The following is a 922746-nucleotide window of genomic DNA, read 5'->3' on the forward strand; positions in this document are numbered from 1 at the left end:
GTAATAAATGCCTGACCAGCAAGTCAGGCATTTAATTAGCAACCTATCATTGTGTTGCCGATTCCTGAACCACACGAATTACGCGCTGTGGAAACGGAATATCAATACCGGCAGTCTTTAAACGATCACGCGACTGTTCGTTAAACATGAACATCACATCCCAATAGTCTGCAGTTTTAACCCAGACTCGCAGGGAAACCGTGATCGAACTGTCACCCAATGTCGAAATGACTGCTTGTGGCGCAGGGTCCTGCAACACGCGCTCATCCTTGGCCAGATCCAGCAGCACTTGACGGGCCTTCTGCAGATCCGCTTCGTAATCCACACCCACGTCGAACACCACTTTGCGGGTTGGCTGACGGTTGGTGTTGGTGATGATGCCGTTCGAAAGATTGCCATTCGGGACGATGATGGTCTTGTTGTCACCGGTACGCAGCACGGTGTGGAAAATCTGGATGCTGTCGACCGTACCCGCCACGCCTTGCGCTTCGATCCAGTCACCGATACGGAATGGACGGAACAGCAAAATCAACACGCCGCCGGCGAAGTTCGCCAGGCTGCCTTGCAACGCCAGACCGATGGCCAGGCCGGCAGCACCGATCGCAGCCACGAACGAGGTGGTTTCCACGCCGATCATCGAGGCGACGCTGACGATCAGCAACACCTTGAGGATGATGTTCGCCAGACTGCTGATGAAGCCTTGCAGCGCCAGGTCGGCATTGCGCAGGGCCAGCAGACCGCCGAGTTTTTGCGTGACCTTGTTGATCAGCCACCAGCCAATGGCCAGGGTAATCACCGCCAGCAGCACGCGACTGCCGTATTCCATGATCATTGGAATCCACGCCTGGGACGCCTTGACCAGGTTGTCTACCTCAGCATTCAAATCCATCTTCCATCTCCTGATGTCCGGCTACCCGGGCTGTAAAAATCAGCGGCAGAAACCCGCCAGGTATACATAAAACAATGTGGGAGCGAGCTTGCTCGCGAAGGCGGTGTGTCAGTCAACTCATGGCTGAATGACATACCGCTTTCGCGAGCAAGCTCGCTCCCACAGATCATCTGACCGGACTTAGTCGCGGAAGTTGTTGAACTGCAGGGGCATGCCGAATTCCTTGGCGCGCAGCGCTGCAATGGCTTCCTGCAGGTCATCGCGCTTCTTGCCGGTCACACGTACCTGCTCGCCCTGAATGGCGGCCTGCACCTTGAGCTTGGCGTCCTTGATGTGCGCGACGATCTTCTTCGCCAGTTCCTTGTCGATGCCTTCCTTGAGAATCGCATCCTGCTTCATCAGTTTGCCCGAAGCGTAAGCGTCTTTGACTTCAAGGCACTGCACATCGATCTTGCGCTTGGTCAGGGCCAGCTTCAGGATCTCGATCATCGCTTCCAGCTGGAACCCGGCTTCAGCGGTCAGGTTGACGGTCAGGTCCTTTTCCTTGAACTCGAAGCTGCCTTTGCCTTTCAGGTCATAGCGACGATCGAGTTCCTTCACGGCGTTCTCGACCGCGTTGGTCAGCTCGTGTTTGTCCAGTTCGGATACCACGTCGAACGACGGCATGTAATCTCTCCAATAAAAAGGCGCGCTCGATGAGGATGGAGCGCGCTTGGCTTGCGGTTAAAATCCGGCTCATTATAACGGGTCTTTTCCCACCGATACGGCGAGCCTTGCATGCCAGTACCTTACCGAGTGAAAAACTGATGTCCACCCCTTGGCACGTTCTCGGCGCCGGCAGCCTCGGCACCCTCTGGGCCACGCGTCTGGCCCGGGCGGGTCTGCCGGTGCGCCTGATCGTGCGGGATGCCGAGCGCTTGCGCAGCTATCAGGCGGCGGGCGGTCTGACGCTGGTCGAACACGGCGCAGCCACTACCTATGCTGTCCCCGCGCAAACGGTGGACGATCCAGAGCCGATCCGCCGCCTGCTGGTCGCCTGCAAGGCCTATGACGCCGAAAGCGCCGTCGCCCGCCTCGCCCCGCGCCTGAGCGCAGATGCCGAGCTGATCCTGCTGCAAAACGGCCTCGGCAGTCAGGATGCGGTCGCAGCGGTGGTTCCGCAGGCACGCTGCATCAGCGCCTCCAGCACCGAAGGCGCGTTCCGCGACGGCGACTGGCGCGTGGTGTTTGCCGGCCACGGTTTCACCTGGCTGGGCGATGCCGGCCATCCGGTAGCGCCGATCTGGCTGGACGACCTGCAAGCGGCGAACATCCCCCACGAATGGAGCACCGACATTCTCACCCGGCTGTGGCGCAAACTGGCGCTCAATTGCGCGATCAATCCACTGACCGTGCTCCACGATTGCCGTAACGGCGGGCTGAAACAGCATCAATGCGAAGTCGCCACGCTGTGCGCAGAGCTGGCCGAATTGCTGGAGCGTTGCGGTCAACCGGCGGCGGCGCTCGATCTGCAACAGGAAGTCGAACGGGTGATCCACGCCACGGCGGCCAATTACTCGTCGATGTATCAGGACGTGGCCAACCAGCGCCGCACCGAAATCAGCTATCTGCTGGGCCACGCCTGCAAAGTCGCCAGCCGTCATCAACTGAATCTGCCGCACCTCAAGCAATTGCAGCAACGGTTGGTCGGCCATCTGCGCAGCCTTGGATTGCCCAGCGACTGAGCAGCGGCTACGCTGCCCACTTGTTCCTTTGCTGCGATAAACCTGATGCCATTGCGCCAGCGCCTTGAAAACCTGCCGGTCGGCCAGAAACTGCTGGCCGCCCTGCTGGTGTTGTTGACCACCGTCCTGCTGGTCGCCAACCTGACCTTTATCAGCGCCGCCTATTACATCTCCCAGGAAAGCATGGCGCCGCAGGCCCTGCAGACCATCGGCCGACTGATCTCCAACCCGAGCCTGGTCGCGCAAGCCCTCGAATCGCCACAGAGCGCCGAACGCCTGCTCAAGGAACTCGACAGCTATTCGCCGTTGCGCGCGGCGGCGCTGTATGACGGCAAGGGTGACCGCATCGCCCAGGTGCAGCGTGGCGACAAGCTCAATCTGCCGGAACGCTATCGGCACGTCGAAGCCTGGCAACTGACCGAGTTTCGCAGCAACCAGTTGATCACCCTGCCCCGCCCCGGCACCGCGCCGGGGCATCTGCTGCTGGTGGCCAGCAGTGAACTGCCGATGGCGTTCTACACCGGCACCCTGACTGCCAGCCTCGGCATCCTGATTTTCAGTGTGCTGCTGTGGCTGGTGATTGCCCGGCAGATCAAACGCCTGATCACCCGCCCGATTCATGAGCTGGAAGAGCTGTCGCGTCAGGTCACCCGCGAAGAGAACTATGCCCTGCGCGCCTCACGCGGCAACCACGATGAAATCGGCAGCCTCGCCGAGGCGTTCAACACCATGCTCTCGCGCATCGAAGCCCGCGAACAGCAGCTCAAGCGCGCCCGCGATGACTCGCAGGCCGCTTACGATCAGGCGCAGGGCCTAGCCGAAGAAACCCGCCACACCAACCGCAAACTGGAACTGGAAGTCCAGGTTCGGAGCAAGATCGAGAAGAAGCTCACCGGATTCCAGAACTACCTCAACAGCATCATCGACTCCATGCCTTCGGCGCTGATCGCCCTCGACGAGCAGCTCTACGTGACCCAGTGGAACCAGGAAGCCAGCGCCCTCTCCGGGACGCGTCTGGATGAAGCGCTGAACCAGCCGATCTTCCTCGCCTTCGAACCGCTCAAGCCGTTTCTGCCGCAACTCAAGCAGACCGTGGAAGAGCACACGGTGGCGAAAATCGAGCGAGTGACCTGGTTCAAGGATGACGAACCCAAGCATTACGCCCTGACCTTTTACCCGCTGATGGGCGGTGCCGGGCGGGGTGTGGTGATCCGCATCGACGACATCACCCAGCGCCTGTCGCTGGAAGAAATGATGGTGCAGTCGGAGAAAATGCTCTCGGTCGGTGGCCTCGCTGCCGGCATGGCCCATGAGATCAACAACCCGCTCGGCGCGATCCTGCACAACGTGCAGAACATTCGTCGGCGGCTGTCGGCGGATCTGCCGAAGAACCTCGAAACCGCCGAGCAGCTCGGCATCGAACTGGACACGGTCAACCGCTACCTGCAAAGCCGTGAAGTGCCGAAACTGCTCGATGGCATCCAGCAGGCCGGCGCGCGCGCGGCAAAAATCGTCACCCACATGCTCAGTTTCAGCCGCCGCAGCACCAGGCAAATGGCCCCGTGCGATCTGCCGGCGTTGATCGATCAGGCGGTGGAAATTGCCGGCAACGACTTTGATCTGGCGATCGGATTCGACTTCAAAGGCCAGGCGATCATCCGCCAGTTCGATCCGGCGCTCGGCCCGGTGCCGGGCACCGCCAACGAACTGGAACAAGTGCTGCTCAACCTGTTGAAAAACGCCGCGCAAGCCATTCACCAGCGCGAGGACGACAGCGAGCCGGGGCGGATCATCCTGCGCACCAAGCTCAATCCGCCATGGGCCGAGATCCAGGTCGAGGACAACGGCATCGGCATGAGCGAGAACGTGCGCAAACGTACTTTCGAGCCGTTCTTCACCACCAAGGAAATCGGTCAGGGCACGGGGCTGGGGCTGTCGGTGTCGTACTTCATCATCACCAACAACCACAAAGGCCAGATGGAAGTGCAGTCGGCGCCCGGTCAGGGCACCTGCTTTACCCTGCGCCTGCCGCTGGCACAACCGGCAGCCATCGCTGCCGAAACCAATCAACTACCGAGGTAACCCATGGGCTTTCGCTTGTCGAAGATTTACACCCGCACCGGCGACACCGGCGAAACCGGCCTGGGCGATGGCCGCCGCGTACCCAAGGATCACCCGCGGATCGAAGCGATTGGCGAAGTCGACACGCTGAACAGTCAGGTCGGTGTGCTGCTGGCCGGATTGATCGCCGAACGTGAGGCATTCCCGGGTTTGAATGAACTGATCGACGTGCTCGCGCCTTGCCAGCATCGCCTGTTTGACCTCGGCGGTGAGCTGGCGATGCCGGCGTATCAGGCGCTAAACGCGGCAGAAATCGAACGCCTGGAAGCGGCGATCGATGTGTGGAACGAGGAATTGGGGCCGCTGGAGAATTTCATTCTGCCCGGCGGTTCGATGCTGATCGCCCAGGCCCATGTGTGCCGCAGTCTGGCGCGCAGTGCCGAGCGGCGTTGTCAGCATTTGAATGCGATCGAGCCATTGGCCGGGGTTGGCCTGGCGTATATCAATCGGCTGTCGGATCTGTTGTTCGTGGCCGCAAGGTTGATTGCGCGGCGGCAGGGGATTGCAGAGATTTTGTGGCAACCTGCTGCAAAACCAATAGAAATGTAGTGTTTTATTGGCCGCCATCGCTGGCAAGCCAGCTCCCACAAGGTTTTGTATCGTTCTCCGCATTTGCGGTGCACCCGACACCTGTGGGAGCTGGCTTGCCAGCGATGAGGCCATCAGCCTCAGCACATAATCAAGCTACTGGCCAGAACGCCCGAATCCCCGCCACACCCTGAGCCCCGACACCCCAAGCCTTCTCGCGCTCCGCCGGGCCAACCCCGCCGAGCAAGAACACCGGTTTGCTGAAGCCCTCGATCAACGCCGCAGCCTGCTCCCAGCCCAACGGTTGCGCGTCCGGGTGGGTCAAGGTTGGTTGTACCGGCGACAGGGTGACGAAATCCACGCCCATCTGCTCGGCCAGCGCCAGTTCTTCGGCGTTGTGGCACGAAGCCGCCAACCAGCGCTCCGCCGGCAACGGTCGCCCCGCTTCGGCGTATTTGCGCAATTGCGCGGCGGTGATGTGCCAGCCGGCCGACGGGAAATCGCCGAGCCATTCGAACGGCCCCTTGATCATCAACTGCGCCTTGCCGGCACACAGACCGGCTGCATCCACCGCCAGATCGCGGTATTTGGGGTCGTAGCCGTTGGGCGCACGCAGCTGGATCAGTTTGATCCCGCCGGCAATCGCCTTCTGAATGCCGCGTAGCAAGGCCGGGGCTTCCAGATCTTCCGGGGTGATCAAGTATTCAGCGGGCAGGCGTGCGGCGGCGACGATTGGCTGGTTGGCGGCCGGAAACTCGTAGCCGGTCAGTTCTTTCGCGCTGACCCAGGCCAGTGGCTGACCTTCGGCACCGTGGGGGTCACCGCTGAAGCTCGAGACTTCCCAGACATCCAGCAACACCTGTTTGTCCGGGTAGTCGTGGCGAACCTTGATCAGTGGACGAGCGGCGCCCACGACAATGCCCAATTCTTCCTGAAGCTCGCGAGCCAGGGCGCTTTCGACCGATTCGTCGGCCTCGACCTTGCCGCCGGGAAACTCCCACAAGCCGCCCTGATGCTGGGTGTCGGCACGGCGGGCGATGAGGATTTTGCCGCTGTCGTCACGAATGACGGCAGCCGCGACGTGTACGCGTTTCACGGATTCAACTCCTCCAGTCCCGCCTTTTGCCACGCCTTGAAGGCGGGCCATTGGTAGACGGTTTCAACATAGGCTTGATCAACCGCCGGCAACTGCACCTGGTAAGTCCGCAGGCGCACGGCAATCGGGGCGAAGAACGCATCAGCCAGACTCACCCGGCCAAACAGATACGGTCCAGGCTCTGTGGCGGCAGCGCGGCATTCGGCCCACAGCGCGAGCATGCGTTCGATATCGACCTTCACTTCCGGCGGCACCGGGTTGAGCGGTGCGTCGTGGCTCAGGTTGAACGGCATGTGATTGCGCATGGCGAAAAAGCCGCTGTGCATCTGCGCGCACGCAGAACGGGCCTGGGCGCGAGCGTAAACATCGCTCGGCCAGAGCTGATCGGACGGGAACTGCTCGGCCAGGTATTCGGCGATCGCCAGAGAGTCGGCGATGGTGCCACGAGAGGTTTGCAGCAACGGCACCTTGGCGGTCGGCGAATGCTTGAGCAGCTTCTCGCGGGTGTCGGGCTTGCCGAGCTTGATCAGTTCTTCGCTGTAGGGTGCGCCGGTCAGCTCGACGGCCAGTGCGGCACGCAGCGACCAGGAAGAAAGCAGTTTGTCGCCGATGATCAGGTGCAGGGACATGGTGTGGCGCCTTTTCGTCAGTGGAAAGCTTCAAGACTTGTAGTGACCGGGCCGACGCTTTCGCGGGCGAGCCCGCTCCCACAGTAGTTTCGGTCGTGCACAAAGGTTGTGTACACCGCAGAACCCTGTGGGAGCGGGCTTGCCCGCGAAGAGGCCGGCTCATTCAACATTGATGTTGCCTGACACAACGCCATCGCGAGCAGGCTCACTCCTACAGTAGATGAGTGAACGACACGGATCCCTGTAGGAGTGAGCCTGCTCGCGATGGCGGCGACTCGGTCTCAGATTAAATCAGGTCCGGTACTCGGCGTTGATCTTCACGTATTCATGCGACAGGTCGGTGGTCCAGATGGTTTCGCTGCAATCGCCACGGCCCAGTTCGATGCGGATGGTGATCTCTTCCTGCTGCATCACCGCCGAGCCCTGCGCTTCAGTGTAGGTCGCCGCGCGAGCGCCACGGCTGGCGATGCACACGTCGCCAAGGAACACGTCGATCTTGCTCACATCCAGATCCGGCACGCCGGCACGGCCGACAGCGGCCAGAATGCGCCCCCAGTTCGGGTCGGAGGCAAACAGCGCGGTCTTGATCAGCGGCGAGTGGGCCACGGTGTAACCGACGTCCAGGCATTCCTGATGATTGCCGCCGCCGTTGACTTCAACGGTGACGAATTTGGTCGCGCCTTCGCCGTCACGCACGATGGCCTGGGCCACGTCCATGCACACTTCGAATACCGCTTGCTTGAGCTTGTCGAACAGCTCGCCTTCGGCGCGGGTGATTTCCGGCAGCGCAGCCTTGCCGGTGGCGATCAACATGCAGCAGTCGTTGGTCGAGGTGTCGCCGTCGATGGTAATGCGGTTGAACGACTTGTTCGCACCGTCGAGCATCAGGTTGTGCAGCACGTCGCGGGCGACTTTGGCGTCGGTAGCGATGTAGCCAAGCATGGTCGCCATGTTCGGGCGAATCATGCCTGCGCCTTTGCTGATGCCGGTGACGGTGATGGTCACGCCGTCATGCTCGAACTGACGGCTGGCCCCCTTGGGCAGGGTGTCGGTGGTCATGATGCCGGTGGCGGCGGCTTCCCAGTTGTTTTCCGACAGGTCGTCCAGCGCCGCTTGCAACGCGCCTTCGATCTTCTCGACCGGCAGTGGCTCGCCGATCACGCCGGTGGAGTACGGCAGGATCTGGCTGGCATCGACACCGGTCAGTTCGGCCAGTCTGGCGGTGGTGCGCTCTGCAGCCGCCAGGCCTGGCTCACCGGTACCGGCGTTGGCGTTGCCGGTGTTGGTCAGCAGGTAACGCACGTCGTTCTGCACACGTTTTTTCGCCAGGATCACCGGCGCGGCGCAAAACGCGTTCAGCGTGAACACGCCGGCCACGGTCGAACCTTCGGCGCAGCGCATCACTACCACATCCTTGCGCCCGGGGCGCTTGATGCCTGCCGAGGCGATACCGAGTTCAAAACCGGCAACCGGGTGCAACGTTGGCAAAGGACCAAGACCAACAGCCATGAATGCGCTCCTTACTCAATGATGTCAGCACCGCTCACAGGGATGGCGGTGGTGTAAATGGCAAAACGCCGCGACGGCAGAAGCCGGTCGCGGCGCGGGTATTTCAGCGATTGAAACGGGAGTTACTGGATCTGCCCGTGGCAATGCTTGAATTTCTTGCCCGAACCGCAGTAGCACAGTTCGTTGCGACCCAGCTTCTGCTCGTTGCGTACCGGCGCGGTGGCGAGGGCTACATCGACCTCTTCACCCAGCACTTCCGGCTGCTCCAGACCAGGGGCCTCGGCGTGTTCGAACTGCATGCGGGCGGCCAGTGCTTCGGCCTCCTGACGCAGGCGTTGCTCTTCGGCTTCCGGATCTTCGCGGCGCACCTGAACGTGCGACAGCACACGGATCGAGTCGCGCTTGATCGAATCCAGCAGCTCGGAGAACAGCGTGAACGACTCGCGCTTGTATTCCTGCTTCGGGTTCTTCTGGGCGTAGCCACGCAGGTGGATGCCGTGACGCAGGTGATCCATGGTCGACAGGTGGTCTTTCCACAGGTCGTCCAGCACGCGCAGAACGATTTGTTTCTCGAACGAGCGCAGTGCTTCGGCACCGGCCTGATCTTCTTTCTCGTTGTACGCCGCCATCAGCTCGACCATCAGCTTCTCGCGCAGCGTCTCTTCGTACAGGTGATCGTCCTCGTCGAGCCATTGCTGGATCGGCAGTTTCACCCCGAAGTCGCTTTCCAGCGAAGCTTCCAGACCGGCCACGTCCCACTGCTCTGGCAGCGATTGCGGCGGAATGTGCGCGCTGACGGTGGCGTTGAGCACGTCCTGACGGAAGTCGGCGATGGTTTCACCGATGTTGTCGGCGGCCAGCAACGTGTTACGCATGTGATAGATCACTTTACGCTGTTCGTTGTTGACGTCGTCGAACTCGAGCAGCTGCTTGCGGATGTCGAAGTTGCGACCTTCGACCTTGCGCTGCGCCTTCTCGATCGCATTGGTCACCATGCGGTGCTCGATCGCTTCGCCAGGCTGCATGCCCAGGGCTTTCATGAAGTTCTTCACCCGGTCAGAGGCGAAGATACGCATCAGGCTGTCTTCCAGCGACAGGTAGAAACGGCTGGAACCGGCATCACCCTGACGACCGGCACGGCCACGCAGCTGGTTGTCGATACGACGGGATTCGTGACGCTCGGAAGCAATCACCTGCAGACCGCCGGACTCCAGCACTTGCTGGTGACGTTTCTGCCAGTCGGCCTTGATCTGGGCGATCTGCTCGGGGCTCGGGTTTTCCAGCGCCGCGACTTCCACTTCCCAGTTACCGCCCAACAGAATGTCGGTACCACGACCGGCCATGTTGGTGGCGATGGTCAGGGCGCCCGGACGACCGGCTTGCGCGATGATCTCGGCTTCTTTTTCGTGGAACTTGGCGTTCAGCACCTTGTGCTCGATGCCTTCCTTGTTGAGCAGGTTGGACACATGCTCGGAAGTTTCGATGGTCGCGGTACCCACCAGGATCGGACGGCCCTGGGCCATGCCTTCCTTGATGTCGTTGATGATCGCCGCGTATTTCTCTTCGGCGGTCAGGAACACCAGGTCGTTGAAATCTTTACGCGCCAACGGCTTGTTCGGCGGAATGACCATGACCTGCAAGCCATAGATCTGGTGGAATTCGAACGCTTCGGTGTCGGCGGTACCGGTCATGCCGGACAGCTTGGTGTACAGACGGAAGTAGTTCTGGAACGTGGTCGATGCCAGGGTCTGGCTCTCGGCCTGAATGTTCAGACCTTCCTTGGCTTCGATGGCCTGGTGCAGGCCTTCGGACAGACGACGACCCGGCATGGTACGACCGGTGTGTTCGTCGACCAGTACGACCTGACCGTCCTGCACGATGTATTCGACGTTGCGGTGGAACAGCTTGTGCGCACGCAGACCCGAATAGACGTGGGTCAGCAGGCCCAGGTTATGCGCCGAGTACAGGCTCTCGCCTTCAGCCAGCAGGCCGACACCGGTGAGCATTTCTTCGATGTACTGGTGACCGGCTTCGTTGAGTTCGACCTGACGGGTCTTCTCGTCGATGGTGTAGTGACCGGCCTTGGTGACCTGGCCTTCGACTTCTTCGACGTGCAATTCCAGCTGCGGGATCAACTTGTTGATCTCCATGTACAGCTTGGAACTGTCCTCGGCCTGACCGGAAATGATCAGCGGGGTACGGGCTTCGTCGATGAGGATGGAGTCGACTTCGTCGATCACGGCAAAATTGAGTTCGCGCTGGAATTTCTCTTCCATGCTGAACGCCATGTTGTCGCGCAGGTAGTCGAACCCGAATTCGTTGTTGGTACCGTAGGTGATGTCGGCAGCGTAGGCGGCGCGCTTCTCTTCTGGCGGCTGGAACGGCGTCACGACGCCGACGGTCAGGCCGAGGAATTCATACAGCGGGCGCATCCAGTTGGCGTCACGGCGGGCCAGGTAGTCGTTCACGGTCACAACGTGCACGCCCTTGCCGGACAGCGCGTTGAGGTAAACGCCCAGGGTCGCGACGAGGGTTTTACCCTCACCGGTACGCATTTCGGCAATCATGCCTTCATGCAAGGTCATGCCGCCGATCAACTGGACGTCGAAGTGGCGCATGCCCATGACGCGCTTGCCGGCTTCACGGGCGACCGCGAAGGCTTCAGGCAACAGCTTGTCGAGGGATTCCCCTTTGGCGATACGGGCCTTGAACTCATTGGTCTTGGCGCGCAACTGATCGTCCGAAAGGGCCACCATTTGCTCTTCGAAGGCATTGACGAGCTGCACCGTCTTGAGCATGCGTTTGACTTCACGCTCGTTCTTGCTTCCAAAAAGTTTCTTTAACAAAGGCGCAAACATATCGGCAGGATCTTCCACACTAAAGGGATGGAGGGCGGCCCCGTGAGTCGCCCGTGCAGCCCTCATGGCCGCATGCGAACGAGCATTCTACCCGGAAACGGTGGTGAGGAAAGTGGCGATATTCCACGATGCTGGCACTGCGCTTTGACGGGGCTCACTTAAAATAAGGGCGTTTTGCTCAACTTCAACCCATCAAGGCAAGAAGTTAGTTGTTGATTTAATGGGTAAAGCAGGGACAAAAGCAATGGGCGAGTGGTTCCGTTGCTTTCTGCTACCATGACGCCTCTGTTACTTCAGGTGTTCGATCATGGCATTTCGCCCCCTTACAGCCAGAGCGCCCGCCGTTCTGCTACGCGAAGCCAAGCCGCTCAAAGCCATCCTCGGCCATGCCCAACGCCTCGCTCATCTGCAACGCCTGCTTGAAAGCCAGCTGCAACCCGCCGCTCGCGCACACTGTCATGTGGCCAAGTGGCGTGAAGGTGAACTGTCGCTGGTGGTCACTGACGGCCATTGGGCTACACGCCTGCGCTACCAGCAAAAACGCCTGCAACGGCAACTGCAGCTGTTCGAAGAGTTCGCCAACCTGACGCGAATCAAATTCAGCGTGCGACCACCGATCGTCCAGCCTGGGGCTGCCGGGCACACGATGGACCTGTCGAGCGATGCGGCGGCGACCATTCAGTCCACGGCCGACGGGATCAGCGATCCTGGCCTGCGCGCGGCGCTTGAGCGTCTGGCGGCGCACGCCAAAGACAAGGCCTGAAGCAAAAGCAAAAGATCGCAGCCTGCGGCAGCTCCTACAGTTGAAATACGTTCCCCTGTAGGAGCTGCCGCAGGCTGCGATCTTTGCTTTTAGCGGCGTTTACTGCCGCCAAGTAACGAGCCCATCAAACCGCGCACCAGTTGCTTGCCCAGATTGTTCGCGGCCTGGCGCATCGCCGATTTCAAGGCCTGCCCCGCCGCCGTGCCCAGAAACTCTCCGGCCCGATCGGCCAGGCTCGGCTCTTCGGCTGCCGGCTTACCCGCTGGCGCATCCGGTGCCAGATCCTTGCGGCCCATCAGGATTTCATACGCCGACTCACGATCGATCGGCTTGTCATAACGGCCTTTGAACGGCGACCCGGCAATCAGCATGGTGCGTTCGGTCTCGCTCAGCGGCCCGATCCGCGACTGCGGTGGCGCCACCAGCACCCGCTGGACCATCTCCGGCGTGCCTTTTTCCTGCAGCGTCCCGACCAGTGCTTCGCCGATACCCAATTCCGTCAGCACCGACAAGGTGTCGAATGCCGGATTCGGCCGGAAGCCATCGGCCACCGCGCGCAGGGACTTCTGCTCCTTGGCGGTGAACGCACGCAAACCGTGCTGGATGCGCAGACCGAGTTGCGCCAGCACGTTATCCGGCAAATCCCCCGGTGACTGGGTGACGAAATACACGCCGACACCTTTCGAGCGAATCAGCCGCACCACCTGCTCCAGACGCTCCTGCAGCGCCTTGGGCGTATCACCGAAGAGCAAATGCGCTTCATCGAAGAACAGCGCCAGCAGCGGTTTGTCGGCGTCGCCGCGCTCCGGCAACTGCTCGAACAGCTCGGCCAGCAGCCACAGCAGGAACGTCGCGTAGACCTTCGGCGCCTCGTGTACCAGACGGCTGGCATCGAGCAAATGAATGCGTCCACGGCCATCGGCGGACGGTTGAAGAATGTCTTCGAGTTGCAGCGCCGGTTCGCCGAACAAGGCTTCAGCGCCCTGCTGTTCCAGGGTCGCCAGCCTGCGCAACAGCGCCTGACTGGAACCGGTGGTCATCAGCGCAGCATCTTCGCCGAGCAGTTGCGGGTTGTCCTTGAGGTGATTGAGCAGCGCCTTGAGGTCTTTCAGATCCAGCAGCAACAGGCCTTCGCGATCCGCCACTTTAAAGGCTGCGTACAGCGCCGACTGCTGGCTGTCGGTCAGTTCCAGCAGGCTGCCGATCAGCAACGGGCCCATTTCACTCAAGGTGGTACGCAACGGATGACCGGATTCACCGTGAATGTCCCACAGCGTCACCGGATAGGCCTGCGGCTTGTGGTCGAGCCAGGGCATCCCGGCGATGCGCTCGGCAACCTTGCCCTGCGGATTGCCGGCGGCACCGAGGCCACACAGGTCGCCCTTGATGTCGGCGGCGAACACCGCGACCCCGGCGTCACTGAATGCTTCGGCAAGGCGTTGCAAAGTCACGGTCTTGCCGGTCCCGGTCGCACCGGCGATCAGCCCGTGACGGTTGGCCAGGCGCATGGCCTGAGCAATCGGTTGCCCCGCCAGATCGGCGCCGATAACGAGTTGCGATGTGTCAGGCATTTTGTCACCTATGGTTAATCTTTAATCCGCTGTGGCCGATAGCTAAGGCGAGAACCGACTGAAAAGTCGGTCGGACATTTCCCTAAGGAGAGTCGGAAATATCAGTTTGTTTCACCCTTGCCCATATTGCGCGTCTTTATAAAAGCACGCCCAGGACATTAAGACCTTAGCGGAACCCCAAGCCATGAACAAAAACCTGCGCTTCAGCCATAAAATTTTGCTTGCCGCCGCCCTCATCGTCATCGCCGCTTTCGCCTCGTTCACGCTGTACAACGACTGGCTGCAACGCAACGCGATCCGCGATGACCTGAACAACTATCTCAACGAGATGGGCGAAGTCACCGCCGACAACATCCAGACCTGGCTCAACGGGCGCATTCTGCTGGTCGAGAACGCCGCGCAGAACATCGCCATCAACCCGGAACCGGCCAACGTCGCCAGCCTGCTGGAACAGAAGTCCCTGACCTCGACGTTCATGGCCACTTACCTGGGCGATGCCACTGGCCACTTCACCATCCGCCCGGACGTGAAGATGCCTGACGGCTTCGATCCACGGGTGCGCCCTTGGTATAAAGGGGCCGAGAGCAGCAGCGCCTCGACCCTGACCGAACCATACATCGACGCCGCCACCGGGCAGTTGATCATCTCCATCGCCACCGCCTCGAAAAAAGCCGGCCAGAGCGTCGGCGTGGTCGGCGGCGACCTGAGCCTGCAAACCCTGGTCGACACCCTCACCGCGCGGGACTTTTCCGGTATGGGCTACGCGTTCCTGGTCAGCGCCGACGGCAAGATCCTCGTGCACCCGGACAAGGCACTGGTGATGAAATCACTGAAAGAAGCCTATCCGCAGGACACTCCGCACATCAGCAGCGACTTCAGTGAAATCACTGTCGATGGCAAGACTCGCATCGTCAGCTTCACCCCGATCAAAGGCCTGCCGTCGGTGAACTGGTACATCGGCCTGTCGGTGGACAAGGACAAAGCCTTCTCGATGCTCAGTGAGTTCCGCACCTCGGCGGTGATTGCCACGGTGATTGCGGTGGTGATCATCATTGCGCTGCTGGGCATGCTGATTCGCCTGCTGATCCAGCCGCTGCACGTCATGACCCGCGCCATGGAAGACATCGCCGATGGCGAAGGCGACCTGACCAAGCGCCTGACCATCGTCAATAACGATGAGTTCGGCGTGCTGGGTACCGCCTTCAACCGTTTCGTCGAGCGTATTCACGGCTCGATCCGTGAAGTGTCGTCGGCCACCGGGCAGGTCAACGAGGTCGCGTTGCGCGTGGTCGCCGCGTCCAACTCGTCGATGTACAACTCCGACCAGCAAGCCTCACGCACCAGCAGCGTCGCCGCCGCGATCAATCAACTGGGCGCCGCCGCCCAGGAAATCGCCCGCAACGCCGCGCAAGCCTCGAACCAGGCCAGCGACGCCCGTGGTCTGGCCGAAGACGGCCAGCAAGTGGTGGATCGCAGCATCAAGGCGATGAATCAACTGTCGAGCATGCTCAGCGCCTCCAGCACCAACATCGAGTCGCTGAACAGCAAAACCGTGAACATCGGGCAGATCCTCGAAGTGATCACCAGCATCTCCCAGCAGACCAACCTGCTGGCACTCAACGCCGCCATCGAAGCGGCGCGTGCCGGTGAAGCCGGACGTGGTTTTGCCGTGGTCGCCGACGAAGTGCGCAACCTGGCGCACCGCACCCAGGAATCGGCGCAGCAGGTGCAGACCATGATCGAGGAGCTGCAAGTCGGCGCCCGAGAGTCGGTGAGCACCATGAGCGACAGCCAGCGCCACAGCCAGGACAGCGTGGAAATCGCCAACCTCGCCGGCGAACGCCTGAACAGCGTGACCCAGCGCATCGGCGAGATCGACGGGATGAACCAGTCGGTGGCAACAGCGACCGAGGAGCAGACCGCGGTGGTGGAGTCCATCAACGTCGACATCACCGAGATCAATACGCTGAACCAGGAAGGTGTCGAGAACCTGCAGGCGACCCTGCGCGCCTGTTCGGATCTGGAGCAGCAGGCTTCGCGCCTGAAGCAGCTGGTCGGCAGTTTCCGCATCTAAGATCAAAAGATCGCAGCCTGCGGCAGCTCCTACAGGGTGAACACACATCCTGTGTAGGAGCTGCCGCAGGCTGCGATCTTTTTGCCCTGGAGACCCACCGCGTATTCCCGACCGAACATCTATTCTGGATAAAGGTCAACCAAGGGAGTGCAACGCAGCGGAGGGTTGATCACTGTGCATATCGCCGACATCACCATGTTCTACGCCCCGGCCAGCGGCGGCGTACGCACCTATCTGGACGCCAAGCATCGTCGGCTGGGCGTCAAACCCGGGATTCGCCACAGCCTGCTGATCCCCGGCGCGCACTTGAGTGAACACGATGGCGTCTACACGGTGCCTGCTCCCGCCCTGCCCTTCGGCAAGGGTTACCGCTTCCCCGTGCGTCTCGCCCCCTGGCGCAACGTCCTGCAGGATTTGCAGCCGGAGCTGATCGAAGTCGGCGATCCGTACCTGACGGCCTGGGCGGCGCTGGATGCACGACGGCAACTGGACGTGCCGGTGATCGGCTTTTATCACTCGGATCTGCCGTTGCTGGTGGGTAACCGCATGGGTCATTGGGTCACGCCGAATGTCGAGGCGTACGTCAGCAAACTGTATGGCAACTTCGACCGGGTGCTGGCGCCGAGTCAGGTGATGGCCGACAAGCTCCGGGGCCTGGGAGTACACAACGTCTTCGTGCAGCCGCTCGGGGTCGATCTGCAGACCTTCCATCCTGACGCCCGCGACAACGGTTTGCGCGCCGAACTGGGGATTGCCGAAGACACCCGCCTGCTGATCTTCGCCGGGCGCGGATCCAAAGAGAAGAACCTGCCGATACTGCTCAAATGCATGCAACGTCTCGGCCCACGCTATCACCTGCTGCTGGTCGGTTCATCGATGCCCGCTGTGGTTCCGGACAATGTCAGCGTGATCGACGGGTTCTGTCCCGCCGCCACCGTCGCAAGGTTGATGGCCAGCGCCGACGCCCTGCTGCATGCCGGCGATCAGGAAACCTTCGGTCTGGTGATCCTCGAAGCCATGGCCTGCGGGATTCCGGTGGTCGCGGTGGCGGCCGGTGCGTTTGAAGAAATCGTTGCCGAAGACTGTGGCTTGCTCTGTGCGCCGAACAACCCGCAAGCCATGGCCAATGCGGTGCGCGAGCTGTTCAGTCGCGGCTGCGTGAAACTCGGCCAACAAGCCCGGCAACACGTCGAACGGCGTTATTCCTGGGACAGCGTGGTTGACAGCCTGCTCGGCCATTACCACGCGGTGCTCGGTCACTCGCTGCCAAGGGTGGCCAATGGCTGATTCCTTGAATGACCGCGCAGTGCTGCTGGTGCTGCACGACGTGGCGCCGTCGACGTGGGCGGATTATCGGCCGTTTGTCGAGGCGGTCGATGCAATGGGTGGCGTGCCGATGACCTGGCTGGTCGTTCCGGATTTCCATGGTCACGACGCACTTGAGGATCATCCCGCGTTTTGCCGAATGCTCGGCGAGCGGCTGGCCCTTGGCGATGAACTGGCTTTGCACGGCTATTACCATGACGACCGCGAACCGACACCGACCACACCGCGCGACTGGTTCATGCGCCGGATCTACACTCACGAAGGCGAGTTTTATCGCCTGTCCCGCGAAGCCGCCCTGGCTCGCCTGCACGACGGCATTGAACTGTTCCGGCACAATGAATGGCCGTTGCACGGCTTCGTCGCCCCGGCATGGCTGATGAGCGAGGGCACGCGCCAGGCGCTTCGTGAAACACCATTGCGCTACAGCAGCGACCCGCAACATCTTTATCAATTGCCGGATTTCACCCCGATCAACGCCCCCGGTCTGGTCTGGAGCGCGCGCAGTGCCTGGCGCCGGGGTCTGTCAAAACTTGTCAGCGAGCAACGCGAACAGCGGTGGCGCGACGCACCGGTGATTCGTCTAGGCTTGCACCCGGTAGACATGCGCCACGCCTTCGCACGTGATTACTGGCTACGAACCCTTGAACGGCTGCTGGCAGAAGGACGCACGCCCATGACCAAAATCGACTGGCTCAGCAAGCAACGCGGGCGAATGGAGCGCGCTGCATGAGTCGCGGCATTGTGCTGTTGATCGGCCTGCTCGCTGCTGTACTGATCCCGGTGTTGCTCGGCGGCGGCGAGATCGGTGCGCGCCTGCAGAACTTTCCGCTGCAATGGCTGCTGATCATGTTCGGCATGATTCTGCTCTGCTGGGGCATCAACACTCTGCGCTTGCGCCTGTTGCTGGGCGATCAACGCGAACGGGTAACACCGCTGAAAAGCCTCGGCGTGGTGATGGCCGCGGAGTTTGCCTACTGCGCCACGCCCGGCGGCAGTGGCGGGCCGCTGACGATCATGGCGTTGCTGGCGCGCAGCGGTGTGCGCCCGGCCCGTGGCAGTGCGGTGTTTGCCATGGATCAGTTGAGCGATCTGCTGTTCTTTCTCTGTGCCTTGAGCGGCATCCTGATTTACGCCTTGTTTCAGCACCTCAGTGACCGCCTCGAATGGTTGCTGATGGTCAGTGCGGTGTCGCTGTTCGGTGGGCTGTTCAGTTGCGTGCTGCTGGCGCGCTACCACCGCCGCCTGATCCTTTTAAGCGGGCGCCTGCTCGCTCGCCTGAACGTGCGGCCCGCCACTCGCCGGCGCTGGGCACGCAAGCTGCTGCATTTTCTCGCCGCGTTCATCGATACGCTCAAGTTGCCGTGGCCGACCCTGATCAAAGTCTTCGCCCTGACCTGCGTGCACTGGCTGCTGCGCTACAGCGTGCTGTACCTGGCCTTGCGCGGGCTGGGTGCAGACCTGCAATGGGCCTGGAGTTTTCTGGTGCAGATGCTGTCGCTGGGGGCTGGTCAAATGAGCCTGCTGCCCGGTGGCGCTGGGGCGGCAGAACTGACCTCGGCGGCGCTGCTGGCGCCGATGGTCGGCAAATCCACCGCAGCGGCAGCGATCCTGATCTGGCGGGTGGTGACGTTCTATTTCTATCTGGTGGTGGGCGGGCCGGTGTTTCTATTGATGCTCGGGCGGCCATTGCTCAAGAAGCTGTTGAAGATCAGGCAGGCTTCTCAGGTTCGTCCGCCTTCTCCTTGAGCTGCTCCCACAACTCGGCAGCCCCGGGAAACTCGGTGCCATCCTCCGGACTGAGGTCATCCGGGTCGTAGCGGCTCAGACAACCTTCGCCCAATGTGGCAGGTGCTTTCGAAGTGGCTTTGTCCAGTGGATCGCTCACGGGCGGTTCCTCAACGGCTGAAACGAAAAAAGGCCTGGGACGATTGAACGCCCAGGCCCTTCTTTATTCAAGTACGCGCAGATTCGATCAGAACACCACGGTCTTGTTGCCGTGCACCAGCACGCGATCTTCGAGGTGATAACGCAGGCCACGGGCCAACACCATCTTCTCGACGTCACGGCCGAAACGCACCATGTCTTCGATGCTGTCGCTGTGGCTGACACGCACCACATCCTGCTCAATGATCGGACCGGCGTCCAGCTCTTCGGTCACGTAGTGGCAGGTTGCGCCGATCAGCTTCACGCCGCGCAGCGACGCCTGATGGTATGGCTTGGCACCAACGAACGACGGCAGGAAGCTGTGGTGAATGTTGATCACCTTGTGCGCGTATTCGCGGCACAGCGCCGGCGGCAGGATCTGCATGTAGCGCGCCAGTACCACCACTTCGGCATCGTGCTGTTTGACCAGACGCGAGACTTCGGCGAAGGCCGGCTCCTTGTCCTGCGGGTTGACCGGGACATGGTAATAAGGAATGCCGTGCCACTCGACCATGCTGCGCAGGTCGTTGTGGTTGGAAATCACGCAGGAAATTTCGCAATCGAGCTCGTCGCTGTGCCAGCGGTGCAGCAAGTCGGCCAGGCAGTGGGATTCGCGGCTGGCCATCAACACCACGCGTTTCTTCTGCTCGGTGTCGGTGATGCGCCAGTCCATCGAAAACTCTTCGGCGATCGGCGCAAACTTCTCGCGCAGCACTTCAATACCGAACGGCAGCGAATCGGCGCGGATCTCGTGACGCATGAAGAACCAGCCATTCTGATTATCCGAATGGTGGCTCGCTTCGGTGATCCAACCGTTGTGGGATGCCAGAAAGTTACTGACTTTGGCAACGATGCCAACGCGGTCAGGGCAGGAAATCACCAACCGAAAGGTGCGCATGGGGGGGAAACTCCAGAACTTCGCAAAGGCGGCCATTCTAGCGACTGTGCGCGGAAACTGCAGTATTGATGACCACATCCCCGCAGGCAGGCCCGATTCGCGGCGTCTGACGCCACGCGCGGCAAAACTATAGTCCTGCAGTGAAGCTGTTCGGCCAGATAATTGTGAATACTCGTGATGACTGCATCACATTATTTAAATGACCATTCAATTCAACGGTTATTCCACGTAACTAATTCAAATAAAAAAACCGGTTAAATGTTTACTTGATGAAACAGCCTGACTATTATTGCGGCACTGTCCCTGCCATTCAACACATCCGCATAAGGTAGTTACCATGTCCTTGATCAACGAATATCGCGCCACCGAAGAAGCAATCAAAGAGCTGCAAGCGCGTTTGAAGAACCTGTCGCAAGACGACAAATTGCAAGCCGAGCTGGAATTCGAAGGCAAACTGCGCACCCTGATGGGCGAATACTCCAAGTCCCTGCGCGACATCATCGCCCTGCTGGATCCGGAATCGAAAACCAAGGGCACCCGTGGCGCCGCAGTCAAAACTACCGGCACCAAGCGCGCGCGCAAAGTTAAACAATACAAAAACCCGCACAACGGCGAAGTCATCGAAACCAAAGGTGGCAACCACAAGACTCTGAAAGAGTGGAAAGCCAAGTGGGGCGGTGACGTGGTTGAAGGCTGGGCTACCCTGCTGGGCTAAGCCGCAACGCCTGTCGCAGACTGATTCTGCGGCCCATGAAAAACGCCAGCATATGCTGGCGTTTTTTTATGCCCGGCATTTCACGGGCACACTATGTTCGATTTCAAAGATTCAAACGTTTGCGCAATGCCTGGACATAATTCTGCCACTCATTGAGCACTTGATTCTGTATCGGCGTAGCACTAAGCACCCATTGCTGCGCGGCCTCGGCAAAAGATTGCAGGGTATTAGGCGCGCCCATTTGCGGCTCGGACAAACGCTGCTGGCAGAATATTCTCCAGCGTTCTTGCTCCTCGGAATTCAACGTATCGGGAAAGTTACGTGCGCGATATCGAAAGAGTAATTCCGGCAGACGTTCATCATCGAACGGCCAGTGTTCTTGCGCTAATTGCGCCGGATCAGCCGTCCTCACTTGCTCGCATAGACGCCGGTCACGATCACCGATGAATCCATCGTACAACTGCTGTTCCGGATCTTCGCTCGGCGTGAAGTCTTCGCTGGCGTAAATCGCCGCGACTTTATCTTTCCAGACTTGTTGTGCGTCACTTAGCCGCAGTGCACGCGCCTGATACAGCGCCATATCCAGACCCAGGCGCTGCTGATCGTCGGCGCGCAACACCGACAACGGCGCCACCACCGGGCAGCGATTGATGTGAATCAGTTTGAGCGGCACCGGCAGTTCACCCTCGGCGAGATCGTCGCGGCGGGTATACAGGCGCTGGCGCAGGGCTTCCGCATCCAGATCCAGCAAGCCTTGCGGATCGAGGTGCAGGTCACAGACGATCAGCGCATTGCGATTGCGCGGATGCCAGGCCAAGGGCAGCACCACACCGACATAGTGCCGCGCCGCCGAAAATCGTCCAGAGATATGCACCAGCGGTTGCAGCAGACGAATCTGATCCATGACCTTCTGCTTGCTGCGCAGTTGAAACAGCCAGTCATACAACTTCGGCTGTTTCTCGCGGATCAACCGCGCCAGCGCGATGGTGGCGCGCACGTCCGAGAGCGCTTCGTGGGCATGCCCATGGTCGATGTTGTTGGCGGCCGTCAGGCGTTCGAGCTTGAGGGTCACCTTGCCTTGGTCATCGGTTGGCCAGACCAGCCCCTCCGGGCGTAGCGCATACGCGGCACGCACCACATCGATCAGGTCCCAGCGACTGTTGCCGCCCTGCCATTCACGGGCGTACGGATCGAAGAAATTGCGATAGAGACTGTAGCGGGTCATCTCGTCGTCGAAACGCAAGGTGTTGTAACCCGCGCCGCAAGTGCCGGGCGCCGCCAGTTGTGCGTGCACGCGGGTCATGAAGTCGGCTTCGCTCAGACCCTGTTCGGCGAGACGACTTGGGGTGATGCCGGTGATCGCGCACGCCGCCGGGTGCGGCAGGATGTCTTCGCTGGGCTGGCAGTAGAGGTTGACCGGTTCGTCGATTTCATTGAGGTCGTGGTCGGTGCGAATCCCGGCGACCTGCAGCGGACGGTCGTTGCGCGGATTGATGCCGGTGGTCTCGTAGTCGTACCAGAAGATTGAAGTCACGGGCGGTTCCTGAACTGAAGATCGGCAAAGTCTAGGCGTTGAACGGCCGTCGCGGCCAGCGCTGTGTCATTCAACCACCGCGCATCACACGATGTGCAATACATAGTTATGTCGTTTTCCCCCAAGAGGCTGCTAGCATCGGACGGACTTCGCATCCCGATCCGGCCCCATCAGGTAGCCCATGCTCGAGAACACAGCACTGCCACGGAAAGCACCGCTGAACCCGCCACTCGATACCCGCTATCAAGTGGAAACGCCGGAGGGCATCGACCTGCCGTTGCGCCCGGCCGGTCTGATGGTGCGCAGCCTCGCCTTCGGCATCGACCTGGGCATTCGCGGGGCCATCCTCGGCGTGCTGTTTCTGCTGCTGGCGTTTCTCGGCAAGCTCGGCATCGGTCTCGGTTCGTTGCTGCTGTTTGCCGTCAGCTGGTGGTACATGGTGCTGTTCGAAGTGCTGCGTCAGGGCCGTTCGCCGGGCAAGCAATGGATGGGCCTGCGGGTGATCCACGATGACGGCACACCGATCGGCTGGTCGGCCTCGCTGCTGCGCAACCTGCTGCGTTTTGTCGATCTCTTGCCGTTCGGTTATGCCTTCGGCGCCATCAGTTGCCTGCAACATCCCACCTTCAAACGCCTCGGCGACATCGCCGCCGGCACCCTGGTGGTCTACAGCGAACGCGCCCTGCTCCGCCCGCAATTACCTGACGCCCAGCCACGCCGTTCACCGGTGCCGCTCAACCTCGGCGAACAACGCGCCCTGCTCGCCTTCGCCGAACGCCAGGCTGAACTGTCGCCGGCGCGGGTCAACGAGCTGGCCGCGCTGCTCGCCCAACCGCTGCACATCACGGCGCCCAAAGCGGTCAGCGAACTCAATGGCATCGCCCGCGGCTTGTTGGGTCCGACATGAAGCAGAGTCTTTTCGAAACTCGCCACAAGGCCGAATGGGAGCGCTTCACCCTGGCCCTCGAACGCCTCGAACACGGCAAGGACACCTCGCAGGTGGCCGCTTTCCCCAAGGCTTATCGACGCCTCTGCCAGCATCTGGCGCTGGCACAGGAGCGTGGTTACAGCAGTTTTCTGATCGACTCGCTGCAACAGTTGGTGTTGCGCGGTCACCAGCAGCTGTATCGGCACCGCAGTCGTTTCGGCGCCAACCTGCTGGGTTTCATCCTCGCTGACTTCCCTCGACTGGTGCGTGCCGAATGGCCGTTCGTGCTGGCCGCCGGTCTGGTGTTTTTCGGCAGCCTGATCGGCTTTGCCTTGCTGGTGTATGCCTTTCCCGAATTGGTCTACAACCTGATCCCCGCCGAACAGGTGCGCGACATGCAGAGCATGTACGACCCGGTGGCCGGGCACCTCGGGCGCTCGGCCGAACGAGCGGCCAGCGAAGACTGGGTGATGTTCGGTTATTACGTGATGCACAACATCGGCATCGCCTTTCAGACCTTCGCCAGCGGTTTGCTGCTGGGCGTGGGCAGCGCGCTCTTCCTGTTCTACAACGGATTGATCATCGGCGCGGTGGCCGGGCACCTGACCGAGATCGGTTTTGGCCAGACGTTCTGGTCATTCGTGATCGGCCACGGCGCCTTCGAACTGAGCGCCATTGCCCTGGCGGGTGCAGCGGGGCTGAAACTCGGCTGGGCAGTGATTGCGCCGGGGCGGCTGATGCGCGGCGAGGCGCTGGTGCAGGCGGCGCGCAAAAGCGTGCAGTTGGTGTGCGGCGTCATGCTGTTCCTGCTGATCGCGGCGTTCATCGAAGCGTATTGGTCGTCGAAGACCGGGGTCACACCGCCGATCAAATATGCGGTCGGTGCCTCGTTGTGGATCGCAGTGGCGGTCTATCTGCTGTTCGCCGGAAGGACACGCCATGCGCCTGAGTGACGCCACGGTGGCGATCCGCCCGCGCACCAGCTGGGAAGCCATGGACCTCGGCGTGCTCATGAGCCAGCAGCATCGACGCTTGCTGATGACCAGTTGGGCCATCGTCACCCTGCCGCTGTTCGCCGTACTGACCTTGTTGCTGTGGGATTCGCCGTCGCTGGCGGTGTTGATTTTCTGGTGGCTGAAACCGGTCTACGAACGCCTGCCGCTGTACATCCTGTCCAAGGCACTGTTCGGCGAGACACCGACACTGAAACAAGCCCTGCGTGAGTTCCCGCGGCTGCTCAAACCACAATGGCTGGCCAGTCTGACCTGGCGCCGCCTGAGCCTGAGTCGCAGTTTCCTGCTGCCGGTGCTGCAACTCGAAGGCCTCGACGGTACCGCCCGTCAGCAACGCCTGCAGGTGTTGCTGCAACGCAATGCCGGCGCCGCGCAATGGCTGACGATCATCGGCATGCATCTGGAAACCGCACTGTGGATCGGCCTGATGGTGCTGTTCTACATGTTGCTGCCACAGCAGATTGAAACCGACTGGGACTGGCAATCGCTGATCCTCGACACCGATCACCACTGGCGTTGGCTGGAACACCTGACCAACGCTTTCTACGCGCTGGTACTGGTGGTCTGGGAACCGATTTATGTCGCCTGCGGTTTCAGCCTGTATTTGAACCGGCGCACCGCACTGGAAGCGTGGGACATCGAGCTGGTATTCCGCCGTTTGCGCCAGCGCCTGAACAGCAGCGCGGTGGGTTTGTTGTTGGCGGTCTGTCTGTTGCTGCCGGCGGTGCCACCCGTATGGGCTGCGGCCGATCCCGCCAGCGCACCGGAGGCACCCCGCCTGCTGCACCAACCGCTGACCAGTCAGGCTGCGCACGACAGCATCAAGGCGCTGCTCGAACAACCGCCGTTCAAGAACAAGGAAAGCGTGACCCGCTATCGCTTTGGCGACGACCCGGCAGCCCCGGCCCAGGGTAAACCCGGTGAGGCGCCGCAATGGCTGAAAACCCTGCTCGGCTGGCTGGACAGTCAACGCTTCAATGCGCTGGCGGGCCTGATTGAAGTGCTGTTGTGGGGGGCGTTGATCGCCGCTGTCGGCTGGTTGATCTGGCGCTATCGCGAGTTCCTGCACACCTTCGTCAGTCGCCGGTCAAAGCTGCCCGCCCGCGTCAGGCCACCTGCACCGCAGCAGGCATTCGGCCTCGATCTGAGCCCGCAAACCCTGCCCGACGACATCGCCGCCAGTGCCGAACAACTCTGGCAGACCCAGCCGCGCGCCGCGCTGGGCCTGCTCTATCGCGGATTACTCAGCCGTCTGCTGCACGACTTTGCCCTGACCTTGAAACCCGCTGACACCGAGCATCAAGTGCTGCTGCGGGTCGAGCAACTGCAGCGCCCTGAACTGCTGGCGTTCAGTCGCAGCCTGACGCAGCACTGGCAGAACATGGCCTACGGGCACCGCGTACCGGCGGCGCATCTGCAACAGGAATTGTGTGACGGCTGGCGCGCCTTGTTCGACCATGGAGCGCGCACTTGAACCGGCGCAGCGCGTGGCTGCTCGGCGGGCTGATCGTCGCCCTGCTCGCGGCGTTGAGCATTTATCTGTACCTCAAGGCCCGGCCCTATCAGGAAGTGATCGATCACGGCCCTTCGCCCCAGGCACAGGCCAATCCTTATCTGGCGGCAGAGATGTTTTTGCGTGAACGCGGGCTCAACGTCGGCCATGCCGAAACGCTGGCGGTGCTGCCGGATATCGATCCGCGTCGGCACACTCTGCTGTTGTTCGGCGAACGTTCGCGCATGACCCCGCGTCAGGTCGATCAAGTGTTGAACTGGGCCCGCGCCGGTGGGCGCCTGGTGTTCGTGGCCGAAGCGTTGTGGGACAAGCAGGCCAGACAAAGCGCTGACCTGTTGCTGGATCGGGTGCAGTTGCACCAGTCCCTGAGCAAGGATCTCAAGGAGCCGCCGGCGGAGCTGGCCGATGATCCGTACCCGAACCTGACCAAGCTCTACCTGGAAGACGAGGACGCGCCGGCCTACGCCGGTTTCGACACCGCGTTCCATCTGGAGGATCCGAACAATCTCGCCCAGGCCTGGGCCAACAGCGCCAAGGCCACGCACATGATGCAACTGCCGTACGGCCTCGGCTCGATCACCGTGGTCACCGATGCCGAACTGTGGAAGACCCCGGCCATCAACAAGCACGACAACGCCTGGCTGCTCTGGTACCTGAGCGCCGACACTGACGTCACGCTGATTTTCAACACGGTGCATGATGGTCTGCTGACCTTGCTCTGGCGTTACTTCCCGCAAGCCATCGTCGCCCTGCTGGCGCTGATCGGCCTCGGCCTGTGGCACGTTGCTGTGCGCCACGGGCCATTGCAGGCGCCCGCCGCGAGTGGCCGCCGGCAGTTGCAGGAGCACCTGCGCGCCAGTGCCGATTTCATCCTGCGCCACAACGGTCAGCACACGCTGTTGCAAGCTTTGCAGCAGGACGTGCTGCGTCGTGCCCGCCGCCGTCATCCCGGCTTCGACCAATTGAACGTGGCCGAGCAATGGCTGGTGCTGTCGCGCCTGACCCGCCAGCCAACCCGCGCCATCAGTCAGGCCCTGAGCCCGGTGCCGAAACAGCGCATGAGCAGCGCTGATTTCAGTCGCCAGGTGGCCCACCTGCAAACCTTGAGGAACACGCTATGAGTGAACAGATCGAGCCCGGCAGCGCCAGCCACGCCGCCCAGCAACGCCAGCGTGCCAGTCAGTTGGCGCAAGCGCTGCGCGGCGAATTGCAGAAGGCCCTGATCGGCCAGAACAGCGTGATCGACGATGTGCTGACCGCGCTGATCGCCGGCGGTCACGTGCTGCTTGAGGGCGTTCCGGGGCTGGGCAAAACGCTGCTGGTACGGGCGCTGGCGCGCTGCTTCGGCGGCGAGTTCGCGCGCATCCAGTTCACCCCGGACCTGATGCCCAGCGACGTCACCGGCCACGCGGTGTACGACCTGCACACCGAGCAATTCAAGCTGCGCAAGGGGCCGTTGTTCACCCACCTGCTGCTGGCCGACGAGATCAACCGCGCCCCGGCAAAAACCCAGGCGGCGTTGCTCGAAGCGATGCAGGAGCGCCAGGTCACCCTCGAAGGCCGGGCGCTGCCGATCGCCCAGCCGTTCATGGTGCTCGCCACCCAGAACCCGATCGAGCAGGAAGGCACTTATCCCTTGCCGGAAGCCGAGCTCGACCGCTTCATGCTCAAGATCCGCATGGATTACCCGGAGGCCGAGCAAGAGCTGAACATGGTGCGTCAGGTCAGCCGCTCGACCCGCGCCGACATGCTCGACGTGCAGCCGCTGCGCACGGTCCTGCAAGCCAAGGACGTGCAAGCCCTGCAACGCATCGCCAGCGACCTGCCGATCGACGATCAAGTGCTCGATTACGCCGTGCGGCTAGCGCGCAGCACCCGTTCCTGGCCCGGCCTGAGCCTCGGCGCCGGGCCGCGTGCCTCGATTGCGCTGGTGCGATGCGCCCGCGCCCGTGCGTTGCTGCGCGGCGGCGAGTTCGTGATTCCCGATGACATCAAGGGTTGCGCGCTCTCGGTGCTGCGCCATCGGGTGCGAGTGGCGCCGGAGCTGGACATCGAAGGTCTGCAGGTCGATCAGGTGCTGCAACAATTGCTCGACCAAGTGCCGGCGCCGCGCTTGTGAAACCGTCACGCCTGCTGCTGATCTGGCTCGCGATTCTGCTGGCCGTCGGCACGCTGCTGGGCACGCTGCAAGCCCTAGACATCGACGTACCCGCCACGCTGTTGTCGATCAACTGGGGCTTGCTCCTGGCCCTGCTGGTGCTGGCGATCATCGATGCGCTGCGCCTGAACAACCTGCCCTCGCCGCGCATCCAGCGGCAGATGCCCGGCAGCCTGGCACTCGGCCGTTGGAGCGAGGTGCGGCTGCAGCTCAGCCATGACTTCATCGAGCCGGTCGCGGTAGAGATTTTCGACCACGTGCCACAGGGCCTGAGCTTCGAAAACCTGCCGCTGGCGATTGAACTGCAACCCGGGCAATTCAGCGCGGTCGGCTACCGTCTGCGCCCGCTCAAGCGCGGGCACTTCAGCTTCGAGCATTGCGAAATCAACCTGCCCAGCCCGTTCGGTCTGTGGACAGGCAAACGCCTGCTCGCCGTGAGCGGCGAGATCCGCGTCTACCCGGACTTCGCAAAGCTCTACGGTGGGCAGTTGTTGGCGGTGGACAACTGGCTCAGCCAGCTCGGTGTGCGCCAGCGCCAGCGTCGCGGGCAGGGTCAGGAATTTCATCAGTTGCGCGAATTTCGCGAGGGCGACAGCCTGCGCCAGATCGACTGGAAAGCCACCGCCCGTCAGCGCACGCCGATTGCCCGCGAGTATGAAGACGAGCGTGATCAACAGATCATGTTCATGCTCGATTGCGGGCGGCAAATGCGCAGCCAGGATGGCGAGCTGTCGCATTTCGACCATGCGTTGAATGCGTGTCTGCTGCTGAGCCATGTCGCGCTGCGTCAGGGCGATGCGGTGGGATTGAGTACATTCGCCGTCGCGCAACCGCGTTTTCTCGCGCCAATCAAGGGTGCCAGTCAGCTCAAGGTCCTGCTCAACGCTGTTTATGATCTGGACAGCAGTCAGCGTCCTGCCGATTATTCGACCGCGACCAGCCAGCTGTTGGCCCGGCAGAAGCGCCGGGCGCTGATCGTGCTGCTGACCAACCTGCGTGACGAGGACAGCGAAGACCTTCTCCCCAGCGTCAAACGTCTGAGCCAGCAGCATCAAGTGCTGGTGGTCAGCCTGCGCGAGGAAGCCCTCGACCGCGTGCGCAATGCCCCGGTACAAACACTGCCAGAAGCACTGGTCTATTGCGGCACGGTGGATTATCTCAATGCCCGGGCCGAACTGCATGAGCAGTTGAATGCTCATGCAGTTCAGGTGCTGGATGTGCGCCCCGAGGAACTGGGCTCAGCAATGGTGACGCGATACTTGAGCTGGAAGAAGGTCGGAGCAATTTAACGACGTGGGAACAGATGAAAGCTCACGCCGCTAACGGCATCCAGTCAGTGCCGCGTTATTTATCTTCTGCATCCTCATTCGCGCTCCGCGCGATGACCCGGAATCGAGCACCATGTGAACCAACTATGCCCGGACTATACAACGACATCGCAAATTGCGTTTGCACGGGAACATCTACCTTCATTTTCCAGAGGACAATGCGTTGGTCGACTCTCCTTAGCACATTGATAGCTGGAGTAAAGATGATGCCTGGATGAGTGCATCCGACAGAGCATTGCCGACCGATCCAATCGACTGGAAAAACTCCCTGAATGCTGACCTCGCTGCCTTGCACTAGAGGACTAATCGTATGAAACGGAATGGTAATGATCAAATTGTCGGCCAACAGTCCAACTTCGTTTATCACACGATTGTCATAGTCGCTCACCCATACATCAACACCATCCGTGACACCGTCTCGCCCGCTCCTCACGGAAGCACTGAGCCTTGCTATTCCGGTGTCGGGGTACTCCGTCGGCAGAACCGAATGCCGAGACCAGCCGCTCGCATCAGTTGTCACCACCACCGATTGATTTGCCGTTAAAGACCAGGTCACCTCTATATTTTCTGCAGGCCTGCCGGTAGTTCGGTTCAGCACTTGTACCTGCACAGACTGCGGTTTGGAAAGTTCCACAGCCGTACTGGCCACCGTCAGATCCTTTAGCTCCAAGTCATGACTAACGAAAAATTCCAGCGATTGTGAATTTTGGAAGCCTACCGTTGCAGTGAGTACGAAAGTCCCCAATTCCCACTGTTCGAAGTCCACCCGCGATTTGCCGTCAACTCCTGTTTTGGTGTCAGGTAAATTCCTTCCTGGAAACGCCCATACGACGTTTATTCCACCAACGGGCTTGCCGCTTGAATGCGATACAACGGTCACTTCCGCAATGATTCGCTGGCCGGGAAGAATGGTTTGCGCGGGGCTGGTCAACGACTCAATCACCGGCACTATGCCGTAATACCCCAGTTGCGCCATATCCCAGCCACCCAGCCCGCCTCGGACAATGGCCGATAAAACTCCCTGCGAGTCAGCCGGATAGGTAAAGGTCAAACGGGCAAGACCCTCCTCATCCGTCACCGATGGCGTCAAGGCAGTCCCGGCAAAATCCCAGTGCACTTGCACACCCGCCAGCGGCACACCGGTATGTGCCGACACCACTTTGGCAATGGCGTGCGCGCGCTCCTCATTGGGTGGCAAGCGTGAATCTTCCGGCTCATACAGTTCGCTGATTACTCGCGGTTCCTCAAGCGTGTACGGCAGATCAACCGACTCCGAACGAACCGCGCCTCCTACACTCGCCGTCACTACCGCCGCGCCCGGCGTCTGCGGTTTGAAGCGCACAGTGGCGACACCATAAAAGTCGGTCAGACTGGTGACCGCCCCCAGATCCTCGTTGCGCCAGGTCACCAATACCCCGGCGATACCTTGACCGGAAATGGATGACACCACTGTCACCTGCTCGACCAGCTCCTGCTCCCATTCCACCACTTGCTGAACGCTACTATGGGTGAGGAGTTTCCACACCTGCGCCCCCTCCCCCAGCGACATCGCATTGGCCGGTGACAGATTGGCCAGGCGCTCCGCTCCCAGGCGCAGCGCGAAGCCACCGTCCTTCAGGTCGGCGCAACGCAGGGAATAGCTCAAACCGCTTGCCGAGGGGCGCGATGCGCCGAGCGCAGGTTCGAAACTCAGACCCAGTTCCGCAGGGCCGGTGCCGGTCAAGCCCAGGGTCAGCTCCTGCTTGAACAACGGGCTGCCTTCCGGAAGCAGTACTTCGATGGCATGTGAGCCATTGCGTCGCGGAAAGTAGGTGTGACTGCCCCATGGATGTTCATCATGCCCGTCGAAACTCACCCGCACATCTTCCCAAGGGTCACGGCCAAGTGCTGTAAAGGACAAGGCGCGCTGCTCTTCATAACCGTCGAACGGGCTGAACACACTGGCCACGACGTTCTGCTCACCGGGACTGCTCGGCACCAGCGCAAACCCGGACCAGCCCAGTGCATCGCTGACGACGGTGTCTGAACTGCCAGCGGATTTCCACTGCACTGCCACCTGTGCCACCGCTTGCCCGGTGAACGCCGAAACCACCCTGACCCAGCTCCACGCCTTATCCTTGCCGATGACGGCGTCAATCGCTGACTCACGCCAGTCTTCGATTCGCAGCTTGTTGTGAGCGAGCTGCATCGGATTGGTGCTCATGGAGCGATCCAGGGAAGACAAGAAAAGCCCGACACTAAAGGCGCCGGAGACCTTGCTCGAGGTGAAATCCAGACTCCAGCCGACACCACCGTCACTGATTTTTTGAGCTTGATCGAGGGGCGGTTCAATACTCGCTTCCAGATCATCAGCCGGCGTGCCTTGCCACACCAGCGTTGCCTGCAAACCCACCAGCGGACTCAAGGCCTTGGGCAGATAGCGCAAGCTGTGTACGGCGCCAATGCACGGGAACAGTGTCTGACTCGCGGCAGTGGCGGTCACCTGATCCAGCATCAGCGTCAATTCATCCATCAGTTGCGTGGAAATCAACCGACCAAACAATTCCCGGGGCGATGCAAGCCCCGGGGTGCTCAAGGCCAGACTGAACAGGCTGCTGGTACTCGACGCGTTCTGCGAACTGAAGTGCCATTCCAGCCCCAATGGCCCAAGCCGCAACGGCTTGTCGATATCCGAGACGATCAAGCCGATCCCCGGCGGCTCGCCACGCCATTTCAGCGTGACCATCTCGCCATTCAGCGAACTGCCGGGCGTGATTTCTATCCGCAAGGTGTGCGGGTCTCCGCGCCAGCACAGCAGGCCCAATTCGGTCAGGTCAACCTCATTGCCGTCAAACAGGATGTTGATTTTGCCTTTCCAAGGGCTGCTCTGCAGTGCCTTGACCGCAAACGGTCGCTCCATCGGCACCGCTTCGTCATGCGCCCGCACGCGGGCATTCACCACCAGCTCACCGGCGCGGCTCGGTTGATACAGCACGCTGGCCCAGCCACCGATCCCCGATCGGGTGGCAATCGTGCCTTCGGGTGTATCCCAGTCCACCTGTGCATTGTTGACCGGATCACCTTCGCCGCTGGCGACCATATGCACCACTTGCACACGCAGCAGCACGCTCTCGCCTTCGTCCACCACGGGAAACTTGTTGGCCTCCTGAACGTCGCCAATGCGCACCAGATTGCGTGCCAGTGACATCGGTTTCCTGTCTGAGCGCAGCAGTAACTTCGAGCACGACAGCTGCAACTGGAAACGCCCGTCGAGCTCGTCCCGGCAGACCAGTTCCCAGTTGAGATCGGCGGTACCGACGGGGACGAATTTTTCCAGCTCGGGACGTACCTGTACGCCTAACTGTGCCGCGGAATCCCCTTCCCAGTGCATTGCCAATTCGGTATCGCGTAACACTTCAGGCACACGCACGCTCAGTTGATAGGTCGAGCCACGATTGGGATAACCGGTCTTTTGCGCCCAGGGCAAGGCGTTGCTTTCTACCACCGCCAGTAGATCCTTCCATGGATCAGTCGCCAGCACCTGAACGTCCAGCGTCGTGGTTTCGACCCCGCTGGCATAGTAGGGGCTTGCCACCGAGGCCTGGATAACAAGCTTGCCAGCGACCGTTGGCAGGTAATCGAAATACGCCCAGCCCTCGGCGTCGGTCGGTGTCGTGCCCAATACCCCCAGCCCCTCACTCGCCCAGGTCACCGTGCGACCGGCCAGATACTGACCGGTGTACCAGGAGGCCACTCGCACCCCCAGACGCACCGATTGCGTCAACTCCAGCACCGGGAAATACGCCGCCTCCAGCACCTCACGGAACACCAGCCGGTGATGCCCCAGCGAGACTTGCATCGAATACGGCTCGGCGGTGTACTGGTTCACCAGTTGCACCGTGAACAGGTAAGGATCCTGATCACCAATCAGCGGGCACTGCAGGATCCACGGTGAATCCAGCGGTTGATCGACGCCCCAGTCAGGCGTCGCAGTAACCGCGCCTTGTGGATTGTCATCGCTCACCAATGCCGCTTTGGTGTGCAGCCAGGGGCTGTCGGGGTCGAGTACGAACGCAAGCTGGTGCTGGAAGCTCCCGTCCACGCCCAGGCAGAGGTAAACCAGCTTGCCGGGTGACAACTGCTCCGCGTCTACCTTCACCGTCTGCATCCGCGCGGGCTCAAGTTCCACGTCCAGGCGAATACGAGTGCTCAAAACCTTCAGGTGATAGTCCTCTGGATCAGCATTACCCGGAGCGACCACTGTGACGCGAATCCTGTCCTGGCGCTGCAACGGCAAATCGAGCACGGCGTTGTACTTGAGCGGTCTGAATTCCAGCGGCAACCCTTGAGTGATCCGTGCCTGGTCCTCTTCATGGTTACGAGGGATGCCGGGCGGCAACGGGATTTCTCTAAGCGTGATCCCACTTTCATCAGTGAATATCATGCGGCCCGCTTCGGTATGCCGCGTTTCATACAGGAAACTCAGCACATACCTGGCTCCGGCGCTCGGCGTTGCAGGTGCGGTCATTTCCTGAAAGGCAGAGCCTAGGTTTCCTACTGAAAGCATCCTGATCTGTGTACCTTCGTACGGCTCGCCCACGACCGTAACCCAGCGGCTGTTAACCGGCCCCTTTTCCCAATGTTTCAAGGCCTCGCTGAAATTACCATTGAGCACCAGACTGTCATTAGCCTTAATGACGGGTTTAACCATGATGGCCTGCTCCTTTGGTATTGCCTGACTGGCGGGACGTCAGCGCCCGGGTGACCAGGTCTTTGACGGCGAGGGTAAACGTCGGCTCACCGGCCTTGGCCGTGTAGCGGACGCGCAGAATGATGTCGGTGAGTGATTCGAGCATCGGCGCTTGCCGCTCGCTCTGCGGCCAGGGAAAGTGCAATTGCCAGCGCGAGATCGCACCGGTGTTCTCGAACGGGTTGAGCAAGCCATCATCCGGTTTACCGGCGTTCATGCCGGTGTCGGCGATCCCCACCGATAAACCGATCTGCTGGCCACTGCGCAGATTGAACAGCACCTCGATCGGCGCCACCTTGCCCGCCGGTTGATGCAGGTACTCGACCGAGCGCGCCGAGGCCTGGGTAGCGGTCATGCTGCCGACCTGCAGCAGCGTCGCCTGCACATCCTGATAAGGTCCGAGCAGTACGGGCAGGTCGACCTCGACCAGACTGAGCAGCCGGCAATACTCGCCCGGGTGATCGCGATCGAAAGACAACTGCGTCAGCTGGAATTCCAGCATGCCCTTGTCGATCAACTCGTCCCGCGCCTGGGTCCAGTCGGAGAATCCCGTCTGCGGATCCACCTTGTCATCGAACAGCCGTCGCAACGAAATGGTCTTGACCCGCTCCAGGCGGCGCTCATGACTTTGCAGGTACAGGCGATCCATACGCAGCAGGTATTCACGCAAGTGTTCACCGGCGGTCAGCCCGTGACGGTTGTCCAGCCAGACCTGCGGCAAGGCCTCAGCGGTTTCGTAATCGCCGGTTTCAGCACTCAACGACGACCGGGCACTCAGGCACAGACTGACCACCGCATCGTAAGCCTGATAGTGCAGGGCCTTGAGCTGGCCCAGCAGCCAGCCGAACAACTCTGCATTGGTCGCGCGTTTCTTCAGGTAGTTGTAGAGCACCAGTGCCTGACCGTTGGCCCGCAGGGTTTGCTCCAGACTCGTCCTGGCCGCCTCGAGGGCGAATGTCTGCGCGGTGATCTGCTCGGCGATCGCACCGACTTCGGCCAGTGCCTGATCCCGTTGCAACTCCCACTCCCTGCGGCGCAGGCGGTAGCTTTCGGTGATGGCTTGTTTATCCGCGTCGATCTGCAACAGCATCGCGCCGATTTCCAGACCGAAAACCACGGCATCAGCAATTTTTTCTGGACGATGGCCACCGTTGGCCATGCCGAAAATGCTCGGCAGCGCCCCCACAACCGCGCCTCCAGTCTTGATCGCGTGCGTCCCGGCATTCATCCATTTGACGGCCTGCAGCTTTTCCATGACCTGGTATTCGGCATCGCTGATGTGTTCGTCGTACCAGGCCTTGTATCGATCGGCCCTCTGCTGGGCCATGGCCTGACTCTGGCCCAAAGCGGTGAGGCTCGCTTCAAGCTGGGCAATGGACTGTTCTTGAGCAGTGCGGGCGTAGTCGCCCAGTTCCTTGAGGTGCTCTTGCTGCAGTTCTTCCTGTTCGGCCCGATCGCGCTGTTCCAGCAGGCGCAATACCTGGCTGCCGTACTCCTGCAGTGTCTGCACGGCGCGCAACGCCGCCTCGTAGCTGACGCGCCAGCGAAAGGCGCCCACCACCAGACGTCCGCCCATCGGTCGCGGCATACCCACCCCGCCAGCGGCCAGATCGCGCAACAACTGGTTGGGATCGGTCGGCGGGCTGAACAGCGGAACGTCCAGTGGCTTGCCGTCCAGGGTCAGGTTGTTGCGCAAGTTGTTCAGGCGCTGTCCCGGCCAGTCGAACAGGTCAAGCAACTGCTCATTGATCGGCAGTTTGAACGGCTCGTTCGCCAGCAGGCCCATCAACGGTGACGCCTCGGCAGCGGGAGGAATGTCAGCCAGGGAAAACCGCAGTTTCTGCTCGAACTGCTCGAGCGCCGGGCGGCTCGCGCTCTGTTTCATCAAGTCATCTACCGTCTGTGCTTGCCAGCGGGTGACTGCCCGGGCAGAAGGCGGCTTGCCCATCAGAAACTGCGCCTGCACATAACACAGTTTCGCCGCCACCAAGGCATCCCGGGTGAGCTGACGGTAGTACCAGTCGCCCCACGCCACCAGGTTCTTCACGTATTCGGTGAACACCAGAATCTGGTAATGCTGGGGTGCGGCATAGGCGATCGCATCCGGGTCGGTCGGCATCAGGGCTTCGTGCCCCACATTCCCGGCGCTCGCCAGAGGGCGGCAGCGCCAATAACGCGGTTTCTTCGGCTCGACCGACGTTTCGATCGCTTGCGGATCGAACACGTAATGCAGCCAGTTCTGCGCTTCCAGGTAGCGATCCTCGGCCCGCAGACGGGCCGCCACCAGATGCGGCAGATGAAAAAACAGCTCCCAGAAATACAGACCGTTGGCCCCGTCGAACGCCCCGTTCGGCTCGGCGATCGCCCCCGCGGCCGCATCCGGTTCCGTGAGGAACTGGGTGTCCCAGTCCAGTACCGCATCCACGGAAATATTGCTCAGCTGCACCAGTTCAGGGCCAAACAGTGAATTCAAGCGCGCGCGCTGCAATATTCCGGGCTGACTGAAACCGATGAACTGCGCTGCATCCAGCGCGTTCTTCTCCAGCGTCGGCGGTGCGAAACGGGTGATATCGTTCAGCGAGACGGTAAAGGTCTTGCTGCCTTGGCCTGTGCCGCTCAAGGTAAATTCGGCCAACCCGGTAAATCCGCCTTTCGTGCGTTGCAGTTTCATCCAGTCAGTAGCCCAACCACCCGCGACGAACTGCGGGCCCTTGGTTTCTTTTGGATCATCTCCGGCCGGATAGTTCAGTTTCAAGGTAAAATCGACCTTCGCGTCCCCAACCGGATTCCTCGCCCGGCACAGCCCCCTGACCCACAGATAATCATCTGTACCCACCTCCGAAAACACCGCCTGCAGCCCGTAATAAGCCGTCAGGTTCCCCGAAGTCTCGCTCTTGATCGCGACCACCGGCTGATTTTTCGGCGTCAGCGGATGCTGCAAGGTCAGGACATCGGTGAAGCGATGAGTGGCCAGGTGATCGAGCCAGCTGCCGTCGTCTTCGGCTAACGGACGAAAGAGCACATCACGGGTTGCGCGCACCCTCAGCGCAGCCGTGCCGGTCTTGTCGTTGGTGAGCAATACACCCAGTCGTCCCTTGGGGTGAATGAGGTCATCGGCCAACGTCGTCGCGAGCAACCGGGCACCCGCGCTGTTGTCGCTGTCCTGGTCAGCGCTATACAAGCTCAGCGGTGCCGACCATTCTGTGTTCTGGCTCATGAACGCCAGATTGATATCCAGCTTGTGGGGCAGGTAGCTCTCGTCATCCTTGGCACGCACCTCTTCACGCCATTCAGCCCACACCAGACACAAGCGTCCGCCCCAGAATAACGGCCGCATATCCAGAACCCGGCCCCCCACCGGAATGTCGACAGGTTGCCACTCACTCCATGCCGCCGGGTTGACCGGATTGCCGGAAGCGGTGAGTTCGATATCAGCCTTGCGCCAGAAATACTGAAATGGCTGCACCCGCTGCCGGCCGACGAAATAGTAAGTTGCACGGCTTTCCGGATTACCATCCAGACAAGCACTGATGACATCCAGGTTGCAGGTCTGCTCGAATACCTTGAGATATCCCTGCAACGCACGCTGCACCGAATCGCCGGTCAGCCGCGTTTGATTCAGGTCATTTTCCAGAGCCTTGAACAAACGGGTCTTGCGCTGCCGCACAAAGGGGTTGATGAAGTTTTCCGGATAGACCGCGATCAACGCCAGCGCCGCCCAGTCGGGGTAATTGCTGTACAGCTCCCAGAGTTTCAGGTCCTGCGCTGGAAAAGTCGTGTTTTTGTAGCCCGGCTCAAGCTTGCGATACGCCGCATGAATGAATTGCTGCGCGCTACTGGTCGCCTCGGCGACCCACGAACTTTGCACCGGGTAGTTGTCCAGCGGGTCCATGCGCAACAACTCGAACAGATCCTGCGGCGTTTTCACGAAGGCGTACTTGTGCCTGGCAACCTGACCGATGCAGTAATCGACCAAGGCTGTGCGGCGTTTTTCCAACAATGGAGCCAGATTGCGTTGAGTCATGATCTTGTCCTGCATCCTGAGGTGAACACTGTCTCAACCAACACCGTCATTGGTGAGTCAGCAATCCGTTAAAGGTGATAGGGTCGTCAAAATCTATTTCGTGGTCATTGGCCTCGCAACGCACGCTGAAATAGAACGTGCCGCCGGACGTGCTCGACACGTACACCCGTGTAACGCCCTCGAAGTCGGCATGATTCTGCTCGGGGCGAATCACCGCCGAGCCGCTGCTGCCGCTGGCAGGTTTGAAGGACCAGCGCACCAGACGGTTGCGCCCGGGGTTTCGATATTTGTCGAGCAGCGTGGCGTACAGCTCGACCTCCTGCCCCGCCGGAACCGGCTCCAGCGGCACCTGGGCCTTCAAGGGGGCGGGGAAGTCCAGCGTCTCGGCGTCATCGGAAATATTGATGGTCGGAGCCTGTTGCGCGTCGATCAGGTCAAGCCAGAACAGTGGCGTTTCCTGCCCCATGACCTTGCCCGGCAGATACTCGACCGTCACCCTTCCATCGACTTCAGTGGCCTTGGCCACAATCGTGCCGAGGCTCACTTGCCAGTACACATTGACGCCACTTAATGGCTGGCTGTCGGCGTCCTTGAGGGTCACGGTCAACAGGACTTTCTCGCCGGGTTTACCCGCCACCACCTCGGTCTTGTCCGGGACACAGGTCATGGTGACCAGTGGTTGCGTCACCTCATCGGCGAAGGTCACGACCGCCTCGCGGGTGTCTGAGAGGCTGAGCAACGCGCGCTCGGCGGCGGTCTGATAAGCGGCCTTGTCTACGTCCTCCGGCAGATTTCCCACGAGAAAAATCGTCAGCGCGTCCATGCCGCTGTGCCGGGCCAATACGCGGATACGCATCAGCAAATCGAGCTGGGGCAAAGTCTTGAGGATCTTCAGCGCAGGGTTGATGCGGCCGACGCACTCGCGCACCTCCTGCACACTCCAGTCGAAAAACGCCGCCAGCCGCAACGCTGCCGCGTCCTGTGCCAGCCGCAACGCATGGCCTGTCAGAGGGTCGGGCAATGCGTTGACCTGACGCAGGTAGTCGAGCAGTTTGCTCGCCGGCTGCTCGCTCAACTCGAAGGCCCGACCCAGCGCGCTCAGGTAATACAGGGTGCGGATCGACAGCAGGTGCCGGTCGTCCTGAGCCATCCAGGCCTTGTGGCCGTATTGCAGAAAGTCTTCGAGCAACACCGCAGACAGTTCCAGCTTGCTCGCCACAGCACTACGGCGGCGCACATCGGCCAGCAGGCTCAGCAGCGGGTCAAGTTGTTCAGAGGCACGTGCGGCGGGTCGGAGTGCCTCGACTGCATCACGCTCGGCACGCTCGCTGACTTGAGACAACAACTGATAAACCGTGGCCTGCGCCCAGGTCAGCACGAGCAATCCGCGTTCGGTATCAAGGCCGGTGTAAACCGCCAGACACTCTCGAGCGACCGAGACCTGCGCCTCCCGCGCCTGCAACAGCACGCCGAGCATGCGCTCGACGAGAATGACCCGCACACTGGCGTCGTTTTCGCCCAGCCCTTCCCTGATTGCCTGGTCGAACGTTTCCCGGGCGTGTTTCAGGTAATCGATCTCGGGTAATTGCAGATCGATGACCAGACCCGCAGGGTCGACCAGTTCAGTCAACAACCGCAGCCAGTCCAGCCCCTGCAGCGTAGGAACGCCAGCCATCGACAGGCCGGCGTTGTTGAACAGCGCGGCAGGCAGCAGGTTGCGGATCTGCTCGAACAACTGCTGCTCAGCCTGCGTGGCAACCGCCAGGGCCTGCAGCGGTGCCACTTGCTGCAGCATCCACAGCACGGGAATCTCGCGATCCTTGCACCAGGACACGCAGGAGTGCAGGGCATAAATCAGATTGAGCACGTCCGGTGTGGTTTCGCTATTGAGCCGTGAGTGCACGCGCGGCAAGCCTGCCAGCCCGTCGACCCAGCTCTCGCCGCCCAGGAGGGTCAGCATCAGCACGCCTTCGACCGGAGTAATACCCAGCAGCCGTGGCAACTTCACCAACCGGTAGAAACTCGAAATGACTGCTGTGGTGCGCTCCAGCGTGCCGTTGAACTCGTGCGCCCGTTCGATCGCTACTGCCAGGTAGACATAAGTCTGCAGATCGATGCCCAATCCGCTGCACAACTGGCTGATCGTCAGCTCCGCGACACCCTGCACCGGCAGTGTCGCAAACGTTGCGCCATCCAGCATCAGGGGCTGGCGATAATTGCCCTGGCCATTGAAGGTGCGATCGAACAGTGACAGCGCATTGGCACGACCGTATATCGAGATTTCATCGATAAATGCCGAGAAATCCTCTGCCGAACAGCCATAGCGTTCACGCAGCGACTGAAACAGGCCCAGCGCATGCACCTGATGGGTGGAAATCCACCACGGATTCGCCAGCTTCGCAGGACGGGCCTCTGCCCTGATTGCCGCCGTCAACAGCGCATCCACCTGCTCGCTGGGCAACTCCAGCCATCGATCCAGGCGCAACTTGCGATTCATTCGTTCGTAGCGGTCAATGATGGCCGGGGCTTGTGTCAAACGATGCAGAAAGGCTTCGCTGTCTTGCCGGTAATCAATGTCGAGCGCCGGAATGGTGGCGGCGTTGAGATAGACCGAGCCGGATCGCTGGCTCTCGCCTGCACCCGGTTGCTCGCTGTCATACACGCTGACGTTGGCCGAACGTGTCGGGGCGAATTCGCGAATCGACAGCAACGCCTCGATATCCCGGGTGTCCAGCCCCGTTCGCTCGCCAAAGAATTTCACCTGATTGAGATTTTGCCAATCGGTCCCAGGCGTTCCAAAGTTGCGTCGGTAATAGTCGTCCCTTGCGTCTGTATCGTCAGGTTCTATCGGAGCCTCCGTCAGCAATTCACGCTGATAAGGCCCCAGCCGCGACGCATGGGTGAAGGCGCGCCCGGCATCGTTGTCCCACGCCTCGGGCTGCAGAAAGTAGGGATAGGCCAGATCCACCATGTGGGCGATATTGCCCACCGACAGGCCATGCTCACGAGCGACAAAATCCAGCGTGACCCAATGCTGGTAGTAAGGCAGGCCGTTGGGGTAACGGGTCTGGATCAGTGCCTCTTCGAGGTCTGTATCGCTATCGTTTTCCTTGATAAACGTTTCGAGCACCGGGACGACGATGTCCAGCGCCGACACCGCCTGATGCACGGCATTGAAGTCAACCAGCAGCTTTTTCAGATCTTGACGGCGCTCATGCAAATCGAGTTTTTCGGCACTGCCAACGGCGTGGATTTTGTCCTCGATCCAGCGCAATAACTCGATCAGGTAAGCCACCGGGGACGCGATTGATTCCAGGGCCTGCGGTGGGCATAACCCATCGAAATTGGTCGAGAACAAACTCTCGTAGCTCGGCCCTGCGACCATCGACAACAGACCGCTGTCGGGGCGCGTGATCGGGGCCTGCGAACCGCGTAACGCGTGTTCGATGAACTGGCGCCGGACAAACACAGCCAGGCTGTTGGCTCTGCGTAAAAAGGCCTGCGCATCGTCAGGGTTCATCCGGTAATGGCTGACCAGCCCCTGAATGCCTTGCTCGACCAACGGAAATATCGAACCGCCGTTTTCAAGGTAATTACAAAAGTCGGTATAGGTTTCGCGCTGTTCATCGCTGAACACTTGCCGCAGCAACTGCTGCACTGGGCGGATCACAGGCTCGGTCATGGTCGGGCTCCCGGTGGAATCGAAGTCACCTCGAAACGTTCGCTTTCGACCCAGTCAGAAACGGTCGAGCCATCCGCAGCGTCGGTGATGGTCTGTTGGAATCGGCACCAGTGGCCGCCTGGACGCAAGGCGTACGATGCCTCGCCGCGCCAGCCTTGATCGGTGACGGCAATGTGTTCGAGCAAGGTTTGATCAGGGTCGTACCAGCTCACCACGCGCCCCACGCCCGTGCGGCCCTTGCCGACGAAGCGCAGCGGATTTTCCACCCAGCGTCCCGGCGCCGGCTCATCAATCCCGGGCATGTAGGTACCCAGTTCCACTGGATGTGCAGCCGAGGCGGCAGACTCGAACCCATCACGCGAGGACACCGCCACCAGCTGCGCAGTCCCGCCGGACTGCCCCGTTTCAAGCGTCAGCGACCAGGTGCGATTCTCGAGCACCGGAGCGCTTGCGCGTACCGAGCCCTTGCTGCCCGTCAGCGTCACCAGCACGGTGTCACCGGGGTAGCCGAAGCCGGACACAACAACCCGACGACCGACATGCACGCCTCGCCCGGGGCTTTCGATAACCGGCGCGGCGGGCACCACTTTGTAAGTGCGCGGGGGGCTTTCCTTCGATTCATGAGTGTCGAAAAATTGCCGGGCCTTCAGGGTGTAGTTACCGACCGGCAGCGTTACTTCGGCAAACCAATCACCCTTGGCGTCTATCGAGACTTTCTCGCGCAGGATTTCGCTCGGATTTTCACGCCAGATCGTTACGTGCCCAAGAGGTTCGCCGGTGCCACGAAGCGTCGAGGTGCGCGCCAGCGATTGATGCTCCTCCGGCACCGTGATGATCGGCGGCACCAGCACGGCAAAAAAACTGCGCACGGCACTGGGCTGAGAGGGTCTGCTGGCGATGGTTTGCACGGCATCGATCTGGTATTTGCGGAACTCGAGTTTTTTCAGTTCGATGAACCAGGCGCCATGGGCCGCCAACTGTTTTGGCGCCCCCAGCGGCCGGTCGAATTGCGCATCCCGCAGCTGCAGCGTGGCACCGCTGTAGCCGTTATCGCCGCGCACGGTCATGTCGTAGTGGGTGTCTGCGTTTTCATCCGGCTCGGTGATGACCGGTTTCTCCGGGCTGACCGAGAACGGTTCCGAGGCCGGCGGTGACGGTTGCCCGGCAACGGTCTGAATGACCGTCACCGTGTGCACTTTGTCTGGAGCAAAACCAGCTTCGCGCTTGAAGGTCCAGGTGCCGCTGGTTCCATCAGGTCTGTGCTCGGTCGCACTGTCGCTGTACTTCAGGCTCAGTGTCGCGCCGGGCCAGCAGGTGCCGGAGATTTTCGGTGAGAGTCCATCGTCTTCGATGGCAGTGATGACGGGGGCCAGCAGCCGCACGGTGATGGTCATTTCCACCGGATCGGAGGCGAGAGCGTCTTGGGACTGCACCACCAATACGATTCTGGTTGTATTCGGCTGCCAGGGTGTCAATGCCACTGCCGTCCAGCCCTGGCCCGTCACGGGCGCGGGTGGTGCAATGGCGGCGCCGGTCTGCTTGTCCGTCACTTGCACTGTGGCGCCGGCTATCCCTCTGCCAGTGATCCGCGGCTTGTAGTCGACAACGGTAAAAGCCAGCTCGGTCGGCGGTGGGAAACGGTCGATGTTGATGATCCGCTCCACCGCATCCGATACCGCGCCACCCAGTTTTTGCACGATTCGCACCGTGCGCGTCGACCCCGGCAGCCAGGCCTGAGAAGCCCGGGTCGACCAGCCTTGCGCCGTGACCGTGGCCACCGGAGCAATCGCGCTGCCGTTCGCTTTGTCCGTGATCTCGACCGATGCGCCGGTAACTCCCTTGCCGGTGAACGTCGGGGTGTAATTGGAGACAGTGTGGGCTACGTCGGTGGGCACCGGCAGTTTCGATGACGTCTTGAACAGATACTCCTGCGAGGGAATCCAGCCGCCGGCGTTATCGGAAACCTTCTGCACGACCTTCAGATCGTAGTCGCCGATGGGCCAGTTCTGCGAGATCGTGGTCCACTGCCCTGCTGCCACACTCACGCTGGGTGGTGGCGTTGCTCCCGCCGGGCCTTTAATGATCTCGATCTCGACGGTGGCGTCGGGATAACCTTCACCTGAGAACCGGGCGCTGGTAAGGGACGGGTAGGTAACGCTGACGGACGTTAAAGCTGAAGGGCGGATTTTGAGCAACAAGGCCTCAGATCGCGACGATGTCTTCCCGAGCAGTGTCTGTGTCGCCGTGATCGAAAAAGGACCGGGCTGCAGATCGAGTTGCATGCGCCAAGCCTTTGGGTCCGGGCCTTGCTCATTACCGATGTAGCCGACTACCGAATATCCCAGGGGGAAATCACCGAAGTCTCGGTAGGTCCGTAACCCAGCGAGGAACTCTCCCTTGCCACTGAGGATGAATTGCTGCTCCACAAACTCGCCCACTGCGGGACTTTCAATGGTCGGTTTCGGCACTCCGACTGGATCGGGCAGTTCGTAAATAAACTCGAACTGCGCGGCAATGCTGTCGATTTTTTTAGATCGATACTGAGCGACAATTGTTTTTTTACCTGATCCGAAAAACGTACAGACGGCACTCCAGAGCAAAGCAATGGGAAACGCTGTTCCGCAGAGCCGCCGCGAGCCGTCGGCCATTATTTCAAAAACATCGATGGTCAAAGACGGCTCCAATGAAAAACCGGATACACCAACCACCACGCCTCTGACTTCCCCTTCGATAGGAGAAACAATGACCGGCCTGTCACCAAAATCGCCCTGCGGCGCCTGCAGTTGGTCCTGTACTCGATCAGTCATGATTTAGCGCTCCACCTTATTGGCTCCCATTGCAGGTTTCTACCAGCGCTCCATGCCCACCCACACCTGTAAAATCTGACAGTCCCGACGAACGGCAACCTTCCAGCAACGTATGTTTCCGGGTGTTTTGCCTGTGTGTCGGGAGGCTACAACGCCTTGCGCCTTTGCCTACAGATCCGCCAGAATCCGCCGGCTTGTGCGCAATGCAGATGCCCCGTAACGTTGTCCGTGCCGCTGCCAATCAGTGGTCGGGTTTAGTCGCCCGGGGGGTATCGCCAATGTGCATAAGCGTCATCAAGTCGGGTATTCCCTATCCCCGCACTCGATGGTGGCTGTTCGCAGGGCGCCTTCGGGCGCGCCGGTTTTTGGTGATGCTTTCCCCCGGTCGACTAACCTGCGTTCAGCCGCCACCCTCTCGTTTAGTCGCGAGATCGTGCTGGCATCACTTAAGGGAAAATCACCATGTTCAAACCAACTCCGAATCCACCCGAAACAAACCCTGCCGATACCTCGCCCTACGAATCTCCCGATTCAAAAAAACTCCACGAAGCCGCCGAGCGCGCTCTCGATCACTACCTCAAACCCGAACCGTCCTCGCGCAATTCCGTGGACCGTGGCATGCAGATGTTCCGGGTCGCGCCCGACATCAATCCCGAAGCGATTGCCATCCAGACCTACGAAACCTTTTCGTCGGTGAGCATTCTGCTGCTGGATCTGGCGGACAGCCTGGAAGACAAACCACGGCATCTGGCGATGGCGATTTATCAGTTGAGCGAGATGGGGTTGTTGCTGGCGGAGAAGACGCTGGACAGTGAGCGGGCGATTGCTGTGGGTTAGCCTGTAGATAGACGTTGTCTGGGCTGACGCCTTCGCGGGCAAGCCCGCTCCCACAGGGATTTGTGGTGTGCACAAATTCCGTGATCAACCCGGACACTGTGGGAGCGGGCTTGCCCGCGATGGCAATTATGCGAGCGCCGCTGAAGTCAGGCCGAAGCCGGCAATGGCTGGAAGCTGAAGTACTGACGCAGCGCCTCGACCAGTTGCCCATATTCCGGGGGTGGACGCTGCAGGCTGAATCCGGCGTCGTAATGCAGGGGGGTAGCATCTTCCTGACACCACAGGCAGCACGCATTGAGGTCGATGACCTGCTGGCAACCATCGCTGGCGGGGATTTTCAGGCGCAGATGGAATTCGGCACCGATCATCATCGGCAACTGGCTGATAAGCATCAGCCCGTCTTCGGACACGTTGCCCAGAAAACCGATGGGTTTGTCGGTGACGCTGTTGTACACCCGGAGGAAGTACGGCAACTGGTGCCGTTCGATTCGACGATCGGTAAACATGCGCAGTACGCCATGCAAGGCTCCATCACAGAGCCGCACCTTTGCTTCGGAACGGGCCTGCCTCGCAGACGCGCTCTCCCCGCTTCCGGTGGGATGGTCGCCAATACGCCATCACCTCAACAACGACCAGTCGCAGGTGTTGCCCCGGTTCAGAGTCAGGCTCTGAACCGGATCACTGGACTATAGCTCAGCTTGTACAGTCAGCCAGCGTTTGTATGACACCCAGCATCAGAAGCGTTGCGGACCCGGCGCTGCCACCGCGCTGCGCGTCGGGTAATGACCCAGGCTCTGCAGGGTTTCCAGACGCGCGCGGGCGCGGAAGGCGTATTCGCTGTTGGGGTACGAGGCGATGATGAACTGATAGGTCTGCGCCGCATCGATGTACATTTTTTGCCGTTCCAGGCACTGGCCGCGCATCATCGACACTTCCGGCCACACATACGGACGAGCCCGGCTGGCGCGCTCGACCTTGGACAGTTCGAGCATCACCTGCTCGCAATTGCCCCGGTCATAGGCGCTGTAGGCGTTGTTCAAATGATGGTTCATCGACCAACGGGTGCAGCCCGTGGCAGCGAGGGCGCTAAGGGCAAGGGCGGCAATGGGCAACAATCGCATGGGGAGGTTCTCCTGTCTTGAGCTCTGTATCGACCTTGCGCGAAAAATCTTCAATGCCGCCCTCGTCAGCGTGTTATCAGTGCGGGGCATCCTCGGGAGGGTTGGCATCGTCCTTCGGTGCAGATGGGGTTGACTCCAGATGGATGGTCACTACCGGTGACCTTGGCGAAACCGTGCCGTCCGGGCTTCTTTCAACGACATAAAAACCGAATTTGCTCAGATCCAGGAACGTATTCCATCGCCGGTTGCTACTGATCAATTGGCCAAACAGCGGATTCAAGGGATCCCTGGTGCTGTAGGCGAACGCGGAATTTCCGGGTGTTCCTGTTCCCTCCACTCGAAAACGGACACCTGGCTTGTCACCATCTTTTGGGGTTTCAATCACTGGCGGTTCCAGCGCCTGGTGTGTTTCTTTTTCAGCTGTCATGTCGTTAGCCTCACAGCCCCGCCACCATTGGCGGGATTCAATCTGTATATCGATCGAAAAACTGCGTGCCACCTGTAAGAAATACCAGTACCGACCAGCGGTAGCGGTTGCCGGTCACAGTCGTTGAAAAAACCACGTTCAATAAAGAAAACAATAAGTAGTGCAAACGAACAATGACTACACCCCAAGAGCATAGTAGCCTCTGCTAGCGCTTGAACTCAGGAGTCTTTGCATGTCCGTCCGTCGTACCAAAATCGTCGCTACCCTTGGCCCGGCCAGTAACTCGCCGGAAGTTCTCGAACAGCTGATTCTGGCTGGTCTGGACGTCGCCCGTCTGAACTTCTCCCACGGCACCCCCGACGAGCACAAGGCTCGCGCGAAGCTGGTGCGTGACCTCGCCGCCAAGCACGGCCGTTTCGTCGCCCTGCTGGGTGACCTGCAAGGCCCGAAAATCCGTATCGCCAAATTCGCCAACAAGCGCATCGAGCTGAAGATCGGTGACAAGTTCACCTTCTCCACCAGCCATCCGCTGACCGAAGGCAACCAGCAAGTGGTCGGCATCGACTACCCGGATCTGGTGAAAGACTGCGGCGTGGGCGACGAGCTGCTGCTCGACGACGGCCGCGTAGTGATGCGCGTCGAAACCGCCACTGCTACCGAGCTGCACTGCGTGGTGACCATCGGCGGCCCGCTGTCCGACCACAAAGGCATCAACCGTCGCGGTGGCGGCCTGACCGCACCAGCCCTGACCGAAAAAGACAAGGCCGACATCAAGCTCGCCGCCGAAATGGAAGTCGACTACCTCGCGGTGTCCTTCCCGCGTGACGCGGCTGACATGAACTACGCCCGTCAACTGCGCGACGAAGCCGGCGGCACTGCCTGGCTGGTGGCGAAGATCGAACGCGCCGAAGCTGTGGCCGATGACGAAACCCTCGACGGCCTGATCAAGGCGTCTGACGCAGTGATGGTTGCCCGTGGCGACCTCGGTGTGGAAATCGGCGACGCCGAGCTGGTAGGCATTCAGAAGAAGATCATTCTGCACGCACGCCGCCACAACAAAGCGGTGATCGTTGCGACCCAGATGATGGAGTCGATGATCCAGAACCCGATGCCGACCCGCGCCGAAGTGTCCGACGTGGCCAACGCTGTGCTCGACTACACCGACGCCGTGATGCTCTCGGCCGAATCCGCTGCCGGCGCTTACCCGCTGGAAGCCGTGCAGGCGATGGCACGCATCTGCGTCGGCGCTGAAAAGCACCCGACCAGCAAGACTTCCAGCCACCGCATCGGCAAGGAATTCGAGCGCTGCGACGAGAGTATTGCGCTGGCGACCATGTACACCGCCAACCACTTCCCGGGTGTCAAGGCGATCATCGCGCTGACCGAAAGCGGTTACACCCCGCTGATCATGTCGCGTATCCGTTCGTCGGTGCCGATCTACTGCTTCACCCCGCACCGCGAAGCCCAGGCCCGCGCGGCGATGTTCCGCGGTGTGTACACCGTGCCGTTCGACCCGGCCTCGCTGGCTCCGAACGAAGTCAGCCAGAAGGCGATCGACGAACTGGTCAAGCGCGGCGTTGTGGAAAAAGGCGACTGGGTCATCCTGACCAAGGGCGACAGCTACCACACCACCGGCGGCACCAACGGCATGAAGATCCTGCACGTTGGCGATCCACAGGTCTGAGTGATCAGCTGAAAACCAAAAGCCCCGGCATGTGAGTGCCGGGGCTTTTTGCATACTGATCCAACAGATTTTGTATCTGCTCTGGCCTCATCGCTGGCAAGCCAGCTCCCACAGGGCTCGGCGGCGATCACAGTTTTTGCATCCATCACAAAAACTGTGGGAGCTGGCTTGCCAGCGATGAGGGCAGCCCGGCCGGCGAAAATCTCAATGCCGTTTGATGAATCCGGTCAATGCCGCCAACGCCTCCGGCGAGCGCAAACGCTGGGTGAACAACGCGCCCTCCTCCTCGATCACCTTACGGATCAATTCGCGATCCGGCGCCCTCATCAATTGCTTGCTGATACGCACCGCTTCGGCCGGTAGCTCATCGAAACGCAACGCCATCTCCCGCGCCTTGCTCAGTGCTGCTTCGCCACTGCCCAACGCCTCGGTGGCAATGCCCCACTGCGCCGCCTGTTCACCGCTGAACCCTTCGCCGAGCAGCAACAGCTCCGCCGCTTTCGCCTGCCCGAGCAGACGCGGCAGGATAAGGCTGGAGCCAAACTCCGGACACAACCCGAGATTGACGAACGGCATGCGCAACCGCGCATCGCGGCTGACGTAGACCAGATCACAATGCAGCAGCAACGTGGTGCCGATGCCCACCGCCGCACCGGCCACGGCGGCGATCACCGGTTTGCGGCATTCGAGCAGGTTGAGCATGAAGTGAAACACCGGGCTGTCGAGGTCGCTCGGCGGTTGCTGGATGAAGTCGGCAATGTCGTTGCCGGCGGTGAAGCACTCAGCGCTGCCGGTGATCAGCACAGCATTGATGTCAGGATCGTTGTCGGCCTGCTTCAGGGCCTCGGCGAGGCGGCTGTACATCGCGCGGGTCAGGGCGTTTTTCTTGTCCGGACGGTTGAGACGCAGGGTGAGCAAACCGCGTTCGCGTTCGAGCAGGATGGCTTCGGTCATCAGCGTTACTCAACATTTAAAAGGCTGACAAAGATTTTTTGTGGTGAGGCTGGATTGCTGTGGCGAGGGGATTTATCCCCGATTGAGTGCGCAGCGCTCACAAAAACTGGGGCCGCTGCGCAGCCCATCGGGGATAAATCCCCTCGCCACAGGAGTTCACCTTCACATCAGATTCAGCGCTCAACCGCGGGTCAGAAACACATCCGCCAGCAGTTGATTGCGCGGCAACCCGGCCAGGTACAGACGCTTGGCAAACGCATCGACGCTGGCAGTCGAGCCGCAGACTAAGGCCAGGGTTTGCCGGGAAACAAGGCGCAGTTGCGCCAAAGCATCGGCTGACTCGGCCGCCGTCCACAGCTCGACGCTGAGGTTTTCGCGTTGTGCGGCAAGCGCCGCCAGGGGTTTGGACAGATAGTGCTCGCGCGCGTCATGGGCCAGGTGAATGACGCGGATGGCGCCTTGGTGATCCTGACGCAAGGCTTCGCGCAGCACGCCGAACAACGGGCCCAGCCCGGTGCCGGCCGCCAGCAGCCACAGCGGGCGCGAGTGCCAGTCCGGGTCGTAATGCAACGCGCCGCCGCGCAGTTCGCCAAGGCGGATCGGGTCACCGATCTGCAGGCGCCGCGCCGCATCGCTGAATTCGCCGGGCTGGCGGCAGTCGAGGTGAAATTCGAGAAAGCGCTCTTCCTGCGGCAGGCTTGCCAGCGAATACGGTCTGGCGATCTGGTTGATCCACAGCACCAGATGCTGCCCGGCGGCGTAGCGTAGCGGTCGTTGCGGGGTCAGGCGCAAACGCAGGACGTTGTCACTGAGCCAGTCCAGCGCCTCGACCACGGCCGGACGACCGTCGGTGACCGGGTCGAAGGTGTGTACCTGCAAATCTTCCGTGACCTGACACTGACAGGCCAGCCGCCAGCCTTGCTGGCGCTGTTCGGCGCTCAAGGCATCCGGGCGACTGTCGGCGGGCAAGCCGTTCACGCACTGCACCAGACAGGCATGGCAACTGCCGGCGCGGCAGCTGTAAGGCACCGCGACGCCGTTCTGGTTGAGGGCGTCGAGCAGGTTGCTGCCCGCCGCCACCGACCATTGCCGGTCACCGACGCGAAGTTCAGGCATCCACATTCTCCCATGCCGCTGCACAGCGATTGCGCCCGTCGCGCTTGGCCCGGTACAGCGCCTGATCTGCACGCTGCAAAGCGTCGTCCAGATCGTCGCCCAGTTCCAGCAGGGTCATGCCCGCCGACAGGCTGAGGTTACGCACGTTCAGGCCCATCAGTTCGACATCGGTGAAAGCAATGCGCAGGCGTTCGCAGCAGGCGGTCAGGCGTTCGGCATCGCAGTCGGGCAACAACACCACGAATTCTTCGCCACCGTAACGCGCCAGCACGTCGCCGTCACGCAGGCAGGCACCCGCCACGCCGGCGAAAGCCTGCAACACCTGATCGCCGGCGGCATGACCGTGCAGATCGTTGATGCGTTTGAAGTGATCGAGGTCGATCAGTGCCAGACCATGCACCACGCCCGGTTCCATCTCCGCCAGTTCCCGTGAGGCCAGACGCAGAAAATGCCGGCGATTGAACAGCCCGGTCAACTCGTCGGTGGCCACCAGATCTTCGAGTTGGCGCATCATCCCGCGCAGGGTGTCCTGATGCGCCTGCAAGGCAAACCGGCGCTGGCGCATGCGCTGGCGTGAAACCTGGACGAAGCGTGCATAAATCACCAGCCACGCCAGCACCATCGCCAGAATACACACCTGCAACACCGCCAATGCCGGATCCGGCAAACGGAAGTGGAAGCCGTCCCAAAGGGTGATCGCACAGAAACTGAAGAACACCAGCAGCGCGCAACGAATGAACGCGCGCCGGGATAAATGGAACAGACCGAACAGCAGGATCAGCACGTAGAACACCAGAAACGCGCCGCGTGCTTCATCCAGATGGGCGATCAGCCAGGTCTGCCAGCCAAGCCCGAGCAGCACTTGCGCCTCGGTCAGGCTGGGGTCGGCGAAGCGCTGATTGCGCCCGGACCAGAACAGCGCAAACAACGTCGCCTGGCAGATCACCACCAGCGCGCTGCCGATGGCCACGCTGTTCAATGATTGCGGGTAATGCCCGGTGAAAAACGCCAGCCACAGCAGCAGCAAAGCCAATCCATAGGTGGCTGCAGCGAGTGCAAAGCGTTTGAGCAAAAGACGTTGAATAGCGTTATGGGTCAATCGTTGACTCACCGTGCGATAGGAGGCTGACCGAGTGTCCTACTCTACAGACCGGATGCCACTTTAGAGGGGCGGTCGATAAATGACCACCGATTTTCGGCGCCAAAAATTGACGTCAAATGCATGACCCGATTGTCGGATTGACGCCGCCTTCTGTGGCGAGGGAGCTTGCTCCCGCTGGCCTGCGCAGCAGGCCCAAATCCAGCCAACTCAATATTTCAGTTCCACCGTGTATACCGATTTACGGCTGCTGCGCAGCCGAGCGGGAGCAAGCTCCCTCGCCACAGGGGCCAGCAGTGTTCGGTATGCGACCAACGAATGACTGCCGGCGCGTGTATGCCCTGCAGAGGCGCGGTATACTGCCGCGCCTTTTTAGCGTCGCGCCAGCAGCCCCGGCGTGCCTTGAAAGGTGCTTGCGACCGACCGATGCACCCAAGCCGCAGGCACCTTATTGAATGTTCCCGTCTTTTAGAGGAGCGCGACTCATGACCGTGATCAAGCAAGACGACCTGATTCAGAGCGTTGCCGACGCCCTGCAGTTCATTTCCTATTACCACCCCGTGGATTTCATCCAGGCGATGCACGAAGCCTACCTGCGCGAAGAATCGCCAGCGGCCCGTGATTCGATCGCGCAGATCCTGATCAACTCGCGCATGTGCGCCACCGGCCACCGGCCGATCTGCCAGGACACCGGCATCGTCACCGTGTTCGTGCGGGTGGGCATGGACGTACGTTGGGATGGCGCGACCATGAGCCTGGACGACATGATCAACGAAGGCGTGCGCCGCGCCTACAACCTGCCGGAAAACGTCCTGCGTGCCTCGATCCTCGCCGACCCGGCGGGCGCTCGTAAAAACACCAAGGACAACACCCCGGCGGTCATCCACTACTCCATCGTCCCGGGCAACACCGTGGAAGTGGACGTGGCGGCCAAGGGCGGCGGTTCCGAGAACAAGTCGAAAATGGCCATGCTCAACCCGTCCGACTCGATCGTTGACTGGGTGCTCAAGACCGTTCCGACCATGGGCGCCGGCTGGTGCCCACCGGGCATGCTCGGCATCGGCATCGGCGGCACCGCCGAGAAAGCCGCGGTCATGGCTAAAGAAGTGTTGATGGAATCCATCGACATTCACGAACTGAAAGCCCGTGGCCCGCAGAACCGCATCGAAGAGATCCGCCTGGAGCTGTTCGAGAAGGTCAACCAGCTGGGCATCGGCGCCCAGGGCCTCGGTGGCCTGACCACCGTGCTCGACGTGAAGATCATGGACTACCCGACCCACGCTGCCTCACTGCCGGTGTGCATGATCCCGAACTGCGCCGCCACCCGTCACGCGCACTTCGTGCTCGACGGTTCTGGCCCGGCATCGCTGGAAGCGCCATCGCTGGACGCCTACCCGGAAATCGTCTGGGAAGCCGGCCCGTCGGCCCGTCGCGTCAACCTCGACACCCTGACCCCGGAAGAAGTGCAGAGCTGGAAGCCGGGCGAAACCGTCCTGCTCAACGGCAAGATGCTTACCGGTCGCGACGCGGCGCACAAGCGCATGGTCGAGATGCTGAACAAGGGCGAAACCCTGCCGGTGGATCTCAAGGGTCGCTTCATCTACTACGTCGGCCCGGTTGATCCGGTCGGCGACGAAGTGGTGGGCCCGGCTGGCCCGACTACCGCGACGCGGATGGACAAGTTCACCCGTCAGATCCTTGAGCAGACCGGCCTGCTGGGCATGATCGGCAAGTCCGAACGCGGCCCGACCGCGATCGAAGCGATCAAGGACAACAAGGCCGTGTACCTGATGGCCGTCGGCGGCGCCGCTTACCTGGTGGCGCAGGCCATCAAGAAGTCCAAGGTGCTGGCGTTCGCCGAGCTGGGCATGGAAGCGATCTACGAGTTCGAGGTCAAGGACATGCCGGTCACCGTCGCGGTGGACAGCAACGGTGAGTCGGTGCACATCACCGGCCCGGCGATCTGGCAACAGAAGATCGCCGAAAGCCTGGCGGTAGAAGTGCAGTAAGCGTTTCGCAGCTGTAAAAAAGGCCGGCCCGTCGTATGACGGGCCGGCCTTTTTTTGCCCTGCACATTGATAGCCATTTGGCACCTGTCAGATCTGACAGGTTACGCATAGCCCACTTGTTGTTAGGGTCTGTCAACGCACGTACTTCGCGTACGCAATGGATCCGACCATGGCTGATCAAGAGCTGAGCATCATCACCCCCTCCATCGCCAGCAGCGCGTCGATCAGCACGATCGGCAAAAGCTGGGGGGCAGTTGGCGCCACTGGCGCGGCTTCCTTTGAACTGCCACTGCCCCTGTCCGCCGGACGTGGCTGGGATCCGCAACTGGCGCTGACTTACAGCAGTCATGCCGGCAACGGGCCGTTCGGCATCGGCTGGAGCCTGGGTATTGGACAGATCAGCCGTCGTACGCAAAAAGGCGTGCCGCGGTATAGCGATCTCGATGAAATCATCGGTGATGACGGTGAAGTGTGGCAGCCCGAACTCGACGACGACGGCAAGCCGAAGTCGCGCCTTGAAAAAACCTTTAACGGAATCGACGTCGGCTATCACAACGTGGTGCGTTACTGGCCTCGGGTAGAAGGTGACTTTGCGCTCCGCGAGCGCTGGCAACGGGCAACCAAAACGGCAGCCGAGCCACCTTTCTGGCTGATCCACGGCGCAGACGGCTCCTTGCAGGTGTACGGCAAGACCAGCGCGTCGCGTCGCGCCGATCCGGACAATCCACTGCGCGTCGGCAGCTGGCTGCTGTGCGAAAGCATGAACCCGCATGGCGAGCACATCTGCTTCGACTACCTGGCCGATGATCAGGACCCCGACCCTGTTCACGACTACCGCGCCCAGCGCTACGTGCGCGCGGTGTTCTATGGCAACGTCACAGCCAGCCAGCATTTGTATAGCTGGACCATCGACGATCCGGCCGAACTGGATTGGCATTTTCATTTGCTGTTCGACTACGGCGAGCGCACCCGTTCACTGACAGAGGCCCCGGTGTACGGTGGCGACAGTCTGGCCGTCTGGGATAAACGCCGGGATCCGTTTTCCATCTTCGGTCAGGGTTTCGAGCTGGGCACGCGGCGGCTGTGCCGGCAGATCCTGATGTTCCATAAATTCTCCCGGCCTGTCGGTGAGGATCCGCTGCTGGTGCGGCGGTTGCTGCTGGAATACCCGTCGCCCTCTGACCCGTGGACTTACAACCGGATCACCGCCGCTCACTATCAAGCCTTCGATGCCAGCGGCGCACTGGAGACGACACCGCCGGTGGAGTTTGATTACTCACCCTTCGAGATCAATCAAACCCCGACCCGGATGTTCGCCGAAGACACCATGCCGGGTATTGAGGATGGGCAGTTTTATCAGTGCGTGGATCTGTACGGCGAAGGTGTACCGGGATTTCTCTGCCGCTACGATCAGTGCTGGTACTACCGCGAACCGCTGCGAGCAACGTCGGGGTCAGACGCCATCACCTACGCGTCCTGGACCGAGCTTGAGCAGATCCCGGTGGCCAGGCACGACGCCGCCCAGCAGTTCTTGCTCGACCTGACCGGCAACGGGCGGCTGGACTGGATCGCTGCCCTGCCGGGCAGCAGCGGGTATCGCACGTTGAATGCTGACCGCTGCTGGGCGCCGTTCATCGCGTTTACCGGCTTGCCGCTGGAGTTTTTCAACACGCTTTCGCAGCTCGGCGACCTGGTCGGTGATGGCCTCAACTCGCTGGCACTGATCGGCCCGCGCGCGGTGCGCTTGTATGCCAACCAACGGGAACAGGGTTTTTCCAGCGCCGAAGACGTGCTTCGCGAAAACGATGAGGACAGTTTGCCGCTGTTCGGCAACGCCCCCACAGAACTGGTGCTTCTGGGCAATATGCTAGGCAGTGACATGAGCGAGCTGTGCCGGATCCGGCACGACGAAATCAAATGCTGGCCCAATCTGGGGCATGGCAAATTCGGCGAAGGCCGGGTGATCAGTGCCCTGCCCTTCCGGTATGACGAATTCAACGTCGAGCAAGTGCGGATCGCCGATATCGACGGCTCTGGTGCGCCGGCCTTGTTTTATCTGAAAACTGCCGGGTTCGAGATCTATCTCAATCGCGGCGGCAATGGGCTGGAACAAACGCCTGTCTTCGTACCGTGGCCGGAAGGTGTGAGCTACGACCGTCTGTGTCAGGTCACTTTCGCCGACCTGCAAGGCCTGGGTTGTGCCAGCCTGATCCTGACGGTGCCGCACTTGACTGCGCAGCACTGGCGTTACGACTTTGTCGCGGCCAAGCCTTACTTGCTGACCGCTAGCAATAACAACATGGGTTGCGCCACGCAGGTGGTCTATCGCAGCTCTGCCCAGGAATGGCTGGACGAAAAGCAGCAATTGCTTACCGATCATCCCGACGAAATACCGGTGTGCCATTTACCGTTCGCGATTCAAGTGGTCAGCCGGCAACGCCAGCTGGATGAAATCACCGGTAACTGCCTGACGCAATCGTGCATCTTTCGCGAAGGTGTCTACGACAGCGTCGAGCGTGAATTCCGCGGTTTCGGTCACCTGCAGCAGACCGACAGTGAAAGTGCCACGGGCGATGACGAGGTCGGTTTCACGGCCCCGGTGCGCGTCTGTACCTGGTACCTGACCGGGCAGGCGATGGATCGGCCAAGACACGGCTACTACGACGGTGACAGTGATACCGTTGACTTGCGACCAACAGTCTTCAGCCGCTATCACCCCGGTGACGAATGCGATGAACCGGTAACGCCAGACGGCGAGGAGGTACGCTATAAAATCGCTCGCGCACTGGTTGGCGCCGTCGCCCGCATCGAAACCTGGACCGGCACTGACGAGCCAGCCACTGCACGGCTTTACGCGGCAGAGGAGTTTCGCTATCTGGTGCGAGATGTCCGGCCCGCCGATCTGCCTGCGTCGGCAGGCGTGCTGCTGGTACAGACCCTGGAAAAGCTCAGCTATCAATACGATGGTTTCATTGACGATCCGCTGTGCCGTCATGAAGTTTTGCTCAACAGCAGCCAGTACGGCCACGCCATTCACAGCCTGACCATCAGTTACGCGCGACGGCGCCTGCCCGGCGATCCGCCGCCGTTCAGCGACCCCGACGAACAACAGTGGTGGCGGGACGCACATGACCCGGCACAGCAATTTTTTTATCTCAACGAAACGCGCGCGCGTGCGATTGATCTGGACGAGAAGCTCTATGAATGGCGACTGGGCCTGCCTTGGCAGCAGCGCAGCAATGCGCTGGTAATGCCCAAAGGTGATCTGCCATCGGGCCTCAGTCCGCAACAAGTGACATGGGATTTACTCAAGGAGCATGTTCACTCGCCCGAGTGGAACGCTCTCCGGGTGCTGACCGGGCAAACCGTACAGCGCTATTACAAAACGATAGATGGCAGCTTGTTGCCCGACGGCTCAGCCGACTTCGAAGCGCTGACCGCGCCGATGGAACTGGCGCAGTTTGACCAGACGGCCCTTGCCGCCTACGACGTTTTACCGCCCCCGTTCGATATCCTGCAGGAGCTGGCGCAAATCGGTTACACACCGATGCCGCTGCTGTTCGAAGACACCGCGGTAAACGCGGACGCAGAAAGCCTCTGGTCTGCGCACTACAACTACGCGAAGTACGCCGCTGCCAAGGATTTCTTCCAGGTACTTGAATACCGCGAAACCTTGAGCCACGGCTGGACCAAGGCGCAGTACGACGAGTATCGCCTGCTGGTCATCAGCGTCGAGCTGCCGGATGGCTGCATCACCCGCTGCGAATACGATTACCACGCCCTGCAGCCGGTGCGCATCATCGATGCCAACGAGAACATTCAGGAAGCGCTTTACGAACCCTCGGGCCAACCGTTGGCGACCAGTTTCCATGGCACCGAAAATGGTATTGCCGCCGGTTTCCGCCCGCTCAGCGAATACCTTCGCCCTGAGAATCCACACCCGGATCAGGCCATTGCCGACCCACAAGCGGCCGTGCAAAAAGCGGCCAGCACCTTGCGCAAGGATTTGTTCAGCTGGATGGGACAACTACCGCCGCAGGTCCACACCACACTGCTTGAGCAATGGCTGGCCAGCGGCTACATGTTGCCGAGCCTGCACACTCGCGCCAGCGCGCGACGGCGGCTGGCGCAATTGACGTCGCCGACACCCGCCGAACAGGCCCTGCGCGAACTCATCAGCACAATTGCACGCACACCGGTGCACAGTGTGACGCTTAGCGCCGACCGCTACCCCGACGACTCCGTGGCGGCCCAAGTGCAGATCATCATCAGCTACGTGGATGGTTTTGGCCGCGCGTTGCAAACCCTGCAACGGGTCGAGCCCGGAAACGCCTATGCGGTGGCCGCCGATGGCGCGCTGATCGTCGATCGCGGGCAGTTGCGCGAGGCGCACGCCGAGTCGCGCTGGCGGGTCAGTGCCCGGGTCGAATACAACAACAAGGGGCTGGCGATTCGGCAGTTCCGGCCGTTTTTTGCCGACACCCATGGCTACGTCAATGATCAATCCCTGCGACGCTACGGCTATTTCGATCAACTGTTCCATGACCCGCTCGGGCGTCCGGTCAAGCTGATCAACGCCAAGGGCTATTTTTCTCTCGAGGGCTACCATCCGTGGTATCAGACCAAACATGATTTCAACGACACCGACGACTCCGCTGAGCCGGAATCGGCGTTGCCGCGGACATTGCACTGATGAGCGCCAACCCCCATCGGCGCACGCCGTCGCTCGTCGTGATCGACGGTCGCGGCTTGCCGTTGCGTCAGGTTGCCTATCTGCGCGCACTGGCCGATGCGACTGCCGAGGCTTTGGTAACGCGCCAACAGCACGACAGTGCCGGGCGTCTGGTGGCACAGTTCGATCCGCGCCTGAGCGCTCCCAGCGTTATCAGCATTCATGACCTCAACGGCCAGCCACTCAAGGTCAGCAGCGTGGATGCCGGCTGGCGCCTGAGCCTGCCCGGGCTGGCCGGACAAGCCTTGCAGCGCTGGGACGCGCGCGGTGTGCACTGGAGCAGCCGCTACGATGAGTTGCTGCGCGTGGTGGCGATCAGCAACAGTGCCGACCCGCTCAGCGACACCTTCACCTATGCCGATGCCAGTGCCGCGGCCGATCACAACCAGCGCGGCCGATTACTGGAACAGTTCGATCCGTCCGGCAGCCTGCACCTGGACAGCTACAGCCTGGCCGGACAGCCACTGCGCGAAAGCCGCACCTTTGCCGACGCCCGGGTGTTTGTCAGCCAGCGCCATTTCAGCCCGCTGGGCGCGATGCTGGAGCAGACCGACGCCGGCGGCCACCGCCAGCAATCGCGCTATGACGTCGCCGGCCAGCTCAAGCAGTTGCAACTGCTGCTGGCCGGCGACCACGACTGGCAGGACGTGTTGCTCGACGCGCACTTCAACGCCGTTGGACAAATCATCGAAAAACAGACCGGCAATGGCATTGCCAGCTACTGGGACTACGAGCCAGCCACTGGGCGTCTGCAGCGGCACTGGGCGCAAATAGGTGCGCAGCCGCCCCTGCAGGACATCAGCTATGAATACGATCCGGTCGGCAACCCGACACGCATCCTCGACAACGCGTTCACGCCCAGCCATTTCGCCAACCAGCGGGTCGACGGCGAACGAGCGTTCCATTACGACTCGCTGTATCGCCTGATCAGCGCCAGCGGTTACGACGATGCGGCCCCCGGCGATCTCCCCGGCCGGCCGCAGCCGAGCGCCCCCAACGACCGGCGCAATTACCTGCAGACCTACCGCTACGATCACGGCGGCAACCTGACACAACTGTGCCATGTGCGCGACGGCGCCTGTCAGACCCGTCAGATGTGTATCGACCCTGCAAGCAATCGCGGTGTGCGCTGGAAAGAAGGTGATCCGGCACCGGATTTCGATCAACTATTCGACCGCCACGGCAACCTGATGGCCCTGCAACCGGGACAGGCGCTGCGCTGGGACGCCCGCGATCAACTGGCCTCGGTGACCCTGGTCCAACGCGAAAACGGCCTGGATGACGCCGAGTTCTATCACTACAGCCAGGGCGCGCGCGTCTACAAACGCCATGACACCTACAGCGGTTCCAACCGGCATTTCCACGAGGTGCGCTACCTGCCCGGACTGGAGATCCGCAGCAAGGACAACGGTGAGGAGCTGCACGTCATCAGCCTCGCCGCCGGCGCAGGCCATGTCAGTTGCCTGCATTGGCTCAGCGGCAAACCGCCGGGCATTGCCGACAACCAGTTGCGCTACACCCTCAATGATCACCTGGGTTCATGCGTGATGGAACTGGATCAGCAGGCACGCCTGATCAGTCACGAAGGCTATTACCCGTTCGGCGCGACCGCGTGGCTGAGCGCCGACTCGGCTGTCGAGGTTGACTACAAGACACTGCGTTATTCAGGCAAGGAAATGGATGTCAGCGGTTTGTATTACTACGGTGCGCGGTATTACGCGACGTGGTTGCAACGCTGGGTCAGTGCGGATCCGGCATGGGATGTGGACGGGCTGAATCTGTTTGAATTCGTTGGCAATAATCCGCTGCGCTATTTCGATGCGCAGGGGCACCAGCGAACCTCATCCGAGCTATTAACAGTCGTGGCGGACTATGAAAATTTGCTCGCCACCGTCACAACCAAACTGGATAAATCGATCTATCAATTCAACCACTTGAACTCCGTCAAGGATATCTACCTCTCCAGTGGCAAGAAGGCTGCCCTGACCCTGCTCAACGTTCTGGCCTCCTCCATCACCGCCGCTACAGCGTTTACCGCCGGTACGGCCGCCGGAACATTTCTGACGTTAAACCCGGTCACAGGCATCGCCATTGGTATAGGCACCGCAGCACTGGCCGCTGACATTACAGGCGCACAGATCGACAAACTCGGCGAGGATAACGCCTTCGGCTATGCGCTTTTGCCCGATAGTGCAGATTACGAAGTGGGTCGTCTGAACGAGGAAGCCAAACCCAAAAGCTGGATGTCGAGAATCAAATCCGTGTTCTCAAAATATGCCCCGGACAGCATCGACGGAAACAAGGAAATATTGATTGCAGGCGGCATCGGAGCCGCTGATGTGTTAACGGGCGGCACTCATCTGGAAAAACTCCTGGCCTTTTTCCGTCTCAGTGTCGAAGTGACCGAAGCACTCAATGACTCGCTGGGGCAACGCGACCTGGATCTGGTTGAACAAGGTATCGAACTGGTCGCCGACTACCTCAATTCCCGCAAGGAACTGTCGGACCAGGCACTGGAAGACCTGGAAGGTCTCGGTCGAGAAAACATAGCCACGGCACAGGGCACCCGCCACCGTCTCGCGCAGAGTGAAACCGCCGTGCTGGGCAAGATGAATCGTGTCCTTGAGTTACTGCCTAGAGTGTCTTCCCACATGCAACAGAAAAGAGCGGCCTGAAATGAATCACTGCACGCAGGTTCAGGCATGAATCCTTCAGTGCATTGGCGTACTCCTGCTTTGTCGGCACACGATCCCAGAGGGCTGGCGGTCAGAGACGTTGCTTACCTGCGAGCGGTGGCGGGCGCCGAAGTCGAATCCCAGATCACCCGCCAACGCTACGACTCCAACGGCCGCCTGATCGAACAATGGGACCCGCGCCTCCCTCTACCCTGCCTGACCACCGCCTACCGTCTGGACGGCGCCCCCCTGAAAATCGTCAGCGTCGACGCCGGCTGGCGCCTGAGCCTGCCAGGATCTGACAGTCAAACCCTGCAGCGCTGGGACGCCCGTGGCAGCCACTGGCGCATGAGCTATGACCCGCAATTGCGCTTGATGACCGTCGAGGAAAACGCGGCCGAAGTCGAGGCACTGACCTACGCCGACGCCACGGCGGATGCCGGGCACAACCTGCGTGGCCAGTTGCTCGAACACAAGGACCACGCCGTCACGCTGCGTACCGACAGCTATGCCCTGTCCGGCCAGTCACAGACTGAAACCCGCACTTTTCACGACGGCGAGACCTTCACCGACCAACGTGTATTCAGTCCGCTGGGGGCAGTACTGGAGCAGATGAATGCCGGTCAGCATCGACAGCAGTCGCAGTACGGTCTGGCCGGACAACTCCAGCAGGTTCGCCTGCAACTCAGGGGTCACACCGAGTGGCAATCGGTATTGATCGAGGCGCAATACAACGCGGCCAGTCAGATCATCGAACAGCTACTCGGCAACCACGTGCGCAGCCTCTGGACGTATGACCCGGCCGACGGTCGGTTATGCACCCATATCTGCCGCAAGGACGCCGGTGCGATGCTGCAAAGCTTCGAATATTTCCACGACCGGGTCGGCAATATCGTACGCATCGACGACCATTGTTTTCAGCCGGTTTACTTCGCCAACCAGTTGATCAACGGCCAGCGCACCTTCGGCTATGACTCGTTATACCGCTTGATCCGCGCGACCGGTCATGACGAAGCGCCCCTCTCCGACACTCCGGGACTGCCACACCCGAGCGACCCGAACAACCGCCTCAACTACACCCAGACCTACGCGTACAACGCTGGCGGCAGCCTGATCAGACTGCAACATGTGCGGGCGGGTGCCAGCCAGACCCGCCAGATGCTGATCGATCTGCAGAGCAACCGTGGCGTGCGCTGGACGCCTGGCGATCCCGATCCGCTATTCGACCAATTGTTCGACCGTCACGGCAACCTGCAAGCATTGCAACCGGGGCAAACCTTGCACTGGAATGCTCGTGACGAGTTGGCCAGCATCATCCTGATCCACCGCGAGGACGGCCGGCACGATGCCGAGCACTACCGGTACAGCCAGGGTGAGCGGGTGTTCAAGCGCCACGAGACCTTCACCTCTCGTGGCGAGCATTTCCGGCAGACCCGCTACTTGCCCGGGCTGGAAATCCGCTCGAAGGACAACGGTGAAGTGTTGCACGTCATTCAACTGGACATTGGTATCGGGCATGTCCGGTGCCTGCATTGGGCACAGCAGAAACCCGATGAAATCCGCTACAGCCTCGACGATCATCTGGGTTCCTGTACGCTGGAACTTGATCAACAGGCGCAAGTGATCAGCCACGAAGGTTACTACCCGTTTGGCGCCACGGCATGGATGGCCACGCGCTCGGAAATTGAAGTGAGTTACCGGTTCATTCGATATTCAGGCAAGGAAATGGATGTCAGCGGCCTGTACTACTACGGTGCCCGATACTACGCCGCATGGCTGCAGCGCTGGATCAGCGCCGATCCGGCAGGGGATGTCGACGGGCTGAACCTGTACGCGATGGTCAGCAACAACCCGTTGCGCTATGCCGATAACGGCGGCACCGAACAGACGCCCAGCGAAGCACAGCAGAAAATCAGTGAGTACTCGAACGTGCTGACTCACATGACCAGTGAATTACAGAAGGTCAACTATCAGCTCTACAACCTCACGCGAACTCGCGACATTTACAAGACCGCCACAAAAAAACTCTTGTTCAGCGTGGCAACGTTTGCCGTGGCGATCAAGGCCGGAGCACTGGGTAGCACCGTTGGCGCCGGCTTCGGTAGCCTGAGCGGTCCCGCCGCGCCAGTTGTGGTGCCCGTGACGTCAGCGGTTGGGGCCATTTTTGCCGCAGAGGCGTCCGTCAAGATCATGGACAAGATCGGTGAAGAAACCACGCTCGGCTATTCGATCATGCCGGATCAGGCCGCGCTCTCGGTGAAAAGCCTGCAAGGAAAAGCCAAGGCTTCACCGAACTCGCTCAGGGGCACCCTCGAAAGTTTCAATCCGCAGACTTCCGGGGGCCTGGTGAAGATCGGCCTGGAAACCACCGCTCGGGTCTTGGGCAAACACCTCAAGATTCCCTACCTGAAACAGTCCCTGAACATCGCCCGCCAGATGGCCCAACTCACAGAAGCGCTCAACGGCTCATGGGGGCAGGGAGATCTGGATCGTCTCAACGCGCGGCTGGATGAGTTGACCGGTTACCTCGACAGCCAGCAGGCCAGCCTCCAGGAACACGTCGACGCGTTGGCCGATGCGGCGCCCGCGCCGGTAAAACTGATCGGCATCGCCCAGATGCCGGAGCGTACCGACAACGATCTGGCCCACCTGCAGCAGCAAGTCACCGTTGCTCGAGCCACCATCAAGCACGCCAGAAATCTGCTGGGTCGGGTATCGGCCTATCTGGTGCAGAAACAGCAAGCGGCATAGTGCCGGACTTCACAGAGCAACCGAGAGTGAACAATGGCAGCGTCGCTGTTTCACCACACCCCACACCTGCGCAGCCATGATCCTCGGCTCTTGCTGGTGCGCCAGGTGGAATACTTGCGCCAGACCGCAGGTGAAGCGGCACAGGCCCTCGTCAGCCGACAGCAGCATGATCCTGCTGGCCGGTTGATGACACAGCGCGACCCGCGTCTGTTCGACAATGCGTCGCTGCCCAACCTGCAAACGATCTATACGCTGGATGCTCGACCGCTACGTGTCGCAAGCGTGGACGCCGGCTGGCGACTGGTTCTGCCCGGTTTCGCAGGTGAGCAACAGCAACGCTGGGACCAACGCGGCAACCACTGGCAGTATGAACACGACCTGCTGCTGCGAATGATCGCCGTCACTGAAAACGCACAAGTCGATGTCGAGCGCTACACCTATGGCGACCACAATGCCGACCCCGGGCATAACCTGCGCGGTGAACTGAGCGAAAGCGCCGACCCGGGCGCTACGGTGGTGATCGACAGCTACAGCCTGCAGGGCAAGGCAGCGAGTGAAACCCGTACGCTGTCGGGCGAGACGGCGGCCTTCATCACTCGTATGGATTTCGACGCGCACGGCAATGTAGTGCAAGTCACCGACGCCGGTGGTCACCGGCAATGCTCGCGCTACGATGTCGCCGGCCAGTTACGTCAGGTATCGCTGTCGATAGCCGGGGCTGACGCGGCACTAGCGGTGGTCGACACTGCCACGTACAACGCTTCCGGCCAACCACTTGAACAACTGGCCGGCAATGGTGTTCGCAGCCGCCGCGTGTACGATCCCGCTGACGGTCGCCTGCTGAATCTGCTGGCCTGCAAGGATCAGGAAAAACCGCTGCAGGACTTGCACTACACCTATGACCCGGTCGGCAATGTCCTGCGTATCGAGGATCGCACTCTGGCCACGGTGTATTTCGCCAATCAACGCGTCGATGGTGATCGTCATTTTGTCTACGACTCGTTGTATCGGCTGAGCGAAAGTCGCGGCTTCGAAGGCCAGATCCCGCAACAGTCGCCAGGTTTGCCGCAACCGATCGAACCCATCGACCCGGGGCGGCGTTTCAACTACAGCGAGCAATATCACTACGACGCCGGAAATAACCTCGTTGAACTGGTGCATGTGCGCAAGGGCCACAACTTCACACAACAGATGAAAATCGCCCCCGACAGCAATCGGGGGTTACGCTACCGACCCGATGACCCAGACCCGGTGTTCGGCGACTACTTTGACCGCCACGGCAACCAGCTGAAACTGCAGCACGGCGGCCTGCCACTGGCGTGGGACAGTTACGATCAACTGGCCCGAGTCACCCTGCTGCAACACAGCAACGGCCTGCCGGACGACGATGAAATCTATCGCTACAGCCAACGTGAGCGCGTCTACAAATGCACGCTGAGGCATACGCCGTCGATCACCGATCGCCGCGAGGTGCGTTACCTGCCAGGTCTGGAAATCCACAGCCGCAGCGACGGCCAGCAACTGCATGTCATCGTGCTGCCGGGCGCGCGTTGCCTGCATTGGCTCAGTGGTCGACCGGCGGATATCGAAACCGATCAACTGCGCTTCAGCCTCGACGATCACCTCGGATCCTGCTCGCTGGAACTGGATCGCCACGCTGGCGTGATCAGTCTGGAGCATTATTACGCCTTCGGCGGCACGGCCTGGTGGGCAGCCCGTTCAGCCGTGGAAGCGGATTACAAAACGATCCGTTACTCGGGCAAGGAAATGGATGCCAGCGGTTTGTACTACTACGGCGCGCGGTATTACGCGCCATGGCTGCAACGCTGGATCAGTGCTGATCCGGCCCGGGACGTGGACGGACTGAACCTGTACGCTTTTGTCGGCAACAACCCGACGATCCATGTCGACCGGACGGGCACCTACAAGGTTATTTTCGATCTGGCCAAACGAGCGGTCGGCCTGCTCGACAAAGCCAAAACAGCGGCCGATCAAATACACAACCTGAGTCGCGAGTTCGACGATTTGATCCCCGAAGGCGCAGACATCGAAGACCTGCGCAAAACCATGACGTTCGGCAAATTTCTCAAGTCCCGGCAGGGCATCAAATCGGCTCTTTACGGTGCGGGGAAAGGGCTCGCCATCGGTGGACTTATAGGCACCGCGGTACCAGGAGTTGGCAATGCCATCGGCAGTGGTGTGGGGACCCTGGCGGGCATGGTCGTTTTCCCGTTGCTGCGCTATTACTTTTTCAAGAAAGGCTTGAAACTCGCGCAAACGCTGCGCACCCAGGAACTCAGGAATGGCCTGCAAACGGTCGTTGATACCGTCACCCGCGTGGTTGATGGCACCACTGATCTGCTCAATGGCGGCACGGCGCTGCTGGAAAGCATCAAAAACATGACCAATACCCTCAACGAATATCCCGAGCGAATTCAGGCGCTGTTCCACGACCAGTTGCAGACCCTTGCCGGTGACAAACAACGCGAGGTCATCAAACTCCTGAGAAGCGGACTCGACCCGTTCGACGCCATCGACAAGGTGCTGGGGACAGCCCAAACGGTCATGGATGACGCCCCCGACATCGCCGCAGACGTGAACAATCGCCTGCAACAACTGCAGAGCAAAGTCACTGAGAATTCAAGGCTTAAACCCATCCCCAAGCCGCGGACGAAATACATCCAGCGGGTCTCTGCCGGCGAAACGTACGTGTGACGTCGAAGGCCGTTCGAACAGTGCGCCGAGCCACTTCGTCGCATGCTATCGTGCCCGCCCGTCCCCTTATCCATTAGCCCAGCATGCTGCCGACTTCCCGTACCCTGCGTTTGTCGTTGTACACCCTGCTGATCATTGCCGGGGCGGCCATCGCCGCGACGCTTGCCATCCGCCACGCCGAACGTCAGGCGCTGGAGGAAGACGCCACCCGCGCCAGCCAGCAATTGGCGCTGTATGCCAACTCGCTGCACACCCTGATCGACCGCTATCGCGCGCTGCCCGCCGTGCTGGCGCTGGACCCGCAATTGCGCAGCGCGCTGGCCGGGCCGGTGGGCGCGGAACAACAGAATGTGCTGAATCTGAAGCTGGAGCAGATCAACGGCGCGGCGCAGTCCTCGACCCTCGAACTGCTCGATCACAGCGGCCTCGCGGTGGCCGCCAGCAACTGGCGCCTGCCGAGCAGTTACGTCGGCCACAACTACGGTTTTCGTCCGTACTTCAGCCAGACCCGCACTCAGGGCAGCGGGCGCTTTTATGCGGTGGGCGTGACCAGCGGCATCCCCGGCTATTTTCTGTCCAGCGCGGTGCTCGGCGACAACGCCGAGTTCCTTGGCGCGATGGTAGTCAAACTGGAGTTCCCCGAGCTTGAGCGCGAATGGAGCCAGGGCAGCGACACGCTGCTGGTCAGCGATGCACGCGGGATCATCTTCATCGCCAACCAGCCCGGCTGGCGCTATCGCTCGTTGCGGCCGCTGGACAGCCGCGACATGGCCGAGATCAAGCGCACGCGCCAGTACGACAAACAATCGCTGATCCCGCTGACGCATTTGTCCCTGCGTCACTTCGACGACAACAGCGACCTGCGTCGAGTCGAAGGCCCGGACGGAACGGCGGATTACTTGTGGGAATCACTGCCGCTGGCCGCCGAAGGCTGGACCCTGCACTTGTTGCGGCGCCCGCAAGTGGCTTTCGAAGATTTGCGCAACGCCGGGCTGGCCGCTGCGGGTGTGTGGCTGGCGCTGGTGTTTTTGCTGCTGTTCCTCAATCAGCGCTGGCGCCTGTCGAAAGTCCGTCAGCGCAACCGCGAAGAACTCGAACAACTGGTCGAAGAACGCACCCGCGATCTGCGCACCGCGCAGGACGGTCTGGTGCAATCGGCCAAGCTCGCGGCGCTGGGGCAAATGTCCGCCGCACTGGCCCACGAGATCAATCAACCGCTGACCGCGCAACGCATGCAGTTGGCGACGCTGCGCCTGCTGCTCGAACATGGCCGCGTCGATGATGCGTACAAGGCGCTCAAACCGGTGGACGACATGCTCACGCGCATGGCCTCGCTCACCGGTCACCTGAAAACCTTCGCCCGCAAAAGCCCCAGCGGCCTGCGCGAACGGCTGGATCTGGCGACCGTGGTCGATCAGTCGCTGCAACTGCTCGATGCGCGCCTACGCGACGAACAGGTCAGTCTGGTGCTGCACCTGACGCGTCCGGCCTGGGTGCGTGGTGATGCAATACGCCTCGAACAGGTGCTGATCAATCTGCTGCGCAATGCCCTCGATGCAATGCAGGGCAAACCATGCAAGCGCCTGGAAATTCGCCTGGAGGTGGACGAACAACTGTGGCGCCTGAGCGTGATCGACAATGGCGGCGGGATTGCCGAACAGCACCTGAATCAGGTGTTCGACCCGTTCTTCACCACCAAACCGGTGGGTGACGGACTCGGCCTCGGGCTGGCGGTATCCTTTGCCATCGTGCATGAATCCGGCGGGCGTCTGAGCGTTGAAAATGGCGAGGCCGGCGCGGTGTTCAGCCTGACCCTGCCGATCGATCTGGAGGCACACATCTGATGCTCAACTCGGTGATGGTGGTCGATGACGAAAGCAGCATTCGCAGCGCTGTGGAGCAATGGCTGAGCCTGTCGGGGTTCGAGGTGCAGCTGTTCAGCCGCGCCGAGGATTGCCTCGCCGCACTGCCCAGCCACTTCCCCGGGGTGATCCTCAGCGATGTGCGCATGCCCGGGCTCAGTGGTCTGCAGTTGCTGGCCGAAGTGCAGCGCCGTGACAGCGATTTGCCGGTGATACTGCTGACCGGTCACGGCGATGTGCCGATGGCGGTCGAAGCCATGCGTGACGGCGCCTACGACTTTCTGGAAAAGCCGTTCAGCCCGGAAACCCTGCTCGGCAGCCTGCGCCGGGCACTCGACAAGCGGCGACTGGTATTGGAAAACCGCGCCCTGCACGAGCAGGCCGACCACCGCGCCAGACTCGATGCGACGCTGCTCGGCGTGTCCCGTGGCATGCAGACTTTGCGCCGGCAAGTGCTGGATCTGGCGGCGCTGCCGGTCAACGTGTTGATCCGTGGTGAGACCGGCAGCGGCAAGGAACTGATCGCCCGTTGCCTGCATGATTTCGGCCCGCGCGCCGACAAGCCTTTCGTGGCACTGAACTGCGCGGCGATCCCCGAGCAGTTGTTCGAAGCCGAGCTGTTCGGTCATGAAAGTGGCGCGTTCACCGGCGCTTCCGGCAAGCGCATCGGCAAGCTGGAATATGCCGACGGTGGCACGCTGTTTCTCGATGAAATCGAAAGCATGCCGCTGGCCCAGCAAGTGAAGCTGCTGCGGGTGTTGCAGGAACAGAAGCTGGAGCGCCTCGGTTCGAACCAGAGCATTCGCGTTGATCTGCGGATTGTTGCCGCGACCAAACCCGACCTGCTGGATGAGGCCCGGGCCGGCCGTTTTCGCGAAGACCTGGCGTACCGCCTGAACGTCGCCGAGCTGCGCCTGCCGCCGCTGCGCGATCGGCGCGAAGACATTCCGCTGCTGTTCGAGTCGTTCGCCTTCAGCGCTGCACAGCGCCTGGGCCGCACGTTCCCGCCGTTGAGCGGGGCGCAATTGAGTCATCTGCTCAGCCACGACTGGCCGGGCAACGTGCGCGAACTGGCGAACGTCGCCGAGCGGCAGGTGCTGGGGCTGGATGAGCCGGTGCACGGCATCGATCCGGGCCAGTCGCTCGCGGCGCAGCAGGAAGCGTTTGAAGCGCAATGCCTGCGCGCGGCGCTGACCCGGCACAAGGGCGATGTGAAAGCGGTGCTGGAGGAGTTGCAGCTACCGCGCCGGACCTTCAATGAAAAGCTGCAGCGGCATGGGTTGAGTCGGGAGATGTTTGTTTCGGGCAGCTGAGTTTTGCAGTGTCTGATCGGGCCTCTTCGCGGGCAAGCCCGCTCCCACAGGGTTTTGTGCTGAACACAGATTTTGTGAACACCACCGACCACTGTGGGAGCGGGCTTGCCCGCGAAGCGGCCCGCACAGGCAACATTTATCCATCAGCCTGAATGAGCGACTTTCCGCTCACCACAATCCAGCCATAAGCGGATTTCCGCTCATAAAGTCCTGCCGCCCCCTCTAAACCGGCCCTCCCCCCGTTGGCACAGCTCCTGCTATAGCCCCTGCAGGCTGCGTTTCTACGCGCTCCACAAAAACAATTAAACGAAGGATCCTTCAATGGATAACTCCAACGCCCTGCCCCTTGGGTCGGCTGCCGCGCCCGCCAAAGAAAGAACCACCGCCAGCCGGATCAAATCGATCTTCAGCGGCTCGGTCGGCAACATGGTCGAGTGGTACGACTGGTACGTCTACGCCGCCTTCTCGCTGTACTTCGCCAAGACTTTCTTCCCCGCCGGTTCCAGCACCGCGCAACTGATGAACACCGCCGCGATCTTCGCCGTGGGCTTCCTGATGCGTCCGATCGGTGGCTGGCTGATGGGCCTCTATGCCGACAAGGTCGGGCGCAAGAAAGCACTGATGGCTTCGGTCTACCTGATGTGCTTCGGCTCGCTGCTGATCGCCCTCAGCCCCAACTATGAAACCATCGGCATCGGCGCGCCGATCCTGCTGGTGTTCGCCCGTTTGCTGCAGGGCCTGTCGGTGGGCGGTGAATACGGCACCTCCGCCACCTATCTGTCGGAGATGGCGACCAAGGAACGTCGCGGCTTCTTCTCCAGCTTCCAGTACGTGACCCTGATCTCTGGTCAGCTCATCGCCCTGGGCGTGCTGATCGTGCTGCAGAACATGCTGACCACCGAACAGCTGTACGCGTGGGGCTGGCGTATTCCGTTTGCCATCGGCGCACTGTGCGCGATCGTCGCGCTGTACCTGCGTCGCGGCATGGAAGAAACCGAGTCGTTCACCAAGAAAGAGAAGTCCAAGGAAAGCGCCATGCGCACCTTGCTGCGCCACCCGAAAGAACTGCTGACCGTGGTCGGCCTGACCATGGGCGGGACGCTGGCGTTCTACACCTACACCACCTACATGCAGAAATACCTGGTGAACACCGTCGGCATGAGCATCTCCGACTCGACCACCATTTCTGCCGCCACGCTGTTCCTGTTCATGTGCCTGCAACCGATCATTGGTGGTCTGTCCGATAAAATCGGTCGTCGTCCGATCCTGATCGCCTTTGGCGTGCTCGGTACGATCTTCACCGTGCCGATCCTGATGACCCTGCACACCATCCAGACCTGGTGGGGCGCGTTCTTCCTGATCATGGCGGCACTGATCATTGTCAGCGGCTACACCTCGATCAACGCCGTGGTGAAGGCCGAGCTGTTCCCGACCGAAATCCGCGCGCTGGGCGTCGGCCTGCCGTACGCGCTGACCGTGTCGATCTTCGGCGGCACCGCCGAATATATCGCGCTGTGGTTCAAGAGCATCGGCATGGAAACCGGTTACTACTGGTACGTGACCGCGTGCATCGCGGTGTCGCTGCTGGTGTACATCACCATGAAAGACACGCAGAAACATTCGCGGATCGTGACTGACTGATCGGGTTTTCACAGCCACTGCAACGGTGGCTGTGGTGGCCTCATCGCTGGCAAGCCAGCTCCCACAGGTTCGGGTGGTGCACACAGATTTGGTGAACATCACCGACCATTGTGGGAGCTGGCTTGCCAGCGATTGGGGCGACTCGGTATCAGGACAATTCAGCAACTAGCGGCGGCTTGCCATAACGCTTCTGCGCATACGACGCGCCGACAATCATCACCAGCAGAATCCCCGCCAGCACCGCCGACGAGCCGATGGTGCCGAAGTCCAGGCCACCCTTTTCATGGGGCTTGGTCATCAGATCGCCCAAGGTCGCACCGAACGGCCGGGTCAGCACGAACGCCACCCAGAACAACAGCACCGACGAAATCTTCGTGAAGTATTTGAGCGCCACGACCACGGCAATGGTCGAGCCGATCAGCAGCGCACCACCGGCAAACCCCAGGCCCGAGTCATCGGCCAGGTAGTCGCCGAGCGCCGTGCCCAAGGTGTTGGAAAACAGAATCGCCATCCAGTAGAACATCTCGCCGCGGAAGGTCTGCACCTTGCTGACGTTCAGCGAATCGCCGCTCAGGCGCCAGGCCGCGAAGATCGCCAGCAGAATCGCAATCAGGATCATCGACCCGGTGGCATAGCCGAGCCCAAGGGTGCGATCCATGAAATCGGACATGGTGGTGCCGGCAGTGCTGGTGGACAGAATCACGATCCAGTACAGCAGCGGCTTGTAGGTCTTGGCCATCAGTTGGCTGATCAGGGTCAGCACGAACACGCTGATCAGGATCAGCGAGCTGAGGGCGTACCCGACGTTGAGGGTCATCGACAGCAAATCCCCTGCGGTTTCCCCCAGGGTCGTCGCGCAGATTTTCATGACCCAGAACGCCAGGGTGATTTGAGGCAGTTTGTTCATCGCAAGCAAAGCTCCAGTGTGAGACGGCCGGTTCTTGGGTTTTCTGGCCGTGGGCAGACTGGCGATGCGTCGGTGAAAAAGCGGTCGGCAACAGATGAAAAATCTGTCATATCGCGAAAACAGCGATTAATCCCCCATTAATGCTGCCCTTGCACCCTACCAATACCTGATCGATGACCTGCGCGGCGTTCGCTCCCGACAGTGGAAGCCCATTCAATGCGCCGCCCTTAACATCAAGTTAATCGATTGTTTTTAGCATTTATTTGCGCTTTTTAATCAATTTAGTTGGCGTAGCATTCAACCCAAGCAAGACACACCGCCAACCCATCCGGAGTCACGAACATGAAAACCAAACTGATCCTCGCCCTGACCCTGTCCGTACTGGCCGCCAACACCTTCGCTGCCGATGGCTCGGACAAAACCAAATCGGCCGAATTCATTTCCGGCGCCAGCGCCGCCATCGAAACCAGCCACTCGGGCACTTACGCCGCTGACGGTTTCGATAAAACCAACCTCGGCAAAACCGTGGCCGCCGATGGCTTCGATAAAACCGGTACTGCCAACGCCATCGCGGCTGACGGCTTCGATAAAACAGGGACCGCTGCAGCCATCAGCTGACTATCAGCGGTCCTTCCACAGCCCGGCCTCGGCCGGGCTTAGTCATTTCTGGGGCAGCACAATTTCTGAAATCCACGCAAAACCCTGTGGGAGCTGGCTTGCCAGCGATGACAATCTTTCATTCAAAGTAATTGTCGACTGACAGACCGCCATCGCTGGCAAGCCAGCTCCCACAGGTTTTCCATTAAATGGAATATCAGTGACCGACTGGAAATTGTCTGACCGTGCTTGCACTATTGTTCACCTGTCCTAGCCCCCTTCCGGAACCCCATCCATGTCCGACGACATCCACTTCTACGAACCCGCCAACGGCCACGGCCTGCCCCACGATCCGTTCAACGCCATCGTCGGCCCGCGCCCTATCGGCTGGATTTCTTCGCAGGATGCCAATGGGCAGTTGAACCTGGCGCCATACAGCTTCTTCAACGCGTTCAACTACATCCCGCCGATCATTGGTTTTTCCAGCGTCGGGCGCAAAGACAGCCTGAACAACATCGAGCAGACCGGCGAGTTCGTCTGGAACCTCGCTACCCGGCCGCTGGCCGAGCAGATGAACCAGAGCTGCGCGATGGTCGCGCCCGAGGTCAACGAGTTTGAACTGGCGGGGCTGACGCCGGCGGCGTCGAAAGTGATTGCGGTGCCACGGGTAGCCGAAAGCCCGGTGTCCTTCGAGTGCAAGGTCACGCAGATCATTCAGTTGCAGCGCGCCGATGGCGAAACGGTGCCGAGCTGGCTGGTGCTCGGCGAAGTGGTCGCCGTGCATATCGCCAAGTGGCTGTTGAAGGACGGAATCTACGACACCGCCGCGGCAGAACCGATTCTGCGCGGCGGCGGGCCGGCGGATTATTTCCAGTTGGGGCCAGAGGCCCTGTTCAAGATGTGGCGCCCGGGGGCGGTCAAATAACTACCAGATCAACTCGGCGTCATCAGTGACACCCTTGAGGCGGTCCAGCTCATTGATGGCAGCCTCATCGGCAGCGATGGCGCCGGGGAACACCTGATCACCCAGCAGCTTGTGGAAGCGTGGCGCACCGCCATCGACCAGGGCCTTGACCGCGATTGCCGCGTGATAACCCTTGTTGCCGCCCAACTCGACGGGGACGACTGCGGAGACTGCTTCGAAGTGTTCGAACTCTTTACGTGCCATGGCACACATCCTGGCTCAGATGAATAAGCCGGACATTAAACCCTCAACCGGCGAGTTTGTGTATCGGTGCCGGGCATTGTCCGAGCGCCTGCGCCGCCGACACCTCTTTGAAGGTGTGGAAATCCAGGCTGTTGACCACCAGGTCTTGAACCAATTCGGCAAAGATTTGCATCGACGGACTGTTGAAATACGCGGTCATCGCCTGTTGATGGCTCCAGAAACCGGAGACCAGCCACAGCTCCGGATCGCATTGCGAATGCTGCAGGGCGAAGTTCAGGCAACCGGGGGCGTTGCGTGAAGGTTCGATCAAGGCGCTGAGGCGTACACCCAGTTCGGCGGAGCGTCCGGCGCGCGCTCGAACGAAGGCCATATGACTGACGGGAATCTGCTTGGACATGTTCAACCCTCCCAGGGAGTCGCGTGGCAGCCGGGGGCAGGCTGCGACAGGATCCAAGGTTAAGGGCCGGGCGCAAGGTGCCGTTAGTCGATTCCTGCCGCTGCGTTGCACAATCCTGCGAGACTGCACAAACGCCCGATGTCGACGGGTAGAAACCTGTCACACCGCTGTCACAACGCTTTTGTGTAGGAGCTGCCGAAGGCTGCGATCTTTTGACTTTTGTTTTTAAAATCAAAAGATCGCAGCCTTCGGCAGCTCCTACAGGGGGATTCGACTGCAGGTCGCTATGCGTCGGGTGCAGGTTGATGGCGGTGGCACAAAACCAGCCAATGCAGAATCAGGCAAGCATTTGACAGGATGTGTCTACCGCTTGCGCTTGCACAAATATAGGCTCTGCCCCATTCCACCGTCTTAGCAGAGGATGCCGCGCATGACGTCATTCGATCGTTTCCAGGCCCCGCTCGATGTCGACATGGAAAAACAGCGTGCGGAGCTCGCGGGGATCATCCGCCGCAACACCACCGACGATGGCAGTTACCAGACCGCCATCGGCTCGCTGTTCATGTCGCGCCACACAAAATCCCACGACTTCGCCCCGGTGCTGGCGCAACCGGCGTTGTGCATCATGGCCCAGGGCCGCAAAGAGGTGCGGCTGGCGGACGAATATTTCAATTACGACCCGCTGAATTACCTGGTGGTCTCGGTCTCGATGCCGTTGAGCGGGCGGGTGGTGAATGTCTCGCCGGAAGATCCGATCCTCGCTGTGCGTCTGGACATCGATCCGGCGGAAATCACCGCACTGATCGCCGACGCCGGGCCGATGGGCGTGCCGACCCGGCCGACCGGGCGTGGCCTGTATGTGGAAAAGATCGACAGCGCGATGCTCGACGCGGTGTTGCGTCTGGCACGCTTGCTGGATGCACCGAAAGACATTGCCATGCTCGCGCCGCTGATTCGCCGGGAGATTCTCTATCGCCTGCTGCGCAGTCCGCAGGGCCATCGCTTGTATGAAATCGCGATTGCCAACAGCCAGAGCCACCGCATCAGCCAGGCGATCAAATGGCTCAACGGCAACTTCGAACAGCCGCTGCGCATCGATGATCTGGCGAAAGAAGTGAACCTCAGCGTCTCGACCCTGCATCACCGCTTCAAGGCGATGACCGCGATGAGTCCGTTGCAATATCAGAAGCAATTGCGCCTGCAAGAGGCGCGGCGCCTGATGCTGGCCGAAGGGCTGGAAGCGTCGGCAGCGGGCTATCGCGTGGGCTATGAAAGCCCGTCGCAGTTCAGCCGCGAGTACAGCCGCTTGTTTGGTGCGCCGCCGTTGCGGGATCTGGCGCGGTTGCGGCAGTCGGTCTGATCAAGGTTTGTGCTGGATCGATTGACGCCATCGCTGGCAAGCCAGCTCCCACAGGTTTTTTTGCTGAACACAGAAGTTGTGCACACCCGAAAAACCTGTGGGAGCTGGCTTGCCAGCGATGGGGCCAGTCAAGACAACCTCAATCCTGAATCAGGCACCGAGTACCCGACACGCCTCGCTCGGCAACGTCACCGACACCGGATGCCCGATCCCCAAACCGATCCCCTGACACGGCGTACTCAACGCGGTGAACGCCACCCCGGAACACTCCACCGTGGTCTCGATGGTCGCGCCGATATCACGCACGAATGTCACCTTGCCGAGCAAGCGGTTGCCCGCCGTGGCTTGTGGCGCGGAAAGTTGCAGGTCTTCCGGGCGAATCAGCATCTTCACCTTCTGCCCCACCTCAATGCTGCTGCAGATCGGCACTTGCAGCGCATCACCGCCCGGCAAACTGACCTTGCCGTCGCCCAGCGCCGTGGCCGGGAAGATGTTGCCCGAGCCGATGAAATCAGCGACGAATTCGTTGGCCGGATGCCGGTAGATTTCGATCGGCGTGCCCACCTGCTGCACCTTGTGTTCGCCCAGCACCACGACGATGTCGGCCATGGTCATGGCTTCGCGCTGGTCGTGGGTGACCATGATCGTGGTGATGTTCAAGCGTTGCTGCAACTGGCGGATTTCCACCTGCATCGACTCGCGCAACTTGGCGTCCAGCGCCGACAGCGGTTCGTCGAGCAGAAGGATTTTCGGCCGCGAGGCGATGGCCCGGGCAATCGCCACCCGCTGCCGTTGCCCGCCGGAGAGTTTCGCCACCGGCCGGTCGATCATGGCTTGCAACTGGATCAGCTCCAGCAGTTCCACCACTCGCGCCTGCTGCTCGGTCTTACTGACGCCGCGCAGTTTCAGCGGGTAGGCGATGTTCTCGCCGACGGTCATGTGCGGGAACAGCGCCAGCGACTGGAACACCATGCCGAAGTTGCGCAGGTGCGCCGGGGTGTGACCGATGTTCTCGCCGTCCAGGCGAATCTCGCCGCCGGTGAGGGTTTCCAGCCCGGCGATCATCCGCAGCAAGGTGGTTTTGCCGCAGCCAGACGGGCCGAGAAAACACACCAGTTTGCCTTCCGGCAAATGCAGGTTGACGTCCTGTACCGCGCAAGCCGAGCCGTAGAATTTCTCGACGTTTTCCAGAATCAGACCAGTCATGTTGCACCTCAAATCAAAAGGAAACGCCGCCCTCGCCCACCAGCTTCTCCAGCGCCCAGATCAGGACGAAGTCGATCAGCACGATCAGCACGGCAAACGAGAACACGGTAGGGTCGAGCGATGACACGGTGCGGCTGTACATCCAGATCGGCACGGTCATGACGTCGATGGTGTAGAGGAAATAGGTCACGGTGAATTCGTTGAACGAGACGATGAACGCCAGCAGCATCCCCGCCAGAATCCCCGACTTCATCAACGGCACTACCACGTCGACAATCGCCCGCAGCGGTGAAGCGCCGAGCATCCGCGCGGCTTCTTCGACTTCGCTGCCGATGGAGAGCATGGCGGCGGTGCAGTTTTTCACCACGAACGGCAGCGCCAGAATCACGTGGGCAATCACCAGCCGCGAGGTGGTCAGATGGAACGGCAGGCTGTCGAACACCAGCAGCAACGCCAGCCCCAACACCACCATCGGAAACACCAGCGGCAGCGACATCAGTTGCAGCGCCACGGCTTTGCCACGGAACTCGCAACGGGTCAGCGCATAGGCGGCGGGCACCGCGATCAGCGTGGCGAAGACCATGGTCAGACACGACACCAGCAGGCTGGTGGCCATGGCCTGACCGAGACTCAGCACATCGCTGGCGTCGGGCGAGACGAAGGTGTGCCAGGCCGCCTTGTACCACTGCAGGCTGTAGCTGCTCGGCGGGAAGTCGAGGTTCGACGCACCGCTGAACGACATCACGATCATGGTCAGGATCGGCAACACCGCCAGCAGCAGAATGGACCCGGAAAGAATCCCGGCGAACTTGCCGGTGTCGCCGGGCAGCAGCGCCATGCGCTTCTTGATCAAAGTACTCATTGCGATGCCTCCAGCAGACGCCGACGACGGCCGGTGATGTATTCGGACAGGGTCATGATCGCCAGCGTGGTGACGATCAGCACCACCCCGGCAGCCGACGCGGCAGGCCAGTTCATCAGCGGCGCGATCTGGTCATGCACCATCACCGCGAGCATCGGTACACGGCGGCCACCGAGCAGCAACGGCACCACAAAGCTGCTGGCGTTGTAGGCGAACACCAGCGTCGCCCCGGTGATGATCCCCGGCAGACTCATCGGCAACACCACCTGACGGAACACCTGAAAACGGCTGGCGCCCAGAGTCGCGGCGGCCTCTTCGTAGGTACGCGCAACACCACGCATGGCGCTGGCAATCGGCAGCACGGCCAAAGGAAACGCGGTCTGCACCAGGCCCATCAGCACGCCGTTCTGGTTGTACAGCAACATGATCGGGCGCTTGATCAGGCCCAGGCCCATCAGCGCCTGGTTGAGCATCCCGCCCGGGCCGAGAATCACCAGCCAGCCGTAGCTTTGCAGCAGCAGGTTGACCAGCAGCGGCAACAGCACCGCGGCGAGAAAAATCCGCCGCACGAACGGCGAGGTCAGACGCGACATGGTGTACGCCACCGGGATCGCCAGCAGCACGGCGATCACCGCGCTGATCAGCGCCAGACGCAGGGTCAGCAGCAGGGATTTCAGGTAATAGGGTTCGAGCAATTGCGCGTAGCTGGCGAGGTTGAACCCGCTCCATTCAGCGCCTTTAGTGCCGACGCTCATGCGCAGCACCAGCAGGCTGGCCGCGATCAGCACACCGAGAAACAGCATCGACGGCGTGAGGAAAAACCACGCCCGGGCGGTCGGCGAAATACCGCGCGCCGGGCGCACGTCAGCGGCGCCGACCGGTTGGGTCAGGGATTGATGTTCCATAGCAATGATCTCGTCAATGGAAAGCCAACAGGATTGAAATCCGGGATAAACCCTGTGGCGAGGGAGCTTGCTCCCGCTGGGTCGCGAAGCGGCCCCATCAATGGCTAGATGCATTCGCCAGGTCGCCATTCAGATTGCGGCTGCTTCGCAGCCGAGCGGGAGCAAGCTCCCTCGCCACAAAAGATTTTCAGTCCTCGGAAATCAGGAAGAAAAAATTTCCGTATAACGACGAATCCATTGGTCATGCACGGTCGCCAGGAAGGCGTTGTCGTGCATGATCGCCTTCTCGGCAATCTGCTCCGGGGTGAGGATGTACGGGCTCTTGCGCGCTTCGGCGGAGATGATCGCCTTGGCGTTGACCGGGCCGTTGAAGATGTCTTCGGCCATCTTGCCCTGCACCAGCGGGTCGAGAGAGTGGTCGATGAAGGCGTAGGCCAGATCGGTGTCGCCCGGACGGTTCTTCGGCATCACCGAGAGCATCAGGTCGGTGTAGAAACCTTCCTTCATGCCGAACGTGGCACCGAGGCCGTAGTTCGGATCGCGGATCTGCTTGGGGAAGAATGCCGGGGCGTACAGGCCGCCCATGTCCAACGACCCGGTGCGGAACAGCTCGGCGATCTGGTTCGGATTCTCGCCGAGGGTGACCACGCGATCCTTCAGCTCGGCGAGTTTCTTGAAGCCCGGTTCGATGTTGTGTTCGTCACCGCCAGCCAGTTTCGCCGCGATGATGATCAGGTCCATGGCCTCGGTCCAGTTCGGCGGCGGCAGGAAAATGTTCGGCGCCAGATCAGCGTCCCACAACGCAGCGTAACTGGTGGGCGCTTCTTTCTGGGTGCGGGTGCTGTAGACCAGACTGTTGCACCACAGCAGGTAACCGATGCCGTGCCCGTTGGCGCCGGTGCGGTATTTTTCCGGTACGTCGATCAGGTTGGGAATGCGGTTGAGGTCGGGCTTTTCCAGCAGCCCGGCAGCGGCCAGACCTTCGGCACCAACCCCGGCCAGGGTGATGATGTCATACTGCGGACGGTCACCGCCGGCCTTGAGTTTGGCGACCATTTCCGAGGTGCTGCCGGTGCGGTCGGCGATGACCTTGGCGCCGGTCTTGGCTTCGAAGGTGGCGGCGATGTTGCGCAGTGCGGCGAGGCCAGTGTCATCCGACCAAGTCAGCAGGCGCAGAGTCTTGCCGGCGAACCGCGTATCGCTGGCGCTGGCCCGGATGAAGGGCATGCTCAGGGCTGCCGCCGCTACCGAGGCGACGCCGACGGTTTTAATGAATTGACGCCTGTTCAGATCGTGCTCGCCCATGACGGACTCCCTTTGTTCTTTTAAGTATGAGGTTGGTCGCAACCGTTGCATCCGCGCGGCCGGATCCGCTGCAGGCCTTGTGCTCAAAGGCCTGCAGCGCTGCCGACGGGTTCATCCTGAGGTCGTGCAATACACCTGACTATCGATAAAAACTCATCGAAGCCATGACACCGACGCATGCCTCGTTGCGAGGCATGCGCTCACCGTTTTCGGGCGTTCAGAGCGCCCGGATCACGTGTTTGATTTCCTGAAAAGCAGCCAGCCCCCACGGCCCCAATTCACGGCCGATGCTGCTCTGCTTGTAGCCGCCCCACGCCGTCTGCGGGAAGATCACTTGCGGCGCGTTGAGCCACACCAGCCCCGCCTGCAGGGCGTTGGCGACGCGGTCGGCAGTCTCGGCGTTACCCGTCACCACACTGGCGACCAGCCCGAACTGGCTGTCGTTGGCCAGCGCAATCGCCTCGGCTTCGCTGCTGAAACGGCGCACGCACAGCACCGGGCCGAAAATCTCTTCGCACCACAGCGCACTGTCGAGGGGCACGTCGGTGAACACCGTCGGCTGCAAAAAATAACCGCGCGGCAGATGCGCCGGGCGATTGCCACCACACACCAGCTTCGCCCCGGCGCTCAGGCCACGGTCGATATGACCGAGCACGCGCTGGTATTGCGCCTGATTGACCAGTGCGCCCATCTCCACGTCCGGGTCGAACGGATCGGCCACGCGAATCGCTTGCGCACGCTTTTGCAGACGCTCAAGAAATTCATCGGCCAGTTCATCGGCAACCAGCACCCGACTGGTGGCCGAGCACATCTGCCCGGCATTGAAGAAACCGCCGCCGCAAGCCAGCTCCACGGCCAGTTCCAGATCGGCATCTTCGAGTACCAGCAACGAAGATTTGCCACCCAGTTCCAGGCTCACGCCCTTCACCGTTTCGGCGGCACGCTGCATCACCTGCACACCGACGGCGTTGCTGCCGGTGAAGGAGATCTTGGCGATGCGCGGATCCGCCGACAGCGGCGCACCGACCGCCAGCCCGGTGCCACAGACCAGGTTGAACACACCGTTGGGCAGACCGGACTCGGCGATAATCGCCGCCAGTTCCAGCTCCGGCAGCGGCGTGACTTCCGACGGTTTGAGCACCACGCAGCAACCGGCGGCCAGTGCCGGCGCGAGTTTCCAGGCGGTGGTGACCATCGGGAAATTCCACGGCACGATCAGCCCGACCACACCGCACGGTTCACGACGCAGACGCGCGCTGAAGTCATCGCTGGGCAGCGCCACGTTGCTGTCGAGTTGTGCGTCGAGGCCTTCGGCCAATTCGGCGTAATACTCGAAAGTGGCGATCACATCATCGACATCGATCGCCGCTTCGAACTGCGGTTTGCCGTTGTTGCTCGACTGCAACTTCATCAAGTGATCACGACCGTTGCGCACGCCGTTGGCGATGTTGCGCAGAATCGCGCCACGTTCGGCGCCAGTGGTTTTCGACCAGCGCTTGAACGCTTCAGTGGCCGCGCTGACGGCGTGGTTGACCGCTTGTTCATCGCCACCGTTGACCGTGGTCAGCAGCGCTTCGGTGGCCGGGTTGATCACCCGCAGGTGTTCACGCCCGGCCGACCATTGGCCGTTGATGTACAGGCCATCGAGGGTGGTTGGGAAACTGCTCATTGGGCCACCGCCTGCATCCATTGGCTCTGGTCGATTTCGATCACGGTCGGGCCTTGGCGGTCAGTCGCCGCACGCAGCGCGCCACGCAATTGCTCAACCGAGCTGATCGCTTCGGCGGCGCAGCCCAGGGCCTTGGCCACGCCAATGAAATCCGGGGTGTAGATATCGACGCCCACCGGTTCGATGGCGCGGTTGACCATGTACTTCTTGATCTCTTCGTAACCCTGGTTATTCCACAGCAACACGATCACCGGGGTGCGCGCTTCGACCGCGCTGGCCAGTTCCGGCAGGGTGAACTGCAAGCCGCCGTCGCCGATCAGGCACACCACCGGCGGACGAGCGCCGCCCTCGACGCTGCCGCCAAGCCACGCGCCAATCGCCGCCGGCAGGGCGTAACCGAGGGTGCCGTAACCGGTGGACGAGTTGAACCAGCGCCGCGGGCGCTCCGGGTTGAAGGTGAGGTTGCCGGTGTACACCGGTTGCGTGGAGTCGCCGACGAACACCGCGTCCGGCAACTCGTGCAGGACGGTTTCCAGAAAACGGGTCTGGGCCAGGGTTGGCGCATCCCAGGTTGCGGCCAGCTCATCGCGCAGGCGCGCCGCCCGCACTTGACCCCAATCGTTGCGCCGCTCGGCCAGCGCCTGCTGCGACAGTGCGTCGAGCAGCGCTTGTGCGGCGTTGCACGAGTCGGCGACCAACGCCACGTGCGGCGGATAATTGCGCACGGTCTGATCGGCGTCGATGTCGATGCGCAGCAACTTGCCGGGAATCTCGAAGCCGCCGGCGAAGGTCACGTCGTAATCGGTTTCGGCCAGTTCGGTGCCGATTGCCAGTACCACATCGGCATCGGCCACCAGTGCGCGAGTGGCGACCAGGCTTTGCGTCGAGCCGATCAACAATGGATGGCTGGACGGCAACATGCCCTTGGCGTTGATGGTCAGCGCCACCGGGGCGTCGAGCAGTTCGGCCAGTTCGGTGAGTTCGGCAGCGGCATCGATGGCACCGCCACCGGCGAGAATCAACGGACGTTTAGCGCCGGCCAGCAACTCGCTCATGCGTCGTACGGCTGCAGATGCAGCCCCGGCGCGGTCGATATGCACCGGGACGCTGGCGAGCAACTCGTCGGCCTCTTCCACCAACACATCCAGCGGAATTTCGATGTGCACCGGACGCGGGCGCCCGGCCTGGAACAGTGCGAAGGCACGGGCCAGCACGGCCGGCAATTCTGCAGCGGACATCAGGGTGTGGGAGAACGCCGCGACGCCGCCGACCAGTGCGCTCTGGTTCGGCAGCTCATGCAGCTTACCGCGACCGCCGCCCAACTGGCTGCGGGTCTGCACGCTGGAGATCACCAGCATCGGGATCGAGTCGGCGTAGGCCTGCCCCATCGCGGTGGTGATGTTGGTCATGCCCGGACCGGTAATGATGAAACACACACCCGGTTTGCCGCTGGTGCGCGCGTAGCCGTCGGCCATGAAACCGGCGCCCTGTTCATGCCGTGGGGTGACATGGTTGATGCTCGAACGGGCCAGCCCGCGATACAGCTCCACGGTGTGCACCCCCGGAATGCCGAACACCTGCTCGACCCCGTAATCCTCGAGTAACTTGACCAGTACTTCGCCACACGTCGCCATGTCGATTGCCCTTCTTGTTCGTTTGAGACACAAGGCCTTTGTGTAGGAGTGAGCCTGCTCGCGATGGCGTCTTCACATTCAACATTACGGTGACTGACACACCGCTATCGCGAGCAGGCTCACTCCTACAAAGGGCCCTTCAATGGGCTCATTGAACGGGCGGCAGGTAGCGGCAACAATCGATTAAAAGTCATACTAGCCATGTCCTCACGTCATACCTTGGATCCACATGAAACGACTGCCTCCCCTGCCCGCCCTGCACACGTTTCTGATCACCGCGCAGTGCTGCAACTTCACCCGGGCCGCCGAGCAGTTGCACATCACCCAGGGCGCGGTGAGCCGGCAGATCGCCGGGCTGGAGGATCATCTGGGGTATGAGTTGTTCATCCGTCTGGCCCGAGGCCTGGAGCTGACCGCCGAAGGACGTGAATGGCTGCCACGGGTGGAGAAGATCTTCGGTTTGATCAGCGAGGCCACCGAGCAGATCGGTCGCAAGCGCCAGACCCTGCAACTCAAGGCGCCAAGCTGCGTGATGCGCTGGCTGGTGCCGCGCCTGCTGCAATGGCAAAAGGAACGCCCGGACGTACCGGTCAAACTGACCACCACCCTGGCCCACGGCGTGGATTTTCAGCGCGAGCAGTTCGATGCGGCGGTGATCTACGGCACGCCGCCGGACAACTCCTCGACTGCCCTGCATCTGTTCGATGAGCAACTGACCCCGGTGTGTTCGCCAGCGTTATTGAAAGGCCCGCCGGCGCTGAGCGAACCGGCCGATCTGCAACAGCATCTGCTGCTGCATCCGACCCGCGATACGCAGGACTGGACGGTGTGGCTGACGGCGGCCGAGTTGCAGTTGAACAACGTCAACACGGGCCAGCATTTCGAGACACTGGATCAGGCGATGTCGATGGCGTCGCATGGGACGGGGGTGGCGATTGGCGACTGGTCGCTGATCGGCGACGACCTGCGCGCCGGGCGGCTGGTGATGCCGTTTGAGCTGAAGGTGAAAACGGGGCTGGGCTACTACGTGGTGATGCCGCAGGGTGGGGAAGCATCGCCGCAGCTGGAGGAACTGATGATCTGGCTGGTGGAACAAGCGCATTTGCGCTGAGGCTTTTCCCCTCACCCTAACCCTCTCCCGGAGGGAGAGGGGACTGATTGGGGATTGCTGAAGAAATCTACCGACCAGAAAGGACTGCACCGGATCCATAATCGACTCGATCACTCAGGTCGACGTATACCGCAAGCCCCCGCGGTCAGCTCCCTCTCCCTCCGGGAGAGGGCTGGGGTGAGGGGCGAGGATTCACTCAATATCCGACCGTAAACCGCTGACGCGAATGCTTCGGCGTTTCCACTTCGTCAATCAGCGCAATCGCATAGTCGGCGAAGGTGATCCAGCTGCGACCTTCAGCACTGAACAGCAAATGATCCTTGCCAACGCGGAAGGTGCCGGTGCGCTCACCTTCGACGAACTCTGCCGATGGCGAGAGGAAGGTCCAGTCCAGATCCTTCTCCTGACGCAAGGCATCAAGAAACGCTGCGCCCGCACTGGCCTCGGTTTTGTACTCAGCGGGGAAACCGGCGCTGTCAATCACTCGGGTGTCGTCCGGCAGCAGCAGCGAACCGGCACCACCGACCACCAGCAGACGATTCACACCCGCCTGCTTCACCGGGCCGACCACGGCACTGGCCGGGACGGTGGCGAAATGCGCGGCGCTGATCACCACGTCGTGACCGGTGACGGCGGCTTGCAGCGCTGCCGAATCCAGCACATCGACATTCTTGCTGACCACACCGGCACGCGCGCCGATCTTCGAGGTATCGCGGGCGATGGCGGTGACGCTATGGCCGCGACGCAGGGCTTCTTCCAGCAGTTGGCTACCGGCACGACCGGTGGCACCAATGATTGCGATCTTGCTCATGACATTCTCCAGTTGGCTTGAGAGTTTCAACGACGGCATAAATCCAGGCTTGAAGCGGTATTCCCTGTGGCGAGGGAGCTTGCTCCCGCTGGAGGGCGAAGCACTCCCCGCCTGTTTCAGGTACAACGCATTGGCAGCTTTACACCTGCTGCGCAGGCGGGCGGGAGCAAGCTCCCTCGCCACAAACGTCCTCTCGATCTCTGATTCAGATCAATCGGCTTACCACTTCATCTCGCCCTTGGCGACTTTGGCGCTCAGCTCCAGCGAGCTTTCTTCGCCGAGTTTCGGGTAGCGTTTCTGCATGGCCTTGATCAGTGCGGCGGAATCCTTGGCCTTGGCAGTTTCTTCGTCGAAAGCCTTAATGTAGTCGGCGGTGAATTTCACGCTCGCCAGCGAGCGGCTGCTCTCGCCCAGGTAGTGACCCGGCACCACGGTTTTCGGTTTCAGGGTTTCGATCGAATGCAGGGTGTCCAGCCAGTCGGCGTGGGATTGCGCAGTCTGGGTATCGGCCATCCACACATGAATGTTCTCGGCCACCACCACGCCACCGACCACCGCCTTGAGCGACGGAATCCACACGAAGCTGCGATCCGGTTGCTTGCCTTCAAGGCCCACCACCTGCAACTTCTGACCTTCGAGCATCAGGCTGTCGCCCTTGATTACGCCCGGCACGATGGTTTTGGCCGGCACGTCGGCGCCCATTTTCGGCCCCCAGAAAGCGAGTTTGCCGTCGATGGTCTGCTTGATGTGATCGACGGTCGGCTGCGAGGCCAGAACCACGGCGTCGGGGAAAGCCTGGGTCAGGGTGTCGAGGCCGAAGTAGTAATCCGGGTCACCGTGGCTGATGTAGATGGTGGTCAGGTGTTTGCCGCTGGCTCGGATCTTTTCCACCACCTGCTCGGCCTGGGCCTTGCCGAATTGCGCGTCGACCAGGATCGCGTCTTTCTCACCGCTGACCAGTACCGAAGTCACCGGGAAAATCGCCTTGGTGCCCGGGTTGTAGACATCCAGGGTCAGGTTGGCGGCAGCGGCGTGGGCCGCAAATCCGAGGGTGGCGGTGGCCAGCAAAACGCGCTTGAGAGTAGTGAAGCCGATCATCTGTTGCTCCGTGATCCGAATGCCGGGTTGGCGATGGGACAGAGCTTAGTTGCCTGACTCGGTACAAAAAATGCGATGCTTGGACATAGTTTGTTTCTGAAAGCGGGCAAATCATGGATCGTCTTCAAGCAATGCGCGTGTTTGTCACGGTGGTGGATCTGGGCAGCCAGTCGGCGGCCGCCGATCATCTGGACCTGTCGCGGCCGGTGGTGTCGCGTTATCTGGCGGAGCTGGAAGACTGGGTCGGCGCGCGCCTGATGCACCGCACCACACGCAAGCTGAGCCTGACTGCCGCCGGCAGCGAAACCCTGCCGCGCTGTCGGCAGATGCTCGAACTCTCGACCGACATGCAGGCGGCGGTCAGCGAACCTCACGATGCGCCGCGCGGTTTGTTGCGCATCAGCGTCAGCACCTCGTTCGGCCAGGCGCAACTGGCCGATGCCATGGCGGCGTACGTCAAGCGCTACCCCGGGGTCAGCATCGACCTGCAGATGCTCGACCGCACGGTGAACCTGGTGGATGAACGCATCGATCTGGCGATCCGCACCAGCAATGACCTCGACCCGAACCTGATCGCCCGACGCCTGACCGTGTGCCGCTCGGTGGTTTGCGCCGCACCGGCTTATCTGCGCGATAACCCGTCACCGCAGCGCGTCGAGGACCTGAGCCGGCACAACTGCCTGACGCACTCGTATTTCGGCAAGAGTCTGTGGCATTTCGAAGAGGACGGCGAGCCAGTTTCAGTGCCGGTGCAGGGCAACATCAGCGCCAACGAGGCCAGCACTCTCTTGCGCGCAACCCTGGCCGGTGCGGGCGTGGCGATGCTGCCGACCTATCAGGCCGGGGTGCATGTGCATGCCGGTGAACTGGTGCGTTTGCTACCGCATGCCGAGCCACGGCAGATGAACATCTACGCGGTGTACGCCTCGCGCAAGCACATGCCGGCGGCGCTGCGCAGCATGCTGGATTTTCTGGTGCAGCGGTTTCCAGAGAATCCAGAGTGGGATGTGGGGTTGTAGAAAAGCAAAAGATCGTCCGAACGCGGCCCGAACCTGAGGCAGCTCCTACACATAACCCTGTAGGAGCTGCCACAGGTTCGGGCCGCGTTCGGACGATCTTTTGATCTTGTTCTATGCTGAAAGTAATACCGCAGGGTATGCGTTCAGAGGTCTACGCCATGAACATCAGAACAAGAAGGTACTTCGCGATTTTCATCACCTGCGCCGCCACGCTGGCGCTGTACGGCACCGCGGCCTGGCGGGTCGAGCAACTGCGACAACTGCCCCGCGAGTACGCGAGCTGCAATTTCGAGCGCTGCATTCCGCACAATGCGACGCTGAACGCATTGCGCTGATCGGGGTTGCTATCAATCCTGTGGGAGCTGGCTTGCCAGCGATGGCGGTGGCCCAGACGCCTTCAGTGCTGACTGACAGGACGCAATCGCTGGCAAGCCAGCTCCCACAGGGATCAGTGGTGGCAACAGATTCACTGCTCGGCCTTCAACCGGTCACGAAACGCCTTTGGCGAAATCCCCACCCTGCGCCGGAACAGGCGCGTGAAGTTGGTCGGGTCGGAAAACCCCAACAACTCCGACATCTCGTAAATGGTCATGCTGGTGTAGGTCAGCAAACGTTTGGCTTCCAGCAACTGGCGTTCGTGCATGATCTGCAGCGCTGGCTGCCCCGCCAGTTCGCGGCAGGTGCCGTTGAGGTGTGATACCGAAATCCCCAAACGATGCGCGAGGTCTTCGACCTTCACATGCTGGCGGTACGTCTCCTCCACCAATTGAATGAACCCGTTGAGGTATTCGCGCTGGCGTTGCGGCCGCTGGCTGGCGTTATGGCGCACGAGCGCCTGACGGCTGACCCAGACCATGATCACGCTGACCAGCGAATGCATGAGCATTTCCCGCGCGGGCTGATGGCCGTTGTACTCGGCCTGCAACGCGGAAAACAGACTGTTCAGGTACTGCGCGTCCTTGCCCGCCGGGTAGTGCTCGGCCTGGGCCAGTGCGTGCACCGAACTGCCCAGTTGCGCCTGCAGGTGATTGATCAGCGGATTGGCGAGGGTGACGACAAAGCCTTCGACGTCCTCGGAAAAACGAAAGCCATGCACCGACAACGGTGGCAGGACTTGAATCGCGGGTTCATCGAGCTGCGTGCGTTGACCTTCGATTTCAAGCTCTGCCTGACCTTTGAAGACGAAGAGCAACTGGCACAAATCGGCGTGGCGGTGGGGTTTGATTTCCCATTGATGTTCGCGGCTGCGTTTGGAAATGGTTTCACAGTGCAGCAAGTCAGGGGTCGGCCAGTCCAGGCTTTCACCGTAGAGCTTGAACACCGGAATCGAAGGCAGGTCAGGCTTGTTCATCACTTCAATCCAGGCCTCGAGGTTGCGGGCGATAATCGCACCGATTGGCAGAATGTACAGGTATCGGCTCAGTTTTCACCTTCAATTGACAGACCCGCAAGGGAAAAATGCAAGCACTCGATCCACAAAAATCATTCACCGGCGCCTGTCGCGTGAAGCTTGCGAGTCATAAAAACAATGAAAACGCTGAAAACCCAAGTCGCCATCATTGGCGCCGGTCCGTCCGGATTGCTCCTCGGTCAGTTGCTGCACAACGCCGGAATCGACACCCTGATTCTCGAACGCCAGACACCCGATTATGTGCTCGGACGAATTCGCGCCGGCGTGCTTGAACAAGGCATGGTAGAGCTGTTGCGTCAGGCCGGGGTGGGTACACGCATGGATGCCGAAGGGTTGGTGCATTCCGGCTTCGATCTGGCGCTGGATGGGCGTCTGGCACACATCGATCTGCAGGGTTTGACCGGCGGAAAAACCGTGATGGTTTACGGCCAGACCGAAGTCACGCGCGACCTGATGGCCGCTCGTCGGGAGGCCGGTGCGCTGTCGTTTTATGAAGTGAGCGATGTCGTTCCTCACGGCATGAAAAGCGACGAGGCCTTTGTCACCTTCGAAAAGAACGGTGAAACCTGGCGCGTCGATTGCGATTACATCGCCGGTTGCGATGGTTTTCACGGCGTGGCCCGGCAGTCAATTCCCGAGGCCTGCCTGAAGATCTTCGAGCGGGTCTATCCGTTCGGCTGGCTGGGAATTCTCGCTGACACCCCGCCGGTGCACGAAGAACTGGTCTATGCGCGCCATGAACGCGGCTTCGCCCTGTGCAGCATGCGTTCGGCCACCCGTACCCGTTATTACCTGCAAGTGCCGGCCGAGGAAAACGTCGCCGACTGGTCCGACGAGCGCTTTTGGGCTGAGCTGAAAACACGTCTGCCCGCCGCGCTTGCCGAGAAACTGGTGACTGGCCCGTCGATTGAAAAAAGCATCGCGCCGCTGCGCAGTTTTGTCGTCGAACCCATGCAGTACGGGCGGATGTTTCTGCTCGGCGATGCAGCGCACATTGTGCCGCCCACCGGTGCCAAGGGTCTGAACCTGGCCGCCAGCGATGTCAGCACGCTGTTCAACATTCTGCTGAAGGTTTATCGCGAAGGGCGCACCGATTTGCTGGAGAAATATTCGGAAATCTGCCTGCGCCGGGTATGGAAAGCTGAACGGTTTTCCTGGTGGATGACCAGCATGCTGCACCGCTTCGACGAGCACGACGATTTTAGCCAGCGGATCAGCGCCTCGGAACTGGACTACTTTGTCAGTTCCGAAGCGGGGCGAAAAACCATTGCAGAAAATTACGTCGGACTTCCGTACGAGGCTATCGAATAGCCTGCTATCGACTTACACTGGCGAGCATCCACCCGCGTGCGATGGCAGCGCGGGTCCATCACTGCCCGCAGGCTTGCCCGTGACCAATCTCAATCACCCTGAAACGCCCAAACCGGCTATTCGCAGCGTGCTGGTCGCGCTGATGCTGGCAATCTTTCTCGGCGCACTGGACCAGACCATCGTCGCCGTCTCGATGCCCGCCATCTCCGCACAGTTCAAGGACGTCAGCCTGCTGGCCTGGGTGATTTCCGGGTACATGGTGGCAATGACTGTGGCCGTGCCGATCTACGGCAAGCTCGGCGATCTGTACGGGCGACGCAAACTGATGCTGTTCGGCATGGGCCTGTTCACCCTCGCCTCGCTGTTTTGCGGCATGGCGCAAAGCATGGAACAACTGGTGCTGGCGCGGATTCTCCAGGGCATCGGCGCCGGCGGGATGATTTCGGTCAGTCAGGCGATTATCGGCGACATCGTCCCGCCGCGCGAACGCGGGCGTTATCAGGGTTATTTCAGCAGCATGTATGCGGTGGCCAGCGTCGCCGGGCCGGTGCTCGGCGGCTACATGACCGAGTACCTGTCGTGGCGCTGGGTTTTTCTGATCAATCTGCCACTGGGGCTGGGCGCCTGGTGGGTTGCCAATCGCAATCTGCGCGGCCTGCCGATTCCACAACGCAAACCGATCATCGACTACCTCGGCACGCTGTTGATGATCATCGGTTTGACCGCCCTGCTGCTGGCCATCACTCAGGTCGGTCAGGGCCATTCGTGGCGCAGCAGCGAAGTGCTCGGCTTGTTCGCCTGTGCGGTGCTGGTGCTGGCGGTGTTCGTCTGGCATGAACGCCGGGCACGCGAACCGCTGCTGCCGATGCACTTGTTCACAAACCGCAACGCGTTGCTGTGCTGGTGCACGATTTTTTTCACCAGTTTCCAGGCGATCTCGCTGATCGTGTTGATGCCGCTGCGCTTTCAGAGCGTCACCGGCGCCGGGGCCGATGCGGCGGCGTTGCACTTGCTGCCGCTGGCGATGGGCCTGCCGATTGGCGCTTATTTCGCCGGGCGTCGCACCTCGATCACCGGTCGCTACAAACCACAGATTCTGACTGGCGCGCTGCTGATGCCGATCTCGATTCTCGGCATGGCGTTCACCCCGCCGGATGCGACGCTGGTCAGCAGCCTGTTCATGCTGCTCAGCGGGATCGCCGGCGGCATGCAGTTCCCGACTTCGCTGGTGGGCACGCAGAATTCAGTGGAACAACGCGACATCGGCGTCGCCACCAGCACCACCAACCTGTTCCGCTCGCTGGGCGGCGCGGTGGGTGTAGCGTTGATGTCGGCGCTGTTGCTGGCGTTGTTGCAGGATTCGAGCTTTGCCCATCTGGCGAGCAACTCGCTGCTCAGCGAGGGGCATTCGGGCAACGTGCTGCTCGACGGTCTGAACGCCGCCCCGGGTGATGCGCAAAACGCCCTGCGTGCCGAGCTTTCGGTGACGTTCCGGCATTTGCTGTGGGTGAGTACGGCGGTGTCGCTGCTGGGGCTGGCGGCGGCGATTGCGATGCCGAACAAGTTGCTGCGGGGGCGCGAGCACGGCGCCAAATAACAGCAAAAGATCGCAGCCTGCGGCAGCTCCTACAGGGATGCATTCCCATGTAGGAGCTGCCGAAGGCTCGGGCCGCGTTCGGACGATCTTTTGATCTTCAAGGGCTGTAGTAACCCACAGCCACCAGAAAATGCCCGACCTTCTTCAGGTAGGCATGCTTGTCTTCGACCTTGCCGGTCACCGGGTTTTTCCAGCGGTATTCGTATTCGCCGTCGTCCTGTTTGGCGATCAGCGCCAGAATCGGCTCGCCCACCGGTTTGCCTTCCGGGTCCTTGATCTTGCTGAAGTCGGTATTGATCAGGCGCAGGTTGGTGCCATGGGCCACGTAGCGCTGGGTGTCAAGATCGACCACGAACACGTACAGGTCATCCTGCAGGTAACCGCCCTTGAGCGAATTGATGGCTGTCAGCGTGCCCTTCTCGTCCTTTCCCAGATCGGTCGCCGCCTTGTCGAGCAGTGCCTTGGCCTGCTCGGCTGACGCACGCGGCAGGTAATAACCGACTGCCAGAATGCGCTGACCGATGCGCTGGTAATACACATGTTTGCGCTCGACCTTGCCGTCCGTCCAGTTCTGCCAGCGGTATTCGGCTTGCTGGATGCCGTTGCCTTCCGGCACCAGCAATGCATCCTTGAAGGCCTTCTGCAGATCCGGCCCGAGCACCTCGCTGACATCGCGGCCGATCAAGGCTGAGGAAGGCCCGCCGCTGGCGAGCATCACGCCTTTGGTGTCGACCACGAACACGTAGCGATCCTTGTCGACGAACTCACCCTGACGGCTGAACGCGGCGAAAGCCTTGTCGCCATTGTCGTGGTAATAGGCCAAAGCCTTTTCCAGCAAAGCGATGGCGGCCTTGCTGTCGTCCTTTTGTGTAGCGGCGTTGACCTGCCCTGCCCCCACAAAAAGCATCACCCCGAGCCACGCCACTTTATGCAAAAAACCCATAACGCATCCCTCGTTCTTGTTGGTGTTTCAAGAGCGTAGACGGCTTGGGATCGGACGGAGGTCGAAGATGAATCCAGAAGTTGCGGTATCCCCTGTGGCGAGGGAGCTTGCTCCCGCTCGGCTGCAAAGCAGTCGCAAAACCTGCAAATGCGCTCTACCTGAACGAAAGCAGGGGAGCGCTTCGCACTCCAGCGGGAGCAAGCTCCCTCGCCACAAGATATCCTGACTCAGGCCTTATGGCCGGGCATTGATCTGCTGCTGCAGATTCTGGATCTGCGCCTGCAGGGTGTTGAGGTTGCGGGTCATCTGGCCACGGAACGCATCGAACTCAGCGGTATTGCCGCCACCCTGTGGCGTTGCCGGGCGGTTGTCCTGTTCACTCTTGAGAACGACGATTTCCTGCTCCAGGCGCTCGATCGCTGCGTTCGAGTTGCCCTGCTTTTTCAGCGCAGCGATATCAGCGCCTAGGCTTTTCAGCTGGGCGTCATAACTCTTGAGCTGGGCGTCGACCTTGCTGGTATCCGCCGGTGCGCTTTTCAGCGTTGCGAGTTCGGCGCTCAAAGCTTTGACCTGGGCCTGCAACTGGGTGTTGGCGTTCTGTTGTTCGGTGGTCTGCGCGGTCATCTGCGCCAGACGCTTGTCCAGATCGCTGGCCTGACCGACCACGCCTTGCTGCTGCTTGCTTTGATCCAGCAACTGGGTTTCCAGCTGTTTGATCTGCAGCTTCAACGCTTCGCTGTCGCTGTTGACGTTGCTCTGGCTGGCGACGACTTTGCCGGAAATGTCCTGCAGGCGCCCCGCCGCTTCCTCGCTGATGCGCGCAAAGCTTTCCTGAGTCGCGACCAACTGCTGCTCCATCAGCGAAATCTGCTGGAAGCTCCACCAGGCCAGACCGATGAAGGCAAAGAACAACGCGCCGACCAGTGCCCACAGCGGCCCGGTACTCGCAGCCTTGACCTTGACCACCGGCGGCGTACGCGAGTGCACGGAGGTGCGGGCGGTGGGCGGAATGTCATCGTCGTCAAAGGTGTCGGCCCGCAGGCTCGGTACATCGTCGAAATCGTCGTTGGCATCGTTACGCATGGACATTGAGGCAACCTTTGTGGAACGCGGTGATGGCTAAATGCTGCGAAGTATAACCGCCGCAGCCGCAGGGATTGACCCTCAAGCGGCAGTGCGGTTCATTGCCGGCCAACCGACTTGTATCAACGGATGTCCTGAGCTTTCCACCAGCCACAGAACTCGTCGAGGGCCGACCACAGGCTGACTTTCGGATCGTAGTCCAGATAATGCCGGGCGCGGCTGATGTCGAGGGTGAAATTTTTCTTCATCACTTGCATGCCCAACCGCGACAGGGTCGGCTCCGGGCGGCCCGGCCAGAGTTTGCACACGCCTTCGTTAAGCGCCGCGACGCTGTAGGCCAGACCGTACGAGCGGTATTTAGTGACCTGCGGCACTTCCATCTTGCGCATCACGTAATTGACCACATCCCACAACGGCACCGGCGCGCCATTGCTGATGTTGTAGGCCTTGCCCAACGCAGAGCCGGCCGCCAGCAGACTGCTGAGCAGCGCTTCGTTGAGGTTCTGCACGCTGGTAAAGTCGACCTTGTTCAGGCCATCGCCGATGATCGCCAGACGTCCCTTGCGCTGCATGTTCAGCAGGCGCGGGAAGATGCTCATGTCGCCGGCGCCAGTGACGAAACGCGGGCGCAGGGCGATGGTTTCCAGACCGAATTCCTGTGCGCCAAAGACCTTTTGTTCGGCCAGGTATTTGGTCGCCGCGTAGTGATGTTTGAAGCGCTTGGGCACTTGCTCTTCGGTCAGGCCAAGGTGGTCGCGGCCATCAAAGTAGATCGACGGCGACGACAGATGCACCAGCCGCCGCACGCGCTGCTTGAGGCAGGCCTCGACGACGTTCTCGGTAACCTGCACGTTGCCCAGATGAAAGTCCTGATAGCGTCCCCACAAGCCGACGGCACCGGCGCAGTGCACCACGGCTTCGACGTCGCTGCAGAGGTCGCGCACCAGATCCGCATCGGTCAGATCGCCCGGAACGAACTCGGCGCCACGGCGCACCAGATGCTCGACGCTTTCGGCCCGGCGACCGTTGACCCGCACGTCCAGGCCCTGCTCCAAAGCGAAACGCGCAAAGCGTCCGCCAATAAAGCCGCTTGCGCCGGTGACCAGAATTTTCATGTAACGCTCCGATGTCTTTCGTTTACCTATACGTCTTTCTTGACGCTGACCATCAGCCCAAGGGCACCAGCCAGCGCGGTGAAGAACGTAGCAATTGCTCGGTCAGCAAGCCCAGCAACTGACCGCCATTGCGCCAATGATGCCAGTACAACGGCACATCGATCGGTTTATCTGGCAACAGTTCGCGCAATACGCCGCGTTGCAACTGATCGCGCACTTGCAGTTCCGGCACCAGTCCCCAGCCGAACCCGGCTTCGGTCAGGCGCACAAAGCCTTCGGAGGACGGGCACAAATGATGCTCGAAACCGCCATCGACACCGAGGGATGCGAGGTAACGATGCTGGAGAAAATCGTCCGGCCCGAACACCAGCGCCGGCGTGCGCGGCAGCTGTTCGGCGCGCACGCCGTCGGGGAAATGCCGCTCGATGAACGCCGGACTGGCCAGCGCCCGGTAACGCATGGCCCCGAGCAACACGCTGCGCGCCCCGGCCACCGGGCGTTCGCTGGCACAGACACACGCCGCCACCTCCCCGGCACGCATGCGCTTGAGGCCGACGGTCTGATCTTCCACCACCAGATCCAGCAACAAATGCTGTTCGGCGCAGAAATCACCCACGGCTTCGGCCCACCAGGTGGCGAGGCTGTCAGCGTTGATGGCGATACGCAATCGCTCCGGCAGCCCCTCTTCGTCGAGCGCCGGCACCAAGGTCTGCAAGTCACGTTCGAGCAGGCGTACCTGCTGCACATGGTTGAGCAGCCGCCGGCCAATTTCCGTCGGTGACGGCGGCGTGCCGCGCACCAGCACCGGTTGGCCGACCCGCGCTTCCAGCAGTTTGATCCGCTGGGAAATCGCCGATTGTGACAAGCCCAGCACCTGCGCGGCGCGTTCGAATCCGGCCTGCTCGACCACGGCGGCCAGCGCGGAAAGCAATTTGTAGTCGAACATCAGTTTTCCTAATGAGCGATCAGCACTATTGGTTTTTCTTATACCGCTTTCGGCCGGAGAATAGCCAGCAAGCACTCTTATCAAGGAACACTGCAATGGCTGGCGAAACCTCACTCACGACCTTGCTGCGCAGCATGAGCCCGCAGCTCAACGCCGGCGAATACGTGTTTTGCACCGTGCCTGACAACTTGTTGCCGAGCGGGCTGGAGATTGTCGGCAGCTTCCGCGAGCAGGAAGGCCTGACCGTGATCCTTGAACGCTCCCAGGCTGAACACGCCGGGTTCGCTTTCGATTATGTCGCAGCGTGGATCACCCTCAACGTGCATTCGGCACTGGAAGCAGTCGGCCTCACCGCTGCGTTCGCCAGCGCATTGGGCAAGGCCGGGATCAGTTGCAACGTGATCGCCGGTTACTACCACGATCATTTGTTTGTCGGTCAGGCCGACGCCGAACGCGCCATGCACGTGCTGCGCGATCTCGCAGCCAACGCGGAGTAACTCTTTATGTGGCAAAGCTATGTGAACGGCCTGCTGGTGGCCTTGGGGCTGATCATGGCGATCGGTACGCAGAACGCTTTTGTGCTGGCGCAGAGTCTGCGCCGTGAACATCACCTGCCGGTGGCGGCGCTGTGTGTCGCCTGCGATGCGCTGCTGGTGGCGGCCGGGGTGTTTGGTCTGGCCACCGTGCTGGCGCAGAACCCGACATTGCTCGCGGTGGCCCGCTGGGGCGGCGCCGTCTTTCTGATCTGGTACGGCAGCCAGGCGCTGCGCCGGGCGTTCTCGAAACAGAGTCTGGATCAGGGCGAAAACCACACCGTACGCTCGTTGCGCGCGGTGATGCTCAGCGCATTGGCAGTGACCCTGCTCAACCCGCACGTCTATCTCGATACGGTGCTGTTGATCGGTTCTCTCGGCGCACAGCAGTCGGTGCCGGGCGCTTATGTCGTGGGCGCGGCGAGTGCCTCGCTGCTGTGGTTTTTCACCCTCGCCCTCGGTGCCGCATGGCTCGCGCCGTGGCTGGCGCGACCGAGTACCTGGCGGATTCTTGATCTTCTGGTGGCAGTGATGATGTTTACAGTCGCAGGGCAATTGATATTGGCGCAGTGATTTATTCCAAACAGCTCTGGAACCTCTATCCCACACAGTTGTTGCGTGGTTAAGCCTTGACCCCGGTGCTATGATCCGAACCCTGCGCCGCAAAGAGTAAAAACTCGTCGGTGCATTTCTGGCCGCCCGTGATCGGCCTTGCGCTCACCGCAACAGACCTGATTAGGAGAATCATCATGGCTTTCGAATTGCCGCCGCTGCCTTACGCACACGATGCCCTGCAGCCGCACATTTCCAAGGAAACCCTGGAATTTCACCACGACAAGCACCACAACACCTATGTCGTGAACCTGAACAACCTGGTGCCAGGCACCGAGTTCGAAGGCAAGACCCTGGAAGAGATCGTCAAGACTTCCTCGGGCGGCATCTTCAACAACGCCGCTCAGGTCTGGAACCACACTTTCTACTGGAACTGCCTGGCGCCAAACGCCGGCGGTCAACCAACCGGTGCACTGGCTGAAGCGATCAACGCAGCCTTCGGTTCGTTCGACAAGTTCAAGGAAGAGTTCAGCAAAACCTCGATCGGCACTTTCGGTTCCGGCTGGGGCTGGCTGGTGAAAAAGGCTGACGGTTCCCTGGCCCTGGCCAGCACCATCGGCGCCGGCAACCCGCTGACCAGCGGCGACACCCCGCTGCTGACCTGCGACGTCTGGGAACACGCTTACTACATCGACTACCGCAACCTGCGTCCGAAGTACGTTGAAGCGTTCTGGAACCTGGTCAACTGGAAGTTCGTTGCCGAGCAGTTCGAAGGCAAAACCTTCACCGCTTAAGCTGCGCGCCAGATAAAAAAACCCGGCTGATGCCGGGTTTTTTTATGCCTTTGATTTCTGTAGGAGCTGCCGCACCGTGCCACAATTTCTGGCGCCTCTGTTTTCCTGTAGGAGCTGCCGCAGGCTGCGATCTTTTGACTTTGATTTTTTAAAGCAAGATCAAAAGATCGCAGCCTGCGGCAGCTCCTACAGGAATAGCGTTTTTCTCACGATGAATGCTGGCTCCGGCCGCTTGCCGGGGCAGCACAGCGGGCTACCATCAAATCAGCGAAAATTTGTTCCACACCGCTCAAGTTGAGGGCCGAAACTACCGACACAGTACAAATAGAGCTGGGACTCCAGACAGCAGTAATTCGGCCAAGGCCACGGGCAAATGTTCCGAGGCTTGATTGTCCCTTTGACTGCCAACACGGGATTGCCAATACTCATGGCAACTTGACGCTACCCGCACGGAACAAGGAATAACCCTTTGAAGCTGGAACTCAAGAACAGCTTGTCGGTGAAGTTGCTCCGGGTCGTGCTCCTTTCGGCATTGATCGTCGGCGTAGTCTTGAGCTGCGCCCAGATTGTTTTCGATGCCTATAAAACCCGCCAGGCGGTGGCCGGCGATGCGCAGCGCATCCTCGACATGTTCCGCGATCCCTCGACTCAGGCGGTCTACAGCCTGGACCGGGAAATGGGCATGCAGGTGATCGAAGGGCTGTTTCAGGACGACGCGGTGCGCCAGGCTTCCATCGGCCATCCCAACGAAGCGATGCTCGCGCAGAAATCCCGTGAGTTGCAGCACTCCAACAGCCGCTGGCTGACTGACCTGATTCTCGGTCAGGAACGCACCTTCACCACCCAACTGGTCGGTCGCGGCCCCTATAGCGAGTATTACGGCGACCTGAGCATCACCCTCGACACCGCGACCTACGGCGAGAGTTTCCTCGTCAGTTCGGTGATCATTTTCATTTCCGGTGTATTGCGCGCCCTGGCCATGGGTCTGGTGCTGTATCTGGTCTATCACTGGCTGCTGACCAAGCCGCTGTCGCGGATCATCGAGCACCTGACCGAAATCAACCCGGATCGCCCCAGCGAGCACAAGATTCCGCAGCTCAAGGGCCACGAAAAAAACGAACTCGGCATCTGGATCAACACCGCCAACCAGTTGCTCGAATCGATAGAACGCAACACCCACCTGCGCCACGAAGCGGAAAACAGCCTGCTGCGCATGGCCCAGTACGACTTCCTCACCGGTCTGCCGAACCGCCAGCAATTGCAGCAGCAACTGGACAAGATTCTGGTCGACGCCGGCAAGCTGCAACGCCGGGTCGCGGTGTTGTGCGTTGGGCTGGATGATTTCAAAGGGATCAACGAGCAGTTCAGCTACCAGACCGGTGACCAGTTGTTACTGGCGTTGGCCGACCGCCTGCGCGCCCACAGCGGTCGCCTCGGCGCCCTCGCCCGGTTGGGTGGCGACCAGTTCGCCCTGGTGCAGGCCGATATCGAGCAACCTTATGAAGCGGCAGAGCTGGCGCAAAGTATCCTCGATGATCTGGAAGCGGCGTTTGCCCTCGACCATCAGGAAATCCGCCTGCGCGCGACCATCGGCATCACCCTGTTCCCCGAAGACGGCGACAGCACCGAGAAGCTGTTGCAGAAGGCCGAGCAGACCATGACGTTGGCCAAGACTCGTTCGCGCAACCGCTATCAGTTCTACATCGCCAGCGTCGACAGCGAGATGCGTCGCCGTCGCGAACTGGAAAAAGACCTGCGCGACGCACTGATTCGCGACCAGTTCTACCTCGTCTATCAGCCACAGATCAGCTACCGCGATCACCGGGTGGTCGGGGTTGAAGCGCTGATTCGCTGGCAGCATCCGGAACACGGTCTGGTGCCGCCGGACCTGTTCATTCCGCTGGCCGAACAGAACGGCACGATCATCGCCATCGGCGAGTGGGTGCTGGATCAGGCCTGCAAGCAATTGCGCGAATGGCACGATCAGGGCTTCGTCGATCTGCGCATGGCGGTCAACCTGTCCACCGTGCAACTGCACCACGCCGAGCTACCGCGGGTGGTCAACAACCTGTTGCAGATTTACCGCCTGCCGCCGCGCAGCCTCGAGCTGGAAGTCACCGAAACCGGCCTGATGGAAGACATCAGCACCGCCGCCCAGCATCTGCTGAGCCTGCGCCGCTCCGGGGCGCTGATCGCCATCGACGACTTCGGCACCGGCTATTCATCGCTGAGTTATCTGAAAAGCCTGCCGCTGGACAAGATCAAGATCGACAAGAGCTTCGTCCAGGATCTGCTGGATGACGACGACGATGCGACCATCGTTCGCGCGATCATCCAGCTGGGCAAGAGCCTGGGCATGCAGGTGATTGCCGAGGGCGTGGAAACCGCCGAGCAGGAGTCCTACATCATCTCCGAAGGCTGTCACGAAGGTCAGGGTTACCACTACAGCAAGCCACTGCCGGCCCGGGAGCTGGGCGCTTATCTCAAGCAGGCCCAGCGCAGCAACGCGGCTATTTTATAAAGTCAAAAGATCGCAGCCTGCGGCAGCTCCTACATTTGGAATGCATTCCCCTGTAGGAGCTGTCGCAGGCTGCGATCTTTTGATCTGCGTAAACAAGAAATATTTCCAGCCACAACCCTTTACACATAATGCGAAAGATTTGCATTATGTCGCAGCTTTGCGCACCCCCGCGCCCTGTCCATTCCATTACCGAAGCAGGATGTTCGCCATGATTCGTATGCCTTTGGCTACCGCCAGTCTGCTGGCCATCGCTATTTCCCTCGCCGGTTGCGGCGAAGGCAAAGACAAGGCTGCCGCCCCGGCCACGCCGACGCCGGCCGCCAGCACCGCTGCCGCACCAGCACCTGCCGCTGCCGGTAAAGTCGATGAAGCCGCTGCCAAGGCTGTGGTCGCGCACTACGCCGACATGGTCTTCGCCGTTTACAGCGATGCCGAATCCACCGCGAAAACCCTGCAAACCGCCGTCGACGCGTTCCTCGCCAAGCCGAACGCCGACACTCTGAAAGCCGCCAAGGCTGCCTGGGTTGCTGCGCGCGTGCCTTACCTGCAGAGCGAAGTGTTCCGCTTCGGCAACACCATCATCGACGACTGGGAAGGTCAGGTGAATGCCTGGCCGCTGGACGAAGGCCTGATCGACTACGTCGACAAATCCTACGAACACGCGCTGGGTAACCCGGGCGCCACCGCCAACATCATCGCCAACACTGAAGTACAGGTCGGCGAAGACAAGGTTGACGTGAAGGACATCACCCCGGAAAAACTCGCCAGCCTCAACGAACTGGGCGGTTCCGAAGCCAACGTCGCCACCGGCTACCACGCGATCGAATTCCTGCTCTGGGGCCAGGACCTGAACGGCACCGGCCCGGGCGCTGGCAACCGTCCGGCTTCGGATTACCTGGAGGGCGCAGGCGCCACCGGCGGTCACAACGATCGCCGCCGTGCGTACCTGAAAGCCGTGACCCAATTGCTGGTCAGCGACCTGGAAGAAATGGTCGGCAACTGGAAGCCGAACGTGGCTGACAACTACCGCGCCACCCTGGAAGCCGAGCCTGCCGAATCCGGCCTGCGCAAAATGCTGTTCGGCATGGGCAGCCTGTCCCTGGGTGAACTGGCGGGCGAGCGCATGAAGGTTTCGCTGGAAGCCAACTCCCCGGAAGACGAACAGGATTGCTTCAGCGACAACACTCACAACTCGCACTTCTACGATGCCAAAGGCATTCGTAACGTGTACCTGGGCGAGTACACCCGCACCGACGGCACCAAGCTGACCGGCGCCAGCCTGTCGTCGCTGGTGGCCAAGGCCGACCCGGCTGCCGACAACGCGCTGAAAGCCGATCTGGCCGCTACCGAAGCCAAGATCCAGGTCATGGTCGATCACGCCAACAAGGGTGAGCACTACGACCAGTTGATCGCTGCGGGCAACACCGCCGGCAACCAGATCGTGCGTGACGCCATCGCCGCCCTGGTCAAGCAGACCGGTTCGATCGAAGCCGCTGCCGGCAAGCTGGGCATCAGCGACCTGAACCCGGACAACGCTGATCACGAGTTCTGATCACGCGCGTTCGACTGAAAAAGGCGACCTCCGGGTCGCCTTTTTCATGCCTGCTTTTGGCGGTGATGCTGATGGCCCCATCGCTGGCAAGCCAGCTCCCACAGTTTTCGCGGCGTTCACACACTCCGGGTACAACACAAATCCTGTGGGAGCTGGCTTGCCAGCGATGGCTGCGCCTTGGTCTCGAGTGAAACCCTGCCGCAAATCAAGCAAACGATAATTCCTCTTATTCAAACTCACTCGCCCTGTTAGACTTTGCGCCTTTGTTTTCGCCCGTCCGCAGGATGTCTGATGCCCTCGCTGCCGCTTCGCTTGTCTGCACTGTTTCTGGCCCTGGGCCTGAGTGCCTGCGATGACGCCCCGCGCTTTACCAAGGCCGAGCCCGGTGAAGCGCGTTCGGGCGGAGCGGCGACCGTGCGCAAGACCGATCAGAATGCGTTCTCGCTGCCTTCGGCCAACCTGCCGCCATCGCGTCGGGTCGATTTCAGTGTCGGCAACAGTTTTTTCCGCAGCCCTTGGGTGATCGCCCCGTCGACCACCACTGCCCGCGATGGCCTCGGCCCGTTGTTCAACACCAACGCCTGCCAGAACTGCCACATCAAGGATGGTCGTGGCCACCCGCCAGCGCCCGATGCGGCGAACGCGGTGTCAATGCTGGTGCGCCTGTCGATTCCCGATTCGCCGGCCTACGCCAACGTCATCGAGCAACTCGGCGTGGTGCCGGAACCGGTCTACGGCGGGCAGTTCCAGGACATGGCCGTGCCCGGGGGCACGCCCGAAGGCAAGGTGCGCGTCGAGTACACGCCGGTGCCGATCCGCTTCAAGGACGGCACCGAAGTGGAGCTGCGCAAACCGGTTCTGCAATTCACTCAGTTGGGCTACGGCCCGATGCACCCGGACACGCGTTTCTCCGCCCGCGTCGCGCCGCCGATGATCGGTCTCGGCCTGCTCGAAGCGATCCCGGAGGAAGCGATCCTCGCCAACGCCGCCGCGCAAGCCAAAGAGAACAACGGTATCAATGGTCGACCGAATCAGGTCTGGGATGACGCGTTGCACAAGACCGTCATGGGTCGATTTGGCTGGAAAGCCGGGCAACCGAATCTCAATCAACAAAATGTTCACGCGTTTTCTGGTGATATGGGCCTCACCACCCGCCTGAGACCCTTCGATGACTGCACCGACGCGCAAACCGCCTGCAAACAGGCGCCGAACGGCAATGGCCTGGACGGCGAGCCGGAAGTCAGCGACAACATCCTGCGTCTGGTGCTGTTCTACACCCGCAACCTCGCAGTGCCGGCACGTCGTGGCGTCAACGACGAACAAGTGCTGGCCGGCAAGAATCTGTTCTTCCAGGCTGGCTGCCAGTCCTGTCACACACCCAAATACACCACCGCCGCCAACGCCGCCGAACCTGAACTGGCCAATCAAGTGATTCGCCCGTACAGCGATCTGCTGCTGCATGACATGGGCGACGGTCTGGCCGACAACCGCACTGAATTCCAGGCCTCCGGCCGCGACTGGCGCACCCCGCCGTTGTGGGGGATCGGCCTGACGCAGGCAGTCAGTGGTCACACCCAGTTTCTGCATGACGGCCGCGCCCGCAACCTGCTCGAAGCCGTGCTCTGGCATGGCGGCGAAGCGCAGCAGGCGCAGCAACAGGTTTTGTCTTTCAACGCCGAGCAGCGTGCCGCGCTGCTGGCGTTCTTGAACTCACTTTAAACACTTAAAAGAATCGGGAGCCCGACATGTTCCGTCCCAAGCTGTTGTTCACCAGCCTTGCCGCACTCGCCCTCGGCGCCTGCTCGCCGCAGGACCCGCAAGCGGTCACGTCGGCGGCCATCGCCAAATCGGTGATCTTGCCGACTTATACCCGTTGGGTCGAAGCCGACAAGCAACTGGCGGTCAGCGCCCTCGCCTACTGCCAAGGCAAGGAAACCCTGGAAACCGCTCGCGCCGACTTCCTGCACGCGCAGAAAGCCTGGGCCGAGCTGCAACCGCTGCTGATCGGCCCATTGGCCGAGGGCAACCGTTCGTGGCAGGTGCAGTTCTGGCCGGACAAGAAAAACCTCGTCGGCCGTCAGGTCGAGCAACTGGTGGTCGCCCAGCCGCAGATCGACGCCGCCGCCCTGGCCAAATCCAGCGTGGTAGTGCAAGGCCTGTCGGCTTACGAATACATCCTGTTCGATGAAAAACCGGACGTCGCCAACGCCGAGCAGAAAGCCAAATACTGCCCACTGCTGATCGCCATCGGCGAGCGTCAGAAGCAACTGGCCGAAGAGATTCTGCAGAGCTGGAACAACACCGACGGCATGCTCGCGCAAATGAGCAAATTCCCTAACCAACGCTACGCCGACTCCCACGAAGCGATCGCCGATCTGCTGCGTGTGCAGGTCACCGCCCTCGACACTCTGAAGAAAAAACTCGGCACGCCAATGGGCCGCCAGAGCAAGGGCGTGCCGCAGCCGTTCCAGGCTGATGCGTGGCGCAGCCAGTCGTCGCTGACTGCGCTGGAAGCCAGCCTCGCTGCAGCCAAAACCGTCTGGGAAGGCGTCGACAACAAAGGCCTGCGTGGTCTGCTGCCGGCCGAGCAGAAGCCACTGGCGGACAAGATCGACGCCGCCTACGCCGCGTCGCTGAAACTGTTCGACAGCAGCCAGCGCTCGCTGACCGAAATGCTCCAGGACGACGCCGGTCGCCAGCAGCTCAACGATCTTTACGACAGCCTCAACGTCGTCCATCGCCTGCACGAAGGCGAACTGGCCAAGGCGCTGGGCATTCAATTGGGCTTCAACGCCAACGACGGTGACTGATGAGGGCAAGTGCCATGCTGCGACGCCAGGCTCTGACTTTAGGTAGTTTGCTGCTGGGAGCAGTGACACTGGGCGGCTGGTCGCTGTTCAAGCGCAAGGATCAGAGCCCGCTGTTGCTCTCGGCGCGCGACGACACCGACGGCAAGCATTACGCCGTCGGTTATCGGCTGGACGGCACTCGGGTGTTCGCCACCGAGGTCGGCCAGCGCTGCCACGACATCATCAATCACCCGACGCTGCCGATTGCGCTGTTCGTCGCCCGCCGCCCGGGCACCGAGAGCTACCTGATCGACCTGCGCGACGGGACGTTGCTGCAAACCGTGACTTCGCAGCCGAACCGGCATTTCTACGGCCACGCCGTGGTGCACAAGGACGGCGAATACCTGTACGCCACCGAGAACGACACCACGGATCCGGGGCGTGGCCTGCTCGGGGTGTACAAGTTCGAAGGCGAGCGGCTGGTGCACAGCGGCGAGATTTCCACCCATGGCCTCGGCCCGCATCAGGTGTCGTGGATGCCCGATGGCGAAACCCTGGTGGTGGCCAACGGCGGGATTCGGACCGAGGCCGAAAGCCGCGTCGACATGAACCTCAACGCCATGGAACCGAGCCTGGTGCTGATGCAGCGCGACGGTACCCTGCTGAGCAAGGAAACTCTTGCCCAGCAGATGAACAGCGTGCGTCACCTGGGCATCGCCAGCGACGGCACGATCGTCGCCGGCCAGCAGTTCATGGGCGCCTCGCATGAGCGTTCCGAGCTGTTGGCGATCAAGCGTCCGGGCCAGCCGTTCGTGGCATTCCCGGTGCCAGAGCATCAGTTGCAGTCGATGGGGCACTACACCGCCAGCGTCGCAGTGCACAGCGAGCTGCGGTTGGTGGCGCTGACTGCGCCGCGTGGCAACCGCTTCTTCATCTGGGACCTGGACAGCGGCGAAGTACGTCTCGACGCGCCGTTGCCCGATTGCGCGGGCGTAGGCGCGGTGAAGGACGGTTTTGTCGTGACCTCCGGTCAGGGCCGCTGCCGCTACTACGATTGCCGCCAGGATGAGCTGCTGGCCAAGCCGCTGGAATTGCCGGCGGGGCTCTGGGATAACCATCTGCATTTGATGGCCTGAATCAACGCTGTAACTGTGGCGAGGGAGCTTGCTCCCGCTGGGGCGCGAAGCGGCCCCGCTTTTTAACTCAAAAGCATGGGACTGCTGCGCAGTCCAGCGGGAGCAAGCTCCCTCGCCACAGGGGTTTTATTCGTCCTCCCTGTAAAAACTGGCAGTTGGAATCCCCACCTGACTCGGAGTAATGTGCCCGCCTGTCTCACCTGATTTATCCAAGGAACTGGAAATATGCTGCGTCGCCGCATGCTGATCATGTTGGGTGTTGTCTTGCTGGTCGTCCTGGTATTGGGCGGGTACAAAGCCTTTTCGATCTACACCATGATCCAGGGCTTCTCCAAACCGAAACCGCCGATCAGCGTCGCCGTGGCCCGCGCCAGCGAACAGCCGTGGCAGATGCGTCTGCCCACCGTCGGCTCGCTCAAGGCCTTGCAAGGCGTCGAGCTGAGCCTGGAAGTCGCCGGCACCGTCACCGAGCTCAAGTTCGAATCCGGGCAGAAGGTCAAGGCCGGGCAGCCACTGCTGCAACTCGACAGCGCGGTCGAGACCGCCCTGCTGGAAACCGCCAAGGCTGACCTGGGGCTGGCGCAACTGGATTTCGGTCGCGGCAGCCAACTGGTCGACAGCCGCGCGATCTCCAAAGGCGAGTACGATCGTCTCTCCGCCGTGTTGCAAAAGAACAAGGCCACGGTCAATCAGCTCAATGCCTCGCTGGCGAAAAAACGCATCCTTGCGCCGTTCAGCGGCACCATCGGCATCCGTCAGGTGGATGTCGGCGACTACCTCGCCAGCGGCACCAAAATCGCCACCCTGCAGGATCTGAGCAGCCTCTACGCCGACTTCTATGTGCCGGAGCAATCGGTGCCGAAACTGGCCATCGGCCAACCGGTACAGATCGGCGTCGCGGCCTATCCCGGGCAGAACTTCCCCGGCGCCATCAGCGCGATCAACCCGATTGTCGAGAGCACCACGCGCAATATTCTGGTGCGCGCGACCCTGGCCAACCCCGACGGCAAGTTGCTGCCGGGCATGTTCGCCAGCCTCAACGTGCTGCTGCCTGACCCGCAGAAACACATCGTGGTGCCGGAAAGCGCGATCACCTACACCCTCTACGGCAACTCGCTGTACGTGGTCGGGCAAAAGAAGGCCGAGGACGGCAGTGTCGTGAAAGACGACAAGGGCCAACCGGTACTGATCGCCGAACGCCGTTTCATCGAGACCGGTGAGCGCCGCGATGGCCTGGTGATGATCAACAAGGGCGTGCAGAGCGGCGAACAAGTGGTGACCGCCGGCCAGATCAAACTGGACAACGGTGCACACATCGCCATCAGCGACGACAAGACCCTCGGCGAGCAGAACAGTCCGCCTCGCGCCGACTGATCAAGGAATCCCCATGGCTTTTACCGATCCGTTCATCCGCCGCCCGGTGCTCGCCACCGTGGTCAGCCTGCTGATTGTGCTGCTGGGTTTCCAGGCCTGGAGCAAACTGCCGCTGCGCCAGTATCCGCAAATGGAAAACGCCCTGATCACGGTAACCACCGCCTACCCCGGGGCCAACGCCGAGACCATTCAGGGCTACATCACCCAACCGATGCAGCAAAGCCTGGCCAGCGCCGAGGGCATCGACTACATGACCTCGGTCAGCCGCCAGAACTTCTCGGTGATCTCGATCTACGCGCGCATCGGTTCCAACACCGACCGCTTGTTCACCGAACTGCTGGCCAAGGCCAACGAGGTGAAGAACAAACTGCCGCAGGACGCCGAAGACCCGGTGCTGAGCAAGGAATCGGCCGACGCCTCGGCGCTGATGTACATCAGCTTCTTCAGCAAGGACTTGAGCAACCCGCAGATCACCGACTACCTGTCGCGGGTGATCCAGCCGAAACTGGCGACCCTGCCGGGCATGGCCGAGGCGGAGATTCTCGGCAATCAGGTATTTGCCATGCGCCTGTGGCTCGACCCGGTGAAGCTCGCCGGTTTCGGCCTCAGCGCCAGCGACGTGACCAACGCCGTGCGCCAGTACAACTTCCTCTCCGCCGCCGGCGAGGTGAAGGGCGAGTACGTGGTCACCAGCATCAACGCCAACACCGAACTGAAGTCCGCCGAAGCCTTCGCGGCGATTCCGCTCAAGGTCAGTGGCGACAGCCGGGTGCTGCTCAGCGATGTGGCGCGGGTCGAGATGGGCGCGGAAAACTACGATTCGATCAGCTCGTTCGGTGGCACGCCGTCGGTTTACATCGGCATCAAGGCCACACCGGGCGCCAACCCGCTGGACGTGATCCGGGAAGTGCGCAAACTGATGCCGGAGCTGGAGGCGCAATTGCCGCCCAACCTCAAGAGCGAAATTGCCTACGACGCCACCCAGTTCATCCAGGCCTCGATCGACGAAGTGGTGAAAACCCTGTTCGAAGCGGTGCTGATCGTGATCGTCGTGGTGTTCCTGTTCCTCGGCGCGTTGCGCTCGGTGGTGATCCCGGTGGTGACCATCCCGCTGTCGATGATCAGCGTGATGTTCTTCATGCAAATGATGGGCTATTCGATCAACCTCCTGACCCTGCTGGCGATGGTGCTGGCCATCGGTCTGGTGGTGGACGACGCGATCGTGGTGGTTGAGAACATCCACCGGCACATCGAGGAAGGCAAGACGCCGCTGGAGGCCGCGCTGGAAGGTGCGCGGGAAATCGCCATGCCGGTGGTGTCGATGACCATCACCCTGGCGGCGGTGTATGCGCCGATCGGCTTCCTCACCGGGCTGACCGGGGCGCTGTTCAAGGAATTCGCCCTGACCCTGGCCGGCGCCGTTGTGATCTCCGGGATCGTCGCCCTGACCCTGTCACCGATGATGTGCGCCCTGCTGTTACGCCACGAAGAAAACCCCAGTGGTCTGGCACACCGCCTCGACCGCATCTTCGACAGCCTGAAACGCCGCTACCAGAGCATGCTCCACGGCACATTGAACACGCGGCCGGTAGTGCTGGTATTCGCAGTGATCGTGCTGTGCCTGATCCCGGTGTTTCTCAAGTTCACCAAGTCGGAACTGGCACCGGATGAGGACCAAGGCATCATCTTCATGATGGCTACCGCCCCACAGCCGACCAACCTTGATTACCTGAGCACGTACACCGACGAATTCATCAAGATCTTCAAGGAGTTTCCGGAGTACTACTCCTCGTTCCAGATCAACGGCTACAACGGCGTGCAGGCAGGCATCGGTGGCTTCCTGCTCAAGCCGTGGAACGAGCGCAGCCGCACACAGATGCAGATCCTGCCCGAGGTGCAAGGCAAACTGGCGAGTATCCCCGGCCTGCAGATTTTCGGTTTCAACCTGCCCTCCTTGCCCGGCACCGGTGAAGGTCTGCCGTTCGAGTTCGTGGTCAATACCGCCAATGACTACGAGTTGCTGCTGCAAGTGGCCGACCGGATCAAGAAACGCGCGATGGAGTCCGGCAAGTTCGCCTTCGTCGACCTCGACCTGGCGTTCGACAAGCCGGAGGTGGTGGTCGATATCGACCGTGCCAAAGCCGCGCAGATGGGCGTGTCGATGCTCGACTTGGGCGGCACCCTGGCGACGCTGCTGGGTGAGGCGGAAATCAACCGTTTCACCATTGAAGGCCGTAGCTACAAGGTGATTGCCCAGGTCGAACGACCGTATCGCGAAAATCCCGGCTGGCTGAACAACTACTACGTGAAGAACACCCAGGGTGAGCTGCTGCCGCTGTCGACCCTGATCAAGGTCAGCGACCGGGCGCGACCGCGCCAGCTCAACCAGTTCCAGCAACTCAACGCGGCGAAGATTTCCGGATTCCCGCTGGTCAGCATGGGCGAGGCCATCGACACCGTGCTGCAGATCGCCCGCGAAGAAGCGCCAGCCGGTTTTGCCTTCGACTATGGCGGCGCCTCGCGCCAGTACGTGCAGGAAGGCAGCGCCCTGTGGGTAACCTTCGCCCTGGCACTGGCGATCATTTTCCTGGTGCTGGCAGCGCAGTTCGAGAGCTTCCGAGATCCACTGGTGATTCTGGTGACGGTGCCGCTGTCGATCTGCGGTGCGTTGATTCCGCTGTTCCTTGGCTGGTCGAGCATGAACATCTACACCCAGGTCGGGCTGGTGACGTTGATCGGGCTGATCAGCAAGCACGGGATCCTGATCGTCGAATTCGCCAACCAGTTGCGCAAGGACAAGGGCCTGACCGCCCGTGAAGCGGTCGAGGAAGCGGCGGCGATTCGTCTGCGCCCGGTGTTGATGACCACGGCGGCGATGGTGTTCGGCATGGTGCCGTTGATTCTGGCGACCGGTGCGGGCGCGGTGAGCCGGTTTGACATCGGCACCGTGATTGCCACGGGGATGTCGATCGGGACGCTGTTCACCCTGTTCGTGTTGCCGTGCATTTACACCCTATTGGCTAAACCTGATCCAAAGCCATGACCCAGGCCCTGTAGGAGCTGCCGAAGGCTGCGATCTTTTGATTTTGTTTTTAAAAGCCAAGATCAAAAGATCGCAGCCTTCGGCAGCTCCTACAGGGGATTTTCATTGATCCATAAAAAAGGCCTCGCAACTGCGAGGCCTTTCATTTTGGCTTCAATCGGTTCAACTCTGTGGCCTCATCCCTTGAGAAAGTCCGAACATGAACAGCAACAAATCATGGTCAGGTTTAGTCGCCACGGAGGCTTTCGCCACCCGTGGTACTGCGCAGTGAGCATCGCCTGTGGTAGCACCGATCACCTGCATGCGGGGCTGCTCCCAGGCCGCCACCGCCAATGAAGCAACTGCCAAGGCTCCAACCAGAAACAAACCTCGTGCAATTTCGAGTTTCATCGCTATAAACCTTTGATAGCGCTGCCAAACGCCGTCTCATAAAAGTAGACGAGTTTTTTCCAGTCCGTGTCGCTGAACGACGAATGGCGACGCAATTGCTTCATGTCATGGGAGGCCGCGCGATAAGCGGTCAGACGCTGACGGCATTTCTCCAGATCGATCAATGCCACTTCGACCTGAGCCGCATCACCTTCGCCGGTCACCCGTACAAAAACGTGTTTGATGTAGATGCAGCTGTGCTGCCAACGGCCCTTGTGCATGCGCGCGAGATTTTCGGCAAGGTCTTTGAGGACGCGCTCGTAAACGGCTTCGCCATATTGGGCACGGCCACCGGCGGCTTCCCACTTCTCCAGTTCGTCGAAACCGTCCAGCGACTTGGTCACCAGCAGCGCACGCCACTTGTGTTGCGGATCGGGCTGCGCACCGCAGAAGACGATTTGCGGGACGCGTACACCGAGGCGGCTGACACCGGTCAGGGCATCCAGCTCACGCAAGACTGTAGGGCGGCCGAAAGGATGCAGCCAACTGCGATAGATATGTCCGGTCTGGCGCTTGGCATACAGTAACTGGCCGTCACGGCCCACGACTCGTTGCACACCACTTTCCCCGCCACGGCGCACATTGGGTTCTTCCACCCACTCACCGCGCTGGTTCCAGTAGTAGTCGAAGCGATCCTGGGGAGCGACTTCCGATTCTGCTGCTATTTGCACCGCCATCCTGTTACCTCTTGCGTAATACGTAAACCCGCCACATGGCATACAGCGGAATAAAATCCAGTTGTTCCTGAATGCGAAAACCTGCTTCTTCGAACTCTTTTTCTACTGTCACAGCCGGTAACACAAACCGGTTTTGGTAACCTTCCTGCCCACGCCGCTGTTCGGCGCGCTTGCGTTTCCAGGCCTTGAAATTACCGTCCACCCACAACGAAATGATCACGCTGTCACGGGTGACACGCTCGAATTCGCGCAAAATCGTCCGCCGATGTTCGGCTTCACCGATGTGATGCAGCAAACGCATGCAGAAAATGCTGTCGACAGCGTTATCCGGCAAGGCAATATCGAACGCTGACGTGTGCAAAGGTTGTACCCGTTTCACCACATCAGCCGGTTGCGCCTGCATCGCGGTCTTGATCATAGACTCGGAATTGTCCGCGCCAATGATCACTCGATTGGGTTTTTCCGCCAGCAACGGCCAGAAGCGTCCTGCACCGCAGGGCAAATCCAGCACCAACCCCGGCTCACCCGCCAGTGTCAGCGCCTTGCGGGCCAGTTGCTCGTCCCGCCAATGTGACAACCGACGACCGAGACCGTCCTGGTGCTTGCGCAAATATTTTTGCGCATGCTGGTCATCATACTTTTCGGAAAAATCGAGCTTGATCGGACTGCTCATTTCAGGACTCCTGAATAACTGATGCCCCTACCATAGGTAGTGGCATGTCAGCGTCAGGTCGTCCCTTTGTGAAAAATACGTAACGTAAACAGGCAAACTATTACAGGGTTTTACAGTGAGAAAGCAATAGCGCAGGGCCATTAGCGACCGTCAGTACGGCCCAGCGTCACCTCAAAGCGGCAGCCATTGGGCTGCATCGTGCTCAGTGTCACCTCCCAGCCCTGGTTCTCGCAGATCCGCTGCACCAGCGACAAGCCCAGGCCGAGGCCTTCGCCGCGCTTCTCATTACCGCGCACGAAGGGCTGGAACATGGCCTCACGTTTTTCCTCGGGAATGCCGACACCCGAGTCCTCTACGACAAATCCATTGTCGTTGAGCGTCAGGCGAATGAAGCCCTGCTCGGTGTAGTGGCAGGCGTTGCGCAGCAAATTGCCCATGACCGCGCTGAGCAGAGTTGCGTTGAAGCGAGTGTCCGGCGGATTGCCCGGCTCGAACATCAGCCGCAGCCCTTTCGATTCGATCGGCTCACGCCAGATACTCAACAAGCCATCGGCCACCTGACTGATGTTCTGCTGCGGCGCCGAACCGGCATCCTCACGCTGGGCGCGGGCGAGCATCAGGAAGGTCTGCACCAGTTCGCGCATTTCTTCGCTGGCGCGGGCGATGCGCTCCACCTGGGCACGCCCGCGTTGGTCCAGTCCCGGGTTCTCCAGCAGCAGTTCGCAGGAACTGGCCAGCACCATCAACGGTGTGCGCAGTTCGTGGCTGACGTCGCTGGTGAACAGCCGCTCGCGGGTCAGCGCCTGACGCAAGCGCCCCAGCGTGGCATCGAACGCCACCGCCAGTTCGCCGACTTCATCAGCCGCATAGTCCGGTGCCAGTGGCGGCGCCAGCCCCAGCAACTGATCACGATGCCGCACTTGCCGTGCCAGGCGCACCACCGGCGCCATGACTTTGCGCGCCAGCACCCAGCCGAGGAATACCGCCAGCGCCAGACTGAGCACAAAGCCCACCAGCACCACGGCGAACAGCACGCGCTCGCGCTCTTCGAAATCGCTTTGATCCTGCAGCAGGACATAGCGACGACCGTCGACGATCTCGACCATTGCGTGATACGACAGCTGCTCGCGGAACACTTCGTGGAAACCGGCATCGAGGTGACGCAGATCCTTGGGCAGCTCGAAATCACCCGGCCCGCCGCTGAAATAGAACAACTGATCCGGCTCCGGGCGATGGCTCCAGTCCGAGACGTTGTCCATCAGCAGCAGACGTTGCAGATCGCCGCCCAGCCCCGCCGAAATCAGTTTCTCCTCCACCAGGTGCACCGTCGCCACAATGCCCATGGCGAAGGCCCCGGCCACCAGCGCACTCATCAGCGCAAAGGCGATGATGATCCGCTGGGAAAGGCTTTGCTTAAACTCCATCACGCCCCTCGGCCAGGCGGTAACCCACTCCGTGCACGGTTTGCAGCAACGGCTTGGCGAAAGGCTTGTCGATCACCTGACGCAATTGGTGGACGTGGCTGCGCAGGCTGTCGCTGTCCGGGCAGTCATCGCCCCACAGCGCTTCTTCGAGAATTTCCCGACGCAGGACGTGCGGACTCTTCTGCATCAAGACTGCCAGCAGCTTGAGGCCGACCGGGTTGAGCTTGAGCAGCTTGCCTTCGCGGGTCACTTCCAGCGTGTCGAGGTCGTAGGTCAGATCGCCGACCTGCAACGCACGGCGACCGCCGCCCTGGGTGCGACGCATCACCGCTTCGATGCGCGCCGCCAGTTCCGACAGCGCAAACGGTTTGACCAGATAATCGTCGGCCCCGGACTTGAAGCCCTGCAGGCGGTCGTCCAGTTGATCGCGGGCGGTGAGCATGATCACCGGCGTATCGCGTCGGGCATCTTCACGCAGGCGCTTGCACAGGGTGTAGCCGTCGATCCCCGGCAGCATGATGTCGAGCACGATCAGGTCGTAATGCTCGGTGGCGGCCAGATGCAGGCCCGACAAGCCGTCCTGGGCGCAATCGACGGTATAGCCTTTGAGCCCCAGGTAATCGGCCAGGTTGGCCAGGATATCGCGGTTGTCTTCGACCAATAGAATTCGCATTGGCATCTCCTCCGTACACAGTAACGGCCGTCATGGCCCGCGCAGCTTAAGGCCAACGCCGGTTCACGGCTAGGGCCGGCAAGCGCGCGAATCCATTTGCCCAGGCAAATTAAATATTTAACAAAGTTTTCACTATCGATTCACAACCTGACTACAGTGGCGCCGCGACACTCGCGCGCCATTGATATAAGGAAAACGAAACAATGGACTCTTTCAAGACAGCGCCTATGCGCTTTCTGCTGCTGATCACTGGCGCCTGGCTGGTCATCTTTCTTCTGACCCGAGCGGTACTGCTGCTGACTCACCTGGATGAGGCCGGCGGCTTTGCCCTTTCGGTGTTCGGCATCGGCGCGCTCTACGACCTGGGGTTCCTGGCCTATGCGGCATTGCCGCTGGGCTTGTACCTGCTGCTCTGCCCGCCGGGCCTGTGGCGGCGTCGTGGACATCGCGGGTTCCTGCGCGCCCTGTTGACCGTCAGTCTGTTCGCCATGCTGTTCGTGGCGGTGGCTGAATGGCTGTTCTGGGACGAGTTCGGCGTGCGCTTCAACTTCATCGCCGTCGATTACCTGGTGTATTCCGACGAAGTGCTGAACAACGTCCTCGAGTCGTACCCGATCGGCAAGCTGCTAAGCCTCCTCGCGGTACTGGCCGTGGTGATCAGTTTTGCTTTGGGCAAGCCGTTCAATGCCGCCATGAATGCCCCGCTGCCAGCGCTGCGCGGGCGTCTGCTCAGTGCCTTGGGCCTGTTGATCGTCGCGGGTCTGAGCCTGCAACTGCTCAGTCAGGACGCCCCGCGTGCCCAGGGCGGCAATGCCTACCAGAACGAACTGGCCAGTAACGGCCCGTATCAGTTCTTCGCCGCATTCCGTAACAATGAACTGGACTACACCCAGTTCTACAAGAGCCTGCCCGCTGAAAAAGTCGCCAGCCAGATCCGCGCCGAACTGAGCGAAAGCGACGCGCGCTTCATCGGCAAGGACCCACAGGACATCCGCCGGGTGATCGACAACCCGGGCACCTCGCGCAAGCCGAACATTGTGCTGGTGACCATCGAAAGCCTGAGTGCCAAGTACCTGGGCAGCAATGGCGACGGTCGCAACCTGACGCCCAACCTCGACGCGTTGCGCAAGCAGAGCTTGTACTTCAATAACTTCTACGCCACCGGCACCCGCACCGACCGCGGGCTGGAAGCGATCACCCTGGCCATCCCGCCGACGCCGGGTCGCTCGATCGTCAAGCGCATCGGCCGTGAAAGCGGTTTCGCCAGCCTTGGCCAGCAACTGAGCGCGGTGGGTTACGACAGCGTGTTCGTCTACGGCGGACGCGGCTACTTCGACAACATGAACGCGTTCTTCAGCGGCAACGGCTATCGCGTCGTCGATCAGAGCAGCGTCGATGAATCCGAGATCCATTTCAAGAACGCCTGGGGCATGGCCGACGAAGACCTGTATCGCCAGACCCTGAAACTGGCGGATGCCGACTACGCCAAGCAGCAACCGTTCCTGCTGCAATTGATGACCACGTCCAACCATCGTCCTTACACCTACCCGGACAACCGGATCGACATCAAGTCCGGCAACGGTCGTGATGGCGCGGTGAAGTACACCGACTACGCGATTGGTCAGTTCCTTGAGCAGGCGCGGCAGAAACCGTGGTTCGACAACACGATCTTCATCTTCGTCGCCGATCACACCGCGGGCAGCGCCGGCAAGGAAGATTTGCCGATCGCCAACTACCAGATCCCGCTGTTCATCTACGCGCCGAAAATGATCGAAGCTCGCGAGAGCGCGCAACTGGCCAGCCAGATCGATCTGGCCCCGACGTTACTGGGCTTGCTCAATCTGGATTACACCTCGACGTTCTTCGGTCGCAACCTGCTGCAGGACAACCCGCTGCCACCGCGCGTGGTAGTCGGCAACTATCAGCATCTGGGCCTGTTCGATGGCAAGGATCTGGCGATCCTCAGCCCGCGCCAGGGCTTGCGCCGGCATGACGATGCGTTGACCGAGAGCCGCGAGTCGCGAGTCAGCAGCGACGATCCGCTGGTCAGCCGGGCCATTGCGTATTACCAGGCGGCCAGTTATGGCTTCAAACAGCAGTTGCTGAGCTGGAAGCCGGCGAAGGAAAACACTCCGCAGGTCAGTGATCGTTAACTGAAGATGGACGTTGTTGCGTCAGTCAGCCTCTTTGTTGACTGACATGACGCCATCGCTGGCAAGCCAGCTCCCACAAGGATTGCGCTAAACCTGTGGGAGCTGGCTTGCCAGCGATGGCCTCACCTCGGTTCAGGGTCAACATGAAATCGAAGGCAATAAAAAACCCCGCCTGCGCATTGCAGGCGGGGTTTTTCGTTACAGGGGTAAGGCTGGCTTACATCATGCCGCCCATGCCACCCATGCCGCCCATGTCTGGCATACCGCCGCCAGCCGAGCCTTCTTTCTTCGGTGCATCGGCAACAGCCGCTTCGGTGGTCAGGATCAGACCGCCGATCGAGGCTGCGGCTTGCAGAGCCGAACGGGTGACCTTGGTTGGGTCCAGGATGCCCATTTCGATCATGTCGCCGTATTCGCCCGAAGCAGCGTTGTAACCGAAGTTACCTTTGCCGTTCTTCACTTCGTTGACGACTACGCTTGGCTCGTCGCCGGAGTTGGCAGCGATCTGACGCAGCGGCGCTTCAACAGCGCGACGCAGCACAGCGATACCGACGTTCTGGTCAGCGTTGTCGCCGGTCAGTTCGGTCAGGGCTTCCAGAGCACGGATCAGCGCAACACCACCGCCAGGAACCACGCCTTCTTCAACGGCTGCACGGGTAGCGTGCAGGGCGTCTTCAACGCGGGCCTTCTTCTCTTTCATTTCAACTTCGGAACCCGCGCCAACCTTGATCACTGCAACGCCGCCGGACAGCTTGGCCAGACGCTCTTGCAGTTTTTCGCGGTCGTAGTCCGAGGAAGTTTCGGCAACCTGGGCACGGATCTGAGCGATACGGGCTTCGATGTCGCCTTGTACGCCAGCACCGTCAACGATGATGGTGTTTTCCTTGGACAGGGTCACGCGCTTGGCGTTACCCAGGTGCTCCAGGGTGGTGCTTTCCAGGCTCAGGCCGATCTCTTCGGAGATCACGGTACCGCCGGTCAGAACGGCGATGTCCTGCAGCATGGCCTTGCGACGGTCGCCGAAGCCTGGAGCCTTGACGGCTGCAACCTTGACGATGCCACGCATGTTGTTCACGACCAGAGTCGCCAGGGCTTCGCCTTCAACGTCTTCGGCAACGATCAGCAGTGGACGGCCGGCTTTGGCAACGGCTTCCAGCACTGGCAACATTTCGCGGATGTTCGAGATCTTTTTGTCGACCAGCAGGATCAGCGGGCCGTCGAGCTCGGCAACCATGGTGTCCGGCTTGTTGACGAAGTACGGGGACAGGTAGCCACGGTCGAACTGCATGCCTTCTACAACCGACAGTTCGTTTTCCAGGCCCGAGCCTTCTTCAACGGTGATCACGCCTTCTTTACCGACTTTTTCCATGGCTTCGGCAATGATGTCGCCGATGGAGTTGTCGGAGTTGGCAGAGATGGTGCCAACCTGAGCGATAGCCTTGGTGTCAGCGCATGGCTTGGACAGGGCTTTCAGCTCTTTGACGATGGCGATGGTCGCCTTGTCGATACCGCGCTTCAGGTCCATCGGGTTCATGCCGGCAGCGACGGCTTTCAGGCCTTCGTTGACGATCGACTGAGCCAGAACGGTCGCAGTGGTAGTACCGTCACCAGCGTCATCGTTGGCACGGGAGGCAACGTCTTTGACCAGCTGCGCGCCCATGTTTTCGAAGCGATCTTCGAGTTCGATTTCTTTGGCGACGGAAACGCCGTCCTTGGTGATGGTCGGAGCGCCGAAGCTCTTCTCGAGGATCACGTTACGGCCTTTCGGGCCCAGGGTCGCTTTTACCGCGTCAGCCAGAACGTTGACGCCTTTGAGCATCTTGGAGCGAGCGGCATCGCCGAACTTAACTTCTTTAGCAGCCATGATCGATATTCCTTAAATACTTTGTAGTAACGGGAAAATGAACGGGGGGGTATCAGCCTTCGATAACAGCGAGGATTTCGTTCTCGCTCATTACCAGCAGGTCTTCGCCGTCGACTTTCACAGTGTTGCTGCCGGAGTAAGGACCGAACACAACCTTGTCGCCTTCCTTCACGGACAGTGCACGCACTTCACCGTTTTCCAGAGCCTTGCCCGGGCCTACAGCGAGAATCACACCGTGGTTGGCTTTTTCAGCAGCCGAACCTGGCAGGACGATACCGCCAGCGGTTTTCTTTTCTTCTTCGCTGCGACGGATGACGACGCGGTCATGCAGAGGACGAAGCTTCATTGTCGATCTCTCCTAATTGTGGTTTTCATCGGCCGGTGTAGTCCCGGCGGGTTTAACAAATCCGGCCTGCGCCGGTTGCGGTTCGTCGAGCGAACCGCGGAAGTCTGTCCGGCTCAACGCCGGAAACCTTTCGGTGACCGATACATAAGGGCGCATAAGCTTATTACAAGGGCGGGGGCAGAAAATTTTTCATCGATTTGCCCCTTGAATGCCGCGCATAAACAAACGGCACCCGAAGGTGCCGTGTCGATGCAGCGGTTATTTGCTGTCGCGATGTTCGAACTCGCCTTCGATCACATCACCCTCGCGGCCCAGAGGCTGGCGCGGTGCAGGACCTCCACGCGGTTGCAGGTCGTCGGCGAAGGCACGCTGACGGATCGCCTGTTCTTCGGCGCGCTGGCGCATTTTATTGGCCAGCAGACGACGGGTGAACGGCAACAGCATCACCAGACCGACCACGTCGCTGACGAAGCCCGGCAGGATCAACAGACCGCCGGCCAGTGCCAGCATCAGGCCTTCGAGCATGGTCTGTGCGGGCAACTCACCACGATTCAGGCTTTCACGGGCACGCAGCGCAGTTGCCAGACCGGCGACGCGCAGTACGAACACACCGAACATCGAGCCGAGAATGATCAGCAGCAGGGCCGGGAAAAACCCGATAGCCCCTGCCACTTTGACGAATACGAACAGCTCCAGCACCGGAAACAGCAGAAAGAGCAACAAAAAAGGGCGCATCAAAGATTCCTCAACGCAAGAAATGCCTTGCAGTAAGCCTTAGATGACGTCGCCCTTTCGTGAATTCAAGCGTCGGCCACCGCATTTTTTGGCCAGACCTCGGCGTGAGCCAGAGAAACCAAGGCTTCGCGCACTTGTATCGGCGTATGACAAGGCGCTGGAAATGGCAGCCAGTACAGCGCCTGGCCGATGCGCAGGTGCATGCCTTCGCTGTCGATCCCGGCCAGTTGTGCCGGTACGGTTTTCGGCAGGCCGCTGAGCTCCACATAGTGTGCGATGGCTTTGGCGTGATCGCTGTTCATGTGCTCGACCATGCTGATTTCCGCCTTGCCGGCAAACGGGTTGGCCAGGGTCAGCTGATCGATCCAGTGAATCGCGCCGAAACCGCCGATGTAGCGATGACGCACCGGGTTGAGCACCCAGAAATCAAAGTCGTGGGCCTTGTGGTAGTTCTGCGAGTCGGGGAAGTACCGGTAGTAGCGCTCGGCGGCGGCTTCGATGGCAGCCGGGTCTTCGAGTTTTTGTGCCTCGGCCAGGTACGTCAGGCGACCAACGGCCTGCACGTCGTCGGCCTCGCGCTCGCCCACCAGCAGCGAGCACTTGGGATCTTTCTGCAGGTTGTGGGTGTGCTGGGCGATGCGGCTGATCAGGATCAGCGGGCGGCCCTGCTCATCCAGGCAGTACGGCACCACTGAGCCGAACGGGAAACCGGGCATCGATTTGGAGTGGGTGGACAATACCCCACGGTATTCCTTGAGAAGCAATTCTCGGGCATTCTTGGCCGCTTCAACGCTCAATTTATGACTCCTTAAATAGAATCCGTCGAAAAAACGGACAGGCGCCTGGGGATAAGTCCCGGTCACGCCATCGGGCAATGCTCATGTGCAATCCGGCCATCACCGGTACGGATCGAGCGTCGCCAATAACAAAAACCACTCAGACCGGCTATCGGGGCATGCGAATGCAACTCAACGACAAAGTAATCATTATCACCGGCGGTTGCCAGGGTTTGGGCCGTTCCATGGCCGAGTATTTCGCCGGCAAAGGCGCGAAACTGGCGCTGGTCGACCTCAATCAGGAAAAACTCGATGACGCGGTCGCCGCCTGCAAGGCCAAAGGCGTCGAGGCGCGCAGCTATCTGTGCAACGTGGCCAACGAAGAACAGGTCGAGCACATGGTTGCCCAGGTCGCCGAAGACTTCGGCGCGATTCATGGCCTTATCAACAACGCCGGGATCCTGCGTGACGGCCTGCTGCTCAAGGTCAAGGATGGCGAAATGACCAAGATGAGCCTGGCCCAGTGGCAGGCGGTCATCGACGTCAACCTGACCGGCGTGTTCCTGTGCACCCGTGAAGTGGCGGCGAAAATGGTCGAGCTGAAAAACAGCGGCGCGATCATCAACATCTCGTCGATCTCCCGCGCCGGTAACGTCGGCCAGACCAACTATTCCGCCGCCAAGGCTGGCGTGGCCGCCGCCACCGTGACCTGGGCCAAGGAACTCGCGCGTTACGGCATTCGCGTGGCGGGCATTGCACCGGGCTTCATCGAAACCGAGATGACCCTGGGCATGAAGCCGGAAGCGCTGGAGAAGATGACCTCGGGTATTCCGCTCAAGCGCATGGGCAAGCCGGAAGAGATCGCCCATTCGGCGGCGTATATCTTCGAGAACGACTACTACACCGGGCGGATTCTGGAGATGGATGGCGGGTTGCGGATCTAAGCGCCACCTCAAAACCAACTGTAGGAGTGAGCCTGCTCGCGATTGCGGTCATTCATTCAACATTTGCGTTGAATGTTAATCCGCTATCGCGAGCAGGCTCACTCCTACAGGTTTTCAGCGTTACCGATTGATCAATCGTCACTGATGCTGATATTCGGCATCGCCGGCGTCGCCGCTTCCTGCAACACAATACGCGCACCGACGTGGCGGGCCAGTTCCTGATAGACCATGGCGATCTGGCTGTCCGGCTCGGCGATCACCGTTGGCTTGCCGCCATCGGCCTGCTCGCGGATCAGCATCGACAGCGGCAGCGAGGCCAGCAGTTCGACGCCATATTGGGTCGCCAGCTTCTCGCCACCGCCCTCACCGAACAGATGCTCGGCATGACCGCAGTTCGAGCAGATGTGCACCGCCATGTTTTCCACCACGCCCAGCACCGGAATGTTGACCTTGCGGAACATTTCCACGCCTTTGCGCGCGTCCAGCAGCGCCAGATCCTGCGGCGTGGTGACGATCACCGCACCGGCCACCGGGACTTTCTGCGCCAGGGTCAGCTGGATGTCGCCGGTGCCTGGCGGCATGTCGATCACCAGATAATCCAGATCGCCCCACGCGGTTTGCGTCACCAGTTGCAGCAGCGCACCGGAGACCATCGGCCCGCGCCAGACCATCGGTGTGTTGTCGTCGGTGAGGAACGCCATCGACATGACTTCGACACCGTGGGCCTTGAGCGGCACGAACCACTTCTGATCCTTGACCTCGGGGCGGGTGCGCTCGGGGATGCCGAACATGATGCCCTGGCTCGGGCCATAGATGTCGGCGTCGAGAATGCCGACCTTGGCGCCTTCACGGGCCAGCGCCAGCGCGAGGTTGGCCGCGGTGGTCGACTTGCCCACACCGCCCTTGCCCGAGGCCACGGCGACCACATTCTTGACGTTGGCCAGACCCGGGATCTGTGCCTGGGCCTTGTGCGCGGCGATCACGCTGTTGACCTCGACCTTGGCCGACACCACGCCATCGAGGTTTTCGATGGCCAGTTGCAGCAATTGCGCCCAGCCGCTCTTGAACAGACCGGCGGCGTAGCCGATTTCCATCTGAACCTTCACGCGGTCGCCATCGATCTCGACGTGCTTCACGCAACCGGCGCTGACCGGGTCCTGGTTCAGGTAGGGGTCGGTGTATTGGCTGAGGACGGCTTCCACCGCTGCGCGAGTGACGGCACTCATGGGCAACTCCGTTAACAAGACTGGGAAAAGATGGCGGGTATCGTACCCCGCAGATTGATTTGTGGTCAGGCGATTTATGCGTCGACTCGACTTTGTGGCGAGGGAGCTTGCTCCCGCTCGACTGCGCAGCAGTCGCGATCCGATTGATCTGGTCTATCTGCCATTGCCGGATGGGGCGGCTTCGCCACCCAGCGGGAGCAAGCTCCCTCGCCACAATGTATTGCAGTCAGTCCATCCGGTTATTGCAGTGGCCGCATCCGGAAACAGGTGCACAGGGTGAAAAATATGCGCCAGCGCTTTATAGTGGCCGACCTCCGTTTCATCAAGTAGCGAAGCCCCACATGTCCGAACCACGCAAGATCCTCGTCACCAGCGCCCTGCCCTACGCCAACGGTTCGATTCACCTTGGCCATATGCTGGAATACATCCAGACCGATATGTGGGTGCGCTTCCAGAAGCATCGCGGCAATCAATGCATTTATGTCTGCGCCGACGACGCCCACGGTTCGGCGATCATGCTGCGCGCGGAAAAGGAAGGCATCACCCCGGAACAACTGATCGCCAACGTGCAGGCTGAACACAGCGCCGACTTTGCCGAGTTCCTGGTCGATTTCGACAATTTCCACTCCACTCACGCCGAAGAAAACCGTGAGCTGTCGAGCCAGATCTACCTGAAACTGCGTGATGCCGGGCACATTGCCCAGCGTTCGATCACTCAGTATTTCGACCCGGAAAAGAAAATGTTCCTGGCCGACCGCTTCATCAAGGGCACCTGCCCGAAATGCGGCACTGAAGACCAGTACGGCGACAACTGCGAAAAATGCGGTGCGACCTACGCCCCGACCGATCTGAAGGATCCGAAGTCGGCGATCTCCGGCGCCACCCCGGTGCTCAAGGATTCCCAGCACTTCTTCTTCAAACTGCCAGATTTCCAGCAGATGCTGCAGACCTGGACCCGCAGCGGCACCCTGCAGGACGCCGTCGCCAACAAGATCGCCGAGTGGCTGGACGCCGGCCTGCAACAGTGGGACATCTCCCGCGATGCGCCGTACTTCGGCTTCGAGATCCCGGACGAGCCGGGCAAGTATTTCTATGTGTGGCTGGATGCGCCGATCGGTTACATGGCCAGCTTCAAGAACCTGTGCAACCGCACGCCGGAGCTGGACTTCGACGCGTTCTGGGGCAAGGACTCCACCGCCGAGCTGTACCATTTCATCGGCAAGGACATCGTCAACTTCCACGCGCTGTTCTGGCCCGCCATGCTTGAAGGCGCCGGTTTCCGCAAGCCGACCGGGATCAACGTGCACGGCTACCTGACCGTCAACGGCCAGAAGATGTCCAAGTCCCGCGGCACTTTCATCAAGGCCCGTACCTACCTGGATCACCTGTCGCCGGAATACCTGCGTTACTACTACGCGGCCAAACTGGGTCGTGGCGTCGATGACCTCGACCTGAACCTCGAAGACTTCGTGCAGAAGGTCAACTCCGACCTGGTCGGCAAAGTGGTCAACATCGCCAGCCGTTGCGCCGGTTTCATCCACAAAGGCAATGGCGGCCTGCTGGTCGACAACAATGCCGCGCCGGAGCTGACCGAAGCGTTCCTCGCCGCGGCGCCGAGCATTGCTGACGCCTATGAAGCGCGCGACTTCGCCCGCGCCATGCGTGAAACCATGGCCCTGGCCGACCGCGCCAACGCCTGGATCGCCGACAAGGCCCCCTGGTCGTTGAACAAGCAGGAAGGCAAGCAGGATGAAGTCCAGGCGATCTGCGCCACAGGCATCAACCTGTTCCGCCAGTTGGTGATCTTCCTCAAACCGGTGCTGCCATTGCTGGCTGCCGACGCCGAGGCGTTCCTCAACGTCGCTCCGCTGGCCTGGAACGACCACACCACGCTGCTGGCCAACCATCAGCTGAACGAATTCAAACCGTTGATGACCCGCATCGACCCGGTAAAAGTGCAAGCCATGACCGACGCCTCGAAAGAAGACCTGACCGCCAGCCAGACCGACACCGGTGCTGCCGCGCCTGCGGGCAACGGCGAACTGGCCAAGGATCCGCTGTCGCCGGAAATCGATTTCGATACCTTTGCCGCCGTCGACCTGCGCGTCGCGCTGATCGTCAAGGCCGAACACGTGGAAGGTGCCGACAAGCTGTTGCGCCTGACCCTGGACATCGGTGACGAGCAGCGCAACGTATTCTCCGGAATCAAGAGCGCTTACCCGGACCCGTCGAAACTCGACGGTCGCCTGACCATGATGATCGCCAACCTCAAGCCGCGGAAAATGAAGTTCGGCATTTCCGAAGGCATGGTGATGGCGGCCGGCCCTGGCGGTGAAGAAATCTACCTGCTGAGCCCGGACAGCGGCGCCAAGCCGGGTCAACGCATCAAGTAAGGCCCAGCCGTAAAACAATCCCACAGGCATGTTCTGCAGGCCTGTGGGATTTTTCATATCTGGCCCACCCTTCGCGGGTGCCGGATAATGCCTAACCTTGAGTGACACCCGCCCGTTGCTGCCGGCAGAACCATGACCGAACTTGCGCTTACGCTGATCAGTGCCGCCCTGCTCAACAACTTCGTGTTGCACTGGCCGCTGGGCGTCGATCCGTTGCTGGCCGGCAGTCGGCGCCAGGTGCATGCGCTAGGGCTGGCGACGGCGTGCCTGATGCTGAGCGTCGGCTTCATCGGTTATGTGCTGTGGCACTGGCTACTGGTGCCGCTGCAACTGCAGGCCCTGCAGCTGTTTGTGTTCCTGCCGCTCAGCGTGCTGCTGATCGCACCGCTGCTGAAGCTGCTGACTCGCGCGCTGCCTGACTGGCCCTTCGCCGGACTATGGCCGTTGTTGTTGGGCAATGCCGGCGTGCTGGGGCTGGCCTTGATCAATGCACACAATGATCGTGGCCTGCTGCAGGCAACGGCGCTGAGCCTGGGGGCCGGGCTGGGTTTCTGGCTGGTGCTGAGCCTGTTCAGCGACTTGCGTGAACGCACGGCGGACAATGACATTCCCCTGCCCTTTCGCGGCTTGCCGATCGACCTGATCGGCGCCGGACTGATCGCAGTGATTTTTCTCGGATTCAGTGGACTGATCAAAACATGAGTCTGATTCAACTCATCGATGCCCTCCTGCCGCAGACCCAATGCGGCAAATGCGGCCACCCCGGGTGCAAGCCCTATGCGCAAGGCATCGTCGATGGCGAACCGATCAACAAGTGCCCGCCCGGCGGTGACGAAACCGTCGCCGCCCTGGCAGAACTGTTGAACGTGCCGGTGCTGGAGCTGGACGTCAGCCGTGGCTCGGCACCGCCACAAGTGGCGTACATTCGCGAGGCTGAGTGTATCGGCTGTACCAAGTGCATCCAGGCCTGCCCGATCGACGCCATCGTCGGCGCGGCGAAACTGATGCACACCGTACTGATCGACGAATGCACCGGTTGCGACCTGTGCGTGGCGCCGTGCCCGGTGGATTGCATCGAGATGCATCCACTGCCGCTCGGCACATTGCCGGTGGTCGGTGGCCTGGCATCCAGCCTTGAAGAACAGCGCGCACGCGCGGCCAAACGCGATCATGCGCGCCAGCGGTTTGAACGCCGCAACGCCCGCTTGCAACGCGAGGAACAGCAGAAACAGGCTGAGCGCGAAGCCCGGGCGCAGCGCTCAGCGCAACCGGCGGTGGCCACTCTCGATCCGGTGCAGGCCGCTCTGGAACGGGTGCGCGCGCAGAAAGCCGCGACCGCCGACGCCGCGCTGAAAAAAGCCAAGATCGATGTCGCCATGAGCCGCGCGCAATTGCACAAATCGCTGAAAGCCTTCGGCCATCCACCGACCTTCGAACAGCAATCGCAGCTGATCGTGTTGCAACAGCAGTTCGAAGCCGCCGAACAGGCGTTGGCGAAACTCGAAAGCAGCGCCGCCACCGCTCCAGCCGCTGCGGCTGCGGCTGCGGCCCCGGCTCCGGCTCCGGCTCCGGCTCCGGCGAAAGACGCCGACCTGAAGCGGGCGAAAATCCAGTTGGCGATGCGCCGCGCCGAACTGAAAAAGGCTCAGACTGCCGAGGCGCCGCCGGAACAGATCGCTACGCTGGAACAGGCCTTGCGTGATGCCGAGCAAGCCCTTCACGCTGCCGAAGCCTCGAGCGAGCAGGCTGTACCGGATCTGATGCGTGTGGAAAAACGTCCGATCGACAGCCAGCTCCGTCAGTTGAAAACCGAACTGGCCTACGCCCGTGCCGACCTGAGCAAACTCGAGCGCCGCGCCGACACGCCGGACGACATCCTCGACAAGGCCCGCGCGCGCCTGCAAGACGCCGAGCGGCAGGTGCAAGATCATGTCGCCCCGTGAAGCACCGGATGATCGGCTGCAACAGGCGATGAAGCAGGTGCTGCTGGCCACGCTGCCGGGGCTGTTGGCGTTGTTCTGGTTTTACGGCTGGGGCGTGTTGATCAACCTGATCCTGGCGGCGAGCACCGCGCTGCTGATCGAGGCTGGCGTCGCCCGCCTGCGCCGACAACCTTTGCAACCAACGCTCAGTGATGGCAGCGCACTGGTCAGCGCGGCACTGCTGGCCGCTGCGCTGCCGCCGTATTGCCCGTGGTGGCTGACCGTTAGTGCGGTGGCTTCGGGGCTGCTGTTCGGCAAGCATTTATACGGTGGCGTCGGCAAGAACCCGTTCAACCCGGCCATGCTCGGTTTCGCCCTGACGATGCTGCTGTTCCCGCAGCCAATGACCCACTGGCCGGCGCATGGCATGAATCTGCAGGCCGCTTTTGCACACGTCTTGAATCTTGGTCAGGTCCCGGACGCCTGGGTTCAGGCCACCGCGCTGGACAGCCTGCGCATCAACAAAAGCCTGACCATCGATGAATTGTTCGCGGCCAATCCGGCGTTCGGGCGTTTCGGTGGTCGCGGTGTGGAGTGGATCAATCTGGCGTTTCTCGCCGGTGGACTGGTTTTATTGCAACGCCGGGTGATTGCCTGGCAGGCGCCGGTCGGCATGCTGGCCAGCCTGTTTGTCGTCAGTCTGCTCTGCTGGAACGGTTCGGGTTCCGATTCCCACGGCTCACCGCTGTTTCATCTGCTGAGCGGCGCAACCATGCTCGGTGCATTTTTCATCATTACCGAACCAGTATCCGGCGCCAAAAGTGCGTTGGCCCGACTGCTGTTCGGCGTGGGTGTCGGCTTGCTGACCTACCTGATCCGCACCTGGGGCGGCTACCCGGACGGTGTCGCGTTTGCCGTGTTGCTGATGAATCTGTGTGTACCGGCTCTGGAACGTTTTGCCGCTGCCCGCCAGACGCAGGTGCAATCATGAACCGCGTGGCTGCAGTCGTGACGCTTGTACTGATGACTGGCGCCGGTCTCGGCCTGACTTATGTGGTGCAGCGCGCCAGTGCGCCGCAGATTGCCAGCGAGCAACGCTTGCTCGACAGCCGCAAGTTGCTGGATGTACTCGCAGCCGATGCCTACGACAACCAGCCACTGGAACAGCCGCTGGCGTTGACTGATATGACGTTGAGCCACAGCACTCTGCTGGCAGGCTACCGCGCTACCAGACTCGGGCAGCCGGTGGCAGTGTTGTTGCGCTCGCAAACCGAGGGCTATGCCGGCGTTATCGAACTGCTGATCGTCATTGATGCCAACGGCAGACTGCTGGGGGTAAAAACCCTGCGGCACAACGAAACGCCGGCGCTCGGCGGACTTATCGGCGACTGGCCGAATCACTGGCTGGCGACATTTACCGGCAAGTCGCGCAACGCACCTGACGATGCAGGCTGGGCACTGAAAAAAGATCAGGGACAGTTCGATCAACTGGCGGGAGCCACCATTACATCCCGGGCCACCGTCAATGCCATCCATGACGCCCTGCGCTACTTTGATGAGCACCGTGCAACCTTGCTCGGGAGCGGATCATGAACCGACCGGTGAACCTGACGAATGCCTTGCTGCTGGTTCTGCTACTTGGCACCAGTACGACACTGGCTGGCGCACTGGGCATGCTGCTGATGTCGGGCGCCGTCGTGGCGGTTCACGGCGTATGTATCGCTCCATTGCGCTCGCGACTGTCTGACAGCAACCTGATACTCGCCAGTCTGCTGCTGGCCGCCACCCTGACCAGTTGCGCCAATATCCTCGCGCAGCGTTGGGCGTTGCAGTGGCAACAGTCACTCGGAATCTATACCGGGCTGATCGCCTTGCAGTGTGTGGTGCTGGAATACAATGGATTCTTTCGTCAGGCGCTGACCGAATGCCTGAAGTTTTTTGGCCTGTCGAGCGCACTGTTACTCGCGCTGGCGGTACTGCGTGAACTGTTCGGTCAGGGCCACATCGGCCGTGGCCTGCCTGAGCACTGGCAAGGCCTGATTCTGTTCAGCGACGGGCTGCACTTGCTCACCCTGGTTCCCGGCGCCTTCATCCTGCTCGGACTACTGCTCGCCGCCCGCCAGGCCTGGACCCGCTCGAACGCTACCTCCAAGGAAACACATCATCCATGAATGCCGCAAAACGTCTGGAAATCTTCCGCAGACTTCATGAGGACAATCCCGAGCCGAAGACCGAACTGGCCTATTCCTCGCCGTTCGAGTTGTTGATTGCGGTCATCCTTTCGGCGCAATCAACCGACGTCGGCGTCAACAAGGCCACGGCCAAACTGTTCCCGGTGGCCAATACCCCGGCAGCGATCCACGCGTTGGGCGTCGAAGGACTGTCCGAATACATCAAGACCATCGGCCTCTATAACAGCAAAGCGAAAAACGTGATCGAGACCTGCCGCATGCTGGTCGAGCTGCACAATGGCGAAGTCCCGCAGACGCGCGAAGAACTGGAAGCGCTGCCCGGCGTCGGCCGCAAGACGGCCAACGTAGTCCTCAATACCGCTTTCCGTCAGTTGACCATGGCGGTCGACACGCACATTTTTCGCGTGAGCAACCGCACCGGCATTGCCCCGGGTAAAAATGTGGTTGAAGTGGAAAACAAGCTGATGAAGTTTGTGCCAAAAGACTACCTGCTGGATTCTCACCACTGGCTGATTCTGCACGGTCGCTATGTGTGTCTGGCGCGCAAGCCCCGCTGTGGCAGCTGCCGGATCGAAGATTTGTGCGAGTACAAACACAAAACTTCGGACGATTGATTGGCTATTGGAATAATTGATTCTTCGATTGAAAAAATCTTTTTTACCCGCAGCAGGAATATCGATATAAGGAGCGCCAAAGGCAGTCTTAGCCTGGAGTTCACCTTATGACTGACAGCAAAGAACAACTGGACGTAGATGACGATTTTACCGCTGTGGAAACCGACGACGCCGAACCGGTGGTCGAGGTTGCCAAGACCAATCTGAGCAAACGTCGCACCATCGATAACCTGCTTGAGGAGCGCCGACTGCAAAAGCAATTGGCTGATTACGATTTTGACCTCTGACACTTGAAAGCCTCCCGAACCGGAGGCTTTTTACTGTCTGGGAAATCCGACACTGCGTGGCCCATGAATCCTCGGCAATCAGGATCATCAGACCAGTCCGTTACGTTGCGCCAACTCAATCAGATCCACCAGCGACCGGGCATTGAGCTTCAATAACAGACGCGTCTTGTACGTGCTGACCGTCTTGTTGCTGAGAAACATGCCGTCGGCAATTTCCTTGTTGGTCTTGCCCCGCGCCAATTGCTGCAGCACCATCATTTCCCGGCCGGAAAGACGGTCCACCATATCGGCTTCACTGGCATTGCCCAGACTGGTCCGCACAGTATGCAGGGCCTGGTTTGGAAAATAGCTGTACCCGGACAGTACGGCTTTGATCGCACTGAGCAATTCAGTCAGATCCTGTTGTTTACAGACATATCCCGCCGCACCCGACTGCATGCAGCGCATCGAAAAATGTCCCGGTGCCTGGGAAGTCAGCACCAGAACTTTCAAGGGCATCGGTGTCGAGTTCAGACGCGCGATAACTTCCAGGCCGTCGAGCTTGGGAATTCCAATATCCAGAATAACGATATCCGGCATCTGTTCACGAGCAAGTTGTAACGCGTCCACGCCATTATCTGTTTCGGCAATAACTTCGTAGCCATGACGTTCCATCAGCATACGCACAGCAAGACGAATGACGGGGTGATCATCCACGATCAGCACTTTATTCATGGGCAAGTCCAGTTTCGCTGTTCGAATTTTTAGAATCCGCACAATAGCCTAGTCACTTCCGACATGGCACAAGAGAGTTCCATCGCACTCCCAGCCAAAGACATTCCCTACAACAAAAAAAGATTATTCCTACAAAAAACCTGACAACGATGATATTGGCGTGCGCCAACTGTTTCTCTGATAGCGACTTCGACGTGAAAAATACTACGCCCTTGAGGCCATGCCTGGCGACGCCTCCGAGTGGCACGCCCAGCAAAAGTTTGAAAAAGCGCTGTCATTGCATGACTGCGCATTACCGACATCCTGAAAAAATAAGATAACCAATCAATTGCCAAGAAGATAGAAAAAACCATCTGCACACTTTAACAAATCAACGTCTGAAACAAGATACTTCTACCCAACGGATTTCTTTTAATATAAAAAAGAGCATCAAACGCAAAACCTCACCCACACAAAAACCATTCAACAAACACAATGGAATACACACTTAATGAGCAAACGCCATGATAAAAATCAAAAAGAGAATAACCAACCCCATGACTGTAATTACGATATTTGCATTTATTTCCGAGTCATCGGCAGCCATCTCCTTACCCTTTCTTGATAGCGACGAAAGAGAAGTTTATGTCTGGTTCCTGATCAGCTTCCCGTTTTACTTGCTGCTGCTATTTTTTTTAACGCTAAATTTCAACTACCGATCATTGTATGCCCCCTCGGACTTCGACAATGACGACAGTTTTCTGCAAGTCTTTGACGAGTTGAAACCGGCCGAACCCACACCGTGTGCGCCTACACCAGGCGCTTGTGCAGCGGCAGACGGGACAGCAACTTCAAACGGTTTGCAATGGACGTTGTCTGCACACAATACTGATCCGGGGCGTCGCTATTCGGACGGCACAGGCAAGTCCTGTACGGAGCGCCTCTGGATTGAGCACAACATTCAACTGCCCAAACCCATGGGCACATTGCGTGCGCTAGATGTACGCCCGATGAGCAGCGCGCAGGCGTTCAACACCCTGGCTGAACACTTCCCGCACCTTGGCGGGCAATCGGCCAAGGTGGTGGTTTTTTTGACCGATTCGGCGTCCGGCGTTTTGCTCAAACAAATCACCCCCAGTCTTATCAAGCAATCGAAAAAAAACGGGGGTGCCAAAATTTTCATTGCCTACAACGTGACCGCGCAAAGTACTACGGTATTAAGAGGCGTATGAAAAACGCAGAGTTGATGCCTGAAGTGGACATTCGAAAAAATACTGAAATTGACCGTACCGACCAACGCTCCAGAGTCGGGCCGGACACACAGGAAAAAAAATGGCGGCTTTGTCACTGTGACAAGCCGCCATTTCTTCACGGGTCCGCAAGGCTTAGAACAGCTTGCGGCCCTTGTTCGCGGCAATGCGCATGCGCAGCGCGTTGAGCTTGATGAAGCCCGCCGCGTCGGCCTGGTTATAAGCGCCGCCGTCTTCTTCAAAGGTCGCGATGTTGGCGTCGAACAGCGAATCGTCGGACTTGCGGCCGGTAACGATCACGTTGCCTTTGTACAGCTTCAGGCGAACCACACCGTTCACGTTGACCTGCGAAGCGTCGATCATCTGTTGCAGCATCAGACGCTCCGGGCTCCACCAGTAGCCGGTGTAGATCAGACTGGCGTATTTCGGCATCAGCTCGTCTTTGAGGTGAGCGACTTCGCGGTCCAGAGTGATCGATTCGATGGCGCGGTGCGCGCGCAACATGATGGTGCCGCCCGGGGTTTCGTAGCAGCCACGGGACTTCATGCCCACGTAACGGTTTTCAACGATGTCGAGACGGCCGATACCGTGCTGCCCACCGATCTTGTTCAGCGTTGCCAGTACGGTGGCCGGGGTCATTTCGACGCCGTCCAGCGCAACGATGTCGCCGTTACGGTAGGTCAGTTCCAGGTATTGCGGGGTGTCGGGAGCCTTCTCCGGGGAGACGGTCCAGCGCCACATATCTTCTTCGTGCTCGGTCCAGGTGTCTTCCAGCACGCCGCCTTCATAGGAGATGTGCAGCAGGTTGGCATCCATGGAGTACGGGGACTTCTTCTTGCCGTGACGCTCGATCGGGATCGCGTGCTTCTCGGCGTAGTCCATCAGCTTCTCGCGCGACAGCAGGTCCCACTCACGCCATGGCGCAATCACTTTCACCCCTGGCTTGAGCGCGTAGGCACCCAGTTCGAAACGCACCTGGTCGTTGCCCTTGCCGGTGGCGCCATGGGAAATGGCGTCAGCGCCGGTTTCGTTGGCGATTTCGATCAGGCGTTTGGCGATCAGCGGACGTGCGATGGAAGTACCCAGCAGGTACTCGCCTTCGTAAACGGTGTTGGCGCGGAACATCGGGAACACGAAATCACGCACGAATTCTTCGCGCAGGTCGTCGATGTAGATTTCTTTGACGCCCATGGCCTGAGCCTTGGCGCGTGCCGGCTCGACCTCTTCGCCCTGACCCAGGTCAGCGGTGAAGGTCACCACTTCACAGTTATAAGTATCCTGCAGCCACTTAAGGATCACCGAAGTGTCCAGGCCGCCGGAATACGCCAGAACGACCTTGTTTACGTCCGCCATGCCATCACTCCACGGGGTTCTACGGAAAGCCGAGGAGTCTACCGCTCAAATCCGAGAATTTACAGAGGCGCGACAGCTTAAGACGACAAAGCGACAGAATCTGTCGAGAGCGCGACGATGACCGGCGGGTCAGGAAGTCGCCGCAGCGTTGGCCGGCGTACTGGCTTGCGGTGCTGGCGCGGTGGTCGGTGCCACGCGCGCAAGCTTCACGCTGACCCGGCGATTCTTCGCCCGGTTGGCCGCATTGTTGTTCGGCACCAGCGGGTATTGCTCGCCGTGGAAACGCACGGTTATCTGCGATTCGGCGATGCCATTGGCCTTGAAGAAGTCGACGACTGCCAGCGCGCGACGGCGCGACAGTTCACGGTTGGTCAGACGGTTGCCGCTGTTGTCGGAATAGCCATCCAGTTCGATGTGATTGACCGTCGGATCGGCCTTCATGAACTCGAGCATCACCTGCAGCTTGGCTTTGGCGGCAGCATCCAGATCGGTGCCTTCGCCGGGGAAGCCGATCTGCGATTGTTTCACCTGATCGAAATTCTGCGGCAGCAACTTCGCCACACACGTCTGGTAATCATTGAACGCTTTGCTGAACTTCACCGGCAGCAGACGCACTTCCGAAACCCGGCCATCGCCGGACGCACGGCGCACCACCGGGCTGCGACCATCGAGCAGACCGCTGATCAGCCCGCCGGCCTGGGATTGTGAGCTGTTGAACAGCACGTTGCCGGTGCCGATCCTGACGCTGCCCAGGTTGATGTCGTTGCGCCCCGGCTGCCATGGCGCTGCCGCCGCGAGCAAGGTCGCCGAACCGCCACCGAGCATGGCGTTGTAGGCATTGAGGCGGAATATCGCCTGCTCGCCGGCCTTGCGCACGAACTGGCCCGAGCCGAAATCGGTGATCGGCTGGGTCAGGCGGCACTCGAACTTGTCGCCCTCGACCGTCCACTCAATGTTCTCCAGACGCGTCTGGTAGGTGAGCGCCATCGCGGGGAGGCTGGCAAACACACTGAGCAAGGCTAAATATCGCTGGCGCACGGGAGGCTCCATTGGCTTCTGTAACACAAAGACCGATTCACACTATGTTTACGGCATACCTACGGGATATCGGAAGGATCCTGCAAAACTTGATAGCGAGTGCCTGCAAGAGTCTTTTCCGGTAGCATTCCCCTCAGTTTGACCCGCCTGGAATCCCCTCATGTCCGACCGCCTGACCCTGCTGCGTCCCGACGACTGGCACATTCATCTTCGCGATGGTGCCGTGTTGACCAATACCGTTGCCGATGTGGCGCGCACCTTTGGCCGCGCCATCATCATGCCCAACCTGGTACCACCGGTGCGCAACGCCGCTGAAGCCGATGGCTATCGCCAGCGGATTCTCGCTGCCCGCCCGGCCGGCAGTCGTTTCGAACCGCTGATGGTGCTGTACCTCACCGACCGCACCCAGCCCGAAGAAATTCGTGAGGCCAAGGCCAGCGGTTTCGTGCACGCCGCCAAGCTGTACCCGGCCGGCGCCACCACCAACTCCGATTCCGGAGTCACCAGCATCGACAAAATCTTCCCGGCGCTGGAGGCCATGGCCGAAGTCGGCATGCCGCTGCTGATCCACGGCGAGGTCACCCGTGGCGATGTCGACGTTTTCGACCGCGAAAAGATTTTCATCGATGAGCACATGCGCCGTGTGGTCGAGCGTTTCCCGACGCTCAAAGTGGTGTTCGAACACATCACCACCGGCGACGCCGTGCAGTTCGTCAACGAAGCTTCGGCCAACGTCGGCGCGACCATCACCGCGCACCACCTGCTGTACAACCGCAACCACATGCTGGTCGGCGGGATTCGGCCGCACTTCTACTGCCTGCCGATCCTCAAGCGCAATACCCATCAGGAAGCCCTGCTTGACGCCGCCACCAGCGGCAGCGCCAAGTTCTTCCTGGGTACCGACTCGGCACCGCACGCCCAGCACGCCAAGGAAGCCGCCTGCGGCTGCGCCGGCTGCTACACCGCGTACGCCGCCATCGAGCTGTATGCCGAAGCCTTTGAACAGCGCAATGCGCTGGACAAGCTCGAAGCGTTCGCCAGCCTCAACGGTCCGCGTTTCTACGGCTTGCCAGCCAACACCGATCGCATCACCCTGGTTCGTGAAGAATGGACCGCCCCGACCAGCCTGCCATTCGGCGAGCTGAACGTTATCCCGCTGCGCGCCGGTGAAAAACTGCGCTGGCGCCTGCTGGAGGAACACGCGTGAGTGAAGACCATTTCGACGACGAACTGGACGGTCAAGGCGGCGGCGGTTCCCGTCACCCGATGGCAGCACGTTTTCGCGGTTACCTGCCGGTTGTCGTCGATGTAGAGACCGGTGGCTTCAACTCGGCCACCGACGCTTTGCTGGAGATTGCCGCGACTACCATCGCCATGGATGAAAAGGGATTCGTCTATCCGGATCACACCTACTTCTTCCGCGTCGAGCCGTTCGAAGGCGCCAACATCGAGGCGGCGGCACTGGAGTTCACCGGGATCAAGCTCGATCATCCGCTGCGCATGGCCGTCAGCGAAGAAACCGCGCTGACCGACATCTTCCGTGGCATCCGCAAGGCGCTGAAGGCCAACGGCTGCAAGCGCGCGATCCTGGTCGGCCACAACAGCAGCTTCGACCTCGGTTTTCTGAATGCCGCGGTTGCGCGTCTGGACATGAAGCGCAACCCGTTCCACCCGTTCTCCAGCTTCGACACCGCGACACTGGCCGGTCTGGCTTACGGTCAAACCGTTCTGGCCAAGGCCTGTCAGGCAGCCGATATCGATTTCGACGGCCGTGAAGCGCATTCGGCGCGTTACGACACCGAGAAGACCGCCGAGCTGTTCTGCGGCATCGTCAACCGCTGGAAACAGATGGGCGGCTGGGAAGACTTCGACGACTGATTCACGTCGACCAAATCCCGCGCATGAAAAAACCGGCCACTTGGGCCGGTTTTTTTGTACCGCGACGTTGCGCCTTACAGGGCAGCAGCGTTCTCGGTCAGGTAAGCCGCAACGCCTTCTGGCGAAGCGTTCATGCCTTTGTCGCCTTTTTTCCAGTTGGCAGGGCAGACTTCGCCGTGCTCTTCGTGGAATTGCAGCGCGTCGACCAGACGGATCAGCTCTTCCATGTTACGGCCCAGCGGCAGGTCGTTGATGATCTGCGAGCGGACAACGCCCTTGTCGTCGATCAGGAATGCGCCACGGAAAGCCACGCCGCCTTCGGACTCAACGTCGTAGGCCTTGGCGATTTCGTGCTTCATGTCGGCAGCCATGGTGTATTTCACCTGGCCGATGCCGCCGTTGTTGACCGGGGTGTTGCGCCAGGCGTTGTGGGTGAAGTGCGAGTCGATCGACACGGCGACCACTTCCACGTTGCGCGCCTTGAAGTCAGCCATGCGGTTGTCCAGAGCGATCAGCTCGGACGGGCAGACGAAGGTGAAGTCCAGTGGATAGAAGAACACCAGGCCGTATTTGCCTTTGATGGCCGAGGACAGGGTGAAGCTGTCAACGATCTCGCCATTGCCGAGTACGGCCGGGACGGTGAAGTCTGGGGCTTGTTTGCCTACGAGTACGCTCATGGATATCTCCTGGTGAATAACTTGAAGTTCAGGGTCCGGGCCAGCCTGCCACCCTGAGGCGACAGCCCTGTGACACGAACCCTCTTCGCAAGGGCCGACCATCATACACTGCGTTTTTCGCCTGTCCTTAACGGTTTTTTACCCAAAGCGGATAACCGGGCAGCATTTTCGGGGCCAGGCAATTCGCCAGTAATCACCGTTCGTCAGTGACCCGCCTTCCGATCGAAAACCATTCAGAAAGCACTTTGACAATCATTCTCGTTAACATTAAGATCCATCGCAATTGAGTCACAACCAGCGACGGTTCTCACTTATGTATGTTTGTCTCTGCACTGGCGTCACCGACGGACAGATCCGCGAAGCGATCTATGAAGGTTGCTGCAGCTACAAAGAAGTCCGCCAGGCCACCGGCGTCGCCAGTCAATGCGGCAAATGTGCCTGCCTTGCCAAGGAAGTGGTGCGCGAAACCCTGACCAAGCTGCAAACCGCTCAGGCCGCAATCCCCTATCCGGTAGAATTTACTGCCGCGTAATTGCCCCCCATTTCGAAGAACCGGACTTATGTCCGGTTTTTTTATGCCCGCAAATCAATCGGTTAGACGCTAGACGCGGAACACAAACATTCTTATTCAGATTTAATTTCATTTATTATTCAATAACTTAGGTTTGACACTTATAAATACCAAGCTCAAACTCCGCCTTATATACAGCTATTACAGGGCAGGACTCCCATCATGAAAGGCGACATTACAGTCATCCAGCATCTCAACAAGATCCTTGCCAATGAACTGGTCGCGATCAATCAGTACTTCCTGCATGCGCGCATGTATGAAGATTGGGGCCTGAACAAGCTGGGCAAGCACGAGTACCACGAATCCATCGACGAGATGAAGCACGCGGACAAGCTGATCAAGCGCATCCTGTTCCTTGAAGGCCTGCCGAACGTGCAGGATCTGGGCAAGCTGCACATTGGCGAGCACACCCGGGAAATGCTCGAGTGCGACCTGCGGATCGAGAAGACCGGCCACGCCGACCTGAAAGCCGCCATCGCCCATTGCGAATCGGTTGGCGACTTTGGCAGCCGTGAACTGCTCGAAGACATTCTCGAATCCGAAGAAGAGCATATCGACTGGCTGGAAACCCAACTGGGCCTGATCGATAAAGTCGGTCTCGAGAACTACCTGCAATCGCAGATGGGCGAAGAGTAGGAGCTGCCGCAGGCTGCGATCTTTTTCGATTGCGCCGGTTACCCGCGTTAACTTTTCCAACGCACTAAAAAGCCCCGCCCTCTTATGAGGTGCGGGGCTTTTTATTGGCTGAAGATCAAAAGATCGCAGCCTCGTTTCACTCGACAGCTCCTACAGCAGAAGCCTGTGCCGAGTGAACGCCGGATCAGGCTTCGGACTTGGCCGCAGCAGCCTTGGCCGATGCTTCCTTGACCAGGGTCTGCAGTTCACCGTTGGCGAACATTTCAGCCATGATGTCGCTGCCGCCGACCAGTTCACCGCCGACCCACAGTTGCGGGAAAGTCGGCCAGTTGGCGTACTTCGGCAGGTTGGCGCGGATTTCCGGGTTCTGCAGGATGTCGACGTAGGCGAACTTCTCGCCACAGCCCATCACAGCCTGCGCAGCTTTCGCGGAGAAGCCACACTGTGGGGCATTCGGCGAGCCTTTCATGTAAAGCAGAATGGTGTTGTTGGCAATCTGCTCTTTAATCGTTTCGATGATATCCATGGAGCACCTCGGCTGAACTTTCCGACTCATGGGTCGGCACGGTGACGCATTGTAACGGAATCCCGAGCGCCATGCTCGGTCTCCCCGACGGTCACGCTCAAGCCGCCGCCACCGTCACCGGCACGCCATTGAGCGCGGCGTTGCCCGACAGTTCATCAAGCTGACACTCATCGGTCAGATCATTAGCACTCGAACCTGGCTGCCCACTGGCGATTGCCATTTGCACACCTGGCCGCGCATGCCCCCAACCGTGCGGCAGGCTAACCACGCCTTTCATCATGTCCAGACTGCCGAGCACCTCGACCTCGATCTGCCCTACCCGCGAGCTGACGCGAACTAACTGACCATCGTTGAGCCCACGGCTGGCGAGGTCATCCGGGTGCATCAGCAATTGATGCCGTGGCTTGCCCTTCACCAGACGATGATAATTGTGCATCCAGGAATTGTTACTGCGCACATGCCGACGACCAATCATCAGCAGTTCATCGGCGGCCGGCGCCTGCAAGGCCGCAAAGCGTGCGAGATCAGCAAGAATTTCCGGCGGCGCAGCCTGCACCCGTTGATCTGGCGTTTTGAGGCGAGCTGCAAGATTCGGTTTCAACGCCCCAAGATCAATCCCGTGCGGATGATCGAACAACGTCGCCAATGACAGCTTTTGCTCGGACGCGTCTCCGTACAGCCCCATGCGCAGGCCCATGTCGATCATCTTCGCCGGCGGCATCGTCGGTTTCAGTTCCTTGCCGGCCTTCTCGGCAAACGCCTTGGCCAGGCCGACAAAGATCTCCCAATCGTGCAATGCGCCCTCGGGTTTGGCGAGAATCGCCCGGTTGAAGCGAGTGACGTTGCGCACCGCGAACAGGTTGAACGTGGTGTCGTAGTGATCGTTCTCCAGCGCCGAGGTCGATGGCAGGATCAAGTCGGCGTAGCGCGTGGTTTCGTTAATGTACAGATCAATGCTGAGCATGAACTCCAGACCGTCCAGCGCCTGCTCCAGTTGCCGGCCGTTCGGCGTCGACAACACCGGATTGCCGGCGACGGTGATCAGCGCGCGAATCTGCCCTTCACCTTCAGTGAGCATCTCTTCAGCCAGCGCCGACACCGGCAGTTCGCCGCCGTACTCGGGCCGCCCGGACACGCGGCTCTGCCATTTGTTGAAATGCCCGCCCGAGGTCGATGCCACCAGATCCACCGCCGGCTCGGTGCACAAGGCACCGCCGACGCGATCAAGATTGCCAGTCACCAGATTGATCAACTGCACGACCCAATGGCACAGCGTGCCGAAGGCCTGAGTGGAAACGCCCATCCGGCCGTAGCAGACCGCACTCGGCGCGGCGGCGAAGTCCCGGGCCAGTTGGCGGATCTGTTCAGCGGGAACGGCGCACAGCGGGCTCATGGCTTCGGCAGTGAACGTGGCGACAGCTGCGCGCACTTCATCGAGACCATCAACCGGCAAGTGACTGTCACGGGTCAGGCCTTCGCTGAACAAAGTGTTGAGCACCCCGAACAACAACGCCGCGTCGCCACCGGGCCGCACGAACAGATGCTGATCGGCGATGGCTGCCGTTTCGCTGCGCCGGGGATCGACCACCACCACTTTGCCGCCGCGCGCCTGAATCGCTTTCAGACGCTTCTCGACATCCGGCACGGTCATGATGCTGCCGTTCGACGCCAGCGGATTACCGCCGAGGATCAGCATGAAATCGGTGTGATCGATGTCCGGAATCGGCAACAGCAAACCGTGGCCGTACATCAGGTAACTGCTCAGGTGATGCGGCAACTGATCGACCGAAGTCGCCGAGAAGCGGTTGCGCGTCTTCAGCAGGCCGAGGAAATAATTGCTGTGGGTCATCAGCCCGTAGTTGTGCACGCTCGGGTTGCCCTGATAGACCGCTACCGCGTTCTGCCCGTGACGCTGCTGAATCGCCGCCAGACGTTCGGCCACCAGCGCAAAAGCCTCATCCCACTCGATCGGCAGCCATTCGCTGCCGACCCGGCGCATCGGCTGGCGCAGGCGGTCGGGATCGTTCTGAATGTCTTGCAGGGCCACGGCCTTGGGGCAGATGTGCCCACGACTGAACGTGTCGAGCGCGTCACCCTTGATCGAGGTGATCGCGACATTGCCATCGGTTTCGGTGGTCTCGATGGTCAGACCGCAAATGGCTTCGCACAGGTGGCAGGCACGGTGATGGAGAGTCTTGGTCATGGCCAGTCTCTGTCTTGTTCTGGGCAGGCAATCAGGCCCGCGGGAACGAAACTATGGCCCCGGCGCAGAACCTGCGCCAGCGACGTTCGTCTTGTGAATCGGCGGCCATCAGGCCGGCCGATAGACGCGTCAGTTCGCCGGAAGCTGGGGCGGCGCGGCCAGCTGGATTTCCTGGATGGTCTCGATCTGCTCGTGGGCGACGTGGACGCCGGTGAGTTCGCCGATCAGTCGCCAGTGCTCGTCGAGCCCGGCGCTGATGGTCGCCATGCGGTCGATCATCTGCCGACTGGCAGCCTTGACCACGTCATCTTCACTGCGCAGCAGTTCGAAGGACATCGAGGTCATCGAGGCGGTGAGGTGGGTCAATGAGCGTGCCGTGTGGCCCAGCAGTTCCATTAACAGTTTTTCTTTCGATTCCATGCGGAGGCTTCCTGCGTCGCTCGTGATTTATTTATAACCCAGCACTTTGCTTTAGCAAATGTTTCAACCTGCGCATCCGACCAAGCGAACCGGTGGATCTCGGGTCACAAACCGACCAGAGCTGTGCCAGCCCCGCCGCGCCTGATTGCCAAGCCCGATGGGGCCAGTGTACAAATGCCTCGCTGGCCTCTCGAAAACTGACCGGAAATCACAGTGTTCGCCCTGTTTTCCCCCGGCGCATTTCTGCAAAAACCGTAGCCTATTGGAAAAACGCGACATTTAGTGTCAATATCGCGCCTCCCCCTATTTCGTCGCCCCGTGCGGCTTACGCCGCAGGTCTCGCCCGTTGTTCCGTTAAACAAGGCTTTGAGCATCTGCGGTCTGTAGCAAAAAGGTAGTCAATGATGAGCGCAAGGCACTTTCTCTCCCTGATGGATTGCACGCCCGAAGAGCTGGTCAGCGTGATCCGTCGAGGCGTTGAGCTCAAGGACCTGCGTAACCGCGGCGTACTGTTCGAGCCGCTGAAAAACCGCGTCCTGGGGATGATCTTCGAGAAATCCTCGACCCGTACCCGGATCTCCTTCGAGGCCGGCATGATCCAGCTCGGTGGCCAGGCGATCTTCCTCTCGCCACGTGACACTCAGCTGGGCCGTGGCGAGCCGATCGGTGACTGCGCCATCGTCATGTCGAGCATGCTCGACGCGGTGATGATCCGTACCTTTGCCCACAGCACCCTGACCGAATTCGCCGCCAACTCGCGCGTGCCGGTGATCAACGGCTTGTCCGATGACCTGCATCCGTGCCAGTTGCTGGCCGACATGCAGACCTTCCTTGAGCACCGTGGCTCGATCCAGGGCAAGACCGTGGCGTGGATCGGCGACGGCAACAACATGTGCAACAGCTATATAGAAGCGGCAATCCAGTTCGACTTCCAGTTGCGCGTTGCCTGCCCGCAAGGCTATGAGCCCAACCCTGAATTCGTCGCACGTGCAGGCGATCGCGTGACCATCGTCCGTGATCCGCAGGATGCCGTGCGCGGTGCGCACTTGGTGAGCACCGATGTCTGGACTTCGATGGGTCAGGAAGAGGAAACTGCCAAGCGCCTGAAGTTGTTCGCACCGTTTCAGGTGAACCGCGCCCTGCTCGATCTGGCGGCTGAAGATGTGCTGTTCATGCATTGCCTGCCGGCGCACCGCGGTGAAGAAATCAGCCTCGACCTGCTCGATGACCCGCGTTCCGTCGCCTGGGATCAGGCAGAAAACCGTCTCCACGCACAGAAGGCCCTGCTCGAGTTCCTCGTCGAACCGGCATATCACCACGCATGAGCCATGAATTACTGCTGAATCTGCGCAACCTCGCTTGCGGCTATCAAGATCAACGCGTGGTGCAGAACCTCAATCTGCACCTCAACGCCGGTGACATCGGCTGCCTGCTCGGCTCGTCCGGCTGCGGCAAGACCACCACCCTGCGCGCCATCGCCGGTTTCGAACCGGTGCACGAAGGCGAAATCACCCTCGGCGGCGAGACCATCTCAAGCGCCGGTTTCACCCTGGCGCCGGAGAAACGCCGGATCGGCATGGTGTTTCAGGACTACGCGCTGTTCCCGCACCTGAGCGTCGCGGACAACATCGCCTTCGGCATCCGCAAGCACCCGAACAAGGAGCGCGTCACCGAAGAGCTGCTGGAACTGGTCAATCTGAAGAATCTCGGCAAACGCTTCCCGCACGAACTCTCCGGCGGCCAGCAACAGCGTGTCGCCCTCGCCCGCGCTCTGGCGCCGGAACCGCAGTTGCTGCTGCTCGACGAACCGTTCTCCAACCTCGATGGCGAACTGCGCCGCAAGCTCAGCCACGAAGTGCGCGACATCCTCAAGGCCCGCGGCACCAGTGCGATTCTGGTGACCCACGATCAGGAAGAAGCCTTCGCCGTCAGCGATCACGTTGGCGTGTTCAAGGAAGGTCGGCTGGAGCAGTGGGATACGCCGTACAACCTCTACCACGAGCCGGCCACGCCGTTTGTTGCCAGCTTCATCGGTCAGGGTTATTTCATTCGCGGCCAGCTCGGCAGCCCGGAATCGGTGCAGACCGAGCTCGGTGAACTGCGCGGCAACCGGGCCTACACCTGGCCGGTGGGTGGTGCGGTGGATGTACTGTTGCGTCCGGATGACATCGTTTATGCGCCGGACAGCGGGTTGAAAGCGCGGATCGTTGGCAAGACGTTCCTTGGCGCCTCGACTCTGTATCGCCTGCAACTGCCGACGGGCGCACAGCTGGAGTCGATTTTTCCGAGCCATGCCGACCATCAGGTGGGCGCGGAGGTAGGCATTCGTGTTGCCGCCGAACATCTGGTTCTGTTCCAGGCCTCCGGCAGCACCGCCGCACAAATCCCGGCGGTGGAAAACGGCGTCCGCCGCTACAGCACCGCAGTTTAAAGATCAAAAGATCGCAGCTTGCGGCAGCTCCTACATCAATCCCTGTAGGAGCTGCCGAAGGCTGCGATCTTTTAGCTTTTAACTGAGGATCAACGTGCCGCTGGCCACCAGCGTCGCATTCCCGCCAATCTTGACCCGCTCCCCCTCCAGCCGACAGAACAACTCCCCGCCCCGCGCCGAGCGCTGGCACGCGGTCAGACTGGATTTGCCCAGACGTTTCGACCAATACGGAATCAAGCTGCAATGCGTCGATCCAGTGACCGGATCTTCATTGATGCCGATCGCCGGGGCGAAGTAGCGCGAGACGAAATCGTGCTGATTGCCGCGCGCGGTCACAATGGCTCCGAGCCATGGCAGTTTCGCCAGTGCAACCATGTCCGGCGTGCAGTCGAGCACTGCCTGCTCCGACTCCAGCACCACAAACAATTCGTTGGAACCGAGCACATCTACAGCCTCGACACCTAGCGCACGCTCGACATCCAGCGTCACGCCAATCTCTGACGGCACAATCGACGGGAAGTCCAGCCACAGACGACCGCCCTCGCGGCTGACACTCAACGGCCCGGACTTGCAGGTGAAGTCCAGCCGCTCGGCATTTTCCTTGTAGACCTCGAACAACACATAAGCGCTGGCCAGCGTCGCATGCCCGCACAACGGCACCTCGGTGGTCGGGGTGAACCAGCGGATGTGCCACGCCGCACCTTCGCGCACCACAAACGCGGTTTCTGCCAGATTGTGTTCGGCGGCGATCTTTTGCATCAGCTCATCCGCAAGCCATGCGTCGAGCCGATACACCATGGCCGGGTTGCCACTGAACGGCCGGTCACTGAACGCGTCCACCTGATAAAACTCGAGCTGCATAACTTTCTCCCTGAGTCAGTCGGCGAAGCATGCCGCCCGGATCGGCTCAGCGCCAGTGACAGAACCGGCCAATTTTCCTCATACAGAAATGAGTGTTACGCGCGACCGATGTCGGCGAATCTGGCCTGAGTGTGTTCGGCCAGCACCGCAGGCGCCAGTTCGACTTCCAGGCCACGTCGGCCGGCACTGACATAAATAGTCGCAAAGCCCTGAGCCGAATTATCGATGAAGGTGCGCAGACGCTTCTTCTGCCCCAGCGGACTGATACCGCCCAACAGATAACCGGTGGAGCGCTGTGCCGCGGCCGGGTCAGCCATTTCGACTTTCTTCACTCCTGCCGCATGGGCCAGGCCCTTGAGATCAAGGCTTCCGACGACCGGCACCACCGCCACCAGCAATTCACCTTTTTCGCTGGCTGCGAGCAGCGTCTTGAACACCTGCGCCGGCTCCAGCGCCAGTTTCTCTGCGGCCTCCAGCCCATAGGACGCGGCCTTGGGGTCATGTTCGTAACTGTGCACGCGATGTTCGGCACGAACTTTTTTCAACAAGTCCAACGCAGGGGTCATGGCAGCTCCAGGCTCGGTATCAACAGAAAAATCCTGCGCTGGATTCTAGGCCATCACATCGCAAAAGGCTCTAGCGCAAGCCCCGTTTTCCGGGCGCTGCAGGCGAATCGCCGGACTATCGTCGCGGCGATTCGCAGGATCATTCAGCAGGCTGATAGTTTAATTGTGACCGATGGTTCACTTTCGACCTTTGACAGGTTTGTTTCTTGTCTATATTTTTTCGAATCTGAATAATGTAAGAATTATCGTCACCGCAGCACCCAGCAGTAAACCGGGAACAGGGTGGGGATCCTGCCCCGGGGAAAATCGCGCCTTGCCCTGACGGCAAATGCGCCAGACAACAACAAAAATCGAGGTTTTCAATGACAACTGCTTTACCGCAACCATCGCTATCGGGCCAATGCCTGGCCGAATTTCTGGGTACTGCACTGCTGATCTTTTTCGGCACCGGGTGTGTCGCCGCGCTCAAGGTCGCGGGCGCCAGCTTCGGCCTGTGGGAAATCAGCATCATCTGGGGCGTCGGCGTGAGCATGGCGATCTACCTCACCGCCGGGGTTTCCGGCGCGCATCTGAACCCCGCTGTCAGCATTGCCCTGAGCATTTTTGCCGACTTCGAAAAGCGCAAACTGCCGTTCTATATCCTGTCGCAGATCGCCGGCGCCTTCTGCGGCGCGCTGTTGGTGTACACGCTGTACAGCAACCTGTTCTTCGATTACGAACAAACTCACCAAATGGTGCGTGGCACCGCCGCCAGCCTTGAGCTGGCCTCGGTATTCTCGACCTTCCCCAATCCGGTGCTCTCCACAGCTCAGGCATTCCTTGTCGAGATGATCATCACCGCGATCCTGATGGGTGTGATCATGGCCCTGACCGACGACAACAACGGTCTGCCGAAAGGCCCGATGGCCCCGCTGCTGATCGGTTTGCTGATTGCCGTGATCGGCAGCTCGATGGGCCCGCTGACCGGTTTTGCGATGAACCCGGCGCGTGACTTCGGTCCGAAACTGATGACTTTCTTCGCCGGCTGGGGTGAAATTTCCTTCACTGGCGGCCGCGATATTCCGTACTTCCTGATTCCGATTTTTGCACCGATTGTCGGTGCCTGCCTCGGCGCTGCCGGGTATCGCGGGCTCATCGCCCGTCACCTGACCGGCGCCACACCTGCTACAAAGGATGCAGAACCGGCCATTGACGGCAAACCAAGAACTTCTTGAAACAGTCGGCGCGGGGTCCTGCCCATTTCGAGCCCGCGCCACGGCCCACTCTCCCTTATTTCGTCCAAGGCAATCGACATGACCGACATTCAGAACAAGAACTACATCATTGCCCTCGATCAGGGTACGACCAGTTCCCGTGCGATCATTTTCGACCGCGACGCGAACGTGGTCTGCACCGCCCAGCGCGAATTCGCCCAGCACTACCCGCAAGCCGGTTGGGTCGAACACGATCCAATGGAAATCTTTGCGACCCAGAGCGCGGTGATGGTCGAAGCACTGGCCCAGGCCGGTCTGCATCACGATCAGGTCGCCGCCATCGGCATCACCAACCAGCGTGAAACCACCGTGGTCTGGGACAAGACCACCGGCCGCCCGGTGTACAACGCCATCGTCTGGCAGTGCCGCCGCAGCACCGAGATCTGCCAGCAGCTCAAACGCGATGGCCACGAAGACTACATCCGTGACAACACCGGCCTGGTCACCGACCCGTACTTCTCCGGCACCAAGCTGAAGTGGATCCTCGACAACGTCGAAGGCAGCCGCGAGCGTGCGCGCAACGGCGAACTGCTGTTCGGCACCGTCGATAGCTGGCTGATCTGGAAATTCACCGGCGGCAAGGTGCACGTCACCGACTACACCAACGCCTCGCGCACCATGCTCTTCAACATCCATTCGCTGGAATGGGATTCGAAGATGCTGGAGATCCTCGACATCCCGCGCGAGATGCTCCCGGAAGTCAAAGCGTCGTCGGAAATCTACGGTCGCACCAAGAGCGGCATCGCCATCGGCGGTATCGCCGGCGACCAGCAGGCGGCGTTGTTCGGCCAGATGTGCGTCGAGCCAGGCCAGGCGAAAAACACCTACGGCACCGGCTGCTTCCTGCTGATGAACACCGGCGACAAAGCGGTGAAATCGCAGCACGGCATGCTCACCACCATCGCTTGCGGCCCGCGTGGCGAAGTGGCTTACGCCCTGGAAGGCGCGGTGTTCAACGGTGGTTCGACCGTGCAGTGGCTGCGCGATGAACTGAAGATCATCAACGACGCTCACGACACCGAATACTTCGCCAATAAAGTGAAGGACAGCAACGGCGTGTACCTGGTGCCGGCGTTCACCGGTCTGGGCGCCCCTTACTGGGACCCGTATGCCCGTGGCGCACTGTTCGGTCTGACCCGCGGCGTGCGCGTGGATCACATCATCCGCGCCGCACTGGAATCGATCGCCTACCAGACCCGCGACGTGCTCGACGCCATGCAACAGGACTCCGGCGAACGCCTCAAGGCGCTGCGCGTGGACGGCGGCGCGGTCGCCAACAACTTCCTGATGCAATTCCAGGCCGACATCCTCGGCACCCAGGTCGAGCGCCCGCAAATGCGCGAAACCACGGCTCTCGGTGCGGCGTATCTGGCCGGTCTGGCCTGCGGCTTCTGGGGCAGCCTGGAAGAACTGCGCGGCAAGGCTGTGATCGAACGCGAATTCGAACCGAGCCTGGAAGAAGTCGAGAAAGAGAAACTGTACAAAGGCTGGAAAAAAGCCGTCAGCCGCACCCGTGACTGGGCGCGTGAAGACGCTGAATAAGCCAACCTTCAGAGACTGATAGGCAACTAACTGGTCGGGAGCGGATTCCTGCGGCATCATGGGCAAATTTTGCACGGCAGCCCAAAGGAAGCCCCATGAATCTGCCTCCCCGTCAGCAGCAAATCCTCGAGCTGGTCCGCGAACGCGGCTATGTGAGCATCGAGGAAATGGCGACGCTGTTCGTTGTTACCCCGCAAACCATCCGCCGCGACATCAATCAGCTCGCGGAAGCCAATCTGTTGCGTCGCTACCATGGCGGCGCGGCCTATGATTCCAGCGTCGAAAACACCGCCTACGCGATGCGCGCCGACCAGATGCGCGACGAAAAACAACGCATCGGCGAAGCCATCGCTGCGCAGATCCCCGATCACGCCTCGCTGTTCATCAACATCGGCACCACCACCGAATCGATTGCCCGCGCCCTGCTCAACCATAGTCACCTGAAAATCATCACCAACAACCTGAACGTCGCCTCGATGCTCAGCGCCAAGGATGATTTCGATGTGCTGCTGACCGGCGGCAATGTGCGTCGTGACGGCGGTGTGGTGGGTCAGGCGAGTGTGGATTTCATCAATCAGTTCAAGGTCGATTTCGCGCTGGTGGGCATCAGTGGCATCGACGAAGACGGCAGCCTGCTGGACTTCGATTATCAGGAAGTGCGGGTTTCCCAGGCGATCATCGCCAATGCGCGACAGGTGATCCTGGCGGCGGACTCGAGCAAGTTCGGGCGTAACGCGATGATTCGCCTCGGTCCGATCAGCCTGATCGATTGCCTGGTGACCGATCAGCAACCCGTGCCGGCGCTGGCGCAGTTGCTGAGCCAGCACAAGATTCGTCTGGAAGTCGTTTAACCCCCACTTGGCGCAGCTCCCCTGTGGCGAGGGAGCTTGCTCCCGCTGGGCTGCGAAGCGGCCCCAAAACCATATAATCCAGTGCCTCCAGCCACTTCCTGCGCATCGGATGTACGACGGCTCCGCCGCCGAGCGGGAGCAAGCTCCCTCGCCACAAAGATCATCTGCGCCTTGATAATGTTCGAAAATTTTCTTTTGGCCGCCCTTCGATGAGTTTTTTCAATCGAAGGCGACTGGCTGCGCGCGGCTTTATGGGCTACCATTTTCGCAAATGAACATTTATGTTCGATTTCCAAGACAGAAAATCAAAAGAGCCCGAGGCCAGCCGATGTCCACCTCTACCTTGCGTACGCCCCCTATCTCCGAGATCTACGATGTTGCCGTGATTGGCGGCGGGATCAATGGCGTGGGGATCGCAGCGGATGCCGCCGGTCGCGGTCTGTCGGTGTTCCTTTGCGAAAAAGATGACCTGGCCAGCCACACCTCGTCGGCCAGCAGCAAACTGATCCACGGTGGCCTGCGCTACCTCGAACATTACGAATTCCGACTGGTGCGTGAAGCACTGGCCGAGCGCGAAGTGCTGCTGGCCAAGGCGCCGCACATCGTCAAGCCGATGCGTTTCGTGCTGCCGCACCGTCCGCACCTGCGTCCGGCGTGGATGATTCGCGCCGGCCTGTTTCTCTATGACAACCTCGGCAAGCGCGAAAAGCTGCCAGGTTCGAAAAGCCTGAAATTCGGCGCCGACAGCGCGCTGAAGAGCGAAATCACCAAAGGCTTCGAATACTCCGATTGCTGGGTCGATGACGCCCGCCTCGTGGTCCTGAATGCCATGGCCGCGCGGGAAAAAGGCGCCCACGTGCACACCCAGACCCGTTGCGTCAGCGCCCGCCGCGCCAAGGGCCTGTGGCACCTGAGCCTGGAGCGCGCCGATGGCAGCCTGTTTTCGATCACCGCCAAGGCGCTGGTGAACGCCGCCGGCCCGTGGGTCGCCAAGTTCATCCGTGACGACCTGAAGATGGAATCGCCGTACGGCATCCGCCTGATTCAGGGCAGCCACATCATCGTGCCGAAACTGTACGAAGGTGATCACGCGCACATCCTGCAAAACGAAGATCAGCGCATCGTCTTCACCATTCCGTACCTGAACCACTTCACCCTGATCGGCACCACCGACCGTGAATACACCGGCGATCCGGCGAAAGTGGCAATCACCGACGGCGAAACCGATTACCTGCTGAAAGTGGTCAACGCCCACTTCAAGAAGCAGATCAGCCGCGATGACATCCAGCACAGCTACTCGGGCGTCCGTCCGCTGTGCAATGACGAATCCGACAACCCGTCCGCTGTGACCCGCGACTACACCCTGGCGCTGTCCGGTGGCGGCGAAGAAGCACCGCTGCTGTCAGTGTTCGGCGGCAAGCTGACCACCTACCGCAAACTCGCCGAGTCGGCGATGGCCCAACTGATGCCGTACTTCACCCAGATGCGCCCGAGCTGGACCGCCACCGCGACCCTGCCCGGCGGCGAAGACATGACCACCCCGCAGGCCTTGAGCGCGCAGATTCGCGACAAGTTCGACTTCGTCCCGACCGAGATCGCCCGCCGCTGGGCCACCACCTACGGCAGCCGCACCTGGCGCATGCTCGAAGGCGTGGAAACCCTGGCCGACATGGGCGAACACCTCGGCGGCGGCCTCTACACCCGTGAAGTCGATTACCTGTGCAGTGAAGAATGGGCCACCACCGCTCACGACATCCTGTGGCGCCGCAGCAAACTGGGCCTGTTCACCACCCCGGCCGAGCAAGAGAAATTGGCGGCGTACCTGGGCAAGGTCGAGCAGAACCGCAAGATTGAAGCGGCATGATTTGAACATCGCTTAAACGAAAGCCCCTGAATTGAGAGATTCAGGGGCTTTTTTGTTTATCCGCGCCGGACATTGAACCTGTGGCGAGGGAGCTTGCTCCCGCTGGGTCGCGTAGCGGCCCTTTCATAAAAGCGGGCCTGCTGCGCAGTCCAGCGGGAGCAAGCTCCCTCGCCACAACAGCGTTCGGTTTTCCGAACGCGACCTCCCGGTCAATTCGGATAACCGGATCAGTTCCAGCCAAAAACACCGACATAAAACTTTAATCACTTTATAAATCAAGCCATTAGCCACTAGCGACTGCTCTGGCACGACTCATGCTCTACACTCTCTCGACGAATGCCTGCCGTGCCAACACTTCAGGAGCCGTCAGGCATTCGAAGCACAAAAGGGCCGACGAACTGGCTCCATAAAAAAAACAATTCGAGGAAAATTTGATGCGCATCGTTCCCCATATCCTGGGCGCAGCCATTGCGGCCGCTCTGATCAGCACGCCAGTTTTCGCCGCCGAACTCACCGGCACCCTGAAGAAAATCAACGATTCCGGCACTATCACCCTCGCTCACCGCGACAGCTCCATCCCGTTTTCCTACATCGCGGATGCTTCCGGCAAGCCAGTGGGCTACTCCCACGACATTCAACTGGCCATCGTTGAAGCCCTGAAAAAAGACCTGAACAAGCCAGACCTGCAGGTCAAATACAACCTGGTGACCTCGCAAACCCGTATCCCGCTGATCCAGAACGGCACCGCGGATATCGAGTGCGGTTCCACCACTAACAACGCCGAGCGCGCCCAGCAAGTCGACTTCACCGTCAACATCTTCGAAATCGGCACCCGTCTGCTGGTCAAGAAAGACAAGGATGGCAACCCGTCCTACAAAGACTTCGCCGACCTCAAAGGCAAAAACGTCGTGACCACTGCCGGTACCACGTCCGAGCGCATCATCAAAGCGATGAACGCCGACAAGCAGATGGGCATGAACATCATCTCCGCCAAGGACCACGGTGAATCCTTCAACATGCTGGAAAGCGGCCGCGCCGTTGCCTTCATGATGGACGACGCCCTGCTGGCCGGCGAAGAAGCCAAGGCCAAGAAGCCGGACGACTGGGTCATCACCGGTACTCCACAATCCTTCGAAGCCTACGCGTGCATGGTTCGCAAGGACGACCCGGCCTTCAAGAAGGCAGTGGATGACGCCATTGTCGGCCTGTACAAATCCGGCAAGATCAACGAGATCTACAAGAAGTGGTTCGAAACCGCGATTCCGCCAAAGGGCCTGAACCTCAACTTCCCGATGAGCGACAAGGTGAAAGAGCTGATCGCCAATCCAAGCGACAAGCCGGCGCCTGACGTAAAAAGCTGATTCCTGACTAACCTTATCCCCTGAGGGAGCCACCCTCCCTCAGGCGTCTGTTACCTGCTGGTTTCACAGTGGAACACTCGACCTGGCGGTTTTCGAGCCGATCGCGTGTGCCCGGCGTTCAACGTCGGACGGGAAAGGATCTTCCCCAAGCGGGTGCTTGTACATCGATCGATTTCGAGGGGAGACCCTAATGAATTACAACTGGGACTGGGGCGTGTTCTTCAAGTCCACCGGCGTGGGCAGCGAGACTTATCTCGACTGGTACATCGCCGGCCTGGGCTGGACCATTGCCATCGCTGTCGTGGCATGGATCATCGCCTTGCTGCTGGGCTCCATTCTGGGGGTCATGCGCACCGTGCCGAACCGCATCGTATCGGGCATCGCGACCTGCTACGTCGAACTGTTTCGCAACGTGCCGCTGCTGGTGCAGCTGTTCATCTGGTACTTCCTGGTGCCCGACCTGCTGCCGCAGAACCTGCAGGACTGGTACAAACAGGATCTGAACCCGACCACCTCGGCCTACCTGAGCGTGGTCGTGTGCCTGGGCCTGTTCACCGCCGCCCGGGTCTGCGAGCAAGTGCGCACCGGTATCCAGGCGCTGCCACGCGGTCAGGAATCCGCCGCCCGCGCCATGGGCTTCAAGTTGCCGCAGATCTACTGGAACGTGCTGCTGCCCCAGGCCTACCGCATCATCATTCCGCCGCTGACCTCGGAATTCCTCAACGTCTTCAAGAACTCCTCCGTGGCGTCCCTGATCGGCCTGATGGAACTGCTGGCGCAAACCAAGCAGACCGCCGAGTTCTCGGCCAACCTGTTTGAAGCGTTCACCCTGGCCACGCTGATCTACTTCACCCTGAACATGAGCCTGATGTTGCTGATGCGCATGGTCGAGAAGAAAGTCGCAGTGCCCGGCCTGATCTCCGTGGGGGGTAAATAATGGACTTCGATTTCAGCGGCATCATCCCCGCGATCCCGGGCCTGTGGAACGGCATGGTCATGACCTTGCAGCTGATGGTCATGGGCGTGATCGGCGGCATCGTGCTGGGGACCATCCTCGCGCTGATGCGCCTGTCGTCGAGCAAACTGCTGTCGCGGGTCGCCGGCGCCTACGTGAACTACTTCCGCTCGATCCCGCTGCTGCTGGTGATCACCTGGTTCTACCTGGCGGTGCCGTTCGTGCTGCGCTGGATCACCGGCGAAGACACCCCGATCGGCGCGTTCACCTCCTGCGTCGTGGCCTTCATGATGTTCGAAGCCGCGTACTTCTGCGAGATCGTCCGGGCCGGCGTGCAGTCGATCCCCAAAGGCCAGATGGCCGCAGCGCAAGCGATGGGCATGACCTATGGCCAGACCATGCGTCTGATCATCCTGCCCCAGGCGTTCCGCAAGATGACCCCGTTGTTGCTGCAACAGTCGATCATCCTGTTCCAGGACACCTCGCTGGTCTACACCGTGGGCCTGGTGGATTTCCTCAACTCCGCCCGCTCCAGCGGCGACATCATCGGTCGTTCCAACGAGTTCCTGATCTTCGCCGGTGTCGTCTACTTCATCATCAGCTTTTCCGCCTCGCTGCTGGTCAAGCGTCTGCAAAAAAGGTTCGCCGTATGATCTCTATCAAAAACATCAACAAGTGGTATGGCGACTTCCAGGTGCTGACTGATTGCAGCACCGAGGTCAAGAAAGGCGAAGTGATCGTGGTCTGCGGCCCGTCGGGTTCGGGCAAGTCGACCCTGATCAAGTGCGTCAACGCGCTGGAGCCGTTCCAGAAAGGCGACATCGTCGTCGACGGCACCTCGATTGCCGACTCCAAGACCAACCTGCCGAAACTGCGTTCGCGCGTCGGCATGGTGTTCCAGCATTTCGAGCTGTTCCCGCACCTGACCATCACCGAGAACCTGACCATCGCGCAGATCAAGGTGCTCGGTCGCAGCAAGGAAGAGGCGACCAAGAAAGGTCTGCAACTGCTCGAGCGCGTCGGCTTGTCGGCGCATGCGCACAAGCACCCGGGGCAACTGTCCGGCGGTCAGCAGCAGCGTGTGGCGATTGCCCGTGCGCTGGCGATGGACCCGATCGTCATGCTGTTCGACGAACCGACCTCGGCGCTCGATCCGGAAATGGTCAACGAAGTGCTCGACGTGATGGTGCAACTGGCCCACGAGGGCATGACCATGATGTGCGTGACCCACGAAATGGGCTTCGCGCGCAAAGTGGCTGACCGGGTGATCTTCATGGACGCCGGCAAGATCATCGAAGACTGCCCGAAAGAGGAATTCTTCGGCGACATCAGCGCCCGCTCCGAACGCGCGCAGCATTTCCTCGAGAAAATCCTGCAGCACTAAAAGCAACACCGATTTGCCCTTGTGGCGAGGGAGCTTGCTCCCGCTGGGTCGCGCAGCGGCCCCAAAACCTGCCAATGCGATCTATCTGAAACACCGCATTGAATGGATTTACGACTGCTTCGCAGCCGAGCGGGAGCAAGCTCCCTCGCCACAGGTTCCAGGCTCGACCAAACCAGTGCGTCGTCCGCGGCAGCGCTGGTTGACCCAAGGCAACTGTGATGAAATGCGACCCCAATCTCTATCGCGCAGCGCCGCCATCACTTGCCGTGAAGCCCCGTCTGATTCGCCATCTGTTCCTGCCGCCGCTGATCATCATCCTGATGATCGGCCTGGGTTACGCCGGCTTCTGGACCAGTGAACATTTCGGCATCCGCAGCCTCAGCGAAAACGGCCAGCGTCAGCTCGAACTGCACGCGCGCACCGTCGAAAGCGAGATCAGCAAATACACCTACCTGCCCAGCCTGCTGGAACTGGAAACCAGTGTCCCGCAACTGCTGGCCGACCCGACTCCGGAGCACCGGCAAACGGTCAATGCTTACCTTGAAGGCCTGAACCGGCGCAGCCGCAGTCGGGCCATCTACGTGATGGACACCACCGGCCGCGTGATGGCCACCAGCAACTGGCGCGACGTCGACAGTTACCTCGGCGAAGACCTGTCCTTTCGCGCCTATTTCCAGAAAGCCGTACGCGGCGAACCGGGGCGGTTCTACGGCATCGGCAGCACCAGCGGCGAGCCCGGTTACTACCTCGCCCATGGTCTGGAAGAACACGGCAAGATCATCGGCGTCGCCGTGGTCAAGGTGCGTCTCGAAGCCCTGGAAGAACGCTGGCAACGCGCCCGCCTGGAGGCCTTCGTCAGCGACGAGAACGGCATCATCATTCTTTCCAGCGATCCGGCGCGACGCCTCAAATCGGTGATACCGCTGAGTGATGAAACCAAAGAGAAACTCGCGCGCAGCCTGCAGTACTACTGGTTCCCGCTCAACGAACTGCAACCGCTGGCCCGCGAAACCCTGGCCGACGGTGTGGAGAAACTGACCTTCCCGGCCAACAGTGAACTGAGCGCCGATGACGACAGCATCAGCTATCTGGCGCAGACCCGGCCGCTGAGCGATACACCATGGAATTTCACCCTGCTCACGCCGTTGCAGGACTTGCGTCGTGAAGCGATCAATCAGGGCATTCTGGTGGCCGTGGCCTTCGCCCTGGTGGCGTTCTTGCTGATCGCCTGGAACGAGCGGCGCAAGGTCATTGCCACCCGCCTCGCCGCCCGCGAAGCCTTGCAGGAAGCCAACAATCAACTGGAGCGTCGGATTACCGAACGCACCGGCGACCTGCGCGCCAGCAACGAACGGCTGAAGAGTCAGATCCGCGAGCGACGCCAGGCCGAAGAGACCCTGCGCCGCGCCCAGGACGAGCTGGTGCAGGCCGGCAAGCTCGCGGCCATCGGCCAGATGTCCACCAGCATCGCCCACGAACTGAATCAGCCGCTGGCGGCGATGCGCACCCTGTCCGGCAACACCATTCGCTTTCTGGAACGCGGCCAGCTCGACGTCGCCAGCACCAACCTCAAGACCATCAACGATCTGATCGACCGCATGGGCCGGATCACCGCCAGCCTGCGTTCGTTCGCCCGGCGCGGCGACGACAAGGGTCAGGCCAGCCTCGGCAAAGCGGTGGATGCTGCGCTGCAATTGCTCGGGGCGCGGGTGGACAGCATGGCGCTGCAACTGCACCGGCAGTTCAGCGATGTTCAGGTGCAGATCGACCAGACCCGCCTCGAACAGATTCTGGTCAACCTGATCGGCAACGCGCTCGACGCCATGCAGGCGCAACCCTTGCCGCAGCTGTGGCTGGAGGGCGAAGCGTTCAACGGCAAATATCGCCTGCGGGTGCGCGATAACGGCCACGGTGTCGATGCCGAGGCGCGCAAGCATCTGTTCGAGCCGTTTTTCACCACCAAACCCGGCGAGCAGGGTCTGGGCCTCGGCCTGACCCTCTCCGCCAGCCTCGCCGCCGCCACCGGCGGGCACCTGGGTGTCGAACACCCGGCCAGCGGTGGCACCACCTTCGTCCTCAGTTTACCGTTGGTAAGCCCTGATTCTGCCGAGCCAATATGAACCACGACCTTAGTGTGCTGATCGTCGAAGACGACCCCCATGTGCTGCTCGGCTGCCAGCAGGCGCTGACCCTGGAAGACATTCCCTGCATCGGCGTCGGCAGCGCCGAAGAAGCGCTGGAGCGGGTCGGCGACAACTTTGCCGGGATCGTCATCAGCGACATTCGCCTGCCCGGTATCGATGGCCTGGAACTGCTGACCCGCCTCAAGCAACGCGACCGCAGCCTGCCGGTGGTGCTGATCACCGGTCATGGCGATATCTCCATGGCCGTCGGCGCGATGCAGAAAGGCGCCTACGATTTCATGGAAAAACCGTTCTCCCCGGAGCGTCTGGTGGATGTCGCCCGCCGTGCACTGGAGCAACGCAGCCTGGCCCGGGAAGTCTCCTCGCTGCGTCGGCAACTGGCCGAACGCGACTCCCTCGAAGGTCGGATCATCGGGCGCTCGCCAGCCATGCAGAACCTGCGCGAGCTGATCGCCAACGTCGCCGACACCTCGGCCAACGTATTGATCGAAGGCGAGACCGGCACCGGCAAGGAACTGGTCGCCCGTTGCCTGCACGACTTCAGTCGCCGCCACAGCAAACAGTTCGTTGCGCTGAACTGCGGCGGCCTGCCGGAAAACCTCTTCGAAAGCGAAATTTTCGGTCACGAGGCCAACGCCTTCACCGGCGCCGGCAAACGGCGCATCGGCAAGATCGAACACGCTGACGGCGGCACGCTGTTCCTCGATGAAGTGGAAAGCATGCCCCTGCCCTTGCAGATCAAACTGCTGCGGGTGTTGCAGGAACGCACCCTCGAGCGCCTCGGTTCGAACCAGAGCGTGGCGGTGGATTGCCGGGTGATTGCCGCGACCAAATCCGACCTCGACGAAGCGAGCAAGGCCGGCGAGTTTCGCAGCGACTTGTACTACCGCCTCAACGTGGTGACGCTGGAATTGCCGCCGCTGCGCGAGCGCCGTGAAGACATCCTGCAACTGTTCGAACACTTCACCCAGCAGTCGGCGCTGCGTTTCGACCGCGCGCTGCCGGAGCTGGACAACCAGACCCTGTCGAACCTGATGAGCCACGACTGGCCGGGCAACGTGCGCGAACTGCGTAACGTCGCCGAGCGCTTTGCCCTCGGCCTGCCGGCGTTCAAGAAATCCGGCGCCGGCAGCGGCAGCCAGGGTCTGGCGTTCGCCGAAGCGGTGGAAGCCTTCGAGCGCAACCTGCTCAACGACGCCTTGCAACGCAGCGGCGGCAACCTGACCCAGGCCAGCCTGGAACTGGGCATGGCCAAGACCACGCTGTTCGACAAAGTGAAAAAGTACGGGTTGAGCCACTGATGGATCTGATTCTCAAAGCCGCCCTAGGCGCAGCAGTGGTGGTGATTCTCGCGGCGCTGTCGAAGACCCGAAACTATTACATCGCCGGACTGGTGCCGCTGTTTCCGACCTTCGCGCTGATCGCCCATTACATCGTTGGCAACAGCCGTTCGATCAATGATCTGAAGGCGACCATCGTGTTTGGCATGTGGTCGATCATTCCGTATTTCATCTATCTGGCGACGCTGTACGTGATGGTTGACCGGATGCGCCTGGAGGCGTCACTGGCGGTGGCGGTTGTCGCGTGGTTGATCGCCTCCAGCGTATTGGTCTCGGTGTGGGTGCGCCTGCACAGCTGATCCCTGTAGGAGCTGCCGCAGGCTGCGATCTTTTGATCCTGCTCTTCAAAGGCAAAAGATCGCAGCCTGCGGCAGCTCCTACAGGGTTGGCATTCAGTTGTTGACGGTGCCGCCCGGGGGTGGGGATTCAGTTGTTGACGGTGCCGCCCCGGGTTTCGCTCATGATCTGCCGGATCGCCCCGACAAAGGTGTCCACCGGTTGCCCGCCCGTCACCGCGTACTGACCGTTGAACACCACGGTCGGCACTGAACTCACGCCGCGCTGCAGCCACAGTTGCTCTTCTTCGCGCACTTCATCGGCAAATTCGTTGCTGGCCAGAATCGCTTCGGCACGTTGCCGGTCCAGACCCACGCTTTCGGCAATCTGCGCCAATTGCGCGTGATCGGACGGATTGCCGCCATCGGTGAAATAGGCCTTGAACAGCGCCTGCTTCAACGGCAACTGCAACCCCTCAAGGCCGGCCCAATGCAACAGACGATGGGCATCGAAGGTGTTGTAGATGCGGCTGTTGCCATCGGTACGAAAGGCGAACCCGACCTCAGCGCCACGGGCACGAATCGCTTCGCGGTTTTTCTGTGACTGCTCCGGGGTCGAGCCGTACTTTTCGCTGATGTGTTCGGTGATGTTCTGCCCGTCCGGGCCCATCTTCGGGTTCAGTTCGAACGGCTGGAAATGAATCTCGGCCTGCACTTCATCGCGCAGAATCTCCAGCGCCTGCAGCAAGCCATTCAGACCGACGATGCACCACGGGCAGGAAACGTCGCTGACAAAATCGATTTTCAAAGCGGAATTCATCACACACCTCGCGGGCAGATCACACATCGCAAAGTCTGAAAGATACACCTGTAGGAGCTGCCGCAGGCTGCGATCTTTTGATCTTCAAAAGCAAAAGATCGCAGCCTTCGGCAGCTCCTACAGGGGGTGCATGCCAGTGCAGGAGTGAGCCTGGGGCCGACCCGGTTACAACAGATTCCCCGCCGCCACCGGCTCGATCTGCGCCCAGTGCGAGGTGTCTTCACGGTGCTCTTGCAAATACGGCAACACCGCCGCCAGCAACGGCGCCTTGAACGCCTCTTGGAAACGATGGGCCAGCCCCGGAATCAGCTTCAGCTGACTGCCACGGATATGCGCCGCCAGATGCACGCCGTGCATCACCGGCAACAACGGATCGGCCGTGCCGTGCACCACCAGGGTCGGCACCCGCAGTTGATTGAGCAAAGTCACCCGGCTCGGCTCGGCGAGGATCGCCATGATCTGGCGCTTCACACCTTCAGGATTGAATGCCCGGTCGTAAGCAATCGCCGCCTGATGCAGCAGTGCTTGCCGGTCATCTGTGACCGCCGGGCTACCGAGCGCCGCCAACAGATCGGCCTGTTGCTCCAATGCCACCTCGCGATTCGGTGCGCCACGCCGCGCCAGCAGTTGCACCAGCGCCGCACTGGGCGCCGGCAACCCTTCGGCGCCGGAACTGGTCATGATCAGCGTCAGACTCTCCACCCGTTGCGGAGCCATCGCCGCCAGATGTTGGGCGATCATCCCGCCCATGCTCGCGCCCAGCACGTGAAACTGGTCGATGTGCAACGCGTCCATCAAACCCAGCGCATCGTCGGCCATGTCGGTCAGCGAATACGGCGCCGACACCGGCAAGCCGAGCTTGTAGCGCAACACCTCGAACGTCAGGTTGGCCTCGGCCGGGGCCTGCCGCCAGGTCGACAGACCAACATCGCGATTGTCATAGCGGATCACCCGAAAACCCTGCTGACACAGCGCAACCACCACTTCGTCGGGCCAGTGAATCAACTGGCCTCCCAGGCCCATGACCAGCAACAGCGCCGGATCCGAAGCACGACCGATGCTCTGGTACGCCAGGCTCACCTGTGCCAGATCGACCCGTTCGGTCGGTACATTGACGTCGCAACGCGAAGCCGCCATCGACGGCAGGCCGAACAACAGCGCGGCCAACAAAAGAAATAAACGCATGAAGAAACACCGAAACGCAGAACCCCAGTAGAGCGCGAGTCTGATGAAGTTTGTTCAAGTGCGCTGCCACAGTTGCGTGACAGTTTGATGAAGATTGCCGAGCGGTCATTCTGCACAGCGTCCCGACGTCCGGCACGCTCTTCTATGCCAAAGCGATGACGGCAACGAATCAGGCCGGAGCGGTCTGTACATCCTCTGAAACAAAAGCACTATCAAGCGATAACCATGTACCGCATGAGCTTGTGACAGCGCGCCTCTAATAGGCATGAAAACCGGAATCACCCGGCCCGCATGCCTTTTGGAGCCTTGTCGCATGTCCCACGCACTGCCACCTGCAACGGCCGACTTCGGCCTTGATCAACGATTACAGCCATACGTCGATCAAACGCTTTACCTGTTGGCGACGGCTCGTTTGAACGAGTGTCACCAGCAATGGCTGGATCTCCTGGCCCACCATTCCCAACAGCCCGAAAGCGCCTGGTGGGGTGCCCGCGCCCCCGGCACGGCGCTGTCGCGGCGCGAGCATGCCCTGAGCCTGTATCACCTGCATTTCGAGGCCGCGCTTCAATGGGCGGGGGCCGAGGGCAAGCTCGACACCTCACAACGACACAGGCTGGCGCAGCTCCTCACCCCATCGAACAAGGTCGCGGCGGACCTGCGGGTCGCGCAACCGGTGCTCAACCGCGTCGATAACAGCCGCCTGCGCGTGTACGGCACGTTGCTGATCCAGCTGGAGGAAACGCTGCTGCTTTATCTGCCCGCGCACCCGCAACCGTTGATGCGTTTTCAACAGCAGACCGCGCTTGAACGCTGGTTGATTGACCAGCACCCGGATCCGCTACGCATCACCTCGCTGGACTTCATCGAGTTCGGTAGCGATCCGCTCACACGCGGATTTGAACCACTGATGTCCTCATCGGCAAGCACTGGTGCCAGTCGGGCCGCGCTCGACAAATTGTTTCCGGTCGCGCCCACCCGGCCAGAGAGTGCCGGGCCAACCGCCAGTGAGGTCGCGCCCTTCGGCCTGCTGGTTGCCGACATTCCCCTGGACCTGCGTCTGCAGACGCTGGCGCTTGAACAGCGTGCGCTTGACCGATTGTTCGGCGACGCCGATCCGGACAGCCCGCAACGTCAACAACAGAGACAACGACTCGACGCCTTGAACGCGGCCCGGCAAGCCAGTCATGACGCGGCATCGGCCCTGCTCGACAGCCATCATCCGTTGACGATGCTCGAATTGCGCCATGCCACAAACGTGCATTACCAGGCCCTGCTGGAGGCCCGCGTCGCGGGGTTGCGCGCCGAAGTCGAAGTGCAACGGGCGCTGGAGCAACTGTCCGTCGAGGAGCATCGGCTTGTCATCGCGATGCTCGACGCGCCCGAGCGCAACCTGCCGACAGCGGACGGGGTCATCGCGCGCGTATCGTTGGCGGCGACAGATGAGGGCGCTACCGCCGTCGAGGAGCTGCATGGTGTGCTGATCATCGCGACAACTGCGGCGCTGGCCCCCGGTTCGACTGACAGCCTGCTGCTTTACTGGCCCGGCCAGTTCGGCGGCCTGCAACGTTTTGCTTCGCGGGCGGCGCTGGAGCAGGACCTGTTCAAACGCTCGCCCGGCGATGGCGGGCTGACCCTGCACCTGACCCCGCTCACGGTTGACCCGCTCGTCTGGTCCCTCGATCAGCAGCTTTATCTGTGCGAACGGCAGGCCGCGCAGATTCTGCGCGATAATCCGCTGCCCGAACGGGCCGACGAGCGTCGGGCCGAAATGGAAAAGCTGCGCGAACAACACCTGCCGCGCCTGACCGTACCGATCGCGCAGGCCCGTGAGCGGGCATTTGCCGAACGTCAGGCGCAAGACCACAGCGCCGCGCTGGCCGGTAGCCTGCCCGGGTGGTTTGACAACCTGGACACTGCGCAACGTGCGCAGATCAAAGCGCTGATCAACCGCTACCTCGGCGCCATGCAACGCGCTCATGCCTTGCTCGAACGGGAATTGCCGCCACGTCAGGCCTTCGCCGAAAAGCGTATCGACGCTCGTTTGCGCGCAGACTTCGCGCTCAAACAACGGGTGAGTGTGAGTCTCGAGCTGCCCGACTCGACTTTCTGGCGTAGAACCGTGATGGAAGCCCCCGGGCCCGGCACGCCGCAACGCAACATCCTGACCGCGAGCGACAAGCGCAGTGTCGTCCCTCTCGAACAACTGGCACAGGACAATGTCGATCAGGACATGTGGTGGCGCCTGTCGTTCATGCAGGCCAGGATCAGCGCCGAGGACCCAAGTGATCGGCAGAGCCTCGAAGCCGGGCTCAACCCGGTCTATTTGCGCAAACTGGTAACGGAACTGGATCTGCCCGGACGTTACGAAGAACTGATTCGCCTGGCGTTTTTCGGCGCGCCGGAAGAACCGGCGTTTCAGCAGGCCTGGCGCCGCGAATGCCTGAGTGAACCATGGCGGCTGATGCTCCGCTTGCAAGGCGAATTCGCTTTGCTGCAACGGCACATCGACAGTGCCGGCCACGCTGTGCTGAAGGTCGCCATCGAGGCGACTACATCTCGGGCGTATGCCGCCGACGGACAACGCATTGCGCTGCTGCCGGCGCACCTGACCGTCGGTGGAGAGGACACCGCGCATCAGGGGACGAGCACGCTCGCGGGGGTCACGTTCATTGTCGAGCAAACCAGTGGCCTGACCCTGCTGTACCTGCCCGACAGCACCGACGCCATCTTCCTGCGTCAGTACGAAACGCTGGAACTGGCGCGGATGGATCTGTTCAGGCGTTGTGTGGACAGCAAAATGGTCAATTACCTGGCCGGACGCGCCGTGAGTGGCGATTTTGCCAGTCATGTCAGCCGGATCAACCAGGCTCAGCTGCGCAATTTCGATGCACTGATCGGCGTCGGGATGGCCTGGCCGGCGACCACCTCGCTGGCCATTCACCTGTTGAACGTGCACATGGGCCGACTACTGGAGGCCCATCGCGGCAGTTCGCGTTCCAACGATGCGTTGTATCTGGAGCGCTGTGCACTGAAATCCGGGGCGTTGTTCAACTACCTGAAAATGGCCATCGGCATGTTGCCGTTCGTGGGCGCGGCCGTGGCCCTGTATGACGCCTGGAACAGCGCCAATCTGGCCGTCGCGGCGTTCTTGCGGGGCGAGCTCGGGCATGGGCTGGCGGAGGTAGAGGCGGTGCTGCTGTCATTGATCGACGCGGCAATGGATGTGCTTCCCGGATCAGTCTCGGTCCCCGCAGCCGCACGCCTGGCCACCCGTCAGCGGCAACGCGCAGCCTTGGGCAGATCCGCCGCGATACCGACATCCTGGCAATGGACCAGGCAGTCACTCGAACGCTTCAAGGGTTACGAGTACGAACACGAGATTTCCCTCGCCGGCCTGCACCCCGGCACCCATGGGATTTATCGCAACGTCTATCGACATGCCGAGGGCGATTTTATCGTCCGTCAGGGCCGCATCTACCGGGTGCAGCTCAGCGATGCGTCGCGTGGCTGGAGGCTCTACGGCACGGCGAGCCGCGGCTACAAACAACCGATCGCCCTCGACGAAAGCGGCCAGTGGAATACCCATTACGCGGTGCACGGCACTGTAATGGACGGTGGCGGTGCCGGCGGTGGCGCCGTGCTCGGGCATCTGGCCGACGGCATGGACCCGCTCTGGCCCGAGTCCATCCGCCAATGGTTGCCGCGCTGGTGGACCGATCGGCAATTGCGCAGGCAATTGACCCTGACCAACACCGCCGACGCCTATACCCGGCGCCTTGATACCCAGACACGCGCTACCAACCAGTTGCTGGAGAACTACCAGTCACTCGACATTGCCCAGCGCAAGCCACTGCAGGCAGCCGTTGACGCCGCCTGCCGCAATGACATCGAGCTCGCGATCGCCCAATACGACAACCTTGCCGAGCTGTTGCCCCTGAGCCACGGCCACAAGAGCCTGCAGATCAAAGAGATCCACAGCCTTTGTGCATGGATCGTGGTCGACCGCTCCGTGCAACGCGTCACCGTGGCCCGTGACCGCTTGCTTGAGCACCTGAACCGGATCGACGCACTGGTCACCGAGTCCGATGCCACGCGTTTTGACAATATCGCTGCCCATATCAAACTCATGGCCCGGCGCAAGCTGGCACGCAAGGATTTTATCAAGGAGCTCGATCACCTGCATGCAGTCACCGAGCAGGCCAACCTGTGGAACAACCGCATCACCCATCAAGCGCATAAATCCAAAATGGCAGCCGACATGTTGGCCATCAACCGTAAACTCGGCGACCACACACACCACTACCTGAGAACTGCGCACCTGCTGGAAATCATCACCCGCTACGACGCGGTGGCCGACCTGTCCTGGGTGTATTTCCATACCCAGCTGAAAAATGCCCGTGCCAAAGTCGGGCGTGCGCTGCTGACTCAACATCATCTGCCGGAGGTCGGCGCCAGCCTGACCCAGCGTAATCGGGTGATCGAGGATTGCCTGCAGATCTATGCCGATTTTCGCCGTCAGCTCCACGCCTGGACGCTCGGTTATGCGCAGCATCTGGATCTGGAACAGGTCGGGCCGTTTCTCGACGGTCTGAGCAAGGTTGAAGAGCACGCGCGGCATGCGATCAAACAGCGTCCGCCAATCAAGCCTAAAGAGCCCGGCGGCAAGCAACTGTTCGAAACCGAGGACAACCAGTTGCTGATCGGTACGGAAAGCATCGACGCCGGCACCCGGGAGAAACGCTTCACTGTCGAAGGCATCGACGGGTTCCGCGAAACCTGGTTGCCGCGCTCTACTGGCAAGTACCACCTGCAAGCTCAGAGCACGCCGGCCGCTGCCCCCCTGACAGGCGACGTTCAGCCATTGCTGACCGAAGCCCGAAAACGTCTTGCGGCAGTTCCCGCCTACAGCGACAAGGTTCAGGCCTACGCCCCCCAGGACATGCTGCCAGTGGATCTGGAACATATGCTCGGCAGCGAAGCGACGGAACTGAGTACCCGCGCGCAGGCCATCGAGCGATTGTCACCGACCGAGCCGATGGTGCGCCAACTGCACGACACGGCCGCAGAATTGCGGCGAACCGGCCGTACTTTGCGCATCGATCAGTCAATGCGCAGCAAGACGCCTACCGAAGGCTATCTGGATTATTTGCTGCAACAACATGTGGTGGAAATCCGCAAGGAAGGCGCGCTGCGGGCACTGGGCAAACGCGCTGACGGGCGCAAGGATTACCTTCAGGAATACGAGGTGCGCGACCTCACCAGCACACCGCCGCGCACGCTGTGGTATGCGCACTTTCACTACACCTCGGACAAGGTGCCATTCACCGACTTCGTCAAAGCGCATCTGAAACTGCCGGAGCAACGTAATCTCGGCCTGCAATGGCAGCAGGCCCGGGCCGCCGGCGGTGCGCAGGTCGAGGCGATCTGGCGCGGCGATATCGGCAAACCGCTGGGCATCCGGCATTTCGCAGATCTCTAGGGCAAAAAGCAGCGGGGCACTGGCTATGCCCCGCTGCTGCTGGAGCGGTCGACAGCGCCGTCAACATGAGACAAACTCACCGCTTTCGTCATGATCACAAATTTTCTTCATGGGGCCAGCAGTGCTTGAAATCCGTCATCTGAAAACAGCCTGGTCGACGCCGCCGACCGTCTGCACCTGACCCAATCGGCGCTGTCGCACCAGTTCAAGGAACTGGAGGAACGCCTGGGCATGCCGTTGTTCGTGCGCAAGACCAAACCGGTGCGTTTCACCAGCGCCGGCCTGCGCCTGCTGCAACTGGCTGACGCGACCCTGCCGCTGCTGCGCGCCGCCGAGCGCGACATCAGTCGTCTGGCCGGCGGCACCGCCGGGCGCCTGCACATGGCAATCGAATGCCACAGCTGTTTCCAGTGGCTGATGCCGACCATCGACCAGTTTCGCGACGCCTGGCCGGAGGTCGAACTCGATCTGGCCTCGGGTTTCGCCTTCGCCCCGTTGCCGGCACTGGCCCGCGGCGATCTGGACCTGGTGGTGACCTCCGATCCGCTGGACATCGCCGGCATCACCTACGTGCCGCTGTTCACCTACGAAGCGATGCTCGCGGTGGCCAACCAGCACCCGCTGGCGAGCAAACCGTACATCGTCCCCGAAGACCTGCTGACTGAAACCCTGATCACCTACCCGGTAGAACGCGATCGGCTGGACATCTTCACCCGCTTCCTCGAACCGGCCGACATCGAACCGGCGCAAGTGCGCACCTCGGAGCTGTCGGTGATGATGATGCAACTGGTCGCCAGCGGTCGTGGCGTCTGCGGCATGCCGCACTGGGCACTGCATGAATACAGCTCGCGCGGCTACGTGAAGGCCAAGCGCCTGGGCGAGAAAGGTCTGTTTGCCACGCTGTACGCGGCGATCCGCGCCGACATGCTCGATGCGCCGTACATGCGCGATTTCCTGCTGACGGCCAAGGACACTTCGTTCTCGACGCTGGATGGTGTCAGTGCGGTGCGCTGACACCAAGGTGCCTCATGACTGACGGTAAACCGAGAACATTTGCGAGACAAAAAGATTCATTGTGGTGAGGGGATTTATCCCCGATGGGCTGCGCAGCAGCCCTGAGACCTGTGCACTCGGTGTTTCAGATAGCCCGCGTTTGTAGGATTTGGGGCTGCTTCGCCGCCCATCGGGGATAAATCCCCTCGCCACAAAAACCTCGCACTTAGGGGGACGATCAGAGTTCACGCCACATGTGGATCTTGTCGAAGTAGTCTTCGCCAACCCGCACCGCCAGCGGCTCCAGACCGAACTGGATGAAGCCGCAGCGCTGGTACAGGTTGAACGCGGCGTCGTTGCCGGCGGTGACGGTCAGCTGGATCAGTTTCAGCGCCGGATGGCTTTGGGCTTCGGCGATGGTCGCCTCGACCAGTTTCTGCCCCAGACCGTGCTGGCGAAAGTCGGCTGAAACGTACATCCCGAACAAGGTCGATTTGTGCCGGGCCTTTTCACGCGGTTCCAAGGCCAGGCCGACGATACCGGCGAGTGCACCGTTCTCGAATGCGCCAAGTACCACGTCGAGCTTGCTGGTCAGCCGCGCTTCCCACCAGCTCAGCGGCATCACCGCGCGCTCACGCACGCTGGAGGTGAAGGCCTGCGGATGGCGATCGTAGGCTTCGAGCATCAGCTCGCGGTAAGCCAGCGCATGACTGGCGTCGAGGCGTTCGATCCACATGCTCAGGCCGTCCTGCGCTGTTCAAGCATCAGCCGTACCGCCAGACCGGCGAGTACAAAGCCCATGAAATAACGCTGCGCCGCCAGCCAGGTCGGGTTGCTGACGAACCACGAGGCAATGCCCGCCGCGAACAGTGCGATCAGCAGATTGACGCTGAAACTGACGCTGATCTGGGTCAGGCCAAGAATGATGCTTTGAGTAAACACCGAACCGTGTTCAGGCGTGATGAACTGCGGAAACACCGAGAGGTAGAACACGGCGATTTTCGGGTTCAGCGCGCTGGTGAGAAAGCCCATGCTGATCAGTTTGCGCGACGAGTCCGGCGGCAGTTGCTGCGCTTCGAACGGTGAGCGCGCACCGGGTTTGACCGCTTGCCAGGCCAACCACAGCAGATACAGTGCACCGGCCCATTTCAGCACTTCATAAGCCATCGGCACCGCCAGAAACACCGCGGTCAAACCGGCAGCCGCGGCAAACATGTGCACGAAGAATCCCGCCACCACACCGAGCAACGAGGTGACCCCGGCCTTGCGTCCCTGACAGATCGAACGCGAGATCAGGTAAATCATGTTCGGCCCTGGCGTCAGGACCATCAACAGCGCGGCGGCGGCGAAGATCAGCAGGTCGTGGAGCGGGATCATGGTGAGCGTCCTGTGCGTGGATGATCAGGCAATCGCCGTCAGCGAGTTGCGATAAAACGGCAGGATCAGGTCGCGTGTCAATGGCGCCAGAACGACAGCGGGATCAGTAGCGGGATCGATCCAGAGCACTTCCTCGATTTCGGCAGCGGGCATCACATCGGCGTCGATGGTCAGCTGAAATATCTGCGCTTGCACCACAAACCCCGGCTCGTTCGCGGCCGGCGCCGAAAACTGGCCGAGAAAAGCGGCCTGCGCCGGATCGATCTGCAAGCCCAGCTCTTCCTCCAGCTCACGGGCCAGCGCGTGCACCGGCAATTCATGCGCTTCGATCTTGCCACCCGGCTGCATGAACGCCGTGGTGCCGCGCTTGCGCACCAGCAGGGTCCGGCCTTCGGGGTTGAGCAACAGTGCGGCGGCAATACGGATGAGACCGGAAGGTGGAGCGGAAAAAGTCGACATGTCAGACAAAGCCTTTGGTGCAAAAACGGCAAGCATCACATGCTTGCCGTTGCGCAGCAAAGCCGCTGCCGAGATCTTACGTGGCTTCCTGGAAATCCATCTCCGGTGGCTGACGACGAAAGCCGCCCGTGAGCACCGCCAGATACACCACGCCAATCGCCAGCCAGCTCAGGCCCAGATACACCGCCAGGTGATCGAGGCTGACCATCAGCCACAAGTCCGCGACCAGCCCGATGAGCGGGAAGATCAGGAACAGCACCAGCTCACGCGGGCCTTTTTTCTCGCCGCCGATCCAGTAGTGAAAAATCACCGACAGGTTGACCAGACTGAACGCCAGGAACGCGCCGAAGTTGATGAACGAAGTGGACGTGGTCACGTCGAGTTTCAGCGCCAGCAACGCCACCGCTGCACACAGCAGAATGCTGTTGACCGGTGTGCCGAAGCGCGCATGCAAGGTGCCGAAAAACGACTTGGGCAACACGCCGTCGCGGCCCATGGCAAACAGCAGGCGCGAACCACTGGCCTGAGCGGACAGCCCCGAGGCGAACTGGCCGACGATCAAGCCAATGAGGAAGATCGAGACGAACAGATCGCCGCCGATGTTGCGCGCAATTTCATAGGCCGCCGAGTCGACGCTGTCGAACTGGATCGACGGGTGGGCGATCTGCACGAAGTACGACACGCCGACGAAGATCAGCCCGCCAATCAGCGTAATCAACATGATCGCCCGTGGAATGGTGCGGCGTGGGTCGCGGGTTTCTTCAGTCAGCGTGCTGACCGCATCGAAACCGAGGAACGAGTAGCAGGCGATGGCCGCGCCGCTCATGATCAGCGGCAGCTGCATGTCGCCGTTGAAGAACGGTTTGATCGACCACAGCGGCGTGCGCGCATCGCCACCAATGTAGTGCACGCACAGCGCGACGAAGGCGATCAGCACCAGAAATTGCACGAGCATCAGCAAGGCGTTGATGCCGTTGGCCAGTTTCAGGCCGATGATGTTGATCGCGCTGGTGATGCCGATGAACGCCAGTACCCAGATCCACTGCGGGATCGACGGGAACGCCGACGCCAGATACGCCGCGCCGATCAGCCAGATGGCCATCGGCAGAAACAGGTAATCGAGCAATACCGCCCAACCGGCGATGAAGCCGAGCTTGGGGCTGATCGCCTTGCGCACATAGCTGTAGGCGGAACCGGCGACCGGGAACGCAGCGGCCATGCGCCCGTAGCTCATGGCGGTGAAGAACATCGCCACCAGTGCCGCCAGATACGCGGCCGGGACCATGCCGGCGGTGGATTGCGCGAGGATGCCAAAGGTGCCGAGGACAATGATCGGCGTCATGTAGGCGATGCCGAACAGCACCACCGAGCCTAATGACAGGGTGCGTTGCAAACGAGCCATGAGCGACTTACTCCGAATTTTATTGGATTTATGGCAGAGCCGAGTTCGGCGAATGTTTCGGGTGTGGCTTTGTTTTTTTTTCGATCAAGCAGGTGTGTTGTCTGGACTGGCCTCTTCGCGAGCAAGCTCGCTCCCACAGTGACCCCCGCTCCCCTGTGGGAGCGAGCTTGCTCGCGAAGGCGTCAGCCCGACCGACACAGAACCGGATCAGCGCGCAGGAATCAGCAACTCACGCAATCCGCACGCGTGCTCCACCACCTCCCCCGGCAGCTTCAACCGCTGATCATCCAAATAGCGATAATCCTTGCGCGCAATCTCCAACCGGTCGAAATCCAGCTCGACGCTGAACTGCCCTTCTTCACGTCCAGCTTCGAACAGCAACGTCCCCAGCGGATCGACCAGCGCACTGCCGCCGGCAAACATCAAGCCGTCATCCCCGGCCTCGACGCGGTTGACCATCAACGCAAACGCCTGATTCTCCTGCGCCCGGGCCATGATCGCGGTGCGGTGGGTCGGGGCGTACGGGTCCATGTTGCCGTTGGTCACGATCAGCAACTCGGCGCCCAGTTGTGCCAGGGCGCGGGCGGATTCGGGGAACTCGATGTCGTAGCAGATCAGCAGGCCGACGCGTACGCCGTTCCATTCACAGGTGGCGTAACGATCGCCGGCCTCGAACACACCGCGATCCGACGCCCAGAGGTGGGTTTTGCGATATTTCAGCGCGATGCCTTCCGGGGTGATCAGCAGCGTGGTGTTGTAGAAGCGCCCGTTATCGTTCTCGGCCATGCCGATCACCACGGCGATGTTGCGCTCGCGGGCCGAAGTCTGCACGGCGCGGACGGTCGGGCCATCCAGCGGCTCGGCGATCTGCGCCACGGTGTCAGCGCTCGGGAAGCCCATCAGGTGGGTTTCCGGGAATACGATCAGTTGTGTGTCGGCGGCGCACGCGGCAATCGCCGTGAGAGCACGTTCGAGGTTGTACGCCGTGTCTTTGTCACGGCCCGCCAGTTGGGCGAGTTCGACTTTCATCGCGAGTCCTTGTGGTCATGGCCGGGCGCTGAAAGATTGCCCGGTGGCTGTCTGTGGGCCAGTATGCGCAGCAAGCAACCGGCCAGGGAATCACGCGGCCGGGGTAACCCGATAGGGGTAGTCCATGTCCGTTTCATTTGATGACATCACCTGGCACCGCGCCGTCGGGCAACTGATCGACGCGCTGGACAAGCCGAATTTCTGGGCGCAACTGGTGCGTCTGCTTGACCAGTACGTGGCATTCGATAGCTGGGTGGCGCTGCTGTTCAGTGCCGATCAGCACCCGCAGGTATTCGCCGAATGCCCCGGCGAAGACGGCAGTCCCGACCCGCTGTTTCAGGATTATCTGCGCGGGTTGTATCTGCTCGACCCGTTCTACATCGCCTGCCGCGAGCAGTCGCGCACCGGTTTATACCGCCTGTCCGAGGTGGCGCCGGAGCATTTCGAGCTGACCGAGTATTACCAGCGATACTTTCGTCTGAATGTGGTCGCCGACGAAATCCAGTTCAATTGCCAGCTCGAAGGTGAGCGCACGTTGTGCCTGTCGCTGGGCAGTGAAAAACGTTTCACTGGCGAACAGATCGCTTTGCTGTCTTTGATCCAGCCGTGGGTGCTGGGCTTGTTGCGTCAGCGCCTGCCGTACGAGATCAACCAGACCGTGGCCCTCGCTACCGCACCTGCACCGGCGGACTGGCGGGTGCAACTGGAAGCGTCGGTGCAACAACTCAAAGGCGCGCAACTGACCGCCCGGGAGCTGGATGTCGGGCGGTTGATGCTCAGCGGTTGCTCCAGTAAAGAAATCGCCCGTAAGCTGGAAATCTCCGTCGAAACCGTGAAAGTCCATAAGAAACACATGTACAGCAAGCTGGGGATCAAATCCCAGTCGGAGCTGTTTTCGATTTTTCTCCAGGCGCAGAACGCCTGAAAAAGCCTTGGTACGCAGGAGATCTCTGAAGCTTGGAATTCCCTGTGGCGAGGGAGCTTGCTCCCGATCGACTACGCAGCAGTCGCAAAACCTGGTCACGCGATGCAGCAGACAGACCGTGATGGCCAGGTTGGGGGCTGCTGCGCAACCCAGCGGGAGCAAGCTCCCTCGCCACAAGAGCAAGCCAGTCTGCGCGCCATGGGTAACCATTGAGTCCGAACCCAAGGAAACCGTATGAGCCTGTCACTCCTGAGCCGCTACGCCTTCTTTGCCGTCTGCGTGATTTTCACCCTCGCCAGCCTGCCCTTTCTCGAACACGACTGGCTGTGGCCGATCACCGCCGTCACCGGCGTGCTGAGCCTGCTCGGTCTGTTCGATCTGCTGCAGAGCCCGCACGCGGTGCGCCGCAACTACCCGATCCTGGGCAACATCCGTTATCTGGTCGAAGGCATACGCCCGGAGATCCGCCAGTACCTGCTGGAATCCGACAGCGACGCCCTGCCCTTCTCCCGTGCCCAGCGCTCGCTGGTGTATTCGCGGGCGAAAAATGAAAGCGCCGACAAGCCGTTCGGTACTTTGATCGATGTGTATCAATCAGGCTTTGAATTCATCGGCCACTCGATGCGCCCGGCGCCGTTGAGCGACCCGAGCAGTTTTCGCGTCACCGTCGGCGGCCCGCAGTGCACGCAGCCGTATTCGGCCTCGGTGTTCAACATTTCCGCGATGAGTTTCGGTTCGCTTAGCGCCAACGCGATCCGTGCGTTGAACCAGGGCGCCAAACTCGGCAACTTCGCCCACGACACCGGCGAAGGCAGCATCAGCCCGTATCACCGCGAACACGGCGGCGACCTGACCTGGGAACTGGGCAGCGGCTACTTTGGTTGCCGCACCAGCGACGGTCGATTCGACCCGGAACGCTTCGCCACCCAGGCGCAGAATCCGCAGGTGCGGATGATCGAAATCAAGATGAGCCAGGGCGCCAAACCCGGCCACGGCGGGATCCTGCCCAAGCACAAGGTCACCCAGGAAATCGCCGACACCCGCGGCATCATGATGGGCGAAGACTGCATCTCGCCGTCACGCCACAGCGCGTTCTCCACGCCGATCGAAATGATGCATTTCATCCAGCAACTGCGTGAACTGTCCGGCGGCAAACCGGTGGGTTTCAAGTTCTGCCTCGGGCATCCGTGGGAGTTCATGGGCATCGCCAAGGCCATGCTGGAAACCGGCATCCTGCCGGACTTCATCGTGGTCGACGGCAAGGAAGGCGGCACCGGCGCCGCGCCGGTCGAATTCACCGACCACATCGGCGTGCCGATGCGCGAGGGCTTGCTGTTTGTGCACAACACCCTGGTCGGCCTGAATCTGCGTGACAAGATCAAACTCGGCGCCAGCGGCAAGATCGTCAGCGCCTTCGACATCGCCAGCGTGCTGGCCATCGGCGCCGACTGGGCCAACTCCGCGCGCGGTTTCATGTTCGCCATCGGCTGCATCCAGTCGCAAAGCTGCCACACCAACAAATGCCCGACCGGCGTCGCCACCCAGGACGCCCTGCGCCAACGCGCCCTCGTCGTCCCGGACAAGGCCCAGCGCGTCTACAACTTCCACCGCAACACGCTCAAGGCACTGGCGGAAATGCTCGCCGCCGCAGGTCTTGAGCATCCGTCGCAACTGTCGGCCAAGCATCTGGTGCGACGCATGTCGGCTACCGAGATCAAATTGTTCTCGCAGCTGCATGTGTTTCTGAAACCGGGGGAATTGCTCACGGGTGAGGTGAATGGCGAGTTCTATTCGCGGATGTGGCAGATGGCGCGGGCGGACAGTTTTGAGCCGCAGGAAATAGCCGCAGCATGATGATCGATGCGCCAGTCTGATCGGCAGGCTGGCGCCTCAGCGTCGTTGCTGGCGAAACAGCACCAAGCGGAAAAAGCCATAACCCAACATCAGGTTCAGCGCGGTAAACACCGTCACCGTCAGCAGGCCATGCCAGCCACGCGCATCGGCAATCGAACCGATGCCGAAACTGGCTCCGCCCATCAGCCCGATAAACAGCAAATAGCCGAATACAGGCGTTTTACTGTCGAAGGTGTAGAGCATATTCACGTAAAACGAGAACGCCGCCGCCACGCAGAACGCGGCGAAGTTACTGGCTGCCTGGGTCAATCCGATGGCGCTGCACAGGACGAAAAAAATCTGCCAGTGGATCAGGGCATCGGCGATTCCAATCACTGTCAGCGCGGGAGATCCTTTCATTACCGTTCCTTGCCGTGGCTTCGTCCGGCCGAGTTTCGAAGCTAGGGCATGGCGCTTGAATGGTCTACTGTCAGAAATTACAGGTACAGGGTGGATTGCGACGGACGGTCGGCCTTACCACTGCAGCTTTCTGCCGTGAGGCGGCTCTTTCATGACGATGAAACCGTAATCGCCAATCAGGTAAATCCGGTAATACAGGCTGTCCACCAGCGCTGGAAAACCCTGATAGCCAACGCGGGTGGCGTTGCGCCGTTCGCGTTCGGCGACCACGTTGGTGATGCCCGCTGACGGCAGGCTTTCCGCGAGGATGAAGTAGTCGACGTTGAGCAAATAGTGCAGCACCGGCAGCCGTTTGAATGAACCGGTCGCACTGGCCAGCCAGCGATCGGAGTAGCTCACCGAGAGGTAAATCCGCTTGGCTTCACGCAGCTCGCGATGGGCGGCGATGTCGTGGCTCAGGCTGTACAGCGCACTGGTGGAGAAGGTTTTCTGCAGGCTCAGCACCCGGCCATAGGCGAAGGACAGCGAGAGTGTCGCCAGCAGCGGGATGATCAGCAGCAACGGCAAGCGACGGTGTCCGGATGCCAGCCCAATGTGCGCCAGATAGAACAATCCCGACAGCAACACGCCGAACCCCATCAGGGTGCGCGCGCCCTCATTGAAATCCCGAAACAGCAGGGTGATCCCCGGCACCAGCAAGGCCAGAACGGGCAGCGTCAGCAAGCACAGCAGCAGGGTTGGCCACCGGTGCTGTCGGTACTGAACCAGTCGCACAATGCCGGCGATCGCACCCAACACCAGTGCCGCGAAAACCCACGAGTAGCCGCCGTGAAACAGCAGTGCGACGTTTTGCAGAACCCGCGTGAAATTGATGCCGATCTGCAACAGCGGGTTGGTGTCCAGATTCAACAGATCCGTTTTTCGCAACGTCTCCATGAACGGGTAAGCCGTGACGCTGTAGATCAGGATCCCAAGGCCTGCCTGTGCGAGCTTCCAGCCCACCATCCGCAGGATCTCCGGCCACGGCATTTGCCGCTGAACAGCCCTGATCAACTCGACACAACACAGACCGAGAAACACATTAAAGCTGATCTGATACAGCCCGATCGCCAATCCCAGCAACGCCGCCGGCACCAGCCAGCGCTGCACCCGCGATGCACCTTCGAACGTGATGGCGCAGATCACCGCGACCATGCTCAGGGCCATGATCGGGCCGTCGTATTGGTAGGACAGGTTCTGCAACAGGAACGGGTTGTACCAGAGCGGCAACGCAACGAGACAAGAGGCCAGCGTCGGTTCAGTGAAGTAGTGAAACGTCAGGCGGGTCAGCGCCAGGCTCATCGCAACCGAGGCGAGCAACAGCGGCAAGGGGAAGATGTTCGGTGCAGCATCGGTAAAGGTCAGCGCCTGAAAAAACCAGTCGGCAAACAACCGCCCCTGCCCGGACCAGGCATTGCCGGCGGCCAGTGAGCGCCAGTTGTCATCGATGTAGGGGAAGTCGGCGAGGATCAGGGGCAGGACGTACAACGAGGTGGCAAGCAGGAAGAACAGCGCGACCTGACGCTGACTGAGTTCTCGATCGAGAAAAGCGCTCGTCCTCATGTTCGCGCCTCGGTTCAATGCTGCGCGGAATGTGAATCTGATAGAAATGTGAGCGTTTTCAGGTGAGTTGGATCGTTCTTTCAGACCAGCGGTAAAACGTCAAAAGATCGCAGCCTGCGGCAGCTCCTGCAGGGTGAATAAATATCCCGTGTAGGAGCTGCCGCAGGCTGCGATCTTTTGCTTTTACTATCGAGCGTTACCGCTTACGAAACCGAACGCACCGCGCCCTGCGTTTCACCGGTCGGCTGCAACTTGAACACGTAGAACAACACCGTCAGCAGCACCAGGAACACCGGCCCCACATACAACGCCACGCGGGTGTCCGGGAAGTACGCCATCAGGCCGACCACCAGCACCAGGAAGGCCAGCGCGCAGTACGAACTGACCGGGTACAGCCACATCTTGTATTTCAGCCCGGCACGTTCGCTGGCGCTCAGGCCTTTGCGGAATTTCAGTTGCGCCAGCAGGATCATCACCCAGGTCCAGATCGCGCCGAAGGTGGCGATCGACGTCACCCAGACGAAGACCTTCTCCGGCACCAGGTAGTTGAGCAGCACGCCGATCAGCAGCGCGAAAATCGACAACAGCAGCGCACGACGTGGCACGCCATTGGAGGTCTTGGCGAAACCGGCCGGGGCCTGGCCGTTCTGCGCCAGGCTGTAGAGCATGCGCCCGGTGCTGAAGATGCCACCGTTGCACGACGACAGCGCTGCAGTGATCACCACGAAGTTGATGATGCCGGCGGCGGTCTTGATGCCCAGACGCTCGAACGTCATCACGAACGGGCTGCCCTGGGTGCCGATTTCGTTCCACGGGTAGATCGACAGGATCACGAACAGCGCGCCGACGTAGAACAGCAGAATCCGCCAGAACACCGAGCCGATCGCATTCGGGATGGTTTTCTGCGGGTTGCGCGCTTCACCGGCGGTCAGGCCGATCATCTCGACACCGAGGTAGGCGAACATGACCATTTGCAGGGACATCAGCACACCGGTCACGCCGTTGGGCATGAAGCCGCCGTGGGCCCACAGGTTGGAAATCCCCAGCGCCACGCCGTCGTTGCCGAAACCGAAGGCAATGATGCCGACGCCGCCGATGACCATGGCGATGATGGTGACGATCTTGATCAGGGCAAACCAGAACTCGAATTCACCGAAGGCTTTTACCGCGATCAGGTTGATCGAGCCCATGCTGACCAACGCCGCGAGGGCCCAGATCCAGCGCGGCACATCGGGGAACCAGATGCCCATGTACACGGCGACGGCGGTGATTTCCGCGACGCAGGTCACCAGCCACAGGAACCAGTAGTTCCAGCCGGTGAGAAAACCCGCCAGCGGACCGAGATAATCCTGGGCATAGCGGCTGAACGAGCCGGCCACCGGATTGTGCACGGCCATTTCACCGAGGGCGCGCATGATCACCAGGATCGCCAGGCCACCGAGAATGTACGACAGCATGATCGCCGGACCGGCCATTTCAATGGCCTTGGCCGAACCCAGGAACAGGCCGACACCGATACAGGCGCCGAGCGCCATCAGGCGGATATGCCGTTCACCGAGTTCGCGTTTGAGCGGGCCGCCGTGAGCGGTCTCGCCATGGGGCAGGTGATTGCCGACTGGCATAGGGATACAACCTCGTCTTGTTATTGGATATGACCACCGAGTGGCGAAGCGTCGACCGATAGGCCCTGGCTTGCCGAAACCGCGCCGGCCTCGTGGGCAAACGCGCCTTGCAGGTCCCGACCTGCAAGATCAGCGGGGCGTGCAGTATAAAAAGCTTGTGACAGGGCTTTTCACTCTATAAACCACAACATTCAGCGGGAACTCTCGGCAGAAAGCCGGTTTACGGAGAGGCATTAACTGCTTTACGTAGGAATAGTCGCCACCAAAAAGGCCGCCGAGTATTGCACAGCATGGGTGCATCGTCATGTACCTGCGTTGGTGGTATCGCGTGGGTGATGGCTCTAGCACAGCGGTTTCGATCAATTTGACTGTCAAATTCCCTGTGGCGAGGGAGCTTGCTCCCGCTGGGTTGCGCAGCAGCCCTGATCCCTGCAATCGCGATCTGCCTGAAACACCGTGTGCACAGGTTTTACGGCTGCTTCGCAGCCGAGCGGGAGCAAGCTCCTTCGCCACAGAGGAGGCGACACCTGGAAATTTTCGGAAATTTCGTACAGTCATCGCAGACCCAATTCTTGAATGCTGCGACTAGCGTGGATAAGGATTGAACTCGCGAAGGACGCAACGGAATGCGTAAACATCTACATTCACACAGGCTACGCCGAGGGCGCTATTCGGAATCGGGACGTGCCTATCTGATAACTGCAGTGGTGTATCAGCGCCGCAGGATATTCAGCGATTGGCAGGTGGGTCGTTTATTGGTAGCGGAACTCCGGCGAGCTCATGACCAGCGATGGGTCGATTCGATAGCCTGGGTGGTGATGCCTGACCACTTCCATTGGTTGGTCCAGCTGGAAGAAATGCATATTGAACGTCTGATGCAAGCGGTGAAATCCCGCAGCACTTTGTCGATTAATCGCGCCCTGAACCGAAAAGGCGCGTTCTGGCAAACCGGCTATCACGACCGCGCCATCCGTGATGGCGAAGACTTGAAACCCTTCGCCCGTTACATCATCGCCAATCCGCTACGGGCAGGATTGGTGAAGCGGATTGGCGACTACCCACTCTGGGATGCCTGCTGGCTCTAAAGCACCTACTCCCCCTGTGGCGAGGGAGCTTGCTCCCGCTCGGCGGCGAAGCCGTCGTTATACTCGCGCACGCGGTGTTTCAGAAAGATCGCGATCAGAGGGATTGGGGCTGCTACGCAACCCAGCGGGAGCAAGCTCCCTCGCCACAGGTGCAGTTTTCTTCAGAAACCAACCCACTCAAACCCCGCACTTTTTTTTCCCCATCACCAACCACCGTCTAAGCTTCAGTCAAGTCCGATCAATCTGCGTGAATGGATCAATCGACTATGGGCGCTTTGTGGCAAACCGATTCGAGTAAAGCCGTGGTTCCGACTGAACGTGTGGATGAAGCGCCTGTCCCCCCCAAAAACGCCGCAACCGGCATGGCTGGAAGGCGTTCTGGTTATTGCTGCTGATTATTGCCATCGTGGTGGGTCTGGCCGCGAGCAAGGAGATGCGCACCTCGCGTTTCCAGTCCCGGGAGTTGAGCCAGTACGCCGCCTCGCTCAAATATCAGTTGGAACCCGGCCCCAGCGAAGCGATCCGCTATCCGGGCAACGGGCCGTTCGATCTGCGTCTGGGCTACAGCTCCCTCGATGAATTCCTGCCACGCCTGCTCAAGCGCGACTACGTGATCACCGAGCAGACGCGTTTTTCCCCGGCGCTGCTCAGCTATACCGACAAAGGCCTGTTCGTGCCTTATTCGGAAAAGATCCAGGCCGGGTTGTCGATCACCGACTGCCGCGCCGCGCCGCTGTATCAGTACAAGTATCCACAACAGCTGTATTCGAGTTTCGCGGCGATTCCGCCGGTAGTGGTCAGCAGTCTGCTGTTCATCGAAAACCGTTTTCTGCTCGACCCCAAACAACCGCTGGCCAACCCGGCGGTGGACTGGCCGCGCTTCGGCATGGCCGCGTGGTCGCAGGTGGCGAAACTGCTGCACCTGCCGGGGCAATCGGCGGGCGGCAGCACCCTGGCAACGCAACTGGAGAAATACCGGCACTCGCCTGATGGCCTGACCGTGTCTGGCGCCGAGAAGATCCGCCAGATGCTGTCCGCCAGCGTGCGCGCCTATCAGCCCGGCCCGCAAACCCTCGGCGCGCGGCAGAACATCATCCGTGACTACCTCAACAGCGTGCCGCTTTCCGCTGTGCCGGGGCACGGTGAAGTGCATGGCATGGCCGAAGGTTTGCGGGTCTGGTACGGCAGCGATTTCAACAAGGCCAACGAACAGCTCAACAGCCCGGCCACCGACCCGAAAACCATGGCCGACAAAGGCCTGGCCCTGCGTGAAATGCTCTCGCTGATGATCGCCCAGCGCCGCCCTTCGCATTACCTGACCAAAGGCCGCGAAGAACTCGCCGACCTCACCGACAGCCACTTGCGCCTGCTCAAACAAAACGGCGTGATCGACAGCGCGCTGGCCGATGCCGCGCTGGCGAGCAAGGTCACCTACCGCGACTGGCAAACCCAGCCGACGATTCAGCCGATCGAAACCAACAAGGGCATCAGCGTCGCCCGCAGCCGTCTGGCGAGTATGCTCAACCGTCCGCTGTACGACCTTGATCGCCTCGACCTCTCAGCCACCAGCACCTTGCAGGGCGACCTGCAAACCCAGGCCACCGAGTACCTGAAAAAACTCGCCGATCCCGCGTTTGCCGGGCAGATCGGCCTGATCGGCGAACGCCTGCTCACCCCTACCAGCACCACCCAGGTGCGCTACAGCTTCACCCTGTTCGAACTGACCCCGGACGGCTCGCGGGTGCGCGTGCAGACCGACAGCACCGACCAGCCGTTCGACATCAACGAGGGCAGCAAGCTGGAGCTCGGCTCGACGGCGAAGATGCGCGTGCTCACCACTTACCTGCAGATCATCTCCGAACTGCACGACAAGTACGGCGCCATGAGCGTGCCGGAATTGAAGAAAGTCGAAGTGCCGGATCAGGACCGCCTCAGCCAGTGGGTGATCGACTACCTGATCCAGAACAAAGACCACGATCTGTCGAAAATGCTCGGCGCCGCGCTCGACCGTAAATATTCGGCCAGCCCCGGCGAGGCGTTTTTCACCGGTGGCGGCCTGCACGTGTTCCACAACTTTCGCAAGGAAGACAACGGCCGCATGCCGACCCTGCGCGATGCCCTGCGCGAGTCGATCAACCTGCCGTTCATTCGCCTGATGCGCGATGTGGTGCGCTACGTCACCTACTCCGGCCCCAACAGCAGCGCCGAGTTGCTCAAGGACGACCGCGACCCTCGGCGTCAGGAATACCTGGCCAGTTTTGCTGACCGCGAAGGCACTTCGTTCCTGCTCAAGTTCTGGAAGAAGTACAAGAGCAAGGACACCCAGGCGCGCCTCGACACTTTCCTCGACAGCATGCGCCCGACCCCGATCCGCATGGCCGCTGTACACCGCTACCTGCTGCCCAATGCCAGTCAGGAAGATTTCAACAGCTTCGTGCGTGCCCACCTCAAAGGCGCCAAGCTCACCGAAAAACTCACCGACGATCGCTTGATCCGGTTGTATGACGCCTACGGCCCGGGCACCTATGACCTGCCGGATCAGGGCTTCATTGCCAAGGTCCACCCGCTGGACCTGTGGTTGATGGGTTACCTGCTGCACAACCCGGACGCCACTTTCAGCCAGGTGGTCAAGGCCAGTCAGTTCGAGCGTCAGGAGGTCTATAGCTGGCTGTTCAAGAGCAAGCACAAGGGCGCTCGTGACAGCCGCATCCGCACCATGCTCGAGATCGAAGCGTTCCTGGAAATCCACCAGCGCTGGCAGAAAGTCGGCTATCCGTTCGACCATCTGGTGCCGTCGCTGGCCACCGCCATCGGCAGTTCCGGCGATCGCCCTGCCGCGCTGGCGGAGCTGATCGGCACCATCCTCAACGACGGCGTGCGCATGCCCACGCTGCGCATCGACAGCCTGCACTTTGCCGCGGGTACACCCTATGAAACGCGCTTGACCAACGACCCACATGTGGGCAAACGGGTGATGCCATCGGAGGTCGCCACGGCGATGCGCGAGGCCCTTTCGCAAGTGGTGGACTCGGGTACGGCGAAACGAGTTTCCGGCAGTTTCAAAACCGCCGACGGTACCCCGCTGGTGATGGGCGGCAAGACCGGCACCGGCGACAACCGCATCGAAGCCATCGGCTCCGGCGGGCGGATCCTCAGTTCGAAGTCAATCAACCGTACCGCGACCTTCGTGTTCTACATCGGCAACAACCACTTCGGCACGCTCACCGCGTTCGTCCCCGGGCGCTCGGCGGAGAACTTCAAGTTCACCTCGGCGCTGCCGGTGCAGGTGCTCAAGGGCATGGCACCGATCCTCTCGCCATACCTGCAACCGGGCACGCATACGATGTGCCAGGCACCGGAGGTCACCGCCGCCCGCTAAGCACGAAAGCCCGGTGACGGGGTGGTAACAGGGTATTTTTCGCTCCGTGTTTTTCGAAGGCTCCGTGCGCAACCCCGGCGTTTTCCACCGGGTATTTGCGCTTTTTTCACCCGCTGCCCTTGCCTAGGCTGATCGCTCCATTTTTGATCAAGGACGATCCAGCAATGCCCACCCTTTCCCCGCAGGGGCAACCGCCGCGCACGGCGCACCTCGTCTCACCGGATGTCAGTGTTCATTATCAGACGATCGAAAAAGCCATCCCGGCCTGGCTGCGCGCAAGCTCAGCAAAGCGGGTCAATGAATTGCAGCTGCACCGACTGAAGCTGCCGGCCTGGTATCAAGAGGTCTCCGACGCCGAACATCTGCGTCTGCAACAGCAGATGCAAAATGCCTGGAAAGCACAAAACGACGTGGACAAGGCCTTGAGCAGCCTGCAAGACGTCTACGCCTTCGCCAAACCGTTATTACAGCAGGCACTGCACCAGCGCTTCGGTGTTGAAGACGACGTCGAGAACACCTGGCTGCGTCTGTACGCCCCCGTCAACAGCGCGTGGTGGGCCCATGACTTTGCCGGTGCAACCACCAGCCGGACCGTCTCGCTGCTCGACGCTGCATTACATAATTTCGCTTGGGATGAGGTGTTCAGTCCGGACTCGGAGTTCATCACCCGCCCCGATGCCAACGGCCACTTCACAGTCAGGCCGCTCAAGCACCAACTGAGTATCGAGCAGTTCAAGTCACTGTGCCGCGAGCTGAATATCGGCGCCCGCTACGAGCAGCATCTGAACGAGTTTCTGCGCTCGGGCAACCGTGTCGCCCGCCAGGTTTTGCAGTACAGGGTCATCTTCAGTCAGAAAAGTACCTTGAGCGTCTGTGCCCGACTGGCCCTGGCGAAAAAGGACATCGACCGCGACGCCTACGAGGTCGTGCAGGGCATGCTCGATGATCGGCGCGACCTGCGCTGGCGCGGGCGTGCCATCAACTATTACAACCTCGCCATGATGGATACGGCGCTGACCGGTATCACCCTCATCGCCCCTGACGTGGACACCGCCAATGCCCCGGTCCCGGTGATTGCCTATGTGCCCCATGACCCGGAGCACCCGCTCAAACAATACCCCTCGGCGCTGGACTTCATGGCGGAACTGACGCGGCAACTGCGCGACCGCGATTCTGCCGGCAGCTATCAGCGGTTTTTCAGCCAGTTCGTCAACCATCAGCAACGCGGGCATTTTTTTGCAGGCCTGAACGCCCGCCTGAGCAGCGTGAAATGGCACGCCGTGCCGCCGGGAACCGACCTGCCCGGTTGGCGCGAAACGCCTGTGGATCACCCCGACCTGCGCTTTCGCCTGACAAAAATCCAGGACGACCGCGACACCCGTTACACCGGCAGTCTCTGGGCTTACTTCTATCAGCAGAAGCTCAACAAGATTTTCAATGACGCCCGGGAGATCGCCATTTCCACCGAGTATGCCGATCGCATGGCCCGCTGGGCCTGGTGGGACAACCTGGGGAAAATCCTCTCGGATATCTTCAATGTGGCGCTGCTGGTAGTAACCCCGCTGGTGCCAGGGCTCGGCGAATTGATGCTGGCCTACACCACGTATCAACTGCTCGACGGCGTCTTTGAAGGCATCGTCGACATGGCCGAGGGGCACCTGGCCGAAGCGGGTGAGCAAGCCATCGGCGTGCTGCAAAGCATCGTCCAGCTCGGTGCCTTCGCCGCTGGCGCCAGCCTTGGACGTGTCGCACGGGTCAAGCTGTCGTCGTTTGTCGAAAGCCTGAAACCGGTGCAGTTGGCCGATGGTCAGACCCGCCTGTGGAACCCGGATCTGGCGCCCTATCGTCTGCCGGAACAGACCCTGCCGAACCCGGCCCGCCCCGATGCGCAAGGCGTTCATACGCTGGGGGACAAACAATTGCTGCGCCTGGATCAACACATCTTCGAGGTGACCAAGGATCCGCTTTCCGGGAAACACCGCCTGCGCCATCCGCGACGTCCCCGGGCCTACGCACCGGCGCTTGCGCACAACGCCGACGGGGCCTGGGTCTGTGAAACGGAAAACCCGCGTCTGTGGGACGGGCCAACACTGATGCGACGCATCGGTCACCGCACCGATGGTTTCAGCGACGCGCAACTGGAACACCTGCGCCTGCTGACCGGTACCGACGAGGACGTGCTGCGCCGCATGCATGTGGATAACACTCCGCCACCGCCGTTGCTCAGCGACACGCTGGAGCGTCTCGGCCCGGCGCGCCCGGTGCAGCCCGCCGCGCCTCTTTCGCCGGCGGTCAGCCAGGTGTTGGTGGATTGTCCACAGTTGACGCCGGTCCTTGCCGAACGGGTGATCTCCCAGGCCAGACCGATGGAACAGCAGCAAGCCACGGCGCAACACCGTCTGCCCTTGGGTTTGCGCACGACCGCCCGCGAGGTGCAGTTTGAATTGCAGTCCGTGCGCGCCGCCCAGGGTTTGCAGCAGCCAGTCCTGAGCAACATCGACAGCGAACGGCTGATCCTCGGGGCGCTGCGGCACTACAGCGATACCTTCGGGGCGCTGCGGATTGAAATCCGAGAAGGCACGTTCGACGGCGAGTTGCGTTGCGAGGCCGGTGCCGCGGTGGCCGAACGGGTCCGGGTGCTGGTGCGGGTCGCTGCCGATCGCTATCAGGTGCGCGACGGCGCGGATCTGCCGATCCACCCTGCCACCGGCCTGTACGAGGCAATCCTGCAAGCGATCAATCATGATGGCCGCAGCGCCCTGGGCTACGGACCCGACGACATCGAACCGTTCAGACAATGGATCATCGCCAGAACCCAGGCCCCCAGCGAACGGCGCACGCTACTCGCCAGCCCGCCGATCCGCCCGGTCGCGCAATACAACACCCTGTTTCTGGTGCGCGGCCCAGGCCTGAGCCGCAGTGCTGCCACGCTGGAGGAGCGCATTCAGGATCTGCATCCGCATTTCAGCCCGAGCGAGGTCGATGCCTTTGCCAGTGCTCTGACCGAACGCGGCGAGCCGCTCAAGGCCATCGAGGCACATGAAAACGACCTCGATGAGCTGCGGGTCATTGTCAATCGCTGGCGCTATCAGCAGCCAGATACCTGGGGGCCGGGCAGCTATTCGTTCCGCGAGGGTGGCGGGCTGCATATTTTCGAAAGGCTGCTGGACTGTTTCGAACGCAAGGACGAGCACCTGGGTAACCGCGCCGATCCGACCGCCTATGCGCTGGACCTGTCGCGGGAACTGCTCTCCACGGATCTGGAGATCTGGTGGGCGAAACGTCCGCCGCTGAAGAAGTTTCTCGACAGGGTCACGGTGCTCAAACTCGACAACACGCGATTCTCCCCCGACACGCTCGGCCTACTCAAAGACTTCCCGAACGTGGTCGAGCTGAGTGCCAAATATTGCGAACTGACGCGCTTGCCGGACCGCATCGGGACCACGATGCGCCGCCTCGAACGCCTGCGTCTGAACAACAACCACATTGAGCTGGATCGCACTGCCGTCGAACGGCTGAGCAACCTGACCTACCTCGAAGTGCTGAGAATGGATGACAACCCGCTGGGGCTGTCACCTGATCTGTCGCGCATGCCGCGCCTGAAGGTGGTGGCGCTGAAGAACACCGGGCTGACCACCTGGCCGGACGGCATTCTGGCCAAGCCACGGCCACGCGGTTTGCTGCTCGACTTGCGCGGCAACCCGCTGACCGTGATCCCCGACGTGCCAAGCGGTTCCGAGGCGCAATGGCTGGTGGCGCGCACGCGCCTGGACGTCGCCGCGCTGTCGGACCTCAACCAGTTGCGCTACCAGGACAGTCGCCGTTCGATGGCACTGCCACCGGAACCGATCATGCCGGCCACCAACCCGGCCACTTCGATCATCTCCAACTTTGGCGCCGACTATTGGGCCGATGTGCCGGGTTGGGGTGTCGACCGCGAAACGCCGTGGACGGAGCTGGTGGAAGATCCCTTGGCCCAACCGTTCATGGCGACGTTACTCAATGTGCGTGAGTTTGCCGATTTCCGTGCTGGCGGAACGGCGCGCGAGCAGTTGATGCAACGCGTCTGGCGCATGCTCGACGCCGTGCACGTCGACAGCCGCTTGCGTGAAAAACTGTTCACCATGGTAGTAGCACCAGTGGATTGCGCGGATGCCGGTGCGCAATTGTTCAATCACATGGGCGTGAATGTGCTCGCCTATGAGGCCCATGCCTATTCGGTCGAACCGAAGGAGCTGGAACGCAAACTGGTGACGCTGGGCAAAGGCGCAGCGCGGCTGGAACAGGTCAACGAAATCGCCCGGGCCGATGTCGCCAGCCGTGGCGGCAACCCCGACGAAGTGGAAGTCTATCTGGCCTACCAGACCGGTCTGGCCAAGCGTCTCGGCTTGCCCTGGCAGTCCGAAGACATGCTCTACCGTCCGGTATCCGGCGTCACCGACGCGATGATCGATCAGGCGTACGACACAGTACTGGCGCTGGGCGAAGGCGATGGTCTGGTCAACCAGATGCTCGAACTCGACTTCTGGAAAGAGTACCTGAGCGAGCGCTATCCCGTGCGCCTGGAAAGCAACAAGCGCCTGTTCCAGCGCCGCTACGAAGCCCTTGAGTCGCTGCGCGAGGTCCAGCGCCAGTGGACGCAATCGGCGGTGGCCGAGGAACGCGCGGCCCTGCGCGAACAGCTCAAGACGTTGATGAACGAGCTGTCGGTGCCAGCGACCGTAGTGTTCAATGACCAGCCGATCAGCGACACGCTGTTCGACCGATTGCTGATCGACCTTGCGGATGACGAAAAGGAACTGGCGCGGCGCCTGACCCGTGAAGCACTGGCTCGCGCCGGGCTTTGACAACGGCGTGACGGCCTGCCCGTTGCACATCGGGCAGGCCGGGCAACTTCAGGGCGCCGCCGCGTTAAAGATCAGGTGCACGTTGCCGTAGTAACTCCCCGGCTTGTAGCCTCCGGCGGGCGTGATCGGCTGGATCTCCAGGACGTAACGCCCACCGGCCCTGGCCTGCTCCGCCGAGACCACCTGACGCGGCGGCGTCTCGTGAGTCAGCACGGTATCGGCGAAGCTGACGCGCAGATAAATGTTCTGCTCGTCGCGGCCATTGGACAGATACGCTTCGCTCTCCAGCCGGGCCTCGATGGCACTGGTGTCGTGCCTGACGTCGAAGTGTTTGCGCAATCCGCCGAGGCGTTTGGTGCTGACATTCCACGGCAGAATCTGCGCACGATGAATCCAGTCCGTCTCGGCCGGTATTACATAAAAACCCAGCGCCGGAATATCCACCGACACCTCGAACCGGTACTCCTCGCGTGCCGCAAACGACGTCGTGCTGAGCAGCGTCAGAATGCCCGCGCACAGGGTCATCAACGATTGCCTGATCATCTCGGTTGATCCCCTGAAGAGAGGCCGACCACGCGCTGGGATTTCTTGCTGTCGCCTTCCACCAGATTGAAGCGGTATTCGCGTCCCGGTTTCTTGTCGAACTCGAAACTGTTGCCCGCGCGGATGTGGTGTTTGGTGGTCGGCTCGCAGGCGGTTTCGTCCTTCAGCGCGCAATTGCGAAACTCGTCGATCATGACCACGGTGTTGCCGTTATTGCGCACCCGATAAATCGTCGCGGTGTCTTCGATCACGCTTTCGAAACGGCTGTCTTTCGGGCGCACAAAGAACACCGTACCGAAACCGGTCATGACGTTGACCCCGGCCGACAAGGTGTTCTGGTATTGCTCACGCTCCTCGGCGGACACGGCGAATTCGTCCTCCTTTTCCGGAACCACCGGGATGAACCGCACGCGGAAGTAACGCTCCCGGTCGCGCTCGCCCATCATCAACAGACGCGTGCCCTGCATGCCGTTGGCCGGCACGATCAGCCGTGCGGGACTGGCCATCAGGCCCTCACGACTGCTCATGTCGGCCTGGCTTTTGACTTCGATTTCCCGCGAGGTACCGTCAGCGTCGTAGAGGATTTCGAGGATATTGACCTTGACGAATGCGGTGCTGTCGCCGCTGTTGAACACTCGTTTCAGGTAGGTGCTCTTGTCACCGTCGAGGTAGTCATAGACCGTGCCGACATTGATCTGCGGGCCGGCCTGCAGGGCAAAGGGCAACCCGCTCAAAAACATTAATAACACCAGACGTTTCATCACCTTGATTCCTTGGTCGTTGAACACAATGCCGATTCGACTTATCGCTATACAGCCCATCAGATATCCGAATCCCAGACCACCACGACAGTGCCGGAATAGCTGTCGCTCACCCCGGGCTGCAGCATGTTTGCCATTGAATGTGGCGGCACCTCGAAATGCAGGGTTCCCGGGGCTCGATCTACATAGAAGCCCGGCTTGAAATACAGGGCATTTGCATTGCCCGATTTCAATCGCGCACGTTTCACGGGCTGACCGGCAAGATCGGTTATGCCGTTGGGCATGCTGACGCTGATGTGCAGCTCGACGCGACGGTTATCTTTACTGTCCCGTAACCCACACTCGCCATTGACTCCGGGGCCGCAGGCGATTATCTGCATCTTGAAACGTGAGGACGCCGAGATGTTGAAGGTCTGATCGCGGAACAGGTTCACCGGCCGCCGTCCGGCCTGCAGCCAGCTCTGCCAGCCACCGGCGGGCACCAGACGGATTTTCTCGCCGCCGGGCGGGATGTCGACTTTCAGGGTGTGCTGTACTTCCAGATTGAAATTCAAGGTCAGCTCAGGATCGTCTGGAATCATGACATCACCAAAGTCAAAGTCCCCCCCAGGGCCAAGTCGATAACTCAAGCTCCCGATGTAATTACCCGAAGACATTTCCAGCGGATTGGGCGTGCGCAGTTCGTAGGCAAAATCAAGGTAGCCATACGTCATGGCGGGAATTGGAAATTTGGCGACTTTTACGCAGGACTGTTGGTTTGGAGTCTTCCAGAAAAAAGCGTAAGTTTTGGACCCATAAAATCCCACCCCGGTGGTGGTACAGGGAGGAGCCGCATAGACCCAGCCAAAACTATTCCATAACTTATCGTGTCCCTCAGCATTGCTGGCCGCGCCGGTCAGATTGGTCACGGTATCGCTCAATACATAGTTGGAACCGACACCGGCAATGCGCACTTCCACGGTTTTGTACTCCCCGGTATCGGCGTTGGTGACGGTAAAAGGTCGCCACTCCCCCGGTACCTTGAACATTGCACTGTCGCGTGCGTCAGCATTGGCTTGAATAGGCTTGTTCGACTCAACTCGAGTCAACAGACGTATGCTGAAAGTGTCACTGTTACGGCAGATAGCGGGGTAGTGCTCGCAGTACCCAGTGGATGGTGTTTGATTGATAAATTCGTTGCGTAGTGGATTGGCCGAATCAGGCACGAACAACGCCCGGATTTCCTGGGTTGCGCCTTCGGCGTTGGATGTTGCCAATAGCGCCAGCAGACATATACTCGGCCCGAAGGCTAACCGATGCAGCACGGTATTTTTGATACTGACCATTCAACCGGCCTCCTGTCGGGTCAATGAAACATTGGCCAACGTGTCCGGCGAGCAGCGCAAATCACCGATCATCAACACGTTGTTTTCACTGCGATGCTTGTCGGTGTCGAGCCGGAACTGGCACAGCAGTTGATCGGCGTAGCGCACTTCGAGGGTCGGTGAACCGGCGTGCATTTCCATCGAGAAAAACCCGTCGACTTCGCTGACCCCGCGGCTGGCGTGATTGATCACGTGATGGCCCTTGAGCGGCCGCCCTTGCGGGTCGAGCAAGCGTCCCAGCACGGTCAGGGTTTTTATCACCCGCACCTTGCGGTACTCCACGCCGCCCTTGTTCAGGTGATAGCGGGCGCGGGACGGTTCGATGCTGGCGGCCGGAACGTGGTTGCCTTCGAAATCGAAGCCCACCGAACTGTTACGGTACGCCGTGAGCGGGATGAAATTGCGCCCCGGCCGCAGCGCTGAGCTGCCGCCGCTGAGGTCGTCGGCGCGCAGGGCGATGTCGGCGATATCCGACTCGACATCGACGATCATCCCGGCACCGCGGCCCTGATGCTGACTGGTCATGAGCAGTTGCTGACCGCCGATGATCACGCTGCTGTCGAGGTTCACGCCACCGGTGAAATTGCCGTTGTAGGACGAGCGTTGCACGAAGCCGTCGCCATTGACCCAGTCGGTACGGAAGTTGGCCAGGCTCGAAAGACCGACGCCGTAGGTGTCGGTCAGCGCCGTGACCGAAATGCTTTGCAGAATGTGCTCCTGCAGATCCTTGCGATAGCCGATCGAGCCATTGTTGTCGCGCCCGCCATCACGGGCGGTGCGGCTGCCGATGCTCCCGGAAATCTGCTGGCCCGGCCCGCCCAGCGCCATGTTGATGCTCAGGTCGATCCCGCGATTACGCGCCTCGCCACTGCTGTAGCTGCCCGGCCGGTCGAACAGCGACAAGCGCCAGTTGGCATCGCTGCCAAACAGCTCGGTGCGCTGCGTCCAGCCCAGGTCCATACCAACGCCGTCGACATTGCCTTCGCTGTGCGAGACCCGTGCGCTCAACGAATTCTTGCGGCTGAGGCGATGGTTGAGCGCCAGTGACGAGTTGCTGGTTTCGCCGGTGAACACATTGCGCTGGCGTACGCGAGTCCCGTCGGGCAGCGTGTCGTAACTGTTGCGGGTGTCGAGCCAGCTGCGGTTGTGGCTGACCACCAGGCTGCCGGCGCCGTAGTTGTACAGGCCCTGCACGTCGACGCCGGTGCCGTGGTCTTCGGTCTGATAGAGGTTGGCGAAGAGGCTGATGCTGTCGGCCAGGCTCCAGTCGATCGAGGTGCCGTACTGCAAGGTGTCACGAACCTGACGCGCCGACAGGCCGAGGATCACCCGTGGATGCAACAGGTAATTGAGCGCGGCGCCGGCGGTGAGATCACCGCTTTGCTGTTCCTCCCAATTGCTCAGCAGTTTGCTTTCCTGCCCGGCGAACACGTTGTAGCGCCAGCGCTCATCGAGGTTTTGCCAGTTCACCGGTTTGTAGACCAGCTCCTGGGTGGTCGAGGTGGTCTGGCCATCCTCGATCAGACGCACTTCGACTTCGTAAATGCCACCGGGCAAGGGCCGGGTGTCCAGCGTCTGTAAACCGGCCGGCACCGCTTGCGTGTTGATCAGCAGGCCATCGCGATAGATCTCCACCGACGCCTGGCGATTGGCCGTGACGAAAATCGGGTAGACGCTGGGCCGCGGGCTGTCGACCGCCAGGCTGTCGGAGCTGCCATACATCACGCCGACCGCCGTGTCGGGGCTGGTGCCGAACGAACGGGGCTGGCGGGTCAGGCCTTCGGAATTGGGGGTGAAATAGCCCAGGCGGAAAAAACTGCCCTGCAGTTCGCGCTGGGTGAAAAGCTCGTGTACGGCGTGATAGGTCTTGGTGTCCGGCCCGCCGAGGCGCGCCAGTTGCATGTTGAAGGACTGGCTCCAGTTGCCGAGACTGGCACTGGCTTCCAGACCAAAACGTCCGCCCAGATCCTGGTTCTGGCCGCCATTGAGGTTCAGCTGATTACGCAGCATCAGACCGCTGCTGCCTCCCTCGGGCTGCTCATGGAAGCGTTGCGTCTGCAGATCGCGCTCGGCGTTTTCGGTGGCGATCGAAAGCAGTGAGTTTTCCAGGTTGTAGTGCACCGCCAGCAGTTGCTCGGGGCATTGCCCGCTGCAGTTGCCAAGCGCTACACCGGATTTGAGGAGGCTGGCCCAGGTTTCACGCTCGGCGGCACTGATGCGGCTGTCGCTGGTGTCGGTGAAGTCGAGCAAGGTAATGCGATCATCGCGCGACAATACAATCATTGCCTCGCCCAGCGGTTGTTGATCAAGTTCGACACGAACCGCCAGAGGCACATCAAAGAAATGCTCTTCAAAGTCTGCCGGAAGACCTTTCGCCTGAGCCAGCAAACTTCGCGGGGTATTATCGACTGGCGGCGGCGCCGCCAATACGCTGCTGCTTAACAGCAACGCAAGCGCAGCCGCGATGGGCGTCATCGGATACATGAATTAATACTCTGATTACCGGAAGTAAAAGCCCGGCCGGGCAACTTAAAAGTTGCCGGCCGGTTACGTTACTGGACAAATAACGTCAGGTATTGCCGTTATGACTCAGACCGAAGGTTCGACGACCAGCATGACCACACCGGTGTAGTCGCCAGCGGCCGGTTTGGCACCGGTGGCGCTGATCTTGAAGGGTGCGCGATAACGCGTGTTGGACTCGGTATCGCCGACCACTTCCTGCGAGGTGGTGGTCAGTGTCTTGCCATTGAGTTCGACTTTCAGGTCGATGGTGTTGTTGCCGCCAATCAGCTTCGGCACGCCTTCCAGACGTGCATGAACCTTGCCGGCAGTGTGCAGCACATCGAAGTGCCCGTTGACTTCGCGCATCGAATTGGTGCCCGGGTTAAAGCTCATGTCCTGATCCTTGTTGACCAGATCGGCGTCCACCGGCACCGCATAGAAGTCGTCAGCCGGTACGTGCGCCACGATACTGATGGAGTGCTTGGCTTCAGTGGCGGCAAACGCCATCGAGGCGCTCATGGCCAGGACAGTCAGAGGGGCGGCAAGGGCGAGTTTCTTGAGCATCATTGAATACCTGTCTTATATAAATTAGTTGAGTCGTCGAGCAGTCAAGGCGAGCTGAACAGTCACGAGCAGTCAGTGCTCACCGTTAACTTTCAACGCCGAAGAATGTTCAACCAATTTATCTTCAAAGTAAGCAGGCAACGTCCTGCGAGCTTGTAGCCTGGACGCCATTAGATGAGAAAGAAAAAACCGTTAAATTCAGGAAAGTTCCTGTGCAACTGTCAGATTCAGGCTACAGGGCGCCAGCCGAGTGACTGTACGCGCCACAACTTCGCCGCAACTTCCGTAAGACATGTACCACACTTTCCCGGAAATAAAGGGCGAAACGGAATATTAGAGAACAAGCACTAATCTGCGCCTTTGCCGGGAGATTTAATACTGCGATTTCTTGATCGTTTTCCGGTTTTTTGTGAGCGCCGATTCGATCGGTCAGGTGTGCACCGTTGGTCAGGACACCTTGCCAGCGCGTAAAGATATATCTTAAGTTGTATCTAAACACGACGAGAGAGCAGGACAATGAGAGACCATCATTCCCCCCATCATCACCGCGAACACGGCGACGGCCGTGACGGCTTCGGAAAACGCCCCGGCCGTGAACGCGGCGGACGCGGCCCACGAGTCTTCGCCCCCGGTGATCTGAAATTGTTGCTGCTGGCGCTGATCGCCGAGCAGCCGTGCCACGGCTATGACCTGATCCGCCAGATCGAAGGCATGTTCGACGGCGCCTACAGCCCAAGTCCCGGGGTGATCTACCCGACCCTGACCTTCCTTGAAGAAAGCGACCTGATCAGCGGCGACGCCGAGGCCGGCAAAAAACGCTACAGCGTGACGGATGCCGGTCGTTTGTCTTTGAGTGAGCAAGCGGTCGCACTGGACGGCGTGCGCATGCGCATTGACGTCAGCAAACGTTCGTTGCGCGGCCATGACCGGCCGCCGGAAATCCACGAGGCGGTGCACAACCTGCGCCACGCTTTGCAAATGCACCACGGGCGCTGGAGCCCGGAAGAGATCCTGCGTGTGCGTGACCTGCTCAACGACACCGCCAAAGCCATCGTCGACGGCCCTGCCGTTCAAACTGCCCAGGAGAAAGCCGAATGACTGCAGTCGATACCCAAACCATTCACCGCGTGATGCACGAAATCAAACGCCGCAAGCTCGAAGTGCTGCGCGTGGTCGACCTGACCCCGCGCATGCGCCGCATCACCCTCGGCGGGCCGCAGCTGGCCGGGTTCATCAGCCAGGGCACCGACGATCACGTGAAACTGCTGTTCCCGCAGAACGCCGAACAGGCTGCAGCGCTGGAAACCCTGGTGCTCGGCGCCGGCAAGGACAACGGCCCACTGCCCGAGATGCGCGACTACACCCCGCGCCGTTATGACCTGGACACACTCGAGCTGGACATCGACTTCGTCCTGCACGGCGACGGCCCTGCCTCGACCTGGGCCGAACAGGCAAAGCCCGGGCAATTTCTGCACATCGGTGGGCCACGCGGTTCGATGATCGTGCCGGATATCTTCGACAGCTACCTGCTGATCGGCGACGAAACCGCCCTGCCCGCCATCGCCCGCCGCCTCGAAGGCCTGACGGCCAATCGCAGAGCACTGGTGGTGATCGAAGTGGAAAACGGTGCCGAACAGCAAGTGCTGGACAGTGCGGCGCAGGTCAACGTGATCTGGGTACTGCGCGAGGGCGGCAAGGACAACCTGCTGACCACCGTCAAACAGTTGCAGGTGCCCAAGGGCAATCTGTATGCATGGGTGGCGACCGAGACCAAGGTCTCGCGGCAGATCCGCCGGGTGCTGATTGATGAGCATGGGCTGGATGAACAGCTCATCAAGGCCGTCGGTTATTGGCGGGCTGAGGGCACATCCGAAGAAGAATGACACCGATCCCCTGTGACTGATGATTACCTGTGGTGCTGATTACATGTGGTTAGTGATTACCTGTGGCTAGTTATTACCTGTGGTGAGGGGATTTATCCCCGATGGGCTGCGAAGCAGCCCCAAAACATTCAATGAGTTGTTTCAGGTAAATAGCGATTGCAGATTTCAGGGCTGCTTCGCAGCCCATCGGGGATAAATCCCCTCGCCACAGGGTTACGCCCTATTTTTCAGCCCCACGCCAACGGTCGATCCCGATCACCAGCAACCCAATCACCACAAACCCCACCAATATCCCCCCGGCATTGATGAACACCTGTGCATAACCGAGCAGCGCCACATCAATGAACGGGTACGCATACGCGCCAAGCAGATGCCCGCGCAGCAAGGCGTAGATGAAGTACACCAGTGGATAAATCAGCCACAGCGGCAAATGCCACAGGCGTAACGTACCTTTAGGCACGCAGCACCACCAATAGCCGAGAAACAGCAGCGGCATCACATCGTGCAGTAACTCATCGGCAATAAACTGCCAGCCTTCGGGGTGCCACAAATGCCGCAGCAGAATGCTGTAGGCCAGCCCCACCACGGCAATACTCACCGCCACCCCGCTGCTGACCCACGGCTGCAGAAACCAGCGTTGCGCAGCGGATTCACGGCGGGTGATCGCGCAGGTCAGCACCGTCGCCACCAGCGTGTTGGTCAACACCGTGAAGTAACTGAAGAAGCTCACCAGCCCGCCCAGCAGGCTGGCGTCGACACTCAGCCGCGCAAGGAAAATCAGGTACAGCTGGATACTCAGCCCGGCCCAGCCGAGGGTGGCGATGAGTGTGAGCAGGCGTCGCCGGGCAACGGCGTTCATCTCAGAGCGGACGCTTGGTGCGCATCAGTTTCACGTACAAACGCTCGACCTTCTCCCGCGCCCACGGGGTTTTGCGCAGGAAGGTCAGGCTCGACTTGATGCTCGGGTCGCTCTTGAAGCAGCGGATATCGATGCGCTCGGCCAACCCTGACCACTCGTAATGCGCCACCAGCGCATTGAGGATCTGTTCGAGGGTTACGCCATGCAGCGGATCGGGAGTGTGGTCGTTCATGCCAGGCCTTTGGACGGAGGGAAAATGCACAAGCCGCGCACCTTAGCCGAGGGGCCGGTCAGGTGGAAGGCCTTGCATCAAATGTAGGCCAACCCGAGAAGATCGCAGCCTGCAGCCATCGCCACAATGCGCCCGTTTGCCGCACTGTTACCGAATCAGAAATGCTGCATGTCTGCAAAAGCCCTTTGTCTTTTTGTTACAGATCATTATCCTGCCGCCCTTCAGCTGAATCGCTTCACTGCCTGCGTCAAATTGAAGCGCTCGGTTTACCCCCGTAAAACACCAAAAAAAGACTGACCCATGCCCGATTTTTCCTTCTCCCGAGACAGCGCTATCTCAGCCCTGCGCCTGATCGGCGGCTGCACCGCGCTCGGCTTCGCCACCTACGCCCAGGCGGCCCCCGCCTTCGACAGCGACTCACCGTGGATGCTCGGTGACTGGAACGGCACGCGTACCGAACTCGCGGAAAAAGGCTACAACTTCAAACTCGATTACACCGGCGAAATGGGCAGCAACCTGCACGGCGGCTATGACCACGATCGCACCGCGCGCTACAGCGATCAGTTCGGTCTGGGCACGCACCTGGACCTGCAAAAAATCCTCGGCTGGGACGATGCCGAATTTCAGCTGACCATCACCAAGCGCAGCGGCAATAACATCAGCAACGACCGGATCAACGATCCGCGCGTGGGCGGCTTCACCTCGGCCCAGGAAGTCTGGGGCCGTGGCCAGACCACGCGCCTGACGCAGATGTGGTACCAGCAGAAATTCTTCGACCAGAAGCTCGACATCAAGGTCGGCCGCTTCGGTGAAGGCGAAGACTTCAACAGCTTCCCCTGCGACTTCCAGAACCTGGCGTTTTGCGGCTCGCAGGTCGGCAACTGGGTCGGCGGCATCTGGTACAACTGGCCGGTCAGCCAGTGGGCACTTCGAGTCAAATATCACCTGACCGCAGAGCTGTACGCGCAGGTCGGTGCCTACGAGCAGAACCCGTCGAACCTCGATCGCGGCAACGGCTTCAAGCTCAGCGGCAGCGGAACCCAGGGTGCGGTGCTGCCGGTGGAGCTGGTGTGGACGCCAAAACTCAACGGCCTGCCGGGCGAGTACCGCGCCGGTTACTACTACAGCAGCGCCAAGGCCTCCGACGTCTATAAAGACCAGAACGGCCAACCGGCAGCCCTCAGCGGCGAAGCCTATCGCAGCGCGTCGAGCAAGCACGGCGTATGGCTCGGAGTGCAACAGCAGATCACCAGCATGGCGAGCGACAACTCCCGTGGTCTGAGCGTGTTCGCCAACGGCACCATGCACGACAAGAAAACCAACGCGGTCGACAACTACGTGCAGGCCGGCATCACCTACAAAGGCCCGTTCGATGCGCGCGCCAAGGATGACATCGGTTTCGCCCTCGCCCGCGTGCACGTCAACCCGGCGTATCGCAAAAACGCCGAAGCGAGCAATCAGGCCCACGCAGTCTATGACTACGACGACCCGTCCTTCCTGCCGCCGCAGGACACCGAATACAGCGCCGAACTGTATTACGGCGTGCACCTGACCAACTGGCTGACCGTGCGCCCGAACCTGCAATACATCCGCCATCCGGGTGGCGTGAACGACGTCGACGACGCACTGATCGCGGGGATCAAGATCCAGTCGTCGTTCTAAAGCACACCGAATAAACCTGTGGGAGCTGGCTTGCCAGCGATGCGATTTCACATTCGACATTATCGTCGGCTGACACTCCGCCATCGCTGGCAAGCCAGCTCCCACAGGGGAACTCATGAAATTCGTTAGCTAGACAAGTTTTTATCTGAACCATACCCGCGCCCAATCGTCATCTAGAGTGACTAAAGCGCGGGACTAAATAAACGTCACGGAGAATCACACTATGAGCACCGAAAGTGCTTCGAGTCGGGGCCGTCTGCTACCGAGCCTGCTCGGCATTCTGCTTCTACTGATGGGCCTGGCCATGTTGGCCGGGGGAGTCAAGCTGAGCATGCTCGGCGGCTCGCTGTACTACCTGCTGGCCGGTATCGGCATTGCGCTGAGCGGCATTCTGTTGCTGCTGCGTCGTCGTGCGGCGCTGGGCCTGTACGCCATCGTGCTGTTCGCCAGCACGGTCTGGGCCCTGTGGGAAGTCGGTCTGGACTGGTGGCAACTGGTGCCGCGACTGGCGCTGTGGTTCGTTCTCGGCATCGTGATGTTGCTGCCGTGGTTCCGTCGTCCGCTGCTGCTCAATGGCCCGGCGCCAATGGGCACTGGCGGTCTGAGTGTGGCCGTGGTCCTGGCCGGCGTCACTGCCCTGGCCAGCCTGTTCACCCACCCGGGCGAAACCTTTGGCGAACTGGGCCGCGACACCGCGGACATGACCAGCACCGCGCCAGCCATGCCTGATGGCGATTGGCAGGCCTATGGCCGCACCGAGTTCGGTGACCGCTACTCGCCGCTGAAGCAGATCACCCCGGCCAACGTCGGCAAGCTGCAAGAAGCCTGGCGCATCCAGACCGGCGACCTGCCGACCGCCGATGACCCGGTAGAGCTGACCAACGAAAACACCCCGCTCAAAGCCAACGGCATGCTCTATGCCTGCACCGCGCACAGCAAAGTGCTGGCGCTGGACCCGGACACCGGCAAGGAAATCTGGCGCTTCGACCCGCAGATCAAGAGCCCGGTGGGCTTCAAGGGCTTCGCCCACATGACCTGCCGTGGCGTGTCGTACTACGACGAAGCCGCTTACGCCAAGTCTGAAAACGCTGCGTCCGCTGTCATCTCCGAAGCAGGCAAAGCCGTTGCCCAGGCTTGCCCGCGTCGACTGTACCTGCCAACCGCTGATGCCCGTCTGATCGCCCTGAACGCCGACACCGGCAAGATCTGCGAAGGCTTCGGCAAAAACGGCGTGGTCGACCTGACCCAAGGCATCGGCCCGTTCACCGCCGGTGGCTACTACTCCACCTCGCCAGCGGCGATTACCCGTGATCTGGTGATCATGGGCGGTCACGTCACCGACAACGAGTCGACCAACGAGCCATCGGGCGTGATCCGCGCCTTCGACGTGCGCGACGGCCATCTCGTATGGAACTGGGACAGCGACAAGCCGGACGCCACCGAGCCATTGGCTCCAGGCGAAACCTACAGCCGCAACTCGGCCAACATGTGGTCGCTGGCCAGCGTCGACGAAAAACTCGGCATGGTTTACCTGCCACTGGGCAACCAGACTCCAGACCAGTGGGGCGCCGACCGCACCCCGGGCGCCGAGAAATTCAGCGCCGGCATCGTCGCCCTCGACCTGGCCACCGGTAAAGTGCGCTGGAACTACCAGTTCACCCACCACGACCTGTGGGACATGGACGTTGGCAGCCAGCCAACCCTGCTCGACATGAAAACCGCCGACGGCGTGAAACCGGCGCTGATCGCTCCGACCAAACAGGGCAGCCTGTACGTCCTCGACCGTCGTGACGGCACGCCGATCATCCCGATCAAGGAAATCCCGGTACCGCAAGGCGCCGTGAAAGGCGACCACACTGCACCGACCCAGGCCCGTTCGGACCTCAACCTGCTGGCCCCGGAACTGACCGAAAAAGCCATGTGGGGCGCGAGCCCGTTCGACCAGATGCTGTGCCGCATCCAGTTCAAGGAACTGCGCTACGAAGGCCAATACACGCCTCCGTCGGAACAGGGCAGCCTGATCTATCCGGGTAACGTCGGCGTGTTCAACTGGGGCGGCGTCTCGGTCGACCCGGTTCGCCAGATGCTGTTCACCAGCCCGAACTACATGGCCTTCGTCTCGAAAATGGTGCCACGCGCAGAAGTCGCCGCCGGCAGCAAACGCGAGAGCGAAACCGCTGGCGTGCAACCGAACACCGGCGCGCCCTACGCAGTGATCATGCACCCGTTCATGTCGCCACTGGGCGTACCGTGCCAGGCCCCGGCCTGGGGCTACGTCGCCGGTATCGACCTGACCACCGGCAAAGTCGTGTGGAAACGCAAAAACGGCACCAGCCGCGACAGCTCGCCGATCCCGATCGGCTTCACCCTGGGCGTGCCAAGCATGGGCGGCTCGATGGTCACTGCCGGCGGCGTCGGCTTCCTCAGCGGCACCCTCGACCAGTACCTGCGCGCCTACGACGTGAACACCGGTAAAGAACTGTGGAAATCGCGTCTGCCTGCCGGCGGTCAAGCGACGCCAATGACCTACACCGGCAAGGACGGCAAGCAATACGTGCTGCTGGTTGTGGGTGGTCACGGCTCGCTGGGCACCAAGATGGGTGACTACGTGATTGCGTACAAACTGCCGGAATAAGCTTTAGCGGCGGTAAAGGAAAGGCGATGTTCCGTGAGGGGCATCGCCTTTTTTGTGCCCACCAATGTGGAATTCACCCCAAACACTGTAGGAGTGAGCCTGCTCGCGATAGCGGTATTTCAGTCAATACTTCCGGTGACTGATTTACCGCTATCGCGAGCAGGCTCACTCCTACAAAGGAAGGTGTTCCTCCTACAGAAGCGCGTTGTGAGCGGGAGATTTCCGACAGGATGCGGCGGTTGTGCCTCGGAAGTCGGGTGGATAGGCTCTGGTGGTCGCTGCAAATTCAGCGGCCGGGCGTCGCGGCCTGATAACTGATGCATAATCGCCAACCTGACAGCACCTCGGATGCCTGTTGGTTGTGTCATGGCGGCTGTGCGCGGGATACCTTCTTTGGAGGTATGCCGATTCCTCAGTTATCGGTCCGCGAACCCGCGTACAGCTGCCACCTCAGATTGCGTCGCGGCAATTGAAGACAGCTCCACTTCACCAACTGAGCATTCACCATGATCAAACCCACACCAAATCCCCCCGAAACCTCCCCCTACGAATCCCTCGATTCAAAAAAACTCCACGACGCCGCCGAGCGTGCGCTGGATCACTACCTGAAACCCTCTGCTGCCGCGGTGAGATTCCACAAACCCAGCAGCATGTTCCAGGTCGCCCCCGACATGGACAACGAAAGCCTGCTGGCTCACGCCTGCGAATCACTGGCCTCGGCGAGCATCATGACCAGCGATATCGCTGCGTATGTGGACAGCCCGCAGCGTCAGACGATACTGGCGATCCAGCAGATCATCATGCTGGCTGAGCTGGCGGTGAATCGGGTGCTCGATAATGTGGAAATCACCCAATCTGCAGCGCACAGCTGACCCTTGCTGGACCGGGTTTGCTCGCGAAGCCAAGCCATTACACGATGTAACTGTGTAGGAGCTGCCGAAGGCTGCGATCTTTTGACGTTGAAGATCAAAAGATCGCAGCCTGCGGCAGCTCCTACAGTGGGAATGGGTGCAGGCAGTTGGAGATCGGTCGGCTGTCAGGCCGCCATCGCTGGCAAGCCAGCTCCCACAAAAAAGCAAAAGCAAAAGTAAGATCAAAAGATCGCAGCCTGCGGCAGCTCCTACAGTGGGAATGGGTGCAGGCAGTTGGAGATCGGTCGGCTGTCAGGCCGCCATCGCTGGCAAGCCAGCTCCCACAAAAAAGCAAAAGCAAAAGTAAGATCAAAAGATCGCAGCCTGCGGCAGCTCCTACAGTGGGATTGGGTGCAGGCAGTTGGAGATCGGTCGGCTGTCAGGCCGCCATCGCTGGCAAGCCAGCTCCCACAAAAGAGCAAAAGCAAAAATAAGATCAAAAGATCGCAGCCTGCGACAGCTCCTACAGTGGGAATGGGTACAGGCAGTTGGAGATCGGTCGGCTGTCAGGCCGCCATCGCTGGCAAGCCAGCGCCCACAAAAAATAAGATCAAAAGATCGCAGCCTGCGGCAGCTCCTACAGGAAGATAAGTACAACCCGCACGCGGCGCATGCCGCCCCACTCCAGGATGAGCGTTAGCTCGGCTGCAGCTCTTGATCTTGCTCTTGATCCACGGGCGACGTCGGAAGGCTGAGCGGAGGGATTGATCCGGGGGTGGGAGCGCAGCGACCGTTTGGCGCAGCCAAACACAGCGAGAGGAGGTGCAGCGAAGCAAACCGGAGGCGCTGCCCCACGGATCAGTCCCGGAGCGAAGGAACCCCGAGCCCCAGCGAGCGGGCCGAACGCAGGAGCAAGCCTTTTTTTGCTTACTTTTTTGAGGCGTTTGTCAAAAAAGTGAGTCGCCGTCAGGGCGAAACCCTAAGCAGCCGTTACCGAAAAAACGGATATGTACACAAAAAAACCAAGAACCTGGTCGGCCCAAAGGCCGCCAAGCCCAAAGCGTGACGCCTGTCAAAACCCTGAACACCCAAGCAGAAACACCGCCCCCCATTGAAACCACCCAAAGCCTGCCCCATCTAAGACCCATACCCCATTGCGCAGGTGCCCCAATGAGCGACCAGCAAGAATTCCCCGACAACCCCGACGACTACACCGAAGCTGACCACATCGAACACCACTCCACCGGCAAAGGCCTCGCCCTGCCCGGCCAGAACCTGCCGGACAAGGTCTACGTCATCCCGATCCACAACCGCCCGTTCTTCCCGGCCCAAGTGCTGCCGGTCATCGTCAACGAAGAACCCTGGGCCGAAACCCTCGATCTGGTCAGCAAATCCGAACACCACTCCTTGGCCCTGTTCTTCATGGACACGCCCCAGGAAGACCCGCGCCACTTCAACACCAAAGCCCTGCCGGAATACGGCACTCTGGTGAAGGTACACCACGCCAGCCGCGAAAACGGCAAACTGCAATTTGTCGCCCAAGGCCTGAGCCGCGTGCGCATCAAGACCTGGCTAAAACACCACCGTCCACCGTACCTGGTGGAAGTCGAATACCCGCATCAGCCGACCGAGCCGACCGACGAGGTCAAGGCCTACGGCATGGCGCTGATCAACGCGATCAAGGAACTGCTGCCGCTCAACCCGCTGTACAGCGAAGAGCTGAAGAACTACCTCAACCGCTTCAGCCCCAACGATCCATCGCCACTGACCGACTTCGCCGCCGCCCTGACCTCCGCCACCGGCCCCGAACTGCAGGAAGTGCTCGACTGCGTGCCGATGCTCAAACGCATGGAAAAAGTCCTGCCGATGCTGCGCAAGGAAGTCGAAGTCGCGCGCCTGCAAAAAGAGATCTCTGCCGAGGTCAACCGCAAGATCGGTGAACACCAGCGCGAGTTCTTCCTCAAGGAACAACTCAAGGTCATCCAGCAGGAACTCGGCCTGACCAAGGACGACCGCAGCGCCGACCTCGAACAGTTCGAACAGCGTCTGGAAGGCAAAGTCCTGCCGGCGCAGGTGCAGAAACGCCTCGAAGAGGAAATGAACAAACTGTCGATCCTCGAGACTGGCTCGCCCGAGTACGCGGTCACCCGCAACTACCTCGACTGGGCGACTTCGGTGCCGTGGGGCGTGTACGGCGAGGACAAACTCGACCTCAAGCACGCGCGCAAAGTGCTCGACAAACACCACGCCGGCCTCGACGACATCAAGGATCGCATCCTCGAATTCCTCGCGGTCGGTGCCTACAAAGGCGAAATCAGCGGTTCGATCGTGCTGCTGGTCGGCCCGCCGGGCGTGGGTAAAACCAGCGTCGGCAAATCCATCGCCGAATCCCTCGGCCGCCCGTTCTACCGCTTCAGCCTCGGTGGCATGCGCGACGAAGCCGAGATCAAGGGCCACCGCCGCACCTACATCGGCGCGCAGCCGGGCAAACTCGTCCAGGCGCTGAAAGACGTCGAAGTGATGAACCCGGTGATCATGCTCGACGAGATCGACAAGATGGGCCAGAGCTACCAGGGCGACCCGGCCTCGGCGCTGCTGGAAACCCTCGACCCGGAACAGAACGTCGAATTCCTCGACCACTATCTCGACCTGCGCATGGACCTGTCGAAAGTCCTGTTCGTGTGCACCGCCAACACCCTGGATTCGATTCCCGGGCCGTTGCTGGACCGGATGGAAGTGATTCGCCTGTCGGGCTATATCACCGAAGAAAAAGTCGCCATCGCCAAGCGTCACCTGTGGCCGAAACTGCTGGAAAAGGCTGGCGTGTCCAAGGGCAGCCTGAGCATCAGCGACAGCGCACTCAAGGCGTTGATCGACGGTTACGCCCGTGAAGCCGGGGTGCGCCAGCTGGAAAAACAGATGGGCAAACTGGTGCGCAAAGCAGTGATGAAACTCATCGAAGACCCGAAAGCAGTGATCAAGCTCGGCCCGAAAGACCTCGAAGCCTCGCTGGGCCATCCGGTGTTCCGCAATGAACAAGTGCTGTCCGGCACCGGCGTGATCACCGGTCTGGCCTGGACCAGCATGGGCGGCGCGACCCTGCCGATCGAAGCCACGCGAATTCACACGCTCAACCGTGGCTTCAAACTCACCGGGCAACTGGGTGATGTGATGAAAGAGTCGGCGGAGATCGCCTACAGCTACGTCAGCTCGCACCTCAAACAGTTCGGTGGCGATGCGAAATTCTTCGACGAGGCCTTCGTCCACCTGCACGTGCCGGAAGGTGCCACACCGAAAGACGGCCCGAGCGCCGGCGTGACCATGGCCAGCGCCCTGCTCTCGCTCGCCCGCAATCAGCCGCCGAAAAAAGGCGTGGCGATGACCGGCGAACTGACCCTGACCGGGCATGTACTGCCGATTGGCGGCGTGCGTGAGAAGGTGATCGCGGCGCGGCGGCAGAAGATCTTTGAGTTGATTCTGCCGGAACCGAACCGGGGTAACTTCGAGGAGCTGCCGGATTACTTGAAGGAAGGGATTACCGTGCACTTTGCCAAGCGCTTTGCGGATGTGGCTAAGGTGCTGTTCTGACAGAGCTTTAGCGCCAGATCTACCGCTATCGCTGGCAAGCCAGCTCCCACAGTGTTCGATGTGTTCACAAATTCTGTGTTCACCACAATCCCTGTGGGAGCTGGCTTGCCAGCGATGGCGTCAGTGCTGACAGCACTGGACCTGCCTGACTGTCACACTTTGTCTCATCTTCAGTTATGCTCGCCGTTCGTCGCCAACGCCGGAGCCACTGAGCCTATGTCCGCCACTCGCCTGTTTGTCCCCCTCGCCCTCTCTTTGCTGGCCGCCTGCGCCACGCAGCCAAAACAGAACGTGACCGTGGAAAACCAGAGCGAATGCCCCGTGCAGTTGACCAACGGACAAAATCTGATCGTGATGCTGCCGAGCAACCCCACCACCGGCTACCGCTGGGCCATTCAGGATTCGGCCGGCGGCGTGCTGCACGCCCTCAGCCCCGAGGTCTACAGCAGCCCGAAAGATTCCGGCATGGTCGGCGCGGGCGGTTTCTCCACCTGGCGCTTTCAGGCTTTCGCCACCGGCACCGGCCGCCTGCGCCTGACCTCGCAGCAGCCGTGGGAACCGGAAGTTGAACCGGCAGAAACCTTCGACTGCGCCATTTCGGTGAACTGATCGTGGGCTGGCTGATTCTGGCGCTGATGGGTGCGGTGACCTTTCTCTACGGTGTGAGCACCCATGCGGCGCTGCTGTGCCTGTTGGTCAAACCGTTGCCGGTGCTGGCACTGCTCGGCTGGCTACACGACGCGCCACCCAGCGACTATCGACGCTGGATCAGCCTGGGGCTGATTTTCTCTGTGCTCGGTGATGTGTTGCTGGCGTGGCCGGGTGATTTGTTTGTGTTTGGCCTCGGTGCGTTTCTGGTCGCGCATCTGGCGTACCTCAAGGCTTACCTCAGCGATTGCAAGCGTTTGGCGCTCTTGCCGCTGGTGCTCGCGCTCGGCGTCGGCGCGGTGCTGCTGGGGATTTTGATTTCCAGTGGCCTCGGGCCGTTGCTTGTGCCAGTGCTCGTCTATGGCACCGCGATCAGCGCGATGCTCTGGCGCGCCCTCGCTCGCCTCGGCACTGACGTGCCAAAGCGCTCGGCGTTGCTGGCGGCGGCGGGGGCGCTGGCGTTCGTGTTCTCCGACAGTGTGATTGGCATCGACCGCTTTGTGTCGCCGTTTCACGCCGCGCCGTACGTGATCATCCTCAGTTACTGGCTCGGACAGTGGGGGATCACGGCCTCCGCGTTCTCCAAAAACCCCCACTAACCCCTGTGGCGAGGGAGCTTGCTCCCGCTGGGTTGCGAAGCGACCCCAAAATCGCCACACGAGATACTTCAGGTATATCCGGTAATCAGGTTTTGCGACTGCTGCGCAGCCGAGCGGGAGCAAGCTCCCTCGCCACAGGTGTGTGCTTAAGGCTTGCTTGCGGCGCTTTATCAGACAACCCAAGCATCCCAGCTCCAGTTTGGCTAAAATGCCGGCCTTTTCCACCGACACCGCCGGAACCGCCGTGAGCAAAGAACCCGATCGCATTTTCGCCCAGCCGATGGCCCAGGTGCCTGACTTCGCCTTCAACGAGGACGTGGTGCGGGTGTTCCCGGACATGATCAAGCGCTCGGTGCCGGGTTATCCGACCATCGTCGAAAACCTCGGCGTGCTGGCGGCGCAGTTCGCACAACCGAACAGCGTGCTGTACGACCTCGGTGCTTCGCTCGGCGCCGTGACTCAGGCCCTGCGCCGTCATGTGCGCACCGACGGTTGCCGGGTGATCGCGGTGGATAACTCGGCGGCGATGGTCGAACGCTGCCGTGAATACCTCAATGGTCAGGATTCGATGTTCCAGGAGTTACTGCCGGTCGAAGTGATCGAAGGCGACATTCTCGCGCTCGAGTTCAAACCGGCCTCGGTGGTGGCGCTGAACTTCACCCTGCAATTCATCGCCCCCGAGCAGCGCACTGCGTTGCTCTCGCGTATCCGCCAGTCGCTGCTGCCCGGCGGCGCGCTGATTCTGTCGGAGAAGCTGCGCTTCAACGATGCCGAAGAACACGCGCTGCTCACTGATCTACACGTCGCGTTCAAACGCGCCAACGGCTACAGCGAACTGGAAATCGCCCAGAAGCGCAGCGCCATCGAAAACGTCATGAAGCCCGACAGCCTCGAAGAACACCGCGAACGCCTGCTGGCCGCCGGGTTCTCGAAAGTCGTGCCGTGGTTCCAGTGTCTTAACTTTGCCTCGTTGATTGCCTTGCCATGATTGATCTGTCCCCCCTCGCCCGCCGTCTGGCCGGTACCCCGCTGGCCGATTGGGCCAACACCCTGCAAGTGCAACTCGACAAGAAAATGGAGAAGGGCCACGGCGATCTGGAGCGTTGGCAAAGTGCACTAGATGCGTTGCCGAAACTTGCGCCGACTGAAGTCGATCTGCTCAACGGCCTGAAACTCGACACCGACTGCGACGACGCAACCCGCGCGCAAATGCGCACCGCGCTGATGGGCCTGTCGCCGTGGCGCAAGGGGCCGTTCGACCTGTTCGGCGTACACGTCGACACCGAATGGCGCTCGGACTGGAAGTGGTCGCGGGTCGCCCCGCATCTGGATCTGAAAGGCAAACGCATCCTCGATGTCGGTTGCGGCAACGGTTACTACATGTGGCGCATGCTCGGCGCCGGTGCCGACAGCGTGATCGGCGTCGATCCGAACTGGCTGTTCTTCTGCCAGTTCCAGGCCGTGCAGCGTTATCTGTCCGAGCCGAATGCCTGGCACCTGCCATTCCCGTTCGAAGACCTGCCGCCGAACCTCGAAGGCTTCGACACAGTGTTTTCGATGGGTGTGTTCTACCACCGGCGTTCGCCGATCGAGCATTTGCTGGCGCTGAAGGATTGCCTGGTCAAGGGCGGCGAACTGGTGCTGGAAACGCTGGTGGTTGAAGGCGACAAGCATCAAGTGCTGGTACCGGAAGATCGCTACGCGCAGATGCGCAACGTGTGGTTCCTGCCATCGGTGCCGGCGCTGGAATTATGGCTGCGCCGCGCAGGCTTCACCGATATTCGTTGCGTGGACGTCAGCACCACCACCGTTGAAGAACAGCGCGGTACCGAGTGGATGAAGTATCAGTCGTTGAGCGACTTCCTTGATCCGGAAGATCACAGCAAGACTATCGAAGGGCTTCCGGCGCCGATGCGCGCGGTCATCGTTGCGAAGAAGTAATCCAACCTTTCAAACACCGCGGTGCCCCCCCCCTCACCCCAGCCCTCTCCCCAGGGAGAGGGAGCCGATCTTGGGGCTCTTCGAAACTTGAGTTCGACTCGATAACTCAGGTCGGCGGATCTCGCCCATCCAACCCGGTCAGTCCCCTCTCCCTCTGGGAGAGGGTTAGGGTGAGGGGCTTTTTGCTCGGCGAGCACGGAAGAATTCGGTCAGCACTGCTCCACATTCTTCGGCCAGTACCCCACCTTCATACAACACCCGGTGATTCAAAAAGCCCTGGGTAAAGAACTGTCCCTGACTCTGCACGATCCCGGCCTTCGGCTCCAGCGCGCCATACACCACACGGGCAATCCGCGAATGCACGATCAGCCCGGCGCACATGCTGCACGGCTCCAGCGTCACGTAGAGGGTGCTGCCCGGCAGGCGATAGTTGCTCACCGCTTGCGCGGCGGCGCGGATCGCGACCATTTCCGCGTGAGCACTCGGGTCACTGGTGGTGATCGGGCAGTTGAAGCCGCGACCAACAATCTCGCCGTCCTGCACCAGCACCGCGCCGACGGGCACTTCGCCCAGCGCCGCGCCCTGCTCGGCAAGGGCCAGGGCTTCGCGCATGAAATCGCGGTCACGGCTGCGGTCGATGATCGCGGCGGGGCGAATCTGGCGCATCACTTCACCTCGATGGCGGCCATCAGGCCGGTTTCCATGTGGTCGATCACGTGGCAATGGAACATCCATACCCCCGGGTTATCCGCCACCAGCGCCACTTGTGCACGCTCGTTCTTGCCCAGCAGATACGTGTCGGTGAAGTACGGCGTGATCTTGTGCCGGTTCGACGCAATCACCTTGAAACTCATGCCGTGCAGGTGGATCGGGTGCTGGTATTGGGTCATGTTCTTCAGTTCGAAGATGTAGCTCTGGCCCAGCTTCAGACTGGCAATCGGCCGATCGGCGCAGGTCTTGTCGGTGATGTCCCAGGCCTTGCCGTTGATCTGCCACAGGCTCGGCGGTTTGCCGTTGTCGACGTTGACCGACACCGAACCGACCCATTCGAAATTGAAGTTGAGTTTCTCGGCATTCGCCAGATCCGGCTCGGCCACCGGGTTGGCGGGCAAGGCTTTCGGCCACTCGGTCGGTGCATCGTTATTGGCCACCGAGCGCAGAGTCCCCAGGCGTACCGGGCCGTTGCGCAGCGACAATTCTTCACCGGCCGGTGGCGCCTTGATCGCCAGGCAGATACGCATGCCCGGCCCCAGCCAGTATTCCTTGCCCAAGGGGCGCGGCTCGACCGGGTTGCCGTCCAGCGCATAGATCTGCGCTTCGACGCCGGGGATGTTGATGCGATACGTCAGGGTGTTGTCGAGGTTGAGCAAACGCACCCGGGTGATCTGCCCCGCCGGCAACTCGATCACCGGCGATGGCACGCCGTTGATGGTCGACAGCCGCCCCGCCGTGCCGCCACGTGCCGCTTCGCGAGGAATGCTGAACTCGACGAAATTGCCCTCGTCGTCGATGTGCCAGTTCTTCAGGCTCAAGGTCTTTTCGTACTTGAAACCAGTGGGTTCGCGCTCTTCGACAATCAACGGCCCGACCAGCCCGCGCCCCAGCTCTTCGCTGCTGCTGACATGCGGGTGATACCAGTAGCTGCCGGCGTCCGGCACGCGGAATTTGTAATCGAAGTATTCACCGGGCAGCACCGGCAATTGCGAGACGTACGGCACGCCGTCCATCTCCAGCGGCAGACGGATGCCGTGCCAGTGAATGGTGGTCGCCACCGGCAGATGGTTGATGAAGCGCACCCGCAGCCATTCGCCCTGACGCACCCGCAACTCCGTGCCCGGCGCCGACGGGCCGAACGCCCAGGCTTCGGTCTTGTGTCCCGGCACCAGCTCGACGTCCAGTGGCGCCGCGATCAGCTCGTAGTCGTGGCCCGCGTCAGCATCGGCCATCTTGCCCAGCCAGTAGCGCGACGCGCCTCCCGCTCCGACTCCAACGACAACAAGACCGGCCAGGCCACCGAGGATTTGGCGACGGGTAAAGGACATGAACTCAACTACCTCACGTATCTGCTTCGGGCACCGGGCCCGCAAAAGGCAAATACGATACACCTGCAATTGCGAAACAGTAAGGGCAGCGCGGCGGATGGACGCAGTTGCGCCTCGCGCGTACACGATTTCGACTGCTCAGGTGACATAACTATGTAGTGCACATACATCGAACAGCCGGGCCATCCTGTGCCACCCGTTTCTCAAGGACAGAGAGCCCGAACATATGCCCAACCCGATGCCCAACGCCGCCGACAAGGCCGCGCTCAAGGCGATTGCCGCCACCGTCATCCAGACCTGCCCGAGCCTGCAGGACGCCGCTCGACAGGTCGCCAGCGACTTGCTGATCAAATACCAGGTCCACGACCTCGACCCGGATCACGTGTATTTCCACCGCTTCGACGCCTCGCAAAGCAGTTCGAAAGCCTTCACCGGCTGGGAGCATGTGCACGCCACGCCCACTTCAAGCATGACCCTGACCCAGTTGGTGATTCACCGCTTCCGCGTCGCCGATCAGGACAACGCCGACCTGCTCGACGTCTATGGCGGTTTCTACACTGCCGGTCCCGATGCCCGCACCTTCGATGAACGCAATGAAGTGCGCCTGCACGGCAACGACGTGCTCAAGGACTTCTGGAGCATCGATTTCAGCGCCCTGTACGACGCTCAACTGAACGCATTCTGGAACACCAGCGGCAGCGACTTTCGTACCCTGGCCAAGTGCAACTTTCTGATCAAAGCACTGCAGGCGCGGGACAAACGCCAATTGAGTGACGAGGACTTCCTGTTCGTCACGCAAGCGGTGATCGGCCCGCTGACCTGGCCAGTCAGCCTGTCAACGCTGCAGGCTCGACATGCTTGCACGAGCAGCGTATGCACGCTGGACCTTGCCGGTTACGCCGCGATCAACGTCCTGCGTTTCGTCGCGCCCAAGGGTCGGCAGATTCTTTACCTGCCTGGTGAAGCCGATGCCTTTCAAGTAGTGGAAACCGTCACTGACCTGCACTTCTGGATCCTGCAGCGGATGAACACACCTGCGGCGCGCGAGACATTCCTTGCGCATTTTTCGCTGGCCGACCGGCAGCAGATCAACGCCAATCTTGGTGACCTGATGAATCGCCTGGTGGCTACGTGGGGCCGATACGACCATTCGCTGATCAATCAGGACAACCGCGCGGTCAGTGGCGACGCCTTCACCTGGCTGAGTGACTCGACCCGCACGGCGATGTTTGCCGAAGCCAGCCTGTCCCTGACCTCCAACGGTGACCTGCGCAAGAAGCTGTGGATCGGCTACCTCAGCGCCGGGGTCAAGGTGTTCGGGCCAATGGCCGTGGTCGGCTGGCCAGTCGCATTGCCGGTGATCGGCGCCAGCATCGCCAGCATGGGGCTGAACATCGATCAGGCGGTCAATGGCAAAACCGCCGCCGAGCGCAAGGCCGGGATTCTCGGCGCAGTGCTCAGCGGCATCGACATGCTGTTCAACCTGTTGGTGCTCAAAGGCCCCGGATCGCTGGAGGAAGTTGGCCCGCAGATTGATGCTGCCGAAGCGACAGAGATGGCTGACCTGATTGAAAGTCAGCCGAAAAATCCGCAGCCGGTGACGCCGCAATCAGTACCCCTGCCCGATTCGCCCGCGACTCCCCACCCGGGCATACCGGAGTCGTTCAGGATCAACCGGGTCCTGGGTGATGACACGCTGATCAACGATCCCGGAAAATTCCGTGGTATCCACAGACTGGCGTCCAATCCGTCGTCCGCGATCGTGCTCGACGACAATGCCTACTACGTACGCTTCGAACAAAACATCAACGGTCGTGGCACGTGGGCAATCATCGATCCGACCCGGCCCGAGGCATTTTCAGGTTCGATTCCCGTCCGGATGAACGCCGAAGGAAACTGGGAAGTTGCGCCCAGACCGGGGCTTCGCGGCGGTAGTGATGCGCCCATGATCGCGGGTGCAGGCGCAGTCAGTGAACCCGCAGTCGAACAGTGGGCGCAGACACCCGGCATCCATGTGCCTGGACTCGATGATCCGGCGATGCGCGCCTGGGCGCTCGGCGGCCCGGATCTGCAAGGCCAGTTCCGTCGGGCCTGGACGCTGGGAGGCATCGACATGCACAGTGTGATCCGACCCGAAACCGAAGCAGGCAATGCACTCATGCCGACTGCACATGAGGTCATCTCGTTAAGCGAGTTCGATCTGGCGCAGGAGCAACCGCGTGCGACGCTGATCAGCGATGCCACTGCCTGGTACGAACTGCATCCGCCTGTTCCACGCCCGCCGCTCACGACGCCGGCTCCCGTCGCCAGCCCGAGCGAGCTGCTCGAGTCCGCGCTGTCGGAAAAACCCGGGCTGGTCATCGGCGAAAGCCGGGGCAGTATCGGCAGCAAGAAACTGCTCATCGAAGACATGCCCAATCTTGCCCGCAACGGTGTGAAGACCCTGTATCTGCAAGAACTGCTGGCCAACGTCAATCAACTGGATCTGGATGCTTTCGCCCGCACCGGGGAAATGTCCGAAGAACTGCAAAACTATCTGAGCCGAATCGACTTCAGGGCCGGCAATGATCCGGATGGCAAATTCAATCTCATGGCCTTGATCAAAGCCGCCAACGCCCAACGTATTCGGATTCAGGCGATCGACCTGTCGAGCACATACAACATCAACAAAGACTCAATGCAGCCCGTGCCCAACAGTCAGATGGCGCGCAGCTTTTTCGCCAGCGAGGTCATCCGCTTTCATCAGGAACTCAATGGTCCGGGCAAATGGGTGGCGCTGGTCAATCAGGAAAACATGAGCGCCTTCCGCGGCTATCAAGGCATCAGCGAGCAGACCGACGCCTTGAGCGTGCGTGTCGATGATGTGGCGCCCGGGCAGGCCCGGAGTATCGGCTCCGACCCTGGCCTGGCGGTGGAGTACGCCGACTACCCCGACTCTCCGGTCGAAGAACTGGCTGGCGGCCTCAGTGACCCCGACAGCATTCAGAACCTGATCAAAGGCGATTGGCGGGTGCAAGTGGAAACGCCTTGGGCGTACCGCCCCCCACAGGACTTGCGAGCACTGCTGCCGGAACCGGGGATGTTCACGTTTCAGCGCTACCGCAGCAGCCTGCTGGTGGTCTACCGAAATGCCGAACGCCACATGGCCGACAGCGTGATCAGAATGACCCCTGCTGGCCGATTCAATCTTGACACCCCGCTTGCCCCGGCCCCGGACTCGCTGACTGTGGACTCCCTGGATGAATTGAAACAGGCGCTGATCGAAAGAGGCCTGAAGCCGATGGGCTGGCCGCAAGTCAGCGTTGCCACGCTGATGGAAGACGCTCCGCGTCCGGTCATTCCGCCAAGCTGGCAGGCCAATGAATTGCTGGACGGGATGACTCCGGTCAGCGAGCCAGGAAAATTCCAGGGTATTTATCTGCTCGATTCGAACCCCTCGACCGCCATCTTGATGGATGACACCGCCTATTACGTACGCTATGAAACCGACATCAATGGCAGCGGACACTGGGCGGTCATCGATCCCGAGCATCCCCACGGTTTTACTCGCTCGATCCCGGTACGCCTGAATCCTCAGGGTGAATGGGAAACCATGCCTCGCGCAGGGCTCAGCGGCGGTGGCAAGCCGTCGGCACTGGCCGGATCGAGCAGCCGCAGCCCGGTGACCGCACTGCCCGCTTCGCAATACGACGTACCTGCACCACTCAAGGCGCACCTGGAAGAAGGCGCAGCGGGACTGAATGACGAAGCCCTGCGTGACGTCTATGACAGCCTGAACGAGTTCGATGCCTATCGCGACTTCAAGGCCATTCGCAAGCGCCTGTATCGCGACGCGCTGGATTTTTACAGCACCTTGCGCCTGCCCGAACGTCCTCCCGTGCCAACCCTGGCGGCAGACGCGACAGCCGAAGAGATCATCGGGAAAATCCTTGAACATGCCCGAGGCCTGGTGCTCGGCGAGAGCCACACTGCCATCGGCAGCAAACAATGGCTGATCGAGAACATGCAATTGCTCGCCAGCAAACAGGTGAAGAGCCTGTACATGGAGCACCTGCTGACCGACTTCCACCAAGCCGCGCTGGACGAGTTCTTCCAAACCGGCAGCATGCCGACAAAACTCGAGGCCTATCTCAAGGCGCTCGACGTCGGCAACATGACCGATCCGCTGGAACGCTATACGTTTCTGGAGTTGGTCAAGGAAGCCGGAAAACAGGGCATTCATGTGCAAGCCATCGATTGCATGGCGAGTTACCGGCTCAACGGCATGTACCTGCCTTTGGGCAACGAAACCGCGCGGCAAAAGATGATGAATTATTTCGCCCGCCTGATGATCCGCGCTGACCAGTCCGCACGCGGCGCGCACAAATGGGTGGCGCTGATGGGCAACTCTCACTCCAACACTTTTGAAGGGGTTGCCGGCGTCAGCGAGCTGGAGGAGGCAATCGGCATTCGCGTCGAGGACGTCCCCGAAGGGGCTTCGCGGGGCATCGAAGTCGATCCGGGGAAAATCCTGCCACTGGGCGGTACGGCGCATGATCGTTCGGCGCTGGTCAGAGGCGACCTGCGCCTGCAAATCGAAACCCCCTGGACCGCACACACCATGACGGAATTCGAGACCCTGTTGCCTCGCTACGGCATGTACTCCCTCAAGCAGCAACCCAACATGACATTCATTGTGCATCGCAGCCGCACGGGAGAGCTGGTGCGAACCGTCATCGGCACCGAAGGCAAACGTTTCTACATCGAACGTCCCGGCTGGCCTTCGGTGAGCGGTAAACGCTACCCGAGCATGAAAGCGCTGCTGCAGGCACTGGATGATTTGGGTATGCAACTGGGCGGCTGGTCACAACCGCTGTAACGCAAAAACAGAAAAGCCGTGTGAAACGGATTTCACACGGCTTTTCGGTTGCAGCGATCAAGCCTTTACGGCTTGCGTGGGATCACTCCCACTCGATCGTCGCCGGCGGCTTGCTCGACACGTCATAGGTGACGCGGGAGATGCCTTCGATTTCATTGATGATGCGACCGGAAACGGTTTCCAGCAGTTCGTAAGGCAGGTGTGCCCAACGTGCGGTCATGAAGTCGATGGTTTCCACGGCACGCAGGGCCACGACCCAGGCGTAACGACGGCCATCGCCGACCACGCCAACCGATTTCACTGGCTGGAACACCACGAAGGCCTGGCTGACTTTGTGGTACCAGTCGGCCTTGCGCAATTCTTCGATGAAGATGTGGTCGGCACGACGCAGCAGGTCGGCGTATTCCTTCTTCACTTCACCGAGGATGCGTACGCCCAGACCCGGGCCCGGGAACGGGTGACGGTAGACCATGTCGTACGGCAGACCCAGTTCCAGACCCAGACGACGGACTTCGTCCTTGAACAGTTCGCGCAGTGGCTCGACCAGTTTCAGGTTCATCTCTTCCGGCAGGCCGCCCACGTTGTGGTGCGACTTGATCACATGGGCTTTGCCGCTTTTCGCGCCAGCCGACTCGATCACGTCCGGGTAGATGGTGCCCTGAGCCAGGTACTTGATGTTGTCCAGCTTGCAGGATTCGGCATCGAACACGTCGATGAAGGTACGGCCGATAATCTTGCGCTTCTTCTCCGGGTCGGCTTCGCCGGCCAGGTTGTTCAGGAACTGGTCTTCGGCGTTGGCGCGGATCACCTTGACGCCCATGTTCTCGGCGAACATGGCCATCACTTGCTCGCCTTCGTGCAGACGCAGCAGGCCGTTGTCGACGAAGACGCAGGTCAGCTGATCGCCGATGGCCTTGTGCAGCAGCGCCGCAACCACCGAGGAGTCAACGCCGCCGGACAGACCCAGCAGCACGTTGTCGGTGCCGACTTGTGCGCGGATGTTGGCGATGGCGTCTTCAGCGATCTTCGACGGAGTCCACAGGGCATCACAGCCGCAGATGTCGAGCACGAAGCGCGAGAGGATGCGGCCGCCCTGCTTGGTGTGGGTCACTTCCGGGTGGAACTGCACGCCGTAGTAAGCGCGTTCGTCGTTGAACATGCCGGCGATCGGGCAGCTCGGGGTGCTGGCCAGGATGTGGAAGTCTTCCGGCATTTTGGTGACCTTGTCACCGTGGCTCATCCATACGTCGAGGCCAAACAGGCCGTCGGCGTCGATGTGGTCTTCGATGCCGTCGAGCAGGCGGCTCTTGCCGACCACGTCAACGCGAGCGTAACCGAACTCACGCAGCTCGGAACCTTCAACCTTGCCGCCCAGTTGCTCGGCCATGGTCTGCATGCCGTAGCAGATACCGAAAACCGGCACGCCCAGATCGAAGACTGCCTGTGGGCAGCGCGGGCTGTTGGCTTCGTGCACGGACTCGGGGCCTCCGGCGAGGATGACGCCTTTAGGGGCGAATTCGCGGATCGCTTCTTCGTCCATGTCGAACGGGTGCAGCTCGCAGTACACACCGATCTCGCGCACGCGGCGGGCAATCAGCTGGGTGTATTGCGAACCGAAGTCGAGGATCAGGATGCGGTGAGCGTGAATGTCGAGGGCCATGATTCAGTCTCGTCTTAAGTAATTCAGAAACAGTCGTGATTCAGAAACAACTCGGGGCTGAATAAAACAGCCCCGGTTGCTTAACGATTTGCTTGAAGCCTCAACCTACGCGGTAGTTTGGCGCTTCTTTGGTGATCTGCACGTCGTGAACGTGGGATTCGGCCATACCGGCACCGGTGATCCGCACGAACTCGGGCTTGGTGCGCATTTCTTCGATGTTGGCGCTGCCGGTGTAACCCATCGAGGAACGCAGACCGCCCATCAACTGGTGGATGATCGCGGTCAGGGTGCCTTTGTACGGCACGCGACCTTCGATACCTTCCGGAACCAGTTTCTCGGCGCCTGCCGAGGAGTCCTGGAAGTAACGGTCGGACGAGCCTTGCGCCTGGGACATGGCGCCCAGCGAACCCATGCCGCGATACGCCTTGTACGAACGGCCCTGGAACAGTTCGATCTCGCCCGGCGCTTCTTCAGTACCGGCGAACATCGAACCCATCATCACGCAAGAGGCACCAGCGACGATGGCCTTGGACAGGTCACCGGAGAAACGGATGCCGCCGTCGGCGATCAACGGCACGCCAGTGCCTTCAAGGGCAGCGGCGACGTTGGCGATGGCACTGATTTGCGGCACGCCGACACCGGCGACGATACGGGTGGTGCAGATCGAGCCAGGGCCGATACCGACCTTGACCGCGTCAGCGCCGGCTTCGGCCAGGGCCTTGGCAGCGGCGCCGGTGGCGATGTTGCCGCCGATCACCTGCACTTCAGGGAAATGCTCTTTGACCCAGCGAACGCGGTCGATCACGCCCTTGGAGTGACCGTGCGCGGTGTCGACCACCACCACGTCCACACCGGCGTTGACCAGCGCGGCAACGCGGTCACCGGTGTCTTTCCCGGTACCGACGGCAGCGCCAACGCGCAGACGACCTTGATCGTCCTTGCTGGCCAGCGGGTAGGCTTTGGCTTTTTCGATGTCTTTAACGGTCATCATGCCTTTGAGGGCAAATTTGTCGTCGACGATCAGGACTTTTTCCAGGCGGTGCTTGTGCAGCAGCTCGCGGACTTCGTTCTTGTCGGCGCCTTCACGCACGGTGACCAGACGCTCTTTAGGCGTCATCACTTCACGTACGGTGGCTTCCAGACGGGTTTCGAAGCGTACGTCACGGGAGGTAACGATGCCGACCAGGTCGCCATCGTGCAGCACCGGAACGCCGGAAATGTTGTGCATGCGGGTCAGTTCGAACAGGTCACGCACCGTGGCGTCAGCCTCGATGGTGATCGGATCCTTGACGACGCCGGCTTCGAACTTCTTGACCTTGCGCACTTCGGCAGCTTGCTGCTCGATGGTCATGTTCTTGTGGATAATGCCGATGCCACCTTCCTGAGCCATGGCGATTGCCAGACGGGCTTCAGTGACGGTGTCCATGGCGGCAGAAACCAGAGGAATGTTCAGCTCGATGCCACGGGTAAGGCGGGTCTTGAGACTGACTTCGTTAGGAAGTACCTCGGAATAACCGGGCACTAGGAGAATGTCGTCGAATGTCAGAGCTTCTTGGCTGATACGCAGCATCGCGGGGGCTCCCGAGCGGGAAAATGGAAGCGCGCCATTATAGTCAGACACCCCCTGCTGTTCAATGTAAAACTCAGCCTAATTGATGTACGGGGCCCACTGCTTTCTGTAGGAGCTGCCGAAGGCTGCGATCTTTTGATCTTGTCTGTAAAAAACAACGGCAAAAGATCGCAGCCTTCGGCAGCTCCTACAGGGCCGAACGCAGGGTCAGAGTTCGACTTTTACCCAGCTGACAGGTTGGTCGAGCCAATCGGCGAACTCATCGATAAAGCTCTGCTTGAACCCGGCTTCCAGCCAGTTGTTGAAGATGAAGCCGAGGTTGGAAAACGCACATTCCTGCAAAAACAGAAAACCGTTGATGTCATCTTCATGCCCGCATTCCGGGCAGGTGAAGTTGTCGGTGCGGCCTGGAAACCAGTCTTCCAGGCTTTCGAACAGCGCTTCGCCGACTTCGCGGCGGCACTCGGCGCACCCGGCTTCTTCGAGAAAGCCCTTGGCCGGCGTGTAGATGCAGCGCTTGACGATGATCTCCAGGCCGTTGATCGGCTCACCGAAGGGCAGCGCCTCGGGGTGCAGCACCACCGCACGCGCGCCGTCGGCAATCGCATGGGCCATGCGATTGCCAGTGCGGCCGCAAGTGGTCAGCTGTTCTTCGATGATGTTCTTGCGCACCAGCCAGCGCACGATCGCCCGCGCCCGGGGTTCGTGGACCGGCAGGGTGGAGATTTTCGGGACGATGATGCTTTGCGAATTCATGGAAAGTCCTGCGGTATGGCTTCTGACGCCTTCGCGGGCAAGCCCGCTCCCACAGGGATATGCATTCCAATGTGGGAGCGGGCTTGCCCGCGAAGGGGCCCTAAAGGCCGGCAGCTTAATCCCTGACAGAATCCGGTCAAGTGCTCAGGCCATACTGATAATGTAGCGCCCGATCAACGCAATCCCGCTCGCCAGCACCAGCCACGTCACCAGCCGCACAAACGCCTCGCGCGACAATCTCATGGTCACCCGCCGCCCGATCCACAGCCCCAGCGCCATGGCCGGCAACAGACACACCGCCAGTATCAACAAGGGTAGCTCGGCATACACCCCCGCGATGGCGAACAGACTCAAGCGCACCACCGTGCTGCAACTGATCAGTGCACTTTGCGTGGCCCGAGCCGCGTCCTTGGGCAAACGGCTGTTGAGATAGATCGCATACAAGAAGCCACCACTGCCAAACAGCGCCCCAAACAGTCCGCCCACCGTACCCATCGGCAGCGCCCATGCGGCCGACAGCTGCGTCGGCCGGGTTTTCACCCACAAGCTATAAACCGCGTAGGCGCTGATGAACAACCCCATCAACAGCAACAACAGGTCGGATTTGAGATTAAGCAGGAAAATCACCCCCAACGTGCACCCCACCGCCATGCACGGCAGCAGCCGCAACAACTCGGGCTTGGCCACGTCCCGGCGCGAAGGCAGCAGATTGCCGAATGCCGCGACGAAATCCAGCAGCACCAGCAGCGGCACGATTTTCGACAACGGCATGAACAGAATCAGAATCGGCCCCGCGACCAGCGCCGTACCGAACCCGGCAATCCCGAAGACGATATAGGCCAGCGCAACACCGAAGCCGATCACCGCCCAGCCGCCCGCGCCCCACGTCCACTCACTCAACAAACCCGCCACACTCATCGATCCGCTTCCTTTATAAGCCTGAGATGACTTTAGCCAGCGCCAAGGGTTGCGACTAATATGATCAAAGTCGCTCACCTATCTTGAAAAGGCATACCTGGTGCTTTCAACCCGTCAACTGCGCTACTTCGTGGAAATCGCCGACAGCGGCAGTTTCAGCGCCGCCGCCGAACGCCTGTTCATCGCGCAATCGGCCCTGAGCCGGCAGATCAAGGACATGGAAGTACGTCTGCAAACCCCGCTGTTCGAACGCACCGCACGCCAGCCCCGGCTGACCGCCGCCGGCGAGGCTTTTTTGCCCCGGGCCAGAAACCTGCTCAATGAACTGAACAAAGCCAGCGCGATGGCGACCGAAGTCGGCAACGGACAATTGGGCACGCTGCGTCTGAGTCACTCCAGCACCGTGTCGATCAGCGGGCATTTATTACGTCGGATCAGCACTTATCTCGATCAGCAGCAGGGCGTGTCGCTGGACATCGGCAAGCTTTCCTCCGAGGCGCAGCTTGAGGAACTCGCGGAAGGACGCCTCGACATTGGCCTGTTGCGCCTGCCGGTGCTGCGTCAGCGCGAAGGCATTCAGCTTGTGCCGCTGTTCACCGAGCGCCTGCTGCTGGCGGTGCCGAACGATCATCGATTAGCCGACTCACCCACTGTCAAACTGGCGCAACTGAGAGACGAAGCATTCATCTCGATCCCGCATCCACAGCGCGGCGGCCTCAGCTATCTGTGTGCCGACCTGTGCATGCGCCAGGGCTTTTTCCCCAAAGCAGCGCGGGTGATGTCGCGCAAAACTACGCAGTTGCAGTTGATCCAGGCTGGATTCGGCATCGCCCTGCTGCCCGAATCAATGCAGGACATCGCCCCCGGCGGCGTACGATTTCTACCGCTGAGCGATCCCGATTGCCAAAGCACCGTCGCCCTCGCCCATCGCCAGAATCCCACGCCACTGGTTCAACACATCATCCAGACCTTCACAAATCCCCTGTAGGAGCTGACGAGTGAAACGAGGCTGCGATCTTTTGATCTTTCTCATACAGATCAAGATCAAAAGATCGCAGCCTTCGGCAGCTCCTACAGGGATTCGTGTATTGCGTCGGAAATTAGCTTTAAACTGCGCCCCATGATTAAAGATCCCTTTGCAAGACTTGGCCTGGACCGTGAAGTCCTGACCGTCAGCCAGCTCAACGGCCGCGCGCGGGTGTTGCTCGAAGACGTGTTCAGCAACATCTGGGTCGAAGGCGAAATCTCCAACCTCGCCCGCCCGGCGTCCGGCCATGTGTATTTCACCCTCAAGGACAGCGGTGCGCAGGTGCGTTGCGCGCTGTTCCGCAATAATGCGGCGCGGGTGCGTCAGGCGTTGAAGGACGGCCTGGCCGTGAAAGTGCGCGGCAAGGTCTCGCTGTTCGAAGGGCGCGGCGACTATCAGCTGATTCTCGATACCGTGGAGCCGGCCGGTGACGGCGCGCTGCGCCTGGCCTTCGACGCACTGAAGGAAAAGCTCAGCGCCGAAGGTCTGTTCAGTGCGGAACGCAAAGTGCCCCTGCCGGCGCATCCGCAACGCATCGGCATCATCAGTTCGCCGACCGGCGCGGTGATTCGCGACATCATCAGCGTGTTCCGCCGCCGGGCGCCGCAGGTGCAACTGACGCTGATCCCGACTGCCGTGCAGGGTCGCGAGGCCACTGCACAAATCGTCCGCGCGCTGAAAATGGCCGACGCCCGTGGTTTCGACGCGCTGATCCTCGCCCGTGGCGGTGGTTCGCTGGAAGACCTCTGGTGCTTCAACGAAGAAGCCGTGGCCCGCGCGGTCGATGCCTGCGTGACGCCGATTGTCAGCGCCGTCGGGCATGAAACCGACGTGTCGATCAGTGACTTCGTGGCTGACGTGCGCGCCCCAACGCCCTCCGCCGCCGCCGAACTGCTGGCCCCGGATTCGAGCCACCTGATCCGTCAGGTCGAAAGCCTGCACCGACGTCTGGTGATGCGCATGCGCGACCGTCTGATGCGCGATCGTCTGCGCCTGGAAGGCATGGCCCGGCGTCTGCGTCACCCCGGCGAACGCCTGCGTCAGCAAGCGCAACGCCTGGATGACCTGGACATGCGCATGCGCCGGGCTTTCGAGCGCCAGCTCAATACCCGCCGCGAACGGCTGATCCGCCTGGAAACCCGCCTCGCCGGGCAACACCCGGGACGCCAATTGGCGATGCTGCGCCAGCGCCTCGACAGCCTCGCCGAACGCCTGCCGCGAGCCATGCGCGAAGGCCTGAAAAGCCGTCGCCTGCAATTGCACAGTCAGATGCAGACGCTGCATGTGGTCAGTCCGCTGGCAACCCTCGGCCGTGGTTACAGCATTCTGCTGGATGAGCGCGGGCACGCCATTCGCAACGCCGCGCAGACCCACACCGGCCAGCGCCTGAAGGCCAAACTGGGCGAAGGCGAACTGCAAGTGCGCGTCGAGGACAATCACCTGACGCCTGTCACCCTCTCTTTACTGGACTGATCCATGCCGCGTTTTATCGCTCCGTTATTGTTGCTGTGCCTGACCACCTTCAACGCCCACGCCGACAGCTACATCACCCGTCTGCTGAACAAACCGGTGCCGGGCGGCGTGGCAGTGGTCGATCTGGGCAGCGCCGCGCAGGCACCAAAAGCCACCTATCAGGGCAAACCGGTGCTGGTGGTGAAAGAACAGAACAACTGGCTGGCGATTGTCGGCGTGCCGCTGACGGTCAAACCCGGCAGTCAGCAGATCAGCAGCGGCGGGCGCAATCTGCCGTTCACGGTCGGCAACAAGAAATACCCGGAGCAGCACATCACCCTGAAGAACACCCAACAGGTCAATCCGAACCCGGCCAACCTCAAGCGCATCGAGGGCGAGCTGGCCGAGCAGATCAAGGCTTACCGCAGCTTCAGCCCGAACACCCCGAGCAACCTGCTGCTGGACAAACCGGTCAACGGGCCGCTGTCGAGCAAGTTCGGTGTGCGCCGCTTCTTCAATGGTGAAGAGCGCAACCCCCATGCTGGCCTCGACTTTGCGGTGCCGGCCGGCACGCCGATCAAGACTCCGGCGGCGGGCAAAGTGATTCTGACCGGCAACTACTTCTTCAACGGCAACACGGTGTTTGTCGATCACGGCCAGGGCTTTATCAGCATGTTCTGCCACATGTCGAAAATCGACGTGAAGGTCGGCGATCAACTGGCCCGTGGCGCGGTGGTTGGCAAAGTCGGCTCGACCGGCCGGGCGACCGGGCCGCACATGCACTGGAACATCAGCTTGAACGATGCGCGGGTGGATCCGGCGATTTTCATTGGGGCGTTCCAGCCCTGAATTTGGTGTTGAGGCCACGGGCCTCTTCGCGGGCAAGCCCGCTCCCACAGGTTTTTCGGGTGTACATAATATTCGTGTGCGACACGGACACTGTGGGAGCGGGCTTGCCCGCGAATGCGGTCTACCCAATCCGAAAATATTGCTGACACCCGACCAACATCAATTGCGCCCCAATCTAACCTCACGCAAACATCAATAAGAACCACCGACTTAAACGCAATAAAATTCTGCAAAATCCGGTATTTCGAGTATTCCTCTCAATTTTTTTCGACTGCTTGCCATCCTCTCCCCTCGCGGTTAGGGTTGAAGGCATGAAAACCTCTCACACCCTTATTCAGCTTCGCCAGCACCGCAGTCTGTGCCTCGTCAGCGCACGACTGCCGGGCTGAATCGCTGCGCCTCGTCCCAAGCTGTTCCCCGAACATTCGTTCCACCGGCAGGCCGCCTCTTTTCGGCCCAGACAATAAGGAATTTCCCGATGAGCATGCTCAAAGACCCGTCTTCGAAATACCGCGCGTTCCCCGTCATCAACTTGCCGGATCGCACCTGGCCGTCGAAAACCATCGACGCCGCGCCGATCTGGTGCAGTTCCGACCTGCGTGACGGCAACCAGTCGCTGATCGAGCCAATGGACGCGGTGAAGAAGCTGCGCTTCTGGAAAACCCTCGTTCAGGTGGGTGTGAAGGAAATCGAAGCCTCATTCCCGGCCGCTTCGCAGACCGACTTCGACTTCGTGCGTACCCTGATCGAAGAAGGCCACATCCCGGACGACACCACCATTCAGGTGCTGACCCAGGGCCGTGAAGACCTGATCGAGCGGACTTTCGAATCCCTGCGCGGGGCGAAGAAAGCCATCGTTCACCTGTACAACGCCACCTCGCCTTCCTTCCGTCGTATCGTCTTCAATCAGGACAAGGACGGCATCAAGGCCATCGCAGTGAACGCCGCCAAGCTGTTCGTCAAATACGCGGCGATGCAGCCGGACACCGAGTGGACGTTCGAATACTCGCCGGAAACCTTCAGCGCCACCGAATTGGAATTTGCCAAGGAAGTCTGTGACGCAGTGATCGAGGTCTGGAACCCGACGCCCGAGCACAAGATGATCCTCAACCTGCCAGCCACCGTTGAATGCGCGACGCCGAACGTCTACGCCGACCAGATTGAATGGTTCGGCCGCAACATCAACCGCCGTGACAGCGTGATCATCAGCCTGCACACCCACAACGACCGTGGCACCGGCGTCGCCGCCACCGAGCTGGGCCTGATGGCCGGCGCGGATCGCGTCGAAGGCTGCCTGTTCGGCAACGGCGAGCGTACCGGTAACGTCGACCTCGTCACCGTCGCCCTGAACATGTACACCCAGGGCGTTGACCCTGAGCTGGACTTCTCCGACATCGACGGCGTGCGCAAAGTCGTCGAAGAGTGCAACCAGATCCAGGTGCACCCGCGTCACCCGTACGTCGGCGACCTGGTTCACACCGCATTCTCCGGCTCGCACCAGGACGCGATCCGCAAGGGCTTCGCCCAGCAGAAACCGGATACCCTGTGGGAAGTGCCGTACCTGCCGATCGACCCGGCCGACATCGGTCGCAGCTACGAGGCGGTGATTCGTGTGAACAGCCAGTCGGGCAAGGGCGGTATCGCTTACCTGCTGGAGCAGGAATACGGCATCAGCCTGCCGCGTCGCATGCAGATCGAGTTCAGCCAGGTGGTACAGCGTGAAACCGATCGCCTCGGTCTGGAGATGACCGCCAAGCAGATTCACTCGCTGTTGATCAGCGAATACCTGCAAGCCAACACCCCGTACGCGCTGGTCAGCCATCGCCTGCAGGAAGAGAATGGCAACAGCGCCGTCGAAGTGGAGGTGGCGAGCAAGGGTCAGGGCGAAACCAACCTGCACTGGCGCGGCAAGGGCAACGGTGCGCTGGAAGCACTGGTGGCCGGTCTGCCGATTCCGGTGGAGATCATGGACTACAACGAACACGCGATCGGCGCGGGCACCAACGCCAAGGCAGCCGCGTACATCGAGCTGCGCGTGAATGGCGAGCGTGCGGTGCACGGCGTGGGTATCGATGAAAACATCACCACCGCCAGCTTCAAGGCGCTGTTCAGTGCGCTGAACCGCTCGTTGAGCCAGCCTGAGGCGAAAGCGGCTTAAGCCTGCCCTGAAATGCAAAAGGCCCCGGAGTTTGAACTCCGGGGCCTTTTTGTTGAGGATCAAAAGATCGCAGCCTTCGGCAGCTCCTACATCGGGACAGCGTACCTCCTGTAGGAGCTGCCGCAGGCTGCGATCTTTGGCTTTTCAGGTGAACTCGAAGGTATCCGCATCCAGATTCGCCGGAAAGCGCTCGCGATACGCCGCCAATGGCGCGGCTTCCAGCACGACCTTGAACACCCCGTCCGCCTCCCCCGCCGCCAGCAACGTTTCGCCCTGAAAATCCAGCACCTGACTGTCACCGGTATAGGCAAAGCCCTTGCCATCGGTGCCGATCCGGTTCACCGCGGCCACGTAGCACAGGTTTTCAATCGCCCGCGCCGGCAACAAGCGGTTCCAGTGCAGACGCCGGGCACCCGGCCAGTTGGCGGTGTACAGCAGCAGATCGGTGTCCTGCGCGTCGCGACTCCACACCGGGAAACGCAGGTCGTAGCAAATCAGCGGCCGAATCCGCCAGCCCTTGAGTTCGAACTGCATCTGACGCTCGCCGGGGGTGTAGTGGTTGTGCTCGCCGGCCATGCGGAACAAGTGACGCTTGTCGTAATGCCAGACTTCGCCGTCCGGCCGCGCCCACAGCAGGCGATTGCGATGGCTGCCGTCCGCTGCCTGAATGATCACGCTGCCGGTGATCACCGCATTGAGCTTCGCGGCCTGCGCCTTCATCCACTTGCTGGTCGGGCCGTGCTCGGCTTCGGCGAGGGTCTCCGATTCCATGGAGAAGCCGGTGGTGAACATCTCCGGCAGGATAATCAGATCCGCGCCTCGGGCCTGCTCCAGCAGCACGTCGAAGTGCTCGAGGTTGGCCTGACGGTCATGCCAAGCCAGGCTGGTCTGGATCAGCGCCAGATTGAGATCGGGCAATGCACTCAGATCACGCATAGTTTTGCCGCCGCTTCACGCAGCGTCTCCTCGCGTTTGGCAAAGCACAGGCGCACCAGACGCTGGCCTTGCGGTGGATTCTGGTAGAACACCGACACCGGGATGCTCGCCACGCCGTGTTCGCGGGTCATCCAGATCGCCATTTCGACGTCATTCAGGTCAGGGCGAATCTGCGAGTAGTCGACCAACTGGAAATACGTGCCGGTGACGCGGGTGAAGGTAAAGCGCGACGGCGCCAGCAGATCGCAGAACAGGTCACGCTTGGCCTGATAGAAACCCGGCAGCTCTTCGACGTGTTCCGGGTGCTCGGCCATGTAATCGGCCAGGGCGTATTGCAGTGGCGTGACCCCACAGAAACTGACGTACTGGTGCACCTTGCGCAGCTCGGCGGTCAGCGCCGGCGGTGCAACCACGTAACCGGTTTTCCAGCCCGTCACGTGGTAAGTCTTGCCGAACGAGCTGACCACAAATGCGCGCTGGTACAGCTCTTCGTGAGCCAACACGCTGACATGCGGCACACCGTCGAACACCAGGTGTTCGTACACCTCGTCGCTGATCAGGTAGATGTCACGACCACGGATCAATTCCGCCAGTTGATCCAGTTCGGCACGGCTGATCAGCGCACCGCTCGGGTTGTGCGGGGTGTTGATGACGATCATTTTCGTGCGCGGGCTCAGGGCCGCGGCGAGCTTGTCGAAATCGATGGAGAAATCGTTCGGGTTCAACTGCACATGCACGCAGCGACCGCCCGCCAACTGCGTCGCCGGGTCATAGCTGTCGTAGCACGGGTCGAACACGATGACTTCATCGCCGCTGTGGATAACCGCCTGAATCGCACAGAAGATCGCCTGGGTCGCGCCCGGCGTCACGGTCACTTCGCTGTCGGCATCGACTTTCACGCCATAGCTGCGGGCGATCTTCGCCGCAATCTGCTCGCGTAGCGCCGGCAGGCCGGTCATCGGTGAATACTGGTTATGACCGCTGGCGATATGCCGACCGACCGCGTCACGCAGGGACTGCGGGCCGTCGAAATCAGGAAAACCCTGGGACAGGTTGATGGCTCCGGTCTGCGCCGCGAGCTGAGACATCTGCGTGAAAATAGTGATGCCGACATTCGGCAGCTTACTGGTGATCATCGAGGGGTTCCCTGCTCTACACCCGGCTCTGACGGCGGCGCGGGAGAGCCCGAGGATAGCCCATCCGGCGCCCATAAAAAAAGGGCGCCCAACTGAGCACCCTTCTTTCATTTATACCGCAGCAACCTTGTGGCGAGGGGATTCATCCCCGATCGGCTGCGAAGCAGTCGTAAACCCTATGACAGGTATTTGGGGCCGCTGCGCTGCCCGTCGGGGATAAATCCCCTCACCACAAAGGCTGCGAAAAATCACTTCTTGTCGCGGCGCTTCTTGCTGGCTTTCTTGTTGTGCGACATCAAGCGACGCTTCTTGTTGACCTGGCGGTCGGTCAGCGTGTTCTTGTTGCCTTCGTACGGGTTCTCGCCACCTTTGAACTCGATGCGGATCGGCGTACCGACCAGCTTCAGCACACGGCGGTAAGTGTTCTCCAGATAGCGCACATACGACTTCGGCACTTTCTCGATCTGGTTACCGTGGATCACGATGATCGGCGGGTTCGCACCACCCAGGTGAGCGTAACGCAGCTTGATCCGGCGGCTGTTGACCATCGGCGGCTGGTGCTCGCTGACCGCGTCTTCGAGAATCTGCGTCAGGCGGCTGGTCGGCCAGCGGGTAACCGCAGACTTGAACGAGTTCTGCACCGAGGCGTAGAGGTTGCCCACGCCAGTACCGTGCAGCGCCGAGATGAAGTGAATGTCGGCGAAGTCGACGAAGAACAGCCGACGTTGCAGCTCGACCTTGACGTAGTCGCGCTCGCTCGGGGTCATACCGTCCCACTTGTTGATCGCGATCACCAGCGCACGACCTGCTTCAAGGGCGAAGCCCAGCAGGTTGAGGTCGTGATCGACCACGCCTTCGCGGGCGTCCATCACGAAAATCACCACGTTGGCGTCTTTGATCGCCTGCAGGGTTTTGACCACGGAGAATTTTTCGACTTCTTCGTGGATCTTGCCGCGCTTGCGCACACCGGCGGTGTCGATCAGCGTGTACTTCTCGTCGTTACGCTCGAACGGGATGTAGATACTGTCGCGGGTGGTGCCGGGCTGGTCATACACGATTACCCGGTCTTCACCGAGCATGCGGTTGACCAGGGTCGACTTGCCGACGTTCGGACGGCCGATGATGGCGATCTTGATCCCGTCTTTTTCGCTCGGGCCAGGAATGCGTTTGGCTTCCTCGCCTTCGGCGACGATCTCTTCCTCTTCGCCTTCCTGCGGCTCGTCTTCGTCACGCGGGAAATCGCTCAGTGCCGCTTCCAGCAGTTGAGTGATACCACGGCCGTGGGCACCGGCGATCGGGATCGCGTGGCCCATGCCCAGCGGGGCGAATTCGGCGCGGGCCATTTCCGGGTCGATGTTGTCGACCTTGTTGGCAACCACGTGGGAACGCTTGTTACGCTTGCGCAAGTGTTCGGCGATCATCTGGTCGGCGGCGGTGAAACCGGCCTTGGCATCTACCAGGAACAGCACAACATCCGCTTCTTCAATGGCCAGCAGCGACTGCTCTGCCATTTTTTCGTCCATACCGTGTTCGTCACCGGAGATACCGCCGGTGTCGATCAGAATGTAGGAACGCCCTTGCCACTTGGCCTCACCGTACTGGCGATCACGGGTCAGACCGGACAAGTCGCCGACGATGGCGTCGCGAGTCCTGGTCAGGCGGTTGAACAAGGTGGATTTGCCGACATTCGGTCGGCCCACCAGGGCGATTACGGGAACCATGCGGCTCTCCACTTCGTTATTTCAGAAAATACAAAAGCCGCTGCGAGGCAGCGGCTGGTGCTCGGGGCAACGCCGGGTAGCGCTGCAAGCCCCAGAAATCCGGGGCCGCTTGGGGGTTAACCCCAAGCATAGTTGTTACTTGATGGTCAGGGCTTCCAGTTTGCCGCTGTTGCCATACACATAGATCGTGTTGCCCACCACCAGCGGACGGGCACGCAGGCCGTCACTGTCGATACGCTCACGACCCACAAAACGACCGTCCACCTGGCTCAACAGGTGCAGGTAACCTTCCAGGTCACCGACGGCTACGTAGCTGGAGAACACTTCCGGCGCCGACAGTTGGCGGCGAGCCAGCGAGTCGTTGCTCCACAGTGCAGTGGTCGAACGCTCGTCCACGCCTTCAACGGTGCCCGAAGACAGGCTCACGTAGACGTTGCCGAAACCCTGGGCAACACCGGCATAGCTCGATGCATCGCGCTGCCAGAGCTGGCGACCGCTTTGCAGATCAAGAGCCGCAACGCGACCCTGATAGCTGGCAACGTACAGGGTTTCACCGGACAGCAGCAGACCGCCGTCGATGTCGACCACGCGCTCCAGTTCCGAACGACCGGTTGGAATCGCAACGCGCTGCTCCCAGACCGGCACGCCGTTGGAAATGTCCAGGGCAACCACTTTACCGGTCGACAGGCCAGCCACCGCGAGGCGGTTGGTCACGACGGGGGCGCTGGTGCCGCGCAGGGTCAGGACCGCAGGGGTGCTGTCGTAGGTCCAGCGACGGTCGCCGGTAGCAGCGTCCAGACCGATCAGACGATCGTCCTGAGTCTGTACCACGACAACGTCACCGTTGTTGGCCGGTGGTGCGAGCACTTCACTGGATACCCGGGCGCGCCACTTCTCTTCGCCGTTGATGGCGTCGAGGGCAACGATTTCACCCTTGAGGGTACCGATCGTGACCAGACCGTAACCCACGCCAACGGCGCCGGAGACAGGCAGTTCAAGATCTTTTTTCCACTTCACGTCGCCATTGCTGCGATCCATGGCCATCAGCACGCCGGTCACGTCGGCGGCGTAGATGGTGTCACCATCGATCGCCGGCACCAGCATGTTGTAGGTTTCGCCCTGACCGTCACCGATCGAACGGCTCCACTGCTTTTGCAGAACCACTTCTTCTTTGAAGTCGGTCAGCTCGGCCGGTGGCAGTTCTTTTTTGCTGTTGCTGCTGCAACCCGCGGCCAGAATGGCCAGAGCCAGCAATGCTGCATGCTTCCAACGGATCACGTCACGCATCCCCTTTGGCCAGGTCGTCGAGCTTGATTTGAAGGCCACCGACTGCCGCTTCATCCGACAGTGCCGCCTTGGCTTTTTGATACGCGGTGTTCGCCTCGTCGGTACGACCCAGCTGCACCAGCAGATCACCCTTGAGTTCTTCGCGAGTGGCCAGGAACGCCTTGTCGGCATCGCCGTCGAGCAGTTTCAGGGCTTCATCGGCCTTGTTCTGCGCACCCAGCACCTGCGCCAGACGCTGACGGGCGATTTCGCCCAGCGCCGGGTTGGCCGGTTTGGCAACGATGGCTTTGAGTTCGGTCGCGGCATCGTCCAGCTTGCCGCTGTCGACCGCTACTTTGGCCACGAACAGGCTGCCGTACTGCGCGTACGCGGTGCCGCCGAATTCGCTGTTGAGCTTGCCGGCCAGATCCGCAACGCGGGCAGCGTCAGGCTTGCCATCCGGGGTCAGCGTGGTTTCCAGCAGTTGCTGATAGAGCACCGAAGCGCCTTGCGACTGGTTGCTCTGATATTTGTGAAAAGCCTGCCAGCCGAACACGATGACCAGCGCCAACAGGCCGCCAGTGACCAGAGGTTTGCCGTTGCGTGTCCACCAGTCCTTCAAATCCGCCAACTGTTCGTCTTCGGTACTCGACACCCCAATACTCCTTAATCGCTAAATCGGCTGTTTAGACAGCTTCAACCCTGCACGACGCAGGTGGCCAGGTGAGCGGCGAGCGCATCCCAGGCAATGCTTTGTTGTTCGCCCTGACCACGCAGGGGTTTGAAACCTACCACTTGCTGGGCCATTTCGTCGTCACCGAGGATCAGTGCGTACAGCGCACCGCTCTTGTCGGCTTTCTTGAACTGGCTTTTGAAGCTGCCGGCGCCGGCATTGACTTGCAGACGCAGGTTTGGAAGCTGGTCACGTACACGCTCGGCCAGGGCCAGACCGGCCAGTTCGGCCTGCTCGCCAAAGGCGCAGAGGTAGACGTCGACCTGACGGGAGATTTCTTCCGGGATCTGCTCCAGGGTTTCGAGCATCAACACCAGACGCTCGATGCCCATGGCGAAACCCACGCCGCTAGTCGGCTTGCCGCCCATCTGCTCGACCAGACCGTCGTAACGACCGCCCGCGCAGACAGTACCCTGGGCGCCGAGTTTGTCGGTGACCCATTCGAATACGGTTTTGCTGTAGTAATCGAGGCCGCGCACCAGTTTCGGGTTGAGCACGTACGGGATGCCAACCGCGTCCAGACGCGCCTTCAGACCTTCGAAGTGCGCACGGGATTCGTCGTCCAGGTAGTCGGCCATCTTCGGCGCATCGACCAGTACCGCCTGAGTGTCGGCATTTTTGGTGTCGAGCACGCGCAGCGGGTTGGTTTTCAGGCGACGCTGGCTGTCTTCGTCGAGTTTGTCGTGGTGCGCCGAGAGGTACTCGACCAGCGCTTCACGATAGCGACCACGGGACTCGCTGGTGCCCAGGCTGTTGAGTTCGAGCTTGACCGCGTCACGGATACCCAGCTCGCCCCACAGGCGCCAGGTCATGATAATCAGCTCGGCGTCGATGTCCGGACCGTCGAGGTTAAACACCTCCAGACCGATCTGGTGGAACTGGCGATAACGGCCTTTCTGCGGACGCTCGTGGCGGAACATCGGGCCGATGTACCAGAGTTTCTGCACCTGGCCACCGCCGGTGATGCCGTGCTCGAGCACCGCACGCACGCACGCCGCAGTGCCTTCCGGACGCAGGGTCAGGGAATCGCCGTTGCGGTCTTCGAAGGTGTACATCTCTTTTTCGACGATGTCGGTCACTTCACCGATCGAGCGCTTGAACAGCTCGGTGAATTCGACGATCGGCATGCGGATCTGCTTGTAACCGTAGTTATCCAGCAGACGCGCGACAGTGCCCTCGAAATAACGCCACAGCGGGGTCTGTTCGGGCAGGATGTCGTTCATGCCACGAATGGCTTGCAGAGACTTGCTCACTTTAAATCCTTAAATTCGTTCGGCTTTCGGTCAGGCTCAGCCGCGCGCGATAACCGCTGCGTCAGCTTCGACCTTCTCGGCCGCTTTCTCGCGGATCAGCTTTTCCAGCTCGTCCACCAGATTGTCATTCGTCAGTTTCTGCGACGGCTTGCCGTCGATGTAAATCAGGTTTGGCGTGCCGCCGGTCAAGCCGATATGGGCTTCCTTGGCTTCGCCGGGGCCGTTGACCACGCAACCGATCACCGCGACATCCAGCGGCACCAGCAGGTCTTCAAGACGCCCTTCCAGCTCGTTCATGGTTTTGACCACATCGAAGTTCTGCCGCGAGCAGCTCGGGCAGGCGATGAAGTTGATGCCACGGGAACGCAGATGCAAAGACTTGAGAATGTCGTAACCGACCTTCACTTCCTCGACCGGATCGGCCGCCAGCGAGATGCGGATAGTATCGCCAATCCCCTCGGCGAGCAGCATACCTAGGCCCACGGCGGATTTCACTGTGCCCGAACGCAAACCACCGGCTTCGGTGATGCCCAGGTGCAGCGGCTGGACGATTTCTTTCGCCAGCAGACGGTAAGCTTCGACGGCCATGAACACGTCGGAAGCTTTCACGCTGACCTTGAAGTCCTGGAAATTCAGGCGTTCGAGGTGCTCGACGTGCCGCAGTGCGGACTCGACCAGGGCCGCCGGAGTCGGTTCGCCGTATTTCTTCTGCAGGTCTTTTTCCAGAGAACCGGCGTTGACGCCGATGCGGATCGGAATCCCGCGATCACGGGCGGCATCGACCACGGCGCGCACCCGGTCTTCACGACCGATGTTGCCCGGGTTGATGCGCAGGCAGTCCACACCCAGTTCGGCGACGCGCAGAGCGATCTTGTAGTCGAAGTGGATGTCGGCAACCAGCGGCACCTTGACCAATTGCTTGATCCTGCCAAACGCCTCGGCGGCGTCCATGTCAGGTACCGAAACACGGACGATGTCGACGCCGGCAGCTTCCAGACGATTGATCTGCGCGACGGTGGCGGCAACATCATTGGTGTCGCTGTTGGTCATGCTCTGCACAGCGATAGGCGCATCGCCGCCAACAGGCACGTTACCGACCCAGATCTTGCGCGAAACGCGACGTTTGATTGGAGATTCGCCGTGCATGACTTATTGACCCAACTTCAGGCGAGCAGTCTCGCCACTGGTGAACGGAGCGATATCGACCGGTTGGCCGTTGTAGCTGACCTGTGCGGCGCGAGCCACACCCAGACGCACCGCCAATGGCGGCTTGCCGGTAACCGAAACGCTGTCGCCTTTATGTTTCAGACCACTGAACAGCACTTTGCCGCGACCATCGGTGACCTGTGCCCAGCAATCAGCGGTGAACTGCAGTTGCACCTGGCCGTCGCCGGCCGCTGGAACAGCTGCTTCGGCGCTTGGCGCAGGGGTGGCCGCGACTACTGGAGCGGTGACGGTCGGCGCCGGAGTAGCCGGAACGTTCGGTGCAGGGGTAGCCGGGTTGGCGACAACCGGGGCCGGCGTGTGAGCCGGGGCGGCTGGCGTAGTCGCAGCGGGGGCGGCTGGAGCGGTTGCCGGAGCGGCAGGCTCGGCACCGGTCGATTCAGCGGTGGTTTCCGATTGTGGCAGCGCCAGAGCAGTCGCGCCCTCGGCCTGACCTTCGGCCACGGCCTGGTCTTCCGGTTCGTCGATCGGGTGAATCTGCGTGGTGCCGTCAGCGCCTTCGACTTCAACGTGCTCCGGGGCCAGGCTGGTCACGTCCTTGCTGCGCTGCGAGGTCTGATCCTGCCACCAGACGAAACCGCCGCCGATGACCGCGATCAGCAAGAGCAGACTGACAATACGCAAAATAGTGTGGGAAACCCGTACCGGCTCTTCGATACGGCCCAGCGCATGCACGTTGCTGCCCTGTGAGTCGGTGCCGGTGGACTGGTCGAATTGCTGAACCAGAACGGTCTGGTCCATGCCGAGCAATTTGGCATAAGCGCGAATGTAACCGCGAGCGAAGGTATGCCCCGGCAGCTTGTCGAAAGCGCCAGCTTCAAGATTGCTCAGGGAAGTCACTGTGAGGTTGAGCTTGAGGGCCACTTCGGCCAGCGACCAGCCATTGCTTTCGCGGGCCTGGCGCAAAGTCTCACCGGGATTAACGCGAGTCGCTGCTACAACTTCGGGATGCGCCGCTTTCATCATTGCTCCGACAGGTATTGCTGATATTCCGGCGTACCGGGATAGAGTCGTTTTAATTGCAGGCCATAACTGGCGGCCTTGTCGCGATCTTCAAACACTTTTGCCAGCCGAACGCCGAGCAATAGACTACGTGCATTTTGCTCGGTTAGCAGGCTGAAACGGTCGTAATAGTCACGCGCGGGCACATAATGCCTGTCTTCGAAGGACAACTCAGCCATTTCCAGCAAAGCACGCGGTTGTTGACGGTTCAGCCGCAGGGCTTTTTCCAGTTGCTGCTGCGCCAGATCCCGCTGCCCGAGCTTCGAAGCGGTCATGCCGAGGTTTTCGAAAACCCGCGAACGCTCAGGATACAGGGTATCGGCGGCTGCCTGCTCAAAACGCTCGTAGGCTTCCTTGTAACGCTGTTCTTCGTAGAGAAAACTGCCGTAGTTATTGAGGATTCGTGCGTCGGTGGGACGCGAGGACAGGGCTTTGCGGAAATGTTCGTCGGCCAGCTTCGGCTCCATTTCGGCCTGGAACACCAGCCCGAGGGCAGCGTTGGCATCAGGATCGGAGCCGTCCAGCTCCAGCGCCTTCTTCAGCGGCACCTTGGCGCGCTCGGTCATCCCTTGCTGCAAGTATCCCAGTCCCAGCTGCACGTAGGCGGCACGCGCTTCGTCGCGGCCCTTGCTGGTCTTCATCGGGTTGTAGTCACCCGACAGGACACAACCAGCACACAGGCTGGCCATCAGCAACAGCAGCGCAAAGCGCAGGGACATAGAGATCCTCTCTTAGTTAGTGTTCGCGGCGTTCTGTGCCAGATCGCTGTCGGCGCTCAACTCGCGCACGGCGATGTAACGTTCGCTGCGACGGGTGCGATCCAGCACCTGCCCTACCAATTGACCGCATGCCGCGTCGATGTCCTCACCACGGGTGGTGCGCACAGTGACGTTGAAACCGGCCTGATGCAACTGATCCTGGAACCGACGAATGGCGTTGTTGCTCGGCCGCTCGTAACCGGAATGCGGGAACGGGTTGAACGGAATCAGGTTGATCTTGCACGGAATGTCTTTGAGCAGCTCGATCATTTCCACCGCATGCTCAAGCTTGTCATTGACGTCCTTGAGCAAGGTGTACTCGATGGTCAGCACACGTTTCTCGCCCAGGGCGGACATGTAGCGCTGGCACGACTCGAGCAGCATCTTAAGCGGATATTTCTTGTTGATCGGCACCAATTGGTTACGCAATGCGTCATTCGGTGCGTGCAGGGACAACGCCAGGGAGACGTCGATGTGCTTGGCCAGCTCATCGATCATCGGCACCACGCCCGAAGTGGACAGGGTCACGCGGCGCTTGGAGATCCCGTAGCCCAGGTCATCCATCATCAGATGCATGGCGGCCACGACGTTGTCGAAGTTCAGCAGCGGTTCGCCCATACCCATCATCACCACGTTGGTGATGGCGCGGTCGATGGTGGCGGGAACACTGCCGAAGGATTTGTTGGCAATCCACACCTGACCGATGACTTCGGCGGCGGTGAGGTTGCTGTTGAAGCCTTGCTTGCCGGTGGAGCAGAAACTGCAGTCCAGGGCACAGCCTGCCTGGGACGAAACGCACAGCGTGCCGCGTTTGCCCTGGGGAATGTACACGGTCTCGACACAGCTGCCGGACGCCACGCGCACCACCCACTTGCGGGTGCCGTCGCTGGAGATGTCCTCGCTGACCACTTCGGGACCACGGACCTCAGCAATAGCCTTGAGCTTGTCGCGCAAGGCCTTGCTGACGTTCGTCATGGCGTCGAAATCATCGACGCCAAAGTGGTGAATCCATTTCATTACCTGACCGGCACGGAAACGCTTCTCCCCGATTGAGTCGAAGAATTTTTCCATTTCCGGCTGGGTCAGACCCAGCAGGTTTGTTTTAACAGTCGATGTAGTCATGGATTCACCTTCACTCTTCAAGCAATGCTTAGCGAGTGGTTACTTCAGTAGCTGCGAAGAAGTACGAGATTTCGCGAGCAGCAGCGGCTTCGGAGTCCGAACCGTGAACGGCGTTGGCGTCGATCGACTCAGCGAAGTCAGCACGGATGGTGCCGGCAGCAGCTTCTTTAGGGTTGGTAGCGCCCATCAGCTCACGGTTGCGAGCGATAGCGTTTTCGCCTTCCAGAACCTGAACAACAACCGGGCCGGAGATCATGAAAGCAACCAGGTCACCGAAGAAACCGCGCTCTTTGTGCTCAGCGTAGAAGCCTTCAGCTTCGGCTTTGGACAGCTGCTTCATTTTCGAAGCAACCACTTTCAGACCAGCCTTTTCGAAACGGGTAACGATTTCGCCGGCAGCGCCGTTAGCAACGGCGTCAGGCTTGATGATGGAGAAAGTACGTTGAACAGCCATGGTGTAACTCCAGAAACGGTAATTTGCGAAAAATTAAACCCGCGAATTATACGCGGGTTCTTGGGTATTGCCTAACCTGCGAGACGATCAGTCCAATTCTTTGGCCCAGAGCTCCTGAACCGCTTCCAGCACCTTCTCGCCGACACGGCCAGAAGTGCTATCAAAGTCAGGCAGATCCAGGATCATCTGCTGCAGACGGACAAAACCCACAGAGTACGGATCGACGCCGGCGTGGGCCTCAGCCAGTTCTTCTGCAATACGTTGAACATCATTCCAACCGTAGCTCATGACAGTCTTACCAGTCAGTGCGGCGCTTCGGCCGCATGGTTAAGCGAATATTTCGGGATCTCGACGGTGATGTCTTCTTCACCAACGATAGCCTGACAGGCCAGACGCGATTGCGCCTCCAGACCCCAGGCGCGATCGAGGAAGTCTTCTTCCAGCTCATCCGCCTCTTCCAGCGAGTCGAAACCCTCGCGGATGATGCAGTGGCAAGTGGTGCAGGCGCAGACGCCACCGCAGGCACTTTCCATCTCGATATGGTGTTCGTGAGCCAGATCGAGAATCGAAGTGCCGGGTTCGGCCTCGACCACCATGCCTTCAGGGCAGAACTTCTCGTGGGGCAGAAAAATGACCTGCGGCATCAGATATCCTCGATTTCATTCAGATTGCGCCCCGACAGAGCGGCTTTCACCGTCAGATCCATGCGGCGGGCAGCAAAAGCATCGGTCACTTGCGACAGACGCTTGGTCTGCTGCTCGATGGCATAACCATCGGTGCCTTTCATCAGTTCGGCCAGTTCCTGCATCTGCAGTTCGATGACCATGCGCTCTTCGGCGTCGAGCAAACGCTCGCCATCGGCCTCCAGAGCACCCTGCACCGCTTCGATCAGGCGCTGGGCATCGACTTGCTGCTCGCGCAGGACACGGGCGACCTTGTCGTCATTGGCGTGCTGGAACGAGTCCTTGAGCATCTTGGCGATTTCGCCGTCGGTCAGGCCGTAGGACGGCTTGACCTGAATGCTCGCCTCAACGCCTGAACCCAGTTCGCGGGCAGACACGCTGAGCAGACCGTCGGCATCGACCTGGAAGGTCACGCGAATCTTCGCCGCACCGGCCACCATCGCCGGAATGCCGCGCAATTCAAAGCGCGCCAGGGAGCGGCAGTCGCTGATCAGCTCGCGCTCGCCCTGCAGCACATGGATCGCCATGGCCGACTGGCCGTCTTTATACGTAGTGAAGTCCTGCGCACGGGCGACCGGGATGGTGGTGTTGCGCGGAATCACCTTCTCCATCAGCCCGCCCATGGTTTCCAGCCCCAGGGACAGCGGAATCACGTCGAGCAGCAGCAGTTCGCCGCCATCACGCTTGTTGCCAGCCAGCGTATCCGCCTGGATCGCGGCCCCGATGGCCACCACTTGATCCGGGTCGATTTCCGTCAATGGCTGACGACCGAAGGCTTCGGCAACGGCTTCGCGTACACGTGGAACGCGGGTCGAACCACCGACCATGACCACGGCATGCACGTCTTCCAGTTCGATACCGGAATCACGCACGGCGCGGCGGCAGGCTTTCAGGCTGCGGGCGACCATCGGTTCGATCAGCGCATCGAAGGCTTCGCGGGTCAGTTGCGCTTTCCAGTCACCGTAGGCGACTTCGACGCTGGCCGCATCGGTCAGGGCTTCTTTGGCCGCGCAGGCGGTTTGCAGCAAATTGCGTTGTGCGCCCGGGTCGAGATCGGCGGACAGACCGGCGCTCTCGATGATCCAGCCGGCAATCGCGTGATCGAAGTCATCGCCGCCCAGCGCGCTGTCGCCGCCGGTGGCCAGCACTTCGAACACACCGCCAGTCAGACGCAGAATCGAAATATCGAAGGTGCCGCCACCCAGATCATAGATCGCCACCAGCCCTTCGGCATGCTGATCCAGACCATAAGCCACAGCGGCAGCGGTCGGCTCGTTGAGCAGACGCAGCACGTTCAGACCGGCGAGTTTCGCCGCGTCTTTGGTGGCCTGGCGCTGAGCATCGTCGAAATACGCCGGAACAGTGATCACCGCACCGACCAGCTCGCCACCCAGGGTCGCTTCAGCACGCTGACGCAGCACCTTGAGGATATCGGCGGAGACTTCGACCGGGCTTTTCGGGCCCTGCACGGTGTCGATGAACGGCATGTGCGATTCGCCGCCGACAAAGCGATACGGCAGTTGCTCGCCCAATTGCTTGACGTCGGACAGACCACGGCCCATCAGGCGCTTGACCGACAGCACGGTGTTCAAGGGATCGGAGGACGCGGCCAGTTTGGCCGACTCGCCGACCTCGACGCGGTCGGCGTGATAACGCACGGCGGACGGCAGGATGACCTGCCCGGCAGCGTCGGCCAGCGGTTCGGAAAGACCACTGCGCAACGCAGCGACCAGCGAATTGGTAGTGCCCAAGTCGATCCCCACAGCCAGACGACGCTGGTGCGGTTGAGGACTTTGGCCGGGTTCGGCGATCTGCAGTAGGGCCATCGTGATCAGGACTTATCTGTATATCAGGCGTGCGACCGGAGCGGCACTGGGTTAATCGTCGAGGCGCTCTTCTAACTGGCGCACTTCGTAGGTGAGCTTGTCGAGGAACTGCATGCGCCGCATCAGGCGTTCGGCCTGTTCGCGTTGCGCCGCATCATCCCAACAGGCTGCGAAGCTTTCGTTCAACTGTTCCTGAGCCACCTTCAGGCGACGCTTGAACACCGCGACACCGTCGAGGTCGGCACTGTCCTGAAGATCTTCGAGCTCTTCGCGCCATTGCATCTGCTGCAGAAGAAACTCGGGATCATGGACCGTGACTTCCATCGGCACTTCATGCCCGCTGATGGTCAGCAGGTAGCGTGCACGCTGGGCAGGGCTCTTGAGCGTCTGGTAGGCATCGTTGAGCCGCGCAGACTGCTCGAGCGCCGAACGCTGCTCGCGCTCGGAAGCGTCGGCAAAGCGGTCAGGATGAACACCGCGCGCCAACTCACGGTAGCGCGTGGCCAACTGCTCGAGATCCAGACGAAAGCTCGGTTGCAGCTCGAATAAAGCGAAATGACAAGGAATACCCACGACAAGCCTCAGATGTTGAAGCTTTCGCCGCAGCCACATTCACCGCGTACGTTGGGGTTGTTGAACTTGAAGCCTTCGTTCAACCCTTCCTTGACGAAATCGAGCTCGGTGCCGTCCAGGTAGGCCAGGCTTTTCGGGTCGATAATCACTTTTTCGCCGTGACTTTCGAACACCTGATCCTCGGCAACCACCTCGTCGACAAACTCCAGCACGTAGGCAAGGCCGGAACAGCCTGTGGTGCGAACACCCAGACGAATCCCTTCACCTTTGCCGCGCCCGTCGAGGGAGCGTCGCACGTGTCGAGCAGCCGCTTCTGTCATGCTGATAGCCATCGTTGACTCCTTACTCGTCGCGCAATGCTTAGATCAAGCCTTTCTTCTGCTTGTAGTCGCGAACGGCCGCTTTGATAGCGTCTTCTGCGAGTACCGAGCAGTGGATTTTCACTGGCGGCAGGGCCAGTTCTTCGGCCAGCTGAGTGTTCTTGATGGTCTCGGCTTCGTCCAGCGTCTTGCCCTTCATCCACTCGGTGGCCAGGGAACTGGAAGCGATTGCCGAACCGCAGCCGTAGGTCTTGAACTTGGCATCTTCGATAACGCCCTGATCGTTGACCTTGATCTGCAGACGCATCACGTCGCCGCACGCCGGAGCGCCGACCATGCCGGTGCCGACATCCGGGTCTTCCGCGTTCATCTTGCCGACGTTGCGCGGGTTTTCGTAGTGGTCGATGACCTTTTCGCTGTAAGCCATGGTGCTTAATCCTCACTCATCAGAGAGTCGCTCTTTGAGCCCCGGAACCTGAGTTGACGGGGCCGGTTCGCGGCGACTTGAAATCAGTGTGCCGCCCACTCGATTTTCGAAATGTCGACACCGTCTTTGTACATGTCCCACAGCGGCGACAAAGCGCGCAGCTTGGTAACGGCCTCGCAGACTTTCTGCGCGGCATAGTCGATTTCTTCTTCGGTGGTGAAACGGCCGAAGGTGAAACGGATCGAGCTGTGTGCCAGTTCGTCGTTGCGGCCCAGGGCGCGCAGTACGTACGAAGGCTCCAGGGACGCCGAGGTGCAGGCCGAACCGGACGATACCGCCAGATCCTTGAGCGCCATGATCAGCGACTCGCCTTCAACGTAGTTGAAGCTCAGGTTCAGGTTGTGCGGAACGCGGGCGGTCAGGCTGCCGTTGACGTACAGCTCTTCCAGATGCTCGACCTGCTTGTAGAAGCGGTCGCTCAGGGCTTTGATCCGCACGTTTTCGGCAGCCATGTCTTCCTTGGCTACACGGAACGCTTCGCCCATGCCGACGATCTGGTGGGTCGCCAGGGTGCCGGAACGCATGCCGCGTTCGTGACCGCCGCCGTGCATGGTCGCTTCGATGCGCACACGCGGCTTGCGGCTGACGTACAGCGCGCCGATGCCTTTAGGGCCGTAGGTTTTGTGGGCGGAGAACGACATCATGTCGACTTTCAGCTTCTGCAGGTCGATGTCGACCTTGCCGGTGGACTGAGCCGCGTCAACATGCAGCAGAACGCCCTTGGAGCGGGTCAGTTCGCCGATGGCAGCGATGTCGTTGATGGTGCCGATTTCGTTGTTCACGTGCATCACCGACACCAGGATGGTGTCTTCGCGCAGTGCCGCTTCGATCATCGCCGGGGTGATGAGACCGTCTTCGGTCGGCTCGAGGTAGGTGACTTCGAAACCTTCACGCTCCAGTTGGCGCATGGTGTCGAGGACAGCCTTGTGCTCGATCTTGCTGGTGATCAGGTGCTTGCCCTTGGAGCCATAGAAATGCGCCGCACCCTTGATTGCCAGGTTGTCGGACTCGGTGGCACCGGAGGTCCAGACGATTTCGCGCGGGTCGGCGTTGACCAGATCGGCCACCTGACGACGGGCGTTTTCGACGGACTCTTCAGCTTTCCAGCCGAACACGTGGGAACGGGAGGCCGGGTTACCGAAGTTTCCGTCGACCAGCAGGCATTCACTCATCTTTTGCGCAACGCGCGGATCGACCGGGGTGGTCGCAGAGTAATCAAGGTAAATCGGCAATTTCATGGACTATCTCCTAAATCAGGGCTGGCGTTCCGCTAGCTCTTCGGCTGTCATTCGACGGCGGACGCTTCAATCTTGTCCAGGCGTGGCGCCTTGCTGTTGCAACGGCGCTGGTCCTGACGCTGGGCTACTTCCTGCACCTCACGGCGAGTTACAAGATCAGCCAAGCTGATACCACTTAGAAATTCGTGAATCTGCAGGCTCAGGTCGCACCACAAATGATGAGTCAGACAGGTATCGCCGGAATGGCAATCGCCCTGGCCCTGGCATTTTGTAGCATCGACCGATTCGTTGACCGCATCGATCACCTGAGCCACCTGGATGCCCTGCATGTCGCGGGACAACTGGTAGCCACCACCTGGACCGCGAACACTGGAAACCAGGTTGCTGCGGCGCAGCTTGGCGAAAAGCTGTTCGAGATAGGACAGGGAGATGCCTTGGCGCTCGGAGATATCGGCCAGGGACACCGGCCCGTGCTGCGCGTGCAACGCCAGGTCAAGCATGGCGGTCACGGCGTATCGGCCTTTTGTAGTCAGTCGCATGGACAGTTACCACGGAGTTCGGAATGGGCGGGAGTATGCAATTCCCGAGCATTTAAGTCAACTATAAGACCTAGTGCTTTAGTCGGGTTTACCCGCAAAAGAGCGCGCGAATGATAGCAGGGTCTGCGGCTTAATGGCACACCACCCTGCCGATGGAGCCTGTAGGAGCTGCCGAAGGCTGCGATCTTTTGCTTTTGCTTTAAATAAGATCAAAAGATCGCAGCCTGCGGCAGCTCCTACAAAGCCTGTCAGCCGGCTTTGGATTCGTCTTTGCCTTTGACGCAGGCAAAATCTTCTTCACGCAGCTCAGGCAGATCTTTCGCACAGTAATTACTGCCCAGATCCTTCAGCGCGCCGCACATCCCCTCCAGCCGCCCGTCCACCGCTTGCAGGTGATCGAGCAACTGACCGATGGCACGGGCCACCGGGTCGGGCATGTCTTCGCTGACGCCATAGGCATCGAAACCGATCTTCTCGGCCATCGCCTTGCGCTTGGCGTCCTGCTCTTCATCGGACTTGACGATGATCCGCCCCGGAATTCCCACCACCGTGGCGCCCGGCGGTACTTCCTTGGTCACGACGGCATTGGAACCGACTTTCGCCCCAGCCCCCACCGTGAACGGCCCAAGCACTTTGGCACCGGCACCCACGACAACGCCGTCACCCAATGTCGGGTGGCGCTTGCCCTTGTTCCAACTGGTGCCACCCAGAGTCACACCCTGATAAATGGTCACGTCATCGCCAATCTCGGCGGTTTCACCAATGACGATGCCCATGCCGTGGTCGATGAAGAAGCGCCGACCAACCTTGGCCCCCGGATGAATCTCGATCCCGGTCAACCAGCGACCGAAGTTGGACACCAGGCGCGCCAGCCATTTCAGCTCGTTGCGCCACAGCATCCCGGCCAGGCAATGAATCCAGATCGCATGCATGCCGGGATAGCAGGTCAGGACTTCAAAAGCGTTACGCGCCGCCGGGTCCCGATGGAATACGCTCTGGATATCTTCACGCAAACGCTCAAACATCATTCAGTCCTTCCGCTTAAGAAGCTCACCACGGGCCGCTTTTTGGGTTTCCGTGAGGATGCCACGCAAAATATTCATTTCCGCCCGGCTGACCGAGCTACGTCCGTACAACCGGCGCAGGCGCGCCATCAAGTGCCGTGGCTTTTCCGGATCAAGAAATTCGATGGCGACCAGCGTCTGCTCCAGATGCTCGTAGAAGCGCTCCAGCTCATCCATGGTCGCGAGCTCGGCGCTTTTCACCGAGGCCACTTCTTCTTTCTCGATCTTGGTCGGCTGCCCTTGTGCGGCCAGCCAGGCCATGCGCACTTCATAGCTCAACACCTGCACCGCCGCCCCGAGGTTCAGCGAGCTGAATTCAGGATCGGAGGGAATGTGCACGTGAAAGTGACATCGCTGCAGCTCCTCGTTGGTCAGGCCGGAGTCTTCACGACCGAATACCAACGCGATTTGCGCGCCCTGCTCCGCTTCCTCGACCACTTTGCTCCCGCATTCGCGCGGATCGAGCAGCGGCCAGGGAATGCGGCGGTCACGGGCGCTGGTGCCGAGCACCAGGTTGCAGCCGACCAAAGCGTCTTCCAGGGTGGCGACGACTTGTGCGTTTTCAAGGATATCCCCGGCGCCGGAAGCTCGCGCATCGGCTTCGTGATGCGGAAACAGGCGCGGCTCGACCAGCACCAGCCGCGACAGACCCATGTTTTTCATGGCGCGCGCGGCCCCGCCGATGTTGCCGGGGTGGCTGGTATTGACCAGGACGACACGAATGTTCTGCAGCAAGGGAGGCGCTCTCGGACACAGGAAAGGGGTGCAAATCTTACAGAACAGCCTACCGTTAAGCTATGAAAGCGAACAGCGACCTTCACCTGAAGAAAAGTTCTGATAGAATGCGCGGCTTTCTTTAACAACCTTAGGTGACACATCCATGCAGCCCATGCTGAATATCGCGCTGCGCGCCGCCCGCAGCGCCAGTGAACTGATCTTCCGCTCCATCGAGCGCCTGGATACCATCAAGGTCGACGAAAAAGACGCCAAGGATTATGTATCCGAGGTCGATCGCGCCGCCGAACAGAAAATCATCGACGCTCTGCGCAAGGCTTATCCGAATCACTCGATCCAGGGTGAAGAGACCGGCATGCACGTCGGTAACGGCATCGAAGGCGAAGAGTACCTGTGGATCATCGATCCACTGGACGGCACCACCAACTTCCTGCGCGGGATTCCTCACTTTGCTGTCAGCATTGCCTGCAAATACCGTGGTCGCCTGGAACACGCAGTGGTTCTGGATCCGGTTCGCCAGGAAGAATTCACCGCCAGCCGTGGTCGCGGCGCGCAACTGAACGGTCGCCGCCTGCGCGTCAGCGGTCGCACCAGCCTCGAAGGCGCTTTGCTGGGCACTGGTTTCCCGTTCCGTGACGACCAGATGGACAACCTCGACAACTACCTGGGCATGTTCCGCGCCCTGGTTGGCCAGACTGCCGGCATCCGCCGCGCCGGCTCCGCCAGCCTGGACCTGGCTTACGTGGCTGCCGGTCGTTTCGACGCGTTCTGGGAATCGGGCCTGTCCGAGTGGGACATGGCTGCAGGCGCCCTGCTGATCCAGGAAGCAGGCGGTCTGGTGAGCGACTTCACCGGCGGTCACGATTTCCTTGAAAAAGGCCACATCGTTGCCGGCAACACCAAATGCTTCAAGGCAGTCCTGACGGCGATCCAGCCGCACCTGCCGGCTTCGCTGAAGCGCTAAGCTTCCCGCGAAACGCAAAAAGCACCCTTCGGGGTGCTTTTTTTATGCTTGGAGAAATACCACCGGCCCAGTGTAGGAGTGAGCCTGCTCGCGATGGCGGTGTATCAGCCGGCATTAATGCTGACTGATGCACCGCCATCGCGAGCAGGCTCACTCCTACAGGGGATTTGTGGTGGGGCTTGAATCGCGGGCACAAAAAAGCACCCCGCAGGGTGCTTCTTGTTAAAACAGTCGGTCCTTACTGACCCGGCTGATTCTGCGACAGAATCAACTTGCCTTCCTTGTCGACCGGAATCTGGTTGCCCGGATCGCGATCCATCCGCACCTTGCCTTCCTTGCCATCGAGCGAGTAACGCACGTCGTAACCGACGACCTTGTCACTGATGTCATTCACGGTGTTACAGCGAGTCTGAGTAGTGGTGTAGGTGTCTCGGTTCTGCATGCCTTCCTGCACCTTGTTACCGGCATAACCGCCACCGACCGCACCAGCGACCGTAGCCAGCTTCTTGCCGTTGCCGCCGCCAATCTGGTTACCCAGCAAACCACCGCCGACAGCACCGATTACCGTGCCGAGGATCTGGTGTTGATCCTGCACCGGTTTTTGCCGGGTTACCGCAACATCCTTGCACACTTCACGTGGAGTCTTGATCTGTGTTTTGACCGGTTCAACGGCCAGCACTTGCGCATACTCAGGGCCGCTTTTAACCAGGCTGTAGGTGGCAACAGCACCCCCGGCAGTCACACCGACAGCACCCAATACCGCACCAACCAGCAACGACTTGTTCACATGAACCTCCTGACCATCACATGCGGGACGCGCCCGCGCTTCTCCCAGCCTTGGAGCATAAAAAAAGGCGCGAGTTCAACTCGCGCCTTTTTCGGGCTGACAGCCGGAGAAACGATGGCCGTTATGGACGGTCGTCGACTTCTTTCTCGGTGTTGGCCGGAGGAATAAGATCCTCGGTGCTCAGGTTCAGCCAGATCAGCACCACGTTGGCGATGTAGATCGACGAGTAGGTACCCGCCAGAACACCGATGAACAGGGCGATGGAGAAGCCGAACAGGTTGTCGCCACCGAAGAACAGCAGCGCAGCGATCGCCAGCAGAGTGGAGATCGACGTCGCCATGGTCCGCAACAAGGTCTGGGTGGTCGAGATGTTGATGTTCTCGATCAGCGAAGCCTTGCGCAGCACACGGAAGTTCTCACGAACCCGGTCGAACACGACGATGGTGTCGTTCAGCGAGTAGCCGATGATCGCCAGTACCGCCGCCAGCACCGTCAGGTCGAAGGTGATCTGGAAGAACGACAGGATACCGACAGTCACGATCACGTCGTGAATCAGCGAAACGATGGCGCCGACCGCGAATTTCCACTGAAAGCGGAAAGCCAGGTAGATCAGGATGCCGCCGAGCGCCAGGAGCATGCCGAGACCGCCCTGGTCGCGCAGTTCTTCACCGACCTGCGGGCCAACGAACTCGACGCGCTTGACGGTCGCCGGGTTATCGCCACCGACTTTCTGCAGCGCGTCTGCTACCTGATGGCCCAACTGCGGGTCTTCACCCGGCATGCGCACCAGCAGGTCGGTGGTTGCACCGAAGTTCTGCACCACGGCCTCGTGGTAACCGGAAGTCACCAGTTGCTCACGCACTTTGGTGACGTCGGCCGGACGCTCGTAGGTCAGCTCGATGAGCGTACCGCCGGTGAAGTCCAGGCCCCAGTTCATGCCCTTGTGGAAAACGCTGAACAAGGCCAGAACGGTGAGAAACACAGTGACGCCGAACGCAAAGTTGCGAACGCCCATGAAGTTGATTGTACGTAACATGGCAGCCCCTTAAATCCACAACTTCTTGAAGTCACGTCCGCCGAAGATCAGGTTGACCATTGCGCGGGTCACCATGATGGCCGTGAACATCGAGGTAAAGATCCCGAGGGACATGGTCACTGCGAAGCCCTTCACCGGGCCGGTGCCCATGGCGAAGAGGATGCCGCCGACCAGCAGAGTGGTCAGGTTGGCGTCGAGAATCGCGGTGAATGCCCGGCCGAAGCCTTCGTTGATTGCCCGCTGCACAGTCATGCCGGCGGCGATCTCTTCACGGATCCGCGAGAAGATCAGCACGTTGGCGTCGACCGCCATACCCATGGTCAAGACGATACCGGCGATACCCGGCAGGGTCAGTGTTGCACCCAGCAGCGACATCAGCGCCAGCAGCAGCACCATGTTCACCGCCAGTGCGACCGTGGCGATCACACCAAAGAAGCGGTAGATGGCGATGATGAACAGCGAGACGAACAGCATGCCCCACAGCGATGCATCGATACCCTTGGTGATGTTGTCAGCACCCAGGCTCGGACCGATTGTGCGCTCTTCAGCGAAGTACATCGGAGCGGCCAGACCACCGGCACGCAGCAGCAGCGCCAGTTCGGACGATTCGCCCTGGCCGTTCAGGCCGGTGATACGGAACTGCGCACCCAGCGGCGACTGAATGGTCGCAAGGCTGATGATCTTCTTCTCTTCCTTGAAGGTCTGCACCGGCACGTCTTTCTCGACGCCGTCGACAACCTGCTTGACGTAGGTGGTCACTGGACGCTGTTCGATGAAGATCACCGCCATGCTGCGACCGACGTTCGAACGGGTTGCGCGGCTCATCAGCTCGCCACCGTGACCATCCAGGCGGATGTTCACTTCAGGCGTACCGTGCTGAGAATCAAAACCGGCCTTGGCGTCAGTCACCTGGTCACCGGTGATGATCAGGCCACGTTCGATCTGTGCAGGAGGACGCTTGCCTTCACGGAACTCGAAAGTTTCGGAAGTGGCTTTCGAAGCGCCCGGCTCTGCAGCCAGACGGAACTCAAGGTTGGCCGTCTTGCCGAGAATACGCTTGGCTTCGGCAGTGTCCTGTACGCCCGGCAGCTCAACCACAATGCGGTTAGCGCCCTGACGCTGAACGATCGGTTCGGCAACACCCAGCTCGTTGACGCGGTTACGTACCGTGGTCAAGTTCTGCTTGATGGAGTATTCACGGATTTCCGCCAGCTTGGCCGGGGTCATCGCCAGACGCAGCACCGGTTGACCATTGAGGTCGGCCGGAACAATGTCGAAATCGTTGAAGTTCTTGCGGATCAGCGTACGGGCCTGTTCACGGGAGTCAGCATCGCTGAAGCCCAGCTGAATGGCGCCATTGAGTTGCGGCAGGCTGCGATAGCGCAGCTTCTCTTTACGCAGCAGGCTCTTGACGTCACCTTCGTAGACTTTCAGGCGGGCGTCGAGGGCTTTGTCCATGTCCACTTCCAGCAGGAAGTGCACACCACCGGACAAGTCCAGACCCAGCTTCATCGGGTGCGCGCCCAGATTACGCAGCCATTGCGGGGTGGTCTGTGCCAGGTTCAGTGCGACGACGTAGTCATCACCCAATGCCTTGCGCACAACGTCCTTGGCCGGCAGCTGGTCTTCAGCCTTGGTCAGACGGATCAGACCGCCCTTGCCGTTGGCGGCCAGCGAGGCTGCCTTGACGTTGATCCCGGACTCACGCAGCGCGGTGCTGACGCGATCCAGATCGGCCTGATTGACCTGCAGTGCCGTGCTGGCGCCGCTGATCTGAATGGCCGGGTCATCGGGGTATAGATTGGGAGCGGAATAAATCAGACCGACCGCCAGCACCGCCAGGATCAGAATGTATTTCCACAGAGGATATTTGTTCAGCATCACGCCGCCCGTTATGAACGCGGGGCGCCTTGCGCGCCCCGTCGATTGAGTAGAAGTTGGAACCTTAGATCGCTTTCAGCGTGCCTTTTGGCAGCGTGGCGGCGATGGCGCCCTTCTGGAACTTCATTTCCACGGTGTCGGAAACTTCCAGAACCACGAAGTCATCGGCCACTTTGGTGATCTTGCCGGCGATGCCACCGGTGGTGACCACTTCGTCACCCTTCGCAAGGCTGCTCAGCAGGTTCTTCTGCTCTTTGGCGCGCTTGGCCTGTGGACGCCAGATCATCAGGTAGAAGATGACCAGGAAGCCGACCAGGAAAATCCACTCGAAGCCGCCGCCCATTGGGCCTGCAGCAGCCGGTGCAGCTGCGTCAGCCATGGCGTTAGAGATAAAAAAGCTCATTTAGCACTCCAGTTGCAAATGTTGAATCTTGGGGTCAGAAAACTCAGTCCAAAGGCGGAACGGGGAGCCCGCGTTTGGCGTAGAAGGCATCGACAAAGGCGGCCAATGTACCCTGTTGAATAGCCTCGCGCAAACCAGCCATCAGCACCTGATAATGGCGCAAGTTATGGATGGTATTGAGCATGCTGCCGAGCATTTCGCCGCACTTGTCCAAGTGATGCAGATAAGCGCGGGAGAAGTTCTGGCAGGTATAGCAATCGCAGGTCGGATCCAGCGGCGAATCATCATGGCGATGGAACGCGTTACGGATCTTCAGCACGCCTGTATCAATGAACAGATGCCCATTGCGGGCATTACGGGTTGGCATCACGCAATCGAACATGTCCACACCGCGGCGCACACCCTCAACCAGATCTTCCGGTTTGCCAACGCCCATAAGGTAACGAGGTTTGTCAGCCGGCATCATGCCCGGCAGATAATCCAGCACCTTGATCATCTCGTGCTTCGGCTCGCCCACCGACAGACCACCGATGGCCAGGCCATCGAAGCCGATCTTGTCGAGGCCTTCCAGCGAGCGCATGCGCAGGTCCTGGTGCATGCCGCCCTGAACGATGCCGAACAACGCCGCCGTGTTGTCGCCGTGGGCGTTTTTCGAGCGCTGGGCCCAACGCAGCGACAGCTCCATGGATACGCGGGCGACGTCTTCGTCAGCCGGGTACGGCGTGCATTCGTCGAAGATCATCACGATGTCAGAACCGAGATCGCGCTGCACCTGCATCGACTCTTCCGGGCCCATGAACACTTTCGAGCCGTCGACCGGGGAGGCGAAGGTCACGCCCTCCTCCTTGATCTTGCGCATCGCACCCAGGCTGAACACCTGGAAACCGCCGGAGTCGGTGAGGATCGGGCCTTTCCACTGCATGAAATCGTGCAGGTCGCCGTGCTCCTTGATCACCTCCGTGCCCGGACGCAGCCACAGGTGAAAGGTGTTGCCCAGAATGATTTCCGCGCCGGTGGCGACGATGTCACGCGGCAACATGCCCTTGACCGTGCCGTAAGTGCCCACCGGCATGAACGCCGGGGTCTCGACGGTGCCACGCGGGAAGGTCAGCCGACCACGACGGGCCTTGCCATCGGTGGCCAGAAGTTCAAAGGACATGCGACATTCGCGACTCATTCTGTTTCCTCTGGGCCTGTGTGTTCAGGGGCAGTCGGGGCGGGATTACGGGTGATGAACATCGCATCACCGTAGCTGAAAAAGCGGTAGCCGTTGTCGACGGCGGCTTTATAAGCGGCCATGGTTTCGGGATAACCGGCGAACGCCGAAACCAGCATCAACAGCGTCGATTCCGGCAAATGGAAGTTGGTGACCAGGGCGTCGACCACATGGAACGGCCGGCCCGGGTAGATAAAGATGTCGGTGTCGCCGCTGAACGGCTTGAGCACGCCATCGCGCGCGGCACTTTCCAGCGAGCGCACGCTGGTGGTGCCCACGGCAATCACTCGTCCGCCACGCTCGCGGCACGCGGCAACGGCGTCGACCACATCCTGGCCGACTTCCAGCCACTCGCTGTGCATGTGGTGATCTTCGATCTTGTCGACGCGCACTGGCTGGAACGTCCCCGCACCGACGTGCAGCGTGACGAACGCGGTCTCGACGCCCTTGGCAGCAATCGCCTCCATCAGCGGCTGATCGAAATGCAACCCCGCCGTCGGCGCCGCCACCGCACCAAGACGCTGGGCGTACACGGTCTGATAACGCTCGCGATCCGAGCCCTCGTCCGGGCGGTCTATATAAGGAGGCAACGGCATGTGCCCGACGCGATCGAGCAGCGGCAGCACTTCTTCAGCAAAGCCCAGCTCGAACAGCGCGTCGTGACGCGCGAGCATCTCGGCTTCGCCACCGCCGTCGATGAGGATCTTCGAACCCGGCTTCGGCGACTTGCTGGAGCGCACATGGGCCAGCACGCGGTGCGAATCGAGCACGCGTTCGATGAGAATTTCCAGCTTGCCGCCCGAGGCTTTCTGCCCGAACAGCCGCGCCGGAATCACCCGGGTATTGTTGAACACCATCAAATCGCCCGGGCGCAAATGCTCAAGCAAATCAGTGAATTGACGGTGTGCCAGGGCGCCGCTCGGCCCATCAAGGGTCAGCAGGCGACTAGCGCGACGCTCGGCCAAAGGGTGGCGGGCGATCAGCGAATCAGGAAGCTCGAAGGTAAAGTCAGCAACGCGCATGATGGGGTTCGTCTAGCAGGGCCGGAAAGTCTAGCGGAAATATCAAAAATTGACCATGAAACGTGATTGACCAACGGTAATCACCTCTCTATACTTCGCCGCCATTGAGCCCTGATGGCGGAATTGGTAGACGCGGCGGATTCAAAATCCGTTTTCGAAAGGAGTGGGAGTTCGAGTCTCCCTCGGGGCACCAAAATTAAGAAAGGTCTTGCTTAGCAAGGCCTTTTTTTTCGTCTATCGGAAAGTGAACGGGTGGAACTGGCCTCGCGCGCGCCGCACATAATGCGGGCTATGCGCTAGAACGCGCTAGCGCCCTGCATCCCCTGAAATCAGGTACGTGAACGCTCACAACCTGCGGGCAATTTCCTTCCAGATATAGCTGTAGTTGTATTTGAGCCAGAGAACCAGCGCTTTATCGAATTGCCTGCGAAACCAACTGCGCTCTCTCTCAGCCAGCCTTTCGTTGATCATGCTATTGAGCGACTCGGGGTCGAAACCTGTCCAGACAGAGGGCACGGCAGCCGCAATATTGGTGAAACACACCGGTGCGACTTCTGAATAAAGGATCTCGTACAGCATACCGGGATCGATGTTCTTTACCTGACTGGCTATGTAGTCGTAATCCACAGGGAAATCGTTGAACGGATCAGAGAGTGCGACCCTTACATTTTTCAGTTCTGGTTCACTCAAAAAATGTCCCAATGCGAAAACTCCTCCAGTTCTTCATCCAGTGAATCAGCGACAACTCCACCTGCCACACCACCGGCAACTGACCCAACCAAAACAACAGCTATTGCACAAATGGGAGCCCCTGGGCCACAGAGTGCGCTAACTCCCATACCCGCAAGAATACCGCCCACGGCACCACTGCTAACGATGATGCCTTGGCGTGCCGCTTCTTTCGGTTTGTTTTCGGCATCGAGGATTTGATAAGTCGCGAGGGCGGCAGTCACCAGGACTCCGAGCTTCCCCATTATCAGCATTTTTTGAGTGCCCCTCGTGAACTTCACATCGTCCCGACCAGCAGCTTCCAAAATGGTGTAGTGAACCTTTGACTGCTCTGCTGCAGTAAGACTGTTATAAGGTTTTTTGAAAAGTCGCTCCGAGTAGCGATCAAAAAGAGACTGCAAAGTCCTGCCATCGGCTTTCTTCTTTTGAACAATCGCCAGACCTTGTGCAGAGGTGAATTTGCGGTGTTCCATCATGATCTTGTTTCTCATCTCATGACTGAACTGCACGCCCTCTTGCGCCGTAATCTTCCCGGCCTTCACGTCATCCAAGGTTTGCTGAGACATACGTTTGATGTTTTTCAGATAACTCGCCCGGACTTTTTCATCCGAAATGGCGTCCAGCGAAAACCTCAGCGCAGCGCCTTCCATCAGCTCTAAAGCGCGATCAAGGGGAGAGTCCTTCAAAGCGTGCTCACGCTGAACAACATAGCTACCGGTAACAATGTACGGTTCGATCATAGGATGTTCCTTATCCCAGAATTTTGCTCAAAAGGCTGTCAGTGACGGAGGGGCTATCTGTAGGCGGCTCGTCTTCGAACTTGAGCATCAAGCACTTTTTACCTGAGGGGTTGGTAAATTTGACTGCATTGTCTTTATCGAATATGCCGGGGAGCGAAGAGCCGTCCTCAAAATGCGCAGTGCACGATAAGCCCTCATAGCTTTCCTCGGCGGGAATCTTGAATCCAATCCATCTGGCTTGGCCGATTATCGGCTCTGGTGGAACAAAGGCGCACGGTGTGTGCGTGTCACCAATGATGACTGTGCCCGATCCGCCGATGACGATGCTGCCGTGGGTACCGCCCGTGTCGATAGTGGCGGCGTTTTTGCCATTGATGAATACGGTAGAGGACAAACCAGAGGACAACGCACTGCCGCAGGTGCAGGTATCGCCTTGGCGTGCAGCGGCCAAGCCGTCGAAAAATACGTCAGGTGAACCTGTGGCTATGGGATTAGTGCCGTGCCCTGGTAACGGACAGCTGGACGGATCGCTCTTGCGTGCAGCTGGTTTAGCCATGATGACCTCCTGTCAAAATTTCTCGCGTACAGCAAAACCTATCATAAAGTCAGCGCGCCTTCCTTGATTGATCATGATCGGTTGTAGACGGTCGAGAGCACGAAGCGGACGATGCAAAATAATGAGATTGCAGAGGCAGACCACATTTAGAAAACGTGATCTGTCCTTTATGGAAGTGGAGAAGCTCGAAGCATCCATTGCAGAGAGTAACCAGACCTTGAAGATCTGCGACACGAGCAGCTACGTGCGGCACGGTTCATCTGGGCCGACCGCCTAGACAAGGCAGCTCAGGACTTCGCCGCCATCGCAGCACACCTGCATGCGACGGAAAAGGCGATGGGGCGTTCGAGCTCTCTAACTGACCTCTACGTACCACTGCATGTACCGTTCGGACCGAGGTCAATCAATGTAGATACGGTCACTGCGAAGGCAGGTGCAATCTCCATTGAGCAACTGATCGCCGCTTGATTCCCCGCGTCGCGACTGTCAGTCGTGGCGCTCCCCCCTGAACCGGAACATCACTCGCGGAACACCAAACTTGTTCCGCGTAACTGGTGTTCCGGTTGATCGCATTTGCTGTTCCACCTCTGAAAGCCTTTAATTACTTGGACTCTAGCGTTTCTGGAACACATGGAACACATGGAACACCGTATTATCGCTACCTATGGATTAGCGTTCCCCTCGCCCCTTTTCACGGCGTGAACCTTCAGCGCGAGCGGACGCGACGGATCGCTCCAGATCCGCCGATCTGCTGTGTCCGACTCCTCCCAGGCGAAGGAGTCGGAGCGTCAGATTTTACGGGTCCTCCCTAAGGGGGGCCCCCTACACGGGTTATCAGACTCGCAGGTTTCCTCTAGCTAATATTTTTGCAGGGATGTCCGCCTTATCAAAGCCTAGGAAGCCGACTCAACTGATGAATCTGAGTAGAGGGACGCGGCACTACACCAGTGTTAAGATCAAATTGTTTTTTAGCGCGTAGGAAACTGGTATCCCCCTGTGAGGTAGCGAATGGATAGGCTAGCACTGCTCCAAAATCAAGCAAAATCAATGTTGCGTTTGCAAGACACAATCAACAGCAAAATAAACAAAGAATGGAGATCAGCAGGAAATCCATGGTATCGCGCTATTTGGACCGAATGTGCAGAATTAATGGACCACGTAGGGTGGAAGTGGTGGAAGTCGCAGGAAGCAGATATTGCTCAGATGAAATTGGAACTGGTCGATATCTGGCATTTCGGTTTGAGCGAGCTTCTTGCATCAGATCATACCGAATCAAAAGTTGAAGCACTGCTGGCATCAGCACTAAGCGAACTAGACAAAGATCAAAAATCCAACGCGTCTGCTCAGAATATCTTAGATGCAATAGAATCCTTTTCACTAGCAACTCTGAAATCAAAAAGCTTCGACCTGCCATCATTCATAACGCTTGCAACAGCAAGCGACTTATCAGCCAGCGAACTCTTTAAGTCATATGTAGGAAAAAACATCCTTAACAAATTTCGCCAAGACAATGGTTACAAGTCAGGCACTTACATCAAGATATGGGAAGGCAAGGAAGACAACGTTTGGCTAAGTGAACTAATAGAAAAACTGTCGATTAACTCAAGCGATTTTTCTGAAGAACTCTACAATCTATTAGCCACCACCTATAAAAACAAAGCGTAACAGGAGGCGCACATGGAAGTTGCACTACCAACAGATAAATGGCGCTACATGGTAACGACAGGGCTGTGGCCCAAAAGAGGAAATTTCGATCCAGTAGGATGGACGTCCAACTTTTCAAAAGAAGAGATGCCATTAGCACTCAGACTTCTCGATGGCTTTACATATTTCTCCGACGAACTTGTAAAGCAAATGTTTAGAAGTGCATTTCTCAACGTATCACAACACATACTCACCGATAAATACTCGTTAAAAAAGTCCCGCACATCTTGGGCTGAATTCATAGATTCTTTGATAGTAGTAAGAGTGACAGGCGAAATCCCCCACGATGCAGATAGCGGGTTTGCTTTCGCAAGATTGGCACGTGACATTCTTATGCTGGATGAGCAAAAAATTGTTTCTCCCGAAGCAGCGCTAGATATTTTTTTGAGAGGCTACACCCCTAACGTTCTATTCGTAGATGATTTCGTAGGTTCAGGTAATCAATTTGGTGATACCTGGGAAAGAGAGTATGAAATTCACAACCAGAAGATTTCATTTGCAGCAGTACAACATCATCTACAAGGAAAAATAAAGTTTTTTTACTGTCCTGTAATTTGCACCGAGCTAGGCCAATCGAACATTTCGAGAAGATGCCCTGAGGTTAAAATCGTTCCAGCTCACTTCTACACCTCACGCCAAAGTGCCCTCAGCAGTGATTCTGCAATATGGCGTAAGGACATGAAGATAGAAGGTCCAGAGTTTGTAAAAACAGTAAGCGCTAGAATTGGGCTTCCGGACACTGATGGTGGAGAGGATTGCTGGCGAGGCTTCCACAAACTAGGGCTAGCACTCGCGTTTAATCACGGTTGCCCTGATGCAACACTTCCAATATTTTACACCCAGCTTAACAACTGGAAGCCGCTCATAAAAAAGGGGTCGCTATAATGACTTTAATTCAGGAAGATGCTACCCGACGATTAAATAAGACTCTCGGCCTATATAAGGCAGAGTGGTTAAACGAAGCGATCTTTAAACTATTTAATGAACCGGCGTATTTCGAAGAACTCCGTACGCACAGGCCATGCGTTCTTATAGGTGGCCGCGGCACCGGAAAAACTACAGTACTTCGCGGCCTTTCCTATCAAGGCCAGCTAGAGCTATCTAGCAATCCTTCCCCGATAACTGAGTGGCCTTTTTATGGGGTCTACTACAGGGTTAATACAAACAGGGTGACTGCATTTCGCGGCGCAGAATTAAGTGAAGAAAAGTGGTGCGCGTACTTTGGACACTACATCAATCTTACTTTCTGCCAATTACTTTTGGATTTTTCGAAATGGTTCGAGGAGAAAACCGAAGTAAAAATAGACATTCCAGCTAAGGTTCTGAAAAAAGTTGCTATAACCCTGGGACTTCAGGATATCCATACAATTGAAGATCTAGCCGAAGAAATAGAATATCTCATTCTGGACTTCGAAGCTCAAATCAACACGATCGCAGACAACCCACCCGAAAGAATTTCATCGCTAGCCGCCCCATTAGATGAACTAGCTAGTGCACTTCTCAAATCCTCAGCACTGAAGGGAAAACAATTTTTCTTTTTGATTGACGAGTTTGAAAACTTTGAAGATTATCAGCAGCGAGTACTGAATACAATTATCAAACACGCTAACAAAAACTACACCTTTAAAATCGGGGTAAGAGAACTAGGCTGGAGACAGCGAGCGACGTTAAACTCTAATGAGCAACTAACATCCCCTGCAGATTACGCCAGAATTAATATTGCCGACAAACTGAACGAGCAACGTTTCCCTGCGTTTGCGGAATCAGTGATCAGACAAAGAATAACAAGCGCCTTTCCTGACGAGGAAAATATAATTACGACGCCGCAGCAGCTTCTACCTCCAGTTAGTGATTTGGAAGAAGCTGAGCTTCTATTGGGTCCTGAAGGAAAAGCCAAGTTACTTGAAAGACTGAGAAACTTAAATATATCAACCAATATTGACGCTGCGATGCGGATTGACATTGGACACCTTTACTTCCTAAGTTACTGGGGTGCTGGTACTGACGAAACCTTTGCTGAAAACGTAAAATCATGGCTTAGCGACAAAAGCTCTTGGAAGCAAAAACTAGACAACCATTTCCACGCATCGTTATACGCAATAAGAAAAGGCAAACGCGGCATCAGCAAATACTACGCGGGCTGGGATGTATATGTCTCACTCGCAAATGGTAATATTCGCTATCTACTTGAACTCGTACATGCCGCTTTTACACGTCACGTCGAAAATGAAGGCACCCCCCAAGAGCCTATTTCGTACAAGTCTCAAACTGAAGCAGCAGAAGATATAGGCAGAAAAAACCTTTCTGAACTGGAGGGATTAAGTGTTGAAGGCGGAAAGCTTACAAAGCTAGTGCTGAGTGTTGGTCGAATATTGCAAGTTATGGCGTCAGACGCGAATGGCCACGCCCCCGAGGTAAACCAGTTCCATATCAAACAAGATTCATCTAAAACAGATGCCAATGAACAGGTTAAAAAAATTCTAGAACAAGCTGTAATGCATCTCGCACTGGTTCGTTCGCCAGGTAACAAGCTAATGTCAGAGAGTGATACCGCTGACTACGACTATCGCTTGCATCCGATATTTTCACCACTTTTTGTCTTTAGCCACAGAAAAAAACGAAAATTCCTGCTCGGAGAGCAACAATTTCTAGGGCTTATTTCTTATCCTAGAGAAACAATCAGAGAAGTTCTAGCACAAAGTAACCGAAGCGATAGCCTACAGCTCCCAGATCAACTTAGCTTATTTGGATCTTATTATGCGGGCAACTAAAGACACTCCAGTACTAACTGACACCTTTGAAAATGCCAGTGATTTTCGCCCGTATGATAATAGCATTTACATTTTCGCCTCAACAGGAGAATTACGTGCCCAGCATATCGAGTCTTGGAGAGCTACTATAGTAGGTGTAAAAATTCATGAAATTACACTTGAATCTCAAAACTCGTTCACAGTGAAAGATATCGAGCTTCCCATTTCGCTTAGATCAGAAGTTGAAATACAATCTTTATGGAGAGGATATGATCCAAAAGTTAAAATTTATTTAGATATAACAGGCCTTACGCATTCCGTATGGGCAGGAATACTAAAGGCTGCTCTATCGGCAAAGTTAGAAGTTCTTGCAGTGTACGTAGAACCCGACATGTACTCTAGGAGTTCGGCGCCAGTAGAGGGACAAATTTATGATTTAAGCAATAGCATCCAAGGAATTTCTCCATTACCCGGATTCGCTACTCTTTCATCTCGCAACAACGACCAGTTTACGTTTGTCCCTTTGCTCGGATTTGAAGGGCCACGTTTGCGCTATATAGTTGAACAGATTCAGCCAGGGTATGAAAATATTAGACCTGTCATAGGATCACCAGGGTTCAAACCTTGGTATGTGTTTGAGACCTATGTGGGGAACAAAGGTGCACTGCAAGAAACTGAAGCATGGCAATCAATCAGATACGCTCCTGCAAACTGTCCTTTCAGCTGTTTTTATTTATTGGAGGAAATTTCAGCTGACACATCTGGCCGTGCCTTGAAAGTAGCACTTATCGGCACTAAACCCCACGCCTTGGGTGCAGTACTTTTTACGCTGTCAAGCCACGTACCTGTGGAACTGGTTCACGATCACCCTATCAGGAAGGCTGGTCGCACTGGCGGAACCGCGCGTCTTCTGGTATATCACGTTTCCGCGCTTTTCGATGAAGCGTCAGCTATTTTCATCAAACGTAGCGCAAATAGACCGCGTAGATCAAACACCTGATGATCGATCTTCATTACACACCCTCCGAACTGGCGCAGACGATGATCGCGTGTGTTCCGGAAAATTTTGTTCCTCAGAGCATCGCTGACTTCTCAGCTGGTGAAGGGAGCTTGCTTAATGAAGCAGAAAAGCATTGGCCATATGCCTCCATATACGCCAACGATTTAAGCCAAAAAAGTGCAAAACTGATAGCTTCATTAAATAAAAAATGGTGCGTCTCATGCTCAGACTTCTTAAAGCTGAGCTCTCATAGAAGTACTAAATTTTCCCAAAAAAAACAATCAATTGATTTAGTATTACTAAATCCTCCGTTTAGCGAAAGAGGCCGAAAAGGTACTATTTGGCCAGACCTTGAAGGCGTCAAGTCTGGCTTGGCGCTAGCCTTTGTTTATTTAAGTCTAAAGTACCTATCAAAAGATGGATATTTATTCGCAATATTGCCAAATGGTTCACTGGCTAGCGAGCGAGACGAGCAGGGTTGGAACCTAATAAATCAAAACTACAATGTAGAGATTGTTTCGGGAAACTGCATGCGTATTTTCAAAAGCGCAGTAGCTCGCACATCAATCGTAAAGATTACGCATAAACAATTACAGTCACCCAGCACCTATAAATCTGAAGTCCAGACTGACAAGCCAAAAGTACTCATTAAACGTGGCCAAGTACAAATGCACGCCATCAAGGCGTGCGATAATGGATTGCCGCTCATACACACTACTCAACTAAGAAACGGAGAGATCCTACTCAACTACACTTACGGAAAAGTATTCTCTCGAGTCTCGGTTAAAGGGCCCGCTTTATTATTTCCACGAGTCGGCATGATTACACCCGGAAAGATATGCATTCTTGAAAAAGATGAGGCGGTAACGCTATCAGATTGCGTTTTAGCTATTGAAACTCATGACATACACAGGACGATATTTATCCGAGACTATGCACTTAAAAATTGGCAACAGTTTCATAAACTTTATGACGGCACCGGAGCCAAGTATATAACATTAAAGAAAGCAAGCTCCTTTTTTGAAAGAGCTATGACTTCAATTTAGTAAGCCAGGAAGCAGAGGCGGTTCGCCTTTGCGTAATGAAGAGTGCTTGAGGGTAGTTCCCTATAATGGTCACGTTCTATTTTTCGATGTTGGTTTTTTCAGAGGTCGAGACTCCGTTCGATGTGATGGCACAGCCTTGGATTCAGATCGTTGATCGTTCGCCTCAATTAAATCAACGCTTTCGATTGAGCAGATCCTCAGCCATCCTTTGCTGAGAGCCTACAGTGAAGCTAGCGGCCCATAGCGAACTGATGGAAGCGATGTGGAAAAGCTTCATCTTGGCACCATTCACGAATGTTCCTCAATTTATAGTGTGAGACTCTTACCATCTGCCACGGAGCACCCTCTCAACACTGCAGAATTTGTATCCCCGCTTGTATCCCTATCTGTATAAATCAGCTTGTATGCCGCAGCCAACCTAGATCTTTCTTGTCTCCCTCGGGGCACCAAAATCAAGAAAGGTCTTGCTTAGCAAGGCCTTTTTTTTCGTCTGTCGGAAAGTGCCCCCCTCTCCACTCAATGGCCACCTGCTCACCAGCGATGAGACCGGTTGCGCAATAAACTTGGCGAAGTATTGATCGCTAAGAGCGAAGAGCTTCAGACGCTTACCACAAGCTCAAAGTCTGCTGGCGATTTCTTGCCACATATGGTCGTAGTTGTATTTCAACCAACGAATCAGCAACTTGTCGAACAGCCTGCGAAACCGATTACGCTGCCGCGCCGCAAGCCTTTCCTCTATCTCGCCCCTGAGCCAATCAGGGTCAAAACCTGTCCAGACACTCGGCAAGGCCGCTGCAATGTTCATAAAGCACACCGGCGCAACTTCTGAATAAAAAATCTCGTAGAGCACCGCTGGATCGACGCCTTTGAGCTGGCATGCGATGTAATCGTAATCAGTGGGAAAATGGTTGAACGGTTCGGACAGTGCGGCTCTAACGTTTGTCAGTTGTGGTTCATTCAGAAAATGCTCCAACGAGAAAACTCCTCCAGTTGCGTTCCACTGGCGCGGCGCAGTTCAAACGACGAGCCGATACAGGAACTCAGATATCTGGATCAGGCGCACGCGGGGCTTGAACAACTCCCCCAAACAAACGCTCAGCTATCTGACGACCTCGTTCCCGGCCCTAGTCCGTCAACCAGATCGATTTGTTCCTGTTTACCGGATTACTGATGAGACCCTGCTCATGCAATCGGTTCATGACTTCGAAATCGAAGCCTTTCCATGCATTGCCGTCGTCGGAACTGAACGCGGCCAACAGGGCAAGCACAGCCTCTTCAATCAACTTTTCATCGTATTCCATGATCGTTGCTCCGCTCATGTGTCTGAATCAATGTCGAGTTTTTGTGGCACCTCATACTCATTGGCCATTCTGAGAAACTCGTTCTGTTGCTTAGGTCATTGAATATCCCGGCGCTGCCCGCGCAACCTGTTTTGCCTCGGGACTGCACGTGATGCGTCCGCTCAGTATAATCACGCCCGCCAGCACGCGGTCTGCCGCCCGTTGCGGTTCTCGCTGGTCGTCAAATTTCAAGACTCATGCTTAAGGACCTCCAAGGCCAACCATGGAAACGTCACTGGAAACCGTCGCCCTGTTCTCCCTAAAACTCGCTTACGAGGAGGAAGGCCTGAGCCCGATTCTGCGGGATGACATGGTCATGGGTGATTACCAGAAAGACGTGTTCGAATTGCTGGTGCGCCGCCGGGATGTCGAGACCATCCAATTCAAGATGAACGAGTGTCTGGGATTGGCAATGGACGCCTTGGGCGGGGTCGAGAAACCGCTGGGGCGAGAGCTGCACAAGCTGTCAGCCGATTTCCGGCAGGCGCAGTCGCTGGAGCAGCTTGATCAGCCGCTCCTCGCGCTCAAGGGTTATTTGAAGGACATTCTGTAATCAGATGCGCAATCTGTAGAAACAGCCCTTTGGATTACTGCCGCACTTTTACTACTCGAATGTCGACGGGAAACCCACCTGGCCCTTCCAGCTTCTTCCATCCCACGTATTGAAAAATTGCGTCCTGATCGATGGTCTCGCCCCTCTCCACCATCTCTCCGCCAAGCACCGCGACCTCTTTATAGACGGCGCAGTTGCCCTCATCGGGATGGGCGGTGTAGATCACATAGGGTTTGACGTATCTCACGGCGCGGAAATGTCGGCCGCAGCCCCAATCGACCGTGATCATCAACGTCTTCAGATACGCTTCGCCATCCGTTTCCGAATCCTCGGCGAGTTCCTTGAGCTTGCCAAGTCCGCCAACGTCGCTAAAGCCCAGATCGAGGGCGCGCTTGTATTCCGGGGACTTCTCGTGCTCGGCCTGTGCCTTGAAGTATTGCTGTTGAAGCTCCGCGACCAGGACCTCCTCTTCCTTGTTCCGGATCACGAACGCTTGAGCAATGACGTTTTCGCAGCGGGCATATTCGGGAGAGGTGAGGCGTTCCTGGGAGAGGTGATCGCGATGCACATGAACAGTGCGATTCAAGCTGTCGACGCGATTCATCGCTTGCCTGGTAGCCATGACCCCGTTTTGAACGTTGCTCACCACTTGCTGAAAACTCCCACAATCGGCGAGGTACTCCTTCCAGGCGACCTCCGGGGTTTCATCCCAGTCGGCAAGCGCCGGGGTCATCACGATGGCGAGAAGGAAAGCGCCAAGCGCGCGCGGTGTAAAAGAAACAATCGGCATGTGTAGTCCGTTACGTGTTTGAAGAAAGTGGCGTGAAGCTACTATTTTGATATCTTGCCGTCCACTTTCGCTGGAGGCCTGTCACTGCCTCTGTTATCGCGCACTCGGGAATAAACCAATGGATGCTTTGTTGTGCTTGTCAGTAATGGCCGGAACCTGGTTGTGGGTGGTCAAGCAACGGGGTGAGTGGAACTTGCTACTTGGCAACCTTGCTGGCGCAGGAAGTAGCGTGGTCACTGGCATTGTGTTCACGCTGATTTACAACGCAGTCATTGGTACATCGATGGCGACACCTAACCTGGATCGCAGTCTGGTGGTGTTCACCACAAGCGCGGGCGTTCTGGCGGGGGTGTGGTTGTGGATTGCCAATCGCCATCAACCCGAACATCCGATTGCACGTCAGTTACTGGGTGGGGTATGTGGCTTTGCTGCCGGCTTGGTGACCTTGCTGGTTCTTGCTGTGAATTATTTCCCCAACGTGTAAACGAACACGTAATTGTTTTGCTATCTTGCCGCCCGCAACGGCGGATCTACTCAGTGAGCTGCCACGAGTTAAAGAAAGGAAATGGATGGGATGGAAACATCGTTGATCGTGATGTTTTTGCTGGTCTGGGCAGGGATGTGGCTCTGGGTCGTCAAGAATCGTGGAACCTGGCCGGTATTCTTCGGCCACTTCGCCGGTGTGATTGCCGGGTTTATCGTGGCAGTCGTAATGTTCGTTATCGTCAACGGACTTCTGCCCGAAAAATCCACGCCCGCGACATCCAGCGGCACTCAGCCGCAAATCGCCAACGAAAGCCAGCTCAGAACCTTTGTCCCACGCACTCCGGCCAGTCGCGCATCCGCTCCGACGTCGCCGTTGCTGCCAACCGACAGCCCGCGCTATCCACGGCTATCTACTCCGCTGCTTTCCGCCAGTCTCGATCCACAGTGGAGAAGCCAATACGCGCAATGGCGAGCCAGCGCAGATATGGTCAACGGGGTCAACGGAAGCATGGCGGGGCTGATTTGTCGGTCAGCGGCAAAGTCCACGCTGCGCATTCCGGACTCTGCCTCCTTCGACGAGACTGAGGACGTTCGATTCGACACTTACAAATCCCAGACCTACCTCGTCACGAGCAGGATTAGTGGCGAAAACATGGAAGGCACGATGGTCAGTCTCGGCTATGACTGCGCCGTGCAGTTCGTGTCCGGCAACGGGATCAAGGATGACCAATGGCGCCTGCTGGAGTTGACCATGCAAGGAAAATCAGGCCCTGCGGGTTCTGCCAACACGTCGTCCGTGGAAGCATTGCCCGAGTATGTCGCCGATGCGCCTGCTGCTACGCCAGAACCGCTCAAGTCCGGCCTGGTGGAAAACTATCTCAATGAAATACCGACAACCCGTTCTGAACTGGCGACGGTTCAAGGGATGAGTGCGCAACAGACTCTGGCTCATGCGCAGTTGCGAAAAGGGCTCGTTGGCAGGCCGGATCCCAACAAAAGACTGATCGCGTTCCAGATGTGCGAGCCGTTTATACGCAGCGTTCTGCGTCAGCCGGAACTGGCCTTGTTCGCCGACGACAAGGCTCTCTCGACCCAGCGTTACAAAGATCAGATCTATACCAGCACAAGTCTGATGAAGATCCACGACGCTGCGCAAAATTATCTGACCTATCGTTTCGAATGCACTCTGCAGGCGTTGCCAACCATGAACGAAGGTTTTGACGACTGGAAGTTGCTGGATTTGCGCTTCGAACTGACCGGTAGCTGATCGGCTAGATGAGCAAGAAGCGCAACGCTTCTATTCTGCTATCTTGCTGCCCATATTTCAGCGGGCTCGAAGCATGCTGGCTTGAACGTTCTTGCAGGTTTAAGGAAAGGATCGAATGGCGTTTCTGAGTTTTCTGGCATTTATCGCCGCCTGGGGTTTGATGTGGCGCTGGGTGGTAAAAAACCGCGGCAGCTGGAATCTGTTTTACGGCAACATCGTTGGCGCGGCGGGCGGTTTTATCGTCGGTTTGGTGGTGCTGTCGATCCTCCTGTCGCTGTTCCCGTCGGCGCATAAAGCCGAAAAGGCGCCAGTCGAAGACGTGATCACACAGAGCGATGTCACCACCAGTCTGTTGCCGGAAGCCGAGTCGGATTCGACGTCCGCGGTGCTGGAAAACGCGCCGGGCTTTGCCGCGATCGAGCCGGACAACCAACCTTCTCCGCCGGATTCCGCACTGCTACCGAATTACGCCAGCCGGGCACCGAAATCGATATCGGAAAAAACCGTCCTCGATCAGAGCGACGCGCAGGGCCGTAAAGCGCTCACCGCGCTGCGCGACAAGCTTGGGCAAAATGCCGACAGCGATAAATCGATGCTCGCGTATGTCATGTGCGGCACGCTGGTCACCAGCACACTGCGCTTCCCGGCGTCGGAGCGCTTCGCCGACAGTTCTGCCATTGTCACCAAGCGCTTCAAGGATCAGGTCTACACCCTCAGCAACAAGGTCACCGCACGCAACATGAACGGCGATGACGTCACTTATCGCTTCGACTGCTCGGTGCAGGAGCAACCCGCGTCCGCCGAATGGCGACTGCTGGCGCTGAAGCTACAGAAGGCTGACTCTTAAGCCTCGTTTAAGGGTTCAAGGCGCCGGCTGCGCTATCATCGCCAGCCTGTGCGTCTTGAGCTTTGCCCCCTGAATGTCCTCGATACCTGCTGACCTGAATCCGCAGCCTCCCGTCCTGGCCGGCCCACTGCTGCGCCGTCTGGAACCGACGCGCGTGGTGCTGTGGCTGGTCGGCACCCGCGAACTGTCGCTGAGCCTGCGCTTGCAGGGTGTAGGAGACATTCCTCTCGATGCCGGGAAATGCACGGTCATTCCTGTAGGCCGTCATGCGTTCGTCCATTTGATTGACGTTGCGCTCGACAGCGCCCTGCCCTGCGACACGCGTATCGACTATGACCTGCTGATCGACGGCCAGACGCCCATCGCCGAATGGGCGCCGCACCTGCTGTACGGCAATGCCCGCTGTCCGAACCTTGTCGTGCGCTCACGGATTGATCAGTTGCTGCACGGCTCCTGCCGCAAGCCCCATCATCCGGCGGCAGACGGTCTGCTCTGCGTCGATCAGTTGCTGGCGACAGAAACCGACCCGCAACAACGCCCGGCCCTGTTGATGATGAGCGGCGACCAAATCTACGCCGACGACGTCGCCGGCCCGATGCTGCGGGCAATACACAGCTTGATCGCGCGCCTCGGCCTGTTCGACGAACACCTCGAAGGTGCCGTGGTCAGCGACAGCGCCAAACTCTACGAACACCCGGCCAGTTACTACCACCGCGCGGATCTGTTACCGGCGCTAGAGAGCAACGAGACCTTGCGCGAGCGATTTTTCGGCGGCGCGCGCAAGCCGATTTTCACCAGCAGCAGTGCTGACAATCATCTGGTGACGTTCGCCGAAGTGATGGCGATGTACTTGCTGGTGTGGTCGCCGGTTGCCTGGACGCTGATCAATCCTGCTGTTCCGTCACTGACGCCTGAACGCTTGAAGCGCTACACCCTGGAGCAAACCCGCATCGATGGCTTCAAGGCCGGTTTGGGCAACGTCGCCCGAGCCTTGGCGCATCTGCCGAGCCTGATGATTTTCGATGATCACGACATCACCGATGACTGGAATCTTTCCGCGCAATGGGAGGAAACCGCCTACGGCCACCCGTTCTCCAAACGCATCATCGGCAACGCGCTGATCGCGTACATGTTGTGCCAGGGCTGGGGCAACAATCCGGACGCGTTCAAGGATCTGCTGGAGAACACTCGACGCCTGAGCGCCAGCGGTGATGATCGTTATCTCGACAGCCCTGTGCAGGATGCGCTGATCGACGACTTGCTGCGCTTTCAGCATTGGCATTTCGTGCTGCCGAGCAGCCCGGCGCTGGTGGTGCTCGATACCCGCACCCGGCGCTGGCGCAGCGAGATGGCGCTTAAGCAACCATCCGGGCTTCTCGATTGGGAAGCGCTGAGCGAACTGCAACAGGACCTGCTCGATCATCCGTCAGCGATCATCGTTTCCCCCGCGCCGATCTTCGGCGTGAAGCTGATTGAAACCGTGCAGAAGGTTTTCAGCTGGTGCGGTTATCCGCTGCTGGTCGACGCGGAAAACTGGATGGCCCATCGCGGCGCCGCGCAGGTGATCCTGAACATTTTCCGACACACCCGCACACCCGGGAACTACGTGGTGCTGTCGGGTGATGTGCATTATTCCTTCGTCTACGAAGTACTTATCCGACACCGCAAGGCCGGGCCACGGATCTGGCAGATCACCAGCAGCGGGATCAAGAACGAGTTTCCGAAAACCCTGCTGGAATGGTTCGACCGCCTCAACCGCTGGCTCTATTCACCGCGCTCGCCGTTGAACTGGTTCACCAAACGCCGACGCATGCGCATCGTGCCCTATACCCCGGAGCATGCCGAAGCGGGTGAACGGCTATGGAATTCGGCGGGGATCGGCCAAGTGTTTTTCAATGCGCACGGACAGCCGAGCGAGATCATTCAGCACAATTCGAACGGGGCGGTGAAGACGCGGATGCTGGCGCCGGAGTTGGGGGATTATCCGGACTAGAGGCTTCCCGTGTGGGAGCGAGCTTGCTCGCGAATGCGGTCGAGCATTCAACATTAATGTCGACTGTGACGACGCCTTCGCGAGCAAGCTCGCTCCCACAGGGTTATCTGATATCCATTAATTCGCGGAAACAATCCGTCCAACTCCTCTGACGATCATCCCCACCTCCCGCTCATCAATCGTCAGCGGTGGCAGCAGCCGTATCGTCTTGCCGCGTGTAACGTTGATCAGCAGCCCATGATCCCGCGCAGCAATCAGCGTCAGATCGCGAATCGGCTGCTTCAATTCGATGCCGATCATCAAGCCCTGCCCGCGAATCGCCAACACATTGGGGTTGTCTGCGAGTTCGGCGCGCAGGCGGGTCAACAGGCGTTCACCCTGCACCCGGACATTTTCCAGCAAGCCTTGTTCTTCGATGATGTCCAGCACCGTGCAGCCGACCCGGCAGGCCAGCGGGTTGCCGCCGAAGGTGCTGCCATGGCTGCCGGGCGTGAACAGGTCCGCCGCCCTGCCCCGCGCCAGACAAGCGCCGATCGGCACGCCGTTGCCGAGGCCTTTGGCCAGGGTCATGACGTCCGGCACGATGCCTTCATGCTGGAACGCGAACCACTGGCCGGTGCGGCCGATGCCGGTCTGGATCTCGTCGAGCATCAACAGCCAGGCGTGCCGATTGCACAGTTCGCGCAGGGCTTTGAGGTAGCCGGGCGGCGCCAGTTGCACACCGCTTTCGCCCTGGATCGGCTCGACCAGAATCGCCACGATGCGCGCGCCATGTTTTTGCTGCAGCTGATCCAGCGCCGTCAGATCACCGAAAGGCACTTTGACGAAATCCCCTGGCAGATCATTGAAGCCCAGCCGCACCGCCGGCCCATCACTGGCCGACAAGGTGCCTAAGGTGCGGCCATGAAATGCGTTGGCCATGACCACCACCAGCGGCTGTTCGATACCTTTGCGCCAGCCGTACAAGCGCGCAAGTTTCAGTGCAGTTTCATTGGCCTCGGCGCCGGAGTTGTTGAAGAACGCCCGCTCCATTCCCGACAGCTGCGTGAGTTTCTGCGCCAGCTGTTGTTGCCAGTCGATGCTGTACAGGTTGGAGGTGTGCAGCAGCATTCCGGCCTGCTCACTGATGGCCGCGACGATCCGTGGATGCGAGTGCCCTACGTTGGTCACCGCAACCCCGGCAACGGCATCCAGGTATTCACGACCGGCCTGATCCCACAGGCGCGTGCCCAGGCCTCTGGTGAAGCTCAGGGCCAACGGTTGGTAGGTGTTCATCAGGGCGGCGGTCATGACTTCAAACTCCAGTGAAGGTCGGTGTGCTGGCAGTATGGTTAGCCACCGAAACTGGATAAACTCGGCAAAACTTCTTTCATTTAAAAGCCGAGCTTGATAATGGACCTGTTGCAGGCGATGAGCGTCTACGTGAAAGTCGTGGAAGCCGGGAGCATGACGGCCGCTGCGTTGCAGTGCGAAATGTCCACGACCATGGTCGGAAATCACCTGCGCGCACTGGAGCAACGGCTCGGCGTGCAATTGTTGCAGCGCACCACCCGCCGGCAGCGGCTGACCGAATTTGGCAGTGTCTACTACCAGCGCTGTCTGGATGTTTTAGGCCTGGTGGCCGACTCCGAACGCCTCGCCGAACAGGCCCTCGACGAGCCGCGCGGCTTGCTGCGTATCACCGCGCCACTGACTTTTGGCGTCGAACGCCTGGCCCCGGCGCTCAGCGAGTTTTCCCTGCAATACCCGCAGGTGAAAATGGATGTGGTGCTGACCAACCGCCGTCCGGATCTGCTGGAAAGCGGTCTCGACGTGGCATTCAGGCTCGGGCATTTCGAGCAGTCGAACCTGATCGCCCGACCGCTGATCGACTACACCCTCACCGTGTGCGCCTCGCCGGCCTACGTCGCCCGGCGCGGCATGCCGATCACTCCGCAAGACCTGCAGCAACACGACTGCCTTTCGTTCGCCTACCCTGCCGGCGACGACTGGCAATCGGTGGAAAAACGCTGGCGCCTCAGCGGCCCGGATGGCGAAATTCTGGTGGATGTCAGCGGCCCGATGCTGATGAACACCTCCGCCGGCCTGCATCAGGCAGCGCGCACCGGGATGGGCATCGTCATGCTGCCGGATGCGCTGGTGGAACAGGACCTGCGCGACGGAAAACTGGTGACGGTGATCCCCGATTACCAGCCACCGAGCCGCCCTTTGCATTTGCTCTACGCCCCGGACCGTTATCGTTTGCCGAAGCTACGCCGGTTTGTCGAATTTGCGATGAAAACCTGGGGCAGATCCTGATTTGGACTGCGATTGACTATGCTCCGGTGATTGCCGACAAGGATGCTGCCACTCGATGAAAACCAACCACACCGTACGCGATCTTTTGCCTGCCGAAGTAGAGCCAGTTCGCCTGTTTCTTGGGCAACATGGCTGGGGACACCGAACAGGCTCCAGCGACTATTTCGCTCAACTGCTCGAAAACTCGCAACGCACTGCGCTCGCGCTGAGCGGCGAGCAGATCATCGGTTTCGCTCGAGGCATCACCGATGGTTTGTCCAACGGCTATCTGTCGATGGTCGTGGTCGATGACCAGCATCGGCGCGCCGGCGTCGGGCGCGCACTGGTCGAGCATGTCATGGGTGACAACCCCGAAATCACTTGGGTCCTGCGCGCCGGGCGTGAAGGGGCGGAGGCATTTTTTGCCAGTTTGGGGTTTGAAACATCGGTGATTGCCATGGAGCGCCCAAGGCTCAAGTAACACGTGAGAATCAACTCCCGCTTTTCACCAACACCGGTTTCTCCTGATAACGCTGCGCGAACAACTGCTTCAACTGCGCCACCTTCGGCATGTCGTTGATCACGATATACGGATAGCTTGGGTGTTCGGTCAGGAAATCCTGGTGATAGTCCTCCGCCGGGTAGAAACCGTTGTAGGTTTCCAGTTTCGTAACGATGGGTTTGTTGTAGGCATGCGCCGCGTCCAGCTGGGCGATGTAGGCCTGGGCCACCCGTTGTTGATCGGCGTTGGTCGGGAACAGTGCTGAACGATATTGCGTGCCGCTGTCCGGCCCTTGGCGGTTGAGTTCGGTCGGGTTGTGGGCCACCGAGAAGTAGATCTGCAGCAGGCCGCCGTAGCTGACTTGCGTCGGATCGAAGGTGACTTGCACTGACTCGGCATGACCGGTATCGCCTTCGCTGACCCGCTCATATTGCGCCGTGTTCGCCGCGCCGCCGGCATAACCGGAGACAGCTTTCTGCACACCTTTGACGTGCTGGAAAACCCCTTGTACGCCCCAGAAACAACCACCGGCGAACACCGCGGTTTCACTGTGGGCCTGAGTGTTTTCGTCGAGAGTTGGTGGCGGGATGACCACTGCGTCTTCGGCACCGAAGGAGAACGCCGAGCACTGACCGATCACGCCGGCCATGGCGACGCCGAGCAATACACGGCGCCAGTTGTTTTGAGTTTTCATGCTATGCACTCCCGATCAGCCGAAGGTAAAGGCGTAGGCCGATACGCCCGGGTCAAGAAATTCGATGGTGAAGGTCCGATCCTTCACCTCGTCCGTTTGCCGCACCAATTGGTACAAGCGCTGCTCGGTCACGCGACCGCTGCCATCCGCGGCAACATCGACACCATGGGCGGCACCCGGCGCCTGACCGTCAATCGACACTTTGAAGCGCACCGGTTTGCCATCCGTACCCGGGCCCAGCACCAGATGCAGATCGCGGGCATGGAAGCGATAAACGATGCGGCTCGATGCTGCACTGGCGGTGGCGCGCTCGGCACCGACGGCCCATTGGCCGCCAAGGCTCCAGTCATTCAGGGTCAGTTTGGCCGGTGGGTTATAGGTCGCAACCTTGTCAGGCACCAGGCTGGTTTCCGGTACGAAATGTTCCGCACGCTGGTAGCCGACATAGGTTTCCGGCGACAGCACCTGATTCATGTCCGGGGCCAGTTGCACGCCTTGGGCATCGGCGTTGATCAGGCCGTCAGCCACGGTTTTCGCCCCGGCTTCACGCAACAACTGCTGTATGACCCGTTCCGATTCGGCGTAGTCCCCTTCGCCAAAATGGTGGTAACGAATCCGCCCCTGCGCGTCGGCAAAATAATGCGCCGGCCAGTATTCGTTGTTGAAAGCACGCCAGATTTTGTAGTCGTTATCGATGGCGACCGGATAGTTGATACCCAGCTCCTTCATGGCTTTAGTGACATTGCCGGCATCGCGCTCGAATGCGAATTCCGGGGCGTGCACGCCAATCACTACCAGGCCTTGATCGCGGTACTTTTCCGCCCAGGCTTTGACGTATGGCAAGGTGCGCAGGCAGTTGATGCAGGAGTAGGTCCAGAAATCCACCAGCACCACTTTGCCCTTGAGTGCTTGGGCGTCCAGCGCTGGCGAATTGAGCCATTGCACGGCGCCAGTGAGCGGCGGCAACTGGCCTTCGACCGGCAGTGTTCCCGGCGCCTTGTCGGCAACTTTCATCGCCCCGCTGGCAGCAGGAATCTGCGCCATCATCGTGCCGTTGCCCGCGGGAGATTTGCCGGAGAGTTGGCCCACCAGTGCCTGTTCAATCCCGCCCGTGGATGCCGTCGACAACCGCGCCAGCAACCCGGTATCGAGGCCCAGGGCAATCGCTGCGACACCGGCGAGCATCGCTGCCCCCAGGCCGCGGCGGATCCACTCACCGGTGCCGATCGAGCGCTTCATCAGCGCAAAGACCTTACCGCCCAGCAGCAGTGCCGCCGCCAGTGAAGTCGCGGCGCCCGCCGCGTAGGCGAGCAACAACAGCGTGGTGGCGATGCTTGCCCCTTGCAGCGCGGCACCGGTCAGAATCAAACCGAGGATGGGCCCGGCGCACGGCGCCCACAGCAGCCCCGTGGCGACGCCGATCAGAAACGAGGCGCCGGGACGCGGACGATTGTCCTGGCCCGCAGCTTCGGACAGCCGACTGCCGGCCGACACCAGCGGCCGCGTCAGGCGCTCGGCGAGGCGCGGCAGCAGCAGCGTCAACCCGAACAGTGCAACGAACAGCAACGCGAGCCAGCGACCGTACTGATTGACTTGCACCACCCAACCGCCGCCCACCGCCGCCAGTGTGGCGACGAGGGCGAAAGTCAGCGCCATCCCGGCCAAGAGCGGCAAGCCACTCTTGATAAACGGCTGCCCGGTGCGAGCGAAGACAAAAGGCAGAACAGGCAGGATGCACGGACTGACGATCGTCAGCACACCGCCCAGATAAGCGAGAACCAAGAGCCACATGGTGTCGTCCTGTAGAAAGTGAAAATCGAATTCGGGCCATGGCTCATGCCGCCACGGGTTTGAACGTCATCGCCAGACCATTCATGCAATAACGCAGGCCGGTGGGTTTCGGGCCGTCGTCGAATACATGCCCCAGATGCCCGCCGCACCTCCGGCAATGGACTTCATTGCGCGACATGCCGAACGATCGGTCCTGACGCGTAGCCACCGCGTGTTCCAGCGGCGCCCAGAAACTCGGCCAGCCCGTGCGGCTGTCGAACTTGGTCGCCGATGAAAACAGCGCCAGATCACAACCCGCGCAGGCGAATGTGCCGTTGCGATGTTCGTTGTTGAGCGGGCTGGTATAGGCCCGTTCGGTGCCTTCATCGCGCAGGATGGCGTACTGCTCGTCCGAGAGCAGCGAGTGCCATTCACTGTCGCTGTGGCTCACCTCGAAAATCTCATCGGCATGGGCCTGATCGATCAGCGCGGTGCCCGGGGACAATTTTGGCAATACACCCGCCACCAAGGCTGCAACCCCCAGCCCGCCGCTCGCTACGAGAATCTGTCGCCGTGAAAACATGGCCGTCTCCTAAAATTCCAGGTGCCTGTCATGGAACACAGCCTAGGCTTGGGTTGATCGCCAAATCCTCACGGGAAGTTAACGAATTCGTGATAACTCGCCCCGAGGAAAACCCGCACAATGCGCTCACTGCGCCGAAGGATTGAGCTTGATGGAATTAACCAGACGCATCCTCGTGGTCGAGGATGACCAACACATTGCTGACCTGATTTGCCTGCACCTGCGCGATGAGCATTACGATGTCGTGCATTGCGCCGACGGCGACGAAGGCATGCGCCTGCTGCAGCAGGGACAGTGGGATGCATTGATCCTCGACCTGATGTTGCCGGGGGTCGACGGCCTGGAAATCTGCCGCCGCGCCCGGGCGATGGCGCGCTATACGCCGATCATCATCACCAGCGCCCGTTCCAGCGAACTGCACCGCATCCTGGGGCTGGAACTGGGGGCCGACGACTACCTCGCCAAACCGTTTTCGATGCTGGAACTGGTGGCCCGGGTCAAAGCCTTGCTGCGCCGGGTCGACGCCATGGCGCGCAATCTGAAAATGGACGCCGGCAGCCTCAGTCTCGATGGCCTGAACATCGACCCGATCACCCGCGACGTCGCCCTCAATGGTGAGCGCCTGGACCTCACTCCACGGGAGTTCGACCTGCTGTATTTCTTCGCCCGCCAACCGGGCAAGGTGTTCTCGCGCATGGACCTGCTCAACGCAGTGTGGGGCTACAGCCACGAGGGTTATGAACACACGGTGAACACGCACATCAATCGCCTGCGGGCGAAGATCGAGACCGACCCGGCGCAACCGACCCGCATCCTCACCGTGTGGGGCCGAGGCTATAAATTCGGTACGGAACAACCATGAAACTGACCCTGTCGCAGCGCCTGTCCGTTGTGTTCGCCGTGTTGCTGCTGGTGTGCTGCGGCACCTCGGCATGGCTGCAGGTGCGCTCCAGCAAGATGCATGAACTGGAAGTGGTGCAAGGCCTGTCGCGGGATCTGGCACAGCACATCGCTCATGACACGGTGCTGATGGACAGCAATGGCCTGATGCCCGGCGCCGTGCGCGAACTGTTCAGCAAACTGATGCTGGTCAACCCGAGTGTCGAGGTGTACCTGCTTGATACCGAGGGGCGGATTGTCGGTAATGCTGCCCCCGAAGGCCACTTGCGGCGGGAGAAGGTCGATCTGGTTCCGGTGCAGCGTCTGCTTGCCGATCAGCCGTTGCCGATCCTCGGCGATGACCCGCGCAGCGTCGACGGGCGCAAGGTGTTCAGCGCCGCGCCATTGAAGGTCAATGGCAAACCGGCCGGCTATCTGTACGTAGTGTTGCTCAGCGAAGAACACGATCGGTTCGCCGAACGTGGCGCGACCAGTGCTGCACTCAATACGGCGTTGCTGTCGATCGGGCTGGTGGCGCTGTTGTGCCTGATCGCCGGTCTCACGGCGTTCAACCTGATTACCCGGCCATTGCGGCGATTGACCGACACCGTCAGCCGTTTCGACATTGATGGCGCGCCGCAACCTCTGCCGGCACCTTCAGTGGCTGTGGATAAAAGCGCTGACCCGGATGAAATCGCCGTACTCGACGGTGCCTTCCGGCAGATGCAAAACCGATTGGGCGAACAGTGGCGCTCGTTGACCCGCCAGGATCAGGAGCGCCGTGAACTGGTGGCGAATATCTCCCACGACCTGCGCACGCCACTGGCCTCGCTGCACGGTTATCTGGAAACCCTGTCACTCAAGGACGCCACACTCACCGCCGAAGAACGCCGGCGTTATCTGGGCATTGCCCTCGATCAAAGCCGCAAGGTCGGCGGGTTGGCGCAATCGCTGCTGGAACTGGTGCGACTGGAGCACGGTTTCGTGCAGCCGGTACTGGAGCGCTTCTCGCTGATCGATCTGCTGCAGGACATCTTCCAGAAATTCGAACTGGCCGCCGAAGCTCGCCACGTTGAACTCAAGGCCAGCTTCGGGCCGAACCTGCCGACGGTCTGCGCCGACCTTGGCTTGATCGAAAGGGTACTGACCAACCTGGTGGACAATGCCTTGCGCCACACGCCTGCGGGCGGTGAAATCGAGCTGGATTTGAAACCCCTGGGCGCCTTGGTCGAAGTCACGGTCAGCGACACCGGCCCCGGCATCGCTCCCGAGTTGCGCGAAGGCCTGTTCCTGCGTCCGTTCAATATTGGTGGGGCGCGACGTGACGGTGGATTGGGGCTGCGCATCGTCCACCGTATTCTGCAACTGCACGGGCGTGAGATTCAGTTGATCGATGTCGCCGGGCGCGGGGCGACTTTCCGCTTCACGCTGCCGACCGATCAGCAAACCGCCGAACAGTGGATGGTGCGCTCGATGAACCTGAACACGCCGGACAAATAATCCGCACCACCGGACTGTTGTTCCGTGACAACGCCGCCCCGCTCCCCTAAATTAACCGGCCTGAAAAAGACCTCGCGCTTTCTCGTTTCCACTCAAGTTAAAAAAGTAGTGAAATTTCAATGTCCGATTTCAACACCGCTGAATCCGTAGTCACCGAATCGTCCAAAGCGGAATACGAAAACTCCATCAATCTTTCACAACACCTTCCACAAGCCAAAATCATCAGCGAGATGGTGCTGGACGCGTTCCAGTCGACCCGCGAAAGCGACCAGATCCGCGAGCTGCGCGCCGCGATCCGCCAAGCGCACGACAGCTTCGATGACGACAAGGCCTACGAGCTGATGGGCCAGCTCAAGGCGCTGAAAGACGCCGAAGCCGCCGACCTCGCCGCCCTTGAAGACCTGAGCAGCAAGTTCTCGATCGGCCGCATCCTGTCCTGCTTCAAGGACGATCCGGCGTTTCAGGAAATCGTCTACGGCCTCGCGCTCAAAGTGCTGAACCAGACCCATCAGGCGATCAGCAACCCGAGCGGCGGCAAGAGCAAGGCCGCCAAGAAGAAAGAACTCGAAATCTTCACCATCAGCAAGGACGGCAGCAGCGTGACCCTGCCGCTGCGCACCCCGCGTTCGCGTATGAACGTTGACCGTGAAGCGCTGGAGTTCCTCGGTTTCACCTTCGTCGGTGAAGGCGAAGAAGCCGAGTTGGAAGGCGAAACCTTCATCGACAACGCCGGCACCGAACACGCGATCAACCGCAAGAACATCATCACCGCCCTGCAACAGCAGACCGCGTTCGATGGTTACAGCATCGCCGCGCAGTAAATCCGGCGCCGACGAAAAAGCCCCGCACTGCGATTCAGGCGGGGCTTTTTGTTGGGCGGCGTGACGATCAGACTTCCGGCTGCACCGCTGCGACCATGTCGACTTCAATCGCGGCGTTCTTCGGCAACTGATAGACACCGACCGTGGTGCGGGTGTGCCGGCCGGCATCGCCGAGCACATGGCTGAACACGTCCGATGCACCGTTGGCCACTTCGCTCAGGTCAACGAAGTCCGGGGTCGACTTCACATACACCGTGACCCGCAACAACGCCCGGATCTTGTCCAGTGAACCGACCGCATCGACGATCAGCGCCAGGCAGCGCATGGCACTGATGCTCGCGGCGGCCTGCGCATCCTTGAGGGTCAACTCCAGCCCCACCCGACCCGGATACTGAATCTTGCCGTGGGTACGCGGCACCATGCCGCTGATGTACAACTCATCGCGATGACGGATCAGCGGCGCGTAATTGCCGCCGGCGGTGTTCTCGCCATAGATGTCGTAGTTCAGCTCTTGTGCCAGGGCAATGAAGCGTTCGTCGCAGGTCATCCTCTCAGTCATTTCGCCCAGCCTCTCGATTGATGCATGAATAACAGTGTCCCTGCGAAGTGGCATGGCGCTATCACCGTTATGGTTGGATCCAAATCTAGGGGGTTTACGCCGATATCGCAACTAAACCCTGTAGGAGCTGCGGCACGCTGCGATCTTTTGATTTTGATTGTATTTTTAAAGATCAGGATCAAAAGATCGCAGCGTGCCGCAGCTCCTACAAATGTATCGCGTCGAAGTGGCCTCTGCTCGCGATTGCCGACGCCTTACCGAAAGCCAGCCAACAAAAAACCCCGCACATCTCTCAATGTGCGGGGTTTTTCGTGAAGCCATCCAGCCTTACGGCGCGTACGTCAGCAGCAGCTCGGCCGGCACCTTGAAGTCCAGGGACATCATGACGCTCAGGGCGGTGATGGTGAAGATCGAGAACACGAACAGCTTGCGTGCCCAGACCGTGTCATCCACCGCCTTGTAGCCGGTCCAGGCCATGTACAACCAGTACATGCCCATGGCCGCGGCGACCGCGAGGTAGCTCATGCCGGCGTAACCGCTGAAGGTCAGCATCAAGGTCGCCACGAGGAACGCCAGGATGTAGAGCAGGATGTGCTTCTTGGCCACTTCGATTCCGCGCTTGACGGGCAGCACCGGAATCGATGCGGCCAGGTAGTCGTTGAAGCGGAAGATCGCGATGGCGTAGGAATGCGGCATCTGCCACAGGCTGAACATCACCAGCAGGGTCAGTGCGGCCATGTCGAAGCTGTTGGTGACGGCAACGTAACCGATCACTGGCGGCATGGCGCCCGACAGACTGCCCACCAGCGTGCCGTGCACCGACTTGCGCTTGAGGTACAGGCTGTAGAAGCCGACGTAGATGATGAAGCCGATTACCGCGAACAGGGCGGCCAACGGGTTGGCCACCTTGTACAACAAGGCAACGCCGAGAACACCCAGGATGGTCGCGTAGACCAGGGCCAGTTTCAGGGAGATCAAGCCCTGCACCAGCACCCGGTTTTTTGTGCGTTCCATCTTCAGGTCGATGTCGCGGTCGATGCAGTTGTTGAACACGCAACCGGAGGCCACGACCAGGGAAGTGCCGATCATGGCGGCCAGGAACACCGCCAGATCTACATGCCCTTTCGAGGCCAGGAAGAACCCGCCTGCCACAGAAAGCACGTTACCGAAAATGATCCCCGGTTTGGTGATTTGGATAAAGTGCTTGAGCGACATCGGGTCTACCTCACTTCGCCATCATGTACGTGTGGATGCTGAACATGATCCACAGCGACAGGCCAACCAGCAGCAGGATCACGATGGCCGTAAAGACAAACGCGATCACGTTGTTACGTTGTGCAATCGAACGGTCCAGGTGCAGGAAGTAGTACAGGTGAACGATCACCTGGATTACCGCGAACAGCAGGACGATTGCCAGCGTGGTCGACTTCGGCAAGGTCGGAAACATCACCAGGCCGAACGGGATGGCAGTCAGGATCACCGACAGGATGAAGCCGATGGCGTACGACTTTACGCTGCCGTGGCCAGCATCATGGCTGTCATGGGAGTGTGCATTAGCCATTACAGAGTCCCCATCAGGTAAACAACGGTGAATACGCAGATCCACACCACGTCCAGGAAGTGCCAGAACAGGCTCAGGCAGCTCAGACGGGTCTTGTTGGTCGCCGTCAGGCCGTGCTTGTTGACCTGGTACATCATGATGCCCATCCAGATCAGACCCGCAGATACGTGCAGACCGTGGGTACCGACCAGGGTGAAGAACGCCGACAGGAAGCCCGAACGGCTAGGACCGAAGCCCTCGGAGATCAGCAGGTGGAACTCGTTGATCTCCATGGCGATGAAGCCTGCGCCGAGCAGGAAGGTCATGAACAACCAGCCCAGAACCTGCTGCTTCTTGCCTTTGTACAACGCCAGCATGGCGAAGCCGTAGGTGATCGAACTGAACAACAGCAGAGCGGTTTCGCCCAGCACGTATGGCAGTTCGAAGATGTCGTGGCCCGACGGGCCACCGGCGACGTTGTTTACCAGTACTGCGTACACCGCGAAGATCGACGCAAACAGAATGCAGTCGGTCATCAGGTAGAGCCAGAAACCGTATACGGTCATCTCGCCCGAGTCGTGGTGATGGTCATCGTGCCCATGGTCACCATGGGCGTGTCCAACATTGGTCACTAAGTTCGACATGGTTTAAGCCTGTTCCAACGAGGTTACACGGGTGGCATTGGCCGGGATTTTCCCTGCCGCGACCAGACGCTTGTGCTGCTCGGCTTCGATGCGCTCGATCGTTTCAACCGGAACCATGTAGCCCTGGTCGTCACGTGCGGCGTGGATCACGAAGTAGATGACAGTGCCGGCCAGGCTGGCGATCGCCAACCACCAGATGTGCCAGATCATCGCGAAACCGAAGACGGTCAGCAGTGCGCCCATCACCACGCCAGTGGCGGTGTTGTTCGGCATGTGGATCGGCTCGTACTTGGCCGGAGCCTGGTACGCAGTACCGTTTTCCTTGGCCTCGGTGAACGGGTCGATGCAGTCAGCCTTCGGCAGCACAGCGAAGTTGTAGAACGGAGGTGGCGACGAGGTCGACCATTCCAGAGTGTGGGCATTCCACGGGTCACCGTGTTCGCACATGTTCTCTGGCTTGTTGCGGTCACGCACACTGACGTACAGCTGGATCAGTTGGCAGGCGATACCGACAGCGATCATCACCGCACCGAACATGGCAACGTACAGGTACGGTACCCACTCAGGGTTGGTGGTGGCGTTCAGACGACGGGTCATGCCCATGAAGCCCAGTGCATAGAGCGGCATGAACGCGACGAAGAAGCCCGAGATCCAGAACCAGAACGCTGCTTTACCCCAGCCTTCGTGCAGCTTGAAGCCGAACGCTTTCGGGAAGTAGAAGCCGAAACCGGCGATGTAGCCGAATACCGCGCCGCCGATGATCACGTTGTGGAAGTGCGCGATCACGAACAGGCTGTTGTGCAGAACGAAGTCAGCACCCGGGATGGCCAGCAGTACGCCGGTCATGCCGCCGATGGCGAAGGTCACCATGAAGCCCAGAGTCCACAGCACCTGGCTGGTGAAGCGCAGACGGCCCTGGTAGATGGTGAACAGCCAGTTGAACAGTTTCACACCCGTCGGGATGGAAATCAGCATCGTCGCCAGACCGAAGAAGGCGTTGACGCTGGCACCCGAACCCATGGTGAAGAAGTGGTGCAGCCAAACCATGAAGCCCAGTACCGAGATCGCGCCCGAAGCGTAGATCATCGAGTGGTGGCCGAACAGTTTCTTGCCGGTGAACGCCGAGATCACTTCCGAGAAGATGCCGAATGCCGGCAGGATCAGGATGTAAACCTCAGGGTGGCCCCAGGCCCAGAACAGGTTGACGTACATCATTGGATTGCCACCAAGTTCATTGGTGAAAATGTGGAAATCCATGTAACGGTCGAGGGTCAGCAGTGCCAGGGTAGCGGTCAGGATCGGGAACGAAGCCACGATCAGGACGTTGGCCCAGGTGCAGGTCCAGGTGAAGATCGGCATGTCCATCAGTTTCATGCCAGGGGTACGCATTTTCAGCACGGTCGCGAGGAAGTTAACCCCGGTTAACGTTGTACCCAGACCCGATAGCTGTAGCGCCCAGATGTAGTAGTCCATCCCCACGCCAGGACTGTATTGCAGACCCGACAGCGGCGGATAGGCAACCCAACCGGTCTTGGCGAATTCGCCGACGCCCAGGGACAGGTTGATCAGCACAACGCCGGACACCAGCAGCCAGAAGCTCAGGGAGTTCAGGAACGGGAAGGCAACGTCACGCGCGCCGATCTGCAGCGGCACTGCAAGGTTCATCAGGCCGGTGAAGAATGGCATCGCCATGAAGATGATCATGATCACACCGTGAGCGGTGAAGATCTGGTCATAGTGTTCAGGCGGCAGGTAGCCAGGCGAACCCTCGGTGGCCATGGCCAACTGGGTACGCATCATGATGGCGTCGGCAAAGCCACGCAGCAGCATGACCATGGCAACGATGATGTACATCACACCGATTTTCTTGTGGTCGACCGACGTCAGCCACTCGGTCCACAAGTAGGTCCACTTCTTGAAGTAGGTGATTGCAGCGAACAACGCCAGACCACCGAGCGCGATCATCGAGATGGTGACCATCACGATCGGCTCGTGGAAAGGGATCGCTTCCCAACTTAATTTACCAAACATCGTTTACTCCTCTGCCCCGGCAGCTGAATGCGAATTCGAGTCCATGTCCGTTGCCGCCACTTCTTTCTCTTTCTTCTCGTGCTTCAGCGGCTTGCCCGGTTTCATGCCTTCGTACTTGTCGACGATGGTCTGGAACAGGTTCGGCGTGACCGAGGAGTAGAGCTCGACTGGATTGTTCTGGCTTGGCTTGGCAAGGGCTGCGTATTCAGCTGGTTCAAGCTGTTTAGGTGCCTTTTTGACTTCACTTACCCAGGCGTCGAAATCTTCCTGAGAAGTTGCGATCGCTTTGAATTTCATACCGGTGAAACCAGCGCCGCTGTAGTTGGCGGAGATACCGTCCATTTCAGCGTTGCGGTCAGCGATCAGGTGCAGCCGGGTAGTCATGCCCGCCATTGCGTAGATCTGGCCGCCCAGGCCCGGGATGAAGAACGAGTTCATCACGGCGTCGGAGGTGATCCGGAAGTTGACCGGGGTGTGCGCCGGGAACACGATCTTGTTGACCGTGGCAATGCCTTGTTCCGGATAGATGAACAGCCACTTCCAGTCCAGCGCCACGACTTCGATGGTCACCGGCTTGACGTCGGATTCAATCGGACGGTACGGGTCCAGTTTGTGGGTCGAAATGTAGGTGATGTAACCCAGGGCGATGATGATCAGAACCGGGATGGTCCAGACCGCCACTTCGATTTTGGTCGAGTGCGACCATTTCGGGGTGTAGACGGCATCCTTGTTGGACGCGCGGTACTTCCAGGCGAACAGGAAGGTCATGACGATAACCGGCACAACGACCAACAGCATCAGCAGCGTGGCGGTGATGATCAGGTTGCGCTGTTCCAGGCCGACCTGGCCCGTTGGATTGAGCAGGGTCATGTTGCAGCCTCCCAGCAACAACGTGCCGAGCAGCGGCACTAGGCCTAGTAATCTGGGGTACCTGTTTTTACTCATCTCACGACCTCTAAAGCAGCTTGCGCAATGCAGTTGGGTTTTGATCGCCAACACTTCACCCTGCCAAGGGTTGGCATTTTCTTTGGATTGAATAAGGGCCGCCCGTCGCGCGTCAGACGCTCGACAAAACCTTGGGACAGCGGTCAGTTCTTATTCGAATTCGTGGTCAAAGGCCTTGTTACAGACCAATTCCATTTGGTGCGGAAAGTTGGAAGGCACCGACACCTGGGTGTCGCAAAAGCCTTTCGGCCCGCTCGACACCCGACTTCCTGTCCAGTTCCTTAATAAAGGCTGAACAGTGCCGGGAATTCAGTGCGGGCGATTGTAGATAGGTAGCGCCCTATACACCATGTCTTATCCCGAAATAATTTTTATCGCTCAGAGCAACAATCCATCACCGTTTTTGCAAAAGTTCCGCATGTTATCGAAATCGATTCTCAACAAAAACACCAAAAAATGTAGGCCTATACACCTCAGTTCAGACAGCTCTGAAGGCTTTTTCCCGCCACCGAATCGGCGCAAAGCCCGATATTCAAAGGCCTCTGGCCATCTGCCAGAGCCTGTTAAAACTGCCTGATCTGGCACCCGCGTGCAAAACCAGAAAAATGCCGAAACAGACCAATCCTTTTTTGTAACATTACGCCAATCCGGGTCGCCGAAAGGCCCTGCGACAGGGCGCGTGTGACAACATGTCGCACACTTGCCGCACTCTTCATTGCCGTTCGTCACGGTGATTTCACAATCACTCTGAAATGCAAAACGCCCCGAGCGGCTGATCCGCAAATCGGGGCGTTTTCTGTATCGGCCGATCAGCCGAAGAGTTGATTCAGCGCAGGGCTTTTCGGTTACGCGAGGTCAGCAGCGGCACCAGAATTACCACCAGCACGAACGCCACCAGCGCCCATTGCGCCAGCGACAGACCGAGGATCGGCGGGTACGGCGTCGAGCAGAAACCATCGACCTGGAAGCCCAGCGGGAAGATCTTCGCCAGCGGCAGGTCGTCGACAATCGGCTGCAACACATCGATGCCGCAGCTCACCGCCGGATAGAACTGGGTGTAAACATGATGCCCGGCGACACCGGCCCCGGCGATCGCGCAGATCACCACCAGCACTTCGAACACGGTGATGCTGCGGCGGGTGCGCATGGCCGCGCCGATAAACGCGAACAGCGCAATCAGCAACAATGCATAACGCTGCAGGATGCACAGCGGGCATGGCGCCTCGCCCAGCACGACCTGCATGTACAGCGCGCCACCAATCAACGCCAGGCAGATGATACCCAGCAGCACTAGAAAGCGCCGTTCACGTCCCAGTCGAATCGTTTCCTCGCTCATCGCGTTTCCCTTGTATGTCCATGGTTCAGCTGATCGGCGGCTGCGCTTGCAGTGGCGCCATCAGGCTGATGTTGTCTTCGATATGCCAATTGACCGCGATGCGACCGTTGTCGATCTGATAGATATCGGTTGCCCGGAAGTCTACACGCTGACCCAGCCCGTTGAGAGCCTTGAACGTACCACGGCGAGGAAAGATGGCGTGCGACCGGGGCGATCCTGATCAGCCAGACGAACGGGCGTCTGTCATCAGCATCGGGAGGAATAAACGATAAGCCGGTTAAGAAACTATTAACCTTGGAACACTTTTCTATAAGTCAGAACTGCATAACGGCCTTCGCGGGCAAGCCCGCTCCCACAGGTTCCGCGTCGTTCACACATTCTGTGCACGCCACAAATCCTGTGGGAGATTCTATGTTGCTCAGCAACCCTAGAATCTCAAACTGATCGGTATTCGCCCTGATTCTTCATCAGGGCGAATGCCACTCGGCAGAGCTTGCGAGCAAGAGCTACCAATGCCTGTGTTTTCGAGAAGCCTCTGGCCAGGTAAGACTCGTAAAAAGGCTTCCACTTGGTTGAGCGACACGCCGCCATTGCGGCGTTGTAGGCTAATCGACGGATCTCCGGATCTCCTTTTTTGCTCAGGAACCTCGGGCCGTTCTTTTTCCCCGAATCGTCCACCGTCAGATCCATACCCAAAAACGCGATGAACGCGTCGCTGTTGGCAAAGTCACCGCGCATATAGGTCGTTGCCAACCCAGTCGCAGTCAACTCTCCCACGCCCTCGATTGCTTTGCAGCGGCCAATATTCTCATCAATACCGGCCTCTTTGCTGACTTTGCGCAGCAGGTTTTGAATGACCTTGTCGGATCGCTCGAATGCCTTTTGCTGAGCCGTACGTTCTTTCTTCAGCAAGGGTTCATCGGCCCAGCTCAACATCAGACCCGTATGGTTCTGAATCAGCGTCGCGCGTCTGTGCAGCAAGCTTTTCAGTACGGTGTAGGCTTTAGGAGGCGGGTTCCAAAGCCGCAGTTTGCTTTGTTCATTCGTCAGATAGCGTGCGAGCACGCGTGCATCGCATGGATCATTTTTGGCTCGCTGACCGACACCGCGACGATAGTGGCTGACTCGATAAGCATCCACCACATAGACCTGATGTCCCATCGCATGAGCCAGATCAACAGTCTCCAAATGGTAGATATTGGTGGCTTCGACAGCGATAGCGCTTTGCGCGGGCAGAGTTTTGAGCCAACGTTTGAGGGCGGCACGATCATTCTTGACCGCTTCAATGGTTTCCAGGTCGGCGCGATAGACAACGATTTCGGCCTTGGCGATATCGATACCAACAACCGTCTGCGAAGTAAGGATTGTCATGACGAATCCTCGGAGCTAGGGTTTAAGAGCTTGTTGGGGTCTACCGTTGCGCTGGCTTGTCTCTGTCGTCGGTTTACCGATGAATTCCTTATTGGCGCTTTGGGTAGAAGGGGCGGGACGAGAAGTCTCCCACGGTCTGTACTGGTCAGAGTCAGAATCGAGTCTGTAGTCCCGCCCACCCCTTCAAGTCTAAACATACAAGCGAGCCTGCTCGCGAATGAAGGCAACCCGGTTCTGGATTATTCCAAAGCCGCCGCCGGCCCGAAAAACTCATAACGGCTCTGCTGCTCCGGCACACCCAGCGCTTTCAGATGCCGCTTGATCGCCCCCATGAACCCTTTCGGCCCAAGGAAATAAGCGTCGACATCCCGTTGCGCCGGCAGCCATTCGCCCAACTGCTCCTGACTGAGGATCCCGATCCTGTCCGCCGCCGGGCTCACGCCGTCATCCTCGGCGTAGCAATAGAAGCGCTTGAGCTGTGGATGACGCGCCGCCAACCCATCGATCCAGTCGCGGAACGCATGCACGCTGCCGTTGCGCGCGCAGTGAATAAAATGCACCGGGCGCTCGGTTTGCAGCGCCGCTTCGAGCATCGCCAGAGTTGGGGTAATGCCAACGCCACCACTGATCAGCACCAACGGCTTGTCGCTGGCAGTCAGGGTGAACTCGCCCGATGGCGGGAACAGCTGAATGCTCGCGCCGACGTGCAGTTGATCATGCAAGTGGTTGGACGCACGACCACCCGGTTCGCGTTTGACGCTGATGCGGTACTGACCTTTATTGGCCAGTGCCGACAGCGAGTAATTGCGACGGACTTCTTCTCCGTCGAGGAACAGCTTCATGCCGATGTACTGACCCGGCTCTGCAGCAAGGATCGGACCTTTGTCCGCAGGCTCGAAGTAGAACGAGATGATTTCCGCGCTCTCCTCGACCTTGTCCACCACGATGAACTCCCGCGCCCCGCGCCAGCCGCCGACCGCTTGTTCTTTCTGGTCGTAAATCGCGGCTTCGGCGCCAATCAGGATCTCGGCGAGTTGCCCGTAAGCGGCACCCCACGCGCTCATCACTTCCGGAGTGGCGATCTCGTCGCCGAGCACTTCGGAAATGGCCCGCAGCAGGCAGGTGCCGACAATCGGGTAGTGCTCCGGGAGAATCTGCAGGGCTACGTGCTTGTTGATGATCTTCGCCACCAGATCGCCCAACTGGTCGAGCTGATCGATGTGTCGGGCGTACATCAACACGCCGTTAGCCAACGCACGCGGCTGATCGCCACTGGCCTGGTGCGCCTGGTTGAACAGCGGGCGAACCTCAGGATATTCAGAGAGCATCATGCGGTAGAAGTGGGTGATCAGCGCTTCACCACCGCTTTCCAGCAGAGGCACTGTGGATTTGACGATGGCACGATCCTGGACGCTAAGCATAAGAGTGACTCCTGAGCTTTTTTGAGAATTACCCTGTAGTTATCAGTTTTCATGCCAGATTTTTTATCTTTATAAATCAATGATTTAATTTATAAGTAGTCATTTAGACTCAAACACACATATAGTCATCGCGACTACATCGAGTCTCTTTGACTACAAGACCATGACCGCCAAATCCCTGCTTACCGCTTTGCTTCCACTGGTCGCCGACCTGTCCCGCGAACTGCCGGAAGGCGAGCGCTATCGACGCCTGCTCGAAGCCATGCGCGCCCTGCTGCCGTGCGATGCCGCCGCGTTGCTGCGCCTGGACGGCGAATGGCTGGTGCCGCTGGCGGTGGACGGTTTGAGCACCGACACCCTCGGCCGGCGCTTCAAGGTCAGCGAACATCCCCGTTTCGAGATCCTGCTGGACGGCGCCGGACCGACCCGGTTCGCCGCCGACAGCGACTTGCCCGACCCGTATGACGGCTTGGTCGATGGACTGGGCGATCATCTGGAAGTGCACGACTGCCTCGGTTGCCCGCTGTTCGTCGATGAAAAACTCTGGGGCCTGATCACCCTCGACGCCCTCGACCCGGAGCGTTTCGAGCCGATCGAACTCGACGCCCTGCAAGCCTTCGCCAGCCTCGCCTCGGCCACGGTCAACGCCGCCGAACGTATCGAACGCCTGGCGCTGCGTGCCGAAGACGAACACCAACGCGCCGAGGTCTACCGGCAGGCCAGCGGTCAGCAGCAGCGCGAAATGATCGGCCAGAGCAGGGCGCACAAACGTCTGGTGGAGGAAATCAATCTGGTCGGCGGCAGCGACCTGACCGTGCTGATCACCGGCGAAACCGGGGTCGGCAAGGAACTGGTGGCGCAGGCGATCCACGCCGCCTCCCCGCGTGCGGACAAACCGATCATCAGTCTCAACTGCGCCGCCCTGCCCGACACCCTGGTCGAGAGCGAACTGTTCGGCCACGTGCGCGGTGCCTTCACCGGCGCCACCAGCGACCGCCGCGGCAAGTTCGAACTGGCCAATGGCGGCACGCTGTTTCTCGATGAAGTCGGCGAACTGTCGCTGACCGTGCAGGCCAAGTTGCTACGGGTGCTGCAAAGTGGTCAGTTGCAGCGGCTCGGCTCGGACAAGGAACATCAGGTCGATGTGCGCCTGATCGCCGCGACCAACCGCGATCTGGCCGAAGAAGTGCGCAGCGGCCGCTACCGCGCCGACTTCTATCACCGCCTGAGCGTGTACCCGCTGCGAGTGCCGGCGTTGCGTGATCGCGGGCGCGACGTATTGTTGCTCAGCGGCTTCTTTCTGGAACAGAACCGCTCGCGCATGGGCCTCAACAGCCTGCGCCTGAGCAGCGACGCTCAGGACGCGCTGCTCGCCTACACTTGGCCGGGCAACGTGCGTGAACTGGAACACTTGATTGGCCGCAGCGCGCTGAAAGCGCTGGGCAACTGCAAGGTACGGCCGAAGATTCTCAGTTTGAGCGCGGCGGATCTGGATCTGCCGCGCGAGGTTGTGGATAACTCGCCCGCGCCGGTTGCCGAGGTGCCCGCGATGCCGTTGATCAGCGGCGATCTGCGCAGCGCCACCGAGCAATATCAGCGGCAGTTGATCAGTGCTGCGCTTGAGCGTCATCAGGATAGCTGGGCGAGTGCGGCGCGGGAGTTGGGGCTGGACCGGGCGAATCTGGGGCGGATGGCTAAACGCCTTGGAATGAGATAGATCTCCATTGTGGCGAGGGAGCTTGCTCCCGCTCGGCTGCGCAGCAGTCGCAATATCAGCGGACATGGCCAAGCTGATACACCGCGGTGGATGGTTATGGGAGCGCTTCGCACTCCAGCGGGAGCAAGCTCCCTCGCCACAGAGCATTCGCCGCCGTTCGGCCGAGATTGGGGATTGAGCCTAAAGCCTGCCCCCGACAAGTCGATAACCCGGCATCAATAGTTTCTGGCGATTTGCACCCTCGCCCATCACCTTTTTCCACAGAAGGTTCATATGTCTTCCACCAAAGCCCGCGCAGATTCACTTTCGCTTCTGCTGTTTACCTTGCGCAGCGGCAAGCTGATGGCGATCAACCTGCTGAAAGTCAGTGAAATCATCCCGTGCCCGCCGCTGACCAAAATGCCCGAGTCGCATCCGCACATCAAAGGCATCGCCACCCTGCGCGGCGCATCGCTGTCGGTGATCGACCTCAGCCGTGCCATCGGCGAGCGACCGCTGGAAGACCCCAACGGCGGCTGCCTGATCGTCACTGACGTTAGCCGCTCCAAGCAGGGTCTGCATGTGCAGGCGGTGAGCAAAATCGTCCATTGCCTGACCACCGACATCAAGCCGCCGCCGTTCGGCTCCGGCGGCTCGCGCGCCTACATCACTGGCGTGACCTCGGTCGACGGCACCCTGGTACAAGTGCTGGACATCGAGAAAGTCATCCACAGCATCGCCCCGGCGCAAATCGAAATGGCCCCGACCGACCTGAGCATGGAAGACGCCGAAGTGCTCGGCAACGCACGGATTCTGGTGGTCGACGACAGCCAGGTGGCGCTGCAGCAATCGGTGCACACCCTGCGCAACCTCGGCCTGCAATGCCACACCGCGCGCAGTGCCAAGGAAGCCATCGACTGCCTGCTGGATCTGCAAGGCACCGCGCAACAGATCAACCTGATCGTCTCCGACATCGAAATGTCCGAGATGGACGGCTACGCCTTCACCCGCACCCTGCGCGAGACGCCGGACTTCGCCCACCTCTACGTGCTGCTGCATACCTCGCTCGACAGCGCGATGAACAGCGAAAAGGCCCGACTGGCCGGGGCCAACGCGGTGCTGACCAAGTTCTCCTCGCCGGAACTGACCCAACGTCTGATCGAAGCGGCCAAACACGTCGCGGCCAACGGTCACTGAGTTGAGCCAGACTTACTGCTTTTTGATGCGGCGCGACCTTCGCCAAGGCGTGCCGGCCATCCACTGGCCGGAAGGTATTGAGCTGAGCACTTATCGTCCGGAACTGGCGGCGACCGTGCATCAGCTGATGCAACTCGGCTACCGCGAAGGCGGTGGTCGCGTGCCGGCGCTGGAGGAGTGGCAACAGCGGTTTGAAAGCGATGCCGAATACGATCCCCAGCTGTGCTGGATTGCCACGGACGCTGGGGGCGTGGTTGGTTTGGCGCAATGCTGGACCAGTTCCTATATCAAAAATCTGGTAGTGCATCCGCGCGCTCATGGTCGTGGACTGGGTCGAGCGCTGCTGCTGAATGCATTCAAGGTGTTTCAGCAACGCCGCGAAGGTTTTGTCGATTTGAAGGTGCTGGAAGACAACCTGCGGGCGCAGCGGTTGTATGAAAGTGCCGGGATGTTTGTGGTTCGCCGGGAAATCGTGCCGGACTGATTCAAAGTCAAAAGATCGCAGCCTGCGGCAGCTCCTACAAAGAACGCGCTTCCCTGTAGGAGCTGCCGCAGGCTGCGATCTTTTAGCGGCGCCTCAGGCAACAAAACGCTTTAGGCATACTCCAACCTCTGGACCCTCAAGACCAAGGATGCCGCCCCATGAAAACCCTCACCCTGAGCCTGCTCTGCCTCACCGGCCTCACCTCCCAGGCCCACGCCTCCAGCCCCGACGCCTGGGCTGCCTATGACAAAACCGTGCTCGCCAGTTGCACCAAGACCAGCGGCCTGAAAGACGCCAGACCCGTCGGCACACCCGCGCAATTCGATGACCGCGTCGGCTACACCGCCGTGCTGCTGCAAGGCCAGTACCCGCAAAAACACATGAAAGGCCAGCAAGGCACTGAGCTGTGCCTGTACAGCAAAAAGTCGAAAACCGCCTTCGTCACCGAATGGGACTCGATCCGTCCGACCGCCAAGCCTTGAGGGCTGGCGCACAACTTGCTTCGATCAGTCTCAGCCTGGCGACTTTACGTCGCCGTTTCACACTCTGATTGAAGATTGATCGTGCAATGAATACGACGTTTTCCTGCGTTGGCTGCGGCAAATGCTGCACCGACCACCATGTGCCCCTGACCCTCGCCGAAGCCCGCATGTGGGCGGCGGATGGCGGTCAGGTGATCGTGCTGGTGGAGGCTTTTCTGGGCAACGGCCTGGGCCTGCCGGCGCAGCAGCGTGAACACGCCGAGCGGCGTTCGCTGGTGGTGCGCAGCGGCACGGCCGAGGCCCACGTGGCCATCACCTTCGCCGCGTACAACGTCGGGCGCTGCCGGAATCTTGACGAAGAAAACCTGTGCCGCATTTACGAACGCCGGCCATTGGTGTGCAGGATTTATCCGGCGGAAATCAACCCGCACATCCCGCTCAATCCAGCCGCCAAGGATTGCCCGCCAGAGTCGTGGCAACAGGGGCCGCTGCTGATTGTCGGAGGGGAGTTGGTCGATCAGGAACTGCTGGAGCTGATCCAGCGCTCGCGCCAGGCTGATCGCGATGACATCCGTATCAAGGATGCGATCTGCGCGGCGCTGGGGATTCGCACCACGGCGCTCAAGGGCGACGGGTTTACCGCGTATTTGCCGCAGATGGACGCGTTCGCGGCCGTGATCGATCAGGTTGCAGCACAGCCACTGAATACAGAATCCAGTGAATGGTTGTTTCATCTGTCCGGTGACGACGTTGCCGGGCAATTGGTGGCGGCCGGCGCACAGGTGGTGACGGAGCCGGCGCAGACGTACGCGTTTATTTCGTTGCGGGCGGCTTGATCCAAAATTCAAGGTGACTGGACTGGCCTCATCGCTGGCAAGCCAGCTCCCACAATGTTCTCGAGTGTTCACATAATTTGTGCACGACGCAGAAACCTGTGGGAGCTGGCTTACCAGCGATGAGGCCAGTGAGAGCAGCATCAATCCCGAACCTGCCGCCGCCCCCAGAACTCCCGCGCCAACAACCGCAAATCCCCCGCCAGCCCCGCCACATCTTCCGAATTGCGCTGACTCTGCCGCCCTTCATCCACCGTCAATTCCGACGCCGTGCGGATGCTGACGATGTTGCGATTAATGTCTTCGCTCACCGCGCTCTGCTGCTCCACCGCTGCGGCAATCTGCAGGCTCATTTCGGTGATCTGCTCGACCCGCTCACTGATCCCGTCCAGCGCCCGCGCCGCGCGCTGGGCCTGTTCGACGCTGTTATCCACATGCTCGCTGCTCTGCTGCATCACCAGCACCGCATCCCGCGCGCCGTTCTGCAGGGTGCTGATCATCCGCTGAATCTCATTGGTCGACTGCTGCGTGCGCTGCGCCAGCCCGCGCACCTCATCGGCTACCACCGCGAAGCCGCGCCCGGCATCCCCGGCCCGTGCGGCCTCGATCGCCGCGTTGAGCGCCAGCAGATTGGTCTGCTCGGCGATGCTGCGGATCACCTCCAGCACCCCGGAAATCTCGCTGCTGTGGCCTTCGAGCTGATGAATCACCTCGGTCGCCCGTCGCAGTTCTTCGGCCAGACGCAGCACCGCGCTGCGACTCTCGCCCACCAGCAAATGCCCTTCTCGGGTTTCCGTCCCGGCCATATCCGCCGCCACCGACGCCTGCTGCGCATGGCTGGCAACCTGCGCGACGCTGGCGGCCATCTGATGAATCGCCGCCGCCACCTGATCGGTTTCGGCCTGTTGCGCCAGCGAACTGCTGTGGCTGCTTTGCAGATGATCGACCAATTGCGCCGCGTGCCCGGCCAACTGCTGCGACGCATCACCGATACGCCCGACCACCGCGCCGACCTGCGCTTCGAGCATCTGCAGGGCGAATTCGATCTGGCCGATTTCATCGCGGCGCCCGGTGTAAATGCTCTGACTCAACGGATTGTCCGCGACCTGCCGCGCCCGTTCGCTCAGCCGCTCCAGCGGCCGCAAGATCCAGCGCACACCCAACGCACAAAGGCTACTGCCGCAGACAAACAGCACCCCGTCGATCCACGCCGACTCCGGGCGCAACCAGGCTTCAATCCCCAGCACCAGCCCCAGCAAAGCACTGGCCGACGCCGTGACCTTGCCGCGCAAACCAAGCCCGGGCAGCGCCCGCCGCCCCTTCGACTCACCGCGCAATTGCGCATACGCCCGCTCAGCCGCCGCCACCTGCCGCGCATCAGGCCGGGTGCGCACCGACTGATACTCCACCGCCACGCCGTTCTGCGTCACCGGCGTGACATACGCGCTGACCCAGTAGTGATCGCCGTTCTTGCAGCGATTCTTCACCAGCCCCATCCACGAGCGCCCGCCCTTGAGTGTCTGCCACATATGCGCAAACGCCTGCGCCGGCATGTCCGGGTGGCGCAGCAGGTTGTGCGGGGTGCCGAGCAATTCGTCGCGGCTGTAACCGCTGATTCTGATGAAGTCTTCGTTGGCGTAGGTGATCGCGCTGGTCAGATCGGTGGTCGAAAGAATGTTCGCATCCAGCGCCACATCGACGTTACGGCCGGTTACCGGGAGATTGATCTTCATGAATGGCGCGCTCGTTTTATTGGAAGAGTCGGCAGGGCTGCTGACTCTAAGCGCACCAATTGGTCAAATATTGATCTGGCTCAGGATCTGAGCACTTAGCCATCACTGCGACCGAAAATCGCAGTCGATGGCCAAAAGGAGGGATGAAACTCAGCGCTTGCCCATCGAGCGACGGGTACCCGGCGGCGCCATGCCCGGGGTCTTGGTGTGACCGTTCTTGGCGCCGTTCTTGTACCACGGCTGATTCGAACCCTTGGCAGCCGCCAGTTCACCTGGTTTGAACGGGAACTTGAAAGCCGGGATCTCGGGTTTGGTTTCGCTGGCGTCAGCCAGTTCAGCCGGGACATCGCTCACGGCGTCGTCAACCGGCGGTTGGGTCGGGGAAGTCATAAAAGCTCCGCAAAGCAAAAAGTCGGGCCCGAACAGTGAGCCGCGAAGGCGCGCAGTATACCTGCGCGCCTTGCGACAGCACCTGAAGATTTGCAGCGTACGCCGAACGGTTTAGAGGTAGGTGCAATGTTTCCCGAATCGGGAATGATCGGTCCCTTTTTGGGACCGGCTAACAACAAGAGCCGGCAGAGATGCGTCGCCCGCACAGACGTCTTCGCGAGCAGGCTCGCTCCCATAGGTGAGTGGGAGTGAGCCTGCTCGCGATGAAGGATGACGCGGTGCCTGGACGGATCAAGTGCGTGGATCAACCCTATCCAGCGCCCGATTCACCGCCAGTTCGGCGAGCATGACGATCTGCTGGATCGCCAACGCCGTGCTGCGTTGCGGACCACCGAGTTCATTGGCGAAATTGCTGGCCATGGCACTGACAGAGGCCAACGATTCGTAGGCGTGGGCGAGCAGGGTTTCGGTGTCGATAGCTGGGTTGACCAGAAACATTGTGCTTGGCTGTCGCGGCTGGGCGGGTTGCGGACAGAGGTAGAAGTCGAGCGCGCGTTTGATGGCTTCGCGGTTTTGGGCGAGGTCTTCTGCGCGGATGGCTTCGGCGAGTGGGGTTTTAGGTTCGGGGGGTGGGTCTGGAATCAGTTTATCCATGGGTAGCTCCTACTTGTATTTGGGAGCCAGCCTTTGTCGTTTCCACACGACAAAAGGTGGCAACTGTGCGCGGGGTGGAAAACCGATAAGTAGGCAACCGGCCAGACCGAAGTCTGCCCACGCACAGCCGCCGCGACGCAGTTTGCAGACGAAAAAAGACGTCGGCAACGATTACGGTGCTGGTGCATTGTTTCTACTTGAATCGGGTTTCCACACCCGATCGCTGAATTTGCAGCGACAACCAAAGCCTAGAGACCCCGCTTCCGACGGACAACCTGAAAACCTTGTGGGAAGGTTCTGGTTGTTTGGCACAAAATTAAACAGATCAATGTAATCGGCTGACTGGACAGACCTCTTCGCGAGCAAGCTCGCTCCCACAGTTGAATCGAGTACACCTGCCAGAGATTGGTCGGCTGTCAGGCCGCCATCGCTGGCAAGCCAGCTCCCACAAAAGAGCAAAAGCAAAAGCAAGATCAAAAGATCGCAGCCTGCGGCAGCTCCTACAGGGAAGATAAGTACAACCCGCACGCGGCGCATGCCGCCCCACTCCAGGATGAGCGCAAGCTCGGCTGTCGCTCTTGATCTTGATCCACGGGCGACGTCGGAAGGCTGAGTGGAGGGATTGATCCGGGCGTGGGAGCGCAGCGACCGTTTGGCGCAGCCAAACACAGCGAGAGGAGGTGCAGCGAAGCAAACCGTAGGCGCTGCGCCCGGATCGATCCCGGAGCGAAGGAACCCCGAGCTTTAGCGAGCGGGCCGAACGCAGGAGCAAGCGTTTTTGGTTACTTTTGAGGCGTTTGTCAAAAGTGACCCGCCGTAAGGGCGGAACCGTAATCAGCCACACCCGCAGAAACGGATATACACCCCGGCGAAACTGACAGCGCTGACAGCCAGCCGTCACCCTCCTGACCCCCAAACAAGTTTATAAATACCCAACCTGCCCAAACTCCAGCCCTTGGCGCCCCATTTCATGCGAATCAAGAAAAACCAAGCCCTACTAGCCCTAGTGATCGCCCTGGCCGCCGCAGGCGCATGGTGGGCAATGAAACCCGCCCCGACCAAACTGGCCACCCCGACCGCCATCCCGGTTCGCGTCGTCACCGTCAGCGAAAAAGACGTCCCCCGCTACACCAGTGGCATCGGCTCCGTACTCTCATTACACAGCGTCGTAGTACGCCCACAAGTCGACGGCATCCTCACCAAAATCCTCGTCAAGGAAGGCCAACTCGTCAAAGCCGGCGACCTGCTCGCCACCATCGACGACCGCTCGATCCGCGCCAGCCTCGACCAGGCCCGAGCGCAACTGGGCGAAAGCCAGGCGCAATTGCAGGTCGCCCTGGTCAACCTCAAGCGCTACAAACTGCTCAGCGTCGACGACGGCGTCTCCAAGCAGACCTACGACCAGCAGCAGGCACTGGTCAACCAACTGAAAGCCACCGCCCAGGGCAACCAGGCCTCGATTGACTCGGCGCAGGTACAACTTTCCTACACGCAGATTCGCTCCCCGGTCACCGGCCGCGTCGGTATTCGTACAGTCAATGAAGGCAACTTCCTGCGCATGACCGACACCGCCGGCCTGTTCACCGTGACCCAGATCGACCCGATCGCCGTCGAGTTCTCGCTGCCCCAGCAAATGCTGCCGACCCTGCAGGGCTTGATCAACGATCCGCAGCGTGCGCAGGTCAAGGCCTACATCGGCGCCGACACCGACGGCGAAACCGGCAACCTGCTCGGCGAAGGTCACCTGACCCTGATCGACAACCAGATCAACGCCAACACCGGCACCATCCGCGCCAAGGCCGAATTCGACAACGCCAGCCAGAAACTCTGGCCGGGCCTATTGGTGACGGTAAAAATTCAGACGGCGCTGGACAAGGATGCGCTGGTGGTGCCGCCCACCGTCGTACAGCGCGGTCTCGATCAACACTTCGTCTATCGCGTGAATGGCGACAAGGTCGAAGCCGTACAAGTGCAGATGGTTTATCAGGGCAGCGGGCAGGACATCATCAAAGGCGTGAAGGCCGGCGATCAGTTGGTCAGTGACGGCCAGTCGCGGCTCAAACCCGGTTCGACCGTGCAGGTCATGACCGAACCGCCGCAGGTGGTGCAAGCGGAGCCGAAACCATGAAGGAGCACAAAGGCGTTTCCACCTGGTGCATCGATCACCCCGTCGCGACGATTCTGCTGACCATCGCATTGGTGCTGGTCGGCGTGATTGCCTTCCCGCGCCTGCCAATTGCCCCACTGCCGGAAGCAGAATTTCCTACAATTCAGGTCTCGGCGCAGTTGCCCGGCGCCAGCCCCGACACCATGGCCTCGTCCGTGGCCACGCCGCTGGAGGTGCAATTCAGCGCCATCCCCGGCATGACCCAGATGACCTCCAGCAGTGCGCTCGGCTCCAGCCTGCTGACCCTGCAATTCACCCTCGACAAGAGCATCGACACCGCCGCCCAGGAAGTCCAGGCGGCGATCAACACCGCCGCCGGTAAACTGCCCAAGGACATGCCGACCCTGCCGACCTGGAAGAAGGTCAACCCGGCCGACAGCCCGGTGCTGATCTTAAGCGTCAGCTCGACGCAAATGCCCGGCACCGAACTCAGCGACTTGGTGGAAACCCTGCTCTCGCGTCAGATCAGTCAGATCGACGGCGTAGGCCAGATCAACATCACCGGTCAGCAACGTCCGGCGATCCGCGTGCAAGCCTCGGCCGACAAACTGGCGGCGATTGGCCTGACCCTGGCCGACATTCGTCTGGCGATCCAGCAGACCAGCCTCAACCTCGCCAAAGGTGCGTTGTACGGCGAATCGAGCATCTCGACGCTGTCGACCAACGACCAGTTGTTCCACCCCGAGGATTACAGCCAACTGATCGTTTCCTACAAGGACGGCGCCCCGGTTCACCTGCGCGATGTCGCCAAAGTCGTCAACGGTTCGGAAGATGCCTACGTGCAGGCCTGGGCTGGTGATCAACCCGGGGTGAACCTGGTCATATCGCGGCAACCGGGGGCGAACATCGTCGAAACCGTCGACCGCATTCAAGCCGCCCTGCCCGGCCTCGAAGCCATGCTCCCGGCCTCGGTGCAGGTGAAAACCCTGATCGACCGCACCCAGACCATCCGCGCTTCGCTGCATGAAGTCGAGATCACCCTGCTGATCGCGATTCTGCTGGTGGTGGCGGTGATGGCGCTGTTCCTGCGCCAGTTGTCGGCGACCATGATCGTCTCGGCCGTGCTCGGCGTGTCGCTGACCGCCAGTTTCGCCCTGATGTACCTGCTGGGGTTCAGCCTGAACAACCTGACGCTGGTGGCGATCGTCGTTGCGGTCGGGTTTGTCGTCGACGATGCGATCGTGGTGGTGGAGAACATCCACCGGCATCTGGAGGCCGGCGACAGCATGCGCGAAGCGGCGGTCAAAGGTGCCGGCGAGATCGGCTTTACCGTGGTGTCGATCAGTTTCTCGCTGGTGGCAGCGTTTATTCCGCTGCTGTTCATGGGCGGCGTGGTCGGGCGGTTGTTCAAGGAATTCGCCCTGACGGCGACCTCGACCATTTTGATTTCGGTGGTGGTGTCGTTGACCCTCGCGCCGACGCTGGCAGCGCTGTTCATGCGCAAACCGGTGCACCACGCCCACGACAAACCGGGCTTCAGCGAACGCTTGCTGGCCTGGTACGAAAAAGGCCTGCGCCGCGCCCTCGCCCATCAGAAGCTGATGATCGGCGTGTTCGGCCTGTCGCTGGCAATGGCGATTGCCGGCTACATCTTTATCCCCAAGGGTTTTTTCCCGGTGCAGGACACCGGGTTTGTCCTCGGCACCACCGAAGCCGCGGCGGATATCTCCTACGGCGACATGGTGAAAAAACACCTGGCGATGGCCGAAATCGTCGCCGCCGACCCGGCCGTGCAGGCGTTCTCGCACTCGGTGGGTGTATCCGGCAGCAACCAGACCATTGCCAACGGGCGCTTCTGGATTGCTTTGAAAAAACGCGGCGACCGCGACGTCTCGGCCAGCCAGTTCATCGACCGCATTCGTCCGCAACTGATGAAAGTCCCGGGCATCGTCCTGTACTTGCGCGCCGGCCAGGACATCAACCTCAGCTCCGGGCCAAGCCGCGCACAATACCAATACGTGCTCAAGAGCAACGACGGCGCGACCCTCGCCACCTGGACCCAGCGCCTGACCGAAAAACTGCGCAGCAACCCGGCGTTCCGCGACATTTCCAACGACCTGCAACTGGGCGGCAGCATCACTCACATCAGCATCGACCGCAGCGCCGCCGCGCGTTTCGGCCTGACCGCCAGTGACGTGGACGAGGCGCTGTACGACGCCTTCGGCCAACGCCAGATCAACGAGTTCCAGACCCAGGTCAACCAGTACAACGTGATTCTGGAACTGGACACCAAACAACGCGGCAAGGCCGAAAGCCTCAACTATTTCTACCTGCGCTCGCCGCTGAGTGGCGAGATGGTGCCGTTGTCGGCGCTGGCCAAATTCGATGCGCCGACCATCGGCCCGCTGTCGATTGCCCATGACGGCATGTTCCCGGCCGCCAACCTGTCGTTCAACCTCGCGCCCGGCGTGGCGTTGGGCGATGCGGTGATCCTGCTCAATCAGGCCAAGGCCGAGATCGGCATGCCGACCGCGATCAGTGGCAACTTCCAGGGCGCGGCGCAGGCGTTCCAGAGTTCGCTGGCCAGTCAGCCGTGGCTGATTCTCGCGGCGCTGGTGGCGGTGTACATCATTCTCGGCGTGCTTTACGAGAGCTTCGTGCATCCGCTGACGATCATTTCGACCCTGCCGGCGGCGGGCCTCGGTGCAGTAATCATGCTGTGGATCTGCGGTCAGGACTTTTCGATCATGGCGCTGATCGGGCTGGTGCTGCTGATCGGTATCGTCAAGAAAAACGGCATTCTGATGATCGACTTTGCGCTGGAAGCCCAGCGCAATCGCGGACTGGCACCGCAGGAGGCGATTTTCGAAGCGTGCCTGACGCGGTTCCGGCCGATCATCATGACCACCCTCGCCGCGTTGCTCGGCGCGCTGCCGCTGATGCTCGGTTACGGCACCGGCGCGGAACTGCGCCAGCCGCTGGGGATCGCGGTGGTGGGCGGCTTGCTGGTCAGCCAGATGCTGACGCTGTTTACCACGCCGGTCATATACTTGTGGCTTGAGCGGCTGTTCCACAGGCCCAAACCGATGCCCACGACGGCACTGGCGACTACAGACTGAGGCGGTCATGCGCGTTCTGATTATCGAAGACGAGGAAAAAACCGCGGACTATCTGCACCGCGGTCTGACGGAACAGGGTTACACCGTGGATCTGGCCCGCGACGGCGTCGAGGGCCTGCATCTGGCGCTGGAAAGCGACTACGCGGTGATCGTCCTCGACGTGATGCTACCGGGCCTGGATGGCTTCGGCGTGCTGCGCGCATTGCGTGCGCGCAAGCAGACCCCGGTGATCATGCTCACCGCCCGCGAGCGCGTTGAAGACCGGATCAAGGGCCTGCGTGACGGCGCCGACGATTACCTCGGCAAGCCGTTTTCCTTTTTGGAACTGGTAGCTCGCCTGCAAGCGCTGACCCGGCGCAGCGGCGGCCATGAACCGGTGCAAGTGAGCATCGCCGACCTGTGGATCGATCTGATCAGCCGCAAGGCCACCCGCGCCGGCACGCGGCTGGATCTGACCGCGAAAGAGTTCTCGCTGCTCAGCGTGCTGGCGCGCCGGCAAGGTGAAATCCTCTCGAAAACCGCGATTGCCGAGATGGTCTGGGACATCAATTTCGACAGCGACGCGAATGTCGTCGAAGTCGCGATCAAGCGCCTGCGGGCCAAACTTGACGGACCGTTCGACGAGAAACTGCTGCACACCATTCGCGGCATGGGTTATGTGCTGGAGAGCCGTGGTGTCCAGTAATTCGATTGCCCTGCGCCTCAGCGGCATGTTCACGCTGGTGGCGCTGCTGGTGTTTCTGTTGATCGGCGGCGCGTTGTATCAGCAGGTCGACAAAGGCCTGGGTCTGCTGCCGGAGGCCGAGCTGGATGCGCGTTACAGCGTGCTCGAATCGGCGCTCAACCGTTATGGCACGCCTGAGCATTGGGTGAAGATCAACGCCAAGCTCAAGCTGCTCGGCGAAGAGGACAAACGCATCCGTTTCTGGGTGGTCAGCGGCGATCCCGGCTACGAATATGGCGAGCCGGATGCCTTGATCCGCGCCTTCGCCCAAGGGCCGCTGGGCATGCATGACCTGCAATTGCCCGAGCATCCTTATCCGCTGAAAGTGCTGCTCACCGAATTGCCCGCCAAGGATCAACGCCCGCCGCTGCGCTTCATGATCGGCATCGATACCGAGACTTTCCACGAGACTCAGCACAACCTGCTGATCGCCCTGATCGGCCTGGCGATTGTCGGCGTGCTGCTGGCGTCGGCGCTGGGTTATTGGGTGGCGCGGATTGGCTTGAAGCCGCTGATCAAACTGTCCCACGAAGCCCAGCGCCTGGCGCCGCCACTGCGCGCCGGGCGCTTGCGCCTGTCACCGTTGCCGCCGGAGCTTGAGCAGTTTGTCGAGTCGTTCAACTCGACACTGGAGCGGGTCGAACAGGCCTATTCGCGGCTGGAATCGTTCAACGCCGACGTCGCCCACGAACTGCGCTCGCCATTGACCAACCTGATCGGCCAGACCCAGGTCGCACTGACGCGCGGGCGCTCCGCCGAGCATTATTTCGAAGTGCTGCAATCCAATCTTGAAGAACTGGAACGCCTGCGTTCGATCATCAACGACATGCTGTTTCTGGCCAGCGCCGATCAGGGCAGCAAGGCGACCAAACTCACTGAAACTTCATTGGCCGATGAGGTCGCGACCACGTTGGAGTACCTGGATTTCATCCTCGAAGACGCGCAAGTGCAGGTGCATGTGAGCGGCGATGCCAAGGTGCGAATCGAGATTGCGCATCTGCGCCGGGCGCTGATCAACCTGCTGAGCAACGCCGTGCAGCACACCGAGCCGGGCAAGGTGATCGAGGTGCGCATCGAGGTTGAAGAGCATCAGGTCAGCATCGGCGTGGCCAACCCGGGATCGCCGATTGCCAACGAGCATTTGCCGCGGTTGTTCGAGCGCTTCTACCGGGTCGATGCCTCGCGCAGCAACAGCGGCAACAACCATGGATTGGGGTTGGCGATCGTCAAGGCGATTGCGTTGATGCACGGTGGGGATGTGTTTGTGCGCAGTGATCGCGGGATGAATACTTTCGGGATTCACCTTCCGGTCTAACTGAAAAGCAAACCACTGTGGCGAGGGAGCTTGCTCCCGCTGGGCTGCGAAGCGGCCCCATACCCGGCAATCACATTCATTCAGACATACTGCGTTTGCAGGATTTACGACTGCTGCGCAGCCGAGCGGGAGCAAGCTCCCTCGCCACAGGGAATGGCGTTCACCCATGGTTGATCTTTGCTTCTGCTGTAACAGTCATTTATGAAAATCACGCTGTTTCCCGGCGCCCGGCGACCTTATCTTTGCCCGCACCAAACAGCACTTGCCAAGCAAGAAGGTTTTCAAGATGTCCAACAGCATGGGTATTGCCAGCGCTTTCGTTTTGTCCTCATTGATCCTGTCGCCAATGGCGATGGCTGAAGAATCGCAGTCGTTCGTCGCGCAGAATGCCGCTCGCGCTCACGCCTTCGAACAGTCTCAGACAGAAGTGATGGCCAAATCGCAGGACGCCTCGCAAGCCCCTCAAGCCGCCACTTCCCAGGCTCAAGCAGCCGAGAAAGACAGCTGAGTCGCGCACCGCGAAACATTTCCCTCGACGCGGTTGTTTGGCTCTTCCCGTTCAACCGTCGTCCTTGCAGGCCGCTGATTTTCAGCGGCCTTTTTTCGTTGTGGTCTGAAAGCCGTTTGGTTCGTCTGTAAAAAACAAGAAACATCCCGCACCTCAAGACATTGAAGTGTCAGTTGACCCAAGGAGCTCCATCGCAAGTGCGTTACCCAGTCCGCTTCTCTCCGTTGTTCATTGCAATTGCCGCAACGATTGCCCCCGCCGCCCATGCCGACGAAGCCGCCAAGGAAGGTTTCGTCGAAGGCTCGAGCCTCAACCTCAACGCCCGCAACTACTACATGAATCGCAACCGTCTGCAACAGACGGACGACAACATCGAGTGGGGTCAGGGCTTTCTCGGGATCTTCCAGTCGGGCTACACCGAAGGCACGGTCGGCTTCGGCATCGACGCCCACGCCATGCTCGGGCTGAAGCTCGACGGCGGCGGCGGTACCGATGGCTCAAGCATCCTGCCGATCAGCGATGGCAGCGGCAAAGCGCCGGGCTCGTTCTCGAGCGCGGGCGGCACGTTGAAGATGCGCGCGTTCGATACCGAGCTGAAGGCCGGTGACCTGTTCCTCACCAACCCGGTGATTGCCGGCGGTGAGTCGCGCATGCTGCCGCAGACCTTCCGTGGCGTCAGTCTGACCAATCACAGTTTCGACGGCTGGATGTTCGAAGGTGGCCAGGCCAGTTTCACCAAGCCGTACAACCAGAGCGGTCGCCAGCGCATCGGCACGTCCTACGGCAAACTCGCCGAGGGCGACGAAAGCCGTCACCTTAACTGGGCCGGCGTGTCCTGGAGCGGCGTCGAAGGCCTGACCAGCAATCTGTACGCCGCCGAGCTGAAGGACATCTGGAACCAGTACTACTACGACCTCGACTACACCTGGCAGCTGAACGATCTGGTCAGCCTCAACCCGGGCCTGCACTTCTATCACACGCAGGACACCGGCGACGCGCTGCTGGGTAACATCGACAACAACACCTACAGCCTGCATTTCACCGTCGGCATCGGCAACCACAGCGTCACCGCTGCGTACCAGCGGGTCAACGGCAACACGCCGTTCGACTACATCAGCCAGGGCGACAGCGTTTACCTCGACAACTCCCAGCAGTACTCGGACTTCAACGGCCCGAACGAGCGCTCGTGGAAGCTCAAGTACGCCTATGACTTCGCCGGTCTCGGTGTGCCGGGCCTGACGTCGGCGGTTTCCTATTCGCGTGGCACCGTGGACCTGACCAAGGTTGATCCGGACAGCAAAGGCTATGCCTCGTGGTACAGCGCTGACGGCCGTAATGCCAAGCACTGGGAGCGTGACCTCGACCTGAAATACGTGGTGCAGAGCGGCCAGGCGAAAGACCTCGCGGTGCGCCTGCAGTGGGCGAGCAACCGGGGTGGGAACGGTTACGGCGCGATTGATACGGATACCGATGAATACCGTGTGATTGTCGACTACCCGATCAACGTCTTCTAAGATCACCTCAAGTCAGTCGCGACTGACACAGAACCTGTGGCGAGGGAGCTTGCTCCCGCTGGACTTGCGCAGCAGGCCCCTCCTCGAAAGCGAGGGGTCGCTGCGCAACCCGGCGGGAGCAAGCTCCCTCGCCACAGATGGTTCCGTGTTTGTGCAACTACTCTTATAAGTCTCACCCCAACCGACAGCCCATCATGATCGCGAGCCGTACCCCACCTCTGGCGGGCAAGACCGGACGCCCCGAATTGCTGCTGATCTGCGGCAGTTCGCTGACCGTGATCGCGATTCTGTGCATCGTCACTTTTCTGCTGATTCGTGAGCACGCCAACGCTCAGGAATCGGCCACCCGCAGCGCCACCACCATCGCCCAGTTGATCGACGCCGACGTCCTGCGCACGGTCGAGTTGTATGACCTGACCTTGCAAGGCCTGATCGCCGCCGCCCAGCGCGACGACTTGCGCGACGTCACCCCGCAGATCCGCCATCTGGCGCTGTTCGACCGCTCCACTACTGCGCGCTTCAAGGGCGACATCCTGCTGCTCGACAAGCACGGCGATGTGGTCGCCGACTCGTCGCGGGTCGAACCCAAGCCGGGCAATTTCGCCGACCGCGATTACTTTCTCGCCCATGCCTTCAACCGCGATATCGGCATGTTTATCAGCCGCCCGTTCAAGACCCGCTGCGATTGCGACGACGCCAATCAATGGCGTATCAGCTTCAGTCGGCGGATCTCCTCCAACACCGGTGAGTTCGCAGGCGTGGCGGTGGCGTCGATGAAGCTCGACTACTTCGATCAACTGTTCAACAGCCTCGACATCGGCAAGGACAGCACGCTGAACATCATCAACAGCGACGGCGTGCTGCTGGCGCAGAAGCCTTATCTGCAAAGCGACTCTATCGGCAAGAGTTTCGGCAACCGGCCCAACGTGGTGCGGATTCTCGGCGACAAGGATGGTAGCGGCAGTTTCACCAGCACCTCGAGCATGGATCATCAGCAACGGCTCTACACCTATTCGCGGGTCGGCAATCTGCCGTTGACAGTGATGGTCGCGCTCTCCAGTGATGAGGTGTTCGGCACCTGGCGCCGCACCGCGCTGTTGATCAGTGGCGCCACCGGCGTGCTGTGTGTCGGGCTGCTATGGCTGACCTGGCTGCTGGCCCGTGAGCTGCGCTTGCGCCAGCGCGCCGAACGCGAACTGGCGCAACTGGCCGCCACCGATGCGCTGACCGGCGTGGCCAACCGGCGGATGCTCGATCAGGCGCTGCGCCACGAATGGTTCCGCGCCCAGCGCTCGGGCAAGCCGCTGTCGGTGATGATGATCGATGCCGATCACTTCAAGGCGTTCAACGACCGTCATGGGCATCAGGCCGGTGATCAGGCGCTGCGCGAACTGGCCAAGGTGATCACGGCGAACGTACGACGACCAGGGGATCTGGTCGCCCGTTACGGCGGTGAAGAGTTTTCGGTGATCCTCGCCGAAACCGACAGCAGCGGCGCCGCACAGATTGCCGAGCATATCCGCCAGGCGGTCGAGCAAATGCCGAGGGTCGAGGGCGCGGACGTGGCGATGACCGTCAGTATCGGCATCAGCACCTGGACGGCAACGGTCGAGATGTCGCTTGAGCAACTGCTGTTTGCGGCGGACAAGGCGTTGTATCAGGCCAAAGAAGGGGGGCGCAATCGGGTGGTGGTGGCGGCCTGAAACCTCGAGGTGCTGGCACTGGCCCAATCGCTGGCAAGCCAGCTCCCACATGGGTATGTGGGGTGCTGCAGATTTGAGATCAACAAAGAACTTGTGGGAGCTGGCTTGCCAGCGATTGGGCCTGCCCAGGCAACACAAAAACCGCAGGCATAAAAAAAGGCCATCCGAGGATGGCCTTCAAAAAACTAGAGAGGTTTTTTACTTACACCGCCGCAACCGGGCGCATGTAAGAGATCGGTGCAGTGCTGGCGTCTTCGAACGTCACGACTTCCCACGCATCTGTCTGCTCAATCAACTTGCGCAGCAGCTGGTTGTTCAGTGCATGACCGGACTTGAAGCCTTTGAACTCACCAATCAGGCTGTTACCCAGCAGGTACAGGTCGCCAATCGCATCGAGGATCTTGTGCTTCACGAATTCGTCTTCGTAGCGAAGGCCGTCTTCGTTCAGTACACCATCGGAATCCACCACGATCGCGTTTTCAACGCTGCCGCCGAGTGCGAGGTTGTGCTTGCGCAGGTACTCGATGTCACTCATGAAACCGAAAGTACGGGCGCGGCTGACTTCTTTTACGAACGAAGTGCTGGAAAAATCCACGCTTGCACTTTGGGTGCGGTCCCGGAAAACCGGGTGATCGAAATCGATCTCGAAGCTCACCTTGAACCCTTCGAAAGGGACGAAAGTGGCGCGCTTGTCGCCGTCTTCCACTGTCACTTCACGCAGGATGCGGATGAATTTCTTGGCGGCGTCCTGCTCTTCCAGGCCAGCCGATTGAATCAGGAATACGAACGGTCCAGCGCTGCCATCCATGATCGGGACTTCGGACGCGGAGAGCTCGACGTAGGCGTTATCGATGCCCAGGCCAGCCATGGCCGAGAGCAAGTGCTCTACCGTGTCCACTTTGACGTCGCCATTGATCAGCGTCGTCGACATAGTGGTTTCACCGACGTTTTCCGCGCGGGCAGGGATCTGCACCACAGGGTCGAGGTCAGCGCGACAAAACACAATGCCAGTGTCGACAGGCGCAGGCTTGAGGGTCAGGTAGACCTTCTCCCCGGAATGCAGGCCTACACCTGTGGCACGGATAATATTTTTCAGTGTGCGTTGTTTAATCATGGCTTGGGCCGCTTCAGCGCAAATTGCGAACTGGTATCAACAAAGGCTGGCGATAATAGCAGACCGAGCCTTTGCTGAACACCAATCACCGTCATAGCCCTGATACATTCCATCAATCGGCCTGACGACGCAGGAATGCCGGGATGTCCAGGTAATCCAGATCGTCCTGCGGGTTCATCTTCGCGGCAGTCGCAGCACCGGCCTGAGCCTGGTTGCGCATGACGGTCGGACGGTCCAGGTCACGGTAGTTCACCGCCGGAGCTTCCTGACGCGCAGGAGCCGGTTGTTGCACCTGAGCGGAAGCCATGGAGGTGTGAACGGTGTTGTCGATGACCTTCACAGGCTTCTCGATTTTCGCGCCCAGACCGGTGGCAACCACGGTGACGTGCAGTTCGTCGCGCATGTCCGGATCGATAACGGTACCGACCTTGACCATTGCGTGCTCGGAAGCGAAGGCTTCGATGATGCTACCCACGTCGGAGTACTCACCCAGGGACAGGTCGGGACCTGCGGTGATGTTCACCAGGATGCCGCGTGCGCCTTGCAGGTTCACGTCTTCCAGCAGCGGGTTGCGGATGGCCGCTTCGGTTGCTTCACGTGCACGGTTCGGACCGCTGGCGCAGCCAGTGCCCATCATCGCCATGCCCATTTCGCTCATCACGGTACGCACGTCGGCGAAGTCGACGTTGATCATGCCCGGACGCTTGATGATGTCGGAGATACCGCGAACGGCACCGGCCAGTACGTCGTCAGCCTTGGCGAAAGCCGACAGCAGGCTGGCGTCTTTACCGAGGATGGTCAGCAGCTTCTCGTTGGGAATGGTGATCAACGAGTCGACGCTTTCGGAGAGCATGCGGATGCCTTCGTCGGCGATCTGCATACGCTTGCGGCCTTCGAACGGGAACGGACGGGTCACGACCGCAACGGTCAGGATGCCCATTTCCTTGGCCACTTCGGCGATGATCGGTGCAGCACCGGTACCGGTACCGCCGCCCATGCCAGTGGTGATGAACACCATGTTGGTGCCCTGCAGGACTTCGGCAATGCGCTCACGGTCTTCGAGAGCGGCCTGACGACCTACTTCAGGGTTGGCGCCGGCGCCGAGACCTTTGGTCACGCCGGTGCCCAGTTGCAGGATGGTGCGCGCGCCGATGTTTTTCAGCGCTTGAGCATCAGTGTTGGCGCAGATGAATTCGACGCCTTCGATGTTGCTCTTGACCATGTGGTTGACAGCGTTGCCGCCGCCACCGCCAACACCGATAACTTTGATTACCGGGCTTGCGGGGATGTTGTCTACGAGTTCGAACATTTTCCCTCTCCTTACATTCTCTAGTTTTTTCGCCTACTGCATTTTTGTTGCGGTGTTGCGGTAAAGCGTTAGAAGTTGCCTTGAACCCACTTCTTCAATCGGTCCAGCAACGGCGCCTGTGGCTCATCGTTGCTGTAGCTGTCGCGGCTGCCGATGCCCGAGAACGAGATCCCGTCGGACTGCTTCTGCAGGCCGTACATCAACAAGCCCACGCCAGTGGAATAAATCGGGTTACGCACCACGTCATCCAGGCCCTTCACGCCATGCGGCACGCCCAGGCGCACCGGCATGTGGAAGATTTCTTCAGCCAGTTCGGTGGCACCTTCCATCTTCGACGTACCGCCGGTCAGGACGATGCCCGCCGGGATCAGGTCTTCGTAGCCGCTGCGACGCAGCTCGGCCTGAATCAGGGTGAACAGCTCGTCGTAACGCGGCTCGACCACTTCGGCCAGGGCCTGACGCGACAGTTCGCGCGGTGGACGGTCGCCAACGCTCGGCACCTTGATGGTTTCGCCGGCACCGGCCAGTTTGGCCAGGGCGCAGGCGTAGCGGATCTTGATCTCTTCGGCGTACTGGGTCGGGGTGCGCAACGCCATGGCGATGTCGTTGGTCACCTGATCACCGGCAATCGGGATCACCGCAGTGTGGCGGATCGCGCCTTCGGTGAAGATCGCAATGTCGGTGGTGCCGCCGCCGATGTCGACCAGGCACACGCCCAGCTCTTTTTCGTCGTCGGTCAGTACCGAGTAGGCCGAGGCCAGTTGCTCGAGAATGATGTCGTCGATTTCCAGACCGCAGCGACGCACGCATTTTTCAATGTTCTGTGCAGCGTTGACGGCGCAGGTGACCACGTGAACCTTGGCTTCCAGACGCACGCCGGACATGCCCAGAGGCTCGCGGACGCCTTCCTGGTTATCGATCACGTAATCCTGCGGCAGGGTGTGCAGCACGCGCTGGTCAGCCGGGATCGCCACGGCCTGGGCGGCGTCAAGTACGCGCTCCAGGTCAGCCGAGCTCACTTCGCGGTCACGAATCGCCACGATGCCGTGGGAGTTCAGGCTGCGGATGTGATTGCCGGCCACGCCGACGAACGCCGAGTGAATGCGGCAGCCCGCCATCAGTTGGGCTTCTTCGATCGCGCGCTGGATCGATTGCACGGTCGACTCGATGTTCACCACCACGCCCTTCTTCAGGCCGCGGGACGGGTGAGTACCGATACCGACGATTTCCAGCGTGCCGTCGTCCGCGACCTCGCCTACCAGCGCCACCACCTTGGAGGTGCCGATATCCAGACCGACGATCATTTTGCCGCTTTGCACGTTTGCCATGGGTCCTGCCTCTTCTTAATTCTTTGCGACAGCGGGTTTGTCTGTCGTCGGCGCTACAGGTTCCCGCCAGCCAACGGCGAGGCCGTTGGCGTAGCGCAGATCGATGCGCGCAATGTTCGTAATCTGGTCTTTAAGCGTCTTGTCATAGATGGCAATGAAGCGGCGCATCTTTTCCACCAGGTTGCCGCGTCCCAGCAGCAACTCGATGCCGGGGCCGGAGCTGCCGGCACCGGTGGTCAGGAACCAGCTGCCACGTTCACGCAGTTCCAGGCGCGCGATCGAGAAGCCCAGCGGCCGGAGCATCTGGCTCAGCACCTGATACTGCTGCATCACTTGCTGCTGGGCCCGTTGTGGGCCGAACAGCTGTGGCAGGTGTTCGTAGTTCGCCAACTCCTTTGGCGTGAAGGCCTGACCCTGGTTGTTGAGCAGCGACTCGTCGCCCCAACGGGCCACGGGCAGTTGCTCTTCGAGGCGGATCACCACCTGATCCGGCCACACCCGGCGTACTTCGGCGTGGGCGATCCAGGGCATCTGCTCAAGTTCGGTACGCATGCTGGCCAGATCAATGGTGAAGAAGCTCGACGCCACGTACGGGGCGATTCGCTGCTGCACCGCTTGCTGACTGATGTAGCTCAGGTCGCCCTGCACGGCGATCTTGGTGATCGGCCGGTCGGCGTACGGCAGCAAACGCTGCGCGCCTTCGTAGGTGCCGAACCCGAGCGCCACCAGCAGCACCGGCCAGAACAGGCTTTTCAGAAAGCCGAAATTGGCTTTCGGCAGGCGCGCGGACATCGGCTCTTTGGCCACCATTCGGCTGGCACCCCGCGGCACCGGCTTGCGGCCGGGTGCGGGTGGCTGATGTCTGAGATGAGCGCCTTGCATGGTCTTAACCTCGCGCCTCTGTATGACCGGAACCTTCAACACTGGCGGCCAGAATGGCCAGAACCAGTTGCTGGAAGTCCAGACCGGCAGCACGGGCCGCCATCGGCACCAGACTGTGATCGGTCATGCCCGGTGCGGTGTTCACTTCGAGGAACCAGAACTGCCCGTCGGCGTCCTGCATCACGTCTGCCCTGCCCCAACCGGCAATCCCCAGCGCCTCACAGGCCTTGGCCGTGAGATCCATGAGTTCCTGCTCCTTGGCGGCGTCCAGCCCGCACGGAATGCGGTACTGGGTATCGTTGGCGATGTACTTGGCGTCGTAGTCGTAGAACGTGTGCGGTGTACCCAGGGCGATAGGAGGCAACACCTGGTCACGCAGGGTGGCGATGGTGAACTCCGGACCTTGAATCCATTGTTCAACCAAGACTTGCGAATCGTAGGTACTGGCCGCTTTCCATGCGTCGATCAACTCGGACGCAGAACTCACTTTGGCCATCCCGATACTTGAACCTTCATGCGCCGGTTTGACGATCAAAGGGAAGCCCAGTTCCGTCGCCGCGGAAATACAATCGGCTTCGCTGCACAGCACGGCGTGACGCGGCGTCGGAATCCCGAGGCTGTGCCAGACCTGCTTGGTGCGCAGTTTGTCCATCGCCAGTGCCGAGGCAAGGATGCCGCTGCCGGTGTACGGAATGCCGGCGCATTCGAGCAGGCCCTGCATCGAGCCGTCTTCACCGCCACGACCGTGGAGAATGATGAACGCGCGGTCGATCTTTTCATTCAGCAGACGCTGCAGAAAATCCTCGCCGACGTCGATCCCGAACGCGTCCACGCCCGCGCTTTGCAGCGCGTCGAGCACGGCGTTACCGGATTTCAGCGAAACCTCACGCTCGGCACTCATGCCACCGAACAGCACGGCGACCCGGCCGAAGTCTTTCGGCGCGATGGTGGAGAACAGGTTGGCGTAGGCAGCAGTCATTTCAACTTCCCCTCGACCGACGCCGCCACGGCGCCAGCGAACAATTCACTTTTCAACAGCTTCGGCGCGAGACCGCCGATATCCCCGGCGCCCTGGCACAACAGGATGTCGCCGGCACGCAGCAGCGGCTTGACCAGCGGTGCGAGGTCGACACCACGCTCGATGTAGATCGGGTCGAGCTGACCGCGCTGACGAATGCTGTTGCACAGCTTGCGGCTGTCCGCGCCCGGGATCGGCTCTTCGCCGGCCGGATAGACTTCCATCAGCAACAGCACGTTGGCGTCGGCCAGTACATTGACGAAATCGTCGTACAGGTCACGGGTGCGGCTGTAACGGTGCGGCTGGTAGACCATCACCAGACGGCGCTCCGGCCAGCCACCGCGCACGGCTTTGATCACGGCGGCGACTTCGGTCGGGTGGTGACCGTAGTCGTCGACCAGCATCACGTTGCCGCCGTCCACCGGCAGCTCGCCGTAGACCTGGAAGCGTCGACCAACACCCTGGAACCCGGACAGGCCCTGAACGATGGCTTCGTCGCTGACGCCTTCGTCGCTGGCGATGCAGATGGTCGCCAGCGAATTGAGCACGTTGTGGTTGCCCGGCATGTTCACCGACACGTCCAGCGGCTCGCGATCCGGGCGCAGCACGGTGAAGAAAGTCTGCATGCCTTGCTGACGCACATTGATCGCGCGCACGTCGGCGTCTTCGCTGAAGCCGTAGGTCACGGTCGGACGTTTGACCAGCGGCAGGATTTCACGCACCACCGGATCGTCCAGGCACATCACCGCCAAACCGTAGAACGGCAGGTTGTGCAGGAACTCGACGAAGGTTTTCTTCAGTTTGTTGAAGTCACCGTCGTAGGTCGCCATGTGGTCGGCGTCGATGTTGGTGACCACGGCCACCAGCGGTTGCAGGTGCAGGAAACTGGCGTCGCTTTCGTCGGCTTCGGCGATCAGGTAGCGGCTGGTGCCGAGCTGGGCATTGGTGCCCGCCGCATTCAGACGACCACCGATGACGAAGGTCGGGTCCAGACCACCGGCGGCGAACACCGAAGCGATCAGGCTGGTGGTGGTGGTTTTGCCGTGGGTACCGGCGACGGCGATGCCGTGGCGATAGCGCATCAGCTCGGCGAGCATTTCGGCACGCGGCACCACCGGGATGCGGCGCTCAAGGGCGGTCGCCACTTCCGGGTTAGAGGTGTTGACGGCACTCGAGACTACCAGCACGTCGGCGGTCGCAGCGTTCTCGGCGCGGTGGCCGATATAGATGTGCGCGCCGAACGATTCCAGACGCTCGGTCACCGGCGAAGCTTTCAGGTCGGAACCGGACACTTCATAGCCCAGGTTCAACAACACTTCGGCAATCCCGCACATGCCCACGCCGCCGATACCGACGAAGTGGATGCGACGGATGCGGCGCATTTCCGGTTGTGGCATGGCTTTCTGATTCTCAACCATGGGCCACCTCCAGGCAGGTATCGACCACGCTACGGGTGGCATCGGGTTTGGCCAGACGGCGGGCCGCTTGGGCCATTTCTTCGAGTCGTTGCGGTTGCATCAAGACCTCTGTCAGGCGCGCGGCAAGGTCCGCGGCACCAGTCGTTCTTTGTGGCATCACGAAGGCTGCGCCTTCACGGGCCAAATAATCGGCGTTGCGGGTCTGGTGATCGTCGATCGCGTGGGGCAAAGGCACCAGCATCGAGGGCAGACCAACGGCAGCCAGCTCACTGATGGTCAGCGCGCCAGCGCGGCACACCACCAGGTCAGCCCAGCCATAGGCCTGGGCCATGTCTTTGATGAACGGCTGCACCTGCGCATCCACGCCGGCAGCGCGATAGCGCTCTGCAGTCACTTCATCGTGGTTTTTGCCGGCCTGATGAAACACTTCCGGACGCAAATCGGCAGGGACTTGCGCCAGGGCTTCAGGCAGCAACTTGTTCAACGGTTCTGCGCCCAGGCTTCCGCCGAGGATCAGCAAACGCGCTTTGCGGCCGGCCAGAGCCGGTCGCGATGTTTCGCGGAACAGCTCGCTGCGCACCGGGTTTCCGGTGGTACGGCGGGTGTCCGACAGAGTAAAGGTGTCGGGGAACGCTTCACACACCCGGGCGGCGAACGGCACCAGCAACCGATTGGCGGTGCCGGCCACGGCGTTCTGCTCGTGAACGATCACCGGCACACCAGCCAGTTTCGCGGCAATCCCGCCAGGCCCGGTCACATAACCACCGAAGCCGACCACGCAGACCGGACGCAGCTTGCGAATCACCGCCCGCGCCTGCCACACCGACTTGAGCAACATGAACGGTGCCTTGAGCAGCGACAGCTTGCCCTTGCCACGCAACCCGGTGGCATTGATGCGGTGCAGTTCAAGACCGGCAGCCGGCACCAGTTCGTTTTCGATCCCGCGTGGCGTGCCGAGCCAGTGCACGGTGTAGCCGCGCGCCTGGAATTCGCGGGCACAGGACAGCGCCGGGAACACGTGGCCGCCGGTGCCGCCGGCCATGATCAATACGTTAGCGCCCATGGTTCGGCTCCTCGGCGAAGTCGCTCTCATGGAACTCCATCTCTTCACTGCCCAGGTGGGTCCGACTCTCCCACTCGATCCTCAGCAACAAGCCGAGGCAGGCGCAGCAGATCACCAGGGAACTGCCGCCATAACTGAGGAACGGCAGGGTCAGGCCCTTGGTCGGCAGCAGGCCGACGTTCACCCCGATGTTGATCAGGAACTGACCGATCCACAGGAACGACAGACCGTAAGCCACATAAGCAGCGAAGAACTGCTTGGCTTTTTCCGCCCACAAACCGATGTACATGCCACGGATACACACGAACACGAACAGCGCGACGGTGCACAGCGAACCGACGGCGCCCAGCTCTTCGGCCAGCACCGAGAACACGAAGTCGGTGTGCGCTTCCGGCAGGTAGAACTGTTTCTGCACGCTGTTGCCGAGGCCAACGCCCAGCCACTCACCGCGACCGAAGGCGATCAATGCCTGCGACAACTGGTAACCGGCGCCGAACTGGTCAGCCCACGGGTCGGCGAAGTTGGTCAGACGCGCCATCCGGTACGGCTGCATCTGAATCAGCAAGACCACGGCCCCGACTGCCAGCACCACCATCAGCGAGAAGCGGAACAACCCGACTCCGCCGAGAAACAGCATCGCCGCCGCAGCCCCCATCATTACCACGGTGGCACCGAAGTCCGGCTCCATCAGCAACAGGCCCGCCATCGGCAGCAGCACGATGAACGGCTTGAAGAAGCCCATCCAGCTCTCGCGCACTTCTTTCTGCCGACGTACCAGATAACCGGCGAGGTAGATCACCACAAACACCTTGGCGATCTCGGACGGCTGCACGTTAAAGAAGCTGAAACCGATCCAGCGCATCGACCCGTTCACTTCACGGCCGATCCCCGGGACGATCACCATCACCAGCAGACCGAATGCGCCGATCAGCATCATCCAGCCCAGACGCTGCCAGGTGGCGATCGGAATCATCATGGTGATGATGCACGCGCCCAAGCCCAGCGCCACGTAGATCAGGTGGCGAATCATGTAGTACAGCGCGCTGCCCGACTGCGCCGCCGCCACTTCGGTGGAGGCCGAGGCGATCATGATCAGGCCCAGGCCCAGCAGTGCCAGGCAACCGGCGAGCATCGGGAAGTCGAGGTCGATGCCACGGCCGGTGATGATCGGCGACGGGTACGGCTTGATGATATTGCGCAGGCTCATGCCAGATCCTCCACGGCGCGGACGAACTGGTGACCACGGTCTTCGTAATTCTTGAACATGTCGAAACTGGCGCAGGCCGGCGACAGCAGCACCACGTCACCCGGTTGGGCGACCGCGCGGCATTGCGCAACGGCGTCGACCAGCGAGGTCGCGCGAATCAGCGGCACGGCGTCACCGATGGCCTCGCCGATCTTGTCGGAGTCGCGGCCCATCAGGATCACGGCGCGGCAGTTGGCCGCCACCGGATCGCGCAAATCGTTGAACTCGGCACCCTTGCCATCGCCGCCGGCAATCAGCACGACTTTGCCGTCGATATCCGCACCCAGGCCTTCGATGGCAGCCAGAGCGGCGCCGACGTTGGTGGCCTTGGAATCGTTGTAGTAACCGACGCCGTCGAGATCACGCAGCCACTGGCAGCGGTGTTCGAGGCCGGTGAAGTTGCGCAGGGCATCAAGCATGGCGTCGAACGGCAGGCCGACCGCATGCCCCAGCGCCAGCGCCGCGAGGGCGTTCGCCTGGTTATGCGCGCCACGCACTTTCAGTTCGCGCACCGGCATCAGGTTCTGGAATTCGAAGGCCAGGTATTTCTCGCCGTCTTCTTCGCGCAGGCCGAAAGCCTTGAAATCCGGTTTGTTCAAGCCGAAGGTCCAGCACGGCTGGCCCTCGCCGATCAGCGGACGGCTGAGTGCGTCCTGACGGTTGACCACGAACTGCTTGGCGCCACGGAAGATCCGGTGCTTGGCCAGGTGATACGCCGGCAGGCCGCTGTAGCGGTCCATGTGGTCTTCGCTGATGTTGAGCACGGTGGCCACTTCAGCGTTGAGCTGGTCGGTGGTTTCCAGCTGGAAGCTCGACAGCTCCATCACGTACAGCTCGACGTCATCGCTGAGCAATTCCAGCGCTGGCGTACCGAGGTTGCCGCCGACCGCGACGCGTTTGCCGGCCGCAGCCGCCATCTCGCCGACCAGAGTGGTGACGGTGCTTTTCGCGTTGGAACCGGTGATGGCCACGATCGGCGCCCGCGCGTTACGCGCGAACAGCTCGATATCGCCGGCCATTTTCACGCCACGGGCGGCAGCGGCTTGCAGGGCCGGGGTCGCCAGCGCCAGGCCGGGGCTCACGTAAAGCTCGTCGGCACGGCACAGGAATTCGACGTCCAGCTCGCCACAACGCACTTCCACGTGCGGATAGTCACGCTTGAGCGTGGCCAGTTCCGGTGGATTGTCCCGCGTATCGGCGACGGCAAACGACACGCCCCGGTTCGCCAGGAAGCGAACCAGGGACATGCCGCTCTTGCCGAGGCCGACAACGATGCGGAAGTGGTCAGAAGCGATCAGAGACACTCGTTCTACCTCAGCTTCAGGGTGGCAAGGCCGATCAGCACGAGAATCACGGTGATGATCCAGAAACGGACGATCACGCGTGGCTCGGGCCAGCCCTTGAGTTCAAAGTGATGATGAATCGGTGCCATGCGGAACACGCGGCGACCGGTCATTTTGAAAGAAGCCACCTGGATGACCACCGACAGGGTTTCCATCACGAACACGCCGCCCATGATGAACAGGACGATTTCCTGACGGACGATCACGGCGATGGTGCCCAGTGCCGCGCCGAGTGCCAGAGCACCGACGTCGCCCATGAACACTTGCGCCGGGTAAGTGTTGAACCAGAGGAATCCGAGGCCGGCACCGATCAGTGCGCCGCAGAATACGATCAGTTCGCCCGCGCCCGGCACGTAAGGAATCAGCAGGTATTCGGCGAATTTCACGTTACCCGACAGGTAGCAGAAAATCCCCAGACCGCCGCCGACCATCACGGTCGGCATGATCGCCAGACCGTCGAGGCCGTCAGTCAGGTTGACCGCGTTGCTCGAGCCGACGATCACGAAGTAGGTCAGCACGATGAAACCGGCGCCCAGCGGAATGCTGTAGTCCTTGAGCATCGGCAGGATCAGGGTGGTTTCCACCGGCGTGGTCGCGGTCATATAAAGGAAGATCGCCGCGCCCAGACCGAACACCGACTGCCAGAAATACTTCCAGCGGCTTGGCAAGCCACGGGAGTTCTTCTCGATCACCTTGCGGTAGTCGTCGACCCAGCCGATGGCGCCGAACAGCAGGGTCACCAGCAGCACGACCCACACGTAGCGGTTGCTGAGGTCAGCCCACAGCAGGGTGCTGACACCGATGGAAGACAGAATCAGTGCGCCACCCATGGTCGGCGTACCCGACTTGGACAGGTGCGATTGCGGGCCGTCGTTACGAACGGACTGGCCGATCTGACGGTTCTGCAGGGTGCGGATCATCCACGGGCCATAGCACAGCGACAAAACCAGCGCGGTCAGCACACCGAGGATCCCGCGCAGGGTCAGGTACTGGAAGACCGCGAAGCCTTTGTAGAACTGTTGCAGATACTCCGCTAGCAGCAGCAGCATTAATGTTTCTCCAGACTGGACCCGCACAGAGCCGCAACGATGTTTTCCATCGCTGCACTGCGCGAACCCTTGATCAAAATGGTGGTGTTTGTGTCCTGCTCGGCGTCGAGGGCCTGGATCAGTTCGGCTTGCGTGCCGAAGTGATGCGCCTCTTTACCGAATGCGTTCACGGCGTGGACCATGTTCGGCCCGACCGCGTAAAGCGCGGAAACCTTGCCCCGGGCGTATTCGCCCACGTCGCGGTGCCCCTGCTCCGCCCAGTCGCCCAACTCGCCGATATCTCCGAGCACCAGGACGGTGCGGCCGGAAAAGCCGGCGAGTATATCAACGGCAGCGCACATGGAGGTGGGGTTTGCGTTGTAAGTGTCATCGATCACGCGCATGCCGTTCTTCGCCAGTTGCGCGACGGTGCGACCCTTGACCGGTTGTACCGCGCCAAGCCCGGTGGCAATGCCGAACAGCGACACGCCCAGGGCGTGAGCGGCAGCGGCAGCGGCCATGGCGTTGGCGACGTTGTGGGTGCCGAGCAGGTTCAGTTGAACGTGCTCCACACCTTCAGGTGTATGCAGGTTGAACGCCGGGCAACCCCGGGCATCGGTGCTCAGATCGCTGGCGTGGAAATCTGCCTGAGGATTGTTCAGGGAGAAGGTCAGCACCTTGCGTGCGCCGGCGCGGAGCTTCCAGATGCCGAAAGCCTTGTCATCGAGGTTGAGCACAGCGACGCCATCCGCTGCCAGCCCGTCGATGATCTCGCCTTTGGCTTCGACGATTTTTTCCGGCCCGCCGAACTCGCCAACGTGGGCGGTACCGGCGTTGTTGAGGATCGCCACGTGCGGCTTGGTCAGCCCGACGGTGTAGGCGATTTCACCCAGACGCGAAGCGCCCAGTTCGATCACGGCGGCGGTGTGTTCCGGGGCCAGTTCGAGCAGGGTCAGCGGTGCGCCGAGATCATTGTTCAGATTGCCGCGCGTCGCCAGCACCGGACCGCGGGTACGCAGGATGCTCGCGAGCATTTCCTTGACCGTGGTCTTGCCGCTGGAGCCGGTGATGGCCGCAACGGGCTGGGTGAACGCGGCACGGTTCAACGCACCCAACTGGCCGAGGGCCTGGCGGGTGTCCTTGACCAGCAGTTGCGGCAGGGTGCTATCGGGCACTTCGCGCTCGACCAGTGCCGCCACCGCACCTTTGCCGGCGACATCGTTCAGATAGTCGTGACCATCGAAGCGCGGGCCAGTCAGGGCAATAAACAATTGGCCAGCGGTGATCGCGCGGCTGTCAATGCTGACGCCATCAAAACTGGCGTCGGTGCTGATCAGACGTGCGTCGAGCACGTTGGTCAGCTCGCTCAATTTCAGCGCCTTAAGCATGGGCCACCTCCCACGCGGTGAGGGCATGATCGGCCTCGACCAGATCGGAAAAAGCGTGCCGCTCGCCGTTGATTTCCTGATAGTCCTCGTGACCTTTACCGGCCAGCACGATCACGTCATCCGCCGAAGCACCGGCGATCAGTTGGGCAATCGCCTGACCGCGACCGGCGACGAAAGTAACTTTATCCACAGCGCTGAAGCCGGCGCGAATGTCGTCGAAAATCTGTGCTGGATCTTCCGTGCGCGGGTTGTCATCGGTGACCAGTACGCGATCAGCCAGACGCTCGACCACTTCGGCCATCAGCGGACGCTTGCCGCGATCACGATCACCGCCACAGCCGAACAGGCACAGCAACTGGCCTTTGACGTGTGGGCGCAATGCAGTCAGAACCTTTTCCAGCGCATCCGGGGTGTGGGCGTAATCGACCACCACCAGCGGCTGAGTGCCGCCACCCAGACGCTGCATGCGTCCGGCCGGGCCTTCGAGTTTCGGCAGCACCTTGAGAATTTCGTCGAGGGCATAGTCCAGACCGAGCAAGGCACCGACCGCGGCCAATACGTTGCTCAGGTTGAAACGGCCCAGCAGCGTGCTGCGCAGGTGATGTTCGCCCTGCGGCGTGACCAGCGTGGCGCGTACACCGTGGTCATCGAACTGCGCTTCACGGCAGAACAGATAAGCACTGCTGTCGAGCAGGCTGTAGGTGATCAGCCGCGACTCGCGTTTTTCAGCGGCCAGTTGCCGACCGAAATCGTCGTCGAGGTTGACCACGCGGCACTTCAGATCATTCCAGGCGAACAGCTTGGCCTTGGCCTCGGCGTACGCCTGCATGGTGCCGTGATAATCCAGATGATCGCGGGACAGATTGGTCATCACCGCGACGTCGAACGCCAATGCAGTGACCCGGCCCTGATCCAGACCGTGTGACGACACTTCCATGGCCACGGCTTTGGCCCCGGCCTTTTTCAGGTCGCCCAGAGTCGCTTGCACGGCGATCGGGTTCGGCGTGGTATGCAGACCGCTTTCCAGCGCGCCATGGAAGCCGGAACCCAGCGTGCCGACAATGCCGCAGTGCTGACCGAGCAGATCGAGTGCCTGCGCGACCAGTTGGGTCACGCTGGTCTTGCCGTTGGTGCCAGTGACGCCAATCAGGTTCAGGTGATGGCTCGGCTCGCCATAAAAGCGCCCGGCAATATCGGACAGCTGCGCCGCCAGGCCTTTGACCGGAATCAACGGCACTTCGGTGATCGGCAGCACGGTGGCGCCTTCCACTTCATAGGCAACCGCCGCCGCGCCGCGCTGCAAGGCATCGGCGATGTGCGCACGGCCATCGAACTTGCCGCCCGGCACGGCGAGGAACAGGTCACCCGCGCGTACGTTGCGGCTGTCCAGCGCCAGTTCACGGATCAGCAGATCGTGGCCGGCGTGGGGGAATATCTTGTTCAGACTAAGAGACATCAGCCGCGCCCTCCATTGGCTTTCAGCGGAACGACCGGGGTGGCGTTGGCCTGTTGGGTGGTCGGCAGGTTGTCCGGGGTCACGTTCATCAGACGCAGGGTGCCGGACATCACACGGCTGAACACCGGCGCCGACACCAGACCACCGAAGTAACCGGCCTTGGACGGTTCATCGATCACCACCACGATGGCGTAACGCGGATCGCTCATCGGGCCGAAACCGGCGAACAGCGAGCGGTACGAGTTTTCGGCGTAGCCCTTGGTGCCCACCGACGTTTTGCGTGCAGTACCCGACTTGCCGGCCACGTGATACGCCGGCACCTGCGCACGGAACACGCCGCGCGGTGCTTCGATCACTTGCTGCAGCATGCCCTGCATGGTTTTCGCGACCGCTTCTGGCAGCACTTGAGTGGTCTGCGGCGGCTTGTCGGTTTTGATCAGGGTCAGCGGCGCGAGACGACCGTTGTTGGCCAGCGCCGAGAATGCGTGAACCAGCTGGATCGCGGTCACGGAAATACCGTAGCCGTAAGACAGCGTCGCGGTTTCAGCCTTGCGCCAGTCGCGGTAGTTCGGCAGGTTGCCGACACGCTCGCCCGGGAAGCCCAGACCGGTATCCTGGCCGAGGCCGACTTTCTGTGCGAGACGGTAAATGGTCTCGCCACCGATATCGAACGCGACCTTGCTCATGCCGACGTTACTGGAATTGATCAGGATGCCGGTCATGTCCAGCACCGGGCCTTCGGTCTTGGAAACGTCCTTGATCGTGTACTTGCCGATCTGCAGGGACCCCGGATACACCTCGACGGTGTCGCTCGGCTTCCAGCGGCCGGACTCGATGGCGGCGCTCATCGAGATCGCTTTCATGGTCGAACCCGGTTCGAACACGTCGATCATCGCGCGGTTACGCATCATCGCCGGTTGCAGGTTGCGACGGTTGTTCGGGTTGTAGGTCGGCTGGTTGACCATGGCGAGAATCTCGCCGGTCTTCACGTCCATGATCACCAGGCTGCCGGCCTTGGCGCCGTTCTCAATGATCGCGTTGCGCAGCTCGCGGTTGGCCAGGTATTGCAGGCGCAGGTCAATCGACAACGCCAAGGGCTTGCCGGCCTTGGCGTTCTTGGTGACCTGGACATCCTTGATCAGCCGACCGCGCCGATCCTTGATGACCTGCCGCTTGCCCGGCACCCCGGCCAGCCACTCGTCGTAGGCCAGCTCGACGCCTTCGCGCCCGTGATCGTCAATGTCGGTAAAGCCGACCATGTGCGCGGTGACTTCACCAGCCGGATAGAAGCGGCGGAATTCTTCGATGCCGTAAACGCCCGGCACTTTCAGGTCGAGCACAGCCTGGCCCTGCTCGGGGGTCAGCCCGCGCACCAGATAAATGAATTCTTTGTTGGCTTGCGCTTCGAGGCGTTCAGTCAGGGCTTTCGGGTCCTGACCCAGCGCGGCGGCCAGTGCTGGCCACTTCTCTTTGGCGGTCTGCATTTCCTTGGCGTTGGCCCACAGGGTGGTCACCGGGGTACTCACGGCCAACGGCTCGCCGTTACGGTCGGTGATCAGACCACGGTGCGCAGGAATCGGAATATGACGCAAGCTGCGCGCGTCGCCCTGCCCCTTGAGGAAGTCACGATCAACCACTTGCAGGTCAATGATGCGCCAGCAGATCGCCGCGACCATCACGCCGAGCAGGGCCACCATCAGGCGGAAGCGCCACGGGAAAAGTGCGCCTTCGAGTTTCATCATGGCGCCACCATCTTCACGTCAGCCGCGCCAGGGATGTGCATTTTCAGTTGTTCGGTGGCCAGCACTTCGATGCGGCTGTGCGCAGTCCAGGTGCTTTGCTCGAGAATCAGGCGCCCCCACTCGGCCTGCGCCTTGTCGCGCACGCTGAGTTCGTTATAAAGATTGTTGAGCAACTGCCGGTTCCAGTGCGCGCTGTAAGACACGCCGATGGCCGACACGAGCACGCCGATAAACAGCAGCAGCATGATAAAGCTGCCGCCTGGCAGGGGCTTGGCGAAAAGCTTGCTCACCGCAACTTCTCCGCGACACGCATGACAGCGCTACGGGAACGTGGGTTGGCTTTGAGTTCGGCGTCGGAGGCCGTCTGCGCTTTGCCGTGAATTTTGATTTTCGGTTCGAACGCCACGTGGCGCACGGGCAGGTTGCGCGGCAGGTTGTCGGCTTCGCCTTTCACCAGCTTGCGCATGAACAGTTTGACGATGCGGTCTTCCAGCGAGTGGAAGCTGATGACCACCAGACGGCCACCGATTTCCAGAGCATCCAGCGCGGCTTCGAGGCCGGCTTCCAGATCGCCCAGTTCGTTGTTGACGTGAATGCGCAACCCCTGGAACGCACGGGTCGCCGGGTTCTTGCCCTTCTCCCACGCCGGGTTGGCGACTTTCAAGACTTCGGCCAGATCAGCGGTGCGCTCGAACGGCTTGATGTCGCGGCGCTCGGCCACGGCACGGGCCATGCGCCCGGAGAAACGTTCTTCGCCGTATTCCTTGAACACCCGGGCGATTTCTTCCACCGGTGCGGTGTTGACGAATTCGGCGGCGCTGATGCCACGAGACGGATCCATGCGCATGTCCAGCGGGCCGTCATTGAGGAAACTGAAGCCGCGCTCGGCGTCATCCAGCTGCGGCGACGACACACCGAGGTCGAGCAGGATACCGCTGACCTTGCCGCTCAGACCCTGCTCGGCAACCACCGAACCCAGCTCGGCAAAGCTGCGCTGCACAACGACAAAGCGGCCGTCTTCGGCCGCTAGCGTTTGCCCGGTGGCAATCGCTTGTGGATCTTTGTCGAACCCGATGAGTCGACCGTCCGTCCCGAGCTGGCTGAGGATCAGCCGACTGTGCCCGCCGCGCCCGAACGTACCGTCCAGATAGCAGCCATCAGGACGTACGGCGAGAGCCTCGACGGCTTCGTCAAGCAGTACGGTGATGTGGTTAAAGCCGCTATCAATAGTCACAGGATCAAATCACGCAGTTCGTCAGGCATGGCGCCCGGTTGTTGAATAGCAGCAAGGTCAGCGGCAGACACCGCGTTCCATGCATCCTCGTCCCACAATTGGAACTTGTTCAGTTGGCCCACCAGCATCGCTTTCTTATCAAGCTTTGCGTATTCGCGCAGACGCGGCGGAACCAGAAAACGACCACTGCCGTCGAGTTCGAGGTCGACGGCATTACCAATCAATAAACGCTGCAGGCGACGGTTCTCTTCGCGAAGCGAAGGGAGTGCGCGCAACTTGGTTTCAATGATTTCCCACTCGTCGAGCGGGTAGACACACAGGCACGGATCAACGGCATCAATGGTCACGATCAATTGGCCGGAACTACGCGAAACGAGCTCGTCACGGTACCGGCTCGGCATGGCGAGACGGCCCTTTGCATCGAGACTGATAGCGTTAGCTCCGCGAAACACGTCAGCGTTTCTCCAATTTTTATCGTTTTGAGCTCAAAAAACCCACTTCATGCCACTTTCCGCCACTTGCGCACACTATAGGAATGCGCCCACCACACCGTCAAGGCGCGGATCAAAGGAAAACCCTTACAGAACGGAGATTTAGGAGCTTAAAAGGAGGGGTAACGACAATTTGGCGGATACTTTCGACCAATAACTTGATGCAACACGGAAAGCTGCGCTCGGAAGTTAAAGTAATTTGTTAAGAGTAAGATTTTTTCGGTATTACAAAAGCGCTTCTGCTGTTGATTGAAGCAAGGTGGGAAATGGCTATTACTGCATGTGCCGCTGCCGGACTTTAGCGCAGGCCTGCCGATAATAACCAGCCCTGATGCCATTGATTCAAGCAGGGAAAGAAAAAGGTGGAGAGTCGATCTGTAAGCCGGGTTCTGTCTTGAACAGTCATTCGTCTACGATGGCCATCACTGGACATCTTTAGCAACCTACCCGGTCCCAGCGCGGGCCACGCCTTGGGACCCTATTTGGTCTTGCTCCAAGTGGGGTTTACCTAGCCACGAACTGTTGCCAGACGTGCGGTGCGCTCTTACCGCACCTTTTCACCCTTACCGGCGCCGAAGCGCTTAGGCGGTTATTTTCTGTGGCACTTTCCGTAGGCTCACGCCTCCCAGGCATTACCTGGCACTTCGCCCTATGGAGCCCGGACTTTCCTCCCCCCCCTAATTTTCATAGAGGGCAGCGACTGTCCGATCGACTCTCCGCCGCGCAGGTTAACGGCAGAGCGCCCGAAGAACAAGCGCTAATAGCCGTGAAACCCGTCTGCGCGACGGGTTACTCGCCCTTCTGCTGATCCAGTGCGACCTGATACAGGACGTTTTTGCGCTCGCCGGTGATTTGCGCGGCCAGGGCGGCAGCACGCTTGAGCGGCATCTCTTCGAGCAACAGATTGAGCACGCGCATCGCTTCGCTGCTGACCGCATCTTCGGACTCCGGTGCAGACCAACCCGCCACCAGCACCACGCACTCGCCGCGCTGCTGATTGCTGTCGGACTCGACAAATGCACGCAGCTCGGCCAGCGGCAGGCCTTTGAGCGTCTCGAAGGTCTTGGTGATTTCCCGGGCCAGCAACGCCTGACGCTCGCCACCGAACACCGCTTCCATATCCTGCAGGCATTCGAGAATGCGATGCGGGGCCTCGTAGAAAATCAGCGTGCGCGGCTCCTCCTTGACTGCTTCCAGACGCGCCTTGCGCCCCACCGACTTGGCCGGCAGGAAGCCTTCGAAGATGAACCGGTCGGAGGGCAGCCCCGCCGCCGACAGCGCCGCGATCAACGCACAGGCACCCGGCACCGGCACCACATTGATCCCTGCCGCCCGCGCCTGACGCACCAGGTGGTAACCCGGATCGGAAATCAGTGGCGTCCCGGCATCGGAAATCAGCGCGACGTTATCGCCCGCCAGCAAACGGGTAATAAAGCGGCTACCTTCATCACGTTCGTTGTGTTCATGGCAGGCTGCCAACGGCGTGGAAATGCCGAAGTGCTGCATCAGTCGCGCCGAGTGCCGCGTGTCTTCAGCGGCGATCAACGCCACTTCGCGGAGGATTTTCAGGGCCCGGGCGCTGATGTCGTCCAGGTTGCCGATGGGCGTCGCCACCACATAAAGCGAGCCAGCAGCGGAATTCAAAGGACCTGGAGCAGTCAAAGCGCACACCTCGTGTTCGGTAAAAGCCGGCATTGTAACGCGTCACGAGGCTTGCGAACCGTATGCGCCGAGCGCGGTTTTGCACGCAGTTGTGCGCCGCCGCAACATTTACTCCAGCTAAATTGATTGATTCACGCCAGTAACATCGCGCCCCGGCCAGTGCTTGGGTACAATTCCACGCTAATTTGATCGAGTATCAGGAACACTTACATGATCGCTTGCCTGCGGCTGTTCACTGCCCTCTGCCTCGCTGCCTTGCTGGCGGCCTGCGCCAGTTCCCCTTCCTCCAGCCTTGGCGAACTCCCACGGACTCCGGATGCCAGCATCGAGCAACTGCTCGAACAGGCTACCCAGGCCAAGACGCCGGAAAAAGCCGCCCTGTTGCGCCTGAGCGCGGCAGACCTGGCTTATCGCCAGGGCAATGCGGGCCAGTCCGCGCAGATCCTGCAACAAGTGCCGATGGAGCAGTTGAAGCCGGGCCAGCAGATCTTCGCCAGCACCCTGTCCGCTGAACTGGCGATGACCCGCAATCAGCCGAAAGCTGCGCTGACCGCCCTGAGCCATCCGAGCCTGCAGCACCTGAGCGAAATGCCGGAAGATCAGCAAGTGCGCACTGGCACCGTGCATGCCCGCGCACTGGAAGCCGACGGCCAGACCCTGGCTGCCGCTCGCGAGCGCATTTTCATCGCGCCAATGCTCAAAGACGAAGCCGCAAGCAAGAACCACGAAGCGATCTGGACCCTGATCGCTTCGCTGCCGACCGATCAGCTGCAACCCAACACCGCCGATGATCTTGGCGGCTGGATGGGCCTGGCCCTGGCCGTGAAAACCGCCGGTACTCTGGAACAGCAGCAAGCGGCGATCGATGCCTGGCGCGCGCAGAATCCAAAACACCCCGCTGCGATCAACCTGCCGTTGCCCCTGACCAAACTCAAGGAACTGGCCAGCCAGCCCCTGAGCAAGATTGCCCTGCTGCTGCCGCAAGACGGCCCGCTGGCCTCGGTCGGCAAGGCCCTGCGTGAAGGCTTCATGGCGGCGCACTATCAAGCGCAACAGGCCGGCCAGAAGCCGCCCGCCATCGAGTTCTACGACAGCTCCAAGCTGACCTCGATGGACGAGTTCTACCGCAAGGCCCAGGCTGATGGCGTGCAACTGGTGGTCGGCCCGCTGGAAAAACCACTGGTCAAACAACTGAGCACCCGTCCGCAACTGCCAATCACCACCCTCGCGCTGAACTACAGCGAAGGTGATCAAGGTCCGGCGCAACTGTTCCAGTTTGGTCTGGCCGCTGAAGACGAAGCCCGCGAAGTCTCGCGCCGTGCCCGCGCCGACGGCCTGCATCGCGCCGCCATCATGGTGCCGAAAGGTGAATGGGGCGATCGCGTACTGCGTGCGTTCAGCCAGGACTGGCAAGCCAATGGCGGCAGCATCGTTGCCACCGAACGTGTCGATCAGCCGGTGCAACTGGCCCAGCAGATCGCCGACATGTTCCAGCTGCGTCAAAGCGAAGCCCGCGCCAAGAGCCTGCAGAACGCTGCCGGCACCAACGTAGCCGCGCAGCCGTCACGCCGTCAGGACATCGAATTCATCTTCCTGGCCGCCACGCCGCAGCAGGCGCAGCAGATCAAGCCGACCCTGAACTTCCAGTACGCCGGTGACGTTCCGGTTTACGCGACTTCCCACGTGTACAGCGCCAGTGGCGATGTGAACCAGTACAACGACATGAACGGTGTGCGTTTCTGCGAAACCCCATGGTTGCTGGAAACCAGCGACCCGCTGCGTCAGCAAGTGGTTGCGCAATGGCCACAGGCCGCCGGCAGCCTCGGTCGTCTGTACGCGATGGGCGTGGATGCCTATCGCCTGGCACCACGCCTGGGTCAACTCAAGGCCCTGCCGGACAGCCGCATCGAGGGTGAGTCCGGCAGCCTCGGCATGACCCAGACCCAGCGCGTTGTACGCCAACTGCCTTGGGCGCAGTTCGTCAGCGGTCAGGTTCAGCGCCTGCCGGACACCCCGCGCTGATGCCCGACGGCTCGCACCTGCAAAGCGGCAAGGATGCCGAGCGCCAGGCGCTCGAGCATCTGCAACACCAGGGTCTGCGCCTGCTGGCGCAGAACTGGTCATGCAAACGGGGCGAGCTTGATCTGGTCATGCTTGATGGCGATACAGTAGTATTCGTCGAAGTCCGCTACAGAAAAAACACTCAATGGGGTGGCGCGCTCGCTAGCATCGATGAGCGCAAACGACAGAAACTGATTTTCGCCGCGCAGTATTTTCTTCAGCGCGAGTCACGCTGGGCCGATTCCCCTTGCCGCTTCGACGTGGTGGCCATCGACAGGCACCCGGATCAGTTGAACTGGTTGCAGAATGCGTTCGATGGTTGATTCCCTGCACACCACCCCGGACACTTTCACCGACAATTTTTGCTCTTTGCTTTGCGGGCTGCACATTCACGTGCCGAACAGCCGCGCTACTTAAGGTCACACAGATGGACATGCAATCCCGAATTCGCCAGCTTTTCCAGGCCAGTATCGACACCAAGCAACAGGCGATGGACGTACTTGCACCGCACATCGAGCAAGCCAGCCAGATCATGGTCAATGCCCTGCTCAACGAAGGCAAAATGCTTTCGTGCGGCAACGGCGGCTCTGCCGGCGACGCCCAGCACTTCTCCTCGGAGCTGCTCAACCGCTTCGAGCGCGAACGCCCGAGCCTACCGGCCATCGCCCTGACCACCGACAGCTCGACGATCACCTCGATCGCCAACGACTACAGCTACAACGAAGTGTTCTCCAAGCAGATCCGCGCACTGGGTCAGCCAGGCGATGTATTGCTGGCGATTTCGACCAGCGGTAACTCGGCAAACATTATTCAGGCGATCCAGGCCGCACATGATCGCGAAATGATTGTCGTAGCATTGACTGGCCGCGATGGCGGCGGCATGGCTTCGCTGCTGCTGCCTGAAGATGTCGAGATTCGCGTACCGGCCCATGTCACTGCACGTATTCAGGAAGTCCATCTGCTGGCGATCCATTGCCTCTGCGATCTGATCGACAGCCAACTGTTCGGGAGTGAAGAATGACCCCTAATCGCCTTGGCCTTCTGGCCTTGACCCTGTGCCTCGGCATCAGCGGCTGCACCTCGGTGGTGAATGCCAGCCGCGAGGCGCCGATTGAAGACGACCGCGGCACCCGAACCTTCGGCAGTAAAATCGACGACTCGCTGATCGAGACCAAAGTCGGCGTCAACGTGGCCAAGGCCGACCCTGGCCTGGACAAGGACTCGCATATCGTCGTCACCAGCTTCAACGGCGTGGTGCTGCTCGCCGGCCAGACGCCGCGCGAAGACCTCAAAGCCAAGGCCGAACAGGCCGCCGCCAACGTCCAGCGCGTGAAGAAGGTGCACAACGAGCTGCAAGTGATTGCGCCATCGAGCTTCCTCGCCCGCCAGAACGACGCCTGGCTGACCACCAAGATCAAGACCCAGATGCTGACCGATGCCAGCATTCCCGGCTCGCGCATCAAAGTCGTGACCGAGAATGGCATCGTCTATCTGCTGGGCCTGCTGACCAAGCAGGAAGCGCAACAGGCGACCAATCTGGTGCAGAGCGTTTCCGGCGTGCAGAAAATCGTGAAGCTGTTCGAATACATCGACTGACGTACACTTCTGTAGGAGCTGTCGAGTGAAACGAGGCTGCGATCTTTTGATCGTCAAAAACAAGATCAAAAGATCGCAGCCTGCGGCAGCTCCTACGTAATAAAAAAGGCGACCCTCTCGGGTCGCCTTTTTTATTACTTCACCACCTTCAAACTTGGCCGGCCGCTTGGGCGCGGCGGCTCGCTGTCCGGTGGCGGCAAGTCGTCATCGGGCTCGATATCGTCTTCGTCATCCATCGGCGACTCGAGATCGAACACCATGCCCTGCCCGTTCTCCCGGGCATAGATACCCAGGATCGCACTGATCGGCACATACAGGCTGTGCGGAACGCCACCGAAGCGACCCTCGAAGGTCACCACGTCGTTGTCCATGTGCAAGTGACGCACGGCGCTGGGCGAAATGTTCAGGACGATCTGCCCGTCACTGGCGAAACCCTGCGGCACCTGCACCGCCGGGTATTCGGAATTGACCAGCATGTGCGGGGTGCAATCGTTATCCACAATCCACTCGTAGAGCGCGCGGACCAGATAAGGTCGACTGGAGTTCATAGCGGCTCCTTAAGCCTTAGCGCATATCGCGTTCGACGCCAGACAGACTCGCCTGGAAAGCCTCACGCGCAAACTGGCGCTCCATATAATCAAGCAGCGGCTTGGCCGGCCGCGGCAGTTCAATACCCAGAATCGGCAAACGCCAGAGTATTGGCAATAGGCAGCAATCCACCAGACTTTGTTCCTCACTGAGGAAAAACGGCTTGTCGGCAAACAGCGGCGACACGCCCGTCAGGCTTTCACGCAATTCCTTGCGCGCCACGACACGCGCGGCCTCCTTGGACTTGGGATCAAGAATCAGATCCACCAGACCACACCAGTCACGCTGAATACGATGAATCAGCAGACGGCTGTTGGCACGCGCCACCGGATAAACCGGCATCAGTGGCGGATGCGGGTAACGCTCATCCAGATATTCCATCACCACGGTCGACTCCCACAACGCCAGGTCGCGATCGACCAGTGTCGGGAGACTGCCGTAAGGGTTCACCTCAATCAGTTTAGGCGGCTGGCGACCAGCTTCCACGTAAATGATTTCGGCGCTGACACCCTTCTCTGCAAGCACGATGCGCACTCGGTGGGAATAGTGGTCGGCGGGGTCGGAGTAACAGGCCAACCGATTGGTCACGCCCATGGCGATCCTCCTCGCTTGTTGAAATGATCGGAACCGGAAAAACGCGCGCGCCCAGAGGGCGCCTCCCGCAATGCCTGGCGAACCAGACCTTGCGTTATCGGAGGCGCCCTTGGGCGCGCGCGATTAACAGCAATGCTTGAAGCGTATCAGTGCACGTCTTTCCAGTATTCACGCTTGAGCAGGTAGGCGAACACAAAGAAGAACGCCAGGTACAGCAAGACGTAAGTACCGATGCGCTGATGTTGCAGCTTAACCGGGTTAGCCGAGTAAGCCAGGAAGGTTACCAGATTCTTGACCTTCTCATCGAACTGCTCTTCGTTCAGAGCACCGGTTTTCGGCACGATGGTCAACTGATCGCACGCTTCATGGGTCAGCGGCGTACCGGTCAGCGGATCGTATTGCTTCTTGCCGTCTTCGACGATCTGCACTTGCTTGCAGCCCACCACCTGACGACCTTGCAGGCCGACCAGCACGTTAGGCATGCCGACGTTCGGGAAGACCTTGTTGTTCACGCCCCATGGGCGCGCCGGATCTTCGTAGAACGAGCGCAGGTAACCGTAGAGCCAGTCAGTACCACGCACGCGAGCCACCAGGGTCAGGTCCGGCGGAGCAGCACCGAACCAGGTCTTGGCGTCCGCTGGCTGCATGCCGATGTTCATGTGGTCGCCGATCTTGGCGCCGGTGAACACCAGCTTCTCGAGCATCATGTCGTGGGGAATGCCGAGGTCATCGGCCACCCGCTCGTAACGCTGGAACTTGGCACTGTGGCAACCCATGCAATAGTTGGCGAAGGTCCGCGCACCATCTTGCAGGGCAGCCTTGTCAGACACGTCGATATCGACTTTTTCCAGCTCCGGGCCACCGTGTTCGGCGGCGAAAGACAGCACTGGCAGAGCAGCAAAAATCAGAGCAAAAAATAACTTTTTCATCAGCCAGTCACCCTTTCCGGAACCGGTTTGGTCTTCTCGAGCCTGGTGTAGAACGGCATCAGAATGAAGTAGGCGAAGTACAGGAAGGTGCAGACCTGCGACACCAGCGTGCGCTCCGGCGTCGGAGCGAGTACGCCCAGAATGCCGAGGATCACGAACGCGATGCAGAACACCACCAGCCAGATCTTGCTCATCCAGCCCTTGTAGCGCATCGATTTGACCGGACTGCGATCCAGCCATGGCAGCACGAAGAGCAAGGCAATCGAGGCGCCCATGGCGATAACGCCCATGAGTTTGTCCGGGATCGCACGCAAGATCGCGTAGAACGGCGTGAAGTACCAGACCGGGGCAATGTGCTCAGGCGTCTTGAACGGGTTGGCTTGCTCGAAGTTTGGTTTTTCGAGGAAGTAGCCGCCCATTTCCGGGAAGAAGAACACGATAAAGCAGAAGATGAACAGGAACACCACTACGCCGACAATGTCTTTCACGGTGTAGTACGGGTGGAAGGCAATGCCGTCCAGCGGCACACCGTTTTCGTCTTTGTGCTTCTTGATGTCGACGCCATCCGGGTTGTTCGAACCGACTTCGTGCAGCGCCAGAATGTGCAGCACCACCAGACCCAGAATCACGATCGGCAGCGCCACGACGTGCAGGGCGAAGAAGCGGTTCAGGGTGATTCCAGAGATCAGGTAGTCACCACGAATCCACTGGGTCAGGTCGTTGCCGATCACCGGAATAGCACCGAACAGCGAGATGATCACCTGGGCACCCCAGTAGGACATCTGGCCCCACGGCAGCAGGTAACCCATGAACGCTTCAGCCATCAGCGCCAGGTAGATCAGCATGCCGAACACCCAGACCAGTTCGCGTGGTTTCTGATACGAACCGTAGAGCAGGCCACGGAACATGTGCAGATAGACCACGATGAAGAACGCCGAGGCGCCAGTTGAGTGCAGCAGACGCAGGATCGAGCCGTACTCGACGTCGCGCATGATGTATTCGACGGAAGCGAATGCCTCTTCTGCCGACGGGGTGTAGCTCATCGTCAGCCAGACACCGGTGACGATCTGGTTGACCAGCACCAGCAGTGCCAGCGAGCCGAAGAAATAGAAGAAGTTGAAGTTTTTTGGCGCGTAATACTTGCTGAGATGGTCTTCCCACATTTTGGTCGCGGGGAAGCGCGCATCAACCCAATCCATGAACTTGCTCATCACGCTTTCTCCGTATCGACGCCAATGACAATCAGGTCATCGGTCTCATAGGAATGCGGGGGAACTGGCAGGTTCAAAGGCGCAGGTTGCGACTTGTAGACGCGGCCAGCCAGATCGTAGTGGGAACCGTGGCAAGGGCAGAAATAGCCGCCGACCCAGTCTTTACCCAGATCCGCAGGCGCCACTTCGGGACGGAAGGTTGGTGAGCAACCCAGGTGAGTGCAGATCCCGATCAGCAGCAGAATTTCCGGCTTGATCGAACGCACTTCAGGGTCGACATAGGTAGGTTGCGTGGAGTTTTTGGAAGTCGGATCGGAGAGCTGGCCCTCGATCTTTTTGAGATTCCCCAGGATTTCCGCAGTACGGCGGACAATGAACACCGGCTGGCCGCGCCACTCGGCAATCATTTGCTGTCCTGGCTCGATCTTGCTGACATTCACTTTCACCGGTGCACCGGCGGCTTTCGCCTTGGCACTGGGAAACCATGACCCCACGAACGGGACCGCAGCCCCCACCGCTCCTGCAGCACCCACCACGGATGTGGCTGCTACCAAGAAGCGACGCCGGCCTGCATTCACGCCGTCATTGCTCATTCAGTCCTCTCCCATCAGCTTTGTGGCCTGTTAAATCAGGCATCTACTAAATAAATCAATGTTACTTATAAAAATTTTGCCGAGATGGTAATGAAAAGCCCCAATTCTGACAAGGGAATTACCCGGAGCTCACACCCTCAAGCCTTGCAGTATAGGGGGTCTACGAATGTGGCAAGTTGTCACAGCGCAATTCTTTTGATAAATCGCAGGCATAAAAAAACGCCCGGTTCCGTGAGGAATCGGGCGTTCTTTTTTGAACGTGGAAGCGGAATTAACGCTTCGAGTACTGCGGACGCTTACGCGCTTTACGCAGACCAACTTTCTTACGTTCAACTTCACGGGCGTCGCGAGTAACGAAGCCAGCTTTGCGCAGAGCGCTACGCAGGGTTTCGTCGTAATCCATCAGAGCGCGAGTGATGCCGTGGCGGATTGCGCCAGCCTGACCACTTACACCACCACCGATGACAGTGACGTAGATGTCGAACTTCTCGACAGTCTCGGTCAGTTCCAGCGGCTGACGAACTACCATGCGGGCAGTTTCGCGGCCGAAGAACGAGTCCAGGGAGCGGTTGTTGATGGAGATGTTACCAGTACCCGGACGCAGGAAAACGCGTGCGGTTGCGGTCTTGCGACGGCCAGTGCCGTAATTTTGAGTCGCCGACATAATGAACTATTCCGTTAAATCTTCAGTTCTTGGGGCTGCTGAGCAGTATGAGGGTGTGCAGCGCCCGCATAGACTTTCAGCTTACGGTACATGTCACGACCCAGCGGGTTCTTAGGCAGCATGCCTTTAACCGCGGTCTCGATCACGCGCTCAGGGGCCTTGGCGATCAGCTTTTCAAAGTTGATCGACTTGATGCCGCCCGGGAAACCGGAGTGGGAGTAGTACATTTTGTCAGTGGTTTTAGCGCCGGTTACACGGATCTGCTCGGCGTTGATTACGACGATGTAGTCGCCGGTGTCAACGTGAGGAGTGTACTCAGGCTTGTGCTTGCCACGCAGACGGCTCGCGATTTCGGTGGCCAGACGACCCAGGGTCTGACCAGCAGCGTCGACGACAAACCAGTCGCGCTTTACTGTTTCCGGTTTAGCAGTAAAAGTTTTCATTCTTTATAGCCTCAGGGGCCGCCTGTAAATAAGACGGCGGATCTTACTGAATAGTGCGTACTTTGACAAGTCAAAGGCAGCCGGATACAGACGCTTTCGGGGGCTCGGGTCGGCGCGTCCGTTCAACGGCAAGATTCTTCGGCGGCGGCGCATCACTTCCACTGCAGAAAGAGGTCGGCAATTATGCAGATTGCGAAAAAATTTTCAACCTGCTTTTATGATTGTTTTGCCCAAGGAGCACCCGATGGACTATCGCCAGCTAGGCCGTACCGACCTGAACGTGAGTGCAATCTGCCTCGGCACCATGACCTGGGGCGAGCAAAACACTGAAGCTGAAGCCTTCGCCCAGATCGAGCGGGCCAAAGAGGCCGGGATCAATTTCATCGACACCGCCGAGATGTACCCGGTGCCGCCGAAAGCCGAAACCTACGCCACCACCGAGCGCTACATCGGCAATTATTTCAAAAGCCGTGGTGATCGTGCCGACTGGATCCTCGCCAGCAAGATCGCCGGCCCCGGCAACACCATCGACTACATCCGCGACAAAAACCTGCGCCATAACCGCCAGCACATCACCGCCGCGGTGGATGCCAGTCTCGAGCGCCTGCAGACCGATTACATCGACCTGTATCAATTGCACTGGCCGGAACGCAGCACCAACTTCTTCGGCCAACTGGGCTACAAACACAAGATCGAAGCCAACCTGACGCCGCTCGAAGACACCCTCGAAGCGCTCGACGAGCAAGTGAAGGCCGGCAAGATACGCCACATCGGTCTGTCCAACGAGACGCCATGGGGCACCATGCGTTTCCTCGCTCTGGCCGAAGCCCGTGGCTGGCCGCGTGCGGTGTCGATCCAGAACCCGTACAACCTGCTCAACCGCAGCTTTGAAATCGGCCTGGCGGAAATCGCCATCCGCGAACAATGCGGCCTGCTCGCCTATTCGCCGCTGGCGTTCGGTTTCCTGTCCGGCAAGTACGAAGGTGGCGCTCGCCCACCGAAAGGTCGCCTGAGCCTCTACAGCCGCTTCAGCCGCTATTTCAACGCGCAATCGGAAGCCGCCTGCAGCCGTTACGTGGCGCTGGCCCGAGAACACGGTCTGGACCCGGCGCAAATGGCTTTGGCGTTCGTCACCCAGCAACCGTTCGTCACCAGCAACATCATTGGTGCGACGACACTTGAGCAACTGGACAGCAACATTGCCAGTTTTGATCTGAAACTTTCCGATGAAGTGCTGGCGGGGATCGAGGCGATTCACAAGGATCATCCGAACCCGGCGCCATAAGTAAAAAGATCGCAGCCTTCGGCAGCTCCTACAGGGTTCACACCGATCCTGGGTTGGAGCTACCGCAGGCTGCGATCTTTTCAGCCTTTCAAAGCGACCGCGCAATGATCTCCTTCATGATTTCATTGGTGCCGGCATAGATCCGCTGCACCCGCGCATCCGCCCACGCCCGGGCCACCGGGTATTCCCACATGAAACCGTAGCCACCATGCAACTGCACGCACTCGTCGAGCACTTTGCATTGCAGGTCAGTGCCCCAGTATTTGGCCATCGCCGCCGTCGGCACATCGAGTTTGCCCTGCAGATGCAGTTCCAGGCACTTGTCGACAAAGACCCGGCCGATCTGAATTTCCGTGGCCATTTCCGCCAGTTTGAAACGGGTGTTCTGGAAGTCGGCAATCGCCTTGCCGAACGCCTTGCGATCACGGGTGTAATCCAGCGTCCACTTCAGCGCAGCTTCGGCTGAGGCCAGACCACCAATCGCCACCGTGAGACGTTCCTGCGGCAATTCCTGCATCAGGTAGGCAAACCCTGCCCCGGCCTGACCCAGCAGGTTTTCCTTGGGAACGCGCACGTCCTGGAAGAATAATTCCGACGTGTCCTGGGCCTTCATTCCGACCTTCTCCAGGCGTTTGCCCTTCTCGAAACCCGGCGTATTCGCTTCCACCACAAACAGGCTGGTGCCCTTGGCGCCGGCCTTCGGGTCGGTCTTGGCGACCACGATCACCAAATCAGCGAGGAAGCCGTTGGTGATGAAAGTCTTGGAGCCGTTGATCACGTACTCGTCGCCGTCCAGCACTGCGGTGGTCTTGACCCCTTGCAGGTCGGAGCCGGCACCCGGCTCGGTCATGGCAATCGCGCTGACCATCTCGCCAGAGACCAGTTTCGGCAGGTATTTGTGCTTCAGCGCCTCGCTGCCGTAATGCAGGATGTACGGCGCGACGATGTCCGAATGCAGCGAGAAACCGATACCGGTCAGCCCCAGGCGACCGACTTCTTCGATCACCACGGCGCTGTACAGAAAGTCCGCGCCCAGGCCGCCGTATTCTTCCGGCAGGTGCGAGCAAAGCATCCCCGCCTCCCCTGCCTTGTTCCACAGCTTGCGGTCGATGTGGCCTTGTTTCTCCCATTGCGCATGGAACGGCACGGCCTCTTTTTCGAGGAAGGTTCGTACGCTGTCGCGGAACAATTCGTGCTCGGAGCTGAACAAGGTTCTGGGGATCATGCGGCACCTTTCATTCTTGTTGGAGGGATATGACCTTCAGAGACTAAGCCTCACCTCCGACACAGGACACTGGACACATCCGACAAAAAATAAGACGATCCAGCCGTCTGGTGACCACTTTCCCTTATAAAAACAAAACAAAAGTTGAATTATGTCCAAGCAAGTCTCCACGCCCTTGCGGCGCGTCAGCATCCTGGCAATCGACCGGGTTTTCGCATCCACTCTCATGCAGGCCAAGGATTTCTTCCATCTGGCCAGCCTGCGTTACGGCAAACAACTGGGCCACGGCCTGACACCGGCGTTTGAAACCCGCCTGGTCAGCCCCGACGGCAAACCGGTGAACAGCTTCAGTGACGTGATGATGCCGGTGGACGGCGGCCTGGAAAACGCCGACGTCATCATCCTCCCGGCCTTCTGGGACGATTTCGAAACCCTGTGCGGCCGTTATCCACAGATCCTGCCGTGGCTGCGCGAGCAGCACGCACGCGGTGCCGTGCTCTGCGGCGAAGCCACCGGGGTGTTCTGGCTGGCCGAGGCCGGACTGCTCAATGGCAAGGAAGCGACCACCTACTGGCGCTTCTTCAATGCCTTCGCCGAGCGCTTCCCCAAGGTGTACCTCAATCAGGACAAGCACCTGACCGACGCCGACAACCTGTATTGCGCCGGCGGCACCACTTCAGCCTGCGACCTCTACATCTACCTGATCGAACGCTTCTGCGGCGCCAACGTGGCGCAAGCCGTGGCCCGCGACATTCTGTATGAAGTGCAGCGCAGTTATTCGCCGGGACGTATCGGGTTCGGTGGGCAGAAGCTGCACCAGGACGTGATCATCCTGCAGATCCAGCACTGGCTCGAAGAGCATTTCGCCGACAAGTTCCGCTTTGAAGACGTGGCCCGCGAGCACGGCATGAGCATCCGCAACTTCATGCGCCGCTTCCAGACCGCGACTGGCGACAAGCCGCTGCACTACCTGCAACGCCTGCGCATCGAGACCGCCAAGGGCTTGCTGTCCGGCAGTCGCAAAAGCATCAAGACCATCAGTTATGAGGTCGGCTACGACGATGCGAGCTTCTTTGCGCGGCTGTTCCGCCAGCACACCGAGCTGTCGCCGAACCAGTATCGGCAGCAGTTTCAGCAGGCTGCGTAGACCTCTGAGCAAATACAAATCCTGTGGGAGCTGGCTTGCTAGCGATGGCGTCGTGTCAGGTGATATCTATTTCTCTGACAAACCGCTATCGCTGGCAAGCCAGCTCCCACAGGGATTGCAGTGCATTAGAGATTTTCTTCCACGCATAAGAAAGGGCCTGCAATCGCAGGCCCTTTTTTGTACGCCGAATCGGTTTAAGGCTTGTGCGCCCGCGACAGGAATTCGTGGGATTGCATCTCCAGCAGACGGCTGAGCGTACGCTGGAATTCGAACGTCAGGCGTCCGCCGGTGTACAGGTCTTTCAGCTCGACTTCGGCAGAAATGATCAGCTTGACGTTACGGTCGTAGAACTCGTCGACCATGTTGATGAAACGCCGGGCGATGTCGTCGGTGGTGACGCTCATCTGCTCGACGCCGCTGAGCAGCACGGCGTGGAAGATCTTGCCCAGCTCGATGTAATCGTTCTGGCTGCGCGGGCCGTCGCACAGTTCGCGGAAGTCGAACCAGGCCACGTCGTCGCAAGTGCGCAGCGCACGGATTTCGCGGTTTTCGATGATCAGCACGTCATTCTCGACCGCTGCGGTGCATTCCGGTGTGAGGGCCTTGAAGCTCTTGCGCAGGCTTTCGTGCGCGGCTTCGTCCAGCGGATAGTGAAACAGTTCCGCTTGTTCGAGGTGGCGCAGACGGTAGTCGACACCGCTGTCGACGTTGACGATTTCGGTGTTCTGCTTGATCAGCGCAATGGCCGGCAGGAAGCGCGCACGTTGCAGGCCGTCCTTGTACAGGCCGTCCGGAACGATGTTCGAGGTCGCGACCAGGGTCACGCCGTTCTTGAACAGCTCTTCCATCAGCGTGCCGAGGATCATCGCGTCGGTGATATCCGAGACGAAGAATTCATCGAAGCAGATCACCCGCGACTCGGCCGCAAAGCGCTTGGCGATGATGGTCAGCGGGTTTTTCTCGCCGCCGAGGGTTTTCATCTCTTCGTGCACACGCTTCATGAAACGGTGGAAGTGAGTGCGGGTCTTTTCCTTGAACGGCAGCGCTTCGAAGAAGGTGTCGACCAGGTAAGTCTTGCCGCGACCCACGCCGCCCCAGAAATACAGGCCCTTGACCGGCGCCTGATCCTTCTTGCCAAACAGCTTGCCCAGCAAACCCGGCTTGTTCTGCTCGGCCGCGATCAGATCGTCGTACAGGCGCTGCAGATGACGCACGGCAGTTTCCTGCGCGGCGTCATGGAAGAAGTCCGGGCGTTTCAGATCAGCTTGGTATCGTTCTAGGGGCGTCATAATTCGTTAGCAAGGCAACAAAAACGGGCCGTCACTGTAGCGACGGCCCGTAGGAATGGCAATCAGCCCTTGGTCGGGCCGCGCCGCGGATTAGTCCTGAACCGGGGTCAGCGCAACGCGCAAAGCCTCGATGGCCGCGTCCCGCGCCGCCGCATCAGCGAACGCCGGGCTGTCGCCAACGCACTCGCCTTCCAGCCACACGCTGAAGCTCAGGTCTTCGTTGCGAATGTCCAGCGCCTGACCGGATTGCAGTTGCTTGGTCACCTGGCCGGCGGTTTTGCCGTCGGCAAAGTTGCGCGACAGCAGCAGTTGCTCGCCATCGGCCGCCAGCAGACGGAAGCGGAAGCTGCCGTCGTCTTCACGGAAGCTGACGAAGCGTGCAGCTTTCGCGGCTTTCTTCTTGGTGGTCGCCGCCACTTGCACCTGATTGACGAACGAACGCAGGCCGACCGCTTCACGCAGTTCATTGAGGAACGGCGTCGCCACCGCACGGGCCTTTTTCGCGCCGTGCTGCAGGATGTCTTCCAGATCCGCCGGGCGCTCGATCAACTGGTGATAACGCTCGCGGGACTCGCCCAGTTCGTTGTCGAGCAACTGGAACAGACGATTCTTCGCCTCGCCCCAGCCCAGACCGCCGAGCAGTTCGCTGCGGAATTCGTCAGCCTGTGCCGGCGTGGCGAACGCCTGGAACAGAGTGAACAGGTGCGAGTTGTCCGGATCTTTCGCCTCACCCGGCGCCTTGGAGTCGGTGACGATCCGCGAGATCGCGTCCTTCATCTCTTTGGCACTGGTGAACAGCGGGATGGTGTTGTCGTAGCTCTTCGACATCTTGCGCCCGTCGAGGCCCGGCAACGTCGCCACGCTTTCCTCGATCAGCGCTTCGGGCATGGTGAAGAACTCTTTGCCCTGGCCGAACAGGTGGTTGAAGCGCTGACCGATGTCGCGGGCCATTTCCACGTGCTGGATCTGGTCGCGGCCGACCGGCACCTTGTGCGCGTTGAACATCAGGATGTCTGCCGCCATCAGCACCGGGTAGCTGTAGAGACCCATGGTGATCCCGGCATCCGGGTCTTCACCGCTCTCGACGTTTTTGTCCACCGAGGCCTTGTAGGCATGCGCACGGTTGAGCAGGCCCTTGGCGGCGACGCAGGTCAGCAGCCAGGTCAGCTCAGGGATTTCCGGGATGTCGGACTGGCGATAGAAGGTCACACGTTCGACATCGAGGCCACCGGCCAGCCAGGTCGCGGCGATTTCCAGACGCGAGCGCTGGATGCGCAGCGGGTCATCGCATTTGATCAGGGCGTGGTAGTCGGCCAGGAAGTAGAACGAATCGGCATTGCTGTCGCGGCTGGCGAGGATCGCCGGGCGAATGGCGCCGGCGTAGTTGCCCAGGTGCGGCGTGCCGGTGGTGGTGATGCCGGTGAGGATACGGGTACGGTTCGTCATGGGTAATCGCTTGTCAGACTGCAATCAATTCGAGAGACGCGGCAGGATCAGATCCTTGAGATCGGTCAGCTTGCCATGAAAAAAGTGTCCGCATTCTGCCACTTTCAGCAGCTCATGGGGGCGCTGGAGTTGTTCCGACCAGTCGTAGACCAACTGCGGATCAATCACTTCGTCGGTTTCCGGCTGGATCACGGTCAGCTCGCCGTGCTGTGGCAGTTGATCCTGGTCACCCAGACGCATCACCGCCGGCGCGACCATGAACAGGTGCTTGAGCTGCACGCCTTCCGCTTCGAGACGACCGCCGAGACTTGCTGCAACAAATCCGCCGAAGGAGAAACCGAACAGGGTCAGCGGCAGGTCCGGGTGTTTTTCCCGCAGCCATGCGGCGGCGGCCTGAGCATCGTCGACTTCACCGCTGCCCATGTCGTGAGAGCCTTCGCTGACACCGACGCCGCGATAGTTGAAGCGCAAGGTAATCAGGCCGGCGTCGCGCGCGGTACGCTGCAGGGTCGAGACGACCTTGTTGAGCATGGTGCCGCCCTGCACCGGGTTCGGATGGCAGATCAGCGCGATGCCGATTGGCTGCTCGTTATCGAGGTACAGCGCCTCGATTTGGCCGACGGGGCCATCAATCACTACAGGGGTTTCACGCATCAGCAAGGAAGGAACTCCGTGACCTCGAATCGGGTCGACTCGTCTAGCAAATTGTCTGTGCCAATCTATTGCGAGTGAATCGCGGTATACAGCGCAGGTTCGAGCCGTTAACGTAAAGCAAAGCCGTTTATAGAGGAAGGACTCGTGGAACACTCGCTCTTAGTTTGGTTGTTACCGACTCTTGCCCTGGTTGTGGGTGTCGCCATTGGATTCCTGATCGCTCGCGTCGCGCCGAACGCTGCGCCGAGCCGCACGCAGCGTCAACTGGATGATATCCAGGAGCGTTTCGACAGCTATCAAAACGAGGTGGTCACCCACTTCAACAGCACCGCGATGCTGGTCAAGAAGCTGACCCAAAGCTATCAGGAAGTGCAGGATCATCTCGCCGAGGGCGCTAACCGCCTGGCCCTGGACGAGCAGACCCGTCAACGCCTGATCGCCGCCTTGCACGCCGATGCCGCGCAGGCACCGCGCGAACGCCTGACGCCGCCGCGTGATCAGGAGCCGCCGCGTGACTACGCGCCGAAAGCCCCGAACTCGCCGGGCATGCTCGATGAGCATTATGGTTTGAAGAAGTAATCAGCTTAGCGCCCAACAAAAAGCCCCCGGACAATTCGCTTGTCCGGGGGCTTTTTTGTGCCTGTCGAGCTTCTGTTGACTGTCCCGATAACCCTGTAGGAGCTGCCGAGTGAAACGAGGCTGCGATCTTTTGATCTTGTTGTTGAAGCTGAAGATCAAAAGATCGCAGCGTGCCACAGCTCCTACAGGGTGACTGCGTTCAGACCATAAAAAATGCCCGTTCACAGGACCGGGCATTTTTCACTCAAACGATCAGTTACGGATACTGCTGAACCGTACCCGGCTGTTGCTGCTGACCACCATACTGCTGGCCCGGAATCGCCTTCAGGTTGACTTCAACACGGCGGTTCTGCGCACGGCCATTGACGTCACCGTTGCTGGCAATCGGGTTATCCGGGCCGGCGCCACGGGCCGACAGGTTGGCACCGCTGACACCTTGCGAGGTCAGGTAGGTGGCCACGCTCTGCGCACGACGCTGGGACAGGTCCATGTTGTGCTGGCGGCTGCCGGTGCTGTCGGTGTAGCCAACGATTTCGATCTGGTTCTGGTTGAACTCTTTCAGCGAGTTCGCCAGGTTGTTCAGCGGCTGATAGAAGCTTGGGGCGATGTTCGCCGAATCTGTTGCGAAGGTGATGTTGCCCGGCATGATCAGCTTGATCTGATCGCCCTGGCGCTGCACTTCAACCCCGGTGTTGGCCATGCTGGCGCGCAGCTTTTTCTCTTGCTGGTCGGCGTAGTAACCGTAACCGGCGGCTGATGCACCGACCACCGCCGCGCCGATCAGGGCGCCCTTGCCACGGTTGTTGTGGTCGATGGCGGCACCCGCCAAAGCACCGGCCAGAGCGCCGAGGCCACCGTACTTGGCGGTCTTGCTCACACCGCCGCCGTCGGCCTGGCCCTGGTTGTCATACGGGTTGGGCGAGGCGCAGCCGGCCAACATGGCTACAGCAGTAGCAACAATAATCAAACGAGGCGTGGTGAACATGAAGAGCTCCTGATTTTCGCATTCTGTGTGGCAGCGGCCCTAGGCAATAGACCTGTGCGGGCGTTGGATCATGACAATGCCGAAAAATTCCGCCGCACACTCGTGACAAAATGTTTAGGCGCGCACGAACGGGTTTTCGCGCATTTCATCCCCAAGACGCGTGTCCGGACCATGCCCGGCAACCACGATTGCGTCTTCGTCGAGCGTGTACAGCCGCTGCTTGATCGATCGCACGATGGTCGCCTGATCGCCGCCCCACAAATCCGTGCGCCCTACGCCGCGACGAAACAACGTGTCGCCGGCAATCAACAGCTTAGCCTCGGAAAACCAAAAGCTCATGGAACCGGGTGTATGTCCCGGCGTATGCAGCGCCACGCCGCAGCCGCAAGCCAGTTCTTCATCGTCGCTCAACCAGCGATCCGGCGACGGTACCGGGGTGTAAGGCACGCCGAACATCTGGCATTGCATCTCGAGGTTGTCCCACAGGAACTGGTCTTCCTTGTGCAGGTGCAGGGTCGCGCCGGTTTTCTCTTTCATCTGCCCGGAGGCGAGGAAGTGATCGAGATGCGCGTGGGTGTGGATGATGCTGACCACTTTCAGGCCGTGAGCATCGAGGCGCGCCATGATCAGGTCAGGATTGCCGCCCGGGTCGACGACGATGGCTTTTTTAGTGAGCGGGTCGCCGATGATCGTGCAGTTGCACTGGAGCGGGCCGACGGGGAAAGTTTCGCGGATGAGCGTAGAGCTGAAAGCAGTCATGAAAAATCCTGGACGAACGGTCGTGAGGCTTATTTCAGAATTCTACTGCACATGCCGATACAGATCGCCCGGTCAGTTATTTGACGCCATCAATCCGAAAAAATGATGGCTCAATGATGTCAAATGTATTGTTTCTGGTGCAAAATCGCATTTTTTTGTAGCGGTCGCATTCAGGAAGGGCCGCAGCGCACTCAGGAAATCCCGCATGCCAACGCCCAGTTCTTTCTCTCCATCCCTCCCGTCTTCACTGACCGGCGTCGCTGTCGTCGACAGTCTCCTGTCCGGCACTTACTGGTTAGGTTCGAACTGGACCCCGGGTGGACCGACCAATCTGAGCTATAGCTTCATGGCGCCGAATACCTCGTACTTCGTCACCAACTACAGCCCTGATAACGAATACAACGCACTGTATGCCCTGACTGTGGGCCAACAAAATGCCGCGATCGCTGCGCTGGGTGCGTGGAGCGCGGTCGCCAACATCAACTTCACGCTGACCAGCGACAACCTCACAAACGTGGGTGACTTGCGCTTCGGCGCCTATCGGTTGATGGATGACAAGACCGCCGCCTGGGCCTATTTCCCTGCCAACAGTCCGGTAGCCGGCGACGTGTGGATCGGTCCGCAGACCAATGATCCCAATCCATCCAAAGGCACTTACGACTACCTGACATTCGTGCATGAAATTGGTCATGCGCTGGGTCTCAAACACCCATTCGATACCAGCAACACAAACAAGACCCTGCTCGACCCGAAACTGGACGATGTCCATCTCACGGTCATGAGCTACAACAGCAACTATTCCTATCAGCCAACGACACCTATGGTGCTCGACATCTTGGCGATCCAGAGCCTTTATGGTGCCAATACTGCCTGGCAGACCGGCGACAACGTCTACAAGTGGGCGCCGGATCAGTCAATTTTCGAAACGATCTGGGATGCCGGCGGAAACGACACGATCGATGCCAGCAACCAGCTCGACTCCGTCAGCATCAATCTCAACGAAGGCGCTTACAGCAGCATCGGCAAAGCCTTCGTCGATTTCACGTCCCAAACCGCGATCAACGATGGGCTGGCCATCGCTTATGGCGCCAAGATAGAAAATGCCATCGGTTCGAACTTCAATGATGTGCTGATCGGCAATGCCCTGAATAACGTACTCAACGGCGCCGGCGGCATTGACACCATGGCCGGTGGTGCAGGCAACGACACGTACATCCTCGACAATGCCGCGGAGCTGGCGTTGATCTACGAGGATACCGATCCGGGTCGCGACCTGCTGACAATTACCTACGCTGCCGGGCCCCTTACCAACGTCGTCGATCTGAACCAGGCAAACCTGGTCAACGTAGAAAGCGTTCGGATCACTGGCGCCGGCGCCTTCGCCCTGCAGGGCAACGCACTGGACAACAAGCTGTTCGGCAATACCGGCAATGACTGGCTTGACGGTGGCGCCGGTGCCGACACTCTTACCGGCGGTGCTGGTGACGACACATACGTGGTCGATAACTATGGCGATGTCGTCGTCGAACTCGCCGGCGAAGGCCGCGACAAGGTCATGACCACGCTCACCTATGGTCTGGGCGCCAATATCGAAGACGGCCAATTGATGGGCAACGCTGCCCTCAACCTGAGCGGCAACGAACTCGACAACGTGCTGATCGGCAACGCCGGCAATAACATCCTCAATGGTGGCGCCGGTGTCGACACCATGATCGGCGGCGCCGGCAATGACACTTACAACCTGGATCAGGCGGCTGAGCTCGCTCTCGTGCAAGAAGGTAATGATCCGGGCCGCGATCTGCTGCTGATCAACTACGCCGCTGGCCCTTCGACCAACGTCGTCGATCTGAATCAGGCAAACCTGATCAACGTGGAAAGCGTGAGGATCAACGGTGAGGGTGCGTTCTCCCTGCTGGGCAACGCTCTCGACAACAAACTGTTCGGCAATGCCGGCAATGACTGGATCGACGGAGGTGGCGGCGTCGACACCCTCACTGGCGGTGCCGGCGATGACACCTATGTGGTGGACAACTACGGCGACATCGTTGTCGAACTTGCTGGTGAAGGTCGCGACAAAGTCATGGCCTCGATCAACTACACTCTGGGCGCCAACATTGAAGACGGGCAACTGCTGGGTGATGCCGCACTCAACCTGACCGGTAATGATCTCGATAACGTGCTGATCGGCAACACCGGCAATAACATTCTCAATGGCGGAGCCGGCGTCGACACCATGATCGGTGGCGCTGGTAACGACACCTACAACCTGGATCAGGCTGCCGAGCTGGCGCTCGTGCAAGAAGACAACGATCCGGGCCGCGATCTGTTGAATATCTACTACGACGCCATGCAAAACAACGTGGTCGATCTGAACCAGAGCAATCTGGTGAATTTTGAAAGCGTTCGCATCAATAGCTCGGGCGCCTTTACCCTGTTGGGCAACGCACTGGACAACAAATTGTTCGGCAATGCCCAGGCCAACTATCTGGATGGCGGTGCCGGGAGCGACACCCTCACTGGTGGCGCAGGCGATGACACTTACGTGGTCGACAACATCGCAGATGTCGTCGTCGAGCTGGCGGGCGAAGGCTATGACAAGGTCAAATCCTCAATCAGCTACACGCTGGGTGCCAACCTCGAGGAAGGTCAACTGCTGGGCAGCGCCGCAATCAACTTGACCGGCAACGAGCTGAACAACGTGCTGACCGGTAACGACGGCAACAACACCCTCATCGGTGGTGCAGGCAATGACACGCTCAATGGCGGAGCCGGCATCGACACCATGATCGGTGGCAGCGGCAATGACACCTATATCCTCGATCAAGCGGAAGAACTGGCACTGATCCAGGAAGCGGACGAGACCGGTCGGGATCTGCTGGACATCCAGTACAACGCGGCCCAGAACGCCGTGGTCAATCTCTCCCAGAGCAACCTGCAATACGTCGAGAGCGTGCGCCTTACCGGTGCGGGCGCGTTTACCGTGACCGGCAATGCCCTGGACAACAAACTGTTCGGCAACGCCGATGCCAACGTTCTGGACGGCGGCGCAGGCGTCGACACCCTGACGGGGGGCGCCGGTGATGACATCTACGTGATCGACAACATCGGTGACACCATCGTCGAGCTGGCGGACGAAGGTCGAGACCAGGTCAAATCATGGATCAGCTACACCTTGGGGGCCAACCTCGAAGACGCGCAACTGCTCGGCAGTGCAGCGCTCAACCTGACGGGCAACGCACTGGATAACGTGCTGATCGGCAACGATGGCGACAACATTCTCAATGGTGGGGCCGGCATCGACACCATGATCGGTGGTGCGGGCAATGACTCCTACTTCCTTGATGATTCCTCGGAGCTGTCGCGAATCCAGGAAAATGTCGATGGCGGGCGAGACCTGCTGACAATCGAATATTCGACTGACAGAAACAGCAGCGTGATCAACCTCAACGTGTCCAATCTGCAAAATGTGGAAAGTGTGCGGGTCTTGGGTGCCGGAGCATTCTGGGTGATGGGTAACGCCCTGGACAACAAACTGTTCGGCAATGCCTACGACAACACCCTGGACGGCGGGGCCGGCAACGATGTGCTGGACGGCGGTGCCGGTGCCGACAGAATGAGCGGTGGCACTGGCGATGACATTTACATTGTCGACAACGTCAACGACACCATTCAGGAAACCCCGTGGGATGGTCACGATCTGATCAAGACCTCCGTGAGTTACACACTGTCCTACAGTGTCGAAGACGGCCTGTTGTTGGGAAGTGAAGCGCTCAATCTGACCGGCAACGATCTGGACAACGTGTTGACCGGCAACAGCGGCAACAACGTGCTGGATGGTGGCACCGGCATCGACACCATGATCGGCGGCGCGGGTAATGACACCTACATTCTGGATCAGGCTGCCGAGCTCGCCTTGATCCAGGAAGGTAATGATCCTGGCCGCGACTTGTTGAGCATTCAGTACAACGCGAAACAGAACAGTGTGGTCGATCTGAACCTGAGCAATCTGCTGAACGTGGAAAGCGTACGGATCAACGGCACTGGCGGTTTCAGTGTGCTCGGCAACGGCCAGGACAACAAATTGTTCGGCAACGCCGATGCCAACTATCTCAGTGGCGGTGCAGGCAATGACCAGCTCGATGGCGGGGCCGGCAATGACATTCTGCTCGGCGGCGGCGGCAAGGACACCCTGATCGGTGGCGCCGGCAGCGATCAGTTTGTCTTCAGCAACTTGAACGAAGTGGGAACCGGAAGCCTGAGTGACGTCATCAATGACTTCAACAGTCTGCAGGGCGACAAGATCGACCTGAGAATGTTTGACGCCAACCTGTTGCAAGACGGCATCAACGCGTTCTCCTTCATCGGTGCAGCCGATTTCACTGGCGCAGGCCAACTGCGCTTCGTCGACCACGTGCTGTCCGGTAACGTCAGCGGCAACGCCGGTGCGGACTTCGAGATCCAGCTGGTGGGTGTGAACAGCTTCAGCGCCAACGATCTGGTGGCCTGATACAACGGCTACCCGACCTGCTCGCAGGTCGGGACACCCACAAAAAAGCCCCGATCATTCGGGGCTTTTTTGTGGGTGCCGATAAGCCGTAGCGTTAGGTCAAAACCCCCAGTTCCTTGGCCCGCGCCACCGCCTGCGTACGCCGCTCAACCCCCAGTTTGCTGTTGATATGGCTGGCATGGGTTTTCACGGTATGCAGCGAAATGAACAGCTGTTCGCTGATTTCCTGATTGGAACAGCCTTGGGCAATCAAACGCAGAACCGCCAGCTCCCGGCTGCTGAGTTGTTCGGCAGCCGCGGACTCAGTGACTGGCCGTGCTGGCACCTGCGGAAAATGCGCCAGCAACTGCTGCCCTGCCAACGCCGGTGAGGCGTGCAATTGGCTGCGCAACCAGTCCGGATATTCTCTGATCAGTGCGTCAAACGGCTGTATCACGCCGCCAGCCGCCGCTTCCAGCGCCTGGCCCAACGCCCTGCGCGCCTCGGGTTCGCGGCCAGCGCCCAGCAACAAGGCGACCTTCTGCGCCAGCGCCATTACACACAGCAACTGTCGACCGGTTTGCTGACCGTTTTCCAGCAGCACATTCAACCGCCCTTCGGCGAGCATCGGCTGTCCCTGAATCACATCGAGCAGCGCTTGCTGCAGTTCGACATGCAATGGCAACTGTGGATGAAACTCCGGCGGCGCCGCTGCTCGCTCGCCGGTATAGGTCTGGCCCAGACGCGCCAGCCAGGCCTCGGCCAGATCGGTTCGGCCCTGCGCCAGCCACAGCTCGCATTTGACCAGGGTGATCATTGCCAGGTAGTAGATCGGCGGCACGTCCCAGATATGCATCAGGCGTTCGGCTTCAGCGAGTTCGGCAAAGGCCTTGGCAAACTCGCCTGAGCTGCCGTCCAGACGGGCGATCACACAGTGGCCGATCAACACACTGATATCGCGACAGGCCCGCGCTTCGGCCACACCGCTCAGCAATCGAGCCCGGGCCTGCTGTGGTTGCAGGCGCATGGACAACAGAAAACCTTCGTACAACGTCAGCCGCGCACGCACCGCGTACAGACGTTGCGCCGACAACCCGCGCAGACGATCAAGGCCCTGATGCACCTCATCCAGTGCCCGCAGAATCTCGCCACGGGCCTGCAACACCCGCGCCCGGTCGTAATGCGCCAAGGCTTCGAACAACGGATTGCCAACCCGCTGCGCCAGCTCGAGGGACTCACGGTTCAAGCCCCGGGCGCGCCACAGGTCGCCATCGGCAATCGCCAGATTGGATAACGTGGACAGGCACATCAGTCGCTGCCCATAACGTTTCACCGGCAGGCTTTCCAGCGCTTCGCTGCAGTAGCGTTGAGTCAATTCACGATGACCACGCCCACGGGCGATGATCCCGCTAAGCGCCAGCCATTGCGCGAGCATCGACTTCTGCGCAGAGGCCGAAGGCGCCGGCAGAAAGCGACTTAAATGACTGGCCAGCTCCTCAGCGGCATCCAGCTGACAGGCCAGCCCCAGCGCCCAGCTATAGAGCACGATCAAGCGCGGCGTACTGATCAGCAGGCTGTCGGGCAGGTCCATCTTCCAACGCAGCAACATGCCGACGTTCTGCTCGGCGAGCAGTTGTTCCTCAGACAGGTTCTGCACCAGATTCGCCGCCACATCCAGATGGCCGGCACGCAGCGCCTGCTCGACCGCTTCATCGAGCAGGCCCTGCGCATTGAACCAGCGGCAGGCACGCAGGTGCAGTGTGGCGGCGGGCACTATCGCCCGAGCGATGGGCCGGCTGCGCAACAGATCGGAAAACAGATGGTGATAGCGATACCAGTGCCCGTGCTCGTCCAGCGGCACCAGGAACACTTGATGCGCCAACAGAAACCGCAGGATTTCGCCGCTGTCGTGGGCTTCACGTACCGCGTCGCACAGCTCGCTGCAAAAGCGCTCCTGAGGGGCGGTGTCGTAGAGAAACGCTTGCACCTCGACAGGCAGGCAATCGATGACTTCTTCGAGCAGGTAGTCGCGAATCAGCCCTTCCCCGCCGTTCAGCGCTTGCGGCAATGCGGCTTCGTTGCCGGCTTCGGATGCCGCCAGCAACCAGAAACGCAGCCCGGCCACCCAACCTTCGCTGCGCTGAATCAGGTTTTCCAGCGCTTCGCCACGCAGCGACGTGCTATGCCGATCAAGCAGGGTCAGGGCTTCGTCATGGGTCAGGCGCAGATCCTGTTCATGCAGTTCGAGCAGTTGCCGCGACAGGCGCAGGCGCGCCAGATGCCAGTCCGGGCGCTGCCGACTGGTGACCATGACCAGCAAGCCATCGGGCAGATGATTGAGGAAAAACTGCAGGCAACGGTCGAGTACCGGGCCTTGGGCGAGATGGTAGTCGTCGAGCACCAGCAACAGCGGCGCCGTCGGTTGCAGCTGCAGGGCCAACTCATCGAGCAAGCCGTCGAGCCATTCTTCGAAGGCAAAGGGCTGATGACGCTGGCGCATTTTCAACAGGCCAAGCGCGCGACTGCCCAGATCCGGAAAGTAGTCCTGCAGCCCTTCCAGCAACCGCTCGAGAAAGCGCCCCGGATCGTTATCACGCGGGCTCAATCCCAGCCACAGGCTTTGCCAGTGCGCCGGCAGGCTCTGACAGAACTCCACCGCCAGCGAACTCTTGCCGAACCCGGCAGGCGCGCAGACCAGCAACAGACGTCCACCGAGCCCGGCACTCAGGCGTTCACACAGACGCGGTCGCAAAACGTAACCGTCGGGCAGTGGCGGGCGAAAAAAACGCCCGTCCAGTGTCGCGACGGCAGCGCTTGCAGGATCCGGAAGCGGGGACAGATCAGTCATGGCCGGCTCTTGTTTGAATGGCTGTTGGCGGCGTAGCAGATGTCCGCAGCCTAGCCTTAAACGTAGCGGTTATGAAGGTTGCTGCTACAAATGGCTACAAAAAGGTCACGAGCCGTTAAGCGCAACCTTGTAGGCGCTGCCGCAGGCTGCGATCTTTCAGGATCAAAAGATCGCAGCCTGCGGCAGCTCCTGCAAAATCAAAGCAAAAAAAAAACGCCCCGAACCAGTCGGGGCGTTTTTTCGAGGATGCGGCCTCGGGTCAAAGCTTAGCGGATACCGTCCTGGCCCAGGTTGCCCGGCTGGAATTCGCTCTTGGTGGCAGAGAAACCGAAGTCATAGGCCTGTTTCTCTTCGTTCTTCATGCCCAGCGCCAGGTAGCGGCCCGATTGCAGGTCGTACAGGGCTTCCAGCGCGTACCACGGTACTTGCTTGTCGTAGTAGTCCTCGGCGTGCGCCTCGGCCACACGCCACAGCTGACCGCGACCATCGTAGTGGTCGATGACCGCTGCCTGCCAGGTGTCTTCGTCGATGTAGAAGTCACGTTTGGCATAGATATGGCGCTGACCCGGTTTCAGGGTGGCGACCACGTGCCAGACACGACGCAGCTCGTAACGGGTCAGGTCCTGGTTGATATGGCCGGCCTTGATGATGTCGGCGTACTTGAGGGTCGGCGAGTCGATCTTGTAGCTGTTGGAGGCAATGTACATCTCCTTCTTGCCTTCGAGCTTCCAGTCGTAGCGATCCGGCGCACCGTTGTACATGTCGAGGTTGTCGGAGGTACGCAGACCGTCCGCCGCAGTGCCCGGACCGTCATACGATACTTGCGGTGCCTGACGCACACGACGCTGACCAGTGGCGTAAACCCAGGCCTTGCGCGGCTCCTTCACCTGGTCGAGGGTTTCGTGCACCAGCAGTACGGTACCGGCCAGACGTGCCGGCGCAGTCACTTTCTGCTTGAAGTAGAACAGGATGTTGCCCGGGTTGGCCGGGTCGTAGTCCTTCATCTTGTCGCGGAACACGAACTGGTCCTGGAAATACACCAGGCTGAACGAGCCGTTGGTTTGCGGCGTCGCCTGGGTCACCAGACGGGTCACGCTGCCACCGCGGTAGCGGGTGATGTGGTTCCAGATCACCTCCAGACCGCTTTTCGGAATCGGGAACGGCACGGCGGTATCGAAGTTTTCCAGACCGTTGCCGCCCGCCACGAGATTGGTGGTGGTGGCGTTTTTCTTGATCGCGGCGAACACGTCATCCGGCACGGTCGAGCCGCGATGGGACGGGTAAACCGGAATCTTGAAGGTGTCCGGGTAGCGCTTGAACATCGCGTACTGGCCCGGTGCAAGCTTGTCCTTGTACTGCTCGACGTTCTGCGCGGTGATGGTGAACAGCGGTTTTTCACTGCCGAACGGATCGGACAGGAAGCCCTTGCTGTCGACCGTGCCGGCATTTTTCGGCAGCGGTTTCCAGGCCGGGATCGAACCGTCGGCGTTGCCGGCCATTTCGGCGCCCATCGGGGTCAGGCTCTTGCCCAGCTTGTCGGCTTCGGCGGCGGGAACGGCCGCCATGACGCTGGTCGCCAGCAGCGACAAGCCCAGAACACCCGCGTGGAACAGACTCTTTGTTATTTTCATATGTGTGTTCGTCCTGAAAAAACTGTGCTTAGAAGTTCACGCCGACGCTCAAGGCCACGAAGTCACGATCGTCCACGGTCGTGTAGTCGCCGCCAAAGAAGTTGGTGTAGGCCAGGCTTGCGGTGTAGGTGTTCTGGTATTCGGCATCGAGACCGAGGCTGATGGCCTTGCGACCTTCCTCGAAGTTGCCGCCAGGACCTGGCGAGTAACCTTTCACGTCATGCGACCAGGCCACGTTCGGCTTGAGGTTCACACCGGCGAACACGTCGCTGTAATCCCAGATGGCCCGAGCGCGATAGCCCCATGAGGTGGCCGTGGTGAAACCGTCGTTGTTGCAGTTGCTGGAAACGTTATCGCGCGAAGCCCCTGGACCGGCACCGTTGACGGTGGAGTTGTTGAGGATCTGCGAGCAGGTATTGAGACCACCCGTGGCAGGCAGCTCACCCGGGCCGAACACCGGGTCGCGGCCGTAACGGGCTTCGGATTTGCTTTCCAGACCACCGACATGGGTCACACCGACTTCACCTACCAGGGTCAGACGGTTGGCGCCCATCACCTGATCGAAGAAGTGCGTCAGGGTGGTTTGCAGTTGGGTGATTTCCTTGCGGTTGTAGCCGTGCAGGTCCTGGCCCGGCACGCCGTTGAGAATCGACGCGTTGGTCAACGCGCCACCCAGCGGACGTACGCCGGCGAACAGAATGTCGGTGGAGTTCAACTGCACCGGCGCATTCGGCCGGTAGCTGACCTCACCGCTCCACGCCGTACCGGTAGGCAGGGTGGTGGAGAAGCTCAGACCGTACAGGCGAATATCTTCAGGGTATTCGATGAAGTAGTTCGAGTTGCCTGCGACGACCAGTGGCCCCAGCGCCTGGAACGGCCCCGGCAATGCCGCCACACCGTTATAGATACGTTGTGGCGCGCCGGTGGCGCTGAAGATCGGCGCACGGCTGTGGTAGTTCATGAAGTAGGCGCCGAATTCGGTGGCCAGCGGGTCGAACATGTACTTGGCGGAAACGCCCCATTGCCCACTGTCGCGCGCATTGCGGTTAGGCGAACGGCGCACCAGCACGCCTTCTTCGTTGACATCCACGCCGGCGGCGGCCAACGGCCCGAGCGCAATGCCCGGAATGGTCGAACGCTTGTTCAGCACCCGCAGGTTGTCGTCGCAACCGGTGGTGACGATGTCCGGCTGCGAGAAGAACGTGCCGCAGTTGTCGGTCACGGTCTTCTGCCAGTCGATCTGGTAGAAACCTTCGGCCGAGAGGTTTTCGGTGATGCTCTGGGACACGTAGAACATGTTGACCGGGATCAGGCCTTCCTTGATCTCGGCACCCGGACGACGGAACGCAGACACGTCGATTGGGTTGATCGAGTTGATGCCGCCGCCGATGAAGGTACTTTCACCCCAGTTCACCACCTGCTTGCCCAGACGCACCGAACCCGGCTCATCGGCGATCGAGTAGTTGTGGTAAACGAAGGCGTCGAGGATCTGCCCGCCGGAGGAGCGCGCTGCGACGTCGCGGTTGTGGTTGCTGACGTCTTTGTATTCCAGGTCCTGATTCTGCAGCGCGAAGTCGTACCAGTATTTGCCCCGGACGAAGACCCCGGTGTCGCCGTATTTCAATTCGAGATCATGGATGCCCTTGAAGATCTTCGAGAACGCTTGCCCGCTCTTGAAGTTCAGGTGGCCGTTATCGGAGGTCTGGGACAGGCCCTTGCCGCCGTTGTTGACACCAATAAGGTCCTTGTTCGGCTGCTGAGTCGAGATACTCATGCCCAGGGAGAGCGAGGAGTCGAACTGACCTTCGATTTCACCGACGTTGAAACTGACGCCGAATGCGGGCCCGGCGAGCGTAGAGGCAAGACTGACGGCCAGAGGCAGTTTAGCCCGGCGCCAGAACTGGTTTACTGATGTCATCGACGCTACTCCATGTGCATTATTGTTATGGCAGTGAGTACTTTTAAAAACGCCTGGAAGACCGGGAGCCAGTAGCCACCCGACGTCACTCCAAAGTTGCATCGCCCCTGTTCGTGCGTGTGCCCCGTTCTTAAAAATCCTTGAGCGGACTATAGCCAGCAGGGGGTACTGCTTGATCCCTCTAAAGTGTGATTTGCAACTGCCGGCCACTCTGGAACAGTCCTTTCGCCAGTCCGACAGATGTCGGCCCGGCAAGGATGGCTGATTTTTTCGATTTCACAAGCCAAGCGCTTGCTTGGTGGGTCTGGCGCGCCGGTTTCGGCGCGCCAGCAGACGCTCAGAGCGTCGAGAGGAAGGTGCTGTTGTTGGCCTGCCATTCGGTGATGTCGAGGCGAATGCGCTTCTTGTCGAGTTTGCCGACACTGGTCTTGGGAATTTCCGTAACAAGGGCAATCTGACTCGGAATCGCCCACTTGCTCAGGTGCCCCAATTCCACGAACGGCTTGAGGTGTTCCTTGAGTTCGCGCGCGCCGATCGCGTGCCCTTCGCGGATCACCAGCAGTGCAAACGGCCGCTCGCCCCACTGCGGATCGGCGATGCCCACCACTGCTACTTCGCGTACCGCCGCGTGGCGGCTGATCAGGTCTTCGAGGTCCAGCGAGGAGATCCACTCACCGCCGGTTTTGATCACATCCTTGATGCGGTCGCGGATGTCGATCACGCCCATGCTGTCGAGCGTTGCCACATCGCCGGTGTGCAGCCAGCCACCGGCCCAGAGCTCGGCGCCCTTCTGCGGCTCGTTGAAATAACCTTCGGTGAGCCATGGCGCGCGCAGCACCAGTTCGCCCTGGGTTTCGCCATCGGCGGGCAGGAAGTTGCCGTCGCCATCGACGATCGCCGCTTCCACCAGCGGCCCCGGCACACCGGCCTTGATCCGGTAAGTGGTGCGCTCATCTTCGGTGCCGGCCATCAGCTCGTCGTTGAGGTGGGCGCAGGAAACCAGTGGCCCGGTTTCCGACATGCCGTACGCCGCCGTCAGCTGAATGCCCCGGGCCTTGGCGGTTTCATACAGCGTGCGGTTCAGCGCGCTGCCACCGATGACGATCTTCCAGCCGCCAAAATCAGTGCCTTGCGCGCCTTTGGCGTTGAGCAGCATCTGCAGGATGGTCGGCACGCAGTGGGAGAACGTGACCTTCTCCTTGCGCCACAGCTCGACGAGGAATTCAGGGTCGTAACGCCCCGGATAAACCTGTTTGAGACCAAGCATGGTCGCCACGTAAGGCAAGCCCCAGGCATGCACGTGGAACATCGGAGTGATCGGCATGTACACGTCGTTGGTGCCGAGCAGGCGTACGCTGTCGATCGCGCCCATGATCGTCGACACGCCCATGGTGTGCAGCACCAGTTGCCGATGGGTGAAGTACACGCCTTTCGGGTTGCCGGTGGTGCCCGTGGTATAGAAGGTGGTAGCAACCGAGTTTTCGTCGAAATCCTGAAAGTCGTACTGCGCACTCGCGGCGGCCAGCAGTTGCTCGTACTCGCCGACCAGGTTCGGCAGCTCGGCGGTTTTCTCCGGCAGATCGGTGAGCAGCAGGGTTTTCTCTACCGTGGTCAGGTGCGGCGCGATGGCCTGATACAGCCCGACGAACTCGCTGTTGACCAGCACGAAGCGGTCCTCGGCATGGTTCATGGTGTAGAGGATCTGCTCCGGCGACAGACGCACGTTGATGGTGTGAATCACCGCGCCGATCATCGGAATGGCAAACATGCATTCGAGGTAGCGATGGCTGTCCCAGTCCATCACCGCCACGGTGTCACCCGCCTTCACCCCGGCTGCCGTCAATACGTTGGCCAGCCGCGCAACCCGCTCGATCAGGGTCGGATAGCTGTAGCGCAACTGGTCTCGGTAGATGATCTCGCGGGTTTTCTCGTAACGGGCGCCGGACATCAGCAGCCGTTTGATCAGCAATGGATACTGGTAGGCCCCATCGGCCGGGGGAATGACGCGAGTCTGCAACATATGAATCCCTTTTCTGGCTGCACGGTGTTGGCGTAGAGAGCGTTACTCTAGAGCCGTTATACCCCAGTCAAATCAGCCGAAGGAATGATTTGCACAGCCGTACAAATGCTAGCTTTGCGCCAGCATTTGCCGGTATTCAGCGCGGATCAGGCGGTTTGCCCTACAGCCGCTTCGGAAGGTGTGCGTGGGAAAACCAGCGCCGCGAGGAAGGTCAACGCGCCAAAACCTGCCAGCACCAGATAAAGCCCAACAAAACCGTGGCGCGGTTCAAGGTAGGCAATCAGCGGAATCGCTGTCGCACTGGCGCCGAACGACAGGCAGTAACGCAGGGCGAAGACCCGCGATTGCCACTGCGGCGCAACGAAATTGGCGACCATCGAGTCATTCACCGTGACCTGGCCGAACACCACGAACATGAACGCCGCACCGAGCACGATCACTGCCCAGCCATCGACATACGCCATGGCGTACAACAGCGGCGCCTGACACAGCGTCAACAGCAGAAACGGCCATTTCAGACTGACCCGGTGCAATACCTGGCCGATGCTCAACTGCGCCACTGCACCGAAGGCATACGCCAGGCTGACCACCACGCCGAGGGTTTGCGGCGAGGCGAACAGGTCATGCAGACGTTCCTGAAACAGCTTCGGATAGGTCATGGTCGTGGCGTTGAACACCACGCCACCGGTGGCCGTCGCCAGCGCCAGCACGCCGAATACCATGAACATTGAGATCCGCTGCCCGGCCGCGCCTTTGAGCGCAGTATGCGGACGCTGCGGAATTGGCTCTTCGCGCACCTGCAAGGCAAAGCCGATGCCCAGCACGATCGCCACCATCCCCGGTAACACGAAAGCCGAACGCCAGCCGAACTGCGCCACCAGCAAACCGGTGATCAGCGCCGAAAACGCCACGCCGAGGTTGCCCCACATGCCATTGATGCCGATCTCCCGCCCGCGATTCTGCGCGTAGGCCACCAGCATCGCGGTGCCCACCGGGTGGTAGATCGCGGCGAAAATTCCGATCAGGGTCAGCCCGATCACCAGCATCGTCGGGCTGCTGCTCAGCCCGGTGAAAATCGCCGAGGCGCCGATACCGAAGAAAAACACCAGCATCATCTGCCGCCGGCTCCAGTGATCGCCCAGCCAGCCGGCCGGTAGCGAACACGCGCCAAAGGCAATGAAGCCGCCCAGCGACAGGCCGATCAGCGCGGCGTAGTCGAGGCCAAAGGCTTGGGTCATGCCGAGCACGGCGGCGGGGAAAATCAGCATGAACATGTGATCGATCACATGGGCAGCGTTGACGTAGCGGATGACGTTTCGGGATTGGTTCATGGCGGCACGCTTGCGTTTGTTATGGGTGGATTGTTGTCAGCGGCTTTATGCTAAGTTGGCGAAAAAGCGCATACCTGCCAACCAGGTCATCGAATCCGACATGTTGATCAGCCACTTCGAACACGGCCCGGTGAGCGCCTATCCCCGGGACTATCTGGACGGCGCGCACCAGCCGCTGCACCTGCACCGCGAGGCGCAGTTGCTGTATGCCGTCAGAGGGATCATGCGGGTGGTCACCGATCTCGGTGCCTGGGTGATTCCGCCGAGCCGCGCGGTATGGATTCCGCCGCAAGTCGCGCACGAGATTTTCATGTCTGGCGATGTGCAGATGCGCTCGCTGTTCATCGCCCCCGAGCTTTCGCCGGCCAGCCTCCAGCAGTGTTGCGTGCTGGCAGTAACGCCGCTGTTGCGCGAGTTGATCCTGCGCGCCGTGCAGGGGCCGCCGCATGCGGACAATCCACTGATCCAGCAGTTGATGCTGGAAGAACTGGCCAGCCTGGAAAACCTGCCGCTGCACATCCCGATGCCGACTGACCGGCGCCTGCAGAACATCTGTCTGGCGTTGCTGCACACACCGGATCACCCCAACACTCTGGAAGACTGGGCGCAGCAGGTCGGCGCCAGCTCACGCACCCTGGCGCGGCTGTTCCAGCGACAACTGAAGATGAGTTTCAACGCTTGGCGCCAGCAACTGCGCCTGATGGAAGCCCTGCCGCGCCTGCTCGCCGGGGACAGCGTGCAAAGCGTGGCGCGGGACCTGGGTTACGGTAGCGCGCGGGCGTTCAGCGCGATGTTTCGCCGTTTGCTCGGGGACAACCCCCGCGACTACCTGAATAATCTGAGCAAACTCAGCCAACTCGTGTAGGAATTCCCCATCTCCCTGTGGGAGCGAGCTTGCTCGCGAAAGCAATCTTCCAGTCACCTGTGATATCGACTGATCCGACGCCTTCGCGAGCAAGCTCGCTCCCACAGTTTTGATCGGGTTTCAGCTCTTAGTGCATCTCGGTAAACGCGATTTTCACGCCGAGAGCGATCAGCACCGCGCCCATGGTGCGGTCGAACCAATGGCCCATGCGGGCAAAACCGGCACGTACACGTTGCTGACTGAACAGCATCGCCACCAGGCAGAACCAGAAAGCGGTCGCAACGGCCAGGTAAACCCCGTAACCCGCCTGCACCGCCAGTGGCGTGTGCGGGTTGATCACCACGGTGAACAGCGACAGGAAGAACAGCGTGGCTTTCGGGTTCAGGCCGTTGGTAACGAAACCAGAAGTGAAGGCGCCGCGCGCGGTGCGCACACCGGCTTCCTTGTGCAGGTCATCGGTAACGGTTTTCGCCGGCTGCGCGCGCAAGGCCTTGAAGCCGATGTACAACAGATACGCGGCGGCAGCCCATTTCAAGGCGTTGAACAGCACGATCGATTGCGAAACGATCAGGCCGATGCCCAGCAGCGAATAACCCACGTGCAGGAAAATCGCCGTGCCCACGCCCAGCGCGGTCCAGGTGCCGGCGCGACGACCATGGGTCACACTCTCGCGCACCACCACGGCAAAGTCCGGGCCGGGGCTGGCCACGGCCAGCAGGTGGATCAGGGCAACGGTCAAGAATTCGGTCCAGTACATGGGGGCTCCTCTTTAATGAGTAAAAACAATTCATCAACTGGCTCAAACCCTGTGGCGAGGGAGCTTGCTCCCGCTCGGCTGCGCAGCAGTCGTAAAACCTGAAACACCGGTGTGCCTGACACAATACGGTGAATGGGTTTGGGTCTGCTTCGCAGCCCAGCGGGAGCAAGCTTCCTCGCCACAGGGTATTGCGGGCGCTGTGAGTAACCAATTGTTTCATCTGGTAGGCTCGGCAGATTACGCCTTCCGTTCCAAGCACAAAAGGTACAGTTGATGACGAACCCGCGCCGCGCCGTATTCCTCGATCACCCGTCACTGGATCTCGGCGATCTCGACCTCAGCCCGTTGCGCGCCTGCTTCAGCGACCTGCAACTGTTCGCCCAGACCGCCCCTGAACAAGTCGCCGAACGCCTGCACGGCGCCAGCGTGGCGATCACCAACAAGATCCGCATCGATGCCGCCGCGATGGCCGCCAACCCGGATCTGCAACTGATCCTGATCACCGCCACCGGCACCAACAACGTCGATCTGGACGCGGCTCGCGCCCACGGCATCACCGTGTGCAACTGTCAGGGTTACGGCACGCCTTCGGTGGCGCAGCACACGATCATGCTGCTGCTCAACCTCGCCACCCGCCTCGCGGATTATCAAAAAGCGGTCGGCGAAGGTCGCTGGCAGCAGGCCAGACAGTTCTGCCTGCTGGACTACCCGATTGTCGAACTGGAGGGCAAAACCCTTGGCCTGCTTGGTCACGGTGAGCTCGGCGGCGCGGTCGCGCGGCTGGCCGAAGCGTTTGGCATGCGTGTGTTGCTCGGGCAGATACCCGGCCGCCCGGCACGCCCGGATCGTCTGCCACTAAACGAACTGTTGCCGCAGATCGACGCCCTGACCCTGCACTGCCCGCTCAATGAACACACCCGACACTTCATCGGTGCCCGCGAACTGGCGGCGATGAAACCCGGCGCCTTCGTGGTCAACACCGCCCGTGGCGGCTTGATCGACGAACAGGCCCTGGCTGATGCCCTGCGCAACGGTCACCTCGGCGGCGCGGCCACCGATGTGCTCAGCGTGGAACCGCCGGTCAATGGCAATCCGTTGCTCGCCGCCGATATTCCCCGGCTGATCGTCACCCCGCACAACGCCTGGGGCAGCCGTGAAGCGCGGCAGCGTATCGTCGGCCAATTGACCGAAAACGCACTGGCGTTCTTCAGCGGTGAAGCGCTGCGGGTCGTCAGTTGATAAACTGCGGCACTTTTTTTTAAGGAGCAGTTATGGATCCGCGCAGTGAAGTACTGCTTCGTCAGGCCGAATTATTTCAGGGTTCGCTGCTGTTGGCCGGTTTGCCTGCCGACGATCTGCTCGGGCGCCTGCCCAATGCATTCGGCTGGTGCTGGCATGCCGGCGATCAGGCCGCCCTCGATGCGCGCTTCGAAGGTCGCAGCCATTTCGGCGTGAACGTGCCGGAGCGCGAGTTCGACAGCGCCGTGGTGTTTTTGCCCAAGTCCAAGGATCTGACCGATTACATCCTCAACGCCGTGGCCGCACGTCTGGCCGGGCGCGAGGTGTTTCTGGTCGGGGAAAAGCGCAGCGGCATCGAGGGTGCATCGAAGCAGCTCAACCCGTTCGGCAAACCACGCAAACTCGACAGCGCCCGCCACTGCCAACTGTGGCAAGTGACTGTGGCCAACGCACCTGAAGCCAAATCACTGGAAAGCCTGGCGCAGACTTATGAGCTGCCGCTGGCCGAAGGCCCGTTGAAAGTCATCAGTCTGCCGGGCGTGTTCAGCCATGGTCGACTGGATCGCGGCAGCGCCCTGCTGCTGGAGCATCTGGACAAACTGCCGAGCGGCCACCTGCTCGACTTCGGCTGTGGCGCCGGTGTTTTGGGCGCGGCGGTCAAACGGCGCTATCCACACAATCAGGTGACCCTGCTCGACGTCGATGCGTTTGCCGCCGCCAGCAGCCGCCTGACGTTGGCGGCCAACGGTCTGGAAGCCGAGGTGCTGACCGGTGACGGCATCGACGCCGCGCCGATGGGGTTGAACGCGATTCTGAGCAATCCGCCGTTCCATGTCGGGGTGCATACCGATTATTTCGCCACCGAGAACTTGCTGCGAAAAGCGGCCAAACATCTGAAAAACGGTGGCGAACTGCGCCTGGTTGCGAACAGTTTCCTGAAGTATCAGCCGCTGATCGAGGAGCATCTGGGCGTGTGTGCGATCAAGGCCGAAGGCAATGGTTTCCGGATTTACCGGGCCAAGCGCGGCTGAAAATTAGCACTTGCCGAATGGGTTCTGCCTAGGCAGAATCCGCTCCGTCCTAGGGGAGTAGTCTCCCACGAGCGCCAAGCTCGTCCGGCATACGTCAACATACTTGATCCTCAGATCATGGCGTATGCGACCCAAGCGTCCGCACCAGACGGATCGCAGGGTTTGACAAGACCTATGACACGCACACCTTACCCGGGGCGGGAAGGCTGTACGTGTCATAGCCGTGTCGACCCGCCCCTTAGGAAAATCCTGATGCTGGACTCGTTACTCGTTCCCACCGCAATCGTTGCCTTGGCCGAAATCGGCGACAAGACGCAACTGCTCGCGCTGATTCTCGCCGCTCGCTTTCGCAAACCCTGGCCGATCATCGCCGGTATCGTCGCCGCGACCCTGGCCAACCACGCGGCAGCCGGTGCGGTAGGCGCCTGGTTCGGCAGCTTCTTCTCCGATTCTGTTCTGCACTGGATTCTCGCCGCAAGCTTCACCGCCACTGCGCTGTGGACACTGGTCCCGGACAAGATGGACGACGATGAAGCCAGCACCGCACGCAAGTTCGGGCCCTTCCTGACCACGCTGATCGCATTCTTCCTGGCGGAAATCGGTGACAAGACACAGATCGCCACGGTGATGCTGGCGGCACAATATCCGGAGCTGTGGCTGGTGATCATCGGGACGACGGCGGGCATGTTGATTGCCAACGTGCCGGTGGTATTGGCCGGTAACTTTGCTGCGGAGAAATTGCCACTGACCTTGATCCGTCGCCTGGCGGCTTCGGCGTTCTTCATTCTAGCGATCGTTGCGGTGTACAAGGCGATGCAGAGCAGTGGCTGGGTTTAAACCCAGCCTGAAGTAACACTGAACTGTGGCGAGGGAGCTTGCTCCCGCTCGGCGGCGCAGCCGTCGCAAACCCTGCTAATACGGGTTAACTGTTAATCCGTGATTGTAGGGTTTGGGGCCGCTTCGCAGCCCAGCGGGAGCAAGCTCCCTCGCCACAAAAGCAGGTTCGCCTTGCCTGGGTTCTGATCAGGACTTCGGCGCTTTCTCGTACAACGGCATCACTTTCGGAATCGCTGCCTGCAACGAGGCGATGCGGCTGGTCGAGGCCGGGTGAGTGCTCATGAACTCCGGCGGTGCACCTTCCGAGGCCTTGCTCATCTTGTTCCACAAGGTGATCGCAGCATTCGGGTTGTAGCCGGCGCGCGCGGCCAGTTCCAGACCGATCAGGTCGGCTTCGTTTTCATTGGCGCGGCTGTTGGGCAGCGTCATGCCGTAGTTGGCCACGGTGTCGGCCAGCGCCAGGCTGTCCTGACCCAGACCGAACAACGCACCGGCGCCCTGCTTGGCCATTTCAATACCATAAGCCTTGGACATCGCTTCACGACCGTGCTCGCGCAGGGCGTGGGCGATTTCATGGCCCATGACCGCCGCGATTTCATCGTCGGTCAGCTTCAGGCTGTCGATCAGCCCGGTGTAGAAAATGATCTTGCCGCCAGGGCCGCAGTTGGCGTTGAGTTCGTCGCTCTTGATCAGGTTGACTTCCCACTGCCATTGCGCCGCATCCGGGCGGAAGGTCGGCGCCTGGGCGATCAGCCGGTTGGCGATTGCCTGAACCCGTTTGGCCTCGGGGCTGGTCTTGTCCAGCACGCCCTTGCTCGACGCCTCGCCAACGGTCTTCTGATAGGACTGGGCATACATCTGGTCGACCTCTTGCGAGGACAGCATGCTGAACATGTACTGCTTGCGCTCCACACCGACGGCTCCGCCGCTGGTGGTGTTGACCGACTGACAACCGGCCAGCAACAGCGCTGCGCTCAGTGCACTTACAACCAATGTCTTGTTCATTCAAAAGCTCCCTGAAAACCTGCCGCGTATCCTAGGGGGTGAATTGTATCGGCGCCAGATACAACAGACGTGTTGCAGGGTCTTTCGGAAGTTTCCCACCGCTGCTGTCGTAAAAAATTCACAGCAACCGGCAGACCCGCTGCCACTGCGTCGCGCACTGATCCATTTGCGACATCGCCCGCCCAATATTCCGCTCGCCACTCATGGCGCAATGCCTGCTGCCGATACAACAGCGCAGACGTCCTCTTGCGTGCGGAGCTCCCATGAAGTTCAAGTCGATCCAGTTTTCCGTCGCCGCCCTGGCCGGCGCCATCGTGCTCAGCGTGGTTGCCGCGCTGGTGCTGTACGCGCTGTTTTCCGGTGCCCGCACCCAGGACATGGTGCAACAGCGCACCCAGGCGCAGTTCGAACAAGTCATCGAACAACGCCTGACCTCGCTGGCGCAGACCCAGGTCAGCCAGATCCAGCGCGAACTCGAAGCACCGCTGCTGATTGCCGGGGGGCTGGTGCGGGTCAATGCGCTGCTCGGCACACCGGGCGCCGACGGCCAGCCAAAACTGAGCGTCAGCCGTGAGCAATTGATCAGCCTGATCAAGGAAAACGTCGAGAAGAACCCGAAGATTCTCGGCACCTACATCGGTTGGGAAAAAAACGCCCTGGACCACAATGACGCCGCCTACATCGGCACCAGCGTAGTCGGCATCGATGCCGCCAACGGGCGCTTCCTGCCCTGGTGGTTCCGCAATGACGACGGCACCCTGGGCCTGGACAAACTGGTGGACGTCGACGACCAGAAAGTCCTGTCCACCGGCGTGCGCGCCAGCGAGTACTACCTGTGCTCGAAAGAGAGCAAGAAATCCTGCGTGATCGATCCGGCGCCGTACAAAGTCGGCGACAAGGTCGTGATGCTCGCCTCGTTCATTGAACCGATCATGCTCAACGGCGCGTTCCAGGGCATCGTCGGCGCCGACCTGTCGGTGAACTTCATCCAGGAAATGCTCCTCGCTGCCAACCAGAAGTTGTACGGCGGTGCCGGGCAAATGGCCCTGATCGGCGGCAACGGCCGGATCGTCGCCTACACCCAGGATCCGAGCAAATTCGGCGAGAAGGTCAGCGACATTCTCGACGCCGAGCAGATTGCCAACATGGCCAATCTCAAACGTGGCGAAGTCACCTACTCCGTCAACATGGACAAGGGCCGCATCGAGCTGTACCTGCCGTTCGGCATCGGCCAGACCGACGCGCGCTGGACCCTGATGCTGCAACTGCCGCTGAACGCAGTGATGGCGGATCTGCAGAAACTGCAGGCCGACCTTGATGCACAACGCAAGTCCGACACCTTCGGCATGGCCATGGTCGGCTTGATCATCGCCGCCATCGGCCTGCTGGTGATTTGGCTGGTAGGCCATGGCATCGCCCGACCACTGAAGCAGATGGTCGCCATGCTCGATGACATTGCCAAAGGTGAAGGCGATCTGACCCGCCGCTTGAGCAGTGATCGCAGCGATGAGCTGGGCTCGATTGCCAAAGGCTTCAACACCTTCCTCGCCAAATTGCAGGCGATGATCACGCAGGTGGTGACGTCGGTGCAGAGCGTCAGCGATTCCTCCGAACACACTGCCGACATCGCGATTCGCACCAACATCGGCATTCAGAAACAGATGGCCGAGATCGATCAGGTCGCTACCGCGGTGCAGGAAATGACCGCCACCGCGCAAGACGTGGCGCGCAACGCCACTCAGGCTGCGCAAGCCGCCAGCCATGCGGATCAGGCCGCCGGTCAGGGCATGCAGATTGTCCGTGACACCTCGAATTCGATTGGTGTGCTGGCGGTGGAAATCGGCAAGGCCGTGGAGGTGGTGCAGACGCTGGCCAAGGACAGTGAAAACATCAATGCGATCCTCACCGCGATTCGCGGGATCGCCGAGCAGACCAACCTGCTGGCGTTGAACGCGGCGATCGAAGCAGCGCGGGCCGGCGAACAGGGGCGCGGCTTTGCCGTGGTGGCGGACGAAGTGCGCAATCTGGCGCAGAAAACCCAGAAGGCCACCGAAGAAATCCAGAGCATGATCCAGCAACTGCAACAGGGCACCCGCGATGTGGTGCGGGTCATGGAAGACAGCCAGAACCGCACCGACGAAAGTGTGCAGCACGCGGCGAAAGCCGCCGAGGCGCTGGAGACGATTACCCAGGCGGTGTCGGTGATCAATGACATGAACACGCAGATCGCCAGTGCGGCGGAGGAGCAGAGCGCGGTGGCGGATGACATCAACCGCAACGTGATCAATATCGGTCAGGTGGCGAATGAAGTGGCGGGCGGTGCGGATGAGTCGAGTTCGGCGAGTGCCGGCCTGACCAAACTGGCGGAGCAGCAGCGGCGGTTGATCAATCAGTTCAAGGTCTGAAAAGCGAAAAGCCCCTCACCCTAACCCTCTCCCAGAGGGAGAGGGGACTGACTGGGGGATATTGACGAAATACTCCGACTTGAACGCTCAGCTTTGAATCCATAATCGACTGGTTATTTCAGGTCGATGTATGACGGGAGACAGCTCGGTCAGTCCCCTCTCCCTCTGGGAGAGGGTTAGGGTGAGGGGCTTTTGACTTAACCCGGGGTCAGACACTCCGGCCCATTGAGCTTCGGATCATTCACCAGATTCGCCAGCACCCGCTCGCGCAACGCGGCCGGCTCACTGGCGAGCAAACCCTGCAGCACATGCAACGGCGTCGCAGGATCGAGCCAGGCCGCCTGCCCCGCCTCATCGAGAATCAACGGTCGGCGCTGACTGGCCGCCGGCTGCGTGATGACGGCGGTGCTCAGCCACACTTGCTCCTGCACCGGATACGCCTCCCAGATCGCCGCGAAAAACAGCGACGAACCCTCCCCCGGCGTCAACCAGTACGGACGCTTGCGCAGGTTGCCGCGCCATTCGTAGAAACCGTTGGCCGGCAGCAGGCAGCGGCGCAGGCGCAGCGCCTCGCGAAACATCGGCTGTTCGGCCACGGTTTCGGCCCGGGCATGCGCCGGGGTTCGCGACAGATCGGTCAGCCAAGGCGGCGTCAGGCCCCAGCGGGCGCGGGCCAGCGTGCGTTGGCCGTCGGCCTCGGCACGCAGCATCAACACCGAATCATTGGGGGAAATGTTCCACTGCGCCTGCTGATCGGCAGGAAATCCGGGCAGGGCCGCAAAATCGCGGTTCCAGCGAAACAGGGCATAACGTCCACACATGGGGCAACACGACTCAAAAGTAAAACGAACGTCAGCCTAACAGACCAGCGTGCCGGGGAAGCTCTCCGGTTCATCGCCGGGCAGCGGCAGGGCGGCATTGTACGCGGTGATCAGCTCGCGGGCGTACTCGGCCTGATCGTTATCGACCGACAGCCCGAGCAGGCCGAAAATCGGCAATTCACCGGTGCCGCCGAGCAGATCGCGGCCCACCAGATGCGCCTCGATGCCCTCGCTGGCGAGCATGCCCTTGAGCATCTCGCCTTCCATCAGGTTTTCCGGCTCGTAGATTCGCTGCATGCGCGCCCCTCACTCGTTTTCGCTGAAGACTTCCAGAAACCAATCCTCGCCATGCACCTGCAAGACAAACGTGATCGGTCGACAACACACCTGACAGTCCTCGATGTAGGTCTGATCGCCTGCGGACAGGTCCACTGTCGTCTCGACCTCTTCACCACAATACGGACATTCATACAGTGCGCTTTCCAGCATCGCGGTCTCCCAGGTGACTTGTGCGTATAATCGCCGGTCTATTTGCAGGGCTATTTTTGTCTGGCTACCTTTTCAGACCGTGCCCCGCGGGTTTTCGATCAAAACCTTTACTTACCCTAGCCGTTTCCAACAAGAGAGCATGATGGGCGAATTCGATGCCATCCGACCTTACGACGACAGCGAAGTACCTGCGGTACTGGCAAGACTGCTCGGCGACAAGGCGTTTCTAGATATCCTCACCCACTTCCGCTTCCCGCGTTTTGCCGGTGCCTTCGGCTGGATGCTCAAACCACTTATAGCCCATCGGCTGCGTCGTGAGTTTGCCGACGTGACCTCCGTGGCCACTTTGCAGGACAAAGTCGAGTTCTACGTCGACCACACCATCGAGCGCGCCACTGATGGCGTGACCTACACCGGTGTCGAGCAATTCAAGTCCGGCAGCGCCTACCTGTTCATCGCCAACCACCGCGACATCGTGATGGACCCGGCCTTCGTCAACTACGCGGTGTACCACGCCGGCCTGCCGACCCCGCGTATCGCGATTGGCGACAACCTGCTGCAAAAGCCGTTTGTCAGCGATCTGATGCGCCTGAACAAGAGCTTTATCGTGCACCGCTCGATCACCGGGCGCCGCGAGAAAATGGCCGCGTATCAGTTGCTGTCGGCGTACATCAACCACTCGATCCGCAACGATTGCGCTTCGATCTGGATCGCTCAGGCCGAGGGCCGGGCCAAGGACGGCGACGACCGTACCGAGTCGGCAATCCTCAAGATGTTTCACATGAGCCGCAAGGACGAGCCGTTTGGCGAAGTCATTCAGTCGCTGAACCTGACGCCGGTGTCGATCAGCTACGAATACGACCCGTGCGACCAGGCCAAGGCCCGCGAGCTGTACATCCGCGCTACCACCGGCACTTACGCCAAGGCGCCGGGCGAGGATGACGTGAGCATCGCCAAGGGCATTACCGGCTACAAGGGCCGGGTGCACGTGAACTTCGCCGCGCCGATCAGCGAGCTGTTCGAAGACACCAAGCAATTGGCGGTCGAGATGGACAAGCAGATTCTCGGCGGATATCGCCTGTTCCCGGTGCATTACCTGGCGTATGCGATGTGGGCCGATGCCGATCCGCAATTGAACGTGCCGAAGGCTGTCGAGCTGTTCCCGGCTGATGAACTGGCCAAGGCACAAGAAGAATGGCAGCGCCGACTGGACGCCTGCCCGCAGGAGCACCGTCCGTATCTGGTGCTGCAATATGCGACGCCGGTGCGCAATCAGTACCGGGTGAAGGCTGGGTTGCCGTTGTAAAACCTTTTGGCAAATCACACTGTGGCGAGGGAGCTTGCTCCCGCTGGGCTGCGCAGCGGCCCCAAGTTTTTGTGAGCGCTACGCACTCAGCGGGAGCAAGCTCCCTCGCCACAAAATTGCGCATCAGATTCAGAAGCGCGTGCTGATCCAGGAAACGATCAGGGCCAGCCCGAGGCAGGCAAAGCCGAAGCGGTAGAAAAAGCGGTTCATGCGCAACGTCGCCCAATCCAGAATCGGTTCGGCGTTGGGCTGGGCCTGGCGTTGAGCGGCGATGCTGGCCATGGCGCGTAGTTCACGACGGCGGGTCGCGTGCAGCAGCCAACTGCCCGGGAAGGCCAGGGCCAGCGCCAGCAGGTTGATCAATTTGGCGGGATGGGCAGTAAACAGCGTCATCAAGTGCAGCGACATCACAGACCTCGGAACTGAATCGGTGTGGCAGACGCCCGATCGACGACTGCGGCGCGGATTCTACCGAAACACGCCTGCACTCCCCTACCCTTTACGACAAATAACCTGACAATCGACCGATGGCTGTCCTGTGTCACGGCTTCGTCATTTACATCGGCCACCATGCGCGCCTCGAAACACACATGGAACGCGACATGCTGCACGCCGAAAACCAGGACCGTCTGTACCTCATCACCCCGACCGACGAACAACAAAGCCTTGTCGGCAGCCTTGCCTTCAATGTGCAGGATCGCCACTGGCTGGTGTATTGCGCCCTCGGCGGGCATCAGCATGCGGATTTGCCGGAAACCGATCTGCTGACGGGCGTAAGCGTGCTCGACTTCTACTCCCAAGCCGCCTGACCCACATCGCCCCCCCCTGTAGGAGCTGCCGAAGGCTGCGATCTTTTGATCTTGTTTTTAAAAATCAAAGTCAAAAGATCGCAGCCTTCGGCAGCTCCTACAGGGGAAACTGCAGACATGAAAAAGCCCGGGCCATCACTGGCACCGGGCTTTTTCACGTCAGCCGCAAAGCTTACTCGGCGAGGATCTGACCCACGGTCGGGTCCTTGAACAGACGGGTCAGGGCATCGCTCAACACGTCGCTGACCAGTTTGGTATTGGTTTCCTGATTCGGCGCCATGCCGAAACGCTGGTCCAGCGAAGCACCGTAGCGGCCGCTGTAGCGACGGTTGCCGCTCTGCACGTCGGAACGGAAGGTCGCGCCGATGGTGGCTTCGGTCACGTACATGCCTTCTTTGGGCGACTGGTACTTCAGCTCGGTCAGGGTCACGGTCAGTTGCGGCGCGTTCATTGCGTTGCTGGTCGGGGTGAAGCCGAGCAGACGCACGGCGGCTTCAGCCTGAGCCTGCAGCTTGGGCAGGATCTGCTCGCGCTGCACGGTGATCGCGCTAGTTTCAGGGTACAGGCCGCCACGGGTGCCGAGGGTTGGCGACGGACGACCGTCCACCACGCGCACCACCACTTGCTGACCATGACCAACCGGCGCCAGCTGCGTGGTCAGCTTTGGTTCCGGGCTCAGTTGTTGCGGGCTGTGGGCGCAGCCAACCAGGGTCAAACTGGTCACAGTGATCAAACCGAACAACAGGCGTTGCAACATGCTCTTTTCTCCAGAATCAGGCACAGACAGGCCGGCAGTATAGCGGTGGGCCACTGCGGGTCACCAGCACTCGACAGTGAATACTCCAATGTCTGACAAACCCGTGGGAACACGGTTCCTGTCACAGATTATTCACCGCCCATACACCTTGGCGTCACGGCCTCTTGCCAAGCTTCAAACCAGCCCTCCAACAAGGTATTCGGCCATGCGATATCTGATCTCGTTGTTCGCTCCACGCCCGCTGCATCGCAGCTTTGCCCTGCTCGATCGCCATGGTCATTGCCAGGCATTCAAGCAGTGCAGCCTGCAACCGATGGGCGACGGCTGGGTGGAAATCGAAGAAATCCGCCTCAACTGGTTGCACCAGCCATTGCCCGCCAGCGCCCGCGTCATACCGTCGCAGCCCCGTGCACGGGTGCAGGCGATGTTGAGCATCTGACCGGATGCCTAATAAAAGTCATTAAACTCGACCAACTGCCCGCATTTCTTCGATACAATCTCCCCCCGATTATAAGGACGTCTCCTGATCGGGCCTCGCAACACCGTCAATGCCCAGGCATTGGCACTCCAAATCGCCCACAGAGAGCCGCCCACACAGATCGAGTGAAGCTGGCGCGCTTGCCTGTTCTTGCGGCAAAAACCCGCTTTTCGCGAATCTGCAGAGCTGTCATGCGCTCGGCCACCGCGTTGTTTTGCCCTTGCGGGCACGGTGCCAGGCCTGGACAGCCCTTTTTGAGGTTCACGTCTTCAAAAGAGCGTGAAAAAAACGGGTTTTCACAACTTCACAAGAGTGTGGCGAGCAAATGAATAGTTTTGCGTCTGAACATGCACCATTAGCGTCTGAAACAGCCCAACGACACAGGACCGGGGATACCTCGAACATCGGAGCCTGAAGCCTGTCCGCTACGGATTTGGTTGCACAAAACGGATGTCTCGACCATAAGTCGAATTGCCAGCCGCGTGCTGAAATGAGTTCATTGAGCTCCTGAAGCCAGGCCGCATGCATCCGTCGAAGTTGCGAAAAATTGCGAAGATTCGGACATGGCGAACCTGACCACGGGTATCCGGGGCGCAACTGACCTGCCCCGTCACTCCCTGGCAGCCATGCCGACAATTTGGTGCTGCAGATTTTGGAGACGCGTTAAATGGCGCATAACGAAGCAGTCGACGTAGTTCTGGTTGGGGCCGGCATCATGAGTGCCACCCTGGCGGTACTGCTCAAAGAGCTCGACCCGGCGATCAAGCTGGAAGTCGTCGAGTTGATGGATTCCGGTGCGGCGGAGAGTTCCAACCCGTGGAACAACGCCGGCACCGGCCACGCCGGCCTGTGCGAGCTGAACTACACCCCGCAGGCGGCCGACGGCAGCGTCGACATCAAGAAAGCCGTGCACATCAACACCCAGTTCGAAGTGTCCAAGCAGTTCTGGTCGTACCTGACCAAGAAAGGCACCTTCGGCTCGTGCAAGTCCTTCATCAGCCCGGTGCCGCACCTGAGTTTCGTGCAGGGTGACAAAGGCGTGTCGTTCCTCAAGGAACGCTTCAACGTGCTGCACAAGCACCACGCCTTCGCCGATATGGAATACACCGAAGACAAGGCCAAAATGGCCGAGTGGATGCCGCTGATGATGCCGGGCCGCTCGCCGGACGAAGTCCTGGCTGCCACCCGCGTGATGAACGGCACCGACGTCAACTTCGGCGCGTTGACCAATCAGTTGCTCAAGCACCTGACCAGCGCTCCGGACACCCAGGTCAAATACTGCAAGCGCGTCACCGGCCTCAAGCGTAACGGCAACGGCTGGACCGTCAGCATCAAGGACGTCAACAGCGGCAACAGCCGCGAAGTCGACGCCAAATTCGTCTTCCTCGGCGCCGGTGGCGCAGCCCTGCCGTTGCTGCAGGCTTCGGGCATCGAAGAAAGCAAAGGTTTCGGCGGCTTCCCGATCAGCGGCCAGTGGTTGCGTTGCGACAACCCCGAAGTGGTCAAGCAGCACCAGGCCAAGGTCTACAGCCAGGCCGCCGTGGGTTCGCCACCGATGTCCGTGCCGCACCTGGACACCCGTGTAGTCGACGGCAAGAAATCCCTGCTGTTCGGGCCATACGCTGGCTTCACCACCAAGTTCCTCAAGCACGGTTCCTTCATGGACCTGCCGATGTCGGTTCGCGCCGGCAACATCGGGCCGATGCTGGCGGTGGCGAAAAACAACATGGACCTGACCAAGTACCTGGTCAGCGAAGTGATGCAATCGATGGAGCAGCGCCTGGATTCCCTGCGCCGCTTCTACCCGCAGGCGAAAGCCGAAGACTGGCGCCTGGAAGTGGCCGGCCAACGGGTACAGATCATCAAGAAAGACCCGAAAAAGGGCGGCATCCTGCAATTCGGTACCGAACTGGTCGCGGCGAAAGACGGTTCCCTCGCCGCCCTGCTCGGCGCTTCGCCAGGTGCTTCGGTGACCGTTTCGATCATGCTCGAGCTGATCGAGAAATGCTTCCCGGCCAAGGCCAAGGGTGAGTGGGCAGCCAAACTGGCGGAGATCTTCCCGGCCCGCGAGAAAGTCCTGGAAACCGATGCTGCGCTGTATCGCAAGATCAACACGCAGAACAACATCGCTCTGGAACTGGTTGAAGAAAGCAGCGAGACCCCAAGCTTCGCTTGACCTTGCAGCATAAAAAAACGCCCCGTACTCAGTGAGTGCGGGGCGTTTTTTTATGGCCGAAATTTGAAACACTGACCTCTGTGGCGAGGGAGCTTGCTCCCGCTTGAGTGCGCAGCGCTCACAAGAGTTTGGGGCCGCTGCGCAGCCCGGCGGGAGCAAGCTCCCTCGCCACAGGGACGGTGTCAGGCGCGGGCCTTGTCGATCAACTCAATGTATTCCGGGGCATTACGCTGATCCTTGATCAGATCAACAAACGTCTGACCGTGCTCATCCTTGCCATCCACGTCATAACCGGCGGCCACGAAGAACGTCAGGAAGCGCTCGAAATCGTCGATGCGCAGGCCACGGTAGGCCTTGACCAGTTTGTGCAGCGACGGCGAAGTGGCGTCGACCGGCTCAAAATCGAGGAACAGCTTGATCTGCTCATCGCCGATCTCGTCACCAATCACCTGTTTCTTATCTTTACGCATTGCCGACTCCAGCTCGCAGACATTACACGGGGCGGGCAGTTTACCCCTGCCCTGCCACCCGGCTCAACGCGAACGAACGGCCCCGGTGTGCAGATCGGCCCAGATGTGGCCGTTGGCATAACTGAGGAACTGTACATACACGGTGTCGTTGCGCAGCAGATCGATCACCACCCGGTACTGGGCCAGCGGGTAGAACAGGGTCAGGGTTTTGCTCTTGTCGTCATAAACCGGTTTTTTCAGGCTTTTGCTTTCGCCATCGAAATTGACCAGCACCTGGGCGATGGTTGCGCCCTTGTTCAGCGACTTGCCCTTGAGGCGGATCATCAGCGGCGATGTGACCGGAATCGGCTGCTGGTTGGACTGGCGTTGCGCACCGACCACCACCGAATAATCGGTGACTTGCAGCAGTTGCTGCTGTTCGGGTTCGGCATCGCGCAGGGTCAGGTCGTCCGGCGGCAGGAATTGGCTGTGCATCGGCGCGGCAAAAAGCGGCAGGCTGAAGGTCAGCAACAACGCGGCGATACTGCGGATCAAGAGGCGCATGACAGGCTCCGGAGGGCGGGGCCGAGCACTTTAGCAGTCTTTTAAAAGCAAAAGATCGCAGCGTTCCGCAGCTCCTACACGGAATTTGTAGGAGCTGCGGAACGCTGCGATCTTTTGATCTTGCTTACATGCCTTTAACGGCAAAGATCCCGTTGGCGTTGCGCCAGTAACCTTTGTAGTCCATGCCGTAACCGAAGATGTAGCGGTCAATGCATGGCAGGCCGACGAAGTCTGCCTTCAGGTCTGGCCGCGCCTTGCGGTCGTGATCCTTGTCGATCAGCACGGCGGTGTGCACTTTGCGCGCGCCGGCGTGTTTGCAGAAGTCGATGATCGCGCCCAGGGTGTGACCTTCGTCGAGGATGTCGTCGATGATCAGCACGTCGCGGTCGATGAACGAGACTTCCGGCTTGGCTTTCCAGAACAGGTCGCCGCCGCTGGTTTCGTTGCGATAACGGGTCGCGTGCAAGTAGGACGCTTCCAGCGGGAATTGCAGGTGAGTCAGCAGTTTTCCGGAGAAGATCAGCCCGCCGTTCATCACGCAGAACACCACCGGGTTGCTGTCGGCCAGTTGTTCGTTGATTTGTGCACCGACGCGGGCGATGGCGGCCTCGACTTCAGATTCGGTGTACAGGCAGTCAGCCTCTCGCATGATTTGACGGATATGCTCGAGATCAGCGGACATGGCGCTCTCCAGGGGGATGTTTTCGGAAAAGCGGGCAAAGGTACGCATCCCGTGAGGCCGAATCAAGCCTTAATGGACTAACGTACTCAATGTCCTATAGGACATCACCCTCGGATAGATTAATCTAGGCCGGTTTTTTTGCCCGCCGCCGGAGTTTTTCCATGCCCATCCTCGAGATCCGCCATCCGCTGATCCGCCATAAACTCGGCCTGATGCGCCGCGCCGATATCAGCACCAAGAATTTCCGTGAGCTTGCTCAGGAAGTCGGCGCCCTGTTGACCTATGAAGCTACAAAAGATTTGCCGCTCGAATCCTACGATATCGCCGGTTGGTGCGGCACTGTGTCGGTGGAGAAAATCGCCGGCAAGAAGATCACCGTCGTGCCGATCCTGCGCGCCGGTATCGGCATGCTCGAAGGCGTGCTGAGCCTGATCCCGGGTGCCAAGGTTTCCGCGGTGGGCGTTGCCCGCAACGAAGAAACCCTGCAAGCCCACACCTATCTGGAGAAACTGGTTCCGGAAATCGACGAACGGTTGGCGATGATCATCGACCCGATGCTCGCCACCGGCAGCTCCATGGTCGCGACCATCGATCTGCTGAAGAAAGCCGGTTGCAAGGACATCCGCGCGATGGTGCTGGTTGCCGCGCCGGAAGGCATTGCTGCCGTAGAACAGGCTCACCCGGACGTGACCATCTACACCGCGTCCATCGATGAGCGCCTGAACGAACACGGCTACATCATTCCTGGGCTTGGCGACGCCGGTGACAAGATCTTCGGTACCAAGCAGAAGGACGCGTGAGCATGCAGCAAGAGTTCAACGATCCGCTCTGGCGCACGGTGCTGTCCGGCGCGCAGATGCTGTTCGTGGCTTTCGGCGCTCTGGTGCTGATGCCGCTGATCACGGGCCTGGACCCGAACGTGGCACTGTTTACCGCGGGTTTAGGGACGATTCTGTTCCAGATCGTCACCGGGCGTCAGGTGCCGGTGTTTCTCGCGTCGAGCTTTGCCTTCATCACCCCGATCATTCTCGCCAAGGGCCAGTTCGGCCTCGCCGCGACCATGGGCGGCGTGATGGCGGCCGGTTTCGTCTACACCTTCCTCGGCCTGGCCGTGAAGATCAAGGGCACCGGTTTCATCGACCGCTTGCTGCCGCCAGTGGTGATTGGCCCGGTGATCATCTCCATCGGCCTGGCCATGGCGCCGATAGCCGCGAACATGGCGATGGGCAAGGCGGGTGACGGTTCCGAGCTGATCCACTACCAGACCGCGATGATGATCTCGATGCCGGCACTGCTGACCACCTTGATCGTGGCGGTGTTCGGTAAAGGCATCTTCCGTCTGGTGCCGATCATTTCCGGCGTGCTGGTTGGTTTTGCCATGTCGTTCTATTTCGGCGTGGTCGATACCGCGAAGATTGCGGCGGCGCCATGGTTCGCCCTGCCGCACTTCACCGCGCCGGAGTTCAACTGGCAGGCGATCCTGTTCATCGTTCCGGTAGCCCTGGCTCCGGCCATCGAGCATATCGGCGGCGTAATTGCCGTGGGCAGCGTGACCGGTCGTGATTACCTGAAGAAACCAGGCCTGCATCGCACCCTGCTCGGTGACGGCATTGCTACCACGGCAGCCGGTCTGTTTGGCGGCCCGCCGAACACCACCTACGCCGAAGTGACCGGCGCGGTGATGCTGACCAAGAACTACAACCCGAAAATCATGACCTGGGCGGCGATCTTCGCCATCACCCTGGCGTTCATCGGCAAGTTCGGCGCGCTGCTGCAAAGCATTCCGGTGCCGGTGATGGGCGGGATTCTGTGTCTGTTGTTCGGTTCGATCGCGGCGGTGGGGATGAACACCCTGATCCGGCACAAGATCGACCTCGGTGAAGCGCGCAACCTGGTGATCGTGTCGGTGACCCTGGTGTTCGGTATCGGCGGCGTGCTGGTCGGCACCGGTACTGGTCCGGACGACTTCGGCCTCAAAGGCATCGCGCTGTGCGCGGTGGTGGCGATTGCGCTGAACCTGATCCTGCCGGGCAATGACAGCTGGAAGCACAAGAAGGCCGATGAGCCGCTAATTTGAAATCTGGCTCATGACCTGTGGCGAGGGAGCTTGCTCCCGCTTGACTGCGAAGCAGTCATAAACTCGGCGGATGCGGTTTCCTGTGAACCGCGTCCGCAGGGCTTGGGGCTGCATTGCAGCCCAGCGGGAGCAAGCTCCCTCGCCACAACAGCTACAGCGCCAACGGCGCTCTCTCGCACAGGGTCGCCAACGCCTTCGCCCATTGCGGGTCGTCATTCAAGCACGGCACCAGCACCAACTCCTCGCCCCCTGCTTCGCGGAACTGTTCCTTGCCGCGATCACCGATCTCTTCCAGCGTCTCAATGCAATCGGCGACAAACGCCGGACACATCACCAGAATCTTTTTCACGCCGTTTTTCGCCAGTTCATCCAGCCGCGCTTCGGTGTACGGCTCGATCCACTTCGCCCGGCCCAGACGCGACTGAAACGACACCGACCATTTGCCATCGGCAATGCCCGCGCGCTTGGCGAACTCGGCGGCGGTGCGTATGCACTGGGCGCGGTAACAGGTGGCCAGCACGGCCGGCGAAGCGTTCTTGCAGCAATCCGCGTTTTTCAAGCAGTGACTGCCGGTCGGATCGAGCTTGGTCAGGTGCCGCTCCGGCAAGCCATGGAAGCTCAACAGCAAGTGATCGTAGTCCTGCTGCACATGCGGGGTAGCGCTGGCGACCAGCGCGTCGATGTACTCAGGCTGATCGTAAAACGGTTGCAGCACCGAGAGTTTTACATCGAGCTTCTTCTCGCGAATCACCCGCTTGGCTTCTTCGATCACTGTGGTCGTGGTGCTGTCGGCGAACTGTGGATAAAGCGGCGCCAGCGTGATGCGCTTGTGCCCCGCTGCGACCAGTTGCAGCAATTTGGTTTCAATCGACGGCTCGCCGTAACGCATGGCCAGTTCCACCGGGCCATGGGTCCACTGGGTGGTCATCTGTTGCTGCAGGCGGCGGCTGAGCACCACCAGCGGCGAGCCCTCCTCCCACCAGATCGAAGCGTAGGCATGGGCCGATTGCTCGGGGCGCTTGATCAGGATCAGCGACACCAACAGCCGCCGCACCGGCCACGGCAGGTCGATCACGTACGGGTCCATCAGAAATTGATTGAGGTAGCTGCGTACATCGGCCACCGAGGTGGAGGCCGGGGAACCCAGGTTGACCAGAAGCAAGGCGTGATCGGTCATGCATCGTCCTATTTCAAAGGCGGCCGGAGAGATCATCCAAAGCCGCGCGCAAATCCGTGAACTGGAAAGTGAAACCCGCTTCCAGCAAGCGTGCCGGCATGGCCCGTTGACCGCCCAGCAACAGCAATGACATTTCGCCAAGACCGACCTTCAGGGCCAGGGCCGGCATCGGCATGAACGCCGGGCGGTGCAATACGCTGCCCAGCGTCTTGGCAAACTCGCGATTGCGCACCGGTTTCGGTGCGCAGGCATTATAAGGACCGCTCGCCTGATCGCGGTGCAGAAGAAAATCAATCAGGGCGATTTGATCATCGATGTGAATCCACGGCATCCACTGCCGGCCATTGCCCAACGGCCCGCCCAGCCCGAGTTTGAACGGCAGCAACAGCCGCGACAAAAAGCCGCCCTCGGCCGACAGCACCAGCCCGGTACGCACCAGCACCACGCGAATGCCCAGGCCTTCGGCACGCTGGGCGGTTTCCTCCCAGGCGATGCACAACTGACTGGCAAAATCGTCGATCACTGGCGGCGACTCTTCGGTCAGCTCGCGTTCACCGCCGTCGCCATACCAGCCGACTGCAGAACCGGAGATCAACAACGCCGGTTTCTGCTGCCGTGTTTCCAGCCAGGCCAGCAGGGTTTCGGTGAGGGTGATGCGGCTGCTCCACAGCAACGCCTTGCGCCGATGGGTCCATGGTCGATCAGCGATCGGCGCACCGGCGAGGTTGACCACCGCGTCCAGCGGCTCGTTGCCGAAGTCTTCGAGGCGCGCAATCGCGCGCACCTGCGCGCCACAGATTTTCGCGACCTTTTCCGGGCGGCGACTCCACACCGTCAATTGATGGCCCTGCCCCGACCAGTGTCGGCAGAGCTGACGGCCTATCAAACCAGTACCGCCGGTCAGCAATATGTGCATGACATCTTCCTCGCGTGGCGTTTTACCCGGATCACTAGTCTATTTTTATAAGCAGGGATCTTTTCTATCGGGCAGGCTCTATTGTTTAACCATAGGCCAAGCTGTCAGAACGAGAACGCTAGAAGTTATACCAAAAAACAAAATTGTACAGGTTTCATTGACGGCGTAGTCTGTACAGAAAGGTAAACGAGGCCCCTATGACTGTACCTATCGCAATCATCGGCACCGGCATCGCCGGACTCTCCGCCGCGCAGGCGCTGACAGAGGCCGGACATACCGTCCAGCTGTTCGACAAAAGCCGCGGCAGTGGCGGGCGCATGTCGAGCAAACGCAGCGACGCCGGCTCTCTGGACATGGGCGCGCAATACTTCACCGCCCGCGACCGGCGTTTCGTCACCGAAGTGCAACGCTGGCAAAGCCTGGGCTGGGTCGCCGAGTGGACGCCGCAGCTCTACACCTTTCAGGGCGGGCAACTGAACCTGTCGCCGGACGAGCAGACGCGCTGGGTCGGCACGCCACGCATGAGCGCCATCACCCGAGGTCTGCTCGACGGTCTGGAAGTGCACTTCGCCTGCCGCATCACAGAGGTGTTTCGCGGTGAAGAACATTGGCACCTGCAGGATGCCGAAGGCTTCACCCACGGTCCCTTCAGCCATGTGGTGATTGCGACGCCAGCGCCGCAAGCCACGGCGTTGCTGGCCGCCGCACCGAAACTGGCCGGAGCGGCCGCCGGGGTGAAAATGGACCCGACCTGGGCCGTCGCCCTCGCCTTCGACACGCCCCTGGATACGCCGATCGAAGGCTGCTTCGTGCAGGACAGTCCCATCGACTGGCTGGCGCGCAACCGCAGCAAGCCGGGACGCGACACCACGTGCGACACCTGGGTGCTGCATGCCAGCAGCGCCTGGAGCCGGCAACACATCGACCTGTCCAAGGAAGCCGTCATCGAGCAACTGCACGGTGCATTCGCCGAACTGCTGCACAGTGCGATGCCCGCTCCGACCTTCAGCCTCGCCCACCGCTGGCTCTACGCCCGCCCTGCGACCGGCCACGAATGGGCCACGCTGGCCGATGCCGATCTGGGCCTTTACGCCTGCGGCGACTGGTGCCTGTCCGGGCGTGTCGAAGGGGCCTGGCTCAGTGGCCAGGAAGCTGCACGCCGTTTGCACGAACACCTGCAATGAATCGCATCAATCCGCAGAAACTGCTGCTGTCGAAGTGGACAGCAGCCCACCCGCAAAACCGCGAAAAACATTTTCTGGTGACCGAGCTGTTCCGTGATGAGGAAGGCACGGTGCTGGAGATCGAGTTGCAGGCGGTGCTGACCAAGCGCGCCGCACGCCTCGATTGGCAGACGCTGAAGAACAACGATCACTGGCTACTGGGCTGGAAATAAACACCCTGTAGGAGTGAGCCTGCTCGCGATGGCGTCGTATCAGTCAACATCAACGCGGCCGACATATCGCAATCGCGAGCAGGCTCACTCCCACAGGGGATTGGGGGAACCCGCAAAAACTTATACAAATGATTTGACTTGTACACGCATGAATCTATGCTGAGGAAAAGTTGTACAGAGATAACTGTCTGTACAGGAATAGATTCGAGGTGCGCATGTCCGACCTTTCTGCTTCCCGGCCCAAAATCGCCATCAGCGCCTGCCTGATGGGCGCTGAAGTGCGCTACAACGGCGGACACAAGGAATCACGGCTGTGCAGCCGCACCCTTGCCGAGCATTTCGAATTCGTCCCGGTATGCCCTGAAGTCGCCATTGGCCTGGGCATCCCCCGTGAACCGATCCGCCTGGTCGGCGACCCCGATGCTCCTGAAGCTGTCGGCACGGTCAACCCGCAAATCAATGTCACCGAACCGCTGGCCGCCTACGGCCAGAGAATGGCCGGCGAGCTCAATGACATCTGCGGCTACATCTTCATGCAGCAGTCGCCTTCGTGCGGTCTGGAGCGGGTCAAGGTCTATCACGCCAACGGCGCGCCGGTGAACGGTGGTGGCCGTGGCATCTATGCCCAGGCGTTCTGCGCGCAGCACCCTGACCTGCCGGTGGAAGAAGCCGGGCGCCTGAACGATCCGGTGCTGCGGGAAAACTTCATCACCCGCGTGCTCGCCTACAGCGCCTGGCAGCAGGTGCTCGAACAAGGCTTGAGCCGCCGCGCACTGACCGAATTCCACTCGCGCTACAAATACCTGCTGATGGCGCACAACCCGGAGCAATACAAAGCCCTGGGCAAACTGCTGGGCAACATGGGCAACACCGATCCGGTCGAACTCGGCCCGCACTATTTCAGCGAGTTGATGAGCGCGTTGAAGAAATGCGCCACCCGCCGCACCCACAGCAATGTCCTGCAGCACATCAGCGGCTACCTGAAACAGGCAATCAGCCCTGAAGACAAACAGGAAATGCAGCATGTGATCGGCCAGTACCGCCACGGCATCGTGCCGCTGGTGGTGCCGTTGACCTTGCTCAAACACCACTTTCGCCAACACCCGGATCCCTACATTGCGCAGCAGGTTTACCTGCAGCCGCATCCGGAAAACCTCAGCCTGCGAAACGCCATTTGATGAACGACAAACTCGACACCAGCGCCCAGGAAGACCTGGGTGCCGACTTCAAGAAAGCCCTCGACGAAGGCTGGCTGCCGATCCGTGAAGTAGCGCGGCAGACCGGGGTCAACGCCATCACCCTGCGCGCCTGGGAGCGCCGGTACGGGTTGATCGTGCCGCAACGTACGCCCAAGGGCCATCGCCTGTATTCCAGCGAACATGTGCAACGAATCCTGACCATTCTGACCTGGCTCAACCGCGGCGTGGCGGTCAGTCAGGTCAAGCCGCTTCTCGACACTCCGCAAGCCTTTACCGAGACGGTGGAAAACGACTGGCAGCGCCAGCGCCAGGTGTTGCTCGACGCCGTCACCCGTCTCAATGAACGCAGTCTCGACGACAGCATCAATCAGGCCATGGCCCTGTATCCGCCGCGCACCCTGTGCGAGCAATTGCTGCTGCCGCTGCTGGCCGAACTCGAGCAGCGCTGGCAAGGCCAGTTCGGTGCGCAGATGGAGCGCGGGTTCTTTTATTCGTGGTTACGCAGCAAATTCGGCGCGCGCATCTACCATAACAATCGACAGTTACACACCGCGCCGCTGCTGTTGATCAATCACTCCGACCTGCCACTGGAACCGCACCTGTGGCTATGCGCGTGGCTGATCAGCAGTGCCGACTGCCCGGTGCAAGTGTTCGACTGGCCGCTACCGGCCGGAGAACTGGCGCTGGCGGTCGATCACCTGCAAGCGCGCGGCGTGCTGCTGTATTCCAGCAAGGCGATGAATCTGGCGCAGCTGCCAAAACTGCTGAATGGCGTCAGTGTTCCCAAACTGCTGGTCGGACCAACGGTATGCATCCACCAGACCGAGTTGTCCGTAAGAACTCATGAGATCGCTGATTTGATCCTGGCCGCAGACCCGCTCTCGGCGCATCAGGAACTGGTTCAGCGTGGGCTGATTTGATGGAAACCGCGATGCAATTGATCTGGCTGCGCAGCGACTTGCGCCAACATGACAACACCGCTCTCGCGGCCGCCGCAGCGCGCGGGCCGACAGTTGCCGTGTTTCTGCTGAGCCCGCAGCAATGGCTGGAACATGACGACGCCGCGTGCAAGGTCGACTTCTGGCTGCGCAACCTGCGTGAATTGAGTGCCAGCCTCGGCGCATTGAACATCCCGTTGTTGCTGCGTACCGCCGACCATTGGGATCAGGCTCCGGCGGTGCTGCTTGAGCTTTGTCGGCAACTGAACATCGAGGCCGTGCACGTCAACGAAGAATACGGCGTTCACGAAAGCCGTCGCGATGCCGCAGTGGCCGTGGCCCTGAAGAGCAAAGGCATCGCTTTCCACAGCTATCTTGATCAACTGCTGTTCAAGCCCGGTACGGTACTGACCAAAACCGAAACCTACTTTCAGGTGTTCAGTCAGTTCCGCAAGGTCTGCTATGAACGCCTGCACCGCTCGATGCCGGCGCTGGTAAAAGCGCCCGGCAAGCAAGCGAAGCTGACTATCGACAGCGATCCGGTGCCGGCATCCGTCGAAGGTTTTGCAACACCTGGCGAGACATTGCGCGCCCTGTGGCCGGCTGGTGAACAGGAAGCGCGGCGCCGTCTCGATACCTTCGCCGACGCGCAGATCGACTACTACCAGAGCGAACGCGACTTCCCGGCCAAACCCGGCACCAGTCAACTATCGGCCTATCTCGCCGCCGGAGTGATCTCGCCACGCCAATGCCTGCAGGCGGCCCTGCAAAGCAATCAGGGCGAGTTCGACAGCGGCAAGGTCGGCGCGGTGACCTGGATCAACGAGCTGCTGTGGCGCGAGTTCTACAAACACATTTTGGTCGGCTACCCACGGGTTTCGCGCCACCGCGCGTTTCGCCCGGAAACCGAAGCCCTGGCCTGGCGGGATGCACCGGACGATCTGGCGGCCTGGCAAGAGGCGCGCACCGGTTTGCCGATCATCGATGCAGCCATGCGCCAACTGCTGGAAACCGGCTGGATGCACAACCGGCTGCGGATGATTGTGGCGATGTTCCTGACCAAAAACCTGCTGATCGACTGGCGTGAAGGCGAACGCTTTTTCATGCGTCACCTGATCGACGGTGATCTGGCGGCGAACAACGGTGGCTGGCAATGGAGCTCCTCGACCGGCACCGATTCGGCGCCGTACTTCCGCATTTTCAATCCGTTGAGCCAATCGGAAAAATTCGACAGCGAAGGCCTGTTCATCAAGCACTGGTTGCCTGAACTGGCCGGCCTGAACAAGAAGGAAGTGCACAACCCGGCCAGTGCCGGCGGGCTGTTCGGCGTGGCGGATTATCCGGCGCCAATCGTCAATCTGGGGGCTTCGCGCGAACGGGCGCTGGCGGCCTTCAAGAACCTGCCGTCGCGCTCGTCTATCGGAGAGGCCCATGAGTGAATTCCTGCGCCGCTTCGCCCAGCAGTTTGCCGGGTTGGATAAAGACAACTTGCAACGTCTGGGCGAGCTGTACAGCGATGACATTCACTTCACCGACCCACTGCATGAAGTGCAGGGGCTGGCGCAACTGCGAGATTACTTCAGCGAGCTGTACGCCAACGTCAGCGAACTGCGCTTCGATTTCCACGGCTTCGACCAGATCGGTGACGGTGAAGGTTACCTGCGCTGGGTCATGAGTTATCGCCACCCGCATCTGGCTGGCGGTCGTTTGATTCGCGTCGCCGGGTGTTCGCACCTGCTCTGGCGCGACAAGGTTTATCGCCACCGGGATTACTTCGATGCCGGGGCCATGCTGTATGAACATTTACCCGTATTGGGCCGGGTGATCGCCTGGCTGAAAAGGAGAATGGGATGAGTCGTACACCTCCACGGCGTTATTGGCTGACCGGTGCCAGCAGTGGCATCGGCGCTGCTCTGGCGGAAAACATTCTGAAAAGCGGCGCGCATCTGGCTGTCAGTTCGCGTCAGGTGGCACCGCTCAAGGTGCTTTCGCAACGTTATCCGGGGCAAGTGCTGGTGGTCGCGGGCGACCTGACCGACAGTCAGACCGTGCGCGAAATCGGCCAGCAGATCGAACAGGCCTGGGGTTCGCTCGACAGCGTGATCCTCAATGCCGGCACCTGCGAGTACGTCGACGCGCGCCAGTTCGATGCCTCGATCATCGAACACGTGGTGCGCACCAACCTGCTCGCCAGCAGCTACTGCATCGAAGCAGCCCTGCCATTGCTGCGCAAAGGTACCGCGCCGCATCTGATCGGCATGGCCAGCTCCGTGACCTACCTGCCGCTGCCCCGGGCCGAGGCCTATGGCGCGTCGAAAGCCGGGCTGCGTTACCTGTTTGAATCGCTGCGCATCGATCTGGCGGACGAGGGCATCGAAGTCACCATCATCAGCCCGGGTTTTGTCGAAACCCCGCTGACCGCGAAAAACGATTTCCCGATGCCGTTAAGCTGGCCTGTGGATAAAGCGGCGCGGCACATCTTCGCCAAGCTCAAGGATCGTCCGCTGGAAATCGCCTTTCCGGCGCTGTTCATGGCGGCGCTGTGGCCACTGTCCAAGCTGCCGGCGCGCCTGCAACTGGCGATCGGCAAGCGCATGGTGCGCAGCAATCCACCGCTGCGAGACCCGATATGAAGATCGCCATTGTCGGCAGCGGGATCGCCGGCCTGACCTGCGCCCACCTGCTCAATCGCCGACACGACATCACGGTGTTCGAGGCCAGCGACTGGGTCGGCGGCCACACGCACACCGTGCAGGTGACCGTCGATGGCCGCGAATACGCGGTCGACACTGGCTTCATCGTCTTTAACGACTGGACCTACCCGAATTTCATTCGCTTGCTCGGCCAGCTCGGCGTGTCGTTCAAACCGACGCAAATGAGCTTCTCGGTCACCGACCCGGACACCGGCCTGGAATACAACGGCAACAACCTCAACAGTCTGTTCGCCCAGCGCAGCAACCTGCTGTCACCGGGATTCTGGGGCATGTTGCGTGACATTCTGCGCTTCAATAAAGAAGCCCAGCGCGACCTCGCCGAACAGCGCATTGCCGCCGATACCACGCTCGACGATTACCTCAAGGCTGGCGGTTATGGCGAACGTTTCATCCTGCATTACATCGTGCCGATGGGCTCGGCGATCTGGTCGATGCCGATGGCCGAAATGCTCAATTTTCCGCTGCAATTCTTTGTCCGCTTCTTCAAGAATCATGGACTGTTGTCAGTCAGTGATCGCCCGCAATGGCAGGTGATCGAGGGCGGTTCAAGTGCCTATGTCGCGCCGCTGACGGCCTCCTTCCAGGACAAGATTCGCCTCAGTTGTCCGGTGACGCGCATCGATCGCGACGAACACGGCGTAGTTATCCACAGCGCCGCCGGCATCGAGCGTTTCGACAAAGTCGTGCTCGCCTGCCACAGCGATCAGGCCCTGCAACTGCTCGGTACGCCAAGCCAGGCGGAACGCTCGATCCTCGGTGCCCTGCCCTATGCCGACAACGAAGTCGTGCTGCATACCGATACCCGCCTGCTGCCGACCCGCAAACTGGCGTGGGCCAGCTGGAACTATCGCTTGAGCGGCGCCGGCCATACCCACGCGGCCGTCACTTACGACATGAACATTCTGCAGGGCATTCAAAGCGATACCACGTTCTGCGTCAGCCTCAATCAGAGCGCCGGGATCAGCCCGTTCAAGGTGCTCGCCAAATACACCTACGCCCACCCGCAATTCAGCCTCGCGGCTGTGGCGGCGCAGAACCGCTGGGCCGAACTCGACGGTCAGCAGCACACCCACTACTGCGGCGCTTATTGGGCCAATGGCTTCCATGAGGACGGTGTGGTCAGTGCCCTGCGCGTGGCCGCCGCCTTTGGCGAAAACTTATGAACAGTGCCCTGTACAGCGGCTGGATCGGCCATCGGCGCTTTTCGCCCAGACGCCACGAATTCCGTTACCGGATCGGGCTGCTGTACCTCGATCTGGCGGAACAGGACGCCGTGTTCGGCCTGTCGCCATTCGCCAGTCGCAGCCGCTTTGCCCCGTTTTCGTTTCGCGAAACCGACTACCTGAAAACCTTCACCGGCAGCGGCATGCGCCTGATCGATGCGGTACGCCAGCAAGTCGGCGTCGCCATCGGCCATCAACCGCAGGGTTCGATCTGCCTGCTGACCCAACCGCGCAGTTGGGGTCTGGCATTCAATCCGGTGAGCTTCTTTTATTGCCACGAGGCCGACGGGCAACTGGCGGCGATTCTCTGCGAAGTCACCAACACGCCGTGGCGCGAGCGTTATCACTACGTGCTGCCGGCCAGCGCACCGACCGACCTGCAAGACTTTCACCAGCACTTTGCCGTGGCCAAGGCCTTTCATGTCTCGCCGTTTTTGCCGCGCGATCTCGAGTACCGCATGAGCTTCAGCCCGGCGGCGCAAAAGCTCGGTGTGCACATGGCCGACTGGCAAGGTGAGCACAAGCTGTTCGACGCCACGCTCAATCTGCAGCGCGAACCCCTCGACCGCCACAGCCTGCACCGCTACTTGCGACGTTTTCCGTGGATGACCGCGAAAACCTGTCTGGCGATTTATTGGCAAGCCGTGCGCCTGTTGCTCAAGCGTGCCCCGATTTTTGCTCATCAGGCTGCCGACGGCAGCTTTCAGATCGCCACTGTGCCTCCCAAGGAGCACCGCCATGAAATCCTCTAGCCTGTCGGTCAGTCGCCTCAGCACCAACGGTTTGACCGGTTCGCTGCTGCGTCGCGGCGTTTTGCGGCAACTCAGTCAGCTCAAACACGGGCAATTGCTGGTGGTCGAGGACGGCGAACGCCTGATGTTCGGCACGCCGGGCAGCCACCTGCTCGGCGAAATCCATGTGCAGGACGCAGCGGTCTGGGGCATGGTTGCCGGCAACGGATCGATTGGCGCCGGCGAAGCGTTTATCCACGGTTACTGGAGTTCGCCGGACCTGACGGCGGTCGTGCGCGTGTTCGTCAGCAACCTCGACGTGCTCGACGCGATGGAGCGCGGCCTGGCTCGCCTCAGCCGGCCGCTGGTGCAAGGCCTGCACTGGCTCAACCGCAACACGCGCAAGGGCTCGCAGAAAAACATCGCGGCGCACTATGACCTCGGCAACGATCTGTTCGAACAGTTTCTCGACCCGACCATGATGTATTCGGCAGCGCAGTTCCTCAGTCCCGACGACAGCCTGGAACAGGCGCAGCTGAACAAGCTGGAACGGATCTGCCAGAAGCTCGCGCTCAAACCCGAGGATCATCTGCTGGAGATCGGCACCGGCTGGGGCAGCATGGCGCTCTACGCCGCGCAGCACTACGGCTGCCGCGTCACCACCACAACACTGTCGAAAGAGCAGTACGCGTTTACCGCCAAGCGCATTGAAGCACTGGGGTTGCAGGATCGGGTGACCCTGCTGCTCAAGGACTACCGCGACCTCACCGGCGAATACGACAAACTGGTGTCGATCGAGATGATCGAAGCGGTCGGCCATCGCTTCCTGCCGACCTACTTCAAACAGTGCGCGCACCTGCTCAAGAGCAACGGCCTGATGCTGTTGCAGGCAATCACTATCCGCGAACAACGTTACGAGCAGGCCAGGCGCGGCGTCGACTTCATCCAGCGCTACATCTTCCCCGGCGGCGCCCTGCCCAGCGTGCAGAAAATGCTCGAAGTGGTCAGCCGCGAGACCGACATGAACCTGCTGCACATGGAAGACTTCGGCCTGCACTACGCCCGCACCCTGCGCCTGTGGAATGAGAACTTTCGTCGCGCCCACGGGCGGTTGAGCGAGCTGGGTTACGACGATTATTTCCTCAGGCTGTGGGAGTTTTACCTGTGCTACTGCGAAGGCGGGTTCCTCGAGCGCACTATCGGCACCGCGCAACTGCTGCTGGCCAAACCGGCCGCGATGCCCGCGCCGTTGCTCGGACGCTTCGATGCTTGAGCGGCTGACCAACGCCGTGTTGTTCCAGGTCGGCTGGCTGGCTTGTGTGCTCGGCGGCAACAGTCTGTGGTTGCTGCTGGCCCTGGTGGTGCTGGTGATCCATCTGGGCTGGATCAGCAGCTGGGCGGCGGAAGGCCGTTTGATCCTCAGCGTGGTGATTGTCGGTACGGCGGTGGACAGCGTGTTGCGCGCAGCGGGAGTTTTCGATTTTCAGGATCCGGCACCGCTGATTCCGCTGTGGCTGATGCTGCTTTGGGCCTTGCTCGCCACCACGTTGCGTCACTGCCTGCAATGGAGCGCCCGACCATGGTGGCTGGCCAGCGTGCTCGGCGCGGTGGGTGGCGCCCTATCCTATTACAGCGGTGGACGCTTGGCCGGAGTGCAATTTCCCTACGGTGAACTGCCGACCCTGATCGGCATCGGCCTGCTCTGGGCGCTGTTGTTTCCGTTACTGCATGCGATGGCTCGGCGGCTGGCGCACTGAGCGTCTGTCAGGCCTTTCACACAGCAACCGGCGGCTGCCTTACACTGCGCCCCATGAAAACCATTCCCCACCAGCAAATCACCGAGCCAGAGGTCACGTGTTCGACCTGCGCAGCGTGCTGTTGCCAGCTCGAAGTGATGCTGATCACCGACACCGGCGTGCCCGAACGCTTTATCGATACCGATGAGTGGGGTGGTGAAGTGATGCTGCGTCTGGACGACGGCTGGTGCGCGGCACTGGATCGCGACAGCATGATGTGCACGATCTACGAGAAACGCCCGCTGATCTGTCGCGAATTCGAGATGGGTGCACCGGAGTGCATTGAAGAGCGCAAAGGGATTGCCACTGCTTACTGCTGATTAGAAGCAAAAAGATCGCAGCCTGCGGCAGCTCCTACAGGGGATTGGGTTTCCTGTAGGAGCTGCCGCAGGCTGCGATCTTTTGATTTTGCTTACAGCGGCATCGTGTAATGCAGCGCGTAGCTTTCTACACCGTCGTTGCTGCTGGCCAGGCCGGCGTTGGAATAGTGCGTTGCACGAATCCCCACTTCATGCCCGCCATTGAAGCGCAGACCAAAACCGATACGGTCTTCGAACTGGAAAGAGCCGCCGATGTTGTTGCTTTCATACTTGGTGTTGGAGAACGCTGCGACACCAATGCCCGCCTCAACATACGGCTTGACCGACTGACCGGCAAACTCATAAACGAATACCGGCGAGAACGACAGGCTGTTGTTGCTGGAAGTCTTGTCACCCTCCCAGTAAGTGTAAGCGCCGCTCCAGTAACCGGTCAGGCGACCGACATCACTTTGCAGCCAGCTCTGGTCCCAATCGAAATTCATGCCCAGGCGATAAGTCATGGTCGAATCGCTGGTCGCACCCACTGCAAACTCAACGCCTGCGGCTTGTGCGGTAATACTTTGCCCCATCAGTGCGGCCGCAATCGCGGCCAAGCAGAATAGTCGCTTCACGTTGAAACTTCCTTTTCCGGAACGATCGTTTGGTTTTCTAGATAACTCATCGCTATAGAAGCTAGCGCGTGATTAGAAGTTCAGCTGTTTTTTTAGTTATTTCACACTTTTTTTACAAGCTGAATTTTTCGACGTCGCCGGCAACTTGGCCCAGCAGGGGCAGGGTCTTGCGGAAGAACGCGGGATCGCCAGTGGTCCAGAATCTGACCGGGCGGTTCGCCCCCTCGGCGAGCAGATCACGTTCGGCCAGCAACCGTTGCAGTTGCCGCGCTACCGCCGCGCCGGTGTCGATCAGGCTGATGCTGTCGGGGATCATCGTCTTGAGCAGCGGCTTGAGAAACGGATAGTGAGTGCAGCCGAGAATGATCGTGTCGCAACCGTTGGCCAGCAGCGGCTCGACGTAATGCTGAAGCAGGTTGCACAACTCGACGCTGTGCAGATCACCGCTTTCAATCAGTTCCACCAGACCGGGGCACGGCTGGGTGATGACGCGAACGTCAGCGGCGAAGCGGTCGAGCAACGCGGCGAACTTGGCACTCTGCAACGTGCCGGTGGTGGCGAGTACGCCGACCACGCCGCTGCGGGTCGCGGCTGCAGCCGGTTTGACCGCTGGCTCCATGCCGACAATCGGCCATTCGGGGAAATCCCGACGCAGGTCGGCAACAGCGGCCACCGTCGCCGTGTTGCAGGCGATCACCAGCGCCTTGGCGCCCTGCTCGCGGAAAAATCCGGCCATCACGTTGCAGCGCTGGCGGATGAACTCCGGGGTTTTCTCGCCGTAGGGAATGTGCCCGCAATCGGCGAAGTACAGCAGCGACTCATGGGGCAGCAAACGCTGGATTTCAGCCAGTACCGACAAACCGCCGACACCGGAATCGAACACCGCGATCGGCGCCTCACGCATGCTGCGAACCACAGACGCTGCAACCCGGATCGCGCTTGACCCGCAGTTCACGGAAGCGTGACCCCAACGCATCGATCAGCAACAAGCGGCCCACCAGCGGTTCGCCAAAGTCCACCAGCACCTTCAACGCTTCAAGCGCCTGCAGACTGCCGACCAGCCCCACCAGCGGCCCGACCACACCGGCCTCGCTGCACGTCAGTTCGGCTTCGCTGCCATGCCCGTACAGGCAGTGGTAGCACGGACTTTCCGGGCGGCGCGGGTCGAATACCGACAACTGCCCTTCCAGACGAATCGCCGCGCCGCTGACCAACGGTTTGCGTGCAGCCACGCACGCGGCGTTAACTGCTTCGCGGGTGGAGAAATTGTCGGAACAGTCGAGCACCAGATCCACTGCAGCCACCGCGGCGGCCAGGGAATCTTCGTCCAGCGCCTGACGATGAGGCACCAGTTGAATCTCGGGATTGATCGCGCCCAGACGCTTGAGCGCCGAGTCGACCTTGCTCATGCCGACGCTGTCGGTGTCATGAATGATCTGGCGTTGCAGGTTGGTCAGGTCGACCGTGTCGAAATCCGCCAGATGCAGCTCACCGACACCGGCCGCCGCCAGATACAGCGCGACCGGCGCACCGAGACCGCCGAGGCCGACGATCAGCACGCGGCTGTTTTTCAGCTTCAGTTGCCCGTCGATGTCGATGTGTTGCAGCAGAATCTGCCGGCTGTAGCGCAGCAACTCCTGATCATTCAGCACGGCAGGCGCCCCAGGCTGATCCGTTGATGGCCGCCCAGATCGGTGCGGCTGTGGACTTGTTCAAAACCACGGGTGAGCAGCAGATCACGCACGGCCTCGGCTTGATCATAGCCGTGTTCGAGCATCAGCCAGCCACCGGCTTCCAGATGATCCGGGGCCTGGGCGACGATCAGGCGCAGATCGTCGAGCCCGTCGACACCGGCCACCAGCGCGCTGGCCGGTTCGAAGCGCACGTCACCCTCGATCAGATGCGGGTCGGCGGCGGCGATGTACGGCGGGTTGCTGATGATCAGATTGAAACGCTGGCCTTCGAGGGCGCTGAACCAGTGGCTGCTCAGCACCGTGGCGTTGTTCAGGTTCAAGCGCTGACGGTTGCGTTCGGCAAGGGCCACGGCTTCCAGCACGCGGTCCACCGCCGTGACTTTCCACGCCGGACGCTCGCTGGCCAGGGCCAGGGCAATCGCGCCGCTACCGGTGCCCAGATCGAGAACTTTCGCTGGCGTTGCCGCCAGCAGCTCCAGCGCGGCCTCGACCAGCAATTCGGTGTCCGGGCGCGGGATCAGCGTGTGCGGCGCGACTTCCAGATCGAGTTTCCAGAAACCCTGCTGACCAAGGATGTAGGCCACCGGCTCGCCACTTCGACGCCGTTGCAGGTACTCGGTAAAAATCAGCACCGCTTCGCTGGGTACGATGCGCTCGGGCCAGGTGTGCAGGAAGCTGCGCGGTTTGCCCAGTGCCGCAGCCAGGAGCAATTCGGCATCCAGACGCGCGGTGGGCGAGTCCGGCAGTTCGGCGGCGCGCAACAGACTGGCAATGATGGTCATTTATTCACCTATCGCTGCAAGCTGGTCGGCCTGGTATTCGGCCAGCAAAGGCTCGATCACCGCTTCAACGCCACCGGCGAGGATTTCATCGAGGGAGTACAGGGTCAGGTTGACGCGATGGTCAGTGACCCGGCCCTGGGCAAAGTTGTACGTGCGAATGCGCTCGGAACGGTCACCGGAACCGACCAGCAATTTACGCTCGCTGGCGATGGCATTCGCTGCCGCTGCGGTTTGCTGATCGTTGAGCTTGGCCGACAGCCAGGCCATCGCCCGGGCACGGTTCTTGTGCTGGGAACGTTCCTCCTGACACTCGACGACGGTGCCGGTCGGTATGTGCGTGATGCGGATCGCCGAGTCGGTGGTGTTGACGTGCTGACCACCGGCCCCGGAGGAACGGTAAGTGTCGACACGCAGATCCGCCGGGTTGATCTCGATGGCTTCGCGCTCGTCCGGCTCGGGCAACACCGCCACGGTGCAGGCCGAGGTGTGGATACGGCCTTGGGATTCGGTGGCCGGTACGCGCTGTACGCGGTGCGCGCCGGACTCGAATTTCAGCTTGCCATAAACGTTGTCGCCTTCAATGCGCGCGATGACTTCTTTATAGCCACCGTGCTCGCCTTCGTTTTCCGAAAGGATCTCCACGCGCCAGCCACGTCGTTCGGCGTAACGCGAGTACATGCGGAACAGATCGCCGGAGAAGATCGCCGCCTCGTCGCCACCGGTACCGGCGCGAATTTCGAGAAAGACGTTACGCCCGTCATTGGGATCCTTGGGCAGCAACATGCGCTGCAAATCATCTTCCAGCTTGATCAGCAACTCCTTGGCTTCGCGGACTTCTTCCACGGCCATTTCACGCATGTCCGGGTCGCTGTCCTTGAGCAGCGCCTGGGCGCCTTCAAGATCACTTTGTACGCCGAGCAGCTTTTTATAGCCTTGTACCACCGGCTCGAGTTCGGCGTATTCCTTGGAATAAGCGCGGAATTTGGCCTGATCGGCAATGACTTCGCCGTCGCCGAGCAGCGCGGTCAGTTCCTCGAAACGGTCCTGGAGGGTGTCCAGCTTATTGAGCAGTGACGCTTTCATTGCGGTTTTTTATCCGAAAAACTATCCGGTGAGCCCTCGAGGGCAAAGAGTTCCTGGGCCATGGCCAGCGCATCGAGGCGGCCTTCGGCAGAAAGCTTTTTCAATTGCACGCTGGGCGCATGCAACAGTTTATTGGTCAGGCCACGGGCCAGCTGCCCGAGCACGTCTTCGGCGTTGCCGCCGTTGGCCAGCAAGCGCAGGGCTTTTTGCAACTCCTCGTCGCGCAGGCGTTCGCTCTGTTGCCGATAGGCCTTGAGCACATCGACCGCCGCCAGCTCACGCAGGCGCACCATGAAATCGTCGGCACCGACCGAGACCATCTCTTCCGCCGCCTGGGCTGCGCCCTGACGACTCTTGAGGTTCTCGGCGACCACTTCGTGCAGATCGTCGACGCTGTACAGATAAACGTCGTCGAGTTCGCCGACTTCCGGTTCGATGTCGCGCGGTACGGCGATGTCGACCATGAAGATCGGCTTGTGCTTGCGCTGCTTCAGCGCGCTTTCCACCGCGCCCTTGCCGAGGATCGGCAACTGGCTGGCGGTCGAACTGATCACGATGTCGCTGCGCACCAGTTCCGCCGGAATGTCCGACAGCAGCACCGCGTGCGCGCCGAACTGCTCAGCCAGCAGACTGGCACGTTCCAGCGTACGGTTGGCAACTACGATGCGCTTGACCCCCAGCTCATGCAAATGACGGGCGACCAGAGTGATGGTCTCGCCGGCACCGATCAGCAGGGCCTGGCTACGTTGCAGGTCGCTGAAAATCTGCTTGGCCAGGCTGACCGCGGCGAACGCCACGGACACCGGGTTTTCACCGATGGCGGTGTCGGTACGCACTTGCTTGGCGGCATTGAATGTCGCTTGAAACAGCCGCCCCAGCAGCGGGCCGATGGTCCCGGCCTCACGCGCCACGGCGTAGGCCGATTTCATCTGGCCGAGAATCTGCGGTTCGCCCAGCACCAGCGAGTCGAGCCCGGAGGCGACGCGCATCATGTGACGAACTGCCGCATCATCTTCATGCACATAAGCACTCGCGCGCAGCTCATCGAGGCTTAAATGGTGATAATCGGCCAGCCAGCGCAGAACCAGATCAGCGGAAACCTGATCCTGTTCTATATAAAGCTCACTGCGATTGCAGGTGGAGAGGATCGCAGCTTCGCGGCTGTCGGTGAGTCGGCAGAGCTGCTGCAAGGCCTCAACCAGCTGCTCAGGGGTAAAGGCCACGCGCTCGCGGACGTCTACTGAAGCAGTCTTGTGGTTAATACCGAGTGCAAGGAAGGCCATTCAAGGTCGCTGATGGTGACGTGAAGCCGGCAATTGTCCTACTTCGTCAGATTCAGAACAACTATTGGATATCTATCGCCCTTATTGTATCCACATCGTGCTGCGATCCATTCTCGTTCATGTACACACAACCCTTGTAGGAGCTGCCGCAGGCTGCGATCTTTTGATTTTGCTTCGGATTCAAAAAAACAGGATCAAAAGATCGCAGCCTGCGGCAGCTCCTACAGGGGAGCAGCGTAAATTGCCTGAGCGGTTATGTTTGACCGAAGGCTTGTGTCATGATGATCCGACCGCAGGTTAGTCGTCCTTCTCTTATATGAATAGATCTTCCGCGTTGCTCCTTGCTTTTGTCTTCCTCAGCGGCTGCCAGGCCATGGCACCCGTTTCGCCGGGCGGTACCCCGCCGGTCGAAGACACCGCGTCCACGCCTGAAAAACCCAAGGTTTACAGCTCGTTCAGCGAGGAAACCGTTTTCAGCCTGCTGAGCGCCGAACTCGCCGGCCAGCGCAATCGTTTCGACATTGCCCTGGATAACTACGTGACCCAGGCGATCAACACCCAGGATCCGGGCGTTTCCGAGCGCGCGTTCCGCATCGCCGAATACCTCGGTGCCGACCAGCCTGCGCTGGACACCGCACTGATCTGGGCAAAAAACGCCCCTGACGACCTCGAAGCGCAACGCGCCGCCGCCGTACAACTGGCCCGCGCCGGGCGTTACGACGACTCCATGGTCTATATGGAGAAAGTCCTGCAAGGCAAGGGTGACACCCATTTCGACTTCCTCGCCCTGTCGGCGGCCGATACCGATCAGGAAACCCGCAACGGCCTGATGAAAAGTTTCGACCGTCTGTTGCAGCGCCACCCGAAGAACAGCCAGCTGATTTTCGGCAAGGCCCTGCTGCTGCAACAGGATGGCGACAATAAGGCCGCCCTGACCCTGCTCGAAGACAACCCGCCGGAAGAAGGCGAGATTGCTCCGATCCTGCTGCGCGCGCGCCTGCTGCAAACCATGAATCGGGGCGACGAAGCCCTGCCGCTGTTGCAGAAAAGCATCAAGAAATACCCGGACGACAAGCGCCTGCGCCTGACTTATGCGCGCACGCTGGTCGAACAGGACCGCATGGATGACGCCAAGGTCGAATTTTCCACCCTGGTTCAGCAATACCCCGAAGACGACGAACTGCGTTATTCGCTGGCATTGGTATGCCTGGAAGCCAAGGCCTGGGACGAGGCCAAGGGTTACCTGGAAGACCTGATCGCCCGTGAAAGCCATGTCGATTCGGCGCACCTCAACCTGGGGCGTATCGCTGAAGAACGCAACGACCCGCAGGGCGCGCTGATCGAATACGCGCAGGTCGGCCCGGGCAATGACTATCTGCCGGCGCAACTGCGTCAGGCGGACATTCTGATGAACAACGGCAAGACCGCCGAAGCCCAGAGCAAACTGGCCGCCGAACGTGATGCCCAGCCGGATTACGCGATCCAGCTGTACCTGATCGAATCCGAAACCCTGTCGGCCAACAAGCAGGACGACAAGGCCTGGAAAACCCTAGATAAAGCCTTGCAGCAATACCCGGACGATCTGAATCTGCTCTACACCCGGGCCATGCTTGCGGAAAAACGCAATGATCTGGCACAGATGGAAAAAGACCTGCGCCTGATCATCAAGCGCGACCCGGACAACGCCATGGCGCTCAATGCGCTGGGCTACACCCTGTCCGATCGCACCACCCGCTACGCTGAAGCCAAGGCGCTGATCGAACAGGCGCACCAGATCAACCCGGAAGACCCGGCGGTACTCGACAGCCTCGGCTGGGTGAATTTCCGCATGGGCAATCTGGACGACGCCGAGAAATACCTGCGTCAGGCGCTCGAGCGTTTCCCTGACCACGAAGTCGCCGCGCACCTGGGCGAAGTGTTGTGGGTCAAGGGCAACCAGCGCGAAGCCAAACAGGTCTGGGGCAAGTACCTCAAAGATCAGCCCGACAGCACCATCCTGCGCAGCACCATCAAGCGCCTGACCGGATCCGAGACTCTTTAACTCATGTTTTTGCGCCACGTTATTGTTTTCAGCTTCATCGCCCTGCTCGCCGGTTGCGCGGGCTTCGGCGCTCGCGAATCGGTCGAGGGCCACGGCAGTCCGGCTCAGTGGGCCGCGAACAAACAACAGCTGACCGGCCTCGACGGCTGGCAGATCGACGGCAAGATCGGCATTCGCGCGCCGAAAGACTCCGGCAGCGGCACGCTGTTCTGGCTGCAACGCCAGGACTACTACGACATTCGCCTGTCCGGCCCGCTGGGTCGTGGCGCGGCACGTCTGACCGGGCGCCCGGGCAAGGTCTCGCTGGAAGTCGCCAATCAGGGTCGCTATGACTCCGAGTCGCCGGAAGCGCTGCTCGAAGAGCAACTCGGCTGGAAATTGCCGGTATCGAATCTGGCCTGGTGGGTCCGTGGCCTGCCGGCACCCAGCAGCAAGAGCCGCCTGACCCTGGATAACGACAGTCGCTTGGCCAATCTGGAACAGGACGGCTGGAAGGTCGAGTACCTCAGCTACGCCGAGCAAAACGGTTACTGGCTGCCCGAGCGGATCAAATTGCACGGCACCGATCTGGACGTGACGCTGGTGATCAAGACCTGGCAACCGCGTAAATTGGGGCAATAAAGCATGACCGCTCCACGTTTGACGCTGCCCTCGCCGGCCAAGCTCAACCTGATGCTGCACATTCTCGGTCGCCGGGCAGACGGCTATCACGAACTGCAGACGATGTTTCAGTTTGTCGATTACGGCGACGAAATCACCTTCGCCGTGCGCGATGACGGCGTGATTCAGTTGCACACCGAATTCGCCGGCGTGCCCCACGACAGCAACCTGATCGTGCGCGCGGCAAAAATGCTGCAGCAACAATCCGGCTGCTCGCTCGGTATCGATATCTGGATTGATAAAGTTCTGCCCATGGGCGGCGGCATCGGTGGCGGCAGCTCGAATGCCGCGACCACCCTGCTCGGCCTGAACCACTTGTGGCAACTGGGCTGGGATGAAGATCGCCTCGCCGCGCTGGGCCTTACGCTCGGCGCCGATGTACCGGTATTCGTCCGTGGCCACGCGGCATTTGCCGAAGGCGTGGGCGAAAAACTGACCCCGGTCGACCCCGAAGAACCGTGGTATCTGGTGCTCGTGCCGCAAGTCTCTGTTAGTACGGCAGAAATTTTTTCCGATCCTTTGTTGACACGTAACACGCCGCCCATTAAAGTGCGCCCCGTTCCCGAGGGAAACAGTCGAAATGACTGCTTGCCGGTGGTTGCAAGGCGTTATCCAGAAGTACGTAACGCATTGGATTTGTTAGGTAAATTTACCGAAGCAAAACTCACCGGAACTGGAAGTTGTGTGTTTGGGGGCTTCCCAAGCAAAGCTGAAGCTGATAAAGTCTCGGCCCTTCTGACAGAGACCCTTACAGGGTTTGTAGCGAAAGGAAGCAACGTTTCGATGTTGCATCGCAAGCTGCAAAGTCTGCTCTAAAAGGAATCAAGTGCCAGGCACTTGAAGCAACAGATACAGGGGCGTCGCCAAGCGGTAAGGCAGCAGGTTTTGATCCTGCCATGCGTTGGTTCGAATCCAGCCGCCCCTGCCATTTTCTATACTCATCCAGGTTACCCTCAGCCTCTAGGTACTGCGCGTGTCCAAGATGATGGTCTTTACGGGGAACGCTAACCCCGATCTGGCTCGGCGTGTTGTACGTCAGCTGCATATCCCTCTCGGTGACATCTCTGTCGGCAAGTTCTCCGACGGCGAAATTACTGCCGAGATCAATGAAAACGTTCGCGGTAAAGACGTTTTCATTATTCAGCCGACTTGCGCTCCGACCAACGATAACCTGATGGAACTGGTAGTGATGGCTGATGCCTTCCGCCGCTCCTCGGCTACTCGTATTACTGCTGTTATTCCTTATTTTGGTTATGCCCGTCAGGATCGCCGTCCGCGTTCCGCACGTGTGGCTATCAGCGCGAAAGTCGTTGCTGACATGCTTACCGTAGTCGGCATCGACCGTGTTCTCACGGTTGATCTGCATGCTGACCAGATTCAGGGCTTCTTCGATATTCCGGTAGATAACATCTACGGCTCCCCGGTTCTGGTGGATGACATTGAAGATCAGCGCTTCGAAAACCTGATGATCGTGTCCCCGGACATCGGTGGCGTCGTGCGTGCACGTGCCGTTGCCAAATCCCTGGGCGTGGATCTCGGGATCATCGACAAACGCCGTGAGAAAGCCAATCACTCTGAAGTGATGCATATCATCGGTGATGTCGAAGGGCGCACCTGCATTCTGGTCGATGACATGGTCGATACCGCCGGCACTCTGTGCCACGCGGCCAAGGCCCTGAAAGAGCATGGCGCAGCCAAGGTCTTTGCCTACTGCACACACCCTGTGCTGTCGGGTCGGGCCATCGAGAATATCGAAAATTCCGTGCTGGACGAGCTGGTGGTGACTAACACCATCCCGCTGTCCGCTGCAGCACAAGCCTGTGCACGTATCCGTCAACTGGATATCGCACCGGTTGTTGCCGAAGCGGTTCGCCGCATCAGCAATGAAGAATCGATCAGCGCGATGTTCCGTTAAGGGCCCTGCCCTTCTCGAAATGTCTCGTTGACGAAAAGCGCCCCGCCCCGGCATACCTGTCGGGGCGGGGCTTTTTTGCCCATACCGTGTTTGGCGCTGGTCGCAAACGCCACCCGGTCATGGCTATTTTGGAGATACAAAATGAACGATTTTACTCTGAATGCTGAAGTGCGTTCCGACCTGGGGAAAGGTGCGAGCCGCCGCCTGCGTCGTCTCGCCGCTCTGGTTCCAGCTGTTGTTTACGGTGGCGACAAAGCCCCTGAATCCATCAGCATGCTGGCCAAAGAAGTTGCCAAACTGCTCGAAAACGAAGCGGCTTACAGCCACATCATCGAGCTGAACGTTGGTGGCAAGAAACAAAACGTCGTCATCAAAGCTCTGCAACGTCACCCGGCCAAAGGCCACGTGATGCACGCTGACTTCGTACGCGTTGTCGCTGGCCAGAAACTGACCGCTATCGTTCCTGTGCACTTCATCAACGAAGCTGCTCCAGTGAAGAAAGGCGGCGAAATCTCGCACGTTGTTGCCGAGATCGAAGTTTCCTGCCTGCCAAAAGACCTGCCTGAGTTCATCGAAGTCGACCTGGCTAACGCTGAAATCGGCACCATCGTTCACCTGTCGGACCTCAAAGCTCCTAAAGGTGTCGAGTTCGTTGCTCTGGCACACGGCGATGACAAGGCAGTAGCCAACGTCCACGCTCCACGTGTTGCTCCAGAAGCTACCGAAGAAGGCGCAGCAGAGTAATTTCACTCTGTTCGTCGGAGTGAGTGAAACATCGCGGACTGGAACGTAGCGAGAAAGCGGGCGAGAACGCGGAGTTTACATTCATGGTAAATGAGCAATTTTCGTCCACTTTCGCCGCCTTCACTGATCGCGGCGATGTTAACCACCACTCCAAGGAAGGGCCCCTATCGTGACTGCCATCAAACTGATCGTTGGCCTGGGTAATCCAGGCGCTGAATACGAACAGACCCGGCATAACGCAGGGGCCCTTTTTGTTGAGCGCATCGCTGCCGCGCAAGGTGTGAACCTTGTGGCCGATCGCAAATATTTCGGCCTGACCGGACGCTACTCGCATCAGGGTCAGGATGTTCGTCTGCTGATTCCCACCACTTACATGAACCGCAGCGGCCAGGCCGTGGCGGCACTCGCCGGTTTCTTCCGCATCAAGCCTGAAGAAATCCTGGTGGCGCACGACGAACTCGACCTGCCTCCGGGCGTCGCCAAGCTCAAGCAGGGCGGCGGCCATGGCGGTCACAACGGGTTGCGCGACATCATCGCGCAACTGGGCAATCAGAATACTTTCTACCGCCTGCGGCTTGGCATCGGCCACCCGGGCGTCGCCAGTATGGTTTCAAATTTCGTCCTGGGTCGTGCGCCACGCGCCGAACAGGAAAAACTCGATGCCAGCATCGACTTTGCCCTCGGCGTGCTGCCGGATATCCTCGCCGGTGAATGGAACCGCGCGATGAAAAACCTGCACAGCCAGAAGGCCTGACTCTAATCCGAGGGGAAACACCATGGGATTCAATTGCGGCATCGTCGGCCTGCCTAACGTCGGCAAGTCCACCCTGTTCAACGCCCTGACCAAATCCGGTATCGCGGCCGAGAACTTCCCCTTCTGCACCATCGAGCCGAACAGCGGCATCGTGCCGATGCCGGATCCACGTCTGGAAGCCCTGGCGGCCATCGTCAATCCGAAGCGCATCCTGCCGACCACCATGGAATTCGTCGACATCGCAGGCCTGGTGGCCGGCGCCTCGAAAGGTGAAGGTCTGGGCAACAAGTTCCTGGCCAACATCCGCGAAACCGACGCCATCGCTCACGTGGTGCGCTGCTTCGAAGACGACAACGTGATCCACGTTTCCAACAGCGTCGACCCCAAGCGCGACATCGAAATCATCGACCTGGAACTGATCTTCGCCGACCTCGACAGCTGCGAAAAGCAACTGCAGAAAGTCGCACGCAACGCCAAGGGCGGTGACAAGGACGCAGTCGTTCAGAAAGCTCTGCTGGAGCAACTGATCGCGCACTTCACCGAAGCCAAGCCTGCGCGCAGCCTGATGAAGAACATGAGCGCTGACGAAAAGTCGGTGATCAAGGGCTTCCACCTGCTGACCACCAAACCGGTCATGTACATCGCCAACGTCGCTGAAGACGGTTTCGAGAACAACCCGCACCTGGACGTGGTCAAGGCCATTGCCGAAGAAGAAGGCGCCATGGTCGTTCCGGTGTGCAACAAGATCGAAGCGGAAATCGCCGAGCTCGACGACGGCGAAGAGAAAGACATGTTCCTCGAGGCCCTGGGCCTGGAAGAGCCTGGCCTGAACCGCGTGATCCGCGCCGGTTACGAAATGCTGCACCTGCAGACCTACTTCACCGCCGGTGTCGAAGAAGTCCGCGCCTGGACCGTCCGCGTCGGTGCCACCGCACCACAAGCCGCCGGCGTGATCCACACCGACTTCGAAAAAGGCTTCATCCGCGCCGAAGTCATCGCCTACAACGACTTCATCCAGTACAAGGGCGAAGCCGGTACCAAGGAAGCCGGTAAATGGCGCCTGGAAGGCAAGGACTACATCGTCAAGGACGGCGACGTGATGCACTTCCGCTTCAACGTCTAAGCGTTACGCCCAAGAAAAAGCCGCGTTTGATACGCGGCTTTTTTGTGCCTGAAATAATCTCCGTTACACCACCCATCCCCTGTAGGAGTGAGCCTGCTCGCGATAGCGGTGTGTCAGATGAAGTTACGTCAACTGACACACCGCTATCGCGAGCAGGCTCACTCCTACAGTTTAAACGGTATGGGTCAGGCCTTTTTGGTGCGCGGCAGGAAGATCGCCAGCACGCCAAACAACGGCAAAAACGAGCACAGGAAATACACATACTCGATACCGTGCACATCCGCCAGATGCCCCAGCAACGCCGCACCAATCCCGCCGAAGCCAAACATCAAGCCGAAGAACACCCCGGCAATCATCCCGACATTGCCCGGCACCAGTTCCTGCGCGTAAACCACAATCGCCGAGAACGCCGAGGCGAGGATGAAGCCGATCACCACGCTGAGGACAGTGGTCCAGAACAGATCGACGTGCGGCATCAGCAAGGTAAACGGTGCCACGCCGAGAATCGAAAACCAGATCACCGCCTTACGCCCGATCTTGTCGCCAATCGGCCCGCCAAAGAACGTCCCCGCTGCCACCGCACCGAGAAACAGGAACAGGTGCAGTTGCGAGCTGGCCACCGACAGGTCGAACTTCTCGATCAGGTAGAACGTGAAATAGCTGGTGAGGCTGGCCATGTAGAAATACTTGGAGAACACCAGCAGGCCGAGTACTACCAGCGCACTGATCACCCTGCCCTTCGACAGTCCGTGAGTCGCCGCCTGACCAGCCTTGAGCTTGAACAGGTTGAGGTGATGAGCGTACCAGCGGCTGATGCGATACAGCACGAACAGCGCAAACACCGCGAACAGACCGAACCACGCCACGTTGCCCTGACCGAACGGAATAATGATCGCCGCTGCCAGTAACGGGCCGAACGCGGAACCGGCGTTACCGCCGACCTGAAAGGTCGATTGGGCCAGACCAAAGCGTCCACCCGAGGCCAGCCGGGCAATCCGTGACGCCTCGGGGTGGAACGTCGAGGAACCGATCCCGATCAGCGCCGCCGCCAGCAGAATCAATGGAAAACTGCCGACCACCGACATCATCACGATGCCAATCAGCGTGCAGATCGAACCTGCCGGCAACAGCCACGGTTTCGGATGGCGGTCAGTGTGATAACCGACCCACGGCTGCAGCAGCGATGCGGTCAGCTGGAAGGTCAAGGTGATCAGCCCGACCTGGGTGAAGCTCAAGCCATAGTTGGCTTTAAGCATCGGGTAGATCGACGGCAGCACCGACTGAATCAGGTCGTTGATCAAATGCGCCAGCGCCACCGCGCCGATGATACGCATCACCAGTGGGCTGCTTTGTGGAGCAGCGGGCGCCGAGGCAGCGGCGGTCTGAGCGTTGCTGATAGCCATGAAAGTTTCCGTACAGCAGATGGGTGCACGCGGGCAGGTGCGCCAATGTGCCATTTTTCGGTGCGCCAACGCCATCCCCTTAGCCAGCTAACTAACCAACCGAATAACAGACCAATCTCTGTAGGAGCTGCCGAAGGCTGCGATCTTTTGATCTTGATCCTAAAAAACAAAGATCAAAAGATCGCAGCCTTCGGCAGCTCCTACATAGGATAGGTGATAGCGCAACGCCATGGTCTGAATCTTGCCTTGCTTCTCCCCTCGAACGCGGCGGCCTTACAAAGGCAGCCGAGAATGGGAAGTTTCGCTACAGAGCCGGCCTACAGAGCGGGCGAGAGTGAACTTTCGAGGCCTTTTAGCAGGGCACGACATCCAGGTCGCACGACCGCGATGCACGCCATTGGTGCGTGGTGTCCAGAGGAGTCATGAGGCATGCAGGCTTTCCTTTCACCGGGGATCAAATTGCTGGGGCGGTTTGGCTTCGCACGTAAATTCCAGCTGTTGTTTCTACTGTTCATTCTGCCGTTGGCCGGCAGCCTGTTGATGATCGGCCAGGACTATCGCGACAGGCTCAATCTGATTTCCGGTGAACGTGCCGGGGTGCGCCAATTGCTCAGCCTTGATGCGCTGGATAACCTGCTCGCCGCCCAGCGTGACCGCGCCGCCCGTTGGCGCGCCACCGAAACCAATCGCCAGCCGACCCCGGCGACCCTCGCCGCCATGGCGGCGTTCGACAAGGTCCAGCCCGCCGTTGTTCAGGCCACCACGGATCTGGGCAACGCGTTGAACAAGGAAGGCGCCGAAGGCGAAACCCTCGCCCGCTATCAAGCCCTGCAAACCGCGCTCGGCGGTCTGGATTCGAAAAGCCTGAGCAGCGTCGGCTGGTGGCCAGACGGTTACGATCGTTTCACCAACGCCCTCAGCGCCCTGCAAGCCTTGCGCGAGCAGATCGTCATGGACAACCGCCTGACCCTCGCGCCGTGGCTGGAAACCTATCTGCTGACGCAGATCTCCACGCAGCACGCGCCGGACCTGATCGAGCGCGTAGGTCGTCTGGCGGCGGTCGGTCAGGCTTCGGTCGTATCGGGACAATTCACTTTGCAGAGTCGCCTGCAGTTGCGCGACCTGCGTGGCCGCATCGGCGATGCCCGCGAGCAACTCGTCAAAACCGCCGGCCTGCTTGAAGCGCGTCTGCCGAGCGATCTGCAAACCTGGGCCGGCCAGTACCACGACAGTCTCAAACGTCTCGATGCAGGGCTGAAGGTGCTGGATGACGGCGTGTTCGGCGGCAGTATTAGCCTCAAGCCTGAAGACTTCGAACGCAGCCTCGATGCACTGTTGGGCGATCTCGCCTCATTGCGCCAGCAATCGCTGCTGTCGCTGGATCAGCGCCTGGACGCCTACCACACTTCGGCGATTCGCCAATTCATCGTGGTCGCGGCGATCTTCGGTTGCCTGCTGCTGGCGGCGCTGTATCTGTTCGTCTGCCTGCAAGCCTCGATCCGCAGCAGCGCCAGCGGCATCACGCTGCTCGCCGAAGCCCTGCGTGACGGCAACCTGAGCTTGCAAGTGCCGGTGGTGGGCCGCGACGAGCTGGCGGCGATCAGCACCGCGCTCAACGTCGCCGTGGTGCAACTGCGCGCCAGCATGCTCGGGGTCGATCACGAAACCTCGCAACTGAGCCACGCGGTGCGCAGCCTCAATGACCACTCCAGCGGCGCGCTGAGCGAAGTCGAAGCGCAGCAGTTGCAAATCAGCCAGATCGCCGCCGCTGCCACGCAACTGGCCGCCACTTCGCAAGGTGTGGCGCAGAGTTGCGAACAGGCTTCCGGCAGCGCCCAGCACACGCGGCGCATCGCCGCCGACAGCAGTCGCGACAGCCAGCGCACCACGGCGAGCATTCAGCAACTCAACCAACGCCTCAACGAAACCGCAGCGGCACTCGGTCGAGTCAGCGAGCAAGGCCAGCAGATTCAACTGGTGGTCGACACCATTCGTGGCGTCGCCGAGCAGACCAACCTGCTCGCGCTCAACGCTGCGATCGAGGCGGCACGCGCCGGCGAACAAGGGCGCGGGTTTGCCGTGGTCGCCGATGAAGTACGCAGCCTGTCGCAGCGCACTCAGTCATCGACTGCGCAGATTGCCGGCACGGTCGATAGCCTGCGCGCCACGGTCAACGAAGCGGTGAGCCTGATGGAAGCCGCCTGCGGCCAGGCGCAATCGGATGCCGCAGCCGTGACCGGTCTCGGTGAACGTCTCGGCGAAATCGCCAGCGCCGTACAAAGTGTCACCGACACCCTGGCGCAGATCGCCACTGCCGTGGAAGAACAGGCGAGCACCGCCGATGAGGTCAGCGGCAATATTCAGCAGGTCGATCAGGCCGCTGTGCGCTTGCTCGAAGGCGCCCGTGCAGTGAACCTGGCGGCGGACACTTTGAGTCAGGGCAGCAAGGCCCTGAGCGACAACACCGCGCGCTTCCGCCTCAGTTGATCACGGCTTCGGGGAAGTCCGCTTCCAGCTCGGTCTTCAGCCACTGAATAAACCACGCCGCATCCGCCGACAGTTCGGCGGACGGCGTGAGCACCCGATAGCTTTCCAGCTTCACCTGCGCGTCCACCGCGCGCACCAGTTTGCCGGACTTGAGTTCCTCGCGAACCAGCACCTCATTGGCCAGCGCAATGCCCTGCCCGCTCTCGGCCACCGACAGTGCGTGATCGTTGTTGACGTAGAGCATGTCGGAATTGAGGTGAATATCCAGCTCGTGGGCGGCGAACCACAGGTTCCACCATTCGCCGTCATCGACGTGGATCAGCTCATGCCGAACCAGATCGGCCGGGCCGGCCACAGGCCCGATGCTGGCGAGGTATTGCGGGGTGCAGATCGGAAACACGCGCGGGCAGATCAGCGCTTCACGGGAGTCGGCGTATTGCCCGTCGAGGCCGTAGACGATGCCCAGATCGGCGCTCTTGCCGTCGACTTCGGTGAAGGTCGAATTCGGCTCGATGGCGAACTTCAAACCCGGGCGCAAATGGCGCATCGCTTCGATGCGCGGCATCAACCAGCGCTTGGCAAACCCCGGCACCACCATGATCCGCAACCAGCGCTCGGCATCCTTTGGCTGCGCCTCTTTGCCGGCCTCGATGATCAACTGCAACGCGGCGCTGATCTTGCGGTGGTACTTCTCCCCTGCCGGCGTCAGGTTGACCCCGCGCGAGGTGCGCTCGAACAACTGAATGCCCAGCCAGTCCTCGAGCAGCTTCACGTGCCGACCAATCGCCGGCTGGGTCACGTGCAGGGCTTTCGAGGCCTCGACGTAGCTGCCCAAACGCGCGGCGGCATCAAACGCACGCACCGCGTTGAGCGGCGGCAAACGGTGGTCGGGCATGATTCCTGGCACCTTTGGCTGTTAAATTAACTAACAGCTGCCATGTTTAAATTGAAGTGTCGCCCCGCGCAACCCCTGGCTGATAATCGAGCCACAGCAGAACAAAAAAACAGCTGGTTTCACCCCGTACGCAATCTCGATCCTGCCCAGAAAAATAATATCCATGGCCCGACGACGTCGCTGATTCGCAGCGCAATCGCAGGCGATGGGGGAATCGGAGGTAACGCATGAATGCCCTGCATTCGCTGCAAACACTGGCGGTGTCGATCCGCTCGGTGCGCAAGGTTTACGGTGATCCGAACACCGGTCCGGTGGCGTTGAAAAACATCGACCTGGACATTCGCGACAACGAATTCTTCACCCTGCTCGGCCCTTCCGGCTGCGGCAAAACCACCCTGCTGCGGATGATCGCCGGCTTCGAATTTCCCACCGAAGGCGAGATCCTGCTGTACGGCGAAAACATCGCTGATCGCCCGCCGTTCCAGCGCCCGGTCAACACAGTGTTTCAGCATTACGCATTGTTCCCGCACATGACCATCGCCGAGAACCTGGCCTTCGGCCTCGAATCCCACCCGATGGGCAAGGTGCTGAACAAAGCGCAAATCGCCGAGCGCGTGCGCGAGATGCTCGCGCTGGTGCAGATGGAGCGCTTCGCTCAGCGCAAACCGGCGCAGCTGTCCGGCGGCCAGCAACAACGTGTGGCGCTGGCCCGTGCGTTGGCACCGCACCCGAAAGTCCTGCTGCTGGATGAGCCACTGTCGGCCCTCGATCTGAAGCTACGCCAGGCCATGCGCGAAGAGCTGAAAACCATTCAGGCCAAGACCGGCATCACCTTCATCTTCGTCACCCACGATCAGGAAGAAGCGCTGACCATGTCCGACCGCATCGCCGTGTTGTCCGAAGGTGAAGTGCAGCAGGTCGGCCGCCCGGAAGATATCTACGAACGCCCGCGCAATCGCTTCGTCGCCGACTTCATCGGCGAGACTAACTTCATCCAGGGCACGGTGACGAAGATCGAGGCCGGCCAAGCCTGGTTCGCCGGGCCGGCCGGGCATCCGCTGCCGGCGCAAGCGTGCAGCGACGTGACGGTCGGCGCCAGCGTGACCTTGTCGGTACGTCCCGAGCGCCTGCATCTGGTACCCGCAGCGACCGAGGCCGCGCTGCCGTGCCGGATCGAAGCGCAGATCTACCTGGGCACCGATCTGCAATATCAGGTCAGCCTCAGCGACGGCTCGCGCCTCACCGTGCGTACGCCGAACTGCGTCGACCAGAGCCTGCGCTTTGCCGTCGGCAGTCAGGCCGGTCTGTTGTTCGACCGGGGAAGCGCCAGCGTCCTGCACGATTGAGCCCGAGGAGTTGCCATGCACGCCTTACCGATTGCCAACACGCTGGAGCGCCGCAAGGCCTTCCAGAGTTTCCTCGGGGTCAGCCCGGCGCTGGTCGCCATTGGCCTGTTTCTGCTGGTGCCGATCCTGATCGTCATCGGCTATTCGCTGATGGAAGCCAACCCCTACGGCGGGGTCAACAAAGTCTTCAGCAGCGATGCGTACACCTCGTTGCTGTTCGAACGCCAGATGGACGACAGCCTCGCGTTCGCCGACTCCTACCTGATCATCGCCCTGCGCTCGATCGGTATCGCCGGCCTGACCACAATCATCACCCTGCTGATCGGGTTTCCGGTGGCGGTGTGGCTGGCCATGCAGCCGGCGCACCGGCGTGGCTTGCTGATCTTTCTGATCACCGTGCCGTTCTGGGCCAACCTGCTGATCCGCACCTACGCGTGGATTCTGCTGCTGCGCAACACCGGGGTGATCAACAACAGCCTGATGGGCATGGGTGTGATCCATGAGCCGTTGCAGTTGTTGTACACCGACGGCGCGGTGCTGCTGGGGCTGGTTTATACCTATGCGCCGTTCGTGGTGTTGCCGATCTACGCGACGCTGGAAAAGATGGATATCCGTCTGCTCGAAGCCGCTCAGGATCTGTATGCCGGCCGCGTGCGCACTTTGCGCAAAGTGGTGTTGCCGATCGCCAGACCGGGAATTCTCGCCGGCGCCATCCTCACGTTCGTACCGTGCCTGGGCGCGATGATCGCCCCGGAACTGCTCGGCGGCGGCACGCGGATGATGCTTGGCAACCTGATCTTCCGGCAGTTCAGCGATGCGCGTAACTGGCCGTTCGGCGCAGCCCTGTCGCTGGTGCTGATGGCCGCGGTGATGCTGGTGCTGACCGTGTATGCCCTGCGCGCCGAGCGCCAGCGCATCGCCAAAGGAGGTGCGTGATGCTCGCGCTATTCAAACGCAAAGGGCTGGGGGTGCAGGACTTTCCCGGTTTCGGCGGTTTCAGTTTGCTGTTCTATCTGTACCTGTACGCGCCGATCGTGGTGCTGGTGGTGTTCTCGTTCAACGCCAACCAGTCGGCGACGGTGTGGACCGGCTTCAGCCTCGATTGGTACCGCGCCGCGTTCGCCAATCAGGCCCTGCGCCAGGCCGCCGGCAACAGCCTGTTGATCGCGGTGTGCGCGAGCATGATCGCCACGGCGATTGCCACCCTCGCCGCCCTCGGCACCTCACGCGGTGCCAAGTTCAAGGGCCTGCAATTGTCGATGGGCGCGATCATGTTGCCGCTGGTGCTGCCGGAAATTGTCGTCGGTGTGGCGACGCTGGCGCTGTTCTCGACCATTGGCCTGTCGCTGGGTTACGGCAACCTGATCATCGCCCATACGGTGTTCTGCATTCCGTTCGCCTACCTGCCGATCCGCGCTCGCTTGAACGACATGGACCTGTCACTGGAACAAGCCTCGGCCGACCTCTACGCCGGCCCATGGCGGACCTTTCGCAAAGTGACCTTGCCGCTGCTGATGCCGGGGATTTTCTCCGGGCTGATGCTGGCCTTCATCGTCTCGCTGGATAACTTCGTGATCTCGATGATGGTCTCCCAGGCCGGCACCACGACCCTGCCGATCTTCATCTTCGGTCTGTTGCGCATGGGCGTGACACCCGACGTCAACGCCGTCTCGACCCTGATCCTGGGCGTCTCGGTGTTATTCGTCAGCCTCTCTTACCTGCTGGGCAAAAAGAACGCCTGAACCTTCCAAGAACCGTGGGGAAATAGCATGAGCAAGTGGATGAAAAGCGTCGGCACTGCGTTGTTCCTGACTGTGCCGCTGGCGATGACCGGCAGCGTTCAGGCTGCGGAGAAACTCAACGTGGTGAGCTGGAGCGGCTACTTCTCGCCGGAGATTCTCGCCAAGTTCCAGAAGCAGACGGGCATCGAAGTCACGGTCGATTCCTACGACTCCAACGAGACCCTGCTGGCGAAACTGAAACAGGGCGGCGCCGGGTATGACGTGGCGATTCCGTCGCACCAGTTCATTCCGATCCTGATCAAGGAAAACCTCCTGGAGCGTTTCGATCCGGTCAAGGAGCCGTACTACGCCAGCGTTGTGGACAACCTGAAAAAACCGAGCTGGGACCCGGAAGGCGCGTACTCGGTGCCGTTCATCTGGGGCACCACCAGCGTGGTCCTCGACAGTGCGCGCTACAAAGGCCCGGCCGACAGCTACAAGGTTTTGTACGAGCCGCCAGCCGAGTTGCAGGGGCGGATCAACATGTTCGATTCGGTCAGCGACATGGTCGACATGGCGAGCTTGTACCTGAACATTCCGCTGTGCAGTGAAGACCCGAAACAGATGCAGCAGATCCTCACGCTGCTCAAGGCGCAGAAGCCGTTCGTGAAGACCTACAGCTCCAAGGCTGGCTCGATCCGCGAGAATCTCGCCTCGGGTGAAATCGACATGTCGATGTTCTGGGGCGGCTCGTCGATGCGTGCCCGCGAGATGAAACCGAGCCTGAAATACCTGTACCCGAAAGAAGGCGTGCTGGCCTGGGTCGACAACATGGTCATCCCCACCGGCAGCAAGAACCCGGCAAATGCCAAGGCGTTCATTGCGTTCCTCAGCCAGCCGGAAAACTCGGCGATGACCCAGAACTTCCTCAAGCACCAGAGCCCGATCAAAGGCGTCGAACCGTTCCTCGATGCGGCGCTCAAGGACGCGCCGGAATTGCACATTCCCGAGGGCACCCACGTGGTGTTCAGCAAGACTTGCGGCGAAGGTGCGATCCGCCTCGCTGACCGTCTCTGGACCAACCTGATGCGTTGACCCCTGCCCGCCCCGGCATGCGGCCGGGGCGTTTCTCCAGCCGTCTGAAAGGCGCCGTTGTCATGAATTCCAATAACATCAGCGAACTGGTCCTGCTGCAGGCCCATGAGCTCGCCGAACGCATCCGCCTGCGCCAGGTGTCCTGCCGCGAAGTGATGCAGACTTATCTTGCCCATATCGAACGTTTCAACCCGCAGGTCAATGCGCTGATCAGCCTGCAGTCACCTGAAACCCTGCTGGCCCAGGCCGATGAGCGCGATGCCGAACTGGCGCGCGGTGAATACCGTGGCTGGATGCACGGCCTGCCCCACGCGATCAAGGATCTGTCGCTGACCCAGGGCATCCGCACCACGCTCGGATCCCCGCTGTTCAAGGACTTTATCCCCGAGCGCGACGGCATCATGGTCGAGCGGATCAAGGCTGCCGGCGCGATCATCATTGGCAAGACCAACACCCCGGAATTCGGCCTCGGTTCGCAGAGTTACAACCCGCTGTTCGGTGCCACCGGCTGCGCCTTCGACCCGAGCAAAACCGCGGGCGGCAGCAGCGGTGGCGCAGCAGCGGCGTTGGCGATGCATCTGGTGCCGGTGGCCGATGGCAGTGACATGATGGGTTCGCTGCGCAACCCGGCGGCGTTCAACAACATCTTCGGGTTTCGACCTTCTCAGGGTCGGGTGCCGTTTGATGACAGTGCCGATCTGTTTTTCGATCAGCTCGGTTATGAAGGGCCGATGGCGCGCAGCGTGAGGGATGCGGCATTGCTGCTGTCGGTGCAGGCCGGGGGCGATGCGCGGGCGCCGTTGTCCATCGCTGAATCCGGCGAAGCCTTTGCGGCGCCGCTGGAGCGTGATTTCAGAGGCACGCGGTTGGGATGGCTGGGGGATTTCAACGGTTATCTGCCGATGGAGAACGGCATCCTCGGACTGTGCGAAAAAACCTTTGCCGACTTCGAAAGCCTCGGCTGCCGGGTCGAGTCGGTTGAACCGGGTTTCGCCCCCGAGCGACTGTGGAGCAGTTGGCGGACGTTGCGGCACTGGATGGTCGCGGGGTCGTTGGGCGCGGCCTACGCCGATCCGCAGAAGCGCGCGCAGCTGAAACCGGAAGCCTGCTGGGAAGTGGAAAACGGTCTGAAGCTCTCGGCCAGCGAAGTGTTCGCTGCCTCGGTGGTGCGCAGCGACTGGTATCGGGCGATCTCGCGCTTGTTCGAACACTACGACTATCTGCTGCTGCCGAGCGCCCAAGTCTTCCCGTTCGATAAAACCCAGCCGTGGCCCAAGGCAATCGAAGGCGTGGCCATGGACACGTATCACCGCTGGATGGAGGTGGTGATCCCCGGCACGTTGTCCGGTTGTCCGGTGGCCAGCGTCCAGGCCGGCTTCAATGCACAGGGGTTGCCGATGGGGCTGCAGATCATCGGCCGGCATCAGGCGGACTTCGCGGTTCTGCAACTGGCGCACGCGTATGAACAGGCAAGCCGCTGGTTCGAACGCTGCCCTTCACCGCTGCTCGGCCCATGATTTTGATAAACGGTTGAAAGCGTAGAAAAAATTTTTAAATTTACGCTTGACGCTTTTCCATTTCAGGGGAATAATGCGCGCCACTTGGCTACATAGCTCAGTTGGTTAGAGCATAGCATTCATAATGCTGGGGTCCGGGGTTCAAGTCCCTGTGTAGCCACCAAGTACTAAAAACGGCTTACCGAAAGGTAGGCCGTTTTTTTATGCCTCGAAAAAACCATCATCTCTGGTGAGGGGATTCATGCCCTTCTTGCCCAGTAAAAAGCGAACAGGACGGCTGCGCAGTCCATCGGGGATAAATCCCCTCGCTACAGGTCTATTCAGAATTCTCTACCGACAGGGCCATCAGCCCCTTCGCCCAGATCTGCCGGGTTCGCAACCCGACCATCGCCCGCCAGTCCGGATCTGCCGGATAGAACTGCTCCAGCAGATTCAACTTGATAGCCTGCCCCGTCGCATCCAGCGGATCACCATGCAGATGCAGCCAATGGTCATCGCGCAAATGCCGATGCACGTCTGGCCCCGGATACGTCCCGCACTCGATCACGAATGGTATCAGCTGCACATCCGGCAACGCATTGAGCAGCGCCTGTGAGGTGTACCCGGTAGCCGTCGCTGCCACACCGGTTTCGCTCAAGGTCTCGGCGCCGGTGTGCAGCGTGTAAAGCCATGGGCCATAAATCGCCTGTGCCTGCGCGAGTGCCGGATAAGGCGCCTGGGTGATGGTGAGCAACATCGGATGCCCGTACTCCCCTGCCCCGGTGTGCAGGTCGAAGCACATGACGGTTTCAGCGCCAGCCACATGTGCGTCGATGATTTGATGCAACGTGCGATTCGACCAGCTCGGCGCGCGGCCGCCATAGAACAGTCCATCGGGATGGCTATGCTGGCCGCCCTCGACAATCGACATCACCGCCGGCCAGCCGTGTTCGGCAATCTGCGCGTCGAGCAAGGCATCGGCGCGCTCACGTTCAGGGCCGTGCAAATCGGTGCAGGCGTAGATCTCGTGCAGTGTGGCGTAGGCGCGGTTGTCCGGCAGCGGCCCGGTGAAATCCAGGTGATTGCGGTTGAGGTCGATGTTGTCTTCGTTGACCCGGCGCAGCCACGCGGTACCCCATGGATTGATCAGGTGAATCATCACTACCGCGACATCCTTGGGCAGCGAACCCGGCACGAAGGTCTTCAGCCAGTCGATCTGGCAGTCCGAACCGTAATAGCCCTCGACCCCATGGGTACCGCTGAGTGCGACCAGCCGGCGTTTGGCTTGCGGATCACCGAGCACCGCGACGTCAGTGCTCAGCGGTTCGCCAAAAGGGCCGCAACGCGGATGGGCGTAGGAGGTGAGCGTGGCTCCGGCAGTTTGGGCGGCGGTCAGAAACTGTTCGCGTTGATCGCGGTAACTGGATTCGGTGGGGAACTCGCTGTGCATGCGTCGCCTCATGTTGGTTTTGTATTTGTGGGAGCGAGCTTGCTCGCGAAGGCGATTGTGCATTCAAATTTTGGTTGCCTGACACGCCGCATTCGCGAGCAAGCTCGCTCCCACAGGGTCTGTATTTCAGTTCGATGAATTTGACATTGACCCTAGCGAATATCCGCCCCGAAAAGAAAGACAAAAATGCCCACCGGTTTGCGTCGCGACCGACCGGTCGATAAAGTCCGTCAGACCTTTCACCCCACGGACGGAGAGCACCACGTGTTTCCAGCCCTGCCCCTGAGCCGCTTTCGCCTGCCAGCCCTGACGCTGATCATCAGCGCGCTGACCCTCACCGCGTGCAACGCCCCGCCCTCCTCGACCTTGCCACTGGCGCCGGAAGCCGCTTCCGGTTACCGCACCGATCTGCAGACTCGCCACGCCAGCAAACACATGGCCGCTGCCGCCAACCCGCTGGCCGCCGAGGCCGGGCGCGAGATGCTGCGCAAGGGTGGTTCGGCGATTGATGCAGCGATTGCGATGCAGGCGGTGCTGACCCTGGTCGAGCCGCAATCCTCCGGGATCGGCGGCGGTGCGATGATCGTGTTGTGGGACGGCAAACAGGTGCGTACCTACGACGGTCGCGAAACTGCCCCGGCGGGTGCCACCGAGAAGCTGTTCCTGCAGGCCGACGGCAAACCGATGCCGTTCCCGCAGGCGCAGATCGGCGGGCGCTCGGTGGGCACGCCGGGCGTGTTGCGTGCGCTGGAAATGGCACACAAACAACACGGTCGACTGCCGTGGGCCACGCTGTTCGACCCGGCGATCAAGCTCGCCGAGCAGGGTTTTGCGATTTCGCCGCGCCTGCATTCGCTGCTGGAATCCGACCCGGTGATCCGTAAATCGCCGGACATGGCCGCGTACTTTCTCAACAGCGACGGCAGCGTCAAAGCCGTCGGCACGCGTCTGCAGAATCCGGCATTGGCCGCCGTGCTCAAGCGCATCGCCAACGAAGGCCCGGACGCGCTGTACACAGGCCCGATCGCCGAAGAGATCGTCGCCAAGGTGCAGGGCCACGCCAACCCCGGCAGCCTGTCGCTGAATGATCTTCAGCGTTATCAGGCCAAGGAACGCGCCCCCCTGTGTACCGACTACAAACGCTGGCAGGTCTGCGGCATGCCGCCGCCGTCGTCGGGCGGGATCGCCGTGGCGCAGATTCTCGGCACCTTGCAAGCGCTGGAAAGCCGCGACCCGCGCCTGTCGCTGACACCGCTCAAACCGCTGAAGACCAACAAACCCGCCGGCATCGAACCGACGCCGCAAGCCGTGCACCTGATCGCCGAAGCCGAACGCCTGGCCTACGCCGACCGCGCGCAATACGTGGCCGACACCGACTTCGTGCCGGTGCCGGTCAAAGGTCTGGTCGACCCGGGTTATCTGGCCAGCCGCGCCAGCCTGATCGGCGAACGCAGCATGGGCAGCGCCCAACCGGGCACACCGCCGGGCGTGCAGGTGGCCTACGCGCCGGATCGCTCGCCGCTGCGCATCTCCACCTCGCAAGTGGTGGCGGTGGATGACCTCGGTGGTGCGGTGTCGATGACCACCACCATCGAAGCGGCGTTCGGTTCGCACCTGATGGTTCAGGGCTTTTTGCTGAATAACCAGATGACCGACTTCTCGTTCATCCCCGAAGAAAACGGGCAAAAAGTCGCCAACCGCGTCGAACCCGGCAAACGCCCCCGCTCGTCGATGGCACCAACCCTGATCTTTGATAGAAACAGCGGCGAATTCCTCGCCAGCGTCGGCTCGCCGGGCGGCTCGCAGATCATCGAATACGTGGCGAAAACCACCGTCGGCCTGCTCGACTGGAACCTCGACCCGCAAAGCGCCATCAGCCTGCCCAACTTCGGCAGCCGCAACGGCCCGACCGAACTGGAACAAGGCCAGTTCAGCCCGGCGCTGATCCAGGCGTTGAAAGATAAAGGGCATGTGGTAAATGAAATCGACATGACCAGCGGCACTCAGGCGATCGTGCGGATCAAGGATGCGCAAGGGAAAGCCTCGCTGGAAGGTGGCGCAGATCCGCGGCGCGAAGGGGAAGCGTTGGGGGATTGAGATTACGCAGGAAAAACAAAAGGCTTACCGCGAGGTAAGCCTTTTTTCATGCAACTGATTTAAATCCAAAGACTATCCGCTCAGCGATTAGCCACCAAATGCGCCCCAAACAGCAAATAACAACCACCGGCCAAACGATCCAGCCATTGCCGTGAACGCTCGTAAACACTGGCGATCCGGCGGCTGGCGAAGAACAGCGCGACGCTGCAATACCAGCTGAACGACAACGTGGCCATCGTCAGCACCGCCAGCGCCAACAACAGTGGCGGGACGTGGGCCGGCATTGCGGTGGCGAAGATGGTGGCGACGAACAGTGCCGATTTGGGGTTGGTCATGTTGCCCAGCAAGCCTCGCCCGTAAGCGCCGAGCAAGGTTTGCTGCGACTCATCCAGCGTGCCGGGGGCAATCGGCGCCTTGCGTTTGAACTGCTTGAGTCCGAGCCAGATCAGGTAGCAGCCACCGGCGATTTTGAAGCTCAGGTACAGCGTTGGTGCCGCGCTGAACAGGGTCTGAATCCCCAAACCGCCGGCCAGGCCCCACAACACGGTCCCGCTGGCGACGCCGAGCGCCGCAACCACCCCGTGACGACGCGAGCGGCTGACCGCCAGTTGGGCGATGTTGAAGAAGTTCGGGCCGGGGGTGACCACCGCGACCGTCCACAACAGCGCCAGCGACAACAACGGGGCGAGATAGCCAGAAAGCGAAAGGTCCATGGGGCGGGCGCCTGATTGGTTCGACAATGCCCCACACCTTGCTACATCCGGCGCAGGTTTTCCATCAGGCAAATATCACAACGGCAGGGTTTTACCGTCCACCGCATCGCCAATCGTCAGGAAATGCCCGCCGGCCACGTGGTGCAGCGTGCGCAAGCCGTCGTGCCCGTCGAAGTGCCAGCGGCCGTCGCTGAACACCCGTTCATCAGCCTGAGCGGCGATGACTTCGGCGAGGAACAGGTCGTATTGCTCGTGGTTGCGCGGTTCGGGCAGCAAGCGGCATTCGAGCCAGGCCACGCAGCCTTCGAGCAACGGCGACTCAACGGTTTCACCGGTGAAGGTTTGCAGGCCGTAAGCCTGAAACTTGTCCTGCCCCTGATTCTGCCGGATCTCCAGCCCCGAGGTATTGCCGACGGTTTGCACAATGTCAGCCTGATTGACGCACGGCACGTTGAGCACAAAGGTGCCGGACGCTTCGAGCAACTGGCGGGTCCAGGTGGACTTGTCGAGGACGACCGCTACTTTCGGCGGTTCGAAATCCAGCGGCATAGCCCAGGCGGCGGCCATGATGTTGCGCTGGCCGTCATGGGCAGCGCTGACCAGCACGGTCGGCCCGTGATTGAGCAGACGGTAGGCTTTGTTCAGGGGAACCGGGCGGCGATGGGAAGCGCTCATGGGGATCTGCTCCGGGGAAAAAGGAACAGATTGTAGCGCCAGACCACAGAAAGAAGGCGGATGAAAAACCTGTGGGAGCGAGCTTGCTCGCGAAGGCGATAGGTCAGTTACATCAATGTTGAATGACACACCGCATTCGCGAGCAAGCTCGCTCCCACATGGGATCAATGGAGGTTAGTTGGAGAGTTGATTGGCAAACTGCCCGACCGCATCCACCACTTTCTGCGCGCCGTCCTGGATCTCGACGATCACCGTGCCCGCCTCCGCCGCCAGCGCCAGGCCCTGCTCGGCCTGCAGCTTGCCATCGGTCATCAGGGCCACGGCGTTGCGCGCCATCTCCTGGTTCTGCCGCACCACGGTGACGATCTCTTCGGTCGCCTGGCTGGTGCGCGAGGCCAGTTGCCGCACTTCGTCGGCCACCACCGCAAAGCCCCGGCCCTGCTCGCCAGCGCGGGCAGCTTCGATGGCGGCGTTGAGCGCCAGCAGGTTGGTTTGTTCGGCAATGCCGCTGATGGTTTTGACGATGGTGCCGATCACCTGCGACTGCTCGTTCAGCGCCTCAATGCCTTCACCGGCCGCCTGCATGTGGCGCGACAGATCACGCATCACATTCACCGCCTCGGTGACCACCGTGGTGCCGCGTTGCGCGGTGCTGTCGGTTTGCTGCGAAGTGCTGTAGGCAATGCTGGCCGCGTCGGCAACCGCTTGTTCGCGGTTGACCTGATCGGTGATCACCGTGGCGAATTTCACCACTTTGTACAGTTTGTTGTTGGCATCGACCACCGGGTTGTAGGACGCCTCCAGCCACACCGTACGACCATGGCTGTCGACCCGTTTGAAGCGGTCGGCGACAAACTCGCCATTGTTCAGACGACGCCAGAAGTTCTGGTACTCGGCGCTGTTGTACTCCTCCGGTGTGCAGAACATCCGGTGATGTTTGCCCTTGATCTGCGCCAGGCTGTAACCCATGCCCTGCAGAAAGCGCTCATTGGCATTGAGCACGTTGCCATTGAGGTCGAACTCGATCACCGCCGTCGAACGCACCAGCGCGCCGATCAGGTTTTCGTGTTCACGCGAGGCTTCAATGGTGCGGGTCAGGTCGCTGGAGAAGATCGAAAAATGCTTGATCCGCCCGTCCGAAGCGCGCACCGGTTGCACGATGGAGCGCAGCCACGCTTCTTCGCCGTTACCGCGCAGCAGGCGCACGGCGCCAGCGAAATGCTCGCCACGGGTCAGGGCAGCCTTGAAACGGTGATGAAAGTCATCGGCCTTCACGTGCGCCGGAACGATGTCTTCAAGCGCGCGACCGACCAGATCCTGGCTCTTGTAGAGCATCTCGGCCAGGAAGTTCTGATTGACCGACTGAATCCGGCCATCGGGTTCCAGGGTCAGCACCAGCATCTCGCTTTCCAGGCTCTCCTTCACTTGCAGCAGGCTGGAAAGTTCTTCACGAAGAGTGGCCAGCTCTTGCTTGAGGCGTTTGTTGAACATGGGGAAGTACCGATAGGCAGGGTAGAAAGCGGGATGCAGCTTAACCATCGGCCTTGGAAAACTTTTCTGAAGAGCGATTGAGACTGGTCAGTCAAAAATAATCTCAATAGGCCATTGGTCTAAACCGTCACCCCGCAACGCGGTTACAAAAGCCGCCGCTCTGGTCCGGCCACTTCAGGTATTCTCAGGGAAAATTGCAACAACATGTTGCAGGTATCCGCCCGATAAGGAGTGCCCTTTTGGATTTATCGACCGCTGCCTGGATGGTGCATGACACCCGCCTGATTCTCTGCTGTCTGGTGGCGATTGCCACCATCATCGTGCTGATCAGCGCGACTAAACTCCCGCCCTTTCTATCGATTCTGATCGGCACCTTCATTGCTGGTATCGGCGCCGGTTTGCCGCCGGAAGATGTCGCCAAGGCCTTCAGCAAAGGCGCCGGGGCGATTCTCGGTGAAGCCGGGATCATCATCGCCTTGGGCTCGATGCTCGGCGCGCTGATGGCCGAGTCCGGCGCGGCCGACCGTATCGCCTCGACCCTGCTGGGTCTGGGCAAAGGCAAGTCCTTGCCGTGGGTCATGGCGCTGGTGGCGATGGTGATCGGCTTGCCGCTGTTCTTCGAAGTGGGGCTGGTGATGATGGTGCCGATCATCTTCGTCATGGCCCGTCGTTCGGGGCAGCCATTGTTGAAAATCGCCATTCCGGCGCTGGCCGGGATGACCACCCTGCATGCCTTGATGCCGCCGCATCCCGGGCCGCTGATCGCGGTCAGTGCGTTGCATGCCGATCTTGGGCTGACCATGTTGCTGGGCTTCAGCATTGCGCTTCCGGCGGTGATTCTGGCGGGGCCGGTCTACGGCAACTGGCTGTCGAAACGCATGCACGTCGATGAGCCGGCAGAGCTCGGCGCACTGTTCAGCGCCCCGCCGAAAGCGCCGCGCCAGCCGAGTTTCGGCCTGTCGTTGCTGATCATTCTGTTGCCAGTGCTGCTGATGCTCGGCAGCACCCTGGCGAAAGTCGCGATGAGCCCGGAAAGCAGCGTCGCCCTGACCCTGAGGTTCCTCGGCGAACCGCTGGTGGCGCTGGGCATCGCGGTGATGGCGGCGGTGATCTGCCTCGGCTGGGCCAACGGCATGCCACGTGAGCAAGTCGGCGGTACGCTGCGCAAAAGCCTGGCGCCGATTGCCGTGTTGTTGCTGACCATCGGTGCTGGCGGCGGCTTGAAGCAGACCTTGCTGGACGCCGGTGTCAGCCAGACCATCAGCAAAGTCGCCGAAGGTGCGCACATGCCGTATCTGCTGCTGGCCTGGCTGATTGCCGTGGCACTGCGTCAGGCCACCGGCTCGGCGACAGTCGCGACCACGACGACGGCGGGGATTCTGGCGCCGATGATGGCGGGGCTCGCCGCGACGCAAAGTTCGTTGGTGGCGCTGGCGATTGGCGCCGGCTCAGTGTTCTTCTGCCACGTAAACGACGCCGGTTTCTGGATGGTTCGCGAGTACTTTGGCTTGCAGCTCAAACAGACGATCTGGGTCTGGTCGATCCTGCAAACTATTGTCTCGGTGGTGGGACTGGTCGGGACGTTGCTCTGGTGGCACTGGCTGACCTGACGGCGGTCAGGAACAGGGCGCCACGGATTGGCGCCCGACACCGGGCATGCGCACACCGAAGTACGCCGCACTGACGATGCCGACCGCACCCATCACCGCACAGAACATCACGCAGATCCACGGGCTCCACGGCATCAGACCGATCAGCAACAGCGGTGTGATGCTGGCCCATGCGGCGTAGGCAATGTTGTAGGTGAAGGAGATGCCGGACACGCGAATCCGCGCCGGAAACAGGCCGACCATCACCGACGGCACCGCGCCGACCACTCCGCACGCCAGACCAGCGATGGCATACGCCAGCCCCACCCAGTCGCCGCCCATGATCAGACAGCTATAAAGCACACCAATGCCCAAGGGCAGCAGCAGGCTATACAGCATGACCGTGCGCCAGGCACCGAGGCGATCGACCAACAGACCTGCAATCACACAGCCAATGTTGAGGAAGACAATGCCCAACGCACTCAGGGCGAAGGTGTGGCTGGCGGTCATGCCGAAGGTTTTCTGCATCATGGTCGGGGTGATGACCACGAACACCACCACCGCCGACGTCAGCACACAGGTCAGCAGCATCGCCGGCAACATCGCCAGACGATGTTCGCGCAGCACCGTGCGCAGCGGCAGTTCGACCCGTGCTTCACGCTGGGCTTCCATGGCCATGAACACCGGGGTTTCGCTCAACCAGCGGCGCAGGTAGACACCGATCACGCCGAACACTCCGCCAAGCAGGAACGGATAACGCCAGGCGTAGTCGAGAATTTCCGCCGGGGTGAACACTTGTGCGAGGAACGTGGCGGTCAGCGCGCCGATCAGGTAACCAAAGGTCAGCCCGGCCTGCAGGAAGCCCAATGCATAACCGCGATGTCCGGCAGGCGCGTGCTCGGCGACGAACACCCAGGCGCTCGGTACCTCGCCACCGACCGCCGCGCCTTGCAGGATGCGTAGCGCCAGCAACAGCAGTGGCGCGAAATAACCGATCTGGGCATAAGTCGGCATGATCCCGATCAGCAGGCACGGCAGCGCCATCATCAGGATGCTCAGGCTGAAGACTTTCTTGCGCCCAAGTCTGTCGGCGAAATGCGCCATCAGGATCCCGCCCAGCGGGCGCGCCAGATAACCGGTGACAAAGATCCCGAAGCTTTGCAGCAGACGCAGCCATTCGGGCATTTCCGGCGGGAAGAACAATTGGCTGAGGGTCAGGGCGAAGAACACGAAAATGATGAAATCGTAGATCTCCAGCGCCCCGCCGAGGGCCGCAAGGCCGAGGGTCTTGTAGTCGGAACGGCTGAACGGCGCCGGTCGGGCTGTGGATTGGGCAGTCATGGCAAAGAACTCTGGCAGGCAAAAAACCAAGGCGCTCATGGTCTACGCAAATGCGCTGATGGACAACCCGTTAGACCATAGTCATGGTTTGGCAAAACCTGCTCACAAAATGGCTTGGCTTGATTTACTGTTGAGGCTTGTCTGGCGGGACACACCTGAATCAGGTTCTGCCTCTGTGGCGAGGGAGCTTGCTCCCGCTGGGTCGCAAAGCGGCCCCCTCTGAACCGTAAAAGAAGGGGACTGCTGCGCAGTCCAGCGGGAGCAAGCTCCCTCGCCACAGGGTTGTCGGGTTTGAATGTCCCAAGGACCACAATAACCATAAAAATCCGAGGTACTCCCTGTGGCCGTTGATATCGAAGATAGCCGCTCCGCGCGCTTTGCCTTGCGCTGTTCAAGCTTTGCCGAACGCTGGTTCCCCGACTCCTGGGTGTTCGCCGCACTGGCGGTGATCATTGTCGCGCTGGCCACACTGGCCATGGGCGCCAAACCCACCGATGCCGCGATGGCGTTCGGCGACGGGTTCTGGAGCCTGATCCCGTTCACCATGCAGATGGCCTTCGTGGTGATTGGCGGGTATGTGGTCGCCAGTTCACCGCCGGCGGTCAAACTGATCGACAAACTGGCGCGCATCCCGAAAAACGGCCGTTCCGCCGTGGCCTGGGTCGCGCTGATCTCGATGGTCGCCTCGCTGTTGAACTGGGGCCTGTCGCTGGTGTTCGGCGGTTTGCTGGTGCGCGCCCTCGCCCGCCGCACCGATCTGAAAATGGACTACCGCGCGGCCGGTGCGGCGGCGTATCTGGGCCTCGGCGCGGTGTGGGCGCTGGGGCTGTCATCGTCGGCGGCGCAATTGCAGGCCAATCCGGCCAGCCTGCCGCCGGCGATTCTGTCGATCACCGGGGTGATTCCGTTCACGCAGACCATCTTCCTCTGGCAGTCCGGCGCGATGCTGCTGGCGCTGATCGTGATTTCGATCATCGTCGCCTATGCCACTGCGCCCGGCCCGAACTCTGCGCGCGACGCCAAGGATTGCGGCATCGACCCGGCGTTCAATCTGCCACCGCTGCAACCGCGCACCCGCCCCGGCGAATGGCTGGAACACAGTCCGCTGCTGATCATCTTGCTGGTGCTGCTGGCCGCCGGCTGGCTGTTCCACGAGTTCTCGAGCAAACCGGCGATCACCGCGATTTCCGGGCTCAACACCTATAACTTCCTGTTCATCATGCTCGGCGCCCTGCTGCACTGGCGCCCGCGCAGCTTCCTCGATGCGGTGGCCCGCGCGGTGCCAACCACCACGGGCGTGCTGATCCAGTTCCCGCTGTACGGCTCGATTGCCGCGCTGCTGACCACGGTCAAAGGTGCCGATGCGCAGACGCTGGCCCATCACATCTCGACCTTCTTCGTCAGCATCGCCTCGCACGACACTTATGCGCTGTTGATGGGCGTGTACTCGGCGATTCTCGGTTTCTTCATCCCGTCCGGCGGCGGCAAGTGGATCATCGAAGCGCCGTACGTGATGCAAGTGGCCAACGATCTGCAATACCACCTCGGCTGGGCGGTGCAGATCTACAACGCCGCCGAAGCGCTGCCGAACCTGATCAACCCGTTCTACATGCTGCCGCTGCTGGGCGTGCTCGGCTTGAAGGCGCGGGACCTGATCGGCTTCTCGTTCGTGCAGTTGCTGGTGCACACGCCGCTGGTGCTGTTTCTGCTGTGGGTGCTGGGGACGACATTGGCGTATACGCCGCCGGTGATGCCGTAGATTGACGAGATTGCACCTGCCTTAGGGCAGGTGCAATCAATGTTGCTCGGAGGGCAGGAATCTCAACAGTTCAGGCAAAGCAACTTGAACCGTTTCCCAGACGACATCCAGATTGATGTCGAAGTAGCCATGAGCGATCCGGTTACGCATCCCGCGCATGCTGCGCCAGGGAGTTTGAGTGTTCTGAGCTGCGAATTCCGGAAACCGATCCATTATTTTGGTCGCCGCCTCGCCAATGATAACCAGGCTCATGATGACCGCTTGTTGCGTCCGTTTGTCGTCGACGAACTCTTCCTTGCTCAGACCTTCGACGAAGACCAGCGCATCGCTCGCAGCTTGACGCATATGCTCAAGGTAATCGCCGAGCCGGTTCTCGATCATACGGGACGGGCCTGTTCAAGAACCTGCTGACGAAATTTCAGCGGAAGGTCTCCCGGCGTCAGCAGGTCGACGGTAACTCCAAGCAAATCTTCAAGCTCGACCTGAAGCCCGCCGAGATCAAACAAGGTGGCACCGGGCAATGGATCGACCAACAGATCAAGGTCACTGCCTTCCATATCAGTACCCAGCACCGTCGAGCCAAACACACGCGGATTGGCCACACGGAATCTGCCGACAACCTCTCGGACGGCAGCTCGTTGCAGATCAAGTGCAATGGAAGGCTTCATGGTTCACTCAGGCCGGTTTCAATATTGCAGCAGTCTAGCAGTGCCGAAGGATCGTAGACACCGCTCCATTTTGTCACCCAACCGTCACATTCCCTTGTTAGCGTCCGCCGAAACATACTGAAACATTTAAGCAAAACGGGCGCGACATGAACGACGAGACGAACGACAAAGAACCCACCTCGCCAGAATCCGACACCCCCACCGACACCAGCCGCCGCCGCTTCCTCGGCGGTGTTGCGGTCCTCGGTGTGGGCGCCACGCTGGCCGGCTGTGGCAGCGCCGTCGATCAACCGGGCAAACCGGCCGAGCGCCCGCTGACGCCAGCCGAGCTGGACAAGGCCCTGCGCGAGCAGGTGAAAAACGTGGTGGTGATTTACGCCGAGAACCGCAGCTTCAATAACCTGTTCGGTGATTTTCCCGGTGTCGAGAAGCCGCTGTCGGCCCTCAAGCCTGCCGATTACCAGCAACGTGACCGCGATGGCAGTGTGTTGCAGACGCTGCCGCCAGTCTGGGGCGGCGTGTTGCAGGTCGGCCCGCAAACCCTCGATGGCGTGACCTACCCCGCCGCCACGCAGTTTCAGGAAAACCTGCCCAACGCTCCGTTCGCCCTTAAAGGCCCGAATGGCGAAGACCTGCCGTTCGGTCTGGTCACCCGCGATTTGTGGCACGTGTTCTATCAGAACCAGATGCAGATCAATGGCGGCAAGAACGACGGCTTCGTCGCCTGGGCCGACTCCGGTGGGTTGACCATGGGCCACTACGCGCAGAGTCGTTATTCGTTGCGGCTGTGGGACGTGGCGCAGGAGTTCGTGCTGTGCGACAACTTCTTCCAGGGTGCCTTCGGCGGCTCGTTCCTCAATCACCAGTACCTGATCAGCGCCACCGCGCCGTTCTATCCGGACGCGGCCAATTCGGTAGCCAAAGCGCAGATCGCCACGCTGCAAAGCGCTGACCCCGCCGATCCACGTCTCAAGCCACTGGAGGCATCGCCGGCCAGCGCCATGACCGGCCCGCCGCAGTTCGGCCCGAGTGCGCTGACCCCGGACGGTTTCGGTGTCAACACTCTCGCCCCGCCGTACTGGCCGACGTGGATTCGCGACCCGGAACGTCCGGCCTATTCCAAGCCGGATCTGCCCAACGTAATGGTGCCGCAGACCCACGAACACATCGGCGACAAACTGTCGAAGAAGAACGTCGACTGGGCCTGGTACGCCGGCGCCTGGCAGGCAACGCTGGATCAGTACAAGGATTCCGGCGGGATTCCGAAGATCCCCAACTTCCAGTATCACCACCAGCCGTTCAACTACTTCAAGCAGCAAGGCCCGGAAAACCCGCAAGAGCGCAACAAACGCCTGCGTGACGCCGGTTTGGGTGACGAGTCGAGTACCAACAAATTCTTCGCCGATGCCGAGGCGGGCAAGCTGCCGGCGGTGAGTTTCTACAAACCCCAGGGCAACCTGAACATGCACGCCGGCTATGCCGACGTCGCCTCCGGTGACCGGCACATCGTCCGCGCCTTGAAAGTGCTGCGTGAAAGTCCGCAGTGGAAAAACATGGTGGTGGTCGTCACCGTCGATGAAAACGGCGGCTGGTGGGACCACGTGGCGCCGCCCAAAGGCGATCGCTGGGGCCCGGGTTCACGGGTGCCGGCGCTGGTGGTGTCGCCGTTCGCCCGCAAAGGCACGGTGGATCACACGGTCTACGACACGGCGTCGATCCTGCGCCTGATCACCCGGGTGTTCCAGCTCGAAACCCTCGATGGCCTCAAGCAGCGCGATGAGGCGATGAGCGCCCGGGGCCAGAAACCGATGGGCGATCTGACCAACGCCCTGCAGTTTCAGGCCTGAAAACCCGGTTCTGCGGGCTGACGCAAAAATCCGTGAATGACGGCTTCTCTGTGCAACACGGCTGATCCAATATGAAGCGCCCCGAAATCCCGGGGAACCCACGCTGAAAAGGATCTGAGCATGTTCAAACTCGCAGGACTGACCTCCGCAGCCTTCACCCTCGCCGCGCTCACCCTGAGCGCGGCGGCCCACGCCGATGTCGATCTGAAGCTGGGCAGCACCGAACGCGTCACCCGCCTCTTCGCCTACCCCAACAACTGCAACGTGATCTGCTATCGCAACTGGTCGCTGGAGCAGACCGTCGCCCATTACCTGAGCCAGAGCGTGCAGCGCGATGGCTACACCGATGCCAAGGTGCTGGTGAAGAACGATAACGGGCAGATTTACGCCGAGATCAGCGGCGTACCGAAGGGCTACGACAAGCCGCTGTCGGCGCTGCTCGATGCCGGCGATCTGGCTTACACCGGCGCCAGCAAGCTCAACGCCGATGGCAAGTGGGCGTACAGCTGGTATCTGTTCCTGCCGCTGGGCATGGCGCTGGAAAACCGCAAGAGCGTCGAGCTGCTGCACTTCCCGCCGGATTACTCGCTGACTCAGGCGCAGGATTATCTGCGCTCCAACACCACCGATCGCTGGGCTGCGCTGCTGACCGATAACGGGATTCCGGCCGACCAGACGCCGGCCTATCAGACCATCATCGACATCGCGCCAATCGCGGCCCCGTCCAATGCCGGCAGTGATCTGGAAGGGGTCTACGACTACTTCAAGGATTACCAGACCACGCTGGTCAAGCAGTTCAGCCAGACCAGCGCCGGTAGCACCCTGCCGATGGTCGCGTTCGGTGCGCCGGTGCGTAACTGGATCAAGCAGCAATACGGCCCGACCGTGGCGGTATTGGGTCTGGCGACTATCAGCCCGAGTGCAGGGGTGAACGTGCCGGTGCTGGGATCGAACCACCCGAGCTACATCTGGTACGCCGCCGATCCGGCGAGCTACGACGGCGATGAAGCGAAAGCCGATGCCGCCGGTTTGAAGGTCATGGGTCAGGACTTGAGCGCCGCTTGCTGGCAGGCCGGAATGGGCAGCAAACCCGGTACCGATGCGAAAACCCTGCTCGACAGCTGCAAGCAGTCTTGGCAAGTGACGCAGAAGGTCAAAACCTGTGAGCTGTTCTACACCTCGATCCGCAACCTGAGCCCGGCGGATGCTGCCGCCAAGTGCTCGACCACGCCGATCAAGACGCAGCTGCAACAGCTTCAGGGCGAATTGCCGGACACCGCCGTTCCCGCACCACACCTCTGATCCGCTGAAAAAGCTTCCCGTGTCAGTCAATGCTGACGCGGGAAGCAGCGGATTACGCCTGTCAGATCTGACAGTAGACGGTATGAGAGATACACCGGAATATTGGATCCAAACATGTTGCAGCGCTGACAGGACGTCAGACCGGGGAAGTCGCAGCATTTGCCGACAGGGATCGTTATGAACAACCAGGCACATCAACACCCCATCCCCCGCGACACACCGGGTATCTACCCATTTGCCGGGTTGCCGGTACGGTTGGGTTTCCCCTCGACTGAGGATTTCCAAATCGTTCAGAACAGCCATGGTCGCGCGGCAGTGGTGGCGCGCCGGGCATTCTTGCGCATCACCCGGATGTGTCGGGTGTCCGGGCAACTGCTGCCCTATCGCTGTCGCCAGACCCGCCAGCTACTGGCCGGCATCCATATCTACGACCCGCGCTTTTGCGGGTTGCTCGAACATGCCTGCGATCCGAATGTATTTCTGGACATGAGTGAACTATGGCTGTGGGCGCTGCGCGACATTCAGCCGGGTGAACGCCTGACCATCGACTTCGCCGCCACCGAGGACCGTTTGTTGCAGCAATTCGCCTGCACCTGTGGCTCGCCGCGCTGTCGGGGGTGGATCACCGGTTACGACGAGCCACCCAGTATCGAGGGCCAGCACTTTTTGCAGCACTGGCGGCACGCGCACTGATCGGGATTACAACGCTCCGACCGGACGCAGGCGGTATTGCGGCGGCAGTTGCTCGAAACCGCTGATGGTGGTGTTCAGGCTTTTCCAGCGACCGTCCTTGATGCCGTAGATGCAGCCATGAATCGACAGGCTCTGCCCGCGATGCCAGGCGTTCTGGATGATGCTGGTGTGGGCAACGTTGGCAACTTGCTGGACGACGTTGAGCTCGCACAGCCGGTCGACCTGCTCTTCCTCGGTGGGCAGCTTGGCCAGTTCTTCTCGTTTTTCGTAATACAGGTCGCGGATCGAACGCAGCCAGCCATCGATCAGACCGAACTGGCGATCCTGCATCGAGGCGCGCACACCGCCGCAACCGTAGTGGCCGGTGACAAGGATGTGTTTGACCTTGAGCACATCGACTGCGTACTGGATCACCGACAGGCAATTGAGGTCAGTGTGCAGCACCACGTTGGCGACGTTGCGGTGTACGAACAGATCGCCCGGCAGCATGCCGACGATCTCGTTGGCCGGCACCCGTGCGTCGGAGCAGCCGATCCACAGATATTCCGGGGTCTGCTGGCGCGCCAGCTTGGCGAAGAAATCCGGGTCTTCCTTGGTGATCGCGTCAGCCCAACGCTCGTTGTTATCAATCAGGTCTTGTAAGTCGTGCATGGTTAAGGCCTCAAGAAAGATGCGCAGGTATGACAGACGACCGCCCGTCGGGGTCACGCGAGAATCGCCGGTGTTTTTCTTTGGAATTCTCGGGTGCCCGGTGAGTCCACTCAGTAAGGCCCACAGTATGAGGATTTGCCATGACTGATTCACGACGTCCGTACGATGCGGTGCAACCGGAACCCATCGATGACAACGAAGACCGCATGGGCTCGGTGCACGAGCTGGATTTCGATGAAGACGAACCCAGCGCCAAGATTGGCGACGAGATTCCGGAACGTGAACGCGAGCAACTGATGCCCAACGAAAGAGTGCGCGAGGCCGGGTTTACCGGTGCATCGACGGCGGATCATGAGCCGACCGACGACGATACGAGCCCGGAAACACTGATTCATGAAGATGGCGCGCGCGATGCCGAAGAGGCTGGCGAAGGCAATCAGGCGGATTGGGATCTGAGCATTGTCGATGAAGACGACATCGGCGGCGGCAATGGTCTGGATGAGGCGGAGCTGGCGCGGCGTGATCCGCTGGATGGCAACCGCTGATCACCTTATGTGACGCGACTCACTGTAGGAGCTGCCGAAGGCTGCGATCTTTTGATCTTGCTTCTAAAAACAACATCAAAAGATCGCAGCCTGCGGCAGCTCCTACAGGTGTTCAGTCGACCAACGTGCAGGCCATGACCACGGCATCTTCACGCCCGCCCACCGCCGGATAATAATCCCGCCGCCGGCCAATCTCATTGAATCCATAGCGCTCATACAGCTTGAACGCCGCCGTATTGCTGTCACGCACTTCCAGAAAACACTCACGCGCCTCAGCCGCATACGCTCGCGACATCAGATGCTCGAGCAACGTCAGCCCCAGCCCACGCCCCTGATTTTCCGGCTTGACCGTGATATTCAGCAGGTGCGCCTCATCCAGAATGATCTGTACCACGCCATGGCCGACCTGCTGCTGGCCTTCGAACATCAGCCAGATCTGATACTTGCCCAGCCCGTCGAGAAAAATCCCGCGGGTCCAAGGATGGCTGTACGCGGCGTATTCGATCTTCAATACCGCGTCCAGATCCGCCTCGGTCATCGGGCGGAACGATACAGCTTCACTCATTCGATGGTTTCCAGCGCGCCATCAGCCGACGCATGGCTTGCCACACAGCGGCTTTGCGCTGCGGCTCTTCCATTAACAATTCCAGACCGGGGATGGCCCAGGCCAGGCCCAGGCCTTCGATCTGCAACTCACAATTGAACGCTGCAGCATCCGCCTCACCGGCAAAGCGCACCGCCGGCAGGCCGATCAGCCACAGGCAGGCGCAAGGCGCCGCTTCCATTTGCACCGAAAGGAAGCCTTGAACGAAGTCGCGCGCCGCCTCCGGGCCTTGATCCATGGTGCCGCGGTTCAGCCACGGCCAGCGCACCGGCTCGCCGACGATTTGTGGCGCATCCGGCAGACCGGCGGCGCGCAGCATGTCCTTAAGCAGCAGATAGGCCGGATCGCGGCTCTGGAACGCTTCGCCTGTGGGTAACTCCACCAGCAGCAGGCAAGCCCCGGCGCGCAACAATTGCAGGGCGAAACGCGGTGGCGGCACCGGTGCAGGTTTGACGACGACCGGCGCCTCCTCGACCTCTGCCACCGGTTTGGCACCGGTGCGGGTGCTGGCGAGCGACGGGCGTGGCACTTCGATCTTCGGCCGTTCGACCGGGCGCGGTGCACTCTGCACCGGGGCTTCGGCCTGAACAACCGGCATCACCGCCACCTCTGGCTCAGGCTCGGGCATGTCCAGCAGCTCGGGCCGCGACGGGGCGGCGAAAGGCAATTCGGTGCGCGGCAGCCAGTTGACCACCTGCATGGCGTTCAAATAGGCGCGGCGGCGGGACTCGATAAGCAAAGGGTTCGGCCACTTGTGGATAACTGAAAGTGGGCTGATTCTACCGCCCTTCGTTCAAGATCGCTTGCTGTTGATCGATAGCCTTTACCTGGGCTCGCTCCCTGAGAAAATGCGACAGCCCGTCCCGAGAGTGAATCGCATCCCTCTCGATGCAGTACAATCGCGGCTTTTAATCGCCAACCAGCCGGCCATTCCGATGATCGAACCCAAGCGCGTCTTGCGCGCCCTCGCTGAACACTGGGCACTTCTGGAGCCACTGTGCGAGCACTTCGACCAGGGCACCCTGAGCCTCAACGAACTGCGCACGCAACTGGCCACCCAACAACTGGACAGCACGCCGCAGGACATCACCAGCCTGCTCGACGTGTGGATTCGCCTGGACATTCTGGTGCCCGTGGCGAAAAGCCCGAACCGTTTCGAGCTCAACGCGCAGATCCACGACTTCCTCGCCTACCTGCGCCGTGAGCACCGTCTGGGCCTGTGCCTGGAAATCGAAGCCTATCTGCGCCACCTCGAACGGCTGGCCGGCTACATTCAGGACGCGTTCGACGTGCGCGACGGCAACGACCTCGCCCGTCAGCTGCGTTTGCTCGACATGCGCGTGCGCGATGTACTGAAGAAACTCGACAACGACGAACAGGCGCTGGTGGCCGTGGCCGAACGGGCCAAGACCAGCGACCGGCAGATTCCGCTGCGTCAGCGTTACGCCGAAGTGCTGGCGACGTGGGACGAATACGTCGAGCCGATGATCGACCTGGTGAACGCCGACGGCGCCTTCGAACAAGGCGTGCGCAAGGTCGAAACCGTGCTGCTGAAGATGCTCAGCGAACAGCAACGCCTCGGCCATCTGGTCGATGACGACATGCTGCTGCGCACCCACGCGCGCATCCTCGAGATGCAGACCAGCGCCCAGCTGACCCTGCGCCACGCCCGCGAACTGCTGCTGCCGCTGCGTGAAGAGGCGCGCCGGCACAACGCCGTGACCCGTGGCGCCGCACTCGCACTGGCGGCGATTCGCCGCAAAGGCATCGATGCCGTGCCGCAAGCGGCGATGCCACTGTTCACCCGGCCGCAAAGCACCTTCCTCGGCAGCGCCAGTCAGGTCGAGGCCTACGTCTACGCCCTGGCGCGTTTCGAGCCGAAACCGGCGCGATTCCCCAAGGCGCACAAGACCCAGAAATCCGGCGATGCGCCGCGTGCACCGCGCACCGTGCGCGAAATGGTCGAGCGTTGCGAAGAGTCCCTGCCGATGCCGGATCTGATGACCTGGTTGCTGGAGCAGGAACCGGACGGCGCCACCGACGAATTGCTGTACTGGTTCTCGCGTCTGTCGCGGGAAAAACGCTTCACCCGCGAGCGTCTGGAACGCCGCGAATACCACACTCACGAGCACCAGGTCAGCCTGCGCTCCTTCGCCCTGCTCTCGGCCCGCGACCCTGCCGCCGCCGAGGATTCTGCGAGCATCCCCAATGCATCTTGATCTATCCGAACTGTCCCAACTGGCGCCGATCTTCCGTGAGCTGTTCAAGGGCTACCACGTCAGCCGCCGCGACCCGGAGCTGTACGCGCAACTGTCGAACTTCCAGGATCAATACCGCACGCTGTTCAAGGCGCTGGGGTTCGAGCTGGTCTGCGACACCCGGGGTTTCTACTACTTCGTGCCGGACATGGCCGCTGCGGCGGTGAACAAGACCGCCCAGCGTCTGGCACTGTTCACCTTCATCCTCGTCGAGCACCTGGCCGATCAGGGCCGCGACCCGATTGCCGTGCTCGACGGCGGCAGCCTCGGCCGCGAAGAATTGCCGTCGCTGCTGGACAAATACCGCGACCTGTTCATCCAGGCCGAAGTGCAGACCGTTGAAGAGCTCGAAGAAAAAATCATGCGTCGCATGACTCAGCTTGGTTTCGCCGGCGAAGAAAACGGCGTGTACCGCTTCCTGCCGCCGATGCACCGTTTCCTCGACGTGTGCCTGTCGGTGCAACAGGACCGCGATCTGGCGGCCAGCGTGCACAGCGTGCTGCCGCTGCCGGCACCGGTGCTGATCGACGAAGAAGCCGAAGCGAAATTCCTCGAGACCGACGATCCGCTTGATCTGTCCGAATTCGAAGAAGAAAGCGAAGAAGACGCACTGGCCCGCGCCATTGCCGAAGAACAGGAGTCCGACGCATGAGCCAGGAACGCTACGGCATCCGCCGCTTTGCTCTTTTGAACACCGCCGGTTACAGCCTCGGCCTGTTCCCGCTGGAAGAACCGCTGTCGGTTTACGGCGCGAATAACCTCGGTAAGTCGGCGTCGATCAACGCCTTGCAGTTCCCGATTCTGGCGCGCATGTCGGACATGAGTTTCGGCAAGTACAGCCTGGAACAATCGCGGCGTTTCTACTTCGCCTCCGACACCAGTTACATCCTCGTCGAAGTCAATCTGCCCCACGGTCCGCACGTGATCGGTGTGGTCGGTCGCGGCCCGGGTGGTGGTTTCGGTCACCAGTTCTTCGCTTATGCCGGCAAGCTGGATCTGGCGCATTACCAGAAGAACGACACCTGCCTGCGGCAGAAAGAGCTGTTCAGCAACCTTGAGAAAGAAGGCCTGAAAGCCTACGAACTCAAACCTGATGAATTGCGTCGTCTGCTGGTGGGCGGGCACACCTCTATCCCGCTGGACCTGACGCTGATCCCGCTGCGCTCCACCAGCGAGCAGAGCCTGAAAACCTTCCGCGCGCTGTTCATCAACCTGCTGCACATGCGTGAAATCACTGCGGCCAAGTTGAAGCAACTGTTCCTCGATGCCTTCGAGCACAGCCTGCGTTCCGGCAGCGTCGATTACATCGCCGCGTGCGAAGAAGCCTTCCGCGACGTGCGCCGCATGGAGCAGGACTACAACTCGCTGGTCGCCGCCGGCCCGCTGGTCGAAGCCTTGGCCAACGGCGTGAAACAGCGCGATGTGCTGCGCGGCAAGCTGCATCGCCTGTCGCCGCTGCTCGACTCGTTGCTCGGCACCTGGTCGGACTACGCCACGGCGCGCAAGGAAGAGCTGACCATTCAGGCCGAACACTACCGTCGCGAGCAGGACGATCTGCAAAACGATCAGCGCGGTGGCACGCAGGAACTGATGCGTCTGGAGCGGGAAATTTCCGGTATCCAACGCTGGCTCGGTGAGTTGTCGGTGCTGAAGAACCGCTTCGCCCTGGTCGATGACGTGAAAGTGCTGGAGCAACAGTTGCTCGCGGCCAAGGATGCCCACGACGAACTGGCCGGTGCGCTGGCACAGTCCCGACAGTTCAGCGCCGAGGATCTGGAAGAGCGTCTGCGCGATCTGGAAAAACGCCTGAAGTCGGTGAAGCAGCAACTCGATCACGCCGACAACAACAGCTATGCGCGCCTGCGTGAGGAGTTCTCACAGCAGGACGTCGAGCGCCTGATGCGCCTGTTCAACAGCGCGCTGTTCAGTCTGCCGCTGGGCGAACATGGCATCACCCTCGACGAGGATGGCGAGTGGGTCAAATCAGTCGAGCTGATCCTCGATGGCTTCAAGGGCGAGCGTTTCGAAGTGCCGGGGCTGTCGATCGACATCTCGCACATCGAGCCGCCAGCTCTGCAAGCGCTGGCCGACCGCGCCGCGCTGCGTGACCAGAAAGAGCGTCTGGAAAAAGAACTCAAGCAACTGAAAACCCAGCAAGCCGTGGCTGCCGACCGCGCCGCGAGCAAGACCCAGACCGAAGCGCTGTATCAGCAAGTGCTGGATGCGCAGAAAGCCCTGGAAGATTTCCGCCGTACCCAGACGCTGAGCGCCGAAGAAGGCGACAAGCTCGAGCAACTGGCGCAGATGGAAGCCGCGCAGGACGAACTCAAGCGCTCCAGCGATGCGTTCACCGAGCGCGTCCAGCAGCTGTCAGCCAAGCTGCAACTGGTCGGTCGGCAGATCGCCGACATGGAAGCCAAGCAGCGCACCCTCGACGACGCCTTGCGTCGCCGTCAACTGCTGCCGGCGGACCTGCCGTTCGGCACGCCGTTCATGGATCCAGTCGACGACTCGATGGACAACCTGCTGCCGCTGCTCAACGACTATCAGGACAGCTGGCAAGGCTTGCTGCGCGCTGACGGGCAGATCGAAGCGCTGTACGCGCAAGTACGCCTCAAAGGCGTGGCCAAGTTCGACAGCGAAGACGACATGGAGCGCCGTCTGTCGCTGCTGATCAACGCTTACGCGCACCGTACCGACGAAGCCCTGACATTGGGCAAGGCACGGCGTGCGGCGGTCACCGACATCGCCCGGACCCTGCGCAACATTCGCAGCGACTACGACAGCCTCGAACACCAACTGGCGCTGTTCAACCGCGAGATCAACAAGCGTCAGGTGTCCAACCTGCAGAGCTTCCGCATCGTCCTGGCGCCGAACAAGGAAGCGCTCAAGCACATCGACCAGATCATCCACAGCGCCGGTCAGTACGAAGAAGGCGAAACCCTGTCGGTGTTCGATCTGAGCCAGAGCGCCGAACAGGACAACAAGAACGAAGAGGCCAAGGAATATCTGGCACGGTTGGTGGCAGCGAACCACAACCAACTAGGCCTCAAGGACTTGTTCGAACTGGCGTTCGAGATCACCAAGGTCAACGGTCAGCCGGTGATTCACACCGACATCGACGGCGCGGCCTCCAACGGCACCACTATGACCATCAAGGCGCTGACCAACATGTACTTGTTGCTGCACTTGATGGATCGCGACCTCGCCGGTCGCGTGCGCTTGCCGTACTACCTCGATGAGGCGGCGGACATCGACGAGAAGAACCAGGCCGCGCTGCTGGAAACCAGCCTGCAACTGGGCTTCGTGCCGATTCTGGCGAGCGTGAAGCCGCAAGTCTGCGCCAGTGTCGCCATCGACCTAGAGGGCGGCAGCGGTCCGGCGGGGATCTACATCGACGAGGCGGACTGGAAGTACATCCGCCGCCATGATGTGGTGAAGGCCACCGTCAATGTGCAAGCCGATGAGCCGGAGCTGGATGAGGTTTGACCGGCGTTAGCTGAAGGCAAAAAAAGGGCCGCGATCTGTTGGGATCGCGGCCCTTTTTTATGGCTTTGGGTTTGTGCTGACTTAGAGGACCTCATCGCTGGCAAGCCAGCTCCCACAGGTTTTTGCGCTAAACACAAATTCTGTATACGACATAAAACCCTGTGGGAGCTGGCTTGCCAGCGAAGGCGTCCTCCCAGACGCCACATCAATTCCGGATTACTTACCGAGCGAAATCTTCGGCGCCCAGGTCAGCCACTCATCCTCGAACTTGTCGAACAGCGGGAACGTCTGCTCAGGTCGTGCCGGGTTGCCCATGCGCTCACCGTCCGGCGTGGCGAAGGCGATGCCACCCTGAATCGCCGTCTCCAGCGACTCCGTGCGCACCGTCAGACCATTGAACAAGCCGATGTCGAAACCGACACCGCTGGTGTTCCAGAATCGGCTGCCGCTGCGCACCAGCGGCGCGTACTTCGGCTCGATCAGAATGTGCACCAAGACGCGATCTGCGGTCTGACCCAGCTCATAGCCCGTGACTTTGCCCACAGTGATTTCTCGGTAGGTCACGGGTACGCCCGGTTTCAGTGAGCCACGGCGCGCAGCGCTCAACACCAGACTCAAACCGGCTTCCTGTTTGGCGACTTCCGGCGGACTGGCCAGCGCAACGAAGTTCTTCTGCGGGCCGAGGTTTTTTGCCGCCGGCTGCACTTCCACATACTGCCCGGTAACCAGGGTTTCCAGGTTCTGCGTCTTGATCAGTCCCAACTCTGGCTTGACCACCCAGAACTGACTGCCGACCCGCGCAATGCGCTCCGGCACTTCGGTGATCCGCGCGGTAATCATCACGGCTTGCAGATCGTCGGTCAGATCGACGTCTTCAATCTTGCCGACATCCAGGCCTTTGAAACGAATCGGCGTGCCCGGACGCAAACCATCGGCGCGGTCGACCTTGATCGTGACTAAAGTGCCTTTCTGGTTGGCCTCGTCATGGTTGGCGAACAGCCGGAAGCGTGGAATACGCTTCTGCAGCGGCGCTTTGGCTTGCGGTGTTTCGAAGGCAATGCCGCCGGCCATCAACGTCTGCAACGACTCGCTCTTGACCTGAATCCCGCCCGTCAGACCACCGGTGAGGGTGATGCCGCTGACGTTCCAGAAGCGTGTCGACGCGTTGACCAGGTTTTCGTATTCCTTCTCGATATGCACGCCAATGACGATTTGTTTTTTGGTCTTGGAGAACTGATAGCTCTGAACCGAACCGACCTTGACCTGCTTGTACAGAATCGGACTGCCGACTTCGATCGAACCGAGAACATCGGTGAACAGCACCAGGTGCAGACCCGGCGAACGCAGATCCAGCGGCGGCGCTTTTGGCCGCGCCTCGAACTCGCGTTTCGGCGCGGCACCTTTGTCGCCCGGACGCACGGCGATGTAGTTACCTTTGACCAACGCTTCGAGCCCGGTGATACCGGCCAGGGAAATCGACGGTTTGACCACCCAGAACTGCGTGCCTTCGACCAGATAGTCTTCCGCCAGAGGATCCAGCGTCAGCTCGGCCGTGGCGCTATTCAGATCCGGATCGATTTTCAACGCTTTCATGTTGCCGACCTGAATGCCCTTGTACATCACCGGCGTACGGCCGGCCTGCAGGCCTTCGAAGTCACTGAGTTTGACCTTGACCCGGATGCCGGCAGCGGCGGCGTCGAAGTCCTCATACAGGCGGAACGGCAGGCTTGGATCAGTGGGTGGACTGTCCTTGCGATTCTCCGGTGTGGCGAAGGCGATACCGCCGGCGACGATGCTCGCCAGAGACTCGCTGCGTACCTTTACCCCGGACAGGTTGGCGTCGATGCTGATGCCGCTGGCATTCCAGAAACGTGTGTGTTTGCGCACCAGTTTGGCGTAGGTCGGCTCGATGAACACTTTGAGCTCAACGGTGCTCTGGTCTTCAGACAGCACGTAGCTTTTGATCTGACCGACCTTGATCTGCTTGTAGAACACCGGACTGCCGCGGTTCAGCGAACCGAGACGATCGGCCTTGATGGTCAGGTGCAGGCCGGGCTTGGAGTCCGACAGCGGCGGCTCTTCGGCGAGTGCCTTGAACTTGCGGGTCGGCTCGCCTTCACCGGGACTGATGGCCACGTAATTACCTGAAACCAGGGTTTCCAGACCGGTAATGCCGGCCAGGGTCACGCTCGGTTTCACCAGCCAGAAACGCGTGCTGGTCTTGAGGTATTGCTCGACGTCCTTGTTCATTTCGACGGTGGCAATTACCCCTTTGGAGTTGCCCTCGTCATCCAGTTTGAGCGTCTTCACCTTACCCACCGGCATGCCCTTGTAGACCACTTCGGTCTTGTTGGCCTGGATGCCTTCACCGCTTTCGAAACGCACCTGAATCTCGATGCCGGTTTCGTTATAGGCACGCCAGCCGAGCCAGCCGCCGATGATCAGGGCAATCAGAGGCAGTACCCAAATGGCAGACCAGTTGGAGGCCGGTCGGGTTTTCGCTACAGGCAAATCAGTCATGGTCGTCGTCCGACTCCGTGTTATCCCAAATCAGTCGGGGATCGAAAGTTACTGCGGCAAGCATCGTCAGAATCACCACACTGGCGAAGGCGATGGCGCCAAGGTTGGCTTCGACACTGGCAAGCCGGCCGAAGTTGACGACCGCCACCAGAATGGCGATCACAAAGATATCGAGCATCGACCAGCGACCGATGAACTCGATGAAGCGGTACATCCAGATCCGCTGCCGTGCAGACAATGGCTGGCGTCGCTGCACCGAAAACAGCAACAACGCGATGCCTACAAGCTTGAAGGTCGGCACCAGAATACTGGCGATGAACACCACGGCGGCAATCGGGATCATGCCGTGCTGCACCAACTGGATCACGCCGGACATGATGGTGCTAGGGTCGCCCTGACCCAGCGAGCTGACCGTCATGATCGGCAACACATTGGCCGGAATATAGATGATCGCAGCAGTGATCAGCAGGGCCCAGGTTCGGACCAGGCTGTTGGGCCGGCGAGCGTGAACCAGCGCGCCGCAGCGCGTGCAGGTCTGCTCGTCGGTGTCCGCATCCTGTCTGTTCAATTCATGGCATTCGGTACAGATCAGAATGCCCGCATCAATCGCCCGCATGGGCATCCTCTCCTGATAATGCCTGCCAGATCTGGTGCGGTGACATCACCACTTCCAGCCAGACCTGGACCAACAACAAACCGATGAAACACGCCAGACCGAGGCCGACGGTGATGGCCGCCATGTCCGCCAGTTTGACGATCGCCACGAGGACGCCCATGAGGTAGACCTCGAGCATGCCCCAGTCTTTGAGGTGGTGATAAATGCGGTAGAGCAGCAAGCCGTAACTGCGGCCGATGTTGAAACGGATCGTCAGCAAAACGAATAACTGGCACAGCAACTTCAGCAACGGAATGGCCATACTGCACAGGAATACGACGATCGAAACGCCCTGCATGTCCGTATTGAACAAGCCGAGCACGCCGCTCCAGACCGTATCCTGCGAAGATTGTCCGAGGATATTGAGTTGCATGATGGGTAAAAAGTTTGCCGGGATATACAGCAATAATGCTGCGATCACCAAGGCAAGGCTGCGCTGCACCACATTATGGCGATGGGCGTACAACTCGTAACCGCAGCGCGGGCAGAGCGCTTTCTCGCCATAGGCAAGCTCGGGCTTGCGCATCAGCAAGTCGCACTCATGACAGGCCACCAAGTCTTCCAGCGGTAAATCTGACAGCCCTTGGGCGTCAACCGGATCTGACATAAAGGCTCTGGCTCCGAAAAAGATGGGGGTTATTCTAGTGTTCTGATTCGAAAATAACTGTGCAAAATTGTTCGCTGGCTAAGCAAAAATACTTTCCTGCGGGCAAAACAAAACCCCAACTGCTTTCGCAATTGGGGTTTCGGAATTTAATCTTGACGATGACCTACTCTCACATGGGGAAACCCCACACTACCATCGGCGATGCATCGTTTCACTTCTGAGTTCGGGATGGGATCAGGTGGTTCCAACGCTCTATGGTCGTCAAGAAATTCGGGTACTGACTCGCGGCCGGTTGGCCTCGCTTCAGCAAATCGGGTATGTGATACAGGTGTTTGTGAGCAGCGCGAACTTTCGGTTCATTGCGTCTTCACACACCGCAATCTGGTCTCTCTCGAGCATGCAGATTGCTTGGGTGTTATATGGTCAAGCCTCACGGGCAATTAGTATTGGTTAGCTCAACGCCTCACAGCGCTTACACACCCAACCTATCAACGTCGTAGTCTTCGACGGCCCTTCAGGGAACTCAAGGTTCCAGTGAGATCTCATCTTGAGGCAAGTTTCCCGCTTAGATGCTTTCAGCGGTTATCTTTCCCGAACATAGCTACCCGGCAATGCCACTGGCGTGACAACCGGAACACCAGAGGTTCGTCCACTCCGGTCCTCTCGTACTAGGAGCAGCCCCTCTCAAATCTCAAACGTCCACGGCAGATAGGGACCGAACTGTCTCACGACGTTCTAAACCCAGCTCGCGTACCACTTTAAATGGCGAACAGCCATACCCTTGGGACCGGCTTCAGCCCCAGGATGTGATGAGCCGACATCGAGGTGCCAAACACCGCCGTCGATATGAACTCTTGGGCGGTATCAGCCTGTTATCCCCGGAGTACCTTTTATCCGTTGAGCGATGGCCCTTCCATACAGAACCACCGGATCACTAAGACCTACTTTCGTACCTGCTCGACGTGTCTGTCTCGCAGTCAAGCGCGCTTTTGCCTTTATACTCTACGACCGATTTCCGACCGGTCTGAGCGCACCTTCGTACTCCTCCGTTACTCTTTAGGAGGAGACCGCCCCAGTCAAACTACCCACCATACACTGTCCTCGATCCGGATAACGGACCTGAGTTAGAACCTCAAAGTTGCCAGGGTGGTATTTCAAGGATGGCTCCACGCGAACTGGCGTCCACGCTTCAAAGCCTCCCACCTATCCTACACAAGCAAATTCAAAGTCCAGTGCAAAGCTATAGTAAAGGTTCACGGGGTCTTTCCGTCTAGCCGCGGATACACTGCATCTTCACAGCGATTTCAATTTCACTGAGTCTCGGGTGGAGACAGCGCCGCCATCGTTACGCCATTCGTGCAGGTCGGAACTTACCCGACAAGGAATTTCGCTACCTTAGGACCGTTATAGTTACGGCCGCCGTTTACCGGGGCTTCGATCAAGAGCTTCGCGTTAGCTAACCCCATCAATTAACCTTCCGGCACCGGGCAGGCGTCACACCCTATACGTCCACTTTCGTGTTTGCAGAGTGCTGTGTTTTTAATAAACAGTCGCAGCGGCCTGGTATCTTCGACCGGCATGAGCTTACGGAGCAAGTCCTTCACCCTCACCGGCGCACCTTCTCCCGAAGTTACGGTGCCATTTTGCCTAGTTCCTTCACCCGAGTTCTCTCAAGCGCCTTGGTATTCTCTACCCAACCACCTGTGTCGGTTTGGGGTACGGTTCCTGGTTATCTGAAGCTTAGAAGCTTTTCTTGGAAGCATGGCATCAACCACTTCGTCACCCAAAGGGTAACTCGTCATCAGCTCTCGGCCTTAAGATCCCGGATTTACCTAAGATCTCAGCCTACCACCTTAAACTTGGACAACCAACGCCAAGCTGGCCTAGCCTTCTCCGTCCCTCCATCGCAATAACCAGAAGTACAGGAATATTAACCTGTTTTCCATCGACTACGCTTTTCAGCCTCGCCTTAGGGACCGACTAACCCTGCGTCGATTAACGTTGCGCAGGAAACCTTGGTCTTTCGGCGTGGGTGTTTTTCACACCCATTGTCGTTACTCATGTCAGCATTCGCACTTCTGATACCTCCAGCAAGCTTCTCAACTCACCTTCACAGGCTTACAGAACGCTCCTCTACCGCATCACTTGCGTGATACCCGTAGCTTCGGTGTATGGTTTGAGCCCCGTTACATCTTCCGCGCAGGCCGACTCGACTAGTGAGCTATTACGCTTTCTTTAAAGGGTGGCTGCTTCTAAGCCAACCTCCTAGCTGTCTAAGCCTTCCCACATCGTTTCCCACTTAACCATAACTTTGGGACCTTAGCTGACGGTCTGGGTTGTTTCCCTTTTCACGACGGACGTTAGCACCCGCCGTGTGTCTCCCATGCTCGGCACTTGTAGGTATTCGGAGTTTGCATCGGTTTGGTAAGTCGGGATGACCCCCTAGCCGAAACAGTGCTCTACCCCCTACAGTGATACATGAGGCGCTACCTAAATAGCTTTCGAGGAGAACCAGCTATCTCCGAGCTTGATTAGCCTTTCACTCCGATCCACAGGTCATCCGCTAACTTTTCAACGGTAGTCGGTTCGGTCCTCCAGTCAGTGTTACCTAACCTTCAACCTGCCCATGGATAGATCGCCCGGTTTCGGGTCTATTCCCAGCGACTAGACGCCCTATTAAGACTCGCTTTCGCTACGCCTCCCCTATTCGGTTAAGCTCGCCACTGAAAATAAGTCGCTGACCCATTATACAAAAGGTACGCAGTCACCCAACAAAGTGGGCTCCCACTGCTTGTACGCATACGGTTTCAGGATCTATTTCACTCCCCTCTCCGGGGTTCTTTTCGCCTTTCCCTCACGGTACTAGTTCACTATCGGTCAGTCAGTAGTATTTAGCCTTGGAGGATGGTCCCCCCATATTCAGACAAAGTTTCTCGTGCTCCGTCCTACTCGATTTCATGACTAAGAGACTTTCGCGTACAGGGCTATCACCCACTATGGCCGCACTTTCCAGAGCGTTCCGCTAATCTCAAAGCCACTTAAGGGCTAGTCCCCGTTCGCTCGCCACTACTAAGGGAATCTCGGTTGATTTCTTTTCCTCAGGGTACTTAGATGTTTCAGTTCCCCTGGTTCGCCTCTTGCACCTATGTATTCAGTACAAGATAACCATCTTGTGATGGCTGGGTTCCCCCATTCAGACATCTCCGGATCAAAGTCTGTTTGCCGACTCCCCGAAGCTTTTCGCAGGCTACCACGTCTTTCATCGCCTCTGACTGCCAAGGCATCCACCGTATGCGCTTCTTCACTTGACCATATAACCCCAAGCAATCTGGTTATACTGTGAAGACGACATTCGCCGAAAATTCGCAAAACTCTTAAGAGTCACTCACAAATTTTACCTTAGCCTGAACAACACCAGTGAAAGTGCTATCCAGTCTATCTTTCTATCACATACCCAAATTTTTAAAGAACGATCTAATCAAAAGACTAGAAATCAATATTCATCAACGAATATTCATTTCCAAGCTCTCGCTTAAATTCCGTCTTCTTCAATGAATCAAGCAATTCGTGTGGGAACTTATGGAGCAGCTGACGTCGTCGATTAAGGAGGTGATCCAGCCGCAGGTTCCCCTACGGCTACCTTGTTACGACTTCACCCCAGTCATGAATCACACCGTGGTAACCGTCCTCCCGAAGGTTAGACTAGCTACTTCTGGTGCAACCCACTCCCATGGTGTGACGGGCGGTGTGTACAAGGCCCGGGAACGTATTCACCGCGACATTCTGATTCGCGATTACTAGCGATTCCGACTTCACGCAGTCGAGTTGCAGACTGCGATCCGGACTACGATCGGTTTTGTGGGATTAGCTCCACCTCGCGGCTTGGCAACCCTCTGTACCGACCATTGTAGCACGTGTGTAGCCCAGGCCGTAAGGGCCATGATGACTTGACGTCATCCCCACCTTCCTCCGGTTTGTCACCGGCAGTCTCCTTAGAGTGCCCACCATTACGTGCTGGTAACTAAGGACAAGGGTTGCGCTCGTTACGGGACTTAACCCAACATCTCACGACACGAGCTGACGACAGCCATGCAGCACCTGTCTCAATGTTCCCGAAGGCACCAATCCATCTCTGGAAAGTTCATTGGATGTCAAGGCCTGGTAAGGTTCTTCGCGTTGCTTCGAATTAAACCACATGCTCCACCGCTTGTGCGGGCCCCCGTCAATTCATTTGAGTTTTAACCTTGCGGCCGTACTCCCCAGGCGGTCAACTTAATGCGTTAGCTGCGCCACTAAGAGCTCAAGGCTCCCAACGGCTAGTTGACATCGTTTACGGCGTGGACTACCAGGGTATCTAATCCTGTTTGCTCCCCACGCTTTCGCACCTCAGTGTCAGTATCAGTCCAGGTGGTCGCCTTCGCCACTGGTGTTCCTTCCTATATCTACGCATTTCACCGCTACACAGGAAATTCCACCACCCTCTACCATACTCTAGCTTGCCAGTTTTGGATGCAGTTCCCAGGTTGAGCCCGGGGATTTCACATCCAACTTAACAAACCACCTACGCGCGCTTTACGCCCAGTAATTCCGATTAACGCTTGCACCCTCTGTATTACCGCGGCTGCTGGCACAGAGTTAGCCGGTGCTTATTCTGTCGGTAACGTCAAAATTGCAGAGTATTAATCTACAACCCTTCCTCCCAACTTAAAGTGCTTTACAATCCGAAGACCTTCTTCACACACGCGGCATGGCTGGATCAGGCTTTCGCCCATTGTCCAATATTCCCCACTGCTGCCTCCCGTAGGAGTCTGGACCGTGTCTCAGTTCCAGTGTGACTGATCATCCTCTCAGACCAGTTACGGATCGTCGCCTTGGTGAGCCATTACCTCACCAACTAGCTAATCCGACCTAGGCTCATCTGATAGCGCAAGGCCCGAAGGTCCCCTGCTTTCTCCCGTAGGACGTATGCGGTATTAGCGTTCCTTTCGAAACGTTGTCCCCCACTACCAGGCAGATTCCTAGGCATTACTCACCCGTCCGCCGCTGAATCCAGGAGCAAGCTCCTTTCATCCGCTCGACTTGCATGTGTTAGGCCTGCCGCCAGCGTTCAATCTGAGCCATGATCAAACTCTTCAGTTCAAACATCTTTGGGTTTTTAAGAAACCCTAAACTTGGCTCAGCAATCGTTGGTTACATCTTTGATTTCTCGCGGAGTAACTTGTGATGCTGATAATCTTGTTGACTATCAGTCTGACTCCACAAGCACCCACACGAATTGCTTGATTCAGTTGTTAAAGAGCGGTTGGTTAAGATCTTTCGTCTCAACCGAGGCGCGCATTCTACAGCAGCCTCATTTGCTGTCAAGTGATTATTTTCAGAAGTTTTCGAAGATTTCTTCAACAACTTCAACCACTTGCGCTTCCGATCTCTCGTTAGCGGGAGGCGAATTCTACAGCGTTACACGCTGCTGTCAACACCTCTTTTTCTCCGCTTTCGACCGAGAAGATCGAACCGTCAAAAGAGCTAAACATCACCGCCCTTTCAACTCCTTCCAGGCCTCGATGAACTGAAGCAAGCCGCTGTCGAAAGCTGCGTAACTCATTGAATCTCAAGGAGTTTTCCGTTTCGACTGCGCCGGAAGTGGGGCGAATTATAGACCTCCTGAATCTGCCGTCAACCGTTAATTTCAGTTTTATTGCAAAACCTGCTTTTTAGTCAGCAAACGCGGGATGCGACGCGCGACGGCAGGCACACGCAGCAGCAACAGCACTGCACCTATAAAGGCGTAGATCGCCCACTCCTTGAGATCCGCACGCACGATCCACAGCATATGCAGCAATCCCAACCCCAGAATCACGTACACCAACCGATGCAGTTTCTTCCAGCGCACACCCAAACGGCGCTGACTGTAGCGATTGGACGTTACTGCCAACGCCAACAGACCGAGAAAGCCCAGCGTACCGACAATAATGTATGGCCGCTTACGCAACTCCACACCCAACTGCGACCAGTCGAAACCAAGGATGAACGCCATATAGCTGAACAGGTGCAGAACCACATAAGCAAAACACCAGAGTCCCAACTGACGGCGCACAGCAATCCACCCCGCCCACCCCGTCAATTTCTGCAACGGCGTCATGCTCAATGTGATCAACAGCAATACCAGCGTCCCCAGCCCCAACCGATCAACCAGCACCTTGCCCGGATCCGGGCCGAGCAAATCGGCAAACGCCTGATAAAACCAAAGCAATGGCCAAATCGCCGCAGCGATAAAAACGCCTACACGCCAGAACGGATATCGCATCAGTAGTTCTTCCGCAGATCGAGCCCTGTATATAAGGAAGCAACTTCATCCGCGTAGCCGTTGAACATCTGCGTATCACGCACATTCGGCTTGAACAGGCTATTCGGCAGACGCCGTTCCCGCGCCTGAGTCCAGCGCGGATGATCGACCGTCGGATTCACATTGGCATAAAACCCGTATTCATCTGCCGCGATGCTCTGCCAGGTGGTCTTGGGCTGCTCACTGACCAGACTGATCCGCACAATGGACTTCACACTTTTGAAGCCATACTTCCACGGCACCACCAGGCGCAGCGGCGCACCGTTCTGATTCGGCAATTCGCGTCCATACATGCCAACCGCCAGAATCGCCAAGGGATTCATCGCCTCGTCCAGACGCAAGCCTTCTACATACGGCCAATCGATCAGGGCAAAACCTGAGCGCTGCCCTGGCATGCTCTTGGGATCCTGCAGGGTTTCGAAGCGAATGTATTTGGCCTTGGAGGTCGGCTCGACCTGCTTGAGCAACGCAGAAATCGGAAAACCGATCCACGGGATGACCATCGACCACGCCTCAACACAGCGAAGGCGATAGATACGCTCCTCCAACTGGTACGGCTTCATGAAGTCTTCCAGCGCGTAACGCCCGGGCTTACCCACCTCCCCATCGACGACAACGCTCCACGGTTCGGTTTTCAGCGAACCGGCATTGGCCGCCGGATCGCCCTTGTCGGTGCCGAACTCATAGAAGTTGTTGTAATGAGTCGCGTCTTTATAAGGCGTGATCGCCTCATCCTTGACGTTGACTGCGCCCCACTTGATAGAAGGGAGTTTCTCGGCAAACCAGGCAGGCGCCTTGCCCGGCTCAACATCGGCATAGCGCACCGCATCTTCTGCAGTAGCCAAACGCGGCAGGCTGCTCACGGCGATACCGGCCGCGGTAGCTCCGAGCAACTGTCGACGGGAAAGATAAATGGATTCAGGCGTGACATCCGACTCATGGCAGTCGGACGCTTTGGGGAATTTGATCAGCATGGCAACTCCGCAGCTTTGGAGGACAGATGCACCCATAGACTGCGGAGTATGCGGGAAATTACATCACTCGACGTTTTTGCGCCGACGAAGATGCAACAGGTATTGCACAGGGCCGGAAGCCGCATAAGCGAGGAACACCAGCAGCAGAATGCGCGGTGGATCACTGAACACTACGGCGAACACCAGAACCACGGCGAGGATCGCCACGAACGGTACGCGCCCCTTCAGATCCAGCTCCTTGAAGCTGTTGTACTTGATGTTGCTGACCATCAGCATGCCGGCAGCCGCCACCATCAGCGCGACCAGGAACGACATCTTCGAACCCTGAATGCCGTAATCGCTGAAGGCCCAGACGATACCCGCGACCACGCCGGCAGCTGCCGGGCTGGCCAGACCGATGAAGTAGCGCTTGTCAGCCGTACCGACCTGAGTATTGAAACGCGCCAGACGCAATGCCGCGCCGGCTACATAGATGAAGGCAACCATCCAGCCGACCTTGCCCATGTCGCCCAATGCCCAGCCAAAGGCCAGCAGCGCCGGTGCGACACCGAAAGCGACCATGTCGGATAGCGAGTCATACTCGGCGCCAAAGGCACTTTGCGTATTGGTCATGCGCGCGACACGGCCATCGAGACCGTCGAGCACCATGGCTACGAAGATTGCGATCGCGGCGAAGGCGAAATACTTGCTCGCATTCGCAGAGTCACCAGCGCTCAACGCAGCCTGGGCGCTCATCGAGTTGATGATGGAATAAAACCCTGCAAACAGGTTCGCAGTGGTGAACAGATTCGGCAGCAGATAGATACCACGATGCCGGACTTTACGACCTTCTGCGTCGTGCCCTTCCTCGACATGTTCATCGATGGGCAGCAGGCTTTCGGCGTCAGAAGCCTGGTTCGGCTCTTCGGGACGTTCGCTCATGGACATTACCTTGCAACGGTTTGGAAAAAATTCGACAGGTGCCTGTGACGACGGTTCGGCCACAAACGATGCAGCTTTATACCAGAACCATCGGTTTCAAACGAAAAAACGCGGCCAAGGCCGCGTTTTTCGTACAAGGATGACGACTTAGTTTTTGGCTTTGTCGACGATCTTGTTGGCACCGATCCACGGCATCATGGAGCGCAGTTGCTCGCCAATGATTTCGATACCGTGGGCGGCATTGTTACGACGCTTGGCGGTCATCGAAGGGTAGCCGGTTGCACCTTCGCTGATGAACATTTTGGCGTATTCGCCGTCCTGAATTCGTTTCAGGGCGTTGCGCATGGCCTGACGGGATTCGGCGTTGATCACTTCCGGGCCGGTCACGTACTCGCCGTATTCAGCGTTGTTGGAGATCGAGTAGTTCATGTTGGCGATACCGCCTTCGTACATGAGGTCAACGATCAGCTTCAGTTCGTGCAGGCATTCGAAGTAGGCCATTTCCGGCGCGTAGCCAGCTTCAACCAGAGTTTCGAAACCGGCTTTCACCAGCTCAACGGTACCGCCGCACAGTACGGCTTGTTCGCCGAACAGGTCGGTTTCGGTCTCGTCCTTGAAGGTGGTTTCGATGATGCCGGTACGACCGCCACCCACGCCAGCTGCGTAGGACAGTGCAACGTTTTTGGCGTTGCCCGAGGCGTCCTGGTAGATCGCGATCAGGTCAGGGATACCACCGCCCTTCACGAACTCGGAACGCACGGTGTGACCCGGCGCTTTCGGCGCGATCATGATCACGTCGAGGTCGGCACGCGGAACAACCTGGTTGTAGTGGATCGCGAAGCCGTGGGAGAAGGCCAGGGTGGCGCCTTTCTTGATGTTCGGCTCGATTTCGTTCTTGTACAGCTGGGACTGGAATTCGTCCGGGGTCAGGATCATGACCAGGTCGGCGCCGGCAACAGCGGCGGCCACGTCGGTCACTTTCAGGCCGTGGGCTTCGGCTTTGGCAACGGTAGCCGAACCTTTACGCAGACCGACGGTAACGTCGACACCGGAGTCTTTCAGGTTGCACGCCTGGGCGTGGCCCTGGGAACCGTAACCGATGATGGCAACTTTCTTGCCCTGGATGATCGACAGGTCGCAGTCTTTATCGTAGAAAACTTTCATGAATTTCCCCTATATATCCAGGCCGTTCAGGCCATTCGCTAATTTGGTTTAGATGCTAAGTACTTTGTCGCCGCGGGCAATGCCGGTCACGCCGCTACGGACGGTTTCCAGAATCGATGCGGTGCCGATGGACTGAATGAAGCTGTCGAGCTTGTCGCTGGTACCGGTCAGTTGAACGGTATACACGCTGGCGCTGACATCGACGATCTGTCCACGGTAAATATCGGTGGTGCGTTTGATCTCGGCGCGCTGGGCACCAGTGGCCTTGACCTTGACCAGCATCAGCTCGCGCTCGATGTGAGCGCTTTCCGACAGGTCCACCAGCTTGACCACTTCGATCAGCTTGTTCAGGTTTTTGGTGATCTGCTCGATGATTTCATCGTGGCCAACAGTGGTCAGCGTCAGACGCGACAGGGTCGGGTCTTCGGTTGGTGCCACCGTCAGGCTTTCAATGTTGTAGTTGCGCTGCGAGAACAGGCCGACTACGCGAGACAAAGCGCCGGGTTCGTTTTCCAGAAGCAGGGAAATAATGTGCCGCATGATTAAGTACGCTCCGTCTTGCTCAGCCACATATCGCGCATGGAGCCGTCTTTGATCTGCATCGGATAGACGTGCTCGCTGGTATCGACCGAAATATCGATCACCACCAGACGATCTTTCATGGCGAACGCTTCTTCCATCTTCGACTTCAAATCTTTCGAATCAGTGATGCGCACGCCGACGTGACCGTAGGCTTCAGCCAGTTTGACGAAGTCAGGCAGCGACTCCATATAAGAGTGCGAGTGACGGCTGCCATAGCTCATGTCCTGCCACTGACGAACCATCCCCAGAACACCGTTGTTCAGGATGACGATTTTCACCGGCAAGCCGTATTGCAGGCAGGTCGACAGCTCCTGGATGTTCATCTGGATGCTGCCTTCGCCGGTGACGCAGGCAACGTCGTCATCCGGGAAGCTCAACTTGATGCCCATGGCCGCCGGGAAACCGAAGCCCATGGTGCCCAGACCACCGGAGTTGATCCAGCGGTTCGGCTTGTTGAACGTGTAGTACTGCGCCGCGAACATCTGGTGCTGGCCTACGTCGGACGTGATGAAGGCATCGCCTTTGGTCACTTCGCACAGGGTTTCGATCACGGTCTGCGGCTTGATCAGGCTGCCGTCGCCCTTTTCATAAGGGAACAGGCCGCGATCACCGCGCCATTCATCGACTTGCTTCCACCAACTGGCGACGGACTCCTTGTTCGGGGTCTCGCCGATTTCCTTGAGGATCGCGACCATTTCGGTCAGGACGCTCTCCACCGGGCCAACGATTGGCACGTCGGCCTTGATGGTCTTGGAGATCGAAGCCGGGTCGATGTCGATGTGGATGATCTTGGCGTTCGGGCAGAACTTCGCCGCGCCGTTGATCACACGGTCATCGAAACGCGCGCCGACAGCCAGAATCACGTCGGCATGGTGCATCGCCAGGTTGGCGGTGTAGCTGCCGTGCATACCGAGCATGCCGATGAACTGCCGGTCGGTGCCAGGGAAACCGCCCAGGCCCATCAAGGTGTTGGTCACTGGCAGGTTGAGCATTTTCGCCAGTTCGGTCAGCGGTGCGGAACCGTTGCCCAGAATCACCCCACCACCGGAATAGAGCACAGGGCGCTTGGCCGCCAGGAGCATTTCTGCCGCCTTGCGGATTTGCCCGGAGTGGCCGCGAACGGCCGGGCTGTAGGAACGCAGCTTGGCTTTCTTGGGGAAAACGTATTCGAACTTCTCGGCCGGGTTGGTCATGTCTTTCGGGATATCGACCACGACCGGGCCCGGACGACCGGATTGCGCCAGGTAGAACGCTTTCTTCATGACTTCCGGGATTTCCGAGGCGTGCTTGATCATGAAACTGTGCTTCACGATCGGCCGGGAAATACCGATCATGTCGGTTTCCTGGAACGCGTCGGTGCCGACCATGGTGCTTGGCACCTGACCGGAAATGATCACCATTGGAATCGAATCCATATAGGCGGTGGCGATACCGGTGATGGCGTTTGTGGCGCCAGGACCGGAAGTCACCAATACCACGCCGGCTTTACCGGTGGCACGGGCGTAGCCGTCAGCCATATGAGTAGCCGCTTGCTCATGACGAACCAGGATGTGGGTCACTTCCGGTTCTTTGAACAGGGCATCGTAAACATGAAGGAGAGCACCGCCCGGGTACCCGTAGATATATTTGACGCCTTCGTCACGCAAGAAGCGGACGAGCATCTCACCGCCAGATAAAAGCTCCACGTTGTTCACCTCTAAAACGCCAGAATACCGTCCACAAAAAAAGGGGCGGGTCTTAATAGGTTTACTTCTCGGCAGAGCATGAGCGACGGTGGTCGCCGACTACGTCAGCACTGACTGAGCAAGTATTGGGATCGTCCCAAGTGTTGCGGGCCTTTCCCACCCAGCGCGAGGTAACGCGTTGCGGGTGTAACAGGTCGACGCGGATATGCGCCTCATGATCTACCGAGTGGGTCTGCTTCTGGCAGTCCCTCTACAGCGGACTTTGGATTCTTCTGTTTCGCCCTCTCCAAGTCAAGCCGTCAATGTGCTTAATTGTGGGTAAGCACATGAGAACGCAAGAAAAAACCTGAAAACAGCTACTCTGTTAGCGTCAATTGCGCAATTTTGCCAAGGAATCAGCATGCGAACGCTTCTGTTAACTCTGCTGATCGGCCTCAGCCCCTGGTGCTCGGCCGGTCAGATCTACAAATGGGTCGATGCCCAGGGCGTCACTCACTTCGATGCGCAGCCACCGCAAGGTTTGCCCGCAACGACCGTGCAGACACCCTCCTCACCCCCACCGAAACCTGCAGCCATGCCTGGCAGCGGCGCGCTGGGCGATCAGAAAGCCATCGACGACAAGGTCAAGAAACAGGTAACCGAGCAGCAGGCGCAGCTCAAGGCGTTTTGCGAACAGGCACGGACGAACCTGGCGCAGTTGCAGAACAATCCGCGTTTGAGGGAAGAAGTGGATGGGCAATTGCGGCGACTGGATGATGCGCAGCGTCAGGAGCGTCTCGCCGAGACGCAGAAACAGATTACTGAAAACTGCCAATAACCCTGTAGGAGCTGCCGCAGGCTCGGGCCGCGATCGGACGATCTTTTGATCCTGCTTTTAAAAACAGAATCAAAAGATCGCAGCCTGCGGCAGCTCCTACAGAGGTTCAGCGGGAAGCGGTGATCAGCAGGTCGAACTCTTTGAGCAGTACCTGCAACTGTCGATCCTTGCCCTGTAGATTGCGCTGGGCGAAGACCATTTCGGCCATTTCCTGAATGCCCGAGGCATTCGGCAACGGCAGATCCTGCTCAAGGATCATTTTCATCCGTGGCAGGAAGATCCATTGCAGCCATTGCTCGAAATCCAGCGTGTCGACCGAAAACGGTTCGACACTGCTAAGGGCTTCGGCCGATGGCTGGACCTCGTCCCACCAGCCCTGCGTGCGCAGTTCACGCTCGATCAGCAGCAACTGATCGGCGATTTTCGGGAAACGGGAATCCATCACAGCGAAACCTTGGCCTTCTGACGAGCCAGAGCGGCGCCGGCGGAATCGCCCTGCTTCTCACGGGACTGCGCGATGATTTCCCACAGGTTGGCCTGCAAATCCGGGCGGCCGTTGGCCATGGTCAGCGCACGACGGGCGAACTGCTCGGCCTGCGGTGCATCACCTTGCGCCATGCGCACTTGCGCCAGACGATAAAGCACTTGCGGCTCACGCGGGGCTACGCGCTGCGCGCGCTCCAGGCTGGAGGACGCGCCATTGAGGTCGCCACCGGCCTGTTGCTGTTGCGCGGTGGTCAGCAAGGCGAGCACCGGGCCATCCAGTTGCTCATCCGCCGACAGACCACCGCCATTGCTGGCCGAAGGAATCCCGCTCGGCGTCGAAGGCATGCTGTAGCTGCCGGTGTTGACCGGTGCCGACTCGGCCGGCGAAGGATTGTACGGACCCGCCGTAATTCCGCCGGAAGCCGGACCAGGAACGATCGGCGAGGAGCTGATCGGCGCCGATGTCGCAGCACCGCCACCCGGCACCATCACCACCACGCCGGTATCGCCTTGCGGGATGGCCTGGGATTGCGCCTGACCCTGAACTGGGCGCTTGACTGTCGTCTTGCGGAAACCGGCGTTGGCCGACAGCCGTTCGCTGTTGGACACGGCTGTGCCGGAGTCCACCACCGGGATCGAACCACGCTGTACGGTAGAGCAGCCACTGAGCAAAGCCACGGCAGTCACCGCTGGAATCAACCACTTGTTCACTTGAAACCCTCTTTGCTTAATTCATCCAGCCCTTGACCCAATCCATCACCGATTCCGGCGAGGCAGGCGTTTCGCTTGCACACGCGGCGCCGGGTGGCGGTTCGCTGCCGCGAATATACGGCATCTGCACCGCCCCGGGACAGTTGGCATCCGAGCCCTGCCCGGTACGCGAATCGACCCACGCCTGCACGATGTTGTCCGGCTGCGGCATGTCCAGCGGCAGCGGGTCAGCCTTGCGCATGAAACTGGTCCACACCTGCAACGCACCGGTCGCCCCGGTGAACGGGGTCTTGCCATTGTCGTCACGACCCAGCCAGACCACCGCCAGCAGATCCTGACTGAAACCGGCGAACCAGCTATCACGCGAGTCGTTACTGGTACCGGTCTTGCCGGCCAGCGTCAGGGTCTTGGGCAGCACGTTGTAAACCGAGCTGCCGGTACCCTCACGCATTACACGCTGCATGGCGTTCTGAATCAGGTAGATGGACGCCGGATCAAATCGCTGCTCGATCTGGAACGGATAACGCTTGAGCGGCTCGCCCTCAGCGGTCAGTACGCTGCGAATCCCGCGCATCGGCGTATTGAAACCACCGTTGGCGAGGGTCTGATACATGGTCGCCACTTCGATCGGGGTCATGCCGCCAGCACCCAGCAACATCGACGGGAACGCCGGGAATTCTCGGGTCACGCCCAGACGCGCAAGGGTCTTGAGCACATTCGGCACACCGACTTCCAGGCCCAGACGCGAGGTCGACAGGTTGTAGGAGTGCGCCAGCCCTTGGTAAAGGAACACGGTACCGTGAGAGCGACGGTCATAGTTCTGTGGTTTCCACACCTGGCCGTCCGCGCCTTTAATCGACAGCGGATCATCCGACAGCCAACTGGTCAGCGTGTAGTGGCTCGGTTTTTCCAGTGCGGTCAGATACACCGCTGGCTTGACCAAGGAGCCGATTGGCCGCACGGCGTCCAGCGCCCGGTTGAAACCGGCGTAACTGGCCTGACGGCTACCGATCATCGCCTGCACTTCGCCGGTTTCCGGATTGGTCACGACCATCGCCGCTTCCACATCATCGGAGCCCTTGCGTCCAGCCAGGCGTTTAAAGGTGTCGTTGACCGACGCCTCGGCTTTCATCTGCAGAATCGGGTCGAAACTGGTGAAGATGCGCAGGCCTTCTTCGGTCAAGTCTTCGTCGCGATAGTCTTCACGCAACTGGCGTTTGACCAGATCGATGAAGCCCGGGAACGAGCTGTCGGCGAGCTTGCCGCGCGTGGTTACACCCAGGGGCATTTTCTTCGCCGCTTCGACCTGTTCGGCAGTTGCCACGCCTTGCTGTTCAAGCACGTCGAGCACCAGGTTACGCCGCTCCAGCGCACGCTCGGGATTGCGGCGCGGGTTGTAGTAGGACGGACCTTTGACCATGCCGACCAGTAACGCAACCTGATGCAGCTTCAGCTCGGACAATGGCTGGCCGAAGAAGAACTGGCTGGCCAGACCGAAACCGTGCACCGCACGCTGGCCGTCCTGCCCGACGAAGACTTCGTTGAGGTAGGCCTCAAGGATTTCCTTCTTGTCGTAATGCAGCTCCAGCAACATCGCCATCATCGCTTCGGTGAGTTTGCGGCTCAGGCTGCGTTCATTGGTGAGGTAGAAGTTTTTGACCAACTGCTGGGTCAGCGTACTGCCGCCCTGGGTCATCTTGCCGCCAGAGGTGTTGACCCAGATCGCCCGGGCAATCGATTTCGGCGAAACGCCCCAGTGACTGTAGTAATCACGGTCTTCCACCGCGACCAGGGTGTCGAGCAGATACGGTGGCACCTGATCGAGCTTGATCAGGATGCGGTCTTCAAGATTTTTTGGGTAAATGCCGCCGATCATCAGCGGCTCGAGTCGCACCACGGACAACTTCCCGCCGTTGAGCCCGGAGAGTTCGGCCACATAGTCGCCAGAAAAACGCACGCGCACCGGCTGCGGTTTCTCCAGGCCTTCATAGAACTGGAAGCCGCGAGTATTCAGATCGACGGTATTGCCACTGACGGCGGCGGCACCGGGGCCATTGCTCACGGCTTCGCGGCGATAGCCCAAGGCGTCGAGTTCGGTGAGGAAATCGTCCTTGCCGAGCTTTTGTCCGACGAACAGCTCCAGCGGGCGCGCGTATACCTTGGCCGGGATGGTCCAGCGCTTGCCGGAGAACTTCTCCTGCACCACGGCATCGAGGTAAACAGCGAAGCCGGCCAACACCACAAGGCCGACCAGGCTGAGTTTAATGGCCCAGCTCAACCATGGGCTGAGGCCCTTGGAGACTGGTTTTTTCTTGGTACGGGGGGATCGAGTTCGAGTCATGGCGGCGGATTATACGCACTTTATTCATACTCAACAGGAGCGCTCCGAGGTTTGCGTCAGGCTGGCGAGCGGCCATAATGACGACCTCGAATTTCCCAGTCTCTGAAGGATCGCCCGTGAGCCAGTCCCTGATCGCTGCCCTGCAAAACCCGGCCCTCTACCCGCACCCCATCGAAGGGTTCCAGGTCATCGAAACCCATATCTCGTGGGTGATCCTCACCGGCCCGTTTGCCTATAAAGTGAAGAAGCCGGTGAATTTCGGCTTTCTCGACTTCACGGGCCTCGAATCCCGCGCACATTTCTGTGCTGAAGAGCTGCGTCTGAACCAGCGTCTGACCGATGATTTGTATCTGGACGTGTTGCCAGTGACCGGCAGTGTCGAGGCGCCACAACTGGGCGGCGACGGCCCGGTGATCGACTATGTGCTGAAGATGCGTCAATTCCCGCAGACCGGCCTGCTCAGCACCCTGCAAGCCAACGGTGAGCTGACCACCCAGCACATCGACGAAATGGCCGAACAGATCGCCAGATTCCACCTCAGCGCGCCAAAAGTCCCGGCCGAGCACGACGCCGGCACGCCAGACAGCGTGATGGCCCCGGTGCGCCAGAACTTCGAACAGATTCTGCCGTTCCTTAGCGACAAAAACGATCTGCTGCAACTCGAGGCACTGAAAGCCTGGGCCGAGAGCAGCTACGATCGTCTCAAGCCACTGTTCGCCCAGCGCAAGGCCGAGGGATTCACTCGCGAATGCCACGGCGACATCCACCTGGGCAACGCCACCGTCATCGACGGCAAGGTGGTGATCTTCGACTGCATCGAGTTCAACGAACCGTTCCGCTTCACTGACGTCTGGGCCGACACCGGTTTCCTGGCGATGGACCTGGAAGACCGCGGCCTGAAATCCCTCGCCCGCCGCTTCATCAGCCAGTACCTGGAGCTGACCGGCGACTATCAAGGCCTGGAAGTGCTGAACTTCTACAAAGCCTACCGCGCCCTGGTTCGCGCCAAAGTTGCACTGTTCAGCATGCCGGCGGACGCCACCCCGGTGCAGCGCGCCACCACCCTGCGCCAGTACCGCAATTACGCCAACCTGGCGGAAAGCTACAGCACCATTCCTTCGCGCTTCATGGCCATCACCCACGGCGTATCGGCTGTCGGCAAGAGCCACGTGGCCATGCGTCTGGTCGAAGCGCTGGGCGCGATTCGCCTGCGTTCCGACGTCGAGCGCAAACGTCTGTTCGGCGAGCAGACCGTAGCCAACGACGTGCAGGCCGGGATTTACAGCGCCGAGGCCAGCGCCGCCACCTATGCCCGCCTGCATGAGATTGCCGGCGTGATTCTGCACGCCGGGTTTCCGGTGGTGATTGATGCGACCTACCTCAAGCGTGAGCAGCGCGACAACGCCGCTCAAGTGGCCGAGGCCACCGGCACGCCGTTCCTGATCCTCGACTGCAACGCGCCTCAGGCGGTGATCGAAAGCTGGCTGGCGATTCGTCAGGCTGACAAGAAGGATCCTTCCGACGCCACGCTGGCCGTGATCGAGGCCCAGCAGGCCAGTCGCGAGGCGCTGACGCCAGAAGAAATTCTGCGAAGCAAACGCGTGCAGACCAATGAAAGCGGGACCCTCGACACCGTAGTCGCACAGATCCGCCAGCGCCTGCCAGGCCTGTAAGAAACTATTTCGGCCGTGAAGCCCTCGCTGGCTTCACGGTCGTCAAATAGTGGCACTATACTGGCGTCATAAAACCAACAGGTGAAATGACATGAGCCAGCCGAAACTTCTCGATACTCCGCTTTATGCCTTGCTGCACAAAGACGACATCACAGGCTTCAACAAAGAACGCCCGAACGACGGCCCGATCGACATGGTCGGTGGCGACTTCCGTGGCCTCGATCTGCGCGAACTGAACGCTGATGGCGTGGATTTCCGGGACGCCTACTTCCGCTCTGCCGATTTGCGTGGCATCGATTTCCGTAATTCATCGCTCGAAGGCGCAAGCCTGGCGCATGCACAGATTTCCGGAGCGTACTTCCCGCCGGAACTGAGTGCCGACGAGATCCTGATGTCGATGAATTTCGGCACCCGCCTGCGCTATCGCACTCGCTGATACTTTTTATCTTTCTCTGACCCGACGCCTTTCCCCTGTGGGAGCGGGCTTGCTCGCGAAGACGTAGTGTCAGTCGATACATCTGGTGGCTGACAGGACGCCTTCGCGAGCAAGCTCGCTCCCACATTGTTTCAGCGTTTCTTTCTTCCTTTCTGCACTCGCAGTCCCTTTCTTAGAAGCGTTTGCGTCTAATCCGACCAAACAACCACGCTTTTCCTACTGATGGCTACACTCCTGAGAAGATCGCCCACGCACCATTCGGCCGTCGCAAGGAGGCTTGATGAATGATGAACTGCAACACCTGAAGAATCTTGGCAAGACGTCGGCGCAATGGCTGCATGCCGTGGGGATCCACAGCGCCTCGGACTTGCGTCGCCTGGGGGCGGTGGACGCCTATCGGGCGGTGCGTACCCGCGGGTTTCGCGCATCGAAGGTGTTGTTGTATGCGATCGAAGGGGCGCTGATGGATGTGCACTGGAACGACATCCCGGCCGAACGCAAAGACGCCTTGAACAAGCAGCTCGAAGCCATCTCCTCGCGTCACAAGAACTGAACGGGCGCTGACTGCCATGTATCTGCTCGGGGAACAATCGGCACAGGTCGATGCACTGATCAATCGCTTGCAGAGTTTGCCTGAGCGCTGGCTGGAAGGCCTTGCGCCGTGCGGACCAGCCTTTGAGCCAGAAATCTCTGACGACCTGATGGTGCAGCTCCCACACGATCAGCTGTTTCTGCTGACAGAAGGCGTGATCCACGGCCATATCGGCGGTCGTGCTCTGTTTTACTGGCAGGAGGGCGATCTGATCGGTCTGCAGCAAGGTGACGCCTGGGCCGACTGCCACCTGCGCAGCGACGGGCCAGTGCGCTTGCTGCCCTATCGGCGAACCGAGCTGTTCCAGCATTTGTATGCCGAGCCTGACCGCGCCGAGCAATGGCTTGAGTATCTGCTGGGACAGATGGCGCTACTGGCTCACGCGCTGGCCGAACTGAAACCACGGGAATTTCGCAGCACCAATGGCTTTAAACGCGTCGAGAGCGGTGAGGTGTTGATCCAGCAGGGCGATGCCGCCGATCACGTCTTCGTGATCATCAATGGACATGCCGAAGCCTTTGTTGATGGACACAAGGTTGGCGAAGTGCCCAAGGACGAGATTTTCGGCGCCATGGCCGTATTCACCGGTGAGCCGCGTAACGCTACGGTCATCGCGCGCGAGCCGAGCACGGTGATGCTGATTCCCGGCGAGCAGTTTCTGAACATGACCCGCAACAATCCAAAGATTGCCCACAGCCTGATTGAGAGCATGGCCCGGCGCATCGGCCAGCTCAATCAACAGATCACGCAACTCAGCGCTGTGAAAGCTGCGCGTTAAGCCCCATTTTTCCGGGGCATTCCGGCCATTTGCCCGACTAAATCAAGCAAACGGAAAAACAGTGGTTGACTCGCTAATGAGAATCGCTATGATTATCACAACTGGTCGCGAGATCAGTCGATATTCTGAAAAGCCCTTGGTTCGGACTCTCAGATTATCTCCTCATCAGGCTAATCACGGTTATTTGACCCGGTTTTTACCGGGTCTTTTTTTGCCTGTGGAAAAGTCATTGGCCGAACTGTTTGCGCATCTCGGCGCAGTAATCCGGTTTCGGTGTGGCCGGCGTGAACCAGACATAATCGGCCATGGCCGCCGTGACCTCGCTGCCCTGCTCCGCCAGCATCAGCACCGTCGGCGCTTCGCGCGCGCCCAGATCCAGCACATGCAGCGGCACACCAACATCCTTGCGCGCATGGAACGCACCAGCGAACAACAACGCCGGCGCAGGCGCCGCCATCAATCGTGAAGCCATCCGCCGATCCCGTTGCTGCTGCACCGCCAGCATCGCCGGCATTTGCGATTGGGGCAGCAAGCCGCAGTGAGAATCGTTGATCTGCCCGGCCAGCTCGTTTTTCACCAACTCGGCGTTGCTGCGATCCCCCTTCAATACCGGAGGGTCGCGATAGAACGCACGAATTTCAATGTTATCGAGATTGGCCGCCAACAGTGGATACGGTTGCGTGAAAGCAAACCGCACAATCGGCCCGTAGAGTTTCCAGTCCCAACCGTCCTGCCACGCCAGCTCGACCGGAAGATCAACAGGAGGCTTTGGGGAATGGTGTACGTCATCAACCCGCGATTGTTGATCGGGTGTCAGCATTTCAAGCAGGAGACTGCCTTGGGGACGCGCTTCGCCCAGCGTCTGCAACAGCCACAATTGCACGGCATGATGATCGGCGTTGTCATGTTGCTCACCGACGATCACCCGTGCCGGCTTGCCCAGACGCGTCAGCAATTCGTGCGGGGTAATCAGTGTTCCGCTGCGCAAGTCGCGAATCTCGCCAGTGACCGGTGGCGGAGTGACATGTTGGCAACCGCCAAGCAACAACACCGCAAACAGCAAAATCCCACGCATGCTTTCACCTCGATGACGAAATCAGCGGGCGATGATCAGCGGATGCCCGCGCTCCGGGTGCGGCTGCACCAGCACTTCGAGACCGAAAACGGCTTTGAGCGTATCCGGTCGCAATACTTGTTGCGGGGTATCCAGCGCCACCGGACGCCCGCCTTCGAGCAGCAACACCCGATCACAATAGCGCGCTGCCAGATTCAGATCATGCAGGATGACCAGCACTGCCGCCCCACGGTCGGCAAATTCGCGCACCGCTTGCAGCGTCGTATGTTGATGCAAGGGATCGAGCATCGAGGTCGGCTCGTCCAGCAACAGGGTTTGCCCGGCCTGCCCCGGCCACAACTGCGCCAGCACTCGCGCCAGATGCACGCGCTGACGCTCGCCACCCGACAGCGCCAGATAACTGCGCCCGCTCAGGTGCCCGGCATCCGCCGCGTCCAGCGCTGCAGCAACGATCTCGTCATCGCGCACCCGACCGCTCTGATACGGCAAGCGGCCCATGCCGACCACTTCTTCGACACGGAAGGCAAAATCCAGCGTCGAGACCTGCGGCAACACTGCCAGGCGCTGGGCGCGCTGCGTACCTGTCCAGTGATTCAGCGCCTTGTCGTCGAGCAACACCTCGCCTTCACTGGCCGCCAGCTCACCGCACAAGGCCCCGAGCAAGGTACTTTTGCCGGCACCGTTCGGCCCGAGTACACCCAGCACCTCGCCGGGTTCAAGTTGCAACGTGACGTCGCTGAGGACGGTCTTGCGCCCGCGACGGATCTGCAGATTGCGCGCGCGCAGCATCAGGCACGTCCTCGCAGTAGCAGATAAAGGAAGAACGGTGCGCCGATAAACGCAGTAACAATACCGATTGGCAACTCCGCCGGCGCCAGCGCCAGCCGCGCCACCAGATCCGCCAGCAACAACAGGCTCGCACCCGCCAGTACCGACGCTGGCAGCAACACCCGGTGCTCGGGCCCGGCCAATAAACGTACCAGATGCGGCACCACCAGCCCGACGAAACCGATCATCCCGGCTGCCGCCACCGCAGCGCCAACACCCAACGCCGTGCAGAACACCAATTCGCGCTTGAGTCGCTCGACATCGATACCCAGATGCCCGGCTTCGGATTCACCGAGCAGCAGCGCATTCAGGGCCTTGGCGCGCCGCGGCAACCACAGCGCCACACCGGCACTGATGATCAGCAAAGGCCAAAGCCGGGCGTAACTGGCGCCATTGAGGCTGCCCAGGTTCCAGAACGTCAGCGTGCGCAGCGTCGCATCGTCCGCCAGATAGGTGAACAGCCCCACCGCCGAGCTTGCCAGCGCCGTCAGGGCGATCCCCGCCAGCAGCATGGTTGCAACGTTGGTCTGACCGTTGCGCCGCCCGAGTCGATAGACCAGCGCCGTCACCCCCAGCCCACCGAGAAACGCACAAGCCGACAACAGATAAGGCCCGAACCACTCCGGCAAGCCGCCAAAAAACGAACCGCCGACAATCGCCACCGCCGCCCCCAGCGCTGCACCACTGGAGACTCCGACCAGCCCGGGATCGGCCAGCGGGTTGCGAAACAATCCCTGCATCGCCACACCGGACAACGCCAGCACACCGCCGACAGCCAGCCCGAGCAAGGTACGCGGCAAACGGATTTGCCCGAGGATCAGTTCAGCCTGTTCCAGACCGTCCGGCGCCAGCGGCACGCCGAGCATGCGCAGAGCCGCGCGCAACGTATCGAACAGCGGCAGACTCACCGGCCCCAGCGCCAACGAAAGCCAGATGGCCAGCAAACACAGGAGCGTCAGGCCGATAAACAGGCTTCGTGGTTTGACCAGCGTGGTCATTGGCTGCTCGTAGTCGGGTAGAAACCGTCGGACAAACTTTTCATTGCCACCGGCAGGCGCGGCCCGAGTCCACGACCAGCAGCGTCGGATCCAGCTCCAGCACTCGGCCGGACTTGGCCGCGCGGCTGGATTGGAGAATCGGGTTTTCCTTGAACAGCGCAGCTTTCGCCGCCTCGCCGGTCAACGCGCGATCAGCAAATACCAGCACTTCAGGATCCAGCCCCGCCAGTGACTCCACGGAGAACGGTTTGTAACCGGTATGCGTCGCCAGGTTTTGCCCGCCGGCCCGTTGCAGCAGCCAGTCGGCGGCAGTGTCCTTGCCGGCAATCAACGGCTTGCCGCCAGCATGCCCGATCAGCACCAGCACACCGGGCGCCTTTTGTTTGGTCTGCAACTCGACGACTCGGGCTTTCTGCGCGGTGAGCTGCTGTTGATAACTTTCCAGCAACTGCGCCGCCTGCGCTTGCGCGCCCAGCAACTGCCCCAGATGCGTGACGTTTTTTTCCAGGGTCGGCAGATCCGGCTGTGCCGAGAACAGTTCGACCCGCACCTTCGCGCTCTTCACCTGGGCGATGACCGGCGGCGGGCCCATTTCCTCGCTGCCGAGGAGGATATCCGGGCGCAGACTGAGAATGCCTTCCGCCGAAAGGCTGCGTTGATAGCCGATGCTGGGCAGTTTCTTCAGTGATTCGGGATGCTGGCTGGTGGTGTCGACGCCCACCAGTTTGGATTCGCCGCCCAACGCGCTCACCCACTCCGATAGCGCGCCACCGGCACTGACCCAACGTTGTGGCAAATCGGCAGCTATCGCCTGAAGGCTGGCGAGCAGTCCGACACACAGCACAACAACGCGGGTAATCAGGCGCATACGCAGCATTCCTATAACAGTTTTCCCGGGCAGCACACCGGCAGGCCAAGTATCCTTGGCGGCGGTTGCGCACAGTGGGCGAAGGCGGCCATTTGATAATTGTTTGCATTTAAACGTCAAGCTCGGACATTTCCTGAAACGAGCCGACACTTGAGGATAGCCATGAAGTTTTTATGCGCCGGCACCGATCTCGCTGAGGCCAGCAGCCGTGGATTCGACATTGACGGCAACAAACTGTTTGCCGTGCGCCGCAATGGCCAGGCCTATGTTTATCGCAACCACTGCCCGCATCGTGGCGTCGCCCTCGAATGGCAGCCCGACCGGTTTCTCGACCCGAGCAACAGCCTGATCCAGTGCGCCACCCACGGCGCACTGTTTCTGATCGAGGACGGTGAATGCGTCGCCGGGCCCTGCGCCGGGCAATCCCTGACCGCCATTCCTTGCCGCGAAGACGCGCAGGGGCTGTGGATAGATGTTTAACCGTTGAGCAAAACGTCCAGCCGCCGGTCGATCACCATCTCTTCGTGGTTCAAACGTACGCCGTAAGCCAACACCTCGACCCCGCACGCCACCGCTTCACGCAAGGCATCCGCGTACGCCGAATCGATTTCCTCGGCCGGACGCACCGCCTCGATCCCGCTGAGATTGACGCAATACAGCTGCACCGCACGAATACCGTCACGGGCGAGGTGTGCCAGCTCCCGCAGATGCTTGGCGCCACGCTGGGTGACCGCGTCGGGAAACGCCGCGACGTTCGTCCCGTCGAACCCCAAAGTGACACTCTTCACTTCCACATAAGCCGGCCCGCTCGGGTATTCAAGGCGGAAATCGATACGGCTTTTTTCCTGACCGTATGCCACTTCGCGTTTAAGCGCCGTGAAGCCGTTCAACTCGCTGATGACACCGGCCTGCAGCGCCTCTTCAACGAGGGCGTTGGCGCGGCCGGTGTTCACGCAGAACAGTCGACCCTGCGGCGTTTCCCCGATTTCCCAAGTGCCGGGCAGTTTGCGCTTCGGGTCGTTTGAGCGACTGAACCACACTTGCCCGCCTTCAACCTGACAGTTGAGCATCGAACCGGTGTTCGGACAGTGTAGGGTCAACAACTCGCCGTTGACCGTTTCAACATCTGCCAAAAAACGTTTGTAGCGACGGATCAGCCGCGCCTCTTCCAGAGCCGGATAAAAGCGCATCAGCCTTGCCAGCTCTTCAGGCCGCGAGCGATACGCTCCACCGCTTCCTGTAAGCGAGGGAGGTTTTGCGTGTAGGCAAAACGCACATGGTGGCTGGCCTGATAACGGCCGAAATCCAGACCCGGGGTGAAGGCTACGTGCTCGGTTTCGAGGAAATGTCGGCAGAACGCGAAGGCATCACCGCCGAACTGGCTGATATCGGCGTACAAATAGAACGCCCCTTCCGGCTCGACGGCGATGTTGAAACCCAACTCGCGCAACGCCGGCAGGAGGAAGTCGCGACGGCGGCCAAATTCGGCGCGGCGCTCTTCGAGAATGCTGATGGTGTCCGGCTCGAAACAGGCCAATGCGGCGTACTGCGCCATGCTCGGGGCGCTGATGTAGAGGTTTTGCGCGAGTTTTTCCAGCTCACTGACCGCCGCATCCGGCGCCACCAGCCAGCCGAGGCGCCAACCGGTCATGCCGAAATACTTGGAGAAACTGTTGAGGACAAAAGCGCTGTCATCGACTTCCAGCACGCTGGCGGCATCGGTGCCGTAAGTCAGGCCGTGGTAAATCTCGTCCACCACCAGATGCCCGTGGCGCGCCTTGATCGCGGTGGATAACCCGGCCAGCTCGTCACGGGTCAGGATGGTGCCGGTCGGGTTGGCCGGCGACGCCACCAACGCTCCCACGCTATCGTGATCCCAGTGCCGCGCAACCAGATCCGGGGTCAGTTGATAGCGCACGTCCGGCCCGACCGGCACCAGTTGCGCCGCGCCTTCGACCAGACGCAGGAAGTGCCGGTTGCACGGGTAACCCGGGTCGGCCAGCAGCCAGTGCTTACCCGGATCGACCAGCAAGGCACTGGCCAGCAACAGCGCGCCGGAGCCCCCCGGCGTGATCAGGATCCGTCGCGGATCGATATTCAGGCCATAACGCGTCTGATAGAACCCGGAAATCGCCTCGCGCAGCTCAGGAATACCGCGCGCCGCGGTGTAGCGGGTCTTGCCCGCCGTCAGCGCCGCTTGCCCGGCCCGGATGATCGGCTCGGCCGTGGTGAAGTCCGGCTCGCCGATTTCCAGGTGGATCACGTCGTGGCCTTCGGCCTGCAGTTCGTTGGCCCGCGCAAGCAGTGCCATTACATGGAACGGTTCGATCGCACGACTGCGCGCACTGTAAGGCTGAGCCATTGGTTTTCCTTCGACGGGGAAAAAGAGACGATTCTACCCATCTGCCGGAACGAGCGAGAACCCGTCGCGGTCACAGCCTCAAGAACGCTGGACTGTAACGATATGAGCGTACGCTCCAGGATTGACTAAAATCAGTGATTGAACAGGCTTTCATCAGCGCCAGACACGGCTTGCCAAACATCTGCAAGCGCCACCCGCCGGGGCCTCGACATCCGGGAGTAGCGCGGGCCGAATTGATCTGGTAAGTTCGCCCGCTTGCAGCCGCAGGGCCGGCAGGTGTCGGTGATGGAGCAATCCTGCGCAATGGATTACAAGAGTAGAGGCGGTCCATTTCATGCCCACCCAAGCAAAGCAACAGCAGCAAGCGACGATCAGCGGCTTCGAACCTTACGTTCCGAAGGCCGGCGAAGAGTACATGGGCGCCCCCATGCGCGCGCACTTCACCAAGATCCTGAACAAGTGGAAACAGGACTTGATGCAGGAAGTCGACCGTACTGTTGATCACATGAAAGACGAAGCGGCCAACTTCCCTGACCCGGCCGACCGTGCCAGCCAGGAAGAAGAATTCGCCCTCGAGCTGCGCGCCCGCGACCGCGAGCGCAAGTTGATCAAGAAGATCGACAAGACCCTCGAACTGATCCAGGACGAAGAGTACGGCTGGTGTGAATCCTGCGGCATCGAGATTGGCGTCAAGCGCCTCGAGGCCCGTCCTACCGCCGATCTGTGCATCGACTGCAAGACCCTTGCGGAAATCAAGGAAAAGCAGGTCGGCAAGTAATCTCGACCTGAACGAAAAACGGAGCGTGCGAACGCTCCGTTTTTGTTTCTGCCTTTTGCCTTTGTGTAGGAGTGAGCCTGCTCGCGATAGCGGTTTGATATTCAATATCAATGATGACTGAACCACCCCCATCGCGAGCAGGCTCACTCCTACAAGTTGACCTGCGCACGCCCTGAAAAGTAGTTTGACCCATGACTGCCAAAACTGCCCCCGCCTACATCGGCCGCTTCGCCCCCACTCCCAGTGGCCACCTGCACTTCGGTTCGCTGGTCGCCGCGCTCGCCTCTTACCTCGACGCGCGCGCGGTCGGCGGGCGCTGGCTGGTGCGCATGGAAGACCTCGATCCGCCTCGGGAAGAACCCGGCGCACAGGCGGCGATTCTCAAGGCGCTGGAAAGCTACGGTTTCGAATGGGACGGCGAGATGGTGCGCCAGAGTGACCGGCACGAAGCCTATGCCGAAGTTCTCAACAGTCTGTTCAATCACGGCCTCGCTTACGCCTGCACTTGCTCGCGCAAACAGCTGGAGGCTTACAACGGTATTTATCCGGGCTTGTGCCGCAATGCCGGCCATGAACAGCAAGGCGCGGCGATTCGCCTGCGCGTGCCGGAGCTGGAATACCACTTCATCGACCGGGTGCAAGGCGAATTCCGCCAGCACCTGGGGCGTGATGTCGGCGATTTCGTGATTCGCCGCCGCGACGGCCTCTACGCCTATCAACTGGCCGTGGTGCTGGATGACGCCTGGCAGGGCATCACCGACATCGTGCGCGGCGCCGACCTGCTCGACTCCACCCCGCGCCAGCTCTACCTGCAAGAATTGTTGGGCTTACGTCAGCCACGCTACCTGCACCTGCCGCTGATCACGCAACCGGACGGCAACAAGCTCGGCAAATCCTACCGTTCGCCACCGCTTGAGGCCGACCAGGCCACGCCGCTGCTGTTGCGAGCCTTGCGTGCGCTGGGGCAAAACCCCGGCGCCGAACTGGCCCACGCTTCACCGCAGGAATTGCTGAAATGGGGCGCAGGCCACTGGGATGCGACAAAGATCCCGCGCACACTGAGCCTGCCCGAAGCGCAACTGCAATGACGGCACTTGCAGTGGCGCGCCCATCCGTTACCATCGCCGCACGTTTTCGGGCACGCGCATAAAAAAGAGAGGCCGGGATGTACATCTATCGCTTGGTCCTGCTTCTGGTCGTGGGAATCTATCTGTTTTCGCCAGCCATCATGGATTGGTGGATCGACGCCACGGGCGCCTGGTATCGGCCGTATCTGCTCTGGTTGATCCTGATTGTCGTGACCTTCATCCTGCAGAGCCAAAAAGATGCCGATGAGCTTTAGCCTGACCCAGATGATCCTGATCAGCGCCGCGTACCTGGCGGTGCTGTTCGGTGTTGCCTGGATCAGTGAGCGGGGCATGATCCCGCGGGCGATCATTCGCCACCCGCTGACCTACACCCTGTCGCTGGGGGTCTATGCCAGTGCCTGGGCGTTTTACGGCACGGTGGGCCTGGCCTATCAGTACGGCTACGGGTTTCTGTCCAGTTATCTCGGGGTGTCTGGAGCGTTTTTGCTGGCGCCGGTGCTGCTGTATCCGATCCTGAAAATCACCCGCACCTATCAACTGTCGTCGCTGGCGGACCTGTTCGCCTTCCGCTTCCGCAGCACCTGGGCCGGCGCGCTGACCACGATCTTCATGCTGATCGGCGTACTGCCGCTGCTGGCGTTGCAGATTCAGGCGGTGGCCGACTCCATCGGCATCCTCACCGGCGAGCCGATCCAGAGCCGCGTCGCGCTGGCGTTCTGTGCGCTGATCATTCTGTTCACGATTTTCTTCGGTTCCCGGCATATCGCCACCCGCGAGAAACACGAAGGGCTGGTGTTCGCGATTGCCTTCGAGTCGGTGATCAAGTTGATCGCCCTCGGCGGCGTCGGCCTCTATGCGCTGTACGGCGTGTTCGACGGCCCCCAACAGCTGGAGTTATGGCTACTGCAAAACCAGACCGCCCTCGCCGCGCTGCACACGCCGCTGCAGGAAGGGCCTTGGCGCACGCTGTTGCTGGTGTTCTTCGCCTCGGCGATCGTGATGCCGCACATGTATCACATGACCTTCACCGAAAACCTCAATCCGCGCTCGCTGGTCAGTGCAAGCTGGGGCCTGCCGCTGTTCCTTCTGCTGATGAGCCTGGCGGTGCCGCTGATTCTCTGGGCTGGCCTGAAGCTCGGCGCCACCACCGATCCGGAATATTTCACCCTCGGCATCGGCATCGCCGCCAACAGCAAACCGCTGGCCTTGCTGGCGTACGTCGGTGGATTGTCGGCGGCCAGTGGCCTGATCATCGTCACCACCCTGGCACTGTCGGGCATGGCGCTGAACCACTTGGTGCTGCCGCTGTACCAGCCACCGGCTGAAGGCAACATCTATCGCTGGCTGAAGTGGACCCGCCGGGCGCTGATCGTCGCGATCATCATGGCCGGTTTCTGCTTTTACCTGATGCTCGGCGCCGGACAGGATCTGGCCAACCTCGGCATCGTCGCCTTCGTCGCGACCCTGCAATTCCTGCCCGGCGTGCTCTCGGTGCTGTACTGGCCGACCGCCAACCGTCGCGGCTTTATCGCCGGCTTGCTGGCGGGGATTTTGGTGTGGGTGGTGACCATGCTGTTGCCGCTGGTCGGCAACCTGCAGGGTTTCTACATTCCCCTGTTGAACATGATTTACGTGCTGGACGACACCAGTTGGCACATGGCGGCCATCGCCTCGCTGGCGGCCAACGTATTGATGTTCACCCTGATCTCGCTGTTCACCAACGCCAGCCCGGAAGAAGCCAGCGCCGCCGAAGCCTGTGCGGTGGATAATGTGCGTCGCCCGCAACGCCGCGAACTGCATGCGGCCTCGCCCCAGGAGTTCGCCACGCAACTGGCCAAACCGCTGGGCGCCAAGGCGGCGCAGAAAGAAGTCGAGCAGGCGCTGCGCGATCTCTATCTGCCGTTCGACGAACGCCGTCCTTATGCATTGCGTCGTCTACGCGATCGCATTGAAGCCAACCTCTCCGGCTTGATGGGGCCGAGCGTGGCGCAGGACATGGTTGAAACCTTCCTGCCGTACAAGGCCGGTGGCGAAAACTACGTCACCGAAGACATCCACTTCATCGAAAGCCGTCTCGAGGACTACCACTCGCGCCTCACCGGGCTGGCCGCCGAACTCGACGCTTTGCGTCGCTACCACCGCCAGACCCTGCAGGAGCTGCCAATGGGCGTCTGCTCGCTGGCCAAGGATCAAGAGATCCTGATGTGGAACAAGGCCATGGAAGAACTCACCGGGATTGCCGCGCAACGGGTGGTCGGCTCGCGCCTGAGCACCATCGCCAATCCGTGGAAGCAATTGCTGCAAGGCTTCATCAACCTGCCCGATGAACATTTGCACAAGCAGCACCTGGCCCTCGACGGCCAGACCCGCTGGCTCAATCTGCACAAAGCGGCGATCGATGAACCGTTGGCACCGGGCAACAGCGGCCTGGTGCTGCTGGTGGAAGACCTGACCGAAACGCAGATGCTCGAAGACAAACTGGTGCATTCCGAACGTCTGGCGAGCATCGGTCGACTGGCGGCAGGTGTGGCTCATGAAATCGGCAACCCGATCACCGGCATCGCCTGTCTGGCGCAGAACCTGCGCGAAGAGCGTGAAGAAGATGGCGAACTGACGGAAATCAGCGGGCAGATTCTCGAACAGACCAAGCGAGTGTCACGCATCGTGCAGTCGCTGATGAGCTTCGCCCACGCCGGCAGCCATCAGCACAGCGACGAACCGGTTTGTCTGGCGGAAGTGGCGCAGGACGCCATCGGCCTGCTGGCACTGAACCGGCGCAACTTCGAAGTGCAGTTCTACAACCTGTGCGATCCCGATCACTGGGTCGAAGGCGATCCGCAGCGCCTCGCCCAGGTGCTGATCAATCTGCTCTCCAACGCCCGTGATGCCTCGCCTGCGGGCAGTGCGGTGCGGGTCAAGAGTGAAGCCGGCGAACACACGGTCGATCTGATCGTCGAAGACGAAGGCAGTGGTATTCCGCAGAACATCATGGACCGATTGTTCGAACCTTTCTTCACCACCAAGGACCCTGGCGAAGGTACCGGTCTGGGCCTTGCACTGGTCTATTCCATCGTTGAAGAGCATTATGGACAAATCACCATCGACAGCCCGGCTGATGTTCAAAGCCAGCGCGGCACCCGTATCCGGGTGACCTTACCGCGTCATGTCGAAGCGACGTCCGCTGTGAACTGAGACCGTCGAGAGTATCGAATCAATGCCGCACATTTTGATCGTCGAAGACGAAACCATTATCCGCTCCGCCTTGCGCCGCCTGCTGGAACGCAACCAGTATCAGGTCAGCGAAGCCGGTTCTGTGCAGGAAGCACAAGAACGCTTCAGTATTCCCACATTCGATCTGATCGTCAGCGACCTGCGCCTGCCTGGCGCCCCCGGCACCGAGCTGATCAAGCTTGGCCAGGGCAAACCGGTGCTGATCATGACCAGCTACGCCAGCCTGCGCTCGGCGGTCGACTCGATGAAGATGGGCGCGGTGGACTACATCGCCAAGCCTTTCGATCACGATGAAATGCTTCAGGCTGTCGCGCGGATCCTGCGTGATCACCAGTCAGCGCCTGCCGCCGGCGAAGTGCCTGCCGGCAAAGCAGCCAATGGCAGCGGCAAACCGTCTGTCGACAACAGCAACGGCGAAATCGGCATCATTGGCTCGTGCCCGCCGATGCAGGATCTGTACAGCAAGATCCGCAAAGTCGCACCGACCGATTCCAATGTCCTGATCCAGGGCGAGTCCGGCACCGGTAAAGAGCTGGTGGCCCGCGCCCTGCACAACCTGTCCAAGCGCGCCAAGGCACCGATGATTTCGGTGAACTGCGCGGCCATTCCGGAAAGCCTGATCGAGTCCGAACTGTTCGGCCACGAAAAAGGCGCGTTCACTGGCGCCAGCGCCGGTCGCGCCGGTCTGGTGGAAGCGGCGGACGGCGGCACGCTGTTCCTCGACGAGATTGGCGAATTGCCGCTGGAAGCCCAGGCCCGACTGCTGCGCGTGCTGCAGGAAGGCGAGATTCGCCGCGTGGGTTCGGTGCAGTCGCAAAAGGTCGATGTGCGCCTGATCGCCGCGACCCACCGCGACCTCAAGAGCCTGGCGAAAATCGGCCAGTTCCGTGAAGACTTGTATTACCGACTGCACGTGATTGCCCTGAAACTGCCGGCGTTGCGCGAACGTGGCGCCGACGTCAACGAAATCGCCACCGCGTTCCTCGCCCGTCAAAGTGCGCGCATCAACCGTACCGACCTGAAATTTGCCGCTGATGCCGAACAGGCCATCCGGCATTATTCCTGGCCGGGTAACGTGCGCGAGCTGGAAAACGCGGTGGAGCGCGCAGTGATCCTGAGCGAAAGCCCGGAAATCTCTGCCGATTTGCTGGGCATCGACATCGAGCTGAGCGACCTGGAAGACGACGAGTTCATCGGTCTGCCGCCACAAACGCCGGGTAACGCCAGCAACAGCAGTCATGAACCGACTGAAGACCTGTCGCTGGAAGACTACTTCCAGCACTTCGTTCTTGAGCATCAGGACCACATGACCGAAACCGAACTGGCGCGCAAACTGGGCGTCAGCCGCAAGTGCCTGTGGGAACGCCGTCAGCGTCTGGGCATTCCACGGCGCAAGACCGGGGTTACCAGCGAGAGCTGAACGTTACCTGTCGAGTGCGCGGGTAACGCTTGAAGACGTGAAAAAACTGTTACCTCAGTCCTTTCACGTAACAGAAGCCGGGGTTATCGGTAACGAAACCCCGGCTTTTTTTCGCCCCGAGAAAACGGTTATAACGACCTAACCCCTTGTTTTATTGGGCTTCGCAAAAGTTGGCACGGCACCTGCTATATGTTTGGTACAAGAACAATAACAAGCAATGCACAAGACAATAAAAATAAGACGAATCGACTCACGCACAATAAAAACAAGACGGCGAGAGGCGCAGCTAACTGATTCTTTTGGAGAGGCGTTGTATTTGGGGCTAGCCCCACGACCAGGCCGAGAACAACAAAAACTGTCCTAAGACAGAGCCTGTACTGGTTGGATCGCAAGATCACTGCAACACAGCGACCAAAGCAATCCGTTTGCTCTTGGCTCCCGATTGGGAGGGTCATGAAGGAAAAGCTTCATGGCGAGGGCACTCAACAAAAACAAGAAGCCCGAATCAATAATAAAAAGAGCACGCAACTACTTCTTGGGGAGCTTCGGCTCCCCTTGTAGTTTCTCCCGTTCTGAAAATCCTGCTGTCTTTACCCTCCTCGACCCTTGCAGCTTGCGGCTTACAGCGCAAATCTGCTGCGTCCTACACCATCCCCCGACTAAATGCTAGAATCTGCGCCCATCATGCGGTCATTCTTTGGTATGGCCGAACATTCCTTCAAACAGTGCATCCCATGCTGAAGAAGCTGTTCCAGTCATTCCGAACTCCCGTGCGTCGTACGCAACACATCCGCAGCACCCCTGAAGTGCTCAACAGCGGCCAACATTCGCTGCAGAAGGGGCAATTCAGCCGCTATGCGGTGAATATCGTCGAACGCTTGCAAGGCGCCGGCTACCAGGCCTATCTGGTCGGTGGTTGCGTGCGTGACATGCTCCTGGGCATCACGCCCAAGGATTTCGACGTCGCCACCAGTGCCACCCCCGAGCAAGTCCGTGCCGAATTCCGCAATGCGCGGATCATCGGGCGCCGCTTCAAACTGGTGCATATCCATTTCGGTCGCGAAATCATTGAAGTCGCGACCTTCCGCGCCAATCACCCGGTCAATGAAGACGACGAAGACAGCAACCAGTCTTCGCGTAACGAGAGCGGGCGGATTCTGCGCGACAACGTCTACGGCACCCTGGAAGAAGACGCGCAACGCCGCGACTTCACCATCAACGCCCTGTATTACGATCCGGTCAGCGAGCGCATTCTCGATTACGCCAACGGCGTGCACGACATCCGCAATCACCTGATCCGCCTGATCGGCGATCCGAAGCAGCGCTACCAGGAAGACCCGGTGCGCATGCTGCGGGCCGTGCGTTTCGCCGCCAAGCTGAATTTCGGCATCGAGAAGCACACCGTGCAGCCGATCCGCGAACTGGCGCCGATGCTGCGCGAGATCCCGTCGGCCCGTCTGTTCGAGGAAGTGCTCAAGCTGTTCCTCTCCGGCCACGGCGCGATCACCTTCGAGATGCTGGTCGATCTGCAACTGTTCGCCCCGCTGTTCCCGGCCAGTGCCGACGCACTCGAGCACAACCCGGAATACACCCACACGCTGATCAGCGAAGCGCTGACCAACACCGACCTGCGCATCAAGCAGAACAAACCGGTAACCCCGGCGTTCCTGTTTGCCGCGCTGCTGTGGCCTGCCCTGCCGGCGCGCGTGCTGCGTCTGCAGGAACGTGGCATGCCGCCAATTCCGGCCATGCAGGAAGGTGCACACGAGCTGATCGCCGAACAGTGCCAGCGCATCGCCATTCCGAAGCGTTTCACCATGCCGATCCGCGAGATCTGGGACATGCAGGAACGCCTGCCACGCCGCAGCGGCAAACGCGCCGACCTGCTGCTGGACAATCCACGTTTCCGCGCTGGCTACGATTTCCTGCTGCTGCGTGAAAGCGCCGGCGAGCAGACCGATGGTCTGGGCGAGTGGTGGACGGACTATCAGGACGCCAACGACAGCGAGCGTCGCGAGATGATCCGTGACCTCAGCGGCAAGGGCGATGACGCCAGCGGTGCGCCACGCAAACGTCGCCGCAGCAGCGGCTCCAAGCGCAAGCGCGCCGGGGCACCGAGCGCATCGGGCGAATAAGACATGGAGCGCATCTATATCGGCCTGGGCAGCAACCTCGCTGACCCGGCCGAACAATTGCGCAGCGCGCTCGACGCGCTGGAGCAATTGCCGCAAACCGCCCTCGCCGGCGTTTCGGCGTTCTATCAGAGCGATTCACTGCTGCCTGGGCAACCGCGCTATACCAATGCGGTCGCCGCCCTCGACAGCGAGCTCGCGCCGCTGGACCTGCTCGATGCGCTGCAAGCCATCGAGAACGATCAGGGCCGCGAACGCCTCGAACGCTGGGGCCCGCGCACGCTCGATCTGGACATCCTGTTGTTCGGCGATCGCCTGATCGACGAGCCGCGGCTGAAAGTCCCGCATTATCAGATTCAGGAACGTGCGTTCGTGCTCTATCCCCTGGCCGAACTGGCCCCGCAGGATTTGCGTCTCGCCGATGGCCGCACCCTGCCCGACCTGCTCGCCGCCTGCCCGTTCGTCGGCCTCGAACGCCTTCCCCACGCCTGACAAAAATCCCCTGTAGGAGCTGCCGAAGGCTGCGATCTTTTGACCTTGGTTTTTTAGAATCAAGAGCAAGATCAAAAGATCGCAGCCTTCGGCAGCTCCTACACAGAGAGCGTGCAGCATTGCCATTTTTGTCGGACAAAAAACCCGCCAATCAGCCCCGCCGCACCGCTGAATCGCATCAGTAACGCCGGTAACACTCCCCTCGTAACAATGCGGTAACACACGCAATTGACTTCCTAGGTTCTCCTCACGACTATAGGCGTCCCGCTGCCGCCAACACGGCACATACGGGCGCAATCCAGGCCTTATAAGCACGACAAAAGAGCGTGCGCCTGAGTAGACGAAGAATCACGCGCGTTACTCGCAGTAGTTTCCAGAGCGCCTGAACGAGGATTTTTTACATGCCAGCCATCACCCTGACCACGCTCCAGAGCCTCAAGCAGAAAGGTGAAAAGATCACCATGCTGACCTGCTATGACGCGACCTTCGCCCACGCCTGCAACGAGGCCGGTGTCGAAGTGCTGCTGGTGGGCGACTCCCTCGGCATGGTTCTGCAAGGGCACGACAGCACCTTGCCGGTGACCATCGCAGAAATGGCCTACCACACCGCGTGCGTCAAACGCGGCAACACCGACGCCCTGATCCTGGCTGACCTGCCGTTCATGGCCAACGCCACGATCGAGCAAACCCTGACCAACAGCGCCACGCTGATGCAGGCCGGCGCGCACATGATCAAGGTCGAAGGTGCGCTGTGGCTGGCGGAGTCGATCCGCCTGCTGGCCGAGCGCGGTGTGCCGGTCTGCGCGCACATGGGCCTGACCCCACAGGCCGTGAACATTCTTGGCGGCTACAAAGTGCAGGGCCGCAACGAGAACCAGGCGCGGCAGATGCGTGCCGACGCGATCTCGCTGGAACAGGCTGGCGCAGCCATGCTGCTGCTCGAATGCGTGCCGAGCGAACTGGCCGCCGAAATCAGCCAGGCCGTGAAGATTCCGGTCATCGGCATCGGCGCCGGTAGCGATACCGACGGTCAGGTACTGGTGCTGCACGACATGCTCGGCCTGTCGATCACCGGTCGCGTGCCGAAATTCGTCAAGAACTTCATGCAGGGTCAGGACAGCATCCAGTCCGCACTGAAGGCCTACGTCAACGAAGTCAAAGGCGTTACTTTCCCTGGGATCGAACACGGATTCTCTGCATGAACACCGTTAAAACCGTACGCGAACTTCGCGCCGCCGTGGCGCGCGCCCGCAGTGAAGGCAAGCGCATCGGCTTCGTGCCGACCATGGGCAACCTGCACAGCGGCCATATCGCGCTGATCACCAAAGCCACTCAACGCGTGGATTTCGTGGTCGCGAGCATTTTCGTCAACCCGCTGCAGTTCGGCGCCGGCGAAGACCTCGACAAGTACCCGCGCACCTTGGCGGCGGATCAGGAAAAGCTGCTGCAAGCCGGCTGTCATTTGCTGTTCGCTCCGACCGTCGAAGAGATGTACCCCGACGGCATGGCCGGGCAGACCCGGGTCAGCGTGCCGCAACTGTCTGAAGGCCTCTGTGGCGCCAGCCGTCCGGGGCACTTCGAAGGTGTGGCAACGGTGGTCAGCAAGCTGTTCAACATGGTCCAGCCGGATCTGGCGATCTTCGGCCAGAAGGATTTCCAGCAACTGGCGGTGATCCGCGCGCTGGTGCATGACCTGAACATGCCGATCCAGATCATCGGCGAACCGACTGTGCGTGCGGCCGACGGCCTGGCGCTGTCGTCGCGTAATGGCTTCCTCAGCGAAGATCAACGTGCGGTGGCGCCGGTGGTCTATCGCACCCTGAGTACGATTGCCGAGTCGATCAAGCACGGTGAGCGCGACTACCCGGCGCTGATCGCCGCCCAAGTGCAACAGCTGGAAGTCGCCGGCCTGCGTCCGGATTACCTGGAAATCCGCCACGCGTTGACCTTGCGTCCGGCAACGGCTGAAGACCGCGATCTGGTGATTCTCGTGGCAGCGTTCCTCGGCACCACGCGGTTGATCGACAACCTGCATCTGAACCTCGATACCCCCGTTTAAAGCAAGATCAAAAGATCGCAGCCTGCGGCAGCTCCTACACATGAGTCCATGTAGGAGCTGCCGCAGGCTGCGATCTTTTGCGTTGTATTGCCGCCCCCAAAGCCTTCGGGCACACTGCCCGCCGTTTGCTTCCAACCCGGGAAATCCCTCATGCACGCCATCATGCTCAAGGCCAAGCTGCACCGCGCCGAAGTCACTCACGCGGTCCTCGATTACGAAGGTTCCTGCGCCATCGATGGCGAATGGCTGGACTTGTCCGGCATCCGTGAGTACGAGCAGATCCAGATCTATAACGTCGACAACGGCGAGCGTTTCACCACCTACGCGATTCGTGGCGAAGAAGGTTCGCGGATGATTTCGGTCAACGGCGCAGCCGCGCATAAAGCCAAGGTCGGCGACCGCGTGATCATTTGCGCCTACGCCCATTACAGCGAAGCGGAACTGCTCAATTTCAAGCCGCGCATGCTGTACATGGCGCCGGGCAATGAGCTCAGCCACACCAGCAACGCCATTCCGGTTCAGGTGGCCTGAGCCGCCTCGACGCATCACTCCCCTTCCGTTGGTCGGCCCGTTCCCGGTATTGATGTTAAAAAAGTACAGGGAACAGGTCAGAAGAAGTCAAGACAGATCGCAGCGCGAGGTTTACTGTATTCGCCCTGCGTTGAAAAATCGTGTCGACGCATTTGACCCTCGCCCAAACATGGCGTATCGGTCTGTTCTGTGTTCAAAAGGCCGTTCAAGTAAAAAGGAAAACCGCAGCGATGGCGTACTACCGCACTCCTCATGACGTTACCGCTCTGCCTGCCTGGCAGGCGTTGAAAAATCACCGCCAAGCCATGCAGGATTTCAGCATGCGCGAAGCCTTCAACGCCGATCCGCAGCGCTTCAATCAATTCACGCTCAGCAGCTGCGGCCTGTTTCTCGATTATTCGAAGAATCTGATCAACGCCGAGACCCGCAACCTGCTGGTGGGCCTGGCCAATGAAGTCGATCTGAAAGGCGCGATCAAAGCGCTGTTCGACGGCGAAATCGTCAACGCCTCCGAAGGCCGCCCGGCACTGCACACTGCCCTGCGCCGTCCGGTGGGCGACAAGCTGTCGGTCAACGGTGTCAACGTGATGCCGGAAGTGCACAAGGTACTGAACCAGATCACCGATCTGGTCGGCCGCATCCACGACGGTCTGTGGCGTGGTTACACCGAGAAGCCGATCACTGACGTGGTCAACATCGGCATCGGTGGTTCGTTCCTCGGCCCGGAGCTGGTCTCCGAAGCGCTGTTGTCCTACGCGCAGAAAGGCGTGCGTTGCCACTACCTGGCGAACATCGACGGCAGTGAGTTCCACGAACTGACGCAAAAGCTGCGCGCCGAAACCACGCTGTTCATCGTTTCGTCGAAATCCTTCAACACCCTCGAAACCCTGAAGAACGCTCAGGCCGCACGCGCCTGGTACCTGGCTCAGGGCGGTTCGGAAGCCGAGCTGTATCGCCACTTCATCGCGGTATCGAGCAACAACGCTGCGGCAGTCGCGTTCGGTATCCGTGAAGAAAACATCTTCCCGATGTGGGACTGGGTCGGCGGTCGTTACTCGCTGTGGTCGGCCATCGGTCTGCCGATTGCCCTGGCTATCGGCATGTCCAACTTCAAGGAACTGCTGTCCGGTGCCTACACCATGGACCAGCATTTCCAGAGCGCGCCGTTCGAACAGAACATGCCGGTACTGCTGGCCCTGCTCGGCGTCTGGTACGGCAACTTCTGGGGCGCGCAAAGCCACGCGATCCTGCCGTACGACCACTACCTGCGTAACATCACCAAGCACTTGCAACAGCTGGACATGGAATCCAACGGCAAGAGCGTGCGCCAGGACGGCACCTCGGTGTCGACTGATACTGGCCCGGTGATCTGGGGCGGCGTCGGCTGCAACGGTCAGCACGCCTATCACCAGTTGCTGCACCAGGGCACCCAACTGATCCCGGCCGATTTCATCGTGCCGATCGTCAGCTTCAACCCGGTCTCCGACCACCATCAGTGGCTGTACGCCAACTGCCTGTCGCAGAGCCAGGCGCTGATGCTCGGCAAGACCCTGCCGGAAGCCGAGGCCGAACTGCGCGAAAAAGGCATGAGCGAAGAGCAGGTGCACAAACTCGCACCGCACAAGGTGATCCCGGGCAACCGTCCGAGCAACACCATTGTGGTCGAGCGCATCAGCCCGCGGCGTCTCGGCGCGCTGGTCGCCATGTACGAGCACAAAGTGTTCGTGCAGAGCGTGGTCTGGGGCATCAACGCCTTCGACCAGTGGGGCGTGGAACTGGGCAAGGAATTGGGCAAGGGCGTTTACAACCGTCTGGTCGGCAGCGATGAAACCGTTGCTGACGATGCCTCCACCCAAGGCCTGATCAACTACTTCCGCGGTCGTCACCGCGGATGATTTGAAAGCAAAACCCACAGGATTTGGATCAACCAGAATCCTGTGGGCAAGCAAATTCCCTTGTAGGAGTGAGCCTGCTCGCGATAGCGGTATGTCTTTAAGCATTGATGTTGACTGACACACCGCTATCGCGAGCAGGCTCACTCCTACAGTTGTTTTGCGTACACCTGAATTCAATACCAGCCATCAGATTCCTGATGCGGCTTGAACCCTTGGCCCTCTCGGCGCATCTTTATTCTTCGCACAACAAGAATAAGGAACCGTCATGTTCGATATCAGCACGTTCCCCAAAGCCGATGCCGTCCGCCGGGCTGCGCAGTTGAGTCAGGACGACTATAAGCGCCTGTACCGCGAATCGATTGAACACCCCAGCACCTTCTGGGCCGAACAGGCCACGCGCTTCCTCGACTGGAGCACCCCGTGGCAGACCGTCCAGCGCTACGACCTGAAAACCGGTGAAGCGTCCTGGTTTACCGGCGGCCAACTGAACGTCAGTCACAACTGCATCGACCGCCACCTTGCCCAGCGCGGCGAGCAGACCGCGATTCTCTGGGAAGGCGACGACCCTGCCGAATCGGCACAGATCACTTACAAAAAACTTCACCATCACGTCTGCCGCCTGGCCAATGTGTTGAAAAGCCGTGGGGTGAAAAAAGGCGAGCGGGTGTGCATCTACATGCCGATGATCCCCGAGGCGGCCTACGCCATGCTCGCCTGCGCGCGGATCGGCGCAATTCACTCAGTGGTATTCGGCGGGTTCTCCCCAGACTCCTTGCGCGACCGCATCCTCGATGCCGACTGCCGTACGGTGATCACCGCTGATGAAGGCGTGCGCGGCGGCAAGTTCGTGCCGCTCAAGCACAACGTCGACAAGGCCCTGCAGAGTTGCCCGGACGTCAGCACCGTCATCGTCGTCGAACGCACTCAGGGCAAGGTCGATTGGCTCGAGGGTCGCGACCTCTGGTATCACCAGGCCGTGCGCGACGTCAGCGACGATTGCCCGCCAGAGCCGATGGACGCCGAGGATCCGCTGTTCATCCTCTACACCTCCGGCAGCACCGGCAAACCCAAAGGCGTGCTGCACACCACCGGTGGCTACCTGCTGCAGGCGGCGATGACTTTCAAATACGTGCTCGATTACCGCGATGGCGAAGTGTTCTGGTGCACCGCCGACGTCGGTTGGGTGACCGGCCATAGCTACATCGTCTACGGCCCGCTGGCCAACGGCGCGACCACCCTGATCTTCGAAGGCGTGCCGAGCTATCCGAGCACTTCGCGCTTCTGGCAGGTGATCGACAAACACCACGTCAACATCTTCTACACCGCGCCGACGGCTCTGCGCGCGTTGATGCGTGAAGGTGCCGAACCGTTGAAGGAAACGTCGCGCGCCAGCCTCAGATTACTCGGCAGTGTCGGTGAGCCAATCAACCCGGAAGCGTGGGAATGGTATTTCAATGTGGTCGGCGAACAGCGCTGCCCCATCGTCGATACCTGGTGGCAGACCGAAACCGGCGGGATCATGCTCAGCCCGCTGGTCAGCGCACAGCGGATCAAACCGGGTTGCGCCACACAGCCGATGTTTGGTGTGCAACCGGTGCTGCTCGACGAGCACGGCAAGGAAATCAAAGGCGCCGGCAGCGGCGTGCTGGCGATCAAGTCGAGTTGGCCGGCGCAAATCCGCAGCGTCTACGGCGATCCGCGAAGAATGGTCGACACCTATTTCAAACCCTACCCCGGCTATTATTTCACCGGTGACGGCGCACGCCGCGACGAGGACGGCGATTACTGGATCACCGGGCGCATCGACGACGTGATCAACGTCTCCGGCCACCGCATCGGCACCGCCGAAGTGGAAAGCGCGCTGGTGCTGCACGACAGCATCGCCGAAGCCGCCGTGGTCGGTTACCCGCACGACGTCAAAGGCCAGGGCATCTACGCCTTCGTCACCCCCATGAACGGCGTCGAACCGAGCGATGAGCTGAAGAAAGAACTGCTGGCCCACGTCAGCAAGGAAATCGGCAGCTTCGCCAAACCGGACCTGATCCAGTGGGCGCCGGCCTTGCCGAAAACCCGTTCAGGCAAGATCATGCGGCGGATCCTGCGCAAGATCGCCTGCAACGAACTCGACAGCCTCGGCGACACCTCGACCCTGGCCGACCCGAGCGTAGTACAAGGGTTGATCGACAAACGCCTGAATCAGTAACGTCCCCGGCGCGGTCAACCGGCCGCGCCCGTCCACCACCAATGAGTTGTCATGGAATTCATCCGCAGCCGCATCGAAAACCAACTCATGAGTCTGACCGGTCTGTCCCTCGGTCAGCTCGATCTGGAAAACCCCAAGGGCGATCCCGGGCTGTTCGGGCCGGACTCGGTCAGTTGGCAAGTGCATGGCGATTTCAGCAGCATGCTGATCGGCGGCATCAGCGCGCTGTTGCTGCAAGCCCTGCATCCGCTGGCGCTGGCCGGGGTCTGGGATCATTCGAATTTTCGTCAGGACATGCTCGGACGTTTGCGCCGCACCAGTCAGTTTGTCTCCGGCACCACCTTCGGCTCGCGCCGCGACGCCGAATGGCTGATCGACAAAGTGCGCACCATTCACCTGCAAGTGGTCGGCACTGCGCCGGATGGCCGGCCTTACGCGGCCAGCGATCCGGACCTGCTGACCTGGGTGCATGTAGCCGAGGTCAGTCACTTTCTTGCCGCGCATCTGCGTTACCGCAACCCGAATTTGTCTGGGGCGGATCAGGATCGCTATTACGCGGAAATCGCCGTGGTCGCCGAGCGTCTGGGTGCGCGGGAAGTGCCGAAATCGCGGCGGGCCGTGGCCGACTATCTGCAACGCATGCGCCCGCAATTGCTCTGTGATGAGCGCAGCCGCGAAGTCCTGCGCCTGCTGCTCGACGCCCCGGCACCGAGCGTGCTGGCCCGTCCGTTTGGCGACCTGATGATGAAGGCCGGCATCGATCTGCTGCCGGATTGGGCCAGCGAAATGTTCGGCATACGACAGAATCCGCTGCAACGCCAGCTGATCCGCGCCAGCGTCAAACGCAGTGCGCCGATGCTGCGCTGGGCGATGCGCAACGGTTCGGTGCAACGGGCCAAGCGGCGGATGGGCTTGCTCACCTGATCCATACACAAAACCCTGTGGCGAGGGAGCTTGCTCCCGCTCGAGTGCGAAGCGCTCGCAACCTTTCGAGGGTCGCTGCGCAACCCAGCGGGAGCAAGCTCCCTCGCCACAGACTGCGCGATGTCTCAGGACATCGGTAACTGCTAAACTCCCGCGCCTCAATTCTCACCAGCAAGGCGCACGCATGTCTTCCTTGAATCAGGCGCTGCGCGCCGCCCTCGATAAACGCCAGGACCTGCTCGCTGAGCTGCACAGCCAGGGCACCGATTGCTATCGGCTGTTCCATGGCAGCCAGGAAGGCGCCGGTGGTCTGACCGTCGACCGCTATGGCCCACAATTGCTGGTGCAAAGTTTTCACCAGACGCTGGAGCGTGACGACCTGCTGCAACTGCACGCCATGGTCAATCAGACCCTGGGCTTCGAAACCCTGCTGGTCTACAACGACCGCTCTCGGGGCAACTCGCGCATCGATCGCGAAGACAGTGTGTACAAAGCCGATGACGCCGCGCTGGCGGATCTGGTCGGCCACGAATGGGGCCTGAACTATCGCGTGCGCGGCCGGCATGCCGGGCAGGATCCGCTGCTGTTCCTCGACCTGCGCAACACTCGCGGCTGGGTCAAGGATCACGCCAAGGGCAAAAGTGTGCTCAACCTCTTTGCCTACACTTGTGGCGTCGGCCTGAGTGCCGCTGCCGGTGGCGCGCGTGAGGTGTGTAACCTCGACTTCGCCGAAGGCAATCTGGCAGTCGGCCGAGAAAACGGCTTGCTCAACCCGCAATTGCCCGAGATGCAATTCATCCAGTCCGATTATTTCCCGGCAATCCGTCAGCTCGCCGGGCTGCCGATCAGCCAGCGACGCGGGCAGAAACTGCCGAGCTATCAGCGCCTCGAACAGCGTCAATACGATCTGGTGCTGCTCGACCCGCCGGCCTGGGCCAAGAGTGCGTTCGGCACCGTCGACCTGCTGCGCGACTATCAGAGCCTGCTCAAGCCGGCGCTGCTGACCACCGCTGACAACGGCGTGCTGATCTGCTGCAACAACCTGGCAAAAGTCAGCATGGACGACTGGCGTGAACAGGTTCTGCGTTGCGCCGAGAAAGCCGGGCGACCGGTCCGCGAATGGAGCGTGATGACCCCGGGCGCGGACTTCCCGTCGCTGGATCAACAGCCACCGCTGAAAACCCTGATCCTGCAGTTGTAACCCCCCTGCGGGACTGGCAACCATCCAATGTGGGAGCGAGCTTGCTCGCGAAGGCGGCGCGCCAGTCAGCATATTTCTCGACTGATCCGCCGCTTTCGCGAGCAAGCTCGCTCCCACAGTGTCTTGGTCCTACAGAACAATCTGAACAATCCTGCCCCCCACGATGTACTTCGGAACCAGAATCGCGTGCCATACTCCAAGGCACTCCGATTCAGACAGATGAAGCCGCACATGCCCAAAGGATTGATTCGCGCGATTGGCGCCTTGTTGACTGCTCTGGCCCTCTACAGCCTGCTGGGGTTTCTGATTTTGCCGGGCATCGCCCTGCGTATCGCCAACCAGCAACTGGCGAACTATGCCACGGTGCCTGCGCATATCCAGCGCATCGAACTCAATCCGTTCAGCCTGGAAGTTACCCTGTGGGGGCTGGTCGTCGGTGAGCCGGGCAAGGAGCAAGTCGGCTTCGAGCGGCTGTACGCCAATCTGCAACTCGACAGCCTGTGGACCAAGGCGCTGCATCTGGCCGATATCGAGCTGGACAAGCCCAAGACCGAAATCCTCTTCGCCAAAGACGGCCAGCTCAATCTGCTGGGCCTGTTCAAGATTCCCGCCAGCGAACCGACCCCGGCCGATCCGAATGCCAAGCCGTTCCCGCTGCGCATCGACCGCATTCAACTGGCCGGCGGCAACGTGCATTTCCAGGACGCCCGGCCGAGCGAGCCCATCGAGTTTCTCTACGACAAGCTCGATTTCGAGCTGAAAAACCTCAGCACTCTGCCCGAAGACAATGCCGATATGACCCTGGTGGCTGCCGGCCCGGCCGGTGGGCAGATCGACTGGAAGGGCAACTTCAGCCTGATCCCGTTCACCTCCGAAGGCACACTGAAAGTCACCGACGGCAAGATGAAGTCATTCTGGCCCTACGTGCGTGACGCCGTGCCGCTGGTGCTCGAAGACGGCGTGATCAACCTCAGCACCGAATACAAACTGAATCTGTCGAAAGAAACCGAACTGCTGTTGAACAACGTCGCGGTGAGCATTGCCCCATTCGCGATCAAGGCGCCGGACGGCCGGCCGCTGGCAAAACTCGAACGCCTCGATGTCAGCGAGACCTCGGTCGACCTGGCCAAACAGCAAGTGGTGGTCGGCAAGATCCGCAGCAACAAACTGGAAACCTGGGCCGCGCTCGAAGCCGACGGTCAGCTCGACTGGCAGAAACTGTTCGCCAGTCAGCCATCGAAACCTGCCGCCAAGGCCGCCGCCGAACCCAAGACCACTCCGGCCGCCGCCGACTCGCCGAAAGAGCCGGCCGCGCCGAGCAAGCCCTGGCAAGTGCTGCTCAAAGACGTCCAGCTACGCAACTACACCGTGCATCTCGCCGACCGCTCGGCCAACCCACCCGTGGCACTGGATGTCACCCCGCTGAATATCGACCTGCAGGATTTCGACAGCCTCAACGGCTCGCCTTTCAAGGTCAGGCTCGACAGCGGCTTGGGCAAACAAGGCAAGATCAACGCCGACGGTGTGGTCAACCTCGCGCCGGTCACCGCCCAGCTCAACGTGAAAACCCAAGACATCGACCTGCGCGTCGCACAGTCCTACATCAATCCGTTCATTCGCCTGGAACTGCGCAGCGGCATGCTCGGCAGCGACCTCAAGGTCAACCTCAAGAGCACCGCCCCCCTGGCACTCGGCGTGACCGGACGCGCGCAGATCGATCAACTGCACACCCTCGACACCCTGAAAACCCGCGACTTCCTCAAGTGGCAGCAGGTGGTGGTTGAAGGCATCAACTATCAGCACGGTGACAGCCTGTCGATCGACAAGGTCAACCTGTTCCAGCCGTATGCGCGCTTCATGATCAACGATGACCGCACCACCAACATCGACGATCTGCTGATCCCGCAGCCCGCTGACAATGGCGCGAAACCCGCAGCGGCGAAACCGGCCAGCAAAGACAAACCGCTGGGCATTCACATCGGCGCGATTGCGATCAACGACGGTTCGGCCAACTTCGCCGATTTCAGCCTGACGCCAAACTTCGCCACCGCGATTCAACAGCTCAACGGCCAGATCGGCACCATCGACAGTCGTCAGGCGAAACCGGCCAGCGTCGACATCAAGGGCAAGGTCGATCGCTATGCTCCGGTGACCATCAAAGGTGCGGTCAACCCGTTCGACCCGATGGCCAGCCTCGACATCGCCACCAGTTTCAAACGCGTCGAGCTGACCACCCTGACGCCCTACTCCGGCAAGTTCGCCGGTTACCGCATCCGCAAGGGCCGGCTCAACCTCGACCTGCATTACCTGATCACCAAGGGCCAGTTGAAGGCTGAAAACAAAGTGGTGGTCGAGCAACTGCAACTCGGCGAGAAAGTCGACAGCCCGGATGCCGTGAGCTTGCCGTTGAAACTGGCGATTGCCCTGCTCAAGGACGTCGATGGCAAGATCTCCATCGAGCTGCCGGTGACCGGCGACCTCAACAACCCGCAGTTCAGCGTGATGCCGATTGTCTGGCAGACCCTGCGCAACCTGATCGTCAAGGCCGCCGCCGCACCGTTCAAGATGATTGGCGGGCTGATCAACGGTGGCGGCTCCGAGGACCTCGGTACCGTGTCCTTTGCTGCGGGCTCCAGTGACCTGAGCAAGGACGCCGAGTCGGCGCTGGACAAACTGTCCAAGGCCCTCAAGGAACGTCCAGCCCTGCGTCTGGAAATCGAAGGCACTGCCGCACAGAGCAGCGACGGTCCGTTGATCGCCGAACAGCGTCTGGAGCGCGAATACCAGTACAACTACTACAAGATGCTCCAGCGTCGGGGCGACAAGGTGCCGGCGCAAGCGTCCCTGCTGCAAGTGCCGGAGAGCGAGAAAGGCCCGCTGCTTGAAGGCATCTACCGTACCCGTCTGAAAACTCAGCCACCGGCCGAATGGAAAGATCTGGGCAAGGAAGAACGCACGGCGAAAATGCGTGATGGCGTGATCAAGTTCTGGAGTTCCAGCGATGTGCTGCTGCGGCAGTTGGGTCAGGAACGCGCCAGCAGCATCAAGGACTATCTGGTCGACAAAGCCCAATTGGCGGATGACCGGGTGTACTTCATCGATGCCAATCTGGGCGAAGCCGAGAGCGATGGCCGGGTCGTGACGCAAATGCACCTGGACGCCGAATGATGAACCACAAATGGCGGGTTGCGCTGACACTGCTGCTCGCCGCCAGCCCCGCGCTGGCCTCCGACACGCTGCGCTGCGGCAGCCAACTGGTCAGTCTCGGCGACCGCGCCAGCGAAGTGCTGCAGAAGTGCGGCGAACCGGTCAGCCGCGACGTCCTCGGCTACAAGCGCAGCGCCAACCGTCGCGAAGAGTTTCAGGTCGAGGAATGGACCTACGGCCCGAGTAACGGCATGTATCAGTACCTGCGCTTTGAAGGCAATCGCCTGCGGCAGATCAACAGCAAGCGCGGTAATTAATTCCCCCCTGTAGGAGTGAGCCTGCTCGCGATAGCGGTGTGTCAGTCAGCAGATTTCTCCATCTGACACACCGCTATCGCGAGCAGGCTCACTCCTACAATTGTTTTATGGTGCCCCTGAAATAGAACAAGCCCCGACACAAGTGCCGGGGCCTGTAATGGTCACATCCGTGTGACCGTTCGCATGAACTCTAAAGTTGCGGCAGACGTATTGCTCGGCCCGTCTGTCGCGTCTTCTCCCGGTCCAGGCGAGAAGTCATGCCTTACTCGGCTTTCAGGCCGTCAGCGGAAACCGCTTTGACGCCTTTGATTTTCTTGGTGATGTTCACCGCGGTGGTTTTCTGAGCTTCGGTGACAGCGACGTCAGAAGACAGGGAAACCACACCTTTGTTGGTTTCGACTTTGATGTCGGTACCAGGAATGCCTTTTTCGGTTACCAGGTCGCTTTTGACTTTGGTAGTGATCCAGGTATCGGAAGTAGCTTCTTTAGCCTTGGTCATTTCACCAGCAGCCAGAGTCATTGGAGCCTGAGTAGCCTGGGTGGTTTGTGCAAAGGCACCGGAAGCCATGGTCAGGGTCAGCGCGGTAGCAGCAGCGGCAGTGATAGCGAACTTCTTCATACGAGTAACTCCTGTTTTTCTGGAAAGTCTGCTGGATTACTTGTCAGCAGGGTTACCGAGGTAGTTGCGAACGTTGTGCCAACTTTTTAAAAGATACAAAAGCTATATAAATCAACATCTTACAGATAATGGAAAATTCCGGATTCATGCAAAATGCATGATTCGGGGAATATTCACTTGCAAGTTGCGGTTTTTTGGAAAGTTCCTAAGGCGCTGAAATTATTGAGACTTTTATTTTCACCGAATAAAGAAAAATGCCCTGCGTGGCAGGGCATTCGTACATCACGCGCTAGCGATCAAGTACCGCTGGCGGTACAGCCTTTTGGCGAATAATCCGCGTTAACAGTAGTGGCACAGGTCCACACGCCAGAGGTATTACCCGTAGCAGCGCCCGAACGAGTGAGCGTGATGGTTTTGCCCAGTACCGGACCCGGAGCGTTGAGCAGCGTACAGCTGATGCTGCCCGCCCCCGTCGCCGCTGTGCCTGTAACCGAGACCGTACAGTTGGAGGTGGTGGCTGTACCGCCATTCACAGCGTTTATATCCGGAGCGGTACCTTGATTGATGGTGTCCTCGAACGGCACCTTCATCGCACTGATCTCCGCCAGCCCCGCGGTCACTTTTGACCGCGCCTGATACTTCGAATACTGCGGCAAGGCGATGGTTGCCAGGATGCCGATGATCGCGACGACGATCAGCAGCTCGATCAGAGTGAAACCTTGTTGTTTTTTCATAGACACGCTCCATGCATGAGTCGAAATCTCATGATCTGAAAGGGACGCAGCATAGGCCATGCCAATGCCTTCCAGGCCCCGTCCATTGGGCGCAAAGCGTGTGCGATGTCATTTCCTACAACCTGCAACCGCACTATCTGACACTTTTTGTCACCTGTACCGGGCGTGTTTGGCGCTGTCACTTGACTAGGCTATAAGTCATGAACTGTCAGCATCCGGAATCCCCATGAATGACATCGCTCTGAGCGGTCTGGCCAAGCAATTGGTACAGGCCGAACTGCTTACGGAAAAAAGCGCCCAGCAGGCCTGGCAACAGGCGCAGCGCAATCGGCTGTCGCTGGTCAGCTACCTGGTGCAGAACAAACTGGTGAAGAGCTCACAGGTGGCCGAGATCGCTTCCGAGCATTTCGGCATGGCCTTCATGGACCTCAATTGCCTCGACAAGGAAACCCAGCCCAAAGGCCTGGTCAGTGAAAAACTGGTGCGCCAGCACCACGCCCTGCCCTTGTGGCGTCGTGGCAACAAACTGTTCGTGGGCATTTCCGACCCGAGCAATCATCAGGCGATCAATGACATTCAGTTCAGCACCGGGCTGAGCACCGAAGCCATTCTGGTGGAGGACGACAAGCTCACTGATGCCATCGAGAAATTCTTCGACACTCACGCCAGTGGTCTCGAAGACATGGCCGACGTCGATCTCGACGGCGTGGATGTCGAGTCCGTCGACGACAGCCGCCAGGACGCCATTGGCGGCCTCGACGCCGACGACGCGCCGGTCGTGCGCTTCGTGCACAAGATGCTGCTCGACGCGATCAAGAGTGGCTCGTCGGACTTGCACTTCGAACCCTACGAAAAAAACTTCAGGGTGCGGGTGCGCACCGACGGCATCCTGCGCGAGGTGGCCAAACCGCCGATCCAGTTGGCCGGACGAATCGCCGCACGCCTGAAAGTCATGGCCAGCCTGGACATCTCGGAACGCCGCAAACCCCAGGACGGACGGATCAAGATGCGCCTGTCGAAGACCAAGTCGATCGACTTCCGGGTCAACACCTTGCCGACCCTGTGGGGTGAGAAAGTGGTGATCCGGATCCTCGATCCGTCCAGCGCGCAGATCGGCATCGATGCATTGGGTTACGAGCCGGCGCAGAAAGAGCTGTACATGGCAGCACTCAAGCAGCCGCAGGGCATGATTCTGGTAACCGGGCCTACGGGCTCGGGGAAAACCGTGTCGCTGTACACCGGCCTGAATATTCTCAACACCGTCGACATCAACATTTCCACCGCCGAAGATCCGGTGGAAATCAACATGGAAGGCATCAACCAGGTCAACGTCAATCCGAAACAGGGGCTGGATTTTGCTCAGGCTCTGCGTTCGTTTCTGCGGCAGGACCCGGACGTGATCATGGTCGGCGAGATCCGTGACCTGGAAACCGCCGAAATCGCGATCAAGGCCGCGCAGACCGGCCACCTGGTGCTGTCCACGCTGCACACCAACAGCGCCGCCGAAACCCTGACCCGTCTGCACAACATGGGCATTCCCGGGTTCAACATCGCCACCTCGGTCAGCCTGATCATCGCCCAGCGCCTGGCGCGCAAGCTGTGCAGCCACTGCAAGAAACCGATCGAGATCCCTCGCGAGACATTGATCAGGGAGGGTTTCCCGCCGGAACAGATCGGCAGTTTCACGATCTATGAGCCGGTCGGTTGCGATCACTGTAACGGCGGCTACAAGGGCCGCGTGGGGATTTACGAAGTGGTGAAGAACACCCCCGAGCTGCAACGGCTGATCATGGCCGAAGGCAACTCGTTGGAAATCGACAGCCAGATGCGTCGCGACGGCTTCGACGACCTGCGCACCTCGGGCCTGCACAAGGCCATGCAAGGCATCACCAGCCTGGAAGAAATCAACCGGGTCACCAAGGACTGAACATGGCGGTCAAGGCAGCGAAAATCAGTATCTACGCCTGGGAAGGCACGGATCGCAAAGGCAGCAAGGTCACGGGCGAGCTGAGCGGGCAGAACCCCGCGCTGATCAAGGCCCAACTGCGCAAGCAAGGAATCAATCCAGGCAAGGTACGGAAGAAATCCACCTCCCTGCTCAGCCTCGGCAAACGCATCAAGGCCCAAGACATCGCCCTGTTCACCCGGCAGATGGCAACCATGATGAAAGCCGGCGTACCGCTGCTGCAGTCGTTCGACATCATTGGCGAAGGCTTCGACAACCCGGCGATGCGCAAACTGGTAGACGAGGTGAAGCAGGAAGTGGCCGCCGGAAACAGCTTCGCCGCCGCACTGCGCAAGAAACCGCAGTATTTCGATGAGCTGTATTGCAACCTGGTGGATGCTGGCGAGCAATCCGGCGCCCTCGATACGTTGCTCGAACGGGTCGCGACCTATAAGGAAAAAAGCGAAGCGCTCAAGGCCAAGATCAAGAAAGCCCTGACCTATCCCAGCGCGGTGGTGCTGGTGGCAATGGTCGTCACCGGGATTCTGCTGGTAAAAGTGGTGCCGCAGTTTCAGTCGGTATTTTCCGGTTTCGGTGCTGAACTGCCGGCCTTTACCCTGATGGTAATCAGTATCTCGGAGTTCATGCAGCAATGGTGGTGGGCGGTGCTTGGAGCACTGATTGCAGCGGTGTTCGGCATCCGTCATGCGCTGAAGAAATCCCAGGCCCTGCGCGACCGCAAAGACACCTGGCTGCTGAAACTGCCGCTGGTGGGGACGCTGATGTACAAGTCGGCGGTGGCGCGATTCGCTCGCACCCTGTCGACCACTTTTGCCGCTGGCGTACCGCTGGTGGAGGCACTGGACTCAGTGGCAGGTGCCACCGGCAACGTGGTGTTCAAACGCGCGGTGCTGCGTATCCGCCAGGACGTCGCCACCGGCATGCAGCTGAATTTCTCGATGCGCAGCACCGGCGTCTTCCCCAACATGGCGGTGCAGATGACCGCCATCGGTGAGGAGTCGGGTGCGCTGGACGACATGCTCGACAAGGTCGCCGGTTTTTATGAAGAGGAAGTGGATAACATGGTCGACAACCTCACCAGCCTGATGGAGCCGTTCGTCATGGTGGTGCTCGGGGTCATCGTCGGCGGGCTGGTCGTGGCCATGTACCTGCCGATCTTCCAACTCGGCTCAGCGATCTGACATGCCTATCGACCAACTTTTCAGTCTGTATCCGCTGGCCTTCGTACTCACCGCCCTGCTGCTGGGTCTGGTGGTCGGCAGTTTTCTCAACGTGCTGGTCTGGCGTCTGCCGAAAATGCTCGAGCGCGACTGGCGCCAGCAGGCCCAAGACGTCCTCGGCCTGCCGAGCGAAACCCCACTGCCGACCTACAACCTGATGCTGCCGCACTCCGAATGCCCGCGCTGCGGTCACCGGATTCGGGCGTGGGAAAACATTCCGCTGCTCAGTTATCTGTTGCTGCGCGGACGCTGTTCGGCGTGTGCCGCACCGATCAGCAAACGTTATCCCCTGACCGAACTGGCCTGCGGCCTGCTCTCGGCATTTGTCGCGTGGCATATGGGTTTCGGCTGGCCGGCCGGTCTGTTGATCGTCCTCACCTGGGGGCTGCTGGCGATGAGCCTGATCGACACCGAACATCAGCTGCTGCCCGATGTGCTGGTGTTGCCGTTGTTGTGGCTGGGGCTGATCGTCAACAGCTTCGGGCTGTTTGTCTCGCTGCACGCGGCGCTGTGGGGCGCGGTGGCCGGCTACATGGCGCTGTGGTCGGTGTTCTGGCTGTTCAAGCTGCTGACCGGCAAGGACGGCATCGGCCACGGCGATTTCAAGCTGCTGGCACTGCTCGGCGCCTGGGGTGGCTGGCAGATTCTGCCGCTGACGATTCTGCTGTCGTCGCTGGTGGGGGCGATTGTCGGGGTGATTCTGTTGCGTCTGCGTGAGCAGAAAACCTCGACGCCGATGCCCTTCGGGCCGTATCTGGCAATTGCCGGCTGGATTGCCTTGCTCTGGGGTGGTCAAATAACCGACTTCTATTGGCAGTTTGTCGGTTTGAAATGAATACCCCTGTGGAAAAACCCTGGATTCTCGGCCTGACCGGCGGCATCGGCAGCGGTAAAAGCGCCGCGGCCCAGCACTTCATCGATCTCGGGATCCATGTGGTCGACGCCGACCACGCGGCGCGCTGGGTGGTCGAGCCGGGGCGTCCGGCACTGGCGAAAATTGCCGAACACTTCGGCCCCGGCGTCCTGCAGGCCGATGGCACTCTGGACCGTGCGGCCCTGCGCAAACTGATCTTTGAAGTGCCGGAGGAACGCCGCTGGCTCGAAGCTCTGCTGCATCCATTGATCGCCGAGGAAATCGCTCACCATCTGGCGCTGGCAAAATCGCCTTATGCGATTCTGGTGTCGCCGCTGCTGATCGAATCCGGGCAATACGCGATGACCCAGCGCATCCTGGTGATCGACGCCCCGCAACAACTGCAGATCGAACGCACCTTGCAGCGCGACCAGACCAGCGAACAGCAGGTCCAGGCGATCCTCAAGGCCCAGTCGAGCCGCGAAGACCGCGTGAGCCGTGCCGACGATGTGGTGGTCAACGACCGCGACCTCGCCTGGCTGCACAGCGAAGTCGAGCGCCTGCATCACTTTTACCTGACTTTATCCGGAGGCCAGTCATGAGCCCTACAACCGTCGAATGCCCAACCTGCGGCGCCCCCGTGGAATTCACCCCAGAGAACAAATTCCGCCCGTTCTGCTCCGATCGCTGCAAGCTGATCGACCTCGGCGCCTGGGCGTCCGAAGAGCACAAGATTCCGGTCGCCCCGGATGCCGAAGACGAAATGTTCTCCGGCGATTTCGACCCGCGTCACTGAACGCGATCAGGGCCGCATGAAGCCGTAGTCCTGATCGTCGTCGAGGTTTTCCGCGAGAAAGCGCAACTCGTCGGCCAGGTCTTCGGCGTTGCGCACCGTCTTGCTCTGCTGCACCACCGCGCTGAGCAAGGCGCGCAAACTCAGGCCCGGATCGAAGCCGACCTCCTGTGCCATCTCAAGACTCTGTCGCGTTTCCTGTCTTGCCCACTCGTACACACTCATGCCGCTGCTCCTGAAGGGATTTGGCCGAGCATGAAATGCCGCGCGGGTAGCGGATTTGATGTGGATCAAGACTTGGGATCGTCGTCCTTCCACGGCGCCGAAAGGTAGCGGGTGCGGTTGAAGGTTTCCAGCCACTCGGGACTGAACACCACCAGCGCGCTGATCACCATGCCGTTGATGAACGCTTCGGGAAAAATCAGCAGCCACAGATAACCGATGAAATCTTCCAGCCATTCCGGCATGGCGAACAGGCCGTCGTACCAGAGCAGGCCCAGGCTCAGGGTCAGACACAACAACGCCGACAACGCTGCGGCGAAAAAACCGGAACAGAAGATATACACGAACGGATTACGCGGCTGCGCGCGCTCGACGAGGATCGCCACACCCTCGGTGATCAGCACTGGCAACAGGATCAGCAACGTCCCGTTGACCCCGACCGCCGCCAGATCCTGACGCCCGAGCAACACCAGACCGAGCTGCGCAATCAGCCCGCCGACAATCGCCAGTGGCCAGTCCAGCAGCAGCGTCACGGCGGTCATGCCGATGAAGTGATAGGAAACCCCGGTGTCGAAATCCCTGCGCACCAGCCACAGCAGAAACAAGGCGAACACCGTGCCGAACAGCAAATGCTGACGACGACTGTCACTAAACAATTCGACCCACGGCGCGCGGACAACCGCCCACAGCAGCACCGGCAGGTAAATCAGCCAGCCGAGTGTCAGGCTTGTCGAGGACAGCAGTTCTGCACCGATCATCTCTCCCTCACTTTTATCAGGAAAACTCCCACATCCCCTGTAGGAGCTGCCGCAGGCTGCGATCTTTTGATCTTGCACTTTGACAGTCAAAAGATCGCAGCCTTCGGCAGCTCCTACAAGAGCTCAACGTACGAGCTGTCAGCATCCGCCGATGCAAAGCTTTCTGCTTGTCGCATTTGAACGCTAAGCTTGGGCCTATGGATGACTCAGATTATTTACGCCTGCTGACCATTGCGGCCGAGCAAGCCAACGCGTTCCTGTCCAATGCCCGCAAATGGGAGCGTGAGCGTTGGGTCTGCCAGCGCCTGCTGCAAGGCTTGAACATCCCTTACCGCGCTGATGAGTTCGCCCCCGCCGGCGAACCGCCGGACGTGCTGTTTCGTGATGCCAATTTCGAAGTGTTCTTCGTTCTCGATGAAGGTCGCCGGCTCAACGACGAATGGCGCGACGAACTGCAGCGCCGGCGCAGTGCGTTTTCCCTCAGCCAGTTGGTGCGCCGTGAAGCCAAGCCACGGCGGATTCCGGCCAATGAGTTCCTGTTGCGACTGGCGCCGACCTTGCGTAAAAAAGCGCACAACTACAAGGAACGCGGCATGGATCTGGGCGAACTGGACATCATCGCCTTCGCCAGTCTCAAGCGCGAGGTGCTGGACCTCAACAGCCACTTTCCACCGCCCACCGAGTACTTGCGTCAGGGCTGGCGCTCGCTGTCACTGGTCGGGCCGACGTTCGCCCGGGTGCTGTTCGCCCATCCCGATGCGCCGGACTTTCTGCGCAGCAACCTCGGTCGCAGCATCGTCTTCGATGTCGGGATCAGCCTGTGACGCCGCTGCAGCAGTTGATCGCCGACGTGCCGCAGACCGGCCGCGTACGCTGGATCGGCGTGCGTCCGGAGTCTCGCGGGCCGATGATCGAGCTTGACGCCGTCGAGGCGGGGCTCGAAGCGGGATTGACCGGCGATCACGCCCGACCGGGTGTACGCAACGCGCGGCAAGTGACGTTGATTCAGTTCGAACACTTGGCGGTCATCAGCGCGTTGATGGGCCGGCCTGAAGATCAACCCGTGAGGCCTGAAGACCTGCGGCGAAATCTGGTCATCAGCGGTATCAATCTGTTTAGTCTCAAGGGTCGGCGCTTTCGCATCGGTCAGGCAATATTCGAGACCACCGGCTGGTGTCAGCCCTGCGCGCGCCTGCAAAACAACCTTGGCCCCGGCACCTTTCAAGCGGTGCGCGGGCATGGCGGAATAACCGCGCGGGTGTTACAAAGCGGGATCATTCGCCTCGACGACGGTGTTTCGGTCGAACCGGTTCCGGCCAGTGGCTATGCTGCATTCAACCCGGGTTAAAAACCGCTGTAGCTTCCCCACCTTCAGCAACGTCTACCTGACGAGGCCTTTATGACCAGCCGCCTGAACCCCGAAGACCAGAAGCATGTCGAAGAGTACCTGCAGTTGTCCCAACACCGTGTCGAGCGCCGGCCTTTCCGGCCGTGGATGCTTCTGGTGCTGGTGCTGGCAGTGACCATTGGTCTGGGCTTGTTGAGCCGACTTATCAGTTACCTGACGCTATGAGCAGCATTGCGCTCGCGAAGGTGATTGCACCGATTTCCTTTAAAAACCTTGCGAGTTATCCCCATGTCCCATCGTATTGTTATTGTCGGCGGCGGCGCCGGCGGTCTGGAGCTGGCTACCCGTCTGGGTAAGACCCTGGGCAAGCGTGGCACGGCCAGTGTGATGCTGGTCGACGCGAACCTCACGCACATCTGGAAACCCCTGCTGCACGAAGTGGCCGCCGGATCGCTGAACTCTTCCGAGGATGAACTCAACTATGTTGCCCAGGCGAAATGGAACCACTTCGAGTTCCAGCTGGGGCGCATGAGCGGGCTTGATCGCGCGCAGAAGAAAATCCAGCTGGCGGCCACCTACGACGAAAACGGCGTGGAACTGGTTCCCGCCCGTGAAGTGCAGTACGACACGCTGGTAATCAGCGTCGGCAGCACCACCAACGATTTCGGCACCCAGGGCGCAGCGCAGCACTGCCTGTTCCTCGACACCCGCAAACAAGCCGAACGCTTCCACCAGCAACTGCTCAATCACTATCTGCGCGCGCATGCCGGGCAGACCGATGTGGTCGAACAGATCAGCGTGGCCATCGTCGGTGCCGGCGCCACGGGCGTCGAGCTGGCGGCCGAACTGCACAACGCGGCGCATGAGCTGGCTGCGTACGGCCTGGACCGGATCAAACCGGAAAACATGCACATCACTCTGATCGAAGCCGGCCCACGGGTGTTGCCAGCCCTGCCGGAGCGCATCAGCGGCCCGGTGCACAAGACTCTGGAGAAACTCGGGGTCAATGTGATGACCAACGCTTCGGTCAGCGAAGTGACCGCCGACAGTCTGATCACCGCCGATGGCAACGTGATCAAGGCCAGCCTGAAAGTCTGGGCAGCGGGTATTCGCGCACCGGGTTTCCTCAAGGACATCGACGGTCTGGAAACCAACCGCATCAATCAGCTGCAAGTGCTGCCGACGTTGCAGACCACCCGCGACGAAAACATTTTCGCCTTCGGTGACTGCGCCGCCTGCCCGCAGCCGGGTTCGGATCGCAACGTGCCGCCGCGTGCGCAAGCCGCGCACCAACAGGCGTCGTTGCTGGCCAAGTCACTGAAGCTGCGCATCGAGGGCAAAACCCTGCCGGAGTACAAGTACACCGACTACGGTTCGCTGATTTCGCTGTCGCGTTTTTCGGCTGTGGGTAACTTGATGGGTAACCTGACCGGCAGCGTGATGCTGGAGGGCTGGCTGGCGCGGATGTTCTATGTGTCGCTGTATCGCATGCACCAGATGGCGCTGTACGGGCCGTTCCGCACGGCGATGCTGATGCTGGGCAGCAAGATCGGTCGCGGCACCGAGCCACGCCTGAAGCTGCATTGATGGCGTAAATCCTGTAGGAGTGAGCCTGCTCGCGATTGCGGTGGGTCAGTCAATTCATTCATGACTGACACACTGCTATCGCGAGCAGGCTCACTCCTACAATGATTTTGCTTAGGGCCTGAGTTTTTCATGGGCAAAAAAAATCCCCGTATCTTTCGATACGAGGATTTTCAATATGGTCGGGGTAAGGGGATTCGAACTCCTGACATCCTGCTCCCAAAGCAGGCGCGCTACCGGACTGCGCTATACCCCGGTAAAAAAAAGGCGACCTTTCAAAGATCGCCTTCTTCGATCAGCGCTTTTGGCCTCTGATCTTAAGATTCGATCCCAGCGCTAACTGGTTTCAAAAATGGTGGGTCGTGTGGGATTCGAACCTACGACCAATTGGTTAAAAGCCAACTGCTCTACCAACTGAGCTAACGACCCAAAAATGGTCGGGGTAAGGGGATTCGAACTCCTGACATCCTGCTCCCAAAGCAGGCGCGCTACCGGACTGCGCTATACCCCGGCTTGAAATTGGCTCCGTGACCAGGACTCGAACCTGGGACCCAATGATTAACAGTCATTTGCTCTACCGACTGAGCTATCACGGAACTACATATTTCAATTTACAACGGTGAAACTTGAAGCTTCTCGACATCGTTTTCGCATCGCTGCGTTCGTGTGTCTGAGGCGCGCTATTCTACAACCTAGAACACCTCTGTCAACCCCCTAAATTGCTTTCAAGTTAATGATTTGCAACTTATTTCAGTTTTCAACCCAGTGGGTTGAAACGCTGCCGGTGACTGACTGCGGGGCGCACTTTACAAGCCTTTTCCTTAGAGTTCAACAGCCTAACGAAAAAAAGGCCTCGCAAAGCGAGGCCTTCCTTATTTCATTGGCGTTGCGGCTCAGTCGAAAACGATTTCGTCGTTCACCACTTTGCCGGTCGCCGTGTCGCCTGGCAGGAAATGCCCCGACAGGATCAACTGCGCCAACGGGTTTTCGATCCAGCGCTGGATCGCACGTTTGAGTGGACGTGCGCCATAGACCGGGTCGTAACCGACGGCAATCAGCTTGTCCATCGCTTCCGGGCTCAGCTCCAGCTTCAGCTCGCGCTCGGCCAGACGGCTGCGCAGACGGCCCAACTGGATCTCGGTAATGCCCGCGATCTGATCCCGCGCCAATGGCTCGAAGATCACCACTTCGTCGACCCGGTTGATGAACTCCGGACGGAAGTGCGACGTCAGCGCGTCCATCACCGCTGCACGCTGGGCCTCACGGTCACCGACCAGTTCCTGGATCTGCGACGAACCGAGGTTCGAGGTCATGACGATCACGGTATTGCGGAAATCCACCGTACGCCCGTGGCTGTCGGTCAGACGGCCATCCTCCAGCACCTGCAGCAAGATGTTGAACACGTCCGGATGCGCCTTCTCGACCTCGTCCAGCAGGATCACCGAGTAAGGCTTGCGGCGTACCGCTTCGGTCAGGTAACCGCCCTCCTCGTAGCCCACGTAGCCTGGTGGTGCACCGATCAGCCGCGCCACGGAATGTTTCTCCATGAACTCGGACATGTCGATCCGCACCATCGCCTCTTCAGTATCAAAGAGGAACTCGGCCAATGCCTTGCACAGCTCGGTTTTACCGACACCGGTCGGACCGAGGAACATAAACGAGCCGCTTGGACGATTCGGATCCGCCAGCCCGGCACGCGAGCGCCGTACCGCGTTGGCGACCGCAACCACCGCCTCGTCCTGACCAATCACACGCTGGTGCAACAGGCTTTCCATCTTCATCAGCTTGTCGCGCTCGCCTTCGAGCATTTTCGATACCGGAATACCGGTCCACTTCGAAACGACTTCGGCGATTTCCTCTTCGGTCACCTTGCTGCGCAGCAACTGGTTTTCGCTCTTGCCGTGCTGGTCGACCATCTGCAGGCTGCGTTCCAGATCCGGGATCACCCCGTACTGCAATTCGGCCATGCGGTTGAGATCGCCTTTACGGCGCGCCGCTTCCAGTTCCTGACGCGACTGCTCGATCTTTTGCTGAATCTGCGCCGAACCCTGTACCTCGGCTTTTTCCGAGTTCCAGATTTCTTCCAGATCCGAGTACTCACGCTCGAGGCGGACGATTTCTTCCTGGAGTTTTTCCAGCCGTTTCATCGCCGCTTCATCGCTTTCTTTCTTCAGCGCCTGGGATTCCACCTTCAACTGAATCAGGCGACGTTCCAGACGATCCAGCACTTCCGGCTTGGAGTCGATCTCCATACGGATACGGCTGGCGGCCTCGTCGATCAGGTCGATGGCCTTGTCCGGCAACTGCCGGTCAGTGATGTAGCGATGGCTGAGCTTGGCCGCCGCGATGATCGCGCCGTCGGTGATAGCCACTTTGTGGTGAACCTCATAACGCTCCTTGAGGCCACGCAGAATGGCGATGGTGTCTTCTTCGCTCGGCTCGTCCACCAGCACTTTCTGGAAACGCCGCTCAAGCGCCGCATCCTTCTCTATATATTGGCGATACTCGTTGAGCGTGGTTGCGCCGACGCAGTGCAGCTCGCCGCGGGCCAGCGCCGGTTTGAGCATGTTGCCGGCATCCATCGAGCCTTCGCCCTTACCGGCGCCGACCATGGTGTGCAGCTCGTCGATGAACAGAATGATCTGCCCTTCCTGCTTCGACAGCTCGTTGAGCAGCGCTTTCAGGCGTTCTTCGAACTCACCGCGATACTTGGCACCGGCAATCAGTGCGCCCATGTCCAGCGACAGCAGACGCTTGCCCTTGAGGCCGTCCGGCACTTCGCCGTTGATGATGCGCTGGGCCAGACCTTCGGCAATCGCGGTTTTACCCACACCAGGTTCGCCGATCAGCACCGGGTTGTTCTTGGTGCGGCGCTGCAGAACCTGAATGGTGCGACGGATTTCGTCGTCACGGCCGATCACCGGATCGAGCTTGCCGTCTTCGGCACGCTTGGTCAGATCGACGGTGTACTTGTCCAGCGCCTGACGCGACTCTTCGTGGTTGGCGTCATTTACCGCTTCACCGCCGCGCAGGTTGTTGATCGCGTTTTCCAGGGCTTTCTTGCTCACGCCCTGGCCGAGCAGCAACTTGCCGAGCTTGCTGTTCTCGTCCATCGCGGCGAGCAGCACCAGCTCGCTGGAAATGAACTGGTCGCCCTTCTGCTGGGCCAGGCGATCGGCCTGATTAAGCAGACGCGCCAGATCCTGCGACATGTTGACGTCGCCGGTCGGGTTCTGGATTTTCGGTAATTGATCGAGCTCTTTGGTCAGCTCTTTACGCAAGCTGTTAACGTCGAAGCCGACTTGCATCAACAGGGGTTTGATCGAACCACCCTGCTGTTCAAGCATGGCTTGCATCAAATGCGCCGGCTCGATGGCCGGATGATCGTGGCCAACGGCCAGGGATTGGGCGTCGGATAACGCCAACTGTAATTTGCTGGTTAAACGGTCTATACGCATGGGGTCACCTTCCTTTTGAGCAGGCCGGACCTAAAAACCATCCTGAATAAAGAAACCTGCCAGATACCACTGTAGATGCGGTCGATTCTGGGAGATTCAAGCGTCAGCGAGTTGATTCAGGTCAGGCAAGTCTAGCGGGTGAGCCAGACAAGGGAGGCGAAACGGCCAGTGCGCGACGCACGGCGGTAAGAAAAGAAGCGCGGATCGGTCACAGTGCAGAAACCGCCGCCATAAACCGCAGTGACACCGCGTTCAGCCAGACGCAAGCGCGCCAGCAGATAGATGTCAGCCATGAACTTGCCAGCATTGTGGCTGGGGACGAAGGCGGATGCTGCTTCCGGCAATTGATTGACGAAGACTTCGCGGACTTCCGGGCCGACTTCAAAGGCCTTCGGGCCAATAGCCGGACCGAGCCAGACCAGTACGTCCGCCGCAGCGGTGTCGAGATGATCGAGGGTAGCTTCCAGTACGCCCGCCGCCAAACCGCGCCAACCAGCGTGAGCCGCCGCGACGCGAGTACCGGCACGGTTGCAGAACAATGCCGGCAGGCAATCTGCGGTCATCGCCGTGCAGGCAATCCCGGGAGTCGCCGTCCAACTGGCATCGGCGGTGGCAACCACGCCCGGATCAGCATGGGCCACGGCAATCCCGTGCACTTGCTGCAACCAGGCAGGCTGTATAGAGAAGTGTTCGGTCAGACGCCGACGATTCTCGGCGACTGCTTCCGGGCGATCATCGACATGATCACCCAGATTGAGGCTGTCGAACGGCGCCTCGCTGACACCCCCCTCGCGGGTGGTGACACAGGCCCTGACGCTGGCCGGCGCAGGCCAGTCCGGCGTCAGCCAGTTCATCCGACGAAGGCCTCGCGATCCTGCTTGAGCAGGGTCAGCAGCCAGACGAAATCTTCCGGCAGCGGCGATTCCCAGCTCATGCGCTCACCGGTGGTCGGATGATCCAGCTCGAGGAAACGCGCGTGCAGGGCCTGACGCGGGAAGTGCTTGAGGGATTCGACCATGGTCGGGTTCGCGGCCGGCGGAATGCGGAAACGACCGCCGTACGCCGGGTCGCCGACCAACGGGAAGTTGATGTGCGACATGTGCACGCGAATCTGGTGGGTGCGGCCGGTTTCCAGTTTGACCCGCACATGCGTGTGGGACCGGAAACGCTCCAGCACGCGGTAGTGACTGACGGCCGGCTTGCCGCCTTCCATCACTGCCATGCGCTGGCGCTGCTGACCATGACGGCCGATCGGGGCGTTGATCTTGCCCCCGGCGGTGACGACACCGATCACGATGCACTCGTAGATCCGGCTGACACTGCGGCTTTGCAGCTGGGCAACGAGCTTGGTCTGCGCCTGAATGGTCTTGGCCACCACCATCAGACCGGTGGTGTCCTTGTCCAGACGATGCACGATCCCGGCACGCGGGACATTGATGATGTCCGGCACGTGGTGCAGCAAGGCATTGAGCAAGGTGCCATCGGCGTGGCCGGCAGCCGGGTGCACCACCAGGCCCGCAGGCTTGTTGATCACCAGGATGTCGTCGTCTTCATAGACGATGTCGAGCTCGATGTCCTGGGCGATCCACTCGCCCTGGGCTTCCTGCTCGGCAGTCAGCTCAAGGATGGCACCGCCATGCACGATGTCGCGCGGGCGGATGACCGCCCCGTCCACAGTCAGGCGACCTTCTTTGATCCAGGCGGAAAGGCGCGAGCGTGAGTGCTCAGCGAAGAGTTGGGCGGCGACTTGATCGAGGCGTTGGCCGCCCAAATCGGACGGCACCTCTGCGCGAAGTTCAATTTTATCGGACATGCTCTGACTGGCGTCGGCACAGCCTTTGGTTTCGGCTGCGCGCTTGTGGTTAAATACGGCGTCTTTTGCCCCGAGGCTTTTCAACGGGGCGCTCATCATAACAGGACGGCCCCGCCCAAGACAGCGGCCGTCATAGGGACGCAAGCCGCCATGCAAGTGAAACACCTGCTGCTGATCGCCATCCTCGCATTGACCGCTGCTTGCTCATCGAAGGAAGTCGTAGACGAAAACCTCAGCGAAGCCGAGCTGTATCAGCAGGCTCAGACTGATCTGGACAACAACAGCTACACCAGCGCCACAGCCAAGCTGAAGGCCCTGGAGTCGCGTTATCCGTTCGGTCGCTACGCCGATCAGGCGCAGCTGGAGCTGATCTACGCCAACTACAAGAACGCCGAGCCGGAAGCTGCAAAGTCCGCCGCCGAGCGTTTCATTCGTTTGCATCCGCAGCATCCGAACGTGGATTACGCGTACTACTTGAAAGGTCTGACCTCTTTCGACCAGGACGTCGGCCTGCTGGCGCGCTTCCTGCCGCTGGACATGACCAAGCGTGACCCGGGCGCTGCCCGCGACTCGTATAACGAGTTCGCCCAGCTGACCAGCCGCTACCCGAACAGCCGCTACGCGCCGGACGCCAAGCAGCGCATGATCTACCTGCGCAACCTGCTGGCCGCCTACGAAATCCACGTAGCCGACTACTACCTGACCCGTCAGGCCTACGTCGCCGCCGCCAACCGTGGCCGTTATGTAGTGGAAAACTTCCAGGAAACCCCATCGGTCGGCGACGGCCTGGCGGTGATGACCGAGGCTTACCAGCGTCTGCACCTGGACGATCTGGCCGCCACCAGCCTGGAAACCCTGAAGCTCAACTACCCGAATCACCCGAGCCTGAAAGACGGTCAGTTCGTGCCATCGGTCGCCGAAGCCGACAACCGTTCGTTCCTGAGCAAGGCGACGCTGGGTCTGATCGAATCGCGTCCACCGCTGCCGCCGGGAGAAACCCGCGCCAACCAGGACGTGCAGAAGCAATTCCAGGACGCGAAAGACGCGATCCCGAACGAGCTCAAGCCTAAAGACGAAAACGGTGACGTGATTGAAGAAGAACATCACGAAGCCGCAGGCAACAACGATGACCGTTCGTGGTTCAGCTACATGACCTTCGGCGTGTTCGACTGATCACACCGGGCGTCACAAAAAAGGGAGATCTGCGGATCTCCCTTTTTCATTGCCGCGCATTAATAGTCTGTGCGCTTGCCGGCTCCTTGGCTAAACTGCCGAATCATTAGCCGAAAAGCCGCCCATCATGCTCCGTTTACTGTTCTGGATTGTCCTGATTTTTGCTGCGGTATGGCTGTGGCGAAAATTCAAGGTGCCCGCCGCTTCCGCCCAGTCGCCCCGCGAGCAAGACGCCGCGCCGATGGTGCGCTGCGCCCATTGCGGCGTGCACCTGCCGCGCGATCGCGCGCTGAACCTTCAGCAACAGTGGTATTGCAGCCAGGCTCACCTTGAGCAAGGCCCGGGCACCAGTGATCGCTGAGGCCGCCCACGCCGACAGTAAACAGGCGCAGCGCCTGCTGCGTCTCTATCATCTCTACCGTTTGAGCGTCGGCATCACCCTGGTGCTGTTGATCTCCAGCAACATGGACAACCGCCTGCTGACCTCGGCCGACGACGACCTGTTGCGCAGCGGCAGTTGGTTGTATCTGGTGCTGAATATTCTGCTGGTGGTGTTCCTCGAGAACACTCGCCGCCCGGCGCAGCTGTTCAGCCTGGCGCTGGTCGATGTGCTGCTGCTGTGCGGCCTGTTCTACGCGGCGGGCGGCGTCGCCAGCGCCATCGGCAACCTGCTGATTGTCTCGGTGGCGATCGCCAATACCCTGCTGCGCCGCCGCATCGGCCTGCTGATTGCCGCCATCGGCGCTCTCGGCATTGTCGCTTCCAGTTTCCTGCTGGGGCTCAGCCAGCCCCTGAGTGCCAACAATTACCTGCAAGCCGGGACCCTCGGTGCCCTGTGTTTTGCCGCTTCACTGCTGGTACAGGGTCTGGTGCGGCGCCTGGAAGTCAGCGAGACCCTCGCCGAACAGCGCGCCAGCGAGGTGGTCGGCCTCGAGGCCCTCAACGCCCTGATTCTGCAGCGCATGCGCACCGGCATTCTGGTGCTCGACGAACAACGCCGGGTGCAGTTGGCCAATCACAGCGCGAAAAGCCTGCTGGCGCAGTCGCACCTTGAGGGGCATTTGATCGATGACTACTCGCCGACACTGGTCGAGCGCCTGCAACTGTGGCTGAGCAACCCGACCCTGCGCCCGCAGAGTCTGAAAATCCCCGGCAACGGTCTGGAACTGCAACCGAACTTCATCGCCCTCGCACAGAGCCCGAACCAGCAGACCCTGGTATTTCTCGAAGACCTTGCACAAGTTGCCCAGCAAGCCCAGCAACTCAAGCTCGCCGCGCTCGGGCGCCTGACCGCCGGCATCGCCCATGAAATCCGCAATCCATTGGGGGCCATAAGTCACGCCGCGCAGCTATTGGGCGAGTCCGAGGAACTCGATGGCGCCGATCGGCGTCTGACGCAGATTATTCAAGACCACTCCCAGCGCATGAACCGAGTCATCGAAAATGTCCTGCAACTGTCGCGTCGCCAGCAGAGCGCTCCGCAACGCCTGGATCTCAAGCCTTGGCTGGAACACTTTGTTGCCGAGAGCCGCGAACAGGCGAACGAGCGCCAGTCGATTCATTTGCGGATCAATTCCGGGGACTTCATCACGCTGATGGACCCCGACCAGCTCACGCAGATTCTCGACAATCTGTTACGCAATGGCTGGCGACACAGCGCCCTGCTGCATGAGCAGGCCGAGGTCTGGCTGGCGTTGTTCATCGATCCTGACAGCCAGCTGGCGGTGCTCGAAGTGCAGGACAACGGCCCCGGTGTGCCGCCCGATCAGCAGTCGCATCTGTTCGAACCGTTCTTCACCACCAGCAGCCAGGGCACCGGCCTTGGGCTTTATCTGTCCCGTGAGCTGTGCGAAAGCAACCAGGCGCGCCTAGACTTCAAACCACGCCAAGGCGGCGGCTGCTTTCGCATCACCTTTGCTCACGGACGGAAACAAAGTTGAACACGAGCCCACGGCAAAAAATCCTCATCGTCGACGACGAGCCGGATATCCGCGAACTCCTGGAAATCACCCTGGGACGGATGAAACTCGACACCTTCAGCGCGCGCAATCTCGGCGAAGCCCAGACGTTGTTGCAGCGCAATGCGTTTGATCTGTGCCTGACCGACATGCGCCTGCCTGACGGCACGGGGCTGGACCTGGTGCAGCACATCCAGCAGCGTTATCCACAACTGCCGGTGGCGATGATTACCGCGTATGGCAGCCTGGAAACCGCGATCAACGCCTTGAAGGCCGGAGCCTTCGACTTCCTCACCAAACCGGTTGATCTCACGCGCCTGCGTGAACTGGTCAGCACCGCGTTGCGCATGCCTGCCGCCGGCGGCAGCGTCACCTCGATCGACCGCCGACTGCTGGGCGACTCGCCCCCAATGCGCGCTCTGCGCAAACAAATCGACAAGCTCGCCCGCAGTCAGGCTCCGGTCTACATCAGCGGCGAATCGGGCAGCGGCAAAGAGCTGGTCGCGCGGCTGATCCACGAACAAGGGCCGCGCGCGCAACAGCCGTTTATACCGGTCAACTGCGGGGCGATCCCTTCAGAGCTGATGGAGAGCGAGTTTTTTGGCCATCGCAAAGGCAGCTTCACCGGCGCGGTGGACGACAAACCGGGGCTGTTTCAGGCCGCGCACGGCGGCACCCTGTTTCTCGATGAAGTGGCGGATCTGCCGCTGTCGATGCAGGTCAAGCTGCTGCGGGCGATTCAGGAAAAAGCCGTGCGCAGCGTCGGCGGCCAGCAGGAAACCGTGGTCGATGTGCGCATTCTGTGCGCCACGCACAAAGACCTGGAAGCGGAAGTCGCCGCCGGGCGCTTTCGTCAGGATCTGTATTATCGGTTGAACGTGATCGAACTGCGGGTGCCGTCCCTGCGCGAACGGCGCGACGACATCGAAGTGCTGGCTGCGCACATGCTCCAGCGTCTGGCCAGCAACAGTGGCCAGCCGGCAGCCCAACTGCACCCGCAAGCGCTTGAAGCACTGAAGCGTTATCGTTTTCCCGGAAATGTGCGAGAACTGGAGAATGTCCTCGAACGCGCGCATACGCTATGCGAAAACCAGGTGATCGAGGCCGAGGATTTGCGCTTGAGCGAAGGAAGTTGCGCAGTCGAGGGCGGCATTGCCGACCTGACGCAGATCGATAACCTTGAGGATTACCTGGAAAACGTCGAACGCAAACTGATTCTGCAGGCGCTGGAGGAAACGCGCTGGAATCGTACGGCGGCGGCGCAGCGTTTGAGTCTGTCGTTCAGGTCGATGCGCTATCGGCTGAAAAAACTCGGTCTGGATTGAGCCTTTAAAAGATCGCAGCCTGCGGCAGCTCCTACATGGGAATGCGTTCCCTGTAGGAGCTGCCGCAGGCTGCGATCTTTTGCTTTTGCTTAAATGCGTCCCTCTGGCGCATAAGGCGCCGGATCAATAATCGGTGCACGCCCCAGCATCACATCGGCAAACAACTGACACGACGCCGGCGCCAGCACCAAGCCATTGCGGTAATGCCCGCAGTTCAGCCACAAACCCTCAAACCCCGGCACCCGGCCGATATACGGGATTCCCTCCGGCGAGCCCGGGCGCAAACCGGCCCAATGCCCCACCACTTCAGCCTCCGCCAGCGCCGGCAGCAGCTCGACCGCCGAAGCCTTGAGACTCTCCAGCGCAACATCGGTCGGGGTCTTGTCGAAGCCTTCATGCTCCAGCGTACTGCCGATCAGGATGTGCCCGTCGCGACGCGGAATTGCATAGCGCCCTTTGGCCAGCACCATGCTCGGCAGAAAATCCGCCGCACACTTGTAGAGAATCATCTGGCCCTTGACCGGCTCGACCGGCAGCGTCAGGTCCAGCGTCTTGAGCAGATCACCGCTCCATGCCCCGGCCGTCAGCACCACTTGATCGCCGCTGATCAGGCCTTTCGACGTTTCGACGCCAACCACCCGCTCGCCTTCGCGCACAAACCCGCGAACTTCGCATTGCTCGTGAAGGGTCACGTTCGGCAGCGCCAGCAAAGCGGCTTTCAGCGATTTGACCAGACGCGGGTTACGCACGTTGGCCACGTCAGCCATGTAGATCGCCCGGGAGAACCCGCCGCCCAGCACCGGCACCGCATCGTGCGCCGCCGAGATATCCACAGCCCGCAGCGGACGGTTTTCCCGCTCGGCCCAGGCCAGCGCTTCGGCTTCATCCTCCAGATCCAGCCAGTACAGGCCGGTGGTGTGCACCTCGGGATCAACCCCGGTATCGGCAAACAGCCGCTCGCCCAGCTGTGGATAAAAATCCTGCGACCAATGCGCCAACGCGGTGACTGCCGGGCTGTAGCGCCACGGGTAAAGCGGCGAAACGATACCGCCGCCGGCCCAGGACGATTCCTGGCCGACGTTCGAACGATCCAGCAGCACCACGCTGCGCACTTCGGAGGCGAGGTTGTAGGCGGTCAGCAGGCCAATCACCCCGCCACCGACAATCACCACTTGCTGTTGCCTGGTCATGTTTGATCCAACCGTAAAAAAGACAGTGGGCGCAAAAGGCGCCCTTGAGAAGGTACCTCAGCGGCCCCAGCAATCCTTGGTGGTCAGCCCGGTGGTTGCGTTGTTCATGCTTCTGACACCGGTGTTGGTCAGGGTGAAGTCCCCGCACTTGTCGGTGGCCATGGCAGTGCCAGCCTTGCGGGTGGCGGTCAGCAGGAAGGTCTGGTCAGCGATCGTCGGGGTGATGGTGTAGAAATCATTGCCCGTGCTCAGACCGGTGATGCCGGTGTAGACGTTGTTTTTGGTATAGAAACGCTCGAGGCTCTGCGCCTGCTCCGAGAGCAGCGACACCACTTCGGCACGCCGGCCCTTTTTCAGGTACTCGGTGTAGCTCGGTGCGGCGATGGTGATGATGATCCCGATGATCGCAATCACGATCATGATTTCGATCAGGGTGAAGCCTTGGTTGACTCTGCGCATGCCTCAAACTCTCAATTACTGTATTTGTCGCCACATGATACGACGGCTGCCGCCGCCGGATTTTTCCACCAGTGTGGTCACGGTGCCACTGGAATCGTTGACGATCTTGCGCGTCGCGCCATTGACGATGGCGTTAAGGGTCGGAATCCCGCCGGTGAACACCACGCCGCTGGAAATCGTATCGTTACTGTCGACCACGCCATCGGCGTTGGTGTCGAGCACTGCGTAGTTGAGCATCTTACCGCTGAACGCATCGAGTTCGACCAGTTTGCCGGTGCCAAAACTGGCACACGGGTCGGTGGTGTCGACACTGGCAGTGGTAAACACGATGCGCCCGAGCACCAGACTGGCCTGATTGATCACCCGCTCGCCGGTCAGCACGTTGTTGTACACCAACGGCAGATACCAGCCCTTCTCCCCCGGATAGGTCGTGTCGTTCTGGCTGGTGGTGATGAACTGCCCGGTGCTGCCGGAGAACACTCCGGTCACCGCCTGCGCCTGTAGGCTGCTGACGGTCAACTGGCCGGAACCGCCGTCGGCGTCCCACACCGAGTAGAACGCCTGCAAATCCTTGTTGGTCTTGTCGGCGGTTTCGTTGAATTTGCCGGTGCCGACAAAGATCTGTTTGCCTCCCAGCGAATTGTCCGCCAGCAACGGCTGCGCGGTGATCGGCTGGGTCGCCCCGCCCGCCGTGGTAAACAGTGGTTTGCCGGAAAACGCCACGCCCCAGCTGTCGGTTGACGTCGCGCTCAGATCGAATTTCCACAAACGCCCTTTCAAGTCACCGCCGTAAGCGGCCTGCACCACGTTCGACGAATTGACCTTGAGCTTCACCGACGACAGGCCATTGGTGGTTTCGGTGCTGTCGATCACGATCTTCTTGATCAACGAACCGTCACGCACATCCAGCACATACAACGCCGCCACCCCGGAGTTGCTTCCATAACCATTGGCAATGAATGCCGCCCAGCGACCATCGGCCAAGCGTGCCACTTCCGGCCGCGCATAGGCGTAACCCAGATCATTAAAGGCGTTGGCAGTGTTCGCCGTGGCAGGTGCACTGACTTCCCACAGGGCATTGAGCACATTGCCTGCGGACGCGTCGAACAGTTGCAGCGCGTAGAACGTCTTGCCGCCAGCACCGGTGCCGCCGATGGCCACGGTTTTCCAGGCACTGTTGAACTGAAGGTCGTAAACCCCGACCTGACCGTCCACCAGAAACTTGTGGCTGACGCCATTGATGTACGCCGGATCGGCAATCAGCCGCAGCGACGGCAACACGCTGGACGGCATGTAGGCATAGCGCCGGGTGCCGTTGGCCGAGTTGATCACGTTGACGAAACCGTCGTTGGCATTCACCACCAGATTGGCATTCATGTTCGCCGCTTTGGTGGTCAGGTACGTGGTGTAGGTGGTGTCGCCCGAGAGGTCTGAGGCGGTTTTGTCGCTGGGCGAGGCCAGCACCAGCGGCGAGTTGATGATGTCGCCGAGCAACACGCTGCGCACTTTCAGCCCGGTCTTGTTGGTGCCCTTGCTCCACTCCACCAGATCGTTGCCGCTGATGCCGGTGGGCAGGCTCTGGCTGAGGGTCGTCTGCTGGGCCGCGGAAAAGTTGCCGTAAGCCAGGGTGACGGCGGCGTTACTGCTGGTGTTCCACGATTGATAAGTCGGTGCGGTCGCGCCCGGCACGATCGTGGTATCGGTGGTCCACAACGCTGCGGAGGTATTTACCGCGCCGGCCGAAGTGAAACCAAAGGACTTGATCGTGCCGCGCCAGTCCTTGGGGTCGTAGCTGGTCTGGAAATAACTGGTGCCACTGGCCAGCGTGGTGCCGCTGGTGACCCCGCTGCCGCCGGAGCCGGCCTTGGAGGTGATGTCGCTCAACGCCGAGGACAGCGCGGCATTTAGGCCCGTGCTATCGGTCGCCTGGTAATACTTGCCTTGCCCGTAAGCGGCGGCGTCCGAGAGCATGTCGTTGTCGGCGGTAAAACCGACGGTGTAGGTGTTCATGTTCTGTTTGGGAAAATCCGCCAAGCCCCAACTCTTGCCCGCGAGATCGGTGCCTGTCGAACGCATGTCGATGTCGAAGGCGAACTTGGCGATGTCATCCAGATACAGCGTGTCACCCTCGTTGTCGCCATTGAGGTTGTTGCCATCATTATTGATGCCGTCCCAGTTCGGCAGACGACTGCCACCCAACGGATCGTTGGTCGGGAAGGTGCGATCGTAGGTCGGCAAACCGTCAGTGATCACCACGCCGTAGTTCTTCTGGCAACGGTACTGGATCGGGCTGGTGTAGGTCGCCGGCGTGCTGTTGTAGTACGGCGTCATGCCGCGCATGTAGCGGGTGATTTCGTAATAGGTTTCCGCCAACGGCGTGTTGGCGACGGCGCCCAGGGCGTTGATCGAAGAAATCAGCGCGTTGTAGTTAGTGTCGGCTTGCGCCTGGGTCACGCTGCCGGAGACCGGTGACAGGTCGCTGATGGCGCGGGCGATGTAACCGCCGTTGCCGGGGTTGTTGCTGGTGACCGGATTGAAGGTCGACAGGCCCATGCGCAAGGTACGGTTGCTGGTAACCAGCGCGGTGGATACGTTGCGCGCCACGTTGATCCGGTAGTCGTTGGGGATGGATCCGGTGGTGAAGTCGCGGTTGCTGCCGTTCGCAAGCCCCACCAGATAGGCGATGTAGTCCCCGGTGTAGCGCGTGTTGCCTCCGCCGACCGGGTCCGGCAATTTCAGGCACTGCGGCACCAGACTGTTGTTGTAGAAGGCAAAGGCTCCGCCAGAGCAACCGGCAGTCGGCAGGTTTGACAGAAACACCGGATCGCCGGTGATCGCCGTCGAACTCAGGCACAGTCCGAGCAGCGCATTACATTGCCGGGCCGGGGTGCGCGTGACCGTCGGATCGAAGCCCGCCGCGTAAATGATGCTGTTCATGCTGCCGGAATCGTCGATCAGCAGCATCACGTTGGGCGGCACCGCAGCCGCGCTCAGCAGTGGCGAATCGGACGGCGTGAACGCATACGCCGGCGCTGCCAGATACAAACCCAGCAGCATCCCCGTCAACAGCGTCCAGTAGCGCTCAATACTTCGCATAGACACTCTCCACCACACTGCGCGAAGTACCAGCAATGCCGACAGCGGTCACTCGATACAGGGTCGCCGAGGTGTTGCTCGGCACGTTGACTGCGGTCAGGGTGGTGCCGATGTTCTGCACCCCATAAAAGCCGTTGCCGGCGGCGATCCACGTGACTCCGGAAGTCGAATTGAGCCCCGCCGCACTGACCACCGAAGACTCTGCCGGCGGCGCACATTGTGTCGTGCTGGCACACACCGCCAGTGAATAACTGTCGAGCTGCACCGCACTTTCGCCGATACGCAACGCCGCCTCGGCGGTCTGGAACGACTGATTGCGCAGGCTTACACTGCCGGCCATTTTTTCCTGCAGGTTGGCGCTCTGCATCGAGGACAGCCCGATCAAGGTCAGCAACAACAGAAACACCAGACTGACCAGCAACACCATGCCACGCTGGTTTTTCCGCTGGTCGAAAGTCATCCTCATCGGCCCGGCCCTCATTGCAAGCGGTTGCGCAAAGCGGCAACCACGTTGAAGGTCTGATTGGCCACCCGGTTGTTCGGGTCGGTGAGGGTCAGGCTCAGGCGCACACTGCGGATGCGCGCCGGATCGCTGGGGTTGGCGCTGTAGGAGGACGCCGCGACATCGGTAGCGGACGTCGCCAGGCCAAACATCACGGTGAACGCGCTGACGTTGTTCACCAGCACCTGCTGAGTCGGGGTACCGCTGCCGGTGCCCATGAGGATCTGGTTGTTGCTGAAGCTGTAGATCAAGCGACGGATCGGAAAGGCGATCTGCCCGCTCGCCGCAGCACGCAACCCGGTGTAAGCCGTGGCGCTGTTACGACAATCGGAAACCACCGTCCAGGTCGGTGTGCCGCCATTGCCGCCGACGTCGGCGGTAACCAGCGTCAGCTTGAGGTTGCTGTTGTCCCAACTGATCGGGGTGATCTGCGCCGCGTTGAAATCCCCTGCCGAGCTCGCGTCGGTAATCGCGCCCAGACAGCCGAACATGCCGACCATGCGCAGCTCCTGAATCATCTTGCTCAATACGAAGCGCGCGTCTTCCTGCATCGCGGCAGCGGTGTTCTGGCTGACGTAAGTGTTTTTAGCGGCGAGGAACGTCTGCACTACGCCCAGCACGATGATCAGGCCCAGTGCCAGAGCGATGAGCATTTCGATCAGGCCGAAACCACGGTTGGCGTGCTTCATGGTGTGGCCACCGGATCGACCGTGGCACGACTGCTCAGAACAAAACTGCGCGTGGTGCCGGTGGCATTCGCCGCCCGTGAGTCATTCCAGTTGATGGTGATGGTGTACACCCGCTGATTGACGGTGATCGTGCCGGTGGCGGTCGGTCCGCCAAAATTGACGATGTTGGTGGTGAAATCGTAGAGATCCTGATCGCGGGCGACACTGAGATTGCCCGAAGTCGGCGGCGTGACGGTGTAATCGGCAGCGGCATTGGCGCGGATGCGGTCCATCATGTCGTAGGCGATGAAGCTGGCCTGACTGGTCATTCGCGAGCTGTCGGTATATTTCAGCGCATTCACTTGAACGGCTGCCGCGCCCAATATGCCAACGGTCAGAATCAACAACGCGACCAGCACTTCGATCAGCGACATGCCCTTCTGTGCCTGTTTGCTCCCTGCCCTCATCCGCAACTTCCACCCGATTGAATTCGTCCGTTCAGACACACGTTCAGCGTCCTGCTTTGCGTTCCCAGCACGTAACTGATGACCACCGCCGTTGACGGCGCCGCCAGACCACCCAGATTGTTGAAATCCAGTGCGGTCACTCCTGAGGGTAGCGTCAGAGTCGCGCCGCTGCTCATCGCTGGAACAACCCGCAATACATTGGCCGGAGTGCCAGTACTGTCGTAAACCGACAGTTCGCCTGTCCACACGCTGCCGCCGGCGCTCGGGCGCAAGCGTGTGGTCACGCCACGATCAATCGCCTCCAGCCGCGCATAGTTGATGGCGCGCTGCAGGTCGCCCATTTCGGTGTCGGCCTTGCTGCTCTGGATCGAGCGGGTGAACCCCGGCACCGCCAGGGTTATGAGGATCACCATCACCGCGACCGCAGCCAACAATTCGGGCAGCGTGAAACCTTTTGTACGATGATCCATCGATGCCCTCCGTTGCCGTCGGCTATACCTGCTTCTACAAACTAGAACATTCAACCGGCCTGCGTCGGTTGATTTGCCCTGCCCGGCGAAAAGGATCGCGCCGGGCTTCATGCTCCACGGAGGGAATCGTCATGCCGCAACAGGGTTTCAGCCTGATCGAATTGCTTATGGGACTGGCGATTGGCGCAATTGTTCTGGCGCTGGTCAGTCCGGCGTTTGCCGCCTTCAGCGAATCGACGCAGCGCGACCAGGCGGCGCAGTCGCTGCTCGACGGAATTCGCAACGCCCGCACCCTGGCCATCACCCGCAATCAGAACGTGGTGATCCATGGCATCAACGGCGACTGGAGTCAGGGCTGGAGGATCATTCTGGATATCAGCGGCAAGGGGCCGCAGGACAGCAGCAATCCGCTGCTGGTGGAGCAAGCGAGTGACGGGCGGACACCGATTGTCGGCAATTGGGCGGTCAGTCGTTATGTGCGCTTCAGCAGTCTGGGACAACCACTGATGCCCGGGCGGGCGTTTCAGGCAGGGACATTACATATCTGTTCGGCACGCGAGCCGGTCAGCCAGCGCCAGGTAGTACTGGCGGCAACTGGCCGGGTGCGCCTGACCAGCGCGAAGGCTGAGCAGGCGCTGTGCCTGAAGAAGAGCGTCAGATCGAGCGCACGCGCAGCTCTTTCGGCATCGAGAACGTGATGTTCTCTTCGCGGCCGGCCAGCTCGTCGGCACCGGTCGCGCCCCACGCCTGCAACTGCTGGATCACGCCCCGCACCAGCACTTCCGGCGCGGAAGCACCGGCGGTGATGCCAATGCGCTCGACACCGTCGAACCAGCTCTTCTGCAGGTCTTCGGCGCCGTCGATCAGGTAGGCCGGCGTGGACATGCGCTCGGCCAGTTCGCGCAGGCGATTGGAGTTGGAGCTGTTCGGGCTGCCCACCACCAATACCACGTCGCATTCGTCGGCCAGTTGCTTGACCGCGTCCTGACGGTTTTGCGTGGCGTAGCAGATGTCGTCCTTGCGCGGGCCACCGATGGCCGGGAAACGTGTGCGCAAGGCATCAATCACGCGACTGGTGTCGTCCATCGACAGGGTGGTCTGGGTCACGAACGCCAGTCTTTCCGGGTCACGCACTTGCAGTTCGGCTACGTCTTTCTCGTCTTCGACGAGGTAGATCGCGCCGCCATTGCTGGCATCGTACTGGCCCATGGTGCCTTCGACTTCCGGGTGACCGGCGTGGCCGATCAGGATGCACTCACGGCCGTCGCGGCTGTATTTGGCGACTTCGATGTGCACCTTGGTGACCAGCGGGCACGTGGCGTCGAAAACTTTCAGGCCACGGCCGGCGGCTTCGCTGCGTACGGCTTGAGAAACGCCGTGAGCACTGAAGATCACGATGACGTCGTCCGGCACCTGATCCAGCTCCTCGACGAAGATCGCGCCACGGCTGCGCAGGTCTTCGACCACGAACTTGTTGTGCACCACTTCATGACGCACGTAGATCGGCGGCCCGAAGACTTCCAGGGCGCGGTTGACGATTTCGATCGCCCGGTCCACGCCGGCGCAGAAGCCACGGGGGTTGGCGAGTTTGATTTGCATGCTGTGCCTCGTGTCTTGCGCGCAAGAAATAGCGAAAACGGTTGAAAACATTGTGGGAGCGAGCCTGTTGTGGCGAGGGGATTTACCCCCGATCGATTGCGAAGCAATCGTCAAAACAGTCAACGCTTTCCGGTTCTGAATCGCGGTGATCAGATTTGGGGGCGCTTCACACCCCATCGGGGATAAATCCCCTCACCACAAAAGCCCGCTCCCACAGTGGTTTTGCAGTGTGACTCAGATCGCTTTGACGTTGATGATCTCGACATCAAAGGTCAGCGTCTTGCCGGCCAGCGGGTGGTTGAAGTCAATGGTCACTTGCGCGTCATCGAACTCTTTCACCACACCCGGCAGCTCAGTATTGGCCGCATCATTGAAGATCACCAGCAAACCCGGCGACAACTCCATGTCGACGAACTGCGAACGCGGGATGATCTGGACGTTTTGCGGGTTCGGCTGGCCGAAAGCGTTTTCCGGCTCGACGGTCAGCGTACGCTTGTCGCCGGCCTTGAAGCCGAACAATGCCGCTTCGAAACCCGGCAGCAGATTGCCGTCGCCGACCTTGAAGGTCGCCGGAGCCTTGTCGAACGTGCTGTCGACCGTGTCGCCGTTCTCCAGGCGCAATGCAAAGTGCAAAGTGACTTCCGTGTTCTGGCCGATGCGTTGCTCAGCCAATACCTGTTCAGTCATGAACGGCTTCTCCGGTTTTCTTACTTTTGAACATGTCCAGTGCGAGCATCACCGCACCGACGGTGATGGCGCTGTCGGCGAAGTTGAACGCCGGGAAGTACCAGCGGTTCTGCCAGTGCACCAGAATGAAGTCGATCACATGGCCCAGGGCAATGCGGTCATACAGATTGCCCAGCGCACCGCCCAGCACCAGCGCCAAAGCGACAGCCAGCCAGGTATCGTTGCGGCCCAGACGCTTGAGCCAGACCACCAGCACCGCACTGACCACGATCGCGATCAGGGCGAACAGCCAGCGCTGCCAGCCGGAGCTGTCAGCCAGGAAGCTGAACGCCGCACCGGTGTTGTAGGCCAGGGTCCAGCTGAAGTAATCAGGAATGATCACGATCTGCTGGAACATTTCGAGCTTGCCTTCGAAGTAGAACTTGCTGGCCTGGTCAATGACCAGAACCAGCAAACTCAACCAGAGCCAGCTCAACCGTCCGAAACGGCCAACGGCGTTAGGCATAGTGACGAACCTCGCCGGCGCCGCTGATATTGTCGACGCAACGACCGCAGATTTCCGGATGCTCCGGGTTTACGCCGACGTCTTCGCGGCAGTGCCAGCAACGCGCGCATTTCGGGAAGGCCGATTTGACGATCTTCAGTTTCAGGCCGCTGACTTCGGTGGCTACCGCGTCCGCAGGGGCCTGAACGAAAGGTGCCACGCTGGCAGTCGAGGTGATCAGGACAAAGCGCAGCTCGTTGCTCAGCTTGGCCAGGTCGGCGCTCAGCGCGTCTTCGGCGAACAGCGTCACTTCGGCTTGCAGGTTGCCACCGACGGCTTTGGCCGCTCGTTGGATTTCCATCTCTTTGTTGACCGCCACCTTCACTTCCATGATGCGATCCCAGTAGGCGCGACCCAGCTCGAAGCCTTCCGGCAGCTCGGTCAGGCCTTCGTACCAGGTGTTGAGCATCACCGACTCGTTGCGCTCGCCCGGCAGGTACTGCCACAGCTCGTCAGCGGTGAACGCTAGGATCGGCGCGATCCAGCGCACCAGCGCTTCGGAGATGTGGAACAGCGCGGTCTGGCACGAGCGACGGGCCTTGCTGTCGGCGCCGGTGGTGTACTGGCGATCCTTGATGATGTCGAGATAGAAACCACCCAGCTCCTGCACGCAGAAGTTGTGGATCTTCGAGTAAACGTTCCAGAAACGGTATTCGCCGTAGTGCTCTTGCAACTCGCGTTGCAGCAGCAGGGTACGGTCAACGGCCCAGCGATCCAGTGCGAGCATGTCTTCAGCCGGCAGCAGGTCGGTGGCCGGGTTGAAACCGGTCAGGTTGGAAAGCAGGAAACGCGCGGTGTTACGGATACGACGATAGGCGTCCGCGCTGCGTTGCAGGATCTGCTCGGACACGGCCATTTCGCCGGAGTAGTCGGTCGACGCAACCCACAGACGCATGATGTCGGCGCCCAGGGTGTCGTTGACTTTCTGCGGCGCGATCACGTTGCCCAGCGATTTGGACATCTTGCGGCCGGACTCGTCGACGGTGAAGCCGTGGGTCAGCAGCTCGCGGTACGGCGCGTGGTTGTCGATGGCGCAACCGGTCAACAGCGACGAGTGGAACCAGCCGCGGTGCTGGTCGGAACCCTCCAGGTACAGGTCGGCGCGCGGGCCGGTTTCGTGGCCCATCGGGTGCGAGCCGCGCAATACGTGCCAGTGCGTGGTGCCTGAGTCGAACCAGACGTCGAGGGTGTCGCTGATCTTGTCGTACAGCGGCGCTTCGTCGCCCAGCAGTTCGGCGGCGTCGAGTTTGAACCAGGCTTCGATGCCTTCGACTTCAACGCGCTTGGCGACTTCTTCCATCAGTTCGACGGTGCGTGGGTGCAACTCGCCGCTTTCCTTGTTCAGGAAGAACGGGATCGGCACGCCCCAGTTGCGCTGACGGGAGATGCACCAGTCCGGACGGTTGGCGATCATCGAGTGCAGGCGCGCTTGGCCCCAGGCCGGAACGAACTTGGTGTCTTCGATGGCTTTGAGCGAGCGCACGCGCAGGGTATCGCCGCTGACCGGTTCCTTGTCCATGCCGATGAACCACTGCGCGGTGGCACGGTAGATCAGCGGGGTCTTGTGGCGCCAGCAGTGCATGTAGCTGTGTTCGATGACGGTGGTGTGCATCAGCGCACCGACTTCGGTCAGTTTTTCGACGATGGCCGGATTGGCCTTCCAGATGAACTGGCCGCCGAAGAACTCCAGCGACGGCACGTACACGCCGTTGCTTTGTACCGGGTTGAGGATGTCATCGTTGACCATGCCGTACTTCTTGCAGGTCACGAAGTCGTCCACACCGTAGGCCGGAGCGGAGTGAACCACGCCGGTGCCAGCGCCCAGTTCGACGTAGTCAGCCAGGTACACCGGCGACAGGCGGTCGTAGAACGGGTGACGGAAGTTGATCAGTTCCAGCGCCGAACCCGGCGCGGTGGCCAGTACGGTGCCTTCAACGCCGTAACGCGCCAGGCAGGATTCAACCAGCTCTTCAGCCAGGACCAGCAGCTTGTCGCCGATGTCGACCAGCGCGTAGTTGAATTCCGGGTGCACGTTCAGCGCCTGGTTGGCTGGGATGGTCCACGGGGTGGTGGTCCAGATCACGATCGAGGCAGGCTTGCCCAGCGACGGCAGACCGAACGCGGCGGCCAGTTTGGCCTCGTCGGCGATCGGGAAAGCCACGTCGATGGTCGAGGACTTCTTGTTCTCGTACTCGACTTCGGCTTCGGCCAGCGCCGAACCGCAATCGAAGCACCAGTTCACCGGCTTCAGGCCCTTGAACACGAAACCGCCCTTGACGATTTCGGCGAGGGCGCGGATTTCGCCGGCCTCGTTCTTGAAGTCCATGGTCTTGTACGGGTTGGCGAAGTCGCCCAGCACGCCGAGACGGATGAATTCGCTCTTCTGCCCTTCGATCTGCTCGGTGGCGTAGGCACGGCACAGCTCGCGGGTCTTGTCCGCGCCCAGGTTCTTGCCGTGGGTCACTTCAACCTTGTGCTCGATCGGCAGGCCGTGGCAGTCCCAACCCGGAACATACGGCGCGTCGAAACCCGACAGGGTCTTCGAGCGGATGATCATGTCCTTGAGAATCTTGTTCAGTGCGTGACCGATGTGGATCGTGCCGTTGGCATACGGAGGGCCGTCGTGGAGGACGAACTTCGGACGATCCTTGCCAATCTCGCGCAACTTTCCGTACAGGCCAATACTGTCCCAGCGCTGCAGGATCTGCGGTTCGCGCTGTGGCAGGCCGGCCTTCATTGGGAAGGCGGTGTCCGGAAGGTTTAGCGTGGCTTTATAGTCGGTCATTTAAGGCTCTTCATTAGCGATGGGCGCTAGGTGCGGCTAGTGCACGGGCGGCGGCGACATCCGCGTTGATCGCCGTTTTCAGTGCCTCCAGGGAGGCGAAACGCTGCTCTTCACGCAGCTTTTGGTGGAAAACCACCGTCAGACGCCGGTCATACAGATCGCCGGCAAAATCCAGTAGATGAACTTCAAGGTGGGCTTTGCCATCACCTCGGACCGTAGGCCGTACGCCGATGTTGGCGACGCCGGGCCAGGTCTTGCCGTCGATGTCCACGTCCACCAGGTAAACCCCGGTGAACGGTACGCGACGGCGCTTGAGTTGAATGTTGGCAGTGGGCGTACCCAGTTGCCGGGCCAGTTTCTGGCCGTGCAGCACGCGACCGGCGATCCGGTACGGGCGGCCGAGCAGACGTTCGGCCAAGGCAAAATCGGCGGCGGCCAACGCGTTGCGCACCTGGGTGCTGCTGACACGAATGCCGTCCAGCTCGACGGTTTGCGCGGCTTCCACGGTAAACCCGCGTACCTGGCCGGCCTGCAGGAGGAAATCGAAATCACCGAGGCGGTCGCAGCCAAAGCGGAAATCGTCACCGACTTCCAAATGCTGCACGCCGAGACCGTCCACCAGGATGGTATCGACGAATTCACTGGCGCTGAGCTTGCTCAGGCGCTGGTTGAACGCCAGGCACAGCACCCGGTCGACACCCTCGGCGGCCAGCAACTGCAGCTTGTCACGCAAACGGGCCAGACGCGCCGGCGCGGTCTCGGGGGCGAAAAATTCCCGTGGCTGCGGCTCGAAAATCACCACGCAGCTGGGTACGCCCAACTCGAGCGCACGCTCACGCAGTCGGGCCAGGATAGCCTGGTGACCACGGTGAACACCGTCAAAGTTGCCAATAGTGGCGACGCAGCCCCGATGCTGGGGGCGCAAGTTGTGGAGGCCTCGAACCAGCTGCATAACGCGCTTCTTGCTCATAAAGTGGTCGATTATAACCACACCCGACGGTCGACGACAGGCAACACCGTAACGCAAAGTGATCGAGCCGACAAAACTGCCGGCACGTGCCCGGTTATAAAGGCTGAAACCTCAGCTCAAAGCCTTGCGATTGAAATCGCGCAGGCGGAAACCGAGCAGCAGCAACATACCGAAATACGCCACCACACCGGCAACCACCAGCGCCCCCAGACGCAGGAAGCGTTCCAGCATATGCCCCTGATCCCAGGCCGGCATGAAATGCATGCCCAGCAGCAGCACCACCGACATCACTGCCACTGCCACCACCAGCTTGAAGCCGAACATGTACCAGCCCGGTTGCGGCTGATACATCTTTTGCTTGCGCAGTTGATAGAACAGCAGCCCGGCATTGAGGCAGGCACCGGCACTGATTGCCAGCGCCAGACCGGCGTGAGCCAGCGGGCCGATCAGCATCAGGTTGAACAGCTGCGTGCACACCAAGGTGAAGATTGCGATTTTTACCGGCGTGCGGATGTTCTGTTGCGCATAGAAGCCCGGCGCCAGCACTTTGATCACGATAATTCCGAGCAGACCGACAGAATAGGCAATCAGTGCACGCTGGGTCATGGACGCGTCAAACGCGCTGAACTGACCATATTGGAACAGCGACACAGTCAGCGGCTCGGCGAGAATCCCCAATGCCAGCGCACACGGCAACACCAATACGAAGCACAGACGCAGCCCCCAGTCGAGGATCCGCGAGTATTCGTGACGATCCTTGCTCGCATAGGTCTTGGCCAGCGTCGGCAGCAAAATGGTGCCCAACGCTACGCCGAGCACACCGGACGGCAGCTCCATCAAACGGTCGGCGTAGTACATCCACGACACCGAACCGGCCACCAGGAACGAGGCGAAAATGGTGTTGATGATCAGCGAAATCTGGCTGACCGAGACACCGATGATCGCCGGCAGCATTTGCTTCATCACCCGCCAGACCCCGGTATCACGCAGATTCAGGCGTGGCAGCACCAGCATGCCGATTTTTTTCAGGTGCGGCAGTTGATAGAGCAACTGCGCCAGACCACCGACCAGAACCGCCCAGCCCAAAGCCATCACCGGTGGATCGAAATACGGCGTCAGGAACAGCGAAAACACGATCATGCTGACGTTGAGCAGGGTCGGCACGAAGGCCGGCACCGAAAAACGGTTCCAGGTATTGAGGATCGCCCCGGCCAGCGAGGACAGGGAGATCAGCAATATATAGGGGAACGTCACCCGCAACAGGTCGGAAGTGAGCTGGAATTTTTCCGGGGTATCGGCAAACCCCGGCGCCGTGGCCCAGATCACCCACGGTGCAGCGATCATCCCCAATGCTGTGACCAGAGCCAGCACCAACGTCAGCAAGCCCGATACATAAGCAATGAACGTGCGGGTCGCTTCTTCACCCTGCTGACTCTTGTATTCCGCCAGAATCGGCACGAAAGCCTGCGAAAACGCACCCTCGGCGAAGATTCGCCGCAGCAGGTTGGGCAATTTGAAGGCAATGAAAAAGGCGTCCGTTGCCATTCCGGCACCGAATGTGCGAGCGATGAGCGTGTCACGGACGAACCCCAGAATCCGGGAAAGCATCGTGATAGAGCTGACGGCGGCCAACGATTTGAGCAGATTCATTAAGGAAATTAGTGCCTGTCGATAAACAGCAGGCGAACAATGCGCCCACTTGTGCGATACTCCGCGCCGCAACAGCACAGAGCCAAAGCTCGCGAGTTTACAGGTCAAGCGCCGGAAATAAATATCCCGCCTCTTCATACCTACCACTTAGCGGAACGTTTCAAGCGCCCTTGACAAGACTTCTCTTCATCGGCATGATTCGCGGCCTATTTTGTTTGCTATTTCCTAAAAAGTCTTTCGAGGAGCTCGACGGTGGCCAACTCACCTTCCGCCAAAAAACGTGCAAAACAGGCTGAGAAGCGTCGCAGCCACAACGCCAGCCTGCGTTCCATGGTTCGTACCTACATCAAGAATGTAGTTAAGGCCATCGACGCAAAAGACGCTGAAAAAGCTCAAGCTGCATACGTTCTGGCTGTGCCAGTTATCGACCGTATGGCCGATAAAGGCATCATCCACAAGAACAAGGCTGCTCGTCATAAGAGCCGTCTGAATGGCCACGTCAAGGCACTGAAAGAAGCTGCTTAATCGACGTAGTCATTAAAAAACCGACCTTAGGGTCGGTTTTTTATTGCCTGCGATTTGATGAACACACAGCAAAAAAATGCAGGAACGAGCAAGCTCACACCTGCAATTGATTTTGCGCTATTACTGCTGGACCGGCACCCACGGCACAATCGGGATCGCCGTCACCGCATTCTGCGGGCTACCCTCGATCACGCGATCGCTGTAGACCAGATACACCAGCGTATTGCGCTTCTTGTCGAGGAAGCGCACCACCTGCATGGTCTTGAACACCAGCGAGGTGCGCTCCTTGAACACCTCGTCACCATCCTTCAGTTCGCCCTTGAACTTGATCGGACCGACCTGACGACAAGCTATCGACGCCTCGGCGCGATCCTCGGCCAGACCCAGACCACCTTTCACCCCACCCGTCTTGGCGCGAGACAGGTAGCAGGTCACGCCGTCGACCTTCGGATCATCGAAAGCTTCGACCACGATCCGGTCATTCGGGCCGACGAACTTGAACACCGTCGACACTTGACCGATTTCCTCGGCCGAGGCCAGCAACGGCAACGCCATCAGCAGACCCAACAATCCTTTTGCCATGCGCATCGCGTTTTTCCTTAGACCAGAATCAGGTTGTCACGGTGAACCAGTTCCGGCTCAGCCATGTAGCCCAGCACGCCGACAATTGCATCCGACGACTGACCAATGATTTTTTGCGCTTCAAGCGCACTGTAGTTGGCCAGACCACGGGCAATCTCGCGACCGTCCGGCGCCACACAAACCACCATCTCGCCACGCCGAAAGCTGCCCTGGACCAGTTTCACGCCGACCGGCAACAGACTCTTGTTACCTTGCGACAATGCCGACACCGCACCTTCGTCCAGCACCAGCGTGCCGCGAGTTTGCAGATGCCCGGCCAGCCACTGCTTGCGCGCCGCGAGCATGCCGCGCTCAGGCGACAGCAGCGTACCGATGCGCTCGCCAGCCTTCAGGCGATCGAGCACTCGCTCCAGACGCCCACCGACGATGATCGTATGCGCCCCGGAACGCGCCGCCAGACGCGCCGCTCGCAACTTGGTCTGCATGCCGCCACGCCCCAGCGCGCCACCAGTACCGCCCGCCACCGCATCAAGCGTCGGATCATCGGCGCGCGCTTCGTAAATCAGCTGTGCATCAGGGTTGTTTCGCGGATCGGCGTCGAACATACCGTCGCGATCGGTGAGGATCACCAGCAGATCGGCCTCGACCAGGTTGGCCACCAGCGCCGCCAGCGTGTCGTTGTCGCCGAAACGAATCTCGTCGGTGACCACGGTGTCGTTTTCGTTGATCACCGGGATGACTTTCAGCTCGACCAACGCGCGCAGAGTGCTGCGGGCATTGAGGTAGCGCTTGCGATCGGACAGGTCATCGTGAGTCAGGAGAATCTGCGCGGTGTGCCGACCATGCTCGGCAAAGCTCGATTCCCAAGCCTGCACCAGCCCCATCTGGCCGATTGCAGCTGCGGCCTGGAGCTCGTGCATCGCACTGGGTCGTGCGGTCCAGCCCAGGCGGCTCATGCCGGCAGCCACTGCCCCGGAGGACACCAGCACCAACTCGACACCCGCCTCATGCAGGGCGACCATCTGCTCGACCCAGACACTCATTGCCGCACGATCCAGCCCTTTGCCATCAGCCGTCAGCAAAGCGCTGCCGATCTTCACGACCCAACGCTGCGCACCTGTCACCTTGCTCCGCATCATCTTCAACCTTAGCTTGAGGACAGCGCGACCCAGCGCTGCCCGTTAATCGTGACTATCGATTTCCAGATACCAAAACGCCGCTCGATTGAGCGGCGTTCAAGTTTATCGCAACAGATCAGTCACGCACGTAAATGATTTCCGGACCGTCTTCATCATCCACATCTTCTTCGTCCCAGTCATCGTCGCCGATGTCGTGGACCGACTTCACGCCGCTGCGACGCAGGGCTCGCTTGTCATCCAGCGCCTGCAACTGGGCACGGGCTTCGTCTTCGATGCGCTGATCGAGATCGGCCAGTTCTTCCTTGTACGCCGGGTCATTAGCCAGGCGATCGGCACGATCTTCCAGATAACGCATGATGTCGCGCGTCAGACGCTCGGTACCTTCTTTGGCGATGGCCGAGATCACGTAGACCGGGCCTTCCCACTGCAGGCGATCGACGATTTCCTTGACGCGCTCTTCGTGCTCTTCTTCAAGGATCTGGTCGCACTTGTTCAGTACCAGCCAGCGATCACGCTCGGCCAGCGACGGGCTGAATTTGACCAGCTCGTTGACGATCACTTCAGCTGCGTCCGGTGCACTGGTGCCATCCAGCGGCGCCATGTCGACGAGGTGCAGCAACAGACGCGTACGCGCCAAGTGCTTGAGGAAGCGAATGCCCAGGCCGGCACCGTCGGAAGCGCCTTCGATCAGACCGGGAATGTCGGCGATGACGAAGCTTTTCCAGCGGTCAACGCTGACCACACCCAGGTTCGGCACCAGCGTGGTGAACGGGTAGTCGGCAACTTTCGGCTTGGCCGCCGATACCGAACGGATAAAGGTACTTTTACCGGCGTTCGGCAAGCCCAGCAGACCGACGTCAGCCAGCACTTTCATTTCCAGTTTCAGGTCACGCTGCTCACCCGGCTTGCCCGGCGTGGTCTGGCGTGGCGCACGGTTGGTACTGGATTTGAAACGAGTGTTGCCCAGACCGTGCCAACCACCCTGCACCACCATCAGTTTCTGGCCGGCCTTGGTCAGGTCGCCAATCACTTCCTGGGTAGCCGAGTCGATTACGGTGGTACCGACTGGCACGCGCAGGATCAGGTCTTCACCCTTCTTGCCGGTGCAATCGGTGCTGCCGCCGTTGGAGCCACGCTCGGCATCGAAGTGCCGGGTGTAACGGTAGTCGACCAGGGTGTTGAGGTTCTCGTCGGCCATCATGTAGATGGAACCGCCGTCACCGCCATCACCGCCGTTCGGGCCGCCGTTTTCAATGAATTTTTCCCGACGGAAACTCATGCAGCCATTGCCGCCGTCGCCAGCTTTTACGCGGATCGATACTTCGTCTACAAACTTCATAACTCAACGCCTCTCGCCATACGGACGAGCCGAAAAACAATCAAGACATAAGACTCTTGCAAAAATGAGCGCAGCGACCCCAAAACACGACCTGCATCGCACGCCGACAGCCCATACAAACAGTTTTGCAAGAGACTCACCCCACAAACGAAAAAGCCCCGTCGCAAGACAGGGCTCTTCCAGCGATCTCGCGATTAAGCCGCGACAACGCTCACGTAACGACGACCGAAGGCGCCTTTTACTTCAAACTTGATCACGCCTTCGATTTTCGCGAAGAGGGTGTGATCTTTACCCATGCCAACGCCGTAGCCAGCGTGGAATTGGGTGCCGCGCTGACGCACGATGATGTTGCCGGCCTTGATGACCTGGCCGCCATACATCTTCACGCCAAGGCGTTTGGCTTCTGAGTCGCGACCGTTACGGGTACTACCACCAGCTTTTTTGTGTGCCATGAGTTCAATTCTCCTAGTGAGGAATTAGGCTGTAATTAAGCCTGAATACCGGTGATTTTGATCTCGGTGAACCACTGGCGGTGGCCCATACGCTTCATGTGGTGCTTACGGCGACGGAACTTGATGATGCGGACTTTATCGTGACGACCTTGGGAGATCACTTCAGCCTTGACGGTTGCGCCAGCAACAACAGGTGCGCCGATGTTCACGTCGTCGCCATTGGCGACCAGCAGAACGCGGTCAAAAGTCACGGATTCGCCAGTAGCGACTTCCAGTTTTTCGATCTTCAGGTATTCACCTTCAGCGACCTTGTATTGCTTACCGCCGGTAACGATTACTGCGTACATGGTATTTCTCCGATAATCCTGCTCACCCAGCTCTTTATAAGAAGAGGTATTGGCTGGCATGGCTGCATGGGGCTGGAACGGCCCAAGTGCAATTGCGTAAGGCAGGTGCTGCCCAGGAAGTTCAGGGTGCGCGATTGTACGCAAGCATCGAGAGTCACGCAAGTGGCCGTCCATCGCGCCTTGACAGGCCCCGGTGGGGGTCCTAGCATGCCGCGCAACCCTTCTGGAGCAACTGTCGCTGATGCAACCCCAAGCTTTCTACCGCGCGGTGGCGGACGATTTTAGCGCCGTCGACGGCATCATCAAGAAGCAGCTGACTTCCCGAGTGCCGCTGGTATCGAAAATCGGCGATTACATCACCTCGGCCGGCGGTAAACGCCTGCGTCCTTTATTGGTGCTGCTGTGTGGCAAGGCGCTGGGCCGCGAAGGCGATGACCTGCGTCTGCTGGCCGCCACCATCGAATTCCTGCACACCGCGACCCTGCTGCATGACGACGTGGTCGACATGTCCGGCATGCGCCGTGGCCGCTCGACCGCCAACGCCATGTGGGGCAACGCCCCAAGCGTACTTGTCGGCGACTTCCTGTACTCGCGCTCGTTCGAAATGATGGTCGAGCTGGGTTCGATGCCGGTGATGAAGATCCTGTCCCAGGCCACGCGCATCATCGCCGAAGGCGAAGTGTTGCAGCTGTCCAAGGTACGCGACGCCAGCACCACCGAAGAAACCTACATGGAAGTCATCCGCGGCAAGACCGCGATGCTCTTCGAAGCTTCGACCCACAGCGCTGCCGCACTGGCCGGTGCCACCGCCGAGCAGAGCGAAGCCCTGCGCACCTTCGGTGATCACCTGGGCGTGGCGTTCCAACTGGTCGACGACCTGCTGGACTACAAGGGCGACGCCGAGACCCTGGGCAAGAACGTCGGTGACGATCTGGCCGAAGGCAAGCCGACCCTGCCGCTGATCTACACCATGCGTGAAGGCACGCCGGAGCAGGCTGCTCTGGTGCGCCAGGCGATCCAGAAAGGCGGGATCGAAGACCTCGAAAGCATTCGCATCGCCGTGGAAGCCTCGGGTTCGCTGGAGTACACCGCACAACTGGCCCGCGACTACGTGGCCCGTGCGATCAAGTGCCTCGACGCGCTGCCGGCCAGCGAATACCGCGATGCACTGGTAGAACTGAGCGAGTTTGCGGTCGCCCGCACGCACTGATCACCGCGCAACCAAAGAGCCGCAGCCTTCTGCCGAAGCCTGCGGCTTTTTGTTGCCTGCCCTCTACGCGCTAAAACCTTATACAATGTGCGACTTTTAGCGATCCACATCCCAAGGAGCCTTAGTGAGCACGTTGCCACCCTGCCCGAAATGCAATTCCGAATACACCTACGAAGACGGTGCCCAACTGATCTGCCCAGAGTGCGCCCACGAGTGGTCGGCCAGCGGCGAAGCCGAAGTGGCATCCGATGATGCCGTGAAGAAAGATTCGGTCGGCAACGTGCTGCAGGACGGCGACACCATCACCGTGATCAAGGACCTGAAGGTCAAGGGCACCTCGCTGGTGGTCAAGGTCGGCACCAAGGTCAAGAACATCCGCCTGTGCGATGGCGACCATGACATCGACTGTAAGATCGATGGCATCGGCCCGATGAAACTCAAGTCCGAGTTCGTCAGAAAGGTCTGATCCGCTTGTCATCCATCCCGCGCCCGCCGTGGGATGGAGCTTCGCCCTCCCCCGCTTTGCCCTCCCGCATTTTCGCGTAATAGCCAGACGCCAGCCGATTTGACCTTACGCAATCTTTACCCGGAAAAAATCGCATTCCGCCAATAGGCGCTTGCTATTTGACGAATAAGAATTATTCTCATTGAAACCTTTCAAGGAGATGAGACCCATGACTTATTTGATCGACGCCTGGCTGGATCGCCCACACCCGTACCTCAGAATCCTGCATCGGGAAACCGGCGAAGTCTGTGCAGTACTGGAAGAAGAAGCCCTGCATGAGCTGCAGGATCAGGGTGATCTGGATGTCAGCAGCCTGAATTCCAGCGAACCGCTGGTGCTCAAGGAACTGGTGCGTAATCTGTTCCTGTTCTGCTATGCCCGGGCCTTGCGCCCGACCAATGAACTGCATCACAAGATCGAAATATGAACAGCAACACAAAACATGTGGGAGCGAGCTTGCTCGCGAAGGCAGCAACGCGATTACAGATTTGAACCGGATCGCCTGCATTCGCGAGCAAGCTCGCTCCCACAAAGGTTTTACAGAACGTCCAGCAGCTCGACGTCGAATACCAGAACGCTGTGCGGCGGGATGCTGCCAACGCCTTGAGCGCCGTAAGCCAGTTCGCTCGGCACGTACAGGCGCCATTTGCTGCCGGCATTCATCAGTTGCAGGGCTTCGGTCCAGCCGGCGATCACGCCGCCCACCGGGAATTCCGCTGGCTGGCCACGATCGTAGGAGCTGTCGAACACAGTGCCGTCGATCAGCATGCCGTGGTAGTGAGTACGCACGGTGTCTTCACGGGATGGCTTGGCGCCTTCGCCCTGGGTCAGCACTTCGAATTGCAGACCGGAAGCCAGGGTGGTGATGCCTTCTTTCTTGGCGTTTTCAGCCAGGAACGCACGGCCTTCGCCGGCAGCAGCTTCAGCCTTGGCAGCGGCTTCGGCTTGCATGATTTCGCGGATAACCTTGAAGCTGGCGGACATTTCTTCCTGGCCAACACGGCTTTCCTTACCGGCGAAAGCGTCGGTCAGACCGGCCAGGATCGCGTCCAGGCTGACACCCGGTGGCGGGTTGTCGCGCAGCTGGTCACCCAGCTGACGGCCAATACCGTAGCTGACGCGGGTTTCGTCGGTGGACAGATTTACTTCGGACATGACAATGCTCCGCTCTGGGGCGATCCGGAAGGAAATATTCTTACAACCCCCTCCGAAAAGCCCTACATGAAAAAGGGCGAGCAGACTAGCACAGATGCCCGGAGGATGGGACGCAAGGCCTACAGGGCCGAGCGCCAGGCCAGCGGCACTTTCAGGCTTTCTTCGCCACTGGCGCCCAGGCCGCACATTTCATCGTGTACCGAGGTGTGGACGAGGTTGAACGGCAGCACCGGAAAGTTATGCAGCACATCCCGCGCATGTTCCACCGAACGCAACATCAGCATGTTGCCCTTGGGATCACTCAGCGGATACGCCGCCCCATGCATCCGCGCCTCGAGCAGATAAAGTCCGCCCTCCATGGAGATCAGGTTCAGCTCATCGACCTTTCTGGCGATGGCAAACGCATTCAATTCTTGCAGGTTCATGAACGCACCTCGTGCGGTGGCGAGCCAGGACCTCTACAGGGATATGCCCGCGCGCACCAAAGCACAAGCCACAAACGACACCGCCCGTCTGTTTCGCAACAGACGGGCGGTGTTTTTGCAGCGATCAGCCAATGATCAGTGCTTGGTGAGCTTGTCCAGATAGCCCATGGCAAACGCCGAGATCACGAAGGTCATGTGGATGATCACGTACCACATCAGGTGCTCGGGATCGACGTTCTTGGCATCCATGAAGATCCGCAGCAGATGGATCGAGGAAATCGCCACGATCGACGCCGCCACTTTCATCTTCAGCGACGAGGAATCCATGGTGCCCAGCCAGCTGAGCTTCTCTTTGCCTTCGTCGATGTTCAGCTCGGACACGAAGTTTTCGTACCCGGAAATCATCACCATCACCAGCAGGCCGCCCACCAGCGCCATGTCGATCAGCGACAGCAGCACCAGGATCAGATCCGATTCGGCCATGGAGAACACGTTGGGAATGACGTGAAACACTTCCTGGAAGAATTTCAATGCCAGCGCCAGCAGCCCGAGGGACAGCCCGATATAGATCGGCGCCAGCAGCCAGCGCGTGGCGTACATTGCATTTTCGATAAAGCGTTCCATTGACTCTCACACAATAAGGATTGAAATCGGCGGCGAGTATACCAGCCGCCCGTGACGACCAGAAACCGCCCGGCTCGCACCTCCAATCACTGCAACCTGCGTGTGTAGGTGATTTTTTTTCTGCTACTGTCCAAACCATTGACCGCCTAGCGAAAGTGGACAGGACGACTGGAAATGGATGTGCGATTACCGTTGACGACTGCCGGAATTTGCCTCGCTCTGCTGCTGGGTGGCTGCTCGCCCGGCGAAGAGAAAAAACCCTCGGTCAGCCTCGACGCGAAGACGGCAACCTTCGAACACTCACTGGACGCCATTACCGACCCGAAACTCAAGGACGCCGTAACCGAACTCGGCGGTTCGCTGCTGCTGCTCGAACGCGCGCAGCTCAAGCTCGACAGCACCCCGCTGAAAACCGTCTACGGCGAAGACACCCTCGGCATCCTCAAGCACTACCCTTCGCCGCAGGCGCTGGTCGATACCTTTATCAACGGACTGTTCGTGCTGCACAAGGACGCCAGCTCCGATTACCTTACCGACCTGCAACCGGTATTCCCGTTCAACCTGAACATTCCCGGTGGCTTTCTATTCCCGCACGGCGTGGAATGGCAGTCAGTGACCCTGAGCAACAAGCGCGTGATCGCCTATCAGCCGGAGTGGTCGGAAACCGATCCCGGCATTCAGTTGAGCCCGTCCAGCTCCAACGTCAACAACCCCGATGACCTGACCGTGACCTACCCGTTCATCGAAGGGCTGGACGTGGACAAGAAGAGCCAGCCACAACCGGTGAGCCTGCAAGGCAAAGTCGAAGTCATCGCGCCGCGTCGCTTGTTCAGCTTCAACCTGAACCAGAAGGATGTCGGCCAGACCCGCACCGACGACAACCTCAGCGTCACTCTGCTGAAGCTTGAAAAGAACTACGCCGAAGTCGAATTCAGCAACAGCCTGCCATTGGCACCTGAGGTCGAGGGTGCGCAGCTCAATCCAGTCATCGTTCAGGCCCGCGACCTCAGCGGGCAATACCTGGTGCGCGCCGGTTCGATCAACGAGAGCCCGGCACAAGTCGCCTTCTACGAGAAACAACTGGCGCATCTGCAACAGCAGAAAACCTGGAGCGAGGCGTTGGAAAAACAGCTCGAGGACGAACAGCAGACCTTCGAGCAGCAGCATCCGCGCCGCTACAACAAGGTCTACTTCAATGGCCCCATCGATACCCTGGAAGTCAGCGTGCTCGATTTCTCATCGGCAACCGTGACTCGCAAGGCGCTGGACCTGCCGGTGCGCACCTTCAGTCAGCACACCACCGAAAAAGCCATCCAGCCGCTGGACCCGGCGGTGGTCGTCTATGACGACCTGGCGCCGAACTGGCTCAAGGGCGCGAGCCTCACCGAGGAAGCGTTGAAGGCCGGCATCCGCATCCATCAGTCCGTGGAGGATCCGAGCGCTGCACGCATCGAGTTCTCTCACCGTCGAACCTTCAACGATGAGCTGCTCGGCGATGACTTCAGCCCCGGCGAGAGTCCCGTGACCTTCTTCACCGAGAAACGCAGCGGCAAACTCGATGAGCCGATCGAACTGCCGCCCGAGGCGTATCAGGTCGATCCGCTGCAAGCGACGATCACTTACGATTTGAACCTGTTTCCGGAAACCCCGGCGATTGCCGTGGGCTCGATGCCATTGTTTCTCGCGACCGTCGACAAGCAAACCTACGACGCCAAGTCCTTGCCCAAAGGCCTGGAGATCAAGAACAACATGCTGGTGGTGGACTTGAAACTGTTCCCGGCCAACGCCTGGCGATTCTTCGTCAAGGACGACAGCGGTAACTACCTGAAACAGATTCTTTCGGTCAGTCACGACGCGAGTGCGGATGGTCCGGCGCTGTTCGGCGTGCATTACTTCTATGGCCGTCCAACGCATGTGGAGACCTATCAGAGAACCGAACTCAATACCGTGCAATACGGCTTTGAGGTCAAGCTCGACAAGGCGCAGCAGTCCGACACCGCGCCATGATTGCGCCTAGTGGTCGAACACGCCGACCGTACGCCCACGCCCGCCATTGATCTGGCGCAGCTGTGCCTGCAGGTGCAGACTCCAGATCTGCGGATCGTCGGCCAGCTCGTAACCGTGCATCGTCAGGCTTTCAACAATGGTGTCGAGAATCGACTCGGCGGCGACCGGCCCATGAAACGGGCCCTGAGCCTTGATGGCGGAAGGTTGTTCACCGGCCATGCCGGCAGCGAAGAGCAAGGTCCACATGCCGTTATCGCCGGCCAACGGCTTGATGGCGCATTCGATGCGGGTCACAAGACCCAGGCATTGACGGGTGAGGCAGAGGTTGCGCGACATGGCGGCGACCCTCGGTAAAACCTGTATTCAGCCCTCACGCGAAGGCTGTTTCGATCCAGTGATACTGTCGATGTCCTTGAGCTGAGAATAGAAGAAAAGTCCGCCGCGCAAGCCGGATGGAACCAGAAGGCGCCGAATGGTCATTGTGTGAATGTTGACGTCAGAGTAGTGGCACTTTTCGTTCGATTACACGCAAAAACAAATGTAGGAGTGAGCCTGCTCGCGATAGCGGTATGTCAGATCAATCATTCGTTGACTGACACTCCGCTATCGCGAGCAGGCTCACTCCTACAGTTTGACCGCGTTGAGGCTTACGCCGGTTTGGCCTCGGCCAACGCCTCCTGCGCCAATTCCTTCTCGGCCTCTTTCAGATCGTCTTCACTGATCATCTCGGCAATCACCCGCAGACGCTCGACCACGCGCGCATTGACGCTGCCCTCAGGGAACTGACCGTCAGCATCCGGCTCACCGGCCGGCTCGCCGACCAACAGGCTCAACGCCTCGTCTGCCTGACGCACCGCGTACACGTGGAACTGCCCGGCGCGCACCGCCGCCAGCACCTTCTCGTCGAGCATCAGCGTGGCGACGTTGGCCTGTGGAATGATCGCGCCCTGCTCGCCGGTCAGCCCGCGGGCTTCGCAGAGACGGAAGAAGCCTTCGATCTTCTCGTTGACCCCGCCGACCGCCTGCACTTCACCGAACTGGTTGATCGAACCGGTGATCGCAAAGCACTGCTTGAGCGGAGTTTTCGACAGCGCCGAAATCAGCGTGCACGCCTCGCCCAGCGACGCACTGTCGCCATCGACATAACCGTAGGATTGCTCCAGCGCGATGCTCGCGGAGATCGCCAGCGGGAATTCCTGGGCGTAACGGCTGCCCAGATACCCGGTGAGAATCATCACGCCCTTGGAGTGGATCGGTTGCCCAAGGTTGACCTCGCGCTCGATGTCGACGATACCGCTGCCGCCCGGGTACACCGTGGCGGAAATCCGCGCCGGCACACCAAACGCCGAGTCGCCGACTTCCAGCACGGTCAGCCCGTTGCACTTGCCAACCGCCGCGCCGTCAGTGTCGATCAGGATGATCCCGGCGAGCATGTCGTCGAGGATCCTTGCCGACACGCGACCGGTGCGGGTTGCCTTGGCTTTCAGCGCCCGCTCGATGTGCCCGGCATCGGTCATTTCATCACCGGCCAGATGGCGGATGAAATCCGCTTCGCTGACCAGTTGAAACAGATCACCGATCCGCGCCGACAAGCGCCCCTGATGCTCCGCCAGCCGCGCGCTATAGGTCGCCAGACGCGCCACCGCATCGGCGGTCAGCGGCGCCATGCCTTCTTCCGAAGTACGGGTTTTCAGCAACTGGGCGAACTGCTCCAGGCTTTCGTCGACCATCGGAATGTCTTCGTCGAAGTCGACCAGCACGCGGAACATCTCCTGGAAGTCCGGATCCAGGTCCTGCAGCGTGTAATACAGCTGCCGCGCGCCGATGATGATGACTTTGACCTGCAACGGAATGTGCTGCGGGTTGAGAGTCACGGTGGCGAAACGGCCCATCTCGCCCAGCGGTGATTCCATCTTCAGCTTGCGCGATTGCAGGGCACGCTTCAGCGCATCCCACACGAACGGCTCGCTGAGCATTTTTTCCGCTTCAAGGATCAGGAAGCCGCCGTTGGCGCGATGCAGTGCACCTGGGCGCAACTGCCGATAAGTGGTGTAGAGCGCCCCCTGATCGGTGGTGTATTCGATGCGGCCGAACAGATTCTCGTAAGTTGGGTGCGGTTCAAAAACCACCGGCGCACCGCCGCTGGCCGGATGCCCGACCACCAGGCTCGGCGCGTACTGCTCTTCCAGCAGTTTGCGCGCCACGGCGTCGGTCTTGCTGTCGTCGACCAGTTGCTCGACCACGGTTTTCAGCAGGTACACCTGCATCGCCTGCAGGTAACCGCAGACCGCAGCGTTCTCCGCGTACTTCTCGGACAGCGGCGAGAGCAACGGCTGCAAGGCCAGAGTGATGGTTTCTTCGTTGAGCTGACGCAACTGATTGTTCGACTCGCGCTTCCACTGCGGCAGGCTCGCGAGTTCTTCATTCAGACGTTCCTCGAGCCCGGAGATGTCCTCGTGGAAACGCTCACGATCGGCTTCCGGCAATTGCGAGAACTCGGCCTCGTCCAGCGCCTTGCCTTCGAGCATCGGCGTGAAGGCGATATTGCTGCTGTCACGGTACAGGGCGACGTCTTTTTCCAGGGCCAGACGTTCGATGACGTCCAGCGCCTTGTCATAGCGCTGGTTGAAGGCGCGGTCGATGGCGCTTTTCTTTTGCTGGTAGGACGGGTGTTCGAACACCGCAGGGAAAGTCGCCAGCAGGTTGTCGATCAGCCCGTTGATATCGCCGATGAACGCAGCGGCCGTTCCCGAAGGCAGTTCCAGCGCGCGGGGCTCGCGCGGCTCATCGAAATTGTTGACGTAGACCCAGTCCGCCGGGGTCTGCAGGCGTTTGCCTTCGGCCTTCAGGTAGCGTTTGACGAACGAAAACCGGCCGGTGCCCGGTTCGCCCATGACAAAGACGTTGTAACCGGGGCGTGGCATCGCCACACCGAACTGCAAGGCTTCGACCGCACGTTCCTGGCCAAGCACACCGCGAAAGGGCTCCAGATCATTGGTGGTAGTGAAGCTGAACTGTTCAGCGGAAAACGGACGAGTCAGCGCTTCGGGCGCTATACGCAGGCTGGCAGCAACAGGATCAGGCATCGGGCTTCCTTAACAATCAGGCGGGGCAGATAGCGGCATTCTGGCGCTGCCCGTGCCCCACTGGCAAGGCGCGCCACACGACAAAGCATAGACAACCGGGCCACCCCGCTTCGCCCCCCGTGAATCCGGGGTTATCGCCAAATCTTTTGTAAAAAATCACGGAACCCCCGGAACGTGCCTAAACTCCAAACTGCGCGGCTGGAACTAATACCGGCCCACTGGCGCTTCAGGGGTCTGTTATCACAGAGCCTGGGGGTCAGAACCCTGTCCATTGGTATGCACACAAAGAGAACAAAGCTATGAAACGGATTCTTCTCGGTACTCTCTTCACCGCTGTTTCCATCAACGCCATGGCGCAAGCCCCGGGTGGCCCGGATTGCGGTTGGGGCAACATGCTGTTCGAAGGTCAGCGTGGCACCCCGGCACACTTCCTGGCATCCACCACTAACGGCACCTCCGGTAACGCTACGTTCGGTATGACTTCCGGCACCAACGGTTGCTCGACCAACGCGTCGCTGACCTACGGCGGTAAATCCTGGTTCGCCATGAATGGCATGATGAACGAGCTGTCCGAAGACATGGCCAAGGGCAACGGCGAAGCGCTGACGACCTATGCCGTGGTACTGGGCGTTGCGCCGGAAGACCGTGCGCACTTCGCTGCTGTCACTCACGAGCACTTCCAGCAGATCTTCAGCAAGGCTGACGTAACCGCCGAAGACGTGCATACCAACACCCTGGCCGTTCTGAAATCAGACCCACGTCTGGCCAAGTACGCAACTCAGGCTTAAGCTCGACCCCACCCGCTTCTTTCGGGAAGCGGGTTTTGTTTTTTTATGGCCCACCCTTTTTGAGCAATGCAAGTCAGTTGTGACATGTGCCGAGCCCTGTGGCGAGGGAGCTTGCTCCCGCTGGAGTGCGCAGCGCTCCCGGTTTTCAAAGCGGGGCCGCTGCGCGCCCCAGCGGGAGCAAGCTCCCTCGCCACAGGGTTGGTGCGGGTTTGACTGATCGGCATTAATGCCTGGGGTCTTTGTCTTTCTTTCGACTTAAGTTGCCACTTATGCTCAAACGCCTTGCCTGGCTGGCGCTCTGTGTCTGCGCCCCGCTGTCCGCCGCGCCTCACATCGACCCTCAACGTTTGCAGCAACTGGCCAACGACCGCTTCTGGATTTCCCTCGGTCATTACGAAACCGCCAAGCTTGGTGGCTGGCGCAGCTATGTCAGCGACAGGAAATTCTTTCTTGCGCCCGATGGCAACGAACACCCCGACCATGAACTGGCTGCCACCGTGCAGGCACTGTACGCCCCCGCCAGTCTCGGCGAGCAGCATGCGCAATGCGTCTACCCGGCGCGCACCCGCTGGCTGAAAGCGCAGCTCAACCTCAGCGACCTGCCCGCCCCCGATTGCGCCGAATTCAACAAGTGGTTCAAGGACGTCTCGCCACACAGCGCGGTGATGATCTTCCCGGCGGCCTACCTCAACAGCCCGTCTTCAATGTTTGGCCACACCCTGTTGCGTATCGATCAGGCCGACGTGCAGGCCGACAAGACCTCGCTGCTCAGCTACGCGATCAACTTCGGCGCCTACATCGAAGGCTCCGACAACAGCATTCTCTACGCCTGGAAGGGCTTGATGGGTGGCTATCCGGGGCTGTTTGCGCTGGTGCCGTATCAGGAAAAACTCTCCGAGTACCGCAGCCTGGAAAACCGCGACCTGTGGGAATACCGGCTGAACCTGACGCAAGCAGAAACCGCGCGCATGGTCGAGCATGTGTGGGAGCTGAAGCAGATCCAGTTCGACTATTTCTTCTTCGACGAAAACTGCTCCTATCGCCTGCTCGAACTGCTGCAGGTGGCACGCCCCAGCCTGCGCCTGACCGAGCAATTCCCGCTGACCGCCATCCCCACCGACACGGTCAAAGCGGTGAAGGAAGCCGGGCTGGTGGAAAGCATCGAATACCGCCCGTCACGCGAGCGTGAATTGCTCAGCCGCGCCGAACCGTTGAACAGCGAAGAACAGCAATGGGTGCTGAAAGTCAGCGCCGATCAGCAGGTGCTGCAAGAGCCGACCTTCAAGGCCCTGCCCCGGGATCGTCAGGCGCTGATCATCGATGCGGCATATCGTCTGGAGCGCTACCGCGCCAACGGCCAGGAACGTGATGCGCAACGGTCGCAGCGCAGCTTCGACCTGCTGCGGGCGATCAACAAGAACCCGGCGCCGGAGCTGCAGATCCCGCAACCGGGGCTGCCCGAAGACGGCCACGAATCACGCACCTGGCAGGCCGGCGTCGGCACACGGGGCGATCGTGCCTTCGGCGAGTACGGTTTGCGCATGGCCTATCACGATCTCAACGACAACGCCGAAAGCTTCCCCCTTGGCGCGCAGATCGAAATCCTGCAGATGAAGCTGCGCCAGTATGAAGGCAATCAGTGGCAATTCCAGCAACTGGACCTGGCGACCATCCGCTCGCTGACCCCGCGCAATGAGTTGCTGCAACCACTGTCGTGGCAAGTCACCGGCGGCCTCGAGCGCGTACCGGGCAAGCATGATGACGAAAACCTGGTCAGCCACGTCAACGGTGGTGGTGGCGGTACTTGGCAGTTAGGCGAAGACACGCTCGGCTTTGCCCTTGGCACGGTGCGTATCGAGCACAACAATGACTTCGCCGGATTCGTCACGCCGGCCGCAGGCTTCAACACCGGCGTGCTGTGGAAAAACCCGTTGGGCAATCTCAGCGTCGAAGCCAAGGGCGATTACTTCACCAACGGCGAAGTACGCCGCAGCCTGAGCCTGAACCAGCAGTGGGAGCTGTCACGCAACCTCGGTTTGCGCCTGACGGCACAGCGTGAGTTCAGTCATGTGGCGACGCCGGAAACCGAGGTGATGCTTGAGGTGAAGTGGTATCACTACTGATCCGGAACCTAGCCCCATGTAGGAGTGAGCCTGCTCGCGATAGCGGTAGGTCAGACACAGCAACAGTGACTGGTAAATTGCTATCGCGAGCAGGCTCACTCCTACAGGGATTTGTGGTGTTCAACGAATTACCTACATGCCTTTCACCAACGTCCGACGAATCACCTTCTAGACTTTCCCCATAAGCCGAAAATCGGCGCGGGAGAGTGCGATGTGGCGGTGTGCGGGTTTGCTGGGTATTTTGCTGTTGCTCGGGGGTTGCCAGACCACCCACGAAGACTTGATCGCCAAAGGTTATCCACCGGCCTTCGCCGACGGTTTTGACGATGGCTGCATCAGTGGCCGGCAAGCCGTCGGTTCGATCAGCGGCGAGTTCCGCAAGAACGTGCCGCGCTATCTCAAGGACAAGCAATACGCCGAAGGCTGGACCGACGGCTTCCGCCAGTGTCAGGCAATGCTGGAAAACAAGGATCGCGAAGAGTATCGCAATGAGCACTGGGACGAACGCGAGCGCGCCTGGCAGCAACAGAAAGATCAGGACGCCGGGCGGGCTTATCGCTCGCAATAGGTCGCTTCCAGACATCCAGTGAAACCAAATGCCGGCGACCATGGCCCAATTCCTATAACAGGAGGACACCATGAGTCGCGCTTTCGTCAACGAAGATAACGCCGCCGCCCAAGCCGATCAGCCCGTCGAACGGCAGGTCAGTGCGCAGCCCAATTACGTCACCCCCCAAGGATTGACGCAGTTGCAGGCCAAAGTCGCCGAACTGCAAGCCCTGCACGCCGAGCAATCGGCCAAGGGCGAACAAGCCGACAAACAGCGTCAGGCCGATCTCGAAAGAGATTTGCGCTACTTCAACCAACGCCTCGCCAGTGCACAGGTCGCTGCTCCCGCGACTTCCACCGACAAGGTGCAGATCGGCAGCTGGGTGACCTACGCCGACGAACACAACACCGAAAGTCGGGTGCAACTGGTCGGTGAGGATCAGGCCGACGCCAGTCAGGGCCTGATCAACTGGGCTTCGCCGCTGGGTCGGGCACTGCTAGGTGCCCGGCTCAATGACGAAGTGCTGTGGCAGCGCCCCGCCGGCGATCAGCTGATTGAAGTGATTCGCATCGAACCGGCTTAAACCACACCCTGCGCGAGCATCGCATCGGCGACTTTGACGAAGCCGGCGATGTTCGCGCCTTTGACGTAGTTGATCCGTCCGTTCTCTTCGCCGTAATGCACGCAGGCATGGTGGATCGACTGCATGATCGCGTGCAGCTTGCTGTCCACCTCGCCGGCCGTCCACAGCAGGCGCATCGCGTTCTGCGACATCTCCAGGCCGCTGACCGCGACCCCGCCGGCGTTCGATGCCTTGCCCGGGGCAAACAGGGTGCCGGCCTCGATGAAGATATCCACAGCCGCAAGCGTAGTCGGCATGTTCGCACCTTCGGCCACACACACGCAGCCGTTGCGCAGCAGCGTACGAGCAGATTCGGCGTCGAGCTCGTTCTGCGTCGCGCAGGGCAGCGCGATGTCGCACGGCAGCGACCACGGCAACTGACCGGCGCGGAACTCCAGGCCGAACGCCGCGGCCAGTTCGCTGATGCGTCCGCGTTTGACGTTTTTCAGTTCAAGCAACGCCTGCCACTGTTCCTCGCTCAGGCCCGATTCGCAGTACAGCGTGCCTTCGGAGTCGGACAGCGAAATCACCTTGCCGCCCAGGTCCATGACCTTGCGCGCTGCGTACTGGGCGACGTTGCCGGAACCGGAGATCGCCACACGTTTGCCTTCGACGGTCTGCCCGCGGCGTTTGAGCATTTCTTCGGCGAAGTACACGCAACCGAAACCGGTGGCTTCCGGGCGAATCAGGCTGCCGCCGTAGGTCATGCCCTTGCCGGTCAACACGCTGGTGAACTGGTTGCTCAGGCGTTTGTACTGGCCAAACAGGAAACCGATCTCCCGCGCCCCGACACCGATATCGCCGGCCGGCACGTCAACGTCAGCGCCGATGTGGCGGTACAGCTCGCTCATGAATGCCTGGCAGAAACGCATGACTTCGGCGTCGCTCTTGCCCTTCGGATCGAAGTCCGAACCGCCCTTGCCGCCGCCCATGGGCAATGAGGTCAGGGAGTTCTTGAACGTCTGTTCGAAGGCGAGAAACTTCAGCACGCCCAGGTTCACCGAAGGATGGAAGCGCAGGCCGCCCTTGTACGGGCCGATGGCGCTGTTCATCTGGATGCGGAAACCGCGGTTCACCTGCACCTTGCCCTGATCATCGACCCACGACACCCGGAACACTAACGCCCGCTCCGGCTCGCAGATGCGCTCCAGAATGCCTGAGGTCAGGTAATGCGGATTGGCTTCAAGAAACGGCCACAGGCTGCGCAGGACTTCTTCGACGGCCTGGTGGAATTCGGGTTGATCCGGGTCGCGTTTTTTCAGGCGGGCGAGGAAGGATTCGACGGATTCGATCATGGGAAAAGTCTCGGCAAATTTATTGTCGTTGGAAGCGATTGAGCCGGACTGTAACAAACGAATTGCGCACAGGAACAGCGCAAAATGTCGCAGTTATGAAATTAAATGGTGCACAGGATATAAATCAGGTGGTTTTTTGAGCGGGTTTTGCACCTGAATGGGGAGATAAGATTGAAGTGATGCACCAACAGTTATACCGCCTTCGCGAGCAAGCTCGCTCCCACATTTGAAATGCATTCCCCCTGTGGGAGCGAGCTTGCTCGCGAAGGGCTCGACTCGGTTGCACCTGAAAAACCCAGGCAAAAAAAACGGAGCCCGAAGGCTCCGCTCTTTCTGCCACCAACCCGAATCAGGCCAGCTTCTTGTGACGCACCCGGTGTGGCTGGGCCGCCGCTTCGCCGAGGCGCTTTTTGCGGTCGGCTTCGTACTCGGTGTAGTTGCCTTCGAAGAACACTGCTTGCGAGTCGTCTTCGTACGCCAGGATGTGCGTCGCGACGCGGTCCAGGAACCAGCGATCGTGAGAGATCACAATGGCGGCGCCCGGGAAGTCCAGCAGGGCTTCTTCCAGGGAACGCAGGGTTTCAACGTCGAGGTCGTTGGACGGTTCGTCGAGCAGCAGGACGTTGCCGCCCTCCTTCAGGGTCAGCGCCAGGTGCAGACGACCGCGCTCACCACCGGACAGGTCCTTGACGAACTTCTGCTGGTCGCCGCCCTTGAAGTTGAAGCGACCGACGTAAGTGCGCGACGGGATCTCGTAGTTGCCGATGCGGATCTGATCCGAACCGTCGGAGATCTGCTGGAACACGGTCTTGCTGCCGTCGAGGTCTTCGCGGCTCTGATCCACGCAGGCCAGTTGCACGGTTTCGCCGACTTCGATGGTGCCGGAATCCGGAGTTTCCTTGCCCATCAGCATGCGGAACAGGGTCGACTTACCGGCACCGTTACCACCGATCACGCCGACGATGGCGCCCTTGGGCATGGAGAACGACAGGTTGTCGATCAGTACGCGATCGCCGTAGCCCTTGGTGACGTTCTTGAACTCGATGACCTTGTCGCCCAGACGCGGACCGGCCGGGATGTAGATCTCGTTGGTTTCCGAACGCTTCTGGAATTCCTGCGACTGCATTTCTTCGAAACGCTGCAGACGTGCCTTGGATTTCGACTGACGGGCTTTCGCGCCTTTGCGCACCCACTCCAGCTCTTCCTTCATGGCTTTTTCGTGAGCCGATTGCTGCTTGGATTCCTGGGCCAGACGATCGGACTTGGCTTCCAGCCAACCCGAGTAATTGCCCTCGTAAGGAATGCCCGCGCCGCGGTCGAGTTCCAGAATCCAGCCGGCAACGTTGTCGAGGAAGTAACGGTCGTGCGTGATCGCGACCACGGTGCCCGGGAAGTCGTGCAGGAAGTGCTCCAGCCACGCCACCGAATCAGCGTCCAGGTGGTTGGTCGGTTCGTCGAGCAGCAGCATGTCCGGTGCGGACAGCAGCAGACGGCACAGGGCCACACGACGCTTCTCACCACCGGACAGGTGTTCGACCTTGGCATCCCAGGCCGGCAGACGCAGCGCATCGGCAGCGACTTCCAGTTGGCGCTCAAGGTTGTGACCATCGCTGGCCTGCAGGATCGCTTCGAGCTTGGCCTGTTCGGCAGCCAGCTTATCGAAGTCGGCATCCGGGTCGGCGTAAGCGGCGTAGACCTCGTCCAGACGCGCTTGTGCGTCCTTGATCACGCTGACCGCTTCCTCGACCACTTCACGCACGGTCTTGGTCGGATCAAGTTGTGGCTCTTGCGGCAGATAACCGATGTTCAGGTCCGGCATCGGACGGGCTTCGCCCTCGAACTCGGTGTCGACGCCGGCCATGATTTTCAGCAGTGTGGACTTACCCGAACCGTTGAGGCCGAGTACGCCGATCTTGGCGCCGGGGAAGAACGACAGCGAAATGTTTTTCAGGATTTCCCGCTTCGGCGGAACAACTTTGCCCAGCCGATGCATGGTGAAGACGTATTGAGCCATGGAGAACCTTGGGTCAGTGACAGATGAATGATTGGAGCGCAGGCGATGCCCGGCCAGGCCGATGCGCGTCGTTCACTTGATCACTTGATGGCCATCAAGGCGTGCGCGCTAAAAAAACCTGAGTCTAGGAGCTGGGCCAGACGCTGTTAAAACGTAACGAGCGAAGGAAAGACAAGGCGGAAACAGGCGAGGACCGGTCGGAGTCGCGCTCGACTTTACGGGTTGTAAATGAGCAGTCCGAGCCTGTTTTCAACGCAGTATTTCCGAGCGCAGTAGTTTTAACAGTGTCTGGGCTCCCGCGTAACCGGCAAAGCTACCTTAATGATGGAAGGCAGTCCAGCCGAGTGGGGCTGGCACTTCGCCACAACTCAAGGCATGCTAGCCGCCCTTCGGGCGTCCGGCTTATAGTGCACGTCGCGCCAGTCCAGCCAAACCGCAGGATTTCAGCTTGTCCAACGTTACCCCGCCAGCTTCTGTGAGCGCGTCCAATCCGGGGACCGGCACACCCCTGCGCGGAACATTGAAGGGTGCGTTGGCGACACTGGTACTTTTGCTGCTGGCACTGCTGTTCTGGCAACTGCTCGATCAATTGCGCGAGACCCAGAAAAACCAGCGCCAGTACACCATCGACTACACCGCCGACCTCGCCTCGCAGGTCAGCCTGAACATGTCGCTGAATGCGCAAATCGCCCTCAACCTGCTACCGATCGTCGAACAGCCGCAGTCGTCCGACGAACAGCAGGCGCTGCTGCGCAAGCTCCAGCAATCGCTGCCGGACCTGCGCAGCCTGGCCTTGCTCAGCCCGTCCGGGAAAATCCTCAACGACAGCGCCAGCGACAGCCACGACGCCGATTACCTCGCCGAACTGGTGCGCCGCAGCCGCGCCCAGGCACATTACTTCAGCAATGCCGACGACGGCTCGGTAGTGCACCTGTTATTGCATCAGGCCAGCGGCAGCACGCGCGGCTACTGGGTATTACGCCTGACTCCGACCTTCTTCGACTCGCTGACCAAGCTGGGCGAAACCGGCATCCGCCCGTTGTGGCTGGTGGAAAACCGTCTCAACCATCAAATCATCAGCCGCGACGAAGCGCTGTCTTCTGCAAGGCCCGGGGTGCTGAGCCCTGACGACATGGCCAACACCGTGCTGACCGTGCCGCTGAGCAGCAGCGACTGGCAATTGCGCGGGTTGTTCGACCGTCAGCGGGTGCTCGAAGAGCTGCTGCCAGCGTTCATCGGCAAATGCCTGCTGGGCCTGGCGTTCTCGATGTTGCCGGTGATCGCCCTGCTGAACATGCGTCGCCGCCAACGTCAGTTGCACGAAGGCCGCCGGCGTTATCAGGACATCTTCGAAGGCACCGGCGTCGCCCTGTGCGTGCTGGATCTGTCGGGCCTCAAGCAGGTGTTCGACAAGGCACAGATCCAGACCAGCGACCAGCTCAAGGCCTGGCTCGACCAACCGGCCCAGCGCCAGCAACTGCTGCAAGAACTGCGCGTCACCGAGGTCAACCAGGTGGCGCTGCAACTGCTCAACGTCAATTCCTGCGAGCATGCGTGGCAATTGTTGATCGACGGACATCCACACCATCAATGCGCCATCGGCAACCAGGTGCTCGACGCCGTTCTGCAGCAGCAAAAGCAGCTGGAACTGGAAATCAGACTGCCGGATATCAACGGCCGCGATCAGCACCTGTGGATGGTCCTGCGCCTGCCCGAGGAACAGCACGACTATAAAGCGGTGATTCTGAGCATCAACGACATCACCAGCCGCAAGCTGATCGAACTGTCGTTGCTGGAGCGCGAAGGTTTCTGGTCGGACGTGGTGCGCACCGTGCCGGATCATCTGTATGTGCAGGACGTGATCAGCCAGCGGATGATTTTCAGCAACCACCACCTCGGCCAGACCCTCGGTTACAACCGCACCGAGCTGCATCAGATGGGCGAGTATTTCTGGGAAATCCTTCTGCACCCGGAAGATGCCGACTACTACCATCGCTCGCGGCAGATGCAGCGACACGCCGGTTACAGCCAGTTGTTGCAGTGCCAATTGCGCTTCCGCCATCGCGACGGCAAATGGCGGCGCTTCGACATTCGAGAGCAGGCGCTGGCCCGGGACAAGCACGATCAGGTCACGCGGATCATCGGCGTGGCCAAGGACATCACCGAGCAGATCGAGGCCAGTGAATCGCTGCGCGACAGCGAGCAGCGCTACCGGATGCTCGCCGAAAGCATCAGCGACGTGATTTTCTCCACCGACAGCAAGCTGTCGTTGAACTACGTCAGCCCGTCGGTGCAGGCGGTGCTGGGTTACGACGCCGAGTGGATTTTCCAGAACGGCTGGCAATCGACCATCGCCAACCCGCAGCAGCTATCGGGCATCTACACCCTGATGGATCGGGTCAGCAAGGCGTTGGACAAGCCAGAGCAACTCGCGCAATTGCGCAGCCAGGTGCAGACGCAGATGTTCCTGTTCGACTGCCTGCGCGCCGACGGCCGCAAGATCCCGATCGAACTGCGTCTGGTGTTGGTGTGGGACGAACACGGCGCGTTCGAAGGCGTGCTCGGCGTCGGTCGCGACATCAGTCAGCAGCGCCGCGCCGAAAAAGATCTGCGCATGGCCGCCACGGTATTCGAGCACTCGACTTCGGCGATCCTGATCACCGACCCTGCCGGTTACATCGTGCAGGCCAACGAAGCCTTCAGCCGCGTCAGCGGTTATGCCGTGTCCGAGGTGCTCGACCAGTTGCCGAACATGCTCACCGTCGACGAACAACAGGATGCGCACCTGCGCTACGTGCTCAAGCAATTGCATCAGCACAGCACCTGGGAAGGCGAAGTCTGGCTCAAGCGCCGCAACGGCGAGCATTACCCGGCGTGGGTCGGCATCACGGCGGTACTCGACGATGAAGGCGACCTCGCCAGTTACGTGTGTTTTTTCAGCGACATCAGTGAGCGCAAGGCCAGCGAACAGCGCATCCATCGTCTCGCCTACTACGACGCCCTGACCCACCTGCCGAACCGCACACTGTTCCAGGATCGCCTGCACACCGCGCTGCAATCGGCCGAACGGCAGAAGTCGTGGGTGGTGCTGATGTTCCTCGACCTCGACCGCTTCAAGCCGATCAACGACTCCCTCGGCCACGCGGCTGGCGACCGCATGTTGAAAGACATGGCCACGCGCCTGCTGGCCTGCGTCGACGATGACGACACCGTGGCGCGCATGGGCGGCGACGAGTTCACCTTGCTCCTGCAACACCGCTCCAGCCGCGAAATGGCGCTGAACCGGGCGATTCATGTCGCCGAGCAGATCCTCGCCAGTCTGGTGCGTCCGTTCGTGCTGGAAGGTCGCGAATTCTTCGTCACCGCCAGTATCGGCATCGCCCTGAGCCCGCAGGACGGCAACGAACTCAGCCAGTTGATGAAGAACGCCGACACCGCGATGTACCACGCCAAGGAGCGCGGCAAGAACAACTTCCAGTTCTATCAGGCCGACATGAACGCCAGTGCGCTGGAACGTCTGGAGCTGGAAAGCGACTTGCGCCATGCGCTGGAGCAGAACGAATTCGTCCTGTATTACCAACCGCAATTCAGCGGTGACGGCAAACGCCTGACCGGCGCCGAAGCGCTGCTGCGCTGGCGTCATCCGCGTCGTGGACTGGTGCCGCCGGGGGATTTCATTCCGGTGCTGGAAGAGCTGGGTCTGGTGGTCGACGTTGGCGACTGGGTGATCAGCGAAGCCTGCCGTCGGCTCAAGACCTGGCACCAGAATCGGGTGCGCGTGCCGAAAGTCTCGGTGAACATTTCGGCGCGGCAGTTCTCCGACGGCCAGCTCGGTACGCGTATCGCCACCATTCTGCGGGAAACCGGTCTGCCGCCGGCGTGCCTGGAGCTGGAACTGACCGAAAGTATCCTGATGCGCGAAGTCAGCGAGGCGATGCAGATCCTCGCCGGGCTGAAAAACCTTGGCCTGAGCATCGCGGTCGACGACTTCGGCACCGGTTATTCGTCGCTGAACTACCTCAAGCAATTCCCGATCGACGTGCTGAAGATCGACCGCACTTTCGTCGACGGCCTGCCGTCCGGCGAGCAGGACGCGCAGATCGCCCGCGCGATCATCGCCATGGCCCACAGCCTCAATCTGGCGGTAATCGCCGAGGGCGTGGAGACCCATGAGCAACTGGATTTCCTGCGCGAGCACGGCTGCGATGAGGTTCAGGGGTATCTGTTCGGGCGACCGATGCCGGCGAGCCGGTTTGAAGCGCAGTTCAGTAACGACGCCCTGTTCATGTTCGACTGAAGAAAAGATCGCAGCCTCCGGCAGCTCCTACAGGGATTGATGTCGATCACAATCTTCGCAATCAGCCCCGATTACTGTAGGAGCTGCCGAAGGCTGCGATCTTTTCAGGCCGGCAAAAGCACCGCACATCTGGCATGAACGCCACTTGTCTGCGACATGATGTCGTTTCATATGCCATCCAAAACCCATTGGGTTAGAATGCCCCCCTTTTCTGCCCCCGATCCTTGAGGACCGCCATGTTCAGCCGTGATTTGACTATTGCCAAGTACGACGCCGATCTCTTTGCCGCCATGGAGCAAGAAGCTCAGCGCCAGGAAGAGCACATTGAGCTGATCGCTTCGGAAAACTACACCAGCCCTGCGGTGATGGAAGCTCAAGGCTCGGTACTGACCAACAAATACGCCGAAGGCTACCCGGGCAAGCGCTACTACGGTGGTTGCGAGTACGTCGACGTGGTTGAGCAACTGGCCATCGACCGCGCCAAAGAGCTGTTCGGCGCCGACTACGCCAACGTTCAGCCGCACGCCGGCTCCCAAGCCAACGCCGCTGTCTACCTGGCCCTGCTGCAAGGTGGCGATACCATCCTGGGCATGAGCCTGGCCCACGGTGGTCACCTGACCCACGGCGCCAGCGTTTCCTCCTCCGGCAAGCTGTACAACGCGGTGCAGTACGGCATCGACGCCAACGGCCTGATCGACTACGACGAAGTCGAGCGTCTGGCGGTTGAGCACAAGCCGAAAATGATCGTGGCCGGTTTCTCTGCCTACTCGCAGATTCTCGACTTCCCGCGCTTCCGCGCCATCGCTGACAAGGTCGGCGCCTACCTGTTCGTCGACATGGCGCACGTGGCCGGTCTGGTCGCCGCTGGCGTCTACCCGAACCCGGTGCCTTTCGCTGACGTGGTCACCACCACCACGCACAAGACCCTGCGCGGTCCACGTGGCGGTCTGATCCTGGCGCGCGCCAACGCCGAGATCGAGAAGAAGCTGAACTCCGCGGTATTCCCGGGCGCCCAGGGTGGCCCGCTGGAGCACGTGATCGCCGCGAAAGCGATCTGCTTCAAGGAAGCGCTGCAGCCTGAGTTCAAGGCTTACCAGGAACAAGTGGTGAAGAACGCCCAGGCCATGGCCGAAGTGTTCATCGAGCGCGGTTTCGACGTGGTGTCCGGCGGTACCAAGAACCACCTGTTCCTGCTGTCGCTGATCAAGCAGGACATCTCCGGTAAAGACGCCGACGCTGCTCTGGGCAAAGCGTTCATCACCGTGAACAAAAACTCGGTACCAAACGATCCACGCTCGCCGTTCGTCACTTCCGGCCTGCGCTTCGGTACTCCGGCTGTGACCACTCGCGGCTTCAAGCAAGCCGAGTGCAAAGAGCTGGCCGGCTGGATCTGCGACATCCTGGCTGACCTGAACAACGAAGCGGTGATCGACGCCGTTCGTGAGAAAGTCAAAGCCATCTGCAAGAAACTGCCGGTATACGGCGCGTAATCGCGACGTTAAATCCGCAGCATGAAAAACCGGCCAGAGATGGCCGGTTTTTTTTCGCCTGTCGGAAAGATTAAAAGATCGCAGCCTTCGGCAGCTCCTGCATTTGGAATGCGCTCACCGGTGGGAGCTGCCGAAGGCTGCGATCTTTTGATCTCTGGCCGCTGGTCAGACCGGTCATGCCAATTTCATGATTTTCACTTGTCATCCTGAAAAAACCGAGCGTAGACTGCACCCGCACTGGACATACCGGTAAGACCACAATAATTAAGTCCTGAATCTGATGTGCTCCGCACACGGCAGCCAGGACACCGACCAGGATTCCTCCCATGCTCAGATGGTGCTCGCGTTCAATCTTCCTCCAAGTGGTTCTCGGACTGGTGCTCGGCATCGTCTGCGGGCTGACCCTTCCCGAATATTCCGCTCAGCTCAAACCGCTGGGCGACGGCTTCATCAAATTGATCAAAATGCTCATCGGCCTGATCGTGTTCTGTGTGGTGGTCAGCGGTATCAGTGGTGCGGGCGACCTGAAGAAGGTCGGACGCATTGGCCTCAAGTCAGTGATCTACTTTGAAGTGCTGACCACCATCGCCCTGGTGATCGGTCTGGTGTTCGCTTTCAGCACCGGGATCGGCAGCGGCGCGAATATCCATCTGGAGCAGTTGTCCGCCGCCGACATGGGCGACATCGCCGAACGCGGCCAGCACATGCACACCACCACCCAGTTCCTGATGGATCTGATCCCGACCTCGGTGCTCGGCGCCTTCGCCGACAACAACATTCTGCAAGTGCTGCTGTTCTCGGTGCTGTTCGGCAGCGCGCTGAATCTGGTGGGCGAAGCGGCTTCCGGGATCTCACGACTGATCAACGAGCTAAGCCACGTGATTTTCCGGATCATGGGCATGATCGTGCGCCTGGCGCCGATCGGCGTGTTCGGTGCCATCGCTTTCACCACCAGCAAGTACGGCCTCGATTCGCTGCAACACCTGGGCAGTCTGGTGGGTTTGTTCTACCTGACCTGCATGGCGTTCGTCAGCGTGATCCTCGGCGTGGTGATGCGCGCTTCCGGCCTGCGCCTGTGGCCGCTGCTCAAGTACCTGCGCGAAGAGTTGCTGATCGTCATGGGCACCGCATCCTCAGACGCCGTGCTGCCACAGATCATGCGCAAGCTCGAACATCTGGGCATCGGCAGCTCGACGGTCGGCCTGGTGATTCCCACCGGTTACTCGTTCAACCTCGACGGTTTTTCGATCTACCTGACCCTGGCCATCGTGTTCATCGCCAACGCCACCGGCACGCCGCTGGCGATGACCGACTTGCTGACGATTCTGCTGGTGTCGCTGATCACCTCCAAGGGTGCGCACGGCATCCCCGGCTCGGCGCTGGTGATTCTGGCGGCGACACTGACGGCGATCCCGGCGATTCCGGTCGTGGGTCTGGTGCTGGTACTGGCGGTGGACTGGTTCATGGGCATCGGCCGGGCGCTGACCAACCTGATCGGCAACTGCGTCGCCACCGTGGCCATCGCCCGCTGGGAAAAAGACATCGACGTACAACGCGCAAACAAAGTACTCAGCGGTCAGCAGGGCTACACCTTTCAACCGCGTAAAACCGGGACTCCGGCGCACCAGCAAGAGTTCTGATTTAACTCCTGTAGGAGCTGCCGCAGGCTGCGATCTTTTGATCTTCGCTTGCCGGCTCCTTACGGGCATATGGAGCAAGACCCGTGATCACCACATCAACCGTCGTCAACTCAGTCGTAGAAAAACTCCGCGCCGCCCTCGCCCGCGGCCAGTGGCGCTCCGGCGACATGCTGCCGGGCCAGCGCGAACTGGCCGAACAACTGGGCATCAGCCGCCCAAGCCTGCGCGAAGCAGTGATCGTCCTGGAAACCCTTGGCCTGGTGCGTTCGATGCCGGGCAAAGGCGTGGTGGTGCTCGACGCCCAGCTCAGTGACAGCCAGAGCCACGACAGCGCGGTGGCCGGCGCCAGCCTCGAAGACGTGCTGCAACTGCGCTACACCCTTGAGCCATTCATCGTCGGTCTGGTGGCGCAGTCGATCAGCAGTAAGGAAGTCGGGCAATTGCGTCTGACCCTGATGGACATGCGCGAAGCCCTTGAAGCGGGCGACAGCGAAGCCGGGGTCAGCGCCTACATCGCCTTCCACGAAGAGCTGTTCACCCTGACTTCGAACCCGATCTTCCAGAGTGTGGTGCAGCAAACCAGCAATGCCCTCAAGCAAAGTGCCGACGTGCTGCGCAATTCGCCTGAGCACCTGGCTGAGCGTCTGGAAGAAAACGAAGCGGTGGTGCGCGCAATCCGCAGCAAGAACAGCGCCCAGGCCAGCGCCGAAATGCGTCGGCACATCCTGCGCGAAGGCCAACGGATGGGCGTTGAATTGAACATTCCAGATGACAACCTCAGCCACTGAAGAACTCACACTGGAGACCGGCCATGAACAGTCTTGCCACGTCGCCGCACACTCGTCAGATGTCGGCCCCCCTGCCCTTCTCCCGCCTGCAGGCGCCGGCAGATGATCTGTACCCGCGGCTGTTCGACGCGATTCTGGACCGGCGAATCGACCCGGCCAGCCGTTTCACCGAAGACAGTCTCAAGCAGATGTTTGGCGTCAGCCGCGCCGATGTGCGCCGGGTGCTGACACAGTTATCCCATGAGCAGGTGATTGTGTTGCGCGCCAACCATCGGCCACGGGTGGCCGCACCGGATGCCGAGCAGACCCGGCAAACCCTGCACGCCCGGCGCCTGACCGAAGCGACGCTGGTGCGCCTGGCTTGTCAGAATGCGTCAGCGGAGGGTTTGAAACGCTTGCGCACGCTGGTCGAACGCGAACGTCTGGCCGTGACACAGGAACGGCGTGCGGCGGCGATTCGTTTGTCCGGCGAGTTTCATCTGCAGTTGGCACGGATGGCGGGGAATGCACCGTTGGCGCATTTTCTCGGCAGTCTGGTGCCGTTGACGTCGCTGGCGATTGCGCGAAGTGAGTGCCAGACGCATAGCTGTTGCGCATGGCAGGAGCATTTGGCGTTGGTTGAGGCAGTGGAGCTTCGGGATGTTTCCAAAGCAGGCATGCTGATGAATCGGCATCTGGATCATCTTGAGCAGACGCTGCTGGAGCCAACCGGCAAGCGTTGCGTTGTCGGTTGAATCGTCATCGCGGGCAAGCCCGCTCCCACAGGGTTATTGTCGTTCACAGATTGTGTGTACACCTGTAAACCTGCGAGAGCGGGCTTGCCCGCGATGGCGTCAGCCCTGACACCGAAGAACCATCAGGCAGCAGCCACCTTGGCAAACCCCGCCCGAATCTTCTCTTCCGGCAAATCATCGGCAATAAACACAATCACACTCTCCCGCGCCTCACCCTCGGCCCACTCGGTGTCCCAGTCGAAACCATAGAGTTTCAATACGCCCTGAAACACCAGACGCCGATCCTCACCAGCAATGTTCAACACGCCCTTGTAGCGCAACAACTGCTTGCCATGTTCTTCCAGCAGCTCATTCATGAACTCGCTGAGCTGATCGATATCCAGCGGCTGGTCAGTGCGCAGCACCAGGCTGGAGATACGGTCGATGGAGGGCGCTTTGCTCACCGGACGCAGACTCACTCCGCCACCGAGGTCGGCGTTGAGATTGAAGCCGCGCACATCGAGCAGTTCCGCCAGATCGATGTTGCCGTGCTCGACCACGCGGATCGGCGCGCGCCGGTTGATTCGCGTCAGGCGTTCGCTCAGTGCGTTGAACGTAGTCTCATCCACCAGATCGGTCTTGCTCACCAGCAGGCGATCGGCGAAACCGATCTGCGCCTGGGCGATGGTCTGGGTCAGGTGCAGGTCGGCGTGGGCGGCATCCACCAGGGTGATGATGCCGTCGAGCAGATAACGCTCGCGCAATTCTTCATCGATGAAAAAGGTCTGCGCCACCGGAGCCGGATCGGCCAGCCCGGTGCACTCGATCACCAGCCGGTCGAAGGCGATTTCGCCGCTGTCCAGGCGTTCGAGCAGCAGGTACAGCGCCTTGGTCAGATCGGTGTGAATGGTGCAGCAGACGCAGCCGTTGGCCAGGGTCATGACTTGCACCGGTTCGTCGCCCAGCAACTGGGTGTCGATGCCGGCGTCGCTGAATTCGTTCTCGATCACGGCGATCTTCAGGCCGTGCTCGGCTTTAAGCAGATGGCGCAGCAAGGTGGTCTTGCCGGCGCCGAGGAAACCGCTGAGTACCGTTACGGGTATGGGAGAAGACAAAACACGATCTCCTGAAACAAACACAAAACAAATGTGGGAGCGAGCTTGCTCGCGAAGGGGTCGTGCCAGTCGACATCATTGCTCGATGACACACCGCTTTCGCGAGCAAGCTCGCTCCCACAGGGGATGACCTCAACCTTGTGCTGTCAGCTCAACAGCACTTCGGCCCACCCTTGCCACCGTAACGCGCTTCCTGACGTTCGCGGAAGAACATCTCGTAGCTCATCACCGGTTTGTCCGGGTGTTTGGTTTGCATATGCTCGACGTAGGTGTCGTAGTCGGGCATGCCGACCATCAGGCGCGCGGCCTGACCGAGGTATTTACCGAGGCGACTCAGGTCATTGAACATGGTGCAATCCTCTGGTTACGCGTCCGGCAGAGCCTGGAATGGCGATTCTTTATCCGTACGCTCTTTTTTGCCCCAGGCGGCGATGCCGACCTTGAGCGCATAGAACAGGATGCTGAACACCACGAACAGGAACAGCGCGGTGAGCGTTGCGTTGGTGTAGGCGTTGAAGATCACGTGCTGCATCTGTTCGATGCTCTTGGCCGGGGCAATCACCTGGCCGGCGGCCAGCGCATCGCTGTACTTCTTGGCCAGCGACAGGAAGCCGATCGCCGGGTTGGCGTCGAACAGCTTGATGAAGCCTGCAGTGGTGGTGCAAATCAACAGCCAGGCGGCTGGCAGCAGGGTGACCCAGATGTAGCGCTGGCGCTTCATCTTGATCAGGACCACGGTGCCGAGCATCAGCGCGATACCGGCGAGCATCTGGTTGGAGATGCCGAACAGCGGCCACAGGGTGTTGATGCCGCCCAGTGGATCGATCACGCCCTGATACAGCAACCAGCCCCACATCGCCACACAACCGGCGGTGGCGATCAGGTTGGCGGTCCACGATTCAGTGCGCTTGAGCGCCGGAACGAAGGAGCCGAGCAGGTCCTGCAGCATGAAGCGCCCGGCACGGGTGCCGGCGTCCACGGCAGTCAAAATGAACAGCGCTTCGAACAGGATCGCGAAGTGGTACCAGAACGCCATGGTGTTTTCACCCGGCAGGACACTGTGCAGGATCTGCGCGATACCGACCGCCAGGGTCGGCGCACCGCCGGCACGGGCCAGAATGGTGGTTTCGCCGATGTCATGCGCCACGGCTTGCAGCGCCTCCGGCGTGATCGCAAAGCCCCAACTGCTGACCATTTGCGCCACCGATGCGACGTCACCGCCGACCACGGCAGCCGGGCTGTTCATGGCGAAGTACACGCCCGGCTCGATCACCGAAGCGGCAACCATCGCCATGATCGCCACAAACGATTCCATCAGCATGCCGCCGTAACCGATGTAACGCGCGTTGGTTTCGTTATCCAGCAGCTTAGGCGTGGTGCCCGAAGAGATCAGCGCATGGAAACCCGATACCGCACCGCAAGCGATGGTGATGAACAGGAACGGGAACAGACCGCCCTTCCACACCGGCCCGGTGCCGTCGACGAACTGGGTCAGCGCCGGCATTTTCAGCTCGGGCATGGTCACCAGAATGCCGATTGCCAGGGCGATGATGGTGCCGATCTTGAGGAAGGTAGAGAGGTAGTCGCGTGGCGCCAGAATCAGCCACACCGGCAGCACGGCGGCAACGAAGCCATAACCGATCAGCATCCAGGTGATTTGCACGCCGGTGAAGCTGAAGGCCTTGGCCCACACCGGATCAGCGGCAATCTGCCCACCGAGCCAGATCGAACCGAGCAGCAGCAACACACCGATGACCGAGATCTCGCCAATGCGGCCCGGACGGATGTAGCGCATGTAGATGCCCATGAACATCGCGATCGGGATGGTCGCCATCACGGTGAAGATGCCCCACGGACTCTCTGCCAGTGCCTTGACCACGATCAGCGCCAGCACCGCGAGGATGATGATCATGATCAGGAAGCAGCCGAACAGTGCGATGGTGCCGGGGATGCGGCCCATTTCTTCACGCACCATGTCGCCCAGCGAACGGCCGTTGCGCCGGGTCGACATGAACAGAACCATGAAGTCCTGCACCGCGCCCGCCAGCACCACGCCGGCTATCAGCCACAGCGTACCGGGCAGATAGCCCATCTGCGCCGCCAGTACCGGGCCGACCAGAGGCCCTGCGCCGGCGATGGCCGCGAAGTGGTGACCGAAAAGAATGTGTTTGTTGGTCGGAACGTAGTCCAGACCGTCGTTGTTGAGCACGGCGGGGGTGGCCCGACGCGGATCCAGTTGCATCACATTGTTGGCGATGAACAGGCTGTAGTAACGGTACGCAACCAGATAAATGGCCACTGCCGCGACCACGATCCACAAGGCGTTGATCGCCTCTCCTCGGCGCAATGCCACTACGCCCAGGGCGCACGCTCCTACGATTGCCAGCACTAGCCAGGGTAAGTGGCGTAGCAGGCTATTATTATTTTTCATTTTATTATTCCAGCCAGGGTGGACAAGAAAGACAGCCACCTCGAGTTTAGCGCTACTGGCGGTAAAGACCATACCCCGACATAGGTCTAGACGGCTTGTTGATTGGCAGCCACCCAATGGTCGGGTCTATAGTCAGCGAACTCTCCCGAGGATTGCGCCATGAGCGAGCACCCAGCCAACCGTCGTCGCTTCAAACGTATTGCGTTCGATGCCAGAACCGAGCTGAGTCAGGGCCAATACATCTGGCCGGTGAAACTGATCGATCTGTCGCTCAAGGGGTTGCTGATCGAGCGGCCGGAGCCGTGGCTGGGGGATAAGGAGCAGGATTTCTTCGTCGACATTCATCTGAGCGATGACGTGGATATTCAGATGGATGTGCATCTGGCCCATGAAGATCATGGGCAACTGGGCTTCGTGTGCCGGCATATCAGCCTGGAGTCGATCCAGCGCTTGCGGCGGTTGATCGAGCTGAATCTGGCTGACGAAGCCGAGCTTGAGCGCGAACTCGGCGCACTGATCGAAATCTAAAATAATGCTGCTCAGGTACGGGTGACGCTGCCACTGTGGCGAGGGAGCTTGCTCCCGCTGGGTCGCGAAGCGGCCCCTGCTCTTCACTAAAAAAAGCAAGGGACTGCTGCGCAGTCCAGCGGGAGCAAGCTCCCTCGCCACAGATTATTTTTGCCGAATGGGCAGTATTTGCGGCTGGAGAGAGCGTAAGCAGTCACTCGAAGAGTGCGTCGAGCGCTTGTTCCAGCCGCGTCACAGCAATGATCTGCAACCCCGGCGGCGCCTCTTTCGGCGCATTGCCCTTGGGCACGATCGCGCGTTTGAAGCCATGTTTGGCCGCTTCCTTCAGACGCTCCTGCCCACTCGGCACCGGACGCACTTCGCCAGACAAACCGACTTCGCCAAACACCAGCAGATCATGCGGCACCGGCCGGTTGCGCAGGCTCGACATCACCGCCGCCATCAGCGCCAGGTCAGAAGCCGTTTCCAGCACTTTCACCCCGCCGACCACGTTGAGGAACACATCCTGATCGTGGGTCGGAATGCCGCCGTGGCGGTGCAGCACAGCGAGCAACATCGCCAGGCGGTTCTGGTCCAGACCCAGCGTAACCCGGCGCGGATTGGCCAGATGGCTGTCATCCACCAGCGCCTGCACTTCCACCAGCATCGGCCGGGTGCCTTCCCACGTCGCCATGACCACACTGCCCGGGACTTCTTCCTGGGCACGGGTGAGAAAAATCGCCGAAGGGTTGGAGACTTCTTTCAGGCCCTTGTCGGTCATGCCGAACACGCCGAGTTCGTTGACCGCACCGAAACGGTTCTTCACCGCCCGCAGCAAGCGCAGACGCCCATCGGACTCGCCTTCAAAATAGAGCACGGTATCGACCATGTGCTCCAGCACCCTGGGGCCGGCGAGCGCGCCTTCCTTGGTGACGTGACCGACGAGGAAAATCGCTGTGCCGCTCTGCTTGGCATAACGCACCAGCAAGGCCGCGCTCTCACGTACCTGCGAGACGCCACCCGGCGCTGATTGCAGCTGTTCGGTGAAAATGGTCTGGATCGAGTCGATCACCATCACCTTGGGTTTTTCCTGACGGGCGGTGGCGATGATGGTTTCGATGCAGGTTTCGGTCATCACCCGCAGTTGATCCTGAGGCAAACCCAGACGCCGGGCACGCATCGCCACTTGCTGCTGGGACTCTTCGCCGGTGACGTACAGCGCCGGCATACTCTTGGCGAGGTTGCACAGGGTCTGCAACAGAATCGTCGACTTGCCGATGCCCGGGTCACCACCGATCAGCACCACCGAGCCGTCGACCAGACCACCACCCAAAACCCGGTCCAGTTCACCGGACGCGGTGGAGAAGCGCGGAATCTCCTCGATGCTGACTTCGGCCAGGGTCTTGATCTGCGCCTGCTGCCCGGCCCAGCCGGTACGTCCGGTGGGCGCCGTGGCCCCGCCGCTTTCGATCATGGTTTCGGTCAGGGTGTTCCAGGCGCCGCACTCGCCGCACTGGCCCGCCCACTTGGGAAAGGTTGCGCCGCACTCGGTGCAGCCGTACATGCGCTTGGCCTTGGCCATCTGGATCCCCCGGCAAAAACCGCGATGATAACGCAGCCACCGCTCAGCGCGGCGCGGCGGTGCGGATTTCGCCGTTGGCCAGACGCGCGGCGCTGTTGCCCAGCGGATCCTCGGCATTGAGGTCGGCGCCCTTGGCCTTGAGCGCATCGAGCAGTTCGACACGCTTGAATAACCCGGCGTACATCGCCGCAGTCTGGCCTGCGCCGTTGCGCTGATCGGGGCTGCAATCGGTGGCCATCAGTCGTCGAGCAATCTGCATCTCGCCTTTGAAAATCGCGCCCATCAGCGCCGTGTTGCCGCGTTGGTCCTGCGCGCAGGCATCAGCGCCTGCGGCCAATAACCGGTCAACTGCCGCACTCTGGCCGTGATACGCCGCCAGAATCAAAGCGGTGTAGCCCTTGCTGTCGCGGGTATCGAGGGAATAACCGGATTCGATAAACGTCTCGAGCATCGGCACATCGCCACGCCGTGCGGCGTCGAAATAGTAATCCTGCAACTGGGCCTTGATCGCCTTGGGGTTCTGTTCGGCCAGCGCAGTAAATGACAGGCAACCGAGCAGCAATAACAGACAAAATCGCATTCGCCGTCTCCTTGAGCAGAACGGGGCCTGAATTAGGCCCCGCGTGGCAGGGCATCGAGATCAGTCGACCAGTTTCGCTGCCAGCGCCTTGACCCGGCCAAGGTCACCCTTGGCCACTTTGGTTACGCCAGTGCCGTATTCCGGATCGGCCTTATAAAGGAAGGACAGAATGATGTGCTTGCTCTCGTCATCGGTGGTCGCCAGCGAGCCGCCGAAACTGGCGATCAGGTCCTGACGTTCCTGCTGGCTGAACGAGCGATACAGATCACCGGCCTGTTTGAAGTTCTGCTCACGCTGAATCTTCGCCTGCTGGGTGCTGCCCGACAGTGCCAGTTGGCTGTAACGCGCGCTTTGCGGCTCTTCACGCGGTTGCAGGCGGCTTGGCTGATAGTTCACGCCAGACTGCGTGGCTGCGAAGTTCATCGCGCCGTCCTGATTGCCGTTGTTGACGGCAACTTTCGGTGCATTGATCGGCAGTTGCAAAGCATTGGCGCCCAGACGATACATCTGCGTATCGGCATAAGAAAACACTCGGCCTTGCAACAGACGGTCTTCTGAAGGTTCGATACCCGGCACAATATTGGCGGGGGCCATCGCCACTTGTTCGGTTTCCTGGAATACGTTTGCCGGATTACGGTTCAACACCATTTGTCCAACTTTTCGCTCAGGAACATTCGGCCAGATCTTGGTAGCGTCCAATGGATCGAAATCAAACTTGGACAAATCTTGCGGATTCAGCACTTGGATGTACAAGTCCCATTTCGGGAAATCACCCTTGTTGATATGGCTGACCAGATCATTAGTCATATGACTGTAATCCTTGCCCTGAACTTTCTCGACTTGTTCAGGTGTAAGGTTTTTGATGCCCTGCAAACTTTTCCAGTGGAACTTCACATAGTGCACTTCGCCTTTGGCGTTAACCAACTTGTAGGCATGCACGCCATTACCGTCCATCTCCCGATAACTGGCTGGAGTACCCGAATTGGAATACAGCTCGGTCAGCGTGCGAGTAGCTTCCGGCACGTGGGAGAAGAAGTCGAAACGACGTGAGTCATCGTCAAGGTTGGTACGTGGATCGGGCTTGAAGGCGTGGACCATGTCTGGAAACTTGATCGCATCGCGGATGAAAAAGGTCGGGAAGTTGTTGCCGACCAGGTCCCAGTTGCCATCGGCGGTGTAGAACTTGGTGGCAAAACCCCGTGGATCGCGCAGGGTTTCCGGGGAGTGGTTGCCGTGAACCACCGCGGAGAAGCGCACGAACACCGGGGTGACCTGGCCGGCGGCAAATACCTTGGCCTTGCTCAGGTCGCTGAGGTCGTTAGTCACCGTGAAGGAGCCATGGGCACCGGTACCCCGGGCATGCACCACACGCTCGGGAATGCGCTCACGGTCGAAACGCTGGAGCTTCTGGATCAGTTGCACATCCTGCAGCAGCACCGGGCCGGTGGCGCCGGCGGTCTGCGAATTCTGATTATCGCCGACCGCCGCGCCGTTATCCCGGGTCAGGGGCGCGGCGTGCACGGAGAAGGTCAGCAAGCTGGCGGTAAGCACGCCGAGCGTACGGCGATGGGGAAAAGCCCCCAGTCCAAGAGTGGAATTCATATCAGGTTCCTCTGGTTTTTTTGGGCGCATCCAGGTGCGCCAACCAGAGGCTAGAGGGCTACGCCGGTGAACATAAATAGAAAGTTCACAACCCGACGATTGAAAAAAATGGCTTTGCGATCAGCGATTTACGGCGTATTTCGCGCGCGATTAGTGGCACTTTGCAAACTAATCGTCGATTCATATGTCGATAAAAACGGGCATTGTAAGAAGGTGTTTCGCGCAGGACGCGTTTTGCTGATTTACACTGCGTACACCAAACTCATCTGTAACAAGGAAATAACCTATGGGCGTGCTAAGTGAGTTCAAGGCCTTCGCGGTCAAAGGCAATGTGGTCGACATGGCCGTCGGTATCATCATCGGTGCCGCCTTCGGCAAAATCGTTTCGTCGTTTGTCGGCGACGTGATCATGCCGCCAATCGGCCTGCTGATCGGAGGGGTGGACTTCAGTGATCTGGCCATTACGCTAAAAGCCGCCGAGGGCAACGCCCCTGCCGTGGTATTGGCTTACGGTAAATTCATCCAGAGCATTCTGGACTTCGTGATCGTCGCCTTCGCGATTTTCATGGGTGTCAAAGCCATCAACCGTCTGAAACGCGAAGAAGCCGTAGCCCCTTCCCTGCCACCGGTTCCGACCAAGGAAGAAGAGTTGCTTGGTGAGATCCGCGATCTGCTCAAAGCCCAGAACAACCGGCCTTGACTGCTTTATGAATAAAAACGGCGCCTGATGGCGCCGTTTTTTTACCAGTAGTTTTCCACCGCCACCTGCCCCGGTCGCCGCGTCAGGCTCAGGCTCATGTGGCGTTGTTTCAGCAGTGCCCTGGTGTCATCGATCATCTGCGGATTTCCGCACAGCATGACGCGCGAGTGCTCGGGGGTCAGTTCAACGCCGGCTTCACGCTCCAGCTCGCCGTTTTCAATCAGCGTGGTGATGCGACCGTGCAAGGCGCCCGGCAATTGTTCGCGGGTAACCGTGGGGATAAACCGCAGCTTATGGGCATGTTCTGCCAGGTAATCACGCCTGGACAGTTCTGCAATCAACGGCTGATAGGCCAGTTCCCGCGCTTCGCGCACGCTGTACACCAGAATGATCCGCTCAAAACGCTCCCACACCTCGAAGTCCTGCAGGATCGACAGAAACGGCGCAACCCCGGTCCCGGTGGATAACAGCCACAGGTCCCGACCGTCGACAAACCGATCCAGCGTCAGGTAACCAAAGGCCTGGCGCTCCACCAGCAGGGTATCGCCGACCTGCAGCCGGCTCAGTTCACCGGTGAATTCGCCACCCGGCACCACGATGGAGAAGAACTCGAGAAACTCGTCATGAGGCGAAGAGACCATCGAGTAGGCACGCCACACCGTACTGCCATCAGCCTTGGTCACCCCCAGGCGGGCGAATTGTCCTGCCCGAAACCTGAAACCCGCATCGCGTGTGGTACGCAGGGTAAACAGGCTGGGGGTCAAGGGCTGCACGTCGAGCAGGGTCTGGGCGGTAAACTTCTCTGCGCTGACAGTCATGGGGCACTCCACTGAAAAGTCCCTTACAGTCTCGCGCAAACCCAGAGCATAAAACACCACTGATTTTGTAATGACTTCCTATTCACGGAGCCCAGCTCAATGAGAAGTAGACCCATATACAGTTAATACAGCGCTATCCATAAGCACATTGAATGACAGGCTACATACAATGAGTTATTGATGAGTCATAACTTTTCCAGCAACTAACACCCCCCTATAAGAGCAAAAAAATTCAACGCCTCTTGTAGGACCTGTCCTACACTCCGTTGCGTGCAGGATCCGATTGGATCCAAGCAAGCACCCCCGAAAACAACTCATGGAGAGTTTGTGATGGAAATGTGGAAGGAGTCGCAATTAAAGCAACTGACTTTCGCAAGAGAAATAGAGACCGCTTATCCGATCCTGCTGCGATTCGCTCAAAATATTGGGTTCAATTTTTGTGCTATCTCATTAACATCAATGAATCGGAACGCTGACTTCAAAGCCTTGCAAATCAATAACTATCCGATGGAGTGGAATCAACTTTATGAAAAACAGTGCTACAGCAAAATCGATCCGGTAATAGCACACTGCAATCACTCGATGCTGCCGATTGTCTGGACCGAGGACGTGTTCTCGCAGACCCTGCTGCTATGGGGTGCCCAACAGAAACATGGGTTGCGCCACGGCTGGTCGCAGTCGTTTCACCATGAAGCCAGCGGCCTGTGCAGCACGCTCAGCCTTGTCAGAAAAAATGGCCCACTGAGCCCGCTGGAGTTGTACGAGCATTTTGGCTACATGTTTTACGCAACCAGCCATCTGAGCGATCTGTTCGCCAGAACCTTGCCCAGAGCACCGAAAAAGCCGCAGCACCCGCACCTCTCACCACGTGAACTGGAAGTGTTGAAGCTCTCGGCGCTCGGCAAAACGGCCTATGAAATCGCCAGAATCCTCTGCCTGAGCGAACGGACCGTGAATTACCACGTGCAAAACGTGATTATCAAACTGAACGTCTGTAACAAGATTTCGGCGGTCATCGCTGCCAGCCGCTGTGGCCTTCTCGATGCCCCGATCGCCTAAAGCCACGAGTAATTCAACAGAAAAAAACGTACCATTTGCGACCTTCCTGAGTGATGACGTGAACCTTGACGTTGTATTTCACTCGGACGGTTCCGCTGCGCGACACCCTGGGCTGCGGGCCACCCGTTGATTAACCAGAGTTCCCGTACCATGCCCTTGCTCGATACGCCCTTCGCCCAACTCGACCTGATCCGTCAGCCAGAACAGCAGAACGAACCGCTGCAAGCGTTCGACGCGGCTGACGAATACCTGCTCAATCATCTGGCCGCGCAGCAACCGACGGCAGACACCCGGGTATTGGTACTCAATGACAGCTTCGGAGCGTTGGCGGCAAGTCTGGCGGGCAAGGTACAGGTCAGCAGCAGTGGCGACTCGTTTCTCGCATTCCAGGGGCTGGAAAAGAACCTGGTACGCAACGGCCTGGCATTTGATGCGGTGCGCGGGATTGCGGCCAGTGAGCCGTTGGTCGGACCGTTCGACCGAGTGCTGATCCGCGTCCCCAAGACGCTGGCATTGCTGGAAGAACAACTGATTCGCCTGCAAGGGCAACTGGCACCTGGCGCCGAAGTGGTGGCAGCGGCCATGGTCAAGCATTTGCCGCGTGCTGCCGGTGATCTGCTGGAGCGTTACATCGGTCCGGTACAGGCCTCACTGGCGGTGAAAAAGGCGCGCCTGCTGATCGCCACGCCCGAGGCCAAAGCCCCGGCGACCTCGCCCTATCCTTCGCGTTACCAACTCGACGAGCCGGCCATCGAATTGCTCAACCACGCCAACGTGTTCTGCCGTGAAGGTCTGGACATCGGCACCCGAGCCTTTCTCCCACACCTGCCAAAAAACCTCGGCAGCGCCCGCGTCGCCGACCTCGGCTGCGGTAACGGCGTACTGGCCATCGCCAGTGCCCTGCACAACCCTGAGGCGCACTACACGCTGGTCGACGAATCGTTCATGGCCGTGCAATCGGCCGCCGAGAACTGGCGTGCCGCGCTGGGCGAGCGCGAAGTGATCGTGCGGGCCGGCGATGGCCTGGCCGGTCAAGAGCCGCAATCGCTGGACGTGGTGCTGTGCAATCCGCCGTTCCACCAGCAGCAGGTGGTTGGTGACTTCCTCGCCTGGCGCATGTTCCAACAGGCCCGTGAGGCGCTGGTGGTGGGCGGTGCGCTGTACATCGTCGGCAACCGGCACTTGGGTTATCACAGCAAACTGGCGCGGCTGTTCCGTGGCGTCGAGCAAGTGGCGGCCACGCCGAAATTCGTGATTCTCAAGGCCCGCAAGTAAAACCTCAGGCAAAAAAAACCCTCCGCGGTACAGAGGGTTGTAAACCGTGCCCAAGGGCCACGGGACGGGATGTATCAGTGCGTGGTCAAACCGGCCGCGTTCATGAACAGGCGCATCAGGCTGGCGGCAATGAACAGCGCGCCGACGCTACCGATCCAGATCAGGGCCAACCAGCCGAGCCGCTGCCACAGCGGTTTTTTTTCGGCTTCTTCAATCTCGTGCAGGGAATGTTTGCCGTTCATTGCATCGTTCCTCCATCAGGCGATGACGTCGCCAAGGACGCCATCGCGAGCAGGCTCGCTTGTATGTTTAGACTTGAAGGGGTGGGCGGGACTACAGACTCGATTCTGACTCTGACCAGTACAGACCGTGGGAGACTTCTCGTCCCGCCCCTTCTACCCAAAGCGCCAATAAGGAATTCATCGGTAAACCGACGACAGAGACAAGCCAGCGCAACGGTAGACCCCAACAAGCTCTTAAACCCTAGCTCCGAGGATTCGTCATGACAATCCTTACTTCGCAGACGGTTGTTGGTATCGATATCGCCAAGGCCGAAATCGTTGTCTATCGCGCCGACCTGGAAACCATTGAAGCGGTCAAGAATGATCGTGCCGCCCTCAAACGTTGGCTCAAAACTCTGCCCGCGCAAAGCGCTATCGCTGTCGAAGCCACCAATATCTACCATTTGGAGACTGTTGATCTGGCTCATGCGATGGGACATCAGGTCTATGTGGTGGATGCTTATCGAGTCAGCCACTATCGTCGCGGTGTCGGTCAGCGAGCCAAAAATGATCCCTGCGATGCACGCGTGCTCGCACGCTATCTGACGAATGAACAAAGCAAACTGCGGCTTTGGAACCCGCCTCCTAAAGCCTACACCGTACTGAAAAGCTTGCTGCACAGACGCGCGACGCTGATTCAGAACCATACGGGTCTGATGTTGAGCTGGGCCGATGAACCCTTGCTGAAGAAAGAACGTACGGCTCAGCAAAAGGCATTCGAGCGATCCGACAAGGTCATTCAAAACCTGCTGCGCAAAGTCAGCAAAGAGGCCGGTATTGATGACAATATTGGCCGCTGCAAAGCAATCGAGGGCGTGGGAGAGCTGACTGCGACTGGGTTGGCAACGACCTATATGCGCGGTGACTTTGCCAACAGCGACGCGTTCATCGCGTTTTTGGGTATGGATCTGACGGTGGACGATTCGGGGAAAAAGAACGGCCCGAGGTTCCTGAGCAAAAAAGGAGATCCGGAGATCCGTCGATTAGCCTACAACGCCGCAATGGCGGCGTGTCGCTCAACCAAGTGGAAGCCTTTTTACGAGTCTTACCTGGCCAGAGGCTTCTCGAAAACACAGGCATTGGTAGCTCTTGCTCGCAAGCTCTGCCGAGTGGCATTCACCCTGATGAAGAATCAGGGCGAATACCGATCAATTTGAGATTCTAGGGTTGCTGAGCAACATAGAATCTCCCACAGGTGAGCAGAGCGAGAGATCAGTGGTAACCGTCTTCATGGGTGACCTTGCCGCGGAACACGTAGTAGCTCCAGAAGGTGTAACCCAGGATGAACGGGATGATGAACAGCGTGCCGACCAGCATGAAGCCCTGGCTCTGCGGCGGTGCGGCGGCGTCCCAGATCGAGATCGACGGCGGCACGATGTTCGGCCACAGGCTGATGCCCAGACCGCTGTAACCGAGGAAGATCAGCACCAGGGTCAGCAGGAACGGCATGTAGTTGGCGTTGCGCGCCACCGCGCGAATCAAGCCGTACAGCGTTACCAGCACCAGAATCGGTACCGGCATGAACCAGAACAGGTTCGGCATGCTGAACCAGCGTGTGGCGATTTCCGGGTGAGCCAGCGGTGTCCACAGACTGACGATGCCGATCACCGCCAGCAGCACGAACGCCAGCGGTCGCGCGAGGTTGTGCATCTGCTCCTGCAACTTGCCTTCGGTCTTCATGATCAGCCAGGTGCAACCGAGCAAGGCATAGGCCACCACCAGCGCGGCGCCGCAGAACAGAGTGAACGGTGTCAGCCAATCCAGTGAACCGCCGGCGTATTGCCGATTGACCACCGGCAAACCGTCGATGAAGGCCCCGAGTGCCACGCCCTGGAAGAACGTCGCCGCCACCGAGCCGCCGATGAACGCTTTGTCCCACAGGTGGCGTTTGTCGTCCTTAGCCTTGAAGCGGAACTCGAACGCCACACCGCGGAAAATCAGGCCGATCAGCATGAAGATCAGCGGCAGGTACAGCGCCGACAGCACTACCGAATAGGCCAGCGGGAACGCGCCGAACAACGCCGCGCCGCCCAATACCAGCCAGGTTTCATTGCCGTCCCACACCGGAGCGACGGTGTTCATCATCACGTCACGGTCGGTCTTGCCCGGGATGAACGGGAAGAGAATCCCGATCCCCAGGTCAAAACCGTCCATGACCACGTACATCATGATGCCGAAGATGATGATCACGGCCCAGATCAGCGGAAGATCAATACCCATGAGTCAAATCTCCTTTTCCAGGCTGCGATGCGAACCAGCGTCAGTGCCCTCGTCATCGGCGGCGGACAACGGCCGAGCCGGTGTGCGTTTCTGGCCAGGACCACCGTCGTTGGTTTCCTTGCCTTCGTCGGTTTTCGGTCCTTTGCGCACCAGACGCATCATGTAGCCGAGCCCCGCACCGAACAGCGCGAAATACACCACGACAAACATGATCAGGGTGATGCTCATCTGCATGAAGCTGTGGTTGGACGAAGCATCCGCCGTGCGCATCAGCCCGTAGACCACCCACGGCTGACGACCGATTTCAGTGGTGAACCAGCCGGCGAGGATCGCGACCAGGCCGGACGGCCCCATCCACAGCGCCAGATACAGGAACGGCCGCGAGGTGTAGAGCGAATCGCGCTTGCGCAGCCACAGGCTCCACAGACCGGTGAAAATCATCAGGAAGCCGAGGCCGACCATGACCCGGAACGACCAGAACACGATGGTCGAATTCGGCCGGTCTTCAGGCGGGAACTCCTTGAGTGCCGGCACCTGCTTGTCCAGCGAGTGGGTCAGGATCAGGCTGCCGAGGTAGGGGATTTCCACGGCGAACTTGGTTTTCTCTTCCTTCATGTCCGGCCAGCCGAACAGAATCAACGGGGTCGCTTCGTTGCCTTTGTTTTCCCAGTGACCTTCGATCGCGGCGATTTTCGCCGGCTGATGCTCAAGGGTATTGAGGCCGTGGAAGTCACCGATAACCGCCTGGATCGGCGCGACGATTAGCGCCATCCACATCGCCATCGACAACATGGTGCGGATCGCCGGGTTGTCCTTGCCGCGCAGCAGGTGCCAGGCCGCCGACGAGCCAACGAAGAACGCCGTGGCGACGAACGCAGCAGTGGCCATGTGCATCAGGCGATAGGGGAACGACGGGTTGAAGACGATGGCCAGCCAGTCGGTCGGGATCACTTGACCGTTGACGATCTCGAAGCCTTGCGGGGTCTGCATCCAGCTGTTGGAAGCGAGAATCCAGAATGTCGAGATCAGCGTGCCGATCGCTACCATCACTGTGGAGAAGAAGTGCAGTTTGCGTCCGACCTTGTTCCAGCCGAACAGCATCACCCCGAGGAAACCGGCTTCGAGGAAGAATGCCGTGAGCACCTCGTAGGTCAGCAATGGTCCGGTGACGGAGCCGGCGAAGTCCGAGAAACGACTCCAGTTGGTACCGAACTGGTAGGCCATGACCAGACCGGAGACCACACCCATGCCGAAGTTGACGGCAAAGATCTTCGACCAGAAGTGGTAGAGGTCCCGGTAGGTGTCGTTATGGGTTTTCAACCACAGCCCTTCGAGCACCGCCAGGTAGCTCGCCAGACCAATGGTGATGGCCGGGAACAGGATGTGGAACGAGATGGTGAACGCGAACTGAATTCGGGCGAGATCGAGTGCCTCTAAACCGAACATATGGCTTCCTCTGTCAGGTAATACCGGCATTGGGGCTTGTGGCCCCTGCCTACTGCCCCCACGGATATCGAGTGCGGCGAATTCTGATTCGTTCTTTTTAATAACCATCGCAACGCAGGGAGTCTGGCCATCGGGCCACCAGACCATGGCCCGCGAGGGTCTTGATCTGGATCAAGCAACGTTAAAAGAGTAGTCCCATTTCCGACGAAGGACGGCGTGGTCGTTTGCCGCGTGACAAGTTGCCTCATTGCCTGGGCAACGCTCTGAAACAGATATCCCAGAGCCGAGAAACCCTCTGTGGCGAGGGAGCTTGCTCCCGCTCGGCTGCGCAGCAGTCGTAAAAAGATTTTCCAGCGCTTGCCTGAAAGCAGGATTGCGCTGGATTGGGGCCGCTTCGCGACCCGGCGGGAGCAAGCTCCCTCGCCACAGAGAGAGGGGTATCCGGATAATCGATGTCTGGCTAACTAAATTTTCTGTCATAGCAACTTCCTGTTACAGACTGGTGATAACCTCGCCGTTCCCCCCCGAGCCAGACCTGCCTTCAGATGCCCAGCCAAGAGCCCCTGCTGTTACGTCACCATCGTCCATTTCTCGCGTTCTGGTTCGCCCGGATCTTTACCGCCAGCGGTTTTCAGATGCTCACCGTGGCGATCGGCTGGAATCTGTACCAGCTGACCGGCAACGTGCTCGACCTGGGGTTGGTCGGGCTGGTCGAGTTCGCGCCTCGGGTGCTGTTCATGCTACACACCGGGCATGTCGCCGACCGTTATGACCGGCGTCGGGTCGCGGCAATCTGTCAGTCGTTGCAGGCGTTGATTGCCCTGGCGCTGGCCATCGGCAGTGCGACCGATCACGTCACCCGGGAAATGATCTTTATCCTCGCCTTCCTGCTCGGTGCGGCGCGCTCCTTCGAAATGCCGACGACCCAGGCGCTGCTGCCGAGCATCGTGCCCAGCGCCCTGTTTCCACGGGCGGTCGCCGCCGCGCAATCGGCTCAACAGTCAGCCACCATTGTCGCTCCAGCCCTCGGTGGCTTGCTTTACGCGTTCGGCAGCGTCTGGGTCTACGGCCCGACGGTATTGCTCTACGTCATCGCCTGCACCTTGATGCTCAACCTGCCCGCGCGACAAACGCCGTTGAACAAGGGCAAAGCCACGCTGGATTCGTTGCTGGCGGGTATCCGCTTCATTCGCAGTCGGCCGGACATTCTCGGAGCGATCTCGCTGGATCTGTTCGCGGTGTTGCTCGGTGGCGCTACCGCATTGCTGCCGGTGTTCGCCAAGGACATCCTGCTCACCGGGCCGTGGGGTCTGGGCCTGCTGCGCTCGGCGCCGGCGGTTGGCGCGTTGGGGATGTCACTGTTTCTGGCGCGATTTGCCGTCGAACGCAACGTTGGCCGGGTGATGTTCACCGCGGTCGGCGTGTTCGGCGTGGCGACCATCGCCTTTGGCCTGTCGACGTCGTTCTGGTTTTCACTGGCGGTGCTGGTGGTGCTCGGCGCGGCGGACATGATCAGCATGGTGATCCGCGCGTCCTTCGTGCAACTGGAAACCCCCGACGAAATGCGCGGTCGGGTCAGCGCGGTGAACGGCCTGTTCATCGGTGCCTCGAACCAGCTGGGCGAATTCGAATCCGGCCTCACCGCCCACTGGTTCGGCACCGTGCCGGCGGTGGTGATGGGCGGAATCGGCACGTTGGTGGTCACCGGGACCTGGATCAAACTGTTCCCGACCCTGGCCAACCGCGACCGGATGCATGTGCCGGTGGAAGAGGCGAAGGTCTGAGGCTCGTCAAACCAACATCTCCCCCGCCACTTTCGCCCGCAACGCCTTGCCACCAAGCTGCTCCACCAGCGTCAGGGCAAACGCCAGTGCGGCGCCGGAGCCTTGGGCGGTGATGCAGTTGCCGTCGACCACCACCGGTTGGTCAACAAACGTACAGCCTGACAGTTGATGGCTGGCGCTTGGCAGGCAGGTCATGCGCCGCTGGCGCAATACGCCAAAGGCTTGCAGGGCGACGGCCGGCGACTCGGCGATGGCGGCGAACAGGCGCCCGGCGCTGGCCTGGTCCTTGAGTAATTGCTGCAGCGGCTGATGCGCCGCCAGATGTTGTGATCCGATGGCACCACCGGGCAGGACGATCAGGTCAAAATGCTGCGCCAATACATCCACCAGCATGCCATCGGCCGTCAGGCGTGTACCGCGCGCGCAGGTCAGCATGCGCCGGCCTTCGATACTGGCCGCGACGACTTCGATGTCGGCGCGGCGCAGCACGTCGATCAGGGTCACGCTTTGCAGATCATCGATGCCCTCGGCGAGGGTAATCAGGGCTCTAAAGGTCATGGGCGCCATCCGCTGAGTGATCTTTAAAGCGTAGTCAGCTTTGCCCTGCCCTGTTCGGTGACAGCCGTTACTTGATGTAAAGCTGGGTCGACATGGAGTTGCGTGGCGCGTTGATCGAGGTGTTGCTGAAACTGAACGTGCCTTCCTGCTTGCCCGCCAGATCGAAGGTATACAGCGAGCCGACAGTTTTGCTGCCGGGCGTGCACTCGGTCAGATTACCGTTATCGAAAGCACACACCGGGGCGCGGGTGCCGTTGACTTCAAAGCCGTCCAGCGTGGCGTGTGGCTGGTTCTGGCCGTAACCGACTTCCAGCACATACACCTTGATGCCCGGCCCGGCGTGATTGCATTGGGTCTGCGACTGGCCATCGCCAATGTCTTCCAGGCCACAGGCCGGCGACTGGACCTTGATCACCTTCACTTCCGTCAACGGTGGCGCCGAGGCTGCCAGCGCCGCCGTCGACCCGGCCATCAACCCTGCCACTACCCCGAAAGCCTTCATCCAGCACTTGCCCATGTGGTCGCAATTCCCCGAAAAATTCAGCGCGCAGTATGGCGCAGATAACCCTGTGGCAAAACTTCGACGACGTTCGGCACCAACATCCGCCATATTCCTCACGCGGCTGGTATGATGCGCGGCTTTTTCCGGCCCACCACAATTTTCCAGGCGCTTGCGACGGTCTGTGCTTTGCTGTTGAGGTCGATACATTCACGGCGCCACGCGCGCCACGGGGAGCAGACATGCTGGAAAGGCTGTTTCAACTCAAGGCACACAACACCAACGTGCGCACCGAGATTCTTGCGGGCGTCACGACCTTCCTGGCCATGGCCTACATTCTGTTCGTCAACCCGAGCATTCTCGGCGAGACCGGCATGGACAAAGGCGCGGTGTTCGTCGCCACCTGTCTGGCAGCCGCCATCGGCTCGACCATCATGGGCCTGATCGCCAACTACCCGATCGCCCTCGCACCGGGCATGGGCCTGAACGCCTTCTTTACCTACACCGTGGTCCTGCACATGGGCCACACCTGGCAAGTGGCGCTGGGCGCGGTGTTCATCTCGGCGGTGTGCTTCTTCCTGCTGTCGATCTTCCGCATCCGCGAATGGATCATCAACAGCATCCCGCTGCCACTGCGCTCGGCGATTGCTGCCGGTATCGGCCTGTTCCTCGCGCTGATCGCCCTGCACAACGCCGGCATCGTGGTCAGCAACCCGGCGACCATGGTCGGCCTCGGTGACCTGAAAGCCCCGGCGCCGATTCTCGCCACCCTCGGTTTCGCCCTGATCGTCGCCCTCGAAGCGCTGAAAGTGCGCGGCGCGGTGCTGATCGGCATTCTGGCAGTGACCATCATTTCCATCGCCATGGGCTTCACCCCGTTCGGCGGCGTGACTTCGATGCCACCTTCGCTGGCGCCGACCTTCATGCAACTGGACATCAAGGGCGCACTGGACATCGGTCTGGTCAGCGTGATCTTCGCCTTCCTGTTCGTCGACCTGTTCGACAACTCCGGCACCCTGATCGGCGTCGCCAAGCGTGCCGGCCTGATGGGCAAGGACGGCCATATGCCGAAAATGGGTCGTGCACTGATCGCCGACAGCACCGCGGCCATGGCCGGTTCGCTGCTGGGCACTTCGACCACCACCAGCTACATCGAATCGGCTGCCGGCGTGAGTGCTGGCGGTCGCACCGGTCTGACGGCCATCGTCGTGGCGATCCTGTTCCTGCTGGCGCTGTTCTTCTCGCCACTGGCGGCCAGCGTTCCAGCCTTCGCCACCGCTCCGGCACTGCTGTTCGTCGCCGTGCTGATGACCTCGGGCCTGGCGGAAATAGACTGGGAAGACATTACCGTCGCCGCGCCGGTGGTGGTCACTGCGCTGGCGATGCCGTTCACTTACTCGATCGCCAACGGCATCGCGTTCGGCTTCATTTCCTGGACCGTGATCAAGCTGCTGTCGGGCCGCGCCCGTGAGCTGAACCCGGCGCTGGTAATTCTGTCGATTCTGTTCGTGATCAAGTTGGGTTGGTTCAACGCATGACTTTCGATTCCCAGGCCTACGCCACACAGCTCGAAGAAAAGGTCACGCGCTTGCGTGACCTGCTGGCCCCGTTCGATGCGCCGGAGCCGACGGTATTCGACTCGTCGCTGCAGAACTTCCGCCTGCGTGCGGAATTTCGCCTGTGGCGCGAGGCCGGCGAGCGGCACTACGCGATGTTCTCCCAGGACGACAAACGCACGCCGATCCTGATCGAAGAATTCCCGATTGCCAGCCTGCGCATCAACCAGTTGATGCCGCAGCTCAAGGCGGCATGGCAGGCCAGTTCGGCGCTGAGCCACAAGCTGTTCCAGGTGGAGTTCCTGACCACGTTGGCCGGCGATGCGATGATTACCCTGTGCTATCACCGTCCGCTGGACGAGCACTGGCATGCGGCCGCGTCGAAGTTGGCAGCTGATCTCAACGTCAGCGTCATCGGGCGTTCCAAGGGCAAGCGCGAAGTCATCGGCCACGATTACGTGGTGGAGAAACTCGAAGTCGGCGGCCGCACGTTCAGCTATCGCCAGCCGGAAGGCGCGTTCACCCAGCCCAACGGCACGGTGAACCAGAAGATGCTCAACTGGGCATTCGAAGCGCTGGGCGATCGCAGCGATGATCTGCTGGAGCTGTACTGCGGCAACGGCAACTTCACCCTGCCGCTCGCCACCCGTGTGCGCAACGTACTGGCCACCGAGATCAGCAAGACTTCGGTCAACGCCGCACTGAGCAACCTCAGCGAAAACGCTGTGGATAACGTCACGCTGGTACGGCTGTCCGCCGAAGAGCTGACCGAAGCGCTCAACGAAGTGCGCCCGTTCCGTCGCCTGCAAGGCATCGACCTGAAAAGCTACGAGTTCGGCAGCGTATTCGTCGACCCGCCACGCGCCGGCATGGACCCGGACACCTGCGAGCTGACCCGGCGCTTCGACAATATCCTGTACATCTCGTGCAACCCGGAAACCCTCGCGGCCAACATCGCCCAGCTGCACGACACGCACCGCATCACCCGCTGCGCGATGTTCGACCAGTTCCCCTGGACGCATCACATGGAGTCCGGGGTGTTGCTGACCCGGCGCTGATGGCGAATGCCGGATACGAGAAAGCCGTCTTGATTGACGGCTTTTTTGTTCCTGCTTACGGTGCAGTGTCGGTCTTACGTGGACGCCCGCCCTTCTTGCCATTTGCTCGTGCAGCTTCGGATTTTGCCGCACTGCTTTGACGACCGTTGCGCGACGCAACCACCGAAGCCGCCATCCTCATGAGTGACGGGCTCGCCGAAATCATTCCGGAGATGGAAACGTCGAGGTCTTTGCCCTCGTGGCAAAGCGCAGTGCCTGCATAGCCGACTGTCAGGTTCGCATAATCGTCTGAATCAAACCCGTCGAACTCCGAATACTGGCTCACCGGTAGCAAAACACCGCTGCCGTCTTCAAAACGAATGACCAGAGAGGGGTTTTCAAAGGTCACGGAAACAGCCTGCAAGCTGCTAGCTTGTCGCGCTTCGCCACGTTTTATCGCGGCATCAAGCATTTCTTCCGTCAGCGGACGATGTTCGGACGGCTTTGCCTTGATGACTTTCATAAATCGATTTCAACTCCTGCCAGTTTGCCGAGCAATGTCAGAACAGTCTTGTCTGCTTCTGGCTCATAACGCGCCGAACTGATCCTGTAGGTCGTAGCGGTGACCGGTTTCATCACGGGGACTTCGTTTGACTCGCAGTCCCACACCTGATTGTCGAGACAAACTGTCTGCAAGCCTGACCACCAGATCCCTCGTGCGCGACGCAGATGAGCAGGTTGCCCCAGTGATCGACACAATCCTTCCAGCACCGCCAGCGGCGGTCGACGTGAAAGCGGCACGACATCCCACAGATCAATGTCGTTGTGCCAGAAACTGAACTGAAATCGGGCATTCCAGGCGCCTGCATTAACGTGAACATGTGGCGGGCAATGCTCATCTCGCAACATGATGCTTATCGACAATCCCTTGTAGTTGCATACTTTCATGCTAACCCATCCGTTAGGTTAATAAGTTTCAGGATTCGATTTTCCTTTCATATCCGACGGCCGGTGCTGCACAGCTCCTCAATGCCTTTCACCACATTCAGACTAGCGTCGGCACGGATGAGGAAGCGCTGCATCTTCGAAAAAAAACGTAAGCAAAACTGTCGATACAATTCGGAAAATCTGAATGCGATGTAGCTTTTGTGCGATCACCGAACACAAAACCATCGGGTTAAATCAGTTCAATTGACCATGGTAACCATCTGGTACATTTTACCTCCACAGGCTGAAACCTTCGGCCCAAGCCAAAAACAATAAGTGGAGTTTGCCCCCATGCCCCCTATCGTTCTGGTGCTCAACGGCCCGAACCTGAACCTGCTCGGCACTCGTGAACCGGCGACCTACGGTCACGAAACCCTGGCTGATATTTCTGCTCTGTGCGGCCGCGCTGCCGAAGAATTCGGCTTGGCCGTGGAGTTTCGCCAGACCAATCACGAAGGCGAATTGCTCGACTGGATTCATGCGGCACGCGGCCGTTGCGCCGGGATCGTGATCAACCCGGCGGCGTGGACACACACCTCGGTGGCAATCCGCGACGCGCTGGTGGCCAGTGAGTTGCCGGTGATCGAAGTGCACCTGTCCAACGTGCATGCGCGTGAGCCGTTCCGCCATCACTCCTTCGTTTCTGCCATCGCTACGGCGGTGATGTGCGGCTTCGGCAGCCATGGCTATCGCCTGGCGTTGGAGCATTTCAGTCAACGGCTGAAAGGACGCGCAGCATGATCCGCAAGAACGTAATACTCGCCGGACTGATCGGTGCGGGCATTCAGGCCTCGCGCACGCCAGCCCTGCATGAACACGAAGGCGATGCCCAAGGCCTGCGTTACCTGTATCGGCTGATCGACCTCGATCAGTTGCATCTGGACAGCAACGCCCTGCCCGACTTGCTGCAGGCCGCCGAACGGATGAACTACACCGGTCTGAACATCACTTTCCCGTGCAAGCAGTCGATCATCCCGCTGCTCGATGAGCTGTCGCCGGAAGCCCAAGGCATCGGCGCGGTCAACACGGTGGTGCTCAAGGATGGCAAGCGCATCGGCCACAACACCGATTGCCTGGGTTTTGCCGAAGGTTTTCGTCGGGGCCTGAAGGACGCTGCGCGTGAACGTGTGGTCCAGATGGGCGCCGGGGGAGCAGGGGCGGCGGTGGCCCACGCGCTGTTGAGTGAAGGCGTACAGCAGCTGAGCATTTTCGACGTCGACCGCGAACGCGCCGAGAGTCTGGCGAACAACCTCAACCAGCATTTCGGCTCAGGCCGCGCGCTGGCCGGGCGTGATCTGCCGGGCACGCTGAATCAGGCCGATGGCCTGGTGAACACCACGCCGATGGGCATGGCCAAACTGCCGGGGATGCCGGTGCCGGTGGAGTTGCTGCGCAAGGAACTGTGGGTCGCGGAGATCGTTTACTTCCCGCTGGAAACCGAGCTGCTGCGCAACGCCCGCGCGCTGGGTTGCCGCACGCTGGACGGCGGCAACATGGCGGTGTTTCAGGCAGTTAAGGCGTTTGAGCTGTTCAGCGGCGTGGTGCCGGATGCGCAGCGGATGCTGGCGCATTTTCAAAGCATGAACGTTTAAAAGATCAAAAGATCGCAGCCTTCGGCAGCTCCTACAGGGCCTTGTGTAGGAGCTGCCGAAGGCTGCGATCTTTTGCTTGTCACGGCTGCAAGTAGCGCAACACCGACTCGCAGATCATCTCGCGATGACGCTGCTTGATGCTTTCATCCGGCAGGTCGATCTGAAAAATCTCACCGAACGTATGGCGGTTCGAGACGCGATAGAAGCAGAACGAGCTGATCAACAGGTGCACGTCCAGCGCGTCAAGGCCTGCGCGGAACACGCCTTCTTCAGCACCACGGCGCAAAATCTCGCCCAGCGAATCGAGGATCGTGTTGTTCATAGCCTTGATCGCATCGGAACGCTTCACGAACTCGGCGTTGTGGATATTTTCGATACAGACGATGCGCACGAAATCGACGTTGCGGTCGTGGTGATCAAAGGTGAACTCCACCAGTCGGCGGATCGCCACCACCGGCGGCAACTCGGCCAGGTGCAGGCGGTTTTCGGTGCTGCGGATGTCCCCGTAAAGCTTCTCCAACACCTCGACGTACAACTGTTCCTTACTGCCGAAGTAGTAATAGATCATGCGTTTGGAGGTGTGGATACGCTCGGCGATCGCGTCGACGCGGGCGCCGGACAAGCCCTGCTGGACGAACTCGACGATCGCCTCCTGCAGGATGTTCTCGCGGGTCTTTTCCGGGTTGTTCTTGCGACTCTTGCGCGGCTCGATGCCGGATTCGACGGGAGCGGCGGGAAGTTCTGAAGTCATTGTCATTGCGGGCTCACGGCCATCACTGCACAGGTTGGCGATTATGGGCCGCGCTGCACAGTGAAGGAAGCCACGCGGCTCGTGTTTAATCCCGCGTTTACGAATTTCCTACAACTTCGCCTGACGCACGGCGCCGCTGCGTGATTTGGCCATCGCCGCCAGACGGACCGCGACGTTCGCCGCACCATAACCGGCATAACCGTTTTTACGCTGGATGATCTCGAAGAAGAAGCGTCCCTCGAACGGCTCGGTGTACACGTGGAACAGCTCGCCGCCCTGCGCGTCGCGGTCGTAGAGCACGTTGTAGTACGCCAGCTCGCTGAGGAATTCGTCGTCGAAATCGAAGCGCGCAGCGAGGTCGTCGTAATAGTTCAGCGGGATATCCAGCAGCGGCACACCGGCCTCCTTGGCGCGACTGACTTCGGCGAAGATGTCGTCACAATCGAAGGCGATGTGATGCACGCCCGAGCCGCGATAACTCGACAGCGCATGGGAGATCGCGGTGTTGCGATTCTCGGAGATGTTCAGCGGTAGACGGATCGAGCTGTCGCGGCTGCGCAACGCGCGGCTCTTCACCAGGCCGTAAGGGTCGGGCAGTACCACTTCATCATCGGCCTCGAAGTCCAGCAGGCTCTTGTAGAACAGCACCCAACTGTCGAGGCTGTCCGCCGGCAACGCCATGGCCATGTGATCAATGCGCTTGAGGCCGCCACGGGCCTGAGCGTTCGGCAGCAGATTGAAGTCGGTGCCATAAACGTCCGCCGCTTCATCCACCAGATAAATCAGGCTGCCGTCCGGCGCGCGTACGGCGGCCAGTTCCAGTTCGTTGGGGCCGACCAGCCCGCGATAGGGCTGGCCTTTGTAGGCAACGGCGCGGGCCAGAGCGCTGGCGCTATCCTTGACCCGCACGGCAGTGGCGCACAGCGACGGGCCATGGGCCTCGAAGAAACTGTGGCCGAACGAATACGGTTCGGCGTTAAGGATCAGGTTGATATCGCCCTGACGCAACAGGCTCACACTCTTGGAGCGGTGTTGCCCGGCCTTGACGAAACCCAGGCGTTCCAGCCAGTTGCTCAGTTTGGCGCCGAGGCTTTCGTCTACGGCGAACTCAAGAAACTCGATGCCGTTGTACTCGCTGGCCTTTGGCGTTTCGAAGAGGATGTCGCGGTTACTCACCGGCGTTACCTGCTGCTCCAGACGCTGGCGGGTTTTCTCCTCCAGATACAGCAGCGACCGCAGACCATCGGCGGCATTGGCCCGTGGCGGCGCGGCGCGGAAGCCATCGTTGAAGATTTCCAGCGACAACGGCCCGGTGTAACCGCTCTGGATGATCGGCGCGAGGAACCCCGGCAGATCGAACTCGCCCTGCCCCGGGAAGCAACGGAAATGCCGGCTCCACTCCAGGACATCCATGGCGAGGATCGGCGCGTCGGCCATTTGCACGAAGAAGATCTTGTCGCCTGGAATGTCGGCGATCGCGCCTGGATCACCTTTCAGCGACAAGGTGTGAAAGCTGTCGAGCAGCACGCCGAGTGCCGGGTGATCGGCCTGGCGGACGATGTCCCAGACCTGTTGATAAGTATTGACGTGCCGGCCCCAGGCCAGCGCTTCATAGCCGATGCGCAACCCGCGAACGCCGGCACGTTCAGCCAGCAGCCGCAGGTCATCGACGAGAATCTGCCGGTCGCCGACGCTGTCCGCCGAGGCGTTGCTGCAGACCAATACCAGATCGGTGCCCAGTTCCTGCATCAGGTCAAATTTGCGCTCGGCCCGTTCCAGATTGCGCGCCAGACGATCACGGCGGCAGCCTTCAAAATCGCGGAACGGCTGGAACAGGGTGATGGCGATCCCCAGGTCAGCGCACATCTGCCTGATTTCCCGCGGACTGCCGTCGTAATACAGAAGATCGTTTTCAAAGATCTCGACCCCGTCGAACCCGGCGGCGGCAATGGCTTCAAGCTTTTCCGGCAGGGTGCCGCTCAGGGAAACGGTGGCAATGGAACGCTGCATGTTTCTACTCCCGATGGAGATCGTCTTGTCACGCGTCCCTGTAGGAGCTGCCGAAGGCTGCGATCCTTTGATCTTCACAAACAAAGATCGCAGCCTTCGGCAGCGCCTGCAGAGGCCCGTTTTTTATCGTGAGGAAATTATTGGCTGCATCGTCTTCAGCAGCAATTTAAAGTGTACCAGCCGGTTAGTTTTGCGTGCGATTATCGAACACTATGGCGTTTCGGCGAATTGACGATTTTTCGTCCACTGCCCACCATCGACTCCACATTGAGTCCGGAAATGAACCTTCGGTCGCAGTGCGTGCAAACAACACCACATAACAAATTCAAAAACGGGTGGAACAATGATTCCTTCACAGACTTCCCGCATGGCCCCGGCCATGAGCACTGCCACGGGTGGCATCGGCGACAAGATCCGCGGCGCCATGGCCGTCGGCAAGACCCGTTGGGGCATGCTGGCGCTGGTGTTTTTCGCCACGACCCTGAACTACATCGACCGCGCCGCCCTCGGCGTCATGCAGCCGATCCTCGCCAAGGAAATGAGCTGGACGGCGATGGATTACGCCAACATCAACTTCTGGTTCCAGGTCGGCTACGCCATCGGCTTCGTCCTGCAGGGACGCCTGATCGACCGGGTCGGCGTCAAGCGCGTGTTCTTCTGCGCGGTGCTGCTCTGGAGCCTGGCCACCGGCGCTCACGGTCTGGCAACGTCGGCGGTCGGCTTCATGGTCTGCCGCTTTATTCTCGGCCTGACCGAAGCGGCCAACTACCCGGCCTGCGTGAAAACTACGCGCCTGTGGTTCCCGGCCGGTGAACGCGCCGTGGCCACCGGTATCTTCAACGCCGGCACCAACGTTGGCGCGATGTTCACGCCGATGCTGCTGCCGCTGATCCTGCACGTGTGGGGCTGGCAGGCGGCGTTCCTGTGCATGTCGGCACTGGGCGGGATCTGGCTGCTGTTCTGGGGCCTGAAATACTTCAACCCGGAAGACCATCCACGTGTGAAGAAATCCGAACTCGACTACATCCAGCAGGAAGTCGAACCGGAACAGGCCCGCGTCCCGTTCTCACGCATCTTGCGCATGCGCGGCACCTGGGCGTTCGCCCTCGCCTATTCGCTGACGGCGCCGGTGTTCTGGTTCTACCTGTATTGGCTGCCGCCGTTTCTCAATCAGCAATACAACCTGGGCATCAACGTCACCCAGATGGGTATTCCGCTGATCATCATTTACGTGACGGCCGACTTCGGCAGCGTCGGTGGCGGCATCCTGTCTTCGTTCCTGATCGGTCGCGGCATGAACTCGATCAAGGCGCGACTGCTGTCGATGTTCCTGTTCGCCTGCTGCATCATCGGCGTGGTCATGGCCGCCGGTTCGAGCAATCTGTGGGTCGCCGTCGCGGCAATCTCTCTGGCCATCGGCGCGCATCAGGCCTGGACTGCGAACATCTGGAGCCTGGTGATGGACTACACGCCCAAGCACATGATGAGCACTGTGTTCGGTTTCGGCGGTATGTGCGCCGCGATCGGCGGGATGTTCATGACTCAGATCGTCGGCCACATCCTGACCGTCACCAATAACAACTACACGGTGCTGTTCACACTGATCCCGGCGATGTACTTCCTCGCGCTGACCTGGATGTACTTCATGGCCCCGCGCAAGATTCCAGACGTCACCGAATAACCGGCCTACCCCTCCCCTTGTAGGAGCTGCGGCACGCTGCGATCTTTTGATCTTGATTTTGAAGATCAAAAGATCGCAGCGTGCCGCAGCTCCTACACAGGAATTTGTGGATCCTTCAGCGACGGCTTTGTTGCCAAGCCGCCGCCAGGCCGCTGCAGCAGATCACCGCAATCCCGATCACCGTCAGCAGACTCGGCGTGTGGTTGAACACCACCCACCCCAGCAGCCCCGCGAACACGATCTGGCAATAACCGAACGGCGCCAGCAGGGCCGGTGCCGCGTGGCGAAACGCCTGGGTCAGAAACAGATGCGCAGTCATCCCGCAGCTGCCCAGCGCCAGCATCAACACGGCGTGCGACAAGGTCGGCACTTGCCAGAAGAACGGCACCAGCGCACTCATCACCAGCGTGTTGCACAGACCGGCGAAGAAGTTGCTGGTGGTCGGACTGTCGACCTCACTCAGCTTGCGCGTCAGCAGTTGATAGAAGCAGAAAAACAGCGCCGAGCAGAACGGCAGCAGCACCGCCGGGGTGAACAGCTCGCCGCCCGGATGGACGATGATCAACACTCCGATAAAACCGCAGATCACCGCGATCCACTGCCCGCGCGTCACCCGCTCCTTGAGCAACGGCACCGACAACGCCGTCACCAGCACCGGCGCAAGAAAGTTGACCGCCGTGGCCTCGGCCAGCGGGATGTACAGCAGCGCCGTGGTGAAAAACAGACTGGTGCCGAGCAGGCACAGCGCCCGCGCCAACTGCCATAACGGCCGTTTGGTGCGCAGCACGCGCAGCCCGGACTGCGGCAGGAAAATCCCCGCCATCAGCAAGGTGTGCACCAGATACCGCGCCCACACCACCATGACGATCGGGTAGAAACCCGAGAGGTATTTCGACAGCGCATCGTGGCTGGAGAACAGGAAAGTCGCCACGACAATCAGCAAGATCCCCTTGAAGGGTTGGTTGACACCGGAGAGCGGGGTGCTGACGGTCATTGGATATCTCTGAAGGAAAAATAAACAGTGACGGGGACGCTGGCGCCCCGCCACAAAAACTGACTTACAACTGCGCCAACAATTCCCGCGTCCTGTCGAGCGCCATCTGCGCTCTTTGCAATCCGCTTACACCCTGCTCCAGCAGTTTTACCGTGGGGATCTCCAGGCTCAGGGGAATATTAGCTGGCAGACTGCGCAACAAACCGTGCAGGTCACAATCGCCCTCGCCGGGAAACCGCCGCTCATTGCGCGCCTGACGCAAGATCTCGGCCATGTCCGCCGGTCGCGGTCCCGCCACATCGCACAATTGCGCATAACGCAGGCGCGCGGGCGCAACGCTGGCCAGGTCCTCCAGCCGTGAACCGGAGCGATCGAAATGAAAGGCATCGACCAGCACCGCGGCATTTTCCCGGTCAGCACTGGCAACGATGCGCAACGCCTGCTCGAGATTGCACGCATCGGTCCAGGGCATGAACTCCAGATGCGGATGCAAACCGTAAGGCGCCGCCAGATCACACAGCGCGGCAAAGTTGTCGGTGAGCCGTTGCTCGTCAGGATCATTGCCGGCGACCAGTAATTCACTGGCGCCGAACTCCGCGCCGACGGCCAGCAGCTTGTCGAAATCGGCGACCACGGTTTGCGGTTTCAGACGCAGGATTTCCACGTCGAGCACAGCGATGCCAGTGTCGCGCAAACGCGCCAGCGTCTGACGCCGTAAACCGCCATCGGCCACCAATGGAAAGTGATATTCCTCAGGCGTCGCCGGCTCCAGGCGCAGGCCGACATGGCTGTAACCAGCACGCGCCGCCACCTCGACCATTTGCGGCGGTGACAACTCGAGTACGGTGAGGCTGGCCAGAGACAGAATTCGTTCGTTCATGCTCACGCCTCGACCGCTGCTGGGGAACAGGCACGACCGCTGGCCGCCGCCTCGCGAATCGCCTCGACCAGTGCCAATGTTCGCGCGGCATCGGCGGCACTGACCAAGGGTTCGACTTCACGCCGCGCGACCTGCACAAAATGCTCCAGCTGCAACCGCAAAGCATCCCCGGTCGCGCAATGTTCTTGCACCGCAATCAACGGTTCGTGCCAACCGGCATCGACTTGATCGGCAGGGTAATGCCAGCGCTTGAGTTGCGGAAGGCTCAGCGCCCCGGCGGTACCCGCCAGCAGATAACACGGCTGATCGACCTGACGCGGATAGACCGGGTTCTCTCCGGAATTCAGCTCCCAGCTCCACGGCGCGGCGACTGCATCGGAACCGCTCAGCGTACCGAGTGCACCGTCGGCAAATTGCAGTAACAGCGCCACGCTGTCTTCGTTGGCAAAACCACGCACTGCGTTGTCGGTGACGGCCTGCACCGCCTGCACTTCACCGCACAGGTGACGCAGCAGGTCGAGGTCATGAATCAGATTGGTCAGCAACAGGCCCGCCCCCGGCTCACGGCGCCACGGGACCTCGAAATAACGGTCGGGTTTGCGTAACTGGAACAGCGCGGTAACCGTGGTCAGGCGCCCGAGCGCGCCGCTGCGCAGCAATTGGTGGGCGCGCACGATCAACGGATTGTGCCGCCGATGATGGCCGACCAGCACCGGCACGCCACTGCGTTTGACTGCCGCCACCAAATCACGCACCTCATCCAGGTGCACGCCCACCGGTTTCTCCAGCAGCACCGCAACCCCGGCGGCGAGGCAATCCAGCGCCGTGCTGACGTGCTGATTATTCGGATTGGCCACGATCACCGCGTCGGGCCGCACCTGCTCCAGCATCTGCCGATGATCAGCGAAATACGCCACGCCCCACTGCGCCGCCAGCGCGGGAGCCTGCGGGCCGGGATCGGCCACTGCGCACAACCGGGCTTCTTCGAGGGTTTGCAGGTGCTGGTAATGCTGCTGGCCCATGTTGCCAGCGCCGATCAGGGCGATACGAAGGGGCGGAGTCAAGGCGCGATCCTTTTGTGATTGTTGTTGGAAATGTCACTCCAGCAACAATTTAGAACCGCGTTCCACAATCAAACACCCAGTGATGGGAAAACCGTGCGAACACCGCACAACTTCATACACGACGCTCAACCTGTAGGAGCTGCCGCAGGCTGCGATCTTTTGACTTTGATTTTCAAGATCAAAAGATCGCAGCCTTCGGCAACTCCTACAGGGGACAGGTCACACGAACAATTCCGATGCCAGACTCGCCGCCGACAATTCCTCAGTGAACGTCAGCAGCAACGGCGCCAATTCGTGCAGCCGCGCGCCGGGCATCCGCGCGCTTGGCCCGGCAATGCTCAGTACACCGATCACCCGCCCGTCAACCGGATGCTTGACCACCGCGGCAATCGCCGAGGTGCCCACCGCCGAACTTTCCTCGACACACGCATACCCCTGCTCTCGCGCCAGACGCAGGCGTTCCAGCAGTTCGATATTGGAGCGCGGCGCATTCGGCCCCACGCCTACCGGTACTTCCACGCCCTGGCGCTCAACCAGCGACAATGCTTCGGCATCGCTCATGCAGGCCAGCCACGCATTCCCGGAAGCGGTGTAGAACAACGGCGCGTCGCGGCCCATGTCCGGGTCATAACGCAGGCCTGTCCGTGCGCCCTGCGCCTTGGCGATCCAGGTCTGGCGCTCGCCATCGATCACCCCCAGACGCACCAGCTCGCCGGTTTCCTGAGCCAGTCGATCCAGCACCGGTTGCACGATGTCGGCACCGCTGCTCGACAGGTACTGAAACCCCATCGCCACCAGTTTGGTCGACAGGTGATAGCGCAAAGTGTCGGCATTCTGCCGCACGTAGCCCAGCCGGATCAGCTCCGCAAGCATGCGATGAGTGGCACTTTTCGGGATATCCAGTTGCTCGGCCAGGGTCTGCATCGGCAGCCCGCGCGGCTCACTGGTGAGGCTTTCCAGCACGCTGAAAACCCGTTCGATCTGACTGCCGGCCATGGGAAGGTCCAAGTGAAATTTTGCCGATTCTAGAAGACATCCGAGACAAAGCGAAATCCGGAACTGGCCGTGCGATAACCGCCCACTTTACTGAAACACACCTTGTTGCATTCGCACCTCATTGGTTAATTTCTGGAATCAAATTCCAATAAAACCAGATCCGGAGCTTTGCCTGATGCCTGCCGAACTTCCCGAAATCGACTGCGACGTTCTGGTCGTCGGCTCCGGTGCCGCCGGTTTATCCACAGCGGTCACTGCCGCTTGGCACGGTCTGAAAATCATCGTCGTCGAGAAAGACCCGGTGTTTGGTGGTGCCACTGCGTGGTCCGGGGGCTGGGCATGGGTGCCGTGCAATCCGCTGGCCCGGCGCGCCGGCATCGTCGAAGACGTCGAGCAACCGCGCACGTACCTGCGCCATGAACTTGGCGAGCATTACGACCCGGCAATGGTCGACGCTTTCCTCACTGCCGCGCCACACATGGTGGCGTTCTTCGAACAGCACACCGCCCTGCAATTCGCCGATGGCAACGCCATTGCCGACATTCATGGCGATACACCCGGCGCCGGCACGGGCGGTCGCTCGGTGATCGCGGCGCCTTACGACGGACGACAAGTCGGACGCCTGCTCAAGCGCCTGCGTACAACCATGCGCGAAACGTCCTTCATGGGCATGCCAATCATGGCCGGCGCCGACCTTGCGGCGTTCCTCAATCTCAGCCGATCGCTGAAAGCCGCGTGGCATGTAACCCGGCGTTTTACCCGACACTTGCTCGATCTGGCGGTACACGGCAGGGCCATGCAATTGGTCAACGGTGTGGCGCTGGTTGCAAGGCTGGCGAAGTCCGCCGAGGACCTTGGCGTTTTGTTATGGGAGTCGGCACCCGTGACCGAACTACTGCGCGATGAAGCAGGGGTTTGCGGTGCAGTGGTCAGCAGCGCCAAAGGCCCGATCCGTATTCAGGCACGCAAAGCCGTGGTGCTCGCCGCCGGCGGTTTTGCCAACGACATCGAGCGGCGCAAGGCCTTGTTTCCGCGCACGCCCACGGGTCATGAACACTGGGCACTGCCACCGCTGGCGGTGAACGGCGACGGCCTGCGTCTGGGCGAAAGCGTCGGCGCCACGGTCAACACCGACCTGGCGTCGCCCGTGGCCTGGGCGCCGGTCTCGCAAGTGCCGCATGCCGACGGCAGCATCGGCCATTTCCCGCACATCATCGAACGCGGCAAACCGGGGATCATCGGCGTACTGCGCAACGGCCAGCGCTTCGTCAACGAAGCCAACGGTTACTACGACTACGTCAGCGCCATGGTTGCCGCCGCCCCTGAAGGCGAGGAAGTCGCCTCATGGCTGATCTGCAGCCGCGCCTTTCAACGGCGATATGGTCTGGGCATGTCGCGGCCATTTCCCGTTCCGGTGTCAGGGTTTATCCGCAGCGGCTATCTGAAAACCGGCAACACCCTTGAAGAATTGGCCAGCGCCTGCGGCATCGATCCCGTTGGATTACGTCACACGGTGGATCACTACAACCTGCAGGCTGGCCTTGGCGAAGACCCGTTGTTCGGTCGCGGTTCCACGCCCTACAACCGCAAGCAGGGCGATCCGGCGAACCTTCCCAACCCTTGCGTTGCCCCAATAGAGGCCGGCCCTTTTTATGCCGTGAAAGTGCAACCGGGCTGCTTCGGCACCTTCGCCGGGCTCAAGGTCAACCCGCAGGCGCAAGTGCTCGACGCCCATGCCCAGCCCATCGCCGGGCTCTACGCGGCTGGTGGCGACATGGCCAGCATCATGGGCGGGCACTATCCGGCGGGAGGGATCAACCTCGGCCCGGCGCTGACTTTCGGCTACATCGCCGCCCGGCATATCGCCGGCATTACTGCTTTCGAACAGGAGATCGACCATGCAGCACATCGTTAACGCCCAGGGTTTGAACATGCCGAAACTGGGCCTCGGCACCTGGCCGATGCTCGGCGACGAATGCACCCGTGCCGTCGAGCAGGCGCTGGAACTCGGCTACCGGCACATCGACACGGCAGCGGCCTACAACAACGAAGACGCGGTCGGACAAGCATTGGCGAACACACCGACACCCCGCGAGCAGATTCACGTCACCACCAAGGTCTGGTGGGACCAGTTGCAACCCGACGCCATGCGTCACTCGCTGGAACGAAGCCTCAAAGCCTTGCGCAGCGAGTACGTCGACCTGTTCATGATCCATTGGCCGACCACCGACTGGGACCTGCCGCGCACCCTTGAAACCCTCGCTTCGTTCAAGGAGCAGGGGCTGGCTCGCAACATCGGTGTAGCGAATTTTCCGCTGCCGTTGCTGCGCAAAGTCGTCGAGGAATACGGCATCCCTCTGTCAGCGATCCAGGTCGAGTACCACGTCCTGCTCGGCCAGAACGCCCTGCTCGACTACGCCCGTCAACACGATCTGGCGCTGACGGCCTACACGCCGCTGGCACGCAACAAGGTCTCGGACATTGCGCAGATTCAGCAGATCGCGAAAAAACACGGCGTGCTGCCGACTCAGGTGGCGTTGAAATGGCTGCTGGATCAGCCCAACGTCGCGGCGATTCCCAAAGCCAGCAGCCGCGCCAATCAACTGGCGAACCTGGCTTCGCTGCAGGTTGAACTGGACGCTGAAGACCGCGCACTGATCGCCGCCCTGCCGAAGAATCAGCGTCAGGTCAGCCCGGATTTCGCCCCGGTGTGGGATGCCTTCGATCGCTAAGGCACAGCGCGCCGAGAGAAATCCGTCAACGGATTGAATTAGTCGCGCACGCGCTCGTCAATAACAAGCCCGCCCTCGTCACCCGAGGCCGGGCCTGTTTGCGTGCACGCCAATAGACGGACGACCGGACTGGCGCCACACTCCCACACCAGCAACACTCATCACCACGAACAGAAAGAGGATTCGCACATGCTATGGAAAAAAGGCCGACGCAGTGACAACGTCGTCGATGCCCGTGGCGATGATAGCGGCGGCGGCGGTGGCATGCGGTTCGGTGGCGGCAAAGGCCTGAGCCTGGGGGCGATCCTGCTGATCGTCGGCATCGGCTGGATCACCGGCCAGGATCCGTTGCAGATCCTTGGCCAGCTCACTGGGCAAATGACCGAGCAATCGGCACCGGCCAGTACGCAGACGCGTCAGGCGCCACCGGCCAACGACCAGCAGGCCGAATTCGTGCGTTCGATCCTCGGCGATACCGAAGACACCTGGGGCGCCATCTTCCAGCAGGCTGGTCGCCAATATAAGGACCCGACCCTGGTGCTGTTCAGCAACCGGGTGAATTCCGCCTGCGGTCTGGCGACTTCGGCGACCGGCCCGTTCTATTGCCCGGCAGATCAGAAAGTCTATCTGGACATGGCCTTCTTCCAGGAAATGGCCCAGCGCTTCAAGGCCGCCGGCGACTTCGCCCAGGCCTACGTGATCGCGCACGAAGTCGGCCACCATGTGCAGACGCTGCTCGGCGTCTCGGCAAAAATTCAGACGGCCCGTCAGCAGGGCCGGCAGATGCAGGGCGACGGTGGTTTGCTGGTGCGTCAGGAATTGCAGGCCGACTGTCTGGCCGGCGTCTGGGCCTACCATGCGCAGAAGCGCCTGAACTGGCTGGAACCGGGTGACGTCGAAGAGGCCTTGAATGCGGCCAACGCCATCGGTGATGATCGCCTGCAACAACAGGGTCAGGGCCGCGTGGTACCGGACTCGTTTACCCATGGCACGTCGGCGCAGAGGGTGCGCTGGTTCAAAACCGGTTTCGCCCAGGGCCAGGTCGGCCAGTGCGATACCTTCGCGGCGAAAAATTTGTAAATGCGCAAATGGCTTCTGGCTTTACTGATCATCGGCGGCAACGCGCACGCGGCAGGCGTCGATGCCATCAGCCCCGGGCGCTTGCAGTTCGAGGCCGGCGAAATGGCCGTCGGCATCAGCCCGGCACCGGAAAAAATCGAACGGGTGCTGATCGTCATTCACGGTCGGCTGCGCAATGCCGAGACCTATCGCAAGAGTGCCGAGCGCGCCACCGAACTGGCCGGGCAAACCGCGCACACGCTGGTGATCGCGCCACAGTTTCTCAACGAAAGCGATGTCGCTTTGTACTCCCTGCCCAACACATTGCTGCGCTGGAAAGGCAACGAGTGGATGGGCGGCGGGTTATCCACAGGGCCGAAGCCGCTGAGTTCCTACGCCGCACTCGACGCCATCGTCGCCCGGGTCAGCGACCGCAAGCAGTTTCCGGACGTGCAGCAGATCGTGATTTTCGGCCATTCCGGTGGCGGCCAGGTGGTGCAGCGCTACGCCCTGCTGGCCAAGGATCAGCCGGCGCTGAAGGCCAATGGCATTCGCCTGCGCTATGTGGTGGCCAATCCGTCGTCGTACGCTTATTTCAATGAACAGCGGCCGGTGGCGTTCGATCACGCACAGTGCCCGGGTTTCAATCGCTGGAAGTACGGTCTGGCAGACATGCCGGTATACGCCGGTGGGCAAACGCCGTTGCAGCTTGAGAGCAGCTACATCAAACGCGAAGTGATTTATCTGCTGGGGCAGCAGGATATAGACCCGCAACATCCGGCGCTGGACAAGAGTTGCGCCGCCGAGGCCCAGGGCGCGTATCGGCTGGAGCGCGGCAAGCTGTTTTTCGGCTACCTGCTGCGTCGCCATCCGGAAGGGGTCAATCAGCGGCTGGTTGAAGTGCCCGGGGTCGGGCATAACGGCGATGGGATGTCGACGTCGCCGGAGGGGCAGAAAGCGTTGTTTGATTAATGACTTGTGGTGACTGTTGAGGCGCCATCGCGAGCAGGCTCACTCCTACAGGGGAAACGCATTCCAATTGTAGGAGTGAGCCTGCTCGCGATGAGGCCAGATCAGACAATAAAGATCTCAGACCGAAAGCATCCGCCGCAACTCGACACAATCCTGCGCATGCCAATCCGTCAGCTCCGGCCACGGATTGTCCGGCAGATTCACCAGCACCGTCCGCGCCCCGGCCGCTCGCCCGCAATCCAGGTCAAAGCGGTAATCCCCGACCATCACCATCTCACTTGCCGGCACGTTCCACGCCTCCGCCAGTTTCAGCAACCCGCCGGGGTGCGGCTTCGGCGGTGCCTCATCGCGGCCCAGCACATCGTCCACGGCGAAGCAGTCGGCCAGGCCAATGGCTTCAAGTGTCACATGCGCCAGCTCGCGCGCATTGCGGGTCAGGATGCCGAGGCGATAGCCACGCCCGTGCAGATCGCGCACCAGCTCCACTGCACCCGTCGCCGGTTTTGAACCCAGCGCCAGATCGCGTTCATGCTCCAGCAGCCAGGCATGTTTCGCCGCGGCTTCCTCGGCGGGAAGTGCCGCGAGATGCGTAAGAATGTCGTCCTCGGGCGGAATCGCCAGCGCCACGCGGATCGCCGCAAAGTCATGCACGGCGATGGTCAGGGTGCCGTCCATGTCGAACACCCAATGCTTCATATCGCTCAGGCTCATGCCCAGTCCTTGCGGTGACGAATCAGGCCTTCCTGGGTCACCGACGCCACCAGTTGCCCGGCGCGGTTGTACACGCTGCCACGGGAGAAACCCCGGGAATTGCCGGCCCACGGGCTGTCCATCGCATAGAGCAGCCAGTCATCGGCGCGCAGATCGTTGTGGAACCACAACGCGTGATCGAGGCTGGCGACCTGCATGTCTTTTTGCCAGACCGACTTGCCGTGCGGCAGCATCGACGTGGTCAGCAAACCGAAGTCCGAAGCGTAGGCCAGCAGGTATTTGTGCAGCGCCGGAATGTCGGCCAACGCACCGTCGGCACGGAACCACACGTACTTCACCGGATCGGCCGGTTGCGGGTTGTATGGATCTTTTTCGGTGACCGGGCGCACTTCGATCGGTTTCGGGCACAGCAGTTTTTCGCGCATGTGCTCAGGAATCAGGTGCGCGCGTTGCTGGGTCAGTTCCAGTTCCGACGGCAGGTTTTCCGGGCCGACCACCACCGGCATCTGGCTCTGGTGCTCGAAGCCTGCCTCGTCATATTGAAACGAAGCGCTGCAGGTGAAGATCGGATGGCCCTTCTGGATGGCCGTGACCCGGCGAGTACTGAAACTGCCGCCATCGCGCACGCGATCCACCGAATACACCACTGGCAACTTGGCGTCGCCCGGACGCAGGAAATAACCGTGCATCGAATGCACGTGGCGCGCCTCTTCAACCGTCTGACTGGCCGCCGACAGCGACTGACCGAGTACCTGACCACCGAACAACTGACGGAAACCCAGATCCTGGCTGCGGCCACGGAACAGGTTTTCCTCAATCGGCTCCAGGGTCAGCAGGTCGACCAGATCTTCCAACACTTGGCTCATTCAGACTCTCCTCACACAACGCTATGCCGCGCAGTCTTGGCTGCGGCGGCCCATTCAGGTTCTGGCGCGAGCCACTGTCGCGCCATTGTAAACGTCCGTGTCGGCTTAGCCATGCAGGGTTTGCAGCCATTGCTCCCTGGTAATCCGGTACAACAGATGCCGACGCAACGGGTGATCGACGGCAAGTTTGGGGTGATCGAAATCATCGGCCGGATCGTGCTGCATGCCAATCGCCTGCATGACTTTCTCCGACGGCAGATTGCTCTGCGCGGTGAAAGACACGATCTCCTTCAGCGACAACCGGTCAAAGCCGCACCGCAGAGCGGTCCACGCCGCTTCACTGGCATAGCCCAGGCCCCAGTGCTCCTTGGCGAGACGCCAGCCGATTTCCACCGCCGGGGTGAACGGCGCATCGAAACCGACCACACCCAGGCCAGTGAAACCGATGAACTCACCGCTGTCCTTGCGCTCCAGCGCCCACAGACCGAAACCGTGCTCGGCAAAATGCCCGCGCACCCGGCCGATCATCGACGCACTTTCCAGACGGCTCAGGGGCTGTGGAAAATAACGCATGACCTGCGGATCGGCACACATCGCCGCAAATGCCGGCAAATCCTCGTCCTGCCATTGGCGCATCAGTAATCGCGCACTTTCCAGTTGCAGTATCGGCTCCATCATGCCCCTCCGTTTCCATGCCGCAAGTCTACATCGCTGGTAGGATCGTTCACTCTTTCCATCGTTCCTGAATGAAGTTGCCATGCCCCTGCCGCTGATCTACCACGAAGACTACAGCCCCGAGTTTCCGGCGGATCACCGCTTTCCGATGGACAAGTTCCGTTTGCTGCGCGACCACCTGATCGACAGTGGCCTGACCCGCGATGCCGACCTGCTGCGTCCCGAGATCTGCCCCAACGACATCCTCGCCCTGGCGCATGACCGTCGCTATATCGAACGTTACATGAGCGGCGAGTTGTCCCGCGAAGACCAGCGGCGCCTCGGCCTGCCGTGGAACGAAGCCTTGGCGCGGCGCACGGTGCGGGCGGTCGGCGGCTCGATTCTGGCGGCGGAAAAAGCCCTTGAGCATGGTCTGGCCTGTCACCTCGCCGGCGGCACCCATCACGCCCACTACGACTACCCGGCCGGGTTCTGCATCTTCAACGACCTGGCGATCATCAGCCATTACCTGCTGCAAAGCGGTCGGGTGAACCGGGTGCTGATCTTCGATTGCGACGTGCATCAGGGCGACGGCACCGCGCGAATCCTCCACGACACGCCGGAGGCCATTACCGTTTCCCTGCACTGCGAAAAGAATTTTCCGGCACGCAAGGCCGAAAGCGACTGGGACATTCCGCTGCCCAACGGCATGGGCGATGCCGATTATCTGAAAGTGGTGGATGACACGCTCAACTACCTGCTGCCGCTTTATCAACCGGATCTGGTGCTGTACGACGCCGGGGTCGATGTGCACAAGGACGACGCCCTCGGTTATCTGCAGCTGACAGACGAAGGCGTTGCCGCCCGCGATGAAAGCGTGATGCGCCATTGCCTGGGCCGCGACATCCCGGTAGTCGGCGTGATCGGCGGCGGCTACAGCAAGGATCGCCACGCCCTCGCCCGCCGCCACGGCATCCTGCATCACAGCGCGCAACGGGTCTGGACGTCACACGGTTGTCACTAAGCTGTGCTGCGTTACCCACAATCGCTGTGGAACGGCCTGTGGATAACCTGAGCGAAAGGCACTACAGGCCATACCGGCTATGACGTCCAATGCACTGATCAATTTTCAACCAGATTCTGGAATTCACCTTCGATCACCTTGTAGGAGCTGCCGCAGGCTGCGATCTTTTGATCTTTGTTTTCTCAAGGCCAAGATCAAAAGATCGCAGCCTGCGGCAGCTCCTACACGGATCCCGGCTGTTAGAATGCGCGCCTCATCCCGCCATACCGCAGCGCACGCCATGACCCAGACCTCCGCCCCCCTCCCCGCTCACGTCGCCATCATCGGCGGTGGCCCCGCCGGCCTGATGGCCGCCGAAGTGCTGAGCCAGGCCGGCGTGCGCGTCGATCTGTACGACGGCATGCCCTCGGTGGGGCGCAAGTTTCTGCTGGCCGGGGTCGGCGGCATGAACATCACCCATTCTGAACCTTACCCGGCGTTCCTCGCGCGCTACGCCGAACGCGCACCGCAGATCGCGCCCTTGCTGCGCGGCTTCGATGCCGACGCGTTGTGCCGCTGGATTCATGAGCTGGGCATCGAGACCTTCATCGGCAGCTCCGGCCGGGTGTTCCCCACCGACATGAAAGCCGCCCCGCTGTTGCGCGCCTGGCTCAAACGCCTGCGCGACAGCGGCGTGGTGATCCACACCCGCCATCGCTGGCTCGGATGGGATGCACACGGCGCACTGCGCATCGCCAGCGCCGAAGGCGAAATCACCGTCAAACCCGACGCCACCCTGCTCGCCCTCGGCGGCGGCAGTTGGTCGCGGCTGGGTTCGGATGGCGCATGGATGCTGCCCCTGGAGCAACGCGGCGTAGGACTGGCGCCATTGCAGCCGAGCAATTGCGGCTTCGAGGTGCAGGCCTGGAGCGAGTTCCTTGTCAGCAAATTCGCCGGCTCACCGCTGAAAAATGTCGCCATCGGTTTGAACGACGATATCCCGCGCTTGGGCGAATGCGTGATTACCGCTACCGGAGTTGAAGGCAGCCTGATCTATGCGCTGTCGGCACCGATTCGCGAGGCGATCAATACGCAGGGTTCAGCCACGGTGCACATCGATCTGTTGCCCGGCCGACCTGTGGATAAATTGCAGGCAGCGTTGAGCAAACCGCGCGGTTCGCGTTCGATGGCCAAGCATCTGCACAGTCAGGTCGGAATTGATGGGGTGAAAGCGGCGTTGTTGCGTGAACTGACTGACGCGGCAACCTTCGCTGATCCGGCGTTGTTGGCGCGGGCGATCAAGGCGTTGCCGCTGACGTTGGTGAAAGCGCGGCCGCTGGACGAAGCCATCAGCAGTGCCGGTGGAGTGACGTTCGAGGCGCTGGATGAGCGCTTGATGCTCAAGGCGTTGCCGGGGGTGTTTTGTGCGGGGGAGATGCTCGATTGGGAAGCGCCGACCGGTGGCTATCTGCTGACCGGGTGTTTTGCCAGCGGGCGGGCGGCGGGGATTGGAATGTTGCAGTGGCTCAAGTCCGAGGTGCCTGCCTGAACCCTCACCCCAACCCTCTCCCCGAGGGAGAGGGAGCCGACCGAGGTGTATGGCGTAACACATCGACCTGAAAGACCGAGTCGATTGTGGATTCACAGCAGCAGAATCAGGTCGGCGTAGAATTCAAGCATCCCCCAATCAGTCCCCTCTCCCTCCGGGAGAGGGTTAGGGTGAGGGGCTTTTGGCTTTAAGGCTTGCGCTTGCGCGGCCCGGTATTGAACACCGGCACTTTACGCACAGGCTTGATCGAAGGCTCCGGCGCCTGAGTCTCACCGCTGTCGACCCACTTGCCGAGATTGCGCTTGCCGCCACCGCCGCCGGACGTCTTCGGCTTTTTCGGCTTTTTCGGCTTCTTGATCACCTGACCACTGGCGTCGGTATCCGGCACGCGGTGCTCGGGTTCGAAGTCCGGTTCGTTGTGGCGCTTCAAGGTCTGACGCGTGAGCATCTCGATCGCCGACAGCAGATTCACTTCATCGGCACACACCAGCGAAATCGCCTCGCCGGTCGCACCGGCACGGCCGGTACGACCAATGCGGTGAATGTAATCCTCGGCGACGATCGGCAGGTCGAAGTTGACCACCAGCGGCAGGTCTTCGATGTCCAGCCCCCGAGCCGCGACGTCGGTCGCCACCAGAATCTGCACTTCGCTGAGTTTGAAACGATCCAGTGCACGCTGACGGGTGGCCTGCGGTTTGTCACCGTGGATGCCGTCGGCATTCACACCCAGGCCCTGGAGTTTTTCCACCAGCGCATCCACACCGTTGCGAGTCTTGGCGAACACCAGCACCTGCTTCCACTTGTTCTTGCGCATCAGGTGCACGAACAGTTCCGGCTTGCGCTTCTTGTCCACCGTCACCACCCACTGCTTGACGGTGTTGGCCGCGACGTTGCGCGGGCTGACTTCGATGCTCAGCGGATCGTTGAGCATCTGCCCGGCCAGCAGGCGGATGTCATCGGAGAAAGTCGCAGAGAACAGCAGCGTCTGACGCTTTTTCGGCAGCATGCGGTAAATGTTCGCCAGTTCTTCGGAGAAGCCCAGGTCGAGCATGCGGTCGGCTTCATCCAGCACCAGGGTTTGCAACTGATCGAGTTTCAACGCGTTCTGGCGGAACAGGTCGATCAGGCGACCCGGCGTGGCGACCAGCACATCAACGCCGCCGCGCAACTTCATCATCTGCGGGTTGATGCTGACGCCGCCGTACACCGCATACGTGCGTAATGGCAGGTTTTCAGCGTATTGGCGCACCGACTCATGAACCTGCTCCGCCAGCTCGCGGGTCGGCACCAGAATCAGCGCACGCACCGAGTTGGCGGTGACTTTCGGCCCTTCCATCGCCAGCAGTTGCAGCAGCGGCAAGGCGAAACCGGCGGTCTTGCCGGTGCCGGTCTGGGCCGCGGCCATCAGGTCGCGACCGGCCAGCACAGCCGGAATGGCCTGCGCCTGCACCGGCGTCGGGGTCTGGTAGCCGAGCTTCTCGAGGGAGCGCAGCAAGGGTTCGATCAGGCCAAGGGTGGCGAAAGTCATGGGAGTACCGTAGGAAAAATTCAGCGCAATTGTGCGACACGAGTGTGCAATGGCGCGCAGTTTACCCTAATTCACACGCTGTTCTGCTCCGACGGCGGTGTTCGCCGGCTCCACGACGAGCGGCTGCGCCGGCCGCCGCCACTGTGGCAGACCGATCAGCACCACCGCACTGATGATCACCAGCATCGCCAGCGCTTCTTCCATGCCAATGGTCTCGCCGACAAACACGATCCCCAGCAACACTGCCACCGCCGGGTTGACGTAGGCATAACTGGTGGCCGCCGCCGGACGCACGTGCTTGAGCAGGTACATGTAGGAATTGAAGGCGATGATCGAGCCGAAGAAAATCAGGTAGCCCAGGGCCAGCCAGCCCTCCACCGGCGGCAAGGCTTGCAGGTGTTCGCCACTGACCGCGCTGCCGATCAGCAGCACCACGCCGCCCACCAGCATCTCCACGGCACTGGCCATCGCTCCCTGCGGCAATGGCAGATGTTTGCTCCACACCGAACCGAACGCCCAGGTCGCCGCCGCAAAAATCAGCAGCGCCGCACCCAGCGGACTCGATTGCAGGTTCGAGCCCATGTTGAGCATGGCGATGCCGACAATTCCCAACGCCACCCCGGCCCACTCCAGGCGAGTATTGCGCGCGCCCCAGAAATAGCCGAAGAGCAACGTGAACAACGGCACCGTCGCCACCGCCAGTGCCGCCACGCCGGAAGCCACGCCGGTGTGCTCGGCGACACTGACCGCGCCGTTACCGAAACTGAGCAGCAGAATCCCGATGATCCCCGCCGCTTTCCACTGTGCCCAGGTCGGCGCCGGCGCCCCGCGCCAGCGCAGGAAGGCGTACATCAGGCTGCCGGCAATCACGAAGCGTACCCCGCCGAGCATCAGCGGCGGCCAGTATTCGACGCCGAGGCGGATCACCAGATAGGTCGATCCCCAAATCACGTACAGCGCAAAAAACGCGGCGATCAACGGCAAGGAAAAACGGCGCAAGGCAGGCATGGGCAGCTCGACAGTCAGAGGCAGGGTGTGAATTATTCTAGAAAGGCCCGCGAGCAAAAATAAGCTACAAAACCTGTTTATCACGCCGGTACACTTTTGAAACAACGGAGATCGACGGGCTAAACCGTGATTTCGAAAGTCTGGCAATTTCAGGAGTCCGGCCTTGGACAAATACGACCGCATGCTGCTCAGCGCCCTGTTGGAAAACGGTCGCGCGTCCTACGCCGACCTGGCGCGCAAAGTGAACCTGTCCGCCCCCGCCGTGGCCGAGCGCGTGGCCAAGCTTGAAGCGGCCGGGGTGATCACCGGGTATCAGGCGAACATCGACCTGTCGAAAATCGGCTTGCCGATCCAGTGCATGATCGAATTGCGCCTGCACCAGAACGGCAGCCAGAAGGTCTACGACGAACTGGTGAAAATCCCGCAACTCACCGAGTGCTTTCGAGTGACCGGCGATCCGTGCGTGATGATGAAGGGTGCGGTGGGGTCGATGACGGAGCTGGAGGAGCTGATCAATCGCGTGGCGAAGTTTGGCTTCAGCAAGACTTCGATTGTGTTGTCGAGCGCGATCGAAAAGCGCGTGCCGTTGAGCCATATCGAAAGCAACGGCAAGTAATCAGCCCCACCGAAACGCCCCTGTAGGAGCTGCCGAAGGCTGCGATCTTTTGACTTTGACTTTGACTTTTAGAAGCAAGATCAAAAGATCGCAGCCTTCGGCAGCTCCTACAGGGGTTCTGTGTCGGGCTGGGGATCAGCGATAGCGCTGCAGGTGTTCGCTGACCTTGGCCGCCGGGACTTTCTGCAGTTTGCACAGCAGGTCGTGGGACAGTTCACGTACGCCATGCTTGCTGCGCAGTTCATCCGCCAGGTGCGCCATCAGGTTGGCCGCCATCTCCGCATCCGCCATCGCCCTGTGCGCCTGGCCGGTGTGCGGCAGGCGGGCGAAAGTGGTGAGAGTCCCGAGCTTGTGATTCGGCGCCGCCGGCATCAGGCGGCGGGCCAGCAGCAGCGAACAGGCGAAGTTCTGCAATCGGGTGCGTTTGATTCGCCCCAGCTCGAAGTCCCAGAACTTCTGGTCGAACGAGGCGTTGTGCGCGACCAGCGGCGTGCAGCCAACGAACTCGTTGACCTCTTCCATGACCCGCTCCGCCGCAGGCGCGGTGCGCAGCATGGCGTTGCTGATGCCGGTCAGTTGTTCGATAAACGCAGGAACGCGGACGCCGGCGTTCATCAGGCTTTGATAACGCTCGACGATGCGGCCGTTTTCCAGCATGACCACGGCAATTTCCGTGGCGCGACAGCTGCTGTTCGGCGACAGGCCGGTGGTTTCAAAGTCGATGACTGCAATGCGTTCCAAACCGGGTTCAACTCCGTTCAAATCAATTCTTGAGCAACGCTCAGTTTTTCAACAGCAGTGCGCCTTCGATCGGCACATAACGGCTGGCGGCGCGGATCAGCGAGTTGGCTGTCAGGCCCGGCACGCCGTAGGCCACTGCCTGTACGCCGTGCTTGCTGATGATGCGTTCGAGCAGCATGTCAAAGTCACCGTCACCGGAGGCCAGGACGACCTCGTCGACGTGGTCGGCGGCGTCCATGATGTCGAGGGTGATGCCCACGTCCCAGTCGCCCTTGGCCGAGCCATCGCTGCGCTGGATGTAGGGTTTGAGTTTCACGGTGAAACCGAGGTTGCGCAGGATCTGCTGGAACTGCTGTTGTTTGCTGTCGCCACGATCGATGGCGTAAGCATAGGCCTCGACGATCTGCCCCTGCTTGCTGATGTCAGCCCACAGTGCGGCGTAGTTGAAATGGCAACCATAGGCCTGACGCACGGTGTAGTAGAGGTTCTGCACGTCGGCGAACACTGCGATTTTTTTCACCGGAATTCCTGTGAGCGCACAGCGCCCAAAGCGGGATCAGGCGCCGGGCCCGAAAAAGGCGCTCAGTATGCCAGTAAAAAGCAGTGTGGCGAGGGAGCTTGTCGAATCGTCGCACCGTCCCGCTGGGTTGCGCAGCGACCCTGTCTTTAAAAGAAGGGCCTGCTGCGCAGTCCAGCGGGAGCAAGCTCCCTCGCCACAAGGTTCGATGCCTGACCGTTAGTCAGACGAACGAATCGTCGTCATCGAAGAACGACGAGTTGTCATCGCTGTAATCAGTGTCGGTAAACCCGCCCTGATCATTGCCAGAGAAACCGTTATCGGCCACACGCTGGTCATTGCCCCAGTCGTTGCCGCTCTGGTCAGCCACTTGCGCCGGCTCTTCCTTGATCACTTCAACAATTTCTTCGGGCTGCTGGTTGTGATGGAACAGGCTGCTGATGCCCTGTGCCAGCATCACCCCACCGGCCACGCCAGCCGCGGTTTTCAGGGCGCCGCCGAGGAAGCTGCTGCCCGCGGCCGGGGCTGCTTGCTGCGCATAGTTGGGCGGTGGCGCGGCGTAGTTCTGTTGTGGCGCTGGCGCAGCGTAGTTCTGTTGTGGCGCCGGTTCACGCCAGCCGCCGGTGGAGGCCGGAGCGCTCTGGGTCGGCGCTGGACGCGAGCTGCCGCCGCCGAAGATGCTCGACAGGAAACCACCGCCGCCGCTTGGCGCCGGGGCCGCGCTCTGGGACTTGGCCGCTTGCAGTTCAGCCTGCAATTGCTGGACTTGTTGGGTCAGCTGCTTGTTCTGTTCGTCGAGGCTCTTGATGGCCGCCTCTTGCACCAGAATCGCCTGGGTCATGAAATAACCTGCCGCCGGCTGGCGGGTCAGGTGTTCCTTGATCCGCGCCTCGGCCTGGGCGTCGCGCGGGGCTGCCTCCGTTTCGGCCTGTTGCAGCCGGGAAAACAGTCCATCGATCAGGGTTTGCTCTTCGCTGTTCATGGCGACCTCGTAGATTGCCGGGGATAACGTTGCCCGTGTCCACGGTGGACATGGCGCACCTCTGTAATGGAGGCAGTGACAGGATGTTTCAACGACCTTTACCGAATGTTTACGTTTGTGTCGGCCCGCCCATCATCGGTTAAAGTGAGCCACTGTTTTCGACCTGCGATACCGACTGATGAATGCCTTCGATGTACTGCGCGACTCTCTGTATTTTTTCAAACGCCATCTGGCAAGCATCGTGCAGCTGTGCCTGCCGCTGGTGATCTTTGAAGCGGCGCTGCAGCAAGTGGTGGATCACGTCACCGACCCGGACAGTTTCTCCGCCGTCAGCGTGGTCGTCGGTCTGCTGGTGTATCCGCTGTACACCGCCGCGCTGATCCTGTTTCTCGACGCCCGCACCCGTGGCGAAGCTCCGCGCAATCTCGATCTGCTGGCGATGTCCGCGCGCCTGTGGCCGCGTTTCGCCCTGCTCACGGCGCTCAATACCTTGCTGATTCTGCTGGGGCTGTCGCTGTATTTCCTGCCGGGCCTGATGCTGATGGTCATGCTCGCATTCGCTGAATACCTGTTGGTGTTGCGCGGCATGGGGCCGTTGCAGGCGATGAAGGAAAGCCTGCGCCTGACCCGTGGGCATTTCTGGCGGATCCTGCTGTGCATTCTGTGTGTGATGGGGCCGTTGTGGCTGCTCAAGGGCGCGACCCTGGCGGCGTACCCCGACCCGCAGAATCCGCTGATCGCGGTCCTGATCGACAGCGCGCACAGTTTCCTGCAACTGTTCACCAGCGTGGTGCTGTTCCGCCTGTTCATGCTGATCAGCGAATTGCCTGACAAACGTAACGGCGCGGTCTGACTTCACGGCCCTTGGGCCAAGGCTCTGCGGTCAGGTATGCTCGGAGCCACTTTTGTAACGCGATAAGCCGAGCCATGCCCCGTCTACTGCGCTACACCCTGTTGTTGATTGCGCTCGCCATCGCCCTGATTGGCGGGCTGCTCTACAGCCTGACCTGGCGCCCCGGCGCGCGCGAAACACTGCCCGTTACCTGCAGCGGTACGCCGCCGACCCTGGTGCCGGGGCAAGCGCTGAAAGTCATGACCTGGAACGTGCAGTACCTCGCGGGCAAGCGCTACGTGTTCTGGAACGATCTGGCCCAGGGCACCGATGAAGCGCCCACCCCGGAAGACATGGCCTTCAGCCTCGACGAAGTGGCGCGGGTGATTCGCGACGAGCAGCCCGACGTGGTGTTGTTGCAGGAGCTGGATGACGGTGCCAAGGCCAGTGACTATCAGAATCAGCTCAAATTGCTGCAGGAACGGGTGGCAGACCTCTACCCCTGCAGCACCCACGCCTTCGACTGGAAGGCCGATTTCGTTCCCGATCCGCACATCTTCGGCAGCGTTGGCCGGCAACTGGCGACCCTCAGCCGTTACCGCATCGAACACGCCGAACGCCTGCAATTGCCGGTACCCCCGGCGAATTTCATCGCCCGCCAGTTCGAACCCAAGGACGCCCTGCTCGCCACCAAGCTGCCGCTGAGCGACGGCGGGCAACTGACGGTGTTCAACACCCATCTGGATCGCGCCAGCCAACCGGACGAGACCTTGCAGGCACAAGTGACGGCGGTGGCCAAGGTGCTCGACAAGTACGAAAGCCAGGGCCTGCCATGGCTGATCGGCGGTGACTTCAACCTGTTGCCGCTGGGCCAGTATCAGCGTCTGCCCGCCGAGCAGCGCACGCCCTACTCCATCGACAGCGCCCTGCATCTGCTGTGGGACAAGTACCCGATGATCCCGACCAACAACGAAGCCAGCGGCATCGACCGCGCCCACTGGCTGACCCACTACCCCAACGACCCCGGCCTGAATGGCCCGGATCGCACCGTCGACTATCTGTTCTACAGCCCGAAGATCAAACGGGTCGAAGCGAGGGTGCGCCAGGACGATGCCTTGCGCATTTCCGATCACTTGCCGGTGATTGCGCGGTTCCTGCTGCCCGCCACCCCCTGATCACCAATTACCCCTGTAGGAGCTGCCGAAGGTTCGGGCCGCGTTCGGACGATCTTTTGATCTTAAAAAACAAGATCAAAAGATCGCAGCCTTCGGCAGCTCCTACAGGAGGCTTATGTGATCAATGGACTTCCTCGAGGTCGTCATGCAGCAAGCCGAAAATCTCGCGCTTCATCTCGATAAACGAACGCTCCATGACCATGTCCAGTGAGCGCGGACGTTCGATCGGCACGTCGAGGATCTGCTTGATCCGCCCCGGTTTGGCGCCCATCACATAGACCCGGTCGCCAAGCAGGATCGCCTCGTCGATATCGTGGGTGACGAATAGCACGGTCTTCTTGCTGTTGCCCCAGACCCGCAGCAGCAACTGCTGCATCTGCAAACGGGTCTGGCTGTCGAGCGCGCCGAACGGTTCGTCCATCAGCAGGATCTGCGGATCATTGGCCAGCGCCCGGGCAATCGCCACGCGCTGCATCATGCCGCCCGAGAGTTGCTTGGCATAGCTGTCGGCGAAGCCGCTGAGGCCGACCTCATTGACGTAGTAATCGACAATTTCCTTGCGCCGCGCCGCCGGCATGCCGCGCCGCTTGAGGCCGAACTCGACGTTCTGCCGCACCGTCAGCCACGGAAACAGCGTGTAGCTCTGGAACACCATGCCGCGATCAGCACCCGGACCCTGCACTTGCTGACCGCCGACGTAGATCTCGCCGGAGGTCGGCTCGGCGAGGCCGGCAGTCAGGTACAACAGACTCGACTTGCCGCAGCCCGACGGCCCGACCAGCACCGCGAACTGCTGATCCGGCACGTCGAACGACACCTGTTCCAGTGCGGTAAACGTGCCGCCGTCGGGCTTTTTGTAACGCAGGCTGACCTTGTCCACTTGCAGGCGCGGGGCGGCCTGCGGCGCAGCAGCGCGCGGTTCGGTAAAGCGATGATTGGCGGCGGTTACTGAGCCCATGCGGCAACCCTCAGGCGGAGAAAGCGGAACAGTTGATCGGTGACCAGACCCAGCAGGCCGATGATCGCGATGGCGAGGAAAATCACGTCGACCTGAAAGCCGCGCATGGCTTTCAGGCTCAGGTAACCGAGGCCACTCGACGCCGCGACCAGTTCGGCCACCACCAGATAGGTCCATGCCCAACCCATGGTCACGCGCAAGGTGTCGAGCACGCCCGGCACCGAGGCCGGGGCGATCACATGCAACACCGCATCGCGGCGATTGGAGCCGAGGGTGTAGGAGGCGTTGATCAGATCCTTGGAAATGCCTTTGGAGACGTCAGCGATCATCACCAGTTGCTGGAAGAACACGCCGAAGATGATCACCGACACGCGCTGCTCCAGACCGATGCCGATCCACAGAATGAACAGCGGCACGAACGAGGTCACCGGCAGGTAGCGAATGAAATTGACCAGCGGTTCGAGGAACGCCTGGACGATGCGAAAGCTGCCCATTAACAACCCCAGCGGCACCGCCACCAGCGACGACACAATGAAGCCGACCATCACCACTTCGACACTGGCCCACACATGGGTACCAAGAGTACCGTCGCGGCTCAGGCGCACGGCGGCTTCAACCACCGCGCCGGGCGTCGGCAAAAACATCCCCGGGACGATGCCGCCGTAAGACAACCCGGCCCACAGGCCGACCAACAACACCCAGGCCAGACCGCTGGCGCTCCACACCACTGGCACCGGCAATCCGGTCTTGGGCGTCAGGCAGCGGCTCAGCCATGATTTGCGCTTGAACATGCGGACCTCCTAGAGCGGGCTGACGAAACGGTTGTCGACCAACTCGTCGTGGCTGACGTTGTAGGGTTTACCTTGCAGTTCGCTGGCGGTCTCGTTGGCGAGTTTGATAAGCGCGGCGCTGTCACCCGGTTTGCCCGGCGAGCCGAGAAGTTTTTCGCTCATGGCCTGATCGTAGAAACGCACACCTTTGGCGGCAGCGGCCAGTTCCTTCGGATCGGAGAGATAACCGCCGACGCCTTTGGCCATGATCGCGTAGGCCTCGTCCGGGTGTTCCTGGGTGTATTTGACCGCCTTGTACAAACCGGCGACCAACGCCTTGACGTCCTGCGGCTGTTTTTCGATGACGCTGCAATTAAGCGCCACCACATCGACGATCACCCCCGGCGTGCTGCTGCTGTCGATCAGCACCTTGCCCTGCTGCTTGTCGCGGACCATCGACAGGTGCGGTTCCCAGGTCACGGCGGCTGGCACTCGACCGGCGATGAACGCGGTGGCGGCATCGTCAGCGGTCATGTTCTGCACGGTGATGTCGCTCATTTTCATGCCGTTCTTTTTCAGCAGGTACGACAGCCAGAACTGCGAAGTCGAGCCTTCGTTGACGGCCACGGCCTGGCCCTTGAGTTCCTGCAGCGACTTCACATCCTTGCCCACCAGCACGCCGTCGCCGCCGTGGCTGTCATCCAGTGCTGCCACGGCCTTGAAGCAGAACTGCGGCCGGTACTTGAGCACTTCGTCGATGGTCGAGGCCGAGCCGGACAATTGCCCGGAAGCCTGGGCGGCCATGTACATCGAGGCTTCTTCGACCACCGGCAATTCGACGGTCAGGCCGTTTTCCTTGAAGTAGCCCAGATCCTGAGCCAGATACAGCGTGCCATAGCCAACCCAGGTGGTATGGCCGATGGACAAGGTGCCGGCCTGCGCGCTGGTCGCGACCGTGGCGGCCAGGGCGGTGATTGCCAGAGGATGGGTGAGACGGATACACAAGGACTTGATCATGGAGCACTCCCGACGCTGTTGATTTAGTTTTGTCATGGGCAGTACGGCCGGCACCGATGATGTGAATTCACGCTGCGGTCTCTGCTGGACTCTGGCGTGAAACATCGGGCTGGCGAGATCGATGGTGGCCCATGTGCGAGCCGAGGAAAATCAGGAAATTGTTGGCAGCAAATGATGAAAAAACTGCTTAGGGCGCACCGTGAAAGCGCGGGGTTGGCGGGGATGCTCACGATCGGTGCAAGCCAGGAATTTTCACTGCCTGGAAGAATGCCATCGCTGGCAAGCCAGCTCCCACAGTAATCGCTGGTGTACCCGGAATTGGTGGACACCACAAAAACCTGTGGGAGCTGGCTTGCCAGCGATAGGATCTACGCGGTATCAGCGCAATTGAAACCAGGTGGTTTTCAGCTGGGTGTATTTGTCGAACGAGTGCAGCGACAGGTCGCGACCGAACCCTGATTGCTTGCCACCACCAAACGGCACGGTCACGTCGAGCGCATCGACGGTATTCACCGACACCGTGCCGGCCAGCAGCCGCCGCGCCACGCGGTGTGCGCGATGCAGATCATCGGTCCACAGCGACGCCGCCAGCCCGTAGACACTGTCGTTGGCAAGACGCACGGCCTCGTCTTCATCATCGAATGGCACCACCGCCAGTACCGGGCCGAACACCTCTTCGCGAAACAGCGGCATGTCGGCACTGACGCCGGTGAAAATCGTCGGTTCGATGAAGTTGTCCGAGCCATTGAAGCGCCGCTGCTGACCACCACACACCAGGGTCGCCCCCGCCTGCTCGGCACTGCGAATGGCGCGCAGGATGCTCGCCGTCTGCCGCTGATCGACGATCGCCCCGGCACGGCTTTGCGGGTCGAGCGGATCACCCGGCAGCCAGCGTTCGGCCTGAGCCTTCAGGCGCTCGACAAACTCATCGTGAATCGAACGCTCGACCAGCAACCGCGAGTTGGCCGAACACACTTCGCCCTGATTGAAGAAGATCCCGAACGCGGCTTTTTCCGCTGCCAGATCCAGATCCTTGCAATCGGCAAACACCAGATTGGCACTCTTGCCGCCGCACTCCAGCCACACTTGTTTCAGGTTGGATTGCGCCGAGTACTGCATGAAATATTTGCCGACCTGGGTCGAGCCGGTGAACACCAGGCAATCGACATCCGCGTGCTGGCCCAAGGCTTTGCCGGTCTGTTCACCCAGCCCCGGCAAGACGTTGAGCACACCCGCCGGCAGTCCTGCTTCCAGCGCCAGCTCGGCCAAACGCAATGCGGAAAACGGTGATTGTTCGGCCGGCTTGAGGATCACCGAGTTACCCGCCGCCAGCGCAGGCGCGAGCTTCCACGCGGCCATGTCCAACGGAAAATTCCACGGCACCACGGCAGCCACCACGCCCAGTGCTTCGCGGGTGATGGTCGCCAGCACATTGGCGGCGCCGGGGGCGATCTGGTCGTAGAGTTTGTCGATGCTTTCGGCGTACCAGCGAAACACCCCGGCGGCGCCCGGCACGTCGATGTTGTAAGCGTCCATCACCGGTTTGCCCATGTTCAGCGAATCGAGCAGGGCCAGTTCTTCGCGATGTTCTATCAGCAGATCGGCCAGACGCAGCAGCACCTGTTTGCGCTCGGCGGGCGGGCGTTGCGCCCAGGTGCCGGCCTCGAACACTTGTCGCGCGTTGCACACCGCCGCGTCCACATCCGCCTCGCCACACGCGGCGACATTGGCCAGCAACCGGCCGGTGGCAGGATTGATCGCGGCGAAGGTCTGCCCCGATTGCGCAACGCAATGCTGGCCGTTGATCACGGCTTGATCGGGAAACTTCAAGGCAACGGCCTGGCGCTGCCACTCTGCAAGTTCGAACACGAGGAATGCTCCTTGGACGTTATTGTGCAGTCGATGGTGGCGCAGGCCCGGACGGGCGAAAATTAGTAAAAATGTCTTCGCAGACAATGAAAAAACTGCTCAATCGGTTTCCCCAAAACCGCTGTGGATGACTACTGTTCAAGGACAAAAACATCGTCGCGCAGCGGACGCGGCGGCGCACAAATTGCTTGGAAGTCGAGTCCGCTCGTCCTGAGGTTTGCCGTGGCCGCCTACAATTTGCGTCAGCTGAAATACTTCATCACCACCGTCGAATGCGGCAGCGTTGCCGAAGCCTCGCGCAAGCTGTACATCGCGCAACCGGCGATCTCTACGGCGATCAAAGGTCTGGAAGACAGCTTCGCCGTGCAACTGCTGATCCGCCATCACGCCCAGGGCGTGTCCCTGACGCCGAGCGGCGCACGGTTTTTTCGCAAGGCGCAGGAGCTGTTGCGCATGGCCCGGGAGTTCGAGCAGAACGCCCTCGCCGACAACGACATCGTCGCCGGGCAGATCGACATCGGCTGCTTCGAAACGGTTGCGCCGCTGTACCTGCCGCAGTTGATCGCCGGGTTTTCCGCGTTGTATCCAGGAGTGAAAATCCGCATCCGCGACGGCGAGCAGCAGGAACTGGTGCAAGGCCTGACCTCGGGCACGTTCGATCTGGTCATCCTTTACGAACACGAACTGGATGCCACCATCCAGACCGAACCGCTGATGCCGGCGCAACGGCCGTATGCGCTGTTACCGGCCGATCATCGCTTTGCCCAGTACAAGCAAGTGTCGCTGCGCGATCTGTGTCTGGAACCGATGATTCTGCTCGACGTGCAGCCGAGCCGAACCTACTTCGTCAGCCTGTTCGAAGAACTCGGTCTGACCCCGCGCATCGAGTTCAGCTCGCCGTCGATCGAGATGGTGCGCGGCATGGTCGGCCAGGGGTTCGGCTTCTCGGTGCTGGTGACGAAGCCGCACTCGGAATGCACCTATGACGGCAAGAAAGTGGTGTGCGTCGACATTGTTGAAGATGTCACCGGTTCGGGGCTGGTGGCGGCGTGGCTCAAACGTGGGCAACTGACCAAACCGGCGCAGTTGTTCGCCGATTATTGCCGGGAACAACTGACGGGCAAGGCGCGTAGTTAGAAGCAAAAGATCGCAGCCTGCGGCAGCTCCTACAGAGGGAGCGCAAAAATCCTGTAGGAGCTGCCGCAGGCTGCGATCTTTTGCTCTTCAAGTGCCGCGCGGCTTGGCCCGCGCCGTGGCCTCGGCCACCAACGGATCATCCGGCCAATAATGCTTCGGATATCGCCCCTTCAAATCCTTCTTCACCTCGGCATAGGTGCTGCGCCAGAAGTTGGCCAGATCCTGCGTCACCTGCACCGGCCGCCGTGCCGGGGACAACAAGTGCAACTTGACCACTTGCCGTCCGCCGGCAATCCGTGGCGTCTCGGCCAGGCCGAACAATTCCTGCAAACGCACCGCGAGAATCGGCGGAAACTCGCTGTAATCCAGACGAATCGATGACCCCGACGGCACACTGATGTGATGCGGCGCCAGCTCATCAAGCTTCTGCGGCAACGGCCACGGCAGCAGATTGCGCACGATGCTCGACAGGTCCAGATTGGCGAAATGACTCAGTCGCGAGACTTTACCCAGGTAAGGCATCAACCATTCTTCCAGGGTTTTGAGCAACGTCGCGTCGCTGACATCCGGCCAATGGCTTTCGGCCTGGGCGTTCAGATCCAGTTGTCGCAGCAACGCGACACGCGCCTGCCACTGACGCAACTCCGGCGTCCACGGCAGCAACTCCAGCCCCTTGCGCCGCACCAGATTGACCAGCGCCTGACTGCGCGCCGCTTCGTCGAGACCGGTCAACGGTTCACGGCTGAGGATCAGCTCGCCAACCTTGCGCTGGCGCTCGGCGCGCAACACGCCTTCGCGTTCGTCCCAGTCCAGTTGATCGACGTTATGCACCTGCTCGGCGAGCACCGAATCGAACAGCGCCGGATCGAAATCCGCCGCCAGGTAAATCCGTTCTTCACGCTGGCCCTGACGACTGCCGAGATCAGCAATCACAATCCACGGCTCCTTCATCAGGCTGTCGGCTTCGGCGAACAGTGCAGCGCGACCATTGGCCAGACGATATTCGGCGCCACCGGCACGCCGCTGTTGGGCGACACGATCCGGGTAAGCCAGCGCCAGCAGCGCACCGAGCCAGCGCGGGTGTTCGGGATCGCTGACCGGCGCGCTGGCCTTGCCACGCAGGTAACCGCGATATTGCCGCGCCAGTTGCCGGGCGCGCTGCACGCCGCCCTGAGCACCGCGCGATGCGCGTTCCTCGCCGGAGAGCAGCACCAGGCGGCTGTGCAGATCCGCACCGGCACCGCGCAGGATATCGCGCTCGCCGAGCAGTGCCGCGACGTCACAGGCCATGTTCGCCAGCCCCAGCGCCTGACCGCGCAGCAACAGATGCGCGATGCGCGGATGCGCCGGCAACTCGGCCATGGCCTGACCGTGCGCGGTCAGCGCCTCGCCTTCGAGTGCGCCCAGGCGCTGCAACAAGTCCTGCGCCTGTGCATAAGCCGCTGCCGGCGGAACATCGAGCCACACCAGTTCCCCCGGCGTCACGCCCCAGCGTCCGAGTTGCAGCGCCAGACTCGCCAGATCCGCCGACAGAATTTCCGCACTGCCGTAAGCGGCGAGTTGCTCGTGCTGATCCTGCGACCACAAGCGGTAACACACACCCGGCTCCAGTCGCCCCGCCCGGCCCGCACGTTGGGTGGCGCTGGCCCTGGAAATGCGCTGAGTATCGAGACGGGTCATGCCGCTGCCCGGGTCGAAACGCGGCACCCGCGCCAGCCCGGCGTCGATCACCACGCGCACGCCGTTGATGGTCAGGCTGGTCTCGGCGATGTTGGTCGCCAGCACCACTTTGCGCTGGCCGACCGGTGCCGGGTCGATGGCGGCGCGCTGGGCATTCAGGTCGAGTTCACCGTGCAACGGGCAGAGCAATACGTCTTTACGCTCGCCGATGGCATCGCTCAGCTGCTGATGCACGCGACGGATTTCCGCCTGACCGGGCAAGAACACCAACAGGCTGCCGGTTTCATCGTGCAGGGCTTCGAGGACAGTCTGGGTCACGCGCTGGTCGATGTACTCGCCGGGCTGGAACGGCCGGCCCCAGCGCATCGTCACCGGGTACATGCGCCCTTCGCTGCGCAGGATCGGCGCGTCATCCAGCAACCCGGCCAGCCGCTCGCCTTCCAGCGTGGCGGACATCAGCAGAATCTTCAGCGGCTGTTCAGCTCGAAACAGTTCACGACCGTTCAAACTCAGGGCCAAGGCCAGATCGGCATCAAGACTGCGTTCGTGAAATTCGTCGAAGATCAGCAGACCGACGCCTTCCAGCGCCGGATCATCCTGCAGACGCCGGGTGAGAATGCCTTCGGTGACCACTTCGATACGGGTCTTGGGGCCGACCTTGCTGTCGAGGCGGATGCGATAGCCGACGGTTTCACCGACCTTCTCGCCCAGTTCGCTGGCCAGACGTTCCGCGGCTGCGCGCGCGGCGAGACGCCGTGGTTCGAGCATCAGAATGGTCTGCCCGGCCAGCCACGCTTCATCGAGCAAGGCCAGAGGCACGCGGGTGGTTTTACCGGCGCCCGGCGGTGCTTCGAGCACGGCTTCGTGGCGTGTCGCCAACGCTTCACGCAGGGCGGGTAAAACTTCATCGATCGGCAAAGAAATCATGCTGGCTCCCAAACAGAGGCGCGAGTATAACGGCGAACTGCCAGGCGTTTGTCAGGGTCTTAACTTCACAAGACGAAGCTTCGTTAATAGATGACTCAGGAGATTTTCCATGCGTTTACCTTCTCGCCTGATTGGCGGTGTACTGGTCGCCACCCTGCTCACTCAACTCACGGCCTGCGGCTCGATTTTCTACCCCGATCGTCGCGGGCAGATCGATGGCAAGATCGACCCGGCGATTGCCGTGCTCGACGCCGTGGGCCTGCTGTTCTACGTCATTCCCGGGCTGATCGCTTTCGCGGTCGACTTCACCACTGGCGCGATCTATTTCGAACCGGGCCACACCGCTCAGGTCGATCCGGCCAAACTCAAACAAGCCATCGGCCCGGACGGTCAGGTCGATAACCTCAAGTTGCAGGCTATTCTCGAAACTGAACTGGGCCGCAACCTGCCGCTGGACGATCCGCGCCTGATCCAGCACAAGGGCAGCACGCAACAACTGGCGATGTTTGGCCTGCAACCCGCCGCTTAAGGAAATCACATGACCACCAGCCCCGAACACGCCCGCCTGCTGCGGCTGGCAACCCGCGCTTCGGTGGCGGTGGCCTGCACGCTGATCATCGCCAAGGCCATCGCCTGGTGGCTGAGCGGTTCGGTGAGCATGCTCGCCGGCCTCACCGACTCGGCGCTGGATGGCGTCACTTCGCTGCTCAACCTGCTGGCGGTGCATTACGCGCTGCGCCCGGCCGATGACGATCACCGTTACGGCCACGGCAAGGCCGAATCGCTGGCGGGCATGGCGCAGGCGCTGTTCATCGGTGGCAGTGCGGTGCTGATTGCGTTCCAGGCGTATGAACGCATCAAGCAACCGGAGCCGCTCGGCGCGCCGTGGCTGAGCATCGGCGTGATCGTGTTCTCGCTGCTGCTGACCGCGGCGTTGCTGACGCTGCAACACCGGGTGATCAAGCAGACCGGCTCCAACGCCGTACGCGCCGACTCGCTGCATTACCGTTCGGACATGCTGCTCAACGGCAGCATTCTGATTGCGCTGATTCTCGCCGGCATGGGCTTTCATCAGTTGGACGCATGGTTCGGTCTGGGGATTGCCGGGTACATTTTGTGGAGCGCGATCCAGATCGCCCGGGAAAGTTTTTCGGTGCTGATGGATGAAGAGCTGCCGACGGACGTCAGTCAGCACATGCTCGAACTGGCCTGCGGCGTACCCGGCGTATTGGGCGCGCATGATTTGCGCACGCGGATCTCGGGCAACCACTGGTTTGTGCAGTTGCATCTGGAATTGCCGGGCGAACTGACCCTGTCAGTGGCTCACGGCATCAGCGATCAGGCGGCCGATGCGATTCACGCCGCCTACCCGCGAGCCGAGGTGCTGGTGCACGCCGACCCGCAGGAAGTGGTCAAGACCGAGCGGGCGCAAACCCGGCTTCAGTAAGACACCTGATAACCGCGACTGCTCAGGCAATTGCCCTGAGCCTGACGGTAGGCCTGCACCACTTCAGGCGCCGGTTGATAGGTCGCGGTACGCGGATCGAAACCGCTCTGCTGCACGGCGTATTGGTAGCACTGGTAACCGTCCTGCTGCACCTGTTCCGGCGACTGACCGTTGGCCGGGTAGGCCTCGACGTCATAGCCCTGGGATTGCGGCTGCGGTGGCGGCGGTTGCTGCACCGGCGGTTCGACCACGACGTAATCCTGAGTGGCTTCCTCGTAGGCATAGTAGGAGCCGGCAGCGAGGAACAGCAGCGCACCGCCGATCCACACTTCACGGGCGTAGTCCGGCAGGTAGTGAGTGCGAATCCCCCGTGGCGGCTGCACGACGATGTAGCGCGGGCCTTGCGGGCGATACCAGTAGCCGCCGGAATAGAAGTAATCCTGGCCGCGATACGGCACGCGGTATTCGCGATCCGGGAAACGATCGATCACATGCCCCGGGCGGTATTGCGGGCCTGGACCCCAACCGTTGCCATGCCCGTCCGGGCGACCCGGCCAGCGATTGTCATTGGGCCGGTTGCCGGTTTGCCATTGCTGGTTGTGGTAACTATTCTGCGGCCGCTCGTCGCGGTAGTAACCCTGGCGCGGTTCCTGAGTCTGGCGCACGGTGTCGGGCCGTGGCTGGATCGGCAGGTTGTTCGACGGTGGCGCCTGATGCACCGGTGCAGGCTGATTGGGCGCGCGGTTCTGGTTCTGCCACTGGCCGTTGTTGTGCTGCTGGCCGTTGTGTTCGAACTGGCGGCTGTTGTCGCCCCGAATGATTTCGTTGTTCTGCGGCCGCGGCTGATTTTGCGGCGGCGGATTGTTCTGCCCGCGGGGCTGATGATCGCCGCCACGACCCTGATTGCCCTGATGCTCACCGCCGTGCCCGTTATTCTCGGGGCCACGATTCTGTGGCTCGTCGGCCAGCGCTTGCGCACCGACGCTCACACACAGCAAACCAACACCGGCCAGACGCCAGATGCGCGACTTCATGCTTTTCCTCACTGCGGGTATTAAGAGGGCTTGTAACTAAGACCGGGGATACGCACACCGGGTTCTGCGACAGGTTATCAGTCACGAAACTTATTTATTGAGGAAGGCTGTGCATCGAGGCACAAAAATCGCAGACAAGAAAAAGGGAGACCCGTCGGCCTCCCTTCAGAGAACTTCGTCCTGGCTCGACGCTTTTGACGTCGGCTCACCTCACGCCGTCTTCTGGACAGTGTGCAGCTCGGGGGCCGGCACATCCCCGGTGGGGGTGGCGGCCGCGGCGGGCCTGATTGGGCGGGCCGCAGTGGACTGTGTTACCGAGCAGTGATTCTGGTGATAAGAATAGGCCGCAAGGCGCGACAGAGGATTGCGAAGATTGCTCAAATAAACACTGCTTGCGCAATTTTTAACCCTGGATAGATAATCCGCCGCAATAGTTACAACCAAGGACTGATTCATGAGCAAACTCGACCGTTACGACCTGAGCATTTTGGCGGAATTGCAGCGCGACGCCCGCATCTCCAACCAGGAACTGGCCGAGCGCATCGGTCTGTCGCCCTCCCCCTGCTCACGCCGGGTCAAGCAACTGGAGGACGACGGCTACATCTCGCGCCAGGTCGCCCTGCTCGATCGCAAGATGCTCGGCCTGAGCCTGACCGCCTACGTACTGATCGGCATGGACCGCCACACCCCGGAGCGTTTCGAGAATTTCGAAGCGGCGATCCGCACCTTGCCGCAGGTGCTGGAATGCAGCCTGGTGACGGGTGTGGATGCCGACTATCAGTTGAAAGTGGTGGTGCCGGACATGGATCACTATCAGAAGCTGTTGCTGGGGCATCTGACCCGAATTGAGGGGGTGACCAGCGTGCGCTCCAGTTTTGTGCTGAATCAGGTGCTCAACAGCACCGAACTGCCGCTGACGCATCTGCGCAGCTAACCCGCAGTCCCCCTGTAGGAGCTGCCGAAGGCTCGGGCCGCGATCGGACGATCTTTTGATCTTGCTTTTCAAGATCAAGATCAAGATCAAAAGATCGCAGCCTTCGGCAGCTCCTACAGGGGCACGTGTGGTAGAGGTGCGGCGCACCGACGCAGATCAATGCGTCCCCAGCCACCCCAGGCGTATAATCGCCCAGCCCTTTCAGCCCTGTGCGCGCCGGAGATGCCCGATGGATCCTGCAGTATTCGAAGAGTGGATGATGACTGGCCTGGTCAGCATCCTGATCATTTTCATGGGTTTCATCGTCTGGGATCTGGCGAAGAAGTCCAAGGCCGGGCGTTTCGGCTCGTTCATTCTGTTCTTCGTGCTGGGCCTGGGCGTGGCCGCGTTCATCATCAAGAGTGTGGTGATCGGCCTGATCGAATCCGGCGCTCTATAGCCGCGCCGGCACTTCCTTCCACTGGCCCTGATCAAGCCCTTCTAGCGTCCAGTCGCCAATCCGTACCCGCACCAGCCGCAACGTCGGCAGCCCCACCGCAGCGGTCATCCGCCGCACCTGACGGTTGCGCCCTTCACGAATCACCAGCTCCAGCCAACTGGTCGGCACGCTTTTGCGAAAGCGAACCGGCGGATTGCGTGGCCACAACTCAGGCTCGTCCAGTTGCCGCGCCTCGGCGGGCAGGGTCATGCCGTCGTTTAATTCAACACCGTCGCGCAGTTGCTGCAGTTGCTCGGCGGTCGGCTCGCCCTCGACCTGCACCCAGTACGTCTTGGGCAACTTGTGTTTCGGGTCGGCAATCCGCGCCTGCAACTGGCCGTCGTTGGTCAGCAGCAGCAAACCTTCGCTGTCGCGATCAAGGCGTCCGGCCGGATAGATGCCGGGTATCTCGATGAAATCCTTGAGCGTCGCCCGCCCGCCTTCGTCGCTGAACTGCGTCAGCACATCGAACGGTTTGTTGAACAGGATCAACTTCGGCTCGGCCGGCGGCGCCTTGGCGACACGGCGCGGTGAGGACGACTGAGGCTTTGCGCCTGGACGGCGGGAAGGTGGACGCGGGGGACGGGACATGGCGAAAAGAACATCTAACGGTCAGGGCTGCTAATGCTAGTGCCCCGACCGTCAAATGACCACGACTAACCGTTAGCGGAACGGCGGCTCGTCGAAGCTGCGCAGTTTGCGCGAGTGCAGCGAGTTGAGTTCGGTGCGCAGCAGGTCCACCGCTTCGATACCGATCTTCAAGTGCTGGCTGACCGCGCGCTCGTAGAACGCGTTGGCCGAGCCCGGCAGCTTGATTTCACTGTGCAGCGGTTTGTCCGAAACGCAGAGCAACGTGCCGTACGGCACCCGCAGGCGATAACCCTGTGCGGCGATGGTGCCGCTTTCCATGTCCACCGCCACGGCGCGGGACAGGTTGATCAGCGGACGTTCCTGCGCCCAGCGCAGTTCCCAGTTGCGGTCGTCGTAGGTCAGCACGGTACCGGTACGCAGACGCTTTTTCAGCTCCTCGCCCTTCTCGCCAGTGATATTGGCCGCGGCTTGCTGCAGCGCCAGTTGCACCTCGGCCAGCGCCGGGATCGGAATGTTCGGCGGCACCACGCGGTCGAGAATCCCGTCGCGACGCATGTAGGCGTGAGCCAGCACATAGTCGCCAATGGTCTGCGACTGACGCAGGCCGCCGCAGTGACCGATCATCAGCCAGCAATGCGGACGCAACACCGCCAGGTGGTCAGTGATGTTCTTGGCGTTGGACGGGCCGACGCCGATATTGACCAGGGTCACACCGTGGCCGTCATTGGCGATCAGGTGATAGGCCGGCATCTGGTAGCGGTGCCAGACCACGCCAGCGGCAATCGCCGAGGCTTCGCCGTGATCCATGCCCTTCTCGATGATCACGTTACCCGGCAGGACCATGCGCACGAAACGCGGGTCATTGCGCAGTTGCTCCAGGCCATGAACGATAAACTGGTCGACGTAGCGGTGATAGTTGGTCAGCAGGATCCACGGCTGCACATGGCGCCAGTCGCTGCCGGTGTAATGCACCAGACGACGCAGGGAGAAGTCGACCCGTGCGGCGTCGAACAGCGCCAGTGGCAGCGGGTCGGTGTTTTCCCAATCGTAGAGACCGTCGGCAATGCCATCGGTGGCAGCGGACAGGTCGGTACTCGGGAACACCCGCGCCAGCACCGCAGCGGTAACGCCGGAGCCGGCCAGTTCATCGCCCTGCTCGACCACGTACGGGTATGGAATGTTCTGCTGACTGACGCCGACTTCCACGGTCACGGTGAAGTCGTGCATCAACGGCACCAGTTGTTCCAGCAGGTATTTGCGAAACGCCTTGGGATGGGTGACGGTGACGCTGTAGGTGCCCGGCAGTTGCACCTTGGCGTAGGCGCGGGTGGTCTGCGGGACCTCGCCCTGACACAGGTAGGTCAGACGCAGTTCGGGATAACGAAACAGGGCACGCTGTTCGGCGTCAGGCTCGACGCGATCCTTGAGATACCGCTTGAGCGCCGAGTTCAGCGCAGTGGTGGCCCGCTCATGCAGCTCGGCCAGACGATCCACGGCTTGTTCGGCGGTTTGAACGACAATAAACGCTTCGGTCACGATCAGCTTCCTGTGTTCTGACTTGCAGAGCTTCATCTTGCCTGCAACATCGCGTCACGGGAACAGTGGCGTTGTGGCTGTACCCAAATCTTTCAAACAAAGCGAATCCCAGTGGGAGCTGGCTTGCCAGCGATGAGGCCGGCACATTCAATATCAATGTTGACTGACAGGTCGCCATCGCTGGCAAGCCAGCTCCCACCGGGTTTTGCAGTGTTCGAGGGACCGGGGTCAGAAACCCTGGGGGGTTGAGCGGGCGACGATGGCTTCGACGTCCAGGCCACGCGGCAACGCACCGTAGACCCGGCCGCCACCGCTCAGCCGGCTGGCAATAAACGCATCGCTGACGGTCGAATTACCGGCCTCCAGCAACAGCTTGGCCTGCAAACCGAGCGCGATGTCTTCGGTGAGTTGCCGCGCCCGATACTGAATATCGCTGGTGTCCTTGAACTGCGCCTGCAGCTGCTGAATATGCGCGGCCAAGCGCTTGTCGCCATGGCCGTCGCCCAACTCGCTGAACAGCGCATCGAGCACGCCCGGCTCTTTCGACAGCGCACGCAACACGTCCAGGCACTGCACGTTGCCCGAGCCTTCCCACGTCGAGTTGACCGGCGCCTCGCGATACAGCCGTGGCAGGATGCTCTCCTCGACATACCCCGCGCCGCCCATGCATTCGGCAGCTTCATTGATCATTCCGGGGGCACGTTTGCAGATCCAGTATTTGCCCACCGCGGTCACCAGCCGGGCGAATCTGGCTTCCTGCGAATCCTGCAGATGATCCAGCGCCTTGCCCATGCGCAGGCTCAACGCCAGCGCGGCCTCGCTTTCCAGCGCCAGATCGGCCAACACGTTCTGCATCAACGGTTGCTCGCTGAGCAGCTTGCCGCCGACCGAACGGTGCGCGCAGTGATGGCTGGCCTGGGTCAGCGCCTGACGCATCAGCGAACTGGAGCCGACCATGCAATCGAAACGGGTCATCGCCACCATCTCGATGATGGTCGGTACACCGCGCCCCTCTTCGCCGACCATCCACGCCAAAGCGCCACGGAACTCCACTTCGCTGGAGGCATTGGACTGGTTGCCGAGTTTGTTTTTCAGGCGCTGGATGTAGAACTGATTGCGTGTGTCGTCGGGGCGATGGCGCGGCAGCAAAAAGCAGGTCAGGCCCTTGTCGGTCTGCGCCAGCGTCAGGAACGCATCGCACATCGGCGCCGAGCAAAACCACTTGTGCCCGACCAGTTCATAGGCCTGGCCCGGCCCACTGGCGCCGACCGGATAAGCCTTGGTGGTGTTGGCCCGCACATCGGTGCCGCCCTGTTTCTCGGTCATTGCCATGCCGATGGTCACGCCGGCCTTGTGCGCCATGCCGACGTTGCGCGGGTCGTATTCGGTGGCGAGTATTTTCGGCAGCCACAGCTCGGCCAGATCCGGTTGCAAACGCATGGCCGGAACGCTGGCGAAGGTCATGGTCAACGGGCAACCGCTACCGGCCTCGGCCTGGCTGTGCAAATAGCTCATTGAGGCTCGGGCGACATGCGCGCCGTCCTGCGGATGCGCCCATGGCAATGAAGTCAGGCCATGTTCGATCGCGGTGCGCATCAGCTCGTGATAGGCCGGATGGAATTCCACCAGATCGATGCGATGACCGTAGCGGTCGTGGCTGTTGAACAGCGGTTTGTTCTGATTGGCAAGGAACCCGGCCTCCATCAACGGCCCGCCGGCCAGGGCACCGTAGGCATCGATCCGCGCCTCGGCCCACCCAGCACCAAAGCGGCGCGACCACTCCTGCAATGGCAGGTCGATGCGGTACAGGTTGGCGCCATCCAGCGACGGTGGCTGGTTGGTGACTTCGTGGGTTTCGGCGAACTGATGCAGGTTCATGACGGGGCTCCTTTGGTCAGCCAAGGGATTCAGTTAAGCACCGGCCCGTGGCTGATCAAAGTGTCATATGCGCCGAACTGTCGGCGCTTTCACCCTGTCAGGCGCTAAGTACCCGACGCTCCAGCGCCGTCTGCAGGTCTTCGAATTTCACCGGTTTGTTCAGGTAATCGATGCGCGTACCCGGCGCGCAGTGCTCGCGATCCGTGCCCAGCGCCAGCATGAACACCGGCAGATTGGCGCAGCCCGGCAGCGCATGGATCTGGCAGCACAAGGACGCCCCTTCGTGAGAAGGCAACTGGCAATCGATCAGCACCGCGTCGAAGGTTTCCCGTTGCAGGCAGTCGAGTGCCGCCGCGCCGTTGTCCGCCGTGCGCACACGGAAACCGAGCTTGAGCAGCATGCCGCGCATCACCAGTTGATTGACGCTGTTGTCGTCCACCAGCAACACCGTGCAGTCCTGCGGTGCGCGTGCGCTATCTCGCGAAGGTTCGGGGATTGGCGCGGGTTCGACCGCCGGCAACTCGAATTCGACGTCCAGCTGAAAACGGCTGCCGCGCCCCGGCTCGGAACGGTGAGTCAGCTTGCCGCCGAGCAGTTCGACCAGTTGCCGACAGATCGCCAGCCCCACGCCAAGGCCGCCATATTCGCGGGTCATCGAGCCGTCAAGCTGGAAGAAGCGCTGATACATCGTCGCCTCACCCAGATCGGTGAAACCGATGCCGGTGTCGATCACTGCAAACGACAGGGCCAAGCGGTTGTCCGCCGCCGGTTTGCCGGTGACCCGCAGCGCCAGGCCGCCGACCCGGGTGAACTTGATCGCGTTGTCCAGCAGGCACTCCAGGCACTGCGCCAGTTTGGCGCTGTCGCCATGCAAGCGGTCCGGCAGGGTCGGCAGCACTTCGACCTTGAAGTCCAGCGACTTGCTCGCCGCGTTGCCGTCGAACTGCACGCGCAAGGCCTCGACCACCGCGCGCAGGCTGAAGCTGCCCGGCGTCGCCTTGAGCTTGCCGGCCTGCAATTCGGTAAGGGTGAGGATGCCGTTGACCATGCGCATCATGTCCCGGGCGGAACCTGCGGCGGTTTGCTGGTATTGCTCCAGTTCAGGCTCCAGCTCGACGGTCTGCATCAGCTCCAGCGAACCGATCACCCCGTTCATCGGCGTGCGCAATTCGTGGGTCAGGGTCGCGAGGAATTCATCCTTGAGCTTGTTGCTGTGGGCCAGTTGCTGGTTGAGCACTTCGAGTTTCTGCCCGGCATCGAACAGGGTTTGCGCCTGCTGCTCGCGCATCGCGTTGATGCGGTCGGCCAGCGCCAGCGACAGCAGCGCCACTTCAATCGCCGAACCGATCTGGCTGGCGTACATGGTCAGGAACACGTTCGGCAGCAGGCCCAGCACCATCAGCGTATTGACGATGCCGCCGAGCAGGAACGCCGACCAGGCAATGATGAAGTAACGCGCCACCCGCAATCCGCGCCACCAGGCGAGGATCCCGGCGGCGAAAATCACCACTGTGAACACCAGCGCCAGCAGGGTCGCCAGGCGCAGCGACAACGCGTAACTAGTCATCAGCGACAACCCGACCACCAGCGCACCGAACGCGATCAGGGCGATCAGCAGGTAGTCGAGCCAGCGGCTGTGGGTTCGGGTCTGCAGGAAACTGCGGGCGAACTGACTGCCGAACAGCCCCGCGCAACCGATGAAAAACGGTGTGGCGGCATTGGCCCACCACGGGTTGTCCGGCCAGAAATACTCGACCGCCGCGCCGTTCACCGACAGTTGATAGAGGCCGAACGAGGCGATGTAGAAGATGTAATAGAGGTAGCTGGTGTCGCGCACGCTCAGGTAGATGAACAGGTTGTAGACCAGCATCCCCAGCAGCACGCCATAAATGATCCCCAGCACATACAGGCGCACCGGTTGATCCTCGAGGTACGCGGTGCTCGACCATAGCGTCACCGGTGCCTGGATCGAGCCTTCACTGGCCAGGCGCAAATACACGGTTTTTTGCTGGTCAGGGGTGAAGGTCAGGTCGAACAGGTAATTGTTCTGGCGGATCTCGCGACTGGCGAAGGGCAAGGCGTCGCCGGTCTGCCGGATCAGCCGATAGTCGCCATTGGCATCGGCCATATAAAGGTCGAGGTGATCGAGCGGCGGATACGCCAGCTCCAACAGCCAGGTGCGTTGCGCGGCCGGGTTGTTCGGACGGTAATGCAGGTCGATCTTCAGCCAGAACGCCGAACGCGAGTAACCGGCATTGAGCGTGGCTTTGTCGTGGGGTTTGAAATTGCCCGCCGCCGCTTGAGCGCGGACGTCGGCGATGTTCGCCTGACCGCTCGGGTCTTCGAACACTTGCAGGGAGCGACCCAGGGGCAGGCTCTGGGTATTTTCGTCGAACTCGACGGCGCTTGCGAGGAGGGGCAAGCAGAACAGCAACATCAGCAAATAGCGCATTGAAGCCCCAGCGTGGCTCGTCCGGTTGTGTCAGGAAGCCCCCCATTCCCTTTGAGTAGACGTAAAACCGGTATTACCTGTTATTGGTTTGGATCCAGACTAGCATAGCCGTTGATGGCCATTAAGCACCATCGAAATTTTTCCCACAAAGGCTCTAGAACGGGCGTTTCAGAGCAAAGCTGCGGGCTAGAGCTGTTGAGTTGGTCAACTCAATCATTGCGATCCGCTTTTGTGGCGAGGGAGCTTGCTCCCGCTCGGCTGCGCAGCAGTCGTAAAACCTGTAAATGCGCTGTGCCTGAATAAATGCAGGGGCTGCTTCGCAACCCAGCGGGAGCAAGCTCCCTCGCCACAATGGTAGCTGCAGCGTTGTCCGACAATCTGCTCGCAAACACCGTCAGGACTGAACCCCAAAATCAGCTTTGGTGGTAAGCTCGCGCACCATGAATATCTACAGCTCCCGCCCCGTTGTCCTCTGTCTCTCCGGCCACGACCCCAGTGGTGGCGCCGGCTTGCAGGCAGATATCGAAGCCTTGCTCGCGCAGGGTTGCCATGCGGCTCCGGCCGTCACCGCCCTGACCGTGCAAGACACCGTCAACGTCACTGACTTCCGCGTCCTCGACCGTGAGTGGGTACTGGCCCAGGCCAATGCCGTGCTCAACGACTCCGAAGTCGCAGCGGTCAAACTGGGCATGCTCGGTTCGCTGGAAATGGTCGACACCGTGGTCGAACTGCTTTCGGCGCACCCGCACCTGCCAGTGGTCTGCGACCCGGTGCTGCGTGCCGGCGGCGGCGGACGCCTGGGCAAGGACGAAGTCGGTTACGCGATGCGCGAGCGTCTGCTGCCGCTGTCGATCATTGCCACCCCCAACCTTCCCGAAGCCCGAATCCTCGCCGAATTGCCCGAAGGCACTGCGGACGAGTGCGCGGAAAAACTCCTGCCGTTCGTCAAAAACCTGCTGATCACCGGCGGCCATGGCGACGAAACTGAAATCCACAATCGCCTGTACAGCCGTGACGGCCTGCGGGAAACCTTTTATTGCCAGCGTTTGCCGGGCAGTTATCACGGCTCCGGCTGCACGCTGGCCAGCGCACTGGCCGGTCGGCTGGCCCAGGGTGAAAACCTCGCCAGCGCCGTGCGTACGGCACTGGATTACACCTGGCGCACCCTGCGCGATGCCGAACAACTGGGCAAAGGCCAGTTCGTGCCGCGTCGCCTGCCGCTGGACTTTTGCTCGTAACGTCGTGAGGTCTGCCTGATGAAACTCCGTGGCCTGTACGCCATCACCGACAGCACGCTGCTGGCGGGCAAGTTTCTGTCCTACGTGGAGGCGGCGCTGGAAGGCGGCGTCACCCTGCTGCAATACCGCGACAAAAGCAGCGACGAGGCCCGCCGCCTGCGCGAGGCCGAAGCCCTGCGTGATCTGTGCGAGCGCTACAAGACGCAGTTGATCATCAACGATGACGCCGAACTGGCCGCGCGCCTCAACGTCGGCGTGCACCTGGGGCAGACCGACGGCCCGCTGTCGCCGACCCGCGCCCTGCTCGGCTCCAAAGCCATCATCGGGTCGACCTGCCATGCGCAGCTCGAACTGGCTGAACAGGCCGCCAAAGAAGGCGCGAGCTATGTCGCCTTCGGTCGCTTCTTCAACTCCAACACCAAACCCGGCGCACCGAGCTGCAGCCTCGATCTGCTCGACGAGGCCAAACGCAAGCTGCACCTGCCGGTCTGCGCGATTGGCGGCATCACCCTCGACAACGCCGCGCCGCTGGTGGCCCATGGGGTCGACCTGCTGGCGGTGGTCCACGGTTTATTCGGTGCCGAAAGCACCGCCGAAGTGACCCGCCGCGCCCGCGCCTTCAACGAACTTCTGAAAATCTGATTTGAGAGCCCGATCATGTCTCGTTCCGAAACCCTGTTTGCCAATGCCCAGAAACACATTCCCGGTGGCGTGAACTCGCCGGTTCGCGCGTTCAAGAGCGTGGGCGGCACACCGCTGTTTTTCAAGCATGCCGAAGGCGCCTACGTTACTGACGAAGACGACAAGCGTTATGTGGATTACGTCGGTTCGTGGGGGCCGATGATCCTCGGCCACAGCCACCCGGACGTGCTCGACGCGGTGCGCAATCAACTGCAACACGGCCTGTCCTACGGCGCGCCGACCGCAATGGAAACCGAGATGGCCGACCTGGTCTGCTCGCTGGTGCCGTCGATGGACATGGTGCGCATGGTCAGCTCCGGCACCGAAGCGACCATGAGCGCGATTCGTCTGGCCCGTGGCTACACCGGTCGTGACAGCATCATCAAGTTCGAAGGCTGTTACCACGGTCACTCCGACAGCCTGCTGGTCAAGGCCGGCTCCGGCGCGCTGACCCAGGGCGTGCCAAGCTCCGCCGGTGTACCGGCAGCATTCGCCAAACACACCCTGACCCTGCCGTTCAACGACATCGACGCGGTTGAGAAGATGCTCGCCGAAGTCGGTCAGGACGTGGCGTGCATTATCGTCGAGCCAGTCGCGGGCAACATGAACTGCGTACCGCCGGCGCCGGGTTTCCTCGAAGGCCTGCGCGCGCTGTGCGACAAGCACGGCGTGGTGCTGATTTTCGACGAAGTGATGACCGGTTTCCGTGTTGCCCTCGGCGGTGCCCAGGCGTACTACGGCGTAACCCCGGATCTGACCACCTTCGGCAAGATCATCGGCGGCGGCATGCCGGTCGGCTGCTTCGGCGGCAAGCGCGAAATCATGGAACGCATCGCGCCGCTGGGCCCGGTGTACCAGGCCGGCACCCTGTCGGGTAACCCGCTGGCGATGGCCGCCGGTCTGACCACGCTGCGTCTGATCAGCCGTCCGGGTTTCCATGCCGAGCTGACCGACTACACCACGCGCCTGCTCGACGGTCTGCAACAACGCGCCGATGCGGCGGGTATTCCGTTCGTGACCACTCAGGCCGGCGGCATGTTCGGTCTGTACTTCAGCGGTGCCGACGACATCGTCACCTTCGAAGACGTGATGGCCAGCGACGCAGCACTGTTTGGTCGCTTCTTCCACCTGATGCTGGAAGGCGGCGTTTATCTGGCGCCGAGTGCATTCGAAGCCGGTTTCACCTCGATCGCCCACGGCGAAGCCGAGCTGAAAATCACCCTGGACGCTGCCGAACGTGCCTTCGCTGCACTGAAGTAATCGCCGTAGCGCTGACGTTGGCCATGGCCAGCGTCAGCTTTCACCTACACCTACGCACTTTTTCCCACGCCTCTGCTAAGAATCCGCCGGAAAGTGGCCGATATATTCCCCGCGCAGCAGAAAAACGAGTAAAGACTTTGTAAGGTTGGCCCTGCTTATTTCATAATGCGCGCTTATTGGATCCCTCGATGGGTCCGCGTGCCCTTCAGAGGTAAGTCGATTCCCATGAACCGCACCGGCCGCACCCTTGCCTTGGGCTGCCTGTTGCTCCTTCAGCCCCTGCTCGCGCATGCACAAGCAGGCGGCAACTCGTTGTTGATCCCGGCGATGGGTCGTTGCACCCTCAACACTCAGCCGCAAGACGTCACGCAGGCACTGGCCGCCTGCCAGAAAGCGGCGGACGAAGGGGATGCGCAAGCGCAATACGAGTTGGGTGAGTTCTACTACGACGGCAAGAATGCGCCACGCGACCTCAATCAAGCCCTGAGCTATTTCGAAAAGGCCTCGTTGCAAGGCCACGCTCAGGCGCAGTTCAAGCTCGGCACCATGTTCTTCCACGGTGAAGGCGTGCAGGCCAACAACATTCAGGCCTACATCGTGCTGAAGATGGCCGCGGTCAACGGCGCCGAAGATGCGCTGGACACCGCTGACGAAGTCTCCGAAAAAATGTCCCGCGAAGACCTCGAAACCGCGACCCAGGTGCTAGGGCAAATTTTCCGTAAATACTTGATGGAACTGCAGAGCGCCGATGGGCGTACGCCGTTTTCGCCTTTGCCATAAGGGCTTTTGTGGCGAGGGAGCTTGCTCCCGCTGGGTTGCGAAGCAGCCCTAAACCCTGCAAGCACTTTTTTCCTGATACACCACAGAGCCTGATACTGCGACTGCTGCGCAGCCGAGCGGGAGCAAGCTCCCTCGCCACAAACTCACTCCTATCCAGAATCTGCTGTTACTTCTCAGGCATCGGCATCGGAAACGGCATCACATTGCCGACTGCGCCGCGGGCTTCGCTGATTTTCGGGGTGCCCAGACGCTCTACCTCGTCGATGCGCACGATCGAATGCATCGGCACAAAGCTGCGCACCACGCCTTCGAACTGCGCCTTGAGCTTCTCTTCGCTCGGATCGACCACCACTTGCGTGCGCTCGCCAAAGACGAACTCTTCCACTTCCAGAAAACCCCACAGATCACTTTGATAGATCTGCTTGGCGTACATTTCGAACACCTGGCCCTGGTTGAGGAAAATCACCTTATAGATTGGAGCTTCGCGTTTGGTCATGGCGGGGGGATAACATCGGGGATAAAAATGAGGGCGCAAACTATAGCATAGCCGCCGGACGCACAGCGGTAGGAACCTGAGGGCTTGTTCCCTATAATGCGCGGTTCTTTGAATCAGGTGACGACCTTACTCCATGGCCAAGAAGCTTTACATCGAAACCCACGGTTGCCAGATGAACGAGTACGACAGCTCGCGCATGGTCGATCTGCTGGGCGAACATCAGGCCCTGGAAGTCACCGCCCGCGCCGAAGACGCTGACGTGATTCTGCTCAACACCTGCTCGATCCGCGAGCGCGCCCAGGATCGGGTGTACTCGCAGCTGGGCCGCTGGCGCGAACTGAAACTGGCGAACCCGGACATGGTGATCGCCGTCGGTGGTTGCGTGGCCAGCCAGGAAGGCGCGGCGATCCGTGATCGCGCGCCGTACGTCGATGTGGTCTTCGGCCCGCAAACCCTGCACCGCCTGCCGGAAATGATCGACGCCGCACGCAGCAGCAAGCTGCCGCAAGTCGACGTCTCATTCCCGGAAATCGAAAAATTCGACCATTTGCCCGAGCCACGCATCGATGGCCCGAGCGCCTACGTGTCGGTGATGGAAGGTTGCAGCAAGTACTGCACGTTCTGCGTAGTGCCTTACACCCGTGGCGAAGAAGTCAGCCGGCCGTTCGATGACGTGATCGCCGAGATCATTCACCTCGCTGAAAACGGCGTGCGCGAAGTGACCCTGCTCGGGCAGAACGTCAACGGTTATCGCGGTACGACTCATGACGGTCGCCTGGCCGATCTGGCCGAGCTGATCCGCGTGGTCGCCGCCGTCGATGGCATCGACCGTATTCGCTACACCACTTCGCACCCGCTGGAGTTCTCCGACAGCCTGATCCAGGCCCACGCCGAAGTGCCGGAGCTGGTCAAACACCTGCACTTGCCGGTGCAATCGGGTTCCGACCGGATCCTCGCGGCGATGAAGCGCAACCACACCGCGCTGGAGTACAAATCCAAGCTGCGCAAACTCCGCGCCGCCGTGCCGGGCATCTGCATCAGCTCGGACTTCATCGTTGGCTTCCCCGGCGAGACCGAAAAAGACTTCGAACAGACCATGAAGCTGATTGCCGATGTCGGCTTCGACTTCTCCTACTCGTTCGTCTACAGCCAGCGCCCGGGCACCCCGGCGGCCGATCTGGCCGACGACACCCCGGAAGAGCTGAAGAAAGAACGCCTGAACGCCTTGCAACATCGTCTGAATCAGCAAGGGTTCGAGATCAGCCGACAAATGGTCGGTTCGATCCAGCGCATTCTGGTCACCGACTACTCGAAGAAAGACCCGGGCGAGCTGCAAGGGCGCACCGAGAATAATCGTATCGTCAACTTCCGCTGCGATAATCCGACCCTGATCGGCCAGTTCGCCGACGTGCACATCGACGCCGCGCAACCGCACTCGCTGCGCGGCTCGCTGATCCAGTAATAGATATCAGAAGCACAGAGAAACCTGTGGGAGCTGGCTTGCCAGCGATGAGGCCATCAGCCCCGACAAATATGTCGCCTGCTGCACCGCTATCGCTGGCAAGCCAGCTCCCACAGTGGACAGCATTGTTCTTCAGAATGTACTCATCCATTTAAGAGCTTTCGCACCCACGCCACTGGCGTTATCCTTGATTTCATCTTAATTGCCCCAGGGCGGCTAAATACGACCTTGAACGCACCCATAGAACCACATCGTTTTATCCTCGAGCCCTTTGAGGCTCGCCGCTTCGCCAATCTGTGCGGGCAATTCGACGAGCATCTGCGCTTGATCGAACAGCGCCTGGCCATCGAGATCCGCAACCGCGGAAACCAGTTCGAACTGATCGGCGACCCCAAGCACACCACGTCTGCGGAAAACCTGCTGCGCCGCCTGTACCGGGAAACCAAGGGTACCGAGCTGTCGCCGGACATGGTGCACCTGTTCCTCCAGGAATCGGCCGTCGTCGAGCTGGATAACCACGCCCCCGCCGAAGCCTCCGTCGCCCTGCGCACCAAGAAAGGCATGATTCGCCCCCGCGGCTTGAATCAGCTGCGCTACGTGAAGGAAATCCTCGGTAACGACATCAACTTCGGCATCGGCCCCGCCGGTACTGGCAAGACCTATCTGGCCGTGGCTTGCGCCGTCGATGCCCTGGAGCGCGAGCAGATCCGCCGCATCCTGCTGGTGCGTCCGGCGGTCGAAGCGGGTGAAAAACTCGGCTTCCTGCCCGGCGACCTGAGCCAGAAGATCGACCCGTACCTGCGCCCGCTGTACGACGCCCTCTACGAAATGCTCGGCTTCGAATACGTGGCCAAGCTGATCGAGCGCCAGGTGATCGAAGTCGCGCCGCTGGCCTACATGCGTGGTCGTACGCTGAACAACAGCTTCATCATTCTCGACGAAAGCCAGAACACCACCGTCGAGCAGATGAAAATGTTCCTGACCCGGATCGGCTTTGGCTCGACTGCAGTCATCACTGGCGACATCACCCAGGTCGACCTGCCGCGCGGGACCAAGTCCGGGCTGCATCATGTGATCGAAGTGCTCAAGGACGTTCCGGGTATCAGCTTCACCCATTTCCAGCCCAAAGACGTTGTGCGTCACCCGTTGGTGCAACGGATCGTCGAGGCCTACGAGCGCTTCGAGACCCGTGCCGAAGCTGCCAGGGAAACCTCGCGCGATGCTTGAGCTGGATCTGCAAATCGCTACCGAAGCGAACGCCCCGAGTGAAGCCGACTTCCGCCAATGGTGCGAACTGGCTCTGCGCCAGCGCAGCGCCGACTCGGAAATGACCATTCGCCTGGTCGACGAGGAAGAAGGTCGCGAACTCAATCACACCTGGCGCCACAAGGATTACGCGACCAACGTCCTGTCGTTCCCGGCGGAAGTCCCGGACGAGTTTCTCGACATCCCGCTGCTCGGCGATCTGGTGATCTGCGTCGCGGTGGTCGAGCGCGAAGCTGCCGAACAAGGCAAGGAACTCCAGGCCCATTGGGCACATCTAGTCATTCACGGCTGCTTGCATCTGCTCGGTTACGACCATATAGATGACGACGAAGCCGAAGAAATGGAAGCGCTGGAACGCGAGTTGCTTGCCGAACTGGGCTATCCCGATCCGTACGCGGACGACGAAACCGAAACATCCCCTATCGTTACAACAAAGGATTCAGAGTAATCGCTATGAGCGAAGATCGATCGAGCAACGGGCAGAAGTCATGGCTGGGTAAACTGACCCAGGCTTTTGCCCACGAGCCGAAGAACCGTCAGGAGCTGCTTGAGCTGCTGCGTGATGCACATCAGAACAAACTGCTGGACAGCGAAGCGCTGGCCATCGTCGAAGGCGCCATTCAGGTGGCTGACCTGCAAGTGCGCGACATCATGGTCCCGCGCTCGCAGATGATCAGCATCAAGGCGACCCAGACCCCTCGTGAATTCCTCCCGGCCGTGCTCGACTCGGCCCACTCGCGCTACCCGGTCATCGGCGAAAGCCACGACGACGTGATGGGCGTGCTGCTGGCCAAGGATCTGCTGCCGCTGATCCTCAAGGAGAACGGCGACAGCTTCAACATCAAGGACCTGCTGCGCCCGGCCACCTTCGTGCCGGAGTCCAAGCGTCTGAACGTGTTGCTGCGTGAATTTCGCGCCAACCACAACCACATGGCCATCGTCATCGACGAGTACGGCGGCGTGGCCGGTCTGGTGACGATCGAAGACGTGCTGGAACAGATCGTCGGCGACATCGAAGACGAGCACGACGTCGAAGAAGACAGCTACATCAAGCCACTGCCCAGCGGTGACTTTCTGATCAAGGCCCTGACACCGATCGAAAACTTCAACGAGTTCTTCGACAGCGAATTCTCCGACGACGAGTTCGACACTGTCGGCGGTCTGGTGATGAGCGCCTTCGGGCACTTGCCAAAACGCAACGAAATCACTGAAATCGGCGCCTATCGTTTCCGCATCCTGAATGCCGACAGCCGTCGGATTCATTTGCTGCGACTGACCCCTATCGCCCGGTAAGAAATCTAAGGACTGAAATGCGCTGGACAACCCGCCCCGGCTGGCCCGGTAACCTGCTGGCCGTGGCGGCCGGTGCAATCACCACCTTCGCCCTGGCGCCGTTCAACATCTGGCCGCTGGCTTTGCTCGCGGTCGGCCTGTTCTACGCCGGCCTGCGCGAGCTGAAACCGCGTCAGGCGCTGGGCCGTGGCTGGTGTTTCGGTTTCGGCCTGTTCGGCGCCGGCACCAGCTGGATCTACTACAGCATCCACCATTTCGGTGGCGCCTCGGTGCTGCTGGCCGGGTTCCTGATGCTGTTGTTTACCGCTGCGATCGCGTTTTTCTTTGCCCTGCCCGCCTGGGTCTGGGCGCGTTGGTTGCGCCGCAATGAGGCGCCGCTGGCCGATGCCTTGGCGTTTGCTGCGTTGTGGGTCGGTCAGGAAGCGTTTCGCGGCTGGTTCCTCACCGGTTTCCCGTGGCTCTACTCCGGCTACAGCCAGCTCGACGGCCCATTGGCCGGGCTCGCGCCAGTGGGTGGCATGTGGTTGGTGTCCTTCGTTCTGGCGCTGACTGCGGCGCTGATCTATAACGCGCCGCGCTTGCTGCAATCCGGTCGCAAGGGCTTTATCGCGGCCGGTTTGGTGTTACTGGTCGGGCCTTGGGTAGCCGGTATTGCGCTCAAGGGCCACGCCTGGACCAGTCCGTCCGGCCCGGCACTGAGCGTCGCCGCGATTCAGGGTAACGTCGAACAAAGCATGAAATGGGATCCGGCGCAGCTCAATGCGCAACTGGCACTGTATCGCGATCTGAGTTTTCGCTCCAAACCCGTGGATCTGCTGATCTGGCCGGAAACCGCCGTTCCGGTGCTCAAGGAGTCCGCCGAGGGCTACCTGAACATGATGGGCAACTTCGCCGCCGAGCGTAAATCGGCGCTGATCACCGGCGTGCCGATCCGCGAAACGGTTCGCCACGAAAAACGCTTCTTCAACGGCATCACCGTGGTCGGCGAAGGCGATGGCACTTACCTCAAGCAGAAACTGGTGCCGTTCGGTGAATACGTACCGTTGCAGGATCTGCTGCGCGGGTTGATTGCGTTCTTTGATTTGCCAATGTCCGACTTCGCTCGTGGGCCGGCGGATCAGGCGTTGCTGCAGGCCAAGGGTTATCAGATCGCGCCGTTCATCTGCTACGAAGTGGTGTACCCGGAGTTTGCTGCCAGTCTGTCGGCACGCAGCGATCTTCTGCTGACCATCAGCAACGACACCTGGTTCGGCACCTCGATCGGCCCGTTGCAACACCTGCAAATGGCGCAGATGCGCGCGCTCGAAGCGGGCCGCTGGATGATCCGCGCCACCAACAACGGCGTGACCGGACTGATCAACCCGTTCGGGCAAATCACCGAGCAGATTCCGCAGTTCGAGCAAGGCATCCTGTATGGCGAAGTAGTGCCGATGCACAACCTGACGCCTTATCTTGAATGGCGTTCGTGGCCGCTGATCATCGTCTGTGTGCTGCTGTTCGGCTGGGCGCTGATGGCGAGCCGGATGTCGAAAACCCTTTAAAAGCAGGTCACTGACCTTGTGGCGAGGGAGCTTGCTCCCGCTCGGCTGCGAAGCAGTCGTAAATCCAGCGCACGCGATCTGTCCAAGACAGTGCGTTTACCTGGATCAAGCCTGCTGCGCAGGCCAGCGGGAGCAAGCTCCCTCGCCACAAAAGGCCGCACTGCCACTGAGTGATTTAGCGGTAAAACAACGAATACCCCACCTGCCCCACCGCCTCATTCAGCAACTGCCCGCTCTGCCAGATCGATTTGAATTCCGGCAGCCAGCCACCAAACGGTCGTGCATTGTCGGTCCCGAGAAAACCCACGGGCGCCGGCACCACTTCAAACCCTGCCTGCTGAAAACACCACACGGCACGCGGCATGTGCCAGGCCTGCGTCACCACCACGACGCGCTTGATGCCCTGGGGCAACAAAATGTCGGCGCTGAGTTTGGCGTTTTCCCAGGTGGTACGGCTCTCGCCTTCCTGCCAGCGCGTGGTCACGCCGAAATCATCGCGCAGCGAATCGGCCATCAGCTTCGCTTCCGTCGGCGGTGTGCCGTAATGCAAGCCGCCGCTGGTCAGGATCGGCAACCCGGACGCCTTGGCCAGCCGCGCGGCATAGCGCTGACGCTCCAGCCCCACGCCAGTCGGCTGATCCTCGCCCCAGGCCAGGTCGCCGCGCTCGCGCCCGGAACCCAGCACCACAATGGCATCGGCGCGCTGCGCCAGCATCGACCACGCATCACGGGGCAGCGGAGGCTCACGCTCCAGCGCTTTGGCGCCCCACTGCACCACCACCGGCAAGCTCATCAGCCAGAAACCACCCAGGCCAAGGGCGAAACACAGGCCGGCCAGTCGTGGCCGGGAGCGGCGCAGCCACCAGGCGACCAGTAACAGCAGTAAAAGAATGCCAGGCGGCAATAGAAGTTGTTTGATGAAGTAACGCAAGGGCATCGGGGCATCTCCAGAGATGCCCGAAGCCTAAGAGTGTTAATAGAGCGTTACAACCGATAGGGTCGGATCCTGTTGAAAAAGATCCGTTTCTTGCCGCCTTGCGCTTATTTGGCCTGCAAAGAGCGAACCTTGACGGTGTCTTTGCCGGGCGCCTTGTCCTTGAGCCAGATGACCTTGGCCGATTGTGGTGCATCGAGCTGCTTCACTGCCTGTGACAAGCTGCCATGCGACTCACGTTCACTACGATCCAGATAGGCCTTGACCAGTTTGAACTCGGCGGGGCTCAAGCCACGCAATTCCAGTTCCACGGGGCGCTCGTCGCGCAGCCGGCCAGCGGTTTTTGCAGCGTCGAGCGCCATGCCCAGACGATCCATCAACCGTTCGTACAACTCGGGTTTCGTCACGTTTTTCTGCCGTTGCTCCACCATCCCTCACCTCATTGAAGATAAGACTCACTCCCCAATAAGAGCTTAGCTTCGCTGCACAAACCGGCTGAACGCCGCGACCAACGGCCCTCGCCACGGGTTTCCGGGGCCAGACAGCTGTAATCAGGGTTTCCCTAGGCCAAGCGCGGTCATGTATGCTACGGCGCTTCCTGTCATTCCACTTCCAGCTTGTCCGGAGCATCCCCGGAAGGCGCGTTGAAGAGGATTAGGCCACCCCTATCCAGTACAAAAGTAGCCATGCACGAACAATATCAGCCCCGTGAAATCGAAGCCGCCGCCCAGTCGTTCTGGGACGAGCAAAAGTCCTTTGAAGTCAGTGAACAGCCAGGCAAGGAAACCTACTACTGCCTGTCGATGTTCCCTTACCCCAGCGGCAAGCTACACATGGGGCACGTGCGCAACTACACCATCGGCGACGTGATCTCCCGCTACCAGCGCATGCAAGGCAAGAACGTTCTGCAACCGATGGGTTGGGACGCCTTCGGCATGCCGGCGGAAAACGCCGCGATGAAGAACAACGTCGCACCCGCCAAGTGGACCTACGAAAACATCGCCTACATGAAGTCCCAGCTGCGCAGCCTGGGCCTGGCGGTGGACTGGTCCCGTGAAGTGACCACCTGCAAGCCGGACTACTACCGCTGGGAACAGTGGCTGTTCACTCGCTTGTTCGAAAAAGGCGTGATCTACCGCAAGAACGGCACCGTGAACTGGGACCCGGTCGACCAGACCGTACTGGCCAACGAGCAGGTGATCGACGGTCGCGGCTGGCGTTCCGGCGCGCTGATCGAAAAGCGCGAAATCCCGATGTACTACTTCAAGATCACTGCTTACGCGGATGAGCTGCTGGAGAGCCTCGACGAACTGACTGGCTGGCCGGAACAGGTCAAGACCATGCAGCGCAACTGGATCGGCAAATCCCGCGGCATGGAAGTGCAGTTCCCGTACAACGTCGACTCGATCGGCGAAGCAGGCACCCTCAAGGTTTTCACCACCCGTCCGGACACCCTGATGGGCGCGACCTACGTTGCCGTGGCTGCCGAGCACCCGCTGGCGACCCAGGCCGCGCAGAACAACCCCGAGCTGCAAGCGTTCATCGCCGAATGCAAGGGCGGCAGCGTCGCTGAAGCCGACGTCGCCACTCAAGAGAAGAAAGGCCTGCCGACCGGCCTGTTCGTCGAGCACCCGCTGACCGGCGAAAAACTCCCGGTGTGGGTCGCCAACTACGTGCTGATGCACTACGGCGACGGCGCGGTGATGGCGGTCCCGGCGCACGACGAGCGCGATTTCGAATTCGCCCACAAGTACAACCTGCCGGTGAAATCCGTGGTGCGCACCAGTTCCGGTGACAGCAACCCGGCTCCGTGGCAAGACGCCTACGGCGAGCACGGCACGCTGATCAATTCCGGCGAGTTCGACGGCCTGGACTTCAGCGGCGCCTTCGACGCCATGGAAGTCGCCCTGATCAAGAAAAACCTCGGTGCCTCGCGCACCCAGTTCCGCCTGCGCGACTGGGGCATCAGCCGTCAACGCTACTGGGGCTGTCCGATCCCGATCATCCACTGCGCCACCTGCGGTGACGTGCCGGTGCCGGAAGACCAGTTGCCGGTGGTGCTGCCGGAAGACGTGGTGCCGGACGGCGCCGGTTCGCCGCTGGCGCGCATGCCGGAATTCTACGAGTGCAGCTGCCCGAAATGCGGCCAGCCTGCCAAGCGTGAAACCGACACCATGGACACCTTCGTCGAGTCCTCGTGGTACTACGCCCGTTACGCCTCGCCGCACTTCGAAGGTGGCCTGGTGGAAAAATCCGCGGCCGACCACTGGTTGCCGGTGGATCAGTACATCGGTGGTATCGAACACGCCATTCTTCACCTGCTGTACGCGCGTTTCTTCCACAAGCTGATGCGTGACGAAGGTCTGGTCAGCTCCAACGAGCCGTTCAAGAACCTGCTGACCCAGGGCATGGTGATCGCCGAAACTTACTACCGTCGCGAAGCCAACGGTGCCTACACCTGGTTCAACCCGGCGGACGTGGAACTGGAGCGTGACAGCAAGGCCAAGGTCATCAGCGCCAAACTGAAATCCGACGGCTTGCCGGTGGAAATCGGTGGCACCGAGAAAATGGCCAAGTCCAAGAACAACGGCGTCGACCCACAGTCGATGATCGATCAGTTCGGCGCCGATACCTGCCGCCTGTTCATGATGTTCGCCTCGCCGCCTGACATGAGCGCCGAATGGTCCGACTCCGGCGTTGAAGGCTCGCACCGTTTCCTCAAGCGCGTCTGGCGTCTGGCGCAGGCCCACGTCACCCAGGGCCTGCCGGGCAAGCTGGACATCGCCGGCCTGAACGACGAGCAGAAAGCCGTGCGCCGCGCCATCCACCTGGCCATCAAACAGGCCAGCCACGACGTCGGCCAGAATCACAAATTCAACACCGCCATCGCTCAGGTGATGACGCTGATGAACGTGCTGGAAAAAGCTGCGCAAAGTACCGAACAGGACCGCGCGCTGATTCACGAAGGCCTGGAAGCCGTGACTTTGCTGCTGGCTCCGATCACGCCGCACATCAGCCATGAGCTGTGGAATCAGCTGGGCCACGCTGACCCGGTGATCGATGCCGGCTGGCCTGCGGTCGATGAGAGCGCACTGGTACAGGACAGCCTGCAACTGGTCATTCAAGTGAATGGCAAGCTGCGTGGCCAGATCGAAATGCCGGCCAGCGCCACCCGCGAAGAAGTCGAAGCGGCTGCCCGCGCCAACGAAAACGTGCTGCGTTTCGTCGACGGTCTGACCATTCGCAAAGTGATCGTTGTACCGGGGAAACTGGTCAACATCGTCGCCAGCTAAATTGGATTGGGCGTCAGGTTCGCCTGACGCCCTGTAAAACCTTTCGGGCCGCAGGGTCGGCCCACATGGTTTCAAGGGGAGCAACACAATGATCAAACGCAATCTGCTGGTGATGGGCCTCGCCGTTCTGCTGAGCGCCTGCGGTTTCCAGCTGCGTGGCACCGGCACCAACGAACTGTCGATCAAGGAGCTCGATCTGAGCGCCCGTAACGCTTATGGCGAGACTGTCACCCAGCTGCGTCAGGTGCTCGAGTCCAGCGGCGTCAAGGTTTACAGCGGTGCACCGTACAAGCTGTATCTGGCTGACGAGCAGGAAAACCAGCGCATCCTCAGCTACGCCGGTGCCGGTCGTACGGGCGAGTACCAAGTGACCACCGTGCTGAACTACGACATCGTAGGCGAACACAATCTGAACCTGTTGAGCGACAAGCTTGAAGTACAGAAAGTGTTCATTCACGACGGCAACAACCTCATCGGCTCCGATCAGGAAGCCAACGACGCCCGTCGCGAAACCCGTCGCGAACTGGTTCAGCGCATGATGCTGCGCCTGCAACAGCTGACGCCGGGCCAACTGCAGCAATTGCAGCAAGCGGCCAACGACCGTGCCCGGGCTGAAGCCGACGCGCTGAAGGCGGCACAGAAAGCTGAAGCGGAAACCCCGCGTCAGTCGCCGCTCGAACTGCCGCAGCAGTAAGACGTACGGGGCGCTCAGGCGCCCCGTTCGCCCTCTCTTATGAAGCTCGCTCCCGCTCAACTCGGCAAACACCTGCAAGGCGCGCTCGCGCCCGTCTATATCATCAGCGGCGATGACCCGCTGTTGTGCCAGGAAGCCGCCGACGCCATTCGCAGTGCTGCCCGCCAGCAAGGTTTCGACGAACGCCAGGTGTTCGCCGCCGACGCCAATTTCGATTGGGGGACCTTGTTGCAGGCCGGCGCCAGCATGTCGCTGTTCGCCGAAAAACGACTACTGGAACTGCGCCTGCCTTCGGGCAAGCCCGGAGACAAGGGCGCTGCCGCGCTGATCGAATACTGCTCGCGCCCCGCTGAAGACACGGTGCTGCTGATCAGCTTGCCCAAGCTCGACGGCAGTGCGCAGAAAACCAAGTGGGGCAAGGCCCTGGTCGAAGGCCAGCAGACCCAGTTCATCCAGATCTGGCCGGTGGATGCCAACCAGTTGCCGAGCTGGATTCGCCAGCGTCTGTCGCAGGCCGGCTTGTCGGCCAGCCAGGACGCGGTCGAACTGATCGCCGCACGCGTGGAGGGCAACCTGCTCGCCGCCGCGCAGGAAATCGAAAAGCTCAAGCTGATGGCCGAAGGCGGGCAGATCACCGTCGAAACCGTGCAGGCCGCCGTGGCCGACAGTGCGCGCTTCGACGTGTTCGGCCTGACCGATGCCGTGCTCAACGGCGAACCGGCGCATGCGCTGCGCATGCTCGAAGGCCTGCGCGGTGAAGGCGTCGAGCCACCAGTGATCCTCTGGGCACTGGCGCGGGAGTTGCGCCTGCTGGCCAACATCTCGCTGCAGTACAGCCAGGGCACACCGCTCGACAAGTGCTTCAGCCAGGCGAAACCGCCGGTCTGGGACAAGCGCAAACCGCTGATGAGCAAAGCCCTTCAGCGCTACTCGGCGCAACGCTGGGCACAGTTGCTGCTCGAAGCCCAGCGCATCGATGCGCAGATCAAAGGCCAGGCCGCCGGTTCGCCGTGGATGAGCCTGAGCCGATTGGCGTTGTTGATGGCTGGACAGCGCCTGACTCTTCCCGCCGAATAAAAGCAAAAGATCGCAGCGTGCCGCAGCTCCTACACCGATCCTTGTAGGAGCTGCGGCACGCTGCGATCTTTTGATCTTTTTTCCCACACATCGCCTCGCCAACTGTCCTATAGACAGATGCCCGACATCGGCAGATTATTGCCCCCGCAACACCCACACACCGAGAGATCCATCATGAGCAAAAAGCCATCGAAACATGGCCCGAACAAGGCCAAATCCATCATCGCCCAACCCCTGTTCCGCAGTCGCCAGGAACGACCGACCAAGGGCAAAGGCAGCTACCGCCGCGAAGCCTTCCAGTCTAAAAGCTGGGAGGCTTCTTACTTTCTGGCTGCCTGAAGCACACTACCCCCCGGGCATGTTAAGGTCTGTACCTGAATCGTATCCCCTGGAACCGTGCATGCCCTTTAGTCTTTCCCGTCGTTGGCCCGTTCGCCAACTGATCGCTGCCTCCAGCTTCATTCTGCTTGTCGCCTGCGCGGAAAAACCTACCGCTGCCGATGCGCAACCTCTTCAAGCCGCCCCTGTCGCAACAGCCCCGGCAATCATCCCGCCGGTAGTGCCGTCCGCCGACCCGCTTGATCTTCAGCCAACCCAGACCTTTGCCGAATGGCAGGCGGGTTTCCGCAAGGATGCCTTGGCAGCCGGGATCCGCGCCGATCTGTTCGACCGCGCGTTTGCCAATGTCAGCTTCGATGCCAGCGTGATCAAAGCCGACCGCAGCCAGCCGGAGTTCTCCCGTCCGGTGTGGGAATACCTCGATGGCGCCCTGTCACCGCTGCGGGTGCGCAAAGGTCAGGCGCTGATCAGTCAGTACGCCGACATCCTGCAAAGCATCGAGCAGCGCTATGGCGTTGATCGTCAGGCGCTGGTGTCGGTGTGGGGCATGGAAAGCAACTTCGGTCAGTTCCAGGGCACCAAGTCGGTGATCAACTCATTGGCGACCCTGGCCTACGAAGGCCGGCGTCCGGGCTTTGCCCATGCGCAATTGATCGCGGCGCTGCAGATCCTGCAACAGGGCGACATCACGCCTGAGAAGATGCTGGGCTCGTGGGCCGGCGCGATGGGCCAGACCCAGTTCATTCCGACCACCTACAACACCCACGCCGTAGACTTCGACGGTGATGGGCGCCGCGACATCTGGGGCAGCCCGGCCGATGCCTTGGCCTCCACCGCGCACTACCTGCAAAGCTCGGGCTGGCAGCGTGGCCAGCCGTGGGGCTTTGAAGTGCAGCTGCCGAGCGGCTTCAACTACACCCTGGCCGATGGCGCGATGCGCAAGACCGTTGCCGAATGGCGTCAACTGGGGGTGATTTTGCCGAATGGCGGTCAGGCCCCGGTCGGCTCGGATCAACTGTCCGCCGCCCTGCTGCTGCCGGCCGGCTACCGTGGCCCGGCGTTCCTGATCCTCGATAACTTCCGGGCGATCCTCAAGTACAACAACTCGTCGTCCTATGCACTGGCGGTCAGTCTGTTGTCCGAGCGTTTCAATGGCGCAGGCCTGATCAACGGCACCTGGCCGAAAGACGACCTGCCATTGAGCCGCACCGAGCGTATTGAATTGCAGAACCTGCTGAGCGCGCGTAACTACGATGCGGGCACGGCGGACGGGATTATCGGCGCCAATACGCGCAAGGCGATTCGCAGCGCGCAGCAAGCGTTTGGCTGGCCGGCGGACGGGTATCCGACGCATAAATTGCTTGAGAGCCTGCGTACTCAATAAAGCAAGATCAAAAGATCGCAGCCTTCGGCAGCTCCTACAGGGTAAACACCCATCCCATGTAGGAGCTGCCGCAGGCTGCGATCTTTTTTGCTTTCTTATCGGGTGACTACATCCTGCTCCAGCATCAACTCCTTTTTCCCCGCATCCAGCCGCACCAGCGCGCCCATCGGCAGCGTCAGGTTCGGGTCGCAATGGCCGCTGCGCCATCCCGACAGCACCGGAATCCGTAACGGTTCGAAGGTCTGTTTGAGCAAACGATTCAGTGCATCGACATCCACTCCCGCCACATCCCCGACCAGCACGCCCCGCAATCTCGCCAGTTTGCCGGCCAGACGCATCTGCGTGAGCAAGCGGTCGATCCTGTACAGCGGCTCGTTGACATCCTCGATTAACAGGATTACGCCTTCCACGTCGATCTCGTAAGGCGTACCCAATGTCGAGGCAATCATTGCCAGATTGCCGCCCAGCAGCCGCCCATGGGCGATGCCCGGTTCGACCGTGGTCAATGGATAAGCCACCGGATGGCTAAGCACGCTGCCGGCCTTCACCTGACCGCGCAGCATGGCGAAGAATGAGCTGACGGTCGGCGGCTCCTTGTCGCCCAGCAAGTCAGCGTTGAGCAGCGGGCCGTGGAAGGTCACGAACCCGGCGTAGCGACTGATCGCCAGATGCAGTGCGGTGATGTCGCTGTAGCCGACAAATGGCTTGGCATGACGGGCCAGCAGGTCGTAATCGATCCGATCCAGCAAGCGCGGCGTGCCGTAACCACCGCGCAGGCATATGATCGCATCCACTTCGGGATCGGCGAACGCGGCGTGCAGGTCGTTGAGGCGCACGTCATCGCTGCCGGCCAAATAGCCGTCCTTCGCGTAGACACCCGGAAACACTTTCAGCGCATAGCCGCGGGCACGCATCCACTGCACAGCCTTGTCGGTGTCCAGCGCGCCGGGGCCGGCGGGGGCGATCACGCCGATCAGCCCTTCGGACGGCAGCGCCGGTACGGGTTTATGCGGAAAAAGGGTGTGAGTCGGTCGAACGGTCATCCATGGGTCTCCCTGTGTGAAGTCTTGCAGACACAGTAGTCAGGAACAGAAATAAACAAAAGGGCTGAGACTACCCAATAACCCGTGGCGAGGGAGCTTGCTCCCGCTGGGTTGCGCAGCGACCCCAAGTTTTTTGAGACTGAGTCGCACCCTGGCGGAAGCAAGCTCCCTCGCCACAGGTTTTCACAGGCCGAAACAAAAATACCCGCCGAAGCGGGTATTTTTTTGCAGACTGTCAGCCCCGGATCAGGAACCGAGCAGTTCAGCCTTGACCAGTTTCGCCTGCTCGTCGGCGTGATACGAGGAACGTACCAGCGGGCCGGAAGCAACGTTCTTGAAGCCCATCTTGTAACCTTCCTCGGCGAACCAGGCGAAGGTGTCCGGATGCACGAAACGCTGCACCGGCAAGTGGCTGCGGGACGGTTGCAGGTACTGGCCGAGGGTCAGCATGTCGATGTCGTGTTCGCGCATGCGCTTCATGACTTCGATGACTTCTTCGTCAGTCTCGCCCAGCCCCAGCATCAGGCCGGATTTGGTCGGGATGTGCGGCATCATCTGCTTGAAGCGTTGCAGCAGGGTCAGCGACCACTGGTAGTCCGAACCCGGACGCGCAGCCTTGTACAGGCGCGGCACGGTTTCCAGGTTGTGGTTGAACACATCCGGCGGCTCGGCGGCGGTGATTTCCAGGGCGATGTCCATGCGGCCACGGTAGTCCGGGACCAGGGTTTCCAGCTGCACATTCGGCGACAGCTTGCGGATCTCGCGGATGCAATCGGCAAAGTGCTGGGCACCGCCGTCACGCAGGTCGTCGCGGTCAACCGAAGTGATCACCACGTACTTGAGCTTGAGATCGGCAATCGCGATCGCCAGGCTTTCCGGCTCGTTGACGTCCAGTGGCTTCGGACGACCGTGGCCGACGTCGCAGAACGGGCAGCGACGGGTGCAGATGTCGCCCATGATCATGAAGGTCGCGGTGCCGCCGGAGAAGCACTCGCCCAGGTTCGGGCAGGACGCTTCTTCGCAGACGCTGTGCAGCTTGTGCTTGCGCAGCAGGCTCTTGATCCGGTCGACTTCCGGCGAAACCGGGATGCGCACGCGAATCCAGTCGGGTTTCTTCGGCAGTTCGGTGGTCGGAATGATCTTCACCGGGATGCGTGCAACCTTCTCGGCGCCGCGCAGCTTGACGCCGGCTTCAACCTTGGGACGCGGGGCCGGGCGCTCGGTCACGTCGAGCGTCGGGATCATGGTTTGCACTGCATCAGTAGTCATATCAGTCGATTCCGCCCGTCAGGGTCGTCTGCTCAGCATAGTCGAGGTGTTTGACGAGCTGCGCGCGCAGCCGGGCACTTACCTCGGCAAATTCAATCGATCCTGCGTGATCGCTCAGCTGGGTCATCGCCAGCCCGGCATAGCCGCAGGGATTAATCCGTCGAAACGGCTCCAGGTTCATATCCACGTTCAGGGCCAGGCCATGAAAGGAACAACCGTGGCGAATCCGCAAACCCAGAGAAGCGATTTTCGCTCCGTCGACGTAGACGCCGGGAGCATCTGGCTTGGCGGCGGCGGTGACGCCGTAGCTGGCCAGCAGTTCGATCAGGCACTGTTCCATGCGCGTGACCAGATCACGTACGCCAAAGCCCAGCTTGCGCACATCCAGCAACAGGTAGGCCACCAGTTGGCCGGGGCCATGATAAGTCACCTGCCCGCCGCGATCGACCTGTACCACCGGGATATCCCCCGGCAGCAACAGGTGTTCGGCTTTGCCGGCCTGGCCCTGGGTGAACACCGGAGGGTGCTCGACCAGCCAGATCTCGTCGGCGGCATCGTTGCCGCGTTCGTTGGTGAAGCGTTGCATGGCATGCCAGACCGGCTCGTAAGGCATCTGGCCAAGTTCGCGAACGCCCAGCGTGCCCGGCATCACAACACCATGTGTACGAAACCGGTCGCCCGCAGTTCGCTGTTGATGTTGTACAGCTGATCCTGATCGGTCGCGACGATGTGCAACTGGATGGTGGTGTACTTGCCGTTGCTGCTCGAGCGTTCGTCGACACGCTCATCGTTGATGGTCGCGAATTTCTTCACGATCTCGATGATCTTGTCTTTGTGCCCGACGCCCGTATCGCTGATTACCTTAACCGGATAATCAACCTGGGGGAATTCGATCTTTGGCGCCTTTACTTCGGTATCGGTCATGGCGTAACGGCCTCGTAAGCGTAAGCCGTGGTAACGCACATGGCCCCGAACCGGACAGGAACGGGGCCATGCAGGTCAACACTCAATCAGTTGAACAAGCCGTAGAAGAATAGACGGATGCTATCCCACATGCGGCGGAAGATACCACCCTCCTCGACAGCGTCCAGGGCGATCAGGTCAGCGCTGTGCACCACCTTGTCGTCCAGTTTCACTTCGACTTTACCGATCACGTCGCCCTTGGCGATTGGCGCGGTCAGTTGCGGGTTCATGGTCATGCTGGCAGCGAGCTTTTTCAGCTGGCCTTTTGGCAGGGTCATGGTCAGGTCTTCAGCCAGGCCGGCCTTGACTTGACTGGTGGTGCCTTTCCACACCGGGGCCTGAGCCAGTTCGGTGCCCTTCTGGTAGAAGGTCTGGGTTTCGAAGAAACGGAAACCGTAGGTCAAAAGCTTCTGGGTTTCAGCGGCGCGAGCCACTTCGCTGTTGGTGCCGAACACCACGGCGATCAGACGCTGGCCATCACGTACCGCCGAGGACACCATGCAGTAGCCGGCTTCGTCGGTGTGACCGGTTTTCAGACCGTCAACGGTCTTGTCGCGCCACAGCAGCAGGTTGCGGTTAGGCTGCTTGATGCCGTTCCAGAAGAACTCTTTCTGCGAGTAGATCGCGTAGTGAGCCGGGTCTTCGTGGATGATCGCACGGGCCAGGATCGCCATGTCGTGAGCCGACGAGTAGTGCTCAGGGTTCGGCAGACCGGTCGGGTTCATGAAGTGCGAGTTGGTCATGCCCAGATCGGCGACCGTCTTGTTCATCAGGTCGGCGAACGCGTCTTCGCTGCCGGCGATGTGCTCGGACAGCGCCACACTGGCGTCGTTGCCGGACTGGATGATGATGCCGTGCAGCAGGTCGCTGACGGTCACTTGCGAGCCGACCTTGATGAACATCCGCGAACCGCCGGTACGCCAGGCGTTTTCGCTGACGGTCACCGGATCGTTTTCACCGATCTGGCCACGACGGATTTCCAGCGTAGCGATGTACGCGGTCATCAGTTTGGTCAGGCTGGCTGGCGGCAGACGCTGGTCACCGTTGTTCTCCACCAGCACGTTGCCGCTGCTGGCGTCCATGAGCACGTAGGCTTTTGCAGCCAGTTGAGGTGGCGACGGCATCATCTCGGCCGCGAAGGCGGCTGGCGAGAGGAGCAGCGGGACTAGCAGACACAGGCGTTTGGCAAAGGTGGTGATGTTCATCCGTCTCTCGAAATCGCTAATGGAAACTTGCCCGAGGGCAAAACTATTCAGACAGCCTTCTAACGGGCCATCGCGTGTTCAGTTGCTCACTCCAGTCACCCTTGCCGGGCTTTTGTTCTTCGACGAGCCAACAACCTGGTTCACCCCCCAAAACCGCAAGTGAACCGTCAATCAAGTGCTACGTATATTACTCGGTGACCACGCTCGGCGAACCGAGATTGGCCAGGCGCACGCTGTTCTGCACCTGGGCGATTTCACCCGGCGAACCGATCGGCCCCAGGCGTACCCGGTGCAGGGTCTGCTGATTGCGCACGATCGAGCTGATGAACACCGGAGCGCTCACCATCCCGCTGAGCTTCGACCTCAGGAGTTCTGCAGCGTCCGGGTTGGCGAACGCGCCCACCTGCAGATACTGGCCAGACGCTGGTGCAGAAGCGTTTTTTTTTGCGCTGATCTGTACAGGTACAGTGTCAGAGGCATGTTGCTGCGGCGGCGGCGTCCACTGCTCGATGGTACCGGCCGACGCCGTGATCACCGGGGCGCTATTCTGCGCGACTTGCGGCTCGTTGAGCATCAGCGGCGCCGGACGGCCTTTCGCGGCCCACCATTGCTGCGGATCGATGCCCTCGACCTTGACCCGTGCAGTGCCGATTTCGGCATAACCGAGCTTCTTCGCGGCCGCGTAGGACAGGTCGATGATCCGGTCCGAATAGAACGGCCCGCGATCGTTGACCCGCAGGATCACGCTCTTGTTGTTGTCCAGGTTGGTCACCCGAACGTAACTTGGCAGTGGCAGAGTCTTGTGAGCGGCACTCATGCCGTACAGGTCATACACTTCGCCGTTGGCGGTGTTTTGCCCGTGGAACTTGGTGCCGTACCAGGAGGCCGTGCCCGAGGCAACGTAGGTCTTGGATTCCTGCAACGGGAAATAGGTCTTGCCCAGCACCGTGTACGGGTTGGCCTTGTACGGGCCGGTGTGCAGGGTCGGCGTGGCGTCGGGGATGCGCGAAACATCGACATCCCACCACGGCGCGCCGTCTTTGTGTGCGCGATTGATGTCCAGCCCCGGCTGTGCACGCACGGCGGTGGACGAGGTCTTCTGGGTTGGCGCGCGGCTGGTCGAACAGCTGGCGACCAGCACCGCCAACGCAGCGAAAGCCACCAGCTTCAGGGGTTTATTGATAGGCAATGCCCGCATTACTTGACGCCCCGTGCTTTTACCAGCTCTTCAGACAGTTGATGTACGGCCATGGCGTACATCACGCTGCGGTTATAACGCGTGATCGCGTAGAAATTCTTCAGGCCCATCCAGTATTCAGGGCCGTTGTCGCCTTCGAGGCGAAATGCAGTAACCGGCATATCATCGCGCAGCGCATCATGACTTGACCAGCCCAGCGCCCGCAACTCTCCGACCGTTTTCGTCGGCTCGATGCCGGTGGTCAGGCCTTCATCGACCTGCTCGCCGCGCACATCGGCGCGACTGACCACCGGTTCCCCGGCGACCCAGCCGTGGCGCTTGAAGTAGCTGGCCACGCTGCCGATCGCATCGTCCGGATTGGTCCAGATATTGATGTGACCGTCACCGTCGAAATCCACCGCATAGGCGCGAAAGCTGCTCGGCATGAACTGCGGCAAGCCCATCGCCCCGGCGTACGAGCCTTTGAGGGTCAATGGATCGACTTGTTCTTCACGGGCCAGCAGCAGGAACTCACGCAATTCCTTGCGGAAAAATTCGGCACGGGGAGGATAGTCGAAACCGAGCGTGGACAGCGCATCAATCACCCGGTAATTGCCGGTATTACGTCCGAAAAAGGTCTCGACGCCGATGATCGACACGATGACTTGTGCCGGTACACCGTATTCCTGCTCGGCGCGGGCCAGTACGGCCTCGTGCTGGCGCCAGAAGTCCACACCACGGGCGATGCGCGCGTCGGTGATGAACATCGGGCGATATTCTTTCCACTGCTTGACCCGCTCGGCGGGTTTGGAGATGGCGTCGAGAATCGCCTGCTTGCGCTGCGCTTCGCGGAACACCGCCATCAGTTGCTCGCCGGCAAAACCGTAGTCGCGGGTCATTTCACCGACGAATTCGGCCACCTGCGGTGAACCTTCGTAATCGCCGGCCAGCGCTTCCTGCGCGCTGCCAAGGATGCCGACCAGGCCGACCCACGGCGCGTAACGAGTCGCCCAGCTGCGCATGACTTGCATTGAACTCTTCACCTTATTCAAACCTGTGCGATCCACTTGCGATGCGTATGAATCGACATCAAAACCCCAAACGCTGACAGCAGTGTCACCAGCGAAGTTCCTCCGTAGCTAATGAAGGGCAACGGCACCCCCACCACCGGCAACAGGCCACTGACCATACCGATGTTGACGAAAACATAAACAAAAAACGTCATGGTCAGCGCGCCGGCGAGCAGTTTGCCGAACAGCGTCTGCGCCTGGGCGGTAATCACCAGGCCGCGACCGATCAGCAACAGATAGATCAGCAGCAGCGCGCAGATGCCCACCAGACCGAACTCCTCGCCGAGTACGGCGATGATGAAGTCGGTGTGGCTTTCCGGCAAAAAGTCCAGGTGCGACTGGGTGCCCAGCAGCCAGCCCTTGCCGAACACACCGCCGGAACCGATCGCGGCTTTCGACTGGATGATGTTCCAGCCGGTGCCGAGCGGATCGCTTTCCGGGTCGAGGAACGTGAGGATCCGCTGCTTCTGATAGTCGTGCATGATGAAGAACCACATGGCGATCGCCACCGGTACGGCGGCGGCCAGCACGCTGAGGATCCAGCGCCAGCGCAGCCCGCCCATAAACAGCACGAACGCGCCGCCGGCCAGAATCAGCAGCGACGTGCCGAGGTCAGGCTGGCGCACGATCAGAATGAACGGCACACCGATCAGCATCAGGCTGATGCCAACGTGCTTGAGCTGTGGCGGCAGCGTGCGTTTGGACAGATACCAGGCAATCGTCGCCGGCATCAGGATCTTCATGAACTCCGAAGGCTGGAAGCGGATCACCCCGGGGATGTTGATCCAGCGCGTCGCGCCCATGGCGTTGTGGCCCATGATGTCCACCACCATCAGCAGCACCACGCCGACCACGTAACCGAGCGGCACCCAACGCGCCATGAACCGCGGTTCGAACTGGGCGATGACAATCATCGACACCAGGCCGATGCCGAACGACGTAGCTTGTTTGCCCAGCAGATCCCAGCTCTTGCCACTGGCTGAATACAGCACGAACAGACTGCCCGCCGCGAGGATCAGCAGCAGGATCAACAGCGGGCCATCGATATGCAAACGTTGCAGCAGCGTCGCCCGGCGACGCATCACATCCTCGCTGGAGAGCATGCGATCAAAATTATTCATCACGGGCCGTAGCCTCCGCACTGATAGGACCGGCGTATTCGGCCTTCAATCGACCATCCTGGTCCAGAAGCCAGGCGTCCATGACCTGACGCACCACTGGCGCGGCGACCCCGGAGCCGGACTCACCGTTCTCGACCATCACCGAGACCACGATTTTCGGGTTGTCGGCCGGGGCGAAACCAACGAACAAGGCGTGGTCGCGGTGGCGCTCCTGAACCTTGGAACGGTCGTATTTCTCACCTTGCTTGATTGCGACGACTTGTGCCGTACCGGACTTGCCGGCGATGCGGTATTGCGCACCGATCGCCGCCTTGCGCGCGGTCCCTCGGGCGCCGTGCATCACCTGCTGCATGCCGTGGTTGACCTTGGTCCAGTCGGACGGATCACGCAGGACAATGTCCGGCATCGGGTTCTCGTCTACCGGTTTGGCGCCTTCGATGGTCTTGGCCAGGTGCGGGCGGTTCCAGATGCCTTTGTTGGCGACCAGCGCCGTGGCCTGCGCCAACTGCAACGGTGTGGACTGCATATAACCCTGGCCGATCCCCAGAATCAGGGTTTCGCCCGGGAACCACGCCTGCTTGCGTGTCGCGCGTTTCCACTCGCGGGATGGCATCAGGCCGGGGGATTCTTCGAACATGTCCAGCGAGACCTTCTGGCCGATGCCGAACTTGTTCATGTAGGCCGACAACCGATCGATGCCCAGCTTGTGCGCCAGGTCATAGAAGTAAGTGTCGTTGGAACGCATGATCGCCGTGTCGAGATCGACGAAGCCGTCACCGGTGCGGTTCCAGTTGCGGTATTTGTGATCGTAGTTGGGCAGCATGTAGTAACCGGGGTCGAACACCCGGCTCGACGCCGTCACTACGCCAGAATCGAGACCGGCAATCGCCACTGCCGGCTTGATCGTCGAACCCGGCGGGTACAGACCGCGCAGCACCCGGTTGAACAGCGGACGGTCGATGGAATCGCGCAGCTCGGCATAGGCCTTGAAGCTGATGCCGGTGACGAACAGGTTCGGGTCGAAGCTCGGCTGGCTGACCATCGCCAGCACTTCGCCAGTCTTCGGATCGAGCGCCACCACCGCGCCGCGACGCCCGCCCAGCGCAGCTTCGGCCGCTTCCTGCAGTTTGATGTCCAGGCTCAGGACGATGTCCTCGCCGGGAATCGGATCGGTCCGTTTGAGCACGCGCAGTACGCGGCCGCGGGCGTTGGTCTCGACTTCCTCGTAACCCACCTGGCCGTGCAGTTCCGGCTCGTAGAAACGCTCGATGCCGGTCTTGCCGATGTGGTGGGTGCCGCTGTAGTTGACCGGGTCGAGGCTCTTCAGCTCTTTCTCGTTGATGCGCCCCATGTAACCCACCGAGTGCGCAAAATGCGCGCCCTGCGGGTAATGGCGCACCAGTTGCGCAACCACTTCCACCCCAGGCAGGCGGAACTGGTTCACCGCGATCCGGGCGATTTGCTCTTCGGTCAACTCGAACAGGATCGGCACCGGCTCGAATGGCCGACGCCCCTGACGCATGCGTTTCTCGAAGATCACCCGGTCCTCGGGCGTCAGTTGCAGCACTTCGACGATCACGTCGAGCACTTGCTGCCAGTCGCCGGAACGCTCGCGGGTCATGCTCAGGCTGAAGCTCGGACGGTTGTCCGCCACCACCACGCCGTTGCGGTCGAAGATCAGCCCGCGGGTCGGCGGAATCGGCTGCACGTGGACGCGGTTGTTTTCCGAGAGCGTCGAGTGGTACTCGTACTGGATCACCTGCAAATAGTACAGCCGCGCAATCAACACGCAGATCAACAGCATGACCGCAATGGCCCCGAACACGACGCGGCTGCGCACCAGGCGGGCGTCCTTTTCGTGGTCCTTGATGCGGATCGGCTGAGACATGAGGGCAGGACTACTTGTGGTAAGGGTGGCCGGACAGCACGGTCCAGGCACGGTACAGCTGTTCGCCGATCAGGATCCGCACCAGCGGGTGCGGCAAGGTCAGCGGCGACAACGACCAGCGTTGATCGGCGCGGGCGCAGACTTCCGGCGCCAGCCCTTCGGGGCCGCCGACCATGAAATTGACCGTGCGCGAATCCAGCCGCCAACGGTCGAGTTCGACCGCCAGTTGCTCGGTGCTCCAGGGCTTGCCGTGGACTTCCAGCGTGACGATCCGCTCGTTCGGCCCGACCTTGGCCAGCATGGCTTCGCCTTCCTGGCGGATGAAACGGGCCACGTCGGCGTTCTTGCCACGGGTATTGAGCGGAATTTCCACCAGTTCCAGCGCCAGCTCGGACGGAAGACGCTTGGCATATTCATGCCAGCCTTCTTCCACCCACTTGGGCATGCGTGAACCGACGGCGATCAGTCGCAGTCGCACAGCAATCCCTTACAGCTGGTCTTTGTTGAGCTTGGTGAAATGCTCGTGGGTGTTTTCCGGGCTGTGGTGCTTGGCATCCGCCGCACGGCTTTGCTCGGCACCGGCCCACAGGCGCTCCAGGTCGTAGAACTGACGTGCCGAGGCAGTCATCATGTGCACGATCACCAGGTCGAGGTCGAGCAGCACCCAGTCGCTGTCGCCCTTGCCTTCTTCGCCCAGCGGCTTGGCGCCCTGCTTTTTGACTTCTTCACGGACCTTGTCCAGCATCGCGTTGATCTGACGATTGGACGTACCGGTGGCGATGATCATGTAGTCGGTGATGCTCTGCTTGTCGCGAACATCGATGATCTGGATGTCTTGTGCCTTGACGTCTTCCAGGGCTGCCACGGCAACCTTGACCAGCTCGTCGCCCTTCAGCGGCTCGTTGGTGTTGGCGACTTCCGGCAGCGGCGCGCTCTTGAACGTGCCTTTGCGCTTGACTTTGCTTACATCTTTGTCGGTCATATAAAACTCGTTTTGCTCATGTATTCGGCGGCTTGGCGATACGTGGATTCGTATCAGTGAAGCACGCCTTGTTCAGTTCGACGCACGGTACAGACCGTGCGCATCGATGTAGGCCAGGACCGCGTCGGGCACCAGGAAACGTACCGACTTACCGCTGGCCAGCAGTTGACGGATCTGGGTGGCGGAAACCGCGAGCGGTGTCTGCCAGACGAATGCAATCTGTCCGCTCGGCCCTTTCAGGGCCAGCGGGTCGCTCACCGAACGCGCTGCCAGCAGGTTGCGCAAGGCATCCGGCGGTTCGCTGTCGGCGTCCGGGCGCTGTAGCACCAGGATGTGGCAATGCTGGAGCAACTCTTCCCAGCGGTGCCAAGTGGGCAGGCCGCAAAATGCGTCCCAGCCCAAAAGCAGAAAAACCTGGGTCTCGGCGGCCATTTCAGCACGCATCAACTCCAGGGTATCGATGGTCCAGGACGGCTTGTCCCGCTGCAATTCGCGGGCGTCCACCACCAGCGGCGGCACTCCGGCCACCGCGCACTCAACCATTGCCAGCCGATCCTGCGCCGACACCTGCGGCGTATCGCGGTGCGGCGGCCGGGCGCTGGGCATCATGCGCAACTCGTCGAGCGCCAGCGCTTCGGCGACTTCCAGCGCACCGCGCAAATGGCCGATGTGCACCGGGTCGAACGTGCCGCCCAGCACGCCGATGCGTTGCGGGCGAGACTCGCTGCCGGGTTGCGGCGCTGTCAGGTCGAGGTCGGTCAAGTCAGACCGTCGCCTGGCCGCGCAACTGGCCATCACCGACCACGATGTACTTCTCGCAGGTCAGTCCTTCGAGGCCCACCGGACCGCGGGCGTGCAGCTTATCAGTAGAAATGCCGATCTCGGCACCCAATCCGTATTCGAATCCATCGGCGAAGCACGTCGGGGTGTTGATCATCACCGATGCCGAGTCGACTTCCGCGACGAAACGCCGAGTGTCGGCGAGGTTTTCGCTGACGATCGAGTCGGTGTGATGCGAGCCGTAATGGTTGATGTGTTCGATGGCCTGGTCCAGTCCGTCGACCACGCGGATCGACAGGATCGGCGCCAGATACTCGGTGCTCCAGTCGTCTTCGCTGGCCGCCACCGCGTCGATGCTCGCCCGGGTGCGTTCGCAACCACGCAGCTCGACGCCTTTTTCGCGGAACTGGGCAGCCATCGACGGCAGGAAATCCTTGGCAACACTTTGATCGACGAGCAAGGTCTCCATCGCGCCGCAGATGCCATAACGGTAAGTCTTGGCATTGAAGGCGATGCGCTGGGCTTTCGCCAGATCGGCATGGGCACTGACATACACGTGGCAGATGCCGTCCAGGTGTTTGATCACCGGCACGCGGGCATCGCGGCTGATGCGCTCGATCAGGCCACGGCCACCGCGTGGCACGATCACGTCGACGTACTCGGGCATGCTGATCATCGCGCCGACGGCGGCACGGTCGGTGGTTTCGACCACTTGCACCACCGCTGCCGGCAACTCGGCCTCGGCCAGACCGCGCTGAATGCACGCGGCAATCGCCCGGTTGGAGTGAATCGCCTCGGAGCCACCGCGCAGGATGGTCGCGTTGCCGGACTTCAGGCACAGGCTGGCGGCATCGATGGTCACGTTGGGCCGGGATTCGTAGATGATCCCGATCACGCCCAGCGGTACGCGCATCTTGCCGACCTGAATGCCGGACGGGCGAAAGCTCATGTCGCGGATCGCACCGACCGGGTCCGGCAGTGCCGCCACCTGACGCAGGCCGACGATCATGCCGTCGATGCGTGCCGGGGTCAGTTCCAGACGCTCCAGCAGTGCCGGTTCCAGACCGTTGGCGCGACCGGCGGCCAGATCCTGTTCATTGGCTGCGGCCAGCTCGGCGCGCGCAGCGTCCAGCGCATTGGCAGCAGCCTGCAGGGCGCGGTTCTTCTGCGCGGTGCTGGCACGGCCGATGACCCGGGAGGCTTCGCGGGCGGCGCGACCCAATCGGGTCATGTAGGCAAGAACGGACTCAGTCATGGTCTGCTGGGGTCTTGGCAAAGAGGAAAGCGGCAGATTATAGCTGTCGCGTCCCGGGACTAACAGCGGTGACAGGCGGATGGTCGAAATGGACTGCAATTTGCCGACGTTCAGCCGTAATTAAGCCGCGGATTGTTATCATCACGACCTCCTTCGCCTGGATAAACACCGTTTGCCATGTCCAACCTGACCGTTCGCGCCACCGCCGGGCGCCTGCCACTGGGCCTTCCGGACGCTTTCTTTGACCGTGACGCGCAAATGCTGGCCCGCGATCTGCTCGGCAAAGTCATCCGCCACCGGGTCGGCGATCTGTGGCTCAGCGCCCGGATCATCGAAACCGAAGCGTATTACTGTGCAGAAAAAGGCAGCCATGCCTCCCTCGGCTATACGGAAAAACGTAAGGCTTTGTTTCTGGATGGCGGACACATCTATATGTATTACGCCCGTGGCGGCGATTCGCTGAACTTCAGCGCCCAGGGGCCGGGCAACGCCGTGTTGATCAAATCCGCCTACCCGTGGGTCGATGAAATCAGCGGACCGGCCAGTCTGGCGCAGATGCTGCTGAACAACCCCGATACTCAGGGCCGACCGCGCCCTTCGCAAAAGCTCTGCGCCGGGCAGACGCTGCTGTGCAAGGCGCTGGGGTTGAAGGTGCCGATGTGGGACGCCAAGCGTTTCGATCACGAGCTGATGCTGGTGGAAGACACCGGGCCGGCGCCGACCCAGATTATCCAGACTACCCGCCTGGGTATCCCCCAGGGCCGCGACGAGCACCTGATGTATCGCTTCGTCGACGCCACGTATGCCCAGTGGTGCACGCGCAACCCGCTACGCCGGGGTCAGGTCGAAGGTCGCGATTATTTCCTGCTGTAAATACAAACCCGTGTAGGAGCTGCCGAAGGCTGCGATCTTTGTTTTTAACAGATCAAAAGATCGCAGCCTTCGGCAGCTCCTACATGAGGTGATCAATAAAATGGAGTTATTTGTATGGGCCCATGGCTCGATAGCGTGACCGGTTGGCTGGCGGCCAATCCGCAGTGGCTGGCCGCCGCCGTATTGATTGTCGCCTTCGTGGAGTGTCTGGCGATTGCCGGGCTGATCGTGCCCGGCACGGTGTTGCTGTTTGCCGTCGCGGTACTGGCCGGCAGCGGCGCGTTGTCGCTTAGCGAGACCCTGCTGCTGGGCTTTCTCGGCGGTATTCTCGGCGATGTGATTTCGTATTTCCTCGGCCGCCACTTCCATCAGAACATCCGCCGCTTGCCCGGCCTGCGCCATCATCCGGAATGGATGGCCGGGGCCGAAATCTACTTCCAGCGTTACGGCATTGCCAGCCTGCTGGTCGGGCGCTTCATCGGGCCGTTGCGGCCGATGCTGCCGATGGTCGCCGGGATGTGCGACATGCCCTTCCCGCGTTTCGCCGCCGTCAGCCTGCTGGCCGCCGCCGGCTGGAGCGTCGCCTACCTGCTGCCGGGTTGGGCCACCGGCGCGGCGATCCGTCTGCCGCTGCCGGAAGGTTTCTGGCTGCAAGCCGGCATCGTCGCCGCCAGCATTGCAGTGATGATCGGCCTGAGCGTCAACAGCAGCTTGCGCCAGCATCGCCGCGCGACGATCTGGATCAGCAGCATGAGCCTGTTGATTCTGATCGGACTGTTTATTGGCTATCCGTACCTGCACGCCCTCGACCAGGGCGTGATGACCCTGGTGCAGGAGCATCGCCAGCCAATGCTCGATGAAATCGCGGTGACGTTCACCCTGATCGGTGAATTCCGCAACATGCTGCTGTTCAGCGCCCTGCTCACCGGTCTGTTGCTGCTTTGCCGGCAATGGCGTCAGGCAATCTTTGCCGGCGGTACGCTGCTGTGCACCGCGCTGCTGAATACCGTCACCAAACAGTTTTTCGCCCGGGTTCGCCCGGACGTGCTGACCGATCCGCTGACCAGCTACAGCATGCCCAGCGGCCATGCCTCGGGATCGTTCGCGCTGTTTCTGGTGCTGGCGGTACTCGCCGGTCGCGGACAACCGCCGCGCATGCGTCTGACCTGGCTGTTGCTCGGCTGTATTCCGGCGCTGTCGATTGCCTTGTCGCGGGTTTATCTGGGCGCGCACTGGCCGACGGATATTCTGGCCGGCGCAATGCTCGCAGCGTGCGTGTGTGCGGCGGGGTTGTGGCTGAGCCAGCGCAAGGCGCCGCTCAACGCCATGCCGTTCAAGGTCTGGTGGCTGATCCTGCCGGCGCTGCTGGCGCTGTTCAGCCTGTTCGTTCTGCGGCATTTGCCGGACACGATGTTGCGTTACGCTTATTGAGAAGCAAAAGATCGCAGCCTGCGGCAGCTCCTACAAGGGTTTTGTTCACCTGCGCACGATGGCGCAGGTGTAAACGAAATCCCGTGTAGGAGCTGCCGCAGGCTGCGATCTTTTTCGATGGCTCAGGCGAACAATTCGCCCTGAAGCTCATCGAGCAGCGCCTGGATCGCATCCAGTCGCTGCTGCGGATCGTCGAGTTGCAGCAGGTCGATCTTGTCTTCTTCGGCGAACGGCAGCAGATAGGCCAGTTGATTGGCCAGCGACTGCTGCCCCAGCGCTTCGGTGCCCATGTTCAGCGCCTCGACCATCGGGTGCTCGGCCAAGGCCTTGAGCAGCGCCACCAGATCGGCGTCTTCGTCCTGCAACGGTTGCTCCGGTTCATCGTCTAGCCATTCGATGTCGGCGAGGATCAACTGATCGCGCTGCACCTCAGTGCGCAGCACCTGAAAGCGCCGCCCGCCCTGCACCCGGATCCCCAACAGACCGTTGTCCTGTTGCTGGAAATCGGTAATCCGCGCCTCGCAACCGACCAAGGCAAAGCCTTCTGGCGCAACGCCGACTTCGTGGCCGTCGAGGATGCACACCACGCCGAAACCGCCGCCCTGTTTCATGCAGCGGCCGATCATGTCCAGGTAGCGCGCCTCGAAGATCTGCAAGTCGAGGTTGCAACCGGGGAACAGCACTGTGTTGAGCGGGAAAAGCGGCAGACTCATAGACATTTCCTTACACCACCATCGACACCGCCAACGGCAGGAACACCGCCGTGGCCACGCCCATCAGACTCATCGCCAGCGCCGCGAAGGCGCCGCACTCATCGCTTTCCTGAAGCGCCACCGAGGTGCCGACCGCGTGTGCGGTCATGCCCAGCGCCATGCCGCGCGCCTCGGGGCTGTGCACGCCGAGCCGAGTCAGCAGCGCCGGGCCGAAGATCGCGCCAATCACCCCGGTGATCAGCACGAACACCGCCGCCAGCGCCGCCACGCCACCGATCTGCTCGGCCACCAGCATGGCAATCGGCGAGGTCACCGACTTGGGGGCCATGGTCATCAGGATCATGTGTTCGGCACCGAACCACCAGCCCAGCAAAACACCCATGCCCGTGGCGACCACCCCACCAATCACCAGCGTAGTAAAAATCGGCCAGAACAATTGGCGGATGCGCTTGAGGTTGAGATACAGCGGCACCGCCAGCGCCACCGTCGCCGGCCCCAGCAAAATGCTGAGGATCTCGGTGCTCTTGCGGTACTCGGCGTAAGTCAGGCCGCAGCCGACCAGCACGCCGATCACCAACAGCATGGAGACCAGCACCGGTTGCAGAAAGATCCAGCGGGTTTTCTCGAACGCCGCCAGCACCAGTTGATAGGCGCCAAGGGTGATGCCGATGCCGAACAGCGGATGATGAATGACCGAAGCCCAGGCACCTTGCCAATCGAAGAGCATCAAGCGTCCTCCGAGTTCGGTGCGTGACGCTTGACCAGCCGTTGCATCAACACGCCGGCGAAGGCCATCGACAGAATCAACGACAGCACCAGCGCGCCGACAATCGCCCAGAAATCGGCGGCAATGTCGCTCGCATACACCATCACGCCCACCGCCGGCGGCACCAGCAGCAACGGCAGATAACGCAGCAGACTGCCGGCCGCGAGGTTCAGCGGCTCGCCGACTTCACCGCGGATGATCAACAACACCAGCAACAGCAGAAGGCCGATGATCGGCCCCGGCAGTACCGGCAACAGCAAATGGTTGAGCGCCGTGCCGAGCAATTGGAACAGCACCAGCATGGTCAGGCCACGTAACAACATCAGACATCTCCCCCCGCAAGTCCTCGGCATTATAAGCACGGCAGCGCTATGGATCGGCATTCGCCAAAAGCATGGTCGGTTGACCGGAGCAAATCGTCATGTTGATCTACAGTGGTTCGCAGGGCGGTCAAATCCCCCACCTGAAAAACTATAAAACCGATGAACCCAAGGAGAGTCTCAATGCCCTATGTTCCCGTTGCAGAGCTCAAAGATTATGTCGGCAAGGAACTCGGACGTTCCGAATGGCTCACCATCGATCAGGAGCGCATCAACCTGTTCGCCGAAGCCACCGGGGATTATCAGTTCATCCATGTCGACCCGGTCAAAGCCGCGCAAACGCCATTTGGCAGCACCATTGCCCACGGTTTCCTGTCGCTGTCGCTGATCCCGAAACTGATGGAAGACATCCTCGTGCTGCCGCAAGGCCTGAAGATGGTGGTCAATTACGGTCTGGACAGCGTGCGTTTCATCCAGCCGGTGAAGGTCGATTCAAAAGTGCGCCTGAAAGTCGATCTGGCCGAAGTGACCGAGAAAAAACCCGGTCAATGGCTGCTCAAGGCCACCGCGACGCTTGAGATAGAAGGCTCGGACAAACCGGCCTACATCGCCGAACCGTTGTCGCTCTGCTTCGTTTAAGTGGCCCGGATGCGAAGCGGCTCACGCTGTTTCGCACTCCCTCTCTATATATGCGACACATAGCTGCGGCATACTCGGTCGCCTAATTGCCCGGATCCCGCTATGCGCCCACTCGCTTCTCTTGCACCCCTTGCCCTGACCCTGATGCTCACCGCGTGCGGCGACGGCGAATCGCTGTTGCCCCCGGATGCACGGCTGCCGGACGGCGGGCGCTATCGCGGCGAACTGGTCAACGGCTTGCTGCAAGGCCAGGGCCGGGTCGACTACCCCAATGGCAGCTGGTACGCCGGGCAGTTCGACAAGGGCCAATGGCATGGCCAGGGCGAGTGGCACGGCAGCAACGGCGAGGTCTATCGCGGCCAGTTCCAGCAAGGCCTGTTCGATGGCCAGGGCAGCCTGACCACCAACGCCAGCAGTTACACCGGCGGCTTCAAGCAGGGCCGGCGCGACGGTGAAGGTACGCTGAAAGAAAACGGCATGACCTACCGTGGCGAGTTCAAGGCTGACCAGTATTCCGGGCTGGGCCGTCTGGAAATGGACGACGGCAGCTCCTATCAGGGCCAGTTCGCCCACGGCAAACCCAACGGCGAAGGCCAGCGCGGCGATTCCAGCGGCAACACCTTCAGCGGCCATTTCGTCAACGGCCAGCTCGAAGGCAATGGCACCTTCAACAGTGCCGATGGCGACATCTATGTCGGCGGCTTCAAGAACAGCCAGCTGCACGGCAAGGGCCGCTACGAGAACGCCGACGGCGACGTGTGGCTCGGCCAGTTCAAGGAAGGCGCGCTGACCGGCAAGGGCGAATTGATCGGTGCCGACGGCAGCCACTACATCGGCTTCTTCAACGACTGGCGCTTCAGTGGTCAGGGCCGCTTGAACCTGTCTGACGGCAGCTTCTACATCGGCGGGTTCGACAGCGACAGCTACGCCGGGCGCGGCACCCTGGTGCTGACCGACGGCACCGTGCTCAGCGGCACCTGGATCAACGGCCAGCGCGTACGTGACGTCGACGGCAAGCTGTTGCCCGACACCCTCGAACTCGGCTTGCTGGCCCAAGGGCGTCTGCTCGATGACGCACTGGCCGCTGTGCCCGCCTCGACGCCAGCAGTCGAGCTGTACACCCTGACCCTCGGTGGCGACGGCAAACAAAGCGTGTTCCTGCGCGAGTCCGACTACGTCGCCAACATGCTCACCACACGCTTCGGTGCCTTCGGCCAGATTCGTCTGGTCAACCACCGCGACCACCTCGTCGACCGGCCGATGGCCACCCGCGAAAACCTGCGCCGCGCCGCGCAGACTTTGGCTGAACGCAGTGGCCCGGAGGACCTGATCTTCATCTACCTGACCAGCCACGGCACCGCCGAACACGAACTGGTGCTCGACCAGCCGCGCATGGAGCTGGCGGACCTGCCCGCCGACGAGCTCGCCACGGTGCTGGCGCCGCTGAAAAACCGAGATAAGGTGATCGTGATTTCATCGTGCTATTCCGGTGGTTTCATCCCCGCGCTGAAAGATGAGCGCACCCTGATCATGACCGCCTCGCGTGCCGATCGGGTGTCGTTCGGTTGCTCGGAAGAAGCCAACTTCACCTACTTCGGCGACGCCTTGTTCGCTCAGGCACTGAACCAGACCGACGATCTGGAGCAGGCCTTCAAACTGGCCAAGGCCACCGTCGCCGAGCGCGAACTGGCGGATAACTTCGAAGCCTCGGAGCCACAGATCTGGGCACCGAAAACCGTGCTGGCGCACTGGCAACTGCTGCGTAAACAGCAGGCAAGAAAAGCGTTGCAGAGTGCTGCATTGAACGACGGAGCAACAAACAGCAACTAAGCTGAACAGTATCAAGGGAGAAACACTATGTACTTGACGCCTCAGCACGTATTGCTTGCCGGAGCCACCGGACTGACCGGTGAACATCTGCTCGACCGTTTGCTCAACGAGCCGACGATCACCCGCGTGCTCGCCCCGTCCCGTCGTCCATTGGCGGAGCATCCGCACCTGGAGAACCCGGTGGGCGACCCACAGGCGTTTCTGCCGCAACTCAGTGGTCGCGTCGATATCGCCTACTGCTGTCTCGGCACCACCATCAAGCAGGCGGGTTCCGAAGCCGCGTTCCGCGCGGTGGATCTGGACATGGTCGTGGCCTTCGCCAAACGTGCACGGGAGATGGGCGCGCGGCACCTGATCGTGATCAGCGCGCTGGGCGCCGATCCGAAATCGTCGATTTTCTACAACCGGGTCAAAGGCGAGATGGAGCAGGCGTTGCGTGCGCAGGACTGGCCGCAACTGACCATCTGTCGGCCATCGCTGCTGCTGGGCGATCGTACCGAACCGCGTCTGGGCGAACAGCTGGCCGCGCCGTTTTCCAAACTGATTCCGGGCAAATACCGCGGCATCGAAGCCTGCCAACTGGCCCGGGCGATGTGGCGCCTGGCGCTGGAAGAACAGGACGGGGTGCGGGTGGTCGAGTCGGATGAGTTGCGCAAGCTCGGCAAGTAACCGCGGGACTTTGTGGCGAGGGAGCTTGCTCCCGCTCGACTGCGCAGCAGTCGCCAGCCCTGAATTATGCGGTGTATCTGAAGGATTTAGTCGCGGGGTTTGGGGCCGCTTCGCAGCCCAGCGGGAGCAAGCTCCCTCGCCACAGGAGTGCGCAGCACTCCCTTACAATCCACCCGTCGCCTGAAACCCCACGCCAATCACGGTCAGCAACGACAACGGCAACAACAGCGTATCGAGCAACGCACTCGCCGGCAGATCCACCCCCGGATAACTCGGCGCCTCAGCCCCGAAGCGATCCATCGCACAACATCCGCCATTCATCGCGTACAAATCCAGGCGCGTCCCGGAATACACCACCGGCGCGCCCGGCTTGGCCGCATCCAGCGTGCGCGCGGTGGCGCAGCCGGCCAGTTGCAGGGCCAGCGCAATCACCAACAGCTTATTCATCGCTGCTCAGATGATGCTCGCCCCAACGCGGCAGCATGTCCTGTGGAATGCCCAACAGATTGAGAATCCGTGCGACGACGAAATCGATCAGGTCGTCGATGGTCTGCGGCTGGTGATAGAAACCCGGCGAGGCCGGCAGAATGGTCACGCCCATGTTCGACAGCTTGAGCATGTGCTCCAGATGAATGCTCGAATACGGCGCTTCGCGCGGCACCAGGATCAACTGGCGGCGCTCCTTCAAGGTGACGTCCGCCGCGCGCTCGATCAGATTGTTGCAGGCACCGGTGGCAATCGCCGACAAGGTGCCGGTGGAACACGGCACCACCACCATCGCCGCTGGCGCGCCGGAGCCCGAGGCTACCGGCGACATCCAGTCTTCCTTGCCGTAAACGCGGATCTGCCCGGCGGCCGCCCCGGTGTATTCGGTGAGGAACGCCTGCATCATCTGCGGTTTGGCCGGCAGCGTGACATCGGTCTCGGTGGCCATCACCAGTTGCGCAGCCTTGGAGATCAGGAAGTGCACTTCGCGATCTTCACGCACCAGGCAATCGAGCAGGCGCAAACCGTACTGCGCGCCGGACGCGCCGGTCATCGCCAGCGTGATGCGTTCCGGGCCGCCGTTCTGGGAAAAAGTGTTCATTGCAGCGCCTCGGCGAGTTTGCCGTGCAGGCCGCCGAAGCCACCGTTGCTCATGATCACCACGTGAGTGCCGGGCTGGGCCTGGCTTTTCACGCGTTCGATGATGCCTTCCAGCGAGTCGCTGACGATCGATGGCACGCTGCACAGTGCGGCGGTGGCGCCCAGATCCCAACCGAGGTTGGCCGGGGCGTACCAGATCACCTGATCGGCATCGACCACGCTGTCGGGCAGGCCATCGCGGTGCGCGCCGAGCTTCATCGAGTTGGAGCGCGGTTCGATGATCGCGATCAGCGGTGCGTCGCCGATGCGCTTGCGCAGACCGTCGAGGGTGGTGGCGATGGCGGTCGGGTGGTGGGCGAAGTCGTCGTAGATGGTGATGCCGCGCACTTCGGCGACTTTCTCCATGCGGCGTTTGACGTTCTTGAACGCGCTCAACCCGGCGATGCCCATCGATGGCACCACACCGACATGCCGCGCCGCTGCCAGCGCGGCCAGGGCGTTGGCGACGTTGTGCTGACCGGTCAACTCCCATTCCACGGTGCCCTGGGACACGCCTTCGAACATCACTTCGAACGCCGAGCCATCGTCCTTGAGCAACTTGACCTGCCACTGACCGCCGACACCGGTGGTTTGCACCGGGGTCCAGCAACCCATTTCGATCACGCGCTGCAAGGCAGGTTCGGTGGTCGGGTGAATCACCAGACCTTCACTCGGAATGGTTCGCACCAAATGGTGGAACTGCCGCTCGATGGCCGACAGATCGGGGAAGATGTCGGCGTGATCGAACTCAAGGTTGTTGAGGATCGCGGTGCGTGGACGGTAGTGGACAAACTTCGAACGCTTGTCGAAGAACGCGCTGTCGTACTCGTCAGCCTCGATCACGAAAAACGGCGTACCGCCCAGACGTGCCGACACCGAGAAGTTCTGCGGCACGCCGCCGATCAGGAACCCCGGGCTCATGCCGGCGTGTTCCAGGACCCAGGCGAGCATGCTGCTGGTGGTGGTCTTGCCGTGCGTACCGGCAACCGCCAGCACCCAGCGCCCTTGCAACACGTGATCGGCCAGCCATTGCGGGCCGGAAACGTACGGCAGGCCTTTGTTCAGCACATACTCCACCGCCGGGTTGCCGCGGGACATGGCGTTGCCGATTACCACCAGATCCGGCGCCGGATCAAGCTGGGCCGGGTCATAACCCTGGGTCAGTTGAATGCCCTGGGCCTCCAGCTGCGTGCTCATCGGCGGATAGACGTTGGCGTCGGAGCCGGTCACGTGATGGCCCAGCTCTTTGGCCAGAACCGCCATCGAGCCCATGAAAGTCCCGCAGATACCCAGAATATGAATGTGCATAGTCGACCTCGTAAAACATGGCCGCAGGTTAGCGCAGGGAGGGGGAAATCGCACTCTTTAGCTGATCACCATCACCCCACGATCACTACCCCCCCTGTAGGAGCTGCCGAAGGCGGCGATCTTTTGATCTTGTTCTTTACAGGATCAAAAGATCGCCGCCTTCGGCAGCTCCTACAGGGGGATTTATGCGGTTCGGGCGATGCCGTGTTTGCGCAGCTTTCTGTAGAGGGTGTTGCGACTCACGCCGAGTTGCTCGGCGGTGTGGGTCATGTGCCAGCGCGTTTGCTCCAGCGCATTGAGCAACGCCAGTCGCTCGGCGTCTTCCAGCGGATGCTCGGACTCAACCGACGTCAGCGCAAGCGTCGGACGCCCCTGCCGAATCATCGCCGGCAAATCCTCAAGGCCGATTCGCCCGTCATCACACAACGCCGCCAGCGTGCGCAGGACATTGCGCAACTGCCGCACGTTGCCCGGCCAGTTGAAGGCCAGCAACGCTCGCCGCGCCGGTTCGTCGATCACAATCACTTCGCCGCCCGCCTCCTCGGCCAGCAGAAAATCCAGCAACTGCGATTTATCACTGCGTTCGCGCAGCGCCGGCAACGCGACTTCGAGGCCATTGAGCCGGTAATACAGATCTTCGCGGAAGCTGCCGTCTTCGACCCGTTCCAGCAGATTGCGGTGCGTGGCGCTGATGATCCGCACGTTGACCGCCTCCGGTTCGCCGCCAATCGGCACCACCTGCCGGTCTTCCAGCACTCGCAACAAGCGAGTTTGCAACGCCAGCGGCATGTCGCCGATTTCATCAAGAAACAGCGTGCCGCCATCGGCCTGCTGCAGCTTGCCGCGCATGCCGTCCTTGCGTGCGCCGGTGAAACTGCCGCCGCGATAACCGAACAGTTCGCTCTCGATCAGGCTCTCGGGAATCGCCGCGCAATTGAGCGCGACAAAGGCTTTGTTGGCGCGCTGGCTGGCGTGATGCACAGCCTTGGCAAAGGCTTCCTTGCCGGAGCCGGTTTCGCCATTGATCAGCAGCGGCACGTCGCGTTCGAATACCCGCAACGCCTTGCGGAAATCCGCTTGCAGCGCCGCGTCACCGAGGCAAATGCCCACCAGCGCTTGAGGCTTGGCCACGACCGGGGCCGGCAGGATCGGCGCCGGCTTGCGCGATTCGCCGCGCAGCAAGGCAAACAGATGCCGGCCGTCGCGGGTGCGCAGCGGCCAACTGGCGCTGGCATTGGCGCTGGCACGACCGAGCAACTCGTCCAGCGAACAATCGAAAAATGCTTCCACCGGTTTGCCGAGCAAACCACCGCGAATATGCCCGAGCAGGTTCAGCGCGCTCTGGTTGACCGCGCTGATCCGCCCTTCGCCGTCAAACGCCAGCAGCCCTTCGCTGAACAAGCCGACGGATTCGGCCTGCAAGTGAAAACGCAGCAGCCACTGGTTATCGAAGCAGCGCAGGAAATAGCAGCTCTCGATCATCTTCGCCGACAGATTGACCAGCGCCATGGTGTGGAACTGGCTCTGGCGCGAGACATCGTGGCGCGCCGAGGATACATCGAGTACCGCGAGCAGTTCGCCGTGCGGGTCGAACACCGGGCTCGCCGAGCAGGTCAGGCCGGTGTGGCGGCCGCGAAAGTGTTCGTCCTGATGGATGGTCAGCGCCTGGCGCTCGACCAGACAGGTGCCGATGCCGTTGGTGCCTTCGCAGGCTTCGCTCCAGTCGGCGCCGAGCCAGAGGCCGGCCCGTTCGAATATCTTGCGCTCGGCAGGTGCGGTGACGCAGTTGAGGATCACCCCGCGCGCATCGGTCAGCAGCACCGCATGACCGGCGCCGGACAGTTGCTGATGCAGGCTGCTCATTTCATTGCCGGCGATCTGTAACACCTGTTGCAGACGTTCGCGGCTTTCGAGCACGCGCCCGTGTTCGAGCACGGTGGGCGCCATGGTCAGGGCCGGATCGAGGTGATAGTCCTCGAGACAGCGCAGCCACGAGCGGGCAATCGACGGATCGGCACCGGGCCCGTGCAGGTGCGGCTTGCCCTGACTGACAGTGAGAACCTGCTGGGCATGGCGACTCAAATGGTTGTCGTGCATTTCTTATTGTTCTCCCCGAAAGGTCGACCCTTCCAGACTACCAACACTGACCTGTGGCGAGGGAGCTTGCTCCCGCTCGAGTGCGAAGCGCTCGCCAAAGTATATGAGCGGTAAACATTTCAGGGCTGCTGCGCAGCCCAGCGGGAGCAAGCTCCCTCGCCACAATAATCAACCACTGGGCGATTGGCAGTCAGCATCCTCCAGCCATCGGCGCATTGCAATGCTGGCAAGACCGGTCGGTCACAGGCTGTGCCAAATGCGGTACAAACTGTCACCCGCCCTGTACCGAAACCATCACAGCCTTCGCCCGCCCGTCCGACAAGAAATTCGCAAGGCCTTGATTTGCCTGCCCTGTACGGCAGTGGCCCGACCTTTGCTCTACGCTTATAGCAAGCGCACTTGCGCGTTTCTCTAATAAGTACAAAGCCAAGGAGAACAACATCATGCGTTACGCTCACCCCGGTACTGAAGGCGCCAAAGTCTCGTTCAAGAGCAAGTACGGTAACTACATCGGCGGCGAGTTCGTCGCGCCTGTCAAAGGTCAGTACTTCACCAACACCTCGCCAGTGAATGGCCAGCCGATTGCCGAATTCCCCCGCTCCACTGCCGAAGACATCGACAAGGCACTGGACGCCGCCCACGCCGCTGCCGATGCGTGGGGCGCCACTTCCGTGCAGGCGCGCTCGCTGATCCTGCTGAAAATCGCCGACCGCATCGAACAGAATCTCGAACTGCTGGCGATCACCGAAACCTGGGACAACGGCAAAGCCATCCGCGAAACCCTCAATGCCGACATCCCGCTGGCCGCCGACCATTTCCGTTACTTCGCCGGGTGCCTGCGCGCCCAGGAAGGCAGTGCGGCCGAAATCGACGGCAACACCGTGGCCTATCACATCCATGAGCCGCTGGGCGTGGTCGGCCAGATCATTCCGTGGAACTTCCCGCTGCTGATGGCCGCGTGGAAACTCGCCCCGGCGCTGGCCGCCGGCAACTGCGTGGTACTCAAGCCGGCCGAGCAAACCCCGCTGGGCATCTGCGTGCTGATGGAGCTGATCGGTGATCTGCTGCCACCGGGCGTGCTCAACGTGGTGCAAGGTTTCGGCAAGGAAGCCGGCGAAGCGCTGGCCACCAGCAAACGCATCGCCAAGATCGCCTTCACCGGCTCGACCCCGGTCGGCTCGCACATCATGAAATGCGCCGCCGAGAACATCATTCCGTCCACCGTGGAACTGGGCGGCAAATCGCCGAACATCTTCTTCGAAGACATCATGCAGGCCGAACCGACCTTCATCGACAAAGCCGCCGAAGGTCTGGTGCTGGCATTCTTCAACCAGGGCGAAGTCTGCACCTGCCCGTCCCGCGCACTGGTGCAGGAATCGATCTACGACGAATTCATGCAAGTGGTGATGAAGAAAGTCCTGCAGATCAAACGTGGCGACCCGCTGGACACCGACACCATGGTTGGCGCGCAGGCGTCCGAACAGCAATTCGACAAGATCCTGTCGTACCTGGAAATCGCCAAGGGTGAAGGCGCCGAGCTGCTGACCGGCGGCAAGGTGGAAAAACTCGAAGGCAACCTAGCGACCGGCTATTACATCCAGCCGACCCTGCTCAAGGGCACCAACAAAATGCGCGTGTTCCAGGAAGAAATCTTCGGCCCGGTGGTAAGCATCACCACCTTCAAGGACGAAGCCGAAGCCCTCGCCATCGCCAACGACACCGAGTTCGGCCTCGGCGCCGGCCTGTGGACCCGCGACATCAACCGCGCCTACCGCATGGGCCGCGCGATCAAGGCCGGTCGCGTGTGGACCAACTGCTACCACCTGTACCCGGCGCACGCCGCGTTCGGCGGGTACAAGAAGTCTGGCGTCGGCCGTGAAACCCACAAGATGATGCTCGATCACTATCAGCAGACGAAAAACCTGCTGGTGAGCTACGACATCAATCCGTTGGGCTTCTTCTAAAACCCGGGGCGACGCAGGTATTTCTGTGTTGCCCTCCAAATAGCTATCGCTGGCAAGCCAGCTCCCACAGGGATCTTTGCAGATCTCGATAACGGGAACACCACAGATACCTGTGGGAGCTGGCTTGCCAGCGATGGCGTCCTCAATGACACAACCCCAAGGCCTGGCCGCTCTGGCACGGCCCTTGCGTACCCGTCATTCAGGTTTTGCACAGAAACTGCCGCTGCGTGAACAGCATCCATCCACCTTAACCGCTGCACCCGAAAGTCCAACAGATCGAACAATAAAAAACAGAGAGGACTTATGACTTCCACCACACAGCTCAAACCCACACTCGGCACCCTGCACCTCTGGGGCATTGCCGTCGGCCTGGTGATTTCCGGCGAATATTTCGGCTGGAGTTACGGCTGGGGCACCGCGGGCACCCTCGGATTTCTGGTCACGGCGCTGATGGTCGCGACCATGTACACCTGCTTCATCTTCAGTTTCACCGAACTGACCACCGCGATTCCCCACGCGGGCGGGCCGTTTGCCTACAGCCGCCGGGCGTTCGGCGAGAAAGGCGGATTGATCGCCGGCATCGCCACGCTGATCGAATTTGTTTTCGCCCCTCCGGCGATTGCCATGGCCATCGGCGCCTACCTCAACGTGCAGTACCCGGAGCTTGATCCGAAGGTCGCGGCGGTCGGCGCGTACTTCGTGTTCATGACCCTGAACATCCTCGGCGTCAGCATTGCCGCGACTTTTGAGCTGGTGGTCACCGTGCTGGCGGTCGCCGAACTGCTGGTGTTCATGGGTGTGGTCGCGCCGGGCTTCAGCTTCAGCAATTTCGTGCTCAACGGCTGGTCGGGCGCCAACGAGTTCACCCTGGGCTCGATCCCCGGAATCTTTGCGGCGATCCCGTTCGCGATCTGGTTTTTCCTTGCCATCGAAGGCGCGGCCATGGCGGCCGAAGAAGCCAAGGACCCGAAACGCACGATTCCCAAGGCCTACGTCAGCGGCATCCTGACCCTGGTATTCCTCGCCATCGGCGTAATGGTGATGGCCGGCGGCGTCGGCGACTGGCGCCAACTGTCGAACATCAACGACCCGCTGCCACAGGCAATGAAAGCGGTGGTCGGCAACAACTCATCGTGGATGCACATGCTGGTGTGGATCGGTCTGTTTGGTCTGGTAGCGAGTTTCCACGGGATCATCCTCGGTTACTCGCGGCAGTTCTTCGCCCTCGCCCGCGCCGGTTACCTGCCGAAAAGCCTGGCCAAGCTGTCGCGCTTCCAGACCCCGCACCGGGCGATTCTGGCCGGTGGCGTGATCGGTATCGCGGCGATTTACAGCGATGGTCTGGTCAACCTGCAAGGCATGACCCTGACGGCCGCGATGATCACCATGTCGGTGTTCGGCGCGATCGTGATGTACATCATCAGCATGCTCAGCCTGTTCAAACTGCGCAAAACCGAACCGAACCTGGAACGCACCTTCCGCGCCCCGGGCTATCCGGTGGTGCCGGCGATTGCGCTGTTTCTGGCGGTGGTGTGCCTGGTGGCGATGGCGTGGTTCAACACGCTGATCGGTTGTGTGTTCCTGGGCTTCATGGCCGCTGGTTATCTGTACTTTCAGCTCACCGCCAAACAACGCGCCGACGCCCCGGCAGACGCTATGCTCGAAAGTATCTAGTTGCCATATAACAGTGCGTAGCGCCCCATGTAGGAGCTGCCGAAGGCTGCGATCTTTTGATCTTGTTTTTAGAAAATCAAAGTCAAAAGATCGCAGCCTTCGGCAGCTCCTACAGGGGTGTATCAATTACAGGAGGACAGCATGGTCGCATTTGCCCATTCCGTCGGCGCCCAGACCTACCGCTTCGACAGCCTCAAGGACGTCATGGCCAAGGCCAGCCCGGCGCGCTCCGGTGACTTTCTGGCCGGCGTTGCCGCGCTCAATGACGGCGAACGCGTGGCTGCACAAATGGCGCTGGCCGACATCCCGCTCACGCATTTTCTGCAGGAAGCGCTGATTCCCTATGAGACCGATGAAGTCACCCGACTGATCATCGACACCCACGACAAACAAGCCTTCGCCGTGGTCAGCCACCTCACCGTCGGCGGCTTCCGCGACTGGCTGCTCAGCGACGCCGCTGACGAAACCAGCCTGCGCGCCCTCGCTCCCGGCCTGACGCCGGAAATGGTCGCCGCCGTGTCGAAAATCATGCGCGTGCAGGATCTGGTGCTGGTGGCGCAGAAGATCCGCGTGGTCACAAAATTTCGCGGCACCCTCGGCCTGCGCGGACGCCTGTCGACCCGCCTGCAACCCAATCATCCGACCGATGAGCCATCCGGCATCGCCGCGAGCATTCTCGACGGTCTGCTGTACGGCAATGGCGACGCAATGATCGGAATCAACCCGGCCACCGACAGCATCGCCTCGATCTGCGCGATGCTGGAGATGCTCGACGCGATCATCCAGCGCTATGACATCCCGACCCAGGCCTGCGTGCTGACCCACGTCACCACCTCGATCGAGGCGATCAACCGTGGCGTGCCGCTGGACCTGGTGTTCCAGTCGATTGCCGGCACCGAAGCGGCCAACGCCAGTTTCGGCATCAACCTCAACGTATTGCAGGAAGGCTATGACGCCGGGCTGAGCCTGAAGCGCGGCACTCTCGGGCAGAACCTGATGTATTTCGAGACCGGTCAGGGCAGCGCGCTGTCGGCCAACGCCCACCATGGCGTCGATCAGCAGACCTGCGAAACCCGGGCCTACGCCGTGGCGCGGCATTTCAAGCCATTTTTGGTGAACACCGTGGTCGGCTTCATCGGCCCGGAATACCTCTATAACGGCAAGCAGATCATCCGCGCTGGCCTCGAAGATCATTTCTGCGGCAAGTTGCTCGGCGTGCCGATGGGCTGTGATATCTGCTACACCAACCACGCCGAAGCCGATCAGGACGACATGGACACCCTGCTGACCCTGCTCGGTGTGGCCGGGATCAACTTCATCATGGGCATCCCCGGCTCCGACGACATCATGCTTAACTACCAGACCACCTCGTTTCACGACGCGCTCTACGCCCGCCAGACCCTGGGCCTGAAACCGGCGCCGGAGTTCGAGCAATGGCTGGCGAACATGGGCATTTTCACCCAGGCGGACGGCAAGGTTCGCTTTGGCAACAACCTGCCGCCGGCCTTTCGCCAGGCGCTGGCGCAACTGGGATGAGTGTGATGGACAAACCGCCTGTCGACCCGCAAAACCCTTGGCTGGAGCTGCGCCGCCTGACCCCGGCGCGCATCGCTCTGGGCCGCACCGGCACCAGCCTGCCAACCCGCGCACAACTGGATTTCCAGTTCGCCCACGCCCAGGCGCGGGATGCGGTGCATCTGCCGTTCGACCACGCCGGGCTCAGCGCACAATTGAACGAACGCGGGCGCGAGACCTTGTTGCTGCACAGCGCGGCGACCGATCGCAACAGCTACCTGCAACGCCCGGATCTGGGACGCAAGCTCAGCGACGCCTCGGCGCAGACCCTGCGGGATTACGCTGCGGCGCGCTCCGGCGGGGTCGATCTGGCGATTGTGGTGGCGGACGGTTTGTCGGCATTGGCGGTGCATCGGCATACCCTGCCGTTTCTGACCCGCCTGGAGGAGCAGATGAGCGCCGACGGTTGGTCAGTTGCCCCCGTGGTGCTAGTGGAACAGGGTCGAGTTGCCATTGGTGACGAGATCGGTCAGTTGCTGGGCGCAAAAATGCTCGTGATGCTGATCGGAGAGCGTCCGGGCCTCAGCTCGCCCGACAGCCTCGGTTTATATTTCACCTACAATCCAAAAGTCGGGCTGACTGATGCCTACCGCAATTGCATCTCCAATGTGCGGCTTGAAGGCTTGAGTTACGGCATGGCGGCGCATCGTTTGCTGTATCTGATGCGCGAAGCCTGCCGGCGGCAGCTGTCGGGGGTCAATCTGAAGGACGAAGCACAGGTGCAGACGCTGGAGTCGGACGCCGGTGCGGACATGAAGGGAAACTTCCTGCTCGATCCGCCCACAACCTGAACCGTTTCCGCATTGCGTTTCTGCGCTGCTTTCAGGCAGGATCGACGCACGGCCGCAGGGTTTCCCATCGCCGTCAGAGCAGTTGAAGACAGCCACTTGAAGACGAGACCTATCATGCGGATTATTCAAGCGACCCTCGAACACCTGGATTTGCTGACCCCGTTGTTCGTCAAATATCGCGAGTTCTACGGTTCCCTGCCTTACCCGGATTCCTCCCGCGCGTTTCTCGAAAAACGCCTGCGCCGCAAGGAATCGGTGATTTATCTGGCCCTGGCCGATGATGACGACAAGAAACTGATGGGTTTCTGCCAGCTGTATCCAAGTTTTTCCTCGCTGTCGCTCAAGCGCGTGTGGATCCTCAACGACATCTATGTCGCCGAAGACGCCCGCCGCCAGCTGGTGGCCGACAACCTGATCCGCACCGCGAAGAGAATGGCCAAGGAAACCCAGGCCGTGCGCATGCGCGTGTCCACCAGTGCCGACAACGAAGTGGCGCAGAAAACCTACGAATCCATCGGGTTCAAGGAAGACACTGAGTTCAAGAACTACGTGCTGCCGATCAGCGACGAGCTCTAGCGCTCATCAAGGGCCTGTTGTGGCGAGGGAGCTTGCTCCCGCCGGGCTGCGAAGCGGCCCCACCTCAGTCATCGCAACAGGTCAGGCAAATCCAAGGCTTGGGAGTGCTCCGCCCTCCAGCGGGAGCAAGCTCCCTCGCCACACCAAACTTGCCGCCACCATCAATACCTGCCTGACATTTATTCACACCCCGACATCCCTCGCTACAAAACCAACGCGCTTTTCACCTCTCAGACCGTATAATCCCGAGCTTTCCGGCTTGTAAGAAAAACTACACCCCGCTGTAGGCTTACACCCGAATCATCCGCACAGGCCTGCCGAGTCGGGCCGTCACCACAGGTGCCCCCATGGATTTCAACCCGCTCGACCTTATCCTGCATCTCGATGTGTACCTCGATTTGCTGGTGACCAACTACGGGCCGTGGATCTACGCGATTCTGTTCGCTGTCATCTTCTGTGAAACCGGTCTGGTGGTGATGCCGTTCCTGCCGGGTGATTCGCTGTTGTTCATCGCCGGTGCCGTGGCGGCGGGCGGTGGCATGGATCCGGTGCTGTTGGGTGGTCTGTTGATGCTCGCGGCGATCCTCGGCGACAGTACCAACTATGTGATCGGACGAACGGCGGGCGAAAAACTCTTCAGCAACCCGAATTCGAAAATCTTCCGTCGCGACTACCTGCAAAAAACCCACGATTTCTACGACAAGCACGGCGGCAAAACCGTGACCCTGGCGCGTTTCCTGCCAATCATCCGCACGTTTGCACCGTTCGTCGCCGGCGTCGGCAAAATGCCCTACCCGCGATTCTTCGCTTTCAGCGTATTCGGCACCATCCTCTGGGTCGGTGGTCTGGTGACTCTGGGTTACTTCTTCGGCAACGTACCGTTCATCAAGAAGAACCTGTCGCTGCTGGTGGTCGGCATCATCCTGCTGTCGCTGATTCCGATGATCATCGGCGTGGTGCGCAGCCGTTTCGGCGGCTCCAGCTCCAAAGCCGAAACCCACTGATCCGATGTGGTCACTGAGCGCCTGGCGTCGCCGGCGCATTCTGGCCAGGCACCCGATTGCCGACGACCTGTGGCAACGGGTGCGCCATCACCTCAGCTTCCTCGACGGCATCAGCGCCGCCGAAGACCAATGGTTGCGTGAAGCCAGCGTCCTGTTTCTCGAAGAAAAACACCTGACCGCCCTGCCCGACGTCGAATTGCATCAGGAACAACGTCTGCTGCTTGCCGCGCAGGCCCAGTTACCGCTGCTCAATCTGGGCGATTTGAACTGGTATCAGGGCTTCCACGAAATCGTCCTCTACCCTGACGACTTCCTCAGCCCGCAACGGCATCGCGATGCCAGCGGCGTCGAGCACGAGTGGGACGGCGAGCACAGCGGCGAAGCCTGGCAACAGGGGCCGATCATCCTCGCCTGGCCGGGGGTGATGGCCAGTGGTGGCTGGGAGGGCTACAACCTGGTGATCCACGAACTGGCGCACAAACTCGACATGCTCAACGGCGACGCCAACGGCCTGCCGCCGCTGCACGCCGACATGCGCGTCAGCGACTGGGCCGAGGTCATGCAACACGCCTACGATGACCTCAACCGCCAGCTCGACCGCAACCCCGATGCCGAAACCGCCATCGACCCGTACGCCGCCGAAAACCCGGCGGAGTTCTTCGCGGTCACCAGCGAATACTTCTTCAGCGCCCCGGATCTGCTGCACGCGGCTTATCCACAGGTCTACTTGCAACTGCAGCTTTTCTACCGGCAGGATCCGTTGGGCAGGCTGCGGCAACTTCAGGCCACAGACCCGGTCTATCAGGCGCACAAGTAAGCGCTGCAGGACTTCTGGTACGTGGCGTCGGCGTAGGAATATGCCTATAATCGCCGCCACTTTTTGGTCAATCCGGCCAAGTGTTTTTGGTCAACTACGGGGGCAACGCCCAATGAGCTACAGCAAGATTCCGGCTGGCAAAGACCTGCCGAACGACATCTACGTCGCGATCGAGATCCCGGCCAACCACGCGCCGATCAAATACGAAATCGACAAAGACAGCGATTGCCTGTTCGTTGACCGTTTCATGGCCACCCCAATGTTCTACCCGGCCAACTACGGTTACATCCCGAACACCCTGGCTGACGACGGTGATCCCCTCGACGTGCTGGTTGTGACCCCTTACCCGGTTGCTCCAGGCTCGGTGATCCGCGCGCGTCCAGTCGGCATCCTGAACATGACCGACGACGGCGGCGGCGATGCCAAAGTCATCGCAGTCCCGCACGACAAGCTGTCCCAGCTGTACGTCGATGTGAAGGAATACACCGACCTGCCACCGCTGCTGATCCAGCAGATCGAGCACTTCTTCGCGAACTACAAGGATCTCGAAAAAGGCAAGTGGGTCAAGATCGAAGGCTGGGCTGGCGCTGACGCCGCTCGCGAAGCGATCACCAAGTCGGTTGCCGCCTACAAGGGCTAAGCACCTGTTTGCTGCATGACGCTTGAAGAAAACCCCGGTTGATCCGGGGTTTTTTATGTCTGCAAAAAGCCGTCTTAAACAGTGTGTTTATCGCGGACTACAGAAAAGTTTCGAAGCGAGTGATTTCCCACAAGCACGTCTTACATCCAGTCGCAAAATACAGCCTTTTTTTGAACGCCCGGTTTATTCAAAGCGCTCTGGCACGGCCGTAGACTCCGTGTTTATGAGAAAGAACACTAGCGGTCCAAGATTCAAGGCACTCCTGGAAGCAGCGAACATCACCACCACGGGATTCGCAAAGTTCTGGGGCACGGAAGCCCAAAACATTCATAACTGGTACACCCGGGGCGTCCCGGCGTATCGCATGGAGGAAGTCTCACGCCTGCTCTCGGTCAACAGCGACTGGCTGAAAACCGGTGAAGGCAGCAAAGAATTACCCCGTCTGCATAGTCCTGCCAGCAACGGCGACACCTTTGACGCGCAGTCCGTCAACGGCGTCTATTCCATCATCGACCCCAACGACATCGAACTGCCGTTTTTCAAGGAAACACCGCTCAGTGCCGGTGCCGACAAGACCCACGTCATTCTCGACCCCGAGCAAACCGTCCGTCTGCCACGCGCCCACCTCGCACAACTGGAAATCCGTCCCGGCGACGCCATCTGTGCGCACATGATCGGCAACAGCATGGCCGAGCGCATCGAAGACGGCTCGATCATCGGCATCGACCGCGGCCTGACCCAGGTGGTCGACGGTGAAATCTACGCCATCGAACACGACGGCATGCTGCGCATCAAATACCTGCATCGCATGCCCGGCAACGCCCTGCGCCTGCGCAGCCACAACAGCGCCGAGTACCCGGACGAAATCTTCCGCGCAGCGCAGATCGATGAGCAGCGGATACACATTCTGGGCTGGGTATTCTGGTGGTCGACCCTGGGCAAACGCCGGCCGGTGGTGCCGTTTCTCTGATCCTGCGCCACTCCCCGGCCCAACACAGAACCCTGTGGGAGCGGGCTTGCCCGCGAAGAGGCCCTGAAAGTCAGTACAAAACCCGAATTTCTACCGCCGCCGCCGCTCTATTGCGCACTTGAGACTGGGAATCCCCAACAAAACTCAGTATCCTGCGCCCCACATTTGCGCATCGACCCGCTCCCGCGGCTCAGATGACGCCTGACGCGGCAGACCAACGTCTGACCAAGTCCCACAGCCGGACGCAGATCCGGGTGTACGTTTTGAAGGCTGACGCGGTTTACCAAAAATAAACCAAGCCAGTCCCCGAGAAGCCGGCCACAAGCCGGCTTTTTAATGCCTGCTAAAAAATGTCCTATTCAGCCTTTCGGCATATAAATGAGCCGAGACACAGCGACTTACGCTTTCACGGCACCAGCGCTAACTCTCAAAGGCATCATCAGCGAACGTTAATTTATACTCGCCCGCCGGTCAGTTCAAAAACACCCATCAGCACAGGGATGCGCCATGTCCGTTCCAACCTACGATCAGTTCATTGAGCCGATCCTGCGTTTTCTCGCCACAAAACCCGAGGGTGCAATTGCTCGAGACGCCCACGAAGCGGCAGCCAAAATGCTGCAACTAACAGAAGCTCAACGTGAGGATCTGATCGCGAGTGGTCAGGCCACCTACAAGAACCGATCAGGTTGGGCGCACGATCGTCTCAAGCGCGCAGGCCTTTCCAGCAGTGCCAAACGCGGTTATTGGAAGTTGACTGATGCAGGTGTGCAGTACGCCAAGGACCATGCATTTCCGCTGTCGGCCAAAGATGTGGAGCATTTAGCAATCGGCTATATGAATGTGAAGCTGAAGGTCGCGCCTGATGCCGAGCCACTGGATGACCAACCAAATGTCGAGCCTGACCTGGCCTCCGCCACCGAAAGTCCCGATGACCGACTGGAACGAGCGCTTAAGGAGTTGCGCGATGCCACGGCGGCCGACCTTTTGGACAACTTGCTACAGGTCAGTCCCAACCGCTTTGAAGTGATCGTGCTGGATGTACTTCATCGACTGGGTTACGGCGCCAGTCGCAATGATTTGCAACGTGTAGGCGGCTCCGGTGACGCCGGCATCGACGGCATTATCTCGCTCGATAAATTGGGGCTGGAGAAGGTTTACGTTCAGGCCAAGCGCTGGCAGAACACGGTTGGCCGGCCTGAACTGCAGGCGTTCTATGGAGCACTCGCCGGGCAAAAAGCAAAGCGCGGCGTTTTCATCACTACCTCTGGCTTTACGGCGCACGCTGTCGACTTCGCCAAATCGGTGGACGGTATTGTGTTGGTAGACGGCACGCGGCTTGTGCACCTGATGATGGATCATGAGGTGGGCGTGACATCCCGTTTGTTACGGTTGCCGACGCTGGATCGCGATTACTTTGATGAGGAATGAGTTCAGTGGTGAGTCAATTTGGCTCGGCTATTAGATTCCTATATTGGGCTTGCCGTGAAAAGTGATGGCACACTAGAATCACGGCAACTGTTCTACCAACCCCCACGGATCGAGGGTTACATCAGCACGGGGCGAGGCCGGGACTGAATTCAGTTTAGGTTGATGTGCAGGTCAAGGAGACCACTATGTCGGAAGTTAAAAGCATCAAGGATCAGAAGCTTCTCTACCATCTCACTTCAGTTGAAAACCTGGATGGGATTTTCAGGGATGGCTTGAAACCTCGCGCCGGCCTCTCGGGTTTCAAAGACGTCGCAGATGCTGAAATCCTGAAAAAGCGGCAGGCTCTGCAGCTCGACAACTACGTCCCCTTCCACTGGTTTGCGAAGAATCCATTTGACGGAAGCGTTCAGCGCAATAGGCCAGAGGCACAATTTGTGTTGATCTCGGTCTACAGATCAACAGCCAAGCAATACGGCTGGAAAGTCATTCCACGCCACCCGTTAGCGGGCGACTCAATACAGCTACTTGATTACGAACAGGGTTTCGAAGCCATCGAGTGGGATGTCATGAGCAGTCGCGATTACCTGGACCCTCATTGCAAAAGCATCTGCATGGCAGAGTGTCTCGCACCGGGGATTGTTAAACCTGATGCCTTCTTCAAAATCTTCACCCCCAGCGAAGAAGTTGATGCACTTTGCGTCGCTAAATTACAGGCGGCCGATGTTAATGTGCAGACCAGCGTGAACCAGAGAATGTTTTATCAATGATCTATACCAACCTGAATCCAGAGAAAGCTCTGATTTGGCGTATCGTCCATCGCGATAACCTGCCCTGGATTCTGGACAACGGTCTGCATTGCGCAAACTCGGAAGCAAAGGCACCTCAGTACGTGAATATCGGCAACGTCGACTTGATCGACAAACGCCGTTTCCGTCAGGTGCCTATCGCACCCGAAGGCGTACTGGCCGACTACGTGCCCTTCTATTTCACACCCTTCTCGGTGATGATGCAGAACATTCACTCTGGCTGGAGTGTTCAACAACGCGGCAATGACGAGATCGTGATTCTGGTCTCAAGCCTCTATCGCGTTGAAGAGCTTGGCCTACCGTTTGTCTTCACAAACGCTCATGCCTACCCGAGTTGGACAAACTACTACAGCGGTCTGGCGAATCTCGACCAGATCGATTGGTCTATCCTTCAACGGCGCGACTTCAAGCGCGATCCTGACGACCCTCGCAAAATGGAGCGTTATCAGGCTGAGGCGCTGATCCACCAACATTTACCGATTACGGGACTACTGGGCATCATGTGCCACACCGATGCAATGAAAGTACGCATAGAAGCAGACGTCGCCGCCAGAGGCCTGACGTTGCCGGTTCATGCGCGCCCCAAATGGTATTTCCAATGATCAGATTCACCCAAGGCAACCTGCTGGAAGCCAAAACCGAAGCACTCGTCAACACGGTGAATACCGTTGGCGTGATGGGTAAGGGCATCGCGCTGATGTTCAAGGAACGCTTTGCGCAGAATTACCGACTATATGCAGCCGCGTGCAAAGCCGGGGATGTCGAAACCGGCAAAATGCACGTGACCGCCACCAACGAACTCGATGGCCCCCGCTGGATCGTGAATTTCCCTACCAAGCGCCATTGGCGTTCTCCATCGCAAATGGCGTGGATAACCGAAGGCTTGCATGATCTGCGACGATTTCTGCTTGAAAACGATGTGAAGTCCGTCGCCGTTCCTCCGCTGGGCGCTGGTAACGGTGGTTTGAAGTGGCCTGAAGTGCGCGAGCAGATTGTAGAAGTGCTGGGTGACCTGGACGTCGATGTATTAGTGTTCGAACCCTCCAATCAGTATCTGAATGTCGCTAAGCGCGATGGCGTTGAGCAACTCACTCCGGCGCGCGCACTGATTGCTGAATTGGTCCGGCGTTATTGGGTTCTGGGCATGGAATGCAGCCTGCTCGAAATTCAGAAACTGGCTTGGTTTCTTGAACGTGCAATCGAGAAAATTCCAGATGCTGAGAATCCGCTGAACCTTAAATTTGTCGCTCATAAATTCGGCCCGTATGCCAATCGATTGGAGCATCTGCTCAACAATCTGGATGGCAGCTATCTACATTGCGACAAGCGCATCAGTGATGCAGGAATCACCGATGTCATTTGGTTTGATCAAGATCGCAAAGCCTTTTTGCAAACCTACCTCAAGACTGAAGCCAAGGAATACTCCCAGGCTTTAGAGCGAACGGCTGAATTGATCGATGGTTTTGAGTCACCTTTCGGCATGGAGTTGCTGGCGACCGTTGATTGGTTGCTGATTCGGGAAAGGATTGCTCCAACCGTTCCTGCGGTACGTATAGCACTGAAGAACTGGGATGGTGGGTCCGGAGCTGCGGTGCGTAAAAACAAGTTATTCGATGATCAGGCACTAGGAATCGCGATCACTCGTCTGACATCCAGCAGTTTCAGCCCGGAAATAGCGGCCTGACATCGTTATGAAATGGGGCAAGAAGTACTTGCCCTCTTACCGCGCCCTGACTGAAACGTGCATCGCAATAAGCCATTAGCACATCCGCCCTAATTGCCCCGCGCCCAACCTCACCACTAAATTTCCATTCTGTTTTTGTGCATTACAAAAGCGCCAAGGAATGGAGCAACACCATGTCGTCGTTTTTCAAACTCACTCAATCCGCTGTTCTGCTGACCGCACTCCTGACCGCTGCCACTTCAGCCCTGGCAGAGGAGCAGAAGCTCGTCGGTGACTGGTGGATCATTTACGGCAACGGCGTTCCCCACAAGAACATCATGTATGTGGCCGACAGCACTTCAGTCGTGCTGTCGAAGCAGACCAAGGGGGCCAAGTTGGTCGCCGTGACGCTGGTGTATGAAGAACCCGGCAAACCGATGATCGATGCCTACAACCTCGAAGTTCAGTGTTCGACGAACAAGGTCCGAATGCTCAATGGCCAGTCGGTTGATCGCATCGCTTACATGATGCGCAACCTCAAAGTTAACGACCAATGGCAGCAGCCGAAAGAGTTCTGGGTGCAGCGCACCAGCGAGTTCGTTTGCTCACCTGCCAAAAAGGACATGATCGCGCTGGGCAAGATGGAGTACCTGCAGATGATTCAGGGTATGCAGCAGATGTTTTTCAAACTGGCGCCGATTCAGGAGAAAGGCCAGATGATGGATAACCTCGACTCGATCCTGGGCAACAAGTAAGCGGCGGGCATCACGATGAACCCATGGACTAAAACGTTATTGGCGCTGCTGATAACGCCCGCTGTTTTGCTGATCAATGGTTGCCACTTGATTGCGCAGTCGCGCTGGGAAGGACGCGATGTTCAGGAAGCGCTCGATCTGTTTGGCAAACCCGACTCGATGAAAAAACAGACCGGGGCCAACGGCGAGAATCTGGCTGTGCTCACCTGGTACAAATCGTCCAGCTGGACCACCACGGAAGCCGCCGGTACCTCAATGAATCACACCGGCAACGGCATGGTTTACACCGAGTACTACGAGACGGTCGGTCACAGTTCCGATTGCAAACTTGAAGCTACCGTCAACAAGGCGAAAAAGATCGTGCTGTTCAGGATCGAGGACGGAAAGATCATTCACGGCAAGTGCATCAACGTGCCGTTCGTGCCTGGTTACATTCCGCCCGGTTTCTAGTGCAACCCTGAGCAGGCTGCTGCTCAGGGATAGCTGAACGACTTCACAAGCGTCAGTTCACCCACCGCTCGCATCGGCACCACAAACGTCTCCATCTTCTCGCTCGGCGTGCCTTCCTCGGTAATCACCGTCACCTGCGCCGTGGTCAGCGGCTGCACCGCCTCCTCCCCGCCTTCATCATCCCCGCGATACCCACCGCCGAAATAATTCACGTATACCAGATACTGGCCCTTGATTGGCGCCGGCATGGCGAAGATTTCCGGGCCGTAGCCGGTGGTGACGTCGACGTCGAGGGCGGCGCCGTTGGGTGCGACGCGGTCGCCGTACCAGATGTGCGCGCCGTCGGGGGTGATCAGGTGCAGATCGAGGTCAGTGCCGTCGCTGTCCCACGACAGCAGCACGCGCAGTTTGGCCGGGGTGGCGCCACCGCTGGCGTTGAGGAACTGCGTGCGGTGGCGTTGCTGGCCGTCGGGGCTGCGCACTTCGACGCTGTTGCTGCCGTTGGGGAAGGAGAACGGGCGGTCGAAGCGACCGCTGTCGTCGATTTTCAGCGGCATGCTGACGCCGTTGACGATCAGTCGGCCGGGCTCCTTGCTCTTGGGGGTGGCTTTGATTTCGCCGCTGATGCGCGCCGTGTTGGCCTGGCCCACCGGAGTGTTGACCGAGGAAGCCGGGTAGTTGACGGTCTGGCGGAAATTTTCGCCTTCGCCTTCGGGCGCGCCGGTACGCCAGCCGCCGACCGGGGTGTCGAGTTTGACGCTGTCGGCGGCCATTGCCATCGGCAATGCATGGAACGCGCAGAGCAACAGCAAGACCTGTGGATAACGGAGTGTCATGGTCTATTCCAGCAAGAGGTGACGGGCGAGCCCTTCGATGTAGGTTTCATCCTGGCCATTGGGATGTGCTTCAAAGGCCAGGTGCAGGTATTCGTGAGTCAGGTCGAGGCGATCCTGCAAAGTCAGCACGCCGCGCACATAAATGCGCTGGCGTTCGCGATCAACGAACGGGCGGCCGAACGCCAGTTTGCACACGGCGAACGTGCTGACTTCGTTGTAGCCGGTTTCGCTTTCCAGCGTCGGACGCCAGCCGCGACGCTGCTTTTGCAGCCAGTCTTGCGCGGCGGGCAACGCTTCGCAGGAGGCCACCGGGTTGTCCCAACGGCTGAGGCTCGCGCGCGGATAGGCGTGCAGCAGAATCGCGTCGTAGCGCTGGCCGGCGTTGGCCTGTTCTACGGCTTGTTGCCAGGCGAGTTTGTCCGGGCCGGGTTGGTCGGAGTGATAGGTGACGGTGCTGCCGGCCAGCACCAGATCCGCGGTCCACGCCGCGATGTTGCGCGACTCGGCGGAGGCCGGGCGCGGGGCGACGCGCTGACGGTTGCTGCTGTCGTCGATGCTCAGGCAATCGCCGTTGCGCGTGGCGTTTTGCAGCAGATAGGTGCGGATCGCCACGGCCAGTGCCTTGGCAGCTTCGGCAGGTTCGGATTTGGCTTCGCGCTCAAGCACACGGGCGACGTATTCTTCGCGATCGAGCCGTGCAACCAGTTTATCGTTGAGCAGAAACAATTCGCCGGCGCTGTGGATATCCAGCGCGTTACCGTTGGCAAATTCGACGCGGTAGTCGCCTTGCAATGGGCCAGAAGTCACCACCCGCTCGCCAGCCAGAACCCGCATCAGCGGATAGCGCGAGAACAGTCCGACTTCGACACAACGCCCCGCCTCCGCCGGCCACGTCGCTGGCAACACCGTCGCCAGTGCCTGTCCGTAATGGCGCAAGACCATCTGACTGGTGCCGCGCCCACCGGCCCAGATCGGCGAGCCGTCCGCCGTCCATCCGGCAAACCCGCCCTGCCGCGACTGCGGATCCTGATCACCGAGCCAGCTCCAGGTTTTCACTCGCAAACGCCCACCGAGTTCACCGACGACATTACCGTCCGCCGCATTCAGCACGACGTCGAGCAACACGCGGCGCATCTGCTCCTGCGCCGGCAGCAACGACAACACCCTCAGCAAGTCAGCCACGGAAACCCGCGTGGCCGGTTGCACGGTTGGCAAATCCAGCAACCACGAAGGCGCCTGCCGCGCCTGCCAATACGTGCGCCAATCGGCAGCAGCAATGCCCAACCGCGCCGGCTCGAAGTACAAGCCGCAGGACTTCACCAACGCCTGATCACGCTCGATCCTGCCACCCGCCGAGCAGCAATAAACCTCCTCCTTCGACTGCCCGCGACATTCATACGCCGGCTCGCGCGCACCGGTATCTACCAGCCACGCATACACGAACAATTTCCACAGACTGCCCAGCGGCGTATCCAGCGTCGGCGGCAATGGCTCGCGAGCGATCAGTTGCGTGTGATTCAACGCCAGCAACTCGCCCTTGTACGCCAGCCGCAACGGCTCATCCTGCGCCGTCGCCAGCGCAGGCATCACACACATCAGCAGCCATAGCAGCGGCCGGTTCATGTCAGTTGACCGTGACCTGACCGAGGGCGGCTTTCGCTTCCTGAGCCTGATGCTGCGGCGCGTACACCTGAGTGAAACGCACCGGCGGCAGGTTGAACTGACCCTTCTGCGAGAAACGCACCAGATGGCGCAGACGCAATTCGCCGCTCAGCGCATCCACCGGCACCGCGTAGGCCAGTTGCCCCGGCTCGAAGCGCGCCTTCTCCAGCGCGGTCGGTTCAGTGCCGTCCTTGCCCTGCAACTTGATGCCCCAAGTGGTGCGCTCGACATCGGCGCCCGGTGGCAACGGCACTTCGAGCATGCCGTAGCGCAGCGGTTTCGGTGCCTTGCTGGTGAGAATCACTTCGTCCAGGTACAGGCTGTCGCTGGACAGCGGTTTGCTGCCGACCGGCTCCAGTTTGAAAGTGAACGCTTCGTCGCCCGGCACCAGTCGCGACAGGCGCCGGGTGATGGTCACGGCCATTGGATCGACCGCTGGTTGCTGGGTCTGGAAGCTCAACGCCGCCCGCAGCGGACGCTCCTGAATGCCGGACACCGACAACACGCTCGGCACCGGTGTCGCACCCTGCCAGGTCCAGAACATTTCACCGGTCGCGCCGTAGTTTTTCTTCCAGCCTTCACCCGGCATCAGCGCGATGGTCGGCGAGGCCTGGGCGATGCTGCGTTGCAACCAACTCAGCGCCAGCGCACGTTCGAGGGTCGATTGCTGTGGCAGCAGACGTTGCAGCAACGCCGTCGCGCGGGTCTGATCGAACGCTTGCAGCGATAGGTTCAGCGCTTCGGCAAACGGCTGCGAGCTGACTGCCAGACGCTGTTGCGCGGCGCCGACCTGACGATTGAATGCCTCCGGCAACGCGACCTTCGACTGCGTGGCCAACGCCGCGGTCAACACCCGCGCCGCCGCCAGACCGAGCGCCGAATCCGGATCGCTCATCACCAGGCTGTCTTCGCCGTCGTCCATCAGGGTTTCGGCATTGCCCTCACCGGCCTTCGCCAGATCGTCCATCAAACCGCTGAGCAAGGTGTTCACCGGCAAATGCATCTGTTTGGCGAACGACAGGATCAGCGCCCGCTGCAGTAACGGCGTGTTCGGCGCTTGCTTGGCGTAGACCTCCAGCACTCGCTGCCAATGCTCCGGCGGCAAGGTCAGTTCCAGCACCTGACTGGCGTTCCAGTCGGCGTAGTAGGCGTAAGCGGTGAGGAACGCGTCCGGCTCGCCGTCGAAGCCCCACCAGGTGAAGCTCGCCGACGGCCCGGCCATTTGCACCAGACGCAGACGGCTGTTCTGCATGATCAGGCGCAGGCGATCGCGGATCTGCGGGCTCGATGCCAGCGACGGATAAGCGATGCTCAACGGCAGCAAGCGGCTGGCGGTCTGCTCGACGCCACCGTACGGATAGCTCAGCAGATCATCGAGGGCGGAACGGAACAGCGCTTGCGGGCTGTCATCCAGACGCAGGCGAATGTTGGTGGCGTCGGCCGGCAGACTCAACGGGGTATCGCCGCTGGCGACGTCGAGGCTCTGGGTTTGCGTCACTTGCCAGCCGTCGCCGGTGGCGATCAGGCGCGCAGCGAGAGAGTCCGCGGTTTTACCATCCTGCACCAGCTCCGCTGTCCACTCACCGGTCGCCAGGGTAAACGCGGGCAGCGGCACGTAGTTGATGCCGTTGTTCAGGGTTACCGGCAGGCGTTGTTCGGCGCCCGCGTAATGGGTGACCAGTTCAGCCTTGACCGGTTTTTCAGCCTGACTGAAAGCGAATACACCGAGTTGCGGCTGATCGCCCTTGCGGAATTTGCTCGGCCCGCTCCACTTCAGGTACAGCGGTTTTTCCGAACGGACGAACTGTTTCTTCTGCCCGACCTGACCGTCGTCGGCAATCGCCCGCGCAGTGATGCGCCAGCGGGTCAGCGAGTCCGGCATCTTGAAGGTGAAGCGGGTTTTGCCGTCAGCACCGGTCAACAACTCTGGCTGCCATGCGGCGGTGTCGACGTCTTCGCGACGCGGACGCTCCAGCACTTTCACCCCACGTTCGCTGCGGTTGGCCTTGCCCGGTGCGCCGGGGCTGCCCGGCAACGCCACGTCATAACTGATGAATGACAGGCTGGCGCTGGTGCGCACGTTATTGCGCCGTGGATGGTAGAAGAACTGGTCGATGGTCGGCGCGACTTCCGGTTGCAGCGCATAGACCATTTCATCGACGACGCTGACGGTCAGGTGCGCCGGCATCGCTTTGCCGGCGAACTGCGTGGTCAGGTCAACGGTCACGGTATCGCCCGGCAGATACACCGCTTTGTCGGTGCTGATCGCCACGTCGATTTGCGGCGCGATCACCTTGATCCCGGCGTTCTGGAAGCTGTACTGGCCGCCCTTGGTGTACAGCACCGAGAAGGTCAGGTTCGGCGCGAAATTGTCCTTTACCGGAATGCGCGCGCGGTATTGGGTGTCGCTGAGTTTTTCCAGTTTCAGCCAGTCGCCGCCCTTGGCCAGCAGCGCGGTGGCTTCGACCTTGTCGCGCTCCAGCGACAACAGCGCATCGCTGACCGGCTCCGGGAAGGTGATCAGTGCCAGCGCTTCATCGCCGGCCTTGTACTCGGGCTTGTCGAGGACGATTTCCACGGTGCCCGGCACTGCTTTGACACCGTCACCGGTGACCGAATGGCCGGTGGCGCCGAGGACGCGACCGTGCTGATCCTTCAGCGTCAGGTTGTAAGTGCCCGGACGTTCGAAAGCGATGCTGAAGCTCTTGTCCGTCGCCGCCAGTTTGCCTTCACCGGTGCTCTGGTCTTCCAGACGCACCCAGCCGTAGCTGCTCGGGGTCACGGCTTTGCTCTGCTCGCTGCCGCCCTCGTTGGCGTAGCTGAACGCGACCTTATCGTTGACCGCGCTGAAACGTTGCGGCGCGCTCAGACGGAAGCTTGCAGCGCCACGGTCGATGAGGATTTCCTTGGTGGTCTTGACCCGATACGCCGCGCCGTCGCTGGCAAACACGGTGAGCATGTAGCGGCTCGGTTTGTCGGCGGCCGGCAGGTCGAGGGTCGCGTTGCCCTTGCTGTCGGTGGTCAGTTCAGTGCTGGTCAACTCCACCGGGAATTGCCCGAGGTATTGCAGCTCGTTGTCGACCATCGACAGTTGCTGGGCGCGCAGGCTCAGGCTCAGTTTGGCGTTGGCCACCGGTTTGCCGTCCGGGTACAGCAGCACCAGACTGCCCTTCACCGGCTCGCCGGTGCGGTAATCCTGCTTGGCCAGATTCAGCGAAATCTCGAAGTGCGGCTTGATGTATTCAGCCACGCGGAAGGCGCTGCTGTAGGCCTGATCCTTGTAGCTGAAACGGATCTCGTAACCACCGGCTACGGCGTTGTCCGGCAACTGGAAACGGCCCTGAGTGCCGGCCTTGGAATCGAGTTTCAGGTCGAGGCGTTGCAGCTCGGTGCCAGTGGCATCAAGCACACTGACGTTGACGTCAGCAGCGCCCGGCAATACCGAATCCCGCGCATTCTTGAACTCGCGACCGACGATCTTCAGCGACACCCAATCCCCCGGGCGATACAGCGGTCGGTCGGTGAACGCATAGAGTTTGGTGTCGTAGATTTCGCTGTCGTAATAGAAGTTTTCCGAGACGAACACCCCGCCCTCTTCGTCCTCGCCAATGACGAACGAACGCTCGGGGCTGACGTGTTTCAGACGCAGCAAACCATCGGCATCGGTGGCACCGCTGCTCATCACGCCGAGGCCGTCAGTCCAAAGCACATTGACCTTCGGCACCGAACTGCCTTCGTGTTTGCGCGCGGCCCAGACCAGCAGTTCATCGCCGGCAATCTTGCTCACCGCCACGGTGTTGGAGACGAAAACCATGGTGGTCGCGCGGTACTTGCCGATCAGCGCTTCGACCAGATACAGGCCCGGTTTCAGGTTGCCCAACGGGATGTACACGTTACCCGGCGCAACGCTGACGAACTCGCTGGAAGACCCGGCCAGATTGACCCCGGCCGGTGGCTGAATCGGTTTGGCCTGCCACAGCGGATAACGGAACTGGCTGACCACCGGCAGGCCCGGGATCAAGGCGAATTGCGGCTGCGCGTCGTACGGCGTCGGCGCGGCGATGGCGTTGCCCATCTTCAGTTCCGGCACTTCCTCGGTGACCTGCTTGCGCGACTCGTAGGAGAACGCACGCTGCATCACCCGCCGCGATTTGCGGTACCAGTTGTCCCACAGGTACGCGAGGGTGTTGGACAGGCCTTCGCCCTTGAACTGGCCGTCGCTGACCACGCGGTGCAGGTTCTTTTGGCGCTTGAGGAAATCCAGCGGTTTGTCGATGCGGTATACGCGAATGTCGGCACCGCCATAGGGTTCCATGCGGAAGCGGCGGTAGTCGCGACCGGGGGCTTCGAGACGCACCATCGCCTGCTCGTCGGCGGCGAAACTGCTGTCGGCCAGCAGGAAGAAGCTTTCACCAGAGACCGGCGTGTAGCCGCTCGGCTCCACCGAATCTTCAGCGTTGACGGTCGCCAGTGGCAGCAACAGCGCCAGCAGCAGAGGAATTCGAGCGCAGAGTCGCAGCATGCGGGCACCGGTCATTGGGAGAGAAAGTTCAGTCGATAGACGCCGATGAAGTTGGGGTTGGCTGCGTCGGGTATCCATCGGGTGTCCTTCCATGTCATGAGTTGCTGCAGGCTTGCCGAACGCATGCCGTTGTCAGTGGGGGTGGTCGTGCCGGTGTGATAGGCGATGTAGCGGCCCATCCAGATCATCAGGTGCTGGTCGTCGCCCTGATCGAAAAACATCAGGTCACCGGGGCGTGCCTGGGACACGTCGCGGCTGACCAGTTGGCTGTTGAACTGAATCAGTTTGATCGCGTTGACGTACGGCCCGACCTTGCCGCCGCCCTGCTGCCATTGCTGGGCGAGCTTGCGCTGCTCATCGCTGAGCGTCAGCTCCGGCGGCAGGTAGCGATTGGACAGGCCATTGCTGCGCAGCCATTTGTCGTCGTGGATTTTCAGCGCTTCGTTGGCGGCGAAACGCACAAGGCCTGCGCAGTCCTGCTGATACCAGCGCGGGCTCGGGCCCTGGCTCAGTTGCTCCTGAGCGATGCGCACGAACCAGGCGCGGAACACCTGGGACTGCGCCGGATCCAGCGCCGGTGCTTCAACCGCTCGGGCACCGGCGCTGAGCAGCAGCGCGAGCAAGCCGAGGCTGCGGATCAATGCCGTCACAGCGCTTTCCATTCCAGCGGCAGCCATTGCCAGTGGCCGTCAGGCTCGCTGCCTTCCGGCAGGGTCAGGGCGTATTTGCCATAACCGCCGAGGGTGCGCAGTTTCGGAATCAGGTAGGTTTGCGCGGCGTTGTAGAACACCGGCTCCATGTCCTGCGGCAGGCTGTCGAGGGTTTCCTGCTGCATCAGTTGCGCCATCGAATCCGGGCCGAAGTAGATCGGCATCAGCACGTCTTTGGGCAGCACGTCGGCCATCGGCGGGAAGCGTTTATCGAGGGTCCCGAGGGCCTTGTCGACCAGTTTGTCGTCGAGGGAAAACAGCAGCGTCGAACCGTGGCGGGCGAGGCTGACTTTCATGAAGGCGCGGCCGCTGATCGCGTCCGGATTCTCGGCAGTCTTCGCTGCGTAGGGGCCGAAATTGGAGCTGACCTGACGCTGCCAGACATGGCTCTGACCTTCCTGTTTCTCGACCACCGGGAACGCGTGTTCGTCGACATTCGTCTCGTAGGCGCCAACCATCGAACCGAACAGCGTGCCCAGGTCGCCATCGAGCTTGCTGCTGTCCTCGTCCTTCAGGCTGGCGACCAGCAACGGCGTGTACAACCGTGAATCGGCGTACCAGCACAGGCCCGCTGCGCCGGCCACGTGCTCGGTGAGTTTCTGCGCCACCGCTTCGTCGGCACCGAGTTTCACCAGCAGCGGTTTCTGCGGTTCAGCCGCCACCGGCAGGGTCACGCAGGCACTGGCGCCCAGCGGCATGGCTTGCCACACCGGTTTGAAATCGAAGTCCGGCTGGTTATCCAGTTCATCCATGGCGAGATAGCTGTGCCAGCCCTTGTCGTCCATGTCGAAACGCAGCCCGGCGAAGTTCGGGATGAAGCGCTGATAGCCCATCGCAAGGACGCTGGAATTGACCGACAGACGCTGTTTGATTTCCGGCGCCTTCGCGGGCAGACCGAAAGCCTCGGGGAACAGTTTGTCGCCGTTGAGCAGCGCGGCCAGCGCCTGCGGCGAGACGTGTCCGGACTCTTCCGATTCACCGTTGGCCGGGTCGTAATACTTGTTCGGGTTGGACAGCACCACCAGCTTGTCGCCGCGCGACGCGAACAGCAGCGATTTGCTGGCGTTGTAGCTGAGCTGGTACAGCGGCACTTCGTCACCGCCGACCTTGAGGCTGCCGAACACGCTGAGCTGCGAATCGTCCAGCGCCACTTTCGCCAGCGGTTCGAGCAGCTTCGCCAAGCCGCCGCGATCCATCACCAACAGAAAATCCTTTAGCCGGCCATCGGCACCGCGCCACAACGCGACGTCGGCGGGTTGATCGAAAAGCTGCTCGATCAGGCTGTCCTGCAGCTTCAGGTCGTGTTCGTAGATGATCCGCCGCAGGCTGCCGATCAGCCCCAGGCGGTCGGCGTGGGTTTCGTAATAGAAGACGAAATCTTCGGTGAGCGTGGCCTTGAGAAACGGCACCGTCAGCAGGTCCTTGGGCAACTGGCTCAGGGAGCGGGTTTCCAGCAGCGCATCCGGACGACTCAGGCCGAGTTTGTCACTGGCCAATGCCGCCGCCGGCACCTTGGGCTTGTGCAGCAGCCAGCCGAGACCACCGGCCACCCCGGCCACCAGGACCAGGCCGATCAGCAGCGCTGGCCAGCGCCGGGAAGGTTGGCCGGCAGGTGTCGGGACGACCGGAGAAGCAGCGTTATCACTCATGTTCACAAAACCCGAAGTTCATCCGTGGAGCGGGATGCTTAATAGTTGAAAGTCTTGACCAGCAGCAGATCACCGATCGCCCGCAGGGGCACGATGAATGTTTCGCGTTTTTCGTCGATCGTGTTTTCGTTGAGCACCAGCGTGATTTGCGAGGTGATGACCTCGTTCTGATTGCTGGCCTCCTCGAAGTTATAGCCGCCGTCGCCGAAGTTGCCCCAATAGTTGACGTAAACCAGATAAGTGCCATGCAGCGGCGCGGTCATGGTGAACATTTCCGGGCCGGGGCCGTCGACACCGTCCGGGTCCAGACCGCCGCCGTTGGTCAACGCCGTGTGGGCGAAGAACGCATGCTGGCCGTCGGGCGTAATGATGTGCAGATCGAGTTCGGCTTTGGGATCGTCCCAGCCGAGCACCACGCGGATCTTCGCCGGGGTGCGCAGGTTATTCGCTTCATAGAACTGCACACGCTTGAGCGACTGGCCCTCGGCGCTGCGCACTTCGACACTGTTGGAGCCGGCGCCGAACGCATAGGGCCGGGCGAACCGCCCGTCATCGTCGGTGTACAGATTCAATGGATTGCCGTTGACCGCCAGCGTATGCGGCCCGCGCTGATTGCCGATGGCCTTGAGCTGGCCCTGGATCATCGTGCGATTGCGCTGGATGCCGCGGTCGATCGGCGGCGTCGGATAAGCAACTTGCGGGTTTTCACTGCGATCAAGCAGACCGTTATAGCGCCAGCCGCCGGACGGTTCCGACAGCTCGGCAGTCGGGGCCGCCCGCAGCGCAGGCGCGCAGGCCAAGCCGATCAGCAGCCAAAGAAATGAACGCATGTAATGCCTCCTGCCATGCCTGAACGAAACCTTGCACCCGATCCTCGGTACTTCACAGCGGTGGAAACTGCGTTTCGTCTGAAAGACCCCGTGACTAGCGGGTCGTAGAAGGCGCGAAGATTAGCGATTCGGCAGTTTTTTAACAATCGGATACATCTGGATTTGCGGCGAGAATCACGCAGGGGTGTTGGGCGTGAGCCGAATAGAAGCGTTATTCGGCTCACAAAATGAGCCGAATAAGCTCCAACCTGTATGAATCACCACAAATCCTGTGGCGAGGGAGCTTGCTCCCGCTGGACTGCGCAGCAGGCCCAAACCGGTCCATGCAATTTGCCTGAATAACTGCGGTGGCGGGTTCTGGGGTCGCTGCGCAACCCAGCGGGAGCAAGCTCCCTCGCCACAGTAAAATGGAGTCGTCCGGGGAGGCTCATTTGCCCATAAACCCCCTATCTGCTAGTGTCGCGCCGGTTTAACGTCAACCGGAAATCGCCGCCATGGCCCGCAAAAAAGCTGCACTGGATTTCGAACAGTCCCTCGCCGACCTGCAAACACTGGTCGAGCGTCTGGAGAACGGTGAATTGTCGCTGGAAGACTCGCTGACCGCTTTCGAGCAGGGCATCGGTCTGACCCGTGACTGCCAGGCAGCGCTGGCCCAGGCCGAGCAGAAGGTGCAAGTGCTGCTGGAGCGCGATGGCGAACTCGCCGAGGAACCCTTCGACGCGGAACAGCCAGAATGATTGCAGCGTATTCGGCGACCAGCCAGGCGCGGGTCAATGCGGCACTGGAAATGCTCTTCAAGGCACCGCTGCCGGAGCTGTCGCGCCTGTATGAGGCGATGCACTACAGCGTGATGATCGGCGGCAAACGCGTGCGTCCGCTGCTGGCCTACGCCGCGTGCGAAGCGCTGGGCGGCAAGGCTGAGCAAGCCAACGGCGCGGCCTGCGCGGTGGAGCTGATCCACGCCTATTCGCTGGTGCACGACGATTTGCCGGCGATGGACGACGACGATCTGCGTCGCGGCCAGCCCACCACCCACAAGAAATTCGACGAAGCCTGCGCGATTCTCGCCGGTGACGGCTTGCAGAGCCTGGCCTTCAGCGCCCTGCTCGACCCGCGTCTGAGCAACCTCGACGCTGACATCCGTCTGCAACAGGTCACGGCGCTGGCGCACGCGGCCGGCCCGGCAGGCATGGTCGGCGGTCAGGCCATCGACCTCGGCTCGGTCGGCCTGAAGCTGGATCAGCAAGCGCTGGAGCAAATGCACCGGCACAAGACCGGCGCGTTGATCGAAGTCAGCGTCAAGCTCGGCGCCCTGGCCAGCGGCCGCGCCGAGCAGGATCAACTCAAAGCCCTGCAGACTTATGCACAGGCCATCGGTCTGGCCTTCCAGGTGCAGGACGACATTCTCGACGTCGAAAGCGATACCGAAACCCTCGGTAAACGCCAGGGCGCCGACATCGCTCGCGACAAACCGACCTACCCGGCCCTGCTGGGGCTGGACGCGGCCAAGGTCTACGCTCTGGAACTGCGCGATCAGGCCCTGCACGCGCTGCGACCGTTTGACGCGGCAGCCGAGCCTTTGCGCGACCTGGCCCGGTATATCGTCGAGCGGCGCAACTGAACGCCAACCTGCCAAAAAAGACCAACGCGTGGGCAGGGGGCGATGCATCAGGTAAACTGCCGCATCTTTTATACCTATAACGATTCGCCTGATGCCCACGACGTTTCATGAGATTCCCCGCAAGCGCCCGACCACGCCCCTGCTCGACCGCGCGAACACGCCGGACGGCCTGCGCCGGTTAGGCGAAGCCGAGCTGGAAACCCTGGCCGATGAGTTGCGCCTGGAATTGCTCTACACGGTCGGCCAGACCGGTGGGCATTTCGGTGCCGGACTGGGCGTCATCGAGCTGACCATCGCGTTGCATTACGTCTTCGACACCCCGGATGACCGGCTGGTGTGGGACGTCGGTCATCAGGCGTATCCGCACAAGATCCTCACCGGTCGTCGCCAGCGCATGGAAACCCTGCGCCAGAAGGACGGCATCGCCGCCTTCCCGCGTCGCGCCGAGAGCGAGTACGACACCTTTGGCGTCGGCCACTCCAGCACCTCGATCAGCGCCGCGCTGGGTATGGCGATTGCCGCCCGCCTGCAAGACAGCGATCGCAAGGCGATTGCGGTGATCGGCGACGGCGCGCTGACCGCCGGCATGGCCTTCGAGGCGCTGAATCACGCGCCGGAAGTCAACGCCAACATGCTGGTGATCCTCAACGACAACGACATGTCGATCTCGCGCAACGTCGGTGGCCTGTCCAATTATCTGGCGAAGATTCTTTCCAGCCGCACCTACGCGAGCATGCGCGAGGGCAGCAAGAAAGTCCTGTCGCGCCTGCCCGGCGCCTGGGAAATCGCCCGGCGCACCGAAGAATACGCCAAAGGCATGCTGGTCCCCGGCACCCTGTTCGAAGAGCTGGGCTGGAACTACATCGGCCCGATCGATGGCCACGACCTGCCGACCCTGATCGCCACCCTGCGCAACATGCGCGATCTGAAAGGCCCGCAGTTCCTGCACATCGTCACCAAGAAAGGCAAAGGCTTCGCCCCGGCGGAAGTCGACCCGATCGGTTACCACGCCATCACCAAACTCGAACCGCTCGACGCCCCGGCCGCCGCGCCGAAAAAGGCCAGCGGGCCGAAGTATTCGGCGGTGTTCGGCGAATGGCTGTGCGACATGGCGGCAGCTGACCCGCGCTTGGTGGGCATTACCCCCGCGATGAAGGAAGGCTCGGACCTGGTGGCGTTCAGCGAACGCTTCCCGCTGCGCTACTTCGACGTGGCGATTGCCGAACAGCACGCGGTGACGTTCGCCGCCGGCATGGCCTGCGAAGGCGCCAAACCGGTGGTGGCGATCTACTCGACGTTCCTGCAACGCGGCTACGACCAGTTGGTGCATGACGTGGCGGTGCAGAACCTCGACGTGCTGTTCGCCATCGACCGCGCCGGTCTGGTGGGCGAAGACGGCCCGACTCACGCCGGCAGCTTCGACCTCTCGTACCTGCGCTGCATTCCGGGCATGGTCATCATGACCCCGAGCGATGAAAACGAATTGCGCAAAATGCTCACCACCGGCCACCTGTACAACGGCCCGGCGGCGGTGCGCTACCCGCGCGGCACCGGCCCGAATGCGACCATCGACAAGGATCTCGAGCCGATCGAAATCGGCAAGGGCATCATCCGTCGTCAGGGCGGCAAAGTCGCCCTGCTGGTGTTCGGCGTGCAACTGAGCGAAGCGCTGAAAGTCGCCGAGAAGCTGGATGCGACCGTGGTCGACATGCGCTTCGTCAAGCCGCTGGATGAAGCGCTGGTACGCGAGATCGCCGGTAGCCACGAGTTGCTGGTGACGATCGAAGAGAACGCGATCATGGGCGGCGCCGGTGGCGCGGTCAGCGAATTCCTGGCGCGGGAGAACATCCTCAAGTCGATGCTGCACCTGGGCTTGCCGGACATTTACGTCGAGCACGCCAAACCGGCGCAGATGCTGGCCGAGTGCGGGCTGGATGAAGCGGGAATCGAAGCGGCGGTGTGTGAGCGCCTGACTCTGCTTAACAAGTAATCACCATCCCTGTGGGAGCGGGCTTGCCCGCGATGAGGTCGGCACAGTCAACATTGATGTTGGATGTACCGACGCCATCGCGGGCAAGCCCGCTCCCACAGTGTTTTGTGTCGCTAGAAATTTTGTGCACACCAGAAATACCAACGGAATACCGATGAACCTCTCGCGCCTCGCCCTGCCCTTCCTCCTGCTGCCAGCCGCCAGCGCCCTCGCCGACACCTTCGAACGCGACGAAGCCCTGAAACTGCCCGACACGCTGATCAGCGCCAACCGTCAGGTCGAAGCGCGCAACGACAGCAGCGCCGCCAACACTGTATTCACCCGCGAAGACATCGACCGCCTGCAACCGGGCAGCGTTACCGATCTGCTGCAAAGGGTGCCGGGTGTGCAGGTGGCGCAGACCGGCGGGCGCGGCAGTCTGCCGGGGATCTACATTCGCGGCACGCAGTCGGCGCAGAGTCTGGTGCTGGTCGATGGCCAGCGCATCGGCAGTTCGACCTCCGGCGACAGCAACCTGCAGCACCTGAACATCGACCAGATTGAACGCGTCGAAGTGCTGCGCGGTTCGCGCTCGGTGATTTACGGCAGCGACGCGATTGGCGGGGTGATTCAGATCTTCACCCGGCGCGGTAACGAACAAGGCCTGCAACCACGCCTGCATGTCGGTTTCGGCAGCAACCAGACCTGGGAACGCAGCTTCGGCCTTTCCGGCGGCGATGACAAAACCCGCTTCAACCTCGGCGCCAGCCTCGATGACACCGCCGGTATCGACCGTACCCACGAGTCGTACCCGAGCGACAGCGATCACGATGCCTATCGCAATAAATCCGTCAGTCTGAGCCTCAGCCATGCGCTGACCGATGACATCGAAGTCGGCGCCAACCTGCTGGATAACCGCGGCAAAAGCGAGTTCGACAACCCGTTCGGCCGTTTCGACCCGACCACTTTCGATTCGGTGCAGCAACAGCCTTACAGCGACTTCAACGTCAGCAGTATCAGCAGCTACATGGATGCGCGGGTCAACGAAACCTGGAAAACCCGCGTCGAACTCGGTCATACCGAGAACCGCGAAAAAACCTTCGACAAGCTCAGCGACGAACGCACGGTGTTCAACACTTATCGCGACTCGGTGAACTGGCAGAACGACCTGACTCTGGATGCGCGCAACAGCCTGATCCTCGGCGGCGACTGGTACGAAGACCGGGTCAACAGCAGCACCGCGTTCAACGAGGACAGCCGCTGGAACCGCGCCGCGTTCATCCAGCATCGTTATCAGGCCGACAGTTTCTCCACGGAACTGGGTCTGCGTCATGACGACAACCAGCAGTTCGGCAGCCAGAACACCTGGAGCGGCACTTTTACCCTGCCACTGAACCCCGACAACGATCTGTTGCTGAGCTACAGCGAAGGCTTCCGCGCGCCGACCTTCAACGACCTGTACTACCCGGACTTCAGCAACCCGTATCTGAAGCCGGAAACCTCGAAAAGCTATGAGCTGCAATGGCGCAGTCAGTTGAGCGATAGCAGTCGGCTGGAGGCATCGATTTACCGCACGGATCTGCAAGACGCGATTATCTTCGGCAGCAACTCACGCCCGGAGAACGTGGCTTCGGCGCGGATCAATGGCTTTGAAGCGGCGCTGAAGCAGGAACTGTTCGGCTGGCAAAGCAACCTTGGTGTGGCGATTATCGACCCGCGTGATCGCGAGACCGGGCACACCCTGGCCCGACGTGCGCGGCGTACAGTCAGTTGGGATCTGGATCGACAGTTTGATCGACTGGGCGTCGGCGCGAGCTGGCAGTTGGTCAGCAGCAGTTACGACGACCTGAACAATACCCAGCCGCTGGGTGGCTACGGCACGTTTGGACTGCGCAGCAGCTGGGCGCTGAACCGCGAGATCAAACTGGATCTGAAGGTCGATAACGTTTTCGACAAAGGCTACAGCCGGGCGAATTACAGCTATGACGGCAGCCAGTATGGCTATCGCGAGGAAGGTCGGGCCTGGATGTTTGGCGTCACCTGGACCCCGGAACTCAACTGAACTCCCTGTAGGAGCTGCCGAAGGCTGCGATCTTTTGATCTTGATCCTCAGCGACTCCAAGCCAGCCGAAAGCAAGATCAAAAGATCGCAGCCTTCAGCAGCTCCTACAGGGGTCAGCGGTGTGGCTGGATGAGTTGGCAGAGTTTGGCGGTGGCCTCGATCATTTGGCCGCTTGGGCGTTCCAGGCCTTTATCCGTGACCAACAGCAACTGCCCTCTCCTCACCGCATCAACCTGCGGCCAGGCTTTCCATGCATCGAGCTGAGCCTGCTCACCGGCCAGAATCACCTGTGGATCACGCTGCAACACCGCTTCGATACTCACCTGTGGCGCCGGCAACCTCAGGTCGGCAAACACATTGCGCGCGCCACAGACTTCGAGCGCATCGCTGATGATCTGCCCGCCACCGACGGTGTACAACGGCTTGTCCCAGACCTGATAGAACACTGTCAGCGGCGTATCCCGGCGATAGCGCTGGCGCAGGTCATCGAGTTTTTTGCGCAAATCCGCCGCCAGTTTCACCCCGCGCTCAGGCCGATCGAGTCGTGCGGCGATGGCTTCGATCTGTGCAGAGAGTTGTTCGAGACTGCGCGGTTCAGCAACGAATGTCGGGATGTTCAGGCGTTTGAGCTGATCGCGTTGCGCCGGGCCAACACTGCCGGGCCACAACAGCAGCAAATCGGGCTTCAAACTGAGCAGGCGCTCCATGTCCAACTGACCATAGCGCCCCACTGACGGGACATCCTTGAGCGCGGCTGGACGCTCGCCAGCATCGAGCACGCCCACCAGCAGATCGGCCGAATCAAGCTCAACAACGATTTCAGATAGGGAAGGCGCGAGGCTGATCACCCGCAGGGTCGCCAGCACCGGGCTGGCACAGGCCAGCAGCAGAACCGCCAGCCACAGACGGCGCATCAGCCGAGTTGACGCGGGATACGGTAGAGGTAGAACAGCACGGCCGTGGACAGCGCCAGCAGCATCAGCGGTACGGCCTCGAGGCCGACAAACACCGCCAGCGCTCCGATCCAGGCCGGCAATGATGCGGCGAGAAACGCAATCCGACGCTGGGCCGCAAGCGCGATCCAGGCCGCCGGTTCGGCAGGCGTATCGAGGGCTTTCTGGGTGGCGATCAGGGCGTGTTTGTAGCCACCGAAAAACTTCAGGCTGACAAACATCGAGGCCACGCCGGCAATGAACATCGGCATGGTCAGTACCGGCAGAAACGCTTCATATTGGCCGAACAGTGCGTTGAGCACGAACAGCGGCAGCAGCGCCAACGCCAGATACTTCCACCAGTCGACCGCCAGACGGCGGCGCACCTGACCGCGAGTCACGCGCGGTCGACCTCGCCCTGATGCTCGTTACCCATCATGTGGTCGAGCTTGCTGGCCTTGGTCGCCAGGTACAGTTTGTTGTGCGGGTTGTGGCCGGTGTGCAGCGGCACGCGCTCGGCGACGACGATGTTCATGTCGGTCAGGGCTTTGACCTTGCGCGGGTTGTTGGTCATCAGACGCAGCGACTTCACACCCAGATGCTCGAGCATCGGCAGGCACATGGCGTAGTCACGCTGGTCGGCGGCAAAGCCCAGACGCTCGTTGGCTTCAACGGTGTCGGCGCCGCCGTCCTGCAACTCGTAGGCACGGATCTTGTTCAGCAGACCGATGCCGCGACCTTCCTGGCGCAGGTAGAGCAGCACGCCACGGCCTTCACGGGCGATGGCCTTGAGCGCCGCTTCCAGTTGCGAGCCGCAGTCGCAGCGCTGACTGAACAGGGCGTCACCGGTCAGACACTCGGAGTGCAACCGGCCGAGGACCGGCGCACCGTCATCAATTTCACCGAGGCTCAGCACGACGTGCTCGCGGCCGGTGGCTTCATCGAGAAAACCGTGCATGGTGAATTGCGCAAAAGGCGTTGGCAGCTTGGAAGCGGCGACAAAAACGACAGGCACCGGTGTGCTCCTGATCTAAAAAGTCTGAAGATTCGCAGGCCGGCATTGTAACAGCAGGTTCCTGCAGACGCTTAGGCTGAATTGTCGGGCATAACGATCAAAAAGTTTGATAACTCCTCGCACAACAGCGGTCCCCGTAGGAGCTGTCGAGTGAAACGAGGCTGCGATCTGTTGATCCGTTTTTTCAAGATCAAGATCAAAAGATCGCAGCGTGCCGCAGCTCCTACAGGGGGCGCGTCAGTTCGGCTCGAATGGATACGGTTGCTGCCACTGCTCGAAAATCGGCTTCAGCTCGCCGCTCTTCACCAACTGCTCCATGCGCCGGTCGAACAGCGCCATCAGCGTGCGCGCTTGCGGTGTGTTGGCGAAGCACAGGTACAGCGGCAATTCGGCGATGTGGGTCTTGCGAAACTGCGTCGGATCCTTGGCCCGGCCGACCACGTAATCGATTTCGGTTTGCGCATCGATGTAATAGTCAGCGCGATTATGGGTGAGCATCGACAGGATCCCGGTACGTCGCACGACCTCATTGTAGTTGCGCACATTGGGCAAATAATCCTGATAGTCGTAACCGCGCACCCAGGCCAGACGATAGCTGCCGAGGGTTTCCGGGGTCGGTGACGGGTTGCTCGCCAGGCCCAGGGCATAGATGTGGTCGGTGTCGAAGTTCCAGCGCGGGTATAGCAGTTCGCTGGCCTCGTTTTTATACGAACCGACGCAGGCATCGACTTCGCCGCGCTCGGCCAGGCCCACGGAGCGCATGTAAGGCTCGGTGCGAATGTCGAGTTTCACCCCGGCCGGCTCGAACACCTTGCGCAGCACGTCCCAGCCCAGGCCATGGCCGTCGGCGGCGGTGTAGTCTTCCCAGTCTTCGCTGGCCAGATGGATGACCGCGGGCGTCGACGCAACTTCCTGCGCACTGGCGACAGTGCCCAGCAGGGTCAGAAACACCAGCGCCAGCCAGCGTCGAGCCATCCTTAGTCTCCTCACTTAACCCTGACGATCCGGGTCAGGCGAAAATCCACACCAGCCCCTGCATCGCCAGCCAGGCGAACACACCGGCCAGCACGTCGTCGAGCATGATGCCGACGCCACCGTGGACATGCCGGTCAATCCAGCGGATCGGCCACGGCTTGAGAATGTCGAAGAAGCGGAACACCAAAAACCCCGCGAGCAACCAGTACCAGCCTTCCGGCACCAGCCACAGGGTGATCCACATCCCGACCATTTCGTCCCAGACGATGCCTTCGTGGTCGTGCACCCGAAGATCGTCGGCGACCTTGCCGCACAGCCAGAAGCCGAACAGCATGGTGATTCCGAGCATCAGCCAGTAACCCCAGTCGGGCAACATCTGCCACAACGGGATAAAGGGTAGCGCAACTAACGAACCCCACGTGCCCGGCGCTTTCGGCAAGGTGCCGGAACCGAAGCCGAACGCGAGGAAATGCCAGGGATTGCGCCAGACCGACGGCGGAACGAATTCGGCCGGAACCTGTTTCGGGTGATCTGTCACGGTGTCTCCTGAAAATGTTGATAACCCCGGACTTGCGGGGTGATGTCGTGTCCTTCGCGATCCAGCAGCACCACACCCTGGCCCTGCGCCACACGCCCGATCACATGGATCGGCCAACCATCGGCCAGCAGCGCCGGCAACTCGACGGACGGTAGCGTGAACGCCAGCACATAGTCATCGCCGCCGCTCAACGCCGCCCGCTCGGCACCGCGCTGGCCGAGAAACGCCACTAAAGCATCGGACAACGGTACACGCTCACGTTCAACTTCGAGGCGAACCTGCGAGGCCAGGGCGATATGCCCGCAATCGGCGAGCAGGCCGTCGGAGATGTCCAGCGCCGCAGTGGCCTTGCCACGCAGTGCCTGACCGAGGGCCAGTTGCGGCTGGGGCGACCAGTAATGATCGAGCAACGGCTGAGCGATATCCGCCGCGGCCTCGCGCTGACCAAGCACCAGCGGCAAGGCACCGGCGGCATTGCCCAACTCGCCGCCGACACAGAGCAGATCGCCAGGTTGCGCGCCACTGCGGGTCAGGGCCTGCCCGGCCGGCACCCGACCGAACACCGTGACCGTCAGGCTCAAAGGCCCGCGCGTGGTGTCGCCGCCGACCAGCGTGACGCTGCAGCTCTGCGCCATGCGGTTCAAACCGTGGGCATAGGCTTGCAGCCAATCGGCGGTCACCGTCGGCACAGTCAGGGCAAGGGTAAAGGCAACGGGCGTGGCGCCCATGGCGGCCAGGTCGCTGACCGCGACGGCCAGCGAGCGCTGACCGAGCAGAAGCGGATCGCAGGGATCGGCGAAGTGCACGCCGGCCACCAGCGTATCGGTGGAGATCGCCAGCTGTTCCCCGGGGGGAACCGCCAGCAAGGCGCAGTCATCGCCAATCCCCAGGGCAACGCCCTCGCCGCCCTGCGCACAAGGCGCGGCGGCGAAGAAATTGCGGATCAGCTCAAACTCGCCCATTGCGATATCAAGCGCTGATCAGCGCTTGAACGCCTTGACTTCAGCTTCACGCAGGCGCGGAGCCAGCTTGTCGAGTACGCCGTTGACGAACTTGTGGCCGTCGGTCGAACCGAAGACTTTCGCCAGCTCGATACCTTCGTTGATCACCACGCGGTATGGCACATCGACACGCTTGAGCAGTTCCCAGGTGGACAGGCGCAGAACCGCCAGTTCAACCGGGTCCAGCTCTTCGATTTCGATGTCCAGGCAAGGCTTGAGTGCGGTGTCGATTTCAGTCTTGAACTGCGGAACCCCGTGCAGGATCTCGCGGAAGTAAGCACCGTCGACATCGGTGAAATCGTTATCAACGCGAAACTGCGCTTCGATCTCGTTCAGCGACGCCTTGGCCATGTGCCATTGATACAGGGCCTGAGTCGCGAGCTGACGGGCTTCGCGGCGCTTGACGCTTTTCGATGGCTTGCCAGCATCCGCAGGTTTCGGATCGCGCGGGTTGAAACGATCGCTATCGTCGCTAATCACTTGGCCTCCAACTGCGCCAGCAGGCTGACCATTTCCAGAGCGGACAGGGCAGCTTCAGCACCTTTGTTGCCGGCCTTGGTGCCGGAGCGTTCGATGGCTTGCTCGATGGAGTCAACGGTCAGGACGCCGAACGCGACCGGTACGCCGAATTCCATGGAGACCTGGGCCAGGCCCTTGGTGCACTCGCCTGCCACGTATTCGAAGTGCGGGGTGCCGCCACGAATGACCGCGCCGAGGGCGATGATGGCTGCGAACTCGCCTTTCTGGGCGACTTTCTGCGCAACCAGCGGGATTTCGAAGGCGCCAGGCGCGCGGATGATGGTGATGTCGCTTTCGCTCACGCCGTGGCGAACCAGGGCATCAACTGCACCGCTGACCAGGCTTTCAACCACGAAGCTGTTGAAACGGCCCACTACCAGAGCGTAGCGGCCTTTGGGGGCGATGAAGGTACCTTCGATGGTCTTCAGGGTCATTCGTCAGATCTCTTAAAGAGCCGGGACGCGTTTCGTACGCGTCCCTCAGTGATATTTGAACCGCGAATACAGCGTCGGAAATCGCACTCGGTGTTCACTTGCACATCTTTGTGGCGAGGGAGCTTGCTCCCGCTTGGGTGCGCAGCGCCCACAAGAGGGGCCGCTGCGCAGCCCAGCGGGAGCTTGCTCCCTCGCCACAATAAATCAAATATGCCTTGAGCGAACAACGAGGCCAAAACCCGGCGTCTTATTCGGAGGGCACGTATTCTACAACTTCCAGATCGAAACCGGATATCGCATTAAATTTCATTGGCGCCGACATCAGGCGCATTTTGCGCACGCCGAGGTCACGCAGGATCTGCGAACCGGCACCGACGATGCTGTAGGTGGTCGGTTTTTTCACCGCCGCCTGATCAGCGGTTTCGCGGATGTGCGCCAGCAACACGTCGCCATCGAGCGGGTGACCTAGCAACAGCACCACACCGCTGCCGGCCTCGGCCACCGCGGCCATCGCGGCGCGCAGGCTCCAGCGGCCTGGTTGCTTGACCATCAGCAGGTCGCGCAGCGGGTCCATGTTGTGCACGCGAACCAGGGTCGGCTCTTCGGCGCAAACGGTGCCCAAAGTGAGGGCCATGTGCACGTCGCCTTCCACCGAATCACGATAGGTCACCAGGTTGAATTGGCCCAGTTCGCTGTCCAGCGGCTGTTCGGCAATCCGCTGAACGGTACGTTCGTGGATCATCCGGTAGTGAATCAGGTCGGCGATGGTGCCGATCTTGATGTTGTGTTCGGCGGCGAACGCTTCCAGCTCGGCGCGACGGGACATGGTGCCGTCGTCGTTCATCACTTCGCAGATCACGCCGCTTGGTTCGAAACCGGCCATACGCGCCAAGTCGCAGGCCGCTTCAGTATGACCAGCGCGCGCCAGGGTGCCGCCGGCCTGGGCCATCAGCGGGAAGATGTGGCCCGGGCTGACAATGTCTTCAGCCTTGGCGTCTTTTGCCGCAGCCGCTTGCACGGTGCGCGCACGGTCGGCGGCGGAGATACCGGTGGTGACGCCTTCGGCGGCTTCGATCGATACGGTGAACTTGGTGCCGAAACCGGAACCGTTGCGTGGCGCCATCAGTGGCAGTTTCAACAGCTCGCAACGCTCGCGGCTCATCGGCATGCAGATCAGGCCACGGGCGTGCTTGGCCATGAAGTTGATGTGCTCGGCCTTGCAGCATTCGGCGGCCATGATCAGGTCGCCTTCGTTCTCGCGGTCTTCGTCGTCCATGAGGATGACCATCTTGCCTTGGCGGATGTCTTCAACCAGTTCTTCGATGCTATTGAGCGCCACAAGGCACCCCCTTCAGTCAGGATTTGAGGTAGCCGTTGGCGGCCAGAAAGCTTTCAGTAATAACGCCAGCGCTTGGCTCAGCAGCCTTGTCGCCGAGGAGCAAACGCTCCAGATAACGCGCCAGCAGGTCGACTTCCAGGTTCACCCGGCGACCTGGCTTGTAGGAGGCCATGATGGTTTCGCTCAGGGTGTGCGGAATGATCGTCAGCATGAATTCGGCGCCATCGACCGCGTTCACGGTCAGGCTGGTGCCGTCGACAGTGATCGAGCCTTTGTGGGCGATGTACTTGGCCAGCTCTTTCGGCGCGCGGATGCGAAATTCGACGGCGCGGGCATTGTCGCTGCGCGAGACGATTTCGCCGACACCGTCGACGTGACCACTGACCAGATGCCCACCGAGACGGGTGGTCGGGGTCAGGGCTTTTTCCAGATTGACCGGGCTGCCGCTTTTCAGGTCATTCATGGCGGTGCAGTCGAGGGTTTCGCGGCTGACGTCGGCAGCAAAGCCGTCGCCCGGCAGCTCAACCGCCGTCAGGCACACGCCGTTGACGGCGATGCTGTCGCCGAGTTTGACGTCGCTCAGGTCGAGCTTGCCGGTTTCGACATGCACCCGCACATCACCGCCCTTGGGGGTCAGTGCGCGGATACTGCCGATGGATTCGATGATGCCGGTAAACATGGGGTTCTCCTTGAGAACGAAGCCAGCGCTAAGGCGATGGCCGGGAATTATACGCTCGCCGAAAGGACCGGCGTCGCAGTGACTCGCCAGTCATCGCCAACCGCGCGGATTTCAGTGATTTTCAGCTCGGGAGCGTCCTTCATATAGGCCAGCGGCCAGTCCAGCAGCGGCCGCGCCGTGGAGCCGAGGAACTTGCCGGCAATGAAGATCACGAACTCGTCGACCAGACCGAGCTGAGCGAACGCGCCCGCCAGACGCGGGCCGGCCTCGACCAGCACTTCGTTGACGCCACGGTTGGCCAGTTCGACCAGCAGTTGATGCAGATCGACCTGACCGTCATCGCCCGGCACGATCAGACACTCCGGGCCATTGGCGTATTGCTCTTCGACCGCCATGCAGGTGGCGACCAGTGCCGGGCCGGCTTTGAAGAACGGCGCATCCAGCGGCACCCGCAGGCGCCCGTCGATCAGCACCCGCAGCGGCGGACGGCTCATGACCCGTGTGGTTTGCTCGGCATCCAGACCCAGTTCGTCGGCGCGCACGGTCAGGCGCGCGCCGTCGGCCAGTACGGTGTCGGCGCCGGTCAGCACCACGGCCGCCTGCGCGCGCAAACGCTGCACAGCGGAACGCGCGGCCGGGCCGGTGATCCATTGGCTTTCGCCGCTTTCCATCGCCGTGCGCCCGTCGAGGCTCATCGCCAGCTTGACCCGCACGAACGGCAAGCCGCGCTCCATGCGTTTCAGGAAACCTTGATTGAGCTGGCGCGCCTCGGCTTCGAGCACGCCGCTTTCGGTGGCGATCCCGGCATCAGCCAGACGCTGCAAGCCACGCCCGGCGACCTGTGGATTCGGATCGCGCATCGCGGCGACCACCCGAGCAACCCCGGCATTCACCAGCGCATCGGCGCACGGCGGCGTGCGCCCATGGTGACTGCACGGTTCAAGGGTCACGTAGGCCGTGGCGCCCCGAGCCAGTTCACCGGCAGCGCGCAGGGCGTGAACTTCGGCGTGGGGTTCGCCGGCGCGCTCGTGAAAGCCTTCGCCGACAATCTGCCCGTCACGCACGATCACGCAGCCAACCCGTGGATTGGGATGGGTGGTGTAGTGGCCTTTGCGCGCCAGTTCCAATGCGCGCGCCATGAAGTGGGCGTCGAGGATCGCCTGCTCGGCGGCGCTGGTCATTCTTTCACCGGTTCGCGGGCGAGGCGGTCGATCTCTTCGCGGAACTCGTTGAGGTCCTGGAAGCGCCGGTACACCGAAGCGAAACGGATGTAGGCCACTTCATCGAGCTTTTGCAGCTCGGCCATCACCAGTTCGCCGACCACGAGGGATTTGACCTCGCGCTCGCCGGTGGCGCGCAGCTTGTGCTTGATGTGGACCAGAGAGGATTCGAGGCGCTCGACGCTCACCGGACGTTTCTCCAGGGCGCGCTGCATGCCGGCGCGGAGTTTTTCTTCGTCGAACGGTTGGCGGCTGCCGTCGGTTTTGATCAGGCGCGGCAACACCAGTTCGGCCGTCTCGAATGTCGTGAAACGTTCGCCGCAGGCCAGGCATTCACGCCGGCGGCGCACCTGTTCGCCCTCGGCGACCAGACGCGAGTCGATGACCTTGGTGTCGTTGGCACCGCAGAAGGGACAGTGCATGGTGGCTGGCAACAAAAAAAGGGAGGGCCATGGTAGCGCATCCCGGTGGCAAGACAAGCCATAGGGTTTGCGGTATACAGACTGGCATGATCGTTTGATCCACGGATTTCATTTTCTGGAGCTGCCAATGTCGCTACGACCGCTCGTTTTGCTCAGTCTTTTCGCCCTGCTGGTGGCTTGCGGCAGCGACAAGCCCAAACCGCAACCGCCGACACCAGGCCCTGCACCACAACAGGCGCAGAAAAAAGCCAAAGAAGCAGCCGACTTCGGCCCGCTGCCGGCCTATCAACGGGAGCTGAGCGGCACCCTGCAAGGCGTGCCGGCCGGGGCTGAAGTCGAACTGGCGCTGCTGGTGATCGATGACAAGTCGCGCCCGCAACAACTGCTCGCCAGTTCCAGCCTGATCGGCAACAACCAGATCCTGCCGTTTCGCCTGCGCTTCAATCCGGAAGCCTTTCCGGCCGGCGCGCGGGTCGAGCTGCGCGGGCGCGCCACGCAGTCGGGCCAGTTGATCCTGCATCTGCCGTCGCAAACCATCACCCAGCCGACCACTCAGGCGCTGGGCCAGCTGCAATTTGTCAAAGCACCATGACGGCACCGCTCGACCTGCAACAGGCGCTGGGTGAATTGCTCGGTGATGCGCGGCTCAAGGCCTGTGCATTGCCGGGTACCGATTTGCAGCTGTGGCTGATCGACGGCGACAACATGGATCGTGAGTTCAGCCCGGACGAAACCCGGCGCATCCTTCACGAACCGCCGTATTGGAGTTTCTGCTGGGCCAGCGGTCTGGCGGTGGCGCGCCATCTGGCGCAGTTCCCCGAGTGGGTGCGTGGCAAGCGGGTGCTGGATTTCGGCGCCGGCTCCGGGATCGCGGCGATTGCGGCGGTCAAGGCCGGAGCGCTGGAAGTGGTGGCCTGTGATCTGGATCCGCTGGCGATTGCCGCGTGCCGGGCCAACGCCGAACTCAATGATGTGCAGATGAGTTATTCGACGGACTTCTTTGCCGAAGCCGATCGCTTCGATCTGATTCTGGTCGCCGACGTGTTGTACGACCGCGAAAACCTGCCGCTGCTTGATGCGTTTCTCAGCCGAGGCCGTGAGGCGCTGGTGGCGGATTCGCGAGTGCGGGATTTTCGTCATCCGTTGTATGAGCGGATCGAAATGCTTGAGGCGATGACCTTGCCGGATCTGGCGGAGCCGGAAGAATTTCGGCAGGTGAGCCTGTACCACGCGCGGCGCTAACCAAAAGCATCGCGGGCAAGCCCGCTCCCACAGTGACCGAGTCGAACCAACATTTCGTCTACGACACAGAACCCTGTGGGAGCTGGCTTGCCAGCGATGGCGTCCTGCCTAGCGGTACACCTCTCAAATCTGCCCCGCTTTCGGCCACACCCCGCCAAGCCGTATAGTTGCCCCATCCACGCTTTTACGAGATCCCCCATGAGTCAGCAAACGCCGTACATCTTCGACGCCTCGACTGCCGATTTCGACCAGTCGGTGATCGAAGCTTCCTTCAACAAACCGGTGCTGGTGGATTTCTGGGCCGAATGGTGTGCGCCGTGCAAGGCGTTGATGCCGATGCTGCAAGGCATTGCCGAGAGCTATCAGGGCGAACTGCTGCTGGCCAAGGTCAACTGCGACATCGAGCAGGACATCGTGGCCCGCTTCGGTATCCGCAGCCTGCCGACCGTGGTGCTGTTCAAGGACGGTCAGCCGGTGGACGGTTTTGCCGGTGCGCAACCGGAATCCGCGGTGCGTGCACTGCTTGAGCCGCATGTGCAGATGCCGGCGCCAGCCGCCGCCGATCCGTTCGAACAGGCTCAGGCACTGTTCGATGAAGGACGCTTCGCCGATGCCGAAGCGGCGCTGGTGGTGATGCTCACCGAAGACAACAGCAACGCCAAGGCGCTGATCCTCTACGCCCGCTGCCTGACCGAGCGCGGCGAACTGGGCGAGGCACAGGCCGTGCTCGACGCGGTCAAGAGTGATGAGCACAAGGCAGCCCTGGCCGGCGCCAAGGCACAGATCAAGTTCCTCGGTCTGGCCCGCGACCTGCCGGATGCCGCCGACCTCAAGGCGCGCCTTGCGCAAAATCCGCAGGACGACGAAGCGGTGTATCAACTGGCGATCCAGCAACTGGCGCGTCAGCAATACGAAGCGGCGCTGGAGGCCTTGCTCAAGCTGTTCATCCGTAATCGCAGTTATGGCGAGGGCCTGCCGCACAAGACCTTGCTGCAGGTGTTCGAGTTGCTGGGCAATGATCATCCGCTGGTGACCGCTTACCGCCGTAAGGTGTTTGCTGCGCTTTATTAAGATCAACAGATCGTCCGATCGCGGCCCGAACCTGCGGCAGCTCCTACAGGTTCACCATGTTTTGCGGATGAACCTGTAGGAGCTGCCGAAGGCTGCGATCTTTTGCGGCTCACTCGACCCAGCTGTAGAGCGGCGTATCGCCGCCGCTCGCCACTTTCACCTGTGAACTGTGGCGCAAGCGCACCAGCAAGCGTTTGCCCGCCGCCGCGCTGCCGGTCAATCCCTCAAGCTGCTCCAGCAAATCCGGCCCGCTGAGCTGCCCGGCCTTGCGCAACAGATCCTGCGCGACCTGCCACAACGCATCGTCCTGATTCAGCGGTTTGGCTGCCGGCACACTCACTGCCATTTCAGGCTGATCGCCCTGCGGCTGCGCGCCAAGGGCTGCGCCGAGCTTCACCCAATCGCTGTCATCCAGCTCCACCGTCAAATCCACCGGCGTCGCGCCAACGGTTCCGCGTATCCGCAACATCTGCTTCGCTCCTGCACATTTCTGACCTGCATGCTCCCACGGGACTTGTGCAACGCCAAGCGCACGGGCAAACTCTGCGGACTTTCGTTATAAGATTACATAACAAACTCTTCACTTTACTTTCCGGAGACCGCCATGCGTCGTCTGCTGCTCGCTTTGCCGTTTGCCCTGTTGCCGCTGGCCTTCGCCCACGCTGCCGATGAGCACGATCATGACCATGAGCACGGCAGCCTCGGTGCCCGCGAACATGGCGTCGGCCGCTTGAACGCCGCCCTCGACGGCCAGACCCTGGAGCTGGAACTGGAAAGCCCGGCGATGAATCTGGTGGGCTTCGAACACGCCGCCACCTCCGACGCCGACAAGGCCAAAGTTGTGGCCGCGCGCACCAAACTGGAAAACCCGCTGGCGCTGTTCAGCCTGCCAGCCGCCGCCGGTTGCAAAGTGGCCAGCCAGGAACTGCAAAGCCCGCTGTTCGGCGACAAGCCGGATGCTGACGAGCATGACGATGACGACCACGACGAAGTTGCCAAGGGCGGTGAAGCGCATCACCACGATCACAGCGAAATCCACGCCCACTACCAATTCACTTGCGCCACCCCGGGCGCCTTGAAGACCCTGGATCTGGCGAACATCTTCAATACCTTCCCGGCGACCCAGAAAATTCAGGTACAACTGATCGGCCCGAGCGGCCAGCAGGGTACCGAAGTGACCGCCAAGGCTGCCGCCCTGAAATTCTGATTGCCTGAAAAAATCCCCTGTAGGAGCTGCCGCAGGCTGCGATCTTTTGATCTTGCCTTTAAAAACAGGATCAAAAGATCGCAGCCTTCGGCAGCTCCTACACAGGCCCGTGATCAACCATGAAACTGGTGCCATGACCCAAGCACTCATCGAACTGTCCGACCTGGGCTTCAACTGGCCCGGTCACCCGCCGCTGCTGGACATCCCGGCGTTTCGCCTGGAACCGGGCGAAACCCTGTTCCTCAAAGGTCCCAGCGGCAGTGGCAAAACCACCCTGCTCGGCCTGCTCGGTGGCGTGCAGAAACCCGGGCGCGGCAGCATTCGCCTGCTCGGCCAGGAACTGACCGAACTGGGCGCCGGCGCCCGCGACCGCTTTCGCGTCGATCACACCGGCTACATCTTCCAGCAATTCAACCTGCTGCCGTTTCTCTCGGTGCGCGAGAACGTCGAGTTGCCATGCCACTTTTCGAAGCTGCGTGCAGAGCGGGCGAAACAGCGGCACGGCAGCGTCGATCAAGCCGCCGCCACCCTGCTCGCCCACCTGGGCCTGAAGGACGAAAGCATCCTCGGTCGTCGTGCCGATTCGCTGTCGATCGGTCAGCAGCAACGGGTTGCCGCCGCCCGGGCCTTGATCGGCCAGCCGGAACTGGTGATCGCCGACGAACCGACCTCGGCGCTGGATTACGACGCCCGGGAAAATTTCATTCGCCTGTTGTTCGCCGAATGCCGCGAAGCCGGATCGAGCCTGTTGTTCGTCAGCCACGACCAGAGCCTCGCGCCGCTGTTCGACCGTCACCTGTCCCTGGCCGAGCTCAATCGCGCCGCCACGTCTGCCGAGGTCTGAGATGTATCTGTTTCGTCTGGCCATGGCCAGCCTGGCCAACCGCCGCTTTACCGCCCTGCTCACCGCGTTCGCGATTGCCCTGTCGGTGTGCCTGTTGCTCGCCGTCGAGCGCGTGCGCACCGAGGCCAAGGCCAGTTTCGCCAGCACCATCAGCGGCACCGACCTGATCGTCGGCGCCCGCTCCGGTTCGGTGAACCTGCTGCTGTACTCGGTGTTCCGCATCGGCAACGCGACCAACAACATCCGTTGGGACAGCTTCGAACATTTCGCCAGCAACCCCAAAGTAAAATGGGCGATCCCGATGTCCCTCGGCGACTCCCATCGCGGCTACCGGGTGATGGGCACCACCGAAGCCTATTTCGAGCATTACCAGTACGGCCGCCAACAGCATCTGGAACTGGCTGATGGCCGGGCATTTGCCACCGATCCGTTCGAAGTGGTGCTCGGCGCCGAAGTCGCCGAAGCGTTGCATTACAAGCTCGGCGACCAACTGGTGCTGGCCCACGGCGTGGCGGCGATCAGTCTGGTCAAGCACGACGACAAACCGTTCACCGTGGTCGGCATTCTCAAGCGCACCGGCACCCCGGTGGATCGCACGCTGCACATCAGCCTCGGCGGTATGGAGGCGATTCACATCGACTGGCACAACGGTGTGCCGGCGCGTGGCAACGGGCGGATCACGGCGGATCAGGCACGCAACATGGACCTGACGCCGCAAGCGATCACCGCGTTCATGCTTGGCCTCAACAGCAAGATTTCCACCTTCGCCCTGCAGCGCGAAATCAACGAATTCCGTGGCGAGCCGATGCTGGCGATCCTGCCCGGCGTGGCGTTGCAGGAGTTGTGGAGCCTGATGAGTACCGCTGAAAAGGCGCTGTTCGTGGTCTCGCTGTTCGTGGTGCTGACCGGGTTGATCGGCATGCTCACGGCGATTCTCACCAGCCTCAACGAGCGTCGCCGCGAGATGGCGATTCTGCGTTCGGTCGGTGCGCGGCCGTGGCACATCGCAAGCCTGCTGGTGCTGGAAGCTTTCGCGCTGGCGCTGACCGGGGTGATCGCAGGATTGGCCTTGCTGTACATCGGCATCGCCGCCGCGCAGGGTTATGTGCAGGCCAATTACGGTTTGTATCTGCCGCTGGCGTGGCCGAGCGAGTATGAATGGACGCTGCTCGGTGGCATTCTGGCTGCCGCGCTGCTGATGGGCAGCGTGCCGGCCTGGCGCGCGTATCGCCAATCATTGGCCGATGGCCTGTCGATCCGTTTATGAGGATGTTCACCATGCCCCGCGCCGTACTCGCGCTGCTGTTGCTGGTTGCCCTGCCCGTGTGGGCAGCGGCGCCGAAAGACCTGACCTGGTCGGAGATGATCCCGCCGGACGCCGCGCCGGAAGTGCCGAACATGACGCCGTTGCACGACCTGTCGAAGATGGGCGATGCGCTGTCCGCCGAATCGGCGCCCGCCGCGAAACAGGACATGCCCAACGCACCGGTGGTGCAGAGCCTGGACGGTCAGAACATCCGCCTGCCGGGTTACATCGTGCCGCTGGAGGTCAACGAAGAAGGACGCACCACCGACTTTCTGCTGGTGCCGTACTTCGGCGCCTGCATCCACGTGCCGCCACCGCCGTCGAACCAGATCGTGCATGTGAAAAGCGAGCTGGGCGTGAAGCTCGACGAACTGTATCAACCGTACTGGGTCGAGGGACCGTTGCAGGTCAAGGCGTCCACCAGCGAACTGGCGGATGCCGGGTATCAGATGGCGGCGGACAAGATTTATGTGTATGAGCTGCCGGAGTGAATTCCGGCGGCTCTGTGTTGTTTTCAATGGCCCCATCGCTGGCAAGCCAGCTCCCACAGTGATCGAGTCGTTCACCCATTTTGTGATCACCAACGAAACCTGTGGGAGCTGGCTTGCCAGCGATGGGGCCGGCCAAGGTTCCACAAAAAACCATCCCTTCACTGTTTCATTGAGCTGAGTCAAAAGACCGTATCAGTTGGCTTCATACCATAGGACATCAGAAGCTTTTAACGTCCTTTTGGAGCCCCCATGAACAAGTCCTTGCTCAGCGCCTCGCTGTTTGCCCTCGCGCTCGCAGCCCCGCTCGCCCACGCCCACGAAGCCGGCGACATCATCGTTCGCGCCGGTGCGATCACCGTCAACCCGAAGGCCGACAGCTCCAGCGTCAAGGTCGATCAGGGTCCGTTGAGCGGCACCAACCTGGGCGGCAAGGCGACCATGAGCAGCGACACCCAGCTGGGTCTGAACTTCGCTTACATGCTGACCAACAACATCGGTATCGAGTTACTGGCCGCGTCGCCGTTCGAGCATGACGTGAAAATCAAAGGCACCGCGCTGCCAGCCGCCAACGGCAAACTCGGCACCCTGAAACACCTGCCGCCAACCCTCAGCGTCGTGTACTACCCGCTGGACGCGAAGTCGCCATTCCAGCCGTACATCGGCGGCGGCATCAACTACACCTGGATCTACGACGAGCACGTCGGCAGCGAAGCGCAGTCCAACGGCTTCGGCAACTTCAAGGCGAAAAACTCCTGGGGCCTGGCCTGGCAGGTCGGCGCCGACTACATGCTGACCGACAACATCATGCTCAACGCCCAGGTGCGCTACATCGACATCGACACCCGCGCCACCGTCGAGAACAACGCCGTGGCGCCGGGTACTCGTGCCAAGGTGAATGTTGATGTCGATCCGTTTGTGTACATGGTGGGTCTGGGCTACAAGTTCTAGGCAACATTCGAACATTCGCGTGGTGGTGAATGCGGGCTAATGTGGCGAGGGAGCTTGCTCCCGCTGGGCTGCGAAGCAGCCCAGAACAAGGCAAAAGCGGTGCTTCAGAAAAACCGCGTTGACTGAATTTGCGACTGCTGCGCATTCGAGCGGGAGCAAGCTCCCTCGCCACAGGGATTGCACCGAGCGTCAAAGCGATACCCCGCCCACAAAAAAGGCGCCTGCAAAGGCGCCTTTTTTGTTTTTTCGATTTAGCGTCCCAGCAACCGCGCCAGTCCCACGCGCATCGGCGTCGGCTCCGGCAGCTTGAAGCGTTGCAGCAAACGCGCGTTGTTCGCCCGCGAATGACGGATGTCACCGGAGCGTGCCGGGCCGTAGCTGATCGGAGGCAGCTCGCCGACCACGTCTTGCAGCGCTTGCAGCATCTGCTTGAGATTCATCGCCTGATTCCAGCCGACGTTCATCGCGCCCACTTCCACTTCAGGCTTGTCGATCGCCTGCACCAGCACATCGACCAGATCCTCGACATAGAGGAAATCGCGGGTCTGCTCGCCATCGCCGAACACGGTGATCGGCAGGCCTTTCTGTGCGCGTTCGCTGAAGATGCTGATGACCCCGGAGTACGGCGAGGACGGATCCTGGCGTGGGCCGAAGATGTTGAAGAAGCGGAAGATCACCGGTTCCAGACCGTGCTGGCGACGGTAGAAATCAAAGTAGTGTTCGCCGGCCAGTTTGTCCGAGGCATACGGGGTCAGCGGGGCTTTTGGCGTGTCCTCGTCGATGGACTCGCCTTCGCCGTTGTTGCCGTACACCGCCGCGCTCGATGCGTAGAGCACGCGCTTGACCCCGGCCTGGCGCATGGCTTCGCAGACATTCAGGGTGCCGATGAAATTGCTCTGGTGCGTCTTCACCGGATCGTCCACCGACGCCTGCACCGAGGCCACCGCCGCCAGATGCGCGACAGCGCTGCAGCCCTGCATCGCCTGCGCAACCAGCGCGGCATCGGCGACGTCACCGACGATCAGTTCGACCTGCGGGTTATCCAGTGGCAGGTTGGCGCGTTTGCCGGTCGAGAGATCATCGAGAATCCGCACCGAATGGCCGGTCGCAAGCAACGCATCCGTCAGGTGCGAGCCGATGAAACCGGCACCGCCGGTGATTAAAACAGGGCCTTCAGCCATGACGATAAAACCTATCCAGTAAAGCCGGGAGCGCGGCGCGCCAGGCGCGGGGCTTGATCCCGAAAGTGTGCAGAATTTTCTTGCAGGCGAGTACCGCGTGTTGCGGTTCTTCGGCGGCGTCCGGCCGCGCGGCATGGGCCTGAGCGGTCGGCGCTTCGATCGCCAGCGGATGCAGGCTGCGCGCCTCGGTCAGAATCGCCTGACCGAGCGCCAGCGGCGTGGTCGCTTCGTGGCCGGCGTAATGGTAAGTGCCCCACAGCGGCGCCGCGCAATCGAGTTGCTTGAGCACCGAAATGATCACCCGTGCCGCGTCATCCACCGGGGTCGGATTGCCCCGGCGGTCATCGGCCATGAGCAATTCGTCCGGTTGTTCGGCGCGGGCAAGGAAGCGCCCGAGGGTGCCTTCAGGGCTGTCATCGAGCAGCCAGCCGAAGCGCAGCAGCACGTGTTGCGGGCAAGTGGCGCGAACGCTTTGCTCGATGCGCCACAGCGCCTGACCGCGCAGGCCCAGCGGCACCGGCTCGTCTTTTTCGCTGTAGGCGGTCGCCCGCGAACCGTCGAACACCCGATAGCTGGAAGGCTGCACGAGGATGATGTTGTGGTGCTGGCACAGCTCGGCCAGCCGCTCGATGGCGCGTTCTTGCCCCGCCAGACGGATTTCGCTGACAGTCTCGGCCTGGAACCAGTCGAAATAGTAGGCGAGGTTGATCAACGCATCCGGACGGGTATCGTCGAGCAGTTGCGTCAGGCTCGCGGCATCCCAGCCGTCTTCTGGCGGGCGGGGGGCGAGGAAACCGATGTCTTCCTCTGCACCGAGGCGAATCAGCGCCTGCCCAAGGGCATTTCCGCCGCCCAGTAACATAAGGCGCATTCGCATAGAGTCAGCAGGCCCAGTCTGATTGGAACGATGGCTTTAGCGACGGTGCTTGTGACACCCGTCGTCGATAATTGCCGGAATCGTTGCATTTTGCGGGTTTAGTGCGCAACCGTCACCCGTAAAGTGCAGATCGCCGGGAATTGTGCCGAATCAACTGGCCCCATCGCTGGCAAGCCAGCTCCCACAGTGTTTTTTGTTGTTCACAAGTTTGGCAATCAACACTGAAACCTGTGGGAGCTGGCTTGCCAGCGATGAGGCCCTGATGAACAGCGCAGATCCCGAGCGGTACTTGCATCTTGTCGCCCTCACCCGCATAACTTGAGCATGAATCTGCCCATTCCCAAGGACGCCGCCCTGGCAGGCTTTCACCCCGCCGTCAGCGCCTGGTTCAGCAACACCTTCCCGACGGTGACCGCCGCCCAGGCCCGCGCATGGCCGTTGATCCGCCAGCGCCGCTCGACACTGATCGCCGCGCCCACCGGCTCCGGTAAAACCCTCACCGCGTTTCTCGCGGTGCTCGACGACCTCGTCCACCGTGGCCTGGAAAATCCTGACGGCCTGCCGCACGAAACCCTGGTGGTCTACGTTTCGCCGCTCAAGGCGCTGTCCAACGACATCCGCATCAACCTGCAGAACCCGCTGGCGGGAATCACCGAGCAGTTGCGCCAGATGGGCCTGCCCGAACTGCAGATCACCACGGCGGTGCGCACCGGCGACACTCCACAGAAAGACCGCGTCGCCATGCGCAAAAGTGCGCCGCACATTCTGGTGACCACTCCGGAATCGCTGTACGTGCTGCTTGGCTCCGAGTCCGGACGCAAAATGCTCGGCAGTACACGCACGGTGATCATCGACGAGATTCACGCCATCGCTGCCGGCAAACGCGGCAGTCATCTGGCGCTGAGCCTCGAACGCCTGCAGGCGCTGTGTGCCGAACCCTTGACCCGCATCGGCTTGTCCGCCACGCAAAAGCCGATCGATGCCGTGGCACGGTTTCTGGTCGGCACTGATCGCCCCTGCGAAATCATCGATATCGGCCACGCCCGGCCACGGGATCTGGGCATCGAAGTGCCGCCGGTGCCGTTGTCGGCGGTGATGTCCAACGATGTCTGGGAACTGGTTTATGACCGGCTCGCCGAACTGGCCCGCGAACACCGCACCACGCTGATTTTCGTCAACACCCGGCGCCTGGCCGAACGCCTTAGCCGACACCTCAGCGAACGTCTGGGCAAACACGCGGTGGCCGCGCATCACGGCAGCCTGGCCAAAGAATTCCGCCTCGACGCCGAACAACGGCTCAAGCGTGGCGAACTGCAAGTGCTGATCGCCACCGCCTCACTGGAATTAGGCATCGATATCGGCGAAGTCGATCTGGTCTGCCAAATATCCTCGCCGCGCTCGATTGCCGGGTTTCTGCAAAGGGTCGGGCGCTCCGGGCACCAGGTCGGCGGCACGCCCAAGGGCCGCTTGTTCGCCACCACCCGCGACGACCTGATCGAATGCGCCGCCCTGCTCGACTGCGTGCGCCGTGGCGAACTCGACACCCTGCACATCCCCGAGGCGCCGCTGGATGTACTGGCGCAGCAGATCATTGCCGAGGTCAGTTGCCGGGAATGGGCGGAAGACGCGCTGCTGGCGCTGTTCCGCCAAGCCTCGCCGTATCGCGATCTCGACGAAAAACACTATCAGGCGCTGCTGACGATGCTCGCCGAAGGCTACAACGGTCGTCAGGGCATCCGCAGCGCTTACCTGCACCGCGACGCCGTCAGCCGCACCCTCCGTGGTCGCCGTGGCGCGCAACTGACCGCCGTGACCAGTGGCGGCACCATCCCCGACAACGCCGACTACAGCGTGCTGCTCGAACCGCAAGGTCTGAACATCGGCAGCGTCAACGAAGACTTTGCCGTGGAAAGCATCGCGGGCGACGTGTTCCAGCTCGGCAATACCTCCTACCGCATCCTGCGGGTGGAAACCGGCAAGGTGCGGGTCGAAGATGCCCAGGGCCAACCACCGACCATTCCGTTCTGGCTCGGCGAAGCGCCGGGGCGCAGCGATGAATTGTCTGCGGCGGTGGCGCGCCTGCAAGCGACCCTCGACGAACTGCTCGGCGCCAGCCCGGGCGACTTGCAACCGGCGCTCGACTGGCTGACCGCAACCCTCGGCCTGAACCGCGCCAGCGCCGAACAACTGGTGGACTATCTCGCCCGCGCACGCCTGACTCTCGGCGCCCTGCCCTCGCAAGACACGTTACTGATGGAGCGGTTTTTCGACGAGTCCGGCGGCACGCAACTGATCATCCATTCACCCTTCGGCAGCCGCATCAACCGTGCCTGGGGCCTCGCGCTGCGCAAGCGTTTCTGCCGCACCTTCAATTTCGAGTTGCAGGCTGCTGCCAGTGAGGACGCGATTGTCCTGTCGCTGTCCACCAGCCACAGTTTCGAGCTGGATGACGTCTGGCGCTACCTGCACAGCAACAGCGCCGAGCACATCCTGATTCAGGCCGTTCTGGATGCGCCGTTGTTCGGCGTGCGCTGGCGCTGGAATGCCGGGGTGGCGCTGGCGCTGCCGCGTTTCACCGGCGGGCGCAAAGTCGCGCCGCAATTGCAGCGGATGAAAAGCGAAGACCTGATCGCCAGCGTGTTCCCCGATCAGATCGCCTGTCTGGAAAACCTCGCCGGTGAACGGGAAGTCCCTGAACACCCGCTGGTGGAGCAAACCCTCGACGACTGCCTGCACGAGGCCATGGACAGCGACGGCTGGCTCACTCTGCTGCGGCGTATGGAGTGCGGCGAGGTGCGATTGATCAGCCGCGATCTGCCGGCACCGTCACCGCTGGCGGCAGAAATTCTCAGCGCGCGGCCGTACAGCTTTCTCGACGATGCACCACTGGAAGAACGCCGCACCCAAGCGGTGATCAACCGGCGCTGGAGCGATCCGCAATCCACCGATGACCTCGGGGCACTGGACGCCGACGCCATCAACGCAGTGCGCGAGGAAGCGTGGCCGACGCCGGCCAACGTCGATGAAATGCATGAGGCGCTGATGAGTCTGGCGTGTGTCGCCGAGGCCGAAGTTCAGGCCAACGGGAATTGGCGTGAATGGCTGGATACGTTGACCGAAAGTGGTCGAGCCTGTCGCCTGATGATCAATCCTCAACATTCGTTGTGGTTGGCGCGTGAGCGCCTGACGTGCCTGTTGGCGCTTTATCCACAGGCCACGCTGCAACCGCAGCAGCAGGCCTTGCCTGGTTTCAACGAACCTTGGACGTTCGAGGAAGCACTGGTCGAGGTGGTCCGCGCGCGGCTCGGCGCGTTCGGCCCGCTGCCGCTCCCGGCTATTGCCGAACCGCTGGCGCTGCCCGCTGCACAAGTCGCACAAACCCTCGCGCAACTGGAGCGTGAAGGCTATGTGCTGCGCGGTCATTTCACCCCGGGTGTGGTCGTTGAAGAATGGTGCGAACGGCATCTGCTGGCGCGCATTCATCGCTATACGGTCAAGCGTCTGCGCCGGGAAATCGAGCCGGTAGCACTGCAGGATTTCATGCGTTTTCTGTTCGACTGGCAACACCTTTCCCCCGCTACACGCGGTCAGGGCAGCGCGGTGTTGCCGGCGATTGTCGGCCAGTTCGAAGGTTACCCGGCAGCGGCCTCCGCGTGGGACAGCGACATTCTTCCAGCGCGCTTGAAAGACTATTCGCCGAGCTGGCTGGATGAGCTGTGTCGCAACGGCAAACTGGTATGGACGCGCCTCAGCGCCCGGCAGAAAGTCAGCGGCACGGCGTTGCGCAGTACCCCGATCGTGTTGCTGCCGCGCAGTCAGGTCGGGTTGTGGAGTGCGCTGGCCGAGCAGACGCCGGTCAGTGAACTGTCGCCGAAAACGCAAAAGGTTTATGAGGCGCTGAATCAGCACGGCGCACTGTTTTTCGATGAGTTGATCCACGAAGCGCACCTGTTGCGCACCGAGCTGGAGATCGCCTTGCAGGAACTGGTCGGCGCCGGCCTGGTGAACGCCGACAGCTTCGCCGGTTTGCGCGCCCTGATCACCCCGGCGAGCAAGCGCCAGCAACGCAGCAGTCGACGCGGGCGCGGGGCATTTGTCGGCGGCATGGACGATGCCGGGCGCTGGGCGTTGTTGCGGCGCGGGCCACAAGTGGAAAGCGGTCAGATGGCGTCACCCGAAACTCTCGAACATGTCGCCATGACGTTGCTGCGCCGCTATGGCGTAGTGTTCTGGCGCCTGCTGGAGCGCGAGGCGGATTGGCTGCCGAGCTGGCGCGAATTGCTGCGCACGTTTCATCGGCTGGAGGCCCGGGGCGAGATTCGCGGCGGGCGCTTTGTCAGTGGTCTGGCGGGGGAACAGTTTGCCTTGCCGGAGGCGATTCCGTTGCTGCGGGAGGTACGGCGGCGGGCGCATGACGGCAGTTTGATCGCGGTGTGCGGGGTGGATCCATTGAACCTGGCGGGGACATTGTTACCGGGAGCGAAGTTGCCGGCGTTGGTAAGTAATCGGCTGGTGTATCGGGATGGTTTGCCGGTGGCTGCCGAGATTGCCGGCAAGCAGGTGTTCTGGACCGAGCTGGATCAGATCACCATGGAACAGGTGCGCAGCAAGCTGATCCGGCATTGATGTCGACAGGTCTGGCCCTTTCGCGAGCAAGCTCGCTCCCACAGGGGATCTGCGTCGTTCACAAATCCAATGTGGGAGCGGGCTTGCCCGCGAAGAGGCCGGCAATCCCAGCACAAAATCCGGCAATCAAGTACTCGACTTCTGCGGCACCTCGCTCGCTACCAATTCCCCCTCGCCCTGCCGCTTGGGCAACAAAACCTGCTGTGGATAAGTCTGCGCGAAATGCACCTCGGCGCTGTTATCCACAAGCTTTTTCAAACGCTGGTTGAACGCCCGGCTCACTGCATATTGCCCACCCGATACGGTACGGAACTGCGCCGTCAGCACCACCCCGTTCAAGTCCATCCGGTCCACCCCGAACACATCCAGCGGCCCTTGCAGGTTGTACTTGAGGAACGGGTCTTCACGGATCGAATCGCCAGTCTCGCGGATCAGCTCGATGGCCTTGTCGACATCGGTGTCGTAAGTGAACTGCACCGAGAAAAACGCATAGGCAAACTGCCGTGATTGATTGGTCACAGCCTTGATCTGGCCGAACGGCACCGAGTGCACAAACCCCTTGCCGTCACGCAGGCGCAGGGTGCGGATGGTCAGGCCCTCGACGGTGCCGGCATGCCCGGAATCGAGCACCACCCAGTCGCCGATCGACAGGGTGTCTTCGATGATAATGAACAGCCCGGTGATCACGTCCTGCACCAGTTGCTGCGAACCGAAACCGATCGCCAGACCGACCACCCCGGCACCGGCCAACAGCGGCGCAACGTTGATGCCGAGGTTGGCCATGGTGGTGATCGCGCAGATCACCACCAGGATGATTTTGATCGCGTTGCGCAGCAGCGGCAGGATGGTTTTCACCCGGGTGCTGGGCTGGCGCGACGAGCGTTTGCTCACCGGTGGTTTCAACGCTTCCTGAATCGCCGTGTCGAGCACCACCCACAACAGCCAGGTGACGAGGAAGATCAGGCCGATGCTGCTCAACGCGTTGCTGATCGCCCGGCCGATCGTGCTGCTCTGGGCGAAATCGAGCAGTGAGACGCCCCAGATCCGCCCGAGAATATCGATGAAGGCAATCGCAATGACGATCCGCAGCAACGCGTGCAACAGGCTGAGAAAGCGTTCCTTGTAAGCGCTGCTGCGCTGGATCGCTTCGGCTTTTCGCGACTTGAACAGGTGCTGGAGGATGGTGCTGAGGAACACCGTGCCGATCAGCAGCACGGTGGTGAACAGCGCACAACGCAGGGCCTTTTGATTGTCTTCGCCGATGCCGATCAAATTGACCGCTGAAACCAGCACCATCAACACAATCGGCCAGTACCAGAGCCCGGAAAAAATCCGCAGCGACTCCTGCAACGACGGCTGTTTCAGACGCTGCGCCAGCGGTCGGTTACGAATCAGATGCGCCACCGGCCGACGCAGGCGAATCACCAGCAGACCGAAGATGATCGAGGCGATCAGCCCGGTGAACACCGCAACGCTGCTGGTGATATTGCCGCCCAACTGACGGGCGATCTGTGGGCTGGTCAACGCATCACTGAGGGCGGCGAGAAAGCCGATCAGGAACAGCGGTTTCGGGCAGTAGTTGCGGATGATCCGCGCGGCCGGCCGTTTGTGCCCGACATTGAACATCACCACCACACACAACAGCATCGAGGTGGAGAAAATCCCGCTGCTGGTGGCGTAGGCAAAACACAGCGCCAGCGCCCGGCCGACCGAGGCTTGCAGAAAGTGGCTGACGTACAGCGTCAGCGGCAGGCAGATCAGCGCCGGCACGGTGTACGGCAGCAGGTAACCCGCCAGATCCTGACTGCGCTGGCGGGTGCGCAGCCAACGGCCCTGACTCAGCCGCCTGGCCAGCAGGCTGCCGAGCACCGTGAGCAGCGCGAAGGCGCCAAGCCACACGCCGGACAACATCAGGAAATCCCCGGCGACACTCCAGCCGGAGCGGTTCGACGGCTGGTTGACCAGTCTGTCGACTTCGTCCGCCGCACGGTCGGCACGCAGGCGCCAGGCGTCGACCAGATGTTCATTGAGATCGAGTTTGTCCTGCACGTCGTCGATGCTCGAACTGATTGCACCGAGCAGACCGCCCTGCACGATGGGCTCGGGTTTGGCCGGCTCTTCAGCAGCGGCTGGAACACCCGGCAGCGTGGCGGCTTCGAGTTCACTGGCGCCGAGAAACAGCAGCGCTCCCAGCAAAATGGCGATCCTGAACTTGATCAAAACTCCGATCCCTCTTGGCTGAACCTGTAAGGAACTGATCGGTAATTGTCTGGCAAGTTCAAGAGCACCCTCACCCCAGCCCTCTCCCCGAGGGAGAGGGAGCCGACCGAGTTGTGCTCTCGAGCTACATCGACCTGAAATATCCAGCCGAACTCAATATTGAGTGCAACCGAGATCAGCTCCCTTCCCCCTCGCCCCTTTGGGGGAGAGGGTTGGGGTGAGGGGGAGCGCTTTTGACCTTTGCGTCCAAGGCAAATATCAAATGCCCAACCCCGTATTTTTCCGCACAAGCCAAACCCCGACACTGCGCTCCATTCGAACCTCTACCGGAGTGCTGTCATGCCCATTGCCTTGCTCGCGCTGACCCTCAGCGCATTCGCCATCGGGACGACCGAGTTCGTCATCGTTGGCCTGTTGCCCACCATCGGCGCCGATCTCGGCGTCAGCCTGCCGTCCGCCGGGCTGCTGGTCAGCCTGTATGCGCTGGGCGTTGCCATTGGCGCGCCGGTGCTGACCGCCCTCACCGGCAAAGTCCCGCGCAAACTGTTGCTGCTGTCGCTGATGGTGCTGTTCACCCTCGGCAACCTGCTGGCGTGGATGGCGCCGGGTTATGAATCGCTGGTGCTGGCGCGGATCGTCACTGGCCTGGCGCACGGGGTGTTCTTCTCCATCGGCTCGACCATCGCCACCAGCCTGGTGCCCAAGGAAAAGGCTGCCAGCGCGATTGCGATCATGTTCACCGGCCTCACCGTGGCCCTTGTGACCGGCGTGCCGCTGGGCACCTTCATTGGTCAGCATTTCGGCTGGCGAGAAACCTTCCTCGCCGTCTCGGCGCTGGGTGTGATCGCCTTCATCGGCAGCCTGCTGTATGTGCCGAACAACATCGCCCACAGCAAACCGGCGTCCTTGCTGCAGCAACTGCAAGTGCTGAAACAACCGCGTCTGCTGCTGGTGTACGCCATGACCGCGATCGGTTACGGCGGCTCGTTCATCGCCTTCACGTTCCTTGCGCCGATCCTGCAGGACATCTCCGGTTTCAGCGCCGGCACTGTCAGCCTGGTATTGCTGGTGTACGGCGTGTCGGTGGCGGTCGGCAACATCTGGGGCGGCAAACTGGCGGACAAACGCGGGCCGATCAGTGCCTTGAAAATCATCTTTGCCCTACTCGCTGCCGTGCTGTTCGTGCTGACCTTCACCGCCGCCAATCCATGGCTGGCGCTGGCCACGGTGCTGGTGTGGGGCGCGGTAGCGTTCGGCAACGTGCCGGGGCTACAAGTGTATGTGGTGCGTCAGGCTGAACATCACACGCCGCACGCGGTAGACGTGGCATCGGGGCTGAACATTGCCGCGTTCAACCTCGGGATTGCCGGTGGTGCGTGGGGCGGCGGACTGATTGTCGAGCATCTGGGCCTGATTCACACGGCGTGGATCGGCGGGCTGGTGGTGTTGCTGGCGCTGGCACTCACAGCGTGGAGTGGGCGACTGGATCGCCTCGGTCCGACCTATGCCGAAAGCACTTCGCGAGTCGTCACCGGCCACTGATCCCACGATCCCCCTGTAGGAGCTGCCGAAGGCTGCGATCTTTTGATCTTGAAAAGCAACATCAAAAGATCGCAGCCTTCGGCAGCTCCTACAGGGGTCGTTAGTAATCTCAGAAATGTACCGTCCGTAACGCCACCGAAACTTTCCCGAACCGCGCACAGTCATCAACAGACACAGGCTGTACGAGGACTGACAACGGGAGGGCGGCATGGCGACGATTCACATCGGTATTTCCGGCTGGCGCTACGTTCCGTGGCGCGGGGATTTCTACCCGAAAGGACTGACCCAGAAGCGCGAATTGCAATTCGCTTCTAGGGCGGTCAACAGCATCGAAATCAATGGATCGTTCTATGCGCTGCAACGGCCCGAACGTTACGCCCAGTGGTACGCCGAAACGCCGGACGACTTCGTGTTCAGCGTCAAGGCACCGCGATTCATCACCCACGTTCGACGCTTGCGCGAGATCGAGAAACCGTTGGCGAACTTCTTCGCCTCCGGGGTGCTGGAACTCAAGGAAAAGCTCGGGCCGATCCTCTGGCAGTTTCCGCCGAACTTCAAATTCGACCCCGAGCGCTTCGAGCACTTTCTGTCACTGTTGCCCCACGACACCGAGGCCGCAGCCGCCCTCGCCCGCCAGCACGACTCACACTTGCACGGCCACGCCAGCCTCAAAGCCTGGCGCAAAAAACCGCTGCGCCATGCCGTGGAAGTGCGCAACGACAGCTTCATCGACCCCGACTTCGTGCGCTTGTTGAAACGCTACAACACCGCCCTGGTGATCGCCGACACCGCCGGCAAATGGCCGTACCGCGAAGACCTCACCAGCGACTTCGTTTACCTGCGTCTGCACGGCGCCGAAAAGCTGTACGCCAGCGGCTACACCGAGTCGGCGCTCAAAAACTGGGCCGAACGCATCGACGCCTGGCATCACGGCCGACAGCCTGGCGATGCGCACCTGATCGCGCCGCGCCTCAAGCCGCGGGCGCGTAAATCCCGCGAAGTGTTCTGCTATTTCGACAACGACATCAAAGTCCGCGCGCCCTACGACGCGCGCAGCTTGCTCCACCGATTCGAGCTGGATAAAACGCTCGCCACCACCCCCGGCGAACCTGCTGGCGAAGGGGTGCTGGCATGAGTATTCCAGAGCCGGTCGGGTTCACCGACGAGCAGACCAGCATCGAAGTGTCGGTGCGCCGTTTCACCGTGCTGACGGTCAACACCCACAAAGGCTTCACCGCCCTCAATCGGCGCTTCATCCTCCCGGAGTTGCGCGAAGCGGTGCGCAGCGTGGCCGCCGACGTGGTGTTTCTGCAGGAAGTCCACGGCACCCACGAACATCATCCCAAGCGCTACAGCAACTGGCCGACGATGCCGCAATACGAGTTCCTCGCCGACAGCCTGTGGCCGCAGTTCGCCTATGGGCGCAACGCGGTGTACCCGGAGGGCGATCACGGCAATGCATTGCTGTCGAAATTCCAGATCATCCGCCACGACAATCTCGACGTGTCGATCAGCGGCCACGAGAACCGTGGCCTGCTGCATTGCGTGCTGCGCCTGCCCGGGGATGGTGTCGAGGTGCATGCAATCTGCGTGCATCTGGGCCTGCGCGAAAGTCATCGCAATGCGCAATTGAAACTGCTCGGCGAGCGTCTGGCGCAACTGCCGGAAGATGCTCCGGTAATTGTCGCCGGTGACTTCAACGACTGGCGCCAGCGCGCCGATGCGCTGCTCAAACCCTGCGGTTTGCGCGAGGTGTTCGCCGAGCATCACGGCAAACCGGCGCGCAGTTTTCCGGCGCGGCTGCCGACGCTGCGGCTCGATCGTATTTATGTACGCAACCTCAAGGCCAGCCAGCCGAAGGTTCTGGCGAACCGGCCTTGGTCACACCTTTCCGACCACGCCCCGTTATCGGTGGAGATCGAATTATGAGCAGCGCACCGCTGGAGAAATCCGCCGTGGAACCGATCAGCATCAACCCGCCGGTGCGCGAGCCCGGACATGTCGATGTCGAGTACAACTGGCAGGGCAACAACCGCATCGAGTTGCTGGAAAACGGCGAGGAATATTTCCCCCGGGTGTTCGACGCCATGCGTGCGGCGAAGAGTGAAATTCTGCTGGAAACCTTCATCGTTTTCGAAGACAAGGTTGGCGCCGAGTTGCAACAGATCCTGATCGACGCCGCCCGGCGTGGCGTGCGCACCACCGTCAGCCTCGACGGTTTTGGTTGCGGCGAGTTGACCACCGGTTATCTCGCGGCACTGAGCGAAGCGGGCGTGCATCTGCAGATGTTTGACCCGGCGCCCAAGCACCTGGGCATTCGCACCAACTGGTTCCGCCGCCTGCACCGCAAGATCGTGGTGGTCGACGGACTGATCGCGTTCATTGGCGGGATCAACTTCTCCGGCGATCACCTGGCCGATTTCGGCCCCGAGGCGAAACAGGATTATGCGGTGCAGATTCAGGGGCCGGCGGTCGCCGACATCCATCACTTCGCCCTGCTGCAAAGTGGTCGGCCGGGACGTGCGCGGTTCTGGTGGCAACGTCGCCGCCAGCGCCGGGCGGACATGGCGTTCAATGAGCACGACGGTCAGGTGCGTCTGGTGTTTCGCGACAACGATCAGCATCACACCGACATCGAAGATGTGTATTTGCACGCATTGCGCCAGGCCAAACGCCGGGTGGTGATCGCCAACGCCTATTTCTTCCCCGGCTACCGCCTGCTGCGCGAGATTCGCAACGCCGCGCGCCGTGGCGTCGAGGTGCGACTGATCCTGCAAGGTCAGCCAGACATGCTGGTGGCCAAACTCGCGGCGCGCATGACCTACGACTACCTGCTCAAGGCCGGGGTGCAGATCCACGAATATTGCCAGCGCCCGCTGCACGGCAAAGTCGCCCTGGTGGATGATGAATGGAGCACCGTTGGCTCGAGCAATCTCGACCCGCTGAGCCTGTCGCTGAACCTGGAAGCCAACGTGTTGATCCGTGACCGTGCGTTCAATCAGCACTTGTACCAGCGCCTCGAAGACCTGAGCCAGAACCACTGCAAGGCGATGGACGCCAGCATGTCCCCGCGAGGACGGATCTGGCACATGACCGTAGGGTTTCTGGTGTTTCACTTCCTGCGGCATTTCCCGTCGATGGCCGGTTGGTTGCCGGCGCACAAACCGCGGCTCAAGCCGTTTCGGGGGCGCACGTCATGAGCCATTCCCATGCGCAATCGGCGCCCGCCGCGCACTCTCGATGGAGTCGCTGGAAACGCCCGCTGACCCTGCTGTTCTTCCTCGCGCTGATCGTGTTGCTGACGATGTTCGCCACCCGTATCGAATGGGCGGAAGTCCTGCAAACCCTGGCCGACTTCAAGGTGCGCACGCTGATCATTGCCGCCAGCCTGACCCTGCTGAGTTTTCTCACCTACGCCAGTTTCGACCTGATCGGCCGCACCTACATTCGTCAGGACCTTACCTGGAAACAGATCCTGCCGGTGGGGATCATCAGTTATGCGTTCAACCTCAATCTCAGCGCCTGGGTCGGCGGGATCGCCATGCGCTATCGGCTGTATTCGCGCCTGGGGGTGAGCAAAAGCAACATCGCCAAGATCCTCGGTCTGAGCCTGGCGACAAACTGGTTCGGCTACATGACGATTGCCGGCGTGGTGTTCAGCAGCGGCCTGGTGAGCATGCCGCCGGGCTGGAAAATCAGCAGCGCCGCGTTGCAAGGCATCGGCGTGCTGTTGCTGCTGTTGAGTGCCGGTTACCTCGCCGCGTGCCAGTTCTCGAAGCGCCGCGAGTGGTCGATTCGCGGGGTGGAAATCAACCTGCCATCCCTGCGCATGGCCGTCCTGCAATTGCTGCTCGGTGCGCTGAACTGGTCGCTGATGGCAGCGGTGATTTTCACGTTGCTGCCGGGCAAACTGGATTACCCGCTGGTGCTCGGCGTGCTGTTGATCAGTGCGATTGCCGGGGTCATCACGCATATCCCGGCGGGACTCGGCGTGCTGGAAGCGGTGTTTGTCGCGCTGCTGCAACACGAAGCTTCACGCGGGAGTCTGGTGGCCGGGTTGCTGGCGTATCGGGCGATTTATTTTCTGCTGCCGTTGTTGATTACGGTGGTGATGTATCTGTTGGTGGAGGCCAAGGCCAAAGCGTTGCGGATCGAGAAGAAACCCGGATGAACCCGTTTTTGTGGCGAGGGAGCTTGCTCCCGCTCGGCTGCGCAGCAGTCGTAATACCGGCGACCTCGTTCTCCTTCAGAATCGAAGGTGAAAGGTATCCTGGCCTCTTCGCAGCCCAACGGGAGCAAGCTCCCTCGCCACAGGGGGATGTGCTCAGCCGGACTGAATAATGCTCAAGCGCTCACCGACCACCATCTCGGTAATCCAGTCCACCAGAATCGAGGTGTAGGCCTGCTGCGAAACCGGCTCGCTCAAGGCATGGTCAGCGCCGTCGATAATCCGGTGGGTCAGCGAATGCGTCTGCTGACACGCAGCGCGATAACTCATGATCGTTGCGTGGGGCACGTAGTCATCAGTTTCCGATTCCACCAGCAACACATCCCCGGTGAATTGCGAACAGGCGTGCAGCGCACGATTGTTGTCGGCACGGACCAACGTCGCTCGATAGTCGCGCAGGTCAGCCTTGTCCAGATCACGCTTGGGTGTGTGCCATTGCTCATCGCGATACAGCGCCGGCACCCGCAACGCCAGCCAGCGCACCGGACGCAACGAGGTGAGGATCGAAGCCAGGTAACCGCCATAACTGGTGCCAACCACCGCAATCGCCGAGGTATCGAGCGCCGGATGCGCCAGCAGGCGATCGTAGGCGGCGAGCAAGTCGCGCAGGTTGTCCTCGCGCGTGACCCGGGTCAGCGGAATGCCGGTACCACCGGTGTGACCGCGCAAGTCGAAGGTCAGGCAGACACAACCCAGACCGGCGATGCCCTTGGCACGCTCGAGGTCGCGCTCCTGGCTGCCACCCCAACCATGCACAAACAATACGCCCGGGACTTTCGATTTGGGACTGAGAAACGTCCCGCTCATCTGTTCGTCATCAATGTCGATCTGAATGCTTTCGCTTCTAGCCGTCATAGGATTTGACCGTTACGTATTTGAGAAGAAAGTCGCTGTTCTCCGCTGGCCCGCGATAGATTTCGATGGCGTCGGGCGGCAGGGTTTGATCGTTGTAGGTTTCCACCGTCGACACGCGGATCGCGGGCATCTGCGGATCATTGACGAAGCTTTGCAGCGCGGCCAGTTCAGCGCTGCTGGCACCGCCCATGCGCCAGGATTGTTCGAGCACCCCGCTACGGGGCTTGCCATTGCTGTCCAGACCTTGGGCAATGTCGTAGTTGCGCCGCGAGGCGTAGAAACCCGGATAGGCCTCATCCGCCGCCCGGTCGAAAATCTGCGCCTGCTTGATGGCCAGTCGCACGGCGTCCGGCAAGTCCAGCGCCAGCAGATCTTCGTAGCCGCCCTGCACGACCAACAGATTCGAACCACCATAGACGTCTTCGCCATGGGCATCTCTGGTCAAGTATTGATCACCGCAGTAGCTCAGCACTTTGTCGCCGATGAATGACTGGCCAACGCTGTGGGTGAAGACCTTGCTCAAGTCCTGTTCGAGCACCACGCCATCGCGAAACAACGTTTTCGCGTCTGCACGGGCCAGTACTTCATCGAACCTGTCGAGGCTGTTGATAACTTCCTGGCCACGACCAGCGCAAGCGTGAATCGGCTTCAGGCGGATCGGCCCGCTGTACAGCAAATGCTCGGCGGCGGGCCGCGCATCTTCCAAGGCAAACACGGTCAAGCCATCAAGCACCACATCGCGCACGCGCTCGGAAAACAGCGGCGCCCAGCCTTGTGGCGCGTGAGCCAGATGACTGCGCAAGCCGTGGCTGATGGCTTTGGTGCAAATGAAATCGTGTTCGACGTACCCGCCCCATAAATCGCCCGGGCCTTTGATACCCAGATTGCGCGCGCTGGCCGGGCCAACAATGGTCTGGGTCGGCAGCCAATACAAATCGCGACCGCGATGCTTCTGCGGGTCAAAACTTCCGCCGAAGTTGAGTCCCAGAATCTGCGCCAGCCAGCGGGCAAGTGCCTTGTTGGTCTGCACTTCATGTTGCGGCGCCCCGGCCCGAACCGAATGGGCGACGACCACTTTCCTGCTCGACGTCGGGGTCATGCGTCCCCCTTCAAGCCAATTGATGAATGTAATGAGAGAAGTGCAGAGATCAGGCCAATCGCTTGGCAACGGGAATGCCGAATGAATCAATCGCTTGGAACCAGCATGGTGGCATCAGGCCTGTTTCAATCTGCACGACTGCCAGGGAATCCGCGGCAATTTGCACGAAACGGAACGCCGGTTACTGCCGACTGACTTCCTTCCAGATGGCATCGAACATGACACAACGTTTGAGGATAGCCTGACGCCCGATTTGAATCGCAAGCCGCTTGGCCTCAGGAGTCTGATGAGTCAGTCGTTGCAGAATTCCCAGCATGGTAATCGCGTGATCTTCATCCTCTTCGATATGCAAGCGAAAGAACTCCAGGCCTTCCTCACTGACATTCAGTCCCTCCAGTGCGAGCAGAATCGGTTTGTAAATCAGTGGCACAATGGCTTCGGCTCCCAGGCAGAGCGCTGCGAGGCCCTCGACAGGATTTTCACTGCGGCAAAGCTGCAGGATGCATCGGGTAAAATCCACGGTCTGAGGTAAAGGCGATTCAGCCAAGGGATGGGTGCCCAGGATCCGCAGCGACCTTTGAAACAGCTCGGCATGCGTGAGCTTGTTATCACCATCTATGCCCATTTCCTCTTGCATGTTTTCCAAAAGCAATTTGATGTCGCCAAGGGACTCGAGGCGATTGAGGATTGCGCACAGAAAACGGGTAAAGTTTCGCGAGTAGTAATGATGCTGAATCAGAAAGTACCGCATCCCCCTCAGGGAAACATGGCCGTTTTGCATTGCTCGCAACAGCTCATGATTAACCAATCCTTCTAACGCATCAGTGTCCAGCCATTCGTCCCACAATGTGCCTCCGGCCCTGAATTCAATAACCTTTGCCACATTGCCGTCATTCAACTCTTTGTCTTGTTCCAACTTTAAATTCCTTTAACTATTATCAGCCATCCAGCCGATCGCAACTTTCCAGTTATTCCGAAAACCCTGGCAAACCTACAAGAGCCGTATTCATCGTGAGTCGCTGCAAATGACGCGGGGCTCAGACCTGGCCAGAAAATAAGCGCATAGAGAGGCGAAAATGATGCAGAGACCGCCTGACGCAAGAAGCAGAGCGCTGCTTGAGAAATGCAGTAACAGCCATCCACTCAGCAGGCTCGCCGGCGGAATCGCGAGGTAGGCAATGAGCCGTGTAACTCCGACCGTTCGCCCAAGAATGATTTGCGGAACCACCTGCTGGCGATAGGTGAAAAAAGCGATGACCACCACGGATTGGCAAGCGGTAGAAAGCGCCCACAGTGCCGAAAGTGACCATGGATCGGCGGCCATCGCCCCCATCAGGGTGAACACCCCAGCCAGCAAGCAGCTTCGACGGATGAGAATGCCGGCCGGGTATCTCTTCACCAGAAACGCCCCCACAGCTGATCCGGCGACGGCACCTGCACCAATGAGCCCGTAGTAATAGCCGACATCACTCAATGGCACGGCCAGTAGCGTGGTGTAGACATAGACAAGGCTTGCACCGATCAAGGCAAAACCGAAATTGCAGAAAAAGAACAGCATGACGAACGAACGCAGTTCTCGATGCTGGATGACATACAGCAATCCGGCTTTGATTTCCGTGAACACCCGCGTCGTGGCGGGCGGAGGCTTACCCAGCTCTTTCAGCAAGAAGCAAAGCGGCAGGGATAGCGTAAATCCGACAATGCTGCCAATCAGCAACTGCTCCTTGGTACTGACGGCGAGCAAGGCCGCAACACCGATTGGCGCAACGATGCGAATGATGTTGTCACTGGCGTTGACGATCGCATTGAACCGATGAAGTTTGGGGCCTTCAATCAGCGCTGGCGCGATACTCTGGAAAACCGGGTGGTGAGTGGCACCGACGCTTGCCAGCAGAAAGCTCAGCAATAACAGGGTGATACTCAAGCTGTTCCCGGACAGCGTACTCACAGCAGCATATATAAGGCAGCCGGTGACGATGTTGATCAGATCACCACCGATCAGAAAACGCCGTTTGCTGTAGCGATCACTCCACACACCGGCGAAGGGCGTGACCAGTATGTAGGGCGCCATCGCGGCGAAAAAAGCCAGCGACGTCCAGACTGGGGAGCCGGTCTGCTCATAAACATAAAGCGGGATCAGAAACGCGATGGCCCATGAACAGATGGACGTGATGGCATAGGACGCCAGGAGTTTGAACATCTAGACAGTCTCCGCCTGCCGCGACCGTTGCCCGTTCGCGAGATGTCCACACACCGTGCAGTCCGGATTCTGCTGCCAGACTTCAGCAACGCTGACGTCCAGGTCGTCGAATGTGAATTCCTTGAGTTTGTTGGTCAATTGTGGCGGTTGGCAGCCGGTGATGATCTTGACCGTTTCGCTGACCATCATCCCAGCGGTGACGGCCACCAAAGTCACAAGAGCCGGGCCGGGATGCTCATAAGTGATGTCGTGCTGTTTGGCCAGGGTCGAAACACTGTTCACCAGGCTGCTCTTGTTACGCGCCGACGTCAGCCAGCAAGCACCGCAGCCTGAGGACCCAGGCACCACCGAATAAAACACCGAGCGGCGTACATCAAGCCCGCCTGAAATGAAGGGTACGCCCTGTTCAACGCAGGCCTCATTCAGCCAGTCGGCCATGTAGTTCGCGGGTTTATCGGCGACACAAATCACAATATCGTGACCGCGTACGATGCCGGCGACGTCTTGCGCCGACTGGAGGCGGGTTTCGTGAGCAGTAATGTCGAGGTGACTGTTGAATTCAAGCAACCTGCGCCTGGCCGTTGCAACCTTCGGCATGCCGACGTCGGTTTCCTTGTAAAGGATCTGCCGGTTCAAATTGCTCAACTCGATCGTGTCAAAATCGAGGATCGTCAAGTGGTGGACGCCCAGCGCCACCAGGTCGAACAGGATATGGGTGCCCAGACCGCCGCAGCCCAGTACACAGACCCTGGCCGCGCGCAGTTTTTCCTGGTGGGTGAACTTGTTCTCGCCCACAGCCGCCATCGACCCGAAGAAGTCGATGTTGCGGGAAAATCTGATGCGATCATGATCCGAAAGAGAAGTCGTTTCAAAAGCATCCGGACTCTCGACCAACCGGTATTTGATCAGATCTTGCGCGACGCTTCGGATTTCGTCCTGATCCACCCCGGGATAACGGCCTGCCACCTGGGTAATCAACGCTTCGTAGGGTGTACGGCCATCAAGTGCCCTGACGAACGCCCAGACAGCACCATGGGGATCGGGGATTTTTGCGTATTGACCGTTAAAACGCAGGACTACCTGACCATCAAGTTTGAACGGAATAATCGTCGGTTTAAGACAAAGCTTCATATTCGAGCCTCGATCACTATTAAAACAATTTAGTAAAAGAACCAGGGCCGCGAAGGCCCCGGTTCTTACTGATCAGATCAGCCGATCTGAGAATCGCCAGCGGAAGATGCTTTTTCGAAAGTCATAATGATTTCCTCAAAAGTTTAAGGGCCGGTGGTGAAGCTGTTTCCACCGGGGTGAAGGTGTGCACACCCCAAAACTAGAATAAGTTTTCAGTGGTTGCGAACCGAGCTTGTTTCTTAATATTACTCACACCAAATACACTTCCTACGATTTTAAGAAGTATCGCTATTACTTCTTACGGACACATGCAAAAACAATGTAGGAATTATCTTCAATATTTAAACAGTGAAGATTCACAGCGGGAGAATTGAAAATAAATTCGCCTGCCAGACAATAAACATCAGTGATTAATCAGAAACACACTCTCCACCCGGGACAATGCTTGCGACCACACCTCATCAGCGATTTCCACAAGCCGAAAAAATCTCACGCGTGAGCCATTGATGGCATTTTGAATTGGTTGTAGTGTGGCTCACGCGTGAGATGTTCATAACGGAGTCATTGCCATGAAAAGCCGCTCCCCCACTGTTGCGTCAGAGAGCCCAAAGGGAGAGCGCTCGAAACCGTCCGCGAAAAAACCGTCGAGCTTCTACATGAAGCAGATGCGCGCGGGCCTGGCTGCCGCCGGTTATGTGAAACACGAAACTTGGGTGCTTCCGGAAAACCGAAGCTTGCTCAAGCAAATGGAGCAACAGCTACGCCAACCGATTCTGGCTGGCTCATTCATGTCGGAGAATTACATGAGCGCAGGCAACAACTGGAACATCGATAGCCTCTTCAACGCCCTCAAGGCACTGGACGAGGTGGCTTCGCAGCAGATCACGCTGTCGCTGATCCAGAGCTCCGAACCCAGCATCAAGCTGGAAATGAACGAATTCGGCGGTCTGCCGATTCACATTGCCCTGGCCGGTGCACAGATCATCGTCGACACCGTGCTGGTGGATATCGATTCGATCACTGACGTGCGCGCCTTCAACGACGCCGTGCTGCGCAGCCGGGAAATGTTCCCGCTGTCGTCGATCGGTATAGAGTCGATGCCCAACGGCCAGACCGTTTACAACATGTTTGGCGCCCTCAGCGCCGACTCGAGCCTGACCAACGTCGTCACCGAGGTGAAAACCCTGGTCGACAACGTGCAGCGCGCGAGCGAAGCCTTCGAACACTTCTTCAAGTAATCAACAGGGAATATCCAATGACTCAGTCCATCTGGAGCAAGTTGTTCACCGCTCTGCGCGGCGGCGCCAATGAAGTCGGCGAAGCGATCGTCGACCAACAGGCCCTGCGCATCCTCGACCAGGAAATCCGCGACGCCGACACCGCGCTGTCCAACGCCCGCCGCGAGCTGGTCACCATCATGGCCAAGCACAAACTGGCCGCTGACCGCGTGAGCGAGTACGACGCCAAGATCAAGGATCTGGAAGCCAAGGCGGTTTCCGCGCTGAACGCTGGCCGCGAAGACCTGGCCATGGAAGTAGCCGAAGCGATTTCGACCCTGACCAACGACCTGACCGCCGAGAAAGCCCAGAGCGACGAGTTCGGCACCTACGCCGAAAACATGCGCAAGGACATCAGCAAGGCCGAGTCGCGGATCAAGAGCCTGCGCCAACAGGTGGACATGGCCAAGGCCCGTGAAAGCGTGCAGAAAGCACAAGTCAGCGCATCCATCGCCAGCGGCGGCGCCAACGGCAAGCTGGAAACCGCCGTCGGCACCCTGAACCGTCTGCAGGCCAAGCAGCAGCAACGCGCTGCCGAGCTGAGCGCTGCCGATGAGCTGGCTGACGCTTCGACCGGAAACGATCTGGAACGCAAACTGCGCGACGCCGGCATCACGCCGAACGAAGGCAGCGCCAATGCGATCCTTGAGCGCCTGAAGCAAAAATCAGCTCAGTAAAACCGCCCCCTGTAGGAGCTGCCGCAGGCTGCGATCTTTTGATCTTGAACCCAGATCAAAAGATCGCAGCCTGCGGCAGCTCCTACAGTTTTTCGCACCCACAACATTTGCATTTTGCCTGCTCGTTCGTCGCCCGGCCCGGTACACTAGCGGCGCTTTTTACGACGAACACCTCCACCCGCCTCAAGGAATGTACCCATGGGATGGTTCAAAGACTTGCTGGGCACCAGCAACTGGCAGACTGCCGCGCCCGCTCCAGTGGCCGGCGGCCCACTCGGAATGGCACAAGGCAAAGGCGTGCGTTTCGATTCGACTCTGGCGCTGCTGCTCGACGGCAGCACCTCGGTACAGGTTCCGGCTGCAGAGGCCATCTGGAGCGCCGGCTGGATCGATCTCGGCCAATCCAACAAGCTGCATCGCTACTACCTCAATAATGAGGACTTCTGGCTGCAGATCCACGTCACCGGTGACGATCAGATCGAGTCGGTCACCCTGTTCAACTACCTCAGTTACGTGACCGTCAACAGTGACGCCGAACTGCAGCGCCTGGCCGGCCCGGCAAGCCCGATCGGCCTGCCGACCTACACCCATGACGGCATCCAGTACAGCCGTGAATGGGGTACCGAGCAGGGCCAGACCGAACTGGTGCCGCTGACCGAACACGTGGTCAACCCGGACGAGAGCTACACCATCGAACACCACTCGATGCTTTACGCGCGCGAGACCGGCCTGACCGATCGCCGCGAACTGCTGCTGTTCTCCGTCGAACAGGACGAGGAAGGTACCGTCAGCCTGAGCACTTCGATGGGTATTTCGCTGTACACGACTGATTTGAGCACCATTTAAAAAAGGAAGTTTTCCATGCTGGAAGTGCTGGCCGTTTCCCTGAACAAGACCGCGCTGGTCGGTTTCGTCGCCTACCTGATCGGCGCCGTGCTGCTGTTCATGCTGTTCCAGTTCGTCTACACCCGCATCACGCCGCACAAAGAGTTCGAATTGATCCGCTCCGGCAACATTGCCGCCGCCATTGCTTTGGCTGGCGCGATCATTGGCTTTGCGATTCCGGCCAGCAATGTGATCGCGTTTTCGGTCAACGTTCTCGATTTCGTGTTGTGGGCGGTGATTGCAGCCGTGGTGCAACTGCTGGCCTTCCTCGCCACGGGGATGGTGCTCAAGGGCACGTCGCAGCGTATCGCCAACGGTGAAATCGCTTCGGGTATCTATGTGGCCGCAGTGGCCATCAGCGTCGGCATGCTCAACGCCGCGTGCATGACCCCGTCCAACTGATCGGCAGGAAGCCTTCGATGAAACGCAGCAAGTACGTCCAACTGTCTCTCGCCGCCTCGGTGGCCATGGCCATTTCCGGCGAAGCGGCAGCGCTGGATCCGCAACGCTTTCAAACGGTCGAACAGTGCATCGATGCCTCGGTCGCGGCCGACGTTTGCTCGAACGCCTACGTCGCGGCACTCACTGAACACCGACGCATTGCGCCGGCTTACGACGACAAGGCCAAGTGCGACGCCGACTTCGCCGCCGACTGGTGTCAGAAAAATTCCGACGGCCGTTTCGTGCCGAAACTCGGCGGCTTCAAAGTGCCGCAGAATGGCGAGGCACCGCAGGATCTGGATGCGATTGCCAATGCGCAGTTGCCTGCCGGTGAAGCGACGGCCGCGCAAAACGTACAAAGCACTTCACACGCTTCCGGTAGCGGCAACGGTTGGCTCTCGGGCTGGCTGATCGGCAATGCGATGAGCAACAACGCCAACCGCACGGTCTATCGCGACCGCGACACGCGCCAGACCTACAACACGTCGACGCAGTACCGCAAAATCGAATCGGCGCCACGCAGTCAACCAGACTACGAGAGCAGCAAAAGCAAACCGGTGAACGTCGCTTCGTCGACCTCCCGGGGTGGCTTTGGCAGCCAGTCATCCGCCCGTAGCGGTTGGGGCGGATGGGGCAGCAGCTCTGGTCGTTCGAGCAGCTGACCATGAAGAAGATCCACTGCGCCGAGCGCCCCGACTGGAAACAGACGGCCGAAAGCCTCGGCTTTCTGTTCCACACTATCGACGACGAGCCGTACTGGGACGAAAGCGCCTACTACCAGTTCACCCTCGCGCAGATTGAAAACGACCTGGAGGATCCGACCACCGAACTGCACGAGATGTGCATGGACCTGGTCGACCGCGTGGTGCACAGCGAAGAGCTGCTGGATCGCCTGAGCATCCCGGCGCCGTACTACGACATGATTCGTACTTCCTGGCTGGAAGGTCATCCACATCTGTACGGGCGCATGGACTTTTCCTACAGCGGTAACGGCCCCGCCAAGTTGCTGGAACTCAACTACGACACGCCGACCAGCCTTTATGAAGCGGCGGCGTTTCAGTGGGGCTGGCTGGAGCAGTGTATCGAGCGCGGAATGTTGCCGCGCCATGCGGACCAGTTCAACAGCATCGACACCAAGCTGCATCAAGCGTTTGCCGAGTTGCAGCTCAAGCGGCCGTTCTACTTTGCTTCGATGAAAGACTCGGTCGAAGACAAGGGCACCACCGACTACCTGCGCCTGATCGCGGAAAAGGTCGGCATCGAATCAAGGCATATCGACATCGAGGACATCGGCCTGACCGCTGAGGGTCGCTTTGTCGATCTGCAGGATCGCTGGATCCCGCACCTGTTCAAACTGCACGCCTGGGAATTCATTTTCCACGAGCCATTCGGTGCAGCGATTGCCGAAAGCGATACGCAGTTCTTTGAGCCGGCGTGGAAATCGATCCTGTCGAACAAAGGAGCGCTGCCGCTGCTGTGGGAACTGCACAAGGGCCATCCGAATCTGCTCGCGGCGCATCTTGATCCGAATCCGGCCAGTTCAGTGCCCAAGGGCTGGGTACGCAAACCGTACTTCTCCCGCGAAGGCGCGAATATCGAGCTGCAAACGGCAGAAGGTCTGATCGTCAAAGAGGACGGGCCCTACACCGATGCGCCATTCATCCTGCAGGAATTTGCGTCATTGCCGAAGTTCGACGACAGCTACACGCTAGTCGGCTCTTGGGTGATTGGTGATCAGGCGGCGGGGATCGGTGTGCGGGAAGACAACAGTCTGATCACCAAAGATTCCAGCCGGTTTCTGCCGCACCTGATCCTCGACTGAGGCACAGATTCCTCCTTGTAGGAGCTGCGGCACGCTGCGATCTTTTGACCTTGATTTAAAAGATCAAAAGATCGCAGCCTTCGGCAGCTCCTACAGGTGATGACCGTAAAATTGCGCGCCACAAAAAAGGCCCGTCGTGTTGAACGACGGGCCTTTTTTGTGGCGCGGATGCAGCAATGAATCAGAACGGGATATCGTCATCGAAGCTGTCGAAATCCGGAGCCGGTTGCGGTGCAGCCTGCTGTGGAGCCGGGGCTGGACGCTGTTGCGGAGCCGACTGCTGCGGACGCGGAGCCTGTTGACGTGGCGCCTGCTGCTGGTAGTTGTTGCCACCGCCTTGCTGGTCGCCTTGTTGTGGACGGCCGCCGAGCAACTGCATGGTGCCTTGCATGTCGACCACGATTTCGGTGGTGTAACGCTTGATACCGTCTTTTTCCCACTCGCGGGTCTGCAGCTTGCCTTCGATGTATACCTGCGAACCTTTACGCAGGTATTCGCCGGCGATTTCCGCAACCTTGCCGAACATCGAAACACGGTGCCATTCGGTCTTCTCGACCTTCTGACCGGTTTGCTTGTCGGTCCACTGTTCGCTGGTTGCCAGACTCAGGTTGGTCACGGCGTTACCGTTAGGCAGGTAGCGAACTTCGGGATCCTGGCCGCAAGTGCCGACCAATATGACTTTGTTAACCCCACGGGCCATAACGTTCTCCTAGGCTTCGCAAGCAGCCTCGGCCGGGTTGTTCACCAGGCGTTCGAGGGTGTCGCGATCCACTAATTCTTTGTCCAGTTTGATGTAAACAGCCGCTTCATCAGCAACTATCACTGCATCTGTTACCCCTACGAGGGCCTTGAGGCGCTCGACCAGACCCGCTTCGCGGATCGCCTCGGGCGACAACGGCAAGCGCAGACTCGTCACGTAGGGAGGTTCGCGCATGGTAACAGCAAAGGCCAGCCAGATGGCAGCCAGACCCGCACATCCAAGGAACACAACCGACAGACCGCCATGCTGAAACAGCCAGCCGCCGAGTATCCCGCCGAGTGCCGAACCGAGGAACTGACTGGTGGAGTACACGCCCATCGCCGTGCCCTTCCCGCCTGCCGGTGAAACCTTGCTGATCAGCGACGGCAACGAAGCTTCCAGCAGATTGAACGCGGTGAAGAACACCACCGTACCGATCACCAGAGCCCGCAAGCTGTCACCGAACTGCCAGAAGAATAGCTCAGTGAGCATCAGCGTCAGGACGGCGCCGAGCAAAATTCGTTTCATTTTGCGTTTCTTCTCGCCGTAGATGATGAACGGGATCATGGCGAAGAAAGAAATCAGCAGCGCGGTCAGGTAAACCCACCAGTGCTGCTCCTTGGGCAAACCGGCTTTTTCCACCAGCGCCAGCGGCAGTGCGACGAAGCTCGACATCAGCATCGCGTGCAGCACGAAAATGCCCAGGTCCAGGCGCAGCAGATCGGGATGTTTGAGCGTCGGCATCAAGGCCTGACGCGCCACGCCGGATTCACGATGACTCAACGGCCCGGTGGATTTCGGCACCATGAACATCACGATGACGATCCCGAACAGGGCCATGCCGCCCGTGGCGAGGAACAGCCCGGACAGGCCGAACGCACGAGTCAGCAACGGCCCGACCACCATGGCCACGGCGAACGACAGACCGATGGTCATGCCGATCATGGCCATGGCTTTGGTGCGGTGCTGTTCGCGAGTCAGGTCGGAAAGCAACGCCATCACCGCCGCGGAAATTGCCCCGGCGCCTTGCAGGATGCGTCCGGCGATCACGCCCCAGATCGAATCGGCCTGAGCCGCCAGCACACTGCCGAGGGCGAAGACCACCAGCCCGAGGAAAATCACCGGACGCCGGCCGATACGGTCGGAAATGATCCCGAACGGAATCTGGAAAATCGCCTGGGTCAGGCCGTAAGCGCCAATCGCCAGCCCGATCAGGGCCGGGGTCGCTCCCGCCAGGTCCATGCCGTAGGTCGCCAGCACCGGCAACACCATGAACATGCCAAGCATACGGAAGGCGAACACCAGGGCCAGACCGCTCGCTGCGCGGGTCTCGCTGCCACTCATGCGTTCGCTGTGGGGATCGTGCATGGAAAAACCTCGTGTGAACCGGCGGCGATTCTACCAGTCCCATCGAAAGACGGGGTATATCGCGACGCTATGACGCGTATAGATGAAACTCTCTTCATGCAAGGCAAAAACCCTTCGTTTGATAGTGTGCATCCATCCAGTATTTGCCCGTATACTCCTATGTTTTCGACGCCCGCCGAGCGAGGCCACTTTGGACAAGATCCTGATACGTGGGGCCCGTACCCACAACCTGAAGAACATCGACCTGACCCTGCCACGGGACAAACTGATCGTCATCACCGGCCTGTCCGGATCCGGCAAGTCGTCCCTGGCCTTCGACACGCTGTACGCCGAAGGTCAGCGCCGCTATGTCGAATCCCTGTCGGCCTACGCCCGACAGTTTCTGTCGATGATGGAAAAGCCCGACGTCGACACCATTGAAGGTTTGTCGCCGGCGATTTCCATCGAACAGAAGTCGACCTCGCACAACCCGCGTTCCACGGTCGGCACCATCACCGAAATCTACGATTACCTGCGTCTGCTGTATGCGCGCGTCGGTACGCCGCGCTGCCCGGATCACGATATTCCGCTGGAAGCGCAGACCGTCAGCCAGATGGTTGACCTGGTGTTGGCGCAACCGGAAGGCAGCAAGCTGATGTTGCTGGCGCCGGTGATCCGCGAGCGCAAGGGCGAGCACCTGTCGGTGTTCGAAGAACTGCGCGCCCAAGGCTTCGTCCGTGCGCGGGTCAACGGCCGCATCTGCGAACTCGATGAACTGCCGAAACTGGATAAACAGAAGAAGCATTCGATCGATGTGATCGTCGACCGTTTCAAGGTCCGTGCCGACCTGCAGCAGCGTCTGGCCGAATCGTTCGAAACCGCACTGAAACTGGCGGACGGCATTGCCCTGGTGGCGCCGATGGACGACGAGCCGGGTGAAGAGATGATCTTCTCCGCGCGCTTCGCCTGCCCGATCTGCGGCCACGCGATCAGCGAACTTGAGCCGAAGCTGTTCTCCTTCAACAACCCGGCCGGCGCCTGCCCGACCTGCGATGGCCTGGGCGTGAAGCAGTTCTTCGACATCAAGCGCCTGGTCAATGGTGAACTGACCCTGGCCGAGGGCGCGATTCGTGGCTGGGACCGGCGTAACGTCTATTACTTCCAGATGCTCGGCTCACTGGCCTCGCACTACAAGTTCAGCCTTGAGAAGCCGTTCAACGAACTGACCGCCGAACAGCAGAAGCAAATCCTGCACGGCAGCGGCTCACAGAATGTCGACTTCAAGTACCTCAACGATCGCGGAGATATCGTCAAACGTTCGCATCCCTTCGAAGGTATCGTGCCGAACCTTGAGCGCCGCTACCGCGAAACCGAATCGGCCAGCGTGCGCGAAGAATTGGCCAAGTTCCTCAGTACCCAGGCCTGTCCGGATTGCCGCGGCACTCGTCTGCGGCGTGAAGCGCGGCACGTGTGGGTGGGTGAGAAAACCCTGCCGGCGGTGACCAACCTGCCGATCGGTGATGCCTGTGAATACTTCGGCGAGCTGAAGATGACCGGACGTCGCGGCGAGATCGCTGACAAGATCCTCAAGGAGATCCGCGAGCGTCTGCAGTTTCTGGTCAACGTCGGTCTCGATTACCTGTCTCTGGATCGCAGCGCCGACACCCTGTCCGGTGGCGAAGCGCAGCGCATTCGTCTGGCCAGCCAGATCGGCGCAGGTCTGGTCGGGGTGCTGTACATCCTCGACGAGCCGTCCATTGGCCTGCATCAGCGCGATAACGACCGGTTGCTCGGCACCCTCAAGCACCTGCGCGACATCGGCAACACGGTGATCGTGGTCGAGCACGACGAAGACGCTATTCGTCTGGCCGACTATGTGGTGGATATCGGGCCTGGCGCCGGGGTGCACGGCGGGCAGATCGTCGCTGAAGGTACGCCGGACGAAGTCATGGCACACCCGGACTCCCTGACCGGCAAATACCTGTCGGGCCGGGTGAAGATCGAAGTGCCGGCCAAACGCACGCCGCGCAACAAGAAGCTGACGCTGTCGCTCAAGGGCGCGCGCGGCAACAACCTGCGCAACGTCGATCTGGAAATTCCGATCGGCTTGCTGACCTGCGTGACCGGCGTTTCCGGCTCCGGCAAGTCGACGCTGATCAACAACACGCTGTTCCCATTGAGCGCTACTGCACTCAATGGTGCGACCACGCTGGAAGCAGCGGCGCACGACAGCATCAAGGGGCTGGAACATCTCGACAAGGTCGTCGACATCGACCAGAGCCCGATCGGCCGTACGCCGCGTTCCAACCCGGCGACCTACACCGGGCTGTTCACACCGATCCGCGAACTGTTTGCCGGTGTGCCTGAGTCGCGCTCCCGTGGTTACGGCCCGGGGCGCTTCTCGTTCAACGTCAAGGGCGGGCGCTGTGAGGCGTGTCAGGGCGACGGCCTGATCAAAGTGGAAATGCACTTCCTGCCGGACATTTACGTGCCGTGCGATGTGTGCAAGAGCAAGCGCTACAACCGCGAAACCCTTGAGATCAAATACAAGGGCAAGAGCATCCACGAAACCCTCGAGATGACCATCGAGGAAGCCCGGGAGTTCTTCGACGCGGTACCGGCGCTGGCGCGCAAGCTGCAGACGTTGATGGATGTGGGCCTGTCGTACATCAAGCTCGGGCAGTCGGCAACCACGCTGTCCGGTGGTGAAGCGCAGCGGGTCAAGCTGTCACGCGAGCTGTCCAAGCGCGACACCGGCAAAACTCTGTATATCCTGGATGAGCCGACCACCGGCCTGCACTTCGCGGATATCCAGCAACTGCTCGACGTGCTGCATCGCCTGCGCGACCACGGCAATACCGTGGTGGTGATCGAGCACAATCTGGACGTGATCAAGACTGCCGACTGGCTGGTGGATCTGGGGCCGGAGGGCGGCTCCAAGGGTGGGCAGATCATCGCCACTGGAACCCCGGAGGAAGTGGCCGAGATGAAACAGTCTCACACCGGTCACTACCTCAAGCCGTTGCTGATTCGCGATCGGGCCTGATCCCCAGGCATGAAAAAGCCCCTGTCACTTCAACCGTGACAGGGGCTTTTTTGTATCTGGCAATCAGGTGTGAGACTGCAGGTAATTCTCGAGACCGATGAGCTTGATCAGGCCCAACTGCTTTTCCAGCCAGTAGGTGTGATCTTCCTCGGTGTCGTTGAGCTGAACACGCAGGATTTCGCGACTGACGTAATCCTTGTGCTGCTCGCACAACTCAATGCCTTTGCACAGTGCGGCGCGGACTTTGTACTCAAGACGCAGATCGGCTTCGAGCATCTCCGGCACGGTGGTGCCGACATCCAGATCGTCCGGACGCATGCGCGGCGTGCCTTCGAGCATCAGGATCCGGCGCATCAGAGCGTCGGCGTGACCAGCCTCTTCTTCCATCTCATGGTTGATTCGTTCGTAGAGCTTGGTGAAACCCCAGTCCTCATACATCCGCGAGTGCACAAAATATTGGTCACGCGCGGCCAGTTCGCCGGTCAGCAACGTGTTGAGGTAATCGATAACGTCTGGGTGGCCTTGCATCGCCCTACATCTCCCTGCCTGAAAGTCTGTAGTTTGAACCAAGCTGACCGGAAGGTCACCCCGTTTCGCGCAATAAAAGCGAAGATATTCTGAGAAAAGCGGCCTAAATAACGCAAAAACCGCCCTAATGAGGGCGGTTCTGCTTCTCGTTTAGACTTCGTTAAGCTGTACGTTGAGCAGCTTTGCGATTGCTTCTCCATACGCCGGGTCGGCTTTGTAGAAATGCTGCAACTGACGATCAACCACATCAGGTGAAACACCGCTCATGGCGCCGGCGATATTGCTGACCAGCAAGGCTTTCTGCTCGTCGCTCATCAGACGGAACAGCGCACCGGCGTGGCTGTAGTAATCGGTGTCTTCGCGATGATCGTAACGGTCAGCAGCACCGCTCAATGCCAGTGCAGGCTCGGTGTAGTGCGGCGCTTGCTTCGGCGATTCGATGTAGCTGTTCGGCTCGTAGTTTGGCGCTGCGCCACCGTTGCTGCCGAAGGCCATCGAACCATCGCGCTGGTAAGTGTTCACCAGGCTGCGTGGAGCATTCACCGGCAATTGCTGGTGGTTGGTACCAACACGGTAGCGATGCGCATCCGCATAGGCAAAGACACGACCTTGTAGCATGCGATCCGGCGACAGACCTACACCCGGCACCATGTTGCTCGGACCGAATGCCGCTTGCTCAACCTCAGCAAAATAGTTCAGCGGGTTGCGGTTCAGCTCCAGTTCACCGACTTCGATCAGCGGGAACTCCTTTTGCGACCAGGTCTTGGTCACGTCGAACGGGTTTTCGTAGTGCGCTGCTGCCTGAGCCTCGGTCATGATCTGAATGCATACGCGCCATTTCGGGAAATCACCACGCTCGATGGCTTCGAACAGGTCACGCTGAGCGTAATCCGGATCTGTACCCGCCAGACGTGCAGCGTCGGCCGGTGCCAGGTTCTTGATCCCTTGCTGGGTCTTGTAGTGCCATTTCACCCAGTGACGTTCGCCCTGTGCGTTGATCAGGCTGTAAGTGTGGCTACCGAAGCCGTGCATGTGACGGTAGCCGTCAGGGATGCCGCGATCCGAAAACAGGATAGTTACCTGGTGCAGCGCTTCAGGCGAATGCGACCAGAAGTCCCACATCATTTGCGCGCTTTTCAGGTTGCTCTGCGGCAGGCGTTTCTGGGTGTGGATAAAGTCGGGAAACTTCAGCGGATCACGAATGAAGAACACAGGGGTGTTGTTGCCAACGATGTCCCAGTTGCCTTCTTCGGTGTAGAACTTGAGGGCGAAACCACGTGGATCACGTTCGGTGTCGGCCGAGCCACGTTCGCCGCCTACAGTGGAGAAGCGCAGGAACGTTGGGGTTTGCTTGCCCACGGATTCAAACAGTTTGGCGCTGGTGTACTCGGTGATATCACGAGTCACGGTGAACGTACCGTAAGCATCCGAGCCTTTCGCGTGCACGCGGCGCTCAGGAATGTTTTCACGGTTGAAATGGGCAAGCTTCTCGATCAGATGAAAATCGTCGAGCAGCAGCGGGCCACGTGGGCCGGCGGAGCGAGAATTCTGGTTATCAGCGACAGGTGCGCCACTGGCGGTCGTAAGCGTTTTGATCTGGCTCATGCGGTCTTCTTCCTCTGTCAGTCTTGAAACTGCCGGCTAATCGGCTTGCTGGGAAGTATTGATCATCAATGTGACACCTACAAATTCATTAACTTGTAGTCACCGATAGATAATTACTAATTATGCGTCCCAGCACATAGTGCCAACAGAACAATGTCAGAAGCTTGTATGAACAGCGCATTTTTTGCAGGCACAAAAAACCGGGCACTAGGCCCGGTTTTTTGTTTCAGACTGACGTCTTACTCGGCGGATACAGCTTCGCCAGCAGTAGCACGATCAACCAACTCGACGTACGCCATAGGCGCGTTGTCGCCAGCGCGGAAACCGCACTTGAGGATGCGCAGGTAGCCACCCTCACGGGTAGCGTAACGCTTGCCCAGGTCGTTGAAGAGCTTACCAACGATAGCTTTCGAACGAGTACGGTCGAAAGCCAGACGGCGGTTAGCCAGGCTGTCTGTCTTGGCCAGAGTGATCAGCGGCTCGGCAACGCGGCGCAGTTCTTTGGCTTTTGGCAGAGTAGTCTTGATCAGCTCGTGCTCGAACAACGACACCGCCATGTTCTGGAACATGGCCTTGCGGTGCGAGCTGGTGCGGCTCAGGTGACGCCCACTTTTACGATGACGCATGGTTCATTCCTTACCAAACACTACGTTCGGTGATTACGACGATCAGGCAGTCGCCTTGTCGTCCTTCTTAAGACTTGCAGGCGGCCAGTTGTCGAGGCGCATGCCGAGGGACAGACCGCGGGAGGCCAGAACGTCCTTGATTTCAGTCAAGGATTTCTTGCCCAGGTTCGGAGTCTTCAACAGCTCTACTTCGGTACGCTGAATCAGGTCGCCGATGTAGTAGATGTTTTCCGCCTTAAGGCAGTTAGCCGAACGTACAGTCAGTTCCAGATCGTCAACCGGGCGAAGCAGGATCGGATCGATCTCGTCTTCCTGCTCGACAACCACTGGCTCACTGTCACCTTTGAGGTCGACGAACGCAGCCAACTGCTGTTGCAGGATGGTTGCAGCGCGGCGGATAGCCTCTTCAGGATCCAGAGTACCGTTGGTTTCCAGATCAATAACCAGCTTGTCCAGGTTGGTGCGCTGCTCGACACGGGCGTTTTCCACCACGTATGCGATACGGCGAACCGGGCTGAACGAAGAGTCGAGCTGCAAGCGACCAATGCTGCGGCTTTCGTCTTCATCGCTCTGACGCGAGTCGGCTGGTTCATAACCACGACCACGAGCTACGGTGAGCTTCATGTTCAGGGCGCCGTTAGACGCCAGGTTAGCGATTACGTGATCGGGGTTAACGATCTCGACATCATGATCCAGCTGAATATCGGCAGCGGTAACCACCCCCGAACCCTTCTTCGACAAGGTCAGCGTAACTTCGTCACGACCGTGCAGCTTGATGGCCAGACCTTTAAGGTTCAACAGGATTTCAATTACGTCTTCCTGTACACCTTCGATGGCGCTGTACTCGTGGAGCACACCGTCAATCTCGGCCTCGACTACTGCGCAGCCGGGCATTGAGGACAACAGGATGCGGCGCAGCGCGTTGCCCAGGGTGTGGCCAAAACCACGCTCGAGAGGCTCGAGAGTGATCTTGGCGCGGGTTGGACTGACAACCTGCACATCAATGTGGCGGGGTGTCAGGAACTCATTTACCGAAATCTGCATGGATGCACCTATTTTCTAGCCCTTACTTGGAGTAGAGCTCGACAATCAGGCTTTCGTTGATGTCGGCGGACAGATCACTGCGAGCAGGAACGTTCTTGAAAACGCCCGACTTCTTCTCAGTGTCTACTTCTACCCATTCTACGCGGCCACGTTGGGCACACAGATCGAGAGCTTGGACAATGCGAAGTTGGTTTTTTGCTTTCTCGCGAACTGCGACCACGTCACCAGCACGAACCTGATACGACGGAACGTTTACGGTCTGACCGTTAACGCTGATCGACTTGTGCGATACCAGCTGACGGGATTCGGCACGAGTCGAACCAAAGCCCATACGGTATACAACGTTGTCCAGACGGCATTCGAGCAGTTGCAGCAGGTTTTCACCGGTTGCACCTTTCTTGCCAGCAGCTTCTTTGTAGTAGCCGCTGAACTGACGCTCGAGAACGCCGTAGATACGACGGACCTTCTGCTTTTCACGCAGTTGGGTGCCGTAGTCGGACTGGCGACCGCGGCGTTGGCCGTGGATACCAGGTGCTGCTTCAATGTTGCACTTCGATTCGATCGCGCGCACGCCGCTCTTCAGGAAGAGATCGGTGCCTTCGCGACGAGCGAGTTTGCATTTTGGACCAATGTAACGAGCCATTCTTTACAATCTCCTGGATTACACGCGGCGCTTCTTCGGCGGACGGCACCCGTTGTGCGGGATTGGCGTCACGTCGGTGATGCTGGCGATCTTGTAGCCACAGCCGTTCAAAGCGCGGACTGCGGATTCACGACCTGGACCTGGACCCTTGACGTTAACGTCGAGGTTTTTCAGGCCGTATTCCAGCGCAGCTTGACCAGCACGCTCAGCAGCTACTTGAGCAGCGAACGGGGTGGACTTGCGGGAACCGCGGAAACCCGAACCACCGGAGGTAGCCCAGGAAAGAGCGTTACCTTGACGGTCGGTAATGGTCACGATGGTGTTGTTAAAAGAAGCATGGATGTGGGCGATGCCATCAACCACTGTCTTTTTAACTTTTTTACGAGGACGAGCAGCAGGTTTTGCCATGATTAAATTCCTGTCGATTCGCTGGGGCGATTACTTGCGGATCGGCTTACGCGGACCTTTACGGGTACGCGCGTTGGTCTTGGTACGCTGACCGCGTACTGGAAGACCGCGACGATGACGCAGACCGCGATAGCAACCGAGGTCCATCAAGCGCTTGATTTTCATGTTGATTTCGCGACGCAGGTCACCTTCAGTGGTGAACTTCGCCACTTCGCCACGCAGCTGTTCAATTTGCTCGTCGCTCAGATCTTTGATCTTTGCTGCTGGGTTTACCCCAGTGTCTGCACAGATTTTCTGCGCAGTAGTGCGACCGACACCATAGATGTAGGTCAGCGAGATAACAGTATGCTTGTTATCTGGAATGTTAACGCCTGCAATACGGGCCATTCAGTGGGACTCCAATTGACAGCTACCTACGCCCCGGAAGCCAAGAAATAGGGCGCGAGATAATATCGCTGTAATAACAAATAATCAACCCGGCAGCGCACTAGCTGCCGGGCTTGAAGCACAATCACACTCAGCCTTGGCGCTGTTTGTGACGCGGTTCCGCGCTGCAAATTACTCGAACAACACCTTCGCGGCGAATAATCTTGCAGTTACGGCACAGCTTTTTCACCGATGCACGAACTTTCATCACCAACTCCTCGAACCTTATGGGTACTCAGCGCAACATGCCGCTGCCGTAACCCTTCAGGTTGGCTTTCTTCATCAGGGATTCGTACTGGTGCGAAACGAGGTGCGATTGTACTTGGGACATGAAGTCCATCACAACCACGACCACGATCAGCAACGAGGTCCCGCCAAGGTAGAACGGAACGTTTGCTGCAACCACCAGGAACTGGGGCAACAGGCACACGGCCGTCATGTAAAGAGCACCGAACATGGTCAAGCGAGTCAAAACGCCATCAATATAGCGCGCAGACTGCTCACCTGGACGGATACCCGGAATAAAGGCACCGGACTTCTTCAGGTTTTCCGCTACGTCTTTCGGATTGAACATCAACGCCGTATAGAAGAAGCAGAAGAAAATAATCCCTGCACTAAACAGCAGAATATTCAACGGCTGACCAGGAGCGATCGACTGCGAGATGTCCTGCAACCAGCCCAAACCTTCAGACTGACCAAACCAGGCACCCAACGAAGCCGGGAACAGCAAAATGCTGCTCGCGAAAATAGCCGGAATAACACCGGCCATGTTCACCTTCAGCGGCAAGTGGCTTGTCTGCGCAGCGAAAACCTTACGGCCCTGCTGACGCTTGGCGTAGTGAACAGCGATACGACGCTGGCCACGCTCAATGAACACCACGAAACCGATAATCGCTACTGCCAGCAAACCGATGGCAACCAGGGCGAAGATATTGATATCCCCCTGACGCGCAGACTCGAAAGACTGCCCGATTGCCCTCGGAAGACCGGCGACGATACCCGAAAAAATCAACATCGAGATACCGTTGCCTACACCACGCTCAGTAATCTGCTCACCCAGCCACATCATGAACATCGCACCAGCCACAAAAGTGGATACCGCGACGAAATGGAAGCCAAAGTCACCAGTGAACGCAACGCCCTGCCCCGCCAGACCAATGGACATGCCAATAGCCTGAACGAGAGCGAGGACGACGGTGCCGTAGCGGGTGTACTGGCTGATCTTGCGACGGCCAGCTTCACCTTCCTTCTTCAACTGCTCCAGCTGCGGACTGACGGCAGTCATCAGTTGCATGATGATCGAAGCCGAGATGTACGGCATGATCCCCAGTGCAAAGATGCTCATCCGTTCCAGCGCGCCGCCGGAGAACATGTTGAACAAGCTAAGAATGGTCCCCTCATTCTGTCGAAACAGGTCTGCGAGTCGGTCCGGGTTGATACCTGGAACCGGGATGTGTGCGCCTATTCGGTAGACGATAATCGCCAGGAACAGAAAACGCAGACGAGCCCAAAGTTCAGACATACCGCCTTTGCCGAGCGCAGAGAGAGCACCTTGCTTAGCCATTTATTCCTCGAACTTGCCGCCAGCTGCTTCGATAGCCGCACGCGCACCTTTGGTGGCGCCGATTCCCTTGCCGATAGTGACAGCGCGAGTCACTTCACCGGACAACATGATTTTCACACGCTGTACGTTGACGTTGATCACGTTGGCATCTTTCAGGGACTGCACGGTGACGATGTCGCCTTCCACTTTAGCCAACTCGGACAGACGCACTTCTGCGCGATCCATGGCTTTCAGGGAAACGAAACCGAACTTCGGCAGGCGACGATGCAGCGGCTGTTGACCGCCTTCAAAGCCTGGAGCAATAGTGCCACCGGAGCGGGAGGTTTGACCTTTGTGACCACGGCCACCAGTCTTACCCAAACCGCTACCGATACCACGGCCCGGACGATGCTTTTCGCGACGGGAACCCGGCGCTGGACTCAGATCATTGAGTTTCATCGATTAACCCTCGACACGCAGCATGTAGTAAGCCTTGTTGATCATCCCGCGATTCTCGGGAGTATCCTGGACTTCTACAGTGTGACCGATGCGACGCAGACCCAGACCCTTAACGCACAGTTTGTGGTTAGGGATGCGGCCGGTCATGCTTTTGATCAGCGTAACTTTAACGGTAGCCATGATCAGAAGATCTCCTTGACAGTCAGGCCACGCTTGGCAGCGATGGACTCAGGAGATTGCATGGCTTTCAGACCCTTGAAAGTGGCGTGAACCACGTTTACCGGGTTAGTCGAGCCGTAGCACTTGGCCAGAACGTTCTGAACGCCAGCAACTTCGAGGACAGCACGCATAGCGCCGCCAGCGATGATACCGGTACCTTCAGAAGCAGGCTGCATGTACACCTTCGAAGCGCCGTGAGCGGACTTCATTGCGTACTGCAGAGTGGTGCCGTTCAGGTCAACTTGAATCATGTTGCGGCGAGCAGCTTCCATTGCCTTCTGGATCGCAGCAGGCACTTCACGCGACTTGCCACGGCCGAAGCCAACACGCCCTTTACCATCACCAACCACGGTCAACGCGGTGAAAGTGAAGATACGGCCGCCTTTAACGGTTTTGGCTACGCGGTTAACTTGAACCAGCTTCTCGATGTAGCCTTCGTCGCGCTTTTGGTCGTTATTTGACATAACTTAGAACTCCAGCCCAGCTTCACGAGCAGCATCAGCCAGCGCTTTAACGCGGCCATGGTACTTGAAGCCAGAGCGGTCGAAAGCCACTTGCGAGACGCCAGCGGCCTTAGCACGCGTAGCGACCAGCTGGCCAACCTTTGTGGCCGCGTCGATGTTGCCAGTGGCACCATCACGCAGTTCTTTATCCAAAGTCGAGGCGCTTGCCAGGACTTTGTTGCCGTCGGCCGAGATGACCTGGGCGTAGATGTGCTGCGACGAGCGGAACACGCAGAGACGCACGACTTCGAGTTCGTGCATTTTCAGGCGTGCTTTGCGAGCGCGACGCAGTCGAGTAACTTTTTTGTCGGTCATTTGCTATGCCCTACTTCTTCTTGGCTTCTTTACGACGGACGACTTCGTCCGCGTAGCGCACACCTTTGCCTTTGTACGGCTCTGGTGGACGGAAGTCGCGGATCTCAGCGGCCACTTGACCTACCAGCTGTTTATCGATGCCCTTGATCAGGATATCGGTCTGGCTAGGAGTCTCAGCGGTGATGCCTTGCGGCAGTTCGTAATCCACTGGGTGCGAGAAGCCAAGAGCCAGGTTCAGCACCTGACCTTTTGCTTGCGCTTTGTAACCAACACCGACCAGCTGGAGCTTGCGCTCGAAGCCTTGGCTAACGCCTTGGACCATGTTGTTTACCAACGCACGCGTGGTACCGGCCATTGCGCGAGTCTGTTGATCGCCATTGCGAGCAGCGAAACGCAGCTCACCAGCTTCTTCAACGATCTCAACGGACGAATGGATGTTCAGTTCAAGAGTACCCTTGGCACCCTTCACCGAAAGCTGTTGGCCTGCGAATTTTACTTCGACACCGGCTGGCAGCTTAACGGGGTTCTTAGCGACGCGAGACATGCTTATCCCCCCTTAGAACACAGTGCAAAGAACTTCGCCGCCGACACCGGCAGCGCGCGCAGCACGATCCGTCATCACACCTTTGTTGGTGGAGACGATAGACACGCCAAGACCGCCACGAACTTTCGGCAGATCTTCAACGGACTTGTACTGACGCAGGCCTGGACGACTAACGCGCTTCACTTCCTCGATGACCGGACGGCCTTCGAAGTATTTCAGCGAGATGGACAACGACGGCTTAGCGTCGGTGGTGATCTGAAAATCCGCGATGTAACCTTCGTCCTTCAGGACTTTTGCTACAGCCACCTTCAACGTGGAAGACGGCATGCTCACGACAGACTTTTCAGCCATCTGGGCATTACGGATTCGAGTTAGCATGTCCGCTAACGGGTCCTGCATACTCATGGGCTAGACGCTCCTAATACAGAAAAATTAGCCTTGCGGCTACTACATGTCGCCGAGAAACTCCGGGCAGAAAAACACGGGCTCAGGCGAGCCGGTCATTCTAGACACACCCCAGAAATGAATCAAGCCCCAAAAGGGGCTTGATTCAGATTCAAGGCCACCGATGGTCAGGTTCTTGCGATCCCGACCATCAAGGCTTTGACAGCGATTACCAGCTGGCTTTAACCAGACCTGGAACGTCACCACGCATTGCCGCTTCACGCAGTTTGTTACGGCCCAGGCCGAACTTGCGGTAAACGCCGTGCGGACGACCAGTCAGGCGGCAACGGTTACGCATGCGCGAAGCGCTTGCGTCACGTGGTTGCTTCTGCAGAGCTACGGTAGCTTCCCAACGCGCTTCTGGACTTGCGTTCAGATCAACGATGATAGCTTTCAGCGCTGCACGCTTGGTGGCGTACTTGGCAACAGTGAGCTGACGCTTCAGCTCACGGTTTTTCATGCTCTTCTTGGCCATTTTCCTACTCCAATCAGTTGCGGAACGGGAATTTGAAAGCACGCAGCAGAGCGCGGCCTTCATCATCGTTCTTGGCAGTGGTGGTCAGGGTAATGTCCAGACCGCGGAGAGCATCGATCTTGTCGTAGTCGATTTCCGGGAAAATGATCTGCTCTTTCACGCCCATGCTGTAGTTGCCACGACCATCGAAGGACTTGGCATTCAGGCCGCGGAAGTCGCGAACCCGAGGCAGGGAGATCGACAGCAGACGATCCAGGAACTCGTACATACGCTCACGGCGCAGAGTCACTTTGACGCCGATCGGCCATCCTTCACGGACTTTAAAGCCAGCGATGGATTTACGAGCGTAGGTCACAACGACTTTTTGGCCGGTGATCTTTTCCAGGTCAGCAACAGCGTGCTCGATGACTTTTTTGTCGCCGATCGCTTCGCCCAGACCCATGTTCAGGGTGATTTTGGTAACGCGCGGAACTTCCATCACGTTCGAAAGCTTAAGTTCTTCCTTAAGTTTCGGAGCGATTTCCTTCCGGTAAATCTCTTTTAGTCGTGCCATGGTCTTCTACCTAGCAGTGTTCAAGCATCAACCGCTTTTTGGGTCGACTTGAAGACACGAATTTTCTTACCGTCTTCTACTTTGAAACCAACGCGGTCAGCCTTGTTGGTTTCGCCGTTGAAGATGGCGACGTTGGAAGCGTGCAGTGGCGCTTCTTTCTCGACGATACCGCCCTGTACGCCCGACATCGGGTTAGGCTTGGTATGACGCTTGACCAGGTTCAGACCACCAACAACCAGACGGTTGTCAGCAAGAACCTTCAGCACCTTACCGCGCTTACCTTTGTCTTTGCCGGCGATCACGATGATCTCGTCGTCACGACGAATCTTTTGCATGTCGGATCTCCTTACAGCACTTCTGGGGCGAGCGAGACGATCTTCATGAACTTCTCAGTACGAAGTTCACGGGTCACTGGCCCAAAGATACGGGTGCCGATCGGCTCTTGCTTGTTGTTCAAAAGAACAGCAGCGTTGCCATCAAAGCGGATAATGGAGCCATCAGCACGACGTACGCCGTGACGAGTGCGGACTACAACAGCAGTCATCACTTGGCCTTTTTTCACCTTACCGCGAGGAATTGCTTCCTTCACGGTAACTTTGATGATGTCACCGATACCAGCGTAACGACGATGGGAGCCACCCAGCACCTTGATGCACATAACACGGCGAGCGCCGCTGTTATCGGCCACATCGAGCATGGATTGAGTCTGAATCATATAATTTCTCCGACCCCTAGCCCTTAGACTTCCACAGCGCGTTCGAGAACATCAACCAGCGCCCAAGACTTGGTCTTGGCCATCGGACGAGTTTCACGAATAGTGACTTTGTCGCCGATGTGGCACTGATTGGTTTCGTCGTGCGCGTGCAGCTTAGTCGAACGCTTAACGTATTTACCGTAGATCGGGTGCTTAACGCGACGCTCGATCAGAACGGTGATGGTTTTGTCCATCTTGTCGCTGACAACACGGCCAGTCAGCGTACGGACAGTTTTTTCGGCTTCAGCCATGATCACTTACCTGCCTGCTGGTTGAGCACAGTCTTCACGCGAGCGATGTCACGCTTAACTTGCGAGAGCAGATGAGACTGCCCCAACTGGCCAGTTGCTTTCTGCATGCGCAGATTGAACTGGTCGCGCAGCAAGCCGAGCAGTTGCTCGTTCAGCTGCTGTGCGGATTTTTCACGAAGTTCATTCGCTTTCATCACATCACCGTCCGTTTAACAAAGGAGGTGGCGAGCGGCAGCTTTGCAGCAGCCAGGGCGAAAGCCTCACGCGCCAGCTCTTCAGAAACACCCTCGATTTCATACAGGACTTTGCCTGGCTGAATCTGGGCAACCCAGTACTCCACGTTACCCTTACCTTTACCCATACGAACCTCGAGAGGTTTTTTGGAGATCGGCTTGTCCGGGAATACACGGATCCAGATCTTGCCACCACGTTTTACGTGACGGGTCAGAGCACGACGCGCTGACTCGATCTGACGAGCGGTGAGACGACCACGAGCAACAGACTTCAGCGCGAACTCGCCGAAGCTGACTTTGCTACCGCGCAGTGCCAGACCACGGTTGTGGCCGGTCATCTGCTTGCGGAACTTCGTACGCTTTGGTTGCAACATTTGGCGTACCCCTTACTTAGCAGCTTTTTTACGAGGCGCTGGTGCTTGTGGCTTCAGCTCTTCTTGGCGACCACCAATTACTTCGCCTTTGAAGATCCAAACCTTTACACCGATCACACCGTAGGTGGTGTGAGCTTCGTAGTTGGCATAGTCGATGTCGGCACGCAGGGTGTGCAGTGGCACACGACCTTCGCGATACCATTCAGTACGTGCGATTTCAGCACCGCCGAGACGACCGCTCACTTGGATTTTGATGCCTTTGGCACCAATGCGCATGGCGTTCTGAACTGCGCGCTTCATAGCGCGACGGAACATTACACGACGCTCCAGCTGCTGAGCTACGCTCTGCGCAACCAGCATACCGTCGAGCTCCGGCTTGCGGATCTCTTCGATATTGATGTGCACAGGCACACCCATTTGCTTGGTCAGGTCCTGACGCAGTTTCTCAACATCTTCACCTTTCTTCCCGATAACGATACCTGGACGAGCGGTGTGGATGGTGATGCGTGCAGTTTGGGCCGGACGATGGATATCGATACGGCTTACGGACGCGCTTTTTAGTTTGTCTTGGAGATACTCACGCACTTTCAGATCTGCGAACAAGTAGTCCGCATAAGTCCGACCGTCTGCGTACCAGACGGAGGTGTGCTCCTTGACGATTCCCAGGCGAATGCCAATGGGATGTACTTTCTGACCCATCTCTTCGACTCCGTTACTTGTCAGCAACCTTGACAGTGATATGGCAAGACCGCTTGACGATGCGATCAGCACGGCCTTTGGCACGTGGCATGATGCGCTTCAGCGAACGCCCTTCGTTGACGAAAACAGTGCTGACCTTCAGGTCATCAACGTCTGCGCCTTCGTTATGCTCGGCGTTGGCTACGGCCGACTCCAGCACTTTCTTCATGATCTCGGCGGCTTTCTTACTGCTGAAAGCCAACAGGTTGAGCGCTTCGCCCACCTTCTTCCCGCGGATCTGGTCGGCGACCAAGCGGGCTTTCTGGGCGGAGATTCGAGCGCCCGACAACTTAGCGGCTACTTCCATTTCCTTACCCCTTAACGCTTGGCTTTCTTGTCTGCCACGTGCCCACGATAAGTGCGGGTACCGGCGAACTCGCCCAGTTTATGGCCAACCATGTCTTCGTTCACGAGAACTGGGACGTGCTGACGGCCGTTGTGTACTGCGATGGTCAGACCGACCATTTGTGGCAGGATCATCGAACGACGCGACCAAGTCTTAATTGGTTTGCGATCGTTCTTTTCCGCCGCCACTTCGATCTTCTTCAGTAGGTGAAGATCAATAAAAGGACCTTTTTTCAGAGAACGTGGCACTGTCGTATCCCTCTATTTACTTGCGACGACGGACGATCATTTTGTCGGTACGCTTATTACCACGAGTCTTCGCGCCCTTAGTCGGGAAGCCCCATGGCGATACCGGATGACGACCACCAGAGGTACGACCTTCACCACCACCATGTGGGTGGTCAACCGGGTTCATGGCAACACCACGAACGGTTGGGCGAACGCCACGCCAGCGTTTGGCACCAGCTTTACCCAGCGAACGCAGGCTGTGCTCGGAGTTCGAGACTTCGCCCAGGGTCGCACGGCATTCAGCCAGGACTTTACGCATTTCACCGGAACGCAGACGCAGGGTAACGTACACGCCTTCACGAGCGATCAGCTGAGCCGAAGCACCAGCGGAACGAGCGATCTGTGCGCCTTTACCTGGCTTCAGTTCGATGCCGTGTACGGTAGAACCGACTGGAATGTTGCGCAGTTGCAGAGCGTTGCCTGGCTTGATTGGAGCCAGAGCACCTGCGATCAGCTGGTCGCCAGCACTCACGCCTTTAGGGGCAATGATGTAGCGACGCTCGCCGTCTGCGTAGCAGAGCAGTGCGATGTGAGCAGTACGGTTTGGATCGTATTCGATACGCTCGACAGTGGCGACGATGCCATCTTTGTCGTTGCGACGGAAATCGACCATACGATAATGCTGCTTATGACCACCACCGATGTGACGAGTGGTAATACGGCCATTGTTGTTACGACCACCAGTCTTCGATTTTTTCTCGAGCAGCGGTGCGTGAGGAGCGCCTTTATGCAGCTCCTGGTTGACCACCTTGACCACAAAACGGCGGCCAGGGGAAGTCGGTTTGCATTTAACGATTGCCATGATGCACCCCTTCCTTACTCAGCACTGCTGCTGAAATCGAGATCTTGGCCTGGCTGAAGGGAGATAACTGCCTTCTTCCAGTCATTACGCTTGCCCAGACCGCGAGCAGTGCGCTTGCTCTTACCCAGAACGTTCAGGGTAGTGACGCGCTCTACTTTCACGCTGAACAGGCTTTCGACGGCCTTCTTGATTTCCAGCTTGGTTGCATCAGTAGCAACCTTGAAAACGAACTGGCCTTTCTTGTCTGCCAGAACCGTAGCCTTCTCGGAAACGTGCGGGCCAAGCAGAACTTTAAATACGCGTTCCTGGTTCATCCCAGCAGCTCCTCGAATTTCTTCACGGCCGACACGGTGATCAACACCTTGTCGTATGCGATCAGACTAACTGGATCGGAACCTTGCACGTCACGTACATCTACGTGTGGCAGGTTACGAGCAGCCAGGTACAGGTTCTGATCAACAGCGTCCGATACGATGAGAACATCGGTCAGGCTCATGTTGTTCAGCTTGCCCAGCAGATCTTTGGTTTTCGGAGTTTCAACAGCGAAATCCTGAACCACGACCAGACGATCAGTACGCACCAGCTCAGCAAGGATGGAACGCATTGCTGCGCGATACATCTTCTTGTTCAGCTTCTGGGAGTGATCCTGTGGACGAGCTGCGAAAGTGGTACCGCCGCCACGCCAGATTGGGCTACGGATAGTACCGGCACGAGCACGGCCAGTACCTTTCTGACGCCATGGGCGCTTGCCGCCACCACGAACGTCGGAACGGGTCTTTTGCTGCTTGCTACCTTGACGGCCGCCGGCCATGTAGGCCACGACTGCTTGGTGAACCAGCGTCTCGTTGAACTCGCCGCCAAATGTCAGTTCGGAAACTTCGATCGCTTGAGCGTCATTTACATTTAATTGCATGTCAGCTTCCCCTTAACCGCGAGCCTTGGCTGCTGGACGTACAACCAGGTTGCCGCCAGTAGCGCCAGGAACAGCGCCCTTGACCAACAACAGATTGCGTTCAGCGTCCACGCGCACTACTTCCAGGGACTGCACGGTCACGCGCTCAGCGCCCATATGACCGGACATTTTTTTGCCCTTGAATACACGACCAGGAGTCTGGCACTGGCCGATAGAGCCTGGGACGCGGTGGGATACGGAGTTACCGTGGGTGTTATCTTGCCCGCGGAAATTCCAACGCTTGATCGTACCCTGGAAGCCTTTACCCTTGGACTGACCGGTTACATCAACCAGTTGACCAGCGGCGAAGATTTCAGCGTTGATCAGATCGCCTGCCTGGTACTCGCCTTCTTCAAGACGGAATTCCATGGTGGTGCGACCAGCGGCAACGTTCGCTTTAGCGAAATGGCCAGCTTGAGCTGCTGTTACACGCGAAGCACGACGCTCGCCGACAGTGACTTGCACTGCACGATAGCCATCGGTCTCTTCAGTTTTGAACTGGGTGACGCGATTCGGCTCGATCTCAATGACCGTGACCGGAATGGAGACACCTTCTTCGGTGAAAATACGGGTCATACCGCATTTACGACCGACTACACCAATAGTCATGTTGTAAACCTCATGAGTGTACGGGGCTTTCACCCGCTATGGCCGCCCATTTCAGAGCGTTACACGACCAAGACCGAGTCTTAGCCGAGGCTGATCTGCACTTCCACACCGGCCGCAAGATCAAGCTTCATAAGAGCATCAACGGTTTTATCCGTTGGCTGGACGATGTCCAGAACGCGCTTATGAGTGCGGATTTCGTACTGGTCACGCGCGTCTTTGTTGACGTGCGGGGAAACCAGAACGGTAAACCGCTCTTTACGGGTAGGCAGTGGAATTGGACCACGCACTTGAGCACCAGTACGTTTCGCGGTTTCCACGATTTCCTGGGTTGATTGGTCGATCAGGCGATGGTCAAAAGCCTTCAACCTGATACGGATTTGCTGATTTTGCATTGGATTTCAGACTCCGGCTGCTATTCCCACCGGGCGCAATACGCCCGTTAAAAGGAGGCGCAATTCTATAGACGCCCCAGATAGGTGTCAACCCAATAAAAAAGCCCCCGCTGAGCGGGGGCTTTTTCAATCCATCAAGCAGACTCTATAAAAGAGATTACTCGATGATTTTGGCTACGACGCCCGCGCCGACGGTACGACCGCCTTCACGGATAGCGAAACGCAGACCGTCTTCCATCGCGATGGTTTTGATCAGGGTAACAGTCATTTGAATGTTGTCACCTGGCATTACCATTTCAACGCCTTCTGGCAGTTCGCAGTTACCAGTCACGTCAGTAGTACGGAAGTAGAACTGTGGACGGTAGCCTTTGAAGAACGGAGTGTGACGGCCGCCTTCTTCCTTGCTCAGAACGTAAACTTCTGCGGTGAACTTGGTGTGCGGCTTAACCGAACCTGGCTTGACCAGAACCTGACCACGCTCAACGTCGTCACGCTTGGTACCACGCAGCAGAACGCCGCAGTTCTCGCCAGCACGACCTTCGTCGAGCAGCTTGCGGAACATTTCAACACCGGTGCAGGTGGTGGTGGTGGTGTCACGCAGACCAACGATTTCCAGTGCATCTTGAACGCGAACGATGCCGCGCTCGATACGACCAGTCACAACAGTACCACGACCCGAGATCGAGAATACGTCTTCGATTGGCATCAGGAATGGCTTGTCGATCATACGAACTGGTTCTGGGATGTAGCTGTCCAGAGTTTCAACCAGTTTCTTGACGGCAGTGGTGCCCATCTCGTTGTCGTCTTTGCCTTCCAGCGCCATACGAGCCGAACCGATGATGATTGGAGTGTCATCGCCCGGGAAGTCGTAGGTGGACAGCAGGTCGCGAACTTCCATCTCAACCAGTTCCAGCAGCTCAGCGTCGTCTACCAGGTCAGCCTTGTTCAGGAAAACCACGATGTACGGAACGCCTACCTGACGGGACAGCAGGATGTGCTCACGGGTTTGCGGCATCGGACCATCAGCGGCCGAGCAAACCAGAATAGCGCCGTCCATTTGAGCAGCACCGGTGATCATGTTCTTCACATAGTCAGCGTGACCTGGGCAGTCAACGTGAGCGTAGTGACGGATCAGCGAGTTGTACTCAACGTGTGCGGTGTTGATGGTGATACCGCGAGCTTTTTCTTCTGGAGCGCTGTCGATCTTGTCGAATTCAACTACGGCCGAACCGAAAACTTCGGAGCAGACGCGAGTCAGAGCAGCGGTCAGAGTGGTTTTACCGTGGTCAACGTGACCAATGGTGCCAACGTTGACGTGCGGTAGGGAACGATCAAATTTTTCTTTAGCCACGACAATTAACTCCTAGCCTAAAGGGGCTGAATCAGCCTTGTTTTTTGGTTACGGATTCGACGATGTGCGACGGAGCCGTATCGTATTTTTTGAATTCCATAGAGTAGCTTGCGCGACCCTGGGACATGGAACGGACGTCGGTCGCATAACCGAACATCTCACCCAGTGGAACCTCGGCACGGATAACCTTGCCGGACACTGTGTCTTCCATACCCTGGATCATGCCGCGACGACGGTTAAGGTCGCCCATGACATCACCCATATAGTCTTCAGGCGTAACAACCTCTACCGCCATGATCGGCTCGAGCAACTCACCACCGCCCTTCTGGGCCAGTTGCTTGGTCGCCATGGAAGCAGCCACTTTAAACGCCATCTCGTTGGAGTCGACGTCGTGGTAAGAACCATCGAACACGGTAGCCTTCAGGCCGATCAGCGGATAGCCGGCAACAACGCCGTTCTTCATCTGCTCTTCGATACCCTTCTGGATAGCCGGGATGTATTCCTTAGGAACCACACCACCTACAACCTCGTTCACGAATTGCAGACCTTCCTGACCTTCGTCAGCAGGAGCAAAACGGATCCAGCAGTGACCGAACTGGCCGCGACCACCGGACTGACGAACGAACTTGCCTTCGATTTCGCAGTTCTTCGTGATGCGCTCACGATAGGAAACCTGAGGCTTGCCGATGTTGGCTTCGACGTTGAACTCACGGCGCATCCGGTCAACCAGGATGTCCAGGTGCAACTCGCCCATGCCGGAGATGATCGTTTGACCAGTCTCTTCATCAGTTTTTACGCGGAAAGACGGGTCTTCCTGAGCAAGCTTGCCCAGAGCGATACCCATTTTTTCCTGGTCATCCTTGGTCTTAGGCTCTACGGCAACCGAGATAACCGGCTCCGGGAAGTCCATACGTACCAGGATGATTGGCTTGTCAGCGTTGCAGAGGGTTTCACCAGTGGTGACGTCCTTCATGCCGATCAGGGCCGCGATGTCGCCAGCGCGTACTTCCTTGATCTCTTCACGGGCGTTTGCGTGCATTTGCACCATACGACCCACGCGCTCTTTCTTGCCCTTAACCGAGTTGATCACGCCGTCGCCGGAGTTCAACACGCCCGAGTAAACGCGGACGAAGGTCAGGGTACCCACGAATGGGTCGGTAGCGATTTTGAACGCCAGTGCCGCGAACGGCTCGTCGTCACTTGCGTGACGCTCCATTTCCTCTTCCTCGTTATCAGGGTTCGAGCCCTTGATAGCTGGAATGTCGGTTGGAGCAGGCAGGAAGTCGATAACGGCGTCGAGAACCAGGGGAACGCCCTTGTTCTTGAACGACGAACCGCACACAGCCAGAACGATTTCGCCAGCGATAGTACGCTGACGCAGAGCAGCCTTGATCTCTTCGATCGACAGCTCTTCGCCTTCCAGGTACTTGTTCATCAGCTCTTCACTGGCTTCGGCCGCAGCTTCAACCATGTTGCTGCGCCACTCAGTAGCCAGCTCAAGCATGTCCGCAGGGATTTCCTTGCGAACAGGAACCATACCCTTGTCAGAGTCGTTCCAGTAAACAGCCTGCATGTTGATCAGGTCGATCTGGCCCTGGAAGTTGTCTTCCGAACCGATAGCCAGCTGAATCGGCACCGGAGTGTGACCCAGACGCTGTTTGATCTGACCGATCACGCGCAGGAAGTTGGCACCAGCACGGTCCATCTTGTTTACGTAAACAAGACGTGGAACGCCGTATTTGTTGGCCTGACGCCATACGGTTTCCGACTGAGGCTCAACACCCGAAGTACCGCAGAATACAACCACAGCGCCGTCGAGTACGCGCAGGGAACGCTCAACTTCAATGGTGAAGTCTACGTGGCCCGGGGTATCGATGACGTTGAAACGGTGCTCGTGCGGGTACTGCTTCTCGGAACCTTTCCAGAAGGCGGTAATGGCAGCAGAAGTAATGGTAATACCACGCTCCTGCTCCTGAACCATCCAGTCTGTGGTCGCGGCGCCGTCATGCACCTCGCCCATTTTGTGACTTTTGCCAGTGTAAAAAAGGACGCGCTCGGTGGTGGTGGTTTTACCAGCATCCACGTGAGCGACGATACCGATGTTACGGTAGCGACTAATCGGAGTAGTACGAGCCATAAAGCCCTCGCAAAATTAGTGAAGCTAAAATTAGAAGCGGTAGTGCGAGAAAGCTTTGTTGGCTTCGGCCATACGGTGCACGTCTTCACGCTTCTTAACAGCAGCACCTTTACCTTCAGCAGCATCCAGCAGTTCGCCAGCCAAGCGCAGAGCCATAGACTTCTCGCCACGCTTACGGGCGAAGTCTACCAACCAGCGCATTGCCAGAGCGTTACGGCGGGAAGGACGAACCTCGACCGGAACCTGGTAAGTAGCACCACCAACGCGGCGCGACTTCACTTCGACCAGCGGAGCGATGGCGTCGAGTGCTTTTTCGAAGAGTTCCAGGGGATCGGTGCCGGCCTTACGAGCCTTCACGGTTTCCAGGGCACCATAAACGATACGTTCGGCAACGGCTTTCTTGCCGCTTTCCATAACGTGGTTCATGAATTTGGCGAGGATCTGGCTTCCGTATTTCGGATCGTCCAGAATCTCACGCTTTGCTGCTACGCGACGTCTTGGCATGATAAGCCCTCAAGCGGTCTTCAGGTTAGTTCGGGACAGATCCAGTGGATGCAAGCCCGACCTTACTCTTATCGACTCAATAAAATGAAAATCTGCAAAACGGCCGATTACTTCGGACGCTTGGTACCGTACTTCGAACGACCCTGGTTACGGCCTTTAACGCCGGAAGTATCCAAGGAACCGCGAACGGTGTGGTAACGAACACCTGGCAAGTCTTTTACACGACCGCCGCGGATCAGTACCACGCTGTGCTCTTGCAGGTTGTGGCCTTCACCACCGATGTACGAGGAAACCTCGAAACCGTTGGTCAGGCGCACACGGCATACTTTACGCAGTGCCGAGTTAGGTTTTTTCGGCGTAGTGGTGTACACACGGGTGCACACGCCACGACGTTGCGGGCAGTTCTGCAGCGCAGGTACGTCGGATTTCTCGACGATACGCTTACGCGGCTGACGTACCAGCTGGTTGATAGTTGCCATCTACTAGCTCCACTGTTGTCTTGCGACGCTATTGTCTTGCAAGAAAAGCAAAATGACAGGAACGGATTCCCGCCAAATTTAGGGGATCAAGAGTCTAAAGAGGATCTTGCCCCCAGTCAAGGCAAGGCCCCGACCCCCCCGCCCGTCGAACCTTGACAATTTGTCTCGATTCGACGAACGGAGCGATCAGGGCCTCAGCTCATTTATCGCAGAACTCAGTTACCGCTCGAGTTCAGCGCTTCGGTCAGTGCAGCTTCCACTTCACTGGCGCTTACGCGCAACGGTTTGTCAGCATCACGGCGACGCTTGCGCTCGCTGTGATAAGCCAGACCGGTACCGGCAGGGATCAGACGACCCACAACCACGTTTTCTTTCAAGCCGCGCAGGTAGTCGCGCTTGCCGGTGACTGCCGCTTCGGTCAGTACGCGAGTGGTTTCCTGGAAGGAAGCCGCCGAGATGAACGATTCGGTCGACAACGACGCCTTGGTGATACCCAGCAGAACGCGGGTGAACTTGGAGACAAACTTGTCTTCCGCGTTCAGACGCTCGTTCTCTACCAGTACGTGAGTCAGTTCCATCTGGTCGCCCTTGATGAAGCTGGAATCGCCGGACTCGGAAATCTCAACTTTACGCAGCATCTGACGCAGAATGGTCTCGATGTGCTTGTCGTTGATCTTCACGCCTTGCAGACGGTAAACGTCCTGGATCTCGTTCACGATGTACTTGGCCAGCGCGCTCACACCCAGCAGACGCAGGATGTCGTGCGGATCGCTTGGACCGTCGGAGATAACTTCGCCGCGGTTTACCTGTTCGCCTTCGAACACGTTCAGGTGACGCCACTTCGGAATCAGCTCTTCGTACGGATCGCTACCGTCGTTCGGGGTAATGACCAGACGGCGCTTGCCTTTGGTCTCTTTACCGAACGCGATGGTGCCGCTGACTTCAGCCAGAATCGACGCTTCTTTCGGACGACGAGCTTCGAACAGGTCGGCAACACGCGGCAGACCACCGGTGATGTCACGGGTCTTCGAAGTTTCTTGCGGGATACGCGCGATAACATCACCGATCGCGATCTTCGCACCGTCCGCAACACCGACCAGGGCGTTGGCTGGCAGGAAGTACTGAGCGATAACGTCAGTGCCTGGCAGCAACAGATCCTTGCCGTTGTCGTCGACCATCTTCACTGCCGGACGGATTTCTTTGCCCGCAGCTGGACGATCTTTCGCGTCGAGTACTTCAATGTTGGTCATACCGGTCAATTCGTCAGTCTGACGCTTGATCGTGATGCCTTCTTCCATGCCCACGTAGGTCACGGTACCTTTCATTTCGGTAACGATCGGGTGAGTGTGCGGATCCCACTTGGCCACGATTGCGCCAGCGTCGACCTTGTCACCTTCTTTAACCGAAATCACAGCACCGTACGGCAGCTTGTAACGCTCACGCTCACGACCGAAGTCATCAGCGATTGCCAGCTCACCGGAACGGGACACAGCAACCAGGTGGCCATCCACTCGCTCAACGTGTTTCAGGTTGTGCAGACGGACAGTACCGCCATTCTTCACCTGAACGCTGTCGGCTGCGGAAGTACGGCTTGCCGCACCACCGATGTGGAACGTACGCATCGTCAGCTGGGTACCCGGCTCACCGATGGACTGGGCAGCGATAACGCCGACCGCTTCACCGATGTTCACCTGGTGACCACGAGCCAGATCACGGCCGTAGCACTTGGCGCAAATGCCATAGCGGGTTTCGCAGCTGATCGGCGAACGCACGATCACTTCGTCGATGCTGTTCAGCTCGATGAACTCGACCCACTTCTCGTCTACCAGGGTACCGGCAGGAACGATAACGTCCTCGGTGCCTGGCTTGAATACGTCACGGGCAATAACACGACCCAATACGCGCTCACCCAACGGCTCTACAACGTCACCGCCTTCAATGTGCGGAGTCATCAGCAGACCGTGTTCGGTGCCGCAATCGATCTCGGTTACAACCAGATCCTGCGCCACGTCTACCAGACGACGAGTCAGGTAACCGGAGTTCGCAGTTTTCAACGCGGTATCCGCCAGACCTTTACGAGCACCGTGAGTCGAGATGAAGTACTGGAGTACGCTCAGACCTTCACGGAAGTTCGCAGTAATCGGCGTTTCAATGATGGAACCGTCAGGCTTGGCCATCAGACCACGCATACCGGCCAGCTGACGAATCTGTGCTGCGGAACCCCGCGCACCCGAGTCGGCCATCATGTACATCGAGTTGAAGGACTCTTGGTCGACTTCGTCGCCGTGACGGTCGATGACCTTCTCTTTCGAGAGGTTGGCCATCATCGCCTTGGAAACTTCGTCGTTCGCCTTCGACCAAAGGTCGATCACTTTGTTGTACTTCTCGCCCTGGGTTACCAGGCCGGAGGCGTACTGGCTCTCGATCTCTTTCACTTCGTCGGTGGCTGCACCGATGATGCGGGCTTTTTCGTCCGGGATAACGAAGTCGTTAACACCGATGGAAACGCCGGAGATGGTCGAGTAAGCGAAACCGGTGTACATCAACTGGTCAGCGAAGATCACGGTCTCTTTAAGACCAACCACGCGGTAGCACTGGTTGATCAGCTTGGAGATCGCCTTTTTCTTCATCGGCAGGTTGACGACGTCGTACGACAGACCTTTTGGCACAACCTGGAACAGCAGCGCACGGCCGACGGTGGTGTCGACGATACGGGTACCGCTCACGCTGTTGCCGTCACGGTCGTTGACGGTTTCGTTGATACGAACCTTGACCTTGGCGTGCAGTGCAGCTTCGCCGGCACGGAACACACGGTCAACTTCCTGCAGATCCGCGAACACACGACCTTCGCCCTTGGCGTTGATCGCTTCACGAGTCATGTAGTACAGACCCAATACAACGTCCTGCGACGGAACGATGATTGGCTCACCGTTGGCTGGCGACAGAATGTTGTTGGTCGACATCATCAACGCACGCGCTTCGAGCTGGGCTTCCAGCGTCAGCGGTACGTGCACGGCCATTTGGTCGCCGTCGAAGTCGGCGTTGTACGCGGCGCAGACCAGCGGGTGCAGCTGGATAGCCTTACCTTCGATCAGTACCGGTTCAAACGCCTGGATACCCAGACGGTGAAGGGTCGGTGCACGGTTGAGAAGAACCGGGTGTTCGCGAATCACTTCAGCGAGAACGTCCCAAACCTCTGGCAGTTCGCGCTCGACCATTTTCTTGGCCGCTTTGATGGTGGTCGCCAGACCGCGCATTTCCAGCTTGCCGAAAATGAACGGCTTGAACAGCTCGAGAGCCATCTTCTTCGGCAGACCGCACTGGTGCAGACGCAGGGTCGGACCTACGGTAATTACCGAACGACCGGAGTAGTCAACACGCTTACCGAGCAAGTTCTGACGGAAACGACCTTGCTTACCCTTGATCATGTCAGCCAGGGATTTCAGAGGACGCTTGTTCGAACCGGTGATAGCGCGGCCACGACGACCGTTGTCGAGCAGTGCATCGACAGCTTCCTGCAACATACGCTTTTCGTTGCGCACGATGATGTCCGGAGCGGACAGATCCAGCAGGCGCTTCAAACGGTTGTTACGGTTGATCACTCGACGATACAGATCGTTGAGGTCGGAAGTCGCGAAGCGACCGCCATCCAGCGGGACCAGTGGACGCAGATCTGGCGGCAGAACCGGCAGAACGGTCAGCACCATCCACTCTGGCAGGTTGCCGGAACCCTGGAAGGCTTCCATCAACTTCAGACGCTTGGACAGCTTCTTGATCTTGGTTTCCGAGTTGGTTTGCGGAATCTCTTCGCGCAGACGGCCAATCTCGTGTTCCAGGTCGATAGCGTGCAGCAGCTCACGGACAGCCTCAGCACCCATGCGGGCGTCGAAGTCGTCACCGAACTCTTCCAGCGCTTCGAAGTACTGCTCGTCGTTCAGCAGCTGACCTTTTTCAAGGGTGGTCATGCCCGGGTCGATAACGACATAGCTCTCGAAGTAGAGAACACGCTCGATATCACGCAGGGTCATATCCATCAGCAGGCCGATACGGGACGGCAGCGATTTCAGGAACCAGATGTGGGCAACCGGCGAAGCCAGTTCGATGTGCGCCATGCGCTCACGACGAACCTTGGCCAGTGCAACTTCAACGCCGCACTTCTCGCAGATCACACCACGGTGCTTCAAGCGCTTGTACTTACCACACAGGCACTCGTAATCCTTTACCGGGCCAAAGATCTTGGCGCAGAACAGACCGTCACGCTCAGGTTTGAACGTACGGTAGTTGATGGTTTCCGGCTTTTTAACTTCACCGAACGACCACGAGCGGATCATCTCAGGCGAGGCCAATCCGATACGGATGGCGTCGAACTCTTCGACTTGACCCTGGTTTTTCAGCAAATTCAGTAGGTCTTTCAAGGCCTTTCCTCCTGGCGGAGCAGAGAGCGGGCAGTCCTGCCCCGCTCTCGATCGCGTCACGTGTTATTCGGTTTCCAGATCGATATCGATGCCGAGGGAACGAATTTCCTTGATCAACACGTTGAAGGACTCGGGCATGCCCGGCTCCATACGGTGATCGCCATCCACGATGTTTTTGTACATCTTGGTACGGCCGTTCACATCGTCCGACTTCACTGTGAGCATTTCTTGCAGAGTGTAAGCAGCACCGTATGCTTCCAGTGCCCAGACCTCCATCTCCCCGAAACGCTGACCACCGAACTGCGCCTTACCACCCAGCGGCTGCTGGGTAACCAGGCTGTACGAACCGGTAGAACGCGCGTGCATCTTGTCGTCTACCAAGTGGTTCAGCTTCAGCATGTACATGTAGCCAACGGTAACTGGACGCTCGAACTTGTTGCCGGTACGGCCGTCAGTCAGCTGCATCTGGCCGCTTTCCGGCAGGTCTGCCAGTTTCAGCATGGCCTTGATTTCGCTTTCCTTGGCGCCGTCGAACACTGGAGTGGCCATTGGAACGCCGCCACGCAGGTTCTTCGCCAGATCCAGGATTTCCTGATCGGAGAAGCTGTCCAGATCTTCGTTACGACCGCCGATCTGGTTGTAGATCTCGTCCAGGAAGGTGCGCAGTTCAGCGACTTTACGCTGCTCTTCGACCATCCGGTTGATCTTCTCGCCCAGACCTTTGGCCGCGAGGCCCAGGTGGGTTTCAAGGATCTGACCAACGTTCATACGCGAAGGTACGCCCAACGGGTTGAGGACGACGTCGACCGGGGTGCCATTGGCATCGTGCGGCATGTCTTCAACCGGCATGATCACGGAGACCACACCCTTGTTACCGTGACGACCGGCCATCTTGTCGCCCGGCTGGATGCGACGACGGATTGCCAGGTAAACCTTGACGATTTTCAGCACGCCTGGAGCCAGGTCATCGCCCTGCTGCAGTTTGCGCTTCTTGTCTTCGAACTTGTCGTCCAGCAGACGGCGGCGATCAACGATGTAGGCCTGAGCCTTCTCGAGCTGCTCGTTCAGAGCATCTTCAGCCATGCGCAGTTTGAACCACTGACCATGCTCAAGACCGTCGAGAACTTCGTCGGTGATGTCCTGACCTTTCTTCAGACCGGCGCCGCCTTCAGCCTTGTGGCCTACCAGAGCGGAGCGCAGACGTTCGAAGGTCGCGCCTTCAACGATACGGAACTCTTCGTTCAGATCCTTGCGGATCTCGTCCAGCTGGGACTTCTCGATCGACAGTGCACGAGCATCCCGCTCAACGCCGTCGCGGGTGAAGACCTGTACGTCGATGACAGTACCTTTGGTACCGGTAGGTACACGCAGGGAAGTGTCTTTAACGTCGCTGGCTTTTTCACCGAAGATCGCACGCAGCAGTTTTTCTTCCGGAGTCAGTTGGGTCTCGCCTTTCGGAGTGACCTTACCGACCAGGATGTCGCCTGCGCCTACTTCAGCACCTACGTAAACGATACCGGCTTCGTCCAGCTTGTTCAGTGCAGCTTCACCCACGTTCGGGATGTCCGCAGTGATTTCCTCTGGGCCAAGCTTGGTGTCACGGGCCACACAGGTCAGTTCCTGAATGTGGATCGTGGTGAAACGGTCTTCCTGAACCACACGCTCGGACAGGCAGATGGAGTCTTCGAAGTTGAAGCCGTTCCATGCCATGAACGCGATGCGCATGTTCTGACCCAGTGCCAGTTCACCCATGTCGGTGGACGGGCCGTCGGCCATGATGTCGCTACGCTGAACGCGATCGCCCTTGCTCACCAGCGGACGCTGGTTGATGCAGGTGTTCTGGTTCGAGCGGGTGTATTTGGTCAGGTTGTAGATGTCGACACCAGCTTCGCCGGTTTCAACTTCGTCATCGGCAACACGAACCACGATACGGCTGGCATCAACGGAGTCGATCACGCCGCCACGACGAGCCACGACGCAAACGCCGGAGTCGCGAGCCACGTTACGCTCCATGCCGGTACCTACCAGCGGCTTGTCAGCGCGCAGGGTTGGTACAGCTTGACGCTGCATGTTCGAACCCATCAACGCACGGTTGGCGTCGTCGTGCTCGAGGAACGGAATCAGCGACGCTGCGACCGAAACTACCTGCTTCGGCGAAACGTCCATCAGGGTGACGTCTTCCGGCGCCTTGACGGTGAATTCGTTCAGGTGACGTACGGCTACCAGTTCGTCGATCAGGACTTTCTGGTCGTTCATGGTCGCCGAAGCCTGCGCGATCACATGATCGGCTTCTTCAATGGCGGACAGGAACACGATCTCGTCGGTGACCACGCCTTCTTTCACCACACGGTACGGGCTTTCCAGGAAGCCGTACTGGTTGGTGCGGGCATAAGCAGCCAGGGAGTTGATCAGACCGATGTTCGGACCTTCCGGCGTTTCAATCGGGCATACACGACCGTAGTGAGTCGGGTGTACGTCACGGACTTCAAAGCCTGCGCGCTCACGAGTCAGACCGCCAGGGCCGAGTGCAGAGACACGACGCTTGTGGGTGATCTCGGACAGCGGGTTGTTCTGGTCCATGAACTGCGAGAGCTGGCTGGAACCGAAGAACTCCTTCACCGCCGCAGCCACTGGCTTGGCGTTGATCAGGTCTTGCGGCATCAGGCCTTCGCTTTCAGCCATCGACAGACGCTCTTTGACCGCACGCTCAACACGTACCAGGCCAACGCGGAACTGGTTCTCGGCCATTTCACCTACGCAGCGAACACGACGGTTACCCAGGTGGTCGATGTCATCGACGATGCCTTTACCGTTACGGATGTCGACCAGAGTCTTCAGTACCGCGACGATATCTTCCTTGCACAGCACGCCCGAACCTTCGATCTCGGTACGACCGATACGACGGTTGAACTTCATCCGGCCGACCGCAGACAGGTCATAGCGCTCAGGGCTGAAGAACAGGTTGTTGAACAGGGTCTCGGCAGCATCTTTGGTTGGCGGCTCGCCTGGACGCATCATGCGATAGATCTCGACCAGCGCTTCCAATTGGTTGCTGGTGGAGTCGATCTTCAGCGTGTCGGAGATGAACGGACCGCAGTCGATGTCGTTGGTGTACAGAGTTTCGATGCGAACGACGCCGGCCTTGGCGATTTTCGCCAGGACTTCAGTCGACAGCTCGGTATTGCACTCTGCCAGGATTTCGCCGGTAGCCGGATGCACGATGACCTTGGCGGTAGTGCGACCCAGGACATAGTCCAGAGGCACGTCCAGCTCTTTGATCCCGGCCTTTTCCAGCTGGTTGATGTGGCGGGCAGTAATACGACGGCCCTGCTCGACAATCACCTTGCCTTTATCATCCTGGATATCGAGGACAGCCACTTCACCGCGCAGACGCTGAGGCACCAGCTCCAGGCTCAGGCCTTCGCCTTTAACGTGGAATACGTTGGTGGTGTAGAACGCGTCCAGCACTTCTTCAGTGGTGTAGCCGAGCGCGCGCAGCAGTACCGAGGCCGGCAGTTTGCGACGACGGTCGATACGCACGAATACGCAGTCTTTCGGGTCGAACTCGAAGTCCAGCCAAGAACCGCGGTAAGGAATGATCCGCGCGGAGTACAGCAGTTTACCGGAGCTGTGCGTCTTGCCGCGGTCGTGGTCGAAGAACACGCCCGGGGAACGGTGCAGCTGGGAAACGATAACACGCTCGGTACCGTTGATTACGAAGGTACCGTTCTCAGTCATCAATGGGATTTCGCCCATGTAGACTTCTTGCTCTTTGATGTCCTTGATCGCTTTGTTCGACGATTCTTTGTCGAAAATGATCAGGCGCACTTTTACCCGCAAAGGTACGGCGAAAGTTACACCGCGCAATACGCATTCTTTGACATCAAATGCCGGTTCGCCCAGGCGATAACCGACGTACTCCAGCGCAGCATTGCCGGAGTAGCTGATGATCGGGAAAACGGATTTGAAGGCCGCATGCAGGCCCACGTCGCGGAACTGATCTTTAGTCGCTCCCGCTTGCAAGAATTCACGATACGAATCCAGCTGGATGGCCAGGAGGTACGGCACATCCATGACGTCCGGCAACTTGCTAAAGTCCTTGCGGATACGTTTTTTCTCAGTATATGAGTAAGCCATCAGCGTTCCCCAGCTTGGTCACCTGCTTGTTTGGCCCCTCCCGACGGGAGCAGCCAGAAAATCGTGCAAACCCCATGGTTTGCGCCACCGCATCGGGTGGTTACAGCGCCTTTATCAGCACCGACCCAGTCGGCTGCCAATAACGGAAAAAGGCCGGTGGCAAGAGCCACCAGCCATCAGCCTGTCGCTTGACGCTCGGGCTGGAGGAGCAAAGTCGATACTTATTTCAGTTCGACTTTAGCGCCTGCTTCTTCCAGCTTCTTCTTGGCGTCTTCAGCAGCTTCTTTCGAAACGCCTTCAGCTACAACCTGAGGAGCGCCGTCTACTTTCTCTTTGGCTTCTTTCAGGCCCAGACCGGTCAGTTCACGAACTGCCTTGATCACGTTAACCTTCTTCTCGCCAGCTTCCAGCAGAACAACGTTGAACTCGGTTTGCTCTTCAACAGCAGCAGCAGCTACAGCTGGGCCAGCCGAAGCGGCGGCAGCGGTAACACCGAAGGTTTCTTCCATCGCTTTGATCAGCTCAACGATTTCCACTACGGATTTCTGGCCGATTGCTTCGATGATTTGTTCGTTAGTCAGAGACATGACTCAATTCCTGAATTGGGGGACGGCCTACGCGACCATCGAAATAAACAAAAAACGCGTGAAGTTGACGAGCCTTAGGCTGCGGCAGCTTCTTTCTGGTCGCGAATTGCCGCCAGAGTACGAGCCAACTTGCTGGTAGCGCCTTGAATCACGCTCATCAGCTGAGAAATTGCTTCGTCACGGGTCGGCAGAGTTGCCAGTACGTCGATCTGATTAGCTGCGAGGAACTTGCCCTCGAACGCAGCTGCCTTGATCTCGAACTTGTCCTGACCCTTGGCAAACTCTTTGAAGATACGGGCAGCAGCGCCCGGATGTTCGTTCGAGAATGCAATCAGGGTCGGGCCGGTGAACACGTCGTTGAGAACACTGTATTCAGTGTCAGCAACAGCGCGCTTGAGCAGGGTGTTACGTACAACACGTACGTAAACGCCAGCTTCACGAGCCTCTTTACGGAGTCCGGTCATTGCGCCTACTGTTACGCCACGGGCATCAACCACGACAGCGGACAGAGCGACTTTGGCAGCCTCGTTGACTTCAGCGACGATGGCCTTCTTGTCTTCGAGATTAATTGCCACGGGTTTAACTCCTGCTTGTTACCGTTTCACTCGGTCGAAACCGAATGTCGTTTTGGTGTCTGATTCGGTAAGGAACCGGGAGCACCATCTGCGTAGGCTTGTGGTTTAAGGCTTGCGCCGCCTACGGTCTTGGATAGCCCCCGCCAGGCAGGGACCCCAATCTTTCAATTGGCGCGAATAATCGCACCAACCTTTGTCTTACGCGTCCAGCGAGCTCTGGTCGATAACCAGACCTGGGCCCATAGTGGTGCTCAGGGTAACGCGCTTGACGTAAATACCTTTCGAGGAAGCTGGCTTGATACGCTTCAGATCAGCGATCAGGGCTTCAACGTTTTCCTTCAGCTTGACGGCATCGAAGCCGATCTTGCCAACGGAGGTGTGGATGATGCCGTTTTTGTCGGTGCGATAACGAACCTGACCAGCCTTGGCGTTTTTAACCGCGGTAGCTACGTCTGGAGTTACGGTGCCGACTTTCGGGTTAGGCATCAGGCCACGTGGACCGAGGATCTGACCCAGTTGACCTACAACGCGCATGGCATCCGGGGATGCGATCACTACGTCATAGTTCAGGTCGCCGCCTTTCATTTCGGCAGCCAGGTCGTCCATACCTACACGGTCAGCGCCGGCAGCCAGAGCGGCCTCAGCAGCTGGACCCTGGGTGAACACAGCAACGCGAACGGTCTTGCCAGTGCCGTGCGGCAGCACAGTAGCGCTACGAACAACCTGGTCGGATTTACGCGGGTCTACACCCAGGTTTACAGCAACGTCGAACGACTCGCTGAACTTGACAGTCGACAGCTCAGCCAGCAGAGCAGCAGCGTCTACAATGTTGTAGGCCTTGCCTGCTTCGATTTTGCCGGCGATAGCCTTTTGACGCTTGGTCAGCTTAGCCATTACACACCCTCCACGTTAAGGCCCATGCTACGAGCAGAACCGGCGATAGTACGCACGGCTGCATCCATATCAGCTGCAGTCAGATCCGCGTTTTTGGTTTTCGCGATTTCTTCCAGCTGAGCACGGGTAACAGTGCCAACCTTAACGGTGTTCGGACGAGCGGAACCGCTGGTCAGACCGGCCGCCTTCTTCAGCAGAACCGAAGCAGGGGTGGATTTGGTTTCGAAAGTGAAGCTACGGTCGCTGTAGACAGTGATGATCACTGGAGTCGGCAGACCTGCTTCAAGACCCTGAGTACGGGCGTTGAAAGCCTTGCAGAATTCCATGATGTTCACGCCGTGCTGACCCAGAGCAGGACCAACAGGTGGGCTTGGGTTAGCCTGAGCGGCCTTCACTTGCAGCTTGATGTAAGCGGTAATCTTCTTGGCCATGAGGCACTCCAATTACGGGTTCGAACGCCTCGAAAGGCTCCCCGGTTACTTGCGCGTTTATCCCAGTGACGACAAAACCCCACAGCCTAGGGCTGCGGGGTTGGGATGCTTGTTCAGTTAGACCTTTTCGACCTGACTGAACTCCAACTCTACCGGGGTAGAGCGACCGAAAATAAGCACTGCCACCTGGACACGGCTCTTTTCGTAGTTAACTTCTTCGACGGTGCCGTTAAAGTCAGCGAACGGACCGTCAGTAACACGAACCACTTCACCCGGCTCAAACAGAGTCTTCGGCTTCGGCTTATCACTACCATCGGCCACACGACGCAGAATGGCTTCCGCCTCTTTGTCGGTGATTGGCGCAGGCTTGTCGGCAGTACCGCCGATGAAGCCCATCACCCGAGGAGTATCCTTGACCAAGTGCCAAGTACCCTCGTTCATATCCATCTGTACCAGCACATAGCCTGGGAAGAACTTGCGTTCGCTTTTGCGCTTCTGGCCATTACGCATTTCAACCACTTCTTCAGTGGGAACCAGAATTTCGCCGAAGCCATCTTCCATGCCAGCCAGCTTAACGCGCTCAATCAGCGAGCGCATGACATGCTTCTCGTAACCCGAGTAAGCATGCACAACGTACCAACGCTTAGCCACGGGACACCCTTAGCCGACAATCAAGGAAACAAGCCAGCCGAGCAGGGAATCAACACCCCACAACAGCAACGCCATAACGATAACCACAGCAACAACGATCAACGTTGTCTGCGTGGTTTCCTGGCGAGTTGGCCATACGACTTTACGAATCTCGGTGCGCGCTTCCTTAACCAGTACAAAGAACGACTTGCCCTTTGCAGTCTGCAGGCCTACAAAGGCAGCTACAGCAGCAATGACGAGCAAAGCGAGTACACGGTACAGGATCGGCGAAGCAGCGTAATACTGATTGCCAACAACGCCAACAACCACCAAAGCAACTACTACAAGCCACTTGAGCAGATCGAAGCGAGAGCCTTGAGCTTCAGCCTTAGGAGTCATCTATGAAGATCCTGTGAAAAGAAAGCCAGACACACCGAGTGAATCTGGCAGGTCAGGAGGGAATCGAACCCCCAACCTACGGTTTTGGAGACCGTCGCTCTGCCAATTGAGCTACTGACCTAAAACAAAATCAGGCCGACCATTATGCCGGCCCGAAAAATACATTACAACCGCTTATTCGATGATTTTGGCTACGACGCCCGCGCCGACGGTACGACCGCCCTCACGGATAGCGAAACGCAGACCGTCTTCCATCGCGATGGTTTTGATCAGGGTAACAGTCATCTGAATGTTGTCACCTGGCATTACCATTTCAACGCCTTCTGGCAGTTCGCAGTTACCAGTCACGTCAGTAGTACGGAAGTAGAACTGTGGACGGTAGCCCTTGAAGAACGGAGTGTGACGGCCGCCTTCTTCCTTGCTCAGAACGTAAACTTCTGCGGTGAACTTGGTGTGCGGCTTAACCGAACCTGGCTTGACCAGAACTTGACCACGCTCAACGTCGTCACGCTTGGTACCACGCAGCAGAACGCCGCAGTTCTCGCCAGCACGACCTTCGTCGAGCAGCTTGCGGAACATCTCAACACCAGTGCAGGTGGTGGTGGTGGTGTCACGCAGACCAACGATTTCCAGAGCATCTTGAACGCGAACGATACCGCGCTCGATACGACCAGTCACAACAGTACCGCGACCCGAGATCGAGAACACGTCTTCGATTGGCATCAGGAATGGCTTGTCGATCATACGAACTGGTTCTGGGATGTAGCTGTCCAGAGTTTCAACCAGCTTCTTGACGGCAGTGGTGCCCATCTCGTTGTCGTCTTTACCTTCCAGCGCCATACGAGCCGAACCGATGATGATTGGAGTGTCATCGCCCGGGAAGTCGTAGGTGGACAGCAGGTCGCGAACTTCCATCTCAACCAGTTCCAGCAGCTCAGCGTCGTCTACCAGGTCAGCCTTGTTCAGGAAAACCACGATGTACGGAACGCCTACCTGACGGGACAGCAGGATGTGCTCACGGGTTTGTGGCATCGGACCATCAGCGGCCGAGCAAACCAGAATAGCGCCGTCCATTTGAGCAGCACCGGTGATCATGTTCTTCACATAGTCAGCGTGACCTGGGCAGTCAACGTGAGCGTAGTGACGGATCAGCGAGTTGTACTCAACGTGTGCGGTGTTGATGGTGATACCGCGAGCTTTTTCTTCTGGAGCGCTGTCGATCTTGTCGAATTCAACTACGGCCGAACCGAAAACCTCGGAGCAGACGCGAGTCAGAGCAGCGGTCAGAGTGGTTTTACCGTGGTCAACGTGACCAATGGTCCCTACGTTGACGTGGGGCAGGGAACGATCAAATTTTTCCTTAGCCATCGATAACACCCTCAACAGAAGAATTAGACGAACGATATCTACCATTAAAACAAAGGCAGATATTTTCATATCTGCCTTGTCATATGGAGCTCTTGAGCGGATTTGAACCGCTGACCTCACCCTTACCAAGGGTGTGCTCTACCAACTGAGCTACAAGAGCGTAACACTTTGCACAACCTGCAAACTTGGAGCGGGTAGCGGGAATCGAACCCGCATCATCAGCTTGGAAGGCTGAGGTTCTACCACTAAACTATACCCGCGGAGCTTGCAGCTCACGCTAAAAATGGTGGAGGGGGAAGGATTCGAACCTTCGAAGTCGTAGACGTCAGATTTACAGTCTGATCCCTTTGGCCGCTCGGGAACCCCTCCTAAGCGAGCCGGCATTCTATACTATGCCGACCTTCTGTCAAGCATTTTCTCATTAAAAACCTGAGGTTAGCTGCGTTGACACCGCCCCGCTTTGACAACCTGTTTAGGTGTTCGCTGTGGAGCGGGCGCCATTCTATGCAAACTATTCCAGCGGTGCAACCCCCTCACACAGCATTATTTTATGTTTTAACTCATTGAATTCCTTGGAAAGGTTTTGCAACTGCACATCCCCCAATAAACGCTGGTTTTCGGGCGCAATACGCAACCAGTAACCAGACTCGGGAAAATCCTTTTGCGAAACCTGAACCTTCACATTCATGGTAGCTAGACGCACCTGCAGCGCGGAAATGCTGCTTTCTTGAGTCAAACCACCCAAGAACAGACACTCCTGTCCGGCACGGCGCATGCCCTGCCCCGCCCCAGAGTTACCAGCTGCCTCACTCAATAAGCGAATATCTTGCTGGGACCCACGGTACATGCTGAGTGGCGTGACATCCTTTGCACGCAAGGGCGCTTCCTGCTGATGCCAGACGTAATAGAACACATTGAGAACAACGAGCAGCAGGAACAACCAACGCATACAAACCTCAAGTTAAAGGACACGCCATCGCCAACCCTACAAATACCAGGTCGGGGACGATCCGAGCATCAGGCACGACGTCCGCCACCAACCCAGCATCGCCACCGGTAATGAAGACAGTAAAGCGCTCCCCCCAATAGGACCGAGCCATTTCCATCTGGGTCAGGACGAAGCCTCTCAACATTAAAGAGCACCCACGCTCCACCGCCTCTACGGTACTGCGCCCCGGAGCATGGCTCGTCAGCGCTTTTTCGGCAGCCAAGTCCCCATAACGGATTTTCCGGGTATGTGTACGTAATTGGTTACGCATCAAGGGCATCCCTGGACAAATGAATCCCCCCAGGTGCTCACCTTCGGCATTAATAAAGTCGGCCGTCACCGCGGTGCCGAAATCCAGAATCAGACAGGCGCCAGCAGCCAAATGAAAGCCACCAAGCATCGCCAACCAGCGATCCAGCCCCAAGCGTTCATAGTCGTCATAGCCATTCCTGACACCAGACATTTCACTGGCCGACTTGGCGCACACGACTGAAACCCCGAACGTCTGCTCGAGAATTCGGGTGAGCGCGGCAGTTTCTTCACCGGTCCTTACGCTGACCAACCGACATTTACGCAACGACAGGCTGTCAAATGCGCACAAGCTATCCACCAGAGCTTGATCCGAGTCGACAACACCTTCCGCGAACAGACCGCCAGCAGCTGTATTCAATACACGCCACTTGATAAAGCTATTCCCACAGTCGAGCTCAAGAATCATCACGCAACCTCAGGCTGAGCTCACCACCGTTAAATACTTTTTCCACGCCATCCACCTTCAAACGCAGCGCACCCTGACTATCGATGCCGAGCACCACGCCCTCTATATGACTAACGCCCGCAATCAACGAAACCGGACGCCCCTGCCACACATGGTATTTTTCCCACTCCTCCTGGAGCTCCGAAAAACCATCAAGCTGATGGCGCTGAATATAGCGACTCAACTGCTCGCTCAACTCAGCCGCCAAGATATTGCGATCACTGCTTTTGCCCGTTTCCAGTCGAATCGACGTCCATTGCTGGTCCACCTCATCAGCAATCTGCATGTTCACATTAATGCCTATACCTAGCACTACATGGCAAACATCTGCAGGATCCCCGACAAGCTCCAGGAGGATGCCCGCGACTTTCTTGTTTCCGACCAACACATCGTTAGGCCACTTCAATCCTGCGCCTGACACACCCAGCTTTCGCAGGGTATGCATAACCGCCAAACCAACAACCAGACTCAATCCCTCGAGCTGGCGCATGCCGCCCTCAATACGCAAGACCAGGCTGTAATAGAGATTTTCAGCAAAGGGACTTACCCACTTACGCCCCCTTCGTCCCCGACCGGAAATCTGTCTCTCTGCCAACACCAGGAACGGCGCCGTGCGACCTTGATTGATCGCGCGCAACGCCTCTGCATTGGTGGAGTCAATGGAGTCAAAGACAGTCATGGGCCACACCGGGGTCAAAGCACCTATGCTGAGCGGATCGAGCAATGTCAGGGGAGCCGCTAGTTGATAGCCTCGGCCCCGGACCTTGTTAATGGATAACCCGAGCTCAGCCTCAAGATTCTGAAGCTGCTTCCATACAGCACTTCGACTGATGCCCAGGGCAGCCCCCAGAGCCTGACCAGAATGGAATCGACCATCCTTTAAAAGATTCAACAACGTCAGCATGCAGGTCTCGCCTCACAATGAGGCCCGAATAATAGCCATGAGCCGGGCGATTGCATAGAAATCAAGCAAACCACTTTCCTGCGGGCAAAACAAAACCCCAACTGCTTTCGCAATTGGGGTTTCGGAATTTAATCTTGACGATGACCTACTCTCACATGGGGAAACCCCACACTACCATCGGCGATGCATCGTTTCACTTCTGAGTTCGGGATGGGATCAGGTGGTTCCAACGCTCTATGGTCGTCAAGAAATTCGGGTACTGACTCGTGACCGGCTGGCCTCGCTTCAGCAAATCGGGTATGTGATACAGGTGTTTGTGAGCAGCGCGAACTTTCGGTTCATTGCGTCTTCACACACCGCAATCTGGTCTCTTTCGAGCATGCAGATTGCTTGGGTGTTATATGGTCAAGCCTCACGGGCAATTAGTATTGGTTAGCTCAACGCCTCACAGCGCTTACACACCCAACCTATCAACGTCGTAGTCTTCGACGGCCCTTCAGGGAACTCAAGGTTCCAGTGAGATCTCATCTTGAGGCAAGTTTCCCGCTTAGATGCTTTCAGCGGTTATCTTTCCCGAACATAGCTACCCGGCAATGCCACTGGCGTGACAACCGGAACACCAGAGGTTCGTCCACTCCGGTCCTCTCGTACTAGGAGCAGCCCCTCTCAAATCTCAAACGTCCACGGCAGATAGGGACCGAACTGTCTCACGACGTTCTAAACCCAGCTCGCGTACCACTTTAAATGGCGAACAGCCATACCCTTGGGACCGGCTTCAGCCCCAGGATGTGATGAGCCGACATCGAGGTGCCAAACACCGCCGTCGATATGAACTCTTGGGCGGTATCAGCCTGTTATCCCCGGAGTACCTTTTATCCGTTGAGCGATGGCCCTTCCATACAGAACCACCGGATCACTAAGACCTACTTTCGTACCTGCTCGACGTGTCTGTCTCGCAGTCAAGCGCGCTTTTGCCTTTATACTCTACGACCGATTTCCGACCGGTCTGAGCGCACCTTCGTACTCCTCCGTTACTCTTTAGGAGGAGACCGCCCCAGTCAAACTACCCACCATACACTGTCCTCGATCCGGATAACGGACCTGAGTTAGAACCTCAAAGTTGCCAGGGTGGTATTTCAAGGATGGCTCCACGCGAACTGGCGTCCACGCTTCAAAGCCTCCCACCTATCCTACACAAGCAAATTCAAAGTCCAGTGCAAAGCTATAGTAAAGGTTCACGGGGTCTTTCCGTCTAGCCGCGGATACACTGCATCTTCACAGCGATTTCAATTTCACTGAGTCTCGGGTGGAGACAGCGCCGCCATCGTTACGCCATTCGTGCAGGTCGGAACTTACCCGACAAGGAATTTCGCTACCTTAGGACCGTTATAGTTACGGCCGCCGTTTACCGGGGCTTCGATCAAGAGCTTCGCGTTAGCTAACCCCATCAATTAACCTTCCGGCACCGGGCAGGCGTCACACCCTATACGTCCACTTTCGTGTTTGCAGAGTGCTGTGTTTTTAATAAACAGTCGCAGCGGCCTGGTATCTTCGACCGGCATGAGCTTACGGAGCAAGTCCTTCACCCTCACCGGCGCACCTTCTCCCGAAGTTACGGTGCCATTTTGCCTAGTTCCTTCACCCGAGTTCTCTCAAGCGCCTTGGTATTCTCTACCCAACCACCTGTGTCGGTTTGGGGTACGGTTCCTGGTTATCTGAAGCTTAGAAGCTTTTCTTGGAAGCATGGCATCAACCACTTCGTCACCCAAAGGGTAACTCGTCATCAGCTCTCGGCCTTAAGATCCCGGATTTACCTAAGATCTCAGCCTACCACCTTAAACTTGGACAACCAACGCCAAGCTGGCCTAGCCTTCTCCGTCCCTCCATCGCAATAACCAGAAGTACAGGAATATTAACCTGTTTTCCATCGACTACGCTTTTCAGCCTCGCCTTAGGGACCGACTAACCCTGCGTCGATTAACGTTGCGCAGGAAACCTTGGTCTTTCGGCGTGGGTGTTTTTCACACCCATTGTCGTTACTCATGTCAGCATTCGCACTTCTGATACCTCCAGCAAGCTTCTCAACTCACCTTCACAGGCTTACAGAACGCTCCTCTACCGCATCACTTGCGTGATACCCGTAGCTTCGGTGTATGGTTTGAGCCCCGTTACATCTTCCGCGCAGGCCGACTCGACTAGTGAGCTATTACGCTTTCTTTAAAGGGTGGCTGCTTCTAAGCCAACCTCCTAGCTGTCTAAGCCTTCCCACATCGTTTCCCACTTAACCATAACTTTGGGACCTTAGCTGACGGTCTGGGTTGTTTCCCTTTTCACGACGGACGTTAGCACCCGCCGTGTGTCTCCCATGCTCGGCACTTGTAGGTATTCGGAGTTTGCATCGGTTTGGTAAGTCGGGATGACCCCCTAGCCGAAACAGTGCTCTACCCCCTACAGTGATACATGAGGCGCTACCTAAATAGCTTTCGAGGAGAACCAGCTATCTCCGAGCTTGATTAGCCTTTCACTCCGATCCACAGGTCATCCGCTAACTTTTCAACGGTAGTCGGTTCGGTCCTCCAGTCAGTGTTACCTAACCTTCAACCTGCCCATGGATAGATCGCCCGGTTTCGGGTCTATTCCCAGCGACTAGACGCCCTATTAAGACTCGCTTTCGCTACGCCTCCCCTATTCGGTTAAGCTCGCCACTGAAAATAAGTCGCTGACCCATTATACAAAAGGTACGCAGTCACCCAACAAAGTGGGCTCCCACTGCTTGTACGCATACGGTTTCAGGATCTATTTCACTCCCCTCTCCGGGGTTCTTTTCGCCTTTCCCTCACGGTACTAGTTCACTATCGGTCAGTCAGTAGTATTTAGCCTTGGAGGATGGTCCCCCCATATTCAGACAAAGTTTCTCGTGCTCCGTCCTACTCGATTTCATGACTAAGAGACTTTCGCGTACAGGGCTATCACCCACTATGGCCGCACTTTCCAGAGCGTTCCGCTAATCTCAAAGCCACTTAAGGGCTAGTCCCCGTTCGCTCGCCACTACTAAGGGAATCTCGGTTGATTTCTTTTCCTCAGGGTACTTAGATGTTTCAGTTCCCCTGGTTCGCCTCTTGCACCTATGTATTCAGTACAAGATAACCATCTTATGATGGCTGGGTTCCCCCATTCAGACATCTCCGGATCAAAGTCTGTTTGCCGACTCCCCGAAGCTTTTCGCAGGCTACCACGTCTTTCATCGCCTCTGACTGCCAAGGCATCCACCGTATGCGCTTCTTCACTTGACCATATAACCCCAAGCAATCTGGTTATACTGTGAAGACGACATTCGCCGAAAATTCGCAAAACTCTTAAGAGTCACTCACAAATTTTACCTTAGCCTGATCCGTTACCAGTGAAAGTAACGTTCAGTCTATCTTTCTATCACATACCCAATTTTTTAAAGAACGATCTAATCAAAAGACTAGAAATCAGCATTCACCATCACAGCGATGGAATGCTCATTTCTAAGCTTTCAAACTTCAGAAGCAGTGGTGGTGGAGCCAAGCGGGATCGAACCGCTGACCTCCTGCGTGCAAGGCAGGCGCTCTCCCAGCTGAGCTATGGCCCCGTATTTCTACAGGTTTCCCACACAAAAATTGGTGGGTCTGGGCAGATTCGAACTGCCGACCTCACCCTTATCAGGGGTGCGCTCTAACCAACTGAGCTACAGACCCAATTTCGGGCTGCTTCTATCGTCTTCTTCAATGAATCAAGCAATTCGTGTGGGAACTTATGGAGCAGCTGATGTCGTCGATTAAGGAGGTGATCCAGCCGCAGGTTCCCCTACGGCTACCTTGTTACGACTTCACCCCAGTCATGAATCACACCGTGGTAACCGTCCTCCCGAAGGTTAGACTAGCTACTTCTGGTGCAACCCACTCCCATGGTGTGACGGGCGGTGTGTACAAGGCCCGGGAACGTATTCACCGCGACATTCTGATTCGCGATTACTAGCGATTCCGACTTCACGCAGTCGAGTTGCAGACTGCGATCCGGACTACGATCGGTTTTGTGGGATTAGCTCCACCTCGCGGCTTGGCAACCCTCTGTACCGACCATTGTAGCACGTGTGTAGCCCAGGCCGTAAGGGCCATGATGACTTGACGTCATCCCCACCTTCCTCCGGTTTGTCACCGGCAGTCTCCTTAGAGTGCCCACCATAACGTGCTGGTAACTAAGGACAAGGGTTGCGCTCGTTACGGGACTTAACCCAACATCTCACGACACGAGCTGACGACAGCCATGCAGCACCTGTCTCAATGCTCCCGAAGGCACCAATCCATCTCTGGAAAGTTCATTGGATGTCAAGGCCTGGTAAGGTTCTTCGCGTTGCTTCGAATTAAACCACATGCTCCACCGCTTGTGCGGGCCCCCGTCAATTCATTTGAGTTTTAACCTTGCGGCCGTACTCCCCAGGCGGTCAACTTAATGCGTTAGCTGCGCCACTAAGAGCTCAAGGCTCCCAACGGCTAGTTGACATCGTTTACGGCGTGGACTACCAGGGTATCTAATCCTGTTTGCTCCCCACGCTTTCGCACCTCAGTGTCAGTATCAGTCCAGGTGGTCGCCTTCGCCACTGGTGTTCCTTCCTATATCTACGCATTTCACCGCTACACAGGAAATTCCACCACCCTCTACCATACTCTAGCTTGCCAGTTTTGGATGCAGTTCCCAGGTTGAGCCCGGGGATTTCACATCCAACTTAACAAACCACCTACGCGCGCTTTACGCCCAGTAATTCCGATTAACGCTTGCACCCTCTGTATTACCGCGGCTGCTGGCACAGAGTTAGCCGGTGCTTATTCTGTCGGTAACGTCAAAATTGCAGAGTATTAATCTACAACCCTTCCTCCCAACTTAAAGTGCTTTACAATCCGAAGACCTTCTTCACACACGCGGCATGGCTGGATCAGGCTTTCGCCCATTGTCCAATATTCCCCACTGCTGCCTCCCGTAGGAGTCTGGACCGTGTCTCAGTTCCAGTGTGACTGATCATCCTCTCAGACCAGTTACGGATCGTCGCCTTGGTGAGCCATTACCTCACCAACTAGCTAATCCGACCTAGGCTCATCTGATAGCGCAAGGCCCGAAGGTCCCCTGCTTTCTCCCGTAGGACGTATGCGGTATTAGCGTTCCTTTCGAAACGTTGTCCCCCACTACCAGGCAGATTCCTAGGCATTACTCACCCGTCCGCCGCTGAATCCAGGAGCAAGCTCCTTTCATCCGCTCGACTTGCATGTGTTAGGCCTGCCGCCAGCGTTCAATCTGAGCCATGATCAAACTCTTCAGTTCAAACATCTTTGGGTTTTTAAGAAACCCTAAACTTGGCTCAGCAATCGTTGGTTACATCTTTGATTTCTCGCGGAGTAACTTGTGATGCTGATAATCTTGTTGACTATCAGTCTGACTCCACAAGCACCCACACGAATTGCTTGATTCAGTTGTTAAAGAGCGGTTGGTTAAGATCTTTCGTCTCAACCGAGGCGCGCATTCTACAGCAGCCTCATTTGCTGTCAAGTGATTATTTTCAGAAGTTTTCGAAGATTTCTTCAACAACTTCAACCACTTGCGCTTCCGATCTCTCGTTAGCGGGAGGCGAATTCTACAGCGTTACACGCTGCTGTCAACACCTCTTTTTCTCCGCTTTCGACCGAGAAGATCGAACCGTCAAAAGAGCCAAACATCACTGCCCTTTCAACTCCTTCCAGGCTTCGATGAACTGAAGCAAACCGCTGCCGAAAACTGCGTAACTCATTGAATCTCAAGGAGTTTTCCGTTTCGACTGCGCCGGAAGTGGGGCGAATTATAGACCTCTAGAATTCGCCGTCAACCCTTATTTCAAACTTTATTCAGCTTTCAGCGTGATACGTGCAAATGCCTTCTTACCCGCCTGGCAAACGTGAGTCGCGCCCAGTACATATATAAAGGAGCGATCAACCACCTCACCATCAACACGCACACCGCCAGAAGCCAACAGATCACGCGCCGCCGCCGAGTTCTTCACCAGGCCTGCCTTATTAAGGACGGCCGCAATTGGCATATCTTCAGCAGAGGCCAGTTCGATCTCCGGCAGATTATCCGGCAACTCACCATCCTTCATACGGTTACCCGCAGCGCGATGAGCATTGGCCGCAGCCTCCTCACCATGGAAGCGCGCAACAATCTCTTCCGCCAGCTTTATCTTGATGTCGCGCGGGTTAGCCCCTGCCTCTACAGCTGCACGGAAGGCATTGATCTCATCCATCGAACGGAAGCTGAGCAGTTCAAAGTAACGCCACATCAACGCATCCGGGATCGAGACCAGCTTGCCGTACATCACACCTGGCGCCTCTTGGATGCCGACGTAGTTGCCCAACGACTTGGACATCTTCTTCACGCCATCCAGACCTTCGAGCAACGGCATGGTCAGAATGCACTGAGCCTCCTGACCATAACCGCGCTGCAGCTCACGCCCCATCAGCAAGTTGAACTTCTGATCGGTCCCACCCAACTCGACATCCGCGCGCAGAGCAACCGAGTCATAGCCCTGGACCAGCGGATAGAGGAACTCATGAATAGCGATCGGCTGATTAGTGGAGTAACGCTTGTCGAAGTCATCACGCTCAAGCATGCGTGCGACGGTGTACTGCGAAGTGAGACGAATGAAGTCCGCCGGCCCCATCTGATCCATCCAGGTGGAGTTGAACGCAACTTCGGTTTTAGCCGGATCAAGAATCTTGAACACTTGAGTCTTGTACGTCTCGGCGTTTTCCAGAACCTGCTCGCGAGTCAAAGGAGGACGAGTGGCACTCTTGCCGCTTGGATCACCGATCATCCCGGTGAAGTCACCAATAAGGAAGATCACCTGATGCCCCAATTCCTGGAACTGACGCAGCTTATTAATAAGCACGGTATGACCCAAGTGCAGATCCGGGGCGGTTGGATCGAAACCAGCCTTGATACGCAGCGGCTGGCCGCGCTTGAGCTTCTCGATCAGCTCGGACTCGACCAATAGTTCTTCCGCACCACGTTTAATCAGCGCTAGCTGCTCTTCAACCGACTTCATAACAGACCCGCAAGGCTCAGATTCAAAGGGAACCAACCATACAAGATCGTGCACCAATTACAAGTTTTGCCCGGCGCACGGACACCAATCTGCAGACAGGGTGTCTGTAGACTTGCTTCGGGGATGATTTGGTTATATTTTATACAGTTATTTCATCTTCATCATGTCATTCATCTTTTCCAATTCATCTTTTTTCAAAGTCAAAATTACTTATGACCACTGAACCGTCTAAAGCGCCACCGCTTTACCCGAAGACCCACCTGCTCGCCGCAAGTGGAATCGCCGCCCTTCTCAGCCTGGCGCTCCTGGTATTTCCTTCCAGTGATGTTGAAGCCAAAAAGACAACCCTGAGCCTTGAACTGGAAAGTCCTGCTGAACAACTGACACAAGATCAAGACGCTGCTGACGCGGTTCAAGCCACAAATGAGCCAGCAACCTCACCTTTCGCCCAGATCGAAAACAGCACCGAAGACACTCCGAAAACAGCAGAAGCCGCACCTGCACCCGCTCCGGTTGCCGAAAAGGCGAAAGCCCCGGGACACCGCGAAGTCATCGTATCCAAGGGCGATACGCTCTCTACATTGTTCGAGAAAGTCGGTCTGCCAGCCGCTGCCGTACACGAAGTCCTGGCCAGCGACAAACAGGCCAAACAGTTCAGCCAGCTCAAGCACGGCCAGAAACTCGAGTTCGAACTGAACCCGGAAGGTCAACTGACCAGCCTGCACAGCAAAGTCAGCGACGTCGAAACCATTACCCTGACCAAGAACGACAAGGGCTATGCGTTCAACCGCGTCACCGCAAAACCTACCGTTCGCACGGCTTACGTGCACGGCGTGATCAATAGCTCTCTGTCACAATCCGCTGCCCGCGCAGGCCTGTCCCATAGCCTGACCATGGATATGGCCAGCGTCTTCGGCTACGACGTCGACTTCGCTCAGGACATCCGCCAAGGTGACGAATTCGACGTGATCTACGAGCAGAAAGTGGTCAACGGCAAGGCCGTCGGCACTGGCCCGATTCTGTCTGCGCGTTTCACCAACCGCGGCAAGACCTACACCGCCGTGCGTTACACCAATAAACAAGGCAACAGCAGCTATTACACCGCTGATGGCAACAGTATGCGCAAGGCGTTCATCCGTACCCCGGTGGACTTCGCCCGCATCAGTTCCAAATTCTCCATGGGCCGCAAACATCCGATCCTCAACAAGATCCGCGCCCACAAAGGTGTCGATTACGCAGCCCCACGCGGTACACCCATCAAGGCTGCCGGCGACGGTAAAGTGCTGCTGGCCGGGCGCCGCGGTGGCTACGGCAATACGGTGATCATCCAGCACGGCAACACCTACCGCACGCTGTATGGCCACATGCAAGGCTTTGCCAAAGGCGTTAAAACCGGCGGCAGCGTCAAGCAGGGCCAAGTGATCGGCTACATTGGTACTACCGGCCTGTCCACTGGACCGCACTTGCACTATGAGTTCCAGGTCAATGGCGTTCACGTCGACCCACTGGGCCAGAAGCTGCCGATGGCGGATCCGATCGCCAAGTCCGAGCGTGCACGCTTCCTTGCGCAAAGCCAGCCATTGATGGCGCGCATGGACCAGGAAAAGGCCACCATGCTGGCTTCGAGCAAGCGCTAAGCCATGGCTCTGTATATCGGCGTGATGTCCGGCACCAGTCTCGATGGGCTGGACATCGCCCTGATCGAGCAGACCTCGGCGATCAAATTGATCGCCACGCATTACATCCCCATGCCTGATTCCCTGCGCGCCGAGCTGCTTGGCTTGTGCGCCAGCGGCCCCGACGAGATCGCCCGCTCGGCAATCGCCCAGCAGCACTGGGTCAAACTCGCCGCACAAGGTATCCATAACCTCCTCGATCAGCAGAAACTGAAGCCTGAAGCCATTCGTGCCATCGGCAGCCATGGCCAGACCATTCGCCATGAACCCGCTCGCGGCTTCACCGTGCAGATCGGCAATCCTGCACTGCTGACAGAGCTGACCGGCATTACCGTGGTCAGCGACTTCCGCAGCCGCGATGTAGCTGCCGGCGGCCAGGGCGCCCCACTGGTGCCAGCCTTCCATGAGGCTTTGTTCGAAGAGCGTCGCGGTAACCGTGCAGTGTTGAATGTCGGCGGTTTCAGCAATCTGAGTCTGATAGAACCGACCAGGCCTGTAGCCGGTTTCGACTGCGGCCCCGGGAATGTGCTGATGGATGCCTGGATACATCGGCAACGCGGCGAGAACTTTGATCGCAACGGCCAGTGGGCAGCCACCGGCACAGTCGAACCAGCCTTGCTGAACGCCTTGCTCAGTGATCCGTTCTTCGTGACCAAAGGCCCGAAGAGCACTGGCCGGGAAGTGTTCAACCTGCCGTGGCTGGAACAACACCTAGCAAAATTGCCGACCTTTGCGAGTGAAAACGTTCAGGCAACACTGCTCGAACTGACGGCACTGACCATCGTCGAGTCGCTGCAAAGCGCTCAATCCGATACCCGGGAAATGCTGGTCTGCGGCGGTGGCGCTCATAACGCAACGCTGATGAAGCGTCTTGCCGACCTGCTGCCGAACGCTACCGTCGCCAGCAGCGCCACTCACGGTGTCGATCCGGACTGGGTCGAGGCAATGGCCTTCGCCTGGCTGGCCCATTGCTGCCTCGAAGGCATTGCCGCCAATCGCCCGAGCGTCACCGGCGCCAAAGGCCTGCGGGTACTCGGCGCCATCTACCCCAACTGAACAAAAGACAGGCAACAAAAAACGCCGCAGAACCGTAAGGCTCTGCGGCGTTTTATTGTGTGCAGCGAGGTGCGATCAGATCGAGAACGAAGAGCCGCAACCACAAGTAGTGGTGGCGTTCGGGTTCTTGATCACGAAGCGCGACCCTTCCAGACCTTCCTGGTAGTCGACTTCGGCACCGGCCAGGTACTGGAAGCTCATCGGATCGACCACCAGGCTCACGCCTTCGCGCTCGACGATGGTGTCATCCTCGGCCACATCTTCATCGAAAGTGAAGCCGTACTGAAACCCTGAACAACCGCCGCCCGTAACGAATACGCGCAGCTTCAAGCGATCATTCCCCTCTTCATCGACCAGGCTCTTCACCTTGTGCGCAGCACCTTGAGTGAATTGCAAAGCCGTGGGGGTGAAGGATTCGACGCTCATGCTGACTATCTCCCGGCGTTACGCCGCCATAATGCGTGATGACGCGCATTATCCGCTTGTCCTAGAAAATCGGTCAACTATTGTTACGGTATATCAATAAACCCGACCAACTGCCCAGAATGCAAAAAGGCCCGTTTGACGGGCCTTTTTGCTGTGTTGCCGAAAGTGTTACGGCAGCATACCGGCGTGGGACAGACCGAAGCGCTCATCCAGGCCGAACAGAATGTTCATGTTCTGCACCGCCTGACCCGACGCGCCTTTGACCAGGTTGTCGATCACCGACAGCACCACCACCAGATCACCATCCTGCGGACGGTGAACAGCGATGCGGCAGACGTTGGCGCCACGTACGCTGCGAGTTTCCGGATGGCTGCCGGCCGGCATCACATCGACGAACGGCTCGTTGGCATAGCGCTTTTCGAACAGTGCCTGCAGATCCACCGAACGATCGACCACGGTCGCATAGAGCGTGGAGTGAATGCCACGGATCATCGGGGTCAGGTGCGGGACGAAGGTCAGACCGACGTCCTTACCCGCGGCACGACGCAGGCCCTGGCGAATTTCCGGCAGATGACGGTGACCTTTCACCGCGTAAGCCTTCATGCTTTCCGACGTCTCGGAGTACAGCGAGCCTACAGAAGCACCGCGCCCGGCACCGCTGACGCCGGATTTGCAGTCGGCGATCAGGCGTGATGTGTCAGCCAGACCCGCTTCAAGCAGCGGCAGGAAACCCAATTGTGTGGCGGTTGGATAGCAACCCGGCACAGCGATCAGACGAGCCTTCTTGATCTGCTCGCGATTGACTTCCGGCAGGCCGTAGACCGCTTCGTCCAGCAACGCCGGCGCACCGTGCGGCTGGCCGTACCATTTGGCCCATTCTTCCGCGTCCTGCAGACGGAAGTCCGCGGACAGGTCGATGACCTTGGTGCCCGCCGCCAACAGTTCACCGGCCAACGCATGGGCAACGCCGTGCGGGGTGGCGAAGAACACCACATCACACGCACCCAGGGTTTTGATGTCCGGTACGCTGAACGCCAGACCGTCGTAGTGACCGCGCAGGTTCGGGTACATGTCAGCCACGGCCAGACCGGCCTCGGATCGGGAAGTGATCACCACCACTTCTGCCTGCGGATGCTGTGCCAACAGACGCAGCAGTTCGACACCGGTGTAACCCGTGCCGCCGACGATACCGACCTTGACCATAAACCTGCCCTCAACGAACCCACTGGAAAGCCGTCGATAATAGGGGCCGCGCGCCCCTGCGACAACCATCAAGGTGACGTGCGGACGCTCAAGCCTCTACTATCCCGGCTACCGTGAACCTGGGAATAACCAAAAATGCTCTATCTATGGATCAAAGCCTTTCACATCGTCAGCGTCGTGTGCTGGTTTGCCGGGCTGTTCTACCTGCCGCGGCTGTTCGTTTATCACGCACAAAGTGAAGACACGCTCAGCAAGGAGCGCTTCAGCGTCATGGAGCGCAAGCTGTATCGCGGCATCATGGGCCCGGCGATGATCGCCACGCTGATTTTCGGCGGCTGGCTGATCTACCTCAACCCGGGCATCTTCAGCATGGGCGGCTGGATTCACGCCAAGCTGACGCTGGTGGTCCTGCTGATCGGCTACCACCACATGTGCGGCGCGCAGGTAAAACGCTTCGCCCGTGGCGAGAACACCCGCAGCCATGTCTTTTATCGCTGGTTCAATGAAGTGCCGGTTCTGCTATTGCTGGCTATCGTAATTCTGGTCGTGGTCAAGCCGTTCTAATTTCATAACAGGCATCACACCTCGGGGGATTTCCAATGTCGCTGCCCGCTTTGCTCGAACAACGTCTGCGTCTGCCCGTGGTAGCGGCGCCGATGTTCCTGATTTCCAACCCGGAGCTGGTTCTCGCCTGCTGCCGTAACGGCGTGGTTGGCAGCTTCCCGGCGCTGAACCAGCGCGAAAGCAGCGGCTTCAAGGCCTGGCTGGAGGAGATTGAAGCGGGCCTGGCGACACTGGACAGCCCGGCGCCGTATGCAGTGAACCTGATCGTGCACAACAGCAACCCGCGTCTGCAGGCTGATCTGAACATCTGCGTCGAACACAAGGTGCCGATTGTCATCACCAGCCTCGGCGCGGTGAAGGAGCTGGTTGATGCCGTGCACAGCTACGGCGGTCTGGTGTTCCACGACGTGACCACCCGCAGGCATGCCGAGAAAGCCGCCGAAGCCGGAGTCGACGGTTTGATCGCGGTTGCGGCCGGCGCCGGCGGCCATGCCGGCACCTGGAGCCCGTTTGCGCTGATTGCCGAAATCCGCGAGTTCTTCGATAAAACCCTGTTGCTTGCAGGATGTCTTAACCACGGCCATGAGATTCTGGCTGCACAACTGCTTGGCGCGGATCTGGCCTACTTCGGCACGCGATTTATCGGCACCACCGAAAGTCATGCGCCTGACGCGTACAAGGAGATGCTGCTGACGGCCAAGGCGGCGGACATCATTCATACGCCTGCAGTCTCTGGCGTACCGGCCAGCTTCATGCGTCAAAGCCTGGAGGCGGCGGGTTTCGACATGGCCGCGCTGCAAGGCAAGGGCGAGGTCAATTTCGGCGACAAGCTCAAACCGATCAACGACGAAGCCAAGGCGTGGAAGACCGTGTGGTCGGCCGGCCAGGGCGTAGGGCAAATTGACGACCTGCCGAGCGTGAACCAGTTGATTGCCCGTCTCGACGCGGAATATCGTCAGGCGCTGGAACGCGCGGCGCAGTTGCCGAAACGCTGGCCTCGCTGAGAAAAATCAGGCCAGTCACCGTCCGACTGGCCTTACACTTGCTGACCTTCAATTCATTCGCGACAAGGATGCCTCGGCCATGAGCGAACCTCGCTACAAGATCGTTTTCGACGGTGCTCTACAGCCCGGTGTCGATCTCACCACCGCCAAGCTCAATCTGGCGGCCCTGTTCAAAAGCGATGTTGTCGCCATCGAGCGCCTGTTCAACGGCAGCACCGTCGCCCTCAAACGCGACCTGACCCACAGCGATGCGCAAACTTATCTGCAAGCACTGAGCAAAACCGGCATCGACGCACGGATCGAAAGCGAGACGGCGATCGAACTGAGTCTTTCGGACGTGCATGAACAACCGGCGACCTTCAACGACCCCGTCTCACCTTACGCGCCCCCTCGGGCCAACGTTGGCGAGAACCTGCCAGCATTCGCTGCCCTCAAGCCCTTCAGCGTCGAAGGCCGGATCGGTCGCCTGCGCTTTCTGGCCTGGACCATGGTGCTGAGTCTGGTGACTTTGCCAATCGTGGCGATATTCGCATTTATCGGTCTGGGACTGGTCAGCGGCGACAACACCACCGGCCTGATCATCGGTGGGATATTCGCGTTCTTCCTGTTCCTCGGCTTCATCATTGTCAGCATTCTGTTCAGCGTGCAGCGCCTGCACGACATCGGCTGGTCCGGCTGGCTCTGGCTGCTGAACCTGGTACCGTTCGTGGGCAGCTTCTTCCCGCTGGTGATCATGGTCGTGCCGGGCAACACCGGCACCAACCGTTACGGCCCGCCACCGCCACCCAACAGTACGGCGGTCAAAGTGCTGTGTTCGCTCTGGATCGTGTTCTTCGCCCTGGTGTTTGCCGGCGGCATGCTCGGCGGTATTTCAGCCATTCAGCAAGAATATGAAACCAACCTCGAAAGCAGCTATGAAAGCGGCTCGGTCACCACCGATGAAGTCGAGGTCGAGACTGAACCGGCGAATTCCGTGGACGATGCAGCCGAAGCGCCCCCGGCCCCTGTAGACTCTGCGAAAGAATGAACAACGCTCCCCGCCGTGACACCTGCGTCGCTGGCGCGGGGCTGTTGCGATGGAGAATTGCATGACCCGTTACGCTCTGATCACCGGCGCCTCCAGTGGCATCGGCCTGGCCATGGCCGAAGCTCTGGCCCGGCGCGGCCGCAGCCTGATTCTGGTGGCCCGACAGCGTGATCAGCTGGAAAGCATCGCGATCGAACTGACCCAGCGCTTTGGCGTGGAAGTCCTGTTTCGTGCCTGCGACCTTGGTGAGCCTTTGCGCCTGTCCGGCTTTTTGCTGGAACTGGAAGAAGGCGACCGGCAGATTGATCTGCTGGTCAATTGCGCCGGCATCGGCACCTGCGGGCCGTTCCTGGCCCAGGACTGGATGACTGAGCAGGACCTGATCGAAGTCAACATCCTCGCCCTCACCCGCCTGTGCCACGCCATTGGCAACAGCATGGCGCTGCAGGGCGGCGGGCAGATTCTCAATGTCGCCTCGATGGCAGCGTTCAATCCTGGCCCGTGGATGAGTACCTACTACGCCAGCAAGGCGTATGTGTTGCACTTTTCCGAAGCGCTGCGGGTTGAGCTGAAACAGAGCGCGGTCAAGGTCTCGGTGCTCTGCCCCGGCCCCACCCGTACCGCGTTCTTCCGCACCGCACAGCTCAACAGCGACAAACTCAAGGACAGCAAACTGCTGATGAGTCCCGAGGAAGTCGCGCTGTACACCGTACGTGCGCTGGAGAAAAACCGCGCCATCATCATTCCGGGACGGCGCAACCGCTGGCTGGCCTTCCTGCCGCGTCTCGGCTCGCGCTGGCTCAATCGCACCATCGTCGGCATGCTCAACAAGGCTTACTGCCCGCGCTGAACTGTCTACGGCAAAACACTGGGCGGGGTCATTCCCCATGAGTACACTCAGGCCAGCCCCCACAACGGAGAAAACAGCAGTGGATACTCTGTTCACCAAGATCATCAACCGGGAGATTCCGGCCAAGATCATCTACGAGGACGACCAGGTTCTGGCGTTCCACGACATCGCCCCTCAGGCTCCGGTGCACTTTCTGGTGATCCCGAAGAAACCGGTGCGCACCCTCAACGACCTGACCGAAGACGACAAGGCTCTGGCCGGGCACATCCTGTTCACCGCCCAGCGCCTGGCGCTGGAACTGGGTTGCGAGGACGGCTTCCGGGTGGTGATGAACTGCAATGAAAAAGGTGGGCAGACCGTCTATCACATTCATATGCACGTACTGGGTCAGCGTCAGATGAACTGGCCGCCGGGCTGATTCACCGCAAACCCGTACAGGAGCTCCCGAAGGCTGCGATCTCTTGATCTTCGAGTATCAAAACTAGATCAAAAGATCGCAGCCTTCGGCAGCTCCTGCATAAAGCAAAAAGCACATCCAGTGCGACTGATGACCCAGCGCAAACCTTCCCCGGCCGATTCGGTTAAACTGGCCGTCGAGATTTTTCCCGGAGGTCAGCATGACTACCCAACGTCACTACTCGCCGATTGACCGTCTTCTGCTGCAAGCCGATGCCGCGATGCGCACCCTGCTGCCCTTCAGCGGCCAGCCATACCGTCCGTCACCCGCCATCGTCCAGCCGGAAGTGCAGATGAGCGACGAAGACACCCGCCATGTCGCCGGCCTGATGCGCATCAACCACACCGGTGAAGTCTGCGCCCAAGCGCTGTATCAGGGCCAGGCGCTGACCGCCAAGTTGCCGCAGGTGCGTGCCGCCATGGAACATGCCGCCGAAGAAGAAATCGATCATCTGGTGTGGTGCGAGCAGCGCATCCATCAGCTGGGCAGTCACACCAGCGTGCTCAATCCGCTGTTCTATGGAATGTCGTTCGGCATCGGCGCTGTGGCCGGTCTGATCAGTGACAAGGTCAGCCTCGGTTTCGTCGCAGCCACCGAACATCAGGTGTGCAAGCACTTGAACGAGCACCTTGAGCAATTGCCGGCCGAGGACGAAAAGTCCCGGGCAATTCTGGAGCAGATGCGCATTGATGAAGAACATCATGCGGAGAGTGCACTGGATGCGGGTGGTTTCCGTTTTCCGGCGCCGGTGAAGTTCGGGATGAGTCTGTTGGCGAAGGTAATGACCAAGAGTACTTATCGGATCTGAGATCGGTATTGCTGCTGAAGGCCCCTTCGCGAGCAGGCTCGCTCCTACAGGGGGAGGGGGCATGCGGCAGGCATTAAAAAAGGCGACCGAAGTCGCCTTTTTTTGTGCCCGGGAATCTTACGTCGGCATGTTGCGTGCGTAGAAGATTTCCAGCATTTCGTGTTTCACCCGCTCGGTCACCTGAGCACGCTGCTCGGAGGACAGATTGCTGGTGGCGTCGCCGAACAGGTAGTTGTCCAGTTCGAAGTTCTTCAGCAGCATTTTGGTGTGGAACAGGTTTTCCTGGTACACGTTCACGTCGGTCATCTGATACGCGTCGCGAGTGTCTTCGGAAAGGTAGTTCTGGATCGAGTTGATCTCGTGGTCGATGAAGTGCTTGTTGCCTTCAACGTCACGGGTGAAGCCGCGCACACGGTAATCCACAGTCACGATGTCCGAATCGAACTGGTGAATGAGGAAGTTGAGCGCTTTAAGCGGTGAAATGACACCACAGGTCGACACGTCGATGTCCACACGGAACGTCGCGATACCGGCGTCCGGATGGATTTCCGGATAGGTATGCACCGTGATGTGGCTCTTGTCGAGGTGGGCAAGGATGATTTCGGGCAATGGACCCGGGGACTCTTCGATCTGGCTGTCAGTCGGGGTCACCGGCTCTTCCGAGATCAGAATCGTGACGCTGGCACCCTGAGGCTCATAGTTCTGACTCGCGATGTTCAGAATGTTGGCACCAATGATTTCGACAACTTCCGTGAGGATCTGCGTCAGGCGTTCGGCGTTGTACTCTTGATTGATGTACTCGACGTAAGCCTGCTGGTCTTGCGGGGTTTCCGCGTAGCAGATGTCATAGATGTTGAAGCTCAAGGTCTTTGTCAGGTTATTGAACCCGTGGAGCTTGAGTTTGCTTTTCACCGTTAAAAACTCTCTATGTATGCGGCGCAGCCGCGTGATCAAGCATGCCCGTCAAGTGCGAACAACGCACCTGCGTAGGACGGTTAACACCTCTTCGCGATGGCGATTTTGGTTATCTGTTCAGGCGGACGATCCGTCGGTTGACCGATCACTGCCCTGAAAAAAGTGGCGCATTATGCAGACGTCAGCGAGGGATCGCCAGAGTCTGCACTGCTTTTATGATAGTTGAATGTCGGTTCAACCGAGTTCGACGATTTCGTAATCGTGAGTGATCGCCACGCCTGCCGCGCCGAGCATGATCGACGCCGAGCAATACTTCTCGGCAGACAGCTCGATGGCACGCTTGACCTGGGCTTCTTTCAGGGCCCGGCCCTTGACCACGAAGTGCATGTGGATCTTGGTGAACACCTTCGGATCTTCGGTCGCGCGCTCGGCTTCGAGGAACGCTTCGCAGCTTTCAACCGCCTGACGCGACTTCTTCAGGATGCTGACCACGTCGAAGTTGCTGCAACCGCCAACGCCCAGCAGGAGCATTTCCATCGGGCGAACACCCAGATTACGACCACCGGCGTCCGGCGGACCGTCCATGACCACAACATGACCGCTGCCGGACTCGCCGAGGAACATGGCTTCGCCAGCCCATTGGATGCGTGCCTTCATCGCCAAGACTCCACTGTAGAAAAAAGGGTCGCCAGCTTAGCACAGGCCCCTGCTCTGACAGCGCCCGGCGTTCCTAGGACGGATGCCTCTGCTGCGTAGGTAATTTCTCGAATTTTCGACGAAGTGTCTGGTAAGCTGGCGCCAATTCGCTGGCGCCAATTGTCAGCCTGTAGCGACCGCCTTCAGCGCCTCATAAAAAAACCAAACATCACCGTGCAGTCTTTTCGGGATACAACCATGGTTGCTATTACCCCCACACCCAAAATCAAGAACCTCGACAAGCTGTTGATGCATTGCCAGCGCCGTCGCCATGCGGCCAAGAGCAACATCATCTGCGCCGGCGATCGCTCGGACACGCTGTACTTCATCATCAAGGGTTCGGTAACAATCCTGATTGAAGACGACGACGGTCGCGAAATGATCATCGCCTACCTCAATGCCGGAGATTTCTTTGGCGAGCTGGGTTTGTTCGAGCAGGCGGGCCAGGAACAACAACGCAGTGCCTGGGTGCGGGCGAAAGTCGAATGTGAAATCGCCGAAATCAGCTACGTGAAGTTCCGCGAATTGTCGCAGCAGGATCCCGACATTCTTTACGTCCTCAGCGGACAAATCGCCCAACGCCTGCGCAATACCACACGCAAGGTCGGCGACCTGGCGTTCTTTGACGTCACCGGCCGTGTGGCCCGTTGCCTGCTGGAGCTGTGCAAACAGCCTGACGCGATGACCCACCCGGACGGCATGCAGATCAAGGTGACCCGTCAGGAAATCGGGCGGATTGTCGGTTGTTCGCGGGAGATGGTCGGTCGCGTGCTCAAGGATCTTGAGGAACGCAACCTGGTGGATGTGAAAGGCAAGACCATGGTGGTCTTCGGCACGCGCTAAGCACGCAAAATCAGGCGCTGTAGACCTGCGCCAGCATCAGCCGAAACAGCTCATCAAGACGCGCCAATGCCGTTGGCGCGGCAAACTTCTCATGCAGGGCGATGTGGCTTTCAGCCCGCACTCGCTGCTCCAGACCGCAGGCCTCGTTGAAGCGATTGACCGCTGCGACCATCGACTCTCGCTCGTTATCGATCAACATCGCCCCGTGCACCAACCCCACCGGACGCTGACCACCCTGGCTCTGACGCCAGCGCTGAGCGGTGCCGACCATCTTGCGACCGTCGAGATTGACGTTGAAGCGGCCGTCGCAGAACGCACCGTCGATTTCGCCCAGCGACGACACACCACCCAACTCATCCAGCAATTCACAGATCGGATCACACAGGCGCCGGTAACCGGTTTCAATGCGATTCAGATCACCCTCGCTGCGGGGCGGGGCGTAGACCAACGCGATGTTGATGGTTGAAGCGGATTGCGGGACCGGTTCGCCACCGGTTTCCCGCAGCAAGACTGGCCAACCGGCAGCAGCGGAGACTTCACAGGCGTGATCAAAACCGGGCAGACGATTGAGGCGGCGTGGCATGACTAGCGCGCGATCGCTGGGTTGCCAGAACAGCAGGCCGAATTCGGCGTTGCCGGCGCAGATGGAGGCGAGCAAGTCTTGTTCGGCTTGCAGGCCGGTTTCGATGGTGAGGGAGGCAGGGATCATAAGGTTTCCGTAGGACGTTCAGTCTGAGGTGAATCTTATGTCGTCATCGCGAGCAGGCTCACTCCTACAGGGGGAACGCATTCCAAGTGTAGGAGTGAGCCTGCTCGCGATGGCGTCTAACAGGTCTGACTGAGTCAGTCGAGGGTCGAACCACTGACCGGCACACCACGCTCCGGGAAGAACAGGCGCTGCAGTTCGGTGCCCGGGCTTTCGGCGCGCATGAACGCTTCGCCGACCAGGAACGCGTAAACGTCGCTGATTTCCATCAGCTCGACATCGGCACGGTTGAGAATGCCGCTCTCGGTGATCACCAAGCGATCACGCGGGATTCGCGGCAGCAGGTCGAGGGTGGTTTCCAGGCTGACGTCGAAGGTGTGTAGGTTGCGGTTGTTGATCCCGACCAGCGGCGTGTCGAGGGTTTTCAGTGCGCGTTCCAGCTCATCGCCGTCGTGCACTTCAACCAGCACGTCGAGACCGACGCCTTTGGCGACCGAGGCCAGCTCGGCCATTTTCACGTCGTCCAGTGCGGAGACGATCAACAGCACGCAGTCGGCGCCCAGCGCGCGAGCTTCGACGATCTGGTACGGCTCGATCATGAAGTCCTTGCGGATCACCGGCAGTTTGCACGCGGCGCGGGCCTGTTGCAGGTAGGCATCGGCGCCCTGGAAGTAGTCGATGTCGGTCAGCACGGAAAGACAGGTCGCCCCGCCCTTCTCGTAGCTCCTGGCGATGTCGGCAGGCACGAAATTCTCGCGGATCACGCCCTTGCTCGGCGAAGCCTTCTTGATTTCAGCGATGACCGCCGGCTGCTTCTTCTTCGCTTGCGCCAGCAATGCCTGGGCAAAACCACGGGGTGCATCGGCCGCCTTGGCCAGACTTTCCAGCTCGCTCAGGCTGACGCGAGCACTGCGCTCGGCGACTTCCTGGACTTTGCGCGCCAGAATGTTTTCCAGAACCGTCGGTACACTCATCCCTCATTCTCCACTTTGAATACCGCGGTAAAGGCACCCAGCTCCTCGAGTTTTTCCCGAGCAAGGCCGGTATGCAGAGCGTCATGCGCAAGCGCCACGCCTTCTTTCAAACTCGTGGCCAGGTCGGCGGCGTACAGCGCTGCACCGGCATTGAGCACAATCATTTCGGCGGCTTTCTGGCCGTTTTCGGTCTTGCGCTTGCCCAGCGCATCGCGAATCAGCGCCAACGATGCTTCCGGACCTTCGACCGAGAGGCCGTGCAGGCTCTGGCTCTTCATGCCCAGATCTTCCGGCTCGACCCAATACTCAGTGATCTCGTTGTTCTTCAGTTCAGCGACGAAGGTCGGCGCGGCCAGGCTGAATTCGTCCAGACCGTCCTTCGAATGCACCACCAGCACATGTTTGCTGCCCAGGCGCTGCAAGACTTCGGCCAATGGCCGGCACAGCGCAGGGGTAAACACGCCCACCACCTGATGTTTGACACCGGCCGGATTCGTAAGCGGGCCGAGCATGTTGAACAGTGTACGCAAGCCGAGATCGCGGCGCGGGCCGGCGGCGTACTTCATGGCTTTGTGGTGAGTCTGGGCAAACATGAAACCGATGCCGACGTTGTCGATGCAACGGGCAACCTGCACCGGCGTCAGGTTCAGGTAGATACCGGCCGCCTCCAGCAAGTCGGCGCTACCGCTCTTTCCCGACACCGCACGGTTGCCGTGCTTGGCCACGGTGCAACCGGCTGCCGCGACGACAAACGCGGATGCGGTCGACACGTTGAAAATGTTCGCACCGTCACCGCCGGTACCGACCACGTCGACCACACCGTCGAGGGTCTTGAGTTCGACCTGGTCGGCCAGCTCACGCATCACCGAAACCGCGCCGACGATTTCGTCGATGCTCTCGCTCTTCATGCGCATCGCCATCATGAATGCGCCGATCTGCGCTTCGGTGCATTGGCCGGTCATGATTTCGCGCATCACGTCGCGCATTTCTTCGGTGCTGAGGTCGAGGTGTTCGACGATACGGCTCAGGGCTGTCTTGATGTTCATGGGAGTCCTTAGCGCGTGCCGCCGGTTTGTTTGAGGAAGTTGGCAAACAGTTCATGGCCCTGTTCGGTCAGGATCGACTCGGGGTGGAACTGTACGCCCTCGATGTTCAGGGTCTTGTGCCGCAGGCCCATGATTTCATCGACGCTGCCGTCGTCGTGCTGCGTCCACGCGGTCAGCTCCAGGCAATCGGGCAAAGTATCGTGCTTGACGATCAGCGAGTGGTAGCGGGTGACCGTCAGCGGATGATTCAGACCGGCAAAAACGCCCTTGTCCTCATGGAATACCGGGCTAGTCTTACCGTGCATCACTTGGCGGGCACGCACCACATCGCCGCCGAAGGCCTGACCGATGGACTGATGGCCGAGGCAGACGCCGAGGATCGGCAGTTTGCCGGCGAAATGCTTGATGGCCTCGATGGAAATGCCGGCTTCAGTCGGCGTGCACGGGCCTGGCGAAACCACGATGCGCTCGGGGTTGAGCGCTTCGATTTCGGCGACGGTCAGTTCGTCGTTGCGCACCACCTTGACCTCGGCACCCAGCTCGCCGAGGTACTGCACAACGTTGTAAGTAAAGGAGTCGTAGTTGTCGATCATCAGCAACATGGCGTTTCGAACCTCTTGAATTCTGACTTGAAGACAGCCTTCAGGTGACTTGCCCGCAGGGCGCTGCACGATGTCGGACGCGCAGAGGGCGTCGGCACAGCGGCATATCAAACGGGCAAGGAAGGCAAAGCGATACAGATCCGGCGGGGCCGGCAGAAAAGATTCAGGCGCGCCAACGCCAACGGGCGTGTGCCTTGATGACTTGATCCAGAAGTTTGCTGACGATCAACACGGGGAAGGTCTCGTTCATACGTTCCGGCACAGTAACTTAGCTGGGCGGAGCGTGCAATATGGCGGGGCTGACGGGGGACAAAACTAAGGGAGGCTTCGCGACCGATGGCAAAACGCCGGGAGTTTTTGGTACTGTCGTTTCGTTCACCTACAACAATAAATAAACGGACTTGCTCATGATCAAACAGACGTTGTTTGTACCGCTTGCCGGTTGCCTGCTCGCCATGGCTTGCGCCCAGGCCTACGCAGCACCCGCTCCCTATTCGAATTTCATTGTGTTCGGCGACAGCCTGAACGACGCCGGGACCTTCAGGGATACCGGCGGCCCGGCCGGTGCCACGCAGCGCTACACCAACCGCACCGGCCCGCTGTACAAGGACGGCACCGGGGAAAACCGCGACCTCAACGCCACCCAGATCATCGGCGGCAAACTGGGTTTCAGCCCCGACCAGACCGCCTCCTCATCCTCGGCTGTGCGTGCCGGCGAAGGCCTGGCCAATGGCAACAACTGGGCGGTGGGCGGTTACCGGACTGACCAGATTCTCGACTCGATCACCACGCAGTCCGCCACCGGCGAACGCACCCGCAGCGGTTATCTGCCGTCGAACGGCTTCCGTGCCGATCCGAACGCGCTGTATTACCTGTCCGGGGGCGGCAACGATTTCCTTCAGGGCCGCGTGCTCAGCCTCGATCAGGCCAGCGCCGCGGCCGATCGCCTGGCCGACAGCGCCCGTACGCTGCAAGGCGCCGGCGCCAAATACATCATGGTCTGGCTGCTGCCGGACATCGGCCTGACCCCGGCCATCAACGGCTCGCCGCTGCAGGGCTTCACCTCGCAGCTCAGCGCCCAGTTCAACACCGAACTGGTCAGCCAGCTGCAGGGCATCAACGCCGAAATCATTCCACTGAACATTCCGGTGCTGCTCAAAGAGGCTTTCGCCAACCCGGCGCAATTCGGCCTCGCGACCGACCAGAACCTGACGGCCACCTGCTTCAGCGGCAACAGTTGTACCGAGAACGCCCGGTACGGCATCAACAGCGCCACGCCGGATCCGACCAAGTTGATCTACAACGACTCGGTGCACCCGACCGAAGCCGGCCAGCGCTTGATTGCCGACTACGCCTACTCGCTGCTGGCCGCCCCTTGGGAGCTGACCCTGTTGCCGGAAATGGCCCAAGGTTCGTTGCGCGCGCATCAGGATGAACTGCGTAATCAATGGCTGGCCGACTGGGAAAACTGGCAGGGCATCGGCCAATGGCGGGCGATTGTTGCCGGTGGCGGTCAGCATCAGGACTTCGACAGCCAGCACAGCGCAGCCAGCGCCGATGGCAACGGCTATAACCTGAACATCGGCGGCAGCTATCGCGTCAACGAAGCCTGGCGTGTCGGTGTGGCCGCGGGTCTCTACCACCAGAAACTCGAAGCCGGCGACGCCGACTCGGAATACAAACTCAATTCCTACATGGGCACCGCGTTCGCCCAGTATCAGCAAGACCGCTGGTGGGGCGATCTGGCAATGACCGCCGGCAAACTCGACTACGACAGCCTCAAGCGTAAATTCCAGCTCGGGGTCAACGAGCGCGGGGAGAAAGGCGATACCGACGGTTACGTGCTGGCGATCAGTGGCCGTATCGGTTACGACATCGCGCAACAGGCCAGCAGCCCGTGGCACCTGTCGCCATTCGTCAGCGCCGACTTCGGCAAGACCGAAGTCGATGGCTACTCGGAAAAAGGCGCTGACTCCACGGCGCTGACTTTTGACAACCAGTCGCGCAACTCGCGGCGTCTGGGCGTGGGTATCCAGGGCAAGTACCAGATCACCGCGCAGACCGAAGTGTTCGGCGAATTCGCTCACGAGCGTGAGTACAACGACGACCGCCAGGATCTGACCATCAACCTTAACAGTCTGCCGGGCAACCGTTTCACCCTCGAAGGCTACGAGCCGCAGACCAACCTCAATCGCCTGAACCTGGGCGTGAGCCACAAGCTCACGCAGGACCTGGCGTTGCGCGCCAGCTACAACGTGCGCAAGGATGATGACTTTACCCAGCAGGGGGTGAACGTCGGGGTCAGCCTCGATTTCTGAGGCTGAAAAGCGAAAGATCGCAGGCTGCGCCAGCTCCTACAGGGTTAGCGCAGGCATAAAAAAACGCGGCGCCCTCACAGGCGCCGCGTTTTTTTTGGTTGAACACAATCCAATGTAGGAGTGAGCCTGCTCGCGATGGCGGTGGAACAGTCAACATCAAGGTGAATGTCAGACCGAAATCGCGAGCAGGCTCACTCCTACAAGGGTTTTGCGTGGATCAGGCCTCCGGGGTCTGCTCAGCCAGGGCCACGGCGCGGAACATCGCGCGGCGTTTGTTCAGGGTTTCTTCCCATTCCAGCGCCGGCACCGAGTCGGCGACGATGCCGCCACCGGCCTGCACGTGCAGTTCGCCGTTCTTGATCACCGCGGTGCGAATCGCAATCGCGGTGTCCATATTGCCGTTCCAGGCGAAGTAACCGACCGCACCGCCATACACGCCACGCTTGACCGGTTCCAGCTCGTCGATGATTTCCATCGCACGGATCTTCGGCGCGCCAGACAAGGTGCCCGCCGGCAGAATCGCCCGCAGCGCGTCCATCGCAGTCAGCCCGGCCTTCAATTGGCCGGTGACGTTGGAGACGATGTGCATCACGTTGGAATAACGCTCGATGACCATTTTCTCGGTGAGCTTCACCGAGCCGATTTCCGAAACCCGACCAGTGTCGTTACGACCGAGGTCGATCAGCATCAAGTGTTCGGCGATCTCCTTGTCGTCCGACAGCAAATCCTCTTCCAGCGCCAGATCCGCTTCTTCGGTGGCTCCGCGTGGACGAGTGCCGGCAATCGGGCGCACGGTGATCAAATTGTCTTCGACCCGCACCAGCACTTCTGGCGAACTGCCGACGACGTGGAAGTCGCCGAAGTTGAAGAAGTACATGTACGGCGTCGGGTTGAAGCAACGCAGGGCACGATACAGATCGATCGGCGCGGCCTTGAAGTCGATCGACATGCGCTGCGACGGCACGACCTGCATGCAGTCACCGGCGAGGATGTATTCCTTGATAGTGTCGACGGCTTTTTCGTAGTCGCTCTGGGTGAAACTGGAGCGGAACAGCGGATCAGCCGCTTGTTGCTTGCTGAAATCCAGGCCACGGCGCGGGGTGATCGGCTGGCGCAGTTTTTCCAGCAGCTCCTGCAATTGCGCCTGGCCCTGCTCGTAGGCGTCGGCTTGCGCCGGGTCGGCCAGCACAATCGCGTGCATCTTGCCGGCGAGGTTGTCGAACACCACCACCGCATCGGAGACCATCAGCAGAATGTCCGGCACGCCCAGTGGATCCGGGTTCGGGCATTTGCCCAGACGCTTCTCGACATAACGCACGCAGTCGTAACCGAAGTAGCCGACCAGCCCCCCATTGAAACGCGGCAGACCGGCGATGGTCGGCACGTTATAGCGGGCCTTGAAGGTTTCGACGAAGGCCAGCGGGTCTTCGACGTCATGGCTTTCGGTCTCGACGCCATCGACGGTGATGCTCACGTGATGGTCGTGCACCCGCAGTACGGTGCGGCACGGCAGGCCGATGATCGAGTAACGGCCCCACTTCTCGCCGCCCTGCACCGATTCGAGCAGGTAGGAGTTGGGCTGGTCGGCCAGTTTCAGGTAGATCGACAGCGGGGTGTCAAAGTCGGCCAGGGTTTCGCAGGCCAACGGAATGCGGTTGTAGCCGTCAGCGGCCAGGCGCAGGAATTCTTCGCGGATCATGGGGTGCCTCGTGGTGTGAGGGGCAAATCAGTCAGGTGTGCAAACGCGCCGGCAAGCCGGCCAGGAACCAGTCAGGCGCGCCAACGCCAGCGGGCCAGGGCCTTGATGACTTTCATCCAGAGTTTGCGGGTGACCACCACGATGGCGTTTCCAGAATGGGATTGAGATGCGTCGGGCAACGTTATCTCAGCGGCTGTACCGAGGCAACCGGGAATTAGCTTGCGCAGATCGTCGATCACCAGTGCCGGGGATTCCTCGGCAATCGGTCGACCGTGGTTGTAGCCGTAGCTCAGCGCCACGCACTTGACCCCCGCCGCTTTCGCCGCCAGCACGTCGCTGCGCGAATCGCCGACAAACAGCGATTGCGAAGCCGGAATGTTGGCCATCTTCATCACGAAGAACAGCGCGGCCGGATCAGGCTTCTTCTGCGGTAGCGTATCGCCGCCGATGATCCACTTGAAGTAGCGGCCGATCTTCATCTGATCCAGCAGCGGCGCGACGAAACGCTCGGGCTTGTTGGTGATCAGCGCCATGGCCACACCCTGCTTGTGCAGCCATTTGAGGGTATCGCGCACGCCGGGATAGACCACGGTCAGCTCGTGGCTCGCGCCATAGGCTTCCATGAATACTTCCAGCGCGTGCTCGGCCTCGACGTCATCCACCTCCGAATGATCGATGCCACCGGCCAGCGCCCGGCGCACCAGCACCGGTGCGCCATTGCCGACCCACTCGCGTACCGACTCGATGCCGGCAGGCTTGCGGCCGAGGGAGAGCAGCATGGTGTCCACCGCCGCCGCCAGGTCGGGAACCGAGTCGATCAGCGTGCCATCCAGATCGAACATCACCAACCGTGGCAGTTGCCCCGGGAACAGCTGCTCAAAACCGCTCATGGGCGCGCCAGCGCCAGTTCGGAACGCATCTTGTCGATGACTTCCTGATAGTTCGGTGCATTGAAGATCGCCGACCCGGCGACGAAGGTATCAGCACCGGCTGCGGCGATTTCGCGGATGTTGTTGACGTTGACGCCACCGTCGATTTCCAGACGGATGTCGCGGCCCGAAGCATCAATGATCGCCCGCGCTTCGCGCAGTTTATCGAGGGTGCCGGGGATGAACTTCTGCCCACCGAAGCCCGGGTTGACGCTCATCAGCAAGACCATGTCGACCTTGTCGATCACGTACTTGAGCACGTCCAGCGGGGTTGCCGGGTTGAACACCAGGCCGGATTTGCAGCCGCCTTCACGGATCAGTTGCAGCGAACGATCGACGTGCAGCGTGGCTTCCGGGTGGAAGGTGATGTAAGTGGCGCCGGCCTCGATGAAGTCGCCGACGATGCGATCCACCGGGCTGACCATCAGGTGTGCGTCGATCGGCGCAGTGATGCCGTACTTGCGCAGGGCCGCGCAAACCATCGGACCGATGGTCAGGTTTGGCACGTAGTGGTTGTCCATGACATCGAAGTGGACGAAGTCGGCACCGGCGGCCAGAACGTTGTCCACTTCTTCGCCGAGGCGGGCGAAGTCGGCGGAGAGAATCGACGGAGCAATTACGAAGGGCTGCATGACGCACCTTTTCTGAGCTAAATCACGATGGCGCGCATTGTATACCTCAAGTTTCCGTGCGCGCACCGTGACCGCGATGATCAGTACGCCGCTCGGTAGATCTTCTCGATATCCGCCGCGCTGAGCCTGCGCGGGTTGTTGCGCATCAAACGCTCGATCCCCGCGGCCTCCACGGCCATGGCCGGGATCGCCTCCTCGGGCACGCCGAAACTGCGCAGCCCGGCAGGAATTTCCACCGCCGCGCACAGCTCGGTCATGGCCTGCACGGCTTTGTCCGCCGCCTCATTGGCGCTCAGATGAGCGGTCTTCACCCCCATGGCTTCGGCGATATCCTGCATGCGCTCGACGCAGGCCATCTTGTTCCAGGTCATGACATACGGCAGCAACAACGCGTTACTGACGCCATGGGCGATGTTGAAACGCCCGCCCAACGGATAGGCCAACGCATGCACCGCGCCGACCCCGGCATTGCCGAACGCCATGCCGGCCATCAGGCTGGCGGTGGCCATGTCTTCCCGGGCTTGCAGATTGGCGCCATTGGCGTAGGCCTTGGGCAGCGCCCTGGCAATCAGCTTGATAGCGCCGAGTGCCAGCGAGTCGGTAATCGGCGAGGCGTTGACCGACAGATAGGATTCGATGGCATGCACCAGCGCATCGACACCACTGGCAGCGGTGACGCTGCGCGGGCAGGTCAGGGTCATTTGCGGACTGACCAGCGCCACGTCCGGCAACAAATAATCGCTGACGATGCCTTTCTTCAGTTGCGCGACCTTGTCCGAGAGGATGGCGACGTTGGTCACTTCCGAACCGGTGCCGGCGGTGGTCGGGATAGCGATCAGCGGCGGGCCTTTGCGCGGCACCTGATCGACGCCGAACAGGTCTTCCAGCGCGCCGTGGTATCCGGCATATGCGGCGACACTTTTGGCGATGTCGATGGCACTGCCGCCGCCCAGGCCAATGAAGCCGTCATGCCCGCCCTCGCGGTACACGCGCATGCAATCTTCGACGATGGCGATTTCCGGGTCCGGCAGCACCCGGTCAAAAATCTCGTACTCGCGCCCACCCAATTGGCACAGCGCCAGTTCCACGGTGCCGGACTTGACCAGCGCGGCGTCGGTGACAATCAACGGGTTGTCGATATCCAGCCGCGTGAGTTCCGCCGCCAGTTGCTCGATGGCCCCGGCGCCGGTGATCAGTTTGTGAGCGATTTTGAACTGGGACAGACTCATCGTGCGCAGCCTCTTATAGATGTGGGAGCTGAGCACAAGCGTAGCTGAGGGTTTGCGGTTGGCTGGTATTCAGTTGGTGAATAATCAAGAGCAAAGCCCCTCACCCTAACCCTCTCCCGGAGGGAGAGGGGACTGACTGAGCCGTTCTCTCGGAGTACATCGACGTGCAATACCGAGTCGAACTCAGATTCTGAACAGCATGAAGATCTGCTCCCTTTCCCCTTCGCCCCCTTGGGGGAGAGGGCTGGGGTGAGGGGGCGGCTTTTGATCTGGGCGTCAGACCTGCGCAGTACGCAGTTTCTCGCTACGACCACGCAACCATTCAAGGGTCAGCAACAGGATGACGGAGAAGGCGATCAGCAAGGTGGCCGCCGCCGCAATCGTCGGGCTGAGGTTCTCGCGGATCCCGCTGAACATCTGCCGTGGCAAGGTCGCTTGCTCGGGGCCGGCGAGGAACAGCGTCACCACCACTTCATCGAACGACGTCGCAAAGGCAAACAGCGCCCCGGAAATCACCCCCGGCGCAATCAACGGCAGAGTCACCCGGCGGAAGGTGGTCAATGGCGAAGCGCCAAGGCTGGCCGCCGCCCGCACCAGATTCTGGTTGAACCCCTGCAACGTCGCCGACACGGTGATGATCACGAACGGCACACCGAGCACCGCGTGCACCACGATCAACGAGAAGAAGCTGTTGCCCAGTCCCAGCGGTGCGAAGAACAGATAACTCGCCACACCAATGATCACCACCGGCACCACCATCGGCGAAATCACCAGCGCCATCACCAGCGATTTGCCGGGAAAGTCGCCACGGGTCAGGCCGATGGCGGCCAGGGTTCCGAAGACCATCGCCAGCACGGTCGCCGCGGGGGCGACGATGATGCTGTTCTTCAGCGAGCGCATCCATTCGGCCGAGGCGAAGAAGTCCTGATACCAGTGCAGCGAGAAACCCTGCAGCGGATACACCAGGAAACTGCCCGAGTTGAACGACAGCGGCACGATCACCAGCACTGGCAGAATCAGGAACAGCAGGATCAGGCCGCAGAGAATCCGCAAGCTGTAGAACCACACCCGTTCGATGGGCGACATGTAAGGACTCAGCATTTCAAATTCTCCTTAGCTCAGGCGCAGGCGACTGGCGCCCACCAGCCAGCTGTAGATCAGATACAGCACCACGGTCGCCAGCAGCAGCAAGCCGCCCAGCGCAGTGGCCATGCCCCAGTTGATGCTGGTGTTGGTGTAGAACGCGACGAAGTAACTGACCATCTGATCGTTCGGGCTGCCGAGCAGCGCCGGGGTGATGTAGTAGCCGATGGCGAGGATGAACACCAACAGGCAACCGGCGCCGACACCGGCGTAGGTCTGCGGGAAATACACCCGCCAGAAACTGGCGAACGGATGGCAGCCCAGCGAAATCGCAGCACGCATGTAGGTCGGCGAGATGCCTTTCATCACGCTGTAGATCGGCAGGATCATGAACGGCAGCAGAATGTGCACCATCGAGATGTAGACCCCGGTACGGTTGAACACCAGTTCCAGCGGCTTATCGATGATGCCCATGGCCATCAGCGCGCTGTTGATCAGCCCGCCCGACTGCAGCAACACGATCCACGCCGCGACCCGCACCAGAATCGAGGTCCAGAACGGCAGCAGCACCAGAATCATCAGCAGGTTGCTCTGCCGCGATGGCAGGTTCGCCAGCAGGTAAGCCAGTGGATAGGCGAGGAACAAACAGATCACGGTGATGATCAGGCCCATCCAGAACGTGCGGGCGAAGATGTCGAGGTAGATCGCTTGATCCGGGGTGGCAGGGGCCAGTTCGCCGAGATCGTCGATACGGTGATCGACCGCTGCCAGCAGATAGAACGGGGTGATGCTGCTGGTGTTGCGTTTGACCGCTTGCCAGTACGCCGGATCGCCCCAGCGCTCATCGAGGCCTTCGAGTGCTTCTTTATAGGAGGCCGGTTCGCTGGCGAAGGGCAGCGCCCGGGCGGTTTTGGTCAGCAGGCTGCGATAGCCGGCCAACTCCATGTTCAAGCGCTTGGACAGATCGCCCAGCGTCTGATTTTTGCGGGCTTCGGCGAGGTCTTCGCCGGCCGCTTTGTACACCGGTTCAGCGGGCAGGCCACGGCCGTCCCAACTGGCGATGGCCGCCACGGTGCGCGGCATGCCGCCGACCACTTCCGGGTTGCCGACGCTTTTGTAGAGCAGCGCCACGATCGGCACCAGGAACACCAGCAACAGAAACAGTACCAGCGGCGCAATCAACGCCTGGGCCTTCCAGCGGTTGACCCGCTCGGCGCGCTTGAGCTTCTGCTTCAAGGTGGGGCTGGCGCCCTCGTTCAGGGGAACGGCGATGGCCATGACGTACTCCGCAAATCTTTGATCGTTACAGAGGTGGCAACCACCTCTGTTGTGTTGGAACACCATGCCTGAGGATGGCGATTCCCTGTGGCGAGCGAGCTTGCTCGCGCTGGGCTGCGAAGCGGCCCCAAAATTGTGTTGGCAGTGCCAATTTTGTGAGTGCTGCGCACTCAAGCGGGAGCAAGCTCCCTCGCCACAACAGTTCGCTCCCGAAGTTGGAGTTTTGGTTATTTCGCAGCCCAGGAATTGAAGCGCTGTTCCAGTTGCTCGCCGTTGTCAGCCCAGAAGCTGACGTCGATCTGCACTTGGTTGGCGATGTTTTCCGGGGTGGTCGGCATGTCTTTCAGCACGTCCTTGCTCAGCAGCGGAACTGCCTGAGTGTTGGCCGGGCCATAGGCGATGTTTTCCGAGTAGGTCTTCTGCTGCTGCGGCTGGACCGAGTAGGCGATGAATTTCTTCGCTGCATCGGCGCGGGTCTTGTCCAGACCTTTCGGGATGGCCCAGGCGTCGAAGTCGTAGATGCCGCCATTCCATACCACTTTCAGGTTGGATTCTTTTTGCACGGCGGCGATACGGCCGTTGTAGGCCGAACTCATGACCACGTCACCGGAGGCGAGGTATTGCGGCGGTTGTGCGCCGGCCTCCCACCACTGGATGTTCGGTTTCAGCTCATCGAGCTTCTTGAACGCGCGATCCTGCCCTCCCTTGCTCGCCAGCTCTTTGTAGACGTCTTTCGGTGCAACACCGTCGGCCATCAGTGCGAATTCCAGGGTGTACTTGGCGCCCTTGCGCAGGCCCCGCTTGCCCGGAAATTTCTTGGTGTCCCAGAAATCGGCCCAACTGGTTGGCGCGGTTTTCAGCTTGTCGGCGTTGTACGCGAGCACGGTCGACCAGACGAAGAAGCCTACGCCGCATGGCTGAATTGCGCCTTTGACGTAATCCTCGGTTTTGCCGAACAGCGCCGGGTCGAGTTGTTCGAACATGTCTTCATCGCAACCACGGGACAGCTCTGGCGATTCGACTTCCACCAGATCCCACGACACGCTCTTGGTGTCGACCATGGCTTTGACCTTGGCCATTTCGCCGTTGTACTCGCCGGCAACGATCTTGCCGTTGCCCGCCGCTTCCCACGGTGCGTAGAAGGCTTTGACTTGCGCCGCCTTGTTCGCCCCGCCAAACGACACCACAGTCAGATCGGGACCGGCGGCCATTGCGCTGGCCGCACCCATCAGGCCCAGGGTCAGGGCGGTGAACTTCAGGGATCTCAACATTTATTGTTCTCTCCACGTGCAGGGTTGGTGTTGGTATTGCCGGGGCGCTTAGTGCGCCTCTAGAAGAGGATCGAGTGCGCGAACGTGCTCGACCTGCCAGCCAAGCGGAACCACGTCCCCGACCGCGAGCGCTGGATCGAGCTCGGCAATCGGCTGTTTCACGAAGAAGTCGGTCTTGCCGCAGACTTCCAGGCGCACCCGGACGTGGTCGCCCAGATAGATGAATTCCGCCACCCTCCCTGAGAAGCGGTTGACGCATTGGTCGCTCGAGCCATTGAGGCTGACGCGTTCCGGGCGAATCGACAGGGTCACCGGTTCGCCGGTCTGGCCGACGTTGACCGCCAGCGCCTCGACCTTCTCGCCCCTCCCCAGCTCAACCACGCAACGCTCGCCGCTCTGGCTGAGCAGCCGCCCGTTGAGGCGGTTGTTCTCGCCGATGAAATTGGCGACGAAGGTGTTTTTCGGTTCTTCGTAAAGGGTGCGCGGCGGGGCGATCTGCTGGATTTCGCCCTGATGGAACACAGCGACGCGATCGGACATGGTCAGCGCTTCACCCTGATCGTGGGTCACGTAGACCACGGTCACGCCAAGGCGTTGGTGCAGGTGCTTGATCTCCATCTGCATGTGTTCGCGCAATTGCTTGTCGAGTGCGCCCAGCGGTTCGTCCATCAGCACCAGTTGCGGTTCGAACACCAGCGCCCGCGCCAGTGCCACGCGCTGCTGCTGACCGCCGGAGAGTTGCGCCGGATAGCGCGAAGCGAAGGCGTCGAGCTGGACCATGCTCAGGACCTTCTTGACCTTGTCGCTGACGTCGCTCTTGTTCAGGCCGCGCACGGTCAACGGGAAAGCCAGGTTCTCGGCCACGGTCATGTGCGGGAACAACGCGTAGTTCTGGAACACCATACCGATGTCACGCTTGTGCGGCGGTACGTTATTGATGGCGCGGCCGGCGAGGAGGATTTCGCCGGCGGTCGGGGTTTCGAACCCGGCGAGCATCATCAGGCTGGTGGTCTTGCCCGAACCGGACGGCCCGAGCAGAGTCAGGAACTCGCCTTTGCGAATGTCCAGGTTGAGGTCTTTGACGATCAGGTTCTCGCCGTCGTAGCTCTTCTGCACTCCACGAAAGCTGACCAGCACATCACTGGCCCCTGCGTTTGAATCGACCTGGCTCATACCCACACCTTTGTTATTGGTAACTGCTGTGGATTAAGCCTAGTGGCTGGCGCCAGCCGCGCAAATCGGGGCGCAGGAGAGAATCGCCTCAGCCGGATGGAAGGTTGGGGGTAGGGATTGCCCTACAAGGATGGCGCGTTTTGGCAAACGCGCTACGAGCATCAAGCGGCAAGCCGCAAGAACAAGCAAAAGCGCGTGTCGCTAACGGATATGCCCACATTCTCAGGCTACACAGAGAAACCTGTGGGAGCTGGCTTGCCAGCGATAGCGGTGGTTCAGCTTGCATGGATGTGACTGACACTCCCTCATCGCTGGCAAGCCAGCTCCCACAGTTTTTTGTGCCGAGGTCAGAGGAGTTTGTGTTCCATCGCGTATTTGACCAGTTCGGCCAGCGAGGTGATGTTGAGCTTCTGCATCAGCCGCGCCTTGTGCGTGCTGATGGTCTTGCTGCTCAGCGCCAGTTGCTGGGCGATGTCGTTGACGTTGGCGCCCTGGGCCAGGCGTTCGAACACCGAGAACTCGCGCTCGGACAGCAGCGAATGCAGCGGACGCGTATCGGTCAGGCCGACCTCGAAGACCATGCGGTCAGCCAGTTCCGGGTCGATGTAGCGCCCGCCGGCCGCCACTTTGCGAATCGCCGTCAGCAATAGCGCCGGATCGCTGTCCTTGGTCGCATAACCGGCGGCGCCGACCTTCAGCGCACGGGCGGCCATTTGCGCTTCGTCGTGCATCGACAGCACCAGAATCGCCGGCGGATTGTTCAGCGCGCGGATCCGCGGGATCGCCTCAAGACCGTTGACCCCGGGCATGGAGATGTCCAGCAAGACCACCTCGCACGGCACGCTGCGCAGGGTTTCCAGCAACTGTTCGCCATTGCTGGCTTCCCCCACCACTTGCAGATCCTTGGCCAGGCCGATCAATTGCTTGATGCCTTCACGGACGATGGTGTGGTCTTCGGCTACCAGTACACGGATCACTTGCCTCTCCTCGATATTTGCATTGACGCTAAAAGATCGCAGCCTTCGGCAGCTTCTACAGGGATATGCGATCTTTAGCGATCCACTGGCACCCACACATGCAGACTGGTGCCCTCCCCCGGCTCACTCTCAAGTTGCAAGCGCCCGCCCATGATCAGCACCCGCTCGCGCATGCCGACCAAACCAAAGGACATCGGCCGGTCCGCCGCAGTGACAAAGCCTGTGCCATCGTCGCTGACCGTCAGACACAATTCGTCGCCTTCCAGCGCCAGTGTCAGCTCCACAGTATGCGCCTGAGCATGGCGCATCACATTGGTCAGCGCCTCCTGCAAAATCCGGAACAGACCAATCGCCTTGGCATCGCTGAGCGCCGGCAGATTGTCCGGCACCTGCACCAGACACGGAATCTGCGTACGCGCCTCGAAGCGCCGCGCCTGCCACTCGATCGCTGAAGCAATCCCGGCATCGAGAATCGGCGGGCGCAACGCCGTCGCCACATCACGCACCAGTTGGAACAACTGGGCGATCAGGCGCTTCATGCTGTTCAAGCGCTCGTGCAGCCCCGGGTCGAGCTGCGCATAGGCCAGTTCGCACATCGAGGTTTCCAGTTTCAGCACCGTGAGCATCTGCCCCAGTTCATCGTGCACTTCCCGGGCGATCCGCGCCTTTTCTTCTTCACGTACACTTTCAAGGTGCGCCGACAATTCGCGCAGTTGCTCGCGGGAGGCGGCCAGCTCCAATTCGATACGTTTGCTTTCGCTGATGTCCCAGACGATGCCGTCCCAGACATAGGCGCCATCCTCCAGCTGTCGGGTGATCGCCTTGATCTCGGCCCAGCGCTGCTCGCCCTGACGGGTGAGGATGCGACCCTGCCACGACCAGTCACTGTCAGTGTCCAGCGCCTGATCCTGGGTCTGGTGGTAACTGGCCTTGTCGTCCGGATGCACCAGACTGCGCAAGCCCATGTCGCGGTGGGCAATGGCGGCCGGCGCGTAGCCGACCAGACTCTCGCTGCCCTCGCTGATGTAGGCAAAATCGATCTGCCCGGTTACTGGCGCCCGCTCCAGGCGGAACACCAGCCCCGGTACGTTAGCGGCAATGCCTTGCAGGCGCGCTTCACTTTCCTGCAACGCGGCCAGGGCGCGGCGACGCTCAGTGACGTCGGTGAGATAAACCACCAGATACTCGCTGTCGCGAAAGCGCAGAAAACTCAGCGAGACATCTGTCGGCAGGACGCTGCCATCAGCGCGCACGCAGCTGGTTTCAAAACTCAAAGGCCCCTCTTCACTGGCCCGCGCGCGTTTCCACAGGTTGAGCCAGCGGTCCATGTGCAGACCGGGTTCGAAGTCGATCAGCGGCCGCTCGATCAGCGCGCCCTGTGGATAACCGAGCATGTGTTCCGCCGCGCGGTTGGCATAGCGCACATGGCTGTCCCAGTTGACCCAGAGAATGCCAACGGTACTTTGGTCGATGGAAAACTGGGTCAGGCGCAAGGCTTCCTCGCTGGCCGCGCGCAGGGCAATGTCTTCCCGGGCGGCCAGCAGACGCTGTTCGAGGCTGTGTTGCTGGCGTCGTTGCCAGAGGATGATGGCCGCACAACTGAGCAGCAACACCGCAAACAACAGGCTGAGGTTCTGCCAGAACCCCGGCGATTCCGTCAGCCGTGGGTACTTGGGTTGCAGCCACTGGTTGTGCAGGCGCTCCAGATCCTTGGCCGGGATTGCCCGCAAGGCGCTTTCGATGATCCCGGCCAATTGCGGCCAGTCGCGCCGCGTGGCGACTCGCAACAGTTGAGGTAGCCCGATATCGCCGACCACGACCAGCCCGGCGAACTCAGGTTCGGCGGACAACCGCCCGAGTTGCGCTTCATCTATCACGGCGTAGGACGCTTGTTGGGTCAGCAACAGTTGCAGCGCCTGCCGCTCCAGCGGCACGCCTTGCAGATTCAAATGGGGATAGGTGCTGCGCAAATAGTCGGCCGTGACGCTGGGCATGCGTACGGCAACGCGAGACAGGCTGTCGAGTTTTTCCAGCTCGACCACGCCGCCGCTCTTCTGGTCGCTGACCACCAATTGCGGCACACGCATGTAAGGATCGGAAAACAGCCACAGGCGCAGCGCACCGGGGGTCTGGGTCAGGCCCGGGGCAATGTCGATCTCGCCTTCGCGGGCGGCCTCCTCCAGTTGCGCCAGGTCCTGAAAATTGCGCCAGCTCAGCTCGACGTTCAGCGTCTTGGCCAACGCCTTCATCAATTCGACGTTGGCCCCGGACAGTCGCTGCAAGCGCCGGTCGTATTGTGCGTATGGCGCCTGCAATACCAGACCGACGCGCAGCTCACGGTGTTGCGCCAGCCATTGCTGCTCGCCGGGCGTCAACAGCGCTGCATGTGCCGCCGGCGCAGACGCCGCCCAGCCCATCAAGGGAAAACACAACCAGCCGATAACCCACAGGCAGCAAAAACGCATCATTGAAGTCTCTTGCACTGACAAATTCTGACCAACCCATTAGGCTGCCGGGATACTTTTCTGGCCTGGAATAACCGATGCCCTCTGTCTACCGCCTGGCAATGCCAGCATTGTGCCTGTCGCTGATCCTGCCTTGTGCGTTTTCCGTCGAAGCCGCCGATCCGGCGCCCGCCTCCACTGCCGAGCAACCGGCCGCCGAAAAACCGGCCGAACGTCAGCCACTGCTTGAGCGTAGTCAGGAAGAAGCCGCAGCACTCGAACGTAAAGTCCCGGCGCAAGAACAGCAGCAGTTGCAGGCCGGCACCGACACTTTCCTCGCTCTGTGGAAACCGGCCAACACCGCCGAACCCAAAGGTGCGGTGATTATTGTCCCTGGCGCCGGCGAAACCGCTGACTGGCCGCAAGTGATCGGCCCGCTGCGCAGCAAATTGCCCGATGTCGAGTGGAGCAGCCTGAGTATCACCTTGCCGGATCTGCAAAGCGATGCCATCGCACCGCGGGTGATTGCGCCCGCCGCCGCGCCAAAAGCACCGGAAAGTGGCAGCAAGGATTCCACCACCGCGCAACCGATCGAACAGGCGGCGGGCGGTGAAGCGGAAGTGGCGGATCAGGTGGTCGCTGAAACGACTGAAGAACAATCCAAGGCTGATGCCGAACGGATCTTTGCGCGGATCGACGCGGCAATCGCCTATGCCGAGCAACAAAGCGCTCGCCGGGTCGTGGTCCTCGGTCACGGCACGGGCGCGTACTGGGCGGCGCGTTTCCTCAGCGAGCGGCAGAGTTCGCAGGTCGAGAAACTGGTGATGGTCGATGCGCAATCACCGACCAAAGCCAAGCCGCAACTGGCCGAGCTGACGCCGACCCTGAAACTGCCGACCGCCGATATTTTCTACATGGACAAAGCGCTGGACCGCAACGCAGCGCTGGAGCGCATGCAGGCCAGCAAGCGCTTGAAGACGTCGACCTTCAGCCAGGTGGCGCTCAAGGCGTTACCGGATAAGAAGGCTGAGCAGGAACAGCTGTTCCGGCGGGTGCGTGGCTGGTTGAATCCGCAGAAGACAGACTGATAGAAACAAAAGCAAAAGATCGCAGCCTGCGGCAGCTCCTACAGGAAACGCATTCCAAGGTAGGAGCTGCCGCAGGCTGCGATCTTTTGATCTTTTAATCGCTAGCGAAAATCCCGCCGCGCCCGAATCAGGGTAAACGCGTTGTGCAGCTCGCGGGTTTTCTCGGTTGCGTCACGCACCTGCTCCGGCGTTGCGCCGCTGCCGGCGATCTTGTCCGGGTGATGACGGCTGAGCAGGCGCCGATAGGCGCGCTTGATCTGCGCCGGTTCGCTGGTCGCCGACACGCCGAGCAGGCGCATCGCTTCCTGATAGCTCACCGCCGCACTGACAATCGGCCGCTTGTTCGGCTCGTAATCATTGGCCAGCGCCTGAATCTGCTGGGTTGTCCAACCCAGCCACTTGCCCCACTGCGCCAATAATTCCCGCTCACTGACGCCCGCGCGACCGTCGGCCCAGACCATCCGCCAGCAGGCGCGCAACACGCCCTCGGCGGCATGCGGCTGAGCACTCAGGCGGCGCAGATAACCGCGCAGGCGGTCGCCGCCGGACTTGCCGCGATTGAACGCAGCAATCGCCCGCCGCCGCGCCGGCTCGCTCATTTCCAGGGCATTCATTTCATGGCGCGCCTGCTGGATATGGCCGTCCGTCACCCGTCCGTCACTCTTGGCCAGACGCCCGAGCAACACGAACAACAATTCGTCGTTGCGCAACATCGGCCGGCCGCCGAGTTTTTCCCGCAAGTGTCCCCAGCTCTGCAGGTGCAGACGCCGATCCAGCGCCTGGCCCAACAATGCCCCAAGCATGGCCCCCGGAATGCTGGCGATCGCAAAACCCGCTCCGGCTCCAATCAGAGTCCCTGGCCACAACATATCAACGACTCGCTTCTATCAATGCTTCAGCTTCGGCCAGACGCTCATGCGTACCGACATCCACCCAGTGCCCTTTCAGACGCTCACCGCTGACCTGTCCGTCTGCCATGGCTTTGCGCAGCAACGGTGCGAGCTTGAATGCGCCGTCCGCGCAGCCATCGAACAACTGCGGATGGAGCACGGCGATGCCGCTGTAGGTCAGGGTTGGCGCGTCCGGCTGGCCATCGTGCACCCGGCCTTCAGTCAAGGTGAAATCGCCCGTCGGATGATGGGCCGGGTTGTCCGCCAGGACGAGATGCGCCAGACCGTTGATCGGTTGATGCAGCACGCTGAAGTCGTAATCGGTCCAGATATCGCCGTTGACCACCAGAAACGCATCGTCACCGAGCAACGGCAAGGCGCGGAAAATCCCGCCGCCGGTTTCCAGCGGCTCACCTTCCGGCGAGTACTGGATGCTCACGCCGAAATGCGAACCGTCGCCCAGGTAATCCTCGATCTGCTGACCGAGCCAGGCATGGTTGATCACGATCTCGCTGAAACCAGCCGCCGCCAACGCGCGCAGGTGGTATTCGATCAACGGTACGCCGCCGGCACGCACCAGCGGCTTGGGAGTAGTCAGGGTCAACGGGCGCATGCGCTCGCCCTTGCCTGCCGCCAGAATCATCGCCTTCATGCGGTCACTCCGCCACGCAGACTGGCGAGCAACGCCTGCAGATCCGCCAACTCAGGACGACGCGCAATCACCGCCTCTATATAGGCGAAGAAACGCGGCACGTCGGCCAGGTAGCGCGGTTTGCCATCGCGATGACAGATCCGGGCAAAAATGCCGATGACTTTCAGGTGGCGTTGTACGCCCATCAAGTCGCTGGCGCGCAGGAAGTCTTCGAAATCGGCCTGCACCGGAATGTCCAGCGCCGAGGCTTGCTGCCAGTAACTTTCCAGCCAGCCACGCACGCGTTCTTCAGGCCAGCTTAGGAACGCGTCCTTGAACAGACAGGTGACGTCGTAGGTGACCGGGCCATAGACCGCATCCTGAAAGTCGAGCACGCCGGGATTCGGCTCGCTGAGCATCAGGTTGCGCGGCATGTAGTCGCGGTGCACCAGCACTTTCGGCTGGGCCAGGGCGCTGTCGATCAGCAGATCGCTGACGGCTTGCCATTGTTGCTGCTGTGCCGCGTCGAACTCGATGCCGAGTTCGCGCTTCACGTACCACTCGGGGAACAGCTCCAGCTCACGGCGCAGCAGCGCCACGTCGTAACTCGGCAGCGGTGCAACCATCGGCAATTGCTGAAACGCCAACAGTGCCTGCAAGGCATCGTTGAACAAAGCGTCGGCATTTTCGCTGTCAATAACGTCGAGATAGGTCTTGTTGCCCAGGTCATTGAGCAGAAGAAATCCGCGTTCGAGGTCTTCTGCATAAATTTTCGGCACGTTAATTCCGGATTTCGCCAGCAAAAAGGCGATATCCACGAACGGTTTGCAGTTTTCCTGGGGTGGCGGCGCGTCCATCACGACGAAACTGCGACCCGCGCCTTCCCAACGGAAATACCGGCGGAAACTCGCGTCGCTGCTGGCCGCGGTCAACGTGGCCGGGGGCACGGCGCCCCAGCCCTGATCTGCAAACAGGATTGCCAACTGCTCTTCGAGCCAAACTTTCAGGTGTTGCAAGCGTACATCTTGGTCAGGCATTGCAAGGGTCTCCGACGGCGCTAGCCGTCAAGCGGGTCATGCTTTATTATCCAGCATCTTTTTCAGACCATCGAGAGGCGTGCGGCCCACACCGCGGGCAGATGGCACGCAGGAAGCCCGGACTAATAAGATGGCATTGAAATCCCCCGCGTTTCGTAAAAAATTTCCGTTGTTGGTAACCGGCAGTCTGCTGGCTATGCAACCTCTGGCCAGTCAATTCGTTGTTGCCGCCGAGCAGTATGACTGCGCCGTCTCGGCAACGGGTGGCTGGGCGTGTGCGCCCAAGACGCCGGCCGCTGCATTGCCGCCGCGTCCGGTGCATGACGGCAGTGCCGTCAGCGCCGCCGGCGAAGCCCCGGCCCAGAACGGTTCCACATCCGACACCGGCGCCAAGCCTGTGCTGGTCACCGAAGCCAAAGGCCGCGGTCTGAAATCCCGTAGCGAAGACTACAGTCACCTCGACTGGGTTCCGCGCGAGAAGCTCACCGCCGCCCAATTGGCCGAGACCGGTCCTTACTGCTCTGGTTCCTATATCGAACCGATTCGTCCTGGCATGAATGACAAGACGAATAAAAGTGACGCACCGACCTTTATCGGCGCCAAGGCCTCGCGCTACAACACCGAAGATCAGGTGGGTACGCTGGCCGGCGACGTGGTCCTGCGTCAGGGCAGCATGCAGGTCGAGTCCGACGAGGCCAGCCTGTACCAGGCCGAGAGCCGCGCCGAACTCAATGGCGACGTGCGCATTCGCGACAACGGTGCACTGATCGTCGGCGACCACGCCGATGTGCAGCTCGACACCGGTGAAGCCAAGGTCGACAACGCCGAATACGTGATGCACAAATCGCGCATCCGCGGTAACGCGCTGTACGCCAAGCGTGCCGAGAACGCGATCATTCGCTTGAAGGACGGCACATACACCACGTGCGAACCGAACAGCAACGCCTGGCAGCTCAAGGGCAACAACATCACCCTGAACCCTGCCACCGGCTTCGGTACCGCGACCAACGTGACACTGCGGGTCAAGGACATTCCGGTCCTGTACACGCCGTACATCTACTTCCCGATCGACGACCGTCGCCAATCGGGTTTCCTGCCGCCGACCATCGGCACCGGCAGCGATACCGGCTTCATGCTGGTCACCCCGTACTACTTCAACCTGGCGCCGAACTACGACGCCACGTTGTACCCGCGTTACATGAGCAAGCGCGGCATGCTGGTCGAAGGCGAGTTCCGTTACCTGACCAAGTCCAGCGAAGGCCAGTTCGGTGCGGCGTATCTGAACGACGAAGATACCGATCGCAGCAAACAGACCGATTACGAAAAAAATCGCTACATGTACAACTGGCAGCACAAGGGCGGTCTCGACTCCCGTGTGATGACTCAGGTTGACTACACCAAAATCAGCGACCCGTACTACTTCCAGGACCTGACCACCGATCAGATCGGTGTGAAGAGCGCTGACTTCGTGAACCAGCAGGGTTCGGTGACCTATCGTGGCGACTCGTATACCGCCATGTTGAACGCTCAGCAGTATCAGCTCGCGACCGTTTCGAACATCACGCCTTACGGTCGTCTGCCACAGATCACCTTCAACGGTCAGCTGCCGTATCACCCGGAAGGTTTGAACTTCGATTACGAGACCGAGCTTGTGCGGTTTGATCGTGATTTGAAAACCGGCAGATTCCTTGACGAAAACGGTGGGCCGGTCAATGCCGACGGCACCATTGGTACGCCGCGTCTCGATACCAACGTATTCGGCCTGGCGCGCGCTAACGGCGACCGTCTGAACCTGAAACCGGGTGTCAGCCTGCCAATGAACTGGACTTATGGCTTCCTGAAGCCATCGCTAAAGTACCAGTACACGCAATACCAGCTGGATCTTGATGGCCAGGGCAAACGCGACATTGCCACGCAAAACGCTGAGCAGAACAAACTCAACGGCACCTTCGACAGCAACCAGAGCCGCGGTGTACCGATCGCCAGCGTCGACAGCGGTCTGTACTTCGACCGCAACACGTCGTACTTCGGCAAGAACTATCGCCAGACCCTGGAACCGCGCCTGTTCTATCTGTATGTACCCAAGGTTGATCAGGAAGACATTCCGGTATTCGACACCAGCGAATACACCTTCAACTACGCGTCGCTGTTCCGTGACAACCGCTTCTCTGGTTCCGACCGTGTCGGCGACGAGAACAAGCTGTCGCTGGGCGTGACCAGCCGCTGGATCGAAGACGACGGTTTCGAGCGTCAGCGCATCAGCGTCGGTCAGGCTTACTACTTCAAGGACCGTGAGGTACAACTGCCAGGCATCGCGTTCAAGGATCGCAAGGATGCCCAGTCCGACGTATCGCCATACGCGCTGGAATACGAATACCGCTGGAACCGCGACTGGCGTACCACGGCCGATTACAATTGGGACCCGGACAGCCGCAGCCCACGTTCCGGCAGCGCGATGTTCCACTACCAGCCTGAAGACAACCCGAACAAGGTGGTCAACGTCGGTTATCGCTATCGTAACGACCAGATCCGTTACGACCAGACCACGGGTAAATGGCAGACGGGTGGCGACTACGGCACTCCGGGCCAGGCTGGCTACGTGAAGGACTACTACAAGATCCAGCAGCATGACTTCTCGGTCATCTGGCCGATCGTTCCACAATGGAGCGCGATCAGCCGCTGGCAGTACGACTACAACCGCAACCGTACGCTGGAAGCCTTCGGTGGTTTCGAATACGACAACTGCTGCTGGAAACTGCGCCTGATCAACCGTTACTGGGTTTCCTACGACGAATTCAGTCAGGAAGCTCCGCAAAACGAAAAAGGCGACCACGGCGTCTTCCTCCAAATTGTTCTGAAGGGACTCGGCGGCCTGACTGGCGCCAAGGTAGAGAGCTTCCTCGACAAAGGCATCCAAGGTTATCGTCAACGTGAAGACCAAGCTTTCTGATTCTCTGCGCCCACTGCTGCTGGGCGCGCTGTTCCTGGGTACTGCGGCCAACGCCGCAGTACAGTCCATCGATAAAGTGGTCGCGATCGTTGATAACGACGTGGTCATGCAGAGCCAACTGGACCAGCGCGTCCACGAAGTTCAGCAGACCATCGCCAAGCGTGGCGGCGGCATGCCGCCGCCAGGCGTGCTGGATCAGCAGGTGCTCGAGCGCCTGATCGTCGAAAACCTGCAACTGCAGATCGGCGAGCGTTCCGGCATCCGCATTACCGATGAAGAACTGAACCAGGCGGTCGGCACGATCGCCCAGCGCAACAACATGACCGTGGATCAATTCCGCGCTGCCCTGGCTCACGACGGTTTGTCCTACGACGACGCCCGTGACCAGATCAAGCGCGAGATGATCATCAGCCGTGTGCGTCAGCGTCGTGTGGCAGAGCGCATCCAGGTTTCGGAGCAGGAAGTGAAGAACTTCCTCGCCTCCGATATGGGCAAGATGCAGCTGTCCGAAGAACTGCACCTGGCCAATATCCTGATCCCGACGCCGGAAAGCGCCAACTCTGATGCGATTCAGAGCGCATACCGTCAGGCGATGGACGTTTACCAGAAGCTCAAGCAAGGCGCTGACTTCGGTCAGATGGCCGTTGCCAAATCCGGCAGCGACAACGCCCTGGAAGGCGGCGACATGGGCTGGCGTAAAGCTGCGCAACTGCCACCGCCGTTCGACCGCGAGTTGAGCAGCATGGCGGTTGGCGACATCACTCAGCCTGCACGCACCCCGGGTGGTTTCATCATCCTCAAGCTGCTGGCCAAGCGCGGCGGCGAAGCGCAGATGCGCGATGAGGTGCATGTGCGCCACATCCTGGTCAAGCCAAGCCCGATCCGTGACGAAGCCAAGACCAAGGCCCTGGTGCAATCGCTGTACGAGCGCATCCTGGCTGGCGAAGACTTCGCTGAACTGGCGAAGAACTACTCCGAAGACCCGGGTTCGGCGCTCAACGGTGGCGACCTGAACTGGATCGATCCAAACGCACTGGTACCGGAATTCCGCGAAGTGATGGCCAAGACCCCACAAGGTCAACTGTCCAAGCCGTTCCAGACTCAGTACGGCTGGCACGTTCTGGAAGTCCTTGGCCGCCGCGCCACCGACAGCACCGAGCAGGCTCGCGAGCAACAAGCGATGACCGTTCTGCGTAACAAAAAATACGATGAAGAGCTGCAAAACTGGCTGCGTCAGATTCGTGAAGAAGCCTACGTAGAAATCAAACTCCCTGGTGCAGACCAGGCAGCGCAGTGAAACCCCAGCGTTTCGCGCTGACACCCGGCGAACCAGCCGGCATCGGTCCCGACCTGTGCCTGCTGCTCGCCTCGCAAGCCCAGCCACATCCCCTGATTGCCATCACCAGCCGCGACCTGCTCACCGAGCGGGCCGCGCAGCTGGGGCTGGCCATCACTTTGCTGGAGGTGGCACCCGGCCAATGGCCGGACATGCCGGCACCCGCCGGCAGCCTGTACGTCTGGGACACCCCGCTGAGCGCACCCGTGGTTGCCGGGCAACTGGACAAGGCTAACGCTGCCTTCGTTCTGGAAACCCTGACCCGCGCCGGCAACGGCTGCCTGAACGGCGACTTCGCCGGGATGATCACCGCGCCTGTACACAAAGGTGTGATCAACGAATCGGGCATCGCTTTCTCCGGACACACAGAATTCCTCGCCGACCTGACGCATACCGCCCAAGTGGTGATGATGCTGGCTACTCGCGGCCTGCGCGTGGCACTGGTCACCACTCACCTGCCCCTGCGCGAGATTGCCGATGCAATTACGCCGGAGCGGCTGGAACGGGTCACGCGGATTCTGCACGCCGACCTGCAAGACAAATTCGGCATCGCCCGGCCACGCATCCTGGTCTGCGGACTCAACCCGCACGCCGGCGAAGGCGGACACCTGGGCCATGAAGAAATCGACATCATCGAACCGACATTAGAGCGCCTGCGCGGCGAGGGCATGGACCTTCGTGGCCCGCTGCCTGCCGACACTCTGTTTACCCCCAAATATCTGGAGCACTGCGACGCAGTGCTGGCGATGTACCACGACCAGGGTCTGCCCGTGCTGAAGTACAAAGGCTTCGGCGCTGCGGTCAACGTGACCCTCGGCCTGCCGATCATCCGCACCTCGGTTGACCACGGCACCGCCCTGGATCTGGCCGGCAGCGGCAAGATCGACACCGGCAGCCTGCAGGTCGCCCTGGAAACCGCCTACCAGATGGCCGAGACCCGTTTATGACCGAGCAATACCAACACAAGGCGCGCAAACGCTTTGGCCAGAACTTCCTGCACGATGCCGGCGTCATCGACCGCATCCTGCGCTCCATCAGCGCCAAGCCTGACGACCGCATGCTGGAAATCGGACCGGGTCAGGGCGCGCTGACCGCCGGCATTCTCAACTCCGGTGCGCAACTCGACGTGGTCGAGCTGGACAAGGACCTGATCCCGATCCTCAACCAGCAGTTCGCCGGCAAGAGCAACTTCAACCTGCATCAGGGCGATGCGTTGAAGTTCGACTTCAACACCCTCAACGCCGCGCCGAACAGCCTGCGCGTGGTCGGCAACCTGCCGTACAACATCTCCACGCCGCTGATTTTCCACCTGCTGAACAACGCCGGCATCATTCGCGACATGCACTTCATGCTGCAAAAGGAAGTGGTCGAGCGGCTGGCGGCGGGCCCCGGTGGTGGCGACTGGGGTCGTCTGTCGATCATGGTTCAGTACCATTGCCGCGTGGAACACCTGTTCAACGTTGGCCCGGGCGCGTTCAACCCGCCGCCGAAAGTCGACTCGGCGATCGTTCGCCTGGTGCCGCACGCCGTGCTTCCGCACCCGGCCAAGGATCACAAGTTGCTGGAGCGTGTTGTGCGCGAAGCGTTCAATCAACGCCGCAAGACCCTGCGCAACACCCTCAAGCAACTGCTCAGCAATGCCGAGATAGAAGCCGCCGGTGTCGATGGCAGCCTGCGTCCGGAGCAACTGGATCTGGCCGCGTTCGTACGCCTGGCTGACCAACTCGCCATACAAGTCCCGGCCTCCCCAGCCGCCGACTGACCGGCGATGAACGCTATCGGGCAGGCCGCCACTCTGGTTTACTGCCCGATACTTGCCTAGACTGATTCCCCATCAGCTACGCCTCGCGTTCCGCTTTGCTTAAGGCCCTTTTGCATGTCCGATCCTCGTTATCAGGTCGATGTCAGTGTCGTCACCCGCTATCTGGCAGACCAATCACAACCCGAACATGACCGCTTCGCCTTCGCCTACACCATCACCGTGCACAACAATGGCGAGCAGCCCGCCCGGCTGATGTCACGGCACTGGGTGATCACTGACGGTGACGGGCATGTCGAAGAGGTTCGCGGCGCCGGCGTGGTCGGCCAGCAACCGTTGATCGACGTTGGCAAAAGCCACACCTACAGCAGCGGCACGGTGATGACCACCAAGGTCGGCACCATGCAGGGCACCTACGAAATGGTCGCTACCGACGGCAAACATTTCGACGCGATCATCAAGCCCTTCCGCCTCGCCGTCCCCGGAGCCTTGCACTGATGACGACGTACGCCGTCGGCGACCTGCAAGGCTGCCTCGAACCGCTCAAATGTCTGCTCAAGCAAGTGGCTTTCGACCCGAAGCTCGATCGGCTGTGGCTGGTCGGTGATCTGGTCAACCGTGGCCCGCAGTCTCTTGAGACCCTGCGTTTCCTTTATGGCATGCGCGAGTCACTGGTCTGTGTGCTGGGCAACCACGACTTGCATTTGCTGGCTGTCAGCAGGCACGTCGAGCGCCTGAAAAAATCCGACACGTTGCGCGAAATCCTTGAAGCACCCGATGGCCCTGAGCTGCTTGAGTGGCTGCGTCAGCAAAAGCTTGCGCACTACGATGAGCAGCGCGACGTCGTGATGGTCCATGCCGGCATACCGCCGCAATGGTCGCTTCGTCGCGCGTTGAAGTGCGCAGGCGAAGTCGAGACCGCATTGCGCGATGACAACCTGTTTCCTGCCTTCCTCGACGGCATGTACGGCAACGAACCGGCGAAATGGGACAACGATCTCAAAGGCGTCACCCGCCTGCGCGTCATCACCAACTATTTCACCCGCATGCGCTTCTGCACCGCCGACGGCAAGCTCGATCTCAAGAGCAAGGAAGGCCTCGACAGCGCACCGCCTGGCTACAAGCCATGGTTCCAGCACAAAGAGCGCAAGACCCGCGGTCTGCGGATCATCTTCGGCCACTGGGCCGCGCTGGAAGGCGATGTTCACGAACCGGGGATCTCGGCGCTGGACACCGGCTGTGTCTGGGGCGGCAGCCTGACCCTGATGAACGTCGACAGCGGCGAGCGCGTGTCATGCAAATGCGATGAACACGGCGGGCTTGCACCATCAGTCGCACCACTTATCCCCGAAACTTCGCCAGTCAGCGCACCGCGTTAGACTGCACATTCTGTCGAGCTACAGGAACCCGCCATGAGCGAATTCAAACGTATCCCCCCGGAACAGGCCCAGGCCCTGCGTGAGCAAGGCGCCGTTGTCGTCGATGTCCGTGATCCTGCAACTTTTGCCGCCCTGCATATCAGCGGTTCGAAGCATCTGGACAACCACTCGCTGCACGCTTTCATTCAAGGTGCCGACCTCGGTGCTCCGACCGTGGTCGTGTGCTACCACGGCAATTCCAGCCAGGGCGCGGCCGCCTACCTGATCAGCCAGGGCTTCTCCGACGTCTACAGCATGGACGGCGGCTTCGAACTGTGGCGTACGACTTATCCGTCGGAAACCGCGCAAGGCACCGCCGAATAATTTTTTTGTCACGTGCAGGCCCCGGCTGCCGTGGGCCTGCGCGGGGCAGACGAACGGTCTGCCACAACTAATTACGTATCTCGCCTTTACCTCTCGAATTCCCAACTATCCTTAAGCCCAGGCCATCCAAAACAGGGGAGAGCCGGTACACCGGCGCACGGGTCATCGGGAGTGACTTTCAAGGTTGTCGACCGCGAAAGTGTTCTGGGGGGTAAACAAGCGGCCACCGCGGCTGCTTGCCAGCATCGACTGAGTGATCCGGCGTCGGCTCCACGTATCGAGCGAGGTGACGTCATGAGTATCTTTAGCCACTTCCAACAACGCTTCGAGTCCACACGCCAGGAAGAACTCTCGCTGCAGGAGTACCTGGAGCTGTGCAAAAAGGATCGCAGCGCTTACGTTTCCGCCGCCGAGCGTCTATTGATGGCTATTGGCGAACCCGAGCTGCTCGACACGTCGACCAACTCGCGGCTGTCGCGGATATTCTCCAACAAGGTGATACGTCGCTATCCGGCCTTTGAAGACTTCCACGGGATGGAAGAATGCATCGACCAGATCGTCTCGTATTTCCGCCATGCCGCCCAAGGCCTGGAAGAGAAGAAACAGATCCTCTATCTGCTCGGCCCCGTCGGTGGCGGTAAATCGTCCCTGGCCGAGAAGCTGAAACAGTTGATGGAGAAAGTGCCCTTCTACGCGATCAAGGGCTCGCCGGTATTCGAATCGCCTCTGGGTCTGTTCAACGCCACCGAAGATGGCGCGATCCTCGAGGAAGACTTCGGCATCCCACGGCGCTACCTGAACACCATCATGTCGCCGTGGGCGACCAAACGCCTGGCCGAGTTCGGCGGCGACATCAGTCAGTTCCGTGTGGTCAAGCTGTACCCGTCGATCCTCAACCAGATCGCCGTGGCCAAGACCGAACCGGGCGACGAGAACAACCAGGACATCTCGGCGCTGGTGGGCAAGGTCGACATCCGCAAACTCGAGGAATACCCACAGAACGACGCCGACGCCTACAGCTACTCCGGTGCGCTGTGCCGGGCCAACCAGGGCCTGATGGAATTCGTCGAAATGTTCAAGGCACCGATCAAGGTGCTGCATCCATTGCTGACCGCCACCCAGGAAGGCAACTACAACAGTACCGAAGGTCTGGGGGCGATTCCGTTCACCGGGATCCTGCTCGCGCACTCCAACGAATCGGAATGGCACACCTTCCGCAACAACAAGAACAACGAAGCGTTCATCGACCGGATCTACATCGTCAAAGTGCCGTACTGCCTGCGGGTCAGCGACGAGGTGAAGATCTACGACAAATTGCTGTTCAACAGTTCGCTGGCCAAGGCCCATTGCGCACCCGACACCCTGAAGATGCTGGCGCAGTTCACCGTGCTGTCGCGCCTCAAAGAGCCGGAAAACTCCAACATCTATTCGAAGATGCGTGTCTACGACGGGGAAAACCTCAAGGACACTGATCCAAAGGCCAAGTCGATCCAGGAATATCGCGACTCGGCCGGCGTCGACGAAGGCATGAACGGTCTGTCGACCCGCTTCGCCTTCAAGATCCTGTCCAAGGTGTTCAACTTCGATCCGCATGAAATCGCCGCCAACCCGGTGCACCTGCTGTATGTGCTGGAGCAGCAGATCGAGCAGGAACAGTTCCAGGCCGAGACCCGCGAGCGCTACCTGCGCTACCTCAAGGAGTACCTGGCGCCGCGTTATATCGAATTCATCGGCAAGGAGATCCAGACCGCTTATCTCGAGTCTTACAGCGAGTACGGGCAGAACATCTTCGACCGCTACGTGCTGTATGCGGACTTCTGGATTCAGGATCAGGAATACCGCGATCCGGAAACCGGCGAGATTCTCAACCGCGTCGCTTTGAACGAAGAGCTGGAGAAAATCGAGAAACCGGCCGGCATCAGCAATCCGAAGGATTTCCGCAACGAAATCGTCAACTTCGTGTTGCGTGCCCGGGCCAACAACAACGGCAAGAACCCGACCTGGCTCAGCTACGAGAAACTGCGGGTGGTCATCGAGAAGAAAATGTTCTCGAACACCGAAGACCTGCTGCCAGTCATCAGCTTCAACGCCAAGGCCAGCAAAGAGGATCAACAGAAACACAACGACTTCGTTACTCGAATGGTCGAACGCGGCTACACCGACAAACAGGTAAGACTTCTGTCCGAATGGTACCTACGGGTCCGGAAATCGCAGTAAAACAGCTACAAGCTTCTAGCTACGAGCTGCAAGAAAAGGCATGTGAACGCTGTGCTTCTACTTGCGGCTCGCAGCTCACAACTTGAAGCTGCCCGGAGGGCCACGTATGAGCTATGTGATCGACCGACGTCTCAATGGCAAGAACAAGAGCACGGTGAACCGCCAGCGCTTCCTGCGGCGTTACCGTGACCACATCAAGAAGGCTGTCGAAGAGGCGGTCAGCCGCCGCTCCATTACCGACATGGAGCACGGCGAACAGATCAGCATTCCCGGTCGCGATATCGACGAACCGGTGCTTCACCATGGCCGCGGCGGCAAGCAGACCGTGGTTCATCCCGGCAACAAGGAATTCACTGCCGGCGAACATATCGCCAGGCCACCCGGTGGTGGCGGCGGGCGCGGGCCGGGCAAGGCCGGCAACTCTGGCGAGGGCATGGACGAATTCGTCTTCCAGATCACTCAGGAGGAATTCCTCGAGTTCATGTTCGAAGACCTCGAACTGCCGAACCTGGTCAAACGCAACCTGAGCGGCACCGACACCTTCAAGACCGTGCGCGCGGGGATCAGCAACGAGGGCAACCCGTCGCGGATCAACATCATCCGCACCCTGCGCTCGGCCCACGCCCGGCGCATTGCGCTGTCCGGCAGCAGCCGCGCCAAACTGCGCGAGGCCAAAGAAGAACTGGCGCGCTTAAAACGCGAAGAGCCGGACAACTTCGGCGATATTCAGGAACTCGAAGCGGAAATCGAAAAACTCAGCGCGCGCATCCATCGCGTACCGTTCCTTGATACGTTCGACCTCAAGTACAACCTGCTGATCAAGCAACCCAACCCCAGCTCGAAAGCGGTGATGTTCTGCCTGATGGACGTATCCGGCTCGATGACCCAAGCGACCAAGGACATCGCCAAACGCTTTTTCATCCTGCTGTACCTGTTCCTCAAACGGAACTACGACAAGATCGACGTCGTGTTCATCCGCCACCACACCAGTGCCCGGGAAGTGGACGAGGAAGAGTTTTTCTATTCGCGGGAAACCGGTGGCACCATCGTCTCCAGCGCCCTGAAGCTGATGCAGGAGATCATGGCCGAGCGCTACCCGAGCAACGAATGGAACATCTACGCCGCGCAGGCTTCCGACGGCGACAACTGGAACGATGACTCGCCGATCTGCCGCGACATCCTGATCAATCAGATCATGCCGTTTGTGCAGTACTACACTTATGTGGAGATCACCCCGCGCGAACACCAGGCCCTCTGGTACGAATACGAGCGCATCGCCGAAGCCTTTTCCGACACGTTTGCCCAGCAGCAACTGGTCTCGGCCGGGGATATCTATCCGGTCTTCCGTGAACTCTTCCAGCGCAGGTTAGTGACATGACCGCCAAAGAGCAGAAACGCCAACCCATTTCCACCGGCTCCGAATGGACGTTCGAGCTGATCCAGGCCTACGACCGCGAGATCGCCCGCATCGCGGCCGGCTATGCCCTGGACACCTATCCCAACCAGATCGAAGTGATCACCGCCGAGCAGATGATGGATGCCTATGCCTCGGTCGGCATGCCACTGGGCTATCACCACTGGTCCTACGGCAAGCACTTCCTCAGCACCGAGAAATCCTACAGCCGCGGCCAGATGGGACTGGCCTACGAGATCGTGATCAACTCGGATCCGTGCATTGCCTATCTGATGGAGGAAAACACCATCTGCATGCAGGCGCTGGTGGTGGCACACGCGTGCTATGGCCATAACAGTTTCTTCAAGGGCAACTACCTGTTCCGCACCTGGACCGATGCCAGTTCGATCATCGATTACCTGGTGTTCGCCAAGCAGTACATCATGCAATGTGAGGAGCGCCACGGTATCGATGCGGTGGAGGACCTGCTCGACTCTTGCCATGCGCTGATGAACTACGGGGTCGACCGGTACAAGCGTCCGTATCCGATTTCCGCCGAGGAAGAACGCCGGCGGCAGAAGGATCGTGAAGAACACATGCAAAAGCAGATCAACGATCTGTGGCGCACCATTCCCAAAGGCGCGGACAAGTACAGCGACAAGGACAACGCCCGGTTCCCGGCCGAGCCGCAGGAAAATATCCTGTATTTCATCGAGAAGCACGCGCCGTTGCTGGAGCCGTGGCAACGGGAGATCGTGAGGATCGTGCGCAAGATCGCCCAGTATTTTTATCCACAGCGTCAGACTCAGGTGATGAACGAAGGCTGGGCCACGTTCTGGCATTACACGCTGATGAACGATCTGTACGACGAAGGACTGGTGACCGACGGATTCATGATGGAATTCCTCACCTCGCACACCAGTGTGGTGTTCCAGCCGGGTTTCGACAGCCCTTATTACAGCGGGATCAACCCTTACGCACTGGGTTTTGCGATGTATCGCGACATCCGCCGCATGTGTGAAGAACCTACCGAGGAGGATCGCCGCTGGTTTCCGGACATCGCAGGCTCGGACTGGCTGTCGAGTATCAAGTTCGCGATGAGCAGCTTCAAGGATGAGAGCTTCATCCTTCAGTACCTGTCGCCCAAAGTGATCCGCGACCTGAAGCTGTTCAGCATTCTCGATGACGATCAGAAGGACGATTTGCTGGTACCGGCGATCCATGACGAAACCGGTTACCGGATCATTCGTGAAACCCTGGCCGCGCAGTACAACCTCGGCAACCGCGAACCAAACGTACAGATCTACAGCATCGACCGTCGCGGCGACCGCTCGCTGACGCTGCGTCACCAGCAACATGACCGCAAACCTTTGGGCGACTCAACTGACGAGGTACTGAAACATCTGCACCGCTTGTGGGGCTTCGACATTCATCTGGAGACCCTGCAGGGTGACCAGATCATGAAAACCCACCACGTACCGCCACGCAGTGAACACAGTGAGGGCGATTACGGCAGGCTTGATCTGGCCGTCATTCATCTTTGATCCGGTTCTGACCTCCGAAAGTCCGGCACAAGGGTTATCCTGTCGGGCCAACGGAGGTTTTTTATGCAGATTTACAAGGTCGGCGGCGCGGTACGTGATCGCTTGCTCGGGCTGCCGGTTACCGATGTCGATTGGGTGGTGGTCGGGGCCACCACCGAAGAGATGCTTGCCCAGGGCTATCGCCCGGTCGGCGCGGATTTTCCGGTGTTCCTTCATCCCAGGACCGGCGAGGAATACGCCCTCGCCCGCACCGAACGCAAAAGCGGTCGTGGTTATGGCGGGTTCACCTTTCACGCCAGCCCCGACGTCACCCTTGAAGAAGACCTTATTCGCCGCGATCTGACGATCAACGCGATGGCCGAGGATGATCAGCACAATCTGACCGATCCCTATCACGGCCTACGCGACCTTGAAGAACGTATTCTGCGCCACGTATCCCCGGCGTTTGCAGAAGATCCGCTCCGTGTACTGCGAGTTGCCCGATTTGCAGCGCGCTATGCCGGACTGGGGTTCACAGTCGCGCCTGAAACGCTGGAACTGATGCGGCAACTCAGCGAATCCGGCGAACTGCAGGCATTGACCGCCGAACGCAGCTGGAAAGAAATCTCCCGCGCATTGATGGAAGATCAACCGCAGGTGTTCATTCAGGTGCTTCGCGACTGTGGCGCGCTGAACGTACTGATGCCGGAAGTGGATGCGCTTTTTGGCGTGCCGCAGCCGGAGACGCATCACCCGGAAATCGATACCGGGCTGCACACCCTCAGCGTGCTTGAGCAATCGGCACTGCACAAACAACCGCTGACGGTACGCTGGGCCTGCCTGCTGCACGACCTCGGCAAAGGCCTGACCCCGGAAAAAGAGTGGCCGCGGCACATCGCCCATGAACACACCGGGTTGAAGTTGATCAAGGCAGTCAACGAACGTTTCAAGGCTCCGAAGGATTGTCAGGAGTTGGCTTTGCTGGTGGGCCAGTATCACACCCATGGCCATCGCGCTCTGGAGCTGAAGGCGTCGACCTTGCTGGAGCTGCTGCAGAGTTTTGATGTGTATCGCCGACCGCAGCGCTTCGAGGAATTCATCGTGGCCTGCGAGATGGATGCGCGCGGGCGCAAGGGGCTGGAACAGCGCAGTTATCCACAGGCCGATTATCTGCGTGGAGCAGCCAGTGTGGCACGCGGGGTGGCGGTGCAGCCGCTGCTGGAGAAGGGATTCAAAGGCCCGGAACTGGGTGAAGCGCTGAAGCGAGAACGACTGAAGGCTTTGAAGGCGTACAAAGAGAACGCTTGAAGCAAGATCAAAAGATCGCAGCCTGCGGCAGCTCCTACATGGAAACGCGCATCCCCGTGTAGGAGCTGCCGCAGGCTGCGATGTTTTGCTTTTAAAGACTCGGCGGGGTCAATTGCTCGCCACGCCATTCAAACCCCACCGGCGCCAACACCTGATCAATCTGCGCCTCGGCCCACAACGTCGCGAAGCTTTTTCCCACGCCAGGATGCACCCGATCCGGCGCAATCAGCGACAGCGGCCACAGCACAAAGGCGTTTTTCAGGATTTCGGCGCGCGGCAGAATCAAACCGTCGAAATTACCGGTCAGATCGCCGTACAACAAAACGTCGATATCCAGCGGTAGACCCTTGCGATCCGGCGCATAGCGACCATTGTCGGCTTCGATGAATTTCAGGCGCCGATCCAGCTCCACCAAGGGCAGATCGGTAAACGCCGAGACCACGAAATTGAAGAACGGCCCGCTCTTGATCCCCACCGGCTGGCTCTCGAACACCGCCGAACAGCGGATATCCACCAGAAACGTAGCCAAAGCGTCGAGCCCAGCGCGCAAATGGGTTTCGCGCTCGATATTGCTACCGAGCCCGAGGTACACCTGAGTCAGCGACATCCGCGCTCGATCTCCACACCCACGCCACCCTTGGCGGCCGGCACGGCGCCCGGCTTGGTCAGCTTCAGGCGAACCCAGGTGATCTTGAATTCGGCCATCAGCACTTCGACCAGACGCTCGGCAAAGGTTTCTACCAATTGATACCGGGATTGCTCGGCAAAGGCCTGGATGCGCGTCGAAACGCTGGCGTAATCGAGCGCCAGGGTCAGGTCGTCACCGGCTGCTGCCGGGCGATTGTCCCAGGCGAAGCTCAGATCAAGACGCAGGCACTGTCGGATGCCGCGCTCCCAGTCGTAGGCACCGATCACGGTGTCGACTTCCAGGCCCTCGATAAACACTCTGTCCAAGCACTTTTCTCCACTGCACGACAAGGGCGCAATGCGCCGTTAGAATCAGGGCGTCCTCGCCCGGAATGGTTAGCATGTTTTGGTTACTGGCGATCTTCGCCTACCTGCTCGGCTCTCTGTCCTTCGCCATTTTGCTCAGCCGCCTGACCGGAAATCCGGATCCGCGAATGAGTGGCTCGGGTAATGCCGGCGCCACCAACATGCTGCGCCTGGTCGGTCGCAAACTGGCGATCCTGACCCTGCTGGGTGATCTGTGCAAAGGCCTGGTGCCGGTGCTGATCGCAGCGGCCGCTGGCCTTTCGCTGCAGGATCAGGCCTGGATCGGCGTGTGCGCCGTGATCGGTCACCTGTTCCCGCTGTATTTCCGTTTTCGCGGCGGCAAAGGCGTCGCTACGGCCGCCGGCATGCTGCTGGGCCTGTATCCACCCGCCGCGCTGCTGGCGGTATGCGCCTGGTTGCTGACGTTCTACCTGACCCGTACCAGCTCGCTGGCGGCGCTGATCGCCACGCCCCTGACCTTGCCCTTACTCGCGTGGCAAGAACCGGAAGCGCTGCTGCCGATGAGCGCGCTGACACTGCTGATCGTCTGGCGCCACCGCGGCAATCTACGCGACCTGTTTGCCGGGCGCGAACGGCATTTTTAAATACCGCTCAGCCACACCGCCAATCACAGCGCCGACAACTGCTCCATCGGCCAGCGTGCCTGCACGCTGATCGCCAGACTTTCCTGTTGACCGGCCTGCAAACGCTGACAACCGGCAAACGCGATCATCGCGCCATTGTCGGTGCAGAACTCGGGACGGGCGTAGAACACGTCGCCCTGCATGTCACCGAGCATTTTCTCAAGGGAAACACGCAAAGCCTTGTTGGCGCTGACGCCGCCAGCGATCACCAGACGCTTCATTCCCGCCTGTTTCAGGGCACGCTTGCACTTGATGGTCAGAGTCTCCACCACGGCCTGCTGGAACGCCAGCGCGATGTCGCAACGGGCTTGCTCGCTGTCGTCCCCGGCGCTGACGCATTGCTGCCAGGTGTTGAGGGCGAAGGTTTTCAAGCCGCTGAAGCTGAAATCCAGGCCCGGGCGATCGCACATCGGACGCGGGAAGGTAAAACGTCCTGCAACGCCCTTCTCCGCCAGTTTGGCGATTTCCGGCCCACCCGGATAATTGAGGCCCATCATTTTTGCGGTTTTGTCGAACGCTTCACCGGCGGCATCGTCGAGGGTCTCGCCGAGCAGGCCGTATTGGCCAATACCATCGACCTGAACCAGCTGCGTATGCCCCCCGGAAACCAACAAAGCGACGAACGGGAATTCCGGCGGTTTTGGCTCCAGCATCGGCGCCAGCAAGTGGCCCTCCATGTGGTGCACACCAAGTGCCGGAATGCCCCAGGCAAACGCCAGCGCCTGAGCACACGAGGCACCGACCAGCAGCGCTCCGACCAGGCCCGGGCCCGCGGTGTAGGCGATCGCATCGATCTCGGTCGGCACGCAGTCAGCCTCGGCCAACACCTGACGAATCAAGGGCAGCATGCGTTTGACGTGGTCACGCGAGGCCAGCTCCGGCACCACGCCGCCATAGACGCGGTGCAGGTCGATCTGGCTGAACAGCGCGTCGGCCAGCAGGCCGCGTTCACTGTCGTATAATGCGACGCCGGTTTCGTCGCAGGAGGTTTCTAATCCCAGTACTAGCATGGGTTTGCGCCTTGTTTAGGCTGAATTCGAAGGCGCGCATAATAGTCGCCATGTGATGCCCCGACTAGCGGTTTTCGATCAGAGGCTTTGCATTCCGAGCGATGAGGGGTTAACATCCGCAACCCTTAAAAACCGACGTCTTCAAGTGCTCTTTTGCCGCGAGGATGTTGACCCCGGTAATGAATGAAGGTAGCTCTGGATGCCAGCCGTCAAAGTTAAAGAGAACGAACCCTTCGACGTAGCTCTGCGTCGTTTCAAGCGCTCCTGCGAAAAAGCCGGTGTACTGGCTGAAGTTCGTAGCCGCGAATTTTACGAGAAGCCAACTTCTGAGCGTAAGCGCAAAGCAGCAGCCGCTGTTAAGCGTCACGCCAAGAAAGTTCAGCGCGAACAGCGCCGCGCCGTTCGTCTGTACTAATACACAGACGATCGTAGCAAGCTTCTTGCCTAAGCCCGGCCCTCAGCCGGGCTAATGGCATTTGCGTAAAACGCTTGATGCTTCACCGTCGAAGCCGCACACGCGACCGAGACAAATCCGCTTCACGCGTCAGACCTGGCTCTTTTGCCAGCGGTGCACGTCTTTTCTGACGAGCCTTTCAAGGCTACTGACGAGCACACCCACTGATTCCTCTCACGACGATCAGCCCAAGGCACCCGCACGCGTGCCCGCTTTATTGAGCTATCCGAGGCCATTTATCGGCCGTCTGCGGATTCAGCGCAACACTTTCAAATAGTCGAAGACTGATTGGTACTAACGTCAGTGGATTTTCGGCAGATACACTTCCCGACAGCGATCACGCAAACGACACCGGTCGAGCCGCCCATTTTGTGCGCTTCACTCAAGACCTGCGTCCGGCCGCCCTTCGCATCGGACTCATTACAGCACAGACGAGAACGCCATGGCCGGGCTGATTCCCCAGAGCTTTATTGACGACCTCCTGAACCGCACCGACATCGTCGATGTGGTCAGCTCGCGCGTGCAACTGAAAAAGGCCGGCAAGAACTACACCGCCTGCTGCCCGTTTCACAAAGAGAAAACCCCGTCGTTCAGCGTCAGCCCGGACAAGCAGTTCTATTACTGCTTCGGCTGCGGCGCCGGTGGCAACGCCCTGGGCTTTCTCATGGATCACGACAACCTGGATTTCCCCCAGGCCGTCGAGGATCTGGCCAAAGCCGCCGGCATGGAAATCCCGCGTGAAGAAAGCGGCCGCCCGCACAAACCGCGGCAGCCGACCGATTCGCCGCTGTATCCGCTGCTCACCGCCGCCGCCGATTTTTACCGGCAGGCGCTCAAGAGCCATCCGGCGCGCAAGGCTGCGGTGGATTACCTCAAGGGCCGCGGCCTGACCGGCGAGATCGCCCGGGACTTTGGTCTCGGTTTCGCGCCGCCGGGCTGGGACAACCTGTTCAAGCATTTGAGCAGCGACACTTTGCAGCAGAAGGCCATGATCGACGCCGGACTGCTGATCGAGAACGCCGAAACCGGCAAACGCTATGACCGCTTCCGCGATCGCGTGATGTTCCCGATCCGCGATACCCGTGGCCGGATCATCGCTTTCGGTGGCCGGGTACTGGGTGACGACAAGCCGAAATACCTGAACTCGCCGGAAACCCCGGTCTTTCATAAAGGCCAGGAACTCTACGGCCTCTATGAAGCACGCAAGAACAACCGCAACCTCGACGAAATCATTGTCGTCGAGGGTTACATGGACGTCATCGCCCTCGCCCAGCAGGGTTTGCGCAATGCCGTCGCGACCTTGGGCACAGCGACCAGCGAAGAGCACCTCAAGCGTCTGTTTCGCGTCGTGCCGAACGTACTATTCTGTTTCGACGGTGACCAGGCCGGCCGCAACGCTGCATGGCGCGCACTGGAAGCGACACTGCCGTGCCTGCAGGACGGGCGCCGTGCGCGCTTCCTGTTCCTGCCGGAAGGCGAAGACCCGGACACCCTGGTTCGCGCCGAAGGCACTGACGCTTTCAAGGCCCGAATCAACCAACATGCGCAGCCGCTGGCGGACTATTTCTTCCAGCAACTGACCGAGGAAGCCGATCCGCGCTCGCTCGAAGGCAAGGCTCACATGGCTACCCTCGCCGCGCCGCTGATCGACAAAGTGCCGGGCGCGAACCTGCGCATTCTGATGCGTCAGCGCCTGACCGAAATCACCGGCCTGAGCAGCGAAACCGTCAGCCAGCTGGCGCAAAGCGCGCCGCAGGAAGCGCCGCCCGCGTACGATCCGGGCATCGATTACGACGCAATGCCGGACTACAGCGACTACCATCAGCCGCAGGCACAGGACATGTATGTGCCGCAGCAGGAGTGGACGCCGAAGAAACCCGGCGCCGGCGGCAAGAAATGGGACAAGAAACCCTGGGACAAGAATGGCAAACGTGGCGGCGATCGCGATCAACAACGCCCGCGCACGCCGATTGGCGTCGAATCGCCAACCCTGACCGCCTTGCGTACCTTGCTGCATCACCCGCAACTGGCCGAGCGCGTCGAAGACGCCGGGCACATTGCGGACGAAAATCAGACCAACGCACAGTTGCTTGTGGCACTGCTCGAAGCCGTACAGAAGAATCCCAAGCTAAACTCATTTCAGTTGATCGCGCGATGGCACGGCACTGAACAGGGTCGCCTGCTCAAGGCGCTGGCGGAAAAGGAGTGGCTGATTGACGGAGAAAACCTTGAACAACAGTTTTTCGACACCATTACTAGCTTGTCAGCCCGCCAACGCGAGCGAAATCTGGAACAGTTGCTCAGGAAAGCGCGTCAAAGCGAACTGAGCGCCGAAGAGAAAAATCAACTGCGCGACCTTTTAAGTCGCAATGTTTCCGCATCAAACCCGACCTCAACTGGCGCGTGAGGTCATAGCTCAGGTATAATCCTCGGCTTGTTTTTTGCCCGCCAAGACCTTCAGTGGATAGGGTGTTATGTCCGGAAAAGCGCAACAGCAGTCTCGTATTATTGAGTTGATCAAACTGGGTCGTGAGCAGAAGTATCTGACTTACGCCGAGGTCAACGACCACCTGCCCGAGGATATTTCAGATCCGGAGCAGGTGGAAGACATCATCCGCATGATTAACGACATGGGGATCCCCGTACACGAGAGTGCTCCGGATGCGGACGCCCTTATGTTGGCCGACGCCGATACCGACGAGGCCGCTGCGGAAGAAGCCGCCGCCGCGTTGGCAGCGGTGGAGACCGATATCGGTCGCACCACTGACCCAGTGCGCATGTACATGCGTGAAATGGGTACGGTCGAGCTTCTGACTCGTGAAGGCGAAATCGAAATCGCCAAACGTATCGAAGAGGGCATCCGTGAAGTGATGAGCGCTATTGCGCACTTCCCTGGCACGGTTGACCACATTCTCTCCGAGTACACTCGCGTCACCACCGAAGGTGGTCGCCTGTCCGACGTTCTGAGCGGTTACATCGATCCGGACGACGGCATTGCGCCGCCGGCCGCCGAAGTGCCACCGCCGATCGACGCGAAAGCCGCCAAGGCTGACGACGATACCGACGACGACGACGCAGAAGCTTCGGATGACGAAGAAGAAGCCGAAAGCGGTCCGGATCCGGTCATCGCTGCCCAGCGTTTCGGCGCTGTGTCCGATCAGATGGAAATCACCCGCAAGGCCCTGAAAAAGCACGGTCGTCACAACAAGGCAGCGATTGCCGAGTTGCTGGCCCTGGCCGAGCTGTTCATGCCGATCAAACTGGTGCCGAAGCAATTCGAAGCCCTGGTCGAGCGTGTTCGCAGTGCGCTGGATCGTCTGCGTCAGCAAGAGCGCGCGATCATGCAACTGTGTGTACGTGATGCACGTATGCCACGCGCCGATTTCCTGCGTCAGTTCCCGGGCAACGAAGTCGACGAAAGCTGGTCCGACGCCCTGGCCAAAGGCAAGAGCAAATACGCCGAAGCTATTGGTCGCGTACAGCCGGATATCATCCGTTGCCAGCAGAAGCTGATTGCGCTGGAAACCGAGACCGGCCTGACCATCGCTGAAATCAAGGACATCAACCGTCGCATGTCGATCGGTGAGGCCAAGGCCCGCCGCGCGAAGAAAGAGATGGTTGAAGCCAACCTGCGTCTGGTGATCTCGATCGCCAAGAAGTACACCAACCGCGGCCTGCAATTCCTCGATCTGATCCAGGAAGGCAACATCGGTCTGATGAAAGCGGTGGACAAGTTCGAATACCGTCGTGGTTACAAGTTCTCGACTTATGCCACCTGGTGGATCCGTCAGGCGATCACTCGCTCGATCGCCGACCAGGCCCGCACCATCCGTATTCCGGTGCACATGATCGAGACGATCAACAAGCTCAACCGCATTTCCCGCCAGATGCTGCAGGAAATGGGTCGCGAACCGACCCCGGAAGAGCTGGGCGAACGCATGGAAATGCCTGAGGACAAGATCCGCAAGGTATTGAAGATCGCTAAAGAGCCGATCTCCATGGAAACCCCGATCGGTGATGACGAAGACTCCCATCTGGGCGACTTCATCGAAGACTCGACCATGCAGTCGCCAATCGATGTTGCGACCGTTGAGAGCCTGAAAGAAGCGACTCGCGAAGTGTTGTCCGGCCTCACTGCCCGTGAAGCCAAGGTACTGCGCATGCGTTTCGGTATCGACATGAACACCGACCACACACTCGAAGAAGTGGGCAAACAGTTTGACGTAACGCGTGAGCGGATCCGTCAGATCGAAGCCAAGGCGCTGCGCAAGCTGCGCCACCCGACGCGAAGCGAGCATCTGCGCTCCTTCCTCGACGAGTGATACCAGAACCCCCGGCCCAGGCCGGGGGTTTTGTTTATGTGGCAGATTAAATTCCTCGCGCAGCCCCTCCCCTGCATACCCCGTCTACACTCGAAGCAATGAATCCCGTGCCCTAACGAGACGGTTATGCCCAGACTGGCGCCCGTGCTTTTCTTGCTGTCACTGATGATCTGGACCGCAACGGCTAACGCGCTGACTCTGACCGATGAAGAACGTAGCTGGCTCGCGGCTCACCCCGACTTGCGCCTGGGTGTCGATGCGTCGTGGCCGCCGTTCGAGTTCCGCGATGAACAGAATCGCTATCAGGGGCTGGCCGCTGATTACATCGACGTGATTCGCCAGCGCCTGGCGATCAAACTCACCCCGATCGAACCTTCGAGCTGGACCGAAGTGCTGGCCCAGGTGAAAACCGGCAAGATCGACCTGCTGCCCGGCATCATGTCCACCCCGGAACGCCAGAATTACCTGTCATTCACTCGTCCCTACCTCGACTTCCCGATCGTGATCCTCGCCCACATCGGCGGCGCGCAACCGCGCAAGCTGGATGATCTGTATGGCCTGAAGATCGCTGTCGTGGAGAACTATGCCCCGCATGAGTTGCTGCGCACTCAGCATCCAGACCTGAACCTGGTGGCCATGCCCAATGTCAGCTCGGCCCTGCAAGCGCTGGCGACCGATGAGGTCGATGCCGTGGTTGGTGATCTAGCCTCCAGCGTCTGGAGCCTGCGCCAGCTCAAGCTCGACGGTTTATACGTGAGCGGCGAAACCCCGTATCGCTATCAGTTGGCCATGGGCGTACCCCGCGATAACAAAATGCTAGTGGGCATTCTCGACAAAGTCCTGGCGGACATGAGTCCCGAGGAAATCAGCAGCATTCAGGAGCACTGGGTCGGCAATGTTCTGGACCATCGGACATTCTGGTCGGACCTGCTGATCTACGGTCTGCCGGGTCTGTTACTGCTGGTGATCATCCTGGCGGTGGTCATTCGCATCAATCGTCGCTTGAGCTCGGAAATCGCCCGCCGCGTCGACCTTGAACAGGAATTGCGCAGCAGCGAATACCACTACCGCGGACTGGTGGAGAGCCTTTCGGCCATTGCCTGGGAAGCGCGCATGAGCGACTTCACCTACAGCTATGTGTCGCCCCATGCCGAAGACCTGCTTGGTTATCCACAGGCGCACTGGCTGATTCCGGGGTTCTGGCGCAACATCATCCACCCCGCCGACCTGACCCGCGCCCAGGCCATTTGCGATGAAGCGGTGCGCGATGGGCGCGACCACGCTCTCGACTATCGAGTGATCACCGCTGACGGGCGCTGCCTGTGGGTGCGTGACATTGTCAGTCTGATTGAACATGGCCATGAGCCCGTGATGCGCGGGCTGATGATCGACATCAGCGAAACCAAGCGCACTGAAGAAGCACTTCGACTGTCGGAACAGAAGTTCGCCTCGGTGTTCCAGCAATGCCCGGATATCCTGGTGATCGCGCGACTGTCCGACGGCTGCCTGCTGGAGGTCAACGAAGCCTTTGAAGAGCAAATCGGCCTGAAAGCCGAAGAGGTCGTCGGCCAGACCGCCACCGAACTCAACATCTGGGGCATTCCCGGGGTCGGGCCGGGGCTCTTGCAACGCTTGCAGGCCGGCAGTATTCGCAACCTGGAGATGCCCTTTCGCCGCAACAACGGCCAGGTGTTCACGGGTCTGATTTCCGCCGAACCGTTCGATCTCGACACAACCCCAGCGCTGGTTGTCGTGGTACGCGACATCACCCAGCTCAAGGAAACCCAGCAGCAACTGCAAACCTCCGAAGAAAAGTTCGCCAAGGCTTTTCATGCCTCGCCGGATGGCCTCTTGCTGTCGCGTCAGAGCGATGGCCTGCTGCTGGAAGTCAACGAGGGTTTCAGCCGCATCACCGGGTTCAACAGCGCGATGTCGGTGGATCGCTCAGCGCTGGATCTGGGAATCTGGGTCAACCTCAACGAACGCAAGCAGATGCTCGACCTGTTGCACCGCGATGGTTTCGTGCGCGACTTCACCTGCCATATCCGCCGCAGTGACGGGCAAATCCGTCTGTGCGAAGTGTCCAGCCGTCCGCTGCCGATCGGCGAAGAAGACTGCATGTTGACCATTGCCCGGGACATCACCGAGCGCCACCTGATGCAGGAAAAACTGCAACAGGCCGCCACCGTATTTGAAAGCACCGCCGAAGGCGTGTTGATCACCGACACCCAACAGCACATCAGCGCGGTCAACCGCGCGTTCAGCGAAATCACCGGCTACAGCGAAAGCGAAGCCCTCGGCCATACCCCGCGCCTGCTCGCGTCGGGGCTGCACGACAGCGCTTTTTATGCGGCGATGTGGCACCAGTTGACCGCCGAAGGACACTGGCAGGGAGAGATTTCCAACCGGCGCAAGAACGGCGAGTTGTACCCCAGCTGGCTGACCATCAGCGCCGTGCGCAACCGCGACAAGTTCATCACCCACTTCGTCGCGGTGTTTGCCGACATTTCCAGCCTCAAACACGCGCAGGCCAAGCTCGATTACCAGGCGCACCACGACCCGCTCACCGGCCTGCCCAATCGCACCCTGTTTGAAAGTCGCCTGCTCACCGCGCTGAACAGTCAGCAGGAAAACGGCGGTCAGGGCGCCGTGCTGTTTCTCGATCTCGACCGCTTCAAACACATCAACGACAGCCTCGGGCACCCGGTCGGCGACCTACTGCTCAAGGGCATTGCCGTACGCCTGAAGGAGCAGTTGCGCGACATCGACACCGTCGCACGATTGGGCGGTGATGAGTTCATTATCCTGCTGCCGGGTCTGCAACAAGCCAGCGATGCCGACAACATCGCATTCAAACTGCTCAACTGCTTTGGCGCACCGTTTCAGGCCGGTGAGCACGAGTTTTTCATCAGCGCCAGCATCGGCACCAGTCTGTATCCCCGCGACGGCTGCGACGTCGCCACGCTGGTGAAAAACGCCGACGCGGCGATGTACCGCTCCAAGGCCAAAGGCCGCAACCGCGTCGAAAGCTACACCCGCGACCTCACCGCCCAGGCCAGCGAACGTGTGGCACTGGAGCACGAACTGCGCCGGGCCATCGAGCGCGAGGAGTTGTTCCTCTACTACCAACCGAAAATCAGCCTCGACGACCATCGGCTGGTCGGCGCCGAAGCGCTGATTCGCTGGCGTCACCCGACCTTTGGCGAAGTGCCGCCAGAACACTTCATCCCACTGGCCGAAGAGAACGGCATGATTCTGCAGATCGGTGACTGGGTGCTCGAAACCGCCTGCCGGCAGATGTTCGAATGGAGCCAGATCTACGACAGCCTCGGACCGCTCTCGGTCAACCTCGCCGGCGCGCAACTGCGCCAGCCGAATCTGCTTGGCCGCATCGAGCAACTGCTCAGGGACAACTGCCTGATGCCGGATTTGTTGCAACTGGAGATTACCGAAAACTTCATCATGAGCCAGGCCGAAGAAGCCTTGGCGGTGCTGCATCAGCTCAAGCACCTGGGCGTGCAGCTGGCGATCGATGACTTCGGCACGGGTTATTCCTCGCTCAGTTACCTGAAACGCCTGCCGCTGGACATCCTCAAGATCGACCAGTCATTTGTCCGTGGATTGCCCGATGACCCGCACGACGCGGCGATTGTGCGCGCGATCATCGCTCTGGGCCGGAGCATGCAATTCACAGTGATCGCCGAAGGTGTGGAAACCCAGGCCCAGCAACAATTCCTCGCCGCCGAAGGCTGCGAACAGATTCAGGGCTACATCGTCAGCCTGCCGCTGCCCCCGGAAGAATTCGCCGCAACGTTTCTTCGTGTAACCGTATCGGATTATTCGGATAGCACAGCCGCCAAACCGTCGCTATAATCCGCGACCTACTGAGGGCCTATAGCTCAGTTGGTTAGAGCAGAGGACTCATAATCCTTTGGTCCACGGTTCAAGTCCGTGTGGGCCCACCACATTTGAAAGCCGCGCAATTGCGCGGCTTTTTCTTGGGCGATCGGTTGAGGGGACAATCTTTGCGAGCGCAATGTTCGGAAGATCTCCCCGAAGACTGTAGGAATGTTCCGAAGCTGTTTTTTCTCCCCTCCCCGTACCTTGTTGACTGTTTCTCCAGACAAGTAACCTCCGGACGCCACCGCCCGTCCAGGATTGTTTTTATGCATTGTGAATGCTGCGCCACTGATAAAGGAAGCAGCCTCCCAACCAACCTGGATCGACCTTTTTTTACCCGATCTGAGAACGTTACCGAGGGAACTTCGGTCGGCCGCAATCGAAGAAGTAAAAAGAGCTGACGACGCAGAGGGCGCCCTCAAAATCCTTCTGAATCACTTCGGGTTCGTCGACGATTCCGTTCTGGCCGTTACTATCTCCACACCTATTGGAAACGTTGCAGTCATGAGGGACAAGCTGGCCCACATCGTTGAGAAACGTCCTGACTCCCGAGAACGTTATGTTCGACATGCCATCGATACGCTAATGGGACCTTTCGAAGTATGGAAAGTCCTCTACGATAATGGCAGTTTCCGATTGGCATTCATCAACGCCTATGAGGCAAAAAACGACATGCTCGTCGTGGTCGATATGCGAAACGGGCACGTTATCTGGAATTTCATGCACGCTCCGTCAAGAGCAATGAACAAGCACCGCCAAGGCGATCTTTTGTACAAGCGGTACATTCTTGAAGACAAAGAAAAGGGCAGCCAGTTGGCTGCCCTTGATATTTGAATCCTGATACTTGCATCCTCAGGAAATGGGATGAAGAGGTCTCACCTTACACCGATGTTGCAGCATCGCTGAGGTACCTACGTCCGCTAAAGCCCTGCAAGGCAGCAGATTTCGCGCTCTTGTTGGCATTCTTGATAAATAGACCCGGCAAGTCAAACCAAATATTTGATGTTTGTTTTGGCGCAACGATTGCCTCCACGCATAAGTGGCATGCTCAGTCATCGCCAGCAGCGTGTCGCTAATGGTGCCTGTAACATGCAAACTCATCCGCCCTCGACAGTCACGGAGCCCAACCCTTGCCAGACATCCGCCCACCCGCTCTCGACGAAATCGACCGCCAGTTGATCGCCGCCCTGCAGATCAACGCCCGCGAAAGCGTGGCCATGCTAGCCCGGCAACTGGGCATCGCGCGTACCACCGTCACCTCACGCCTGGCGCGGCTGGAAAAGGCCAAGGTGATCACCGGTTATGGCGTGCGTCTGGGGCAGCGCGTGGTCGATGGCGGGTTGCAAGCGTATGTCGGGATCAAGGTGCAGCCGCGCTCCGGCAAGGAAGTGCTGCGTCGGTTGAGCGCCATGGCGCAGGTGCAGCAGTTGTGTGCAGTGAGTGGTGAGTTTGATTATGTGGCGTGGTTGCGCACCGACTCACCGGAACAGCTGGATCAGTTGCTGGATCAGATTGGCAGCGTGGATGGGGTGGAGAAGACGACAACCTCGATCATTTTGAGCAGCAAGATTGATCGGGGGCAGCCGGTCTGAATTTGTTGGCTGCAAGGGCCTCTTCGCGAGCAGGCTCGCTCCTACATTTGGTCGGAGTGCAGTCATTAATCGTCATATTGATCAGATAACCGGCAAAACGACGACACTTTGCGTCTTATTAACGTGTTCTACGCTCCCTAGAATGGCTGGCATCTTTTCCTATACTCAGACGCGCATCCTGCGTCGGGTCGCCAGCAAGGTCAGCCATGAACAAGAACAATCGCCATCCTGCAGACGGCAAGAAACCCGTCACCATTTTCGGCCCGGACTTTCCGTTTGCCTTCGACGACTGGATCGAACACCCGGCCGGCCTCGGCAGCATTCCCGAACACCATCACGGCGCTGAAGTGGCGATTGTCGGCGCCGGTATTGCTGGGCTGGTAGCCGCCTACGAACTGATGAAGCTCGGCCTGAAACCGGTGGTGTACGAGGCCTCGAAACTGGGTGGCCGCCTGCGTTCGCAAGCATTCAACGGCACCGACGGCATCGTCGCGGAACTGGGTGGCATGCGTTTCCCGGTGTCCTCCACGGCGTTCTATCACTACGTGGACAAACTTGGCCTTGAGACCAAGCCTTTCCCGAACCCGCTGACACCGGCCTCCGGCAGCACCGTGATCGATCTGGAAGGCAAAACCCATTACGCACAAAGCCTGAAGGATCTTCCTGCGCTGTTTCAGGAAGTGGCTGACGCCTGGGCGGATGCACTGGAGGCCGGCTCGCAGTTCGCCGATATCCAGCAAGCCATCCGCGACCGCGATGTGCCACGCCTCAAGGAGCTGTGGAACAGACTCGTGCCACTGTGGGACGACCGCACCTTCTACGACTTCGTTGCCACGTCCAAGGCCTTCGCCAAACTGTCGTTCCATCACCGCGAAGTGTTCGGTCAGGTCGGTTTCGGCACGGGCGGCTGGGACTCGGACTTCCCCAACTCGATGCTGGAAATCTTCCGCGTGGTGATGACCAACTGCGACGATCACCAGCACCTGGTGGTTGGCGGTGTAGAACAAGTGCCACAAGGCATCTGGCGCCATGTGCCGGAGCGCTGCGTGCACTGGCCGCAAGGCACCAGCCTGAAATCCCTGCACCGTGGCGCGCCGCGTTCCGGCGTGAAGAAAATCGCTCACGCCCCGGACGGCCGTTTCGCCGTCACCGACAACAACGGCGACACCCGCGAATACGCCGCCGTGCTGACCACCTGCCAGAGCTGGCTGCTGACCACGCAGATCGAGTGCGACGAAACCCTGTTCTCGCAGAAGATGTGGATGGCGCTGGACCGCACGCGCTACATGCAGTCGTCGAAAACCTTCGTGATGGTCGACCGCCCGTTTTGGAAGGACAAGGACCCGGAAACCGGCCGCGATCTGATGAGCATGACCCTCACCGATCGCCTGACCCGTGGCACTTACCTGTTCGACAACGGTGACGACAAGCCCGGCGTGATCTGTCTGTCGTACTCGTGGATGAGCGACGCGCTGAAGATGCTGCCGCACCCGGTGGAAAAACGCGTAGAGCTGGCGTTGAACGCGCTGAAGAAGATCTACCCGAAAGTCGATATTGCCGCGCGGATCATCGGTGATCCGATCACCGTGTCGTGGGAAGCCGACCCGTACTTCCTCGGCGCATTCAAAGGCGCGTTGCCGGGCCACTATCGCTACAACCAGCGCATGTACGCGCACTTCATGCAGGACGACATGCCAGCCGAGCAACGCGGGATTTTCATCGCCGGTGACGACGTATCGTGGACCCCGGCGTGGGTCGAGGGCGCGGTGCAGACTTCGCTCAACGCAGTGTGGGGGATCATGAAGCACTTCGGCGGATCGACACATAAAGAGAACCCGGGCCCGGGTGATGTGTTCAAAGACATCGGCCCTGTCGCCCTGCCTGAGTAAGAGGAATCCCCGATGCGTGTAGCCCTTTACCAATGTCCACCGCTGCCCCTGGAACCCGCCGCCAACCTGCATCGTCTGCAGCAACTGGCGATGGAGGCCAAGGGTGCCGACCTGCTGGTGCTGCCGGAAATGTTTCTGACCGGCTACAACATCGGCGCTGAGGCAGTCAGTACGCTGGCCGAGGTCTACAACGGTGAATGGGCGCAGCAGATCGGTCGAATCGCCAAAGCCGCCGGGCTGGCGATTGTCTATGGTTATCCGGAGCGCACTGCCGACGGGCAGATCTACAACGCCGTGCAGTTGATCGACGCGCACGGCGAGCGCCTGTGCAATTACCGCAAGACCCACCTGTTCGGCGACCTTGATCGCTCGATGTTCAGCCCCGGCGAAGATGATTTTCCGGTGGTTGAACTCAACGGCTGGAAGCTCGGTTTTCTGATCTGCTACGACCTGGAGTTTCCGGAAAACACGCGACGTCTGGCGCTGGCCGGCGCCGAGCTGATTCTGGTGCCCACGGCGAACATGATTCCGTTCGATTTCGTCGCTGACGTCACCGTGCGTTCCCGCGCCTTCGAAAACCAGTGTTACGTGGCGTACGCCAACTACTGCGGGCATGAAGGCGAGATTCACTATTGCGGACAAAGCAGCATCGCCGCGCCGGACGGCAGCCGTATCGCCCAGGCCGGTCTGGATGAAGCGTTGATCGTCGGTGAACTGGATCGCCAGTTGATGGCCGATTCCCGCGCCGCCAATCGCTACCTCAGTGACCGCCGTCCCGAGCTTTACCACGCGTTGAACAAGCGCTGACCCCACGCAATCCGCTAGCATTGGCACTTCACTGTTCTGGAAGTGCCCATGCCTGCGCCGACTCACCCCCGCCCCCACACTGAAACCCTGCCAAACGGCTTGCGCGTGACCCTGCGTCAGGTGCCCGGCCTGAAGCGCAGTGCCGCTGCGTTGCGGGTGGCTGCCGGTAGCCATGACGTGCCACTCGAGTGGCCGGGGCTGGCGCATTTTCTTGAGCATCTGCTGTTTCTCGGCACCGAGCGCTTTCCCGCCAGCCAAGCGCTGATGGCCTACGTGCAGAGTCACGGTGGGCAGGTGAATGCCAGCACCCGCGAGCGCACGACAGACTTCTTCTTTGAATTGCCGACCGCTGCCTTCAGCGCCGGGCTTGAGCGTCTGTCAGACATGCTCACCCAGCCGCGTATGAATCCGCACGATCAGTTGCGCGAACGTGAAGTGCTGGAAGCGGAATTTGTCGCGTGGTCGGAAGATCCCACAGCTCAGCAGGAACTGGCGTTGTACGAAGGGTTGCCCGCTACACATCCGTTGCGCGGGTTTCATGCGGGGAATCGCGATAGCCTGAAGGTTGAGTTACCAGCGTTTCAACAGGCGCTGAGGGATTTCCACCGGCAGTTTTATCGCACCGGGCAAATGACCCTGAGCCTGGTCGGGCCGCAGAGCATCGAGCAATTGCGCGTACTGGCGCAGCAGTTCGCTGCAGCCCTGCCGGTTGGGGATAAGATCGAGCAGGCAGCGCCGCTGCCGTTGACGGTGCCAAGTTATCAACAGGTCGGCGAGCGCAGCAGCCATCTGTTGTTCGCTTTCGAAGCGCTGCCCGACTCGTGCGTCGAAGCGCTGGCGTTTCTCTGCCATTGGCTGAACAGCACCAAGCCCGGCGGTTTGCTCGCCCATTTGCAGCAACAACACCTCGCGGACGGCTTGATAGCCGTGCCGCTGTATCAGTTTGCCGGACAAGCGCTGCTGCATCTGCAATTCACCGCCCCCGCCGAATCCCTGAGCGCCATTCGTGAACAGCTGCTGGACTGGTTGAGCTTCTTTGCCGCGCAACAGGACTGGGCAACGTTGCGCAAGGAATACACCAAGCTGCTTGAGCGTCAGCAGCAAATCAGTGGCGCCCTGCAACTGGCGCGGCTCGACAGTGAACAACGGGAAAGCGGTCTGTCGGAAAACGGCGTCGTTGCGCTCAAACTGATCCTGCGCGACATCGGTGTTGTGGATAACTTCAGCGACCATTGGTACCTGCCTGCCGCCAACCCTTTTCTGGGTTCCAGCGAACCGCTGGCCAACGCCGGACTTATTCGCGGCCAGACCAGCGCCCATCGTGGTTTGCGGACTTTCGCTCAGGATCGCTCGCGGGGGCGACGTGAGCGTTCTCCGATGCAATTCAGTCAGGCGCTGCCGGACAACAGTGATCACGGCGCGATTTACCTGCGTTGGCAGACGGAAGCGGCTGCCAGCACCGATCTGCAGGGCAAGCTGCAACGCAGCCTGCGGGAAACCCGGGAAGATGCGCGGCAGGCCGGTGTCGAGTTGTCGTTCGATGTCAGCGGCACGCAATGGCTGCTGAGACTGACCGGGCTACAGGAACCGATGCCCGGTGTCCTGGAGCATGCGCTGAAATGTCTGACGCAGGTTGACGCCGATTCCCCGCGCACAGAGCCAAAAGCACCGTTGATTCCGATCCGTCAGTTGCTCAAGGCATTGCCTGAGCATTGCCTGACCCCGGCCATCGAATCGGACGATGCAAAAGGGCTGTGGACAACTTCACGCTGGGACGGACTGGCCCTTGGCCTCAACGCACAGACGCAATCGGCCATGGGCCTGGCCCTGAGCCGCATCCCCGGTATCCCGGACAATCAATTGCCGGCAGCGCCGACGATCAACAGGCAACATCTATGGAGCCACATCGACACCGCGTCCAGCGAACACGCCTTGCTGCTGTTCTGCCCGACTGCCAGCCACGAGATTGCCGATGAGGCCGCCTGGCGCCTGCTCGCGCAACTGTGCCAGACCCCGTTCTATCAGCGCCTGCGGGTCGAATTGCAATTGGGCTACGCGGTGTTCAGCGCCCTGCGGCAGATGCATGGCCAGAGTGGATTGCTGTTTGGTGTGCAGGCGCCGAGCACTGCACCGATCGAGTTACTCGGTCATATCCAAATGTTCCTCGACAGCCTTCCTGCGCTGATCGAAAACCTCGATGAAGACGAGCTCAACCAGCAACGCCAGCCGCTCGCGGATCAGTTCCATGAGAGTCATCTGTCCGGCAAAGACGCCGCCGAGTTGCTGTGGCAGGCCAAGCTTGCCGGCCACTCGTCGGATTATCTGGCGCAACTGCACACAGCCATTGGTCAACTGGAACGCTCGGCATTGCTGGCGGCAGCGCAGCGCTTGCTCAACGCCAAGGGCGGCTGGCGCTGCCTGGCCAGCGAATCGTCACCCGGCGCGCCGTGGCAAGCGACAAAATGATCATTACCCAGGCTGCAAGGAGCTTTCTCAAAGATTCACGGGCAATACCGTTGAAATTTTGAGTAACATAGCAGCCTAACTATTTGGAACATCCCTGCGCTGCCGTGGACTATAACTATGGACAGCGCTATCCCACCCACCCAATGAGGAGTCACCCTATGTCCTGGACAAAACCGGCTTACACCGACCTGCGTATCGGCTTCGAAGTCACCATGTACTTCGCCAGCCGCTGAGTTCTGCCTACGCAGACTTGCAGTGCAACGCCTCGGCTCGCCGGGGCGTTTTATTTTCCGCGTTGAAATGATGGAGTGTTCATGTTCGTCCAGATTCTGGGTTCGGCCGCCGGTGGCGGATTTCCGCAGTGGAACTGCAACTGCGTCAATTGCGCAGGCTTTCGCGACGGCAGCCTGAATGCCAAGGCCCGCACCCAATCGTCCATCGCGATTTCCGATGACGGTGTGAACTGGGTGCTGTGCAACGCTTCGCCGGACATCCGCGCGCAACTGCAGAGCTTCGCCCCGATGCAACCGGGCCGAGCCCTGCGCGACACCGGCATCAGCGCGATCATCCTGATGGACAGCCAGATCGACCACACCACCGGCCTGCTCAGCCTGCGCGAAGGCTGCCCGCATCAGGTCTGGTGCACGGACATGGTTCACGAAGATTTGAGCACCGGTTTCCCGCTGTTCAAGATGCTCACTCACTGGAACGGTGGACTGGACTGGAACCGCATCGAACTCGACCAGAGTTTCACCGTGGCGGCTTGCCCGAACCTGCGCTTCACCCCGCTGCCATTGCGCAGCGCCGCGCCACCGTATTCGCCGCACCGTTTCGACCCGCACCCGGGCGACAACATCGGCCTGATCGTCGAAGACCTCAATACTCGCGGCAAACTGTTCTACGCGCCGGGGCTGGGCAAGGTCGACGCGCCGCTGCTGGAAATCATGGCCGGCAGCGACTGCCTGCTGGTGGACGGCACGTTGTGGGATGACGATGAAATGCAGCGCCGTGGCGTCGGCACCCGTACCGGTCGCGAGATGGGCCACCTGGCGCAGAACGGCCCCGGCGGCATGCTCGAAGTGCTTGAGCAGTTGCCTGAGCAGCGCAAAGTGCTTATCCACATCAACAACACCAACCCGATTCTCGATGAAGATTCGCCGGAGCGCGCGGAGCTGGCGCGGCGTAATGTTGAAGTGGCGTTTGATGGCATGAGTATTGTGCTGTAGCGGATGGCCCCATCGCTGGCAAGCCAGCTCCCACAGGATTCTGTGGCGTACACAAAAACTGTGGGAGCTGGCTTGCCAGCGATGACGTCCGACCAGACACCCAAGATTTTAACGGTTGTTCCCCGGAGAACCGCAATGACCGACACCCCGCTGTCCCCCACCGAATTCGAAGCCGCCCTGCGCGCCAAAGGCGCCTACTACCACATCTACCACCCGTATCACGTGGCGATGTATGAAGGCCGTGCCACCCGCGAGCAGATTCAGGGCTGGGTCGCCAACCGCTTCTACTATCAGGTGAACATCCCCCTGAAAGACGCGGCGATCCTCGCCAACTGCCCGGATCGCGAGATCCGTCGCGAGTGGATTCAACGCCTGCTCGACCACGACGGCGCCCCCGGTGAAGACGGCGGCATCGAAGCCTGGCTGCGTCTCGGTCAAGCAGTCGGCCTCGACCCGGATCAGCTGCGCTCCCAGGAACTGGTGCTGCCCGGCGTGCGTTTCGCCGTCGATGCCTACGTCAACTTCGCCCGCCGCGCCAGTTGGCAGGAAGCCGCCAGCAGCTCGTTGACCGAACTGTTCGCGCCGCAGATCCACCAGTCGCGCCTCGACAGTTGGCCGCAGCATTACCCGTGGATCGACCCGGCCGGCTACGAATATTTCCGCACCCGCCTCGGACAGGCGCGGCGCGATGTCGAGCATGGTCTGGCGATTACGCTCGAGCATTACAAGACCCGTGAGGGTCAGGAGCGCATGCTGGAAATTCTCCAGTTCAAACTGGACATTCTTTGGAGCATGCTCGATGCCATGAGCATGGCTTACGAACTCAACCGCCCGCCGTATCACAGCGTCACCGAGCAGCGGGTCTGGCACAAAGGAATCACCCTATGAGTTTTGATCGCAGCAAGATCCCGACCTGGCGCCCCGGCTACCGTTTTCAGTATGAGCCGGCGCAAAAAGGTCACGTGCTGCTCTACCCCGAGGGCATGATCAAGCTCAACGACAGCGCTGCGCTGATCGGCGGTTTGATCGACGGTGAACGCGATGTCGCGGCGATCATCGCCAAACTCGACGAGCAGTTCCCCGGCGTGCCCGAGCTCGGTGACGACATCGAGCAATTCATGGAGGTTGCCCGTGCGCAGCACTGGATCGAACTTGCCTGAAGCATCGGTGCAAGTACCGCCAAAACCTGAAGTCGGCCTGCCGCTGTGGCTGCTCGCCGAGCTGACTTACCGCTGCCCGCTGCAATGCCCGTACTGCTCCAATCCGCTGGATTTCGCCGAGCAGGGCAAAGAGCTGAGCACCGAGCAGTGGATCAAGGTCTTCCGCGAGGCGCGGGAGATGGGCGCGGCGCAACTGGGTTTCTCCGGTGGCGAACCGTTGGTGCGTCAGGACCTCGCGGAGCTGATCCGTGAAGCGCGGCAATTGGGTTTCTACACCAACCTGATCACTTCCGGCATCGGTCTGACCGAGCAGAAGATCAGCGACTTCAAAAAGGCTGGTCTCGATCACATCCAGATCAGTTTCCAGGCCAGTGACGAGCAAGTGAACAACCTGCTCGCCGGCTCGAAAAAGGCTTTCGCGCAGAAACTGGAAATGGCCCGCGCGGTGAAGGCCCACGGTTATCCGATGGTGCTGAACTTCGTCACCCATCGGCACAACATCGACAAGATCGACCGCATCATTGAGCTGTGCATTGCGCTCGAAGCGGACTTCGTCGAACTTGCTACCTGCCAGTTCTACGGCTGGGCGCAGCTCAACCGTGTCGGCCTGTTGCCGACCAAGGAACAACTGGTGCGCGCCGAACGCATCACCAACGAATACCGCGCCAAACTGGAAGCCGAAGGGCATCCGTGCAAGCTGATATTCGTCACCCCGGATTACTACGAAGAACGTCCGAAAGCCTGCATGAACGGCTGGGGCAGTATCTTTCTGACGGTGACTCCGGACGGCACTGCCCTGCCCTGTCATGGTGCCCGACAGCTGCCGGTACAATTTCCCAACGTGCGCGACCACAGCATGCAGCACATCTGGTACGACTCGTTCGGCTTCAACCGCTTTCGCGGTTACGACTGGATGCCCGAGCCATGCCGCTCCTGCGACGAGAAGGAACAGGACTTCGGCGGCTGCCGCTGTCAGGCGTTCATGCTCACGGGGGACGCGAGCAATGCCGACCCGGTGTGCAGCAAGTCCGAACATCACGGCGTGATCCTTGCGGCCCGCGAAGAAGCCGAGCACGCCACTCAGACCATCGAACAACTGGCCTTCCGTAATGAACGAAACTCACGCCTCATCGCCAAGGGCTGAGCCTTTCAGCGCCGCCCAGGCCGTCGCCGCCGGAATGGATTTCGCCGAACTGCAACTCGGTGCCCACGGCTTGTTCTGGAATGAATATCGCCCGGAAGATGCCGCGTGCCGGATCTGGCACTGGCGCGACGGCGTGGCGAAATGTCTGACGCCGAATGGCTTCAGTGTGCGCAGCCGGGTGTACGAATACGGCGGTGGCGCGTTTTGTCTGACGCCGGACGGGGTGGTTTTCGTCAATGAGGCGGATCAGCAGTTGTATCGGCAGGCGCTGGATGGCGCGCCCCAAGCGCTGACTGCTGGTGAATGTCGTTATGGCGATCTGCACTTTGCCGACGGGCAGGTGTTGGCGGTTGAGGAGCTAAGTGACCAGCATCGGCTGGTGGCGATCAACCTGGCTGACGGCGCACGTAGTCTACTGGCTGAGGGTGCGGATTTCTATGCTGCGCCGACCCTCAGTCCGGACGGTTCGCGACTGGCCTGGATCGAGTGGAGCCGGCCGCATCAGCCATGGACGTCGACGCGATTGATGGTGGCCGAACGTGCGGCCGGACGTGGATATTCTGCACCTTGCTGTGTCGCAGGTGATGACCGTGAAGAGTCGATCCAACAACCACGGTTCGATGCCCAAGGTCGCCTGTATTGCCTGACCGATCGCGGCGGCTTCTGGCAGCCATGGGGCGAAACGTCCGACGGCTTGCAGCGACTGCCAAGTGCCGAGGCCGATCATGCGCCCGCCCCGTGGCAAATGGGCGGCTGCACTTGGCTGCCAGTGGGCGATTCGTTTCTGGCGAGTTGGAGCGAAGGCGGTTTTGGTCGCCTGGCGCTCGACGGCGAGGACTTCACCGGCGATTACAGCCGCTTCCGGCATCTGGCACTGGATTCGCAATTCATCTACTGCATCGCCGCCTCGCCGATCAGCCCTTCGGCGGTGATTGCCATCGAACGCACAACCCGCTCGGTGCAAGTGCTGGCCGGGGGTGTTGCACCTCTACCGGCGGAGCGCATCAGCCGTCCGCAGACCTTGCGCTACCCGAGCGGCAGCGGGGAGGCCCACGGTTTCTTCTATCCGGCGATGAATGACGAGCCGCAGCCACCGCTGGTGGTGTTCATCCACGGCGGCCCGACCTCGGCCTGCTACCCGATGCTCGACCCGCGTATTCAGTACTGGACGCAACGCGGCTTCGCCGTCGCCGATCTCAACTATCGCGGCAGTAGCGGTTATGGCCGCGAATACCGTCAGGCGCTGCATCTGAGTTGGGGCGAGGTGGATGTCGAGGACGCCAGCGCGGTGGTGGCGTATCTGGCCGAACAAGGTCTGATCGACGGCGAACGCGCGTTTATCCGTGGCGGCAGTGCCGGCGGTTACACCACCTTATGCGCGTTGGCGTTTCAGCAGGTGTTCCGCGCGGGCGCCAGTTTGTACGGCGTCAGCGACCCGGTGGCACTGGCCCGGGCAACCCACAAGTTTGAAGGTGATTATCTGGACTGGCTGATCGGTGATCCTGAGCAGGACGCCGAGCGCTACGCCGCCCGCACGCCGCTACTGCATGCGAGCAACATCCGGGTGCCGGTGATTTTCTTTCAGGGTGAGCTGGATGCGGTGGTGGTGCCGCAACAGACCCGCGACATGGTCGCGGCGCTGGAGCAAAACGGCATCCCGGTCGAGGCGCATTATTACGCCGAGGAGCGCCATGGCTTTCGCCGGGCGGTGAATCAGGCGCATGCGCTGGAGCAGGAATGGAAGTTCTATCGGCGGGTGATGGGGTTGGCGGACTGAGCATCGCATTTACATTTCAAAATAGCGGTGCCCCTATCGCGAGCAGGCTCACTCCTACAGTTGACCGTGTTCACAACACAAATCTCCTGTAGGAGTGAGCCTGCTCGCGATGGCTTTTTATCTGACTGGGCAATACTCAGCGCTTGGCGATGATGTACACCGCATGCACGATCCCCGGGATATAACCGCACAGCGTCAGCAGAATATTCAGCCAGAACGCCCCGCCAAATCCGACCTGCAGAAACACACCCAGTGGCGGCAACAGAATGGCGATGATGATACGAATGAAGTCCATGGGTCAGCTCCTGAATGGGGGTTGGCTCACATGAGCCATACAAGCTAATCGACCTGCGCCGTTCGTCAGGGTTCAGTGCAAACGCCATTTGATCGCCACCATGGGGCACAAAAAAACGCCCCACGCCAAAAGAATCAGGCGTGAGGCGTGCGTTATACCGCGAGACGGTTCTTCAAATCGGGCAGGAAACTTCAGCTCAGACGGCAATGCCTTTGCGGCATTGCAGTTGCGCGGTGCGCACTCGCGAGAAGGCGCGGGTCAGGCGCAGGAGCATTTCGTCGATGTTGGCCTTGCTGACCGTGAGAGCCGGCGTGAAACGCAGGCAGTCGGCTTGCGGCGCGTTGAGCAGCAGGCCTTCGTGCAGGGCGGCATTGACTACGGCATCAGCGCAATCCTCTGACAGGCTCAGCCCCCAGAACAGCCCTCGCCCGCGCAATTCGCCATGGCCGTAGCGATGTGCCAATCGAGCCAGACCTTCGCGCAGGTGCTGACCGTTGTCTTTGATCTGTTCGAGGAAGCTGCGGTCCTGCACGCTATCGAGCACCACCAGACCGGCCGCGGTCATCAGTGCGTTGCCATGATGAGTCCCGCCCAGTTCACCTGCCTCGAAGCAGCAGGCTTTGCCCCGGGCCAACAACGCCGCCAGAGGAACGCCGCCACCGAGGCCCTTGCCGAGCACGACGATATCGGCGCGCACGCCAAAGGACTGTTCGGCGAGCAATGTCCCGCAGCGACCGATGCCGGTCTGCACTTCGTCGAGGATCAGCAGAATGCCCAGCTCGCGGCACAGCCGTTCGACACCCTTGAGATAATGCTCGGTAGCAGGAATCACCCCGGCATCACTCTGGATCGGCTCGAGCATGATCGCCACGGTTTGCGCATCGACAGCCGCATGCAGCGCCGGCAAATCGTTGAACGGCACCAGATCGAAACCCGGCAGCAACGGCGCGAAACGGTTGTGCAGGTTGCAGCTGTCCGACGCGGAAATCGTCGCCAGACTACGGCCGTGACAGCCTTGTCTGGCAACAATGATCCGCGACGCGCCGCCACGATGCAGCTGGCCCCACTTGCGCGCCAGTTTGATCGCTGCCTCGCAGGCTTCGCTGCCGCTGTTGAGCAGGTAAGCCTGATCGCTCAAGGTGCTGGCACACAGGCGCTCGGCAAGGCTAAGCATGCCGCGGTTGTGCAGATTGAACCCGGGATTGATCAACGCCTGAGCCTGGCTGGCGATGGCTTTGACCAGTGCCGAGGGGCTATGGCCGAGGCTGTTGGCGCCGCCGGCCTGGGAAAAGTCGAGGTAGGCGCGGTCATTGCTGTCCCACAACCAGGAGCCCTGGCCGCGCACGAACACCTGCTGCGGCCGTTCGACACTGGGCATCAGTCGCTCGGCATTCAGGCTATCGCCTGCTTGAGGTAGCCCCGCCTCGAAAGCGAGGTCATCAAGACTCGGCGCCTGGCGCCGCAAACTGAACAGATTCATTGAAAAAAACCTCGTTTGAGGTTTTTTGAACTGCCTATGCAAACACTGTCGAAGCAAACGCTATTCATCGCGCTCTCTGGCCCTGCAAGCCTTGTGATTGCGGTTAGACTAGGCTCACTGACGGCTTCGGGCCATTTCGATTTACCAGCATTTTCGATAAGCATTACTTATGGATTTCAAACAACTGCGTTATTTCGTCGCGGTCTACGAAGAGGGCCATGTCGGCCGCGCTGCCGAACGCCTGTCGATCTCGCAACCGGCGCTGTCGCAGCAGATCCGCCAGCTCGAACAGAACCTCGACGTCACGCTGTTCGAGCGCAGCAGCAAGCGCCTGTTGCCGACCCTCGCCGCGCACACGCTGTACAACCACGCCCTGCCACTGCTCGACGGTTTGCAGCGTGCGCGGGAAGCGCTGGGCAACTTCAAGGGGCAGGCCTTGCGCACGCTGGCGATCGGCGTACTGCAAACCGTGCACACCAGCCTCGTGCCGCAAATGCTCGAACGGGTACGCAAGGCGCAGCCGCATCTTGTGGTGCAGATCTATGAACTGACGGGCCTGGAGATCGAGCGCCGTTTGCTCAACGGCTCGCTGGACATCGGCATCAGCTACCTGCCGCCGCGCCAACCGGGGCTGCATGGCGTGATGCTGTATGAAGATGAGCTGACGCTGGTCATCCCGGCGGATCATCCGCTGCGTGAATTCAAGAAAGTCTCGATGCGGCAGGCTGCGGAATTGCCAATGTTGCTGCTGGGCGAAGAGTTTCAGATCCGGCAGATCTGGCAGGCCCAACTGACCAGCCTGGGTCGGCGCCCGCAAGTACAGGCCGAGCTGAACAATATGCTGGGGATTCTCGACAGTCTGCCGCACACCAAACTGGCGACGGTGCTGCCCGGGCGCTCACAGAGGGAATACGACGAGCAGGATCTGCTGTGGAAGCCGTTGAGCGAACCACGGGTGCCGCTGAAGGTTGGACTGGTATGCCGCGACGTGCAGCGTCAACAGGCGTCTTTGGCGTTGCTGCGCACATTGCTGGAAGAAGTGATTCAGCGTGAGGACAAACTGCTTAAAGCCACGCCGCCACTGGATCCGCTGGCCTGAAAACTTTTCTGCAGGCAAAAGAAAACCCCGCCGAAGCGGGGCTTTGCAGACTGTTTCCCTGACATCCATTTCACTCCGCCATCCTGGCAGAATCCTACGTGTCCGTGTTGTTGCTTTGCGCTTCCTGCGCGACGTCCATGAGTTGTAGATTAGCTGTGGATCCAATCCACGCCTATGGGAGAACAGCAGCACGTCATGTAAGAGAATGCTTACATGACGTTACATCATCAGAACTGCTCAGCATTCAGCAGGAACAGCGACTCGCTACCCGCCTTCACCGACGCGCTCAACGAGTGGATACGCGGCAGCAGTCGGGCGAAATAGAAGCGTGCGGTGCCCAGCTTGCTGGCGTAGAAATCGTCCTGCGCTTCTTTGCCCAGCGCGGCTTTCGCCATCAGTGCCCACATGTAGGCATAAGCGGTGTAGCCGAACGCTTGCAAATATTCGACCGAGGCTGCGCCGATTTCGTTCGGATTGGTTTTCGCCCGATCCAGCAGCCACGCCGTCAGCTCATCGAGAGTGCTGACGGCATCGTTCAGCGGCTTGGTGAATTCGCCGAGGTCAGCGCTGGCGGTTGCGGTGAAGTGGCGAATCTCGTCTGCGAACAGCTTGTAGAACGCGCCACCGCTGCCGACGATCTTGCGCCCGACCAGGTCCAGCGCCTGAATGCCGTTGGTGCCTTCGTAGATCTGGGTGATGCGCACGTCACGCACCAGCTGCTCCTGGCCCCACTCGCGGATGTAGCCGTGGCCGCCGAAAATCTGCTGGCCGTGGACGGTGGTTTCCAGGCCCAGGTCGGTGAGGAATGCCTTGGCCACCGGGGTCAGCAGCGCGACCAGATCTTCTGCGCGCTTGCGGGTGGTCGCGTCTTCGCTGAACTTGGCGGTGTCGAGTTGCATCGCCACGTAGGTGGAGAAGGCGCGACCGCCCTCGTTCGAGGCTTTCATGGTCAGCAGCATGCGACGCACGTCGGGGTGGACGATGATCGGGTCAGCAACCTTGTCCTTGTTCTGCGCGCCGGTCGGCGAACGGCTTTGCAGACGATCGCGCGCATATTCGACGGCGTTCTGATAGGAACGCTCGCCGCTGGCCAGGCCTTGAATGCCGACGCCCAGACGTTCGTAGTTCATCATGGTGAACATCGCCGCCAGGCCCTTGTTCGGCTCGCCGACCAGATAGCCCACAGCTTCATCGAAGTTCATCACGCAGGTCGCGGACGCCTGGATGCCCATCTTGTGTTCGATCGAACCGCAGTTGGCCGGGTTGCGCGCGCCCAGACTGCCATCGGCATTGACCATGAACTTCGGCACCAGGAACAGCGAAATGCCTTTCGGGCCAGCCGGTGCGTCCGGCAGTTTCGCCAGCACCAGGTGAATGATGTTCTCGGTCAGGTCGTGCTCACCACCGGTGATGAAAATCTTGGTGCCGCTGACCTTGTAGGAACCATCGGCCTGCGGTTCGGCCTTGGTGCGGATGATGCCCAGGTCGGTGCCGGCGTGCGGCTCGGTCAGGCACATCGAACCGGCCCAAATGCCGGCGTACATGTTCGGCAGGTAGGCGGCCTTCAGCTCTTCGCTGGCGTGGGCGTTGATCGACAGGCAGGCACCGGCGGTCAGCATCGGATACAGACCGAACGACAGGCTGGCGGAGTTGACCATTTCTTCTACTTGAGCCGAAACAGCCTTGGGCATGCCCATGCCGCCGTAGGCCGGATCGCCACCGACGCCGACCCAGCCACCTTCGGCGTAAGTCTGATAGGCCTGTGGGAAACCGGCCGGGGTGCTGACGGCACCGTCCTTCCAGTGGCAGCCTTCTTCATCGGCTGCGCGGCTCAGGGGGGCGATGCTTTTGCTGGTGACCTTGCCGGCTTCTTCGAGAATGGCTTCTACGGTTTCTGCGTCGACAGTCTCGGCCAACGCCGGCAGTTCGGCCCAGAGTTTGGCGACTTCGAATACTTCATTGAGGACGAAGCGCATATCGCGCAGCGGCGCTTTGTAGTCAGCCATAGCAAACCTCGCAAGATCTAAACAGGTGATTCGTGGAAGAGTGTTTTCGTTGAGGCCGAGTGTACCTCAACAACTTTTGCGACACATAGGGTCAACCGGTGACTGATTTGTTATTTTTGGTCATCGGCATTCAGCGATAAAACAAAGCCCGCAATCAGCGGGCTTTTGAGTGATGAAGCGTGGCTTGATTCAGCCAGCGGCGCTGTCCATCCGCACCGCGCCGCGACGGTTCTGTCCGAACGCCATGACGCAGTTACGCCCGGCGCCCTTGGCGCTGTACAACGCCTGGTCGGCGGACTTGAGGACTTCTTCCGGGGTGCGTTGCTCGACGCGCTCGGCAACGCCAATACTGACCGTGACCGATACACTAGAGGCACCGGTTCCGCCACGACGCTGGCGACCTTGCTGATCGTCCTGCGGGCGGTTCTCCTGATTACGCAACTGGATGTTGTAGGAGGCAATCGACTCGCGGATGACTTCCAGGTGCGGCATGCACTCTTCGAGGGTTTTGCCCGCAAACACCAAGGCGAATTCTTCACCCCCATAGCGATACGCCCTACCACCACCGCTGATTTTCGACAGCTTGCTGGCGACCAGTCGCAGTACTTGGTCACCGACGTCATGACCGTGGGTGTCGTTGAATTTCTTGAAGTGATCGACGTCGCTCATCGCCAGCACATAGTTACGGCCCAGGCGCTGCATCCGTTCATTGAGCGCACGACGCCCCGGCAGACCGGTGAGTTCATCGCGGAAGGCCATTTGATAGGCTTCATGCGCCACGGCGGCGGCAATCATCAACATCACCTGACTGCACATGATGTTCAAGGTGAACGGCAGGATGAAGGTTTTCGGCAGCATCCAGAACACCCCGAGCAGGCCGACCAGTTGTGCTGCATGCAGCGGGCGCGGGTTGCGCCAGTATTGCCAGGCCAACAGCAGGAATGCCGAGAGAAATACCGGATAGGACAGCTGGATCAGGCTCATCCAGGCGCCGTGCAGCGCCGGCCAGCGAATTTCCGAGAGCCACATCAATAACGCCTGGGGATAACTCTGTTCAAGGCCGAGGGCGACACTGCCGAAGGCCAGCAACACGGCGAACCGCGCCACCATGTCCTGGAACAGATGCGTGCGTTCCTGCCACGCGGCGAACAGCCCGAACAGCAGCGGCAACAGCAGACAAACAAGGTGGAACACCACGGCGGCGTCCTCGCGGACTTTGCCGTTGTCGCGGTAGTAGTCGGTCTGGGTGTCGAGCAAGAAGTAGGCGATGTACACCGTGAGCATAAGAAACAGTTCGCGCTGACGTCGGTAAACCGCACAGTAAGCGCCGCCCAACAGCAGCACCAGAGTCGGCAGCACATTGAACAGGGAAGTGAAGAACACGTTGAGGTCTTTGACGTACGCAGCCGCCAACCCCGCGAGCAACAACAGCAGTGAAGGTAGAAAATGACTGAAACGTACAGCGGAAGAACGCGGCAAGGGTAAAGCTCCGACCCGTCATATCAAAGAGATGGCATTGTGCCTGCAACGTGGCCAGTTAAGCACACACAATGTGATCCAGATCACACGCAGTCTCTTTAACGGCAGAAAACCCGGGTTTCTGAGCGATTCGGAAACAAAAAAACCGCTGCCCCCAAGGGAGCAGCGGTTTTCGTCAGACCACGTTAAGGCTTAGTAGCCCAGTGCGAAGTCTTCTTCTTTCATGTCCATCAGGTTGTTGGCGCCCGACAGCATGGTGGCCACGTGGGTACGGGTACGTGGCAGGATGCGCTGGAAGTAGAAGCGCGCGGTTTGCAGCTTGGCGGTGTAGAACGCCTCGTCGCTGGTGCCGGCGGCCAGTTTTTCCGCTGCCAGACGCGCCATGTCAGCCCAGAAGTAGGCCAGGCAGGCGTAACCGGAGTACATCAGGTAATCCACGGAGGCCGCGCCGACTTCTTCGCGATCTTTCATGGCCGCCATACCGACCTTCATGGTCAGCTCGCCCCATTCCTTGTTCAGTGCAGCCAGCGGTGCAACGAACTCTTTGACGGCTTCGTTGCCTTCGTTGTTCTGGCAGAACTTGTGGACGATCTTGGTGAAGCCTTTCAGGGCCTCGCCTTGAGTCATCAGCACTTTGCGGCCCAGCAGGTCGAGTGCCTGAATACCGGTGGTGCCTTCGTACAGCATCGAGATGCGGCTGTCGCGAACGTTCTGCTCCATGCCCCACTCGGCGATGAAGCCGTGGCCGCCGTAGATCTGCACGCCGTGGTTGGCGGCTTCGAAACCGACTTCGGTCATGAACGCTTTGGCGATCGGCGTCATGAAGGCCAGCAGTGCGTCGGCTTTCTTCTTCTCTTCTTCGTCCACGCCGTATTTGACGATGTCGACCTGTTTGGCGGTGAAGTACACCATCGCACGGTTGCCTTCGGCGAATGCCTTCATGGTCAACAGCATGCGGCGTACGTCAGGGTGCACGATGATCGGATCAGCGGCTTTGTCCGGCGCTTTCGGGCCAGTCAGGGAGCGCATTTGCAGACGATCGCGAGCGTATTTCAGGCCGCCCTGGAAGCCGATTTCGGCGTGAGCCAGACCTTGCAGCGCGGTACCCAGACGTGCGGTGTTCATGAAGGTGAACATGCAGTTCAGACCTTTGTTCGCCGGGCCGATCAGGAAACCGGTGGCACCGTCGAAGTTCATCACGCAAGTGGCGTTGCCGTGGATGCCCATCTTGTGTTCCAGCGAACCACAGCTCACTGCGTTGCGCGCACCGATGGTGCCATCGGCGTTCGGCAGGAATTTTGGAACGATGAACAGGGAAATGCCTTTGGTGCCAGCCGGAGCGTCCGGCAGGCGGGCCAGTACGATGTGGACGATATTGTCGGCCATGTCGTGTTCACCGGCCGAGATGAAGATCTTGGTGCCGGAAACCTTGTAGGAACCGTCGGCCTGAGGTTCGGCCTTGGTGCGCAGCATGCCCAGGTCGGTGCCGCAGTGCGGTTCGGTCAGGCACATGGTGCCGGTCCACTCGCCGGAGACCAGTTTGGTCAGATAGGCTTCTTGCTGCTCAGGGGTGCCGTGCTCGGAAATGGTGTTCATCGCGCCGTGCGACAGTCCCGGGTACATGCCCCACGACCAGTTGGCTTCGCCGACCATTTCGCTCACAGCCAGACCCAGCGACTCAGGCAGGCCTTGACCGCCGTGCTCGACGTCATGGGCCAGGCTTGGCCAGCCGCCTTCGACGAATTGCTTGTAGGCTTCTTTGAAGCCAGTCGGGGTTTTCACGCCGGACTCGCTCCAGGTGCAGCCTTCGAGGTCGCCCACGCGGTTCAGCGGTGCCAGTACCTGCTCACAAAACTTGGCGCCTTCTTCGAGAATGGCGTCAACCATGTCCGGCGTTGCTTCGGAGCAAGCTGGAAGGCTCTGATAGTGCGCTTCGTAACCGAGCAGTTCGTCACGAACGAAGCGAATATCACGCAAGGGGGCCTTGTAGTCAGGCATAGCGATAAACCTCTGCTGATGTAACCGGGAATGAACGACCGCATTGATTTGTTGTGACGGTCAAACAGTTGTTTGAAACATACGTTTACGCCGAAATCTTGTCAAGCGTCGATCTTTTGCCGTTCGTCATCGGCTCTTTCAAATCCCGGACACAGCAACCTGCCATGAACCGCGGAGCAGCATGGGCGATAGAAAAAGATTAGTTGAGGGAGAAGGACTTACAACGAAAAACGCCGCGACAGTGCGCGGCGTTCGGTAAACGGTGATCGTGAAAAGTCAGGCAAACGTATCGATGATCGTACCGAGCATTTCATCGGAAGCCTTGGCGACCTTGGTGCCCAGCTCCACCTGAAACTTGCCTTGAGCCATCTCGGCCATCGCACTGCCCGGATCCATCTGCTGGCTGCGGTCGATACCACGCAGACGATCAACCTGCGCTTCGGAAGACTGGCTGGTGACCGAGCGTTCGATGGTGTTGTTGGCGATCTGGCTGGCCGCCTGATCAACACGATTCTGCCCGGTCTGAATGGTACTCAAACCCGCATAAAAAGCTGTGTTACCGGAGATTTCCATGGGAGTTCTCATCCTTGGGAAGGATCAATGGCTGCCATTGAAGCAGAGGCGTCAGAAAAACACCCGTCAAAAATACTGATGGCACAGTGCCCTGTCATAGCAAAAGCATTAATCCAGCAGATCGAGTTGCAAGTGGGCAGCCACCGCTTCGGCACTGAGCGCCTTGAGTTTCGGCACGCGCCCCAGACAAGGCGCCGGCAGCCGTTCGGCCAGCGTCGCCAGATTCTCTTCCAGCCGCGAGGTCTTTGGATCAATGATATTGGCCACCCAACCGGCCAGTTGCAGACCATCACGGGCAATTGCCTCGGCCGTCAGCAAGGCATGACTGATACAGCCCAGCCGCACGCCCACCACCAGAATCACCGGCAGCTTCAGCGCGATGGCCAGATCCGACAGATTGTCCTGATCCGCCAGCGGCACCCGCCAGCCCCCCGCGCCTTCAATCAAGGTGAAATCGGCATTGAGCGCCAGAATTTCGCGCATCGGCGCCAGCAGCGATTGCACCGTCAACGCGACACCGGCCTCACGCGCTGCCAGATGCGGCGCGATGGCTGGCTCGAAAGCTACCGGATTGACCTGTTGATAAGTCAGCGGCACCGAGCTTTCGGCCAGCAGCGCCAGCGCATCGGCATTGCGCAAGCCCTTGGGCGTCACTTCACAGCCCGACGCCACCGGTTTGCCTGCCGCCGTACTCAGCCCGGCAGAGCGCGCAGCATGCAGCAACCCGGCAGCCACTGTGGTCTTGCCGACATCGGTGTCAGTCCCGGTGATGAAATAGGCTGCGCTCATAAGGGTTTCTCCAACACGGCGTAGACCACCTGGTAAGTTGCCGGCAATCCCGGAGTCTGACGGAACTGCTCGTAAGCCTCGACCAGAGCGAGAATCCGCTCGCGTCCGGTCAAGCCACCTGGCCGACCGGGGTTGAGATTGTGCGCACCGAGCGCCTTGAGTTCGTGGGTCAGGCTGCGCACATCCGGGTAGTGCAGCACATGCGCCTGATTCTGCAGACTCAGCGCACGCAAGCCACTTTCGGCACACAACTGCTCATACCGGGCGAATTCGCGGAAGCGGTTGACGTGCACCAGGCCATCGACCTGCCGCCAGCTGTCACGCAATTCGTACAGCGTCCCGACACAAAGACTAGCAAACGCGAAAATCCCGCCGGGTTTCAGTACACGCAGTGCTTCACTGAGCACCGATTCGAAGTCCGCGCACCACTGTACGGCGAGGCTGGAGAAGATCAGATCACAGGTCGCGTCCCGCAGCGGCAGGCGCTCGGCATCACCGGCGATGAAATGCTGCGCACCGCCCAATGGCCGTGCGTGGTTGAGCATGCCCTCGGCGATATCCAGCGCCAGCCCCTGACCCTCGGCAAATCGCTCGGCCAGTGCGCGAGTGAAGTAACCGGTGCCGCAGCCCAGATCCAGCCAACGCGACGGCACAAAATCCGCCGGCAAACGCTGCAACAACTGCGAACCAACATCACGCTGCAACTCGGCAACGCTGTCATAGCTGGCCGCTGCGCGCGAGAACGAGGCCGCCACCTGGCGCTTGTCGGGCAAGCCACCAGGCAGCGCAACAAAAGACAAATCAGTCATCACCGCACTCGTGTAGAAAAGCCTGGATCGCACCCGCCACGCCATGGGGGTCTTCCAGAAGAAATGCATGGCTGGCCTGTTCGATCAGACCAATTTCGATATCCGGCAACAGCGCAAACAACGCCCCCGCCGCTTCCGCCGGCACCAGACCGTCCTGCCCGGCGAACAGGTGCAACTGCGGGCCACGAAACGCCTGCAACGCTTCACGGGTATCGAGTTGTGCGAGCAGTTCCAGTCCGGCCATCAAGGTCTCGGGTGCCGCATTCGGCGCACCGCCTGACAGCAGCCGCGACAAGCCGCGCGGATCTTGCGCGCCCTGGGCACACAACAGCGAGAAACGCTTGAGGGTTATCCGCGGATCTATCTGGCAGCCGGCGAGAAACGCATCGAACGTCTCGCCGGGCATCGCACTCGGCCACTGCTCGTGAGCAACGAAGGACGGATTGCTCGCCAGTGTCAGCAGACCGCAACAACGCTCGCCGCGCCGTACCGCCAATTCAGAGGCAAGCATGCCGCCCAGCGACCAGCCGCCCAGCCACACGTCCTGAGCGATACGTTCATCGAGTTCGTCGAGCCAGTCCTGCAAGTCGCTGGAATCAAGTTCCGGCAACGGTTCGATCTCGACATGCAGATGTTCATCGAGCCCCCGCAACGCCGCGGCCAGAGGCTCCAGCGGCGAAATACCGAGGCCCCAGCCGGGCAGCAGAATCAGGCGATCACGCATGGCTTGGCTCCGACGACAGTTGGGCGAAACAATCGGCCAGTCCTTCCAACAATAGCTGCACCTGCGCTTCGCTGTGGGCGGCGGTCAGGGTCACGCGCAGGCGTGCACTACCCGCCGGGACGGTAGGCGGACGGATTGCCGTGACCATCAAGCCGCGCTCGCGCAGCATCCGCGACAGGCGCACGGCGCGACCGGCGTCGCCGATCAGGATCGGCTGGATCGGGGTGAAGCTGTCCATCAGTTGCAGACCGATCTGCTCGGCGCCGTGGCGGAACTGGCGGATCAGCGTCTGCAAATGTTCACGACGCCAGTGTTCGCTGCGCAGCAATTCCAGACTTTTCAGCGTCGCGCAGGCCAGCGCCGGCGGCTGGCTGGTGGTGTAGATGTACGGGCGGGCGAACTGGATCAGGCTTTCGATCAGCTCTTCGCTACCAGCGACGAAGGCACCCGCAGTGCCGAACGCCTTGCCGAGGGTACCGACCAGCACCGGCACATCGTCCTGACTCAAGCCGAAATGCTCGACGATCCCGCCGCCAGTGGCGCCCAACGCGCCGAAGCCATGGGCATCATCGACCATCAGCCACGCGCCTTTGGCCTTGGCCTCGCGGGCCAGCGCCGGCAGGTCGGCAAGATCGCCGTCCATGCTGAACACGCCGTCGGTGACCACCAGCGTATTGCCGGTGGCTTTCTCCAGGCGCCTGGCCAGGCTGTCGGCGTCATTGTGCAGGTAACGATTGAACCGCGCGCCGGACAGCAGACCGGCATCCAGCAACGAGGCGTGATTGAGCCGGTCTTCCAGCACCGTATCGCCCTGCCCGACCAGCGCCGTGACCGCGCCAAGGTTGGCCATGTAGCCGGTAGTGAACAACAGCGCACGCGGCCGGCCCGTAAGATCGGCCAATGCTTCTTCCAGCGCATGGTGCGGGCCGCTGTGACCGATCACCAGATGCGACGCCCCGCCACCGACACCCCAGCGCTCGGCACCGGCGCGCCAGGCTTCGATCACCTGCGGGTGATTGGCCAGGCCCAGATAGTCGTTGTTGCAGAACGCCAGCAACGGCTGCCCGTCAACCACCACTTCAGGCCCCTGCGGGGACTCGAGCAGCGGCCGCTGGCGATAGAGATTTTCGGCACGGCGGGCAGCAAGGCGTGCGGCGAGATCGAAAGACATGCAGGCCTCGACAGTCAGATCAGATGAATCAAGACGGACACAGACCCTGTGGGAGCTGGCTTGCCAGCGATGACGGTGGCACATTCAACATAGATGTCGACAGCCAGTGCGCTATCGCTGGCAAGCCAGCTCCCACAGGGTTTTGCATCGCATCAAAAACTTAGATGGCAGCGTTATAGAACTGCTCGCTGCTCTTCTGCTCCACCAGCGCCTGCTCGATCGCGGCCTGATGCACTTCATCGGCATGCTCTTCGCGTGCTTCCGGCTGAATGCCAAGGCGCGCGAACAGTTGCATGTCCTTGTCGGCCTGCGGGTTGGCAGTGGTCAGCAGTTTGTCGCCGTAGAAAATCGAGTTGGCACCGGCGAAGAACGCCAACGCCTGCATCTGCTCGTTCATCGCTTCACGGCCGGCGGACAGGCGCACATGGGACTGCGGCATGAGGATGCGCGCGACAGCGAGCATGCGGATGAAGTCGAACGGGTCGATGTCTTCGGCGTTTTCCAGCGGCGTGCCGGCGACTTTCACCAGCATGTTGATCGGCACCGATTCCGGATGCTCCGGCAGGTTGGCCAACTGGATCAGCAGATTGGCGCGATCGTCCAGCGACTCGCCCATGCCGAGAATGCCGCCGGAGCAGATCTTCATTCCCGACTCGCGCACGTAGGCCAAGGTCTGCAGGCGCTCGCTGTAGGTGCGGGTGGTGATGATGCTGCCGTAGAACTCCGGCGAGGTGTCGAGGTTGTGGTTGTAGTAATCAAGGCCAGCCTTGGCCAGCGCTTCGGTCTGTTCCTGATCGAGACGACCGAGGGTCATGCAGGTTTCCAGGCCCATGGCTTTCACGCCTTCGACCATCTTCAGCACATACGGCATGTCTTTGGCCGACGGGTGCTTCCACGCCGCCCCCATGCAGAAACGGGTCGAGCCGATGGCCTTGGCGCGGGCAGCCTCTTCGAGGACTTTCTGCACTTCCATCAGCTTTTCTTTTTCCAGGCCGGTGTTGTAGTGACCGGACTGCGGGCAGTACTTGCAGTCTTCCGGGCAGGCACCGGTCTTGATCGACAGCAGCGTGGAAACCTGCACGCGGTTGGCGTTGAAATGTGCGCGGTGCACAGTCTGCGCCTGGAACAGCAAGTCGTTGAATGGCTGTACGAAGAGCGCTTTGACTTCGGCTAAAGACCAGTCGTGACGCAGGGTGGCAGAGGTGCTGGCGCTCATGGGCAGTTCCTTGGTTATGCTTGGCTGGCGCCTGCGGGAACTGAATACCCACAGGCGCGACACGGATGTTCGGCATATTTAAGGAAGAGCCATGCGCTGTCAACCACGAGACGAAAAACAGGTTTACATCTGTTTAAAAAACGTACAGACCTGCTTGCTGTGCGATGAACCTGCAGAAGCAGAAATGCCAATTTGCGTCGCCTGCGAAACCGATCTGCCCTGGCTTGGCGACCATTGCCAGACCTGCGCTTTGCCTATGCCGGCCGCCGGCCTGACCTGCGGCGAATGCCTGCTAGAGCCGCCGGCGTTCGAACAGGTGGTGGTGCCCTGGCGTTATGACTTCCCGGTGGACAGTCTGATTACGCGTTTTAAACACAACGCGAAATGGCCGTTTGGTCACTTGCTCGCCGACGTTGCCGGACAATACCTGCAACATCGCTTCGATGAAGGTTTGCCGCAACCCGACGTGTTGTTGCCGGTGCCGTTGGCGAACAAACGCTTGCGTAAACGCGGCTTCAATCAAGCGGCGATGCTGGGGCGCTGGTTGAGCCAACAGCTGGATCTGCCGTTTGAGGAACACGCTTTACGGCGGATCCACGACACCAGCGCCCAACAGGACTTAGACGCCAAGGCGCGCAAACGCAATTTGCGTCACGCCTTCGCCCTGGCGCCCGGCGTTGAAGTGAAAGGTCGGCACTTCGCATTGATCGATGACGTGCTGACTACCGGAGCCACGGCCCAGGCACTGGCGCGACTGCTGAGGGATGCAGGGGCGGCGCGAGTTGACGTGTATTGCTTGGCGCGCACGCCAAAACCCGGAAACTGAAACCGACACAATCCCTTGTAGGAGTGAGCCTGCTCGCGATAGCGCAATCACGGCCAACATTGATGCTGACTGTTCCACCGCCATCGCGAGCAGGCTCACTCCTACAAGGGCACTGTGTTTGGCTTGACTGATGCGTCGCAAGCCGCCAACTTCACTCTCCACCGCCACAGTGAAAAAAAGCACCCACTTCATGTCCCTGCCCAGCCTGCTCTCCCAGCACATCGTCCGCCGTCCGCAGCGCATCGCCCTTCTGCAACACATTGCCGAACAGGGCTCGATCACCCGCGCGGCAAAAAGCGCCGGGTTGAGTTACAAGGCCGCCTGGGATGCGATCGATGAGCTGAACAATCTGGCGCAAAAGCCACTGGTGGAGCGCGCCGTCGGCGGCAAGGGCGGCGGTGGCGCCAGATTGTCCAGCGAAGGTGAGCGGGTGCTGCGTCTGTATCAAAAGCTGCAAGCCTTGCAGGCGCAGGTGCTGGAAGCCGCTGAAGACGCCAGCGATCTGGACCTGCTCGGGCGATTGATGCTGCGCACCAGCGCGCGCAACCAACTGCACGGCAAAGTCGTGGCCATCGAAGGTCAGGGCCGCAATGACCTGATCCGCCTCGAACTGGCCGAAGGCCTGTGGATCGATGCGCAGATCACTCACGACAGCACCGTGCACCTGGAGCTGCAACCGGGCACCGAAGTGGTGGCATTGATCAAGGCCGGCTGGCTTGAATTGTTGGCGGCGGATCAAGCGGCAACATCTGGACACAATCTTCTCAAAGGCACCCTCGAAGCCATTCTCGATGCCGAAGACGGCCCCAGCGAAGTGCGCGTCGCCCTGCCCAACGGCCAGACGCTCTGCGCTCTGGCTGAGCCGTTGCTGCTTCGCACTCGCGGGCTCAGCGTCGGGCAACCGGTGCAGGTGCAGTTCTCGCCGTCCAATGTGCTGATTGGCACGCCGCTGTAACGGACTTTCTGCAACAAAAACTTCATCGCCTCCCATTAAGGTTGCTGCCAAAACCAAGCAGGGAGCCTGATGTGAGCCTATTAGAAGAAAACCAATCCACAGATCTGGAAAAGATGGTCGGCCTCAGCCGTCGCGGTTTCATCAGCGCCGGTGCGTTGTGCGGTGCCGCCATGTTCCTCGGCGGTAACCTGCTCAGCCGCAGCGCACTGGCCACCGGCATCAGCGCCGGCAACAGCCGCCTGCTCGGTTTCGAGAGCATTCCCGCCGCGACCACCGACGTCATCAGCCTGCCCAAGGGCTACAAGTCTTCGGTGCTGATCAGTTGGGGTCAGCCATTGCACAAGAACGCCCCGGCGTTCGACCCGAGCGGCAATGGCACTGCCGCCGCCCAGGAAGTGCAGTTCGGCGACAACAACGACGGCATGAGCCTGTTCGAATTCCCCGACGACCGCAACCGTGCGTTGATGGCGATCAACAACGAATACACCAACTACCGCTACCTCTACCCGCACGGCGGCATGCCGCAGTCGGCCGAAGACGTGCGTAAGGCACTGGCCTGCGAAGGTGTATCGGTAATTGAAGTGCAGCGCAGGAACGGCCAATGGCAGTTCGTTCAGGGCTCGCGCTACAACCGCCGCATCCACGGCAACTCGCCGCTGCGCATCAGCGGCCCGGCGGCCGGTCATGAGCTGATGAAGACGGCCGCCGACAAGCACGGCAAGAAAGTCCTCGGCACCTTCCAGAACTGCGCCAACGGCAAGACACCGTGGGGCACCTATCTGACCTGCGAAGAAAACTTCACCGACTGCTTCGGCAGCAGCAACGCCCAGCAGCAGTTCGACCCAGCGCAAAAGCGCTACGGCGTGTCGGCCGCCAGTCGCGAAATCAACTGGCACCCGTTCGACCCGCGCTTCGACATGGCCAAAAACCCCAACGAACTCAACCGGCACGGCTGGGTTGTGGAAATCGATCCGTTCGATCCGCAATCGACCCCGGTCAAACGCACCGCCCTTGGTCGCTTCAAGCATGAAAACGCCGCCCTGGCCGAGACCGACGACGGTCGCGCCGTGGTGTACATGGGCGACGACGAGCGTGGCGAGTTCATCTACAAATTCGTCAGCCGCGACCGCATCAACCATCGCAACCCGAAAGCCAACCGCGACATCCTCGACCACGGGACCCTGTACGTGGCCAAGTTCGACGCCGGAGACGGCAATCCGGATCACCCGAAAGGCCAGGGCCAGTGGATCGAACTGACCCACGGCAAGAACGGCATCGACGCCAGCAGCGGTTTCGCCGATCAGGCCGAAGTGCTGATCCATGCCCGCCTCGCCGCCAGTGTGGTCGGCGCCACGCGTATGGACCGCCCGGAGTGGATCGTGGTCAGTCCGAAGGACGGCCAGGTCTATTGCACCCTGACCAACAACGCCAAACGTGGCGAAGACGGCCAGCCGGTGGGCGGGCCGAACCCGCGCGAGAAGAACGTCTACGGGCAAATCCTGCGCTGGCGCACCGACCGCGACGATCACGCGTCGAAGACGTTTGCCTGGGATCTGTTCGTGGTTGCCGGCAACCCGGGGGTGCACGCCGGTACGCCGAAGGGCGGATCGAAGAACATCACCCCGCAGAACATGTTCAACAGCCCGGACGGGCTGGGCTTCGACAAGGCCGGGCGCTTGTGGATTCTCACCGACGGCGACTCGAGCAATGCCGGGGACTTTGCCGGGATGGGCAACAACCAGATGCTCTGCGCCGATCCCAGGACCGGCGAGATCCGCCGCTTCATGGTCGGGCCGATTGGTTGCGAAGTCACCGGGATCAGCTTCTCGCCGGATCAGAAAACCCTGTTTGTCGGGATTCAGCATCCGGGCGAAAACGGCGGCTCGACCTTCCCCGAGCATCTGCCGAACGGCAAGCCGCGCTCCTCGGTGATGGCGATTACCCGTGAGGATGGCGGAATAGTCGGCGCCTGACAGGCCTAATCGCTGGCAAGCCAGCTCCCACAGGTTCTGCGCTAATTTGAAAATAGTGCAAGACTTTGTGGGAGCTGGCTTGCCAGCGATAGCGTCCTCCCAGACACCAGCCACCTCCCCCGCTGCCATCTGCGCTACCATGCTGGGCCGGACGCGGCAGCCTGCTGCGCGCAGGAGTCAGCATGGCCCACCCGTTTGAAACCCTCACACCCGATCTCGTGCTCGATGCCGTCGAAAGCATCGGCTTCCTGAGTGACGCGCGCATTCTGGCGCTCAACAGCTACGAAAACCGCGTCTACCAGGTCGGCATCGAAGACTCCGAACCGCTGATCGCCAAGTTCTACCGTCCGCAGCGCTGGACCAACGAAGCCATCCTCGAAGAACACCAGTTCACCTTCGAGCTGGCCGATGTCGAAATCCCGGTGGTGGCGCCGCTGATCCACAACGGCCAGACCCTGCACGAACACGCCGGTTTCCGTTTCACCCTGTTCCCTCGTCGTGGCGGGCGTGCGCCGGAGCCGGGCAATCTTGATCAGCTGTATCGCCTCGGCCAGTTGCTCGGGCGCATTCACGCCGTCGGCGCCACCAAGCCGTTCGCACACCGCGAAGCGCTCGCCGTGCAGAACTTCGGCCACGCCTCGCTGAACACTTTGCTCGAAGGCAATTTCATTCCCAAGAGCCTGCTGCCGGCCTATGAGTCTGTCGCCCGCGATCTGCTTAAACGCGTGGAAGATGCGTATGCCAACACACCGCACCAGAACATCCGCATGCACGGCGACTGCCATCCCGGCAACATGATGTGCCGCGACGAGATGTTCCACATCGTCGACCTCGACGACTGCCGCATGGGCCCGGCGGTGCAGGACATCTGGATGATGCTGGCGGGCGACCGTCAGGATTGCCTCGGCCAGCTCTCGGAGCTGATGGATGGCTACAACGAATTCCATGACTTCGACCCGCGCGAACTGGCGCTGATCGAACCGCTGCGCGCCCTGCGCCTGATGCATTACAGCGCCTGGCTGGCGCGGCGCTGGGACGACCCGGCGTTCCCGCACAGCTTTCCGTGGTTTGGTACGGAACGGTATTGGGGCGATCAGGTGTTGGCGCTACGCGAACAGCTGTCGGCGCTCAACGAAGAACCTTTGAAGTTGTTCTGATTTAAAGATCAAAAGATCGCAGCCTTCGGCAGCTCCTACATGGGAATGCGTTCCCCCTGTAGGAGCTGCCGTGTTGTGGTCGAATTTTTTTAGACCATGATGTAGGAGCGTCGATTTAAGGAAGCATCATGGGATATCGGGTTGTCACGTCAGAGGAAAAAGCAGAAGCCATTCGCTTGGTCGTGGAGATGAATTACTCCACCCCTAAAGCCTGTGAAGCTACTGGTGTGGGCCCTACGGCCCTGCGTCGCTGGGTTTCGCGCTGGCGTCGAGAGCAGGAAGGCATGTCGCAGCCACCGCGATTGCAGGATCAGGAACTGATCGAATCGCTCCAGGCAAAGCTGGCACTGCTTGAAGCCGAGAACCAAGTACTAAAAAAGCAATTGCCCTCTCATCTAAAGGTTCTGTTCGGTCGAACCAAGTGATTGATGGCGTTCGAGGTGCAATGTCGATTCGGCGCATGTGCTCAGTGCTTGGCGTTGCTCGAAGCAGCTATTACACCAAGCGTAAACCCAAGCGCCTGAAGCCTGAACTGCGCTTGCTGAGGCGTAAACTTCGTGCGATGCATAAAGAACATCGTGAGGCGTTAGGTACTCGTGGGTTTTCCAGAGAGCTAAGAAAAGAGGGGATTTTTATTGGGCGCTGTCGAATGCGCACGCTGATCAACACCTTTGGTCTACACCGACGCAGACCGCGTTATGCCCACTATCGACGCGCTACGAAACCAGCGATTGTTGCACCGAACATACTTGATCGGCGTTTTAATCCGACCCAGCCAGACACACTTTGGGCCGGTGACATTACCTACATCCGAGTCGGAAATAGCTGGCTTTATCTGGCGGTGGTGATGGATCTGTTTTCACGCAGAATTGTGGGTTGGGCCTGTTCCCGAACTGCCGATGCTGAACTGTCTGCAAGGGCGCTAAGGTTAGCAGTGTCACTACGCCGTCCGATGCCTGCGTTGCTATTTCACTCAGACCAGGGCTGCCAGTACACCGCTGATCGATTTGTTGGCTGCTTGGCAGAAAACCGGATCGTTCAGAGCATGAGTCGTCGAGGAAACTGCTGGGATAACGCAGTGGTTGAGCGCTATTTCAGGACGTTGAAACACGATTGGATGCCGGAAAACGGCTACCAAAACCATTTCGAAGCGGAGAAGGATGTGATGAATTTTGTTCATCACTACAACCATCGTCGTTGCCACTCTGCCTCGAACCACTTGCCGCCTGCGCTGTTTGAGCAGCAGGCGGCCTAATACTCCTACGGAGTGGTTTAAAAAAACTGAACCACTACACCGCAGGCTGCGATCTTTTTGCTTTCTGGCACGACACATCTATACAACCTCCTTACAATCCCTGCTTTGTCAGCTGCCTAAGCAAGGATTCTGCATGCAAGCCGCCAACCCGCGTCGCGGGTACATTCTGGGCCTGAGTGCCTACATCATCTGGGGCCTGTTCCCGATCTACTTCAAAGCCATCGCCGAAGTCCCCGCTGTCGAGATCATCATTCACCGCGTGTTGTGGTCGGCGCTGTTCGGCGCCTTGCTGCTGATGGTGTGGAAGCATCCGGGCTGGTTGCGCGAGTTGCTCGACAACCCCAGGCGTCTGGCGATTCTGGCCCTGAGCGGCACCCTGATCGCGGCCAACTGGCTGACCTACGTGTGGTCGGTGAACAACGGGCGCATGCTCGAAGCGAGCCTCGGTTACTACATCAACCCGTTGGTCAACGTGCTGCTGGGGATGCTGATTCTCGGCGAACGTCTGCGGCGCATGCAGTGGATCGCGGTGGGGTTGGCGGCCGTTGGCGTGGCGCAGCAGGTGTGGCAGGTCGGCAGTCTGCCGTGGGTCTCGCTGGTGCTGGCGCTGACCTTCGGTTTTTACGGCTTGATCCGCAAACAGGCGCCGGTCAAGGCCTTGCCGGGGCTGGTGGTGGAAACCTGGATGCTGGTACCGATTGCCGTGGCCTGGCTGCTGTTCAACCAGACCGCAACCAGCGCACAACCGGAATTCTGGACCACTTCCCAAGCCTGGTGGCTGGTCGCGGCGGGTCCTGTGACGCTCATCCCGCTGGTCTGTTTCAACGCTGCCACCCGGCACCTGCCCTACACCACCATCGGTTTCCTCCAGTACACCGCGCCAACCCTGGTGCTGCTGCAGGCGGTGCTGCTGTTTGGTGAGCACTTGTCGTCGAGCACGCTGATCGCGTTCATCTTCATCTGGGCCGGTCTGGCCGTTTACAGCGTCGATGCGGTGATCAGCTTGCGCCGGCGCAGCTGATCAAAAAACGCACAAAGCTTCGCAGGCCACGGTTCTCGTGGTCTGCAACGTTCCTTCCCAAGGTTATCCACAGCGTGATCCCCGCCGTTTGTGCGCAAGTCACTGAATGCTGGCGGTTTTTTGATCAACTTCCGGAAAGCCACGGCCAGCGTGGCGTTGCGCCCGGTCTCTACAGGTTATCCACAGGCAGGTGCACGTTAAAACTGGATAACCCAAGCACCGCTTAAAGGTCTGTGCGCAGCACCAGTTCGACCATCAGATCATCGGCCAGGGTTTCCAGCCGCGATTGCAGCACGTCCAGCGACAGGGTCAGCGGCACCGCGAGGATCGCTTCGGCGTGAAACAACGGCTCGCTGCTCATCGGCGCCGGGCGCACTTCGGTCACCAGCCGTTCGATGTTCACCCCCTGTTCGCTGAGCAAGCGGGTGATGTCGCGCACGATGCCCGGGCGGTCATTGCCCACCAATTCCATGGCGATCGGTTTCCAGGTGCAGGACTGCTCGATGCCACTCTCGGCGATCAGCACGCGAATGCCTTGTGCCGACAGTGCTTGTAGGGAATCGACTAATTCGTCGTAAGCCTCCGCCGGTACGCCCACCCGCAGAATCCCGGCGAACTGCCCGGCCATCCGTGACATGCGGCTTTCCAGCCAGTTGCCGCCGTGCTCAGCGATGCATAGGGCGATGCGCTCGACCTGCCCGGGTTTGTCCGGAGCAAACACGGTGAGTACGAGATGGTCCATGGCGCCGCCCTCTTGTCATGACTTTTGTTATAGAAAGGCAAGTATAGGCAAGCGTCGACATTCAGCCGCCATGCTCAAGTGAACAACACCTGTGGCGAGGGAGCTTGCTCCCGCTGGCGGCCGCAGGACGCCCTCTCCAGTCAGTCATATCTGTTGCGGGTGCTTCGCACCCGAGCGGGAGCAAGCTCCCTCGCCACAAATGCAGGTTCATCGACGCTGAATGGAAGCTGCACAGTATTTATGTGTACAACTTTTTATATTTAGCTGGAACAATCCGATGGTTTTTTGAGAACATCCCGTTCCGCGACGTGACCGCAATGCGTCATGAGGTCGCAGAACGACGTAATTAGTCTGATTTTCACAAGCGCAACGCATCATGTAGTATGCCTCGGCGCGCACTACATAACGCTGGATCGATGTCTGCCCAAGGCACGTTCGCAACCCTGAAAGCCCCGTCAGCAAGGCCCCCAAGCCGTTGATTGGTCCCAGCCCAGCCGCCAGCAATGGCATGTACTGGTCGGAAGGTTTGTGGTTTAAATGGCCAGAGGCTTCATTGTCAAATTGAAGAGCTGAAAAGCGAAATAGCTGAGCAGAGTGAGGCAAGCAATGACTGAACACGTTCAAGTCGGTGGCCTGCAGGTCGCCAAAGTCCTGTTCGACTTCGTGAACAACGAAGCCATTCCCGGTACCGGCCTCACCGCCGAAAAATTCTGGGAAGGTGCCGACAAGGTCATTCATGACCTGGCACCGAAGAACAAAGCCCTACTCGCCAAACGCGATGACTTCCAGGCTCGCCTTGATGCCTGGCACCAGGAACATGCCGGCCAGGCGCACGACGCTGTAGCCTACAAAGCCTTCCTGCAAGAAATCGGTTATCTGCTGCCAGAAGCGGCTGATTTCCAGGCAACGACGCAAAACGTCGATGATGAAATCGCCCGGACCGCCGGCCCGCAACTTGTGGTCCCGGTGATGAACGCCCGCTTCGCCCTCAATGCCTCGAACGCCCGCTGGGGTTCGCTGTACGACGCCCTCTACGGCACTGACGCAATCAGCGAAGACGGTGGCGCGGAGAAAGGCAAAGGCTACAACAAGGTGCGTGGCGACAAGGTCATCGCCTTCGCCCGTGCGTTCCTCGACGAAGCGGCGCCACTGGCGGCCGGCTCCCACGTCGACTCCACCGGCTACAAGATCGCTGACGGCAAACTGCTGGTCTCCCTCAAGGGCGGCAGCAACACCGGCCTGCGTGACGATACACAGCTGATCGGCTTCCAGGGCGATGCCAACGCGCCGATCGCCGTGCTGCTGAAACACAACGGTCTGCACTTCGAAATCCAGATCGACGCCAGCACCCCGGTCGGCCAGACCGACGCTGCCGGCGTCAAAGACGTTCTGATGGAAGCAGCCCTGACCACCATCATGGACTGCGAAGACTCCGTGGCCGCCGTCGATGCCGACGACAAAGTGGTGATCTACCGCAACTGGCTCGGCCTGATGAAGGGCGACCTGTCCGAAGAAGTCGCCAAGGGCGGCCAGACCTTTACCCGCACCATGAACCCGGATCGCACCTACACCGCACCGAACGGCGGTGAAGTGACCCTGCACGGCCGTTCGCTGTTGTTCGTGCGCAACGTCGGCCACCTGATGACCATCGACGCGATCCTCGACAAGGATGGCAACGAAGTGCCGGAAGGCATCCTCGACGGTCTGGTCACTTGCCTGGCGGCGATGCACAACCTCAACGGCAACACCTCGCGTCGCAATACGCGCACCGGCTCGGTCTACATCGTCAAACCGAAGATGCACGGCCCGGAAGAAGCGGCGTTCACCAACGAGCTGTTCGGCCGCATCGAAGACGTGCTGGGCCTGAAACGCAACACGCTGAAAGTCGGGATCATGGACGAGGAGCGCCGCACCACGGTCAACCTCAAGGCCTGCATCAAGGCGGCCAGCGAGCGCGTGGTGTTCATCAACACCGGTTTCCTCGACCGTACCGGCGACGAAATCCACACCTCCATGGAAGCCGGCCCGATGGTGCGCAAGGCCGACATGAAGGCCGAAAAGTGGATCGGCGCCTACGAGAACTGGAACGTCGATATCGGTCTGAGTACCGGCCTGCAAGGTCGCGCGCAAATCGGTAAAGGCATGTGGGCGATGCCCGATCTGATGGCGGCGATGCTCGAACAGAAAATCGCTCACCCACTGGCCGGCGCCAACACCGCCTGGGTACCGTCGCCGACCGCTGCTGCGCTGCACGCGTTGCACTACCACAAGGTCGACGTGTTCGCCCGTCAGGCCGAACTGGCCAAGCGTGCCCGCGCTTCGGTGGACGACATTCTGACCATCCCGCTGGCGGTCAACCCGAACTGGACGCCAGAGCAGATCAAGAACGAACTGGACAACAACGCCCAGGGCATTCTCGGTTACGTGGTGCGCTGGATCGACCAGGGCGTGGGTTGTTCGAAAGTGCCGGACATCAACGACGTCGGCCTGATGGAAGACCGCGCAACGCTGCGGATCTCCAGCCAGCACATCGCCAACTGGCTGCGCCACGGTATCGTTACCGAAGCGCAAGTGATGGAAAGCCTCAAGCGCATGGCGCCGGTGGTTGACCGGCAGAACGCCAACGACCCGCTGTACCGTCCGCTGGCACCGGACTTCGACAGCAACATCGCCTTCCAGGCGGCGGTCGAACTGGTGATCGAAGGCACCAAACAGCCGAACGGCTACACCGAGCCAGTGCTGCACCGTCGTCGTCGCGAGTTCAAGAAGGCCAACGGCCTGTAACCTGCGCTGGCTGCCGGACATGAAAAAGCCCTGATCTTGCGATCAGGGCTTTTTTGTTTGGACTGAAATCCCAAGCAGGCAGTAATCCCTGTGGCGAGGGAGCTTGCTCCCGCCCGGCGGCGCAGCCGTCGTAATTTTAGCGAATGCGATGTGTCAGGATTAATGTGGATGCAGGGTTTGGGGCCGCTTCGCAGCCCAGCGGGAGCAAGCTCCCTCGCCACAAGGGTAGCGGTTAAACACGATTACGGATCAATACCTAATTCGTGTTTGACCAGCCCCAGCAACTTCGCAGTATCAATCGGCTTGAGCAGAAAATCCACCACGCTCAAATGCATCGCCGCGATGGCGTCCTTCACATCGGCATCGCCGGAAACAATGATGATCGGCATTGCTGCCCGTACCGACTCGCGCACCTGCCGAATCAAGTCCAGGCCACCGACATTGCCCATGCGCAGATCAGTGATCACCAGGCCAATCGAGGGCTTTTCCGCAAGCATCTTCAGTGCGGTTTCGCCACTGGCCGCGGTCATGCAGTGAATACCGTCCAACGCGAGTATCTCCGACAACAGCTCCCGGGCGTCCTTGTCGTCATCGACGATCAGCACACGCTGCGGCGGCAAGTCGGGTTCGAGCATTACAGCGCTGAGCGCTTCACGCTCGGCGTCGCTCAAAATATCGTGGTCGGACATGGCGTTCTCTAAGTTTTCAAATCAATCACCTGGCACAGTCGTCAGACATCGCTAAGCAGAGCTTCAATGTGCACTTCGTCGGATTTTTTCCAAGTGGCTGGCGGGGGAATTTCCGACTGTTTTTGTAGGGCACTTCCCAAATGTGCCCAACGGCAGCTCAAACCTAGACTTACGTCCAATGGGCACCCCGCACGCAGGGGTCGACCATGGCTGCAACGATCCGACAACAACAATTCAAAAAAGACTGCGGTAATGGTTATGAGTAAAGCGGACGCCTTCACCCAGGCAGGGAAAACCGCGGTGTTGCAGAACATTCAGGGCACCCTGCAATTCCTCCAGCGCTTCCCGCCCTTCAATCAGATGGAACACGCCCACCTGGCTTATCTGGTGGAGCAGTGTCAGCTGCGGTTCTACGGCCAGGGCGAAAGCATCATCAAGCCCGCCGACGGGCCGGTCGAACACTTCTACATCGTCAAACAGGGCCGGGTGATCGGTGAGCGTCAGCACATCACCAGGCCCGGCACCGAAACCACGTTTGAAATCACCACCGGCGAGTGTTTCCCCCTCGCCGCGCTGATTGGCGAACGGGCGACCCGCACCGAACACCTGGCCGGCGAAGACACCTTTTGCCTGCAACTGAACAAACCGGCGTTCATCAAGCTGTTCGCTCTGTCCAACAGCTTCCGCGATTTCGCTTTGCGCGGGGTCAGCAGCCTGCTCGATCAGGTCAATCAGCAGGTCCAGCAGAAAGCCGTGGAAACCCTCGGCACCCAGTATTCACTCAACACGCGCCTCGGCGAATTGGCGATGCGCCATCCGGTGACCTGTAGCCCGGATACATCTCTGCGCACAGCGGTGAAGCTGATGCACGAACAACAGGTCGGCAGCATCGTCGCAGTGGATGAACACAAGGCGCCGCTGGGGATTTTCACCCTGCGTGACCTGCGCGAGGTGGTCGCCAACGGCAGCGGCGATTTCAGCGAAACCATCGAGCGCCACATGACCTGTTCGCCGTTCTTTCTGTCGCCCGATCACAGCGCCTTCGACGCGGCGATTGCCATGACCGAGCGGCACATCGCCCACGTCTGTCTGGTAAAGGATCAGCGCTTGTGCGGCGTGGTCTCCGAGCGCGATCTGTTCTCCCTGCAACGGGTCGATCTGGTGCATCTGGCCCGGACCATCCGCAGTGCCCAGCGCATCGAGCAACTGATGAGCCTGCGCGGCGAGATCGGTCAACTGGTCGAACGCATGCTCGCCCACGGTGCATCGTCGACCCAGATCACCCACATCATCACCCTGCTCAACGATCACACCGTGTGCCGGGTGATCGAACTGACCCTCGCCGAAAAAGGCGACCCCGGTGTGCCGTTCAGTTGGTTGTGCTTCGGCAGCGAGGGCCGGCGCGAACAGACGCTGCACACCGATCAGGACAACGGCATTCTGTTCGAAGCACGGGACGCGGCGCACGCGGCGGAGATTCGCGGCAAGCTGCTGCCACTGGCCCAGCAGATCAACCAGAGTCTGGCGCAGTGCGGCTTCAGCCTGTGCAAGGGCAACATCATGGCCGGCAACCCTGAGCTGTGCCTGTCGCGGGCGGAATGGGCGCGGCGCTTTGCAGCGTTTATTCGCGAAGCGACGCCGGAGAACCTGCTCGGTTCGAGCATTTATTTCGATCTGCGAGTGGTCTGGGGCGACGAGAAAGGCTGCGCGCAACTGCGCCGGGGGATTCTCGATCAGGTCGGCGACAACCGTTTATTCCAGCGCATGCTGGCCGAAAACGCCCTGCGCAATCGTCCACCGGTGGGACGCTTTCGCGAGTTTGTGCTGGCGCGCAAGAACGGCGAAAAAGCCACCCTCGATCTCAAGGTCCAGGGCCTGACGCCCTTCGTCGACGGCGCGCGTCTGTTGGCACTGGCGCACGGCATCGAAACCAACAACACCCTCGAACGCTTGCGTCAGTTGGTCGAGAAAGAGGTGATCGAACGGCTCGACGGCGCCGCGTATGAAGAGGCTTACCACTTCATCCAGCAGACCCGCATGCAGCAACACCAGATCCAGACGCGGGAAAATCTGCCTTGGTCGAATCGCGTCGATCCGGACAGCCTCAATCATCTGGACCGGCGCATCCTGCGTGAATCCCTGCGCCAGGCCCAGCGCCTGCAGAGCAGCCTGGCCTTGCGGTATCAGCTATGAGCCTGTTCTCGTGGCTGCGCCCGGCCAGCCCTCTGCTGTCGGCCGACCTGCAACAGCGTCTGGCGGAGCTGCCGGCGATCAGCGAAGTGAAAGAGTGCAGCCTGCGCGAGCAGCGCTGGGTGGTGCTGGATCTGGAAACCACCGGGCTGAACCTGAACAAGGATCGTGTGCTGTCGATCGGCGCGGTGGTGATCGAAGACGGCGCGATCGACTTCAGCCAGCAGTTCGAGCGCACCCTGCAATGTCGAGAGCTGAAACTCAGCCCGAGCGTGTTGATTCATGGCCTGGGGCCGAATGCGATTGCCGCCGGTAGCGACCCGGCCGAGGCATTGCTGGAGTTGATGGAATTCATCGGCGACAGCCCGGTGCTGGCGTTTCATGCGCCCTTCGATCAGCACATGCTCGGGCGCGCATTGAAAGAACACTTGGGCTACAAGCTGCAGAACGTGTTTCTGGATGTCGCGGACATGGCACCGCTGTTGTGCCCGCAGGCGAATATCCGTGAGGCCGGGCTGGATGAATGGATCGACTGGTTCAAGCTTGAGGTGTTCGAGCGGCACAACGCGAGTGCCGATGCACTGGCCACGGCAGAGCTGGCGTTGATCCTGTTCAGCCGGGCACGGCAGCAGCAGATTCATAGTCCGCTGAACCTGCAGCAGCGTTTGAGTCAGTGGAAACGTCGGCAGCAGGCGCCTTCCTTCTAGATTTGCAGCCGACCCGTATCCCCCTGTAGGAGCTGCCGCAGGCTGCGATCTTTTGATTTTATAAACAGCAAAATCAAAAGATCGCAGCCTTCGGCAGCTCCTACAGAGTCCACATTGACTTCACCCGACCAGTGGCCAATTGCTAACCATTCCCACCTCTGCGAGAATCGCGAACAATTCTCGTTGGTTAACATTTCCCAATCGGTGCGTCTGGTGTCGTCAGTCCCAAGCCCTCACAGTGAACTCGTCGGTGCGTTGTATCGCGACCATCGCGGTTGGCTGCTGAACTGGTTGCGGCGCAACGTGGCGTGCCCGCAGCGGGCCGAAGACCTCAGTCAGGACACCTTCGTGCGTTTGCTCGGTCGCGATGAATTGCTGACGCCGCGCGAACCGCGGGCGTTTCTGGTGGCGATCGCCAAGGGCCTGCTGTTCGACTACTTCCGCCGCGCCGCGCTGGAGCAGGCCTACCTCACCGAGTTGATGCTGGTCCCCGAAGGCGAACAACCTTCGGTGGAAGAACAGCAACTGATCCTCGAAGACCTCAAGGCCATCGACCGCTTGCTCGGCAAACTGTCGACCAAGGCCCGCGCCGCATTCCTGTATAACCGCCTCGACGGCCTCGGCCATGCCGAAATCGCCGCGAAGCTCGGCGTCTCGGTGCCGCGTGTGCGGCAATACCTGGCTCAGGGCATTCGCCAGTGCTACATCGCCCTCTACGGTGAGCCGACATGAGCCCGGCCAGCTCCAAACCGGTTTCGGCTCAGGTGCTGGACGCGGCGATTGCCTGGCAATTGTCGCTGGATTCCAGCAGTGCGCTGGAGCGCGAAGAGTTCGCCAAATGGCACGCAGCCAATGAAGAACATGCCCGCGCCTGGCGTCAGTTGGGCATGCTCGATCAGCGCTTCAGTGTCGCCAACGGCCCGGCCCGCGCTGCGTTGCTGCAATCACGCGAAGGCATTCGCCGCAGAGTGCGCAAGCTCGGCAGCGGACTGGCCAGCGTGGTGGCAGTGGTCGGTCTGGCGCTGTTTGCCGGTGATCGCTACCTGCCGCTGGATTACTGGCTGGCCGATCAACGCACCGCCACCGGTGAGCAGCGCACGGTGCGGCTGGCCGATGGCACCGTGCTCAACCTCAACACCCACAGCGCGGTGGATGTGCGCTTCGATGCCAGCCAGCGCCTGATCGTGTTGCAGGAAGGCGAAATCATGGTTGAGACCGGTCACGGCGATGCGCGGCCGTTCATCGTCGAGACCCGCGAAGGCAGCATGCGCGCGCTGGGCACGCGGTTTCTGGTCAAGCGTGAAGACCAGGGCACGCGTCTGAGCGTCCTGCAATCGGCGGTGGCGGCGCATCCGCAAAGTCATCCTGACGAGCAGATCCTGCGCGAAGGCCAGCAAGTGCTGATTCGCAACGACGGCCTCGACGCGGTCGCCGCACTCACCCCCGGCGCCGATGCCTGGACCCGCGGCATGCTGGTGGTGGACAACGCGCGGCTCGGCGATCTGGTGCACGAACTCGGGCGCTACCGCCGTGGCTATCTGGGCGTCGCCCCGGAGGTCGCCGACCTGCGCATCACCGGCAGCTTCCCGCTGCACGACACCGACAAGGCCCTGAGTGCTCTGCTGCCGACCCTGCCGGTACAGATCGAGCAGCACACGCCGTATTGGGTCACGGTGGCGAAGGCTGATACCAAGCCTTGAGGGCGACCGACCTCTGTGGCGAGGGAGCTTGCTCCCGCTCGGCTGCACAGCAGTCGTCAAACCAGTCAATGCGATTTATCTGAAAGACAGCAGGGACCGCTTCGCGCTCCAGCGGGAGCAAGCTCCCTCGCCACAGGGTCTCGGTCACTTTTCAGTTAATCGAAATTATTTTCATCCAGCCCTATCACTTTTCAATTCTCGTCCGGCACACAGGCAATTGAGAAATATTTCCATTCAGGAGCCTTCGCATGTCCCGTTCGCTAGACACCTTGTTGCGCCCCAGTCTGCTGGCTGTCGCCATCGCCCTCAGCACCCCGCTGATCAGCCACCCGTTGCTCGCCGCTGAGCAGGCCTCCAGCGTACGCGCCTACAACCTGCCGGCGGCGCCGTTGTCGACCACGCTGAACCAGATCGCCAGCCAGGGCGGCCTCGCGCTGTCGCTCAATCCCTCGCTGGCCGCGGGCAAGACCTCGGCGCCGGTCAACGGTCAGTACGATGCCGCCGGCGCACTGCGTGCCGCCCTGCGTGGCACCGGTCTGCAACTGGAACAAAGCAACACCGGCACCTACACCTTGGTTGCGGTGCCGGAAGGGACACTGGCGCTGCCGGAAACTGCAGTGATCGGCGTGGAAAACTACGAAAGTGCCTGGGGCCCGGTCGAAGGCTACACCGCCACCCGCACTGCCGCCGGCACCAAGACCGACACTGCGCTGGTCGAAGCGCCGCGCTCGATCTCGGTCGCGACCCGCCAGCAAATGGACGACCGCAGCGTGCACAGCCTTGATGACGCCGTGCGCTACATGCCGGGCATCACCGCCAGCAGCTACGGCAGCGACACCCGCGCCGACTGGCTGCGCGTGCGCGGTTTCGAGCCGACCCAGTTCCTCGACGGCCTGCCGCTGCCCAAAGGCGTGTACGCCAACCCGAAACAGGAAACCTGGAACCTCGACCGTCTCGCCCTGCTGCGCGGTCCGGCCTCTTCCGTCTACGGCCAGACCCCGCCGGGCGGCCTGCTGGACATGGTCAGCCGGCGCCCGAGCAGCGACGCCAGCAGCGAAATCCAGTTGCAGTACGGCAGCGACAACCACCGCCAGATCAACTTCGCCAGCACCGGCAAGATCGACGACGCCGGCCAGTTTCTCTACGGCATCAGCGGTGTGGTGCGCGACAGCGGCACGCAGATCGACCACATCGATAACAAGCGCTACAACATCGCGCCGAGCCTGACCTGGAACATCGACGACGACACCAGATTCACCCTGCTGAGCCAGTTCACCCGCGACGATACCGGCATTACCAGCCAGTTTCTGCCGGTGCAGGGCACCAAGATCGACATGCCGTTCGGTAGCGTCTCGCACCACAAAAACCTCGGCGACCCGGATTGGGAATACTACGACCGCACTTACTACGCGCTGGGTTATGCCTTCGAACACCGGCTGAACGATGTCTGGCAGTTCAAGCAGAACCTGCGTTACACCAAGTCGGACCTGTCGTTCCAGGCCCTGACCGTCGGCTCTTACCCGTACACCATGGTGGACGATCAAGGTAACGTCGGGCGCACCAGCACCAGCGTTGACGAAGACATCAGCCAGTTCGCAGTGGACAACAACTTCCAGGCCGACTTCGCCACCGGTGACATTCGCCACACCGTGCTGTTGGGGCTGGATCACCAGCGCAGCAACACCAACTACCTGTCGATCTACGGTGACGGCCTGAAAACCAACGTGCTGAACCCGATCTACGGCCAGCCGATCGTTCGTCCGGATCGCTCGACGGCGTATTACGACTACGACCAGAAGACCTACCAGACCGGCCTCTATGTACAGGATCAGATGGCCCTCGACCAATGGCGCCTGACGCTGGGCGGTCGTGAAGACTGGGTCCACACCGGCACCAAATTCTTCAACAAGGCCGACGCGACCAACACCCAGCGCGACAAGAACTTCAGCGGTAACGCAGCGCTCAGCTACGTGTTCGACTCGGGCTTCGTCCCGTACATTTCCTACGCCGAATCCTTCCAGCCAACCACCGGCGCCGACGCCTCCTCCACCGGTTCGCTGAAACCGACCGAAGGCAAGCAATGGGAAATGGGCGTCAAGTACCAGCCACCGGGCAGCAAGACCCTGCTGACCGCCGCCGTGTATGACCTGACGCAGAAAAACGTCGCGGTCACCACCACCGTCGGCAACACCCCGATCACCAGCCAGACCGGCGAAGTGAAAGTCAAAGGCCTGGAACTGGAGGCGACCTCGGACGTCACCGATAACCTGAAAGTGATTGCCGCCTACACCCTGGCCAAGTCCGAAGTGCAGAAAGGCGACTACAAAGGCAACCGCCTGCAACTGATGCCAAACCAGCAAGCCTCGCTGTGGACCGATTACACCTGGCACAGCGGCGTGCTCCACGGCTTCGGTATCGGCGGTGGCGTGCGTTACACCGGCAACACCTATGGCGATCAGGGCAACACCTGGCTGGGCAAGGCCAATGCTTACACGGTGTTCGACGCCTCCGTGCATTACGACCTCGGGCGCCTGGACAACAGCCTCAAAGGTGCATCGGTCGCGGTCAACGCCACCAACCTGTTCGACAAGGACTACATCTCCACCTGCGACGGCTTCTACTGCTACTACGGCGACCAGCGCAGCGTCGTCGCCAGCGCCACCTACAAGTGGTAACCGCGTGAGCTGAAACAGGTCCTGTCACCAAGCCGTCCTTCATGGACGGCTTCGGTGTTTATGAAGGTCATGAAATGAAAAGTAAAACAATTCGCCGCTGGTCGTTCATCCACACCTGGACCAGCCTGATCTGCACCGTGTTTTTGCTGTTGCTGGCATTGACCGGCCTGCCGCTGATCTTCCATCACGAGATCGAGCACCTGCTCGGCGATGCCCCGCAAGTGCGCGAGATGCCGGCCGACACGCCGCGCCTGAACCTGGCGCAACTGGTCGAGGCCGCCGAACAACATCGTCCCGGCGAAGTGGTGCAGTACTTCGGTTTCGAGGACGACGAACCCAATGCCGTGTTGACGATCATGGCGAAGACCGCCGGCACCGAACCGAACTCGTCGCACACCTTCATGCTCGATGCGCGCACCGGTGAAGCGCTGGAAACCCCGTCGGCAAATGGCGGGCTGATGCTGTTCATCCTGCGCCTGCACGTCGACATGTTTGCCGGGTTGCCGGGCAAACTGCTGCTGGCGTTCATGGGTTTACTGTTCGTGGTCGCGATCATCTCGGGCACCGTGCTGTACCTGCCGTTCATGCGTCGCTTGCCGTTCGGCACCGTGCGTCAGGACAAGTCCACCCGCTTGCGTTGGCTCGACCTGCACAACCTGATCGGCGTCGTCACCCTGACCTGGGCGCTGGTGGTGGGCGTCACCGGAGTGATCAGCGCCTGCGCCGACCTGCTCATCGCCGCGTGGCGCAATGACTCGCTGACCGCCATGGTCGCGCCGTACCGCGATGCCCCGCCACTGACCCGACTGGCCCCCGCCACCCGCCTGCTCGACATCGCCCGGGACGTGGCGCCGGGGATGAACCCGGACTTCATCGCCTTCCCCGGCACGCGCTTTTCCAGCGAGCATCACTACGCGGTGTTCATGAAGGGCGGCACCCACCTGACCTCGCACCTGCTGACGCCGGTGCTGATCGACGCCAGCACTCTGCAGGTCACCGCTGTGGCCGAGCGCCCGTGGTACATGGACGCCATGGGCATGTCCCAGCCGCTGCACTTCGGCGACTACGGCGGCATGCCGATGAAAATCCTCTGGGCGACCCTTGATGTGCTGACCATCATTGTCCTCGGCAGCGGCGTGTACCTCTGGGTGGTGCGGCGTAAAGCGGCGAAACCGGTGACGGCGGAGGCTGCTGCATGAAGCCGCGTCAGAGCAATTTCTGGAAGGTCTTCAGCACGCCGCTGGTGATTGCGCTGCTGAGTGCGGCGGGGTTGTTCGCGGCGTTGTTGGGGGATGGAATCTGGGATGCGTTGAGCTGGGTCGGGCTGGGTGTTCCGGCTTATCTGGCCATTAGAGGTTTATTGCAGCGCAGGTAGTTTTTGTGTTGTCGGTGATGGCCTCATCGCTGGCAAGCCAGCTCCCACAGGGGTTTATGCTGAATCTGAAATTTGTGTTCGCTGCAAAAACTGTGGGAGCTGGCTTGCCAGCGATGGCGATCTCACGAACACCATCAATTCCTCGCCAGCCACAGTGGTTGTAGCTAGGCTAACCTGCTGTTCTTGATGACCACCGAGGTTTGCCAATGTCCGCCCCCAGCATGACCCTGTTTCACAACACGCTCTCCCCGTTCGTGCGCAAAGTGATGGTGCTGTTGCACGAGACCGGCCAGCAGAATCGCGTCGCCCTGCAAGACTGCGTGCTCAGCCCGGTCAGCCCGGACGCTGCGCTCAATGCCGACAACCCGCTGGGCAAAATCCCGGCCCTGCGTCTGGCCGACGGCAGCGTCATCCATGACAGCCGCGTGATCCTCGAATACCTCGACCAGCAGCACGTCGGCAATCCGCTGATCCCCCGCGAAGGCGCGGCCCGCTGGCGCCGTCTGACCCTGGCCTCGCTGGCTGACGGGATCATGGACGCCTCGGTGATGGTGCGTTACGAACTGGTATTGCGCGCCCCGGAAAAGCATTGGGACGAATGGCTCAACGCCCAGCGCGAGAAAATCCGTCGCGCCCTGGCCTATCTGGAAAGTGACGCCATCGCCGAGCTGACCAGCCATTTCGACGTGGCCGCAATCAGCGTCGCTTGTGCGTTGGGTTACATCGATCTGCGCCACCCGGATCTGGACTGGCGCAGCGCCAACCCGCAACTGGCCAGCTGGTATTTCGAGGTGAGCCAGCGAGCGTCCATGGTCGCCACCCTGCCCAAGCCTTAAGGCTGCGGCGTCTGATCCGGCCCCTTCGCTGGCAAGCCAGCTCCCACAATGGATTTGCGTATGACAGAGTTCTCTGTTTCAGCACAACTCCTGTGGGAGCTGGCTTGCCAGCGATGGCACCAACTCGCATCCACAGGCAGAAACCCGACAATCCGCGTCACCAATTCTTCCTTCCAGCGCTGGTCCTCGCGCAACCCGCTCATTGCATCGCCCCCACATCAAACTCCAGCGGCCTGGCCGGTTTCTGCCCGATCCCGTACCAGTCGAGTTTGCGCGTCAGCACCATGAACACCCCAAGCAAGCCGAACAACAGCAGCGAACCCATCAGCAGCGCGTAATCCTCGGCGCTCAGCAGTCCGTACAGCAGGCCATACAACGCCGCCAATCCCGCAGAGAAACTCAGGCCGTGGCGCACGCTGTGCAGCACGTGACACACATAAAACCCGATCAACAACACACAGCCACTGGCCGACAGCAGATACGCCAGGGCAAAGCCGATGTGCTCCGACAACGACAGCAGCAACAGGTAAAAGAACGCCAGCGCCACCCCGACCAATGCGTATTGCACCGGATGCACCGCCAGACTCTTGAGCACTTCGAACAGGAAGAAACCGGCGAAGGTCAGGACGATGAACAACAGCGCATATTTGATCGCCCGATCACTCTTCAGGTACTGGTCCACCGGATCGATGAAACTCACGCCAAAACTGCGCCCGCTGAACCCCTCGCATTCATTGCCCGTCACGCAACGACTCATGGCTTCTTGCAGGTTGGTGGAGAAGAACGTGGTCTGCCAATCGGCGCTGAAACCCTGATCACTGATCTCGCGTTTGCCCGGCAGGAAATTGCCGATGAAGCTTGGGTGCGGCCAGTTTGCCGCGAGGCTGACGTGGCTGGTTTTGCCCACCGGCAACACCTGCAGCGAACCGGTGCCCTGCAGACGCAGGTCGAAACCGAAGGTCAGTTCCGTGGTTTTGCGGGTATCCAGCGCCGGCAGCGTGACCCGCACGCCTTCGCCCAGCCAGCCCACCTGAGTACCGGGTACGAAGTCCAGGCGCTGGCCGTCGAGTTCCAGTTTCAGGGCGTTTTCGATACCGCGAATGTCACTGATGCCCACCGCCAGAAACGGCGCATCGAACTGGTAATCGGCGAAGTCTTCCTTGATCCCCAACTGCGCCGGCAACGAGAAATGCCCATTGATGCGATTGTCGGCATGGAACAGCCGCGCCTCGTAGATACCGCGCTTGCGCAGCTCGGTCTGCACCTGGCCATCGAGTTCGAAACGTTCCGGCAGAAAGTACAGCCGACCGCGCTCTTCGCCGAGCTCTTCATAGCGCTGACTGGTTTTCTCGTTGGTCTTCCAGGTACGCACCACCTTGCGGTACGGCACCACCATCACCGGCCCGCTCAGTTGCTGGCTGTAGCTGGAACTGCGGGCGATGTCTTCGAGTACTCCGTCGCGCCGTTGCTGGCGGTCATCGATGATGCCGTCGATCATCAACAACGGGATCAGCAACAGCAGGATCAACAGGGCGACAGCCCCGAGTTTGATAGTCAGATTTCGATTCATAACGACGCTCCCTGGTTGGAATGTGGCCAGTCTGGGAGTGCTTTGTGGTTTTGTTATGGAGGTTGTGTGGGCTTTGCGTGGAAATACCTGTAAAACGCTTTTTCCTCATCACCTTGGCAATGTTCATAGAAAGGACGGACACGTTGCGCAACAACTCTTTCGATTTGATCCGGCACTTGGCGGCACTCATGGTGCTGATCAGCCATCACTTTGCGCTGTGGGGTCTGCCAGAGCCAGGCATCGCAGGCTTCAACTCACTGGGCGGTATCGCCGTGATCGCGTTCTTTGCGATCTCCGGCCTGCTGATCACTCGCAGCTTCGTCAACGCCACGAACTTCACCGACTATCTGATCAAACGCATTGCCCGCATCTTTCCAGCATTGATCCTCTGCGCCTTCGCGATGACTTGTATCGCCGGCGCACTGTTTGCCGAAGGCTATGTCACAAGCTCGAGCGCCACGATCGACTTCCTGCGAATCTCGGTTTTCGGTCGAGCCACTATCGAACAGATCACCAATGGATTTATCTTCGACGAATCCTTCAATGGCAGTCTCTGGACGCTGAAAATCGAATTCGGCTTTTACTTGCTGCTGGCGGCGGTTCTGGGTCTGTACCGAAAAGCCCTGTTGCCATGGATCCTGCTGATGGGGTTTGCGGTGGCAACGTATGTCTTGAGTAGTGCAGTGTCCGGCGCCATGGCGCAAAAACTGGCGACTTACTGCGGTGCTGGTATCGCCTTCTTTGCCGGTTCCGTGATTGCCTTTCACAAACAGCACCTCAGCAATCCCCGTGTGCTGGCGATCGCTCTGGCGGCCGGGACCGGATTGATCTGCCTCAGCGTCGGCACCCCATTGGCCACAGTGCTGGCGACGCTGGGCTGTGCGCTGGTCACCCTGAGTCTGGGCCTGCTCTACGTCGACAAAAGTATCCGGGGCCGATTCGATATTTCTTACGGAATCTATCTGTATGCGTTCCCGGTCCAGCAACTGGTCATCAACAAGTCCCACCTGAGCTTTCTGCCGTCCATGCTCGTCTCGGCGCTGATCGTGATCATGCTGGCGATCGCTTCATGGCGTCTGGTGGAGCAACCAGCGTTGAATTTCGCCCATCGGAAGAAGCTTCAGCACACCGCAGCGGCCTCGTCCCCACCCTGAGCCCGGCCTGTCCGTAAGGTTTCAGGGCAGGCTCAGAACGGCTTGCACACCGCCCGACACGTTGCTGATCGACAGTTGGCCACCATGCAACTTGGCTACCTCTGCCACAAAGTTCAGTCCCAGCCCGGTGCTCTTGCGCCCACTGTCCGGTCGCGGCAGCGAATAAAACCGCTCGCACAGACGCGGCAAGGCGTACTCGGGAATCGGGGCGGCTTCGTTGAACAGGCGCAACTCGACCTGCTCCCCCACGCGTTCGGCACTGAAGCGCAGCAACCCGTCGACCGGGGTGAAATCCAGCGCATTCTCCAGCAGATTGCCCAGCGCCTGACGCAGCAGAAACGGCTCGCCGATCAGCATCAGATCCGGCGCAATGGTCTGCTCAACCGTGAGCCGCCGGCCTTCGATTCGCGCTGCCTGCGCGCGCAACAATTCATCGACCAGCGCCGCCAGCGGCACCGCCACGCGTTCCTCAAGCCCCTGACGCTGCTCGACTTGCGCCAGATTCAACAGCCGCTCGATCAACTGCTGCATCCGCGCACTTTCACTGTCGATGTTGCCGACAAAGCGCAGGCGCTGAATCGCTGGCATCTCCTCCTGCAGCAATTCCGCCGCACCGCGAATCGCCGCCAGCGGACTCTTCAGTTCATGGGTCAGGGTGTGCACATAGCGCTCGACGTAGGCCTTACCTTCCAGTTGAGTGCGCATCTGCTCCACCGCCGTCGCCAGTTGCTCCAGTTCACCGCCACGGTAATGCGGCACTTCGACCCGGCGCCCTTCACTCACCGCTTGGGCATACCCGGTCAAACGGTGCAGCGCGCGGCTCAGCCACCACGACAGCAAAGCGCCGAACAGCAGGCCGAGGCCGATCAACCCCGCGCCGTAAAACAGCAAGCGCCGCTCGGTGCGGTCGACATAAGGCTGCAATGAACTGTTGGGTTTGGCCACGGTGACCACGCCGATGATTTTGCCGTTATCACGGATCGGCGCGCCAATGTGCATCACCGACGACGCCGAATCATTCGGATCGCTGCGGGTCGAGCGCGCACCGTATTCGCCGCGCAAGGTCAGGTATACGTCGTTCCAGCGCGAGTAATCCTGCCCGACCGCCACCCCGCTGGAATCCAGTACCACAATGCCTTTGGCGTCGGTGACGTAGATGCGATGGTTGACCTGGTTTTTCGGCAAGCCCCAAATGGTCGCCTGTGGCTGGCGCTCACCGTAGGCGCGCAGCAATTCGGGCCAGCGGTTCTCGCTGAGCGTCCCGGCCTTGAAATCATCACGCAGGATCTCCGCCATCAGGTTCGCGGTGTCGACCAGGGTTTCTTCGGTGGACTGGCGCACGCCCGGGCGGATCTCTTCCATCACCGTGTTGAGCACGAAGTAACCGGTCAGGCCGACAAACAGCACATACACCAGAAAAATCCGCAGCCCCAACGACATCAGCTGTGCCCCGGGCTGTAGCTGTAGCCGAGACCGCGATGAGTCTGAATCGGCTCGGCGTCGGCGCGCACCAGACGCAGTTTGGCACGCACGCTTTTGATGTGGCTGTCGATGCTACGCTCGTAACCGGCGTCCGCGGCCACCCCCAGCGCATCGAGCGATTGCTCGCGGCTGAACACCCGCTGCGGTTGTTCGAGCAGGCATTGCAGCAGACGGAATTCGTGGCGGGTCAGGCTCAATGGCTGGCCGCGGTAGGTGATCAGCACACGCTCGGCATCGATGCGAAACAGTGCCGAGGAGGCTTCAACCACAGGTCGCGGCGCCACGCGTTTGAGAATCGCCCGCACCCGCGCGGCAACTTCCCGTGGGCTGAACGGCTTGACCACGTAATCGTCGGCACCGATCTCCAGCCCCACCACCCGGTCGATCTCGGCGTCCCGGGCACTGAGAAACAGCACTGGCACTTCACTGAAGCGCCGCAGCTGTTTGCAGGTTTCGAAACCGCTGATGTCCGGCAGGCCGATATCGAGAATGATCAAGTCAGCCGGGGTCTGCCGTTGAAACTCCAGCGCCGCCGCGCCGAGGCTCAGCCACGTGGTCGCGAACCCCTCGCCCTGCAGGGCAAAAATCAGCGTGTCGGCAATCGCCGCTTCGTCTTCGACAATCAGGATATGAGGCATGGCGTCCGAGCCCATGGGTTAAGAGCGCGAACGGTGCCCCAAGCCTGACCTTACGTCAATGAGACCACTTAGCAGTCCGGCTTGTCGGCAGTGAAACGCCGCGCCGGGTTCACCGCTGCGCCAAACTCGCGCAAGGCCTTGGCACCGATCAGCAGCGGGTAGTTGAAGTTGCTGCGGTCGGTCAGATTGACCTCAACGGTGCGCTTGACGTTGCCCAGGCACAGTTCCAGATCGACCACCGGACGCTTGGCGACTTCAGTGCTGTCGCCTTCGTCCTCTTCGTCCGAGCGGCTCTTGATCTTGCTGATCCGCGCGACCTTGTGTTCGTAGACCTTGTTGCTGGCATCCTTGGTGCCGAGGCGGAAACGTACCCAGTTCTCGCCGTCGCGGGTGAAGGTCTCGATATCCTTGGCCGACAGCGAGGCGGTCAGCGCGCCGGTGTCCATCTTGGCCTTGAGCACCTCACCACCGATTTCCGGCAGCGCGATGTATTCATAACGCCCGTACAGGGTCGGCTCGGCGGCCATGACCGGCAGGGCGACGAGGGCAAACAGTGCAAGGAGGGATTTCACGTAAGGGGCTTCCTTGGAAAATGAGGGCTCAACGCCGAATTCTAGACCGCGAAAAAACACGATAGTTGGTTCGCCGCCGACCTTTGTGGCGAGGGAGCTTGCTCCCGCTCGACGACGCAATCGGCGTGAACCACCCTGCAGGTTTCGCCTGACACACCGAGGTGAATGGATTTGGAGCCGCTTCGCACCCCAGCGGGAGCAAGCTCCCTCGCCACAGGATGCTGTGTAATCATTCAAAGAATAACGGAGCAAAAGTGAAACATTCGTCACCACCGATTTGGCCTGCCGCCCGAAGCCACTTATCATGGCGCGCCCATCCGCCTTCATAGAGTTGCTTATGCGCCGCCTGCTCACCGGCTGTTTCGTCACCCTGCTGCTGTTGCTCAACACCCTGATCCTGATCGGGCCGCTGCTGGTCTTTGCCCTGCTCAAGCTGATTGCGCCGGGGCGCTGGCGCGACTACGCCTCGTGGGCGGTGATGTGGATTGCCGAGACCTGGGCCGAGATCGACAAGCTGATCTTTCAGCTATGCATCCCCACCCAATGGGACATTCGCGGCGGCGCAGACCTGCGCGGTGACACTTCGTATCTGGTCATCAGCAACCACCAGTCGTGGGTCGACATTCCGGCGCTGATCCAGACTCTCAACCGGCGCACGCCGTTCTTCAAGTTCTTCCTCAAGAAAGAACTGATCTGGGTGCCGTTCCTCGGTCTGGCGTGGTGGGCGCTGGATTACCCGTTCATGAAGCGCTACAGCAAAGCGTTCCTGGCCAAGCACCCGGAGCTGGCGGGCAAGGATCTGGAAATCACCAAACAGGCCTGCGAGCTGTTCAAACGCCAGCCGGTGACAGTGGTGAATTATCTGGAAGGCACCCGCTACACCGCCGCAAAAAGCGCGCAGCAGCAGTCACCCTTCAAGCACCTGCTCAAACCCAAGGCGGGCGGTGTGGCGTTTGTTCTGGCGGCAATGGGCGAACAACTCGATGCGCTGCTCGATGTGACCGTGGTTTATCCACAGGAAAAAATTCCGGGGTTCTGGGATCTGATCAGCGGCAGCGTGCCGCGGGTGATCGTCGACATCCAGACCCGCGAACTCGACCCGGCACTGGCGCAGGGCGATTACGAGAACGATCCGCTGTTTCGCCAGCAGGTCCAGAACTGGGTCAACCAGCTCTGGACCGAGAAGGATCAGCGCATCAGCGAACTGCGCGGCGAGCGCAGCTGAATCAGCTACCGGTGCCGGCGCCCCAGATGCTGCCCAGGCTCTGCAAAATCGGGCCGCCGACGCCCTGATCACCCAGATACTTGAGCAGCACCGGGGCAAACTGGCCGACCATGCCGCTGTCCATGCCCAACGCACCGAAGGCATTGTTCAGGTCGCTGGTGTTCTTGACGTTGCCCAGCGCGTTTTCCAGCCCCGCCGACTTGCCCGACGAACCCAGCAAACCACTCAACGCCGCCAAGTTGCCGCTGCCGCCCGACAGTTTGTCGATGCCCGGCACTTCTTTGGCCAGCTGCGAATAATCGGTGCTGCTCAATTGGTTCTTGGCCAGGCCAAGCATGGCGCTGGTGCCACCGACCGCCTGCTGCGGCGTCACGCCGAGACCGGTGACGGCTTGCAGCAAACCGGCGGTTTCCGAGGTCGGCGCGGCGGCGGTGGCTGCGTTGCCACCCTGCATGCTCGAAGCTGCTTTGGTCACATCGTCCAGACTGAAGCCGGCAAACACCGGGCTCGCTGCAAGGGTCATCAGTGAAGCCAAGGCAATACCGCGTGAAATCTTCATTCAGACATCCTCTTGCGCTGTGGTGACCGCCCGTCAATGGGCGGCAAAACTGCCGTTTTGACCGGGTTTCAGCCAGCATGTTCCTCGCTGGCGCATCCATTTTCAGCATAGCCACGTATATAAAACGTGAAACCGTGGATAACCCGAGATGAATGGCACAAGCGCTGTCGCTGAACTAGCCTGTGAACAACCCGGGGCCCGCCTTCGTCGCCCGTGCATTGCTTGGAGGCCTGTCATTTCCATCGTCGACACCGATCAGCTCAGGCATCTGTTGGCCCAGTGCGCACTGGGCGACCGAGGCGCCTTCGAAACCCTCTATCACAGCGTCGGCCCGCGCCTGCACGGCGTCGCTCTGCGCTTCATGGGTCGGGCGGATCTGGCCGAAGAAGTGCTGCAGGAAAGCTTCGTGCGCATCTGGAACAACGCCTCGCGTTACGAAGCCCATTTGTCGGCGCCGCTGACCTGGATGATCAACATTACCCGCCATCAGGCCATCGACCAGTTGCGCAAACAGCGCGAACGGCCGCTGACCGAGTTCGAACAAGACACCTTGCCGGACGAAAGTCCTTCGGCCCATGACCTGTTGAACCGCAGCCGCGAAGCCAGTGCGCTGCACCGCTGCCTCGACACCCTCGACGGCATGCAGCGCCAGTCGATCACTGTCGCCTACTTTCAGGGCCTGTCCTGCGCGGAACTCGCCGAACACCTGGCGGCGCCGCTGGGCTCGGTGAAGTCGTGGATTCGTCGCGGCATGGAACGTCTGCGCAGGTGCCTCGAATCATGAACTACCAGACCCCCGCCCTGCGCCGCGCCCTCGCTGCCGATTACGCCATCGGATTGATGTCGGCGGCGGCGCGTCGGCGCTTTGAGCAATTGCTGCTGGATGACGCAGCACTGCGAACCGAGTTGGCACAGTGGCAGGAGAGTCTCGCCAGCCTGACCGATACATTGCCGGAGCAACCGGTGCCGGATCGGGTGTGGCAAGCCATTACTGCACGCATCGATCCGCAAGAGCTGCATGTACCGCCCAAACGACCGTTCTGGAACTGGCTGCGACTCACCGCAGCGATCTGCTCCATCGCCGTGCTGGTATTTCTTGGCTCGCTGTACAACCGCGACGACGCCCGCTACCGCGCCACTCTGCTGAGCGCCGACGCGCAACCGGCGCTGAAGGTCGAAGCGCATGCGGATTATCTGCAGGTCGAGCCGCTGACGCTGGCGGCAGTCGGGCCAGATCGCAGTCTGGAATTGTGGGCGATCCCGGCTGATGGCAAGCCGATTTCGCTGGGGGTGATTCCTGCGGGAGGCAAAGGCAAGGTCGAGTTGAGCGCGGCGCAGAAAGCCTTGATCGGCCAGCCGATTGCGCTGGCGGTGAGTCTGGAACCCAAGGGCGGCTCGCCGACCGGGCAGCCGACGGGGCCGGTGCTTTACCAAGGCGCGTTAGCGGCTCTCTGACTCTGGCACCACAAACCTTTTGTGGCGAGGGAGCTTGCTCCCGCTGGGCTGCGAAGCGACCCAAATCTTGAGTGGGTAATTTTCCTGAGACGCCGCATGTGTGGATTTTACGACGGCTTCGCCGCCGAGCGGGAGCAAGCCCCCTCGCCACAGGTTTAGTGCTCATCCCCATAAAAAACGGCGACCTTGAGGTCGCCGTTTTGCATTGCCTGAAACTTACGCCGCACTGAACAACCGATGCGGATCAATCACAAACTTCTTCGGCACACCCGCATCGAACTCGCCATACCCTTCAGGCGCCTGGTCGAGGCTGATGACTTGCACGCCGACCACTTCGGCGATGTTGATGCGATCCCACATGATCGCCTGCATCAGCTGGCGGTTGTACTTCATCACCGGGGTCTGGCCGGTGTGGAAGCTGTGGGATTTGGCCCAGCCCAGACCGAAGCGGATGCTCAGGCTGCCCATTTTTGCGGCGGCGTCCACGGCACCCGGATCTTCGGTCACGTACAGGCCCGGAATACCGATCTTGCCCGCCACGCGCACCACGCCCATCAGCGAGTTGAGCACCGTGGCCGGGGCTTCGGCTTTCACCCCGTCATGCCCGTGGCCGCGCGCTTCGAAGCCCACGCAGTCCACCGCGCAATCCACTTCCGGCTCGCCCAGCAGTGCGGCGATCTGTTCGTGCAGCGGCGTGTCCTTGGACAGGTCGACCACTTCAAAACCCTGGGCCTTGGCGTGCGCCAGGCGGATGGTGTTGACGTCGCCGATGATCACCACCGCTGCGCCCAGCAGACGCGCCGAGGCTGCAGCGGCCAGACCGACCGGGCCGGCGCCGGCGATGTACACGGTGCTGCCCGGGCCAACGCCCGCCGTCACGGCGCCGTGATAGCCGGTCGGCAGAATGTCGGAGAGGCAGGTCAGGTCGCGGATTTTCTCCATGGCCTTGTCGCGATCCGGCAGTTTCAGCAGGTTGAAGTCGGCGTACGGCACCAGCACGTATTCGGCCTGGCCGCCGGTCCAGTCACCCATGTCGACGTAACCGTAAGCCCCGCCGGCACGGGCCGGGTTGACGGTCAGGCAGACACCGGTGTGTTGCTCCTTGCAGGAACGGCAGCGCCCGCAAGCCACGTTGAACGGTACGGAGACCAGGTCGCCGATTTTCAGGTTCTCGACGTCGGAACCCTTTTCGATCACTTCGCCGGTGATTTCATGGCCCAGCACCAGACCGGTCTGCGCCGTGGTACGGCCGCGCACCATGTGCTGGTCGGAGCCACAAATGTTGGTGGACACCACACGCAGAATCACCCCGTGCTCGATCTTCCTGCCGCGCGGGTCCTGCATTTTCGGATAGTCGATTTTCTGTACTTCGACCTTGCCAGCGCCGAGATACACCACACCACGATTGCCAGACATGCTTTCACCTCGCTGTTGTTTTTATGGAACCGCGTTGCCCAGGCAGGCAGCGCGTTGAGTGCTCGGGTACAGATGCTGATTGTTGTGTTGCCTGTTATGGCCTCATCGCTGGCAAGCCAGCTCCCACAGGTTTCGGGTGGAACTCAAAGATTGTGTACAGCACAAATCCCTGTGGGAGCTGGCTTGCCAGCGATGGCGATCTAAAGAACCACGGTTCTGTTGGCGTTCAAAAACACCCTTCTTTCGATGTGATAACCCACGGCTCGGGCCAGGGTCAGGCCTTCGATATCCCGCCCCTTGGCGATCAGATCCTCCGGGTAATGACTGTGATCCACCGCCTCGACGCCTTGGGCGATGATCGGCCCTTCGTCGAGGTCGTTGTTGATGTAATGCGCCGTCGCGCCGACCAGTTTCACGCCCTTGTTGTAGGCCTGGTGATAGGGCTTGGCGCCCTTGAACCCCGGCAGCAGCGAGTGATGGATGTTGATCGCCTTGCCATCGAGCTTGCGGCACAGCTCCGGTGACAGTACCTGCATGTAGCGGGCGAGGATCACCAGTTCGGCGCCGGACGCTTCGATCACCTGCCACACCTGTCGCTCCTGCGCCGGCTTGTCGTTGGGGTCGAGGGGGAAATGGTAGTAGGGAATCTGGTGCCAGTCGGCCAGCGGCTTGAGATCCGGATGGTTGGAGACCACCGCCGCCACATCCATCGACAACTGGCCGATGCGTTGGCGGTAAAGCAAATCGTTGAGGCAGTGATCGGCCTTGGAAACCATGATCACCACTTTCGGCCGATAGTTCGGCGCCGTCAGCTCGAAGACCATGCCGAACGCCGCTCCACGCTCGGCGAGGCCGGCGCGGAAGGACTGCTCGTCAAAGCCGTCGGGCTGACGGAATTCCACGCGAATGAAGAAGCGGCCCGAGAGCCGGTCATCGAACGAGTGGTGCTCGGTGACGTAGCAACCCTGCTCGAACAGAAAACGCGTCACCGCGTCCACCGTGCCGAGCACGCTGGGGCAGTCGGCGGTCAGAATCCATGTGTCTGGGGCGCGGCTCATGGTGCGGTGACTCCTGTTTCAACATCTGTGAGCAGAGTGAACTCTGTGGCGAGTGAGTTCTGTGGCGAGGGAGCTTGCTCCCGCTGGGTTGCGAAGCGACCCCAAAATCAGCAACCGCGCTCTTCCAGAAAGAATGCGCTCGCAGGTTTTTTGCGACTGCTCCGCAGCCGAGCGGGAGCAAGCTCCCTCGCCACAAGAAGCAATCGCGGCAACCACTTAGTGTTACGCCTGAACACTCAGGCCGTACTCGGCCGATGCATCCTGCAACCAGAGCCACCAGTAATCCGAGAAGCTGCGGCGGATCAGCAGTTCCCAGGTGTCTTCGGCGGTGTGGCGAATCATCAGTTGCGACTTGGCGAACACCGTGCCCACCGCTTTGCCCACCGGGAAGTTGTTCGGGTGCACGTCGTAGCTTGTGGATTTCATCAGCACCTGACGCACGTTCGGCCCGCTCAGTTCGAGCACTTGCTGGCCGCCGCTGACGTTGACGATCGCGATGTGCAGATCGCCCAGCGCTTCGCGCAGCTTCTGCTCGGCGGCGAATTCTTCACCACTTGGCACGATCAGCAGCCACTCGTCCGGGCCCATCCATTGCAGGCTGGTTTCGCCTTTGACGATCACGCTCAGAGCGCCCGGCAACTCGATGCCCAGGGCCTTGTGCACCCCGGCGGCAAACGCGGCGTCATGGCCGTCGCCACGAAGGGTCAGGTGACCGAGGAGTTTCTTTTCTCGCACGAACACACCGGCGTTCTTGCGACCCTTGCCGGCCAGGCTGGCGAGGTCGGCATGGTGCAGCGACGACTCGGCACGGGCCCCGGTGGCCGGGCGTTGTTGGTACACATTGGCTGTGGTCATAAAGCACCTATCTCAATTCTGTTGGTCCGGTCCTTGTGGTGGCTGTACTGCCGCCTTCGCGAGCAAGCTCGCTCCCACAGTGGACTGATGCCTGACACAAATTCCATTAACAACCCGAAACCTGTAGGAGCGAGTTTGCTCGCGAAGGCGATATCCGCCACACCACAGGGTTCGAAGCCGTCAGATGTTCTGCCGATCCCCCTTCGGATCGAAGAACACCGAAGACACAATCTCCGCCTCGATCACGCTGCCATCGGCCAGCGGCGCAAACACCCGCTCGCCCATGCGCTTGAGACCGCCCTTGACCACACCCATGGCAAATGAATAACCGAGGGAGTTGTGCGCGTAGCTGGAGGTCACGTGGCCGACCATGGTCATCGGGATCGCCTGCTTGGTGTTGAACACCAGTTGCGCACCTTCCGGCAGCCACACGTTCGGATCGATCGGCTTCAGGCCCACCAGTTGTTTGCGCTGATCCTTCACGCAGTCTTCACGGTTCATGCCGCGCTGGCCGATCCACGAGAACGGCTTGGTGCGACCGACGCACCAGCCCATGTTCAGGTCGTCCGGGGTCATCGAGCCGTCGGTGTCCTGACCGACGATGATGAAACCCTTCTCCGCCCGCAGGACGTGCATGGTTTCAGTGCCGTACGGCGTCAGGTTGTACTGCTTGCCGGCCTCGACGATTTTCTCCAGCACGCCCATCGCGTAGTCGGCCTGCACGTTGACTTCGTACGACAGCTCACCGGTGAACGAGATACGGAACACCCGCGCCGGCACGCCGCCGACCAGACCTTCTTTCCAGGTCATGAACGGGAAGGCTTCGTTGCTCAGATCGATGTCGGTCACGGCGCTGAGCAGCTTGCGGCTGTTCGGCCCGGACAGGGTCATGGTCGCCCAGTGGTCGGTGACCGAGGTGAAGTAGACCTTCATCTCTGGCCATTCGGTCTGGTGGTACAGCTCCAGCCATTGCAGCACGCGAGCCGCGCCGCCAGTGGTGGTGGTCATGACGAAATGGTTGTCAGCAAGGCACGCCGTCACACCGTCGTCGAAGACCATGCCGTCCTCTTTGCACATCAGGCCGTAACGCGCCTTGCCCACGTCGAGCTTGGTCCAGGCGTTGGTGTACACGCGGTTGAGGAACTCGCGGGCATCCGGGCCTTGAATGTCGATCTTGCCCAGGGTCGAGGCGTCGAGCAGACCGACGCTGTCGCGCACGGCTTTGCATTCACGCTTGACCGCGGCGTGCAGGTCTTCACCGTTTTTCGGGAAGTACCATGGACGTTTCCACTGACCGACGTCTTCAAACTCGGCGCCGTTTTTCAGGTGCCATTGATGCAGCGCGGTGTAGCGCACCGGCTCGAAGATGTGCCCGCAGTGACGGCCGGCTACTGCACCGAACGTTACCGGCGTGTAGTTCGGGCGGAACATCGTGGTGCCCATCTGCGGGATGGTCACGTTCAGCGAACGCGCGGCAATCGCCAGACCGTTGACGTTGCCGAGCTTGCCCTGATCGGTGCCGAAGCCCAGCGCGGTGTAGCGTTTGACGTGTTCGACCGACTCGAAACCTTCGCGGGTCGCCAGTTCGATGGCGGCGGCGGTGACGTCGTTCTGCAGGTCGACGAATTGCTTCGGCGCCCGCGCAGTGCCCTTCTCATGCGGCACCTGGAACAGCGCCAAAGTCGCTTCTTCGAGACGGCTCAGGGCCTTGGGCAGCGTGCCTTCGACCACTCCGAAGCCGGCTTCACTGGCAGCGCGTGCGCCACCTTCGAAGCCATCGGCCAGCGAATCACCGAGGCCGTAGACGCCGTTGATGCCACCGACGCACACACGCTTCTGCGGTGCTTCGCCGGGTACGAAACCGAGGATATCTTCGCGCCAGATCGGCTTGCCACCGAGGTGCGAAGCCAGGTGCACGACAGGGCTGTAACCGCCGGAACTGGCGATCACGTCGCAGTCGAGCCATTCGCCCGGGCTGGTCACGGCGTGCGCTTTGACGTCAATTGCAGCGACGCGGGCAGCGGTGACGCGCTTGCTGCCACGCGCCTCGATCACAGCGCTGCCGGTGAGGATGCGGATGCCTTTGGCGCGGGCTTCTTCCACCAGTGCGCCACGCGGATTGCTCCGTGCATCGGCGATGGCCACCACTTGCAGGCTGGCGTCGAGCCAGTCCAGCGCCACGCGATAGGCGTGATCGTTGTTGGTGGTCAGCACCAGCTTCTTGCCCGGTGCCACGCCATAACGGCGCACGTAAGTCGAGACCGCACCGGCGAGCATGTTGCCCGGCACGTCGTTGTTGCCGTAGACCAGCGGACGCTCGTGGGCGCCGGTCGCCAGCACCACACGCTTGGCGCGAACCCGGTGGATGCGCTGACGCACCTGACCGATAGGCGCGCGGTCACCGAGGTGATCGGTGAGGCGTTCGTGAATGGTCAGGAAGTTGTGGTCGTGGTAACCGTTGACCGTGGCGCGCGGCAACAGCAGCACGTCCGGGGTGTTTTTCAATTCAGCGATGACGCTGGCCACCCACTCGATCGCCGGTTTGCCATCGAGGCTTTCGCGGGAATCAAGCAGACTGCCGCCGAACTCTTCCTGCTCATCGGCGAGGATCACCCGCGCACCGCTGCGCGCAGCCGCCAGGGCAGCGGCGAGACCGGCAGGGCCGGCGCCGACGATCAGCACGTCGCAGTGCTGGTTCATGTAGTCGTAGGTGTCCGGATCGACTTCGGTCGGCGAACGGCCCAAACCGGCAGCCTTGCGAATGTACTTCTCGTACGTCATCCAGAACGATTGCGGGTACATGAAGGTTTTGTAGTAGAAACCCGGCGGCATCAGCTTGCCGCCGACCTTGCCGAGAATCCCCATCATGTCGTTATTGACGCTCGGCCAACCGTTGGTGCTGGTCGCGACCAGGCCTTGGTACAACGCCTGTTGCGTGGCGCGCACGTTGGGAATCTGCGTGGCTTCGGTGGCACCGATCTGCAGCACGGCGTTCGGCTCTTCGGCACCGGCGGCGAAGATCCCGCGAGGACGCGAATACTTGAAGCTGCGACCGATGATGTCGACGCCGTTGGCGATCAGTGCCGAGGCCAGCGAGTCGCCCTCGAAGCCTTTGTAGCTCTGACCGTTGAAGGTGAAGCTCAGCACTTTGTTGCGGTCGATCCGTCCACCGTTGGACAGGCGATTGGTCTGGCTCATACCTTCTCTCCCAGCGCCGTCGTGGCTGTTTTCGCCGTATCAGCCTTGTCGGTGAATTGCGGCTTGGTGCCGATCTTGTAGGTTTCGAGAATCTCGTAGGTCACGGTGTCGCGGGTGACGTTGAAGTACTGGCGGCAACCAGCGACGTGATCCCACAGTTCGTGGTGCAGACCACGCGGGTTGTCGCGGAAGAACATGTAGTCGCCCCACTCTTCATCGGTGCAGGCGGCAGGATCCAGCGGACGCGGAATGTGCGCCTGACCGGATGCGTGGAATTCCTCTTCGGAGCGCAGTTCGCCGCAGTGAGGACAGAAGATATGCAACATGGGGATTTCTCCTGTTAGTGGGCAACCGCAGCAGCGCCGTGTTCATCGATCAACGCACCGTTGTGGAAACGGTCGATGGAGAAAGGTGCAGCCAATGGGTGCATTTCACCCTTGGCCAGACTCGCGGCAAACACGTTGCCCGAGCCAGGAGTCGCCTTGAAGCCACCAGTGCCCCAACCGCAGTTGAAGAACATGTTCGGCACCGGGGTTTTCGAAATGATCGGGCAGGCGTCCGGGGTGGTGTCGACGATGCCGCCCCACTGGCGGTTCATGCGCACCCGCGACAACACCGGGAACATCTCGACGATGGCCTGGATGGTGTGCTCGATCACCGGGTACGAACCGCGCTGGCCGTAGCCGTTGTAGCCGTCGATACCGGCGCCGATCACCAGGTCGCCCTTGTCGGACTGGCTGATGTAACCGTGCACGGCGTTGGACATGATCACGCTGTCGATAATCGGTTTGATCGGCTCGGACACCAGCGCTTGCAGCGGGTGGGATTCGATCGGCAGACGGAAACCGGCGAGCTTGGCCATGTGCCCGGAGTTACCGGCGGTGACCACACCGACGCGCTTGGCGCCGATGAAACCCTTGTTGGTTTCAACGCCGATGCACACGCCGTTTTCCTTGCGGAAACCGATCACTTCGGTCTGCTGGATCAAGTCCACGCCCAAGGCGTCGGCGGCACGGGCAAAGCCCCAGGCCACGGCATCGTGACGGGCAACGCCGCCGCGACGCTGCACGGTTGCGCCCATCACCGGGTAGCGAGTGTTTTTCGAGCAGTCGAGGTACGGGATCTCGTCGGCCACTTGCTTGGCGTTGAGCAGTTCGCCGTCGACGCCGTTGAGGCGGTTGGCGCTGACCCGACGCTCGGAATCACGGATGTCCTGCAGGGTGTGGCACAGGTTGTAGACGCCGCGCTGGGAGAACATCACGTTGTAGTTCAGGTCCTGCGACAGGCCTTCCCACAGTTTCATCGCGTGTTCGTACAGGTGCGCCGACTCGTCCCACAGGTAGTTCGAGCGAACGATGGTGGTGTTGCGCGCGGTATTGCCGCCGCCCAGCCAGCCTTTCTCGACCACGGCGACGTTGGTGATGCCGTGCTCTTTCGCCAGATAGTAGGCGGTCGCCAGACCGTGCCCGCCACCGCCGACGATGACCACGTCGTAGACCTTCTTCGGCGTCGGCGTGCGCCACATGCGCTGCCAGTTTTCGTGGTGGCTGAGGGAGTGTTTGAAGAGGCCGAAGCCCGAATAGCGTTGCATAGTCATTTACTCCAAACCGCTCAGCGATAAACCGGGTAGTCGGCGCACAGTGCCGCGACGTTCTTGGCCACATTCGCTTCAACGTCGGCGTCACCGAGGTTGTCGAGGATGTCGCAGATCCAGCCGGCCAGCATTTCGCACTGTGCGACCTTGAAGCCACGGGTGGTGACGGCCGGGGTGCCGATGCGCAGGCCCGAAGTCACGAACGGCGACTGCGGGTCGTTCGGCACGGCGTTCTTGTTGACGGTGATGTGCGCACGGCCAAGGGCAGCGTCAGCATCTTTGCCGGTCAGGCCCTGACGGATCAGGCTGACCAGGAACAGGTGGTTGTCGGTGCCGCCGGACACTACATCGTAGCCACGTTTGATAAACACGCTGGCCATCGCCTGAGCGTTGTCGATCACTTGCTGCTGATAGGCCTTGAAGCCAGGCTCCAGCGCTTCCTTGAAGCACACGGCTTTGCCAGCGATGACGTGCATCAGCGGGCCGCCCTGAGCGCCGGGGAATACCGCGGCGTTGAGCTTCTTCTCGATCTCTTCGTTGGACTTGGCGAGGATCAGCCCGCCACGCGGACCGCGCAGGGTCTTGTGCGTGGTGGTGGTGACCACGTCGGCGTACGGCAGCGGGTTCGGGTACAGACCGGCAGCCACCAGACCGGCGACGTGGGCCATGTCGACGAACAGCAGCGCACCGACCTTGTCGGCGATCTGGCGGAAACGCGGGAAGTCCAGGGTCTTGGAGTAGGCGGAGAACCCGGCAACGATCATCTTCGGCTTGCACTCGACGGCCAGACGCTCGACTTCGTCGTAATCGATCAGCCCGGTGTCGGTGTTGATCCCATACTGCACCGCGTTGTACAGCTTGCCCGAGGACGACACTTTGGCGCCGTGGGTCAGGTGACCGCCGTGGGCCAGGCTCATGCCGAGAATGGTGTCGCCCGGCTGGATCAGCGCCAGGTACACCGCGCTGTTGGCGGAGGAGCCGGAGTGCGGCTGGACGTTGGCGTAATCGGCGCCGAACAATTGCTTGGCGCGCTCGATGGCCAGCGCTTCGACTTTATCCACATGCTCGCAGCCGCCGTAGTAACGCTTGCCCGGATAACCTTCGGCGTATTTGTTGGTCAGGCCGCTGCCTTGCGCCTCCATCACGCGCTTGCTGGTGTAGTTTTCCGACGCGATCAGCTCGATGTGATCTTCCTGACGTTGCTCCTCGGCATTCATCGCCGCCAGCAGTGCATCGTCATAACCCTGGATCTGGTCTTGCTTGCTGAACATCGCGTCTCTCCCGGCGGCGTCGGTGCGCCATTTCGTCTTGGTCAGGCACGCGGCTTGCGGCGGTGCCCTTTGATGCGATGGTATGGCCGGCGCAGACAGCCCAGATGCCTACGGACGCCACACAAAGGTGCGTTTACGACATGGCCGGGAAAGCTCAGGCACACAATGCCTTCTGTGGCGAGGGAGCTTGCTCCCGCTCGGCGGCGCAGCCGTCGCAAAACCTCAGCATGCGGTGCGCCTGATAGACCTCATGTTGAGGATTTGGGGCTGCTGCGCAGCCCAGCGGGAGCAAGCTCCCTCGCCACAGGTGTCAGGCAAATACTGTGCGTAGTGCCAGGAGAATGAGGAAATGCAGGGGATAGAGTGCGTAAGCCCAGCGCCGCATTGGCGGTGGCTGGAGATGTCGCGCACGTCGCAACAAGAACAACCCAAGCGATGGCGCAATCAGACACGCCGCGATACCAAACACCGCCACGTGGTTGCCGAACTGCGCCGCCTCATACAACACTTGCCACTGATTACCCGCCAGACACACCAGTCCCGGCAGCAGGCCAAAATACCCGGGGCGACGAATCACCCACAGCAGCGCCAGCGGCAGCAACACGCCAAACACGCCGAACATCAGCCATTGCGAAAACAGCGCCGCCAGCAGCAACGCACCTGCGCCCAAAAGCCGCGACAACAACGTGCGATCCTGCCAGCCCCGCGCTACCAGCAATCCCAGCGCCAGGGTGGGCATCACGTTCAAAGTGTCGGGATCTGGAATGTACAAGCGGTAAGGAAACTCGCTGACCAGACTGAACAGCAGCAACCAGCCCAAATAACGCCACTCGGTCTTCTGCGCACCGGCGCGGGCAAGATTCGCCGCCATCGCCAGGCAGAACCACGGGAACGCCAGACGTCCCGGCACATACAGCCAATCGGCGCTGATCCCGACATATCGCAGGTGATCGAGCAGCATGCTCAGCAGCGCCAGCCACTTGAGCAGATCCAGCGCGCCGTCGCGTTTAGTCACGTGCATAATCGGGCAACAAACTGGTAATTTTCTGACAGCGACATCCCGTGTGCTCCCCGGAAGATCTTCGGTAAAGTGCGCATCATCATTGACCACGAGCCTTCACAAGAGTCTCGACCACGGAAGCCGGCCATGACCGACAAGAGCCAACAATTCGCCAGCGACAACTACTCCGGTATCTGCCCCGAAGCCTGGGCCGCCATGGAACAGGCCAACCACGGCCACCAGCGCGCCTACGGCGACGATGAATGGACCGCACGCGCGTCCGACCATTTCCGCCAACTGTTCGAAACCGACTGCGAAGTATTCTTCGCCTTCAACGGCACCGCCGCCAACTCGCTGGCACTGTCATCGCTGTGCCAGAGTTACCACAGCGTGATCTGCTCGGAAACCGCCCACGTCGAAACCGACGAATGCGGCGCGCCGGAATTCTTCTCCAACGGCTCGAAACTGCTGATCGCCGGCACTGAAAACGGCAAGATTACCCCACAGTCGATCCGCGAAGTCGCGCTCAAGCGTCAGGACATCCACTACCCGAAACCGCGCGTCGTGACCCTGACTCAGGCCACTGAAGTCGGTAGCGTCTACACCCCGGAAGAAGTCCGCGCCATCAGCGCCACCTGCAAGGAACTGGGCCTGCACCTGCACATGGACGGCGCGCGTTTCTCCAACGCCTGCGCGTTCCTCGGTTGCTCGCCGGCCGATCTGACCTGGAAGGCCGGCGTCGACGTGCTGTGCTTCGGCGGCACCAAGAACGGCATGGCGGTGGGTGAAGCGATTCTGTTCTTCAACCACAAACTGGCTGAAGACTTCGATTACCGCTGCAAACAGGCCGGGCAACTGGCGTCGAAAATGCGCTTCCTCTCGGCACCGTGGGTCGGCATCCTCGAAAACGATGCTTGGCTCAAATACGCTCGCCACGCCAACCACTGCGCGCAGTTGCTGGCCGAGCTGGTCAGCGACATTCCCGGCGTCGAGCTGATGTTCCCGGTACAGGCCAACGGCGTGTTCCTGCAACTCTCGGAACCGGCCATCGCCGCGCTGACCGCAAAGAACTGGCGCTTCTACACCTTCATCGGCAAGGGCGGCGCACGTTTCATGTGCTCGTGGGACACCGAAGAAGAACGCGTACGCGAACTGGCCCGCGACATCCGCGAAGTCATGTCCGCCTGATTCCTTGGCAAATGAACGCCTGGATGAGGGGATCTCCGGTAATGAGTTAATCCCCTCACCACAAGTCATCACCGCCCATCCCTATCGCGCCAGCTGCTTGGTCTACATTGTCTGTCGAGCCTCCGCTCACATAACAATAAGCAGGAGCATCGGCATGTCGCTACAAGGCAAAACCCTGTTCATCACCGGCGCCAGCCGTGGCATCGGCCGTGAGATTGCGCTGCGTGCCGCGAAGGACGGGGCCAATATCGTGATTGCGGCCAAAAGCGCCGAAGCCCATCCGAAACTGGCCGGCACTATTCACAGCGTCGCCAAGGAAGTCGAGGCCGCTGGCGGCAAGGCATTGGCGCTGCAACTGGACGTGCGTGATGAAGAGGCGGTGCGCCGTGCGCTGGCCCAGGCCAACGAGCATTTCGGCGGCATTGATGCATTGGTGAACAACGCCGGGGCGATCAAGCTTACTGGCGTGCAGCACATCGAACTCAAGCGTTTCGACCTGATTCACCAGATCAACACCCGCGCGGTGTTGCTGTGCAGCCAGGCCGCCCTGCCCTATCTGAAGAAATCCGCCGGACACATCCTCAACCTGTCGCCGCCGCTGAATCTGGCGAGCAAGTGGTTTGCCCAGTTCAGCCCCTACACCGTGACCAAGTACGGCATGAGCATGCTGACGGTAGGCATGAGCGAGGAATTCGCCAGTTACGGGATCAGTGTCAATTCGCTGTGGCCGCAGACGATGATTGCCACGGCGGCGATCGAGTTTCAGCTGGGAAATCGCGAGTCGTTCAAGCATGCGCGCCTGCCTTCGATCATGGCGGATGCGGCGCATGTGATTCTGAGCAGCAGCGGGCGGCAGATCACTGGACGACTGCTTATCGACGAAGAAATTTTGCGAGAGCACGGCGTGACTGAATTCGATCATTACCGTTTCGAGCCGGACAGCGACGCCGCACTGATGCCTGACTTGTTCGTGAATTGAAACACCGCCCCTGTAGGAGCTGCCGAAGGCTGCGATCTTTTGATCCTGATCTTGAAAACAAGATCAAAAGATCGCAGCCTTCGGCAGCTCCTACAGGGGATTTCATCAGAATTCGATTCTGACGTCGCCCTTCGGCACGCTGCAGCACGACAGGATGAACCCTTCCGCCTCGTCGTCCTCGGTAATCCCGCCGTTGTGCTCCATCTCCACCTCGCCTCCAAGCTTCATCACCTTGCACGTCCCGCAGATCCCCATACCGCAAGCTTTCGGAATCATCAGGCCAAGCTTGGCCGCTGCTGCGTGCACGGTTTCGCCCGGGGCCACGCGAATACTCTTGCCGGAGGCGGTGAACTCGACCTGATGCAGATCCGCCGCATCGATTTCCGGCGCATCGGCAGCCTGCTCGGCTTGCTCCACCGCATCGGCACGAGCTTCCGGTGGCGTGGCGCCGAAGGACTCCTCGTGATAACGCGACATGTCGTAACCGGCCACTTCCAGCAGGCGCTTGACCGCGTTCATGTACGGCGTCGGGCCGCAGCAGAACACTTCGCGCTCGAGGAAGTCCGGCACCATCAGTTCGAGCATCTTGTGATTCAGATAGCCGCGATAACCGGCCCACGGCTCGCCCAAGCCATGCTTCTCGCAAATCAGGTGCAGGCTGAAGTTGTCGATCCGCGACGCCATGTGTTCCAGCTCGCGGTGGTAAATGATGTCTTTTGGCGAGCGCGCACTGTGGATAAAGGTCATGTCGACATTGGCGTTGGTGTCGTAGAACCAGCGCGCCATCGACATGCACGGGGTGATCCCCACGCCCCCGCTGAGATACAGCACTTTCGGACTCGGGAAGTCGATGGCGTTGAACAGCCCGACCGGGCCGTGCACCGCCAGCTCCTGGCCTTCATGCAGGGTGTCGTGCAGCCAGTTGGAAACCTTGCCGCCCGGCACCCGCTTGATGGTCACCGAGAAGCTGTAAGGCACCGACGGCGAACTGGAAATGGTGTACGAACGCATGATCGGCTGGCCGTCGATTTCCAGCTCCAGGGTCACGAACTGCCCGGGCTTGAAGAAGAACAGGATCGGCTGGTCGGCCATGAAACAGAAGGTGCGCACGTCCCAGGTTTCCTGGATGACTTTGACGCAACGGACGATGTGTCGGCCATTGGCCCAGGTCTGGGTGGTGACCGGATTCAGGAAGCTGTTGGACATGCTGTTCTCCACGGCCGACTGTCGGCCTTCATGTGGCGATTCTGCGTATAGCGTGAACCACCCGTTTACCTATCCGCGACATCGGCATACTTATCGCGACCAGCCCCCAACCACCGGGGGTTGCGCGTCGGGAACAGATTGCACCATGTCGCCCATGGATAAGGTTGCGGGCAGCGCCGGCCCCACACTCGCCTCACACCAAGACGAATTCTTTACACCTTGCGTAGCAACCCTGATCAGCCACTTTCGCGGCCACGCAGATGGCCTTGAGGAATACATCGATGGACGTCACCGCAAAAATCAGCCTGGGCGATCCGCTGGAACCCGCACGCAAGGCCACCGCACAAATGCTGCAGGAGCGCGAGCGCACCTTTTCGCTGCCGCAGCCGTTCTACAGCGACGAGCGTCTGTTCGATATCGACATGCAGGAGATCTTCCAGAAAGAGTGGTTGATCGCCGGCATGACCTGTGAGATCCCGGCCAAGGGCAACTACCTGACCCTGCAGGTCGGCAAGAACCCGATCATCGTCATTCGTGGCGCCGACGGTGTGGTGCATGCCTTCCATAACGTCTGCCGCCACCGTGGCTCGCGCCTGTGCACCAGTGAGAAGGGCAAGGTCGCCAAACTGGTCTGCCACTACCACCAGTGGACCTACGAGCTGGACGGGCGCCTGCTGTTCGCCGGCACCGAGATGGGTGCCGACTTCGACATGAAGCAGTACGGCCTCAAACCGGTGAACGTGAAGACTGCCGGCGGCTACATCTTCATCAGCCTGGCGGAAAACCCGCCGGCCATCGATGACTTCCTGTCGACGCTCAACCACTACATGGAGCCGTACGACATGGAGAACACCAAGGTGGCGATCACCACCACCTTGATGGAAAAGGCCAACTGGAAACTGGTGCTGGAAAACAACCGCGAGTGCTACCACTGCAACGCGTCGCACCCGGAACTGCTGAAAACCCTGCTGGAATGGGACGACGTCACCGACCCGCGCGCCGATCAGGCGTTCAAGGATCACGTCGCCGCGTCTGCTGCTGCGTGGGAGGCCGAGAAAATCCCTTACGCCCACGCCAGTTTCGGTCTGCGCAACCGCATCGTGCGCATGCCACTGCTCAAGGGCACCGTGTCGATGACCCTGGACGGCAAACAGGGCTGCGCCAAGCTGATGGGCCGGATCAAGAACCCCGACCTGGGCTCGATGCGCATCCTGCACCTGCCGCACTCGTGGAACCACTGCATGGGCGACCACATCATCGTGTTCACCGTGTGGCCGATCAGCGCCCAGGAAACCATGGTCACCACCAAATGGCTGGTGCACAAGGACGCGGTCGAAGGCGTGGATTACGACGTCGAACGCATGCGCCAGGTGTGGGACGCGACCAACGACCAGGACCGGCGTCTGGCCGAAGAGAACCAGCGCGGGATCAACTCCACGGCTTATCAGCCGGGGCCTTACTCGAAGACTTATGAGTTTGGTGTGGTCAATTTCGTGGACTGGTACAGCGAGCGGATGCTGAACAACCTTGGAGCCGAGCCGGCACCTTACCTCAAAGGCGTCCCGGTCCAGGGCTAAAAGCATCGCTGGCAAGCCAGCTCCCACAGGGATCTCTGGTGTACACAAATGTTGTGAACACTTCATACCTGTGGGAGCTGGCTTGCCAGCGATGGCGTCAGAACATTCACCTCATCACTTGGATGACCACCTCACACTGCCGTCCTCCCCAATAAACTCCTCAAAAATATCCTCTCCCACCAACCGCACCTTCGCATACCCGTTCAACACCCGCAGCGGATACGCCGGGTCATTGGCATCCTGCGTCTCCGACCACAACACCCGCGAATGCCCGTTCAGCTCGCTGGCATTGCCATAGGGAATCGCCCCGTGCCCGGCACAGCGCGCATTCAAGCCGCCCTGTTTGGCGTAGACGATGCCGTTGTGCAGATGCCCCCAATACCAGTAATCCGGCTCGCGCCCCAAGGCATCGCACACCGGTTGATACAGCGCGGTCTGGTGATGTCCGGAAATATCGAAGCCCTGGTGATGGCTGAGCACCATGATCTTTTTGCGCTTGGGCAGCGCTTTCATCCAGGTGATCTGCGGTTCGTTGAGCGTGCCGTCCATGTACAGGTTCATCGCGTCCGAGGCATACGCCGAATCCAGCCCGACCACCAGCCAGTCGTCGTTGATCAAGGCGAAATAACTGGTGCCCTGCTGCCCCGGAAAGCGCTTGGCCAGTTCCTTGAAATAGCCGTGGGCGCCGCTGTACATCTCGTGGTTGGAGTTGAGGGTGAACGAGCCGTGGCTGCCCATCGGCCAACCGGCCATGTCGACGTCTTCCTGCGAGTGGCTGCCGGCGTAATACACGTCGCCCAGATGGATGGTGAAATCCGCCTGCGCCAGTTGCATCTGGTTGGCGACTGAAACCGCCGGCGCATGGCTGTCGAAGGGGCCGGTGCCCCAGTCGCCGGCAATCGCCAAAGTCACGTCGCGCTCCATCTGCACCACCGCCGGGTCGGTGCCGAAGGTCGCGTGGTGGCGCAGGTTCTCGATCCACTTGAGCAATGCCTCGCTCCACAGCAAGTCGAGCAATTCCCACTTGCGACAGCCGAGCAGGCTACCGTCCTGCAACACCCGGGTTGCCAGTTGATCGGGCGATTGGGGCAACGGCGTGGCATTGCCGATGCGCAGGATCGACAGACCATGGGACAACTCCCACGGCACCGCCGGCTCATCGCCCGGCAACTCACCGTTTTTCAGCACGTATTGCGCCTGATCGTGACCGCGCTGCAGCAGCTTGATGATCGCCTGAAACTCCTGCGGCTCCAGCTCGCTGATGAGCTTCATCCAGGCCATTTCCATGCGCGTGAACAAGCCGTGAATGCGCAGTTTGACCTTGTCGTACTCGTGTTCCCAATGACTGACCAGTGACATGGCGTAATCCTCTATCCGTAAGGGCTCACAGGGTTTTCATGAATTCGATCAACGCCCGCTTGTCGTCGTCCGACAGCGTCGTGCCATACAGGTGACCGCTGTTGTGGTTGCCCTCCAGTCGGGTGTCGTATTTGAAATCCGCCGAGGCTTTGGCCTGAGCGTCCGTGGTGACGAAACCGACGTTGACCGGGTCGTAGACGTCGGACCCGGTGATGAACACCGCCGGACGTTTTTCCGGCGGTTGCAGCAGGTCCCACAGGGTCGGCACCGAACCGTTGTGCAGGTACGGCGCGCGCAGCCAGATGCCGTCAGTCGGCGTGTTGCTGTAGCTCTGGGTCTTGCGATACGCGCCGAAGTCGAACGGCGGTTTCTTGAAGGTGTGGAACGCCGTCACCAGGCCGGTGGTGAACGAATCCAGCCGATGCGGATCGGTGCCGAGCTGATCGATGTTGGTGGTCACTTGCCCGGTGTCGGCACGGCCAAAGTCGTGGCACGCGGCGCAATTGGCTTGCCAGATCGGTTTGCCCTGGGCGACCTTGGCCTGATCCAGTGCCCACGGCCACGTCGGCGCCTTGTGTCCGAGCAGCCAGTTGGTCACCCGGTTGAAGCTCGGCGGCAGCACCGATTCCGGCGTTGCGCCCACGGCCATCGCGGCGGCGTAGTTGCGTTCGTGGATCTTGTTGTTATTGCCGTCCCAATGCAGGTACATCGATTCCCGCGGCTTCTGGTTCCACACTTGCGGCAGGTCGACGGTGCCGATGGTCGAGTCATCCGGGAAGCCGAACACCACCATTTTCGTCGGGTTGAAGGTGTCGGTGCGGCCCGGGCCTTGTTGCGGACGCAGCTTCTGCCAGGCATAGGCCTGCTTCTGCTTGAGCAAAGCGCTTTTCGCCATCGGGATGATCAGGTAGCGGTTATAGAGCTTCTCGAAAAAGCCCAGCTGGAATTTGCCATTGATCGCCGCCATCACCGCGTCGGTGGTGAATTTCGGATCGCTGGCGCAATCGTAGGCGAACCACTGGAAGGCCTGCAGTTGCAGGGTGTTGGCCGGCGCACTCGGCACATTGACCGCAACGTCGCTGGCATTGGCGCGGTAGGAGCCGGTGTGGCACAGCGCGCAGTTCGGCTCCACGGTCGGGTAACCGATCTGCCGTTTGGCCATGCCGATCGGCAGGTCCTTGCCGTTCTCGTAGAGAAAGCCGAAGACCTCCCAGCCGCCGGGCTTGGGCAGTTTTTCCGGGCACATCTGCGGCAGTACGGCGAACAGGTAATACGGGATCCGCGCTTCGATGCCCAGGCCGATGGCGGCGTATTTGTAGTGGTCTTCGTCGGAGGCGTATTCCTGCTCCGGCACCACCCGCAACATCTGGTACCAGGTTTCATAACCGATGAAACCGAGCACCGCGACAACCACCAGCGTGCCGACCTTGAAGGCGTGGCTCTGCCATTGCCGCGCCCAGGCCGCGCGCCACTCGCGCCAGCCATCGCAGAGCAGCGCCCAGGGCCGGTTCGCGGGCGTGGTGCCGAGGTACAGCAGAATGCCGAGAATCAGGAAGAAGCTCAGATCGCCCATCAGCATCGGCACGAACACCGAACCCTGAATGCTCGTATTGATCAGGTAAATCCAGAACACCACGGCGATCAGCCGCGTCAGCACGCACAGCCAGGAGTGCACCACATAACGCGGCGCGTTGAAGCCCGAAGGCATGTAAAACACGCTGATGCCCACCAGCAGCATCCCGGCGTTTTCCAGCCACGGGTCGGAGAGTTGCGGCGGCAGCCCGACCACCGATGTCAGCAACCCTGGCGCAAACAGCGCCGGGATCGCGAACACCATGTTCATCGCAATGCCGATCCAGATGAAGCGTTGAAACCAGCGGATGTAAGTATCCATGTCATCCATTTCCTTGCGCAGACCTTAGGAGAGTTCCTCTGTGTGATGAGCTTTTGTGGCGAGGGAGCTTGCTCCCGCTCGGCGGCGAAGCCGTCGTAAACCCTGCAGATGCGGTGGTTCAGGAAAACCGCACGCTCAGATTTTGGGGCCGCTTCGCAGCCCAGCGGGAGCAAGCTCCCTCGCCACAGGAAAACTTCATCAACCGAGGGCCGTTTTCTCCAGGTGTTCAAGGATGAGCGGATACACATCCACCACCGCGTTCTTGCCGAACATGCAGTCGATGTGGCCGTAACCCGGCACTACGTGCCGGCTGTAGCGCTCCGGCCCGTGGACTGCGCAGACTCGCTGGTAGGTCTTGAGCGTGCTTTCCGGCAGGTAACACTGGTTCTCCGCACCGCTGATAAAGCAGATCGGCATCGTCAGCCGCTCGAAGTGCGGCATGTACACGTCGTTGCCCTTGAAATCCACCAGATGCCCTTTGCGCACGATCAGCGCCAGGTGCTCGAAGGTCTCGATATTCGACTCGCCGAACAGCTCGTGCAGGTTGTCGTGCAGGGTTTCGTTGAGCGTGTCGTGGCGGTACAGCGAGGCGTACATGAAGGTGATGCGGTGGCACACCGGGTTGGTGCAATAGCCCTGCGCCTCGATCCGCGCGTAGCCGTTGAGGGCTTTGTCATAGAGCCGGTTGAACCAGTTCTCCTTGCTGTCGGCGTAAGCCGTCATCGACTTGATGCCGATGGCGTCGAGCATTCCCGGCAAGTGCAGACCAGCCTTCAATCCGGTGGCTGTGGCGACCACGGTGTCAGCGGCAATCTGCGAGCAGACCACCGAACGCACCCCTTGCAGCCCCGCCAGCAACGACATGAAGAACGTCGTCGCGCCGTAGCAATGCACCACGCACTGCACGTCTTTGGCCTGCGTCTCCTGCTGAATCTGCGCAATGGCAGCCTTGAAGTCGTACTGGGCGATCTGGTCGCCGTTCCATTCCTTCTTGCTCGCCGGCAGCAGAATGCTCACCCGGAAATCCAGCAGCCACACGTCGTAGTCGTGCTTGCACAGGTACTCCAGCAGGTTGGTCTGGATGGTGTCGGTGGAAAAGATATTCGAACCGACACCCAGGCCATGCACCAGCATCACCGGGCCTTTGCTGCCGGCCTGATAACGGGTCAGGCGCAGCTCGACGCCGTCCTCGGTGGGGAAAAAATGCACCGCCGGGGTCGGCGCATCCAGCGGCCGTTTCAGGCGTGGCGGCGCGTCGGGGTTGAAGTATTTGTCACCGGCAAACACCCCGCCGTAACTCTCCCAAAGAATCCCGGCGAAGAACTTGCCAAAGCGCGCCAGGCCTTCGATGCGCTCCCGCTCATTACGCGCGTTGAGCACTTTCATGGTGGTCATCTGCTTGGCGAAATCGGTCGGATGAATATGCATCACCCCGGAGCCGATCACCTCGCCCGACTTGTCCGGCCCGCGATACAGCGTCACGTACAGGGTGCTGGTGTCGTGCCAGATGTTGAGTACGCCGTTGTCTTCCGGCACGGTTTTGAAAGCGCTGAAAAAATAGTCGTTGCCGTCCTCGGCGGTCAGTTTCATGTCGTACTTCATGTGCCGCGTGTCGACCTGCTGCTCGAATTGCTCGAACAGGTTGAACACGCCATTGCTGGCGGTCAGCGGTTGTGGCGACAGCGCCGGGGCAATCACCGTACCGACGATGGTCGCGGCGTGTTCCGGTTCCTTGATCATCCGGTTGAGGTCGTTGGCGGTGATGGTCAGGGTGAAGTCGATCGGCGAGTTGTCCGCCTCGCCGCGTTTGGCCGCAGCTTCGTAGACTTTCAGATCGGTGCTTTGCGCAGCGGTGAAGGCCCGGGAGAAATAGCCCTTCATGGTTTCGGTGAACTGCACGCCGAGCGTCGGTGGCGCCACCTGTTTGCGCGGTGCCGAGGGCAACGTGTAGTCGATGTGCCAGCCACGGTCGGCGGCGAGCAGGCCCATGTTGCGCTCGCTCACGGCGGAGATGGTCAGCAGCGGATTGACCGCCAGCGACGTCGGAATCACCGCGCCGTCAGTCACATACAGGCTGGGGTAAACATCGGTGCCGGCCGCACCGCTGAACACCTGGCCCTTGTGATTGACCACCCCTTGCCCGGCATCCTCACCCATCACGCAACCGCCCAGCGGATGCACCGAGACGATGCTGTGCTTGAGCAGTTGGGTCCAGATCGGATTCTCGACCCAGACCCCGCCCGGCGCCTTGGTGCTCTGGTACAGGCGTTCGTTGCCGAGCTTGAAGTTTTCCTGCTCGCCGACACCCGGCCAGTCGATGCGCAACTGATCCTTGTTGTCGAGAAGCATCCGGCCCTGGCCGCTGTCGTGACTCATGATCAGGTAGGTCTGCATGTTGTGCAGCGCGCCGTAGTACGGGCCGCGCAGGAAACTTTCGGCTTCGCGTTCCTTGTAACCAAGCTTGCCGCTGACACTGTCGTCGGTGGCCTTGCCGATCAGTTCGGCGAACCCGGCCATCGCCGGTACCATCGGCCGGCCGAGGGCGCCGGGGATCGAGCCTTCCTCGATGACCATGCGGCTGCGCCAGTCACCTTCGGTGCGCATGTCGATAATCGAGGTGATGCACGGGCCGACCGGGTGCAGTTCCTTGGCCGAATGCGCGCCGAAGCCGATGCCGTTGATGGTCTGTTCGCAGTTGTGGCCGAAGCCGAGAATGTCACCGTTGCCGCTCATGTTCTCGCCGAGCTGGCCGGACATCACCAGACCCTTGTCCCGCGAACGCAGCAGAATTTCGGTAGAGCCGAGGGTGCCGGCGGAGACCACGACGATATCGGCCTTCACGAACAGCGTCGGCGCGTCGAATTTCTCGCGCCCGCTGTCGAGGTACTGGAAGTGCACGATCCAGCCATCGCCGTCGCGCTCCAGATGCCGCACCTCAGCCTGGCAGAAAATCTCCGCGCCATGGTTCCAGGCATCCGGCAGATAGTTCATCAGCGTGGTGTTCTTGGCCTTGTTGTTACAGCCCGAGACGCAGTCGCCGCACTGGTTGCACGGCAGTTGCTCGACGCCGACGTGGTTGAGGTTGTTCGGCAGTTTGTCGAAGGTCACGTTGATCGGCGGCTTGTAGAAGTGCGCGCCTTGCTTGAGGTAGTCCGCCGATTTTTTGTTGGCGTCGAGCTTGGGCAGGTTCGGCGCGGTGTTCGGGTACGGATTGGGCTTGAGCATTTCCCGGGCGCGGGCGTAACCGTCCTTGAGCAGCGTATCGCGATGCTCGCGCACCGCCTGCGGCCAGCGCGGGTCATCGAACACCCCGGGCTCGGGCTCCAGGGCCACGTTGGCATTGATCAGCGACGTGCCGCCGAGGCCACAGCCGACTACCACGTTCTGCTGGGCGTTGACGTGCAGATCAAACAGCCCGGTGCGCGAGCCGATATGCCCGTCCGGGTCATGCACCTGCAGCTCTTCGGTCGCGGCGATCATGGTGTTGGGGTATTCGCCGGGCTGGATTTCCCGCCCGCGTTCGAGCAGGCACACCTGCTTGCCAGCCCGGGACAGACGCGACGCAGCAATGCCGCCGCCATAACCGGAGCCGATGACGATCACGTCGTAGTGTTCCTTGATCTCGCTGATGGGCGTTGCGATGCGTGTCATGAGGGTGTTCCTCTCTCAGGCAGATGGGGCAACTCTGCGGTTGCCTGCAATCAATGGGCGAACGGGCACCTGGCCTCCGGGTCGAGCCCGGCGACAGCACAGCGGTTAAAACAGGAAGTTGCTACAGACGAGCGCGTTGATTGGCCGCACGACGTAACGTGCGCTTGCGTGGCGAGGGGGGATGGCGGTGTGGGCGGCTATCCATCATGCGTTCTCCCAGAACCAGATGTGGATAAGTGACGGCTGTCCTTGTGCCATTGCAGTGAAGACAGCGCAGGAATCGAAGTCAAGGCAACGCTTTAGAACTGTATGAAATCTGATCAATTGCTGTTTGGACTAAGCCTGCCGGGGCCTGTGCAGTTCAGCGAACAAGTTATCCACATAGCCATGCACAGCAAATGGGGGTAACTGTGGATGAATGGAAAAATAACTGGCTGATTGGTGAAGAAAAATCGTGACTTATCCAGAAGGATGGTTTGCAGAAGTGATTGAGTGTTTTTTGATCAGCTCTCTATACATCGCGTTTCATATGGGCTGTAGAGGATGGCGAACACCTTATCCACAGAAGCGCCAACAGACTTCGGGGGTAACTTTGCGACTGCTGTGGAAAAGCGCTGGAAGCTGTGTGAAATCGGGGTTTACGCGAGGATTATCAGTTTTAAAAGCTTGATCGATCACTTATTGATCAATTCTCTACAAGCCACGTTTTATATGGCTTGCAGCGGTCAGCGAACATCTTGTCCACAGAAGCGCCAACAGAGATTGGGGGCAACTATTGAAGTTATTCAGGAGAAAAAGCCTGGTAAAACCGTGACTTAGGCTGGTTGTTTTTTGAGCTGGAGCCTGGAGGGCTTGATTGGCGTGGGGTACAGGGATGGGCGAACACGTTATCCACAGATCCGCCAACAGGGATTGTGGGTAAACACGACCCCTCACCCCAGCCCTCTCCCAAAGGGAGAGGGAGCCGACCGCATCGCCTGTTCAAACTCCACCGACCTGAACGAACATTGTGATCTCAGGCTTGGCCAGACCAAGGTCACTGCGCAATCGCAGGTCGATGTAATTAGCCAATACCACTCGGTCGGTCCCCTCTCCCTCCGGGAGAGGGCTAGGGTGAGGGGCTTTTCAGCGAACAACCCCTTCTTCGATCAGTAGTTTGAGGATCGCTTCCGCCCCGGCCTGCGCGGTGACGCCTTTGAGCACTTGCCCACCGCCGCCACTGGCCTTGGCTGTCGCCGCCTTCATGCGGTCCGCACCGCTCTTGGCCTTGATCACCTTCAAACGTTTCGGCCGTGGCTTGGCCGGTTGCAACGTGGCAACCGCCAGCAGTTCATCGTCCAGCACCTGCACGTCTTCGGCATTCAACACCCCGCGTCGCGCCGGGCCGTAGGCACTTTGCCGCGGCTTGGGCGCGGCGTTATCCACAGTCGCCAGAAACGGCAGCTTCACCTTCAACCGCCGTCGCTGCCCACGGGGCAAGGCTTGCAGCACCAGCGCCGAACCGTCGGTGATCGACTCGACCTGCGCCAGCCCCACCACCAGCGGCCAGCCCAGCCCCTCGGCGAGCAGGAACGGCAACATGCCGGAGCCTTCGCCGGTTTCCGCCTGACTGCCGGTCAGCACCACCTGGGCGCCGGCATCGCGCAGATACGCGGTGAGCCCCGGCAAGGCGTCGGCGCCAGCAGGTTGCTCCAGCACATGCAGCTGTTCCAGGCCCATGCCCAGATAGGCGCGCAGTGCCGGTTCCGCAACGTCCCCGGCATGCAGCACTTGCAGGTTATCCCCAGCCAGTTGCAGGCCCAGCTCCACGGCGCGGGCATCCTGTTCGGCGCGGCGTGGCCGGCCCGACGTCGGGTGGGCACCGATGGAAACCAGACTGATGATCTTTGTGCTCATAACCGTTCCTTAAGCCGCATCGCGCTTGGCTTCGTTGCGGTAAGCCGCTACCGCCGCGATCAACGCCTGAAGAATTTCCGCGCTTTCGCCGATCACCGACAGGTCGGCACGCTTGATCATGTCGCAACCCGGATCGAGGTTGATCGCCACCACCTTGTCGCAGGCACCGATGCCTTGCAGGTGCTGGATCGCCCCGGAAATCCCCACGGCCACGTAAACCCGCGCGGTAACCCAGGTGCCAGACGCGCCGACCTGTCGATCGCGGGCCATGAAGCCATCGTCCACCGCCACCCGCGAAGCGCCTTCGGTGGCGCCAAGGGCGGCGGCGGTCCTGTGGAAAAGCTCCCAATCCTTGACCCCGTTGCCACCGGAGAAGATGAACTCGGCTTCGGCCATCGGAATCGCTGCCGGGTCCACCGCTACCGCGCCAAGATCCTCGATCCGCGACAGGCTGCGCACGACAGGTGTGGATAACTCAACCGGCAGTGCCTCATGACGGGTTTCGCTGACCGGTTCCGCACATTCGGCAGACGCCAGAATCAACCGCGCCACCGGGCGGGCCAGATCCTGTAGCCCGGCACCGGCGCGGCCGATGCACTCCTGACCCTTGACCTGCCACACCCGTGTCGCCGGGCGTTCACCCAGTGCGGCAGCAAAGCGCCGACCGAGTTCGCCGCCACCACTGCGGCTGTCCGGCAGCAGCCAGTGACGCGGGTTGAACTGGTTATCCACAGCCCGCAGGCCCTGCACCCGTTGCTCCGGTGCATAACCACTGAATTGGTCGCCCTCCAGTACCAGCAAGCGATCGACGCCGGCCGTGGCGAAGGCGCTCTCTTTGTGCTCGCCAAACACCACCGCCAGCACCGCGCCGTCGTTGCCGGCCAGTTGATGAGCCAGGCCGAGCAAGTCGCGGTCGTGGCTGCTCAGGCGACCGCCGACCATGTCCGGCACCACGCTGATGTAGAACGCCGGGGCCGGTACCTGATGCAGCGGCAACTGCACTTCAACCGTGGCCGAGCGTTTGACCGCCCCGCCCTGTTGCGCGCCGCTGCGGTCGATACGCTTGATGCCGTTGGGGCCGATGAAACCGATGCCGTGCAGGTTCTTGCGGATGACACCATTGGGGCCCATCCAGCTGTGTTGCGCCGGTTGCATGGCCGCGTGCAGCGGATGCAGACGGTTACGCGCAATCCATTCGGCGCGCGGGTCGCGGCGGATAATGTCGCTCATCAGTGGGCCTCCGCAGGTTCACGTTTGGCCGGTGCAGTCGGCTTGTTCGGCGCGGCGTCTTCGAGCAGCGCGTCGGCCACCAGTTCGGCGATGTCCTTGATCAGCGGACGCGGTTCGACCACGCCCTCGAGCATCGCCGTGCACTGTGGACAACCTACTGCTACCAACTCGGCGCCGGTCTCGCGGATGTCATCCATGCGCATGTCGGGGATTCGCTGCTTGCCGGGAATGTCGGTGATCGGCGCACCGCCACCGCCGCCGCAGCAGCGCGAACGGAAGCCGGAACGTTGCATCTCTTTGACCTCGATGCCGAGGGCGCGCAGCACTTCACGCGGCGCCTCGTATTCGCCGTTGTAACGGCCGAGGTAGCACGGGTCGTGGTAGGTCACGCTGTTGCCTTTGTGCTGACCGAGATTGAGCGCACCGGCCTGAATGATTTCCGCCATGTAGGTGCTGTGGTGCTGCACCAGGTAGTTGCCATCGAACGCGCCGTACTCGTTCTTCAACACATGGAAACTGTGCGGATCGCAGGTGACGATGCGGTTGAAGTTGTATTTGGCCAGGGTATGGATGTTGCGTTTGGCGAGCAGCTGGAAGGTCGCTTCGTCGCCCAAACGCCGCGCCACGTCGCCGCTGTCGCGCTCTTCCAGGCCGAGTACGGCGAAGTCGATTTTGGCGGCCTTCAGCACTTTGACGAACGCACGCAAGGTGCGCTGGTTGCGCATGTCGAAGGCACCGTCGCCGACCCAGAACAGCACGTCGGTGGACTTCTTCTCGCTGAGCAGATTGAGGTTCAGATCCGCCGCCCAGTTCATCCGCCCGCCCGGGGCGAAACCGCCCGGGTTATCGGTGGCGATCAGGTTTTCCAGGACTTCGGCGCCCTTGTTCGGGGTCGCGCCTTTTTCCAGAGTCAGGTGGCGGCGCATGTCGACGATGGCGTCGACGTGCTCGATCATCATCGGGCATTCCTCGACGCAGGCGCGACAAGTGGTGCACGACCACAGGGTTTCGGCATCGACCAGACCGTTGACGATCGGTTGATGCGGATTGCCACTGTGTTCACCAATGGGCTTGCCCGGATACGGGCTGCCGGCAAAGTTGGCATCGGTACCGCCAGCGAGACCGACGACCATGTCCTGAATCAGCTTTTTCGGGTTCAGCGGCTGGCCGGCAGCGAAGGCCGGGCACGCCGCTTCGCACTTGCCGCACTGCACGCAGGCGTCGAAACCGAGCAACTGGTTCCAGGTGAAATCCTTGGGTTTTTCCACGCCTAGCGGCGCGCTTGGATCATTCAGATCCAGCGGTTTCAAACCGGTGGAACGACCGCCGCCAAAGCGCTCGGCGCGGCGGTGCCAGGCCAGGTGCAGGGCACCGGCGAAGGCGTGCTTCATTGGCCCGCCCCAGGTCATGCCGAAGAACAACTCCGACACGCCCCACAAAACGCCGAGCCCGAGAATCGCCGCCAGCAGCCAGCCGCCGAAGTTCTCCGGGAGGATTCCCGCCACCGGCAGGGTCACCAGAAAGAACGACGCGGAGAACGCCAGCAGGCTTTTCGGCAGGCGCATCCACGGGCCTTTCGACAACCGTGCCGGCGGGTTGAGCCGGCGCCGGTAAACGAAGATCGCGCCGACGAACATCACTGCCGTCATCAACAGCAGCGCATAGCCGAGGATGCGGTTATGCAGGCCGAAACCGTGCACCAGAATCGCCAGCACGATCGACGCCACCGCACCGCCGGCCGTGGCGACGTGCGTGTTGGCGATGTATTTGTCCCGCGCCACCACGTGGTGCAAGTCGACCATGTAACGCTTGGGCATGGCCAACAGGCCGCCGAGCAGATCGACCTTCGAGGCCCGGCCCCGACGCCACATGGCCACCCGCCGCAACGCGCCCAGCACCGCAAGGGCCAGGGCTGCGAACAACAGGATTGGAAGAAGGGTGTTCAACATGGTGAAGCTCCCAAAGACCTCGGGGTCATTTGCGCGCTGCTGAGAACAACGCACCTACTTGTGGCGAGGGAGCTTGCTCCCGCTGGAGTGCGCAGCGCTCCCAATACAGTCGCCGGTATATGCCTGATACACCGCGACTACAGGTTTTGGGGCCGCTTCGCAGCCCAGCGGGAGCAAGCTCCCTCGCCACAGGTGATGGTGGTCATGCCGTTAGAAATCCTTGCAGAGCCGCAGGGCGTCGTAGATCGCAGCGTGGGTATTGCGCTGCGCCACGCAGTCGCCGATGCGGAACAGCAAGTAGCCGTCGCCGGTGCTGCTCAGCGAAGGTTGCGGCTGGATCGCGAACAGCGCTTCCACGTCGATCTGGCCCTTGTTGCGCGAACCCTCTTTGAGCGCGTAGTAGATTTCCTCGTCCGGACGCACGCCGTTTTCCACCACCACCTGATCGACCACCCGCTCCTCTTTGGCGCCGGTGTATTCGTTCTCCAGCACCGCCACCAGCTTGTCGCCTTCGCGGTAGACCTTCTCCAGCATCATGTCGCCGGTCATGATCACTTCTTTGGGGTACATGCTGCGGTAGTAGGTCGGGAATGAGGTGCCGCCAATGGCCACGCCCGGCTTGATGTCGTCGGTGACAATCTCGACCTGGCTGCCCTTGTCGGCGAGGAAGTCGGCGACCGACATCCCGGTGAACTCGCAAATGGTGTCGTAGACCAGCACGTTCTTGCCCGGCGCGACCTTGCCGTCGAGCACGTCCCAGCTGCTGACCACCAACCCTTCGGCGGCGCCCCAGTGTTCGTTCTGCTCAAGGAATGGATGCCCACCGACCGCCAGCACCACCACGTCCGGACGCAGATCGAGGATGGTTGCCGCATCGGCCGCAGTGCCCAGACGCAGGTCGACTTTCAGCCGCGCCAGCTCCAGCTGGAACCAGCGGGTGATCCCGGCGATCTGGTCACGCTGCGGCGCTTTCGAGGCGGTGGTGATCTGCCCGCCGATGAATTCTTTCTTCTCGAACAGGGTCACGTCGTGGCCACGTTCGGCTGAGACGCGTGCTGCTTCCATCCCGGCTGGCCCGGCACCGACGATCACAACCTTGCGTTTCGGCCCGGTGGACTTTTCGATGATGTGCGGCACGCCCATGTATTCACGGGAGGTCGCGGCGTTCTGGATGCACAGCACGTCCAGACCTTGATACTGACGGTCGATGCAATAGTTGGCACCGACGCACTGTTTGATCTGGTCGATCTGGCCCATCTTGATCTTGGCGATCAGGTGCGGGTCGGCGATGTGCGCGCGGGTCATGCCGACCATGTCGACATAACCACCCTCAAGGATGCGCGTAGCCTGGTTCGGGTCCTTGATGTTCTGCGCGTGCAGCACCGGCACCTTGACCACTTCCTTGATCCCGGCCGCCAGGTGCAGGAACGGCTCCGGCGGATAACTCATGTTCGGAATCACGTTGGCCAGGGTGTTGTGGGTGTCGCAACCCGAGCCGACCACGCCGATGAAATCGAGCATGCCGGTGTCGTCGTAATACTTGGCGATCTGCTTCATGTCCTCGTGGGACAGACCGTCCGGGTGGAACTCGTCACCGCAGATGCGCATGCCGACGCAGAAGTCGTCACCGACCTCGGCGCGTACGGCTTTCAGCACTTCCAGACCAAACTTCATCCGGCCTTCGAAGGTGCCGCCCCATTCGTCAGTTCGCTTGTTGACCCGCGGGCTCCAGAACTGGTCGATCATGTGCTGGTGCACGGCGGACAGCTCGACACCGTCCAGGCCACCGGCCTTGGCGCGGCGCGCAGCTTGCGCGTAGTTGCCGATCACCCGCCAGATCTCTTCCGGCTCGATGGTCTTGCAGGTC

Annotated in this window: 806 protein-coding genes, 14 tRNA genes, 6 rRNA genes, 1 other RNA gene, 5 pseudogenes and 1 riboswitch (1 of these 833 only partly in view); of the genes and pseudogenes, 376 read left to right on the top strand and 456 right to left on the bottom strand. The window is 60.2% G+C overall.

Annotated elements, in window-relative coordinates:
* Positions 1-46 precede the first annotated feature (46 nt).
* Entirely contained in the window at positions 47-889 is an 843-nt protein-coding gene (locus tag ABV589_RS08285) for a mechanosensitive ion channel family protein (RefSeq protein WP_007912753.1), read from the bottom strand.
* A 180-nt stretch (positions 890-1069) separates the two neighbouring features.
* Positions 1070-1555, bottom strand: coding sequence for a YajQ family cyclic di-GMP-binding protein (locus ABV589_RS08290; RefSeq protein ID WP_003227548.1), 486 nt, complete (start codon positions 1553-1555; stop codon positions 1070-1072).
* Positions 1556-1695: 140 nt separating this feature from the next.
* Here ABV589_RS08290 and ABV589_RS08295 point away from each other — a divergent pair, with 140 nt between their 5' ends.
* Genes ABV589_RS08295 through ABV589_RS08305 form a run of 3 tightly spaced genes read left to right on the top strand, consistent with a single transcriptional unit; the run spans position 1696 to position 5283 of the window.
* Positions 1696-2613 (top strand): putative 2-dehydropantoate 2-reductase, encoded by a 918-nt coding sequence (locus ABV589_RS08295; protein ID WP_367085518.1) that lies wholly within the window; start codon positions 1696-1698, stop codon positions 2611-2613.
* Between the two features lie 45 nt (positions 2614-2658).
* Complete coding sequence (locus ABV589_RS08300; RefSeq protein ID WP_367085519.1) at positions 2659-4695, top strand: ATP-binding protein; 2037 nt, start codon at positions 2659-2661, stop codon at positions 4693-4695.
* Between the two features lie 3 nt (positions 4696-4698).
* On the top strand, positions 4699-5283 hold the full coding sequence (locus tag ABV589_RS08305; RefSeq protein WP_367085520.1) for a cob(I)yrinic acid a,c-diamide adenosyltransferase: 585 nt from the start codon (positions 4699-4701) through the stop codon (positions 5281-5283).
* Between the two features lie 130 nt (positions 5284-5413).
* On the opposite strand, the gene ABV589_RS08310 is transcribed toward ABV589_RS08305, so the two are convergent.
* The 4 genes from ABV589_RS08310 to secA form a co-directional block, all read right to left on the bottom strand.
* On the bottom strand, positions 5414-6358 hold the full coding sequence (locus ABV589_RS08310; RefSeq protein ID WP_367085521.1) for a Nudix family hydrolase: 945 nt from the start codon (positions 6356-6358) through the stop codon (positions 5414-5416).
* Positions 6355-6987: a glutathione S-transferase family protein gene (locus ABV589_RS08315; RefSeq protein WP_367085522.1), complete on the bottom strand. Its 633-nt coding sequence runs from the start codon at positions 6985-6987 to the stop codon at positions 6355-6357. Before ABV589_RS08315 ends, ABV589_RS08310 begins: the two co-directional genes overlap by 4 nt.
* 291 nt (positions 6988-7278) lie before the next feature.
* On the bottom strand, positions 7279-8496 hold the full coding sequence (gene argJ / locus ABV589_RS08320; protein WP_367085523.1) for a bifunctional glutamate N-acetyltransferase/amino-acid acetyltransferase ArgJ: 1218 nt from the start codon (positions 8494-8496) through the stop codon (positions 7279-7281).
* 122 nt (positions 8497-8618) lie between these two features.
* A complete protein-coding gene (gene secA / locus ABV589_RS08325) occupies positions 8619-11354 on the bottom strand; it encodes a preprotein translocase subunit SecA (RefSeq protein WP_007962079.1) in 2736 nt (911 codons plus the stop codon).
* 307 nt (positions 11355-11661) lie between these two features.
* On the opposite strand from secA, the gene ABV589_RS08330 reads away from it, so the two are divergent.
* Positions 11662-12117 carry a DciA family protein gene (locus tag ABV589_RS08330; RefSeq protein WP_367085524.1) on the top strand — a complete coding sequence of 152 codons (456 nt, stop codon included), beginning with the start codon at positions 11662-11664 and terminating at the stop codon, positions 12115-12117.
* An 89-nt stretch (positions 12118-12206) separates the two neighbouring features.
* On the opposite strand, the gene ABV589_RS08335 is transcribed toward ABV589_RS08330, so the two are convergent.
* Positions 12207-13688 carry a helicase HerA-like domain-containing protein gene (locus ABV589_RS08335; RefSeq protein ID WP_367085525.1) on the bottom strand — a complete coding sequence of 494 codons (1482 nt, stop codon included), beginning with the start codon at positions 13686-13688 and terminating at the stop codon, positions 12207-12209.
* Positions 13689-13872: 184 nt separating this feature from the next.
* On the opposite strand from ABV589_RS08335, the gene ABV589_RS08340 reads away from it, so the two are divergent.
* The 4 genes from ABV589_RS08340 to ABV589_RS08355 all read left to right on the top strand — a co-directional run bounded on the left by ABV589_RS08340 (position 13873) and on the right by ABV589_RS08355 (position 18834).
* The gene (locus ABV589_RS08340; RefSeq protein WP_367085526.1) at positions 13873-15762 is read left to right on the top strand and encodes a methyl-accepting chemotaxis protein; all 1890 of its coding nucleotides are present in this window, start codon (positions 13873-13875) and stop codon (positions 15760-15762) included.
* Positions 15763-15957: 195 nt separating this feature from the next.
* Complete coding sequence (locus ABV589_RS08345; protein ID WP_367086181.1) at positions 15958-17049, top strand: glycosyltransferase family 1 protein; 1092 nt, start codon at positions 15958-15960, stop codon at positions 17047-17049.
* On the top strand, positions 17042-17818 hold the full coding sequence (locus ABV589_RS08350; RefSeq protein WP_367085527.1) for a polysaccharide deacetylase family protein: 777 nt from the start codon (positions 17042-17044) through the stop codon (positions 17816-17818). The genes ABV589_RS08345 and ABV589_RS08350 overlap by 8 nt, the downstream gene beginning before the upstream one ends.
* On the top strand, positions 17815-18834 hold the full coding sequence (locus tag ABV589_RS08355) for a lysylphosphatidylglycerol synthase transmembrane domain-containing protein (RefSeq protein WP_367085528.1): 1020 nt from the start codon (positions 17815-17817) through the stop codon (positions 18832-18834). Before ABV589_RS08350 ends, ABV589_RS08355 begins: the two co-directional genes overlap by 4 nt.
* Here ABV589_RS08355 and ABV589_RS08360 read toward each other — a convergent pair.
* Complete coding sequence (locus ABV589_RS08360) at positions 18797-18973, bottom strand: hypothetical protein (protein ID WP_007965915.1); 177 nt, start codon at positions 18971-18973, stop codon at positions 18797-18799. The genes ABV589_RS08355 and ABV589_RS08360 overlap by 38 nt on opposite strands.
* 87 nt (positions 18974-19060) lie before the next feature.
* Complete coding sequence (purU, locus tag ABV589_RS08365; RefSeq protein ID WP_003227580.1) at positions 19061-19909, bottom strand: formyltetrahydrofolate deformylase; 849 nt, start codon at positions 19907-19909, stop codon at positions 19061-19063.
* A gap of 337 nt (positions 19910-20246) precedes the next feature.
* Between purU (ABV589_RS08365) and mvaT the strand changes: the two genes are divergently transcribed.
* Entirely contained in the window at positions 20247-20624 is a 378-nt protein-coding gene (gene mvaT / locus ABV589_RS08370; protein ID WP_003227581.1) for a histone-like nucleoid-structuring protein MvaT, read from the top strand.
* Between the two features lie 103 nt (positions 20625-20727).
* Here the strand turns inward: mvaT and sbcB are convergent, their stop codons facing one another.
* Positions 20728-22158, bottom strand: a complete 1431-nt coding sequence (gene sbcB / locus ABV589_RS08375) for an exodeoxyribonuclease I (RefSeq protein WP_367085529.1) — start codon at positions 22156-22158, stop codon at positions 20728-20730.
* A 181-nt stretch (positions 22159-22339) separates the two neighbouring features.
* Between sbcB and ABV589_RS08380 the strand changes: the two genes are divergently transcribed.
* Genes ABV589_RS08380 through ABV589_RS08405 form a run of 6 tightly spaced genes read left to right on the top strand, consistent with a single transcriptional unit; the run spans position 22340 to position 29059 of the window.
* Positions 22340-23065, top strand: a complete 726-nt coding sequence (locus ABV589_RS08380) for an RDD family protein (RefSeq protein ID WP_367085530.1) — start codon at positions 22340-22342, stop codon at positions 23063-23065.
* Entirely contained in the window at positions 23062-24039 is a 978-nt protein-coding gene (locus ABV589_RS08385; RefSeq protein WP_367085531.1) for a stage II sporulation protein M, read from the top strand. Before ABV589_RS08380 ends, ABV589_RS08385 begins: the two co-directional genes overlap by 4 nt.
* Positions 24026-25573, top strand: a complete 1548-nt coding sequence (locus tag ABV589_RS08390; protein ID WP_367085532.1) for a DUF4129 domain-containing protein — start codon at positions 24026-24028, stop codon at positions 25571-25573. Before ABV589_RS08385 ends, ABV589_RS08390 begins: the two co-directional genes overlap by 14 nt.
* Positions 25570-26733, top strand: coding sequence for a DUF4350 domain-containing protein (locus ABV589_RS08395; RefSeq protein WP_367085533.1), 1164 nt, complete (start codon positions 25570-25572; stop codon positions 26731-26733). Before ABV589_RS08390 ends, ABV589_RS08395 begins: the two co-directional genes overlap by 4 nt.
* Entirely contained in the window at positions 26730-27731 is a 1002-nt protein-coding gene (locus ABV589_RS08400) for a MoxR family ATPase (RefSeq protein WP_367085534.1), read from the top strand. Before ABV589_RS08395 ends, ABV589_RS08400 begins: the two co-directional genes overlap by 4 nt.
* The gene (locus tag ABV589_RS08405; protein ID WP_367085535.1) at positions 27728-29059 is read left to right on the top strand and encodes a DUF58 domain-containing protein; all 1332 of its coding nucleotides are present in this window, start codon (positions 27728-27730) and stop codon (positions 29057-29059) included. The genes ABV589_RS08400 and ABV589_RS08405 overlap by 4 nt, the downstream gene beginning before the upstream one ends.
* A gap of 55 nt (positions 29060-29114) precedes the next feature.
* Here ABV589_RS08405 and ABV589_RS08410 read toward each other — a convergent pair whose 3' ends face one another.
* From ABV589_RS08410 to ABV589_RS08425, 4 genes are read right to left on the bottom strand one after another with little or no spacing between them, the layout of a single operon-like run.
* On the bottom strand, positions 29115-33788 hold the full coding sequence (locus ABV589_RS08410) for a hypothetical protein (RefSeq protein WP_367085536.1): 4674 nt from the start codon (positions 33786-33788) through the stop codon (positions 29115-29117).
* The gene (locus tag ABV589_RS08415; protein WP_367085537.1) at positions 33781-37851 is read right to left on the bottom strand and encodes a neuraminidase-like domain-containing protein; all 4071 of its coding nucleotides are present in this window, start codon (positions 37849-37851) and stop codon (positions 33781-33783) included. The genes ABV589_RS08410 and ABV589_RS08415 overlap by 8 nt, the downstream gene beginning before the upstream one ends.
* 46 nt (positions 37852-37897) lie before the next feature.
* Positions 37898-41533 carry a Tc toxin subunit A gene (locus ABV589_RS08420; protein ID WP_367085538.1) on the bottom strand — a complete coding sequence of 1212 codons (3636 nt, stop codon included), beginning with the start codon at positions 41531-41533 and terminating at the stop codon, positions 37898-37900.
* A complete protein-coding gene (locus tag ABV589_RS08425; RefSeq protein ID WP_367085539.1) occupies positions 41530-44340 on the bottom strand; it encodes a hypothetical protein in 2811 nt (936 codons plus the stop codon). The genes ABV589_RS08420 and ABV589_RS08425 overlap by 4 nt, the downstream gene beginning before the upstream one ends.
* 462 nt (positions 44341-44802) lie before the next feature.
* On the opposite strand from ABV589_RS08425, the gene ABV589_RS08430 reads away from it, so the two are divergent.
* Complete coding sequence (locus tag ABV589_RS08430; RefSeq protein ID WP_367085540.1) at positions 44803-45177, top strand: DUF6124 family protein; 375 nt, start codon at positions 44803-44805, stop codon at positions 45175-45177.
* 146 nt (positions 45178-45323) lie between these two features.
* On the opposite strand, the gene ABV589_RS08435 is transcribed toward ABV589_RS08430, so the two are convergent.
* From ABV589_RS08435 to ABV589_RS08445, 3 genes are all read right to left on the bottom strand, one after another.
* The gene (locus ABV589_RS08435) at positions 45324-45683 is read right to left on the bottom strand and encodes a PilZ domain-containing protein (RefSeq protein WP_047296093.1); all 360 of its coding nucleotides are present in this window, start codon (positions 45681-45683) and stop codon (positions 45324-45326) included.
* A gap of 228 nt (positions 45684-45911) precedes the next feature.
* Entirely contained in the window at positions 45912-46298 is a 387-nt protein-coding gene (locus ABV589_RS08440; RefSeq protein ID WP_367085541.1) for a tetratricopeptide repeat protein, read from the bottom strand.
* 76 nt (positions 46299-46374) lie between these two features.
* On the bottom strand, positions 46375-46725 hold the full coding sequence (locus ABV589_RS08445; RefSeq protein ID WP_367085542.1) for a hypothetical protein: 351 nt from the start codon (positions 46723-46725) through the stop codon (positions 46375-46377).
* 232 nt (positions 46726-46957) lie between these two features.
* On the opposite strand from ABV589_RS08445, the gene pyk reads away from it, so the two are divergent.
* Complete coding sequence (gene pyk, locus ABV589_RS08450) at positions 46958-48409, top strand: pyruvate kinase (RefSeq protein WP_007965891.1); 1452 nt, start codon at positions 46958-46960, stop codon at positions 48407-48409.
* A gap of 204 nt (positions 48410-48613) precedes the next feature.
* Here the strand turns inward: pyk and ABV589_RS08455 are convergent, their stop codons facing one another.
* The 3 genes from ABV589_RS08455 to ABV589_RS08465 all read right to left on the bottom strand — a co-directional run bounded on the left by ABV589_RS08455 (position 48614) and on the right by ABV589_RS08465 (position 51578).
* Positions 48614-49363 carry an enoyl-CoA hydratase-related protein gene (locus ABV589_RS08455; RefSeq protein WP_367085543.1) on the bottom strand — a complete coding sequence of 250 codons (750 nt, stop codon included), beginning with the start codon at positions 49361-49363 and terminating at the stop codon, positions 48614-48616.
* A 180-nt stretch (positions 49364-49543) separates the two neighbouring features.
* On the bottom strand, positions 49544-50479 hold the full coding sequence (locus ABV589_RS08460) for an iron-sulfur-binding ferredoxin reductase (RefSeq protein ID WP_367085544.1): 936 nt from the start codon (positions 50477-50479) through the stop codon (positions 49544-49546).
* On the bottom strand, positions 50472-51578 hold the full coding sequence (locus ABV589_RS08465; protein ID WP_367085545.1) for a GGDEF domain-containing protein: 1107 nt from the start codon (positions 51576-51578) through the stop codon (positions 50472-50474). Before ABV589_RS08465 ends, ABV589_RS08460 begins: the two co-directional genes overlap by 8 nt.
* 485 nt (positions 51579-52063) lie before the next feature.
* Between ABV589_RS08465 and ABV589_RS08470 the strand changes: the two genes are divergently transcribed.
* From ABV589_RS08470 to ABV589_RS08505, 8 genes are all read left to right on the top strand, one after another.
* Entirely contained in the window at positions 52064-53587 is a 1524-nt protein-coding gene (locus ABV589_RS08470; RefSeq protein ID WP_027612504.1) for a fumarate hydratase, read from the top strand.
* A 169-nt stretch (positions 53588-53756) separates the two neighbouring features.
* Positions 53757-58280 carry a SpvB/TcaC N-terminal domain-containing protein gene (locus ABV589_RS08475; RefSeq protein WP_367085546.1) on the top strand — a complete coding sequence of 1508 codons (4524 nt, stop codon included), beginning with the start codon at positions 53757-53759 and terminating at the stop codon, positions 58278-58280.
* On the top strand, positions 58280-60994 hold the full coding sequence (locus tag ABV589_RS08480) for an RHS repeat-associated core domain-containing protein (protein WP_367085547.1): 2715 nt from the start codon (positions 58280-58282) through the stop codon (positions 60992-60994). The genes ABV589_RS08475 and ABV589_RS08480 overlap by 1 nt, the downstream gene beginning before the upstream one ends.
* A 27-nt stretch (positions 60995-61021) precedes the next feature.
* Positions 61022-63745: an RHS repeat-associated core domain-containing protein gene (locus ABV589_RS08485; protein WP_367085548.1), complete on the top strand. Its 2724-nt coding sequence runs from the start codon at positions 61022-61024 to the stop codon at positions 63743-63745.
* A 33-nt stretch (positions 63746-63778) separates the two neighbouring features.
* Complete coding sequence (locus tag ABV589_RS08490; RefSeq protein WP_367085549.1) at positions 63779-66460, top strand: RHS repeat-associated core domain-containing protein; 2682 nt, start codon at positions 63779-63781, stop codon at positions 66458-66460.
* A gap of 83 nt (positions 66461-66543) precedes the next feature.
* A complete protein-coding gene (locus ABV589_RS08495) occupies positions 66544-68304 on the top strand; it encodes an ATP-binding protein (protein WP_367085550.1) in 1761 nt (586 codons plus the stop codon).
* Entirely contained in the window at positions 68304-69635 is a 1332-nt protein-coding gene (locus ABV589_RS08500) for a sigma-54 dependent transcriptional regulator (protein ID WP_367085551.1), read from the top strand. Before ABV589_RS08495 ends, ABV589_RS08500 begins: the two co-directional genes overlap by 1 nt.
* Before the next feature lie 321 nt (positions 69636-69956).
* On the top strand, positions 69957-71276 hold the full coding sequence (locus ABV589_RS08505; protein WP_367085552.1) for an MFS transporter: 1320 nt from the start codon (positions 69957-69959) through the stop codon (positions 71274-71276).
* A gap of 148 nt (positions 71277-71424) precedes the next feature.
* Here the strand turns inward: ABV589_RS08505 and ABV589_RS08510 are convergent, their stop codons facing one another.
* Positions 71425-72183, bottom strand: coding sequence for a hypothetical protein (locus ABV589_RS08510; protein WP_367085553.1), 759 nt, complete (start codon positions 72181-72183; stop codon positions 71425-71427).
* Between the two features lie 342 nt (positions 72184-72525).
* Here ABV589_RS08510 and ABV589_RS08515 point away from each other — a divergent pair, with 342 nt between their 5' ends.
* Both ABV589_RS08515 and ABV589_RS08520 read left to right on the top strand, forming a co-directional pair.
* A complete protein-coding gene (locus ABV589_RS08515; RefSeq protein WP_367085554.1) occupies positions 72526-72801 on the top strand; it encodes a hypothetical protein in 276 nt (91 codons plus the stop codon).
* A 274-nt stretch (positions 72802-73075) separates the two neighbouring features.
* A complete protein-coding gene (locus ABV589_RS08520; protein WP_367085555.1) occupies positions 73076-73705 on the top strand; it encodes a flavin reductase family protein in 630 nt (209 codons plus the stop codon).
* Here the strand turns inward: ABV589_RS08520 and ABV589_RS08525 are convergent, their stop codons facing one another.
* Positions 73706-73948: a hypothetical protein gene (locus ABV589_RS08525; protein ID WP_007965872.1), complete on the bottom strand. Its 243-nt coding sequence runs from the start codon at positions 73946-73948 to the stop codon at positions 73706-73708. It lies immediately after the preceding gene.
* Positions 73949-73991: 43 nt separating this feature from the next.
* Positions 73992-74345, bottom strand: coding sequence for an antibiotic biosynthesis monooxygenase family protein (locus tag ABV589_RS08530; RefSeq protein ID WP_027612495.1), 354 nt, complete (start codon positions 74343-74345; stop codon positions 73992-73994).
* Between the two features lie 430 nt (positions 74346-74775).
* Between ABV589_RS08530 and ABV589_RS08535 the strand changes: the two genes are divergently transcribed.
* The gene (locus tag ABV589_RS08535; RefSeq protein ID WP_367085556.1) at positions 74776-75705 is read left to right on the top strand and encodes an AraC family transcriptional regulator; all 930 of its coding nucleotides are present in this window, start codon (positions 74776-74778) and stop codon (positions 75703-75705) included.
* Between the two features lie 150 nt (positions 75706-75855).
* On the opposite strand, the gene ABV589_RS08540 is transcribed toward ABV589_RS08535, so the two are convergent.
* From ABV589_RS08540 to ABV589_RS08565, 6 genes are all read right to left on the bottom strand, one after another.
* Positions 75856-76911 (bottom strand): ABC transporter ATP-binding protein, encoded by a 1056-nt coding sequence (locus ABV589_RS08540; protein ID WP_367085557.1) that lies wholly within the window; start codon positions 76909-76911, stop codon positions 75856-75858.
* A gap of 13 nt (positions 76912-76924) precedes the next feature.
* Entirely contained in the window at positions 76925-77773 is an 849-nt protein-coding gene (locus ABV589_RS08545) for an ABC transporter permease (protein ID WP_258675831.1), read from the bottom strand.
* Positions 77770-78678, bottom strand: a complete 909-nt coding sequence (locus tag ABV589_RS08550; protein ID WP_367085558.1) for an ABC transporter permease — start codon at positions 78676-78678, stop codon at positions 77770-77772. The genes ABV589_RS08545 and ABV589_RS08550 overlap by 4 nt, the downstream gene beginning before the upstream one ends.
* A gap of 201 nt (positions 78679-78879) precedes the next feature.
* Positions 78880-79983: an ABC transporter substrate-binding protein gene (locus ABV589_RS08555; RefSeq protein ID WP_007965860.1), complete on the bottom strand. Its 1104-nt coding sequence runs from the start codon at positions 79981-79983 to the stop codon at positions 78880-78882.
* Between the two features lie 217 nt (positions 79984-80200).
* A complete protein-coding gene (locus ABV589_RS08560; protein ID WP_367085559.1) occupies positions 80201-81652 on the bottom strand; it encodes an aldehyde dehydrogenase family protein in 1452 nt (483 codons plus the stop codon).
* Entirely contained in the window at positions 81649-83286 is a 1638-nt protein-coding gene (locus tag ABV589_RS08565) for a 5-guanidino-2-oxopentanoate decarboxylase (RefSeq protein ID WP_367085560.1), read from the bottom strand. Before ABV589_RS08565 ends, ABV589_RS08560 begins: the two co-directional genes overlap by 4 nt.
* Before the next feature lie 229 nt (positions 83287-83515).
* Between ABV589_RS08565 and ABV589_RS08570 the strand changes: the two genes are divergently transcribed.
* The gene (locus ABV589_RS08570) at positions 83516-84397 is read left to right on the top strand and encodes a LysR substrate-binding domain-containing protein (protein ID WP_367085561.1); all 882 of its coding nucleotides are present in this window, start codon (positions 83516-83518) and stop codon (positions 84395-84397) included.
* Between the two features lie 196 nt (positions 84398-84593).
* Here the strand turns inward: ABV589_RS08570 and ABV589_RS08575 are convergent, their stop codons facing one another.
* Positions 84594-85208, bottom strand: a complete 615-nt coding sequence (locus ABV589_RS08575) for an NAD(P)-dependent oxidoreductase (protein WP_367085562.1) — start codon at positions 85206-85208, stop codon at positions 84594-84596.
* Positions 85209-85427: 219 nt separating this feature from the next.
* On the bottom strand, positions 85428-86306 hold the full coding sequence (locus tag ABV589_RS08580; protein WP_367085563.1) for an MBL fold metallo-hydrolase: 879 nt from the start codon (positions 86304-86306) through the stop codon (positions 85428-85430).
* 113 nt (positions 86307-86419) lie between these two features.
* On the opposite strand from ABV589_RS08580, the gene ABV589_RS08585 reads away from it, so the two are divergent.
* Together ABV589_RS08585 and ABV589_RS08590 are read left to right on the top strand one after the other, a co-directional pair.
* Positions 86420-87325 carry a LysR family transcriptional regulator gene (locus ABV589_RS08585; protein WP_367085564.1) on the top strand — a complete coding sequence of 302 codons (906 nt, stop codon included), beginning with the start codon at positions 86420-86422 and terminating at the stop codon, positions 87323-87325.
* A 158-nt stretch (positions 87326-87483) separates the two neighbouring features.
* On the top strand, positions 87484-87660 hold the full coding sequence (locus tag ABV589_RS08590; protein ID WP_007964044.1) for a hypothetical protein: 177 nt from the start codon (positions 87484-87486) through the stop codon (positions 87658-87660).
* A gap of 131 nt (positions 87661-87791) precedes the next feature.
* Here ABV589_RS08590 and ABV589_RS08595 read toward each other — a convergent pair whose 3' ends face one another.
* Positions 87792-88676 (bottom strand): helix-turn-helix domain-containing protein, encoded by an 885-nt coding sequence (locus ABV589_RS08595; RefSeq protein ID WP_367085565.1) that lies wholly within the window; start codon positions 88674-88676, stop codon positions 87792-87794.
* 177 nt (positions 88677-88853) lie between these two features.
* On the opposite strand from ABV589_RS08595, the gene pobA reads away from it, so the two are divergent.
* Positions 88854-90047, top strand: coding sequence for a 4-hydroxybenzoate 3-monooxygenase (gene pobA, locus ABV589_RS08600; RefSeq protein ID WP_123588615.1), 1194 nt, complete (start codon positions 88854-88856; stop codon positions 90045-90047).
* A gap of 79 nt (positions 90048-90126) precedes the next feature.
* Positions 90127-91644, top strand: a complete 1518-nt coding sequence (locus ABV589_RS08605) for an MDR family MFS transporter (RefSeq protein WP_367085566.1) — start codon at positions 90127-90129, stop codon at positions 91642-91644.
* Positions 91645-91741: 97 nt separating this feature from the next.
* Here ABV589_RS08605 and ABV589_RS08610 read toward each other — a convergent pair whose 3' ends face one another.
* The 4 genes from ABV589_RS08610 to ABV589_RS08625 all read right to left on the bottom strand — a co-directional run bounded on the left by ABV589_RS08610 (position 91742) and on the right by ABV589_RS08625 (position 95731).
* Positions 91742-92587, bottom strand: a complete 846-nt coding sequence (locus tag ABV589_RS08610; RefSeq protein WP_367085567.1) for a cache domain-containing protein — start codon at positions 92585-92587, stop codon at positions 91742-91744.
* A gap of 234 nt (positions 92588-92821) precedes the next feature.
* Positions 92822-93676 (bottom strand): ATPase, encoded by an 855-nt coding sequence (locus ABV589_RS08615; protein ID WP_367085568.1) that lies wholly within the window; start codon positions 93674-93676, stop codon positions 92822-92824.
* Between the two features lie 116 nt (positions 93677-93792).
* Positions 93793-94785, bottom strand: a complete 993-nt coding sequence (locus tag ABV589_RS08620) for an NAD-dependent epimerase/dehydratase family protein (protein ID WP_367085569.1) — start codon at positions 94783-94785, stop codon at positions 93793-93795.
* A 52-nt stretch (positions 94786-94837) separates the two neighbouring features.
* The gene (locus ABV589_RS08625) at positions 94838-95731 is read right to left on the bottom strand and encodes a LysR family transcriptional regulator ArgP (protein WP_007964029.1); all 894 of its coding nucleotides are present in this window, start codon (positions 95729-95731) and stop codon (positions 94838-94840) included.
* A 95-nt stretch (positions 95732-95826) separates the two neighbouring features.
* Between ABV589_RS08625 and ABV589_RS08630 the strand changes: the two genes are divergently transcribed.
* The 10 genes from ABV589_RS08630 (at position 95827) to ABV589_RS08675 (ending at position 110025) form a co-directional block, all read left to right on the top strand.
* Positions 95827-96228 (top strand): ACT domain-containing protein, encoded by a 402-nt coding sequence (locus tag ABV589_RS08630; RefSeq protein WP_367085570.1) that lies wholly within the window; start codon positions 95827-95829, stop codon positions 96226-96228.
* Positions 96229-96234: 6 nt separating this feature from the next.
* Positions 96235-96837: a LysE/ArgO family amino acid transporter gene (locus tag ABV589_RS08635; protein WP_202368903.1), complete on the top strand. Its 603-nt coding sequence runs from the start codon at positions 96235-96237 to the stop codon at positions 96835-96837.
* A 176-nt stretch (positions 96838-97013) separates the two neighbouring features.
* Positions 97014-97610 (top strand): Fe-Mn family superoxide dismutase, encoded by a 597-nt coding sequence (locus ABV589_RS08640; protein WP_003227660.1) that lies wholly within the window; start codon positions 97014-97016, stop codon positions 97608-97610.
* Between the two features lie 469 nt (positions 97611-98079).
* Complete coding sequence (locus ABV589_RS08645) at positions 98080-100131, top strand: EAL domain-containing protein (protein WP_367085571.1); 2052 nt, start codon at positions 98080-98082, stop codon at positions 100129-100131.
* A 208-nt stretch (positions 100132-100339) separates the two neighbouring features.
* Positions 100340-101683 (top strand): imelysin family protein, encoded by a 1344-nt coding sequence (locus ABV589_RS08650; protein WP_007964025.1) that lies wholly within the window; start codon positions 100340-100342, stop codon positions 101681-101683.
* Between the two features lie 291 nt (positions 101684-101974).
* Positions 101975-103402 carry a di-heme oxidoredictase family protein gene (locus ABV589_RS08655; protein ID WP_367085572.1) on the top strand — a complete coding sequence of 476 codons (1428 nt, stop codon included), beginning with the start codon at positions 101975-101977 and terminating at the stop codon, positions 103400-103402.
* A gap of 26 nt (positions 103403-103428) precedes the next feature.
* Complete coding sequence (locus ABV589_RS08660) at positions 103429-104493, top strand: imelysin family protein (protein WP_096795126.1); 1065 nt, start codon at positions 103429-103431, stop codon at positions 104491-104493.
* Positions 104494-104507: 14 nt separating this feature from the next.
* Positions 104508-105608 carry a DUF1513 domain-containing protein gene (locus ABV589_RS08665; RefSeq protein ID WP_367085573.1) on the top strand — a complete coding sequence of 367 codons (1101 nt, stop codon included), beginning with the start codon at positions 104508-104510 and terminating at the stop codon, positions 105606-105608.
* 225 nt (positions 105609-105833) lie between these two features.
* Complete coding sequence (locus tag ABV589_RS08670) at positions 105834-106982, top strand: efflux RND transporter periplasmic adaptor subunit (RefSeq protein ID WP_367085574.1); 1149 nt, start codon at positions 105834-105836, stop codon at positions 106980-106982.
* A 13-nt stretch (positions 106983-106995) separates the two neighbouring features.
* The gene (locus ABV589_RS08675) at positions 106996-110025 is read left to right on the top strand and encodes a multidrug efflux RND transporter permease subunit (RefSeq protein ID WP_367085575.1); all 3030 of its coding nucleotides are present in this window, start codon (positions 106996-106998) and stop codon (positions 110023-110025) included.
* A 162-nt stretch (positions 110026-110187) separates the two neighbouring features.
* Here ABV589_RS08675 and ABV589_RS08680 read toward each other — a convergent pair whose 3' ends face one another.
* The 5 genes from ABV589_RS08680 to colR form a co-directional block, all read right to left on the bottom strand.
* Positions 110188-110415 (bottom strand): hypothetical protein, encoded by a 228-nt coding sequence (locus tag ABV589_RS08680; protein ID WP_025111684.1) that lies wholly within the window; start codon positions 110413-110415, stop codon positions 110188-110190.
* A gap of 2 nt (positions 110416-110417) precedes the next feature.
* Positions 110418-111131 (bottom strand): lipopolysaccharide kinase InaA family protein, encoded by a 714-nt coding sequence (locus ABV589_RS08685; RefSeq protein ID WP_367085576.1) that lies wholly within the window; start codon positions 111129-111131, stop codon positions 110418-110420.
* 4 nt (positions 111132-111135) lie between these two features.
* Positions 111136-111804: a class I SAM-dependent methyltransferase gene (locus ABV589_RS08690; RefSeq protein WP_007964014.1), complete on the bottom strand. Its 669-nt coding sequence runs from the start codon at positions 111802-111804 to the stop codon at positions 111136-111138.
* 140 nt (positions 111805-111944) lie between these two features.
* Positions 111945-113228, bottom strand: a complete 1284-nt coding sequence (locus ABV589_RS08695) for a HAMP domain-containing sensor histidine kinase (protein ID WP_367085577.1) — start codon at positions 113226-113228, stop codon at positions 111945-111947.
* Positions 113218-113901 carry a two-component system response regulator ColR gene (colR, locus tag ABV589_RS08700; protein ID WP_007964011.1) on the bottom strand — a complete coding sequence of 228 codons (684 nt, stop codon included), beginning with the start codon at positions 113899-113901 and terminating at the stop codon, positions 113218-113220. Before colR ends, ABV589_RS08695 begins: the two co-directional genes overlap by 11 nt.
* Before the next feature lie 203 nt (positions 113902-114104).
* Between colR and ABV589_RS08705 the strand changes: the two genes are divergently transcribed.
* Complete coding sequence (locus ABV589_RS08705; protein WP_367085578.1) at positions 114105-116054, top strand: LTA synthase family protein; 1950 nt, start codon at positions 114105-114107, stop codon at positions 116052-116054.
* Positions 116055-116271: 217 nt separating this feature from the next.
* On the opposite strand, the gene groL is transcribed toward ABV589_RS08705, so the two are convergent.
* The 4 genes from groL to ABV589_RS08725 form a co-directional block, all read right to left on the bottom strand.
* Complete coding sequence (gene groL, locus ABV589_RS08710; RefSeq protein ID WP_007964008.1) at positions 116272-117918, bottom strand: chaperonin GroEL; 1647 nt, start codon at positions 117916-117918, stop codon at positions 116272-116274.
* Between the two features lie 52 nt (positions 117919-117970).
* Entirely contained in the window at positions 117971-118264 is a 294-nt protein-coding gene (locus ABV589_RS08715; RefSeq protein WP_007916610.1) for a co-chaperone GroES, read from the bottom strand.
* A gap of 258 nt (positions 118265-118522) precedes the next feature.
* Positions 118523-118999 carry an FxsA family protein gene (locus tag ABV589_RS08720; protein ID WP_108588858.1) on the bottom strand — a complete coding sequence of 159 codons (477 nt, stop codon included), beginning with the start codon at positions 118997-118999 and terminating at the stop codon, positions 118523-118525.
* 65 nt (positions 119000-119064) lie between these two features.
* On the bottom strand, positions 119065-119796 hold the full coding sequence (locus tag ABV589_RS08725) for a HugZ family protein (RefSeq protein ID WP_367085579.1): 732 nt from the start codon (positions 119794-119796) through the stop codon (positions 119065-119067).
* A gap of 164 nt (positions 119797-119960) precedes the next feature.
* Between ABV589_RS08725 and ABV589_RS08730 the strand changes: the two genes are divergently transcribed.
* Positions 119961-120719 (top strand): SDR family oxidoreductase, encoded by a 759-nt coding sequence (locus ABV589_RS08730; RefSeq protein WP_016773416.1) that lies wholly within the window; start codon positions 119961-119963, stop codon positions 120717-120719.
* A gap of 131 nt (positions 120720-120850) precedes the next feature.
* Here ABV589_RS08730 and apbC read toward each other — a convergent pair whose 3' ends face one another.
* Positions 120851-121945, bottom strand: a complete 1095-nt coding sequence (apbC, locus tag ABV589_RS08735; RefSeq protein ID WP_367085580.1) for an iron-sulfur cluster carrier protein ApbC — start codon at positions 121943-121945, stop codon at positions 120851-120853.
* A gap of 341 nt (positions 121946-122286) precedes the next feature.
* On the opposite strand from apbC, the gene metG reads away from it, so the two are divergent.
* The 8 genes from metG (at position 122287) to ABV589_RS08775 (ending at position 129353) form a co-directional block, all read left to right on the top strand.
* Complete coding sequence (metG, locus tag ABV589_RS08740; RefSeq protein WP_367085581.1) at positions 122287-124338, top strand: methionine--tRNA ligase; 2052 nt, start codon at positions 122287-122289, stop codon at positions 124336-124338.
* A gap of 132 nt (positions 124339-124470) precedes the next feature.
* Positions 124471-125040 (top strand): Rnf-Nqr domain containing protein, encoded by a 570-nt coding sequence (locus tag ABV589_RS08745; protein ID WP_007963994.1) that lies wholly within the window; start codon positions 124471-124473, stop codon positions 125038-125040.
* Complete coding sequence (gene rsxB / locus ABV589_RS08750) at positions 125037-126281, top strand: electron transport complex subunit RsxB (protein WP_367085582.1); 1245 nt, start codon at positions 125037-125039, stop codon at positions 126279-126281. Before ABV589_RS08745 ends, rsxB begins: the two co-directional genes overlap by 4 nt.
* Positions 126268-127251 (top strand): RnfABCDGE type electron transport complex subunit D, encoded by a 984-nt coding sequence (locus tag ABV589_RS08755; protein WP_367085583.1) that lies wholly within the window; start codon positions 126268-126270, stop codon positions 127249-127251. Before rsxB ends, ABV589_RS08755 begins: the two co-directional genes overlap by 14 nt.
* Positions 127248-127853, top strand: coding sequence for an RnfABCDGE type electron transport complex subunit G (locus ABV589_RS08760; protein WP_367085584.1), 606 nt, complete (start codon positions 127248-127250; stop codon positions 127851-127853). The genes ABV589_RS08755 and ABV589_RS08760 overlap by 4 nt, the downstream gene beginning before the upstream one ends.
* Positions 127850-128431, top strand: coding sequence for an Rnf-Nqr domain containing protein (locus ABV589_RS08765; RefSeq protein ID WP_367085585.1), 582 nt, complete (start codon positions 127850-127852; stop codon positions 128429-128431). Before ABV589_RS08760 ends, ABV589_RS08765 begins: the two co-directional genes overlap by 4 nt.
* Positions 128428-129066 (top strand): endonuclease III, encoded by a 639-nt coding sequence (gene nth / locus ABV589_RS08770; protein ID WP_367085586.1) that lies wholly within the window; start codon positions 128428-128430, stop codon positions 129064-129066. Before ABV589_RS08765 ends, nth begins: the two co-directional genes overlap by 4 nt.
* 107 nt (positions 129067-129173) lie before the next feature.
* Positions 129174-129353 (top strand): PA3496 family putative envelope integrity protein, encoded by a 180-nt coding sequence (locus tag ABV589_RS08775; RefSeq protein WP_041068377.1) that lies wholly within the window; start codon positions 129174-129176, stop codon positions 129351-129353.
* 87 nt (positions 129354-129440) lie between these two features.
* Here ABV589_RS08775 and ABV589_RS08780 read toward each other — a convergent pair whose 3' ends face one another.
* On the bottom strand, positions 129441-130067 hold the full coding sequence (locus tag ABV589_RS08780) for a response regulator transcription factor (protein WP_003227711.1): 627 nt from the start codon (positions 130065-130067) through the stop codon (positions 129441-129443).
* A 503-nt stretch (positions 130068-130570) separates the two neighbouring features.
* Here ABV589_RS08780 and ABV589_RS08785 point away from each other — a divergent pair.
* Entirely contained in the window at positions 130571-131278 is a 708-nt protein-coding gene (locus tag ABV589_RS08785) for a hypothetical protein (RefSeq protein WP_367085587.1), read from the top strand.
* A 153-nt stretch (positions 131279-131431) separates the two neighbouring features.
* Here the strand turns inward: ABV589_RS08785 and ABV589_RS08790 are convergent, their stop codons facing one another.
* On the bottom strand, positions 131432-132649 hold the full coding sequence (locus ABV589_RS08790; RefSeq protein ID WP_007963976.1) for an argininosuccinate synthase: 1218 nt from the start codon (positions 132647-132649) through the stop codon (positions 131432-131434).
* Between the two features lie 129 nt (positions 132650-132778).
* Positions 132779-133687 carry an OmpA family protein gene (locus tag ABV589_RS08795; protein WP_096795143.1) on the bottom strand — a complete coding sequence of 303 codons (909 nt, stop codon included), beginning with the start codon at positions 133685-133687 and terminating at the stop codon, positions 132779-132781.
* 160 nt (positions 133688-133847) lie between these two features.
* Between ABV589_RS08795 and pyrC the strand changes: the two genes are divergently transcribed.
* Positions 133848-134894, top strand: a complete 1047-nt coding sequence (gene pyrC, locus ABV589_RS08800; protein ID WP_047296199.1) for a dihydroorotase — start codon at positions 133848-133850, stop codon at positions 134892-134894.
* Positions 134891-135565 (top strand): ribonuclease T, encoded by a 675-nt coding sequence (rnt, locus tag ABV589_RS08805; protein WP_095136951.1) that lies wholly within the window; start codon positions 134891-134893, stop codon positions 135563-135565. Before pyrC ends, rnt begins: the two co-directional genes overlap by 4 nt.
* Before the next feature lie 74 nt (positions 135566-135639).
* Here rnt and ABV589_RS08810 read toward each other — a convergent pair whose 3' ends face one another.
* Positions 135640-136242: a peroxiredoxin gene (locus tag ABV589_RS08810; protein WP_007963972.1), complete on the bottom strand. Its 603-nt coding sequence runs from the start codon at positions 136240-136242 to the stop codon at positions 135640-135642.
* A 313-nt stretch (positions 136243-136555) separates the two neighbouring features.
* Here ABV589_RS08810 and ABV589_RS08815 point away from each other — a divergent pair, with 313 nt between their 5' ends.
* A complete protein-coding gene (locus tag ABV589_RS08815; RefSeq protein ID WP_003227725.1) occupies positions 136556-136774 on the top strand; it encodes a bacterioferritin-associated ferredoxin in 219 nt (72 codons plus the stop codon).
* A 201-nt stretch (positions 136775-136975) separates the two neighbouring features.
* A complete protein-coding gene (gene bfr / locus ABV589_RS08820) occupies positions 136976-137449 on the top strand; it encodes a bacterioferritin (RefSeq protein WP_007963971.1) in 474 nt (157 codons plus the stop codon).
* Positions 137450-137633: 184 nt separating this feature from the next.
* Here the strand turns inward: bfr (ABV589_RS08820) and grxD are convergent, their stop codons facing one another.
* The 3 genes from grxD to ABV589_RS08835 all read right to left on the bottom strand — a co-directional run bounded on the left by grxD (position 137634) and on the right by ABV589_RS08835 (position 140598).
* Positions 137634-137975, bottom strand: a complete 342-nt coding sequence (gene grxD, locus ABV589_RS08825) for a Grx4 family monothiol glutaredoxin (protein ID WP_003227729.1) — start codon at positions 137973-137975, stop codon at positions 137634-137636.
* A gap of 97 nt (positions 137976-138072) precedes the next feature.
* Positions 138073-140178 (bottom strand): molybdopterin oxidoreductase family protein, encoded by a 2106-nt coding sequence (locus tag ABV589_RS08830; RefSeq protein WP_367085588.1) that lies wholly within the window; start codon positions 140176-140178, stop codon positions 138073-138075.
* A gap of 129 nt (positions 140179-140307) precedes the next feature.
* Positions 140308-140598 carry a hypothetical protein gene (locus ABV589_RS08835; protein ID WP_007963969.1) on the bottom strand — a complete coding sequence of 97 codons (291 nt, stop codon included), beginning with the start codon at positions 140596-140598 and terminating at the stop codon, positions 140308-140310.
* A 404-nt stretch (positions 140599-141002) separates the two neighbouring features.
* Here ABV589_RS08835 and argF point away from each other — a divergent pair, with 404 nt between their 5' ends.
* Both argF and ABV589_RS08845 read left to right on the top strand, forming a co-directional pair.
* On the top strand, positions 141003-141923 hold the full coding sequence (gene argF / locus ABV589_RS08840; RefSeq protein WP_095136949.1) for an ornithine carbamoyltransferase: 921 nt from the start codon (positions 141003-141005) through the stop codon (positions 141921-141923).
* The gene (locus ABV589_RS08845; RefSeq protein WP_329696641.1) at positions 141920-143029 is read left to right on the top strand and encodes an ABC transporter ATP-binding protein; all 1110 of its coding nucleotides are present in this window, start codon (positions 141920-141922) and stop codon (positions 143027-143029) included. The genes argF and ABV589_RS08845 overlap by 4 nt, the downstream gene beginning before the upstream one ends.
* 78 nt (positions 143030-143107) lie before the next feature.
* On the opposite strand, the gene ABV589_RS08850 is transcribed toward ABV589_RS08845, so the two are convergent.
* Complete coding sequence (locus tag ABV589_RS08850) at positions 143108-143890, bottom strand: PhzF family phenazine biosynthesis protein (RefSeq protein ID WP_367085589.1); 783 nt, start codon at positions 143888-143890, stop codon at positions 143108-143110.
* Positions 143891-143985: 95 nt separating this feature from the next.
* Positions 143986-144456 (bottom strand): Cys-tRNA(Pro) deacylase, encoded by a 471-nt coding sequence (gene ybaK, locus ABV589_RS08855; RefSeq protein WP_367085590.1) that lies wholly within the window; start codon positions 144454-144456, stop codon positions 143986-143988.
* 362 nt (positions 144457-144818) lie between these two features.
* Between ybaK and ABV589_RS08860 the strand changes: the two genes are divergently transcribed.
* The 11 genes from ABV589_RS08860 to ABV589_RS08910 all read left to right on the top strand — a co-directional run bounded on the left by ABV589_RS08860 (position 144819) and on the right by ABV589_RS08910 (position 157449).
* The gene (locus tag ABV589_RS08860) at positions 144819-145670 is read left to right on the top strand and encodes an MIP/aquaporin family protein (protein WP_367085591.1); all 852 of its coding nucleotides are present in this window, start codon (positions 144819-144821) and stop codon (positions 145668-145670) included.
* A 78-nt stretch (positions 145671-145748) separates the two neighbouring features.
* Complete coding sequence (glpK, locus tag ABV589_RS08865; RefSeq protein WP_367085592.1) at positions 145749-147251, top strand: glycerol kinase GlpK; 1503 nt, start codon at positions 145749-145751, stop codon at positions 147249-147251.
* A 95-nt stretch (positions 147252-147346) separates the two neighbouring features.
* The gene (locus ABV589_RS08870; protein WP_007963957.1) at positions 147347-148102 is read left to right on the top strand and encodes a DeoR/GlpR family transcriptional regulator; all 756 of its coding nucleotides are present in this window, start codon (positions 147347-147349) and stop codon (positions 148100-148102) included.
* Positions 148103-148430: 328 nt separating this feature from the next.
* Positions 148431-149966 carry a glycerol-3-phosphate dehydrogenase gene (gene glpD / locus ABV589_RS08875; RefSeq protein ID WP_123588586.1) on the top strand — a complete coding sequence of 512 codons (1536 nt, stop codon included), beginning with the start codon at positions 148431-148433 and terminating at the stop codon, positions 149964-149966.
* A 434-nt stretch (positions 149967-150400) separates the two neighbouring features.
* The gene (locus ABV589_RS08880) at positions 150401-151327 is read left to right on the top strand and encodes a glutamate/aspartate ABC transporter substrate-binding protein (protein ID WP_367085593.1); all 927 of its coding nucleotides are present in this window, start codon (positions 150401-150403) and stop codon (positions 151325-151327) included.
* 190 nt (positions 151328-151517) lie between these two features.
* Complete coding sequence (locus ABV589_RS08885; protein ID WP_057012160.1) at positions 151518-152264, top strand: amino acid ABC transporter permease; 747 nt, start codon at positions 151518-151520, stop codon at positions 152262-152264.
* Positions 152264-152935 (top strand): ABC transporter permease subunit, encoded by a 672-nt coding sequence (locus ABV589_RS08890; RefSeq protein ID WP_007963949.1) that lies wholly within the window; start codon positions 152264-152266, stop codon positions 152933-152935. Before ABV589_RS08885 ends, ABV589_RS08890 begins: the two co-directional genes overlap by 1 nt.
* Positions 152932-153666: an amino acid ABC transporter ATP-binding protein gene (locus ABV589_RS08895; protein ID WP_007963947.1), complete on the top strand. Its 735-nt coding sequence runs from the start codon at positions 152932-152934 to the stop codon at positions 153664-153666. The genes ABV589_RS08890 and ABV589_RS08895 overlap by 4 nt, the downstream gene beginning before the upstream one ends.
* Before the next feature lie 218 nt (positions 153667-153884).
* Entirely contained in the window at positions 153885-155786 is a 1902-nt protein-coding gene (locus ABV589_RS08900; RefSeq protein WP_367085594.1) for an ATP-binding protein, read from the top strand.
* A gap of 44 nt (positions 155787-155830) precedes the next feature.
* On the top strand, positions 155831-157111 hold the full coding sequence (locus tag ABV589_RS08905) for a sigma-54 dependent transcriptional regulator (RefSeq protein ID WP_367086182.1): 1281 nt from the start codon (positions 155831-155833) through the stop codon (positions 157109-157111).
* Between the two features lie 8 nt (positions 157112-157119).
* Positions 157120-157449, top strand: a complete 330-nt coding sequence (locus ABV589_RS08910; RefSeq protein ID WP_367086183.1) for a GlpM family protein — start codon at positions 157120-157122, stop codon at positions 157447-157449.
* A gap of 127 nt (positions 157450-157576) precedes the next feature.
* Here the strand turns inward: ABV589_RS08910 and ABV589_RS08915 are convergent, their stop codons facing one another.
* Positions 157577-158245 (bottom strand): DsbA family oxidoreductase, encoded by a 669-nt coding sequence (locus ABV589_RS08915; protein WP_367085595.1) that lies wholly within the window; start codon positions 158243-158245, stop codon positions 157577-157579.
* A 165-nt stretch (positions 158246-158410) separates the two neighbouring features.
* Positions 158411-159430: an alpha/beta hydrolase gene (locus tag ABV589_RS08920; protein WP_367085596.1), complete on the bottom strand. Its 1020-nt coding sequence runs from the start codon at positions 159428-159430 to the stop codon at positions 158411-158413.
* Positions 159431-159743: 313 nt separating this feature from the next.
* On the opposite strand from ABV589_RS08920, the gene ABV589_RS08925 reads away from it, so the two are divergent.
* Together ABV589_RS08925 and metR are read left to right on the top strand one after the other, a co-directional pair.
* Entirely contained in the window at positions 159744-164909 is a 5166-nt protein-coding gene (locus ABV589_RS08925; RefSeq protein WP_367085597.1) for a DUF6543 domain-containing protein, read from the top strand.
* Between the two features lie 121 nt (positions 164910-165030).
* Positions 165031-165923 (top strand): annotated as a pseudogene (gene metR / locus ABV589_RS08930) (transcriptional regulator MetR).
* 217 nt (positions 165924-166140) lie between these two features.
* Here the strand turns inward: metR and ABV589_RS08935 are convergent.
* The 5 genes from ABV589_RS08935 to ABV589_RS08955 form a co-directional block, all read right to left on the bottom strand.
* The gene (locus tag ABV589_RS08935) at positions 166141-166638 is read right to left on the bottom strand and encodes a GNAT family N-acetyltransferase (protein WP_367085598.1); all 498 of its coding nucleotides are present in this window, start codon (positions 166636-166638) and stop codon (positions 166141-166143) included.
* A 2-nt stretch (positions 166639-166640) separates the two neighbouring features.
* Positions 166641-167279, bottom strand: a complete 639-nt coding sequence (locus tag ABV589_RS08940) for a LysE family translocator (protein WP_367085599.1) — start codon at positions 167277-167279, stop codon at positions 166641-166643.
* A 24-nt stretch (positions 167280-167303) separates the two neighbouring features.
* Entirely contained in the window at positions 167304-167738 is a 435-nt protein-coding gene (locus ABV589_RS08945; RefSeq protein ID WP_007968850.1) for an NUDIX domain-containing protein, read from the bottom strand.
* 76 nt (positions 167739-167814) lie between these two features.
* A complete protein-coding gene (locus ABV589_RS08950) occupies positions 167815-169140 on the bottom strand; it encodes an APC family permease (protein WP_367085600.1) in 1326 nt (441 codons plus the stop codon).
* 207 nt (positions 169141-169347) lie between these two features.
* The gene (locus ABV589_RS08955; RefSeq protein ID WP_367085601.1) at positions 169348-170169 is read right to left on the bottom strand and encodes a carbon-nitrogen hydrolase family protein; all 822 of its coding nucleotides are present in this window, start codon (positions 170167-170169) and stop codon (positions 169348-169350) included.
* Positions 170170-170293: 124 nt separating this feature from the next.
* On the opposite strand from ABV589_RS08955, the gene ABV589_RS08960 reads away from it, so the two are divergent.
* Together ABV589_RS08960 and ABV589_RS08965 are read left to right on the top strand one after the other, a co-directional pair.
* The gene (locus ABV589_RS08960) at positions 170294-171094 is read left to right on the top strand and encodes a LuxR C-terminal-related transcriptional regulator (protein WP_367085602.1); all 801 of its coding nucleotides are present in this window, start codon (positions 170294-170296) and stop codon (positions 171092-171094) included.
* Positions 171095-171328: 234 nt separating this feature from the next.
* On the top strand, positions 171329-172948 hold the full coding sequence (locus ABV589_RS08965) for an FMN-binding glutamate synthase family protein (protein ID WP_367085603.1): 1620 nt from the start codon (positions 171329-171331) through the stop codon (positions 172946-172948).
* 36 nt (positions 172949-172984) lie between these two features.
* Here the strand turns inward: ABV589_RS08965 and ABV589_RS08970 are convergent, their stop codons facing one another.
* The 3 genes from ABV589_RS08970 to ABV589_RS08980 form a co-directional block, all read right to left on the bottom strand.
* The gene (locus ABV589_RS08970; RefSeq protein ID WP_367085604.1) at positions 172985-173347 is read right to left on the bottom strand and encodes a GtrA family protein; all 363 of its coding nucleotides are present in this window, start codon (positions 173345-173347) and stop codon (positions 172985-172987) included.
* Between the two features lie 114 nt (positions 173348-173461).
* A complete protein-coding gene (locus tag ABV589_RS08975; protein WP_367085605.1) occupies positions 173462-174949 on the bottom strand; it encodes a glucosyltransferase domain-containing protein in 1488 nt (495 codons plus the stop codon).
* 203 nt (positions 174950-175152) lie between these two features.
* Positions 175153-176571 carry an amino acid permease gene (locus ABV589_RS08980; RefSeq protein ID WP_367085606.1) on the bottom strand — a complete coding sequence of 473 codons (1419 nt, stop codon included), beginning with the start codon at positions 176569-176571 and terminating at the stop codon, positions 175153-175155.
* 626 nt (positions 176572-177197) lie between these two features.
* Here ABV589_RS08980 and ABV589_RS08985 point away from each other — a divergent pair.
* The 3 genes and pseudogenes from ABV589_RS08985 (at position 177198) to ABV589_RS08995 (ending at position 185882) form a co-directional block, all read left to right on the top strand.
* The gene (locus ABV589_RS08985; protein ID WP_007964493.1) at positions 177198-177656 is read left to right on the top strand and encodes a transposase; all 459 of its coding nucleotides are present in this window, start codon (positions 177198-177200) and stop codon (positions 177654-177656) included.
* Between the two features lie 266 nt (positions 177657-177922).
* Positions 177923-181035, top strand: a pseudogene (locus tag ABV589_RS08990) (transglycosylase domain-containing protein).
* A 164-nt stretch (positions 181036-181199) separates the two neighbouring features.
* Positions 181200-185882, top strand: coding sequence for an NEL-type E3 ubiquitin ligase domain-containing protein (locus ABV589_RS08995; protein ID WP_367085607.1), 4683 nt, complete (start codon positions 181200-181202; stop codon positions 185880-185882).
* A 48-nt stretch (positions 185883-185930) separates the two neighbouring features.
* On the opposite strand, the gene ABV589_RS09000 is transcribed toward ABV589_RS08995, so the two are convergent.
* The 5 genes from ABV589_RS09000 to ABV589_RS09020 all read right to left on the bottom strand — a co-directional run bounded on the left by ABV589_RS09000 (position 185931) and on the right by ABV589_RS09020 (position 191616).
* The gene (locus ABV589_RS09000) at positions 185931-186425 is read right to left on the bottom strand and encodes a CS1 type fimbrial major subunit (RefSeq protein ID WP_367085608.1); all 495 of its coding nucleotides are present in this window, start codon (positions 186423-186425) and stop codon (positions 185931-185933) included.
* Complete coding sequence (locus ABV589_RS09005; RefSeq protein WP_367085609.1) at positions 186422-187186, bottom strand: molecular chaperone; 765 nt, start codon at positions 187184-187186, stop codon at positions 186422-186424. The genes ABV589_RS09000 and ABV589_RS09005 overlap by 4 nt, the downstream gene beginning before the upstream one ends.
* 59 nt (positions 187187-187245) lie before the next feature.
* Entirely contained in the window at positions 187246-188511 is a 1266-nt protein-coding gene (locus ABV589_RS09010) for a hypothetical protein (RefSeq protein ID WP_367085610.1), read from the bottom strand.
* On the bottom strand, positions 188512-191034 hold the full coding sequence (locus ABV589_RS09015; protein ID WP_367085611.1) for a CS1-pili formation C-terminal domain-containing protein: 2523 nt from the start codon (positions 191032-191034) through the stop codon (positions 188512-188514). It abuts the gene before it with no gap.
* Positions 191035-191139: 105 nt separating this feature from the next.
* Positions 191140-191616: a CS1 type fimbrial major subunit gene (locus tag ABV589_RS09020; RefSeq protein WP_367085612.1), complete on the bottom strand. Its 477-nt coding sequence runs from the start codon at positions 191614-191616 to the stop codon at positions 191140-191142.
* A 516-nt stretch (positions 191617-192132) separates the two neighbouring features.
* On the opposite strand from ABV589_RS09020, the gene ABV589_RS09025 reads away from it, so the two are divergent.
* Entirely contained in the window at positions 192133-192714 is a 582-nt protein-coding gene (locus ABV589_RS09025) for a PadR family transcriptional regulator (protein WP_367085613.1), read from the top strand.
* Complete coding sequence (locus tag ABV589_RS09030; protein WP_367085614.1) at positions 192711-193499, top strand: siderophore-interacting protein; 789 nt, start codon at positions 192711-192713, stop codon at positions 193497-193499. The genes ABV589_RS09025 and ABV589_RS09030 overlap by 4 nt, the downstream gene beginning before the upstream one ends.
* 220 nt (positions 193500-193719) lie before the next feature.
* Here ABV589_RS09030 and ABV589_RS09035 read toward each other — a convergent pair whose 3' ends face one another.
* The gene (locus ABV589_RS09035; RefSeq protein WP_367085615.1) at positions 193720-194358 is read right to left on the bottom strand and encodes a Pr6Pr family membrane protein; all 639 of its coding nucleotides are present in this window, start codon (positions 194356-194358) and stop codon (positions 193720-193722) included.
* Position 194359: 1 nt separating this feature from the next.
* Positions 194360-194590: a VF530 family DNA-binding protein gene (locus ABV589_RS09040; RefSeq protein ID WP_003227831.1), complete on the bottom strand. Its 231-nt coding sequence runs from the start codon at positions 194588-194590 to the stop codon at positions 194360-194362.
* Positions 194591-194890: 300 nt separating this feature from the next.
* Between ABV589_RS09040 and ABV589_RS09045 the strand changes: the two genes are divergently transcribed.
* The 8 genes from ABV589_RS09045 (at position 194891) to cmoB (ending at position 206514) form a co-directional block, all read left to right on the top strand.
* A complete protein-coding gene (locus ABV589_RS09045) occupies positions 194891-196252 on the top strand; it encodes a carbohydrate porin (protein WP_367085616.1) in 1362 nt (453 codons plus the stop codon).
* A gap of 223 nt (positions 196253-196475) precedes the next feature.
* A complete protein-coding gene (locus tag ABV589_RS09050; RefSeq protein ID WP_367085617.1) occupies positions 196476-198887 on the top strand; it encodes a glucose/quinate/shikimate family membrane-bound PQQ-dependent dehydrogenase in 2412 nt (803 codons plus the stop codon).
* Positions 198888-199393: 506 nt separating this feature from the next.
* Positions 199394-199759: a DUF6124 family protein gene (locus ABV589_RS09055; RefSeq protein ID WP_367085618.1), complete on the top strand. Its 366-nt coding sequence runs from the start codon at positions 199394-199396 to the stop codon at positions 199757-199759.
* Positions 199760-200908: 1149 nt separating this feature from the next.
* Entirely contained in the window at positions 200909-203326 is a 2418-nt protein-coding gene (lon, locus tag ABV589_RS09060) for an endopeptidase La (RefSeq protein WP_367085619.1), read from the top strand.
* 216 nt (positions 203327-203542) lie between these two features.
* Entirely contained in the window at positions 203543-203935 is a 393-nt protein-coding gene (locus tag ABV589_RS09065; protein WP_007964468.1) for a protease inhibitor I42 family protein, read from the top strand.
* A 2-nt stretch (positions 203936-203937) separates the two neighbouring features.
* Entirely contained in the window at positions 203938-204573 is a 636-nt protein-coding gene (locus ABV589_RS09070; protein ID WP_247268050.1) for a lysoplasmalogenase, read from the top strand.
* Between the two features lie 208 nt (positions 204574-204781).
* A complete protein-coding gene (cmoA, locus tag ABV589_RS09075) occupies positions 204782-205561 on the top strand; it encodes a carboxy-S-adenosyl-L-methionine synthase CmoA (protein ID WP_367085620.1) in 780 nt (259 codons plus the stop codon).
* Positions 205558-206514 (top strand): tRNA 5-methoxyuridine(34)/uridine 5-oxyacetic acid(34) synthase CmoB, encoded by a 957-nt coding sequence (gene cmoB / locus ABV589_RS09080; protein WP_367085621.1) that lies wholly within the window; start codon positions 205558-205560, stop codon positions 206512-206514. Before cmoA ends, cmoB begins: the two co-directional genes overlap by 4 nt.
* A 165-nt stretch (positions 206515-206679) precedes the next feature.
* On the opposite strand, the gene tadA is transcribed toward cmoB, so the two are convergent.
* On the bottom strand, positions 206680-207180 hold the full coding sequence (tadA, locus tag ABV589_RS09085; protein ID WP_367085622.1) for a tRNA adenosine(34) deaminase TadA: 501 nt from the start codon (positions 207178-207180) through the stop codon (positions 206680-206682).
* Entirely contained in the window at positions 207180-208556 is a 1377-nt protein-coding gene (locus ABV589_RS09090; protein WP_367085623.1) for a multicopper oxidase family protein, read from the bottom strand. Before ABV589_RS09090 ends, tadA begins: the two co-directional genes overlap by 1 nt.
* A gap of 226 nt (positions 208557-208782) precedes the next feature.
* On the opposite strand from ABV589_RS09090, the gene ABV589_RS09095 reads away from it, so the two are divergent.
* Complete coding sequence (locus ABV589_RS09095) at positions 208783-213414, top strand: membrane-targeted effector domain-containing toxin (protein WP_367085624.1); 4632 nt, start codon at positions 208783-208785, stop codon at positions 213412-213414.
* 82 nt (positions 213415-213496) lie between these two features.
* Here ABV589_RS09095 and guaA read toward each other — a convergent pair whose 3' ends face one another.
* From guaA to ABV589_RS09115, 4 genes are all read right to left on the bottom strand, one after another.
* The gene (gene guaA, locus ABV589_RS09100) at positions 213497-215074 is read right to left on the bottom strand and encodes a glutamine-hydrolyzing GMP synthase (protein ID WP_367085625.1); all 1578 of its coding nucleotides are present in this window, start codon (positions 215072-215074) and stop codon (positions 213497-213499) included.
* Positions 215075-215174: 100 nt separating this feature from the next.
* Entirely contained in the window at positions 215175-216644 is a 1470-nt protein-coding gene (gene guaB, locus ABV589_RS09105) for an IMP dehydrogenase (RefSeq protein WP_367085626.1), read from the bottom strand.
* Positions 216645-216851: 207 nt separating this feature from the next.
* Positions 216852-217400, bottom strand: a complete 549-nt coding sequence (locus ABV589_RS09110) for a hypothetical protein (protein WP_027612124.1) — start codon at positions 217398-217400, stop codon at positions 216852-216854.
* A 144-nt stretch (positions 217401-217544) separates the two neighbouring features.
* Positions 217545-218318, bottom strand: coding sequence for a sulfite exporter TauE/SafE family protein (locus ABV589_RS09115; protein ID WP_367085627.1), 774 nt, complete (start codon positions 218316-218318; stop codon positions 217545-217547).
* Between the two features lie 100 nt (positions 218319-218418).
* Between ABV589_RS09115 and ABV589_RS09120 the strand changes: the two genes are divergently transcribed.
* The 4 genes from ABV589_RS09120 (at position 218419) to leuA (ending at position 223804) form a co-directional block, all read left to right on the top strand.
* The gene (locus ABV589_RS09120) at positions 218419-219306 is read left to right on the top strand and encodes a LysR substrate-binding domain-containing protein (RefSeq protein WP_367085628.1); all 888 of its coding nucleotides are present in this window, start codon (positions 218419-218421) and stop codon (positions 219304-219306) included.
* Positions 219307-219438: 132 nt separating this feature from the next.
* Positions 219439-220818 (top strand): exodeoxyribonuclease VII large subunit, encoded by a 1380-nt coding sequence (gene xseA, locus ABV589_RS09125; RefSeq protein ID WP_096795525.1) that lies wholly within the window; start codon positions 219439-219441, stop codon positions 220816-220818.
* A 3-nt stretch (positions 220819-220821) separates the two neighbouring features.
* Positions 220822-221646: a peptidoglycan DD-metalloendopeptidase family protein gene (locus tag ABV589_RS09130; RefSeq protein WP_367085629.1), complete on the top strand. Its 825-nt coding sequence runs from the start codon at positions 220822-220824 to the stop codon at positions 221644-221646.
* A gap of 478 nt (positions 221647-222124) precedes the next feature.
* The gene (leuA, locus tag ABV589_RS09135) at positions 222125-223804 is read left to right on the top strand and encodes a 2-isopropylmalate synthase (RefSeq protein WP_027612129.1); all 1680 of its coding nucleotides are present in this window, start codon (positions 222125-222127) and stop codon (positions 223802-223804) included.
* Positions 223805-223948: 144 nt separating this feature from the next.
* Here the strand turns inward: leuA and ABV589_RS09140 are convergent, their stop codons facing one another.
* The 21 genes from ABV589_RS09140 to trmJ all read right to left on the bottom strand — a co-directional run bounded on the left by ABV589_RS09140 (position 223949) and on the right by trmJ (position 242874).
* Positions 223949-224740 (bottom strand): amidohydrolase, encoded by a 792-nt coding sequence (locus ABV589_RS09140; protein WP_367085630.1) that lies wholly within the window; start codon positions 224738-224740, stop codon positions 223949-223951.
* Positions 224728-225876, bottom strand: a complete 1149-nt coding sequence (locus ABV589_RS09145; protein WP_367085631.1) for a pyridoxal phosphate-dependent aminotransferase — start codon at positions 225874-225876, stop codon at positions 224728-224730. The genes ABV589_RS09140 and ABV589_RS09145 overlap by 13 nt, the downstream gene beginning before the upstream one ends.
* Positions 225877-226124: 248 nt before the next feature.
* Positions 226125-227597: a ribosome biogenesis GTPase Der gene (der, locus tag ABV589_RS09150; RefSeq protein ID WP_003227884.1), complete on the bottom strand. Its 1473-nt coding sequence runs from the start codon at positions 227595-227597 to the stop codon at positions 226125-226127.
* A 135-nt stretch (positions 227598-227732) separates the two neighbouring features.
* Complete coding sequence (bamB, locus tag ABV589_RS09155) at positions 227733-228884, bottom strand: outer membrane protein assembly factor BamB (protein WP_027612133.1); 1152 nt, start codon at positions 228882-228884, stop codon at positions 227733-227735.
* On the bottom strand, positions 228877-229518 hold the full coding sequence (locus tag ABV589_RS09160; protein WP_007964436.1) for a tetratricopeptide repeat protein: 642 nt from the start codon (positions 229516-229518) through the stop codon (positions 228877-228879). The genes bamB and ABV589_RS09160 overlap by 8 nt, the downstream gene beginning before the upstream one ends.
* A gap of 41 nt (positions 229519-229559) precedes the next feature.
* On the bottom strand, positions 229560-230849 hold the full coding sequence (gene hisS, locus ABV589_RS09165) for a histidine--tRNA ligase (protein WP_367085632.1): 1290 nt from the start codon (positions 230847-230849) through the stop codon (positions 229560-229562).
* Between the two features lie 36 nt (positions 230850-230885).
* Positions 230886-231995, bottom strand: a complete 1110-nt coding sequence (gene ispG, locus ABV589_RS09170; RefSeq protein ID WP_007964434.1) for a flavodoxin-dependent (E)-4-hydroxy-3-methylbut-2-enyl-diphosphate synthase — start codon at positions 231993-231995, stop codon at positions 230886-230888.
* Positions 231996-231998: 3 nt separating this feature from the next.
* A complete protein-coding gene (locus ABV589_RS09175) occupies positions 231999-233036 on the bottom strand; it encodes a RodZ family helix-turn-helix domain-containing protein (RefSeq protein ID WP_367085633.1) in 1038 nt (345 codons plus the stop codon).
* On the bottom strand, positions 233036-233794 hold the full coding sequence (pilW, locus tag ABV589_RS09180) for a type IV pilus biogenesis/stability protein PilW (RefSeq protein ID WP_007964430.1): 759 nt from the start codon (positions 233792-233794) through the stop codon (positions 233036-233038). Before pilW ends, ABV589_RS09175 begins: the two co-directional genes overlap by 1 nt.
* A gap of 12 nt (positions 233795-233806) precedes the next feature.
* The gene (rlmN, locus tag ABV589_RS09185) at positions 233807-234955 is read right to left on the bottom strand and encodes a 23S rRNA (adenine(2503)-C(2))-methyltransferase RlmN (RefSeq protein ID WP_003227893.1); all 1149 of its coding nucleotides are present in this window, start codon (positions 234953-234955) and stop codon (positions 233807-233809) included.
* 28 nt (positions 234956-234983) lie between these two features.
* Positions 234984-235409: a nucleoside-diphosphate kinase gene (gene ndk / locus ABV589_RS09190; RefSeq protein WP_367085634.1), complete on the bottom strand. Its 426-nt coding sequence runs from the start codon at positions 235407-235409 to the stop codon at positions 234984-234986.
* Positions 235410-235496: 87 nt separating this feature from the next.
* On the bottom strand, positions 235497-235697 hold the full coding sequence (gene iscX, locus ABV589_RS09195; protein ID WP_077574428.1) for a Fe-S cluster assembly protein IscX: 201 nt from the start codon (positions 235695-235697) through the stop codon (positions 235497-235499).
* 14 nt (positions 235698-235711) lie between these two features.
* Positions 235712-236053 carry an ISC system 2Fe-2S type ferredoxin gene (gene fdx / locus ABV589_RS09200; protein WP_003227897.1) on the bottom strand — a complete coding sequence of 114 codons (342 nt, stop codon included), beginning with the start codon at positions 236051-236053 and terminating at the stop codon, positions 235712-235714.
* The gene (hscA, locus tag ABV589_RS09205) at positions 236053-237918 is read right to left on the bottom strand and encodes a Fe-S protein assembly chaperone HscA (protein ID WP_367085635.1); all 1866 of its coding nucleotides are present in this window, start codon (positions 237916-237918) and stop codon (positions 236053-236055) included. Before hscA ends, fdx begins: the two co-directional genes overlap by 1 nt.
* Before the next feature lie 51 nt (positions 237919-237969).
* Positions 237970-238491, bottom strand: coding sequence for a co-chaperone HscB (gene hscB, locus ABV589_RS09210; protein WP_003227901.1), 522 nt, complete (start codon positions 238489-238491; stop codon positions 237970-237972).
* 8 nt (positions 238492-238499) lie between these two features.
* Complete coding sequence (gene iscA, locus ABV589_RS09215) at positions 238500-238823, bottom strand: iron-sulfur cluster assembly protein IscA (RefSeq protein WP_003227904.1); 324 nt, start codon at positions 238821-238823, stop codon at positions 238500-238502.
* 28 nt (positions 238824-238851) lie between these two features.
* On the bottom strand, positions 238852-239238 hold the full coding sequence (iscU, locus tag ABV589_RS09220; protein WP_003227907.1) for a Fe-S cluster assembly scaffold IscU: 387 nt from the start codon (positions 239236-239238) through the stop codon (positions 238852-238854).
* An 83-nt stretch (positions 239239-239321) separates the two neighbouring features.
* Positions 239322-240536 (bottom strand): IscS subfamily cysteine desulfurase, encoded by a 1215-nt coding sequence (locus ABV589_RS09225; protein ID WP_007964423.1) that lies wholly within the window; start codon positions 240534-240536, stop codon positions 239322-239324.
* 47 nt (positions 240537-240583) lie between these two features.
* A complete protein-coding gene (gene iscR, locus ABV589_RS09230) occupies positions 240584-241075 on the bottom strand; it encodes a Fe-S cluster assembly transcriptional regulator IscR (RefSeq protein WP_003227911.1) in 492 nt (163 codons plus the stop codon).
* A 248-nt stretch (positions 241076-241323) separates the two neighbouring features.
* Positions 241324-242100 (bottom strand): serine O-acetyltransferase, encoded by a 777-nt coding sequence (gene cysE, locus ABV589_RS09235; protein ID WP_367085636.1) that lies wholly within the window; start codon positions 242098-242100, stop codon positions 241324-241326.
* Between the two features lie 3 nt (positions 242101-242103).
* Entirely contained in the window at positions 242104-242874 is a 771-nt protein-coding gene (gene trmJ, locus ABV589_RS09240; RefSeq protein WP_367085637.1) for a tRNA (cytosine(32)/uridine(32)-2'-O)-methyltransferase TrmJ, read from the bottom strand.
* Positions 242875-243019: 145 nt separating this feature from the next.
* Between trmJ and suhB the strand changes: the two genes are divergently transcribed.
* Complete coding sequence (suhB, locus tag ABV589_RS09245; protein ID WP_007964419.1) at positions 243020-243838, top strand: inositol-phosphate phosphatase; 819 nt, start codon at positions 243020-243022, stop codon at positions 243836-243838.
* Between the two features lie 238 nt (positions 243839-244076).
* On the opposite strand, the gene ABV589_RS09250 is transcribed toward suhB, so the two are convergent.
* From ABV589_RS09250 to queA, 6 genes are all read right to left on the bottom strand, one after another.
* The gene (locus ABV589_RS09250; protein WP_007964417.1) at positions 244077-244625 is read right to left on the bottom strand and encodes a glycine zipper 2TM domain-containing protein; all 549 of its coding nucleotides are present in this window, start codon (positions 244623-244625) and stop codon (positions 244077-244079) included.
* Between the two features lie 121 nt (positions 244626-244746).
* Entirely contained in the window at positions 244747-245661 is a 915-nt protein-coding gene (gene secF / locus ABV589_RS09255) for a protein translocase subunit SecF (protein WP_007964416.1), read from the bottom strand.
* A 9-nt stretch (positions 245662-245670) separates the two neighbouring features.
* Complete coding sequence (secD, locus tag ABV589_RS09260; RefSeq protein ID WP_367085638.1) at positions 245671-247542, bottom strand: protein translocase subunit SecD; 1872 nt, start codon at positions 247540-247542, stop codon at positions 245671-245673.
* Between the two features lie 64 nt (positions 247543-247606).
* Positions 247607-247945 carry a preprotein translocase subunit YajC gene (yajC, locus tag ABV589_RS09265; RefSeq protein ID WP_003227923.1) on the bottom strand — a complete coding sequence of 113 codons (339 nt, stop codon included), beginning with the start codon at positions 247943-247945 and terminating at the stop codon, positions 247607-247609.
* Positions 247946-247988: 43 nt separating this feature from the next.
* Positions 247989-249104: a tRNA guanosine(34) transglycosylase Tgt gene (gene tgt, locus ABV589_RS09270; protein WP_161794909.1), complete on the bottom strand. Its 1116-nt coding sequence runs from the start codon at positions 249102-249104 to the stop codon at positions 247989-247991.
* A 14-nt stretch (positions 249105-249118) separates the two neighbouring features.
* Positions 249119-250183, bottom strand: a complete 1065-nt coding sequence (gene queA, locus ABV589_RS09275; protein WP_367085639.1) for a tRNA preQ1(34) S-adenosylmethionine ribosyltransferase-isomerase QueA — start codon at positions 250181-250183, stop codon at positions 249119-249121.
* A gap of 108 nt (positions 250184-250291) precedes the next feature.
* On the opposite strand from queA, the gene ABV589_RS09280 reads away from it, so the two are divergent.
* Positions 250292-250376: transfer RNA gene (locus ABV589_RS09280), tRNA-Leu, on the top strand.
* A gap of 152 nt (positions 250377-250528) precedes the next feature.
* Here the strand turns inward: ABV589_RS09280 and ABV589_RS09285 are convergent.
* The 3 genes from ABV589_RS09285 to ABV589_RS09295 are packed head-to-tail and all read right to left on the bottom strand — an operon-like array spanning position 250529 to position 252208.
* A complete protein-coding gene (locus ABV589_RS09285; protein ID WP_367085640.1) occupies positions 250529-250885 on the bottom strand; it encodes a hypothetical protein in 357 nt (118 codons plus the stop codon).
* The gene (locus tag ABV589_RS09290; protein ID WP_367085641.1) at positions 250870-251652 is read right to left on the bottom strand and encodes a hypothetical protein; all 783 of its coding nucleotides are present in this window, start codon (positions 251650-251652) and stop codon (positions 250870-250872) included. The genes ABV589_RS09285 and ABV589_RS09290 overlap by 16 nt, the downstream gene beginning before the upstream one ends.
* A gap of 10 nt (positions 251653-251662) precedes the next feature.
* Positions 251663-252208, bottom strand: a complete 546-nt coding sequence (locus ABV589_RS09295) for a PAAR domain-containing protein (protein WP_367085642.1) — start codon at positions 252206-252208, stop codon at positions 251663-251665.
* Positions 252209-253255: 1047 nt separating this feature from the next.
* On the opposite strand from ABV589_RS09295, the gene ABV589_RS09300 reads away from it, so the two are divergent.
* The 5 genes from ABV589_RS09300 to ABV589_RS09320 are packed head-to-tail and all read left to right on the top strand — an operon-like array spanning position 253256 to position 258708.
* Positions 253256-253873: a dUTP diphosphatase gene (locus ABV589_RS09300; protein WP_367085643.1), complete on the top strand. Its 618-nt coding sequence runs from the start codon at positions 253256-253258 to the stop codon at positions 253871-253873.
* Positions 253874-253885: 12 nt separating this feature from the next.
* Positions 253886-254797 carry a hypothetical protein gene (locus ABV589_RS09305; RefSeq protein WP_367085644.1) on the top strand — a complete coding sequence of 304 codons (912 nt, stop codon included), beginning with the start codon at positions 253886-253888 and terminating at the stop codon, positions 254795-254797.
* The gene (locus ABV589_RS09310) at positions 254797-256683 is read left to right on the top strand and encodes a hypothetical protein (RefSeq protein ID WP_367085645.1); all 1887 of its coding nucleotides are present in this window, start codon (positions 254797-254799) and stop codon (positions 256681-256683) included. The genes ABV589_RS09305 and ABV589_RS09310 overlap by 1 nt, the downstream gene beginning before the upstream one ends.
* Positions 256670-257662 carry a hypothetical protein gene (locus ABV589_RS09315; protein WP_367085646.1) on the top strand — a complete coding sequence of 331 codons (993 nt, stop codon included), beginning with the start codon at positions 256670-256672 and terminating at the stop codon, positions 257660-257662. The genes ABV589_RS09310 and ABV589_RS09315 overlap by 14 nt, the downstream gene beginning before the upstream one ends.
* Positions 257662-258708 carry an N-6 DNA methylase gene (locus tag ABV589_RS09320; RefSeq protein ID WP_367085647.1) on the top strand — a complete coding sequence of 349 codons (1047 nt, stop codon included), beginning with the start codon at positions 257662-257664 and terminating at the stop codon, positions 258706-258708. The genes ABV589_RS09315 and ABV589_RS09320 overlap by 1 nt, the downstream gene beginning before the upstream one ends.
* A gap of 616 nt (positions 258709-259324) precedes the next feature.
* On the opposite strand, the gene ABV589_RS09325 is transcribed toward ABV589_RS09320, so the two are convergent.
* Together ABV589_RS09325 and ABV589_RS09330 are read right to left on the bottom strand one after the other, a co-directional pair.
* A complete protein-coding gene (locus tag ABV589_RS09325) occupies positions 259325-259681 on the bottom strand; it encodes a hypothetical protein (RefSeq protein ID WP_367085648.1) in 357 nt (118 codons plus the stop codon).
* 151 nt (positions 259682-259832) lie between these two features.
* Positions 259833-260009: a DUF6429 family protein gene (locus ABV589_RS09330; protein ID WP_367085649.1), complete on the bottom strand. Its 177-nt coding sequence runs from the start codon at positions 260007-260009 to the stop codon at positions 259833-259835.
* A gap of 262 nt (positions 260010-260271) precedes the next feature.
* Here ABV589_RS09330 and ABV589_RS09335 point away from each other — a divergent pair, with 262 nt between their 5' ends.
* Positions 260272-260601, top strand: a complete 330-nt coding sequence (locus tag ABV589_RS09335) for a hypothetical protein (protein ID WP_367085650.1) — start codon at positions 260272-260274, stop codon at positions 260599-260601.
* Positions 260602-260635: 34 nt separating this feature from the next.
* Here ABV589_RS09335 and ABV589_RS09340 read toward each other — a convergent pair whose 3' ends face one another.
* Positions 260636-261391 carry a hypothetical protein gene (locus ABV589_RS09340; RefSeq protein ID WP_367085651.1) on the bottom strand — a complete coding sequence of 252 codons (756 nt, stop codon included), beginning with the start codon at positions 261389-261391 and terminating at the stop codon, positions 260636-260638.
* 118 nt (positions 261392-261509) lie between these two features.
* On the opposite strand from ABV589_RS09340, the gene ABV589_RS09345 reads away from it, so the two are divergent.
* The 4 genes from ABV589_RS09345 to ABV589_RS09360 all read left to right on the top strand — a co-directional run bounded on the left by ABV589_RS09345 (position 261510) and on the right by ABV589_RS09360 (position 265984).
* Positions 261510-261875, top strand: coding sequence for a hypothetical protein (locus ABV589_RS09345; protein WP_367085652.1), 366 nt, complete (start codon positions 261510-261512; stop codon positions 261873-261875).
* Positions 261876-261965: 90 nt separating this feature from the next.
* Entirely contained in the window at positions 261966-263144 is a 1179-nt protein-coding gene (locus tag ABV589_RS09350) for a hypothetical protein (protein WP_367085653.1), read from the top strand.
* Positions 263145-263259: 115 nt separating this feature from the next.
* Positions 263260-263991: a hypothetical protein gene (locus ABV589_RS09355; RefSeq protein WP_367085654.1), complete on the top strand. Its 732-nt coding sequence runs from the start codon at positions 263260-263262 to the stop codon at positions 263989-263991.
* 73 nt (positions 263992-264064) lie between these two features.
* Positions 264065-265984 (top strand): alkaline phosphatase D family protein, encoded by a 1920-nt coding sequence (locus ABV589_RS09360; protein ID WP_367085655.1) that lies wholly within the window; start codon positions 264065-264067, stop codon positions 265982-265984.
* A 12-nt stretch (positions 265985-265996) separates the two neighbouring features.
* Here ABV589_RS09360 and ABV589_RS09365 read toward each other — a convergent pair.
* Both ABV589_RS09365 and ABV589_RS09370 read right to left on the bottom strand, forming a co-directional pair.
* Positions 265997-266098 (bottom strand): annotated as a pseudogene (locus ABV589_RS09365) (metal ABC transporter ATP-binding protein); the annotation flags it as partial.
* Positions 266099-266101: 3 nt separating this feature from the next.
* Positions 266102-267274 (bottom strand): aspartate aminotransferase family protein, encoded by a 1173-nt coding sequence (locus ABV589_RS09370; RefSeq protein WP_367085656.1) that lies wholly within the window; start codon positions 267272-267274, stop codon positions 266102-266104.
* Between the two features lie 102 nt (positions 267275-267376).
* On the opposite strand from ABV589_RS09370, the gene ABV589_RS09375 reads away from it, so the two are divergent.
* Positions 267377-268282, top strand: a complete 906-nt coding sequence (locus ABV589_RS09375; protein ID WP_027612153.1) for a LysR family transcriptional regulator — start codon at positions 267377-267379, stop codon at positions 268280-268282.
* Positions 268283-268337: 55 nt separating this feature from the next.
* Positions 268338-268742, top strand: coding sequence for a GNAT family N-acetyltransferase (locus ABV589_RS09380; protein WP_367085657.1), 405 nt, complete (start codon positions 268338-268340; stop codon positions 268740-268742).
* Between the two features lie 10 nt (positions 268743-268752).
* Here ABV589_RS09380 and msrA read toward each other — a convergent pair whose 3' ends face one another.
* Genes msrA through msrB form a run of 3 tightly spaced genes read right to left on the bottom strand, consistent with a single transcriptional unit; the run spans position 268753 to position 271810 of the window.
* Positions 268753-269457: a peptide-methionine (S)-S-oxide reductase MsrA gene (gene msrA, locus ABV589_RS09385; RefSeq protein WP_367085658.1), complete on the bottom strand. Its 705-nt coding sequence runs from the start codon at positions 269455-269457 to the stop codon at positions 268753-268755.
* Between the two features lie 15 nt (positions 269458-269472).
* Positions 269473-271248 carry a cytochrome c biogenesis protein DipZ gene (locus ABV589_RS09390; protein ID WP_367085659.1) on the bottom strand — a complete coding sequence of 592 codons (1776 nt, stop codon included), beginning with the start codon at positions 271246-271248 and terminating at the stop codon, positions 269473-269475.
* Positions 271249-271291: 43 nt separating this feature from the next.
* Complete coding sequence (gene msrB / locus ABV589_RS09395; protein ID WP_367085660.1) at positions 271292-271810, bottom strand: peptide-methionine (R)-S-oxide reductase MsrB; 519 nt, start codon at positions 271808-271810, stop codon at positions 271292-271294.
* Between the two features lie 151 nt (positions 271811-271961).
* Here msrB and ABV589_RS09400 point away from each other — a divergent pair, with 151 nt between their 5' ends.
* From ABV589_RS09400 to ABV589_RS09410, 3 genes are all read left to right on the top strand, one after another.
* Positions 271962-272672 (top strand): response regulator transcription factor, encoded by a 711-nt coding sequence (locus tag ABV589_RS09400; protein ID WP_367085661.1) that lies wholly within the window; start codon positions 271962-271964, stop codon positions 272670-272672.
* Positions 272669-274189 carry a HAMP domain-containing sensor histidine kinase gene (locus tag ABV589_RS09405; RefSeq protein WP_367085662.1) on the top strand — a complete coding sequence of 507 codons (1521 nt, stop codon included), beginning with the start codon at positions 272669-272671 and terminating at the stop codon, positions 274187-274189. Before ABV589_RS09400 ends, ABV589_RS09405 begins: the two co-directional genes overlap by 4 nt.
* A gap of 119 nt (positions 274190-274308) precedes the next feature.
* On the top strand, positions 274309-275010 hold the full coding sequence (locus tag ABV589_RS09410; RefSeq protein ID WP_007968373.1) for a hypothetical protein: 702 nt from the start codon (positions 274309-274311) through the stop codon (positions 275008-275010).
* A 67-nt stretch (positions 275011-275077) separates the two neighbouring features.
* Here ABV589_RS09410 and ABV589_RS09415 read toward each other — a convergent pair whose 3' ends face one another.
* The 10 genes and pseudogenes from ABV589_RS09415 to hmpA all read right to left on the bottom strand — a co-directional run bounded on the left by ABV589_RS09415 (position 275078) and on the right by hmpA (position 284857).
* Complete coding sequence (locus tag ABV589_RS09415) at positions 275078-275569, bottom strand: RidA family protein (protein ID WP_367085663.1); 492 nt, start codon at positions 275567-275569, stop codon at positions 275078-275080.
* Between the two features lie 327 nt (positions 275570-275896).
* Positions 275897-276784 carry a heme o synthase gene (gene cyoE / locus ABV589_RS09420; RefSeq protein ID WP_003227980.1) on the bottom strand — a complete coding sequence of 296 codons (888 nt, stop codon included), beginning with the start codon at positions 276782-276784 and terminating at the stop codon, positions 275897-275899.
* Positions 276785-276794: 10 nt separating this feature from the next.
* Positions 276795-277130, bottom strand: coding sequence for a cytochrome o ubiquinol oxidase subunit IV (cyoD, locus tag ABV589_RS09425; protein ID WP_003227981.1), 336 nt, complete (start codon positions 277128-277130; stop codon positions 276795-276797).
* Complete coding sequence (gene cyoC, locus ABV589_RS09430; protein WP_003227982.1) at positions 277130-277753, bottom strand: cytochrome o ubiquinol oxidase subunit III; 624 nt, start codon at positions 277751-277753, stop codon at positions 277130-277132. Before cyoC ends, cyoD begins: the two co-directional genes overlap by 1 nt.
* A gap of 3 nt (positions 277754-277756) precedes the next feature.
* The gene (gene cyoB / locus ABV589_RS09435) at positions 277757-279784 is read right to left on the bottom strand and encodes a cytochrome o ubiquinol oxidase subunit I (RefSeq protein ID WP_007968380.1); all 2028 of its coding nucleotides are present in this window, start codon (positions 279782-279784) and stop codon (positions 277757-277759) included.
* Positions 279785-279787: 3 nt separating this feature from the next.
* Positions 279788-280729, bottom strand: coding sequence for a ubiquinol oxidase subunit II (gene cyoA, locus ABV589_RS09440; RefSeq protein ID WP_007968383.1), 942 nt, complete (start codon positions 280727-280729; stop codon positions 279788-279790).
* Positions 280730-281555: 826 nt separating this feature from the next.
* Entirely contained in the window at positions 281556-282065 is a 510-nt protein-coding gene (locus ABV589_RS09445) for a disulfide bond formation protein B (protein ID WP_007968385.1), read from the bottom strand.
* Positions 282066-282090: 25 nt separating this feature from the next.
* Positions 282091-282246, bottom strand: a pseudogene (locus ABV589_RS09450) (ester cyclase); the annotation flags it as partial.
* A gap of 254 nt (positions 282247-282500) precedes the next feature.
* Complete coding sequence (locus tag ABV589_RS09455; RefSeq protein ID WP_367085664.1) at positions 282501-283436, bottom strand: transposase; 936 nt, start codon at positions 283434-283436, stop codon at positions 282501-282503.
* Between the two features lie 239 nt (positions 283437-283675).
* Positions 283676-284857, bottom strand: a complete 1182-nt coding sequence (gene hmpA, locus ABV589_RS09460) for an NO-inducible flavohemoprotein (RefSeq protein ID WP_367085665.1) — start codon at positions 284855-284857, stop codon at positions 283676-283678.
* A 163-nt stretch (positions 284858-285020) separates the two neighbouring features.
* Between hmpA and norR the strand changes: the two genes are divergently transcribed.
* The 5 genes from norR to ABV589_RS09485 all read left to right on the top strand — a co-directional run bounded on the left by norR (position 285021) and on the right by ABV589_RS09485 (position 289552).
* Positions 285021-286574, top strand: coding sequence for a nitric oxide reductase transcriptional regulator NorR (norR, locus tag ABV589_RS09465; protein ID WP_367085666.1), 1554 nt, complete (start codon positions 285021-285023; stop codon positions 286572-286574).
* A 273-nt stretch (positions 286575-286847) separates the two neighbouring features.
* Positions 286848-287750 (top strand): chemotaxis protein, encoded by a 903-nt coding sequence (locus tag ABV589_RS09470; protein WP_007968390.1) that lies wholly within the window; start codon positions 286848-286850, stop codon positions 287748-287750.
* 25 nt (positions 287751-287775) lie between these two features.
* A complete protein-coding gene (locus tag ABV589_RS09475) occupies positions 287776-288234 on the top strand; it encodes an N-acetyltransferase (RefSeq protein WP_367085667.1) in 459 nt (152 codons plus the stop codon).
* 158 nt (positions 288235-288392) lie between these two features.
* Positions 288393-288716, top strand: coding sequence for a hypothetical protein (locus tag ABV589_RS09480; RefSeq protein WP_367085668.1), 324 nt, complete (start codon positions 288393-288395; stop codon positions 288714-288716).
* Positions 288717-288802: 86 nt separating this feature from the next.
* A complete protein-coding gene (locus tag ABV589_RS09485; RefSeq protein ID WP_367085669.1) occupies positions 288803-289552 on the top strand; it encodes a YkgJ family cysteine cluster protein in 750 nt (249 codons plus the stop codon).
* Positions 289553-289692: 140 nt separating this feature from the next.
* Here ABV589_RS09485 and ABV589_RS09490 read toward each other — a convergent pair whose 3' ends face one another.
* The 3 genes from ABV589_RS09490 to ABV589_RS09500 all read right to left on the bottom strand — a co-directional run bounded on the left by ABV589_RS09490 (position 289693) and on the right by ABV589_RS09500 (position 292326).
* Positions 289693-291282 carry a PAS domain-containing methyl-accepting chemotaxis protein gene (locus tag ABV589_RS09490; protein WP_367085670.1) on the bottom strand — a complete coding sequence of 530 codons (1590 nt, stop codon included), beginning with the start codon at positions 291280-291282 and terminating at the stop codon, positions 289693-289695.
* 150 nt (positions 291283-291432) lie between these two features.
* Positions 291433-291672, bottom strand: a complete 240-nt coding sequence (locus ABV589_RS09495) for a hypothetical protein (protein ID WP_007961647.1) — start codon at positions 291670-291672, stop codon at positions 291433-291435.
* Between the two features lie 291 nt (positions 291673-291963).
* On the bottom strand, positions 291964-292326 hold the full coding sequence (locus tag ABV589_RS09500; RefSeq protein WP_367085671.1) for a DUF6124 family protein: 363 nt from the start codon (positions 292324-292326) through the stop codon (positions 291964-291966).
* A gap of 970 nt (positions 292327-293296) precedes the next feature.
* On the opposite strand from ABV589_RS09500, the gene ABV589_RS09505 reads away from it, so the two are divergent.
* From ABV589_RS09505 to ABV589_RS09535, 7 genes are all read left to right on the top strand, one after another.
* Complete coding sequence (locus tag ABV589_RS09505) at positions 293297-294454, top strand: efflux RND transporter periplasmic adaptor subunit (RefSeq protein ID WP_367085672.1); 1158 nt, start codon at positions 293297-293299, stop codon at positions 294452-294454.
* Positions 294451-297552: a multidrug efflux RND transporter permease subunit gene (locus ABV589_RS09510; RefSeq protein WP_367085673.1), complete on the top strand. Its 3102-nt coding sequence runs from the start codon at positions 294451-294453 to the stop codon at positions 297550-297552. The genes ABV589_RS09505 and ABV589_RS09510 overlap by 4 nt, the downstream gene beginning before the upstream one ends.
* Positions 297553-297559: 7 nt before the next feature.
* Positions 297560-298237, top strand: coding sequence for a heavy metal response regulator transcription factor (locus tag ABV589_RS09515; protein ID WP_007916978.1), 678 nt, complete (start codon positions 297560-297562; stop codon positions 298235-298237).
* Positions 298227-299591, top strand: a complete 1365-nt coding sequence (locus ABV589_RS09520; RefSeq protein ID WP_367085674.1) for a heavy metal sensor histidine kinase — start codon at positions 298227-298229, stop codon at positions 299589-299591. Before ABV589_RS09515 ends, ABV589_RS09520 begins: the two co-directional genes overlap by 11 nt.
* A gap of 286 nt (positions 299592-299877) precedes the next feature.
* A complete protein-coding gene (locus tag ABV589_RS09525) occupies positions 299878-300099 on the top strand; it encodes a hypothetical protein (RefSeq protein ID WP_367085675.1) in 222 nt (73 codons plus the stop codon).
* 197 nt (positions 300100-300296) lie between these two features.
* Entirely contained in the window at positions 300297-301613 is a 1317-nt protein-coding gene (locus tag ABV589_RS09530) for an OprD family porin (protein ID WP_367085676.1), read from the top strand.
* A gap of 194 nt (positions 301614-301807) precedes the next feature.
* Positions 301808-303316: a sensor domain-containing diguanylate cyclase gene (locus ABV589_RS09535; protein WP_367085677.1), complete on the top strand. Its 1509-nt coding sequence runs from the start codon at positions 301808-301810 to the stop codon at positions 303314-303316.
* A gap of 202 nt (positions 303317-303518) precedes the next feature.
* Here ABV589_RS09535 and lpxC read toward each other — a convergent pair whose 3' ends face one another.
* From lpxC to rsmI, 18 genes are all read right to left on the bottom strand, one after another.
* Entirely contained in the window at positions 303519-304430 is a 912-nt protein-coding gene (gene lpxC, locus ABV589_RS09540) for a UDP-3-O-acyl-N-acetylglucosamine deacetylase (protein WP_007961638.1), read from the bottom strand.
* Positions 304431-304542: 112 nt separating this feature from the next.
* The gene (gene ftsZ, locus ABV589_RS09545; protein WP_047599230.1) at positions 304543-305739 is read right to left on the bottom strand and encodes a cell division protein FtsZ; all 1197 of its coding nucleotides are present in this window, start codon (positions 305737-305739) and stop codon (positions 304543-304545) included.
* Between the two features lie 68 nt (positions 305740-305807).
* Positions 305808-307067 (bottom strand): cell division protein FtsA, encoded by a 1260-nt coding sequence (gene ftsA / locus ABV589_RS09550; RefSeq protein WP_003228014.1) that lies wholly within the window; start codon positions 307065-307067, stop codon positions 305808-305810.
* Between the two features lie 15 nt (positions 307068-307082).
* Complete coding sequence (locus tag ABV589_RS09555) at positions 307083-307949, bottom strand: cell division protein FtsQ/DivIB (protein WP_123587829.1); 867 nt, start codon at positions 307947-307949, stop codon at positions 307083-307085.
* A gap of 4 nt (positions 307950-307953) precedes the next feature.
* Complete coding sequence (locus ABV589_RS09560) at positions 307954-308928, bottom strand: D-alanine--D-alanine ligase (protein ID WP_086791637.1); 975 nt, start codon at positions 308926-308928, stop codon at positions 307954-307956.
* Positions 308925-310385: a UDP-N-acetylmuramate--L-alanine ligase gene (gene murC / locus ABV589_RS09565; protein ID WP_025109285.1), complete on the bottom strand. Its 1461-nt coding sequence runs from the start codon at positions 310383-310385 to the stop codon at positions 308925-308927. The genes ABV589_RS09560 and murC overlap by 4 nt, the downstream gene beginning before the upstream one ends.
* Complete coding sequence (gene murG / locus ABV589_RS09570; RefSeq protein WP_367085678.1) at positions 310378-311448, bottom strand: undecaprenyldiphospho-muramoylpentapeptide beta-N-acetylglucosaminyltransferase; 1071 nt, start codon at positions 311446-311448, stop codon at positions 310378-310380. The genes murC and murG overlap by 8 nt, the downstream gene beginning before the upstream one ends.
* A complete protein-coding gene (gene ftsW / locus ABV589_RS09575) occupies positions 311438-312649 on the bottom strand; it encodes a putative lipid II flippase FtsW (protein WP_171061850.1) in 1212 nt (403 codons plus the stop codon). Before ftsW ends, murG begins: the two co-directional genes overlap by 11 nt.
* 2 nt (positions 312650-312651) lie before the next feature.
* Positions 312652-313998, bottom strand: a complete 1347-nt coding sequence (gene murD / locus ABV589_RS09580) for a UDP-N-acetylmuramoyl-L-alanine--D-glutamate ligase (protein ID WP_007961632.1) — start codon at positions 313996-313998, stop codon at positions 312652-312654.
* A 5-nt stretch (positions 313999-314003) separates the two neighbouring features.
* Positions 314004-315086 (bottom strand): phospho-N-acetylmuramoyl-pentapeptide-transferase, encoded by a 1083-nt coding sequence (mraY, locus tag ABV589_RS09585; RefSeq protein WP_007961631.1) that lies wholly within the window; start codon positions 315084-315086, stop codon positions 314004-314006.
* Positions 315086-316453 carry a UDP-N-acetylmuramoyl-tripeptide--D-alanyl-D-alanine ligase gene (gene murF, locus ABV589_RS09590; RefSeq protein WP_367085679.1) on the bottom strand — a complete coding sequence of 456 codons (1368 nt, stop codon included), beginning with the start codon at positions 316451-316453 and terminating at the stop codon, positions 315086-315088. Before murF ends, mraY begins: the two co-directional genes overlap by 1 nt.
* On the bottom strand, positions 316446-317909 hold the full coding sequence (locus ABV589_RS09595) for a UDP-N-acetylmuramoyl-L-alanyl-D-glutamate--2,6-diaminopimelate ligase (protein ID WP_367085680.1): 1464 nt from the start codon (positions 317907-317909) through the stop codon (positions 316446-316448). The genes murF and ABV589_RS09595 overlap by 8 nt, the downstream gene beginning before the upstream one ends.
* Positions 317909-319648, bottom strand: coding sequence for a penicillin-binding protein 2 (locus tag ABV589_RS09600; RefSeq protein WP_367086184.1), 1740 nt, complete (start codon positions 319646-319648; stop codon positions 317909-317911). The genes ABV589_RS09595 and ABV589_RS09600 overlap by 1 nt, the downstream gene beginning before the upstream one ends.
* Positions 319648-319941 carry a cell division protein FtsL gene (gene ftsL / locus ABV589_RS09605; protein WP_007961627.1) on the bottom strand — a complete coding sequence of 98 codons (294 nt, stop codon included), beginning with the start codon at positions 319939-319941 and terminating at the stop codon, positions 319648-319650. Before ftsL ends, ABV589_RS09600 begins: the two co-directional genes overlap by 1 nt.
* The gene (rsmH, locus tag ABV589_RS09610) at positions 319938-320879 is read right to left on the bottom strand and encodes a 16S rRNA (cytosine(1402)-N(4))-methyltransferase RsmH (RefSeq protein ID WP_095137381.1); all 942 of its coding nucleotides are present in this window, start codon (positions 320877-320879) and stop codon (positions 319938-319940) included. The genes ftsL and rsmH overlap by 4 nt, the downstream gene beginning before the upstream one ends.
* A gap of 2 nt (positions 320880-320881) precedes the next feature.
* Entirely contained in the window at positions 320882-321337 is a 456-nt protein-coding gene (gene mraZ / locus ABV589_RS09615; protein ID WP_003228026.1) for a division/cell wall cluster transcriptional repressor MraZ, read from the bottom strand.
* Positions 321338-321738: 401 nt separating this feature from the next.
* Positions 321739-322092: RNase P RNA component class A (gene rnpB / locus ABV589_RS09620), an RNA gene on the bottom strand.
* 73 nt (positions 322093-322165) lie between these two features.
* Positions 322166-323071: a 16S rRNA (cytidine(1402)-2'-O)-methyltransferase gene (gene rsmI / locus ABV589_RS09625; RefSeq protein WP_081794213.1), complete on the bottom strand. Its 906-nt coding sequence runs from the start codon at positions 323069-323071 to the stop codon at positions 322166-322168.
* A 177-nt stretch (positions 323072-323248) separates the two neighbouring features.
* Between rsmI and ABV589_RS09630 the strand changes: the two genes are divergently transcribed.
* From ABV589_RS09630 to ABV589_RS09645, 4 genes are all read left to right on the top strand, one after another.
* Entirely contained in the window at positions 323249-325060 is a 1812-nt protein-coding gene (locus tag ABV589_RS09630) for a penicillin-binding protein activator (RefSeq protein WP_007961624.1), read from the top strand.
* Positions 325060-325422, top strand: a complete 363-nt coding sequence (locus ABV589_RS09635) for a YraN family protein (RefSeq protein ID WP_007961623.1) — start codon at positions 325060-325062, stop codon at positions 325420-325422. The genes ABV589_RS09630 and ABV589_RS09635 overlap by 1 nt, the downstream gene beginning before the upstream one ends.
* A gap of 104 nt (positions 325423-325526) precedes the next feature.
* Positions 325527-326120, top strand: coding sequence for a phosphoheptose isomerase (locus tag ABV589_RS09640; protein ID WP_007961622.1), 594 nt, complete (start codon positions 325527-325529; stop codon positions 326118-326120).
* Complete coding sequence (locus ABV589_RS09645; protein ID WP_007961621.1) at positions 326117-326695, top strand: BON domain-containing protein; 579 nt, start codon at positions 326117-326119, stop codon at positions 326693-326695. Before ABV589_RS09640 ends, ABV589_RS09645 begins: the two co-directional genes overlap by 4 nt.
* Before the next feature lie 134 nt (positions 326696-326829).
* Here the strand turns inward: ABV589_RS09645 and ABV589_RS09650 are convergent, their stop codons facing one another.
* The 7 genes from ABV589_RS09650 to rplM all read right to left on the bottom strand — a co-directional run bounded on the left by ABV589_RS09650 (position 326830) and on the right by rplM (position 331717).
* Positions 326830-327243: a ClpXP protease specificity-enhancing factor gene (locus ABV589_RS09650; protein WP_003228047.1), complete on the bottom strand. Its 414-nt coding sequence runs from the start codon at positions 327241-327243 to the stop codon at positions 326830-326832.
* A gap of 16 nt (positions 327244-327259) precedes the next feature.
* The gene (locus tag ABV589_RS09655) at positions 327260-327877 is read right to left on the bottom strand and encodes a glutathione S-transferase N-terminal domain-containing protein (protein WP_007961620.1); all 618 of its coding nucleotides are present in this window, start codon (positions 327875-327877) and stop codon (positions 327260-327262) included.
* A 146-nt stretch (positions 327878-328023) separates the two neighbouring features.
* Entirely contained in the window at positions 328024-328806 is a 783-nt protein-coding gene (locus ABV589_RS09660; protein WP_007961619.1) for a cytochrome c1, read from the bottom strand.
* On the bottom strand, positions 328806-330017 hold the full coding sequence (locus ABV589_RS09665; RefSeq protein ID WP_007961618.1) for a cytochrome bc complex cytochrome b subunit: 1212 nt from the start codon (positions 330015-330017) through the stop codon (positions 328806-328808). Before ABV589_RS09665 ends, ABV589_RS09660 begins: the two co-directional genes overlap by 1 nt.
* Positions 330017-330610 (bottom strand): ubiquinol-cytochrome c reductase iron-sulfur subunit, encoded by a 594-nt coding sequence (petA, locus tag ABV589_RS09670; RefSeq protein WP_003228055.1) that lies wholly within the window; start codon positions 330608-330610, stop codon positions 330017-330019. The genes ABV589_RS09665 and petA overlap by 1 nt, the downstream gene beginning before the upstream one ends.
* A gap of 271 nt (positions 330611-330881) precedes the next feature.
* Entirely contained in the window at positions 330882-331274 is a 393-nt protein-coding gene (gene rpsI / locus ABV589_RS09675; protein WP_007961615.1) for a 30S ribosomal protein S9, read from the bottom strand.
* Between the two features lie 14 nt (positions 331275-331288).
* A complete protein-coding gene (gene rplM / locus ABV589_RS09680) occupies positions 331289-331717 on the bottom strand; it encodes a 50S ribosomal protein L13 (protein ID WP_003228062.1) in 429 nt (142 codons plus the stop codon).
* Between the two features lie 244 nt (positions 331718-331961).
* Here rplM and ABV589_RS09685 point away from each other — a divergent pair, with 244 nt between their 5' ends.
* The gene (locus ABV589_RS09685; RefSeq protein ID WP_367085681.1) at positions 331962-333002 is read left to right on the top strand and encodes an NADP(H)-dependent aldo-keto reductase; all 1041 of its coding nucleotides are present in this window, start codon (positions 331962-331964) and stop codon (positions 333000-333002) included.
* An 88-nt stretch (positions 333003-333090) separates the two neighbouring features.
* On the opposite strand, the gene ABV589_RS09690 is transcribed toward ABV589_RS09685, so the two are convergent.
* Positions 333091-334227 (bottom strand): acyl-CoA dehydrogenase family protein, encoded by a 1137-nt coding sequence (locus ABV589_RS09690; RefSeq protein WP_003228064.1) that lies wholly within the window; start codon positions 334225-334227, stop codon positions 333091-333093.
* A gap of 250 nt (positions 334228-334477) precedes the next feature.
* Here ABV589_RS09690 and ABV589_RS09695 point away from each other — a divergent pair, with 250 nt between their 5' ends.
* A complete protein-coding gene (locus ABV589_RS09695) occupies positions 334478-335374 on the top strand; it encodes a GlxA family transcriptional regulator (RefSeq protein WP_171061848.1) in 897 nt (298 codons plus the stop codon).
* A 194-nt stretch (positions 335375-335568) separates the two neighbouring features.
* Here the strand turns inward: ABV589_RS09695 and zapE are convergent, their stop codons facing one another.
* The 3 genes from zapE to ABV589_RS09710 form a co-directional block, all read right to left on the bottom strand.
* Positions 335569-336663 carry a cell division protein ZapE gene (zapE, locus tag ABV589_RS09700; protein WP_123587820.1) on the bottom strand — a complete coding sequence of 365 codons (1095 nt, stop codon included), beginning with the start codon at positions 336661-336663 and terminating at the stop codon, positions 335569-335571.
* A 90-nt stretch (positions 336664-336753) separates the two neighbouring features.
* Positions 336754-338109, bottom strand: a complete 1356-nt coding sequence (locus ABV589_RS09705; protein WP_367085682.1) for a tryptophan--tRNA ligase — start codon at positions 338107-338109, stop codon at positions 336754-336756.
* Between the two features lie 24 nt (positions 338110-338133).
* Positions 338134-338763: an alpha/beta fold hydrolase gene (locus ABV589_RS09710; protein WP_367086185.1), complete on the bottom strand. Its 630-nt coding sequence runs from the start codon at positions 338761-338763 to the stop codon at positions 338134-338136.
* A gap of 144 nt (positions 338764-338907) precedes the next feature.
* On the opposite strand from ABV589_RS09710, the gene ABV589_RS09715 reads away from it, so the two are divergent.
* Positions 338908-339342: a DUF1043 family protein gene (locus tag ABV589_RS09715; RefSeq protein WP_007961596.1), complete on the top strand. Its 435-nt coding sequence runs from the start codon at positions 338908-338910 to the stop codon at positions 339340-339342.
* Between the two features lie 256 nt (positions 339343-339598).
* On the opposite strand, the gene ABV589_RS09720 is transcribed toward ABV589_RS09715, so the two are convergent.
* Together ABV589_RS09720 and ABV589_RS09725 are read right to left on the bottom strand one after the other, a co-directional pair.
* Positions 339599-340327, bottom strand: coding sequence for an OmpA family protein (locus tag ABV589_RS09720; protein ID WP_108590184.1), 729 nt, complete (start codon positions 340325-340327; stop codon positions 339599-339601).
* 114 nt (positions 340328-340441) lie between these two features.
* Entirely contained in the window at positions 340442-341086 is a 645-nt protein-coding gene (locus ABV589_RS09725) for an MBL fold metallo-hydrolase (protein ID WP_367085683.1), read from the bottom strand.
* A 205-nt stretch (positions 341087-341291) separates the two neighbouring features.
* Here ABV589_RS09725 and ABV589_RS09730 point away from each other — a divergent pair, with 205 nt between their 5' ends.
* Entirely contained in the window at positions 341292-345593 is a 4302-nt protein-coding gene (locus tag ABV589_RS09730) for a M10 family metallopeptidase C-terminal domain-containing protein (RefSeq protein ID WP_367085684.1), read from the top strand.
* 94 nt (positions 345594-345687) lie between these two features.
* Here ABV589_RS09730 and ABV589_RS09735 read toward each other — a convergent pair whose 3' ends face one another.
* The 5 genes from ABV589_RS09735 to ABV589_RS09755 form a co-directional block, all read right to left on the bottom strand.
* Positions 345688-348420 carry a LuxR C-terminal-related transcriptional regulator gene (locus tag ABV589_RS09735; protein ID WP_367085685.1) on the bottom strand — a complete coding sequence of 911 codons (2733 nt, stop codon included), beginning with the start codon at positions 348418-348420 and terminating at the stop codon, positions 345688-345690.
* Positions 348421-348686: 266 nt separating this feature from the next.
* Positions 348687-350051, bottom strand: coding sequence for a DUF1329 domain-containing protein (locus tag ABV589_RS09740; RefSeq protein WP_007961831.1), 1365 nt, complete (start codon positions 350049-350051; stop codon positions 348687-348689).
* Between the two features lie 28 nt (positions 350052-350079).
* Positions 350080-351969: a DUF1302 domain-containing protein gene (locus ABV589_RS09745; RefSeq protein ID WP_007961832.1), complete on the bottom strand. Its 1890-nt coding sequence runs from the start codon at positions 351967-351969 to the stop codon at positions 350080-350082.
* Positions 351970-352306: 337 nt separating this feature from the next.
* A complete protein-coding gene (locus ABV589_RS09750; RefSeq protein ID WP_367085686.1) occupies positions 352307-353989 on the bottom strand; it encodes a fatty acid--CoA ligase in 1683 nt (560 codons plus the stop codon).
* A gap of 146 nt (positions 353990-354135) precedes the next feature.
* Complete coding sequence (locus ABV589_RS09755; RefSeq protein ID WP_367085687.1) at positions 354136-355320, bottom strand: MFS transporter; 1185 nt, start codon at positions 355318-355320, stop codon at positions 354136-354138.
* 100 nt (positions 355321-355420) lie between these two features.
* On the opposite strand from ABV589_RS09755, the gene ABV589_RS09760 reads away from it, so the two are divergent.
* Positions 355421-356185: a helix-turn-helix transcriptional regulator gene (locus ABV589_RS09760; RefSeq protein WP_367085688.1), complete on the top strand. Its 765-nt coding sequence runs from the start codon at positions 355421-355423 to the stop codon at positions 356183-356185.
* A gap of 127 nt (positions 356186-356312) precedes the next feature.
* On the opposite strand, the gene ABV589_RS09765 is transcribed toward ABV589_RS09760, so the two are convergent.
* A complete protein-coding gene (locus ABV589_RS09765; protein WP_027612203.1) occupies positions 356313-356942 on the bottom strand; it encodes a LysE family transporter in 630 nt (209 codons plus the stop codon).
* Between the two features lie 273 nt (positions 356943-357215).
* On the opposite strand from ABV589_RS09765, the gene ABV589_RS09770 reads away from it, so the two are divergent.
* The 3 genes from ABV589_RS09770 (at position 357216) to ABV589_RS09780 (ending at position 360049) form a co-directional block, all read left to right on the top strand.
* The gene (locus tag ABV589_RS09770; RefSeq protein WP_367085689.1) at positions 357216-358181 is read left to right on the top strand and encodes a 2-hydroxyacid dehydrogenase; all 966 of its coding nucleotides are present in this window, start codon (positions 357216-357218) and stop codon (positions 358179-358181) included.
* A 32-nt stretch (positions 358182-358213) separates the two neighbouring features.
* Positions 358214-359212, top strand: a complete 999-nt coding sequence (locus ABV589_RS09775) for a class I SAM-dependent methyltransferase (protein WP_108592724.1) — start codon at positions 358214-358216, stop codon at positions 359210-359212.
* A gap of 40 nt (positions 359213-359252) precedes the next feature.
* A riboswitch (yybP-ykoY riboswitch) is annotated at positions 359253-359375 on the top strand.
* Between the two features lie 89 nt (positions 359376-359464).
* Positions 359465-360049 (top strand): TMEM165/GDT1 family protein, encoded by a 585-nt coding sequence (locus ABV589_RS09780; RefSeq protein ID WP_007967721.1) that lies wholly within the window; start codon positions 359465-359467, stop codon positions 360047-360049.
* 186 nt (positions 360050-360235) lie between these two features.
* On the opposite strand, the gene ABV589_RS09785 is transcribed toward ABV589_RS09780, so the two are convergent.
* Positions 360236-361054, bottom strand: coding sequence for a M48 family metallopeptidase (locus tag ABV589_RS09785; RefSeq protein WP_367085690.1), 819 nt, complete (start codon positions 361052-361054; stop codon positions 360236-360238).
* A 263-nt stretch (positions 361055-361317) separates the two neighbouring features.
* On the opposite strand from ABV589_RS09785, the gene ABV589_RS09790 reads away from it, so the two are divergent.
* Positions 361318-363459 (top strand): methyl-accepting chemotaxis protein, encoded by a 2142-nt coding sequence (locus tag ABV589_RS09790; protein ID WP_367085691.1) that lies wholly within the window; start codon positions 361318-361320, stop codon positions 363457-363459.
* A gap of 197 nt (positions 363460-363656) precedes the next feature.
* Here ABV589_RS09790 and ABV589_RS09795 read toward each other — a convergent pair whose 3' ends face one another.
* The 3 genes from ABV589_RS09795 to ABV589_RS09805 are packed head-to-tail and all read right to left on the bottom strand — an operon-like array spanning position 363657 to position 364769.
* A complete protein-coding gene (locus ABV589_RS09795) occupies positions 363657-364280 on the bottom strand; it encodes an SOS response-associated peptidase (RefSeq protein WP_007967716.1) in 624 nt (207 codons plus the stop codon).
* Between the two features lie 36 nt (positions 364281-364316).
* Positions 364317-364577 carry a DUF2007 domain-containing protein gene (locus ABV589_RS09800; RefSeq protein WP_025109321.1) on the bottom strand — a complete coding sequence of 87 codons (261 nt, stop codon included), beginning with the start codon at positions 364575-364577 and terminating at the stop codon, positions 364317-364319.
* A gap of 9 nt (positions 364578-364586) precedes the next feature.
* Positions 364587-364769 carry a CPXCG motif-containing cysteine-rich protein gene (locus tag ABV589_RS09805; RefSeq protein ID WP_096797159.1) on the bottom strand — a complete coding sequence of 61 codons (183 nt, stop codon included), beginning with the start codon at positions 364767-364769 and terminating at the stop codon, positions 364587-364589.
* Between the two features lie 139 nt (positions 364770-364908).
* Between ABV589_RS09805 and ABV589_RS09810 the strand changes: the two genes are divergently transcribed.
* Positions 364909-366075, top strand: a complete 1167-nt coding sequence (locus tag ABV589_RS09810) for a 1-acyl-sn-glycerol-3-phosphate acyltransferase (RefSeq protein ID WP_367085692.1) — start codon at positions 364909-364911, stop codon at positions 366073-366075.
* A gap of 129 nt (positions 366076-366204) precedes the next feature.
* Here the strand turns inward: ABV589_RS09810 and ABV589_RS09815 are convergent, their stop codons facing one another.
* The gene (locus ABV589_RS09815; protein WP_367085693.1) at positions 366205-366483 is read right to left on the bottom strand and encodes a hypothetical protein; all 279 of its coding nucleotides are present in this window, start codon (positions 366481-366483) and stop codon (positions 366205-366207) included.
* Between the two features lie 194 nt (positions 366484-366677).
* On the opposite strand from ABV589_RS09815, the gene ABV589_RS09820 reads away from it, so the two are divergent.
* Entirely contained in the window at positions 366678-366884 is a 207-nt protein-coding gene (locus ABV589_RS09820; protein WP_027612213.1) for a hypothetical protein, read from the top strand.
* A gap of 172 nt (positions 366885-367056) precedes the next feature.
* Here ABV589_RS09820 and ABV589_RS09825 read toward each other — a convergent pair whose 3' ends face one another.
* Positions 367057-367641: a YajG family lipoprotein gene (locus ABV589_RS09825; RefSeq protein WP_025109324.1), complete on the bottom strand. Its 585-nt coding sequence runs from the start codon at positions 367639-367641 to the stop codon at positions 367057-367059.
* A 205-nt stretch (positions 367642-367846) separates the two neighbouring features.
* Here ABV589_RS09825 and ABV589_RS09830 point away from each other — a divergent pair, with 205 nt between their 5' ends.
* Both ABV589_RS09830 and mqo read left to right on the top strand, forming a co-directional pair.
* Complete coding sequence (locus ABV589_RS09830; protein ID WP_329699232.1) at positions 367847-368080, top strand: hypothetical protein; 234 nt, start codon at positions 367847-367849, stop codon at positions 368078-368080.
* Positions 368081-368786: 706 nt separating this feature from the next.
* A complete protein-coding gene (mqo, locus tag ABV589_RS09835) occupies positions 368787-370295 on the top strand; it encodes a malate dehydrogenase (quinone) (RefSeq protein ID WP_367085694.1) in 1509 nt (502 codons plus the stop codon).
* A gap of 182 nt (positions 370296-370477) precedes the next feature.
* On the opposite strand, the gene ABV589_RS09840 is transcribed toward mqo, so the two are convergent.
* From ABV589_RS09840 to ABV589_RS09850, 3 genes are all read right to left on the bottom strand, one after another.
* The gene (locus tag ABV589_RS09840) at positions 370478-370765 is read right to left on the bottom strand and encodes a PA4642 family protein (RefSeq protein WP_367085695.1); all 288 of its coding nucleotides are present in this window, start codon (positions 370763-370765) and stop codon (positions 370478-370480) included.
* Between the two features lie 63 nt (positions 370766-370828).
* Positions 370829-371308 (bottom strand): hypothetical protein, encoded by a 480-nt coding sequence (locus ABV589_RS09845; RefSeq protein ID WP_367085696.1) that lies wholly within the window; start codon positions 371306-371308, stop codon positions 370829-370831.
* A 124-nt stretch (positions 371309-371432) separates the two neighbouring features.
* Positions 371433-371990, bottom strand: coding sequence for a hypoxanthine-guanine phosphoribosyltransferase (locus tag ABV589_RS09850; RefSeq protein WP_016987197.1), 558 nt, complete (start codon positions 371988-371990; stop codon positions 371433-371435).
* 161 nt (positions 371991-372151) lie between these two features.
* On the opposite strand from ABV589_RS09850, the gene upp reads away from it, so the two are divergent.
* Both upp and ABV589_RS09860 read left to right on the top strand, forming a co-directional pair.
* Positions 372152-372790, top strand: a complete 639-nt coding sequence (gene upp / locus ABV589_RS09855) for a uracil phosphoribosyltransferase (protein ID WP_003228118.1) — start codon at positions 372152-372154, stop codon at positions 372788-372790.
* A gap of 2 nt (positions 372791-372792) precedes the next feature.
* The gene (locus ABV589_RS09860; RefSeq protein ID WP_007951684.1) at positions 372793-374067 is read left to right on the top strand and encodes a uracil-xanthine permease family protein; all 1275 of its coding nucleotides are present in this window, start codon (positions 372793-372795) and stop codon (positions 374065-374067) included.
* A gap of 151 nt (positions 374068-374218) precedes the next feature.
* On the opposite strand, the gene hemH is transcribed toward ABV589_RS09860, so the two are convergent.
* Together hemH and ABV589_RS09870 are read right to left on the bottom strand one after the other, a co-directional pair.
* Positions 374219-375244 (bottom strand): ferrochelatase, encoded by a 1026-nt coding sequence (gene hemH, locus ABV589_RS09865; RefSeq protein ID WP_367085697.1) that lies wholly within the window; start codon positions 375242-375244, stop codon positions 374219-374221.
* A 13-nt stretch (positions 375245-375257) separates the two neighbouring features.
* The gene (locus ABV589_RS09870) at positions 375258-376160 is read right to left on the bottom strand and encodes a TIGR01777 family oxidoreductase (RefSeq protein WP_367085698.1); all 903 of its coding nucleotides are present in this window, start codon (positions 376158-376160) and stop codon (positions 375258-375260) included.
* A 197-nt stretch (positions 376161-376357) separates the two neighbouring features.
* Here ABV589_RS09870 and ABV589_RS09875 point away from each other — a divergent pair, with 197 nt between their 5' ends.
* From ABV589_RS09875 to ABV589_RS09930, 12 genes are all read left to right on the top strand, one after another.
* Complete coding sequence (locus ABV589_RS09875; RefSeq protein WP_367085699.1) at positions 376358-377344, top strand: FAD-dependent oxidoreductase; 987 nt, start codon at positions 376358-376360, stop codon at positions 377342-377344.
* Positions 377341-377556: a TIGR02450 family Trp-rich protein gene (locus tag ABV589_RS09880; protein ID WP_367085700.1), complete on the top strand. Its 216-nt coding sequence runs from the start codon at positions 377341-377343 to the stop codon at positions 377554-377556. Before ABV589_RS09875 ends, ABV589_RS09880 begins: the two co-directional genes overlap by 4 nt.
* Before the next feature lie 215 nt (positions 377557-377771).
* Positions 377772-378734 (top strand): DUF523 and DUF1722 domain-containing protein, encoded by a 963-nt coding sequence (locus tag ABV589_RS09885; protein ID WP_367085701.1) that lies wholly within the window; start codon positions 377772-377774, stop codon positions 378732-378734.
* Entirely contained in the window at positions 378734-379675 is a 942-nt protein-coding gene (locus ABV589_RS09890) for a MerR family transcriptional regulator (RefSeq protein ID WP_367085702.1), read from the top strand. The genes ABV589_RS09885 and ABV589_RS09890 overlap by 1 nt, the downstream gene beginning before the upstream one ends.
* A gap of 11 nt (positions 379676-379686) precedes the next feature.
* Complete coding sequence (gene phrB, locus ABV589_RS09895; RefSeq protein ID WP_367085703.1) at positions 379687-381132, top strand: deoxyribodipyrimidine photo-lyase; 1446 nt, start codon at positions 379687-379689, stop codon at positions 381130-381132.
* On the top strand, positions 381125-381547 hold the full coding sequence (locus tag ABV589_RS09900) for a nuclear transport factor 2 family protein (protein WP_367085704.1): 423 nt from the start codon (positions 381125-381127) through the stop codon (positions 381545-381547). The genes phrB and ABV589_RS09900 overlap by 8 nt, the downstream gene beginning before the upstream one ends.
* A complete protein-coding gene (locus ABV589_RS09905; RefSeq protein WP_367085705.1) occupies positions 381544-382326 on the top strand; it encodes an SDR family NAD(P)-dependent oxidoreductase in 783 nt (260 codons plus the stop codon). Before ABV589_RS09900 ends, ABV589_RS09905 begins: the two co-directional genes overlap by 4 nt.
* On the top strand, positions 382323-383570 hold the full coding sequence (locus ABV589_RS09910) for an FAD-dependent oxidoreductase (RefSeq protein WP_367085706.1): 1248 nt from the start codon (positions 382323-382325) through the stop codon (positions 383568-383570). Before ABV589_RS09905 ends, ABV589_RS09910 begins: the two co-directional genes overlap by 4 nt.
* Positions 383567-384382 carry a DUF1365 domain-containing protein gene (locus ABV589_RS09915; protein ID WP_367085707.1) on the top strand — a complete coding sequence of 272 codons (816 nt, stop codon included), beginning with the start codon at positions 383567-383569 and terminating at the stop codon, positions 384380-384382. Before ABV589_RS09910 ends, ABV589_RS09915 begins: the two co-directional genes overlap by 4 nt.
* On the top strand, positions 384369-385634 hold the full coding sequence (locus ABV589_RS09920) for a cyclopropane-fatty-acyl-phospholipid synthase family protein (protein WP_367085708.1): 1266 nt from the start codon (positions 384369-384371) through the stop codon (positions 385632-385634). Before ABV589_RS09915 ends, ABV589_RS09920 begins: the two co-directional genes overlap by 14 nt.
* Positions 385627-386118: a DUF2878 domain-containing protein gene (locus tag ABV589_RS09925; RefSeq protein ID WP_367085709.1), complete on the top strand. Its 492-nt coding sequence runs from the start codon at positions 385627-385629 to the stop codon at positions 386116-386118. Before ABV589_RS09920 ends, ABV589_RS09925 begins: the two co-directional genes overlap by 8 nt.
* Before the next feature lie 53 nt (positions 386119-386171).
* Positions 386172-386477, top strand: coding sequence for a YkgJ family cysteine cluster protein (locus tag ABV589_RS09930; RefSeq protein WP_367085710.1), 306 nt, complete (start codon positions 386172-386174; stop codon positions 386475-386477).
* A 92-nt stretch (positions 386478-386569) separates the two neighbouring features.
* Here the strand turns inward: ABV589_RS09930 and ABV589_RS09935 are convergent, their stop codons facing one another.
* The 6 genes from ABV589_RS09935 to hemA form a co-directional block, all read right to left on the bottom strand.
* Positions 386570-387088 (bottom strand): acyloxyacyl hydrolase, encoded by a 519-nt coding sequence (locus tag ABV589_RS09935; RefSeq protein ID WP_007967661.1) that lies wholly within the window; start codon positions 387086-387088, stop codon positions 386570-386572.
* A 112-nt stretch (positions 387089-387200) separates the two neighbouring features.
* A complete protein-coding gene (gene murI / locus ABV589_RS09940) occupies positions 387201-387992 on the bottom strand; it encodes a glutamate racemase (RefSeq protein WP_367085711.1) in 792 nt (263 codons plus the stop codon).
* Positions 387985-388740: a molybdopterin-synthase adenylyltransferase MoeB gene (locus ABV589_RS09945; protein WP_367085712.1), complete on the bottom strand. Its 756-nt coding sequence runs from the start codon at positions 388738-388740 to the stop codon at positions 387985-387987. Before ABV589_RS09945 ends, murI begins: the two co-directional genes overlap by 8 nt.
* Positions 388734-389564 carry a peptide chain release factor N(5)-glutamine methyltransferase gene (gene prmC, locus ABV589_RS09950; RefSeq protein ID WP_367085713.1) on the bottom strand — a complete coding sequence of 277 codons (831 nt, stop codon included), beginning with the start codon at positions 389562-389564 and terminating at the stop codon, positions 388734-388736. Before prmC ends, ABV589_RS09945 begins: the two co-directional genes overlap by 7 nt.
* Complete coding sequence (gene prfA, locus ABV589_RS09955; protein ID WP_115988909.1) at positions 389565-390647, bottom strand: peptide chain release factor 1; 1083 nt, start codon at positions 390645-390647, stop codon at positions 389565-389567. It lies immediately after the preceding gene.
* Positions 390644-391930 carry a glutamyl-tRNA reductase gene (gene hemA / locus ABV589_RS09960; protein WP_027612235.1) on the bottom strand — a complete coding sequence of 429 codons (1287 nt, stop codon included), beginning with the start codon at positions 391928-391930 and terminating at the stop codon, positions 390644-390646. Before hemA ends, prfA begins: the two co-directional genes overlap by 4 nt.
* 316 nt (positions 391931-392246) lie before the next feature.
* Here hemA and ABV589_RS09965 point away from each other — a divergent pair, with 316 nt between their 5' ends.
* The 8 genes from ABV589_RS09965 (at position 392247) to ychF (ending at position 399167) form a co-directional block, all read left to right on the top strand.
* On the top strand, positions 392247-393971 hold the full coding sequence (locus tag ABV589_RS09965) for a tetratricopeptide repeat protein (protein ID WP_367085714.1): 1725 nt from the start codon (positions 392247-392249) through the stop codon (positions 393969-393971).
* Between the two features lie 3 nt (positions 393972-393974).
* Entirely contained in the window at positions 393975-394592 is a 618-nt protein-coding gene (gene lolB / locus ABV589_RS09970) for a lipoprotein insertase outer membrane protein LolB (RefSeq protein WP_095136807.1), read from the top strand.
* A gap of 3 nt (positions 394593-394595) precedes the next feature.
* Entirely contained in the window at positions 394596-395447 is an 852-nt protein-coding gene (gene ispE / locus ABV589_RS09975; protein WP_367085715.1) for a 4-(cytidine 5'-diphospho)-2-C-methyl-D-erythritol kinase, read from the top strand.
* A gap of 37 nt (positions 395448-395484) precedes the next feature.
* Positions 395485-395559: transfer RNA gene (locus ABV589_RS09980), tRNA-Gln, on the top strand.
* 45 nt (positions 395560-395604) lie between these two features.
* Positions 395605-396546 (top strand): ribose-phosphate pyrophosphokinase, encoded by a 942-nt coding sequence (locus ABV589_RS09985; RefSeq protein ID WP_003171603.1) that lies wholly within the window; start codon positions 395605-395607, stop codon positions 396544-396546.
* A gap of 141 nt (positions 396547-396687) precedes the next feature.
* Positions 396688-397290 carry a 50S ribosomal protein L25/general stress protein Ctc gene (locus ABV589_RS09990; RefSeq protein ID WP_007967646.1) on the top strand — a complete coding sequence of 201 codons (603 nt, stop codon included), beginning with the start codon at positions 396688-396690 and terminating at the stop codon, positions 397288-397290.
* 169 nt (positions 397291-397459) lie between these two features.
* Positions 397460-398044 carry an aminoacyl-tRNA hydrolase gene (pth, locus tag ABV589_RS09995; RefSeq protein WP_003228164.1) on the top strand — a complete coding sequence of 195 codons (585 nt, stop codon included), beginning with the start codon at positions 397460-397462 and terminating at the stop codon, positions 398042-398044.
* 22 nt (positions 398045-398066) lie between these two features.
* Positions 398067-399167: a redox-regulated ATPase YchF gene (gene ychF, locus ABV589_RS10000; RefSeq protein ID WP_047599160.1), complete on the top strand. Its 1101-nt coding sequence runs from the start codon at positions 398067-398069 to the stop codon at positions 399165-399167.
* Positions 399168-399352: 185 nt separating this feature from the next.
* Here the strand turns inward: ychF and ABV589_RS10005 are convergent, their stop codons facing one another.
* A complete protein-coding gene (locus ABV589_RS10005) occupies positions 399353-400570 on the bottom strand; it encodes an MFS transporter (protein ID WP_367085716.1) in 1218 nt (405 codons plus the stop codon).
* 429 nt (positions 400571-400999) lie between these two features.
* On the opposite strand from ABV589_RS10005, the gene ABV589_RS10010 reads away from it, so the two are divergent.
* Positions 401000-403057 (top strand): methyl-accepting chemotaxis protein, encoded by a 2058-nt coding sequence (locus tag ABV589_RS10010; RefSeq protein ID WP_367085717.1) that lies wholly within the window; start codon positions 401000-401002, stop codon positions 403055-403057.
* Here ABV589_RS10010 and ABV589_RS10015 read toward each other — a convergent pair.
* On the bottom strand, positions 403050-403952 hold the full coding sequence (locus tag ABV589_RS10015; RefSeq protein ID WP_007961554.1) for a LysR substrate-binding domain-containing protein: 903 nt from the start codon (positions 403950-403952) through the stop codon (positions 403050-403052). The genes ABV589_RS10010 and ABV589_RS10015 overlap by 8 nt on opposite strands.
* Before the next feature lie 227 nt (positions 403953-404179).
* On the opposite strand from ABV589_RS10015, the gene ABV589_RS10020 reads away from it, so the two are divergent.
* The 6 genes from ABV589_RS10020 to ABV589_RS10045 all read left to right on the top strand — a co-directional run bounded on the left by ABV589_RS10020 (position 404180) and on the right by ABV589_RS10045 (position 409794).
* Positions 404180-405298 carry an ABC transporter ATP-binding protein gene (locus ABV589_RS10020; protein WP_367085718.1) on the top strand — a complete coding sequence of 373 codons (1119 nt, stop codon included), beginning with the start codon at positions 404180-404182 and terminating at the stop codon, positions 405296-405298.
* 15 nt (positions 405299-405313) lie between these two features.
* Entirely contained in the window at positions 405314-406234 is a 921-nt protein-coding gene (locus tag ABV589_RS10025; RefSeq protein WP_367085719.1) for an ABC transporter permease, read from the top strand.
* Positions 406234-407040: an ABC transporter permease gene (locus ABV589_RS10030; RefSeq protein ID WP_367085720.1), complete on the top strand. Its 807-nt coding sequence runs from the start codon at positions 406234-406236 to the stop codon at positions 407038-407040. The genes ABV589_RS10025 and ABV589_RS10030 overlap by 1 nt, the downstream gene beginning before the upstream one ends.
* Positions 407041-407067: 27 nt before the next feature.
* Positions 407068-408114, top strand: a complete 1047-nt coding sequence (locus ABV589_RS10035; protein WP_007961549.1) for an extracellular solute-binding protein — start codon at positions 407068-407070, stop codon at positions 408112-408114.
* A gap of 62 nt (positions 408115-408176) precedes the next feature.
* A complete protein-coding gene (locus ABV589_RS10040) occupies positions 408177-409631 on the top strand; it encodes an amidase (protein ID WP_367085721.1) in 1455 nt (484 codons plus the stop codon).
* An 86-nt stretch (positions 409632-409717) separates the two neighbouring features.
* A tRNA-Met gene (locus ABV589_RS10045) sits at positions 409718-409794 on the top strand.
* A 153-nt stretch (positions 409795-409947) separates the two neighbouring features.
* Here ABV589_RS10045 and ABV589_RS10050 read toward each other — a convergent pair.
* Entirely contained in the window at positions 409948-411060 is a 1113-nt protein-coding gene (locus tag ABV589_RS10050; protein ID WP_367085722.1) for a DUF2817 domain-containing protein, read from the bottom strand.
* A gap of 264 nt (positions 411061-411324) precedes the next feature.
* On the opposite strand from ABV589_RS10050, the gene ggt reads away from it, so the two are divergent.
* On the top strand, positions 411325-413157 hold the full coding sequence (gene ggt / locus ABV589_RS10055) for a gamma-glutamyltransferase (RefSeq protein WP_367086186.1): 1833 nt from the start codon (positions 411325-411327) through the stop codon (positions 413155-413157).
* 80 nt (positions 413158-413237) lie between these two features.
* Here ggt and ABV589_RS10060 read toward each other — a convergent pair whose 3' ends face one another.
* From ABV589_RS10060 to ABV589_RS10070, 3 genes are all read right to left on the bottom strand, one after another.
* A complete protein-coding gene (locus tag ABV589_RS10060) occupies positions 413238-413870 on the bottom strand; it encodes a LysE family transporter (protein ID WP_108592401.1) in 633 nt (210 codons plus the stop codon).
* 75 nt (positions 413871-413945) lie between these two features.
* Entirely contained in the window at positions 413946-414545 is a 600-nt protein-coding gene (locus tag ABV589_RS10065; RefSeq protein WP_367085723.1) for a flavin reductase family protein, read from the bottom strand.
* A 174-nt stretch (positions 414546-414719) separates the two neighbouring features.
* The gene (locus tag ABV589_RS10070) at positions 414720-416036 is read right to left on the bottom strand and encodes a PAS domain-containing methyl-accepting chemotaxis protein (RefSeq protein WP_329697567.1); all 1317 of its coding nucleotides are present in this window, start codon (positions 416034-416036) and stop codon (positions 414720-414722) included.
* A gap of 239 nt (positions 416037-416275) precedes the next feature.
* Here ABV589_RS10070 and ABV589_RS10075 point away from each other — a divergent pair, with 239 nt between their 5' ends.
* Positions 416276-417646, top strand: a complete 1371-nt coding sequence (locus tag ABV589_RS10075) for a gluconate:H+ symporter (RefSeq protein ID WP_367085724.1) — start codon at positions 416276-416278, stop codon at positions 417644-417646.
* A gap of 6 nt (positions 417647-417652) precedes the next feature.
* Here the strand turns inward: ABV589_RS10075 and ABV589_RS10080 are convergent, their stop codons facing one another.
* Entirely contained in the window at positions 417653-418966 is a 1314-nt protein-coding gene (locus tag ABV589_RS10080) for an MFS transporter (protein ID WP_367085725.1), read from the bottom strand.
* Positions 418967-419306: 340 nt separating this feature from the next.
* On the opposite strand from ABV589_RS10080, the gene ABV589_RS10085 reads away from it, so the two are divergent.
* Complete coding sequence (locus tag ABV589_RS10085; RefSeq protein WP_047599146.1) at positions 419307-420725, top strand: TIGR00366 family protein; 1419 nt, start codon at positions 419307-419309, stop codon at positions 420723-420725.
* Positions 420726-420761: 36 nt separating this feature from the next.
* Here the strand turns inward: ABV589_RS10085 and ABV589_RS10090 are convergent, their stop codons facing one another.
* Positions 420762-421106, bottom strand: coding sequence for a DUF86 domain-containing protein (locus tag ABV589_RS10090; protein ID WP_282413221.1), 345 nt, complete (start codon positions 421104-421106; stop codon positions 420762-420764).
* Positions 421103-421393, bottom strand: coding sequence for a nucleotidyltransferase family protein (locus ABV589_RS10095; RefSeq protein ID WP_103368563.1), 291 nt, complete (start codon positions 421391-421393; stop codon positions 421103-421105). The genes ABV589_RS10090 and ABV589_RS10095 overlap by 4 nt, the downstream gene beginning before the upstream one ends.
* A gap of 146 nt (positions 421394-421539) precedes the next feature.
* On the opposite strand from ABV589_RS10095, the gene acpA reads away from it, so the two are divergent.
* From acpA to ABV589_RS10110, 3 genes are all read left to right on the top strand, one after another.
* Positions 421540-423240 (top strand): acid phosphatase, encoded by a 1701-nt coding sequence (gene acpA / locus ABV589_RS10100; RefSeq protein WP_367085726.1) that lies wholly within the window; start codon positions 421540-421542, stop codon positions 423238-423240.
* Positions 423241-423360: 120 nt separating this feature from the next.
* The gene (locus ABV589_RS10105) at positions 423361-424542 is read left to right on the top strand and encodes a hypothetical protein (protein WP_367085727.1); all 1182 of its coding nucleotides are present in this window, start codon (positions 423361-423363) and stop codon (positions 424540-424542) included.
* Positions 424543-424719: 177 nt separating this feature from the next.
* Positions 424720-425235, top strand: coding sequence for an SET domain-containing protein-lysine N-methyltransferase (locus ABV589_RS10110; protein ID WP_367085728.1), 516 nt, complete (start codon positions 424720-424722; stop codon positions 425233-425235).
* Positions 425236-425241: 6 nt separating this feature from the next.
* Here ABV589_RS10110 and can read toward each other — a convergent pair whose 3' ends face one another.
* Entirely contained in the window at positions 425242-425886 is a 645-nt protein-coding gene (gene can / locus ABV589_RS10115) for a carbonate dehydratase (RefSeq protein ID WP_003228196.1), read from the bottom strand.
* Between the two features lie 140 nt (positions 425887-426026).
* Between can and ABV589_RS10120 the strand changes: the two genes are divergently transcribed.
* Positions 426027-426431 (top strand): serine kinase/phosphatase, encoded by a 405-nt coding sequence (locus tag ABV589_RS10120; RefSeq protein WP_367085729.1) that lies wholly within the window; start codon positions 426027-426029, stop codon positions 426429-426431.
* 112 nt (positions 426432-426543) lie between these two features.
* Here ABV589_RS10120 and rimI read toward each other — a convergent pair whose 3' ends face one another.
* Together rimI and ABV589_RS10130 are read right to left on the bottom strand one after the other, a co-directional pair.
* Positions 426544-426996 carry a ribosomal protein S18-alanine N-acetyltransferase gene (gene rimI / locus ABV589_RS10125; protein ID WP_007961522.1) on the bottom strand — a complete coding sequence of 151 codons (453 nt, stop codon included), beginning with the start codon at positions 426994-426996 and terminating at the stop codon, positions 426544-426546.
* Positions 426989-427735 carry an energy transducer TonB gene (locus ABV589_RS10130; RefSeq protein WP_367086187.1) on the bottom strand — a complete coding sequence of 249 codons (747 nt, stop codon included), beginning with the start codon at positions 427733-427735 and terminating at the stop codon, positions 426989-426991. Before ABV589_RS10130 ends, rimI begins: the two co-directional genes overlap by 8 nt.
* Before the next feature lie 235 nt (positions 427736-427970).
* Between ABV589_RS10130 and mksB the strand changes: the two genes are divergently transcribed.
* The 3 genes from mksB to mksF are packed head-to-tail and all read left to right on the top strand — an operon-like array spanning position 427971 to position 432782.
* Positions 427971-429254, top strand: coding sequence for an Mks condensin complex protein MksB (gene mksB / locus ABV589_RS10135; protein ID WP_367085730.1), 1284 nt, complete (start codon positions 427971-427973; stop codon positions 429252-429254).
* On the top strand, positions 429244-429945 hold the full coding sequence (gene mksE, locus ABV589_RS10140; RefSeq protein WP_016773189.1) for an Mks condensin complex protein MksE: 702 nt from the start codon (positions 429244-429246) through the stop codon (positions 429943-429945). Before mksB ends, mksE begins: the two co-directional genes overlap by 11 nt.
* Entirely contained in the window at positions 429942-432782 is a 2841-nt protein-coding gene (gene mksF, locus ABV589_RS10145) for an Mks condensin complex protein MksF (protein ID WP_003228206.1), read from the top strand. The genes mksE and mksF overlap by 4 nt, the downstream gene beginning before the upstream one ends.
* A gap of 216 nt (positions 432783-432998) precedes the next feature.
* On the opposite strand, the gene ABV589_RS10150 is transcribed toward mksF, so the two are convergent.
* The 12 genes from ABV589_RS10150 to ABV589_RS10205 form a co-directional block, all read right to left on the bottom strand.
* Positions 432999-435302, bottom strand: a complete 2304-nt coding sequence (locus ABV589_RS10150; protein WP_367085731.1) for an MlaD family protein — start codon at positions 435300-435302, stop codon at positions 432999-433001.
* Positions 435295-435918, bottom strand: coding sequence for a paraquat-inducible protein A (locus ABV589_RS10155; RefSeq protein ID WP_103368571.1), 624 nt, complete (start codon positions 435916-435918; stop codon positions 435295-435297). The genes ABV589_RS10150 and ABV589_RS10155 overlap by 8 nt, the downstream gene beginning before the upstream one ends.
* Positions 435905-436564 (bottom strand): paraquat-inducible protein A, encoded by a 660-nt coding sequence (locus ABV589_RS10160; RefSeq protein ID WP_367085732.1) that lies wholly within the window; start codon positions 436562-436564, stop codon positions 435905-435907. The genes ABV589_RS10155 and ABV589_RS10160 overlap by 14 nt, the downstream gene beginning before the upstream one ends.
* A gap of 150 nt (positions 436565-436714) precedes the next feature.
* Positions 436715-436830, bottom strand: a 5S ribosomal RNA gene (gene rrf, locus ABV589_RS10165).
* A 153-nt stretch (positions 436831-436983) separates the two neighbouring features.
* Positions 436984-439875 (bottom strand): 23S ribosomal RNA (locus tag ABV589_RS10170).
* A 291-nt stretch (positions 439876-440166) separates the two neighbouring features.
* A 16S ribosomal RNA gene (locus tag ABV589_RS10175) occupies positions 440167-441703 on the bottom strand.
* The 16S, 23S and 5S rRNA genes sit together here, the layout of an rRNA operon.
* A 553-nt stretch (positions 441704-442256) precedes the next feature.
* The gene (gene msrQ / locus ABV589_RS10180; protein ID WP_367085733.1) at positions 442257-442868 is read right to left on the bottom strand and encodes a protein-methionine-sulfoxide reductase heme-binding subunit MsrQ; all 612 of its coding nucleotides are present in this window, start codon (positions 442866-442868) and stop codon (positions 442257-442259) included.
* Positions 442868-443881 (bottom strand): protein-methionine-sulfoxide reductase catalytic subunit MsrP, encoded by a 1014-nt coding sequence (gene msrP, locus ABV589_RS10185; protein WP_367085734.1) that lies wholly within the window; start codon positions 443879-443881, stop codon positions 442868-442870. Before msrP ends, msrQ begins: the two co-directional genes overlap by 1 nt.
* A 63-nt stretch (positions 443882-443944) precedes the next feature.
* The gene (pssA, locus tag ABV589_RS10190; protein WP_007963928.1) at positions 443945-444802 is read right to left on the bottom strand and encodes a CDP-diacylglycerol--serine O-phosphatidyltransferase; all 858 of its coding nucleotides are present in this window, start codon (positions 444800-444802) and stop codon (positions 443945-443947) included.
* A gap of 147 nt (positions 444803-444949) precedes the next feature.
* Positions 444950-445966, bottom strand: a complete 1017-nt coding sequence (gene ilvC / locus ABV589_RS10195; protein WP_007959661.1) for a ketol-acid reductoisomerase — start codon at positions 445964-445966, stop codon at positions 444950-444952.
* 48 nt (positions 445967-446014) lie between these two features.
* Positions 446015-446506 (bottom strand): acetolactate synthase small subunit, encoded by a 492-nt coding sequence (gene ilvN / locus ABV589_RS10200; protein WP_003205610.1) that lies wholly within the window; start codon positions 446504-446506, stop codon positions 446015-446017.
* A 2-nt stretch (positions 446507-446508) separates the two neighbouring features.
* Complete coding sequence (locus ABV589_RS10205; protein WP_007963927.1) at positions 446509-448233, bottom strand: acetolactate synthase 3 large subunit; 1725 nt, start codon at positions 448231-448233, stop codon at positions 446509-446511.
* 400 nt (positions 448234-448633) lie between these two features.
* Between ABV589_RS10205 and ABV589_RS10210 the strand changes: the two genes are divergently transcribed.
* Positions 448634-449050 carry a DUF4124 domain-containing protein gene (locus tag ABV589_RS10210; RefSeq protein WP_367085735.1) on the top strand — a complete coding sequence of 139 codons (417 nt, stop codon included), beginning with the start codon at positions 448634-448636 and terminating at the stop codon, positions 449048-449050.
* Positions 449051-449156: 106 nt separating this feature from the next.
* On the opposite strand, the gene ABV589_RS10215 is transcribed toward ABV589_RS10210, so the two are convergent.
* From ABV589_RS10215 to mrcB, 3 genes are read right to left on the bottom strand one after another with little or no spacing between them, the layout of a single operon-like run.
* Positions 449157-449492 carry a YqcC family protein gene (locus ABV589_RS10215; RefSeq protein ID WP_007963922.1) on the bottom strand — a complete coding sequence of 112 codons (336 nt, stop codon included), beginning with the start codon at positions 449490-449492 and terminating at the stop codon, positions 449157-449159.
* Positions 449492-450247: a hypothetical protein gene (locus ABV589_RS10220; protein WP_367085736.1), complete on the bottom strand. Its 756-nt coding sequence runs from the start codon at positions 450245-450247 to the stop codon at positions 449492-449494. Before ABV589_RS10220 ends, ABV589_RS10215 begins: the two co-directional genes overlap by 1 nt.
* Positions 450248-450263: 16 nt before the next feature.
* Positions 450264-452588, bottom strand: a complete 2325-nt coding sequence (gene mrcB, locus ABV589_RS10225) for a penicillin-binding protein 1B (RefSeq protein WP_367085737.1) — start codon at positions 452586-452588, stop codon at positions 450264-450266.
* A gap of 116 nt (positions 452589-452704) precedes the next feature.
* Here mrcB and ABV589_RS10230 point away from each other — a divergent pair, with 116 nt between their 5' ends.
* The 4 genes from ABV589_RS10230 (at position 452705) to ABV589_RS10245 (ending at position 456067) form a co-directional block, all read left to right on the top strand.
* Positions 452705-454261 (top strand): AAA family ATPase, encoded by a 1557-nt coding sequence (locus ABV589_RS10230; protein ID WP_367085738.1) that lies wholly within the window; start codon positions 452705-452707, stop codon positions 454259-454261.
* A 91-nt stretch (positions 454262-454352) separates the two neighbouring features.
* Positions 454353-454697, top strand: a complete 345-nt coding sequence (locus ABV589_RS10235) for a pentapeptide repeat-containing protein (RefSeq protein WP_123464123.1) — start codon at positions 454353-454355, stop codon at positions 454695-454697.
* Positions 454698-454977: 280 nt separating this feature from the next.
* Positions 454978-455250 (top strand): TfoX/Sxy family protein, encoded by a 273-nt coding sequence (locus tag ABV589_RS10240; protein ID WP_003228231.1) that lies wholly within the window; start codon positions 454978-454980, stop codon positions 455248-455250.
* 16 nt (positions 455251-455266) lie between these two features.
* Positions 455267-456067 (top strand): Crp/Fnr family transcriptional regulator, encoded by an 801-nt coding sequence (locus ABV589_RS10245; protein WP_367085739.1) that lies wholly within the window; start codon positions 455267-455269, stop codon positions 456065-456067.
* 226 nt (positions 456068-456293) lie between these two features.
* On the opposite strand, the gene ABV589_RS10250 is transcribed toward ABV589_RS10245, so the two are convergent.
* The 4 genes and pseudogenes from ABV589_RS10250 to ABV589_RS10265 form a co-directional block, all read right to left on the bottom strand.
* Positions 456294-457142: a ChaN family lipoprotein gene (locus tag ABV589_RS10250; protein ID WP_367085740.1), complete on the bottom strand. Its 849-nt coding sequence runs from the start codon at positions 457140-457142 to the stop codon at positions 456294-456296.
* 21 nt (positions 457143-457163) lie between these two features.
* Positions 457164-457931 carry a heme ABC transporter ATP-binding protein gene (locus ABV589_RS10255; protein WP_367085741.1) on the bottom strand — a complete coding sequence of 256 codons (768 nt, stop codon included), beginning with the start codon at positions 457929-457931 and terminating at the stop codon, positions 457164-457166.
* Positions 457931-458914 carry an iron ABC transporter permease gene (locus ABV589_RS10260; RefSeq protein ID WP_367086188.1) on the bottom strand — a complete coding sequence of 328 codons (984 nt, stop codon included), beginning with the start codon at positions 458912-458914 and terminating at the stop codon, positions 457931-457933. The genes ABV589_RS10255 and ABV589_RS10260 overlap by 1 nt, the downstream gene beginning before the upstream one ends.
* Positions 458915-458964: 50 nt before the next feature.
* A pseudogene (locus tag ABV589_RS10265) lies at positions 458965-459836 on the bottom strand (ABC transporter substrate-binding protein).
* A 162-nt stretch (positions 459837-459998) separates the two neighbouring features.
* Between ABV589_RS10265 and ABV589_RS10270 the strand changes: the two are divergent.
* Positions 459999-460316: a Rieske (2Fe-2S) protein gene (locus tag ABV589_RS10270; RefSeq protein WP_367085742.1), complete on the top strand. Its 318-nt coding sequence runs from the start codon at positions 459999-460001 to the stop codon at positions 460314-460316.
* Here ABV589_RS10270 and sfsA read toward each other — a convergent pair.
* Together sfsA and ABV589_RS10280 are read right to left on the bottom strand one after the other, a co-directional pair.
* Positions 460313-461026 carry a DNA/RNA nuclease SfsA gene (gene sfsA, locus ABV589_RS10275; RefSeq protein ID WP_103367314.1) on the bottom strand — a complete coding sequence of 238 codons (714 nt, stop codon included), beginning with the start codon at positions 461024-461026 and terminating at the stop codon, positions 460313-460315. The genes ABV589_RS10270 and sfsA overlap by 4 nt on opposite strands.
* Positions 461026-462198 carry a pyridoxal phosphate-dependent aminotransferase gene (locus tag ABV589_RS10280; protein ID WP_103367313.1) on the bottom strand — a complete coding sequence of 391 codons (1173 nt, stop codon included), beginning with the start codon at positions 462196-462198 and terminating at the stop codon, positions 461026-461028. The genes sfsA and ABV589_RS10280 overlap by 1 nt, the downstream gene beginning before the upstream one ends.
* A gap of 334 nt (positions 462199-462532) precedes the next feature.
* Here ABV589_RS10280 and dksA point away from each other — a divergent pair, with 334 nt between their 5' ends.
* The 16 genes from dksA (at position 462533) to ABV589_RS10360 (ending at position 483616) form a co-directional block, all read left to right on the top strand.
* A complete protein-coding gene (gene dksA / locus ABV589_RS10285; RefSeq protein ID WP_003228250.1) occupies positions 462533-462976 on the top strand; it encodes an RNA polymerase-binding protein DksA in 444 nt (147 codons plus the stop codon).
* 191 nt (positions 462977-463167) lie between these two features.
* Positions 463168-464064 (top strand): tRNA glutamyl-Q(34) synthetase GluQRS, encoded by an 897-nt coding sequence (gene gluQRS, locus ABV589_RS10290; protein WP_367085743.1) that lies wholly within the window; start codon positions 463168-463170, stop codon positions 464062-464064.
* A 77-nt stretch (positions 464065-464141) separates the two neighbouring features.
* Positions 464142-464318 (top strand): hypothetical protein, encoded by a 177-nt coding sequence (locus tag ABV589_RS10295; RefSeq protein ID WP_003176118.1) that lies wholly within the window; start codon positions 464142-464144, stop codon positions 464316-464318.
* Positions 464302-467256, top strand: coding sequence for a sensor histidine kinase (locus ABV589_RS10300; RefSeq protein WP_007963899.1), 2955 nt, complete (start codon positions 464302-464304; stop codon positions 467254-467256). The genes ABV589_RS10295 and ABV589_RS10300 overlap by 17 nt, the downstream gene beginning before the upstream one ends.
* Before the next feature lie 22 nt (positions 467257-467278).
* The gene (locus ABV589_RS10305; protein ID WP_007963897.1) at positions 467279-468715 is read left to right on the top strand and encodes a sigma-54 dependent transcriptional regulator; all 1437 of its coding nucleotides are present in this window, start codon (positions 467279-467281) and stop codon (positions 468713-468715) included.
* Positions 468716-469449: 734 nt separating this feature from the next.
* A complete protein-coding gene (locus ABV589_RS10310; protein WP_367085744.1) occupies positions 469450-470850 on the top strand; it encodes a polynucleotide adenylyltransferase PcnB in 1401 nt (466 codons plus the stop codon).
* A 3-nt stretch (positions 470851-470853) separates the two neighbouring features.
* Positions 470854-471339, top strand: a complete 486-nt coding sequence (gene folK / locus ABV589_RS10315) for a 2-amino-4-hydroxy-6-hydroxymethyldihydropteridine diphosphokinase (RefSeq protein WP_367085745.1) — start codon at positions 470854-470856, stop codon at positions 471337-471339.
* 401 nt (positions 471340-471740) lie between these two features.
* A complete protein-coding gene (gene panB, locus ABV589_RS10320) occupies positions 471741-472541 on the top strand; it encodes a 3-methyl-2-oxobutanoate hydroxymethyltransferase (protein WP_095668303.1) in 801 nt (266 codons plus the stop codon).
* Positions 472538-473398 (top strand): pantoate--beta-alanine ligase, encoded by an 861-nt coding sequence (gene panC, locus ABV589_RS10325; RefSeq protein WP_367085746.1) that lies wholly within the window; start codon positions 472538-472540, stop codon positions 473396-473398. The genes panB and panC overlap by 4 nt, the downstream gene beginning before the upstream one ends.
* Positions 473399-473548: 150 nt before the next feature.
* Positions 473549-473929, top strand: coding sequence for an aspartate 1-decarboxylase (panD, locus tag ABV589_RS10330; RefSeq protein WP_003228271.1), 381 nt, complete (start codon positions 473549-473551; stop codon positions 473927-473929).
* A 230-nt stretch (positions 473930-474159) separates the two neighbouring features.
* Positions 474160-475824, top strand: coding sequence for a glucose-6-phosphate isomerase (gene pgi / locus ABV589_RS10335; protein WP_367085747.1), 1665 nt, complete (start codon positions 474160-474162; stop codon positions 475822-475824).
* Between the two features lie 265 nt (positions 475825-476089).
* Positions 476090-478027 carry an acetate--CoA ligase gene (gene acs, locus ABV589_RS10340; protein WP_367085748.1) on the top strand — a complete coding sequence of 646 codons (1938 nt, stop codon included), beginning with the start codon at positions 476090-476092 and terminating at the stop codon, positions 478025-478027.
* Between the two features lie 51 nt (positions 478028-478078).
* The gene (locus ABV589_RS10345; RefSeq protein ID WP_367085749.1) at positions 478079-478951 is read left to right on the top strand and encodes an oxygenase MpaB family protein; all 873 of its coding nucleotides are present in this window, start codon (positions 478079-478081) and stop codon (positions 478949-478951) included.
* Positions 478952-479135: 184 nt separating this feature from the next.
* A complete protein-coding gene (locus ABV589_RS10350; protein ID WP_367085750.1) occupies positions 479136-480152 on the top strand; it encodes a class I SAM-dependent methyltransferase in 1017 nt (338 codons plus the stop codon).
* Positions 480153-480371: 219 nt separating this feature from the next.
* A complete protein-coding gene (locus tag ABV589_RS10355; protein ID WP_367085751.1) occupies positions 480372-483320 on the top strand; it encodes a DUF748 domain-containing protein in 2949 nt (982 codons plus the stop codon).
* A complete protein-coding gene (locus ABV589_RS10360; protein ID WP_367086189.1) occupies positions 483320-483616 on the top strand; it encodes a DUF2845 domain-containing protein in 297 nt (98 codons plus the stop codon). Before ABV589_RS10355 ends, ABV589_RS10360 begins: the two co-directional genes overlap by 1 nt.
* 262 nt (positions 483617-483878) lie before the next feature.
* Here ABV589_RS10360 and ABV589_RS10365 read toward each other — a convergent pair whose 3' ends face one another.
* On the bottom strand, positions 483879-484235 hold the full coding sequence (locus tag ABV589_RS10365; RefSeq protein ID WP_367085752.1) for a BON domain-containing protein: 357 nt from the start codon (positions 484233-484235) through the stop codon (positions 483879-483881).
* A gap of 296 nt (positions 484236-484531) precedes the next feature.
* Complete coding sequence (locus tag ABV589_RS10370) at positions 484532-484969, bottom strand: pilin (RefSeq protein WP_367085753.1); 438 nt, start codon at positions 484967-484969, stop codon at positions 484532-484534.
* Between the two features lie 226 nt (positions 484970-485195).
* Between ABV589_RS10370 and pilB the strand changes: the two genes are divergently transcribed.
* The 5 genes from pilB to yacG are packed head-to-tail and all read left to right on the top strand — an operon-like array spanning position 485196 to position 489804.
* Positions 485196-486896, top strand: a complete 1701-nt coding sequence (pilB, locus tag ABV589_RS10375; protein WP_367085754.1) for a type IV-A pilus assembly ATPase PilB — start codon at positions 485196-485198, stop codon at positions 486894-486896.
* 2 nt (positions 486897-486898) lie between these two features.
* Complete coding sequence (locus ABV589_RS10380) at positions 486899-488116, top strand: type II secretion system F family protein (protein WP_096795218.1); 1218 nt, start codon at positions 486899-486901, stop codon at positions 488114-488116.
* Position 488117: 1 nt separating this feature from the next.
* Positions 488118-488990: an A24 family peptidase gene (locus ABV589_RS10385; protein WP_367085755.1), complete on the top strand. Its 873-nt coding sequence runs from the start codon at positions 488118-488120 to the stop codon at positions 488988-488990.
* Complete coding sequence (gene coaE / locus ABV589_RS10390; RefSeq protein WP_086792846.1) at positions 488987-489610, top strand: dephospho-CoA kinase; 624 nt, start codon at positions 488987-488989, stop codon at positions 489608-489610. The genes ABV589_RS10385 and coaE overlap by 4 nt, the downstream gene beginning before the upstream one ends.
* Complete coding sequence (gene yacG, locus ABV589_RS10395; protein WP_003228296.1) at positions 489607-489804, top strand: DNA gyrase inhibitor YacG; 198 nt, start codon at positions 489607-489609, stop codon at positions 489802-489804. Before coaE ends, yacG begins: the two co-directional genes overlap by 4 nt.
* Before the next feature lie 6 nt (positions 489805-489810).
* Here the strand turns inward: yacG and ABV589_RS10400 are convergent, their stop codons facing one another.
* Positions 489811-490026 carry a hypothetical protein gene (locus tag ABV589_RS10400; protein ID WP_064382081.1) on the bottom strand — a complete coding sequence of 72 codons (216 nt, stop codon included), beginning with the start codon at positions 490024-490026 and terminating at the stop codon, positions 489811-489813.
* A 65-nt stretch (positions 490027-490091) separates the two neighbouring features.
* Positions 490092-490781 (bottom strand): energy-coupling factor ABC transporter permease, encoded by a 690-nt coding sequence (locus ABV589_RS10405; protein WP_367085756.1) that lies wholly within the window; start codon positions 490779-490781, stop codon positions 490092-490094.
* Between the two features lie 197 nt (positions 490782-490978).
* On the opposite strand from ABV589_RS10405, the gene ABV589_RS10410 reads away from it, so the two are divergent.
* The 4 genes from ABV589_RS10410 to ABV589_RS10425 all read left to right on the top strand — a co-directional run bounded on the left by ABV589_RS10410 (position 490979) and on the right by ABV589_RS10425 (position 493716).
* On the top strand, positions 490979-491605 hold the full coding sequence (locus ABV589_RS10410) for a DUF1780 domain-containing protein (protein ID WP_003228301.1): 627 nt from the start codon (positions 490979-490981) through the stop codon (positions 491603-491605).
* Complete coding sequence (locus tag ABV589_RS10415; RefSeq protein ID WP_367085757.1) at positions 491602-492129, top strand: MOSC domain-containing protein; 528 nt, start codon at positions 491602-491604, stop codon at positions 492127-492129. Before ABV589_RS10410 ends, ABV589_RS10415 begins: the two co-directional genes overlap by 4 nt.
* A gap of 51 nt (positions 492130-492180) precedes the next feature.
* The gene (locus ABV589_RS10420; RefSeq protein WP_003228304.1) at positions 492181-492354 is read left to right on the top strand and encodes a DUF3094 family protein; all 174 of its coding nucleotides are present in this window, start codon (positions 492181-492183) and stop codon (positions 492352-492354) included.
* Positions 492355-492417: 63 nt separating this feature from the next.
* Entirely contained in the window at positions 492418-493716 is a 1299-nt protein-coding gene (locus ABV589_RS10425) for an NAD(P)/FAD-dependent oxidoreductase (RefSeq protein ID WP_367085758.1), read from the top strand.
* A 176-nt stretch (positions 493717-493892) separates the two neighbouring features.
* Here ABV589_RS10425 and ABV589_RS10430 read toward each other — a convergent pair.
* The 7 genes from ABV589_RS10430 to rluD form a co-directional block, all read right to left on the bottom strand.
* Positions 493893-493969 (bottom strand) — tRNA-Pro (locus ABV589_RS10430).
* Positions 493970-494066: 97 nt separating this feature from the next.
* Positions 494067-494142 (bottom strand) — tRNA-Lys (locus tag ABV589_RS10435).
* Positions 494143-494147: 5 nt separating this feature from the next.
* A tRNA-Pro gene (locus ABV589_RS10440) sits at positions 494148-494224 on the bottom strand.
* A gap of 9 nt (positions 494225-494233) precedes the next feature.
* Positions 494234-494309, bottom strand: a tRNA-Asn gene (locus tag ABV589_RS10445).
* Positions 494310-494606: 297 nt separating this feature from the next.
* Positions 494607-497171: an ATP-dependent chaperone ClpB gene (gene clpB, locus ABV589_RS10450; protein ID WP_007963856.1), complete on the bottom strand. Its 2565-nt coding sequence runs from the start codon at positions 497169-497171 to the stop codon at positions 494607-494609.
* Between the two features lie 131 nt (positions 497172-497302).
* Entirely contained in the window at positions 497303-498025 is a 723-nt protein-coding gene (pgeF, locus tag ABV589_RS10455) for a peptidoglycan editing factor PgeF (protein WP_367085759.1), read from the bottom strand.
* Complete coding sequence (gene rluD, locus ABV589_RS10460) at positions 498022-498984, bottom strand: 23S rRNA pseudouridine(1911/1915/1917) synthase RluD (protein WP_007963852.1); 963 nt, start codon at positions 498982-498984, stop codon at positions 498022-498024. The genes pgeF and rluD overlap by 4 nt, the downstream gene beginning before the upstream one ends.
* Before the next feature lie 150 nt (positions 498985-499134).
* Between rluD and ABV589_RS10465 the strand changes: the two genes are divergently transcribed.
* From ABV589_RS10465 to ABV589_RS10480, 4 genes are all read left to right on the top strand, one after another.
* Positions 499135-500157 (top strand): outer membrane protein assembly factor BamD, encoded by a 1023-nt coding sequence (locus ABV589_RS10465; protein ID WP_007963851.1) that lies wholly within the window; start codon positions 499135-499137, stop codon positions 500155-500157.
* Positions 500158-500284: 127 nt separating this feature from the next.
* The gene (locus tag ABV589_RS10470) at positions 500285-500518 is read left to right on the top strand and encodes a PP0621 family protein (RefSeq protein WP_367085760.1); all 234 of its coding nucleotides are present in this window, start codon (positions 500285-500287) and stop codon (positions 500516-500518) included.
* Positions 500508-502097 (top strand): ATP-binding protein, encoded by a 1590-nt coding sequence (locus ABV589_RS10475; RefSeq protein ID WP_367085761.1) that lies wholly within the window; start codon positions 500508-500510, stop codon positions 502095-502097. Before ABV589_RS10470 ends, ABV589_RS10475 begins: the two co-directional genes overlap by 11 nt.
* Complete coding sequence (locus tag ABV589_RS10480) at positions 502094-503440, top strand: sigma-54 dependent transcriptional regulator (RefSeq protein WP_367085762.1); 1347 nt, start codon at positions 502094-502096, stop codon at positions 503438-503440. Before ABV589_RS10475 ends, ABV589_RS10480 begins: the two co-directional genes overlap by 4 nt.
* Before the next feature lie 89 nt (positions 503441-503529).
* Here the strand turns inward: ABV589_RS10480 and thiO are convergent, their stop codons facing one another.
* From thiO to ABV589_RS10515, 7 genes are read right to left on the bottom strand one after another with little or no spacing between them, the layout of a single operon-like run.
* On the bottom strand, positions 503530-504630 hold the full coding sequence (gene thiO / locus ABV589_RS10485; protein ID WP_367085763.1) for a glycine oxidase ThiO: 1101 nt from the start codon (positions 504628-504630) through the stop codon (positions 503530-503532).
* A gap of 57 nt (positions 504631-504687) precedes the next feature.
* Positions 504688-505089 (bottom strand): type IV pilin protein, encoded by a 402-nt coding sequence (locus ABV589_RS10490; protein ID WP_007963842.1) that lies wholly within the window; start codon positions 505087-505089, stop codon positions 504688-504690.
* Positions 505090-505104: 15 nt separating this feature from the next.
* The gene (locus ABV589_RS10495) at positions 505105-508185 is read right to left on the bottom strand and encodes a PilC/PilY family type IV pilus protein (RefSeq protein ID WP_367085764.1); all 3081 of its coding nucleotides are present in this window, start codon (positions 508183-508185) and stop codon (positions 505105-505107) included.
* Complete coding sequence (locus tag ABV589_RS10500) at positions 508172-508651, bottom strand: PilX N-terminal domain-containing pilus assembly protein (RefSeq protein WP_367085765.1); 480 nt, start codon at positions 508649-508651, stop codon at positions 508172-508174. Before ABV589_RS10500 ends, ABV589_RS10495 begins: the two co-directional genes overlap by 14 nt.
* Positions 508652-508662: 11 nt before the next feature.
* The gene (locus ABV589_RS10505) at positions 508663-509376 is read right to left on the bottom strand and encodes a prepilin-type N-terminal cleavage/methylation domain-containing protein (RefSeq protein WP_367085766.1); all 714 of its coding nucleotides are present in this window, start codon (positions 509374-509376) and stop codon (positions 508663-508665) included.
* A complete protein-coding gene (pilV, locus tag ABV589_RS10510; protein WP_367085767.1) occupies positions 509373-509822 on the bottom strand; it encodes a type IV pilus modification protein PilV in 450 nt (149 codons plus the stop codon). Before pilV ends, ABV589_RS10505 begins: the two co-directional genes overlap by 4 nt.
* The gene (locus ABV589_RS10515; protein WP_007963832.1) at positions 509819-510292 is read right to left on the bottom strand and encodes a GspH/FimT family pseudopilin; all 474 of its coding nucleotides are present in this window, start codon (positions 510290-510292) and stop codon (positions 509819-509821) included. The genes pilV and ABV589_RS10515 overlap by 4 nt, the downstream gene beginning before the upstream one ends.
* 131 nt (positions 510293-510423) lie before the next feature.
* Between ABV589_RS10515 and ABV589_RS10520 the strand changes: the two genes are divergently transcribed.
* Entirely contained in the window at positions 510424-510990 is a 567-nt protein-coding gene (locus tag ABV589_RS10520) for a GspH/FimT family protein (protein ID WP_367085768.1), read from the top strand.
* On the opposite strand, the gene ispH is transcribed toward ABV589_RS10520, so the two are convergent.
* The 6 genes from ispH to murJ form a co-directional block, all read right to left on the bottom strand.
* A complete protein-coding gene (gene ispH / locus ABV589_RS10525; RefSeq protein WP_367085769.1) occupies positions 510947-511891 on the bottom strand; it encodes a 4-hydroxy-3-methylbut-2-enyl diphosphate reductase in 945 nt (314 codons plus the stop codon). The two genes, ABV589_RS10520 and ispH, sit on opposite strands and share 44 nt — an antisense overlap.
* Positions 511892-512125: 234 nt before the next feature.
* The gene (gene fkpB, locus ABV589_RS10530; RefSeq protein WP_177325639.1) at positions 512126-512563 is read right to left on the bottom strand and encodes an FKBP-type peptidyl-prolyl cis-trans isomerase; all 438 of its coding nucleotides are present in this window, start codon (positions 512561-512563) and stop codon (positions 512126-512128) included.
* Between the two features lie 7 nt (positions 512564-512570).
* The gene (gene lspA, locus ABV589_RS10535; protein WP_007963824.1) at positions 512571-513083 is read right to left on the bottom strand and encodes a signal peptidase II; all 513 of its coding nucleotides are present in this window, start codon (positions 513081-513083) and stop codon (positions 512571-512573) included.
* A complete protein-coding gene (gene ileS, locus ABV589_RS10540) occupies positions 513076-515907 on the bottom strand; it encodes an isoleucine--tRNA ligase (protein ID WP_367085770.1) in 2832 nt (943 codons plus the stop codon). Before ileS ends, lspA begins: the two co-directional genes overlap by 8 nt.
* A gap of 13 nt (positions 515908-515920) precedes the next feature.
* A complete protein-coding gene (gene ribF, locus ABV589_RS10545) occupies positions 515921-516859 on the bottom strand; it encodes a bifunctional riboflavin kinase/FAD synthetase (protein ID WP_367085771.1) in 939 nt (312 codons plus the stop codon).
* Positions 516860-516988: 129 nt separating this feature from the next.
* Complete coding sequence (gene murJ / locus ABV589_RS10550; RefSeq protein WP_367085772.1) at positions 516989-518527, bottom strand: murein biosynthesis integral membrane protein MurJ; 1539 nt, start codon at positions 518525-518527, stop codon at positions 516989-516991.
* Between the two features lie 252 nt (positions 518528-518779).
* Here murJ and rpsT point away from each other — a divergent pair, with 252 nt between their 5' ends.
* Positions 518780-519052 (top strand): 30S ribosomal protein S20, encoded by a 273-nt coding sequence (rpsT, locus tag ABV589_RS10555; protein WP_003228351.1) that lies wholly within the window; start codon positions 518780-518782, stop codon positions 519050-519052.
* Between the two features lie 120 nt (positions 519053-519172).
* Here rpsT and ABV589_RS10560 read toward each other — a convergent pair whose 3' ends face one another.
* From ABV589_RS10560 to rplU, 5 genes are all read right to left on the bottom strand, one after another.
* A complete protein-coding gene (locus ABV589_RS10560; RefSeq protein ID WP_003228353.1) occupies positions 519173-519640 on the bottom strand; it encodes a CreA family protein in 468 nt (155 codons plus the stop codon).
* An 11-nt stretch (positions 519641-519651) separates the two neighbouring features.
* Positions 519652-520770, bottom strand: a complete 1119-nt coding sequence (proB, locus tag ABV589_RS10565; protein ID WP_027612826.1) for a glutamate 5-kinase — start codon at positions 520768-520770, stop codon at positions 519652-519654.
* Between the two features lie 118 nt (positions 520771-520888).
* The gene (gene cgtA / locus ABV589_RS10570; protein WP_367085773.1) at positions 520889-522112 is read right to left on the bottom strand and encodes an Obg family GTPase CgtA; all 1224 of its coding nucleotides are present in this window, start codon (positions 522110-522112) and stop codon (positions 520889-520891) included.
* 194 nt (positions 522113-522306) lie between these two features.
* A complete protein-coding gene (gene rpmA, locus ABV589_RS10575) occupies positions 522307-522564 on the bottom strand; it encodes a 50S ribosomal protein L27 (RefSeq protein ID WP_003228360.1) in 258 nt (85 codons plus the stop codon).
* Between the two features lie 35 nt (positions 522565-522599).
* Positions 522600-522911: a 50S ribosomal protein L21 gene (rplU, locus tag ABV589_RS10580; protein WP_003228361.1), complete on the bottom strand. Its 312-nt coding sequence runs from the start codon at positions 522909-522911 to the stop codon at positions 522600-522602.
* 241 nt (positions 522912-523152) lie between these two features.
* Between rplU and ABV589_RS10585 the strand changes: the two genes are divergently transcribed.
* The 3 genes from ABV589_RS10585 (at position 523153) to ABV589_RS10595 (ending at position 525053) form a co-directional block, all read left to right on the top strand.
* Complete coding sequence (locus tag ABV589_RS10585; protein ID WP_007963807.1) at positions 523153-524121, top strand: polyprenyl synthetase family protein; 969 nt, start codon at positions 523153-523155, stop codon at positions 524119-524121.
* 124 nt (positions 524122-524245) lie between these two features.
* The gene (locus tag ABV589_RS10590; protein WP_025108781.1) at positions 524246-524587 is read left to right on the top strand and encodes a zinc ribbon domain-containing protein YjdM; all 342 of its coding nucleotides are present in this window, start codon (positions 524246-524248) and stop codon (positions 524585-524587) included.
* A gap of 208 nt (positions 524588-524795) precedes the next feature.
* Positions 524796-525053, top strand: a complete 258-nt coding sequence (locus ABV589_RS10595) for a hypothetical protein (RefSeq protein ID WP_003228365.1) — start codon at positions 524796-524798, stop codon at positions 525051-525053.
* Positions 525054-525163: 110 nt separating this feature from the next.
* Here ABV589_RS10595 and ABV589_RS10600 read toward each other — a convergent pair whose 3' ends face one another.
* The 3 genes from ABV589_RS10600 to ABV589_RS10610 form a co-directional block, all read right to left on the bottom strand.
* Entirely contained in the window at positions 525164-525781 is a 618-nt protein-coding gene (locus ABV589_RS10600; protein ID WP_007963802.1) for an FKBP-type peptidyl-prolyl cis-trans isomerase, read from the bottom strand.
* Between the two features lie 119 nt (positions 525782-525900).
* A complete protein-coding gene (locus ABV589_RS10605; RefSeq protein ID WP_007963800.1) occupies positions 525901-526206 on the bottom strand; it encodes a DUF6482 family protein in 306 nt (101 codons plus the stop codon).
* A 135-nt stretch (positions 526207-526341) separates the two neighbouring features.
* Positions 526342-526830, bottom strand: a complete 489-nt coding sequence (locus ABV589_RS10610; RefSeq protein ID WP_007963798.1) for a TIGR00645 family protein — start codon at positions 526828-526830, stop codon at positions 526342-526344.
* A 174-nt stretch (positions 526831-527004) separates the two neighbouring features.
* Between ABV589_RS10610 and ABV589_RS10615 the strand changes: the two genes are divergently transcribed.
* Positions 527005-528837, top strand: a complete 1833-nt coding sequence (locus ABV589_RS10615) for a hypothetical protein (RefSeq protein ID WP_367085774.1) — start codon at positions 527005-527007, stop codon at positions 528835-528837.
* A gap of 6 nt (positions 528838-528843) precedes the next feature.
* On the opposite strand, the gene ABV589_RS10620 is transcribed toward ABV589_RS10615, so the two are convergent.
* Both ABV589_RS10620 and ABV589_RS10625 read right to left on the bottom strand, forming a co-directional pair.
* A complete protein-coding gene (locus tag ABV589_RS10620; RefSeq protein WP_007963794.1) occupies positions 528844-529173 on the bottom strand; it encodes a hypothetical protein in 330 nt (109 codons plus the stop codon).
* A 311-nt stretch (positions 529174-529484) separates the two neighbouring features.
* Complete coding sequence (locus tag ABV589_RS10625) at positions 529485-531923, bottom strand: ATP-binding protein (protein WP_007963792.1); 2439 nt, start codon at positions 531921-531923, stop codon at positions 529485-529487.
* 299 nt (positions 531924-532222) lie between these two features.
* Here ABV589_RS10625 and ABV589_RS10630 point away from each other — a divergent pair, with 299 nt between their 5' ends.
* The 4 genes from ABV589_RS10630 (at position 532223) to ABV589_RS10645 (ending at position 535967) form a co-directional block, all read left to right on the top strand.
* Positions 532223-532711, top strand: coding sequence for a DUF3015 domain-containing protein (locus ABV589_RS10630; protein WP_007909797.1), 489 nt, complete (start codon positions 532223-532225; stop codon positions 532709-532711).
* A 269-nt stretch (positions 532712-532980) separates the two neighbouring features.
* On the top strand, positions 532981-534834 hold the full coding sequence (locus ABV589_RS10635; protein ID WP_367085775.1) for a DUF4105 domain-containing protein: 1854 nt from the start codon (positions 532981-532983) through the stop codon (positions 534832-534834).
* A gap of 211 nt (positions 534835-535045) precedes the next feature.
* On the top strand, positions 535046-535402 hold the full coding sequence (locus ABV589_RS10640; protein ID WP_367085776.1) for a hypothetical protein: 357 nt from the start codon (positions 535046-535048) through the stop codon (positions 535400-535402).
* Positions 535403-535472: 70 nt separating this feature from the next.
* The gene (locus ABV589_RS10645; RefSeq protein ID WP_367085777.1) at positions 535473-535967 is read left to right on the top strand and encodes a GreA/GreB family elongation factor; all 495 of its coding nucleotides are present in this window, start codon (positions 535473-535475) and stop codon (positions 535965-535967) included.
* On the opposite strand, the gene gdhA is transcribed toward ABV589_RS10645, so the two are convergent.
* Together gdhA and ettA are read right to left on the bottom strand one after the other, a co-directional pair.
* Complete coding sequence (gdhA, locus tag ABV589_RS10650) at positions 535964-537301, bottom strand: NADP-specific glutamate dehydrogenase (protein WP_367085778.1); 1338 nt, start codon at positions 537299-537301, stop codon at positions 535964-535966. The genes ABV589_RS10645 and gdhA overlap by 4 nt on opposite strands.
* 349 nt (positions 537302-537650) lie before the next feature.
* A complete protein-coding gene (gene ettA, locus ABV589_RS10655; RefSeq protein ID WP_108590534.1) occupies positions 537651-539315 on the bottom strand; it encodes an energy-dependent translational throttle protein EttA in 1665 nt (554 codons plus the stop codon).
* Between the two features lie 448 nt (positions 539316-539763).
* Here ettA and ABV589_RS10660 point away from each other — a divergent pair, with 448 nt between their 5' ends.
* From ABV589_RS10660 to ABV589_RS10680, 5 genes are all read left to right on the top strand, one after another.
* Positions 539764-543612 (top strand): EAL domain-containing protein, encoded by a 3849-nt coding sequence (locus tag ABV589_RS10660; protein ID WP_367085779.1) that lies wholly within the window; start codon positions 539764-539766, stop codon positions 543610-543612.
* 236 nt (positions 543613-543848) lie between these two features.
* On the top strand, positions 543849-545102 hold the full coding sequence (gene glyA, locus ABV589_RS10665) for a serine hydroxymethyltransferase (protein WP_007963781.1): 1254 nt from the start codon (positions 543849-543851) through the stop codon (positions 545100-545102).
* A gap of 326 nt (positions 545103-545428) precedes the next feature.
* Complete coding sequence (locus tag ABV589_RS10670; RefSeq protein ID WP_007963773.1) at positions 545429-546742, top strand: C4-dicarboxylate transporter DctA; 1314 nt, start codon at positions 545429-545431, stop codon at positions 546740-546742.
* Positions 546743-546825: 83 nt separating this feature from the next.
* Entirely contained in the window at positions 546826-547530 is a 705-nt protein-coding gene (locus ABV589_RS10675) for a FadR/GntR family transcriptional regulator (RefSeq protein ID WP_367085780.1), read from the top strand.
* Between the two features lie 23 nt (positions 547531-547553).
* Entirely contained in the window at positions 547554-548264 is a 711-nt protein-coding gene (locus ABV589_RS10680) for a GntR family transcriptional regulator (RefSeq protein WP_367085781.1), read from the top strand.
* A gap of 122 nt (positions 548265-548386) precedes the next feature.
* Here ABV589_RS10680 and yjiA read toward each other — a convergent pair whose 3' ends face one another.
* The 3 genes from yjiA to ABV589_RS10695 all read right to left on the bottom strand — a co-directional run bounded on the left by yjiA (position 548387) and on the right by ABV589_RS10695 (position 551789).
* Positions 548387-549358 (bottom strand): GTPase, encoded by a 972-nt coding sequence (gene yjiA, locus ABV589_RS10685; RefSeq protein WP_367085782.1) that lies wholly within the window; start codon positions 549356-549358, stop codon positions 548387-548389.
* A gap of 151 nt (positions 549359-549509) precedes the next feature.
* Entirely contained in the window at positions 549510-549707 is a 198-nt protein-coding gene (locus ABV589_RS10690) for a YbdD/YjiX family protein (protein WP_003228401.1), read from the bottom strand.
* 15 nt (positions 549708-549722) lie between these two features.
* Positions 549723-551789, bottom strand: a complete 2067-nt coding sequence (locus ABV589_RS10695) for a carbon starvation CstA family protein (protein ID WP_007963766.1) — start codon at positions 551787-551789, stop codon at positions 549723-549725.
* Between the two features lie 159 nt (positions 551790-551948).
* Between ABV589_RS10695 and ABV589_RS10700 the strand changes: the two genes are divergently transcribed.
* Entirely contained in the window at positions 551949-552317 is a 369-nt protein-coding gene (locus ABV589_RS10700) for a PilZ domain-containing protein (protein WP_367085783.1), read from the top strand.
* A gap of 193 nt (positions 552318-552510) precedes the next feature.
* On the opposite strand, the gene radA is transcribed toward ABV589_RS10700, so the two are convergent.
* The 3 genes from radA to katB are packed head-to-tail and all read right to left on the bottom strand — an operon-like array spanning position 552511 to position 556060.
* On the bottom strand, positions 552511-553878 hold the full coding sequence (gene radA / locus ABV589_RS10705) for a DNA repair protein RadA (RefSeq protein WP_367085784.1): 1368 nt from the start codon (positions 553876-553878) through the stop codon (positions 552511-552513).
* 43 nt (positions 553879-553921) lie between these two features.
* Entirely contained in the window at positions 553922-554458 is a 537-nt protein-coding gene (locus ABV589_RS10710; protein WP_367085785.1) for an ankyrin repeat domain-containing protein, read from the bottom strand.
* A gap of 60 nt (positions 554459-554518) precedes the next feature.
* Positions 554519-556060 (bottom strand): catalase KatB, encoded by a 1542-nt coding sequence (gene katB, locus ABV589_RS10715; protein WP_367085787.1) that lies wholly within the window; start codon positions 556058-556060, stop codon positions 554519-554521.
* Between the two features lie 286 nt (positions 556061-556346).
* Here katB and mscL point away from each other — a divergent pair, with 286 nt between their 5' ends.
* A complete protein-coding gene (gene mscL / locus ABV589_RS10720; RefSeq protein WP_007963760.1) occupies positions 556347-556760 on the top strand; it encodes a large-conductance mechanosensitive channel protein MscL in 414 nt (137 codons plus the stop codon).
* A 41-nt stretch (positions 556761-556801) separates the two neighbouring features.
* On the opposite strand, the gene ABV589_RS10725 is transcribed toward mscL, so the two are convergent.
* Positions 556802-557578: a ferredoxin--NADP reductase gene (locus ABV589_RS10725; protein WP_367085788.1), complete on the bottom strand. Its 777-nt coding sequence runs from the start codon at positions 557576-557578 to the stop codon at positions 556802-556804.
* Between the two features lie 330 nt (positions 557579-557908).
* Here ABV589_RS10725 and ABV589_RS10730 point away from each other — a divergent pair, with 330 nt between their 5' ends.
* Positions 557909-558637, top strand: coding sequence for an autoinducer binding domain-containing protein (locus ABV589_RS10730; RefSeq protein WP_367085790.1), 729 nt, complete (start codon positions 557909-557911; stop codon positions 558635-558637).
* Positions 558638-558787: 150 nt separating this feature from the next.
* Entirely contained in the window at positions 558788-559912 is a 1125-nt protein-coding gene (locus tag ABV589_RS10735) for a class I SAM-dependent methyltransferase (RefSeq protein WP_367085791.1), read from the top strand.
* A gap of 74 nt (positions 559913-559986) precedes the next feature.
* On the opposite strand, the gene ABV589_RS10740 is transcribed toward ABV589_RS10735, so the two are convergent.
* Positions 559987-560154 (bottom strand): DUF2474 domain-containing protein, encoded by a 168-nt coding sequence (locus ABV589_RS10740; protein WP_007963754.1) that lies wholly within the window; start codon positions 560152-560154, stop codon positions 559987-559989.
* 260 nt (positions 560155-560414) lie between these two features.
* On the opposite strand from ABV589_RS10740, the gene ABV589_RS10745 reads away from it, so the two are divergent.
* A complete protein-coding gene (locus tag ABV589_RS10745) occupies positions 560415-561350 on the top strand; it encodes a transposase (RefSeq protein ID WP_367085792.1) in 936 nt (311 codons plus the stop codon).
* A gap of 55 nt (positions 561351-561405) precedes the next feature.
* Here ABV589_RS10745 and cydB read toward each other — a convergent pair whose 3' ends face one another.
* Together cydB and ABV589_RS10755 are read right to left on the bottom strand one after the other, a co-directional pair.
* Complete coding sequence (gene cydB, locus ABV589_RS10750) at positions 561406-562413, bottom strand: cytochrome d ubiquinol oxidase subunit II (protein ID WP_007963753.1); 1008 nt, start codon at positions 562411-562413, stop codon at positions 561406-561408.
* Between the two features lie 3 nt (positions 562414-562416).
* Entirely contained in the window at positions 562417-563859 is a 1443-nt protein-coding gene (locus ABV589_RS10755; RefSeq protein WP_367085793.1) for a cytochrome ubiquinol oxidase subunit I, read from the bottom strand.
* A gap of 545 nt (positions 563860-564404) precedes the next feature.
* Here ABV589_RS10755 and ABV589_RS10760 point away from each other — a divergent pair.
* Positions 564405-565643 (top strand): MFS transporter, encoded by a 1239-nt coding sequence (locus ABV589_RS10760; protein WP_007963751.1) that lies wholly within the window; start codon positions 564405-564407, stop codon positions 565641-565643.
* Between the two features lie 6 nt (positions 565644-565649).
* Here ABV589_RS10760 and ABV589_RS10765 read toward each other — a convergent pair whose 3' ends face one another.
* Positions 565650-566201 (bottom strand): DJ-1 family glyoxalase III, encoded by a 552-nt coding sequence (locus ABV589_RS10765; protein WP_367085795.1) that lies wholly within the window; start codon positions 566199-566201, stop codon positions 565650-565652.
* A 67-nt stretch (positions 566202-566268) separates the two neighbouring features.
* Positions 566269-566718, bottom strand: a complete 450-nt coding sequence (locus tag ABV589_RS10770; protein ID WP_367085796.1) for a DUF4879 domain-containing protein — start codon at positions 566716-566718, stop codon at positions 566269-566271.
* Between the two features lie 224 nt (positions 566719-566942).
* On the opposite strand from ABV589_RS10770, the gene ABV589_RS10775 reads away from it, so the two are divergent.
* Both ABV589_RS10775 and trmA read left to right on the top strand, forming a co-directional pair.
* Positions 566943-568238, top strand: coding sequence for an NCS2 family permease (locus ABV589_RS10775; RefSeq protein WP_007963748.1), 1296 nt, complete (start codon positions 566943-566945; stop codon positions 568236-568238).
* A complete protein-coding gene (gene trmA, locus ABV589_RS10780) occupies positions 568235-569314 on the top strand; it encodes a tRNA (uridine(54)-C5)-methyltransferase TrmA (RefSeq protein ID WP_367085797.1) in 1080 nt (359 codons plus the stop codon). The genes ABV589_RS10775 and trmA overlap by 4 nt, the downstream gene beginning before the upstream one ends.
* A 55-nt stretch (positions 569315-569369) precedes the next feature.
* Here trmA and ABV589_RS10785 read toward each other — a convergent pair whose 3' ends face one another.
* Both ABV589_RS10785 and ABV589_RS10790 read right to left on the bottom strand, forming a co-directional pair.
* Entirely contained in the window at positions 569370-569816 is a 447-nt protein-coding gene (locus tag ABV589_RS10785) for a DUF2442 domain-containing protein (protein WP_367085798.1), read from the bottom strand.
* Positions 569813-570241, bottom strand: coding sequence for a DUF4160 domain-containing protein (locus tag ABV589_RS10790; protein ID WP_367085799.1), 429 nt, complete (start codon positions 570239-570241; stop codon positions 569813-569815). Before ABV589_RS10790 ends, ABV589_RS10785 begins: the two co-directional genes overlap by 4 nt.
* 330 nt (positions 570242-570571) lie before the next feature.
* Between ABV589_RS10790 and aroQ the strand changes: the two genes are divergently transcribed.
* Both aroQ and ABV589_RS10800 read left to right on the top strand, forming a co-directional pair.
* Positions 570572-571021, top strand: coding sequence for a type II 3-dehydroquinate dehydratase (aroQ, locus tag ABV589_RS10795; protein ID WP_025108744.1), 450 nt, complete (start codon positions 570572-570574; stop codon positions 571019-571021).
* Positions 571018-571872 (top strand): shikimate dehydrogenase, encoded by an 855-nt coding sequence (locus tag ABV589_RS10800; protein WP_367085800.1) that lies wholly within the window; start codon positions 571018-571020, stop codon positions 571870-571872. Before aroQ ends, ABV589_RS10800 begins: the two co-directional genes overlap by 4 nt.
* Before the next feature lie 79 nt (positions 571873-571951).
* Here the strand turns inward: ABV589_RS10800 and ABV589_RS10805 are convergent, their stop codons facing one another.
* The gene (locus tag ABV589_RS10805; RefSeq protein WP_007963740.1) at positions 571952-572629 is read right to left on the bottom strand and encodes a TetR family transcriptional regulator; all 678 of its coding nucleotides are present in this window, start codon (positions 572627-572629) and stop codon (positions 571952-571954) included.
* A gap of 102 nt (positions 572630-572731) precedes the next feature.
* Positions 572732-574633, bottom strand: coding sequence for a 3-dehydroshikimate dehydratase QuiC (gene quiC, locus ABV589_RS10810; protein ID WP_367085802.1), 1902 nt, complete (start codon positions 574631-574633; stop codon positions 572732-572734).
* Here quiC and ABV589_RS10815 point away from each other — a divergent pair.
* Together ABV589_RS10815 and ABV589_RS10820 are read left to right on the top strand one after the other, a co-directional pair.
* Positions 574632-574865, top strand: coding sequence for a hypothetical protein (locus ABV589_RS10815; protein WP_367085804.1), 234 nt, complete (start codon positions 574632-574634; stop codon positions 574863-574865). The two genes, quiC and ABV589_RS10815, sit on opposite strands and share 2 nt — an antisense overlap.
* Positions 574866-574976: 111 nt before the next feature.
* A complete protein-coding gene (locus ABV589_RS10820) occupies positions 574977-576314 on the top strand; it encodes an MFS transporter (RefSeq protein WP_204895969.1) in 1338 nt (445 codons plus the stop codon).
* Between the two features lie 115 nt (positions 576315-576429).
* Here ABV589_RS10820 and ABV589_RS10825 read toward each other — a convergent pair whose 3' ends face one another.
* The 4 genes from ABV589_RS10825 to ABV589_RS10840 all read right to left on the bottom strand — a co-directional run bounded on the left by ABV589_RS10825 (position 576430) and on the right by ABV589_RS10840 (position 580248).
* On the bottom strand, positions 576430-577308 hold the full coding sequence (locus tag ABV589_RS10825) for a DMT family transporter (RefSeq protein WP_007963736.1): 879 nt from the start codon (positions 577306-577308) through the stop codon (positions 576430-576432).
* A 64-nt stretch (positions 577309-577372) separates the two neighbouring features.
* Positions 577373-578188, bottom strand: a complete 816-nt coding sequence (locus ABV589_RS10830) for a sugar phosphate isomerase/epimerase (protein WP_367085805.1) — start codon at positions 578186-578188, stop codon at positions 577373-577375.
* Positions 578189-578190: 2 nt separating this feature from the next.
* Positions 578191-579252 (bottom strand): Gfo/Idh/MocA family oxidoreductase, encoded by a 1062-nt coding sequence (locus tag ABV589_RS10835; protein WP_367085806.1) that lies wholly within the window; start codon positions 579250-579252, stop codon positions 578191-578193.
* A 219-nt stretch (positions 579253-579471) separates the two neighbouring features.
* Positions 579472-580248: an IclR family transcriptional regulator gene (locus ABV589_RS10840; RefSeq protein WP_367085807.1), complete on the bottom strand. Its 777-nt coding sequence runs from the start codon at positions 580246-580248 to the stop codon at positions 579472-579474.
* 175 nt (positions 580249-580423) lie between these two features.
* On the opposite strand from ABV589_RS10840, the gene ABV589_RS10845 reads away from it, so the two are divergent.
* The 4 genes from ABV589_RS10845 to ABV589_RS10860 all read left to right on the top strand — a co-directional run bounded on the left by ABV589_RS10845 (position 580424) and on the right by ABV589_RS10860 (position 585011).
* Complete coding sequence (locus tag ABV589_RS10845; protein WP_367085808.1) at positions 580424-582163, top strand: FAD-dependent oxidoreductase; 1740 nt, start codon at positions 580424-580426, stop codon at positions 582161-582163.
* On the top strand, positions 582147-582980 hold the full coding sequence (locus ABV589_RS10850) for an aldo/keto reductase (protein WP_367085809.1): 834 nt from the start codon (positions 582147-582149) through the stop codon (positions 582978-582980). The genes ABV589_RS10845 and ABV589_RS10850 overlap by 17 nt, the downstream gene beginning before the upstream one ends.
* A 189-nt stretch (positions 582981-583169) precedes the next feature.
* On the top strand, positions 583170-584060 hold the full coding sequence (locus ABV589_RS10855) for a neutral zinc metallopeptidase (protein ID WP_027612863.1): 891 nt from the start codon (positions 583170-583172) through the stop codon (positions 584058-584060).
* The gene (locus ABV589_RS10860; RefSeq protein ID WP_367085810.1) at positions 584061-585011 is read left to right on the top strand and encodes an alpha/beta fold hydrolase; all 951 of its coding nucleotides are present in this window, start codon (positions 584061-584063) and stop codon (positions 585009-585011) included. It abuts the gene before it with no gap.
* A gap of 117 nt (positions 585012-585128) precedes the next feature.
* Here the strand turns inward: ABV589_RS10860 and ABV589_RS10865 are convergent, their stop codons facing one another.
* The 3 genes from ABV589_RS10865 to ABV589_RS10875 all read right to left on the bottom strand — a co-directional run bounded on the left by ABV589_RS10865 (position 585129) and on the right by ABV589_RS10875 (position 587263).
* Positions 585129-585722: an HAD family hydrolase gene (locus tag ABV589_RS10865; protein ID WP_367085811.1), complete on the bottom strand. Its 594-nt coding sequence runs from the start codon at positions 585720-585722 to the stop codon at positions 585129-585131.
* Positions 585719-586588, bottom strand: a complete 870-nt coding sequence (tesB, locus tag ABV589_RS10870) for an acyl-CoA thioesterase II (RefSeq protein ID WP_003228466.1) — start codon at positions 586586-586588, stop codon at positions 585719-585721. Before tesB ends, ABV589_RS10865 begins: the two co-directional genes overlap by 4 nt.
* A gap of 105 nt (positions 586589-586693) precedes the next feature.
* Positions 586694-587263, bottom strand: coding sequence for a GNAT family N-acetyltransferase (locus ABV589_RS10875; protein WP_367086190.1), 570 nt, complete (start codon positions 587261-587263; stop codon positions 586694-586696).
* Positions 587264-587345: 82 nt separating this feature from the next.
* Here ABV589_RS10875 and ABV589_RS10880 point away from each other — a divergent pair, with 82 nt between their 5' ends.
* A complete protein-coding gene (locus ABV589_RS10880) occupies positions 587346-588266 on the top strand; it encodes a histone deacetylase (protein WP_329695815.1) in 921 nt (306 codons plus the stop codon).
* Between the two features lie 280 nt (positions 588267-588546).
* Entirely contained in the window at positions 588547-589794 is a 1248-nt protein-coding gene (locus ABV589_RS10885; protein ID WP_367085813.1) for a TIGR03862 family flavoprotein, read from the top strand.
* Positions 589795-589981: 187 nt separating this feature from the next.
* Here ABV589_RS10885 and ABV589_RS10890 read toward each other — a convergent pair whose 3' ends face one another.
* On the bottom strand, positions 589982-591322 hold the full coding sequence (locus ABV589_RS10890) for a DEAD/DEAH box helicase (RefSeq protein WP_367085814.1): 1341 nt from the start codon (positions 591320-591322) through the stop codon (positions 589982-589984).
* A 66-nt stretch (positions 591323-591388) separates the two neighbouring features.
* Complete coding sequence (gene yedA, locus ABV589_RS10895; RefSeq protein ID WP_367085815.1) at positions 591389-592330, bottom strand: drug/metabolite exporter YedA; 942 nt, start codon at positions 592328-592330, stop codon at positions 591389-591391.
* A 163-nt stretch (positions 592331-592493) separates the two neighbouring features.
* Between yedA and ABV589_RS10900 the strand changes: the two genes are divergently transcribed.
* Positions 592494-592946 (top strand): Lrp/AsnC family transcriptional regulator, encoded by a 453-nt coding sequence (locus ABV589_RS10900; RefSeq protein WP_123588902.1) that lies wholly within the window; start codon positions 592494-592496, stop codon positions 592944-592946.
* Positions 592947-593081: 135 nt separating this feature from the next.
* Here the strand turns inward: ABV589_RS10900 and ABV589_RS10905 are convergent, their stop codons facing one another.
* From ABV589_RS10905 to ABV589_RS10915, 3 genes are all read right to left on the bottom strand, one after another.
* Positions 593082-593687, bottom strand: coding sequence for a 3'-5' exonuclease (locus tag ABV589_RS10905; RefSeq protein ID WP_007963711.1), 606 nt, complete (start codon positions 593685-593687; stop codon positions 593082-593084).
* 40 nt (positions 593688-593727) lie between these two features.
* On the bottom strand, positions 593728-594207 hold the full coding sequence (locus tag ABV589_RS10910; RefSeq protein WP_024780298.1) for an NYN domain-containing protein: 480 nt from the start codon (positions 594205-594207) through the stop codon (positions 593728-593730).
* Between the two features lie 220 nt (positions 594208-594427).
* Positions 594428-595186: a DUF2076 domain-containing protein gene (locus tag ABV589_RS10915; protein ID WP_098965755.1), complete on the bottom strand. Its 759-nt coding sequence runs from the start codon at positions 595184-595186 to the stop codon at positions 594428-594430.
* A 178-nt stretch (positions 595187-595364) separates the two neighbouring features.
* Here ABV589_RS10915 and ABV589_RS10920 point away from each other — a divergent pair, with 178 nt between their 5' ends.
* Together ABV589_RS10920 and ABV589_RS10925 are read left to right on the top strand one after the other, a co-directional pair.
* Complete coding sequence (locus tag ABV589_RS10920) at positions 595365-596039, top strand: YciC family protein (RefSeq protein ID WP_367085817.1); 675 nt, start codon at positions 595365-595367, stop codon at positions 596037-596039.
* A gap of 74 nt (positions 596040-596113) precedes the next feature.
* Positions 596114-597193, top strand: a complete 1080-nt coding sequence (locus tag ABV589_RS10925) for an endonuclease/exonuclease/phosphatase family protein (protein WP_367085818.1) — start codon at positions 596114-596116, stop codon at positions 597191-597193.
* A gap of 121 nt (positions 597194-597314) precedes the next feature.
* Here the strand turns inward: ABV589_RS10925 and ABV589_RS10930 are convergent, their stop codons facing one another.
* From ABV589_RS10930 to ABV589_RS10945, 4 genes are all read right to left on the bottom strand, one after another.
* Positions 597315-598151: an ABC transporter ATP-binding protein gene (locus tag ABV589_RS10930; RefSeq protein WP_367085819.1), complete on the bottom strand. Its 837-nt coding sequence runs from the start codon at positions 598149-598151 to the stop codon at positions 597315-597317.
* The gene (locus tag ABV589_RS10935) at positions 598139-598942 is read right to left on the bottom strand and encodes an ABC transporter permease (RefSeq protein ID WP_108590011.1); all 804 of its coding nucleotides are present in this window, start codon (positions 598940-598942) and stop codon (positions 598139-598141) included. The genes ABV589_RS10930 and ABV589_RS10935 overlap by 13 nt, the downstream gene beginning before the upstream one ends.
* Before the next feature lie 9 nt (positions 598943-598951).
* Positions 598952-599938: an ABC transporter substrate-binding protein gene (locus ABV589_RS10940; protein ID WP_047602567.1), complete on the bottom strand. Its 987-nt coding sequence runs from the start codon at positions 599936-599938 to the stop codon at positions 598952-598954.
* A gap of 378 nt (positions 599939-600316) precedes the next feature.
* Entirely contained in the window at positions 600317-601807 is a 1491-nt protein-coding gene (locus tag ABV589_RS10945) for an aldehyde dehydrogenase (RefSeq protein ID WP_367085820.1), read from the bottom strand.
* Between the two features lie 222 nt (positions 601808-602029).
* Between ABV589_RS10945 and ABV589_RS10950 the strand changes: the two genes are divergently transcribed.
* The gene (locus tag ABV589_RS10950) at positions 602030-602944 is read left to right on the top strand and encodes a LysR family transcriptional regulator (RefSeq protein WP_367085821.1); all 915 of its coding nucleotides are present in this window, start codon (positions 602030-602032) and stop codon (positions 602942-602944) included.
* 87 nt (positions 602945-603031) lie between these two features.
* On the opposite strand, the gene hrpB is transcribed toward ABV589_RS10950, so the two are convergent.
* A complete protein-coding gene (gene hrpB / locus ABV589_RS10955; protein ID WP_367085822.1) occupies positions 603032-605551 on the bottom strand; it encodes an ATP-dependent helicase HrpB in 2520 nt (839 codons plus the stop codon).
* A 109-nt stretch (positions 605552-605660) separates the two neighbouring features.
* Here hrpB and ABV589_RS10960 point away from each other — a divergent pair, with 109 nt between their 5' ends.
* Both ABV589_RS10960 and ABV589_RS10965 read left to right on the top strand, forming a co-directional pair.
* Positions 605661-606080 carry a hypothetical protein gene (locus ABV589_RS10960; protein ID WP_025108718.1) on the top strand — a complete coding sequence of 140 codons (420 nt, stop codon included), beginning with the start codon at positions 605661-605663 and terminating at the stop codon, positions 606078-606080.
* Positions 606081-606089: 9 nt separating this feature from the next.
* A complete protein-coding gene (locus ABV589_RS10965) occupies positions 606090-606998 on the top strand; it encodes a cation diffusion facilitator family transporter (RefSeq protein ID WP_041065074.1) in 909 nt (302 codons plus the stop codon).
* Here ABV589_RS10965 and ABV589_RS10970 read toward each other — a convergent pair.
* Positions 606992-608032, bottom strand: a complete 1041-nt coding sequence (locus ABV589_RS10970) for a DUF6515 family protein (RefSeq protein ID WP_367085823.1) — start codon at positions 608030-608032, stop codon at positions 606992-606994. The genes ABV589_RS10965 and ABV589_RS10970 overlap by 7 nt on opposite strands.
* Before the next feature lie 454 nt (positions 608033-608486).
* Here ABV589_RS10970 and ABV589_RS10975 point away from each other — a divergent pair, with 454 nt between their 5' ends.
* Both ABV589_RS10975 and ABV589_RS10980 read left to right on the top strand, forming a co-directional pair.
* A complete protein-coding gene (locus ABV589_RS10975; RefSeq protein WP_007909658.1) occupies positions 608487-608966 on the top strand; it encodes an Lrp/AsnC family transcriptional regulator in 480 nt (159 codons plus the stop codon).
* A 229-nt stretch (positions 608967-609195) separates the two neighbouring features.
* Positions 609196-609405 carry a DUF2788 domain-containing protein gene (locus tag ABV589_RS10980; protein ID WP_003228500.1) on the top strand — a complete coding sequence of 70 codons (210 nt, stop codon included), beginning with the start codon at positions 609196-609198 and terminating at the stop codon, positions 609403-609405.
* Here ABV589_RS10980 and ABV589_RS10985 read toward each other — a convergent pair.
* The 4 genes from ABV589_RS10985 to ABV589_RS11000 form a co-directional block, all read right to left on the bottom strand.
* Positions 609400-610035: a pseudouridine synthase gene (locus ABV589_RS10985; protein ID WP_367085824.1), complete on the bottom strand. Its 636-nt coding sequence runs from the start codon at positions 610033-610035 to the stop codon at positions 609400-609402. The two genes, ABV589_RS10980 and ABV589_RS10985, sit on opposite strands and share 6 nt — an antisense overlap.
* A gap of 72 nt (positions 610036-610107) precedes the next feature.
* Positions 610108-611607, bottom strand: coding sequence for an AMP nucleosidase (gene amn, locus ABV589_RS10990; protein ID WP_177434769.1), 1500 nt, complete (start codon positions 611605-611607; stop codon positions 610108-610110).
* A 192-nt stretch (positions 611608-611799) separates the two neighbouring features.
* Positions 611800-613449: an acyl-CoA dehydrogenase family protein gene (locus ABV589_RS10995; protein ID WP_367085825.1), complete on the bottom strand. Its 1650-nt coding sequence runs from the start codon at positions 613447-613449 to the stop codon at positions 611800-611802.
* A gap of 97 nt (positions 613450-613546) precedes the next feature.
* Complete coding sequence (locus ABV589_RS11000) at positions 613547-615901, bottom strand: 7TM diverse intracellular signaling domain-containing protein (RefSeq protein WP_367085826.1); 2355 nt, start codon at positions 615899-615901, stop codon at positions 613547-613549.
* A gap of 440 nt (positions 615902-616341) precedes the next feature.
* Here ABV589_RS11000 and ABV589_RS11005 point away from each other — a divergent pair, with 440 nt between their 5' ends.
* The 4 genes from ABV589_RS11005 to ABV589_RS11020 all read left to right on the top strand — a co-directional run bounded on the left by ABV589_RS11005 (position 616342) and on the right by ABV589_RS11020 (position 619860).
* The gene (locus tag ABV589_RS11005) at positions 616342-617139 is read left to right on the top strand and encodes a hydroxymethylpyrimidine/phosphomethylpyrimidine kinase (RefSeq protein WP_007960553.1); all 798 of its coding nucleotides are present in this window, start codon (positions 616342-616344) and stop codon (positions 617137-617139) included.
* An 18-nt stretch (positions 617140-617157) separates the two neighbouring features.
* Positions 617158-617781: a thiamine phosphate synthase gene (gene thiE / locus ABV589_RS11010; protein ID WP_367085827.1), complete on the top strand. Its 624-nt coding sequence runs from the start codon at positions 617158-617160 to the stop codon at positions 617779-617781.
* 15 nt (positions 617782-617796) lie between these two features.
* Complete coding sequence (gene hemL, locus ABV589_RS11015) at positions 617797-619080, top strand: glutamate-1-semialdehyde 2,1-aminomutase (protein WP_329695785.1); 1284 nt, start codon at positions 617797-617799, stop codon at positions 619078-619080.
* A 225-nt stretch (positions 619081-619305) separates the two neighbouring features.
* Positions 619306-619860, top strand: a complete 555-nt coding sequence (locus ABV589_RS11020; protein ID WP_003228518.1) for a tetratricopeptide repeat protein — start codon at positions 619306-619308, stop codon at positions 619858-619860.
* A gap of 166 nt (positions 619861-620026) precedes the next feature.
* On the opposite strand, the gene ABV589_RS11025 is transcribed toward ABV589_RS11020, so the two are convergent.
* Complete coding sequence (locus ABV589_RS11025; protein WP_003185742.1) at positions 620027-620356, bottom strand: DUF1820 family protein; 330 nt, start codon at positions 620354-620356, stop codon at positions 620027-620029.
* Positions 620357-620489: 133 nt separating this feature from the next.
* On the opposite strand from ABV589_RS11025, the gene miaB reads away from it, so the two are divergent.
* The 5 genes from miaB to lnt all read left to right on the top strand — a co-directional run bounded on the left by miaB (position 620490) and on the right by lnt (position 625918).
* Complete coding sequence (miaB, locus tag ABV589_RS11030) at positions 620490-621818, top strand: tRNA (N6-isopentenyl adenosine(37)-C2)-methylthiotransferase MiaB (RefSeq protein ID WP_064589373.1); 1329 nt, start codon at positions 620490-620492, stop codon at positions 621816-621818.
* 228 nt (positions 621819-622046) lie between these two features.
* Positions 622047-623045 (top strand): PhoH family protein, encoded by a 999-nt coding sequence (locus ABV589_RS11035; RefSeq protein WP_007960560.1) that lies wholly within the window; start codon positions 622047-622049, stop codon positions 623043-623045.
* Positions 623038-623532 carry an rRNA maturation RNase YbeY gene (ybeY, locus tag ABV589_RS11040; RefSeq protein WP_367085829.1) on the top strand — a complete coding sequence of 165 codons (495 nt, stop codon included), beginning with the start codon at positions 623038-623040 and terminating at the stop codon, positions 623530-623532. Before ABV589_RS11035 ends, ybeY begins: the two co-directional genes overlap by 8 nt.
* A 5-nt stretch (positions 623533-623537) precedes the next feature.
* On the top strand, positions 623538-624377 hold the full coding sequence (locus tag ABV589_RS11045; protein WP_003228526.1) for an HlyC/CorC family transporter: 840 nt from the start codon (positions 623538-623540) through the stop codon (positions 624375-624377).
* A gap of 17 nt (positions 624378-624394) precedes the next feature.
* Entirely contained in the window at positions 624395-625918 is a 1524-nt protein-coding gene (gene lnt, locus ABV589_RS11050; RefSeq protein WP_367085831.1) for an apolipoprotein N-acyltransferase, read from the top strand.
* A gap of 175 nt (positions 625919-626093) precedes the next feature.
* Here lnt and ABV589_RS11055 read toward each other — a convergent pair whose 3' ends face one another.
* On the bottom strand, positions 626094-626855 hold the full coding sequence (locus ABV589_RS11055; RefSeq protein ID WP_367085832.1) for a YdcF family protein: 762 nt from the start codon (positions 626853-626855) through the stop codon (positions 626094-626096).
* A 104-nt stretch (positions 626856-626959) separates the two neighbouring features.
* Positions 626960-627283, bottom strand: a complete 324-nt coding sequence (locus ABV589_RS11060) for a hypothetical protein (protein ID WP_007960569.1) — start codon at positions 627281-627283, stop codon at positions 626960-626962.
* A gap of 255 nt (positions 627284-627538) precedes the next feature.
* On the opposite strand from ABV589_RS11060, the gene leuS reads away from it, so the two are divergent.
* The 5 genes from leuS (at position 627539) to ABV589_RS11085 (ending at position 633639) form a co-directional block, all read left to right on the top strand.
* Entirely contained in the window at positions 627539-630145 is a 2607-nt protein-coding gene (leuS, locus tag ABV589_RS11065) for a leucine--tRNA ligase (protein WP_367085834.1), read from the top strand.
* Between the two features lie 88 nt (positions 630146-630233).
* Positions 630234-630839 (top strand): LPS assembly lipoprotein LptE, encoded by a 606-nt coding sequence (gene lptE, locus ABV589_RS11070; protein ID WP_367085835.1) that lies wholly within the window; start codon positions 630234-630236, stop codon positions 630837-630839.
* Between the two features lie 39 nt (positions 630840-630878).
* Entirely contained in the window at positions 630879-631916 is a 1038-nt protein-coding gene (holA, locus tag ABV589_RS11075) for a DNA polymerase III subunit delta (protein ID WP_007960578.1), read from the top strand.
* Between the two features lie 174 nt (positions 631917-632090).
* The gene (gene arfA / locus ABV589_RS11080) at positions 632091-632255 is read left to right on the top strand and encodes an alternative ribosome rescue factor ArfA (protein ID WP_367085836.1); all 165 of its coding nucleotides are present in this window, start codon (positions 632091-632093) and stop codon (positions 632253-632255) included.
* 61 nt (positions 632256-632316) lie between these two features.
* Complete coding sequence (locus ABV589_RS11085; protein WP_367085838.1) at positions 632317-633639, top strand: lytic murein transglycosylase; 1323 nt, start codon at positions 632317-632319, stop codon at positions 633637-633639.
* Between the two features lie 95 nt (positions 633640-633734).
* Here ABV589_RS11085 and ABV589_RS11090 read toward each other — a convergent pair whose 3' ends face one another.
* From ABV589_RS11090 to ABV589_RS11150, 13 genes are all read right to left on the bottom strand, one after another.
* On the bottom strand, positions 633735-634682 hold the full coding sequence (locus tag ABV589_RS11090; protein WP_367085839.1) for an LD-carboxypeptidase: 948 nt from the start codon (positions 634680-634682) through the stop codon (positions 633735-633737).
* Between the two features lie 246 nt (positions 634683-634928).
* The gene (lipA, locus tag ABV589_RS11095) at positions 634929-635927 is read right to left on the bottom strand and encodes a lipoyl synthase (RefSeq protein WP_160768663.1); all 999 of its coding nucleotides are present in this window, start codon (positions 635925-635927) and stop codon (positions 634929-634931) included.
* 25 nt (positions 635928-635952) lie between these two features.
* A complete protein-coding gene (lipB, locus tag ABV589_RS11100) occupies positions 635953-636600 on the bottom strand; it encodes a lipoyl(octanoyl) transferase LipB (RefSeq protein ID WP_367085841.1) in 648 nt (215 codons plus the stop codon).
* A complete protein-coding gene (locus tag ABV589_RS11105) occupies positions 636600-636875 on the bottom strand; it encodes a DUF493 domain-containing protein (RefSeq protein WP_003228544.1) in 276 nt (91 codons plus the stop codon). Before ABV589_RS11105 ends, lipB begins: the two co-directional genes overlap by 1 nt.
* Before the next feature lie 86 nt (positions 636876-636961).
* Positions 636962-638119 carry a D-alanyl-D-alanine carboxypeptidase family protein gene (locus ABV589_RS11110; protein WP_003228546.1) on the bottom strand — a complete coding sequence of 386 codons (1158 nt, stop codon included), beginning with the start codon at positions 638117-638119 and terminating at the stop codon, positions 636962-636964.
* Positions 638120-638306: 187 nt separating this feature from the next.
* A complete protein-coding gene (locus ABV589_RS11115; RefSeq protein WP_007960588.1) occupies positions 638307-639317 on the bottom strand; it encodes a septal ring lytic transglycosylase RlpA family protein in 1011 nt (336 codons plus the stop codon).
* Positions 639317-640327, bottom strand: coding sequence for a lytic murein transglycosylase B (gene mltB / locus ABV589_RS11120; RefSeq protein ID WP_007960589.1), 1011 nt, complete (start codon positions 640325-640327; stop codon positions 639317-639319). The genes ABV589_RS11115 and mltB overlap by 1 nt, the downstream gene beginning before the upstream one ends.
* Before the next feature lie 17 nt (positions 640328-640344).
* Positions 640345-641448, bottom strand: a complete 1104-nt coding sequence (rodA, locus tag ABV589_RS11125) for a rod shape-determining protein RodA (protein ID WP_047296919.1) — start codon at positions 641446-641448, stop codon at positions 640345-640347.
* Positions 641449-641479: 31 nt separating this feature from the next.
* The gene (mrdA, locus tag ABV589_RS11130; RefSeq protein ID WP_367085842.1) at positions 641480-643375 is read right to left on the bottom strand and encodes a penicillin-binding protein 2; all 1896 of its coding nucleotides are present in this window, start codon (positions 643373-643375) and stop codon (positions 641480-641482) included.
* 10 nt (positions 643376-643385) lie between these two features.
* Positions 643386-643853, bottom strand: coding sequence for a 23S rRNA (pseudouridine(1915)-N(3))-methyltransferase RlmH (gene rlmH, locus ABV589_RS11135; RefSeq protein ID WP_003185785.1), 468 nt, complete (start codon positions 643851-643853; stop codon positions 643386-643388).
* 9 nt (positions 643854-643862) lie between these two features.
* The gene (gene rsfS / locus ABV589_RS11140; protein ID WP_007960601.1) at positions 643863-644357 is read right to left on the bottom strand and encodes a ribosome silencing factor; all 495 of its coding nucleotides are present in this window, start codon (positions 644355-644357) and stop codon (positions 643863-643865) included.
* A 72-nt stretch (positions 644358-644429) separates the two neighbouring features.
* Positions 644430-645152: a nicotinate-nucleotide adenylyltransferase gene (gene nadD / locus ABV589_RS11145; RefSeq protein ID WP_367085843.1), complete on the bottom strand. Its 723-nt coding sequence runs from the start codon at positions 645150-645152 to the stop codon at positions 644430-644432.
* The gene (locus ABV589_RS11150; RefSeq protein ID WP_367085844.1) at positions 645121-646392 is read right to left on the bottom strand and encodes a glutamate-5-semialdehyde dehydrogenase; all 1272 of its coding nucleotides are present in this window, start codon (positions 646390-646392) and stop codon (positions 645121-645123) included. Before ABV589_RS11150 ends, nadD begins: the two co-directional genes overlap by 32 nt.
* A gap of 177 nt (positions 646393-646569) precedes the next feature.
* On the opposite strand from ABV589_RS11150, the gene ABV589_RS11155 reads away from it, so the two are divergent.
* Positions 646570-647265 carry a DNA-3-methyladenine glycosylase gene (locus ABV589_RS11155; protein WP_367085845.1) on the top strand — a complete coding sequence of 232 codons (696 nt, stop codon included), beginning with the start codon at positions 646570-646572 and terminating at the stop codon, positions 647263-647265.
* A gap of 114 nt (positions 647266-647379) precedes the next feature.
* The gene (locus ABV589_RS11160; protein ID WP_367085846.1) at positions 647380-648696 is read left to right on the top strand and encodes a bifunctional DedA family/phosphatase PAP2 family protein; all 1317 of its coding nucleotides are present in this window, start codon (positions 647380-647382) and stop codon (positions 648694-648696) included.
* A gap of 122 nt (positions 648697-648818) precedes the next feature.
* Here the strand turns inward: ABV589_RS11160 and ABV589_RS11165 are convergent, their stop codons facing one another.
* Genes ABV589_RS11165 through ABV589_RS11175 form a run of 3 tightly spaced genes read right to left on the bottom strand, consistent with a single transcriptional unit; the run spans position 648819 to position 650498 of the window.
* Entirely contained in the window at positions 648819-649409 is a 591-nt protein-coding gene (locus tag ABV589_RS11165; RefSeq protein WP_367085848.1) for an LON peptidase substrate-binding domain-containing protein, read from the bottom strand.
* 10 nt (positions 649410-649419) lie between these two features.
* Complete coding sequence (locus tag ABV589_RS11170; RefSeq protein ID WP_007960614.1) at positions 649420-650136, bottom strand: LrgB family protein; 717 nt, start codon at positions 650134-650136, stop codon at positions 649420-649422.
* Positions 650136-650498 (bottom strand): CidA/LrgA family protein, encoded by a 363-nt coding sequence (locus ABV589_RS11175; protein ID WP_367085849.1) that lies wholly within the window; start codon positions 650496-650498, stop codon positions 650136-650138. The genes ABV589_RS11170 and ABV589_RS11175 overlap by 1 nt, the downstream gene beginning before the upstream one ends.
* 180 nt (positions 650499-650678) lie before the next feature.
* On the opposite strand from ABV589_RS11175, the gene ABV589_RS11180 reads away from it, so the two are divergent.
* The 3 genes from ABV589_RS11180 (at position 650679) to ABV589_RS11190 (ending at position 653633) form a co-directional block, all read left to right on the top strand.
* A complete protein-coding gene (locus ABV589_RS11180) occupies positions 650679-651134 on the top strand; it encodes a MaoC family dehydratase (protein WP_367085850.1) in 456 nt (151 codons plus the stop codon).
* Positions 651135-651236: 102 nt separating this feature from the next.
* Positions 651237-652964, top strand: a complete 1728-nt coding sequence (locus ABV589_RS11185) for a C13 family peptidase (RefSeq protein ID WP_367085851.1) — start codon at positions 651237-651239, stop codon at positions 652962-652964.
* A 27-nt stretch (positions 652965-652991) separates the two neighbouring features.
* Positions 652992-653633 carry an oxidoreductase gene (locus ABV589_RS11190; RefSeq protein WP_095139170.1) on the top strand — a complete coding sequence of 214 codons (642 nt, stop codon included), beginning with the start codon at positions 652992-652994 and terminating at the stop codon, positions 653631-653633.
* Between the two features lie 162 nt (positions 653634-653795).
* Here the strand turns inward: ABV589_RS11190 and ABV589_RS11195 are convergent, their stop codons facing one another.
* The 4 genes from ABV589_RS11195 to ABV589_RS11210 all read right to left on the bottom strand — a co-directional run bounded on the left by ABV589_RS11195 (position 653796) and on the right by ABV589_RS11210 (position 658163).
* Complete coding sequence (locus tag ABV589_RS11195) at positions 653796-654080, bottom strand: YceK/YidQ family lipoprotein (protein ID WP_007968135.1); 285 nt, start codon at positions 654078-654080, stop codon at positions 653796-653798.
* Positions 654073-654720 (bottom strand): flavin prenyltransferase UbiX, encoded by a 648-nt coding sequence (gene ubiX / locus ABV589_RS11200; protein ID WP_367085852.1) that lies wholly within the window; start codon positions 654718-654720, stop codon positions 654073-654075. The genes ABV589_RS11195 and ubiX overlap by 8 nt, the downstream gene beginning before the upstream one ends.
* Positions 654717-656066, bottom strand: a complete 1350-nt coding sequence (gene mpl, locus ABV589_RS11205; RefSeq protein WP_367085853.1) for a UDP-N-acetylmuramate:L-alanyl-gamma-D-glutamyl-meso-diaminopimelate ligase — start codon at positions 656064-656066, stop codon at positions 654717-654719. The genes ubiX and mpl overlap by 4 nt, the downstream gene beginning before the upstream one ends.
* 183 nt (positions 656067-656249) lie before the next feature.
* Positions 656250-658163, bottom strand: a complete 1914-nt coding sequence (locus ABV589_RS11210; RefSeq protein ID WP_367085854.1) for a sigma-54-dependent Fis family transcriptional regulator — start codon at positions 658161-658163, stop codon at positions 656250-656252.
* Positions 658164-658606: 443 nt separating this feature from the next.
* On the opposite strand from ABV589_RS11210, the gene ABV589_RS11215 reads away from it, so the two are divergent.
* The 15 genes from ABV589_RS11215 to ABV589_RS11285 all read left to right on the top strand — a co-directional run bounded on the left by ABV589_RS11215 (position 658607) and on the right by ABV589_RS11285 (position 673276).
* Positions 658607-660127: an aldehyde dehydrogenase family protein gene (locus ABV589_RS11215; RefSeq protein WP_367085855.1), complete on the top strand. Its 1521-nt coding sequence runs from the start codon at positions 658607-658609 to the stop codon at positions 660125-660127.
* A 303-nt stretch (positions 660128-660430) separates the two neighbouring features.
* On the top strand, positions 660431-661801 hold the full coding sequence (gene eat / locus ABV589_RS11220; RefSeq protein WP_367085856.1) for an ethanolamine permease: 1371 nt from the start codon (positions 660431-660433) through the stop codon (positions 661799-661801).
* Between the two features lie 141 nt (positions 661802-661942).
* Positions 661943-663337, top strand: coding sequence for an ethanolamine ammonia-lyase subunit EutB (locus ABV589_RS11225; protein ID WP_367085857.1), 1395 nt, complete (start codon positions 661943-661945; stop codon positions 663335-663337).
* 5 nt (positions 663338-663342) lie between these two features.
* The gene (eutC, locus tag ABV589_RS11230; protein ID WP_367085858.1) at positions 663343-664167 is read left to right on the top strand and encodes an ethanolamine ammonia-lyase subunit EutC; all 825 of its coding nucleotides are present in this window, start codon (positions 663343-663345) and stop codon (positions 664165-664167) included.
* Positions 664168-664281: 114 nt separating this feature from the next.
* Positions 664282-664743: an N-acetyltransferase gene (locus ABV589_RS11235; RefSeq protein ID WP_007968150.1), complete on the top strand. Its 462-nt coding sequence runs from the start codon at positions 664282-664284 to the stop codon at positions 664741-664743.
* Positions 664744-665090: 347 nt separating this feature from the next.
* A complete protein-coding gene (locus ABV589_RS11240; protein WP_247268903.1) occupies positions 665091-665747 on the top strand; it encodes a DedA family protein in 657 nt (218 codons plus the stop codon).
* A 4-nt stretch (positions 665748-665751) separates the two neighbouring features.
* Positions 665752-666564, top strand: coding sequence for a zinc-dependent peptidase (locus tag ABV589_RS11245; RefSeq protein WP_367085859.1), 813 nt, complete (start codon positions 665752-665754; stop codon positions 666562-666564).
* Between the two features lie 112 nt (positions 666565-666676).
* Positions 666677-667204, top strand: a complete 528-nt coding sequence (gene ppa, locus ABV589_RS11250; protein WP_003205933.1) for an inorganic diphosphatase — start codon at positions 666677-666679, stop codon at positions 667202-667204.
* A gap of 223 nt (positions 667205-667427) precedes the next feature.
* Positions 667428-668174, top strand: a complete 747-nt coding sequence (locus ABV589_RS11255) for a helix-turn-helix transcriptional regulator (protein WP_367085860.1) — start codon at positions 667428-667430, stop codon at positions 668172-668174.
* Positions 668175-668681: 507 nt separating this feature from the next.
* On the top strand, positions 668682-669602 hold the full coding sequence (locus ABV589_RS11260) for a restriction endonuclease (RefSeq protein WP_367085862.1): 921 nt from the start codon (positions 668682-668684) through the stop codon (positions 669600-669602).
* Between the two features lie 185 nt (positions 669603-669787).
* Positions 669788-670369 carry a DarT ssDNA thymidine ADP-ribosyltransferase family protein gene (locus tag ABV589_RS11265; RefSeq protein WP_367085863.1) on the top strand — a complete coding sequence of 194 codons (582 nt, stop codon included), beginning with the start codon at positions 669788-669790 and terminating at the stop codon, positions 670367-670369.
* Complete coding sequence (locus ABV589_RS11270) at positions 670366-671010, top strand: DUF4433 domain-containing protein (RefSeq protein WP_367085865.1); 645 nt, start codon at positions 670366-670368, stop codon at positions 671008-671010. The genes ABV589_RS11265 and ABV589_RS11270 overlap by 4 nt, the downstream gene beginning before the upstream one ends.
* Positions 671007-672092, top strand: a complete 1086-nt coding sequence (locus ABV589_RS11275; protein WP_367085866.1) for a macro domain-containing protein — start codon at positions 671007-671009, stop codon at positions 672090-672092. The genes ABV589_RS11270 and ABV589_RS11275 overlap by 4 nt, the downstream gene beginning before the upstream one ends.
* A 173-nt stretch (positions 672093-672265) precedes the next feature.
* Positions 672266-672826, top strand: a complete 561-nt coding sequence (locus ABV589_RS11280; RefSeq protein ID WP_367085867.1) for a hypothetical protein — start codon at positions 672266-672268, stop codon at positions 672824-672826.
* A 15-nt stretch (positions 672827-672841) separates the two neighbouring features.
* Positions 672842-673276: a hypothetical protein gene (locus ABV589_RS11285; RefSeq protein WP_027612917.1), complete on the top strand. Its 435-nt coding sequence runs from the start codon at positions 672842-672844 to the stop codon at positions 673274-673276.
* Positions 673277-673299: 23 nt separating this feature from the next.
* Here the strand turns inward: ABV589_RS11285 and ABV589_RS11290 are convergent, their stop codons facing one another.
* From ABV589_RS11290 to ABV589_RS11315, 6 genes are read right to left on the bottom strand one after another with little or no spacing between them, the layout of a single operon-like run.
* The gene (locus ABV589_RS11290) at positions 673300-674112 is read right to left on the bottom strand and encodes a DUF2135 domain-containing protein (protein WP_367085869.1); all 813 of its coding nucleotides are present in this window, start codon (positions 674110-674112) and stop codon (positions 673300-673302) included.
* Positions 674113-674115: 3 nt separating this feature from the next.
* Positions 674116-675735 carry a DUF2300 domain-containing protein gene (locus tag ABV589_RS11295; protein WP_367085870.1) on the bottom strand — a complete coding sequence of 540 codons (1620 nt, stop codon included), beginning with the start codon at positions 675733-675735 and terminating at the stop codon, positions 674116-674118.
* A 1-nt stretch (position 675736) separates the two neighbouring features.
* Positions 675737-680311, bottom strand: coding sequence for an alpha-2-macroglobulin (locus ABV589_RS11300; protein ID WP_367085871.1), 4575 nt, complete (start codon positions 680309-680311; stop codon positions 675737-675739).
* A complete protein-coding gene (locus ABV589_RS11305; protein WP_367086191.1) occupies positions 680308-680958 on the bottom strand; it encodes a DUF1175 family protein in 651 nt (216 codons plus the stop codon). The genes ABV589_RS11300 and ABV589_RS11305 overlap by 4 nt, the downstream gene beginning before the upstream one ends.
* The gene (locus ABV589_RS11310) at positions 680943-682655 is read right to left on the bottom strand and encodes a DUF2138 domain-containing protein (RefSeq protein ID WP_367085872.1); all 1713 of its coding nucleotides are present in this window, start codon (positions 682653-682655) and stop codon (positions 680943-680945) included. Before ABV589_RS11310 ends, ABV589_RS11305 begins: the two co-directional genes overlap by 16 nt.
* Positions 682656-682693: 38 nt before the next feature.
* A complete protein-coding gene (locus tag ABV589_RS11315; protein ID WP_367085874.1) occupies positions 682694-683485 on the bottom strand; it encodes a DUF2135 domain-containing protein in 792 nt (263 codons plus the stop codon).
* Between the two features lie 494 nt (positions 683486-683979).
* Here ABV589_RS11315 and ABV589_RS11320 point away from each other — a divergent pair, with 494 nt between their 5' ends.
* From ABV589_RS11320 to ABV589_RS11335, 4 genes are all read left to right on the top strand, one after another.
* A complete protein-coding gene (locus ABV589_RS11320; RefSeq protein ID WP_003228627.1) occupies positions 683980-684222 on the top strand; it encodes an exodeoxyribonuclease VII small subunit in 243 nt (80 codons plus the stop codon).
* A complete protein-coding gene (gene ispA / locus ABV589_RS11325; protein ID WP_367085875.1) occupies positions 684219-685106 on the top strand; it encodes a (2E,6E)-farnesyl diphosphate synthase in 888 nt (295 codons plus the stop codon). The genes ABV589_RS11320 and ispA overlap by 4 nt, the downstream gene beginning before the upstream one ends.
* A 91-nt stretch (positions 685107-685197) precedes the next feature.
* Positions 685198-687096 carry a 1-deoxy-D-xylulose-5-phosphate synthase gene (gene dxs, locus ABV589_RS11330; RefSeq protein ID WP_367085876.1) on the top strand — a complete coding sequence of 633 codons (1899 nt, stop codon included), beginning with the start codon at positions 685198-685200 and terminating at the stop codon, positions 687094-687096.
* 154 nt (positions 687097-687250) lie between these two features.
* Positions 687251-689137 (top strand): TonB-dependent receptor, encoded by a 1887-nt coding sequence (locus tag ABV589_RS11335; protein WP_367085877.1) that lies wholly within the window; start codon positions 687251-687253, stop codon positions 689135-689137.
* A 113-nt stretch (positions 689138-689250) separates the two neighbouring features.
* Here ABV589_RS11335 and ABV589_RS11340 read toward each other — a convergent pair whose 3' ends face one another.
* From ABV589_RS11340 to nrdR, 12 genes are all read right to left on the bottom strand, one after another.
* Entirely contained in the window at positions 689251-690051 is an 801-nt protein-coding gene (locus ABV589_RS11340; protein ID WP_367085879.1) for a cobalamin-binding protein, read from the bottom strand.
* Positions 690051-690470, bottom strand: a complete 420-nt coding sequence (locus ABV589_RS11345; protein ID WP_367085880.1) for an MFS transporter — start codon at positions 690468-690470, stop codon at positions 690051-690053. Before ABV589_RS11345 ends, ABV589_RS11340 begins: the two co-directional genes overlap by 1 nt.
* Positions 690467-691084: a GTP cyclohydrolase II gene (ribA, locus tag ABV589_RS11350; protein ID WP_007968177.1), complete on the bottom strand. Its 618-nt coding sequence runs from the start codon at positions 691082-691084 to the stop codon at positions 690467-690469. Before ribA ends, ABV589_RS11345 begins: the two co-directional genes overlap by 4 nt.
* 237 nt (positions 691085-691321) lie before the next feature.
* Positions 691322-692059: a transporter substrate-binding domain-containing protein gene (locus ABV589_RS11355; protein WP_367085881.1), complete on the bottom strand. Its 738-nt coding sequence runs from the start codon at positions 692057-692059 to the stop codon at positions 691322-691324.
* A gap of 34 nt (positions 692060-692093) precedes the next feature.
* A complete protein-coding gene (locus ABV589_RS11360; RefSeq protein WP_007910933.1) occupies positions 692094-692597 on the bottom strand; it encodes a phosphatidylglycerophosphatase A in 504 nt (167 codons plus the stop codon).
* Positions 692594-693559, bottom strand: coding sequence for a thiamine-phosphate kinase (gene thiL / locus ABV589_RS11365; protein WP_367085882.1), 966 nt, complete (start codon positions 693557-693559; stop codon positions 692594-692596). The genes ABV589_RS11360 and thiL overlap by 4 nt, the downstream gene beginning before the upstream one ends.
* Before the next feature lie 18 nt (positions 693560-693577).
* Positions 693578-694078: a transcription antitermination factor NusB gene (nusB, locus tag ABV589_RS11370; RefSeq protein WP_123588845.1), complete on the bottom strand. Its 501-nt coding sequence runs from the start codon at positions 694076-694078 to the stop codon at positions 693578-693580.
* Positions 694075-694551, bottom strand: coding sequence for a 6,7-dimethyl-8-ribityllumazine synthase (gene ribE, locus ABV589_RS11375; RefSeq protein ID WP_003228649.1), 477 nt, complete (start codon positions 694549-694551; stop codon positions 694075-694077). The genes nusB and ribE overlap by 4 nt, the downstream gene beginning before the upstream one ends.
* 247 nt (positions 694552-694798) lie before the next feature.
* Positions 694799-695890, bottom strand: a complete 1092-nt coding sequence (ribBA, locus tag ABV589_RS11380; RefSeq protein WP_007966103.1) for a bifunctional 3,4-dihydroxy-2-butanone-4-phosphate synthase/GTP cyclohydrolase II — start codon at positions 695888-695890, stop codon at positions 694799-694801.
* Positions 695891-695906: 16 nt separating this feature from the next.
* On the bottom strand, positions 695907-696569 hold the full coding sequence (locus tag ABV589_RS11385) for a riboflavin synthase (protein WP_367085883.1): 663 nt from the start codon (positions 696567-696569) through the stop codon (positions 695907-695909).
* 47 nt (positions 696570-696616) lie between these two features.
* Positions 696617-697750 carry a bifunctional diaminohydroxyphosphoribosylaminopyrimidine deaminase/5-amino-6-(5-phosphoribosylamino)uracil reductase RibD gene (gene ribD, locus ABV589_RS11390; protein ID WP_367085884.1) on the bottom strand — a complete coding sequence of 378 codons (1134 nt, stop codon included), beginning with the start codon at positions 697748-697750 and terminating at the stop codon, positions 696617-696619.
* Entirely contained in the window at positions 697747-698211 is a 465-nt protein-coding gene (gene nrdR, locus ABV589_RS11395) for a transcriptional regulator NrdR (protein ID WP_003228656.1), read from the bottom strand. Before nrdR ends, ribD begins: the two co-directional genes overlap by 4 nt.
* Before the next feature lie 127 nt (positions 698212-698338).
* On the opposite strand from nrdR, the gene ABV589_RS11400 reads away from it, so the two are divergent.
* The 3 genes from ABV589_RS11400 to trxA all read left to right on the top strand — a co-directional run bounded on the left by ABV589_RS11400 (position 698339) and on the right by trxA (position 700524).
* Positions 698339-698803 carry a hypothetical protein gene (locus tag ABV589_RS11400; RefSeq protein WP_367085885.1) on the top strand — a complete coding sequence of 155 codons (465 nt, stop codon included), beginning with the start codon at positions 698339-698341 and terminating at the stop codon, positions 698801-698803.
* Positions 698800-699453, top strand: a complete 654-nt coding sequence (locus ABV589_RS11405; protein WP_367085886.1) for a 50S ribosomal protein L11 methyltransferase — start codon at positions 698800-698802, stop codon at positions 699451-699453. The genes ABV589_RS11400 and ABV589_RS11405 overlap by 4 nt, the downstream gene beginning before the upstream one ends.
* Positions 699454-699651: 198 nt before the next feature.
* Positions 699652-700524: a thioredoxin gene (trxA, locus tag ABV589_RS11410; protein WP_367085887.1), complete on the top strand. Its 873-nt coding sequence runs from the start codon at positions 699652-699654 to the stop codon at positions 700522-700524.
* A 109-nt stretch (positions 700525-700633) separates the two neighbouring features.
* On the opposite strand, the gene ABV589_RS11415 is transcribed toward trxA, so the two are convergent.
* A complete protein-coding gene (locus ABV589_RS11415; protein ID WP_367085888.1) occupies positions 700634-700993 on the bottom strand; it encodes a hypothetical protein in 360 nt (119 codons plus the stop codon).
* Between the two features lie 135 nt (positions 700994-701128).
* Here ABV589_RS11415 and ABV589_RS11420 point away from each other — a divergent pair, with 135 nt between their 5' ends.
* The 5 genes from ABV589_RS11420 (at position 701129) to ABV589_RS11440 (ending at position 705320) form a co-directional block, all read left to right on the top strand.
* Positions 701129-701731 carry a DUF2796 domain-containing protein gene (locus ABV589_RS11420; protein WP_367085889.1) on the top strand — a complete coding sequence of 201 codons (603 nt, stop codon included), beginning with the start codon at positions 701129-701131 and terminating at the stop codon, positions 701729-701731.
* Between the two features lie 133 nt (positions 701732-701864).
* The gene (locus ABV589_RS11425; protein ID WP_007966120.1) at positions 701865-702575 is read left to right on the top strand and encodes an ABC transporter ATP-binding protein; all 711 of its coding nucleotides are present in this window, start codon (positions 701865-701867) and stop codon (positions 702573-702575) included.
* Between the two features lies 1 nt (position 702576).
* Positions 702577-703842: an ABC transporter permease gene (locus tag ABV589_RS11430; protein WP_247268921.1), complete on the top strand. Its 1266-nt coding sequence runs from the start codon at positions 702577-702579 to the stop codon at positions 703840-703842.
* An 11-nt stretch (positions 703843-703853) separates the two neighbouring features.
* A complete protein-coding gene (locus ABV589_RS11435; RefSeq protein ID WP_047296927.1) occupies positions 703854-704372 on the top strand; it encodes a DUF3299 domain-containing protein in 519 nt (172 codons plus the stop codon).
* A 249-nt stretch (positions 704373-704621) separates the two neighbouring features.
* Positions 704622-705320 carry an OmpW family outer membrane protein gene (locus tag ABV589_RS11440; protein WP_108590069.1) on the top strand — a complete coding sequence of 233 codons (699 nt, stop codon included), beginning with the start codon at positions 704622-704624 and terminating at the stop codon, positions 705318-705320.
* A gap of 251 nt (positions 705321-705571) precedes the next feature.
* On the opposite strand, the gene ABV589_RS11445 is transcribed toward ABV589_RS11440, so the two are convergent.
* Positions 705572-706501, bottom strand: a complete 930-nt coding sequence (locus ABV589_RS11445; protein ID WP_367085890.1) for an NAD-dependent epimerase/dehydratase family protein — start codon at positions 706499-706501, stop codon at positions 705572-705574.
* Positions 706494-707378 (bottom strand): sugar nucleotide-binding protein, encoded by an 885-nt coding sequence (locus ABV589_RS11450; protein WP_367085891.1) that lies wholly within the window; start codon positions 707376-707378, stop codon positions 706494-706496. Before ABV589_RS11450 ends, ABV589_RS11445 begins: the two co-directional genes overlap by 8 nt.
* Positions 707379-707702: 324 nt before the next feature.
* On the opposite strand from ABV589_RS11450, the gene ABV589_RS11455 reads away from it, so the two are divergent.
* A complete protein-coding gene (locus ABV589_RS11455) occupies positions 707703-712004 on the top strand; it encodes a DEAD/DEAH box helicase (protein ID WP_367085892.1) in 4302 nt (1433 codons plus the stop codon).
* Between the two features lie 126 nt (positions 712005-712130).
* Here ABV589_RS11455 and ABV589_RS11460 read toward each other — a convergent pair whose 3' ends face one another.
* Positions 712131-714224: a mechanosensitive ion channel family protein gene (locus ABV589_RS11460; protein WP_367085893.1), complete on the bottom strand. Its 2094-nt coding sequence runs from the start codon at positions 714222-714224 to the stop codon at positions 712131-712133.
* Positions 714225-714563: 339 nt separating this feature from the next.
* Here ABV589_RS11460 and ABV589_RS11465 point away from each other — a divergent pair, with 339 nt between their 5' ends.
* The 5 genes from ABV589_RS11465 (at position 714564) to ABV589_RS11485 (ending at position 719937) form a co-directional block, all read left to right on the top strand.
* Positions 714564-715766 carry an MFS transporter gene (locus ABV589_RS11465; protein WP_367085894.1) on the top strand — a complete coding sequence of 401 codons (1203 nt, stop codon included), beginning with the start codon at positions 714564-714566 and terminating at the stop codon, positions 715764-715766.
* Between the two features lie 208 nt (positions 715767-715974).
* Positions 715975-716901: a DUF72 domain-containing protein gene (locus ABV589_RS11470; RefSeq protein WP_367085895.1), complete on the top strand. Its 927-nt coding sequence runs from the start codon at positions 715975-715977 to the stop codon at positions 716899-716901.
* Positions 716898-717695: an endonuclease/exonuclease/phosphatase family protein gene (locus ABV589_RS11475; protein ID WP_367085896.1), complete on the top strand. Its 798-nt coding sequence runs from the start codon at positions 716898-716900 to the stop codon at positions 717693-717695. The genes ABV589_RS11470 and ABV589_RS11475 overlap by 4 nt, the downstream gene beginning before the upstream one ends.
* The gene (gene clsB, locus ABV589_RS11480; RefSeq protein ID WP_367085897.1) at positions 717692-718966 is read left to right on the top strand and encodes a cardiolipin synthase ClsB; all 1275 of its coding nucleotides are present in this window, start codon (positions 717692-717694) and stop codon (positions 718964-718966) included. The genes ABV589_RS11475 and clsB overlap by 4 nt, the downstream gene beginning before the upstream one ends.
* The gene (locus ABV589_RS11485; RefSeq protein ID WP_367085899.1) at positions 718963-719937 is read left to right on the top strand and encodes a lysylphosphatidylglycerol synthase domain-containing protein; all 975 of its coding nucleotides are present in this window, start codon (positions 718963-718965) and stop codon (positions 719935-719937) included. Before clsB ends, ABV589_RS11485 begins: the two co-directional genes overlap by 4 nt.
* A 153-nt stretch (positions 719938-720090) precedes the next feature.
* Here ABV589_RS11485 and ABV589_RS11490 read toward each other — a convergent pair whose 3' ends face one another.
* From ABV589_RS11490 to ABV589_RS11510, 5 genes are all read right to left on the bottom strand, one after another.
* The gene (locus tag ABV589_RS11490) at positions 720091-720849 is read right to left on the bottom strand and encodes an alpha/beta fold hydrolase (protein ID WP_367085900.1); all 759 of its coding nucleotides are present in this window, start codon (positions 720847-720849) and stop codon (positions 720091-720093) included.
* On the bottom strand, positions 720839-721948 hold the full coding sequence (locus ABV589_RS11495) for a DUF3182 family protein (RefSeq protein WP_367085901.1): 1110 nt from the start codon (positions 721946-721948) through the stop codon (positions 720839-720841). Before ABV589_RS11495 ends, ABV589_RS11490 begins: the two co-directional genes overlap by 11 nt.
* A gap of 181 nt (positions 721949-722129) precedes the next feature.
* Positions 722130-722864 carry an iron-containing redox enzyme family protein gene (locus ABV589_RS11500; RefSeq protein ID WP_367085902.1) on the bottom strand — a complete coding sequence of 245 codons (735 nt, stop codon included), beginning with the start codon at positions 722862-722864 and terminating at the stop codon, positions 722130-722132.
* Between the two features lie 90 nt (positions 722865-722954).
* Positions 722955-724148, bottom strand: a complete 1194-nt coding sequence (locus ABV589_RS11505) for an MFS transporter (RefSeq protein ID WP_367085903.1) — start codon at positions 724146-724148, stop codon at positions 722955-722957.
* Positions 724149-725279, bottom strand: coding sequence for a ThiF family adenylyltransferase (locus ABV589_RS11510; RefSeq protein WP_367085904.1), 1131 nt, complete (start codon positions 725277-725279; stop codon positions 724149-724151).
* Between the two features lie 656 nt (positions 725280-725935).
* On the opposite strand from ABV589_RS11510, the gene ABV589_RS11515 reads away from it, so the two are divergent.
* From ABV589_RS11515 to ABV589_RS11540, 6 genes are all read left to right on the top strand, one after another.
* Entirely contained in the window at positions 725936-726517 is a 582-nt protein-coding gene (locus tag ABV589_RS11515) for a YjfI family protein (protein ID WP_367085905.1), read from the top strand.
* A gap of 17 nt (positions 726518-726534) precedes the next feature.
* Positions 726535-727233, top strand: coding sequence for a PspA/IM30 family protein (locus ABV589_RS11520; RefSeq protein WP_007966153.1), 699 nt, complete (start codon positions 726535-726537; stop codon positions 727231-727233).
* A 198-nt stretch (positions 727234-727431) separates the two neighbouring features.
* Positions 727432-728079, top strand: a complete 648-nt coding sequence (locus tag ABV589_RS11525; RefSeq protein ID WP_367085907.1) for a DUF2491 family protein — start codon at positions 727432-727434, stop codon at positions 728077-728079.
* Between the two features lie 15 nt (positions 728080-728094).
* Positions 728095-728520 carry a DUF350 domain-containing protein gene (locus ABV589_RS11530; RefSeq protein ID WP_367085908.1) on the top strand — a complete coding sequence of 142 codons (426 nt, stop codon included), beginning with the start codon at positions 728095-728097 and terminating at the stop codon, positions 728518-728520.
* A gap of 17 nt (positions 728521-728537) precedes the next feature.
* Entirely contained in the window at positions 728538-729221 is a 684-nt protein-coding gene (locus tag ABV589_RS11535; RefSeq protein WP_367085909.1) for a DUF1190 domain-containing protein, read from the top strand.
* A gap of 2 nt (positions 729222-729223) precedes the next feature.
* Complete coding sequence (locus ABV589_RS11540) at positions 729224-730381, top strand: glutathionylspermidine synthase family protein (protein WP_367086192.1); 1158 nt, start codon at positions 729224-729226, stop codon at positions 730379-730381.
* 181 nt (positions 730382-730562) lie between these two features.
* Here ABV589_RS11540 and ABV589_RS11545 read toward each other — a convergent pair whose 3' ends face one another.
* Positions 730563-731081: a single-stranded DNA-binding protein gene (locus tag ABV589_RS11545; RefSeq protein WP_007966163.1), complete on the bottom strand. Its 519-nt coding sequence runs from the start codon at positions 731079-731081 to the stop codon at positions 730563-730565.
* Positions 731082-731090: 9 nt separating this feature from the next.
* The gene (locus ABV589_RS11550; protein WP_003228711.1) at positions 731091-732488 is read right to left on the bottom strand and encodes an MFS transporter; all 1398 of its coding nucleotides are present in this window, start codon (positions 732486-732488) and stop codon (positions 731091-731093) included.
* Between the two features lie 190 nt (positions 732489-732678).
* Here ABV589_RS11550 and uvrA point away from each other — a divergent pair, with 190 nt between their 5' ends.
* Positions 732679-735513: an excinuclease ABC subunit UvrA gene (gene uvrA / locus ABV589_RS11555; protein WP_367085911.1), complete on the top strand. Its 2835-nt coding sequence runs from the start codon at positions 732679-732681 to the stop codon at positions 735511-735513.
* 63 nt (positions 735514-735576) lie between these two features.
* On the opposite strand, the gene bfr (ABV589_RS11560) is transcribed toward uvrA, so the two are convergent.
* The 56 genes from bfr (ABV589_RS11560) to tyrS all read right to left on the bottom strand — a co-directional run bounded on the left by bfr (ABV589_RS11560) (position 735577) and on the right by tyrS (position 779235).
* The gene (bfr, locus tag ABV589_RS11560) at positions 735577-736041 is read right to left on the bottom strand and encodes a bacterioferritin (RefSeq protein ID WP_003228714.1); all 465 of its coding nucleotides are present in this window, start codon (positions 736039-736041) and stop codon (positions 735577-735579) included.
* A gap of 150 nt (positions 736042-736191) precedes the next feature.
* Positions 736192-737646, bottom strand: coding sequence for a catalase (locus ABV589_RS11565; protein ID WP_367085912.1), 1455 nt, complete (start codon positions 737644-737646; stop codon positions 736192-736194).
* A gap of 239 nt (positions 737647-737885) precedes the next feature.
* Positions 737886-738272, bottom strand: coding sequence for a 50S ribosomal protein L17 (gene rplQ / locus ABV589_RS11570; RefSeq protein WP_003176402.1), 387 nt, complete (start codon positions 738270-738272; stop codon positions 737886-737888).
* A gap of 42 nt (positions 738273-738314) precedes the next feature.
* Positions 738315-739316 carry a DNA-directed RNA polymerase subunit alpha gene (gene rpoA, locus ABV589_RS11575; RefSeq protein ID WP_003186012.1) on the bottom strand — a complete coding sequence of 334 codons (1002 nt, stop codon included), beginning with the start codon at positions 739314-739316 and terminating at the stop codon, positions 738315-738317.
* Positions 739317-739338: 22 nt separating this feature from the next.
* Entirely contained in the window at positions 739339-739959 is a 621-nt protein-coding gene (gene rpsD, locus ABV589_RS11580) for a 30S ribosomal protein S4 (protein ID WP_003176404.1), read from the bottom strand.
* 18 nt (positions 739960-739977) lie between these two features.
* Positions 739978-740367, bottom strand: coding sequence for a 30S ribosomal protein S11 (rpsK, locus tag ABV589_RS11585; protein ID WP_002555466.1), 390 nt, complete (start codon positions 740365-740367; stop codon positions 739978-739980).
* A gap of 30 nt (positions 740368-740397) precedes the next feature.
* On the bottom strand, positions 740398-740754 hold the full coding sequence (gene rpsM, locus ABV589_RS11590) for a 30S ribosomal protein S13 (protein WP_008374135.1): 357 nt from the start codon (positions 740752-740754) through the stop codon (positions 740398-740400).
* A 130-nt stretch (positions 740755-740884) separates the two neighbouring features.
* Positions 740885-741001: a 50S ribosomal protein L36 gene (gene rpmJ, locus ABV589_RS11595; protein WP_002555468.1), complete on the bottom strand. Its 117-nt coding sequence runs from the start codon at positions 740999-741001 to the stop codon at positions 740885-740887.
* 27 nt (positions 741002-741028) lie between these two features.
* A complete protein-coding gene (gene secY / locus ABV589_RS11600) occupies positions 741029-742357 on the bottom strand; it encodes a preprotein translocase subunit SecY (protein WP_007966172.1) in 1329 nt (442 codons plus the stop codon).
* Positions 742358-742795: a 50S ribosomal protein L15 gene (rplO, locus tag ABV589_RS11605; protein ID WP_003228720.1), complete on the bottom strand. Its 438-nt coding sequence runs from the start codon at positions 742793-742795 to the stop codon at positions 742358-742360.
* Between the two features lie 3 nt (positions 742796-742798).
* A complete protein-coding gene (rpmD, locus tag ABV589_RS11610) occupies positions 742799-742975 on the bottom strand; it encodes a 50S ribosomal protein L30 (RefSeq protein WP_003176408.1) in 177 nt (58 codons plus the stop codon).
* Positions 742976-742977: 2 nt separating this feature from the next.
* A complete protein-coding gene (rpsE, locus tag ABV589_RS11615) occupies positions 742978-743478 on the bottom strand; it encodes a 30S ribosomal protein S5 (RefSeq protein ID WP_003176409.1) in 501 nt (166 codons plus the stop codon).
* A 3-nt stretch (positions 743479-743481) separates the two neighbouring features.
* Entirely contained in the window at positions 743482-743832 is a 351-nt protein-coding gene (rplR, locus tag ABV589_RS11620; RefSeq protein WP_003186037.1) for a 50S ribosomal protein L18, read from the bottom strand.
* Positions 743833-743842: 10 nt separating this feature from the next.
* Entirely contained in the window at positions 743843-744376 is a 534-nt protein-coding gene (gene rplF / locus ABV589_RS11625) for a 50S ribosomal protein L6 (RefSeq protein ID WP_007966176.1), read from the bottom strand.
* A gap of 12 nt (positions 744377-744388) precedes the next feature.
* Positions 744389-744781: a 30S ribosomal protein S8 gene (gene rpsH / locus ABV589_RS11630; RefSeq protein ID WP_007966178.1), complete on the bottom strand. Its 393-nt coding sequence runs from the start codon at positions 744779-744781 to the stop codon at positions 744389-744391.
* A gap of 208 nt (positions 744782-744989) precedes the next feature.
* Complete coding sequence (rpsN, locus tag ABV589_RS11635) at positions 744990-745295, bottom strand: 30S ribosomal protein S14 (protein ID WP_003228726.1); 306 nt, start codon at positions 745293-745295, stop codon at positions 744990-744992.
* 13 nt (positions 745296-745308) lie between these two features.
* Entirely contained in the window at positions 745309-745848 is a 540-nt protein-coding gene (rplE, locus tag ABV589_RS11640; protein WP_003210069.1) for a 50S ribosomal protein L5, read from the bottom strand.
* Positions 745849-745868: 20 nt separating this feature from the next.
* Positions 745869-746183 (bottom strand): 50S ribosomal protein L24, encoded by a 315-nt coding sequence (gene rplX / locus ABV589_RS11645; protein WP_003186046.1) that lies wholly within the window; start codon positions 746181-746183, stop codon positions 745869-745871.
* 11 nt (positions 746184-746194) lie between these two features.
* Positions 746195-746563: a 50S ribosomal protein L14 gene (rplN, locus tag ABV589_RS11650; protein ID WP_002555479.1), complete on the bottom strand. Its 369-nt coding sequence runs from the start codon at positions 746561-746563 to the stop codon at positions 746195-746197.
* Positions 746564-746586: 23 nt separating this feature from the next.
* Positions 746587-746853, bottom strand: coding sequence for a 30S ribosomal protein S17 (gene rpsQ, locus ABV589_RS11655; protein WP_003194644.1), 267 nt, complete (start codon positions 746851-746853; stop codon positions 746587-746589).
* Between the two features lie 2 nt (positions 746854-746855).
* Positions 746856-747047, bottom strand: coding sequence for a 50S ribosomal protein L29 (gene rpmC / locus ABV589_RS11660; protein WP_002555481.1), 192 nt, complete (start codon positions 747045-747047; stop codon positions 746856-746858).
* Positions 747047-747460, bottom strand: a complete 414-nt coding sequence (gene rplP, locus ABV589_RS11665) for a 50S ribosomal protein L16 (protein ID WP_003228729.1) — start codon at positions 747458-747460, stop codon at positions 747047-747049. The genes rpmC and rplP overlap by 1 nt, the downstream gene beginning before the upstream one ends.
* Positions 747461-747472: 12 nt before the next feature.
* Complete coding sequence (gene rpsC, locus ABV589_RS11670; protein WP_003176422.1) at positions 747473-748159, bottom strand: 30S ribosomal protein S3; 687 nt, start codon at positions 748157-748159, stop codon at positions 747473-747475.
* Positions 748160-748172: 13 nt separating this feature from the next.
* A complete protein-coding gene (gene rplV / locus ABV589_RS11675; protein ID WP_003103908.1) occupies positions 748173-748505 on the bottom strand; it encodes a 50S ribosomal protein L22 in 333 nt (110 codons plus the stop codon).
* Positions 748506-748516: 11 nt separating this feature from the next.
* Complete coding sequence (gene rpsS / locus ABV589_RS11680) at positions 748517-748792, bottom strand: 30S ribosomal protein S19 (protein WP_003228731.1); 276 nt, start codon at positions 748790-748792, stop codon at positions 748517-748519.
* A gap of 16 nt (positions 748793-748808) precedes the next feature.
* Positions 748809-749633: a 50S ribosomal protein L2 gene (rplB, locus tag ABV589_RS11685; protein WP_003228734.1), complete on the bottom strand. Its 825-nt coding sequence runs from the start codon at positions 749631-749633 to the stop codon at positions 748809-748811.
* A gap of 14 nt (positions 749634-749647) precedes the next feature.
* Entirely contained in the window at positions 749648-749947 is a 300-nt protein-coding gene (rplW, locus tag ABV589_RS11690; RefSeq protein ID WP_002555488.1) for a 50S ribosomal protein L23, read from the bottom strand.
* Positions 749944-750546 carry a 50S ribosomal protein L4 gene (rplD, locus tag ABV589_RS11695; protein ID WP_003228735.1) on the bottom strand — a complete coding sequence of 201 codons (603 nt, stop codon included), beginning with the start codon at positions 750544-750546 and terminating at the stop codon, positions 749944-749946. Before rplD ends, rplW begins: the two co-directional genes overlap by 4 nt.
* A gap of 12 nt (positions 750547-750558) precedes the next feature.
* Positions 750559-751194, bottom strand: a complete 636-nt coding sequence (gene rplC / locus ABV589_RS11700; protein ID WP_003228738.1) for a 50S ribosomal protein L3 — start codon at positions 751192-751194, stop codon at positions 750559-750561.
* Positions 751195-751274: 80 nt separating this feature from the next.
* Entirely contained in the window at positions 751275-751586 is a 312-nt protein-coding gene (gene rpsJ, locus ABV589_RS11705; RefSeq protein ID WP_003186070.1) for a 30S ribosomal protein S10, read from the bottom strand.
* Between the two features lie 157 nt (positions 751587-751743).
* Entirely contained in the window at positions 751744-752937 is a 1194-nt protein-coding gene (tuf, locus tag ABV589_RS11710; protein WP_024164425.1) for an elongation factor Tu, read from the bottom strand.
* Positions 752938-752968: 31 nt separating this feature from the next.
* Positions 752969-755074 (bottom strand): elongation factor G, encoded by a 2106-nt coding sequence (fusA, locus tag ABV589_RS11715; protein ID WP_007962223.1) that lies wholly within the window; start codon positions 755072-755074, stop codon positions 752969-752971.
* A gap of 30 nt (positions 755075-755104) precedes the next feature.
* Complete coding sequence (gene rpsG / locus ABV589_RS11720) at positions 755105-755578, bottom strand: 30S ribosomal protein S7 (protein WP_003228745.1); 474 nt, start codon at positions 755576-755578, stop codon at positions 755105-755107.
* 107 nt (positions 755579-755685) lie between these two features.
* Positions 755686-756057: a 30S ribosomal protein S12 gene (gene rpsL, locus ABV589_RS11725; RefSeq protein WP_003186084.1), complete on the bottom strand. Its 372-nt coding sequence runs from the start codon at positions 756055-756057 to the stop codon at positions 755686-755688.
* A 215-nt stretch (positions 756058-756272) separates the two neighbouring features.
* A complete protein-coding gene (rpoC, locus tag ABV589_RS11730) occupies positions 756273-760472 on the bottom strand; it encodes a DNA-directed RNA polymerase subunit beta' (protein ID WP_007962225.1) in 4200 nt (1399 codons plus the stop codon).
* Positions 760473-760535: 63 nt separating this feature from the next.
* A complete protein-coding gene (gene rpoB, locus ABV589_RS11735; RefSeq protein ID WP_007962226.1) occupies positions 760536-764609 on the bottom strand; it encodes a DNA-directed RNA polymerase subunit beta in 4074 nt (1357 codons plus the stop codon).
* A gap of 221 nt (positions 764610-764830) precedes the next feature.
* Entirely contained in the window at positions 764831-765196 is a 366-nt protein-coding gene (gene rplL, locus ABV589_RS11740) for a 50S ribosomal protein L7/L12 (protein WP_007962228.1), read from the bottom strand.
* 74 nt (positions 765197-765270) lie between these two features.
* Positions 765271-765771 (bottom strand): 50S ribosomal protein L10, encoded by a 501-nt coding sequence (gene rplJ / locus ABV589_RS11745; RefSeq protein ID WP_003228752.1) that lies wholly within the window; start codon positions 765769-765771, stop codon positions 765271-765273.
* A 198-nt stretch (positions 765772-765969) separates the two neighbouring features.
* A complete protein-coding gene (gene rplA, locus ABV589_RS11750; protein WP_003228754.1) occupies positions 765970-766665 on the bottom strand; it encodes a 50S ribosomal protein L1 in 696 nt (231 codons plus the stop codon).
* Complete coding sequence (gene rplK / locus ABV589_RS11755) at positions 766665-767096, bottom strand: 50S ribosomal protein L11 (RefSeq protein WP_003228756.1); 432 nt, start codon at positions 767094-767096, stop codon at positions 766665-766667. Before rplK ends, rplA begins: the two co-directional genes overlap by 1 nt.
* Positions 767097-767213: 117 nt before the next feature.
* Complete coding sequence (nusG, locus tag ABV589_RS11760; RefSeq protein ID WP_025113545.1) at positions 767214-767747, bottom strand: transcription termination/antitermination protein NusG; 534 nt, start codon at positions 767745-767747, stop codon at positions 767214-767216.
* Positions 767748-767756: 9 nt separating this feature from the next.
* Positions 767757-768125 (bottom strand): preprotein translocase subunit SecE, encoded by a 369-nt coding sequence (secE, locus tag ABV589_RS11765; RefSeq protein WP_007962231.1) that lies wholly within the window; start codon positions 768123-768125, stop codon positions 767757-767759.
* A gap of 45 nt (positions 768126-768170) precedes the next feature.
* Positions 768171-768246, bottom strand: a tRNA-Trp gene (locus ABV589_RS11770).
* Positions 768247-768299: 53 nt separating this feature from the next.
* Entirely contained in the window at positions 768300-769493 is a 1194-nt protein-coding gene (gene tuf / locus ABV589_RS11775) for an elongation factor Tu (protein ID WP_024164425.1), read from the bottom strand.
* Between the two features lie 84 nt (positions 769494-769577).
* A tRNA-Thr gene (locus ABV589_RS11780) sits at positions 769578-769653 on the bottom strand.
* Positions 769654-769679: 26 nt separating this feature from the next.
* Positions 769680-769753 (bottom strand) — tRNA-Gly (locus ABV589_RS11785).
* Between the two features lie 24 nt (positions 769754-769777).
* A tRNA-Tyr gene (locus ABV589_RS11790) sits at positions 769778-769862 on the bottom strand.
* Between the two features lie 142 nt (positions 769863-770004).
* On the bottom strand, positions 770005-770442 hold the full coding sequence (locus ABV589_RS11795; protein WP_367085915.1) for a hypothetical protein: 438 nt from the start codon (positions 770440-770442) through the stop codon (positions 770005-770007).
* A 7-nt stretch (positions 770443-770449) separates the two neighbouring features.
* Positions 770450-771199, bottom strand: coding sequence for a pantothenate kinase (locus ABV589_RS11800; protein ID WP_367085916.1), 750 nt, complete (start codon positions 771197-771199; stop codon positions 770450-770452).
* On the bottom strand, positions 771189-772142 hold the full coding sequence (gene birA / locus ABV589_RS11805; protein WP_367085917.1) for a bifunctional biotin--[acetyl-CoA-carboxylase] ligase/biotin operon repressor BirA: 954 nt from the start codon (positions 772140-772142) through the stop codon (positions 771189-771191). Before birA ends, ABV589_RS11800 begins: the two co-directional genes overlap by 11 nt.
* A gap of 132 nt (positions 772143-772274) precedes the next feature.
* Positions 772275-772390 (bottom strand): 5S ribosomal RNA (rrf, locus tag ABV589_RS11810).
* A gap of 153 nt (positions 772391-772543) precedes the next feature.
* A 23S ribosomal RNA gene (locus ABV589_RS11815) occupies positions 772544-775435 on the bottom strand.
* 247 nt (positions 775436-775682) lie between these two features.
* Positions 775683-775758 (bottom strand) — tRNA-Ala (locus ABV589_RS11820).
* Between the two features lie 29 nt (positions 775759-775787).
* Positions 775788-775864, bottom strand: a tRNA-Ile gene (locus ABV589_RS11825).
* A gap of 81 nt (positions 775865-775945) precedes the next feature.
* Positions 775946-777482: ribosomal RNA gene (locus ABV589_RS11830) — 16S ribosomal RNA — on the bottom strand.
* Positions 777483-778035: 553 nt separating this feature from the next.
* Positions 778036-779235 (bottom strand): tyrosine--tRNA ligase, encoded by a 1200-nt coding sequence (gene tyrS, locus ABV589_RS11835; RefSeq protein WP_367085918.1) that lies wholly within the window; start codon positions 779233-779235, stop codon positions 778036-778038.
* A 212-nt stretch (positions 779236-779447) separates the two neighbouring features.
* Here tyrS and ABV589_RS11840 point away from each other — a divergent pair, with 212 nt between their 5' ends.
* Together ABV589_RS11840 and ABV589_RS11845 are read left to right on the top strand one after the other, a co-directional pair.
* Complete coding sequence (locus tag ABV589_RS11840; RefSeq protein WP_367085920.1) at positions 779448-780872, top strand: peptidoglycan DD-metalloendopeptidase family protein; 1425 nt, start codon at positions 779448-779450, stop codon at positions 780870-780872.
* 3 nt (positions 780873-780875) lie between these two features.
* Positions 780876-781967, top strand: coding sequence for an anhydro-N-acetylmuramic acid kinase (locus tag ABV589_RS11845; RefSeq protein ID WP_367085921.1), 1092 nt, complete (start codon positions 780876-780878; stop codon positions 781965-781967).
* A 75-nt stretch (positions 781968-782042) separates the two neighbouring features.
* Here ABV589_RS11845 and erpA read toward each other — a convergent pair whose 3' ends face one another.
* Both erpA and argC read right to left on the bottom strand, forming a co-directional pair.
* Positions 782043-782393 (bottom strand): iron-sulfur cluster insertion protein ErpA, encoded by a 351-nt coding sequence (erpA, locus tag ABV589_RS11850; protein ID WP_003228776.1) that lies wholly within the window; start codon positions 782391-782393, stop codon positions 782043-782045.
* Positions 782394-782561: 168 nt separating this feature from the next.
* Positions 782562-783596, bottom strand: coding sequence for an N-acetyl-gamma-glutamyl-phosphate reductase (gene argC / locus ABV589_RS11855; protein ID WP_007966420.1), 1035 nt, complete (start codon positions 783594-783596; stop codon positions 782562-782564).
* A gap of 135 nt (positions 783597-783731) precedes the next feature.
* On the opposite strand from argC, the gene hemJ reads away from it, so the two are divergent.
* The 6 genes from hemJ to coq7 all read left to right on the top strand — a co-directional run bounded on the left by hemJ (position 783732) and on the right by coq7 (position 788306).
* Complete coding sequence (hemJ, locus tag ABV589_RS11860; protein ID WP_367085923.1) at positions 783732-784160, top strand: protoporphyrinogen oxidase HemJ; 429 nt, start codon at positions 783732-783734, stop codon at positions 784158-784160.
* 35 nt (positions 784161-784195) lie between these two features.
* A complete protein-coding gene (locus tag ABV589_RS11865) occupies positions 784196-785164 on the top strand; it encodes a nitronate monooxygenase family protein (protein WP_367085925.1) in 969 nt (322 codons plus the stop codon).
* A gap of 79 nt (positions 785165-785243) precedes the next feature.
* Positions 785244-786191 (top strand): DUF805 domain-containing protein, encoded by a 948-nt coding sequence (locus ABV589_RS11870; RefSeq protein WP_367085926.1) that lies wholly within the window; start codon positions 785244-785246, stop codon positions 786189-786191.
* Positions 786192-786252: 61 nt separating this feature from the next.
* Positions 786253-787041 (top strand): SDR family oxidoreductase, encoded by a 789-nt coding sequence (locus ABV589_RS11875; protein WP_367085927.1) that lies wholly within the window; start codon positions 786253-786255, stop codon positions 787039-787041.
* 79 nt (positions 787042-787120) lie between these two features.
* Positions 787121-787459, top strand: a complete 339-nt coding sequence (locus ABV589_RS11880; RefSeq protein WP_053124353.1) for a histidine triad nucleotide-binding protein — start codon at positions 787121-787123, stop codon at positions 787457-787459.
* A 199-nt stretch (positions 787460-787658) separates the two neighbouring features.
* The gene (coq7, locus tag ABV589_RS11885) at positions 787659-788306 is read left to right on the top strand and encodes a 2-polyprenyl-3-methyl-6-methoxy-1,4-benzoquinone monooxygenase (protein WP_007966428.1); all 648 of its coding nucleotides are present in this window, start codon (positions 787659-787661) and stop codon (positions 788304-788306) included.
* Positions 788307-788423: 117 nt separating this feature from the next.
* Here coq7 and speD read toward each other — a convergent pair whose 3' ends face one another.
* On the bottom strand, positions 788424-789218 hold the full coding sequence (gene speD, locus ABV589_RS11890) for an adenosylmethionine decarboxylase (RefSeq protein WP_003228791.1): 795 nt from the start codon (positions 789216-789218) through the stop codon (positions 788424-788426).
* A gap of 237 nt (positions 789219-789455) precedes the next feature.
* Complete coding sequence (locus tag ABV589_RS11895) at positions 789456-789878, bottom strand: OsmC family protein (protein WP_134828285.1); 423 nt, start codon at positions 789876-789878, stop codon at positions 789456-789458.
* Between the two features lie 237 nt (positions 789879-790115).
* On the opposite strand from ABV589_RS11895, the gene crp reads away from it, so the two are divergent.
* Positions 790116-790760, top strand: coding sequence for a cAMP-activated global transcriptional regulator CRP (gene crp, locus ABV589_RS11900; protein ID WP_007966430.1), 645 nt, complete (start codon positions 790116-790118; stop codon positions 790758-790760).
* A 10-nt stretch (positions 790761-790770) separates the two neighbouring features.
* On the opposite strand, the gene ABV589_RS11905 is transcribed toward crp, so the two are convergent.
* The 4 genes from ABV589_RS11905 to ABV589_RS11920 form a co-directional block, all read right to left on the bottom strand.
* Complete coding sequence (locus ABV589_RS11905; protein ID WP_367085929.1) at positions 790771-791469, bottom strand: lipoate--protein ligase family protein; 699 nt, start codon at positions 791467-791469, stop codon at positions 790771-790773.
* A 134-nt stretch (positions 791470-791603) separates the two neighbouring features.
* On the bottom strand, positions 791604-792440 hold the full coding sequence (gene trpC / locus ABV589_RS11910; protein WP_367085930.1) for an indole-3-glycerol phosphate synthase TrpC: 837 nt from the start codon (positions 792438-792440) through the stop codon (positions 791604-791606).
* Complete coding sequence (trpD, locus tag ABV589_RS11915; protein WP_003228800.1) at positions 792437-793486, bottom strand: anthranilate phosphoribosyltransferase; 1050 nt, start codon at positions 793484-793486, stop codon at positions 792437-792439. The genes trpC and trpD overlap by 4 nt, the downstream gene beginning before the upstream one ends.
* Before the next feature lie 8 nt (positions 793487-793494).
* Entirely contained in the window at positions 793495-794088 is a 594-nt protein-coding gene (locus ABV589_RS11920; RefSeq protein WP_007966434.1) for an aminodeoxychorismate/anthranilate synthase component II, read from the bottom strand.
* A gap of 407 nt (positions 794089-794495) precedes the next feature.
* Here ABV589_RS11920 and estP point away from each other — a divergent pair, with 407 nt between their 5' ends.
* Complete coding sequence (gene estP, locus ABV589_RS11925) at positions 794496-796406, top strand: esterase EstP (RefSeq protein ID WP_367085931.1); 1911 nt, start codon at positions 794496-794498, stop codon at positions 796404-796406.
* Between the two features lie 217 nt (positions 796407-796623).
* Here the strand turns inward: estP and trpE are convergent, their stop codons facing one another.
* The 10 genes from trpE to ABV589_RS11975 all read right to left on the bottom strand — a co-directional run bounded on the left by trpE (position 796624) and on the right by ABV589_RS11975 (position 809145).
* Positions 796624-798105 (bottom strand): anthranilate synthase component I, encoded by a 1482-nt coding sequence (gene trpE / locus ABV589_RS11930; RefSeq protein WP_367085932.1) that lies wholly within the window; start codon positions 798103-798105, stop codon positions 796624-796626.
* 71 nt (positions 798106-798176) lie between these two features.
* Positions 798177-798995: a phosphoglycolate phosphatase gene (locus ABV589_RS11935; protein WP_367085933.1), complete on the bottom strand. Its 819-nt coding sequence runs from the start codon at positions 798993-798995 to the stop codon at positions 798177-798179.
* Positions 798992-799666: a ribulose-phosphate 3-epimerase gene (gene rpe, locus ABV589_RS11940; protein WP_003228808.1), complete on the bottom strand. Its 675-nt coding sequence runs from the start codon at positions 799664-799666 to the stop codon at positions 798992-798994. The genes ABV589_RS11935 and rpe overlap by 4 nt, the downstream gene beginning before the upstream one ends.
* A gap of 80 nt (positions 799667-799746) precedes the next feature.
* A complete protein-coding gene (locus ABV589_RS11945) occupies positions 799747-800895 on the bottom strand; it encodes an iron-containing alcohol dehydrogenase (RefSeq protein ID WP_367085934.1) in 1149 nt (382 codons plus the stop codon).
* 276 nt (positions 800896-801171) lie between these two features.
* On the bottom strand, positions 801172-801996 hold the full coding sequence (locus tag ABV589_RS11950; RefSeq protein WP_108591992.1) for an ABC transporter permease: 825 nt from the start codon (positions 801994-801996) through the stop codon (positions 801172-801174).
* 12 nt (positions 801997-802008) lie between these two features.
* Positions 802009-803256 carry an ABC transporter permease gene (locus ABV589_RS11955; RefSeq protein WP_007966448.1) on the bottom strand — a complete coding sequence of 416 codons (1248 nt, stop codon included), beginning with the start codon at positions 803254-803256 and terminating at the stop codon, positions 802009-802011.
* Between the two features lie 227 nt (positions 803257-803483).
* Complete coding sequence (locus tag ABV589_RS11960; RefSeq protein ID WP_041070096.1) at positions 803484-804527, bottom strand: ABC transporter substrate-binding protein; 1044 nt, start codon at positions 804525-804527, stop codon at positions 803484-803486.
* Between the two features lie 48 nt (positions 804528-804575).
* Entirely contained in the window at positions 804576-805700 is a 1125-nt protein-coding gene (locus ABV589_RS11965) for an ABC transporter ATP-binding protein (protein WP_007966453.1), read from the bottom strand.
* 347 nt (positions 805701-806047) lie between these two features.
* Positions 806048-806677 carry a response regulator transcription factor gene (locus tag ABV589_RS11970; RefSeq protein WP_003228820.1) on the bottom strand — a complete coding sequence of 210 codons (630 nt, stop codon included), beginning with the start codon at positions 806675-806677 and terminating at the stop codon, positions 806048-806050.
* A 74-nt stretch (positions 806678-806751) separates the two neighbouring features.
* Positions 806752-809145 carry a transporter substrate-binding domain-containing protein gene (locus ABV589_RS11975; protein ID WP_367085935.1) on the bottom strand — a complete coding sequence of 798 codons (2394 nt, stop codon included), beginning with the start codon at positions 809143-809145 and terminating at the stop codon, positions 806752-806754.
* Between the two features lie 74 nt (positions 809146-809219).
* Between ABV589_RS11975 and ABV589_RS11980 the strand changes: the two genes are divergently transcribed.
* A complete protein-coding gene (locus tag ABV589_RS11980; RefSeq protein ID WP_367085936.1) occupies positions 809220-810209 on the top strand; it encodes an alpha/beta hydrolase family protein in 990 nt (329 codons plus the stop codon).
* 101 nt (positions 810210-810310) lie between these two features.
* On the opposite strand, the gene ABV589_RS11985 is transcribed toward ABV589_RS11980, so the two are convergent.
* The 3 genes from ABV589_RS11985 to ABV589_RS11995 are packed head-to-tail and all read right to left on the bottom strand — an operon-like array spanning position 810311 to position 812767.
* The gene (locus tag ABV589_RS11985) at positions 810311-811078 is read right to left on the bottom strand and encodes a TerB family tellurite resistance protein (protein WP_367085937.1); all 768 of its coding nucleotides are present in this window, start codon (positions 811076-811078) and stop codon (positions 810311-810313) included.
* A gap of 1 nt (position 811079) precedes the next feature.
* A complete protein-coding gene (gene murU, locus ABV589_RS11990) occupies positions 811080-811751 on the bottom strand; it encodes an N-acetylmuramate alpha-1-phosphate uridylyltransferase MurU (protein WP_367085939.1) in 672 nt (223 codons plus the stop codon).
* Complete coding sequence (locus tag ABV589_RS11995) at positions 811748-812767, bottom strand: phosphotransferase (protein WP_367085940.1); 1020 nt, start codon at positions 812765-812767, stop codon at positions 811748-811750. The genes murU and ABV589_RS11995 overlap by 4 nt, the downstream gene beginning before the upstream one ends.
* Positions 812768-812897: 130 nt before the next feature.
* Here ABV589_RS11995 and ABV589_RS12000 point away from each other — a divergent pair, with 130 nt between their 5' ends.
* The 11 genes from ABV589_RS12000 (at position 812898) to ABV589_RS12050 (ending at position 826995) form a co-directional block, all read left to right on the top strand.
* The gene (locus ABV589_RS12000; RefSeq protein ID WP_367085941.1) at positions 812898-815717 is read left to right on the top strand and encodes an LPS-assembly protein LptD; all 2820 of its coding nucleotides are present in this window, start codon (positions 812898-812900) and stop codon (positions 815715-815717) included.
* On the top strand, positions 815698-817014 hold the full coding sequence (locus tag ABV589_RS12005; protein WP_123589047.1) for a peptidylprolyl isomerase: 1317 nt from the start codon (positions 815698-815700) through the stop codon (positions 817012-817014). Before ABV589_RS12000 ends, ABV589_RS12005 begins: the two co-directional genes overlap by 20 nt.
* Entirely contained in the window at positions 817011-818000 is a 990-nt protein-coding gene (pdxA, locus tag ABV589_RS12010) for a 4-hydroxythreonine-4-phosphate dehydrogenase PdxA (RefSeq protein WP_367085942.1), read from the top strand. Before ABV589_RS12005 ends, pdxA begins: the two co-directional genes overlap by 4 nt.
* The gene (rsmA, locus tag ABV589_RS12015; RefSeq protein WP_007966472.1) at positions 817997-818815 is read left to right on the top strand and encodes a 16S rRNA (adenine(1518)-N(6)/adenine(1519)-N(6))-dimethyltransferase RsmA; all 819 of its coding nucleotides are present in this window, start codon (positions 817997-817999) and stop codon (positions 818813-818815) included. Before pdxA ends, rsmA begins: the two co-directional genes overlap by 4 nt.
* 114 nt (positions 818816-818929) lie before the next feature.
* Positions 818930-819310 (top strand): Co2+/Mg2+ efflux protein ApaG, encoded by a 381-nt coding sequence (gene apaG / locus ABV589_RS12020; protein ID WP_007966474.1) that lies wholly within the window; start codon positions 818930-818932, stop codon positions 819308-819310.
* Entirely contained in the window at positions 819310-820191 is an 882-nt protein-coding gene (locus tag ABV589_RS12025) for a symmetrical bis(5'-nucleosyl)-tetraphosphatase (RefSeq protein WP_367085943.1), read from the top strand. The genes apaG and ABV589_RS12025 overlap by 1 nt, the downstream gene beginning before the upstream one ends.
* A gap of 33 nt (positions 820192-820224) precedes the next feature.
* Positions 820225-820554, top strand: coding sequence for a thiosulfate sulfurtransferase GlpE (gene glpE, locus ABV589_RS12030; protein WP_367085944.1), 330 nt, complete (start codon positions 820225-820227; stop codon positions 820552-820554).
* Between the two features lie 294 nt (positions 820555-820848).
* Positions 820849-822771, top strand: a complete 1923-nt coding sequence (locus ABV589_RS12035) for a PrkA family serine protein kinase (protein WP_003228848.1) — start codon at positions 820849-820851, stop codon at positions 822769-822771.
* Between the two features lie 106 nt (positions 822772-822877).
* Entirely contained in the window at positions 822878-824149 is a 1272-nt protein-coding gene (locus ABV589_RS12040) for a YeaH/YhbH family protein (protein WP_003228849.1), read from the top strand.
* Positions 824146-825708, top strand: a complete 1563-nt coding sequence (locus tag ABV589_RS12045) for a SpoVR family protein (protein ID WP_367085945.1) — start codon at positions 824146-824148, stop codon at positions 825706-825708. Before ABV589_RS12040 ends, ABV589_RS12045 begins: the two co-directional genes overlap by 4 nt.
* A 63-nt stretch (positions 825709-825771) precedes the next feature.
* Complete coding sequence (locus ABV589_RS12050; RefSeq protein ID WP_367085947.1) at positions 825772-826995, top strand: multifunctional CCA addition/repair protein; 1224 nt, start codon at positions 825772-825774, stop codon at positions 826993-826995.
* A gap of 91 nt (positions 826996-827086) precedes the next feature.
* On the opposite strand, the gene folK (ABV589_RS12055) is transcribed toward ABV589_RS12050, so the two are convergent.
* Together folK (ABV589_RS12055) and folB are read right to left on the bottom strand one after the other, a co-directional pair.
* A complete protein-coding gene (folK, locus tag ABV589_RS12055; RefSeq protein ID WP_367085949.1) occupies positions 827087-827602 on the bottom strand; it encodes a 2-amino-4-hydroxy-6-hydroxymethyldihydropteridine diphosphokinase in 516 nt (171 codons plus the stop codon).
* Positions 827593-827949 carry a dihydroneopterin aldolase gene (gene folB, locus ABV589_RS12060; protein WP_367085951.1) on the bottom strand — a complete coding sequence of 119 codons (357 nt, stop codon included), beginning with the start codon at positions 827947-827949 and terminating at the stop codon, positions 827593-827595. The genes folK (ABV589_RS12055) and folB overlap by 10 nt, the downstream gene beginning before the upstream one ends.
* Positions 827950-828023: 74 nt before the next feature.
* On the opposite strand from folB, the gene plsY reads away from it, so the two are divergent.
* Positions 828024-828593 (top strand): glycerol-3-phosphate 1-O-acyltransferase PlsY, encoded by a 570-nt coding sequence (plsY, locus tag ABV589_RS12065; protein WP_367085953.1) that lies wholly within the window; start codon positions 828024-828026, stop codon positions 828591-828593.
* Positions 828594-828616: 23 nt separating this feature from the next.
* On the opposite strand, the gene tsaD is transcribed toward plsY, so the two are convergent.
* Positions 828617-829642 (bottom strand): tRNA (adenosine(37)-N6)-threonylcarbamoyltransferase complex transferase subunit TsaD, encoded by a 1026-nt coding sequence (gene tsaD, locus ABV589_RS12070; RefSeq protein ID WP_367085954.1) that lies wholly within the window; start codon positions 829640-829642, stop codon positions 828617-828619.
* Positions 829643-829841: 199 nt separating this feature from the next.
* Here tsaD and rpsU point away from each other — a divergent pair, with 199 nt between their 5' ends.
* The 16 genes from rpsU to ABV589_RS12150 all read left to right on the top strand — a co-directional run bounded on the left by rpsU (position 829842) and on the right by ABV589_RS12150 (position 850379).
* A complete protein-coding gene (rpsU, locus tag ABV589_RS12075) occupies positions 829842-830057 on the top strand; it encodes a 30S ribosomal protein S21 (protein WP_002551877.1) in 216 nt (71 codons plus the stop codon).
* A gap of 481 nt (positions 830058-830538) precedes the next feature.
* Entirely contained in the window at positions 830539-832503 is a 1965-nt protein-coding gene (gene dnaG, locus ABV589_RS12080; protein WP_007966496.1) for a DNA primase, read from the top strand.
* 67 nt (positions 832504-832570) lie between these two features.
* Positions 832571-834418 carry an RNA polymerase sigma factor RpoD gene (gene rpoD / locus ABV589_RS12085; protein WP_007966497.1) on the top strand — a complete coding sequence of 616 codons (1848 nt, stop codon included), beginning with the start codon at positions 832571-832573 and terminating at the stop codon, positions 834416-834418.
* A gap of 126 nt (positions 834419-834544) precedes the next feature.
* Positions 834545-838291, top strand: a complete 3747-nt coding sequence (locus ABV589_RS12090) for an EAL domain-containing protein (protein WP_367085956.1) — start codon at positions 834545-834547, stop codon at positions 838289-838291.
* A 15-nt stretch (positions 838292-838306) separates the two neighbouring features.
* Positions 838307-838383 (top strand) — tRNA-Ile (locus ABV589_RS12095).
* Between the two features lie 208 nt (positions 838384-838591).
* Complete coding sequence (locus tag ABV589_RS12100) at positions 838592-839152, top strand: PBECR2 nuclease fold domain-containing protein (protein WP_367085957.1); 561 nt, start codon at positions 838592-838594, stop codon at positions 839150-839152.
* Between the two features lie 296 nt (positions 839153-839448).
* Positions 839449-839910, top strand: a complete 462-nt coding sequence (locus ABV589_RS12105; protein ID WP_187680847.1) for an Lrp/AsnC family transcriptional regulator — start codon at positions 839449-839451, stop codon at positions 839908-839910.
* A 206-nt stretch (positions 839911-840116) separates the two neighbouring features.
* Positions 840117-841799, top strand: coding sequence for an FAD-dependent oxidoreductase (locus ABV589_RS12110; RefSeq protein ID WP_367085958.1), 1683 nt, complete (start codon positions 840117-840119; stop codon positions 841797-841799).
* 12 nt (positions 841800-841811) lie between these two features.
* Positions 841812-842606: a carbon-nitrogen hydrolase family protein gene (locus tag ABV589_RS12115; protein WP_367085959.1), complete on the top strand. Its 795-nt coding sequence runs from the start codon at positions 841812-841814 to the stop codon at positions 842604-842606.
* Between the two features lie 48 nt (positions 842607-842654).
* On the top strand, positions 842655-845072 hold the full coding sequence (pqqF, locus tag ABV589_RS12120) for a pyrroloquinoline quinone biosynthesis protein PqqF (RefSeq protein ID WP_367085960.1): 2418 nt from the start codon (positions 842655-842657) through the stop codon (positions 845070-845072).
* A gap of 158 nt (positions 845073-845230) precedes the next feature.
* Positions 845231-845305, top strand: a complete 75-nt coding sequence (pqqA, locus tag ABV589_RS12125) for a pyrroloquinoline quinone precursor peptide PqqA (RefSeq protein ID WP_003422658.1) — start codon at positions 845231-845233, stop codon at positions 845303-845305.
* 81 nt (positions 845306-845386) lie between these two features.
* On the top strand, positions 845387-846298 hold the full coding sequence (gene pqqB, locus ABV589_RS12130; protein WP_367085962.1) for a pyrroloquinoline quinone biosynthesis protein PqqB: 912 nt from the start codon (positions 845387-845389) through the stop codon (positions 846296-846298).
* Positions 846299-846433: 135 nt separating this feature from the next.
* On the top strand, positions 846434-847186 hold the full coding sequence (pqqC, locus tag ABV589_RS12135) for a pyrroloquinoline-quinone synthase PqqC (protein WP_003228879.1): 753 nt from the start codon (positions 846434-846436) through the stop codon (positions 847184-847186).
* Entirely contained in the window at positions 847183-847458 is a 276-nt protein-coding gene (gene pqqD, locus ABV589_RS12140) for a pyrroloquinoline quinone biosynthesis peptide chaperone PqqD (protein ID WP_041070005.1), read from the top strand. The genes pqqC and pqqD overlap by 4 nt, the downstream gene beginning before the upstream one ends.
* The gene (gene pqqE / locus ABV589_RS12145) at positions 847430-848602 is read left to right on the top strand and encodes a pyrroloquinoline quinone biosynthesis protein PqqE (protein ID WP_329697234.1); all 1173 of its coding nucleotides are present in this window, start codon (positions 847430-847432) and stop codon (positions 848600-848602) included. The genes pqqD and pqqE overlap by 29 nt, the downstream gene beginning before the upstream one ends.
* Positions 848568-850379, top strand: coding sequence for a S9 family peptidase (locus tag ABV589_RS12150; protein WP_367085963.1), 1812 nt, complete (start codon positions 848568-848570; stop codon positions 850377-850379). Before pqqE ends, ABV589_RS12150 begins: the two co-directional genes overlap by 35 nt.
* 136 nt (positions 850380-850515) lie before the next feature.
* Here the strand turns inward: ABV589_RS12150 and ABV589_RS12155 are convergent, their stop codons facing one another.
* Complete coding sequence (locus ABV589_RS12155; RefSeq protein ID WP_003228885.1) at positions 850516-850674, bottom strand: YqaE/Pmp3 family membrane protein; 159 nt, start codon at positions 850672-850674, stop codon at positions 850516-850518.
* Positions 850675-850870: 196 nt separating this feature from the next.
* A complete protein-coding gene (locus ABV589_RS12160; RefSeq protein ID WP_367085965.1) occupies positions 850871-852154 on the bottom strand; it encodes an aminotransferase class III-fold pyridoxal phosphate-dependent enzyme in 1284 nt (427 codons plus the stop codon).
* Between the two features lie 169 nt (positions 852155-852323).
* Between ABV589_RS12160 and ABV589_RS12165 the strand changes: the two genes are divergently transcribed.
* Complete coding sequence (locus ABV589_RS12165; RefSeq protein WP_367085966.1) at positions 852324-853253, top strand: LysR family transcriptional regulator; 930 nt, start codon at positions 852324-852326, stop codon at positions 853251-853253.
* 227 nt (positions 853254-853480) lie between these two features.
* Here ABV589_RS12165 and ABV589_RS12170 read toward each other — a convergent pair whose 3' ends face one another.
* From ABV589_RS12170 to bioB, 9 genes are all read right to left on the bottom strand, one after another.
* Positions 853481-855259: an acyl-CoA dehydrogenase C-terminal domain-containing protein gene (locus ABV589_RS12170; RefSeq protein WP_027610696.1), complete on the bottom strand. Its 1779-nt coding sequence runs from the start codon at positions 855257-855259 to the stop codon at positions 853481-853483.
* A gap of 189 nt (positions 855260-855448) precedes the next feature.
* Positions 855449-856738, bottom strand: coding sequence for a GGDEF domain-containing protein (locus ABV589_RS12175; protein ID WP_367085967.1), 1290 nt, complete (start codon positions 856736-856738; stop codon positions 855449-855451).
* 192 nt (positions 856739-856930) lie between these two features.
* Positions 856931-858736: a phenylacyl-CoA dehydrogenase gene (locus ABV589_RS12180; protein ID WP_123589027.1), complete on the bottom strand. Its 1806-nt coding sequence runs from the start codon at positions 858734-858736 to the stop codon at positions 856931-856933.
* Positions 858737-859012: 276 nt separating this feature from the next.
* Positions 859013-859309: a hypothetical protein gene (locus ABV589_RS12185; protein ID WP_003228898.1), complete on the bottom strand. Its 297-nt coding sequence runs from the start codon at positions 859307-859309 to the stop codon at positions 859013-859015.
* A 108-nt stretch (positions 859310-859417) separates the two neighbouring features.
* The gene (bioD, locus tag ABV589_RS12190; protein WP_367085968.1) at positions 859418-860098 is read right to left on the bottom strand and encodes a dethiobiotin synthase; all 681 of its coding nucleotides are present in this window, start codon (positions 860096-860098) and stop codon (positions 859418-859420) included.
* Positions 860095-860907, bottom strand: coding sequence for a malonyl-ACP O-methyltransferase BioC (bioC, locus tag ABV589_RS12195; protein WP_367085969.1), 813 nt, complete (start codon positions 860905-860907; stop codon positions 860095-860097). Before bioC ends, bioD begins: the two co-directional genes overlap by 4 nt.
* Positions 860900-861631 carry an alpha/beta fold hydrolase gene (locus ABV589_RS12200; protein WP_367085970.1) on the bottom strand — a complete coding sequence of 244 codons (732 nt, stop codon included), beginning with the start codon at positions 861629-861631 and terminating at the stop codon, positions 860900-860902. Before ABV589_RS12200 ends, bioC begins: the two co-directional genes overlap by 8 nt.
* On the bottom strand, positions 861624-862802 hold the full coding sequence (gene bioF / locus ABV589_RS12205) for an 8-amino-7-oxononanoate synthase (protein WP_367085972.1): 1179 nt from the start codon (positions 862800-862802) through the stop codon (positions 861624-861626). The genes ABV589_RS12200 and bioF overlap by 8 nt, the downstream gene beginning before the upstream one ends.
* A 160-nt stretch (positions 862803-862962) precedes the next feature.
* A complete protein-coding gene (gene bioB, locus ABV589_RS12210) occupies positions 862963-864018 on the bottom strand; it encodes a biotin synthase BioB (RefSeq protein WP_367085973.1) in 1056 nt (351 codons plus the stop codon).
* A 91-nt stretch (positions 864019-864109) separates the two neighbouring features.
* Between bioB and ABV589_RS12215 the strand changes: the two genes are divergently transcribed.
* From ABV589_RS12215 to rarD, 7 genes are all read left to right on the top strand, one after another.
* Complete coding sequence (locus ABV589_RS12215) at positions 864110-864844, top strand: ComF family protein (RefSeq protein ID WP_367085974.1); 735 nt, start codon at positions 864110-864112, stop codon at positions 864842-864844.
* 190 nt (positions 864845-865034) lie between these two features.
* Complete coding sequence (locus tag ABV589_RS12220; protein ID WP_367085976.1) at positions 865035-865799, top strand: TOBE domain-containing protein; 765 nt, start codon at positions 865035-865037, stop codon at positions 865797-865799.
* Positions 865800-865870: 71 nt separating this feature from the next.
* The gene (locus ABV589_RS12225) at positions 865871-867772 is read left to right on the top strand and encodes a PhoX family phosphatase (protein ID WP_367085977.1); all 1902 of its coding nucleotides are present in this window, start codon (positions 865871-865873) and stop codon (positions 867770-867772) included.
* Between the two features lie 182 nt (positions 867773-867954).
* Positions 867955-868929 (top strand): serine/threonine protein kinase, encoded by a 975-nt coding sequence (locus tag ABV589_RS12230; RefSeq protein ID WP_007966536.1) that lies wholly within the window; start codon positions 867955-867957, stop codon positions 868927-868929.
* A 128-nt stretch (positions 868930-869057) separates the two neighbouring features.
* Positions 869058-869354, top strand: coding sequence for a transposase (locus ABV589_RS12235; RefSeq protein WP_367082534.1), 297 nt, complete (start codon positions 869058-869060; stop codon positions 869352-869354).
* A 20-nt stretch (positions 869355-869374) separates the two neighbouring features.
* Positions 869375-870184: an IS3 family transposase gene (locus ABV589_RS12240; RefSeq protein WP_367082536.1), complete on the top strand. Its 810-nt coding sequence runs from the start codon at positions 869375-869377 to the stop codon at positions 870182-870184.
* 133 nt (positions 870185-870317) lie between these two features.
* Positions 870318-871205 (top strand): EamA family transporter RarD, encoded by an 888-nt coding sequence (gene rarD / locus ABV589_RS12245; RefSeq protein ID WP_367085979.1) that lies wholly within the window; start codon positions 870318-870320, stop codon positions 871203-871205.
* Between the two features lie 223 nt (positions 871206-871428).
* Here rarD and ABV589_RS12250 read toward each other — a convergent pair whose 3' ends face one another.
* Positions 871429-871947 carry a glycine cleavage system protein R gene (locus tag ABV589_RS12250; protein ID WP_367085980.1) on the bottom strand — a complete coding sequence of 173 codons (519 nt, stop codon included), beginning with the start codon at positions 871945-871947 and terminating at the stop codon, positions 871429-871431.
* A 606-nt stretch (positions 871948-872553) separates the two neighbouring features.
* On the opposite strand from ABV589_RS12250, the gene ABV589_RS12255 reads away from it, so the two are divergent.
* Positions 872554-874731: a malate synthase G gene (locus tag ABV589_RS12255; protein WP_367085982.1), complete on the top strand. Its 2178-nt coding sequence runs from the start codon at positions 872554-872556 to the stop codon at positions 874729-874731.
* Between the two features lie 242 nt (positions 874732-874973).
* Here ABV589_RS12255 and ABV589_RS12260 read toward each other — a convergent pair whose 3' ends face one another.
* Positions 874974-875420 (bottom strand): response regulator, encoded by a 447-nt coding sequence (locus tag ABV589_RS12260; RefSeq protein ID WP_007966541.1) that lies wholly within the window; start codon positions 875418-875420, stop codon positions 874974-874976.
* Positions 875421-875678: 258 nt separating this feature from the next.
* Here ABV589_RS12260 and ABV589_RS12265 point away from each other — a divergent pair, with 258 nt between their 5' ends.
* The 8 genes from ABV589_RS12265 to ABV589_RS12300 all read left to right on the top strand — a co-directional run bounded on the left by ABV589_RS12265 (position 875679) and on the right by ABV589_RS12300 (position 884903).
* The gene (locus tag ABV589_RS12265; RefSeq protein ID WP_367085983.1) at positions 875679-877613 is read left to right on the top strand and encodes a putative nucleotidyltransferase substrate binding domain-containing protein; all 1935 of its coding nucleotides are present in this window, start codon (positions 875679-875681) and stop codon (positions 877611-877613) included.
* Positions 877610-878317 carry a 3'-5' exonuclease gene (locus ABV589_RS12270; RefSeq protein ID WP_367085984.1) on the top strand — a complete coding sequence of 236 codons (708 nt, stop codon included), beginning with the start codon at positions 877610-877612 and terminating at the stop codon, positions 878315-878317. The genes ABV589_RS12265 and ABV589_RS12270 overlap by 4 nt, the downstream gene beginning before the upstream one ends.
* 213 nt (positions 878318-878530) lie before the next feature.
* Positions 878531-879049: an RNA polymerase sigma factor gene (locus ABV589_RS12275; protein ID WP_367086193.1), complete on the top strand. Its 519-nt coding sequence runs from the start codon at positions 878531-878533 to the stop codon at positions 879047-879049.
* Complete coding sequence (locus ABV589_RS12280) at positions 879046-880017, top strand: FecR family protein (protein WP_367085985.1); 972 nt, start codon at positions 879046-879048, stop codon at positions 880015-880017. Before ABV589_RS12275 ends, ABV589_RS12280 begins: the two co-directional genes overlap by 4 nt.
* Positions 880018-880265: 248 nt before the next feature.
* A complete protein-coding gene (locus ABV589_RS12285) occupies positions 880266-882692 on the top strand; it encodes a TonB-dependent siderophore receptor (RefSeq protein ID WP_367085986.1) in 2427 nt (808 codons plus the stop codon).
* A gap of 74 nt (positions 882693-882766) precedes the next feature.
* A complete protein-coding gene (locus ABV589_RS12290; RefSeq protein ID WP_367085988.1) occupies positions 882767-883891 on the top strand; it encodes a PepSY domain-containing protein in 1125 nt (374 codons plus the stop codon).
* Complete coding sequence (locus ABV589_RS12295) at positions 883888-884067, top strand: hypothetical protein (RefSeq protein WP_041069939.1); 180 nt, start codon at positions 883888-883890, stop codon at positions 884065-884067. The genes ABV589_RS12290 and ABV589_RS12295 overlap by 4 nt, the downstream gene beginning before the upstream one ends.
* Positions 884068-884273: 206 nt before the next feature.
* Positions 884274-884903: a glutathione S-transferase gene (locus tag ABV589_RS12300; RefSeq protein WP_367085990.1), complete on the top strand. Its 630-nt coding sequence runs from the start codon at positions 884274-884276 to the stop codon at positions 884901-884903.
* Between the two features lie 199 nt (positions 884904-885102).
* Here the strand turns inward: ABV589_RS12300 and creD are convergent, their stop codons facing one another.
* Entirely contained in the window at positions 885103-886473 is a 1371-nt protein-coding gene (creD, locus tag ABV589_RS12305; RefSeq protein ID WP_367085992.1) for a cell envelope integrity protein CreD, read from the bottom strand.
* Positions 886474-886550: 77 nt separating this feature from the next.
* Here creD and ABV589_RS12310 point away from each other — a divergent pair, with 77 nt between their 5' ends.
* A complete protein-coding gene (locus tag ABV589_RS12310; protein ID WP_367085994.1) occupies positions 886551-887627 on the top strand; it encodes an acyltransferase in 1077 nt (358 codons plus the stop codon).
* Positions 887628-887648: 21 nt separating this feature from the next.
* On the opposite strand, the gene creC is transcribed toward ABV589_RS12310, so the two are convergent.
* The 3 genes from creC to ABV589_RS12325 all read right to left on the bottom strand — a co-directional run bounded on the left by creC (position 887649) and on the right by ABV589_RS12325 (position 890319).
* Complete coding sequence (creC, locus tag ABV589_RS12315) at positions 887649-889067, bottom strand: two-component system sensor histidine kinase CreC (protein WP_367085995.1); 1419 nt, start codon at positions 889065-889067, stop codon at positions 887649-887651.
* Entirely contained in the window at positions 889067-889747 is a 681-nt protein-coding gene (gene creB / locus ABV589_RS12320; RefSeq protein WP_367085997.1) for a two-component system response regulator CreB, read from the bottom strand. The genes creC and creB overlap by 1 nt, the downstream gene beginning before the upstream one ends.
* Positions 889748-889815: 68 nt before the next feature.
* Entirely contained in the window at positions 889816-890319 is a 504-nt protein-coding gene (locus ABV589_RS12325; RefSeq protein WP_007962587.1) for an ATP-dependent zinc protease, read from the bottom strand.
* Between the two features lie 337 nt (positions 890320-890656).
* Here ABV589_RS12325 and ABV589_RS12330 point away from each other — a divergent pair, with 337 nt between their 5' ends.
* Positions 890657-891544, top strand: a complete 888-nt coding sequence (locus tag ABV589_RS12330) for an acyltransferase (RefSeq protein WP_007962588.1) — start codon at positions 890657-890659, stop codon at positions 891542-891544.
* Position 891545: 1 nt separating this feature from the next.
* Here the strand turns inward: ABV589_RS12330 and ABV589_RS12335 are convergent, their stop codons facing one another.
* On the bottom strand, positions 891546-892103 hold the full coding sequence (locus ABV589_RS12335; RefSeq protein ID WP_007962589.1) for a DUF2780 domain-containing protein: 558 nt from the start codon (positions 892101-892103) through the stop codon (positions 891546-891548).
* 148 nt (positions 892104-892251) lie between these two features.
* Here ABV589_RS12335 and ABV589_RS12340 point away from each other — a divergent pair, with 148 nt between their 5' ends.
* Together ABV589_RS12340 and ABV589_RS12345 are read left to right on the top strand one after the other, a co-directional pair.
* Positions 892252-892887, top strand: a complete 636-nt coding sequence (locus tag ABV589_RS12340) for a sigma-70 family RNA polymerase sigma factor (RefSeq protein WP_367085999.1) — start codon at positions 892252-892254, stop codon at positions 892885-892887.
* A complete protein-coding gene (locus ABV589_RS12345; RefSeq protein WP_367086001.1) occupies positions 892884-893558 on the top strand; it encodes an anti-sigma factor in 675 nt (224 codons plus the stop codon). Before ABV589_RS12340 ends, ABV589_RS12345 begins: the two co-directional genes overlap by 4 nt.
* 216 nt (positions 893559-893774) lie before the next feature.
* Here ABV589_RS12345 and fdhA read toward each other — a convergent pair whose 3' ends face one another.
* The 8 genes from fdhA to ABV589_RS12385 form a co-directional block, all read right to left on the bottom strand.
* Positions 893775-894974, bottom strand: a complete 1200-nt coding sequence (gene fdhA / locus ABV589_RS12350) for a formaldehyde dehydrogenase, glutathione-independent (protein WP_027610665.1) — start codon at positions 894972-894974, stop codon at positions 893775-893777.
* 200 nt (positions 894975-895174) lie between these two features.
* Entirely contained in the window at positions 895175-896032 is an 858-nt protein-coding gene (purU, locus tag ABV589_RS12355; protein ID WP_007962596.1) for a formyltetrahydrofolate deformylase, read from the bottom strand.
* A 222-nt stretch (positions 896033-896254) separates the two neighbouring features.
* Entirely contained in the window at positions 896255-896887 is a 633-nt protein-coding gene (gene soxG, locus ABV589_RS12360; protein WP_367086003.1) for a sarcosine oxidase subunit gamma family protein, read from the bottom strand.
* Positions 896888-897067: 180 nt separating this feature from the next.
* Positions 897068-900085 carry a sarcosine oxidase subunit alpha gene (locus tag ABV589_RS12365; protein WP_367086004.1) on the bottom strand — a complete coding sequence of 1006 codons (3018 nt, stop codon included), beginning with the start codon at positions 900083-900085 and terminating at the stop codon, positions 897068-897070.
* On the bottom strand, positions 900082-900411 hold the full coding sequence (locus tag ABV589_RS12370) for a sarcosine oxidase subunit delta (RefSeq protein WP_007962600.1): 330 nt from the start codon (positions 900409-900411) through the stop codon (positions 900082-900084). Before ABV589_RS12370 ends, ABV589_RS12365 begins: the two co-directional genes overlap by 4 nt.
* Before the next feature lie 14 nt (positions 900412-900425).
* Entirely contained in the window at positions 900426-901676 is a 1251-nt protein-coding gene (locus ABV589_RS12375; protein WP_003206307.1) for a sarcosine oxidase subunit beta, read from the bottom strand.
* A gap of 20 nt (positions 901677-901696) precedes the next feature.
* Entirely contained in the window at positions 901697-902950 is a 1254-nt protein-coding gene (locus ABV589_RS12380; protein ID WP_367086006.1) for a serine hydroxymethyltransferase, read from the bottom strand.
* 310 nt (positions 902951-903260) lie between these two features.
* Positions 903261-903971: a TraX family protein gene (locus tag ABV589_RS12385; protein ID WP_367086008.1), complete on the bottom strand. Its 711-nt coding sequence runs from the start codon at positions 903969-903971 to the stop codon at positions 903261-903263.
* Between the two features lie 126 nt (positions 903972-904097).
* Here ABV589_RS12385 and ABV589_RS12390 point away from each other — a divergent pair, with 126 nt between their 5' ends.
* The gene (locus tag ABV589_RS12390) at positions 904098-905138 is read left to right on the top strand and encodes a low specificity L-threonine aldolase (protein ID WP_038363178.1); all 1041 of its coding nucleotides are present in this window, start codon (positions 904098-904100) and stop codon (positions 905136-905138) included.
* Positions 905139-905292: 154 nt separating this feature from the next.
* Positions 905293-906117: an NAD(P)-dependent oxidoreductase gene (locus ABV589_RS12395; protein WP_367086010.1), complete on the top strand. Its 825-nt coding sequence runs from the start codon at positions 905293-905295 to the stop codon at positions 906115-906117.
* Positions 906118-906222: 105 nt separating this feature from the next.
* Here the strand turns inward: ABV589_RS12395 and gbcB are convergent, their stop codons facing one another.
* Positions 906223-907323 (bottom strand): glycine-betaine demethylase subunit GbcB, encoded by a 1101-nt coding sequence (gene gbcB, locus ABV589_RS12400; RefSeq protein ID WP_095187122.1) that lies wholly within the window; start codon positions 907321-907323, stop codon positions 906223-906225.
* Between the two features lie 281 nt (positions 907324-907604).
* On the opposite strand from gbcB, the gene gbcA reads away from it, so the two are divergent.
* On the top strand, positions 907605-908900 hold the full coding sequence (gbcA, locus tag ABV589_RS12405; protein ID WP_027610658.1) for a glycine-betaine demethylase subunit GbcA: 1296 nt from the start codon (positions 907605-907607) through the stop codon (positions 908898-908900).
* 114 nt (positions 908901-909014) lie between these two features.
* Here the strand turns inward: gbcA and ABV589_RS12410 are convergent, their stop codons facing one another.
* From ABV589_RS12410 to dgcA, 7 genes are all read right to left on the bottom strand, one after another.
* Positions 909015-910259, bottom strand: a complete 1245-nt coding sequence (locus ABV589_RS12410) for a metallophosphoesterase (protein WP_329697196.1) — start codon at positions 910257-910259, stop codon at positions 909015-909017.
* A 25-nt stretch (positions 910260-910284) separates the two neighbouring features.
* Complete coding sequence (locus ABV589_RS12415; protein ID WP_367086013.1) at positions 910285-912153, bottom strand: hypothetical protein; 1869 nt, start codon at positions 912151-912153, stop codon at positions 910285-910287.
* Positions 912154-912351: 198 nt separating this feature from the next.
* Positions 912352-915804, bottom strand: a complete 3453-nt coding sequence (locus ABV589_RS12420; RefSeq protein WP_367086015.1) for a GMC oxidoreductase — start codon at positions 915802-915804, stop codon at positions 912352-912354.
* 1125 nt (positions 915805-916929) lie between these two features.
* A complete protein-coding gene (locus ABV589_RS12425; RefSeq protein ID WP_367086017.1) occupies positions 916930-917700 on the bottom strand; it encodes an electron transfer flavoprotein subunit beta in 771 nt (256 codons plus the stop codon).
* Positions 917701-917709: 9 nt separating this feature from the next.
* On the bottom strand, positions 917710-918930 hold the full coding sequence (locus ABV589_RS12430; RefSeq protein WP_367086019.1) for an electron transfer flavoprotein subunit alpha/FixB family protein: 1221 nt from the start codon (positions 918928-918930) through the stop codon (positions 917710-917712).
* Positions 918930-920879 (bottom strand): dimethylglycine demethylation protein DgcB, encoded by a 1950-nt coding sequence (gene dgcB, locus ABV589_RS12435; RefSeq protein ID WP_367086021.1) that lies wholly within the window; start codon positions 920877-920879, stop codon positions 918930-918932. The genes ABV589_RS12430 and dgcB overlap by 1 nt, the downstream gene beginning before the upstream one ends.
* Before the next feature lie 210 nt (positions 920880-921089).
* Positions 921090-922746, bottom strand: partial view of a dimethylglycine demethylation protein DgcA gene (gene dgcA, locus ABV589_RS12440; RefSeq protein ID WP_367086022.1) — the 3' portion only. 404 nt of this gene lie beyond the right edge of the window; 1657 of the gene's 2061 nt are visible here — the last part of the coding sequence; its start codon lies off the right edge, out of view; its stop codon occupies positions 921090-921092.

The sequence above is a fragment of the Pseudomonas sp. HOU2 genome, from assembly GCF_040729435.1.
Classification (GTDB): Bacteria; Pseudomonadota; Gammaproteobacteria; order Pseudomonadales; family Pseudomonadaceae; genus Aquipseudomonas.

Excerpts from the sequence above, each read along its gene's own strand:
- ABV589_RS08285 (WP_007912753.1), bottom strand. The coding sequence starts at position 889 with ATGGATTTGAATGCTGAGGTAGACAACCTGGTCAAGGCGTCCCAGGCG.
- ABV589_RS08290 (WP_003227548.1), bottom strand. The coding sequence starts at position 1,555 with ATGCCGTCGTTCGACGTGGTATCCGAACTGGACAAACACGAGCTGACC.
- ABV589_RS08295 (WP_367085518.1), top strand. The coding sequence starts at position 1,696 with ATGTCCACCCCTTGGCACGTTCTCGGCGCCGGCAGCCTCGGCACCCTC.
- ABV589_RS08300 (WP_367085519.1), top strand. The coding sequence starts at position 2,659 with ATGCCATTGCGCCAGCGCCTTGAAAACCTGCCGGTCGGCCAGAAACTG.
- ABV589_RS08305 (WP_367085520.1), top strand. The coding sequence starts at position 4,699 with ATGGGCTTTCGCTTGTCGAAGATTTACACCCGCACCGGCGACACCGGC.
- ABV589_RS08315 (WP_367085522.1), bottom strand. The coding sequence starts at position 6,987 with ATGTCCCTGCACCTGATCATCGGCGACAAACTGCTTTCTTCCTGGTCG.
- argJ (WP_367085523.1), bottom strand. The coding sequence starts at position 8,496 with ATGGCTGTTGGTCTTGGTCCTTTGCCAACGTTGCACCCGGTTGCCGGT.
- secA (WP_007962079.1), bottom strand. The coding sequence starts at position 11,354 with ATGTTTGCGCCTTTGTTAAAGAAACTTTTTGGAAGCAAGAACGAGCGT.
- ABV589_RS08330 (WP_367085524.1), top strand. The coding sequence starts at position 11,662 with ATGGCATTTCGCCCCCTTACAGCCAGAGCGCCCGCCGTTCTGCTACGC.
- ABV589_RS08335 (WP_367085525.1), bottom strand. The coding sequence starts at position 13,688 with ATGCCTGACACATCGCAACTCGTTATCGGCGCCGATCTGGCGGGGCAA.
- ABV589_RS08340 (WP_367085526.1), top strand. The coding sequence starts at position 13,873 with ATGAACAAAAACCTGCGCTTCAGCCATAAAATTTTGCTTGCCGCCGCC.
- ABV589_RS08345 (WP_367086181.1), top strand. The coding sequence starts at position 15,958 with ATGTTCTACGCCCCGGCCAGCGGCGGCGTACGCACCTATCTGGACGCC.
- ABV589_RS08350 (WP_367085527.1), top strand. The coding sequence starts at position 17,042 with ATGGCTGATTCCTTGAATGACCGCGCAGTGCTGCTGGTGCTGCACGAC.
- ABV589_RS08355 (WP_367085528.1), top strand. The coding sequence starts at position 17,815 with ATGAGTCGCGGCATTGTGCTGTTGATCGGCCTGCTCGCTGCTGTACTG.
- purU (WP_003227580.1), bottom strand. The coding sequence starts at position 19,909 with ATGCGCACCTTTCGGTTGGTGATTTCCTGCCCTGACCGCGTTGGCATC.
- mvaT (WP_003227581.1), top strand. The coding sequence starts at position 20,247 with ATGTCCTTGATCAACGAATATCGCGCCACCGAAGAAGCAATCAAAGAG.
- ABV589_RS08380 (WP_367085530.1), top strand. The coding sequence starts at position 22,340 with ATGCTCGAGAACACAGCACTGCCACGGAAAGCACCGCTGAACCCGCCA.
- ABV589_RS08385 (WP_367085531.1), top strand. The coding sequence starts at position 23,062 with ATGAAGCAGAGTCTTTTCGAAACTCGCCACAAGGCCGAATGGGAGCGC.
- ABV589_RS08390 (WP_367085532.1), top strand. The coding sequence starts at position 24,026 with ATGCGCCTGAGTGACGCCACGGTGGCGATCCGCCCGCGCACCAGCTGG.
- ABV589_RS08400 (WP_367085534.1), top strand. The coding sequence starts at position 26,730 with ATGAGTGAACAGATCGAGCCCGGCAGCGCCAGCCACGCCGCCCAGCAA.
- ABV589_RS08410 (WP_367085536.1), bottom strand. The coding sequence starts at position 33,788 with ATGGTTAAACCCGTCATTAAGGCTAATGACAGTCTGGTGCTCAATGGT.
- ABV589_RS08415 (WP_367085537.1), bottom strand. The coding sequence starts at position 37,851 with ATGACTCAACGCAATCTGGCTCCATTGTTGGAAAAACGCCGCACAGCC.
- ABV589_RS08420 (WP_367085538.1), bottom strand. The coding sequence starts at position 41,533 with ATGACCGAGCCTGTGATCCGCCCAGTGCAGCAGTTGCTGCGGCAAGTG.
- ABV589_RS08425 (WP_367085539.1), bottom strand. The coding sequence starts at position 44,340 with ATGACTGATCGAGTACAGGACCAACTGCAGGCGCCGCAGGGCGATTTT.
- ABV589_RS08430 (WP_367085540.1), top strand. The coding sequence starts at position 44,803 with ATGTTCAAACCAACTCCGAATCCACCCGAAACAAACCCTGCCGATACC.
- ABV589_RS08435 (WP_047296093.1), bottom strand. The coding sequence starts at position 45,683 with ATGTTTACCGATCGTCGAATCGAACGGCACCAGTTGCCGTACTTCCTC.
- ABV589_RS08440 (WP_367085541.1), bottom strand. The coding sequence starts at position 46,298 with ATGCGATTGTTGCCCATTGCCGCCCTTGCCCTTAGCGCCCTCGCTGCC.
- ABV589_RS08445 (WP_367085542.1), bottom strand. The coding sequence starts at position 46,725 with ATGACAGCTGAAAAAGAAACACACCAGGCGCTGGAACCGCCAGTGATT.
- pyk (WP_007965891.1), top strand. The coding sequence starts at position 46,958 with ATGTCCGTCCGTCGTACCAAAATCGTCGCTACCCTTGGCCCGGCCAGT.
- ABV589_RS08455 (WP_367085543.1), bottom strand. The coding sequence starts at position 49,363 with ATGACCGAAGCCATCCTGCTCGAACGCGAACGCGGTTTGCTCACCCTG.
- ABV589_RS08460 (WP_367085544.1), bottom strand. The coding sequence starts at position 50,479 with ATGCCTGAACTTCGCGTCGGTGACCGGCAATGGTCGGTGGCGGCGGGC.
- ABV589_RS08470 (WP_027612504.1), top strand. The coding sequence starts at position 52,064 with ATGACCGTGATCAAGCAAGACGACCTGATTCAGAGCGTTGCCGACGCC.
- ABV589_RS08475 (WP_367085546.1), top strand. The coding sequence starts at position 53,757 with ATGGCTGATCAAGAGCTGAGCATCATCACCCCCTCCATCGCCAGCAGC.
- ABV589_RS08480 (WP_367085547.1), top strand. The coding sequence starts at position 58,280 with ATGAGCGCCAACCCCCATCGGCGCACGCCGTCGCTCGTCGTGATCGAC.
- ABV589_RS08485 (WP_367085548.1), top strand. The coding sequence starts at position 61,022 with ATGAATCCTTCAGTGCATTGGCGTACTCCTGCTTTGTCGGCACACGAT.
- ABV589_RS08490 (WP_367085549.1), top strand. The coding sequence starts at position 63,779 with ATGGCAGCGTCGCTGTTTCACCACACCCCACACCTGCGCAGCCATGAT.
- ABV589_RS08495 (WP_367085550.1), top strand. The coding sequence starts at position 66,544 with ATGCTGCCGACTTCCCGTACCCTGCGTTTGTCGTTGTACACCCTGCTG.
- ABV589_RS08500 (WP_367085551.1), top strand. The coding sequence starts at position 68,304 with ATGCTCAACTCGGTGATGGTGGTCGATGACGAAAGCAGCATTCGCAGC.
- ABV589_RS08505 (WP_367085552.1), top strand. The coding sequence starts at position 69,957 with ATGGATAACTCCAACGCCCTGCCCCTTGGGTCGGCTGCCGCGCCCGCC.
- ABV589_RS08510 (WP_367085553.1), bottom strand. The coding sequence starts at position 72,183 with ATGAACAAACTGCCTCAAATCACCCTGGCGTTCTGGGTCATGAAAATC.
- ABV589_RS08515 (WP_367085554.1), top strand. The coding sequence starts at position 72,526 with ATGAAAACCAAACTGATCCTCGCCCTGACCCTGTCCGTACTGGCCGCC.
- ABV589_RS08520 (WP_367085555.1), top strand. The coding sequence starts at position 73,076 with ATGTCCGACGACATCCACTTCTACGAACCCGCCAACGGCCACGGCCTG.
- ABV589_RS08525 (WP_007965872.1), bottom strand. The coding sequence starts at position 73,948 with ATGGCACGTAAAGAGTTCGAACACTTCGAAGCAGTCTCCGCAGTCGTC.
- ABV589_RS08530 (WP_027612495.1), bottom strand. The coding sequence starts at position 74,345 with ATGTCCAAGCAGATTCCCGTCAGTCATATGGCCTTCGTTCGAGCGCGC.
- ABV589_RS08535 (WP_367085556.1), top strand. The coding sequence starts at position 74,776 with ATGACGTCATTCGATCGTTTCCAGGCCCCGCTCGATGTCGACATGGAA.
- ABV589_RS08540 (WP_367085557.1), bottom strand. The coding sequence starts at position 76,911 with ATGACTGGTCTGATTCTGGAAAACGTCGAGAAATTCTACGGCTCGGCT.
- ABV589_RS08545 (WP_258675831.1), bottom strand. The coding sequence starts at position 77,773 with ATGAGTACTTTGATCAAGAAGCGCATGGCGCTGCTGCCCGGCGACACC.
- ABV589_RS08550 (WP_367085558.1), bottom strand. The coding sequence starts at position 78,678 with ATGGAACATCAATCCCTGACCCAACCGGTCGGCGCCGCTGACGTGCGC.
- ABV589_RS08555 (WP_007965860.1), bottom strand. The coding sequence starts at position 79,983 with ATGGGCGAGCACGATCTGAACAGGCGTCAATTCATTAAAACCGTCGGC.
- ABV589_RS08560 (WP_367085559.1), bottom strand. The coding sequence starts at position 81,652 with ATGAGCAGTTTCCCAACCACCCTCGATGGCCTGTACATCAACGGCCAA.
- ABV589_RS08565 (WP_367085560.1), bottom strand. The coding sequence starts at position 83,286 with ATGGCGACGTGTGGCGAAGTACTGGTCAAGTTACTCGAGGATTACGGG.
- ABV589_RS08570 (WP_367085561.1), top strand. The coding sequence starts at position 83,516 with ATGAAACGACTGCCTCCCCTGCCCGCCCTGCACACGTTTCTGATCACC.
- ABV589_RS08575 (WP_367085562.1), bottom strand. The coding sequence starts at position 85,208 with ATGAGCAAGATCGCAATCATTGGTGCCACCGGTCGTGCCGGTAGCCAA.
- ABV589_RS08580 (WP_367085563.1), bottom strand. The coding sequence starts at position 86,306 with ATGATCGGCTTCACTACTCTCAAGCGCGTTTTGCTGGCCACCGCCACC.
- ABV589_RS08585 (WP_367085564.1), top strand. The coding sequence starts at position 86,420 with ATGGATCGTCTTCAAGCAATGCGCGTGTTTGTCACGGTGGTGGATCTG.
- ABV589_RS08590 (WP_007964044.1), top strand. The coding sequence starts at position 87,484 with ATGAACATCAGAACAAGAAGGTACTTCGCGATTTTCATCACCTGCGCC.
- ABV589_RS08595 (WP_367085565.1), bottom strand. The coding sequence starts at position 88,676 with ATGAACAAGCCTGACCTGCCTTCGATTCCGGTGTTCAAGCTCTACGGT.
- pobA (WP_123588615.1), top strand. The coding sequence starts at position 88,854 with ATGAAAACGCTGAAAACCCAAGTCGCCATCATTGGCGCCGGTCCGTCC.
- ABV589_RS08610 (WP_367085567.1), bottom strand. The coding sequence starts at position 92,587 with ATGGGTTTTTTGCATAAAGTGGCGTGGCTCGGGGTGATGCTTTTTGTG.
- ABV589_RS08615 (WP_367085568.1), bottom strand. The coding sequence starts at position 93,676 with ATGTCCATGCGTAACGATGCCAACGACGATTTCGACGATGTACCGAGC.
- ABV589_RS08620 (WP_367085569.1), bottom strand. The coding sequence starts at position 94,785 with ATGAAAATTCTGGTCACCGGCGCAAGCGGCTTTATTGGCGGACGCTTT.
- ABV589_RS08625 (WP_007964029.1), bottom strand. The coding sequence starts at position 95,731 with ATGTTCGACTACAAATTGCTTTCCGCGCTGGCCGCCGTGGTCGAGCAG.
- ABV589_RS08630 (WP_367085570.1), top strand. The coding sequence starts at position 95,827 with ATGGCTGGCGAAACCTCACTCACGACCTTGCTGCGCAGCATGAGCCCG.
- ABV589_RS08635 (WP_202368903.1), top strand. The coding sequence starts at position 96,235 with ATGTGGCAAAGCTATGTGAACGGCCTGCTGGTGGCCTTGGGGCTGATC.
- ABV589_RS08640 (WP_003227660.1), top strand. The coding sequence starts at position 97,014 with ATGGCTTTCGAATTGCCGCCGCTGCCTTACGCACACGATGCCCTGCAG.
- ABV589_RS08650 (WP_007964025.1), top strand. The coding sequence starts at position 100,340 with ATGATTCGTATGCCTTTGGCTACCGCCAGTCTGCTGGCCATCGCTATT.
- ABV589_RS08655 (WP_367085572.1), top strand. The coding sequence starts at position 101,975 with ATGCCCTCGCTGCCGCTTCGCTTGTCTGCACTGTTTCTGGCCCTGGGC.
- ABV589_RS08660 (WP_096795126.1), top strand. The coding sequence starts at position 103,429 with ATGTTCCGTCCCAAGCTGTTGTTCACCAGCCTTGCCGCACTCGCCCTC.
- ABV589_RS08665 (WP_367085573.1), top strand. The coding sequence starts at position 104,508 with ATGCTGCGACGCCAGGCTCTGACTTTAGGTAGTTTGCTGCTGGGAGCA.
- ABV589_RS08670 (WP_367085574.1), top strand. The coding sequence starts at position 105,834 with ATGCTGCGTCGCCGCATGCTGATCATGTTGGGTGTTGTCTTGCTGGTC.
- ABV589_RS08675 (WP_367085575.1), top strand. The coding sequence starts at position 106,996 with ATGGCTTTTACCGATCCGTTCATCCGCCGCCCGGTGCTCGCCACCGTG.
- ABV589_RS08680 (WP_025111684.1), bottom strand. The coding sequence starts at position 110,415 with ATGAAACTCGAAATTGCACGAGGTTTGTTTCTGGTTGGAGCCTTGGCA.
- ABV589_RS08685 (WP_367085576.1), bottom strand. The coding sequence starts at position 111,131 with ATGGCGGTGCAAATAGCAGCAGAATCGGAAGTCGCTCCCCAGGATCGC.
- ABV589_RS08690 (WP_007964014.1), bottom strand. The coding sequence starts at position 111,804 with ATGAGCAGTCCGATCAAGCTCGATTTTTCCGAAAAGTATGATGACCAG.
- ABV589_RS08695 (WP_367085577.1), bottom strand. The coding sequence starts at position 113,228 with ATGGAGTTTAAGCAAAGCCTTTCCCAGCGGATCATCATCGCCTTTGCG.
- colR (WP_007964011.1), bottom strand. The coding sequence starts at position 113,901 with ATGCGAATTCTATTGGTCGAAGACAACCGCGATATCCTGGCCAACCTG.
- ABV589_RS08705 (WP_367085578.1), top strand. The coding sequence starts at position 114,105 with ATGGACTCTTTCAAGACAGCGCCTATGCGCTTTCTGCTGCTGATCACT.
- groL (WP_007964008.1), bottom strand. The coding sequence starts at position 117,918 with ATGGCTGCTAAAGAAGTTAAGTTCGGCGATGCCGCTCGCTCCAAGATG.
- ABV589_RS08715 (WP_007916610.1), bottom strand. The coding sequence starts at position 118,264 with ATGAAGCTTCGTCCTCTGCATGACCGCGTCGTCATCCGTCGCAGCGAA.
- ABV589_RS08720 (WP_108588858.1), bottom strand. The coding sequence starts at position 118,999 with ATGCGCCCTTTTTTGTTGCTCTTTCTGCTGTTTCCGGTGCTGGAGCTG.
- ABV589_RS08730 (WP_016773416.1), top strand. The coding sequence starts at position 119,961 with ATGCAACTCAACGACAAAGTAATCATTATCACCGGCGGTTGCCAGGGT.
- apbC (WP_367085580.1), bottom strand. The coding sequence starts at position 121,945 with ATGAGTGCCGTCACTCGCGCAGCGGTGGAAGCCGTCCTCAGCCAATAC.
- metG (WP_367085581.1), top strand. The coding sequence starts at position 122,287 with ATGTCCGAACCACGCAAGATCCTCGTCACCAGCGCCCTGCCCTACGCC.
- ABV589_RS08745 (WP_007963994.1), top strand. The coding sequence starts at position 124,471 with ATGACCGAACTTGCGCTTACGCTGATCAGTGCCGCCCTGCTCAACAAC.
- rsxB (WP_367085582.1), top strand. The coding sequence starts at position 125,037 with ATGAGTCTGATTCAACTCATCGATGCCCTCCTGCCGCAGACCCAATGC.
- ABV589_RS08755 (WP_367085583.1), top strand. The coding sequence starts at position 126,268 with ATGTCGCCCCGTGAAGCACCGGATGATCGGCTGCAACAGGCGATGAAG.
- ABV589_RS08760 (WP_367085584.1), top strand. The coding sequence starts at position 127,248 with ATGAACCGCGTGGCTGCAGTCGTGACGCTTGTACTGATGACTGGCGCC.
- ABV589_RS08765 (WP_367085585.1), top strand. The coding sequence starts at position 127,850 with ATGAACCGACCGGTGAACCTGACGAATGCCTTGCTGCTGGTTCTGCTA.
- nth (WP_367085586.1), top strand. The coding sequence starts at position 128,428 with ATGAATGCCGCAAAACGTCTGGAAATCTTCCGCAGACTTCATGAGGAC.
- ABV589_RS08775 (WP_041068377.1), top strand. The coding sequence starts at position 129,174 with ATGACTGACAGCAAAGAACAACTGGACGTAGATGACGATTTTACCGCT.
- ABV589_RS08780 (WP_003227711.1), bottom strand. The coding sequence starts at position 130,067 with ATGAATAAAGTGCTGATCGTGGATGATCACCCCGTCATTCGTCTTGCT.
- ABV589_RS08785 (WP_367085587.1), top strand. The coding sequence starts at position 130,571 with ATGATAAAAATCAAAAAGAGAATAACCAACCCCATGACTGTAATTACG.
- ABV589_RS08790 (WP_007963976.1), bottom strand. The coding sequence starts at position 132,649 with ATGGCGGACGTAAACAAGGTCGTTCTGGCGTATTCCGGCGGCCTGGAC.
- pyrC (WP_047296199.1), top strand. The coding sequence starts at position 133,848 with ATGTCCGACCGCCTGACCCTGCTGCGTCCCGACGACTGGCACATTCAT.
- ABV589_RS08810 (WP_007963972.1), bottom strand. The coding sequence starts at position 136,242 with ATGAGCGTACTCGTAGGCAAACAAGCCCCAGACTTCACCGTCCCGGCC.
- ABV589_RS08815 (WP_003227725.1), top strand. The coding sequence starts at position 136,556 with ATGTATGTTTGTCTCTGCACTGGCGTCACCGACGGACAGATCCGCGAA.
- bfr (WP_007963971.1), top strand. The coding sequence starts at position 136,976 with ATGAAAGGCGACATTACAGTCATCCAGCATCTCAACAAGATCCTTGCC.
- grxD (WP_003227729.1), bottom strand. The coding sequence starts at position 137,975 with ATGGATATCATCGAAACGATTAAAGAGCAGATTGCCAACAACACCATT.
- ABV589_RS08830 (WP_367085588.1), bottom strand. The coding sequence starts at position 140,178 with ATGACCAAGACTCTCCATCACCGTGCCTGCCACCTGTGCGAAGCCATT.
- ABV589_RS08835 (WP_007963969.1), bottom strand. The coding sequence starts at position 140,598 with ATGGAATCGAAAGAAAAACTGTTAATGGAACTGCTGGGCCACACGGCA.
- argF (WP_095136949.1), top strand. The coding sequence starts at position 141,003 with ATGAGCGCAAGGCACTTTCTCTCCCTGATGGATTGCACGCCCGAAGAG.
- ABV589_RS08845 (WP_329696641.1), top strand. The coding sequence starts at position 141,920 with ATGAGCCATGAATTACTGCTGAATCTGCGCAACCTCGCTTGCGGCTAT.
- ABV589_RS08850 (WP_367085589.1), bottom strand. The coding sequence starts at position 143,890 with ATGCAGCTCGAGTTTTATCAGGTGGACGCGTTCAGTGACCGGCCGTTC.
- ybaK (WP_367085590.1), bottom strand. The coding sequence starts at position 144,456 with ATGACCCCTGCGTTGGACTTGTTGAAAAAAGTTCGTGCCGAACATCGC.
- ABV589_RS08860 (WP_367085591.1), top strand. The coding sequence starts at position 144,819 with ATGACAACTGCTTTACCGCAACCATCGCTATCGGGCCAATGCCTGGCC.
- glpK (WP_367085592.1), top strand. The coding sequence starts at position 145,749 with ATGACCGACATTCAGAACAAGAACTACATCATTGCCCTCGATCAGGGT.
- ABV589_RS08870 (WP_007963957.1), top strand. The coding sequence starts at position 147,347 with ATGAATCTGCCTCCCCGTCAGCAGCAAATCCTCGAGCTGGTCCGCGAA.
- glpD (WP_123588586.1), top strand. The coding sequence starts at position 148,431 with ATGTCCACCTCTACCTTGCGTACGCCCCCTATCTCCGAGATCTACGAT.
- ABV589_RS08880 (WP_367085593.1), top strand. The coding sequence starts at position 150,401 with ATGCGCATCGTTCCCCATATCCTGGGCGCAGCCATTGCGGCCGCTCTG.
- ABV589_RS08885 (WP_057012160.1), top strand. The coding sequence starts at position 151,518 with ATGAATTACAACTGGGACTGGGGCGTGTTCTTCAAGTCCACCGGCGTG.
- ABV589_RS08890 (WP_007963949.1), top strand. The coding sequence starts at position 152,264 with ATGGACTTCGATTTCAGCGGCATCATCCCCGCGATCCCGGGCCTGTGG.
- ABV589_RS08895 (WP_007963947.1), top strand. The coding sequence starts at position 152,932 with ATGATCTCTATCAAAAACATCAACAAGTGGTATGGCGACTTCCAGGTG.
- ABV589_RS08900 (WP_367085594.1), top strand. The coding sequence starts at position 153,885 with ATGAAATGCGACCCCAATCTCTATCGCGCAGCGCCGCCATCACTTGCC.
- ABV589_RS08915 (WP_367085595.1), bottom strand. The coding sequence starts at position 158,245 with ATGAATTCCGCTTTGAAAATCGATTTTGTCAGCGACGTTTCCTGCCCG.
- ABV589_RS08920 (WP_367085596.1), bottom strand. The coding sequence starts at position 159,430 with ATGCGTTTATTTCTTTTGTTGGCCGCGCTGTTGTTCGGCCTGCCGTCG.
- ABV589_RS08925 (WP_367085597.1), top strand. The coding sequence starts at position 159,744 with ATGTCCCACGCACTGCCACCTGCAACGGCCGACTTCGGCCTTGATCAA.
- ABV589_RS08935 (WP_367085598.1), bottom strand. The coding sequence starts at position 166,638 with ATGTGGATCGAACGCCTCGACGCCAGTCATGCGCTGGCTTACCGCGAG.
- ABV589_RS08940 (WP_367085599.1), bottom strand. The coding sequence starts at position 167,279 with ATGATCCCGCTCCACGACCTGCTGATCTTCGCCGCCGCCGCGCTGTTG.
- ABV589_RS08945 (WP_007968850.1), bottom strand. The coding sequence starts at position 167,738 with ATGTCGACTTTTTCCGCTCCACCTTCCGGTCTCATCCGTATTGCCGCC.
- ABV589_RS08950 (WP_367085600.1), bottom strand. The coding sequence starts at position 169,140 with ATGGCTCGTTTGCAACGCACCCTGTCATTAGGCTCGGTGGTGCTGTTC.
- ABV589_RS08955 (WP_367085601.1), bottom strand. The coding sequence starts at position 170,169 with ATGAAAGTCGAACTCGCCCAACTGGCGGGCCGTGACAAAGACACGGCG.
- ABV589_RS08960 (WP_367085602.1), top strand. The coding sequence starts at position 170,294 with ATGTCCGTTTCATTTGATGACATCACCTGGCACCGCGCCGTCGGGCAA.
- ABV589_RS08965 (WP_367085603.1), top strand. The coding sequence starts at position 171,329 with ATGAGCCTGTCACTCCTGAGCCGCTACGCCTTCTTTGCCGTCTGCGTG.
- ABV589_RS08970 (WP_367085604.1), bottom strand. The coding sequence starts at position 173,347 with ATGAAAGGATCTCCCGCGCTGACAGTGATTGGAATCGCCGATGCCCTG.
- ABV589_RS08975 (WP_367085605.1), bottom strand. The coding sequence starts at position 174,949 with ATGAGGACGAGCGCTTTTCTCGATCGAGAACTCAGTCAGCGTCAGGTC.
- ABV589_RS08980 (WP_367085606.1), bottom strand. The coding sequence starts at position 176,571 with ATGCCAGTCGGCAATCACCTGCCCCATGGCGAGACCGCTCACGGCGGC.
- ABV589_RS08985 (WP_007964493.1), top strand. The coding sequence starts at position 177,198 with ATGCGTAAACATCTACATTCACACAGGCTACGCCGAGGGCGCTATTCG.
- ABV589_RS08995 (WP_367085607.1), top strand. The coding sequence starts at position 181,200 with ATGCCCACCCTTTCCCCGCAGGGGCAACCGCCGCGCACGGCGCACCTC.
- ABV589_RS09000 (WP_367085608.1), bottom strand. The coding sequence starts at position 186,425 with ATGATCAGGCAATCGTTGATGACCCTGTGCGCGGGCATTCTGACGCTG.
- ABV589_RS09005 (WP_367085609.1), bottom strand. The coding sequence starts at position 187,186 with ATGAAACGTCTGGTGTTATTAATGTTTTTGAGCGGGTTGCCCTTTGCC.
- ABV589_RS09010 (WP_367085610.1), bottom strand. The coding sequence starts at position 188,511 with ATGGTCAGTATCAAAAATACCGTGCTGCATCGGTTAGCCTTCGGGCCG.
- ABV589_RS09015 (WP_367085611.1), bottom strand. The coding sequence starts at position 191,034 with ATGTATCCGATGACGCCCATCGCGGCTGCGCTTGCGTTGCTGTTAAGC.
- ABV589_RS09020 (WP_367085612.1), bottom strand. The coding sequence starts at position 191,616 with ATGCTCAAGAAACTCGCCCTTGCCGCCCCTCTGACTGTCCTGGCCATG.
- ABV589_RS09025 (WP_367085613.1), top strand. The coding sequence starts at position 192,133 with ATGAGAGACCATCATTCCCCCCATCATCACCGCGAACACGGCGACGGC.
- ABV589_RS09030 (WP_367085614.1), top strand. The coding sequence starts at position 192,711 with ATGACTGCAGTCGATACCCAAACCATTCACCGCGTGATGCACGAAATC.
- ABV589_RS09035 (WP_367085615.1), bottom strand. The coding sequence starts at position 194,358 with ATGAACGCCGTTGCCCGGCGACGCCTGCTCACACTCATCGCCACCCTC.
- ABV589_RS09040 (WP_003227831.1), bottom strand. The coding sequence starts at position 194,590 with ATGAACGACCACACTCCCGATCCGCTGCATGGCGTAACCCTCGAACAG.
- ABV589_RS09045 (WP_367085616.1), top strand. The coding sequence starts at position 194,891 with ATGCCCGATTTTTCCTTCTCCCGAGACAGCGCTATCTCAGCCCTGCGC.
- ABV589_RS09050 (WP_367085617.1), top strand. The coding sequence starts at position 196,476 with ATGAGCACCGAAAGTGCTTCGAGTCGGGGCCGTCTGCTACCGAGCCTG.
- ABV589_RS09055 (WP_367085618.1), top strand. The coding sequence starts at position 199,394 with ATGATCAAACCCACACCAAATCCCCCCGAAACCTCCCCCTACGAATCC.
- lon (WP_367085619.1), top strand. The coding sequence starts at position 200,909 with ATGAGCGACCAGCAAGAATTCCCCGACAACCCCGACGACTACACCGAA.
- ABV589_RS09065 (WP_007964468.1), top strand. The coding sequence starts at position 203,543 with ATGTCCGCCACTCGCCTGTTTGTCCCCCTCGCCCTCTCTTTGCTGGCC.
- cmoA (WP_367085620.1), top strand. The coding sequence starts at position 204,782 with ATGCCGGCCTTTTCCACCGACACCGCCGGAACCGCCGTGAGCAAAGAA.
- cmoB (WP_367085621.1), top strand. The coding sequence starts at position 205,558 with ATGATTGATCTGTCCCCCCTCGCCCGCCGTCTGGCCGGTACCCCGCTG.
- tadA (WP_367085622.1), bottom strand. The coding sequence starts at position 207,180 with ATGCGCCAGATTCGCCCCGCCGCGATCATCGACCGCAGCCGTGACCGC.
- ABV589_RS09090 (WP_367085623.1), bottom strand. The coding sequence starts at position 208,556 with ATGTCCTTTACCCGTCGCCAAATCCTCGGTGGCCTGGCCGGTCTTGTT.
- ABV589_RS09095 (WP_367085624.1), top strand. The coding sequence starts at position 208,783 with ATGCCCAACCCGATGCCCAACGCCGCCGACAAGGCCGCGCTCAAGGCG.
- guaA (WP_367085625.1), bottom strand. The coding sequence starts at position 215,074 with ATGGCCCTCGACATTCACGCTCACCGCATCCTGATCCTCGACTTCGGT.
- guaB (WP_367085626.1), bottom strand. The coding sequence starts at position 216,644 with ATGCTGCGTATCAGCCAAGAAGCTCTGACATTCGACGACATTCTCCTA.
- ABV589_RS09110 (WP_027612124.1), bottom strand. The coding sequence starts at position 217,400 with ATGAATTCGCAAAGCATCATCGTCCCGAAAATCTCCACCCTGCCGGTC.
- ABV589_RS09115 (WP_367085627.1), bottom strand. The coding sequence starts at position 218,318 with ATGAGTGTGGCGGGTTTGTTGAGTGAGTGGACGTGGGGCGCGGGCGGC.
- xseA (WP_096795525.1), top strand. The coding sequence starts at position 219,439 with ATGATTAAAGATCCCTTTGCAAGACTTGGCCTGGACCGTGAAGTCCTG.
- ABV589_RS09130 (WP_367085629.1), top strand. The coding sequence starts at position 220,822 with ATGCCGCGTTTTATCGCTCCGTTATTGTTGCTGTGCCTGACCACCTTC.
- leuA (WP_027612129.1), top strand. The coding sequence starts at position 222,125 with ATGAGCATGCTCAAAGACCCGTCTTCGAAATACCGCGCGTTCCCCGTC.
- ABV589_RS09140 (WP_367085630.1), bottom strand. The coding sequence starts at position 224,740 with ATGCGTGATCTGAGTGCATTGCCCGATCTCAATCTGGCGCTGATCCAG.
- ABV589_RS09145 (WP_367085631.1), bottom strand. The coding sequence starts at position 225,876 with ATGATCACCAGTAAGCTGCCGAATGTCGGCATCACTATTTTCACGCAG.
- der (WP_003227884.1), bottom strand. The coding sequence starts at position 227,597 with ATGGTTCCCGTAATCGCCCTGGTGGGCCGACCGAATGTCGGCAAATCC.
- bamB (WP_027612133.1), bottom strand. The coding sequence starts at position 228,884 with ATGCGTGACGTGATCCGTTGGAAGCATGCAGCATTGCTGGCTCTGGCC.
- ispG (WP_007964434.1), bottom strand. The coding sequence starts at position 231,995 with ATGCACGGCGAATCTCCAATCAAACGTCGCGTTTCGCGCAAGATCTGG.
- ABV589_RS09175 (WP_367085633.1), bottom strand. The coding sequence starts at position 233,036 with ATGAAAGCGGCGCATCCCGAAGTTGTAGCAGCGACTCGCGTTAATCCC.
- pilW (WP_007964430.1), bottom strand. The coding sequence starts at position 233,794 with ATGTCCCTGCGCTTTGCGCTGCTGTTGCTGATGGCCAGCCTGTGTGCT.
- rlmN (WP_003227893.1), bottom strand. The coding sequence starts at position 234,955 with ATGACTACATCGACTGTTAAAACAAACCTGCTGGGTCTGACCCAGCCG.
- ndk (WP_367085634.1), bottom strand. The coding sequence starts at position 235,409 with ATGGCTGTTCAACGTACTTTCTCCATCATCAAGCCTGACGCCGTTGCT.
- iscX (WP_077574428.1), bottom strand. The coding sequence starts at position 235,697 with ATGAGCTACGGTTGGAATGATGTTCAACGTATTGCAGAAGAACTGGCT.
- fdx (WP_003227897.1), bottom strand. The coding sequence starts at position 236,053 with ATGCCGCAGGTCATTTTTCTGCCCCACGAGAAGTTCTGCCCTGAAGGC.
- hscA (WP_367085635.1), bottom strand. The coding sequence starts at position 237,918 with ATGGCCCTACTGCAGATCGCCGAACCCGGCCAAAGTCCTCAACCGCAC.
- iscA (WP_003227904.1), bottom strand. The coding sequence starts at position 238,823 with ATGGCTATCAGCATGACAGAAGCGGCTGCTCGACACGTGCGACGCTCC.
- iscU (WP_003227907.1), bottom strand. The coding sequence starts at position 239,238 with ATGGCTTACAGCGAAAAGGTCATCGACCACTACGAAAACCCGCGCAAC.
- ABV589_RS09225 (WP_007964423.1), bottom strand. The coding sequence starts at position 240,536 with ATGAAATTGCCGATTTACCTTGATTACTCTGCGACCACCCCGGTCGAT.
- iscR (WP_003227911.1), bottom strand. The coding sequence starts at position 241,075 with ATGCGACTGACTACAAAAGGCCGATACGCCGTGACCGCCATGCTTGAC.
- cysE (WP_367085636.1), bottom strand. The coding sequence starts at position 242,100 with ATGTTTGAGCGTTTGCGTGAAGATATCCAGAGCGTATTCCATCGGGAC.
- suhB (WP_007964419.1), top strand. The coding sequence starts at position 243,020 with ATGCAGCCCATGCTGAATATCGCGCTGCGCGCCGCCCGCAGCGCCAGT.
- secF (WP_007964416.1), bottom strand. The coding sequence starts at position 245,661 with ATGTTACGTACAATCAACTTCATGGGCGTTCGCAACTTTGCGTTCGGC.
- secD (WP_367085638.1), bottom strand. The coding sequence starts at position 247,542 with ATGCTGAACAAATATCCTCTGTGGAAATACATTCTGATCCTGGCGGTG.
- yajC (WP_003227923.1), bottom strand. The coding sequence starts at position 247,945 with ATGAGCTTTTTTATCTCTAACGCCATGGCTGACGCAGCTGCACCGGCT.
- tgt (WP_161794909.1), bottom strand. The coding sequence starts at position 249,104 with ATGTCCTTTGAACTTCTGGCCACCGATGGCAAGGCCCGTCGTGGTCGG.
- queA (WP_367085639.1), bottom strand. The coding sequence starts at position 250,183 with ATGCGCGTTGCTGACTTTACCTTCGAGCTTCCTGATTCGCTGATCGCC.
- ABV589_RS09290 (WP_367085641.1), bottom strand. The coding sequence starts at position 251,652 with ATGATCGAACCGTACATTGTTACCGGTAGCTATGTTGTTCAGCGTGAG.
- ABV589_RS09295 (WP_367085642.1), bottom strand. The coding sequence starts at position 252,208 with ATGGCTAAACCAGCTGCACGCAAGAGCGATCCGTCCAGCTGTCCGTTA.
- ABV589_RS09300 (WP_367085643.1), top strand. The coding sequence starts at position 253,256 with ATGTTGCGTTTGCAAGACACAATCAACAGCAAAATAAACAAAGAATGG.
- ABV589_RS09305 (WP_367085644.1), top strand. The coding sequence starts at position 253,886 with ATGGAAGTTGCACTACCAACAGATAAATGGCGCTACATGGTAACGACA.
- ABV589_RS09310 (WP_367085645.1), top strand. The coding sequence starts at position 254,797 with ATGACTTTAATTCAGGAAGATGCTACCCGACGATTAAATAAGACTCTC.
- ABV589_RS09315 (WP_367085646.1), top strand. The coding sequence starts at position 256,670 with ATGCGGGCAACTAAAGACACTCCAGTACTAACTGACACCTTTGAAAAT.
- ABV589_RS09320 (WP_367085647.1), top strand. The coding sequence starts at position 257,662 with ATGATCGATCTTCATTACACACCCTCCGAACTGGCGCAGACGATGATC.
- ABV589_RS09330 (WP_367085649.1), bottom strand. The coding sequence starts at position 260,009 with ATGGAATACGATGAAAAGTTGATTGAAGAGGCTGTGCTTGCCCTGTTG.
- ABV589_RS09335 (WP_367085650.1), top strand. The coding sequence starts at position 260,272 with ATGGAAACGTCACTGGAAACCGTCGCCCTGTTCTCCCTAAAACTCGCT.
- ABV589_RS09340 (WP_367085651.1), bottom strand. The coding sequence starts at position 261,391 with ATGCCGATTGTTTCTTTTACACCGCGCGCGCTTGGCGCTTTCCTTCTC.
- ABV589_RS09345 (WP_367085652.1), top strand. The coding sequence starts at position 261,510 with ATGGATGCTTTGTTGTGCTTGTCAGTAATGGCCGGAACCTGGTTGTGG.
- ABV589_RS09350 (WP_367085653.1), top strand. The coding sequence starts at position 261,966 with ATGGAAACATCGTTGATCGTGATGTTTTTGCTGGTCTGGGCAGGGATG.
- ABV589_RS09355 (WP_367085654.1), top strand. The coding sequence starts at position 263,260 with ATGGCGTTTCTGAGTTTTCTGGCATTTATCGCCGCCTGGGGTTTGATG.
- ABV589_RS09360 (WP_367085655.1), top strand. The coding sequence starts at position 264,065 with ATGTCCTCGATACCTGCTGACCTGAATCCGCAGCCTCCCGTCCTGGCC.
- ABV589_RS09370 (WP_367085656.1), bottom strand. The coding sequence starts at position 267,274 with ATGACCGCCGCCCTGATGAACACCTACCAACCGTTGGCCCTGAGCTTC.
- ABV589_RS09375 (WP_027612153.1), top strand. The coding sequence starts at position 267,377 with ATGGACCTGTTGCAGGCGATGAGCGTCTACGTGAAAGTCGTGGAAGCC.
- ABV589_RS09380 (WP_367085657.1), top strand. The coding sequence starts at position 268,338 with ATGAAAACCAACCACACCGTACGCGATCTTTTGCCTGCCGAAGTAGAG.
- msrA (WP_367085658.1), bottom strand. The coding sequence starts at position 269,457 with ATGAAAACTCAAAACAACTGGCGCCGTGTATTGCTCGGCGTCGCCATG.
- ABV589_RS09390 (WP_367085659.1), bottom strand. The coding sequence starts at position 271,248 with ATGTGGCTCTTGGTTCTCGCTTATCTGGGCGGTGTGCTGACGATCGTC.
- msrB (WP_367085660.1), bottom strand. The coding sequence starts at position 271,810 with ATGTTTTCACGGCGACAGATTCTCGTAGCGAGCGGCGGGCTGGGGGTT.
- ABV589_RS09400 (WP_367085661.1), top strand. The coding sequence starts at position 271,962 with ATGGAATTAACCAGACGCATCCTCGTGGTCGAGGATGACCAACACATT.
- ABV589_RS09405 (WP_367085662.1), top strand. The coding sequence starts at position 272,669 with ATGAAACTGACCCTGTCGCAGCGCCTGTCCGTTGTGTTCGCCGTGTTG.
- ABV589_RS09410 (WP_007968373.1), top strand. The coding sequence starts at position 274,309 with ATGTCCGATTTCAACACCGCTGAATCCGTAGTCACCGAATCGTCCAAA.
- ABV589_RS09415 (WP_367085663.1), bottom strand. The coding sequence starts at position 275,569 with ATGACTGAGAGGATGACCTGCGACGAACGCTTCATTGCCCTGGCACAA.
- cyoE (WP_003227980.1), bottom strand. The coding sequence starts at position 276,784 with ATGTCGCTCAAGCACTTTATCCAAATCACCAAACCGGGGATCATTTTC.
- cyoD (WP_003227981.1), bottom strand. The coding sequence starts at position 277,130 with ATGGCTAATGCACACTCCCATGACAGCCATGATGCTGGCCACGGCAGC.
- cyoC (WP_003227982.1), bottom strand. The coding sequence starts at position 277,753 with ATGTCGAACTTAGTGACCAATGTTGGACACGCCCATGGTGACCATGGG.
- cyoB (WP_007968380.1), bottom strand. The coding sequence starts at position 279,784 with ATGTTTGGTAAATTAAGTTGGGAAGCGATCCCTTTCCACGAGCCGATC.
- cyoA (WP_007968383.1), bottom strand. The coding sequence starts at position 280,729 with ATGAGTAAAAACAGGTACCCCAGATTACTAGGCCTAGTGCCGCTGCTC.
- ABV589_RS09445 (WP_007968385.1), bottom strand. The coding sequence starts at position 282,065 with ATGAGCGAGGAAACGATTCGACTGGGACGTGAACGGCGCTTTCTAGTG.
- ABV589_RS09455 (WP_367085664.1), bottom strand. The coding sequence starts at position 283,436 with ATGACAATCCTTACTTCGCAGACGGTTGTTGGTATCGATATCGCCAAG.
- hmpA (WP_367085665.1), bottom strand. The coding sequence starts at position 284,857 with ATGCTTAGCGTCCAGGATCGTGCCATCGTCAAATCCACAGTGCCTCTG.
- norR (WP_367085666.1), top strand. The coding sequence starts at position 285,021 with ATGACCGCCAAATCCCTGCTTACCGCTTTGCTTCCACTGGTCGCCGAC.
- ABV589_RS09470 (WP_007968390.1), top strand. The coding sequence starts at position 286,848 with ATGTCTTCCACCAAAGCCCGCGCAGATTCACTTTCGCTTCTGCTGTTT.
- ABV589_RS09475 (WP_367085667.1), top strand. The coding sequence starts at position 287,776 with ATGCGGCGCGACCTTCGCCAAGGCGTGCCGGCCATCCACTGGCCGGAA.
- ABV589_RS09480 (WP_367085668.1), top strand. The coding sequence starts at position 288,393 with ATGAAAACCCTCACCCTGAGCCTGCTCTGCCTCACCGGCCTCACCTCC.
- ABV589_RS09485 (WP_367085669.1), top strand. The coding sequence starts at position 288,803 with ATGAATACGACGTTTTCCTGCGTTGGCTGCGGCAAATGCTGCACCGAC.
- ABV589_RS09490 (WP_367085670.1), bottom strand. The coding sequence starts at position 291,282 with ATGAAGATCAATCTCCCGGTAACCGGCCGTAACGTCGATGTGGCGCTG.
- ABV589_RS09495 (WP_007961647.1), bottom strand. The coding sequence starts at position 291,672 with ATGACTTCCCCGACCCAACCGCCGGTTGACGACGCCGTGAGCGATGTC.
- ABV589_RS09500 (WP_367085671.1), bottom strand. The coding sequence starts at position 292,326 with ATGGATAAACTGATTCCAGACCCACCCCCCGAACCTAAAACCCCACTC.
- ABV589_RS09505 (WP_367085672.1), top strand. The coding sequence starts at position 293,297 with ATGCGAATCAAGAAAAACCAAGCCCTACTAGCCCTAGTGATCGCCCTG.
- ABV589_RS09510 (WP_367085673.1), top strand. The coding sequence starts at position 294,451 with ATGAAGGAGCACAAAGGCGTTTCCACCTGGTGCATCGATCACCCCGTC.
- ABV589_RS09515 (WP_007916978.1), top strand. The coding sequence starts at position 297,560 with ATGCGCGTTCTGATTATCGAAGACGAGGAAAAAACCGCGGACTATCTG.
- ABV589_RS09525 (WP_367085675.1), top strand. The coding sequence starts at position 299,878 with ATGTCCAACAGCATGGGTATTGCCAGCGCTTTCGTTTTGTCCTCATTG.
- ABV589_RS09535 (WP_367085677.1), top strand. The coding sequence starts at position 301,808 with ATGATCGCGAGCCGTACCCCACCTCTGGCGGGCAAGACCGGACGCCCC.
- lpxC (WP_007961638.1), bottom strand. The coding sequence starts at position 304,430 with ATGATTAAACAACGCACACTGAAAAATATTATCCGTGCCACAGGTGTA.
- ftsZ (WP_047599230.1), bottom strand. The coding sequence starts at position 305,739 with ATGTTCGAACTCGTAGACAACATCCCCGCAAGCCCGGTAATCAAAGTT.
- ftsA (WP_003228014.1), bottom strand. The coding sequence starts at position 307,067 with ATGGCAAACGTGCAAAGCGGCAAAATGATCGTCGGTCTGGATATCGGC.
- ABV589_RS09555 (WP_123587829.1), bottom strand. The coding sequence starts at position 307,949 with ATGCAAGGCGCTCATCTCAGACATCAGCCACCCGCACCCGGCCGCAAG.
- ABV589_RS09560 (WP_086791637.1), bottom strand. The coding sequence starts at position 308,928 with ATGACTGCTGCCTACGCCAACCTGTTCTCCACCATCGCGCCGAAAGAC.
- murC (WP_025109285.1), bottom strand. The coding sequence starts at position 310,385 with ATGGTTGAGAATCAGAAAGCCATGCCACAACCGGAAATGCGCCGCATC.
- murG (WP_367085678.1), bottom strand. The coding sequence starts at position 311,448 with ATGGGCGCTAACGTATTGATCATGGCCGGCGGCACCGGCGGCCACGTG.
- mraY (WP_007961631.1), bottom strand. The coding sequence starts at position 315,086 with ATGCTGCTGCTGCTAGCGGAGTATCTGCAACAGTTCTACAAAGGCTTC.
- murF (WP_367085679.1), bottom strand. The coding sequence starts at position 316,453 with ATGCTTAAGGCGCTGAAATTGAGCGAGCTGACCAACGTGCTCGACGCA.
- ABV589_RS09595 (WP_367085680.1), bottom strand. The coding sequence starts at position 317,909 with ATGTCTCTTAGTCTGAACAAGATATTCCCCCACGCCGGCCACGATCTG.
- ABV589_RS09600 (WP_367086184.1), bottom strand. The coding sequence starts at position 319,648 with ATGAAACTCGAAGGCGCACTTTTCCCGTGGCGCTTCCGCCTGATGGTG.
- rsmI (WP_081794213.1), bottom strand. The coding sequence starts at position 323,071 with ATGCCGGCTTTTACCGAACACGAGGTGTGCGCTTTGACTGCTCCAGGT.
- ABV589_RS09630 (WP_007961624.1), top strand. The coding sequence starts at position 323,249 with ATGATCGCTTGCCTGCGGCTGTTCACTGCCCTCTGCCTCGCTGCCTTG.
- ABV589_RS09635 (WP_007961623.1), top strand. The coding sequence starts at position 325,060 with ATGCCCGACGGCTCGCACCTGCAAAGCGGCAAGGATGCCGAGCGCCAG.
- ABV589_RS09640 (WP_007961622.1), top strand. The coding sequence starts at position 325,527 with ATGGACATGCAATCCCGAATTCGCCAGCTTTTCCAGGCCAGTATCGAC.
- ABV589_RS09645 (WP_007961621.1), top strand. The coding sequence starts at position 326,117 with ATGACCCCTAATCGCCTTGGCCTTCTGGCCTTGACCCTGTGCCTCGGC.
- ABV589_RS09650 (WP_003228047.1), bottom strand. The coding sequence starts at position 327,243 with ATGAACTCCAGTCGACCTTATCTGGTCCGCGCGCTCTACGAGTGGATT.
- ABV589_RS09655 (WP_007961620.1), bottom strand. The coding sequence starts at position 327,877 with ATGGGCGTGACCAATCGGTTGGCCTGTTACTCCGACCCCGCCGACCAC.
- ABV589_RS09660 (WP_007961619.1), bottom strand. The coding sequence starts at position 328,806 with ATGAAAAAGTTATTTTTTGCTCTGATTTTTGCTGCTCTGCCAGTGCTG.
- ABV589_RS09665 (WP_007961618.1), bottom strand. The coding sequence starts at position 330,017 with ATGAGCAAGTTCATGGATTGGGTTGATGCGCGCTTCCCCGCGACCAAA.
- petA (WP_003228055.1), bottom strand. The coding sequence starts at position 330,610 with ATGAGCAATGACGGCGTGAATGCAGGCCGGCGTCGCTTCTTGGTAGCA.
- rpsI (WP_007961615.1), bottom strand. The coding sequence starts at position 331,274 with ATGTCGGCGACTCAAAATTACGGCACTGGCCGTCGCAAGACCGCAACC.
- rplM (WP_003228062.1), bottom strand. The coding sequence starts at position 331,717 with ATGAAAACTTTTACTGCTAAACCGGAAACAGTAAAGCGCGACTGGTTT.
- ABV589_RS09685 (WP_367085681.1), top strand. The coding sequence starts at position 331,962 with ATGGACTATCGCCAGCTAGGCCGTACCGACCTGAACGTGAGTGCAATC.
- ABV589_RS09690 (WP_003228064.1), bottom strand. The coding sequence starts at position 334,227 with ATGATCCCCAGAACCTTGTTCAGCTCCGAGCACGAATTGTTCCGCGAC.
- zapE (WP_123587820.1), bottom strand. The coding sequence starts at position 336,663 with ATGACGCCCCTAGAACGATACCAAGCTGATCTGAAACGCCCGGACTTC.
- ABV589_RS09705 (WP_367085682.1), bottom strand. The coding sequence starts at position 338,109 with ATGACGAACCGTACCCGTATCCTCACCGGCATCACCACCACCGGCACG.
- ABV589_RS09710 (WP_367086185.1), bottom strand. The coding sequence starts at position 338,763 with ATGCGTGAAACCCCTGTAGTGATTGATGGCCCCGTCGGCCAAATCGAG.
- ABV589_RS09720 (WP_108590184.1), bottom strand. The coding sequence starts at position 340,327 with ATGTTCACCACGCCTCGTTTGATTATTGTTGCTACTGCTGTAGCCATG.
- ABV589_RS09725 (WP_367085683.1), bottom strand. The coding sequence starts at position 341,086 with ATGACTGCTTTCAGCTCTACGCTCATCCGCGAAACTTTCCCCGTCGGC.
- ABV589_RS09730 (WP_367085684.1), top strand. The coding sequence starts at position 341,292 with ATGCCAACGCCCAGTTCTTTCTCTCCATCCCTCCCGTCTTCACTGACC.
- ABV589_RS09735 (WP_367085685.1), bottom strand. The coding sequence starts at position 348,420 with ATGACTGATCTGTCCCCGCTTCCGGATCCTGCAAGCGCTGCCGTCGCG.
- ABV589_RS09740 (WP_007961831.1), bottom strand. The coding sequence starts at position 350,051 with ATGAAAATAACAAAGAGTCTGTTCCACGCGGGTGTTCTGGGCTTGTCG.
- ABV589_RS09745 (WP_007961832.1), bottom strand. The coding sequence starts at position 351,969 with ATGACATCAGTAAACCAGTTCTGGCGCCGGGCTAAACTGCCTCTGGCC.
- ABV589_RS09750 (WP_367085686.1), bottom strand. The coding sequence starts at position 353,989 with ATGTTGCAGACTCGCGTCATTCCCCCGGCCGATGGGGCCTACCAGTAT.
- ABV589_RS09755 (WP_367085687.1), bottom strand. The coding sequence starts at position 355,320 with ATGAACCAATCCCGAAACGTCATCCGCTACGTCAACGCTGCCCATGTG.
- ABV589_RS09760 (WP_367085688.1), top strand. The coding sequence starts at position 355,421 with ATGTTGATCAGCCACTTCGAACACGGCCCGGTGAGCGCCTATCCCCGG.
- ABV589_RS09765 (WP_027612203.1), bottom strand. The coding sequence starts at position 356,942 with ATGTACTGGACCGAATTCTTGACCGTTGCCCTGATCCACCTGCTGGCC.
- ABV589_RS09770 (WP_367085689.1), top strand. The coding sequence starts at position 357,216 with ATGACGAACCCGCGCCGCGCCGTATTCCTCGATCACCCGTCACTGGAT.
- ABV589_RS09775 (WP_108592724.1), top strand. The coding sequence starts at position 358,214 with ATGGATCCGCGCAGTGAAGTACTGCTTCGTCAGGCCGAATTATTTCAG.
- ABV589_RS09780 (WP_007967721.1), top strand. The coding sequence starts at position 359,465 with ATGCTGGACTCGTTACTCGTTCCCACCGCAATCGTTGCCTTGGCCGAA.
- ABV589_RS09785 (WP_367085690.1), bottom strand. The coding sequence starts at position 361,054 with ATGAACAAGACATTGGTTGTAAGTGCACTGAGCGCAGCGCTGTTGCTG.
- ABV589_RS09790 (WP_367085691.1), top strand. The coding sequence starts at position 361,318 with ATGAAGTTCAAGTCGATCCAGTTTTCCGTCGCCGCCCTGGCCGGCGCC.
- ABV589_RS09795 (WP_007967716.1), bottom strand. The coding sequence starts at position 364,280 with ATGTGTGGACGTTATGCCCTGTTTCGCTGGAACCGCGATTTTGCGGCC.
- ABV589_RS09800 (WP_025109321.1), bottom strand. The coding sequence starts at position 364,577 with ATGCAGCGAATCTACGAGCCGGAAAACCTGATGGAAGGCGAGATGCTC.
- ABV589_RS09805 (WP_096797159.1), bottom strand. The coding sequence starts at position 364,769 with ATGCTGGAAAGCGCACTGTATGAATGTCCGTATTGTGGTGAAGAGGTC.
- ABV589_RS09810 (WP_367085692.1), top strand. The coding sequence starts at position 364,909 with ATGATGGGCGAATTCGATGCCATCCGACCTTACGACGACAGCGAAGTA.
- ABV589_RS09815 (WP_367085693.1), bottom strand. The coding sequence starts at position 366,483 with ATGTCGCTGCACTTGATGACGCTGTTTACTGCCCATCCCGCCAAATTG.
- ABV589_RS09820 (WP_027612213.1), top strand. The coding sequence starts at position 366,678 with ATGCTGCACGCCGAAAACCAGGACCGTCTGTACCTCATCACCCCGACC.
- ABV589_RS09825 (WP_025109324.1), bottom strand. The coding sequence starts at position 367,641 with ATGTTGCAACGCCTGTTGTTCGGTTTGATCACTGTGACCAGTTTGACC.
- ABV589_RS09830 (WP_329699232.1), top strand. The coding sequence starts at position 367,847 with ATGCGATATCTGATCTCGTTGTTCGCTCCACGCCCGCTGCATCGCAGC.
- mqo (WP_367085694.1), top strand. The coding sequence starts at position 368,787 with ATGGCGCATAACGAAGCAGTCGACGTAGTTCTGGTTGGGGCCGGCATC.
- ABV589_RS09840 (WP_367085695.1), bottom strand. The coding sequence starts at position 370,765 with ATGCGTAAAGATAAGAAACAGGTGATTGGTGACGAGATCGGCGATGAG.
- ABV589_RS09845 (WP_367085696.1), bottom strand. The coding sequence starts at position 371,308 with ATGCGCCTCTTGATCCGCAGTATCGCCGCGTTGTTGCTGACCTTCAGC.
- ABV589_RS09850 (WP_016987197.1), bottom strand. The coding sequence starts at position 371,990 with ATGTCCGCTGATCTCGAGCATATCCGTCAAATCATGCGAGAGGCTGAC.
- upp (WP_003228118.1), top strand. The coding sequence starts at position 372,152 with ATGCCCATCCTCGAGATCCGCCATCCGCTGATCCGCCATAAACTCGGC.
- ABV589_RS09860 (WP_007951684.1), top strand. The coding sequence starts at position 372,793 with ATGCAGCAAGAGTTCAACGATCCGCTCTGGCGCACGGTGCTGTCCGGC.
- hemH (WP_367085697.1), bottom strand. The coding sequence starts at position 375,244 with ATGACCGATCACGCCTTGCTTCTGGTCAACCTGGGTTCCCCGGCCTCC.
- ABV589_RS09870 (WP_367085698.1), bottom strand. The coding sequence starts at position 376,160 with ATGCACATATTGCTGACCGGCGGTACTGGTTTGATAGGCCGTCAGCTC.
- ABV589_RS09875 (WP_367085699.1), top strand. The coding sequence starts at position 376,358 with ATGACTGTACCTATCGCAATCATCGGCACCGGCATCGCCGGACTCTCC.
- ABV589_RS09880 (WP_367085700.1), top strand. The coding sequence starts at position 377,341 with ATGAATCGCATCAATCCGCAGAAACTGCTGCTGTCGAAGTGGACAGCA.
- ABV589_RS09885 (WP_367085701.1), top strand. The coding sequence starts at position 377,772 with ATGTCCGACCTTTCTGCTTCCCGGCCCAAAATCGCCATCAGCGCCTGC.
- ABV589_RS09890 (WP_367085702.1), top strand. The coding sequence starts at position 378,734 with ATGAACGACAAACTCGACACCAGCGCCCAGGAAGACCTGGGTGCCGAC.
- phrB (WP_367085703.1), top strand. The coding sequence starts at position 379,687 with ATGCAATTGATCTGGCTGCGCAGCGACTTGCGCCAACATGACAACACC.
- ABV589_RS09900 (WP_367085704.1), top strand. The coding sequence starts at position 381,125 with ATGAGTGAATTCCTGCGCCGCTTCGCCCAGCAGTTTGCCGGGTTGGAT.
- ABV589_RS09905 (WP_367085705.1), top strand. The coding sequence starts at position 381,544 with ATGAGTCGTACACCTCCACGGCGTTATTGGCTGACCGGTGCCAGCAGT.
- ABV589_RS09910 (WP_367085706.1), top strand. The coding sequence starts at position 382,323 with ATGAAGATCGCCATTGTCGGCAGCGGGATCGCCGGCCTGACCTGCGCC.
- ABV589_RS09915 (WP_367085707.1), top strand. The coding sequence starts at position 383,567 with ATGAACAGTGCCCTGTACAGCGGCTGGATCGGCCATCGGCGCTTTTCG.
- ABV589_RS09920 (WP_367085708.1), top strand. The coding sequence starts at position 384,369 with ATGAAATCCTCTAGCCTGTCGGTCAGTCGCCTCAGCACCAACGGTTTG.
- ABV589_RS09925 (WP_367085709.1), top strand. The coding sequence starts at position 385,627 with ATGCTTGAGCGGCTGACCAACGCCGTGTTGTTCCAGGTCGGCTGGCTG.
- ABV589_RS09930 (WP_367085710.1), top strand. The coding sequence starts at position 386,172 with ATGAAAACCATTCCCCACCAGCAAATCACCGAGCCAGAGGTCACGTGT.
- murI (WP_367085711.1), bottom strand. The coding sequence starts at position 387,992 with ATGCGTGAGGCGCCGATCGCGGTGTTCGATTCCGGTGTCGGCGGTTTG.
- prmC (WP_367085713.1), bottom strand. The coding sequence starts at position 389,564 with ATGACCATCATTGCCAGTCTGTTGCGCGCCGCCGAACTGCCGGACTCG.
- prfA (WP_115988909.1), bottom strand. The coding sequence starts at position 390,647 with ATGAAAGCGTCACTGCTCAATAAGCTGGACACCCTCCAGGACCGTTTC.
- hemA (WP_027612235.1), bottom strand. The coding sequence starts at position 391,930 with ATGGCCTTCCTTGCACTCGGTATTAACCACAAGACTGCTTCAGTAGAC.
- ABV589_RS09965 (WP_367085714.1), top strand. The coding sequence starts at position 392,247 with ATGAATAGATCTTCCGCGTTGCTCCTTGCTTTTGTCTTCCTCAGCGGC.
- lolB (WP_095136807.1), top strand. The coding sequence starts at position 393,975 with ATGTTTTTGCGCCACGTTATTGTTTTCAGCTTCATCGCCCTGCTCGCC.
- ispE (WP_367085715.1), top strand. The coding sequence starts at position 394,596 with ATGACCGCTCCACGTTTGACGCTGCCCTCGCCGGCCAAGCTCAACCTG.
- ABV589_RS09990 (WP_007967646.1), top strand. The coding sequence starts at position 396,688 with ATGAACGATTTTACTCTGAATGCTGAAGTGCGTTCCGACCTGGGGAAA.
- ychF (WP_047599160.1), top strand. The coding sequence starts at position 398,067 with ATGGGATTCAATTGCGGCATCGTCGGCCTGCCTAACGTCGGCAAGTCC.
- ABV589_RS10005 (WP_367085716.1), bottom strand. The coding sequence starts at position 400,570 with ATGGCTATCAGCAACGCTCAGACCGCCGCTGCCTCGGCGCCCGCTGCT.
- ABV589_RS10010 (WP_367085717.1), top strand. The coding sequence starts at position 401,000 with ATGCAGGCTTTCCTTTCACCGGGGATCAAATTGCTGGGGCGGTTTGGC.
- ABV589_RS10015 (WP_007961554.1), bottom strand. The coding sequence starts at position 403,952 with ATGCCCGACCACCGTTTGCCGCCGCTCAACGCGGTGCGTGCGTTTGAT.
- ABV589_RS10020 (WP_367085718.1), top strand. The coding sequence starts at position 404,180 with ATGAATGCCCTGCATTCGCTGCAAACACTGGCGGTGTCGATCCGCTCG.
- ABV589_RS10025 (WP_367085719.1), top strand. The coding sequence starts at position 405,314 with ATGCACGCCTTACCGATTGCCAACACGCTGGAGCGCCGCAAGGCCTTC.
- ABV589_RS10030 (WP_367085720.1), top strand. The coding sequence starts at position 406,234 with ATGCTCGCGCTATTCAAACGCAAAGGGCTGGGGGTGCAGGACTTTCCC.
- ABV589_RS10035 (WP_007961549.1), top strand. The coding sequence starts at position 407,068 with ATGAGCAAGTGGATGAAAAGCGTCGGCACTGCGTTGTTCCTGACTGTG.
- ABV589_RS10040 (WP_367085721.1), top strand. The coding sequence starts at position 408,177 with ATGAATTCCAATAACATCAGCGAACTGGTCCTGCTGCAGGCCCATGAG.
- ABV589_RS10050 (WP_367085722.1), bottom strand. The coding sequence starts at position 411,060 with ATGCACAGCGAGTTCCCCACCGAATCCAGTTACCGCGATCAACGCGAA.
- ABV589_RS10060 (WP_108592401.1), bottom strand. The coding sequence starts at position 413,870 with ATGGACCTTTCGCTTTCTGGCTATCTCGCCCCGTTGTTGTCGCTGGCG.
- ABV589_RS10065 (WP_367085723.1), bottom strand. The coding sequence starts at position 414,545 with ATGAGCGCTTCCCATCGCCGCCCGGTTCCCCTGAACAAAGCCTACCGT.
- ABV589_RS10070 (WP_329697567.1), bottom strand. The coding sequence starts at position 416,036 with ATGTTCAACAAACGCCTCAAGCAAGAGCTGGCCACTCTTCGTGAAGAA.
- ABV589_RS10080 (WP_367085725.1), bottom strand. The coding sequence starts at position 418,966 with ATGACTGCCCAATCCACAGCCCGACCGGCGCCGTTCAGCCGTTCCGAC.
- ABV589_RS10090 (WP_282413221.1), bottom strand. The coding sequence starts at position 421,106 with ATGATCGAGAACCGGCTCGGCGATTACCTTGAGCATATGCGTCAAGCT.
- ABV589_RS10095 (WP_103368563.1), bottom strand. The coding sequence starts at position 421,393 with ATGAAGCCTTCCATTGCACTTGATCTGCAACGAGCTGCCGTCCGAGAG.
- acpA (WP_367085726.1), top strand. The coding sequence starts at position 421,540 with ATGAACGACGAGACGAACGACAAAGAACCCACCTCGCCAGAATCCGAC.
- ABV589_RS10105 (WP_367085727.1), top strand. The coding sequence starts at position 423,361 with ATGTTCAAACTCGCAGGACTGACCTCCGCAGCCTTCACCCTCGCCGCG.
- ABV589_RS10110 (WP_367085728.1), top strand. The coding sequence starts at position 424,720 with ATGAACAACCAGGCACATCAACACCCCATCCCCCGCGACACACCGGGT.
- can (WP_003228196.1), bottom strand. The coding sequence starts at position 425,886 with ATGCACGACTTACAAGACCTGATTGATAACAACGAGCGTTGGGCTGAC.
- ABV589_RS10120 (WP_367085729.1), top strand. The coding sequence starts at position 426,027 with ATGACTGATTCACGACGTCCGTACGATGCGGTGCAACCGGAACCCATC.
- rimI (WP_007961522.1), bottom strand. The coding sequence starts at position 426,996 with ATGAGTGAAGCTGTATCGTTCCGCCCGATGACCGAGGCGGATCTGGAC.
- ABV589_RS10130 (WP_367086187.1), bottom strand. The coding sequence starts at position 427,735 with ATGCAGGTGGTCAACTGGCTGCCGCGCACCGAATTGCCTTTCGCCGCC.
- mksB (WP_367085730.1), top strand. The coding sequence starts at position 427,971 with ATGATCGAACCCAAGCGCGTCTTGCGCGCCCTCGCTGAACACTGGGCA.
- mksE (WP_016773189.1), top strand. The coding sequence starts at position 429,244 with ATGCATCTTGATCTATCCGAACTGTCCCAACTGGCGCCGATCTTCCGT.
- mksF (WP_003228206.1), top strand. The coding sequence starts at position 429,942 with ATGAGCCAGGAACGCTACGGCATCCGCCGCTTTGCTCTTTTGAACACC.
- ABV589_RS10150 (WP_367085731.1), bottom strand. The coding sequence starts at position 435,302 with ATGACTGATTTGCCTGTAGCGAAAACCCGACCGGCCTCCAACTGGTCT.
- ABV589_RS10155 (WP_103368571.1), bottom strand. The coding sequence starts at position 435,918 with ATGCGGGCGATTGATGCGGGCATTCTGATCTGTACCGAATGCCATGAA.
- ABV589_RS10160 (WP_367085732.1), bottom strand. The coding sequence starts at position 436,564 with ATGTCAGATCCGGTTGACGCCCAAGGGCTGTCAGATTTACCGCTGGAA.
- msrQ (WP_367085733.1), bottom strand. The coding sequence starts at position 442,868 with ATGCGATATCCGTTCTGGCGTGTAGGCGTTTTTATCGCTGCGGCGATT.
- msrP (WP_367085734.1), bottom strand. The coding sequence starts at position 443,881 with ATGCTGATCAAATTCCCCAAAGCGTCCGACTGCCATGAGTCGGATGTC.
- pssA (WP_007963928.1), bottom strand. The coding sequence starts at position 444,802 with ATGAGCGAACGTCCCGAAGAGCCGAACCAGGCTTCTGACGCCGAAAGC.
- ilvC (WP_007959661.1), bottom strand. The coding sequence starts at position 445,966 with ATGAAAGTTTTCTACGATAAAGACTGCGACCTGTCGATCATCCAGGGC.
- ilvN (WP_003205610.1), bottom strand. The coding sequence starts at position 446,506 with ATGCGGCACATTATTTCCCTGCTTCTGGAAAACGAACCCGGCGCTTTG.
- ABV589_RS10210 (WP_367085735.1), top strand. The coding sequence starts at position 448,634 with ATGCGAACGCTTCTGTTAACTCTGCTGATCGGCCTCAGCCCCTGGTGC.
- ABV589_RS10215 (WP_007963922.1), bottom strand. The coding sequence starts at position 449,492 with ATGGATTCCCGTTTCCCGAAAATCGCCGATCAGTTGCTGCTGATCGAG.
- mrcB (WP_367085737.1), bottom strand. The coding sequence starts at position 452,588 with ATGACTCGAACTCGATCCCCCCGTACCAAGAAAAAACCAGTCTCCAAG.
- ABV589_RS10235 (WP_123464123.1), top strand. The coding sequence starts at position 454,353 with ATGAGCCAGCCGAAACTTCTCGATACTCCGCTTTATGCCTTGCTGCAC.
- ABV589_RS10240 (WP_003228231.1), top strand. The coding sequence starts at position 454,978 with ATGAATGATGAACTGCAACACCTGAAGAATCTTGGCAAGACGTCGGCG.
- ABV589_RS10245 (WP_367085739.1), top strand. The coding sequence starts at position 455,267 with ATGTATCTGCTCGGGGAACAATCGGCACAGGTCGATGCACTGATCAAT.
- ABV589_RS10250 (WP_367085740.1), bottom strand. The coding sequence starts at position 457,142 with ATGCGTGGGATTTTGCTGTTTGCGGTGTTGTTGCTTGGCGGTTGCCAA.
- ABV589_RS10255 (WP_367085741.1), bottom strand. The coding sequence starts at position 457,931 with ATGCTGCGCGCGCGCAATCTGCAGATCCGTCGCGGGCGCAAGACCGTC.
- ABV589_RS10270 (WP_367085742.1), top strand. The coding sequence starts at position 459,999 with ATGAAGTTTTTATGCGCCGGCACCGATCTCGCTGAGGCCAGCAGCCGT.
- sfsA (WP_103367314.1), bottom strand. The coding sequence starts at position 461,026 with ATGCGCTTTTATCCGGCTCTGGAAGAGGCGCGGCTGATCCGTCGCTAC.
- ABV589_RS10280 (WP_103367313.1), bottom strand. The coding sequence starts at position 462,198 with ATGGCTCAGCCTTACAGTGCGCGCAGTCGTGCGATCGAACCGTTCCAT.
- dksA (WP_003228250.1), top strand. The coding sequence starts at position 462,533 with ATGCCCACCCAAGCAAAGCAACAGCAGCAAGCGACGATCAGCGGCTTC.
- gluQRS (WP_367085743.1), top strand. The coding sequence starts at position 463,168 with ATGACTGCCAAAACTGCCCCCGCCTACATCGGCCGCTTCGCCCCCACT.
- ABV589_RS10295 (WP_003176118.1), top strand. The coding sequence starts at position 464,142 with ATGTACATCTATCGCTTGGTCCTGCTTCTGGTCGTGGGAATCTATCTG.
- ABV589_RS10300 (WP_007963899.1), top strand. The coding sequence starts at position 464,302 with ATGCCGATGAGCTTTAGCCTGACCCAGATGATCCTGATCAGCGCCGCG.
- ABV589_RS10305 (WP_007963897.1), top strand. The coding sequence starts at position 467,279 with ATGCCGCACATTTTGATCGTCGAAGACGAAACCATTATCCGCTCCGCC.
- ABV589_RS10310 (WP_367085744.1), top strand. The coding sequence starts at position 469,450 with ATGCTGAAGAAGCTGTTCCAGTCATTCCGAACTCCCGTGCGTCGTACG.
- folK (WP_367085745.1), top strand. The coding sequence starts at position 470,854 with ATGGAGCGCATCTATATCGGCCTGGGCAGCAACCTCGCTGACCCGGCC.
- panB (WP_095668303.1), top strand. The coding sequence starts at position 471,741 with ATGCCAGCCATCACCCTGACCACGCTCCAGAGCCTCAAGCAGAAAGGT.
- panC (WP_367085746.1), top strand. The coding sequence starts at position 472,538 with ATGAACACCGTTAAAACCGTACGCGAACTTCGCGCCGCCGTGGCGCGC.
- panD (WP_003228271.1), top strand. The coding sequence starts at position 473,549 with ATGCACGCCATCATGCTCAAGGCCAAGCTGCACCGCGCCGAAGTCACT.
- pgi (WP_367085747.1), top strand. The coding sequence starts at position 474,160 with ATGGCGTACTACCGCACTCCTCATGACGTTACCGCTCTGCCTGCCTGG.
- acs (WP_367085748.1), top strand. The coding sequence starts at position 476,090 with ATGTTCGATATCAGCACGTTCCCCAAAGCCGATGCCGTCCGCCGGGCT.
- ABV589_RS10345 (WP_367085749.1), top strand. The coding sequence starts at position 478,079 with ATGGAATTCATCCGCAGCCGCATCGAAAACCAACTCATGAGTCTGACC.
- ABV589_RS10350 (WP_367085750.1), top strand. The coding sequence starts at position 479,136 with ATGTCTTCCTTGAATCAGGCGCTGCGCGCCGCCCTCGATAAACGCCAG.
- ABV589_RS10355 (WP_367085751.1), top strand. The coding sequence starts at position 480,372 with ATGAAGCCGCACATGCCCAAAGGATTGATTCGCGCGATTGGCGCCTTG.
- ABV589_RS10360 (WP_367086189.1), top strand. The coding sequence starts at position 483,320 with ATGAACCACAAATGGCGGGTTGCGCTGACACTGCTGCTCGCCGCCAGC.
- ABV589_RS10365 (WP_367085752.1), bottom strand. The coding sequence starts at position 484,235 with ATGAAGAAGTTCGCTATCACTGCCGCTGCTGCTACCGCGCTGACCCTG.
- ABV589_RS10370 (WP_367085753.1), bottom strand. The coding sequence starts at position 484,969 with ATGAAAAAACAACAAGGTTTCACTCTGATCGAGCTGCTGATCGTCGTC.
- pilB (WP_367085754.1), top strand. The coding sequence starts at position 485,196 with ATGAATGACATCGCTCTGAGCGGTCTGGCCAAGCAATTGGTACAGGCC.
- ABV589_RS10380 (WP_096795218.1), top strand. The coding sequence starts at position 486,899 with ATGGCGGTCAAGGCAGCGAAAATCAGTATCTACGCCTGGGAAGGCACG.
- ABV589_RS10385 (WP_367085755.1), top strand. The coding sequence starts at position 488,118 with ATGCCTATCGACCAACTTTTCAGTCTGTATCCGCTGGCCTTCGTACTC.
- coaE (WP_086792846.1), top strand. The coding sequence starts at position 488,987 with ATGAATACCCCTGTGGAAAAACCCTGGATTCTCGGCCTGACCGGCGGC.
- yacG (WP_003228296.1), top strand. The coding sequence starts at position 489,607 with ATGAGCCCTACAACCGTCGAATGCCCAACCTGCGGCGCCCCCGTGGAA.
- ABV589_RS10400 (WP_064382081.1), bottom strand. The coding sequence starts at position 490,026 with ATGAGTGTGTACGAGTGGGCAAGACAGGAAACGCGACAGAGTCTTGAG.
- ABV589_RS10405 (WP_367085756.1), bottom strand. The coding sequence starts at position 490,781 with ATGATCGGTGCAGAACTGCTGTCCTCGACAAGCCTGACACTCGGCTGG.
- ABV589_RS10410 (WP_003228301.1), top strand. The coding sequence starts at position 490,979 with ATGGATGACTCAGATTATTTACGCCTGCTGACCATTGCGGCCGAGCAA.
- ABV589_RS10420 (WP_003228304.1), top strand. The coding sequence starts at position 492,181 with ATGACCAGCCGCCTGAACCCCGAAGACCAGAAGCATGTCGAAGAGTAC.
- ABV589_RS10425 (WP_367085758.1), top strand. The coding sequence starts at position 492,418 with ATGTCCCATCGTATTGTTATTGTCGGCGGCGGCGCCGGCGGTCTGGAG.
- clpB (WP_007963856.1), bottom strand. The coding sequence starts at position 497,171 with ATGCGTATAGACCGTTTAACCAGCAAATTACAGTTGGCGTTATCCGAC.
- pgeF (WP_367085759.1), bottom strand. The coding sequence starts at position 498,025 with ATGAACTGGCTGACGCCGGACTGGCCTGCGCCGGCCAGCGTCAGGGCC.
- rluD (WP_007963852.1), bottom strand. The coding sequence starts at position 498,984 with ATGTCCGATAAAATTGAACTTCGCGCAGAGGTGCCGTCCGATTTGGGC.
- ABV589_RS10465 (WP_007963851.1), top strand. The coding sequence starts at position 499,135 with ATGCAAGTGAAACACCTGCTGCTGATCGCCATCCTCGCATTGACCGCT.
- ABV589_RS10470 (WP_367085760.1), top strand. The coding sequence starts at position 500,285 with ATGCTCCGTTTACTGTTCTGGATTGTCCTGATTTTTGCTGCGGTATGG.
- thiO (WP_367085763.1), bottom strand. The coding sequence starts at position 504,630 with ATGACCAGGCAACAGCAAGTGGTGATTGTCGGTGGCGGGGTGATTGGC.
- ABV589_RS10490 (WP_007963842.1), bottom strand. The coding sequence starts at position 505,089 with ATGCGCAGAGTCAACCAAGGCTTCACCCTGATCGAAATCATGATCGTG.
- ABV589_RS10495 (WP_367085764.1), bottom strand. The coding sequence starts at position 508,185 with ATGCGAAGTATTGAGCGCTACTGGACGCTGTTGACGGGGATGCTGCTG.
- ABV589_RS10500 (WP_367085765.1), bottom strand. The coding sequence starts at position 508,651 with ATGAGGATGACTTTCGACCAGCGGAAAAACCAGCGTGGCATGGTGTTG.
- ABV589_RS10505 (WP_367085766.1), bottom strand. The coding sequence starts at position 509,376 with ATGAAGCACGCCAACCGTGGTTTCGGCCTGATCGAAATGCTCATCGCT.
- pilV (WP_367085767.1), bottom strand. The coding sequence starts at position 509,822 with ATGAGGGCAGGGAGCAAACAGGCACAGAAGGGCATGTCGCTGATCGAA.
- ABV589_RS10515 (WP_007963832.1), bottom strand. The coding sequence starts at position 510,292 with ATGGATCATCGTACAAAAGGTTTCACGCTGCCCGAATTGTTGGCTGCG.
- ABV589_RS10520 (WP_367085768.1), top strand. The coding sequence starts at position 510,424 with ATGCCGCAACAGGGTTTCAGCCTGATCGAATTGCTTATGGGACTGGCG.
- ispH (WP_367085769.1), bottom strand. The coding sequence starts at position 511,891 with ATGCAAATCAAACTCGCCAACCCCCGTGGCTTCTGCGCCGGCGTGGAC.
- lspA (WP_007963824.1), bottom strand. The coding sequence starts at position 513,083 with ATGCCTAACGCCGTTGGCCGTTTCGGACGGTTGAGCTGGCTCTGGTTG.
- ileS (WP_367085770.1), bottom strand. The coding sequence starts at position 515,907 with ATGACCGACTATAAAGCCACGCTAAACCTTCCGGACACCGCCTTCCCA.
- ribF (WP_367085771.1), bottom strand. The coding sequence starts at position 516,859 with ATGCAGCTGGTTCGAGGCCTCCACAACTTGCGCCCCCAGCATCGGGGC.
- murJ (WP_367085772.1), bottom strand. The coding sequence starts at position 518,527 with ATGAATCTGCTCAAATCGTTGGCCGCCGTCAGCTCTATCACGATGCTT.
- ABV589_RS10560 (WP_003228353.1), bottom strand. The coding sequence starts at position 519,640 with ATGCGCATGGCAAAAGGATTGTTGGGTCTGCTGATGGCGTTGCCGTTG.
- proB (WP_027612826.1), bottom strand. The coding sequence starts at position 520,770 with ATGCGGAGCAAGGTGACAGGTGCGCAGCGTTGGGTCGTGAAGATCGGC.
- cgtA (WP_367085773.1), bottom strand. The coding sequence starts at position 522,112 with ATGAAGTTTGTAGACGAAGTATCGATCCGCGTAAAAGCTGGCGACGGC.
- rpmA (WP_003228360.1), bottom strand. The coding sequence starts at position 522,564 with ATGGCACACAAAAAAGCTGGTGGTAGTACCCGTAACGGTCGCGACTCA.
- rplU (WP_003228361.1), bottom strand. The coding sequence starts at position 522,911 with ATGTACGCAGTAATCGTTACCGGCGGTAAGCAATACAAGGTCGCTGAA.
- ABV589_RS10585 (WP_007963807.1), top strand. The coding sequence starts at position 523,153 with ATGCAACCCCAAGCTTTCTACCGCGCGGTGGCGGACGATTTTAGCGCC.
- ABV589_RS10595 (WP_003228365.1), top strand. The coding sequence starts at position 524,796 with ATGACTTATTTGATCGACGCCTGGCTGGATCGCCCACACCCGTACCTC.
- ABV589_RS10600 (WP_007963802.1), bottom strand. The coding sequence starts at position 525,781 with ATGTCCGAAGTAAATCTGTCCACCGACGAAACCCGCGTCAGCTACGGT.
- ABV589_RS10605 (WP_007963800.1), bottom strand. The coding sequence starts at position 526,206 with ATGAACCTGCAAGAATTGAATGCGTTTGCCATCGCCAGAAAGGTCGAT.
- ABV589_RS10610 (WP_007963798.1), bottom strand. The coding sequence starts at position 526,830 with ATGGAACGCTTTATCGAAAATGCAATGTACGCCACGCGCTGGCTGCTG.
- ABV589_RS10615 (WP_367085774.1), top strand. The coding sequence starts at position 527,005 with ATGGATGTGCGATTACCGTTGACGACTGCCGGAATTTGCCTCGCTCTG.
- ABV589_RS10620 (WP_007963794.1), bottom strand. The coding sequence starts at position 529,173 with ATGTCGCGCAACCTCTGCCTCACCCGTCAATGCCTGGGTCTTGTGACC.
- ABV589_RS10625 (WP_007963792.1), bottom strand. The coding sequence starts at position 531,923 with ATGCCTGATCCTGTTGCTGCCAGCCTGCGTATAGCGCCCGAAGCGCTG.
- ABV589_RS10630 (WP_007909797.1), top strand. The coding sequence starts at position 532,223 with ATGAAACGGATTCTTCTCGGTACTCTCTTCACCGCTGTTTCCATCAAC.
- ABV589_RS10635 (WP_367085775.1), top strand. The coding sequence starts at position 532,981 with ATGCTCAAACGCCTTGCCTGGCTGGCGCTCTGTGTCTGCGCCCCGCTG.
- ABV589_RS10640 (WP_367085776.1), top strand. The coding sequence starts at position 535,046 with ATGTGGCGGTGTGCGGGTTTGCTGGGTATTTTGCTGTTGCTCGGGGGT.
- ABV589_RS10645 (WP_367085777.1), top strand. The coding sequence starts at position 535,473 with ATGAGTCGCGCTTTCGTCAACGAAGATAACGCCGCCGCCCAAGCCGAT.
- gdhA (WP_367085778.1), bottom strand. The coding sequence starts at position 537,301 with ATGATCGAATCCGTCGAATCCTTCCTCGCCCGCCTGAAAAAACGCGAC.
- ettA (WP_108590534.1), bottom strand. The coding sequence starts at position 539,315 with ATGGCTCAATACGTCTTCACCATGCATCGGCTGGGCAAAGTTGTTCCG.
- glyA (WP_007963781.1), top strand. The coding sequence starts at position 543,849 with ATGTTCAGCCGTGATTTGACTATTGCCAAGTACGACGCCGATCTCTTT.
- ABV589_RS10670 (WP_007963773.1), top strand. The coding sequence starts at position 545,429 with ATGCTCAGATGGTGCTCGCGTTCAATCTTCCTCCAAGTGGTTCTCGGA.
- ABV589_RS10680 (WP_367085781.1), top strand. The coding sequence starts at position 547,554 with ATGAACAGTCTTGCCACGTCGCCGCACACTCGTCAGATGTCGGCCCCC.
- ABV589_RS10690 (WP_003228401.1), bottom strand. The coding sequence starts at position 549,707 with ATGTTCAATGACCTGAGTCGCCTCGGTAAATACCTCGGTCAGGCCGCG.
- ABV589_RS10695 (WP_007963766.1), bottom strand. The coding sequence starts at position 551,789 with ATGAAAAATAATAATAGCCTGCTACGCCACTTACCCTGGCTAGTGCTG.
- ABV589_RS10700 (WP_367085783.1), top strand. The coding sequence starts at position 551,949 with ATGAGCGAGCACCCAGCCAACCGTCGTCGCTTCAAACGTATTGCGTTC.
- radA (WP_367085784.1), bottom strand. The coding sequence starts at position 553,878 with ATGGCCAAGGCCAAGCGCATGTACGGCTGCACCGAGTGCGGCGCAACC.
- ABV589_RS10710 (WP_367085785.1), bottom strand. The coding sequence starts at position 554,458 with ATGCGATTTTGTCTGTTATTGCTGCTCGGTTGCCTGTCATTTACTGCG.
- katB (WP_367085787.1), bottom strand. The coding sequence starts at position 556,060 with ATGAATTCCACTCTTGGACTGGGGGCTTTTCCCCATCGCCGTACGCTC.
- mscL (WP_007963760.1), top strand. The coding sequence starts at position 556,347 with ATGGGCGTGCTAAGTGAGTTCAAGGCCTTCGCGGTCAAAGGCAATGTG.
- ABV589_RS10725 (WP_367085788.1), bottom strand. The coding sequence starts at position 557,578 with ATGACTGTCAGCGCAGAGAAGTTTACCGCCCAGACCCTGCTCGACGTG.
- ABV589_RS10730 (WP_367085790.1), top strand. The coding sequence starts at position 557,909 with ATGGAAATGTGGAAGGAGTCGCAATTAAAGCAACTGACTTTCGCAAGA.
- ABV589_RS10735 (WP_367085791.1), top strand. The coding sequence starts at position 558,788 with ATGCCCTTGCTCGATACGCCCTTCGCCCAACTCGACCTGATCCGTCAG.
- ABV589_RS10740 (WP_007963754.1), bottom strand. The coding sequence starts at position 560,154 with ATGAACGGCAAACATTCCCTGCACGAGATTGAAGAAGCCGAAAAAAAA.
- ABV589_RS10745 (WP_367085792.1), top strand. The coding sequence starts at position 560,415 with ATGACAATCCTTACTTCGCAGACGGTTGTTGGTATCGATATCGCCAAG.
- cydB (WP_007963753.1), bottom strand. The coding sequence starts at position 562,413 with ATGGGTATTGATCTTCCGCTGATCTGGGCCGTGATCATCATCTTCGGC.
- ABV589_RS10755 (WP_367085793.1), bottom strand. The coding sequence starts at position 563,859 with ATGTTCGGTTTAGAGGCACTCGATCTCGCCCGAATTCAGTTCGCGTTC.
- ABV589_RS10760 (WP_007963751.1), top strand. The coding sequence starts at position 564,405 with ATGCCCAGCCAAGAGCCCCTGCTGTTACGTCACCATCGTCCATTTCTC.
- ABV589_RS10765 (WP_367085795.1), bottom strand. The coding sequence starts at position 566,201 with ATGACCTTTAGAGCCCTGATTACCCTCGCCGAGGGCATCGATGATCTG.
- ABV589_RS10770 (WP_367085796.1), bottom strand. The coding sequence starts at position 566,718 with ATGGGCAAGTGCTGGATGAAGGCTTTCGGGGTAGTGGCAGGGTTGATG.
- ABV589_RS10775 (WP_007963748.1), top strand. The coding sequence starts at position 566,943 with ATGCTGGAAAGGCTGTTTCAACTCAAGGCACACAACACCAACGTGCGC.
- trmA (WP_367085797.1), top strand. The coding sequence starts at position 568,235 with ATGACTTTCGATTCCCAGGCCTACGCCACACAGCTCGAAGAAAAGGTC.
- ABV589_RS10785 (WP_367085798.1), bottom strand. The coding sequence starts at position 569,816 with ATGAAAGTCATCAAGGCAAAGCCGTCCGAACATCGTCCGCTGACGGAA.
- ABV589_RS10790 (WP_367085799.1), bottom strand. The coding sequence starts at position 570,241 with ATGAAAGTATGCAACTACAAGGGATTGTCGATAAGCATCATGTTGCGA.
- aroQ (WP_025108744.1), top strand. The coding sequence starts at position 570,572 with ATGCCCCCTATCGTTCTGGTGCTCAACGGCCCGAACCTGAACCTGCTC.
- ABV589_RS10800 (WP_367085800.1), top strand. The coding sequence starts at position 571,018 with ATGATCCGCAAGAACGTAATACTCGCCGGACTGATCGGTGCGGGCATT.
- ABV589_RS10805 (WP_007963740.1), bottom strand. The coding sequence starts at position 572,629 with ATGACAATGACTTCAGAACTTCCCGCCGCTCCCGTCGAATCCGGCATC.
- ABV589_RS10815 (WP_367085804.1), top strand. The coding sequence starts at position 574,632 with ATGTTTCTACTCCCGATGGAGATCGTCTTGTCACGCGTCCCTGTAGGA.
- quiC (WP_367085802.1), bottom strand. The coding sequence starts at position 574,633 with ATGCAGCGTTCCATTGCCACCGTTTCCCTGAGCGGCACCCTGCCGGAA.
- ABV589_RS10820 (WP_204895969.1), top strand. The coding sequence starts at position 574,977 with ATGATTCCTTCACAGACTTCCCGCATGGCCCCGGCCATGAGCACTGCC.
- ABV589_RS10825 (WP_007963736.1), bottom strand. The coding sequence starts at position 577,308 with ATGACCGTCAGCACCCCGCTCTCCGGTGTCAACCAACCCTTCAAGGGG.
- ABV589_RS10830 (WP_367085805.1), bottom strand. The coding sequence starts at position 578,188 with ATGAACGAACGAATTCTGTCTCTGGCCAGCCTCACCGTACTCGAGTTG.
- ABV589_RS10840 (WP_367085807.1), bottom strand. The coding sequence starts at position 580,248 with ATGGCCGGCAGTCAGATCGAACGGGTTTTCAGCGTGCTGGAAAGCCTC.
- ABV589_RS10845 (WP_367085808.1), top strand. The coding sequence starts at position 580,424 with ATGCCTGCCGAACTTCCCGAAATCGACTGCGACGTTCTGGTCGTCGGC.
- ABV589_RS10850 (WP_367085809.1), top strand. The coding sequence starts at position 582,147 with ATGCAGCACATCGTTAACGCCCAGGGTTTGAACATGCCGAAACTGGGC.
- ABV589_RS10855 (WP_027612863.1), top strand. The coding sequence starts at position 583,170 with ATGCTATGGAAAAAAGGCCGACGCAGTGACAACGTCGTCGATGCCCGT.
- ABV589_RS10860 (WP_367085810.1), top strand. The coding sequence starts at position 584,061 with ATGCGCAAATGGCTTCTGGCTTTACTGATCATCGGCGGCAACGCGCAC.
- ABV589_RS10865 (WP_367085811.1), bottom strand. The coding sequence starts at position 585,722 with ATGAGCCTGAGCGATATGAAGCATTGGGTGTTCGACATGGACGGCACC.
- tesB (WP_003228466.1), bottom strand. The coding sequence starts at position 586,588 with ATGAGCCAAGTGTTGGAAGATCTGGTCGACCTGCTGACCCTGGAGCCG.
- ABV589_RS10875 (WP_367086190.1), bottom strand. The coding sequence starts at position 587,263 with ATGGAGCCGATACTGCAACTGGAAAGTGCGCGATTACTGATGCGCCAA.
- ABV589_RS10880 (WP_329695815.1), top strand. The coding sequence starts at position 587,346 with ATGCCCCTGCCGCTGATCTACCACGAAGACTACAGCCCCGAGTTTCCG.
- ABV589_RS10885 (WP_367085813.1), top strand. The coding sequence starts at position 588,547 with ATGACCCAGACCTCCGCCCCCCTCCCCGCTCACGTCGCCATCATCGGC.
- ABV589_RS10890 (WP_367085814.1), bottom strand. The coding sequence starts at position 591,322 with ATGACTTTCGCCACCCTTGGCCTGATCGAACCCTTGCTGCGCTCCCTC.
- yedA (WP_367085815.1), bottom strand. The coding sequence starts at position 592,330 with ATGCCTGCCTTGCGCCGTTTTTCCTTGCCGTTGATCGCCGCGTTTTTT.
- ABV589_RS10915 (WP_098965755.1), bottom strand. The coding sequence starts at position 595,186 with ATGAACAGCGAAGAGCAAACCCTGATCGATGGACTGTTTTCCCGGCTG.
- ABV589_RS10920 (WP_367085817.1), top strand. The coding sequence starts at position 595,365 with ATGAATGCCTTCGATGTACTGCGCGACTCTCTGTATTTTTTCAAACGC.
- ABV589_RS10925 (WP_367085818.1), top strand. The coding sequence starts at position 596,114 with ATGCCCCGTCTACTGCGCTACACCCTGTTGTTGATTGCGCTCGCCATC.
- ABV589_RS10930 (WP_367085819.1), bottom strand. The coding sequence starts at position 598,151 with ATGGGCTCAGTAACCGCCGCCAATCATCGCTTTACCGAACCGCGCGCT.
- ABV589_RS10935 (WP_108590011.1), bottom strand. The coding sequence starts at position 598,942 with ATGTTCAAGCGCAAATCATGGCTGAGCCGCTGCCTGACGCCCAAGACC.
- ABV589_RS10940 (WP_047602567.1), bottom strand. The coding sequence starts at position 599,938 with ATGATCAAGTCCTTGTGTATCCGTCTCACCCATCCTCTGGCAATCACC.
- hrpB (WP_367085822.1), bottom strand. The coding sequence starts at position 605,551 with ATGATTTCTTTGCCGATCGATGAAGTTTTACCCGCCCTGCGTGAAGCG.
- ABV589_RS10960 (WP_025108718.1), top strand. The coding sequence starts at position 605,661 with ATGCGTTTACCTTCTCGCCTGATTGGCGGTGTACTGGTCGCCACCCTG.
- ABV589_RS10965 (WP_041065074.1), top strand. The coding sequence starts at position 606,090 with ATGACCACCAGCCCCGAACACGCCCGCCTGCTGCGGCTGGCAACCCGC.
- ABV589_RS10970 (WP_367085823.1), bottom strand. The coding sequence starts at position 608,032 with ATGAAGTCGCGCATCTGGCGTCTGGCCGGTGTTGGTTTGCTGTGTGTG.
- ABV589_RS10975 (WP_007909658.1), top strand. The coding sequence starts at position 608,487 with ATGAGCAAACTCGACCGTTACGACCTGAGCATTTTGGCGGAATTGCAG.
- ABV589_RS10980 (WP_003228500.1), top strand. The coding sequence starts at position 609,196 with ATGGATCCTGCAGTATTCGAAGAGTGGATGATGACTGGCCTGGTCAGC.
- ABV589_RS10985 (WP_367085824.1), bottom strand. The coding sequence starts at position 610,035 with ATGTCCCGTCCCCCGCGTCCACCTTCCCGCCGTCCAGGCGCAAAGCCT.
- amn (WP_177434769.1), bottom strand. The coding sequence starts at position 611,607 with ATGAAGCTCTGCAAGTCAGAACACAGGAAGCTGATCGTGACCGAAGCG.
- ABV589_RS10995 (WP_367085825.1), bottom strand. The coding sequence starts at position 613,449 with ATGAACCTGCATCAGTTCGCCGAAACCCACGAAGTCACCAACCAGCCA.
- ABV589_RS11000 (WP_367085826.1), bottom strand. The coding sequence starts at position 615,901 with ATGCGCTATTTGCTGATGTTGCTGTTCTGCTTGCCCCTCCTCGCAAGC.
- ABV589_RS11005 (WP_007960553.1), top strand. The coding sequence starts at position 616,342 with ATGAATATCTACAGCTCCCGCCCCGTTGTCCTCTGTCTCTCCGGCCAC.
- thiE (WP_367085827.1), top strand. The coding sequence starts at position 617,158 with ATGAAACTCCGTGGCCTGTACGCCATCACCGACAGCACGCTGCTGGCG.
- hemL (WP_329695785.1), top strand. The coding sequence starts at position 617,797 with ATGTCTCGTTCCGAAACCCTGTTTGCCAATGCCCAGAAACACATTCCC.
- ABV589_RS11020 (WP_003228518.1), top strand. The coding sequence starts at position 619,306 with ATGAACCGCACCGGCCGCACCCTTGCCTTGGGCTGCCTGTTGCTCCTT.
- ABV589_RS11025 (WP_003185742.1), bottom strand. The coding sequence starts at position 620,356 with ATGACCAAACGCGAAGCTCCAATCTATAAGGTGATTTTCCTCAACCAG.
- miaB (WP_064589373.1), top strand. The coding sequence starts at position 620,490 with ATGGCCAAGAAGCTTTACATCGAAACCCACGGTTGCCAGATGAACGAG.
- ybeY (WP_367085829.1), top strand. The coding sequence starts at position 623,038 with ATGCTTGAGCTGGATCTGCAAATCGCTACCGAAGCGAACGCCCCGAGT.
- ABV589_RS11045 (WP_003228526.1), top strand. The coding sequence starts at position 623,538 with ATGAGCGAAGATCGATCGAGCAACGGGCAGAAGTCATGGCTGGGTAAA.
- lnt (WP_367085831.1), top strand. The coding sequence starts at position 624,395 with ATGCGCTGGACAACCCGCCCCGGCTGGCCCGGTAACCTGCTGGCCGTG.
- ABV589_RS11055 (WP_367085832.1), bottom strand. The coding sequence starts at position 626,855 with ATGCCCTTGCGTTACTTCATCAAACAACTTCTATTGCCGCCTGGCATT.
- ABV589_RS11060 (WP_007960569.1), bottom strand. The coding sequence starts at position 627,283 with ATGGTGGAGCAACGGCAGAAAAACGTGACGAAACCCGAGTTGTACGAA.
- leuS (WP_367085834.1), top strand. The coding sequence starts at position 627,539 with ATGCACGAACAATATCAGCCCCGTGAAATCGAAGCCGCCGCCCAGTCG.
- lptE (WP_367085835.1), top strand. The coding sequence starts at position 630,234 with ATGATCAAACGCAATCTGCTGGTGATGGGCCTCGCCGTTCTGCTGAGC.
- holA (WP_007960578.1), top strand. The coding sequence starts at position 630,879 with ATGAAGCTCGCTCCCGCTCAACTCGGCAAACACCTGCAAGGCGCGCTC.
- arfA (WP_367085836.1), top strand. The coding sequence starts at position 632,091 with ATGAGCAAAAAGCCATCGAAACATGGCCCGAACAAGGCCAAATCCATC.
- ABV589_RS11085 (WP_367085838.1), top strand. The coding sequence starts at position 632,317 with ATGCCCTTTAGTCTTTCCCGTCGTTGGCCCGTTCGCCAACTGATCGCT.
- ABV589_RS11090 (WP_367085839.1), bottom strand. The coding sequence starts at position 634,682 with ATGACCGTTCGACCGACTCACACCCTTTTTCCGCATAAACCCGTACCG.
- lipA (WP_160768663.1), bottom strand. The coding sequence starts at position 635,927 with ATGATCCCGACGCTCGACGTGACCGAGCGCCCGGCCCCGCGTCCCAAG.
- lipB (WP_367085841.1), bottom strand. The coding sequence starts at position 636,600 with ATGCCGGGCACGCTGGGCGTTCGCGAACTTGGCCAGATGCCTTACGAG.
- ABV589_RS11105 (WP_003228544.1), bottom strand. The coding sequence starts at position 636,875 with ATGACCGATACCGAAGTAAAGGCGCCAAAGATCGAATTCCCCCAGGTT.
- ABV589_RS11110 (WP_003228546.1), bottom strand. The coding sequence starts at position 638,119 with ATGAACATCACCACCTTTGCCAAACGCCTGTGTCTGCTAGTCCCGCTG.
- ABV589_RS11115 (WP_007960588.1), bottom strand. The coding sequence starts at position 639,317 with ATGCGGGCATTGCCTATCAATAAACCCCTGAAGCTGGTGGCTTTCGCT.
- mltB (WP_007960589.1), bottom strand. The coding sequence starts at position 640,327 with ATGCAAGTCATGCGCAGCTGGGCGACTCGTTACGCGCCGTGGGTCGGC.
- rodA (WP_047296919.1), bottom strand. The coding sequence starts at position 641,448 with ATGCGTCGCCGGGCGACGCTGCTGCAACGTTTGCATATCGATGGCCCG.
- mrdA (WP_367085842.1), bottom strand. The coding sequence starts at position 643,375 with ATGTCTCAGCCGATCCGCATCAAGGACCACGAAAAGGACGCCCGCCTG.
- rsfS (WP_007960601.1), bottom strand. The coding sequence starts at position 644,357 with ATGACCGACAAAGATGTAAGCAAAGTCAAGCGCAAAGGCACGTTCAAG.
- nadD (WP_367085843.1), bottom strand. The coding sequence starts at position 645,152 with ATGGCCAGTTGCGCGGCCAGGCGACGGTCTGACTTGACCGACCTCGAC.
- ABV589_RS11150 (WP_367085844.1), bottom strand. The coding sequence starts at position 646,392 with ATGACTGAGTCCGTTCTTGCCTACATGACCCGATTGGGTCGCGCCGCC.
- ABV589_RS11155 (WP_367085845.1), top strand. The coding sequence starts at position 646,570 with ATGTCCAACCTGACCGTTCGCGCCACCGCCGGGCGCCTGCCACTGGGC.
- ABV589_RS11160 (WP_367085846.1), top strand. The coding sequence starts at position 647,380 with ATGGGCCCATGGCTCGATAGCGTGACCGGTTGGCTGGCGGCCAATCCG.
- ABV589_RS11165 (WP_367085848.1), bottom strand. The coding sequence starts at position 649,409 with ATGAGTCTGCCGCTTTTCCCGCTCAACACAGTGCTGTTCCCCGGTTGC.
- ABV589_RS11170 (WP_007960614.1), bottom strand. The coding sequence starts at position 650,136 with ATGCTCTTCGATTGGCAAGGTGCCTGGGCTTCGGTCATTCATCATCCG.
- ABV589_RS11175 (WP_367085849.1), bottom strand. The coding sequence starts at position 650,498 with ATGTTGTTACGTGGCCTGACCATGCTGGTGCTGTTCCAATTGCTCGGC.
- ABV589_RS11180 (WP_367085850.1), top strand. The coding sequence starts at position 650,679 with ATGCCCTATGTTCCCGTTGCAGAGCTCAAAGATTATGTCGGCAAGGAA.
- ABV589_RS11185 (WP_367085851.1), top strand. The coding sequence starts at position 651,237 with ATGCGCCCACTCGCTTCTCTTGCACCCCTTGCCCTGACCCTGATGCTC.
- ABV589_RS11190 (WP_095139170.1), top strand. The coding sequence starts at position 652,992 with ATGTACTTGACGCCTCAGCACGTATTGCTTGCCGGAGCCACCGGACTG.
- ABV589_RS11195 (WP_007968135.1), bottom strand. The coding sequence starts at position 654,080 with ATGAATAAGCTGTTGGTGATTGCGCTGGCCCTGCAACTGGCCGGCTGC.
- ubiX (WP_367085852.1), bottom strand. The coding sequence starts at position 654,720 with ATGAACACTTTTTCCCAGAACGGCGGCCCGGAACGCATCACGCTGGCG.
- mpl (WP_367085853.1), bottom strand. The coding sequence starts at position 656,066 with ATGCACATTCATATTCTGGGTATCTGCGGGACTTTCATGGGCTCGATG.
- ABV589_RS11210 (WP_367085854.1), bottom strand. The coding sequence starts at position 658,163 with ATGCACGACAACCATTTGAGTCGCCATGCCCAGCAGGTTCTCACTGTC.
- ABV589_RS11215 (WP_367085855.1), top strand. The coding sequence starts at position 658,607 with ATGCGTTACGCTCACCCCGGTACTGAAGGCGCCAAAGTCTCGTTCAAG.
- eat (WP_367085856.1), top strand. The coding sequence starts at position 660,431 with ATGACTTCCACCACACAGCTCAAACCCACACTCGGCACCCTGCACCTC.
- ABV589_RS11225 (WP_367085857.1), top strand. The coding sequence starts at position 661,943 with ATGGTCGCATTTGCCCATTCCGTCGGCGCCCAGACCTACCGCTTCGAC.
- eutC (WP_367085858.1), top strand. The coding sequence starts at position 663,343 with ATGGACAAACCGCCTGTCGACCCGCAAAACCCTTGGCTGGAGCTGCGC.
- ABV589_RS11235 (WP_007968150.1), top strand. The coding sequence starts at position 664,282 with ATGCGGATTATTCAAGCGACCCTCGAACACCTGGATTTGCTGACCCCG.
- ABV589_RS11240 (WP_247268903.1), top strand. The coding sequence starts at position 665,091 with ATGGATTTCAACCCGCTCGACCTTATCCTGCATCTCGATGTGTACCTC.
- ABV589_RS11245 (WP_367085859.1), top strand. The coding sequence starts at position 665,752 with ATGTGGTCACTGAGCGCCTGGCGTCGCCGGCGCATTCTGGCCAGGCAC.
- ppa (WP_003205933.1), top strand. The coding sequence starts at position 666,677 with ATGAGCTACAGCAAGATTCCGGCTGGCAAAGACCTGCCGAACGACATC.
- ABV589_RS11255 (WP_367085860.1), top strand. The coding sequence starts at position 667,428 with ATGAGAAAGAACACTAGCGGTCCAAGATTCAAGGCACTCCTGGAAGCA.
- ABV589_RS11260 (WP_367085862.1), top strand. The coding sequence starts at position 668,682 with ATGTCCGTTCCAACCTACGATCAGTTCATTGAGCCGATCCTGCGTTTT.
- ABV589_RS11265 (WP_367085863.1), top strand. The coding sequence starts at position 669,788 with ATGTCGGAAGTTAAAAGCATCAAGGATCAGAAGCTTCTCTACCATCTC.
- ABV589_RS11270 (WP_367085865.1), top strand. The coding sequence starts at position 670,366 with ATGATCTATACCAACCTGAATCCAGAGAAAGCTCTGATTTGGCGTATC.
- ABV589_RS11275 (WP_367085866.1), top strand. The coding sequence starts at position 671,007 with ATGATCAGATTCACCCAAGGCAACCTGCTGGAAGCCAAAACCGAAGCA.
- ABV589_RS11280 (WP_367085867.1), top strand. The coding sequence starts at position 672,266 with ATGTCGTCGTTTTTCAAACTCACTCAATCCGCTGTTCTGCTGACCGCA.
- ABV589_RS11285 (WP_027612917.1), top strand. The coding sequence starts at position 672,842 with ATGAACCCATGGACTAAAACGTTATTGGCGCTGCTGATAACGCCCGCT.
- ABV589_RS11290 (WP_367085869.1), bottom strand. The coding sequence starts at position 674,112 with ATGACACTCCGTTATCCACAGGTCTTGCTGTTGCTCTGCGCGTTCCAT.
- ABV589_RS11295 (WP_367085870.1), bottom strand. The coding sequence starts at position 675,735 with ATGAACCGGCCGCTGCTATGGCTGCTGATGTGTGTGATGCCTGCGCTG.
- ABV589_RS11300 (WP_367085871.1), bottom strand. The coding sequence starts at position 680,311 with ATGACCGGTGCCCGCATGCTGCGACTCTGCGCTCGAATTCCTCTGCTG.
- ABV589_RS11305 (WP_367086191.1), bottom strand. The coding sequence starts at position 680,958 with ATGGAAAGCGCTGTGACGGCATTGATCCGCAGCCTCGGCTTGCTCGCG.
- ABV589_RS11310 (WP_367085872.1), bottom strand. The coding sequence starts at position 682,655 with ATGAGTGATAACGCTGCTTCTCCGGTCGTCCCGACACCTGCCGGCCAA.
- ABV589_RS11315 (WP_367085874.1), bottom strand. The coding sequence starts at position 683,485 with ATGCGTTCATTTCTTTGGCTGCTGATCGGCTTGGCCTGCGCGCCTGCG.
- ABV589_RS11320 (WP_003228627.1), top strand. The coding sequence starts at position 683,980 with ATGGCCCGCAAAAAAGCTGCACTGGATTTCGAACAGTCCCTCGCCGAC.
- ispA (WP_367085875.1), top strand. The coding sequence starts at position 684,219 with ATGATTGCAGCGTATTCGGCGACCAGCCAGGCGCGGGTCAATGCGGCA.
- dxs (WP_367085876.1), top strand. The coding sequence starts at position 685,198 with ATGCCCACGACGTTTCATGAGATTCCCCGCAAGCGCCCGACCACGCCC.
- ABV589_RS11335 (WP_367085877.1), top strand. The coding sequence starts at position 687,251 with ATGAACCTCTCGCGCCTCGCCCTGCCCTTCCTCCTGCTGCCAGCCGCC.
- ABV589_RS11340 (WP_367085879.1), bottom strand. The coding sequence starts at position 690,051 with ATGCGCCGTCTGTGGCTGGCGGTTCTGCTGCTGGCCTGTGCCAGCCCG.
- ABV589_RS11355 (WP_367085881.1), bottom strand. The coding sequence starts at position 692,059 with ATGGCTCGACGCTGGCTGGCGCTGGTGTTTCTGACCCTGCTGGGCACT.
- thiL (WP_367085882.1), bottom strand. The coding sequence starts at position 693,559 with ATGGGCGAGTTTGAGCTGATCCGCAATTTCTTCGCCGCCGCGCCTTGT.
- ribE (WP_003228649.1), bottom strand. The coding sequence starts at position 694,551 with ATGACCCTGAAGACCATCGAAGGTACCTTCATCGCCCCCAAAGGCCGC.
- ABV589_RS11385 (WP_367085883.1), bottom strand. The coding sequence starts at position 696,569 with ATGTTTACCGGCATCATCGAATCCATCGGCAGTATCCGCGCACTGACC.
- ribD (WP_367085884.1), bottom strand. The coding sequence starts at position 697,750 with ATGACCAGCGCCGCCGAGCAGGCGATCCTCGACGCCCACTTCATGGCG.
- nrdR (WP_003228656.1), bottom strand. The coding sequence starts at position 698,211 with ATGCACTGTCCCTTCTGCGGTGCCAACGACACCAAGGTCATCGACTCG.
- ABV589_RS11400 (WP_367085885.1), top strand. The coding sequence starts at position 698,339 with ATGTCGCTACGACCGCTCGTTTTGCTCAGTCTTTTCGCCCTGCTGGTG.
- ABV589_RS11405 (WP_367085886.1), top strand. The coding sequence starts at position 698,800 with ATGACGGCACCGCTCGACCTGCAACAGGCGCTGGGTGAATTGCTCGGT.
- trxA (WP_367085887.1), top strand. The coding sequence starts at position 699,652 with ATGAGTCAGCAAACGCCGTACATCTTCGACGCCTCGACTGCCGATTTC.
- ABV589_RS11415 (WP_367085888.1), bottom strand. The coding sequence starts at position 700,993 with ATGTTGCGGATACGCGGAACCGTTGGCGCGACGCCGGTGGATTTGACG.
- ABV589_RS11420 (WP_367085889.1), top strand. The coding sequence starts at position 701,129 with ATGCGTCGTCTGCTGCTCGCTTTGCCGTTTGCCCTGTTGCCGCTGGCC.
- ABV589_RS11425 (WP_007966120.1), top strand. The coding sequence starts at position 701,865 with ATGACCCAAGCACTCATCGAACTGTCCGACCTGGGCTTCAACTGGCCC.
- ABV589_RS11430 (WP_247268921.1), top strand. The coding sequence starts at position 702,577 with ATGTATCTGTTTCGTCTGGCCATGGCCAGCCTGGCCAACCGCCGCTTT.
- ABV589_RS11435 (WP_047296927.1), top strand. The coding sequence starts at position 703,854 with ATGCCCCGCGCCGTACTCGCGCTGCTGTTGCTGGTTGCCCTGCCCGTG.
- ABV589_RS11440 (WP_108590069.1), top strand. The coding sequence starts at position 704,622 with ATGAACAAGTCCTTGCTCAGCGCCTCGCTGTTTGCCCTCGCGCTCGCA.
- ABV589_RS11445 (WP_367085890.1), bottom strand. The coding sequence starts at position 706,501 with ATGGCTGAAGGCCCTGTTTTAATCACCGGCGGTGCCGGTTTCATCGGC.
- ABV589_RS11450 (WP_367085891.1), bottom strand. The coding sequence starts at position 707,378 with ATGCGAATGCGCCTTATGTTACTGGGCGGCGGAAATGCCCTTGGGCAG.
- ABV589_RS11455 (WP_367085892.1), top strand. The coding sequence starts at position 707,703 with ATGAATCTGCCCATTCCCAAGGACGCCGCCCTGGCAGGCTTTCACCCC.
- ABV589_RS11465 (WP_367085894.1), top strand. The coding sequence starts at position 714,564 with ATGCCCATTGCCTTGCTCGCGCTGACCCTCAGCGCATTCGCCATCGGG.
- ABV589_RS11470 (WP_367085895.1), top strand. The coding sequence starts at position 715,975 with ATGGCGACGATTCACATCGGTATTTCCGGCTGGCGCTACGTTCCGTGG.
- ABV589_RS11475 (WP_367085896.1), top strand. The coding sequence starts at position 716,898 with ATGAGTATTCCAGAGCCGGTCGGGTTCACCGACGAGCAGACCAGCATC.
- clsB (WP_367085897.1), top strand. The coding sequence starts at position 717,692 with ATGAGCAGCGCACCGCTGGAGAAATCCGCCGTGGAACCGATCAGCATC.
- ABV589_RS11485 (WP_367085899.1), top strand. The coding sequence starts at position 718,963 with ATGAGCCATTCCCATGCGCAATCGGCGCCCGCCGCGCACTCTCGATGG.
- ABV589_RS11490 (WP_367085900.1), bottom strand. The coding sequence starts at position 720,849 with ATGACGGCTAGAAGCGAAAGCATTCAGATCGACATTGATGACGAACAG.
- ABV589_RS11495 (WP_367085901.1), bottom strand. The coding sequence starts at position 721,948 with ATGACCCCGACGTCGAGCAGGAAAGTGGTCGTCGCCCATTCGGTTCGG.
- ABV589_RS11505 (WP_367085903.1), bottom strand. The coding sequence starts at position 724,148 with ATGTTCAAACTCCTGGCGTCCTATGCCATCACGTCCATCTGTTCATGG.
- ABV589_RS11510 (WP_367085904.1), bottom strand. The coding sequence starts at position 725,279 with ATGAAGCTTTGTCTTAAACCGACGATTATTCCGTTCAAACTTGATGGT.
- ABV589_RS11515 (WP_367085905.1), top strand. The coding sequence starts at position 725,936 with ATGAAGCAGATGCGCGCGGGCCTGGCTGCCGCCGGTTATGTGAAACAC.
- ABV589_RS11520 (WP_007966153.1), top strand. The coding sequence starts at position 726,535 with ATGACTCAGTCCATCTGGAGCAAGTTGTTCACCGCTCTGCGCGGCGGC.
- ABV589_RS11525 (WP_367085907.1), top strand. The coding sequence starts at position 727,432 with ATGGGATGGTTCAAAGACTTGCTGGGCACCAGCAACTGGCAGACTGCC.
- ABV589_RS11530 (WP_367085908.1), top strand. The coding sequence starts at position 728,095 with ATGCTGGAAGTGCTGGCCGTTTCCCTGAACAAGACCGCGCTGGTCGGT.
- ABV589_RS11535 (WP_367085909.1), top strand. The coding sequence starts at position 728,538 with ATGAAACGCAGCAAGTACGTCCAACTGTCTCTCGCCGCCTCGGTGGCC.
- ABV589_RS11540 (WP_367086192.1), top strand. The coding sequence starts at position 729,224 with ATGAAGAAGATCCACTGCGCCGAGCGCCCCGACTGGAAACAGACGGCC.
- ABV589_RS11545 (WP_007966163.1), bottom strand. The coding sequence starts at position 731,081 with ATGGCCCGTGGGGTTAACAAAGTCATATTGGTCGGCACTTGCGGCCAG.
- ABV589_RS11550 (WP_003228711.1), bottom strand. The coding sequence starts at position 732,488 with ATGCACGATCCCCACAGCGAACGCATGAGTGGCAGCGAGACCCGCGCA.
- bfr (WP_003228714.1), bottom strand. The coding sequence starts at position 736,041 with ATGCAAGGCCACCCAGACGTTATCGATTACCTCAACACGTTGCTGACC.
- ABV589_RS11565 (WP_367085912.1), bottom strand. The coding sequence starts at position 737,646 with ATGAGCCAGATCAAAACGCTTACGACCGCCAGTGGCGCACCTGTCGCT.
- rplQ (WP_003176402.1), bottom strand. The coding sequence starts at position 738,272 with ATGCGTCATCGTAAAAGTGGGCGTCACCTGAGCCGCACCAGCTCGCAC.
- rpoA (WP_003186012.1), bottom strand. The coding sequence starts at position 739,316 with ATGCAGATTTCGGTAAATGAGTTCCTGACACCCCGCCACATTGATGTG.
- rpsD (WP_003176404.1), bottom strand. The coding sequence starts at position 739,959 with ATGGCTCGTTACATTGGTCCAAAATGCAAACTCGCTCGTCGCGAAGGC.
- rpsK (WP_002555466.1), bottom strand. The coding sequence starts at position 740,367 with ATGGCAAAACCTGCTGCTCGTCCTCGTAAAAAAGTTAAAAAGACAGTG.
- rpsM (WP_008374135.1), bottom strand. The coding sequence starts at position 740,754 with ATGGCCCGTATTGCAGGCGTTAACATTCCAGATAACAAGCATACTGTT.
- rpmJ (WP_002555468.1), bottom strand. The coding sequence starts at position 741,001 with ATGAAAGTTCGTGCATCGGTGAAAAAGCTGTGCCGTAACTGCAAGATT.
- secY (WP_007966172.1), bottom strand. The coding sequence starts at position 742,357 with ATGGCTAAGCAAGGTGCTCTCTCTGCGCTCGGCAAAGGCGGTATGTCT.
- rplO (WP_003228720.1), bottom strand. The coding sequence starts at position 742,795 with ATGAAACTCAATGATCTGAGTCCAGCGCCGGGTTCCCGTCGCGAAAAG.
- rpmD (WP_003176408.1), bottom strand. The coding sequence starts at position 742,975 with ATGGCTACCGTTAAAGTTACGCTGATCAAAAGCATGACCGGCCGCATC.
- rpsE (WP_003176409.1), bottom strand. The coding sequence starts at position 743,478 with ATGTCAAATAACGACCAAAAGCGCGACGAAGGCTACATCGAGAAGCTG.
- rplR (WP_003186037.1), bottom strand. The coding sequence starts at position 743,832 with ATGACCGACAAAAAAGTTACTCGACTGCGTCGCGCTCGCAAAGCACGC.
- rplF (WP_007966176.1), bottom strand. The coding sequence starts at position 744,376 with ATGTCTCGCGTCGCTAAGAACCCCGTTAAGCTGCCAGCCGGTGTCGAA.
- rpsH (WP_007966178.1), bottom strand. The coding sequence starts at position 744,781 with ATGAGTATGCAGGACCCGTTAGCGGACATGCTAACTCGAATCCGTAAT.
- rpsN (WP_003228726.1), bottom strand. The coding sequence starts at position 745,295 with ATGGCCAAGAAGAGCATGAAAAACCGTGAGCTGAAGCGTCAGCTCACT.
- rplE (WP_003210069.1), bottom strand. The coding sequence starts at position 745,848 with ATGGCACGACTAAAAGAGATTTACCGGAAGGAAATCGCTCCGAAACTT.
- rplX (WP_003186046.1), bottom strand. The coding sequence starts at position 746,183 with ATGCAAAAGATTCGTCGTGACGACGAGATCATCGTGATCGCCGGCAAA.
- rplN (WP_002555479.1), bottom strand. The coding sequence starts at position 746,563 with ATGATTCAGACTCAATCCATGCTCGATGTGGCCGATAACAGCGGCGCT.
- rpsQ (WP_003194644.1), bottom strand. The coding sequence starts at position 746,853 with ATGGCTGAAGCCGAAAAAACTGTCCGTACGCTGACTGGCCGTGTTGTC.
- rpmC (WP_002555481.1), bottom strand. The coding sequence starts at position 747,047 with ATGAAAGCGAATGAACTTCGTGAAAAATCCGCACAGCAGCTGAACGAG.
- rplP (WP_003228729.1), bottom strand. The coding sequence starts at position 747,460 with ATGTTGCAACCAAAGCGTACGAAGTTCCGCAAGCAGATGACCGGCCAC.
- rpsC (WP_003176422.1), bottom strand. The coding sequence starts at position 748,159 with ATGGGTCAGAAAGTACATCCCATTGGCATTCGCCTGGGAATCGTCAAG.
- rplV (WP_003103908.1), bottom strand. The coding sequence starts at position 748,505 with ATGGAAGTAGCCGCTAAGTTGTCGGGCGCTCGAATCTCCGCCCAGAAA.
- rplB (WP_003228734.1), bottom strand. The coding sequence starts at position 749,633 with ATGGCAATCGTTAAATGCAAACCGACTTCCCCTGGCCGCCGTTTTGTG.
- rplW (WP_002555488.1), bottom strand. The coding sequence starts at position 749,947 with ATGAACCAGGAACGCGTATTTAAAGTTCTGCTTGGCCCGCACGTTTCC.
- rplD (WP_003228735.1), bottom strand. The coding sequence starts at position 750,546 with ATGCAATTAAATGTAAATGACGCTCAAGCGATCGAAGTTTCCGAACTG.
- rplC (WP_003228738.1), bottom strand. The coding sequence starts at position 751,194 with ATGACTATTGGTGTAGTCGGTCGTAAATGCGGTATGACCCGTATTTTC.
- rpsJ (WP_003186070.1), bottom strand. The coding sequence starts at position 751,586 with ATGCAAAATCAGCAAATCCGTATCAGGTTGAAGGCTTTTGACCATCGC.
- fusA (WP_007962223.1), bottom strand. The coding sequence starts at position 755,074 with ATGGCTCGTACTACTCCGATTAGTCGCTACCGTAACATCGGTATCGTC.
- rpsG (WP_003228745.1), bottom strand. The coding sequence starts at position 755,578 with ATGCCAAGACGTCGCGTAGCAGCAAAGCGTGAGATTCTGGACGATCCG.
- rpsL (WP_003186084.1), bottom strand. The coding sequence starts at position 756,057 with ATGGCAACTATCAACCAGCTGGTACGTCAGCCGCGTAAGCGTATCGTC.
- rpoB (WP_007962226.1), bottom strand. The coding sequence starts at position 764,609 with ATGGCTTACTCATATACTGAGAAAAAACGTATCCGCAAGGACTTTAGC.
- rplL (WP_007962228.1), bottom strand. The coding sequence starts at position 765,196 with ATGTCTCTGACTAACGAACAAATCATCGAAGCAATCGGCCAGAAATCC.
- rplA (WP_003228754.1), bottom strand. The coding sequence starts at position 766,665 with ATGGCTAAGCTGACCAAGCGTCAAAAGGCTATCGCCGGCAAAATCGAA.
- rplK (WP_003228756.1), bottom strand. The coding sequence starts at position 767,096 with ATGGCCAAGAAGATTACCGCTTACATCAAGCTGCAAGTGAAGGCCGCT.
- secE (WP_007962231.1), bottom strand. The coding sequence starts at position 768,125 with ATGACTCCTAAGGCTGAAGCTCAAGGCTCTCGCTTCGATCTGCTCAAG.
- tuf (WP_024164425.1), bottom strand. The coding sequence starts at position 769,493 with ATGGCTAAGGAAAAATTTGATCGTTCCCTGCCCCACGTCAACGTAGGG.
- ABV589_RS11795 (WP_367085915.1), bottom strand. The coding sequence starts at position 770,442 with ATGCGTTGGTTGTTCCTGCTGCTCGTTGTTCTCAATGTGTTCTATTAC.
- ABV589_RS11800 (WP_367085916.1), bottom strand. The coding sequence starts at position 771,199 with ATGATTCTTGAGCTCGACTGTGGGAATAGCTTTATCAAGTGGCGTGTA.
- birA (WP_367085917.1), bottom strand. The coding sequence starts at position 772,142 with ATGCTGACGTTGTTGAATCTTTTAAAGGATGGTCGATTCCATTCTGGT.
- tyrS (WP_367085918.1), bottom strand. The coding sequence starts at position 779,235 with ATGAAGTCGGTTGAAGAGCAGCTAGCGCTGATTAAACGTGGTGCGGAA.
- ABV589_RS11840 (WP_367085920.1), top strand. The coding sequence starts at position 779,448 with ATGACCACTGAACCGTCTAAAGCGCCACCGCTTTACCCGAAGACCCAC.
- ABV589_RS11845 (WP_367085921.1), top strand. The coding sequence starts at position 780,876 with ATGGCTCTGTATATCGGCGTGATGTCCGGCACCAGTCTCGATGGGCTG.
- erpA (WP_003228776.1), bottom strand. The coding sequence starts at position 782,393 with ATGAGCGTCGAATCCTTCACCCCCACGGCTTTGCAATTCACTCAAGGT.
- argC (WP_007966420.1), bottom strand. The coding sequence starts at position 783,596 with ATGGTCAAGGTCGGTATCGTCGGCGGCACGGGTTACACCGGTGTCGAA.
- hemJ (WP_367085923.1), top strand. The coding sequence starts at position 783,732 with ATGCTCTATCTATGGATCAAAGCCTTTCACATCGTCAGCGTCGTGTGC.
- ABV589_RS11865 (WP_367085925.1), top strand. The coding sequence starts at position 784,196 with ATGTCGCTGCCCGCTTTGCTCGAACAACGTCTGCGTCTGCCCGTGGTA.
- ABV589_RS11870 (WP_367085926.1), top strand. The coding sequence starts at position 785,244 with ATGAGCGAACCTCGCTACAAGATCGTTTTCGACGGTGCTCTACAGCCC.
- ABV589_RS11875 (WP_367085927.1), top strand. The coding sequence starts at position 786,253 with ATGACCCGTTACGCTCTGATCACCGGCGCCTCCAGTGGCATCGGCCTG.
- coq7 (WP_007966428.1), top strand. The coding sequence starts at position 787,659 with ATGACTACCCAACGTCACTACTCGCCGATTGACCGTCTTCTGCTGCAA.
- ABV589_RS11895 (WP_134828285.1), bottom strand. The coding sequence starts at position 789,878 with ATGAAGGCACGCATCCAATGGGCTGGCGAAGCCATGTTCCTCGGCGAG.
- crp (WP_007966430.1), top strand. The coding sequence starts at position 790,116 with ATGGTTGCTATTACCCCCACACCCAAAATCAAGAACCTCGACAAGCTG.
- ABV589_RS11905 (WP_367085929.1), bottom strand. The coding sequence starts at position 791,469 with ATGATCCCTGCCTCCCTCACCATCGAAACCGGCCTGCAAGCCGAACAA.
- trpC (WP_367085930.1), bottom strand. The coding sequence starts at position 792,440 with ATGAGTGTACCGACGGTTCTGGAAAACATTCTGGCGCGCAAAGTCCAG.
- trpD (WP_003228800.1), bottom strand. The coding sequence starts at position 793,486 with ATGAACATCAAGACAGCCCTGAGCCGTATCGTCGAACACCTCGACCTC.
- ABV589_RS11920 (WP_007966434.1), bottom strand. The coding sequence starts at position 794,088 with ATGTTGCTGATGATCGACAACTACGACTCCTTTACTTACAACGTTGTG.
- estP (WP_367085931.1), top strand. The coding sequence starts at position 794,496 with ATGATCAAACAGACGTTGTTTGTACCGCTTGCCGGTTGCCTGCTCGCC.
- trpE (WP_367085932.1), bottom strand. The coding sequence starts at position 798,105 with ATGATCCGCGAAGAATTCCTGCGCCTGGCCGCTGACGGCTACAACCGC.
- ABV589_RS11935 (WP_367085933.1), bottom strand. The coding sequence starts at position 798,995 with ATGAGCGGTTTTGAGCAGCTGTTCCCGGGGCAACTGCCACGGTTGGTG.
- rpe (WP_003228808.1), bottom strand. The coding sequence starts at position 799,666 with ATGCAGCCCTTCGTAATTGCTCCGTCGATTCTCTCCGCCGACTTCGCC.
- ABV589_RS11945 (WP_367085934.1), bottom strand. The coding sequence starts at position 800,895 with ATGAGTCTGTCCCAGTTCAAAATCGCTCACAAACTGATCACCGGCGCC.
- ABV589_RS11950 (WP_108591992.1), bottom strand. The coding sequence starts at position 801,996 with ATGCTGAGTCCTTACATGTCGCCCATCGAACGGGTGTGGTTCTACAGC.
- ABV589_RS11955 (WP_007966448.1), bottom strand. The coding sequence starts at position 803,256 with ATGGCCATCGCCGTTCCCCTGAACGAGGGCGCCAGCCCCACCTTGAAG.
- ABV589_RS11960 (WP_041070096.1), bottom strand. The coding sequence starts at position 804,527 with ATGTTGAGATCCCTGAAGTTCACCGCCCTGACCCTGGGCCTGATGGGT.
- ABV589_RS11965 (WP_007966453.1), bottom strand. The coding sequence starts at position 805,700 with ATGAGCCAGGTCGATTCAAACGCAGGGGCCAGTGATGTGCTGGTCAGC.
- ABV589_RS11975 (WP_367085935.1), bottom strand. The coding sequence starts at position 809,145 with ATGATGCGTTTTTGCTGCCTGTGGGTTATCGGCTGGTTGTGTTTTCCC.
- ABV589_RS11980 (WP_367085936.1), top strand. The coding sequence starts at position 809,220 with ATGCCCTCTGTCTACCGCCTGGCAATGCCAGCATTGTGCCTGTCGCTG.
- ABV589_RS11985 (WP_367085937.1), bottom strand. The coding sequence starts at position 811,078 with ATGTTGTGGCCAGGGACTCTGATTGGAGCCGGAGCGGGTTTTGCGATC.
- murU (WP_367085939.1), bottom strand. The coding sequence starts at position 811,751 with ATGAAGGCGATGATTCTGGCGGCAGGCAAGGGCGAGCGCATGCGCCCG.
- ABV589_RS11995 (WP_367085940.1), bottom strand. The coding sequence starts at position 812,767 with ATGCCTGACCAAGATGTACGCTTGCAACACCTGAAAGTTTGGCTCGAA.
- ABV589_RS12000 (WP_367085941.1), top strand. The coding sequence starts at position 812,898 with ATGGCATTGAAATCCCCCGCGTTTCGTAAAAAATTTCCGTTGTTGGTA.
- rsmA (WP_007966472.1), top strand. The coding sequence starts at position 817,997 with ATGACCGAGCAATACCAACACAAGGCGCGCAAACGCTTTGGCCAGAAC.
- apaG (WP_007966474.1), top strand. The coding sequence starts at position 818,930 with ATGTCCGATCCTCGTTATCAGGTCGATGTCAGTGTCGTCACCCGCTAT.
- ABV589_RS12025 (WP_367085943.1), top strand. The coding sequence starts at position 819,310 with ATGACGACGTACGCCGTCGGCGACCTGCAAGGCTGCCTCGAACCGCTC.
- glpE (WP_367085944.1), top strand. The coding sequence starts at position 820,225 with ATGAGCGAATTCAAACGTATCCCCCCGGAACAGGCCCAGGCCCTGCGT.
- ABV589_RS12035 (WP_003228848.1), top strand. The coding sequence starts at position 820,849 with ATGAGTATCTTTAGCCACTTCCAACAACGCTTCGAGTCCACACGCCAG.
- ABV589_RS12040 (WP_003228849.1), top strand. The coding sequence starts at position 822,878 with ATGAGCTATGTGATCGACCGACGTCTCAATGGCAAGAACAAGAGCACG.
- ABV589_RS12045 (WP_367085945.1), top strand. The coding sequence starts at position 824,146 with ATGACCGCCAAAGAGCAGAAACGCCAACCCATTTCCACCGGCTCCGAA.
- ABV589_RS12050 (WP_367085947.1), top strand. The coding sequence starts at position 825,772 with ATGCAGATTTACAAGGTCGGCGGCGCGGTACGTGATCGCTTGCTCGGG.
- folK (WP_367085949.1), bottom strand. The coding sequence starts at position 827,602 with ATGTCGCTGACTCAGGTGTACCTCGGGCTCGGTAGCAATATCGAGCGC.
- plsY (WP_367085953.1), top strand. The coding sequence starts at position 828,024 with ATGTTTTGGTTACTGGCGATCTTCGCCTACCTGCTCGGCTCTCTGTCC.
- tsaD (WP_367085954.1), bottom strand. The coding sequence starts at position 829,642 with ATGCTAGTACTGGGATTAGAAACCTCCTGCGACGAAACCGGCGTCGCA.
- rpsU (WP_002551877.1), top strand. The coding sequence starts at position 829,842 with ATGCCAGCCGTCAAAGTTAAAGAGAACGAACCCTTCGACGTAGCTCTG.
- dnaG (WP_007966496.1), top strand. The coding sequence starts at position 830,539 with ATGGCCGGGCTGATTCCCCAGAGCTTTATTGACGACCTCCTGAACCGC.
- rpoD (WP_007966497.1), top strand. The coding sequence starts at position 832,571 with ATGTCCGGAAAAGCGCAACAGCAGTCTCGTATTATTGAGTTGATCAAA.
- ABV589_RS12090 (WP_367085956.1), top strand. The coding sequence starts at position 834,545 with ATGCCCAGACTGGCGCCCGTGCTTTTCTTGCTGTCACTGATGATCTGG.
- ABV589_RS12110 (WP_367085958.1), top strand. The coding sequence starts at position 840,117 with ATGAACAAGAACAATCGCCATCCTGCAGACGGCAAGAAACCCGTCACC.
- ABV589_RS12115 (WP_367085959.1), top strand. The coding sequence starts at position 841,812 with ATGCGTGTAGCCCTTTACCAATGTCCACCGCTGCCCCTGGAACCCGCC.
- pqqF (WP_367085960.1), top strand. The coding sequence starts at position 842,655 with ATGCCTGCGCCGACTCACCCCCGCCCCCACACTGAAACCCTGCCAAAC.
- pqqB (WP_367085962.1), top strand. The coding sequence starts at position 845,387 with ATGTTCGTCCAGATTCTGGGTTCGGCCGCCGGTGGCGGATTTCCGCAG.
- pqqC (WP_003228879.1), top strand. The coding sequence starts at position 846,434 with ATGACCGACACCCCGCTGTCCCCCACCGAATTCGAAGCCGCCCTGCGC.
- pqqD (WP_041070005.1), top strand. The coding sequence starts at position 847,183 with ATGAGTTTTGATCGCAGCAAGATCCCGACCTGGCGCCCCGGCTACCGT.
- ABV589_RS12150 (WP_367085963.1), top strand. The coding sequence starts at position 848,568 with ATGAACGAAACTCACGCCTCATCGCCAAGGGCTGAGCCTTTCAGCGCC.
- ABV589_RS12155 (WP_003228885.1), bottom strand. The coding sequence starts at position 850,674 with ATGGACTTCATTCGTATCATCATCGCCATTCTGTTGCCGCCACTGGGT.
- ABV589_RS12160 (WP_367085965.1), bottom strand. The coding sequence starts at position 852,154 with ATGAATCTGTTCAGTTTGCGGCGCCAGGCGCCGAGTCTTGATGACCTC.
- ABV589_RS12165 (WP_367085966.1), top strand. The coding sequence starts at position 852,324 with ATGGATTTCAAACAACTGCGTTATTTCGTCGCGGTCTACGAAGAGGGC.
- ABV589_RS12170 (WP_027610696.1), bottom strand. The coding sequence starts at position 855,259 with ATGGCTGACTACAAAGCGCCGCTGCGCGATATGCGCTTCGTCCTCAAT.
- ABV589_RS12180 (WP_123589027.1), bottom strand. The coding sequence starts at position 858,736 with ATGCCTGACTACAAGGCCCCCTTGCGTGATATTCGCTTCGTTCGTGAC.
- ABV589_RS12185 (WP_003228898.1), bottom strand. The coding sequence starts at position 859,309 with ATGGAAATCTCCGGTAACACAGCTTTTTATGCGGGTTTGAGTACCATT.
- bioD (WP_367085968.1), bottom strand. The coding sequence starts at position 860,098 with ATGAGCGCAGCCTATTTCATCACCGGGACTGACACCGATGTCGGCAAG.
- bioC (WP_367085969.1), bottom strand. The coding sequence starts at position 860,907 with ATGACTGATTTGTCTTTTGTTGCGCTGCCTGGTGGCTTGCCCGACAAG.
- ABV589_RS12200 (WP_367085970.1), bottom strand. The coding sequence starts at position 861,631 with ATGCGTGATCGCCTGATTCTGCTGCCCGGCTGGGGCCTCGGTATTTCG.
- bioF (WP_367085972.1), bottom strand. The coding sequence starts at position 862,802 with ATGTCTTTCGATCTCGCCGCACGCCTTGCTGCCCGCCGTGCCGAAAAT.
- bioB (WP_367085973.1), bottom strand. The coding sequence starts at position 864,018 with ATGAGCGCCAGCACCTCTGCCACCCTGCGTCACGACTGGTCTTTAGCC.
- ABV589_RS12215 (WP_367085974.1), top strand. The coding sequence starts at position 864,110 with ATGCGCTGTCAACCACGAGACGAAAAACAGGTTTACATCTGTTTAAAA.
- ABV589_RS12220 (WP_367085976.1), top strand. The coding sequence starts at position 865,035 with ATGTCCCTGCCCAGCCTGCTCTCCCAGCACATCGTCCGCCGTCCGCAG.
- ABV589_RS12230 (WP_007966536.1), top strand. The coding sequence starts at position 867,955 with ATGGCCCACCCGTTTGAAACCCTCACACCCGATCTCGTGCTCGATGCC.
- ABV589_RS12235 (WP_367082534.1), top strand. The coding sequence starts at position 869,058 with ATGGGATATCGGGTTGTCACGTCAGAGGAAAAAGCAGAAGCCATTCGC.
- ABV589_RS12240 (WP_367082536.1), top strand. The coding sequence starts at position 869,375 with ATGTCGATTCGGCGCATGTGCTCAGTGCTTGGCGTTGCTCGAAGCAGC.
- rarD (WP_367085979.1), top strand. The coding sequence starts at position 870,318 with ATGCAAGCCGCCAACCCGCGTCGCGGGTACATTCTGGGCCTGAGTGCC.
- ABV589_RS12250 (WP_367085980.1), bottom strand. The coding sequence starts at position 871,947 with ATGGACCATCTCGTACTCACCGTGTTTGCTCCGGACAAACCCGGGCAG.
- ABV589_RS12255 (WP_367085982.1), top strand. The coding sequence starts at position 872,554 with ATGACTGAACACGTTCAAGTCGGTGGCCTGCAGGTCGCCAAAGTCCTG.
- ABV589_RS12260 (WP_007966541.1), bottom strand. The coding sequence starts at position 875,420 with ATGTCCGACCACGATATTTTGAGCGACGCCGAGCGTGAAGCGCTCAGC.
- ABV589_RS12265 (WP_367085983.1), top strand. The coding sequence starts at position 875,679 with ATGAGTAAAGCGGACGCCTTCACCCAGGCAGGGAAAACCGCGGTGTTG.
- ABV589_RS12270 (WP_367085984.1), top strand. The coding sequence starts at position 877,610 with ATGAGCCTGTTCTCGTGGCTGCGCCCGGCCAGCCCTCTGCTGTCGGCC.
- ABV589_RS12280 (WP_367085985.1), top strand. The coding sequence starts at position 879,046 with ATGAGCCCGGCCAGCTCCAAACCGGTTTCGGCTCAGGTGCTGGACGCG.
- ABV589_RS12285 (WP_367085986.1), top strand. The coding sequence starts at position 880,266 with ATGTCCCGTTCGCTAGACACCTTGTTGCGCCCCAGTCTGCTGGCTGTC.
- ABV589_RS12290 (WP_367085988.1), top strand. The coding sequence starts at position 882,767 with ATGAAAAGTAAAACAATTCGCCGCTGGTCGTTCATCCACACCTGGACC.
- ABV589_RS12295 (WP_041069939.1), top strand. The coding sequence starts at position 883,888 with ATGAAGCCGCGTCAGAGCAATTTCTGGAAGGTCTTCAGCACGCCGCTG.
- ABV589_RS12300 (WP_367085990.1), top strand. The coding sequence starts at position 884,274 with ATGTCCGCCCCCAGCATGACCCTGTTTCACAACACGCTCTCCCCGTTC.
- creD (WP_367085992.1), bottom strand. The coding sequence starts at position 886,473 with ATGAATCGAAATCTGACTATCAAACTCGGGGCTGTCGCCCTGTTGATC.
- creC (WP_367085995.1), bottom strand. The coding sequence starts at position 889,067 with ATGTCGTTGGGGCTGCGGATTTTTCTGGTGTATGTGCTGTTTGTCGGC.
- creB (WP_367085997.1), bottom strand. The coding sequence starts at position 889,747 with ATGCCTCATATCCTGATTGTCGAAGACGAAGCGGCGATTGCCGACACG.
- ABV589_RS12330 (WP_007962588.1), top strand. The coding sequence starts at position 890,657 with ATGCGCCGCCTGCTCACCGGCTGTTTCGTCACCCTGCTGCTGTTGCTC.
- ABV589_RS12335 (WP_007962589.1), bottom strand. The coding sequence starts at position 892,103 with ATGAAGATTTCACGCGGTATTGCCTTGGCTTCACTGATGACCCTTGCA.
- ABV589_RS12340 (WP_367085999.1), top strand. The coding sequence starts at position 892,252 with ATGAATGGCACAAGCGCTGTCGCTGAACTAGCCTGTGAACAACCCGGG.
- ABV589_RS12345 (WP_367086001.1), top strand. The coding sequence starts at position 892,884 with ATGAACTACCAGACCCCCGCCCTGCGCCGCGCCCTCGCTGCCGATTAC.
- fdhA (WP_027610665.1), bottom strand. The coding sequence starts at position 894,974 with ATGTCTGGCAATCGTGGTGTGGTGTATCTCGGCGCTGGCAAGGTCGAA.
- purU (WP_007962596.1), bottom strand. The coding sequence starts at position 896,032 with ATGAGCCGCGCCCCAGACACATGGATTCTGACCGCCGACTGCCCCAGC.
- soxG (WP_367086003.1), bottom strand. The coding sequence starts at position 896,887 with ATGACCACAGCCAATGTGTACCAACAACGCCCGGCCACCGGGGCCCGT.
- ABV589_RS12365 (WP_367086004.1), bottom strand. The coding sequence starts at position 900,085 with ATGAGCCAGACCAATCGCCTGTCCAACGGTGGACGGATCGACCGCAAC.
- ABV589_RS12370 (WP_007962600.1), bottom strand. The coding sequence starts at position 900,411 with ATGTTGCATATCTTCTGTCCTCACTGCGGCGAACTGCGCTCCGAAGAG.
- ABV589_RS12375 (WP_003206307.1), bottom strand. The coding sequence starts at position 901,676 with ATGCAACGCTATTCGGGCTTCGGCCTCTTCAAACACTCCCTCAGCCAC.
- ABV589_RS12380 (WP_367086006.1), bottom strand. The coding sequence starts at position 902,950 with ATGTTCAGCAAGCAAGACCAGATCCAGGGTTATGACGATGCACTGCTG.
- ABV589_RS12385 (WP_367086008.1), bottom strand. The coding sequence starts at position 903,971 with ATGCACGTGACTAAACGCGACGGCGCGCTGGATCTGCTCAAGTGGCTG.
- ABV589_RS12390 (WP_038363178.1), top strand. The coding sequence starts at position 904,098 with ATGACCGACAAGAGCCAACAATTCGCCAGCGACAACTACTCCGGTATC.
- ABV589_RS12395 (WP_367086010.1), top strand. The coding sequence starts at position 905,293 with ATGTCGCTACAAGGCAAAACCCTGTTCATCACCGGCGCCAGCCGTGGC.
- gbcB (WP_095187122.1), bottom strand. The coding sequence starts at position 907,323 with ATGTCCAACAGCTTCCTGAATCCGGTCACCACCCAGACCTGGGCCAAT.
- gbcA (WP_027610658.1), top strand. The coding sequence starts at position 907,605 with ATGGACGTCACCGCAAAAATCAGCCTGGGCGATCCGCTGGAACCCGCA.
- ABV589_RS12410 (WP_329697196.1), bottom strand. The coding sequence starts at position 910,259 with ATGTCACTGGTCAGTCATTGGGAACACGAGTACGACAAGGTCAAACTG.
- ABV589_RS12415 (WP_367086013.1), bottom strand. The coding sequence starts at position 912,153 with ATGGATACTTACATCCGCTGGTTTCAACGCTTCATCTGGATCGGCATT.
- ABV589_RS12420 (WP_367086015.1), bottom strand. The coding sequence starts at position 915,804 with ATGACACGCATCGCAACGCCCATCAGCGAGATCAAGGAACACTACGAC.
- ABV589_RS12425 (WP_367086017.1), bottom strand. The coding sequence starts at position 917,700 with ATGAGCACAAAGATCATCAGTCTGGTTTCCATCGGTGCCCACCCGACG.
- ABV589_RS12430 (WP_367086019.1), bottom strand. The coding sequence starts at position 918,930 with ATGAGCGACATTATCCGCCGCGACCCGCGCGCCGAATGGATTGCGCGT.
- dgcB (WP_367086021.1), bottom strand. The coding sequence starts at position 920,879 with ATGTTGAACACCCTTCTTCCAATCCTGTTGTTCGCAGCCCTGGCCCTT.